At 59.1% G+C, this 922,746-nt stretch carries 660 protein-coding genes, 6 tRNA genes, 17 pseudogenes and 2 riboswitches (2 of these 685 cut by a window edge); of the genes and pseudogenes, 347 read left to right on the top strand and 336 right to left on the bottom strand.

Annotation, left to right across the window (positions count from 1 at the left end; genetic code table 11):
• On the top strand, positions 1-169 hold the final stretch of the coding sequence (tssM, locus tag JOE34_RS20025; protein WP_046266636.1) for a type VI secretion system membrane subunit TssM. Its footprint begins 3,335 nt before the window's first position; only the last 169 of its 3,504 coding nucleotides appear in the window; the start codon falls outside the window, past its left edge; its stop codon occupies positions 167-169.
• Positions 170-228: 59 nt separating this feature from the next.
• Positions 229-357: an acetyltransferase gene (locus tag JOE34_RS20020; protein WP_209996498.1), complete on the top strand. Its 129-nt coding sequence runs from the start codon at positions 229-231 to the stop codon at positions 355-357.
• Between the two features lie 173 nt (positions 358-530).
• Here the strand turns inward: JOE34_RS20020 and JOE34_RS20015 are convergent, their stop codons facing one another.
• Both JOE34_RS20015 and JOE34_RS20010 read right to left on the bottom strand, forming a co-directional pair.
• The gene (locus JOE34_RS20015) at positions 531-989 is read right to left on the bottom strand and encodes a metallophosphoesterase family protein (protein WP_032661464.1); all 459 of its coding nucleotides are present in this window, start codon (positions 987-989) and stop codon (positions 531-533) included.
• Between the two features lie 124 nt (positions 990-1,113).
• The gene (locus JOE34_RS20010) at positions 1,114-2,130 is read right to left on the bottom strand and encodes an NAD(P)-dependent alcohol dehydrogenase (RefSeq protein ID WP_209996496.1); all 1,017 of its coding nucleotides are present in this window, start codon (positions 2,128-2,130) and stop codon (positions 1,114-1,116) included.
• A 183-nt stretch (positions 2,131-2,313) separates the two neighbouring features.
• Here JOE34_RS20010 and JOE34_RS20005 point away from each other — a divergent pair, with 183 nt between their 5' ends.
• Positions 2,314-3,213, top strand: a complete 900-nt coding sequence (locus JOE34_RS20005; RefSeq protein WP_029573522.1) for a LysR family transcriptional regulator — start codon at positions 2,314-2,316, stop codon at positions 3,211-3,213.
• A gap of 58 nt (positions 3,214-3,271) precedes the next feature.
• Here the strand turns inward: JOE34_RS20005 and JOE34_RS20000 are convergent, their stop codons facing one another.
• Together JOE34_RS20000 and JOE34_RS19995 are read right to left on the bottom strand one after the other, a co-directional pair.
• A complete protein-coding gene (locus JOE34_RS20000) occupies positions 3,272-3,850 on the bottom strand; it encodes an ATP phosphoribosyltransferase regulatory subunit (RefSeq protein ID WP_010411023.1) in 579 nt (192 codons plus the stop codon).
• 289 nt (positions 3,851-4,139) lie between these two features.
• Complete coding sequence (locus JOE34_RS19995; RefSeq protein ID WP_046266656.1) at positions 4,140-4,643, bottom strand: GNAT family N-acetyltransferase; 504 nt, start codon at positions 4,641-4,643, stop codon at positions 4,140-4,142.
• A gap of 135 nt (positions 4,644-4,778) precedes the next feature.
• Here JOE34_RS19995 and JOE34_RS19990 point away from each other — a divergent pair, with 135 nt between their 5' ends.
• The 3 genes from JOE34_RS19990 to JOE34_RS19980 all read left to right on the top strand — a co-directional run bounded on the left by JOE34_RS19990 (position 4,779) and on the right by JOE34_RS19980 (position 7,274).
• Positions 4,779-6,008 carry a DUF2314 domain-containing protein gene (locus tag JOE34_RS19990; RefSeq protein ID WP_010411025.1) on the top strand — a complete coding sequence of 410 codons (1,230 nt, stop codon included), beginning with the start codon at positions 4,779-4,781 and terminating at the stop codon, positions 6,006-6,008.
• A gap of 82 nt (positions 6,009-6,090) precedes the next feature.
• On the top strand, positions 6,091-6,930 hold the full coding sequence (locus JOE34_RS19985; RefSeq protein ID WP_004403914.1) for a TauD/TfdA family dioxygenase: 840 nt from the start codon (positions 6,091-6,093) through the stop codon (positions 6,928-6,930).
• 92 nt (positions 6,931-7,022) lie between these two features.
• On the top strand, positions 7,023-7,274 hold the full coding sequence (locus tag JOE34_RS19980; RefSeq protein WP_003318372.1) for a hypothetical protein: 252 nt from the start codon (positions 7,023-7,025) through the stop codon (positions 7,272-7,274).
• Between the two features lie 7 nt (positions 7,275-7,281).
• Here the strand turns inward: JOE34_RS19980 and JOE34_RS19975 are convergent, their stop codons facing one another.
• Positions 7,282-7,788, bottom strand: a complete 507-nt coding sequence (locus tag JOE34_RS19975; protein WP_003318374.1) for a GAF domain-containing protein — start codon at positions 7,786-7,788, stop codon at positions 7,282-7,284.
• A 224-nt stretch (positions 7,789-8,012) separates the two neighbouring features.
• On the opposite strand from JOE34_RS19975, the gene JOE34_RS19970 reads away from it, so the two are divergent.
• The gene (locus JOE34_RS19970; RefSeq protein ID WP_046266638.1) at positions 8,013-9,914 is read left to right on the top strand and encodes a methyl-accepting chemotaxis protein; all 1,902 of its coding nucleotides are present in this window, start codon (positions 8,013-8,015) and stop codon (positions 9,912-9,914) included.
• A gap of 81 nt (positions 9,915-9,995) precedes the next feature.
• Here JOE34_RS19970 and JOE34_RS19965 read toward each other — a convergent pair whose 3' ends face one another.
• Positions 9,996-10,901, bottom strand: coding sequence for a LysR family transcriptional regulator (locus tag JOE34_RS19965; RefSeq protein ID WP_046266639.1), 906 nt, complete (start codon positions 10,899-10,901; stop codon positions 9,996-9,998).
• Between the two features lie 103 nt (positions 10,902-11,004).
• Here JOE34_RS19965 and JOE34_RS19960 point away from each other — a divergent pair, with 103 nt between their 5' ends.
• Together JOE34_RS19960 and JOE34_RS19955 are read left to right on the top strand one after the other, a co-directional pair.
• Positions 11,005-12,207 carry an aspartate aminotransferase family protein gene (locus tag JOE34_RS19960; protein WP_046266640.1) on the top strand — a complete coding sequence of 401 codons (1,203 nt, stop codon included), beginning with the start codon at positions 11,005-11,007 and terminating at the stop codon, positions 12,205-12,207.
• A 124-nt stretch (positions 12,208-12,331) separates the two neighbouring features.
• Positions 12,332-12,877 carry a DUF4174 domain-containing protein gene (locus tag JOE34_RS19955; RefSeq protein ID WP_003318380.1) on the top strand — a complete coding sequence of 182 codons (546 nt, stop codon included), beginning with the start codon at positions 12,332-12,334 and terminating at the stop codon, positions 12,875-12,877.
• A 53-nt stretch (positions 12,878-12,930) separates the two neighbouring features.
• On the opposite strand, the gene JOE34_RS19950 is transcribed toward JOE34_RS19955, so the two are convergent.
• Entirely contained in the window at positions 12,931-13,371 is a 441-nt protein-coding gene (locus JOE34_RS19950) for a CBS domain-containing protein (protein ID WP_046266641.1), read from the bottom strand.
• A 222-nt stretch (positions 13,372-13,593) separates the two neighbouring features.
• Here JOE34_RS19950 and JOE34_RS19945 point away from each other — a divergent pair, with 222 nt between their 5' ends.
• The gene (locus JOE34_RS19945; protein WP_024661680.1) at positions 13,594-15,957 is read left to right on the top strand and encodes a DNA polymerase II; all 2,364 of its coding nucleotides are present in this window, start codon (positions 13,594-13,596) and stop codon (positions 15,955-15,957) included.
• On the opposite strand, the gene JOE34_RS19940 is transcribed toward JOE34_RS19945, so the two are convergent.
• From JOE34_RS19940 to JOE34_RS19930, 3 genes are all read right to left on the bottom strand, one after another.
• Positions 15,954-16,799: an NAD-dependent protein deacetylase gene (locus tag JOE34_RS19940; protein ID WP_046266642.1), complete on the bottom strand. Its 846-nt coding sequence runs from the start codon at positions 16,797-16,799 to the stop codon at positions 15,954-15,956. The two genes, JOE34_RS19945 and JOE34_RS19940, sit on opposite strands and share 4 nt — an antisense overlap.
• Positions 16,800-17,018: 219 nt before the next feature.
• Positions 17,019-17,858, bottom strand: a complete 840-nt coding sequence (locus JOE34_RS19935) for a TIGR03915 family putative DNA repair protein (protein WP_032661479.1) — start codon at positions 17,856-17,858, stop codon at positions 17,019-17,021.
• Entirely contained in the window at positions 17,855-19,075 is a 1,221-nt protein-coding gene (locus JOE34_RS19930; RefSeq protein ID WP_003318387.1) for a putative DNA modification/repair radical SAM protein, read from the bottom strand. Before JOE34_RS19930 ends, JOE34_RS19935 begins: the two co-directional genes overlap by 4 nt.
• Positions 19,076-19,288: 213 nt before the next feature.
• Here JOE34_RS19930 and JOE34_RS19925 point away from each other — a divergent pair, with 213 nt between their 5' ends.
• Genes JOE34_RS19925 through JOE34_RS19910 form a run of 4 tightly spaced genes read left to right on the top strand, consistent with a single transcriptional unit; the run spans position 19,289 to position 21,952 of the window.
• Positions 19,289-19,435 carry a hypothetical protein gene (locus JOE34_RS19925; protein ID WP_154292380.1) on the top strand — a complete coding sequence of 49 codons (147 nt, stop codon included), beginning with the start codon at positions 19,289-19,291 and terminating at the stop codon, positions 19,433-19,435.
• The gene (gene aztA, locus JOE34_RS19920) at positions 19,432-20,178 is read left to right on the top strand and encodes a zinc ABC transporter ATP-binding protein AztA (RefSeq protein ID WP_016568024.1); all 747 of its coding nucleotides are present in this window, start codon (positions 19,432-19,434) and stop codon (positions 20,176-20,178) included. Before JOE34_RS19925 ends, aztA begins: the two co-directional genes overlap by 4 nt.
• Positions 20,175-21,044: a metal ABC transporter permease gene (locus JOE34_RS19915; RefSeq protein ID WP_003420917.1), complete on the top strand. Its 870-nt coding sequence runs from the start codon at positions 20,175-20,177 to the stop codon at positions 21,042-21,044. Before aztA ends, JOE34_RS19915 begins: the two co-directional genes overlap by 4 nt.
• Positions 21,045-21,055: 11 nt before the next feature.
• Positions 21,056-21,952: a metal ABC transporter substrate-binding protein gene (locus JOE34_RS19910; protein WP_096116645.1), complete on the top strand. Its 897-nt coding sequence runs from the start codon at positions 21,056-21,058 to the stop codon at positions 21,950-21,952.
• A 50-nt stretch (positions 21,953-22,002) separates the two neighbouring features.
• On the opposite strand, the gene JOE34_RS19905 is transcribed toward JOE34_RS19910, so the two are convergent.
• On the bottom strand, positions 22,003-23,151 hold the full coding sequence (locus JOE34_RS19905) for an aldose epimerase family protein (protein WP_003420913.1): 1,149 nt from the start codon (positions 23,149-23,151) through the stop codon (positions 22,003-22,005).
• Positions 23,152-23,430: 279 nt separating this feature from the next.
• Here JOE34_RS19905 and JOE34_RS19900 point away from each other — a divergent pair, with 279 nt between their 5' ends.
• The 4 genes from JOE34_RS19900 to araH all read left to right on the top strand — a co-directional run bounded on the left by JOE34_RS19900 (position 23,431) and on the right by araH (position 28,094).
• A complete protein-coding gene (locus tag JOE34_RS19900) occupies positions 23,431-24,303 on the top strand; it encodes an SMP-30/gluconolactonase/LRE family protein (RefSeq protein ID WP_004403895.1) in 873 nt (290 codons plus the stop codon).
• 193 nt (positions 24,304-24,496) lie between these two features.
• Complete coding sequence (locus tag JOE34_RS19895; RefSeq protein WP_004417927.1) at positions 24,497-25,510, top strand: substrate-binding domain-containing protein; 1,014 nt, start codon at positions 24,497-24,499, stop codon at positions 25,508-25,510.
• 54 nt (positions 25,511-25,564) lie between these two features.
• Positions 25,565-27,088, top strand: a complete 1,524-nt coding sequence (gene araG / locus JOE34_RS19890) for an L-arabinose ABC transporter ATP-binding protein AraG (protein ID WP_010411149.1) — start codon at positions 25,565-25,567, stop codon at positions 27,086-27,088.
• Between the two features lie 40 nt (positions 27,089-27,128).
• A complete protein-coding gene (gene araH, locus JOE34_RS19885; RefSeq protein ID WP_004403886.1) occupies positions 27,129-28,094 on the top strand; it encodes an L-arabinose ABC transporter permease AraH in 966 nt (321 codons plus the stop codon).
• A gap of 130 nt (positions 28,095-28,224) precedes the next feature.
• On the opposite strand, the gene JOE34_RS19880 is transcribed toward araH, so the two are convergent.
• Entirely contained in the window at positions 28,225-29,538 is a 1,314-nt protein-coding gene (locus JOE34_RS19880; RefSeq protein ID WP_046266645.1) for an APC family permease, read from the bottom strand.
• Positions 29,539-29,744: 206 nt separating this feature from the next.
• On the opposite strand from JOE34_RS19880, the gene JOE34_RS19875 reads away from it, so the two are divergent.
• The 4 genes from JOE34_RS19875 (at position 29,745) to JOE34_RS19860 (ending at position 32,307) form a co-directional block, all read left to right on the top strand.
• Complete coding sequence (locus JOE34_RS19875; protein ID WP_010411160.1) at positions 29,745-29,987, top strand: hypothetical protein; 243 nt, start codon at positions 29,745-29,747, stop codon at positions 29,985-29,987.
• Positions 29,988-30,070: 83 nt separating this feature from the next.
• Positions 30,071-30,964 carry a CAP domain-containing protein gene (locus JOE34_RS19870; protein ID WP_195765703.1) on the top strand — a complete coding sequence of 298 codons (894 nt, stop codon included), beginning with the start codon at positions 30,071-30,073 and terminating at the stop codon, positions 30,962-30,964.
• A gap of 174 nt (positions 30,965-31,138) precedes the next feature.
• Positions 31,139-31,570, top strand: coding sequence for a hypothetical protein (locus JOE34_RS19865; RefSeq protein WP_004403878.1), 432 nt, complete (start codon positions 31,139-31,141; stop codon positions 31,568-31,570).
• Positions 31,570-32,307, top strand: a complete 738-nt coding sequence (locus JOE34_RS19860) for a DUF72 domain-containing protein (RefSeq protein ID WP_010411173.1) — start codon at positions 31,570-31,572, stop codon at positions 32,305-32,307. The genes JOE34_RS19865 and JOE34_RS19860 overlap by 1 nt, the downstream gene beginning before the upstream one ends.
• A gap of 22 nt (positions 32,308-32,329) precedes the next feature.
• Here the strand turns inward: JOE34_RS19860 and JOE34_RS19855 are convergent, their stop codons facing one another.
• The 4 genes from JOE34_RS19855 to mqo form a co-directional block, all read right to left on the bottom strand.
• Entirely contained in the window at positions 32,330-32,707 is a 378-nt protein-coding gene (locus JOE34_RS19855) for a response regulator (RefSeq protein ID WP_004403875.1), read from the bottom strand.
• Positions 32,704-35,688: an ATP-binding protein gene (locus JOE34_RS19850; protein WP_209996882.1), complete on the bottom strand. Its 2,985-nt coding sequence runs from the start codon at positions 35,686-35,688 to the stop codon at positions 32,704-32,706. The genes JOE34_RS19855 and JOE34_RS19850 overlap by 4 nt, the downstream gene beginning before the upstream one ends.
• 401 nt (positions 35,689-36,089) lie before the next feature.
• Complete coding sequence (locus tag JOE34_RS19845) at positions 36,090-36,326, bottom strand: hypothetical protein (RefSeq protein ID WP_010411190.1); 237 nt, start codon at positions 36,324-36,326, stop codon at positions 36,090-36,092.
• A gap of 156 nt (positions 36,327-36,482) precedes the next feature.
• A complete protein-coding gene (gene mqo / locus JOE34_RS19840; protein WP_003420890.1) occupies positions 36,483-38,126 on the bottom strand; it encodes a malate dehydrogenase (quinone) in 1,644 nt (547 codons plus the stop codon).
• An 889-nt stretch (positions 38,127-39,015) separates the two neighbouring features.
• On the opposite strand from mqo, the gene JOE34_RS19835 reads away from it, so the two are divergent.
• The 4 genes from JOE34_RS19835 to JOE34_RS19820 are packed head-to-tail and all read left to right on the top strand — an operon-like array spanning position 39,016 to position 43,876.
• Entirely contained in the window at positions 39,016-39,696 is a 681-nt protein-coding gene (locus tag JOE34_RS19835) for a (2Fe-2S)-binding protein (protein ID WP_003420887.1), read from the top strand.
• On the top strand, positions 39,696-40,679 hold the full coding sequence (locus JOE34_RS19830; RefSeq protein WP_010411200.1) for a xanthine dehydrogenase family protein subunit M: 984 nt from the start codon (positions 39,696-39,698) through the stop codon (positions 40,677-40,679). Before JOE34_RS19835 ends, JOE34_RS19830 begins: the two co-directional genes overlap by 1 nt.
• A gap of 9 nt (positions 40,680-40,688) precedes the next feature.
• The gene (locus JOE34_RS19825; RefSeq protein WP_024664208.1) at positions 40,689-42,905 is read left to right on the top strand and encodes a xanthine dehydrogenase family protein molybdopterin-binding subunit; all 2,217 of its coding nucleotides are present in this window, start codon (positions 40,689-40,691) and stop codon (positions 42,903-42,905) included.
• A gap of 2 nt (positions 42,906-42,907) precedes the next feature.
• Positions 42,908-43,876: an XdhC family protein gene (locus JOE34_RS19820; protein ID WP_046266647.1), complete on the top strand. Its 969-nt coding sequence runs from the start codon at positions 42,908-42,910 to the stop codon at positions 43,874-43,876.
• Here JOE34_RS19820 and JOE34_RS19815 read toward each other — a convergent pair.
• Positions 43,857-44,480: a nucleotidyltransferase family protein gene (locus JOE34_RS19815; RefSeq protein ID WP_074907732.1), complete on the bottom strand. Its 624-nt coding sequence runs from the start codon at positions 44,478-44,480 to the stop codon at positions 43,857-43,859. The genes JOE34_RS19820 and JOE34_RS19815 overlap by 20 nt on opposite strands.
• Before the next feature lie 140 nt (positions 44,481-44,620).
• Between JOE34_RS19815 and JOE34_RS19810 the strand changes: the two genes are divergently transcribed.
• On the top strand, positions 44,621-45,205 hold the full coding sequence (locus tag JOE34_RS19810) for a flavin reductase family protein (protein WP_209996487.1): 585 nt from the start codon (positions 44,621-44,623) through the stop codon (positions 45,203-45,205).
• 359 nt (positions 45,206-45,564) lie between these two features.
• On the opposite strand, the gene JOE34_RS19805 is transcribed toward JOE34_RS19810, so the two are convergent.
• Entirely contained in the window at positions 45,565-46,956 is a 1,392-nt protein-coding gene (locus JOE34_RS19805; protein WP_209996486.1) for an aldehyde dehydrogenase family protein, read from the bottom strand.
• 101 nt (positions 46,957-47,057) lie between these two features.
• Between JOE34_RS19805 and JOE34_RS19800 the strand changes: the two genes are divergently transcribed.
• Positions 47,058-47,933, top strand: coding sequence for a LysR family transcriptional regulator (locus tag JOE34_RS19800; RefSeq protein ID WP_003410140.1), 876 nt, complete (start codon positions 47,058-47,060; stop codon positions 47,931-47,933).
• On the opposite strand, the gene JOE34_RS19795 is transcribed toward JOE34_RS19800, so the two are convergent.
• Positions 47,930-49,024 carry a tartrate dehydrogenase gene (locus JOE34_RS19795; RefSeq protein WP_010411268.1) on the bottom strand — a complete coding sequence of 365 codons (1,095 nt, stop codon included), beginning with the start codon at positions 49,022-49,024 and terminating at the stop codon, positions 47,930-47,932. The genes JOE34_RS19800 and JOE34_RS19795 overlap by 4 nt on opposite strands.
• 124 nt (positions 49,025-49,148) lie before the next feature.
• On the opposite strand from JOE34_RS19795, the gene JOE34_RS19790 reads away from it, so the two are divergent.
• Complete coding sequence (locus tag JOE34_RS19790; RefSeq protein WP_017278227.1) at positions 49,149-50,063, top strand: LysR substrate-binding domain-containing protein; 915 nt, start codon at positions 49,149-49,151, stop codon at positions 50,061-50,063.
• 16 nt (positions 50,064-50,079) lie between these two features.
• Here JOE34_RS19790 and JOE34_RS19785 read toward each other — a convergent pair whose 3' ends face one another.
• The 5 genes from JOE34_RS19785 to ribBA all read right to left on the bottom strand — a co-directional run bounded on the left by JOE34_RS19785 (position 50,080) and on the right by ribBA (position 55,419).
• Entirely contained in the window at positions 50,080-51,234 is a 1,155-nt protein-coding gene (locus JOE34_RS19785; protein ID WP_096113900.1) for an ABC transporter ATP-binding protein, read from the bottom strand.
• On the bottom strand, positions 51,231-52,046 hold the full coding sequence (locus JOE34_RS19780) for an ABC transporter permease (protein WP_003317997.1): 816 nt from the start codon (positions 52,044-52,046) through the stop codon (positions 51,231-51,233). Before JOE34_RS19780 ends, JOE34_RS19785 begins: the two co-directional genes overlap by 4 nt.
• A gap of 6 nt (positions 52,047-52,052) precedes the next feature.
• Positions 52,053-53,009 carry an ABC transporter permease gene (locus JOE34_RS19775; protein ID WP_017278225.1) on the bottom strand — a complete coding sequence of 319 codons (957 nt, stop codon included), beginning with the start codon at positions 53,007-53,009 and terminating at the stop codon, positions 52,053-52,055.
• On the bottom strand, positions 52,994-54,019 hold the full coding sequence (locus JOE34_RS19770; protein WP_003317999.1) for an ABC transporter substrate-binding protein: 1,026 nt from the start codon (positions 54,017-54,019) through the stop codon (positions 52,994-52,996). The genes JOE34_RS19775 and JOE34_RS19770 overlap by 16 nt, the downstream gene beginning before the upstream one ends.
• Before the next feature lie 290 nt (positions 54,020-54,309).
• Positions 54,310-55,419: a bifunctional 3,4-dihydroxy-2-butanone-4-phosphate synthase/GTP cyclohydrolase II gene (gene ribBA, locus JOE34_RS19765; protein WP_010411300.1), complete on the bottom strand. Its 1,110-nt coding sequence runs from the start codon at positions 55,417-55,419 to the stop codon at positions 54,310-54,312.
• 94 nt (positions 55,420-55,513) lie between these two features.
• Here ribBA and JOE34_RS19760 point away from each other — a divergent pair, with 94 nt between their 5' ends.
• Positions 55,514-55,804 carry a DUF1330 domain-containing protein gene (locus tag JOE34_RS19760; RefSeq protein ID WP_010411302.1) on the top strand — a complete coding sequence of 97 codons (291 nt, stop codon included), beginning with the start codon at positions 55,514-55,516 and terminating at the stop codon, positions 55,802-55,804.
• A 32-nt stretch (positions 55,805-55,836) separates the two neighbouring features.
• Here the strand turns inward: JOE34_RS19760 and JOE34_RS19755 are convergent, their stop codons facing one another.
• From JOE34_RS19755 to JOE34_RS19730, 6 genes are all read right to left on the bottom strand, one after another.
• A complete protein-coding gene (locus JOE34_RS19755) occupies positions 55,837-56,400 on the bottom strand; it encodes an NUDIX hydrolase (RefSeq protein ID WP_004403846.1) in 564 nt (187 codons plus the stop codon).
• 1 nt (position 56,401) lies between these two features.
• Complete coding sequence (locus tag JOE34_RS19750; protein WP_003410157.1) at positions 56,402-57,154, bottom strand: GntR family transcriptional regulator; 753 nt, start codon at positions 57,152-57,154, stop codon at positions 56,402-56,404.
• A gap of 175 nt (positions 57,155-57,329) precedes the next feature.
• Positions 57,330-57,815: a flavin reductase family protein gene (locus tag JOE34_RS19745; protein ID WP_003420850.1), complete on the bottom strand. Its 486-nt coding sequence runs from the start codon at positions 57,813-57,815 to the stop codon at positions 57,330-57,332.
• A 13-nt stretch (positions 57,816-57,828) separates the two neighbouring features.
• Positions 57,829-59,310, bottom strand: a complete 1,482-nt coding sequence (locus JOE34_RS19740) for an aldehyde dehydrogenase (protein WP_044312894.1) — start codon at positions 59,308-59,310, stop codon at positions 57,829-57,831.
• Positions 59,307-60,155 carry an alpha/beta fold hydrolase gene (locus JOE34_RS19735; RefSeq protein ID WP_046266650.1) on the bottom strand — a complete coding sequence of 283 codons (849 nt, stop codon included), beginning with the start codon at positions 60,153-60,155 and terminating at the stop codon, positions 59,307-59,309. Before JOE34_RS19735 ends, JOE34_RS19740 begins: the two co-directional genes overlap by 4 nt.
• Positions 60,156-60,208: 53 nt before the next feature.
• Positions 60,209-60,799: an amino acid synthesis family protein gene (locus tag JOE34_RS19730; protein ID WP_003348679.1), complete on the bottom strand. Its 591-nt coding sequence runs from the start codon at positions 60,797-60,799 to the stop codon at positions 60,209-60,211.
• A gap of 270 nt (positions 60,800-61,069) precedes the next feature.
• Between JOE34_RS19730 and JOE34_RS19725 the strand changes: the two genes are divergently transcribed.
• Both JOE34_RS19725 and JOE34_RS19720 read left to right on the top strand, forming a co-directional pair.
• Positions 61,070-62,209, top strand: coding sequence for a glutathione-independent formaldehyde dehydrogenase (locus JOE34_RS19725; RefSeq protein ID WP_003318011.1), 1,140 nt, complete (start codon positions 61,070-61,072; stop codon positions 62,207-62,209).
• A gap of 112 nt (positions 62,210-62,321) precedes the next feature.
• A complete protein-coding gene (locus JOE34_RS19720; RefSeq protein ID WP_010411343.1) occupies positions 62,322-63,182 on the top strand; it encodes an SDR family oxidoreductase in 861 nt (286 codons plus the stop codon).
• Positions 63,183-63,291: 109 nt separating this feature from the next.
• On the opposite strand, the gene JOE34_RS19715 is transcribed toward JOE34_RS19720, so the two are convergent.
• Positions 63,292-66,060, bottom strand: a complete 2,769-nt coding sequence (locus JOE34_RS19715; RefSeq protein ID WP_209996477.1) for an RHS repeat-associated core domain-containing protein — start codon at positions 66,058-66,060, stop codon at positions 63,292-63,294.
• A gap of 251 nt (positions 66,061-66,311) precedes the next feature.
• Between JOE34_RS19715 and JOE34_RS19710 the strand changes: the two genes are divergently transcribed.
• Complete coding sequence (locus JOE34_RS19710) at positions 66,312-67,742, top strand: NAD-dependent succinate-semialdehyde dehydrogenase (protein WP_046266652.1); 1,431 nt, start codon at positions 66,312-66,314, stop codon at positions 67,740-67,742.
• Between the two features lie 70 nt (positions 67,743-67,812).
• On the opposite strand, the gene pbpG is transcribed toward JOE34_RS19710, so the two are convergent.
• On the bottom strand, positions 67,813-68,754 hold the full coding sequence (pbpG, locus tag JOE34_RS19705; protein WP_004417905.1) for a D-alanyl-D-alanine endopeptidase: 942 nt from the start codon (positions 68,752-68,754) through the stop codon (positions 67,813-67,815).
• A 262-nt stretch (positions 68,755-69,016) separates the two neighbouring features.
• Here pbpG and JOE34_RS19700 point away from each other — a divergent pair, with 262 nt between their 5' ends.
• Positions 69,017-69,577 carry a hypothetical protein gene (locus JOE34_RS19700; RefSeq protein WP_003318017.1) on the top strand — a complete coding sequence of 187 codons (561 nt, stop codon included), beginning with the start codon at positions 69,017-69,019 and terminating at the stop codon, positions 69,575-69,577.
• 96 nt (positions 69,578-69,673) lie between these two features.
• Here the strand turns inward: JOE34_RS19700 and JOE34_RS19695 are convergent, their stop codons facing one another.
• Together JOE34_RS19695 and JOE34_RS19690 are read right to left on the bottom strand one after the other, a co-directional pair.
• On the bottom strand, positions 69,674-69,856 hold the full coding sequence (locus JOE34_RS19695; RefSeq protein ID WP_016982074.1) for a hypothetical protein: 183 nt from the start codon (positions 69,854-69,856) through the stop codon (positions 69,674-69,676).
• 172 nt (positions 69,857-70,028) lie between these two features.
• Complete coding sequence (locus JOE34_RS19690) at positions 70,029-70,388, bottom strand: hypothetical protein (RefSeq protein ID WP_003318019.1); 360 nt, start codon at positions 70,386-70,388, stop codon at positions 70,029-70,031.
• A 210-nt stretch (positions 70,389-70,598) separates the two neighbouring features.
• Between JOE34_RS19690 and JOE34_RS19685 the strand changes: the two genes are divergently transcribed.
• Positions 70,599-71,414, top strand: a complete 816-nt coding sequence (locus JOE34_RS19685) for a shikimate 5-dehydrogenase (RefSeq protein ID WP_024663117.1) — start codon at positions 70,599-70,601, stop codon at positions 71,412-71,414.
• Positions 71,415-71,436: 22 nt separating this feature from the next.
• Here the strand turns inward: JOE34_RS19685 and JOE34_RS19680 are convergent, their stop codons facing one another.
• Positions 71,437-72,111 carry a DUF480 domain-containing protein gene (locus JOE34_RS19680; protein WP_046266653.1) on the bottom strand — a complete coding sequence of 225 codons (675 nt, stop codon included), beginning with the start codon at positions 72,109-72,111 and terminating at the stop codon, positions 71,437-71,439.
• Between the two features lie 154 nt (positions 72,112-72,265).
• Between JOE34_RS19680 and JOE34_RS19675 the strand changes: the two genes are divergently transcribed.
• A complete protein-coding gene (locus tag JOE34_RS19675; protein WP_004403812.1) occupies positions 72,266-72,775 on the top strand; it encodes a DUF1993 domain-containing protein in 510 nt (169 codons plus the stop codon).
• A gap of 309 nt (positions 72,776-73,084) precedes the next feature.
• A complete protein-coding gene (locus tag JOE34_RS19670; protein ID WP_024648959.1) occupies positions 73,085-74,239 on the top strand; it encodes an MFS transporter in 1,155 nt (384 codons plus the stop codon).
• On the opposite strand, the gene nhaR is transcribed toward JOE34_RS19670, so the two are convergent.
• Positions 74,236-75,138, bottom strand: coding sequence for a transcriptional activator NhaR (gene nhaR, locus JOE34_RS19665; RefSeq protein ID WP_010411395.1), 903 nt, complete (start codon positions 75,136-75,138; stop codon positions 74,236-74,238). The genes JOE34_RS19670 and nhaR overlap by 4 nt on opposite strands.
• Positions 75,139-75,270: 132 nt before the next feature.
• Here nhaR and JOE34_RS19660 point away from each other — a divergent pair, with 132 nt between their 5' ends.
• On the top strand, positions 75,271-75,513 hold the full coding sequence (locus tag JOE34_RS19660; RefSeq protein ID WP_010411397.1) for a hypothetical protein: 243 nt from the start codon (positions 75,271-75,273) through the stop codon (positions 75,511-75,513).
• A 34-nt stretch (positions 75,514-75,547) separates the two neighbouring features.
• Entirely contained in the window at positions 75,548-76,306 is a 759-nt protein-coding gene (locus JOE34_RS19655) for a TerC family protein (RefSeq protein WP_003347216.1), read from the top strand.
• Positions 76,307-76,426: 120 nt separating this feature from the next.
• On the opposite strand, the gene JOE34_RS19650 is transcribed toward JOE34_RS19655, so the two are convergent.
• The gene (locus JOE34_RS19650) at positions 76,427-76,609 is read right to left on the bottom strand and encodes a hypothetical protein (RefSeq protein WP_004403797.1); all 183 of its coding nucleotides are present in this window, start codon (positions 76,607-76,609) and stop codon (positions 76,427-76,429) included.
• A 220-nt stretch (positions 76,610-76,829) separates the two neighbouring features.
• On the opposite strand from JOE34_RS19650, the gene JOE34_RS19645 reads away from it, so the two are divergent.
• Positions 76,830-77,525 carry a hypothetical protein gene (locus tag JOE34_RS19645; protein ID WP_004403795.1) on the top strand — a complete coding sequence of 232 codons (696 nt, stop codon included), beginning with the start codon at positions 76,830-76,832 and terminating at the stop codon, positions 77,523-77,525.
• Between the two features lie 59 nt (positions 77,526-77,584).
• Here the strand turns inward: JOE34_RS19645 and JOE34_RS19640 are convergent, their stop codons facing one another.
• Complete coding sequence (locus tag JOE34_RS19640; protein WP_046266654.1) at positions 77,585-78,868, bottom strand: FAD-binding oxidoreductase; 1,284 nt, start codon at positions 78,866-78,868, stop codon at positions 77,585-77,587.
• A gap of 182 nt (positions 78,869-79,050) precedes the next feature.
• Here JOE34_RS19640 and JOE34_RS19635 point away from each other — a divergent pair.
• Positions 79,051-79,127 (top strand) — tRNA-Val (locus tag JOE34_RS19635).
• 200 nt (positions 79,128-79,327) lie between these two features.
• Positions 79,328-79,621: pseudogene (locus JOE34_RS19630) on the top strand (integrase core domain-containing protein); the annotation flags it as partial.
• Between the two features lie 99 nt (positions 79,622-79,720).
• Here JOE34_RS19630 and JOE34_RS19625 read toward each other — a convergent pair.
• Positions 79,721-79,966 (bottom strand): ubiquitin-like protein, encoded by a 246-nt coding sequence (locus tag JOE34_RS19625; protein ID WP_010411423.1) that lies wholly within the window; start codon positions 79,964-79,966, stop codon positions 79,721-79,723.
• A 325-nt stretch (positions 79,967-80,291) separates the two neighbouring features.
• On the opposite strand from JOE34_RS19625, the gene JOE34_RS19620 reads away from it, so the two are divergent.
• Positions 80,292-80,368: transfer RNA gene (locus tag JOE34_RS19620), tRNA-Val, on the top strand.
• A 69-nt stretch (positions 80,369-80,437) separates the two neighbouring features.
• On the opposite strand, the gene JOE34_RS19615 is transcribed toward JOE34_RS19620, so the two are convergent.
• Together JOE34_RS19615 and JOE34_RS19610 are read right to left on the bottom strand one after the other, a co-directional pair.
• Positions 80,438-80,995 (bottom strand): GNAT family protein, encoded by a 558-nt coding sequence (locus JOE34_RS19615; protein WP_024665791.1) that lies wholly within the window; start codon positions 80,993-80,995, stop codon positions 80,438-80,440.
• Positions 80,996-81,081: 86 nt separating this feature from the next.
• Positions 81,082-81,306, bottom strand: coding sequence for a hypothetical protein (locus tag JOE34_RS19610; protein WP_004403789.1), 225 nt, complete (start codon positions 81,304-81,306; stop codon positions 81,082-81,084).
• 273 nt (positions 81,307-81,579) lie between these two features.
• Between JOE34_RS19610 and JOE34_RS19605 the strand changes: the two genes are divergently transcribed.
• Positions 81,580-81,656: transfer RNA gene (locus JOE34_RS19605), tRNA-Val, on the top strand.
• 135 nt (positions 81,657-81,791) lie between these two features.
• Here the strand turns inward: JOE34_RS19605 and JOE34_RS19600 are convergent.
• From JOE34_RS19600 to JOE34_RS19590, 3 genes are all read right to left on the bottom strand, one after another.
• Complete coding sequence (locus JOE34_RS19600; RefSeq protein ID WP_024665792.1) at positions 81,792-82,853, bottom strand: SDR family oxidoreductase; 1,062 nt, start codon at positions 82,851-82,853, stop codon at positions 81,792-81,794.
• 89 nt (positions 82,854-82,942) lie between these two features.
• Positions 82,943-83,341: an NUDIX hydrolase gene (locus JOE34_RS19595; protein WP_010411436.1), complete on the bottom strand. Its 399-nt coding sequence runs from the start codon at positions 83,339-83,341 to the stop codon at positions 82,943-82,945.
• Between the two features lie 303 nt (positions 83,342-83,644).
• On the bottom strand, positions 83,645-84,721 hold the full coding sequence (locus JOE34_RS19590; RefSeq protein WP_024648965.1) for an NAD(P)-dependent alcohol dehydrogenase: 1,077 nt from the start codon (positions 84,719-84,721) through the stop codon (positions 83,645-83,647).
• Between the two features lie 262 nt (positions 84,722-84,983).
• Between JOE34_RS19590 and JOE34_RS19585 the strand changes: the two genes are divergently transcribed.
• Both JOE34_RS19585 and JOE34_RS19580 read left to right on the top strand, forming a co-directional pair.
• Positions 84,984-87,875 carry an EAL domain-containing protein gene (locus tag JOE34_RS19585; protein WP_024665794.1) on the top strand — a complete coding sequence of 964 codons (2,892 nt, stop codon included), beginning with the start codon at positions 84,984-84,986 and terminating at the stop codon, positions 87,873-87,875.
• 168 nt (positions 87,876-88,043) lie between these two features.
• Entirely contained in the window at positions 88,044-88,598 is a 555-nt protein-coding gene (locus tag JOE34_RS19580) for a hypothetical protein (RefSeq protein WP_017278212.1), read from the top strand.
• A 120-nt stretch (positions 88,599-88,718) separates the two neighbouring features.
• Here the strand turns inward: JOE34_RS19580 and JOE34_RS19575 are convergent, their stop codons facing one another.
• From JOE34_RS19575 to JOE34_RS19540, 8 genes are all read right to left on the bottom strand, one after another.
• Positions 88,719-89,657 (bottom strand): carbohydrate kinase, encoded by a 939-nt coding sequence (locus JOE34_RS19575; protein WP_122220418.1) that lies wholly within the window; start codon positions 89,655-89,657, stop codon positions 88,719-88,721.
• 21 nt (positions 89,658-89,678) lie between these two features.
• Entirely contained in the window at positions 89,679-91,160 is a 1,482-nt protein-coding gene (gene xylB / locus JOE34_RS19570) for a xylulokinase (protein WP_209996471.1), read from the bottom strand.
• Between the two features lie 10 nt (positions 91,161-91,170).
• Positions 91,171-92,652, bottom strand: coding sequence for a mannitol dehydrogenase family protein (locus JOE34_RS19565; RefSeq protein WP_209996470.1), 1,482 nt, complete (start codon positions 92,650-92,652; stop codon positions 91,171-91,173).
• Between the two features lie 17 nt (positions 92,653-92,669).
• Positions 92,670-93,776: a sn-glycerol-3-phosphate ABC transporter ATP-binding protein UgpC gene (ugpC, locus tag JOE34_RS19560; RefSeq protein WP_003420782.1), complete on the bottom strand. Its 1,107-nt coding sequence runs from the start codon at positions 93,774-93,776 to the stop codon at positions 92,670-92,672.
• Between the two features lie 30 nt (positions 93,777-93,806).
• Complete coding sequence (locus JOE34_RS19555; protein ID WP_003347187.1) at positions 93,807-94,640, bottom strand: carbohydrate ABC transporter permease; 834 nt, start codon at positions 94,638-94,640, stop codon at positions 93,807-93,809.
• A 10-nt stretch (positions 94,641-94,650) separates the two neighbouring features.
• Positions 94,651-95,583, bottom strand: coding sequence for a sugar ABC transporter permease (locus JOE34_RS19550; protein WP_003318051.1), 933 nt, complete (start codon positions 95,581-95,583; stop codon positions 94,651-94,653).
• 87 nt (positions 95,584-95,670) lie between these two features.
• Positions 95,671-96,993 carry a sugar ABC transporter substrate-binding protein gene (locus JOE34_RS19545; RefSeq protein WP_046266472.1) on the bottom strand — a complete coding sequence of 441 codons (1,323 nt, stop codon included), beginning with the start codon at positions 96,991-96,993 and terminating at the stop codon, positions 95,671-95,673.
• Positions 96,994-97,233: 240 nt separating this feature from the next.
• Positions 97,234-98,139 (bottom strand): AraC family transcriptional regulator, encoded by a 906-nt coding sequence (locus tag JOE34_RS19540; RefSeq protein ID WP_003420778.1) that lies wholly within the window; start codon positions 98,137-98,139, stop codon positions 97,234-97,236.
• 118 nt (positions 98,140-98,257) lie between these two features.
• Here JOE34_RS19540 and cobF point away from each other — a divergent pair, with 118 nt between their 5' ends.
• The gene (gene cobF, locus JOE34_RS19535; protein ID WP_004417887.1) at positions 98,258-99,016 is read left to right on the top strand and encodes a precorrin-6A synthase (deacetylating); all 759 of its coding nucleotides are present in this window, start codon (positions 98,258-98,260) and stop codon (positions 99,014-99,016) included.
• A 168-nt stretch (positions 99,017-99,184) separates the two neighbouring features.
• Here the strand turns inward: cobF and JOE34_RS19530 are convergent, their stop codons facing one another.
• Both JOE34_RS19530 and JOE34_RS19525 read right to left on the bottom strand, forming a co-directional pair.
• Positions 99,185-100,519 (bottom strand): glycosyltransferase family 4 protein, encoded by a 1,335-nt coding sequence (locus tag JOE34_RS19530; RefSeq protein ID WP_046266471.1) that lies wholly within the window; start codon positions 100,517-100,519, stop codon positions 99,185-99,187.
• Positions 100,512-100,883, bottom strand: a complete 372-nt coding sequence (locus tag JOE34_RS19525; protein ID WP_003318056.1) for a response regulator — start codon at positions 100,881-100,883, stop codon at positions 100,512-100,514. Before JOE34_RS19525 ends, JOE34_RS19530 begins: the two co-directional genes overlap by 8 nt.
• Positions 100,884-101,215: 332 nt before the next feature.
• Here JOE34_RS19525 and JOE34_RS19520 point away from each other — a divergent pair, with 332 nt between their 5' ends.
• From JOE34_RS19520 to JOE34_RS19500, 5 genes are all read left to right on the top strand, one after another.
• Complete coding sequence (locus JOE34_RS19520; protein WP_024684611.1) at positions 101,216-104,734, top strand: response regulator; 3,519 nt, start codon at positions 101,216-101,218, stop codon at positions 104,732-104,734.
• A 49-nt stretch (positions 104,735-104,783) separates the two neighbouring features.
• Positions 104,784-105,605 (top strand): protein-glutamate O-methyltransferase CheR, encoded by an 822-nt coding sequence (locus JOE34_RS19515; RefSeq protein WP_003318059.1) that lies wholly within the window; start codon positions 104,784-104,786, stop codon positions 105,603-105,605.
• Positions 105,602-106,216: a chemotaxis protein CheB gene (locus JOE34_RS19510; RefSeq protein ID WP_003410240.1), complete on the top strand. Its 615-nt coding sequence runs from the start codon at positions 105,602-105,604 to the stop codon at positions 106,214-106,216. Before JOE34_RS19515 ends, JOE34_RS19510 begins: the two co-directional genes overlap by 4 nt.
• Positions 106,210-107,391: a hybrid sensor histidine kinase/response regulator gene (locus JOE34_RS19505; RefSeq protein ID WP_004404756.1), complete on the top strand. Its 1,182-nt coding sequence runs from the start codon at positions 106,210-106,212 to the stop codon at positions 107,389-107,391. The genes JOE34_RS19510 and JOE34_RS19505 overlap by 7 nt, the downstream gene beginning before the upstream one ends.
• Positions 107,392-107,492: 101 nt before the next feature.
• Positions 107,493-107,870: a response regulator gene (locus JOE34_RS19500; protein WP_003318062.1), complete on the top strand. Its 378-nt coding sequence runs from the start codon at positions 107,493-107,495 to the stop codon at positions 107,868-107,870.
• Positions 107,871-107,925: 55 nt separating this feature from the next.
• On the opposite strand, the gene JOE34_RS19495 is transcribed toward JOE34_RS19500, so the two are convergent.
• Both JOE34_RS19495 and JOE34_RS19490 read right to left on the bottom strand, forming a co-directional pair.
• Positions 107,926-109,956, bottom strand: a complete 2,031-nt coding sequence (locus tag JOE34_RS19495) for a response regulator (protein ID WP_046266470.1) — start codon at positions 109,954-109,956, stop codon at positions 107,926-107,928.
• A complete protein-coding gene (locus JOE34_RS19490; RefSeq protein WP_024650114.1) occupies positions 109,953-111,437 on the bottom strand; it encodes an ATPase domain-containing protein in 1,485 nt (494 codons plus the stop codon). Before JOE34_RS19490 ends, JOE34_RS19495 begins: the two co-directional genes overlap by 4 nt.
• Positions 111,438-111,657: 220 nt before the next feature.
• Here JOE34_RS19490 and JOE34_RS19485 point away from each other — a divergent pair, with 220 nt between their 5' ends.
• Positions 111,658-112,470, top strand: a complete 813-nt coding sequence (locus JOE34_RS19485) for a crotonase/enoyl-CoA hydratase family protein (RefSeq protein WP_003416456.1) — start codon at positions 111,658-111,660, stop codon at positions 112,468-112,470.
• Positions 112,471-112,508: 38 nt separating this feature from the next.
• Positions 112,509-113,345, top strand: a complete 837-nt coding sequence (gene nudC, locus JOE34_RS19480; RefSeq protein WP_004404749.1) for an NAD(+) diphosphatase — start codon at positions 112,509-112,511, stop codon at positions 113,343-113,345.
• Here nudC and JOE34_RS19475 read toward each other — a convergent pair.
• The 6 genes from JOE34_RS19475 to JOE34_RS19450 all read right to left on the bottom strand — a co-directional run bounded on the left by JOE34_RS19475 (position 113,313) and on the right by JOE34_RS19450 (position 118,592).
• Complete coding sequence (locus JOE34_RS19475) at positions 113,313-114,092, bottom strand: TSUP family transporter (protein WP_003410257.1); 780 nt, start codon at positions 114,090-114,092, stop codon at positions 113,313-113,315. The genes nudC and JOE34_RS19475 overlap by 33 nt on opposite strands.
• Positions 114,093-114,184: 92 nt before the next feature.
• Positions 114,185-115,333, bottom strand: coding sequence for a Gfo/Idh/MocA family oxidoreductase (locus JOE34_RS19470; protein ID WP_046266469.1), 1,149 nt, complete (start codon positions 115,331-115,333; stop codon positions 114,185-114,187).
• Positions 115,334-115,433: 100 nt separating this feature from the next.
• Positions 115,434-116,201 carry an SDR family oxidoreductase gene (locus tag JOE34_RS19465; protein WP_046266468.1) on the bottom strand — a complete coding sequence of 256 codons (768 nt, stop codon included), beginning with the start codon at positions 116,199-116,201 and terminating at the stop codon, positions 115,434-115,436.
• A gap of 27 nt (positions 116,202-116,228) precedes the next feature.
• Entirely contained in the window at positions 116,229-117,296 is a 1,068-nt protein-coding gene (locus tag JOE34_RS19460) for a phosphotransferase family protein (protein ID WP_046266467.1), read from the bottom strand.
• Between the two features lie 212 nt (positions 117,297-117,508).
• A complete protein-coding gene (locus tag JOE34_RS19455) occupies positions 117,509-117,826 on the bottom strand; it encodes an SCP2 sterol-binding domain-containing protein (RefSeq protein WP_003348992.1) in 318 nt (105 codons plus the stop codon).
• A 55-nt stretch (positions 117,827-117,881) separates the two neighbouring features.
• Positions 117,882-118,592, bottom strand: a complete 711-nt coding sequence (locus JOE34_RS19450) for a histidine phosphatase family protein (RefSeq protein WP_046266466.1) — start codon at positions 118,590-118,592, stop codon at positions 117,882-117,884.
• Between the two features lie 205 nt (positions 118,593-118,797).
• Between JOE34_RS19450 and sohB the strand changes: the two genes are divergently transcribed.
• Positions 118,798-119,820, top strand: coding sequence for a protease SohB (gene sohB / locus JOE34_RS19445; protein ID WP_044312872.1), 1,023 nt, complete (start codon positions 118,798-118,800; stop codon positions 119,818-119,820).
• A gap of 550 nt (positions 119,821-120,370) precedes the next feature.
• On the opposite strand, the gene JOE34_RS19440 is transcribed toward sohB, so the two are convergent.
• The 3 genes from JOE34_RS19440 to metH all read right to left on the bottom strand — a co-directional run bounded on the left by JOE34_RS19440 (position 120,371) and on the right by metH (position 126,795).
• Positions 120,371-120,865, bottom strand: coding sequence for a DUF934 domain-containing protein (locus JOE34_RS19440; RefSeq protein WP_003410270.1), 495 nt, complete (start codon positions 120,863-120,865; stop codon positions 120,371-120,373).
• On the bottom strand, positions 120,849-122,507 hold the full coding sequence (locus tag JOE34_RS19435; RefSeq protein WP_003410272.1) for a nitrite/sulfite reductase: 1,659 nt from the start codon (positions 122,505-122,507) through the stop codon (positions 120,849-120,851). Before JOE34_RS19435 ends, JOE34_RS19440 begins: the two co-directional genes overlap by 17 nt.
• Positions 122,508-123,075: 568 nt before the next feature.
• Complete coding sequence (metH, locus tag JOE34_RS19430; RefSeq protein WP_046265925.1) at positions 123,076-126,795, bottom strand: methionine synthase; 3,720 nt, start codon at positions 126,793-126,795, stop codon at positions 123,076-123,078.
• 337 nt (positions 126,796-127,132) lie between these two features.
• Between metH and JOE34_RS19425 the strand changes: the two genes are divergently transcribed.
• From JOE34_RS19425 to nfuA, 3 genes are all read left to right on the top strand, one after another.
• The gene (locus JOE34_RS19425; RefSeq protein ID WP_174518694.1) at positions 127,133-129,265 is read left to right on the top strand and encodes a fatty acid cis/trans isomerase; all 2,133 of its coding nucleotides are present in this window, start codon (positions 127,133-127,135) and stop codon (positions 129,263-129,265) included.
• Positions 129,266-129,445: 180 nt separating this feature from the next.
• On the top strand, positions 129,446-130,468 hold the full coding sequence (locus JOE34_RS19420; protein WP_032661608.1) for an acyltransferase: 1,023 nt from the start codon (positions 129,446-129,448) through the stop codon (positions 130,466-130,468).
• 70 nt (positions 130,469-130,538) lie between these two features.
• Positions 130,539-131,132 carry a Fe-S biogenesis protein NfuA gene (nfuA, locus tag JOE34_RS19415; protein ID WP_002553665.1) on the top strand — a complete coding sequence of 198 codons (594 nt, stop codon included), beginning with the start codon at positions 130,539-130,541 and terminating at the stop codon, positions 131,130-131,132.
• 82 nt (positions 131,133-131,214) lie between these two features.
• Here nfuA and JOE34_RS19410 read toward each other — a convergent pair whose 3' ends face one another.
• The 4 genes from JOE34_RS19410 to JOE34_RS19395 are packed head-to-tail and all read right to left on the bottom strand — an operon-like array spanning position 131,215 to position 136,835.
• Positions 131,215-133,164, bottom strand: a complete 1,950-nt coding sequence (locus JOE34_RS19410) for an acetyl/propionyl/methylcrotonyl-CoA carboxylase subunit alpha (RefSeq protein ID WP_046265926.1) — start codon at positions 133,162-133,164, stop codon at positions 131,215-131,217.
• The gene (locus JOE34_RS19405; protein WP_024649200.1) at positions 133,161-134,036 is read right to left on the bottom strand and encodes a gamma-carboxygeranoyl-CoA hydratase; all 876 of its coding nucleotides are present in this window, start codon (positions 134,034-134,036) and stop codon (positions 133,161-133,163) included. Before JOE34_RS19405 ends, JOE34_RS19410 begins: the two co-directional genes overlap by 4 nt.
• Before the next feature lie 14 nt (positions 134,037-134,050).
• Complete coding sequence (locus JOE34_RS19400) at positions 134,051-135,658, bottom strand: carboxyl transferase domain-containing protein (RefSeq protein ID WP_046265927.1); 1,608 nt, start codon at positions 135,656-135,658, stop codon at positions 134,051-134,053.
• A gap of 13 nt (positions 135,659-135,671) precedes the next feature.
• On the bottom strand, positions 135,672-136,835 hold the full coding sequence (locus JOE34_RS19395; protein ID WP_010411635.1) for an isovaleryl-CoA dehydrogenase: 1,164 nt from the start codon (positions 136,833-136,835) through the stop codon (positions 135,672-135,674).
• 241 nt (positions 136,836-137,076) lie between these two features.
• Between JOE34_RS19395 and JOE34_RS19390 the strand changes: the two genes are divergently transcribed.
• A complete protein-coding gene (locus JOE34_RS19390; protein WP_003420732.1) occupies positions 137,077-137,334 on the top strand; it encodes a hypothetical protein in 258 nt (85 codons plus the stop codon).
• 282 nt (positions 137,335-137,616) lie between these two features.
• Here the strand turns inward: JOE34_RS19390 and JOE34_RS19385 are convergent, their stop codons facing one another.
• From JOE34_RS19385 to JOE34_RS19375, 3 genes are all read right to left on the bottom strand, one after another.
• Positions 137,617-138,516 (bottom strand): hydroxymethylglutaryl-CoA lyase, encoded by a 900-nt coding sequence (locus JOE34_RS19385; RefSeq protein WP_046265928.1) that lies wholly within the window; start codon positions 138,514-138,516, stop codon positions 137,617-137,619.
• Between the two features lie 30 nt (positions 138,517-138,546).
• Positions 138,547-138,939, bottom strand: a complete 393-nt coding sequence (locus tag JOE34_RS19380; protein ID WP_003410292.1) for a MerR family DNA-binding transcriptional regulator — start codon at positions 138,937-138,939, stop codon at positions 138,547-138,549.
• 165 nt (positions 138,940-139,104) lie between these two features.
• Entirely contained in the window at positions 139,105-140,034 is a 930-nt protein-coding gene (locus JOE34_RS19375) for a LysR family transcriptional regulator (protein ID WP_003345430.1), read from the bottom strand.
• Positions 140,035-140,219: 185 nt separating this feature from the next.
• Here JOE34_RS19375 and JOE34_RS19370 point away from each other — a divergent pair, with 185 nt between their 5' ends.
• The gene (locus JOE34_RS19370; RefSeq protein ID WP_003410294.1) at positions 140,220-141,449 is read left to right on the top strand and encodes an acyl-CoA dehydrogenase; all 1,230 of its coding nucleotides are present in this window, start codon (positions 140,220-140,222) and stop codon (positions 141,447-141,449) included.
• An 11-nt stretch (positions 141,450-141,460) separates the two neighbouring features.
• Here the strand turns inward: JOE34_RS19370 and JOE34_RS19365 are convergent, their stop codons facing one another.
• Together JOE34_RS19365 and xthA are read right to left on the bottom strand one after the other, a co-directional pair.
• Positions 141,461-142,804 carry a phosphate ABC transporter substrate-binding/OmpA family protein gene (locus JOE34_RS19365; protein ID WP_046265929.1) on the bottom strand — a complete coding sequence of 448 codons (1,344 nt, stop codon included), beginning with the start codon at positions 142,802-142,804 and terminating at the stop codon, positions 141,461-141,463.
• 145 nt (positions 142,805-142,949) lie between these two features.
• A complete protein-coding gene (gene xthA, locus JOE34_RS19360; protein ID WP_003420722.1) occupies positions 142,950-143,762 on the bottom strand; it encodes an exodeoxyribonuclease III in 813 nt (270 codons plus the stop codon).
• Positions 143,763-143,954: 192 nt separating this feature from the next.
• Here xthA and JOE34_RS19355 point away from each other — a divergent pair, with 192 nt between their 5' ends.
• From JOE34_RS19355 to JOE34_RS19305, 11 genes are all read left to right on the top strand, one after another.
• Positions 143,955-144,626 (top strand): GNAT family N-acetyltransferase, encoded by a 672-nt coding sequence (locus JOE34_RS19355; RefSeq protein WP_003345438.1) that lies wholly within the window; start codon positions 143,955-143,957, stop codon positions 144,624-144,626.
• A 59-nt stretch (positions 144,627-144,685) separates the two neighbouring features.
• Positions 144,686-146,410: an autotransporter assembly complex family protein gene (locus JOE34_RS19350; RefSeq protein WP_024662061.1), complete on the top strand. Its 1,725-nt coding sequence runs from the start codon at positions 144,686-144,688 to the stop codon at positions 146,408-146,410.
• Positions 146,407-150,096, top strand: coding sequence for a translocation/assembly module TamB domain-containing protein (locus tag JOE34_RS19345; RefSeq protein ID WP_046265930.1), 3,690 nt, complete (start codon positions 146,407-146,409; stop codon positions 150,094-150,096). Before JOE34_RS19350 ends, JOE34_RS19345 begins: the two co-directional genes overlap by 4 nt.
• 119 nt (positions 150,097-150,215) lie before the next feature.
• A complete protein-coding gene (locus JOE34_RS19340; protein ID WP_046265931.1) occupies positions 150,216-151,133 on the top strand; it encodes a LysR family transcriptional regulator in 918 nt (305 codons plus the stop codon).
• 90 nt (positions 151,134-151,223) lie between these two features.
• Complete coding sequence (tpx, locus tag JOE34_RS19335; RefSeq protein ID WP_003317607.1) at positions 151,224-151,724, top strand: thiol peroxidase; 501 nt, start codon at positions 151,224-151,226, stop codon at positions 151,722-151,724.
• Positions 151,725-151,876: 152 nt separating this feature from the next.
• On the top strand, positions 151,877-153,181 hold the full coding sequence (locus tag JOE34_RS19330; protein ID WP_004417845.1) for an MdtA/MuxA family multidrug efflux RND transporter periplasmic adaptor subunit: 1,305 nt from the start codon (positions 151,877-151,879) through the stop codon (positions 153,179-153,181).
• Entirely contained in the window at positions 153,178-156,288 is a 3,111-nt protein-coding gene (locus tag JOE34_RS19325; protein ID WP_004417844.1) for an MdtB/MuxB family multidrug efflux RND transporter permease subunit, read from the top strand. The genes JOE34_RS19330 and JOE34_RS19325 overlap by 4 nt, the downstream gene beginning before the upstream one ends.
• Positions 156,285-159,392, top strand: a complete 3,108-nt coding sequence (locus JOE34_RS19320) for an efflux RND transporter permease subunit (protein WP_004417843.1) — start codon at positions 156,285-156,287, stop codon at positions 159,390-159,392. Before JOE34_RS19325 ends, JOE34_RS19320 begins: the two co-directional genes overlap by 4 nt.
• A complete protein-coding gene (locus JOE34_RS19315; protein ID WP_004417842.1) occupies positions 159,389-160,852 on the top strand; it encodes an efflux transporter outer membrane subunit in 1,464 nt (487 codons plus the stop codon). The genes JOE34_RS19320 and JOE34_RS19315 overlap by 4 nt, the downstream gene beginning before the upstream one ends.
• 168 nt (positions 160,853-161,020) lie before the next feature.
• Positions 161,021-163,132, top strand: a complete 2,112-nt coding sequence (locus JOE34_RS19310; RefSeq protein ID WP_024665495.1) for a bifunctional diguanylate cyclase/phosphodiesterase — start codon at positions 161,021-161,023, stop codon at positions 163,130-163,132.
• Positions 163,133-163,242: 110 nt separating this feature from the next.
• Complete coding sequence (locus JOE34_RS19305; protein WP_003420703.1) at positions 163,243-163,989, top strand: SDR family oxidoreductase; 747 nt, start codon at positions 163,243-163,245, stop codon at positions 163,987-163,989.
• A gap of 48 nt (positions 163,990-164,037) precedes the next feature.
• Here JOE34_RS19305 and JOE34_RS19300 read toward each other — a convergent pair whose 3' ends face one another.
• On the bottom strand, positions 164,038-164,196 hold the full coding sequence (locus JOE34_RS19300; RefSeq protein WP_080397618.1) for a hypothetical protein: 159 nt from the start codon (positions 164,194-164,196) through the stop codon (positions 164,038-164,040).
• Positions 164,197-164,490: 294 nt separating this feature from the next.
• Here JOE34_RS19300 and JOE34_RS19295 point away from each other — a divergent pair, with 294 nt between their 5' ends.
• The 3 genes from JOE34_RS19295 to glgB are packed head-to-tail and all read left to right on the top strand — an operon-like array spanning position 164,491 to position 172,077.
• The gene (locus tag JOE34_RS19295; RefSeq protein WP_016568091.1) at positions 164,491-166,509 is read left to right on the top strand and encodes an alpha-1,4-glucan--maltose-1-phosphate maltosyltransferase; all 2,019 of its coding nucleotides are present in this window, start codon (positions 164,491-164,493) and stop codon (positions 166,507-166,509) included.
• Positions 166,510-166,528: 19 nt separating this feature from the next.
• Complete coding sequence (gene treS / locus JOE34_RS19290) at positions 166,529-169,855, top strand: maltose alpha-D-glucosyltransferase (RefSeq protein ID WP_099314655.1); 3,327 nt, start codon at positions 166,529-166,531, stop codon at positions 169,853-169,855.
• Complete coding sequence (glgB, locus tag JOE34_RS19285; protein WP_209996469.1) at positions 169,852-172,077, top strand: 1,4-alpha-glucan branching protein GlgB; 2,226 nt, start codon at positions 169,852-169,854, stop codon at positions 172,075-172,077. The genes treS (JOE34_RS19290) and glgB overlap by 4 nt, the downstream gene beginning before the upstream one ends.
• Positions 172,078-172,107: 30 nt before the next feature.
• Here the strand turns inward: glgB and JOE34_RS19280 are convergent, their stop codons facing one another.
• Together JOE34_RS19280 and JOE34_RS19275 are read right to left on the bottom strand one after the other, a co-directional pair.
• A complete protein-coding gene (locus tag JOE34_RS19280) occupies positions 172,108-174,822 on the bottom strand; it encodes an autotransporter outer membrane beta-barrel domain-containing protein (protein ID WP_209996468.1) in 2,715 nt (904 codons plus the stop codon).
• A gap of 260 nt (positions 174,823-175,082) precedes the next feature.
• Positions 175,083-176,267 carry an MFS transporter gene (locus tag JOE34_RS19275; protein ID WP_209996467.1) on the bottom strand — a complete coding sequence of 395 codons (1,185 nt, stop codon included), beginning with the start codon at positions 176,265-176,267 and terminating at the stop codon, positions 175,083-175,085.
• A 163-nt stretch (positions 176,268-176,430) separates the two neighbouring features.
• Between JOE34_RS19275 and JOE34_RS19270 the strand changes: the two genes are divergently transcribed.
• The gene (locus JOE34_RS19270; RefSeq protein ID WP_209996464.1) at positions 176,431-177,564 is read left to right on the top strand and encodes a lactonase family protein; all 1,134 of its coding nucleotides are present in this window, start codon (positions 176,431-176,433) and stop codon (positions 177,562-177,564) included.
• A 63-nt stretch (positions 177,565-177,627) separates the two neighbouring features.
• Here the strand turns inward: JOE34_RS19270 and JOE34_RS19265 are convergent, their stop codons facing one another.
• From JOE34_RS19265 to JOE34_RS19255, 3 genes are all read right to left on the bottom strand, one after another.
• A complete protein-coding gene (locus tag JOE34_RS19265) occupies positions 177,628-179,217 on the bottom strand; it encodes an ABC-F family ATPase (protein ID WP_003395611.1) in 1,590 nt (529 codons plus the stop codon).
• A 373-nt stretch (positions 179,218-179,590) separates the two neighbouring features.
• Positions 179,591-180,427, bottom strand: coding sequence for an LPS biosynthesis protein (locus tag JOE34_RS19260; protein WP_024665503.1), 837 nt, complete (start codon positions 180,425-180,427; stop codon positions 179,591-179,593).
• Positions 180,428-180,808: 381 nt separating this feature from the next.
• Entirely contained in the window at positions 180,809-180,946 is a 138-nt protein-coding gene (locus JOE34_RS19255; protein ID WP_003369471.1) for a hypothetical protein, read from the bottom strand.
• A gap of 333 nt (positions 180,947-181,279) precedes the next feature.
• On the opposite strand from JOE34_RS19255, the gene JOE34_RS19250 reads away from it, so the two are divergent.
• The 15 genes from JOE34_RS19250 (at position 181,280) to JOE34_RS19180 (ending at position 194,203) form a co-directional block, all read left to right on the top strand.
• Entirely contained in the window at positions 181,280-181,981 is a 702-nt protein-coding gene (locus JOE34_RS19250) for a DUF3053 domain-containing protein (RefSeq protein ID WP_003410332.1), read from the top strand.
• 109 nt (positions 181,982-182,090) lie between these two features.
• On the top strand, positions 182,091-182,636 hold the full coding sequence (locus tag JOE34_RS19245) for a GNAT family N-acetyltransferase (RefSeq protein WP_245227041.1): 546 nt from the start codon (positions 182,091-182,093) through the stop codon (positions 182,634-182,636).
• 30 nt (positions 182,637-182,666) lie between these two features.
• Entirely contained in the window at positions 182,667-183,290 is a 624-nt protein-coding gene (locus JOE34_RS19240; protein WP_046265933.1) for a glutathione S-transferase, read from the top strand.
• A 70-nt stretch (positions 183,291-183,360) separates the two neighbouring features.
• A complete protein-coding gene (locus JOE34_RS19235) occupies positions 183,361-183,786 on the top strand; it encodes a DUF3830 family protein (RefSeq protein ID WP_003420688.1) in 426 nt (141 codons plus the stop codon).
• 115 nt (positions 183,787-183,901) lie between these two features.
• Positions 183,902-184,345 carry a hemerythrin domain-containing protein gene (locus JOE34_RS19230; RefSeq protein ID WP_003369485.1) on the top strand — a complete coding sequence of 148 codons (444 nt, stop codon included), beginning with the start codon at positions 183,902-183,904 and terminating at the stop codon, positions 184,343-184,345.
• A gap of 48 nt (positions 184,346-184,393) precedes the next feature.
• Positions 184,394-184,753, top strand: coding sequence for a hypothetical protein (locus JOE34_RS25990; RefSeq protein WP_003395591.1), 360 nt, complete (start codon positions 184,394-184,396; stop codon positions 184,751-184,753).
• A gap of 353 nt (positions 184,754-185,106) precedes the next feature.
• Positions 185,107-185,958: a transporter substrate-binding domain-containing protein gene (locus JOE34_RS19220; RefSeq protein WP_003416527.1), complete on the top strand. Its 852-nt coding sequence runs from the start codon at positions 185,107-185,109 to the stop codon at positions 185,956-185,958.
• Positions 185,959-186,021: 63 nt separating this feature from the next.
• On the top strand, positions 186,022-186,684 hold the full coding sequence (locus JOE34_RS19215; protein ID WP_003345502.1) for an amino acid ABC transporter permease: 663 nt from the start codon (positions 186,022-186,024) through the stop codon (positions 186,682-186,684).
• A gap of 9 nt (positions 186,685-186,693) precedes the next feature.
• The gene (locus JOE34_RS19210) at positions 186,694-187,356 is read left to right on the top strand and encodes an amino acid ABC transporter permease (protein WP_003304383.1); all 663 of its coding nucleotides are present in this window, start codon (positions 186,694-186,696) and stop codon (positions 187,354-187,356) included.
• Positions 187,353-188,138: an amino acid ABC transporter ATP-binding protein gene (locus JOE34_RS19205; RefSeq protein ID WP_003345505.1), complete on the top strand. Its 786-nt coding sequence runs from the start codon at positions 187,353-187,355 to the stop codon at positions 188,136-188,138. Before JOE34_RS19210 ends, JOE34_RS19205 begins: the two co-directional genes overlap by 4 nt.
• 40 nt (positions 188,139-188,178) lie before the next feature.
• Positions 188,179-188,565, top strand: coding sequence for a RidA family protein (locus JOE34_RS19200; protein ID WP_003317642.1), 387 nt, complete (start codon positions 188,179-188,181; stop codon positions 188,563-188,565).
• An 82-nt stretch (positions 188,566-188,647) separates the two neighbouring features.
• Positions 188,648-189,412: an IclR family transcriptional regulator gene (locus JOE34_RS19195; RefSeq protein WP_003317643.1), complete on the top strand. Its 765-nt coding sequence runs from the start codon at positions 188,648-188,650 to the stop codon at positions 189,410-189,412.
• A gap of 16 nt (positions 189,413-189,428) precedes the next feature.
• The gene (locus tag JOE34_RS19190; RefSeq protein WP_024665507.1) at positions 189,429-190,631 is read left to right on the top strand and encodes an amino acid deaminase; all 1,203 of its coding nucleotides are present in this window, start codon (positions 189,429-189,431) and stop codon (positions 190,629-190,631) included.
• A gap of 26 nt (positions 190,632-190,657) precedes the next feature.
• The gene (locus JOE34_RS19185) at positions 190,658-191,581 is read left to right on the top strand and encodes a sugar kinase (protein ID WP_046265935.1); all 924 of its coding nucleotides are present in this window, start codon (positions 190,658-190,660) and stop codon (positions 191,579-191,581) included.
• 129 nt (positions 191,582-191,710) lie between these two features.
• A complete protein-coding gene (locus tag JOE34_RS19180; protein WP_046265936.1) occupies positions 191,711-194,203 on the top strand; it encodes a UvrD-helicase domain-containing protein in 2,493 nt (830 codons plus the stop codon).
• A gap of 10 nt (positions 194,204-194,213) precedes the next feature.
• Here JOE34_RS19180 and JOE34_RS19175 read toward each other — a convergent pair whose 3' ends face one another.
• Positions 194,214-194,480, bottom strand: coding sequence for a DUF1652 domain-containing protein (locus tag JOE34_RS19175; RefSeq protein WP_003420677.1), 267 nt, complete (start codon positions 194,478-194,480; stop codon positions 194,214-194,216).
• Between the two features lie 390 nt (positions 194,481-194,870).
• On the opposite strand from JOE34_RS19175, the gene JOE34_RS19170 reads away from it, so the two are divergent.
• Positions 194,871-195,950: a polyamine ABC transporter substrate-binding protein gene (locus JOE34_RS19170; RefSeq protein WP_016568101.1), complete on the top strand. Its 1,080-nt coding sequence runs from the start codon at positions 194,871-194,873 to the stop codon at positions 195,948-195,950.
• A gap of 6 nt (positions 195,951-195,956) precedes the next feature.
• Here JOE34_RS19170 and JOE34_RS19165 read toward each other — a convergent pair whose 3' ends face one another.
• The 3 genes from JOE34_RS19165 to JOE34_RS19155 are packed head-to-tail and all read right to left on the bottom strand — an operon-like array spanning position 195,957 to position 198,529.
• Complete coding sequence (locus tag JOE34_RS19165) at positions 195,957-196,670, bottom strand: ABC transporter ATP-binding protein (protein ID WP_046265937.1); 714 nt, start codon at positions 196,668-196,670, stop codon at positions 195,957-195,959.
• Between the two features lie 3 nt (positions 196,671-196,673).
• Complete coding sequence (locus JOE34_RS19160) at positions 196,674-197,522, bottom strand: ABC transporter permease (protein ID WP_004417815.1); 849 nt, start codon at positions 197,520-197,522, stop codon at positions 196,674-196,676.
• Positions 197,519-198,529: an aliphatic sulfonate ABC transporter substrate-binding protein gene (locus tag JOE34_RS19155; RefSeq protein ID WP_209996462.1), complete on the bottom strand. Its 1,011-nt coding sequence runs from the start codon at positions 198,527-198,529 to the stop codon at positions 197,519-197,521. Before JOE34_RS19155 ends, JOE34_RS19160 begins: the two co-directional genes overlap by 4 nt.
• A 634-nt stretch (positions 198,530-199,163) precedes the next feature.
• Here JOE34_RS19155 and JOE34_RS19150 point away from each other — a divergent pair.
• Positions 199,164-199,850 carry a hypothetical protein gene (locus tag JOE34_RS19150; protein WP_010411880.1) on the top strand — a complete coding sequence of 229 codons (687 nt, stop codon included), beginning with the start codon at positions 199,164-199,166 and terminating at the stop codon, positions 199,848-199,850.
• 18 nt (positions 199,851-199,868) lie between these two features.
• On the opposite strand, the gene JOE34_RS19145 is transcribed toward JOE34_RS19150, so the two are convergent.
• Complete coding sequence (locus tag JOE34_RS19145) at positions 199,869-200,864, bottom strand: aldo/keto reductase (protein WP_046266321.1); 996 nt, start codon at positions 200,862-200,864, stop codon at positions 199,869-199,871.
• Between the two features lie 204 nt (positions 200,865-201,068).
• Here JOE34_RS19145 and lexA point away from each other — a divergent pair, with 204 nt between their 5' ends.
• The 6 genes from lexA (at position 201,069) to JOE34_RS19115 (ending at position 211,863) form a co-directional block, all read left to right on the top strand.
• Positions 201,069-201,686, top strand: a complete 618-nt coding sequence (gene lexA, locus JOE34_RS19140) for a transcriptional repressor LexA (RefSeq protein WP_046266320.1) — start codon at positions 201,069-201,071, stop codon at positions 201,684-201,686.
• A complete protein-coding gene (imuA, locus tag JOE34_RS19135; RefSeq protein WP_044312844.1) occupies positions 201,686-202,306 on the top strand; it encodes a translesion DNA synthesis-associated protein ImuA in 621 nt (206 codons plus the stop codon). Before lexA ends, imuA begins: the two co-directional genes overlap by 1 nt.
• A 7-nt stretch (positions 202,307-202,313) precedes the next feature.
• Positions 202,314-203,744, top strand: coding sequence for a DNA polymerase Y family protein (locus tag JOE34_RS19130; protein WP_046266319.1), 1,431 nt, complete (start codon positions 202,314-202,316; stop codon positions 203,742-203,744).
• Positions 203,741-206,836, top strand: a complete 3,096-nt coding sequence (locus JOE34_RS19125; protein ID WP_046266318.1) for an error-prone DNA polymerase — start codon at positions 203,741-203,743, stop codon at positions 206,834-206,836. The genes JOE34_RS19130 and JOE34_RS19125 overlap by 4 nt, the downstream gene beginning before the upstream one ends.
• A gap of 99 nt (positions 206,837-206,935) precedes the next feature.
• Positions 206,936-210,907, top strand: a complete 3,972-nt coding sequence (locus JOE34_RS25985) for a hypothetical protein (protein ID WP_010411930.1) — start codon at positions 206,936-206,938, stop codon at positions 210,905-210,907.
• A 104-nt stretch (positions 210,908-211,011) separates the two neighbouring features.
• Complete coding sequence (locus tag JOE34_RS19115; RefSeq protein WP_046266324.1) at positions 211,012-211,863, top strand: DUF1989 domain-containing protein; 852 nt, start codon at positions 211,012-211,014, stop codon at positions 211,861-211,863.
• A gap of 4 nt (positions 211,864-211,867) precedes the next feature.
• Here JOE34_RS19115 and JOE34_RS19110 read toward each other — a convergent pair whose 3' ends face one another.
• Positions 211,868-212,797 (bottom strand): magnesium transporter CorA family protein, encoded by a 930-nt coding sequence (locus JOE34_RS19110; RefSeq protein WP_003317664.1) that lies wholly within the window; start codon positions 212,795-212,797, stop codon positions 211,868-211,870.
• A 4-nt stretch (positions 212,798-212,801) separates the two neighbouring features.
• Positions 212,802-214,388 (bottom strand): RimK family alpha-L-glutamate ligase, encoded by a 1,587-nt coding sequence (locus JOE34_RS19105; RefSeq protein WP_010411944.1) that lies wholly within the window; start codon positions 214,386-214,388, stop codon positions 212,802-212,804.
• Between the two features lie 93 nt (positions 214,389-214,481).
• Between JOE34_RS19105 and JOE34_RS19100 the strand changes: the two genes are divergently transcribed.
• Both JOE34_RS19100 and JOE34_RS19095 read left to right on the top strand, forming a co-directional pair.
• Positions 214,482-215,630, top strand: coding sequence for a GNAT family N-acetyltransferase/peptidase C39 family protein (locus tag JOE34_RS19100; protein WP_209996458.1), 1,149 nt, complete (start codon positions 214,482-214,484; stop codon positions 215,628-215,630).
• Positions 215,627-216,529: a polysaccharide deacetylase family protein gene (locus JOE34_RS19095; protein ID WP_046266316.1), complete on the top strand. Its 903-nt coding sequence runs from the start codon at positions 215,627-215,629 to the stop codon at positions 216,527-216,529. Before JOE34_RS19100 ends, JOE34_RS19095 begins: the two co-directional genes overlap by 4 nt.
• 20 nt (positions 216,530-216,549) lie before the next feature.
• Here JOE34_RS19095 and JOE34_RS19090 read toward each other — a convergent pair whose 3' ends face one another.
• From JOE34_RS19090 to JOE34_RS19075, 4 genes are all read right to left on the bottom strand, one after another.
• The gene (locus JOE34_RS19090; protein ID WP_016568113.1) at positions 216,550-217,809 is read right to left on the bottom strand and encodes an amidohydrolase family protein; all 1,260 of its coding nucleotides are present in this window, start codon (positions 217,807-217,809) and stop codon (positions 216,550-216,552) included.
• Positions 217,806-219,116, bottom strand: coding sequence for an MFS transporter (locus tag JOE34_RS19085; protein ID WP_046266315.1), 1,311 nt, complete (start codon positions 219,114-219,116; stop codon positions 217,806-217,808). The genes JOE34_RS19090 and JOE34_RS19085 overlap by 4 nt, the downstream gene beginning before the upstream one ends.
• A gap of 188 nt (positions 219,117-219,304) precedes the next feature.
• On the bottom strand, positions 219,305-220,216 hold the full coding sequence (locus tag JOE34_RS19080; RefSeq protein ID WP_017279787.1) for a LysR substrate-binding domain-containing protein: 912 nt from the start codon (positions 220,214-220,216) through the stop codon (positions 219,305-219,307).
• Between the two features lie 24 nt (positions 220,217-220,240).
• Positions 220,241-221,146, bottom strand: coding sequence for a LysR substrate-binding domain-containing protein (locus JOE34_RS19075; RefSeq protein ID WP_003395531.1), 906 nt, complete (start codon positions 221,144-221,146; stop codon positions 220,241-220,243).
• 150 nt (positions 221,147-221,296) lie between these two features.
• Between JOE34_RS19075 and JOE34_RS19070 the strand changes: the two genes are divergently transcribed.
• Complete coding sequence (locus JOE34_RS19070) at positions 221,297-224,344, top strand: FAD-binding and (Fe-S)-binding domain-containing protein (protein WP_046266314.1); 3,048 nt, start codon at positions 221,297-221,299, stop codon at positions 224,342-224,344.
• A gap of 128 nt (positions 224,345-224,472) precedes the next feature.
• Here the strand turns inward: JOE34_RS19070 and yghX are convergent, their stop codons facing one another.
• Positions 224,473-225,360, bottom strand: coding sequence for a YghX family hydrolase (gene yghX, locus JOE34_RS19065; protein ID WP_003346726.1), 888 nt, complete (start codon positions 225,358-225,360; stop codon positions 224,473-224,475).
• A gap of 403 nt (positions 225,361-225,763) precedes the next feature.
• Between yghX and JOE34_RS19060 the strand changes: the two genes are divergently transcribed.
• The 11 genes from JOE34_RS19060 to JOE34_RS19010 all read left to right on the top strand — a co-directional run bounded on the left by JOE34_RS19060 (position 225,764) and on the right by JOE34_RS19010 (position 237,262).
• A complete protein-coding gene (locus JOE34_RS19060; RefSeq protein WP_024665522.1) occupies positions 225,764-226,819 on the top strand; it encodes a GGDEF domain-containing protein in 1,056 nt (351 codons plus the stop codon).
• Between the two features lie 107 nt (positions 226,820-226,926).
• Positions 226,927-227,877 carry a LysR family transcriptional regulator gene (locus JOE34_RS19055; RefSeq protein ID WP_003395521.1) on the top strand — a complete coding sequence of 317 codons (951 nt, stop codon included), beginning with the start codon at positions 226,927-226,929 and terminating at the stop codon, positions 227,875-227,877.
• Between the two features lie 319 nt (positions 227,878-228,196).
• A complete protein-coding gene (locus JOE34_RS19050; protein ID WP_003395520.1) occupies positions 228,197-229,657 on the top strand; it encodes an NAD(P)/FAD-dependent oxidoreductase in 1,461 nt (486 codons plus the stop codon).
• Positions 229,654-230,628, top strand: a complete 975-nt coding sequence (locus tag JOE34_RS19045; RefSeq protein WP_017279784.1) for an ABC transporter permease — start codon at positions 229,654-229,656, stop codon at positions 230,626-230,628. Before JOE34_RS19050 ends, JOE34_RS19045 begins: the two co-directional genes overlap by 4 nt.
• The gene (locus tag JOE34_RS19040) at positions 230,625-231,545 is read left to right on the top strand and encodes an ABC transporter permease (protein ID WP_003395516.1); all 921 of its coding nucleotides are present in this window, start codon (positions 230,625-230,627) and stop codon (positions 231,543-231,545) included. Before JOE34_RS19045 ends, JOE34_RS19040 begins: the two co-directional genes overlap by 4 nt.
• The gene (locus JOE34_RS19035) at positions 231,542-232,555 is read left to right on the top strand and encodes an ABC transporter ATP-binding protein (protein ID WP_046266313.1); all 1,014 of its coding nucleotides are present in this window, start codon (positions 231,542-231,544) and stop codon (positions 232,553-232,555) included. Before JOE34_RS19040 ends, JOE34_RS19035 begins: the two co-directional genes overlap by 4 nt.
• The gene (locus JOE34_RS19030) at positions 232,545-233,558 is read left to right on the top strand and encodes an ABC transporter ATP-binding protein (protein ID WP_046266312.1); all 1,014 of its coding nucleotides are present in this window, start codon (positions 232,545-232,547) and stop codon (positions 233,556-233,558) included. Before JOE34_RS19035 ends, JOE34_RS19030 begins: the two co-directional genes overlap by 11 nt.
• A 51-nt stretch (positions 233,559-233,609) precedes the next feature.
• Entirely contained in the window at positions 233,610-235,175 is a 1,566-nt protein-coding gene (locus JOE34_RS19025; RefSeq protein WP_024661421.1) for an ABC transporter substrate-binding protein, read from the top strand.
• A 70-nt stretch (positions 235,176-235,245) separates the two neighbouring features.
• On the top strand, positions 235,246-235,773 hold the full coding sequence (locus JOE34_RS19020) for a hypothetical protein (protein WP_010412063.1): 528 nt from the start codon (positions 235,246-235,248) through the stop codon (positions 235,771-235,773).
• Positions 235,773-236,360: a peroxidase-related enzyme gene (locus JOE34_RS19015; protein WP_003346746.1), complete on the top strand. Its 588-nt coding sequence runs from the start codon at positions 235,773-235,775 to the stop codon at positions 236,358-236,360. Before JOE34_RS19020 ends, JOE34_RS19015 begins: the two co-directional genes overlap by 1 nt.
• Positions 236,361-236,464: 104 nt before the next feature.
• A complete protein-coding gene (locus JOE34_RS19010; RefSeq protein WP_161421233.1) occupies positions 236,465-237,262 on the top strand; it encodes a phosphodiesterase in 798 nt (265 codons plus the stop codon).
• A 228-nt stretch (positions 237,263-237,490) separates the two neighbouring features.
• On the opposite strand, the gene JOE34_RS19005 is transcribed toward JOE34_RS19010, so the two are convergent.
• Entirely contained in the window at positions 237,491-238,939 is a 1,449-nt protein-coding gene (locus tag JOE34_RS19005) for a fatty acid desaturase (protein WP_122335298.1), read from the bottom strand.
• A 232-nt stretch (positions 238,940-239,171) separates the two neighbouring features.
• Between JOE34_RS19005 and JOE34_RS19000 the strand changes: the two genes are divergently transcribed.
• Both JOE34_RS19000 and JOE34_RS18995 read left to right on the top strand, forming a co-directional pair.
• On the top strand, positions 239,172-239,837 hold the full coding sequence (locus JOE34_RS19000; RefSeq protein ID WP_003395501.1) for a hypothetical protein: 666 nt from the start codon (positions 239,172-239,174) through the stop codon (positions 239,835-239,837).
• Positions 239,831-240,946: a hypothetical protein gene (locus tag JOE34_RS18995; protein WP_046266310.1), complete on the top strand. Its 1,116-nt coding sequence runs from the start codon at positions 239,831-239,833 to the stop codon at positions 240,944-240,946. The genes JOE34_RS19000 and JOE34_RS18995 overlap by 7 nt, the downstream gene beginning before the upstream one ends.
• On the opposite strand, the gene JOE34_RS18990 is transcribed toward JOE34_RS18995, so the two are convergent.
• Both JOE34_RS18990 and JOE34_RS18985 read right to left on the bottom strand, forming a co-directional pair.
• Positions 240,894-241,841, bottom strand: a complete 948-nt coding sequence (locus JOE34_RS18990; RefSeq protein ID WP_046266309.1) for a hypothetical protein — start codon at positions 241,839-241,841, stop codon at positions 240,894-240,896. The genes JOE34_RS18995 and JOE34_RS18990 overlap by 53 nt on opposite strands.
• 24 nt (positions 241,842-241,865) lie before the next feature.
• A complete protein-coding gene (locus JOE34_RS18985; protein WP_010412107.1) occupies positions 241,866-242,732 on the bottom strand; it encodes a metal-dependent hydrolase in 867 nt (288 codons plus the stop codon).
• 137 nt (positions 242,733-242,869) lie between these two features.
• Here JOE34_RS18985 and JOE34_RS18980 point away from each other — a divergent pair, with 137 nt between their 5' ends.
• Genes JOE34_RS18980 through JOE34_RS18970 form a run of 3 tightly spaced genes read left to right on the top strand, consistent with a single transcriptional unit; the run spans position 242,870 to position 246,473 of the window.
• Positions 242,870-243,787 (top strand): fatty acid desaturase, encoded by a 918-nt coding sequence (locus JOE34_RS18980; protein ID WP_024663852.1) that lies wholly within the window; start codon positions 242,870-242,872, stop codon positions 243,785-243,787.
• Entirely contained in the window at positions 243,787-245,403 is a 1,617-nt protein-coding gene (locus JOE34_RS18975) for a GH3 auxin-responsive promoter family protein (RefSeq protein WP_161421232.1), read from the top strand. The genes JOE34_RS18980 and JOE34_RS18975 overlap by 1 nt, the downstream gene beginning before the upstream one ends.
• Complete coding sequence (locus JOE34_RS18970) at positions 245,388-246,473, top strand: aromatic ring-hydroxylating dioxygenase subunit alpha (RefSeq protein ID WP_003395486.1); 1,086 nt, start codon at positions 245,388-245,390, stop codon at positions 246,471-246,473. Before JOE34_RS18975 ends, JOE34_RS18970 begins: the two co-directional genes overlap by 16 nt.
• Before the next feature lie 12 nt (positions 246,474-246,485).
• On the opposite strand, the gene dhaL is transcribed toward JOE34_RS18970, so the two are convergent.
• From dhaL to JOE34_RS18935, 7 genes are all read right to left on the bottom strand, one after another.
• Complete coding sequence (dhaL, locus tag JOE34_RS18965; protein WP_122335299.1) at positions 246,486-247,136, bottom strand: dihydroxyacetone kinase subunit DhaL; 651 nt, start codon at positions 247,134-247,136, stop codon at positions 246,486-246,488.
• Positions 247,137-247,140: 4 nt separating this feature from the next.
• Entirely contained in the window at positions 247,141-248,142 is a 1,002-nt protein-coding gene (locus JOE34_RS18960; protein ID WP_003395480.1) for a dihydroxyacetone kinase subunit DhaK, read from the bottom strand.
• A 55-nt stretch (positions 248,143-248,197) separates the two neighbouring features.
• Positions 248,198-249,313, bottom strand: coding sequence for an erythritol/L-threitol dehydrogenase (locus JOE34_RS18955; RefSeq protein ID WP_004417774.1), 1,116 nt, complete (start codon positions 249,311-249,313; stop codon positions 248,198-248,200).
• Between the two features lie 29 nt (positions 249,314-249,342).
• On the bottom strand, positions 249,343-250,098 hold the full coding sequence (locus JOE34_RS18950; RefSeq protein WP_122335300.1) for an SDR family oxidoreductase: 756 nt from the start codon (positions 250,096-250,098) through the stop codon (positions 249,343-249,345).
• A gap of 132 nt (positions 250,099-250,230) precedes the next feature.
• Positions 250,231-251,241, bottom strand: coding sequence for a substrate-binding domain-containing protein (locus JOE34_RS18945; protein ID WP_003395474.1), 1,011 nt, complete (start codon positions 251,239-251,241; stop codon positions 250,231-250,233).
• A 43-nt stretch (positions 251,242-251,284) separates the two neighbouring features.
• Positions 251,285-252,262, bottom strand: a complete 978-nt coding sequence (locus tag JOE34_RS18940; RefSeq protein ID WP_003317694.1) for an ABC transporter permease — start codon at positions 252,260-252,262, stop codon at positions 251,285-251,287.
• A complete protein-coding gene (locus JOE34_RS18935; RefSeq protein ID WP_046266307.1) occupies positions 252,259-253,746 on the bottom strand; it encodes a sugar ABC transporter ATP-binding protein in 1,488 nt (495 codons plus the stop codon). Before JOE34_RS18935 ends, JOE34_RS18940 begins: the two co-directional genes overlap by 4 nt.
• A 278-nt stretch (positions 253,747-254,024) precedes the next feature.
• Between JOE34_RS18935 and rpiB the strand changes: the two genes are divergently transcribed.
• The 3 genes from rpiB to JOE34_RS18920 all read left to right on the top strand — a co-directional run bounded on the left by rpiB (position 254,025) and on the right by JOE34_RS18920 (position 257,979).
• The gene (rpiB, locus tag JOE34_RS18930; protein WP_003395470.1) at positions 254,025-254,486 is read left to right on the top strand and encodes a ribose 5-phosphate isomerase B; all 462 of its coding nucleotides are present in this window, start codon (positions 254,025-254,027) and stop codon (positions 254,484-254,486) included.
• 67 nt (positions 254,487-254,553) lie between these two features.
• Complete coding sequence (locus JOE34_RS18925; protein WP_003346768.1) at positions 254,554-255,534, top strand: sugar-binding transcriptional regulator; 981 nt, start codon at positions 254,554-254,556, stop codon at positions 255,532-255,534.
• Between the two features lie 69 nt (positions 255,535-255,603).
• On the top strand, positions 255,604-257,979 hold the full coding sequence (locus tag JOE34_RS18920) for a glucose/quinate/shikimate family membrane-bound PQQ-dependent dehydrogenase (RefSeq protein ID WP_057445438.1): 2,376 nt from the start codon (positions 255,604-255,606) through the stop codon (positions 257,977-257,979).
• Between the two features lie 87 nt (positions 257,980-258,066).
• Here the strand turns inward: JOE34_RS18920 and JOE34_RS18915 are convergent, their stop codons facing one another.
• Positions 258,067-258,840, bottom strand: coding sequence for a LuxR C-terminal-related transcriptional regulator (locus tag JOE34_RS18915; protein WP_003395460.1), 774 nt, complete (start codon positions 258,838-258,840; stop codon positions 258,067-258,069).
• 289 nt (positions 258,841-259,129) lie between these two features.
• Here JOE34_RS18915 and JOE34_RS18910 point away from each other — a divergent pair, with 289 nt between their 5' ends.
• Both JOE34_RS18910 and JOE34_RS18905 read left to right on the top strand, forming a co-directional pair.
• On the top strand, positions 259,130-268,630 hold the full coding sequence (locus JOE34_RS18910) for a non-ribosomal peptide synthetase (RefSeq protein ID WP_209996456.1): 9,501 nt from the start codon (positions 259,130-259,132) through the stop codon (positions 268,628-268,630).
• Positions 268,627-286,407: a non-ribosomal peptide synthetase gene (locus JOE34_RS18905; protein WP_209996446.1), complete on the top strand. Its 17,781-nt coding sequence runs from the start codon at positions 268,627-268,629 to the stop codon at positions 286,405-286,407. The genes JOE34_RS18910 and JOE34_RS18905 overlap by 4 nt, the downstream gene beginning before the upstream one ends.
• A 117-nt stretch (positions 286,408-286,524) precedes the next feature.
• Here JOE34_RS18905 and JOE34_RS18900 read toward each other — a convergent pair whose 3' ends face one another.
• From JOE34_RS18900 to JOE34_RS18890, 3 genes are all read right to left on the bottom strand, one after another.
• Positions 286,525-287,193, bottom strand: coding sequence for a LuxR C-terminal-related transcriptional regulator (locus JOE34_RS18900; protein WP_004417759.1), 669 nt, complete (start codon positions 287,191-287,193; stop codon positions 286,525-286,527).
• Between the two features lie 357 nt (positions 287,194-287,550).
• Positions 287,551-288,987, bottom strand: a complete 1,437-nt coding sequence (locus JOE34_RS18895; RefSeq protein WP_046266302.1) for a coniferyl aldehyde dehydrogenase — start codon at positions 288,985-288,987, stop codon at positions 287,551-287,553.
• 186 nt (positions 288,988-289,173) lie between these two features.
• Entirely contained in the window at positions 289,174-289,857 is a 684-nt protein-coding gene (locus JOE34_RS18890) for a TetR/AcrR family transcriptional regulator (RefSeq protein ID WP_024665117.1), read from the bottom strand.
• Positions 289,858-290,016: 159 nt separating this feature from the next.
• On the opposite strand from JOE34_RS18890, the gene JOE34_RS18885 reads away from it, so the two are divergent.
• From JOE34_RS18885 to JOE34_RS18855, 7 genes are read left to right on the top strand one after another with little or no spacing between them, the layout of a single operon-like run.
• The gene (locus tag JOE34_RS18885; RefSeq protein WP_004404540.1) at positions 290,017-290,442 is read left to right on the top strand and encodes a DUF2147 domain-containing protein; all 426 of its coding nucleotides are present in this window, start codon (positions 290,017-290,019) and stop codon (positions 290,440-290,442) included.
• A 28-nt stretch (positions 290,443-290,470) separates the two neighbouring features.
• On the top strand, positions 290,471-291,352 hold the full coding sequence (locus tag JOE34_RS18880; RefSeq protein WP_209996444.1) for a TorF family putative porin: 882 nt from the start codon (positions 290,471-290,473) through the stop codon (positions 291,350-291,352).
• 10 nt (positions 291,353-291,362) lie between these two features.
• A complete protein-coding gene (locus tag JOE34_RS18875) occupies positions 291,363-292,991 on the top strand; it encodes an FGGY-family carbohydrate kinase (protein WP_024665119.1) in 1,629 nt (542 codons plus the stop codon).
• Complete coding sequence (locus JOE34_RS18870; protein ID WP_003383659.1) at positions 292,988-293,671, top strand: class II aldolase/adducin family protein; 684 nt, start codon at positions 292,988-292,990, stop codon at positions 293,669-293,671. The genes JOE34_RS18875 and JOE34_RS18870 overlap by 4 nt, the downstream gene beginning before the upstream one ends.
• Positions 293,668-295,149, top strand: a complete 1,482-nt coding sequence (locus tag JOE34_RS18865; protein WP_024661780.1) for an aminotransferase class III-fold pyridoxal phosphate-dependent enzyme — start codon at positions 293,668-293,670, stop codon at positions 295,147-295,149. Before JOE34_RS18870 ends, JOE34_RS18865 begins: the two co-directional genes overlap by 4 nt.
• Before the next feature lie 10 nt (positions 295,150-295,159).
• Positions 295,160-295,780, top strand: coding sequence for a hypothetical protein (locus JOE34_RS18860; RefSeq protein WP_024661779.1), 621 nt, complete (start codon positions 295,160-295,162; stop codon positions 295,778-295,780).
• A gap of 22 nt (positions 295,781-295,802) precedes the next feature.
• On the top strand, positions 295,803-296,978 hold the full coding sequence (locus JOE34_RS18855) for an MFS transporter (RefSeq protein ID WP_024665121.1): 1,176 nt from the start codon (positions 295,803-295,805) through the stop codon (positions 296,976-296,978).
• 47 nt (positions 296,979-297,025) lie between these two features.
• Here JOE34_RS18855 and JOE34_RS18850 read toward each other — a convergent pair whose 3' ends face one another.
• From JOE34_RS18850 to JOE34_RS18840, 3 genes are read right to left on the bottom strand one after another with little or no spacing between them, the layout of a single operon-like run.
• Entirely contained in the window at positions 297,026-298,279 is a 1,254-nt protein-coding gene (locus JOE34_RS18850; RefSeq protein ID WP_010412376.1) for an MFS transporter, read from the bottom strand.
• Positions 298,280-298,301: 22 nt separating this feature from the next.
• Entirely contained in the window at positions 298,302-298,577 is a 276-nt protein-coding gene (locus JOE34_RS18845) for a hypothetical protein (protein ID WP_010412379.1), read from the bottom strand.
• A gap of 47 nt (positions 298,578-298,624) precedes the next feature.
• Positions 298,625-299,845 (bottom strand): dTDP-4-dehydrorhamnose 3,5-epimerase family protein, encoded by a 1,221-nt coding sequence (locus JOE34_RS18840; RefSeq protein ID WP_122336294.1) that lies wholly within the window; start codon positions 299,843-299,845, stop codon positions 298,625-298,627.
• A 953-nt stretch (positions 299,846-300,798) separates the two neighbouring features.
• On the opposite strand from JOE34_RS18840, the gene JOE34_RS18835 reads away from it, so the two are divergent.
• The 18 genes from JOE34_RS18835 (at position 300,799) to JOE34_RS18750 (ending at position 323,014) form a co-directional block, all read left to right on the top strand.
• Positions 300,799-301,308, top strand: a complete 510-nt coding sequence (locus JOE34_RS18835; RefSeq protein WP_096113522.1) for a sigma-70 family RNA polymerase sigma factor — start codon at positions 300,799-300,801, stop codon at positions 301,306-301,308.
• Entirely contained in the window at positions 301,305-302,270 is a 966-nt protein-coding gene (locus JOE34_RS18830; protein WP_096113521.1) for a FecR family protein, read from the top strand. The genes JOE34_RS18835 and JOE34_RS18830 overlap by 4 nt, the downstream gene beginning before the upstream one ends.
• A 69-nt stretch (positions 302,271-302,339) precedes the next feature.
• A complete protein-coding gene (locus JOE34_RS18825) occupies positions 302,340-304,748 on the top strand; it encodes a TonB-dependent receptor (protein ID WP_024665123.1) in 2,409 nt (802 codons plus the stop codon).
• 345 nt (positions 304,749-305,093) lie between these two features.
• Positions 305,094-306,470 (top strand): diaminobutyrate--2-oxoglutarate transaminase, encoded by a 1,377-nt coding sequence (locus JOE34_RS18820; protein WP_016568145.1) that lies wholly within the window; start codon positions 305,094-305,096, stop codon positions 306,468-306,470.
• 197 nt (positions 306,471-306,667) lie between these two features.
• Complete coding sequence (locus tag JOE34_RS18815) at positions 306,668-308,452, top strand: IucA/IucC family protein (RefSeq protein WP_209996442.1); 1,785 nt, start codon at positions 306,668-306,670, stop codon at positions 308,450-308,452.
• Positions 308,445-309,653, top strand: a complete 1,209-nt coding sequence (locus JOE34_RS18810; protein ID WP_004404507.1) for a type III PLP-dependent enzyme — start codon at positions 308,445-308,447, stop codon at positions 309,651-309,653. The genes JOE34_RS18815 and JOE34_RS18810 overlap by 8 nt, the downstream gene beginning before the upstream one ends.
• Positions 309,650-311,056, top strand: coding sequence for a DHA2 family efflux MFS transporter permease subunit (locus JOE34_RS18805; RefSeq protein ID WP_003420556.1), 1,407 nt, complete (start codon positions 309,650-309,652; stop codon positions 311,054-311,056). Before JOE34_RS18810 ends, JOE34_RS18805 begins: the two co-directional genes overlap by 4 nt.
• A gap of 21 nt (positions 311,057-311,077) precedes the next feature.
• A complete protein-coding gene (locus tag JOE34_RS18800; RefSeq protein ID WP_004404501.1) occupies positions 311,078-312,946 on the top strand; it encodes an IucA/IucC family protein in 1,869 nt (622 codons plus the stop codon).
• Complete coding sequence (locus JOE34_RS18795; protein ID WP_024661772.1) at positions 312,946-313,719, top strand: aldolase/citrate lyase family protein; 774 nt, start codon at positions 312,946-312,948, stop codon at positions 313,717-313,719. The genes JOE34_RS18800 and JOE34_RS18795 overlap by 1 nt, the downstream gene beginning before the upstream one ends.
• A gap of 3 nt (positions 313,720-313,722) precedes the next feature.
• On the top strand, positions 313,723-315,606 hold the full coding sequence (locus JOE34_RS18790) for an IucA/IucC family protein (protein WP_122335632.1): 1,884 nt from the start codon (positions 313,723-313,725) through the stop codon (positions 315,604-315,606).
• Complete coding sequence (locus JOE34_RS18785; protein ID WP_024661770.1) at positions 315,596-316,501, top strand: iron-siderophore ABC transporter substrate-binding protein; 906 nt, start codon at positions 315,596-315,598, stop codon at positions 316,499-316,501. The genes JOE34_RS18790 and JOE34_RS18785 overlap by 11 nt, the downstream gene beginning before the upstream one ends.
• Complete coding sequence (locus tag JOE34_RS18780) at positions 316,498-317,487, top strand: iron ABC transporter permease (RefSeq protein WP_122335631.1); 990 nt, start codon at positions 316,498-316,500, stop codon at positions 317,485-317,487. The genes JOE34_RS18785 and JOE34_RS18780 overlap by 4 nt, the downstream gene beginning before the upstream one ends.
• Positions 317,480-318,511: an iron ABC transporter permease gene (locus JOE34_RS18775; protein ID WP_010412470.1), complete on the top strand. Its 1,032-nt coding sequence runs from the start codon at positions 317,480-317,482 to the stop codon at positions 318,509-318,511. Before JOE34_RS18780 ends, JOE34_RS18775 begins: the two co-directional genes overlap by 8 nt.
• 10 nt (positions 318,512-318,521) lie before the next feature.
• Entirely contained in the window at positions 318,522-319,313 is a 792-nt protein-coding gene (locus JOE34_RS18770; protein ID WP_003318733.1) for an ABC transporter ATP-binding protein, read from the top strand.
• Complete coding sequence (locus tag JOE34_RS18765) at positions 319,310-320,089, top strand: IucA/IucC family C-terminal-domain containing protein (RefSeq protein WP_122335630.1); 780 nt, start codon at positions 319,310-319,312, stop codon at positions 320,087-320,089. The genes JOE34_RS18770 and JOE34_RS18765 overlap by 4 nt, the downstream gene beginning before the upstream one ends.
• Positions 320,080-320,724 carry an RraA family protein gene (locus tag JOE34_RS18760; RefSeq protein ID WP_046266292.1) on the top strand — a complete coding sequence of 215 codons (645 nt, stop codon included), beginning with the start codon at positions 320,080-320,082 and terminating at the stop codon, positions 320,722-320,724. Before JOE34_RS18765 ends, JOE34_RS18760 begins: the two co-directional genes overlap by 10 nt.
• A gap of 102 nt (positions 320,725-320,826) precedes the next feature.
• The gene (locus JOE34_RS26065; protein WP_209996439.1) at positions 320,827-322,188 is read left to right on the top strand and encodes a PAS domain-containing methyl-accepting chemotaxis protein; all 1,362 of its coding nucleotides are present in this window, start codon (positions 320,827-320,829) and stop codon (positions 322,186-322,188) included.
• A gap of 199 nt (positions 322,189-322,387) precedes the next feature.
• Positions 322,388-323,014: a LysE family translocator gene (locus tag JOE34_RS18750; RefSeq protein WP_024648421.1), complete on the top strand. Its 627-nt coding sequence runs from the start codon at positions 322,388-322,390 to the stop codon at positions 323,012-323,014.
• Positions 323,015-323,168: 154 nt separating this feature from the next.
• Here the strand turns inward: JOE34_RS18750 and JOE34_RS18745 are convergent.
• Positions 323,169-323,348 (bottom strand): annotated as a pseudogene (locus tag JOE34_RS18745) (IS66 family transposase); the annotation flags it as partial.
• A gap of 183 nt (positions 323,349-323,531) precedes the next feature.
• Here JOE34_RS18745 and JOE34_RS18740 point away from each other — a divergent pair.
• Positions 323,532-329,369 carry a DUF3320 domain-containing protein gene (locus JOE34_RS18740; protein ID WP_209996437.1) on the top strand — a complete coding sequence of 1,946 codons (5,838 nt, stop codon included), beginning with the start codon at positions 323,532-323,534 and terminating at the stop codon, positions 329,367-329,369.
• Positions 329,370-329,394: 25 nt separating this feature from the next.
• Here JOE34_RS18740 and JOE34_RS18735 read toward each other — a convergent pair whose 3' ends face one another.
• Entirely contained in the window at positions 329,395-330,513 is a 1,119-nt protein-coding gene (locus tag JOE34_RS18735) for a metallophosphoesterase (RefSeq protein WP_004404468.1), read from the bottom strand.
• A gap of 418 nt (positions 330,514-330,931) precedes the next feature.
• Between JOE34_RS18735 and JOE34_RS18730 the strand changes: the two genes are divergently transcribed.
• Entirely contained in the window at positions 330,932-331,672 is a 741-nt protein-coding gene (locus JOE34_RS18730; RefSeq protein ID WP_003420515.1) for a helix-turn-helix domain-containing protein, read from the top strand.
• Positions 331,673-331,756: 84 nt separating this feature from the next.
• Here the strand turns inward: JOE34_RS18730 and JOE34_RS18725 are convergent, their stop codons facing one another.
• The gene (locus JOE34_RS18725) at positions 331,757-333,091 is read right to left on the bottom strand and encodes an MFS transporter (protein ID WP_209996434.1); all 1,335 of its coding nucleotides are present in this window, start codon (positions 333,089-333,091) and stop codon (positions 331,757-331,759) included.
• 78 nt (positions 333,092-333,169) lie between these two features.
• A complete protein-coding gene (locus JOE34_RS18720; protein ID WP_032661760.1) occupies positions 333,170-334,147 on the bottom strand; it encodes a hydroxyacid dehydrogenase in 978 nt (325 codons plus the stop codon).
• A 239-nt stretch (positions 334,148-334,386) separates the two neighbouring features.
• Here JOE34_RS18720 and JOE34_RS18715 point away from each other — a divergent pair, with 239 nt between their 5' ends.
• On the top strand, positions 334,387-335,064 hold the full coding sequence (locus JOE34_RS18715) for an RraA family protein (protein ID WP_003346862.1): 678 nt from the start codon (positions 334,387-334,389) through the stop codon (positions 335,062-335,064).
• A gap of 235 nt (positions 335,065-335,299) precedes the next feature.
• Positions 335,300-336,322, top strand: coding sequence for an NAD(P)-dependent alcohol dehydrogenase (locus JOE34_RS18710; protein WP_046266288.1), 1,023 nt, complete (start codon positions 335,300-335,302; stop codon positions 336,320-336,322).
• Between the two features lie 429 nt (positions 336,323-336,751).
• Here the strand turns inward: JOE34_RS18710 and JOE34_RS18705 are convergent, their stop codons facing one another.
• Positions 336,752-337,606 carry a helix-turn-helix transcriptional regulator gene (locus tag JOE34_RS18705; RefSeq protein WP_003318748.1) on the bottom strand — a complete coding sequence of 285 codons (855 nt, stop codon included), beginning with the start codon at positions 337,604-337,606 and terminating at the stop codon, positions 336,752-336,754.
• Positions 337,607-338,651: 1,045 nt separating this feature from the next.
• Entirely contained in the window at positions 338,652-339,440 is a 789-nt protein-coding gene (locus JOE34_RS18700; RefSeq protein WP_004404455.1) for a helix-turn-helix transcriptional regulator, read from the bottom strand.
• Positions 339,441-340,127: 687 nt separating this feature from the next.
• Between JOE34_RS18700 and JOE34_RS18695 the strand changes: the two genes are divergently transcribed.
• From JOE34_RS18695 to JOE34_RS18685, 3 genes and pseudogenes are all read left to right on the top strand, one after another.
• A complete protein-coding gene (locus JOE34_RS18695) occupies positions 340,128-341,303 on the top strand; it encodes an efflux RND transporter periplasmic adaptor subunit (RefSeq protein ID WP_209996431.1) in 1,176 nt (391 codons plus the stop codon).
• Between the two features lie 243 nt (positions 341,304-341,546).
• Positions 341,547-342,152, top strand: coding sequence for a LysE family transporter (locus JOE34_RS18690; protein WP_122233363.1), 606 nt, complete (start codon positions 341,547-341,549; stop codon positions 342,150-342,152).
• 97 nt (positions 342,153-342,249) lie between these two features.
• Positions 342,250-342,796, top strand: a pseudogene (locus JOE34_RS18685) (helix-turn-helix domain-containing protein); the annotation flags it as partial.
• Between the two features lie 188 nt (positions 342,797-342,984).
• Here JOE34_RS18685 and JOE34_RS18680 read toward each other — a convergent pair.
• The 7 genes from JOE34_RS18680 to syrB1 all read right to left on the bottom strand — a co-directional run bounded on the left by JOE34_RS18680 (position 342,985) and on the right by syrB1 (position 378,529).
• Positions 342,985-343,191: a hypothetical protein gene (locus tag JOE34_RS18680; RefSeq protein ID WP_032661764.1), complete on the bottom strand. Its 207-nt coding sequence runs from the start codon at positions 343,189-343,191 to the stop codon at positions 342,985-342,987.
• Positions 343,192-343,201: 10 nt separating this feature from the next.
• The gene (locus JOE34_RS18675) at positions 343,202-344,620 is read right to left on the bottom strand and encodes an AdeC/AdeK/OprM family multidrug efflux complex outer membrane factor (protein WP_209996427.1); all 1,419 of its coding nucleotides are present in this window, start codon (positions 344,618-344,620) and stop codon (positions 343,202-343,204) included.
• On the bottom strand, positions 344,617-345,447 hold the full coding sequence (locus JOE34_RS18670; protein WP_003420497.1) for a helix-turn-helix transcriptional regulator: 831 nt from the start codon (positions 345,445-345,447) through the stop codon (positions 344,617-344,619). The genes JOE34_RS18675 and JOE34_RS18670 overlap by 4 nt, the downstream gene beginning before the upstream one ends.
• Before the next feature lie 241 nt (positions 345,448-345,688).
• Positions 345,689-374,053, bottom strand: coding sequence for a syringomycin E biosynthesis non-ribosomal peptide synthetase SyrE (gene syrE, locus JOE34_RS18665; RefSeq protein WP_209996425.1), 28,365 nt, complete (start codon positions 374,051-374,053; stop codon positions 345,689-345,691).
• A 397-nt stretch (positions 374,054-374,450) separates the two neighbouring features.
• The gene (gene syrC / locus JOE34_RS18660) at positions 374,451-375,662 is read right to left on the bottom strand and encodes a syringomycin E biosynthesis aminoacyltransferase SyrC (protein ID WP_046266456.1); all 1,212 of its coding nucleotides are present in this window, start codon (positions 375,660-375,662) and stop codon (positions 374,451-374,453) included.
• Between the two features lie 72 nt (positions 375,663-375,734).
• Positions 375,735-376,667, bottom strand: coding sequence for a syringomycin E biosynthesis L-threonyl-[L-threonyl-carrier protein] 4-chlorinase SyrB2 (syrB2, locus tag JOE34_RS18655; RefSeq protein ID WP_003383694.1), 933 nt, complete (start codon positions 376,665-376,667; stop codon positions 375,735-375,737).
• Between the two features lie 17 nt (positions 376,668-376,684).
• On the bottom strand, positions 376,685-378,529 hold the full coding sequence (gene syrB1, locus JOE34_RS18650; protein ID WP_209996423.1) for a syringomycin E biosynthesis L-threonine--[L-threonyl-carrier protein] ligase SyrB1: 1,845 nt from the start codon (positions 378,527-378,529) through the stop codon (positions 376,685-376,687).
• Between the two features lie 332 nt (positions 378,530-378,861).
• Between syrB1 and JOE34_RS18645 the strand changes: the two genes are divergently transcribed.
• The 7 genes from JOE34_RS18645 (at position 378,862) to JOE34_RS18615 (ending at position 468,192) form a co-directional block, all read left to right on the top strand.
• Positions 378,862-379,923 carry a TauD/TfdA family dioxygenase gene (locus tag JOE34_RS18645; RefSeq protein ID WP_024959042.1) on the top strand — a complete coding sequence of 354 codons (1,062 nt, stop codon included), beginning with the start codon at positions 378,862-378,864 and terminating at the stop codon, positions 379,921-379,923.
• 80 nt (positions 379,924-380,003) lie between these two features.
• The gene (locus tag JOE34_RS18640) at positions 380,004-381,704 is read left to right on the top strand and encodes a cyclic peptide export ABC transporter (protein ID WP_046266454.1); all 1,701 of its coding nucleotides are present in this window, start codon (positions 380,004-380,006) and stop codon (positions 381,702-381,704) included.
• A 138-nt stretch (positions 381,705-381,842) separates the two neighbouring features.
• Positions 381,843-407,543, top strand: a complete 25,701-nt coding sequence (sypA, locus tag JOE34_RS18635; RefSeq protein ID WP_209996421.1) for a syringopeptin non-ribosomal peptide synthetase SypA — start codon at positions 381,843-381,845, stop codon at positions 407,541-407,543.
• A complete protein-coding gene (gene sypB, locus JOE34_RS18630) occupies positions 407,540-424,012 on the top strand; it encodes a syringopeptin non-ribosomal peptide synthetase SypB (RefSeq protein ID WP_209996419.1) in 16,473 nt (5,490 codons plus the stop codon). Before sypA ends, sypB begins: the two co-directional genes overlap by 4 nt.
• A gap of 417 nt (positions 424,013-424,429) precedes the next feature.
• On the top strand, positions 424,430-465,007 hold the full coding sequence (gene sypC, locus JOE34_RS18625; protein ID WP_209996417.1) for a syringopeptin non-ribosomal peptide synthetase SypC: 40,578 nt from the start codon (positions 424,430-424,432) through the stop codon (positions 465,005-465,007).
• A 63-nt stretch (positions 465,008-465,070) separates the two neighbouring features.
• Positions 465,071-466,228 carry a macrolide transporter subunit MacA gene (macA, locus tag JOE34_RS18620; protein ID WP_004404596.1) on the top strand — a complete coding sequence of 386 codons (1,158 nt, stop codon included), beginning with the start codon at positions 465,071-465,073 and terminating at the stop codon, positions 466,226-466,228.
• 2 nt (positions 466,229-466,230) lie between these two features.
• Complete coding sequence (locus tag JOE34_RS18615; RefSeq protein WP_024665406.1) at positions 466,231-468,192, top strand: MacB family efflux pump subunit; 1,962 nt, start codon at positions 466,231-466,233, stop codon at positions 468,190-468,192.
• Between the two features lie 215 nt (positions 468,193-468,407).
• On the opposite strand, the gene JOE34_RS18610 is transcribed toward JOE34_RS18615, so the two are convergent.
• Positions 468,408-469,742: a diaminobutyrate--2-oxoglutarate transaminase family protein gene (locus JOE34_RS18610; protein ID WP_004417709.1), complete on the bottom strand. Its 1,335-nt coding sequence runs from the start codon at positions 469,740-469,742 to the stop codon at positions 468,408-468,410.
• A gap of 276 nt (positions 469,743-470,018) precedes the next feature.
• On the opposite strand from JOE34_RS18610, the gene JOE34_RS18605 reads away from it, so the two are divergent.
• The 5 genes from JOE34_RS18605 (at position 470,019) to JOE34_RS18585 (ending at position 479,092) form a co-directional block, all read left to right on the top strand.
• Positions 470,019-471,449: an efflux transporter outer membrane subunit gene (locus JOE34_RS18605; RefSeq protein ID WP_161421047.1), complete on the top strand. Its 1,431-nt coding sequence runs from the start codon at positions 470,019-470,021 to the stop codon at positions 471,447-471,449.
• The gene (locus tag JOE34_RS18600) at positions 471,446-472,549 is read left to right on the top strand and encodes an efflux RND transporter periplasmic adaptor subunit (RefSeq protein WP_161421045.1); all 1,104 of its coding nucleotides are present in this window, start codon (positions 471,446-471,448) and stop codon (positions 472,547-472,549) included. The genes JOE34_RS18605 and JOE34_RS18600 overlap by 4 nt, the downstream gene beginning before the upstream one ends.
• On the top strand, positions 472,546-475,578 hold the full coding sequence (locus tag JOE34_RS18595; RefSeq protein WP_209996394.1) for an efflux RND transporter permease subunit: 3,033 nt from the start codon (positions 472,546-472,548) through the stop codon (positions 475,576-475,578). The genes JOE34_RS18600 and JOE34_RS18595 overlap by 4 nt, the downstream gene beginning before the upstream one ends.
• A 474-nt stretch (positions 475,579-476,052) precedes the next feature.
• Complete coding sequence (locus JOE34_RS18590; RefSeq protein ID WP_024960362.1) at positions 476,053-477,681, top strand: methyl-accepting chemotaxis protein; 1,629 nt, start codon at positions 476,053-476,055, stop codon at positions 477,679-477,681.
• A gap of 232 nt (positions 477,682-477,913) precedes the next feature.
• The gene (locus tag JOE34_RS18585) at positions 477,914-479,092 is read left to right on the top strand and encodes a DUF2252 domain-containing protein (protein WP_046266495.1); all 1,179 of its coding nucleotides are present in this window, start codon (positions 477,914-477,916) and stop codon (positions 479,090-479,092) included.
• A 96-nt stretch (positions 479,093-479,188) separates the two neighbouring features.
• Here JOE34_RS18585 and JOE34_RS18580 read toward each other — a convergent pair whose 3' ends face one another.
• Complete coding sequence (locus JOE34_RS18580; protein ID WP_010414906.1) at positions 479,189-479,629, bottom strand: TspO/MBR family protein; 441 nt, start codon at positions 479,627-479,629, stop codon at positions 479,189-479,191.
• A gap of 155 nt (positions 479,630-479,784) precedes the next feature.
• Positions 479,785-480,468 (bottom strand): GntR family transcriptional regulator, encoded by a 684-nt coding sequence (locus tag JOE34_RS18575; protein WP_161421042.1) that lies wholly within the window; start codon positions 480,466-480,468, stop codon positions 479,785-479,787.
• A gap of 290 nt (positions 480,469-480,758) precedes the next feature.
• Here JOE34_RS18575 and JOE34_RS18570 point away from each other — a divergent pair, with 290 nt between their 5' ends.
• The 4 genes from JOE34_RS18570 to JOE34_RS18555 all read left to right on the top strand — a co-directional run bounded on the left by JOE34_RS18570 (position 480,759) and on the right by JOE34_RS18555 (position 485,453).
• Positions 480,759-481,844 carry a phosphotransferase gene (locus JOE34_RS18570; protein WP_161421040.1) on the top strand — a complete coding sequence of 362 codons (1,086 nt, stop codon included), beginning with the start codon at positions 480,759-480,761 and terminating at the stop codon, positions 481,842-481,844.
• Positions 481,845-481,871: 27 nt separating this feature from the next.
• Positions 481,872-483,227: an aspartate aminotransferase family protein gene (locus tag JOE34_RS18565; RefSeq protein WP_161421038.1), complete on the top strand. Its 1,356-nt coding sequence runs from the start codon at positions 481,872-481,874 to the stop codon at positions 483,225-483,227.
• A gap of 191 nt (positions 483,228-483,418) precedes the next feature.
• Entirely contained in the window at positions 483,419-484,087 is a 669-nt protein-coding gene (locus JOE34_RS18560) for a haloacid dehalogenase type II (protein ID WP_003426786.1), read from the top strand.
• Between the two features lie 40 nt (positions 484,088-484,127).
• Positions 484,128-485,453, top strand: a complete 1,326-nt coding sequence (locus tag JOE34_RS18555; RefSeq protein WP_046266493.1) for an FAD-binding oxidoreductase — start codon at positions 484,128-484,130, stop codon at positions 485,451-485,453.
• A 26-nt stretch (positions 485,454-485,479) separates the two neighbouring features.
• Here the strand turns inward: JOE34_RS18555 and JOE34_RS18550 are convergent, their stop codons facing one another.
• Positions 485,480-486,550 (bottom strand): alpha/beta fold hydrolase, encoded by a 1,071-nt coding sequence (locus tag JOE34_RS18550; RefSeq protein WP_046266492.1) that lies wholly within the window; start codon positions 486,548-486,550, stop codon positions 485,480-485,482.
• A 503-nt stretch (positions 486,551-487,053) separates the two neighbouring features.
• On the bottom strand, positions 487,054-487,773 hold the full coding sequence (locus JOE34_RS18545) for a hypothetical protein (protein WP_024683006.1): 720 nt from the start codon (positions 487,771-487,773) through the stop codon (positions 487,054-487,056).
• 498 nt (positions 487,774-488,271) lie between these two features.
• On the opposite strand from JOE34_RS18545, the gene JOE34_RS18540 reads away from it, so the two are divergent.
• Positions 488,272-488,736: a DUF3429 domain-containing protein gene (locus tag JOE34_RS18540; protein WP_024692540.1), complete on the top strand. Its 465-nt coding sequence runs from the start codon at positions 488,272-488,274 to the stop codon at positions 488,734-488,736.
• 146 nt (positions 488,737-488,882) lie between these two features.
• Here the strand turns inward: JOE34_RS18540 and JOE34_RS18535 are convergent, their stop codons facing one another.
• The 3 genes and pseudogenes from JOE34_RS18535 to JOE34_RS25970 all read right to left on the bottom strand — a co-directional run.
• Positions 488,883-489,329, bottom strand: coding sequence for a GNAT family N-acetyltransferase (locus JOE34_RS18535; RefSeq protein WP_024692541.1), 447 nt, complete (start codon positions 489,327-489,329; stop codon positions 488,883-488,885).
• 139 nt (positions 489,330-489,468) lie between these two features.
• Positions 489,469-490,851: a gluconate:H+ symporter gene (locus JOE34_RS18530; protein ID WP_017279482.1), complete on the bottom strand. Its 1,383-nt coding sequence runs from the start codon at positions 490,849-490,851 to the stop codon at positions 489,469-489,471.
• Between the two features lie 242 nt (positions 490,852-491,093).
• Positions 491,094-491,327 (bottom strand): annotated as a pseudogene (locus JOE34_RS25970) (GntR family transcriptional regulator); the annotation flags it as partial.
• Positions 491,328-491,705: 378 nt separating this feature from the next.
• On the opposite strand from JOE34_RS25970, the gene JOE34_RS18520 reads away from it, so the two are divergent.
• From JOE34_RS18520 to JOE34_RS18485, 8 genes are all read left to right on the top strand, one after another.
• Positions 491,706-492,170: a DUF3429 domain-containing protein gene (locus JOE34_RS18520; RefSeq protein WP_161421036.1), complete on the top strand. Its 465-nt coding sequence runs from the start codon at positions 491,706-491,708 to the stop codon at positions 492,168-492,170.
• A gap of 394 nt (positions 492,171-492,564) precedes the next feature.
• Positions 492,565-492,732 carry a hypothetical protein gene (locus JOE34_RS18515; RefSeq protein WP_017279877.1) on the top strand — a complete coding sequence of 56 codons (168 nt, stop codon included), beginning with the start codon at positions 492,565-492,567 and terminating at the stop codon, positions 492,730-492,732.
• A gap of 769 nt (positions 492,733-493,501) precedes the next feature.
• The gene (locus JOE34_RS18510) at positions 493,502-494,056 is read left to right on the top strand and encodes a hypothetical protein (protein WP_054998299.1); all 555 of its coding nucleotides are present in this window, start codon (positions 493,502-493,504) and stop codon (positions 494,054-494,056) included.
• 3 nt (positions 494,057-494,059) lie between these two features.
• Positions 494,060-495,958 (top strand): hypothetical protein, encoded by a 1,899-nt coding sequence (locus tag JOE34_RS18505; protein WP_054998298.1) that lies wholly within the window; start codon positions 494,060-494,062, stop codon positions 495,956-495,958.
• Positions 495,955-496,920: a TniB family NTP-binding protein gene (locus JOE34_RS18500; protein WP_235662577.1), complete on the top strand. Its 966-nt coding sequence runs from the start codon at positions 495,955-495,957 to the stop codon at positions 496,918-496,920. Before JOE34_RS18505 ends, JOE34_RS18500 begins: the two co-directional genes overlap by 4 nt.
• Positions 496,921-497,066: 146 nt before the next feature.
• The gene (locus JOE34_RS18495; protein ID WP_209996392.1) at positions 497,067-499,031 is read left to right on the top strand and encodes a TniQ family protein; all 1,965 of its coding nucleotides are present in this window, start codon (positions 497,067-497,069) and stop codon (positions 499,029-499,031) included.
• An 880-nt stretch (positions 499,032-499,911) separates the two neighbouring features.
• Entirely contained in the window at positions 499,912-500,427 is a 516-nt protein-coding gene (locus tag JOE34_RS18490; protein WP_209996390.1) for a hypothetical protein, read from the top strand.
• Positions 500,420-500,680, top strand: coding sequence for a hypothetical protein (locus tag JOE34_RS18485; protein ID WP_054998295.1), 261 nt, complete (start codon positions 500,420-500,422; stop codon positions 500,678-500,680). The genes JOE34_RS18490 and JOE34_RS18485 overlap by 8 nt, the downstream gene beginning before the upstream one ends.
• A gap of 177 nt (positions 500,681-500,857) precedes the next feature.
• Here JOE34_RS18485 and JOE34_RS18480 read toward each other — a convergent pair whose 3' ends face one another.
• A complete protein-coding gene (locus JOE34_RS18480) occupies positions 500,858-501,325 on the bottom strand; it encodes a transcriptional regulator (protein WP_054998294.1) in 468 nt (155 codons plus the stop codon).
• A gap of 1,261 nt (positions 501,326-502,586) precedes the next feature.
• Here JOE34_RS18480 and JOE34_RS18475 point away from each other — a divergent pair.
• The 8 genes from JOE34_RS18475 to JOE34_RS18440 all read left to right on the top strand — a co-directional run bounded on the left by JOE34_RS18475 (position 502,587) and on the right by JOE34_RS18440 (position 512,164).
• Positions 502,587-503,321 (top strand): metallophosphoesterase, encoded by a 735-nt coding sequence (locus JOE34_RS18475; RefSeq protein WP_122813511.1) that lies wholly within the window; start codon positions 502,587-502,589, stop codon positions 503,319-503,321.
• 325 nt (positions 503,322-503,646) lie between these two features.
• Complete coding sequence (locus JOE34_RS18470; RefSeq protein ID WP_054998292.1) at positions 503,647-503,970, top strand: hypothetical protein; 324 nt, start codon at positions 503,647-503,649, stop codon at positions 503,968-503,970.
• A complete protein-coding gene (locus JOE34_RS18465) occupies positions 503,970-504,374 on the top strand; it encodes a hypothetical protein (RefSeq protein WP_122813510.1) in 405 nt (134 codons plus the stop codon). Before JOE34_RS18470 ends, JOE34_RS18465 begins: the two co-directional genes overlap by 1 nt.
• A 378-nt stretch (positions 504,375-504,752) precedes the next feature.
• Positions 504,753-506,003 carry a YiiX/YebB-like N1pC/P60 family cysteine hydrolase gene (locus JOE34_RS18460; protein WP_162235628.1) on the top strand — a complete coding sequence of 417 codons (1,251 nt, stop codon included), beginning with the start codon at positions 504,753-504,755 and terminating at the stop codon, positions 506,001-506,003.
• Between the two features lie 249 nt (positions 506,004-506,252).
• The gene (locus tag JOE34_RS18455; RefSeq protein WP_209996382.1) at positions 506,253-507,443 is read left to right on the top strand and encodes a hypothetical protein; all 1,191 of its coding nucleotides are present in this window, start codon (positions 506,253-506,255) and stop codon (positions 507,441-507,443) included.
• Between the two features lie 54 nt (positions 507,444-507,497).
• Positions 507,498-508,717 (top strand): IS3 family transposase gene (locus JOE34_RS18450; RefSeq protein WP_209996380.1). Its coding sequence is split into 2 segments (ribosomal slippage): positions 507,498-507,843 and positions 507,843-508,717, totalling 1,221 coding nucleotides; the frame shifts between segments, so codons are not numbered across the junction.
• An 862-nt stretch (positions 508,718-509,579) separates the two neighbouring features.
• Positions 509,580-510,548, top strand: coding sequence for a hypothetical protein (locus JOE34_RS18445; protein WP_209996378.1), 969 nt, complete (start codon positions 509,580-509,582; stop codon positions 510,546-510,548).
• 251 nt (positions 510,549-510,799) lie between these two features.
• Entirely contained in the window at positions 510,800-512,164 is a 1,365-nt protein-coding gene (locus JOE34_RS18440) for an SEC-C metal-binding domain-containing protein (RefSeq protein WP_054998287.1), read from the top strand.
• Between the two features lie 397 nt (positions 512,165-512,561).
• On the opposite strand, the gene JOE34_RS18435 is transcribed toward JOE34_RS18440, so the two are convergent.
• The gene (locus JOE34_RS18435) at positions 512,562-513,689 is read right to left on the bottom strand and encodes an AAA family ATPase (protein ID WP_209996376.1); all 1,128 of its coding nucleotides are present in this window, start codon (positions 513,687-513,689) and stop codon (positions 512,562-512,564) included.
• Between the two features lie 135 nt (positions 513,690-513,824).
• Between JOE34_RS18435 and JOE34_RS18430 the strand changes: the two genes are divergently transcribed.
• Positions 513,825-514,820, top strand: coding sequence for a Shedu anti-phage system protein SduA domain-containing protein (locus JOE34_RS18430; protein WP_147461996.1), 996 nt, complete (start codon positions 513,825-513,827; stop codon positions 514,818-514,820).
• A gap of 417 nt (positions 514,821-515,237) precedes the next feature.
• Here the strand turns inward: JOE34_RS18430 and JOE34_RS18425 are convergent, their stop codons facing one another.
• From JOE34_RS18425 to JOE34_RS18415, 3 genes are read right to left on the bottom strand one after another with little or no spacing between them, the layout of a single operon-like run.
• Entirely contained in the window at positions 515,238-517,202 is a 1,965-nt protein-coding gene (locus tag JOE34_RS18425) for a DUF3732 domain-containing protein (RefSeq protein ID WP_209996367.1), read from the bottom strand.
• Positions 517,199-517,687, bottom strand: a complete 489-nt coding sequence (locus JOE34_RS18420; RefSeq protein WP_054998283.1) for a three component ABC system middle component — start codon at positions 517,685-517,687, stop codon at positions 517,199-517,201. The genes JOE34_RS18425 and JOE34_RS18420 overlap by 4 nt, the downstream gene beginning before the upstream one ends.
• A complete protein-coding gene (locus tag JOE34_RS18415; protein ID WP_054998282.1) occupies positions 517,684-518,943 on the bottom strand; it encodes an ABC-three component system protein in 1,260 nt (419 codons plus the stop codon). Before JOE34_RS18415 ends, JOE34_RS18420 begins: the two co-directional genes overlap by 4 nt.
• Positions 518,944-519,377: 434 nt before the next feature.
• Here JOE34_RS18415 and JOE34_RS18410 point away from each other — a divergent pair, with 434 nt between their 5' ends.
• Together JOE34_RS18410 and JOE34_RS18405 are read left to right on the top strand one after the other, a co-directional pair.
• Positions 519,378-522,176, top strand: a complete 2,799-nt coding sequence (locus JOE34_RS18410; RefSeq protein WP_209996365.1) for an SEC-C metal-binding domain-containing protein — start codon at positions 519,378-519,380, stop codon at positions 522,174-522,176.
• Between the two features lie 185 nt (positions 522,177-522,361).
• The gene (locus tag JOE34_RS18405; protein ID WP_245227038.1) at positions 522,362-522,961 is read left to right on the top strand and encodes a hypothetical protein; all 600 of its coding nucleotides are present in this window, start codon (positions 522,362-522,364) and stop codon (positions 522,959-522,961) included.
• Between the two features lie 166 nt (positions 522,962-523,127).
• Here the strand turns inward: JOE34_RS18405 and JOE34_RS18400 are convergent, their stop codons facing one another.
• Positions 523,128-524,123, bottom strand: coding sequence for an aldo/keto reductase (locus tag JOE34_RS18400; RefSeq protein WP_209996363.1), 996 nt, complete (start codon positions 524,121-524,123; stop codon positions 523,128-523,130).
• A gap of 265 nt (positions 524,124-524,388) precedes the next feature.
• Between JOE34_RS18400 and JOE34_RS18395 the strand changes: the two genes are divergently transcribed.
• Positions 524,389-525,756 carry a hypothetical protein gene (locus tag JOE34_RS18395; RefSeq protein WP_209996361.1) on the top strand — a complete coding sequence of 456 codons (1,368 nt, stop codon included), beginning with the start codon at positions 524,389-524,391 and terminating at the stop codon, positions 525,754-525,756.
• A gap of 278 nt (positions 525,757-526,034) precedes the next feature.
• On the opposite strand, the gene JOE34_RS18390 is transcribed toward JOE34_RS18395, so the two are convergent.
• The 14 genes from JOE34_RS18390 to JOE34_RS18325 all read right to left on the bottom strand — a co-directional run bounded on the left by JOE34_RS18390 (position 526,035) and on the right by JOE34_RS18325 (position 553,016).
• On the bottom strand, positions 526,035-527,405 hold the full coding sequence (locus JOE34_RS18390) for a hypothetical protein (protein WP_054998278.1): 1,371 nt from the start codon (positions 527,403-527,405) through the stop codon (positions 526,035-526,037).
• 121 nt (positions 527,406-527,526) lie between these two features.
• On the bottom strand, positions 527,527-530,511 hold the full coding sequence (locus tag JOE34_RS18385; RefSeq protein WP_209996359.1) for a DEAD/DEAH box helicase: 2,985 nt from the start codon (positions 530,509-530,511) through the stop codon (positions 527,527-527,529).
• A 2-nt stretch (positions 530,512-530,513) separates the two neighbouring features.
• Positions 530,514-531,308, bottom strand: coding sequence for a Hachiman antiphage defense system protein HamA (locus JOE34_RS18380; RefSeq protein WP_054998276.1), 795 nt, complete (start codon positions 531,306-531,308; stop codon positions 530,514-530,516).
• A gap of 220 nt (positions 531,309-531,528) precedes the next feature.
• Entirely contained in the window at positions 531,529-531,597 is a 69-nt protein-coding gene (locus JOE34_RS25960; RefSeq protein WP_235662579.1) for a hypothetical protein, read from the bottom strand.
• Between the two features lie 176 nt (positions 531,598-531,773).
• The gene (gene avs3b, locus JOE34_RS18370) at positions 531,774-532,511 is read right to left on the bottom strand and encodes an AVAST type 3 anti-phage proein Avs3b (RefSeq protein ID WP_054998275.1); all 738 of its coding nucleotides are present in this window, start codon (positions 532,509-532,511) and stop codon (positions 531,774-531,776) included.
• Positions 532,489-538,758 carry an AVAST type 3 anti-phage nuclease/ATPase Avs3a gene (gene avs3a, locus JOE34_RS18365; RefSeq protein ID WP_209996350.1) on the bottom strand — a complete coding sequence of 2,090 codons (6,270 nt, stop codon included), beginning with the start codon at positions 538,756-538,758 and terminating at the stop codon, positions 532,489-532,491. The genes avs3b and avs3a overlap by 23 nt, the downstream gene beginning before the upstream one ends.
• 94 nt (positions 538,759-538,852) lie before the next feature.
• On the bottom strand, positions 538,853-539,608 hold the full coding sequence (locus tag JOE34_RS18360) for a hypothetical protein (RefSeq protein ID WP_054998273.1): 756 nt from the start codon (positions 539,606-539,608) through the stop codon (positions 538,853-538,855).
• A 60-nt stretch (positions 539,609-539,668) separates the two neighbouring features.
• Positions 539,669-541,222 (bottom strand): hypothetical protein, encoded by a 1,554-nt coding sequence (locus JOE34_RS18355; RefSeq protein ID WP_054998272.1) that lies wholly within the window; start codon positions 541,220-541,222, stop codon positions 539,669-539,671.
• 85 nt (positions 541,223-541,307) lie between these two features.
• Positions 541,308-544,850, bottom strand: a complete 3,543-nt coding sequence (locus JOE34_RS18350) for a hypothetical protein (RefSeq protein ID WP_209996348.1) — start codon at positions 544,848-544,850, stop codon at positions 541,308-541,310.
• A gap of 144 nt (positions 544,851-544,994) precedes the next feature.
• Positions 544,995-545,846, bottom strand: coding sequence for a hypothetical protein (locus JOE34_RS18345; protein WP_209996346.1), 852 nt, complete (start codon positions 545,844-545,846; stop codon positions 544,995-544,997).
• Positions 545,834-547,072 (bottom strand): hypothetical protein, encoded by a 1,239-nt coding sequence (locus JOE34_RS18340; RefSeq protein WP_054998269.1) that lies wholly within the window; start codon positions 547,070-547,072, stop codon positions 545,834-545,836. Before JOE34_RS18340 ends, JOE34_RS18345 begins: the two co-directional genes overlap by 13 nt.
• On the bottom strand, positions 547,069-547,710 hold the full coding sequence (locus tag JOE34_RS18335) for a hypothetical protein (protein ID WP_054998268.1): 642 nt from the start codon (positions 547,708-547,710) through the stop codon (positions 547,069-547,071). The genes JOE34_RS18340 and JOE34_RS18335 overlap by 4 nt, the downstream gene beginning before the upstream one ends.
• Positions 547,710-551,483: an ATP-binding protein gene (locus JOE34_RS18330; protein WP_209996344.1), complete on the bottom strand. Its 3,774-nt coding sequence runs from the start codon at positions 551,481-551,483 to the stop codon at positions 547,710-547,712. Before JOE34_RS18330 ends, JOE34_RS18335 begins: the two co-directional genes overlap by 1 nt.
• Positions 551,484-552,065: 582 nt before the next feature.
• Entirely contained in the window at positions 552,066-553,016 is a 951-nt protein-coding gene (locus JOE34_RS18325) for a tyrosine-type recombinase/integrase (protein WP_209996342.1), read from the bottom strand.
• A 193-nt stretch (positions 553,017-553,209) separates the two neighbouring features.
• On the opposite strand from JOE34_RS18325, the gene JOE34_RS18320 reads away from it, so the two are divergent.
• Entirely contained in the window at positions 553,210-554,289 is a 1,080-nt protein-coding gene (locus tag JOE34_RS18320; RefSeq protein WP_209996340.1) for a DNA-binding protein, read from the top strand.
• Between the two features lie 213 nt (positions 554,290-554,502).
• On the top strand, positions 554,503-554,841 hold the full coding sequence (locus tag JOE34_RS18315; RefSeq protein WP_054998263.1) for a hypothetical protein: 339 nt from the start codon (positions 554,503-554,505) through the stop codon (positions 554,839-554,841).
• Between the two features lie 109 nt (positions 554,842-554,950).
• Here the strand turns inward: JOE34_RS18315 and JOE34_RS18310 are convergent, their stop codons facing one another.
• Positions 554,951-555,187: a hypothetical protein gene (locus tag JOE34_RS18310; protein ID WP_147461995.1), complete on the bottom strand. Its 237-nt coding sequence runs from the start codon at positions 555,185-555,187 to the stop codon at positions 554,951-554,953.
• Between the two features lie 97 nt (positions 555,188-555,284).
• Positions 555,285-556,568, bottom strand: a complete 1,284-nt coding sequence (locus JOE34_RS18305; protein WP_054998262.1) for a hypothetical protein — start codon at positions 556,566-556,568, stop codon at positions 555,285-555,287.
• 142 nt (positions 556,569-556,710) lie between these two features.
• Between JOE34_RS18305 and JOE34_RS18300 the strand changes: the two genes are divergently transcribed.
• The gene (locus JOE34_RS18300) at positions 556,711-559,314 is read left to right on the top strand and encodes a UvrD-helicase domain-containing protein (protein ID WP_209996338.1); all 2,604 of its coding nucleotides are present in this window, start codon (positions 556,711-556,713) and stop codon (positions 559,312-559,314) included.
• 171 nt (positions 559,315-559,485) lie between these two features.
• On the opposite strand, the gene JOE34_RS18295 is transcribed toward JOE34_RS18300, so the two are convergent.
• The 6 genes from JOE34_RS18295 to JOE34_RS18270 all read right to left on the bottom strand — a co-directional run bounded on the left by JOE34_RS18295 (position 559,486) and on the right by JOE34_RS18270 (position 566,936).
• Positions 559,486-559,941: a hypothetical protein gene (locus JOE34_RS18295; RefSeq protein ID WP_122813491.1), complete on the bottom strand. Its 456-nt coding sequence runs from the start codon at positions 559,939-559,941 to the stop codon at positions 559,486-559,488.
• Positions 559,942-560,029: 88 nt separating this feature from the next.
• A complete protein-coding gene (locus JOE34_RS18290; RefSeq protein WP_209996336.1) occupies positions 560,030-560,533 on the bottom strand; it encodes a hypothetical protein in 504 nt (167 codons plus the stop codon).
• Positions 560,534-560,688: 155 nt separating this feature from the next.
• A complete protein-coding gene (locus JOE34_RS18285) occupies positions 560,689-561,087 on the bottom strand; it encodes a hypothetical protein (protein ID WP_054998258.1) in 399 nt (132 codons plus the stop codon).
• 242 nt (positions 561,088-561,329) lie between these two features.
• The gene (locus tag JOE34_RS18280) at positions 561,330-564,365 is read right to left on the bottom strand and encodes an AAA family ATPase (RefSeq protein WP_122813489.1); all 3,036 of its coding nucleotides are present in this window, start codon (positions 564,363-564,365) and stop codon (positions 561,330-561,332) included.
• A complete protein-coding gene (locus tag JOE34_RS18275) occupies positions 564,362-564,961 on the bottom strand; it encodes an ABC-three component system middle component 1 (protein ID WP_054998256.1) in 600 nt (199 codons plus the stop codon). The genes JOE34_RS18280 and JOE34_RS18275 overlap by 4 nt, the downstream gene beginning before the upstream one ends.
• A 1-nt stretch (position 564,962) precedes the next feature.
• Positions 564,963-566,936, bottom strand: a complete 1,974-nt coding sequence (locus JOE34_RS18270) for an ABC-three component system protein (protein WP_209996334.1) — start codon at positions 566,934-566,936, stop codon at positions 564,963-564,965.
• 923 nt (positions 566,937-567,859) lie between these two features.
• On the opposite strand from JOE34_RS18270, the gene JOE34_RS18265 reads away from it, so the two are divergent.
• Together JOE34_RS18265 and JOE34_RS18260 are read left to right on the top strand one after the other, a co-directional pair.
• Complete coding sequence (locus tag JOE34_RS18265) at positions 567,860-569,035, top strand: hypothetical protein (RefSeq protein WP_209996332.1); 1,176 nt, start codon at positions 567,860-567,862, stop codon at positions 569,033-569,035.
• Between the two features lie 208 nt (positions 569,036-569,243).
• Positions 569,244-569,504 carry a hypothetical protein gene (locus tag JOE34_RS18260; protein WP_209996323.1) on the top strand — a complete coding sequence of 87 codons (261 nt, stop codon included), beginning with the start codon at positions 569,244-569,246 and terminating at the stop codon, positions 569,502-569,504.
• 258 nt (positions 569,505-569,762) lie between these two features.
• Here the strand turns inward: JOE34_RS18260 and JOE34_RS18255 are convergent, their stop codons facing one another.
• Entirely contained in the window at positions 569,763-570,869 is a 1,107-nt protein-coding gene (locus JOE34_RS18255; RefSeq protein WP_054998250.1) for a hypothetical protein, read from the bottom strand.
• 682 nt (positions 570,870-571,551) lie between these two features.
• Here JOE34_RS18255 and JOE34_RS18250 point away from each other — a divergent pair.
• A complete protein-coding gene (locus tag JOE34_RS18250; protein ID WP_209996321.1) occupies positions 571,552-572,388 on the top strand; it encodes a PhzF family phenazine biosynthesis protein in 837 nt (278 codons plus the stop codon).
• 207 nt (positions 572,389-572,595) lie between these two features.
• Here the strand turns inward: JOE34_RS18250 and JOE34_RS18245 are convergent, their stop codons facing one another.
• Complete coding sequence (locus JOE34_RS18245) at positions 572,596-573,537, bottom strand: LysR family transcriptional regulator (protein WP_024663267.1); 942 nt, start codon at positions 573,535-573,537, stop codon at positions 572,596-572,598.
• 131 nt (positions 573,538-573,668) lie between these two features.
• On the opposite strand from JOE34_RS18245, the gene JOE34_RS18240 reads away from it, so the two are divergent.
• The 10 genes from JOE34_RS18240 (at position 573,669) to JOE34_RS18195 (ending at position 584,826) form a co-directional block, all read left to right on the top strand.
• On the top strand, positions 573,669-574,961 hold the full coding sequence (locus JOE34_RS18240) for a citrate:proton symporter (protein ID WP_096103917.1): 1,293 nt from the start codon (positions 573,669-573,671) through the stop codon (positions 574,959-574,961).
• A complete protein-coding gene (locus JOE34_RS18235; protein ID WP_017279129.1) occupies positions 574,962-576,326 on the top strand; it encodes an acyclic terpene utilization AtuA family protein in 1,365 nt (454 codons plus the stop codon). It begins immediately after the preceding gene.
• On the top strand, positions 576,323-576,685 hold the full coding sequence (locus JOE34_RS18230; RefSeq protein ID WP_003426554.1) for a hypothetical protein: 363 nt from the start codon (positions 576,323-576,325) through the stop codon (positions 576,683-576,685). The genes JOE34_RS18235 and JOE34_RS18230 overlap by 4 nt, the downstream gene beginning before the upstream one ends.
• Positions 576,686-576,974: 289 nt before the next feature.
• Entirely contained in the window at positions 576,975-577,712 is a 738-nt protein-coding gene (locus JOE34_RS18225; protein WP_003401136.1) for an FCD domain-containing protein, read from the top strand.
• Entirely contained in the window at positions 577,709-578,725 is a 1,017-nt protein-coding gene (locus JOE34_RS18220) for an ABC transporter ATP-binding protein (protein ID WP_209996319.1), read from the top strand. Before JOE34_RS18225 ends, JOE34_RS18220 begins: the two co-directional genes overlap by 4 nt.
• Entirely contained in the window at positions 578,722-579,855 is a 1,134-nt protein-coding gene (locus JOE34_RS18215) for an oligopeptide/dipeptide ABC transporter ATP-binding protein (protein ID WP_209996316.1), read from the top strand. Before JOE34_RS18220 ends, JOE34_RS18215 begins: the two co-directional genes overlap by 4 nt.
• Complete coding sequence (locus JOE34_RS18210) at positions 579,852-581,354, top strand: ABC transporter substrate-binding protein (protein WP_016568210.1); 1,503 nt, start codon at positions 579,852-579,854, stop codon at positions 581,352-581,354. Before JOE34_RS18215 ends, JOE34_RS18210 begins: the two co-directional genes overlap by 4 nt.
• 28 nt (positions 581,355-581,382) lie before the next feature.
• On the top strand, positions 581,383-582,327 hold the full coding sequence (locus tag JOE34_RS18205; RefSeq protein WP_017279132.1) for an ABC transporter permease: 945 nt from the start codon (positions 581,383-581,385) through the stop codon (positions 582,325-582,327).
• Positions 582,327-583,199 carry an ABC transporter permease gene (locus JOE34_RS18200; RefSeq protein WP_003410575.1) on the top strand — a complete coding sequence of 291 codons (873 nt, stop codon included), beginning with the start codon at positions 582,327-582,329 and terminating at the stop codon, positions 583,197-583,199. Before JOE34_RS18205 ends, JOE34_RS18200 begins: the two co-directional genes overlap by 1 nt.
• Before the next feature lie 31 nt (positions 583,200-583,230).
• Positions 583,231-584,826 carry a gamma-glutamyltransferase family protein gene (locus JOE34_RS18195; protein ID WP_209996314.1) on the top strand — a complete coding sequence of 532 codons (1,596 nt, stop codon included), beginning with the start codon at positions 583,231-583,233 and terminating at the stop codon, positions 584,824-584,826.
• Between the two features lie 95 nt (positions 584,827-584,921).
• Here the strand turns inward: JOE34_RS18195 and JOE34_RS18190 are convergent, their stop codons facing one another.
• Both JOE34_RS18190 and JOE34_RS25955 read right to left on the bottom strand, forming a co-directional pair.
• On the bottom strand, positions 584,922-586,316 hold the full coding sequence (locus JOE34_RS18190; protein ID WP_024664350.1) for a PepSY-associated TM helix domain-containing protein: 1,395 nt from the start codon (positions 586,314-586,316) through the stop codon (positions 584,922-584,924).
• Between the two features lie 108 nt (positions 586,317-586,424).
• On the bottom strand, positions 586,425-586,754 hold the full coding sequence (locus tag JOE34_RS25955) for a DUF2946 domain-containing protein (RefSeq protein ID WP_324294174.1): 330 nt from the start codon (positions 586,752-586,754) through the stop codon (positions 586,425-586,427).
• Between JOE34_RS25955 and JOE34_RS25950 the strand changes: the two genes are divergently transcribed.
• The 9 genes from JOE34_RS25950 to JOE34_RS18145 all read left to right on the top strand — a co-directional run bounded on the left by JOE34_RS25950 (position 586,695) and on the right by JOE34_RS18145 (position 596,601).
• Positions 586,695-586,844: a hypothetical protein gene (locus tag JOE34_RS25950; RefSeq protein WP_229636577.1), complete on the top strand. Its 150-nt coding sequence runs from the start codon at positions 586,695-586,697 to the stop codon at positions 586,842-586,844. The two genes, JOE34_RS25955 and JOE34_RS25950, sit on opposite strands and share 60 nt — an antisense overlap.
• A 933-nt stretch (positions 586,845-587,777) precedes the next feature.
• Positions 587,778-588,926: a UDP-4-amino-4-deoxy-L-arabinose aminotransferase gene (gene arnB / locus JOE34_RS18180; RefSeq protein WP_209996312.1), complete on the top strand. Its 1,149-nt coding sequence runs from the start codon at positions 587,778-587,780 to the stop codon at positions 588,924-588,926.
• Positions 588,923-589,936: an undecaprenyl-phosphate 4-deoxy-4-formamido-L-arabinose transferase gene (arnC, locus tag JOE34_RS18175; protein ID WP_122220007.1), complete on the top strand. Its 1,014-nt coding sequence runs from the start codon at positions 588,923-588,925 to the stop codon at positions 589,934-589,936. Before arnB ends, arnC begins: the two co-directional genes overlap by 4 nt.
• On the top strand, positions 589,933-591,927 hold the full coding sequence (gene arnA / locus JOE34_RS18170; protein ID WP_032661823.1) for a bifunctional UDP-4-amino-4-deoxy-L-arabinose formyltransferase/UDP-glucuronic acid oxidase ArnA: 1,995 nt from the start codon (positions 589,933-589,935) through the stop codon (positions 591,925-591,927). Before arnC ends, arnA begins: the two co-directional genes overlap by 4 nt.
• A complete protein-coding gene (gene arnD, locus JOE34_RS18165) occupies positions 591,927-592,808 on the top strand; it encodes a 4-deoxy-4-formamido-L-arabinose-phosphoundecaprenol deformylase (RefSeq protein WP_032662411.1) in 882 nt (293 codons plus the stop codon). The genes arnA and arnD overlap by 1 nt, the downstream gene beginning before the upstream one ends.
• Positions 592,808-594,457, top strand: a complete 1,650-nt coding sequence (gene arnT / locus JOE34_RS18160) for a lipid IV(A) 4-amino-4-deoxy-L-arabinosyltransferase (RefSeq protein WP_032661826.1) — start codon at positions 592,808-592,810, stop codon at positions 594,455-594,457. Before arnD ends, arnT begins: the two co-directional genes overlap by 1 nt.
• A complete protein-coding gene (gene arnE / locus JOE34_RS18155; protein WP_032661829.1) occupies positions 594,454-594,798 on the top strand; it encodes a 4-amino-4-deoxy-L-arabinose-phosphoundecaprenol flippase subunit ArnE in 345 nt (114 codons plus the stop codon). Before arnT ends, arnE begins: the two co-directional genes overlap by 4 nt.
• Before the next feature lie 26 nt (positions 594,799-594,824).
• Positions 594,825-595,229, top strand: a complete 405-nt coding sequence (gene arnF / locus JOE34_RS18150) for a 4-amino-4-deoxy-L-arabinose-phosphoundecaprenol flippase subunit ArnF (RefSeq protein WP_003396894.1) — start codon at positions 594,825-594,827, stop codon at positions 595,227-595,229.
• Positions 595,207-596,601, top strand: coding sequence for a UDP-glucose/GDP-mannose dehydrogenase family protein (locus JOE34_RS18145; protein ID WP_032661832.1), 1,395 nt, complete (start codon positions 595,207-595,209; stop codon positions 596,599-596,601). The genes arnF and JOE34_RS18145 overlap by 23 nt, the downstream gene beginning before the upstream one ends.
• Before the next feature lie 19 nt (positions 596,602-596,620).
• Here JOE34_RS18145 and JOE34_RS18140 read toward each other — a convergent pair whose 3' ends face one another.
• The 6 genes from JOE34_RS18140 to JOE34_RS18115 form a co-directional block, all read right to left on the bottom strand.
• The gene (locus JOE34_RS18140; RefSeq protein ID WP_209996878.1) at positions 596,621-598,102 is read right to left on the bottom strand and encodes a glycosyltransferase family 39 protein; all 1,482 of its coding nucleotides are present in this window, start codon (positions 598,100-598,102) and stop codon (positions 596,621-596,623) included.
• Positions 598,103-598,336: 234 nt separating this feature from the next.
• On the bottom strand, positions 598,337-599,356 hold the full coding sequence (locus tag JOE34_RS18135; RefSeq protein WP_004417649.1) for a hypothetical protein: 1,020 nt from the start codon (positions 599,354-599,356) through the stop codon (positions 598,337-598,339).
• Between the two features lie 385 nt (positions 599,357-599,741).
• Positions 599,742-601,346, bottom strand: coding sequence for a hybrid sensor histidine kinase/response regulator (locus JOE34_RS18130; protein ID WP_003426528.1), 1,605 nt, complete (start codon positions 601,344-601,346; stop codon positions 599,742-599,744).
• Between the two features lie 144 nt (positions 601,347-601,490).
• A complete protein-coding gene (locus JOE34_RS18125; RefSeq protein WP_209996310.1) occupies positions 601,491-602,633 on the bottom strand; it encodes a family 1 glycosylhydrolase in 1,143 nt (380 codons plus the stop codon).
• A 2-nt stretch (positions 602,634-602,635) separates the two neighbouring features.
• Positions 602,636-603,817: a UDP-galactopyranose mutase gene (gene glf / locus JOE34_RS18120; protein ID WP_004417645.1), complete on the bottom strand. Its 1,182-nt coding sequence runs from the start codon at positions 603,815-603,817 to the stop codon at positions 602,636-602,638.
• Positions 603,805-604,989, bottom strand: a complete 1,185-nt coding sequence (locus tag JOE34_RS18115) for a glycosyltransferase family 1 protein (protein WP_032661837.1) — start codon at positions 604,987-604,989, stop codon at positions 603,805-603,807. The genes glf and JOE34_RS18115 overlap by 13 nt, the downstream gene beginning before the upstream one ends.
• A gap of 426 nt (positions 604,990-605,415) precedes the next feature.
• Between JOE34_RS18115 and galE the strand changes: the two genes are divergently transcribed.
• The gene (gene galE / locus JOE34_RS18110) at positions 605,416-606,444 is read left to right on the top strand and encodes a UDP-glucose 4-epimerase GalE (protein ID WP_003396908.1); all 1,029 of its coding nucleotides are present in this window, start codon (positions 605,416-605,418) and stop codon (positions 606,442-606,444) included.
• Between the two features lie 61 nt (positions 606,445-606,505).
• Here the strand turns inward: galE and JOE34_RS18105 are convergent, their stop codons facing one another.
• On the bottom strand, positions 606,506-607,054 hold the full coding sequence (locus JOE34_RS18105) for a cupin domain-containing protein (RefSeq protein ID WP_003344936.1): 549 nt from the start codon (positions 607,052-607,054) through the stop codon (positions 606,506-606,508).
• 128 nt (positions 607,055-607,182) lie between these two features.
• Positions 607,183-607,932, bottom strand: a complete 750-nt coding sequence (locus tag JOE34_RS18100; RefSeq protein WP_209996308.1) for a gamma-glutamyl-gamma-aminobutyrate hydrolase family protein — start codon at positions 607,930-607,932, stop codon at positions 607,183-607,185.
• Positions 607,933-608,059: 127 nt separating this feature from the next.
• Here JOE34_RS18100 and JOE34_RS18095 point away from each other — a divergent pair, with 127 nt between their 5' ends.
• The 3 genes from JOE34_RS18095 (at position 608,060) to JOE34_RS18085 (ending at position 611,181) form a co-directional block, all read left to right on the top strand.
• A complete protein-coding gene (locus tag JOE34_RS18095; protein WP_003396913.1) occupies positions 608,060-608,947 on the top strand; it encodes a LysR family transcriptional regulator in 888 nt (295 codons plus the stop codon).
• A 145-nt stretch (positions 608,948-609,092) separates the two neighbouring features.
• A complete protein-coding gene (locus JOE34_RS18090; protein WP_122243195.1) occupies positions 609,093-610,157 on the top strand; it encodes an aromatic ring-hydroxylating dioxygenase subunit alpha in 1,065 nt (354 codons plus the stop codon).
• Positions 610,158-610,230: 73 nt separating this feature from the next.
• Positions 610,231-611,181, top strand: a complete 951-nt coding sequence (locus tag JOE34_RS18085; protein ID WP_004417636.1) for a PDR/VanB family oxidoreductase — start codon at positions 610,231-610,233, stop codon at positions 611,179-611,181.
• Here the strand turns inward: JOE34_RS18085 and JOE34_RS18080 are convergent, their stop codons facing one another.
• Entirely contained in the window at positions 611,182-611,892 is a 711-nt protein-coding gene (locus JOE34_RS18080) for a GntR family transcriptional regulator (protein ID WP_004417635.1), read from the bottom strand.
• A 75-nt stretch (positions 611,893-611,967) separates the two neighbouring features.
• Positions 611,968-613,938, bottom strand: a complete 1,971-nt coding sequence (locus tag JOE34_RS18075; protein ID WP_003426508.1) for an EAL domain-containing protein — start codon at positions 613,936-613,938, stop codon at positions 611,968-611,970.
• Positions 613,939-614,169: 231 nt separating this feature from the next.
• Here JOE34_RS18075 and JOE34_RS25945 point away from each other — a divergent pair.
• A pseudogene (locus JOE34_RS25945) lies at positions 614,170-614,271 on the top strand (nucleoside hydrolase); the annotation flags it as partial.
• A gap of 26 nt (positions 614,272-614,297) precedes the next feature.
• On the opposite strand, the gene JOE34_RS18070 reads toward JOE34_RS25945, so the two are convergent.
• Both JOE34_RS18070 and JOE34_RS18065 read right to left on the bottom strand, forming a co-directional pair.
• On the bottom strand, positions 614,298-614,981 hold the full coding sequence (locus JOE34_RS18070; protein ID WP_209996306.1) for an ATPase: 684 nt from the start codon (positions 614,979-614,981) through the stop codon (positions 614,298-614,300).
• A gap of 138 nt (positions 614,982-615,119) precedes the next feature.
• On the bottom strand, positions 615,120-616,019 hold the full coding sequence (locus JOE34_RS18065; protein WP_209996304.1) for a LysR substrate-binding domain-containing protein: 900 nt from the start codon (positions 616,017-616,019) through the stop codon (positions 615,120-615,122).
• 139 nt (positions 616,020-616,158) lie between these two features.
• On the opposite strand from JOE34_RS18065, the gene JOE34_RS18060 reads away from it, so the two are divergent.
• Positions 616,159-617,502: an MFS transporter gene (locus tag JOE34_RS18060; RefSeq protein ID WP_024960947.1), complete on the top strand. Its 1,344-nt coding sequence runs from the start codon at positions 616,159-616,161 to the stop codon at positions 617,500-617,502.
• 18 nt (positions 617,503-617,520) lie between these two features.
• Positions 617,521-618,795 carry a glucarate dehydratase family protein gene (locus JOE34_RS18055; protein WP_209996302.1) on the top strand — a complete coding sequence of 425 codons (1,275 nt, stop codon included), beginning with the start codon at positions 617,521-617,523 and terminating at the stop codon, positions 618,793-618,795.
• Positions 618,796-618,811: 16 nt separating this feature from the next.
• Here the strand turns inward: JOE34_RS18055 and JOE34_RS18050 are convergent, their stop codons facing one another.
• The 13 genes from JOE34_RS18050 to nac form a co-directional block, all read right to left on the bottom strand.
• On the bottom strand, positions 618,812-620,476 hold the full coding sequence (locus tag JOE34_RS18050; protein ID WP_209996299.1) for an MlaD family protein: 1,665 nt from the start codon (positions 620,474-620,476) through the stop codon (positions 618,812-618,814).
• A 191-nt stretch (positions 620,477-620,667) separates the two neighbouring features.
• Complete coding sequence (locus JOE34_RS18045) at positions 620,668-621,501, bottom strand: ABC transporter substrate-binding protein (RefSeq protein WP_209996289.1); 834 nt, start codon at positions 621,499-621,501, stop codon at positions 620,668-620,670.
• Positions 621,502-621,553: 52 nt separating this feature from the next.
• Complete coding sequence (locus JOE34_RS18040; protein ID WP_170963801.1) at positions 621,554-622,282, bottom strand: amino acid ABC transporter ATP-binding protein; 729 nt, start codon at positions 622,280-622,282, stop codon at positions 621,554-621,556.
• A gap of 19 nt (positions 622,283-622,301) precedes the next feature.
• A complete protein-coding gene (locus JOE34_RS18035) occupies positions 622,302-623,042 on the bottom strand; it encodes an amino acid ABC transporter permease (RefSeq protein WP_003394185.1) in 741 nt (246 codons plus the stop codon).
• Positions 623,043-623,048: 6 nt separating this feature from the next.
• A complete protein-coding gene (locus JOE34_RS18030) occupies positions 623,049-623,750 on the bottom strand; it encodes an amino acid ABC transporter permease (protein ID WP_003401075.1) in 702 nt (233 codons plus the stop codon).
• Between the two features lie 117 nt (positions 623,751-623,867).
• Entirely contained in the window at positions 623,868-624,620 is a 753-nt protein-coding gene (locus tag JOE34_RS18025) for an SDR family oxidoreductase (RefSeq protein ID WP_003370854.1), read from the bottom strand.
• Positions 624,621-624,747: 127 nt separating this feature from the next.
• Entirely contained in the window at positions 624,748-625,518 is a 771-nt protein-coding gene (locus JOE34_RS18020; protein WP_046266285.1) for a 5-oxoprolinase subunit PxpA, read from the bottom strand.
• Complete coding sequence (locus tag JOE34_RS18015) at positions 625,508-625,930, bottom strand: biotin/lipoyl-containing protein (protein ID WP_010404790.1); 423 nt, start codon at positions 625,928-625,930, stop codon at positions 625,508-625,510. Before JOE34_RS18015 ends, JOE34_RS18020 begins: the two co-directional genes overlap by 11 nt.
• Entirely contained in the window at positions 625,930-626,901 is a 972-nt protein-coding gene (locus tag JOE34_RS18010) for a biotin-dependent carboxyltransferase family protein (protein ID WP_010404793.1), read from the bottom strand. The genes JOE34_RS18015 and JOE34_RS18010 overlap by 1 nt, the downstream gene beginning before the upstream one ends.
• On the bottom strand, positions 626,898-627,569 hold the full coding sequence (gene pxpB / locus JOE34_RS18005; protein ID WP_010404797.1) for a 5-oxoprolinase subunit PxpB: 672 nt from the start codon (positions 627,567-627,569) through the stop codon (positions 626,898-626,900). Before pxpB ends, JOE34_RS18010 begins: the two co-directional genes overlap by 4 nt.
• Positions 627,566-628,918 (bottom strand): acetyl-CoA carboxylase biotin carboxylase subunit, encoded by a 1,353-nt coding sequence (accC, locus tag JOE34_RS18000; protein ID WP_209996288.1) that lies wholly within the window; start codon positions 628,916-628,918, stop codon positions 627,566-627,568. The genes pxpB and accC overlap by 4 nt, the downstream gene beginning before the upstream one ends.
• A 55-nt stretch (positions 628,919-628,973) precedes the next feature.
• Positions 628,974-629,420 (bottom strand): acetyl-CoA carboxylase biotin carboxyl carrier protein subunit, encoded by a 447-nt coding sequence (locus JOE34_RS17995; RefSeq protein WP_024665397.1) that lies wholly within the window; start codon positions 629,418-629,420, stop codon positions 628,974-628,976.
• A gap of 115 nt (positions 629,421-629,535) precedes the next feature.
• Positions 629,536-630,447: a nitrogen assimilation transcriptional regulator NAC gene (gene nac / locus JOE34_RS17990; RefSeq protein WP_046266279.1), complete on the bottom strand. Its 912-nt coding sequence runs from the start codon at positions 630,445-630,447 to the stop codon at positions 629,536-629,538.
• 275 nt (positions 630,448-630,722) lie between these two features.
• Here nac and JOE34_RS17985 point away from each other — a divergent pair, with 275 nt between their 5' ends.
• The 4 genes from JOE34_RS17985 to JOE34_RS17970 all read left to right on the top strand — a co-directional run bounded on the left by JOE34_RS17985 (position 630,723) and on the right by JOE34_RS17970 (position 635,522).
• Positions 630,723-631,931: an aspartate transaminase gene (locus JOE34_RS17985; RefSeq protein WP_046266278.1), complete on the top strand. Its 1,209-nt coding sequence runs from the start codon at positions 630,723-630,725 to the stop codon at positions 631,929-631,931.
• A gap of 10 nt (positions 631,932-631,941) precedes the next feature.
• The gene (locus JOE34_RS17980) at positions 631,942-633,534 is read left to right on the top strand and encodes an MFS transporter (RefSeq protein ID WP_046266284.1); all 1,593 of its coding nucleotides are present in this window, start codon (positions 631,942-631,944) and stop codon (positions 633,532-633,534) included.
• Between the two features lie 57 nt (positions 633,535-633,591).
• A complete protein-coding gene (locus JOE34_RS17975) occupies positions 633,592-634,923 on the top strand; it encodes an OprD family porin (protein ID WP_046266277.1) in 1,332 nt (443 codons plus the stop codon).
• 116 nt (positions 634,924-635,039) lie between these two features.
• The gene (locus tag JOE34_RS17970; RefSeq protein WP_046266276.1) at positions 635,040-635,522 is read left to right on the top strand and encodes a hypothetical protein; all 483 of its coding nucleotides are present in this window, start codon (positions 635,040-635,042) and stop codon (positions 635,520-635,522) included.
• A gap of 47 nt (positions 635,523-635,569) precedes the next feature.
• Here the strand turns inward: JOE34_RS17970 and JOE34_RS17965 are convergent, their stop codons facing one another.
• Both JOE34_RS17965 and JOE34_RS17960 read right to left on the bottom strand, forming a co-directional pair.
• Complete coding sequence (locus JOE34_RS17965) at positions 635,570-635,878, bottom strand: putative quinol monooxygenase (RefSeq protein WP_003344909.1); 309 nt, start codon at positions 635,876-635,878, stop codon at positions 635,570-635,572.
• 26 nt (positions 635,879-635,904) lie between these two features.
• Positions 635,905-637,089 carry an L-dopachrome tautomerase-related protein gene (locus tag JOE34_RS17960; RefSeq protein WP_046266275.1) on the bottom strand — a complete coding sequence of 395 codons (1,185 nt, stop codon included), beginning with the start codon at positions 637,087-637,089 and terminating at the stop codon, positions 635,905-635,907.
• A gap of 278 nt (positions 637,090-637,367) precedes the next feature.
• On the opposite strand from JOE34_RS17960, the gene JOE34_RS17955 reads away from it, so the two are divergent.
• Positions 637,368-637,949, top strand: a complete 582-nt coding sequence (locus JOE34_RS17955) for a TetR family transcriptional regulator (RefSeq protein WP_003394164.1) — start codon at positions 637,368-637,370, stop codon at positions 637,947-637,949.
• A gap of 5 nt (positions 637,950-637,954) precedes the next feature.
• Here the strand turns inward: JOE34_RS17955 and JOE34_RS17950 are convergent, their stop codons facing one another.
• The 3 genes from JOE34_RS17950 to JOE34_RS17940 all read right to left on the bottom strand — a co-directional run bounded on the left by JOE34_RS17950 (position 637,955) and on the right by JOE34_RS17940 (position 640,641).
• The gene (locus JOE34_RS17950) at positions 637,955-638,929 is read right to left on the bottom strand and encodes a biotin-dependent carboxyltransferase family protein (protein ID WP_003394163.1); all 975 of its coding nucleotides are present in this window, start codon (positions 638,927-638,929) and stop codon (positions 637,955-637,957) included.
• Entirely contained in the window at positions 638,926-639,798 is an 873-nt protein-coding gene (locus JOE34_RS17945) for an allophanate hydrolase subunit 1 (protein ID WP_003344902.1), read from the bottom strand. The genes JOE34_RS17950 and JOE34_RS17945 overlap by 4 nt, the downstream gene beginning before the upstream one ends.
• Positions 639,799-639,885: 87 nt before the next feature.
• Positions 639,886-640,641 (bottom strand): 5-oxoprolinase subunit PxpA, encoded by a 756-nt coding sequence (locus JOE34_RS17940; RefSeq protein WP_010404858.1) that lies wholly within the window; start codon positions 640,639-640,641, stop codon positions 639,886-639,888.
• A 155-nt stretch (positions 640,642-640,796) separates the two neighbouring features.
• Here JOE34_RS17940 and JOE34_RS17935 point away from each other — a divergent pair, with 155 nt between their 5' ends.
• Positions 640,797-641,714 carry a LysR family transcriptional regulator gene (locus JOE34_RS17935; RefSeq protein ID WP_003346362.1) on the top strand — a complete coding sequence of 306 codons (918 nt, stop codon included), beginning with the start codon at positions 640,797-640,799 and terminating at the stop codon, positions 641,712-641,714.
• A 12-nt stretch (positions 641,715-641,726) separates the two neighbouring features.
• On the opposite strand, the gene JOE34_RS17930 is transcribed toward JOE34_RS17935, so the two are convergent.
• On the bottom strand, positions 641,727-642,662 hold the full coding sequence (locus JOE34_RS17930; protein ID WP_017279154.1) for a LysR family transcriptional regulator: 936 nt from the start codon (positions 642,660-642,662) through the stop codon (positions 641,727-641,729).
• Between the two features lie 156 nt (positions 642,663-642,818).
• Between JOE34_RS17930 and JOE34_RS17925 the strand changes: the two genes are divergently transcribed.
• The gene (locus JOE34_RS17925; RefSeq protein ID WP_003394156.1) at positions 642,819-643,223 is read left to right on the top strand and encodes a RidA family protein; all 405 of its coding nucleotides are present in this window, start codon (positions 642,819-642,821) and stop codon (positions 643,221-643,223) included.
• 19 nt (positions 643,224-643,242) lie between these two features.
• Here the strand turns inward: JOE34_RS17925 and JOE34_RS17920 are convergent, their stop codons facing one another.
• The 5 genes from JOE34_RS17920 to JOE34_RS17900 form a co-directional block, all read right to left on the bottom strand.
• The gene (locus JOE34_RS17920) at positions 643,243-643,584 is read right to left on the bottom strand and encodes a hypothetical protein (protein ID WP_003394154.1); all 342 of its coding nucleotides are present in this window, start codon (positions 643,582-643,584) and stop codon (positions 643,243-643,245) included.
• A gap of 132 nt (positions 643,585-643,716) precedes the next feature.
• Positions 643,717-644,967, bottom strand: a complete 1,251-nt coding sequence (locus JOE34_RS17915; RefSeq protein WP_209996278.1) for a thiolase family protein — start codon at positions 644,965-644,967, stop codon at positions 643,717-643,719.
• On the bottom strand, positions 644,964-646,850 hold the full coding sequence (locus tag JOE34_RS17910) for a feruloyl-CoA synthase (protein WP_024665387.1): 1,887 nt from the start codon (positions 646,848-646,850) through the stop codon (positions 644,964-644,966). The genes JOE34_RS17915 and JOE34_RS17910 overlap by 4 nt, the downstream gene beginning before the upstream one ends.
• A 169-nt stretch (positions 646,851-647,019) precedes the next feature.
• A complete protein-coding gene (locus JOE34_RS17905) occupies positions 647,020-648,468 on the bottom strand; it encodes an aldehyde dehydrogenase (protein ID WP_017279159.1) in 1,449 nt (482 codons plus the stop codon).
• 71 nt (positions 648,469-648,539) lie between these two features.
• Positions 648,540-649,370, bottom strand: coding sequence for a p-hydroxycinnamoyl CoA hydratase/lyase (locus JOE34_RS17900; RefSeq protein WP_003401024.1), 831 nt, complete (start codon positions 649,368-649,370; stop codon positions 648,540-648,542).
• 212 nt (positions 649,371-649,582) lie between these two features.
• Between JOE34_RS17900 and JOE34_RS17895 the strand changes: the two genes are divergently transcribed.
• On the top strand, positions 649,583-650,071 hold the full coding sequence (locus tag JOE34_RS17895) for a MarR family transcriptional regulator (protein ID WP_003314860.1): 489 nt from the start codon (positions 649,583-649,585) through the stop codon (positions 650,069-650,071).
• A gap of 30 nt (positions 650,072-650,101) precedes the next feature.
• On the opposite strand, the gene JOE34_RS17890 is transcribed toward JOE34_RS17895, so the two are convergent.
• Complete coding sequence (locus JOE34_RS17890; RefSeq protein WP_209996268.1) at positions 650,102-651,424, bottom strand: OprD family porin; 1,323 nt, start codon at positions 651,422-651,424, stop codon at positions 650,102-650,104.
• 328 nt (positions 651,425-651,752) lie between these two features.
• On the opposite strand from JOE34_RS17890, the gene mhpT reads away from it, so the two are divergent.
• The gene (gene mhpT / locus JOE34_RS17885; RefSeq protein ID WP_046266270.1) at positions 651,753-652,973 is read left to right on the top strand and encodes a 3-(3-hydroxy-phenyl)propionate transporter MhpT; all 1,221 of its coding nucleotides are present in this window, start codon (positions 651,753-651,755) and stop codon (positions 652,971-652,973) included.
• 604 nt (positions 652,974-653,577) lie between these two features.
• On the opposite strand, the gene JOE34_RS17880 is transcribed toward mhpT, so the two are convergent.
• The 3 genes from JOE34_RS17880 to JOE34_RS17870 all read right to left on the bottom strand — a co-directional run bounded on the left by JOE34_RS17880 (position 653,578) and on the right by JOE34_RS17870 (position 656,945).
• The gene (locus JOE34_RS17880; protein WP_003314856.1) at positions 653,578-654,525 is read right to left on the bottom strand and encodes a transporter; all 948 of its coding nucleotides are present in this window, start codon (positions 654,523-654,525) and stop codon (positions 653,578-653,580) included.
• A gap of 84 nt (positions 654,526-654,609) precedes the next feature.
• Positions 654,610-655,377 carry a coniferyl-alcohol dehydrogenase gene (locus JOE34_RS17875; RefSeq protein ID WP_003426464.1) on the bottom strand — a complete coding sequence of 256 codons (768 nt, stop codon included), beginning with the start codon at positions 655,375-655,377 and terminating at the stop codon, positions 654,610-654,612.
• 86 nt (positions 655,378-655,463) lie between these two features.
• A complete protein-coding gene (locus JOE34_RS17870) occupies positions 655,464-656,945 on the bottom strand; it encodes a benzaldehyde dehydrogenase (RefSeq protein ID WP_024682651.1) in 1,482 nt (493 codons plus the stop codon).
• A gap of 279 nt (positions 656,946-657,224) precedes the next feature.
• Here JOE34_RS17870 and JOE34_RS17865 point away from each other — a divergent pair, with 279 nt between their 5' ends.
• Positions 657,225-658,988 carry a sigma-54-dependent Fis family transcriptional regulator gene (locus tag JOE34_RS17865; protein WP_209996266.1) on the top strand — a complete coding sequence of 588 codons (1,764 nt, stop codon included), beginning with the start codon at positions 657,225-657,227 and terminating at the stop codon, positions 658,986-658,988.
• 50 nt (positions 658,989-659,038) lie between these two features.
• On the opposite strand, the gene treS (JOE34_RS17860) is transcribed toward JOE34_RS17865, so the two are convergent.
• From treS (JOE34_RS17860) to JOE34_RS17845, 4 genes are all read right to left on the bottom strand, one after another.
• Positions 659,039-661,102, bottom strand: a complete 2,064-nt coding sequence (treS, locus tag JOE34_RS17860; RefSeq protein ID WP_110767341.1) for a maltose alpha-D-glucosyltransferase — start codon at positions 661,100-661,102, stop codon at positions 659,039-659,041.
• 164 nt (positions 661,103-661,266) lie between these two features.
• Positions 661,267-661,836, bottom strand: a complete 570-nt coding sequence (locus JOE34_RS17855; protein WP_229621122.1) for a LysR substrate-binding domain-containing protein — start codon at positions 661,834-661,836, stop codon at positions 661,267-661,269.
• Positions 661,833-662,132, bottom strand: a complete 300-nt coding sequence (locus JOE34_RS17850) for a LysR family transcriptional regulator (RefSeq protein WP_003314851.1) — start codon at positions 662,130-662,132, stop codon at positions 661,833-661,835. The genes JOE34_RS17855 and JOE34_RS17850 overlap by 4 nt, the downstream gene beginning before the upstream one ends.
• Before the next feature lie 229 nt (positions 662,133-662,361).
• Positions 662,362-662,967 carry a DJ-1/PfpI family protein gene (locus JOE34_RS17845; RefSeq protein ID WP_003314850.1) on the bottom strand — a complete coding sequence of 202 codons (606 nt, stop codon included), beginning with the start codon at positions 662,965-662,967 and terminating at the stop codon, positions 662,362-662,364.
• 142 nt (positions 662,968-663,109) lie between these two features.
• Between JOE34_RS17845 and ftrA the strand changes: the two genes are divergently transcribed.
• Positions 663,110-664,063 (top strand): transcriptional regulator FtrA, encoded by a 954-nt coding sequence (gene ftrA, locus JOE34_RS17840; RefSeq protein WP_003314848.1) that lies wholly within the window; start codon positions 663,110-663,112, stop codon positions 664,061-664,063.
• Here ftrA and JOE34_RS17835 read toward each other — a convergent pair.
• From JOE34_RS17835 to JOE34_RS17785, 11 genes are all read right to left on the bottom strand, one after another.
• On the bottom strand, positions 664,023-665,213 hold the full coding sequence (locus JOE34_RS17835) for a serine hydrolase domain-containing protein (RefSeq protein ID WP_209996257.1): 1,191 nt from the start codon (positions 665,211-665,213) through the stop codon (positions 664,023-664,025). The genes ftrA and JOE34_RS17835 overlap by 41 nt on opposite strands.
• A gap of 3 nt (positions 665,214-665,216) precedes the next feature.
• Positions 665,217-666,371 (bottom strand): iron-containing alcohol dehydrogenase, encoded by a 1,155-nt coding sequence (locus tag JOE34_RS17830; protein ID WP_198701742.1) that lies wholly within the window; start codon positions 666,369-666,371, stop codon positions 665,217-665,219.
• Positions 666,372-666,394: 23 nt separating this feature from the next.
• Entirely contained in the window at positions 666,395-667,039 is a 645-nt protein-coding gene (locus JOE34_RS17825) for a LysE family transporter (protein WP_003394100.1), read from the bottom strand.
• Between the two features lie 15 nt (positions 667,040-667,054).
• Entirely contained in the window at positions 667,055-668,803 is a 1,749-nt protein-coding gene (locus JOE34_RS17820) for an FAD/NAD(P)-binding domain-containing protein (RefSeq protein WP_003394098.1), read from the bottom strand.
• The gene (gene sbnB / locus JOE34_RS17815; protein WP_080392805.1) at positions 668,803-670,986 is read right to left on the bottom strand and encodes a 2,3-diaminopropionate biosynthesis protein SbnB; all 2,184 of its coding nucleotides are present in this window, start codon (positions 670,984-670,986) and stop codon (positions 668,803-668,805) included. Before sbnB ends, JOE34_RS17820 begins: the two co-directional genes overlap by 1 nt.
• A 5-nt stretch (positions 670,987-670,991) precedes the next feature.
• A complete protein-coding gene (locus JOE34_RS17810; protein WP_029573048.1) occupies positions 670,992-672,311 on the bottom strand; it encodes a SidA/IucD/PvdA family monooxygenase in 1,320 nt (439 codons plus the stop codon).
• Between the two features lie 44 nt (positions 672,312-672,355).
• The gene (locus JOE34_RS17805) at positions 672,356-673,336 is read right to left on the bottom strand and encodes an ABC transporter substrate-binding protein (protein ID WP_029573047.1); all 981 of its coding nucleotides are present in this window, start codon (positions 673,334-673,336) and stop codon (positions 672,356-672,358) included.
• Positions 673,333-674,487: an FAD-dependent oxidoreductase gene (locus JOE34_RS17800; RefSeq protein ID WP_116866775.1), complete on the bottom strand. Its 1,155-nt coding sequence runs from the start codon at positions 674,485-674,487 to the stop codon at positions 673,333-673,335. Before JOE34_RS17800 ends, JOE34_RS17805 begins: the two co-directional genes overlap by 4 nt.
• A gap of 14 nt (positions 674,488-674,501) precedes the next feature.
• Entirely contained in the window at positions 674,502-676,001 is a 1,500-nt protein-coding gene (locus JOE34_RS17795; RefSeq protein ID WP_024663624.1) for a methionine--tRNA ligase, read from the bottom strand.
• Positions 675,994-676,386, bottom strand: a complete 393-nt coding sequence (locus tag JOE34_RS17790; protein ID WP_122242862.1) for a cupin domain-containing protein — start codon at positions 676,384-676,386, stop codon at positions 675,994-675,996. The genes JOE34_RS17795 and JOE34_RS17790 overlap by 8 nt, the downstream gene beginning before the upstream one ends.
• Before the next feature lie 334 nt (positions 676,387-676,720).
• Positions 676,721-677,686 carry a tyrosine-type recombinase/integrase gene (locus tag JOE34_RS17785; RefSeq protein WP_065087758.1) on the bottom strand — a complete coding sequence of 322 codons (966 nt, stop codon included), beginning with the start codon at positions 677,684-677,686 and terminating at the stop codon, positions 676,721-676,723.
• A 223-nt stretch (positions 677,687-677,909) separates the two neighbouring features.
• Here JOE34_RS17785 and JOE34_RS17780 point away from each other — a divergent pair, with 223 nt between their 5' ends.
• Positions 677,910-678,374: an antitoxin Xre/MbcA/ParS toxin-binding domain-containing protein gene (locus tag JOE34_RS17780; RefSeq protein WP_003314832.1), complete on the top strand. Its 465-nt coding sequence runs from the start codon at positions 677,910-677,912 to the stop codon at positions 678,372-678,374.
• Between the two features lie 5 nt (positions 678,375-678,379).
• Here JOE34_RS17780 and JOE34_RS17775 read toward each other — a convergent pair whose 3' ends face one another.
• Positions 678,380-679,363 (bottom strand): MDR family oxidoreductase, encoded by a 984-nt coding sequence (locus tag JOE34_RS17775; RefSeq protein ID WP_016568259.1) that lies wholly within the window; start codon positions 679,361-679,363, stop codon positions 678,380-678,382.
• A gap of 49 nt (positions 679,364-679,412) precedes the next feature.
• A complete protein-coding gene (locus JOE34_RS17770; protein ID WP_027902975.1) occupies positions 679,413-680,057 on the bottom strand; it encodes a TetR/AcrR family transcriptional regulator in 645 nt (214 codons plus the stop codon).
• Between the two features lie 152 nt (positions 680,058-680,209).
• On the opposite strand from JOE34_RS17770, the gene JOE34_RS17765 reads away from it, so the two are divergent.
• The 8 genes from JOE34_RS17765 to JOE34_RS17730 all read left to right on the top strand — a co-directional run bounded on the left by JOE34_RS17765 (position 680,210) and on the right by JOE34_RS17730 (position 687,224).
• Entirely contained in the window at positions 680,210-681,289 is a 1,080-nt protein-coding gene (locus JOE34_RS17765) for a nitronate monooxygenase (RefSeq protein ID WP_029572701.1), read from the top strand.
• A gap of 101 nt (positions 681,290-681,390) precedes the next feature.
• Entirely contained in the window at positions 681,391-682,158 is a 768-nt protein-coding gene (modA, locus tag JOE34_RS17760; RefSeq protein WP_003394074.1) for a molybdate ABC transporter substrate-binding protein, read from the top strand.
• Complete coding sequence (gene modB, locus JOE34_RS17755) at positions 682,159-682,839, top strand: molybdate ABC transporter permease subunit (protein ID WP_004417587.1); 681 nt, start codon at positions 682,159-682,161, stop codon at positions 682,837-682,839.
• Positions 682,840-682,842: 3 nt separating this feature from the next.
• On the top strand, positions 682,843-683,931 hold the full coding sequence (modC, locus tag JOE34_RS17750; RefSeq protein ID WP_209996255.1) for a molybdenum ABC transporter ATP-binding protein: 1,089 nt from the start codon (positions 682,843-682,845) through the stop codon (positions 683,929-683,931).
• Between the two features lie 89 nt (positions 683,932-684,020).
• Positions 684,021-685,091 carry a DNA topoisomerase IB gene (locus JOE34_RS17745; RefSeq protein WP_004417583.1) on the top strand — a complete coding sequence of 357 codons (1,071 nt, stop codon included), beginning with the start codon at positions 684,021-684,023 and terminating at the stop codon, positions 685,089-685,091.
• 167 nt (positions 685,092-685,258) lie between these two features.
• Positions 685,259-685,344, top strand: a tRNA-Leu gene (locus tag JOE34_RS17740).
• Between the two features lie 320 nt (positions 685,345-685,664).
• The gene (locus tag JOE34_RS17735) at positions 685,665-686,264 is read left to right on the top strand and encodes a hypothetical protein (RefSeq protein ID WP_029572588.1); all 600 of its coding nucleotides are present in this window, start codon (positions 685,665-685,667) and stop codon (positions 686,262-686,264) included.
• 153 nt (positions 686,265-686,417) lie between these two features.
• Positions 686,418-687,224 (top strand): cytochrome c, encoded by an 807-nt coding sequence (locus JOE34_RS17730; protein WP_003314822.1) that lies wholly within the window; start codon positions 686,418-686,420, stop codon positions 687,222-687,224.
• Positions 687,225-687,308: 84 nt separating this feature from the next.
• On the opposite strand, the pseudogene JOE34_RS26145 reads toward JOE34_RS17730, so the two are convergent.
• Both JOE34_RS26145 and JOE34_RS17715 read right to left on the bottom strand, forming a co-directional pair.
• A pseudogene (locus tag JOE34_RS26145) lies at positions 687,309-688,299 on the bottom strand (SGNH/GDSL hydrolase family protein); the annotation flags it as partial.
• A 77-nt stretch (positions 688,300-688,376) separates the two neighbouring features.
• The gene (locus JOE34_RS17715; protein WP_010405083.1) at positions 688,377-688,565 is read right to left on the bottom strand and encodes a regulatory protein Cro; all 189 of its coding nucleotides are present in this window, start codon (positions 688,563-688,565) and stop codon (positions 688,377-688,379) included.
• Between the two features lie 87 nt (positions 688,566-688,652).
• Here JOE34_RS17715 and JOE34_RS17710 point away from each other — a divergent pair, with 87 nt between their 5' ends.
• Both JOE34_RS17710 and JOE34_RS17705 read left to right on the top strand, forming a co-directional pair.
• A complete protein-coding gene (locus JOE34_RS17710) occupies positions 688,653-689,315 on the top strand; it encodes an XRE family transcriptional regulator (RefSeq protein ID WP_010405085.1) in 663 nt (220 codons plus the stop codon).
• A 141-nt stretch (positions 689,316-689,456) separates the two neighbouring features.
• Entirely contained in the window at positions 689,457-689,879 is a 423-nt protein-coding gene (locus tag JOE34_RS17705) for a hypothetical protein (RefSeq protein ID WP_134943478.1), read from the top strand.
• Here JOE34_RS17705 and JOE34_RS17700 read toward each other — a convergent pair.
• The 3 genes and pseudogenes from JOE34_RS17700 to JOE34_RS17690 all read right to left on the bottom strand — a co-directional run.
• Positions 689,876-690,117, bottom strand: a pseudogene (locus JOE34_RS17700) (iron chelate uptake ABC transporter family permease subunit); the annotation flags it as partial. The gene JOE34_RS17705 and the pseudogene JOE34_RS17700 sit on opposite strands and share 4 nt — an antisense overlap.
• 7 nt (positions 690,118-690,124) lie before the next feature.
• A pseudogene (locus JOE34_RS17695) lies at positions 690,125-690,250 on the bottom strand (DUF1652 domain-containing protein); the annotation flags it as partial.
• Positions 690,251-690,398: 148 nt separating this feature from the next.
• Positions 690,399-690,662, bottom strand: a complete 264-nt coding sequence (locus JOE34_RS17690; RefSeq protein WP_010405090.1) for a DUF1652 domain-containing protein — start codon at positions 690,660-690,662, stop codon at positions 690,399-690,401.
• 433 nt (positions 690,663-691,095) lie between these two features.
• Here JOE34_RS17690 and JOE34_RS25930 point away from each other — a divergent pair.
• From JOE34_RS25930 to JOE34_RS17675, 5 genes and pseudogenes are all read left to right on the top strand, one after another.
• A pseudogene (locus JOE34_RS25930) lies at positions 691,096-691,351 on the top strand (tyrosine-type recombinase/integrase); the annotation flags it as partial.
• A gap of 270 nt (positions 691,352-691,621) precedes the next feature.
• Positions 691,622-691,811: pseudogene (locus JOE34_RS25925) on the top strand (hypothetical protein); the annotation flags it as partial.
• Between the two features lie 233 nt (positions 691,812-692,044).
• Entirely contained in the window at positions 692,045-693,685 is a 1,641-nt protein-coding gene (locus JOE34_RS17685; RefSeq protein ID WP_003394054.1) for a methyl-accepting chemotaxis protein, read from the top strand.
• Between the two features lie 725 nt (positions 693,686-694,410).
• The gene (locus tag JOE34_RS17680; RefSeq protein WP_003394052.1) at positions 694,411-695,394 is read left to right on the top strand and encodes a DUF1852 domain-containing protein; all 984 of its coding nucleotides are present in this window, start codon (positions 694,411-694,413) and stop codon (positions 695,392-695,394) included.
• 27 nt (positions 695,395-695,421) lie between these two features.
• Positions 695,422-696,453 carry a methionine synthase gene (locus JOE34_RS17675; RefSeq protein ID WP_016568266.1) on the top strand — a complete coding sequence of 344 codons (1,032 nt, stop codon included), beginning with the start codon at positions 695,422-695,424 and terminating at the stop codon, positions 696,451-696,453.
• Between the two features lie 203 nt (positions 696,454-696,656).
• Here JOE34_RS17675 and JOE34_RS17670 read toward each other — a convergent pair whose 3' ends face one another.
• The 4 genes from JOE34_RS17670 to JOE34_RS17655 all read right to left on the bottom strand — a co-directional run bounded on the left by JOE34_RS17670 (position 696,657) and on the right by JOE34_RS17655 (position 699,748).
• Positions 696,657-697,310 (bottom strand): lytic polysaccharide monooxygenase auxiliary activity family 9 protein, encoded by a 654-nt coding sequence (locus JOE34_RS17670; protein ID WP_044313171.1) that lies wholly within the window; start codon positions 697,308-697,310, stop codon positions 696,657-696,659.
• 170 nt (positions 697,311-697,480) lie between these two features.
• Positions 697,481-697,867, bottom strand: coding sequence for a hypothetical protein (locus tag JOE34_RS17665; RefSeq protein WP_003314811.1), 387 nt, complete (start codon positions 697,865-697,867; stop codon positions 697,481-697,483).
• 1 nt (position 697,868) lies between these two features.
• The gene (locus JOE34_RS17660; RefSeq protein WP_057445359.1) at positions 697,869-698,882 is read right to left on the bottom strand and encodes a 2-oxoglutarate and iron-dependent oxygenase domain-containing protein; all 1,014 of its coding nucleotides are present in this window, start codon (positions 698,880-698,882) and stop codon (positions 697,869-697,871) included.
• 227 nt (positions 698,883-699,109) lie between these two features.
• Positions 699,110-699,748 (bottom strand): isochorismatase family cysteine hydrolase, encoded by a 639-nt coding sequence (locus JOE34_RS17655; RefSeq protein WP_003394044.1) that lies wholly within the window; start codon positions 699,746-699,748, stop codon positions 699,110-699,112.
• A gap of 179 nt (positions 699,749-699,927) precedes the next feature.
• On the opposite strand from JOE34_RS17655, the gene JOE34_RS17650 reads away from it, so the two are divergent.
• A complete protein-coding gene (locus JOE34_RS17650) occupies positions 699,928-700,305 on the top strand; it encodes a YceK/YidQ family lipoprotein (protein ID WP_003345840.1) in 378 nt (125 codons plus the stop codon).
• Between the two features lie 152 nt (positions 700,306-700,457).
• On the opposite strand, the gene JOE34_RS17645 is transcribed toward JOE34_RS17650, so the two are convergent.
• From JOE34_RS17645 to JOE34_RS17620, 6 genes are all read right to left on the bottom strand, one after another.
• Positions 700,458-700,748, bottom strand: coding sequence for a hypothetical protein (locus JOE34_RS17645; protein ID WP_010405115.1), 291 nt, complete (start codon positions 700,746-700,748; stop codon positions 700,458-700,460).
• A 251-nt stretch (positions 700,749-700,999) separates the two neighbouring features.
• Positions 701,000-701,073 (bottom strand) — tRNA-Cys (locus JOE34_RS17640).
• A gap of 200 nt (positions 701,074-701,273) precedes the next feature.
• The gene (locus JOE34_RS17635; protein WP_057445358.1) at positions 701,274-703,013 is read right to left on the bottom strand and encodes a tannase/feruloyl esterase family alpha/beta hydrolase; all 1,740 of its coding nucleotides are present in this window, start codon (positions 703,011-703,013) and stop codon (positions 701,274-701,276) included.
• Between the two features lie 438 nt (positions 703,014-703,451).
• On the bottom strand, positions 703,452-704,852 hold the full coding sequence (locus JOE34_RS17630) for an LLM class flavin-dependent oxidoreductase (protein WP_003394036.1): 1,401 nt from the start codon (positions 704,850-704,852) through the stop codon (positions 703,452-703,454).
• Positions 704,853-704,856: 4 nt separating this feature from the next.
• Positions 704,857-705,297, bottom strand: a complete 441-nt coding sequence (locus tag JOE34_RS17625; RefSeq protein ID WP_003394033.1) for a hypothetical protein — start codon at positions 705,295-705,297, stop codon at positions 704,857-704,859.
• Between the two features lie 15 nt (positions 705,298-705,312).
• The gene (locus JOE34_RS17620) at positions 705,313-706,527 is read right to left on the bottom strand and encodes an SfnB family sulfur acquisition oxidoreductase (protein ID WP_003394031.1); all 1,215 of its coding nucleotides are present in this window, start codon (positions 706,525-706,527) and stop codon (positions 705,313-705,315) included.
• Between JOE34_RS17620 and JOE34_RS25920 the strand changes: the two genes are divergently transcribed.
• Both JOE34_RS25920 and JOE34_RS17610 read left to right on the top strand, forming a co-directional pair.
• A complete protein-coding gene (locus JOE34_RS25920; protein WP_003394030.1) occupies positions 706,526-706,756 on the top strand; it encodes a hypothetical protein in 231 nt (76 codons plus the stop codon). The genes JOE34_RS17620 and JOE34_RS25920 overlap by 2 nt on opposite strands.
• Before the next feature lie 197 nt (positions 706,757-706,953).
• Positions 706,954-708,192 carry an acyl-CoA dehydrogenase family protein gene (locus tag JOE34_RS17610; protein WP_057445357.1) on the top strand — a complete coding sequence of 413 codons (1,239 nt, stop codon included), beginning with the start codon at positions 706,954-706,956 and terminating at the stop codon, positions 708,190-708,192.
• A 7-nt stretch (positions 708,193-708,199) separates the two neighbouring features.
• Here the strand turns inward: JOE34_RS17610 and JOE34_RS17605 are convergent, their stop codons facing one another.
• The 5 genes from JOE34_RS17605 to JOE34_RS17585 form a co-directional block, all read right to left on the bottom strand.
• Complete coding sequence (locus JOE34_RS17605) at positions 708,200-709,186, bottom strand: ABC transporter permease (RefSeq protein ID WP_004417563.1); 987 nt, start codon at positions 709,184-709,186, stop codon at positions 708,200-708,202.
• Positions 709,183-710,187: an ABC transporter permease gene (locus tag JOE34_RS17600; protein ID WP_024692374.1), complete on the bottom strand. Its 1,005-nt coding sequence runs from the start codon at positions 710,185-710,187 to the stop codon at positions 709,183-709,185. Before JOE34_RS17600 ends, JOE34_RS17605 begins: the two co-directional genes overlap by 4 nt.
• On the bottom strand, positions 710,174-711,745 hold the full coding sequence (locus tag JOE34_RS17595) for a sugar ABC transporter ATP-binding protein (protein WP_057445356.1): 1,572 nt from the start codon (positions 711,743-711,745) through the stop codon (positions 710,174-710,176). Before JOE34_RS17595 ends, JOE34_RS17600 begins: the two co-directional genes overlap by 14 nt.
• A 15-nt stretch (positions 711,746-711,760) precedes the next feature.
• Positions 711,761-712,765 (bottom strand): sugar ABC transporter substrate-binding protein, encoded by a 1,005-nt coding sequence (locus JOE34_RS17590; RefSeq protein ID WP_003394013.1) that lies wholly within the window; start codon positions 712,763-712,765, stop codon positions 711,761-711,763.
• A 244-nt stretch (positions 712,766-713,009) separates the two neighbouring features.
• Entirely contained in the window at positions 713,010-714,638 is a 1,629-nt protein-coding gene (locus tag JOE34_RS17585; protein ID WP_032662112.1) for a methyl-accepting chemotaxis protein, read from the bottom strand.
• A gap of 209 nt (positions 714,639-714,847) precedes the next feature.
• Between JOE34_RS17585 and JOE34_RS17580 the strand changes: the two genes are divergently transcribed.
• Positions 714,848-715,279, top strand: coding sequence for a VirK family protein (locus tag JOE34_RS17580; RefSeq protein ID WP_003394006.1), 432 nt, complete (start codon positions 714,848-714,850; stop codon positions 715,277-715,279).
• 434 nt (positions 715,280-715,713) lie between these two features.
• On the opposite strand, the gene JOE34_RS17575 is transcribed toward JOE34_RS17580, so the two are convergent.
• Positions 715,714-716,166, bottom strand: a complete 453-nt coding sequence (locus JOE34_RS17575) for a DUF3237 family protein (RefSeq protein WP_003394002.1) — start codon at positions 716,164-716,166, stop codon at positions 715,714-715,716.
• Between the two features lie 402 nt (positions 716,167-716,568).
• Between JOE34_RS17575 and JOE34_RS17570 the strand changes: the two genes are divergently transcribed.
• Positions 716,569-717,336, top strand: coding sequence for a C1 family peptidase (locus JOE34_RS17570; RefSeq protein WP_003393999.1), 768 nt, complete (start codon positions 716,569-716,571; stop codon positions 717,334-717,336).
• A gap of 5 nt (positions 717,337-717,341) precedes the next feature.
• Here the strand turns inward: JOE34_RS17570 and JOE34_RS17565 are convergent, their stop codons facing one another.
• Entirely contained in the window at positions 717,342-718,541 is a 1,200-nt protein-coding gene (locus JOE34_RS17565; protein ID WP_032662114.1) for a XylR family transcriptional regulator, read from the bottom strand.
• A 169-nt stretch (positions 718,542-718,710) separates the two neighbouring features.
• On the opposite strand from JOE34_RS17565, the gene xylA reads away from it, so the two are divergent.
• The 4 genes from xylA to JOE34_RS17545 all read left to right on the top strand — a co-directional run bounded on the left by xylA (position 718,711) and on the right by JOE34_RS17545 (position 723,956).
• Positions 718,711-720,027, top strand: coding sequence for a xylose isomerase (gene xylA, locus JOE34_RS17560; protein WP_024663180.1), 1,317 nt, complete (start codon positions 718,711-718,713; stop codon positions 720,025-720,027).
• Positions 720,028-720,158: 131 nt separating this feature from the next.
• Entirely contained in the window at positions 720,159-721,160 is a 1,002-nt protein-coding gene (gene xylF / locus JOE34_RS17555; protein WP_010405191.1) for a D-xylose ABC transporter substrate-binding protein, read from the top strand.
• A 102-nt stretch (positions 721,161-721,262) separates the two neighbouring features.
• Positions 721,263-722,819 carry a D-xylose ABC transporter ATP-binding protein gene (gene xylG, locus JOE34_RS17550; protein WP_046265944.1) on the top strand — a complete coding sequence of 519 codons (1,557 nt, stop codon included), beginning with the start codon at positions 721,263-721,265 and terminating at the stop codon, positions 722,817-722,819.
• Positions 722,820-723,956, top strand: coding sequence for a sugar ABC transporter permease (locus tag JOE34_RS17545; protein WP_004417553.1), 1,137 nt, complete (start codon positions 722,820-722,822; stop codon positions 723,954-723,956). It abuts the gene before it with no gap.
• Positions 723,957-723,989: 33 nt separating this feature from the next.
• On the opposite strand, the gene JOE34_RS17540 is transcribed toward JOE34_RS17545, so the two are convergent.
• The 7 genes from JOE34_RS17540 to JOE34_RS17510 form a co-directional block, all read right to left on the bottom strand.
• A complete protein-coding gene (locus JOE34_RS17540; protein WP_003318564.1) occupies positions 723,990-724,424 on the bottom strand; it encodes a RidA family protein in 435 nt (144 codons plus the stop codon).
• Between the two features lie 69 nt (positions 724,425-724,493).
• Positions 724,494-726,077: an FAD-dependent oxidoreductase gene (locus JOE34_RS17535; protein WP_161420986.1), complete on the bottom strand. Its 1,584-nt coding sequence runs from the start codon at positions 726,075-726,077 to the stop codon at positions 724,494-724,496.
• A gap of 22 nt (positions 726,078-726,099) precedes the next feature.
• Positions 726,100-727,029, bottom strand: a complete 930-nt coding sequence (locus tag JOE34_RS17530) for an ABC transporter substrate-binding protein (RefSeq protein WP_010405221.1) — start codon at positions 727,027-727,029, stop codon at positions 726,100-726,102.
• A gap of 28 nt (positions 727,030-727,057) precedes the next feature.
• Positions 727,058-727,843, bottom strand: a complete 786-nt coding sequence (locus JOE34_RS17525; protein ID WP_003393978.1) for an amino acid ABC transporter ATP-binding protein — start codon at positions 727,841-727,843, stop codon at positions 727,058-727,060.
• Positions 727,836-728,825, bottom strand: coding sequence for an amino acid ABC transporter permease (locus tag JOE34_RS17520; protein WP_003393975.1), 990 nt, complete (start codon positions 728,823-728,825; stop codon positions 727,836-727,838). Before JOE34_RS17520 ends, JOE34_RS17525 begins: the two co-directional genes overlap by 8 nt.
• A 42-nt stretch (positions 728,826-728,867) precedes the next feature.
• The gene (locus JOE34_RS17515) at positions 728,868-731,315 is read right to left on the bottom strand and encodes a TonB-dependent receptor (RefSeq protein ID WP_046265942.1); all 2,448 of its coding nucleotides are present in this window, start codon (positions 731,313-731,315) and stop codon (positions 728,868-728,870) included.
• Positions 731,316-731,886: 571 nt separating this feature from the next.
• Positions 731,887-732,555 carry a DUF3313 domain-containing protein gene (locus JOE34_RS17510; protein ID WP_209996253.1) on the bottom strand — a complete coding sequence of 223 codons (669 nt, stop codon included), beginning with the start codon at positions 732,553-732,555 and terminating at the stop codon, positions 731,887-731,889.
• A 498-nt stretch (positions 732,556-733,053) separates the two neighbouring features.
• On the opposite strand from JOE34_RS17510, the gene JOE34_RS17505 reads away from it, so the two are divergent.
• Positions 733,054-733,512, top strand: coding sequence for a DUF393 domain-containing protein (locus tag JOE34_RS17505; RefSeq protein ID WP_003393966.1), 459 nt, complete (start codon positions 733,054-733,056; stop codon positions 733,510-733,512).
• A 92-nt stretch (positions 733,513-733,604) separates the two neighbouring features.
• Here the strand turns inward: JOE34_RS17505 and JOE34_RS17500 are convergent.
• The 5 genes from JOE34_RS17500 to JOE34_RS17480 form a co-directional block, all read right to left on the bottom strand.
• A tRNA-Gly gene (locus tag JOE34_RS17500) sits at positions 733,605-733,680 on the bottom strand.
• Between the two features lie 66 nt (positions 733,681-733,746).
• Positions 733,747-734,307: a CDP-diacylglycerol--glycerol-3-phosphate 3-phosphatidyltransferase gene (pgsA, locus tag JOE34_RS17495; RefSeq protein ID WP_003410850.1), complete on the bottom strand. Its 561-nt coding sequence runs from the start codon at positions 734,305-734,307 to the stop codon at positions 733,747-733,749.
• A gap of 32 nt (positions 734,308-734,339) precedes the next feature.
• A complete protein-coding gene (gene uvrC, locus JOE34_RS17490; protein WP_003393963.1) occupies positions 734,340-736,163 on the bottom strand; it encodes an excinuclease ABC subunit UvrC in 1,824 nt (607 codons plus the stop codon).
• Positions 736,164-736,165: 2 nt separating this feature from the next.
• Positions 736,166-736,810: a UvrY/SirA/GacA family response regulator transcription factor gene (gene uvrY / locus JOE34_RS17485; protein WP_002553344.1), complete on the bottom strand. Its 645-nt coding sequence runs from the start codon at positions 736,808-736,810 to the stop codon at positions 736,166-736,168.
• A gap of 168 nt (positions 736,811-736,978) precedes the next feature.
• Positions 736,979-737,293, bottom strand: a complete 315-nt coding sequence (locus JOE34_RS17480) for a transcriptional regulator (RefSeq protein ID WP_026175340.1) — start codon at positions 737,291-737,293, stop codon at positions 736,979-736,981.
• Between the two features lie 129 nt (positions 737,294-737,422).
• Here JOE34_RS17480 and JOE34_RS17475 point away from each other — a divergent pair, with 129 nt between their 5' ends.
• The 7 genes from JOE34_RS17475 (at position 737,423) to JOE34_RS17445 (ending at position 745,615) form a co-directional block, all read left to right on the top strand.
• Positions 737,423-737,653 (top strand): DNA-binding protein, encoded by a 231-nt coding sequence (locus tag JOE34_RS17475; protein WP_003318551.1) that lies wholly within the window; start codon positions 737,423-737,425, stop codon positions 737,651-737,653.
• Positions 737,654-738,403: 750 nt separating this feature from the next.
• Positions 738,404-739,486, top strand: coding sequence for a 3-deoxy-7-phosphoheptulonate synthase (locus JOE34_RS17470; RefSeq protein WP_003318550.1), 1,083 nt, complete (start codon positions 738,404-738,406; stop codon positions 739,484-739,486).
• A gap of 81 nt (positions 739,487-739,567) precedes the next feature.
• Positions 739,568-739,849, top strand: a complete 282-nt coding sequence (locus tag JOE34_RS17465; RefSeq protein ID WP_002553340.1) for a peptidylprolyl isomerase — start codon at positions 739,568-739,570, stop codon at positions 739,847-739,849.
• A 234-nt stretch (positions 739,850-740,083) separates the two neighbouring features.
• The gene (locus tag JOE34_RS17460; protein WP_003393956.1) at positions 740,084-741,952 is read left to right on the top strand and encodes an extracellular solute-binding protein; all 1,869 of its coding nucleotides are present in this window, start codon (positions 740,084-740,086) and stop codon (positions 741,950-741,952) included.
• The gene (locus JOE34_RS17455; protein ID WP_010408276.1) at positions 741,953-743,014 is read left to right on the top strand and encodes a microcin C ABC transporter permease YejB; all 1,062 of its coding nucleotides are present in this window, start codon (positions 741,953-741,955) and stop codon (positions 743,012-743,014) included.
• A complete protein-coding gene (locus JOE34_RS17450; RefSeq protein ID WP_003318547.1) occupies positions 743,014-744,036 on the top strand; it encodes an ABC transporter permease in 1,023 nt (340 codons plus the stop codon). Before JOE34_RS17455 ends, JOE34_RS17450 begins: the two co-directional genes overlap by 1 nt.
• Position 744,037: 1 nt before the next feature.
• A complete protein-coding gene (locus tag JOE34_RS17445) occupies positions 744,038-745,615 on the top strand; it encodes an ABC transporter ATP-binding protein (protein WP_046235233.1) in 1,578 nt (525 codons plus the stop codon).
• Between the two features lie 50 nt (positions 745,616-745,665).
• On the opposite strand, the gene JOE34_RS17440 is transcribed toward JOE34_RS17445, so the two are convergent.
• Positions 745,666-746,835, bottom strand: a complete 1,170-nt coding sequence (locus tag JOE34_RS17440; protein WP_010408289.1) for a PilT/PilU family type 4a pilus ATPase — start codon at positions 746,833-746,835, stop codon at positions 745,666-745,668.
• Between the two features lie 123 nt (positions 746,836-746,958).
• Here JOE34_RS17440 and JOE34_RS17435 point away from each other — a divergent pair, with 123 nt between their 5' ends.
• Positions 746,959-747,234, top strand: a complete 276-nt coding sequence (locus JOE34_RS17435; RefSeq protein ID WP_002553334.1) for a peptidylprolyl isomerase — start codon at positions 746,959-746,961, stop codon at positions 747,232-747,234.
• Between the two features lie 73 nt (positions 747,235-747,307).
• Here the strand turns inward: JOE34_RS17435 and pgm are convergent, their stop codons facing one another.
• The 5 genes from pgm to JOE34_RS17410 all read right to left on the bottom strand — a co-directional run bounded on the left by pgm (position 747,308) and on the right by JOE34_RS17410 (position 756,164).
• Positions 747,308-748,954 carry a phosphoglucomutase (alpha-D-glucose-1,6-bisphosphate-dependent) gene (pgm, locus tag JOE34_RS17430; protein WP_024960802.1) on the bottom strand — a complete coding sequence of 549 codons (1,647 nt, stop codon included), beginning with the start codon at positions 748,952-748,954 and terminating at the stop codon, positions 747,308-747,310.
• 163 nt (positions 748,955-749,117) lie between these two features.
• The gene (locus JOE34_RS17425) at positions 749,118-751,445 is read right to left on the bottom strand and encodes an ATP-dependent DNA helicase (protein ID WP_057445350.1); all 2,328 of its coding nucleotides are present in this window, start codon (positions 751,443-751,445) and stop codon (positions 749,118-749,120) included.
• A gap of 105 nt (positions 751,446-751,550) precedes the next feature.
• Positions 751,551-752,957 (bottom strand): PLP-dependent aminotransferase family protein, encoded by a 1,407-nt coding sequence (locus tag JOE34_RS17420; RefSeq protein ID WP_209996251.1) that lies wholly within the window; start codon positions 752,955-752,957, stop codon positions 751,551-751,553.
• Positions 752,958-753,048: 91 nt separating this feature from the next.
• Entirely contained in the window at positions 753,049-754,551 is a 1,503-nt protein-coding gene (locus JOE34_RS17415) for a hypothetical protein (RefSeq protein WP_209996249.1), read from the bottom strand.
• A gap of 590 nt (positions 754,552-755,141) precedes the next feature.
• On the bottom strand, positions 755,142-756,164 hold the full coding sequence (locus JOE34_RS17410; RefSeq protein ID WP_003393935.1) for a zinc-dependent alcohol dehydrogenase family protein: 1,023 nt from the start codon (positions 756,162-756,164) through the stop codon (positions 755,142-755,144).
• A 310-nt stretch (positions 756,165-756,474) separates the two neighbouring features.
• On the opposite strand from JOE34_RS17410, the gene JOE34_RS17405 reads away from it, so the two are divergent.
• From JOE34_RS17405 to JOE34_RS17390, 4 genes and pseudogenes are all read left to right on the top strand, one after another.
• On the top strand, positions 756,475-757,389 hold the full coding sequence (locus tag JOE34_RS17405) for a LysR substrate-binding domain-containing protein (RefSeq protein ID WP_003347707.1): 915 nt from the start codon (positions 756,475-756,477) through the stop codon (positions 757,387-757,389).
• 18 nt (positions 757,390-757,407) lie between these two features.
• Positions 757,408-757,668 (top strand): annotated as a pseudogene (locus JOE34_RS17400) (AAA family ATPase); the annotation flags it as partial.
• 105 nt (positions 757,669-757,773) lie between these two features.
• Positions 757,774-758,268 carry a type VI secretion system tube protein Hcp gene (locus JOE34_RS17395; protein ID WP_003393924.1) on the top strand — a complete coding sequence of 165 codons (495 nt, stop codon included), beginning with the start codon at positions 757,774-757,776 and terminating at the stop codon, positions 758,266-758,268.
• A 131-nt stretch (positions 758,269-758,399) separates the two neighbouring features.
• On the top strand, positions 758,400-759,056 hold the full coding sequence (locus JOE34_RS17390; RefSeq protein ID WP_209996874.1) for a DUF4225 domain-containing protein: 657 nt from the start codon (positions 758,400-758,402) through the stop codon (positions 759,054-759,056).
• A gap of 317 nt (positions 759,057-759,373) precedes the next feature.
• On the opposite strand, the gene JOE34_RS17385 is transcribed toward JOE34_RS17390, so the two are convergent.
• Positions 759,374-760,318, bottom strand: coding sequence for a GlxA family transcriptional regulator (locus JOE34_RS17385; protein ID WP_209996248.1), 945 nt, complete (start codon positions 760,316-760,318; stop codon positions 759,374-759,376).
• Positions 760,319-760,511: 193 nt separating this feature from the next.
• Between JOE34_RS17385 and JOE34_RS17380 the strand changes: the two genes are divergently transcribed.
• The 8 genes from JOE34_RS17380 (at position 760,512) to JOE34_RS17345 (ending at position 768,527) form a co-directional block, all read left to right on the top strand.
• On the top strand, positions 760,512-761,456 hold the full coding sequence (locus tag JOE34_RS17380; protein ID WP_129430379.1) for a choline ABC transporter substrate-binding protein: 945 nt from the start codon (positions 760,512-760,514) through the stop codon (positions 761,454-761,456).
• A gap of 73 nt (positions 761,457-761,529) precedes the next feature.
• Positions 761,530-762,417: a 3-keto-5-aminohexanoate cleavage protein gene (locus tag JOE34_RS17375; RefSeq protein ID WP_209996239.1), complete on the top strand. Its 888-nt coding sequence runs from the start codon at positions 761,530-761,532 to the stop codon at positions 762,415-762,417.
• 57 nt (positions 762,418-762,474) lie between these two features.
• Positions 762,475-763,440 carry an L-carnitine dehydrogenase gene (locus tag JOE34_RS17370; RefSeq protein ID WP_209996236.1) on the top strand — a complete coding sequence of 322 codons (966 nt, stop codon included), beginning with the start codon at positions 762,475-762,477 and terminating at the stop codon, positions 763,438-763,440.
• Positions 763,441-763,546: 106 nt separating this feature from the next.
• Entirely contained in the window at positions 763,547-764,023 is a 477-nt protein-coding gene (locus JOE34_RS17365; RefSeq protein ID WP_209996234.1) for a thioesterase family protein, read from the top strand.
• A gap of 228 nt (positions 764,024-764,251) precedes the next feature.
• Positions 764,252-764,971, top strand: a complete 720-nt coding sequence (locus tag JOE34_RS17360) for a GntR family transcriptional regulator (protein ID WP_003364375.1) — start codon at positions 764,252-764,254, stop codon at positions 764,969-764,971.
• Complete coding sequence (locus JOE34_RS17355) at positions 764,968-765,981, top strand: ADP-ribosylglycohydrolase family protein (RefSeq protein WP_024683109.1); 1,014 nt, start codon at positions 764,968-764,970, stop codon at positions 765,979-765,981. The genes JOE34_RS17360 and JOE34_RS17355 overlap by 4 nt, the downstream gene beginning before the upstream one ends.
• Before the next feature lie 160 nt (positions 765,982-766,141).
• Positions 766,142-767,611, top strand: a complete 1,470-nt coding sequence (locus tag JOE34_RS17350; RefSeq protein ID WP_209996232.1) for a cytosine permease — start codon at positions 766,142-766,144, stop codon at positions 767,609-767,611.
• Positions 767,601-768,527 (top strand): PfkB family carbohydrate kinase, encoded by a 927-nt coding sequence (locus tag JOE34_RS17345; RefSeq protein ID WP_209996224.1) that lies wholly within the window; start codon positions 767,601-767,603, stop codon positions 768,525-768,527. The genes JOE34_RS17350 and JOE34_RS17345 overlap by 11 nt, the downstream gene beginning before the upstream one ends.
• 98 nt (positions 768,528-768,625) lie before the next feature.
• Here the strand turns inward: JOE34_RS17345 and JOE34_RS17340 are convergent, their stop codons facing one another.
• From JOE34_RS17340 to JOE34_RS17330, 3 genes are all read right to left on the bottom strand, one after another.
• Positions 768,626-769,921, bottom strand: coding sequence for a type II toxin-antitoxin system HipA family toxin (locus tag JOE34_RS17340; protein WP_209996222.1), 1,296 nt, complete (start codon positions 769,919-769,921; stop codon positions 768,626-768,628).
• Positions 769,914-770,231 (bottom strand): helix-turn-helix transcriptional regulator, encoded by a 318-nt coding sequence (locus JOE34_RS17335; RefSeq protein ID WP_003347681.1) that lies wholly within the window; start codon positions 770,229-770,231, stop codon positions 769,914-769,916. The genes JOE34_RS17340 and JOE34_RS17335 overlap by 8 nt, the downstream gene beginning before the upstream one ends.
• Before the next feature lie 103 nt (positions 770,232-770,334).
• Positions 770,335-771,540, bottom strand: coding sequence for an MFS transporter (locus tag JOE34_RS17330; protein ID WP_209996220.1), 1,206 nt, complete (start codon positions 771,538-771,540; stop codon positions 770,335-770,337).
• Between the two features lie 110 nt (positions 771,541-771,650).
• Between JOE34_RS17330 and JOE34_RS17325 the strand changes: the two genes are divergently transcribed.
• From JOE34_RS17325 to JOE34_RS17315, 3 genes are all read left to right on the top strand, one after another.
• Entirely contained in the window at positions 771,651-772,283 is a 633-nt protein-coding gene (locus JOE34_RS17325) for a TetR/AcrR family transcriptional regulator (RefSeq protein WP_032662175.1), read from the top strand.
• Positions 772,284-772,356: 73 nt separating this feature from the next.
• Positions 772,357-774,210, top strand: coding sequence for an ABC transporter ATP-binding protein (locus JOE34_RS17320; protein ID WP_209996218.1), 1,854 nt, complete (start codon positions 772,357-772,359; stop codon positions 774,208-774,210).
• 58 nt (positions 774,211-774,268) lie between these two features.
• On the top strand, positions 774,269-775,141 hold the full coding sequence (locus JOE34_RS17315) for a LysR family transcriptional regulator (protein ID WP_016568312.1): 873 nt from the start codon (positions 774,269-774,271) through the stop codon (positions 775,139-775,141).
• Positions 775,142-775,195: 54 nt separating this feature from the next.
• Here JOE34_RS17315 and JOE34_RS17310 read toward each other — a convergent pair whose 3' ends face one another.
• From JOE34_RS17310 to JOE34_RS17295, 4 genes are all read right to left on the bottom strand, one after another.
• Complete coding sequence (locus tag JOE34_RS17310) at positions 775,196-775,621, bottom strand: VOC family protein (protein ID WP_003364399.1); 426 nt, start codon at positions 775,619-775,621, stop codon at positions 775,196-775,198.
• A gap of 178 nt (positions 775,622-775,799) precedes the next feature.
• Positions 775,800-776,693 (bottom strand): nickel/cobalt efflux protein RcnA, encoded by an 894-nt coding sequence (locus JOE34_RS17305; protein WP_209996216.1) that lies wholly within the window; start codon positions 776,691-776,693, stop codon positions 775,800-775,802.
• A 7-nt stretch (positions 776,694-776,700) separates the two neighbouring features.
• Complete coding sequence (locus tag JOE34_RS17300) at positions 776,701-776,994, bottom strand: metal-sensing transcriptional repressor (RefSeq protein ID WP_010408877.1); 294 nt, start codon at positions 776,992-776,994, stop codon at positions 776,701-776,703.
• Positions 776,995-777,107: 113 nt separating this feature from the next.
• On the bottom strand, positions 777,108-778,220 hold the full coding sequence (locus tag JOE34_RS17295) for an NADH:flavin oxidoreductase (protein WP_209996213.1): 1,113 nt from the start codon (positions 778,218-778,220) through the stop codon (positions 777,108-777,110).
• A gap of 139 nt (positions 778,221-778,359) precedes the next feature.
• On the opposite strand from JOE34_RS17295, the gene JOE34_RS17290 reads away from it, so the two are divergent.
• Entirely contained in the window at positions 778,360-779,262 is a 903-nt protein-coding gene (locus JOE34_RS17290) for a LysR family transcriptional regulator (protein ID WP_017278569.1), read from the top strand.
• 59 nt (positions 779,263-779,321) lie between these two features.
• On the opposite strand, the gene JOE34_RS17285 is transcribed toward JOE34_RS17290, so the two are convergent.
• The 4 genes from JOE34_RS17285 to JOE34_RS17270 are packed head-to-tail and all read right to left on the bottom strand — an operon-like array spanning position 779,322 to position 782,254.
• Positions 779,322-780,146 carry a transporter substrate-binding domain-containing protein gene (locus JOE34_RS17285; protein ID WP_044313164.1) on the bottom strand — a complete coding sequence of 275 codons (825 nt, stop codon included), beginning with the start codon at positions 780,144-780,146 and terminating at the stop codon, positions 779,322-779,324.
• A 44-nt stretch (positions 780,147-780,190) separates the two neighbouring features.
• Positions 780,191-780,952: an amino acid ABC transporter ATP-binding protein gene (locus tag JOE34_RS17280; RefSeq protein WP_003349498.1), complete on the bottom strand. Its 762-nt coding sequence runs from the start codon at positions 780,950-780,952 to the stop codon at positions 780,191-780,193.
• Positions 780,949-781,608 carry an amino acid ABC transporter permease gene (locus JOE34_RS17275; protein ID WP_003318929.1) on the bottom strand — a complete coding sequence of 220 codons (660 nt, stop codon included), beginning with the start codon at positions 781,606-781,608 and terminating at the stop codon, positions 780,949-780,951. Before JOE34_RS17275 ends, JOE34_RS17280 begins: the two co-directional genes overlap by 4 nt.
• Positions 781,589-782,254 carry an amino acid ABC transporter permease gene (locus JOE34_RS17270; RefSeq protein ID WP_003318930.1) on the bottom strand — a complete coding sequence of 222 codons (666 nt, stop codon included), beginning with the start codon at positions 782,252-782,254 and terminating at the stop codon, positions 781,589-781,591. Before JOE34_RS17270 ends, JOE34_RS17275 begins: the two co-directional genes overlap by 20 nt.
• Positions 782,255-782,796: 542 nt before the next feature.
• Between JOE34_RS17270 and JOE34_RS17265 the strand changes: the two genes are divergently transcribed.
• The 8 genes from JOE34_RS17265 to JOE34_RS17230 all read left to right on the top strand — a co-directional run bounded on the left by JOE34_RS17265 (position 782,797) and on the right by JOE34_RS17230 (position 791,252).
• A complete protein-coding gene (locus JOE34_RS17265; protein ID WP_096134192.1) occupies positions 782,797-784,428 on the top strand; it encodes an ABC transporter substrate-binding protein in 1,632 nt (543 codons plus the stop codon).
• Positions 784,425-785,375 carry an ABC transporter permease gene (locus JOE34_RS17260; protein WP_198702205.1) on the top strand — a complete coding sequence of 317 codons (951 nt, stop codon included), beginning with the start codon at positions 784,425-784,427 and terminating at the stop codon, positions 785,373-785,375. Before JOE34_RS17265 ends, JOE34_RS17260 begins: the two co-directional genes overlap by 4 nt.
• 4 nt (positions 785,376-785,379) lie before the next feature.
• Positions 785,380-786,312: an ABC transporter permease gene (locus JOE34_RS17255; protein ID WP_065088827.1), complete on the top strand. Its 933-nt coding sequence runs from the start codon at positions 785,380-785,382 to the stop codon at positions 786,310-786,312.
• A complete protein-coding gene (locus JOE34_RS17250) occupies positions 786,309-787,952 on the top strand; it encodes an ABC transporter ATP-binding protein (protein WP_065088828.1) in 1,644 nt (547 codons plus the stop codon). The genes JOE34_RS17255 and JOE34_RS17250 overlap by 4 nt, the downstream gene beginning before the upstream one ends.
• Before the next feature lie 248 nt (positions 787,953-788,200).
• Positions 788,201-789,073 carry an ectoine/hydroxyectoine ABC transporter substrate-binding protein EhuB gene (ehuB, locus tag JOE34_RS17245; protein ID WP_003383636.1) on the top strand — a complete coding sequence of 291 codons (873 nt, stop codon included), beginning with the start codon at positions 788,201-788,203 and terminating at the stop codon, positions 789,071-789,073.
• 57 nt (positions 789,074-789,130) lie between these two features.
• On the top strand, positions 789,131-789,808 hold the full coding sequence (gene ehuC / locus JOE34_RS17240; protein WP_003383635.1) for an ectoine/hydroxyectoine ABC transporter permease subunit EhuC: 678 nt from the start codon (positions 789,131-789,133) through the stop codon (positions 789,806-789,808).
• Between the two features lie 3 nt (positions 789,809-789,811).
• Positions 789,812-790,462: an ectoine/hydroxyectoine ABC transporter permease subunit EhuD gene (gene ehuD / locus JOE34_RS17235; protein ID WP_003422880.1), complete on the top strand. Its 651-nt coding sequence runs from the start codon at positions 789,812-789,814 to the stop codon at positions 790,460-790,462.
• On the top strand, positions 790,455-791,252 hold the full coding sequence (locus tag JOE34_RS17230) for an amino acid ABC transporter ATP-binding protein (RefSeq protein WP_010408945.1): 798 nt from the start codon (positions 790,455-790,457) through the stop codon (positions 791,250-791,252). Before ehuD ends, JOE34_RS17230 begins: the two co-directional genes overlap by 8 nt.
• Before the next feature lie 67 nt (positions 791,253-791,319).
• Here JOE34_RS17230 and JOE34_RS17225 read toward each other — a convergent pair whose 3' ends face one another.
• Positions 791,320-793,248 carry a methyl-accepting chemotaxis protein gene (locus JOE34_RS17225; RefSeq protein WP_011268122.1) on the bottom strand — a complete coding sequence of 643 codons (1,929 nt, stop codon included), beginning with the start codon at positions 793,246-793,248 and terminating at the stop codon, positions 791,320-791,322.
• Positions 793,249-793,565: 317 nt separating this feature from the next.
• On the opposite strand from JOE34_RS17225, the gene mexE reads away from it, so the two are divergent.
• The 5 genes from mexE (at position 793,566) to JOE34_RS17200 (ending at position 801,494) form a co-directional block, all read left to right on the top strand.
• The gene (mexE, locus tag JOE34_RS17220) at positions 793,566-794,807 is read left to right on the top strand and encodes a multidrug efflux RND transporter periplasmic adaptor subunit MexE (protein ID WP_024665044.1); all 1,242 of its coding nucleotides are present in this window, start codon (positions 793,566-793,568) and stop codon (positions 794,805-794,807) included.
• A gap of 12 nt (positions 794,808-794,819) precedes the next feature.
• The gene (locus tag JOE34_RS17215) at positions 794,820-798,011 is read left to right on the top strand and encodes an efflux RND transporter permease subunit (protein WP_024665043.1); all 3,192 of its coding nucleotides are present in this window, start codon (positions 794,820-794,822) and stop codon (positions 798,009-798,011) included.
• Entirely contained in the window at positions 798,011-799,408 is a 1,398-nt protein-coding gene (locus JOE34_RS17210) for a TolC family protein (RefSeq protein WP_161420955.1), read from the top strand. The genes JOE34_RS17215 and JOE34_RS17210 overlap by 1 nt, the downstream gene beginning before the upstream one ends.
• A 142-nt stretch (positions 799,409-799,550) precedes the next feature.
• Complete coding sequence (locus JOE34_RS17205) at positions 799,551-800,645, top strand: tetratricopeptide repeat protein (protein WP_161420953.1); 1,095 nt, start codon at positions 799,551-799,553, stop codon at positions 800,643-800,645.
• A gap of 486 nt (positions 800,646-801,131) precedes the next feature.
• Positions 801,132-801,494 (top strand): histone-like nucleoid-structuring protein, MvaT/MvaU family, encoded by a 363-nt coding sequence (locus JOE34_RS17200; RefSeq protein ID WP_002553302.1) that lies wholly within the window; start codon positions 801,132-801,134, stop codon positions 801,492-801,494.
• 473 nt (positions 801,495-801,967) lie between these two features.
• On the opposite strand, the gene JOE34_RS17195 is transcribed toward JOE34_RS17200, so the two are convergent.
• The gene (locus JOE34_RS17195) at positions 801,968-802,576 is read right to left on the bottom strand and encodes a DUF4946 domain-containing protein (RefSeq protein WP_003422894.1); all 609 of its coding nucleotides are present in this window, start codon (positions 802,574-802,576) and stop codon (positions 801,968-801,970) included.
• Between the two features lie 100 nt (positions 802,577-802,676).
• Between JOE34_RS17195 and gloA the strand changes: the two genes are divergently transcribed.
• Positions 802,677-803,198: a lactoylglutathione lyase gene (gloA, locus tag JOE34_RS17190; RefSeq protein ID WP_017278557.1), complete on the top strand. Its 522-nt coding sequence runs from the start codon at positions 802,677-802,679 to the stop codon at positions 803,196-803,198.
• A gap of 92 nt (positions 803,199-803,290) precedes the next feature.
• On the opposite strand, the gene ahpF is transcribed toward gloA, so the two are convergent.
• The 3 genes from ahpF to JOE34_RS17175 form a co-directional block, all read right to left on the bottom strand.
• On the bottom strand, positions 803,291-804,853 hold the full coding sequence (gene ahpF, locus JOE34_RS17185) for an alkyl hydroperoxide reductase subunit F (RefSeq protein ID WP_003315309.1): 1,563 nt from the start codon (positions 804,851-804,853) through the stop codon (positions 803,291-803,293).
• 124 nt (positions 804,854-804,977) lie between these two features.
• Complete coding sequence (ahpC, locus tag JOE34_RS17180) at positions 804,978-805,541, bottom strand: alkyl hydroperoxide reductase subunit C (RefSeq protein WP_002553298.1); 564 nt, start codon at positions 805,539-805,541, stop codon at positions 804,978-804,980.
• 110 nt (positions 805,542-805,651) lie between these two features.
• Complete coding sequence (locus JOE34_RS17175; RefSeq protein ID WP_099314544.1) at positions 805,652-806,611, bottom strand: site-specific integrase; 960 nt, start codon at positions 806,609-806,611, stop codon at positions 805,652-805,654.
• A 176-nt stretch (positions 806,612-806,787) separates the two neighbouring features.
• On the opposite strand from JOE34_RS17175, the gene JOE34_RS17170 reads away from it, so the two are divergent.
• A complete protein-coding gene (locus JOE34_RS17170) occupies positions 806,788-807,798 on the top strand; it encodes a DNA-binding protein (protein ID WP_096113415.1) in 1,011 nt (336 codons plus the stop codon).
• A 9-nt stretch (positions 807,799-807,807) separates the two neighbouring features.
• Here JOE34_RS17170 and JOE34_RS17165 read toward each other — a convergent pair whose 3' ends face one another.
• The 3 genes from JOE34_RS17165 to galU all read right to left on the bottom strand — a co-directional run bounded on the left by JOE34_RS17165 (position 807,808) and on the right by galU (position 811,471).
• Positions 807,808-809,082, bottom strand: coding sequence for a PAS domain-containing hybrid sensor histidine kinase/response regulator (locus tag JOE34_RS17165; protein WP_017278556.1), 1,275 nt, complete (start codon positions 809,080-809,082; stop codon positions 807,808-807,810).
• 89 nt (positions 809,083-809,171) lie between these two features.
• Entirely contained in the window at positions 809,172-810,530 is a 1,359-nt protein-coding gene (gene gorA / locus JOE34_RS17160; protein ID WP_017278555.1) for a glutathione-disulfide reductase, read from the bottom strand.
• Between the two features lie 101 nt (positions 810,531-810,631).
• Positions 810,632-811,471, bottom strand: coding sequence for a UTP--glucose-1-phosphate uridylyltransferase GalU (galU, locus tag JOE34_RS17155; RefSeq protein WP_003315315.1), 840 nt, complete (start codon positions 811,469-811,471; stop codon positions 810,632-810,634).
• Between the two features lie 373 nt (positions 811,472-811,844).
• Between galU and JOE34_RS17150 the strand changes: the two genes are divergently transcribed.
• Positions 811,845-812,126 carry a hypothetical protein gene (locus JOE34_RS17150; protein ID WP_003400694.1) on the top strand — a complete coding sequence of 94 codons (282 nt, stop codon included), beginning with the start codon at positions 811,845-811,847 and terminating at the stop codon, positions 812,124-812,126.
• 55 nt (positions 812,127-812,181) lie between these two features.
• Here JOE34_RS17150 and JOE34_RS17145 read toward each other — a convergent pair whose 3' ends face one another.
• Positions 812,182-812,535 carry a hypothetical protein gene (locus JOE34_RS17145; protein WP_003315317.1) on the bottom strand — a complete coding sequence of 118 codons (354 nt, stop codon included), beginning with the start codon at positions 812,533-812,535 and terminating at the stop codon, positions 812,182-812,184.
• Between the two features lie 167 nt (positions 812,536-812,702).
• Here JOE34_RS17145 and JOE34_RS17140 point away from each other — a divergent pair, with 167 nt between their 5' ends.
• From JOE34_RS17140 to alkB, 3 genes are read left to right on the top strand one after another with little or no spacing between them, the layout of a single operon-like run.
• Complete coding sequence (locus JOE34_RS17140) at positions 812,703-813,008, top strand: DUF1883 domain-containing protein (protein ID WP_003315318.1); 306 nt, start codon at positions 812,703-812,705, stop codon at positions 813,006-813,008.
• Positions 813,009-813,022: 14 nt separating this feature from the next.
• Positions 813,023-813,205: a hypothetical protein gene (locus JOE34_RS17135; RefSeq protein WP_003342120.1), complete on the top strand. Its 183-nt coding sequence runs from the start codon at positions 813,023-813,025 to the stop codon at positions 813,203-813,205.
• A 24-nt stretch (positions 813,206-813,229) separates the two neighbouring features.
• A complete protein-coding gene (alkB, locus tag JOE34_RS17130; RefSeq protein ID WP_209996211.1) occupies positions 813,230-813,916 on the top strand; it encodes a DNA oxidative demethylase AlkB in 687 nt (228 codons plus the stop codon).
• Here the strand turns inward: alkB and JOE34_RS17125 are convergent, their stop codons facing one another.
• Genes JOE34_RS17125 through gnd form a run of 4 tightly spaced genes read right to left on the bottom strand, consistent with a single transcriptional unit; the run spans position 813,917 to position 819,145 of the window.
• Positions 813,917-815,734 carry a glycoside hydrolase family 15 protein gene (locus tag JOE34_RS17125; RefSeq protein WP_209996202.1) on the bottom strand — a complete coding sequence of 606 codons (1,818 nt, stop codon included), beginning with the start codon at positions 815,732-815,734 and terminating at the stop codon, positions 813,917-813,919.
• A gap of 51 nt (positions 815,735-815,785) precedes the next feature.
• Positions 815,786-816,595: a Cof-type HAD-IIB family hydrolase gene (locus tag JOE34_RS17120; protein ID WP_057419581.1), complete on the bottom strand. Its 810-nt coding sequence runs from the start codon at positions 816,593-816,595 to the stop codon at positions 815,786-815,788.
• The gene (gene zwf, locus JOE34_RS17115) at positions 816,588-818,120 is read right to left on the bottom strand and encodes a glucose-6-phosphate dehydrogenase (RefSeq protein ID WP_057419580.1); all 1,533 of its coding nucleotides are present in this window, start codon (positions 818,118-818,120) and stop codon (positions 816,588-816,590) included. Before zwf ends, JOE34_RS17120 begins: the two co-directional genes overlap by 8 nt.
• Entirely contained in the window at positions 818,120-819,145 is a 1,026-nt protein-coding gene (gene gnd, locus JOE34_RS17110; RefSeq protein WP_074908386.1) for a phosphogluconate dehydrogenase (NAD(+)-dependent, decarboxylating), read from the bottom strand. The genes zwf and gnd overlap by 1 nt, the downstream gene beginning before the upstream one ends.
• A gap of 263 nt (positions 819,146-819,408) precedes the next feature.
• On the opposite strand from gnd, the gene JOE34_RS17105 reads away from it, so the two are divergent.
• A complete protein-coding gene (locus JOE34_RS17105) occupies positions 819,409-819,582 on the top strand; it encodes a DUF6026 family protein (protein WP_003315324.1) in 174 nt (57 codons plus the stop codon).
• A gap of 158 nt (positions 819,583-819,740) precedes the next feature.
• Here the strand turns inward: JOE34_RS17105 and JOE34_RS17100 are convergent, their stop codons facing one another.
• Entirely contained in the window at positions 819,741-820,232 is a 492-nt protein-coding gene (locus JOE34_RS17100; protein WP_003315325.1) for a GNAT family N-acetyltransferase, read from the bottom strand.
• A gap of 615 nt (positions 820,233-820,847) precedes the next feature.
• On the opposite strand from JOE34_RS17100, the gene glgA reads away from it, so the two are divergent.
• The 10 genes from glgA (at position 820,848) to JOE34_RS17050 (ending at position 834,911) form a co-directional block, all read left to right on the top strand.
• Positions 820,848-822,446 carry a glycogen synthase GlgA gene (gene glgA / locus JOE34_RS17095; protein WP_017278550.1) on the top strand — a complete coding sequence of 533 codons (1,599 nt, stop codon included), beginning with the start codon at positions 820,848-820,850 and terminating at the stop codon, positions 822,444-822,446.
• Between the two features lie 16 nt (positions 822,447-822,462).
• On the top strand, positions 822,463-824,277 hold the full coding sequence (gene treZ, locus JOE34_RS17090; RefSeq protein WP_017278549.1) for a malto-oligosyltrehalose trehalohydrolase: 1,815 nt from the start codon (positions 822,463-822,465) through the stop codon (positions 824,275-824,277).
• Positions 824,267-826,345 carry a 4-alpha-glucanotransferase gene (gene malQ / locus JOE34_RS17085; protein WP_017278548.1) on the top strand — a complete coding sequence of 693 codons (2,079 nt, stop codon included), beginning with the start codon at positions 824,267-824,269 and terminating at the stop codon, positions 826,343-826,345. The genes treZ and malQ overlap by 11 nt, the downstream gene beginning before the upstream one ends.
• Positions 826,342-829,125 carry a malto-oligosyltrehalose synthase gene (locus JOE34_RS17080; RefSeq protein ID WP_057419579.1) on the top strand — a complete coding sequence of 928 codons (2,784 nt, stop codon included), beginning with the start codon at positions 826,342-826,344 and terminating at the stop codon, positions 829,123-829,125. The genes malQ and JOE34_RS17080 overlap by 4 nt, the downstream gene beginning before the upstream one ends.
• A 17-nt stretch (positions 829,126-829,142) precedes the next feature.
• Positions 829,143-829,529 (top strand): DUF2934 domain-containing protein, encoded by a 387-nt coding sequence (locus JOE34_RS17075; protein WP_029572553.1) that lies wholly within the window; start codon positions 829,143-829,145, stop codon positions 829,527-829,529.
• A 156-nt stretch (positions 829,530-829,685) separates the two neighbouring features.
• On the top strand, positions 829,686-831,869 hold the full coding sequence (gene glgX / locus JOE34_RS17070) for a glycogen debranching protein GlgX (RefSeq protein WP_003315330.1): 2,184 nt from the start codon (positions 829,686-829,688) through the stop codon (positions 831,867-831,869).
• Positions 831,866-832,879: an acyl-CoA dehydrogenase family protein gene (locus JOE34_RS17065; protein ID WP_029572552.1), complete on the top strand. Its 1,014-nt coding sequence runs from the start codon at positions 831,866-831,868 to the stop codon at positions 832,877-832,879. Before glgX ends, JOE34_RS17065 begins: the two co-directional genes overlap by 4 nt.
• Before the next feature lie 13 nt (positions 832,880-832,892).
• A complete protein-coding gene (locus JOE34_RS17060) occupies positions 832,893-833,666 on the top strand; it encodes a PIG-L family deacetylase (protein ID WP_029572551.1) in 774 nt (257 codons plus the stop codon).
• Positions 833,663-834,289: an SAM-dependent methyltransferase gene (locus tag JOE34_RS17055; RefSeq protein WP_029572550.1), complete on the top strand. Its 627-nt coding sequence runs from the start codon at positions 833,663-833,665 to the stop codon at positions 834,287-834,289. The genes JOE34_RS17060 and JOE34_RS17055 overlap by 4 nt, the downstream gene beginning before the upstream one ends.
• Positions 834,258-834,911 (top strand): glycosyltransferase family A protein, encoded by a 654-nt coding sequence (locus tag JOE34_RS17050; RefSeq protein ID WP_003342075.1) that lies wholly within the window; start codon positions 834,258-834,260, stop codon positions 834,909-834,911. The genes JOE34_RS17055 and JOE34_RS17050 overlap by 32 nt, the downstream gene beginning before the upstream one ends.
• Before the next feature lie 9 nt (positions 834,912-834,920).
• On the opposite strand, the gene JOE34_RS17045 is transcribed toward JOE34_RS17050, so the two are convergent.
• The 4 genes from JOE34_RS17045 to pcaD all read right to left on the bottom strand — a co-directional run bounded on the left by JOE34_RS17045 (position 834,921) and on the right by pcaD (position 838,852).
• Positions 834,921-835,961, bottom strand: a complete 1,041-nt coding sequence (locus JOE34_RS17045) for a hypothetical protein (protein ID WP_003422925.1) — start codon at positions 835,959-835,961, stop codon at positions 834,921-834,923.
• Between the two features lie 376 nt (positions 835,962-836,337).
• Positions 836,338-836,946 carry an FMN-dependent NADH-azoreductase gene (locus JOE34_RS17040; RefSeq protein ID WP_003394765.1) on the bottom strand — a complete coding sequence of 203 codons (609 nt, stop codon included), beginning with the start codon at positions 836,944-836,946 and terminating at the stop codon, positions 836,338-836,340.
• 74 nt (positions 836,947-837,020) lie between these two features.
• On the bottom strand, positions 837,021-837,980 hold the full coding sequence (locus JOE34_RS17035; protein WP_010409175.1) for a LysR substrate-binding domain-containing protein: 960 nt from the start codon (positions 837,978-837,980) through the stop codon (positions 837,021-837,023).
• Positions 837,981-838,060: 80 nt separating this feature from the next.
• On the bottom strand, positions 838,061-838,852 hold the full coding sequence (pcaD, locus tag JOE34_RS17030; protein ID WP_024663694.1) for a 3-oxoadipate enol-lactonase: 792 nt from the start codon (positions 838,850-838,852) through the stop codon (positions 838,061-838,063).
• Between the two features lie 126 nt (positions 838,853-838,978).
• On the opposite strand from pcaD, the gene JOE34_RS17025 reads away from it, so the two are divergent.
• Positions 838,979-839,347 (top strand): MmcQ/YjbR family DNA-binding protein, encoded by a 369-nt coding sequence (locus JOE34_RS17025; protein ID WP_003342070.1) that lies wholly within the window; start codon positions 838,979-838,981, stop codon positions 839,345-839,347.
• Here JOE34_RS17025 and JOE34_RS17020 read toward each other — a convergent pair.
• Positions 839,342-839,776: a DUF1294 domain-containing protein gene (locus JOE34_RS17020; RefSeq protein ID WP_209996194.1), complete on the bottom strand. Its 435-nt coding sequence runs from the start codon at positions 839,774-839,776 to the stop codon at positions 839,342-839,344. The genes JOE34_RS17025 and JOE34_RS17020 overlap by 6 nt on opposite strands.
• A complete protein-coding gene (locus JOE34_RS17015; RefSeq protein ID WP_010409188.1) occupies positions 839,773-840,603 on the bottom strand; it encodes an undecaprenyl-diphosphate phosphatase in 831 nt (276 codons plus the stop codon). Before JOE34_RS17015 ends, JOE34_RS17020 begins: the two co-directional genes overlap by 4 nt.
• Before the next feature lie 252 nt (positions 840,604-840,855).
• Here JOE34_RS17015 and pnuC point away from each other — a divergent pair, with 252 nt between their 5' ends.
• Positions 840,856-841,419, top strand: coding sequence for a nicotinamide riboside transporter PnuC (gene pnuC / locus JOE34_RS17010; protein WP_003315346.1), 564 nt, complete (start codon positions 840,856-840,858; stop codon positions 841,417-841,419).
• Positions 841,416-841,961 carry an AAA family ATPase gene (locus tag JOE34_RS17005; RefSeq protein ID WP_209996185.1) on the top strand — a complete coding sequence of 182 codons (546 nt, stop codon included), beginning with the start codon at positions 841,416-841,418 and terminating at the stop codon, positions 841,959-841,961. Before pnuC ends, JOE34_RS17005 begins: the two co-directional genes overlap by 4 nt.
• Here JOE34_RS17005 and JOE34_RS17000 read toward each other — a convergent pair.
• Complete coding sequence (locus JOE34_RS17000; RefSeq protein WP_029572916.1) at positions 841,938-843,263, bottom strand: sigma-54 dependent transcriptional regulator; 1,326 nt, start codon at positions 843,261-843,263, stop codon at positions 841,938-841,940. The two genes, JOE34_RS17005 and JOE34_RS17000, sit on opposite strands and share 24 nt — an antisense overlap.
• Before the next feature lie 329 nt (positions 843,264-843,592).
• On the opposite strand from JOE34_RS17000, the gene JOE34_RS16995 reads away from it, so the two are divergent.
• Positions 843,593-843,859, top strand: a complete 267-nt coding sequence (locus JOE34_RS16995) for a hypothetical protein (protein ID WP_003315350.1) — start codon at positions 843,593-843,595, stop codon at positions 843,857-843,859.
• Positions 843,860-844,018: 159 nt separating this feature from the next.
• On the opposite strand, the gene JOE34_RS16990 is transcribed toward JOE34_RS16995, so the two are convergent.
• From JOE34_RS16990 to cobW, 4 genes are read right to left on the bottom strand one after another with little or no spacing between them, the layout of a single operon-like run.
• The gene (locus JOE34_RS16990; protein WP_209996872.1) at positions 844,019-844,630 is read right to left on the bottom strand and encodes a VWA domain-containing protein; all 612 of its coding nucleotides are present in this window, start codon (positions 844,628-844,630) and stop codon (positions 844,019-844,021) included.
• Positions 844,631-844,683: 53 nt separating this feature from the next.
• Positions 844,684-845,718, bottom strand: coding sequence for an AAA family ATPase (locus JOE34_RS16985; protein ID WP_003394740.1), 1,035 nt, complete (start codon positions 845,716-845,718; stop codon positions 844,684-844,686).
• A complete protein-coding gene (gene cobN, locus JOE34_RS16980; RefSeq protein ID WP_209996183.1) occupies positions 845,718-849,482 on the bottom strand; it encodes a cobaltochelatase subunit CobN in 3,765 nt (1,254 codons plus the stop codon). The genes JOE34_RS16985 and cobN overlap by 1 nt, the downstream gene beginning before the upstream one ends.
• Before the next feature lie 3 nt (positions 849,483-849,485).
• A complete protein-coding gene (gene cobW / locus JOE34_RS16975) occupies positions 849,486-850,550 on the bottom strand; it encodes a cobalamin biosynthesis protein CobW (RefSeq protein WP_032662436.1) in 1,065 nt (354 codons plus the stop codon).
• A 118-nt stretch (positions 850,551-850,668) separates the two neighbouring features.
• A riboswitch (cobalamin riboswitch) is annotated at positions 850,669-850,891 on the bottom strand.
• Positions 850,892-850,949: 58 nt separating this feature from the next.
• Positions 850,950-851,165: riboswitch (cobalamin riboswitch) on the top strand.
• A gap of 98 nt (positions 851,166-851,263) precedes the next feature.
• Here cobW and JOE34_RS16970 point away from each other — a divergent pair.
• From JOE34_RS16970 to cobM, 4 genes are read left to right on the top strand one after another with little or no spacing between them, the layout of a single operon-like run.
• Positions 851,264-851,446 carry a CbtB domain-containing protein gene (locus JOE34_RS16970; RefSeq protein WP_003342053.1) on the top strand — a complete coding sequence of 61 codons (183 nt, stop codon included), beginning with the start codon at positions 851,264-851,266 and terminating at the stop codon, positions 851,444-851,446.
• 10 nt (positions 851,447-851,456) lie between these two features.
• The gene (locus JOE34_RS16965; protein ID WP_010409233.1) at positions 851,457-852,179 is read left to right on the top strand and encodes a CbtA family protein; all 723 of its coding nucleotides are present in this window, start codon (positions 851,457-851,459) and stop codon (positions 852,177-852,179) included.
• Entirely contained in the window at positions 852,157-852,606 is a 450-nt protein-coding gene (locus JOE34_RS16960) for a cobalamin biosynthesis protein (RefSeq protein WP_003394736.1), read from the top strand. The genes JOE34_RS16965 and JOE34_RS16960 overlap by 23 nt, the downstream gene beginning before the upstream one ends.
• A 32-nt stretch (positions 852,607-852,638) precedes the next feature.
• Positions 852,639-853,388: a precorrin-4 C(11)-methyltransferase gene (gene cobM, locus JOE34_RS16955; RefSeq protein ID WP_003422960.1), complete on the top strand. Its 750-nt coding sequence runs from the start codon at positions 852,639-852,641 to the stop codon at positions 853,386-853,388.
• A 98-nt stretch (positions 853,389-853,486) separates the two neighbouring features.
• Here the strand turns inward: cobM and JOE34_RS16950 are convergent, their stop codons facing one another.
• Positions 853,487-856,969, bottom strand: a complete 3,483-nt coding sequence (locus tag JOE34_RS16950; RefSeq protein WP_209996181.1) for an indolepyruvate ferredoxin oxidoreductase family protein — start codon at positions 856,967-856,969, stop codon at positions 853,487-853,489.
• A 173-nt stretch (positions 856,970-857,142) separates the two neighbouring features.
• On the opposite strand from JOE34_RS16950, the gene JOE34_RS16945 reads away from it, so the two are divergent.
• The 3 genes from JOE34_RS16945 to JOE34_RS16935 all read left to right on the top strand — a co-directional run bounded on the left by JOE34_RS16945 (position 857,143) and on the right by JOE34_RS16935 (position 859,893).
• A complete protein-coding gene (locus JOE34_RS16945) occupies positions 857,143-857,610 on the top strand; it encodes an Lrp/AsnC family transcriptional regulator (RefSeq protein WP_002553253.1) in 468 nt (155 codons plus the stop codon).
• A gap of 494 nt (positions 857,611-858,104) precedes the next feature.
• Entirely contained in the window at positions 858,105-858,656 is a 552-nt protein-coding gene (locus JOE34_RS16940) for a sigma-70 region 4 domain-containing protein (protein WP_122219908.1), read from the top strand.
• Between the two features lie 100 nt (positions 858,657-858,756).
• On the top strand, positions 858,757-859,893 hold the full coding sequence (locus JOE34_RS16935; protein ID WP_010409261.1) for a M14-type cytosolic carboxypeptidase: 1,137 nt from the start codon (positions 858,757-858,759) through the stop codon (positions 859,891-859,893).
• A gap of 36 nt (positions 859,894-859,929) precedes the next feature.
• Here the strand turns inward: JOE34_RS16935 and JOE34_RS16930 are convergent, their stop codons facing one another.
• Positions 859,930-861,159, bottom strand: coding sequence for an MFS transporter (locus JOE34_RS16930; protein ID WP_209996179.1), 1,230 nt, complete (start codon positions 861,157-861,159; stop codon positions 859,930-859,932).
• Between the two features lie 106 nt (positions 861,160-861,265).
• Between JOE34_RS16930 and JOE34_RS16925 the strand changes: the two genes are divergently transcribed.
• Positions 861,266-861,811: a TetR/AcrR family transcriptional regulator gene (locus JOE34_RS16925; protein WP_003394725.1), complete on the top strand. Its 546-nt coding sequence runs from the start codon at positions 861,266-861,268 to the stop codon at positions 861,809-861,811.
• 78 nt (positions 861,812-861,889) lie between these two features.
• Positions 861,890-863,194, top strand: coding sequence for a leucine-rich repeat-containing protein kinase family protein (locus JOE34_RS16920; protein ID WP_209996177.1), 1,305 nt, complete (start codon positions 861,890-861,892; stop codon positions 863,192-863,194).
• A 20-nt stretch (positions 863,195-863,214) separates the two neighbouring features.
• On the opposite strand, the gene JOE34_RS16915 is transcribed toward JOE34_RS16920, so the two are convergent.
• The gene (locus JOE34_RS16915) at positions 863,215-863,919 is read right to left on the bottom strand and encodes a YebC/PmpR family DNA-binding transcriptional regulator (RefSeq protein ID WP_003364547.1); all 705 of its coding nucleotides are present in this window, start codon (positions 863,917-863,919) and stop codon (positions 863,215-863,217) included.
• A gap of 325 nt (positions 863,920-864,244) precedes the next feature.
• Here JOE34_RS16915 and tssI point away from each other — a divergent pair, with 325 nt between their 5' ends.
• Positions 864,245-865,852, top strand: a complete 1,608-nt coding sequence (tssI, locus tag JOE34_RS16910) for a type VI secretion system tip protein TssI/VgrG (protein WP_209996174.1) — start codon at positions 864,245-864,247, stop codon at positions 865,850-865,852.
• Here the strand turns inward: tssI and JOE34_RS16905 are convergent.
• On the bottom strand, positions 865,792-866,565 hold the full coding sequence (locus JOE34_RS16905; protein WP_024662353.1) for an enoyl-CoA hydratase: 774 nt from the start codon (positions 866,563-866,565) through the stop codon (positions 865,792-865,794). The genes tssI and JOE34_RS16905 overlap by 61 nt on opposite strands.
• A 91-nt stretch (positions 866,566-866,656) precedes the next feature.
• Positions 866,657-867,865 (bottom strand): acetyl-CoA C-acyltransferase, encoded by a 1,209-nt coding sequence (locus tag JOE34_RS16900; RefSeq protein ID WP_209996172.1) that lies wholly within the window; start codon positions 867,863-867,865, stop codon positions 866,657-866,659.
• 190 nt (positions 867,866-868,055) lie between these two features.
• Here JOE34_RS16900 and JOE34_RS16895 point away from each other — a divergent pair, with 190 nt between their 5' ends.
• Together JOE34_RS16895 and JOE34_RS16890 are read left to right on the top strand one after the other, a co-directional pair.
• Positions 868,056-868,535 carry an LEA type 2 family protein gene (locus JOE34_RS16895; RefSeq protein WP_003411342.1) on the top strand — a complete coding sequence of 160 codons (480 nt, stop codon included), beginning with the start codon at positions 868,056-868,058 and terminating at the stop codon, positions 868,533-868,535.
• A gap of 129 nt (positions 868,536-868,664) precedes the next feature.
• On the top strand, positions 868,665-869,543 hold the full coding sequence (locus tag JOE34_RS16890) for a glycoside hydrolase family protein (protein WP_010409283.1): 879 nt from the start codon (positions 868,665-868,667) through the stop codon (positions 869,541-869,543).
• Positions 869,544-869,580: 37 nt separating this feature from the next.
• On the opposite strand, the pseudogene JOE34_RS26140 reads toward JOE34_RS16890, so the two are convergent.
• Positions 869,581-869,862, bottom strand: a pseudogene (locus JOE34_RS26140) (hypothetical protein); the annotation flags it as partial.
• Between the two features lie 597 nt (positions 869,863-870,459).
• Here JOE34_RS26140 and JOE34_RS16880 point away from each other — a divergent pair.
• Complete coding sequence (locus tag JOE34_RS16880; protein ID WP_010409284.1) at positions 870,460-870,702, top strand: hypothetical protein; 243 nt, start codon at positions 870,460-870,462, stop codon at positions 870,700-870,702.
• A complete protein-coding gene (locus tag JOE34_RS16875) occupies positions 870,699-873,440 on the top strand; it encodes a glycoside hydrolase family 3 C-terminal domain-containing protein (protein ID WP_010409286.1) in 2,742 nt (913 codons plus the stop codon). Before JOE34_RS16880 ends, JOE34_RS16875 begins: the two co-directional genes overlap by 4 nt.
• A gap of 16 nt (positions 873,441-873,456) precedes the next feature.
• Here the strand turns inward: JOE34_RS16875 and JOE34_RS16870 are convergent, their stop codons facing one another.
• The 3 genes from JOE34_RS16870 to JOE34_RS16860 form a co-directional block, all read right to left on the bottom strand.
• Positions 873,457-874,107: a TetR/AcrR family transcriptional regulator gene (locus JOE34_RS16870; protein ID WP_003394712.1), complete on the bottom strand. Its 651-nt coding sequence runs from the start codon at positions 874,105-874,107 to the stop codon at positions 873,457-873,459.
• A 22-nt stretch (positions 874,108-874,129) separates the two neighbouring features.
• Complete coding sequence (locus tag JOE34_RS16865) at positions 874,130-875,491, bottom strand: MATE family efflux transporter (protein ID WP_209996162.1); 1,362 nt, start codon at positions 875,489-875,491, stop codon at positions 874,130-874,132.
• A 118-nt stretch (positions 875,492-875,609) separates the two neighbouring features.
• A complete protein-coding gene (locus JOE34_RS16860) occupies positions 875,610-875,864 on the bottom strand; it encodes a hypothetical protein (protein WP_003315380.1) in 255 nt (84 codons plus the stop codon).
• Positions 875,865-876,017: 153 nt separating this feature from the next.
• On the opposite strand from JOE34_RS16860, the gene JOE34_RS16855 reads away from it, so the two are divergent.
• Positions 876,018-876,335 carry a DUF883 family protein gene (locus JOE34_RS16855; protein ID WP_003384070.1) on the top strand — a complete coding sequence of 106 codons (318 nt, stop codon included), beginning with the start codon at positions 876,018-876,020 and terminating at the stop codon, positions 876,333-876,335.
• 92 nt (positions 876,336-876,427) lie between these two features.
• Here the strand turns inward: JOE34_RS16855 and JOE34_RS16850 are convergent, their stop codons facing one another.
• Positions 876,428-876,769: a hypothetical protein gene (locus tag JOE34_RS16850; protein WP_003319121.1), complete on the bottom strand. Its 342-nt coding sequence runs from the start codon at positions 876,767-876,769 to the stop codon at positions 876,428-876,430.
• 267 nt (positions 876,770-877,036) lie between these two features.
• Between JOE34_RS16850 and JOE34_RS16845 the strand changes: the two genes are divergently transcribed.
• From JOE34_RS16845 to JOE34_RS16815, 7 genes are all read left to right on the top strand, one after another.
• Positions 877,037-878,107, top strand: a complete 1,071-nt coding sequence (locus JOE34_RS16845) for a M4 family metallopeptidase (protein ID WP_003422976.1) — start codon at positions 877,037-877,039, stop codon at positions 878,105-878,107.
• 30 nt (positions 878,108-878,137) lie between these two features.
• The gene (locus JOE34_RS16840; RefSeq protein ID WP_209996160.1) at positions 878,138-878,437 is read left to right on the top strand and encodes a protealysin inhibitor emfourin; all 300 of its coding nucleotides are present in this window, start codon (positions 878,138-878,140) and stop codon (positions 878,435-878,437) included.
• Positions 878,438-878,705: 268 nt separating this feature from the next.
• Entirely contained in the window at positions 878,706-879,335 is a 630-nt protein-coding gene (locus JOE34_RS16835; RefSeq protein WP_003315384.1) for a paraquat-inducible protein A, read from the top strand.
• Entirely contained in the window at positions 879,332-879,946 is a 615-nt protein-coding gene (locus JOE34_RS16830; protein WP_003315385.1) for a paraquat-inducible protein A, read from the top strand. The genes JOE34_RS16835 and JOE34_RS16830 overlap by 4 nt, the downstream gene beginning before the upstream one ends.
• Entirely contained in the window at positions 879,939-881,618 is a 1,680-nt protein-coding gene (locus tag JOE34_RS16825) for an MlaD family protein (protein ID WP_003394706.1), read from the top strand. The genes JOE34_RS16830 and JOE34_RS16825 overlap by 8 nt, the downstream gene beginning before the upstream one ends.
• Positions 881,615-882,238 carry a PqiC family protein gene (locus JOE34_RS16820; RefSeq protein ID WP_209996157.1) on the top strand — a complete coding sequence of 208 codons (624 nt, stop codon included), beginning with the start codon at positions 881,615-881,617 and terminating at the stop codon, positions 882,236-882,238. The genes JOE34_RS16825 and JOE34_RS16820 overlap by 4 nt, the downstream gene beginning before the upstream one ends.
• A gap of 284 nt (positions 882,239-882,522) precedes the next feature.
• Complete coding sequence (locus JOE34_RS16815) at positions 882,523-882,972, top strand: helix-turn-helix transcriptional regulator (RefSeq protein WP_017278526.1); 450 nt, start codon at positions 882,523-882,525, stop codon at positions 882,970-882,972.
• A 30-nt stretch (positions 882,973-883,002) separates the two neighbouring features.
• Here the strand turns inward: JOE34_RS16815 and JOE34_RS16810 are convergent, their stop codons facing one another.
• Entirely contained in the window at positions 883,003-883,914 is a 912-nt protein-coding gene (locus tag JOE34_RS16810; RefSeq protein WP_017278525.1) for a LysR family transcriptional regulator, read from the bottom strand.
• Between the two features lie 112 nt (positions 883,915-884,026).
• Here JOE34_RS16810 and JOE34_RS16805 point away from each other — a divergent pair, with 112 nt between their 5' ends.
• Both JOE34_RS16805 and JOE34_RS16800 read left to right on the top strand, forming a co-directional pair.
• A complete protein-coding gene (locus JOE34_RS16805; RefSeq protein ID WP_024665008.1) occupies positions 884,027-884,863 on the top strand; it encodes a pirin family protein in 837 nt (278 codons plus the stop codon).
• Positions 884,864-884,878: 15 nt separating this feature from the next.
• Positions 884,879-885,040 (top strand): annotated as a pseudogene (locus JOE34_RS16800) (LysR family transcriptional regulator); the annotation flags it as partial.
• A gap of 13 nt (positions 885,041-885,053) precedes the next feature.
• Here the strand turns inward: JOE34_RS16800 and JOE34_RS16795 are convergent.
• The 8 genes from JOE34_RS16795 to JOE34_RS16760 form a co-directional block, all read right to left on the bottom strand.
• The gene (locus JOE34_RS16795) at positions 885,054-886,583 is read right to left on the bottom strand and encodes a sodium:solute symporter family protein (RefSeq protein WP_032698716.1); all 1,530 of its coding nucleotides are present in this window, start codon (positions 886,581-886,583) and stop codon (positions 885,054-885,056) included.
• Positions 886,580-886,840 carry a hypothetical protein gene (locus tag JOE34_RS16790; RefSeq protein ID WP_003315392.1) on the bottom strand — a complete coding sequence of 87 codons (261 nt, stop codon included), beginning with the start codon at positions 886,838-886,840 and terminating at the stop codon, positions 886,580-886,582. Before JOE34_RS16790 ends, JOE34_RS16795 begins: the two co-directional genes overlap by 4 nt.
• Before the next feature lie 146 nt (positions 886,841-886,986).
• On the bottom strand, positions 886,987-887,922 hold the full coding sequence (locus tag JOE34_RS16785) for a choline/ethanolamine kinase--aminoglycoside phosphotransferase (RefSeq protein WP_003315393.1): 936 nt from the start codon (positions 887,920-887,922) through the stop codon (positions 886,987-886,989).
• Positions 887,919-888,872 carry an aminoglycoside phosphotransferase family protein gene (locus JOE34_RS16780; protein ID WP_209996156.1) on the bottom strand — a complete coding sequence of 318 codons (954 nt, stop codon included), beginning with the start codon at positions 888,870-888,872 and terminating at the stop codon, positions 887,919-887,921. The genes JOE34_RS16785 and JOE34_RS16780 overlap by 4 nt, the downstream gene beginning before the upstream one ends.
• A gap of 10 nt (positions 888,873-888,882) precedes the next feature.
• Positions 888,883-890,163, bottom strand: a complete 1,281-nt coding sequence (locus JOE34_RS16775; protein ID WP_003394697.1) for a Zn-dependent hydrolase — start codon at positions 890,161-890,163, stop codon at positions 888,883-888,885.
• Positions 890,141-890,899, bottom strand: coding sequence for a DeoR/GlpR family DNA-binding transcription regulator (locus JOE34_RS16770; protein ID WP_003417444.1), 759 nt, complete (start codon positions 890,897-890,899; stop codon positions 890,141-890,143). The genes JOE34_RS16775 and JOE34_RS16770 overlap by 23 nt, the downstream gene beginning before the upstream one ends.
• An 80-nt stretch (positions 890,900-890,979) precedes the next feature.
• Positions 890,980-892,383: an amidase family protein gene (locus tag JOE34_RS16765; RefSeq protein ID WP_046266025.1), complete on the bottom strand. Its 1,404-nt coding sequence runs from the start codon at positions 892,381-892,383 to the stop codon at positions 890,980-890,982.
• Between the two features lie 310 nt (positions 892,384-892,693).
• The gene (locus JOE34_RS16760) at positions 892,694-894,301 is read right to left on the bottom strand and encodes a M10 family metallopeptidase (RefSeq protein WP_003315399.1); all 1,608 of its coding nucleotides are present in this window, start codon (positions 894,299-894,301) and stop codon (positions 892,694-892,696) included.
• A 464-nt stretch (positions 894,302-894,765) separates the two neighbouring features.
• Between JOE34_RS16760 and JOE34_RS16755 the strand changes: the two genes are divergently transcribed.
• Positions 894,766-896,094: an ATP-binding protein gene (locus JOE34_RS16755; RefSeq protein WP_209996147.1), complete on the top strand. Its 1,329-nt coding sequence runs from the start codon at positions 894,766-894,768 to the stop codon at positions 896,092-896,094.
• A gap of 271 nt (positions 896,095-896,365) precedes the next feature.
• On the opposite strand, the gene JOE34_RS16750 is transcribed toward JOE34_RS16755, so the two are convergent.
• Positions 896,366-897,262, bottom strand: a complete 897-nt coding sequence (locus JOE34_RS16750) for a LysR substrate-binding domain-containing protein (protein WP_046266026.1) — start codon at positions 897,260-897,262, stop codon at positions 896,366-896,368.
• Between the two features lie 158 nt (positions 897,263-897,420).
• Between JOE34_RS16750 and JOE34_RS16745 the strand changes: the two genes are divergently transcribed.
• The 3 genes from JOE34_RS16745 to JOE34_RS16735 all read left to right on the top strand — a co-directional run bounded on the left by JOE34_RS16745 (position 897,421) and on the right by JOE34_RS16735 (position 901,221).
• Entirely contained in the window at positions 897,421-898,986 is a 1,566-nt protein-coding gene (locus tag JOE34_RS16745; RefSeq protein WP_209996145.1) for an MFS transporter, read from the top strand.
• Positions 898,983-899,960, top strand: coding sequence for an LLM class oxidoreductase (locus JOE34_RS16740; protein ID WP_017279612.1), 978 nt, complete (start codon positions 898,983-898,985; stop codon positions 899,958-899,960). The genes JOE34_RS16745 and JOE34_RS16740 overlap by 4 nt, the downstream gene beginning before the upstream one ends.
• Positions 899,961-900,042: 82 nt before the next feature.
• Positions 900,043-901,221 (top strand): LLM class flavin-dependent oxidoreductase, encoded by a 1,179-nt coding sequence (locus JOE34_RS16735; protein ID WP_209996143.1) that lies wholly within the window; start codon positions 900,043-900,045, stop codon positions 901,219-901,221.
• Between the two features lie 50 nt (positions 901,222-901,271).
• Here JOE34_RS16735 and JOE34_RS16730 read toward each other — a convergent pair whose 3' ends face one another.
• The 11 genes and pseudogenes from JOE34_RS16730 to JOE34_RS16680 form a co-directional block, all read right to left on the bottom strand.
• Entirely contained in the window at positions 901,272-902,129 is an 858-nt protein-coding gene (locus JOE34_RS16730) for a DUF6282 family protein (RefSeq protein ID WP_096113643.1), read from the bottom strand.
• Complete coding sequence (locus tag JOE34_RS16725) at positions 902,126-902,905, bottom strand: hypothetical protein (protein ID WP_209996870.1); 780 nt, start codon at positions 902,903-902,905, stop codon at positions 902,126-902,128. The genes JOE34_RS16730 and JOE34_RS16725 overlap by 4 nt, the downstream gene beginning before the upstream one ends.
• Before the next feature lie 86 nt (positions 902,906-902,991).
• The gene (locus JOE34_RS16720; protein ID WP_044312964.1) at positions 902,992-903,963 is read right to left on the bottom strand and encodes a nitronate monooxygenase; all 972 of its coding nucleotides are present in this window, start codon (positions 903,961-903,963) and stop codon (positions 902,992-902,994) included.
• Between the two features lie 86 nt (positions 903,964-904,049).
• Positions 904,050-904,403 (bottom strand): annotated as a pseudogene (locus tag JOE34_RS16715) (antibiotic biosynthesis monooxygenase); the annotation flags it as partial.
• A 34-nt stretch (positions 904,404-904,437) separates the two neighbouring features.
• Positions 904,438-905,157: an RraA family protein gene (locus tag JOE34_RS16710; protein ID WP_209996140.1), complete on the bottom strand. Its 720-nt coding sequence runs from the start codon at positions 905,155-905,157 to the stop codon at positions 904,438-904,440.
• A complete protein-coding gene (locus JOE34_RS16705) occupies positions 905,141-906,331 on the bottom strand; it encodes an isocitrate/isopropylmalate family dehydrogenase (RefSeq protein WP_209996138.1) in 1,191 nt (396 codons plus the stop codon). The genes JOE34_RS16710 and JOE34_RS16705 overlap by 17 nt, the downstream gene beginning before the upstream one ends.
• Positions 906,328-907,356 (bottom strand): nucleoid-structuring protein H-NS, encoded by a 1,029-nt coding sequence (locus JOE34_RS16700; protein WP_209996135.1) that lies wholly within the window; start codon positions 907,354-907,356, stop codon positions 906,328-906,330. The genes JOE34_RS16705 and JOE34_RS16700 overlap by 4 nt, the downstream gene beginning before the upstream one ends.
• Positions 907,357-907,633: 277 nt before the next feature.
• On the bottom strand, positions 907,634-908,539 hold the full coding sequence (locus JOE34_RS16695) for a LysR family transcriptional regulator (protein ID WP_245227167.1): 906 nt from the start codon (positions 908,537-908,539) through the stop codon (positions 907,634-907,636).
• A gap of 1,334 nt (positions 908,540-909,873) precedes the next feature.
• The gene (locus tag JOE34_RS16690; RefSeq protein ID WP_146052060.1) at positions 909,874-910,365 is read right to left on the bottom strand and encodes a hypothetical protein; all 492 of its coding nucleotides are present in this window, start codon (positions 910,363-910,365) and stop codon (positions 909,874-909,876) included.
• Positions 910,362-910,628: a hypothetical protein gene (locus JOE34_RS25915; RefSeq protein ID WP_210077449.1), complete on the bottom strand. Its 267-nt coding sequence runs from the start codon at positions 910,626-910,628 to the stop codon at positions 910,362-910,364. Before JOE34_RS25915 ends, JOE34_RS16690 begins: the two co-directional genes overlap by 4 nt.
• Before the next feature lie 151 nt (positions 910,629-910,779).
• The gene (locus JOE34_RS16680; protein WP_080288651.1) at positions 910,780-911,040 is read right to left on the bottom strand and encodes a hypothetical protein; all 261 of its coding nucleotides are present in this window, start codon (positions 911,038-911,040) and stop codon (positions 910,780-910,782) included.
• Positions 911,041-911,347: 307 nt separating this feature from the next.
• Here JOE34_RS16680 and JOE34_RS16675 point away from each other — a divergent pair.
• Positions 911,348-911,919, top strand: a pseudogene (locus JOE34_RS16675) (IS110 family transposase); the annotation flags it as partial.
• A 268-nt stretch (positions 911,920-912,187) separates the two neighbouring features.
• Here JOE34_RS16675 and JOE34_RS16670 read toward each other — a convergent pair.
• From JOE34_RS16670 to JOE34_RS25905, 9 genes and pseudogenes are all read right to left on the bottom strand, one after another.
• A pseudogene (locus JOE34_RS16670) lies at positions 912,188-912,447 on the bottom strand (transposase); the annotation flags it as partial.
• A 75-nt stretch (positions 912,448-912,522) separates the two neighbouring features.
• On the bottom strand, positions 912,523-913,164 hold the full coding sequence (locus JOE34_RS16665; protein WP_010409358.1) for a hypothetical protein: 642 nt from the start codon (positions 913,162-913,164) through the stop codon (positions 912,523-912,525).
• A gap of 9 nt (positions 913,165-913,173) precedes the next feature.
• On the bottom strand, positions 913,174-913,749 hold the full coding sequence (locus tag JOE34_RS25910; RefSeq protein ID WP_245227028.1) for a hypothetical protein: 576 nt from the start codon (positions 913,747-913,749) through the stop codon (positions 913,174-913,176).
• Between the two features lie 329 nt (positions 913,750-914,078).
• Positions 914,079-916,338: pseudogene (locus tag JOE34_RS16655) on the bottom strand (DUF637 domain-containing protein); the annotation flags it as partial.
• A 303-nt stretch (positions 916,339-916,641) separates the two neighbouring features.
• On the bottom strand, positions 916,642-916,800 hold the full coding sequence (locus JOE34_RS16650; protein ID WP_017279623.1) for a hypothetical protein: 159 nt from the start codon (positions 916,798-916,800) through the stop codon (positions 916,642-916,644).
• Between the two features lie 412 nt (positions 916,801-917,212).
• Positions 917,213-917,599, bottom strand: coding sequence for a DUF5376 family protein (locus tag JOE34_RS16645; RefSeq protein ID WP_032623183.1), 387 nt, complete (start codon positions 917,597-917,599; stop codon positions 917,213-917,215).
• A gap of 9 nt (positions 917,600-917,608) precedes the next feature.
• Positions 917,609-921,073, bottom strand: coding sequence for a DUF637 domain-containing protein (locus JOE34_RS16640; RefSeq protein ID WP_245227165.1), 3,465 nt, complete (start codon positions 921,071-921,073; stop codon positions 917,609-917,611).
• A gap of 922 nt (positions 921,074-921,995) precedes the next feature.
• Positions 921,996-922,409 (bottom strand): hypothetical protein, encoded by a 414-nt coding sequence (locus JOE34_RS16635; RefSeq protein WP_227443074.1) that lies wholly within the window; start codon positions 922,407-922,409, stop codon positions 921,996-921,998.
• 17 nt (positions 922,410-922,426) lie between these two features.
• Positions 922,427-922,746 carry the final stretch of a hypothetical protein gene (locus JOE34_RS25905; protein WP_245227026.1) on the bottom strand. Its footprint extends 820 nt past the window's final position, so only the last 320 of its 1,140 coding nucleotides appear in the window; the start codon falls outside the window, past its right edge — the gene reads right to left on this strand; it ends in the stop codon at positions 922,427-922,429.

Raw genomic sequence — 922,746 nt, 5'->3', positions numbered from 1 at the left:
TCGCCTTCTGGAGCTGATGCAGACCGAGCCTTTGAAAGGGCGCGATGTTCTGCTGCTCAAGGCCGACGTGGGCGGTATGCGCGCCAACTATCTTTTGTCGAGCCAGCGGGCACCCAATCCGTTTGATATGAGTGCGTTGCGCGATTTTCGTATGCCTGCGCAGCTTTAATGCCAGTTAATGAACTGTAATGCTGATTAATAGAAAGGGCCTTGCATGACTTTGCAGCTATGCAAGGTCCATCGGCATGGCCGCATACCCATGATCAGCAAAGGTTCTACGCCAAGCGCAGTTGGCGGGTGCTGGAGCGTATTGAGGCGTGGGGCAAGGAGCATTATCTGATGTCGCAGGATCTTTAGAGGTCCTGTGTTGCATTGGCACTTGGAGCGTTTATCGGTACAGGGATGAGTCTTGCGTTCAGGGGGGCGCGGAGCGTCACTAACGGCATTCTCATGCGGAGCGTGGGGACGATAATCGCCGTGATCGAAACCCTGTTTTTTGCGTGAAGAAATACTCAGCGTTAGCCCTGTTTTCAGTCGACCAACTGCACCAGACTCGGCTCAATCGCATCCGCGCTCACCTCAAGCAGCGCCAGCGTCACCGGCAGTTTGAAACGCCGCCGCCCGGCGCTGCCAGGGTTCAGATACAGCGTGTCGCCGCGCCAGTCGATGAGGGGTTTGTGTGAATGGCCGGTCACGACCAGTTTCACGCTGTCATTCAATAGCGCTGGAACGTCGGCGATGTCGTGGACCAGCAGGATTTGCCAGCCCTCGATCTCGAAGCGCAAGTGATCGGCAATGGGGGTTGCCCAGTCTGCATCCATGTCGTTGTTGCCGCGCACGATGTGCAGGGGGGCGATGGCGGTCAGTTGCTCGACGATGTCCTGGCTGCCGATGTCACCGGCATGGATGATCTGTGCGCAGCCCTGTAGCGCAGCGATGGCTTCAGGACGGAGCAGTCCGTGGGTGTCGGAAATCACACCAACTTTCATACGGGGGCCTCGGGTCTGCGGCGGGGGAGTGGTGCAGTGTAACCCGTTGAGTTTGAATGGTTGACAGGCGAACGCAGTCTGCGACGCATGAGACGTTCTCGCGCGTCGCAGCCTCAAGCCCTTGTCAGGCCTGATCGACTTTGATCACTACCTTGCCAAATGCACCTCTGGCCAAGTGCTGATAAGCCTCGCGAGCCTGTTCGAAAGGGTAAACGTGATCGATCACCGGACGAATTTTGTGCTCGTTGAGAAACGCGTTCATCCGCTCAAACGACGAGCGAGGTGCTACGGCAATGCCGCGAAAGGTGGTCTGGCGGAAGATCATCGGCATCAGGTTCAGTGCCGAGGTCTGGCCGGTCAGGAAACCAATCTGCGCGATGCGCCCGCCTGCCTTGGTTGCAGCAATCGACTGGTTGATGCCGTCGCCGCCTGCCACGTCCAGCAAAAGGTCGACCCCGTTGCCATCGGTGAGTTTGAGGACTTCGTCTGCCCACTCGGAATGGGTTCGATAATTCACTCCAGCGACTGTCCCCAGCGCCTTCATTGCGTGCAGATTCTCATCCTTGCTGGAGGTCGCAATGACGTTGGCACCCAATGCCGTCGCGATCTGAGCGGCAAAGATCGACACGCCGCCTGAGCCTTGCACAAGGACGGTCTGTCCAGCTTCTACCTGACCGAAATCAACCAGCGCATACCACGCCGTCAATGCGGCAATCGGCAATGTAGCGGCTTCTTCATCCGACATGGCATCGGGTGCACGGACTGCACTTTGTTCATGAATGATCATGTAGGCGGCCAAGCCGCCCGGCAAAGGCGAGCCGAAGCAGTAGTCCGGTTCGTCCGGGCCTGGAGGGCCATCGATCCAGCGTGAGTAGAGGTGCGAGTTCACTCGATCGCCTACCGCAAAGCGACTGACGCCTTCGCCTACCGCCACAACAGTACCCGCTGCATCGCTGACCGGAATGAGTGGCTTGGGAACGCGATGCGGTTCATAGATGCCGTCGACAATCGCTTTGTCACGGAAGTTGAGCGATACAGCACCGACTTTGATCAGCAGTTCACCCGCTTTGGGAACTGGCGTTTCAGCTTCTCCAAGAACCAGATTTTCGAGCCCGAAGTCTTTTAACAGCCACGCTTGCATTTAATGTCTCCAGCAATCATGTGGGGGCGCACAGGGGCATCTGCCTTGTAGCCGCTGAGGTCATTGTTGGTAAAACGCTGTTGCAGATAAATGGGCGGAAATCGACAGGATTGTTATCCTGAGAGGCAACAATGGCTCGGTTTGTGTTTCTGGGGGGATTCGTCGGTGGACCTTTTACAGTCGATGCAGGTGTTCGTGAAACTTGCCGAACTGGGCAGTTTTACCAAAGTGGCGGATGCCACGCAGATAGGGCGTCCACATGTGACCCGGATCATTCAGGACCTTGAAGCATCATTGGATGTTCGACTGTTTCAACGTACGACCCGCAGCGTCAAACTCACTGCGGAAGGTCAGCGTTTTTACGAGCGAGTTAAGAACAATCTGGCTGATCTTGCCGAAACCACTGCCATGTTCGACCGAAACGGCTCGACGCTGCGGGGGCGGCTTCGGATCGATATTCCTGCGGCTTTCAGCCAGCGTAGTTTCATGGAAAGCCTGAAAGGATTTACTCGGGCATTCCCCGACATAGAGCTGGCGCTGGGGGTAACGGACCGCACGGTGGATCTGGTCGCAGAGGGTATCGACTGCGCACTGCGCATCGGAGAGCTGCCCGATTCAAGTCTGGTGGTCAGGGAAATAGGCAGGGCTACGATGGTGACCTGCGCCGCGCCTTCTTACCTGCAAGCTTTCGGCACACCCGAGACGCTGGACGAGCTGGCAGGCCATTGTGGTGTCAGTTTTCTGTCTGGCCAGAGCAACCGGCCTTTACCTTGGCATTTCTCGTTGAATGGTGACGATTTTGCTTTGCCACCGCGTGGCGGCATCACTGTCAACGAGTCCAATGCTTATGTGCAGTGCGGGCTTGCGGGGTTCGGTATTCTTCAGGCCCCGGGCATTGCGGTGGAGTCATTTCTGGCGAGCGGAGAGCTGGTCGAGGTACTTGAGAAATTTCGCCCGTTGCCGCGTCCGGTGTCTGTGCTGTACCCGAGCCGCACGCATCTGGCCCCACAGGTACAAGCATTCATCGCCTGGCTGAGAGAGCATTTTCCAAAGCTCCATCCTCGTTGGTTTGATGTGCGCTGAAACACGAGCAGCAGGGTAGAGAAGCGCCTCTTTGCAAGACGCTTCCGGGCAAGCGAGGTCAACCGCACCCAAGCGCCAATACCAGCCGCTCCAGTCCGATGCCAAACCCGGCACCTTCTCGATAGGCGCCGCCGCCGACCACTTGCTGCTGTGCACCCAGGCGTGAACATCGCACCTCGAAGCCGTTGCCTTCCAGGTAGTAGCTCAGGCCCCGTTTCACGGCGGTATTGAGTTCATAGTCCAGGCCCAGCGAATCCAGAAAGCCCGTGCAGATGGCCTGGCTGCGCAGCAACGCTTGTTGCGGCGACGGGCCAAGGATTTCCAGTCCCAGCTGGGTGAATTCGCGGTAGCGTCCGGCTTGCGGGCGCTCGTAGCGATAACAGCGTGCTACATAGAAAAACAGCGCTTCACGTCGTCCCTCAAGCAGCGCTTCGCTGCGCTCCTGAAACAGCGCCGTGGCTTCGGGTATCAGGCAACAGGGGCGTCCGGCCTTGTCCTCGAAGGCCCACATTTGGCCGATGATTTCGCTGCCGCCGGCTTTTTCGATAAAGGTGTCTTGGCCCCATAAGGCCGGCACTATCGCTTCCTCAGCTCCGGCTTCGATGAAGATAGCTCCGGAAACGGTTTTCTGTGTCACGCAGGGTTGCGGCTTCTGTTCCGGTCACGATGCGGGTTCCGCGTAGCATGGTCATGGGTGATGATCTCCAGTTTTTTCAGGCAATAAAAAAGGCGCCATGGGCGCCTTGGTCGGTTTCACTGATGGGTCAGAACGTGGATCTATATCTGGCCAATCGATGAGCACAAGCAACCGCAGCACCTTGAAGCGGGCTGTGGTGGTGATGTCGGTTGCTTTGGGGAAATTGATTCATGGCTGATCCTTGCATGCTTTAACGCATCGCTCAAGTAGCGGTGTTGACGGACACGGTTTATCTGAGCCGCGCCATGCTCAAGGCATCGACGAACAGGCCATCGCGCACCGCGTAGTTGCGCAGCCGGCCCTCTGTTTCGAAACCGAATTTTCGATACAGACCCTGGGCTGCTTCGTTGTCGACATACACGGTCAACTCCACCCGGTGCAGGTTCATCCAGTTGTCTGCGATGTCCAGTGCGGTTGCCAGCAACTTCGAGCCGACGCCTTTGCCCTGCCAGGCCGACGCCACGCCCATGCCGATAGCGCCGACATGGCTTTGTCGACTACGCGAATACTGCTCCAGGCCAATGCTGCCTACCACCTCGTTGCCATGGAGCGCCACCAGTTTCACGTGTCGCTCGGTACTGGCAGCCAGGCGTTTGCGCCAGACTTCGATGGACTGATAGGGCATCTGCAACACCTGACGGCACACCGCAGGCTCGTTATAGAGTGCAGTGACACCTTCGAGGTGAATGTCGGCCATGCGCTGGATGAGGATTTGCGAGGCAGGGGCGTGCATGTTGATTCTTTCCTTGAATTGCATATCAGGCGTTCGTTCGAGGCACTTTGGCAGCGGATTATCCTGGCCGCAAGCAGGTAATATCGAGATTGGCGCCACAGTGACTCAAGAAGTAATGTATTTAAAACAGCCGAATTGAATGAGGGCCGCGACACCGCCATTCTGTTCGCACTCATCAAACAAGGAATGACCCTGCCAATGACGGAGCAAAAAATTTACGGTGTTGAAGGCGAGAGCGAGGACTTTCGTGCCGCGGTTGCCAGTGCGCAGCGCACGTTCAGATTCTTCTGGCGCGAGATGTCCTGGGAGCGTCGCCGAATTGTAAAAGCGCTGGACCTGGCTGCCGTAAAGGTGTCCTTCACGACTGACTCAGCCGATCCCGACAGCCCATCGGTTGAGAACATGTGGGTCACGGATGTCGATTTCGACGGCCTGACCCTCTCGGGCGTTCTCATGAATGAGCCTGTGTGGGTGAGTTCGATAAATGCCGGGGACCCTGTGTCGGTTTCCCTGGACCGCTTGAATGACTGGGTCTATGTGTTTGGCGGTCGCGCATTCGGCGGTTTCACTATCGATGCCCTGCGGTCCGGCATGTCTGCGGCCGAGCGCGTCGAGCATGACCAGGCGTGGGGGTTGGACTTTGGTGAGGCGGGGACCGTTATGCTTGTTCCGCCAGCAGATGGCAAGTCACCGGTCTGCTTCTCTCGCGCACTGGACAGTGCGTCGGATAAACGTGCCTTGAACAAGCTGGAGCGGCTTGAGCATCCGATGGGACTCAACGCACAGGGTGCCGTGGAAGAGGGCCTTCGGGATGATCCGGGTCTGGCCACTGACTACGACGACTCGGGCTGGCAAATGATCCATCGCGAAACCCTCGCCGGTAATTGCAATTTCGTCGCCACGCTTCTGTACATGGGGGCAGATTCTGCGGCGACCAACAGCAACGGCCATGACGTACTGACGCTTGCGCGTATCGCAGGATGGCCGAGAACCATCGAGCTGTTGGAGGGAGATCGTTCGAACCTTGAAAAGCACGTACAGCGTCGCGGTTTTCCAGCCTGGCCCATCGGGCTGACGATGGCGGTCATCGGGGTGGTCGGCCTTTATTTTGCTGCCTTGAGTCAGTCGACAGGTTCTCTGATTGTCAGAAACGACAGCCTCTTAAGCACTGGGCTTTTCATTGCTCTTGTCTGGTTCCTGGGGCAGGGTCTGATTCTCTGTACGGGCCCCTGGTATTTTCGACTCCGTGAGCGCACACCGATATGGGGCAAGGCCAGAGCGCTGGATTTGCTGGCAATGCTTATCGGAGTATTGCTCGCTTTCTTCCTGCACGATCACTTGGGTAATTACCTGCATTCCCTTTAAAACGTCCCGCGGCAAAACAGAGCTATTGCTTCCATTTCCTCATAAGTGTACCGTTGTGTTCACTTATGAAGAGGGTTGCACCATGTTAGCCACTTCGCTCGTTCAGCTGTCGCAGGAGCCCATCAAGCCAGGCATTGGCGCGCGTGTTTTCAACGGCAAGCAGGACCTGCTGTCGGGACGTTTTGCTGGGGAGATCCGGGAACTGCTGGAGCAGCGAGGGGTGCTGGTGTTCCCGCAGATTCATTTTTCCGATGCAGAGCAGATAGCCTTCACTCGCACGCTGGGTACGTTCTGCCCTGAACCCGGCGATGGGCAGAACATCACCCGGATCAGCCTGGATGTGAAAGAGAATCCGGCAGGCGCGGAGTTTCTCAAAGGTTCGCTCTACTGGCACATAGACGGTACGAGCAGCGATTCACCCATTCTGGCTTCACTGTTGTCCTGCAAGGTGCCGGCCAGCTGGGGAGGCAACACGGGTTTCTGTAACACTTACTCGGCGTATGAGGGGTTATCGAGCGCTGACCGACAACATTACGACAGCCTGCGCGTCATTCATGCCCCATGGGCATCGTTACTCTATTACAATCCGGAGCCTGGCCTTGCGATGCTCGAGGCCATGCAGGCTATCGGCGAGAAGGAGTTGCCGCTGGTCTGGAAGCACCGATCCGGTCGTAAGTCGCTGATTCTGGGCTGCACCGCGCAGCAAGTCGTTGGCCTCAGCCTCGCGCAAAGTGCACGAATTCTGGTCGGCCTTCGCGAGTGGGCCACGTCCGAGGCGTTCAGTTACAGCCATGCGTGGCAGGTCGGTGATCTGGTGATCTGGGACAACACCGGCACCATGCACCGGGCCGAAGCCTATGACCCCGAGTGCGGGCGAATGATGCACCGCACCAAGTTGCAGGGCGAAGAGCCCTTCGCGTAATGCGACGACCGCGAGAGCCGGGTGACGCCCTGGCTTTTATACTGAGTGGCTCATCATGAGCCGGATCGTTTTGCCGGACTGGAGAAACGAGAATGTGCAGACCCAAAGAACCCATTGCGGGTATTTTTCTATTGTTGGTCCTGGCCGCTGGCGGTTGGGTGGCTCAGGAGCCATTTCCTCATTTCGGGATCGATCTGCCTGTCGAAGCCTTGCTGGACAGCGATCACCCTGCGACACCCGTTCCGCCCCGACATCGCATGCAACTCGACGAAGGCCAGTTCAGCAGCGCTTTGCTTGAGTCGATGCCCTTGTACGCGCTGGCAGAGCCGCCCGGCAGCCCGTGAGCTCGGGTCAGCTACCTTCGTTGATGTTGGCGAAGAAAATGCACCCGATCAATCGGGCGAACAGGGTCAGGGTTTCCGCCAGATCGGGGTCGTCAAACAGCGTCGTTCTGGAGTCCAGAGCGCATAACGCACCATACAGCTGTCCGTCGGGAAGGTAGATCGGCACGCCCGCATAGCTTTCGATGGCGTAGCGCTTCACAACTGGCAGGTTCGCATACCGGCCGTTCGTGCTGATCTGCGGCACGAACAGTGCCTGGGGATTGGTACAAAACTCGTTACAGAGCGTGGTCTCGAGTTCGAACACATCGCCGTCGTCCATACCCAGGTCAGTGGGGTCATAGACAGAACAGGCGATCCAGTCTGCGTCGGTAAATTTGGCGATACCAGCGAAGCGCATGCCTGTCAGGCGAGTGACAAGTCGCAGCACATTGGTCGTGGCCTCGATCTCGGCAATCGCAGCGCGCTCCTCGATGGTCAACAAGCTGCTTTTTGAGGCGATCAATTCCAGACTCATGCACTTCTCCAGAATACCCAAGTGTGGGTAACGGCCCATGCTAACTGACTGGAATGAAAATGCCATCGGGGTTGGTCGCGCCTGCGAGGATTTATTTTCAAGCGAAATATTGACGCCAGTTTTAAAGTTTTAAGCCTCGCTGCCGACATTTGTGGATTGTATAGCTAGCTGGCAAGGACAGGCCTCTTGTACTCCACTGATGACCAACGAAAGAGCGACTCCCTGTGATAAACACTCTGCGCAATATTTCTGTCAGGTCCAAGCTTGTGCTCGGGTTTGCTTTGGTCATCGTACTGACGGTGCTGATCGCGCTGACGGGTTGGACAGGCATCACCTCGCTGAGTGAACGAAGCGAGCGTATTTCCGACATCGGCAAGCTGAGCTCGCTCACGCGGGACGTCCGGATAGCCCGATTGGCTTATTCGGTCAACTATGACGCCGAGCGCGCCAGCAACTGGCTGAAAGCTTTCGAAAGTCTCGAAAATCATGTGAAGTACGCGCAGAAGGTGTTCGACTCGCCGTTGAACGTGCCGCTGGTCAATACTGCCGCAGACGCCTTGAAGGATTACCGTATCCACTACGACAACCTCATGCAGGCGACCGCTGCCCGTGAGGCTACCCGTTCGGTGTTTGGCCAGTACGCCGATGCAGGCGCTGACGATTTGCAAAAGCTCAACGCCATTGCCCGATCCGATGACGGCACTCCCGCACAGCGCGACGCCATCGTGCAGGCGATGACGCTGTTCCAGAAAATGCGCTTTGACTTGCGTGGCTACACCTATTCGCTGAAGCCGGAGAACCGTGCCCCAGCGGAAACATCGATGAATACGGTTATCGAATCGTTCAAAAATCTGCAAGGTTTCGATGGCCAGTCGGCGATCATCAAGCATCTTGTGGACTCGGTGATCAGCTATCAGAACACCTTGAATCAGTTCACCGCGGCGCAGGCCAGGATTGATCTGGCTCAGGCAGGCATCACCAAAGACATCGGCATTCTGTTTGAATGTGCTGACAAGCTGTCCGAGAACCAGGTCAACCTGAGAGTGGAAGATGTGAGTCAGGCCAAGATGCTGCTCTCTGTCTGGCTGATTGCAGCGTTGATCATGAGCGCCCTGGCGGCATGGATAATTACCAACCTTATCGTAGGCCCGCTGCGTGACACACTGAAACTGGCAGAGCGTGTCGCTGATGGTGACTTGACGAACAATCAGGTGATCACCCGCAAGGACGAACTGGGCCAGCTGCAGGGCAGCATGATGCGCATGACCGGCAACCTGCGCGAGCTGATTGGTGGCCTGCGCGACGGCGTGACACAAATCGCCAGTGCCGCCGAACAGTTGTCAGCCGTCACCGAGCAGACCAGCGCCGGCGTTAACAGCCAGAAGAGCGAAACCGATCAGGTCGCCACTGCGATGCACGAAATGTCTGCGACCGTTCAGGAAGTTGCACGCAACGCAGAGCAGGCTTCGCACGCTGCGGTCAACGCATCGAAAGAAGCTCGCGAAGGCGACGGCGTGGTTTCCAAGGCAGTTGCCCAGATCGAGAAACTCGCGACTGAAGTCACGCATTCCAAGTCCGCGATGGACGAGCTCAAGAACGAAAGCAACAAGATTGGTGGTGTGCTTGATGTCATCAAGGCCGTTGCCGAGCAGACCAATCTGCTGGCCCTCAACGCTGCAATCGAAGCCGCGCGTGCGGGCGAAGCAGGCCGAGGCTTTGCGGTGGTGGCTGACGAAGTGAGAAGCCTGGCCCAGCGCACGCAGACGTCGACCGAAGAGATCGCGGCATTGATCAGCGGTCTGCATACCCGTACGGCGCAGGTGGCAACGATCCTCGACAACAGCCAGGCACTGACTGCAAACAGTGTCGAGCTGACACGCAATGCGGGTGTTTCCATCAATAACATGACTCAGGCAATCTCGACGATCGAGACGATGAACCATCAGATCGCCGCTGCCGCCGAAGAGCAGAGCGCCGTTGCCGAAGAGATCAATCGCAGTGTTCTTAATGTGCGAGACATCTCCGAACAGACGGCTTCCGCCAGTGAAGAGACTGCCGCGTCGAGCGCAGAGCTCGCTCGTCTGGGCGTGCATCTGCAGAGCCTGGTCAGTCGATTCCGGGTCTGACGTTCATTCCCGGTAAACCCCGGCGCGCACCGCACAGGCTGCGCGCCGGAGTCGGCCCGTTAAACCTCCGGCGGTAAGTCCTTACCGCCCCCAAAGCCCCGTCGCGTACTCCACAAAACTTCTCAGTTTGGGCAGTCGATAGCGATCCTGTACATACAGCAGGTTTGTCGGTCGTCTGGGCAAATGGTAGTCGGGGAACAACGCAACCAGCCGGCCTTCCTGCAAGTCTCGCTGCACCAGCGCATCCGGAAGCATCACTACGCCCATGCCTGCACGAGCCGCCTGATAAAGACCGGCGGAAGTGTTGGCCACCATCGAACCGCTTACCTCCACCAGCACGTCGCCGTCGGCGCCAGTCATACGCCACTGTGTGCCGGCAGTGCGCCATTCGTCTCCAGCCGGGTAGGCGAACGCCAGGCAGTTATGCTGACGAAGATCCTCTGGATGCGTCGGCGTGCCGTGACGGGCCAGATAGTCCGGTGCGGCGCAGATGATCAAGGTGTAATCCTGCAGGGGGCGAGCGATCAGTGGTGAGGATTCTGGAATGTTGCCCAGGCGAATGGCGACGTCAAAGCCATTGTCGATCATGTCCAGACGCTGATTGGTCAGCACCAGGTCGAGCTTGACCTCGGGAAAGCGCCGCGAAAATTCGACCAGAGCAGGCGCCAATACTTCCGAACCGAATGTCAGTGGCGCGGTGATGCGCAGTGTACCTGTGGGGTCGCCGTGGGCCTGCTCGGCCAACTGCTCGGACTCGGCCACCAGCCCCAGCACCTCGAGGCAACGCTCGTAATACGCGGTACCGAATTCCGTCAATCGCTGACGGCGTGTGGTGCGCTGCAACAGGCTGACGCCTAGGCGCTCCTCCAGTGCGCGCAAGTGATTGCCGACCATGGTGGTGGAAATTGAACACGCTTGCGCCGCTGCCGTCAGGCTGCCTGCCTCGACCACTTTCACGTAAACGCGCATTGCCTGAAACAAATCCATTATCAACCCTGGCTTTAAAATGATTGAAGTATTTCGCTGTTTATCCATCTGGGCTTGTTAACGATACTGCAAAAACCGAAACATACCCAAGGAGCTTCACCTCATGACCGCCACCTGCCTGATGAGCACTTACCAACCTTTGGCCCTGAGTTTCACCCATGGTCTGGGCACACGTCTGTGGGACCAGGGCGGGCGCGAGTACCTGGACGCCGTGGCAGGCGTGGCTGTGACCAACGTGGGGCACTCGCATCCACTGCTGGTAGAGGCGATTCGTGATCAGGCGGGCCTGCTGTTGCACACGTCCAATCTGTACACCATCGACTGGCAGAAGCGCCTTGCGCAGAAACTGACGGCCTTGTCGGGGCTGGACTCGGTGTTTTTCAACAATTCCGGTGCCGAGGCCAACGAGACTGCGCTCAAGCTGGCGCGCCTGCATGGCTGGCACAAATACATCGAACGGCCTCTGGTCGTGGTCATGGAAAACGCCTTTCACGGCCGTACCCTGGGCACGCTATCGGCCAGCGACGGGCCGGCCGTACGCCTGGGTTTCAGTACCTTGCCCGGCGATTACATCAAAGTGCCATTTGGCGACCTGGCGGCGTTCGACAAGGTTTGCACGACCTATGGGCATCAGATCTGCGCCGTGCTGGTCGAGCCGATTCAGGGCGAGGGCGGCGCGCAGGTGGCCCCCGCCGGGTATCTCAAGGCCTTGAGGGAGCGTTGCACGCGGCGTGACTGGCTGTTGATGCTCGACGAAATCCAGACCGGGATGGGCCGGACCGGCAAGTGGTTTGCCTTTCAGCATGAGGGTATCGTCCCTGACGTCATGACCCTGGCCAAGGGGCTGGGCAACGGCATACCGATCGGTGCCTGCCTGGCGCGGGGCAGGGCGGCGCAACTGTTCACGCCCGGCAGCCACGGCAGTACCTTCGGCGGTAATCCGCTGGCCTGCCGGGTCGGCTGCACGGTGATCGATATCATCGAACAACAGGCGCTGGTGGAAAACGCCGCACTGCAAGGCCGGCAGTTGCTGGCCGGGCTGCGCAATGCACTGGGTGCTCACCCGAACGTGCTGGACGTTCGTGGCCAAGGTTTGATGATCGGTATCGAACTGCGCCAGGCGATACCCGAACTCACACGCATTGCAGCCGAGGATCATGGCCTGTTGATCAATGTCACTCGGGGCAAAATCATCCGCCTGTTGCCGCCCTTGGTGCTGGACGCCGCGGAAGTGGCGCAGATTGTCCAAGGCCTGGCGGCGAGCCTCGACAGCGCCTGTGATCGTTCGTTTGTACGCTCGGCCTGACGCAACGGATTAAGGAAAAGGACTACATCGGGCTGTACCGGGATGACCCATATGCGGTAGAACAGACCAGCATCGTGTCGGTCTGTACGCGATGGCTACCCAATGGATTTGAAAGGAGCCCACCATGTTAATCCGGTCCCTGACCCTCGCCACCCTGTTTGTCGCTGCCGGTACAGCGCTTGCCGCTGACAACGACGGCCCTCTGGCACAGGAGCGCGGCAAGTCGCGTCCCTTGATCATCATCGCTCCCAGCACCATAGATCCGGTGCTGGTCAAGCTCAAGAAGTCACTGGATGAGCCTGCCAACCGTGAGGCCTTTGCACAGCGCAATATGGTGTTGTTCACGGTGGTCAACACCATGGGCGAGCGCGACGGCAAAAGCATGGACCCGCAGTCGACCATGGCATTGATCCGTGAGCTTAAGCTCGGGGCGGGGGCGGGGACCAAGGTCATTCTGGTGGGCAAGGACGGCGAGAAAAAGGTCGATAAGACTCTCAAAAATCCGGAATCGCTAGACCCCAAAGAAATCTTCGCCACTATCGATCAGATGCCGATGCGCGAGCAGGAAGCCGCAGCACCTGCTCCCGAGCCGCCAGCCAAACCTGCGCCGGCCGAAAAACCGGGCAAGCCGGTCAAGGGCGGGGCGCCTGGCAAGACGCTGGACGACTGAGTGAACGGCGTGGCGCGCGGCGATAGCGCGCTGCGCCTGATGTGTTGCTCAGTTCATTCGCCGCGAATGTACTGCTGGAGCTGTTGAATGAGGCTAGCCTGTTCTGCAATGGCTTCCTTCACCAGGTCACCGATGGACAGCAGGCCCAGCAACTGTCCGTCTTCCACGACCGGCAGGTGGCGCAGGTGGCTGTCGGTCATGATGCCCATGCACGCCTCGACGCTGCGCTGCGAGTCAACAGTGATCACTTTGCTGCTCATGATGTCCCTCACCGGTGTACCCACCGACGAGCGCCCCTTGAGGACCACCTTGCGCGCATAGTCACGTTCGCTGATGACGCCGACCACCACGTTGCCCTCGACCACCGGCAGCGCACCGATGTTCTTTTCAGCCATTAACTTGAGTGCTTCGAGCACCATCTGATCCGGTCCGATGGTATGCACTTGCTGGTTCTGCAGGTCTTTCAATTTCAGTAGCTGGGCGACGGTTTTCATGGGGCTCTCCGTGATCGGGATCTGGATGGCTGTAGTGCATTGCCAGAACCACTACAGAATCATCCAGTGGGCAGAAACGAGCAAGCAGTAAATAAGGATCACTGGAATAGGAGGAATCAATTATCCGCGCCCTCAATGTGCCGTTAATTCGCCTGTCAGGCGCGCCTTTGGCCTCATAGCCAAGTAGAATCATTCGTTTCACCGGGCGTCGAGGTAACAGCGTTGGATGTACAGCAGGGCTTTATCCTGAGTCGGCACTGGCAAGACACGCCCGCCGGGACCGAGGTCGACTTCTGGTTGGCCACCGATCAGGGCCCGCGCCATATCCGCCTGCCTTGCCAGCCCTCGGTTGCCTTTATTCCCGCCGATCAGGGCGAGCGAGCCCGATCGTTGTTGCGTAGCGAGCGTGGCGTGGAGCTGCGCCCGCTGGAACTCTGTGATTTTCGTCACCGCCCGGTGCTGGGTGTTTACTGCCAGCAGCACCGCCAGTTGATGAACATCGAAAAGCTGCTGCGCAGGGGCAATGTAGACGTCTACGAAGCGGACATTCGACCGCCAGAACGCTACCTGATGGAGCGCTTCATCACTGCGCCGGTGCAGTTTGGCGGCACGCCGGATGCCGATGGCGTGCTCTGCAACGCGCAGATCAAGCCGGCACCCGATTACCGTCCCAACCTGAAACTGGTCTCGCTGGATATCGAAACCACGGCCCGCGGCGAGTTGTATTCGATTGCGCTGGAGGGCTGTGGTCAGCGCCAGGTCTACATGCTGGGCCCAGTCAATGGTGGCGACGAGGCGCTGGATTTTCAGCTCGACTATTGCGATACCCGCGCGCAGTTGCTCGAGCGCCTTAACGAGTGGCTGGCGCTGCACGACCCTGACGCGATTATCGGCTGGAACGTTATCCAGTTCGATTTGCGCGTGCTGCATGAGCATGCCCAGCGCCTGCAAGTGCCATTAAGGCTCGGGCGTGGCGGTGAAGCGATGGGGTGGCGTGAGCACGGCAGTCGCAACAACCATTTTTTTGCCGACGTGAGCGGCCGGCTGATCATCGACGGAATCGAGGCGCTGCGCTCGGCGACCTGGAGTTTTCCGTCGTTCAGCCTTGAATACGTCGCGCAGACCCTGCTGGGCGAAGGCAAGGCTATCGACACGCCTTATCAGCGCATGGACGAAATCAACCGCATGTTCGCCGAGGACAAGCCGGCGCTGGCACGTTACAACATCAAGGACTGCGAACTGGTTACGCGCATCTTTGCCAAGACCCAATTGCTGACTTTTCTGCTCGAGCGCGCCACGGTCACCGGCCTGCCTGCCGATCGCAGTGGTGGTTCGGTTGCGGCGTTCTGCCATTTGTATATCCCGCTGATGCATCGCCAGGGTTTCGTTGCGCCCAACCTGGGCGAGCGCCTGCCGGAGGCCAGCCCTGGCGGTTTTGTCATGGATTCCCAGCCAGGGCTGTATGAGTCGGTGCTGGTGCTGGACTACAAAAGCCTTTATCCGTCGATCATTCGTACCTTTCTGATTGATCCAGTGGGTTTGATCGAAGGCCTTAGGCATCCTGCGGACAGCGAGTCGGTGCCAGGCTTTCGCGGCGCGCGCTTTTCGCGCACCCGTCACAGCCTGCCAGCCATTGTCGAGCGCGTGTGGCAGGGGCGGGAAGCCGCCAAGCGCGACAAGAATGCGCCCTTGTCCCAGGCGTTGAAAATCATCATGAATGCCTTCTACGGTGTGTTGGGTTCGAGCGGCTGCCGCTTTTTCGATCCGCGCCTGGCTTCATCGATCACCCTGCGCGGGCATGAAATCATGCTCAAGACCCGCGACCTCATTCAGGCGCAGGGCTACACCGTGATCTACGGCGATACCGACTCGACATTCGTCTGGCTGGGTCGCCCTCATGGGCAGGAAGAGGCAGCAAGCATCGGCAAGGCGCTGGTGCAGCAGGTCAACCAGTGGTGGCGCGAGCACTTGCACGCCGAGTACGGTTTGCACAGTGCCCTTGAGCTGCAATACGAAACGCATTTTCGGCGCTTCCTGATGCCCACCGTGCGCGGTGCGGAGGAGGGCAGCAAGAAGCGTTATGCCGGTCTGGTGACCCGTGCTGACGGTTCCGAAGAGATGATCTACAAGGGCCTCGAAACCGTACGCACCGACTGGTCGCCGCTGGCTCAGCGGTTTCAGCAGGAGCTGTACCTGCGGATCTTCAAGCGTCAGCCGTATCAGGATTACGTGCGTGACTACGTGCAGCGTACTCTGTCAGGCGAGCTGGATGACCTGTTGATCTACCGCAAGCGCTTGCGTCGCAAGCTCGATGACTACCAGCGTAACGTGCCGCCCCATGTGCGCGCCGCGCGGCTGGCCGATGAATACAACGACCAGCAGGGCCGACCGCGTCAGTATCAGAGTGGCGGCTGGATCAGCTACGTGATGACCGCCGCCGGGCCGGAGCCGCTGGAAATTCGTCACGCCCCGATTGACTACGATCACTACGTGACTCGTCAATTGCAACCGCTGGCAGATGCCATCCTGCCCTTCGTGGACGACGATTTCAGCACCCTGATTGGTGGGCAGTTAGGGCTGTTCTAGCGCGAAACCAGCTGCTCGGCGAGCCACGGCAATACCTGCTCGCAGGACGCCTCGATTTTCATTTCAAGCAGTTCGTCGGCCCGGGTCTTGCCATGGTTGATGGCGATGACCGGCTTGCCCTGTTCGGCCATGGCCTTGCACAGGCGAAATGCCGACCAGGCCATCAGCGAGGTGCCGACCACCAGCAGACCTTCGGCCTCCTCGACACTCTGCGTAGCCTTGGCAGCGGTCTGCGCGGCGACGTTTTCGCCGAAGAACACGACGTCGGGCTTGAGCCTGTCGCCTTCACAGTGCGGGCAGTTGGGCACCTTGAAGCTGGCCTCGAAAGCCGGGTCGAGCAGGGTGTCGCCGTCCGGTGCCTGTGTTGCGTGGACGCCGATCAGATAAGGGTTTTGCTCCAGCATCTGCTCTTGAATGGCTGCCCGCTCGCTGCGCTGTTGGCAATCCAGACACAGTACCCGGTGCAGACTGCCGTGCAGCTCAATGACGTCCCGACTGCCGGCTTGCGTATGCAGTGCGTCGACGTTCTGGGTGATCAGTCCTGTGATAGTGTCTTTAGCCTGCAGCGCAGCCAGGGCCCGGTGCGCAGCATTGGCCTGTGCCGCGCGGATCCGCGGCCAGCCGAGCATGGCGCGTGCCCAGTAGCGCTGGCGCGCTGCAGGGTTGCCGAGAAATTCCTGATACATCATCGGCTGCTTGCCGCGCCGCACGCCATCCTTGTCGCGGTAGTCCGGAATGCCGGACGCGGTGCTGATGCCTGCGCCGGTCACCACCAGAAACGGTTTGTCGGCCATCGCCTGGCATAGCGTGTCGAGCAGATGTCGGGTTGGGCTGTCGAGCATATTTGAACCTCGGGTGGCCTGCCTCTTGTGACGGGTCACATTATCATCTGGCGTGCAGTCAGCGTGCGGATGCCACAGCTGTGAGCCGCCGTGGCAGAGGTTGGTTCAATCGCTGGTCCTGGCAGCGGACCGCTACGTGGTCAGTCAGGGCAATGTGCTCCGAGGCAAGGGGCGTGTATCCGTTCAACGGGCGGTTGAGGGGGGCTCTGTGCCTCGCCCTCAGTCCTTCAGCGCAATCTTCTTGCCGCGTCTGGCGGCGATGTCGCTAGCCTGGCCATCACGCTGCTTGCCGGTGCGGGCTTGGGTGATGAGGGCCGGAATCAGCGGGCCTTCCGGCAGGTTCTTCCAGAATCGCGAAGGGAAGTGGCCTTCCATGACCTTGGGGTTCAGGCGCGCAGGATTGAAGATGTGGCTGTAGTAGGTCAGCCACAGTTCGCCATGCGGGTCTTCCACCTGCCTGGCCATGGTCTGCCAGGCTTGCGGGCAGCGTCGCTCATGAATCAGTTGTTGGCCGTCGTAATACACGCCGTCCTGAGGCGTTGCGATCATCCAGCGGTGCTGACCCATGCGGCCGATGAAATGCTCGCTGGCACTGAGCAGAATATCGTGCGCCGGTTCGTGCCAGGCCACGTACTGCGGGCGCATCAGGGCTTCGTCGTCAGCCACGGACGGCAGCGCGACAAACCGCAGGAAGGCGTGCAGATGATGGGCCTCGCGCCTTACCGATTTAAGGCGGCGATGCAATTCACTGCCGAGCCTGTCACCGGCCATCATCGCCGTGCGATCCCCATGGGTCACGCGCCACAAGACTTCGTACAGCAGGCTCCAGCGCTGATCGCCCCGGTAACGCGAGGCGCTTTCCAGCAGTTGCACCAGCTCCAGCGGAACCCGTGCCTGAAACGGCCCGGCTTCCTTGGGGTAGTCTTCCTCACTGCCAAACAGATCGGCGGCATCCGGCGACTTCCAGCTGACCTGACTGGGGTCGATTTCGTGGCTCAACAGCCAGCGAGCCTGTTGCCGCCAAGTGTCGAACAGGTCGTCGCAGTCGAGGCAGATCATCCCCACAGGCCCATTTGCTGAGGCTGAGGCCGGTCGCGCAACTGGTGATGCAGGAACTCGCTGGTGGTTTCCGCATGCGGCGGGTGGTAATCACTGGTAATGATGAACGGCTTGGCCTTGGCCAGTATGCAGCGCATGCGGGTGAGGTCTTCGTAGCGGATGCGCCGCTGTCTGCGCAACTCGACCAGCCGCTGCGTGGTGCGGATGCCAATGCCCGGCACCCTGGCGATCAGTGCCGGGTCGGCCTGGTTCAGGTCCAGGGGGAAAACCTGTCGGTTGCCCAGCGCCCAGGCCAGTTTGGGGTCGATGTCCAGCGCCAGATCACCGGGGCCGTCGAGCAGTTCACTGGCAGTGAAACCATAGCCGCGCAGCAGAAAATCAGCCTGATACAGGCGATGCTCGCGCATCAGGGGCGGTGCCGCGAGCGGAACGCTGTTGGGGCTGTTGGGTATCGGGCTGAACGCAGAATAATAGACCCGGCGCAGCTTGAAGTTGCTGTACAGCGACTGCGCGCTGTGCAGGATGGTGCTGTCGTCGGTGGCATCGGCACCGACAATCATCTGCGTGCTCTGCCCGGCAGGCGCAAAGCGCGGCGAGCGAGGCTCGTTGCGCACCGTTTGCTCGCCGGTGTAAATCGTCTGCATGGCTTGCTTGATCGACGCGACGTCTTTTTCCGGTGCGAGGGTCTGCAGGCTCAGGTCGGTCGGCAGCTCGATATTGACGCTGAGGCGGTCGGCATAACGACCAGCCTTTTCGATCAGCGCTGGATCGGCGTCAGGGATGGTCTTGAGGTGGATGTAGCCGCGAAACTCATGCACCTCGCGCAACAGCCGGGCGACTTCGACCAGTTGCTCCATGGTGTAGTCCGCAGAGCGAATGATCCCGGAACTCAAAAACAGCCCGCTCACGCAATTGCGGCGATAGAAGTCCAGCGTCAGCGTGACCACTTCTTCGGGAGTGAAGCGCGCACGGGGCACATCGCTGGAGCGACGGTTGACGCAGTATTGGCAGTCGTAAAGACAGAAGTTGGTCAGCAGAATCTTCAGCAGCGACACGCAACGCCCGTCCGGCGTGTAGCTGTGGCAGATGCCCATGCCATTGGTAGAGCCGAGCCCGGACTTGTCCTGCGAGCTGCGCTTGGGTGCTCCACTGCTGGCGCACGACGCATCGTACTTGGCGGCGTCTGCCAGAATGCTGAGCTTGTCGATAAGCTGCATGAAGTGCCCCTTGACTGTTTGTATATACAGTATAGGGGTGCGTGCAGTGTCACAAGTACCGCACGGCGGAGTTCTGCGAGGCGATGCCGAATCGGATCCGTCCCGGCGTTTATCTGCACGACTGGAAAGCAAGGTGCCAGCATGAACGTTATTTAATAACACTTGCACGTTTGGTATGTAATACTGTAACAAATAGTTGCAGGTTACTTTTACTTGAAAAATCCTTCTGACGCTTCGACAGCAAGCGCTTCGATAGCAGGCTCCGTGCTGGCCCAGGCGGCCTGGAAGCGGGTCCTGTTTTCCCTGGCGATACTGACATTGCTCTGGCTGGCCATTGGCTGGTCGGTGGCAATTCCATGAGTGCCGCCATCGCTCTGGAAAACCTTACGGTGGCGTACGAACGCCGTCCGGCCGTGCACCACATCAGCGGGCGCTTCGAGGCCGGTAGCCTGACCGCTATCGTCGGGCCCAACGGCGCGGGCAAATCGACGCTGATCAAGGCCATCGCCGGAACCATGAAGCCTGCTCAGGGACGCGTCGACCGCGGGCGCCTGGCAACCCGCACGATTGGTTATCTGCCGCAGGCCGCGGAAATCGATCGCAGCTTTCCACTGAGTGTCGCCGATACCGTTTCGATGGGCGCCTGGCACAGTATCGGTCCGTTCCGCAGTCTGACGCGCAATCATGCGCGTCTGACCGGCGAGGCGCTGATGACCGTCGGCCTTGAGGGGTTTGAAGGGCGTAGCGTGGGCTCGCTGTCATCGGGTCAGTTTCAGCGGGTGCTGTTCGCCCGACTGCTGTTGCAGGACGCTTCGGTGATCCTCCTGGATGAGCCGTTCACCGCCATCGACGCGCGCACCACGCGTGATCTGTTGCAGCTGGTGCGTGCCTGGCACGGGCAGGGGCGCACGGTGATTGCCGTATTGCACGATATCGAACAGGTCCGTCAGCACTTCCCGCAAACCTTGCTGATGGCTCGCGAAGCCATCGCCTGGGGCGAGACAGCGCAAGTGCTCAGCGTTGCCAACCTGCGCAAGGCGCGCAACATGGCTGAGTACTGGAGCCCGGATGCCTTGTTGTGTGATGCCGAGGACGACGCATGATGCTCTATAGCCTGGTGGTTGAGCCGTTTATCGAATTCGGTTTCATGCGTCGCGCGCTGGTGGCGTGTCTGGCTCTGGGCATCGGCTCGGGACCGGTCGGCGTGCTGTTGATGTTGCGGCGCATGAGCCTGGTGGGCGATGCGATGAGCCACGCGGTGCTGCCGGGCGCGGCGGTGGGCTTCATGGTCGCCGGGCTGTCGTTGCCGGCAATGGGGTTCGGCGGCCTGATCGCGGGGCTGGCAGTGGCGTTGCTGTCCGGTCTGGTGAGTCGACTGACCTCGTTACGCGAAGACGCCAGCTTTGCCAGCTTCTATCTGACCTCGCTGGCCGCCGGGGTGCTGATTGTTTCGCTGCACGGCTCCAGCGTCGATCTGCTGCACGTGCTGTTCGGCACCATTCTGGCCATTGATGACACCGCTATTTACATGGTCGGCAGCATTGCCTCCTTCACCCTGATCCTGCTGGCGATCATCTATCGGCCGCTGGTGCTGGAGTGCTTCGATCCGGGCTTTCTGCGCGCGGTCGGCGGGCGCGGCTCGCTGTACCACGTTCTGTTTCTGCTGCTGGTGGTGCTCAACCTGGTCGCAGGCTTTCAGGCGCTGGGCACGCTGATGGCGGTGGGCATGATGATGCTGCCGGCAACCGCCGCACGTTTCTGGACCAACTCGCTGAGTGGCCTGATGGTGATTTCGACGCTGCTGGCGACCTTGTCCGGGCTGATCGGGCTGATCGTTTCCTACCACCTAGGCGTCGCCTCGGGGCCGGCCATCGTGCTCACGGCCAGTGCGTTCTACGGCATCTCCCTGTTGTTCGGGCGCACGGGCATCGTGCGTCGGCTGTTCCCCAAACCTCACCTGGCTCACTGAAAAGGTACGTCATGAAACGATTGATGATGTTGAGTTCCCTGGCTGCACTGGCGCTGTCGGCATTCGCCAGCCTCGCCCAGGCCAAACCGCTGGAAGCCGTTGCTTCGTTCACGGTCATTGCCGATATGGTCAGTACGGTAGGCGGTGAACGCGTGCACGTTCGATCGCTGATCGGTCCGAACGGCGATCCTCACGTCTACGAGCCGACACCGAGTGACGCCCAGGCGCTGAAAAACGCCGATCTGGCATTTGTCAGCGGCCTGCATCTGGAGGGCTGGATGGATCGTCTCATCAAGGCTTCAGGCTACAAGGGGCAGCCGGTGGTGCTGTCCGAGGGCATCAAGACGCGCAGCATGGATGAGGACGGCAAACGCATTGTCGACCCGCATGCCTGGAACAGCGCGGCCAATGGCATGATTTATGTGCGCAACATCGTCGCGGCGCTGAAGAAAGCCGATCCGGAAGGGGCCAGCGTGTATCAGGCCAATGGTGATCGCTACATCGTTGAGTTGCAGCAACTGGATACCTACGCTCGCGATCAGATCCGTTCGATTCCGGCTGCCAGACGCAAGATCCTCACCTCTCATGACGCGTTCGGCTACTTTGGCGATGCCTACGGTGTGACCTTCCTGTCGCCGCTGGGCTTGTCTACCGAGTCTGAGGCGTCGGCCGCCGATGTGTCGAAACTGATCCGTCAGATCAAGACCGAACATGTCAGTGCCTACTTCTTTGAAAACTCCAGCGACCCGCGTCTGGTCAAGCAGATAGCCGAAGCCAGTGGCGCTCAACCAGGGGGTGAACTGTACGTGGAGTCCTTGTCGCCAGCCGACGGCCCGGCGCCAACCTACGCCAAGATGTTCCGTTACAACGTCGATACCCTGACTGCGGCAATGAAGCGCAATCAGTAAGCCTGAAGCTGCCCGGTGCCCTGATTGCGGGCGCCGGGCAGCTCAACGCTTTAGTCGTTGAGGAATTTAAACACAGTGGTCTGGGTGTAGGCCTTGCCAGGATCCAGTCGGGTGCTGGGGAATTTCGGTTGGTTGGGTGCATCGGGGTAGTGCTGCGTTTCCAGGGTAAAGGCGCCCCAGTGCGGGTAGACCTTGCCTGCCTTGCCGTGAATGCTGCCATCCAGGAAGTTACCGGTGTACAGCTGCACGCCGGGCTCTGTGGTGAACAGTTGCAGTCTGCGGCCTGATTGCGGATCGCTGACCTCGGCGGCCAGTTTCTTCACGTCACCCTTGGTGTCGAGCACCCAGTTGAAATCAAACCCGCCTTGCTTGGGTTCGGCGTATTTCAGCTGTTGATGGTCATCCTTGATGTGTTTGCCAAACGCGGTGGGCTTGAGGAAGTCCATGGGCGTGCCAGCCACAGCAGGCAGTTCGCCGGTCGGGATCAGCTTGTCGTTGACCGGGGTGTAGTGCGAGGCGTGCAGAGTGGCGACCTGTTTGAGCACATCACCACTGCCAGCGCCGGCCAGGTTGAAATAACTGTGGTTGGTCAGGTTCAGCACCGTCGGTTTGTCGGTGGTGGCGCGGTAGTCGATCTTCAGTTCGTTTTTTTCGTTCAGACTGTAGGTCACTTCGGTCAGCAGGGCTCCTGGAAAACCCATCTCACCGTCCGGCGACAGATAGGTCAGTTTCACGCCGACCGAATCACCGGTCTTGGTTTCTTCTGCCTTCCAAAGGCGCTTGTCAAAGCCCTGCGTGCCGCCGTGCAGCGCGTTGGTCTTGTCGTTGAGCGGGACCTGATAGGTTTTGCCATCCAGGCTGAATTTGCCGCCTGCCAGCCGGTTGCCGAAGCGGCCGATGGTCGCGCCGAAATAAACCGTACCGTTGTTCTGGTAGCCCTGCACATCGTCGAAACCCAGGACGATGTCTTCGACCTTTCCGGCCTTGTCAGGCACCAGCAGCGATTGCAGCGTCGCGCCGTAGGTGATGATGCTGGCCTGCACGCCGTGACTGTTGCGCAGGGTGTATTTTTCGACGGCAGAGCCGTCGGGCAGTTGGCCAAACGTGCTGTGTTCGCTGGAGAGTGCCGCGGCCTGTGCGGTCAGGGTGCTGATCATCAAGGACAGTCCAAGGGTGCTGAGGAGCGCATGTTTTTTCATCTGATCTGCCTGCTTTTATTGTTATTGGTAAGACTATTTGATCGGATTCAAGCCGATGCATGGATGTATAGCCTATAAAATGCAGCTTGAAAAATAAATTGTAATACTATTTAGTAGTGCCATCGTCGCTGAAGGCTTGTGACTCACCTTAGCCGATCTGCCGGTTTTTTTGCCATGCAGCCTGACGCCGAGCAATGCAGCGGCGCAGGCAGAGGTTGGACAAGACAGCGACACAAATATCCAAAAGTGCCTTTACAACAATAACAAAGGACATTTTTCATGAACTGGCTGCCCGTTTCCGAGCACCGCTTCAAGCTGGCCGAAGGCTCCTTCTGGGATGCCGAGGAGCAGGCTTTGTACTGGGTCGACATTTCCGGGTTTCTGGTGTGTCGGCTGGTCGCCGGACAGATCCGCCAGTGGCGCATGCCCGAGCCGGTCTCTGCCTTTATTCCGACCGAGCAGGGTGATGCACTGGTGACACTGGCCAGCGGCGTCTATCGTCTGGACCTGGAATCGGACAAGACGTCTTTACTGCCGTTCTGCGTGGCAGACCCCACCCCCGGCAATCGCGCCAACGAGGCCCGGTGCGATGCGCGCGGCCACCTTTGGCTTGGCAGCATGCAGAACAACATCGATGCCGAGGGCGGCGACGTACCTCTGGTGCGTCGTTCCGGCGGGTTGTTCCGCGTTGAACCTGATGCTCGCGTGACCCGTTTGCTGGACGGGCAGGGCATCGTCAACACCCTGCTATGGAATGAAGAGGGTAGCGTGCTGTACAGCGCCGATACCCTGGACGACGTCATTTATCGCTATCCGGTGCTTGCAGACGGTGCTCTGGGGCCACGCCAGGTATGGGCGGCAAAACACGATCGAGGCTCACCCGACGGCTCGGCGATGGATGCCGAAGGGTATGTCTGGAATGCGCGCTGGGGTGGCAATTGCCTGATCCGCTTTGCGCCGGATGGCAGCGTTGACCGAGTTGTCGAGTTACCAGTCAGCCATCCCACCAGTTGTGTATTCGGCGGTCCTGACCTGCAGACGTTGTACGTCACCAGTGCCGCACCTGCCGATGCAAATGGTCGCTTTGACGGCGCGCTGCTGATGGCGCAGGTCGGCGTCAAGGGCACGCCGTGTCAGCGTTTCGCCGGATGAACTGTTGAGAAAAATGTTGCGCCGGCGTCTTTTTTGCGACGCCAGCATGATGCTGGAGGCAAGGGTGACATTAGGTTACATAGCGGTCACTCGTTATATGGTATGACTATTTGATCGGTTCTGGACGCTTCGGCGTTTGCAATCGCCACCTCGCTTGTCGCTGTAGCTATTCAATAAAAATAAGGAGTTAGCTATGTTGAGTCGTCACGGGATTCGTTCCCTGTGCTGTGCCGCCGTCACTACTGCCATTCTGGGCATGAGTGGCATCACTTCCGCTGCCGAAGAAGTCAAAATCGGCTTTCTGGTCAAGCAGGCTGAAGAACCCTGGTTCCAGACCGAGTGGCAATTCGCCGAAAAAGCCGGGAAAGAGCTTGGCTTCACCGTCATCAAGATTGCCGTTCCCGATGGCGAGAAGACCCTGTCCGCGATCGACAACCTGGCTGCCAACGGCGTCAAAGGTTTCGTGATCTGCCCACCTGACGTTTCGCTGGGCCCTGCCATCGTCGCCAAGGCCAAGGCTAATGGCATGAAGGTCATGGCCGTGGACGACCGCTTCGTCGATGCGGGGGGTAAACCGATGGAGGATGTGCCATATCTCGGCATGGCGGCTTTCGAAGTTGGCCAGAAGCAGGGCGCCGCCATGGCGACTGAAGCGAAGAATCGCAAATGGGATGAGGGCGACTGGAAGAACACCTACGCGATCATCAACACCTACAGCGAACTCGATACCGGCAAGAAGCGCACTGACGGTTCGGTGGATGCGTTGAAAAAAGCAGGCTTGCCAGCCGACCACATTCTATTTTCTCCGCAAAAGACACTTGATGTTCCTGGAGGCATGGACGCTACCAACTCGGCTCTGCCGAAGCTGCCACGCGAAGCCAAGAACCTCATTATCGGTGGCATGAACGACAACACCGTACTGGGCGGCGTACGTGCCACTTCGGGCGCAGGCTTCGCTGCCGCAAACGTGATAGGGATCGGGATCAATGGCACCGATGCCATCGATGAATTGAAGAAAAAAGAAAGCGGCTTCTTTGGTTCGATGCTGCCTAGCCCTGACAAGGAAGGCTACCGGACGGCCGAATACGTGTTCAATTGGGTCACCAAGGGGGTCGAGCCGCCCAAGTACACCGCTATGGATGACGTGACATTGATCACTCGCGAAAACTTTCAGGCTGAACTGACCAAGATCGGTCTGTGGAAGTGAGCTGAACGAGGGGCCTGATGTTCAGGCCCCTCACACGAGCGAGGAGGTTGGTTCATGCAACAGGCTATCGAGCTTCAACCCATAGGCGGTGCCTTGCGCTTCAACGGCATCGGCAAGGTCTTCCCCGGCGTCAAGGCGCTTTCGGATATCAGTTTCGAAGCGCGTCCTGGCAGCGTCCATGCATTAATGGGTGAAAACGGTGCCGGTAAATCCACGCTGCTGAAGGTTCTCGGCGGCTCTTATCAGCCCAGTAGCGGCACCTTGCAGATCGGCGAGCAGAGCTATCAGTTCAAGTCCACCGCCGAGAGCATTGCGGCGGGCGTGGCGGTGATTCACCAGGAACTGCACCTGGTGCCGGAAATGACCGTTGCCGAGAACCTGCTGCTCGGGCACATGCCCAATCGTTTCGGTCTGATCAATCGCGGTGCGATGTATCGCCGCGCCGGCGAGCTGCTCAAAGGGCTGGCTGACGAGATTGATCCGCGCACACGTCTGGGCGACCTCTCGCTGGGCCAGCGGCAACTGGTCGAGATCGCCAAGGCCATGTCGCGCAATGCCCATGTCATTGCCTTCGACGAGCCCACCAGTAGCCTGTCAGCGCGTGAGATTGACCGACTGATGGCAATCATCGTCCGCCTGCGCGACGAGGGCCGAGTGATTCTTTACGTGTCGCACCGTATGGAAGAAATCTTCCGTGTCTGTGACGCGGTGACGGTGTTCAAGGACGGACGCTTCGTCAAGACGTTCGAGCAGATGGCCGATCTCGACCATGACCGACTGGTGACCTGCATGGTCGGTCGCGATATCCAGAACATCTACAACTACCGTCCGCGCCAGCATCAGGGGCCAAGCCTGCGGGTTACCGGTCTGCTGGGGCCGGGCCTTCATGAGCCGGTCACTTTTGCCGTGCAGAAAGGCGAAGTGCTGGGCTTCTTCGGTCTGGTCGGCGCCGGTCGTACCGAGCTGTTTCGCCTGCTCTCGGGGCTTACCCGCAGCTCTGCAGGCACCCTGCAACTGGACGGCAAACCGCTGACACTGAAGTCACCGCGTGATGCCATCGAGGCCGGAATTCTGCTCTGCCCGGAGGACCGCAAGAAGGAAGGCATCGTGCCTTTGTCCAGCGTCGCGGAGAACATCAACATTGGTGCGCGTCCGCGGCATGTGAATCTCGGTTGCCTGATTCAGGGCCGCTGGGAGCGTGACAATGCGCGCAGCCAGATCAAGTCGATGAACGTCAAGACGCCATCGCCCGAGCAGCAGATCATGTACCTCTCGGGCGGTAATCAACAGAAAGCGATTCTTGGCCGCTGGCTGTCGATGCCCATGAAAGTCCTGCTGCTGGACGAGCCGACTCGCGGGATCGACGTCGGGGCCAAGTCCGAGATTTACGAGATCATTCACAACCTGGCCGCGGACGGTATTGCGGTGATTGTGGTCTCCAGCGATCTGATGGAAGTGATGGGTATTTCAGACCGCATTCTGGTGATGAGCGAAGGCACAATCACCGGTGAACTCAATCGCGACGAGGCTGACGAGTCGCGACTCCTGCAATTGGCTCTGCCTCGCACGCGCGGCTGAATATCGGTCCCTGACCATGAACAATAAAAAAGAGGTGCGTATGTCTACCGAATCCAGCCTGCAGGCTCCCCGTCAGGGCATGAACCTGCGTCGTTTTGCCGATGACTGGGTGATGCTCCTGGCGGCCGTGGGGATCTTCCTGCTGTGTGCCGTGTTCATCGATAACTTCATGTCGCCGCTGAATATGCGCGGTCTGGGCCTGGCGATTTCCACGGTGGGTATCGCTGCCTGCACCATGCTCTTCTGCCTGGCGTCCGGGCACTTCGACCTCTCGGTCGGTTCGGTGCTGGCCTGTTCCGGGGTGATCGCCGGTATCGTCATCCGCGACACCGACAGTGTATTTCTGGGCGTCTCGGCAGCCCTGGCGCTCGGCCTGGTCGTGGGCCTGATCAACGGCATCGTGATCGCCAAGCTGCGCATCAATGCCCTGATCACGACTCTGGCAACGATGCAGATCGTGCGCGGCCTGGCGTACATTTTCTCCAACGGCAAGGCAGTCGGCGTTTCCAACGAGGATTTCTTCATCTTTGGCAATGGTCAGGTGTACGGCGTGCCAGTACCGATTCTGATCACCATCGCCTGCTTCATATTCTTCGGCTGGTTGCTCAACTACACCACTTACGGGCGCAACACCATGGCCATCGGCGGCAACCAGGAAGCCGCGCTGCTGGCGGGTGTCCACGTGGACCGTACGAAGATCATCATCTTCGCCGTCCACGGCCTGGTCGGTGCGCTGGCGGGTGTGGTGCTGGCTTCACGCATGACCTCGGGTCAGCCGATGATCGGGCAGGGCTTCGAGCTGACGATCATCTCTGCCTGCGTATTGGGCGGGGTTTCGCTGAGTGGCGGCATCGGCATGATCCGTCATGTGATCGCCGGGGTGCTGATTCTGGCGATTATCGAGAATGCGATGAACCTGAAGAACATAGACACCTTCTATCAGTATGTGATCCGCGGCACGATCCTGTTGCTGGCGGTGATCATTGACCGCATGAAACGGCGCTAAGTCGTCCGGGGGCTGGTTCTCTTGAATCAGCTCCCGGCTTCATACCTGATTCAGTCTGTTACTGCGCTTCATCAACCGCCAAAGGTGTGGCTGCTGTGATAGTGCGCTCTTGATTCGTGTTTGACGCGTCTTAGCGTGAATGCGAAGCGAGCGCCGAGCTGCCCAGCCGGGTCAGTCCGTAAAGCGCAGCACCGACCGCCAGCATGATGCCCGCCCGCAGCCAGGTTTCCGGACCTTGCTGAGTGAGCAGCAACAGGCACGAAAGAATGCCCAGCAGCGGGATAACCCAGTGCACCTGAAAGTGCCCGGCTTCGACCTTGTCGCGCTTGAGTACCAGCACAGCGATGTTCACGCTGAGAAACACGAAGAGCAGCAACAGCACGACGGTTTCGGCGAGGATAGTCAGGGTGCTGGTGAAGGACAGGGCAATGGCTACCAGAGTGGTCGCCAGAATCGCCAGCCCCGGCGTGCGCCGCTTGGGCAGCACCGAACCCATCACCGCAGGTAAAAGGCCTTCGCGAGCCATGCCGAAGGTCAGTCGGCTGGCCATGATCATGGTCAACAGCGCGCCGTTGGCTACCGCAATCAGCGCAATGACTGCAAACCACGGCGCAGGTATGCCGAGCCCCGAGGCACTGACCACGTCCATCAGGGGGGCTTGCGAATCTTTCAATTGATCAACGGGCAGGACCATCGCCGCGCCCACGCCAACCAGCATGTACACCGCACCCGCCGCCAGCAGCGCGCCGAACAGGGCACGTGGATAGACCCTGCGCACGTCCTTGATCTCTTCGGCAAGATTGGCCGAGGTTTCAAACCCCACGAACGAATAGAACGCCAGCAGCGATGCGCCGAGAATCGCCGTGGCAGGTGAGGCGGTGTCCAGTTCGAACACCCGTTGCGGCACGCCTTGCCCCTGGCTGACGAACCACACGGCTGCTGCGATGACCAGCAGCAAGCCGCTCAGCTCGATGACCGTCATCACCAGGTTGGCTGAAAGCGACTCTTTGATACCGCGTGCATTGAGCAGGCCGACGATGACCAGAAATGCCACACAGACCCACTGCGCAGGCCAGTCGAGCAGCGCCTGAAAGTAGTCGCCGGCAAATGCCACGGCCAGCCCGGCAGCGCTGGTAACGCCTGCCGCGACCATGGAAAAGCCAACCAGAAACGACAGCAGCGGCTTGCCGAAGGCTTTTTCGGCGTACACCGCGGCACCACCCGCACGCGGGTATTTGGTCACCAGTTCCGCGTAGGACGCTGCAGTCAACAAGGCAAAGCACAGGGCAATCAGCAAGGGCGCCCAGATGGCTCCGCCGACGCGTCCGGCGATCGTGCCGGCCAATGCGTAGACGCCAGCCCCGAGCACGTCGCCAAGGATGAACAGGGTCAGCATGGGCGCCGTGATTGCCCGGCGCAGCGATGAAGTCTCGGCAGTGGCCATGGTCAAGGATTCCTTTCTCTACAGATGCGGGTATCAACAGCAGAGCGTCGCGCGACAGGTAAATTCAAAACGATGGCGGCTGGCCTGGACCAGCGGCACTGTTTGCCGGCTTGATGCTGAAATGAACGCTGTTGGCAAAAAAGGCGGAGCATTGCGTCGGGGAGGGGTCTCAATGAGACATTTGACGGATCAGCCAAGAGGCGAACATGAGTCATAGCAGCCAGCAACAGTTCAGGTCAGTCTGGGCAACCCTGCAATCGTTACGCAAGGAAGTGGCTGATCTGCAGCTCAGTGAACTCGAGCGTGCAGAGAGCCTGCGCGGTCATCAGACAGTGGACGACAGGGAGGTCATTGAACAATCGTTCGTGGCACTTGAACAGGCTATCGATGATATGGAAGTAACGCTTGCCAGCATTGGTGAGGCCACTGGCGAGATCGGCAAGCTTTGAGCGCATGGCGGGGCGGTACCGTACTCAAGTGTGCAGCGTGAACCATGAGCGCTTTTTCGGGTCTTATTCGGGCTCTGACATGCATGCCACGCCTTTTCCTCTCCGAGTCCGTTCTCATGCCCGCACTGCCCCGTTGTTCCTGGCGTATCTGGTTGTACCTGGTCCCGTTGTTGCCCCTGTACGCGAGCCCTGTCAGTGCCGCCGAAGAGCAGCGACTGGTCCAGGCGATCAACGATTTTCGCGGCCAGCCACAGCGTTGCGAAGCGCGTACGACAAACATCTCCAGAGCCCTGGCGCTCAATTCCAGCGTGGCATTGCCCATCGGTTTCAGTGGTAACTTACGTGACGCACTCAAGGCATCCGGCTATCAGGCGGTCATTGTGCGGACCTTGCGACTGGCCGGCGCGCAAAGCGCCGATGCAGCGTTCGACATGCTCAGGAGCCGCTACTGCGGCGCGTTGCTCGACCCGCAATACGCTGACATCGGCATCACTCGGCAGGGTGGTGACTGGCGTGTAGTGCTGGCGAAGCCGTTGATCGACGAGAGCCTTGAAGACGCGCGCTCCGCTGGCCGGGCGCTGCTGGCGCAGGTCAATGCCGCGCGTGCCAAGCCACGCATGTGTGGCAAGCGGCCTTTTCCGTCGGCTCGGCCGTTGAGCTGGAATACCACGCTGGAAACGGCCGCGCAGCAGCACAGCCAGTCGATGGCCAGCGAGAATTACTTTACCCATCGCGGTTTTGATAATGACTCGCCGTCGGACCGCGCGCGTGCTGCTGGTTACGGCGGACGGCAGATCGGTGAAAACATTGCTGCAGGGCAGAGCACGGCCAGCAAGGCCATGGCGAGCTGGCTGGCCAGCCCGGGGCATTGCGCCAACCTTATGAACCCGATGTTTACCGAGGTCGGCGCGGCCTATGCGACGGCTACGAACGCTGATTACGGTGTGTACTGGACCATGCTGTTTGGTGCGCCCTGATCGGCAGCCAGCACCGCAGCGACTTGGAACACCTGGCAGTCAATCTGAATACCGTTTGTCGCCCGTTCGATGTTATTTGAAAACCCTCGCTGATGAGCAAGGGTCGGTTGTACCACAAGAGGCGCGCTTGAACGGTGTGTCCGGTGGCAACGTCAGCGAGGTATAACAGACGTCATGAAACGAACCATTGATGCTGCAGAGCTGAATATCTGTTTCAGCGAGGACCTCGAAAAGGCCTTATTCAAGTGGTTTGTCGCCAGCTTTCTGATGGGCAAGCGCATTCAGGCCGACATTGCCTGCGAGGCCTATCGCGTTATCGTCGAGAAGCATCAGCGTGACACCCCGCGCAAGCTTGCTCACTGCACTCACCGAGAGCTGGTCGCCATGCTCGGGCAGGCTCATTACGTGCGCTACGACGAGTCAACGGCGTATCGATTGTCTGCGCTGTGCGCCAAGCTCAATGACGATTATGCGGGCAAGATAGGTCGAATCCGCGAGGTGAGTGAGGACCAGGCGCACTTCGAGAAGCGACTCTGCGAGTTTGCCGGTGTCGGTCCCAAGACCGTTGAAATCTTCATGCGTGAGGCCGGCAAGGCGCTGTATTGATGATGCCGGGACTTTATATCGGCTGTGCAGGCTGGAGCCTGGCGCGTGAGCACTGGCCCGACTTCCCTGAGGAAGGCAGCCACTTGCAGCGCTATGCCTCGCGCTTCAACGCGGTCGAGATCAACAGCTCGTTCTATCGTCCACATCGTGCCGAGACCTACGCACGCTGGGCGCAGTCGGTGCCCGCCGGGTTTCGCTTCTCGGTCAAGATGCCGAAACTCATTACCCACGAACTCCGTCTGCGCGAGTGCGAGGCCGTTCTGGCTACGTTCCTTTCTCAATGCACGGCGATGGATGACAAACTGGGCTGTCTGCTGGTCCAGCTCCCGCCCTCTCTGGACTATGCACCACAGATAGCTGACGGGTTTTTCAAAGCATTACGCAATCAGTACGCCGGGAGGGTTGTATTGGAGCCGCGCCATCAATCCTGGCGGCAGGCTCAGGCGCTGCTGATCGAGCATCGCATTGCGCAGGTGGCTGCCGACCCGTCAGTGATCAGCGATGGGCACCTGCCCGGTGGGTGGCAGGGTGCTCACTACTGGCGCCTGCACGGTGCACCGAAAATTTATCACAGCGCCTATACCGTCGAGCATCTGGAAGGCTTGGCCGGGCGAGCGTCGGCGTCTGTAGCACAGGGAATCGAGACCTGGTGCATCTTTGACAACACGGCCAGCGGAGCCGCTGTGGGTGACGCGCTCGCGCTGCAGGCACTGGTTAAGTGCAATAGGGCTGAGTAACGGGCAAGAGCGGCTGCGGTGTTCAGACCTGAAGCAGCTCACTCAACGCTTCGCTCAGTTGCTCGGCACTGAACGGTTTGGCAACGCAACGTCGGTCGAGCCACGTGTCGGGGATCCCCAGCCGCCCGTACCCGGAACAAAACATGAAGGGTATGCCGCGATCGGCAATGGCGGCGGCTATCGGGAACGAGTTACCGCCGATAATGTTGATATCCAGGATGGCCAGGTCGTACTCGCCGTTACGCGCATATTCAATGCCTTCGTTCAGCGTGCTGGCGTGGTAAGCGGTCGCGAAACCCAGATCCTCAAGCAGCATTTCCATCAACATGGCGAGCATGGTCTCGTCTTCCACCAACAGCACTTTGGGGAGCGAGGTCTGGTCGTCCGATTCTGAGCTCATAAGTGGCTTTCCGGTTTGTCTGGCCAGGGAATCAGCATTGACCAGATGATCCCTGTACGGGCGAACTGAATGTCGGCCTGGCCTTTGAGTTCTCGCTCTATGCTGCGGCGTATCAAGCGCAAGCCAAAGCCTTTCACAGTGGTTGCGACGACCGGCGGGCCGCCTGTTTCCTTCCATTCGATCTTCAGCGTGGGCGGGGAGGGGGCGGCAGTCAGCGTCGAGGTCACTGTCACCTGACCTGCTGCTGAAGAAAGCGCACCGTGTTGCACTGCGTTGGCCATCAGTTCATGGAGCACCATGGAAAGCGTCAGTGAAAAGCGCGGCTCCAGGGTCACCGGGTCGCCTTCGAAACTGATCCTGTGTACCCCCGAGTCCACCTCCTGCAGCTGCTCTATCAGGTCGACCAGTTCGGTGGAAATCCATTCTGCGCGCGCCAGTGCATCGTGCGCCTGGCTCAGGGCGAACAGGCGCGCACCGAAGCTCTTGTGAAAGGATTCCAGTGACGCAGAGCTGTTGACAGTAAGAGAGGCGATGGCCTGGACGGTTGCCAGGGTGTTTTTTACTCGATGGTTCAGTTCATTCAGCAACCCGGCGCGGGTCAGACGATCTTCCAGTTGCTGGCGTTCCAGTTTGCTGGAAATGGACTGCGCCAGCCGATGAGTCGTACCGCTCTGCTTTAAAAATGTCGTTTCGCCAACGGTATCCAGCCCCTGATGCATGGGCAGGGTGAAAGAAAATACGCCTCCCGAATCCAGTGAGCTGTCAGCCCACAGACGCCCGCCGTGGGCCGTGATAATGCCCTGGCATATATACAGTCCCAGGCCGTTGCCGCGTGGGTTGCCTTCCTTGACGGACCAGTAGCGCTGGAAAATGAAAGGCAGGTGTTCGACCGGAATACCGATCCCGTCATCACTCACCCTGAACAGCACCTCGTGCTGATCGGCGACCGCATCGATGTTGATCCGGCCACCTTTCGGGGTGAACTTGATGGCATTACCGACCAGGTTGGAAAGTACCTGGAAAATTCGTTCCGGGTCCGCATCGACCACCAGGCCTTGCGCGGCGGTGCAGTTGAGCTCGATGTTCTTTTCGGTGGTCAGCATCACCAGCAGGCTGCAGGCTTCTTCCAGCAAGCTGGTGACGCTCAGCGGCAGGCGCGACAGCTGATAGCGGCCGGCTTCGATCTGCGCGGTATCGAGCAGGTCTTCCAGCAGGCTGTTCATGCGCGTCGTGGCTTTCTCGATGGTGCCCAGCGCACGGCGGATATTGCGATTTTCGAAGTGCGTGTCGCCCAACGCCCAGCGTTGCATCATGCCGCACTGCATAATGATGATCGACATTGGATTGCGCAGGTCATGGGAGACCACGGCGACCAGTTCATCACGCAAACGAACCGCCTCCTGCTCGCGCTGCACCTGACGCTCCAGATCGCTTTCCAGAGCAGAGCGACGTATGTCTTCAGCGCCATAGAGATCTGCGCGCGACCACGGCCTGGCAATGCCGGTAACCTCTTGCTCCCAGACATCGAAAGACTGCCTTGGGTGCAGACGATGACTCGCGGAACTCTCCGGACGGGTGCTGACGTGATGGGTCGGGTCGCCGCTCCAGTTCATCGTGGAGGTGAGTTGGGCACGAAACCACATGACAGCGTTATCAATCGGCTTGGGTAGCGTGAACGCGATGACGCCGCTGGCGACGTCTCTGTAAACGGCGCTGGCGGCAAGCTCCCTCTGCATGGAGTTGGTGTGGAAAACCCCCAGACCCTGCAAGCCCGTCGCCCGCTGTCTGGTGCGTTGATGCGCCAGGCCGGTGTCGCGTATCCAGGTGTACAGTTCACGCACTTGTTCGATTGCAGGGCAGGTGCCGAACAGATGAACCTGATCGTCAATCAGCACAGCCGCACCGTCTGCCAGGGTCAGCGACATGAGAAGCTCGGGCCGGCTGACCAGCCCGTCGAGCACTTCATGATTGGCGCGACTCATGGCGTCTGCCAGTTGTCCGAGCAGGGCAACTTTCGCTTCCCGCTCGCGCTGCACATCGGTCGCGACAATGGCGGAAATTTTCACCGACAGTAACTGACCGATCATCGCGCAGGCATCGCGCAGCTCTCTGGACACCCGCAACGGTTCGGGGTGACCGCAGGCAACCAGGCCCCAGAGCTCGCCGCCATCGAGCAACGAGATACTCATTGACGAGCGCACGCCCATGTTCTTCAGGTATTCACAATGCACCGGGGACACGCTGCGCAACGTCGAGAAACCAAGGTCGAGCGGTTGCCCTGTTGCCGGACGCAAGGTCGGTATCAGGGGCACGGGAACGTAGGTGGCGTCCGGAATCACACGAATCCAGTTCAGCCGATACAGCTCTCGCGCCTGGGCGGGAATGTCCGAACCGGGGAAGTTCAGGTCGCTATAGCTGGGCAATGGCCCGGTCAGCGCCTGGGCGACGACTTTGCCATGGCCCTCGGGCTCGAACCGGTAAATCATGACCCGGTCGTAGCCGGTAAGCGCCTGAATCTCGTGCACACTGATATCGAACAGCGTTTCCAGCGTTGTGGCGGCCTGCAGGTTGCGCAATACCCGGGCAAGGATTCTGGATTGCCCGTGATCTGTTTCTACGAAGTCCTCCAGCTCGATAATCAGGACATCGTCGATACGCTGCAGCGAGGCGCTGTAGTGGGCGGTTCCGAGCGTCAATTTTATCGGGTCCAGGTTCGGGGCAGCGGGGTGGCTGTACGCATGGTCGATGAGGGCCGAATGTTCAGGCGACAGCAGCCATGACATAGGCTTGCCCAGCAACTCGTCAGCGGTCATCCCGAGTGCTGTTGCGCAGTTGGCGCTGACCTGTTCAATGCAAAGGGGAGCGCCTGCAACGCTGAGCAAGATGCCGTGCGGCTGAATCGCGCCAGGAACACGAATCGGCTCTCGGGCACATTCGGCTAGCGCAGCCTCAAGCGCTGCGTCAGGCTTTGCATCCAGCATGTCCTTGATCAATTGCGTGAACTCCACAGGGTGTTTCAGCCGGGAACAGCCAGCCACTGCTTGGTACGACGTGCAGTCGTTCGACGCTAAACGCGATTCAGATGGATTTTTGTCGGCCGCAACGGGAATTTGGGCGGCCAGCGGCCCGGATGGACAGCGCAAGAAAATGCGAGGTTGCCGCGAAAGTGCGGCGTGGAGACCTGGATGACGCGCTCTGCTGATACAAGCCAGAGATAGAAGGAAGTGGGTCACCATAACAGGTGCCCGTTGGACGCGTAGCTTTAACTGACTATGTCGGGGAAATGCCTGCAAGTTGGCAGGTGTGGGCCTTTGAGGCCCTGCCTGCCATTTTTTAGCGAATTATCGGCAAGTGCTGGGTTGCTACAGGCCCGCTTGGGCAATCAGCCCTGGCCGTTCAACTTGCGCTCGAGCTCACGGTTTTTAGCACGAAGCGTTTCGGCATCCTGCTCTTTTTCCTTGATGGACGTCGGGGTGATGACCTTGTCCACGCCTTCGGTTTCGGGATTTTCCTGCGCTATGTCCTTGTGCACCACATCGACCGGCTTGCCGGACTGGTCTGTGGTTGGCGCGGACTGTTCAGGCGTGTGGCTGGAAGGCTTGTCAGTATGCTTGCTCATTGCAGTTCCTCTCAGTGTGTCGTCCTGGTTGGAGGAACGAACGACGCGAAGAGTTCGACATGTTTTCATGTCGGCAGGGTTTGCCTGCGCAACGGCGGGCAAAAAAAAGCCCCGCCAGACAAGATCTGGCGGGGCTTTGCTCAAGCTGTGAAAGCCTTAGAGCGCCATGTCACTGGCTGGATTGCTTTTCGCTGGCTGAGCAGCAGGTGCAGCAGTTGGAGCATTACCTGTCTTGTTCACCGGCGGTGGTGGAGTCAGTTGCAGGACTTCGGCGGTGTACGCCCATTCCTCGGCAACACGGTCTGGATTGTTGTTCAGCTTGGTGCCGTAGCTAGGCACGATCTGGTGCAGTTTTGCCTGCCACTCCGGAGTCGCTACCTTGTCCTTGAAGACTTTCTCAAGCACGCCCAGCATGATCGGCGCTGCAGTCGAGGCACCTGGCGAAGCACCCAGCAGGCCGGCAATGCTGCCGTCCTTGGAAGCAACGATTTCGGTACCCAGCTTCAGAACGCCGCCTTTCTCTTCGTCACGCTTGATGATCTGTACGCGCTGACCGGCTTGCATCAGGCGCCAGTCTTCTTTCTTGGCGTTCGGGAAGTACTCTTTCAGAGCCGCGAAGCGATCGTCGTCAGACATCATCACCTGGCCGGCGAGGTATTCGATCAGCGGGTACTGTTCGATACCGACGCGAGTCATCGGCCACACGTTATGCGTGGTGGTGCTGGTCAGCAGGTCGAAGTAAGAACCGTTTTTCAGGAACTTGGTCGAGAAGGTCGCGAATGGGCCAAACAGGATCACGCGCTTGCCGTCCAGAACACGGGTGTCCAGGTGCGGAACCGACATGGGTGGCGCGCCAGTCGACGCGATACCGTAGGCCTTGCCCATGTGCTGCATGGCCAGGGTCTGGTTGTCAGTGACAAGCCACGAACCGCCGACCGGGAAGCCGCCGTATTCCTTGGCTTCAGGAATACCGGATTCCTGCAGCAGATGCAGAGCTGCACCGCCGGCACCGATGAACAGGAACTTGGTGTCGGTTTCGGTAACGGTGCCGTCTTTCAGGTTCTTGTACTTGACGCGCCATGTGCCGTCGTCGTTGTGGTTGATGTCTTCGACTTCGCTCGACAACTGCAGATTGAAATTCTGCTTGGCTTTCAGATTGGAGACGAACTGGCGGGTGATCTCGCCGAAGTTGACGTCGGTGCCGATCGGGCTCCAGGTCACGGCCAGCTTCTGCGCCGGGTCACGACCTTCCATCATCAACGGGACCCACTTCTTGATCTGCTCGTGGTCTTCGGAGTACTGCATGCCGCTGAACAGCGGGCTGGCTTGCAACGCTGCGTAACGCTTGCGCAGGAACTGGATGTTGTTGTCGCCCCACACAAAGCTCATGTGCGGTGTGGAGTTGATGAACGAACGCGGGTCCTTCAGAACGCCGGTCTTGACCTGCCAGGACCAGAACTGACGGGAGATCTGGAACGCTTCGTTGATCTCGATGGCCTTGGAGATGTCGACGTTGCCGTTCTTGTCTTCGGGGGTGTAGTTCAGTTCGGCGAGCGCCGAGTGACCGGTACCGGCGTTGTTCCAGCCGTTGGAGCTTTCTTCGGCGACGCCGTCGAGACGCTCGACCATTTCCATCGACCAGCTTGGCTCCAGCTCGTTGAGCCAGACAGCGAGGGTTGCACTCATGATGCCGCCGCCGACGAGCAGTACGTCGACTTTCTTGGTTTCAGCCGCCTGCACGGGCATCAGGCCCATGGAAATGGCCAGACCCAGGAGGGCCGTGTTCACTTTCTTAAACATTCTGTCATCCATCTGATAAACGCCATCCGCCGACTACTCCTGGGGAAACGGCCTGTCACATGCATCGAGCCTGCGACAAACACTCGCACCCACGGGGACTAGAGGTGGACATACAAGGCCAATATAATACCGCTTGAGACCTCAATTTATGTCCTGCTGCGCTGACTTCTTATCATCATTGGATTCAGCGTCATGAGTGACATTTGCTCTGTTGGTGTGCTGCGATGCCCGAGGGCCTTGCCCTCTGAGCCACTTGCGAAGACACACCTGGTCAGCCTGTTCACGGAGTCTGAGACGCCGCGTCGGAGCATGGAGGCACGCTTGACGCGCAATTTTATGTACGCGTACTGCGACACACCCTCGGTGGCATACCGGCAAAGACGCGGTATTTTCGCATAATGTGCACCCCGGTTGCGAGGTGCCATCATCAAATTGGCCACGAATGCCTTGATTTAGACACTTCACAGCCTTCCACTGCCTATCTGTATCGGCATTTTCGCCCGGGTCTTTAGCCGTCAGACGGATATGGCCTTCGCTCGATCTGAACATCTCCCCGAACAGCGCGCTCATCCGGCTCTCGTGCATTCATGAGCCAGGCTCATAACGGCGTGCGACTTTGCCTGGCTAATCAGCGCTCCCACCTCCTGTTAGGGTCCATATATGGCTGCCATGCCCGTGGTCGCAATGTTCGGATACAGACGTCCGTCAAACAGTTGGAACTTTAGAAGCGCAGACCAGTTAAACACTTGTAACGGGTGATAGCGTTTTGGCTTTGATTACCCTTGGAAATAAAGGCAGCGCGTCAGTGGGCAGGAGTACGCCCGGGCCGCTGACCACACCATAACGCCCGTCGCTTTACAGCAGTGACGGCTATTACCGAGTGATCCTGATGACCGAACCCAAGAAGCACAAGGAAACTGCTGTCGACAGCAGCGCCGTGCAGCCCTCGCGCCGAAACTTTCTGAAGTTCGGTGCCTCCGGCATTGCTGCGGCCACGCTGTCTACCTGGATCCCGTCCGACGGCCTGCTGCAGGCTGCGCCTCTGGCACCTGCGGCCCCCGTGGTCGAAGACAGTGACGCGCCCGCAGCAGGTGAGCAACGCATCCAGTTGAAGGTCAACGGCCAGGTTCATACCCTGAACGTGCCAGCCAATGCCGTTCTGCTCGACGTGCTGCGTGACCGTCTGCAACTGACGGGCACCAAGAAGGGCTGCGACCACGGCCAGTGCGGCGCTTGCACGCTGCTGGTCAACGGCCTGGCAATCAACTCCTGTCTGTCGATCGCCGTTCAGCATCAGGGCGACAGCATTACCACCATCGAAGGGCTGGCCGAGAACGGCAAGCTGCACCCGGTACAGGAAGCGTTCTGGGAACACGACGCTTACCAATGCGGTTATTGCACCTCCGGACAGATCATGAGCGCAGTTGCGATTCTCAAAGACCCGAACATTGCGTCCGATGACGCCAGCGTCAGAGAGGCCATGAGCGGCAATATCTGCCGTTGCGGTGCCTACAAGAACATTCTCTCTGCCGTGCAATCTGCGCGCTCGAAAATGGGAGGTGCTGCCTGATGCGAACTTTCGACTACGCTCGCGCCGCTTCGCCCGCGCAGGCTTTCAGCACAGCGTCCGGTGAAGGGCAACGCTTTTATTTGGCCGGTGGCACCACACTGCTGGACCTGGTCAAGCTCGACGTGATGCAACCGCAGCAACTGGTGGACATCAACCATCTGGCGTTGAAGCAGGTCGAGTCGCTGCCTGATGGCCGTCTGCGCATCGGAGCGCTGGTCAGCAATACCGACCTGGCCAGCCACCCGCTGGTGCAGCAGCGCTACCCGGTGTTGTCCGAAGCGATTCTTGCCGGTGCTTCGACCCAATTGCGCAACAAGGCGACCACCGCCGGCAATCTCATGCAGCGTGTGCGCTGCCCGTATTTTCGCGATGGTATTTCAGCCTGTAACAAGCGCCAACCGGGCTCCGGTTGTGCAGCCATTGGCGGGATGAACCGTAGTGTGCACGCAGTGCTGGGCACCAGCGAGCATTGCATTGCCACGCATCCGTCAGACATGTGTGTCGGCATGGCGGCGATCGGCGGGCAGGTTACCGTTCAGGGCGCCAATGGCTCGCGGGATATCCCGTTCGCTGACTTTCATTTGCTGCCTGGTGATACGCCAGAGCGCGAACATGCGCTGGCGCCACACGAGCTCATCACCCATGTGACCCTCGACGCGCCGCTGTCAGGCAGCCGCTCGTCTTACCTGAAGCTGCGCGACCGTACTTCTTACCAGTTCGCCCTGGCGTCCAGTGCCGTGATTCTGGTGATGGACGGCAAACGTATTACCGATGCGCGCATTGCACTGGGCGGTGTGGGCACCAAGCCGTGGCGTGCGCTGGACGCCGAGCGTGCGCTGATCGGTCAGCGTGCCGATCTAAACACCTTTGCGCAGGTCGCAGCGCTGGCGATGAAAGGCTCGCGGGCCTATGAACACAACGCCTTCAAGATCCCGCTGGGTCAGCAGGTCATCGTCCGCAACCTTCGTGACCTCACGGCCTAGGAATTTCTCATGAGCGAAAACATCATTGGTGTGCCGCAGCGTCGTATCGACGGCGGCAAGAAAGTCAGTGGTCAGGCGCGCTATGCCGCAGACCATCCGATGGGCAAGATGCTTTACGCCTATGGCGTCTACAGCACCATCGCCAACGGTCGCGTGGTGGCCATAAAGGATCAGCAGGCCAAGGCGATGCCTGGCGTGGTCGATATCTTTCACCACGACAACTTCCCCTCGCTGCACCGTACTCCTAATACCAAACTGAGCTTTGCCAAGATGCTCTCGGCCAGCAAGGCGGACGAGCATCGCCTGCCGTTCGAGGATGACCGCGTCTATTATCCTGGCCAGTTCGTGGCCCTTGTGGTGGCTGAGAGCTTCGAGCAGGCGAGGGCCGCGGCCTATCGCGTGACGGTTGAGTATGACCAGCGTCCGGCGGTCAAGGACCTTGCCGAAGGCATGCGCGTCAATGGCGCCCGCGATGGCGGTGCAGGGCACAATCGCGGCAATCCGGACAGCGCCTTCGAGGGCGCAAAAGTGAAGGTCGATCAGACTTACACCACGCCGGTAGAAGTGCATAACCCGATGGAAATGCACGCCAGCACCGCTTGGTGGCAGGACGGCAAGCTGTTTGTCTATGAAAGCACTCAGGGCGTGGTCAATCACCGCAACCTGCTGGCCAACGTTTTTGACCTTTCCCCCGACCAGGTGGAAGTGCGTGCGCCCTTCATAGGCTCGGGCTTTGGCGGCAAGCTGTGGCCGTGGCCGCATTCGGTCGCCGCGTGCGCCGCTGCCAAAGTCACCGGGCGCCCGGTGCAACTGGTGTTGCCGCGTGCGCAGATGTTCACCACCGTGGGCCACCGTCCGGAAACTCGCCAGCGCCTGCGTCTGGCCACCGATGCGAGCGGCAAGCTGGTGTCGATTCGTCACGAGTCGTTCAACAACACCTCGATGCTCGATGACTACACCGAAAACTGCGGCGGCGTGACCAAAAGCCTGTATGCCTGCGATAACGTGCTGGTCAGCCACAAGATCAGCCCCATCAATCGCGGTACGCCGACCTCCATGCGCGCTCCGGGCGCGGCCCCGGGCCTGTTTGCACTGGAGTCGGCCATTGATGAAATGGCCCTGGCCAGTGGCATGGACCCTCTGGCATTCCGCAAGCTGAACCTCTCTGACAAGGATCAGAGCGCAGGTCTGCCGTGGTCCAGTAACCACCTGCCCGAAGCCATCGACAAGGCCGCCGAACGGTTTGGCTGGCACGCGCGCAAGGCCGACGTCGGTTCGATGCGCGAAGGCGATGAAATTATTGGTTACGGCATGGGTGCCTGCAATTGGGAAGCCTATCAAGTGCCTACCGATGCGCGGGTCATTCTGCGTTCCGACGGCACGGCTCTGGCTCAGTGCGGCTTGCAGGACATCGGCACCGGCACCTACACCATCGTCGCGCAGACCGTCAGCCAGTTGACCGGCATTCCCATGGAGCGCGTCGAAGTGGAACTGGGCAGCTCGTCGTTCCCGGCAGGCCCGGTGTCCGGCGGCTCATGGGTCACCGCCAGCGTAATGCCGGCGATTGCCGGCGCCACCCGCGAAGCGTTGCAGAAGCTGCGCCAGTACGCCGTCAGCAAGGATGCAGTGTTCGCCGGACAGGACGCCGAAGCGATCAAGGTCGAGAACGGCCAACTGGTCATGGGTGAACAGCGCGCAAGCTTCGTCGATGTGCTGAACGGCCAGCGTCTGTCGCGTGCAGAGGGCACTTTCCAGAGCGGCATGCCTGAGGCAGGCAAGTACTCATTCCGCTCGTTCGGTGTGCATTTTGTCGAGGTGCGCTGGGACCCGGGTATTTCCAGCCTGCGCGTCTCGCGGGTGGTCAGCGCCATTGACGTGGGCAAAGTGGTCAACCCGCTGGCGGCCCGCAATCAGGTGGAAGGCGCGATTGTGATGGGCATCGGCATGGCCTTGTTCGAGGCTGGTGAATACGACCCGCGCAGCGGCATGCCGGTCAATAATAACTACGCCGAGTACGTGGTACCGGTGCATGCGGATCAACCGGACATTGACGTCTTGCTGCTGGATTATCCGGACTACAACCTGGGTGAATTCGGCGCACGAGGCATCGGCGAGATCGGTGTGACCGGGCTGGCCGCAGCAGTGGCCAATGCGGTGTATCACGCGACGGGTAAACGGGTGCGCAGCCTGCCGATCAGCAAGGAAAAACTGATGGCAGGGTTGTAACGATGAAACAGCTTGATTTGCAGGTTGTACAACAGGCGCGGGACTGGCTGGCCAGCGGCAAGGCCGTCTGGTTGTGTACGGTTCTTTCCACATTCGGTTCGGCCCCGCGCGGGCCGGGGGCGATGCTGGTGGCGCTGGGCAGCGGTGAGCATCGCGGCTCTCTGTCGGGTGGTTGCGTGGAAGAGGACTTTCTCGAGCGCGTTGCCGCGGGGCAGTTCGAGCCGGTCAATCAGGTGGTTCGCTACGGCGACGGCGGTTTTGCGCCGACGCGGGCCTTGCCGTGCGGCGGTGTGCTGGATGTGCTGATCGAGTTCATCGCGCCAGGGCCTGAAGCCGATGCACACCTGGCGGCCATCGAGCAGGCGCTGGCCGGGCGCGAGCTGGTCAGCAGGCAGGTGCAACTGGGCGGCGTGCAGAGAGCGATCGGGCCTGCGACGATGGGCGAGTCGCGTGTGCAGGTGGATGGCGAAAGCATCAGTATCCGCATGGGCGCGGTGTATCGTGTACTGCTCGCCGGACTGTCGCCAGTGGCAGAGTTCTGCGCCAGTTTTGCCGTTGCCATGGGTTATGAGGTGATCGTCTGTGACCCTCGTGTCGAGGTCACATCGGGGTTTTCAATGCCGGGTGTCGAGGTGCGCGGCGTGCTGCCTGCGGTGTTTATTGCCGAGGGCGGCTGCCACAGTTCGACGGCCGTACTGGCGCTGACGCATGATCCGAAGCTGGACGACCTGAGCATGCTCGAGGCGGTACGTACCGAGGCCTTCTACATCGGCGCGATGGGCTCGATGCGCACCAGCAGCAAACGTCTGGAGCGTCTGGGGCGAATTGGCGGGCTTGACGCTCAGGTCCTGGACCGGATCCACGCGCCCATCGGCCTGAACCTGGGCAGCAAGACACCTTCCGAGATCGCCATTGCGGTAATGGCCGATATCCTTCGGGTGGCCAACGGTGTCAGTCGTGCCGAGGTGTAAGGTGTTGCCGGCAGGCTTGTGCCAGCGCTGACGGGGTGTCGGCATCGCGCAGGATGCCAGGATCATCGCAATGCAGTAGGTCACACGCCTCGGGGTTGTCGATGATCAGGGCCTTCGCGCCCTGGTCGCCTTCCAGCTTGAGCAGCGCTGGCCAGAACCCGCGGCCGATGATCACCGGATGGCCGCGTTGGCCCTCGTGCATGGGCAGGACGATGCGCTGGGGATCGGCCATTCTGGCCAGGTCATGCAGTGTCTGCGGCTGTATCCAGGGCATGTCAGCAAGAACAATGGCAACCGCATCGGCAGAGGAGTCCATCACTGCCGCAACCGCGCTTGCCAGGCTGTGGCCCATCCCCAGTTCGGCGTTTTCGCTGCGGATGATCGTGACGTTCGAGGCAATCCCCAGCGCATCCGCCTGGTCATCAGGGCGTAATACCACCGCCGTTTTGCCGAATGCATTTTGCGCGTTTTCCAGGCTTGCCGTGAGCAGTGTTCGACCGCTCGGCAGAAGCGCCTGTCGTTTGTCACCAGCAAAGCGCCTGCTGCGGCCCGCTGCAAGGACCAGGGCGAACACTTCGGGGATCTGGCTGTCTATGCTGCTCAATCCGAAACCTTATGAGTGGGTGAAAGGAGAGGGCGCGCGCGGTTTACCCGTCGCACCCTGCAGTTCTGCTGATGCACGCACAATGCCTTATTTCGCTGCCTTGCCGGTAGCGGCACGAATCATGTTTTCGAGGGTTTCAAGTGGACAATCATATTCGTCCTGTCGAGCTGGAAAAAGCCTACCGTTTGCTCAACCACGGGCCGACCGTGCTGGTCTCATCCAGCCACGAGGGCACGCATAATGTCATGGCTGCGGCCTGGGCCTGTGCGCTGGACTTCTCGCCCCCCAAGGTGACGCTGGTCATCGACAAGATGACCAAGACCCGCGAGCTGGTGGAGAAGAGTGGCTACTTTGCCCTGCAGGTGCCCAATCTGGATCAATTGCAGATGACCTTCGACGTCGGCACCCAGAGCAAGGTCTTCACTCCGGACAAGCTGGGCAAGGCCAATGTGGATCTGTTCCGCATCGACGGTCATGACTCGCCGCTGGTCGCAGGCTGCTCGGCGTGGCTGATCTGTCAGGTCATTCCCGAGCCGCACAATCAGCAGGCTTACGACCTGTTCATTGGCGAAGTGGTGGGCGCATGGGCTGATACCCGTGTGTTCAAAGACGGGCACTGGGAATTTGAAAAAGCCGATCCGAAATGGCGTAGCCTGCATTACGTCGCGGGTGGGCATTTCTATACGATTGGTGAGCCTGCGGTGGTAGAAACAGGCGACGAGTAATCGCGATGTCTGGCCTTAACGATCCTTGCCGACCGTAACGGCCTCTTCGTGAGCAAGCTCACTCCCACACAAGCACACTCATCGCTCCCACAGATGCCCCCCGTGGGAGCGAGCTTGCTCGCGAAGGCGGATTGATTGATCAGCAAATTACTCAGCGGCTGCATCAGTCTCTTCGTGAGCAAGCTCACTCCCACACAAGCACACTCATCGCTCCCACAGATGGCTCCCGTGGGAGCGAGCTTGCTCGCGAAGGGGGATTGAGTGATCAGCAAATACTCAGCGGCTACACCTGCTCCTTGGTGAGCAACGCGGATCGCCATACCAGCCAGTCCCGCAAGGGCTTTGTATCTTCTGCACCCTCACTGACGATCCCGCCACACAGTCTGCGCATTGCAGAACTCGCGTACACCGAAGTGCGACAGCTCACGACCAAAGCCGCTTTTCTTCACGCCGCCGAAGCTCACGCGCGGGTCTGAAGCGCTGTAGCCGTTGATGAACACACCGCCGGTTTCCAGTTCCTCGGTCATGCGCTCGGCCTGTTTCAGGTCGCGGGTATAAATCGTCGCGGTCAGGCCGAAGTCGCTGTCATTGGCCAGCTCCAGGGCGTGCTGTGCGTCACGCGCGGTGATGATCGACGCTACAGGGCCGAAAAGCTCTTGCCGGAACGAAGTCATCTTATCGGTGACGTCACCGAGTACGGTAGGCTGATAATAATTGCCCTGGCCTTCGGCCTTTTTGCCGCCCAGCAAGAGCGTGGCGCCTTCGGCGAGCGTGTCCTGCACCTGGGCATCCAGCTCGTCGCGCAGATCGAAGCGCGCCATGGGGCCAATGTAGGTTTCGCCGGAAAGAGGATCGCCCGTTACCAGTTGACGCGTTTGCTCGACGAACCTGCGGGTGAACTCCTCGACCACGCCTTGCTCGATGATCAGACGCTTGGCCGCTGCACAGACCTGCCCGGTGTTCTGGAAGCGGCCAATCACCGCCGCCTTCACAGCCTGATCCAGGTCCGCGTCATTGAGCACGATGAACGGGTCGGAACCGCCGAGTTCCAGCACGCACTTCTTCAGTGCCGCACCGGCCTGGGCGCCGATGGCCTGGCCAGCACGCACGCTGCCGGTCAGGGTGACCGCTGCGATGCGCGGGTCGGCAATGGCGCTTGAAACGCCTTCCGGGCTCACGTTGATGACTTCGAACACACCCTCCGGAAAACCGGCACGCTTGAACGCCTCGAGCATCAGGTAAGCGCAGCCCATGACATTGGGCGCGTGCTTGAGCACGTACGTATTACCGGCCAGCAGGGTCGGAATCGCACCGCGCAGCACTTGCCAGATCGGGAAATTCCACGGCATTACCGCGAGAATAGGGCCCAGCGGACGGTACTCGATCCGCGCCTTGTCATGCTCGACCTGAGTCGCTTCGGCCACCAGCATCGCCGGGCCTTGCGCCGCGTACCAGTCGCACAGTTGGGCGCATTTCTCGACCTCGCCTTTGGCCTGCGCAACGGGCTTGCCCATTTCCTGGCTGATCATGCGTGCGATGTTGTCGACGTCATCGCGCAGGGCCTGACCCATGGCGACGATCAATTGCGCACGTTGCTGAACCGGCGTGCGCTTCCAGCCGGCAAACCCGGCAGCCGCCCGCGACAGGCTTTGATCCAGCGCGGCGGCGGATTCAAAGGCATAGTGGCCGATTTGCTCGCCGGTGGCAGGATTGATCGAGATTGCATGGGTGTTGCTGGTGACAGTAGTCATTGCGCCATCCTGTTGAGGTGGAAGTGCGACCAGAATATAGGCGTGCAATGCTTTCTAAAACTGAATAATAATGATAGTAACGTTCATGTTTGGAGAATGATATGGATCTGGTTCAGCTGGAGATCTTCAAAGCGGTGGCTGAACACGGCAGCATCAGCGCCGCGGCGCAGCACATCCACCGGGTGCCCTCGAACCTGACCACGCGCATCAAGCAGCTGGAGCAGGATCTGGGCGTCGACCTGTTCATTCGCGAGAAGCACCGCTTGCGCCTGTCTCCCGCAGGCTGGAATTTTCTCGACTACACGCGACGCATCCTGGATCTGGTGCAGGAAGCGCGCTCCGCCGTTTCCGGGGAGGAGCCACAGGGGCCTTTTGCACTGGGGTCGCTGGAAAGCACGGCTGCGGTCAGGATTCCTGCGCTGCTGGCCGCCTACAATCAGCAGAACGCCAAGGTCGAGCTGGACCTTTCGACAGGCCCGTCCGGAACCATGATCGACGGCGTGCTGGCCGGTCGACTGGTGGCGGCGTTCGTCGACGGGCCGGTGCAGCATCCATCGCTTGACGGCGTGCCGGTCTTCGAAGAGGAAATGGTCATCATCGCGCCGCTCAATCATGCACCGGTCAAGCGCGGGCGGGATGTCAGCGGAGAGAGTATCTATGCGTTTCGTGCCAACTGCTCGTACCGCCATCACTTTGAACGCTGGTTCACCGATGACGCGGCAGTGCCGGGCAAGATCCACGAAATGGAGTCCTACCACGGCATGCTCGCCTGCGTCAGCGCCGGTGCCGGGCTGGCGCTGATGCCGCGCAGCATGCTGGAAAGTATGCCCGGCTGCGCCACGGTCAGTATCTGGCCGCTGTCCGAGAAGTTTCGCTACCTGCACACCTGGCTGATCTGGCGCCGGGGTACGGTGTCACGCAGCCTGACCCGCTTCGTCGAGTTGCTGGAACAGCGCAGCGAGCCAGAAAACGTTTAACGGGCTGCAGAAACCCGCTCGGCAATCGCCGCGCCGACTTGCTGAGTCGAACGCATGCCGCCCAGATCCGGCGTGACGTCGCCGTTGGCGATCACTTGCTCGATGGCGGTGATGATTTCGTCATGGGCCGCGGTGAAGCGTTGGTCGCCCTGGCCGAGGAATTCGAGCATGAGCGCACCCGACCAGATCATCGCGATCGGGTTGGCGATGTTCTGGCCGAAGATGTCCGGGGCCGAGCCGTGAACCGGTTCGAACAGCGACGGGAAGTGACGCTCGGGGTTGAGGTTGGCTGACGGCGCAATGCCGATGGTGCCCGCGCAGGCCGGGCCGAGGTCGCTGAGGATGTCGCCGAACAGGTTGGACGCCACCACCACGTCGAAGCGCTCGGGTTGCAGCACAAAACGGGCGCAGAGAATGTCGATGTGTTGCTTGTCCCAGCTGATGCCGGGGTACTGGCTGGCCATCGCTTCGGTGCGTTTGTCCCAGTACGGCATGCTGATGGCCATGCCATTGGATTTGGTCGCCGAAGTAACGTGCTTGCGCTCGCGTTTGCTGGCCATCTCGAAAGCGAATTTGAGAATGCGGTCGACGCCGCGGCGGGTGAATACCGATTCCTGCAACACGAATTCGTTTTCGGTGTTTTCGAACATGATCCCGCCCAGCGACGAGTATTCACCTTCGGTGTTTTCCCGGACCACGACAAAGTCGATGTCGCCCGGTTTGCGATTGGCCAGCGGGCAGGGCACGCCGGGAAACAGACGCACCGGACGGATATTCGCGTACTGGTCGAATTCGCGGCGAAACTTGAGCAGCGAGCCCCACAGCGAGATGTGATCCGGGACCTTTTCCGGCCAGCCGACGGCGCCGAAGAAGATCGAGTCAAAGCCTTTGAGCTGTTCGAACCAGTCGTCCGGCATCATCTTGCCGTGCTTCAGGTAGTAATCGCAGCTGGCCCACTCGAAGTATTCGAACTCCAGTTCCAGCCCGTGCCGTGCGGCGGCGGCCTGCACCACGCGTACCCCTTCAGGCAGCACTTCCAGGCCGATGCCGTCACCAGCAATGGCAGCAATACGCAGTTTCTTGTTGTTCATGGCGGCGCTCTCTCTGAATCGATCCATTACGGGTGTGCGATGAATGAGTTGCACAGGCCATCCATGCTATAAGCGCACGATATAAAGATAATCAGCTGATTAATGTACTGAGAAAACACGAATCGTGAATAAATACCCCAGCCTCGATGATTTGAATGTGTTCGTTCATGTGGCCCGGCGCTCGAGCTTCGTCGGGGCTGCGGATGAGCTGGGCATGTCCGCTGCTTACGTCAGCAAGCGCATCCGTTTGCTGGAGCAGGGCATGGGAGTGGTGTTGCTGCACCGCTCGACCCGGCAGGTGTCGATTACCGAAGATGGCGAGCGCGTCTACGAGTGGGCCAGGGGGATGCTCGACTCAGTGCAGCAGATGGGCGAAGAGGTGGCGGCATTGCATGGCGAGCCGAGTGGCTTGTTGCGGGTCGTCAGCAGTCAGGGCTTCGGCCGGCGTTTCGTCGCGCCGGCGTTGTCTGAGCTGGCGTCGCGTTATCCGAAGCTGGATATCCGTCTGGACATTCAGGACCGGCTGGTCGATCTGATCGAGGAGGGCGTCGATCTGGATATCCGTGTCGGCAACGAAATCGCCCCGCACCTGCGCGCCAGGCATCTGGCCAGCAACTGGAGGGTTCTGTGCGCGAGCCCCGGCTACCTCAACCTTCACGGCACACCGCTCAATCTTGGCGAACTGGCCAATCACGATTGCCTGGTGATCAAGGAGCGCGACCGGCCATTCGGCATCTGGCACCTCAACGGGCCGCAGGGTGCCGAAACCGTCAAGGTGACCGGCAGCCTGTCTACCAACCACGGCGAAATCGCCCGTCAGTGGTGCCTGGACGGGCGCGGGGTGTTGCTGCGTTCGCTGTGGGATGTGCGCACTGACCTGGCCGAGGGCCGGCTGGTTCAGGTGCTGCCGGATTACCGCCAGGATGCAGACATCTGGGCGGTGCACACCTCGCCGCTGATGAGTTCGGCCAAGGTGCGCGTCACGGTGGAGTTTCTGCGCGACTACCTTGCCCTGCATCCTTCGCCCGTCAACCACTGAGGCACGCCACGCAGCGTCAGTGCGTGCCGGCCGCCTTGTTCAGGTCGCTGTCGGTCCACTCGGTGTAGATGCACGCGTCTGCGGCTGCCCAACGCACGCGCACCGGGTCGCCCGTCTTGAGTGACATGCCGTTCGCGGAAAGCGCCTTGACGGTCATGGCAGTGCCTCCGGCAGTGACCACCGAGCACGTCTGGCTCTCGCCGAGGAAAAGCACTTCAGTGACCGTGGCGCTTACCTCATTCCAGCCTGCTTCGAGCGGCATGGCGGCTGCCTGGGACACACTCAGTGCCTGGGCTTTCTCCGGGCGCACCATCAGCAGCACGTCCTGATCGGTCTTCAGCCCTGCGGTCAGGCGAATCGCCAGTGTGCTGCCTTCGAAGGTCGCCACGGCATTGCCTTGGGCCTTGAGCCTGAGGAAGTTCGAGTTGCCGAGAAACGAGGCGACGAAGGCATTCGGCGGATCCTGATACAGGTCATAGCCCGAGCCCAGACCGACGATCTTGCCATGGCTGAAGATGGCGATGCGCTGTGACAGACGCATGGCTTCTTCCTGGTCATGGGTCACGTAAACGATGGTGATGCCCAGCCGGCGATGCAACTGACGCAGTTCGTCCTGCAGGTCTTCGCGCAGTTTCTTGTCCAGTGCGCCCAGAGGCTCGTCCATCAGCAGGATGCGCGGCTCGTAAACCAGCGCCCGGGCGATGGCGACCCGCTGCTGCTGGCCGCCAGACAGTTGCGAAGGGCGACGATGAGCGAAGGCTTCGAGCTGAACCAGCTTGAGCATCGCATCGACTTTCTTCTCGCGCTCGGCCGCAGGCAACTTGCGGATTGCCAGCGGAAAGGCAATGTTGTCGCGTACCGACAGGTGCGGGAACAGCGAGTAGCGCTGGAACACCATGCCGATGTCACGCTTGTGCGGCGGCACATTCACCAGCGATTTGCCGCCCACCAGAATCTCGCCCGAGCTGGGCGTTTCGAAGCCGGCGAGCATCGACAGCGTGGTGCTTTTTCCCGAGCCGCTGGAGCCCAGGAAGGTCAGGAATTCACCGTCCTGGATGTCCAGAGAAATGTCGTCGACAGCGGCGAAATTTCCGTAGTGCTTGTTCAGATTACACAGGCTGACCAGTGTGTTCTGGTGCTGATGGGCGGGGTCTTTGATCACGGCACTCATGAAGTACTCCTGGCTTCGTTGCGGCGACGCAGGGTCGCGGCGATGAACATGATCAGCACCGACAGGGCGATCAGCAGCGTTGAGGCGACGGCGATGACCGGCGTCAGGTCCTGACGCAGGGTGGTCCACATTTTCACGGGAAGGGTTTGCAGGGTCGGGCTGGCCATCATCACGCTCAACACCACCTCGTCCCACGACACCAGGAACGCGAACAGCGCACCGGCCATCATGCCCGGCCGGATGCCGGGAAAGGTCACCTTGTAGATGGCCTGCAAGCGTGAAGCGCCGCAGATGACCGCGGCATCCTCGATGGACTGGTCGAACAGCTTCAGCGAATTGATGATCGAGATGATGGTGAACGGCAAGGCAACGATCACATGGCTGACGACGAAGGAAAACAGCGTGCCGGTGTAACCGAGCTTGAGAAACAGCGCGTAGACCGCGACAGCGATGATCACCAGCGGCACGATCATCGGCAGTGTGAAGACGCCGTACAGAAGGTCACGCCCCGGAAACCGGCCACGCACCAGCGCGAACGCAGTGGGCAGGCCCAACGCCACCGAAGCGAAAGTGGTCAGGATCGCGACCTTGAAGCTGGACATGGCCGCGGCCATCCAGTCCGGATTGGAAAAAAACTGCTGATACCATTTCAGCGTCCAGCCGGGCGGCGGAAACACCAGCCACTGCGATGAACCGAACGACAGCAGGACGATGAACAGGATCGGCAGCAACAGGAACAGCGCGATCAGGGCGGTGGTCAGGTACAGGCCCGTACGCAAGCCGGGGCTCATGGCATTGGGTGTCAGGAGCATGGCGGTTTACCTCGCGTTGCTGGCGCCGACCGGTGATTCCGGCTGGAGCTTCAGGTAGAAGTAGAACAGCACCAGCGTGATCAGCACCAGCAACGCAGCGGCGGCACTGGCCAGCCCCCAGTTGAGGAACGATTGCACCTGCTGGACGATGAATTCGGGCAGCATCATGTTCTGCGCGCCGCCGAGCAGCGCCGGGGTGACGTAGTAACCGAGCGACATGACAAACACCATCAGGCCTCCGGAAAACAGCCCCGGACGGCACAGTGGCAGAAACACTCTGAAAAAATTGCTCCACGGGCTGGCCCCGCAGATCGAACCCGCCTGCAGCACCATCGGATCGATGGCCTGCATGGTCGCCTGCAACGGCAGGACGATGAACGGAATCATGATGTAGCTCATGCCGATCACCACACCGGTCAGGTTGTGCACCATTTCCAGCGGTTGATCGATGATGCCCATGGCCATCAAGGCCTTGTTGACGACCCCGGAGGCCTGCAACAGCACCAGCCACGAATAAGTGCGGGCCAGCAAGCTGGTCCACATCGACAACAGCACGATATTCAGAATCCAGCGTCCCCAGCCGCGCGGCACCAGGGTGATCACCCAGGCAAGCGGGAAGCCCAGCAGCAGGCTGAACAGCGTCACCAGGCCCGCTACGGAAAAGGTATTGAGCAGCACCCGCGAGTAGGCCGAGTTGGCAAACAGTTGCTCATAGTTGCCAAGGCCCGGCACCGGTTCAAGCACGCCCCGCAGCAGCAGGGCGATCAGCGGGGCGAAGAAGAACAGCCCGAGGAAGATCAGCGCCGGAAGCAGATTGCGGCTGCCGCGCCAGCGCTGCGCGAGGGAAGGGGATGGCAGCATTCCCGGCGCCTTCTGGCTGGCCGCGCCAGCGGTGCTGGAAGCACCCCCGGCCGGCATGGATTGACGAGGAGCAACCGCTGTCATTTTTACTTGACCAGCCATTCGTTCCACCGTGTCGCGATATCAGCGCCATTCTTGGCCCAGTATGCGAAGTCGAGAGTGATTTGATCGGCAACGTGCGCGGTCGGCAGGTTAGGTGCCAGCGTAGAGTCCAGGCGCGCAACGCTCTGGGTATTGACCGGGGCATAGGCACTGAGGTTTGAGAAGTCCGCCTGGCCTTTGGCGCTGGTCGCATTGGCGATGAACTTCATCGCGGCGTCCTTGTTTTTTGCGCCCTTGGGAACGACCAGAAAATCCGCCATGACCAGGTTCTGCTTCCAGCTCACCCCCACCGGGGCGCCATCCTGTTGCAGGGCGTAGACCCGACCGTTCCACATCTGCCCCATCGACACTTCACCGGAGGCCAGCAGTTGCTGGGACTGCGCACCGCCGCCCCACCAGACGATATCCTTCTTGATGGTATCGAGTTTTTTGAAGGCGCGGTCGAGGTCCAGCGGGTAAAGCTTGTCGGGGGCTACACCATCGGCCAGCAGGGCCAGTTCCAGCACGCCGGGGCTTGGCCACTTGTACAGCGCGCGCTTGCCAGGGTAAGTCTTGGTGTCGAACATCGCGGCCCAGTCACCAGGCGCCTTGCCGCCGACTTTGCTTTCGTTGTAGCCGAGCACGAAGGAGAAGAAGAACGAACCGGCGCCGTGGTCAGTCACGAAGCGTTTGTCGATCTCGTCGCGTTTGATGGTGGTGAAGTCCAGAGGCTCCAGCAGGCCCTCGCTGGCGGCGCGCAGGGCGAAGTCGGCTTCAACATCGACAACGTCCCACTGCACGTTGCCGCTTTCGACCATGGCCTTGAGTTTGCCGTAGTCAGTAGGACCGTCCTGCACGACGGTGATGCCACTGGCCTTGCTGAATGGAGCCGCCCAGGCCTCCTTCTGGAAGTCCTGCGTGGAGCCGCCCCAGCTCACGAAGTTGACGCTCTCGGCGGCAATAGCGGCGACACTCGAGAAAGCCAGCACGCCTGCGGCCAGGACTGCTGTTGCACGTTTGTTCAACACCATTTTTACGCCCTCATTTGTTGTGTTTTGAGCGGGCTTTTCTTGCCCGCGTAATCGGGAGCAGTAGGTCCAATGGGCCTTGAAACCTTGTACGGGTCAGGTGCTGTTATTAGTGCTGTCCCTTGCCGGGCGCGTCTGACCAGATCTTGTATTTATGGAATGTCATATTATGGTATTCCAAACTTTCTGCAAGCGTTTTGCCCTGTCAAAACGCCTTCACGGTGGGTTTTCTGATCAGTGCCTGTGGTTGCAGGCGGCGGATTATCTGGCGCGCGCGCCAGGCGTTTACGTGGTCAGCCGGGAAACGGAATACTTTCAATCACTTCCAGATCGTAGCCGGTCAACCCGGCGTATTTCAGGGGTGGACCAAGGTGGCGCAGCTTGCCGACGCCCAGGTCCTGCAAGATCTGTGCGCCCGTGCCGACCTCGGAATAAATGCGTGATTGCGAGCGGGTGTATTGGCGGGGCGGCTGGGTGAGCTGCGGAATGCGCTCCAGCAGCGCTTGAGACGATTCGTGATTGGCCAGCACCACTACCACACCGTGACCTTCTTGCGCGACACGTTGCAGGGCGGCCCAGAGTGTCCAGTTGGCAGGGCCGTTGTATTCGGCACCCACCAGGTCACGCAGCGGGTCGACAACATGCACGCGCACCAGTGTGGTGGCGTCGCGACGGATGTCGCCCATCACCATGGCCATGTGCACGCCACCTTCGATACGGTCTTCGTAGCTGAACAGACGGAAGGTGCCGTGCACGGTCGGCAGTTCGCGCTCGCCAATCCTGACGATGGTGTGTTCGGTGCTCAGGCGGTAATGGATCAGGTCGGCGATGGTGCCGATGCGGATGCCGTGCTTTTTGGCAAACACTTCCAGGTCAGGTCTTCTGGCCATGCTGCCGTCATCATTCATGACTTCAACGATGACCGACGCTGGCGTGAAACCGGCCAAGCGGGCCAGGTCGCAGCCCGCTTCGGTATGTCCGGCGCGGGTCAGCACGCCGCCGTCACGCGCGCGCAATGGAAAGATATGCCCTGGCTGCACCAGGTCTTCCGGTACTGCGTGCGGGTTGACGGCGGCCTGAACGGTACGCGCACGATCTGCCGCGCTGATACCGGTGGTCACCCCCGTGGTGGCTTCGATGGACACTGTGAACGCCGTGGCGAATACGCTGCCGTTGCTGGGCACCATCTGCTCCAGGCCCAGACGCTGGCAGTGTTCGTCGGTCAGCGTCAGGCAGATCAGACCGCGCGCCTCGCGGGCCATGAAACTGATTGCCTGCGGCGAACAGCAATCGGCGGCGAGCAGTAGATCGCCTTCGTTTTCCCGATCCTCATCGTCGACTAGCAACACCATCTTGCCCTGGCGGTAGTCTTCAATGATGTCTTCGATGCGATCGAACGCCATAGTCAGTTTCCCGGTTTTATGGGTGAATGAATCGTGGTATACCATAAGACAGAATATTTCACAGATTGCCTATCAATGAAACAGTGAGATCGCGATGAAAGCCTATTGGATTGCACACGTTGATGTGACCGACCCCCAGCAGTACAGCGAATACACCCAGCGCGCGCCCGCGGCTTTCGAGCTGTTTGGTGGCAGGTTCCTCGCGCGCGGCGGGCGTTCCGAGGCGCTCGAAGGGCGTGATACGCCGCAGCGCACGGTGATTATCGAATTTGAATCCTACGAGAAAGCGGTGGCCTGTTATCGGTCGCCCGCGTACCAGCATGCGATGAGCCACAGGCAGGGCGCTTCAAAGGCCGAGATCGTGATCGTCGAGGGGCAGTTTTAAGCGTTCAGTTGCGAGCTGAAAGCTTCAGGCGTTCATCGGATGAAGTGCACTTTGCCGGTGTCGTCGTTACCGATATAAATGCCGTAGACACCCGCCTGACGTTCTTCGATATAGCGTTCCAGTATCTGGCGAATGGCGGGGTAATAGATGCTGTCCCACGGGATGTCTTCGGGGGCGAAGAATCTGTAGTCCAGGGTTTCCGGGCCGAACCGGCCGGTCACCTCCAGCGCGATGGCACGGAACACGATGTAGACTTCGCTGATGCGCGGCACGCTGAAAATAGAGTAGGGCGAAAGGATCTCGGCGCGCACACCGGTTTCTTCCCAGACTTCGCGCAGCGCCGCCTGCTCGGTGGTTTCGCCGCTTTCCATGAAGCCGGCAGGCAGTGTCCAGGTGCCGGGGCGCGGCGGGATGGCGCGCTGGCAGAGCAGGTACTTGCCTTCCTGCTCGATGATGCAACCCGCGATGATCTTCGGGTTGACGTAGTGAATGTACTGACAGCCGCCACAGACAAGTCGCACGTGTGTGTCGCCCGATGGCACACGCTGAGCCAGATCAGCGCTACCGCACTGGGGACAGAAGCGCGGTGTGGCCATTTCAGCGACCTATGCGAGGTTCTTTCAGCGCGACGGGGGCGACGATGTCGCGGACTTTGCTGTCTTCGTCCTGCTTGGATTTGAGGTATTCCAGCGCCACGCGCGCGGCGTTGCGTACGTGATCGACCGACGCCTGGTGCGCGGCCAGCGGGTCGCCGCTCTTGATCGCTTCGACCATGAGCTCCATTTCCTTGTTGCTGGCACCGCGGCGGTTTTCCTGGGATACCGAGGTGGCGCGCAGGTAGCTGATGCGCGCCTGCAACTGGCGTAGCTGGGTCGCGGCCACATGGTTGCCCGAGCCTTCCAGCAATACATCGTAGAAACCCTGGACCGAGTCGATCACCTGCTGCAGTTCGCCTTCCTTGAGCGCCTGGCGATTTTCCTCCAGGGCCTTTTCAAGTGCACGGATGTCCTTGGGCTTGGCGCGCAGGGTGAACAGCTGAACGATCAGGCCTTCCAGCACGCAACGCAGTTCGTAGATATCGCACGCATCAGCCAGCGTGATGATTGCAACACGCGGGCCTTTGGCATCGGCGAACTCGACCAGACCTTCGGATTCCAGATGGCGCAGTGCTTCGCGCACCGAGGTGCGGCTCACACCGAGGCGGTCACACAGATCACGCTCGACCAGACGATCACCCGGCAGCAGCTGAAAGTTCATGATTGCGCTGCGCAGCTTGTCCAGCACGATCTCGCGCAGCGTGACGGGGTTGCGGTTGACCTTGAAGGTGTCGTCGAGAGGCAGGCGTTTCATCGGGTGTGCTCGGAATGGGGCTGTCAAAGTAAAAACGTGACTGGAAATAAAGTCTCGCTCATGTCGGCAACCCGCACACTGCGCGGGCTGCTGCATGGCCCGGACGGATGAACCCGGGTCGCGGCCGAGTTTATCACGCCCATGCCTGCAACCACCAAAACCGCCCTGAGCCGCCTCAGACGATGGCTGGCAGTGCACCCATCTTGCCCCGGTGATAGACCATCGGTGTGACCGGTGTCGCCGGCAGGATCAGGTTTTTCACCTGACCGACAATGATCGCGTGATCGCCGCCGTCGTATTCGCGCCACAGCTCACACTCGATAATCGCCGTGGCGTTGCTGAGCAACGGGTTGCCCAGCTCGCTCAACTGCCACTCGATGCCCTTGGTCTTGTCCTTGCCCTTGCTGGCGAAGGCATAGGCTTCTGTCTGTTGATCGGCAGACAGCAGGTGAATCGCGAATTTCTTGCTGTCGCGCAACACCGGGTAAGTGTCCGATTCGTAGTTGGGGCAGAACAGCACCAGTGCCGGGTCGATGGACAGCGCGCTGAATGCGCTGGCAGTAATACCGAACAGGTTGCCCTCTGGGTCCAGGGTGGTGACGATGGTCACGCCCGAAGGGAATGACGCCATGACTTCTTTGTAAATACCGGGTTCTATCATCGCAGCGGCCTCTTTAACGCATGACAAATGGATCAGGCATGGGCGCCTGCGAAAGGTTGATCCACACCGTTTTCAGTTCGGTGTAGGCCAGCACGGAGTCTATCCCGCTCTCGCGACCGTAGCCGCTATTTTTGAAACCACCGATAGGCGCCATGGCCGACACGGCTCGATACGTATTTACCCAGATGATACCTGAGCGAATATCCCGCGCCAGACGATGTGCGCGTCCCAGGTCGCGGGTCCAGATTCCGGCGGCGAGGCCGAACTGGGAGTCGTTGGCGATGGCCAGCGCTTCGGCTTCGTCCTTGAAACGAATCACCGATGCCACCGGGCCGAACACTTCTTCCTGCATGATCTTCATCGAATTGTGATCGCACTCGAACAGCGTAGGTTCATAGAACCAGCCCTTGCTGTCCAGCGTCGGTCGCTTGCCGCCCAGGCGCAGGCGTGCACCTTCGGCCAGCGCGTCGGCCACCAGGCCTTCTACCACGGCCAGTTGCTGGGCAGTGGCCATCGGGCCCATTTCAGTGTCTTCATCCTGCGGATTGCCTATGCGAATCCGGCTGGCGCGCTCGGCCAGGCGTTCGACGAACTCGTCGTAGATTTCGTCCTGCACCAGCAGTCGCGAGCCGGAAACACAGCTTTGTCCGGACGCCGCGTAGATGCCGGCGACGGCGCCATTGATGGCGCTGTCCAGGTCGGCGTCGGCGAAGATGATGTTGGGTGATTTCCCGCCCAGCTCCAGTGACAGTTTGGCAAAGTTCTCCGCGCTGCTGCGCACCACATGTCGCGCAGTAGCCGCGCCACCGGTGAAGGCTATCTTGCGCACCAGCGGGTGCCGGGTGAGGGCCGCGCCAGTGGTCGGGCCGTAACCGGTGATGACGTTGACCACGCCAGGCGGAATGCCGGCTTCAAGTGCCAGACGCGCCAGTTCAAGCACGGTGGCGGAGGCGTGTTCCGAAGGTTTGAGGACGATGGTGTTGCCAGCAGCCAGTGCTGGTGCCAGCTTGATGGCGGTCAGGTACAGCGGGCTGTTCCAGGGGATGATCCCGGCCACCACGCCCATCGGTTCGTGCACGGTGTAGGCGAACAGATCCGGCTTGTCGAGGGGCAGGGTGCCGCCTTCGAGCTTGTCAGCCAGCCCTGCGGTGTAATGAAAGAACTCCGGCAGGTAGCCGACCTGCCCGCGGGTCTCGCGAATCAGTTTGCCGTTGTCGCGGCTTTCCAGCTGCGCCAGTTGCTCCTTGTTATCGGCGATCAGGTCGCCCAGCTTGCGCAGCAGCTTGCCGCGTGCCGTGGCCGTCAGGCCGCGCCAGGCCTGACCCTCGAAGGCTTTCTGGGCGGCCTGAACGGCCCGCTCGACATCGGCTTCGTCAGCATCCGGCAGTTGCGCCCAGGGTTCGGCCAGCGCCGGGTCGAGGCTCTCGAAGGTCTTGCCGGACAACGCATCGACCCACTGACCGTCGATGCACATCTGAAAGCGGGTAAGGCTCATGCAACAATCCCCTTGATCGAATGGTGAGCGGACGCTGGCTTGTCGAGGCCGATCTTTTCGAAGAAACCGAGCAGCGCCTGGTTGACCAGACGTGGCGATTCAACCGGCATCATATGGCGTTGATCGGGCAATATCGCGACGTCGGCACCGGGGATACGCGCGGCCAGTTCGCGGGCCATTTGCGGCGTCGATCCCGGGTCAAGTTCGCCCGTGGCGATCAACGTCGGTGCGCGAATATCGCCCAGATCCTCGGCGCGGTACATATCCTGAGTGGCGAACAGCTTGTACGTGGTCAGGTAACCCTGCGGATCGTTGCTGGCCAGGTTGTGCCGAATGGCCGCAATCTGCGCCGGGCTGGCTGCCTGATACTCACGGCTGAACCAGCGAGACAGCGCCTCGCCCGCGTTGGCGTCCGGGCCATGCTCGGCCGCCTGGCTGGTGCGCGCAATGACGCTGGCACGCTGTTCCGCGCTGCGATTGAATACGCTGTTGAGCACCACCAGCCCCGACAGGTGCTCAGGGAACTCCAGCGCGAACGCACGCGCCACCAGACCGCCCATCGAGAAACCGACGACCGCCGCGTGCGGCAGCTGCAAATGCGTCAGCAACTCGTGCAGTTGTTCGGCGTAGCCCGGCAGGCCCGTCTCCGGGTCGGGGCGGGGGCTGGCACCGTGGCCGAGCATGTCATAGGCGATGACCTTGTAATGCGTGGCCAGACCGACGATCTGGCCGCCCCACATTTCCTTGTTCAGGCCCACCCCGTGAATCAACACCACGGGGTGACCTTGGCCGGTAGCCAGATAGCTGGTACCCGCCGGGGTGTGTTCAGCGGTGAGCTGAATCATGGATCGCTCCTGCGCAGAGGTTAAAGATGATCGGGCCACGAGCCCTTCATGAGTTACTGGGCTTTTTCGGCCGCCAGCTCTTCCAGGTCGATATAGCGATTGCCGATTCGCGGGTGCAGGCGTCCGCCATTGGCGGCGCCAAGGACTACGATGATTTCGTCGGCACGCGGCGAATCCTCGATGTGCATTTCCAGGGTGATGTAGTGCGAGCGCAGCCCTTCATCGTCCTTGTGCATCATCGGTATCTGGATCGACGTACCCGGGCCGCCGCGTTTGTTGGTGAAGCTCAGGTAGCTCTTGGCCTTGACGGCATCACGGTAATGATTGCCAAAGCGCAGGGTATGAATCACGGCCGATGCGTGTTCGATTTCGCCTTCCGCACCGACCACGGCAGCCTTGCCGTAGGCCTCGATCTTCTCTGCACCGCCAATCGCGTCGGTGAGGCGTTTGACCATCAACTCGCCCAGTGCGGAGCAATTGGCGCGAATCTCCGGTTTCAGGTCTTCGACGAAACCACGGCCCAGCCAGGGGTTCTTGATCACCGCCGCCAGCCCGATCATGGTGACCGGCTTGTCGGTGGCCTTGCCGCCCTCGATGAAGGTTTCTTCGGTGTACGTGACGATCTTGCGAATTTCAAAGCTCATGAACGACTCCCGGAGCAGATGTCTTTGTATTTCGTCTGATGGTATACCATAAGATTGTGCGTGCAAATCCTTTATTTGCGGCGAATATAGGGCCTGTCGTTCACCTCGTTTACCTGGATCGAGGCGCACGCACAGCTCTAGCTCGCGCTCATCGACGACCATTCGTCAGGTGCGAAGGCAATCGCTTTGAACAGGCGTCTTCTGGTTGTGACAGATATTCGGTGAGCCCTAAAAAGCCCCATCGAATTTTTCACCAAGGAGACTCCGAACATGAAAGCCATCGTCTATGGCGGTCCGCGTGACGTCAGTGTCAAAAACGTACCGGATGCGAAGATCCAGAAGCCAACAGATGCTCTTGTCAGAGTGACCTCCACCAATATCTGTGGCTCGGACCTGCACATGTATGAAGGCCGTACGTCTTTCGAGACCGGGCGCATTTTCGGCCATGAGAACCTCGGCCAGGTGATTGAAGTCGGCGCCGGCGTCGACCGTATCAAGGTGGGCGACTGGGTGTGCCTGCCGTTCAATATTGGCTGCGGCTTTTGCGAAAACTGTGAGAAGGGCCTGACCGGTTATTGCCTGACCGCCAACCCTGGTAGCGCGGGTGCGGCTTACGGTTTTGCCGACATGGGCGATCATGAAGGTGGCCAGGCCGAGCTGTTGCGTGTGCCGTATGCCGACTTCAACTGCCTGCTGTTGCCCGAAGATGCCGCCGAGCGTGAAGAAGACTACGTCATGCTCTCGGACATCTTTCCGACCGGTTGGCATGCCACCGAGCTGGCCGGGCTGCTGCCTGGCGAAAGCGTTGCCATCTATGGTGCCGGTCCGGTCGGTCTGATGGCCGCCCACTCGGCAATGATCAAGGGCGCCTCGCAGGTGTTCGTGGTCGACAACCATCCAGATCGTCTGGCACTCGCGGCGAAGATGGGCGCGACGCCGATCAACTCGCTGGAGCAGGGCGCAGTGGATCAGATCCTCAATCTGACCGATGGCAAAGGCACTGACCGAGGCTGTGAGTGCGTCGGTTATCAGTGCTGCGACCGCCATGGCCACGAGGCCAACCACGTCACCATGAACAACCTCGTTGCCTCGACCAAAGCGACGGGTGGAATCGGCGTCGTGGGTGTTTTCGTGCCGCAGGATCCGGGCGCCAAAAGCGACCTCGCGAAGGAAGGCAAGATGGCCTTCGACTTCGGTTCGTTCTGGTTCAAAGGCCAGCAGATCCGCACCGGCCAGGCCAACGTCAAGGCTTACAACCGTCGCCTCGCCGAGCTGATTCACCACGGACGCGCCAAGCCTTCGCAGATCATTTCCCATCGTCTGAAGCTTGAAGAGGGCCCTGACGCCTACAAGCACTTCGATGCACGTGATGAAGGCTGGACCAAGGTCGTGCTCAAGCCAGGTGCGTGATAAGCGCAGTTGACCAGGCCTGGCTTGAGAGTCCTTGTCGTATCCGCCACAGGCGATCGACAAGGGCATGAGCGCTTCAGTCACAACGTTTTATTCAGAGAGATTTTTTCAAATGAACGAAGAATACCCAAAGCCGCCATTTGCCAGTCAGCCACAGGATGTTCCAGGCATGCAAGGCAAGATGGACCCTTATCCCGATTGCGGTGAAAAGAGCTACAAGGGCTCCGGACGTCTGCAGGGCAAGATCGCGCTGATCACCGGCGCGGACAGCGGCATCGGCCGTGCAGTCGCGATCGCCTTTGCACGTGAAGGCGCGCAGGTCGCGATCTCTTACTTGAACGAGCATGAGGACGCGCAAGAAACCAAGCGCTGGGTCGAAGAGGCGGGCCGTAAATGCCTGCTGTTGCCGGGCGACCTGGCGCAGAAGCAGCAATGCGAAGACATCGTGAGCAAGACCGTTGCAGAGTTTGGTCGCATCGATGTACTGGTCAACAACGCTGCGTTCCAGATGACGCATGAAACGCTGGACGAAATCTCCGACGAAGAATGGGTCAAGACCTTCGATATCAACATCACCGCGATGTTTCGCATCTGCAAGGCTGCGGTCCCGCATATGCCGCGGGGCGGCTCGATCATCAATACCAGTTCGGTGAATTCGGACATGCCCAAGCCGACGCTGCTGGCCTACGCGACCACCAAGGGCGCAATTGCCAACTTCACTGGCGGTCTGGCGCAGTTGCTGGGCGAGAAGGGCATCCGTGTGAACAGCGTTGCTCCCGGCCCGATCTGGACGCCACTGATCCCGGCGACCATGACTGACGAAGACGTGAAAAGCTTCGGTAGCGAGACACCGCTGGGACGCCCGGGGCAGCCTGTGGAAGTTTCGCCGATCTATGTGCTGCTGGCCTCGGACGAAGCCAGTTACATCTCCGGCTCGCGCTATGCAGTGACGGGCGGCAAGCCGATTCTGTAATTGCGCAGACAACGCCTTTTTTGTTGAAACGGTGCCCAAACAGGCACCGTTTTTTCAGGCGTCAATGGCACGCTGTATCTGCACAAGAGAGGGTACTGCCATTGATCGTCTAATTTCCAGGCTGATTCATCCGTGTTTGCGCATATCGGGTAGGCTGGCCGGTCGCCATGACCAGCGACGAAAGCGTGTCGGCATTCATCTGCAATAATAAAGTCCGGGTCGTTGTGTTGCTCAAGAACTCTTGTTTTCGCTGTGCCGGGGTGCGCGCACTCTTGGTCAACGCCTGCATAGCGGCTATATAGTCGGCAGGATCAAATTGTTCTTCGTCGGGGCCATTCGTCGAGATTTCTCTTAATGACTTTAGGATCCCGCTGGACCACGCCTCGACCTGTGCAGTATCCGCTCCGTCGAGGAGGGGGTTGCCAGCGTCCGTCGGATAATAAAACGCATCCACTGTATTCAGGCGGACATGGGAGGCCTCGTGAATAAGGGCTCGTGCAACTTTCAGCACATCGTAGTTGGCAAGCAGGGAGGCTGACACCCCCATCCGTTCGACCGCTTCCTGAAACTCGCCTTGAAAATCAGTCGATGCGAGAGTGTTTTCAGGTCCATTAAAAAGAAACAGCGTCAGATCAGATTCTGGACTGCCGATGCCCTCAATGAGCTCCTGCATCTGCCGTAAGGAATCCTCCACGTCGATACTCGTAGCGGCGCGAGCGCTCGTGGCCAGCGCCCCAAATGTTGCGTCGAATGCCTCTTTTACGTCTTCGCCTGGTGATGCTTTTAACAGCTCGGAACGCGTGAACGTTAATAGCGAAACGGCAACATCCCTGGCTTCATACATTTTGGATAGTTGCTCAGGTTCGAACTCGGAAAGGTCGTCTGCGACGACTTTGAGGGGCGCGTCGTGGGGAGCAGCCCCTTGTTGATCAGCAAACCGCAAAGGCGAATTCCTGACAAAACGATACAGATTCATCCCGTCCACTGCGCCCGCCGGATCCGGATTGATCCATCGCTGCAACCATGGCGCGTAATAGCGCAGGCCGTAGTAGTACAGCCCCGTCGCATCGCGTTCCTTGCCGGAATAACGAATGGTTTTATAGCTGGCTTCAACCGTACTGCGTCCTGCCCACCACGAGGTACCACCAAACGGGTAGTAACTTTCCTGGCTGATGATGTGCGCGTTTTTATCCAGCTCAAGGGTGCCGGACCCCAGATGATCGGCGAAGCTGTAGCGAACCTGATCGTTTTCAAGTCCTTCGGGTTGACCCGCCTGCCAGTGCAGCACCCGTACCTCGTTGCGCCCGGCCTGGGTGACGATAACGTGCAAAGTCTCGGCTGTGGCGCTGTTGCTGTGCACCTCCAGGCCTGGTAAGTAGCGCACTTCGGCATTGTGGACAACGGCTTTCGCCTTGGTCGTATGGATTTTGCGCAGGCGTTGCCCACTGGCGTCGTAGACATAGCGCTCTTTGTCGTCGTCACCCGCTTCCCGAACCACAGGCCGCACTTGCTGCAACTGATTGCGCCAGTCCCAGCTCATCGCTTGCCCGGCTTGCAACTCATTCAGATTGCCATTGGCGTCGAACGCGGCAGCGATGGCCGCTTCATCCGGCGGTCGATCGTTGATGACCGGCAGGCTGCGATTGCTGGTTTGCGAAGTGACCAGGGTGCGCGAGTGGGACTGGGTGCCAGTGTGCGTCAGTTGCAGCAGATTGCCGCTCGCATCATAGCGGTAGGTTTGCGTGTAATTGGCCAGCTGCGTCGGATCGAGGGGAGTCTGGAAGGATGGAAAAACAGGGCCTTGGTTGACTTTCTTGGCCTCCCTGCCGGTAGCCTGGATTAACTGATAAAGCGTGTCGTATTGATAAGTCGACACCGGCTCAATGCGCTGACCTGCACAACACCGTGTCGGCTGGGCGCGATCATTAATACGCAGGACATTGCCCAGCGGGTCGTAGTCATACAGCAGATGTTGCAGCAGTTGGCCATCTGCCCGTGTGCCTTTGAGTTCGATCAGACGCCCATTTGCGGCGTCATGCAACGCCTTGGTCACAACGCCGTTGCCAGCCGTTTCCGAGGTTACGTAGCCTTGAGCGTCGTAATCGATACTGTGAACCAGAACTCGCTCTGTCTGTCCGGGGAGGCCAAGTGAAATGGCCTCAACATGACCTGCCACAGTATGGGCAAAGGTCTGGACGTTACGCTGGGCGTCCGTCTGCGAGATGACATCGCCAAGCGGACTGTGTGCCCAGCGCGTACTCGCGCCTGGACCAGGTTCGAGCAGGGCGTCACGTTCTGTCAGCGGTTCTGGCCAGTCGACATTTTCGGGATTGAAGAGAAAATGCCGCGTCTGTTCAAGCACGCCACCCGCCAGGGCGAACTCGTCATCCATTCGCGAACCAGCCGGGTCATCATGGCGTATACATTGGCCGCACTGGTTATGGCCCTTGGTATCCGGCCCGCCGTATTGCCGCCGCTCGACGCAGCGTCCGTTTTCAATGATGGCGACGGGTCTGAGCAGGGCGTCATACTGCACGCTCCGCTCAGTCCCACGGCCATCCCAGCCAGCCACGACCGCGCCGCTGTCACCGGCCAACATCAGCCGCCAACCGGCATCGACACTGTCGCTGAGAAGCGCCTGACCACTCAGGGAAAACACAGTAGCAAGATTGACCGCAGCCTGGCTTTCCCAGAGCCTTGCATCCCAGCAGTTGACCGGATGCCCGGCAGCATCATGAGCCACGCGGTTTATAAGAACTGCCGGCGTATCCGTGGCCTGGTTGCGCCAAAATTCAATCGCGCGAATCTCCAGACCGCGTGGATCAACGACATTCAGGCGGGGCGTATGATGATGCAGTGCGGCAGACTGTACATTCATGATCACGTCATCCCTGACTGGTGACTTGAGCCCAGGCTATGTAAGTAAAGTATCGTCGTAAGTGCAGCATAGCGCAGGCCAATGAGACCATCGGCCCTGAACGTCTTGTGAGCCTGTCGACGCGCGTCACGACGCGTCGCAAAATCGACGAGCCGTAGCACTTGGCATTTTTGCCGATGGCCGGTGCTGATCAGCGAGTCTGATCCATCGGCCACACCGTTCCTTTTCAGCGACTTATGGAGAAATTGTTCATGTATCCAGACGTACAGCTTTATATCGATGGTCAGTGGCGCGCGAGCCGCGACAACCGCACGCTGTCAGTCATCAACCCGGCGACGGGCGAGGCGCTGGGCACTGTGGCGCATGCCGCTATCGCCGACCTTGACGAAGCCCTGGCGGCGGCCGAGCGTGGCTTTGCCACCTGGCGCGCGACCTCGGCTTATGATCGCTACAAGCTGATGCAGAAAGCGGCGAACCTGATTCGCGAGCGTGCAGACAGCATCGCCCGAATCATGACGCAGGAGCAGGGCAAGCCGCTGGCCGAAGCGCGTATGGAAACCCTGTCGGCGGCAGACATCATTGACTGGCTGGCCGAAGAAGGGCGTCGCAGTTATGGCCGTCTCGTGCCATCGCGGGGCGTGTCCATCGAACAGAAAGTCATCAAGGAGCCGGTCGGTCCGGTCGCTGCGTTCACACCCTGGAATTTCCCGATTAACCAGGTGGTGCGCAAGTTGTCCTCGGCATTGGCTGCGGGCTGCTCGATCATCGTCAAGGCCCCGGAAGAAACGCCGGCGTCGCCTGCCGAACTGATTCGCGCCTTCGCCGATGCCGGTGTGCCGGCCGGCGTCATTGGTCTGGTCTACGGTGATCCGGCAGAAATCTCCGGTTACCTGATCCCGCATCCGGTCATCCGCAAGGTCACGTTTACCGGTTCCACGCCGGTCGGCAAGCAATTGGCCGCATTGGCTGGCAAACACATGAAACGGGCGACCATGGAGCTGGGCGGTCATGCACCGGCGCTGGTGTTCGATGATGCGGATATCGACCTCGCCGCTCGCGTGCTGGCCACGGCCAAGTTCCGTAACGCCGGACAGGTCTGCGTGTCGCCCACGCGGATTCTGGTGCAGCGCAAGGTGCTCGACGCGTTTACCGAGAAGTTCGTCGGCCTGACCCGCGAAATCAAGGTCGGCAACGGCCTGGAGGCGGGCACTACCATGGGCCCGGTGGCCAATGATCGACGTATTCCTGCGCTGGTCGATCTGGTCGACGACGCGGTGCGTGGTGGTGCGACGTTGTCTGCCGGTGGCAAGGCTGTCGAAGGACCTGGCTATTTCTTCGAGCCGACCGTGTTGAGTGGCCTGAAGCCGCACATGCGCATCATGAATGAGGAGCCTTTCGGCCCTGTCGCGCTACTGGTGCCGTTCGACACGCTGGAGGAGGCCATCGCCGAGTCCAACCGCGTGCCGTTCGGGCTGGCATCCTATGCCTTCACCACGTCGATGAAGACTGCCCAGGCGCTGAGCACCTATATCGAAGCGGGCATGCTGTCGATCAACCATCAGGGCATCGGCTTGCCGGAAGTGCCGTTCGGCGGGATCAAGGATTCCGGTTACGGTTCCGAAGGTGGCACCGAGGCCATTGAGGCCTACCTGAATACCAAGCTGGTCACTCAATACAACTGAGTGTTGTTCGGGTAAATAAAAACGGTCGCGATGTGCAAGCATCGCGACCGTTTTTCGTTGCCTGTGTGACTCAGTCTCTGGCTTGAATACCGGTCTGTCTCATGACCAGATTCTTGTCCTTCTTGTACTGCAGGGCCACTTCGGGGGCCGGGCCGCTCTGGCCGGTCTCCATCCACTTGCGTATGCGGCTGGCGTCGGCGAAGTGTGTGTACTTGCCGAACGCATCGAGAATCACCACTGAAACCGGGCGGTTGGCCATGCTGGTCAGCAGCACCAGGCAGTGACCGGCCTGATTGGTAAAGCCGGTCTTGGTCAGCTTGATGTCCCAGTTGTCCTTGCGCACCAGATGATCGGTGTTGCTGAAACCGAGGGTGTAGGTCGGCTTGCGAAAGGTCACGGTCTTCTGCTCGGTGGTGCTCAGTTCACTGAGCAGAGGGTATTTGCGCGCCGCCATCACCAGCTTGGTGAGGTCGCGCGCGGTCGACACGTTGTACACCGACAGACCGGTGGGTTCGACGTAGGCCGTGTGTTTCATGCCCAGCGCCTTGGCCTTGGCGTTCATCGCCAGGATGAACGCCGGATAGCCGCCCGGGTAGCTGTGCGCCAGGCTGGCCGCCGCGCGGTTTTCCGAGGACATCAGGGTAATCAGCAACATGTCCCGACGGTTCATTTCACTGCCGAGTTTGACGCGGGAGAAGACGCCTTTCATTTCCGGGGTCTGGGAGATGTTCACCGGAATGACTTCGTCCATCGGCTGCTTGGCATCCAGCACGACCATCGCGGTCATCAGCTTGGTGACCGAGGCAATCGGCACGATCACATCCGGGTTGCTGGAATACAGCACCTTGTCGGTCTGCAGGTCGATGACCATTGCGCTGCCCGAGGCAAGGTGCAGGTTTGAAGGATCACGGCTCAGGACGGCAGGTTCGTTTGCCAGCGTAGGGGTGGAAAGCACGGGGCCGGTAAGTACAAATAATAGGCCCAAAAGAGACAGACGGATTTTCAAGAGCAAGGCTCACTTGATAAAAGGTGGTAAATGGAAGGGATCGCGTCAAAACGCTGCATTTTATGAGCAGACTTTGCGGTATGTCGATGGGCTGGGGTGGACGTTTGCGCAATAATTGACGCAATCGGTCGTTCATTAAGTTGCTGTTAAGTCGCTTTCTGTTCTGCAACCTGCCAAAAACCGCCTCTCAATTGAATATTCGTGGTGCGCAAGGCCCGCACCGATTAGCATTCCATGCCATTCAGGTCACCGATTCAGGAGTCATGCAATGCTCAAGGGGTTTGTCAGCAAGGATTACGCAGTACTGGTGATCATCGCGTCATTGATTGTCATTCTGCTGCTGGGTGTCGGCTTTACCTCACGTCCAAGCGACTGGGCAGGCTGGATGCAGGCAATCGGGCTGATTGTCGGGCTGATGGCCGCCGTCGCAGTACCGGCCATCCAGCGCAAGCAGGAAGCGCAACTGGCGCACAAGCAGATACGGGACCGCGAGGTGGGCTACGCTCGGCGCATGCAGTACTTGTGCGGTGAGCTGAGCGAGCTGCAGGGACGCATCAGCCTCAATCTGACCCATCTGCGCGCCAGTGACCGGCACAGCCTGAAATACACCTTGCAGGATTACCTGCATCGCCTGTTCGAGTCGCATAAACAGGATCTCAACGATGACCGCGTGGTGCTGGCTTACGAATTGCGTCAGGTCGCCAATGACCTGATCGATGAACTCGACAGCGGCCGTACCGATCGCGTGGTGTTCATGGCGTTGGAGAAACGCCTGCAGAAACTCACCCATCGCTGTCAGGTCAACGCGGCCATGGCCGAGCGCGGCTAGGTCTGATCACCGGCTTTTTCCGTGGCAAAAAAAAGCCCGCCATCAAAGAGGCGGGCAAGGGATGTGCGGAGCAACGCACGAGGTTTGCAGAAGAAGTCAGCTGTTGAGGGGCTGGCACTGCATTTGCCGGGACAGGGCCTCTGCAACAGGCAATGACGCGAGCGGGCCGCTGACGGGTTCGCCATCCTGAATCAGGTACCAGCAGGCCAGCAGGCCGCGCTCTCTGAGCGGGGCTGGAACTGCGCTACCGACGACGGACATGATGTGTACCTTGGTCATAAGTGCCTCCTCAATCCATGGCGCTACTGTAGAGGGCAGGCGAGCAAGTCAGAAATCGACGCTCTCAATAGTGGTCATTGATAACAACGAGGGTTTGGCGCATTGCATTGGCAGCCCATAGTGTGAGCACAGCAACGAAAAACCCGCCTGAAAAGGCGGGTTTTTTGTTCTGTTACCAGCGGCCGCGTGGCGGGCCGTAGTAATAGCCGGGGCCTGGTGGTGGCCCGTAATAATGATGGTAGTAGCCAGGCGGTGGAGGCGGTGGGTAGCGCTCAACAACCTGATAGACCGGGGCCGGCTGGTAATAGACCGGTGGCGGCGCGTAGTAGACCGGCCGCTGCTGCACATACACTGGCTCGCGTTCGACGTACACCGTTCTGTCGCGACCTGAAGATACCGCCGCCCCGACAACGGCAGCGCCAACGATAGCACCTACCACGGCAGGGCCACCCCAGCCACGGTCAGCATTCGCCTGGCCAGCAAGGGCCAGGGCACCTACAAACAAGGCGATCTTGGGGATTTGACGAATCATGATTGTTCCTCGCTCTCAACCCGTTGTCGCGCGCCTGCATCACTCTCAAGCACTGCCACGGGATAACACTATGACACCGAAATTGTAAGAATCTGCGAAAGTGCTGAGTAAATTTTATGTAAGGTGCGCCGCGTATGTCCTCGCGTTCACTGGCGCGTAGCATACGCTTCTACCGAAGATTCAAGCCATTACCGTCTGGAGGAAACACCGATGCCCGTCACTGCTAACAGGGAGACATTATTGTGCATGTCCATGGCCGCCCGTCCTGGCAACTTTGGTGTGCGTTTCCATAATCATCTTTACCAGCAACTGGGCTTGAACTTCTATTACAAGACCTTCGCTCCCAATGACCTTGCCGCCGCCGTGGCCGGCATACGCTCGCTGGGGATTCGCGGCAGCGCAGTTTCGATGCCCTTCAAGGAGGCCTGTATCGAGCTGGTCGACGAGCTGGACGCCTCGGCCGCCGCTATCCAGTCGATCAATACCATCGTCAACACCGACGGACATCTCAAGGCGTTCAACACCGATTACATCGCCGTCGCTCAACTGATGGAGAGCCATGCGGTGCCGCGCAGCGCTTTTGCCCTGCGCGGAAGCGGGGGGATGGCCAAGGCAGTTGCGTTCGCGCTGCGTGACGCGGGTTTCACCGAGGGTCTGATCGTGGCCCGCAACGAGCAGGCTGGCCGGCGCCTGGCAGAGGCGTGCGGCTTTCGCTGGCAGGCGGAGCTGGGCAGCGCGCGGCCACCGTTGCTGGTCAATGTCACTCCATTAGGAATGCAGGGCGCGCAAGCTGACGAGTTGTCGTTTGACCTGCAAGCCATCGAAGCCGCTGAAACGGTTTTCGATGTGGTGGCTACCCCCGCCGACACGCCGCTGATCCAGGCGGCACATCGCCTGGGTAAGCGTGTGGTAAGTGGTGATGAAGTGGCGGCGATCCAGGCATTGGAGCAGTTTGTGCTCTATACCGGGGTGCGTCCGACCGACGAGCAGTATCAGCAGGCTGCAGCCTTCGCCAGAGCCGGCTAGCCGTCAGCTCGGGCAGGGCACATTACTCCTCGGCGTGTTCCAGTCTGGCCAGGCGTTCTTCAAGGGCCGCGACCCGTGCCTCCAGCTCATCGATACGCGAGTTGGCCGCCGGGCTTGCCGATTGTCGCTCCGGTGCCTGTTGGCGAGCGGCAAGCAGCTCCTGCAGCGATTCAGGGTCACCGAGCTGATGCATATAACGGTCTTCGCGCTGGCCTGATTGGCGCGGCACGAGCATCGCCAGACCTCTGGCAATCAGACGTTCCAGCTGGTGGACGACCTGCTCGCTGTCCTCGAAGTCGTGCATGCGGCTACTGCGGGTCAGCAACTCGTTGACGGTCTGCGGCCCGCGCAGCAGCAACAGACCCGTGAGTATCACCTGCGCCGGGACCAGCTCGAGCCCCTTGTCGACCCTATGCTCCCAGCGATCGGCGCGACTGCCCATGACCAGTCGCGTCAGGCCGCGGCCTTCCAGGGCTCGAAGGCTCTGGCCGACCTGACCCTGGGTGAGGTTCATGACCGGGTCACGACTGGTCTTCTGGTTGCAGGCAGTCATCAGTGCATTGAGGGTCAGCGGGTAGGTTTCCGGGTTGGTCGCCTGTTTTTCGATCAGGCAGCCCAGAATGCGCACTTCAGTGCCGTTGAGTTGTAACGCCTCGGCATTCGGGGAGGATTCGGTGGAGGACGATTCGATGGACATGACGCTTCCCTGAGTGATGGCGGTGGATCAGCGTAGGGCGTGGCGGAAATTATTGCCAGTGTCTGCTGCACGGATCTGCAGGGGCGCTGAAAAGTGTCACGGCGTTTGGCGTCATGTAGGTCTATAATTGCGCCTTTCTCAATCAGGATATGTCATGTCTATTTCCCTGTACGCCGCTTCCATTCCTGTCTTTCAGCAAATGCTTAACGCGCTGAGCGACGTTCTGACCAAAGCCGAAGCCTACGCGACCGAGAAGAAAATTCAGCCGCCAGCCTTGCTGCAGGCGCGACTGTACCCGGACATGCTGCCGTTCACCCGTCAGGTGCAGATCGCCGTCGATTTTGCCAAGGGTGCCTCGGCTCGCCTGGCAGGCGTCGAGATCCCGCAATACGATGACACCGAAACCACCTTTGCCGAATTGCAGGCACTGCTTGCCAAGACACTCGCGTTCATCGGCAGCATCACTCCGGATCAGGTCGACGGCAAGGAAGGCATCGAAATCGTCCTGCGTCCCGGCACGGAAAAGGAAAAACGCCTGAACGGTCAGGCTTATCTGCTTAGCTACGCCTTGCCACAGTTCTTCTTTCACGTCACGACTGCCTACGATCTGCTGCGCCATAACGGCGTTGAAATCGGCAAGCGTGATTTCATGGGCAAGTTCTAAACAGTGGAGGGCTGAAGCCTTGTTGATGTTCTCGGCCCTCAACGTTATACACAAAGCCAACTGACTCTCGTGCCAATGCTCCGAATTGGTATGCATTGGGTGACGCAGAGCGTCACGAAATGCATTACCGCGCGGAGCGTGGGAGCGAGAATTACCGGAGTGTTCCCCCACCCCCCCGTTTTTCGGGCTCAGTCTCACTAACTGCATGCCAGTGCGGAGCATTGGCGTGACAGTCACCTTCAAGCTATTTAATCCCCCTCCCGCAGGCCGCGCTGTCGCAGCGGGCCCTGTTGTTGTTCTGGAGTATTCATGTTGTTGCCCATCCTTCTGCTGTCAGCTGCCGGGTTTACCGTGCTGACCACAGAATTCGTCATCGTCGGTCTTTTGCCAGCCGTTGCCCGCGACCTAAATGTCACGGTCTCGCAGGCAGGGCTGCTGGTGACGCTGTTTGCGTTCACCGTCGCCGCCTTTGGTCCTTTTCTGACCGCCTATTTTTCGCGCTTCGAGCGCAAGCGCCTGTTTGTCAGCATCCTGGTGCTGTTCGGTTTTGCAAATGTCCTGGCGGCGCTGGCGCCCAATATCGCCGTGATGGGTATCGCCCGGCTGATTCCGGCGTTGGGGTTGCCGGTGTTCTGGGCGCTGGCCAGCGAGACTGCCGTGGACATTGTCGGTCCGCAGTTTGCAGGCCGGGCGATTGCCAGGATCGGTTTCGGTATCGTTTGCGCCACAGTGTTTGGCATTCCCATCGGCACCCTGATCTCCGACGCATTCGGCTGGCGCACGGCCTTTCTGGTGCTGGCCGTTCTGGCGTTTGCCAAGGCACTGTTGCTGACGGTCTATCTGCCGAAGACGCCTGCCAAGTTGAACCCGGTATCAATCCTTAAACAGTTCGGCATCTTGCGCAGCCGGATGATGCAGGGGCACGTGCTGCTCTCGGTGCTGGTGTTCAGTGGCATGTTCACGGCATATACCTACCTGGCGGACATGCTCGAGCGCCTTGCCGGTTTCGACGGCGCTCTGGTGGGCTGGTGCCTGATGGGCTTTGGCGCTGTCGGCTTGCTGGGCAACTCGCTGGGCGGGCGCATGGTCGACCGCCACCCGTTGATTGCCAGCCTGGTGTTTTGCGCCTTCATGGTGGTCGGCATGGTCGCGGTGGTGCCGAGTATCCATTCGGTGGTGGCCTTGCCACTCGCGCTGGCGGTCTGGGGCATCACCCAGGCGGCCTTGTTTCTGGTCAGTCATGTGCGGTTGATCAAGGCCGCGCCGCAGGCACCTGCGTTCGCGGCGTCACTGAACATCGCCGGTGCCAACCTTGGCATAGGCATCGGCGCGATGATTGGCGGCAGGGTCATTGATCACCTGGGGCTGGGCAACGTCGGTTTTGCCGCTGCGGGCATCATCGTGCTGGCGATTGTGCTGGCGCTGTTGTTGATCAAGCGTGATCCGGGGTCGCTCCCTGCTTAGCCTGCATCGGTGAACAGTTGGTTTCGAGCACTTTCGGCAATGGCGACAACGCCGGGGTGCTTGACCTTGCGTTCCACGGTAATGGCATAGAACGATTCGGTCACCGCGTCAGTATGGCCAATCACTTGTACGCCATACTGGTCCTCCACTTCGTCGGCGATCACGCTGGGCGCCACGAACACGCCGCTGCCGGATTTGCCAAACGCCTTCATCAGCGCGCTGTCATCGAATTCACCAATGATGCGCGGCTGAATGCCCTGTTCGGCAAACCAGCGCATCAGTCTGCCTCGAACCACGGTTTCCTGGCCTGGAATCAGCAGCGGGGCGCCGTGCATGCACTGCGGAAAATCGGTCCCGATACGTTCCACTATTTCACGCGTGGCGAAAAAACTGACCCCGCATTCTCCCAGCTTCTGGCTATAGCCTTTGATGTCCAGATGCGGCGGCATCGGACTGTCGGAAATCACCAGATCCAGACGCTGGATGGCCAAGTCTGCCAACAGTCGTTCCAGCTTGTCCTCGCGGCAGGTAATGCGGATGGGCTCATCCAGCGTCATGGTCGGAGCGATCAGGCGGTAGACAATGGACTTGGGCACCACGTCGGCCACGCCAATGCGCAACAGCAATTGCTGTTCATCCGGCTGCGAGCGCAGCAGGTTTTCCAGGTCATTGCCGAGCTGGAACATTTGTTCGGCGTAGGGCAGGGCGAGGCGACCTGCTTCGGTCATTTCCAGCTGCCTACCGACGCGCTGGAACAGATCGACGCCCAGTGACGCCTCCAGCAGGCTGATCTGCCCGCTGACGGTCTGCGCGGTCAGATTCAGTTGTTCACAGGCGCGCGCGATGCTGCCGGTCTTGGCCACGACCCAGAAGTAGTGAAGCTGGCGGTAATTGAGCATATTTTTCTGCCGATTCGGTAAAACCGAAGTATATGCCTTATAAAATCGAATTTTCCTTATGTTTCAAGATGTCTAGAATCCGCTCCAACGCCGGGCTGAACAGGCCGCCCGGTTTCACTGAGTGAGGAGCCCATGAACAAAGTCCTTTACGCTGTATTACTGAGCGGTTCACTGCTGGTAGCAGCAGGATGCGATCAGCTAGAGTCTTCCACCAAGCATGTGGTGAATGCCGCCGCTGACAGTGCAAAACAGGTGGTCGATGACACCCATAAAGCCGCAACCCAGGCACTGGACGAGGCCAGGCAGGAACTTTCGTTGCAGGAACCACCACCAAACTCGGCTGAAACCGAAAATACGTCTGATAAAGAAATCTGACTTACAACTATTGGCGCAGGCAGGGCAGTGATCTATGGAATACCTATTGGAACTCGCGACAAGTCCGGCAGCCTGGATCGCGCTGGCGACACTGGTGGTGATGGAAGTCGTACTGGGCATCGACAACCTGATTTTCATCTCGATTCTCACCAACAAGCTGCCTGAACACCAGCGCGAGAAGGCTCGCAAGCTGGGTATCGGCATGGCGCTGGTGATGCGCCTGGGCCTGCTCAGTACCGTTGCTTACATCGTGCAGCTGACAGAGCCGGTTTTCGAGGTGTTCGGTCAGGCGTTCTCCTGGAAGGACATGATCCTGATCGCTGGTGGTCTGTTCCTGGTCTGGAAGGCAACCACGGAAATTCATCACAGCATGGACGTCAAGACCGAGGAAGAGAAAGCCCTGGGCTCGGTGGTGATGTTGAGCATGAGCGCGGCGATCGTACAGATCCTGATGCTGGACCTGGTGTTCTCCATCGACAGTATCATCACTGCCGTGGGCATGACCGAACACCTGCCGATCATGGTCATCGCGGTCATCTCTGCTGTCGTGGTAATGCTTGTCGCAGCCAACCCGCTGGCGAAATTCATCAACGACAACCCGACGGTGGTCATGCTGGCTCTGGGCTTCCTGATCATGATCGGTATGACGCTGATCGCCGAAGGCTTTGGCGCCCATGTTCCGAAGGGTTACATCTACGCGGCCATGGCCTTCTCGGCAGCCGTTGAAGCCTTGAACATGCTGGTACGCAGGGCAAGACGCAAGAAAGCGGTTAACCAGGTGTCCACGCACTGATAACTGGCGAAGCTGTAAAAAAGGTCGACGCTGGCAACAGGGTCGACCTTTTGCATTCAAGGCGCGGGCAAGCCCGCTGAGGAGGGCAGATCAGCTAAGCGCTGCTCATACCGCTATAAATCAGTTGGCTGCTACAACGGGGGCCTTGATGTGTTTTGCAAGTACAGCCGGTTGTACCGCCCGCGGCTCGACGCTGCGCGGCTGATGACGGCGACGGGATACACGCATCACCCCCCACAGCATCGCGCTGGCGACGGCAAGCCACGAAGCGATCAGCATCACTATTGTCAATTCCAGGCTCATAAGTGCCTCCACATTCCTGCTTTTTGTTGCGGTCTTGATAACTGACAGTCTAGTACGGGGCATGTTTCGGTTAATTGACCAGTGGCATCGGGCTATGAATTATTTTCGCAATTCTGTTGGTCGAGGTGCCACGCGCGGCTATCCCCGAGACCCGGTCAGCTCTATCATCGGTCCTCAGGTCGGGTCGCGGGTTGCCCGACAACAGTTGAAGTGAGTGAACATGCTGTCGGTTTCTTTCTTTACCGGTACTCCCGGTGCGCTGCGTTCATGGCTGATTGCGGCCTTGCTGATGGGCCTTGCCGGTTGTTCGTCAATGGTTACGCCGGAGATGAAACGCCTTCCGGACCGGGTCGAACTGACGTCGATCCCGTTCTTTCGGGGCAATGCCTATCAAAGCGGCCCGATGGTGCTGGCTAGCATGCTGGCCAACCAGCAGGTGCAGACGACGCCCGGTTTGCTCGACAAGCCGTTGCAATTGCCGGGTGCCGAGGACCGGCTCGAGCAGAACATGCAGAAGGTCGCGCGTGAGTACGGTTTCATGGTGTACCCGCTTGATGGCCAGCTGCAGGACCTGCTGACCCAGGTCTCGGCGGGGTACCCGGTGATGCTGCGTTTCGCCCAGGGCTCTGTGCTTTGGAAAGGGCCGCGTTATGCGGTGTTGATCGGCTACAACCGTGTCAAAGAGACCGTGCTGCTCAACGCAGGCATGGATCGTCGTTACTCAATGAGCTTCAGCAGCTTCGCGTCGGCCTGGAAAGACGCGGGCAGTTGGGCGGTGCTGATCCAGTCGCCCCGGCAGTTGCCGGCCAATGTCGATGCGCAGCGCTGGCTGCAGGCGGCCGAAGCGTTATCGACATCAGGACAGGAACAGGCAGCGGGCGAGGCGAAAAGAACGCTGGCACGCGGCGTTAAATGAAATCAACGCGGCAGGAACAAAAACGGCACCGATAAGGTGCCGTTTTACGTTCAGCGAGCTTAGAAACCGAGTCGGTCACGCAGGCTGTAATACCACGCGCCCAGCGCAGTCAGCGGGGTGCGCAGCACCTGGCCACCGGGGAACGGGTAGTGGGGCAGGTCGGCGAACGCATCAAAGCGCTCTGCCTGACCGCGTAGCGCCTCGGCCAGTACTTTGCCTGCCAGGTGGGTGTAGGTCACACCGTGTCCGCTGCAGCCCTGCGAGTAATAGATGTTGTCGCCCAGTCGTCCAACCTGGGGCAGACGAGACAGGGTCAGCAGGAAGTTGCCGGTCCACGCGTAGTCGATCTTCACGTTCTTGAGCTGCGGGAATGCCTTGAGCATTTTCGGCCGGATAATGGCTTCGATATTGGCGGGATCTCTGGCGCCGTACACCACACCGCCGCCGAAGATCAAGCGCTTGTCGGCGCTGAGGCGGTAGTAATCCAGCAGGTAATTACAGTCTTCGACGCAGTAATCCTGCGGCAGAAGGGTTTTTGCCAGTTCATCGCTCAACGGCTCGGTGGTGATGACCTGAGTGCCGCACGGCATCGACTTGGCCGCCAGCTCCGGGACCAGATTGCCCAGGTAGGCATTGCCGGCCACGATAACGAACTTGGCCCGGACCCTGCCTTGCGCCGTATGCACCACAGGGTTTGCCCCGCGCTCGATACGAACCGCCGCTGATTGCTCATAAATGGTGCCACCCAGTGTTTCAACGGCCGCCGCTTCACCCAGTGCCAGGTTGAGTGGATGAATATGCCCACCGGTCATGTCCAGCAACCCGCCGATGTACTGATCACAGGCCACGACTTCATTGATCCGGCGCTTGTCCATCAGCTCGAGGCCGGTATGCCCGTAGCGCTCCCAAAGCCGCTGCTGGGCTTCGAGATGCGCCAGTTGCTTGCTGGTCAGCGCTGCGAATACACCGCCATCTTTCAGGTCGCACTGAATGCCGTAACGGGAAACCCGATCGCGAATGATGGACGCGCCTTCGAAGGCCATCTGCCCGAGCAATTGCGCCTGGCGTGGCCCCACGGTTCGCTCGATGACATCGATGTCGCGGCTGTAGCTGTTGACGATCTGCCCGCCATTACGCCCCGATGCGCCGAAGCCGACCTTGGCCGCTTCCAGCACCGTGACCCGAAATCCGTTTTCCAGCAGGAACAGCGCGCTGGACAAACCTGTGTAACCGGCTCCGATGACACACACGTCAGTTTCGACTTCACCCTGCAGCGCCGGACGTTCCGGGGCCGCGTTGGCTGAAGCCGCATAATAGGACTGCGGGTAGGGCGTGTTTGCCATCCTGAGACTCCGTTTAATATTCTTGACGATGGCGGCAATCGTACCCGAGATATAAAAGCTCTGCCAGCAGCAGGCCAAAAGAGCCCTTGTCTGTCGATTGGTAAAAAACGCTGTATTTCATAGGGTTAGCAAAAAAACAGATTGACAGGCATTCGCATATCCGTAGAATGCCGACCCACAGCAGGCACGTAGCTCAGTTGGTTAGAGCACCACCTTGACATGGTGGGGGTCGTTGGTTCGAGTCCAATCGCGCCTACCACATAAAATCCGCTCTGCTGGGCGGTAAGAAAAGGGCGATCCGAAAGGGTTGCCCTTTTTGCTGTTTTTGTCCCGTCCTGAATAAGGTTTACACCTTCTGACCCAATCTCAGGAGGGCGTAATGAGTTCAGCAAAAAGGCGCAGTCAGCGTGGATCCAGGCGTTCAGCAAAGTTCTAACGCAGCGGGCAAGGGAGCAACGCTTGGCACATCATTCGGACAGGGGCGTCCAATATTGATCCGAGCTTTATCAGTGGCTGCATACCAAATACGGCATCACCTGTTCAATGACCGATGGGTACGACTGCTACCCAAATGCGCTGGCGGAACGTGTGAGCGGAACGTTGGAAACCGAGTTCTTGCTGCCTCGTTCCAAAGATTTTGCAGAGGCCATCCGTATGGTGTGCGCGTCGGTGCAGATCTATAACAACGGGTGGCCTCATCTGTCGCTGAAATACAAGACGCCCTATGCGGAGCATCGAGCGTGTCGAGGCTAAAAAAGATGTGAACCTGGACACGAGTGTACTGTTCGCGAAATAACCTACTCATTTTTATGGAAATCTGCAGTTGGTTCTTTCGAAAACAGTACACTGACCCTAAATTTTTAGGGTGAGCAGCAGCGTAGTCTCTTTCTGAATGTTGTAGTCAGTCAGTGTCCGATCATCATCCAGCCTTTGACCCGCAAATAATAACCTTTGATTTTCCGGTGGTGGCGCTAGAAGCAGATTGTCTTGTATTTTGGATTTTACATTGCCTATCGTGTCGGACGGTTCTACATCAAGTTCCAGTTTTCCCCCTGGTATTAGCAGGGCGGTAGTAAGTGACTGTATATAAATTTTCACGGTATCACCTCAGTGTTTTATGATTGGCTGCGTTTGATGATGAGCCTCTACTTTGGCCATCCAATGCGTATACACGCAAGGCAAGGTTATTGTGACTGACGAGTGAGCGATACTCGTAAGGTTGATAGCTATAGGGGCTGATACCTGATTGAACGGCAGGTCTTTGGTGTCTGGCATTAAAGAGCAAAACACCCCAGCGGGTACTGGACCATTTTTGAAGACGCCTGATCGGTGTCATCAGTCCCGAAATTTCACGTATTCAGAGGGTTAATGCAAAAAAGCGTTTGGCAGGTATTCGCATATCCGTAGAATGCCGACCCACAGCAGGCATGTCGCTCAGTTGGTTAGAGCACCACCTTGACATGGTGGGGGTCGTTGGTTCGAGTCCAATCGCGCCTACCAGACAAAATCCGATCTGCTGGGCGGTAAGAAAAGGGTCAGCCGAGAGGCTGGCCCTTTTTTGTTTTGCTGTCAGTTGCCAATGATCGAGTAGACGCGTGTGTTGCGCAGTCCTCCCTGAATGCTCATGCGATCCTGTCTAAGAGTGCCTTCGTACTCAAATCCGACCCGCTCGGCGAGTCTCTGGCTCGCCAGGTTTCTTTCATCCATTGTCAGAAACACGCGATTAGCCATCAAGTTGTCCAGCGCATAGCTGACCAATGCTGCAACGCCCTCACTTATCAGGCCGGCGCCAAGGTATTGAGTTCTGCCCCAATAGCCTACTTCAAAGCTTCGCAACTGCCAGTTGGCATTATGCAAGCCGCTGCTTCCTACTAATGCGCCGTTGTTTTTCAGAAAGAGAAGAGCCCTGAGATCCTCATTCAGGAGGAACCGGGCGTAGGCATGGCGGCAGATCAGTTCGGACTGATCGATACCAGGAGTCGGCGTTGCCCAAGCCAACCATTTCTGCAAATGCTCGGCCGATTCGGCAACAGCCTGATTGAAAACGATGCCGTCACCTGGCTTTGCAACGCGAATCAACAAACGCTCTGTCTGGATTGCTGCAGGCAGTAGATTGGATTCTGTCATAGACAATGGCCACGATGCGTTGGACTGCCGGCAGGCTTTTGACGCCGCCGGCTAGCCAGGAACCCAAAGATCTCATCAGTGGCCTATCAGTACTTCGAGCCCACCTTTGTATCTGCCTTGCATAGTTTCCAGTCCGGCGTCGGGGGCGGGCCCGGGATGTCTTTAATGATAATGACGAGCCCGTCAATTCCCACTCTTGCATAGCGATTCGTGATAGCGGCCCCGTCTGCGGAGGCAGAGTTGCTTTCATTGTTGCTCTGAACCGAGCCTGAGCCGTTATCAACCACCAGTGCGGACACTTCATCGTCCATGATTTTTCTCCTGAGTAACGCATAGTTCGACGCCTATGACGCTAGCAAGGCTACTGCGGCCGGATGATGAGTGATACTGGTAAATGTGCTAGGTAAGGTTTCGAAAGGTGCGTGAACACAAGAAGGCCGCTCGATCAGCGTGCTGGAAAGACGAAAGGAATCCGATGGCGCGTGATCACTGGCAGGAGCCTTAAAAAATTCACGTATTCAGAGAGTTACTGCAAAAAAGCGTTTGACAGGCAATCGAATATCCGTAGAATGCCGACCCACAGCAGGCACGTAGCTCAGTTGGTTAGAGCACCACCTTGACATGGTGGGGGTCGTTGGTTCGAGTCCAATCGCGCCTACCAAACAAAATCCGCTCTGCTGGGCGGTAAAAAAAGGGTCAACCGAGAGGTTGACCCTTTTTTGTTGTGCTCGCTTTACCCGTAGCCAGTGCCGGCTCTCGTGCCAATGCGAGCATTGGCACGAAATGGCAAGTTGCCTCAGGGAATCAGGCGGTCACGACGCAGCTTTTCAAACACGTCGAAGAACGCATCGTCACTGGCCTGGAACGCCGTGAAGCCCAGCTTGCGGCTCTTCGACATGTCCGTGACAACTTCAATCGGACGGCCGAGATCGGCATCGCTGTGCCATGGTGAAATCAGGCGGTTGATGTCACTTTCCTTTAGCTGATGCTCGCGAACGATGTCATCCCAGACCGCCTGATCGTTGGCCATCTGCGTTTCCAGCGGGGCAGGCTCGCTCGGAAAATCGGCTGGCTGCAAGCCGAAGTATTCGGCGATCTGTCCCCACATCCAGCTCCAGCGAAACACATCGCCATTGGTGATGTTGAACGCCTGATTGGCCGCTGCAGGTGTGGTCGCGGCCCATAGTTGCTGGCGGGCCAGCTGCCGCGCATCGGTCATGTCGGTCAGGCTGTCCCACTGCACGCGTGAGCCCGGGAACACGAAAGGTCGGCCAGTGGCTTTACAGATCGAGGCGTAAACGGCCAGGGTCGTCGCCATGTTCATCGCATTGCCGACGGCAACACCGGTCACGGTATGCGGGCGATGGACGCTCCAGGTAAAGCCATCCTTCTCGGCGGCAGCGAAGACTTCGTCTTCCTGGGCGTAGTAGAAGTTCTCGATATCCAGGCGCGCCTGCGACTCCCTGAACGGCGTTTGCGGCAGGGTGCCTTTGCCATACGCTTCGAACGGGCCGAGGTAATGCTTGAGGCCGGTCACCAGCGCAACATGCTTGACACTGCCAGCGGGCCGCACAGCGTCCAGCACGTTACGCACCATCGCGGCATTGACGCGGATGTTTTCTGCTTCAGTGGCCTGACGCGACCATGTAGTGATGAAAATGTGGGTGGGCTTCACATCAGCCAGAGCCGCATGCACGGACTCCGGGTTCTGCAGGTCTGCAGCTACCGGGATCACGCCGGGCCGCGCTGACGGGCTACGGGAGAGGGCGGCAACCTGCCAATCGTTGTCCAGTAACAACTGCGTGATTGCGCTGCCGACAATGCCACTTGCGCCAACAACCAGGGCGGTCTGAGTCATAGGGGTCTCCTGAGACGGGGAAGAAAGTAATGAACCGTCTGCTGTCTCAGAACAGCATCAGGCCATACCGTTCAACCCGATTGTCCCGATTACCCTGTAACGTGGCTCCGGGTACCGGGAACGCCTTCGGACTCGGTTGCATATGACTTGACGATGGTTTTGGTCGCACTGCTGGCTTTCAGGTCACCAAGTTTTTGCGGCGCAAGCCATTTGCAGGCGGCAATTTCGTTCTGCGGCGATGGCTCGCTGGAGGCTGGGACCTGCGCGGTGAAAACGTAATGGGCCACTTGATCCTTCTCGTACACATCGAGGTACAGAAGATCAAGGTCAGCAAGCCCGGTTTCCTCGCACAGTTCACGCACTGCGGCCTGAAAGGGCGTTTCACCCGCTTCTATCTTGCCACCAGGTAACGCCCAGCGCGATTTCGGTTTGCGCACATAGAGGACCTGGCCGTCACGTTTGCAGATGACTGTCGCGCGTTGTTTCATAATCCGTTGGCCTGTTAAACGTCCGTTGACATGAGTATCTGCAAGGACTGCGTGAACTTGAGACTCAAAGACTGTCAGTAGTAGTCACAAAAATGTAATGAATAGTTCATTTTTTAGGGCGGGCCGCTCAGGCCGTAAAGGGAAACGGCCAGAGCGGATCGCGCAGCAGGTGGTGTGCCGATGCCTGCAATCAGAGTCCTGCAACTAGAGTATGGACATCAGTGGGCGATTGGCGGCGATCGGTTCACCGGGGGCGACGTACGGCATGTCAAATCGCAGCCTTCCATGGCTGCCAGGTGCGCATCAGGCAGCGTTCGAGTCGGCAGCCGCTTCCTGCTTGAGGCTGTCCATGTCGATGACGAAGCGATACTTGACGTCGCCCTTGAGCATCCGCTCGTAAGCCTCGTTGATGTCCTGCATGTTGATCTTTTCGATGTCGGAAACGATGCCGTGCTCGGCGCAGAAGTCCAGCATTTCCTGGGTTTCCTGAATGCCGCCGATCAACGAGCCAGCCAGGCTGCGACGCTTGAAGATCAGGTTGAACACCGCAGGCGACGGATGCGGCTCTGCCGGCGCCCCGACCAGTGTCATGGTGCCGTCGCGCTTGAGAAGAGACAGAAAGGCGTCCAGATCATGCGGCGCTGCAACCGTGTTGAGAATAAAGTCCAGGCTGTTGGCCTGAGCAGCCATCTGTGCCGCGTCCTTGGATACCACCACTTCGTCTGCGCCCAGACGCAAGCCATCTTCGCGCTTGTTGGGGGAGGTCGTGAACAGCACCACATGGGCACCCATGGCGTGGGCGATCTTGACGCCCATGTGGCCGAGACCGCCAAGCCCGACAATGCCGACTTTCTTGCCAGGGCCGACCTTCCAGTGGCGCAAGGGTGAATAGGTGGTGATACCTGCGCACAACAGCGGCGCGACGGCGGCCAGGTCGGCATCATGTGAGATGCGCAAGACGAACTTCTCCTTGACCACGATCTTGTCGGAGTAGCCGCCGAAGGTGTTCTCGCCGCCAAACACCGGGCCATTGTAGGTACCGGTGAAGCCGCTCTCGCAGTACTGCTCGTCACCTTCGGTGCACGATGTACATTGCTGGCAACTGTCGACCATGCAACCGACGCCAGCCAGGTCGCCGACTTTGAATTGCTTGACGTCGGAGCCGACCGCCGTGACCCGGCCGACGATTTCGTGACCCGGAACAGAAGGATAGAGTGTGTTGTGCCACTCATTGCGCGCAGTATGCAGATCGGAGTGGCACACGCCGCAGTAAAGGATGTCGATCTGAACATCGTCAGCGCCGGGCGAGCGACGTTCGAATTGATGGGGCTTGAGCGTGTCCTGAGCCGATTGCGCTGCGTAGCTGTATGTCTTGACCATTACTGTCACCTGTTCAATGGGGATAAGTGTAACGCCGTACGACAGCATAGCCGAGCCTCGCTCATTGACCTCGCTGTCTGGCGATGCACATGAATCTGACCCATGGGGCAGCCATGTAGTGCCCCGCGTCACACAAGCGTCATCGGTACGCCGAAGGGTCTGCCAAAAAGGTATGAACTTTGCAACAATGCGTTTTTACGCTTGTAATCTTTGGTCATGGTTTAAAGGATGACCGCCGTCGGCTCATGCATCTGGTGTTTCCATGACAGTCTCACTTCTGGCCACGGGCCTCTGCTCAAGCGTAGCTCGCACCTCAATTGCTCCCTGCAGCGCGTTGCCAGCCAACCGCGACCGATTCTCCTGTCAGGCCTCTATCGAAGCCCTCATAAGCGTGGCAAGGGAGCAGACAGGAGCCATTGCCTGGGCTGCCTACGCCGCGGGTGAACTGAAATGCCTGCTCGGGCAAGGCGACGACACCGTTGTCTGGCCTGCACACATCGCCGCTGAAGACTTCGAGACGTATTGCACTCAATTGCAGCTGCATTGCCGGGTCGCAGGGCAGGGCGAGGGCGTGCTGGGTTGGGTGTTGGCACCGATGGCTGAAAAAGACCATCCCTTGCTGTTGGATCTGGCTGTCAGGCTGGGCTCGCTGTTGCAGACCGCGGCGTTGATCCGCGCGCAGAACACGCAGCGTGTTCTGTATGAAATTAGCCTGCTGGCCAGCACTACGCTGGACCGCAGCGCTTTTCTGCAAGGCATTCATGAGCAACTCGGGACTCTGATCGATGCCGAGAACTTCTACGTTGCGCTGTATGACCGGCAAAGCGGCAAGATCACCTATCCTTATTACATTGACCGATTCGATGAAGAGGCAATGGCACACGAGACGTTCGAGTTTATCGACGCTGACCGGATGTCGCTCACCGGGTATGTCTTGAGCAGCGGGCAGCCTTTGTTTCTCGATGCTGCCGGCATCGAACAGGCCAAAGCCGACAACCGGTTTTACAGCGTTGGACGTCTACCCGAGTTCTGGATGGGCGCGCCCTTGAAAAACGCATCGGACGAAGTCTTTGGCATGGTCGCGATGCAGGTTTATGACGTGTCTCGTGTCTACAGTGCCCAGGATCGTGCATTGTTCGCCGTGGTGTCGCGTCACGTGGCCATGGCACTGGACCGGCAGTTGCATCGCACTGACCTGGAGCAGGTAGTGGCTCTGCGCACGCAACAGCTTTCTGCAGCCAACGACGCGTTACGTCAGGAGGTCAGGGACCGCGAGCGCGCCGAGCATCTGCAGAATGCCCTGTTCCAGATTGCCGAGCTTTCCAGCCAGCCCGGTGACATGAACGAGCTTTTTCGCAGCCTGCACATGATCGTCGGCGAGTTGCTGGTGGCGCTCAATTTCTACATCGCGCTTTACGACAGTGCGACGGGCGAAGTGACCTTTCCGTACTACATTGACGAGTTCAAGCCCGCGCCGCCGCGCTCACGGCGCGGGCAGCGGGGGTTTACCGAGTATGTGATAGGCCAGCGGCGACCTTGCCTGATCGATTACGAGGAAGCTCGCAGGCTGGAAGGCCTTGGCGAGATCGAGGTACAGCGTCAATCCGGTCGTTGCTCTTCATGGCTGGGCATTCCGCTGTTCGAAGGTGGGCAGGTGCGCGGTGTGCTGGTGGTGCAGAGCTATTCCAAGGATGTCAGCTATACCTTGCGCGATCAGGAGCTGCTGACTTTCGTTTCTCGCCACATCGATACGGCACTGTCCCGGCGCAGCGCGGCAGAAGCGATCCATACCGCCAATGTTCTGCTTGAAGCCAGGGTTCGAGACCGGACCCGTGAGCTGGACCAGGCCAACGCCAGGCTGCAGCACGAAAACTCCCATGACTCACTCACCGGGCTGCCCAATCGTAGCCATCTCCAACATCGTCTGAGGCAGGCATGGCAGGACTTCTGCAGCAATGGCCAGCAAGTGATCGTGATGTTCATCGATCTGGATCGCTTCAAGATGATCAATGACAGCCTGGGTCATCACTGCGGCGACATCCTTCTGGTGCAGGCCGCTGAGCGCCTGCGCAGTTGCATGCGCGAACGCGACCTGCTGGCGCGGCTGGGCGGTGACGAGTTCGCCGTGTTGAGCATCGACACGCCGCTGCAGACCGGGACGGAGATCGCTCAGCGAATACTGACTGCGTTCGAGCAGCCGTTCGTGATCGATGATCACACGGTGTTCTCTTCCTGCAGTATCGGTGTGGTGGGTGCCGACAGTCGCTTCCATCAGGAACCGGCTGACCTGCTGCGCGATGCCGATACCGCCATGTACCGGGTCAAGAACGGCGGGCGGGACAGCTTCGCGGTGTTCAATCAGGCGTTACGCCGCGAGGTGTCTGATCAGGTCGAGCAGGAAGGTGCGCTGCGCACGGCGCTGAAACGTACGGACCAGTTGATTCCCTATTTTCAGCCGGTGATCTGCGTCAATAGCGGAAAGTTGCTGGCGTTCGAGGCGTTGATCCGCTGGCGTATGCCGGATGGGCGGATCGTCGGACCAGAGAGCTTTCTGCCTGCGCTCGAGGGACTGCGCCTGATTGGCCGTCTGGACCTTTATATGCTCAAGCGTGTGATTTCCATCCTGGCGCAACCCGAGAACAGTCATTGGCCACCCGTACATGTGAACTGTTCGAGTTACAGCATCACCCGCCCGGCGTTCGCCGCGGAAGTACTGGCACTGCTTGCCGAGCAGAATGTCGCGCCTGAACGTCTGTGCCTGGAACTCACCGAAGGCGCACTGGTGGTCGATCCCGAGCAGGCACGCCTGTCAATGAAGCTCCTGGCCGAGCAAGGCATGTCGGTCATGCTCGACGATTTCGGCGCAGGCTTCTCTTCGCTCAGCTACGTGCATCAGTACCACTTCAGCGGATTGAAAATCGACAAGTCGTTTATTTTCGGCCTGACCTCCAGTGTGCGTAGCCGCGCTATCGTGCGTGCCATTGTGCGCATGGCCGAATCCCTCGATCTGACCGTAGTGGCCGAAGGCGTCGAAGACCTTGAAACGCTCGAGCTGCTGCGCGAAATCGGCGCCACACAGGCGCAGGGCTACTACTTTTCCGAGCCGTTGCCGATTGAGCTGCTGGAGATCAACACCGGCCGCGCGGCAGGCTGACGCTCGGCCAGTGTTTGCCGCAGACGGCAGGCTGTATCCGTTCTTTGACGCGCTCGATTTGCCTGGTTTTTATTTAAGCTTTTAAAATCAACAGGTTATTGGTTTTCAAGACAGTTGGCACTGGACTTGCTTTTGAACCTGCGCAACAGGTTCATCAGGAGGTGAGAGATGATTATTGGCACGAGTGCGCTTGAGCAGCTTGTTTCCCGGGCTGTTGTCGGGCGCAAGACCGTAGATGAGGTGTCCCAGGACGCCTTCAGCTCGGTCGCTGCCGCTGGCCTGACATCAGGTTCGGCACCGGTTACCGCGCAGACCAGCAGTTCGACATCGCAAGACAGCAAGCAGGAAAACAGCGGTTACAACGAATCCTTTGCACGGATGATGATCAACCTGAAGTCCGCCGGTGATACGTCACTGTCAGAAAAGACGGCTGACCGTGACAACGGTGTCATCGGTTCAGTGGCTGGCAGCACCAGCACCACTGACACGTCATCGACAGATTCGGTACAACAGAAATTCATGGACTCTCTGAAGCAGACAGCCGAAGAGAAAGTGCGCGAAAAGCTGACGGGTATTACCCAGAAAGACTATGACGCCATGGCACCTCAGGACCAACTGGCGATTGACCAGAAGGTTCAGGACGCGCTCAAGGACAAGCAGAACGACGTTGCGGATGACATCAACACCCGCATCAGAGGTATCAAGGCCGGTATGGTGGCTTGATGTTTGTTCGGCGACTTTGATGGCTTTTTCTTGAGCCGGGCGATGTTTCGCTTGCCCACGAAGACTACCGCCCATACACCGCAGTTGATGCGTGTGTATGGAGGTAGCGTTTAAGCCCTCTCACCCCAATTGATGCCTGTACGGCAAATCCGGCCCGACCTTTGTGCAGGTCAGCGCGGCCGCGCCGACGGCGAAATTCAGCATCTCGTCCAGTGTTTCCCGTGACAGCGTCGACAAGCCTTGTGGCGTGTCGAGCTGGCGTTCACTGAGGAAGGTCAGCAGCGCGGCCTGAAAAGTATCTCCAGCCCCGACGGTATCGGCGGTGACCACGGTTTTTGCCGGCACCGACCAGGTGCCGTGCTGGCGGGTGAAGACGCTGGCACCTTGTGTGCCGCGAGTGATGATGACCAGTTGCGTACGCTTGCCGAGCCAGCCTTCGGCGATCTTTTGTGGATCGCTGTCCGGGTACAGCAGGTGCAGGTCCTCGTCGCTGACCTTGATCAGGTGCGCATGCTCGGCGAACGCTGCGACCTGGCTGCGCCAGCGCTGAATATCCGGTGCTGGATTGAGGCGCACATTGGGGTCCAGCGAGATCAGCCGTGTGCTGCTTTCACGGGCTACCAGCGCCAACAGCGTGTCGGCAATCGGCTGCACCACCAGTGAAAACGAGCCGACGTGAATGCCGCGTACCTGCCCGTCGAGTTCCGGCAAGTGTTCCAGGCGCAACTGCCGGTCCGCGCAGCCCTCGCCTCGAAAGCTGTAAGTCGGCGATCCATCGCTGCCCACGGCGACCATGGCCAGTGTGGTGGGCGCGTCGAAGTCGATCAGGTGATCGGTATTGACCGTTTCCTTTTCCAGCACGGCACGCAGACGGCGGCCCAGGTAATCGGTGGACAGCCCGGCAAGGAAGCTTGCGTCCACGCCCAGACGGCGCAGGCCAATCGCAACGTTGAACGGAGAGCCGCCGGCAATCGCATCGAACCCCAATCTGTTCAGGGAACCGTTGTCATCCGCGCGGGTAAAAATATCGAACAGTGCTTCGCCACAAACCAGAAACATAAGTGCTCCATGAAAAACGCTTCAAACCTTGCGCAATTGCGCCTGATAACGCTGATAGACCTGCTGATAGGCGGCCACATTATGCACCACAGGATGCGTCTCACTGTCTTGATCGAGACTCACGCAGCGTTCGCAGAGGTGCTGCAGGTCCTGAGCCTTGCCGTTAGCGCGCGACCAGCACCAGGCCGCTTGAATGGCGGCGCCCAGTGCGGCGGCTTCCGAGTGGTCGGTGCAGATCACCGGTGTGTTCATGATGTCGGCCACGATCTGCCGCCACACGGCACTTTTGGAGCCACCGCCGATCAGACGGATCTTTTCGCTTTTGATGCCGCTGTCGCGCAACAGGTCCAGCCCGTAGCGAAGGCCGAAGGTAGTGCCTTCGACCACCGCGCGAGACAGGTTGGCCTGGGTCAGATTGGTGCTGTCCAGCCCGACGATGCTGCCGGTCGCATCGGGCAGGGCGGGCACGCGTTCGCCGTTCAGAAAGGGCAACATCAGTACGCCTTCGGCACCGATCGGCGCCTGGGCGACCGCCTGATTGAAGCCGGCGATGTCGAGGGCGAACAACTCGCGAATGGCGGTCGTCGCGTTGGTCAGGTTCATCGTGCAGATCAGCGGCAACCAGCCGCCGGAGGATGAGCAGAAAGTCGCGACCGACTCATGCTCGCTGACCCGCGCCTCCTCGGCGTAGGCATACACCGTGCCCGAAGACCCCAGGCTCATGGTGATCAACCCCGGCTGGATATTGCCTGTGCCGATCGCGCCCATCATGTTGTCGCCGCCGCCACTGGAGACCAGAGCGTCAGGGTTCAGGCCCAGCAGTCTGGCGACTTCAGGACGCAGTACGCCCACCGATTCGTGGGCTTGCAACAGCTGTGGAAGTGCCTTGCCCAGACGACCGCTCGGGTCGATGTGCGCGAGCAATGGCAGGTCCCACTCGCGAGTGCGCACGTTGAAATAGCCGGTGCCCGACGCGTCGCCAAACTCGGTGCAGCAGCGGCCGGTCAGCCAATAGTTGAGGTAGTCATGGGGTAGCAGCACCTTGTCGATCCGCTCGAACAGATCCGGGTATTGCTCCTTGGTCCACAACAGTTTCGACACGGTATAACCTGGGGCGATAACCAGGCCAAGGCGTTGCAGCGACCCCTGCGCGCCGCCCAGGTAGTCCAGCAGGCGCTGGTTTTCCGGTGCCGACTCGGTGTCGCACCACAGTTTGGCCGGGCGCAGTACCTGGCCCTGAGCATCGAGCATCACCAGACCATGTTGCTGGCCCGAGACGCCGATGCCCTGAATCTGCTGGCCGGAAATGCCCGCCGCTGCGAGTGCATCGCGGGTCGCCTGTTGCAGCGCGTCCAGCCATTGCTGTACGTCCTGTTCACGGCGGCCGTTATGGTCGCTGATCAGGCTGTGCGGCGCCGAGCCTTCGCCCAGTACGGTGCCGCTTTCGGTATCGAGCACCAACACCTTGGTGCCTTGGGTCCCGCAATCGATTCCAAGAAACATGGGAAGTCCCTCAGGCCTTGGCAACCAAAAGTTTTTCCAGTGTGCCACTCACACCCAGTGTGCGGAGATCATTGAGGTTCTGCTCGAAGGCCGCCACGAATGCTGCGGATTTCGGAATGGCCGAGCCAAAGATTTCTTCCACTGCCAACAAGCGCTGAGTAATAAGCGTGTCATCAGCCACCAGCGCCTGACAGAACCCGGCACGCGGGTCAGGAATGGTGTAGGTCGTGCCGTTTTCGTCGACACCCTTCAGATACAGCGCCCATGCAGCGACCACCAGCGAAGCGCGTTCGAGATTGCCCTGATCGACGATCAGACGATTGATCGTCGGAATGGTGAACTTGGGAAATTTCGACGATCCGTCCGAGCAGACCCGTTCCAGCTGGTCGGCAATCGCCTTGTTGGAAAAGCGTTCGATCAAGGTGTCCTTGTAACCTTCCAGATCGATACCTGGCACCGAAGCCAGTTGCGGGGTCACGTCCAGGTCCATGTAGGTGCGGATATAGCTCACGAACAGCGGGTCATTCATGGTTTCGTGTACAAAACGATAACCCTTGAGGAAGCCCAGGTAGGTCAGTGCAAGATGACTGCCGTTGAGCAGTTTGATCTTCATCTCTTCATAGGGCGTCACGTCATCGGTGAACTGCACGCCGACTTTTTCCCACGCCGGGCGACCATTGACGAACTTGTCTTCCAGCACCCACTGCACGAATGGTTCGCAGACCACCGGCCAGGCGTCGTCGATGTGTTTGTCATCCGCCAGTTGCAGCCGGTGGGCTGCGCTGGTCATTGGCGTGATGCGATCCACCATCGCGTTGGGAAAGCTGACGTTTTCCTTGATCCAGTCATGCAGATCGGCATCGCGCAATGTGGCGAATGCCAGCAATGCCTTGCGTGTCACTGCGCCGTTGTGTGGCAGGTTATCGCAGGACATCAGGGTGAAGGCCGGTGTGCCTTGCGCGCGGCGTCGAGCCAGTGCGGCGCAAAGAAAGCCGAATACCGTTTTTGGCTGATCCGGGTTCGCCAGGTCGTGCTGGATCTGCGGCAGATGGGCCATGAACTGACCGTTGCTGTCGTCGATGCAATAACCGCCTTCGGTGATGGTCAGCGAGACGATGCGGATGTCCGGGCTGGCCAGTTTGTCGATCAGCGCCTGCGGGTTGTCGTCGGCCAGCAGCATGCCGCTGATCGAGGCGATGATACGGGTTTGGGTGTCGGGCGTGTCGCCCAGTTCATAGAGCGTGTACAGGTAGTCCTGTTGCGCCAGTGCATCGCGCACGGCCTTGTCTTCAGGACGCAAGCCCACACCGCAGATGCTCCATTCAAAGCCTTCGCCGCTGTTCATCAGCGCATCGGTGTAAAACGCCTGATGCGCCCGGTGAAAGCCGCCGACGCCGATGTGGGCAATGCCCTGGCGAGTGTTGTCGACGGTGTAGGCGGGCAGGGCGATGTCGGCGTCCAGTTGGGACAGATTGTTTTTGTTCAGTTTCATGACGGGCTCTCCGGAACTCAGGCTGCGGCGGTCTGCAAGGTTTTGGCAATCACCAGACCTTGAGCGTCGAACAGGTGGCATTGGGCACTGTCGAGATGCAGGTTCAGCGTCTCGCCGTACTGGCTGGCCAGGTCACCACGAATACGCATGGTCAGCGCCTCGCCCGAATGGGTGCGCACGTGACAGTAGGTGTCACTGCCAAGACGTTCGCTGACGTCGGCAATCACCTGCAACTGGCAATCGTCGCCCTGGGCAAGGTTCAGGTGTTCCGGGCGGATGCCCAGCGTTACCGCAGCGCCGATGCTTTGTCCTGCGCCATTGACCGGCAGGCTGATGCGCGTGCCGGCATCCAGCTCGACTTCGCAGCTGGTGTTGTCCGCCCGGCTGATTCTGCCCTTGAGGAAGCCCATTTTCGGCGTGCCGAGAAAGCCGGCAACGAACAGGTTGGCCGGGTGGTGGTACAGCTCGAGCGGCGAGCCAACCTGCTCGACCTTGCCGCCGTTGAGGACGACTACCTTGTCGGCCAGGGTCATGGCTTCCACCTGATCGTGCGTCACGTAGATCATGGTGGCCTGCAGCTCTTTATGCAGGCGCGACAATTCCAGGCGGGTCTGCACGCGCAGCGCGGCGTCGAGGTTGGACAGCGGCTCGTCGAACAGGAAAATCTTCGGGTTGCGTACAATGGCCCGGCCAATCGCGACACGCTGGCGCTGCCCGCCGGACAGCTGCTTTGGCTTGCGCTCCAACAGCGGCCCGAGCTCCAGAATGCGTGCGGCTTCATCAACCTTCTTCTTGATCTCGGCCTTGTCACCGCCCGCCAGATCCAGTGCAAACGACAGGTTCTTGCCGACGGTCATGTGTGGATACAGCGCATAGGTCTGGAACACCATGGCCAGGTCGCGCTTGGCCGGGGTGACCTGCGTGATGTCACGGCCATCGAGTTCGATGGTTCCCGACGTCACTTCTTCAAGCCCGGCGATCAGCCGCAGCAGGGTGGATTTGCCGCAGCCCGAAGGCCCGACGAAGACCACGAACTCGCGGTCTTTCACATCCAGGTCGATACCCTTGATGATCTGGTGACCGTCAAAGCCTTTTTGCAGATTGCGGATGCTCAGGTTAGCCATGTTGGATTCCTTCTTGTTCTTTGGGCCGGGCTATTTGACAGCGCCGAACGACAGGCCGCGAACCAGTTGTTTCTGACTGATCCAGCCGAAAATCAGAATGGGCGCACACGCCAGGGTCGAGACCGCTGACAGCTTGGCCCAGAACAACCCTTCAGGGCTGGAGTAGGAAGCGATCAAGGCAGTCAACGGCGCTGCGGCGGATGAGGTGAGGTTCAGCGACCAGAATGCTTCGTTCCAGCACAGGATCAGCGACAGCAACGCGGTGGAAGCCAGGCCGCCCTTGCAGATCGGCATCAGTACGCGAAAGATCTCCTGGCGGGTGCTGGCCCCGTCCAGCCGCGAGGCCTCGAGGATCTCGCCGGGGATATCCTTGAAGTAGGTGTAAATCATCCAGACCACGATCGGCAGGTTGATCAGCGTATAGATGATGATCAGCGCCAGCCGCGAATCGAGCAGGCCAAAGGTCTTGGCCAGCAGATAGATCGGCATCAGCACGCCCACCGGCGGCAGCATCTTGGTCGAGAGCATCCACAGCAGTGTACTCTTGGTGCGCTTGGTCTCGAAAAACGCCATGGAATACGCCGCAGGAATCGCGATCAGCATGGCCAGCACCGTGGCGCTGAAGGAAATCAGCACCGAGTTCCAGGCAAAATGAAAGTAATCGCTGCGCTCCTGAATATGCAGGTAGTTTTCCAGCGTCGGGGTGAAGAACAGCTGTGGCGGTGTCGCGAATGCATCGATCTCGGTCTTGAAGCTGGTCAGGACCATCCAGAAGATCGGAAAGAACACCAGCGCAGCGATGATCCAGGACAGAGCCCCGAGCAGCAGGCTTTGCAGACGGCGTGATTGTTTGAGGGTCATCATGGCAAGGTCCTCATGACTTGTCGGTGAGGTTTTTGCCGATCATCCGGATCAGGATGATCGCCGCGATGTTGGCTATGACCACGGCAATCAGCCCGCCCGCCGAGGCCATGCCGACGTCGAACTGCAGCAGCGCCTGGATGTAGATCAGGTAAGCCAGGTTGGTCGAGGCAAAGCCCGGCCCGCCGTTGGTCGTGGTGAAGATTTCAGCGAATACCGAAAGCAGGAAGATCGTTTCGATCATCACCACCACGGCGATCGGACGCGCCAGGTGCGGCAGGGTCAGGTGCCAGAAGATCGCCAGCGGACCGGCGCCGTCCAGCCGCGCTGCTTCTTTCTGTTCCTGGTCGAGCGACTGCATGGCGGTCATCAGGATCAGAATGGCGAAGGGCAGCCATTGCCACGACACGATGATAATGATCGACAGCATCGGGTAATGGGCGAACCAGTCAATCGGTTCGGCGCCGAAGAACTTCCAGACCGCCGCAAGTACGCCGGACACCGGATGAAAGATCAGGTTTTTCCAGATCAGCGCGCTGACCGTGGGCATGATGAAGAACGGCGAGATAAGCAGTACGCGAACGATGCCGCGACCGAAAAACTCGCTGGCTTCCAACAGTGCCGAAATCAGCACGCCGAGGATCACACTGATCGCCAGCACACTGCCGACCAGCAGTAATGTATTGCCGGCACCCGGCAAGAAGCCGCTGTCGGTCACGAAATACTGGAAGTTCTCCAGGCCGACGAATTCGTTTTCGCCGGGGGAGAGCAGGTTGTAGCGGATCAGCGAGAAGTAAATGGTCATGCCCAGCGGCACGATCATCCACACCAGCAGAAGCGCCACGGAAGGACTGACCAGAAACCAGCCCGGCTTGAATCGACGGCTTTTGAGCGGTTGCTGTTCGCCGGACAGGTCCGTGCGTTCAGGGGAGGCTGAGGTATTCATGGGGAGCTCCGAACCGGATTGCACCAGAGTTGTTGCGCAGTTGAGCGGCAGGGCGAAAGCATTGGCTTTCGCCCTGGTGAGTGACGGTTACTTTTTCGGGTAACCCGCTCGTTTCATGTCGCGCGCGGTAGCGTCTTGCGCATTCTTCAATGCCTGATCCACCGTGAACTGACCTATGAGTGCTGCGGAGAACTGCTGACCGACGCTGGTGCCGATGGCCTGGAACTCGGGAATGGTGACCAGTTGAATGCCGACGTAAGGCACGGGATCGCGCGTTGGGGCCGTGGGATCGGCTTTCTTGAGCGACTCCAGCGTGATGTTGGCAAACGGTGCAGCCTTTTTATACTCGTCGGTATAGGTCGAGGCGCGCGTACCAGGTGGTACGTTGGACACACCGTCGGTATCGGCGACCAGTTTGGCGTACTCTTTCGAGGTGGCCCACTGGGTGAACTCGGCAGCGTCCTTGGTGTTCTTGGCGCTGGTCGGGATTGCCAGCGACCACGAGTACAGCCACGATGAGCCCTTGTCGGTCACTTCGTGCGGGGCGTAGGTGAAGCCGACGCTGTCAGCCACTTTGCTCTGCTTCTTGTCGGTCACGAACGATCCGGCCACGCTGGCGTCGACCCAGATGGCGCACTTGCCGCTGTTGAACAGCGCAAGGTTCTCGTTGAAGCCGTTGCTGGAGGCGCCCGGCGGGCCGGACTGCTTCATGGTGTTGACGTAGAAGTTCAGCGCGTTCTTCCACTCTGGCTGATCGAACTGTGGCGTCCACTGCTTATCGAACCAGCGCCCGCCATAGGCGTTGGCCAGCGTCGTGATCAGCGCCATGTTCTCGCCCCAGCCAGCCTTGCCGCGCAGGCAGAGGCCGTACTGCTCCTTGGACTTGTCGGTCAGTTTGCCGGCGAACTCGGCAATCTGGGTCCAGGTAGGGCGCTCGGGCATGGTCAGGCCCGCGGCCTTGAACAGGTCGGTGCGGTAGTAGGTGATCGAGGCTTCAGCATAGAACGGCAGGGCGAACAGTTTGCCGTCTACCGACAGGCCGTCACGCACGGAAGGGAACACATCGTCCAGCGCGTAACTGGCAGGCAGGTCTTTCATTTCCTGCAACCAGCCTTTCTGACCCCAGAGTGAGGCTTCGTACATGCCGATGGTCAGCACGTCGAACTGGCCGCCCTTGGTGGCGATGTCAGTGGTCAGGCGTTGACGCAGGACGTTCTCTTCCAGCACGACCCAGTTGAGCTTGATATCGGGGTGCTGTTCTTCGAAGGTTTTGGAGAGGCGTTGCATGCGAATCATGTCGCTGTTGTTGACCGTGGCGATGGTCACGGTCCCCGCTGTGGCACTGCCACTGAACACGAAACAGGTGCTGAGGACGGAACTGGCGAGCAGAAGTTTTGTTGAGTTCTTCATTGATCACTCCTCTTCCACGCCCAAAGGACTGTAGAAGGATGGTTATTGTTTTTTTCTCTTCCGGAGGTGAGGAAGATGTGCACTGATTACACCGGCGTTCGGTCTGAAAGACAAATCCTGCGCCGCACTCTGACTGATACTTTTTTGCACTCGGATGTGAAAAGGCAACAGCGTCGAATCGCCCATAGGGCGGCTTCGGCGCAACTCCAGCGTAGACGATGAGGACGAGGGCGGGGCAAATCAGTACAGGTTTTGTTCGGTCAGACGCTGAACGGCGAGGCGGCGGTAGTGCGACGGGGTCATGCCCTTGAGTTGCTGGAAACGCCGATTGAAGTTGGAAATATTGTTGAATCCGGACTCGAAGCACACATCGGTGACCGGTTTGTCGCCGTCGGCGAGCAGTTCGCATGATTTGCTGATGCGCAGCCGATTGACGAACTCCACGAAGCAGCGCCCGGTAGCCTGTTTGAACACCCTGGAAAAATAGGTCGGCTTCATGCCCAGATACTCGGCGACTTCCTCCAGCGGTAGCTCGCGGCCATAGTGGGCGAAGATATAATCCACCGCCCGGTTGGTGCGATCCACGCTGTGCTCGTCCGCCGTATGGGCAACCGCTGTGCCCGACAGCAACTGGTAATCTTCACTGGCGGCCAGCAGTTCGAGCAGGATGAAGAAGTGGCCCAGGCGAGTAATGCCTCGCGAGTCGGCGATTTTCTGCATTTGCTTCATCGCCTGACGAATCGTGCGTTTGCAGCGAAATTCGATGCCGTAGCGGGCGCGCTCCAGTAACGGCGTCAGGGTCTTGAGTTCGGCAAACACCTGATTGCCGCTTTCCAGCAGCTCATCGGTAAAGTTGACCAGCATGTCGCGCTTGGGCACCACTTCACCGTCGTCGATCTGGCTGATCCAGTTATGCGGCAGGTTGGGGCCGGTGAGAAACAGGCTGGCAGGATTGAAGTTGCCGATGTAATCACCGACAAATACCTTGCCGGAGCTGGCGACGATCAGGTGCAGTTCATATTCCTTGTGGAAATGCCAGCGCACCAGCGGGCAGGGGAAACCATGCTCGCGGTAGATGATCGACAGACCGTTGTGGTCGTCCATCAATTCGTAGGAAGGGTCGGCAATTCTTGTTGTTTTATTCATTGGCGATGTCATGTTCATCCGTTGCCAGAAGAGTAATGTGCCTGATTTTTCAGTTCAATGCCCGGTCATTGGCAAAAATCGCCTACGATCGGGCCTCTGCCAGTGGAGGCGTTGACCGATGAAACAGATCCTGCTGATCGGCATGGGGGCCGGGGATCCCGAGCAGATCACCCTGCAGGCCGTTGCGGCCCTGAACCGTGCAGAGGTGATCTTCATCCTCGACAAGGGCTATGTCGACGATCAGTTGCTGAGGCTGCGCAAAGAGCTCTGTCAGCGCTTTATCACTCATGAACGCTACCGTCTGGTGCAAGTTCAGGATCCTCGGCGTGAAGATGATCCGCAGGCCTACGAGCGCGGCATCGAAGGGTGGCACGAACAGCGTGCGATACTCTTCGAGCGGTTGTTGACTGATGAGCTTGGCGTGGATCAGGTCGGCGCGTTTCTGGTCTGGGGCGACCCGTCGCTCTATGACAGCACGATGCGCATCCTTGATCAGGTTCTGGCGCGGGGTAAGGAGGTATTCGAATATCAGGTGATTCCCGGTATCACCAGCGTCCAGAGCCTGGTCGCGCGACACCGGATCCCGCTCAATCGCATCGGCGAGTCGATTCATATCACCACCGGCCGACGCATGGCGACAGCTCCGCTGCAGCAGCCCGGCAACGTTGTGGTAATGCTCGACGCACACTGCACATTCGAGCGCTATGTGGGGCAGGGGCTGGACATCTATTGGGGCGCGTACCTGGGCACGCCGGACGAGATACTGGTGGCCGGGCGGCTCGATGAGGTCTGCGAGCAGATCAAGCGGCTGCGCAGCGAGGCACGCGAGCGCAGGGGGTGGATCATGGATACCTATTTGCTGCGCAAACCGGCATAGGCTCTGCGGGAAAAGTGGCTGCGCTCGGTGATGCTGCGTTAAAAACAGGCTCGTGCGCGAGTCCGATCGGAATGCTCATTTACAAACCGTAGAGTCGAACGCGACCCGGCCGTTCCTCGCCTGTTTTTGCCTTGCCTGACCTTCGCTCGCCGACTTTTCTCATTGAGCCTAAGCCGGTTTTTCATCCTTGTTGCGATTCTTCGCTTCGATCCACTGCGCCATGTATTTGGTGCTCTTGTGGTGATGGTGCCGCAGCATGGCGCCGGTGAAGTTCGCCAGACGATGCTCCGCGAGTTCGTTGCGAAGGGTGTCGATGCGTTCGATCAGGCTCGCACAGTGCTGCCGATGCTGAAAGCGCGCCTGCAGCAACGCCTGACCCGCTTGTTGCGCTTCAAGCCAGAGGTTCTGGTCCTGATAAAGCCTGACCGCAGCGCCCGCGATTTCCGCAGGGTTGTCGGCAATGATGCCGGGCCACGGCAGCCCGCCGCTCATGGCTTCCGCACCCATCGGCGTCGTGACTGACGGCGTTCCGCAGAGCATCGCGTCCATCAGCTTGCCTTTGATGCCGGCCCCGAAGCGCAATGGCGCGAGGCACACCCGCGCATGGGACATGACCTCCAGCGCATCCTCGGCCCAGTGCTTCACATGAAAGCCCTGCGAGGCATTGTGCAGCGCCGAGGCCTTGGGTGGCGTGTAGGCACCGTAGATGTGCAACTGAGCGTCAGGCAGTTGCTGACGAATCAGCGGCCAGATAGCGGTTTTCATCCACAGCACCGCATCCCAGTTGGGCGCATGGCGGAAGTTGCCGATGCTGAGGAAGTGCGCACGCTCTGCAAAAGGCCGGAAGCTGTCGGGCGCGCCGTCGATCATCAGCGGACACCAGTGCAGCAGCGCGGCGGGCAGGCCGAAAGAGCCGCTCAACAGGGCGATTTCGACATCCGACGTCATCAGGTTGAGGTCGCAGCGATACAACGAAGCAATTTCGCGCTGCGCCAGATCACTGGATGCGATCCGCCGGAAAAGCTGCGGCGCTGAAACGTCGGCGCTGCACGGTCCGGCCTCGGCGCAATCGCTGTTAAGCAAATCCTTCAACAACTGATGGCGTGCGTGGCGCAGGCTCTGAAAATCCGACGTTTCCAGAATGCGTAGTGCGTCGGGACACTGCTGCTCGACGCGCCAGCCGAACTGTTCCTCGATCATGAACTGATCGAAGAGCACGACGTCAGGCTGCAATTCGCTGACAAACACGTCAAAACTGCTGTCGTTGAGCGCGATGTGCACTTCGCGGATGCCCAGGCTGAGCAGATCGGCGCGGTGCTCGCCTTCGGTGGCAGGGCTGGCGAAGGTGATCTGCCAGTCCTGCTCCAGAAAGCATTGAATCAGTTGCATCATGTGCCCGCTGGCAGCCGAGGAACGCGGCTCTGGCCATACGTAGCCGATGATCAATAAGCGGGTGCTGACAGGCTTTTCAGTGCTGTTGAGGGCAGCGTCGATATCAGTCAAGGCTGTTTCCAAGAATGCTTTTTACCTTGTCACGCAACTGGTCGATGGAGAACGGCTTGCCGATCGAGTGCATGCCTGGCGGCACGTCGATATTTTCCGAGTAACCGCTGGCGAACAGCACCGGCAATTGCGGGCGAAGTTCGATGACCTTTTTGGCCAGTGCGGTGCCTTTCATGTCAGGCAGTCCCTGGTCAGTCATCAGCAGGTCGATGTGATTGGAATCGTCTGCAACAAAGGTCAGTGCCGACGTAGCGTCCTCGGCTTCCAGTACCCTGTATTCCAGCTCTTCGAGCACGTCGACAATCAGCATGCGCACTATGGCGTCGTCTTCGACCACGAGAATGGTGCGGGCTGTGTCGGGCATGGTTGACTCCTTAAACCTGAATAATGGCGATAGCGCAGACAGTGTGGAATTTTGCGCATCCTTTCCCGTCGACTCAGGGTAACCGAGCGAGGGCCTGTCGGCTGTTGATACAGTCCTTGTATCAGTAAATAAAAACCGGGTGGAAGTTCAATCGAGGCACAAATACCGTAAATCGCGAGGGCGAATCACGGGTTGGCGTCATTAATGAATACAGGCGTGAGCTTATCGCCCATTTATGTGTGAAATTTCAATCCTCTATGTCGGAAATAAGAGTGTTTTTCGTAGGTTTACGGCAAACTCTACGGTTTTGATCCACTCGTCAGGGATATTTCATGAATCGGACGTCTGTTGTCGATGAACAACGCTTTCGAAAATTGCTGGGTCGTAACGTTGGCTTGCCATTGGGTGTCGGTGTACTGAGCGCAGTTTTCTTCATTTTGCTGATCAGTTATCTGCTCACTGCAATACAGTGGGTCGAGCACACTGACCGGGTAATCAACAACACCAACCGCTCAATGAAACTGTCGATAGACATGGAAACCGGCATGCGCGGTTTTCTGCTGACGGGTGATCAGCATTTTCTCGACCCCTATGAGGTCGCCAAGCCGCTGTTGCTCGCCGAGCTGCAGGGGCTGGAGAAACTGGTAGACGACAACCCTACGCAGCTGGATCGGTTCAGACGTCTGTCCACGCTGCAGCAGGAGTGGAATGCGTTCGCCCAGGAGATGATCACGTTACGGCGCACCAACGGCGATTATCAAACGCCGGTGCTGGCCGGACGTGGCAAACGCATCACCGACCAGATCCGTACCGAATATGATCAGGCCGTGGAGATGGAGCAACAGCTTCGACTGAACCGCAATGCTGAAGTCACGCGCAGTACCATTCTTTCCGTCACCCTTTATCTGATATTCGTGGTGATCGTCAGCGCAATTCTTGCCTATATCGGCCGCAGGGATCTGTTGTCGCTGTCGAATACTTACAGCGAAAACCTCAGGCTGCAGGAAATCAATTCCGAGCGTCTGCAGAAAGTAGCCTGGCTGCGCAATGGCCAGAGCGAGCTGGCTGAGCAGGTTCTGGGGCAACTGACGCTGAGCATGCTGGGCCGCAATATCCTCCAGTTCCTGACCCAATACCTGGGCGCGTCGGTGGCGGCGGTTTACATTCGCCAAGACCACGGCGGCCTGACGCGCGCAGCCTCGTATGGCTTCTCCCGCGAACAGGAGCAGCAAGATCAGACCATTCACAGTGATGAAGGCATTGTCGGGCAGGCCGCCCAGCAGGACCGCATCATTACGCTGGATGAACTGCCGGATAATTACTTCAAGGTTGCTTCCGGCCTGGGCGACGGTTCACCGCGCAGCGTGGTGGTGGTGCCAACCAGCAATGACGATCAGGTCAACGGGGTGATCGAACTGGGCTTTTTGCGTGCCCTGACCGAGCGGGACATCGAGTTCCTTGAGCTGGTGGCGGACAACGTCGGCACGTCCATCGAAGCCGCCCGTTATCGCCAGCGTCTGCAGGAGGTGCTGGCCGAGACCCAGCAGCTCAACGAAGAGCTGCAGGTGCAGCAGGAAGAACTGCGCACCGCCAACGAAGAGCTGGAGGAGCAGTCGCGCATCCTCAAGGAATCCCAGGCTCATCTGGAGACCCAGCAGGCCGAACTCGAGCAGACCAACGAGCAGTTGGCCGACCAGAGTCAAGCGCTGGCCGAGCAGCGCGATGCGCTGGATCGCAACAACGAAGAACTGAATATCGCCCAGGCCGAGTTGCAGGCGCGGGCGGACGAGCTGCAGCGTGCCAGCAAGTACAAGTCCGAGTTCCTCGCCAACATGTCCCACGAGCTGCGCACGCCGCTCAACAGCTCGCTGATCCTCGCCAAACTGCTGGCCGAGAACCCGGGCGAAAACCTCACCGCCGAACAGGTCAAGTTTGCCGAGTCGATTTATTCGGCGGGTAATGACCTGCTGAATCTGATCAACGACATTCTGGATATTTCCAAGGTCGAGGCCGGCAAACTGGAAGTGCGCCCGGAAAACAGCAGCGTTCCCCGACTGGTCGAAGGTCTGCGGACGCTCTTCCAACCGCTGGCCGCCGAGAAGAAGCTGGCGTTTACCGTCGACATCCAGACCGGCGCGCCCACCATGCTGTTCACCGATCGCCAGCGTCTTGAGCAGATCCTCAAGAACCTGCTGTCCAACGCGATCAAGTTCACCGAGGCCGGCTCGGTCAGCATGGTCGTTTCGCGTCAGCCGGGCGCAGGTATCGCCTTCATCGTGCGTGATTCGGGCATCGGCATCGCCGAGGAGCACCAGCAGGGTATTTTCGAAGCGTTCCGTCAGGCAGATGGCACCACCAACCGGCGTTATGGCGGTACCGGACTGGGGCTGTCGATTTCACGAGATCTGGCGGCATTGCTGGGCGGGTCGATCAGTGTGACCAGCGCACCGGGGCAGGGCAGTATTTTCAGCCTGGTGCTGCCGGAGCATTACGTCGAGCAAGACGATCGCGAGCCGGGCAGCGATCTGCCAATCGTGCCAGCGCCTGCTGCGCTGCAGCCGTATGCCCCTGTGCTTCCGGTCATTGCGCAGCCTGTTCCGGCACCCGTGCCGATGGATACGCCGGTGCCGGTATTTGCCGACGACCGCGACAAGGCACCTTTCCAGCGACGCTGCATTCTGGTGATCGAAGACGAGGTGCGATTCGCCCAGATTCTCTACGATCTCGCCCACGAACTGGGCTACGACTGTCTGGTAGCGCATGCTGCCGACGATGGCTTCAATCTGGCATCCCGCTATACGCCGGATGCGATCCTGCTGGACATGCGCCTGCCGGACCATTCGGGCCTGACTGTGCTGCAGCGTCTCAAGGAGCTAGCGCCCACCCGGCACATTCCGGTGCACGTGATCTCGGTCGAAGATCGCCAGGAAGCCGCCTTGCATATGGGCGCGATTGGCTACGCGGTCAAGCCGACCACGCGTGAAGAGCTCAAGGACGTGTTCGCCAAGCTGGAAGCCAAGCTGACGCAGAAGGTCAAACGTATCCTGCTGGTCGAGGATGACGCGCTGCAGCGTGACAGCATCGCGCGCCTGATCGGTGACGATGATATTGAAATCACTGCGGTAGGCTTCGCCCAGGAGGCGCTGGACCTGCTGCGCGATCACGTCTACGACTGCATGATCATCGATCTGAAGCTGCCGGACATGCTCGGCAACGAGTTGCTCAAGCGCATGTCGATGGAAGACATCTGTGCCTTCCCGCCGGTGATCGTCTATACCGGCCGCAATATGACCCGCGATGAAGAAGCCGAGCTGATGAAATACTCGCGCTCGATCATCATCAAGGGTGCGCGTTCGCCTGAGCGGCTGCTCGATGAGGTCACGCTGTTCCTGCACAAGGTCGAATCGCAACTGTCCAACGAGCGGCAAAAGATGCTCAAGACCGCGCGTAGCCGTGACAAGGTCTTCGAGGCGCGCAAGATCCTCGTGGTCGACGACGATGTGCGTAACATCTTTGCCCTGACCAGTGCCCTTGAACATAAAGGCGCGGTGGTGGAAATCGCCCGCAACGGTCTGGAGGCGATTGCCAGGCTCAATGAAGTGGAAGACATCGATCTGGTCCTGATGGACGTGATGATGCCTGAAATGGACGGTTTTGAAGCGACCATCGAGATTCGCAAGGACCCGCGCTGGCGCAAGCTGCCGATCATTGCCGTCACGGCCAAGGCCATGAAGGATGATCAGGAGCGCTGCCTGCAGGCGGGTTCCAACGATTACCTGGCCAAGCCCATCGATCTGGACCGACTGTTTTCGCTGATCCGCGTCTGGCTGCCGAAGATGGAGCGTATCTGAATGAGGCTTGAATGGAGGGGCGTCTGCGATGCCAGCCCCGGGCGGTACCATGCCCATTGATCGAAGCATGGACATCGAACTGCGCCTGCTGATCGAAGCGATTTACCTTCAGTACAGCTACGACTTTCGTGACTACTCCGGCGCTTCGGTGAAGCGCCGCGTGATCCATGCGCTGCGTCAGTTCGATTGTGCAACCATCTCCGCCTTGCAGGAGCGTGTGCTCCATGATCCTGCAGCGTTCATGCAGCTGCTGCAGATTCTCACGATTCCGGTCAGTGAGATGTTTCGTGACCCGTCGCACTTTCTGGCGATCCGCAACGAAGTTGTGCCGGTGCTGCGCACTTACCCGTCACTCAAGGTATGGATCGCCGGTTGCAGCACGGGCGAAGAGGTCTATTCCACGGCTATTCTGTTGCGCGAGGAAGGGCTGTTGGAGCGGACCATCATCTATGCGACCGATATCAACCCCAGCTCGCTGGAAAAGGCCAAGCAGGGCATCTTCTCCATGGACAACGTGCGGGCCTATGCCGAGAACTATCGAAAGGCGGGAGGGCAGCGCGATTTTGCCGAGTACTACACGTCTGCCTATGACTATGCAATCTTCGACAAGACGCTGTGCGAGAACGTCACGTTTGCCGATCACAGTCTGGCCACAGATAGTGTATTCTCCGAAACGCAATTTATTTCTTGCCGTAACGTACTGATTTATTTCAACAAAAAGCTTCAGGATCGAGCGTTCGGGTTGTTTCATGATTCGTTGTGTCATCGTGGCTTTCTGGCGCTGGGCAGCAAGGAAACGCTGGAATTTTCCGCCTACGGTGGCGACTTCGAGGCGCTGGTGAAACCCGAGCGGATTTACCGGAAATCATGAGAACCACGTTTGGCGATGAAGCGCCCAGCCACGCGTTACCCGTGGTCGATGCCATTGTGGTCGGTGCCTCGGCGGGCGGCGTGGAAGCCCTGCTGAAAATATTCAGCGGTCTGCGCAGGGGGTTTTCATTGCCTATCCTGATGGTTCTGCATCTACCTGATGATCGGCATAGCCAGTTGGCCAATGTGTTTCAGAACCGTCTGGCAATTCCGGTCAAGGAAGCCGACGACAAGGAGAGCATCGTGCCCGGCACTTTGTACGTTGCGCCAGCGGGTTATCACGTCTCGGTGGAGTCTGACTTTTCCCTGTCACTGAGTCAGGAGGACAAGGTGTTTTATTCAAGGCCCAGTATCGACATTCTGTTCGGTTCGGCCGCTGATGCCTATGCGCCGCGACTGGCTGGCGTGCTGTTGACCGGTGCCAACAATGACGGCGCGAACGGGTTGCTGCAGATCAAGAAGTACGGTGGTTTCACGGTGATTCAGGACCCCGCGCAGGCCCAGGCGTCTACCATGCCTGAAGCGGGCCTGGCGCTGCACTCGCCCGATTACCTCCTTTCCCTGAACGATATTGGCCGCTTGCTGGTCGAGCTGGAACGAACCGCATGTTAAGTGAAATTCAGGCAAAACTGCTCATCGTCGATGATTTGCCGGAAAACCTGCTGGCGCTCGAAGCGCTGATCAAGCGCGGTGATCGAATCGTCTACAAGGCGCTGTCTGCGGACGAAGCACTCTCACTGCTGCTGCAGCACGAATTCGCCATGGCCATCCTCGACGTTCAAATGCCTGGGATGAATGGCTTCGAGCTGGCCGAGATGATGCGCAGCACGGAAAAGACCAAAAGCATTCCGATCGTCTTCGTCAGCGCTGCTGGGCGCGAGCTGAATTACGCCTTCAAGGGCTATGAAAGCGGTGCCGTGGACTTCCTGCACAAGCCGCTGGATATTCACGCGGTAAAGAGCAAGGTCAACGTGTTCGTCGATCTTTACCGTCAGCGCAAGGCCATGAAAATACAGGTCGAGGAGCTTGAGCGTAGTCGTCAGGAGCAGGAAGCCTTGCTCCAGCGTCTACAGTCGACTCAGGGCGAACTGGAACACGCGATTCGCATGCGTGATGACTTCATGTCCATCGTCTCCCACGAGGTGCGCACGCCGCTCAACGGCCTGATTCTGGAGACCCAGCTGCGCAAGTTGCATCTGGCCAAGGACAACGCGGCGGCGTTTACCATGGAGAAGCTGCACGCGATGGTCGATCGCGACGAGCGACAGATCCAGAGTCTTATCCGCCTTATCGAAGACATGCTCGACGTATCGAGGATCCGCACCGGCAAGCTGTCGATCAGGCCGAGTCCGTTCGACCTCAGCGAACTGGTCACGCAACTGCTGGAAAGCTTTGCCGCACAGATCGCTGCCGCAGATTCCAGCATCACCCAGTTTGCCGAACAGCCGGTGATCGGCGTCTGGGACGAATTTCGTATCGAGCAGGTGGTTGCCAACCTGCTCACCAACGCGCTGCGCTACGGTGCGCGAAAGCCGATTGAAGTGCATGTGTACAGCAAGGACAGCGAGGCGTTCATCGAAGTCAGGGATCAAGGTATTGGCATTACGGCCGAAAACCAGAAGCGCATCTTTCAGCAGTTCGAGCGGGTGTCGAGCAATCACGCTGTTGCCGGATTGGGTCTTGGGCTGTTCATTTCCGATCAGATCGTCATGGCGCACGGCGGTCGCATCGAAGTGGAAAGTGAAGAGGGCAAGGGTTCGGTGTTTCGTATCTGTCTGCCTCTGTAAGGTCGCCGCCACCGGCAGTCAAGTTTAATCACAGGTTGGCGCAACCTCCCAAGCGTGCCGTGGTCGTAATGGCAGCTATTTATAAGATCAAAGGCAGTTCAATGAGCGCTGATGCAGAAAACGTCGTACTAATCGTCGAAGACGAGCCCCTGATCCTGATGCTTCTGGCCGATTATCTGTCGGGTGAGGGTTATCGTGTCCTGAAAGCCGAGAACGGCGAGCAGGCTTTCGAGATTCTGGCGACCAAACCCCATCTCGACCTGATGATCACCGATTATCGGCTGCCGGGCGGCGTCTCGGGCGTCCAGATTGCCGAGCCTGCGATCATGCTGCGGCCTGAGTTGAAGGTGATTTTCATCAGCGGTTACCCGGCGGAGATACTCGATTCGGGCAGCCCGATTGCGTTGAAGGCACCCATTCTCGCCAAGCCCTTTACCATGGACACCTTGCATACCCAGATTCAGAAACTGCTGGCTTGATGATGACTGAGCGGGCAACTGGACGAGTCTGTGCTACCTGAAGCCTGAGCATTGCTCAGGCTTCTATCATTTCCCGTACTTTTGAAGTCAGGTGATCGAAGGCAAAGGGCTTGGTGATCAATTGCATCCCTGTGTCCAGAAAGCCTCCTCGTACCGCCGCATGTTCAGCGTAGCCGGTAATGAACAGCACCTTGAGCTCCGGCCGCAGTTGTCTGGCTATTTCCGCCAGCTGCCTGCCGTTCATGCCTGGCAGTCCGACATCGCTGATCAACAGATCGATGCGCTGTCCTGATTCGAGTATCGGCACCGCGTCCGACGCTTCTCCGGCCTCGATGAAGGTGTAGCCCAGCTCACCGAGCACCTCACTGACCAGCGTACGCACGGCCGGGTCGTCTTCGACGATCAACACGGTCTCGCCATTCTCGGCATAAACCGCATTGCTCTGGAAAGTCTGCTCGGCCTCAGACGCAAGCCCCTTAAAGCGCGGCAGAAAGAGTTGTACGGTAGTGCCGACGCCGACCTCGCTCTTGATCAGGACGTGGCCGTGCGATTGCTTGCTGAAGCCGTAAATCATCGAAAGTCCCAGGCCGGTGCCCTGGCCGATGGGCTTGGTGGTGAAGAAAGGGTCAAACGCCCGACTGATGACGGTTTCAGGCATGCCACAGCCATTGTCACTGACGCTCAGCACAACATAGTCACCTGGCAGCAGGTTCTCGTAGGCGTTGGTGAAGGATCTGTCCAACTGCTGATTGGAGGTCTCGACCACCAGCGTACCGCCATCAGGCATGGCATCGCGGGCATTGAGTACCAGATTGAGCAGGGCGCTCTCCAACTGGTTGGGGTCGGCTTCTGCGGTCCACAGATCGTGCGCAAGACGCAGTTGCAGGTGAATGCTCTCGTTGACGCTGCGCTGCAGCAGTTCGTCCATGGCATTGACCAGATGGTTCATTTCGACCGGCTTGGAGTCCAGCGACTGACGCCGCGAGAAGGCCAGCAGCCGATGGGTCAGGGCGGCCGCGCGGTTGGCCGATGTGACCCCCAGATCGATCAGGCCATTCAGGTCTTCGATGCGGCCACGCGCCAGCCGGCGTCTTATCAACTCCAGGCTGCCGATAATGCCGGTCAGCATGTTGTTGAAGTCATGGGCAATCCCGCCGGTCAACTGGCCGACCGCTTCCATTTTCTGTGACTGGCGCAGAATCTCCTCTTTGTGACGCAGCTGCGAGGTTCGCTCTTCAACCTGTTGTTCGAGCGTTTCATTGAGGCGACGCAATTGCGACTCGGCCTGTTTGCGCTCGGTGATGTCAGAGGTCACACCGGCAAGGGAGCCGATCAGGCCGTTCTTGCTGCGAGTGGCGCGGGCGCGTACATCCACCCAATTGAGTGAGCCATCCGGCCAGACATTACGGTATTCGATGATCAAGTCGACACCGGTGTCCAGGCTGCGCTGCAGCGCCGATTGCATCCTCGGTTGGTCTTCGAAGTAGACGGCGGCCAGCCACTCCTGGTAATCAAGCGTATTCTGCTCATCGCGGCCGTAATGACTTTTGGTGATGTCCGAACAGGTCAGCTTGAGGTGTTCCGCTTCCAGCACCCATGAGCCCAGCCTGCCAGCCTTCAGGGCGTTCTGCAGGCGGCCTTCACTTTCGTGCAGGTCCTCCATGCGCGCCCGGGCTTCATACTGGCGTCTACGACCACGCACAGCCGTCATTACCAGACTGACCAGCGTGACGGGATGGAAAGGGCGTTCAAGAAAGGTCACGTTGCCCAGCAGGTTGCCCATGCGTGCGGACGGGTTGTGATCCGGTCCGCCGTGATGGGTCAGCAAAACGATCGGCAAGTCCGACCAGGGCGGCTGGCGGCCGAGGAGTTCGAGCAACGGGGTCATGTCGGCGTTGCGCAGTGCCTCGTCGGCGATAATCGCCAGGCCAGCGCCCGCGCTCAGCTCTCTGACCAGCTCGGACACATCATGGGCTACCGTTGCCGGATAGCCCGCTTCGTCGAGAATACGCGTGGCGATCTGGCTGTCCCGCCCGCGTGGGGCGAGAATGATCGCGCGCTCTGACAACAGACCTGGAGTACTCACAGGTCGTCATCCTCCAGCAGCGGTTTCTTGTCACCCATGTATGACGGCACACCGCGCAGCACGCCCTGAAAGGCCGCCAGCGGTTCGCCGATTTTCAGTCCGCTGGAACTGATGCGGTACTCTCGGATAGTGGATTCGTGAGTGCCGGTACGTTTCTTGATGATCGATATGGCACGGCGTACCTGACCCAGCGCTTCGAAATAGCGCAACAGAATCACGCTGTCGGCAAGGTAGGTAATGTCCACCGGCGAGCGCATGTCGCCCACCAGTCCGTGTTGCGCTACGGTCATGAAGGTCGAGGCGCCCTGGCGGTTGAGGTAGAGCAGCAGCTCGTGCATATGCAAAACCAGCGCGCTTTCTTCCGGCATTGCCGCCTGATAGCCGTTGATACTGTCGATGACGACGGTCTTTATCTGCTTTCTATCGACTGCGCGCCGCACGCGGTGTGCGAATTCACCTGGGGACAGCTCTGCCGCGTCGATCTGTTCGACCACCAGATTGCCGGTTTCCTGCAGCGCACGCAGGTCGATACCCAGTTTGAGCATGCGCTCGAACAGCAGGCCCATTTCCTCATCGAATATGAACAGGCCGACACGCTCGCCGCGCGCCACCGCCTGTGCGGCAAAAACCAGCGAGATGAGCGATTTCCCGGTCCCGGCCGGACCGAGAATCAGGGTGCTGGAGCCGCCCTCGATGCCGCCGCCCAACAGATCGTCCAGCTCCTTGATGCCACTGCTCAATTGAGTGCGCGCGTAGTTGGAGCGGTGCTCGGCAGCCACCAGGCGCGGGAAGACTTGAATACCGTTCTCGGCAATGTTGAAGTCATGAAAACCACCGCGGTACTTCTGGCCACGGTATTTGACGATTTTCAAACGTCTGCGCTCGGCACCGTAAGTAGGTGTCAGTGCTTCGAGGCGGATAACGCCGTGGGCAACGCTGTGCACGGTCTTGTCCAGCGCCTCGGTGGTCAGGTCATCCAGCAGCAGCACCGTCGCGTTGTAGCGCGTGAAGTAATGCTTGATGGCCAGAATCTGGCGCCTGTAGCGCAACGAACTCTGCGCCAGAAGACGGATTTCCGAGAGGCTGTCGATCACCACACGGGTGGGTTTGACGCGCTCGACCACCTCGAATATCTGCCGCGTTGCTTCACCCAGCTCCAGGTCAGAGGAGTAGAGCAGGCTCTGGTGGTGATCGGCGTCGAGCAGGCTTTCAGGCGGCGTCAGCTCGAAGATATTGATATGTTCGTCGAGCTCCCAGCCGTGCGAGGCTGCACCCGAGCGCAACTCGCTTTCGGTCTCGGACAGGGTGATGTACAGGGATATTTCGCCCGCTGCCGCTCCGGCCTGCAGAAATTGCAGGGCTACGGTTGTCTTGCCGGTTCCGGGTTCTCCCTCTAGAAGAAACACATGACTGCGTGAAAGACCTCCTGCAAGGATGTCGTCCAGGCCTTCAATGCCGGTTGCCGCTTTTGACGTATTCAAGTATCGCCCTCTGATAACCGCACAGGTTTTGTTGCTATTCATTACTGGACCTTAAGGTGATGCGGCCGTTCCCTCTATTTGAGGGGGGCGGCCATATCCAATATAGCCGGGCGGGTGGTTTGCGGGTCCGGCGAATGTCAGTTCAGCCCGGTTACGATGTATCGGGTGCTGTTGTTATAGTCCTGCACCTGAACACCCCAATCTGCCTGAGGATCACGTCGTGACCGATTATCAAAGTTTCCGGGTCGAGCTGGCCGACAGCATTGCTCACGTACAAATCAACCGGCCTGAAAAACTCAACGCAATGAACGAGTCGTTCTGGACGGAGATAATCGACATTTTCGACTGGATAGAGCGCACTGACGAGGTACGCGTCGTGGTGCTCAGTGGTGCGGGCAAACACTTTTCGTCAGGCATCGATCTGGCTCTGCTGGCCTCGGTCGCCAGCCAGATGGGCAAGGATGCCGGGCGTAATGCCCGTCTGTTGCGCCGCAAGATCCGCGACATGCAGGCCTCGTTCACTGCCGTGGATAATTGCCGAAAACCGGTTCTCGCCGCCATTCAAGGCTATTGCCTGGGCGGCGCCATCGACCTGATTTCCGCGTGTGACATGCGTTATGCGGCGGCCGACGCGCAGTTCGCCATTCGCGAGATCGACATGGGCATGGCCGCCGATGTCGGCACGCTGCAAAGGCTGCCAAGGATCATCGGTGACGGTGTATTGCGCGAACTGGCCTACACCGGGCGTACCGTCGGCGCTGAAGAGGCGCAACGGATCGGGCTGGTCAATCGCACCTTCGATGACCCGGACGGTCTGTTGCAGGGTGTCCTGGCGGTGGCTCGGGAAATAGCCGGAAAATCGCCCATCGCCATCGAGGGCACCAAGCAAATGATCAGCTACATGCGTGATCACAGAGTGGATGACGGTCTCGAACACGTTGCCATCTGGAACGCAGCCATGCTGCAATCACCTGACCTGAAACTGGCGATGGCTGCGCAGATGAGCAAGCAGAAACCGGTCTTCGATAATTGATACATGACAAGGCTCGAGTCTGAGCTAAGGAGTTTCCCATGTCGCGCCCGGAGCGTTGGACAACTGCAGTTCTGGATGTCGAGGCCCCTGGCGGTTTGGCTGTGGTTCAGGGGGATCAGGGTTTTTTGCTGGATGCCAACGGGGTGCTGTTCCCCAGAAGCTGGCTGGCTGCGCAGGACCTGCCGGTGCAGAGCGAGCACGGCATCGGCTATTTCGACGGTGAGCCTGTCTACCTGCTGGTGCTGGAACGCTCGGTTAGCGTCGAGGGTGGCGCCTGGCAGGGTTTGCGTCAGTTCATGCTGGACGGTGATTTTGCTGTTTTCCAGATGCTCGGCTACGCCGCGCAAGTCAGCACATGGGCCAGGGAACACCGTTTCTGCGGTGCCTGCGGTCGTCCCACCGTGCAGATTCGCGGAGAGCGGGCGATGTTCTGCGAACATGACAACCTGCGGCTGTACCCGCGTATTTCGCCGAGCATGATCGTGCTGGTTACTCGGGGTGATGAAATCCTGCTGGCCCGCTCACCGCGTTTCGTCACCGGTATGTACAGCGCACTGGCCGGGTTTGTGGAGCCGGGTGAGTCTGCTGAGGACTGCGTACACCGCGAGGTGATGGAAGAGGTGCAGGTACGCATCAAGAACCTCAAGTACCGGGGCAGCCAGTGCTGGCCGTTTCCGCATTCGATGATGCTCGGGTTCCATGCCGAATACGAAAGCGGCGAAATTGTGCCACAGGCAGAAGAAATCGAAGACGCACGCTGGTTTCATGTCGATGACCTGCCGCCGTTACCAGCCAATCGGTCAATTGCCCGTTACCTTATCGAGGCGTACCTGGCCGAGCGTTCAGGCGCCCCCGAACCAGTGCTGCCAGGCTAGGCGCACGGTCAGGCCCAGGACCACGGTGATGAACACCGGGCGGATGAATTTGGCACCGCCCTTGATCGCGGTGCCTGCACCGAAGTAGGCACCAAGCATCACCGCAAGGCCCATGCTCAGGCCGATGATGTAATCCACCTGGCCAGAAAAGATGAACACCGACAATGCCACGGCATTGCTGACGAAGTTCATGCTGCGCGCCACGCCGCTGGCCTTGACCAGATCCACCGGGTAGAGCAGCAGGGTACTGACTGTCCAGAAGGCACCGGTACCCGGCCCGGCAACACCGTCGTAGAAACCCAGTCCCAGTCCTTGCGGCAGCTGCCATTTCTTCTTGATCGGCGCATTGCTGTCCAGGGGCGCCTTGGGCGTGCCACCAAACAACAAGTACAGCCCGCAACCGAACACAATCACCGGCAACATCTGGTTCAGCCATTCGGCTGGCAGGTAATGGGCGATCACCGCGCCCAGCGCAGCACCGACTGCAGTACCGGCCACTGCATGCAGCCATTGGCCTGGGTCAAACAGCTTGCGACGGTAGAAGGTGAAACTGGCCGTCGCTGAACCAAAGGTCGAGCTGAGCTTGTTGGTGCCCAGCACCAGATGCGGCGGCAGGCCGGCTGTCATCAGCGCAGGGGTGGTCAGCAGTCCGCCGCCACCGGCGATGGCATCTATGAATCCCGCTATGAAAGCAACCACGGCAAGAATGGCGAGGGTGGTCAGGTCGACGCTGAGTTCAAAAGGCATGGTGGCAGAGGGCTTATGGCGAGGACGGCAAAGGGGCAGGATGGCTGCCCGAACGTAGCGGATTCTACCCCTTGTGCAATGCTTGCAGGAAGTCAGATGTCGGTGAGCGCGACCCAGCGCTGCTCGGCAGCGGCCACGCGAATGGCCGTCGCCAGGCGCTCGATGTGCCACGCTTCCTCGAAGTCCGGGCCACGGCTGCGCTGACCGCATACGGCCTGGATGAGCGCTTGTACTTCGAGCGCCTTGAGCTCGTTGTAGCCCAGCTGGTGGCCGGGAGCCGGGCAGAATGCGGCGTAACCCGGTTGTGCAGGGCCGGCCAGCAGACGCTGAAAACCATCGCGCCCGACTGCGCCTGTACGATAGAGGCGCAGCTCGTTGAGCCGCTCCTGATCGAACGCCAGCGTGCCCTTGGTGCCGCTGATCTCGAAACTCAGGTGGTTTTTGTAGCCGTGTTTGAGCCAACTGCTGCTGAAGGTTCCGCGCGCACCATTGGCAAAGCGCAGTAGCGCGTGGGTCTGGTCGTCCACTGCAATGGCGCGGATCTGCTGGCTGCCGAGGCTCACCGGGCGTTCACGGTGTACGGTGCTGGAGTCAGCGCAGACTGCTTCGATGTCGCCCAGCAAATGACGCGCCATCGCCAGCAAGTGGCTGCCCAGATCGGCCAGCGCACCGCCCGCATGCGCCGCTTCACAGCGCCACGACCAGGGTGACGCCGGATTACCCATGAAATCCTCGCTGAACTCGCCCTGAAAGCTGACGATCTCGCCCAGTTCGCCGGCTTCGATCATTTCCCTGGCAAGGCCGATCATCGGGTTGTGCTGGTAGTTGTAGCCAACCTGGGTGACGACACCCGCAGCCTTGGCACTGCGGCGCATTTCATCGGCCTGGGCGAGATTCACGGCCAGCGGTTTTTCGCAGTACACCGCCTTGCCTGCGGCGATGGCGGCCATTGCCATGGGGAAGTGCAGGTGATTGGGGGTGGTAATCGCCACGATCTGTACGTGCGGATCATCGATCAATTGCTGCCAGTCAGCGTGGCAGCGGTCGAACCCCCAGGCGCTTGCGCATTGCTCGGCGCGCGCACTGTCGGCGTCCGCCAGCGCGGAAAGCCGGATGCGTGCAGGCAGATCAAGCGCAGCGTTGGCGTTGCCGAACGCCAACGCATGGGCGCGGCCCATGAAACCGGTGCCGATCAGTCCGATACCCAATTGCGCAGGTGATGTGGAAAGGGATTCCCGCATGACATTCTCCAGAAAGGATTGTTGTTATGCGGAAAATATATTCCATATATTTTAATAATGGAAAATTAATTCAATTTCTTTTTGCCAGTCGCGTGAGCCTTCAGCATAAGAAGCCGCCGTCGACGTTCAGCGCCACACCGGTGGTATAGCTGGAGGCCTCACTGGCCAGGTAAAGCACCGCGCCGGCCATCTCGCTGGGAGCGGCAACACGTTTCAGCGGGATTTGCGACAGCGCCATATTGAGGATCGCGTCGTTCTTGACCAGTGCCGATGCGAACTTGGTGTCGGTCAAACCGGGAAGCAGGGCGTTGCAGCGAATACCAAACTCAGCGCACTCCTTGGCAAACACCTTGGTCATGTTGACCACGGCTGCTTTAGTCATCGAATAGACGCCTTGATAGGCGCCCGGCGATACCGCGTTGATGGACGCCACGTTGATGATGCTGCCGCCGCCGTTTTCGCGCATCAGCTTGCCGGCTTCGACGGACATGAAAAAGTAGCCGCGAATGTTGACGTCGATGGTCTTCTGAAAGGCGCCGGGATCGGTGTCCAGCACGTTGCAGAACTGCGGGTTGGTGGCGGCGTTGTTGACCAATACATCCAGGCGCCCGAACTGTTGGCGAATCTGCGCGAATGCACTGCTTATCTGTTCCAGCTCACCGATGTGGCAGGCAATGGCTGTTGCCTTGCCACCGTCGCTGACGATGGCGTCCGCCACCGCCTGGCAACCCTCGAGCCTGCGACTTGAGACGATAACGTGCGCGCCTTGCTGGGCCAGCAGCCGAGCAATGGCTTCACCGATTCCTCGGCTGGCACCTGAAACGAATGCAACCTTGCCATCAAGGTCGAAGAGCTGGGTTCTGGACATGTCATTTCCTTGTCTTGGCGCTGGCGGTCAGAGGCTGGATTTTTCGATCACGCTCAGGCTCATCTGCTCCAGCAACCTGTTCATATGAATGAATTGGGCAAAGCGTTTGTCCTGAGTCTGGCCGTGAAAAAACCGGTAGTAGATCTGTTGCACGATACCGGCCAGACGGAACAGGCCATAGGTGTAGTAGAAATCGAAATTGTCTATGCGCACGCCAGCGCGCTCGGCGTAATAGTCGACAAATGCCTGGCGGGTCAGCATCCCCGGCGCATTGCTCGGCTGGCGGCGCATCAATTGAACCGGGGCTGGATCGTCGGCCTGTACCCAGTAGGCGAGGGTGTTGCCCAGGTCCATGAGCGGATCGCCGAGCGTAGTCAACTCCCAGTCCAGCACGCCGATGATCTGCATCGGGTTGGCCGGGTCGAGGATCACATTGTCGAAACGGTAGTCGTTGTGCACGATGCTCGAGGTGGGCGAGTCGGCAGGCATTTTGTCTACCAGCCAGCGCTTGATCTGCTCCCACGCTGGAGCGTCCGGGGTCAGTGCTTTTTCATAGCGTTCGGACCAGCCGGAAATCTGCCGTTGTACATAGCCTTGCGGCTTGCCGAGGTCACCCAGGCCACAGGCCTGATAATCGACGCGATGCAAGTCCACCATCTTGTCGATAAAGTTTTTGCACAGCTGTTCGGTCTGTGTTGCATCCAGCGCCAGTTCCGACGGCAGGTCAGAGCGCAGGATGATCCCCTTGACGCGCTGCATGACGTAGAACTCCGAGCCGATCAGTGACTCGTCCGTGCAGTGCAGATACGCCTCGGGACAGTAGGGAAAGGCTTCCTTGAGCTGATTGAGAATGCGGTATTCGCGACCCATGTCATGGGCTGAGCGCGCCTTGTGTCCGAAAGGTGGACGACGCAGTACCAGTTCCCGCTCAGGGTACTGAAGCAGATAGGTCAGGTTCGATGCGCCGCCCGGAAACTGACTGATCGTCGGTGTGCCGTGAAGATCCGGCACGTGCGCCTTCAGGTACGCATCGATCAGGGAGGCGTCCAGTTCTTCGCCGTTGCGAATCTCGGTGGACTGGTCAGTCAGTGCCATACGTATCCCTTGTGTTTATTTTGGTCAGCGCAAACTATTGACTAATCTAATGATCGTCCAATCCACGATCAAGCATATGACCGCTTTATAGGCTAGCGTGTTGCCGGGCAATCAGTGGCTCTGATTGCTTTTTTACAGAAAGGTGCGCGCATAAAAAACCGAAGCCGGCAGGGCTTCGGTTTTCAGGTAGTACAGTCTGCTGCGCGCCAGGTTTATACCGGGAACAGTTCGCTGAGCTTCATGGCCAGCATCATGTCGCCTTCGGCACGCAGCTTGCCACCCATGAACGCCTGCATGCCGTCGGTCTCGCCGCTGACGATGCCCTTGAGGGTCTGGCTGTCCATGACCAGGGTCACGTTGGCGTCCGGGTTTTCGCCTTCCTGCAGTTCGCAGGTGCTGTCCTTGACGATCAGGGCGTAATGCTTGTCTTCGTCGGTGATGTTGAAGCCGAAGACCAGGTCCAGACCGGCAGCAGCAGCTGGGTTGAACTTGTTTTTCATGGTCTGTACAGCGTCTGCTACTGAGGTCATGGGGTGATCCTTTTAGAGTGAGTGCCAGCGTCCGACAGGACGCGATTGGCCGGGCTCAGCGATAGGTGATGAGCTCCGGCGCCTTCAGCAGTTGCAAATGTGTGTAACCGTTGAAGGAAGCCAGGGTCACGTCGTTGCCTTTGAATTTAAGCTGGTGCAACGACGTGTTGACGATGTGCCAGTGAAGCTCCAGCGCCTTTGATGCAGGCATTCCGGTAATAAGATGTAGCAGGGCGGTAATGGTGCCGCCGGAGGTGAATACCGCGATACGCTCATGCGGGCCGGCAGCCTGGAGAATCCGCTTCAGGCCTGCTTCAACGCGCGTCACGAACGACTGCCAGCTTTGCAGCCCCGGTGTGTCGTGGTTGCCACTCAGCCAGCGCCTGGTAATCAGGTTGAACAGGCGCTGGAACCCTGCAGGGTTTGCGGCGGCATCGCGCAGAATATCCAGCGCTTGTGGTTCCTCTTCGAGCATCGCCGGTATCAACGCCCTGATCACACCTTCGGCATCGAATTCATCGAACGCGCTGTCCAGTTGCACATCAGGCGTATCGAGGCCTGCCTCGGTGTACTGGCCCAGCACATGCTGGGCTGTGTCTTTCTGGCGCATGAGCTCGCCGGACACACAGCGATCGAAGCTCAGGCCCAGCTCGGCAAGGTAGGCGCCCAGCACTTGAGACTGACGAATCCCCACGGGCGACAGAACGTCGTAATTCTCTGCACCAAATGAGGCCTGGCCATGTCGTATCAGGTAGATGCTGCCCACGTCCGTTTCTTCTCGGTACGCCGAAGGTCCTCCGAGGTTATGAGGGATGCCGGGGGACTGTCAATGAAAAAACATACGCTCGTTTGAAATCATCGTTTTAATGGTTTGTAACGGGTCATTGGCTGGTGCGCCGCACAGGGCGTCGGTATGCTGCATTCATCACAGCCCTTGATTGGTAAGGGCCTGACACTAATGAGGGATATTCGTGGATTTCGTTGTCGATTACGCAAGTTTTCTGGCCAAGACCGTGACGCTGGTGATCGCCATCATTGTGGTGCTGGTTGCCATTGCGTCCATGCGCGGCAAGGGCCGACGCAAGTCGTCCGGGCAATTGCAGGTCACCCGGCTCAATGACTTCTATAAAGGCCTGCGCGAACGCCTTGAGCAGTCATTGCTGGATAAAGAGCGCCTGAAGACGCTGCGCAAGGAGCAAGGCAAGGCGCTGAAAAAAGAGAAAAAGCAGGGCGAGCCCAAGGCCCGTGTCTACGTGCTGGATTTCGACGGTGACATCAAGGCCTCGGCCACTGAAAGCATGCGTCATGAAATCACCGCGCTGCTGACCCTGGCCACCGACAGGGATGAAGTGGTGCTGCGCCTGGAAAGCGGCGGCGGTATGGTCCACAGCTACGGCTTGGCTTCCTCGCAACTGGCGCGCATCCGTCAGGCGGGCATCCCGCTGACCGTATGCATCGACAAGGTCGCTGCGAGCGGCGGCTATATGATGGCGTGCATCGGCAACAAGATCATCAGCGCACCGTTCGCCATCCTCGGGTCCATTGGCGTGGTGGCACAGCTGCCCAACGTCAATCGCTTGCTGAAAAAGCACGACATCGATTTCGAAGTGCTGACCGCAGGTGAATACAAGCGCACCCTGACCGTGTTTGGCGAAAACACCGAAAAGGGCCGCGAGAAATTCCAGCAGGACCTGGACATCACCCACGACCTGTTCAAGAACTTCGTTGCCAGCTACCGCCCGCAATTGTCCATCGACGAAGTGGCGACCGGCGAGGTATGGCTCGGCATGGCAGCGGTCGACAAACTGCTGGTCGATGAACTCAAGACCAGTGACGAGTACCTGGCTGAGCGGGCCAAGGATGCAGACGTGTTCCACCTGCACTACGTGCAACGCAAGAGCCTGCAAGAGCGCATGGGCATGGCGGCAGCGACCTCAGCGGATCAACTGGCCACCAAGTGGTGGGGACGTTTGACCCAGCAGCGGTTCTGGTAGATGTGAGTGAAAAGCTGACTTGAGTCGAGCCTCAATCAACCTGACATCCCAGAACCGCTGTGTGACGCGGAGCGTCACGAACTGCATTCCCACGCGAGCATGGGAACGATAGTCATCAGTTTCAGAACCGTGCCTTTAGCCAAATCCAAATTGCTCTAAAGTGCTTTTCAACCGCGATGGCCCTGACGACGCAGAGTGCGACGTAAGTGACGGCTGAGTCCTGGCGCTGATCCGGGGGTAGCCTGGCAGGACGCCAGGCTAGCCGCACCGGGCCATGGATGGCCCGTTGCGGCGACCCCCGGATCAGTGACAGGGCGAAGGAACTCGACGAAGTCGGGCCGGAAACGGAGCTGGGACTTTGCTCACTTTGGTCCCTCAAAGTGAGTCGCCGAGGGGCGAAAAGGTGACTTGAGCCGAACGCCAATCCACCTGACATCGCAGAATCGCCGTGTGACGCAGAGCGTCACGAACGGCATTCCCACGCGGAGCATGGGAACAATAGTCATCATTTCTTGAGCCGTGCCTTCAGCCAAATCCAAAGGGGCCTGAATCAGCGGCGGCGGAAAAGCGGCAGCGGCTCGTCGGTCGCAGCCTGATAGGTGACCGAGAAGTCCTTCAGACCTTCCAGCGCCTCGTAAGGGTCCTTGTCGGCACGCACTGCAAACGCATCGAAGCCACAGCGGCGCATATAGAACAACTGATCGCGCAACACGTCACCAATGGCACGCAGCTCACCTTTGTAACCATAACGATCACGCAACAGGCGCGCATTCGAGAAACTGCGACCATCGGTGAAGGCCGGAAAATTCAGGGCGATGACCTGAAACTGGTCGACATCCTCGCCGATTTCCTCGGCTTCCTCATCACTGTCCAGCCACACACCCAGACCACCGTCACGTGCCTTTAGCGAATGCGCGTGTTCGCGCCACAGCGCCAGCGGCACGATCAGGTCGTCGCAGTTCGACAGGCTGTCAAAGGTCGTGTCCTTGGGCAATAGATGCCAGGTTTCATCGATGACTTCGTTGTTCTTAATGATTCGCTGCATAGACGCGCTCCTTGAAAGGGTCAATGCCAATACGTTGGTAGGTGTCGATGAAACGCTCGTCTTCGGTCCGTTTTTCAACGTAGACGTCGATCAGCTTCTCGATCACGTCAGGCATCGCCTCCTGCGCAAAGGAAGGGCCGAGAATCTTGCCCAGGCTCGCGTCACGGCTGGCGCTGCCGCCAAGCGAGACCTGATAGAACTCTTCACCTTTCTTGTCCACGCCCAGCACGCCGATATGGCCGACATGGTGGTGGCCGCAGGCGTTCATGCAGCCGGAGATATTCAGGTCCAGCTCGCCGATATCGAACAGGTAGTCCAGATCGTCGAAACGACGCTGGATGGATTCGGCTATCGGGATCGACTTGGCATTGGCCAGCGAGCAGAAATCACCGCCCGGGCAGCAGATGATGTCGGTCAGAAGGCCAATGTTCGGTGTGGCAAAACCATTGTCGCGCAGCTCGTTCCACAGGGTGAACAGCTCACTCTGCTCGACATCGGCAAGGATGATGTTCTGCTCGTGAGAGGTGCGCAGTTGACCGAAGCTGTAGCGATCGGCCAAGTCGGCGATGGCGTCCAGTTGCTTGTCGGTCACATCGCCAGGAGCGACGCCAGTTGGCTTGAGCGACAGGGTCACGGCAATGTAGCCAGGCTTCTTGTGCGCCAGCACATTGCGTTGACGCCAGCGAGCGAAGCCGGGATGTTGAGCATCCAGCGCTGCCAGTTCGGCGTGCTGATCGCTGAGTGCCTTGTATTGCGGGTCGACGAAGTGCCGGGAAACGCGCTGCACTTCGGCTTCGGTCAGGGTGGTCTGACCGCCACGCAGGTGAGCCATTTCAGCGTCGACCTTGGCGGCGAACACTTCAGGGGTCAGTGCCTTGACCAGAATCTTGATTCGCGCCTTGTACTTGTTGTCGCGACGGCCATAGCGGTTGTAGACCCGCAGGATGGCGTCGAGGTAGCTCAGCAGGTCCTGCCACGGCAGGAACTCATTGATGAAGGCACCGACGACCGGTGTACGGCCAAGGCCGCCGCCCACCAGAACGCGAAAGCCCAGCTCGCCCGCTTCGTTGCGCAATGGCTCGAGGCCGATGTCATGCACTTCGATGGCTGCGCGGTCACTGGTCGAACCATTGATCGCAATCTTGAACTTGCGCGGCAGGTAAGCGAATTCAGGGTGGAACGTAGTCCACTGGCGGACGATCTCGCACCATGGGCGCGGGTCTACCAGTTCGTCTGCGGCCACACCGGCAAACTGGTCGGTGGTGACGTTGCGCAGGCAGTTGCCGCTGGTCTGGATAGCGTGCATCTGCACGGTCGCCAGTTCAGCGAGAATATCGGGAACATCTTCAAGCGCGGGCCAGTTGAACTGTACGTTCTGGCGGGTGCTGATGTGCGCATAGCCTTTATCGTAGTCGCGCGCAATTTTCGCCATCATGCGCGCCTGGCGCGAGGTCAGCTGACCGTAGGGCACGGCGACGCGCAACATTGGCGCGAAGCGCTGAACATAAAGACCGTTTTGCAGGCGCAACGGTCGAAACTCTTCTTCGCTCAGTTCCCCGGCCAGGTAGCGTCGGGTCTGATCCCGGAACTGCTTGACGCGGTCCTCGATGATCTTCTGATCGTAATCGTCGTATACGTACATATAGGTCCTGTTCTCAGGCTTCGTCATGAAGCAGGGCAGTGGCGTCAGTCTGGAAAAAGCCCGCTGCTCGTTGTTTCCTGCTTCATCTGGTCAATTCTGCGCGCACGGCCGCGCACTCCCCGGGGAGCGAAGGCGACGATAGCAGTTTGCAGTTATCGATAAAAGTGATGTTTATATATATGCAAATCACTAAAAGCGATAAGCAAAACGACCCTTGTTCATATCCCTGCTTGCCGTGTGGGCAAGACTCGACTTAACTGAACGTTGACCGATGCCAGACAGGTGTCGGAATACTTCCAGTCATGTGCAATCACCCACAAGACCGACAAGAGGCGATGCGATGAGCAAGCACCCGAAAGTAACCAAGCCAGGCAGATCCGTGGATACCTGGGCCATTTTATTCATTGTCATTCTGGCGGTAGGTGCCGCGATGTTCTGGGCCAGCAGCCGATGACGGGTCGATAAAGGATCTGCCGAAGCTCAACATGGCTTCTGGCGAAGCATCGCCATTTTCATTGAAAGCGATGTTGCCGCCTGATCACTCAGGCGGCAGATAACTGGTCAGACGTTACTCGTCGTAGCCCAGGTTCGGAGCCAGCCAGCGTTCGGTGACGCTGAGGTCCTGACCCTTGCGAGCGGTGTAGCTCTCGACCTGATCCTTGTCGACCTTGCCCACCGCGAAGTACTGCGCCTGAGGATGGGCGAAATACCAGCCGCTGACCGCTGCAGCCGGGAACATCGCGTAGTGCTCGGTCAGGAATACGCCGCTCTTGCCTGCGGTGTGTTCGGCGCTGCCTTCCGGCAGCGGATCGAGCAGGGCGAACAGAGTGCCTTTTTCCGTGTGATCGGGGCACGCCGGGTAGCCGGGTGCCGGGCGGATGCCCATGTATTGCTCCTTGATCAGCGCCTCGTTGTCCAGCGCTTCGTCCTGCGCATAACCCCAGTATTCCTTGCGCACCTGTTGGTGCAGCCATTCGGCGCAGGCTTCGGCGAGACGGTCGGCAAGCGCCTTGACCATGATCGAGTTGTAGTCGTCGCCGTTGTCCTGGTAAGCCTTGGCGACTTCCTCGGCGCCGATGCCGGCAGTGGTGATGAAGCCGCCGATGTAGTCGGTCAGGCCACTGTCCTTGGGTGCAACGAAGTCGGCCAGCGAGAAGTTCGGCTTGCCGTCGGGCTTGATGGTCTGCTGGCGCAGGTGATGCAGCCTGGCCAACGGCTTGCCGTCGTCGCCATAGACTTCCAGATCATCGTCATTGACCTGATTGGCCGGCCAGAAGCCGAATACCGCGCGAGCGCTGATCAGCTTCTCGTCGATCAGCTTGCGCAGCATCTGCGTTGCGTCGGCGTACAGCGCAGTGGCCGCTTCACCGACCACCTCATCGGTGAGGATGCGCGGGTATTTGCCAGCCAGGTCCCAGGAAATGAAGAACGGCGTCCAGTCGATGTACTCGGCCAGCACGTTCAGGTCGATATCCTGCAGCACCCGAGTGCCAGTGAACGTCGGTTGGGCAGGGGTGTAGTTTTCCCAGTCGAACTGCGGCTTTTTAGCCACTGCAGCAACGTAGCTCAGGCGCTCGGTGCGCGCGCTGCGTGCCGAGGTACGTTCACGCACTTCGATGTATTCGAGTCGGGTTTTTTCAATGAAGGCCGGCTTCAGCTCTTTAGACAGCAACTGGGTCGCGACGCCGACTGCTCGGGAAGCATCGGTGACGTAGATCACTGCGTCATTGCTGTATTTGGGCTCGATCTTCACCGCCGTATGCGCCTTGGACGTGGTCGCGCCGCCGATCATCAGCGGCAGGTGGAAGTCCTGGCGCTGCATTTCCCGTGCAACATGCACCATTTCGTCCAGGGACGGCGTGATCAGGCCGGACAGGCCGATGATGTCGCATTTCTCGTCGCGGGCCACTTGCAGGATTTTTTCGGCAGGCACCATCACGCCCAGATCGACGATGTCGTAGCCGTTACAGCCCAGTACCACGCCGACGATGTTCTTGCCGATGTCATGCACGTCGCCCTTGACCGTCGCCATCAGGATCTTGCCCTTGGCTTCGGGCTTGTCGCCCTTTTCCAGCTCGATGAACGGAATCAGGTGCGCCACTGCCTGCTTCATCACGCGCGCGGACTTGACCACCTGGGGCAGGAACATCTTGCCTGCGCCAAACAGGTCGCCGACCACGTTCATGCCCGCCATCAGCGGGCCCTCGATCACTTCGATAGGCCGCGCGAATCCAAGACGCGACTCCTCGGTGTCCTGGACGATGTGCGTGGTGATGCCTTTGACCAGCGCGTGTTCCAGACGCTGATTGACCGGCCAGCTGCGCCATTCTTCGGTTTCGGCTTCCTTGACGCTGCCATCACCCTTGAACTTGTCGGCAATCGCCAGCAACGCATCGGTACCCTCTGGATTGCGGTTGAGCACAACGTCTTCGACACAGTCACGCAGTTCAGCGGGAATCTGGTCGTAGATTTCCAGCTGCCCGGCGTTGACGATGCCCATGCTCAGGCCATTGCGGATCGCATGCAGCAGGAACACCGAGTGGATCGCTTCACGCACCGGGTTGTTGCCGCGGAACGAGAACGACACGTTGGACACACCACCCGAGGTCAGCGCATACGGCAGCTCGTCTCGGATGTAGGCGCAGGCGTTGATGAAGTCCACGGCGTAGTTGTTGTGCTCTTCGATGCCGGTGGCGATGGCGAAGATGTTCGGGTCGAAGATGATGTCTTCCGGCGGGAAGCCCACTTCGTTGACCAGAATGTCGTAGGAGCGCTTGCAGATTTCCTTCTTGCGCGCCTCGGTATCGGCCTGACCCTGTTCGTCGAAGGCCATGACTACCACGGCCGCGCCGTATCGTTTGCACAGCCGCGCGTGATGAATGAACTGCTCGACGCCTTCCTTCATGCTGATGGAGTTGACGATGCCCTTGCCCTGGATGCACTTGAGGCCGGCCTCGATCACTTCCCACTTCGAAGAGTCGATCATGATCGGTACGCGGGAGATGTCCGGCTCGCCTGCGATCAGGTTGAGGAAGGTCACCATGGCCTTCTTCGAGTCGAGCATCCCTTCGTCCATGTTGATATCGATCACCTGGGCGCCGGCTTCGACCTGCTGCAGGGCAACTTCCAGGGCTTCGGTGTAATTGTCTTCACGGATCAGGCGGGCAAAGCGGGCGGAGCCGGTGATGTTGGTACGCTCGCCGACGTTGACGAACAGCGACTGGCGATCGATGGTGAATGGTTCGAGGCCTGAGAGGCGGCAGGCCTTGGGGATGTCCGGAATTTCCCGCGGCGCGTAACCCGAAACCGCCTCGGCAATCGCCTTGATGTGCGCCGGGGTGGTACCGCAGCAGCCGCCGACGATGTTCAGGAAGCCGCTCTGGGCGAATTCTTCGATGATCTTTGCCGTCTGGCTCGGCAGTTCGTCGTATTCGCCAAATGCATTCGGCAAGCCAGCGTTGGGGTGCGCGGACACATGGGTGTTGGCTTTATTGGCCAGCTCTTGCAGGTAAGGGCGCAGCTCGCTGGCGCCCAGTGCGCAGTTCAGGCCGACCGAGATCGGTTTGGCATGGCTGATCGAGTTCCAGAACGCTTCGGTGGTCTGGCCGGACAGGGTGCGCCCCGAGGCATCGGTGATGGTCCCGGAGATCATGATCGGCAACTCGAAGCCCACTTCTTCGAATACACCCTGCACGGCAAAGATCGCCGCCTTGGCATTGAGTGTGTCGAAAATGGTCTCGATGAGGATCAGGTCGGCACCGCCTTCGATCAGCCCCTTGGTCGCTTCGGTGTAGTTCTCGACCAGTTCGTCGAAGGTCACATTACGATAGCCGGGGTTGTTGACGTCCGGCGACAGCGAGCAGGTGCGGCTTGTAGGGCCCAGCACGCCGGCCACGAAGCGCGGCTTGTCCGGGGTTTCCAGTGTCTTGGCGTCTGCGACTTTGCGTGCCAGGCGTGCGCCTTCGACGTTCAGCTCGTAGACGATCGATTCCATGCCGTAATCGGCCTGGGACACCTGGGTGGCGTTGAATGTGTTGGTTTCAAGGATGTCGGCGCCGGCATCCAGATAAGCCTTCTCAATGGCGCCGATCACATCAGGGCGGGTCAGGATCAACAGGTCGTTGTTGCCTTTGACATCGCTTGGCCAGTCGGCGAAACGTTTGCCGCGATAATCCTGTTCTTCGAGCCTGTAGCTCTGGATCATGGTGCCCATGCCGCCATCAAGGATCAGGATCCTCTGTTTCAGAGCAGTGAGAAAGGCTTGATGGCGGGCGCTGCGGTCAGACATGGGGGCTACCTTGAGAAGGTCGATTCTTTAAAGAACGGGATGATAGCAAACCGGAACGGTTTTGGTGGTGTTGCGCCTTTTGCATGAAAATCATTCATGTTGGAGCGGGTGATGCCCTTGTAGAATCGTGCCATTTTAATATCAGAGCCCATGGCATATGCAGCACCGTTTGTTGGCAAGCGTCGCCTTGCTTTTTATCTGCTGTGCTGTCCAGGCCCAGACTCCTGCACCCCCCGTCACACCGGCATCCCCGGCGATTTCCTATGTAAAGGACATCCAGCCGATCCTCACCGAGAAGTGCGTTGCCTGCCACGCCTGCAATGACGCTCCGTGCCAGCTGAACCTGGGCAGCGGGGAAGGCGTCAGCCGTGGTGCCAGCAAGGTCTCGGTCTATCAGGGCGAACGCAGCGAGGCGGTTGCGCCGACGCGCCTGTTTTATGATGCGCGTGACACCGACGCGTGGCGCGGCAAGGGTTTCTACTCAGTATTGGAAGCTCAGGGCAGCCAGGCGGCATTGATGACGCGCATGCTTGACCTGGGGCGCAGCGCACCCTTGCCAGCCAACAGCAAGATTCCGGATGACATCGCGCTGGGCATCAATCGCGAAAACGTCTGCCCGCTGCCCGGCGAATTCACTGCTTATGCGGCTGCCCACGCGCAGCAGGGCATGCCGCTGGCGGTCGCCGGCCTGACCGATGCCGAATACCAGACCCTGCGGCGCTGGCTGGCCGCCGGTGCGCCGGTCGAGCAGCAGGCCATTACCCCGAGTGTCACCGAGGCGGCGCAGATCAATGCCTGGGAGGCGCAGCTCAACGAACCTGGGGCGAATCAGGCGCTGGTCGGTCGCTGGCTGTTCGAACACCTGTTCCTGGCGCACATCTATTTCGAAGGCGGTGAGGCGGGGCACTTCTTCCAGTGGGTGCGCTCGCGAACTCCAAGCGGTAAACCTGTGGACCTGATCGCGACCCGTCGTCCCGACGACGATCCGGGCAGCGACTTCTATTACCGGCTGATCCCCGTGCAAGGAGTGATCGTTCACAAGACCCACATTACCTACGCCATGAGCCCGCAGAAGCTGGCGCGGGTCAGGCAGCTGTTCTACGGGGCCGACTGGAAAGTCAGCGCATTGCCGGGCTACGGCCCTGGCCATCGTGCCAATCCGTTTCTGACCTTCGAAGCCATCCCGGCAGCGGCGCGTTATCAATTCATGCTCGACAACGCCGAATATTTCGTCCGCACGTTCATTCGCGGGCCGGTCTGTCGCGGGCAGATCGCCACAGACGTGATTCGCGATCAGTTCTGGGTGCTGTTTCAGGACCCGTCCCATGATCGTTACATCACCGATGCGACGTATCGCGGGGAGGCCACGCCATTGCTGGCCATGCCGGGGCAGAACGATGACGTGGGCAGCGTGCTGAGCCTGTGGCTGTCCTACCGCGACCGACGCAATGAGTATGAAGACCTGCGCCGCGACAGTTACGCGAAAATGCCTGCGCCGGGCTGGAGCACGCTGTGGGCAGGCAATGACAATGCCTTGCTGACCGTTTTCCGCCATTTCGACAGTGCGTCGGTCAATAAAGGCCTGATTGGTGACGTGCCGCACTCCATGTGGCTGTTCGATTACCCGTTGCTGGAGCGTACCTATTACCAGCTGGCGGTGAACTTCGACGTCTATGGCAATGTTGCACATCAGGCCCAGACGCGACTGTATTTCGACTTGATCCGCAATGGCGCCGAGATCAACTTCCTGCGCCTGATGCCTGCCGACCTGCGTGAAGACATGCTCAGTGATCTTTATCAGGAGGGCGGCAAAATCAAGATGTGGCTGGATTACCAGAAGATCGACGACGATACGCCGACGGGCATCAAGCTCGATGAAAAGGCCGCGCAGCGTGACTTTGCGTCCAGGCTGATTGAGCGCTTCGGCACATTGAATGCTGCACCTGACCCGATCAACCGCTGCACCGGGGCGTATTGCTCGCGGCCTGGCCTCGACAGCAGCTTCGCTCAGGCAGAACAGGCGCTGAGCCGATTGACGTCGCGTCCTGCGGCGGGTCTGAAGGTCATCGATCAGTTGCCGGAAGCGAGCATGCTGCGGATTGAGGGCAGCAATGGCAAGCGCGTGATCTACAGCATGCTGCGCAACCGCGCGCACAGTAATGTCGCGTTTCTGCTGGGCGAGTCGTACCGCTATATTCCGGGCCTGGACACATTGACTGTCTACCCGGGCGTGCTCAGCAGTTACCCGAATTTCATTTTCAACATTCCAGTCGCACAGGTGCCGGCCTTTGTCGATGCCATGCAGCAGAGCAAGGATCAGGCGAGTTTCGAACAGATCGTCCGGCATTGGGGCATCCGCCGTACTCATCCGCTGTTCTGGAGCTACTTCCACGATCTGAATCGCTACGTTCAGGAAACTGAACCGCGCGAAGCCGGTGTGCTGGACATGAATCGCTACGAGAACCTCTGAAAAACGGGGGCTTCACGCCGCAGGCCCTTGTGTAACATGGCCTGCGGCCATCTTTACTTCCTGAACGAAATGTATCTTGCGCGATCTTTTTTTCAAAAAGGTGGTCCGAAATGGTGCGCGTCATAGGCCGGTTTATTCAGCGGCCCATGATTGAAAGTCAGGAAGTAGAGGTTTTTCGTGATGTTGATTTCAGTTCAGGCCCTACGGGCGTTCGCAGCGTGGGTCGTGGTGTGTCATCACTTCATGCAGATTTTTTTCGATTTCAAGGCCAGCGGCCCGGTAGGGCAGTTCTTTGTGTCAAAGGGCGCGGTCGGCGTCGATATCTTCTTCGTCATCAGCGGTCTGGTGATCTTTTTGTCTACGCAGAACAGCGACATGCCGGCACGGCGCTTCATTCTGCATCGCCTGATTCGCATCGTTCCGGCCTATTGGCTATACACCGCCGCCATGGCGTTGTTGCTGCTGATGGCAGCGCCGATGCTCCCGCACCAAGTCATCGGCTGGCAGAATTTTCTCTTGTCACTGGTGTTCATTCCTTCCGAAAACCCCGGTGGTTACGGTCTCTACCCGACGCTCAACGTTGGCTGGACGCTGAACTACGAGATGTTCTTCTACCTGCTGTTTTCGATGGTATTCCTCTTCAAGCAGCGCCACCGGCCGTTGATCATTGCCGCAGCGCTGTTTGCGGTCAGTGAGGTTCTGGCTCGCGCCGGGCTGATCAGCCGCTTCTACGGCAACGACATCATTTACGAATTCCTGCTGGGGATCGGTATCGGCATCCTCTATCGCAGGGGCTTGATCAAACAGGCGCTATGGCTGCCGCTGGCAGGCATTGCGGTGGGGCTGTATGCAATTAATAACCTGACCAACGAGCAGCGCCTGCTCAACTGGGGCCTGCCGAGTGCCTTGATCGTGTTGTCGTGCATCTCGCTGGAACCGTATTTCCAAGGCAATCGCCTGCTCAAGGTGCTGGGTGACTGCTCGTATTCGGTGTACCTGCTGCACGTTCTGGTGCTGTACGGTGGCTTGCTGATGGCGCAGCGCTTTGGTCTCAATCCCTATGTGGTCTTCGCCTTCTGCGTGCCGATCATCGCCATCGGTGCCTGGGTCAGTTATGAGTGGGTCGAGAAGGGCCTCTACCGCCGGATGAAAGCCTGGCTGGATGCGCGCAGGGCGGTCAGTCAGGCGCAAGCATTAACCTGACAAAAATACTGGGACTTTGTGTGAAGCGGCCGATTGGCGTAAACTGCACGCACGTCTGCGAGGAATTTTCATGACCGCTATCACTATTACCGATGCCGCCCACGATTATCTGGCCGATCTGCTGGAAAAGCAGAATACCCCGGGCATAGGCATCCGCGTATTTATCACCCAGCCCGGCACTCAGTACGCCGAAACCTGCATTGCCTACTGCAAGCCGGGTGAAGAGAAACCGGAAGACAAAGCCATCGGCCTGAAGAGCTTCACGGCCTGGATCGACGGCTTCAGCGAGGCCTTTCTGGACGATGCAGTGGTCGACTACGCCACCGACCGGATGGGCGGCCAGCTGACCATCAAGGCACCGAACGCCAAAGTGCCGATGGTTAATGCCGACAGCCCGATCAACGAGCGCATCAATTACTACCTGCAAACCGAGATCAATCCTGGCCTCGCTAGCCATGGCGGTCAGGTCACGCTGATCGATGTGGTCGAGGAAGAGGCGAAGAACATCGCCGTCCTGCAGTTCGGTGGCGGTTGCCAGGGCTGTGGTCAGGCAGATGTCACGCTGAAGGAAGGTATCGAGCGCACGCTGCTTGAGCGTATTCCCGAGTTGTCGGGCGTTCGCGATGTTACCGACCATACGCAGAAAGAAAACGCCTACTACTAAGCGTCTCTTCGCTGCACAGAAATTGCTGCACGAAAACGCCCTGACTGTTCAGGGCGTTTTCATGTGCGGCGGTTGACGAGCGTCAGTCCAGCTCCACCAGTATCGCGCCTTCGTTGACCATCTCGCCCTCGTGGCAGTAAAGCGCGGTAATCACCCCGGCGCTGGCGGCGCGGATGCTGTGTTCCATCTTCATGGCTTCAAGCACCACCAGTTGTGCGCCAGGCTCGACAGCCTGCCCCACTTCAACCAGTACCCGTACGATGCTGCCGTTCATCGGTGCTGTCAGGCCTCCATGCTGACCTTCACCGACGTCTACCTGGGCGATGGCGTCCAGGCGCGTGACGGTATGCACCTCGCCTTGCCATTCGAGATACAGCGTACTGCCGCGTCGTATCGCCAGGTGTCGTTGGCGCACACCGTTGTGCTCGACCTGCAGATGCTCGCCACTCAGAGTGAATAACGAGGCGCTGCTGTGGCGCAGGCAGGTGTTGCGGATCTGACCGTTGCAGCTCAGTCGCACATCCGTCTGCGCAGGCAGACCGGCGCGAAAGCCGCTGCTGACTGCCCAGGGCGAATATGGATCGGCTTGATCGATGCGTGCCGGTTCGCTCTGGCTGAAGGCCTCGGCGGCGGCCTGCCAGAATGTCTCGTCCGGCTCGTCGGTTTGCGGCAGCAACTGCGCCTGATAGCGTGGAATGAAGCCGGTATCAAGCTGCGCGGCGGCGAACGCTGGATGCGCGATGATTCTGCGCAGGAAGGCCAGGTTGGTCCTCACTCCGCCCACGGCAAATTCATCGAGCATGGCCAGCAGGCGCAGACGGGCCTGCTCGCGGTCTTCACCCCAGGCAATCAGCTTGCCGAGCATCGGGTCGTAGAAGGGCGAAATGCTGTCGCCCTCGGCAACGCCGCTGTCCACCCGCCTGCCGGGGCCGGGCGCAGGCTCTCTGTAGAGCTCCAGCGTGCCGGTGGCCGGGAGAAAGTCGTTGGCCGGGTCTTCGGCGTACAGACGGACTTCGATGGCATGGCCGGTCAGGGGCACCTGCTCCTGGGTGATGGGCAGCGATTCGCCTCTGGCGACACGGATCTGCCATTCCACCAGGTCCAGCCCGGTGATGTACTCGGTGACCGGGTGCTCTACCTGCAGACGGGTATTCATTTCCATGAAGAAAAACTCGCCGCGTGCGTCCAGCAGGAACTCCACCGTACCCGCACCCACGTAGCCGATGGCCTGTGCGGCTTTCACCGCGGCTTCGCCCATGGCTTTGCGCAATGAAGCCGTCAGGACGGGCGCCGGTGCTTCCTCGACGACCTTCTGGTGTCGGCGCTGAATGGAGCAATCGCGCTCATTGAGGTACAGGCAGTGGCCATGCCGGTCGGCAAACACCTGGATTTCGACGTGGCGCGGGGTGAGCACGTATTTCTCCACCAGCATTCTCGCGTCGCCGAACGAGGACAGCGCCTCGCGTTGCGCTGAAGCTAGCGCTTCGGCCAGCTCGCCAGTGTGCTCGACCACTTTCATGCCTTTGCCGCCGCCGCCCGCGGTGGCTTTCAACAGCACCGGGTAGCCGATGCGCTCGGCCGCGGCACGGAACGTCTCGATGTCCTGTGCTTCACCGTGATAGCCAGGCACCAAAGGCACGCCTGCCTGCTCCATCAAGGCCTTGGCGGCGGATTTGCTGCCCATGGCATCGATGGCCGAGGCGGGTGGACCGAGGAAAATCAGCCCGGCGTTTTCGATGGCACGCGCAAAATCGGCATTTTCAGACAGAAATCCGTAGCCGGGATGGATCGCGTGCGCGCCACTCGCCCTGGCGGCTTCGATAAGCCTGTCGATCGCCAGATAACTGTCTGCGGCCTTGCTGCCGCCAAGATCCACACGGAGATCGGCCTCGCGGCTATGGCGTGCGTCACGGTCGATGGCGCTGTGCACGGCGACCGTGGTAAGGCCCATGTTTTTCGCCGTGCGCATGATGCGGCAGGCAATCTCGCCGCGGTTGGCAATCAACAGCGTGGTCAGCTCGGGCGTGCTCATGATTGCGAGTCCTTCTGCGGTTCGTGCCCGGCTGCCGAGACTGTTGTAACGGGATCGCCAGGTGGCTGATCCTTGACGGGCTGCCAGCCGGGCGTGCGTTTCTGCAGAAAGGCGCGCAGGCCTTCCTGCCCTTCGGCACTGGTACGGATGCGCGCGATGGCGCTTTCGCAGTAGCGGCGTAGCGAAGGGGTCAGCTCGCCGTTGCCGACCTCGCGCAACAGTTCCTTGCTGACGCGCATGGCTTGCGGGCTGTTGAGCAGCAGGTTGTCGACCCAGTGCTGCGTTTGGTCTTGCAGCTCTGCAGCGGGGTAGCACTCGGCGACCAGACCGATCTGCTGCGCCCGCTGGCCATCGAAGCGCTCGGCCGTCAGGGTGTAGCGTCGCGTGGCGCGTTCGCCGATGGCCTTTACCACGAATGGGCTGATGACCGCTGGCGCCAGGCCGATGCGCACTTCTGACAGGCAGAACTGCGCATCCGCCGCTGCAATGGCCATGTCACAGCAACTGATCAGGCCCAACGCGCCGCCGAATGCTGCGCCCTGTACCACAGCGAGCGTCGGGATTTTCAGCCTGGCGAGGCCGTACATCAGCTCCGCCAGTTCGCGGGCGTCGTCCAGATTGGTGTTGTAATCCAGGTCTGCTGCCTGCTGCATCCACGCCAGGTCGGCACCGGCACTGAAATGCCGGCCACGGCCACGCAGCAGCAGAAAGCGCAGGCTGGCATCGCCTTGTACCTGGTCCAGCGCGATAATCAGCTCGCGGATCATCTGCGCGTTGAAGGCGTTGTTCTTGTCCGGTCGATTCAGCCACAGCGTGGCAAAGCCACGTGGGTCGTTGATCAGCTCTATGGTTGCGAATGAGGTCGAAGTCATGATCATTTCCCGGCTCACATTCGGAACAGGCCGAAGGTGGTAGGTTCGATGGGCGCGTTGAGCGAGGCGGAGAGGGCAAGCGCGAGAATTTCGCGGGTTTGTGCCGGGTCGATGACCCCGTCGTCCCACAGGCGGGCGCTGGAGTAGTAAGGATGGCCCTGATGCTCGTACTGATCGAGAATCGGCTGTTTCAGTTCGGCCTGCTGTTCGGCGCTGAACGCCTGACCAGCACGTTCGGCCTGTTCGCACTTGACCTGCACCAGCACGCCGGCTGCCTGTTCGCCGCCCATCACGCCGATCCGCGCGTTGGGCCACATCCATAGAAAGCGCGGATCATAAGCGCGGCCACACATACCGTAATTCCCCGCGCCAAAACTACCGCCGATAATCACCGTGAATTTTGGCACCTTGGCGCAGGCCACGGCGGTCACCAGCTTGGCACCATGCTTGGCGATGCCGCCCGCTTCATACTTCTGGCCGACCATGAAGCCGGTGATGTTCTGCAGGAACAGCAGGGGGACGCCTCTCTGGCAGGCCAGCTCGATGAAGTGCGCGCCTTTCTGTGCCGCTTCGGCGAACAGGATGCCATTGTTGGCGAGGATCGCGATCGGGTAGCCATGCAGACGCGCGAAGCCACAGACCAGCGTGGTGCCGAACAGGGCCTTGAATTCGTCGAGTACCGAGCCATCCACCAGCCGCGCGATGACTTCCCTCACGTCGAATGGCTGTTTCGTGTCGGCGGGGATGATGCCGTACAGGTCATCGCCGGGGTACAGCGGTGCAATGGGCGCGACGGTGTTCAGTTGGCCCTGCTTGCGCCAGTTAAGATTGGCGATGCTGCGGCGCGCCAGTGCAAGCGCGTGATCGTCATTGTCTGCGTAGTGATCGGCCACGCCGGACGTGCGACAGTGCACATCGGCACCGCCCAGTTCTTCGGCGCTGACCACTTCGCCGGTTGCTGCCTTGACCAGCGGCGGGCCGGCCAGAAAGATCGTGGCCTGCTGGCGCACCATGATCGCCTCGTCGGCCATGGCAGGTACGTATGCGCCACCTGCGGTACAGGAGCCCATGACCACCGCTATCTGGGCGATTCCTTGCGCGCTCATGTTGGCCTGGTTGAAGAAGATCCGCCCGAAGTGTTCGCGGTCCGGAAACACTTCATCCTGACGCGGCAGGTTGGCGCCGCCGGAATCCACCAGATAGATGCATGGCAGGCGGTTCTGCTGGGCGATTGTCTGCGCGCGCAAATGCTTCTTTACGGTCAGCGGGTAATAGGAGCCGCCTTTGACCGTGGCATCGTTGGCGATGATCATGCATTCGACGCCCTCGACCCGGCCGATTCCGGCGATCACACCAGCGGCAGGTACCTCTTCGCCGTATACCTCATGCGCAGCCAGTTGGCCGATTTCCAGAAACGGTGAACCGGTGTCCAGCAAACGGTTGATACGCTCGCGCGGCAGCAACTTGCCGCGTGAGGTGTGGCGCTCCTGGGCTTTGCGGCCGCCCCCTTGCTGGACGTTGCTCAACAGCGAACGCAGTGCTTCGACCTGCTTGAGAAGGGCGTCGCGATTGAGGATAAATTCAGGCGATCGGGTGTTGATTCGGGTTTGCAGAATGGTCATGGTGGCTCCCCAATCAACGGGTTTCGTTGAACAGTTCGCGACCGATGAGCATGCGCCGGATTTCACTGGTGCCTGCACCGATCTCGTAGAGTTTGGCATCGCGCAATAGTCGGCCCGCCGGGAACTCGTTGATGTAGCCATTGCCGCCCAGAATCTGGATGGCCTCCAGCGCCATCTGCGTGGCGCGCTCGGCGCTGTACAGGATCACCCCTGCAGCGTCCTTGCGAGTGGTCTCGCCGCGGTCACAGGCCTGGGCGACCGCGTACAGGTAGGCCCGGCTGGCATTGAGCTGGGTGTACATGTCTGCGACCTTGCCCTGAATCAGCTGAAACTCGCCGATACTCTGGCCGAACTGCTTGCGGTCGTGAATGTAGGGCACCACCACGTCCATGCACGCCTGCATGATCCCGGTCGGTCCGCCAGAGAGCACGACGCGCTCGTAATCGAGGCCGCTCATCAGCACTCTGACCCCGCCATCAAGCACGCCCAGCAGGTTCTCCTCGGGCACCTCGACATCATCGAAAAACAGTTCGCAGGTGTTAGAGCCGCGCATGCCCAGCTTGTCGAACTTGCTGCCCCGCGAGAAGCCTTTCCAGTCGCGTTCGACGATAAACGCACTGATGCCGTGGGCTGCCTTTTCCAGATCGGTCTTGGCGTAGATCACGTAGGTGTCGGCATCCGGCCCGTTGGTGATCCATGTCTTGCTGCCGTTGAGCACATAATGATCACCGCGCTTGTCGGCGCGCAGTTTCATCGACACCACGTCCGAGCCTGCATTGGGTTCGCTCATGGCCAGCGCGCCAACGTGTTCGCCGCTGATCAGCCTGGGCAGGTAACGGGCCTTTTGTGCCGGGCTGCCATTGCGGTTGATCTGGTTAACGCAGAGGTTGGAATGCGCACCATAGGACAGCGCCACCGATGCCGATCCACGGCTTATTTCTTCCATGGCTACGACGTGCGCCAGATAACCCAGGCCCGCGCCACCGTATTCTTCGCTGACAGTAATCCCCAGTACGCCCATTTCACCGAACTTGCGCCACATGTCGGCGGGGAACAGGTTGTCCTTGTCGATCTGCGCTGCGCGCGGGGCAAGCTCTGCGGCGACGAAGGACTGCAACTGATCGCGCAGCATGTCGATGGTTTCGCCCAGGGCGAAGTTCAGGCTGGGGTAACTCATGGGGCATTCCTTTTTTGTTCTTGAGTGGCGCTTTGTTCTTGGATGGCGCGTCTTTCTGGAAGCGGCTATAGCGTCTATCAGCTATGACCTTTACGTTAACGTAAACCTGTAGGGTTTTGCTGTCAACGCCGATGCCTATGCCGATGCCGACGAAGAGCGATGAGCCTGTATTTTTCAGTCATGAGAGGAGAGGGCGGAACGCCGGAAAGCACGAAGGGGAGCCTGGGCTCCCCTTCAAGTTATGTTGCTATGCTCTTTTTTGTTGTTCGGGAGGCCTGTTGTTGTTTTTGGCGACCTGACCCTTCACATCTTTTTTGAGCGATCCACATGCGGGATCAAGAGCAAACGTATTTTTTTGAGCGCTGATGACACTTTCATCGTAGTGATCCAACCAGTTCGGCAGCTGCCTCAGGGCAGTTTTATTGTTCTCTGTCTGGCTGCGAACGACTTGCGAAGCAAGCGATTCAGAAAAGCTATCCACTTCAAAAAAATCTGTTAGCTACGCCTCTGTCCGTGTTGTTCTTGTTATGTCAGAGCCGGTACGTATTGTTTTTATTAGGTTGCTGCGTGTTTTTATTTTTGTTGTACAAGGGATATAGCAGGACCCGTGCCAGGTTTTCAAAACCCCTGTAATACCGGGGGATGACCTTGTTTTTCCGGCATCTGGCCGTTTTATTCAGCGGCCGAGTGTTTCCGTGTTACCCGTTTGTCTCTGCTCGACGCGGGGCACAGTAACACTCTGTGGCAAGTTGTCGCACCCTGTTACCGACAGGTGACAGTGCTACGCAGGCAGTCTGGCCTTGGCCACGCGAGAGCCATTGCTGCGTTGCAGCACGTCGCAGATGCGCTGGCCCGCCGCGATGACCTGGTCCAGATCGACCCCGGTTTCTATACCCAGCCCCTGCAACATGTACAGCACGTCTTCAGTGGCAACATTGCCGCTGGCCCCCTTGGCGTAAGGGCAGCCACCGAGGCCGGCCACGGAGCTGTCGAACACCTGGATGCCTTCCTCCAGGCTTGCATAGATGTTTACCAGCGCCTGGCCATAGGTGTCGTGGAAGTGGCCGGCCAGCTTGCCGCGCGGTATCTGTGCAGCCACGGCATTGAGCAGCGCCCGTGTGGCGCCCGGCGTACCGGTTCCGATGGTGTCACCCAAGGAAATTTCATAGCAGCCCATCGCGTGCAGTTGGTTGGCGACCGTCGCGACCTGTTCGGGCGAAACGCTGCCCTCGTAAGGGCAGCCCAACACGCACGACACATACCCTCGAACCCGCACGCCATGCATCCGTGCTGCTTCCATGACAGGCGCGAAGCGTTCCAGGCTTTCGCCGATCGAGCAGTTGAGGTTGCGTTGCGAGAACCCTTCGGTCGCCGCTGCGAACACCGCGACTTCTCTGACCCCGGCAGCCAATGCGTCTTCGAAGCCGCGCAGATTCGGCGCCAGAGCCGAATAGATAACGCCTTCACGGCGCTGGATCCGTTCGAACACCTGCGCGGAGCCCGCCATCTGCGGCACCCATTTGGCCGAGACAAAGCTGCCGACTTCGATGTGGCTCAGCCCGGCTGCCGTCAGGTCATCCACCAGGCGCACCTTGGCGTCGACACTGATGGGTTGCGCTTCATTCTGCAGGCCGTCACGCGGGCCGACTTCGACGAGATTCACCTTTTGCGGGAGGGACATGGCGGCGCCTTTGTGGTGAGTGCGAATGGGTCAGAGTGGGGCAGCAGCGGTCTTATCGAGTGCGGCTCGGCAGCGCTCTTCGGCGGTGTCCAGCTCCAGCTGCATCTGGCGTATGTCCAGCAACTGCTGTTCCAATTGATCACGGCGTTCGGCGATCTTGCCCAGCATGGTCTGCAACTGCTTCTGATTGCCGCCGGCAGGGTCATACAACGAGATCAGTTCCTTGCACTCTGCCAGGGAAAAACCGATGCGTTTGCCTCGCAGGATCAGTTTCAGGGTGACCTTGTCACGCGCCGTATAGATACGTTCCAGGCCCTTGCGTTCAGGGCTGAGCATGCCTTGCTCTTCGTAAAAGCGTATGGCGCGGGTGGTGATGTCCAGCTCGCGGGCGAGTTCGGAAATGCTGTAGGTGTGACTGCTCATGGCGTAGCTCGGCGAGGGTTGCAGCCGCAAAGCTAAGGGCTGCTTTACGTTTACGTCAAGCAGCAGTGGCGATGCCCGAGCTTGAGCGGTCGCCAACCTTTGCTTCGAAACAACATTAAGTTAATAACTTAACTTATTAATAATCAATAAGTTGAGTTAAATATTTCATGCATTTTCGAGGTTTTGTTCCTGCGCCACAACCCGCTGTGAAAGTTCGATGATCTGTTCGCGCATCCAGCGGTTGGCCGGGTCCTGGTCGGTGCTTTCATGCCAGTACAGGTGGGTCTCGACCGACGGAACGTCGCTGACTGGCAGGTAGACATAGTGCAAGTCATTACGACGGGCGAAGCGTTCGGGCACGGTCATGACCATGTCGGTTTGCTGCAGCACCTGGGTTGCCATCATGTAGTGTTGCGAGCGCAACGCGATCCTGCGCTGGATGCCCATCTTGCCGAGCGCCAGATCCACATGGCCCAACCCGCTGCGGCGGCTTGAGATATGGATATGTGACTGGCTCAGGTAATCGTCTAGGGTCAGCGCGGCCTTGTTCGCCAATGGATGCCCCTTGCGCATGCCACACACATAGCGGTCCTCCATCAGCTTCACGTGGCGCACCTGCGGGTCAGTGTTGAGCGGTGCGTCCACAGCGAAGTCTAGGCGTCCTGCGGCCAGTTCCTTGGTGGTTTCCCGGCGCTTGGACAGAAAGCTTTCGATGGTCACTGCAGGTGCCAGACGCCGCAGTCGCTGGAACAGCGCCGGCAGAATCACTGCCTCGGTCAGGTCGGTCATGCTGATGCGGTAATTCTTGTTGGCCTGCAGCGGGTTGAAGATGCGACTTTCCTGCACCGATACCCTGAGCAACGAAAGCGCGTTGCGCACCGGGCCGATGATGTTTTGCGCCATCGGTGTCGGCACCATGCCCTGTGCCGTGCGCACGAACAGCGGGTCGTTGAAGGTCTCGCGCAGCCGCGCCAGTGCGTTGGAGACCGCAGGCTGGGTAATGCCGACAATCTGTCCGGCGCGGGTCAGGTTGGCTTCGGTGTAGATGGCGTCGAAGACAATGAAAAGGTTGAGATCGACCTTGTTCAGGTTCATTGATGGGGCGCCTCGTGCCGTTATTGTGATTGATTGTTTAGAGGGGTGGTAATGCCGCAAGGGTGACGGATCATATATCGGTTATGAATGTTTATACACGCTGGGAATAGATTAGATAAATGTGCAGCGTTTCTCTAGCATCGCGTTCATGACTTCGACAACCTGATCGACACGGTGGCGACCCCATGGATTTTGCGTACTCCCCGAAGGTGCAGGCCCTGCGTGAACGCGTCACAGCGTTCATGGATGCCTACGTTTATCCGGCCGAGCCGGTTTTCGAGCGGCAAGTGGCCGAAGGGGATCGCTGGCAGCCCACGGCAATCGTGGAAGAGCTCAAGGCCCGGGCCAAGTCCGAAGGATTGTGGAATCTGTTTCTGCCCGACTCCGGACTGGGCGCCGGCCTGAGCAATCTGGAATATGCGCCGCTGGCGGAAATCATGGGTCGCTCATTGCTCGGTCCGGAGCCCTTCAATTGCTCGGCGCCTGACACTGGCAACATGGAGGTACTGGTCCGCTATGCCAGCGAGGAACAGAAAGCCCGCTGGCTCGAACCGCTGCTGCGTGGTGAGATTCGCTCTGCCTTTGCCATGACCGAGCCCGACGTAGCCTCGTCGGACGCCACCAATATGGCCGCGCGCGCCGAGCGTGACGGTGACCAGTGGGTCATCAACGGTCGCAAGTGGTGGACCTCCGGTGCCTGCGACCCGCGCTGCAAAATCCTTATATTCATGGGCCTGAGCAGTCCTGAGGGGCCGCGCCATCAGCAGCATTCGATGATTCTGGTACCGGTCGATACGCCCGGCGTGAAGATCGTGCGGCCACTGCCGGTGTTCGGCTATGACGATGCGCCCCATGGTCACGCCGAAGTGCTGTTCGAAAACGTCAGGGTCCCGTTCGAAAACGTGCTGCTCGGTGAGGGGCGGGGGTTTGAAATCGCACAGGGAAGGCTAGGGCCGGGACGCATTCACCACTGCATGCGCTCGATCGGCATGGCGGAGCGGGCGCTGGAGCTGATGTGCAGACGTTCCATTGACCGCGTCGCGTTCGGCAAGCCGTTGGCCAGGCTGGGCGGCAATATCGACCTGATCGCCGACTCCCGCATGGAAATCGACATGGCACGCCTGCTGACCCTGAAGGCGGCCTATATGATGGATACCGTGGGCAACAAGGTCGCCAGAAGCGAAATCGCGCAGATCAAGGTGGTCGCGCCCAATGTGGCGCTGAAGGTCATTGATCGGGCAATCCAGATGCACGGCGCCGCCGGGATTTCCAGTGATTTTCCGCTGGCTTACATGTACGCGATGCAGCGTACGTTGCGTCTGGCTGACGGCCCGGATGAAGTGCATCGCGCTGCCGTCGGCAAGTATGAGTTAGGCAAATATATGCCGGCAGGTACCACGCGCAGCAGCTCCTAGCTACCGGTCGATCACTGTACCCACACTTCAACTCGACGGTTCTTGATCCGGCCGTCGTCGATTTCATTGGTGGCCACCGGCATTTCGTCACCCAGGCCAACGATATCGCGGAACGTCACGCCGCTTTTCAGCAGTTCCCGGCGCACGGCCATGGCACGCAGCCTGGAGAGCAGGGCAGCACGCTCCGGGTCGCTCTTGGCGTCGCCGAAGCCGACCAGCGTTACGTGCTGATTCAGTTTGCCGCTGGTTTTCAGATAATCCGCGACCCGCTTGAGGTCCTGCTGCGCCTTGTTGTCCAGGCGCGCGCTGCCTTGGGCAAAGCGGAAGTTGACTGACAGGCGCTCGGCCTTGCGTGCCAGTGCCTGGTAATCGGCGGGCATCTGCGCGGTAGGCTGCACCTTGAGCACCTGCACCGTCTGCGCAACAAAGCCGCTTTGCGCGACGATAGCCTGGCCCTCGGCACTCTGCGCGAAGCGGACCAATGCTTGCGCCCAACGCTGAGGGGTGGATGTGGGCACATAAAAGTACAGCCGTCGCGACAACGGATAGTCTTCGGTGGCAATCAGGCTGACGGTCGGCAGCATGGGCCTGGAATCGCCGTCGGCGATGGCCACCGCCTTGGCGCGGCGTATGGAAGGCAGGCCAGTGAAGCCGATGCCATTGATGTCCTTGCTGACTTCGTCAGAGAGCTGTTCGCTGGACTCGAATCGCGCAGCGCTGCCGAGCAGGGTCTTGCCGCATTTGGTCAGTACCAGGTCCTTGAACGTCTCGTAGGTACCGGACTTTTCATCGCGCACATAGAGATGGATGGTGCCTGGGTTGCCACCGACCTCACTCCAGTTTCTGACTTCGCCACTGAAAATGCGTGCCAGTTGAAGGGTATCCAGCTGTCTCAGCGGATTGCCCGGATGCACGATCACCGCAACGCCGTCGATGGCAATGGTTTGCTCGCTGGCCGCGCTTTTCAGGTCCCCCAGACTGGTCAGGTCTTTGGCCTCTTGATCCTTGATCGGTCGAGAGGAGGCCGCGATATCTGCGTTACCTGCTTTCAGCGCGGTAAAACCGGTGCCTGAACCATGCGCAGCGATTTCGACACTGACAGGTTGTCCGGTGGCCGTAGTCCCAACGACGCGCTGTTCATTAAGAGTGTTGCCGGGAAGGATCTGTACCGACTGCAGACCTTGCTGGCGCATCAATCCTTCGACCAGCGCAGGCCCCAGTTGCGCATTGATGGTGTTGGAGCCTTGAATGCGCAAGGCCGGTATATCGCCGGCGGGCAACGGCAGCGCGGCTTGCGCGAAAGCGGGCAGGGTGGCGCTCGACAGAATGAACGCCGTAAGCAAAGCGCGCAGCATCGGCGTCACCATGAATCACGGGAGGGTGCCGGGAGAATAAGTCAGAGAGATTGCCGGAATATGACAATTTCAGGGGCTGTGCGTGTTTCAGCGCGACCCATCCTTGTTAAAGAAGGGGCGCGCAAGAGGGGCAAGTAGGGGGCAATCAGCTCAGTTCCAGCCAGATCGGCGCGTGGTCGGACGGCTTTTCCATTGCGCGCAAATCGTAATCCACACCCGCTTCCTTGATGCGTGGCTGCAAACCGGTAGAGGTCATGATCAGATCGATGCGCAGGCCGCGTTTGGGCTCGTCTTCAAAGCCACGGCTGCGATAGTCGAACCAGCTGAAGCGGTCAACGACCTCCGGGTACAGGTGACGAAAGCTGTCCACCAGGCCCCAGTTTTTCAAGCGCTCCATCCACTCCCGCTCTTCAGGCAGAAAGCTGCACTTGCCGGTTTTCAGCCAGCGTTTGGCGTTGTCGGCGCCGATGCCGATATCGCAGTCCTGCGGAGAAATATTCACGTCGCCCATGACGATCAGCGGCTGGTCGTTGCGAAATTGTCCCTCGAGCAGCGTTTGCAGGTTTTCGTAAAAGCGCTGTTTGGCGGGGAATTTGGTCGGGTGATCACGGCTCTCGCCCTGTGGAAAGTAGCCATTCATGATGGTCACCGGCTGGCCATTGCTGTCGGCGTAAGTGCCCCAGATGAAACGCTTCTGGGATTCTTCGTCGTCCCCCTCGAAGCCCTTGTGCAGGGCCAGCGGCGCATTGCGCGACAGCAGCGCGACACCGTAATGGCCTTTCTGGCCGTGGAAGTGAACGTGGTAGCCCAGCGCTTCGACTTCCGCCTGGGGGAATTGCTCGTCCGAAACCTTGGTTTCCTGAAGACCGATCACGTCAGGCTGATGTTTGTCGATCAGCGCCGCCAGCTGATGCGGTCGAGCGCGCAGACCATTGATGTTGAACGAGACGATTTTCATAAAACAGCGGTCCTGAGCAAAAACAAACAGCGATGCTAGCCGACCTGTGGTTTCAGGACCAGTGCCGCGTCGGAAGCGCAGGCCTTGGTGTGTCTGGATAAATCGTTGGAACTGTTATCAATGGCCATCACTCGAAAGCCTGCTTGCCAAAACCGCTGCGCCAGACGCAGTTCCGTTAACACGAGGCCCTTTATGTCCCTACCTGCTGCCATCACGGGTGAAATTCGCCAACTCGACAGTGGTTATTCCCGTGAAACCCGCTCCTTGCTGTTCAGGGCCTACCGCCACGATCCGACATTTGCCTATCTGTTCAACGCCGAGCGTGAGGGCTACGAGCAACGCGTGTTGGCGACCATTCGCCAATTGGTCAAACAACACTTTCTGCAAAACCAGCCCGCGCTGGGCCTGTTTCTGCAGGACCGCCTGGTCGGCGTAGCGCTGATCGCGCCGCCGCAGCGTCGTCTGGGTGTCACCGAAAGCTGGGCGTGGCGCTTGCGCATGGTGATGGACACAGGTCTGGGTTGCACCCAGCGTTATCTGGCGTATTACAACGCAGTTCTTGCCTGCGTACCGTCGGAAACCGTGCATGTGCTGCCGTTGATCGGCCTTGATCCGGAGTTTCAGGGGCAGAAGCTCGGTCAGGACCTGAGCGAGCAGCTGCTGGCCGCGTTGCACGACTGGTGCGCAGTGGATGAACACTCCCAGGGCATCGTGGTAGACACCGGCAATCCGCGTTATCTGGAGTTCTATAAGCGACAGGGCTACGAAGAGATCGGTGAAATTGCTGTAGGGCCTGTCCGAGAGCATGTATTTTTTCATCCCAACCCTCAGGTATCACTGCCGGTCCCTGACGTAATGGCCTGAATATCCGACAATTCGTGGGCTTCCAGTGCAGCCTGTCGATCGTGGTAGCATCTACGCCCATGAAGCTCTTCAGACTATTCAGCAGCGTGTTCCTGATGACCATGAGTGCGGCCGCGCTTGCCCAGGCCCGCCTAGATGTCAGGATCAAGCCTGCCAATCCGCAACTCAAGGCCAACGTCGAAGGGTATGTCGGTGATCTGGGCGAGCGTGATGTCCAGGCATTGCGCAACTTCAGCCTTGGCGCCGAGCAGCAGGCGGAAAAAGCCGCTCAGGCGCTGGGTTATTACCAGGCGCAGATCGACAGTGAAATCAAGGATGGAGAGCAGCCCAGCCTGGTGATCAATATCCAGCCGGGCGAACCCATTCATCTGCGCAACGTGGTGATTCGGGTCGAAGGGCCGGCGGCAGCGATGAAGGCCTTTCGTGTGCCCAGCAGCGACGCCCTGAAAACCGGCGCGGTGTTGAATCACGGCAATTATGAAGACGCCAAGCGCCTGATCCAGAATCAGGCCTCGCGCTACGGATTTTTCAGTGGCCACTTCACCAGCCAGCGTCTGGCCATCGATCCGCGGGCCGGTGTGGCCGATATCGAACTGGTTTATGACAGCGGACCGCGCTACACGCTCGGCAAGGTCATGTTCAGTGGCGACGCGCCATTTGATGACGATCTGCTCAAACGCATGGTGCCGTTCAAGGAAAACACGCCTTACGACTCCCAACTGATTGCCGAACTGACCCAAGCTATGCAGGGCAGCGGCTATTTCGAGGGCGTACGGGTCGATGCGGCGCCCACCGCAGCGCAAAACCAGGTCATTCCGGTGACCGTCCAGCTCGAAACCCGCAAACCTCGCACCATGGGGTTGGGGCTGGGCTATTCGACCGACGTCGGCCCGCGAGGCAAAGCCAACTGGACCCGGCACTGGGCCAACCCGCAGGGCCACAGCTATGGCTTCGAATCCGAGATCTCCGCGCCACGGCAAAATGTCGGTCTGTGGTACGACGTGCCCCTCGACCCGCCGCTGACCGACAAATTGCGCTACGCCGGCGGGTATCAGTATGAAGAGATCGCCGGAACCGACAGCCTCAGCAAGTTGCTGACTGCCGGGCCTGAATGGCACAGCAAGCTGCCCAGCGGTTGGGAGCGGGTCATATCCCTGAAGTGGCAGCGTGAAGAATACCGCCTGGGCGACGACGCCGGCCTCAGCACGTTGCTGATGCCCGGTATCAGTTACTCGTACCTGCGCAGTGACAACCGTATCGACCCGCACCAGGGTTACCGCCTGCAATTCGACACGCAGGTGGCCAAGGAGGGCATGTTGTCTGACGCCAACCTAGTGCATGCCAATGTGCTGCTCAAAGGGCTGACGACCGTCGCGCAAAATCACCGCTTTCTCGGTCGTGTGCAGTTTGGCGGCAACCTCACCGACGGTTACACCTCGATACCACCATCGCTGCGCTTTTTTGCCGGCGGTGATCAAAGCGTGCGCGGCTATGACTATCAGAAGCTGTCACCGACCAATTCCGACGGCGACCGCATCGGTGGGCGATACATGTTTGCCGGCAGCGTCGAATACCAATATTCCATTGCTGATAAATGGCGCCTGGCGACCTTCATCGATCAGGGCAACTCGTTCAACAGCCTGGACAAGCCAGACCTGAAAACCGGGGTTGGTTTCGGCGTGCGCTGGGTATCTCCAGTGGGCCCTCTGCGTCTCGATCTGGCCCACGCGCTGGACGATGAAGGCGGAATCCGTCTGCACTTTTCGATGGGGCCGGAGCTTTGAACAAGGCGAACATCACCCGCGGCGCCAAGATCGTCGGGCTGGGACTTGTTGCATTACTGCTGCTGGTGGTCATCAGTGTCGCGCTGCTACTGGGCACTCATACGGGCAGTCAGTGGGCCTTGGCTCGGGTGCCCGGTGTACAACTGGAAAGCTTTCAGGGACGACTGGGTAGCCAGTGGAGCGCCGAGCGTTTGGTATGGCAGCAGGGCGCAGATCGCGTCGAGGTTCAATCCGTCGATTTCGCCTGGACGCCTGCCTGTCTGTTGAAGATGACGCTGTGCATCGACCGTCTGCATGCGCAGCAGGTGCTGATGCACTTCCCGCCGAGCGATACGCCCGCCAGCGACGGCCCGATCCAGTTACCGACGCTCAGGCTGCCGCTGGCGCTGCAACTGGGTGATATACAGGTAGGCGGTGTGCAGTTGGATGGCGTCGAACAATTGCGCGATCTCAAGCTGGCAGCGCACTGGACCGCAGAAGGCTTGAAGATCGACAGTGCGCACCTGCAACGTGATGCGCTGGTGCTGGACCTCAGTGGCCTGCTGAAACCCGAGGGCGACTGGCCACTCAGCGTTCAAGGTCAACTGCAACTTCCGCCACAGGATGGCCAGCCCTGGACGCTGGCGCTGGATATTCAGGGCGACCTGCTGAAGACGCTGCAGCTCAAGGCGGACAGCAGCGGTTATCTGCCGGGTTTGCTGACCGGCGAGTTGCAGCCCCTGGCCGAGCACCTTCCGGCACGCATCAAGCTGACTGCCGAGCACTTCAAACCCAGCGCTGCATTGCCTGATACGGTGCAGCTGGAGCAGTTACTGCTGACGGCCGAGGGCAATCTTGACTCGGGCTATCTGATAGATGGCAGCGCCAGCCTGCCCGCAGAAAAAGGCCCGGTTGCGTTGTCATTGAAAGGAAATGTGGATGCCAACGGCGCAACCATCGCCGCACTCGATCTGGCCGCCGATGATCAGCAGCGTCTGGCCATCAACGGCAAGATGAACTGGCAGAGCGGTTTTTCTGCGGATGCAAGCATCGACTGGCTGGATTTCCCCTGGCAACGCCTGTATCCACTGGCGGCAGAGCCTCAGGTGGCATTGCATGCCTTCAAGGGTGATATTTCCTATACCGATGGCAATTACCTCGGCAATTTCAACGCCAGCCTCAAAGGGCCTGCCGGTGCATTCACCCTGGTCAGCCCGTTCAGCGGCAACCTGCAGGAGATTCATCTGCCGCAACTGGAACTGGTCGCCGGGCAGGGCAAGGCCAGTGGTTTCCTGAACCTGCAATTCGCTGACGGCATCGGCTGGGATACGGCTCTGGACCTGAGTGCGCTGGACCCTTCATTCTGGGTTGCCGAACTGCCCGGCACTCTGGCAGGCCCGTTGCGCAGCAAAGGTCAGATGCGCAACGAGCAGCTTGAACTCAGCGCCGATCTCGATTTGAAAGGGCGCCTGCGTGGTCAGCCGGCGCTGCTGCAAGCCAAGGCTGACGGCCGTGATCAGCAATGGAATGTCAGCAGCCTGAGCATCCGCCTCGGGGACAACCGTATTCAAGGTACGGGTAGTCTGCAGGAGCGTCTCAAGGGTCAGTTGGACCTGGATCTGCCGCGTCTGGCCCAGCTATGGCCACGCTTGCAGGGGCAAGTCAAAGGCCGGCTGGATCTGGCCGGAACGCTGCAGGCGCCTCAGGGGCAATTGGCCTTGCAGGGCAGCCAGCTCGCCTTGCAAGACAATCGTCTGCAAACCCTGACGCTCAACGCCAGACTGGATCAGGCGCAGCGCGCGGACATCAGCCTCAAAGGTGCCGGTATTCAGGCTGGCGATACCCAGTTGGGCACCTTGCTGGTGGACGGTCAGGGTACGCTCAAAAACCAGCAACTGAAACTGGACCTGCAAGGACCATTGCTCAAGCTGGCCATCGGCCTTGACGGTGGTCTGGACAAGGGTGATTGGCGAGGCCGACTGGCCAGCGGTACGGTGCAAAGCGGCGGGCAGAACTGGCGTTTGCAGCAGCCGGCGAAGATCGAGCGTCTGGCCGATGGCCGCCTCAACTTCGGTGCGCATTGTTGGTTGTCCGGGGCCGCCAGCCTGTGTGGCGGTGATCAGCGCCTGATGCCGGAACCCCATCTGCGTTATCAGCTCAAGAATTTCCCACTGGACAGCCTGGCGCAATGGATGCCCCAGGATTTTGCCTGGAAGGGCGCGCTGAATGCAGATGTGCAGCTCGACATCCCGGCAGCCGGCCCCAGCGGCAAGGTCACGATCGACGCCGGAGGTGGGACGCTGCGGGTCCGCAACAACAATCAGTGGCTGGACTTCCCTTATCAGACGCTGAAACTGGCCACCACGCTGGCGCCCAAGCGCATCGACACGCGTCTGGACTTCGACGGCGGCAAGCTGGGAAGGCTGCTGCTCAACGCGCAGATCGACCCGCTGGCCAAGGACAAAACCCTGGCAGGTGACTTCAACCTCTCGGGGCTGGATATCTCGGTGGCACGTCCTTTCGCGCCGATGGTGCAGAAACTCAATGGACGTCTGAATGGCAATGGCCGGTTGTCAGGCACGTTGCTGGCGCCACTGGTCAACGGCAACGTGACGCTGGAAGGCGGTGAAGTGGCGGGCGCAGAGCTGCCCATGGAACTGCACGACCTCAAGGTCCAGGCGTTGATTGCCGGAGAAAGCGTACAGCTCAACGGCGGTTGGAAAAGTGGCAGCACCGGGCAGGGCAGCCTGGGTGGTCAGGTGGCTTGGGGGCAGAGCCTGAACGTCGATGTGAGCCTCAAGGGCTCGCGCCTGCCGATCAATGTCGAACCCTATGCGGCGGTAGAGGCTGCGCCTGACCTGAAAATCTCCATGCAGGGAGAGCGACTGGCCATCTCCGGCAAGGTGCTGGTGCCCAAGGGCGCGATTACGATACGCGAGTTGCCGCCTTCTACTGTGAAGCTCTCCGGCGACACGGTGATCGTTGGACAGCAGACCGAGCAGGGCGCTCCGCCGCTGGCTGTGGCGATGGACATCGATGTGGACGTCGGCCAGGAAAAGCTCAGCTTCAGCGGGTTCGGGCTCACCGCCAATCTAGTCGGGCATGTGCACATCGGTGACAACCTGGACACCCGTGGCGAACTGAACCTGAACGATGGTCGTTATCGTGCCTACGGGCAGCGGCTGACCATTCGCAAGGCGCGCTTGCTGTTTGCCGGCCCGGTCGACCAGCCTTATCTGGACATTGAAGCGATTCGGCAGACCGACGACGTGATTGCCGGTATCCGTCTGACCGGCAGTGCCGAGCAGCCTACCACCGAGGTGTTCTCCGAACCTGCGATGAGCCAGGAGCAGGCGCTCTCCTATCTGGTCATGGGCAGACCGCTCAGTACTTCCGGCGAAGACAACAACATGGTTGCTCAGGCCGCGCTGGCGCTGGGTGTAGCAGGCAGCTCGTCGACCACCGGCAAGCTCGCGGATAATCTGGGTATCAAGGACTTCGAGCTGGACACCTCGGGAACCGGCGACAAGACCAACGTGGTTGCCAGCGGCAAGATCACCGACAAGCTCAGCCTGCGCTATGGCGTAGGCGTGTTTGAACCGGCCAATACCATCGCCTTGCGCTATCTGCTCAGCAAGCGTGTGTACCTGGAGGCCGCGAGCGGTGTTGCCAGCTCACTGGATATTTTTTATAAAAGGGACTTCTAAGCGAGGGCCGGCGGCGGTAATGGCATGGTCTGGCGTCCAGCCGCCTGGTCTTTCCCGGACGTCCCTCTTGCACCTGCAAGTCCCTTCACACCTCATCTACCTTCAGGTTGCCGGTCATCATGGATCGATTCAACGCCATGCGCGTGTTCACCCGTATCGTCGAACTGGGCAGTTTTGCCAGAGCAGCCGAGAGTCTGCACATGCCGCGTGCCTCGGTGACGATCCTGATCAAACAGCTGGAAGCGCATTTGGGCGTACAGCTTTTGCAACGGACGACGCGTCAGGTCAGTGCCACCCCGGACGGCAAGGCCTATTACCAGCGCTGCGTCAGCCTGTTGGCCGATCTGGACGATGCCGAGGCATCGTTCTCGGCGACCGGGGCCGAGCCCAAGGGGCTGTTGCGTGTCGATCTGCCGGTCAGTCTGGGGCGCATGATCATCATCCCGGCGTTGCCTGAATTCAGCCGGCGCTATCCGCAGATCCGTCTTGAGATCGGCATGAGTGACAGGCCGGTGGATCTGATCCGCGAAGGCGTGGACTGCGTGTTGCGTGCCGGCGCGGCACTGGATGAAACACTGGTGGCCAGGCCACTGGGCAGTCTGACCCAGATTACCTGCGCCAGTCGTGAGTATCTGGAGCAGCACGGCACGCCACTGAACCTGCAGGAGCTCGTGCAACATCAAGTAATCGAATATTTTTCGACCAGCACTGGCAAGCGTTATGGGCTGGAGTTCATGGCCGATGGCATGGGCGTTGAACATGCATCGGCCTGCTCGATCGCTGTCAACAGTGCCGATGGCTATGTCGCGGCGTGCGAAGCCGGATTCGGCCTGATTCAGGTGCCGCGCTACCATGTCGCCGCGCAATTGCGCAGCGGTGTACTGGTGGAAGTATTGCGATTGCATCGTCCGCCGCCGCTGCCACTGACGGCGCTTTACCCCCCGCATCGACAGTTATCACGACGGGTCAGGGTATTCGTTGATTGGCTGGTGGAATTGTGTGCCCACACAGATATTAGGGACAGACTGGTTTCCTGAAAAAAATTCAGAATTATCCCATATAGGCCGCGGCACACTTTCGTGTTTAACTTCCGGCTCTTTCATCCATTTTGAAAAGGAACGTGTTTCATGGCTCAAGTGACCCTCAAAGGCAGCCCCGTTCAGGTCAGTGGCAACCTGCCTGAAGTCGGTAGCAAGGCACACGATTTCACGCTGGTTGGCGCAGGTCTTGCGGATAAAACCCTGGCTTCCTTCGCCGGCAAGCGCAAGGTATTGAACATCTTCCCTAGCGTCGATACGCCGACCTGTGCCACTTCGGTACGTAAATTCAACACCCAGGCCAATGACCTGAGCAACGCCGTGGTTCTGTGCATCTCGGCTGACCTGCCGTTCGCCCAGGCCCGGTTCTGCGGCTCCGAAGGGCTGGAGAATGTCCAGAACCTGTCCTCGTTCCGCAGTGCTGATTTTGCTCAGAATTATGGTGTTGCCGTTGCAGACGGCCCGCTCGCGGGTCTGACTGCGCGCGCCGTGGTAGTGCTGGACGAAAACGACAAAGTGCTGCACAGCGAACTGGTTGCCGAGATCGGTAGCGAGCCCAACTATGACGCTGCATTGGCTGTGCTGAAGTAACTTTCCGCAACCTGTCGACGGCCTGAATCCGCTCAGGCCGTTTTTTTGTTTGTGCTTCATACGTTTATCCAAAGTAAGCGCTTGGTAAAGGCGCTTTGCTTGTAACGTAACTGTGCTTATTGTTCAGCCTTCTGAACAAACCCCCACCTGTAATGGTTGATTTATTCATGCAATCGTCTGGCTCCCGTAAATCCCGTCGCTGGTTGATCAGTTTGTTGGTCCTGTTGGTCATTGTCGCCTTGTGCTGGTGGTTCTGGCCTGCGTCCACTTCCGGCAAGGGGGCCGATAGCAACAAGAAGCCTGCAACGAGCGGGATGGCACGTCCTGGCTTCGGCGGATCGGCTGTCGCGGTTCCGGTGCGTGTGGCCCCGGCTACCGAAGGTGATTTTCCGATCTACTACAAAGCGCTTGGCACCGTGACGGCGATGAACACCATCAATGTGCGCAGCCGCGTGGCAGGGGAGCTGGTGAAGATTTATTTCCAGGAAGGGCAGATGGTCAAGGCGGGTGATCTGCTGGCTGAAATCGATCCGCGCAGCTATCAGGTGGCGTTGCAGCAGGCCGAAGGTACGCTGGCCACCAACCAGGCGCTGCTCAAGAACGCTCAGCTCGACGTGCAGCGTTACCGAGGCTTGTTTGCCGAGGACAGCATCGCCAAGCAGACCCTCGACACTGCCGAGTCGCTGGTCAATCAATACAAGGGCACGATCAAGACCAATCAGGCTGCTGTGGCTGACGCAAAACTCAGCCTGGACTTCAGTCGCATCCGTGCCCCGATTGCCGGGCGTGTCGGCCTCAAACAGCTGGACGTGGGCAATCTGGTTGCCGCAAATGATACGACAGCACTGGTGGTGATTACCCAGACTCAGCCTATTTCCGTGGCGTTCACGCTGCCTGAAAAAGACCTGTCGAAAGTCATTTCCCGCTACCGCACCGGCGACAAGCTACCCGTTGAAGCCTGGGACCGTGGCGATACGAAGATGCAGGCTACCGGCGTACTGGCCAGTCTAGACAACCAGATCGACGTGGCCACCGGCACACTGAAGTTCAAGGCGCGTTTCGATAACAGCGACGAGGTCCTGTTTCCCAATCAGTTTGTCAACGTGCGGCTGCGCGCCGACACGCTGAAAAAAGTCACGCTCGTGCCGACCGCGGCCGTGCAGTTCGGCACCGATGGGACCTTTGTCTATGTGCTGGACGGTGACAAGAAGGTCAAGCTCAAGCTGCTCAAGACCGGCCCGAGCGACGAGACATCCACGGTGATCACCGAAGGCCTGGCGGCCGGCGAGCGGGTGGTGCTTGAGGGCACCGACCGTCTGCGCGACGGTGCCGAAGTCGAAGTCGTCAACGACAGCAAGGAAGTGCCGGCTGGCCCGGCTCAGAAGCTGCAAGGCAAGCCTGACAGCAAGACCGACAAGTCGGCGGCGCTCGGCAAGGTGGAAAAACCAAACGTATGAACATGTCGCGCCTGTTCATCCTGCGTCCGGTTGCCACCACACTGAGTATGTTGGCAATCGTCCTGGCGGGTCTGATCGCCTATACCTTGCTACCGGTTTCGGCGTTGCCCCAGGTCGACTATCCGACCATTCGGGTGATGACCCTGTACCCAGGTGCCAGCCCGCAGGTGATGACCAGCTCCGTGACTGCGCCTCTGGAACGTCAATTCGGACAGATGCCCGGCCTGACCCAGATGGCCTCGACCAGTTCGGGCGGTGCGTCAGTCATTACGTTGCGCTTCAGCCTTGAAATCAATATGGATGTGGCCGAGCAGCAGGTGCAGGCGGCGATCAACGCGGCCACCAACCTGCTGCCAACCGACCTGCCAGCGCCTCCGGTCTACAACAAGGTCAACCCGGCCGACACACCGGTTCTGACCCTGGCGATCACCTCGAAAACCATGTTGTTGCCCAAGCTCAATGATCTGGTCGATACGCGCATGGCGCAGAAGATCTCGCAGATCAGCGGCGTGGGCATGGTCAGCATTGCCGGCGGGCAGCGGCAGGCGGTCCGGATCAAGGTCAACCCGGAGGCGCTGGCCGCCAACAGCCTAAACCTGTCCGACGTGCGTACCCTGATCAGCGCCTCCAACGTCAACCAGCCGAAGGGCAACTTCGACGGGCCGACCCGGGTGTCGATGCTGGATGCCAACGATCAGCTGAAGTCTCCGGAGGAGTACGCCAACCTGATTCTGGCCTACAAGGATGGCGCACCTTTGCGCCTGAAGGATGTCGCCGAAATCGTCGATGGTGCCGAAAACGAGCGGCTCGCGGCCTGGGCCAATCGGAGTCAGGCAGTACTACTGAACATCCAGCGTCAGCCGGGTGCCAACGTCATCGAGGTGGTCGACCGGATCAAGGCGTTGCTGCCGTCGATCACCGAAAACCTTCCGGCCGGCCTTGACGTCGTGGTCCTGACGGACCGCACGCAGACGATCCGCGCGTCGGTGACCGATGTTCAGCACGAGTTGCTGATCGCGATCATCCTGGTGGTGCTGGTCACGTTCCTGTTCCTGCGTCGTTTCAGCGCGACGATCATTCCCTCGATTGCCGTTCCACTGTCACTGGTAGGCACGTTCGGTGTGATGTACCTGGCAGGCTTTTCGGTCAACAACCTGACGCTGATGGCCATGACCATCGCGACCGGTTTCGTTGTCGATGACGCCATCGTCATGCTGGAAAACATCTCCCGGCATATCGAAGAGGGCGAAACGCCCTTGCAGGCCGCACTCAAGGGCGCGAAGCAGATCGGTTTCACCCTCATTTCCCTGACACTGTCACTGATTGCGGTATTGATCCCGCTGTTGTTCATGGCCGACGTGGTAGGGCGGCTGTTCCGCGAGTTCGCGATAACCCTGGCGGTCGCGATATTGATATCGCTGGTGGTCTCGCTGACCCTGACGCCGATGATGTGCGCGCGCTTGCTAAAGCGCGAGCCCAAGGAAGAAGAGCAGAGCCGCTTTTACCGGGCCAGCGGTGCCTGGATCGACTGGCTGATCGACATCTACGCGGGCAGGCTGCGCTGGGTGCTCAAGCATCAGCCACTGACCCTGCTGGTTGCCTTGGCCACCCTGGCACTGACGGTGCTGCTGTACATCGTCGTACCCAAAGGCTTCTTCCCGGTGCAGGACACCGGAGTGATCCAGGGCATTTCGGAAGCGCCACAGTCGGTCTCGTTCGCAGCGATGAGCCAGCGTCAGCAGGCACTTGCCGACATCATTCTCAAGGACCCGGCGGTGGTCAGTCTGTCGTCCTACATCGGTGTGGACGGTGACAACGCCACGCTGAACAGCGGGCGTCTGCTGATCAACCTCAAGCCCCACGGAGCACGGGACCTGACCGCGTCCGAGGTGATCCAGCGCCTGCAGCCCGAGGTCGACAAGCTGTCGGATATCCGTCTGTTCATGCAGCCAGTGCAGGACCTGACCATTGAAGACCGGGTCAGTCGTACCCAGTATCAATTCAGCATGTCGTCGCCTGACGCCGAACTGCTGACGTTGTGGAGCGAAAAGCTGGTAGACGCGCTCGGCAAGCGGCCCGAACTGAGGGATGTGGCCAGCGACCTGCAGGACAAAGGTTTGCAGGTGTACCTGAACATTGATCGTGATGCGGCCAGCCGGGTCGGGGTCACGGTTGCGAACATCACCGATGCGCTGTACGACGCCTTCGGTCAGCGCCAGATATCCACCATCTATACGCAGGCCAGCCAGTACCGCGTGGTGCTGCAGGCTGCCTCGGGCAGCGAGCTCGGTCCGGCGGCGCTGGAGCAGATCCACGTCAAGACCACCGATGGTGCACAGGTGAAGCTGTCCAGCCTGGCGCGTGTCGAGCAGCGCCAGGCTCAGTTGGCCATCGCGCACCTTGGGCAGTTTCCGGCGGTGATGATGTCGTTCAACCTGGCGCCCGACATCGCCCTGGGCAAGGCGGTGAAGGTGATCGAGGAGGTCGAGCAGGAGATCGGCATGCCGATTGGCGTGCAGACCCAGTTTCAGGGCGCAGCCGAAGCGTTTCAGGCGTCATTGTCCAGCACGCTGCTGCTGATTCTGGCGGCGGTGGTCACCATGTATATCGTGCTGGGCGTGCTCTATGAGAGCTACATTCACCCGATCACCATCCTCTCGACCCTGCCGTCGGCAGCGGTGGGGGCCTTGCTGGCTCTGCTGATCAGCGGCAACGATCTGGGGATGATTGCGATCATCGGCATCATTCTATTGATCGGTATCGTCAAGAAGAACGCGATCATGATGATCGACTTCGCGCTCGACGCTGAGCGCAACCGCGGTGTTGCGCCCGAGCAGGCGATCTACGACGCGGCGCTGTTGCGCTTCCGACCGATTCTCATGACCACCCTGGCAGCGTTGTTCGGCGCCATCCCGCTGATGCTCGCCAGTGGTTCCGGCGCCGAATTGCGGCAACCACTTGGGCTGGTGATGGTAGGCGGGCTGTTGCTCAGCCAAGTCCTGACACTGTTCACCACGCCGGTCATCTACCTGTACTTCGACCGCCTTGGCCGTCGCTGGAGTCGCAAGCCTGCCGATCCGGACCGACTGGAACGGGCTGACGCATGAATCTCTCAGCGCCATTCATCAGCCGCCCCGTCGCGACCGTTCTGCTGAGCCTGGCGATCATGCTGCTCGGCGCGGTGAGCTTTCGCTTATTGCCGGTGGCACCGTTGCCAAACATGGATTTCCCGGTGATCGTGGTCTCGGCCAGTCTCGCGGGTGCCAGCCCTGAGGTGATGGCGTCCACGGTGGCAACGCCGCTGGAGCGGTCGCTGGGCAGCATTGCCGGCATCAACACCATGACCAGCAATTCAAGCCAGGGTACGACACGGATCATTCTGCAGTTCGACCTTGATCGCGACATCAACGGCGCTGCCCGGGAGGTGCAGGCGGCGATCAATGCCTCACGCAACCTGCTGCCCAGCGGGATGCGCAGCATGCCGACCTACAAGAAGGTCAACCCGTCCCAGGCGCCTATCATGGTCTTGTCGATGACCTCGACAGTGCTGGAAAAGGGCCAGCTTTACGACCTGGCGTCCACCATCCTGTCGCAGAGCCTGTCGCAGGTTTCCGGGGTCGGCGAAGTGCAGATCGGCGGCAGCTCGCTGCCTGCTGTGCGTATCGAACTGGAGCCGCAGATGCTCTCCCAGTACGGTGTATCGCTCGACGACGTGCGCACGGCGATCACCAGCACCAACGTAAGACGGCCGAAGGGCTTTGTGGAGGACGACCAGCATAACTGGCAGGTGCAGGCCAACGACCAGCTGGAAACCGCCGAGGATTATGCGCCGCTGATCATTCGCTACAAGGACGGAGCGACGTTGCGCCTGAAGGACGTGGCGAAAGTCAGCGACGCCGTGGAAGACCGTTACAACAGCGGGTTCTACAACAATGACCGTGCCGTGCTGCTGGTCGTCAACCGCCAGGCGGGGGCCAACATCATTGAAACCGTGGCGCAGATCAAGGCGCAGTTGCCCGCGCTGCGAGCGGTGCTGCCGGCCAGTGTCAGCCTCAATATCGCGATGGACCGCTCGCCGGTGATCAAGGCGACGCTGCATGAAGCCGAAATGACCCTGCTGATTGCCGTCGTGCTGGTGGTGATGGTGGTGTTCCTGTTTCTCGGCAGTTTTCGCGCCTCGCTGATCCCCACCCTGGCGGTTCCGGTTTCGCTGGTCGGCACCTTTGCGATCATGCACCTGTTCGGTTTCTCGCTGAACAACCTGTCACTGATGGCGTTGATCCTCGCCACCGGTCTGGTGGTGGACGACGCCATCGTCGTGCTGGAAAACATATCCCGGCATATTCACAACGGCCTCGACCCCATGAAAGCGGCTTTTCTGGGCGCCAAGGAGGTGGGGTTCACCTTGCTGTCGATGAACGTCTCGCTGGTCGCGGTGTTCATTTCCATCCTGTTCATGGGCGGTCTGGTCGAAAGTCTGTTTCGCGAGTTTTCCATCACCTTGTCGGTGGCGATCATCGTCTCGCTGATCGTGTCCCTGACCCTGACGCCGATGTTGTGCGCGCGCTGGTTGAAGCCGCGCGAAGCCCATGGGGAAAACGCCTTTCAGCGCTGGAGCGAGCGGGTCAACGATCGAATGGTGGCAGGCTACGACCGCTCGCTGGGCTGGGTGATGCGGCATCGACGGCTGACGCTGCTCAGTCTGCTGGTCACGGTGGTGGTCAATATCGCGCTGTATGTGGTTGTGCCCAAGACCTTTCTGCCGCAACAGGACACCGGGCAACTGATGGGTTTCGTACGCGGTGACGACGGCCTTTCGTTTTCGGTCATGCAGCCTAAAATGGAGACTTTCCGCCTGTCGATTCTCGCTGACCCTGCGGTGGAAAGCGTTGCCGGTTTTATCGGTGGCAGCGGTGGCACCAATAACGCCTTCATGATCGTGCGCCTCAAGCCGATTTCCGAGCGCAAGCTGTCTGCCGAGAAAGTGGTCGAGCGTCTGCGCAAGAACATGCCGCATGTGCCGGGCGGCAGGCTGTTCCTGGCCCCGGATCAGGACCTGCAACTGGGCGGCGGTCGCGAGCAGACCAGTTCGCAGTATCAATACATCGTGCAGAGCGCTGACCTGGGCAGCCTGCGTCTGTGGTACCCGAAGATCGTCGCAGCGCTCAAGTCGGTACCCGAGCTGACCGCCATCGACGCACGGGAAGGGCGCGGAGCACAGCAGGTGACCCTGGTGGTCAACCGTGACACGGCCAAGCGGCTGGGTATCGATATGAACATGGTCACGGCAGTGCTCAACAACGCTTACAGCCAGCGCCAGGTATCGACCATCTATGACAGCCTCAACCAGTACAAGGTGGTGATGGAGGTCAATCCAAAATACGCCCAGGACCCGGTGACGCTGGAGCAGGTTCAGGTCATTACCGCGGACGGGCAGCGTGTACCGCTGTCGAGTATCGCCCATTACGAGCGCAGTCTGGCCAACGACCGGGTATCGCATGACGGTCAGTTCGCGGCCGAAAACATTTCCTTCGATCTGGCCGAAGGCGCCAGCCTCGACAAAGCCACTGTGGCGATAGAGCGGGCGATTGCCGCCATCGGTCTGCCGTCCGACATCATTTCCAAGATGGCCGGGACCGCCAACGCCTTCGCTTCCACGCAGAAGAGTCAGCCGTGGATGATCCTCGGTGCGTTGCTGGCGGTGTACCTGGTGCTGGGAATCCTCTATGAAAGCTACATTCATCCGCTGACGATCCTCTCGACGCTTCCGTCCGCAGGGGTTGGCGCATTGCTGACGATCTACGTGCTGGGCAGCGAGTTCAGTCTGATCTCCCTGTTGGGCCTGTTCCTGCTGATTGGCGTGGTCAAGAAAAACGCGATCATGATGATCGACCTTGCCCTGCACCTGGAGCGCGAACAGGGAATGACGCCGCAAGAGTCAATCCGTAGCGCCTGTCTGCAGCGCCTGCGGCCCATTCTGATGACTACGATGGCCGCCATCCTGGGCGCCTTGCCATTGCTGCTGAGCACCGCCGAAGGCGCGGAAATGCGCAAGCCGCTGGGCTTGACCATCATCGGCGGCCTGATCTTCAGCCAGGTCCTGACCCTCTATACCACCCCTGTGGTTTACCTTTATCTCGACCGTCTGCGCCATCGTTACAACAAATGGCGTGGCGTGCGTACCGATGCTGCTCTGGAAACTCCGCTATGACCGAACGCCTGGTATTCACCTCCCGCCCGACAGGGCTGATTCGTCCATTCGCGCTGGGGCTTTGTGTGGTGCTGCTCAGCGCCTGCGCTGTGGGTCCGGATTACCAGAAGCCGTCGATGGCTGCACCCGCGCAGTTCAAGGCTGCGCAGGGCTGGCGTGCGGCCACGCCGAGTGACGGGATGGCCAAAGGTGCGTGGTGGGAGGTCTACAAGGACCCGCAACTGAACGCGCTGGTCGAGCGCCTCAACACGTCCAACCAGACCGTCGCCCAGTACGATGCGCAGTATCGACAGGCACAGACACTGGTGCGCAGCTCCAGGGCTGCCTTCCTGCCGACCCTCGACCTTACGACTGGCAAGACGCGCTCGGGGCAGGGCACAGGCACGTCGAATAGCGGCACGAGTGCCTCCGGGATTCGCAACAGCTACAACGCGCAACTGGGCGTCAGTTGGGAGGCCGATGTCTGGGGCAAGCTGCGTCGCGGGCTGGAGGCGGACACCGCCAATGCTCAGGCAAGTCTTGCCGACCTGGCGGCGATGCGCCTGAGTCTACAATCGGAGCTGGTACAGAATTACCTGCAATTGCGCGTGATCGATGAACAGAAACGCCTGCTGGAATCCACGGTGGATGCCTACCAGCGCTCCCTGACCCTGACGCAGAACCAGTACCGCGCCGGTATTTCCGGAAGTGACGCTGTCGCGCAGGCGCAGACGCAGTTGAAAAGCACCCAGGCCGACCTGATCGATCTGGCCTGGCAGCGTGCGCAGTATGAGAATGCCATCGCCGTCCTGATGGGGATGGCGCCGGCAGACTTCAATCTGCCCGCCACCACCTCGATTCCGCAGTTGCCGCAGATCCCGCCAGGCCTGCCTTCGCAGTTGCTTGAACGCCGCCCTGACATTGCCGCCGCCGAGCGCTCGGTGATGGGTGCCAATGCCAACATTGGCGTGGCCAAGGCCGCTTACTATCCGGATTTCACATTGAGCATGAGCGGCGGTTACAGCAGCAGTACCTTTGCCAACTGGATCAGCCTGCCTAACCGCTTCTGGTCGGTGGGCCCGCAACTGGCGCTGACCCTGTTCGACGGTGGCAGGCGCTCGGCCGAAGTCGATCGTACCGAAGCCGTGTATGACCAGACTGTCGCCCAGTACCGGCAGACCGTGCTGAACGGTTTTCAGGAAGTCGAGAACTATCTGGTTCAGCTCAAGGTATACGAGCAGGAAGCTGCGGTACGCCAGGAAGCGCTGGTCTCGGCTCGTGATTCGCTGCGCCTGACCAACAATCAATACAAGGCCGGTCTGATTGGTTACCTGGACGTCGTCAATGTTCAGGCCACCGCATTGAGCAACGAGCGCAGTGTGCTCAGCGTGCTGCAAAGCAGGTTGATTGCCAGCGTTCAATTGATCGCCGCACTGGGCGGAGGCTGGAATGCCGAGACAGGTTTGACGCTCCAGGAATGAGTATTTCGGGTTCAAAAAGCAGTTTTCCAGTGAACTGTTCGCATTAATCGAAAAAATAATAGCTACTCGCCATCTTTTCGACCGGCTGCCGCGACATTTGGCCGCTAATGCGTACAATCACCCGCACAAGATCGGCATGGACGCGCTCATTGGTTTCCAGGTGCGTTTATGTTGATTGGCAGCTACATCCCTTCACTCGTCGTTATCTCGATTCTCGTCGCTATTCTTGCCGCGTATACGGCCCTCGATCTGGTGGGCCGCATCGTTTCGGCCAGGGGCCGTGCTGTCCACTTATGGACTGCGGGCGGCGCTATCGCGATGGGCGTTGGCACCTGGTCGACACATTTCATCGGTATGCTGGCGTTCGTATTGCCCATCGACCTGGGCTACGACGTGCCACTGGTGCTGCTTTCGCTGTTGATCGCCATCGGCTTTTCAGGGTTCGCCCTGTGGCTCGCCACCCAGCCTAGATTGCCCGCGCTGCAACTGAGCCTGGGTGCGGTGTTGCTGGGGCTTGGCATCAGCGCCATGCACTACACCGGCATGGCTGCAATGCGCATGCAGCCTGGCATTCAATATACGCCGTGGCTGTTCGTGCTTTCTGTGGTCATTGCTATCGCTGCGTCTGCGGCAGCATTGCGCATAGCCTTCCATCTTCGCCAGCAGCGCCCCAGGGTCTACCTGCTACGCGCCTCGGCGGCGCTGTTGCTGGGGCTGGCTGTCATCGGCATGCATTACACCGGCATGGCCGCTGCGAATTTTGCCGATGGCAGCTTTTGCGGTGCGCTGCCGCAAGGGCTGAGCAGTAACGGGCTGGACCGAATCGTACTGGTCGCCAGCCTGTCGATTCTGGGAATTGCACTGTTCAGCTGTATTCTCGACTCCCATCTGGAAACACGTACCGCCGTGCTGGCCGATTCCCTGACGGAGGCCAATCTGGAACTGACCCACCTGGCCCTGCACGACAACCTGACCGGTTTGCCAAACCGGGCGCTGTTGACGGAACGCATCGATCGGGCCATGAAAAGGGCAGTTGAGACGGGTGGTTGCTTTGCGCTGATGTTCATGGACCTCGATGGCTTCAAGCCGGTCAATGATGCGTTCGGCCACCATATCGGCGACTTGCTGTTGCGGCAGGTCGCTTTGCGTCTTCGCAACAGTCTGCATCGACGCGATACGCTGGCCAGGGTCGGCGGCGACGAGTTTGTCCTGCTGGTGGAGCTTCAACATGCTGAAGATGCATTGGCCGTGGCAAGACGACAGGTCAGCGAAGTCGGCACGCCGTTCAACATTGGCGAACATCAGTTGCAGATATCTCTGAGCATCGGCATCTGCATGTACCCGGGCAACGGTAGCACCCAGCATGAGCTTCTGATCAATGCCGACGCGGCCATGTACCACACCAAGGCTGCCGGCAAGAACGGCTACAGCTTTTTCGATGCGTCGATGAACAGCAACGCCCGCAATCAGCTGCAGATGTCGCAGGATTTGCACAGGGCGATCAAACATCGGCAGTTCTGTATCTATTACCAGCCCAAGTTCGACGCCGTGACCGGGCTGCCCGTAGGCGCAGAAGCGTTGCTGCGCTGGAACCACCCGGAACAGGGTGTTCTGGGGCCGGACCTGTTCATTTCCATGGCGGAGAAAACCGGCCTGATCATTCAGATCGGCGAGTGGGTACTGGATGAAGCCTGTCGGCAAATGCGTGAGTGGTACACCCAGGGTTACTCGCACTGGCGTATTGCAGTCAACCTTTCAGCCTTGCAGTTCTGTCATTCCGGGCTGGTCACGGCAGTGGCGGACACACTGGCCCGGCATCAGTTGCCGGCTAACTGCCTGACTCTGGAAATCACCGAAACCACGGCGATGCATGATGCGGATGCCAGCCTGGCGGTGTTGAGAAGGCTTTCGGAGATGGGCGTGGACCTGTCGATCGATGATTTTGGCACCGGTTATTCCAGTCTGATGTACCTGAAACGACTACCCGCCAATGAAATCAAGATTGATCGAGGCTTTGTCCGCGACCTGGAGCATGACACCGACGACGCCGCCATCGTCTCGGCCATCGTCGCGGTAGGGCAGGCGTTGAATCTGCGAATAGTCGCCGAAGGCGTTGAAACCGCTGTTCAGCAGCGCTTCCTGACTCATTTGGGGTGTCACTCGCTGCAAGGCTTCCTGCTGGGTTATCCGTTGCCAGCCCAGCAGTTTCTCGAAGAAATCCGCGCCGCCGAAGCGAAAGCTGCAGTGGATGCGTCCGATACCGGGCAAGCGGCTTTCTGAAGCGCGCAGATGGCGCTTGACGGTAAAGGCTGTCACGATCCGAACCGGCTGGTTAACCTGCGAAGGTTGACTGGGTCCTGATGTCGGCCTTTGAAAAAACGAGACACTCCATGGAAAAAGTCCTCATTATCACCGGTGGTTCGCGCGGGATCGGCGCTGCCACAGCGCGTCTGGCCGCCTCACAGGGTTATCGGATCTGCATCAACTACCTGTCGGATCATACCGCTGCCGAAAAGACCGCAGGCCAGGTGAGAGCGATGGGCGCCAAGGCGATCACCGTGCAGGCCGACGTCAGCAATGAAGACGAGATCATGCGGCTGTTTGCCAGGGTCGACTCCGAACTCGGTCGTGTCACCCATTTGGTCAATAACGCGGGCACCCTGGCGCAGGCTTCGAGAGTCGAGGACATGTCGGAATTTCGCCTGTTGAAGATGATGATGAACAACGTCGTTGGCCCGATGCTGTGCAGCAAACACGCCTTGTTGCGCATGTTGCCGGCACACGGGGGGCAAGGCGGCAGCATCGTCAACGTATCGTCACTCGCGGCACGCCTGGGCTCGGCAGGCGAGTACGTCGACTATGCAGCATCCAAAGGAGCGCTGGACACCTTCACCATCGGGCTCTCCAAAGAGGTCGCGGCGGAAAACGTTCGCGTCAACGCGGTACGTCCGGGGTTCATCTTCACCGACTTTCACGCCCTGAGCGGCGATCCGTTCCGCGTCAGCAAGCTTGAAGGGGCATTGCCCATGGGCCGTGGCGGTACGGCCGAGGAAGTGGCCGAAGCCATTCTCTGGTTGCTGTCGGACAATGCGTCTTACGCCACGGGAACGTTCATCGATGTGGCGGGAGGGCGCTGAAGGCGTCCATGGTCGGGCAGACGCCTTCAGATCCCGCTTACTGAGTCGTCACACCGTGACCGGGGGCGCATTGGCGGGCGGGTCGCCAACTGGCTTCTCATTGGGTGGCGGTGTGGATGGCGGCGGCTCCTTTTCGGGCACTGGATTGGGCAGGGCGGGGTCATCGATGTTTGGATCGGGTACTTCTACCGGGTTGGGTAAGGTCATGGTTGCTGCCTCCTTGTCGACCCTGTTTACGACCGCCCGGCGTGGCCGATGATTCAATTGATTTACTTCCCGCCACAGTCACCCCGTTGATCCGCTCGATGACTGCTTTATCTCTGCGCACGACCAGCAAACATCCTCAAAACCTTTGAACTTTACCCTCGTTGACCGCTCGGAACCTAGTCAGCGGAAATAGACGAGTCGCCAGCACAGTGCGATCGTACGCTGCCATACCGTCAATTTTTCCATTGCATGGAATGCACAGGAGCGTCCCTGGGGCGTGAGGAGTGATGCTCGATGAATGAACAGCCATACGGTCCGGATTCCCTGGCCACCGATGTCCCGCAAGCAACCCTTCCGCTATCACTGACCCAGGCGCTGCAATTACCCCGCATCGTGATTGAAGACACGTTGCCGGTGATTGACGGTGGCTTGTTCGCGGCCAAGGCGATCATCGGGCAACCGGTTACCGTGACCAGCAAGGTCTATGCCGATGGGCACGACAAGATGGCGGTCAATATCCGCTGGCGTGCTGCCGATGAAGAACACTGGCACAGCGCGCCAATGCGCGAGCTGGGCAATGACAGCTGGGTTGGTGAATTCACCCCGACCTCGGTCAGCCGCCATGTGTTTCGCCTCGAAGCCTGGATCGATCAGTTCGGCAGCTATCGTTATGAGCTGGAGAAGAAGTTCGGCGCCGGCGTTCCTGTCGATCTGGAACTGGAAGAGGGCCGCATTCATCTGGTGCACGCCGCCGAGCGCAGCCAGAACGAGCAGCGTCAGCAGATCGAAAGTCTCCTGGGCCAGCTTGAACAGGGCGATAAAGACGAGAAAGTCGCGCTGCTGTTGCACAGCGAAACCGCCAGCCTGATGAAGCTGGCCGACAATCAGGCCTTCCTCAGCCGCAGCGTCGAGTTCCCACTGGACGTCGAGCGTGAGCTGGCACAGTTTGCCAGCTGGTACGAGCTGTTTCCCCGTTCGATGACCGACGATCCGGCGCGCCACGGTACGTTCAACGACGTCCATTCGCGTCTGCCGACCATTCGCGACATGGGCTTTGACGTGCTGTATTTTCCGCCGATTCATCCTATCGGCCGCGCCCACCGCAAGGGCCCGAACAACTCCCTGACCGCAGGCCCCGATGATCCGGGCAGCCCTTATGCAATCGGCAGCGAGGATGGGGGCCATGAAGCCATTCACCCACAGCTGGGCAGTCGTGAAGATTTCCGTAACCTTGTGAAAGCTGCAGCCGACCATGGCTTGGAAATCGCGCTGGATTTCGCCATCCAGTGTTCCCAGGATCACCCGTGGCTCAAGCAGCATCCGGGCTGGTTCTCGTGGCGTCCGGACGGCACGATCCGTTATGCGGAAAACCCGCCGAAAAAGTATCAGGACATCGTCAACGTCGACTTCTACGCACCAGACGCCATCCCCGGCCTGTGGACGGAGTTGCGCGACATCGTTCTGGGCTGGGTCAACGAAGGCGTGAAAATCTTCCGTGTCGACAACCCGCACACCAAACCGCTGCCGTTCTGGCAGTGGATGATCGGCGAAGTACGCAGTCAGCACCCTGAGGTAATGTTCCTGGCCGAAGCCTTTACCAAGCCGGCAATGATGGCGCGGCTGGGCAAGGTCGGTTACAGCCAGAGTTACACCTATTTCACCTGGCGCAACACCAAGGCGGAACTGTCCGAGTATTTCACCCAGCTCAATGAAGTCCCTTGGCGCGACTGTTATCGTCCGAATTTCTTTGTCAACACGCCTGACATCAACCCGCGCTTCCTGCACGAGTCCGGGCGTCCCGGCTTTCTGATCCGGGCGGCACTGGCCACTATGGGGTCCGGGCTGTGGGGTATGTATTCGGGGTTCGAACTCTGCGAAGCGGCACCGATTCCCGGCAAGGAAGAGTATCTGGACTCGGAGAAGTACGAGATTCGGGTTCGCGATTACGCGGCACCGGGCAACATCATTGCCGAAATCGCTCAACTCAACCGCATTCGTCGGCAGAACCCTGCGCTGCAAACGCACCTGGGTCTGAAGCTGTACAACGCGTGGAACGACAACATCCTGTATTTCGGCAAGCGCTCGGCGGACGGCAGCAACTTCATTCTGGTTGCCATCAACCTCGACCCATACAACGCACAGGAAGCGGATTTCGAGTTGCCGCTGTGGGAAATGGGCCTGCCAGATGACGCCGCTACGTCGGGTGAAGACCTGATGACCGGTCACCGCTGGACCTGGTACGGCAAGTACCAGCACACGCGTCTCGATCCAGCTCAACCGTTTGGAATCTGGCGTATCCAGGCCGCGCAATAACACTCCCGAGGAGTCAATAATGGCCAAAAAGCCCGGTGACGCGACATTTATCAAAGACCCGCTCTGGTACAAGGATGCGGTGATTTATCAGGTTCACGTGAAATCGTTCTTTGATTCCAATAACGACGGAATCGGCGATTTCGCAGGCTTGATCGAAAAGCTCGACTACATTGCTGCGCTGGGCGTCAACACCATCTGGTTGTTGCCGTTCTATCCGTCGCCGCGCCGGGACGATGGCTACGACATTTCCGAATACCGCGACGTGCACAGCGACTACGGCACCATGGCCGACGCCAAGCGTTTCATCGCCCAGGCACACAAGCGCGGCCTGCGAGTGATCAGCGAGCTGGTCATCAACCACACGTCCGACCAGCATCCATGGTTCCAGAAAGCCCGCAATGCCAAGCCCGGTTCCAAGGCGCGGGATTTCTATGTGTGGTCGGACACTGATCAGAAGTACGACGGCACGCGGATCATCTTTCTCGATACCGAAACGTCCAACTGGACCTGGGACCCGGTTGCCGGTCAGTACTTCTGGCACCGTTTCTACTCCCACCAGCCGGACCTGAATTTCGACAATCCGCACGTGCTGGATGCGGTTCTGGAAGTCATGCGCTTCTGGCTGGATCTGGGTATCGACGGTTTGCGTCTGGATGCCATCCCGTACCTCATCGAGCGGGACGGAACCAACAACGAGAACCTGCCGGAAACCCATCAGGTGCTCAAGCGCATTCGTGCCGAGATCGACGCGAACTACCCGGACCGGATGCTGCTGGCCGAGGCCAATCAATGGCCGGAAGACACCCAGCTGTATTTTGGCGACAGCAAAGGCCCGGATGGCGATGAATGTCATATGGCTTTTCACTTTCCATTGATGCCACGCATGTACATGGCGCTGGCCCAGGAAGATCGTTTTCCGATCACCGATATTTTGCGGCAGACGCCGGAAATCCCGGAAAACTGCCAGTGGGCGATTTTCCTGCGCAACCACGATGAGCTGACCCTGGAAATGGTCACCGATCGTGAGCGTGACTATCTGTGGAATTACTACGCGGCCGACCGCCGTGCACGGATCAACCTGGGCATCCGTCGGCGCCTGGCACCCCTGGTGGATCGCGACCGTCGCCGGGTGGAGTTGCTCAACAGCATGCTGTTGTCGATGCCCGGCACACCGACGCTGTATTACGGCGATGAGATCGGCATGGGCGATAACATCTACCTGGGCGACCGGGACGGTGTGCGCACGCCCATGCAGTGGTCCATCGACCGCAACGGCGGTTTTTCGCGTGCCGATCCGGCCAGTCTGGTGTTGCCACCGATCATGGACCCGATGTATGGCTTTCAGTCGGTCAACGTCGAAATCCAGGAACGTGACCCGCATTCGCTGCTGAACTGGAACCGGCGCATGCTCGCCGTGCGCAAACAGCAGAAGGCCTTCGGGCGTGGCACGCTGAAAATGCTCTCGCCGTCGAACCGCCGCATTCTTGCTTATACCCGCGAATACACAGCACCTGACGGACACAGTGAAGTGGTGTTGTGTGTCGCCAACGTTTCCAGCGCCGCCCAGGCTGCAGAGCTTGAGTTGTCTGCCTATGCAGGCACGGTGCCGGTGGAAATGCTCGGCGGCAGCGCATTCCCGCCTATCGGCCAGTTAAGCTACCTGCTGACGCTGCCGCCGTACGGCTTTTACTGGTTTTTACTGGCTTCGGAGAATCAAATGCCCAGTTGGCACGTTGAACCCGCGCAGAGCATGCCGGACTTCCCGACTCTGGTGCTCAAGAAGCGTCTGGAAGAGTTGCTCGAAGAGCCACTGCGCAGCACCATGGAAAACACTTCGCTGGCGGTTTACCTGCCTAAACGGCGCTGGTTCGCGGGCAAGGACAAGGCAATCGAGAAGGTCAGCATTGCCTACGCCGTGCGCTTCGGCGATGAAGCGCATCCGGTACTGCTCAGCGAGATAGAAGTCACTGCCGGCGGGCAGACCGATCGCTATCAACTGCCGTTCGGCTTGCTGGCCGAAGACGATATCAGCAGTGCATTGCCGCAGCAGCTGGCACTGGCCCGAGTACGTCGCAACCGCGATGTCGGGTTGATCACGGATGCATTCACCCTGGAAACCTTCATCCGTGCCGTGATTCAGGGCATGCAGTCGGATACGGTCATACCCTGTGCCGACGGCGAGTTGCGTTTCGAGCAAAGCTCACAGCTGGCACCCCTCGGCCTGAACGCCGAGTCGGAAGTGCGCTACCTGTCTGCCGAGCAATCGAACAGTTCGGTAGTGGTGGGCAGCAGCCTGGTGCTCAAGCTGATTCGCAAAGTCAGCGCCGGGACACATCCCGAGCTGGAAATGGGCGCGTTCCTTACCCAGGCCGGCTTCAAGAACATTTCACCGCTGCTGGGCTCTCTGGTACGCGTCGGCAATGACGGTCAGCCCAATCTACTGATGATCGCCCAAGGGTATTTGAGCAATCAGGGCGATGCGTGGGAGTGGACCCAGAACAATCTCGAGCGTGCGGTACGCGACGAGCTGGCACATGGTGTTTCCGGCCAGGAACAGCATTACAACGCATTGCTCGAACTCGCGGACTTCTCGCGCAGTCTTGGTCAGCGCCTGGGTGAGATGCATCAGATCCTCGCGTCGCCCACTGACAATGCGGATTTTGCCGTTGAGGTCACCAGCAGCCAGGACAGTAAGGCCTCCGGGGCCAGCATCAACGCTCAGCTCGAGCGCGCCTTGCAATTGCTGGAACAGCGCATGGGCGAACTGGAGAAGGACGATCAGCAACTGGTCAAGGACTTGCTCGCGCAGCGCAAGCAGATCCGTCAGCGCGTCGAAGGCCTGGCCAAGCGCTCCGCCGGTGGCCTGCGCATTCGTGTGCATGGCGATCTGCATCTGGGGCAAGTGCTGGTGGTCAAAGGTGATGCCTACCTGATCGATTTCGAGGGTGAGCCTGCCCGCGCACTTGAAGAGCGCCGTGCCAAGCACAGCCCGTTCAAGGATGTCAGCGGTGTCCTGCGCTCCTTCGACTACGCTGCGGCGATGGCTGTACGCAGTGCGCAAAGCGTCGACACGTCGCCCGAGGCGGCCGATGCGCGCAAACGTGTGGCCGATACCTACCTGGCGCAAGCGCGGGAAACCTTTATCGAGGGTTATCGCTCGGCGACCACCGGCATTGCCCATGCCTGGAAAGATGCGAAAGGGGAGGACGCTGCACTCGAGCTGTTCACCCTTGAAAAAGCTGCTTATGAAGTGATCTACGAAGCCGAGAACCGTCCAGCCTGGCTGGCCGTTCCCTTGCAAGGCTTGCGTGGACTGCTGCAATCGTCTGATGGAGAGTCAATATGAATGCGCCTGATAAAGCCGGCACGCGCCACCGCGCGATTCCCGCTGCTGTGGACCTCGACGCGCTGATCCGTGCTGAACACCGTGACCCGTTCTCTGTACTCGGCCCGCATGGCGATGGCGGCAGCGGGCAGTACGTCCGCGCCTATCTGCCCGCAGCCTTGAGTGTCCGCCTGCTGGCCAGGGATGACGGTCGCGAACTGGGCGAGATGGAAATGAGCGAAGTGCCGGGGTTTTTCGTCGGCCACCTCGAGCATCCGCAGCCTTACCTGCTGAAAATCAACTGGGCCGGTGGTGAACAGATCACCGAGGACCCCTACAGCTTTGGCCCGCTGCTGGGCGAGATGGACCTCTACCTGTTTGCCGAGGGTAATCATCGCGACCTGAGCAGCTGTCTGGGCGCGCAGGTCACCAGCGTCGATGGCGTGGACGGTGTACGTTTTGCGGTCTGGGCGCCCAATGCGCGTCGTGTTTCGGTGGTTGGCAGCTTCAACAGTTGGGATGGCCGTCGCCATCCGATGCGCATGCGCCACCCGACCGGGGTATGGGAGATTTTCGTCCCGCGTCTGCAGCCCGGTGAGGTCTACAAGTACGAGATTCTCGGTGCTCACGGGATTCTGCCGCTGAAAAGCGACCCGATGGCTCTGGCCACCACACTACCGCCCGATACCGCGTCGAAGATCTCTGCGCCGTTGCAGTTCGAGTGGAGTGACCAGGAGTGGCTGAAATCAAGGGCGGACCGTCACGAAGTCACTGCACCGTTATCAATCTACGAGTTGCACGCCGGCTCCTGGCAAATGGAGCAGGTCGACGACAATCAATGGCGGCAGTACAACTGGCGTGAACTGGCTGATCGACTGATTCCTTACGTCAAGGAACTTGGCTTCACGCACATCGAGCTGATGCCGATCATGGAGCACCCGTTCGGTGGTTCATGGGGCTATCAACTGCTGGCCCAGTTCGCGCCCACTGCCCGTTACGGTTCGCCGGAAGATTTCGCCTTCTTCGTCGACGCCTGTCACCGCGCTGAAATCGGCGTCATTCTTGACTGGGTTCCGGCGCATTTCCCGACCGATACTCATGGTCTGGCGCAGTTCGACGGTACTTGCCTGTACGAGTACGCCGACCCTAAGGAAGGCTTCCATCAGGACTGGAACACCCTGATCTACAACCTGGGACGCACCGAGGTTCATGGCTTCATGCTGGCCTCGGCACTGCACTGGCTCAAGCATTACCACATCGACGGTCTGCGCGTGGATGCGGTAGCGTCGATGCTGTACCGCGACTATTCGCGTAATGCAGGCGAATGGGTGACGAATCGCTTCGGCGGCCGCGAAAACCTCGAGGCCATCGACTTCCTGCGTCATTTGAACGACGTGGTTGCACTGGAAGCCCCTGGGACCATGGTGATTGCCGAAGAGTCGACCGCCTGGCCGGGTGTCAGCGAGCCGACCCAGCAGGGTGGGCTTGGCTTCAATTACAAGTGGAACATGGGCTGGATGCATGACTCGCTGCATTACATGGAAGAGGACCCGATCAACCGTGGGCATCACCATGGCATGCTGACCTTCAGCCTGGTGTATGCGTGGTCCGAGCGTTTTGTACTGCCTATTTCCCACGACGAAGTGGTACACGGCAAACATTCGCTGATCGACAAGATGCCGGGTGACCGCTGGCAGAAATTCGCCAACCTGCGCGCTTATCTGTCCTTCATGTGGACGCACCCCGGCAAGAAGCTGCTGTTCATGGGCTGCGAATTCGGCCAATGGCGCGAGTGGAATCACGACAGGGAGCTGGACTGGTACTTGATGCAATATGCCGAGCACGTGGGCGTGAAGAACCTGGTCGGCGATCTGAACCGCCTCTATCGAGAGGAAAAAGCGCTTCACGAGCGCGATGCAGACCCTGCCGGCTTCCAGTGGCTGGTCGGCGATGACAGTGCCAACAGCGTGTTTGCGTACCTGCGCTGGAGTTACGACGGCGAGCCGCTGCTGGTGGTCGCCAACATGACTCCAGTGCCGCGCATGGACTACCGCCTTGGCGCACCGATGCGAGGTGCATGGACGGAGTTGCTGAACAGTGACGCGGAAACCTATGCAGGCTCCAACTTTGGCAATGGTGGCGAGGTCATGACTGAAGCCGAGCCGGCGCATGGGATGGAGGATTTGCTGGTGCTGAATCTGCCACCACTCGCGGTGCTCATCCTCAAACCGAAGAAAGACTGACCAAGTCGCGTCCCCGCGCTGACGGTCGCCCTACCACACCAGCCTGAACCCCAGGCTGGTGTTCACTCCCTCCGCTCCATGCTCGCCCAGATCGCCCAGGTAATCAGCGCTCCAGTGCAGGCTGGCGTTGCTGCTCAATGTCGCTACCATCCCTGCGCCAATACTGCCCGTCGTTGACCGATGCGCGGTTCTTATCTGCTCTGCGTGATCGAAGGTCAGCGTGTCATGGCCGTCTTTGGTGTGCCAGAGGTTGGCGCGCAGATAAGGCTCTATCGGTACGCTGCTCACTTGATAGTGTCCCTTGAAACGCACGCCGATGCGCCCTGTGGTGTAAGCCTGACTGTCGAACCCGAGATGGGCAATGCCGTCATCCTGATCCTGCAGGTCTACGCGTTGGTAGATGAACTGTAACTGGGGCTCTGCAACCCAGCGCTGTGACAGCGGCAGCGGATAACCTGTCTCGACAGACAGGCTCATGACGTGGCCTTCAGTGTCGACACCGATGCCCCTGACAGAGCGGCTGCGGCCATCCAGGCGTGTGCCCATCGCCACTGCGTCGACGTATCCGCCATTCGGTGTGGTCAGCGTCCAGTAGGCGCCCAGGCTCTCGCCCTGCAGTTTCAGATGCCCTGTCCGGTAGTCGCTGAAACCCTCTGCAAAACCCTTCACCTTGCCGTCCAGACGGTTATGCGCGACGAACAGGCCGACGCGCTGAGTCTGCCCGCTGTCCTGTTGCCAAACATACAGGTCATGGCCTATCTGATAACCCTTGAATGAAGCGTCCAGGCCAGGACTCACGTCTCCCGACCAGCGTTGCCTGAAGTCGCTGCCGAACACGCGTGCCCAACCTGCCGACGTCGTGCCGTTTTGCGTTAGCAGGGCTTGATCCCCCTGACGTTCATGAAAGGTGCCCAGTGAGCTCAGGGCCAGGACCGCAGCGGCGGGAGCCACCACGGAGTAGTTGGCGACCTCGGGCCGGTACAGCGCGATGGGCGCGGCTCCGCGAACGGGTTCAGGCAGTGGCGGGGTTCCTATCGCGGGGACTGGCAGTGTGGCTGCTGGCGTGACAGGGGGTGGGCTGTTCGGCTCGGGCTCGGGCTCGGGTGCAGGGTTTGGGGGAGGGTCAGGTACAGGTTGTGGTGCAGGTTCGGGAGCAGGCTCAGGCTGAGGTGTAGGTGTAGGCTCGGGAACAGGAACAGGAACAGGTGTTGGCAGTGGAGTCGGCTGCGCAGGTTCTGGGGTGGGCTCGGCAGGAGCAGGAGCAGGAGCAGGAGCAGGAGCTGGCGGGGCAATCACCGCGGAGCGCAGGAACCAGCTGTTCTCAGAGCCGGCAGTCGCGCCGCCCTTGAACAGGTAATACTGATAAGCACCTGCAGACAGCGGGTTTTGCAACGAAAAGGCACTGCTTTCGCTGGTTGCTCCGTTGATGGCTTGTACCACTTCGATGCCATTGCCGCGGGTCAGGGCGCCCAGCCCACCCGAGTTGCTGACGATCATGCGTGTAGAACCGCTGATTCGACCCTGTGCCACGACCAGTCGGTCGCTGGCGGATGCATCATCGCCCAGTGCCGATAGCAACAGCAGTCGCCCGTTCTGGCCGGTGTAATTGCCGGTCACCGTCAATGTGCCAGTGAGCGAACGGCCTGCATCGCTGACGTCCAGCGTTCCGGCATTCTCCAGTGAGGCAAGGGAACCGGCGCTGAACGGCGCAATGCTGCCCGAGGTCGAGGTCAGCGTACTGGCGGCATCGATGTTCAGAACGCCGGTGTCACTCACGCTGTCGCCGAGTACCAGCGTGCCGGCCAGATTCAGCTGCGAGCCGTTGCTCACGTTGACCGTTTCCCAGTTGGCATAGCGACCCGGCTGTGATGATACGGTGTTATCGAAGGTCAACAGGTCGTTGCCCGGGCCGCCGTCGAGCAGCGGGTTGGCGCTCAGGTAGTATTCGCTCAGGTTGTAAAGGCGCGCCGTATCATTGCTATCGGCCATCAGCACGTTGCTGCGTGCGTAACCGCCGTTCAGCCAGTTGAAATTGTCATTGCCAACGCTGGTGCGCACTTCGCCACGAATCTCGCCGCCACTGAGGGTGACCAGGTCGTCACCGCCACTGACGCTGACATTGCCGCCAACAACGCCGCCCGACAAGGTAATCGTGTCCCGGCCAAAGCCGGTGACAAGATTGTTGATGATGGTGCCACCGGACATCTCGAATACATTGTTGTCCAGCTTCATGTCCACGCGACCGATGCTGCCCCCGGTCATCACTGCAACGTCGCCATCCTCGAACGCGCGGGTGAGGGTGCCGCCGGTCATGAGGAAGGTATCCCGCCCATCACCTTGGGCCAGAGCGCCCAGCGTGCCGCCGCTCATGACAAAGTCGTCGGAATCATCGCCTTGGTTCAGATCGCCGCTGACCTCACCCGCAGAGAGGGTGAAGCGGTCAATCCCCGCCCCTTGGATTACGTTGCCCAGAATGCGCCCCGACTGCATGTCCACGCGGTCCATTCCCGGACCGAACAGGACATTGCCGGACACGGTGCCCGTTCCGCCCAGCGGGAAGATCAGCACGTGGTCGCCGTTGAGCGCGCTAAACGGCCCGCTGCCACCGCCGTCACAGACCTGAGTACCCGCCGATGGCAAGGAGGAAAGGCTGCAGGCGCCTTCGGCCCAGGAAGGGATAATTGCCAGTATCACCACCGGCAGCACGTTGCAGGTCTGATAAAAATGGACACAACGGATTTTCATGACAGCACTCCCGTCCAGGCTGGCAGCAGGGAGGCAATCGAGAGGGATCGAGTCGCCAGACTGCTACGCAAAGCGGCGTCTCACCCAGGTGGGCGACGAACACTTTGCAAGCCTGTTTCGAGGCTCGCACTATCAAGTCAAGAAGTCGTTGCTAAGTGCGTCAAGAAGTTGACCGACCGACGGCGGGATTTAAGCTTTATCTACTAAATATTGGAACTACAAGCGAAAATCTTATGCCGCAAAGGTACTGTTGCGGACGATCATTGCGCTTGAGCGGCGCGCCGCGACAACCAGATTGTCAGGGCCAGCGCGCACACCGATAGCAGGGCTGCATAGAAAAATATCCAGTCATAGCCCTGGCCCAAGGCAATTGCGCCCATTGCCGGCCCTGCGATTGCCAGTGCCAGGTCGAAGAACACTGCGTAGGCGCTCAGGCCGGCGCCGCGGCTAGGGGTGGGCACGCTCTTGATCGCTTCTACGCCGAGCGCCGGGTAGACCAGCGACAGCCCCACGCCGGTCAGTCCGGCCCCTGCAAGGGCAACGCCGCTGCTCGGAGAAAGCCAGAGCATCAACAGCCCACAGATTTCTACCGCCATGCACAGGATGGCCGCGTTATAGCCGCCCAGCCGATTGATCGCGCCGATGAACAGCAGGCGGGCGAGGATAAAGCACACACCGAACATGCTCAGGCAATAGGCCGCGCCTTCCCAGCCACGATCCAGGTAGAACAGGGTGATGAAGGTGGTCAGCGTGCCATAGCCGATCGACGATAGGGTCAGCCCCAGACCGTAGGGTGCGATCCGGCCAAACACCGACCAGTAGGGCAGGCGCTCACCGACAATGATGGGCACCGACGGCTTGTCGCGAATCAGCCTCAGTGCCAGCCCGGCCATTACCATCATGGCAATACCCAGGCTGTTGAAGCCAATGCCATCGATGACCACTACGCCCAGCGGTGCACCAATGGCGATCGCTCCATAGGACGCGATGCCATTCCACGAGATTGAGCGTGCAGTATGCTCCGGGCCGATTTTGCCGATGCACCAACTGATGGTGCCAACCCCGATAAGCCCCTGAGAGACACCGAGGAACAGCCGCGCGACGATGAGAATCGACAGGCTCAGCGTGGCAAAGTCGTGCAGCAGTGTGGCCAGCAAGGGCATGCTGCCACTGATGACGATGCCCCAGAGCCCGAACACGATAGAGCGCTTGCTGCCCAGGGTATCTGTGGCACGGCCGGCGAAAGGTCGGCTGAGCAGGGTGGCGAGGTACTGCGAGGCGATGGCCAGACCGGCAATCAGCGGGCTGAAACCCAACTGGTCATGAACATAGCCGGGTAATACCGCGATAGGCAGGCCGATGCACAGGAAGGCGATGAACGTGTAGAAAACGATGGAGACGATCTGCAGGGTGATAGTCATGGATCCGGGGTGTGCGGCAGGCATTGGGCTCTTCGCTGGCGGGCGGTGGGAGTGCCTCATCATGGCGTGCGTCTTGGATAAATGAAAGCAGGCTAACGGTATTATGCGGCTGCTTATCAGACAGTTGCCGTTGTGAGGATATGGTCATAGGATGACTGATCACATCACAATAATAAAAAGGTTCGTCATGAAAAATATTCTGTTGCTGGCCGCTGCAGTCGCTTGTTCATTAGACCTGAGTGCCCAGGCGACCACCTTCGCTTACATTTCCAGCCCCACCGATGGGCTGATTTCTCAATACCGTCTGGATGAAAAGAGCGGGGCGCTCAGCCTGGTCGAGCAAACCAGAGCGGGTGACCAGGTCAATCCGATGGCCATCACGCCGGATGGTAAAGCGTTATTCGCGGCGTTGCGCGCCACACCCTATCAAGTACTGAGTTTCAGCATCGAGCCTGGTACCGGGCACCTCAAACCGCTGAGTCAGGCGCCGCTGGCCGAGAGTCTGGCGTACCTGTCTACCGATCGTAGCGGACGCTTCCTGTTTGGTGCGTCCTATGGCGCCGACTTGCTCAGCGTCCAGCCCATCGATGCGCAGCACCGCCCGAGCGACAGCATTCAGACTTACAAGACCGGCATGCACGCACATTCGGTGCGCACCGATCCGAGCAACCGGTTTGTGTACGCCGGTAACCTGGGCGTCGATCGTGTGCTGCAGTACCGCCTGGAGCCCAAGGATGGCAAGCTTGTGCCAATAGGCGAGGGCTATGTCGCCGTTCCCGAGAATACCGGCCCGCGCCACCTGGCCTTTTCGTCCGACGGCAAGTTTCTGTATGTCGTCGGTGAAATGAGTGGCACCGTCACGGCCTTCGCGATCAATCAGAAAACCGGTGCGTTGAAGCAGACCAGTCAGGCAGACGGTATTCCCAAACGCTTGAATCTGGCGCCGGGACAGGCTCGCGATGCGCGCAACAACGACCTCAAGGATGATCCGACGCCGCGCATCTGGGCTGCGGATATTCGTATCGCGCCGAACGGCAAATGGCTGTTCATCAGCGAGCGCACCAGCAGCAGTGTGTCGGTGTTCAAGGTTGAGCCCACCAGTGGCAAGGTGGCGTTCGTTGACAATTACCCCGTTCAGGAAAAGCAGCCGCGCAACATAGCTGTTTCACCCAATGGGCGCTGGTTGCTGGTGAGTGGCGAGCAAAGCGACAAGGTGGGCAGTTACGCCATAGGCGAGAAGGGTGCCTTGCAACGGGTCGGCGAAGCGCCCTCGGGCAAGGGTGCGCTGTGGATTGAAATGCTCAGCCAGCCAAGCGAATAAGCGCTCTGAAACTAAAAAGCCCTGTCATATGACAGGGCTTTTTACTATTGCGGGCTGACAGGCTTAGAACGTAACGCCCTGGCTACGCAGGTAGTCGTCATAGGTGCCGCTGAAATCGACCACGCCACTTGGGCTGAGTTCGATGATGCGGGTTGCCAGCGAGGACACGAACTCGCGGTCGTGACTGACGAAAATCAGTGTGCCTGGATAGTTTTCCAGCGCCAGGTTCAGCGACTCGATGGATTCCATGTCCAGGTGGTTGGTCGGTTCGTCCATCACCAGCACGTTGGGCTTTTGCAGGATCAGCTTGCCGAACAGCATGCGGCCCTGTTCACCACCGGAAATCACCTTCACCGATTTGAGGATCTCGTCGTTGGAGAACAGCATGCGGCCCAGGGTGCCACGTACCAGTTGCTCGCCGCCTTGAGTCCACTGACCCATCCAGTCGAACAGGGTGGAGTCATCCTCGAAATCGTGAGCATGGTCCTGAGCGTAATAGCCGATTTCCGCTGCGTCGGTCCACTTGACCGTGCCTGCGTCTGGTTGCAACTCGTTGACCAGGGTGCGCAGCAGAGTGGTCTTGCCGATGCCGTTCGGGCCGATGATGGCCACACGCTCGCCGGCTTCGACCTGGAAGCTGAAGTCCTTGAACAGGGTCTTGCCGTCGAAGCCTTTGGCCATGCGATCGACGATGACCGCCTGACGGTGCAGCTTCTTGGTCTGCTCGAAACGAATGAAAGGGCTGACACGGCTGGAGGGCTTGACCTCGGCCAGCTGGATCTTGTCGATCGCCTTGGCTCGGGACGTGGCCTGCTTGGCTTTCGAGGCGTTCGCCGAGAAGCGGCTGACGAACGATTGCAGTTCGGAAATCTGCGCTTTCTTCTTGGCGTTGTCGGACAGCAACTGCTCGCGGGACTGGGTCGCCACGGTCATGTACTCGTCATAGTTGCCCGGGAACAGACGCAACTCGCCGTAATCCAGGTCGGCCATGTGTGTGCACACGCTGTTCAGGAAGTGACGGTCGTGGGAGATGATGATCATCAGGCTGTTACGCTGGGTCAGGATGTTTTCCAGCCAGCGAATGGTGTTGATGTCCAGGTGGTTGGTCGGTTCGTCGAGCAGCAGCACTTCCGGATCGGAGAACAGTGCCTGTGCCAGCAGAACGCGCAGCTTCCAGCCCGGCGAGACTTCGCTCATCGGGCCGTTGTGCTGTTCGATGCCGATACCCAGACCCAACAGCAGTTCACCGGCGCGGGATTCGGCGGTGTAGCCGTCCATTTCGGCAAACTCGGTTTCCAGCTCGGCAACGGCCATGCCGTCGTCTTCGCTCATTTCCGGCAGCGAATAGATGCGGTCGCGCTCGGCCTTGACCTTCCACAGCTCTTCGTGACCCATGATCACGGTGTCGAGCACCGTGAACTCTTCGTAGGCGAACTGATCCTGGCGCAGTTTACCCAGACGCACGTTCGGCTCCAGCATCACCTGCCCACCCGAAGGCTCGAGGTCGCCACCGAGGATTTTCATGAACGTGGACTTGCCGCAGCCGTTCGCGCCAATCAGGCCGTAACGGTTACCAGCGCCAAACTTGACCGAGACATTCTCGAACAAGGGTTTGGGGCCGAACTGCATCGTGATGTTAGCTGTGGAGATCAATTACTTTACCTATCAATAACGTGGGCAATAACCGGGGGAGCGCTGGCGTCAGCGGGTGTGGTGCTCAGGACCCCACCGAAGCTGTTCAGTCCGCTCCGTCCGAGCATGAGCTGACCCAACGGGCATACGTCTACAGCAACGGCAGCCTGCCACGACTGCGTTGCCGGGATATGAATGTGGGGGTTCACGCCAGACATTGGCGCGCATTGTCGCATAGGTCGGGCGGCAGTGACATGGTGGGCGGCAGGGGATTGCCGAGTTTAACGGGTCGGGGCAGGGTTGGCGCCTGCTTCAGCGCCCTTCGCCGCGTGCAACTGCGGACGCCCAAGACAAGCAGGCTGCGTTGCTGTCAGCACTCTGTGACAGCTGAATACTATTGTTGAAGTGCGCAACTGACTTTATGGCGAACTTCATCAAGGCTCAACTTGGGAATGACTTCGTGCGGCACACGCGAGCTGTCGGAGACATTGAATACCTGGAAGTCGCTCCCGACGACCTGTTTCGACATCAGCTCAAGTGATGGAAGAATTCTGGACTCGTAATGCTGGTCCAGACCGCAGGGTGAGCAATTGTCGCTGGAGGATTCATAGAATCGGCCCACGGACTGATTCATATCGAAACCGACCAGAAAGACGTTGTCGAAACCAAGGTGATAAGACAGTTGCAGCGCCAGATACATGACAGTTCGGGCGTCGAAAAAACCAAATTCCAGATCCTTGCTGAAACCGATATCCCGGCTTCTGCTACTCCATAACGAGAGTTTTCTGACCAGTGCATCTTCCCGCGAGCACAGTGCCGCCACCCTCGACACTCTGGGCGATTTCTTCAGTGCATAAGCGCGTCCGGAAGGTCTGGGAATATCGCCGCGAAACTGATCCTCCCAGAGGCCTACATTTTCGCTGGAGCGCATGGCGGCGGCGAACAGCTCAGGCTGCTGGTTGGGAAAATCCCTGTCGGAGCAGACGTAGAACAACGGCTTTATGTTCGTGCCTGCGAACATCGAGAACGCGCCGTTCATGGTAATCATGGGGATATGCGAGAACTCTTCGATCGGGAAGTCCTTTGCTGATTTCCCAGAGCCAATCAGGAAAACCGGCCCTTTTTTAGTGCCCTTGCATTGGCTGAAATCAAGCACACGCGTCGGTGCAGGCGTGTGCTCGTCAACAGCATTGCGTACGTAGCGCGTCGAATTAATTGATTGACTAGTCATGACAACCTTGTAAGCACTAGTGGCAAATTAGTTAGGGCGTTGTGCGCGCGACATTATCGGCTGGTGGCCATTAATTCAATATCAAAGTGTCTCGAAAGAGTATCACACTGGAAACAACTGGCTACATAGCAAGGGCGCTGATTACCGAAATGCGCTATTCACTGGAGGGTTTTCGGATGTAAGGTTGGATGGGTGATATTAATTTAATACTTATTGGCCACTACTTGATGGCAATTCAATGTGCGAGCGGAAAGACGAGCTCCAAATAGCTGTCAGGATGATAGATTTGCGCGGGGCCAAGTTGGACGAGGGCGGTCATATGAGGTTTTTCTGCAAGGCCCGGTGATGACCAGGCCTGCCATTTCTGGTGCGTGTTGACGGTTAGTCGGATTTCCTTTCCTGCTTCTTCCTCCTGAACCAGCTTCCCAGCGCGTGGAAAGGGTGAATGAACATCGCAATCGCTCCAAGCAGAAAGACGATGGAGACAAGGATCAGACCCAGCCCTTCGTGTGCAAACATAGTGATTGACTCCTGTTGTCACTTTGTCGGTCCGTTGAAGAGTAGCGGCTGAAACGTTTCATCTCATGAAGAAATGTTAAGGAACTTTCTTGGAGCGGCTTTCAGGCAGGGCCTTGTTCCGGTCGGACCCATGCACGGTTTGGCGCAGACGCCCGGTTTTGCTGCGCCAAACCAGTGGGGTTTAGCGCTGGCGTTGCCAAAGTATGGCATTGCGACAAGTATCTTCAGTGCCGTCGCGGAACTAGATGAGGCGATGACGAGACTATAAGCACGCTCGTGTTCAGCAGGCGTGGCCTGTGAGCGTGCATTCTTATGATCCCGGAGGTTACTGACATGAAGTCCCTTTTCCGTCCAGCTTTGCTGCTGGCTGTCGCTTTACCCCTGTTCCTGGCTGGCTGCGGAGACAAGGAGCCCGAGCAGCGCACTGCGTTCACTCAGTTCCTGCAAACCCGAATTGTCGACAAGCCGGGCGTACATGTGCCCAAGCTGACGGATGAGGAGAAGAAAACCTTTGGTGACTACACCTCGCACTATGCGGTCATCTCCGACTTTGGCGCAGGCATGGACTCTGCTGTACAGCCGCTCGCCGGCTTGATGCAGAAAGGCTCTTTTCATTCGGTCAGCGATGTCATTCAACGACGCGCTGACTTGGCTGCTGTGCAGACGGGTCTTGATGAAGTGGGCGAAAAGCTGACCATCGAGCAGGGCAAGGCAGACGCCGCCCGCGCGAAACTCAAACAGCCGGAAGACCTGAAGGTGGTTTACGACAAGGCCTACGACCGAACTGTCAGCGTACCCGCCAACACCTTCCGCGAAGTGCTGCCGCAGATAAAGGGCACCTTTTCCAGCGGCCTGAAGGTTGCCGATTATGTGGACGCGCACAAATCGCAGATCGATATCTCGGGTTCGACGATCACCGTCAAGGATCCTGTGGTCCAGACCGAGCTCAACAAACTGCTGCAAGAGCTGAACGAGCAGGGCAAGAACGCTCAACAAGCCCAGTCCAAGCTGCAATCGCTGATGACCGGCCGCTGATATCGAGCTGCTGCGTCTGAAGTGACGGCCCGGCCCTGCTGCCGGGCCGGTCCTTGTGTCAGGTATGATTCGGCCATCTGTCTGCCTGATGCCGGGAATCAACCGCCTGATGACTAACCCCTCTTCAATGACCATTACCCTGCGTGATGCTTCCTCTGCGGATGCGTTGTGCCTTGCGGCGCTCGGTATGCAGGTTTTTCTCGACACCTACGCAACGCAAGGCATTCGACAGTCCATCGCCCGCGAGGCGCTGGAAGCTTTCTCGCCTGCGAACTTCGCACAACAGCTCATCGAGCCGACAACGTTCATCGTCGTTGCCGAGTTGCAAGGGCATTTGATCGGCTTTGCTCAAGTCGCGTTGCGCACCGACCACGCAATGCTCGGTGTGTCGAACGCCGCCGAGTTGCAACGTCTCTATGTGCAGAAGCGTTTCACCGGGCGTGGAGCGGGGCGGCTGTTACTTGATGCTGCCGAGCAGCGCGCAACAACCCGTCACGCCTCGCTATTATGGGCAACGGTCTGGGTTGGCAATCCTCGCGCTTTGGCGTTCTACCCTCGTCAAGGCTATGCATGGAAAGGTACGCCGCACTATGTGTTTCAGGGCGAAACACATGAGAATCACCTGTTTGCCAAACCGCTGATGACTACTGACTGACACGACGTTGCTGTGCAACAAGGACGCTGAATGCTGCGCATACTGGGCAAGACCTCCTCGATCAACGTACGAAAAGTACTCTGGACGTGTGAGGAGCTGAAGATACCCTTCACTCAGGAAGACTGGGGGTCAGGCTTCAAGCCTGCCGATACCGAGGCGTTCGTCGCGCTCAACCCGAATGCCATGGTGCCGGTTATCGTTGATGATGACTTCGTGCTTTGGGAGTCCAACAGCATCATTCGCTATCTGGCCAACCGTTATGCTGGCGACCCTGTTTACCCGCTGGATCCACGCGCCAGGGCACACACCGATCAGTGGATCGACTGGCAAGGTTCGGATCTGAACCGATCATGGAGTTATGCCTTCATGGCACTGGTACGGCGCTCGACCGAGCACCAGGACCCTGCCGCCATAGCCGCTTCCTGTGCCCAGTGGGCCAGGCATATGCAGATACTCGACAGGCAATTGGAAAAGACCGGCGCCTATGTCTGCGGCGAGCGTTTTACCCTGGCGGACATCCCCATCGGTCTTTCAGTCAATCGCTGGTTCGAGACGCCTCTCGAGCATCCCGACCTGCCCGCCGTCAATGCGTATTACGAACGCCTGAGCCACCGTTCCGGCTACCTTCTGTACGGGCGCAACGGAACTCCGTGACGGTTTGTCGGGCTCGCGTTTATCCTTGGGCACCATTGTGAGTCTTGTTGCCTGTTAAGGAGTCGTCGAAGTGACCACCATCAAAATTACCGCGGGCGGATATGAGTTTCTCGCCGAAGCCCATCCGGATGCGCCGCAAACGGTGGAAGCGTTTCTCAAGCTGCTGCCTTATCGGCAGAAATTCATCCATGTGCGCTGGAGCGGCGAGGGTTGCTGGGTGCCGCTGGATGATTATCAACTGAAGCTGGATGACACATTGATCGGCTTCGAGAACGCAACCAGCCATCCTTCGGTGGGCGACATTCTTTTCTACCCGGGCGGTTACAGCGAAACCGAGATTATCCTTGCCTACGGCTCGTGCTGTTTCGCCAGCAAGATGGGGCAGTTGGCGGGCAACCATTTCCTGACCATTACCCAGGGCAAGGAAAACCTGCGCAAACTGGGCGTGAAGACACTGTGGGAAGGCGCTCAGGAGGTGGTTTTCGAACTGGCTTGAGTCTGCCGCTATTGCGCGATAGGCATTTGCCAGTATTTGTTGGAACTGCTGATCTTCGCCAGGGGTCTAGTCCACGATGCTTCCAGCTCCCGGAAGCCGACCTGGAGACATGACCTTGAATATTTTCGAAGCCCTGCGCGAAAGCCATGATCGTCAACGCAGCTACGCTGATGCCCTGATCCAGACCAGCGGCGACAGCGCCGAACGCGAGAAGGCCTACAAACAGCTCAAGGAAGAACTGCAGGCCCACGAAACGGCCGAAGAACGGTTTTTCTACATCCCTCTGATGGCCCACGACAATGGCGTGGACCTGAGCCGTCACGCCATTTCCGAGCATCACGAGATGGACGAGATGATGGAAGAGCTCGATGAAACCGAAATGTCCAGTCCAGCCTGGCTGGCCACTGCGAAAAAGCTGTCGGAAAAAGTGCATCACCACCTGAAGGAAGAAGAGCAGAAGTTCTTCCAGATGGCGGGCAAACTGCTCGACGAAAAGCAGAAACAGAGTCTGGCCGGCGAATACGTGAAGGAATACGAAGAGCAATTGGCTGAAGGTTGATAGCGCGGTGCAGTGCTAGAATCGACTTTTTATCAGCGAAGGCATGACATGAAGTTTCTGTTTCTGACAAGCGCGGCGGTGATTGCGGCAACCGTATTGACTGGGTGTGCAGCGCCTTCCAGTTCTGCACGTGCCGCAGGACCCTACAAGGTCCTGTCGAGCGCCAAGCAGGATGCTGCCGTTGCCCAGTGCATTCAGGTGACCTGGCAGAACGAAGCCATGTTTGGCACGTCTACTGACGTGTTCCTGCATGACCTGTCCGGTGGCGGCTTCACCGTGTTTACCACAGAATCGACCTACTTCGCCGACGTGCGCGGCAAAGGCCCGACCACAGCCGTTGAATTCTATGCCCCGCAAGGCGATGCTCAGGCCGCGTTGCGCTCTGCGGCCATTGCTACCTGTCTTTGAGTCTCTTCCCCACTCGACACCTCTTGTTCCCACGCCAGCGTGGGAACGCCGTTCTGGATGCTCTTTGTGCTCGTGCTTCTGGCTGATTTACGTTGATACTCCACGCCCGATAACAGCGCATGCGCACAAGAGTGGGGCCGTACCACTCAAATGTGACAATCGGTAGCGTTACCTGCGGGCTTCGTCCCCGCTGTCCCGCTTCAAGCCCAAATTCCAGTCTGTTGATTTGTTTCGACTTTTTCATGGGGTGTCCTCCGTACGTCCTCTATGGCACACTTTCTGCTGTCTATTCCGTTGTTACATACCTATATCCGCTATAGCGGAATAATGAATACTTCGGCGGAGTTTAAGTCATGCATCGCGGACCTTCCTTTGTTAAAGCTTGTGCCTTTGTTCTTTCAGCCTCATTCATGCTGGCCAATACGGTGCAGGCAGCCGAAGGCAGCAAGCTGGATGCAGTATTGAAACGTGGCAATCTGGTGGTAGGGACGGGCAGTACCAATGCTCCGTGGCACTTCCAGGGCGCAGACGGCAAGTTGCAGGGCTTCGATATCGACATTGGCAGAATCATTGCCAAGGGCCTGTTCAATGACCCGAGCAAGGTGGAGTTTGTCGTGCAGTCCTCAGATGCACGTATCCCCAACCTGCTGACCGACAAGGTCGACATCAGCTGCCAGTTCATCACCGTGACCGCCAGTCGTGCACAGCAGGTGGCATTCACCCTGCCGTACTACCGCGAGGGTGTGGCGCTGCTGTTGCCTGCCAATAGCAAGTACAAGGAAATCGATGACCTGAAGGCGGCAGGTGACGATGTGACCGTGGCCGTACTGCAAAACGTGTATGCCGAGGAACTGGTGCATCAGGCACTGCCCAAGGCCAAGGTCGATCAGTACGACAGCGTCGACCTGATGTACCAGGCGATCAACTCCGGGCGTGCCGATACAGCGGCCACCGATCAGTCTTCGGTTAAGTACCTGATGGTGCAGAACCCTGGCCGCTACCGTTCGCCTGCCTTTGCTTGGAGCCCGCAAACCTATGCCTGCGCGGTCAAGCGTGGCGATCAGGACTGGCTGAACTTCGTCAACACCGCGTTGCATGAAGCCATGACCGGTGTCGAGTTCCCGGCTTACGCGGCGTCTTTCAAGCAATGGTTCGGTGTCGATCTGCCGGTGCCTGCAATCGGTTTTCCGATGGAATACAAATAAGTCCACTCTGACCTTCAGCGGCAGGGCGGGCCCTCGGGCGTTCCCTGCCAGGTACGGGCAAGCATGAATTACCAATTGAATTTTGATGCTGTATGGCGCGACTTCCCCAGTCTTCTGGCGGGGTTGGGCCTTGGCCTGGAACTGGCCCTGATCTCGATCGCGATTGGCTGTGTGATCGGGCTGGCTAACGCATTTGCGCTGCTGTCACGTTACAAGGCGTTGCGTATCGTCGCGTCGATCTACGTGACCGTGGTGCGCAATACGCCGATTCTGGTGTTGATCCTGCTGATCTATTTCGCGTTGCCCGGGCTGGGTATTCGACTCGACAAGCTGGCGTCATTCATCGTCACCTTGTCGCTATACGCCGGTGCCTATCTGACCGAAGTGTTCCGTGCCGGGCTGCTGAGCATCCACAAGGGACAGCGCGAAGCGGGGCTGGCGATCGGTCTGGGCGAATGGCAGGTGCGGGCCTACATCATCGTGCCGGTCATGCTGCGCAATGTATTGCCGGCACTCTCCAACAACTTCATTTCGCTGTTCAAGGACACCTCGCTGGCGGCCGCCATTGCCGTGCCGGAGCTGACCTATTACGCGCGCAAGATCAACGTCGAAAGCTACCGGGTGATCGAAACCTGGCTGGTGACCACTGCACTCTATGTGGTGGCCTGCTACGTGATCGCTCTGCTTTTGCGCACTCTCGAACAACGTCTGGCGATTCGCCGCTAGGAGGCTGTCATGTATCAACCCCCTGGCTGGCTGCAGGAATTGTGGAATGCGCGGGAAGTACTCTGGTCAGGCTTTCTGACCAGTATCCAGTGCTCGGCGCTGGCGATTGCCGCAGGTACGCTGATCGGCATGCTGGCCGGTCTGGTGCTGACCTACGGCGGTTTTTTCGCCCGCTTGCCGATTCGGCTCTATGTGGATCTGATTCGCGGGACTCCGGTGTTCGTGCTGGTGCTGGCGGTCTTTTACATGGTGCCGGCGCTGGGTTGGCAGATCAGCGCGTTTCAGGCCGGCGCAATAGGCCTGACGCTGTTTTGCGGCTCTCACGTTTCGGAAATCGTGCGTGGCGCCCTGCAGGCCATTCCCCGTGGCCAACTGGAAGCCGGCAAGGCCATCGGTCTGCGCTTCAATCAGTCGCTGCGCTACGTGTTGCTGCCTCAGGCCATGCGCCAGATCCTGCCGACCTGGGTCAACTCTTCGACCGAGATCGTCAAGGCGTCAACGCTGCTTTCGGTGATCGGTGTGGCTGAACTGCTGCTCAGCACCCAACAGGTGATTGCGCGTACGTTCATGACCCTGGAGTTTTACCTGTTTGCAGGTTTCCTGTTCTTTCTCATCAACTACGCCATCGAGCTTCTTGGGCGGCAAATCGAAAAACGGGTGGCATTGCCATGACACAGACTCATAACCCCGGCCCGGCGCTGCTCAGCATCGAGGGCCTGCATAAATCCTACGGCGCAGTGGAAGTGCTCAAGGGTGTCGATCTGCGCATGCAGAAAGGCAATGTCGTGACCCTGATCGGTTCCAGCGGCTCGGGCAAGACCACCTTGCTGCGCTGCGTCAACCTGCTGGAAGAGTTTCAGGGCGGGCATATCCGTCTAGAGGGGCAGGACATCGGTTACAGCAACGTAGACGGCAAGCGCACCCGCCATCCGGAGCGTCTGATCGCGCAACATCGGGCAATGACCGGCATGGCCTTCCAGCAATTCAACCTGTTTCCGCACCTCAGCGCCTTGCAGAACGTCACCCTGGGTTTGCTCAAGGTCAAGAAGATGCCCAAGGATCAGGCCGTTGCGCTGGCCGAAAAGTGGCTGGACCGGGTCGGCCTGCTGGAGCGGCGCAATCACTTCCCCGGTCAGTTGTCCGGCGGCCAGCAGCAGCGTGTGGCGATTGCCCGTGCCATTGCCATGAACCCCAGCCTGATGTTGTTTGACGAAGTCACTTCGGCACTCGATCCGGAACTGGTGGGCGAAGTGCTGAGCGTCATCAAGGACCTGGCCGAGGAGGGCATGACCATGCTGCTGGTGACGCACGAAATGCGTTTCGCCTACGAAGTGTCGGACCAGATCGTGTTCATGAATCAGGGCCGCATCGAAGAGCAGGGGCCACCCAAGGCCTTGTTCGAACAGCCGAAGTCAGCGCGCTTGAGCGAGTTTCTCAAGAACATCCGTTTTTAAACCTTCATTACGTTTAATGCTTCAAGACAAGGAAAAACTCATGACTATTACCCGTTATGGCGCTGGCAGCACAGCAGGAGGCGGCCAGCCACGCCCATTCGCTCGCGCAGTCGAGGCTGACGGCTGGTTACACGTTTCCGGCCAGGTACCTGCGCAGGATGGCGAGATCATCGTCGGCGGCATCGTCGAGCAGACGCATCAGACCATGCGCAACCTGATCGCAATTCTTGAGGAGGCCGGTTATGCGCTCAAGGATGTGATCCGGGTCGGCGTATGGCTGGAGGACCCACGGGACTTCTGGAGTTTCAACAAAGTGTTCGGAGAGTACTTCACCCCCGAGCATGCGCCGGCACGCGCTTGCGTTCAGGCGAGCATGATGGTCGACTGCAAGGTCGAAATCGACTGTATTGCCTACAAGCGCAAATAGCACACGTGCAGCCACACGTTGCAAGCCAGAAGCCCGATCACTTGAGGCTTTTGGCTTGCCGCTTTCCCAAGGAATGAGCCTCATGACCGAAGACACTATCAAGCGCCGGGCACGTGGACTGGACCGGGCGTTCGATATCCTGGATTTTCTCAAGGAAAAGGCCAGGCCCATGCGCCCCAATGAGATTGCCAGCGGGATCGGCAGCCCCAAATCGACGGTTTACGAGCTGGTGGCATCGTTGCTGGAACGGCGGATTCTGGAGACAGTGGGCAAGGACGGGCATGTCTATCTTGGCCGTCAGTTGTATTTCCTGGGGCAGGCACACTTGCGGCACTTCGATTTCACTCGCGAGGCCGAAGCCTGCCTGTGCGAGATCGTCAGCCAGACGCGGGAAACTGCGCAGATGTGCCTGCTCAATGGCCGCAAATACACCGTGGCGCTGATGAAGGAGGGTGAGCGTCATTTCAGGATTTCTTCGGACATCGGCGAAAACGCGCCCATCCCATGGACGGCGTCCGGGCGTCTGTTGCTCAGCCACTTGAGCGATCAGCAAATCATCGACCTGATCGACCCCGACGATTTCATTCTGCCGGGTGGCGAACGTCTGCCGCTGGAGACCTTTCTTCGGGAAATCCGCAAAGCCGGCGAGGAGGGATTCTTTTCCTTCAATAGCGTGGCTGACACCTTCACCCATTGCTTCGCCGCCCCCGTGAATAACGAACACGGTCAGTGCATCGCCACGCTGTGCATCGTCGCGCCGCGTGCCGACGCCAAGACCCACTACGACGACTACCGGCGGGTGCTGATCGACAGCGCCAATGGCCTGGCTCGGCGTATCAATGAATAAACGCAGGAGATTACCGATGAGCACCGCCGTAATGGACAAGGGTACTGCGCAGCCGGGTGACAGCCTGGTCAGTGATGTCAGCCTGCCCGCACTGGTGATTCATAATCACGCGCTGCAACACAATATTCGCTGGATGCAGCAGTTTGTCAGCGACAGCGGTGCAGAGCTGGCACCGCACGGCAAAACCAGCATGGTGCCCGCGCTGTTTCGCCGGCAATTGGACGCGGGCGCATGGGGCATGACCCTCGCCACGGCAGTCCAGACGCAGGCCGCTTATGCGCATGGCGTGCGCCGGGTGCTGATGGCCAACCAGTTGGTCGGTGCGCCGAACATGGCAATCGTTGCCGACATGCTGGCTGACCCCATGTTCGAGTTTCACTGCATGGTCGACCATCCGGACAATGTCGCCGCGCTGGGCGAGTTTTTCGCTGCGCGTGGCCTGCGTTTGAACGTGATGATCGAATACGGCGTACCCGGCGGGCGCTGCGGCTGCCGTAGCGAAGAGCAGGTGCTGGCGTTGGCCGACGCTGTTCTGGCTCAACCGGCGCTGGCATTGACAGGCATCGAGGGGTACGAGGGCGTGATCCATGGCGATCACGCCATCCAAGGCATCAAGGCCTTTGCCGCATCGCTGGTGCGCTTGGCTGTCGACCTGCAGGACAAGGGCGCCTTCGCTCTGGATCGCCCGATCGTCACTGCGTCCGGCTCTGCCTGGTATGACCTGATCGCCGAAGCATTCGACGCCCAGGCTGTTCGCGAGCGCTTCCTCAGCGTTCTGCGACCTGGCAGCTATGTGGTGCATGACCACGGCATCTACAAGGACGCGCAGTGTTGCGTGCTGGATCGGCGCGCCGAATTGAGCGAAGCGCTGCGCCCGGCCCTGGAAGTCTGGGCGCATGTGCAATCCATGCCGGAACCGGGCTTTGCAGTGATTGCCATGGGCAAGCGCGATGTTGCCTACGACGCCGGGTTGCCCAACCCGCTGCTGCGTTACAAGCCAGGCGTGCAATCGGCTGGCGACGATGTGAGCACCTGCAAGGTGACGGCCGTCATGGACCAGCACGCATTCATGACTGTCGCACCCGGATGTGAGTTGAAGGTCGGCGATATCATTTCCTTCGGCACCTCGCACCCGTGTCTGACGTTCGACAAGTGGCGTTCAGGTTGCCTGGTGGATAATGACCTTCGGGTGATAGAACCTTTCAGTACGTATTTCTAGATAAGTATTTGCAGGAGTATCTTCACATGAGCCTTCCACGGGTCGCCCTGATCGGCGAATGCATGATCGAACTGCAACAGCATGCCGATGGCAGTCTGCGCCAGAGCTTCGGCGGCGACACGCTCAATACGGCGGTCTACCTTTCCCGATTGCTGGGTGAGCGGGCCAAGGTCGACTACGTCACGGCACTGGGTGACGACAGCTTCAGCGATGCGATGTGCCGCATCTGGACGGACGAGGGCATCGGTCTGGGCAAGGTGCAGCGCCTGCCCGGACGCTTGCCGGGACTCTACTGCATCCAGACCGACGCCAATGGTGAGCGGCGCTTTCTCTACTGGCGCAACGAAGCTGCCGTGCGGGACTGCTTCATTACCCCTGCGGCCGAGCCTATCCTGGCAGCGCTGGCCAGCTATGACGTGCTGTATTTCAGTGGCATCACCCTGGCAGTGCTTGGCGAGCAGGGGCGTGCCAGACTGCTGGAGGCATTGGCGCGTGCGCGTCAGCGCGGAGTCAGGGTCGCCTTCGACAATAACTATCGTCCGCGGCTGTGGGCCAGTGTCGAGCAGGCCCGCGAAGCCTACCTTGCGTGTCTGCAGCATGTAGACCTGGCCTTGCTGACCGAAGACGACGAGCAGGCACTGTATGGCTATGCCGACAGCGAACAACTGCTGGCCGCCTATCGTGGGCGCGGCATCGGTGAAATCGTCGTCAAACGTGGCGCGCAGAGCTGTCTCGTTGAAGCCGGCGGCGAACGTTTCGAAATCGCAGCGCAGAAGGTCGAGCGTGTGGTCGATACCACGGCTGCGGGTGACTCCTTCAGTGCTGGTTATCTCGCGGCCCGGCTCACGGGTGACCACCCGCTGCAGGCGGCGGAAGCAGGGCATCGCCTGGCCAGTATCGTGATCCAGCATCCAGGCGCGCTGGTACCCAAGTCGGTCATGCCAGTCTGATAGCACTTGCCAAGGAACATGCAGTTGATCGGCTAACACACTGACAGACAAGCATTTCGCTGGAACCTGCGCGAAAATCCGGCCACCATAGGCGACCTTTTCGCCTGCGAGCCCACCACCGGAGTCTGCGTGCCTGACGACCTGCCTTCTGCGCTTCCTAATGACCTGGATGTCGACCTTGTACCGCCCCGGCAATTGCCGTTTTTTCGACGCCTGTTGGCGCGGCTGATGGGGCGTGGTCTTACCGGACTGCGCTCGCAGCACGCGCCCTCATGGTCGCTGGGGCATGCCGACGGTTATCTGAACGGCCACATCGAAGGCGTGCGTGAAGGCTATGAAGAGGGTTATCTGGATGGCCAGGAGTCGGGCCGTCAGGTGCTGGTCATCAACGATACCCGGCCAGCCCGGCATCGTGGCCCCAAGGTCGACGATCATTTGTTCGACGACTGGCGGCTGGCGCTTACGCCTGAGCTGAAAAAGCGCATCAAGGCCGACGTCGCCGAAAAACTCCCCGCACATGCCCAGCCCAGCGCGGCCCAGTGGAAGATGATTTTCAGCGATACGCCGTCTACCTACGTGATTGCCGGGGCAGGCGCGGGCAAGTCCACGTCGCTGGTCCTGCGGATTCTGCTGCTGCATCACTACCTGGGCTTCGAACTGAACGCCATGACGGTGGTGACCTTTACCCGTGAGTCGCGCAAGGACTTCATCAGCAAACTGATCGATGTCATGGCCCTGTGGGGGCATGTGCTGGAGCAAAAGCAGGCGCGCGAGCTGGTACGCACCTTCCATTCGCGCATTCTGCCGCTGGTGCGCAGCCTGCCGGGGTTTGAGCAGCTGCGCGCGTTCGAGAACCTGAGCAGCCAGTCTTCCGGCCTGGAAGAGGTGGACAGCAACCCCTTCGACTTGCGTATCAACGATGCGCAGCGCCAGCAACTCAATCTCTGCTATCGCGATCTGTACGCCGGTAACGAGCGTTTTCGCGAAGTCATGGCGCCGCTGTATCGCCATGCCCTGCAGCTCAAGGAGCTGGACCGCGATCACCCTGATGTGCAGAAACGCGTCGCGGTGACCGAGCTGTCCTCGAAACGCGATGAAGAGTGGTGCGACACGGTTGAGGATCTATGGATTCGCGCCGGCGCCTGGCCTATAAAGGGCATTGAACCCATGCGCCAAGTTGTTGAAATAAATGGTTTTTCGTTTTCATTTCACGGTTATATCGCCGAGCTGGATGCGTGGGTCGTGCTGGGTCTTGATGCCAGTGAGGATCAGCAACTCAAGCGGCCCGGCGCCAAATTGCCGGTGTGGGCAGAAGGCGTCATAAAGCGCACGCTGTTTCAAGCTTTCTGCAGTAAGCCATTGATATGGATGGATAACTATCAGTCGGCTAGCGAGGTTTTGCAATCGCTGGCAGGGGAAGCCGCCGCGGGGCCCGGATTCGACTACCGGGTCAAGGGCGAGCTCGGTGCGGCACCTTTGCTGGACTGTTTTGTCACGGCTGCCAGCTTTATCGAGAACCTCGGGCTGGATGTGCCGAGCGCCGTGTCCGAGATGAGTTTTGCCAGCGATGACCCGGACCGTTTCTTCTTCGAAGCGCTCAGTCTGTTCTGGAAAGCCTTCGAAACGCACCTGCTGGCTCAATCGCCGCCGATCATGACCTACAACCGCATGTTTGCCTTGTTCGGCGAAACGTCTCCCGAGAACCTCAAGCACGTCAGTGACCCGATGCTCAGACCTCTCGCGCATTTGATGATCGACGAGTTCCAGGATGTCTCGCCGCAGATCGTTTCATGGCTACGCGCCAGCCTGCGCGAAATCAGGCGTCGTGGTCCGGCATTGCACACAGGCCGCATAGCTCAGCATTCATCGCTGCTGTGTGTCGGTGACGATTGGCAGTCGATCTACGGCTGGCGGGGCAGTTCGCCGAAGTACTTCATGGAGTTCGCAAAGGAGTTTTCCTCCCCGGCGACCACCAGGGTCATGCTCAGTGACAACTTCCGCAGTCATCAGCACATCATCGACGCCGCCGAGCACATCGTCCGTGCGGCCCCGGCTATACCGGGCAAGAAGGCCCGCGCCAGTGGCCCGCTTCAGGAACTGCTGCCGGTCAAGGTACTGGATCGCGATGAGGACGAGCTTGCCGAGCGGGTCGCCGAGCATTACCACGATGGCGACTCGATCCTGCTGCTGTACCGCAAGAGCAGCGAGAAGGCGCGCTTCTCGGCGCGTCTGCAGGCATTGATTGACGCCGATTCGGCAAATGGCGCGCAGAATCGCCGTATCAGAACGCTGACTTACCACAGTTCCAAGGGCTTGCAGGCGGATGCCGTATTTTTGCTGGGCGATTGTCAGCATCTGACCGTCTCGCCCTACAAGAATCAGGTTTACCGGTTGGCAGGGCTGGGTGATGCGAGTGATCTTCAGCCATTCGATACCGCACAGAAGGATGAAGTCTTGCGTCTGGCCTATGTCGCCATTACTCGCTCGGCACGGCACTGTTATTGGTATATCGATGAAAGCGCCAGTTCGGGAGACGCAGTTCAGATGCCCAAAGCGTCAGACCGGATTGCCCGCGACAAGCCTTTCTTCGAAGACTTGCGTAACAGGGTTCGTGCTGGCTGAGGCGTTCATGTCAGATAAAACCGGCGATCTGTCGTTGCGTCTGAGTACCGAATAGTTCCAGCTCGTCCTCTATGGCTTCGATGATGCGCTCCACGTCTGCGGCATTCATCACCGTTGAACAGGGCAGGCCGGCAATGGCGACCACTGTTTCACCGCTGGCACGGTCGAAAAGTCGCGCAATCATGCTCCCTGGGGCATCCATCGAGGCTTCAAAGCCCACGGGGTGGAAGTGCCAGCGCATCAGTTGGCAGGCATTGGGGAATGTGACTTTAGTCATGACGATGGCCCACCTGAATCAATCGAGCACTTCCTTTGCTCCAATGGGTAGGCAGACAGCCAGAATGCGTCCGGTAAAGCCGTGATGACGAGACGATGACCAGCGGTGCGCATCATCGGTCGGTCAAGTTGCTTTCCAGCAGGATCGCTGAGCGGTCTGACGAACACTGAAAATAGCATTTGCCAGCACCGTTCTGGAAAAATTTTTTATGACGCAGCACAAAAAAATCAATTATATGACCGGTGTCATTAGAAGGTATTAATGGGCACGCTCCATGCATTTGCCGAGCCGCTGCCGCAAGTCCTTTCAATGGAATGAATTTGCCGTGACGAAGATGGTTTTCGTGCCGGGTCTGGGGCAAGCTGTCGCTATTGACCCGAGGAACCGCACATGCTGAGAAACTCCCTTGCCGCACTGATGTTGCTGGCCTCGACCAGTCACGCGGCGGAGACGGTCAATATCTACAACTGGACGGACTATATAGCGCCGGACACCCTGAAGAATTTCGAAGTCGCCACCGGCTTCAAGACCACTTACGAAACCTTTGAAACCAATGAGGCGCTGAACGCAAAGCTGCTGGCTGGCCACTCCGGTCACGATGTGGTTTTTCCGTCCATTCATTTCATGGGCCGACAAATAGAGGGTGGGTTGCTCAAAACCCTCGATAAGCGTCAGTTGCCCAACTGGAAAAATCTCAACCCGGTCCTGCTCAAGGCGCTGGAGGGCAGTGATCCCGGTAATCAGCATGGTTTCCCTTATCTGTGGGGCAGTACCGGCATCGGCTATGACACAACCAAGGTCAAGGCCATCCTCGGCAAGGATGCACCGCTCGATTCCTGGGATCTGGTGCTCAAGCCGGAAAACATGAAAAAGCTCGCCCAATGCGGTGTGGTATTTCTCGACAGCGCACCGGCTCTTCTGCCGATCACCCTGAATTACCTTGGCTTGCCGCCACACAGCGAAGTGCCTGACGACTACCGCCAGGCAAAGGCGGTACTGGACAGCGTGCGGCCGTACATACGCAATTTCAGTTCTGCCGATTACATCGCCGACCTCGCGAAGGGCAAGATTTGTGTCGCGGTGGGCTATTCCGGGGATATTTCCCAGGCTCAGGAGCAGGCGCAGAAAGAAGGCAATGGCTTCACCATCGATTATGTCGTTCCGAAGGAGGGCGCGCCCATGTGGTTCGATATGGCCGCCATCCCGGCTGACGTCACCGATACCAAGGGTGCCTACGCGTTCCTGAATTACCTGCTGCGCCCCGAAGTGATCGCCAATATCACCAATACCGTGCATTACGCCAATGGCAATGAAAAGGCAGACGCGCTTATCGGCCCAGGCCTGTGGACCGATACCACGGTGTACCCGGACGCCGACATGCTGAGCCGCCTGTTCGTGATGTCTCAGGTCCCCGAAACTATCGATACGTTGCGCGAGAAGCTCTGGGACACATTCAGGGCCGACAAGTAACGCTGTTCAGATGACATGGGTCTGCTGCAGTTCGGTCAGCGCCTGAGCTTTCAAGCGGGCCAGCAGCGGATCGCGACGATCCCTGGGCGTCTGCAGCCCGATCGGCAATTGGTGGGTGATTGTGCCGGGACGGCTGCCCATCACCAGCACGCGGTCGCTCAGGTACAACGCCTCGTCGACATCATGGGTCACCAGCAACAGGGTGATGGCGTGGCGCGCGGCCAGTTGCAGCAGCAGGTCCTGAAGCTTCATCCGGGTAAACGCATCGACTGCGCTGAAAGGCTCATCCAGCAGCAACACCGCCGGGTGCGAGTACAGGCCGCGCGCGATAGCCACGCGCTGCGCCATGCCCCCTGACAGCGCTTTGGGCAAGGCGTCGGCAAAACCGGAAAGGCCCACTTCTTCGATCAATTGGCCGACCCAGTGGCGGTCGTAGCGGTCATCGTCACTGAAACCGATATTCTGTGCGACGGTCAGCCAGGGCATCAGGCGCGGCTCTTGAAACACGAACGCCACTTCGCCCTGAATACGCTGCACCGAACCACGAAAATCCTGCTCCAGTCCGGCGACAATCCTCAACAGCGTGCTTTTGCCGCAGCCGCTGGGGCCCAGCAGGCTGACGATTTCACCTGACTGCAGCGACAGATCGATGCCGTGCAGCACGGTATTGCCCGCGAACGCCTTGTGCTCGACGCGTATATCCATCAGTGATTCCGGCATGTATCAACCCTCACGGCTTTGCCCGTTGAATGTATCGCGCCAGGCCAGGAAGCGTTTTTCCAGGCTTGCCAGCAGGCCGTCGCTGAGTTTGCCCAGGGTCGCCAGAACGATGATGGCCGCCAGCACGATGTCCGGGCGCGAGGTTTCGCGCCCGTCACTGAGCAGGTAGCCCAGGCCTTTGGTGGCCGCGATCAGCTCGGCGGCCACCAGAAACATCCACGACAGGCTCATGCCGCTGCGCAAACCGGTAAACAGGCCGGGCAGGGCGGCGGGCAGAAGAATGCGCCGGGTCAGGCGATAGCGGCTCAAACCATACATCTGGCCGACTTCCACCAGCTTTCGGTCAATGCCTCGAATCGCGGCCACGCCGTTTAGATAGACCGGAAAGAACGCACCAATGGCAATCAGCACGATTTTCGATGTCTCGCCAATGCCCAGCCATAGCAGCAGAAGCGGCACCCACGCCAGGCTCGGAATGGAGCGAAGCCCGGCGAATGTCGGCTCCAGATACGCCTCTGCCTCACGACTGAGCCCCACCCATGCGGCAAACACCAGGGCCAGGCTCGCGCCGATCGCAAACCCGCTGAGCACACGCAACAGACTGGCACTGATGTGTTTCCACAACGCACCGTCCGCCAGGTCGCGCAGAGTCAGCACGATCTCGCTGGGCGCTGGCATCTGATAGGCAGGCAGCCAACCGATGCGGACGATCATTTCCAGCAGGACGATGATCACTGCCGGTACTACCAGACCCTTGAGTGGTGTTCTGTAGCGCTGCCAAAGCGTTCGTTTGGCCTTGTCCGGCACTGTTGCCTGCGCTGAGGCAGGCAACGACTTGTTGCGGCTGGTCATGGAGTGGCGATCACGGCTTTGGAGAACTCAGGCGTGATCAGTTGATCGATGACCTGCTCGACATTGACGCCCTTGCGCACCAGGTCCTCCGCGACCAGAATCGGCGCTGCGGCCTTGGACGCCTCGGCGTCTTGCGCGCTCAGTTGCGGGTTGCTCAGGTCTGTGCGGGTCAATTGCAGCCTGGCGACTTCCAGCGGCAGGCCCGACTCGGTCGCCAGCAGCCTGGCCAGCTCATCAGGGTTTTTCACTGCCCATTCTCGAGCCTGTTCATAAGCGCTCAATACTGTCCTGATCGCCTGTGGATGTTCCTTGGCGTAGGTTTCCGTGACGCTCAGTACGCCATAGCTGTTGAAGTCCTTGTTGCGGTAAAGCAGGCGCGAGCCGGACTGTACTTCACTGGCCGCCATGTGCGGGTCAAGCCCTGCCCAGGCATCTACGTCACCTTTTTCAAGGGCTGTGCGCCCATCGGGATGCTGCAAGTGCAGCAGCTCGACATCATCCTTTTTCAGCCCGGCCTTCTGCAGCGCGCGCAAGGTGAACAGATAAGGGTCGGTGCCTTTGGTGGCGGCTATTTTCTTGCCTTTGAGCTCGGCAACCGATTGCAGCGGCGAATCCTTGCGCACTACCAGCGCCGTCCATTCTGCCCGGCTGTAGACATACACCGACTTGATCGGGCTGCCGTTGGCTCGGGCCAGCACCGCAGACAGGCTGGCCGACGAAGCGAAGTCGACGCTGCCACTGTTCAGGTACTCCAGCGAGCGGTTGCTGCCCTGGCTCAACACCCAGGTGACTTTCGCATCCGGCAGGGCTTTCTCCAGCCAGCCAAAATGCTTGAGCGCCAGGCTGACCGGCGAATAGTAGGCGTAGTCCAGACGGATTTCGGCAGGCGCGGTCTCGGCGGCCTCAACTGCACCGTTGAGGCTCAACGCCAATACACAGGTGCTCGCCATCCAGCGAATCAGCGCGCGGGGAGACAGCAACCGAAAAGAAACGGGGGGTTGTGGCATAGTGGCATCCAGGTCAGGAAAACTAGAGCCGCAGCGACCGGTTGGTATATTCCAAAACAGGCAGTTCGCAGGGCGTGAAATTCAGAAAAGGAATATTGCACGCTCTATGCCAAACACCAGAGTGCTTGAATTCAAGGGTTTTACGCGGCTTTCCGGCGTCCGTGATGTTGATCTGACAGCGGTCTGTTGAATGGCTGTTGCCAGGCAAACAGTCAGGTCTGATGACTCCTCTTTCGACGATTTTTTGACATTTTCTCTGTTTGTCAGACGATTTTTTTTGCCGGCATTGCAACAGAATCGTTTTTTGACACTCTTAATCGTCCACATTCTTAATTTCGAAACATGTGCGCACTAGGCTCTGTACGAAAAGTCGGCGAGCGAAGGTCAGGCGAGGCAAAAACAGGCGAGGAACGGCCGGGGTCGCGTTCGACTCTACGTGTTGTAAATGAGCATTCCGAGCCTGTTTTTAACGAAGCATCACCGAGCGCAGCCACTTTTCGTACAGAGCCTAAGATTCGCGCGTGACCCTTTTTGACTGATCCGCAGAAAATTCCAGGGCGAGCTGCATAAGCCTGCGTATTCGCACCAGCCAGATGGCTGTCCCCTTTCAAATGCGCACCGGACTCAGAAAATAATGAATATGCCGAAAATGCCTTCCCTCACCCGACTTCAGCACCGGCTCGCGTGGTGCTTCTTCCCCTCCGTGCTGGTGGCTTCTGCCCTGGTCTTGTTCACCATGGGCAAAGGCGTCCATGCAGAACCCAAGAATGGTACCCAGACACTGGTATTCCTTCGTCACGCCGAAAAGCCGGCCATGGGGCTGGGTCAACTGAACTGCCAGGGGCTCAACCGGGCGATAGAATTGTCGGAAGTCCTGCCCAGAGAATTCGGCAAGGCTGATTTCATTTTCGCTGCCAACCCGAGCCGACATGTGGAAGAGGGTGAGGGCGACCAGTCCTACAGCTACGTTCGTCCGCTGATGACGGTAGGCCCCAGCGCAATCAAACTGGGTCTGCCCGTCAACCTCGACTTCGGTGCCAACGACACCGCAGACCTGGCCGATGAACTGATGCAGGACAAGTACCACAACGCAGTCATCTACACCGCCTGGTCGCACGGCTACCTGCCGGAGCTGATCAACAAGGTTGCTGAAGAGGCGTCCGGCAAGAGTATCAATCTGCTGGATGACTGGACAAACGACGATTTCGACTCAGTGGTTGTCGTCACCCTGAAATGGGTCGATGGTAAAGCCACGCTCGATTACAAGAATCAAAAGCAGGGCCTCGACAACGGCACCCAGACCTGCCCTGAAGCGACCTGATGTCGAACCGCAACGGTTTCAGCCGTTGAGCGACTTCATCGACGCCGCGTTATAACGCTCCCCGGATGCCGAGCCCTGGGCCGGGAAAATCGCTTCCAGTTGGGCAAGGTCATCAGTACTCAGCGTCAATGAAGCTGCGGCCACGTTGCTTTCCAGGTACTTGCGCTGCTTGGTGCCGGGGATCGGAATGACGTCCTCGCCCTGGGCAAGCACCCAGGCCAGGGCCAGTTGTGATGCGCTGATGCCCCTGGCCGTAGCCAGTGTTTTTACCTTCTCGACCAATTGCAGATTGCGATTGAAGTTTTCGCCCTGAAACCGTGGGGTGAAGCGACGATAGTCATCGGCCGCGAAATCGTCCGGGGTACGCAATTCACCGGTCAGAAACCCCCGGCCGAGCGGGCTATACGCCACGAAGGCAATACCCAGGCGACGGCAGGTGGCAAGTACGCCATCCTGTTCAGGATCGCGTGACCAGAGTGAGTACTCGCTCTGCACAGCCGCCAGCGGGTGCACCGCGTGTGCCTTTTCGATGGTCGCTGCACTGGCTTCGCAAATACCTATGTGGCGTACCTTGCCAGCCTTGACCAGTTCAGCCATGGCGCCAATGGTGTCCTCGATGGGCACCTTGGGGTCGACGCGGTGCTGATAATAGAGATCAAGGTAATCGGTGTTCAGCCGCTTCAGACTGGCGTCGATGGACTGGCGAATGTACGCCGGGCTGCCATTGACGCCACGTGCATGCGGGTCGTCGCTACGCACGATGCCGAACTTGCTGGCCAGGTAGATACCTTCACGCTTGCCTTCGAGTGCACGGCCAAGCAAGGCTTCGTTGGTGTACGGGCCGTACATGTCCGCCGTATCGAAAAAGCTGACACCCAGCTCCAGCGCGCGTTGCAAGGTGGCGATGGATTCCTTTTCGTCGATGCCAGTGGTGTAGAAGTCCGACATTCCCATGCAGCCCAGCCCGAGGGCAGAAACCTGCGGACCGTGGTTACCCAATTGGCGCGTGATCACAATGAGTGCTCCTGATCGTTGAAAGAACGGTCGAGTTTCGCCTCTTTGCCGGGCTCAATAAACCGGGTGTTTCTTATTTCACTGTTGTTGAAATCCAAACAATGTCGCCCATAGCGGTGTGCATCGCCTGTCGTGGGGCATGCAACACAGCGCCTCTTGAATCCGACAAAGCGCGCTAGTCACACAATGCCGAATGGAGTACAAATGTACTCCATGAGCACATTATCTCCTCGACGCAGCGCTATCCTTACCTTCATCCGCGATCGCATCGCGCAGCAGGGGCAATCACCGAGCCTGGCGGAAATTTCCGAGGCTTTCGGTTTTGCTTCGCGCAGCGTGGCGCGCAAACACATTGTGGCCCTCACTGAAGCCGGGCTGATCGAAGTCGTCCGTCATCAGGCACGGGGTATTCGCCTGCTGAACACTGAGCCACGGCCCGAATTACTGGAAATCCCTGTACTGGGGCGCGTGGCGGCGGGCGTACCGATCGGACCTGATCTCGATATACACACCACGCTGCACCTGGACCGCAGCACCTTTACCCGTGTGCCGGATTACCTGCTGCGTGTGCAGGGCGACTCGATGATCGAGGACGGTATTCTCGATGGCGATCTGGTTGGCGTGCACCGTAACCCGCAGGCCAGTGACGGGCAGATCGTGGTTGCCCGTCTGGACGGCGAGGTGACCATCAAACGCCTGCAACGCCGCGCCGATCAGATACGCCTGTTGCCGCGCAACCCGGCCTACGAACCGATCATCGTCACGCCCGATCAGGACTTCGCCATCGAAGGCGTATTCTGCGGGCTGGTGCGTCGCGAATGATGGGCGCGGTGGTCAGCCTGGATGCCTTGCTGGATGAGCGCAGGGTCTGGAAAGGGCGTCAGCAGAGCGCGCCACAGGTCAGCCCGCAGCCCAGTGGCCACGCGTTGCTGGACGCTGCCTTGCCCACCGGCGGCTGGCCTGCTGCGGCCCTGACTGAAATCCTCATTCCGGCCAATGGCAGCGGCGAACTGCGCCTGCTGTGGCCGAGCCTGGCGCGGCTCTCCGCGATCGCCGAGCGCATTGTGCTGGTCGCACCGCCTTATATTCCGTACCCACAGGCCTGGCTGGCCGCCGGCGTCGATCTGCGTCAGTTGGTGGTGATCGAGGCGAGTCCCCGCGATGCGTTGTGGGCCGCCGAGCAATGCCTGCGTTCCGGCAGCTGTGGCGCGGTCGTGTGCTGGCCCGGCATGGTCGATGACCGTGCACTGCGACGCTTGCAGGTGGCTGCCGAAACCGGGCAGACCCTGGCCTTTGCCTGTCGCCCGCAGCAGGCCGCTGCCAATCCTTCACCTGCGGCCCTGCGCATAGCGCTCGATACCCGTCCCGCACAGTTGCGGGTGCTCAAATGCCGGGGCGGACTTGCGCCGCCTTTCCCCATTCCGTTCCCGACTGACGCTTGAGGTTCTTATGCTCTGGGCCTGTGTCTTGCTGCCGCAACTGGCGCTGGACGGCGTCATGCGTCGTCACGGCAACCCCGATGAACCGCTGGCGCTGATCAGCGGCAGCGCTCAACGTCGCGTGTTGCAGAGCGTCAATCCGGCTGCGCGTGCGTTGGGCCTGAAAGCCGGGCAGTCGCTGACCGCAGCACAGGCGCTGGTGCCGAACTTCACCACGATCGAGCATGACCCGGCCGATATCGAGCGTTTGCAGCAACTGCTCGCGGCCTGGGCCTACGGTTTCAGTTCCAATGTCAGCCTCAAGTACCCGAGGGTGCTGCTGATGGAAATCGAATCCAGCCTCAAGCTGTTCGGCCCCTGGCCGGTGTTCGAGGCGCGTTTGCGTGAAGAGCTGACCACGCAGGGTTTTCGCCATCGCATCGTGGTCGCGCCCAACCCGATAGCCGCGCGAATGCTGGCCAACATGCATGACGGGCTGAGCATCGACTGTCCGCATGAATTGCGTCGCCGTCTGGAGCAGATGCCACTGGAACGCATCGGGCTGAGCCGCGAAACCGCTACCGCCCTGACACGCATGGGGCTGCGTAGTGTGCGGCAGGTGCTGGCGCTGCCCCGCGATACGCTGGCACGGCGGTTTCCGGCCAGCGTGCTGCAGCACCTCGACACCTTGCTCGGCGAGCGCCCCGTGGCGCTGGAGTGCTACACGCCGCCGGACTTTTTCGATGTACGCATCGAGCTGAATTTCGATGTCGAGTCCCATCAGGCCCTGTTGTTTCCGCTCAAGCGGCTGATCGCCGATCTGGTCTTGTTCCTGGCCGGACGCGACAGCGGTGTGCAGCGATTTTCCCTGCACCTCGAGCATGTGCCAGGGCCGGAAACCGTCGTGCCGGAGACTGTCGTACCAGTCGGGCTGCTGAGCGCCGAGCGCGATGCGTCGATGCTCTTCGAGCTGGCCCGCGGCAGGCTGGAGCAGGTGCTGGTCGCGTCGCCGGTACGTGCCGTGCGCCTGCTGGCGCGAGACTTGCCGGATTTCGTCCCGGCGCACCGTCAGTTGTTCGATGAGCGCGTGCAGCAGACCTTGCCCTGGGAGCAACTGCGCGAGCGCCTGCGGGCGCGTCTGGGTGACGAGTCGGTCAATGGCTTGCGCGCCCAGGCCGATTATCGTCCCGAATGTGCCTGGCAAGCGCACAGCAGCAGCAAACCGATCCTGCCGGCCAGAGGCTTCACGCGTCCGGGCTGGCTGCTGCGCGAGCCTCAGCCACTGCCGGTACAGGCGACCCGCATCGTGGCCGGGCCCGAGCGAATCGAGTCGGGGTGGTGGGACGGCGGCGATGTGCGCCGCGACTATTACCTGGTCGAAACCGCCAGTGGCCAACGCGCTTGGGCATATCGCGCGGTTGGCGAGCAGGGTGAACTGCTGCTGCATGGCTGGTTCGCATGACCAGCGAATACGCCGAGCTGCATTGCCTGTCCAACTTCAGCTTTCAGCGGGGCGCCTCGAGCGCACGCGAACTGTTTGAACGGGCGGTGCGCCATGGCTACAAGGCGCTGGCAATCACCGACGAGTGCACCCTGGCCGGTATCGTACGCGCCTGGCAGGCGTCAAAAAGCACCGGTCTGCCGTTGATCGTCGGCAGCGAAATGCACATCGAACACGGCCCGAAAGTCGTCTTGCTGGTGGAAAACCAGACAGGCTATGAGGCGCTGTGCACATTGATCACGGTCGCGCGCCGCAGGGCCAAAAAAGGTGAATACCGCGTGTTGCGCGAAGACTTCGAGCCTGCGCCGGCCGGGTTGCTGGCCCTCTGGCTGCCGAACCTCGACGGGGATGCTCAAGCCTGTCTGGCCGGCGGACGCTGGTTGCGTGAGCGATTTGCCGAGCGCCTGTGGCTGGGTGTCGGGCTGCACCGTGGCCCGGATGACGAGCAGCGGCTGGCCGACCTGCTGGCGTTGGCACAATCGCTGGGTATTCCGGCAGTGGCCAGTGGCGATGTGCACATGCATGCGCGTGGCCGGCGTGCACTGCAGGACACCATGACTGCCATCCGCCACCACACCACAGTGGCCGAGGCAGGTCATCTGCTGTTTGCCAATGGCGAGCGCCATTTGCGGCCACTGGATGCGCTCAGCGAGCATTACCCGGACTGGCTGCTCGCCGAGTCGGTGCGTATTGCCCGGCGCTGCACCTTCGACCTGGGAGATTTGAAGTATGAATACCCGCATGAGCTGGTCCCCAAGGGCCAGACCTCTACGTCCTGGCTACGTGAACTGACCGAACGCGGTGTTCGCAGGCGCTGGCCGGGTGGCCTGACACCGGCCACCCGTGCGCAGGTCGAGAAGGAACTGGCGCTGATCGCGGAAAAGAAGTTCGACAGCTACTTTCTGACCGTGCATGACATCGTCGAGTTTGCCCGCAGCCAGCACATCCTTTGTCAGGGACGCGGCTCGGCGGCCAACTCTGCAGTGTGTTATGCGCTGGGGATCACCGAACTGAACCCGGAACAGAGCAACCTGCTGTTCGAGCGCTTCATCTCCAGAGAGCGCAACGAGCCACCGGACATCGACGTGGATTTCGAGCATGACCGCCGCGAAGAAGTCATTCAGTACATCTTTCGGCGCTATGGCCGGGGCAGGGCCGCGCTGACGGCCGTAGCCAGCACTTATCACGGTTCCGGCGCGATGCGTGACGTGGCCAAGGTGCTGGGCTTGCCGCCAGACCAGATCAATGCCCTGGCCGAAGCCTTCAGCCGCTGGAGCGATTCATTGCCGTCGCCTGAACGCTTGCGCGAATACGGCTTCGATGCCGACACGCCGATCCTCAAGCGCGTGCTGGCGCTGACCGGCGAACTGATCGGTTTTCCCCGGCACCTGTCGCAACACCCGGGGGGATTCGTGATTTCCGAACACCCGCTTGAAACGCTAGTGCCGGTCGAGAACGCCGCAATGGCCGATCGCACCATCATCCAGTGGGACAAGGACGACCTGGACCTGGTCGGCCTGCTGAAAGTCGACATTCTTGCACTGGGCATGCTCAGTGCCTTGCGCCGCACGTTCGATCTGGTGCATTTGCACCGTGGCCAACGATGGACTCTGGCGACTCTTCCGGGCGACGACCGGAAAACCTACGAAATGATCAGCCGGGCCGACACCATCGGCGTGTTCCAGATCGAGTCGCGTGCGCAGATGGCCATGCTGCCGCGCCTCAGACCGGAAAAATTCTACGACCTGGTCATCGAAGTCGCCATCGTCCGGCCAGGGCCGATCCAGGGCGATATGGTTCACCCGTACCTGCGGCGGCGCAATGGCGAAGAGGCGGTCACCTATCCGCCCAAGCTTGAATCCGTATTCAAGCGCACCCTGGGTGTGCCGCTGTTCCAGGAGCAGGTCATGGAAGTGGCCATTCTGGCCGCCGACTACACGCCGGGCGAAGCGGACGAGTTGCGTCGCGCGATGGCCGCGTGGAAACGTCACGGCGGGCTCGAGCCGCATCGCGAACGGCTGCGCACGGGCATGCTGAAAAACGGCTACGAAGCGGACTTTGCCGACCGGATCTTCGAACAGATCAAGGGCTTTGGCAGTTATGGTTTTCCCGAATCCCATGCCGCCAGTTTCGCCTTGCTGACCTACGCCAGTTGCTGGCTCAAGTGCCATGAACCGGCAGCGTTCACCTGCGCACTGATCAACAGCTGGCCGATGGGGTTCTATAGCCCGGATCAGCTGTTGCAGGACGCACGCCGCCATCACATTGAAATTCGTCCGGTGGATGTGCGTTACAGCGACTGGGATTGCTCGCTGGAGCCGCTCGATCATCCTGACCGCACGCGCAATCTGGCGATTCGTCTCGGGCTGCGCATGGTCCGCAGCTTTCGTGAGGAAGATGCCTTGCGCATCGAAGCCGCGCGCGCGAAACGTCCGTTTGTCGATGCCACGGACCTGACGTTGCGCGCCGAGCTTGACTCGCGCGCCGCCGAAGCCCTGGCGGATTCCGGTGCCTTGCGCGGCCTGATCGGCCATCGGCACCGGGCGCGCTGGGAAGTGGCCGGGGTTGAGGCCCAGCGTCCGCTGTTCGACGACCTGCCCAGCGAAGAAACCCAGGTGATCTTGCCACTGCCGACTGTGGCCGAAGACCTGGTGGCCGACTACACAACGCTGGGCACAACGCTGGGCCCACACCCGCTGGCCTTGCTGCGCCGGCAACTGGCTGCCAAGCGCTTTCGCAGCTCACAAGACTTGTTACACCTGGAAAACGACCGGACCCTCAGCGTGGCGGGGCTGGTCATTGGTCGTCAACGACCGGGCACTGCGAGTGGCGTGACCTTCGTCACCCTTGAAGATGAGTTCGGCATGGTCAACGTGGTGGTCTGGCGCGACCTGGCCGAGCGTCAGCGCAAGGTGCTGGTGGGCTCGCAATTGCTGCAGGTGTTCGGGCGACTGGAATCGAAAAGCGGGGTGCGGCACCTGATTGCCCAGCGCCTGTACGACCTGACGCCGCTGCTCACCGGACTGGATGTGCGCAGCCGGGATTTTCAGTGAAAGTCATATTGTTGGTTATCGCTTGATGATGGTGGTTTATGACATCCTTCATTTAATCTCTGCTAATCCGGATTGACCCTATTAAGGTTCCAGTACCACATGAGCGAACGCGAAAATATGGACGTGCTTCCGAGCGTAATGCGAACCCTTTGGTACGAGTCCTCAGATGGTCGAACCCATATATCTCAAGCTGACGTCCTGGCAAAAGAAGAGCCGGTGGTCATCCTTGGCGAAGCTGGCATGGGGAAGTCTCATCTACTTAAGTGGCTTGCCGATCATCCCGGATATGCGTTTTGCACTGCCCGGCAACTCATCAACCGCCGTGATCCTCAAACGCTTTTGGGCACAGCTCAGACCATCGTGATTGACGCATTAGATGAGGTAAGCAGCCAGAGAGACGGCGACGCTGTTGACCTTGTTTTGCGTCGATTAGGAGAGCTCGAATACCCTCGCTTTATTCTTTCTTGTCGGGTGGCAGACTGGCGGGGCGCTACAAGTCTAGAAGCTATTCAAGAACAATATCCCAAGACCACATTGGAAATGCACTTGAATGCTTTTGATAAAGATGACTCAGAAAGATTTTTAAGCACTTCGGTGGGTCTAGAAGCCGCTCAGTCGATAATTGAGCATTTTAATTTTCGTCACTTAGAAGGGTTACTTGGTAATCCGCAAACCCTTGAGTTGATTGCCCGTATTGCTAGTTCGAAAAAACTTCCTGAGACGACTGGCGAACTATTCAAGCAAGCAATTGAGATTTTACGAATTGAGCATCGGAACTCCAATGCCCAAAATCAGCTACCTAGAGATGCCAGCCTCAACGGAGCAGGTGCTGCGTTCGCGTGCCTGATTTTGACCGGTAGCGAAGCCATAGTTCGACTTTCTGAAGCAAGTGCCTCTGAAGGCGAGCTACAACTTGCAGACGTCTCACTCTTGCCGGGTGGAGATGTACTAAAAGAGATTCTTGGTACTAGGCTATTCAAAGCCGAGGGGGCTGATCGATTTTCTTATCTTCACCGCAGGGTGGGAGAATACTTAGGAGCCCAATGGTTGGCTAAACAGGCTAATACACATACTAAACGCAGGCGTCTTCTTTCCTTGTTGCAAGTAAATGGGCTCGTGCCCTCCAGCCTTCGAGGGATTCATGCATGGCTTGCACTTGATCCAGCTTTGGCCAAAGATGTGATTACTGCAGATCCAATGGGTTTGATTGAATACGGAGATGTAAGCGGGCTAACAGTTGATCAAGCAAAATGCCTAATTAAATCTTTAGAAAAATTAGCAGTTGAGAACCCCAGATTTCGAGATTGGCGCCATTACGCAATGCACGGTCTTGGATTTCCAGTGCTTATAGAGGAAATTAGGCGACTGATAGTTTTCCCTGAAACACCCTTTGGTCTTCGATTGCTAATGTTGGAGGCAGTGCGGGATAGTAATATTGCAGCGGCGCTAAAGGATGACTTAAAAAGGCTCTTTTTGGATCCTGTAGCCGATTTTGCATGCAGGAAAGTTGCGGGAGAAATACTTGTTGATTTAGAGTGCGCATTATCTTGGCCTGGGATTTTATCGTTACTACGCAGCTTCGGAGATGAGCTGTCGGTTCGTTTGGCTATTGAGTTGATTGATGACATTGGTTACGAATGGGTAGACGGTTTTTTGATAGCTGAGCTTGTTGTTGCTTTCGCTAAAAGTGGCAGTCGTACCGTTGGTGTTCTAATGTCTCTGGAAAAAAATCTTCCAGAATCTAGTTTGGAAAGTGTGCTTGAAAGCTTGGCTGTTTTAGCCGTCTCAATGGGTAAGCATTATGAGCGTCCAGGTAATGATGTACTAACTGACTTCGTATATCACTTGGTGGCTCGCCGAATTGTTTTTGGTAATACTGATCCGAAGCTACTTTGGCGTTGGATAGAGCCGTTTCGAAGTGGTGATGGATATGGATTTGAGTCGCGGCAGAAACTTAATGAGTTTCTATTGGTTAACGATTGTTTTCGACAAGCAGTGCAGCGCTTAGTGATATTGGAACTGGCTGATGAACGTGGTTCCTATCAGCAAGCTTTTAAGTTATACGAGCGTTCAAGCGGTTTCAGAGTTTCCGAATCCGACCTCATTATCTTGTTGGGGTTTCTTGATCCGTTAGACAAAAGCGACAGGCGCTGGCGGGATATTATTCAGCTTATTGCGCATGACTCTCAGAATGGTGTGCAGGTTCGTGCTCTTGCAATTCCTTTTGCGGCACATAGCTTAGAAGAAATGAGCTGGATAAAAAATCTGGCAGAACCCATTATGCCTGAATGGCAAATCCAGCAGATAGAGGACGATCGTCAACGAGAGGCCAAGCGCTTAGCGGCGCATGCTGGGCATCGAAATTACTTTGCTGCACGCATCAACAAAATGCGCCGTGGTTCTTCAGAGGAACTCGTGGCACCTGCCCAAGCCTATCTTAACCTCTATAACGATATTGAGGACGCTCCTGCTCACGAGCGAGTAAGTCGATGGTTGGGGGATGAGATTGCCGGGTTTGCCCATGAAGGGTTTGAGGCTTTTCTTGTGCTTACTTCTCCAGAATTCACTGCACAACAGGTTGCGCAAAGTCATGCTAACGGTCGATTCTTTGCGGTGGGTTATATTCTTATTGCTGCCCTCGCAGAAAGGTATAGAAAAAACATAGGTGTAGAGGACTTATCTAACGACCGGCTAATGGCTGGATTGTTCCAGCTTCTTCATAGTCGCGTGGATCACCATGCAGGAGTTTCGGAGCTATTTAGGTATATCGAGACTGCCGTCCGGGATCGCGGTATATGGACTGAAGCTATGAGGATTTTTTATGAGCCACAGTTGCGTGAGTGCAATCAACACGTTGAAGGGCTGTATAGGCTCATGCGTGATCCCTTAGACTTGGAAATGAGTACGGTCTTTGCTGGAGAATGGCTCCAGCGATTTACAAATTTAGGAAGTGGTATAGAAGTAGAGCTGATTGAACGGCTGATTCGTTCGAGTCGGTTTGAAGTTTTAAGGGGATTACTCGGACAGCGTTTGATTTTGGCTAATGAAGAGCGTCGCCTTAATTGGATCGCTATTGGGCTAGTAGTAGACTTTTCTAGCACTGCTACCTATCTCAAGACGCAGCAGATTTTTCCTGAACTGTTTTGGCATATACGCGACAGGGTCGGCGATCGAAGCAGTAGCGACGTTAGTGCCCCACCACTTACAGTAGGGCAAAGTGAATGGATTATAAACAAGTTCCGCCCATCATGGCCTATGGTTGGGCGCCCGAGCGGGACGAGGTCAGGCAACTCAAATGCATGGGATGCAAGCAGCTTTATTTCTAATCAAATTTCTCGAATAGGTAGCTATTGCAGCGAAGAAGGCATAAGCGCGTTAGCGCGTATAAGGGATGCTCGCACGGATGGTTACTCTGAATTGATTAAGTCTGTTGTGGCGGAGCAGGCGAGAAAAATTGTAGAAAGCTTGTATAGGCCACCAACCTTGGATGCTATTGCCGCTATTATGCATGATAGCCCCCCAGCATGCATGCCGGATCTACAAGCTATTGTTATTGAAGAGCTTTTAATAGCGCAGGCAAAAATAAAAAGCGATGATGCCGAGTCTTGGCGGGGTTTTTATGATGATAGCGGAAATCCTTACGCAGAAGAGCGTTGTCGCGACCATCTTTTAGGCATACTACGTCAAGGATCGTCAGATATTTCATATGATCCTGAAACTCATGTGGCTAACGATAAAGAGGTCGATATAACCTGTTCGGCTGGTGCACTTCGTTTACCGATTGAGGTAAAGGGGCAGTGGCACGCTCAACTCTGGAAAAGCGCTGATCAGCAGCTTGATAGGCTTTATACCAGGGACTGGCGTGCTGATAGTTTTGGAATCTATCTGGTGCTTTGGTTTGGGGCGCAGGAAATGAAGAATAAATCCTTGCGCAGCCCCGGGAGGGAAAAGCTGTCGCCTACGACTCCTGATGAGCTCAGAGATATGCTTGTTGGCGAGAGCACCTCAGCATGTAGTGGGAGAGTCGCCGTGATTGTGCTGGATTTGACACGTTCAACGCTATCCACTTAGGGGCACCCGGAAAATAGATTAGCCAAACCCATTACCTTCAAAAAAGGCATCAGGCGCGCAACTTGCAGCGCGAACCACCACATCCTGCCACCGAGAAGCCCAGTATGTACAAAGACTATCCAGCCGCTTACCAGGTCAGCAAAGGCGCGGCGCTGCAAGTCGACACTGCCTTTTATGAGCGCATCCGCACGAATGCGCAGCAACGCACCCTCGTCGAACAGTTCAAAGTGCCGATTCGTACCGGACGGGCCTGGAAGGTCAAGGCCGGTCAGGTGTTTCGGGTCACCACACCGGTGGGCCCGCAAGTCGGCGATTTCAATGTCTGGAACGCCAACGACCCCCGCGAGCGCCTGTGGGCTGCGCGCACGCGGCAGTTGCAGGGTGCGCATGTCAGCACCCACGATCGGCTGTGGTCGAACCTGCCGTTTTTGCGGCCAATGGTAACCATCACCGATGACAGTCTGGCCAGTTACGGAACCGACGAGCACGGCGGCCGCCTGCATGACCTGCTCGGCACGCGCTGTGATCCCTACGTCAACAAGATGCTGACCGGCGAAGACTTTCACCATCACTGCCATTCCAACCTGACCCGCGCAGTGCTGCCGCACGGGCTGACCGAGTTCGATGTGCACGATGTGCTGAACATCTTTCAGTGCACCGGTCTGAACCATGACGACCTGTATTTCATGAAAGCCTGCCCCGCGCAGAAGGGCGACTATCTGGAGTTTTTCGCGGAAATCGACCTGCTGTGTGCCTTGTCGACCTGTCCGGGTGGAGACCTGTCTCTGCCGATGTGGGGGCCTGATGCGCAGGACCCGTTGAGCGTCTGTCGGCCGCTGGGCGTCGAGATCTATGACCTCGACGCGTCGCTGCTGGACGGCTGGCAGTCTCCCGAGCGAGCGGCCTATAACGGCCTGCATGGTCTGCAGATCGCCAAGGCCGAGTGGGAGCAATAACCGCTCAGGCTGCGCGCGCCATTCTGCGCAGTCCCCAGACCATCACCGCCCCCATCCCGAGCATGGCCAGCAGCAGTGCCGGGTAAGACACCCACCAGTGCAGCGGGGCGGTCATCATGCTGAATTCCGACATGCCGCCGATCCCGGCAATCAGGTTCAACGGCAGAAACACCACATTGATCAAGGTCAGTTTGCGCAGCAGGGTGTTGGTGCTGTTATTGACCAGATTCCCGCGCGCATCCATCAGGCCGGCGAACACCGTGGAATAGATCTCCGCCTGTTTGTAGCACTGGTCGTTCTCGATGATCATGTCGTCGATCAGCGCCAGGCTGTCGGCGGCGTATTGCCTGCCTTGCGCATGATTGCGCAGACGCGTCAGGACCGCACCGTTGCTGTGGATGGCGTTGATGTAATACACCAGACTTTCGCTGAGGTTGAACATCTGCAGCAGATGGCGGTTTTCCAGGGAAGAGTTGAATTTCTGCTGCAATTCCCGGGCGACCATCTTGATGACTTTCAAGTGACCCAGATAGTGATGAATGTTGTTGAACAGCAGCTCCAGAAGGATATCCAGCGGCTGGTTCAACGGGCGGTGAGCCCCCAGCGCGCTCAAAGGTTGCTCGTCATCACAGATCAGCACCAGCTGGTCCCGGCTCAGCAGCACGCCAAAGGACGAAACGTCGAACGAGAAGCTGTCCTTGCCCGAATAGTTCTCGGGACGTTTCCAGATGACGAACAACGCATCAGGGTGAAACTCGATGCGCGAAATTTCGTCCGGGTCGAGTGCCGAGGCAACGGCGTGCTCATCAAGGTGGAATCGCTCCAGCAACAATCTGCGTTCCCCGGCATCAGGTTTGCTGAACCACAGCACCTGGGCCTTTTGCGGATCACATGCCAGCAACTGGTTATTGTCGAGTTTCAGGCCCTGAATCATCGTTTCACCATGCCTGACCGAGGCGCTTGAGCTCCAGACGGCGGACGAACTCTTCCAGCACCAGGCTGTACAGATCATCCTGCAGATAAGCGTCTTCGATGCCGGCATCCAGGTTCGGGTTGTCGTTGACCTCGATCACCACCACTTGATCGCCTGACTGTTTCAAGTCCACGCCATACAAACCGTCACCAATCAGGTTGGCGGTCTTGAGCGCCAGTTCGACCACGGCGCGCGGCGCTTCGTGCACCGCCAGCGTGCGGCATTCGCCAATCACCTCGGCACCGATCGCCTTGTGGTTGTAGATCTGCCAATGCCCCTTGGACATGAAGTACTGGCAGGCGAATATCGGTTTGCGATTGAGAATGCCAATACGCCAGTCGTACTCGGTGTAGAAAAACTCCTGAGCCAGCAGCAATACCGAGTGCTCGAACAACTGGGTCGTCGCTGTGTGCATTTCCTCGGGCGTGCTGACCTTGATCACACCTCTGGAAAAGCAGCCATCGGGGATCTTTAATACCAGCGGGAAGCCCAGGCGTGTGGGCACGTGCTGCAGTTCTTCCGGGCGGTCCTTGTAGAGAATTTCCGTTCGCGGCATGCCCAGATCATGGCTTTTGAGCAGGTCGGTCAGGTACACCTTGTTGGTGCAGCGCAGGATCGAGGTAGAGTCGTCCATGACCACCAGCCCCTCGCTTTCGGCCTTCTTGGCAAAGCGATAGGTGTGGTTGTCGACGCTGGTGGTTTCGCGAATCAGCAGCGCGTCGTACTCGGCCAGCCGGGCGTAGTCTTTCTTTTCGATCAGCTCGACATCAATGCCCAGGCGCTGACCGACGCGGATGAAATTGGCCAGCGCCTCAGGGTTGGAAGGCGGCAGCTGTTCCTGCGGATCATGCAAAATCGCCAGGTCGTAGCGGGCCATGCGCCGGGAACTGGGCTGGCGCCAGACGTTGCGGCTGAAGCCTTCCAGCGCCGTGGCGAACTCATCCTGCTGATCTTCGCGCAAACGCGGCAGAGCGCCGGCCTTGATACCCGCAATATGCCAATTGTCGCGCTTGCGAAACTCCACCATCAGGATCGGGCAGGGGAAGACTTCAAACAACTGACGGGCAAGATCCTTCAACGGCTCAAGTGTGGTCTGGCCGAAGTACAGTGTCAGGGTAAACCCTTCAGTGTCGTCATACGGATGATCCTCAAGTGCGGTTTCCAGCAACTTGTCCAGGTCATCGAGGGCCAGGCCGTAGAGTGACTTGCGGGTCAACTCGCTGATGGTCTTTACCGAGGGAATGACATTGTGCTGGCGCGCTTCGGCCAGCAGGGAACAGTAATAACCGTGGCCCAGGTATTTGTAGCTGCGGCACAGGTTGATGACTTGCACACGCCTGCCTGCCGTGGCTTTCAGCGGTTTTTCCAGGTAGTCCTGGGCGCTGATCAGGTCTTCGCTGGGAAAGTACGATGCCCAGTCTTCGAGACGTTCGACAATAATCACCAGTTGCCTCTGCGCTGCAAAGAGTGTTGTGGGGTCTGCACGTCGGGTTGTTGCTGAAAGCGCAAGTTGCGCAGATACTTCGTTCATCTTCACCTGTGCCGCTGACATGTGTAATCGATCCGATGGGAAACAAGTCCTTTCTATTAAGCATGTGCTTTTTGAAATGTCCCGTTTCGTTACACAACTTTTACGGCGGTGCAGATGGACTTTATATTTCGAGATGCAGTTGAAACCGATGTCGACGACTTGCTGCTTTTGGAGAACCAGTGTTTTGACGGCGACCGTCTGACCGCGCGCAGCTTCCACTGGATGATCCGCCGCGCCAATGCCAGCCTGATCGTCGCCGAGCAGGCCGGACAGCTCACCGGCTATGCGCTGGTGCTGTTTCATCGCGGCACCTCATTGGGGCGCTTGTATTCGCTGGCGATTGCCGATGCAGCGCGGGGCAAGGGACTGGGCAGACAGTTGTTGCAACGTGCCGAGCAGCAGGCCGTGGGCCACGACTGCGCTTACCTGCGCCTTGAGGTGCGCCCCGATAACGGCGCGGCCATCGCGCTTTACGAGCGCAGCGGTTATCGGCGTTTCGCCCAGGTCGACGACTATTACCAGGACCATGCCCCGGCCTTGCGCTACGAAAAACGCATCGTTGAACACGCCCGGCTGGACAGTCGCTCAGTGCCTTACTACCAGCAGACCCTGGAGTTCACCTGTGGCCCGGCCTGTCTGTTGATGGCCATGAAAGCCCTGCAACCTGCGCGCTCGATGGGCCGTGGCGAAGAATTGCAGATCTGGCGCGATGCGACCACGGTGTTCATGACCTCCGGCCACGGCGGTTGCAGCCCTCAGGGGCTTGCGCTGGCGGCTCTTCAACGGGGCTTCGCGGTGAAGCTGCTGGTATCGGTTTCGGGCCCGTTGTTTCTGGGCGGTGTGCGCAGTGACAACAAGAAACAGGTGATTCGCCTGGTTCACGAGCAATTCTGTGATGCGCTGCAAACCGCAGGAGTGCAGACACTGCCCAATCGCTCGTTGAACCTGCCAGGCCTGCTGGCCGACGGTGGCAAGCCGCTGGTGCTGATCAGCAGTTACCGCCTGACCCGTTCCAAGGCACCGCACTGGGTGATGGTCACCGATTGCGACAGCGATTTCGTCTACCTGCACGATCCCGATATCGATCACAGCCTGCATCGGCAGGCCATCGACTGCCAGCACATGCCGGTAAGCCATGCCGACTTCAACCGCATGAGTTGTTTCGGTGCCGATAAACTTCGGGCGGCAGTGATTGTGTTTGCCGCGCCCGTGGATGATCATGCGTGCGCTTCAGCAGACCGGCCACAGGATTCCCTACCGTGATTAAGTTCGTGCTCAAGGCGTTTTGCGTACTGACCATCGCTGCGAGCCTGTCGGCCTGCATCAGCGCGCCGATCCCCCTGACCGCGAAAACCGCCGCGCAGCTGCAGCAACAGCCACCGGTTCGATTTCTGCTGACCTTTGACGATGGTCCGAGTGCTTCGACGTTCTACAACCCCAGCATCACCGTGCTCGACAGCCTGGCCGACAATCCGCTGCAGCCAGGCATCAAGGCGGTGTTCTTCGTGCAGACCGGCGCAACCGGTGCGGGTAACAGTGATCAGGGCCGGGCGATCATGCATCGTCAACATGAAGAAGGGCACCTGCTGGGCTTTCACACCGCCACGCCGCACCACACCAACCACCGTTCGCTGAGCGATGAGGAACTGGAGCAATCCCTGACCCAGGGCTGCGCGATCATTGCCTCGATCACCGGAGTGCCGACCACCTTGCTGCGTCCGCCGTTCTGGAACTACGACAAACGCACGTTCAGCGCCTATCAGCGCCACCATCTGCAGGTACTGCTCACTGACCTGAGTGCCAATGACGGCAAGATCTGGGGCTATAACTTCAGCCTGCGCCGCCGTTCCAACATGGTCAGCCAGCTCTCGCAGGTGCGCGAGCGCATTGCCGCCGGCGAGCTGCCTGCGGTGGATGGCGTGATTCCGGTGGTGGTGACCTTCCATGACCTGAACCGCTACACCGCGCGGCATGCGCGGGAGTACCTGCAGATTCTGGTCGACAGTGCCGGGCGGACCGGCGTGCGGCTCGCCGACAAGCCGTTCTATGACGACAGCGCGCAGTTGCAGCGCGCGGCACTGGCCCGCACGGTCAAGGCGGCGGGCGAGCCTGTCAGCTTGCCCGGTGCGTGGAGCTGGATCTGGGACCACAACGCGCACTGACGACATGCACTGACCAGGCGTCAGACCAGGGTGTTCTTGCGCACATGACCGCCCTGAACAATCATCGCCAGGTGCTCGCCCTGACCGACCAGGCAACTGATATCGCTCAGCGGGTCGCCATCCACCACCAGCAGATCGGCTATCGCACCGGCGGCGATGCAGCCCAGTTCGCCTTCACGCTGAAGGATCTGCGCCGCCACACTTGTCGCACTGCGCAGCGCTGCCAGATTACCCAGCAGTTCTGCGCGAATCTTCAATTCATGAGTCTGGTACTCATGCATTTCCCCCAGCAAATCCGAACCATAGCCCATCGGAACGCCCGCTTCGGCGAACAGTAACAGGGCATTGCGCCCGGCCTGGCGCACATCCTCGATCTTCGCGACCGAGTCAGCCGGCAGCCCAAAGCGTTCGCCATATTCGGCGAGCATTTCGTAAGTGACCTGGGTAGGTACCGCAAATGCGCCTTTCTCAGCCATCAGCCGCGCGGTGTCGGCATCGACCAGATTGCCATGTTCGATGGTCCTGACGCCGCATTCGATGGCACGGCGAATCGCCCGAGCGGTGTAGGCGTGGGCCATGACGTAGGTGTTAGCGGCTGCGGCCTCATCGACGATGGCGCGAATTTCAGCTTCGCTGTATTGAGTGTTGGCAATCGGGTCGGTTGGTGAGGACACACCGCCCGAGGCCATGATCTTGATCTGGTTGGCGCCTTGCTGCAGCTCTTCGCGTACTGCCAGACGCACGTTGTCGACGCCATCCACCACGCGGGCGATGGCCCCGGCGCGGAAGCAGCAGGAGCAGGGCTCGTTGAGCAGCAGTTCGCCACGTGCGCGCATGTCGCCATGGCCACCGGTCTGCGACAGTGCCTTGCCCGATGCGAAGATGCGCGGGCCGGGAATCAGCCCCATCTGAATCGAACGGGCCAACGCCCAGTCAGCACCCCCGGCATCGCGCACGGTGGTAAAACCACGGTCGAGCATCGCCGCCAGAATCGGCAAGGCGCGGTACATGATGATTGCGTTGGGTTGCAGGGCATTCATGCCCAGGTTGGCGTTGGAAGCCAGCACGTGCACATGGCAGTCGATCAGGCCGGGCATCAGTGTTCTGCCACCCAGATCGATGACCTGAGCGCCCGCCGGGGCCGGTTCACCCTCGGCGCGCACCGCGACAATGCGCTCACCCTCAATCACGACCTCCTGGCCTGAAATCAATTGTCCTTGTTGCACGTCCAGCAGGCGGCCGTTGCGCAGGATCAGGTGTGTGGCTTCAGTGGTACTCATTGGTAAGCTCCAGACAAGGGTTGGTGTGCCGCGGGCGCACGGTCGTGATAAAGCAGTGCGCCAATACCGCTGACGATGGCGGCGAACATGATGTAGAAGGCCGGCGCCAGGTTGCTGCCGGTCGAGGCAATCAGCCAGGTGATGGTGAAGGTGGCAAAACCGCCGAAGATCGTGACGGCGAAGTTGTAGGCCACCGAAAGCCCGGTGGACAGCACGTGGGTTGGCAGCAATTCACCGAAGGCTGCGAGGATCGAGCCGATGTAACCGGAAATCAGCAGACCGAGCACCAGCTCGAAGATCAACAGTGAAAACAGCCCCGGCATCTGGTTGATGAACAGAAACATCGGGTAGGCGCTGAGGAAGATGGCAATGGCCGAGCCCAGCAGCCAGGGGCGATGCCCGCTGCGGTCGGCCATAGCGCCGACAATCGGTGTGGCGACGATCAGTACCGCGCCGCCCATCATGCCAGCGCTGAAGCCCATCCATGACGGCAGGCCGAGCACGCGTTGGGCGTAGGAGGGGATATAAAACAGGATGGCATAGGTGCAGACGGTCCACAGCACGACCAGCGAAAAGCTGATCAGGGTTTGTCGCGGGTAGGTCTTGATCACTTCGCGCAGCGGCGATTCGACCGGTTTTGCAGCCTTGTAGACAGGTGTCTCGTCAACCCGGCTGCGAATATAGAAACCGACCGGTCCGATCAGCGTGCCGATCAGAAACGGCACCCTCCAGCCCCAGCTTTCGAGCTGTGCCTGGGTCAGGTAACTGGACAGCGCCGCGCCCAGCGCGGAACCCAGTAGCACCGCGACGCCGATGCTGGCCTGAATCCAGCTGGAATAGAAGGCTTTTTTGCCCTCAGGCGCATGCTCGGTCAGAAACGCCGTGGCGCTGCCCATCTCGCCACCGGCAGAGAAGCCTTGCAGCAGGCGCGCCAGGACAATCAGCAGCGGTGCCAGATAGCCGATCTGCGCGAAGCCGGGGGTCAGCCCGATGATCAGCGTACCCAGCGCCATCAGCAGGATGGTCAGCGACAATGCCGCCTTGCGCCCGCGCTTGTCGCTGTAGATGCCCAGCACAATGCCGCCCACCGGACGCATGAAAAAGCCCACCCCGAAGGTCGCCAGCGCCAGCAGGTAAGACGTCAGTTCGCTGCCGGTGGGGAAGAACACCTTGGCGATGATCACCGAGAAGAAGCTGTAAACCGTGAAGTCAAACCATTCAAGGCCATTGCCGATCACCGTGGCGACCACCGCGCGGCGTGCCTTTTGTTCGTGAGTGCGTGAAGCAGGGGATTGTGGTGTGCTCACTGGATAGGCTCCTGCATGCGATACACGCAGGGAAGCCCCCTGCATAGGCTGCATTGGTTGAGGGGCAGGGTAGGTACGAGTGCGGCTGAGTCAGGTCTTTTTGCCCGTTTCATTCGAGAGTAGGCGCTGGGCCGATTTTAAGAAAACGCTTATTACGCAGATTTGCATGCGCCAGACGCATGCAGGTTTCAGGGCGATGGTGCCAGGGTGGTTATTTCGTCTGCCAGCCATTTTTCGAAGGCGCGTGCCGCACGTCTAGGCGTCTTGCCGCTGGGTGTCAGCAGGTAATAGCCGCCTACCGCGCCGACGCTCTTACGGCAGGCGGGCACCAGCGCGCCGGACTGCACATGGCGGTCGATCATCGGCTGCCAGCCGAGCACGATGCCGTGCCCGGCGACCGCCAGATCGACCAGCACAGGATACAGATTGACAGTCATGCGCTTACGGATCAGCGAGGCATCGACACCCTGGCGGCCGAACCAGTCGCCCCATGACAACCATTGACGCTGGCCGTCTTCGAGCATCAGCAGGCAATGATCCAGCAGTTGCGCGGGCTCCAGCAGGCGCCCGCCCAGATAATCGGGCGAGCAGTAGGCGTTGACCGATTCGGCGAACAGCAGACGGCCGTCGAGACCCGCCGGTGAGACTTCGCGCAGAAAATACAGCGCCAGATCAAATTCGGCGCGAATCAGCGAATCCAGCCCATCGACCACGCGCAGGCGGATATCCACGGCCGGGAAGGCGTCGCGATAACGTCCCAGCAAAGGCCCCAGCCACAAGGCTGCCACGCCGCTGGAGCATGCCAGAGTCAGTTGCTGATCGCCGCTGTGAGTGATCACCTGAGCGGTAGCCTCGGCGCACAGGGTCAGCACGCGCTGGATCTGCTCGGCATAAATCTGCCCGGCGACCGTCAAATGAATGCGCTTGTGCTCGCGACGAAACAGCGCGCGGCCGAGAAATTCCTCCAGTTGCGCGACCTGACGGCTGATCGCGCTTTGGGTCAGGTTAAGTTCGGTGGCGGCACGCGTGAAGCTGCCATGCCGGACGGCAGCTTCGAAAGCGATCAGGTTCGGCAGCGGCGGAAGGGGCTCGATACGCACAGTGGCTCCTGTTGCGGGCAGGTTTTACAAAGGGTCGGGAAACGGCGTCGACAACAGCCAGTCCCTGAACACACACAGCGATGGCAGGTTCTGAAAACGCGTGGCGTAAGCCAGGTAATAATTGCGTCCGCTGTCCAGAGGCTCGAACAGGGTGACCAGTTCGCCGCTGTGGATTTCGTCCTGCACCAGAATGCGCGGGACCAGTGCGATACCGATGCCGGCCGCGACGGCCTGAATCAGGTGCGAGGTCAGTTCGAAGCTCGGACCGGGGCGCATGATGTGGTGGTCCAGGCGATTACTGTCGAACCAGTCCGACCAGGCATTGGGCCGCGACACCACGCTCAGCAACGCATGCTGGGCCACCTGTGCCGGGGTCATCGACTGGTAGCCGGCAAGGGCAGCCGGGCTGGCAATGACCACCAGTTTTTCACTGACCAGCGGATGTGCGATGTAACCGGGCCAGTTGCCGTTGCCGGCACAGATGATCGCGTTCATTTCGCTGGCGGCGGGCGTCAGGTCGGCATGCACGATGCGTGAATGGATGTGCACCACATAGCCCGGATGCCGGGTGTAAAAGTCATTCATCCGTGGCAGCAGCCACTTCGAGCCGAAGGTCGGCAGCACGGCCAGATGCAGTGTGCCGCCTTCCGCCTTGTGCGCGATGGTTTGCAGGGTTGCACTGCGGATGCGGCCCAGTGCGGCAGCCAGCTCATGCTGATACAGCGCGCCTGCGGTGGTCAGCTCGATGCGTCTGCCATCACGCTTGAACAGTTCGACTTCCAGTTGCGCCTCCAGCGCCTGCACCTGCCGGCTGACGGCGCTCTGGGTCAGGGCCAGTTCGTCTGCGGCCTTGGTGAAGCTGCCATGCCGCGCAGCCGCCTCGAAGGCGAGCAGCAGCGACATGGAGGGCGTCAGTCTTCGGGTGTTCATTCATAAAACTCATGGAAAAACGGCAGGTTTTACGTTTGCACTGAAGCATGACACGCCGGAGAATCACGCTAACCGTTGATAACACCATGTATTCGAGCGTTTCGAAGCATACGTGCTTTGCATATAAAACGCCTAGCCAGGAAGACCACCATGATTGCGCTGTTGAAACCGACTTCCGAGCAGGTCGGTCACTATGACCGTTTCCTCAATGCCTTGGCGGAGGCCGGCTTTCGAGGCGAAATCGCCCGTGACCACGGTTCGCGCACAGTGCTGGCCACTGACAATTCCATCTACCAGCGCCTGCCACAAGCTGCCGTGTTCCCGATGGACAGCCATGACGTCGCAATCGTCGCCCGTCTGGCGGCGCGGCCCGAGCACCAACAGGTGGTGTTGACCCCGCGTGGCGGCGGCACCGGGACCAACGGACAGTCGCTGACCGACGGTGTGGTGGTCGACCTGTCGCGGCACATGAACGCTATTCTCGAGATCAACGTCGAAGAACGCTGGGTGCGCGTGCAGACCGGTGTGGTCAAGGACCAGCTCAATGCCGCGCTCAAGCCGCACGGGCTGTTTTTCGCACCGGAACTGTCGACATCCAACCGTGCCACGATTGGCGGCATGATCAACACCGATGCCAGCGGGCAGGGCAGTTGCACCTACGGCAAGACCCGTGACCACGTCCTTGAACTGTCCACGGTGTTGCTGGGCGGTTCGTACGTCAACAGCCATGCATTGGCTGCCGAGCAACTGGCCAGCGAACAGGCACGTATCGACCGCGCAGGTGACGTTTATCGCTGCGCGCAGCAGATTGCCGATACGCAGGCCCAATTGATCAAGGATGTCTTTCCACCGCTTAACCGCTGCCTGACTGGCTACGATCTGGCACACCTGCGCGAGGAAGACGGGCGTTTCAACCTCAACAGCGTACTCTGCGGTTCTGAAGGCTCGCTGGGTTTTATCGTCGAGGCTCGACTCAACGTCCTGCCGATCCCCAAACATTCGATTCTGGTCAACGTTCGCTATGCCGGTTTCATGGACGCCCTGCGGGACGCCAAGGCCTTGATGGCGCACAAGCCGCTGTCCATCGAGACCGTGGACTCCAAGGTGCTGATGCTGGCCATGCAGGATATCGTCTGGCATGGCGTCGCCGAGTATTTCCCCCAGGACCCTGCGACGCCGACGCTGGGCATCAACCTGATCGAATTCAGCGGCGATGAATTGAGTGAGGTGGAACAGCGCGTTCATGCGTTCGTTGCGCATTTGCAGACTGACACGTCGGTGCTGCGCCTGGGCCATACGCTGGCGGCTGGCAGCGCTGCGGTGAACCGCGTCTACACCATGCGCAAGCGCTCGGTGGGGCTGCTTGGCAACGTCAAGGGTGAAGCCAGGCCGCAGCCGTTTGTCGAAGACACTGCCGTGCCGCCGGAAAATCTCGCCGACTACATTCAGGAGTTCCGTGCGCTGCTGGACAGCTACGGGCTGCAATACGGCATGTTTGGCCATGTGGATGCCGGCGTGCTGCACGTGCGACCGATTTTGGACATGAAGGACCCTGCGCAGGCGGCGCTGATTCGGCCAATCTCCGACGCCGTCGCCGCGTTGACAAAACGCTACGGCGGGCTGCTGTGGGGCGAGCATGGCAAGGGCCTGCGTTCGCAATACGTGCCTGAATATTTCGGCGAGTTGTATCCCGCGTTGCAGGCTCTCAAGGCCGCCTGCGACCCCTTCAACCAGCTCAACCCCGGCAAGATCGCCACGCCTGCCACAGTGCCGGAATCGCGCCTGACGCTAGTGGATGAAGTGATGTTGCGCGGTGATCTGGATCGCACGATCGATGAACGGGTCTGGCAAAGCTACGACAGCGCATTGCACTGCAATGGCAATGGCGCCTGTTACAACTATGACACCGACGACGCCATGTGTCCGTCGTGGAAAGCCACCCGTGACCGCATTCACTCGCCCAAGGGCCGCGCTTCGCTGGTCAGGGAATGGCTGCGCCTGCAAGGCGAGCAGGATGTCAATGTCCTCACCGCCAGCGCCAGGGCGCGCAGTGCCAATGTGCTGAAAAGCCTTGCCGAGCGAACCGTCAATAGCGTCGCCAGGGTGGCGGGGCAGAAGGATTTCTCCCACGAAGTCTACGACGCCATGGCCGGTTGCCTGGCCTGCAAGTCCTGCGCGGGGCAGTGCCCGGTGAAGGTCAACGTGCCCGAATTCCGTTCGCGTTTTCTCGAGCTGTACCACAGCCGTTACCTGCGCCCGATCAAGGATTACCTGATTGGCTCGCTGGAGTTCAGCATCCCGCACCTGGCGCGCTTTCCGAAGCTGTACAACGCAATCATGGGCGCGAAGCCAGTGCGTTACCTGCTTGAGCATGCAGCCGGCATGGTCGATAGCCCGTTATTGAGCCTGACCGACTTCCGCGCGGCCTGCGCTCGCTGGAATGTGGGCATCGCCACGCCGCAGCGTCTGGCCGCGTTGAGCGAGCAGGAGCGCAAGCGCACGGTGGTGCTGGTTCAGGATGCATTCACCCGATATTTCGAGACCCCGCTGGCGGCAGACTGGCTGGAGCTGATTTCGCGCCTCGGTTATCAGGTCTACCTCGCACCCTTTGCACCCAATGGCAAGCCGCTGCAGGTGCAGGGTTTTCTGCAGGCGTTCGAGAAGGCTGCCGCTTTCAACAGTCAGTCGCTGGGCAAGCTGGCCGGGTACGGCATCCCGCTGATCGGTCTGGACCCGGCCATGACCCTGGTTTATCGCCAGGAGTACAGCAAGACGCTGGGCAGCGAGAATGTACCCGAGGTCATGCTGCCGCAGGAGTGGCTGGCGTCCACGGTCGAGGAAGGTCGTGATGCTGCGTCGGCAGAGACCTACTACTTCCTGCCGCATTGCACTGAAAAGACCAACGAGCCCGCCAGTATCGGTCTCTGGCAGAAGGCCTTCGCCCGCGCAGGGCTCAAGCTGGAGGTGCTGGCCAGCGGTTGCTGCGGCATGTCCGGCACCTATGGGCATGAAACCCGAAACGCGAAAACCAGCGACACCATCTACCGTCAGTCCTGGCAGCCGCTGGTGGCGCGGCATGGCGGTGAAGGTCGACTGGTCGCCGATGGCTACTCATGCCGCAGCCAGGTCAAGCGTCAGGATGGCAAAGTGGTGAAGCATCCCTTGCAAGTACTGCTGGAGCGGGTGAGGGCGCTATAGAGAGGACGCGGAGCGTCCAGAACGGCATGACGACGCGGAGCGTCGCACGATAGTGGTATTTTCCAGCGTGGGAATGCCTTGCGTGACGCTGCGCGTCACAGATCTGTGCCGCGCCGCTCAATCAGAACTTAAACCAGGTACTTGTTGAACCACCCCAATGTACGGTCCCAGGCCAGTTTGGCCGCTGCTTCGTCGTAACGTGGGGTGGAGTCGTTGTGGAAACCGTGATTGGCGCCCGGATAAATGTACGTTTCGTACGTCTTGCCCGCCGCTTTCAAGGCTTTTTCATAGGCTGGCCAGCCTTCGTTGATACGAGTATCCAGTTCGCCGTAGTGAATCATCACTGGCGCCTTGATCTTCACCACGTCTTCGGCATTGGGTTGACGCCCGTAGAAGGACACCGCAGCGCCCAGCTCCGGATACGCGACCGCCGCGGCATTGGCCACACCGCCCCCGTAGCAGAAACCGGTGATGCCGACCTTGCCGGTGGTCGCGTCATGCTTCATCAGCCACTCGATGGCGGCAAAGAAGTCGTTCATGAGCTTTTCCGGATTGACCGTCTGCTGCAGTTCACGACCCTTGTCATCGTTGCCCGGATAGCCGCCGACCGAGGACAGCCCGTCAGGCGCCAGCGCAATGAAACCGGCTTTGGCAACGCGGCGCGCCACGTCTTCGATGTACGGGTTCAAGCCGCGATTCTCATGTGCGACAACCACTGCCGGTACTTTTTCGGCCGCTTTGGCCGGACGTACCAGATAGCCGCGAACCTGACCATGCCCCTTGGGCGAAGGGTAGGAGACATACTCGGCAATAATGTCCGGGTCGGTAAATTCCACCTGTTCGGCCAGCGCGTAGTTGGGGCTCAACGAGGCAAGCAGCGCGCTGGCGGTGAGGCCGCCAAAGGTGAACAGCGCTGCACGATCGAGAAACTCGCGCCGGTTGATCCTGCCGTGTGCGTAGTAGTCATAAAGCTCAAGCAGTTCAGGCGCAAAGTCTTTTGCAGTAAGACGTTCCATCGGTATGCTTCCTTCCGAATCATTCAGGGCGGCCTGCATCTTGGCGGGCTGACGAGCAATACATGATCAATACAATATCCGCTCCCGATAGTATTTCCGGTGAATCAGGATCGCTACTGTAAAACGACGAAAAACCGCCATCCGTTGCCAGTGGCTGCAAACGCACAACAGGTTGTCGGTCGCTGCCTGCGGTCAGCGGCATGCGAAAAAGTCAGGCTTCGGATTGCACTACCGGTGCTCGATGAGGTCCATGCTCACTCCTGCAGCATGTCACGGGGTTCGGGCGCTGCAGACCAACATATTATCCAGTCGCTGTATAACGCGGCGTCGGTTCAGCCCCACAATACATCATGATCTCACCTACGCTGATGGTCATATTCCACCTGCATTTCGAGATGACGTGATGATGAGCCTTCCGGCGGAAGACCGCACCCAGCTGTTCAAGGACACGGCTACCCAGTTCTGGAAACACATCACCCCGATCGTTTATGTCGCTCTGGGCATTCACTGTGTGTTGCTGACGGTGTTCCTGGGGCTGGGCATGAAGATCATGTGGATCGCGAACATCGTCAGCACGCTGGTTTACGTCAGCTGCATCTACCTGATCCGCAGGGGGCGGCATCGCCAAGCCGGACAACTGATGTCCCTGGAGATCATTGGCCATGCCGTGCTCGCGACGTGGCAACTGGGCTGGGAAAGCAACTTCAGCTTTTACATATTCTGCGTGATTCCCGTCATTGCCTTCACCTTCCAACTGAACGTCGTCAGGCGAATTGTCTACAGCGTTGCGATCTTGATGTCGCTAGTGGGCTGCTTCGCCTTTCGTCGATACACGGGGCAGGGGACCGGTCTGAGCCAGAACGTGCTCGATGCGTTCGGTATCGTCAACGTACTCACAGCGACCACTCTGTCGATTTACGCCACTGCATTGTCGGTGCGTTTCACCTCGTCGATGCAACTGAGCCTGTTTCATATCGCCAACCGCGACAGCCTGACCAATCTCTACACGCGCAGACGAGTACTGCATCGGATACGCGAACTGGAAGCCAGGCGGCAGGGGCTGTCGGCTTCGTTGATCCTGCTGGACATCGATCATTTCAAACAGATCAATGATATCCACGGGCATGAAACCGGCGATGTGGTTCTGCAACGGGTTGCCGAGATCATCGGTTCAAGCGTGCGCAGCAGCGATATGGCGGCGCGCTGGGGCGGCGAGGAGTTTCTGGTGCTCATGCCGGACACCACGCCCGAAGACGCGCTGCGCGCGGCCGAACGTATCTGGCGGCGTATCGCCGAAGAGGCCGGGCGGATCAATGAGCGCATCATTGCCGTCAGCGCTACAGTCGCGGTGGCGACTATTGCCACAGGCGAGGCGTTCCAGCTGGCCCTCAATCGTGCCGACACGTCGCTGTACATGGGCAAACAGCAGGGCCGGAACCGGGTAATGATCGCCGGATGAGCTGCTTGCTCACGCCAGACGCTACCAGCGTGTAGACTTTCGCGCTTTGAACCGGGGAGCACAGCGTCGTGCTTCCTCATCGGCGATGTATCGATCAAGGCATGCTTATGGATTTGCGTCAGCTCGAAGCCTTCGCGGCGGTCATGTCGGCAGGCAGTGTCACGGCGGCAGGGAAAATGCTCGGCCGGTCTCAGCCCTCGGTCACCCGGGCCATCCAGGAACTCGAGCAGGAACTGGGCTTTGCGTTGTTCGAACGCAGCGGGCCGAAGGTCACGCCTACCCACAAGGCGTTCATGATGTATGGCGAAGTGGAAAGCGCGCTGCTGGGGGTGCGCAACATCCGCCAGCGTGCGCAGCACATTGCCCAGGAGGAGAACCACCAGATCAAGCTGGTGGCGATCTCGGCCCTGGCAGCCGGTCTGCTGCCTGCGGCCTTGTCGCGCCTGCCCGAGCATCTGCGTCCGCAACAGATTCAGCTGCAGAGCATGTCTCCGGAGAACGTGGTTCATGCTGTCCTGTCGAAAACCATGGACCTGGGAGCGGTCAGCCTGCCCCTGGAGCATCGCGGTCTGGAAATCCACTGGATCGGCGAGGCGCCTTGTGTGGCGGTATTGCCCGCCGATTCGGCGCTGGCCGCTCATGAGGTGCTGTCGATGGAGCTGCTGCGTCAGCAAACGTTGATCACCATGGCCAACCCGTATCGCTTTCGTCGACGCATCGACAAGGCGTTTCAGGAGGCGGGTGGTCAGCCGCCGCGCATGCTGGACACCAATACGTCGTTGATTGCCATGCAGATGGCCAGGGTCGGGCTGGGCATTGCGCTGGTCGATCCGTTCACAGCGATGGGCGTGCCGGTGCAAGGCGTGGTCGTCAGACCGATCGCCTGCAACATTCCGTTTTTCTTCGGGCTGATTTCAGCCTTCGCCAGCCCGTTGTCGGATGTGGCGAGCGCGATGATCGATGAAATTGCCGACAGCGCAAAAATCCTCTTACCGGAAATGATCATGCACGAAGCCAGCGCGCATGATGCCCTGTTACAGAGCATATATGCCGAGTGAGAGGAAAATACGGGTTGCATTCAGGCCCTTGCTGCGGGAACGCCTGTCATTAAACGCGCAAGACTGAAAATCGGCGCAGCGCGTCCGTCAACATTCTTCGTAACGCTTCGTTTCATGGTACGCAAAGCGCTCTTACATTCCATTTGGGAATATAAATATGCTTTTTTGCGCGTTGCGAGAATAAAAATCGGCTTTTACTATTCGAATTAAGCATTCAAAGCCTTCAAGAATTCATTTATCACACTATTGGAATGATTCTTGAAGTGCTTTGAATCAAGGCTCGGGCTCGTGGCCCGATCATTTTTTCGAGTACCGATCAATGTCCGATGTAAACGCACCCGCTGGCCTGGCCGCTTTGGAAGCTCGCTTGCAGCAGGATCTGGCCTGGCTGGATCTGCCCGCCAAGCCATGGGTCAAGCCCAGGATCAGCGCAGGGCAGGCCGTGCTCGACGTGGCGATTATCGGTGGAGGCATGGCCGGTCTTGCCCTGTCCGCAGAGCTGCGCAATCTCGGCGTAGCAGCGGTCATTTTCGATCAATCGCCAGCAGGTTTCGAAGGCCCTTGGGCCACTACGGCGCGTATGCAAACTCTGCGCTCGCCAAAGCAGTTGACCGGGCCGGCGCTGGGCTTGCCGGCGCTGACGTTTCGCGCTTGGTACGAAGCGCAATTTGGTGTCGATGGCTGGGCGTTGCTGGACAAGATTCCACGTTTGCAATGGGCCGAGTATCTGCGCTGGTATCGCAAGGTGCTGGCCCTGGACGTACGCAATGAGCACCGCATTAGCCGGGTAGCGCCCAGAGCGGACGGTCTGATTGAACTGGACGTAGTCACGCCGGTACAGACGCGATTTCTGCTGGCCCGCCATGTGGTGCTCGCTACGGGTCGTGACGGTCTTGGCGGCCCTTGGGTGCCGGACTTTGCCTGGCAGTTGCCGGAGCACTTGTGGACGCATTCGGCGGCGGGTTTGCAGGACAGCTGGTTCGCCGGCAAACGCGTTGCGGTCATTGGCGGTGGCGCATCGGCGATGGATAGCGCCGCCACGGCGCTGGAGGCTGGTGCAACGCGGGTCGATCTGCTGATCCGGCGCGCCGAGCTGCCGCGTATCAACAAAGGCAAGGGCGTTGGTAATCCCGGCATGGTGCATGGCTACTGGCGCCTGCCGGACATCTGGAAATGGCGCATTCGCCATTACCTCAATACCCAGCAAGTGCCACCACCGCGCGGCAGTACGCTGAGAGTGTCCGCTTCCGGCAAGGCGCGGTTCATGCTCGACAGCCCGGTGCTTTCCGTCGAAGAGAGCGCTGCCGGAGGCGTCTGGCTGCATACGCCGAAGGCACGTATCGAGGCAGATTTCGTGGTATTTGCCACCGGGTTTCGCACCGACTTCCGGCAGCGCCCGGAGTTTGCACCATTCTCTGCGCAGATCCGTGTCTGGCAGGATCGCTTCGAAGCACCAAGCGGCGAAACCGATGCTGAGCTGGCTGTGCTGCCGGATCTGGGCAACTGCTTTGAATTTCAGGAAAAGACCCCAGGCGCCTGCCCGGGGCTGAACCACATTCACTGCTTCAGTTATCCGGCCGCGTTGAGCTATGGCGCGGTGTCCGGGGACATTCCTGCCATCAGCGAGGGTTCCAAACGTCTGGCGCATGCCCTGGTCGGGCAGTTGTTCAACGAGGACATCGACCTGCATTTCGACACCATGCTCGATTACGCGGAGCCGGAGCTGCTGGGCGATGAGTGGGTGGTCAGCCAGCCAAGCGCTGCAGAGCTGCGCCAATGATCGGCTGGGCGCTGCGTCGGCTGACTCAATCGTTGCTGGTCGTTCTGTTGATGACGCTGGTGGTGTTCGTTGGCCTCAATGCCATCGGCAACCCGATGGACATTCTGGTCGGTGAAGACCTCAATCAGGCCGAGCGTCTGCAGGCCATCGCGCATTTGGGACTGGACCAGCCGCTGTGGCAGCAGTACCTGATTTTTCTCAAGGGCGCGGTTCACGGCAATCTGGGGCAAAGCTTCGTGTATCACGAGGATGCCATGCGCCTGATTCTGCAGCGCTTGCCCGCAACCTTCGAGCTGGCGTTCAGTGCTCTGTTTCTGGCGGTGGTCATCGGTGTGCCGCTGGGCATGTTTGCCGGTATGTACCCCGAGCATCCGCTGTCCCGGCTGATGATGGCCGCCAGCATTGTCGGCTTCTCGCTGCCAGCCTTCTGGGTGGCCTTGATGATGATCATGCTGTTCTCCATCACCCTCGGCTGGCTGCCGGCCAGCGGCCGCGGCGAAACCCGTGAGTGGCTGGGTGTGCAATGGTCATGGCTGACGCTGGACGGTTTGCAGCACCTGTTATTACCAGCGCTGAACCTGGCGTTGTTCAAGATTTCCCTGGTGCTGCGCCTGACTCGTGCGGGCGTGCGCGAAGTGCTGCCCCAGGAATTCGTCAAATTCGCCCGGGCCAAGGGGCTGTCACCGATGCGTGTGATGTGCATGCACGTTATGCGCAACACCATGATTCCGGTGGTGACGGTGCTGGCCATGGAACTGGGGTCGACCATCGCCTATGCCGTCGTGACTGAAAGCATTTTCGCCTGGCCGGGTGCTGGCAAGCTGATTCTCGACAGCATCAACATGCTTGATCGCCCGGTGGTGGTCGCTTACCTGATGGTGGTCGTAGTGATTTTCGTGGTGCTCAACCTGATCGTCGACGGCTTGTATTACTTGCTGGACCCACGCGTGCGCATCGAGGCATCCCGATGAATGTCATTGAAAAAGCCCCGATCGGCAGCACGCTGCTGCAGGCCCAGTCGCCCTGGCGACGAGTGCTGACCGAGTTCTTCAGCTCGCCCACGGCGGTGACGGGCCTGGTGGTCCTGCTGCTCATTGTGCTGGTTGCAGCTCTGGCGCCATGGATTGTGGTGCAGAACCCCTACGACCTGATGCAGCTCAACGTCATGGACGCGCGCATGCCGCCTGGCAGCCTCAATGGCGACAGCGGTTACACCTATTGGCTGGGCACTGACGGGCAGGGCCGCGATCTGGTCTCGGCGATTATCTATGGCCTGCGCATCAGCCTGTGGGTCGGCATTGGCTCGGCGTTGATTGCGGCAGTGCTCGGTACGCTGCTCGGGCTGGTGTCTGCGTATGTAGGCGGCTGGCTCGATGCCTTGCTGATGCGTCTGGTCGACCTGCTGCTGTCGTTTCCGGTGATTCTCATGGCGCTGATGATTCTTGCCTGGCTGGGCAAGGGTGTCGGCAACGTGATGCTGACTCTGATCTTGCTCGAATGGGCCTATTACGCGCGCACCGCACGCGGTCAGGCGCTGACCGAAAGCCGCCGTGAATACGTCGATGCGGCGCGCGGGCAGGGCGTGGGGCCGCTGCGTATTGTGGTGGGTCACATTCTGCCTAACTGCCTGCCACCGCTGATCGTGATCGGCGCCTTGCAGATCGCCCGCGCTATCACGCTGGAAGCAACCTTGTCGTTTCTCGGCCTGGGCGTGCCGGTCACCGAGCCGTCGCTGGGGCTGCTGATTGCCAATGGCTTTCAATACATGCTCAGCAATGAATACTGGATCAGCCTGTTCCCAGGCCTGGCGCTGTTGATCACGATCGTTGCGATCAATCTGGTCGGTGACCGTTTGCGCGATGTCCTGAACCCGAGGTTACAGCGATGAGCCTGCCTGAAATGTCGTCTGTGCCTGACGCAGTCCAACAGCCGACCCTGGATGTGCGCAACCTGTGCACTTCGTTTCATACCCGCGCCGGGGTGCTGCCGGCGGTGCGCGATGTGTCACTGCGCGTAGAGCCGGGACGCATTCTGGGTCTGGTCGGTGAGTCCGGTTCGGGCAAGTCGGTCACCGGCTTTTCGATCCTCGGCCTTGTCGATGAGCCTGGGCGCATCAGCGGTGGCCAGGTGCTGTTCAAGGGCAGCGATCTGACCAGACTGTCCGCCTCGCAACTGCGTAGCATTCAGGGCAACCGGGTAGCGATGATCTTTCAGGACCCGATGATGACCCTCAACCCGGTGCTGCGGGTCGATACGCAAATGATCGAGGCCGTACGAGCCCACAGCCCGCTGCGCAAACGCGAGGCCCGCGAACATGCCAGCCGCACGTTGGCGCTGATGGGCATCGCCAGCCCGGAAGAACGTTTGCGCGCCTATCCGCATCAGTTGTCCGGCGGCATGCGCCAGCGGGTGGCAATTGCCATTGCACTGCTGCATGCACCGGACCTGATCATCGCTGATGAGCCGACCACCGCGCTGGACGTGACCATTCAGGCGCAGATTCTCAGTGAAGTGCAGAAGCTGGTGCGCGAGCAGGGCACTTCACTGATCTGGATCACCCATGATCTTTCCGTGATCGCAGGGCTGGCTGACGATGTGGCGGTGATGTACGCCGGACGCATCGTCGAGCAGGGGCCGGTCGCCGATGTCCTGGATCGTCCGCAGCATCCCTATACACAGGGGCTGATCGACAGCCTGCCAAGTCGCAACCAGCGCGGCCAGCGCCTGCGGCAGATCCCGGGCATGGCACCCGACCTGCTGTCGATGCCGGTCGGTTGTGCTTTCGCGGCGCGCTGCCCCAGAGCCTCGCAGATTTGTGCACAGGAGCCTCAACCCCACGAGGCGCGACCGGGCCAGACGGTTCGCTGTTTTCATCCAGGAGCGGCCGATGTCCAGTGATCAGATTCCCCTCATCGAGCTGCATCAGGTCAGCAAGACCTTCGGCAAGCCCGTGGATGAGCGCTCCGTTCAGGGGCTCCTGCAACGGCTGCACCTTACCCGTGCAAAACCGATGACCCATGCCGTGGATCGTGTCGATCTGCGCATTGCGCGCGGTGAAGTGGTCGGGCTGGTGGGCGAGTCAGGCTGTGGCAAATCGACCCTGGGGCGCATGGTTGCCGGTCTGCTGCCGGTCTCTTCAGGCACTACACTGGTGGACGGCAAACCGCTGGAGAGCCTGACCCCGCAGGAGCGCAAGGCGCTGCGCCTGAAAGTGCAGATGATTTTTCAGGACCCATCATCGAGTTTGAATCCGCGCCTGCGGGTCGACCGGATCGTCGGCGAAGGTGCACTGTTGCACGGCCTGACCGACCGCAAGGGCGCAGATGATTACGTCAGTGCGCAATTGCAGCGTGCCGGGCTCAGCCCGCAATTGCGCCAGCGCTATCCGCATCAGTTCAGCGGTGGCCAGCGCCAGCGCATCGGGATTGCCCGTGCGCTGGCGGTGCAACCGGAACTGCTGGTGTGCGACGAGTCGGTGGCGGCGCTGGACGTGTCGATTCAGGCGCAGATCCTCAACCTGTTCATGGACCTGCGCGACGAGCTGGGCCTGACCTATCTGTTTATCAGCCATGACCTGAGCGTCGTCGAGCACCTCTGCGACCGGGTCATCGTGATGTACCTGGGCCGTGTGGTCGAGACCGCTTCAGTCGATGACCTGTTCGCGCGGGCCAATCACCCGTACACCCAGGCTTTGCTGGCGCAGATCCCGCGCTTCGATATTCGCAGTACCCGTTATGACGCGATCCAAGGGGAAATCCCCAGCCCGCTTAACCCGCCTGCAGGGTGTCATTTCCACCCTCGCTGCCCGCACGCCATGGCGCGCTGTCGCGAGGAAGTTCCAGCGCTGCGGGAGGTTTCGCCGAATCACCGGAGCGCCTGTCACCTGAATGACCAACGCTGAACGGGCAGCTCAAGCCCGTCACCCTCTGCCATTGCGTACAAGGAATTACCCATGAAACCACTCGTTCGTTCGTTGCTGGCGTCGGCCCTCTTGCTGGCCGCCGGCAGTGTCACTGCACAGGACTTGCGCATCGGTTACGCCGACCCGGTCTCGTCCCTCGATCCACAGCTCAATAACTATGCCGGAGACCGCTCGGTAGCCTTGCATGTCTTCGAGTCGCTGGTCAGCCGCCGTGATGACAAGACCTTGCCAGGTCTGGCCAAGAGCTGGAAGGTCGTGGACGACACCACCTGGGAGTTCGCCCTGCGTGATGACGTCAAATGGCAGGATGGCACGCCGCTGACGGCTGATGACCTGGTCTTCTCCTTCGAGCGCGCGCGCAGCGTACCTGGCAGCGTGGCTTCTTACGCAGGCGCCATGCGTACCGTTGAATCGATCAAGTCCAAGGACGATCACACGCTGATCATCAAGACCCGTTCGCCCAATGCCAATCTGCTGCCGGACATCGACTCGATCTATATCGTCAGTCGCCACGCCGGTGCGGCAGCCAGCAGCGCCGATTACAACTCGGGCAAGGCGATGATCGGCACCGGGCCTTACCGGTTTGTCTCGTTCGTGCCGGGCGATCGCACGATATTCGCTCGCAATGAAAATTACTGGGGTGGCAGACCGACCTGGGACAAGGTTGATTTCCGTTTTATCGCCAACGCCGCCAACCGTACCGCAGCTTTGCTGGCGGGCGATGTCGACGTGATCGACAAGGTATCGCCTACCGATGTGGCGCGCCTGCGCAAAACGCCGAACGTCAATGTCTTCGCTTATCAGGGATTGCGTGCGCTGATCATTCAGCCGAGTTTCCGTGCTGGCCCGAACGAGTTCATTCACGACAATGCGGGCAAGCCGCTGGCCGAAAACCCGCTGCTGGATGTACGTGTGCGCAAGGCGCTGTCCCTGGCGATCAATCGTCCGGCCATCAACGAACGCATTATGCAAGGCACCGTCACCGAAGCCAATCAATGGATGCCGGCCAACACGTTCGGTTACAACCCGCAGATCAAGAATATCCCCTATGACGTCAAGCAGGCCAAGGATCTGCTGGCGCAGGCAGGCTTTCCTGAAGGCTTCCAACTGACTGTGCATGTGCCGGGCGACCGTTATCCGCAGGCACCGGAGGTCATGCAGGCGGTGGCGCAGTTCTGGACACGGATCGGCGTCAAGGTTCAGCTGGAGGTATTGCCGTGGGCGGTGTACGCGGGCAAGGCCAACAAGAATGAACTGGCGATCAGCGTGATTGCCTGGGGCAATGGCACCGGCGAAGCGGCGTATGCCCTGACCAATATTCTGACTACGGTCGATAACAGCAAAGGGCAGGGCGCTTCCAACTGGGGCCATTACAGCAATCCGCTGGTGGACAAAGCCCTGGCTGACTCAACCGCCGAATTCGACGAGGCCAAGCGGCGCAAGATTCTCCAGGACTCGGTGCAGATTGTCAGCGACGACGTCGGCATCATCCCGCTGTTCCATTACCAGAACATCTGGGCAGCGCGCAAAGGCCTCAAGGTCGAACCACTGGTCAGCGATCGCACGGCAGCGACCATGGTCACCGAGCAGCCTTGATTATCTTCCATTGACGCGCCGCTTTTGCGAGCGGTTGCGCGAATGCAACCACAGCATCGCAGGACCTTTCATGACATCGACCACTGAACATTCAACGATACCGGACGTGCTCGACAGCCTGCTGGGCATCGCACCGGGCAGCCCGCTGCACGCGGTTCGCCATGCGCGAGACAAGGTGGCCCTGGCAACCCAGGGCAGTCAGGACTTGTTTTTCGACCCGGCGCTGGCGCACAACCTGTCGCTGAACGAGCGCCTCTGGGTGGCTTATTACGCAACGCTGCTGAGCGCGCAGCCGACCCTGAGCGGGTATTACCTGTCGCAATTGCAGGCGGCAGGCGCCGAGGCTAACGTGCTGGCCGATGTGGACGCCAGCCAAATCGATCTGCTGGAGGATCAACGCCTGGCGGCGATCCTGCGCTTTACCAGGACCTTGATCGAGTCTCCGGTACACGGCGATCAAAGCGCATTGCAGGCGCTACAACATCAGGGGCTGAGCACCGCTGAAATTGTGGTACTGGCACAACTGATCGCTTTTCTGTCCTACCAGGTGCGTCTGGCCGCAGGGCTGGGTGCTTTAAAGTCTGCCGGAGCAGCCTGATGAGCGAACTCATAGAAATTGAAGGTTTCACCAATCAGGTGCTGGGCTGGAAAGCCTGGTTGCCCACCGTGGACCTCGACAGCGCGAGCGCCGAGCAGGTCGCTGTGCTTGAAGAAAGCCACCCGCAAGCCAAGACCTCGGATTACTACCTGACACTGGCCCATCATCCGGACATTCTTCGCCAGCGCTCTCAGGCGTTCAACGCAATCATGTACGCACCCGGCGGCCTGTCGCGCGCCGAGCGAGAGCTGGCGAGCACAGTGGTGTCGCGTATCAACCGCTGCGTGTATTGCGCGTCGGTGCATGCGCAACGCTTCGAACAACTGGCCAAGCGCAATGACGTCATCGCCCAGGTGTTTGCCGACCCCGCAACGGCCGGCACGACGGCACGTGAAAAAGCGATCGTGCAGTTCGCCATCGACCTGACGCTTGAACCGGCTTCGCTCAACGCCGGCCATATCCAGGCGCTATACGAACAGGGGCTGGACGAGACACAGGTGCTGGACCTGATTCACGCCATCTCGATATTCGCCTGGGCCAATCGGCTCATGCTCAACCTGGGAGAGCCGGTGTTTCCCGAGGCGTGAGGGTGGCAGCGGCCAGGCCCAGTGCTTGAGGTGCAATCTGGCCCGGTCGTTGCAAGTTCACTGCATAAGTGAACACGCGACCCGGACACGATTGAGGTAATGGAATGCTGATAGCACACATTTCGGACACACATGTACGGCCCAGAGGGCAACTCTATCAAGACGTGGTGGACTCCAACGCCATGCTGGCCGCCGCCGTCGACACCATAAACGCCCTAGACCCACCACCCGATCTGATTGTGTTCAGTGGTGATCTGGTGGACGAGGGGCGGCCCGAAGAGTACGCGATGGCCCGGGAGTTGCTGCAGCCGTTGCGGCAAAAACTGCTGATGATACCGGGCAACCATGATCATCGGCAGAACCTGCGCGACGCTTTTCCCGAGCACGACTACTTCATCAATGACCAGGATTGCAGTTTCGTCTACTCGGGTTCTGCGCCGGTGCGCATCATTGGTCTGGATATCAGCGTCCCGGATCAGCATCACGGCGATATGACCGACACTGCGACCCAGTGGCTGGATCGCACACTGGCGCTGGAGCCGGACAAACCAACGCTGATCATGATGCACCAGCCACCGTTTTCCAGCGGCATCCCCTACATCGATGCGTACCGTTGTGAAAGGGGCGAGCGGCTGGCAGAGGTGGTCTGCAGATACCCGGCCATCGAGCGCATCGTCTGTGGGCATATTCATCGCTTCATGCAACTGCGCTTCGGCGGGACGCTGATGTGTACGGCGCCGAGCACGACGACGGCCATCGCCTTGCGACTGCACCCCGAGGCTGCCGACGCTTCCTATGTCGAACCGCCTGCATTGCTGCTGCATCACTGGAAAGCCGACACGGGCCTGATCACCCATTGGGTGCCGATAGGTCGCTTCGAAGGGCCTTTTGACTTCGCCTGAACGGGGATGACCCTGACAGCGCAGGCTGTCAGGTCGCCTGCTCCTTGGCCAGACTGGAGCCCGCCAGATTGCGAGCGCAAGCGCAGTGAGCGGTTGCTGGAGAACTGCGCGTTTCTGTCATTTGATCAATCACCGATAACGCAATGCTTCCAGTAACAGGGCAAACGTCGTTGACCACCGCGTGGCCAATAATAGCGAATGACTACTCTGTGTCGGATCGCGCAGGCATTAGTATTTCTGCTTGAGCCTCGACCACATCAGCGAGGCAAGCGAGCGGGATGCCATGAGCTGTTCCCCGGCTCGAACTGCAGAGGGCAGGGCATGCCACGGTATGCTGGCGGTTCGGTGATGCTGTAAGTGCAGGTTGATATGGTAAGGCCAGATGAAAAATCGTCCCAGCCAGCCGACGCGCCAGGCGTAGGTCCACTCTTCCCAGCCAGGCGTGACGCCGGGGCCGCCGCTGTGCTCGGCCATGCTGCGAATTTTCTGCAGCAGGGTGCCGACCGTAATCAGGGGCAGGAACCACAGCATCGCCACCAACCCGAACGTTTGCGCCGAGCATTGCCAGATAAGCGCGGCGACAATCATCAGCCATACCAGCGCTGCCGAAATCAGCGGGCGGGTGAGCGCTGGCGGCGCGCCTCCTGCGGCCTTGTAGGCGGCAATGTTGCGCAGCGTGTTGATCAGCAGCAAGTCTCCCAGCAGTTGCCTGGCCAGCAACTTCGCGGTTAACGGTCGGAACTGCCAGGGCTGGCGGTAATAGAGGAAGCGTCGTTCCGGGTCCTGTTCGGTACCCGCGTGCTGGTGATGGTCCAAGTGCAGGGGCCGGTAGAATTCGATCGGCACCAGGCCCGGAACACCGATCGCCAGGTTGATCAGGAAGTCGTTAGTACTGCGCTGTCGAGTCAGGTGATAATGGGTTGCATCGTGATACAGCACGAACAACGCGTGCTGCCTTGCTGCCACGATGAGCACGGCCAGCAGATAAAAGCGCCAGTCTGCGAGGTAAATCGCGACACGAATCGTGACCAGTATGCACAGCCATTCGAGTAGCAGAGCCGATAAGGTGCGCATGTCTACCGCACAGCGACTGAGTACCAAGGTCGTCAGGCCGCAGGCCAGGCCGATGAACACGCCACAGGCCATGTCGGTGAAGACATGCTGCCCGGTGGTCATCACCGTCAGCATGAGCACTGCGCTCCAGAGGGCAAATACCCAGGCCGATCTCAGCCGCAAACCGCCCATGACGACGCTGATTGCAACGGGTAACGCCACATGCCCGCTGGGTGATGCCGCCAGTGGCGCATCGAGCTGGTATAGCCAGTCGAGCCACGCGGAACCGCTTTCAGGACGCAGGATCATGGTCGGCCAGAACAGGTGGCTGACCAGGCACAGCCCGGCGGCCAGGGCACCGGCGAAAAATACCGGCAGCAGCCAAGAGGACTGACGCCCCATGTAAACGAGCACCGGCATCACCAGCGTATAGCTGAGATACAGCGGCAGCGTGAACGGCAGCAAGGGCATATGAGCGTCGACGATACCTGGCTCGACGAGCCTTGCTGGGCCCATTGGAACGTGTGTCACCAGAAAGTACAGCAGGCCGGTGACCAGCAGGTAGGCCAACAGCCACGTGACGGGACGATCAGTACTGGACGTGGCGCATTGATGAGGATGCATGGGTGCGAAGCCTGGTTCATTCGTTACGTGCACAAGCGAACGCCCGGACGGGCCAGACTGTGCGCAGCGATGATTGCAGAAGAATCGGGACATTGTGCCGAGAGACTGATTGCCCTCTGCGGCCCGGCAATTCAGAATCCGGTCATTGTGTTTCCATACATCGAAGGCCTCCATGAGTTTGTGCGCGACCGCCGTTGGGCGCCCCGATTTACGATCAGTCGATATCGATCGGATGTTCGAGATTTATTCTGCCTGCTATCAGGATACCTGTCGGGCTCGATTCGAGCAGGACCTTGACGACAAGACGCATTGTGTCGTTCTGCGCGACACCCATGACACGATCATGGGCTTCACAACGCTGAAACTGTTTGAAATGAGCTGGGATAATCAGCCCTGCAAATTCATTTTTTCCGGTGACACTATCATCACCCCTGAACACTGGGGCAGCCAGCAACTCGCCTTCGCCTGGTCTAGACTGGTGGGCGACCTGTGGCGTCAGGCTCCCGATGTTCCCCTTTACTGGTTTCTGATCTGCAAGGGGCATCGAACCTATCGCTATCTGCGGGCAATGGTACTGGATTACGCACCGCGTGCGGGTCATTCGACAGCGCCTCGTGTCCAGGCCTTGATGGATCACCTTGCCTATACGCGTTTTGGCGATGCCTACGACCCGGCCACCGGCGTGCTGTCATTCAAGACGCCGCAGGGCCGCCTCAGCGCGGAGCTTGCACTGATCTCGGAAAATCACGCAAAGCTGCCGGAAGTCGAGTACTTTCTGCAAAAGAACCCTGGTTACGCCGAGGGTGACGAACTGGTTTGCCTGTGTCGCCTTGCCCCCAAAAACCTGCGACCGCTGGCTCGACGGCTGTTTATGACCGAGCAGTACTCGGCGTGCTGATTCGTCAGGCCGGTACGGCGGACAGTTCGCGTCTTCTCGACTTTCAACGGCGACACACGATGCGCGGGAGCATGCCGCTACGTTTTGATCGTAGCCCGGACTACTTCGCCCTGCACCGCTGCCATGCCGACGATCAGCGCACCTGGATCGCCGAAGGCCCGGAGGGCGAGCTGCGCGGCTCGGCCAGTCTGGTGGTGCGTGATGGCTACCTGCACGGTGGTGTCGAGCCTGTCGCCTATTTGGGCGACCTACGACTGACGCCCGATCGCAGGCTGTCCCGGTCATGGATGGCCGAGGTACAGACGCGGCTCGCGGATCTGTCCCGTGAAACAGGCGCCCAGCATGCCTATTGCTGCATCATCCGCAATAACGCTCTGGCGACCCAGTCGCTGCTGGGGCGACGACGAGCAAACCCGCTGAAACTCGCACACTGGCGTGGCTACAGTAATGTCTCAGTCTACGGTCAGCGTGGTTTGAGTAGCGTTCCCCGCACTAGCGGCGAGGTGAGGGTCGTCCGCGCAGCCCCTCGTTATCTGGATGCGCTGAGGGCGTTTCTCGACAGCGAGTCATCCCGGCAATCGTTTGGCTGTGTGTTCAGCGAGGCGGAGTTTGAGCGCAGGCTCAGCCAGTGGCCGGATTTCGGTATTGACTCGTTTCTGCTGGCTGTCGATGACCGCGACAACCTGCTGGGCTGCGTCGCGCCCTGGGACGCCGGGAAGATAAAACGCATCGTCGTCGAACAGATGCCCCTGACGCAGCAGTTACTGCGCCTTGGCTACAATGCGCTCGCACCTCTGGCAGGCCGACCAGGTATCGCAGCGCCTGGCCAGGCACTGCGGGATATCTACCTGACCCACCTGCAGGTTCGCCATCGTGACCCCGAGGTGTTTTGCGCGCTGCTGGATGTTGCCTGGAAGCAGGTGCGCAAAGACTATTCGCTGATGCAGTTATGCCTTTACGACCAGGACCCGCTGTGGAAGGCAATGCATCGTTATCACGCCTTTTCCTTGCCGATGGACCTTTACACGGCACCCTGCGGCAGCCACGCAGCCGAGTTTACCGAGTCTTGTGCGGCGAGTATCCCAGGCTTCGAAATCTATCTGGTGTAGAGCGTTCTGGCGTACGTGTCTGGTGTAGCACGTCAAGCAATGTCCGCCAGAATCTCGTCGGGTCGAAGCCGGCGCCGCCCAGTATCGGCTGACCGTGATCCAGATCCGGCAGACAGATCTGCGGGACGCCTGGCAATGCCAGGTGTTCCATGTAGAACTGACCGTCATGCGCATGCCCGGGACGCAACGCATTCAGGCGCTGATGGTGAGTATCGAAGTGTGAGCGCCGCGCGGCCGACCAACTGACGACATGCAGACAGTGCAGGGTGGCGGGCAGGGCGGAGAGCATTTCAGCAACCTGTGGGTCGCGGTTGCTGCTGATGTCCCGGGTGCCCGCAGCCAGTGGTGCGCTGTTAATCATCGCCTGACGGAACCTGTCCATTCGATAACCTCGGCCAGCGCTAGCGGCGCCGTGGCCCAGCAGCTCATCGATGATCGGCGAGGGTCCAGCGGGCGGCTGCACCAGTGCTATGCCGTCACACGCGTCGAGCAGGTCCTTGTTCTGTGACAACGCTGCCAGCGTATCCAGACCACCCTTGCTATGAGCCAGCACCACAAAGCGCTGCCCTGGCTTGAGTCGGCTGCCGAGCAGGGTCGCGATGTGCCTGCCTTGCGCGATCACACCGCGTGAGGAGCGCACCGGCATGCGCAGGACATAGTGGCCCGCAGAGGTGAGGGACCGGGCACAGGCGCGATTGCAGTAGAGGATGAATTCCGAGTAAAGACCTGCAACCAGCACGACCAGGGTGTTCTTTGGCAGGCTGGGCAAGGGCACTTGCCAGCGCTGCAGGAACAGATCGGTCCAGTCCAGCTCCGCAGGGTGACGTACGAAAGCGGTAGCCGGGAAATGCCTTTGCCACTCCTCGAAGCCATCGGGTGTCCAGATGGTCTTCATGCGAGCCAGCCCCGAAAGCTGCGTTCAGCGCTGTTCATCAAGTGCCTGGCGAGCGTTGTCGAGCAGCTCGCGTGTGTCGATTCGGTCAGGATGGAAGCCCGGAGCGAACCAGAACAGCCCGGCAGGCACGATGCGCGACAGCAGGCCGGGATTGACGAACAACCACCATTGCAGGCGCAGCCATTCGCGCCAGTTGCGGTGTTGCCGGTCCCCGCGCACGAGATGATAGGTGAAGTAAGTAAGGTCGAAAGTGAAGTACACCGAAAGGCTCGTCATCGCCACCCAACGAAGCAGGTAACGCCTTAGCGGGTTACGTTCTACTTTGCACAGCACGTCATAGGCCACAGCCTTGTGCTCGATCTCTTCCATTGCGTGCCAGCGCCACAGGCGGGCCATCGTCGGGTCGGCGCCCGCCATGTAGGCCGGGTTTCGCAGAATCTGCTCGGACAGTATTGCGGTGATGTGTTCAAGGCTGGCCGTCAGTGCCAGACGAAAGCTGGCCGGTAATCGCTCGCTTTCCTTTCTGCGCCGCAACAGCATGCGTTCCAGTTTTTCGACCGGCGCGCCTTGTGTGCCCAAAAGCAGGTTATAGGCACGGTGCTCGCGGATGTGCGACGCCTCCTGATAGACGAAATCGTCGACGGCCTTGTCCAGAGCGCTGCCTCTGTCGAGCAGGTGGCGAAAGTGCACCACACTCTCGATGAAGATTTTTTCCCCTTGGGGGAACATGAACGACAGACAATCGAAAAAGCGCGTGGTGTGCGTGCGGCCGCCATGCCAGTAGCGCGGGATACTGTCATCGAAGGTGAAGCGTATTGATCGGTGCGGGATCGCCTGCGGGGAGAGCATGGCCGCCGAGCGCCTGAACAGGATGCGTTTGAAGAGCGACATGGTGCTCGGCTTACCGTGATATCAAGGTGCACAGTGTGCCAGACTCCGGCAGGCTTGAAACTGCCGAATAACCAGACTGGCGCTCGGGCAGGTATACTTCCGGGCTTTCGAATGTGGTCATTCAGGCGCAGTTATATATGGATATTCACCCGGCACGCCGTTTCGACAATGCCAACCTGGCTGTGCTGGTGCTTCAGACGCTGTTCTGGGGCGCTACGCTTACCTGGCTGTCCCACACTGGCGCAGGTCCATGGAAATGGCTGATCCTGATTCCGTTCTGTCTGGTCATGCAGGGTGTGTTCTCGATGATGCACGAGGCATTTCACAGCCTTGCGCACAGCGACAAAACCGTCAATTACCTGATGATGTGCTGGGCCTCGACCCTGTTTGGGGCGTCCGCGACGCTGATCCACATCAATCACCTCGGGCACCACTCACGGAACCGCACACGTGCCGAACTGGCCGATTTTGCGATGCCGGATGAATCTCTGCTGCGTAAACGGCTGGAATACTATTTTGCGGTGCTCGGTGGTATCTGGCTGGCGGCGTTCGTCGGCAGCCTGCTGCTGCCTTTGCTGCCGCCACGTCTAGCTGATCGATGGTCGCAGAGCGGTGAGGTCAATACTTACGCTGCGGCATTCAAGGATTTCTCGATCAGCGACTTTCGGCGCATCCGCAAGGAAGTCATCACCGGCATTATCGTCTGGCTGACGTGTGCTTACCTGCTTGGCTGGTCTTGGGAAGTGGTTCTGATTGCCTATATCGCCTTCGGTTTTTCCTGGTCATCGCTGCAATGGGTCTATCACATGCGCACCCCGATAGATGTCGTCGAAGGTGCCTACAACATGCGTGCGCCACGCGTGGTCCGCTGGGCATTCCTCAACTTCAATTACAACCTGACCCACCATCGCCATTCACAGATGCATTGGCAGCACATGTACGCGGCATCCAATCCAAAGGAAACCCGACCTCTGTGGTTCGGCTGGCTACAGGTGTTCATGCCTCCGCAGCGACTGCCCGATGACCTGACCCAGCTCGACAAGACCTACTTTTGATGCTGGCGGGTGATGATGTGAAAAGAGCCTTGTGGCGCTCGTTCATGGACAGTGCTTACGTCACGCTCGATCACTGGCAGCGTCTGTTCGAGCAACCCGAAGAATCTCAGCAGCGCTTACTGCTGCGGATGCTGTCGGCCAGCCGTGACTGCGCCTTCGGCCAAGCTCATGATTTTGCCGGAATCCGCGATTCCGAAGAGTTTCGCAAGCGGGTACCGATACATACCTATGCCCAATTGCAGCCCTGGATCGGGCGTGCGCAGCATGAACAAGGGCCGATACTGACCGCCAGTCCGCCGTTGTTCTTCGAGCGCAGCAGCGGCAATAGTGCAGTGCAGAAACACATCCCCTATACGCAGGAATTCCTTGGCCAATTGCAGGGTTCCCTGACGGTGTGGCTGGCGGATATGTACCGCCAGGTCCCGGAAATCAGCCATGGCAGCGGGTATTGGTCCATGTCGCCGCCCTTGCAGCAGCCGGCAATGACGGCCAATGACATACCGATCGGCAGTGCCAGCGATCTGCAATATCTGCAAGGCAGTGCAATCGCTGGGCTGGCCGGGACATTGCTGATTCCTGAACTGGCCAGCGACGTGGCGCACTGGCGCAGGCAAACGCTGCTCGCCCTGATTGCAGATGCCGGGCTGAGCTTTATCAGCGTGTGGAGCCCGACGTTTCTGACCAGCGTGCTACAGCCACTGCTCGACACTGAATCACATGAAAGTCGGCAGATAGTTGCCTGGCTCGAAGAAAGGTTGCCGGCAACTCGCCAAAAAGCCTTACGCCACGCCCTTGCTCATGGGGTATTCACCGAGTTGTGGCCTCGTCTTGCGGCGGTAAGTTGCTGGATGGACGGACCGAGTCGTGTATACGCCCAGCAACTGGCTGCGCGTTTCCCTCAGGCACGCTGGTTGCCCAAAGGATTATTCGCGACTGAAGGCGTGGTCAGCCTCCCGTTTGGCGAAGGGGCTGGCTGCCCGTTGGCGATAGGCAGTCATTATCTGGAATTCATCGGGGATGACGGGCTGCCAAAAGAGGCTCACGCCCTGCGTATGGGTGAAACCGCGCAAGTACTGCTGACTACCGGTGCAGGTCTTTACCGGTATGCACTGGGTGATCGGGTGCGCGTAGTCGGTAAGCTCGCCGGGACTCCGCGTGTTGAGTTTGTCGGGCGTTGCGCAAGTACCTGTGACCTGGTGGGCGAGAAGCTCGATGAGCAACTGGTCGAGCGAGCCCTTGCGCAATGCATGGACGCGGCCGACAGCGCATGCCTGATACCCGACTCCAGCAGCGCACTTCCGCATTATGTGGTGCTGCTGTGTACCTCAACGACGACACTGGCAAGCATTTGCCGCAATGCGTTGGCCAACAGTATTGAAATGGCCCTGCAGCGCTCCTTTCACTATGCACATGCGCGCACGCTGGGTCAGTTGGGCCCGGTGCGTATGCGTTTCGTCTGTGGAGGAGCGCAAAGACTCGCAGAATTGCTGCAGCGCGCTGCAGAGTCGACGGGTATTCGTGCAGGCGACGTCAAGCCGCGTGCATTGATCAGCCGTCTGGACACGGCTGACGCGCTCCTTGCAATCACGGAAGAACCTGAATGCCCTCAACTTTGATCAGTGAAACCGATACCCGTGACGACGGCACGCTTGAGCAGTGGTATGTAGCGTGCACGCAGAAGCAGCTGCGCAAAGGCAAGCCGCATCGGGCCAGGATACTCGGCCTGAATATCGTTCTGTTTCGCCAGCGCGACGGGCAGCCCGCTGCGTTGCTGGACCAGTGTGTGCACCGTGGCACAAGGCTTTCAGCCGGCAAAATCACCGATGATTGTCTGGTGTGCCCGTATCATGGCTGGCGCTATGACGCGAACGGCCAGGTGGTGCATATTCCCAGCGTAGACGCCAGGCAGGGCGCAGCGAAGTCGCCTGACTATCGCTACCGGCAGCGCCATTTTGCCGTCTGCGAACAGGATGGCCTGGTCTGGGTGTACACCGGCACGCGCGATGCTCGCGAAACACCGATATTCCGGCTGCCTGCCTATGGCGAACGCCCGTGGCAATCCTATTTCATGGTCAACACCTTCGATGCCGATGTCGGCAGTCTGGTGCAGAACTTTCTGGACGTGCCGCACACCGTGTTCGTTCACGAGGGTATTTTTCGCTCAAGCAGCGGTCGAGCCATGGAAGCGACGCTCTCCTGCAAGGCGCAGAGCATCGAGGTTGTCTATCACGACGAAGTCGACGAGATCGGGATGATGCAATGGCTGACCAACCCGGACGCCGAGCCACTTGTGCATACGGATCGTTTTCTGGCGCCTAATGTGACGTTTTGTGATTACCTCTGGGGGGCACGCTCAGGCTTCCTGATCGTGAGCCAGATCACGCCTGTCGATGATCGCCAGTCGCGGGTCTACACCTACATTGCCTATCGTTTTCCAGTGCCGCGCTGGGTATTGAGAATTTTGCGTCCTTTCATCCATCTGTACACGCACATCGTGATTCAACAGGACGTCAGAATCATTCAGGCGCATCGCGAAGGGCTCGACAATGCGGCTGGTTTCAAACCGTGCAATGTGCCTGCCGATGCAATCCATGTGGGCGTCGAGCAACTGCTTGCTGCGGTCCGACGCGGCGAGGCGCTGCCGGAGGCACAGCGCCGCGAGCGGCGGATTCGATTCGAGCTTTGATCGCGCTGTGCTTTAACGGTCTTTCAGCCTCGGCTGCACTGAATCCGCCAGTTGCGTCAGTATCAGGCAGCACGACACCGCGCCTGCATCCAGCACGCCGAGCGACCGTTCGCCGAGGCGACTCGCTCGGCCTATCTTCGCTACCAGATCACGGGTGGAATCGCGCCCTTGTGATGCAGCGCTTTTCATTGTGTCGAGCGCTGCACTGAATGATTCCCCCCGGGCGTGGGCCTGCTCGAAGGCTTCGACGGCCGGAATCAAGGTATCCATCAAGCATTTGTCGCCGACCCCGGCTTCGGTGATGTCCTGCAGTGAGGTGAGGCCGCCGCGAAGCAGACTGGCGAAGGCAGCGGCATCGATCTGCTCGCAGCCGCGTACCTGATCGGCCATGCCGATAAACAGGCTGCCGTACAGCGGGCCCATGGAGCCGCCGATGCCTTCCATCAGACTCAGGGTCAGCTCATCCAGCGCCTCGGCGAGGCTCAGCTGGCGGCCTTCGATGGTACGACCGCAGTGGGCGAAGCCCTTGGCCATGTTGATGCCATGGTCGCCGTCACCGATCGCGCCATCCACTTCGCTGAGGTATTCGCGGTTGGCGACGATCACGCTCACCAGGTCGGCAACGATGGCAGTGCCATGCTGGGTAGAGAATTGTTCGCTCATTGGTTCACTCCGCCTGGGTCATGCCGATGGAACGGCAAGGGTGGTCGATCAGCTTTTTCAGCTCGGCGTCCAGGCCCAGCAGCGTCAGGGTTACCCCCATCATCTCCAGCGACGTAAAGTAATTGCCCACGTAGCAGCGATGGATGTTCAAGCCTCGGGCCTTGAGCAGGCGCTCCACTTCGGCGTAGAACACGTAGAGCTCCATCACCGGCGTTGCTCCGAGGCCTGAAACCAGCACGACTACGCTGTCGTCCACGCTGAAATCCCGATCGGCCAGAATCGGCGCCAGCATGCGTTCTGCCATGGCCGCCGCAGACTCGATGTCGATGACTTCGATACCCGGTTCGCCATGGTGGCCGATGCCCAGCTCCATTTTGCCGTCGGGGATCTGAAAGTTGGGCTTGCCGACCGCCGCGATGGTGCAGGGCGTCAGGCCGATACCGATGGATCGGCATTGATCCACGGCCTTCTGCGCGACGCGGATCACGCCGTCCAGATCGTAACCGTGTGCAGCTGCGGCGCCGCCGACCTTCCACATGAAAATTTCCCCGGCCACTCCGCGTCGCTTGGCGATATCGGATTTCGGTGCCGAGGCCACATCGTCGTTGGCCACCACCGTGCGCACTTGCAGGTCTTTGCTGGCGGCCATTTTCATCGCCAGCTTCACGTTCATGTTGTCGCCCGCGTAGTTGCCGTACAGGCAGGCGATGCCTGCACCGTGATCGGCCGCGCGGAAGGCGTCGAAAAAGCTTTTGGCCGTGGGCGAGGAAAAAATCTCGCCGACCGCTACTGCATCCACCAGCCCGGGACCGACATAACCAAGAAAGGCCGGTTCATGACCGGAACCGCCGCCGGTGACGATCCCTACGTGCCCTTGCTCTGAAGGGCGGGTTTTGCTGATGACCCGCGGGTTACCTTCACTTTGCGACAGTTCGGGGTGCGCTACCAGAATGCCGCGCAGCATGTCCTCGACCACCTGGTCCGGATCGTTTATCACTCGGTTCATAACGCGATTTCCTGTGTTCTTTTTATAAGGATCGGGCTTATAAGGATCGGGCGGATCAGGGTTCCAGAACCACCTTCAATGATTTATCACCTCGCTCCATGACGGCAAACGCCTCCTTGAACTCCGCCAGGGGGAATTTGTGCGTGACGACGTCGCGCATGTCGATCTTGCGGTTGCCGATAAAGTCGATGGCGCGCGGGTACATGTAGGGACCAAGGTGAGAACCGAGCACGTCCAGCTCCTTGCGGTCACCGATGATCGACCAGTCCACTGTGGCCTCATCGTTGAATACGCTGAACTCCACAAAGCGTCCGAGTTTGCGCAGCATCGCCAGGCCCTGATTGACCGCCTTATGGTGTCCGGTGGCTTCTATATAGATGTCGCAACCGTAGCCGTCGGTTATCTCACGGATCTTCGCCAGCACATCGACCTCGGCCGGGTTCCACACCTCGTCGGCACCCATGCGCAGGGCGAGGGCGGCGCGCTCGGGCTTCATGTCGAGAACGATAAGTTTTTTCGGGTTACGCATGCGCACCGCGCCAATGATCCCGAGGCCCAGTGTGCCGGCCCCGGCGACGACCACAATGTCGTCGAAATCGACATCGGCCCGTTCGGCTGCGTGCAGCGAGCAGGCCAGCGGCTCGATGAGAATGGCTTCGTCCGGGGCAATCGAGTCGGGCACCTTGTGAATGATGCCTTCCTTGGTAAAAATCATGTACTGGGCCATGGCGCCCTGCACGTTGTTCTGGAAGCCGTAAAGGTCGTGCTTCTGGCACATCCAGTACTGTCCGTGGTTGCAGAAGCGGCAGCCCCAGCACGGCACGATCTGCTCGGAGATCACCCGGTCGCCGATCTGCACGCCACGCTTTTCGGCACCAGGGCCGAGCGCCACCACGCGACAGACGAATTCATGGCCTGGAATCATCGGTGGTTTGACGTAGCGAGGTTGCTCGGCATCGCCCCAGAACGAGGGCGCGCCGCGATAGGTCTTGATGTCGCCCATGCAGATGCCACACAGCTCGACCTTGGTGAGGATTTCGTCGGGGCCGGGAGTCGGCACATCCACGGTTTCCAGCCGGTAGTCTTCCGGACCGTGGCAGACCACGGCCTGCATGGTTTTCGGTATGACCGGTGAAAGTTGTTCGGCAGTGCGTTCGGTGACGGTGGACATGACGATGAACCTCACGACAGAAAAATGAATTACTGGATGCTGTAGCCGCCGTCGATCACTACGTTTTCGCCGGTGATCATGCTGGCTGCGTCGCTGAGCAGGTACAGGGCCAGCCCGGCTATTTCCTCCGGCTGAGCGAAGCGGCCTGCCGGGATCTGTGTTTTGGCCCGTTCTCCGACTTCGCCCGCCCAGGCCTTTTTGCCCAGCGCGGTCTCGACGATGGTGGGCGATATGGCGTTGACGTTGATGTGCGGTGCCCACTCCATGGCCAGTACTTTGGTCATGCCGACCACTGCGGCCTTGCTCGCGCAGTACGCGACGTGCCTGTCCAGGCCAATGACTGCGGCCTGCGAGGCAAGGTTGACGATGCGTCCGCTGCCTTGGCTGAGCATGTGTCGCGCGCAGGCCTGGGCGACGAAGAAACTGGCCTTGAGGTTGATCTCCAGCGTCGTGTCCCAGGCCTCTTCGCTGACGTCGACAGCCTTGTCCAGCATGGCTACCCCGGCACTGTTGACCAGATAATCGATGCGCTGGAAATGCTCGAAGACGCTGTCGATGGTGCTGTTGACCTGATCGACCCGGCGCAGGTCGACCGCAATACCAATGTGCCCGCTGCCCAGGCCGGCGGCGACCTCGGCCACTGCCGGGTCACGGTCCAGCAGTGCGACCCGCGCTCCGCGTGCGACCAGCAGGCTGGCACAGGCAAGGCCAATCCCGGCTGCTCCGCCGGTGATGACCGCACAACGGCCATTGAGATCGAACGCCTTGTTCCAGAATTCAGACATGAAGATGACTCCTGTAGCGCTGTTTTTTTGAAGATTCAAACACGTTAGCTTTTGATTCTGGCCGAAGGCCGTGGGAGCGAACCGGGCGACGCTTCGCTTGTTCGCGAAGAGGCCGGTATGAGCGCCGACCGGTTACTTGCCGCCGCTGACCTGTTTGTACAGCGCATCGGCGTTGGCATCGGTGACCGGCACCCAGGGCAGGATGTAGTTCTTGTCGGTGCCGTCGCCCCATTTGACGTCTTTGGCATAGCGCTCCCAGATCACCGACTGCGGCTTGTAGTCCTTGCCGGCCAGGGTGCGAAGGGCGACATCGAGGGCGCCCTGCGATTGGGCCTGGGCGTCCTGCAGGAAGGTCGTGATTTCATTTTTCTTCGCCGCCTGGATGGCATCAGGCATGCCGTCGATGGAGGTGATCGGCACATCGGCAGGCTTCAGGTTGCGCGACATGACCGCTTGCAGGGCACCGAGAGCCATGTCGTCGTTCTGCGAAATGATCCCGGAGATGCCACCGTTCTGGTGCGCGTTGAGCCAGTCTTCAGTCAGGGTCTGGGCTTCGGCCCGGGACCAATTGGCGGTCTTCTTCTCGATGATCTTGATGTCCGGGTGTTTGCTCAGGACTTCCAGTTCACCTTTTTCCCGATCAATTTGCGCCGACTGGCCAATCGGCCCCTGGATGATCACCACATTGCCTTTGCCCTTGAGTTTGTCGACCATGGCCTGTGCCTGCAGGCGACCACCCTCGACATCGTCGTTGCCGACGTAAGGCACCTTGTTGCCAGCAACCCGGGTGTTCGATGCGATGACCGGTATGTCGTTTTCCATCGCCCTGGCCACCGTGCCGACGCCGGCCTTGGTGTCGATGGGCACGAAAATGATCGCATCGTAGTGCTGGGTGATCATGGTCTCTATCTGATTGTTCTGGGTCAGCGCATCGTAGTTACCGTCGAACACGGTGATTTTCACGGTGCCGTCCTTGACCGCCGGATGCTCCTTGAGCTCTCGCACCCAGTTCTGCATGAACTGCCCCTTGAGGCCATACACCGCCGCGCCGATCTTGTAAGTCTTGCCATCGGCGGCCATGGAGATACTGCTGGCGAGCAGGGAGAACGCCGCGACAGCGGCCAGGGATGTACCGAATTTCATGATAAGAACCTCGTTATTGTTGTAGTCAGTCGTTCATGCCGGTTTAGCGTTTTTTCTTGCGCCACACATCAATCAACACTGCGAACACGATGATCAGGCCCTTGGCGACCTGCTGGTAATAGGAGGACACGCCGAGCAGGTTAAGGCCGTTGTTGATCACGCCGATCAGTAGCGCACCAAACAGCGTGCCGACAATGCTGCCGGTGCCTCCCGACAGACTGGTGCCGCCGATGACCACTGCTGCGATAGCGTCCAGTTCGTAGGACATGCCGGCCTGGGGCAGGGCGGAGGTGGTTCTGGCGGACAGCACTACGCCTGCCAGTCCGGCGAGCAGCCCGGAAACCACGTACACCGAAAACATCACCTTGCGTACGCCGATACCGGAGGTGCGTGCGCTCTTTTCGTTACCGCCGACGGCGTACACGTAACGGCCGTAGGTGGTGTAGCGCAGGACCATCCAGAAAATCAGCGCAACCACCGCGAAGATAATGATCGGCACACCAATCGGGCCGATCCGGCCGATACCCAACGCCAGGTATTCTTCGGGCAGGTCAGTCACCGGGCTGCCGTCGTTGAGGATGAAGGTCATGCCGCGGGCGATGCTGAGCATGCCCAGGGTGGCGACGAACGGTGGAATCGAAAGATTGGCGACCATGAAGCCATTGACCACGCCGAGCATGGCACCGGCAAACATGCCTGCGCTGACTGCCGCCAGCAGGCCATAGCCCTGTGTCGCCACCAGTGCGCTGCACAATCCGGCGAACGCCAGAATCGAGCCGACGGAAAGGTCGATGCCCTTGGTCAGGATCACGTAGGTCATGCCGACCGCGAGAATGCCGTTGATCGAGGTCTGGCGCAGGATGTCCATCCAGTTGCGCCAGGTCATGAAATATTCGCTGGCAAAAGCCAGTACCAGGCACAACAGAATGAACACCAGCGGCAGGCCGAAACGGTCGAGAGACAGACGCAGGCGGCTGCGTGGAGACGTGGAGGCTGGTGCGATGATGGTTTTGGCATTCATGAGGCAAGACTCAACAGGACTTCCTGGGAAAGATCGGCATCGCTGCTGATGGTCACCAGCTTGCCACCTTTGAACACGGCGATTCGGTCACTGAGGCGCAGCAGCTCCGGCGCCTCCGAAGAGACCACGATGGCGGCCCCGCCAGCGCGTACGAACTGATCCAGCAGGTGATAGATTTCCTGCTTGGCACCCTCGTCTATGCCCCGGGTCGGCTCGTCGCAGAGCAGGCACACCGGTTCGGTGGAGAGGCATTTGGCGAGGACGACCTTCTGTTGGTTGCCGCCGCTCATCGACGCGACGGGCAGATCCAGCGACGTCGTCTTGATCTGCAGGCGCTTGACCATGTCTTCGGCCAGCCTGTGCTCCTTGCGGGCATCGATCAGCGACCAGTTCGACAGCCGGCGGTAAGCCGACAGCGCGATGTTGGACAGGATGCTGCCACTGAGCACCAGACCGCTGTCCTTGCGGTCTTCGGTGACCAGTGAAACGCCCGCGCGAATGGTCGCCTTGGGCATACCGACCGGCAGTGGCTTGCCTTGCAGGGTGACGCTGCCGGCGTCCGGTGTGGTCAGGCCATAGAGACAATTGAGGAACTCGCTGCGACCCGAGCCCATCAGCCCATAAATGCCGAGAATTTCGCCGTGATGCACGTGCAGGCTGATGTCTTCGAACTCGCCGTTGCGGCTCAGGCCCTCGACCTTCAGGCAGCATTCGACCGTGCATTCGCGGCCGACCTTGTGATCGACACGCTGCAACTCCTGGCCGACGATGCCGCGCACCAGGTGTGCCCGGTCGATATCGGCCATGCGTCCGCTTTCGACAAAGGCGCCGTCGCGAAAGATGCTGTAATCGTCGGCAATCTGTGCCAGCTCGCTGAGGCGGTGGGAAACATAGATGATGCCCGCGCCCCGGGCGGCAAGCCGGCGGATGGCCTTGAACAGGATTTGCGCCTCACGCTCGCCAATGGCCGAGGTGGGCTCGTCCATGATCATCACTGAGCAGTCATGGCTGAAGGCCTTGGCAATTTCCACCAGTTGTATCTGCGCCACACTCAGCAAATGCATGGGGCTGGTGGCGTCGACGTCGAACTCCAGCTCGTCCAGCAGTGCGCGGGTGCGTCGGTTCAGTTCCTTGCTGTCGACAATGCACCCGGCCCGACGTGGCTCGCGGCCCAGCCAGATGTTCTCGGCGACGGTCATGAAGGGGATGGGTTCCAGCTCTTGGGTGATCATCGCAATCCCGGCTGCCAGGGCATCGCCGGGACGACTGAACTGCACCGGCTCGCCGTTGAGCAGGATGGTTCCGGCATCACGCTGGGTGATGCCCATCAGAATGCTCAGAAAAGTGGACTTGCCGGCGCCATTGCCGCCGCACAGGGCGTGCACGCTTCCGGCTCGCAATGAGAGACGCCCGTCACGCAGGGCGGGGATGCCAGCGTAAGCCTTGGTGACGTGTTCAGCCTGGAGCAGTAATGGCGTGGCCATTGGCGTGTCCTCGTGCTGTGAATTCTTATTAGGTGCTGATGCGTTGCTCAGTGAGCATATGTGTACCAAATGAAATTCTGATCAGTCAATCTGTTTCATATAAAAGTTTTGAAGTGTCGCCTTAGAGGCACTGCTGCGTTGGTTTTGAGCTTTTGTTCAGCGTTTGCTGGAAAACTTGCTTGACAGAACCGAGCTAATGTTCGAGAAATGGCTGATCGGAATTTCACCGATTGAACATTTGGTCAAATAATAAGACCTCGGCAGCGGAGCCTGATGCCATGAATACACCTTTCCCGGTGGCTATCGGATGTGATGAAGCGGGTTATGAACTCAAGGAATTGTTGAAGCGCCATATCGAGTCGCTGGGTTATCCGGTGACCGATTTCGGTACTCATTCCACGGCACCGGTGCTTTACCCGGACATCGCCCTGGCCGTGGCCACAGCCATCAACGCCGGGCAGCAGCGGCTTGGCGTGCTGGTCTGCGGGACCGGAATAGGCATGGCCATCTCCGCCAACAAGGTCTTCGGCATTCGTGCGGCCCAGGCTCACGACACCTATTCGGCCGAGCGAGCGCGCAAGAGCAACGATGCGCAAATTCTTTCCATCGGTGCACGGGTGATCGGCACGGAACTGGCGAAAAGCATCGTCAAATCGTTTCTGGAGTCTGAGTTCGAAGCCGCGCGCTCCGGCGCCAAGGTCGAACGCATCAATGCGATAGAGCGTGACGGGCATCAATAGTCAGTGGACGGGACAGGGCGGGAGTAGGGAGAATGTGCCTTTGACGCCGAAACGGAAGCCCGTTCACATGAGTGACAGTACCCAGCGCATGGCCAGCGACATCGACCTGATGACTGAAGTCGCGATGCTCTATTACCTTGAGAACGTCACTCAGGAGGCCATCGCCAAACGCTTTGACCTGTCGCGCGCAAAAGTCAGCCGACTGCTCAAACGCGCACGTGATGAAGGGATTGTCGAAGTACGGGTGCTGCAGCACCCGGCGATGAACAACGAGCTGGAACTGGCGCTGGTCGAGCGCTTTCAACTGGACAGGGCGTTGATTGCAGTCGACCACAGCGACCCGGACACCCAGCGCTCGGCGGTCGCCAGCCTGGTTGCCAATTACCTGAACAAGACCCTCGGCGACGGCATGATCGTCGCGGTAGGCATGGGCCGCAATGTGGGTGCGGTTGCGGACAACGTCTTCCTGCCGGTGACGCGCAATTGCACATTTGTCTGTGCCATCGGCGGTTCGCTCAAGGCGGGCGAGTACATGAACCCCGACCACATCTGCCGCCGTCTGGCGCTGCGCTTCGGTGGCGAAAGCGAGAGCCTGTACGCCCCGGCGCTGGTCGCCAACCCCGAACTGCGCAGTGTTCTGATCAGCAACGACACCGTGCGCTCGACGCTTGACCGTGCGCGGCGTGCCGACATGGCGCTGATCGGTATCGGTGACATGAGCGAGAACAGCAATATGGTGCGCATGGGCTGGTTCTCCCCGCAGGAAATCGCCCAAGCCAGGCTGTCCGGCACGGTGGGCGACATGATGGGCTATGACTTCATCGACATTCACGGTCAGCCTGCGGTCAATGCCATACAGGGCAGGGTGATCGGCCTTACCGTGCAGGAACTGTTTCGTATCCCGGATGTAGTGGCCATCGCCAGTGAAAACACCAAGGCGGCCGCCACGCTGGGTGCCTTGCGCTCAGGCGTGATCAACACCCTGGCAACCACCGTCACCAACGCCCATACCATCCTTGCCCTGGATGACGCGACACGCAAAAACTGACACTACGGGCGAAATCCGTGGTCGAAAGCGTCGCTGCGCAAGATCGGATAACAATAAAGGGCAAGGAAGATGATTCTCAAAGTGACCGGTATCGTCATCGCGATACTCAGCCTAATTCTGCTGTTCATGGGTGCGCAACTGGTGGCTGCCGGCGGTTCACCGGCCTACTCGGTGATTGCCCTGGGTTTGCTGGCCACAGCAACCCTGGTATTCCTGAAAAGGAAATCGGCGCTTACCCTGTATGCCTTGATGATGTGGGGGATTCTGCTCTGGATCATCTACGAAGCCGGCCTCGACAGATGGCAGTGGATCCCTCGCGGCGATCTGTTTGCACTGATCGGCCTGTGGCTGGCCATGCCCTGGGTAGTGCGGCCGCTTTATCAGGCGCGCTCGAGCACCGATAAGCGTCGTTTTCATCCGTTGCTTGGCGGTACGCTTGGCGTAATGCTGCTGATCGTGATTGCGCTGATGTTTCACGATCCGTACCCGCAGCAGGGGTGGATCAACAACGTGGCGACCACCCGCAGCGCCGAGTCGGCAGGCAGTGACTGGGCTGCATATGGCGGTAGCAACGCGGGCCAGCGCTTCTCCAGCCTCGATCAGATCACCCCGGACAACGTCGGCAAGCTGTCAGTGGCCTGGGAATACCACACCGGCGACCTGCGTGATGAGGACAAGGACGCTGGCGAGTACACCTTTGAAGCGACGCCACTCAAGATTAACGACCGGGTGTACGTGTGCACGCCTCATAACGAAGTGCATGCACTAAACCCACAGACCGGGCAACAGGCCTGGAAATACACTCCCGAGAAAAAGCGCTCGTACCTGCAACAGCATCAGACCTGCCGTGGCGTCAGCTATTATTCCGCGGCCTCCAGCTCGACGGGTCAGCCACAACAGCCGGCTCAGTGCGCCAAACGCATCATCACCGCGACTGCAGACGCCAGACTGGTAGCGCTTGATGCCGACACCGGCAACCTGTGCAGCGACTTCGGCAGCGGCGGGGTGATTGACTTGAGCGTCAACATGGGCACGATCCGCCCGCACGCGCTGATGCAGACCTCCGCGCCACTGATTGCCGGTGAACTGATCGTGATCGGCAGCTCGATCATGGATAACGGCTATAACGATGGCAACCCGTCGGGTGTGATTCGCGCCTACGACGTCATCACCGGCCGGCTGGTATGGAACTTCGATCCGCAAAACCCGGACAACACCCAGCCGATAGCGGCTGACCAGAACTATCCGCAAGATACGCCGGTCGCCTGGGCAACCCTGAGCGCAGATGTCAAAAACGGTCTGGTGTACGTCCCGTTCGGCAACGCTTCGCCCGACGAAACCGGCACCCGACGTAACCCCGGCAGCAACACCGAAAAGTTTCGTGATTCGCTGGTGGCTCTCGATCTGAAGACCGGCGCGCTACGCTGGAAATTCCAGACCTCCAACAATGACCTTTGGGATCGCGACAACCCCTCGCAGCCCTCACTGCTGGACCTGGGAAAGGACGGTAACCGCCAGCCTGCCGTGGTATTGCCGACCAAGGTCGGCAACATTTTCGTGCTTCACCGACTGACGGGGGAGCCGATCGTGCCTGTCGATCAGGTCAGTGTGCGCACCGATGGCGGTGTCGAAGGCGAGCGCTTTGCACCCACCCAGCCGGTCTCGCGACTTAACTTCATCCCGCCGGTGTTGACCGAGAAGTCCATGTGGGGCGTTACGCCCTTTGACCAGATGGCTTGCCGGATCGCTTACAACACACTTCGTTATGACGGTAACCCCTGGACACCGGCCACCGAGTCAGGCTCGCTGATCTATCCCGGCAATATAGGCGTGTTCAACTGGGGTTCGGTGGCCGTGGACCCTGACCGCCAGTTGCTGATCGCCGCACCGGTACGGCTGGCGTATGTCTACAACCTGATCAAACGCCCCGCGCAGGCCCAGGAAAAACGCCTGTTCACTCAGGAGGGCAAGCCCTACTGGAACGAGAACTTCGACGGTGACTATGCGATTCGTATTTCCAGATTCGCCTCAAGCCTTGGCATCCCGTGCACAGCGCCACCGTGGGGGACCATGGCCGGGGTCGACCTGACAACTGGCAAGACCCAATGGATGCGCCGGGTCGGCACCACCAAAAACCTCAAGACCAGCTTCATGCAGGGACGTTTTCCGGTTGGCTTTCCCATGGGCATGGTCGCCCATGGCGGTCCGATGGTGACGGCAGGCGGACTGGCCTTTCACGGCGCGACGGCGGATAACTTTTTCCGCGCCTATGACGTCAATAATGGCGAAGTGCTCTGGGAACATGAGTTGCCCGCGGGTGGCCAATCCATTCCTTCGACGTATACCGGCAACGACGGCAAACAGTACGTGGTCATCGCTGCCGGCGGTCACGGATCGCTCGGTACGACGCTGGGCGACAGCGTGATTGCCTTCCGGGTTGATTGAAAACAGGAGCGTCTGTGCGAAAGGGCCTTTAGTGGCCCTTTTTTCGGGCGCGTATCGCTGCAGTTCATTCACCAGGGCATACGCGCTTCAATCACCTGCCATCCAGCGTGCCAGGCCATGTCGTCCGCTGACGCCCAGTTTGGCGGTAGCGCGCTTGAGGTAGGTCTCCACCGAACTGTTCTTGACCTTGAGGCGCTGCGCCATTTCAGCCACGGTGCCACCGGTCAGCAAGCCCAGGCAGACTTCCTGCTCGCGTGCTGAAAGTGTGACCGAGTCCTGTGCAAGCCTGCCACTGAATGCCTGATCCAGCGAGCCAGGCTCAGGTTCGACGCGGGTGGCGTTGTTGCTGGACTGAGCGAGGCTCTGCGCGTGGTGCTCGACCAGCGGCAACAGCGTGTCGGAGAGGCTCTTGAGTAGCGACAATTCTGTCAGGGAAAACGCCCGCAACGCAGCCAGCCGATAAAAGCAGATGATCAGCCGACGTTCGCCGTGGCTGGACACCAGATTGCACTGGTGGGTGTTGTGCTGAGGATGTTGCGCGCTCAGCGGGGTCTTGAGCTGAATCAACAACGGGTCCTGCATGTGCAGAATGCTGGGTAGCAGAGGATGGCCGGTGGCCTCGCTGCCGGGAGGGTCATGCTTCAGGCCCGCACTGCCCAGCGGATTGATACGACTGATGCTGCTCTCGCGCAGGTCCAGCGTCCATTCACTGAGGCCAAGCCCGTGAATGGGCACCAGCGAATCCACCAATTGCAGCATGTGCCCGGCAAAGGTGTCGTCGCCCGTACTGGACACCAGTTTGGCCAGTTGCAGATAAAAGCGTGGGTCGTCGTGGTACTCGAAATGTTGCGCCGTGTTCATCTTGAGCTTTCCTGATTCCGACCGCGCAAAAACGGACCATGTCGACTGCTGCGCGGCAACTACTGATTGCACTTACTGATAAGCCTGATGATGGCACTTGGTCTCCGGGTATTCAGCCTAACCTTTCATCCTGCGTCTGTAACAAAAAACAGGGACAGGATTGCAATCCGCTGAAAGTGTATCTGCGGTGGCATTTGGCCGTACGGCACTGTCCGGGTTAAAGGGGCCATACACATGTGGGACGGCAGTGCTTAATCCGCTGCCTACCCGCCAAGAAGGATCTTGAGCCATGCTCGCCTCCAGCGCCGCAACCTACCCATTGACCGCTGCTCAGCGCGACGTCTGGCTTGATCAGATCAGTCGCGGTGAGTCCCCGCTTTATAACATCGGCGGCTACCTGCAACTGTCTGGAGCGGTCGACCCGGCGACCCTGCACAAGGCGCTGGAGCAACTGGTTTGCGCACATGAAGTGCTGCGCACGGTCCTGATGCCCGGTGCCGGAGCGGACGGCATGCCGCTTCAGTCGTACGCGCCTTGCCTGCCGGTGTCCTTGCCGTTGCACGACGTCAGCGGTCACTCAGAGCCTGAACAGGCAGCGCGAGCACTGATCAATGACAACATGCGCCGCCCGTACGTGCTGGATGGCAGCCCATTGCTCGACTTCTGCCTCATCCGTCTGGCTGATGATCAGCACTGGCTGGCAGGTCAGGCCCACCATCTGATTCTCGATGGCTGGGGGTTTGCGCAGTTGTTCAAGTCCCTCGGCGAGCTTTACAGCGCGTTGGTCGCAGGTAAAAACCCCGAACTGCTAGCACCGGGGTACAGCGCCTTCATTGCCGACGACGCGCGGTATCAGGCGTCGCAACGCTATTCGCTGGACAGAGCCTATTGGCTGGAAAAATACCGTGATTTGCCGGAGCCGTTGCTGGTGTCGCGCTATCACAACCGTCGTGCGACTGACCCGGCGCCATCCCACGCCTGGGTGCAGCCGCTTCCCGGTACCTTGCATGCGCGCATGAAACAATTTGCCGAGCGCCACAATGCGTCGGCGTTTCATGTATTGCTGGCGGTTCTGCATGTCTATTTCACGCGCACTGCGCAACGCGACGAGTGGATTGTCGGGCTGCCGCTGCTCAATCGCAGTGGCGCGCGCTTCAAGGCGACGCTGGGTCACTTCGCTCAGGTCAGTGCCGTGCGCATGGCCTTCGCCGAAGAGCTGGACTTCGGTGCCTTGGTGGTCGAGGTGCGCGACGCACTGAAACGTGACTTCCGTCACCAGCGCTTCCCCTTGAGCGAACTCAATCGCACCCTCGAATTGTCACGTGAGGGAAGGGCGCAACTGTTTGAAGTGTCGGTGTCCTACGAGCTGGAAGACCATGGTTACTGCTACGCCGATGCGCAGGCACAGACGGTAAAGGTGTCCAATGGCTACGAAGCGACGCCGCTGGCCGTGCACTTGCGCAGCAACAGTTGCAACGACGATGCCTCGCTGCACCTGGTTCATCACCGTGCCTGGATCGAAGATGACGAGGCTTCGGCGATTGCCGGGCGTTTGCTGCACATTCTGGAGCAAGGGCTGGAAAACCCGGCGCTTAAGATTCAGGACTTCCAGCTGTCTGCACCTGCCGAGCAATTGCAACTGCAGGTCTGGAATCAGACTGAAAGCGTTGCGGGCGACGAGCAACTGATTCATCGACGCATCGAACAGCAGGCCCGTACTCGCCCCTATGCCGTGGCGGCGATTTTTCAGGGGCAACACCTGACCTACGCGCAACTCAACCGTCAGGCCAATGCTCTGGCTCAGCGTCTGATCTACCAGGGCGTATGTCCTGACGATCGCGTGGCAATCGTTTCGCGCCGTGGCCTGGAAACCCTGGTAGGGCTGCTGGCCGTTCTCAAGGCGGGGGCGGCTTATGTGCCCATCGACCCGTCGCACCCGCGCGAACGCCTGCACTATCTACTCAGTGACAGTGCGCCGGTGGTGGTGCTGACCCTGTCTTCGCTGATCGAGCGTCTGCCGCCGCTGGCAGTGCCGCTGATCGAGCTGGACCATTGCATCGACGGCCAGGGCGCCGAGAACAATCCGCAGGTAGCGGGGCTGGGCAGCGACAATCTGGTCTACGTCATTTATACCTCCGGCTCCACTGGCCAGCCCAAAGGCGTGATGGTGGAGCACCGAACCCTGGCCAATCTGGTTGACTGGCACTGCCAGGCGTTCGATGTGAAGGCGGGCAGTCATACCTCCTGCCTGGCCGGCTTCGGTTTCGATGCGATGGCCTGGGAGGTCTGGCCGACTCTGTGCGCTGGCGCAACCCTGCATGTGGCACCGGTCCAGGAAGGGGGCGAGGACATTGAAGCCATGCTCGACTGGTGGCGCGCGCAACCGCTGGACGTGAGCTTTCTTCCCACCCCGGTGGCCGAGTACGCCTTCAGCCAGGATCAGGATCATCCGACGTTGCGTACGCTGCTGATCGGCGGCGATCGCCTGCGGCAGTTCACCCACAACCGCCGTTATGCCGTGGTCAACAACTATGGTCCGACCGAAACCACCGTTGTTGCCACCTCCGGTCAGGTGCTGGCCACCGGCTTGCTGCACATTGGCGGCCCCATCGCCAACACCCGTGTCTACGTCCTCGACAAGCACTTGCAAGCGATGCCCGTCGGTGTACCCGGTGAGCTTTACATTGGTGGTGAGGGTGTCGCACGGGGTTATCTGAACCAGCCGCAACTGACCGAGGAGCGCTTTGTTGCCGACCCGTTCAGCGATGTTGCACAGGCACGCATGTACCGCAGCGGCGATCTGGTGCGCTGGAATGGTGATGGAACTCTGGATTACCTGGGCCGTAACGACGATCAGGTGAAGATTCGTGGCATGCGCATCGAGCTGGGCGAAATCGAGTCGGTGCTGGCCACTCTGGAGGGTGTGAAAGACGCGGTTGTGCTGGTTCGCGATCTGCATCTGCTGGCCTGGTTCACTGAAACCGCCACGGTCGACACCGACACGCTGGCACCGGCAATGCGTGCACGCCTGCCGGGCTACATGGTGCCGCGCGCGTTTACCCGGCTGGCGTCGCTGCCATTGACGGCCAACGGCAAACTTGACCGCCGTGCGCTGCCCGATCCGGACCCGGTGTACCTGCTTGGCAACGCTTATGAAGCACCGCAGGGCGAAGTGGAAATCGCCATGGCAGCCATCTGGGCACAAGTGCTGGGCATCGGGCGCGTAGGACGGCATGACAACTTCTTTGAACTGGGCGGCCATTCCTTGCTGGCCGTCAGCCTGGTCGAGCAACTGCGCAAGGCCGGACTCAAGGCGGATGTGCATGTGCTGCTCAGCCAGCCGACACTGGCTGCTCTGGCGGCATGTCAGACGGACGTCAGCGCCTTCAAAGTGCCGGCAAACCTTATTCCGGCAGGCTGCAAGCAGATCACTCCGGGCATGTTGAGTCTGGTGGCGCTCGAACAGTCAGCCATTGATCGCATCGTCGCCAGCGTGCCGGGTGGTGGTGCTGCCAATGTGCAGGATATCTACCCGCTGGCACCGTTGCAGGAAGGTATTCTCTATCACCACCTGACCGCGGAACAGGGCGACCCCTATCTTCTGCAATGGCGTCTGGCGTTCGATACGCCAGAGCGTCTGTACAGCTGGGCCGCGGCCTTGCAGGAAGTCATTGACCGTCACGATATCCTGCGCACCTCGGTGGCGTGGCAGGGTCTGGAAAGCCCGCAACAGGTGGTCTGGCGCAATGCCGAGCTGACGGTTCAGGCCATCGAGTTCGAGGCCGAAGACCCCGAATCGGCTGTAATCGATCGCCTGCAACGCCAGTTTGACGCCCGTCATCATCGACTGGATCTGACCCAGGCACCCTTAATGCGTCTAGTGCATGCCCAGCAATCGTCGAACGGCGAAACCGTCGCCATTTTGCTCTTTCACCATCTGGTACTGGACAACACAGCGATGGAGATCGTCAGCCGCGAGATGCAGGCGTTGCTGTTCGGCCACCGCTATGACTTGAAGGCGCCGGTGCCGTATCGCAACTACGTTGCGCAAGTACGCCTGGCCAATGACGACGCAAGCCACACAACGTTTTTCACTGAAATGCTCGGTGACGTCGATGAGCCCACCCTGCCTTTTGGTATACAGGACGTGCATGCCGACGGCAGTGGCATTGAGGAGGCGCGACGGGCCCTCGACCCTGAACTGGCCCTGCGCCTACGCGAACAGGCACGCCAGCTCGGGGTGAGCGCTGCAAGTCTGATGCACGTTGTCTGGGCGCGGGTTCTGGGCGTGCTCGCCAATCGTCGCGACGTGGTATTCGGCACTGTGTTGCTGGGCCGCATGGGCGGTGAGGGCGCCGATCGGGCGCTCGGTGTATTTATCAATACCTTGCCGCTGCGCGTGGATACGGCGCAGGACACTCGTCCAGCCGTCAAGGCGGTCCACGCTAAGCTGTCTGCGCTGATCGCTCACGAGCAGGCTTCGCTGGTACTCGCTCAGGGCTGCAGTGCGGTGGCATCGGGTTCCCCGTTGTTCAGTGCCTTGCTCAATTATCGCCACAGCGGGGAGGTGAAACCGCAGGACGGTGAAGGGCTCTGGCAAGGCGTGCGGGTGCTCGGTGGTGATGTACGCAGCAACTATCCGTTGACCCTCTGTGTGGACGATCTGGGCGAAGGTTTCGACCTGCATATGCTGGCGCAGCAGGGTATGGGAGCCGAGCGTATCGCTGGCTGGGTGCTCAACACGCTGGAGCATCTGCTGGACACTCTGGAACAGGCGCTGCCGCTGCGGCTGGAAAACGTACCGATTCTCGACGCGGCAGAGCGCAACCATCTGTTGCTCGATTTCAACGGCAGCGAGCAGCCGTTCCCGCAGGGCCGCACCGTCAATGCGTTGATCGAAGCGCAGGCCGCCAGCCAGCCGCACAGCCCTGCGGTGATTCAGGGTGGTCATGTACTGACCTACGCTCAGCTCAACGAGCGCGCCAACCGCCTGGCCCACTATCTGATTGACCTGGGCGTCAAAACCGATGAGCGCATCGCCCTGTGCCTGCACCGTGGTCCCGAACGCCTGGTTGCCATGTTGGCGGTGCTCAAGGCCGGTGCGGCCTACGTGCCGGTCGACCCGGTCTATCCGGCTGAGCGTATCGCCTACCTGCTGCAGGACAGCGCGCCCCGCGTGGTTCTGACTGAAAACTCGACCCATGATCTAGCCGGCGATACTGCCCGGGTGAACATCGAGCAGGCTGACTGGCTGGATTCTTCCGGCAATAACCCTTGCGTTGCGGACCTTGATGCGCAAAAACTGGCGTACGTCATCTACACCTCCGGCTCCACCGGCCAGCCCAAGGGCGTCATGGTCGAGCACTGCACGCTGGTCAATCTGGTGCACTGGCATTGCCAGGCGTTCGCTCTGCAGGCTGGCAGTCACACGGCGAGCGTCGCCGGTTTCGGCTTCGACGCCATGGCCTGGGAAGTGTGGCCGGCGCTGTGTGCCGGTGCGGTACTGCATCTACCACCGGCCGAGGTCGGCAACGAGCACGTCGATGAGTTGCTCGACTGGTGGCTGGAACAGCCACTTCAGGTCGGTTTCCTGCCGACCCCGGTGGCCGAACAGGCCTTCAGACGCCCGCGCCAACACCCGACGCTGCGCACGCTGCTGATCGGCGGCGACCGCTTGCGCCAGTTCGACAGCGACCCTGGCTTCGCCGTGATCAACAACTACGGCCCGACTGAAACCACCGTGGTGGCGACCTCTGGTGCCGTTCAGCCGGGCGGGCCATTGCATATCGGCACCCCGATCGCCAACACTCGCGTGTATGTGCTGGACGAGCAGTTGCAGCCGGTGCCCATAGGTGTTGTCGGCGAGTTGTACATCGGTGGTGCGGGGGTTGCCCGTGGCTATCTGAATCGTCCGCAAATGACCGAAGAGCGTTTTATCGCCGACCCGTTCAGTGCCGCAACGCAGGCGCGCCTGTATCGCAGCGGCGATCTGGTGCGCTGGAATGCCGATGGCAGCCTCGACTACCTGGGACGCAACGACGATCAGGTGAAAATTCGCGGCATGCGCATCGAACTGGGCGAAATCGAGTCGGTTCTGGCCAGTCAGGCTGAGGTGCAGGACGCTGTGGTGCTGGTGCGCGGTGAACGTTTGCTGGCCTGGTTCACCGAAAACGCTCCCGTCCAACCCGAAGCGCTGCGCGAGGCGTTGCGTGCACGCCTTCCCGCGCACATGGTGCCGCTGGCCTTCACACGCCTGGACGCGTTGCCGCTGACCAGCCATGGCAAGCTTGACCGTCGTGCCTTGCCGGACCCGGAGCTGGAAGCGCTGACCAGTCAGGCCTACGCAGCACCCGTGGATGCAACTGAAACCCTCATGGCTGATCTCTGGGCACACGTGCTTGGCCTGGAAAAAGTCGGTCGCCATGACAACTTCTTTGAGCTGGGCGGCCACTCGCTGCTGGCGGTCAGTCTGGTCGAGCGTCTGCGCAATGCCGGGCTCAGCGTCGATGTACGCGTCCTGCTCGGCCAGCCGACCGTCGCCGCGCTGGCCGCGTCGGTGGGCAAAGGGCGTGAAATCCCGACGCCGCTCAATCGCGTTCCCGCCGGTTGTACACACATCACGCCGGACCTGCTGAGCCTGTCACAGCTCGACCAGACGACCATCGAGCGTATTGTCGCCACGGTGCCTGGCGGAGCGGCCAATGTTCAGGAAATCTACCCGCTGGCACCCCTGCAGGAAGGCATTCTCTATCACCACCTGACTGCCGAGCAGGGCGACCCGTACTTGCTGCAACTGCGCATGAACGTCGACAGCCCGGAGCGTCTGGAGGCAGTGGCCGCTGCCTTGCGCAAGGTCATCGCGCGGCACGACAGTCTGCGCACGGCGATCGTCTGGGAAGGGCTGGAAACGCCGCAACAGGTGGTCTGGCGCCAGGCGGATCTGCTTGTTGAACGGGTGACACTGGCGCAAATCGACACCCCGGCGGGCGCGGCACGCATGGACTTGAACTGTGCGCCGCTGATCCGTCTGGCCTACTGCCCGGACCCGACCGGCCCAGGCCTGTCGGCAATACTGCGCTTCCATCACATTGTGGTAGACGCCACCGCGCTCGAAGTCATGCGTGAGGAAATGCTCGCCGATCTGCGCGGCGAGCCGGGCCCGACGCAGCCCGCCGTGCCGTATCGCAACTATGTGGCCCAGGCACGTCTGGGTGTCAGCGAAGCGGAGCATGAGGCGTATTTCCGCGAACAACTGGGCGATATAGACGAGCCGACGTTGCCATTCGATCTGCGCGATGTGCAGGGTGACGGCAGCTGCATCGAGGAAGCCCAGCAGGTGCTGCCCGATGCGTTGCTACAGCGCCTGCGCAGTCAGGCGCGGCAACTGGGTGTCAGCGTCGCCAGCCTGTTGCATCTGGCATGGGCGCGGGTGCTGGGCGCGGCCACCGGCAATGACCGCGTGGTATTCGGCACTGTGCTGCTGGGTCGCCTGCAGGGCGGTGCGGGTGCCGACCGTGGTATGGGCATGTTCATCAATACGCTGCCATTGCGGGTCGATCTGGGCAACCTCAGCGTGCGCGACGGCGCACGCGCCACGCATGCCCGACTGGCAGCACTGCTTGGCCATGAGCACGCATCCCTGGCTCAGGCACAGCGCTGGAGCGGGGTGGCAGCGCCATTGCCGTTATTCAGTGCAATTCTCAACTATCGACACGCCGCAGGCCAGGCGCGACAGGATGCGCAGCTCGACGCATGGCAAGGCCTGGAGATTCTGACCAGCGAGAAGCACACCAACTACCCGTTGAGCCTCAACGTCGACGATCTCGGCGACAGCCTGCGCCTGAGCGTTACCGTGCCACCTCGGGTAGGGGCGCAACGTATCTGTGCTTATGTACAGCAGACGCTGACGGCCATGCTTGACGCCCTTGAAGGCCAGCCGGATCTGCCGGTGCAGCATCTGTCGGTACTCGGCGCTGAAGAGCGGCAGCGCTCGCTGGTCGAGTTCAACGCCACGGCGATCCATCACGATCTTCAGCAAACCCTGCACGGGCTGTTCGAAGCCCAGGCGGTGCGTACGCCGCAGGCGATAGCCCTACGCGCCGGGCGTGCACAATTGAGCTATCGCCAGCTCAACGAACAGGCCAACTGCCTGGCGCATCACCTGATCGATCTGGGCGTGCGGCCTGATCAGCGGGTTGCGATCTGTGTCGAGCGCGGCCTGTCGATGGTGATCGGTCTGCTGGCGATCCTCAAGGCAGGTGGCGCTTACGTACCACTGGACCCGAGCTACCCGCGCGAACGTTTGCAGTACATGGTCAAGGACAGCACGCCGGTCGCCTTGCTGGTACAGGCCGGCACCCGCGATCTGCTTGACGACGAGCACGCGCTGCGGATCGATCTGGACAGCGTGACCTGGGACGCCCAGCGTGATCAGAATCCGCGCGTTCCCGGTTTGACGGCGGAGCATCTGGCGTATGTGATTTATACCTCGGGCTCCACCGGTACGCCGAAAGGGGTGATGGTCGAGCACCGCAACGTCAGCAACCTGGTGCAGTGGAGCTCGGTGTTGTGCCCACCGACCTCGGGCACTGTCATGCTGCAAAAGACCCCGATCAGCTTCGACGCCTCGGTCTGGGAGATTTTCTGGCCACTGAGCAGCGGTATTACACTGGTGCTGGCGCGTCCTGATGGCCAGCGTGATCCGGCGTACCTGGCGCAAGTGATTCAGGAGCGCCAGGTCAGCGTGGTGCAGTTCGTTCCTGCGTTGTTGCAGCAGTTCCTCGATCTGCCGCAGAGCAGCGCGTGCAGCAGCCTCACCGACGTTGTCTGCGGGGGCGGTGAGCTGACCGTGGATATGGCCGCACAGCTGCGCAAACGTTTGCCAGAGGTACGCCTGCACAACGTGTATGGCCCGACCGAAACCACAGTCGATTGCAGTGTCTGGACGCTAAGACCCGACGAAGCCGTGCCAGACAGTGCGTTGCCTATCGGGCGTCCGATCAGCAACACGCGGCTTTACGTGCTCGACGCCCATGACCAGCCTGTACCGCAGGGGGTTATCGGCCAACTGCATATCGGCGGTGCCGGGGTGACGCGTGGCTACCTGAACCTGCCAAAGACCGATGCCGAACGGTTTATCGACAGCCCTTTCGTAGCAGGCGACCGCCTGTACCGCAGTGGCGATCTGGTACGCCAGCGCGCAGACGGCAACCTCGAGTTCCTTGGCCGCAATGACGATCAGGTGAAGATCCACGGGTTGCGTATCGAACCGGGCGACATTCAGGCCTGCCTGATCAGCCACCCGGGTATCGAACAGGCGGTCGTGCTGGTGCGCGACGAGCAACCAGGCGGGCAGCGGCTGGTGGCCTATTACACCGGCACACAGCTATCGGTCGAGACCTTGCGTGAGGTGCTGCGTGCGCAGTTGCCGGATTACATGGTGCCCGCACTGTTCGTGCATCTGGATGAAATGCCCCTGAGCCCCAACGGCAAGCTGGATCGCAAGGCGCTGCCTGCGCCAGGACAAGATGCGCTCCTGACCCGCCCTTATGAAGCACCGCAAGGCGAAACCGAAGCCTTGCTGGCCAGGCTCTGGAGCGAACTGCTAGGGGTCGAACAGGTAGGCCGTCACGACAACTTTTTCGAGCTGGGCGGTCATTCGCTGCTGGCGGTGAGCCTGACTGCGCGCCTGCGCCAGGAAGGCATCGAGGCCGATGTCCGGGCGCTTTTCGAACAACCTACGCTGGCGGGCTACGCGGCCATCACAGAGAACATGGAGATTACCCTGTGAGCATCAACGAACTTTTGGCGACACTCAAAGCTCACGAAATCCACCTGACGGTCAAGGACGGTCAATTGGTGGTGCAGGGCAATCGCCGTGCCTTGACCGAGAACGGGCTGCTGGAACATCTGCGCGAGCATAAGCCGGCGCTGATCGAGCTCATCGAACAGGGCGATTATCAGAACGGCAAGCGCGGCGCACCGGCATTGCCAGCCAACGGCATCGAGCAGGGTTGCGAGCGAATCACTCCCGAAATGTTGACGCTGGTAAAGCTCGATCAGGCGGCTATCGACCTGTTGATGGACGCGATACCGGGAGGTGCCGCGAATGTCCAGGACATTTACCCGCTGGCGCCGCTGCAGCAGGGCATTCTTTATCACCACGTCACCGCCACCCAAGGCGATCCCTATGTCATGCAGGTGCAATTCGCCTTTTCTGATCAGGCGCGTCGGGACGCGTTCGCCGAGGCGCTGCAAAGCGTCATCACCCGGCATGACATTCTGCGCACCTCAATACACTGGAAGGGGCTGGAAACCCCGTTACAGGTGGTCTGGCGCCACGCTGAACTGAAGGTCGACAGCTCGCCGCTCGCGGCAGACCTGACGATGGACCTGGGCCAGGCACCACTGATGCGTCTGGTCTGCCATGCACCCGTGGCAGGTCAGCGGGTCGAGGCTACGTTGCTGTTCCACCACATTGCCATGGACCACAGTGCCCTTGAGGTGGTGCGCCATGAAATACAGGCCTGTCTGTCGGGGCAAGCCGAAATGCTGGGTGTACCGGTACCGTTTCGCAACTATGTCGGGCAAGCACTGCTGGGCGTCAGCGAAGCTCAGCACGAAGCGTTTTTCCGCGAGATGCTGGGTGATCTCGACGAACCGACACTGGCCTACGGCCTGCAGGATCTGAGCGGCGAGGGTGATGCGATCGAAGAGCACAGCGTCACGCTCGATCAGCAGCTGTGTCTGCGCCTGCGCGCCCAGGCGCGAACCCTGGGCATCAGTGTCGCCAGCCTGTTTCATCTGGGCTGGGCACGGGTGCTGGCGGGCCTCGCCGGGCAGTCGCGGGTAGTATTCGGTACCGTGCTGATGGGGCGCCTGCTGGGTGCCGAGGCCACAGAACGGGCGCTGGGCATCTTCATCAACACATTGCCGCTGCGCCTCGATCTGGACGAGCAAGGCGTGCAAGCCGCAGTGCGCGCCACTCACCAGCGCCTGACCGCGCTGATGCGCCACGAACACGCACCGCTGGCACTGGCGCAGCGCTGCAGTGGGGTAAAGGCGCCGACGCCGTTGTTCAACGCATTGCTCAACTACCGCCACAGTGCACCGGCGCAAGCGTCCGGTGAAACATGGCAAGGCATTGAAGTGCTGCAGGCTCAGGAGCGCAGCAATTATCCGCTGGTGCTGAGCGTCGATGATCTGGGTGAAGCCTTTGGCTTGACGGCACAAACCGCCGCAGGCATCGACCCGCAAAGCATTTGCGCTTACATGCAATGGACCATGGAAAGTGTGGTCGATGCGCTGGAGCAGACGCCGCAGATGTCGGTCGATCAGCTTGATATCGTGCCCGCCAGCGAGCGTGCGCAGCTGCTGCTGGATTTCAATGACCGACGTGCCGACTACGAACGCAGGCTGACGACTCATCAGCGTATTGAGCTGCTGGCAGAGCAGCAGCCTGACGCTATTGCCGCACAGGTGGGCAAACAACACCTGAGCTACCGCGAGCTGAACGCACGCGCCAATGCGCTCGCCGATCATTTGATCAGTCTTGGGGTACAACCCGATGACCGCGTGGCGGTGGTGGCGCGGCGTAGCCTGGAGACGCTGGTCGGCTTGCTGGCGGTGCTCAAGGCCGGTGCAGGCTATGTGCCGGTCGATCCGGCGCACCCGGACGAGCGCATTGCCTATCTGCTCGGCGACAGCGCGCCGGTTGCGGTATTGGCTCAACCAGTCTTTGTCGAACGCCTGCAAGGGTTGGGCTTGCCGGGATTGAACACCCCACTGATCGAACTGGACCTGGCAAACTGGCCCGAGCAGCAAGACAACCCTCACGTCGACACGCTCGACTCGACCCATCTCGCCTACGTGATCTACACCTCGGGCTCGACCGGCCAGCCCAAGGGCGTGATGGTCGAACACCGCACACTGAACAATCTGATCGACTGGCACCGTGAAGCCTTCGATCTGCGTGCGGGCAGCCATACCGCCAGTGTGGCGGGCTTTGGTTTCGACGCCATGGCCTGGGAAATCTGGCCGGCCTTGTGCGCCGGGGCGACGCTGCACCTGCCACCGGCCGAAATCGGCAATGAGCAGCTCGATGCGCTGCTCGACTGGTGGATCGCCCAGCCATTGCAGGTCGCTTTTCTGCCCACACCGGTGGCCGAATACGCCTTCAGTCGCAATCTGCGTCATCCAACCCTGCGCACGCTGCTGATCGGCGGTGACCGGCTGCGCCAGTTCCATCGCGATCCGGGCTTTGCGGTGATCAACAATTATGGCCCTACCGAAACCACGGTGGTCGCCACCTCCGGTCGTTTATTACCCGACGGCAGCCTGGACATCGGCAAACCGGTCGCCAACACCTCGATTTACCTGCTTGATGAGCGGCAACAGCTGGTCCCGCTCGGTGTGCCGGGCGAGCTGTATATCGGTGGCGACAGTGTGGCGCGTGGTTACCTGAATCAGCCGCAACTGACTGCCGAACGCTTTGTGCATGATCCGTTCGCCGGGCAACCACAGGCGCGCATGTACCGCACCGGCGATCTGGCACGCTGGAATGCCGATGGCACGCTGGAGTACCTGGGTCGTAATGACGATCAGGTGAAAATTCGTGGGGTGCGCATCGAGCTGGGAGAAATCGAAAACCAGTTCAGCCAATTGCCGGGTATCGAGGAGGCACTGGTCCTGGCTCGCGAAGATGAACCGGGGCAAGCGCGGCTGGTGGGCTACTTCACGGAGCGTGCTGGCGCTGCCTCCTGCACCGTGGAGCAATTGCGTACCGCGCTGCTGGCGCGCCTGCCCGGTTATATGGTGCCCGGCGCATTGGTGCGCCTGGACAGCTGGCCACTGACGGCCAACGGCAAGGTCGACCGCCGTGCCTTGCCGGTACCCGATCGCACCGCGTTGTCGACCGGCGAATATCAGGCCCCGCAAGGCGATCTGGAGAGCGCACTGGCCCTGATCTGGAGCGAATTGCTGCAGGTCGAGCGCGTAGGGCGTCATGATCGTTTCTTTGAGCTGGGCGGTCATTCGTTGCTGGCCATGCGCATGGTTTCTCAGGTACGTCAGCGCCTGTCACTGGAACTGGCCCTTGGCGACCTGTTCGCCGACAGTTCACTGATCGCGGTCGCACACTGCCTGAGCGCTGCCGCGCGCAGTCAGTTGCCGGTCATCGATGTGCAGCCACGCAACGGCCCGGTACCCTTGTCTTCCGCTCAGCAGCGCATCTGGTTCATGGCGCAAATGGAAGATGCCAACAGCGCCTACAACATCTCGCTGGGCCTGAAACTGACCGGTCCACTGGACAGCCGTGCCTTGACGCGTGCACTGGAACGGATCGTGGCCCGCCACGACAGCCTGCGCAGCCGCTTCAGTCAGGAAGACGACATTGCCTGGGTACAGGCAGCGCCTGTGACTGAGATACCGGGCATCTGCTGGCAGGATTTACGTGATCAGGACCCGCAAGCGCTGCAGGCCGTGATCAGGGAAGAGGCCGCGCAGCCCTTCGACTTGCGGCACGACCTGCCGATCCGTGGCCGTTTGCTGTGTCTGGCTGAAGATCGTCACGTCTTGCTGCTGACCGTGCATCACATCGTTGCCGACGGCTGGTCGCTGGGCGTGCTGACCCGCGAACTGACCGCGCTCTACCAGGCGTTCAGTCCAGGGCAGGAGGATCCATTGCCCGCGCTGGCGCTGCAATATGGCGATTACGCCGTGTGGCAACGCAACTGGCTGGACGACGAGCGATTGAGTCATCAGGCCGATTACTGGCAGCAGACCCTGACGGGTGCGCCGGTATTGCTGACCCTGCCCACCGATCGTCCACGTCCTGCGCATCAGGACTACACCGGGGCCAGCGTCGCGCTGGATCTCGATCCGCGTCTGAGCACCGACCTCAGAGCCTTCTGCCAGGCGCAGTCGGTGACACCATTCATGCTGTTCATGGGCGCCTGGGCTGTTTTGCTGGCGCGGCTGTCCGGACAGGAAGAGGTGGTCGTCGGCATGCCGGTTGCCAACCGCCGTCATGCCGAAATCGAAGGCTTGATCGGTTTGTTCGTCAATACCCTGGCCGTGCGTGTCGACACGTCGGGCGAGCCGGATGTGGTGACGCTGCTGGAGCGCATCAAGGCCCGCGTGGTGGAAGCACAGGATCATCAGGACCTGCCTTTCGAACAAGTGGTGGAGCGCCTGCGGCCGCCGCGCAGCCTGGCACACAGTCCGTTATTCCAGGCATCACTGGCCTGGGATGGCAGCCAGGGGCTGGAATTGCAACTGGGCGATATGCAGCTCGAGCCGCTGGATGAACAGGCCGCTTTCGCGAAATTCGACCTGGCGTTGAGCGTCAGCGATGGCCCCGATCATTTCCGCTGCATCGTGGAATACGCCACAGCGCTGTTTGACCACGGCACCATCGAACGCCACCTGGGTTACCTGGAGGCGATACTGCGGGCCATGGTGGCTGACAGCCAGACGGTGGTGAGCCACATTCGGCTGTTGTCGGAGGCCGAGCGCCGGCAGTTGACCGACGGTTTCAATGCACCCGATGCGGTTTATCCGCAAGAGCAGACGCTGCACAGCCAGTTTGAAGCGCAAGCGCAGCGCACGCCGGATGCGATTGCCGTGAGCTATGAAGAGGAGTCGTGGAGCTACGCGACACTTAACGCCCAGGCCAACAGGATCGCACATCGCCTGATTGGCATGGGCATCGGTGCGGACGACCGAGTCGCCATCTGCACGCCTCGCGGCCTGCAGATGATCGCCGGCCTGCTGGGGATTCTCAAAGCCGGTGCCGCCTACGTGCCGCTGGACCCGGCTTATCCGCTTGAACGTCTGGCTTATACCCTCGACGACAGCGCACCGGTGGCGTTGTTGAGTCAGCGGTCAGTGCAGGGCACCTTGCCGGTCTCGGAAGTGCCGGTGATCTGTCTCGACGACGACTTGCAGGACGAATCCGTCTGTAATCCGCAGGTGCCGGTAACGCCCGGCAACCTGGCTTATGTGATCTACACCTCTGGGTCCACCGGTAAGCCCAAAGGCGTGATGATCGAACATCGCAACGTCGCGCGGCTGTTCTCGGCCACCGAAGAATGGTTCGGTTTCAACCAGCAGGATGTCTGGGCGCTGTTCCATTCGTTCGCCTTCGACTTTTCGGTCTGGGAAATCTGGGGCGCGTTGCTGCATGGCGGGCATTTGGTGATCGTGCCGCAACTGGTCAGCCGCTCGCCCGAAGACTTCTACACACTGCTGTGCAGCACCGGGGTGACGGTGCTCAACCAGACGCCGAGTGCGTTCCGTCAGCTGATTGCTGCACAGGGCGAGAACGGCCAGGCGCATTCGTTGCGCAAGGTGATCTTTGGCGGTGAAGCGCTGGACACCGTGATACTCAAGCCGTGGTATGCCCGTAACGTGAACGCCGGCACACAACTGGTGAACATGTACGGCATCACCGAAACCACGGTGCATGTGACCTATTACCCGTTGCAGCCCGAAGACGCCCAGCGCCTCGGCGCCAGCCCGATCGGCAGACGCATTCCCGATTTGCAGCTTTATGTTCTCGATGCACGCGGCGAGCCCGTGCCGATGGGTGTGGTTGGCGAGCTGTATGTCGGCGGTGCCGGTGTGGCGCGGGGCTATCTGCACCGTGAAGCACTGACGGCTGAACGCTTTCTCGACAACCCGTTCAGCCACGCAGCGAATGCGCGGATGTACCGTACCGGTGACCTGGGCCGCTGGCTGGCCGATGGCAGCCTGGAATACATGGGCCGTAATGACGAACAGGTCAAGATTCGCGGTTTCCGTATCGAACTGGGTGAGATCGCAGCGCGCCTGAACGATCATCCAGATGTTCTCGACGCTGTGGTTGTGGCGCGCGAGGATGTGCCGGGTGACAAACGACTGGTTGGCTATTACACCTCGGCTGAAGATAAAGCCGGGCTGGATATCGAACAGTTGCGTGCCTGGCTGTCGGGCCTGCTGCCCGAATACATGGTGCCTGCGGCCTATGTACGGCTGGCCAGCCTGCCGGTGACGGCGAACGGCAAACTGGACCGCAAAAGCCTGCCGGCACCGGACCGCGACAGCATCGCCAGCCGGGCCTATGAAGCGCCGCAAGGACCGATCGAAATCGCCCTGGCAAGCTTGTGGGCCGAGCTGCTGCATGTGGAGCAGGTCGGTCGTCAGGATAATTTCTTTGAACTGGGCGGCCACTCGTTGCTGGCCGTGACCCTGATTGCGCGTATGCGTCGTCTGGACATGCGTGCGGACATTCGCGTTCTGTTTGTCCAGCCAACGCTGGCGGCGCTGGCCGAGGCCGTCGGTGGCGACACTGAAATCGATGTGCCAGCCAACCTGATCGATGCGCACTGCCAGCGCATCACCCCTGAACTGCTGCCCTTGGTAGCGCTGGATCAGCCCGCCATTGAGCGTATCGTGGCGCGGGTGCCGGGCGGTGCCGCTAATGTGCAGGATATCTACCCGCTGGGCCCGTTGCAGACCGGTATTCTTTACCACCACCTGACCGCCGGGGACCGCGATCCTTATCTGTTGCAGCCGCAGTTCGCCTTCGCCGACGCCTCGCGTCTTGAGGCTTTTTGCCATGCCTTGCAGCGAGTGATCGAGCGCAACGATATTCTGCGCACCGGGTTGTTCTGGGAAGGTTTGCAAGTACCGGTACAAGTGGTCTGGCGTCAGGCGCCTCTGCGGGTTGAAGAGACAGCCTTGCAAGACCTGTTCAATGCGCCGCGCATGGACCTGACGCAGGCGCCGCTGTTGCAGCTGGTTTATGCCCATGATCCGGCCAACCAAAGGATCGCAGCGGTGCTGCGCTACCACCATGTGATCATGGACCACATCGCCCTCGACATATTGAGCCATGAGTTGCAGGCCATACTGCTGGACGACGAAGCTCAGCTTGCAGCGCCTGTGCCTTACCGAAACTACATTGCCCATGTTGTGCGAGGGCCTGGCGAGGACGCCCATGAAGCGTTCTTCCGCGAGCAGCTGGGCGATATCGATGAGCCGACCTTGCCTTACGGCCTGGCCATGGCATCCGCAGAGCAGATTCCTGGCGAGGCCCGACTCACGCTGGACAGCGACCTGTGCCGGCAGATCCGCGATCAGGCAAGACAGTTGAGTGTCAGCGCCGCCACGTTGATGCACCTCGCCTGGGCGAAGGTGCTCGGCCAGTTGTCCGGGCGTGACAGCGTGGTATTCGGCACCGTGCTGCTTGGACGGTTGCGCGGCGGTGAGGGGGGCGAGCGCGCCTTGGGGGTGTTCATCAATACCTTGCCATTGCGCATGGATCTGGTCGGGCACTGCGCGCGCAGTGCAGTGCTCGACCTCCATGGTCGTCTGGTCGGGATGCTCGCCCATGAGCACGCTCAGTTGGCTCTGACCCAGCGCTGTAGTGCCTTGCCGGCTGGCGCGCCACTGTTCAATACGCTGCTCAATTACCGCCACAGCGCTGTGCCTGAGGTCGATGACCCGGCGAACAACACGGCATGGCAAGGGATTGAGGTCGTGCACGCAGAGGAGCGCAGTAACTATCCGCTGACCTTAAGTATCGATGACTTCGGCGATGGTTTCAGCCTGACAGCCCAGGCTGCACCGGGTATTGATCCGCAACGGATTTGCGCCTACGTGCAACAAGCCGTTGTCCATCTGGTGCAGGCCCTGGAGCAGCAGTCGGCAGCAGCCCTGATTGAATCGTCAGTGGTGCCGGAGGCAGAACGCGAGCAGATGTCGGTAACGTTCAACGATACCCGGCGTGACTACCCACGCGGGCAGCCCGTGCACCGTCTGTTCGAGCGCCGCGCTGCGCTTCATCCGCATGCAGTGGCGGCCGTGCATGGCCGTCGCTCACTCACTTATGGTGAGTTGAACGAGCGCGCCAACCACTTGGCTCACTACCTGCTGGGGCAAGGTGTGCGGCCCAACGAGCATGTGGCGATTTTGCTACCGCGCTCACTGGAACTGCTGATCAGCCAGTTGGCGGTCTGCAAATGCGCAGCGACCTACGTGCCACTGGACGTCAATGCGCCTGCCGAACGCCAGCATTACATGCTCGATGATTGCCAGGCGAAATGTGTGCTGACGCAGAGCGCCACCTCGATGGGCTCGACGGTGCAACGCATCGATCTGGACCAGTTGAACCTTGACGACCAGCCTGCGCATGACCCGGGCCTGCCACAGGCATCCGACACAGCGGCTTACGTCATGTACACCTCTGGCTCGACGGGAGCCCCGAAAGGCGTCCGTGTGGCCCATCGCGGCATTGCCAGGCTGGTGTTGAACAACGGTTATGCCGACTTCAACGAGCAGGACAGCATCGCCTTTGCCTCCAACCCTGCATTCGATGCCAGCACCATGGAAGTCTGGGGTGCCTTGCTCAACGGTGGGCAGCTGTTGGTGATCGAGCACACCACGCTGATCGACCCGATGCGTTTCAGCGCGGCTCTGCGTCAGGGCAATGTCAGTGTGCTGTTCTTGACCAGCGCACTGTTCAACCAGTACGTGCAACTGATCCCCGAGGCGCTCAGCGGTCTTCGGCTGTTGCTTTCCGGCGGTGAGCGCGCCGATCCGGCGAGCTTCCGCACGCTGCTTGCCCAGGCTCCGGGCCTGCACCTGTTGAACGCGTACGGCCCCACTGAAACGACTACCTTCGCTACAGCCAGTGATGTAAGAACACTGGCCGATCACGCCGAGTCGGTACCGATCGGTACGCCTATCGGCAACACAACGGTCTACGTACTCGACGCTCATCAGCACCTGACACCGTTGGGTGCGATTGGCGAGCTTTACATTGGTGGCGACGGTGTGGCGCTGGGTTATCTGAACCGCCCGGACCTGACCGCAGAGAAGTTTATTGCCGACCCGTTCAGCGATCAGCCTGGCGCGATGATGTACCGCACTGGCGATCTGGGCCGCTGGCTGGAGGACGGCCAGCTGGAATGCCTGGGGCGCAACGATGACCAGGTGAAAATCCGTGGTTTCCGTATCGAACTGGGCGAGATCGTCAATTGCCTGCATCAGTTGCCGGGCATCAGCGAGGCTGTGGTTCTGGCGCGCGAGGATGAGCCGGGCCATGTGCGTCTGGTTGCCTACTTCACCAGCCGGCTGGACGCCGAGGCGCCTGCACCGGAGCAAATGCGTGCTCACGTGCAGGCTAACCTGCCGGAATACATGGTGCCTGGGGCCTTTGTCGAGCTGACCGTTCTGCCGTTGACCGCCAACGGCAAGCTGGACAGCCGTGCACTGCCCAAACCGGATCATTCGTCGCTGTTGGGGCTGGCCTACGAGCCACCGCAGGGCGAGATTGAAATCGCTCTGGCGCAGATCTGGGCTGAAGTGCTGCAGCTCGAGCGGGTCGGTCGCCACGATCACTTTTTCGACCTGGGCGGGCATTCCCTGCTGGCCATGCGCATGGTGTCGCAGGTGCGTCAGCAGATGGGCATGGAACTGCCATTGGGCGAACTCTTCGCGCTGGGCGAACTGGCAGCCGTGGCCAGTGCGCTGGCTGGTGCGGGACGCAGTGAACTGTCACTGATCCTGCCTGCGCCGCGTGATCAGTCGTTACCGCTGTCGTTTGCCCAGCAGCGTTTGTGGTTTCTGGCACAAATGGAAGGCGGTAATCAGGCTTACAACATCCCGCTGGCCCTCAGTCTGCAAGGATCGCTGGATGTCGCCGCGTTGACAGCCGCGCTTGGGCGAATCGTCGAGCGCCACGAAACCCTGCGCAGCCGCTTCATTGCCCGTGAGGAGGGGGCTGAAGTCGTGTTCACAGCTCCGGCGGCCATGTCGTTCCTGCACATCGAAGACCTGCGTCAAAACCCGCAAACCCTGGCCGAACGCGTCGCAGCAGAGGCTACCGCAGCGTTCGATCTGACACGGGGGCCGCTGATCCGTGGCTGCCTGCTGCAGGTGGAAGACGCGCGGCACGTATTGTTGCTGACCGTGCACCACATCGTCTCCGATGGTTGGTCGATGGGCGTTCTGACCCGCGAACTGCTTGCGCTGTATCCGGCGCTGCGTCGTGGCGAGACCGATCCACTGCCAGCGCTGAGCATCCAGTACGCCGACTATGCGGTCTGGCAGCAGGGCTGGATGAGCGGTGAACGTCTGCAACACCAGGCTGCCTATTGGCGGCAGGTGCTGGAAGGCGCGCCGACACTGCTGACCCTGCCTGCCGACCGGCCGCGTCCGGCGCAGCAGGATTTCGCCGGTGCCAGCCTCAATGTACGGCTGGATGGGCAACTGACTGCCGGCCTGCGTGCGCTGGCTCAGCGGCAAGGCGTTACGCTGTACATGACCTTGCTGACTGCGTGGGGCGCACTGCTGGCGCGTCTGTCCGGTCAGGTCGAGGTGGTCGTCGGCAGCCCGATCGCGGGCCGTGGTCGCGCCGAGCTGGAAGGGCTGATCGGCCTGTTCGTCAACACGCTGGCCATACGCATCGACACAGCATCGGCACCCACCGGTGAGGCGCTGCTGGCACAGGTCAGGACGCGAGTACTGGAGGCTCAGGACCATCAGGACCTGCCGTTCGAGCAGGTGGTGGAAATCGTCCGCCCGACACGCAGCCTGGCCCATGGCCCGTTATTCCAGACAACGCTCAACTGGCTGGCCGGGGAAACTACCTTACCGGAGATGGACGGGCTGTCGCTGGCAACGGTCGAACAGCAGAGTCAGGTCTCCAAGTTCGATCTGTCGCTTAACCTCGGCGAACAGGGTGATGCGTTGTTCGGCACGCTGGACTACGCCACTGCGCTGTTCGATGAGGCAACGGTGCAGCGCTATTGCGGTTATTTCGAACAGTTGCTGCGCACGCTGGTGAGCAACCAGCAGGCGGTGCTCGCTGATATTCCGCTGGTGGGCCCGCAGGAGCGCGAGTATCTGCTCGACACTCTTAACGCCAGCGCGGTGAGCCTGCCGCAAGGTCAGACCATTCATGCTCTGATAGAGGCACGCGCCGAGGGCATGCCCGAAGCCGTTGCGGCCAGAGTCGGCCAGCAGTCGCTGAGCTACGCGCAGATGAACCGTCAGGCCAACAGCCTTGCCCATCATCTGATCAGCCTGGGCGTGCGCCCGGATGATCGCGTCGCGGTCGTCGCGCGCCGTGGCCTGGACACGCTGGTGAGCCTGCTGGCCGTGCTCAAGTCCGGTGCTTGTTATGTGCCGGTGGATCCGGCGCACCCCGATGAGCGCATAAACTATCTGCTGACCGATAGTGCGCCAGTAGTGGTGCTCGCTGAACAGGCTTTCATGGCGCGCCTGCCTGCACTGACGGTGCCGCTGCTCGCGCTCGATCGCCCTCAATGGCCTGAGCAACCGGCAAATCCGCTGGTGTCGGGCCAGACGCCCGGCGATCTGGCGTATGCGATTTACACTTCCGGCTCGACCGGACAACCGAAAGGCGTGATGGTCGAACACCGCACGCTGGCCAATCTCGTTCACTGGCATTGCCAGGCATTCGCTTTGCACGCCGGTAGCCATACTGCCACTGTGGCCGGCTTCGGCTTTGACGCGATGGCCTGGGAAGTCTGGCCGGCCCTGTGTGCAGGGGCAACGCTGCATATCCCGCCAGCCGAAATCAGTAATGAACAGCTCGACCTGCTGCTCGACTGGTGGCTGGCCCAGCCGCTACAGGTGGCGTTTTTGCCGACGCCGGTGGCCGAATATGCGTTCAGCCGCGAGCTGTATCACCCGACGCTGCACACACTGCTGATCGGCGGCGATCGCCTGCGGCAGTTCCACCGTGAGCCGGGTTTTGCCGTGATCAACAACTATGGCCCGACCGAAACCACGGTGGTCGCCACCTCCGGTCGTCTGTTGCCTGACGGCAGCCTCGACATCGGCAAACCGATCGCCAACACCCGCGTGTACCTGCTCGATGAGCAGCAGCAACTGGTGCCGACCGGTGTTGCCGGCGAGTTGTACATCGGCGGTGAAGGCTTGGCACGAGGTTATCTGAATCAGCCGCAACTCACTGCCGAACGCTTCCTCAGCGATCCGTTCTGCGAGCACCCGCAGGCGTGTATGTACCGCACCGGTGATCTGGCTCGCTGGAATGCAGACGGCACGCTGGACTATCTGGGGCGTAACGACGATCAGGTGAAAATCCGCGGCATGCGCATCGAACTGGGCGAAATCGAGGCGCAACTCACCTCATTGCCGGGTATCGAGGAATCGCTGGTGGTGGCGCGCGAGGACGAACCTGGACAGTCACGTCTGGTGGCGTATTTCATTGAGCAAGGCCCGCGCTCGGCGCTTGATATCGCCAGGCTGCGTGCCGACATGCTGGACCGCCTGCCGGGCTACATGGTGCCGAGTGCCTTCGTGCGCCTCGATGCCTGGCCATTGACCGCCAACGGCAAGGTCGATCGACGTGCCTTGCCAGTGCCGGATCGCGACGCTATGCCAGGGCGTGAATACGAGTCGCCGCAAGGCGAGCTGGAAATGGCCCTGGCCGACATCTGGAGCGATTTGCTGCAAGTCGAGCAAGTAGGGCGCAACGATCACTTCTTCGAACTCGGCGGCCATTCACTGCTCGCCGTTACGTTGATCGCACGCATGCGTCGCCGTGGCATGGATGCCGATATCCGCGTGTTGTTTGCCCAGCCGACCCTGGCCGCTTTGGCACGCGCTGTTGGCAGCGGCGCTCAGGTGAAGATTCCGGCCAACCTGATCGGTGCGGATTGCGCGTCAATCACCCCGGACCTGTTGCCGCTGGTGAAACTGGACCAGGCAGGGATCGATCGCGTTGTCGCCAGCGTTACCGGCGGTGCGAGCAATATTCAGGACATCTACCCGCTGGGGCCTCTGCAGGCGGGTATTTTCTATCACTACCTGTCCGCCGCTGAGGATGATCCCTATCGCTTGCAGGCACGCTTCGCCTTTGCCGACCGCTCGCGACTGGAGGCCTTCAGCCAGGCGCTGCAACAGGTCATCGCCCGTAACGACGTGTTGCGCACTTCACTGTGCTGGGACGGTCTGGAAACGCCTGTGCAAGTGGTCTGGCGACATGCCGATCTGCCGGTGATCGAGGTGCCGCTGGCGGCGCTGGATAATCCCGAGCCGCTGGAACTTGTACGTGCACCGCTGCTGCGGCTGATCCACGCCGATGACCCGGACAACGGGCGTATCGTCGCGGTCCTGCTGTTCCATCACTTGATCATGGACCACGTTGCCCTGGACCTGCTGAGCCAGGAATTGCAGGCGGTGCTGCTTGACCAGGCAGCGCAACTGCCCGCGCCAGTGCCTTATCGCAACTACATCGCGCAGACCTTGCTGGGGGCCGGTGACGACGCGCATGAGACGTTCTTCCGCGAGCAATTGGGCGATCTGGATGAGCCGACCCTGGCGTACGCCCAGACCTGGTTGCCAGGGCCGGACGTTGCAGGCGAGGCCCGACTGCGTCTGGATGCGGACCTGAACAGGCGTTTACGCCATCAGGTGCGGCAGCTGGGTGTCAGTCCTGCCAGCCTGATGCACCTGGCCTGGGCTCAGGTACTGGGCCGATTGTCCGGGCGTGACAGCGTGGTGTTCGGCACCGTACTGTTGGGTCGCTTGAACGGCAGCGAGGGCGCCGACCGCACGCTCGGGGTGTTCATCAACACCTTGCCGTTGCGCATCGACCTGGCCGATCAGAGTGCACGCGATGCTCTGTCGCAGACCCACCGCCGCCTGACCGGATTGCTTGCCCACGAACAGGCTTCTCTGGCAATCGCGCAGCGTTGCAGCGCCTTGCCTGCAGGCGCACCGTTGTTCAGTGCACTGTTGAACTACCGCCACAGCGCTGCACCCGGTGAGGCAAACGAGGCTGCCGGCAAGGCCTGGCAGGGCATCGAGCTGTTGCAGTCTGGCGAGCGCAGCAGCTATCCGTTGACGCTCAGCGTCGATGATCTGGGCGAGGCGTTCGACCTGACTGCGTTGACCTCGAAAGGCATCGATGCCCGACGTGTTTGTGCGTATCTTGCCTGCGCCGTGGAGGGGTTGGTCGACGCGCTTGAACAGGCACCTGCGGGACCGATTCAGGCACTGAATGTTCTGCCCGGCGCCGAACGAAACGAGCTGCTCGATGGCTTCAATGCCGATCGCCTTACTGCGGAGTGCCCGCTGCCCGTTCATCTGCGTATCGAACAGCAGGCGCTGGAACAACCGAACGCCATGGCCGCAAAGGCGGGCGACCAGCATTTGAGCTATGGCGAGTTGAACGCCCGTGCCAACGCAATGGCCCATCACCTGATCGGGCTGGGCGTACGTCCTGACGACCGGGTGGCGGTGGTCGCGCGGCGCGGCCTGGAGACCCTGGCCGGTCTGCTGGCAGTGCTGAAAGCCGGGGCGTGCTACGTACCGGTCGATCCGGGCCACCCGGATGAACGCATCAGCTACCTGCTGGAGAACAGCGAACCTGTGGTGGTGTTGGCTCAATTCGACCTGCTGACACGTCTGCCCGAACTGCAGGTGCCGGTGATCGCGCTTGATCGCCCGGACTGGTCACAGCGCACCGACAACCCGTCCGTGCCGGAAATGACCACGCAACATCTGGCTTACGTGATTTACACCTCGGGGTCCACCGGGCTGCCCAAGGGCGTGATGGTCGAGCACCGCACGCTGAACAATCTGGTGGATTGGCACTGTGAAGCCTTCAACCTGCGTGCCGGCAGTCATACCGCCAGCGTTGCCGGTTTCGGTTTCGACGCCATGGCGTGGGAAGTCTGGCCTGCGCTGTGTGCCGGTGCGGTGCTGCACCTGCCGCCTGCGGAGATTGGCAACGAACAGCTCGATGTGCTGCTCGACTGGTGGCTGGCCCAGCCGCTGCAGGTGGCGTTTCTGCCGACCCCCGTGGCCGAATACGCCTTCAGCCGTGAATTACACCATCCGACGCTGCAAACTCTGTTGATTGGCGGTGATCGCTTGCGCCATTTCAACCGTGATCCCGGTTTTGCCGTGGTCAACAACTACGGCCCGACAGAGACCACGGTGGTGGCCAGCTCTGGCCGGATGCAGCCTGGCGAGGTGTTGCACATCGGCAAGCCGGTTACCCATGCCCGACTGTACGTACTGGATTCGCGTGGCCAGCCCGTGCCACTCGGGGTGCCCGGCGAGTTGTACATCGGCGGCGCTGGCGTGGCTCGTGGCTATCTGAACCGTGCGGACCTGACCGCAGAACGCTTCCTCGACGATCCGTTCAGCGACAGATCCGGTGCGCGCATGTATCGCTCCGGCGATCTTGTGCGCTGGCTGTCAGACGGGACGCTTGAATACCTGGGCCGCAACGATGATCAGGTGAAGATTCGTGGCGTGCGTATCGAGCCAGGCGAGATCGAACAGCACCTGGCGCAATGCCCGGGCGTCGGCGAAGCGGTGGTGACCACCCAGCGTCTGGACGATGGCACGTTGCGTCTGGTGGGTTACTTCACCCGTCGTGATGCGTCGCTCGACAGTGCCGCCTTGCGTGCGCACCTGTTGGGGCAACTCCCGGAGTACATGGTGCCTGCGGTGTTTGTAGGCCTTGATGCGCTGCCATTGACCCAGAACGGCAAAGTCGACCGCAAGGCGTTGCCTGCGCCCGACCTGGCGGCACTGGCGAACCTCGCTTACCAGGCGCCTTCAACGGCTCTGGAAGAGCGCCTGGCGGACTTGTGGGCCGAGGTTCTTGAAGTCGGAAAAATCGGCAGGCACGACAGTTTCTTTGAACTGGGCGGTCATTCGCTGTCGGCCATCCGCCTGGTCAGCCTGCTGCAAAAAGCAGGTGTGTCACTGACGCTGGCCGAGCTGTTCCAGCACCCTAGCGTTGCAGCGCTGGCCGGATTGCTCGATCAGCGTCCAGGATCGCCGGACGAGGCTCGGGAGGTGATCACAGTGCGCGCCGGTGGCAGCGAGTCACCCTTGTTTCTGCTGCACGATTTCACCGGGCTGGATGCTTATTTCCCGGTGCTTGGGCAACATCTGCAGGGTGACTTTCCGATTTACGGCTTGCCGGGCATTGGTCTTGGGCAGCAGCAATTACGCACCATGGAGTGTCTGGCTGCGCGGATGGTGGAGCGCATTCGTCAGGTCCAGCCGCGCGGCCCGTATCGGTTGGCCGGCTGGTCGTTTGGCGGGGTGCTGGCCTACGAAGTGGCCACGCAACTGCTGGGCATGGACGAGGCCGTGACATTCCTCGGCCTGATCGACAGCTATGTGCCACGCCTGACCGATCAGGGCAAGGCGCGCTGGCAGGGGCCTGATTTGCTTGAGCGGCAATTGCTCTCGCATTGCACTGCGCACTGGCAAGCCCAGGCGGGTGAGGGCGCTGCGAAGTTGGCGCGTCTGAACTCATTGAGCGAGCAAGCGCCGCTGCCGGACTTCGCCACGCTGTTGCAACTGTGCCGTGACGACGGCCTGTTGTACGAGGAGCTGGCGCTGGCGAGCGATCAGCAATTGCACCATTACCTGGACCGTGAAGTGGCGCATGGTCAGGCCCTGGCGCATTACCAGCTGGAGTCACTCAGCCTGCCGATTCACCTGTTCCGCGCCGAACAGCGCCCAATGGCGCCGATTGGAAGCAGTTCGACCTTGGGCTGGGGGGAGATTCTCTCCGCAGATCTACTGCGGTGCGTCGATGTCCCGGGGGACCACATGACGATGATGCAGGCACCGCACGTCGCCGTGCTTGGTCTGAGCATCGTTCAGGCGCTGCACAGCGCGCCTGCCACGCCACCGCCACCGCCGGCTCATCAGTCACTGCTGGCCATCCAGAGCGGGCGTGACGGGCATGCGCCAGTGTTTTGCGTACCGGGCGCCGGGGACAGCGTCACCAGCTTCATTGGCCTGGCCGAGGCACTGGGTCCGGACTGGCCGATCCACGGCCTGCAACCACGCGGTCTGGACGGTCGCAGTGTTCCGCACAGCCGCGTGGAAGCTGCAGCGCAGAGCCATGTGCAGGCCATCGAAGCGCTGTATCCGAAAGGCCCCCTGCATTTGGTCGGGCATTCGTTCGGCGGGTGGGCTGCGCACGCTATGGCTGTCAAGCTGCAGGCCAGTGGCCGCGAGGTTGTCTCGTTGACCCTGATCGACAGCGAAGCGCCTGGCGGCGAGGGTCTGGACGGTAAACCTTATACCGCCACAGCCGTGCTGGAACGCCTGATCGAGGCGCTGCAGTTGTCCAGCGGAAGAAGCCTCGAGCTCGACCCGCTGACGTTTGCCGGCAGCGATACCGTCACGCAAATGCACCTGCTTCAGCAAGCCATGGTGCGCGTCGGACTATTACCGCCACGTCTTGCGGCACAGGCCCTGCAAGGGATTGTTCGCACGTTCGCCAGCGCCTTGCGCACGGTCTATCGACCTGAGCCAGGAGGCTACAGCGGCAGGGCGAGTCTGGTATTGGTGGACGATCCGCAACTGGATGCGCTGGATAATCAACTTGAGCATGCCGCTTGCGCGAGCCAATGGCAGCACCTGCTACCGCAGCTTTCACTCTGGCACGGGCCGGGCAACCACTTCAGCGTCCTGAAAGCGCCGGACGTCTATAGCCTGGCGGCCTGGTGGTACGACGGATTGGCAGTGGGTGTGGGGGAAACGCAATGACTTGGTGGGTATTGATAAAGCGTGATTGCAGGCGCAAGGAGGTCTTGCATCGGAGGCGGTGAGGGCGAATCCGGGAGGGGCGATCCTTATCGCCCCGTCCGTTGCATCGACTGGCGGTCAGCAGGTTGAAAAAACGCCCACTGATGAGCCATACATCCAGCGCATCAGGGAATTGCGACCGCTGATGCCCAGCTTGATCGCCGCACGGCGCTGGTAACTGCCTACAGTATTGACCTTGAGTGCGAGCCGTTCGGCCTGCTCAAGCGCGGTATGGCCGGCGAGCAGCCCCAGGCACACTTGGGTTTCGCGTTCGGACAACGTCAGCCCTGTTTCGCGCAGTCGTTCCTGAAAGCGCTTTTCAATGCTTTCGGGCTTTTTATGCTCAATGCCGGGCATTGCTGATTGCAGGGCATTGACATGTTTTTCAAGTATCGAAAACAGCAGAGGAGAAATGTCGCCTAGTTGCCGGCGTTCCTTTTCTGAAAATTCATGCGCGGGAAGCGCCCGAAATACGGTTATTTTACAGCTAAAGTTTTCCGAGGCCTGATCAGGGTAAAGATGAATCGAGTCACTGAGCAACAGCGTGCCTCGTGATGACGTCACGGTCTCGTTAAAGACCGTCGGTGCAGAGGCGGGTGGCGTTTGCCAGGGCTGTGGCAGGGAGGAGAGGTGCGTGGCATCTACCGCAAGCTGAGTGTCGATCAGCTTGTGGAACATGCTGGAAAAATTCCCGCTACCGATGCTGGCTATGGCCCTGCCAATCTGCGGAAGTAGTGTGTTAGGCATGTAGTCATCCATGAGTTTAAAACTGCTGACAATGGTATAGACGCTGTAAGCATGGCGCAGTCACATCAACTTGGCCGTTGGTGTTTCCGCCACGAAATCAGCGTTAGATGCCCGCTAGAGCATCTGCAGTGAAGTACAGCAAAGCGTATCGCCCTGAGGTTACCTAAATACTTCACTATCAGAAAGAGTGATGATCATCGGTCGGACGGCGCGCAAGGAGGCCGCAGAAAGCGCTCAGGCGAACTAGCGCTAGCGGGTGTTTCCTGCTCTTGTTACGGGAAGTAGGGAGTGGAAAAGATCCCCGCGAATGTGCACTTAACGTCGCGACATGACGGGGACATATCGTTTGGCAAGCGTCTATTTACCGATCATGAATCGGGTGACCAGACGCGTAAGCCGTCCGTAAGGTGCCGAGACCTTGTCGGACATGTTGAAACGACCGAGCTTGAGAACACCGCGGGCGTGGGACAGACGTACGAAGCCTTCGTAGCCATGATAGGCCCCGGTGCCACTGTCGCCGACACCGCCAAAAGGCAGGTCATCCTGAGTCGCGTGCAGCATGGTGCCATTGATGGTCACGCCGCCGGACTGCGTGCGGTTCAGCACCCGGTCTACAGACACCTGATCGTTGGAAAAGCAATAAAGCGCCAGCGGTGCCGGACGCGCGTTGATAAAGGCGATGGCTTCATCCAGCGACTCATACGCGAGGATCGGCAGCAGCGGCCCGAAAATCTCTTCGGCCATGACATCTGCTTGCAGGGACACCTGAGTGAGTGCCATCGGTGCGATTTTGCGTTCGCCCGCCGTTGCGGGCGCATTGTGTTGCCATGCCTTGGCACCTGTCGCGACGGCCTGACTGGCCATCGCCATAAGCCGCTCGTAATGGCGCTGGGAGATAATCGAGGTGTAGTCCGGATTACCATCGAGGGTCGGGTAAAGTTTTTTCGCTGCTGCCAGCCACTCGCTGGCAAAGCTGTCCACCTGCTCGCGGGGGACGAGGACATAGTCAGGCGCTACGCAGGTCTGACCGGCGTTGAACAGTTTGCCGATAGCGATTATCCGCGCGGCTTTGGTGATCGAAAAGTCGTCGCAGACCACCACTGGCGACTTGCCGCCCAGCTCCAGTGTGACCGGTGTCAGATTGCGTGCGGCCGCCGCCATGACCTGGCGGCCCACGTGGGTCGAGCCGGTAAATAGCAGATGGTCGAAAGGCAACTCACTGAACCGGCCCGCCAGCGTGGCGTCGCCAGTGACCACGACAACCTGCTCGGCAGGGAACGCTTCGCCCAGCAGTTGCTTGAGCAGCTCGGAGGTTCGGGGTGTCAGTTCCGAAGGTTTGATCATTACCCGGTTACCCGCAGCCAACGCCTCTATCAACGGCACCAGTGTCAGCGTCAGCGGATAGTTCCACGGAGCCAGAATGCCGACGACGCCCAGCGGCTGATAAACCACCCGGGCTGTGGCGGGCCTGAAAACAATACCCGCCTTGCGCCGTGAGGGGCGCATCCACGCCTTGAGGTGCGAGCGGATGTGCTTGATGCCGTTGACCACCGGCATCAATTCACCGAGCCGGGTTTCGTCGAACGAGCGGTTGCCGAAGTCTGCGCTGACCGCCTCGAGCAACCTGTCCTGATTATCGCTGACCATACGCAGAACGGCGTTGAGGTCTGCGATTCGTTGATCGAAGGAAGGCGCGCCCTGAGCGCGAAATGCGGCCTGCTGCGCCTCGAACAGCTCGGTTAGCCCGGAAGCGTGAAACGTCGTGTCTGGCGAAACCCTGGCGGATTGATTCATGACGCTGCTCCTGTGGCTGCGTGGTTTTTATAGGGGCTGCATGACGGCGATGGAACCTGCCGCTAGTACGGAGGCGTCAGCAGTAGTGTGTATTTCCTGGCTCACGTAATCGTTTAGCACCCCGACAGGCTGATGGAGGAACGATCCGGCCGGTTAAAGGGGCCAACCGGCTAACCTGCATGCCGCTCATCGCTTGCCATGCCCGGGTTCGGGCGCCAGGCGATCCAGATGACTGACGATCATCGCCGCCACCATCGCGCAGGTTTTCGCGGGCTCCAACGGCTCATCGAACAACAACTCAATGGTCGCGTGAATCATTTCCACCGCGACGCGGGCAACCATGGCGATGCGCTCGGGATCCGCGTCTGGAAAAGCACTGCCAATGATCGCAGCCTGAGCCTGGGAAACCCTGCGGTGTGAGTCGAGCCGCACATGCTCCAGAGCGGGAACCGCCCTCAGTGCCTTGAGCGTCCACATACCGCCCAGTGTGGCGTCAGTGACCCGGTACGTATCCAGAATCAGCTCGGCGAGCGCCTGTTCCAGCGCCTGCGGCGTGCCTGCGATCAGCTCGGGGGTGATCCAGTGATCGATCCGCTCGTTCTGTTTTTCGAGCAGGCGCTCACCCAGAACCGTCAGCAGCGCGTACTTGTTCGGGAAATAGCGATACAGCGCGGGCGGCGTGAGGCCGGCCCGTTCGCATACCAGATTGGTCGACAAGCGTTCTATGCCGACCTCGCACAGGGTGTTTGCCGTGGCGACCAGGATGCGCTCGTAGGTTTCGGTAGCACGCTGCTGCGCGGGCAGCTTCTTGCGTTCAACGCTTTTCCCGACGATTTGCTCGGGAGGGATTTCGGTTTTCAGCCTGGCCATAAATACCTGTCAAGAAAAGTGGGGCGCCAGCATGAGGATCAAAAAACAGTTGCTGCACGATAAAATGATAGCTATAACTATCGTGTAGCGATGACTATCATAACTGAAGCGTCGTTATTGTGACGATCTGTCAAAACAAAAAATAAAAAAGGTGACGCTATGAACGTACGGCAGTGGCTTTTCCTCTCTTCGGTTCTGATGTGCTCCACCGGCCTTCATGCTGCTGCCGGTCCGCTTGAGGCCAAGGGCCTTTGGCTGACGGCTGAAAAGGACGCGGTGGTCAGGCTTGACGACTGCGCAGACAAGGCCGGCGCTATCTGCGGGCAGATTGTCTGGGTCAAGGATGCGGCCTCGACGTCGAGTGATTGCGGCGTACAGATTCTGCAGCTGACCCGCTATGACCAGGACGCCTGGCGCGATGGCTGGGTGTACGACCCGCGTGACCAGAAAAAATATAAGGGCGCCGTTCGAGTCAAGGACGGACGCCTCAATGTAAGGGCTTTTGTCGGTACCGAAGTTCTCGGCAAGACCGAGCAATTCGAGCGAATCGCAACACTGCCTCCTGCCCCGGTTTGCAAATCGTAAATCCGGCACTTTAGCGTGGGAGAGAATCATGCGCACTTATACAACCCGTTATGTAATGGCTGCAGCCCTGTGCTCCGCAGCAGGCCCGACGCTGGCCATCGCCGATGAAATATCCAGCTACGCAGTGGATGTTACCGCCAAGGTCAGCTCGGACATTCGTACCCGCGGGATTTCCGATTCGCTGAATCGGCCCGGGGCCAAAGTGACCATTCAGGTCGCCCATGAAACAGGCCTGGTGGCGCTTGCCGAATTTACCACGGTCAGCAAGAAACAGTTCCTCGATGGCGACGGCGCAGGTGTATTGCTGGCTGGCGGTTATCGCTTCGGCGATCCGGATGCCTGGCACTATGGCGTCGGGCTTGCGGCCGAGATGTTTCCAGGGGCTCAGTTCAAGGCACCGAACCGGTTCGATTTCGAAACGTTCACGCCAGGTGAAGAGCACTCGACCAATTACAACAGCCAGTTCGCCGTGCTTGAAATCGGTTACGGCGCGCTCGAAGGACGAATCGCCCGGGTGCTCTCGAAAAACTACCGGGGCGCCAACAGCGGCGGTGTGTGTGGCGCGCAATTGCAGTTCCGCGATGACCCGACCAAAGGCCTCGATTGCTATGCCAAGGGTGATCGCAACTCCCGGGGCAGCATGCTCTATGACCTCGACTACAAGTACGCGCTGGGCATCAACACCAACCTGAAGCTGCACGCTGGCTACCAACAGATCGAAAACTTCTCGGAGGCTGACTTTGCCGATTATGGCGCAGGTCTGGTCCACCACTGGTGGGGCTTCGACTGGGGGCTTGACTGGGTGACGACCAAGGCCAGGGCGCGCGAACTGTATATGGCCGAGGACGACGGACATGTGCGCACCACGGACGGCAGTCGCTGGGTAGCGTCGATTTCCCGCACATTCTGAGTAGACCTTTATGACTTCGCTTTTCATTTCCCGGACGCCTGAGGCGGCTACCGGCCTGGAGCAACTCGTCCTCGCGATCGACCTGGGAACGTCCGGCTGCAAGTGCGCGCTGGTCTCCATGGAGGGAGACATCCGCGCCTGGGCGTTTCACGGCGTGCCGCTGCACGTCAGTGGCCTGAGTGCCGAGCAGGAACCCGAGGACTGGTGGAACGCGTTTCTGCTCGGTGCCCACGAATTGCTGGCAGCCGACCCGCTCAGGCGTCGTCAGGTGGTGGCCGTGTGTTGCTCGACGCAAAGCGAAGGCACGGTCTGTGTCGATCGCGAGGGGACCGCGATTGGCCGGGCGCTGCTGTGGCTGGACAAACGCGGCGCCGGCTCGATCAAACGACGCATGGGCGGAGGCTGGTGCAATCTGGGTGGCTACGGGCCGCTCAAGCTCTGGAAATCGCTGCGACTGACCGGCGGGGTGGCGTCACTGTCGGGCATGGACTCGGCCGGGCACATGGCCTACATCCTTGACCACGACCCGGCAAGGTATGACAAGACGCACAAGTTTCTGAATGTGCTCGACTACATGAACATGCGCCTGTCGGGGCGCTTCTGCGCCACAGGTGACTCGATGCTGACCGCCTGGGTGACCGACAATCGCGATCCTCATCACATCCGTTACGACGCTAGCCTGATCAGGGCACTGGGTATCGACGCCGGCAAACTGCCGGAGCTGGTGGGCTCGACGGAAGTCATCGGCACCTTGAAGCCCGAGCTCGCCGATGCCCTGGGGCTGCTTCGATCCACACCCGTGGTAGCGGGTGCCGTGGACACCTCGGCCGTGGCCGTTGGCGCCACCGTGCGTGACTTCGCTCCGCATCTTTATCTGGGCACCTCGTCGTGGGTCGGCGCTCACGTGCCGTTCAAGAAATCCAGCGTACGCCATCACATCGCTGCAGTACCCAGTGCGGTCAAAGGCCGGTATCTCGCGATGGCGATGCAATCGGCGGCAGGTGCCAATCTGTCGTTTCTGCGCGACAAGGTGCTGTATCACCCGGACGAGTTGTTGAGCGATGAGCAGCAGCCGGACGTGTACGCCTTGCTGGACCGTATCGCCGCCCGAGTGCCAGCGGGTTCGCGGGGGCTGATCTACACGCCCTGGCTGTGTGGCGAGCGCTCTCCGGTAGGTGATCCGAGCCTGCGTGCCGGCCTGATCAACCTGAAACTGGAGCATTCGCGGGAAGACATCATCCGGGCCTTCATGGAGGGCGTCGCGCACAACACGCGCTGGATGCTGGAGCCGTTCTCGCAGTTTATCGGCCAGTCGCGCGGAGTCATCGTCGCCACGGGGGGCGGAGCGCAGTCGGATGTGTGGTGCCAGATCATGGCCGATGTCTGCGGGCGGGTCATTCAGCAGCCGCATAACCCGATTCAGACCAACGCACGCGGTGCGGCCTTCATTGCTGCAGTAGCGCTCGAAAAACTGCAGTTCAACGATCTGCCGGCCCTGCAACGGCCGCATCGGCTGTACGAACCCTCCGAATCAACCCGAAACCTGTATGACGACCGCTTCGCCACGTTCAAGGAAGTCCGCAAACGTCTGGCGCCGCTCTATCGCAGGTTGAACCCATCGCAGGAGACGGCACCATGAGCAATGTTCAACAGCAGATCGTCGACCTGTCGCGGCATCTGTCACGCCGCGGCTTCTTTGCCGCAACCGGCGGCAACCTTGCGCTGCGTATCGACGCATTGCACATCGCGGTCACTCCGTCGGCCACCGACTACTTCAGCATGCGGCCAGAGGACGTCTGCGTATTGCGACTCAAGGACCTCAAGCAGCTGTCGGGCGAACGTTCGCCCTCGGTTGAAAGCGAGCTGCACGCGAAAGTCCTGCGCAGTCGCCCGGACGTCAATTGCAGCATTCATACCCATCAACCATTGGCCAGCGCCTGCACCTTGTTCGGCAAATCGCTGGACGTACCTTACCCGCCGCTATGGCAATCGCTAGGGCGGCGGATTCAGCTGGTGGGTTATGCGCCGTCCGGTTCCGGCTGGCTGGCAGGCAAGCTGGAAAAGACCATCCGGCCTGACCAAAACGCCTACCTGATGCGCAATCACGGCGTTCTGTGCTGTGGCCCGGACATAGAAGCCACCCTGAAACGCCTGGAGGACCTGGAAACATTCTGTCGTGACCATCTTCTCAACCAGATCAAAGCCAACAGCCGTGGCAAACCCGAATCGCGCGTCGCAATAGCACGCCTGATCGACGCCCTGACCAGCGCCGGCACGCACGCCCTCAGCCCTCAGCCTTTTTCAGAGACTCAATCATGAACAGACCTCTCGATCCCGCCAATATCCCTGACATTCCGGCATCGGCCGTGTCGCAATGGCCCGATGTCGACTCACTCTATCGCCGCTTCGACGAGCTGGTGAAACAGCCGATTCGCCCGATCAAGCGCGACGCGATGAACAAAATCATGGGCTATTTCGACGAGCGCTGCCAAGGATCGAAGCGCCTTTCCGAGGCAGCCAAAAAGGTCATACCGGGGGGCGTGCAACACAACCTGGCGTTCAACTATCCGTTCCCACTGGCCTTCGCCCAGGCCCACGGTGCGCACCTGACCGACGTGGATGGCAATCGCTACACCGACTTCCTGCAGGCAGGTGGCCCGACGTTGCTGGGCTCCAATCACCCGGCTATTCGCGAACAGGTTGACCGGATTCTCGACGAATGCGGGCCGGTGACCGGCTTGCTGCATGAATACGAGGTCAAACTGGCTGAACTGGTCTGCGAATCGATGCCGGGTGTCGACATGCTGCGCTTGTTGGGCTCGGGCACCGAAGCGGTCATGGCCGCTGTTCGCCTGGCCCGCGCCTATACCCGCAAGAAATGGGTGATCAAGATCGGCGGCGCCTACCACGGCTGGAGCGACCAGTTGGTCTATGGCATGCGCTTGCCGGGCACCGGGCGCATGGAAGCGACGGGGATCCCGCGAGGCGCCACCGCGAACACTCAGGAAAGTCCGCCGAATAATCTCGACGCTTTGCGCCGCAGGCTGCAAATCAACCGTCTGCGTGGTGGCACCGCAGCCATTATGGTCGAACCTTTTGGCCCGGAAAGCGGCACGCGTCCGGTGCACGCCGACTTCAACCGACAGCTGCGGGCGCTGTGCAACGAATTCGATGCCCTGCTGATCTTCGACGAAGTGGTCACCGGGTTCCGCGCCGGTCTGGGCGGCGCGCAGGCTTACTTCAATGTCATGCCGGACATCACGGTACTGGGCAAATGCCTGACCGGGGGCTATCCCATGGCCGGTGCCATTGGCGGGCGCCGGGACGTGATGCAACTGCTTGCCGGTGGCATTGGCACATCCTCGCGACGGGCGTTCGTCGGCGGCACGCTGTCGGCTAATCCGTTGTCATGCGTCGCTGGTTATTACGCACTGGTCGAAGCCCGCCGCCTGAACGCGCCGGCGCTGGCGGGAAGGGCGGGCGACCGTATGCGTGCAGGCCTGGAGGAGATCATCAACCGGCGCGGCTTGCCCTATGTGGCGTACAACATGGGTTCCATTGTTCACCTGCAGACGTCCGGCGTCCTGCTGCTCGATACCGGCAACCCGCTCAAGCTGCTGAGGGCGCGCAATGAAGCCAAGACCCGCAAGCACATGATGGAAGAGATGGGCGCCGCGTATACCGCTCACGGCCTGATCACGCTGGCCGGCAGCCGTTTGTACACCAGCCTGGCTGACACCGACGATGTCATCGACGACGCGCTTGAACGCTTCGACGCTGTCTTTCAACTGGTGTGAGGTGAGCAGCATGCGCGATTCACTTCGACAGCAGTGGTTTGATCTGCGTGAACGCCTGATGGGTCAGGTGGACTCGCACAGCAGTGTTTCGTTGCGATTGCCGGGCGGACAGAGCATGTGGCTGGGCAAACTCGATGACCTGGCGCCGCAGGTGGTTGATTGCAACGACTCGGCAGCGGACGACGGCCAGACGCACGCGGCGATCTACCGGGCCCGAGCTGACGTCGGCGCCGTGCTGCTCGGCGGCGGTGCCTTTGCCAAAAGCCTGGTGGATTTTGGCGGAGTCCTGCCGATTCTATTTGATGAGCAGGCACGCCATATAGGCCACATGGCTACGCCCGCCAGTTCCGAACAACCGCTGGCGCGTCTGTTGAAGCGGGGGGGCAATGCTGCGGTGATCGACAGCACCCCGGTGGTGATGGGTACTACAGGGGCGCGAATGGTCCTCAATGCAGAGTTGTTCGAGAAATGCGCCAAGGCCTACACGCTGGCCAAGGCATGCGGCACGCACCTTACGCTACTACCCTGGTGGGTGGTGCTGGTGGCCAACGGAAGGCTAATGAAAGACGAGAAGCGGGCGGCACAGTGTTTTGCCGAAGGCCGGATTCCGCCCGAAACCCGCGGTTACTGAAACTTCCGAAGAGGCGCATGCCATGCAAACGTCATCCGCTGTAACTCGCAGGCACCTGAGTGCGGCCTTGGCACTGGGCTCTGTCGCAGTGCTGATGGTAGGGCTGCAACCGTTGCTTCTTGGCGAGTTACTGGCGCAAGACCACGTATCACTGGAAGGTGTCGGGCTGGTCGCGATGGGTGAAATCGTCGCGCTGGGGCTCGGTGTGGTGCTGGGCGATCTGCTGCGGTCGATGCTCAACCTGCGCCTGCTGACGGTCATCGCCATCCTCTGCGCTGCCGGAATGGATCTGGTCACCGCCAATGTCACCGGCGACGGGCCGTTGACCGCTGCACGTGCGCTAGCAGGGCTGGCCGAGGGCCTACTGTTATGGGGCGCCGTCAGCCTTATCGTTCAGGGGCCTGCGCCAGACCGGGTGGCTGGCGCATTCATGGTCGTCCAGACCCTGGCTCAGGCACTGATGGCCGCCGCGCTTGCGTACCTGATACTGCCTGATCGTAGCGTGCATGCAGGGTTCGTGTTTCTGGGAATGCTGACCGCAGGCTCGGTGCTGTTCATTGTCTGGCTACCCGGACGCTTGCCGCAGCAGCCTGACAGGCAGCCGGATACGACAGGATTCAAATGGAATCTGAAGCAGGTGCTGCTGTTGACGCTGGTGTTCATGCAACTCTCGGCTGTCGGCGGGCTGTGGGCGTATCTGGAACCGCTGGGCATTCACGCGGGGCTGCGCGCTCATGCGGCGCAATTGCTGGTGTCCGCGATGCTGTTCATGCAAGTGCTGGGCGGCTGCCTGGGCATTCTGCTGGTACGCAGGGTGCCTGATTACTCGATGTTGGCCATCGCAGCGTTTCTCCTGGCCGGCATTGCATTGGGCATGTACATAACGGCCGATCAGGGGATTAACGTATTTCTGGGCCTGTGCGCGTTGTTTGCACTGATCTACCTGATGCTGACGCCGTTTCAGGTGCGCATTGCGCTGCAGATCGATCCATCGGGACGCATCGCAGGGCTCATTCCGGGCATGCAACTGCTGGGCTGTGCCTTCGGGCCGCTGCTTGCGTCGCAGTGGGTATCGGGCGACAACGCTCAACCGGTGCTGCTGGTCAGCGTCTGGCTGTCGGTATCGGCTTTGTGCCTGATAGCACTGCTGCACCGGCGGGCAGTTGATAGAAGGGTTGGGGTTGTGGGCGGGGTTTGATTGGTCGCCTGGGTGCGATTACAGAGCGAACAACCCGGGAGCCTCATTCAGGAAGGGCTCAACCAGGCGACCTGATTTCCTGCCTTCCATGCCAGTCCGCTTAGGACAAGGAGCCCCAACAACACGGAATACACCCAGTACGCGCCGATCCAATCGTATGACCAACCAGCCAGAATAACGCCCACCAGCCCTGCAAAACGACTCATGAAATCAATGGCGCCGTACCAGCTTCCAATGATCTCCTTGGGTAACGTAAGCTGAATGGCGCTAGCTGTACTGCGAAAATATACAGTGGTACCAAACTGGAATAGAAACATACCGACAGCCACCCATAAGAAACTTCCTCGGAACCACAGGGTCATTGCGATACCGGTGAACATTAACGCGTGGGCGGACAGTATGGTGGTGATTAGGCTTTTGTCCTGGAAAGACGACATCGTAAATCCTCCCAGCACTGCGCCAGTGGTTCCGAGCGCATAAAGATAACCTGTTTGCTCGGGAGAAAACGCATGGAAATCTCGGAGAAAAGGAATCCATAAGAGCGCCAGCACGCTTATCACCAGAACGCAGGTAGAGTAAGAGGCAAGGAAATTACGCCACTGCGAGGACCTTAGAAGGTTCACGGTTGCCATCGAAGCGCCGGTCACGCTTTCCTGGAAACGCGCTTTGAATGATGAAGACTCGACATCTGGGCGGGTAACACTCGTGCCTGCGGCCACTGACCACAGACTGAGCGCAAGAAACAAAGCGCCCATCATGAAGACGATTGAGGCAGTAAGAGCCATGGACAAGCCGACCTGGAAAATCACCAGCGCACCAATGGCAGGCCCTACCGCTCTGGCGACGCCGTTGATAATTGCAAGAAAGCCATTGACCCGTATTATCTCCTCCCTTGAAAAGAGGAAAGGAATAAAGGAAAACATGATAAGCCGGACGTACTGATGTACGAGGTCAACCAGGAAAGCAAATAACCATACCTGTTCGACAGAGCTGCCTGGCGTCGAAAGGGTCGTCACAGCCACCGTAAAAACAATGATATTTATGATCTGCGTGGCGATGAACAGCTTCCATTTATCAAATCGATCAATAAACCCCGCCCCTAGCAGGGTGACCAGTATTTCAGCGCTGTAACCTATTGCATACGTCGTCATGACGGACAGGGTTGAGCCCGTCAACGTGTAGGCCAGGTTGGCAAATGCCAAGTCGTATACCGCTTCGGAGAGCGCAATCAGCACGCCCACCGAAGCAAATATATAGAGTACCTTTTTGTTTGAACAGGGAAGGGTGTGCACAGTGTCCATCCGTTATTTTTGCGTTAACGCATCAGGCTGCTATGATTTCAAAGTGTTCAGGTATCGCACTCTTTAATTCATCGAGGCTTGCGAAATTACTCTTCAAATCAAGCGCTTCAGCAGCGGGCGCCAACATTTGAATTTTCCCAAGCAACGTTCGAAGTGAGTCAGGTGTATCTAAATAAGGAGTCAGTGCTTTTTGAAACGCTTCCAGCGCAACGCATTCCGTTTCATCCTTGGCTGAGGCCACCAACGCGGCAAGTTCGGTTTTCCACGACATGCTGTGTGTTGTGATAACTTCTTGCATAGTGAATCTCCATCGTTATGAGAAAAGCAAGTGTGTGCACACCCCAATCAGGTAAAGTTATGCTGTTCAAATTTTGCCATCTTGTATACTACGCTGTGCGGGCACTGTAGCGTAGGGAGCGAAATTCTCGGGTAAGGAAGAGTATCTGATAATGGAACAAGGTCCTGTCCAAACATAGGGATGTCCGTTCTAGGCTCGTTCTTGTCAACGAAGACCTCATGCTCGCAACGAATCAATATGTCTTGGGTGCTTGTTATACGGTAAGCGATACCTTGCTCTATTCTTATATTTATCCTGGGATCAGAAATAATTGTGTGGTTTGTCATCTGTCCAAATGTTTCAGAGTTCTCTCTCAGGTCAATAAAGCTTAGATTGATTTCAGCACCTTCATTATTTAGGAAGGTGTATATTTTTCTGGTGCGTGCATGCCAGTGGTAAGCAGCGGATTCTGCGTAATCTGACTTGAGCAGCAAAACATCTGAAACACAAGCATTAGTGTTTGGTACGAGGGTAAATGATTTACCCCCTGTCAATGCGTAACGATTGCGCCTGACTTCAACACCTGGGATTTTAGCTTTTTCTACAACCGCCGCCAATGAACGGTCATCGTTTGCCCATTGCTTGGGCTCAAGCATTACAAATTTCTTGGCGCCAGCAATTTGCACGGAAAAACGTGCGAGGTACGACTTCGGATTTTCAAGAAGTGATTGGGATATCTTTGACAAAAAAAGATGAGCCTCATCAGGCAATGTATACCGGTTTGGTCTGATGATGGGAAACTCGTCTAGCGCTGAAGAGCGAGGAACTGAAACCAGATCATTGTCCAGATTCCATGCGGGATTGTCGTGATCCACATACCATACAGGCTCATCGCGTGTCACGATGCTTTCGAGATTATCAAATGTATGCGCCACGCCTCGGGGGATGACCAATCGTCTTTCTAAAGAGGGCTTAAAGCGCAAGCGAACTATACGATGAAGCGTAGCACTGCCTTCTCTACAATCCACGAAAAAACCATCAATTTCAACGATCGGATCTCCCATGAACGTGAGTCGGTCATCTTGTCCGACGTGAATTCCATAAGTAGAATAATGAAAATTTTTCTTGTGAGTTACAAAGTCTGAAATGAGAGGGCCGGGACTGGAAATAAGCTTCTTATGGCAAAAACTAGTGGGTGATTTAGCTAACGATGTGAGATTAGGCTCAAACTGTAAGCCTTCAATAGAAAAGGCTAAGGAAAGGCTGCCATCATCAACTTTTTTGAACATAGATCCCTCGCATATTTGGGCACTTGAAAACTTTATTGTTCAAGAGCTTGCCTGCCTTGGCTGCGTGAGCGCTAGAGACCGCGAACATTTTCGGGTATCAGTTGAGTACTCACCTTGCGACTTAAATATTGAGTAGCGAATTATTCGAAGTCAATATTTTTTTAATTATTTTTTTTGAACTAGGGCGCTCTATTTTTGTGCCTGGCTTACCAAAGTGGTGCAAGAAGGGTTTTTTGAAAATTATCATGTCTACTCAGGGATTACCGCAGGGGCCATGCGATAAAAGCACGAGCAATCTATTTAGGTATCACTCATTTTTTGCGCGTGCTCCGAGACAGTGCGCCCTTGTTAATACATGTCGCTGGATTGCCCGCCCCAAGTACTCTCTCTCTTAGGTGGAGGTTGAGGTCATCAAGACCACATCCAAGCTTTATTTATTTAAAAAAGCTATAGATAGTGTTTGACTGATAGCTTGACGCTTCTAGCTCGCCTAACCGCTGCATTATGAGGACCGCACTTTTAATTGTTGAATCGGCGCGGTCTTTTAACAGAATGCCCGTGCGTTAACCGGTGGGCCGACGCTTATGATCACCCGGCGTTAACTCAAACATGGCACTTTCACGCGCCCGGTCAGCATTCACGACGGAGCTTGGCGTAGACCTATATCTTGATCGCGCGGCGCTGAGTGCACTAGCTTGAATGGACGGCTGATCAATCCTTGGCAGGCTTTGTCTCGGAAAACGTACAAACAGGACACGCAGGACGCTTTTTCAGCGCTCATTTGTCGTCCGGGTGAATCGCCCGGATGCAGCGCGGATCAACGTGTTGCGGGCTGACAGCCCCGATTTCACGCAGCGGCGATGGGCTTTTTGAAAAAAAGAGCGTGGACTCGGGATATAACACTAATTAGAATCAGTCTCATTTGGCGCATCCCATCGCTCAAGGCTTTTGACATGACTCAAGCAGCGACGCTATCACAGCAGACCTTGCATTCCCTGTACCGCGATCATCATGGCTGGCTGGAAAGCTGGCTGCGCAGACGCATGGGCAATGCCTGGGACGCGGCTGACCTGAGTCAGGATACGTTCCTGCGCGTGCTCTCCAGCTCCCAGCAGATCGCCGATATGCAGGAGCCGCGTGCCTACCTGCTGACCGTGGGCAAGCGGCTGCTGAGTAATTTCTACACTCGCCGCAGCCTTGAACAGGCTTATCTGGAAGCGCTGGCGCAGTTGCCCGAAGAAAGCGTGCCGTCGCCGGAGCAGCGCTGGTTGCTTTTGGAAACCCTGCAGGCGCTGGACGAGCTGCTCGATGGCCTGTCGGCAGTGGTGCGCCGGGCGTTTCTCTGGAGTCAGCTCGAGGGGCTGGCCTATCGGGAAATCGCTGAACGCCTGAGCGTTTCTGAACGCACCGTCAAACGCTATATGGCGCAAGCCTACGAGCATTGTCTGTTGGTGGACTGGTGATTCGCCCGGCACCTTCGAACGAAGAACGCGAGGTCGTACGCAAAGCGGCGCAGTGGCTGGCGCTTCTCGAGTCCGGCGGTGCCAGCGATGAAGATCACGCCATGCTGCAACACTGGCGTGACAGCTCCGCCAGCCATGAGCGCGCCTGGCAAAAGGCCCAACAGCTGCGTCAGCGTTTTTTCGGTCTGCCTGCCAACCTGGCCATGGCGACGCTGGATCGTCCTGACAAGGCCAGACGCGCAACGCTGAAAAGGGCGCTTGGGGCCGTTGCGCTGGTCCCCACCGTCTGGCTGCTGGGGCGTCAATTGCCGCTGGATGTCTGGCGTGCCGACCTGCAAACCGCAGTCGGCGAGCACAAGCGCCTGTCGCTGGCCGATGGCAGCACCTTGCAACTGAATACCGACAGTGCGGTGAACGTGGATATGGGCGCCCGGGCAATCACGCTGGTGCGGGGCGAAATAGCCCTCAAGGTGCCTGGCAGCGTGCCGCTGACCATCAACGGTCCTTATGGCCGCATCGTGGTCGGTCGGAGTGAAGTCTGTGTGCGTCTCAATAATAGCGACTGCCGGGTTTCGGTCGTCAGTGGCACGGTGCAGCTTTATCCCCTGCACGGGCCTGTGCTGGCCTTGAATGCGCAGCAGCAGGTCACTCTGAAGCAGAGCGGCATCGGTGCTGTCAGTGCCTTCGACGCCTTGCTGCCTGGCTGGCGCGACGATGTGCTGAGCGCGCAGAACCAGCCGCTGGGCGACTTCCTGCGCGAACTGGCTCGCTACCGCCCAGGCCTGTTGCGCTGGGAGCCTGCGCTGGAAAACCTTCGAGTGACGGGCAGCTTCAGGCTCGACAATACTGACCGCGTACTGTCTTTGCTGGCGGCCAGTCTGCCGGTGGAGGTGCAGATGCGCACCCGTTACTGGGTGACCCTGGCGCCTCGAAAAAACATTTCGACAAAAAATAGTGCGTAACGCTGTCCCTTTTTTTTGTCTCGCTGGTCATTCCAGGTAAGTGCACAAAAAATACGAGAGCTTCCCTCTATGTCCGCAGTGTCTTCCTACCGTTTGCGTCCGCTTTTGCATTTCAGCCTGTTGCTGACGTTGAGTTCCAGTCCGTTGTTCATCTCGACCAGTTGGGCCGACACCTCGGGTAGACGCGCCTATGAGGTACCGGCCGGCAGCCTGAGCGCCGCGCTCACCCGTTTTGCCGGGCAGGCCGGGGTCAATCTGTCGGTAGACCCTGCGCTGGTGAATGGCCGTAACAGTTCGGGGTTGTCCGGCGAGTTCGCGGTCGAGGAAGGGTTTGCGCGCCTGCTGCAAGGTTCCGGCCTGCAGCTGATGCCAGTCGGGGAGCAGGCTTACACGCTGATCCCGGCACCTGAAAGCGCCAGCGCAGGTTTGCAACTCGCGCCCACGTCGATCGTTGGTGACAGCGGAGTCACGGACGGTCAGGAATACGCGGGCGGTCAGGTGGCGCGCAAAGGCTCGCAGGGCATGCTGGGTTCCCGGGACTTCATGGAAACGCCATTCAGCATGACCACCTACACCAAGGACGCGGTGAAAAACCAGCAGGCCCGAACCCTTGGCGATCTGATCGCCAGTGACCCGTCGGTACGCGCCACCAACCCTGCAGGTGGGCGTTACGAGCAGTTCACTATTCGCGGCTTGAGCCTGTTCAACAGTGACGTCTCCTACAACGGTCTGTATGGCATCCTGCCCACTTACACGATCGACATGGAAATGGCCGAACGAGTGGATATCCTCAAGGGGCCAAGCCAGTTGATCAACGGCATTTCACCGCGAGGCAGTGTCGGCGGCGGGATCAACGTGGTCCCCAAGCGCGCGACGGATAAGCCGATCACCGAGCTCACCACCAGCTATGCCTCCAAGGGGCAGGTGGGTGCTGCAGTCGACGTAGCCCGTCGCTTTGGCGAAGACGACAAGTTCGGGATCCGTTTCAACGGCGTGAAGCAGTCCGGTGACACTGAATGGGATCACCAGAGCGTCGATCGCGACATGGCCGTGCTGGGTCTGGATTTCCGCGGTGATCGCCTGCGTCTGTCCACGGACATCGGGCACACCGAACGCGACACTGATGCGCCGCAGGAACGTGTGCAGGTCGGTGCCAACGCGAAGGTGCCTAACGCCAACGATGTGCGCGACAACTATGCGCAGTCCTGGAGCAAGGCGCGCACCAAGGATACTTTCGGTGCAGTGAATGCCGAATATGACCTCAGCGACTCGGTCATGCTGTACGGCGGTGTCGGCGCGCGCAAAAGTAACCATGATTTCCTGCGCCATGCGGTATCGGTCACCAACGACGCAGGTGACTTCAGCGTTCAGCCGCGCGATTTCACCCGCGACGAAAATGTGCGCACAGCCACTGCCGGTGCACGCAGCTGGTTCACTACCGGGCCGGTCAGCCATGAGGTCAATCTGGCTGCCAGCTATTTCTACATGGACTTTGAAAACGGTGGTGCGCGCTATGCAGCCGCACCGAGCAATCTCTACAACCCTGTCGATACGCCGACTCCCTCCAACCCAACGCGTACCGACTCCAAGGTTTACACCGAGAACCGCTTCAGCGGTGTGGCGCTGACCGACACGTTGGGCTTCTTCGAGGACCGTCTGCTGCTGACACTCGGCGCCCGCTGGCAGCGGGTCAAGGTTGATGACTGGACCGATGACGTGAAGGGCGACACCGCGTACGACGAGGAAAAGGTCTCACCGTCAGGCGGCATTTTGTACAAGGTCACCGATGATTTTTCGGTGTACGCCAATTACATGGAAGGCCTGAGTCAGGGCAAGATCGCTCCGTCGACCTCGGTGAACGAAGACCAGATCTTCCCGCCGTTCGTCAGTCGTCAGGTCGAGGTCGGCGCCAAGTATGACCTGGGGTCATTCGCCTTCACCGCCAGCGTATTCCGTATCAAACAACCAGCCTACGATACCAATACCACCTCGCGTGTATTCGGCCCGAATGGCAAGCGCCGTAACGACGGTGTCGAACTGACCATGTTCGGTGAGCCAATGAAGGGCTTCCGTCTGCTGGGCGGGGTGATGTACATCGACAGCGAACTGACCAATACCGTCAACGGTACATTCGACGGCAATCGCGCACCGGCCACCCCCAAGTACAACGTCAATCTGGGCGCCGAATGGGACGTCCCTGGCGTCAACGGCCTGACCCTGACCGGCCGAGGTATCTATACCGGTTCGCAGTATCTGGATCAGGCGAACAGCAAAAGCATCGATTCATCGGAGCGTTTCGACGTAGGGGCGCGGTATGCCTTCAAGGTCGATCAGAAGGACATCACGCTGCGGGCCAATGTCGAGAACGTGATGAACAAGTACTACTGGAGCTCGGCCGGCGCGTCGGATGACAGTGAGCCGGGGCTGACCCTGTCGACACCGCGTACCTACCTGTTGTCGGCCACCGTCGGTTTCTGAGTCGATACGTGACGCCCAGGGAAGGGCTCACGTGTATAGCGAACGACCGGCAGTCCTCATCGAGGGATAAACTGTGTGCAGCATTAAATAATCAACCTCAACGGCGACACAACAGTTTGTTATTTAGATAGGCTGTTTTGTCATAACGCCAAAATAACAATAGCCACCTTCAATAGTGGCACATTGAGTTATACCGATTAATCCTGTCGGCATAACTGTGTGCCTTGTTCATTATCAGGCACGCAAAAAGTTTATTTAAATTTCATCTTGTTTTTCGCAACAATGGGTTGCACTTTCAGGTAAATGATAATAATTTGCATCCGGAAATCCAGTGAGGACTTACAGATGTTGAATAATGGCTTATTGCACTCAACTACGTCGCAGAAAACCAATGCCAACTATCTGGACAGGCAGAGCAAGTTTGAATCGAATGTAAGGAGTTACCCACGCAAGTTGCCATTGGCGATCGCCAAGGCACATGGCGTGTGGGTCACGGATGTTGAAGGGACCACGTATCTGGACTGCCTGGCCGGCGCCGGAACATTGGCATTGGGCCACAATCACGAAGCCATCATGGCCAGTCTCGACAGCTTTCTGACCTCGGGCATGCCGATGCACACCCTTGATCTGACCACTGCGGTCAAGGACGCCTTCAGCGAAACGCTGCTGAGTCTGCTGCCAGGACAGGGACGTGATTACTGCCTGCAATTCTGCGGTCCATCCGGGGCAGACGCCGTCGAAGCCGCGATCAAGCTGGCCAAGACCGCCACCGGTCGCCATAACATCATCAGCTTTTCCGGCGCCTACCACGGCATGACCCACGGTGCCCTGGCGCTGACCGGCAACACAGGGCCAAAAAACGCCGTCGCTAATCTGATGCCCGGTGTGCAGTTCCTGCCGTACCCCCATGAATACCGCTGCCCGCTGGGCATTGGCGGCGAGGCCGGTACCGAAGCGCTAAGTTACTACTTCACCCAGTTCATCGAAGACGTGGAAAGCGGTGTGTCGCTGCCGGCGGCGGTGATTCTGGAAGCGGTGCAGGGCGAGGGCGGTGTCAATCCGGCACCTGCGGCATGGCTGCGGCAGATTCGCGAGGTCACCCGCAAACACGGCATTCTGCTGATTCTGGATGAAGTACAGGCCGGCTTTGGCCGCACCGGCAAGATGTTTGCCTTCGAACACGCGGAGATCGAACCCGACGTCATCGTCATGTCCAAGGCGGTCGGCGGCGGTCTGCCGTTGGCAGTGCTGGGTTTCAAACGCGAGTTCGACGCCTGGTCTCCAGGCAATCATGCCGGCACCTTTCGTGGCAACCAGATGGCCATGGCGACCGGCCTGGCGACCCTTGAAGTGCTGCAACGACAGAACCTCGCTGGCCAGGCCGCAAAACGTGGCGACTGGCTCAAAGAACAGCTCGGTCTGTTGCAACAACGCTATCCGGCGATTGGCAATGTGCGCGGCCGCGGTCTGATGCTGGGCATCGAGATAGTGGACGAGCGCAAACCGGCGGACCGCCTCGGCAGCCTGCCGATGGACCCGGACCTGGCTGTTGCCATTCAACAGCATTGTTTCAAACAGGGGTTGTTACTTGAACGGGGTGGTCGCAATGGCAACGTCATTCGCTTATTGCCGCCATTGATCATTACCGAAGAGCAATGCCAATTAGTGATCCAGCGTTTCGAACAAGCGCTCAAGGCGGCACTGTCCCAGCTGCGCCAATGAAACTCAGGTGATAAGCAGGGATAAACAGTAAGTCATCCGTGACACTGACATCACGACTGAAACACTACCCGCACACAACGTTTGGCTGGGCGAACTTATCGGACCTCGACAGCTCGATTGTTGTGCCGCAAGCGATAAATCAACGTTTGTTGCGACGTCATTTAAACGGTCAGCGTAAAGGCGACTGTGGAGCAGACATGACTAATACCGATCGCACCGTCTTATCAAACATGGTGAGCGAGTTGGCAACCACTCGCGCGTTACTCAATTGCCTGATCAAGGAATTCGCACTGCCGGAAGAGTGCCTGCATTACACCTGGCCTGAAGGCATGCAAGGCATAGCGCCGGGCAGTTTCGTGGATGGTGGGCAATGGAAGGGCATTCCGCTCACCATCAGCCTGCCCAATCAGCAGCAGTTCTTTGTCCTGGTGGACCGCCGCGACCATTTGGGCAGCCATCGCTACCTTTCCGATGTCTACGCACGTCAGGGGCAGAGCACTTGGCGCTGCCTGGCGTTTGCCGAATTCGCCCGACAACTGTTGACAGCCTGTGAGCACATGACCCGTGCCAGCAATGACGAACTGCTGGATCAGGTCCTGCAAAGCCAGCACCTGACTGCCGCCATCGTTGCCCATAACATGACCGGTCAACACCCGGAGCCACTCAGCGGCTATCTGGCCAGTGAGCAGGGTTTGTGGTTCGGCCACCCCAACCATCCGGCGCCCAAGGCGCGCCTGTGGCCTGAGCATCTGGCGCAGGAGACCTACGCCCCGGAGTTTCAGGCGCAGACTGCGCTGCATCTGTTCGAAGTGCCGCTGGAAGGGCTGCGAATCACCTCCAACGGCTTGAGCGACGCAGAGGTGATGTCCGGGTTCGCTGACCAGTCGCGGGCCCGGCCCGGGCATGCGCTGATCTGCATGCATCCGGTACAGGCGCAATTGTTCATGCAGGACCGTCGCGTGCAACGTCTGCTCGAACTGGGCGACATCTCGGACCTGGGTGCCAGTGGCCTGCTGGCCAGCCCGACGGCGTCGATGCGCACCTGGTACATCGAGGGGCACGACTACTTCATCAAGGGCTCGCTGAATGTGCGCATCACCAATTGCGTGAGGAAAAACGCGTGGTATGAGCTGGAAAGCACACTGATCATCGACGAACTGTTCCAGCGCCTGCAGCAAACACGCCCGGAAACCCTCGGCGGGCTGTCTACAGTCGCCGAACCCGGCTCGATGAGCTGGGCTCCCAAAGGCGTGAGTGAGGCGGACGGTCACTGGTTTCGCGAGCAGACCGGCGCCATTCTGCGGGAAAACTTCTGCCGCCGCTCCGGCGCCGATTGCAGCGTGATGGCGGGCACACTGTTTGCCCGTGATCTGCGTGCACGCCCACTGGTGCACGACTTCCTCGAGCGCTTCAATGGTCGGGAACTCGAGGATCAGCACCTGCTGGACTGGTTCGATGAGTACCAGTCCTTGCTGCTGAGCCCGGTCATGGCGCTGTTCTTCAATCATGGCATCGTGATGGAGCCGCATTTGCAGAATGCAGTGCTGATTCACGATAACGGACGCCCGCAACAACTGCTGTTGCGCGACTTCGAAGGCGTCAAGCTCACCGAAGAGCTGGGCATCAAGGCGATTCAGGTGGGGCTGCACCCGAGAATTCGCCAGTCTTTGCTCTACACCCGCGAACAGGGCTGGAACCGCATTACCTATTGCCTGCTGATCAACAACCTGTCCGAGGCGGTATTGGCCTTAAGCTGGGAGCGTCCGCACCTGGCACCACTGATGTGGCAGCGCGTCGAGCGACAATTGCAGCGTATTCGTGACGAACTGATGCTGCCTGCACCCGAGCTGGACGCGCTGATCGCTGGCCAGTCGATTGCCTGCAAGACCAACCTCAAGGTCCGGCTTGCCGCCAAGGCTGACCGCGAAGCCAACTATGTGCGTCTTGCATCGCCGTGGGCCACGGAGGCACGTTATGCATAAGGTGCCGGAAACCGTACTGGCGGCCATCAAAGAGGTTCGGGCGCTGGAAACCGATCCGCTGGCGGCCTTTGTCTACGATCTGGACGCGCTGCAGCAGCATGTCAGTGAAGTCATGGCGGCGCTGCCGGCAGGTGTCGAGCTGTATTACGCGATCAAGGCCAACAGCGAAGCGCTGATGCTGGAAACCATCGCCCCGCTGGTCAGTGGCTTTGAAATTTCCTCTGGGGGCGAGATCGAGCGGGTGATGGCCTGTCCGACACGCAAGCCCTACGTGTTCTCGGGCCCAGGCAAACTCGATTCCGATCTGCGTTCGGCCTTGCTGAACAAGGTTGAAGCCATCCACCTGGAGAGCCTCAACGAAATCGCGCGTCTGCAGCAGCTCGCCGAACAAGCTGGGCGCGTGCAGCCGGTATTCCTGCGCATCAACCCGCAACTGCCCGCTGCGCAGTCGAGCAGGCTGGCGATGGCCGGGACCGCGACACCGTTCGGCATTGACGAAGCCGACCTGGCCGAGGCGGTCAGACGCGTGGACAACGCCAGTCACCTGATGCTCAAGGGCTTCCATGTACACGCCATGTCGCATCAGATGTCGGTCGAACGTCATGAGCAGTTGCTCGATTTCTACCTGCAGCGCTGGCAGGAATGGAAGGCTCTGGCCCGCGACCCAGGCCAGCTCACCCATTTCAACGTCGGCGGCGGTATTGGCGTCGATTACCTCAACAGTCAGCAGTTCGACTGGCAGCGGCTGTGCCGCTATCTGGAAAAACGCCTGGGCGAGCAGCACGATGCGCCGATCCTGCGCTTCGAGCCGGGACGCTTCATCAGTGCCTATTGCGGCTATTACGCCATCGAGGTGCTGGACAGCAAAACCAGCCACGGCGAGCATTTTCTGGTCTGCCGAGGCGGAACTCACCAGTTTCGCCTGCCGGTCGCGCAAAGCCATGACCATCCGGTTATCCACCTGCCGACTGCGCCGCAGAGCACTGAGTCGTCAGAGCAGGCTTACACCATTGTCGGGCAGCTGTGCACGCCCAAGGACGTACTGAGCCGTCGCCAGCCACTCAAAGGCGTGAACATTGGTGATCTGCTGGTCCTGCCTTTGGCGGGGGCGTATGGCTACAACATTTCCCACGCCGACTTTCTCTGCCATCCAAGACCGTCACAGCACTTCGTGCGCAACGGTGAACGGGTTCGCCAATGAGTTTTAACGTCCCACGCCGCTGGGTGGTGTTCAACGTGCTGCTCGGTACGCTGACGGTCAGCCTGAGCAACAGCTCGCTCAACCCGGCGCTGCCGACCTTCATGGAGGCGTTCAGGATCGGCCCGCTGCTGGCCACCTGGATTGTCGCCGGATTCATGACCAGCATGGGCATGACCATGCCGCTCACCAGCTTCCTCAGTCAGCGCATCGGACGCAAACGCTTGTACCTGTGGGGTGTGGCGCTTTTCATTGGCGGTTCGCTGTTGGGCGCGCTGGCCGACTCCATCGCACTGGTGATCACCGCACGGGTGGTACAGGGCATTGCCAGCGGGCTGATGATCCCGTTGTCGCTGGCGATCATCTTCTCGGTGTATGAAAAGCACGAACGGGGCAGAGTGACCGGGCTTTGGAGCGCAGCAGTGATGCTCGCACCGGCGCTTGGTCCGCTGTGTGGCAGCCTGATGCTGGAGTGGTTCAGCTGGCGCTCGCTGTTCCTGATGAATGTACCCATCGGCCTGCTGGCACTGCTGCTGGGCGTCGGCGTGCTGCCGGACTCCGAACCTGCCGAGCGCAAGCCGTTCGACCTGATCGGCTACCTGCTGGTGGCGTCGGGCATCGGCTTGCTGATGATCGCCATCAGCCGCATGCACCATGCCCAGGCGCTGCTCGATCCGGTCAATCAGGCCATGGTGCTGGTCGCGGTGGCTTGTCTGGTGGCGTTCGTACGTGTCGAGTTGAGTCGACAGGCACCGCTGCTGAATCTGCGCCTGTTCAACCTGCGCGGTTATCGCCTGAGCGTGATCATCGCCGTGGTGCAATCGGTCGGCATGTTCGAGTGTCTGGTGCTGTTGCCGCTGCTGGTGCAGAGCGTGCTGGGCTACAACCCGATCTGGACCGGCCTGGCGCTGCTGTGTACCGCCAGCTTCGCGAGCCTGTTCGGCCAGTGGGGCGGCAAGGCACTGGACCGCCATGGCCCGCGCACCGTCGTCGCCGTCGGACTGCTGTTGACCGGCGTTTCGACCCTGGCGCTGGGCATGCTCAAGGCCGATGCCGCGATCGGCGTGGTGTTCGTGCTGATGATGATTCGTGGCGCCGGCCTCGGGCTCTCCTACATGCCAGTGACCACGGCGGGGCTCAATGCCTTGCCCGAGCCGATGGTCACTCAGGGCGCTGCGATGAACAACATTTCCCGGCGTCTGGTCGCGTCGCTGGCCATCGTCATCGCATCGCTGTGGCTGGAGTTTCGCCTCAACACCGCGGGACCGGCCGCCACGCCCTCTGCCATCAGTGAGGTGTTCATCGCCACCGGCCTGCTGATCCTGCTGGCACTGCCCTGTGCCTGGCGTTTCCCCCTTAACGACGAGCGCGCCGAGGCCCAGCCCGACGCGGTCGAACCCCGATAATTTTTCGTTCGAGGTATGAACATGGCTACCCCTTTACCGCTGCAACGTAACGCCGCTTCGACAACAACGACAACGACTACGACGGGTACTGGTGCCTGGCTGGCCGACGTCAGCGCCGAGCGCTATCAGCAAGTGCAACGCCGCGTGATCGGCCAACTGCTGCAAACCCTGCTGTACGAGGCTGCGCTGCCTTACCGCTGTGAGCCGCTGGATGATCATCGGCATCGTTTTGCAGTGGCCGTCAGTGGCGGTGTGGAATACCACTGCGAGGGTCTGCTGAGCACCAGCTTTGAGCTGATCCGCCTCGATCACGCCACGCTTGAGCGGGTGGACAGTGCCGGCGAACGCAGCGTGCCGGATCTGCATCTGGCGTTGACCGAGCTGCTCAGCCCGTTCAAGGACAGCCCGCACCTGACACGCTTCATCCAGGAAATCGAGCAGACCCAGCTCAAGGACTTGCAGGCCCGTAATCAGGGTTATCAGCCCGCCAGACCAGCGCATCAGCTGGATGTCGACGCGCTGGAGCAGCACTTCATGGATGCCCACAGCTATCACCCATGTTACAAGTCGCGGATCGGCTTTTCCCTGGCTGACAACCGCCACTACGGACCAGAATTTGCCACGCCTTTCGCGGTGGTCTGGCTGGCCGTGGCGAAATCGAGCGCCTCGGTCGGCCACTCGCGGAGCATGGATTTTCAGGCGTTCATCCGTCAGGAGCTGGGCACACAACGCTGGCAGGAAATAACTCGGGATCTAGCCGCGCAGGGCAAGTCCATCGACGACTATCAACTGATGCCGGTGCATCCGTGGCAGTGGGATAACGTCACGGTGTCTACCTTCTACCCGGAACTGGCCAGCGGCGAGCTGATTTACCTGGGTACGTCGACCGATAGCTACAAGGCTCAGCAGTCGATTCGCACGCTGGCCAACGCCAGTCAGCCACAGCGCCCATACGTCAAGCTGGCGATGAGCATGACCAACACCTCCAGCACACGCATCCTGGCGCGCCACACGGTGTTGAACGGCCCGATCATCACCGATTGGCTGCACCAGTTGATCGCAACCGACAGCACCGCTCGTGCGCTGGATTTCGTGATTCTCGGTGAGGTGGCGGGGGTGAGCTTCGATTACCGCCATCTGCCGGAATCGCGTTCGGCGCAGACCTACGGCACGCTGGGCGCCATATGGCGGGAAAGCCTGCATCAGTACCTCCGGGACGACGAGCAGGCGGTGCCGTTCAACGGCCTCAGCCATGTAGAAAACCGTTACGGTGATGGCCAGCAGACGCCGTTCATAGATGCTTGGGTCAGCCAGTACGGGCTCAAGGAATGGACCCGGCAACTGCTGCAGGTCACGGTACCGCCGATCATTCACATGCTCTATGCCGAAGGCATCGGCATGGAGTCCCACGGCCAGAACATCGTGCTGATCGTCAAGCAGGGCTGGCCGCAGCGCATCGCCCTCAAGGACTTCCATGACGGCGTGCGTTATTCACCTGCGCACCTCGGACGTCCCGAACTGTGCCCAGAGCTGGTTCCGCTGCCCGCCAGCCATGCAAAACTCAACCGCAACTCGTTCATCATCACCGATGACGTCAACGCGGTGCGCGATTTCTCCTGTGACTGTTTCTTCTTCATCTGCCTGGCTGAAATGGCGATTTTCCTGCGTCAGCAATACCAGCTGGACGAAGCACTGTTCTGGCAGATGACCGCCGACGTCATTCTCGACTATCAGCGTGCTCACCCGCAGCACCGCGACCGTTTCGGGCTGTTTGACGTGTTTGCGCCGTCGTACGAAGTGGAAGAGCTGACCAAGCGTCGACTGCTGGGGGATGGCGAGCGTCGCTTCCGCTCGGTACCGAACCCACTGCACACCTACAGGCCGCAATGATGCTGAGGACCAATGCGCTCAAAAGCAGAATTGCCGACGGACAGCCGGCACACGGGGTGATCAGTTCGATCCCGGCCCCGGCCGCCATCGAGTTGATCGCCGAGGCCGGGTTCGACTTCGTGATCATCGACATGGAACACGTGCTGATCAACCCGGAAACCGTGGAAAACATGATCCGTGTGGCAGAGAGCTACGACCTCACACCACTGGTACGGGTCGCCGATCTCAACCCGAAAACCCTGCTGCGCCTGCTCGATGGCGGCGCGCAGGGCATCGTCTTGCCGATGATCGAGAGCCCCGAGCAACTGGCCGATGCGATTGCCGCCTGCAAATACCACCCGCTGGGTCGTCGCAGCCTTAATGCCGGACGTCCCGGCTCGTTCGGCAAGCACAGCCTGGCGCAGTACGTGGAGGCCGCCAATCAACAGATCATGGTGGTGGCGATGATCGAAAGCGCCGAAGGCGTACGCCGTGCCGCCGAGATCGCCAGCGTGCCGGGGCTGGACATGATTCTTGAAGGCGCTGCAGACCTGTCGCAGTCACTGGGCATGCCCTGGCAGATCGATCAACCAGATGTACAAAACGCGTTGCTTGCGACTTGGCAAGCCACCCACGCGGCGGGCGTCGCCTATTGCGCGATCCCTCGTCAACCCGGTGACGCTGCCCGTTGGCAGGCTCGCGGGGTCACCACCTTTGTCCTCGGGGATGAGCGCGGCATTGCCTTTCGCGCGCTTCAGGCCCGCCTGGCTCAACATTCAGCAGAAGGAAAATAAACCATGAACTTCACTTCACTCGCCGCTGACCTGGTCATGCAGGATTTGGTCGATTGCCTGCTGGCTGAGGACTTCTTTGGTCGCGAGCCATTGCGCCTGCAGAACAGCAGCCAATGGCAGCTGCGCCATCCCCAGGCTCCGCAATTGGTAGAGCAGGGTAGTGCGCTGCAAATCTGGGAGTGGTGCTGCGATGATTCGGAGCAACGCTTCATCAGCATCGCTCTGCGCGCCGGTATCACCCAGCAATGGGAAAAAGTGCCCGGCACCCCGGTACTGGGCCGACAGGACGAGCGCTGGACGCAGTTGTCGCCGGAAGACTTCATGAAGTGGGTGTTCGCCGGCAAGGCGACGCTGCTTCAGGACAGCGAGCGTCAGGACAACGAAAAGGGTATCGCGCTGTTTCTCGAGGTGTTGCGCATCAGTGTCTGGCAGACCGCGCTGTCGCTGGACCACAAGGTCGACGAGCAGAACCTGATGGCTCAGGACGGCGCCACTTTCTTCCGAACCATGGAGCAGTGGGCGTCGCTGCGTGATCGCCCGTATCACCCGCTGGCCAAGGCCAAACAAGGCTTGAACGAACAGGAATACTTACAGTACCAGGCCGAGTTCGCCCGGCCGGTCGCGCTGAACTGGGTGGCCGTCGACAAGACCTTGCTGCAATGCGGCGACGGCGTGGAGGACTTGAATGCATCCTTTCCGGCACGCTATCTGCTGCCCGAAGACCTGCAAGCGGCGCTTGACCAGGAGATGCAGGCGCGTGGCATTGCCGGCAGCCATGTTGCGCTGCCGGTTCACCCGTGGCAGTTCGAGCATGTTTTGCAGGTCCAGCTGGGCGATGCGTTCGCCAAGGGCGATTGCCAGCGGCTTGATTTCAATCAGGCGCAGGTGCATGCCACTTCGTCGCTGCGTTCGATGACACCGTGCTTCAACAGCGCTGACTACCTGAAGCTGCCCATGGCGATTTATTCGCTCGGCGCTTCGCGCTATCTGCCAGCGGTCAAAATGATCAACGGCGGGCTGAGCGAAAAACTGCTGCGTCAGGTGGTCGACAAGGATGAAACCCTGAGCCGTTCACTGCACTTGTGCGACGAACGCAAATGGTGGGCATTCATGCCGCCCCAGGCCACGCTGTTCGACGAAGGACCTCGGCATCTTTCGGCCATGGTGCGCGGCTATCCGGCCGCGTTGCTCGATGATCCGGAGTGCCGCCTGCTGCCCATGGCGGCGCTCGGTACACCGCTACCGGGGAGCAATCGGCATTTCTTCGACGAGTGGATGGACTACCGCGACCTGCCGCGCAATCAGGCTTCGGTACTGTCACTGTTTCGCGAGTTGAGCCACAGTTTCTTTGACATCAACCTGCGTATGTTCCGCCTGGGAATGCTCGGCGAAGTGCATGGTCAGAACGCGGTCATGGTCTGGAAAGCCGGACAGGCGCAAGGGCTGCTGTTGCGTGACCACGACTCGTTGCGTATTTTCGTGCCCTGGCTGGAGCGCAACGGCATGCACGACCCGGAGTATCGAATCAAGAAAGGGCATGCCAATACGCTTTATCATGACCGCCCCGAGGACTTGCTGTTCTGGCTGCAGACGCTGGGTATTCAGGTAAACGTGCGGGCAATCATGGATACTCTGGCGCAAGTGTATGACGTACCGGTCACTGCGCTGTGGACCGTATTGCGCGATGTTCTGGATAATCTGATCACAACCATCGAATTTGACGACGAGGCGCGTGGCATGATCAGGCAACAACTGTTCGAAGCCCCCAACTGGCCGCAGAAACTTCTGCTGACGCCTATGATCGAGCGCGCGGGCGGTCCGGGCAGCATGCCGTTCGGCAAGGGTGAAGTGGTCAACCCGTTCCACAGGTTGCGCCGTGCAACCTGACCGAACCCTGCATCCTTCGCGGCGCACAGTGTTGCGCCTTTCGCTGGGATTACTGGCGCTGCCTGGCATTGCCCGGGCAGCGCCGCTACGCGTTATCACCCTGTTTCAGGGGGCGTCCGACACTGCCGTAGCCCTTGGCGTAACGCCTTGCGGCGTGGTGGATTCATGGAGCGAAAAACCAATGTATCGCTACCTGCGCCCGGCGCTGGCGGCGGTACCGCATGTGGGCCTGGAAACCCAGCCGAGCCTGGAAGATATCGTGCTGCTCAAGCCGGACCTGATCGTCGCCTCACGCTTTCGCCATCAACGCATCGCGCCGTTGCTGGAGCAGATCGGCACGGTGCTGATGCTCGAAGAGGTGTTCGAGTTCAAGCGCACCCTGGCAATGATGGGCGCGGCCCTGCAACGTCAACAGCTGGCCATGGACCTGCTCGGGCAATGGCAACAGCGTGTGGCAGCGCTGCGTGGCCAGTTGCAGGCGCAGTTCGCCGGACGCTGGCCAATCACCGTGTCGGTGCTCGACATTCGCGAAGACCATATCCGTAGCTATCTGCCCGCCAGCTTTGCCGGCTCGGTGCTCAGTGAACTGGGCTTTGCCTGGACGTCCGCGGCCCGCGAAGCCACGGGCGTGTCCCTTAAACTCAGCAGTAAAGAGAGTTTGCCTGTGGTCGATGCCGACCTGTTCTTCGTCTTTCAGCGCGCGGACAGCAACGCCGCGCAGCACACCTACGACAAGCTGGTACAGAACCCGTTCTGGCAACAGTTGCGTGCAGTACGGGACCACCAGGTATGGCGCGTTGATGCCGTGGCCTGGAGTTTGTCCGGCGGCATTCTGGGCGCCAATCGCATGCTTGATGAGATCGCCCGCGTGGCCTTGGCGGATAGCGCCTCATGACGGCTGCGGCAAAACTGGGCCTGGGGCTGTTGATACTGGTAGCGTGCATGGGATTGAGTCTGGCCACCGGGGCCACCTGGATATCGCCCGCTGCCATTGTGCGAAGCGTCTGGCAGGCTGATGCGCTGAGCGCTATCGAGCACGTGCTGCTCGACACACGGCTGACACGCACCCTGATGGCCGTCGCAGTGGGCTCTAGTCTGGCGGTTGCCGGGGCGCTGATGCAGGCGCTGACGCGCAATCCGCTGGCGTCGCCTAGCCTGTTCGGCATCAATGCCGGCGCGACGTTTGCCATCATCGCCTGTTCGTCGCTGCTTGCGCTGTCGTCCATGAGCCAATGGCTGTGGTGCGCGTTCATCGGCGCTGCGGTGGCGGGCACGATTGTCTGGGTCATCGGCAACCGGGGGCAGGGCAGCCTCAATCCATTGCGCATCGTGTTGGCCGGCGCAGCGATCACTGCCTTGTTTACTGCATTCAGTCAGGCCTTGCTGGTGGTCAATCAGGACGGTCTGGACACCGTGCTGTTCTGGCTGGCCGGCTCGTTGTCGGAGCGCGAACTGAGCACCGCCGCGCCGTTGCTCGTCTGCGTGGTCATGGGGCTTGTCGGCGCGCTGGTGCTGGCGGGGCAGGTCAACGTACTCAACACCGGGGAAGCCATCGCGACGGCGCTGGGCCAGCGTACGGGGCTGATTCGCCTGATGATGAGCGTGGTGATCATTGCCCTGGCAGGCAGCGCCGTGGCGCTGGCGGGCAGTATCGGCTTCATCGGTCTGCTGGTGCCACACATGGTGCGCAAGACGCTGTCCATCGACCATCGCTGGCTGCTACCCGGCTGCGCAGTGCTGGGCGCGACCCTGTTGCTGCTGGCCGACACGCTGGCGCGAGTCGTGATTGTCCCTCAGGAAGTCCCGGTGGGTGTGATGACTGCGCTGTTCGGTGCGCCGTTCTTCATTGCACTGGTTCGGCGGGGCGCGCGCTATGGATAAGCATTTCACCGTGCGCTACCGGAGTTTTTCCCGGCAGTTCAGCCTGACTGCATTGACGCGCTTGCTTACAGGCCTGGCGCTGACGCTGATGGTTGCACTGAGTTCGCTGGCCTTGGGCAAGATCAATCTGACGCCAGCGACCCTGCTGAGTGTTTTTACCGGTCAGGCGGATGCCAGCCTGGTCTTCATCGTCGAACAACTGCGCATGCCCCGGCTGGCCTTGGCCGCCCTGGTCGGCGCGGCCCTGGCGGTGTCCGGACTGATCCTGCAAAGCATCATTCGCAACCCGCTGGCCTCACCGGATCTGTTAGGCATCACCAGCGGTGCCAGCGCCGCAGCCGTGTTGTATCTGTCATTCTTCTCAGCTGCACTGGGTGCGCAGTTTCTACCCCTGGCGGCGATCTCTGGCGCAGGCCTCGCGGCACTGGTCATTTATCTGCTGGCCTGGAATCAGGGCGCTTCACCCTTGCGCATGGTGTTGATCGGGGTAGGGGTGTCAGCTCTGCTGGCTGCGGTGACCACGTTCATTCTGGTGTTCAGCCCGTTGACCACCACCTTGTCGGCTTATGTCTGGCTGACCGGGAGCGTGTATGGTGCCAGTTGGCCGGAGCCCCGCGCACTGGCCGGCTGGCTATTGTTGACGTTGCCGCTGCTGGCGCTGCTCGCCCGTCAGGTGCGCATGCAGCAACTGGATGACGCGCTGGCCCAGGGCATCGGCGTGCGCGTGCAATGGCTGCGCGCGGGGTTGCTGCTGGTGAGCGTCGCGCTGGCCGGGCTGGCGGTCGCCTGGGGTGGGGCGATTGCCTTTGTCGGGCTGATTGCGCCTCATATCGCCAAACGCCTGATGCCGCCGGGGTTCGTCGGTCAGGCGCTGATGGCGGCGTTGATCGGTGCCAATCTGGTGATGCTTGCCGATCTGGCCGGACGCACGCTGTTCCTGCCGCTGGATCTGCCCGCAGGGATTTTTGTCGCGGTGCTGGGCACACCTTTTTTTCTGTACCTATTGATCAACCAGCGGCACTAAGGAATTACGGATGGCGTCAATCGCAACCCACGACCTGACCCTGAGTTACCAGCGGCAGGTGATCATCGACAGTCTTGATCTGCAGTTACCCGCAGGCCAGGTGACCGTGCTGATCGGCAGTAACGGTTGCGGCAAAAGCACCTTGCTAAAATCCTTGGCGCGCCTGCTCAAACCCCAGCAGGGCACCGTCGTGCTCAACGGTGCCGACATTCACCAGAAGTCCACTGCGACCGTCGCGCGTGAACTGGCGATTCTGCCGCAAATGCCCAGCGCACCGGAAGGCATAAGCGTGCGGCAACTGGTGGCGCTGGGGCGTTATCCGTATCAGAACTGGATGCAGCAATGGTCCGCCGAGGATGAAGCCATGGTCGCACGGGCTCTGGCGCAAACCGGCATGCAGGACCTGGCCGACAGACCCGTCGATGCCCTGTCAGGCGGCCAGCGTCAGCGCGCATGGATCGCCATGACCCTGGCGCAGGATACCGACATTGTATTGCTGGACGAACCGACGACCTTTCTCGATCTGGCTCATCAGATCGAAGTGCTGGATCTGTTGCGCGACCTGAATCGGCAAGAGGGCAAGACCATCGTGATGGTCCTGCATGACCTGAATCTGGCCTGCCGTTACGCCGATCACATGGTTGCCGTCCACGAACGCAGCGCCTTTGCCCAAGGGCGTCCGGCCGATATCCTCAGCGAGGCGCTGGTCAAGCAGGTCTTCGGCCTCAACTGCCGGATCATCGCCGATCCATTCTTTGGTACGCCGCTGTGCATCCCCTTTGGCCGGGAACTGCCGCAATGAGTCTGGCGCAGGCGTTCAGCGAATCTGAATGGGCGTTGCTGTCCGAGGCGCTGCGGCTCAGGCCGGCAGGTGAGCACGATCCGCGCTCGCTATCGGCCCGCGCGCTGCTGGACGACGCAGTCTGCGAGCAATTGCTTGGCATGTTGGGGCCGGTGATCGGTTCTCCGACACAGGCAATCACCGCATCACTGCTGGCCAAGCGCATTTCTTTCTTGAGCACCGGTGCCTGCCTGTACGCGATGTCGGTCTACGACAAGGGCCTGACCCTGTCGCTGGACAACAGCGTGATCGAATACGCGCATGATGACGGCCTTTGGACCTCGTCAATGCCTTTGCTCGATACAACGCCAGTGGGTTATGAGCCGGGTGCTCGCGAAGCATGGCGTGATCAGATCGCCACCACTTTGTTCCGCGACCTGCTTCAGCCGCTGTGGGAAACTTTCAACCGTGTCACTGGCATTTCCCGACGCATTCTGTGGGAAAACACCGCAGTACGCGTGTATTCGCTGTACGACAAGCGCATGGACAAGGTTGAAGACCCAGCGATCCGGCAGCGCTGTGGAGCCGATTTCGACTGGCTGCTGCACCAGGCCGATCCCACGCTGTTCGGCCTGACCTACAACCCGCTCAAACACTTCCGCCGTACGCCGGTTGTGCTGGAAGCCGAAGGCAAAAGCATCCGTTTTCGGCGCACCTGCTGCTTCTATTACGACGCCAGCAACCCCGTCGAGTATTGCTCGACCTGTCCGTTACTGAGGCCCAAAAAATGTCGATGAACAAGCAGATTGCACACCGCCAGCAACAACTCAGCGACGCCGTCATAGAGCAATACCGTGACATTGCCGCGTCAACCATCGGCCACCTGAACGACGCGGGTTACCTGCGCGGGATCAGACCGCTGTTCGAGGGTGCCAGACTGGTCGGCAACGTTGTCACGGTCAAACTGCAACTGCCCGACGGCAGCATTTTGCGCGATGCACTGCTGAACAGCCTGCCAGGCGATGTACTGGTGATCGAATGTGTCGGCGACGAGCATTGCGCCTGCTGGGGCGAACTGCGCACCCTGGCCGGGCTCATCAAGGGGCTTGCCGGCGTCATCGTCTCGGGCGCAGTCACCGACGTTGCCGCCTTGCGCGAACATCGTCTTCCCGTGTTCAGCCGGGGAGTCAGCGCAATGACAACGCGCAGTCTCGGGGAAAGCGGCGAGCTCAATGGACTGATCCATATAGGCGGCGTGGAGGTGAGGCCAGGGGACATTGCAGTCGGGGATGATGACGGCGTATTTATCCTGAGTCCGCAACAGGCGAACGAACTGTTACCCGAGTTGCTGGGCAAGGAGAGTGCGGACCGAAAAAGAAGGGAAGAACTTATCGACAGACTGAATGGGCGCCAGCCGGAAATCGGAAGTTAGCATTGACACGATGTTTAATATTTGGATCCTATATCCACAATTAGACAATAGGCGCGTCTTTTATGTATTAAGTTTGCTAGCCCTGCTCAAGATTGCGATTCCATGACCGATGCAGATTGGAAACCCAAACTGTCCCGGATAGCCGCAATGTTCAATTCGCATTTGAAAAACACCAATAAGGCATTGGAGCGCCGCCTCGCCATGCTTGAGCAAGCAGGGCAAATCCTCAATCTGGAGACAGTTGCCGTCGTGCTGGATGGCACGGGCAAAATACAGACCGTCAACGCGTTGTTCGAGACGGAGATGAGCTATGCACAAGCAGAGCTCGTCGGACGCAACCTGTCTGATCTGAGCCCGCCGGAACTGAACGGTGACGTTCACCAGAAGCGCGCATTGACCGCGATTCGAGACGGCAAGCACTTCAGCGGTACGTTGCGCCTGGTCAGCAAGACCGGGTCCAGGGTGTGGCTGAGAACCGTGGTCGTACCCTATAAAAATGAAACCGGCGGCGTCGAACAGATCACCCTGTACTCGAGTGTTCTGACGCGAACGATTGAAGCTTCTCGCGAGAACGAGGCGCTGGTCAATGCACTGCAACGCTCCACCGCCGTTATCGATTTCACCCTCGATGGCATTGTCATCGGCGCCAATGACAACTTTCTGAGGGCGATGGGGTACGAGTTGAATCAGATAAAGGGCAAACATCACAAGATGTTTTGCGTGCCTGAAGAGTCTGCCTCTGACGCATATACCCGATTCTGGGAAAGACTGCGTCGGGGGGAGTTTATCGTCGATCGTTTCCGCCGAATTGACAAAGGCGGTCGTGATGTATGGCTCGAAGCTTCTTACAACCCTATTACCGACGCCAACGGCAAACTCTATAAAATTGCCAAGTTCGCAACGGTTATCACTGAACAGGTTGAGCGCGAGAAAGCCGTCGCTGAAGCATCTGAAATGGCGTATCAAACTTCTATCGATACTGACAGCAGCGCACAGCAAGGCCGCAAAGTCATCAAGGAAACGCTGCAGATGCTCGGCCAACTGACCATTTCAATGGAAGAAGCCACACGAGGCATCGAAGCACTGGACTCACAAAGTCAGGTGATCGGAACAATCATCAAAACCATCAGCGGCATCGCCGAACAAACCAACCTGCTCGCGTTGAACGCAGCGATTGAGGCCGCCAGGGCCGGCGAACAGGGCAGGGGCTTCGCAGTGGTGGCCGATGAGGTGCGCCAGTTGGCCTCTCGCACGACAAAAGCGGCGGAAGAAATTGTAAGCGTCGTGAAGACCAACCAAAGCCTGGCCTCAGATGCAGTGGGCGTGATTGTGCGCAGTACCGAACAGGCGTCCGAGGCGCTGGTATTGGCCAACGACGCAGACCGTGTGATTCAGGAAATCCAGCACGGCGCAAACACGGTAGTGCGGGCCGTCAGCCGATTTGTGGACCAGCGCTCCAGCTAAGTGCGTGAGCAGTCGAGTCGACTCAGGCGAGGCGTTTGAATGGGAGGTCGCGACAGGAGGACGAAATTTTTCCGCGACCTCCAACTGAGCTATCAGGTAGGATGAATGGCAGCCTTGGCCAGAATCAACAATCTGGCCGAGACAGAGGAGCCATTAGAAAACACTCTTTGAACACTTCGTGGCACGTAAGAGAGACGCTATGAACTGGCACACGTGGTGGGTATTTGCGGTTACTGTTTTCCTGCTGTCAGGGACGCCGGGGCCTAATATGTTGCATGTGCTTTCCAGAGCCGTTTCGTTAGGTTTCGCAAGAAGTATTCCCGCGATGATCGGCTGCCTGGTTGCTGTTGTTGCGGTACTCAGTATTTCGGCTGCCGGTCTTGGCGCGCTGCTTGCCGCATCCCCAAGAGCATTTGAAGCGCTACGTTATCTCGGCGTAGCTTACCTTTTCTGGCTGGGCTACAAGGCATGGCGCGGTTCAGCGCAATCACCACAAGACGCACCTGTGTCGAGCCCAGCGGTGTCGAGCTGGCGCGTGTTCATCAACGGACTCATTGTAGGATTTGGAAACCCTAAACTCCTGCTCTTCGCAGCTGCATTCCTGCCTCAGTTCATTGTTCCCAGCCAGCCGCAAATGACCCAGCTCATTATTCTGGTTATGACTTTTGCTGCGTGCGAGATGTTCTGGTACATGGCGTATGCGCTAGGCGGAACTCAACTCCGCCGATATTTAACTCGCCCTGCTATGCGCCGAGCGTTCGATCGTTTTACCGGGGTGCTCTTTGCAGGCTTCGGTGTTCTGCTTCTTCGCTTTCGCCCACAATGATCGCACGATGGACAGTGGCTAATAGTCGGCATTAGCTGTCGGCTGCTGCACCTCAGGTGTGAATGGATAAAAATCAGTACAGCCATTTTATGTATAGAAACTGCATAGGGCCCCGGCCGTAAACCAGATACCCATCGCAACCCCGGCGCCCTTAGGCTTTGCGGATGTTTTTGATCACACGGATTTGCATCCGCACGATGTCCAACTGCTTGCCAATGAAATGCTTGCGGCAACCGCAGGTCAGTTCGTGCTCGGGTAGTTCGTGGATGACTTCGATACGTAGCAATTCAGCCAACAGGGTTTTGCGTTTACCACAGCGTTTGACCGGTACAATGTGTTGCGCTGCCACCGAAGCACCGCGCCCAGATCAGGTCTCCAAGGCGGCCGAGCGGAATCCATCGGCCGGGTAAGGTGCCTGATTCAGATATAAGCATTCCTTATTGTCGATGACTCATGGACTATATGCCCATTTGGCTGCCTCTCTGAGGCAAGCGCTCGCATCTGCAGGAGCCCGTGAATGAACATCAAGATTGAGGCGCTGATCGCCCGGAAGATCGGTTTCGCCTCCCACCAGAACGCCGTACCGCTCGTACGTGAATTGAGTATCTGGAACCAGGAAGAAAGCGGTTTTGAAAACCTGACCCTGACTTTAAGCACCGACCCGGATTTCGTAGAGAGCCGCACATGGCGTATAGACCGCATTCATGCAGGTGATCGCCTCAACATTTCCGAGCGTGATATCAAGCTTAACGCAGGTTATTTGTCCGGGCTGACTGAAAGCCTCAGCGCTGAGGTGGTGATGCGCCTGTCCCAGGGCGATGACGTACTCGTCGAGCAACGCTTCCCGACAGAACTGCTGGCGCGCACAGAGTGGGGCGGCTTGAGCGCCATGCCGGAGTTGCTTGCGGCTTTTTGCATGCCCAATGATCCCGCAGTAGATCGGGTACTCAAAGCGGCCTCACAGGTTTTGCGGCGCGCAGGCAAGAAAGATGGCATCGACGGCTATGAAAGCAAGTCGCGCACGCGAACCTGGGAGCTTGCCTCTGCTATTTGGTCCGGAGTGTGCAGCTTTCAGTTGAGCTATGCATTACCCCCGGCCAGTTTTGAGCAACAGGGGCAGAAGGTCCGGCCTCCGAGTGTGGTTCTGGAAAACGGCGTGGCGACCTGCCTGGATACTGCATTGCTGTTTGCTGCAGCTTTGGAGCAGGCGGGCTTGAATGCCCTGCTTATCATGACTAAGGGACACGCATTTGCAGGCGTATGGTTGCAGCCTCAAGAGTTTTCTCAATTGTTGACCGATGAGGCGTCGGCAGTACGCAAACGCCTGGATCTGAAGGAAATGGTGGTATTCGAAACCACGCTTGCCACACAGACACCTGCGCCGGGCTTCTCCCAGGCGATTACAGTCGCCGAGCGTCAGCTAGATGATGAGCAGTTCATCATGGCCATCGATTTGCACCGCGCCCGAATGCAGAAGATTCGTCCGATGGCGCTCGTCTCAGTAACCGAGGGATCGGATGATACAGCCGATGCTCCACCCACTATTGAAGGGCTGGAGGAGGCTCCGGCACTCCCGGGGTTCGATGTCGAAATAAATACGGATAGCGAAGGTCCAGCCGGAAAACTGACGTTGTGGCAACGCAAACTTCTGGATCTGACGACTCGCAATCGTCTCCTGCACCTTCCGGACAGCGCAAAGGGCGTGCGCCTGATATGCCCGGATCCGGCCGTGCTTGAAGATCTGCTTTCCAGTGGCCAGCGTATTCGCATCCTGTCAGTACCTGACTTGAAAAGCAGTGGCCGGGATGTGGCCCTGTACGAGCAGCAGAATAATGAGAACCTGGTCGACGAAGTTGCTCGTCAGGCGCTGGCTCGAGGTGAAGTGCTCGCCAGTCTGGAGAAGGTGAAACTTGAAGCAACCCTGATCGATTTGTTCCGAAAGGCGCGTAGCGATCTGGAAGAGGGCGGTGCAAATACACTGTTTCTGGCCATCGGCTTTCTCAAGTGGAAGAAAACTGCCGACGACCCGAAAACCTACTCCGCGCCCCTGATTTTGCTGCCGGTAAAACTTGAACGTAAAAGTGCTTTGTCCGGGGTGACGCTAAGCCTTCTTGATGAAGAACCGCGTTTCAATCTGACGCTGCTTGAATTGCTGCGCCATGATTTCGAGTTGGTGATTCCCGGACTGGACGGCGAACTACCCAGTGATGAAAGTGGCATTGATGTGACGGGTATCTGGAACGTAGTGCGGCGAGCAGTGCGTGACGTACCGGGTTTCGAGGTGAGCACCGAACTTGTGTTAGGTACATTCTCATTTGCCAAATACCTCATGTGGAAAGACCTGAATGCCAACGCCGCGCAGCTATTGCAAAGCCCCTTGGTCAAACATTTACTGGAACCCGGTGGCGCCCGTGAAGGGTTCTCCGGTTCAGACGAGTTTCCCCGACCCGAACGTTTGGACTCGTCGATAACACCCGCTGAGCTTTTTACCCCGTTGCCCGCCGACTCCTCGCAGTTATCTGCCGTGGTGGCATCTGCAGGTACTCACAGCTTTGTCATGGACGGGCCACCGGGAACCGGCAAGTCGCAAACCATTGCCAACATGATTGCTCACAACCTTGCTCTGGGACGTCGCGTGCTGTTCGTGGCAGAGAAGCGCGCAGCCCTGGACGTCGTTTACCGTCGCCTGGCAGAGAAGGGGCTTGGCGAGTTTTGCCTGGAACTGCATTCAAGCAAGGCCTCTAAAGTTGAAGTACTCAAACAACTGGACCGCGCCTGGGATGTCAGCGATGCGTTGAGCCCGGAGGCGTGGGAACGTGAAGCCACTCGTTTGCAGACGCTGCGCTCGCGACTCAACGAACTGGTCGAGGTACTGCACCGACGCTGGAGCAACGGGCTCTCCTTGCATCAGGCGATCGGTCGTGTGGTTCGTGATCATGGCCCTCAAACACCCAGGCTGACCTGGCCAGCAGACACGCAACATGATGCCGTCGAATACAGCCAGTTGCTCGATCTTGCGCGTCGCTTAGGCTTGAACGGTGATGCCGCACGTAATCTGTCAGGCAAGTTCGGCGCTCTGGCGCAGACCCAGTGGTCGAACGCCTGGCAGGCACACATTGCGAATGCCTCACGTGAGCTGCCCCAGGCCCTTGACGCGCTGAGTGCCACGAGTGAAAGACTTCTTGGCCTGACTCACCTTGACTTGCCTGTATCTGAACCGGCGCAGGTTCAGCACCTTAACGAATTGGCGACTCTGGTCGTGGAGTCCTATGGACTGAACCTCTCATTCGCTTTTGCACCCGATGCTGTCGCGCGTATCGAAGCAGCCCGGCGCGCGTGCCAGTTAATCGAAAGCTATCGAGAGCTTGAGGAAGGTCTGTCGCTGGATTATGCAGACGAAGCCTGCCGGCGCATTCCCGTTGAGGCGATGCGCAGCGAATGGCGAGATGCCGAAGGAAAGTTCTGGTTCCTGGCGACTTTCGCCAAGAAAAAGGTCGCGAAGAAACTGGCCTCTTCAGGTGGCGCAGCAGGCCTGCCGGACACGCTTGGCGACCTGGCGATTTTCGAGCGCCTGCTCGCGCAACTGAACGAACTGGATACATTAGCCGTTGGCCTGCAGTCGATCCCGGGCTGGCAGGGCCTGAGCAGTGACGTGTCACAGATATTTCGTGCAGCCTCAATGGCTGAAAACCTGCGCGGACTGATGAGCGGCGTGGCCGAATCACCGGACCACCTCGTTTCATTGCGCGGCGCCGTCGCGCGGCTGGTCGTTGAGGCAAATGAAATGTTGGCGCCGGGCGGGCAAATCGGCGTAGCGTTATCAGCCTTGCAACAGGCTTTGTCACGCTATGAAGACGCCGCTCGACTGTTTGCCGAATTGTCTGTAGCCGGTACAGATAAACAACCGAGCGCTAATGCCTTGCGGGCTACTTCGCTGTCGATCCAGCAACAGGAGGAGCAACTCAAGGCATGGTGCGATTGGTGCCGGGTTCGCGAACAGGCGGGTGAGGCTGGTTTGGCAAGTCTGGCCCGTGCGCTCGAAGCAGGGGGTCTGTCACCTGCAGCAAGCGAGGAAACCTTCATCACGGCCTATGCCCATTGGTTCGCCACGCAAGGTATAGACGGCGAACCGCTGTTGAGGAATTTCGTGGCTGCCGAGCACATGAGCGACATTGCGGCTTTCGTGCGTCTGGACGACGAAATGGCCAAACTGACGGTGCGTTACATCCGGGCTAAACTGTGTGGCTTGATCCCCTCCAAAAATGACATCCCCAAGAGCAGCGGCTTTGCCATTCTCAAACATGAATTGCAGAAGTCCCGCCGGCATAAACCTGTCAGGCAACTGGCTGTTGAAATGGGCGACGCACTCAATCGCCTGGCCCCTTGCATGTTGATGAGCCCGCTGTCGATTGCGCAATTCCTGCCCGCCGATCAACCGCCCTTCGATCTGGTCATTTTCGATGAGGCTTCGCAGATTGCTCCATGGGACGCAATCGGTTCGATAGCTCGAGGCAGGCAAGTCGTTATCGCAGGTGACCCGCGTCAAATGCCGCCGACGAACTTTTTCAACCGTGGCCCGAATGCCAGCGACGACGATACCGCTGAAGACATGGAAAGCATTCTGGACGAATGCCTGGGAGCAGGGGTGCCAAGTCACAGTCTGAGCTGGCACTACCGGAGTCGCCACGAAAGCCTGATTGCCTTCTCCAATCACCGTTACTACGACAGCAATCTCATCACCTTCCCGGCAGCAGAGACCCGTGCAAGTGCCGTCGAGTGGCGCAGGGTCGACGGCGTCTACGCAAAAGGCAAAGGGCGTTACAACCAGGCTGAAGCCGAAGCCATCGTCAGCGAGACAGTCAAGCGCCTTACCGATCCAGCGTTCGTGGCTGCTGGCCATTCGATCGGCATTATCACGCTCAACTCTGATCAGCAAAAACTGATCAATGACCTGCTGGACAACGCCCGCAAGCAATACCCACAGATCGAGCCGTTTTTTCAGGACACACAGACCGAGCCGGTGGTCGTCAAGAATCTGGAAACAGTCCAGGGTGATGAGCGCGATCTGATCATGCTCGGGATAGGCTACGGTCCTACCGAGCCGGGTGCGCAGGTCATGTCCATGAACTTCGGCCCCCTCAACAAGGACGGCGGCTGGCGCAGGCTTAACGTGGCGATCACACGGTCTCGCCGGGAAATGCTGGTGTTCTCATCCTTTGATCCTTCAATGATCGACCTGAACCGCACCAATGCCCGTGCAGTCCGTGATTTGAAGCATTTCATAGAGTTTGCGCAACGAGGACCAAAAGCCCTGGCCGAGGCGGTACAGGGCTCGGTCGGTGGTTATGACTCGCCGTTCGAGGAGGCAGTCGCTCAAGGGCTACGGCGCCTCGGTTGGCAAGTGGTGCCGCAGATTGGTGTGTCGCGTTTCCGCATTGACTTGGGAATCGTTCACCCTGACCGCCCGGGTGACTATCTGGCCGGCGTCGAATGCGATGGCGCTACCTATCACAGCGCCGCCACTGCCCGTGATCGGGACAAGGTCCGCGGAGCAATTCTCAGTGGCCTCGGCTGGAACCTGGTGCGGCTATGGTCCACTGAGTGGTGGGTAGACAAGGAAGGTGCATTGCAGAGACTGAACGCAGCGTTGAATGATCTTTTGGCGCAATCCAGGCAGGAAACAGCAGATCAACAGATAACCGAACAGCCAACGGCCGAGCCCATCGTCATAGACTTCTCCACCGTACCCCGCATCAGTGGAGAGTCGCCTGATGAGCGGGTTGCTTCCATCAGTGAGTTGCCAGCAGAGATGGGTGAGAGCCGCATCGCGCTGTCTCATGGCCTTACACCTGCCGCCGCGGGGCAGAAGGGTATCTATCGCATAACCGACCTTTCTGCTCTGGCGCCACTGATCCAGGCCGACCAGTTTCACCTGCCTGGTTACACTCCGGTACTTCGCCAGCTCATTGAAGAGGTGCTGCGCCAGGAAGCGCCGATTCGCGACTCAGCTTTAATCCAGCGTATTGCGCGTGCACATGGCTTCCAACGATCAGGACGGCTTATCAGAGACAGAGTGCTGGAATTGGCGGAGCAGCACCATTATGTTCAACAAGCAGGGTTTGAAGAGGTATTCGTCTGGCACTCGGAAGGCGATGTGGCCGGGTGGACGACGTACCGGATTCCGGCCTCAAGCGAGGATACACGAGCCATAGAAGAGGTTGCCGCTGAAGAATTGCGCATTGCGGCGACGGGTGTCGATGCCGAAGACAAGGCCCTGGAGGTTGCTCGATTGTTCGGTATAAAGCGCCTCACAGGACCTGCGCGTGAACGGATGGAGCGAATCTTCAGTACATAAGAGCTAGCGCCACACTGATGGGGCGCTAAGGCGCCCGCCGAAGCGTAATCCGGGTCAATTCCGAAGGTTTGCCGAGGCGAATGGCAAACCCGGGCCAGAGGGCGGTGCCGTTGTTGACGTACAGTTGCATTCCGCCCACATCATAAAGCCCTGACACAAATCCGCCATTGGCCAGTGCCAGCAACCAGTGAAGACCGAAGATCATGCCGCCATGGGTATGCCCGGAGAGTTGCAGCGCTACGCCGTGGGTCGCTGTTTCCTTCGCGTTTCTGGGTTGGTGGTCCAGCAGGATGATCGGCGTGTCTTTCGCGATGCCTGCTATGGCTTTTTGCAGGTCTGGCGCAGGGAAGCCGGTTTTCGGCGCAGTGACGTCGGTGACGCCGGCCAGAGCGATGCGTGCACCGTCGTGCTCGATCATCGTGTGGCTGTTGGCGAGAGGGATCATTCCCAGAGACACGAAGTGCTGCATCCACGCCTGATTGTCGAAAAAGTACTCGTGGTTGCCGGGGATGACGTATACGCCGTCCGGTGCACGCAAATCGCGCAGGGCCTCGATATCCTGTTTCCGGTTGCCTAGCGATCCATCAATCAGATCGCCGGTGATGACGATCAGATTCACCCCCAGCGCATTTGACTGCTGTACCACCGCCTGGGTCCAAGGCGCATCGAACAGGCGACTGATGTGCATGTCGGTCAGTTGCAATACTTGGTAGCCCTCGAATTGCGGAGGCAGGTTTTTAATCGCGATCTGGATGTCTTTCACCGGCGGCACGCGCACAGCCTGCTGGACGCCGACTGCTGCCAGCAGTAGAGCTGCCACACCGATGAAGTAACGCAGATTGGCCGGAATGCTCAGCGTCTGCCGGCGCACCAACATCGTCAGCAACGTGCCGATGTCGACGATGATTTGCAGTACCGCAAGCAACAGGATTGCGCCGAACGCCCAGTTGAACAGCATCACGACGTAGCGAGGAAACTCCGGCGAGAACACGCTGCCGGAAGAAAACCGGCAATACAAATGGTATTGCGAGGCAAGGACAAGCACTACGGCAACGGCGATCTTCGCCGATAGCGCCCAAGGCATCGGCCACAGGAACCGGGCGATGACGTACAGGCAGGGCATGCTGAACATGACATGAAACATTAACGTGCTCCGTTGGCCGTATTGATGAGGTGGATAACTGCGTCAAGGGCACGGGCAGTAATGAGGTCGACCTCGTCATGCTGCAGCGTGTTGCCGGGCCGAGGTGCCAAAGATCTTCGTGCCGAGGCAGAACTTCGACACAAGCACAACCGTGATGCCAAGTTTCTTGTAACGGGCGGCGCTTGTCGAGCCATGCTTGAACGTAGCGAATATCGGTAGCCGCCGACATCGATGCCGCATGCCAGGTGCTTCTGTCCATGGCTGGACATGAAACTGTAGACCCGACGTTGCGCCGGCGGCGTTTTTTTGACCTGGGCAGCGTGGCTGATACCAAGGGTTTCATGGCTATCCGTTTTCAGCTAACGGATAATGTGCGAGTTCGAGGTTCATGCTGCAATCTGCCGCACAGGAGTTAATGATGGTCAAAACGCGTCCACGTCCCGCCGTGAATGGAGTCGCATCAGCGGATAGGGTGCTCACCGTTCTTTCTTCGTTTCAGATCGGAGACTCGGCCTTGAGCCTTGTGGAACTGGTAGAGCGCACCGGACTGATCAAAAGCACGATCATGCGTTTGATGGTTTCCCTGGAAACCTATGGTTTCGTCAATCGCCTTGCAGACGGTCGCTACATGCTCGCGAGCGAAGTCATGCGCCTCAATGCGGTCTATCAGGATGCCCTGGATCTTGAGCGGCATGTGTTGCCAAGGTTGCACAAGCTGACCGGAGAAACCGGCGAGACCGCCTCTTTTTATGTGAAACACGGTGCCTATCGGTTGTGTCAGTACCGGGTCAACTCTCCTCACCGTCTGCGATTGCACATGCAGCCTGGAGACATGCGCCCCATGGACGGTGCGGCGAGTGCCGAAGCATTGCGTACACCGTATGCACGTGCAAAGGATGGGCTGGAGCCTTTTTACTCGAGCGGTGCGACGGATCCACATGCGGCCTCAATGGCGTTGCCCATTTTTGGCCCGCTGCATGAAAACATCGGAGCGTTGGTGCTTTCAGGCCCGTCGATGCGGCTGACCGCCGACTACGCAAAAGCGATCCGCTCCATCTTCATCGAGGTGGCTGACGACCTGACGCGCAGCCTGGGAGGGAAAAGCTTCGGCGAGGAGAAGGTGGCACATCGCGCACCGGCGGTCGACGAAGCGGTCTGAGTCCGGCAGCAGTGCGAAGTTTCCATAAACGGCCGACTTGAAGCGCTGCGCAAGGCAGCGTTTCAAACCGTTATCGCCAGTTTCTCAGTTGACCTCTGCAGATTTGGCGTCCTCATGCGCCTCACGCTTGCGGCTTCTGCCCATCACAACCACGGCGATTGCACCAGCCGTGCACAGCGCGGCCAGAGGCAGCAGAGCGATCGCATAACTTCCCGTGGCCTGGTGAATAGCACCATAAGCATTGACCATGATCCCGCCTCCGATCAGATTCGCCAGGGCGCCGATGGCCGCCAGCCCGGCAGCGGCCGTACTGCTCGAAAGCCAGTTGGACACCAGTGCCCAGAACGGACCTTTCATCGAGTAGGCGCCGATCAGCACCATGGTCAGCATCACGACAGTGGCGGGTAGAGAGGACGTGACCAGCGCCAGCAACAGCCCCGCCGTGATCAAAAACAGGGTGGCGGAGGTGTGCCAGCGACGTTCATTGCTGCGGTCCGAACTGCGCCCCCAGATGATCATGGCAACCGATGCAATACCGTAGGGGATGGCATTGACGAAGCCGATCTCCAGATTGCTCAGGCCAAAGCTTTTCAACAGCTGTGGTGCCCAGACACTCATGGTGCTGCCTGCCGCAGAAGCGCCTGAATAGATAAGCGCCATGACCCATATATCCTTGTGCTTGAGCAGCTTCCACAGCGAGATATGGCCGATGTTGGTCTTGAGCTTGCGCTCCTCGTCCAGCTTGTTGACCAGCCAGGTGCGCTGTTCGTCATCCAGCCAACGAGCCTGAGCGGGACGATCCGTCAAAATGAAAAGGCAGGCGATTCCCAGCAGTATGGCGGGGATACCCTCAAGAATGAACAGCCAATGCCAGCCCCTCATGCCCATCCAGCCGTCCAGTGTCAACAGGTAACCCGAAAGGGGGGAGCCCAGAAAGTTTGCACCTGGAATAGCGACCATGAAGATCGCCACCATGCGTGCACGATAGGCCGACGGCAACCAGTAAGTCATGTACAGCAGCACGCCCGGGAAGAAACCTGCTTCGGCAGCACCCAGCAGAAAGCGCATGACGTACAGCGAGTTAGCGCCCTGCACAAAAGCCGTACCTGCGGAAATCAGCCCCCAGGTGATCATGATGCGTGCAATCCAGATGCGCGCGCCGAATTTCTGCAGGGCCAGGTTGCTCGGTACCTCGACCAAAAAGTACGAGACAAAGAACAGGCTGCTCGCGAAACCGAAGATCGCCGGGCTAAGGCCAAGGTCATGATTCATCTGCAGCGATGCCATGCCGATATTGCCCCGGTCGATGATCGCTATCAGGTAACAGAGGATAAGGAAGGGAAGCAGTCGCCATGCGACTCGGCGCATGGTGGTGCGCTCGAGTTCGGTGACCGGTTGCGTCGGTTGGGTGCGGGCCATGGTGCTCTCCTGTGTTTATTTTTGTGGAGAAACGGTAGATGTTTGCCCCGCCAGCTCGGCAGCAGGGCGCAAGCTGGATCAGCTATCGAGCAATTGGCGATTCACGATACAGCGAGGATCAAGCGCGTCGCCGTCCCATACTTTGACGATCTGTTGAACAGCCAGCAGCCCCACGCGATCACGGGATTCGGTGGTATTGGCACCCGTATGCGGGGTGGCAACAAGATTCGGCAGTTGCCACAGCGGACTGTCGGCAGCAGGCGGCTCCGGATTGAACGTGTCCAGCCCCGCGCCTGCGATCCTGTTGGTTTGCAGCGCCTGGATAAGCGCCTGAGTATCGACCAGTTCGCCGCGAGCAGTATTGATCAAGATGCAATTGGAGCGCATGCGGTTCAGTTGCGCGGTACTGATCAGGTTCCGATTTTCGTCGGTCAGCGGGCAATGCAGGCTGATGATATCGCTCGATTCGATCAGGCGGTCAAAGTCGGTTTCGCGCTCGACGTGTGAACGTTCGGGTAGCGTTTTGAGGTAAGGGTCGAAGACCTTGACCTTCATCTGCAAAGGCGCAACCAGATCCATCAGGACGCTGCCGATCGCCCCCAGGCCAACCAGCCCCAATGTCTTGCCGAACAGCTCGATGCCGTTGGCGGTGGCCTTGTCCCAATGCCCCTGACGTGTACGGGCATCCAGCCAGGCAATTTGTCGAGCCACGCTGAACATGAGTGCAAAGGCATGTTCGGCCACGGATTGCGCATTCGCCCCGAGAGCGATCATGACAGGGACTCCTTTCTCTGCCGCCGCCTGAATATCGATGGTGTCGTAGCCGACCCCATGCTTGGCGACCGCCTTGAGCCTGGGGGATGCTTCGATCATTTCTCGCGTGAGCTTGCCTTGCCTGACGATGATCGCGTCGGGCTGTACGTCGCGGATGAGCGAGGTGAGCTCTTCAGCCGATAGGTAGGGGGTGGAGGGGAAAATCTGAATGCCCAGATCATTCGCATAGCTCATCGCGTCGTGTGCCAGGGCGGGGCCTGTCAGCAGAATCTTGCGGGTCATGGATGCGTACCTTGTTCTTGTTTGCGTTCGCGTTTGGTGTGCGACCGGGCAGCAACTTCAACCCGATGCCTAAACCCTACCATAATGAAATGCCATTTCACTATATTGATTTTTATCGATCTAAAAAGGGTTATGAATTCTTTTTTACTGCTTGATTGATTCTAAATGAAATGTGATTCTGAAATTAGCATTACGCAGCTTTTCGGCGGCACCCCATAATTTCAAGAGAGATATGCCCCATGACGATAGGATTCCGAGTCCTCGAAGCAGCCCGCAAAGTCAGCGCCGAGTGGGTGTCACGTTATCGCGACGTACCCGTCGCGAATGTCAGCGATTCGATGAATCGAATGACCGCAGGCGGCGCTCGCCTGCGTCCGATGCACCGTGAAGGTGTGCTGGCGGGGCCGGCATTGACTGTGAAAGCGCGGCCCGGTGACAACCTCATGCTCCATTACGCCATTGATATCGCCGAGCCTGGCGATGTGATCGTGGTGGATGCGGGGGGAGATCTGAGCAACGCGCTCATCGGCGAGATGATGGTGGCTTATGCGGTGAAGCGTGGCGTGGCAGGCATCGTCATCAACGGCGCGATTCGGGACGCAGGGAGCATTGCTGCCGGGACATTCCCGATGTTCGCAGCGGGCATTTCCCACCGTGGCCCCTACAAGGACGGACCGGGTGAGATCAACGTGGCCATTGCAATCGACGGGATGGTGATCGAACCGGGTGATCTGGTCATAGGCGATGAGGATGGCTTGCTGTGCGTACCCTACGACCAAGTCGCCGACGTCTATGATCGCGCCTCAGCCAAACACCATGCCGAACAAAAGCAACTGGAACAGATCGCCAGCGGAGAAAACGATCGCTCCTGGGTCCTGGAGTCTTTGAAGAAAAAGGGCTGCCAGCTACCGCAGTAACCTGGTGCACATGGCGTAAGCACGAGCGTGGCGCAACGCTGCGCCTTGCCGTTACGCCACGCCAGACGGTTGAAAAGGGCGGCCGGGATGTGAGTGTCGGACTTGATGCTCAGCGTTGAGCAGGTATCGTGTAGGCGACACATTGAAAAACACGCGGCTCTGAAAAGGGCCACACGATATTTTTCAAGGCGCGATACAGACACCTCTTCGCGCTGACTGCATAAGGATTATGTTCATGAAAGCTTTTCAGATCGGATCTCAACAAGGCCTGGACGCTTTGACCGCGACCACTCGGCCCGAGCCGATCGCCGGGCCGGGGCAGGCCATAGTGGCGCCGCGCCTGGTGAGCCTCATCAGCCGGGATGTGCAAATCCTGCGTGGCACGTACGGCCCCAGACAATTACCAGAACGCATTCCCGTGTCCGAAGGCGTGGGTGAAGTCATCGCGGTAGGCGAGGGCGTTAGCCAGGTCAAACCGGGCGACCGGGTCATCTGCGGTCACTTTCCCAACTGGCTGCAAGGCGAATTTCGCAGCAGTGTGTTCGCCCACGATGTCGGTGTCACCCATGACGGCTGGCTGGCTGAAAAAGTCGTATTGCCCGCCGCCGCATTGATTCACGTACCGGACGCGTTGGCTGACAAGGACGTTGCCGCACTGGCATCTGCAGGCCTGACCGCCTGGAACGCGCTGATGGTGGTGTGCAAGGTCAAACCGGGTGAACTCGTTCTGTGCCTGGGGACCGGCGGAGTGGCGCTGGCCGCGTTGAAACTGGCCAGGCTTCACGGCGCACGCGTGGCGATCACCTCATCGAGTGACGAGAAGCTTGAAATCGCGCGTCAGCTTGGCGCCGACATCACGATCAATTACCGCACGCACCCGGACTGGGCAGCGCAAGTCATGGCGCTCAGTGATAACGCAGGTGCCGACATTATTATCGAGACAGGAGGCCAGGACACCCTGGGGCAATCGATCGCGGCGGCTGCCGTCAACGGACGTATTGCAGTAATAGGCGTGACGCCAGGTCAGCACTCGCCGATTCCCGACTACCTGTCGCTGATCCTCAAAAACGTCACAATCAGAGGCATTGCCAACGGCAGCCGCGAGATGTTTGTCGACCTTATACGAGCCATCGAAGCGAATGGAATTGAAACGGTAGTCGCCAGGACATTCAAATTCGCCGAGGCCCCCGAAGCCTACGCGTATTTCGCCGCAGCACAGCACATCGGCAAGGTGTTGATCGAGTTTGAACAGGGGTGATCTCGCTGCGCCATAGTTGAACCTATAGCGAAAGGCTTACACGCGCTGGAGTGCATCAGCCCTGTACGACGTGCTCGCGAAGTAGCAATCTATAGCCATCAACCGTTGCGCAGGAGGCGCTTCGGAGGTCAAGGATGATCACCATTGCCGGGACGGCTACTGACAGGATGTCGGAATGGTATTGATAGAAAAACGACCCGCTTCGGCGGGTTTTTTTATGCGCTAGAGGAATAGCGCTATACGCACAAACCTGCACAGTATTGTCGTTTACCCTCGACATTGATCAGTCGAGGGGACGGCAATGACGTCCGGCATACGCCGGATGGCGCGGCGGTCGCGGTCGAGACGGGTATCAACTGGTCTACAGACCGTACCGCTGCACGGTGGGAGAATCCTTTAATGTGGAACGACCATAAAACCGCACTCTGCTCAGACAGCCGCCTGAAACATCTCTACTGGGATTGGATGCTGCATGCGCTGCTCTGCATGCAACCAGCGAAGTAGCGCACTGCGACCCGCGATGCCCATTTTTACCGCCGCGCGCTTGAAGTAGCTCTCCACTGTGCTGACTTTCAGATCAAGCCTTTCTGCCAGTTGAGGCACCGTGAGACCAGCCAGCAGGCCGACGCACACTTCGGTTTCGCGCGAAGACAGGCTTAGCGCCGATGCCTCGAGGCGGCCCAGGAAACGCTGGCGCAGGCCTTCCATGGCATCTTTGTTTTTCAGGCTTTTTGTGACAGGCAAGGGGTTTGTCGAAACGAGGGTAGGTGTCACGGTCGCAATGTGTTGCTTCACGATGGGCAATACGACCCAGGACAGGTCTTTGAGTCGGGCGCGCTCTTGACTGGTGAATGCCTTGGCAGAGGGTGATCGATAAACCGACAGCACATATTCCCCCTTTCCCGGGTAAGCGAGGTGTACTTGGGGGAGAGCGGCGTGGGAGGGCACATGACCTGGCTTCTCTTGCGCGCTGTAAGTGGGCGACTCGAACCTGATGGATCTGTCGATGCGCGTATCTGCCAGCTCTGTCGGGCTCAACAGAACAGGCTCCAGACGTCTGCTATCGACCCCGGGAGTGAGCACCTGGTGTAGGTTTCCGCCAAATGCACCTATGGCCTGAGCGCCGGTGACTTCATTCGTAGATCGACTGAGTCCCTGAATGACATGGGTCGCATCCACGGGCAATGAAGCGGTAATCATCTCGTGGAGCAAGCGAGCGAACTGACGGCTTCCAATACCGGAGATCACTTTGCCGAGATGCGGGAAAAGCTGTTGCATGTTCATCGGGGTTCCTTTTTCCGTTTATAAAGAGACACGCCAAGGCGCAGCCTTGATTCAGCAAATGAATAAGTAAGTGCTTTGTACTCTTCAAGCCCTGCGACCAAACAGATTATATGTAGGGCGTCATACAAAATTTATACTGACTTAACAAGAGGTTGAACGTGGAGCGATAACGTTGCCCAAGAGCACGCACTAGTAAAAAGTCATGCGTGTTAAGAAAAGCGAGAATGCTAACCATAAGCAATGCACTCGTTAATAGTGATAACTTCTTTTATCGATGTTTATTGAGTCTGAGGTGCGCCAGGTAGCGCAGGGAAATGCGAATCACTCTGAGTAACTAGAGGGTTGTCTGATGACAATCGTCCCACAGAGTGAAGCCATAACGCCTGCGGCGGCGATCTAAAGGCAGCGAGTAACGTTGGCATGACGATCAACTCCTATCCCTGTCCATGTTGTCCACGTACGCACACGGGGGTGGCAATACGGGGGCGTGTTGCACCATTTTTTTATATTAAGGTGATCATATTGATCGAAGGGGCCTTAAATAAATCCATCTGAGCGTATGACCGAATACTAACCATATAGTTCATGTTTCACACCTGAATTGCAATGAAAAAAGCTTAATAATAAGAGAGAGATCACACGTGACGCTTATAACGCTGGGTGTCATTCCGCGCAGTATTACTGGATGTGCTGGACAGCAGCGAAGCGGCATGACGCTCCGGACGGGCACGCCATACTAGTTATCCTGCTCGATAGCAAGTGAATAAGTACCCACGGGTACGATAGTGCACAGTAAGTGCGCATCACAACGCCCTTCATCAGGGGGGCGCTTGTTTTTTATTTTAGTGTTTGCTGGCTTCGCTACAGGCATTTTATAAAACTATCGCTGTACAACAGTAGCCTCACTCGGTTTAGCCGATGGAGGGGCGGTTGGCTGGCGGTGCGACACAGGCAACATCACCGAGCACCTGGTGCAGATTGGCTTCGGCCACCCGCTGGGCGAGACGATCAGACAGGTAAAACCGCGCTGCGGCGCAGGGCGGGCTCAGGCTGTTTGAGATACGCCTGTCATCCACTTGACCAAACCGTGTCGCCCCTTCACACCAAGCTTCGCTCCGGCGCGCTTGAGGTAGGTTTCGATGGAGCTGTTCTTGACATGCAGTTTGTCGGCAAGCTCTGGGACCGTAGCGCCAGCCAATATGCCAAGGCATATTTCTTTTTCACGCAATGACAACCGGACCTCCGCTTGACTCAGCTTATCGTTGAACTCGCGTTGAAGCTGCTGGCCGCCCTGTGTAACGGCTTCGTTGTCAGCATGCGCAGTGCATAAGGTACGGGTTGTCTGGGCATGTCTGTCCAGCAGGGGCAACAGGGCCTCTGAGAAATTCTTCAAAAACGATAATTCGTGAAGTGAAAAATCACGTTGATGATGGTCGCGGTGCAAGGAAATGACACAGCGCCTGTTCGACTTGCGCGACACCAGATTGCAGTGATAGGTACCTGTCGGGCCAGAGCTGGCCTGTCCAACGCTGCTGGGTAGTTTCAGATGAACGAGCAGAAAGTCGTCAACACTGAGCATTCGAGCGAGCAGCGTCTCCTGGTTCTGCGACACGGTTAGAATCATCGGTTTGTGATCGGCGGTCTCCTGCCCCAGAGGCTGGATGCTGATAACGCTTCCTTCATTCTCGTCGATCGTCCATTCGCTCAGGTCGAGGCAATCGATGGGAACGCTGGCCGCGATGATTTGGTACATGTTCGAAGCGAATCCTGCATCACCCACGCTTGCGATTAACTTCCCGAGCTCCAGAAAATACGCTGACTGATTTCCCGTCATTTGTAGATTGGCTTCCATTACACATTCGCCCCCATGGCGTTAATCTCCAGCCGAACCAAAAGCAACCTCGCATACAGGGCAGCCGTCTCATACCTAGCAATGAGTATACTGTCTGATTGTAGGACAATGTTACTAGTGCATTAGAGAATTTACACATAGAGGCCATACCCAGTCTGTAGGGGAAAAGGGGGACAAGCGTCTCGCTAGAGGCCGGATAGCCAGCGCCGACGGTGCTCACTAGCAAGTGACAAACACCCTAAGCGGGAACCCGATATTAGTCTCAGAATAAAAGATCTTTTGCGTGGCTGACCTCTTCGATACGTCACGATTGCAACTACTAAAGCCTGACGCCTGCGACGAAAGACATGGCGGGCCATCTGTCTCAAAAATAAAGTTCTTCATGCCAAGAGTCCATTGCCTCACGTGATCGCTGTAGGGTGCTCAAAATATGTTTCGTTTTTGCGTTTCAGACACAACCATCCGGCGACGCCCCGCGATAATGTCCCTGAATGCGGGGACAGACGCACACAGGTCCTGATGTTTCCATTAGTGCATGGCTGAAGAATGAGCGCCTGCCTCGCAGGACAGCGGTAGTGGCGAAGTAGATATTCTCATGTACGCCCTTTATTTAAGTGTTAAGCCGTTGATTCATCCGAGATCCGGGAAGCCCATTAGGCGGGGAATACAGTGAGCATTGTCGGCTTTTTCCGGAAATTGAATTTCCGCAAAATCCTTTTGAGACTCGTGTTGATCGATCTAACGATCTCGCTGGCTGGCTACGCCTTCTATAAGGGCGCAAGCGGGGAAGAAGAGACAGCTTTTCTCTCTGCCGCAGCGGAAGTTACGGACATGGAGTACGCCGTCATGGCACAAGGTGTGCTCCATGGGCGTAATCAGGTGGACGTCGGCGCACAGGTTTCCGGGCAATTGCAGTCCTTGAAGGTCAAACCTGGTGACATGGTCAGAAAAAACCAGCTGTTGGCAGAGATCGACCCTCTGCCCGCCAGAAATGCTCTGCGCCAGGCGGTCGTCAAAATCGAACAACTCACGGCTGAACGGGACGCGACGCTGCATAAGTTGAAGCTTGCCGAGTCGAATGATCGCAGATACCAGGCACTGGGCTCCACGACGGCGGTTTCCAAAGCGGATCAGGACAAGACTCGATTTGAGCTGGAGGCCCAGCGCGCCAATCTGGTTTCGCTCACCGCACAATTGCAGACCGCCCGCGTGCAGGAAGAAGCGGCACGCATCAAACTCGACTACACACGAATCTTCGCACCAATGGATGGTCAGGTCCTCGCCATCGTCACTCAGGAGGGCCAGACCGTCATTGCAGACCAGATGGCACCGGTCATTCTGAAGATGGCGCAACTCGACACCATGACCGTGAAGGCGCAGGTTTCCGAAGCCGACGTGCTCAAAATCAAACCCGGTCTTGCGGTTTACTTCACTATCCCGGGCGATCCTGATACACGCTATAACGCCACCCTCAAGGCGATCGAACCAGGTCCTGTGGACGCTGCAAGCCAGTCCGGAGCAACAGGCGAAAACAGTAAAGCCGTCTTCTACAACGCCCTTTTTGATGTCCCCAACCTTGAAAGCCGCTTCTACATCGACATGACCGCTAACGTCCGAATTGTGCTGGAGGCGAAGGAGGGCGTGTTGACGATTCCTGTTACCGCACTGGGTGACCGGCGGGAAGACGGCACCTACAGCGTAAGAGTTCTGGGTGAAGGTGACGAGGTCAGAACAGCGGACGTGGTGCCAGGTATCAACAACCAGGTCAGGGTCGAAGTACTTTCGGGGCTCAAAGCCGGCGACAGGGTTGTCATCGGAGAGCGGGGCGGTGTGGAGGGTGCTTGAAGGGGGGCGACTAACAAGACATCGAGGGCGGCAGTAAGTCTGCGTCAAATCGATAACGGATACGTTGTAAGCGCCTTGTTAATGAAATGAGCGTACGTAGTAAAACAAGGTCAACCGTGGATTAACAATCGATGCCAGCTTCAGCAATGTCCTGAAGGCTTAGGCGCTTGCCCATGCGCCAGTGGTTTTCATGTTTGAAACCCCCGGCGAGCTGGAAAAAAAATCTATTTTGGAGTGTTGGGTATGGCCATGTATTACGTTGCAATTGCAATGCTCACCTTGCTGCTGGTGCCAGGGCCGACTAATTCGCTGCTGCTGCAATCAGGCATCAGTCGCGGGCTGGGCATGTATTCGCTGAAGCTGGTCGCTGCCGAGTGGGCGGCTTATCTGATTCAGATCACCTCGTGGGGTTTGTCCATCGACGCAATGATCGAAAACTATGGCTGGGTGGTGGTCGCGACCAAAGTTCTGGCCGTGATGCTCCTGTTCTATATTTCTCTGAAATTGTGGTTTTCGATTCAACAGGACACCGATGGAAAGCCAGCGCCGATTTCGATCCGAGCGTTGTTTTTGGCAACACTCAACAATCCAAAAGGGCTGTTTTTCGCTACGATCATAGCGCCCGCTGGAACCTTTTTGCACTTGGAAAGTTATGGGGCATTCATGACTGTTTTTTCGTTGGTCGTTATTCCTGTCGGAATAACGTGGGTCGCGTTGGGCGCATTTTTCGGCCGAAAGCTACCCTCGTTACTATCGGGCAATCGAGTCAACCGATTTGTTTCATTGGTCATTGGACTGTTCGCGATTATTGCGTTGTATAACGTGGCCACCACCGCGATCTTCGCCTGAGTTATTCAACCCGACAGTACCCCGCCATACGCCATCTATTAAATGTGTACCGACCGTTGATTGTACTTATGAGGTTAATAATGAGTGGAGTGGTCACGTGAGCTACCGTGGCATTGTGCTCAGTGAAGATGAAGAGGTCGAGTTGAATCGGCGCTTTGAATCCATCACGGTCAGTCAGCGCGAAGGCCGCCGGGCGCAGGTGATTTTGCTTGCTGCACAAGGCTGCTCGCGTAACGAGATTGCCAGGTTGACCGGGCTATCGGTTGTTTCAGTCACCCGCTGGTGCAAGCGCTTCCGAGAGCTGCGCCTGCAAGGTCTGGTGGATCTGCCTGGAAGAGGCCGCAAGTCATCCCTGCCAGTCGAAGCCTTGAGGAAAGCCCTTGATCAAGTCACTCAGCCGTGTGTAGGTCACGCTCGCTGGAGCTGTCGAAGCATGGCGAAGCTTGTCGGTATATCGCCGGCCAGCGTCCAGCGCATATGGGCCGCCAACAACATAAGACCACACTTGGCAAACGTATCAGAACTGCACAGCGGTTCGGACGTCGAAGAAAAGTCCAGTAAGGGTGGCGGGGGGATATCCGAAACGCCCGAATAAAGCGTTGATGTTCTGTTATGACCAGCCAGTCCAGGGACAGACTCTACAGCTTGCACAGCCAGAACATGCTTGCACAAGCGCAACTGATCAAGCCGCTTATCGCAATGTCATCTACTGCACCGGACTGCCTGCGGGTCAAATGATCAGTGTCATTTAGTACCGGTTCAGCGATTGCTGCAATCCCTGCGACGCCCAAGTGGTTCCTGATGCGACGCAACCCGCTAGGCCGGGTTGCTCTCAGTCATGATTGGGCACTGGCTCGCGGCGCGCAAGGATCAGATCCCGCTCCGAATAAAAGCCCTGCACCAGACGATTCTTTGACCGGTACTCGCACATCACCAGCAGAGTGTCCGGGAGAGGAGTGATCGCAGCTTCATGCTTGACCACCATGATTTTGCCGCCCGAGCGAAGGCGTACATGTGCTCCTGGTTCGAATGTGCCCATCTTCAGTTCCTCACAAGGGTTTTGATGTACGCTCTGTCCAGCCGCCGCCCAGCGCCTTGTAGAGATTGACTTCGGCGGTCAGCTGCGACAGTCGGTCGGTGATCAGGGTTTGTTGAGCGCTGAATAAAGAGCGTTGTGCATCGAGGAATGTCAGGCTGCTATCGACGCCAATGCGATAGCGGCGTTCGGCAAGGCTGTAATACTCCTGGCTTGCTTGTACAAGGTCGCTCTGCGCTTTCAGCTGACGTTTGTAGGTCTGGCGCGCAGCCAGACCATCGGAGACCTCCTGAAAGGCGGTCTGTATCGATTTTTCGTACTTTGAAACGCTTATATTCTTCTGGATCTTCGAGTAATCAAGGCTTGCCCGCAGACTGCCGGCGTTGAAAATCGGAATATTGATCTGCGGCGAAAACACCCAGCCTCCCGAACCCGCTTTAAACAGGCCGGACAGCTCGGTGCTGGATGTACCGGCGTTGGCCGTCAGGGTAATACTCGGGAAGAACGCCGCTCGCGCAGCACCGATACTGGCGTTGGCCGACTGCAACTGGTATTCGGCTTCCAGAATGTCCGGGCGTCGTTGCAGCAGGTCAGAAGGCAGCCCCGCAGGCACTTCAGCGAGCCATTCCGAGGACAACGGACGGCTGGGCGTGGTGTCCGCAACCGTCGTGCCCACCAGCAAGGTCAGGTTATTGAGGTCCTGGGCGACCTGGCGCTGGAACGTCGCCAGACTTGCTCGTGCGCTCTCCACCGATGTACGCGACTGGGCCAGGTCCAGTGACGAGGAAGCGCCGACTTGCTGGCTACGAGTGGTCAGCTTCAGGCTTTTTTCGTAGGACATCAGCGTGTCCTGAGTCAAGGCTAACAGCTCTTGGTCGGCACGCCAGGTAAGGTAAGCGGTGGCGACACTCGCCACCAGACTGAGTTGAGCGCTGCGCTGGGCCTCTTCGCTGGACAAATAGGTGAGCGAGGCCTGATCGCTGATGCTGCGTATGCGTCCGAACAAATCCAGTTCATAGGAACTGATGCCCAGCGTCGCCGAATAAGTACCGCTGGTCACCGGGCCGCCGGTCTGCGTGATACTGGCGGGCTGGCGTTGCCGGGTACCGCTGCCCGTGGCGCTGATCGCGGGAAACAGATCGGCGCGCTGAATGCGATATTGCGCTTGATAGGCTTCGACGTTAAGTGCTGCCACGCGCAAGTCACGATTGTTGAGCAGGGCGCTTTCGATAAGTTGTTGCAGCGTAGGGTCGCGGAACAGGTCACGCCATCCCATGTCCGCCGCCAGTGGGCCAGAAAGCGCTGGCGCCGAGTCGAAAGATTGTGGGTAGTGTGCGGCAACCGGGGCTGCCGGGCGCTGATAGTCCGGAATCAGCGAGCAGCCGCTCAACGACAGTACTGCAAATAGCCATGGGCTAACGGATTTGTTCATTCTGCGCATATCAGCCACTTGGCCAGCCCATGTCGACCGCTGATACCCAGCTTGGCGGCGGAGCGTTTCAGATAGGTTTCGACAGAACTGCTCTTGACGCAAAGCTTCTCTGCGATTTCAGGAACTGTGCTGCCCGCGAGGAATTCCAGACAGGCCTCCTTCTCCCGTGCCGAGAGTGAGACGTCGCAGGCACGCAAGCGCTCGTTGAACTCGCTTTGCAATTGCTTGTGCTCGAGGGAAAGCGGGCCATGGGACAGCGGCACCCCAGCGCTTTTCATACCGGATTGGCGATGGGCGCGGGCATGGCGCTCCGACAAAGGCAGCAGGGCCTCCGAGAGGTATTTCAAAAAAGACAGCTCTTGCAACGAGTAATCTTTGTCAGCTTGCGGACGGTGCAGTGAGATCACACAACAGCGATTGGCCTTGCGCGAAATCATGCTGCACTGGTGGGAGGTTCCGAGACAGTCATTGCCTTGCTGGTTTTTCATCCGGGCGTTCAGGTGAATCAGCAGGTCGTCCTCTACCTCCAGCACGCGCTTGACCAGTGGATGGTCGCTGCGGTGTCTGGCACGGGTCGGACACACCGTTTGCATCTGCGGATTCAACTCAGCGCCCGCGTAGCCCAGCAACTGTACATCGGTCACCGTCGCCTGACTGTCATCAACGGTCCACTCGCTCAGTTCCACACGGCTTACAGCCAGCGATGTATTGATTAACTGGTACATATTGCTCAGAAACATGTCATCTCCGACGCTAGACACCAGCTTCCCGAGTTCCAGATAAATGTGCGTTTTCACTTCATCTTTGGCATTCACTTGTCGGTTCATATGTCCATTCCTGAAGATCAGAAGTTGCGTGCAATTCTGTCGCCCAGACTGTGAATTCGGCCCTAAGACCGCTCAAATCCTTCGCGCCTCAACATCACTCGAATCCGGTATCAAGCGCGATTATCTTCACAAGAAACGATTCAGCTTGAGGATCCAATTAAGCTGAGTTGTGCAGGAAAAGTCTGTCACGGGATACCGGGACATCCTGCACAACCGAGCGGTTACCCGTCAGAAAGTGCGGTTATCGAACATGGACCTCTTCACTGCTGCTCATTTGGACGGGCTCCTTGTCGAGCGCTCGAGAGATCGCCTGGCCCAATGCGCTGACGTGAGGCGCCCTGACCAGTGTGTCGTGGGTGCCGGGAAGCGCTGTAACGCTCACCGGTGTTTCAAGCAAAGCCCCCCAACCCAGCAGCGGATCGGTACGCTCCTGCCCGCTTGCGGTAAACAGTGTCACGTGAAGCGGGGCGGGCAGGCTGACATAGGCACTGATGGCGATATGGATCGCATGGGCCACCGCAACATGGCTGCGTAGCATGGTGGCATCGACGTTCTGCGGCAGTTCTTCCGGAAGCAGGCGCTGTGCCATGCAAAATGCCAGCATTTCCTCGACGGCATCCGCGCTGGCCAGCTCGGTGAGCTGCCGGAGAACCTCGGGATCAAGCTGCTCGGGTAGCCAGCTCATCAGGAATTGACCTTCGCTCAATACCTCCGGCGCTTGCTGCTCAAGACGCGCGGAGGTATCGATGATGCCGAGGAACTCCAGCTGTTCACCGCTGGATTGCAGCTGGCGGGCCATTTCATAAGCGATAAGACCACCTGCAGACCAGCCGCCGATCCGGTAAGGCCCTTTCGGTTGTACCTGGCGAATCGCTGCCAGGTAACTCGCCGCCATGGCCGGCACGTCAGACAACGGCTTCTCGCCAGCTGCCAGGCCACTGGCGGCCAAGCCATAGAGCGGCACCTGTGGGTCGATTGCCGCGGCCAGATCGCGCACGTACTGCACTTCGCCGCCCAACGGGTGGACCAGGAACAGCGGCCTTTTCGAGCCAGTGCGACGGACCGGTACCAGATTGCTGTGATGGCCGGGACGTGTCTGGCTGTCCAGTGTCCTGGCGAAACCGGCAATGGTCGGCTCGATAAACAGATCGCGGACAGCGATCGGTTTGCCGAGTACCTTGCGCAAACGCGACGCCATCTGCACGGCCATCAGCGAAATACCGCCCAGCCTGAAGAAGTCGTCATGGCGACTGACCTTGTCCAGCTTGAGCAACTCCTTCCAGAGGTTGGCGAGGGCGATCTCGGTGTCGCCTTCGGGTGCTTCGTAAGGCAGGTCTTCAGGCTGTTCGTCCTCGACCGTCGCAGCGAGCGCCGCGCTATGCGCCGAACGCGGCAGCGCCGGCGTGTTGTCCAGCACTTGACCGATCGACTGCTGTGCGTCAGTCACCATGTTCTCCAGAACCCTGGCAAACAGCTGCATGATGGCCTGTACAGTGGTTTTGTCGAACAGGTCGCTGGAGTATTGCAGACCGCCGCTCAGGCTTTCGCCGGTATCGGTGAGTGACAAAGACAGGTCAAACTGAGTGGTGATATGGGCGCTGTCCAGCGACTCGACTTCCAGGCCGGGCAGTTGCAACAGCGAAGGGGGCGTGTTGTCCAGGCTCAGCATCACCTGGAACAACGGGCTGTGGCTCATGCTACGGGTTGGCTGCAAGGCGCTTACCACTTGCTCGAACGGTAGATCCTGATGACTGTAGGCAGACAGCGTGATGTCTTTGATCCGACCGAGCACTTCACTCAGTCGGGTCTCTCGGCAGGTTGCCACACGCAATGCCAGCGTATTGGCAAAGAAGCCGATCAGTGGCTCCAGCTCCGGGCGTTGACGATTGGCGACAGGTGTACCAACCACCACATCGTTCTGGCCGCTGAGGTGACTCATGAGCATCGACCAGCCTGCCAGCAGGACCATGAACAGTGTGCTGCCCTGAGCCTGACTGAAGGAACGCAAGTCGGCACTCAGCTCTGGCGAGAGCACACAGTCGATCATCCCGCCGGTATAGCTCTGGATGGCTGGGCGCGGACGGTCCAGTGGCAGGTTCAATACGCTTGGCGCACCTTCCAGATGCGTGCGCCAGAAGTCGATCTGAGCTTGCAGCGCCGGGCCGTCAAGGGATTGCCGTTGCCAGGCGGCGTAGTCCACGTATTGCAGTGGCAGTGCTGGCAGCGGGTCTTTCTGGCCTTGACTGAAGGCGGCGTAAAGCACGCTCACTTCCTGGGCAAGCACACTGTTGGACCAGCCATCGGAGACGATGTGGTGCAGCGTGATCAACAGCACGTGCTCGGCATCCGCAACCTGCAGCAGATGCCCGCGCAGCATCGGGCCCTTGGTCAGATCGAACAGTTGCGTGGCATTTTCCTGACCCAGACGGGTCAGGGTCGCCGTGCGCTGGTCACTGGAAAGATCGCGCAGATCCTGGTGCAACAGCGGAAAGCGGGTATCGGCCGGGGCGATCTTCTGCACCGGTTCACCGTCCACCAGTTCAAAACGCGTGCGCAGGGTTTCGTGGCGTGCAACCAGACGATCAAGCGTCGCCTGCAAGGCAACCGTGTCCAGCGTCCCTGTCAGGCGCAAGGCCATCGGCAAGTGATAGGCCGCACCGGCAGCATGATCCAGATGATCCAGGAACCACAGGCGTTGCTGGGAGAATGACAATGGCAGACGTCCCGAGCGATCCGCCCTTGGAATCGATTGCGCTTCACTTGGCGCGGTGGCGTTGACCAATGAGGCCAGGCCACGAACGGTCGGTGCGTCGAACAGTTCGCGCAAGGTGATTCGTGTACCGAGCTTGCGTCGCAGTCGCGACAGCAATTGCACGGCGAGCAACGAATGGCCGCCCAGTTCAAGGAAGCCGTCGTCGCGGCCGACCTGATCCAGATGCAGCAGGGCTTTCCATATTTCGGCGATGGCCTCTTCGGTTTCGCCTTGCGGCGCCTCGTAAGCCTTGCTGGCCAACGCATCCTGACCGGGGGCCGGCAGCGCTCGGCGGTCGAGCTTGCCGTTCGAGGTCAGCGGCAGGGCATCCAGCTGGACGAAGGCGCTGGGCACCATGTACTCAGGCAGATGCTTGAGCAGCTCGCTACGCAAGTGCTCGGCCGCAACCGATTCACCGCAGACATAAGCGACCAGGCGCTGGCTGTCCGAATCACCCTGGCTGTCGTTGCGGGCAATCACCACCACCTCGCGGATGCCTGGTACGGCCAGCAGAACGTTTTCGATTTCACCCAGCTCGATACGGAAACCGCGAACCTTCACCTGGAAGTCGTTGCGGCCCATGTATTCCAGCGTGCCGTCTGCCAGCCAGCGACCCAGGTCGCCGGTTTTGTAAAGGCGTGCATTGGCGACATCGGAGAACCGGTCGACGATGAAACGTTCGGCACTCAGCTCGTCACGGTTGAGGTAACCGCGGGCCACACCGCGACCGCCAATGTGAATTTCACCGACGACGCCCAGTGGCGCCGGCTCGCCACGCGCATCCAGAACATGCACCTGAACGTTGGCGATGGGGCGGCCGATGCTTGGTTTTTCACCCAGATCGCGGATCAGATCGATGGTCGCGTCCACTGTGCATTCGGTCGGACCATACATGTTGTAAAAACGGATGGTCGGGCAGTTGCGCAGTTTCTCCCAGGTGCCGGCGTTAATCGCTTCGCCACCCAGCAGCACGCTGACCGGCTGATAGCTGCTGCGTTCCAGCAAACCGGCCGAGAGCAGGGTGTCGAGCTGCGACGGCGTCGAGTCGAAGGCATGAACCTGATGGGCTTCGAGGAAGTCCAGCAGTTCGCTGCCGTTGGCACGCAGCAGTTGCGGGATGATCACCAGCGTGTGGCCGGAGAACAATTGCGAGATGCCTTTGATCGACATGTCGAAGAAGAAGCCGGCATTTAGCGCCACGGTGGCCGGGGTCGGGCAATGCTGGTGGGTCGTGCGGGTCAGCACGTTCCAGAAGTTGAACACCGAGTGATGCTCGACCATCACACCTTTCGACTGGCCTGTGGAGCCTGACGTGTAGATCACGTAGGCCAGGTTTTCCGCCGTCAGGCTGTCGACCAGCGGATTGGCATCGAACGCCTGATCATCCGCCGCCAGCAGTGATTCAGCGCTGTCGAGCAGCATCAGTGGTGTATCGCCGGCCGGCAGACTGAGGGCGCTCTGGGTCAGCAGCGCACGCGGCTGGCTGTCCTGCAGCATGAAGGCCATGCGGTCAGTTGGGTGGGCAGGGTCGATCGGCACGTAGGCGGCGCCTGATTTGAGCACCCCCAGCAGGCCGACAATCATATCCAGGCTGCGCTCGGCGCAGATGGCCACGCGCTCGTCCGGTTGTACACCAAGTTGCAGCAGTTGCCGGGCTATGTGGTTGGCACGGCGGTTGAGCTGGCGATAGCTTAGCTGGCGGTCTTCGTAGACCAGCGCCACGGCGTCAGGATTGCGGCGGACCTGGTCTTCGAACAAGGTATGGATCGGCACGACCGGTGCGAAGTCGCTGGCAGTGTCGTTGAAGTCGTTGAGCAGCAGTTGCCGCTCGGCCTGCGGAATCACTTCCAGGCAGCTTGCCAGGCGTGCCGGATCCTGCTCAAGGGCATTGACCAGCTCGGCAACCGCCTGACCGAGGTAGGCGGCAATCCGGTGCGGATCGATGCCATCTATAGACTGCGCGGTCAGCGAAAAGCCATTGGCCTCATTGGCTACGGCAATTTCGATCGGGTAGTTGGTACGGGTTTCGGAGCCCAGGAAATGAACACCTTCCTGCTCCTCGCCCATGTCCTCGATGTTTTCCCCGGCAGTGTTCACCAGATCACCGTGACGGCAATTGAGGATCACGGTGAACATCGGCAGCGATGCATCCACTGCGCTGCAGCGCTGCGCCAGGGCCAGTGGCGCCTGCTCGTGGGTCAGCAGGCCGCTGAGCTGTTGGTAGGCGTCCTGAACGATATCGCGCACGCTGTTTTGTTGCAGGCGAATACGCATCGGCAAGGTGTTGATGAACATGCCCAGCGCATGGTTGGCACCGGAGGTGCCTTGGGAACGTCCCGAAAGCACGGTACCGAAAATCCCGTCGTCGCGGCCGCTGGTGGCGGCTACCACCAAGCCCCATGCCGCATGGAACAGCACCGAGGTCGGCACGCCCTGAGCCCGTGCGGTGGCGTGGATCCGCGCGCTGAGATCGTCGCTCAGATCCTGCACCGAACGCAGGATTGTTGCATCGCCGCCACGCACATCGAGCACGCCGTAAGGCGCAGTGGTGGTATCGACATCCCCCAGCAGTTGACGGAAGTAGGCTTCATGTTCGGCCTGGGACACACACGCGGCCTGGGCGATGAAGTTGCGGTACGGCTGCGATGGCGGCAGGGCGTCGGCGCGTCCGTCCATCACTGCCTGGATCTCGCCCATGATCAGGCGCAGGGTGACGTTGTCGCTGATAAGGTGATGGTCCAGCAACGCCATCAGCCACTTTTCCTGCCGGGTATCGTAGGTGATATACGCGGCTATCAGCGGTGCCTGTTGCAGGTCCAGGCGCATATGGTAGGTATTGGTGCGTTCGCGCAGCATCTGCAAGGCGTCTTCACCCGGTGCAGTGTCGAGCTGAATGACTGGCAACGTTGCCTGATGATGCACCACTTGTACCGGTTGCGGCAGACCTTGCCAGCGCAGTGAGCTGCGCATGATGTCGTGGCGGTTGATCACCACTTGCAGCGCGCCGAGGAATTTGTCGAGCAACGCACGGCTGTCGAACGTCGCTATGGTGCGCATCAGGTAGGCGTCGCCTTCTGACTGCAACAGATGGTGAAACAGGATGCCTTCCTGCAGCGACGACAGTGGGTAGATATCCTGAACATTGGCGACGCCGCCTGGCACATCGGCAACGATATGTTCCAGTTCCTGCCGGGTCAGCTTCACCAACGGCAGCATGTCCGGGGTCAATGCCGTGCAATCGACCGGAATCAGGTTCGCCGGGGCGACCCGTTCCGCCGCAGTGCCGCCCGCCAGGACCGCAGCCATGGCTTGCAGGGTTGGCGCCGAGAACACCGTGCTGACGTCCAGCACCAAGCCGATCTGACGCAAGCGCTCTATCAGGTTAATCACCAGGAAGGAGTGACCACCCAGTTCGAAGAAGTGATCCTGGCGACCGACACGTTCAACCCCGAGCAATTCCTGCCAGGCAGCGGCCAGGGTCGTTTCGATAGCGCCTAGCGGTGCTTCGTAGTCACGACTCACCGTTGCGAACTGGTCCGGCGCGGGCAGGGCGGCACGGTCCAGCTTGCCGTTGGTGGTCAACGGCCAGGTTTCAAGGGTCACAAAGGCGCTTGGCAGCATGTGTTCGGCCAGCACGCTGGCCAGTTGGCTGCGCAGAAGCGCTGACTCGGGAGCAGCGCCGTCCTCGGCAATCAGATAGGCGACCAGGCGTTTGTCACCAGGGCGATCCTCACGCACGATGACCATCGCTTCACGAACGTCGGGGCAGGCGAGCAATTGCGCCTCGATCTCGCCCAACTCGATACGAAAACCGCGAATCTTGATTTGCGAGTCATTGCGGCCGACGTAGACCACGCCGCCGTCGCTGCGGTAGTGCGCAACGTCGCCAGTGCGGTAGAGCCGTGCGCCGCTTTGCAACGCATAGGGGTCGGCAATAAAACGTTCGGCATTCAGTTCGGTGCGGTTCAGGTAATGCCGGGCAACCCCGGCACCGCCAATGTAAATCTCGCCATTGACGCCGACCGGCACCGGCTGCTGATAGTCATCGAGGATACGCAGGCACAGGTCATCAAGTGCCGGCCCGATCAGACTTGGCATGGCTGTGTCGATTTCCGACTGGCTGATCGGATAGTAAGTGGCATGCACGGTGATTTCCGTGATGCCGTACATGTTCACCAGACGGGTACGCGACAGCGGTGTGCGTGCGGTCCAGGGCTGCAGGCTGCGGAAGTCCAAAGCCTCCCCCCCGAACACCACTTCACGCAGCGCATGCTCCTGCGGGCTGCGTTCGCGAGCCTGGATGAACTGGCGGAAAGCGCTTGGCGTCTGGTTCAGAACGGTGACCTGCTGCTCGCAGACCAGCGCATAGAAGTCATCCGGTGAACGCGCCACCTCACTCGGGACGATGACCAGTTTGCCGCCGTAGCACAGCGCGCCCCAGATTTCCCAGACCGAGAAGTCGAAGGCAAAGGAGTGGAACAGCGTCCAGACATCCTCAGGCCCGAAGTTGAATTGCCCGGCGGTGGCGTCGAACAGGCGTGCAACGTTGCCGTGCTCCACCAGCACACCTTTGGGCAGGCCTGTAGACCCTGAGGTGTAAATGACGTATGCCAAATGCTCGCGAGACAGACCCGGCGCAGCAGGCTCAGGGTTGCGGTCCAGCGATTCATCTGCCAAATCGGCACTGTCGTTGTCCGCGCCGAGGGTCAGTACCGGCACGCTGTGTACCGGCAGCACGTCGAGGCAGGCCGACTGGGCCAGCAACGCTACCGGCGCACTGTCTGTCAGCAGGTAGCCGAGACGCTCGGTGGGGTAAGTCGGGTCCAGCGGTACGTAGGCCGCACCGGCCTTGAGCACGGCCAGCACCGCGCAGATCATCTGCGTGCCACGCTCTGCGAGGATCGCCACCCGGTCATCGGGACGTACGCCTTGGGCAAGCAGTTCATGGGCCAGACGGTTGGCTCGGCGATTGAGCGTCTGGTAACTCACCTCTTGCCCGCCAAAGACCAGCGCGATGTTTTGCGGATGGGCGGCGGCGAACTGTTCGAAGCGCTGATGCACCATCAGACCCGACGCGAATACCGCCTTGGGCTGCAGCAGCGCTGGCGAGGCCAGGCGCTGCGCCGGGCTGAGCAACGGCAGGCCGAGCACAGGTTGCGCGACATCCTCGACCATCGCTTCCAGCAGCGTATGGAAATGCTGGGCAAAACGCTCGACGGTGGCGCGATCGAAGAGATCGCTGGCGTATTCGATAACCCCGGTGAGGGTGCCGTTTTCGCTGCCCAGGATCAGCATCAGGTCGAACTGCGCGGTTTCATGGGCTTGTAACACGGGGTGCAGGCTAAGGCCCGGCAGCTTCAACTCGCCGCCGATGCTGGTGTTATCCAGCGACAGGGCGACCTGACACAGCGGGCTATGGCTCATCGAGCGTGGCGGCTGCAAGGCTTCGATCACTTGCTCGAACGGAATGTCCTGATGTTCATGGGCCGCCAGCGTGGTCTGGCGGACCTGCTCCAGCAGTTGCGCCACGCTGGGGTTCTGCGCCAGATCAATGCGCAGGGCCAGGGTGTTGACGAAGAAACCGATCAGGTTCTCGGTTTCGGTGCGGCCACGGTTGGCGCTCGGCACGCCTATCACTACATCGCGTTCGTTGCCCAGACGTGCCATAAGCACCGACCAGGCACTGAGCAGGCCCATGAACAGGGTGACGTTATGGGCCTGGCAGAAGCGCTCCAGACGCTGATAAAGCGTCGCATCGATCGTCACGGGCACCGCGCCGCCGCGGTAGCTTTGCAGCGCCGGACGCGGCCGGTCGGTGGGCAGCGACAGCAGCGTCGGCGCGCCACCCAGGTGCTCACGCCAGAAGTCGGCCTGCTCGGCAAGGCGCTCGCCGGTAAAGGTGCGGCGTTGCCAGGCGGCGTAGTCGGCGTACTGAATTGACAGGGCCGGTAACGGGTCAGGCTGATGCTGACTGAAGGCCTGGTAGAGAGCGACGAACTCGTTGATCAGCACACCCACCGACCAGCCGTCGGAGATGATGTGGTGCTGGGTGATCAGCAACATATGCTCATCATCCGCCAGGCGCAGCAGACGCCCGCGAATCAGCGGGCCCTGACGCAGGTCAAACGGTGCAGCGACCTCGCTGTCGGCGATGCGTGAAGCGCTGAGGCTGGCCTGTTCATAAGGCTGCGAGCGCAAGTCCTGCTCTGCCAGGGCGAAACCGCTGTCCGCCGCAGCGATGACCTGCACCGGATGTTCGCCGTGCAGCTCGAAGGTGGTGCGCAGGCTTTCATGACGTGCAACCAGACGGTCGAGCGCAGCCTTGAGCGCGCCGTGATCAAGCTCGCCGCGCAGCAGCAGCGACATCGGCATGTGGTAGGCGCCACTGGCACCAGGGTCGAGCCTGTCGAGGAACCACAGGCGCTGCTGGGAAAAGGACAGTGCCAGCGGCGCGTTACGCTCGATGGGTTCGATACTGTCGGTGTCGGCCGCTTGCAGGCCGTCGACCACTTTCGCCAGTTCGGCCACGGTCGGGTGATTGAACAGCTGACGCAGCGCCATGTCGCCGTTCAGTTGCTGACGCACACGGGAAACCAGTTGCGCAGCCAGCAGCGAGTGACCGCCAAGCTCGAAGAAGCCATCATGGCGACCCACTCGTTCAAGGCTCAGCAGCTCCTGGAATATGTCCGCCAAGGCCTGTTCGGTGGCACCCTCCGGCGCAACGTAAGTTCGCGCGGACATGGCGTTCAGGTCCGGTGCCGGCAGTGCTTTCTGGTCGACCTTGCCATTGAGCGTAAGCGGCAAGGTATCCAGGCGCATGAACACACTCGGCACCATGTACTCCGCTAAACCGGCACTCAATTGCGCACGCAGATCCTCTGGATCAGGTGCTTCAGCGTCTGCATGCACGGTGTAATAAGCCACCAGACGGGTGTCACCCGGGCTGGCTTCATGTGCCACCACCACGGAGTTGCGCACGCCGTCGCACAAGTGCAGGACGCTTTCGATTTCGCCAAGCTCGACGCGGAAGCCGCGTACCTTTACCTGCCCATCGTTACGCGCCAGGTATTCAAGGTTACCGTCCGGCAACCAGCGCGCCAGGTCGCCGGTGCGATAGAGTCTCGCGCCGGCCTGCTGGCTGAACGGGTCTTCGCTGAAACGTTCGGCGGTCAGTTCCGGGCGGTTCAGGTAGCCGAGTGCGACGCCTGTGCCACCGATGTAGATCTCGCCGACCACACCCATCGGCACCGGCTCGCGCCCGGCGTCAAGCACATAGACCCGCACGTTGGCATTAGGCTTGCCAATCGGCAGACTCAGGGTGTCAGGCAGTACATCGAAAATTTCGTAGCTGGTGGCACAGGTGGTGCCCTCGGTCGGGCCATAGCCGTTGAACAGGCGTACCTGAGCGGAGTGCTCCCGGACCCGACGGAACGAGGCCGGATCAGCGCGCTCGCCGCCACACATGATCATGCGCAGGCCTGCCAGGGCCTCGGGAATCAACCCGGCATACAGGTTGAAGAGGGCGGTCGAGCTGATCATGGCTGTTACACCATGGCGCTTCAGCAGGGCGGCGAAGGCCACCGGCTCAAGCAGCACCTGCGGCTCGATAATCACCGACTGGCCGCCATTGAGCAATGCACCCCAGATTTCCGGAGTGCTGGCGTCGAACGCCGGGTTGGACGAAAACGCCACACGGTCCTCGGCGGAGAAGTCGTAGTAGCCGTTGTCCTGAACCAGCCGAATAATGCCGTTGTGAGTCACGATCACGCCCTTGGGCACACCGGTGGAGCCAGAGGTGTAGATGATGCACGCGGGGGTTTCGCCTGCGATTTCATCTGCAAGCACGACTGGCCCCTGGTTCAGCGCCGACAGTTCCAGTGTGTCCAGATCCAGTCTTGGCGTCATGTCAGGTGCCGTCAGGTCGCTACGGCTCAGCAGCATGATGGCTTCGCTGTCCTCGAGCATGAAGCGCAGGCGCTCTTCGGGCGCCAGACGATCCAGCGCCAGATAAGCCGCGCCGCACTTGAGGGTGGCCAGCATGCTGGCCAGCAATTCCACCGACCGATCCAGCAGGATCGCCACCCGGGTTCCTGGCCCCACACCGTGTTTGCGCAGGTGCTGAGCCAAGGCATTGGCTCGGCTGTCGAGTTCGGCGTAGGTCAGCGTTTGCTCACTCTGGCGGACTGCAATTGCCTGCGGTGCAGCTTCGGCATGCGCCTCGAACAAGCGATGCATCAACTGACCGACAGGGTAGGCGCGCTCTGTGGCATTGATATCCTTCAGCAGGTACTCGCGCTCCGCAGTGTCGAGCAACGGCACCTGCTCCAGCACTTGCTGGTCATCGGCCACCATGGCCTCCAACAAACGCAGGAAGTAGCCTCGATAACGACGCATGGTGCTTTCGTCGAACAGCGCGGTGGCGTACTCCAGCGTGCCGATCAGTTGCCCGTCCACCTCGCCGATGTCCAGCGCCAGGTCGAATTTTGCCGTATCACCGGCCACTGCGACGCCTTGCAGGGTCATGTCGCCGAGCAGCAGAGCGGCGTCCTCGTTGTTTTGCCATGACAGCATTGCCTGAAAAATCGGGCTGTGAGACAGGCTGCGTTGTGGTCGAACCACTTCGACCACTTGTTCGAACGGCAGGTCCTGATTTGCCTGGGCAGCCAGAGTCTGCCGTTTGACTTGCTGCAGCAGCGTTTCGACGCTCGGGGCGCCCGAAAGGTCGACCCGCACAGCGAGGGTGTTGACGAAGAAGCCGATCAGGTTCTCCACCTCGGCGCTCATACGGTTGGCCACCGGCGTACCGATCACCACGTCGTCCTGACCGGACAGCCGTCCCAACAGCGCGGCCCAGGCGCCCATGACGGTCATGAACAGGCTGCTGCCATGGCGTTGGCTCAATGCCTTGAGGCCATGGGTCAAGTGTGTATCGAGCACCAGTTCCATCGTCCGCCCGCTGTAGTCCTGTTGCGCCGGACGTGGCCGATCGGTCGGCAGGGTCAGCAAGGCTGGTGCACCGGCCAGGGCTTGCTGCCAGTACTGACGCTGTTGTTGCAGCACGTCACCACTCAACCATTCACGTTGCCACAGTGCGTAGTCGACGTATTGCACTGGCAAGGCCGGCAATGGATCCTCCGCCCCCTGACTGAAGGCTGCATAGAGGGCGCCCAGCTCGCGGTTCAACACCCCGGTTGACCAGCCATCGGAGACGATGTGGTGCATGGTCACCAGCAACACATGGTCGTCATCGGCCATGCGCACCAGACGCCCGCGCACCAGCGGTCCATTGACGAGGTCGAAGTGCTCGCTGGCCTCTTGTGCTGCGATGGCAAGCAGCGTGTCTTCTGCATCGTTCTGCCCAGCCAGTACCTGCAGTTGCAGTCTGAAACCTGTTTCAGCGGCAGAGATACGCTGCTCTGCAGGCTGTCCCTGCTCTTGTACAAAGGTCGTGCGCAGTGCCTCATGGCGGGCCACGATACGGTCCAGCGCGCGTTGCAGCGACGCCTGATCAAGGCTGCCACGCATACGCAGTCCCGCCGGAATATGGTAAGCGGCGCTGCCACCTTCCAGTTGCGCAAGGAACCACAGGCGCTGCTGGGCAAACGACAGCGGTAACGCACCCGAACGTTGTGCAGGCGTAATCACCAGGCGAGCGTTGCCCTGCGTATTGGCAAGCAGCTCAGCGAACTGTCGCAGCACCGGTGCCGCGAAAAACGCCGACGGTGAAACCTCCAGATTCAACTGCTGACGGACCTGAGCCAGCACGCGCATGACCAGCAATGAATGACCGCCGAGCGCGAAAAAGTCATCATTGCGGCCGACCTGTGCGACGCCCAGCATATCGGCCCAGATTGCGGCGATTGCCGTCTCCAGCGGGCCATCGGCTGCTTCGAAATCCTGCTGATCGAAAGCGTCGGCATCCGGCTCGGGCAATGCTCTGCGATCCAGTTTGCCGTTGGCGCTCAGCGGCAATGCGGCCATGCGCACGAACGCTGCCGGGATCATGTATTCCGGCAGGTTGAGTTGCAGCTGCTGGCGCAGCGCGCGCGGGGTCAGGGTAGGGCCAGACTCTTCGCGAGTGGCATATTCCACAAAATACGCGATCAGTTTCGGCGTGCCGCCGCTGTCCTCGCGAATCACGACCAGGCTTTCGCGCACGCCCGCAACCTCGGCCAGGCGTGCTTCGATTTCGCCCAGCTCCAGACGCAGCCCGCGCTGCTTGGCCTGGGAGTCGTTGCGGCCGAGGAATTCGATATTGCCATCAGCCCGATAGCGAGCCATATCGCCGCTGCGATACAGCCGTTCGCCCGCCACGAAGGGGCTGTCCATGAAGCGTTCGGCGGTGAGTTGCGGCAAATTCAGATAACCGCGTGCAATACCTGCGCCGCCGATATACAGCTCGCCCGCGACACCCGGCGGAACCGGTTGGCCAAGCTCATCGAGCAGATAAATCCGCGTGTTGGCCAACGCGCGGCCAATCGGCAACACCCCGTCGACCTGGCTGTTTGCCTCGAACTCGAAACAGGTGCTGTCGATGCTGGCCTCAGTGACACCGTAGGCCTGGACGATCTGCACGTGATCGCCACAAAGCTTGCGCAGTTGCCGGGCGCTGTGCGCGGTCCAGATATCCGAACCACAGACCACGGTGCGCATGAACGACAGGTCGTGACCCGTCTCTTCCACCCAGCCCAGCAACGCGTTGAGCACGGCAGGCACGAAATCCGCAAAACCGATCGACTCTTCGCTCAACAGGCGGTAAAGCGCAGGAGGGTCCATCAAGGTCTCGCGTGGGCACAGCACCAGTGTGCCGCCGAAACCCAGTGAGCGGATCAGGTCGGCGCTGAACACATCGAAGGAAAACCCGGCCATCTGCAGATGATTGAGTGGCGCGTGTAACGCATACAATTTCTCCCACGCCGCGCTGACGGCGAGCAATCCGCGATGCTCGACCATTACGCCTTTCGGCACGCCGGTTGAGCCCGAGGTGTAGATCACATACGCCAGATTGTGCGCACCGAAGTTTTCCACCACCGGGTTATCGTCACGCTCGTTGAAGGTGTCGCGTTGATCTTCATCGAGCAGCACCAGTGGCAAGTCCAGCGTCGGCAGATGCGCCTGTACATCACGCTGGGTCAGCAGTGCCGACGGCGCACTGTCTTCGATCATGTAGGCCAGGCGCTCGGCAGGGTAGGCCCGGTCCAGTGGCAAATAAGCAGCACCGGCCTTGAGCACACCGAGCACGCCGATCAGCATTTCCACGCCACGCTCTACGCAGATCGCCACCCGATCATCCGGTTTGATGCCGAGGCTGATCAGATGGTGAGCGAGACGGTTTGCCTGACGGTTCAATTCCGCATAGCTCAAGCGCTGCGCCTCGAAAGCCAAGGCGATGGCGTTGGGCTGTGCCTGAACCCTTTCTTCGAACAGTTGATGAATCGTGAAGTCCTGCGGGTAGGGCGCCTCTGTTGCGTTGAGGCCCACCAGTAGATGTTCACGTTCGTCCACACCCAGCAAGTTAACGTGCTCCAGCACCTGTTGGTCGTCAGCGACCATGGCCTCCAGCACACGCTGGAAGTAGCCCAGATAGCGCCGCATGGTGCTCTCGTCGAACAACGCGGTGGCGTACTCCAGCGTGCCGACCAGTTGCTCATCCACCTCGGCCATGTCCAGCGTCAGGTCGAATTGGGCCGTATCAGCGGCCAATTCGATGCTTTTCAGAGTCATGTCGCCGAGCGTCAGATCAGACGCCTCGTTATTCTCCCACGACAGCATGGCCTGAAAAATCGGGCTGTGGGACAGACTGCGTAGCGGATTGATGACTTCCACGACTTGTTCGAACGGCAAGTCCTGATGCGCCTGGGCATCGAGAGTCTGCTGCTTGACCCGCGCCAGCAGCGTCTCTGCCGTAGGCTTGTCACTGAGGTCAACGCGGATGGCCAGGGTGTTGACGAACAGACCCACCAGCCCTTCGACTTCACTGCGTGTACGATTGGCCACAGGCGTACCAATGACCACATCGTCCTGACCCGCCAGGCGTCCCAGCAGGCCGGCCCACGCGGCCATGACCGTCATGAACAGGGTGCTGCCGCGGCGTTGGCTCAATGCCTTGAGACCTCGGGTAAGGTCTTTGTCGAAAACGACGGGCAGTGCTGCACCGGCATAGTCCTGCAGCGCCGGACGCGCACGGTCGGTGGGCAACATCAACAACGCCGGAGCATCTGCCAGGGTTTGCTGCCAGAAATTGCTTTGCTGTTGCAGCAGATCGCCACTCAGCCAGCGACGTTGCCACACCGCGTAGTCCAGGTATTGCAGGTCCAGCGGCGCCAGCGGGTCGTCCTGGTCCTGACTGAATGCCGCATACAGCGCGGACAATTCGCGGGTCAGCACACCAACCGACCAGCCATCGGAAACGATATGGTGCAGGGTCAGCAACAATACGTGATGGTCCTCGGCCATACGAATCAGGCGGCCACGAATCAACGGGCCCTGTTGCAGATCGAAGCTTTGCAGCGACTCTTCGCTGGCCAGTGCCTGAAGTTTTTTCTCGGCATCCGCCAACCCTTGCAGGTCGTGCACTTGCAGGTTGAAACCGGTGTCCGCCGGGCTGATGCGTTGCACCGGCTGTCCGTCATCGCCCTGCATGAACGTGGTGCGTAAACCTTCGTGGCGCGCCACGATACGCTCCAACGCCCGTTGCAATGCCTTTAGATCCAGTTTGCCATGCAGGCTCAGGCCGGCAGGTATGTGGTAGGCCGCGCTGGCGCCTTCCATCTGGGCGAGAAACCACAGACGTTGCTGGCCGAATGACAACGGCCACGCCTGATCGCGTGCCACCGGCACGATGTCCGGCAAGTCGCTGCGTCCGGCCTGAGCGATGGCCGCGGCCAGGGTACTCAGTTCGGGATGGGCGAACAGCGCGGCCAGACCAAGTTCGACGCCCAATTGATGGCGCACCTGGGAAATCAGGCGCATCGCCAGCAAGGAGTGGCCGCCCAGTTCGAAGAACTGGTCATGACGGCCCACCTGTTCCAGATCGAGCAGGTTTTGCCAGATCTGCGCCAGCGCAATCTCGGTAGCACCTTGCGGCTCCACGTGTTCGCGACTGGCAAAAGCATCGTCCGCCGGAACCGGCAAGGCCTTGCGGTCAAGCTTGCGGTTCGGCGTCAACGGCAGTTCATCAAGCAGCACGAACGCGCTCGGCAGCATGTACTCGGCCAGTTGCGGTGCCAGTTCGGCACGCAGTTCAGCGGCTGTAAGCTGGCTTTGCGGCTGGGCAACCACATAGGCCACCAGGCGCTTGTCTCCCGGATTATCTTCCCGAGCGACCACCACCGCTTCCTTGACCCCTTTGCAATTACCCAGGCGGGCTTCGATTTCGCCCAGCTCGATACGGAAGCCGCGAACCTTGACCTGGAAGTCGTTACGACCCAGGTACTCGATACGGCCGTCGACCATGTAGCGCGCCAGATCGCCGGTTTTGTACATCCTGGCATCAGGGCTGTTGCTGAAAGGATCCGCGAGGAAGCGCTCGGCGTTGACCTCTTCAAGGTTCAGGTAACCGCGTGCCACGCCGTCGCCGCCAATGTAGATTTCACCGGCCACGCCGTATGGCACCGGCTGCTGGTGGGCATCAAGCAGGTAGATGCGCGTGTTGGCCATCGGTTTGCCGATGGTCGCATTACCACTGCCTTCGCTGCCGGCCGCAGCGTCGTGGCTGACGTAGGCCGCAGTGCAGGACACCGTCGCTTCGGTTGGCCCATAAGTATTGATCAGACGCGTGTGCGCCGGGCGCATCTCGTCCCAGAGTTTGAGCTTCTGTGCCGACAGCGCATCGCCAGTCACGTTGATCAGACGCACATGCTGCAGACGTTGCTCAGCGATCTGCGGCTGTTTGTGCCATTCGGCCACCAGCGTATGCCAGTGCGCAGTGGTCAGGTGCAGGACGGTCGGATGAAAACCGTAATCTTCAGTCCCTTCGCTGCCGAAGATCTCGCGGCTTGGCGTCAGGGTGGCCCCGGCCAAGAGTGCCGGGAAGATTTCTTCCACCGAGAGGTCGAAGTTCAGGGTGTTTTGTTGCAGCACCGTGTCGCTCTGGGACAGGCCAAACAGTCGTGCCGCATCGACGCTGTAGTTGACCAGACCGCGGTGTTCGATCATCACGCCCTTGGGATTGCCGGTGGAACCGGAGGTGTAGATCACATACGCCAGGTTGCGCACGCCGAGGGTCGGTACGACCGGGTTGTCGTCACGCTCGGTAAAGGTTTTGCGCTGATCATCGTCGAGCAGCACCAGTGGCAAGGTGAGGGTCGGCAGATATTCCTGCAAGTGACGCTGTGTCAGCAACGCCGACGGCGTACTGTCCTCGATCATGTAGGCCAGGCGCTCGGCCGGGTAGGCCGGGTCAAGAGGTACATAAGCAGCACCGGCCTTGAGCACACCGAGCAGGCCGACCATCATTTCCACACCGCGCTCGACGCAGAGCGCCACGCGATCATCAGGGCCGATGCCCAGGCCGATCAGGTGATGAGCCAGACGGTTGGCCTGACGGTTTAGTTCGGCATAGCTCAAGCGCTGCCCCTGGAACGCCACGGCGATGGCACCGCGTTGCGTGCGTACCTGGGCTTCAAACAGGTGCTGAATGCACAGCTCCGTCGGGTAGTCCTGGCGGGTCTGGTTGAAGGTCTCCAGCAGCAGGTTGCGCTCGGCGGCGGGCAGCACATCCAGCTGAGTAACGTCCATCTGTGGTGTGTGCGCCAGCGCGTCGGTCAATTGCTCCAGCGCGCACTGCATCATGGCGCACAGGCGTTGCGGATCCGCAGGTTGCATGCTGTGTATTATCAGGTCGAGCTCACTGCCGTAATCGTTGACCGACAAGCACAGCGGATAGTTGGTCCGCTCGGTGCCGTCAAGCAGGCGCATTCCCGGCCATTGCAACCGGCTGTCCTGGCTCTGGTGCCGGTAGTTGAGCAGGCTGGAGAACAATGGCGCCCCCGTGGCCACGCTACTGCAACGCTGGGCCAGGGCCAATGATGCCTGCTCGTGGCTCAGTAACTCGCTGAGATCACGGTGGGTGGCCATGACCAGTTCCTGGGCGCCTTGCGTGGCCAGTTGCACGCGAACCGGCAAGGTGTTCATGAACATGCCCATGGCCCGCTCGGCGCCGACCGTACCTTGCAGGCGGCCGGTGACCACCGTACCGAACACCACATCATCGCGACCGGTACAACGGGCCAGCACCTGCGCCCAGGCGACATGGAACAGAACCGCCGGGGACATACCGCGCTCCCGGGCCTGAGTCCGGATACGTGCGCAGAGTTCACCGTTCAATGCCAGTTCGGCCTCTATGACGTCATTGCCGTCGCCCTGAACTTCCAGCAGTTCGAACGGAGCGGTGGGTGAATCAACATCCGCCAGACGGCGTGCAAAATAGGCTTCGTGGGCACTTGAAGGGCTGGCGAGGGTCTGTGCGACAAAATCCCGATAAGGCTGCGCTGGCAGCAGGTCTGCGCTCTGGCCTCGCATCAGCAGGCGAATTTCTTCGAGTATGAGTTCCACGGTGACGTGGTCGCTGATCATGTGGTGATCAATCAGCGCCAGTAACCAACGTTCCGAGTTCGGGTCGCCAGCGATGTAGGCCAGTAGTAGCGGTGCCTGTCGCAGGTCCAGGCGCATACGACCTGGATCACTCAGACGATCCAGCTGACTGAGTGCGTCTTCATCCGGCGTCAGGGTGAGGGTATGGACCGGCAATTGCGCCTGGCGGTGCACCACTTGCACCGCTTGCGGCAGGCCGATCCAATGCACCGAGCTGCGCAGGATGTCATGGCGGTCGATTACCGTTTGCAGGCCCTCAAGAAAGGCGTCAAGACGCGCACGGCTGTCGAACTCGATCATCGAGCGCATCAAGTAGGCATCGCGCTCACGATTCAGCAGGTAATGGAACAGGATGCCGTCCTGAAGCGGTGCCAGCGGGTAGATGTCCTGGATATTGGCGGCGCCGCCGGGAACGGCGGAGGTGATCAGTTCAATCTGAGCGCCGCTCAGTTCCACCAGCGGCAACATGTCTGGCGTCAATTGCGTGCAATGAGCCGGAATGCGGTTGGCGGGTACCTGGAACAGAACGTGTTTGTCCTGGCTGATGGCCAGGGCCATTTCACGCACGCTGGGCGCAGTGAATACAGTCTTTACGTTGAGATTCAACCCCTGCTTGCGCAGACGCTCGATCAGAGAGACGGCCAGCAGTGAGTGGCCACCGAGTTCGAAGAAATGGTCGTGACGCCCGACCTGCTCGACGCCCAGCAGGTCTTGCCAGATAGCCACAATCTGCGTTTCGGTTTCGCCTTGCGGTGCTTCGTAGCCACGGCTGATCAGCGCATCAACGTCCGGGGCTGGCAAGGCATTGCGATCCAGCTTGCGATTCGGCGTCAACGGCAGTTCATCAAGCAGCACGAACGCGCTTGGCAGCATGTACTCGGCCAGTTGCGGTGCCACTTCGGCACGCAGTTCAGCGGCTGTAAGCTGGCTTTGCGGCTGGGCAACCACATAGGCCACCAGGCGCTTGTCTCCCGGATTATCTTCCCGAGCGACCACCACCGCTTCCTTGACCCCTTTGCAATTACCCAGGCGGGCTTCGATTTCGCCCAGTTCGATGCGGAAGCCGCGAACCTTGACCTGGAAGTCGTTACGACCCAGGTACTCGATACGGCCGTCGACCATGTAGCGCGCCAGATCGCCGGTTTTGTACATCCTGGCATCAGGGCTGTTGCTGAAAGGATCCGCGAGGAAGCGCTCGGCGTTGACCTCTTCAAGGTTCAGATAACCGCGTGCCACGCCGTCGCCGCCAATGTAGATTTCACCGGCCACGCCATACGGCACTGGCTGCTGGTGAGCGTCAAGCAGGTAGATACGCGTGTTGGCCATCGGTTTGCCGATGGTCGCATTACCACTGCCTTCGCTGCCGGCCGCAGCGTCGTGGCTGACGTAGGCCGCAGTGCAGGACACCGTCGCTTCGGTTGGCCCATAAGTATTGATCAGACGCGTGTGCGCCGGGCGCATCTCGTCCCAGAGTTTGAGCTTCTGTGCCGACAGCGCATCGCCAGTCACGTTGATCAGACGCACATGCTGCAGACGTTGCTCAGCGACCTGCGGCTGTTTGTGCCATTCGGCCACCAGCGTATGCCAGTGCGCAGTGGTCAGGTGCAGGACGGTCGGATGAATGCCGTAATCTTCAGTCCCTTCGCTGCCGAAGATCTCGCGGCTTGGCGTCAGGGTGGCCCCGGCCAAGAGTGCCGGGAAGATTTCTTCCACCGAGAGGTCGAAGTTCAGGGTGTTTTGTTGCAGCACCGTGTCGCTCTGGGACAGGCCAAACAGTCGTGCCGCATCGACGCTGTAGTTGACCAGACCGCGGTGTTCGATCATCACGCCCTTGGGATTGCCGGTGGAACCGGAGGTGTAGATCACATACGCCAGGTTGCGCACGCCGAGGGTCGGTACGACCGGGTTGTCGTCACGCTCGGTAAAGGTTTTGCGCTGATCATCGTCGAGCAGCACCAGTGGCAAGGTGAGGGTCGGCAGATATTCCTGCAAGTGACGCTGTGTCAGCAACGCCGACGGCGTACTGTCCTCGATCATGTAGGCCAGGCGCTCGGCCGGGTAGGCCGGGTCAAGAGGTACATAAGCAGCACCGGCCTTGAGCACACCGAGCAGGCCGACCATCATTTCCACACCGCGCTCGACGCAGAGCGCCACGCGATCATCAGGGCCGATGCCCAGGCCGATCAGGTGATGAGCCAGACGGTTGGCCTGACGGTTTAGTTCGGCATAGCTCAAGCGCTGCCCCTGGAACGCCACGGCGATGGCACCGCGTTGCGTGCGTACCTGGGCTTCAAACAGGTGCTGAATGCACAGCTCCGTCGGGTAGTCCTGGCGGGTCTGGTTGAAGGTCTCCAGCAGCAGGTTGCGCTCGGCGGCGGGCAGCACATCCAGCTGAGTAACGTCCATCTGTGGTGTGTGCGCCAGCGCGTCGGTCAATTGCTCCAGCGCGCACTGCATCATGGCGCACAGGCGTTGCGGATCCGCAGGTTGCACGCTGTGTATCAACAGGCCCAGGTCACTGCCGTAATCATTGACCGACAAGCACAACGGGTAGTTTGTGCGCTCGGAGCTGTCGAGCAGGCGCAGGCCCGGCCATTGCAACTGGCTGTCCTGGCTCTGGTGCCGGTAGTTGAGCAGGCTGGAGAACAATGGCGCCCCCGTGGCCACGCTACTGCAACGCTGGGCCAGGGCCAATGATGCCTGCTCGTGGCTCAGTAACTCGCTGAGATCACGGTGGGTGGCCATGACCAGTTCCTGGGCGCCTTGCGTGGCCAGTTGCACGCGAACCGGCAAGGTGTTCATGAACATGCCCATGGCCCGCTCGGCGCCGACCGTACCTTGCAGGCGGCCGGTGACCACCGTACCGAACACCACATCATCGCGACCGGTACAACGGGCCAGCACCTGCGCCCAGGCGACATGGAACAGAACCGCCGGGGACATACCGCGCTCCCGGGCCTGAGTCCGGATACGTGCGCAGAGTTCACCGTTCAATGCCAGTTCGGCCTCTATGACGTCATTGCCGTCGCCCTGAACTTCCAGCAGTTCGAACGGAGCGGTGGGTGAATCAACATCCGCCAGACGGCGTGCAAAATAGGCTTCGTGGGCACTTGAAGGGCTGGCGAGGGTCTGTGCGACAAACTCCCGATAAGGCTGCGCTGGCAGCAGGTCTGCGCTCTTGCCTCGCATCAGCAGGCGAATTTCTTCGAGTATGAGTTCCAGAGTGACGTGGTCGCTGATCATGTGGTGATCAATCAGCGCCAGTAGCCAACGATCCGAGTTCGGGTCACCAGCAATGTAGGCCAGTAGTAGCGGTGCCTGTTGCAGGTCCATGCGCAGACGACCTGGATCACTTAGACGATTCACCTGGCTGAGTGCGTCTTCATCCGGCGTCAGGGTGAGGGTATGGACCGGCAATTGCGCCTGGCGGTGCACCACTTGCACCGCTTGCGGCAGGCCGACCCAATGCACCGAACTGCGCAGGACATCATGGCGGTCGATAACCGTCTGCAGCGCCTCAAGAAAGGCGTCAAGACGCGCACGGTTGTCGAACTCGATCGTCGAGCGCACCAGATAGGCGTCGCGTTCACGATTGAGCAGGTAATGGAACAGGATGCCTTCCTGAAGCGGTATCAGCGGGTAGATGTCCTGAACATTGGCGGCTCCACCGGGAACGGCGGAGGTGATCAGCTCAATCTCATCGACGCTTAGTTTCACCAACGGCAGCATGTCTGGCGTCAATTGCGTGCAGTCGGCCGGGATGCGGTTAGCCGGAGCCTGGAACAGGACTTGTTTGTCCTGGCTGATGGCCAGGGCCATTTCACGCACGCTGGGCGCAGTGAATACGGTATTTACGTTGAGATTCAACCCCTGCTTGCGCAGCCGGTCGATCAGAGAGACGGCCAGCAGTGAGTGGCCACCGAGTTCGAAGAAATGGTCGTGGCGCCCGACCTGCTCGACGCCCAGCAGGTCTTGCCAGATAACCGCGATCACCTCCTCGATTTCGCCTTGTGGCGCTTCGTAGCCACGGCTGATCAGCGCATCACCGTCCGGTGCCGGCAGCGCCTTGCGATCCAGCTTGCCGTTCGGCGTCAGCGGCATTGAGTCGAGCAGCACATAGGCCATCGGGATCATGTAGGCCGGCAGTTGTTCCTGCAGCCAACCGCGCAGGCTGTCGATGTCTACCGAAGCATGCTCTGCGATCAGGGTGTAATAAGCCACCAGGCGTTTATCGCCCGGTACATCTTCACGAGCAGTGACTACCGCCTCATGGACTGCCGGGTGTTTGGCCAGCGCGGCCTCGATTTCGCCGATTTCGATACGCAAGCCACGGATCTTGACCTGAAAGTCGTTGCGGCCCAGGTATTCCAGCGCGCCATTGGCCAGCCAGCGACCCATGTCGCCGGTTTTGTACAGGCGTGCCTGTGGGTCGCTGGAAAACGGGTCGGCGATGAAACGCTCGGCACTCAGCTGTGGCTGGTTCAGGTAACCCCGCGCCACGCCGATACCGCCGATGTGCAGTTCACCGGCCACGCCCATTGGTTGCAGCTGGCCCAAGGCATCGAGTACGTGCATCTGAATGTTGGCAATCGGACGGCCGATGGGCACGCTGTCGCCCGGATCCGTCGGACGGCATTCCCAGGCGGTAACGTCGATGGCCGCTTCGGTCGGGCCGTAGAGGTTGTGCAGTTCAACGCCCTTCAGGTGTTGCTCGAAGCGGCGCTGCAACGCACGCGGCAAGGCCTCGCCGCTGCACAGCACGCGGCGCAGTTGCGGGAAGTCGCGGGTCGAGCGGTGTTCCAGAAACACATCGAGCATCGAGGGCACAAAGTGCAGCAGGGTAATGCCCGCGTCACTCATTATCTGCGCCAGGTAGTCAGGATCCTGATGGCCACCGGGACGGGCCATGACCAGCTCGGCACCGGCCAGCAGTGGCAGGAAAAACTCCCACACAGACACGTCGAAACCGAACGGGGTCTTTTGCAGCACGCGATCCTGACTGTTGACCTGATAGGCATCGCGGGCCCAGAGCAGGCGGTTGACCACGCCCAGGTGTTCGTTCATCACGCCTTTGGGCGTGCCGGTAGAACCCGAGGTGTACAGCACGTAGGCCAGGTGATTCGGCTGCAGGCCCAGGGCCTTGGCATCCGGGTTGCCGGTCGGCTGCCTGGTCAGTTGCGCGCTGTCATCGCGGTCATCGAGCACCAGCACCGGAAGGTCCAGAGCCGGCAGGTTGTCGCTCAGGTCCTGAGTGGTCAGCACCGCCTGCGGCGAGCTGTCCTCGAGCATATAAGTCTGGCGGGCGCTAGGCAGGTCAGGGTCGATCGGCACGTAGGCGCCACCGGCCTTGAGGGTACCCAAGAGCGCCACGACCATTTCCGCGCCGCGACGCAGGCTGACCGCGACCCGCGTATCCGGCTTCACACCCAGCTCTATAAGGCGATGGGCGAGCTGGTTGGCCTGTTGGTTGAGTTCGGCGTAAGTGAGCAACGGCCCGCTGTCGCCGCGTACGGCGCAGGCATCCGGACGCTGGGCGGCCTGTTGTTCGATCAATTGGTGGATCAGTACGTCGCGCGGATAAGGGTGGGCAGTGTCATTAAACCCCGCCAGTAATAGCTCGCGCTCATCGTCCGGCAATATCGGCAGGCTGTTCAGCGCTGCTTGCGGCGTGTGTTCCAGCGCTTGCACCAGGCTGCGCAGTGCAACCTGCATGTACTCGCCGATGCGCTGGGCATTGATTTGCTGGACGGCCTGAACGGTGAGCGTAAAAGCATCGCCCAGGTCATCGACATTCAGGGTCAACGGGTAGTTGGTATGGTCTTCGGTGCCGAAGGACTCGATCCCACCCCAGGCGCTGGCAGCTTCTGCTGAAACATCGCTCACAGCATCGTGCCGGTAGTTGAGCAATGCACTGAATAGCGGCGTCGGAGCGGCCACGCCGCTGCAACGCTGGGCGAGCACCAGCGGAGCATGCTCATGCCCCAGCAAAGCCGTCAACCGCTCGTGGGTTGCCTTCAATCCGTCGGCCACTGTCGTCGCGCCGATATCGACGCGCAGCGGCAAGGTGTTGATAAACATGCCCAACGCACGGTCGGCGCCATCACCGGCCTGCATCCGGCCCAGCAGTACCGTGCCGAACACCACCTGTTCGCAGGCCGAGACATTGCCCAGCACCCGCGCCCAGGCCAAATGCATCAGGCTCGCGACGCTGACGCCTGCCTGTCGAGCCTGAGCCCGCAAACGCAGGTTCAGTTCGGCCGCCAGGGTCACGCTGGCCTCTTCGAGGTTGCGGCCACGGTCCTGCACATCCTGCACATCCTGCAAACCGAACGGCAGCGTCGGCTCGTCGATGTCGCCGAGCATGTCGCGGAAGAACGCTTCGTGCTGTGCCTCGCTGACACCCAGGCGAGCCTGGGCGACATAGTTGCGATATGGCACTGTCTCACCCAGGTCATTGCCCTGACCGAGCAGATGCGCCTGAATTTCATGCAGTACCACGGACAGGGAAGTGGCGTCGCTGACCAGGTGATGGGACAGCAGCATCGCCAGCCAGCGGTCGTTGACCGGGTCATGGCTAAAGACAATGCGCATCAATGGCGCGTTACGCACATCGAGGCGGTAATGCCGGCGGTCGAAGCGCTGGTGTAATTGCTCGTCAACCGGGCCGTCTGCAGGGTCGAGGAACAACTCGATGACTTGCAGTTCAGCTTGACGCAGCACGACTTGCACAGGTTCATCGAGATCCTCCCACAGCACCGCGGTGCGCAGGATATCGTGGCGGTTTATCACACCTTGCAAAGCACCGCTGAAATCGTCCAGTCGCGCCCGGTCAGATAGCGCGAACAGTGCTTTCAGGGTGTAGGGGTCGCCCTGTTCGGCACTGATATGGTGGTAAAGAATCCCCGCCTGCAACGGTGCCAGCGGGTAGATGTCCTGCACGTTGGCAACACCACCGGGCATGTCCTTCACCACGTGGTCGATCTGCGCCTGAGAGAGGTTGATCAGCGGCAACATCTGCGGGGTGATACGGTCGCAACGTTCGGGAATAAGATTGGCCGGCACCACGACTTCCGAGCCACCACCGGCAGCTGCCGCCAGTGCCGCCACGGTTGGCTGGCCGAACAGCACATGCACATTGGCACTCAGGCCGACCTGGCGCATGCGTTCGATCAATTTCACCGCCAGCAGTGAGTGGCCACCCAGTTCGAAGAAATGGTCATGGCGACCCACCTGTTCAACCTTGAGCACGTCGGCCCAGATCGACGCCAGCAGGGTTTCCACTTCGCCTTGCGGCGCTTCGTAACCACGGCTGATAAGCGCCTGTGCATCCGGTGCTGGCAGCGCCTTGCGATCGAGCTTGCCATTCGGCGTCAGTGGCATCGCCTCAAGCAGTACATAAATGGCCGGAACCATGTATTCCGGCAACTGTTGCTGCAGGTGACCGCGCAAGGTTTCGATATCGACAGCAGTGTGCTCGGCAGACTGCGTGTAGTAAGCCACCAGACGTTGGTCGCCGGGTATGTCTTCGCGAGCGGTGACCACCGCTTCATGGACCGCCGGGTGTTTGGCCAGGGTGGCCTCGATTTCGCCGATTTCGATACGCAAACCGCGGATCTTCACCTGAAAGTCATTGCGGCCCAGGTACTCCAGCGCGCCATTGGCCAGCCAGCGACCCACATCGCCGGTTTTGTACAGGCGTGCCTGCGGGTCTTCGGAAAACGGATCGGCGATGAAACGCTCGGCACTCAGCTGCGGCTGGTTCAGGTAACCCCGCGCCACGCCGATGCCGCCAATGTGCAGCTCGCCCGCCACGCCCAGCGGTTGCAACTGGCCCAAGGCATCGAGTACGTGCATCTGAATATTGGCAATCGGGCGGCCAATAGGCACGCTTTCGCCCGGATCCGTCGGACGGCATTCCCAGGCAGTAACGTCGATGGCCGCTTCGGTCGGGCCATACAGGTTATGCAGTTCAACGCCCTTGAGCTGTTGCTCGAAGCGGCGCTGCAACGCACGCGCCAAGGCCTCGCCACTGCACAGCACGCGGCGCAGTTGCGGGAAGTCGCGGGTTGAGCGGTGTTCCAGAAACACATCGAGCATCGAAGGTACAAAGTGCAGCAGGGTGATGCCCGCGTCACTCATCACTTGAGCCAGATACTCCGGATCCTGATGGCCACCGGGACGAGCCATGACCAGCTCGGCCCCGGCCAGCAGTGGCAGGAAAAACTCCCAGACCGACACGTCGAAACCGAACGGGGTTTTTTGCAGCACGCGATCCTGACTGTTGACCTGATAGGCGTCGCGGGCCCATAGCAGGCGGTTGACTACGCCCAGGTGTTCGTTCATCACGCCTTTGGGCTGCCCGGTGGAACCCGAGGTGTAGAGCACGTAGGCCAGATGGTTCGGCTGCAGGCCCAGGGCCTTGGCATCCGGGTTGCCGGTCGGCTGCCTGGCCAGTTGCGCGCTGTCATCGTGGCTATCAAGCACCAGCACCGGAAGGTCCAGGGCCGGCAGGTTGTCGCTCAGGTCCTGAGTGGTCAGCACTGCCTGCGGCGAGCTGTCCTCGAGCATATAAGTCTGGCGGGCGCTGGGCAGGTCAGGGTCGATCGGCACGTAGGCGCCACCGGCCTTGAGAATACCCAAGAGCGCCACGACCATTTCCGGTCCGCGACGCAGGCTGACTGCGACCCGCGTATCCGGCTTCACACCCAGCTCTATCAGGCGATGGGCGAGCTGGTTGGCCTGTTGATTGAGTTCGGCGTAAGTGAGCAACGGCCCGCTGTCGCCGCGTACGGCGCAGGCATCCGGACGCTGGGCGGCCTGTTGTTCGATCAGTTGGTGGATAACGACATCGCGGGGATAGGCGAGGGCGGTTTCGTTGAAAGCTGACAGTTGCTGATGCTCGGTTTCGCTCATCAGCGGGAAGTGCGCCAAAGGCGTGTCGTGCTGATTCAGCACTGCTTCAAGCATGGCGAAAATGCGCTGCTGTACGCGCTGCGCTTCCTCTAAGGTGAAATAAGCCGTGTTGAAATTGAAATCCAGGTGGATGTCTTCAGAGGGATGGTAATCGCGTACGAAGATCGCCATGGGCGTCTGCTCGTAACCATTGTCCAGCATCAGCACCCGTGCCGGGTCCTCGCAGCCGAACGTGACGTCACCATCGAAGCTTTCGAACGAAAGTGAAACATCGAACAGCTGGTGGCGTCCGTTTTGCGCCAGCCGCAGGCTGCGATTGAGTTCGGCAATCGGGAAACGCTGGTGGCGGTAAGTGCGACGTAGTTGCGTGCCGATGTTATTCATCAGGTCGACCAGCGTTTCATGCGGATCGAAGCCCACGCGAATCGGGCTGATAGACGAAAACATACCGATGGTGGCTTTCTGACGAGCATTGGTACGGTTATGCACCGGCATGCCGACAACGATCTCATCGACGCCCGCGGTGCGGCAGAAATAGGTGCTGATCACTCCGACCAGTACATGAGCCACGGACAGGTTGCATTCGCCGGCAAACTGAGTCAGCGCGTTGTAAAGCGCGCGGGGCAACATGGCTTGAACCTGGTCACTGGGGGCTGGGCCGTTGGTTACGCCTGCCTTGAAATCTGCTCTGCGTTGCAGCAGAACCGGCGGCAGTTGGGCGTAGGCCTGCTCCCAGAACAGTCGATCACGCTCGTAGCGAGAAGACGTCATATAGGCCTTGTCTTCTTCAAGGAACGAGAGGTAAGAAGGCCCCTCGGCCAGCGTTTGCTTGCCTTCCAGCAAGCCTGAGTAGGCATCGCTTACGGTGTGCGCTATCAGCACTGCACCGATGCCGTCGGCGACCAGGTGGTGCAAGCGATTGAACCAGTAATAGAGTTGCGGCCCGCAACGAACCAGACGCGACTCCCAGAGTTGTCCGGTCATTGACTCAAAGGGTTGGCGGAAGGACTCGCGCAGATGCGCAATGGCCTGCTCGGCGTCGCCGTCGACGTCAGGCAAGTCGGTCACTTCAAGCGTGAACGGCGCCTTGGACAGAACCCGCTGGCCGCCCATGCCCCTTTCGTGGCTGAAACTCAGACGCAGCGCGTCATGGCCGTCGACGACCATCTGGATGGCTTTCTCGAACAGCGCAATATCGATGTCGCCCTTGATCTCCAGAGTCATGCCGATGTTGTAATAAGGCAGGTGCGGATAGGCGAGCTGATCAAGCCAGATACCTTGCTGAACCGAAGCCAGCGGAAGGAGCTCTTGTCCTTGCGTGCACAGATTGTCGATCAACGAATTCATCTCAAAGCACCTGTTTGCGAAATCAATTGGCTCGTCTCCGGTCGAAGGGCGGCGCGGCATGGCGCTGGACGAATGCCAGTCGGCGGGAGGATTAAGAACATTGAAAAAAAAATAGAGCATCCACCTGGGGATGTCTGTCATGGGAAGCTGGGACAACTGCGCGCGGTGGTCTTCCGGGCTGGGTGATCAATGACTCAAGGCTACGCTGCGCCTCGCCGGTATAAAGGCCTGGACCGATTCCATTGGCCTATGGAGCGGGTCGGTGAAGGAAGGTTGGTGCTTCGCCAGTGTGGCGCTTTGAAGGTGAGCCGGTCGCCGCCGCGCTCAAGGTCGCCGCGCAGAGTAAAGTCAGGGGCCTGAGCCCCCCTTTTTTACTCGACGAGGTATCGAACCACTGTCAGGCAACAGCGGGCTGAAGAACTTCTTCGAGGAAGCTGAAGGCGGTTTGTTTCGATTGATGGCTTGAGGCAAAGAACGCGAGGTGGCTGCCATCGCGCTCTACGTGCAGCGTGGCGTCCTTGATCGACGCGGCGATATACCGTGAGCCGCCGATGTGCGTAGTCGAGTCGGCATCGCCCGCCACCACCAGGGTTGGCGCGGTGATGCGCGTCAGTCGTGGTGCCAGCTCGGTCTTGTTCAGCGCGTCATTCAGGCGCGCATAGCGATAAAACAACTCGGGATTGACGTAGGGGTAAAGCACCACGTGGGCAATGGGCTCAGGGGTGGTGGCCAGCGTCGCCTGGTCCAGGAACATCGTTTGCAGGTCAGCAGCCTCGCCACGATCCTGAGCTGCGCTTTCCATCAGCCACTCGAAGTTTTGCTGGTGAGCGGTGCGCAGGTCGTTGTCGCCCAGGTTGTAATCCCCATGCCACAGGCTCAGGGAGTTGACCCGGTCGGCGTGGGCAGCAGCGGTGCTCAGGGCGATCACTGCGCCGCCGCAGATACCCATCAGATGTGCGGTTGATAACCTGAAGTGATTCATTACGCTGATCATGTCGGCAACCTGGGCATCGGTGTCCACCGCGATCTGGTCGAATGCCTCGCAGGCACCGAACAGCCCTCGGGTCTCCCAGGTCACGACAAAAAACCGCTCGCTCAAGGCATTGAACCAGTCGCGGCAGAGATCGAACGGAATGCCGCAAGGCAATGCCAGAACCACGGGAGGCAGCTCGCGGTTGGCGCTCGCATGCACCAGCAAAGGCGCATGGTCACGGGTGGTCAGGTGCAATGTCTCGATGTGCGGCACTGCACCGCTGAATTCAAAATGCTTGAGCAGTCGATTGAAGGCGGTGACGTCTTCAGCATCGTCGAAGTGCTCGTAGCTGTAGTCGAGCGCCTCGCAGAGTTTGCGGCTTATAAAGTATTCGAACGACGACAGTTGTGCCTCGCCACCGTGCAAGTACTGCAGGGTGCGCACACCAATGCGCGCAAACGCGGCATTGATCGCCCGCTCTGTGGCTCGCACGCTGGAGCACGCCGGCTCTGGCAGCGGGTCGTTGTCCCGGGCGAGAAAGCTCAGGCACACGGGATCGGGCAAATTGAGGGCAAGGTGCCTGAGCATCCTCACCGTCTCGCACAGACGCATCGCTGCATCGGAGGAAATAGTCATGGATCTACACTCTTTGTTGGGCGCTTTTTTCAGGCACATTGCGCGAGGCTACGTTCGTCTGACGTCTGTGGGTCAGACCGCTTCGAATTTCTTGCCGCGTGTGGTGTGGGTCACGAGACGGTTGTATTCGGGTGTTTCGTCACCGATCACCTGCACCGCGCCGTATTTCTCCAGGCTGATGCGGCCGCCGTACTCTTCGATGTGGTCCGAATCCGGATAGACGTGCACGAACGACGGTACGTAGCGTGACGCGAAGCCCATGCGCATCTCCTGTGATTCGCCGCTGTGCGGATAGGACGCATGCATCAGCGTTGACCAGAAAATGATGAACTGCCCGGCTTTCATCTGCATGGGCACAGCAGAGGCCTCGTCGGGTTTCCAGTTCTCATCGATCTGCAACTGCCGATAGTCGTAACCGAAGAAACCGCGACGCACGCCATCCTTGACCACCGAGTTGTTGGCATCGGGTTCATAGCTCATGCGCTTGGTTTCGTCGTAATTCATGCTGTTCTGGGTGCCAGGAATGAACTGCAGGCAACCATTGGCAATGTTGGCGTCGGTGAACGCCGTCCAGACGGTGATGGTGCCGCCGAACTCTTCATTTTCCGGCCAGATGATCTGCGGCTTGCCGGAAGCATTGGCGAACGTATCGGCCTGATGCCAGTCGGTGCCTTCATCGCCCGGATACTTGGGAAAGAACTCGGTGCGCCAGCAGAGCACATTAGGTCCGAGGATGCTTTCGACACGGTCACAGATTTCCGGGCGGCAGATATGGCTGGCCAGGAAATCATCATCCAGATGGCGGTCGTAGTTGGCGATGTTGGTCCCCCCGGAAATGGCGTCCAGATCCTGGTAGGCCGCGGCGCTGCGGTCGAGCAGGCGCAGACGGGTGCGCTTCCAGGTTTCTTTCATTTCTTCTGGCGAATAGGCGTCAAACGGACCGATAAAACCATTTTTCTCGAACGAGGCACGCTGTTCCGCAGTTAAAGCGAATTTTTTGCTCATGAGCTTTTCCTTTTCGGTCAATGGGCTTGAACAAGGCTACGGGAGATGTGGTCGGCCAGAACTTTGGCCGTTGCGCCGTCCGCCAGGATCCCGGGGTCGAGGTTGATTTTGTAATGTGTCTTGAGCTTGCTCAGCGAGCGGATCAATGCCAGTGAAGTGCCGCCGGAATCGAAGAAATCATCATTGACGCCGATGTTTTTCAGACCCAGGTCTTCGCTCCAGACCTTGAGCACGAAGTGCTCCTGTTCACTGAGGCCCTTGACGTCTGCCGCGCTTGAAGGCGCCGTGCCAGCGGCAGGCGAGGGCAGTTGTTGCTTGTCGATTTTGCCGTGATGAGTCACCGGCAGTTCTGCCAGCGGCACATACACCGAGGGCCGCATGTACTCCGGCAAACTTTCGGCCATCAACGCGGCAACTTCGCTGCGAGCCTGTTCGGTCCAGGCATCGACGCCCTGGCCTGGTACCACGTAAGCCACCAGGCGCAGGTCACCATCGCCGTAATCATGTACGCCGACATGGGCAGCGGCCACGCTGGGGCTGGTTTGCAGAGAGGCTTCGATCTCGCCTGGCTCGATGCGAAAACCGCTGATTTTCAATTGCTCGTCGCAGCGACCGGCATAACGGTATTCGCCATTACTCTCCAGGATCATCAGGTCGCCAGTACGGTAAGCGCGTATGGCACCGGGCAACTCGACGAAGCGCTCGACGTTGAGCGCCTCACGGTTCAGGTAGCCCTGAGCCACGCCAGCACCTTCGATGTACAGCTCGCCGGTAGTGCCTGCCGCCACCGGCGCCAGGCTGGCGTCAAGCAGGTGCAGGCGCCAGCCGTCCAATGGCTTGCCCAGCGACACCATGGCCGCTGTTTCCAGGTCCTGCGCCAACACTCGCTTGAAGGTGGTGTGAACGGTGGCCTCGGTGATGCCGTACATGTTGATAAGTGCAGGTTTCTGGTCGCCATGGCGCTCGACCCAGGGACGCAGCACAGCGGCGGGTAACGCTTCGCCACCGAACACTACGTAGCGCAGCGCCAGCGGCGCGGTGTTGCCACGATCGGCCTCATCAAGACCACGGAAAGCCGATGGCGTCTGGCTGAGTACGGTGATGCGCTGATCGGCGAGCCATTGACGCAGAGCGGCAGGAGAGCGCGAGACGTCATACGGGACAACGGCCACCTGGCCGCCGTGGGCGAGGGCACCCCAGATTTCCCAGACCGAGAAGTCGAAACCGATGGAGTGGAACATCGACCAGACGTCCTGGGCGTTGAAGCCGTAGGCGCGTTGAGTACTTTCCAGCAGGCGACTGACGTTGCCGTGGGAAACCTGTACGCCCTTGGGCTCACCGGTGGAGCCAGAGGTGTAGATGATGTAGGCAGTGGAATTACTCGGGTCGATACGGGTGTCTTCAGCGGCCGGTTGCAGCGCCGGCGCGGACAGTAACTCGTCGAGCGCCAATACGCGCAGGGACGGTATTTTCGGCAGGTTGGCGGCATCACCGATGACCAGGCTCAGCTCGCTGTCGCGCACGATGTGCTCGACGCGTTTGCCAGGGTATTGCGGGTCGACCGGCACATAGGTGCCACCGGCTTTGAGAATACCCAGCAGGCTGGTGACCAGATCGACGCTGCGCGGCAGGTACATACCTACACGCGTGCCATAGGTCACACCTTCATCGCGTAACCGTGCAGCCAGCTTTGTCGACAGCGCGTCGAGCTGTGCGTAGCTCAACGTCCGGGCCGCATCGCTGACGGCGGTACGCTCGGGAAATTGTCGCGCCCTGTCACTGAATATCTCGTGCAGGAAAGCACCGGGCTTGAGAGGGGCTGACGCGGCGTTAGGCGATTCGTCAGTGTTCGTAATCGGCATGACCAAGGCTCCTGTGTAATAACCAGATGCAGCGTTCAAATCCGCTGCAATCGAGACATCCCTGCGGCCTGAGGAATCCGTCAATGGGCCGGCATGATCCGCAGTTGTCGCATTTCAGCACCGACTGTCAGCCGGCGTCTGTCGAGGGAAATGGGGACAAAGCCTGCCCAATCTCATCACCACGCATCGACCCGCTGTGCGACCGCTGTCCCGGATTGCGGTGACAGACGCTTCTGGTCATCAGTGTTTTGATTCTTGCGCGGTGCCGGAGCGTGCTGGTCTGGCTCCATACAAAAAGTGGATGTGAAGGGCTGAGGTCCAGGAGTTTGTTCATGAGTCTTCAAGCTAACACTGCGCCCGTTTTCGCTGACCAACGGCAAGCGGATGCGCCAAGCTGGCCCGACAAGGCCGCTGACCCCTCGGTGCGGTTGTCCCTGCTGGCGGCCGACATCAGTTTGCCGATAGTGGTCGAGCCAACCGTTGATGAACTGGACCCGGCCCAGTGGGCCAGCGCGCGACGCGAGGCGATTGAGGCGCTGCTGTGTCGTCACGGCGCAGTGTTGTTTCGCGGGTTTGACCTGCCTTCGGTCGCCGCCTTCGAAGCGTTTGCCGAGGCGCTGTCGCCTGGCCTGCACGGCACGTATGGCGACCTTCCGAAGAAGGAAGGCGGGCGTAATGTCTATCGCTCAACGCCGTATCCCGAGCGCGAGATGATCCTTTATCACAACGAGAGTTCTCACCTGGAAAGCTGGCCACGCAAGCAATGGTTCTTCTGTGAGAAGCCATCGCAAGTGGGCGGGGCGACGCCACTGGCGGACATTCGCCAAGTGCTCGCCTACCTGCCGAAAGAGGTGATCGAGCGTTTTGAAAGCAAAGGTCTGCTTTACAGCCGCACCTTCACAGCCGGTGTCGAGCCCAGTTGGGAATCGTTCTTCGGCACCTCCGAACGCAGCGCTATCGAACAGCGTTGCCGCGAGCAGGGTACGGACTTCGAATGGCTCGACGGCGACACCCTGCAGCTTCGCACCCTCTGCCCGGCGGTAATCAGCCATCCGTTCACCGGCGAGCGTGGTTTTTTCAATCAGGTGCAGTTGCATCACCCCTATTGCATGGGCGAGGAACTGCGCGAGGACCTGCTCGACATGTTTGGCCCCGACCGCCTGCCACGGATGGTCAGCTATGGCGACGGCTCAGCCATCGAAGACTCGGTGATGGCTTTGATCGGTGATGCCTACGAGGCGTGCGCGGTGCGCTTCGACTGGCGAAAGGGCGATGTCGTGATGCTTGACAACATGCTCGTCGCCCATGCCCGTGACCCTTATGAAGAACCCCGGCTGATCGTCGTGGCCATGGGTGAAATGACCGCTCGGGGCGATGTCTGGCGACCGGCCTGAATGATCGATATCCAGTGAAACCGCCAGGGCGTTCAACCACCGGCGCCCGCGCGGGCCAATGCATACAAGGACAGCAAGCAATGAAAACCAAGCAAGAGAAGAAGACCAGACCGGGCTCGATAATGCGTCTGCTATGGAGCAGCCATCCTTGGCTGACGTTCTTTACGCTGCTGACGGGTCTGATCAGCGGCGTGGCTTCCATTGCCGTTGTCAATGTGATCAACCAGGCGATTCACGAGGAGACCTTTCAGCGTGAGTCGTTGTTCTGGTTCGTTGGCCTGAGCCTGGTTGCCCTGGTTTTCCGCAACGGTGCGGCGCTGTTTCCAGCCTACGCCAGCATGCGCATCATGACCCGCCTGCGCATTGCCCTGTGCCGCAAGATCCTCGGCACGCCGCTTGAGGAAGTCGACCGCCGCGGTGCGCCGAATGTCCTGACGATGCTCACCAGCGATATTCCGCAACTCAACGCCACGCTATTGATCATGCCAACGATCCTCGTGGAGTCGGCGGTATTTCTGTTTGGTATTGCCTATCTGGCTTACCTGTCCTGGGTGGTGTTCGCAATAACCATCGGGCTGATGGTGCTGGGAGTCGTACTGTACCTGCTATTTTTCGCGGGCGGCATCAAGTACACCCACAAGGTGCGCGACGAGTTCACCGCATTCAACGAATACACACACGCGCTTGTGTTCGGCCTCAAGGAACTGAAACTCAACGGTATTCGTCGCCGCTGGTTCAGTCGCTCGGCGATCCAGGAGTCTTCGGCCCGGGTCGCGAGGTACAACTACATCGAACGGCTCTGGTACACCACCGCTGACAACGTTGGCCAGTTGACCCTGTCGCTGCTGATCGGTTGCCTGTTGTTCGCTGCTCCCATGTTCGCTGTAATCGATGCCAAGACCATGAGCGCCAGCGTGCTGGCGGTGTTGTACATCATGGGCCCGCTGGTGATGCTGGTCACCACCATGCCGATGCTGGCCCAAGGACGTATCGCCTGCACACGTCTGGCGGATTTCGGATTCTCCATCAACGAACCGCACCCGGAACCGGAAACCAGCGACGCCGACAATGTGCTGCTCCTCGATCACAAGAAGTCCTGGGGCAGGATCGAGCTGAAAAACGTCCACATGAACTACACGGACCCACTGAGCAATTCCGGGTTTGCCCTGGGGCCTATCGACCTGACAATCCAGTCCGGTGAGCTGATCTACATTGTCGGCGGCAACGGTTGTGGCAAAAGTACCCTGGCCAAAGTGCTCTGCGGCCTGTACATCCCGAAAGAAGGTCAGCTACTGCTCGACGGTACGGCAATCACCGAAGACTCGCGCAGCCACTATCGCGATCTGTTCTCGGCAGTGTTCTCCGACTTCCATCTGTTCAACCGGCTGATAGGTCCTGACGAGAAAGAACTGGCCAGCACCGACCAGGCGCAGAAATACCTGTCGACTCTGGGCCTGGAAGACAAGGTCAAAATCGAAGGGCAGGGTTATTCAACTACCAAAGCCTTGTCATACGGCCAGCAGAAACGCCTGGCCCTGGTTTGCGCCTATCTGGAAGACCGTCCGATTTACCTGCTGGACGAATGGGCCGCCGACCAGGACCCGCCATTCAAGCGCTTCTTCTATGAGGAACTGCTGCCGGACCTCAAACGGCGCGGCAAGACCGTTCTGATCATCACTCACGACGACCAGTACTTCCAGCTGGCCGATCGCATCATCAAGTTGGTCGATGGTTGCATCGTCTCCGACGTGAAGTGCGCGGTGCAGGACAAGCGCGCCTGAACTGAAGCGCGGTCCAAATTTCCAGGGATGATCCTTCGCAAAACGGCATGAAGCGCGCTACTCCCTGGCCCCGAATCGACTATCGGCTGTCGCCGCCTCTTGCGTGCGACAAGGCCAACCCTTTGCGAGAAGAAATGTATGGCATTTGTCCTGACCGCTGCCCAACGCAATATCTGGCTGGACCAGATGACCCAGGGCGACTCGCCGCTATACAACATCGGCGGCTACGTGGAGATCGAAGGCCCCTTCGATTCCGGGATATTCCAGCGAGCCTTGGACCTGTTGATCGAGAAGCATGATGCGCTGCGCATGGTCCTGCTCGAAGAGCGGGACGAGGAAGGCGTGCCGATGCAGACCTTCGCCACGAGCATGCCGATGCTTGTGACACCGTTTGACCTGCAAGGGCGGGACGACCCGCGTCAGGCAGCCGAACACTGGATGCAGACTCAGCTTGAACAACCGTTCAAGCTGGAAGGTGGACCACTGTTCCGAGTGCATTTGCTCAAGCTCGAAGCACAGCGTTTCTACTTCGTGATTCATGCCCACCACATTGCGCTCGATGGCTGGGGCATCGACCGGCTCTGTGCGTCCGTCAGTGAGCTTTACAGCGTATTGCACGATCAACGTGTGCCCGATCTGGCGGCACCGTCCTATGTCGATTTCATCAAGGACGACCGCCAGTATCGCGAGTCGCCACGCTTTGCTCTCGATCAGGCCTATTGGCTGGACAAATACCGCGACATCCCCGATCCATTGCTGGCGCCACGTCACCAGGCTCGGATTCAGCACCCGGCGACGAGCCGCAGCGGCCACCTCAGCTACGGCATGGACCGTGGCCTGGAGCAGCAGATCGAGGAGCTGGCCCTGCGACTGAACGCCTCGTCGTTCCACGTTCATCTGGCAGTGCTGTACGTGTACTTCACCCGCGCCTGTCAGCGTGATGAACTGGTCATCGGCTTGCCGATTCTCAACCGTTCCACTGCCAGCTACAAAAAGACCCTGGGGCTTTTTACCCAGCTCAGTTCAGTGCGTCTGAAATTCAGTCCCGACCTGACGTTCGCTGAACTGGTCCAGGGCATCTGTCGGGCAGTCAAGCAGGATTACCGCCACCAGCGGTTTCCGGTCAGCGACCTTAACAGCTTGCTGGAATTGCGCCGTGCCGAGCGTACGCAATTGTTCGACCTGACGTTTTCTTATGAGCGCCAAAACCAACTGCTTCGCTTCGGCCAGGCAAGCGCCCGCGCCTTCAAGTGTTCAAACAACCACGAGCAGACACCGCTGGCCATCCACCTGCGCAGCAACGCTTGCGACACTGAATCGCGGCTGCACTACATCTACAACGAGGCCTATTTTCAGCACGACGAGATCGTCCCGCTTGCCGAGCGCTTGCAGCAAGTCACGGAGCAGGGGCTGGCGAACGAACAACTGCCAGTGCATGAGTTCTCGCTGATCAGCAAGACCGACGCCTTGCAGATTCAGACGTGGAATGCCGGTCAGCCACATTCCGCCGAGTACCTGACGATCCACCAGCAGTTTGAAGCCCGCGCCGCAGAGCGACCAGACGCCGTCGCGCTGATGTTCGAAGGGCAGACCCTGAGCTACGGTGGACTCAACGCGCGTGCCAACAAGGTCGCGCATCGTTTGCTGGCACAGGGTGTACGCCCGGACGATCGTGTAGCGATCTGCGTCGAACGCGGCCCGGCAATGATTATCGGCTTGCTGGGGATCCTCAAATCCGGCGCCGGTTACGTGCCACTGGACCCTGCTTACCCGCTCGAGCGTCTGGCCTACACACTCGGCGACAGTGCGCCGGTAGCATTGTTGAGCCAGCAATCAGTACAACAGGCGTTGCCGGTGTCGGATGTGCCGCTGATCTATCTCGACGATGTCGACTTGCAGGATGAACGCGCCTGCAATCCGCAAGTAGCGGTCAAACCCAGCGGCCTTGCCTACGTCATCTACACCTCCGGCTCCACCGGCCTGCCCAAGGGTGTGATGGTCGAGCATCGCAACGTTGCACGACTGTTCTCGGCCACCCGGGACCGGTTCGGTTTCAATGAACAGGATATCTGGGCGCTGTTCCACTCGTTTGCCTTCGACTTCTCGGTCTGGGAAATCTGGGGCGCGCTGCTGCACGGCGGGCGTCTGCTGATCGTGTCGCAATTGGTCAGCCGTTCGCCTGAAGACTTCCACGACCTGCTGTGCAGTGCCGGGGTCACGGTGCTCAACCAGACGCCGAGTGCATTCCGCCAACTGATCGCGGCCCAAGGCGACAAAGGGCAGGCACATTCGCTGCGCCAGGTGATTTTCGGCGGTGAAGCGCTGGAAACAGCGATGCTCAAGCCGTGGTATGCCCGCAAAGTAAACGCCTCAACACAACTGGTAAACATGTATGGCATCACCGAAACCACGGTGCATGTGACCTATTACCCGTTACAGCCTGAGGACGCGCAGTGCGTCGGCGCGAGCCCGATCGGCAAGCGCATTCCTGACCTTCAGCTGTACCTGCTGGATACCTACGGCCATCCGCTGCCACCGGGTGCGGTGGGCGAGTTGTACGTCGGCGGGGCAGGCGTGGCCCGTGGCTACCTCAATCGCGACGAATTGAACGCGACGCGCTTTCTCGATGATCCATTTGCTTCGGAACCGGGCGCGCGGATGTACCGCTCTGGCGATCTGGGTCGCTGGTTGCCGGACGGCAGCCTGGAATACCTGGGCCGCAACGACGAGCAGGTAAAGATTCGCGGTTTCCGTATCGAGCTGGGCGAGATCGAAGCTCAATTGAGCGCCTGCCAAGGCGTGCGCGAAGCTGTGGTCGTGGTGCGTGAAGACGAACCGGGCGACAAGCGTCTGGTGGCGTATGTCATCGGCACAGCAGACCTGGAACCCGACGCTACCTATTTGCGTGAACAGCTGCGCCTGTCGCTCGCCGAGCACATGCTGCCAAGCGCTTTTGTCAGTCTGCAGGCGTTCCCGCTGACCGCCAATGGCAAGCTCGACCGCAAGGCACTGCCGCTGCCCTCGGCCGAAGCTTATGCCCGGCGTCAATACGAGGCACCGCAAGGGCTGACGGAAACCCGCCTGGCCGGGTTGTGGACCGAGTTGCTGGGCGTCGAGCAGGTAGGCCGCCATGACCAGTTCTTCGAGCTGGGTGGGCATTCGATGCTCGCGGTGAAACTGATCGAACGCATGCGCGACATCGGTCTGAATGCCGACGTGCGCGTGCTGTTCGGCCAGCCAACCCTGGCCTCGCTGGCGGCAGCCAGCGGCAAGGTCACAGAGGTGCAGGCGCCCACCAATAAGATTCCCGCCTATTGCCGGCACATTACCCCGGACATGCTGCCTCTGGCCGCGCTCACCCAGGCCCAGATCGACCGGGTGGTCGCCAGCGTGCCGGGCGGTGTGAGTAATGTGCAGGATATCTATGGGCTGGTGCCGTTGCAGGAAGGCATCCTCTATCACCATTTGGCGAATGAGGAGGGTGATCCATACCTGTTGCAGGCCTTGTTGCGGGTCGATAGCTTCGAGCAGTTGCTGGACTTTACGGAAGCCTTGCAGCAAGTCATCGATCGTCACAACATTCTGCGCACGGCTGTGGCCTGGGAAGAACTCGACGAGCCGGTGCAGGTGGTCTGGCGTCAGGCACGGCTGAGGGTGGAGGCGTTTTTACCGCACCCGGATCAAGGGGATGTTGCGGCCCAGTTGCAGGCACAGTTCGATCCACGGCGGATACGCATGGACCTGCATCAGGCCCCGATGATGCGCCTGCACTACGCCGAAGATCCCGTCGACCAAAGCTGGGTTGCGGTGCTGCTGTTCCATCACTTGATCGACGACGCCACCTCGCTGGCTTTGCTCGGCGCAGAGATCGAGGCGTTCAGACAAGGGCGCGGCGAACATCTGCCCGCGTCGGTGCCGTATCGTAATCATGTGGCTCAGGCGCGATTGAGCGTAAGCCGCGAGGAGCATGAGGCGTTTTTCCGCGACATGCTCGCGGATGTTGACGAGCCGACCCTGCCGTTTGGCCTGCAAGACGTGCAAGGCGACGGCAGCGGAGTCGACGAAGCGCTATTGCCGGTTGAGCCGAAACTGGCCGGACGTCTGCGCGCCCATGCGCGGCGCCTGGGCGTCAGTAATGCCAGCCTGCATCACCTCGCCTGGGCCCAGGTGGTCGGGCGCCTGTCGGGGCGTCAGGATGTGGTGTTCGGTACCGTGTTGATGGGCCGCCTGCTCAGTGGTCAAGGCGCCGAGCGGGCCCTGGGCATGTTTATCAATACCTTGCCATTGCGCGTCGCTGCCGGAGAGCAGGGCATTGAGGCTGCAGTGCGCACCACCCACGCCCGGTTGGCGGCGTTGGTCAGTCATGAGCATGCACCGTTGTCACTGGCCCAGGGATGCAGCGGCGTAGCAGCACCGACACCGTTATTCAGTGCGCTGATGAACTACCGCCATGTCGCGGTCGGCGCCCAGACACCCCAAGAGGCAGGGCAGACCAGACTCTGGGGCGGTGTCGAGGTACTCGGCGGTGAAGAACGCACCAACTACCCACTGTCGTTATCGGTAGACGACCTCGGCGAATCCTTCGGTCTGACCGTTCAGGCGGTGGCCGGAATCGATGCCCGGCGCATCTGCGGTTACATGCACACGGTGCTGGAACAACTGGCCGACGCGCTGGACAACCGGCCCGATGCTGCCTTGCACAGCCTCGACTGGCTGCCCGCGCACGAGCGTCGCCAATTGCTGGAAGATTTCAACGCGTTCGATAGCGCCTACCCGCAAGACCTTTTGCTGCACCAGTTGTTCGAAGCTCAGGCAGCTGCGCAGCCCGATTCGGTGGCGGTCACCTACGAAGGCCAGCGCCTGAGTTACGCCGAGCTCAATCAGTGGGCCAACCAGATTGCCCACCGGTTGATCGCTGCAGGCGTTGGTGCTGATGATCGCGTAGCGATCTGTGTGGAACGCAGTCTGGAAATGATCGCCGGCCTGGTGGGCATTCTCAAGGCCGGCGCAGGCTACGTGCCACTCGACCCTTCTTACCCTGAAGAACGTCTGGCCTACATGCTTGAGGACAGCGCACCGAAAATGCTGCTGACCCAACGTGGTTTGCGCGAGCGCTTTGCGCAGGCCGCCATGCCGGTGTTGCTGCTGGAAGCTGAGGCCCGCGCCGAGAGCGGTATCGACCGCGCGCCGGCAACCAACCCGCAGCTCGCAGGGCTTGGCGCGCAGCACCTGGCGTACCTGATCTACACCTCGGGCTCTACCGGTCAGCCAAAAGGCGTGGCCATGCCCCATGCGTCGCTGGTCAACCTGATGCACTGGCAGATCGCCCAGTCTGTCGAGGACCGTCGCCCGAGGCAACGTACCTTGCAGTTCGCAGCACTGGGTTTTGATGTGGCCTTTCAGGAAATCTTCAGCACCTTGTGCGCAGGTGGCGAGCTGTCGCTGATCCACGCTGATACTCGTCTGAATTTCCGCCGCCTGTTCGAGCATATCTGCGAGCAGCGTATCGAACGCCTGTACATGCCGTGTATTGCCCTGCAGGCATTGGCCGAGGCCGTGGTTGACGAGGCTGAACAGCCTGAGTGCCTGTTGCAGGACGTGATCACTGCGGGTGAACAACTGCGAATCACCGAACCGATGCGGCAGTTATTCGCCCGTCTGAGCGATGCCCGCCTGCATAATCACTACGGCCCGACCGAGTCCCACGTGGTCACGGCGCTGACTCTCGATGGCGATCCACAGGCCTGGCCGACCTTGCCAAGCATCGGCCAGCCGGTGGCCAATACCCGCATCTACCTGCTCGACGAACACATGCGCCCGGTGCCGGTGGGCGTCGCGGGTGAACTGTACATCGGTGGCGCAGCTGTCGCCCGTGGCTACCTGAACCGCGATGACCTGAGCGCCGAACGCTTTATCGCTGATCCGTTTGCGAGCAACGATGTCGGCAACCCACACGCGCGCCTGTATAAGACCGGCGACCTTGCCTGCTGGCAGGCGGACGGCAGGATTGTTTACCTGGGCCGTAACGACGATCAGATCAAGGTGCGTGGTTTTCGTATCGAACTGGGGGAAATCGAGGCACGCCTTGGTCAATATCCAGGCCTGCGCGATACGGCAGTGCTGGCCCGCGAGGACGTTCCAGGTGAAAAGCGCCTGGTGGCGTATTTCAGCGTGCAGGCCGGCCAGGTTGTGCCCCAGACCGACCAGATGCGCCTGCATTTACAGGCTCTGCTGCCTGACTACATGGTCCCGGCAGCCTATGTACACCTGGAAAAACTGCCGGTGTCGCCCAATGGCAAACTGGATCGTCGTGCGTTGCCACAGCCATTGGCCGATGCTTTCGCCAGTCGCGACTATCAGGCGCCGCTTGGCGACACCGAGACCACGCTGGCCGCACTATGGTGCGAAGTACTGAGTGTGGAGCGGGTCGGTCGGCAGGACCATTTCTTCGAACTGGGCGGTCATTCGCTGCTGGCGGTGAAGCTGATCGAGCGCATGCGCCAGGCTGGCCTGAGTGCCGATGTGCGCGTGCTGTTCGGCCAACCGACCCTTGCCGCACTCGCGGCGGCCGTAGGCGGCGGCATCGAGATCGAGGTGCCCGCCAACGGCATCCCCGAGGGCTGCAGGCACATCACCCCGGACATGCTGACCCTCACAGCACTGGACCAGGCGAGTATCGAGCGTATTGTCGCCGGCGTTCCCGGTGGCGCAGCGAACGTGCAGGACATCTACCCGCTGGCGCCGTTGCAGGAAGGCATTCTTTACCATCATATTGCTGCCGAACAGGGCGACCCGTATCTGCTGCAAGCGACCTTCGCCCTGCGCGACCCGGCACACGTACGACGCTTTGCCGAAGGCTTGCAGGCGATGATCGATCGCCATGACATCCTGCGCACGGCGCTGGTCTGGGAAGATCTGGAGCAACCGCTGCAAGTCGCTCTGCGCCGGGTCGAGCTGTCGATGGAGCAGATCACCCTGGCCCCGGACGGCGGCGATATCGTCGCTCAGTTGCAGAACCGTTTTGATCCGCGCGAGTGCCGCCTCGATCTCAGGCAGGCCCCGCTGATTCACCTGGCCTTCGCCGAGGACTCTGAGAACCAGCGCTGGGTGGCGATCCTGCTTTTCCACCATATTGCCCTCGACCACACCGCGCTGGACGTGATGAGCGCAGAAATGCTCGCTCACTTGCAAGGTACCGCAGCGCAACTGCCGGCGGCGATGCCTTACCGGAATTACGTGGGTCAGGCCCGTCTGGGCGTGAGTCGCGAGCAACACGAAGCGTTTTTCCGCGAGATGCTTGGTGATGTCGATGAACCGACCCTGCCGTTCGGCCTGCTTGAGGTTCAGGGTGATGGGCAGGGCGTCAAGGAGGTTCGCCATGATCTTCCGGCTGATCTGTGTCAACGTCTACGCACTCAGGCTCGGCAACTGGGGGTGAGTGCAGCAAGCCTGCACCACCTGGCCTGGGCACGAGTGCTGAGCGCCGCTAGTGGACGTGAAGACGTGGTCTTCGGCACCGTGTTGCTGGGACGCATGCAAGGCGGCCTGGGCGCCGACCGCGCGCTGGGGATGTTCATCAATACCTTGCCGCTGCGGGTCGATGTCGGTAGCGGCGGCGTACGTCAGGCCGTGCGTCTGACCCATAACCGCTTGACTGCATTACTCGGCCACGAACATGCACCATTGGTGCTGGCTCAACGTTGCAGTGCGGTTTCCGCAACGTCGCCGCTGTTCAGCGCGTTGCTCAACTACCGCCATAGCCCGGCGCGCGAAGCCAGCGGTGGCGAGCGGTGGGCGGATGCTCAGGTGCTCGGCGTCCGCGAACGGACCAACTACCCGTTGAGTCTGTCGGTGGACGATCAAGGCGAAGGCTTCCTGTTGAGCGTGCAGGTTGCAGCCGGTTTCGATGGCCAGCGGGTCTGCGATTACATGCAGACCGCCTTGAGTCATCTGATCGAGGCCCTTGAATCCGCACCGGATTCAGCCGTGTGCGACCTGCCGGTTGTGCCGGAAACCGAGCGCCAGCAGCTGCTGGTGGCGTTCAACGACACCGCGCGGGATTACCCGCAGCAACAGACGGTGCATGGCCTGTTCGAAGCTCAGGTGCGGGCGTACCCCGAAGCTTGCGCGGCAATCCACGATGGTGTTGCCGTGAGCTACGCCGAACTCAACACCCGGGCCAATCGCCTGGCGCGGCATCTGCTGGGGCTCGGTGTGCAGCCGGGTGACAGCGTGGCGATCCTGCTGGAACGCAGCCACGATTTGCTCGCCAGTCAGCTGGCAGTGCTCAAATGCGCGGCGGTGTACGTGCCGCTGGACGTCAACGCGCCTGTAGAGCGACAGGCGTTCATGGTCGAGGACAGCCAGGCGCGTGTCCTGCTGACTCGTAGCCACGTATCGCTGACGAGTGGTGCACAGCGTATCGATCTCGACGATTTGACCCTGGACGACCTGAAAGACACTGATCTGGCATTGCCGCAGTCCAGCGAAAGTGTCGCCTACATTATGTACACCTCTGGTTCGATGGGTGTTCCGAAAGGTGTACTGGTGCCGCACCGGGCCATCAGCAGGCTGGTGATCAACAACGGTTATGCCGACTTCAATGCTCAGGATCGCGTAGCGTTTGCCTCCAACCCGGCGTTTGACGCCAGCACCCTGGATGTCTGGGCGCCGCTGCTCAATGGAGGATGTGTGGTGGTGATCGGGCAGCACGACTTGCTCTCGCCGCTGAATTTCCAGCGCCTGCTGCTGGAACAAGCCGTAACCGTGCTGTGGATGACCGCCGGATTGTTCCATCAATACGCCTCGGGTCTGGGCGAGGCCTTTTCGCGCCTGCGCTACCTGATTGTCGGCGGTGATGTGCTGGACCCTGCCGTTATTGGCCGGGTACTGGCGAACAATGCGCCGCAACATCTGCTCAACGGTTATGGCCCGACCGAGGCGACGACCTTCTCCGCCACCTACGAGATTGTGTCAGTCGGCAATGGCTCGATCCCTATCGGCAAACCGGTGGGCAACACTTGCCTGTATGTGCTCGACAGCCAAGGCCAGCCAGTGCCTTTGGGCGTGCCCGGCGAGCTGTATATTGGTGGACAGGGTGTCGCCAGGGGGTATTTGAACCGTGATGAACTGACTCTTGAGAAGTTCGTCGCCGACCCGTTTGACAGCGCCCCACAGGCTCGCCTGTACCGCACTGGCGACCTGGTTCGCTGGCGCGCAGATGGCAATCTGGAATACCTGGGTCGTAATGACGATCAGGTGAAAATCCGTGGTTTCCGCGTTGAACTGGGTGAAATCGAAGCACGCCTGGCCGAGCACTCGGATATTCGTGAAGCCGTGGTGCTGTGCCGTCAGGATGAGCCTGGCGACAAGCGTCTGGTCGCTTATGTCACGGCGCAGCAGCCTGAAACTGCACCGGACATCGAACACCTGCGTAACCATCTGCAAGGGTTGTTACCGGACTATATGGTACCGGCAGCCTACGTGCAGCTCGATGCGCTGCCGCTGACCGCCAACGGCAAGCTCGACCGCAAGGCCCTGCCAGCGCCGGACGCACAGTCGCTGATCAGCCATGGTTACGAAGCACCGCAAGGCGAGTTCGAAACCCTGCTGGCCTCAATCTGGGCAGACGTACTCAAGGTCGAACAGGTCGGTCGCCATGATCACTTCTTCGAATTGGGTGGCCACTCGCTGCTGGCAGTGACGCTGATCGAGCGGATGCGTCAGGTCGGCCTGAGTGCCGACGTTCGCGTGCTGTTCAGCCAGCCGACCGTGGCGGCGCTGGCAGCTGCGGTCGGTGGTGGCACGGAGGTCGTGGTGCCGGCCAATCTGATTCCCGAACATTGTGAATACATCACCCCTGAACTGTTGCCGCTGATCAGCCTGAGCCAAATGCAGATCGATCAGATAGCTGCCAGCGTGTCGGGCGGCATGGCGAATGTGCAGGATATCTATCCATTGGCGCCTCTGCAGGCAGGGATTCTCTACCACCACATCAGTACAGAAGGGGGCGACCCCTACACCTTGAAAGCGCTGTTCGAGATATCTGACCGGACACGACTGGACGCTTTCAGCGGCGCCTTGCAAGGCGTGATCAACCGGCACGATATCCTGCGCACCGCCGTGCTGTGGGAGGGTCTCGCCGAGCCGGTGCAAGTGGTGCTGCGCAGAGCCGAACTGCAAGTCACGGAGTTGCTCCTCGACCCGGCAGACGGCCCGGTTGATGAGCAATTGCACGAGCGCTTCGATCCCCGGCATTACCGTCTCGATGTGCGTCACGCGCCCCTGATGCGCATTGTCTTCAGCCATGATCCGCTCAACGGCCGCTGGCTGGCGATGTTGCTGTTTCATCACATGGCCATCGACCATGTGGCACTGGAAGTGTTGAAGCATGAAATACAGAGCGGGTTGCTCGGCGAGGCCGATGCCTTGGCAGCGTCGGTGCCGTACCGCAACTACGTGGCCCAGGCACGCCTGGGTGTCAGCCAGGCCGGTCACGAAACATTCTTCCGCAAGATGCTTGGCGACATCGAAGAACCGACCCTGCCGTTCGGCCTGCAGGATGTGCAGGGCGACGGTCGTGATATCGAAGGAGCCAGCCTGACGCTGGACGCCCGGCTGGATCAGCGCCTGCGGGCTCAGGCAAGGCAGCAGGGTGTAAGTGCCGCCAGCCTGGTGCATCTGGCCTGGGGCCAAGTGTTGGGCAATGTATCGAGCAAGTGTGACGTGGTGTTCGGCACGGTATTGATGGGCCGTATGCAGAGCGGTGAGGGCGCTGACCGCGCCATGGGCATGTTCATTAACACGTTGCCACTGCGCGTGGATGTCGGTGCGATAACAGTGGTCGAGGGATTAAAAACGACTCACGAACGACTGACTGCCTTGCTCGGCCACGAGCATGCACCGCTGGTGCTCGCCCAGCGGTGCAGTGGTGTGGCCGCGCCACTGCCATTGTTTAGCGCTCTGCTCAACTACCGTCACAGTGCGCCTGGCAGCGTTTCAGAACGGACCGCCCAGGCTTGGGAAGGTATTTATGCCCTGAACAGCGAAGAACGCACCAACTATCCATTGACGTTGAACGTCGATGACCTGGGTAAGGGGTTCAGCCTCACGGCGTTGGTCACTTCGTCAATCGGCGCCAAACGCGTCTGCAATTACATGCAGATGGCGCTGGAAACCCTGGTAACGGCGCTGGAGCAGACACCACAAGCCTCCTTACAAGAGTTGTCGATCCTGCCTGCCGAGGAGCGCGAGCAGTTGCTGGTGGGGTTCAATAACACCGCGCTGGATTATCCGCACCAACAGACCATTCACGGGATGTTCGAAGCGCAGGTCGAGCGCACGCCGGATGCTGTAGCAGTGGTTCACGGTGAACAGCGCCTTAGCTATCGCCAACTCAACGAGCAAGCCAACCGCCTGGCCCATGCCCTTCGTAAAAAGGGAGTGCAACCGGATTCGCGAGTCGGGATCTGTGTCGAACGAGGCGTGGAAATGGTCGTCGGGTTGCTGGCGATTCTCAAGGCGGGCGGCGGTTATGTGCCGCTCGACCCGGCTTATCCAGCGGAACGTATTGCTTATATGTTGCAGGACAGCGCTCCGGCAGCCATGCTGGCTCACACCGCTACTCAGGGCTTGCTGGCCGATATTTCGATGCCCGTCATCAATTTTGATCTGAGCGATTGGCAGGACGAATCCGTCCAGAATCCGCAGGTGGCGGGGCTGACTTCGGCGCACCTGGCCTACCTGATCTACACCTCGGGCTCCACCGGTCTGCCGAAAGGCGTGATGATCGAGCACCGCAACACCGTTAACTTCCTGACCTGGGCGCACAAAGCCTTCGACGCTTCTGTGCTGGAAAAAACACTGTTTTCCACCTCGCTGAACTTCGACCTCGCCGTCTACGAGTGCCTTGCGCCACTCACCTCGGGCGGCAGGATCGAGGTGGTTAAAAATATTCTGGAACTGCAACACGGCGAACATGATATCGGCCTGATCAACACCGTGCCGTCGGCGCTCAAGGCCTTGCTGGATGTAGAAGGACTGCCGACGTCGGTCCACACCGTGAATGTGGCCGGGGAGGCCCTCAAGCGCAGTCTGGTGGAAAACCTGTTCGAAAAAACCGGCGTGCAGCGCCTGTGCAACCTTTATGGCCCGTCGGAAACCACCACGTACTCAAGCTGGGTAGCGATGGATCGCGAAGACGGTTTCGCTCCTCATATCGGCAAACCGGTTGGCAATACGCAGTTTTACCTGCTGGACGAACGGCAACAGCCCGTCCCCCTGGGCGTTGCGGGCGAGATCTACATCGGCGGCGCCGGTGTAGCGCGGGGCTACCTGAACCGTGACGAACTGACCGCCGAACGCTTCCTGCAGGATCCGTTCAGCCAGCGACCAGCGGCACGCATGTACCGTACCGGCGATCTTGGCCGGTATCTGCCAGACGGCAACATCGAATACCTGGGCCGTAACGATGACCAGGTGAAACTTCGCGGTTTCCGCATTGAGCTGAGCGAAATCGAGGCCGTTCTGGCCACACACCCTGCGGTACACGAAGTAGCGCTGCTGGTGCGACAGGACGCAGGAGAGAAACGCCTGGTGGCCTATTTCACTGTGCATGAGGCTCAGCGAACACTGGAAATAGAGACACTGCGCAGCCATCTGCAAACCCGCCTGCCGGACTATATGGTGCCCGCAGCCTATGTGCGCCTCGATGCACTACCGCTGACAACCAACGGCAAACTTGACCGTAAAGCGCTGCCCGAACCGGATGCGCAGGCATTGATCAGCCGTGGCTACGAAGCGCCGCAAGGTGAAGTGGAAAACCTGCTGGCGACGATCTGGGCCGAAGTGCTCCAGGTTGAGCAAGTCGGTCGACATGACCATTTCTTTGAGTTGGGCGGGCATTCGCTGCTGGCCGTCAGCCTGATCGAACGTATGCGCCAGGCCGGCTTGAGCGCAGACGTTCGCGTACTGTTCAGCCAGCCGACCCTCGCCGCGCTGGCTGCGGCCGTGGGCGGCGGCGCAAGTGAAGTAACAGTCCCCGAAAATGCTATCCCCGACGACTGCATGCGCATCACGCCGGAGATGCTGCCGCTGGCCGATCTCGATCAGGCCGCCATTGACCTCGTTGTCGCCAGCGTGCCAGGCGGCGCGGCGAATGTGCAGGATATCTACCCGCTGGCGCCGCTGCAGGAAGGCATTCTCTATCACCATCTGGCCGCCGAGGTCGGCGACCCCTATGTGTTACAGACGCAGTTCGCCTTTGCTGACCGCGAGCGTCTGAACGCCTTTGTCGATGCCTTGCAAAGTGTGATCGACCGTCACGACATCCTGCGCACTGCGGTGCTTTGGCAAGGTCTGGCAACACCGATGCAGGTGGTCTGTCGTCAGGCTCTGCTGTTTCTGGAGCAGGTCGAACTCGATCCGGCCGATGGCCAGGTCATGGATCAGTTGCAACAGCGCTTGGACCCTCGTCACTCAAGGCTGGACATGAGCCAGGCACCGCTGTTGCAACTGTCCTTCGCCGAAGACCAGCCCAACCAGCGTTGGGTGGCGATATTGCTGTTCCATCACATGGTTCTCGACCACAAATCGATGGACGTTGTGCTTAATGACATGCAAGCCCGGCTACTCGGCAAAGCGGACCAGCTCGACGCTGCGATACCGTATCGCAACTATGTGACCCAAGCCCGTCTGGGCATGAGCCGCGAAGCTCATGAAGCGTTTTTCCGCGAGCTGCTGGGGGACATTGACGAGCCGACGCTGCCGTTCGGCCTGCTGGATGTGCAGGGTGATGGCCACGACATTGAAGACAGCAACCTGATTCTGGACCGTCGGCTCACTCTGCGCCTGCGCGCTCAGGCACGGCAATTGGGGGTAAGCGTCGCGAGTCTGGTGCACCTGGCGTGGGCTCAGGTATTGGGCAAGGTGTCGAGCAAGCGCACGGTGGTATTCGGCACCGTGTTGATGGGCCGTATGCAAAGTGGCGAAGGCGCCGAACGGGCGTTGGGCATGTTCATCAATACCTTGCCGTTACGCGTCGATATGGCGGGGCAGAGCGCTCGCGGCGGAGTGCGGGCGACTCATGCCCGCCTGACCGCGTTGCTTGGCCACGAACACGCGCCGTTGGTGCTGGCGCAGCGTTGCAGCGGTGTGGCAGCGCCCTTACCCCTGTTCAGCGCGCTGATCAACTACCGCCACAGCGGCGTGACCGAACCCTCCGATGAGTCGATCGAGGCCTGGCGCGGTATCGACATGCTCAGCAGCGGGGAAAGGACCAACTATCCGTTGACCTTGAACGTCGATGACCGGGGTGACAGCTTAAGAATGTCGGTGCTGGTGACCGGCAAGGTTGGCGCCGGACGTGTCTGCGGCTATATGCAGACCGCACTGAAAAATCTGCTTATCGCGCTGGAACAATCACCAGACACTGCCCTCGATAGCCTGCCGATCCTGCCGGCCGACGAGCGTGAGCAGTTGCTGCTGGGGTTCAACGACACGGCGCTGGACTATCCGCAACAGCAGACCATCCATGGCCTGTTTGAAGCGCAAGCCGAGCGCACACCGGACGCGCTGGCAGTGATTCACGGCGAACAGCGCTTGACCTATCGCGAGCTGAACGAGCAGGCCAACCGTCTTGCCCATGCCTTGCGCAAGCAGGGTGTGCAGCCGGATTCCAGAGTCGGTATCTGTGTAGAACGCAGCGCAGAAATGGTCGTCGGTTTGCTGGCGATTCTCAAAGCGGGCGGCGGCTATGTGCCGCTCGATCCGGCTTACCCGGCAGAACGTATTGCCTACATGCTGCAGGACAGCGCTCCGGCAGCCGTTCTGGCTCAAACCGCTACTCAGGGCCTGCTGGCCGACGTTTCGGTGCCTGTGATCAATCTTGATCTGAGCGATTGGCAGGACCAATCCGTCCAGAATCCGCAGGTGCCTGGGCTGACCTCAGCGCATCTGGCGTACCTGATCTACACCTCGGGTTCGACCGGCTTGCCGAAAGGCGTGATGATCGAACACCGTAACACCGTGAACTTCCTGAGCTGGGCACACACGGCTTTTGACGGGTCGGCACTGGAAAAAACGCTGTTCTCCACCTCGCTGAACTTCGACCTCGCCGTCTACGAGTGCTTTGCGCCACTGACCTCGGGCGGCAGTATCGAAGTCGTCAAAAACGTGCTGGAACTGCAACACGGCGAGCACGATATCGGCCTGATCAACACCGTACCGTCGGCGCTTAAAGCACTGCTGGACGTTGACGGGCTGCCGGCAACGGTTCACACGGTGAACGTGGCCGGTGAAGCGCTCAAGCGCAGTCTGGTAGAAAACCTGTTCGAAAAAACAGGCGTGCAGCGCCTGTGCAACCTCTACGGTCCTTCGGAAACCACCACCTACTCAAGCTGGGTGGCCATGGACCGCGAAGACGGCTTCGCTCCGCACATTGGTAAACCGGTCGGTAACACCCAGTTTTACCTGCTGGATGAGCAACAGCAGCCTGTTCCACTGGGTGTTGCGGGTGAGATCTACATCGGCGGAGCCGGTGTGGCGCGGGGTTATTTGAACCGTGACGACCTCACTGCCGAACGCTTCCTCAAGGACCCGTTCAGCCAAAACCCAGCGGCACGCATGTACCGCACTGGCGACTTGGGTCGCTATCTGCCAGACGGCAATATCGAATACCTGGGCCGTAACGATGATCAGGTGAAGATCCGTGGCTTCCGTATCGAACTGGACGAGATCGATGCGCGTCTGGCTAAACACCCGGCCGTCCATGAAGCGGTGGTGACGGCTCGCGAAGACATTCCCGGCGACAAGCGTCTGGTGGCCTATTACACCTTGGCGGCCGGGCACACCGTAGTGGACATCGACAGCCTGCGCAGTCATTTGCAGCAACGGTTGCCGGAGTACATGGTTCCAGCCATTTACGTGATGCTGGATAAGCTGCCGCTGACCCCCAACGGCAAGCTGGATCGCAAAGCACTGCCAGCACCCGACAGTGACTCGCTGATCAGCCGTGGCTACGAAGCGCCGCAGGGCGAAACAGAAACGCAGATCGCGGTTATCTGGCAAGAATTGCTGGGCGTCGAGCAGGTCGGTCGTCACGACAACTTCTTCGAACTGGGCGGTCACTCGCTGCTGGCAGTCAGTTTCATAGGTCATATGCGCCAGTCAGGCCTGAGCGTCGACGTGCGTGCGCTGTTCGGCCAGCCCACGCTGGCCGCACTGGCCGCAGCAATCGGTGGTAGCACTGAGATAGTGGTGCCGGCCAATCTCATTAATGACGATTGCCAGCAAATTACGCCTGAGCTGCTGCCGTTGATCAACCTGACGCAGGTGCAGATCGATCAAGTCCTAGCCACCGTGCCGGGCGGCGTGGCCAATGTGCAGGACATCTACCCGCTGGCGCCGTTGCAGGAAGGTATTCTCTATCACCACCTGTCAGCCGAAACCGGCGACCCCTATGTGTTGCAGACTCAGTTCGTCTTTGACGACCGCGAACGCATGGACGCCTTTGTTCACGCCCTGCAAACAGTTATCGACCGCCACGATATCCTGCGCACCAGCGTGGTGTGGCAAGGTCTCGACTCCCCGGTCCAGGTGGTCTGGCGTCAAGCCCGGTTGCACCTTGAAGCGCTTGAACTGGATCCGGCAAACGGTGGTATCGCGGAGCAATTGCACAGCCGTTTCGACCCGCGTCACTACCGTCTGGACATCGGTCAGGCTCCCTTGATGCGCGTAGCCTATGCCGCAGATCCGCTCAACCAGCGGATTTGCGCGATGTTGCTGTTCCATCACATGGCCCTGGACCACGCCGCGCTGGAAGTGGTGAAGCACGAAATACAGAGCTGTCTGCTTGACGAGGCCGAAGCCTTGGCAGCGTCGGTGCCCGTGCCATACCGCAACTATGTGGCCCAGGCACGCCTGGGTGTCAGCCAGGCAGATCACGAAACGTTCTTCCGCGACATGCTGGGCGATATCGACGAGCCGACGCTGCCGTTCGGCCTGGGGAATGTGCAGGGCGACGGTCGTGATATTGAAGAAGCCAGCCTGGTGCTGGACGCCCAACTGAATCTGCGCCTGCGAGCTCAGGCCCGGCAACAGGGTGTGAGTGCCGCCAGCCTGGTGCATCTGGCCTGGGCCCAGGTGCTGGGCAATTTGTCGGACAAGCGCGACGTAGTGTTCGGCACAGTGTTGATGGGCCGGATGCAGAGCAGTGAGGGCGCCGACCGTGCCTTGGGCATGTTCATCAATACGTTGCCCCTGCGCGTGGACGTCGGTGCGATAACAGTGTTCGAGGGTTTAAAAGCGACTCACGAGCGACTGACGGCATTACTCGGTCACGAGCATGCGCCGCTGGTGCTCGCCCAGCGTTGCAGTGGCGTGGCCGCGCCGCTGCCATTGTTCAATGCGCTACTCAACTACCGCCACAGTGCGGTTGGCAACGTCTCCGAGCGGGACACCCAGGCCTGGCAGGGTATCCATGCCCTGAGCAGTGAAGAGCGAACCAACTATCCGTTGATTGTGAACGTCGATGACCTGGGTACGGGTTTCAGGCTGAATGTGCAGGCTGTGACCGGTATTGATGCGCGGCGCATCTGCGCCTACATGCAGACCACCTTGAGCCACTTGGTCAAAGCCCTTGAATTCGCGGCGGATTCGGTGGTGTGCGATCTGCCGGTAGTGCCGGAAGCCGAACGGCAGCAACTGCTGGTGGCGTTCAACGACACCACGCGGGATTACCCACAGCAGCAGACCGTGCAGAGTCTGTTCGAAGCCCAGGTACGGGCGTGCCCCAAAGCTTGCGCTGCAATCCACGATGGCGTGGCCATGAGCTATGCCGAACTCAACACCCGGGCCAATCGCCTGGCGCGGCATCTGCTGGGGCTCGGTGTGCAGCCGGGTGACAGCGTAGCGATCCTGCTGGAACGCAGCCTCGACCTGCTCGCCAGCCAGCTGACGGTGCTCAAGTGCTCGGCGGTGTACGTGCCGCTGGACATCAATGCACCGGTCGAACGTCAGACGTTCATGATCGAAGACAGTCAGGCGCGTGTTCTGCTGACCCATAGCCAGATGTCGCTGACGACCGCTGCGCAGCGTGTTGACCTCGACAATCTGACGCTGGACGGCCTGAAAGACACTGATCTGGCATTGCCGCAGTCCAGCGAAAGTGTCGCGTACATCATGTACACCTCCGGCTCGACGGGCACCCCGAAAGGTGTGCTGGTGCCGCATCGCGCCATCAGCCGTCTGGTGATCAACAACGGTTACGCCGATTTCAATGCTCAGGATCGCGTAGCGTTTGCCTCCAACCCGGCGTTTGATGCCAGTACGCTGGATGTCTGGGCACCGTTGCTCAATGGCGGTTGCGTGGTGGTGATCGGGCAGAATGACTTGCTGTCCCCGCGCGATTTCCAGCGCCTGTTGCTGGAGCAATCGGTAACCGTGCTGTGGATGACCGCAGGGCTGTTCCATCAATACGCTTCGGGGCTGGGCGAAGCGTTTTCACGTCTGCGCTACCTGATCGTCGGCGGCGATGTGCTGGACCCTGCCGTTATAAACAGAGTGCTGGCGAACAATCCTCCACACCATCTGCTCAATGGCTATGGCCCGACCGAGGCGACGACCTTTTCCGCGACCTACGAGATTACGTCGGTCGGCGATGGCTCGATCCCTATCGGCAAACCGGTGGGTAATAGCCGCCTGTATGTGCTCGATGGCCAAGGCCAACCGGTGCCGTTGGGCGTGCCCGGCGAGCTGTATATCGGCGGGCAGGGCGTTGCCAAGGGCTATTTGAATCGTGCCGAATTGAGCGCCACGCAGTTTGTCGTCGACCCGTTCAGCCCTTCTGAACATGCACTGATGTACCGCACCGGCGATCTGGTGCGCTGGCGTGCCGACGGCAACCTGGAATACCTGGGTCGCAATGACGATCAAGTGAAAATCCGCGGTTTCCGTGTTGAACTGGGTGAGATCGAAGTGCGCCTGGCCGAACACGCCGATGTAAGCGAGACCGTGGTGCTATGCCGTCAGGATGTGCCTGGTGACAAGCGTCTGGTGGCCTATGTCACGGCGCGACAGCCTGAAACCGTGCTCGACATTGAGTCTCTGCGCAGCCACCTGCAAGGCACATTGCCGGAGTACATGGTGCCCGCGGCCTACGTGCAGCTCGATGCGCTGCCGCTGACCGCCAATGGCAAGCTCGACCGCAAGGCCCTGCCAGTGCCGGATGCGCAATCGCTGATCAGTCGTGGTTACGAAGCACCGCAAGGCGAAGTCGAAGTGGCGCTGGCCGAGATCTGGGCCGAGGTGCTGCAGGTCGAGCTGATTGGCCGTAACGAAAACTTCTTTGATCTCGGCGGGCACTCCCTGCTGGCCATGCGCATGGTGTCTCAAGTGCGCCAGCAACTGGGCGTGGAATTGCCGCTGGGCGGGCTGTTCGCCCGCGGTGAACTGGCAGCGGTGGCCGCAGCGCTGGGTGGCGTGGCGCGCAGTGAGCTGACAGCGATCCTGCCGGTGAAGCGTGATCAGCCAATGCCATTGTCCTTCGCCCAGCAACGGTTGTGGTTCCTGGCACAGATGGACGGCGGTAACCAAGCCTATAACATCCCGATGGCGCTGAGCCTTGAGGGTACTCTCGACGTCACCGCCCTGACACGAGCCTTGGCACGCATCGTCGAGCGCCACGAAACCTTGCGCAGCCGATTCGTGAGCCACGAAGGCAGTGCACAAGTACTGTTCGCGCACTCCTGCGCAGACGTCAGGCTGGCTGTCGAAGACATTCGTCATGTGCCCCATCGCCTGCAAGAGTGTATTCGGGTCGAGGCGGTCACACCGTTCGATCTGGCTGAAGGCCCACTGATTCGCGCTCATCTGCTGCACGTGGCAGACGACCGTCATGTGCTGCTGCTGACTGTGCACCATATCGTCGCCGATGGCTGGTCGATGGGTGTGCTGAGCCAGGAGCTGCTGGCGCTGTACCCGGCGTTCTGTCAGGGACAGCCCGACCCACTGCCGCCGCTGGCGATCCAGTACACCGATTACGCAGTATGGCAACGTCGCTGGCTATCGGGCGAGCGTCTGCAGTACCAGGCGGCCTACTGGCGTCAGGCACTGGAGGGCGCGCCGACGCTGCTCACGTTGCCAACTGACCGGCCGCGTCCGGCGCAGCAGGACTTCGCCGGAGCCAGCCTTGCGGTGCAACTGAACGCACGTCTGACGGCAGATCTGCGTCAACTGGCGCAACGCCAGGGCGTTACGTTGTACATGGCGCTGATGACCGCCTGGGCGACGACACTTACACGTCTTTCCGGTCAGGGCGAAGTGGTGATTGGCAGCCCGGTGGCAGGGCGAGGCCGTAGCGAACTGGAAGACCTGGTCGGCCTGTTCGTCAACACCCTGGCGGTACGCATCGACACCTCGGGCAATCCGAGCGGCGAAGCGCTGCTGGCTCAGGTCAAGACGCGCGTACTGGAAGCACAGGAGCATCAGGACCTGCCGTTCGAGCAGGTCGTTGAAGTGGTTCGTCCGACGCGCAGCCTGGCCCATCCCCCGTTGTTCCAGAACACGCTGAACTGGATGCCCGGCAAACACGCCGCTGCGTCGCTGGGCGACCTGCGAGTGGTGCCGATCGAGCAGGTCAATCAGGTGTCCAAGTTCGACCTTTCGCTGAACCTGAGCGAGCAGGGTGAAACGCTGGTCGGTACGCTGGACTACGCCACGGCGCTGTTCGACGAGGCGACCGCGCAACGGTATCTCGGCTATTTCGTGCAAGTCCTCGAAACCCTGGCGAATGATGAGCAGACGCACCTTGATCGCATCACGCTGGTCGGCAAAGAGGAACGCCGTTACCTGCTGGAAACGCTCAACACGACGGCGCCGGCGCAGGTTAATGACGAGCAGACCGTGCACGCCATGATCGAAGCCCGGGCGGTCAGCGCGCCCGAAGGTGTGGCGGCTCAGGTAGGCGAACAGTGCCTGCACTACGGCGAGTTGAACCATCGCGCCAACGCACTGGCCCATCACATGATCAGCCTCGGCGTCGGTGTTGATGATCGTGTGGCGGTCATGGCCCGTCGTGGTCTGGACACATTGGTGGCCATGCTCGCCGTGCTCAAGGCCGGCGCCGGCTACGTCCCGGTTGATCCGTCGCACCCTGACGAACGCATTGCCTATCTGCTGGCCGACAGCGCACCCAAAGTGCTGCTGACCCAGCAGGCCCTGATGAGCCGTGTGCCCGAAACGGCTGCACCGGTCATCGCCTTCGACCGGCCTCAATGGCCGCAACGCCTGGACAACCCGCAGGTGGCCGGGCTCAACGCCACGCATCTGGCGTACGTGATCTATACCTCCGGTTCCACAGGCCAGCCAAAAGGCGTGATGGTCGAGCACCGCACCCTCGGCAACCTGATCGACTGGCATTGCCGAACCTTCGATCTGCAGGCTGGCAGCCATACCGCCAGTGTCGCTGGCTTCGGCTTTGACGCCATGGCCTGGGAAGTCTGGCCGGCGCTGTGTGCCGGGGCGACCCTGCACCTGCCGCCTGCGGAGGTGAGCAATGAACACATCGATGCGCTGCTTGATTGGTGGATCGCTCAACCGCTGCAGGTGGCCTTCCTGCCAACACCGGTCGCCGAGTACGCCTTCAGCCGCAATTTGTCTCACCCCACCTTGCGCACGCTGTTGATCGGTGGCGACCGCCTGCGCCAGTTCCAGCGCGATCCGGGTTTTGCCGTCATCAACAACTACGGCCCGACCGAGGCCACGGTGGTTGCCACATCGGGGCGCTTGCTACCCGACGGCAGCCTCGACATCGGCACACCGATTGCCAACACCCGCGTGTACCTGCTCGACGAGCATCAACAACTGGTGCCGCTGGGCGTGGCGGGCGAGTTGTACGTGGCTGGGGAAGGCGTGGCGCGGGGTTACCTGAATCGGCCGGAAATGACCGCCGAGCGCTTCCTGCGTGACCCGTTCCACGCCAACTCACGGATGTACCGCACCGGCGACCTGGCACGCTGGAATGCCGATGGCACTCTCGACTACCTGGGGCGTAACGATGATCAGGTGAAAATCCGCGGCTTACGCGTTGAACTGGGCGAGATCGAAGCTCAGCTCAGCCAATTGCCGGGTATCGAAGAAGCGCTGGTGCTGGCCCGTGAGGACGAGCCGGGCCAGCCAAGGCTGGCGGCGTATTTCATCGAACGCGCCGGTTCGCTGTCGATGCCGGTGTCCGAACTGCGCGCTGCCTTGCTGGCAGTGCTGCCGGGCTACATGGTGCCCAGCGCCTTCATACGTCTGGACGCCTGGCCGCTGACCGCCAATGGCAAGGTCGACCGCCAGGCCTTGCCATTGCCGGATCGCGAAGCGCTTCCTGATCGCGAATACGAAGCACCTCAAGGGGTGGTGGAAACGGCTGTGGCCGAGATCTGGAGTTCACTGCTGCACGTCGAGCGGGTGGGGCGTCATGACCACTTCTTTGAACTCGGCGGTCACTCGCTGCTGGCTGTCAATCTGATCGCACAGATGCGGCGCCAGGGGCTCGATGCCGATATTCGCACCCTGTTCACACAGCCGACGCTGGCCGCACTGGCTGCGGCGGTGGGTGGCGGAAATGAAATAACAGTCCCGGAAAATGCTATCCCGGACAATTGCACGCGCATCACGCCGGAGATGCTGCCGCTGGCCGATCTCGATCAGGCCGCCATCGACCTTATTGTCGCCAGCGTGCCCGGCGGCGTGGCGAATGTGCAGGACATCTACCCGTTGGCGCCGTTGCAGGAGGGGATTCTCTATCACCATCTGGCGGCAGACGCAGGCGACCCGTACGTCCTGCAATCGGTGTTTGAGATTGCTGACCGTGCGCGCTTGAACGCCTTTGTCGGCGCCTTGCAAAGTGTGGTTGATCGCCACGACATCCTGCGCACTGCGGTGCAGTGGCAGGGCCTGGAAACACCGGTGCAGGTGGTCTGTCGTCAGGCCCGTCTGCCTGTGGAGCAGGTCGAACTCGACCCGCTTGAAGGGCCGATCATGGCGCAGCTGCAACAGCGCTTCGACCCTCGCCATTCGCGATTGGACATGAGCCAGGCACCGCTGCTACGGCTGGTTTTCGCCGAAGATCAGCCCAACCAGCGGTGGGCGGCGATTCTGCTGTTCCATCACATGGTTCTCGACCATACGGCGCTGGAGGTTGTGCTCCACGACATGCAGGCACACCTGCTGGGCCAGGCGGACCAACTCGAGGTCGCCATTCCGTATCGCAACTATGTGGCCCAGGCTCGCCTCGGTGTGAGCCGCGAAGACCATGAAGCGTTCTTCCGCGAACAGCTCGGTGATATCGACGAACCAACGCTGCCATTCGGCCTGCTGGATGTGCAGGGCGATGGCCGCGACATTGAAGAAAGCAGTCTGACACTGGACCGTCAATTGAACCTGCGCCTGCGCGCCCAGGCCCGGCAGCTGGGGGTAAGCGCCGCGAGTCTGGTCCATCTGGCTTGGGCTCAGGTATTGAGCCAGGTATCGGGCAGGCAATCTGTGGTATTCGGCACCGTGCTGATAGGCCGCATGCAGAGTGGTGAAGGCGCAGAAAGGGCGTTGGGCATGTTCATCAATACGTTGCCGCTGCGCGTCGATCTGGCCGGGCAGGGTGCGCAGGCCGGGGTCCGGGCGACCCATGCTCAACTCACCGCGCTGCTCGGCCATGAACACGCGCCGTTGGTGCTGGCGCAGCGTTGCAGCGGCGTGGCGGCACCGCTGCCACTATTCAGCGCGCTGCTCAACTACCGCCACAGCAGCGTGGGCGAACCCTCTGCTGAGTCGATCGAGGCCTGGCGCGGCATCGACGTACAGAGTGGCGAGGAACGCACCAACTACCCGCTGACCTTGAACGTCGATGATCAAGGCGACGGTTTCAGGTTGTCAGTGCTGGTGACCGGCAAGGTTGGCGCCGGGCGAGTCTGCGGCTATATGCAGACCGCGTTGGACAATCTGCTGGTTGCGCTGGAGCAGTCGCCAGATACTGCCCTCGAGAGCCTGCCGATTCTGCCGGCTGCCGAGCGCGAGCAGTTGCTGGTGGGGTTCAACGACACGGCGCTGGATTGCCCGCACGAACAGACCATTCATGGGCTGTTCGAAGCACAGGTCGAGCGCACACCTGAAGCGCCGGCAGTCGTCCATGGCGAACAGCGCCTGACGTACCGCGAGCTTAACGAGCAGGCCAACCGCTTGGCGCATACCTTGCGCAAGCAGGGTGTGCAGCCGGATTCCAGAGTCGGGATCTGTGTAGAGCGCAGCGCGGAAATGGTCGTCGGTTTGCTGGCGATCCTCAAGGCGGGCGGTGGTTACGTGCCACTGGACCCGGCTTATCCAGCAGAGCGTATTGCTTACATGCTGCAGGACAGCACGCCTGCTGCCGTGTTGGCACAGTCGGCGACAGAAGCGTTACTGACCGACGTTTCGGTACCGGTGATCAATCTTGATCAGAACAACTGGCAAGAAGAATCGGTGCGGAATCCACAGGTGGCGGGGCTGACCTCGGCCCATTTGGCTTACCTGATCTACACCTCGGGCTCTACCGGCTTGCCGAAAGGCGTGATGATCGAACACCGCAACACTGTGAACTTCCTGAGCTGGGCTCACACGGCTTTCGACGGCGCTGCACTGGAAAAAACACTGTTCTCCACCTCGCTGAACTTCGACCTCGCGGTCTACGAGTGCTTCGCGCCGCTCACCTCAGGGGGGCGAATCGAGGTGGTCAGCAACGTTCTGCAACTGCAACACGGCGAACACGATATCGGCCTGATCAACACCGTTCCGTCGGCGCTGAAGGCGCTGCTGGAAATCAACGCGTTGCCAGAGTCGGTGCATACCGTCAACGTCGCCGGTGAAGCGCTCAAACGCAGTCTGGTGGAAAACCTGTTCGAGAAGACCAGCGTCCAGCGTCTGTGCAACCTCTACGGCCCGTCGGAAACCACCACTTACTCAAGCTGGGTGGCAATGGATCGCGAACGCGGCTTCGCTGCGCACATCGGCAAGCCTGTCGGCAATACACAGTTTTACTTGCTGGACCAACAGCAACAACCCGTGCCACTGGGTGTAGCGGGTGAAATCTACATTGGCGGCGCGGGCGTGGCCCGTGGCTACCTGAACCGTGACGACCTGACTGCCGAACGCTTCCTCGCGGATCCGTTCAGCCCGCAGCCAGCGGCACGCATGTACCGCACCGGCGATCTCGGTCGCTACCTGCCAGACGGCAATATCGAATACCTGGGCCGCAACGACGATCAGGTGAAGATTCGTGGCTTCCGTATCGAACTGGGCGAGATCGACGCATGCCTGGCCAGGCATCCAGCAGTCCAGGATGCGGTGGTCACTGCACGCGAAGACGTCCCCGGCGACAAACGCCTGGTGGCGTATTACACGGTCCAATCCGCGCAAACTGCGCCGGACATCGACAGCTTGCGCGGCTGGCTGCTGGGGCAGTTGCCGGCCTACATGGTCCCGGTGGCTTACGTGCGTCTCGACGCATTGCCTCTCACGCCCAACGGCAAACTCGACCGCAAGGCGCTACCCGCGCCGGGCGAGGGGGCATTGATCAGCCGTGGCTATGAAGCCCCGCAAGGTGAGCGAGAAATACTGATCGCCGGTATCTGGCAAGACTTGCTGGGTGTCACGCAGGTTGGACGGCATGACCACTTTTTCGAGCTGGGCGGCCACTCTCTGCTCGCTGTCAGCCTGATGGAACGCATGCGACAGGAAGGCCTGGAGGCTGAAGTCAAGTCGCTGTTCAAGCACCCGACACTCTCGGAATACGCAGCTACAACGGAAAGAATGGAGATTGTTCTGTGAGCATGATTGAACTGTTGGCATTACTGGAAGAGAAAGACGTGCAGCTTGCCGTCAAGGGCGACCAACTGCTAGTCAGCGGCAAGCGACAGTCCCTCATGGAACCCTCTGTGGTGGCAATGTTGCGCGAGAACAAAGCGGCATTGATCGAACTGATCAATGCCGGCGAGTATTACAGCGGCAAGGCCGATGAAGTGGACGTTCCTGCCCAGGCGATTGTGCCGGGCTGCGAGCGCATTACCCCGGACATGTTGCCGTTGATCGAACTCGACCAGGCAGCCATCGAAACAATCGTTGCCCGCGTCCCTGGCGGCGTGCCCAATGTGCAGGATATTTACCCGCTGGCGTCGTTGCAGGAAGGCATTCTTTATCACCATATCGCCGCTGAACAGGGTGATCCTTACGTACTGCAGGCACAGTTTACGGTTGCCAGCCGGGAACGTTTCGACGAGTTCACCGCGGCCTTGCAGCAGGTCATCAACCGCCACGACATCCTGCGCACCAGCGTGGTGTGGGAAGGCCAAGACGAGCCAGTGCAAGTGGTGTGGCGCAAGGCTGATCTGGTGCTCAGCGAAATCACCATTGACCCTGCCGCAGGCCCTGCCAGCGAGCAATTGCAACAACGCTTCAACCCACGGCATTACCGCCTCGATATCAGCCAGGCACCCTTGCTGCGGCTGGCCTTCACCCACGACGAGGTCAACCAGTGCTGGGTGGCGATGCTGCTGTTTCACCACATCGCCATCGACCATGCGGCGCTGGACCAGGTCCATCATGAAATCCATGCGTATCTGTACGGTAAGGCCCACACACTGGGCGAACCGGTGCCGTATCGCAACTACGTGGCCCAGGCCCGGCTCGGCGTCACGAACAAGCAGCACGAAGGGTTTTTCCGCGAGATGCTCGGCGACGTCGATGAACCCACGTTGCCGTTCGGCCTGCAGGATGTGCGCGGCGACGGCCATGGCATCGAAGAGGCGCATCAGCCTCTGCCTGCCGAACTGAGCCAGCGCTTGCGTGCTCAGGCGCGACTGCAAGGGGTGAGCGCGGCGAGCCTGCATCACCTTGCCTGGGCACGGGTGCTCGGATGCCTGTGCGGGCGTAACGATGTCGTGTTCGGCACGGTGCTGCTGGGGCGCATGCGCGGTGGCGAGGGGGTTGGCCGGGCCTTGGGGATGTTTATCAATACCTTGCCGCTACGGGTGGACGTGGGTGAGCAGGATGTACGCGCCGGGGTCAAGGCGACCCATGCACGTTTGACAGCGTTGCTCGGCCACGAACACGCCTCGCTGGCGTTGGCCCAGCGTTGCAGCGGTGTATCGGCACCGACGCCACTGTTCAGCGCATTGCTCAACTACCGCCACAGTTCAGCCGGAGCGACGACCGATCAGGAAGTGACCGATCAGGCCGATCAACTCTGGGAAGGGATCGAGGTGAGGGGCGGTGAAGAACGCACCAACTACCCGTTGATTTTATCCCTCGACGATCTTGGCGAAGGATTCAGCCTAAATGTTCAGGCTGTTGCCGGTATTGGTGCCCAGCGGGTTTGCGGGTATATGCAGACGGCGCTGGAAAGCCTGGTGCATGCACTGGAGCAGACGCCGCAGGCGCCGTTGAACAGCTTGCCGATCCTGCCGGCCGACGAGCTTGAGCAGTTGCTGGTGGATTTCAATGACACCTCGCTGGATTATCCGCAGCAGCAGACTATCCATGGCCTGTTTGAAGCGCAGGTCGAGCGCACACCGGACGCTGTGGCAGTTGTGTACGGCGAGCAGTGTCTGAGCTATCGCCAACTGAATGAACAGGCCAACCGCCTGGCGCATGTCTTGCGTAAGCAGGGCGTTCAGCCTGATTCGCGGGTCGGTATCTGCGTTGAACGCGGCGCCGAGATGGTCGTCGGTCTGCTGGCGATTCTCAAAGCGGGCGGCGGCTATGTGCCGCTCGATCCGGCTTACCCGGCAGAACGTATTGCCTACATGCTGCAGGACAGCGCTCCGGCGGCAGTTTTGGTTCAAACAACTACTCAGGGCTTGCTAGCCGACGTTTCGGTGTCTGTCATCAATCTTGATCTGAGCGATTGGCAGGACGAATCCGTCCAGAACCCACAGGTTCCGGGGCTGACTTCTGCGCATCTGGCTTACCTGATCTATACCTCGGGCTCCACCGGTCTGCCAAAAGGCGTAATGATCGAACACCGCAACACGGTTAACTTCCTGACGTGGGCGCATAAGGCCTTCGACGCCGGCACAGATAACTCGGCACTGGAAAAAACACTTTTCTCCACTTCGCTGAACTTCGACCTCGCCGTCTACGAGTGCTTTGCGCCGCTGACATCGGGCGGCAGCATCGAAGTCGTCAAAAACGTGCTGGAACTGCAACACGGCGAGCACGATATCGGTCTGATCAACACCGTACCGTCGGCGCTTAAAGCACTGCTGGACGTTGACGGGCTGCCGACAACGGTTCACACGGTGAACGTGGCCGGTGAAGCGCTCAAGCGAAGTCTGGTAGAAAAACTGTTCGAAAAAACAGGCGTGCAGCGCCTGTGCAACCTCTATGGCCCTTCGGAAACCACCACCTACTCGAGTTGGGTGGCGATGGATCGCAAAGACGGTTTCGCTCCACACATCGGCAAACCGGTCGGCAACACACAGTTTTACCTGCTGGATGAGCAACGACAGCCCGTCCCACTGGGTATTGCGGGTGAAATCTACATCGGCGGTGCCGGTGTGGCGCGGGGCTATCTCAACCGCGACGACCTCACTGCCGAACGCTTCCTCAAGGACCCGTTCAGCCAAAACCCAACGGCACACATGTACCGCACAGGCGACCTGGGTCGCTATCTGGCGGATGGCAATATCGAATACCTGGGCCGTAACGACGATCAGGTGAAGATCCGTGGTTTCCGTATCGAGCTCGGTGAGATCGATGCACGTCTGGCCAAACACCCGGCCGTCCACGAAGCCGTAGTGACCGCTCGTGAAGATGTGCAGGGCGAAAAACGCCTGGTGGCTTATTACAGCGTCCAGTCCGCGCAAACGGAACCGGGCATCGACAGCTTGCGCGGCTGGCTGCAGGAACAACTCCCGGCCTACATGATCCCTGTGGCCTACGTACGTCTTGACGCAATGCCGCTGACTCCGAACGGCAAGCTCGACCGCAAGGCGCTGCCAGCACCCGACAGTGACTCGCTGATCAGCCGTGGCTACGAGGCCCCTCAGGGCGAAATCGAAACGCAGATCGCGGTCATCTGGCAAGAATTACTGGGCGTCGAGCAGGTCGGTCGTCACGACAATTTCTTCGAACTCGGTGGTCATTCGCTGCTGGCAGTCAGCCTGATCGGGCGCATGCGTCACATCGGTCTGAGTACTGATGTAAAAGCGCTGTTCAGCCAACCGACCCTTGCCGCACTGGCCAGTGCCGTGGGCGGCGGCGATGAACCCGGCAGTGATGAAGTCACCGTAGCGACCAACCTGATTACCCCAGGTTGCCAACGCATCACCCCAGACCTCTTGCCGCTGATCAAACTGACCCAGGAGCAGATCGACCTGGTGGTGGCCTGTGTGCCCGGCGGCGCAACGAACGTGCAGGATATTTACCCGCTGGCGCCGTTACAGGAAGGCATTCTCTATCATCATATCGCCGCAGAGCAGGGCGATCCTTACGTACTGCAGAGCCAGTTCGCGTTCCAGAGCCGCGCTCATCTGGATACCTTCGCCCAGGCCCTGCAAATGGTCATCAACCGCCATGACATCCTGCGCACGTCCATGCACTGGGAAAGTCTTGATGAGCCGTTGCAAGTGGTCTGGCGTCAGGTCGAACTCAGCGTCGAGGAAATTCAGCTCAACCCTCGCTTCGGTGATATATCCCGTCAGTTGCAAGAGCGCCTGGACCCGCGCCAGATACGCATGGACATCCGTCGGGCACCCTTGATGCGAGTGGTGTGTGCCTTGGACACCGTCAACCAGCGTTGGGTGGCGACGCTGATGTTTCACCACATGATCCTTGACCACACTGCGCTGGATCAGGTGCGCTATGAAATGCAGGTCTGCCTGCTCGGTCAGGCCGATCGACTTGGTGACTCAATTCCTTACCGAAACTATGTCGCTCAGGCCCGACAGGGCGTGAACGAGCAGGATCATGAGCTGTTCTTCCAGGACATGCTCGGCGACATCGACGAGCCGACGCTGCCGTTCGGCCTGCACGACGTGCAAGGCGACGGCAACGCTATCGATCAGGCTCGTCTGACGCTGGATAACGCTTTGAGCCAACGCCTTATAGTGCAGACGCGGCAGCTTGGGGTCAGTGCTGCAAGCCTGCTCCATCTGGCATTCGCACAGATGCTGGGCCGCCTCAGCGGACGTGATCAAGTGGTATTCGGCACCGTCCTGATGGGCCGCATGCAGAGCGGCGAGGGTGCCGAACGGGCCCTTGGCATGTTCATCAATACCTTGCCGCTGCGGGTGGACCTGGGCGGTGAGGGCGTACGTGACGGGGTCAAGGCCACGCATCGGCGCTTGACCGGGTTACTCGGCCATGAACATGCCTCGCTGGCACTGGCCCAGCGCTGCAGTGGCGTGGTCGCACCGACACCGCTGTTCAGCGCCTTGCTCAATTATCGTCACAGTAGCGTTGCCGTGACCGATGAGGCAATGGCGGCCTGGGATGGCATGCAGTCTTTGCGACTGGACGAAGAAGAACGCACCAACTACCCGCTGACCGTCAATGTCGACGATACGGGTGAAGGCTTCCAGTTCACTTCGCTGGTGGCGGCGAGCATTGGCGCGCAGCGCCTTTGTGACTATCTGCAGTTGGCCGTAGCGGGGCTGGTCGAGGCGCTGGAACAGGCGCCGCAGACACCGCTGCACAGCATATCGATATTGCCGCTCAGCGAACGTACCCAGTTGCTCGAACACTGGAACCCTTCCGGCAAAACCTATGCACATGAAACACCGATCCACCGGCAATTCGAAGCCCGCGCCGCAGAACGACCAGATGCCGTCGCGCTGATGTTCGAAGCACAGACCCTGAGCTACGGCGAGCTCAATGCGCGTGCCAACCAGGTCGCGCACCGTTTGCTGGCCCTGGGTGTACGGCCTGACGATCGCGTGGCGATCTGCGTCGAACGTGGCCCGGCGATGATTATCGGCGTGTTGGGCATCCTCAAATCCGGCGCCGGTTACGTGCCACTGGATCCGGCTTACCCGCTTGAGCGCCTGTCCTACGTACTCGGCGACAGTACCCCAGTGGCATTGTTGAGCCAGCGATCAGTACAACAGGCCTTGCCGGTCTGCGAAGTGCCGCTGATCTACCTTGACGATGCCGACCTGCAGGACGAATCCGTCCGCAATCTGCAAGTACCGGTCAAGCCCGCCGACCTTGCCTACGTCATCTACACCTCCGGTTCCACTGGCCTGCCAAAGGGAGTGATGGTCGAGCATCGCAACGTCGCACGGCTGTTCTCGGCCACTCAGGACTGGTTCGGTTTCAATGAACAGGATGTTGGAGCACTGTTCCACTCATTCGCCTTCGACTTCTCGGTCTGGGAAATCTGGGGCGCGCTGCTGCACGGTGGGCGCCTGCTGATCGTGCCGCAACTGATCAGCCGTTCACCTGAAGACTGCTATGACCTGCTGTGCAGTGCCGGAGTCACGGTACTCAACCAGACACCGAGTGCCTTCCGCCAGCTGATTGCGGCCCAGGGCAAGAGCGAGCGTGCACACTCATTGCGCCAGGTGATTTTCGGCGGCGAAGCACTGGAAACGGCCATGCTCAAGCCGTGGTACGCCCGCAAGGTGAATGCCGGTACGCAACTGGTGAATATGTACGGCATCACCGAAACCACCGTGCATGTGACCTACTATCCGTTGCAGGCCGAAGATGCACAGCGTATGGGCGCCAGCCCGATCGGCGAGCACATTCCCGATTTGCAGCTGTATGTCCTCGATGCTCATCGCGAACCGGTGCCAGTAGGGGTGATCGGCGAGCTGTATGTGGGCGGCGCCGGCGTTGCGCGTGGCTACCTGAATCGCGAAGCATTGACGGCCGAGCGTTTTCTCGATGACCCGTTCAATACTGCGCCAGGTGCGCGCCTGTACCGCACCGGCGACCTGGGTCGCTGGCTGGCCGATGGCAGCCTGGAATACCTGGGACGTAACGATGAACAGGTGAAAATTCGCGGTTTCCGTATCGAGCTGGGCGAGATCGAAGCTCGATTGAGCGCTTGCCAAGGCGTACGTGACGCTGTGGTTGTGGTGCGTGAAGACGAACCGGGCGACAAGCGTCTGGTGGCCTATCTCACGACGCAGCAGTCGGGCGACCTGCTGGACATCGAAAGCCTGCGCGAGCATCTGCAAGGCACGATGCCGCAGTACATGGTGCCGGCGGCCTACGTGCAACTCGATACGCTGCCGTTGACTGCCAACGGCAAGCTCGACCGCAAGGCGCTGCCGGCACCCGACCGTTCGGCGTTGGCCAGTCGGGGCTATGAAGCGCCAGAAGGCGACACCGAAATGGCCATTGCGCGGATCTGGCAAGACCTGCTCCAACTGGAGCAGGTCGGCCGGCATGACCACTTCTTCGAACTGGGCGGCCACTCGCTGCTGGCGGTGAAACTGATCGAGCGCATGCGCCAGATCGATCTGGTTGCCGATGTGCGCGTGCTGTTCAGCCAGCCGACCCTGTCTGCCCTGGCGGCAGCGGTGGGCGGCAAAGGGCAAGTCGAGGCACCCGCCAACCTTATTCCCGCCGACTGCTCGCGCATCACCCCGGATATGCTGCCGCTGGTGTCACTCACCCAGGACGATATCGATCGCGTGGTGTCCAGCGTGCCCGGCGGTCTGTCCAACGTGCAGGATATCTATGCCTTGGCGCCGTTGCAGGAGGGGATTTTGTATCACCACCTTGCTGCGGCCGAAGGCGACCCGTACCTGCAACACGCACTGTTTGCCTTCGACAGCCGAGAACTTCTGCACAACTTCGCCCAGGCACTGCAAGGCGTGATCGCGCGGCACGATATCCTGCGCACTGCGGTGTTTTGGGAACGTCTCGACGCCCCGGTGCAGGTGGTCTGGCGTGAAGCGACTCTGGGCCTGGATGAGCACATACTGGAGCCGGCCGATGGCGACATCGCCGAACAACTGCTCAAGCGTCTCGACCCGCGCCACACGCGTCTGGACATCCGTCAGGCACCGATGCTGCGCATCGGTTATGCACACGATGAGGTGAACAACCGCTGGCTGGGCATGTTGCTGTTCCATCACCTGGTGGACGACGCCACGTCGCTGCGTATTCTCAGAAGCGAAATCGAAGCGCACATGCTCGGTCAGCAAGCCTCGCTGCCGCCGTCCGTGCCCTATCGCAATTACGTAGCTCAGGCCATGCTCGGTGTCAGTCGTGAAGAGCACGAGGTATTTTTCCGCGACATGCTCGGTGATATCGACGAGCCGACGCTACCCTTCGGCGTGCAGGACGTGCAGGGCGACGGGCGCGGTATCGAGGAAGCATGCCAGCGGGTCGACATTGGCCTGAGCCAGCGTTTGCGTGTGCAGGCCCGCCAACTCGGGGTCAGTTCTGCCAGCCTGTATCACCTGGCCTGGGCCCGTGTACTGGCTGCCGTTTCGGGCAAAGGCGATGTGGTCTTCGGCACCGTGTTGCTCGGTCGCCTGCAAGGCGGTGCCGGCTCTGACCGGGCGCTGGGGATGTTCATCAATACCTTGCCACTGCGTGTCACGCTGGGCGAGCAGGGCGTGCGCAGCGGTCTGAAAGCCACTCATGCGCGACTCAGCATGCTGCTGGCCCATGAACACGCGTCGCTGGTACTGGCTCAACGCTGCAGTGGTGTGCCCGCGTCAACGCCACTGTTCAGCGCCTTGCTCAACTACCGCCATATCGACGCGCATGTCAACCAAGAGTCTTTCGACACCTGGCAGGGCATCGAAAGCCTGCACAGTGAAGAGCGTACAAACTATCCGCTGGCCCTTTCAGTGAATGATGAGGGGGAGGGCTTCAGCCTTACCGTGCAAGCCATTGCCAGTATCGATGCACAACGGGTCTGCTCGTATATGCAGACGGCGCTGGAGCATATCCTTATGGCGCTGGAGCAGGACCCCGAGGCACCGCTGAGCAGTATTGCGATCCTGCCGGCTGTCGAACGCCAGCAGTTACTGGTCGAATTCAACAAGACCGCGCGGGATTACCCGCAACAGCAGACCGTGCACGGCCTGTTCGAAGATCAGGTACGGGCACTCCCCAAAACTTGCGCGGCGATTCACGACGGCGTCTCCGTGAGCTACGCCGAACTCAACACCCGTGCCAATCGTCTGGCGCGGTATCTACTGGGTCTCGGCGTACAGCCGGGTGACAGTGTGGCGATTTTGCTGGAGCGCAGCCTCGACCTGCTCGCCAGTCAGCTGGCGGTGCTCAAATGCGCGGCGGTGTACGTGCCGCTGGACACCCATGCACCGGTCGAACGTCAGGCATTCATGATTGAAGACAGTCTTGCACGTGTCCTGCTGACTCATAGCCACGTATCGCTGACGAGTGGTGCACAGCGTGTCGATCTCGACGGTTTGACCCTGGACGACCTGAAAGACACTGATCTGGCATTGCCGCAGTCCAGCGAAAGCGTCGCCTACATCATGTACACCTCTGGCTCGACGGGTGTTCCTAAAGGTGTGCTGGTGCCGCATCGCGCCATCAGCCGCTTGGTGATCAACAACGGTTACGCCGACTTCAATGCTCAGGATCGCGTGGCGTTTGCCTCTAACCCTGCGTTTGATGCCAGTACGCTGGACGTCTGGGCCCCGTTGCTCAACGGCGGCTGTGTGGTGGTGATCGAGCAGAACGACTTGCTGTCTCCACTGAATTTCCAGCGTCTGCTGCTGGAGCAATCGGTAACCGTGCTGTGGATGACCGCCGGGTTGTTCCATCAATACGCTTCGGGTCTGGGCGAAGCGTTTTCACGTCTGCGCTACCTGATCGTCGGCGGCGATGTGCTGGACCCTGCCGTTATTGGCCGGGTGTTGGCGAACAATGCGCCGCAACATCTGCTCAACGGTTATGGCCCGACCGAGGCGACGACCTTTTCCGCGACCTACGAGATCACTTCAGTGGGCAGTGGTGGTATCCCCATCGGTCGACCTGTCGGCAACAGTCAGGCTTACGTGCTCGATGCGCTGCGCGAACCCGTGGCAGTGGGTGTGCCCGGCGAGCTGTATATAGGCGGGCAGGGTGTTGCCAAAGGCTATTTGAATCGAGATGACTTGAGCGCCACGCAATTTGTCGTCGATCCGTTCAGTGCGTCGGAAAACGCACTGATGTACCGCACTGGCGACCTGGTTCGCTGGCGTGCCGACGGCAACCTGGAATACCTGGGTCGCAATGACGACCAGATAAAAATCCGTGGTTTCCGCGTTGAACTGGGTGAAATCGAAGCGCGCCTGGCCGAACATCCCGAGGTTCGCGAGGCTGTGGTGCTGTGTCGTCAGGATGTGCCGGGCGACAAGCGCCTGGTGGCTTATGTCATAGCGCAACAGCTTGAAACCGTGCTCGACATTGAACACCTGCGCAGTCATCTGCAAGGCACATTGCCGGACTACATGGTGCCTGCGGCCTACGTGCAGCTGGACGCACTGCCGCTGACCGCCAACGGCAAGCTCGACCGCAAGGCGCTACCAGCGCCGGATGCGCAATCGCTGATCAGCCGCGGTTATGAAGCCCCTCAAGGCGAGGTCGAGACCCTGCTGGCGTCGATCTGGGCAGACGTACTGACGGTCGAACAGGTCGGTCGTCATGATCACTTTTTCGAACTGGGCGGTCATTCGTTGCTGGCGGTGATGCTGATCGAGCGCATGCGCCAGGTCGGTCTGAGTGCCGACGTGCGCGTGCTGTTCAGCCAGCCGACCCTGGCCGCGCTGGCAGCGGCGGTGGGCAGCGGCCGTGAAATTCACGTCCCGGCCAATGGCATTGCCGCGAACTGTCAGCGGATTACACCGGACATGTTGCCACTGGCAAGTCTTGATCAGGTCGCCATCGACCGGATCGTTGCCACGGTGCCCGGCGGCGTTGCCAACGTGCAGGATATCTACCCGCTGGCGCCGCTACAGGAAGGTATCCTCTATCACCACCTCAGCGCTGAACGCGGTGATCCCTACTTGCTGCAATCGCTGTTCAGCTTTGACAGCCAGGAGCATGTCGACGATTTCGCCCGCGCCTTGCAGTTCGTGATCCAGCGTCATGACGTGCTGCGCACCGCATTGGTCTGGGAGGGGCTGGACGAACCGATGCAAGTGGTCTGGCGTCAGGCGCCGCTGATGCGCGAAAGCTTTGATGCGGACCCACACGCGGGCGACATGGCGGCACAGTTACACCAGCGTTTCGACGCCAGGCACCATCGTCTGGACATTCGTCAAGCGCCGATGATGCGTCTGGTGTGTGCCTGGGATGGACCGAACCAGCGCTGGCTGGCGTTGCTGCAGTTCCATCATCTGGTCATGGACCATACCGCGATGGACGTGGTGCGCTACGAGATGCAGGCCAGCCTGCTGGGCCAGGAGGCGCAACTGGGCGCGGCGGTTCCGTATCGCAACTATGTCGCTCAGGCCCGACTGGGCGTGAGCCAGGAAGAGCATGAGGTGTTCTTCCGCGACATGCTGGGCAATGTCGACGAACCGACGCTGCCGTTCGGTTTGCAACAGGTACACGGTGACGGGCGCGACATCGAAGAAGCCCGACTGACCGTAGACGCAGACCTCAGCCGTCGCATGCGGAGCCAGGCCCTGCAACTGGGTGTGAGTGCCGCGAGCCTGGTCCACCTGGCCTGGGCGCGACTGCTGAGTCAGGTCTCGGGGCGTGACGACGTAGTGTTCGGCACCGTACTGATGGGCCGCATGCAGGGCGGCGAAGGCGCAGACCGGGCGCTGGGAATGTTTATCAACACCTTGCCGCTGCGGGTAGAGCTGGGCAATCTGGACGTACGTGACGGGGTCAAGGCCACGCATCGACGCCTGACCGGGTTACTCGGTCATGAACATGCCTCGCTGGCACTGGCCCAGCGCTGCAGTGGCGTGGCCGCACCGGCACCGCTGTTCAGCGCCTTGCTCAATTATCGTCACAGCAGCATTGCCGTGACCGATGAGGCACTGACGGCCTGGGATGGCATGCAGTCGCTGGGCGATGAAGAACGTACCAACTACCCGCTGACGCTGAACGTCGATGACCAGGGCGAAGGCTTCCAGTTGACTGTTCAGACCGTGCCACTGGTTGAGGCGACACGGATCTGCGCCTACATGCAACAAACCCTGAACAGTCTGGTCGATGCGCTGGAACAGGCGCCGCAAACCCCGCTGCATGCTATTTCGATATTGCCGTTCAACGAACGTGCGCAGTTGCTCGAGCAGTACAACCGGCCTGAGAAGAGCTATGCACACGAGACACCGATCCACCGGCAATTCGAAGCACGCGCCGCAGAGCGACCAGACGCCGTCGCGCTGATGTTCGAAGCGCAGACTCTGAGCTACGGCGAGCTCAATGCGCGTGCCAACCAGGTCGCGCACCGTTTGCTGGCCTTGGGTGTACGCAATGACGATCGCGTGGCGATCTGCGTCGAACGGGGCCCGGCGATGATTATCGGCTTGCTGGGGATCCTCAAATCCGGCGCCGGTTACGTGCCACTGGATCCGGCTTACCCGCTTGAGCGCCTGTCCTACGTACTCGGCGACAGTACCCCGGTGGCGCTGTTGAGTCAGCGATCGGTGCAGCAAGCCTTGCCGGACTCCGATGTGCCACTGATCTATCTTGACGATGCAGACCTGCTGGATGAATCCGTCAGCAATCCAATGGTATCGGTGCAGCCCAGCGACCTTGCCTACGTCATCTACACCTCCGGTTCTACCGGCCTGCCCAAGGGTGTGATGGTCGAGCATCGCAACGTTGCACGACTGTTCTCGGCCACCCAGGACTGGTTCGGTTTCAATGAACAGGATGTTGGAGCACTGTTCCACTCATTCGCTTTCGACTTCTCGGTCTGGGAAATCTGGGGCGCGCTGCTGCATGGCGGACGTCTGTTGATCGTTCCGCAACTGGTCAGCCGCTCGCCTGAAGACTTCCACGAACTGCTGTGCAGTGCTGGTGTAACCGTACTTAGCCAGACACCGAGTGCGTTCCGCCAGCTGATTGCGGCCCAGGGCGAGAAAGAGCAGGCACATTCGCTGCGCCAAGTGATTTTCGGCGGCGAAGCACTGGAAACGGCGATGCTCAAACCGTGGTACGCCCGCAACGTGAATACCGGCACGCAACTGGTGAACATGTACGGGATTACCGAAACCACAGTGCACGTCACCTACTACCCGTTGAAGGCCGAAGACGCCCAGCGTGTCGGTGCCAGTCCGATCGGCAAGCGTATTCCAGACCTGCAACTGTACCTGCTTGACGCCCATGGCGAACCAGTGCCGGCAGGCGTGATCGGCGAGCTGTACGTGGGCGGTGCCGGTGTTGCCCGTGGCTACCTGAACCGTGAAGCACTGACGGCCGAGCGTTTTCTCGATAACCCGTTCAGTAACGCTCCGGGTGCTCGCCTGTACCGCACCGGCGACCTGGGACGCAGGCTGGCCGATGGCAGCCTGGAATACCTGGGCCGCAACGACGAACAGGTGAAGATTCGCGGCTTCCGTATCGAACTGGGTGAAATCGAAGCACGTCTGGCTGAGCATCCTGAAGTCTGCGATGCCGTGGTGCTGTGCCGTGAGGATGTGCCCGGTGACAAGCGTCTGGTGGCCTATGTCACGGCGCTGCAGGCGCAAAGGCTGCTGGACATCGAAAACCTGCGCGAGCATCTGCAAGGCACATTGCCGCAGTACATGGTACCGGCTGCCTACGTGCAGCTCGATGCACTGCCGCTGACCGCCAACGGTAAGCTTGACCGCAAGGCCTTGCCTGCGCCTGACCGGTCTTCAGTGGCCAATTGGGGCTACGAAGCGCCAGAAAGCGACGCCGAGATGGCCATTGCGCGGATCTGGCAAGACCTGTTGCAACTCGAGCAGGTCGGCCGGCATGACCACTTCTTCGAGCTGGGCGGCCACTCGCTGCTGGCCGTGAAACTGATCGAGCGCATGCGCCAGATCGATCTGGTTGCCGACGTGCGCGTGCTGTTCAGCCAGCCGACCCTGTCGGCACTGGCGGCAGCCGTGGGCGGCAAGGGTGCAGTAGAAGTACCCGCCAACCTTATTCCCGCCGACTGCGCGCACATCACCCCGGACATGCTGCCACTGGTGTCACTGCGCCAGGAGGATATCGACCATGTGGTGTCCTGCGTACCGGGTGGTGCGGCCAACGTGCAGGATATTTATGCCCTGGCGCCGCTGCAGGAGGGGATTCTGTATCACCACATTGCTGCGGTCGAAGGCGATCCCTACTTGCAGTACGCACTGTTCTCCTTTGACAGTATCGAGCGCCTGCACAGCTTCGCCCAGGCCCTGCAAGGCGTGATCGCGCGGCACGATATCCTGCGTACCGCCGTGCTTTGGGAACGTCTCGAGGCACCGGTGCAGGTGGTCTGGCGTGAGGCGCCGCTGGCGCTTGATGAGCTGGTACTGGACCCGACCTGCGGTGATATTTCCGAGCAACTGATCAAGCGTCTGGACCCGCGTCACACGCGTCTGGACATCCGTCAGGCGCCGATGTTACGCATCGGCTATGCCCAAGACGCGGTAAATAACCGCTGGATGGGCATGCTGCTGTTCCATCACCTGGTGGACGACGCCACGTCGCTGCGTATTCTCAGAAGCGAAATCGAAGCGCACATGCTCGGTCAGCAAGCGTCGCTGACGCCCTCCGTGCCTTATCGCAATTACGTGGCTCAGGCCAGGCTCGGCGTCAGCCGCGAGGAACACGAAGCGTTTTTCCGCGACATGCTCGGCGACATCGACGAGCCGACGCTACCGTTCGGACTGCAGGACGTGCAGGGCGACGGGCAAGGTATCGAGGAAGCATTCCAGCGGGTCGACATTGACCTGAGCCAGCGCTTGCGGGCGCAGGCTCGTCAACTCGGGGTCAGTTCCGCCAGCCTGTATCACCTGGCCTGGGCCCTTGTACTGGGCGCTGTCTCAGGCAAAGAGGATGTGGTGTTCGGCACCGTGTTGCTTGGTCGTCTGCAGGGCGGCGTTGGTTCTGACCGGGCGCTGGGGATGTTCATCAACACCTTGCCGCTGCGCGTCACGCTGGGCGAGCAGGGCGTGCGCAGCGGTCTGAAAGCTGCCCACGCACGACTCAGCGGACTGCTGGCCCATGAACACGCGTCGCTGGTGCTGGCTCAGCGTTGCAGTGGTGTACCGGCGTCAACGCCACTGTTCAACGCCTTGCTCAACTACCGGCATATCGACGTGGAGGTCAATCAGCAGGCTTTCGAGGCCTGGCAGGGCATCGAACATTTGCACGGAGAAGAACGCACCAACTATCCGCTGACCCTTTCAGTGAACGATGAAGGTGCGGGCTTCAGCCTCACCGTTCAAGCCATTTCCAGTATCGATGCGCAACAGGTCTGCGCGTATATGCAGACAGCGCTGGAGGGTGTGGTCAGCGCACTGGAGCAGTCCAGCGAGATGCCTTTGGCTGGTTTGTCGGTTGTGCCAGCAGCAGAGCGTGAGCAACTGGTCTTCGGCCTCAACGCTACCGCGCTGGATTATCCGCACGAGCAGACCATCCATGGCCTGTTCGAAGCACAGGTCGAGCGCACGCCGCAGGCTGTGGCCGTGGTGCATGGCCAACAGCGCCTGACCTATCGCGAGCTCAACGAACAGGCCAACCGCCTGGCCCATGCCTTGCGCAAACAGGGTGTGCAGCCCGATTCCCGCGTAGGGATCTGCGTAGAACGCGGCGTGGAAATGGTCGTCGGTTTGCTGGCGATTCTCAAGGCGGGTGGCGGCTACGTTCCGCTGGATCCAGCATATCCGGTAGAGCGGATTGCTTACATGCTGGAGGACAGCACGCCTGCCGCCGTTCTGGCTCAAAATGCTACTCAGGGCTTGCTGGCCGACGTTTCGGTACCTGTGATCAATCTTGATCTGAGCGATTGGCAGGGCGAATCCGTCCAGAATCCGCAGGTGCCGGGGCTGACCTCGGCACATCTGGCGTACCTGATCTACACGTCCGGTTCCACCGGTATGCCAAAAGGCGTGATGATCGAGCATCGCAACACCGTGAACTTCCTGACTTGGGCACACGTGGCGTTCGACGGCTCTGCGCTGGAAAAAACGCTGTTCTCCACCTCGCTGAACTTCGACCTCGCGGTCTACGAGTGCTTCGCGCCGCTGACATCGGGCGGGAGCATCAACGTGGTCAAAAACGTCCTGGAACTGCAACACGGCAATCACGATATCGGCCTGATCAACACCGTTCCCTCGGCGCTGAAAGCGCTGCTGGAAATCAACGGTTTGCCAGGGTCGGTCCACACCGTCAATGTCGCCGGCGAAGCACTCAAACGCAATCTGGTGGAATCACTGTTCGAGAAAACCGGCGTGCAGCGCCTGTGCAACCTGTATGGGCCGTCCGAAACCACCACCTACTCAAGCTGGGTGGCCATGGACCGCGAAGACGGCTTCGCTCCGCACATCGGCAGGCCGGTGGGCAACACCCGGTTCTACCTGCTCGACGAGCAGCAACAGCTCGTTCCGCGGGGTATGCCGGGTGAAATCTACATCGGCGGTGCCGGCGTGGCCCGCGGTTATCTGAACCGTGATGATCTGACCGCTGAACGCTTCCTCAAGGATCCGTTCAGCCTCTCACCGGACGCGCGTATGTACCGCACCGGCGACCTGGGTCGCTACTTGCCGGATGGCAACATCGAATACCTGGGGCGCAACGACGATCAGGTGAAAATCCGTGGTTTCCGTATCGAACTGGGCGAGATCGAGACGTCCCTGAACAAACACCTGCAGGTGCAGGAAGCGGTGGTTGTCGCCCGTGAGGACGTACCCGGCGAAACCCGTCTGGTCGCGTATTTCACACCGTCCGACCCGACAGTGTTACCGGAAAGCAGCGATCTGCGCACGTACCTGCAAGGGCTGCTGCCGGACTACATGCTGCCGGCCGCCTACATGCCGCTTGATGCGTGGCCGCTGACGCCGAATGGCAAGCTCGACCGCAAGGCCCTGCCGGCACCGGACAGCAGTGCATTTACCTCGCGTGCCTACGAAGCCCCGGTGGGTGACGTGGAGATCAGGCTGGCAGCGCTCTGGGCGGAGCTGCTCAATGTCGAAAAGGTCGGGCGTCATGATCATTTCTTCGAACTGGGCGGGCATTCATTGTTGGCGGTCAGCCTGATCGAGCGCATGCGTCAGGCGGACCTGGAAGCTGACGTCCAGGTGCTGTTCGGTCATCCGACGCTTATTCAGGTGGCTGCCTCGGTGGGTAAGGTCAAGCGGCTGGAGGTGCCGCAGACGACAATTCCGACACTCAACCGCAAACGCCGTATCTGAAGCGACGGTAACTGCCCGCCCGATCGGCAACCGGTCGGGCGGTTGCCTTTCACCCTGAAGTCCTGCGTAACAGCTTCGCCCACCCTCGCAACATTCCACTCTGTCTGTTCAGACAGCCGCTCGCACATCGCTGCGCCGACCGCCACCCTCAAGTCTTGTCCCAGCTTCCCACGACAGACAGTCGCCCATGGATGCTCTAATTTTTGCGGCGTGTGGGAAGCACGGCGAATGGGAAGTTTCGTGTGTGTCAGAGGACCGCAGCCCTTTATTGCTGCGGCGCCCATCATACCTGCACCCGGATCCCGTTCTGTCTTCGAGTTTAGAAGCCCCTCCGTTTTTATCGTGCGAAACACTGGTTGCGACACCGATCTCAGGGATCGTCGACCCCCTCTGAAATGATAAACAGCAGGTTATTCGATGCACTTCAGCGAATTGATGGCAGTTCTTTCCACGCATGCGATCCGTCTTCAACAGGAAGAAGACGATCTCGTGATTCTCGGAGACGACGAGGGGCTGGACAGTGCCACCCTTGAAAGCCTGAGCGTGCACAAGGCAGAACTGCTGACGCTGGTGGCTCGAATGGGCGGTGACTGGCTCAGCCCGGCCTTTCGCATTACCGCGGACATGCTGCCGCTGGCCAATCTAAGCCAGGAAGCGATCGACAGAATCGTCGACGCCGTCCCGGGCGGCGCTGGCAATGTGCAGGACATCTACCCGCTGGCGCCCCTGCAGGAAGGGATTCTCTATCATCACCTGACGGCCGGGCAGGGCGATCCCTATGTATTGCAGGATCTGTTCGGGGCCGAGAGTCGCGAACGTCTCGATGACTTCGCCCAGGCACTGCAGGCGGTGATCGATCGCCATGACATCCTGCGCACGGCAATGGTCTGGGAAGGTCTCGACGAACCGGTGCAAGTGGTGTTGCGCGAGGCGACGCTGACAGTGGATGAGCTGACACTGGACGCGGCTGACGGCCCCATCGAGACCCAGTTGCGCGAGCGGTTTGATACCCGGCATCACCGCCTGGACCTGCGCGATGCGCCGCTGATGCGCATGGTGTGCGTTGAAGATCCGGCCAATGCCCGCTGGGTCGCTATCCTGCTGTACCACCACATTGCCATTGACCACGCCGCGCTGGAACTGGTGAAACACGAGATGCAGGCCTTTCTGCTCGGCGAAGGCCACGCCTTGCCCGAAGCCGTGCCGTATCGCAACTACGTGGCACAGGTGCGGCTGGGTGTCGGGGCAGATGCTCATGAAGGTTTCTTTCGCGAGATGCTGGCCGATATCGATGAGCCAACGCTGCCGTTCGGCGTGCTCGAAACGCCGGGCAGCGACTCGCTGATCGAAGATGTGCGCCTGCCCCTCGATGACGCATTGAGCGCGCGCCTGCGAACCTTGGCAAGGCAGCTTGGGGTCAGTGCCGCGAGCCTGCATCACCTCGCATGGGCACGGGTGGTGGGTGCGCTGTCAGGCAAGTCGGACGTGGTTTTCGGTACGGTACTGATGGGCCGGATGCAGGGCGGCGACGGCTCCGACCGGGCATTGGGTATGTTCATCAACACCTTGCCGTTGCGGGTCAAGCTTGAAGGGCATGCGGTGCGTGAAGGGGTCAGAACCACCCACGCACGGCTGACCGCGTTGCTCGGTCACGAACACGCATCGCTGGCCCAGGCCCAGCGTTGCAGTGGCGTGGCCGCACCGGCACCGTTGTTCAATTCACTACTCAATTATCGCCACAGTGCCAGCGAACCAGTCGTTTCATCAGAGGCGCTCCAAGCCTGGAAAGGCTTGCAGAGCCTGGGCAGCGAGGAGCGCAGTACTTACCCGATCACGCTGTCGGTGAACGACCTGGGCCAAGGCTTCAGCCTGACGGTTCAAGCCATGGCACAGGTCGGTGCAGAGCGCATCGGCAACTATATGCTGACGGCACTCGGCGCGCTGGTCGAGGCGCTGGAGCAGCAGCCGCAAACCCCGTTGCAGCGTTTGCAAATCCTCTCGTCAACCGAACGCCAGCAAGTGCTGCGCGCCTTCAATGACACGGCACGCGACTACTCACGTAACAGCAGCCTGCAGGAACTGTTCGAACAACGAGTGGCAACGCAGCCCGATGCGCTGGCCGCTGTACAAGATGACCAGCAACTGACCTACCATGAACTCAACAGTCGCGCCAACGCGTTGGCCCGTCACCTGACCGACCTCGGCGTGCAACCGGGCGAACGGGTGGCGTTGCTGCTGGAGCGTTCCCTTGATTTGCTGGCCGGGCAGTTGGCGATCGTCAAATGCGGGGCGGCCTATGTACCGCTAGATATAAATGCCCCCGCCGAGCGTCAGGCATTCATGCTGCAAGACTGCACAGCGCGTTACGTATTGACGCTGGCTCGCCATCATCTGCCTGAAGGCATCCAGCGGATTGACCTTGACCTGCTGGAACTGCAAAACGATGCGCCTGACCCGCTACCGTCAGCGTCCGCCGAGTCGGTGGCCTACATCATGTACACCTCCGGTTCCACCGGTATGCCCAAAGGCGTATTGGTGCCGCATCGTGCTGTCAGCCGTCTGGTGCTCAACAACAATTATGCCGATTTCAATGCCAGGGATCGTGTAGCGTTCGCCTCCAACCCGGCTTTTGACGCCAGCACCCTGGATGTATGGGCGCCACTGCTCAATGGCGGCTGCGTGGTCGTGGTGGAGCAGTCGGTATTGCTGTCTCTCGACGAGTTCCGTGCGCTGTTGCTGTCCCAGTCAGTCAGCGTGCTGTGGATGACCGCGGGCCTGTTCCATCAATATGCCGACGGCCTGATGGAGGCTTTCGCCAGATTGCGCTACCTGATCGTTGGTGGTGATGTGCTGGACCCGGCAGTGATCGCCAGGGTATTGAAAGACGGCGCACCGAGATACTTGCTCAATGGCTACGGCCCGACCGAAGCGACGACTTTCTCTACAATCCATGAGATCACCTCGGTCGGCAACGGCGGTATTCCTATCGGCCGCCCGATTGGCAACAGCCAGGTCTATGTGCTCGACGCCCTACGCCAACCGGTGGCGATCGGTGTGGTCGGAGAGCTGTATATCGGCGGGCAGGGCGTGGCCAAGGGTTACTTGAACCGCCCGGAGCTGAACGCTACGCAGTTTATCGCCAATCCTTTCAGTGAGGACGCTGGAGCCCTGTTGTACCGCACCGGCGACCTTGGTCGCTGGAACGCAGACGGGGTGATCGAGTATCTGGGCCGTAACGACGACCAGGTGAAAATCCGTGGTTTCCGTATCGAACTGGGTGAAATCGAAGCGCGTCTGGTCGACTGCCCTGGCGTCAGAGAGGCGGTGGTGCTGGCCCGCCAGGACGAGCCTGGACACAAACGCCTGGTGGCGTACGTCATCGGTGAAGAAAACAGCGCCTTGTCAGCGGTCGAACTGCGCCGCGAACTGGCGGCGTCTCTGGCCGAATACATGGTCCCAAGCGCCTTTATGGTGCTGGATTCGTTCCCGCTGACCGCCAACGGCAAGCTTGATCGCCGAGCCTTGCCGGTACCGGACGCAGACGCCTATGCCAGCCGTGAATTCCAGGCACCCGAGGGTGAAGTGGAAATTACCCTGGCGCGCTTATGGTCCGAATTGCTCAACGTTGAACGCGTCGGCCGTCAGGATCACTTCTTTGAGCTCGGCGGGCACTCGCTACTGGCGGTCAGTCTGATCGAACGCATGCGTCAGGCGGGCCTGAGCGCAGATGTTCGCGTGCTGTTCAGCCAGCCCACGCTGGCCGCACTGGCCGCAGCTGTCGGCGCAAGCCATGACATCAAGGTACCGGCCAATCTGATAGACAAAGGCTGCGAACGCATCACCCCGGAGCTGTTGCCATTGGCGAATCTGACCCAGGTGCAGATCGACCAAGTGGTCGCCACCGTACCCGGCGGCGTGGCAAATGTTCAGGATATCTACGCGCTGGCGCCGTTGCAGGAAGGCATTCTCTATCATCACATGGCAGCCGAGGCCGGCGACCCCTATGTGCTGCAGGCCCAGTTCGCCTTTGACAACCGCGAGCGCCTGGACGCCTTCGTTCAGGCTTTGCAGATGGTCATCGATCGTCACGACATTCTGCGTACCGGGGTGGTATGGGATGGTCTGGACTCACCGGTGCAAGTGGTCTGGCGCCAGGCGCAGTTGCACCTTGAAGGGCTTGAACTTGACCCTGCGGACGGCGAGATCGGCGCGCAACTGCATAGCCGCTTCGATCCGCGGCACTACTGCCTCGATATGACTCAAGCGCCACTGATGCGTCTGGTCTATGCCGAGGACCCGCTCAATCAGCGAATCACCGCGATGCTGCTGTTCCATCATATGGCCCTGGATCACACGGCGATGGACGTTGTGCAGCATGAAATGCAGGCCTGGCTGCTCGGCGAGAGTGAAACCTTGTCGGCGCCCGTGCCATACCGCAACTACGTGGCTCAGGCGCGTCTGGGTGTCAGCCAGGCTGATCATGAAGTGTTTTTCCGCGACATGCTGGGCGACATCGACGAACCGACGCTGCCTTTCGGCCTGCAGGATGTGCAGGGCGATGGCCATGATATCGAAGAAGCTGTCCTGGTGGTGGACAGCCAGTTGAGCCTGCGACTGCGTGCTCAGGCCCGACAACAGGGTGTGAGTGCCGCCAGTCTGGTGCATCTGGCCTGGGCTCAGGTGCTGGGCAAGGTTTCCGATCGTCGCGACGTGGTGTTCGGCACCGTACTGCTGGGCCGTATGCAGGCCGGCGAGGGCGCTGATCGGGCGCTGGGAATGTTCATCAACACCTTGCCGCTGCGGGTTGCCGTGGGCGGGCAAGGGGTACGCGCCGGGGTCAAGGCGACACACGCGCAACTCACCGCGTTGCTCGCTCACGAACATGCATCCCTCGCATTGGCTCAGCGTTGCAGCGGAGTGTCCGCGCTGACGCCGCTGTTCAGCGCACTGCTCAACTACCGCCACAGTGCGGTTGGCAGCGCTTCAGAACGGACCGCCCAGGCCTGGCAGGGTATTCGTGCCCTGAACAGTGAAGAACGCACCAACTATCCATTGACGTTGAACGTCGATGACTTTGGTGAGGACTTCAAACTGACTGCGCTGGCGACGATCACTGTCGGTGCGCAGCGCGTGTGTGGCTATATGCACACGGCGCTGGAACATCTGGTGGACGCACTTGAGTTGATGCCACAAGCGTCGCTACAAAGTTTGTCGATTTTGCCAGCTGTCGAGCGCGAGCAGTTGCTGGTGACGTTCAACGACACCGCACAGGATTACCCGCAGCAGCAGACCATTCATGGGATGTTCGAAGCACAGGTGGAGCGCACGCCGCAAACCCTGGCAGTGGTTCACGGCGAACAGCGCCTGACGTATCGCGAGCTTAACGAGCAGGCCAACCGTCTGGCCCATGCGTTGCGCAAGCAAGGCGTTCAGCCTGATTCGCGGGTTGGTATCTGCGTTGAGCGCGGCGCCGACATGGTCGTCGGCTTGCTGGCAATCCTTAAAGCGGGCGGCGGTTATGTGCCGCTGGACCCGGCTTATCCAGCGGAACGTATTGCTTATATGTTGCAGGACAGCGCTCCGGCAGCCGTGCTGGCTCAATCCGCTACTCAGGGCCTGCTGGCCGACGTTTCGGTGCCTGTGATCAATCTTGATCTGAGCGATTGGCAGGACGAATCCGCCCAGAACCCGCAGGTGGCGGAGCTGACCTCGGCGCATCTGGCGTACCTGATCTACACCTCGGGTTCGACCGGTCTGCCGAAAGGCGTAATGATCGAACACCGGAACACCGTGAACTTTCTGACGTGGGCGCACGCGGCTTTCGATGCTGGCACAAACCACTCGGCACTGGAAAAAACGCTGTTCTCCACTTCGCTGAACTTCGACCTCGCCGTCTACGAGTGCTTTGCGCCACTGACCTCGGGCGGCAGTATCGAAGTCGTCAAAAACGTCCTTGAACTGCAACACGGCGAACACGATATCGGCCTGATCAACACCGTACCCTCAGCGCTCAAGGCGCTGCTGGACGTTGACGGTCTGCCGGAATCGGTTCACACCGTGAACGTGGCCGGTGAAGCCCTCAAACACAGTCTGGTTGAATCGCTGTTCGAGAAAACCAGCGTGCAGCGTCTGTGCAACCTCTATGGCCCATCGGAAACCACCACCTACTCCAGTTGGGTGGCCATGGACCGCGAAGACGGCTTCGCTGCGCACATCGGCAAACCGGTCGGCAATACGCAGTTTTACCTGCTGGATGAGCAACTGCAACCTGTTCCACTGGGTGTCGCGGGTGAAATCTACATCGGCGGAGCCGGTGTGGCGCGAGGCTACTTGAACCGTGACGACCTCACTGCGGAGCGCTTCCTTAAAGACCCGTTCAGCCCGCAGCCCGCGGCACGCATGTATCGTACCGGTGACCTTGGCCGTTACTTGCCACACGGCAATATCGAATACCTGGGCCGTAACGACGATCAGGTGAAGATCCGCGGTTTCCGTATCGAACTGGGCGAGATCGACGCACGTCTGGCCAAATACCCGGCTATCCACGAAGCGGTGGTGACTGCTCGCGAAGACGTACCGGGCGACAAGCGCCTGGTAGCTTATTACACCCTGAGCACAGGGCATGCTTCGGTAGACATCGACAGCCTGCGCAGCCATTTGCAGGAAAAGCTGCCTGAGTACATGGTTCCAGCCATTTACGTGATGCTGGAGAAGCTGCCGCTGACCCCCAACGGCAAGCTGGATCGCAAAGCACTGCCACCACCGGACAGTGAGGCGCTGATCAGCCGTGGCTACGAAGCACCGCAAGGCGAAATCGAGGAGCAGATCGCGGTAATCTGGCAAGACCTGCTGGGTGTCGCACAGGTTGGGCGTCACGACCACTTCTTCGAACTCGGCGGCCATTCGCTGCTGGCAGTGAGCCTGACCGGGCGTATGCGCCAGTTGGGCCTGCGCGCCGACGTGCGCGTGCTGTTCAGCCAGCCCACCCTGGCTGCACTCGCCGCGGCGGTCGGCGGTGGCACCGAGATCGTGGTACCCGCCAACCTGATCAGCGTGGACTGCCAACGCATTACGCCTGAGCTGCTGCCACTGGCCGACCTGACTCAGGCGCAGATCGATCAAGTCGTAGCCACTGTGCCGGGCGGCGTGGCCAATGTGCAGGACATCTACCCCCTGGCGCCTCTGCAGTCAGGCATTCTTTATCACCACCTGGCCGCCGAAATCGGCGACCCCTATGTGCTCCAGACCCAGTTCGCGTTCGCTGACAGCGAGCGTCTGAACGCCTTCGTTCAGGCCTTGCAGATGGTCATCGATCGCCACGACATTCTGCGCACCAGCGTGGTATGGGACGGTCTGGACTCGCCGGTGCAAGTGGTCTGGCGTCAAGCACAGTTGCACCTTGACGCACTTGAGCTCGATCCGGAAGACGGCGATATCGGTGCACAACTGCACAGCCGCTTTGACCCGCGCCATTACCGTCTAAATATAGGCCAGGCGCCGCTGATGCGCGTGGCCTATGCCGAAGACCCGCTCAACCAGCGCATCTGCGCGATGCTGCTGTTCCATCACATGGCCCTGGACCACGTAGCGCTGGAAGTGGTGAAGCATGAAATGCAGGCATGGCTGGCGGGCGAGGCCGACACGTTGGCAGCGTCGGTACCCGTGCCGTATCGCAACTATGTGGCCCAGGCACGCCTGGGTGTCAGCCAGGCCGATCACGAAGCATTTTTCCGCGACATGCTCGGCGATATCGACGAGCCGACGCTGCCGTTCGGCCTGCTGGATGTACAGGGTGAAGGTCGCGATATCGAGGAGGCCAGCCTGGCGCTGGACCCTCAGCTGAACATGCGTCTGCGGGCTCAGGCCCGGGAACAGGGGGTGAGTGCCGCGAGCCTCGTGCACCTGGCCTGGGCTCAGGTGTTGGGCAAGGTGTCAAACAGGCAGGATGTGGTGTTCGGTACCGTCCTGTTGGGCCGGATGCAGGGTGGCGAAGGTGCCGAGCGGGCCTTGGGGATGTTCATCAACACCTTGCCGCTGCGGGTATCGGTGGGCGAGCAGGGCGTACGTGACGGGGTCAAGGCCACTCATAAGCGCCTGACGGCCTTGCTCGGTCACGAACATGCCTCGCTGGCATTGGCCCAGCGTTGCAGTGGTGTTGTCGCACCGACGCCGCTGTTCAGCGCGCTGCTCAACTATCGTCATAGTGGAGGCGGCAGCGCGTCCGAACAGGCCATGCAGGCCTGGCAGGGTATTCATGCCCTGAGCAGCGAGGAACGCACCAACTACCCATTGACGTTGAACGTTGATGACCTGGGTGAAGGCTTCAAACTGACTGCGCTGACGACGACTGTTGTCGGAGCGCAGCGCATATGCGGATACATGCACACTGCGCTCGATCAGTTGATTCAGGCACTGGAGCAAGCATCAACCGCGCCCCTCGATAGCCTGTCGATCCTGCCTGCCGACGAGCGCGAGCGGTTACTGGTGGGTTTCAACGACACTGCGCTGGATTATCCGCAGCAGCAGACCATCCATGGCCTGTTTGAAGCGCAAGCCGAGCGCACACCGGAAGCGCTGGCAGTGCTGCACGGCGAACAGCGCCTGACGTACCGCGAGCTTAACGAGCAGGCTAACCGCCTGGCCCATGCCTTGCGCAAGCAGGGCGTTCAGCCGGATTCCCGCGTTGGTATCTGCGTTGAACGCAGTGCCGAGATGGTCGTTGGATTGCTGGCGATCCTCAAGGCGGGCGGCGGGTATGTGCCGCTCGATCCGGCGTATCCGGTAGAACGTATTGCTTACATGTTGCAGGACAGCGCTCCGGCAGCGGTGCTTGCTCAGACCGCTACTCAGGGCTTGCTAGCCGATGTTTCGGTGCCTGTGATCAATCTTGATCTGAGCGATTGGCAGGACGAATCCGTCCAGAATCCGCAGGTGCCGAGGCTGACTTCGGCGCATCTGGCGTACCTGATCTACACCTCGGGCTCCACCGGCCTGCCAAAAGGCGTGATGATCGAACACCGCAACACCGTTAACTTCCTGAGCTGGGCACATAATGCATTCGACGCTTCGGCACTGGAAAAAACGCTGTTCTCCACTTCGCTGAACTTCGACCTCGCCGTCTACGAGTGCTTTGCGCCGCTGACATCGGGCGGCAGTATCGAAGTTGTCAAAAACGTGCTGGAACTGCAACACGGCGAGCACGATATCGGCCTGATCAACACCGTACCGTCGGCGCTTAAAGCGCTGCTGGAAGTTAACGGCTTGCCAGAATCTGTGCACACAGTGAACGTGGCCGGTGAAGCGCTCAAGCGCAGCCTGGTGGAATCGCTGTTCGAGAAGACTGGCGTGCAGCGCCTGTGCAACCTCTATGGCCCGTCTGAAACCACCACCTATTCAAGCTGGGTGGCGATGGACCGCGAAGACGGTTTCGCTGCACACATCGGCAAACCGGTCGGCAACACGCAGTTTTACCTGCTGGACCCACAGCAACAGCCTGTGCCGATGGGTGTTGTCGGTGAAATCTACATCGGCGGTGCCGGTGTGGCGCGGGGTTATCTGAACCGTGACGACCTCACTGCCGAGCGCTTCCTCAAGGATCCGTTCAGCCAAAACCCGGCGGCACGCATGTACCGCACCGGTGACCTGGGTCGTTACTTGCCTGACGGCAATATCGAATACCTGGGCCGTAACGACGATCAGGTGAAGATCCGTGGTTTCCGTATCGAACTGGGCGAGATCGACGCACTCCTGACAAAACACCCGGCGGTCCATGAGGCGGTAGTCACCGCCCGCGAAGACATCCCGGGCGACAAACGCCTGGTGGCTTATTACACCGTCCAGGCCGCCCACAATGAGCCAGACATCGATAGCCTGCGCGACTGGCTGCAGGAGCAATTGCCGGCCTATATGATCCCTGTGGCCTATGTGCGTCTTGATGCGCTGCCGCTGACCCCGAACGGCAAACTGGACCGCAAGGCCCTGCCAGCACCGGACGGTGATGTACTGATCCGTGGCGGCTACGAGGAGCCGCAAGGCGCAGCCGAAATCATTCTGGCGAAGATCTGGAGCGACTTGCTCAACATCGAACGTGTCGGTCGCCACGATCATTTCTTTGAACTGGGCGGGCATTCGCTGCTGGCAGTGAGCCTGATCGAACGTATGCGCCAGGCCGGCCTGAGTGCCAATGTGCGTACGCTGTTCAGCCAGCCGACCTTGGCGGCACTGGCCGCAGCGTCAGGCGCGGTCGACGATCTGGTGATCCCGGCCAACGGTATTCCAGTGGATTGCCAGAGAATTACCCCAGACATGCTGCCGTTGGTCGACCTGACTCAAGAGCTGATCGACCAGGTGGTGACCTGCGTGCCCGGCGGCGCGGCGAACGTGCAGGACATCTACCCGCTGGCCCCCTTGCAGGAAGGCATTCTCTATCACCACATCAGCGCCGAACAGGGCGACCCCTATGTATTGCAGGCACAGTTCGCCTTTGACAGCCGCGCTCACCTGGACTCCTTTGCTCAGGCCCTGCAAACGGTTATCAACCGCCATGACATCCTGCGCACGTCCATGCACTGGGAAAGCCTTGATGAGCCTTTGCAGGTGGTCTGGCGCCATGTCGAACTCAGCGTAGAAGAGATTGAGTTCAACCCTTGCCTTGGTGATATAGCCCGTCAGTTGCAAGAGCACCTGGACCCGCGCCAGATACGCCTGGACATCCGCCAGGCACCCTTGATGCGCCTGGTGTGTGCCCTGGACAGCGGCAACGAGCGCTGGGTGGCGACCCTGATGTTTCACCACATGATCCTTGACCACACTGCGCTGGATCAGGTGCGCTATGAAATGCAGGTCTGCCTGTGCGGTCAGGCCGAGCAACTTGCCGACTCCATTCCTTACCGCAACTATGTCGCTCAGGCACGGCTGGGCTTGAAAGAGCAGGACCACGAACTGTTCTTCCAGGACATGCTCGGCGATATCGACGAGCCGACGCTGCCCTTCGGCCTGCACGATGTGCAAGGCGACGGCAGCGCTATCGCTCAGGCCAGCCTGGCGCTGGACGGCGCTTTGAGTCAACGCCTGAGAGTACAGGCACGGCAGCTTGGGGTCAGCGCGGCAAGCCTTATCCACTTGGCGTTCGCGCAGATGCTCGGTCGCCTGAGCGGACGTGAACAGGTGGTGTTCGGCACCATTCTGATGGGCCGCATGCAAAGCGGCGAGGGTGCCGAACGGGCCCTTGGCATGTTCATCAATACCTTGCCGCTGCGGGTAGACCTCGGCGATCTGGGCGTACGTGACGGAGTCAAGGCCACGCATCGGCGCTTGACTGGGTTACTCGGCCATGAACATGCCTCGCTGGCACTGGCCCAGCGCTGCAGTGGCGTGGTTGCACCGGCGCCACTGTTCAGCGCCTTGCTCAACTATCGTCACAGCAGCGTGGCCGTGACCGATGAAGCAATGGCGGCTTGGGATGGCATGCAATCGCTGCGGCTGGCCGATGAAGAACGCACCAACTACCCGTTGACCATCAACGTCGACGATATGGGTGAAGGATTTCTGTTCACAGCACTGGTGACGGCGAGCATCGGCGCGCAGCGTGTTTGTGACTATTTACAGTTGGCCACAGAAGGGCTGATCGATGCGCTGGAACAGGCGCCGCAAACGCCGTTACACAGTATTTCGATACTGCCGCTCAGCGAGCGTGCGCAGTTGCTCGAACAGTGGAACCTGCCCAACAAGACCGATACACACGAAACACCGATCCATCAGCAATTCGAAGCCCGCGCCGCAGAAAAGCCAGACGCCGTCGCTCTGGTGTTCGAAGAACAGATCCTGAGCTACGGCGAACTCAACGCGCGTGCCAACCAGGTCGCGCATCGCTTACTGGCCTTGGGTGTACGCCCGGATGATCGCGTGGCGATCTGTGTCGAGCGTGGCCCGGCGATGATTATCGGCTTGCTGGGTATCCTCAAATCCGGGGCCGGTTATGTACCACTGGATCCGGCGTACCCGCTTGAGCGCCTGGCCTATACCCTCGGTGACAGCACGCCGGTGGCATTATTGAGCCAGCAGTCAGTGCAGCAAGCCTTGCCGGTGACGGAAGTGCCTATCATCAGTCTCGATGATCCCGACTTGCAGGACGAATCCGTCTGCAATCCAGAGGTAGCGGGGCTGACGGCTGCGAGCCTGGCCTATGTCATCTACACCTCCGGCTCAACCGGTCTGCCCAAAGGCGTGATGGTCGAGCATCGCAATGTTGCACGGCTGTTTTCGGCCACCGCAGACTGGTTCGCGTTTGGCGAACAGGACATCTGGGCGCTGTTCCACTCGTTCGCCTTTGACTTCTCGGTCTGGGAAATCTGGGGCGCCTTGCTGCACGGCGGACGTCTGCTGATCGTGCCGCAACTGATCAGCCGTTCACCAGAAGACTGCTACAACCTGCTGTGCAGCGCCGGGGTAACGGTATTCAACCAGACGCCAAGTGCGTTCCGCCAACTGATTGCGGCACAGGGCGAGCACGGGCAGGCGCATTCGTTGCGCCAGGTGATTTTCGGCGGCGAAGCACTGGAAACGGCCATGCTCAAGCCGTGGTACGCCCGCAAGGTGAATGCCGGTACGCAACTGGTCAACATGTACGGCATTACCGAAACCACGGTGCACGTTACCTATTACCCGTTGCAGGCCGAAGATGCACAGCGTATCGGTGCCAGCCCGATCGGCAGGCGCATTCCCGATTTGCAACTGTATGTCCTCGATACCCGTGGCGAACCGGTGCCAGTCGGCGTGGTCGGCGAGCTGTATGTCGGCGGTGCCGGTGTGGCACGTGGCTACTTGAACCGTGAAGCACTGACGGCCGAGCGTTTTCTCGATGACCCGTTCAATACTGCGCCAGGTGCGCGCCTGTACCGCACCGGCGATCTGGGTCGCTGGCTGGCCGATGGCAGCCTGGAATACCTGGGACGTAACGATGAACAGGTGAAGATTCGCGGCTTCCGTATCGAGCTGGGCGAGATCGAAGCGCAACTCGCCGCGTGTGACGGTATACAGGATGCGCTGGTGCTGGTGCGTGAGGACGAGCCTGGTGACAAGCGTCTGGTGGCCTATGTTATCGGCACCGCGGGACTGGAACCGGACGCTAGCCGATTGCGCGAGCAACTGCGCCTGTCGCTGGCCGAGTACATGCTGCCAAGTGCCTTCGTCAGTCTGGAAAGCTTCCCGCTGACGGCCAACGGCAAGCTTGACCGCAAGGCGCTGCCCGCGCCCGACCGCTCGGCGGTGGCCAGTCAAGGCTACGAAGCGCCTGAAGGCGATACCGAGATGGCCATTGCGCGGATCTGGCAAGACCTGTTGCAACTCGAGCAGGTCGGCCGGCATGACCACTTCTTCGAGCTGGGCGGCCACTCGCTGCTGGCCGTGAAACTGATCGAGCGCATGCGCCAGATCGATCTGGTAGCCGATGTGCGCGTGCTGTTCAGCCAGCCGACCCTGTCTGCCCTGGCGGCAGCGGTGGGCGGCAAGGGGCAAGTCGAGGCTCCCGCCAACCTTATTCCCGCGGACTGCTCGCGCATCACCCCGGATATGCTGCCGCTGGTGTCGCTCACCCAGGACGATATTGATCGCGTGGTCTCCAGCGTGCCCGGCGGTCTGTCCAACGTGCAGGATATCTATGCCTTGGCGCCGCTGCAGGAGGGGATCTTGTATCACCACCTTGCCGCTACCGAGGGTGACCCGTATTTGCAATACGCGCTGTTTGCCTTTGACAGGCTTGAGCGTCTGCACAGTTTCGCCCACGCGCTGCAAGGCGTGATCGCACGGCACGATATCCTGCGCACCGCCGTGCTTTGGGAACGTCTCGACGCCCCGGTGCAGGTGGTCTGGCGTGAAGCGACCCTGGGCCTGGATGAGCAAGTGCTGGACCCGGCCGATGGCGACATCGCCGAGCAGTTGCTCAAGCGTCTCGACCCTCGTCACACGCGTCTGGACATCCGTCAGGCACCGATGCTGCGCATCGGTTATGCACACGATGAAGTGAACAACCGCTGGCTGGGCATGTTGCTGTTCCACCACCTCGTGGACGACGCCACATCGCTGCGCATCCTCAGAAGCGAAATCGAGGCACATATGCTCGGTCAGCAAGCCTCGCTGCCGCCGTCCGTGCCTTATCGCAATTACGTAGCTCAGGCCATGCTCGGTGTCAGCCGTGAAGAGCACGAGGTGTTTTTCCGCGACATGCTCGGCGACATCGATGAGCCGACGCTGCCATTCGGTCTGCAGGACGTGCAGGGCGACGGCAGCGGTATCGAGGAGGCGCGTCTGCTGGTCGACGTCGACCTGAGCCGACGCCTGCGCGTACAGGCTCGTCAACTCGGGGTGAGTTCTGCCAGCCTTTATCACCTCGCCTGGGCTCGTTTACTGGGCGCTGTGTCAGGCAAAGAGGATGTGGTGTTCGGCACCGTGTTGCTCGGTCGCCTGCAAGGTGGCGCTGGGTCCGACCGGGCGTTGGGAATGTTCATCAACACCTTGCCACTGCGTGTCACGCTGGGCGAGCAGGGCGTGCGCAGCGGTCTGAAAGCGACTCATGCGCGACTCAGCGGGCTGCTGGCCCATGAACACGCCTCGCTGGTACTGGCCCAACGTTGCAGTGGTGTACCCGCTTCGACGCCATTGTTCAGCTCGCTGCTCAATTTCCGTCATACCGGTGATGTCGCCGCGAGCGACAATGCGCAGGTCGCCTGGGAAGGCATTCAGGCGCTGCACGGCGAAGAACGTACCAACTACCCGCTGACCTTGTGCGTGGATGACATAGGCGAAGGTTTCGCCCTGACCGTCATGGCCGAAGCACAGATCGGTGCCAAGCGTGTATGTGCGTACATGCACTGTGTGCTGGAAAACCTGGTGCAAGCACTGGAACAGACCCCGGACGCTGCGCTGGGAGCGCTGCGTATCCTGCCCGGGATCGAGCGCCAGCAACTGCTGGAAAGCTGGAACACCCCCCATGCGCTGCAGGCCGATGACACCCTGATTCACCGTACCTTCGAAGCCTGGGTGGTGGCGCAGCCGAATGCCGTGGCCCTGCACTATGAAGACCGCACCCTGACCTATGCCGAGCTGAACACCCGCGCCAATCAGGTGGCCCATTACCTGCTGGGCCTGGGCGTGCAGCCGGATGACCGGGTGGCGATCTGCGTAGAGCGCAGCCTGGAGATGATTGTCGGTTTGCTCGGGGTGCTCAAGGCCGGTGCGGGTTACGTGCCGGTTGACCCGGCCTATCCGGCGGAGCGTATTGCTTACCAGTTGCAGGACAGCGCCCCGATGGCGGTGCTGGCCGATGCTGCCGGGCTGGCGCTGCTGGGTACGTTCGACGGCCCACGCGTGGATTTGCACAGTCCGGCGTTGCAGGCCCAACCGGGTCACAATCCACAGCTGACCGGGCTCAGCCCGCGCCACCTGGCTTACGTCATCTACACCTCCGGTTCGACCGGCCTGCCCAAGGGCGTAATGGTCGAGCACCGCAACGTGGCCCGGCTGTTCTCGGCCACCCACAGCTGGTTTGGTTTCAACGAGCAGGATGTCTGGGCGTTGTTCCATTCATTCGCGTTCGACTTCTCGGTCTGGGAAATCTGGGGTGCGCTGTTGCACGGCGGGCGTTTGCTGATCGTGCCGCAACTGATCAGCCGCTCCCCGCAAGACTGCTACGCGCTGTTGTGCAGCGCCGAAGTGACGGTGCTCAACCAGACCCCGAGCGCGTTCCGCCAGTTGCTCAACGCCCAGGGCGAGAGCGATCAGCGACATTCCTTGCGCCAGGTGATTTTTGGTGGCGAAGCGCTGGATACCGGGATGCTCAAGCCGTGGTACGCCAGGGTGATCAACGCCGGTACGCAGTTGGTGAACATGTATGGCATCACCGAAACCACGGTGCATGTGACCTATCACCCCCTGGTGGCGGCAGATGCGCAACGTGCGGGCGTGAGCCCCATCGGTGTACGCATTCCCGATTTGCAGTTGTATGTACTGGACGCGCGCCGCGAGCCGGTGCCGGTGGGTGTGGTCGGCGAGCTGTACGTCGGCGGCGCCGGTGTCGCGCGGGGCTACCTGAATCGTGAAGCGCTGACGGCCGAGCGATTCCTGGCGAACCCGTTCAGTAAAGATCCTCAGGCGCGTCTGTACCGAACCGGCGACCTGGGTCGCTGGATGGATGATGGCAGTCTCGATTACCTGGGCCGCAACGACGACCAGGTCAAGATTCGTGGTTTCCGTATCGAACTGGGAGAAATCCAGGCTGCGCTGGCCGCCTGTGACACGGTCCGCGAAGCGCTGGTGCTGGTCCGCGAAGATCAACCGGGTGACAAACGCCTGGTGGCCTATGTGATCGCTGCGCCCGGCCACGAGATCGTGGCGACTGACTTGCGTGAGCGGTTGCTGCTGTCCCTGGCCGATTACATGGTGCCCAGTGCTTTTGTGGCGCTGGGCAGCTTCCCGCTGACCGCCAACGGCAAGCTCGACCAAAAGGCATTGCCCGCACCGGATGCGCAGGCACTGGCAATGCGTGAATACGCGCCGCCCGAAGGCGATGTCGAGATCGCCATCGCGCAGATCTGGCAGTCTCTGCTGCAAGTGCCACAGGTTGGCCGCCACGATCATTTCTTCGAGCTGGGCGGGCATTCGCTGCTGGCCGTCAAACTGATCGAGCGCATGCGCCAGATCGACCTTTCGGCTGATGTGCGGGTGCTGTTCAGCCAGCCGACCCTTGCCGCACTTGCTGCTGCGGTGGGCGGGCACACCGACGTACAGGTGCCGGATAACCTGATCGTGCCGGGCTGCGAGCGTATTACCCCGGACATGCTGCCGCTGGCTGATCTGGATCAGGCAGCGATCGATCGGGTCGTCGCCAGCGTCCCGGGCGGCCTGGCCAACATTCAGGACATCTACGCCCTGGCCCCCTTGCAGGAAGGTATTCTCTATCACCATCTGGCTGCGGATGAAGGTGATCCCTATGTCTTGCAGATGCTCTTCGCGTTCGATGATCGCGAGTGCCTGGCCAGTTTCGCCGCGGCCCTGCAGAACGTGGTCGAACGCCACGACATCCTGCGCACCGCCGTGGTCTGGGAAGGGCTTGAGCAGCCGGTACAGGTGGTCTGGCGCAACGCTAAACTGAGCCTGGAAGAGGTGGCCATCGATCCGCTCGACGGTGACGTGCTGACACGACTGCGCGAGCGTTTTGACCCACGTCACTATCGCCTGGACATTGGCCAGGCGCCGCTGATGCGCATTGCCTATGCCGAGGACAACACCCACCAGCGCCTGGTCGGCATGTTGCTGTTCCACCATCTGGCGCTGGATCACACCTCACTGGAAGTGGTGGTGGAGGAAATGCAGGCCAGCCTGCAGGGGCAGATCGAACAATTGCCGGCCCCGGTGCCTTATCGCAACCATGTGGCACAAGCGCGTCTGGGTATCAGCCAGGCCGAGCACGAAGCGTTTTTCCGCGACATGCTCGGCGACATCGACGAACCGACCCTGGCTTACGGCATACAGGACGTGCAGGGCGATGGCAGTGGTATCGAGGAAGTGCATCAGGTACTCGACAGCCAGCTGAGCAGCCGTATACGCAGCATTGCGCGGCAATTAGGGGTTAGCGCTGCCAGTCTGGCGCACCTGGCATGGGCTCAGGTGGCCGGTCGGGTGTCGGGCCGTGAAGAAGTGGTGTTCGGTACCGTACTGATGGGCCGCATGCAGGGCGGCAACGGCGCCGACAGGGCGCTGGGAATGTTCATCAACACCTTACCGCTGCGCATCAGCGTCGGCAGCCAGAGCGCTCTGGCGGCGGTCAAGCTCACCCACCAGCGGCTGTCGACCCTGCTGGGGCATGAGCATGCCTCGCTGTCGCTGGCCCAGCGCTGCAGCGGCGTGCCGAGTTCGCTGCCGCTGTTCAGCACCTTGCTCAACTACCGCCACAGCAACGGTGGTGCGGCCTCGAGCGAAACATTGTCAGCCTGGCAGGGCATTCAGACCCTGAGCATGGAGGAACGCACCAACTATCCGTTGTGCCTGAACGTCGATGACCTGGGCGATGACTTCATGCTCACCATTCAGGCCGTCAAGCAAATCAGTGCCACGCGCATCGGCGAGTACATGCAGGTTGCACTGCGCAGCCTGGTGCAAGCGCTGGAACACACACCGCAAGCAGCGCTGAACAGCCTGCCCATACTGCCGGACGACGAGCGCGAGCTGTTACTGTCGGGCTTTAATGACACCGCTCACCCTTATCCGCGCGATGTATTGATCCACCAACTGATCGAACAACAGGCTGCTCAGCGTCCGGATGCCTGCGCCGTACGCGGCGACAGTGGGCCGTTGCTCACTTACGCCAAGCTCAACCAACAGGCCAATCAGCTCGCCCATCGTCTGATTGAGCTGGGTGTGGAGCCGGATGCGCGGGTTGCGGTCAGCCTGCGTCGCGGACCGGAAATGGTCGTGGCGCTATTGGGTATCCTCAAGGCCGGTGGCGCCTATGTGCCGATCGACCCGGATCTGCCCAGCGCTCGCCAGGCCTATATGCTCAGCGACAGCGCCCCCCGTGCGCTGCTGACCTGCCAGGATCTGCTTGCAAGTCTGCCAGCCCTTAGCGTTACGGCGCTGGTGCTCGATGGCCACGATGAAAGCGCCCGGCTTGCCTTACAGCCGATCAACAACCCGGATGCCAAGGCATTGGGCCTGAAGCCGAATCACTTGGCCTACGTGCTGTACACCTCGGGTTCCACTGGTCAGCCCAAAGGCGTGATGAACGAACACCTGGGCGTGGTCAACCGCCTGCTCTGGGCTCGTGACGCCTATCAAGTGAACAGTCAGGATCGCGTGCTGCAAAAGACTCCCTTCGGTTTCGACGTATCGGTCTGGGAGTTTTTCCTGCCGCTGCTCGCCGGTGCCGAACTGGTCATGGCACGTCCCGGTGGCCATCAGGAGCCGGACTACCTGGCGCAGGTAATGACTGACGCGGGCATTACCCTGCTGCACTTTGTGCCCTCGATGCTCGATGTGTTTCTGGAACACCGCTCGACCCGCGACTTCCCGCAACTGCGCCGCGTGCTGTGCAGCGGCGAGGCCTTGCCGCGTGCGTTGCAGCGCCGCTTCGAGCAACACCTGAAGGGCGTTGAACTGCACAACCTCTATGGCCCGACTGAAGCGGCCATCGACGTTACCGCCTGGGAATGCCGCCCGACGGATCCGGGCGACAGCGTGCCCATCGGCCGTCCGATTGCCAACATTCAGATGCACGTGCTGGATGCCTTGGGCCAGCTGCAACCAATGGGCGTGGCCGGTGAACTGCACATTGGCGGCATCGGCGTGGCGCGGGGTTACCTGAACCTGCCGGAGCTGAGTGCCGAGCGTTTCATCGCCGACCCGTTTTCCAGCGACCCGCAGGCACGCCTGTACAAAACCGGCGACATGGGTCGCTGGCTGGCCAATGGCGCATTGGAATACCTGGGCCGTAATGACTTTCAGGTGAAGATCCGCGGCTTACGCATCGAAATCGGTGAAGTCGAGGCCGCTTTGGCCAGACACCCGGCAGTCCACGAAGCGGTGGTCACCGCTCGCGAAGACATACCCGATGACAAACGTCTGGTGGCTTACTACACGCAGTCTGCCGAGCACACTGCTGTCGATATCGACACCCTGCGCAGTCACCTGCAGCAACAGTTGCCTGAATACATGGTTCCGGCCATTTATGTACTGCTCGAGGCCATGCCGCTGACGTCCAACGGCAAGCTTGATCGCAAGGCGCTGCCAGCACCGGGCGGTGATGCGCTGATCAGCCGTGGCTACGAAGCACCGCAAGGCGAAATCGAGGAGCAGATCGCGGTAATCTGGCAAGACCTGCTGGGCGTCGAGCAGGTCGGTCGTCACGACCACTTCTTCGAACTCGGCGGCCATTCGCTGCTGGCGGTGAGCCTGACCGGGCGTATGCGCCAGTTGGGCCTGAGCGCCGACGTGCGCGTGCTGTTCAGCCAGCCCACCCTGGCTGCACTGGCCGCAGCCGTGGGCGGTGGCACCGAGATCGTAGTGCCAGCCAACCTGATCACCAAGGACTGCCAACGCATTACGCCGGAGCTGCTGCCACTGGCCGATCTGACGCAGGCGCAGATCGATCAAGTCGTAGCCACCGTGCCGGGCGGTGTTGCCAATGTGCAGGACATCTACCCGCTGGCGCCGTTGCAATCAGGCATTCTTTATCACCACCTGGCCGCCGAAATAGGCGACCCCTATGTGCTCCAGACCCAGTTCGCGTTCGCTGACAGCGAGCGTCTGAACGCCTTCGTTCAGGCCTTGCAGATGGTCATCGATCGCCACGACATTCTGCGCACCAGCGTGGTATGGGACGGTCTCGATTCACCGGTGCAAGTGGTCTGGCGTCAGGCACAGTTGCACCTTGACGCACTTGAGCTCGATCCGGCAGACGGCGATATCGGTGCGCAACTGCACAGCCGCTTTGATCCGCGTCATTACCGACTGGACATCGGCCAGGCACCTTTGATGCGTGTGGCCTATGCCGAAGACCCGCTCAACCAGCGCATCTGCGCGATGCTGCTATTCCATCACATGGCCCTGGACCACGTAGCGCTGGAAGTGGTGAAGCATGAAATGCAGGCATGGCTGGCGGGCGAGGCCGACACGTTGGCAGCGTCGGTACCCGTGCCGTATCGCAACTATGTAGCCCAGGCACGCTTGGGTGTCAGCCAGGCCGATCACGAAGCGTTTTTCCGCGACATGCTCGGCGATATCGACGAGCCGACCCTGCCGTTCGGCCTGATGGATGTGCAGGGTGAAGGTCGTGACATCGAGGAAGCCAGCCTGGCGCTGGCCCCTCAGATGAGCCTGCGCCTTCGTGCTCAGGCCCGACAACAAGGAGTGAGTGCCGCAAGTCTGGTGCACCTGGCCTGGGCTCAGGTGTTGGGCAAGGTGTCAAACAGGCAGGATGTGGTGTTCGGCACCGTCCTGATGGGCCGGATGCAAGGTGGCGAAGGAACCGAGCGGGCTTTGGGGATGTTCATCAACACCTTGCCGCTGCGGGTTTCGGTGGGCGAGCAGGGCGTGCGTGATGGGGTCAAGGCCACTCATAAACGCCTGACTGCCTTGCTCGGTCACGAACATGCCTCACTGGCGTTGGCCCAGCGTTGCAGCGGGGTTGCCGCGCCGGCGCCCTTGTTCAGCGCATTGCTCAACTACCGCCATAGCGGGGTCGGCAGTGTGTCCGACCAGGCCATGCAGGCCTGGCAGGGCATTGCAGCCCTCAGTGGCGAAGAGCGCACCAACTACCCACTGACCTTGAACGTCGATGATCTGGGCGAAGGGTTCAGCCTGACGGCGCTGGTGGTTTCGTCAATCGGCGCGCAACGTGTGTGCGGCTACATGCACACGGCGCTGGAAAACCTGTTGACGGCGCTGGAGCAGACGCCAGAAACGTCGTTGCAAGGTTTATCTATCCTGCCAACTGTCGAGCGTGAGCAGTTGCTGGTGGCGTTCAACGACACCGTGCTGGATTACGAGAACGAACAGACCATTCACGGGATGTTTGAAGCGCAAGCCGAGCGCACACCGGAAGCGCTGGCAGTGGTTCATGGCGAAGAACGCTTGACCTATCGCGAGCTTAACGAGCAGGCCAACCGCCTTGCCCATGCCCTGCGCAAGCAGGGTGTTCAGCCTGACTCTCGCGTCGGAATCTGTGTAGAACGCGGCGCGGAAATGGTCGTCGGGTTGCTGGCGATTCTCAAGGCGGGCGGCGGCTATGTGCCGCTGGATCCGGCTTACCCTGCAGAACGTATTGCCTACATGCTGCAGGACAGCGCTCCGGCGGCAGTTTTGGTTCAAACCGCTACTCAGGGCTTGCTAGGCGACGTTTCGGTGCCTGTCATCAATCTTGATCTGAGCGATTGGCAGGACGAATCCGTCCAGAATCCGCAGGTGCCGGGGCTGACTTCCGCGCACCTGGCCTACCTGATCTACACCTCGGGTTCGACCGGTTTGCCGAAAGGCGTGATGATCGAACACCGTAACACCGTGAACTTCCTGAGCTGGGCGCATAAGGCGTTCGACGGCTGTGCACTGGAAAAAACGCTGTTCTCCACTTCGCTGAACTTCGACCTCGCCGTCTACGAGTGCTTCGCGCCGCTGACGTCGGGAGGCAGTATCGAAGTTGTCAAAAACGTGCTGGAACTGCAACACGGCGAGCACGATATCGGCCTGATCAACACCGTACCGTCGGCGCTTAAAGCGCTGCTGGACGTCGATGGTCTGCCGGAATCGGTCCACACCGTAAACGTGGCCGGTGAAGCGCTGAAGCGCAGCCTGGTTGAGTCGCTGTTCGAGAAGACCAGCGTGCAGCGCCTGTGCAACCTGTATGGCCCATCTGAAACAACCACGTACTCAAGCTGGGTGGCGATGGATCGCGAAGACGGCTTCGCTGCGCACATCGGCAAACCGGTTGGCAATACACAGTTTTACCTGCTGGACGAACAGCAACAGCCCGTGCCACTGGGTGTTGCGGGTGAAATCTACATTGGCGGTGCCGGTGTGGCTCGTGGCTACCTGAACCGTGACGACCTCACTGCCGAACGCTTCCTCAAAGACCCGTTCAGCCAAAACCCAGCGGCACGCATGTACCGCACCGGCGACCTGGGTCGCTATCTGGCGGATGGCGATATCCAGTACCTGGGTCGTAACGACGATCAGGTGAAAATCCGCGGCTTCCGCATCGAGCTGGGCGAGATCGATGCACGCTTGGCCAAACACCCAGCCATTCGTGAAGCAGTGGTGGCTGCCCGCGAAGATGTTCCGGGTGACAAGCGTCTGGTGGCTTATTACACACTGAGCGCAGGGCAGGCTTCTGTAGACATCGACAGCCTGCGCGGCTGGCTGCAGGAACAATTGCCGGCCTACATGATTCCGGTGGCCTATGTGCTGCTCGATGCACTGCCACTGACCCCGAATGGCAAGCTGGACCGCAAGGCCCTGCCAGCACCGGAAGCCGGTGCGCTGATCAGCCGTGGTTATGAAGCCCCACAAGGCGAAACCGAAACGCAGATCGCGGCTATCTGGCAAGACCTGCTGGGCGTTGCCCAGGTCGGTCGACACGACAACTTCTTCGAGTTGGGCGGTCATTCGCTGCTGGCCGTCAGCCTGATCGGACGTATGCGTCAGTCGGGCTTGAGCTCGGACGTGCGCGTGCTGTTCGGTCAGCCGACGCTGGCTGCACTGGCAGCGGCAGTCGGTGCTGGCACGGAAGTGGTGGTGCCCGCCAACCTGATTGATGAACACTGTGAATACATCACTCCGGACCTGCTGCCGCTGGCCGACCTGACCCAGGCGCAGATCGATCAGGTGGTCGCAGGCGTGCCGGGCGGCGTGGCCAATGTGCAGGATATCTACCCGTTGGCGCCGCTGCAGGAAGGCATTCTCTATCACCATATCGCTGCGGAGCAGGGCGACCCCTATGTCTTGCAGACCCGGTTCGCATTTGATAACCGCCAGCGCCTGGATGCATTTGCCGAAGCGTTGCAGCTGGTCATCGATCGTCACGACATCCTGCGCACCAGCGTGGTGTGGCAAGGTCTCGACTCGCCGGTGCAGGTGGTCTGGCGTCAGGCGCAGTTGCACCTTGAAGCGCTTGAACTGGATCCGGCAAACGGTGATATCGCAGAGCAACTGCACAGCCGTTTCGACCCGCGCCACTACCGTCTGGACATCGGCCAGGCACCCTTGATGCGCGTGGCTTACGCCGAAGACCCGCTCAATCAGCGGATCTGCGCGATGCTGTTGTTCCACCACATGGCCCTGGATCATGTGGCGCTGGAGGTGGTGAAACACGAAATCCAGACCGGTTTGATGGGGCAGGCGGCACAACTGGGCAGCCCGGTGCCGTACCGCAACTACGTGGCTCAGGCGCGTCTGGGGGTGAGCGAAGCGGATCACGAAGCATTCTTCCGCGACATGCTCGGCGACATCGAAGAACCGACCTTGCCGTTCGGCCTGATGAATGTGCAGGGTGACGGTCGCGATATTGAAGAGAACACCCTGGTCCTCGAGCCTCAACTGGACCTGCGCCTGCGGGCACAGGCCCGGCAGCTTGGAGTAAGCGTTGCCAGCCTGGCACACTTGGCCTGGGCGCAGGTCCTGAGCAAGGTTTCAGGCAGGCAGGACGTAGTATTCGGCACCGTCCTGATGGGCCGGATGCAAGGCGGCGAGGGTGCAGAGCGTTCGCTGGGGATGTTTATCAACACCTTGCCGCTGCGCGTCGATATCGACACCTGCGCGGTACGCCAGGCGGTGCGTCAGACCCACACCCGGTTGACCGATTTGCTCGGTCATGAGCATGCGCCTTTGGTATTGGCCCAGCGTTGCAGCGCGGTGGCCGCGCCTCTGCCATTGTTCAGTGCGCTGCTCAACTACCGCCACAGTGCGGTTGGCAGTGTGTCCGAACAGGCCGTGCAGTCCTGGCAGGGTATCCATGCCCTGAGCAGTGAAGAACGCACCAACTACCCGTTGATTCTGAACGTCGATGATATGGGTGCGGGTTTCGGCCTGAATGTACAGGCGGTGGCCGGTATCGATGCGCGGCGCATCTGCGACTATATGCAGACCGTCTTGAGCCATCTGGCCGAAGCCCTTGAATCCGCGCCGGACTCAGCGGTGTGCGACCTGCCGGTGGTGCCGGAAACCGAAAGCCAGCAACTGCTGGTGGCGTTCAACGACACCGCGCGGGATTACCCGCAGCAACAGACGGTGCATGGCCTGTTCGAAGCTCAGGTGCGGGCGTACCCCGAAGCTTGCGCGGCAATCCACGATGGTGTTGCCGTGAGCTACGCCGAGTTCAACACCCGCGCCAATCGCCTGGCGCGGCATCTGTTGGGCCTTGGCGTGCAGCCAGGTGACTGTGTGGCGATCCTGCTGGAGCGCAGCCATGACCTGCTCGCCAGTCAGCTGGCGGTGCTCAAGTGCGCGGCGGTGTACGTACCGCTGGACATCAATGCACCGGTCGAACGTCAGACGTTCATGATCGAAGACAGTCAGGCGCGTGTTCTGCTGACCCACAGCCAGGTATCGCTGACAACCGCTGCGCAGCGTGTTGACCTCGATGGCCTGAAAGTAGAGAACTTTAAAGGCACCGACCTGGCATTGCCGCAGTCCAGCGAAAGCGTCGCTTACATCATGTACACCTCAGGCTCCACCGGCACGCCGAAAGGTGTGCTGGTGCCGCATCGGGCCATCAGCCGGCTGGTGATCAACAACGGTTACGCCGATTTCAATGCTCAGGATCGCGTAGCGTTTGCCTCCAACCCGGCGTTTGATGCCAGTACGCTGGATGTCTGGGCACCGTTGCTCAATGGCGGTTGCGTGGTGGTGATCGGGCAGAATGACTTGCTGTCCCCGCGCGATTTCCAGCGCCTGTTGCTGGAGCAATCGGTAACTGTGCTGTGGATGACCGCAGGGCTGTTCCATCAATACGCTTCGGGGCTGGGCGAAGCGTTTTCACGTCTGCGCTACCTGATCGTCGGCGGCGATGTGCTGGACCCTGCCGTTATTGGCCGGGTCTTGGCCAACAGTCCTCCACAGCATCTGCTCAACGGCTATGGCCCGACCGAAGCCACAACCTTCTCCGCGACCTACGAAATTACGTCGGTCGGCAATGGCTCGATTCCTATTGGCAAGCCCGTGGGCAACAGCCGCCTGTATGTGCTCGATGGCCAAGGCCAACCGGTGCCGTTGGGCGTGCCCGGCGAGCTGTATATCGGCGGGCAGGGCGTTGCCAAGGGCTATCTGAATCGGGATGAACTGACCGATGAGACATTCGTCGCCGACCCGTTCGACAGCGACCCTCAGGCGCGCTTGTACCGAACTGGCGACCTGGTGCGCTGGCGTGCCGACGGTAACCTGGAATACCTGGGTCGCAATGACGATCAAGTGAAAATCCGTGGTTTCCGTGTTGAATTGGGTGAGATCGAAGCGCGCCTGGCCGAACATCCGGATGTTCTCGAGGCCGTGGTGCTGTGCCGTCAGGACACACCTGGCGACAAGCGTCTGGTGGCGTATGTCACAGCGCAGCAGCCTGTCGACATCGAACACCTGCGTAGCCATCTGCAAGGCCTGTTGCCGGAGTACATGGTGCCCGCGGCCTACGTGCAGCTCGATGCGCTGCCGCTGACCGCCAACGGCAAGCTCGACCGCAAGGCCCTGCCAATGCCGGATGCGCAATCGCTCATCAGCCGAGGCTATGAAGCACCTCAGGGCGAGGTTGAGACCCTGCTGGCGTCGATCTGGGCTGACGTGCTCAAGGTCGGGCAGGTCGGTCGCCATGATCACTTCTTCGAACTGGGTGGCCACTCGCTGCTTGCAGTCAAATTGATCGAACGCATGCGTCAAGTCGGCCTGAGTGCCGATGTACGCGTGCTGTTCAGCCAGCCTACGCTAGCCACACTGGCGGCAGCGGTCGGTGGTGGCACGGAAGTCGTGGTGCCGGCCAATCTGATCCCGGAACGCTGCGAACACATCACACCGGACCTGCTGCCACTGATCAGCCTGACTCAGGCGCAGATCGACCGCGTCGTGAAGCATGTGCCCGGCGGTGCCGCTAACGTGCAGGACATTTACCCGCTGGCACCTTTGCAGGCAGGCATTCTCTATCACCACATCAGTGCCGAGCAGGGCGACCCGTATACCCTGAAAGCGCTGTTCAGTCTGCGCGACCGCGCACGACTGGACGATTTCAGCCACGCCTTGCAAGGGGTAATCAATCGTCACGATATCCTGCGCACCGCTGTGCTGTGGGAGGGTCTCGAAGAACCGCTGCAAGTGGTGCTGCGTCAGGCTGAAATGCACGTCACCGAGGTGGACCTAGACCCGGCTGACGGCCCGCTGGACGAGCAGTTGCACGAGCGCTTCGATCCTCGGCATTACCGCCTCGACGTACGCCAAGCGCCCTTGATGCAGATTGTCTTTAGCCATGATCCGCTCAACGATCGCTGGCTGGCGATGCTGCTGTTCCATCACCTGGTCAACGACGCCACCTCGCTGTACGTGGTGTTGCGTGAACTTCAGGCGCACCTGCTCGGTCAGCACGCTGCTCTGGGTCAGAGCGTGCCGTATCGCAACTACGTAGCCCAGGCTCGCCTGGGTGTCAGCGAGGCACAGCACGAAGCCTTCTTCCGCGATATGCTCAGCGATATCGACGAGCCAACGCTGCCATTCGGTTTGCAGGATGTGCAGGACGGTGGTCGTGACCTCGAAGAGGCGAGCGTGATCCTGCCCGCTGAACTGGACCTGCGTTTGCGGGCTCAGGCCCGGCAAGCAGGCGTCAGCGCCGCGAGCCTTATGCACCTTGCGTGGGCGCGGGTGCTCGGCAGTGTCTCGGCCCGTGACCAGGTCGTGTTCGGCACCGTACTGCTAGGCCGTATGCAGGCCGGCGAGGGTGCCGACCGTGCGTTGGGCATGTTTATCAACACCTTGCCGCTGCGCGTCGATGTCGGCGCGACCACGGTGGTCGAGGGACTGAAAGCTACGCACAGGCAACTGACGGCGTTGCTGGGCCATGAACACGCACCGCTGGTACTCGCCCAGCGTTGCAGCGGCGTGGCGGCACCGACACCACTGTTCAGCGCGCTGCTCAACTACCGGCACAGCGGCGTGAACGATGTTTCGGCGGAAACCGCCACTGCCTGGGAAGGGATCGAGTCCTTTGGCGCCAAGGACCACACCAACTACCCGTTGACCCTGAACGTGGACGACATGGGTAACGGGTTCAGTCTGACCGCACAGGTCAGCAGCCCCGTGGGTGCCAAACGGGTCTGCGGTTACATGCAGACCGTGCTGGAGCATCTGGCGGATGCACTTGAGCAGTCACCGTCCCTGGCCCTCGACAGCCTGCCGACCCTGCCGGTCGACGAGCGTGAGCAGTTGCTGGTGCAGTTCAACGACACCGCTCTGGATTACCCGCACGAACAGACCATTCATGGCTTATTCGAAGCGCAAGCCAAGCGCACACCGGAAGCACTGGCAGTGGTGCACGGCGAACAGCGCCTGACGTACCGCGAGCTTAACGAGCAGGCCAACCGCCTGGCACATGCTTTGCGCGAGCGGGGTGTTCAGCCAGATTCTCGCGTCGGAATCTGTGTAGAACGCGGCGCGGAAATGGTCGTCGGTTTGCTGGCGATTCTCAAGGCGGGTGGTGGCTACGTGCCGCTCGACCCGGCTTATCCAGCGGAACGTATTGCGTACATGTTGCAGGACAGCGCTCCGGCAGCCGTGCTGGCTCACACCGCTACTCAGGGCTTGCTGGCCGACGTTTCGGTGCCTGTGATCAATCTTGATCTGAGCGATTGGCAGGGCGAATCCGTCCAGAATCCGCAGGTGCCGGGGCTGACTTCGGCGCACCTGGCCTACCTGATCTACACCTCGGGTTCGACCGGCTTGCCGAAAGGCGTGATGATCGAACACCGTAACACCGTGAACTTCCTGAGCTGGGCACACACGGTTTTTGACGGTTCGACACTGGAAAAAACACTCTTCTCCACCTCGCTGAACTTCGACCTCGCCGTCTACGAGTGCTTTGCGCCACTGACCTCGGGCGGCAGCATCGAAGTCGTCAAAAACGTGCTGGAACTGCAACACGGCGAGCACGATATCGGCCTGATCAACACGGTACCGTCGGCGCTGAAAGCACTACTGGACGTTGACGGTCTGCCGGCAACGGTTCACACGGTGAACGTGGCCGGTGAAGCGCTCAAGCGTAGCCTGGTGGAATCGCTGTTCGAGAAGACTGGCGTGCAGCGCCTGTGCAACCTCTATGGCCCGTCTGAAACCACCACCTATTCAAGCTGGGTGGCCATGGATCGTGAAGACGGCTTCGCTCCACACATCGGCAAACCGGTTGGCAATACGCAGTTTTACCTGCTGGACCAACAGCAACAGCCCGTCCCCCTGGGTGTTGTGGGCGAGATCTACATCGGCGGCGCCGGTGTGGCGCGGGGCTACCTGAACCGTGACGACCTCACTGCCGAGCGCTTCCTCAAGGATCCGTTCAGCCAAAACCCAGCGGCTCGCATGTACCGCACGGGCGACCTGGGGCGCTACTTGCCAGACGGCAATATCGAATACCTGGGCCGCAACGATGATCAGGTGAAGATCCGTGGTTTCCGTATCGAACTGGGCGAGATCGATGCGCGTCTGGCCAAACACCCGGCGGTCCACGAAGCGGTTGTGACGGCTCGCGAAGATGTGCCGGGCGACAAGCGTCTGGTGGCTTATTACACCCTGAGCGCAGAACAGGTTTCGGCAGATATAGACAGCCTTCGCGCCTGGCTGCAGGAACAATTGCCGGCTCATATGATCCCGGTGGCCTATGTGCTGCTCGACGCACTGCCGCTGACGCCGAACGGCAAGCTGGACCGCAAGGCCTTGCCAGCACCGGACGCCGATGCACTGATCCGCCGTGGTTATGAAGCCCCGCAAGGCGAAACCGAAACCCTGCTGGCGGGAATCTGGAGCGACTTGCTCTCGGTTGAACGCATCAGCCGTCACGACCAGTTCTTCGAGCTGGGCGGCCATTCGTTGCTGGCCATGCGTTTGGTTTCGCAGATTCGCCAGCAACTGGGTCTCGAACTGAGCCTGGCCGCGCTGTTTGCCCACCCCGAACTAAGCGCCCTGGCACTGGCCATCGCCCGCGCCGGACGCAGCATCCTGCCGGATATCGTGCCAGTGGCACGCGATCAGGTCTGGCCGCTGTCGTTCGGTCAGCAACGTCTGTGGTTCCTCGCGCAGATGGAAGGCGCCAGCGCGGCCTACCACATGCCTATCGGCCTGAGCCTGCATGGCGAGCTGGACCGTACGGCGATGCAACGGGCGCTGGAGCGCATCGTCGCGCGCCATGAGGGCTTGCGCACCACCTTCATTCAGGGCGATGACGAACAGCCATTGCAACGGATCAGCCCGGCAGATGCCGGCTTCAACCTGCAGCTGCATGATCTGCAAGGGCTGGTGGATGCCAAAGAGAAGCTTCAGGCACTGGCCAGCGAAGAGTCGCTGCAAAGCTTCGATCTGGAACAGGGCCCGTTGATCCGTGGTCGTCTGATCCGTATGGCCGAGGACCATCACGTCCTGCTGCTGACCATGCACCACATCGTTTCCGATGGCTGGTCGATTGGCGTGCTGACCCGTGAACTGGCCGCGCTCTATGCGGCATTCAGTCAGGGCCAGGACGACCCGCTGACGCCTCTGACGCTGCACTACCTGGACTACGCGGTGTGGCAGCGTCGCTGGTTGAGCGGCGATCTGTTGCAGCAACAAAGCGATTACTGGCAGCAAACCCTGGCAGACGCTCCGGCGCTGCTGATGTTGCCCACCGACCGGGTGCGTCCGGCGCAGCAGGACTATGCCGGCGCGGTGCTGCCCATCGTTTTCGACCAGGACCTCACTCGCGGCCTCAAGACCTTGAGCCAACGTCACGGCAGCACCTTGTTCATGACCGTAATGGCCGCCTGGGCTGCGCTGTTGGGACGTCTGTCCGGTCAGGACGACGTGGTCATCGGCACGCCGGTGGCCAACCGTACACGCAGTGAAGTCGAAGGACTGGTGGGCCTGTTCGTCAATACCCTGGCGATCCGCGTCGACCTTAGCGACAAGCCCACGGCAGAGACGCTGCTGGCGCGGGTCAAGACCAACACGTTAGGCGCTCAGGACCATCAGGACCTGCCGTTCGAGCAAGTGGTGGAAGTGATCAAGCCGGTGCGCAGCCTGTCGCACAGCCCGGTGTTCCAGGCCATGCTCAGTTGGCAGGACATGGGCGGCGGGGATTTCGCCCTCGGCGATCTGCAACTGGAAAGCCTGAGCGCTGGCCATACGCTGTCCAAGTTCGATCTCTCGCTGGACATCGGCGAAGCCCAGGGCCAGCTGTTCGGTTCGCTGGAATACGCCACCGCGTTGTTCGATGAAAGCACCATCGCCCGTTATCTGGGGTACTTGCAGCGTTTGCTGCACGCCATGGTCGCCGATGATCGCCAGGTACTGGAACAGGTGCCACTGCTCGATACGGTGGAACGCAAGCATCTGCTGGTCGACCTCAACGCTACCGACGTGCCTTACCCGCAAGACGCCACGATTCATCAGCTATTCGAAGAAAAGGTCCAGGCCCAGCCCGACGCCATTGCCGTGGCCTTCCAGGCACAACGCTTGAGCTATGCCGAACTGAACCGTCAGGCCAACCGCCTGGCTCATCACCTGATCGGTATGGGCATCGGCCCGGATGATCGGGTGGCGATCTGCGTCGAACGTGGGGTGAAAATGATAGTAGGGCTGCTCGGTGTGCTCAAAGCCGGCGCCGCCTATGTGCCGTTGGACCCGGCGTATCCGGCCGAGCGTCTGGCGTACATGATCAACGATAGCCAGCCATCGGCGTTGCTCACCCAGCGCGGCCTGCAGGAGCGTTTGCCAGCACTGTCCATGCCGCTGGTATTGCTCGACGACGAGCATTGCCAGGGTTTCACCGAGTGTGATGACAACCCGGTCGTAGCGAATCTCGGCGTGCGCAACCTGGCGTATGTGATCTACACCTCGGGCTCCACGGGTAATCCGAAGGGGGTGATGATCGAGCATCGCGGTCTGGTCAACTACAGCGTCGATGCGGCACGCCTGTTTGGCTTGTCCCAGAGCGACACCGTGCTGCAACAGAACACTCTTAACTTCGACCTTTCGGTGGAGGAGATCTTCCCGGCACTCCTGGCCGGTGCAACCCTGGCGCCAAGCCGCGAGATCTTCGGCAGTGAAGGCACTGAAAATCACGGCATTTACCCGACCGTCCTGCACTTGACCGCTGCCCATTGGCACACGCTGGTCGCCGAATGGCACAACCAGCCGCAGGCTGCTGAACAACGCCTGGCCGAGGTGCGCCTGATCAACGTCACCGGTGACGCATTGTCGGCACAGAAACTGAAGCTCTGGGACGAGGTACGCCCGGCACATACGCGCCTGATCAACACCTACGGGCCAACCGAGGCGACGGTGTCTTGCACTGCGGCTTACGTCAGCCATGACGCCGTGGCCGGCAGCGAAGGCAGCGGCAACGCGACCATCGGCAAACCGATGGCCAACACGCGCATCTACCTGCTTGATGCCCACCAGCAGCCAGTACCGTATGGCGTGGCCGGTGAGATTTTCATCGGTGGCGACGGGGTAGCGCGGGGTTACCTGAACCTTGCCGAGGTCAACGCAGAGCGTTTCCTCGCGGATCCGTTCAGCAACAGCCCTGATGCCAGAATGTACAAAACTGGCGACCTGGCGCGCTACATGGCCGACGGCCGTATCGAATACCTGGGCCGTAACGACTTCCAGGTCAAGGTGCGCGGTTTCCGTATCGAACTGGGCGAAATCGAAGCCCGTCTCGGCAATTGCAAAGGGGTCAAGGAAGCGGTGGTGATCGCTCGGGAGGACAATCCCGGTGAAAAACGTCTCGTGGCCTACGTGATCGCCCAGCCACAAGCGAGTCTGGATGTCGCCAGACTGCGCGCCGAGCTGGCACCGCAACTGGCCGAATACATGCTGCCGAGCGCGTTCGTGCTGCTCGATGCACTGCCGCTGACACCTAACCGTAAACTCGATCGCAAGGCCTTGCCGGCCCCGGCGGACGATGCTTTTGCCAGTCGTCAACATGTCGCCCCGCAAGGCACCAGCGAAAAAGCCCTGGCGCAGATCTGGCAGAACCTGCTCAACCTGGAAGCAGTAGGGCGTCATGACCACTTCTTCGAGCTGGGTGGGCACTCGCTGCTGGCGATGCGTCTGATTTCCCAGGTGCGTCAGCGCATGGGCGTCGAGCTGAGCCTGGCGGACATCTTCGCCCAGCCGGAGCTAGCGGCACTGGCTGAGGTAGTGGCGCACGCTGCCGGCAGCAGCCAGCAGCCCATCGTGCCGGTATCTCGCGATCAGGCTTTGCCGCTGTCGTTTGCCCAACAACGCCTGTGGTTCCTTGCACAGCTGGACGGTGGCAGTGCGGCTTATCACATTCCAGCCGGTCTGCGTCTGCGCGGCAGCCTCGATCAGGACGCATTGAAACGAGCGCTGGACCGCATCGTTGCGCGCCACGAGGCGTTGCGTACGACCTTTGTACAGGAGCAGGACCAGGATCCGCTGCAGCGCATCGCCCCGGCCGATATCGGTTTCAGCCTGCAACTTCAGGTGCTGACGGGGCAGGCCGATGCAGAACAACAATTGCTCGCCATCGCCACAGAAGAGGCCGAAGAGGGCTTTGATCTGCTCAATGGCCCGCTGGTGCGCGGACGCTTGGTATGCCTGGCCGATGACGACCATGTGTTGCTGGTGACCATGCACCACATCGTCTCTGACGGCTGGTCCGCAGATGTATTGACCCGTGAACTGGGCCTGCTCTATGCCGCGTTCAGTGCCGGTGCCGAAGATCCGTTGCCCGCGTTGCCGGTGCAATACGCCGACTATGCCGTGTGGCAGCGCAACTGGCTGAGCGGCGACGTACTGCAACAGCAACGCCAGTACTGGCAGCAGACTCTGGCCGGTGCGCCGTCCTTGCTGACCTTGCCGAGCGACCGGCCACGGCCGGCGCAACAGGACTACAGTGGCAAGTTGCTCGGGCTGGTACTCGACGCCGACCTGACCCGCGGCCTCAAGGCCCTGAGCCAGCGGCATGGCAGCAGCCTGTTCATGACGGTCATGGCCGCATGGGCGGCGCTGCTGGGACGTCTGGCCGGTCAGGACGACGTGGTCATCGGTACGCCGGTGGCCAACCGCATGCGCGCCGAAGTTGAGGACCTGATCGGGTTCTTCGTCAACACCCTGGCCGTGCGCGTCGACCTCTCGGGGACACCGAGCGTGCAAAACCTGTTGCAGCAGGTCAAACAGCAGACCCTGGCCGCCCAAGCGAATCAGGACCTGCCGTTCGAACAGGTGGTCGAGGTGGTTCGCCCACAACGCAGCCTGTCCCACAGCCCGATCTTCCAGGCCATGTTGTCGTGGCAGAACAACGAAGCGTCCGACCTGGCGCTTGGCGACATGGCCCTGCAGGGCGTCGCGGTGGCAGGCCATACGGCCAAGTTCGACCTGACACTGGACATGACCGAGGTTGGCGATCAATTGATCGGCACGCTGGAATACGCCACGGCACTGTTCGACGAACGCACAATGCAGCGCTACCTGGGCTACTTCCAACGCTTGCTGGAAGCCATGGTCGCCGACGACCGCCAGTTGCTGGAACAGGTACCGTTGCTCGATGCGGTGGAACGCCAGCATCTGCTGGTCGAGCTTAACGCTAACAATGTGCCTTACCCGCAGGACTGCACGATTCATCAGCTGTTCGAAGAAAAGGTCCAGGCACAGCCCGACGCCATCGCCGTGGCCTTCCAGGCGCAGCGCTTGAGCTATGCCGAACTGAACCGTCAGGCTAACCGTCTGGCCCATCACCTGATCGGCCTGGGCATTGGCCCGGATGATCGAGTGGCGATCTGCGTCGAGCGTGGCGTGGAAATGATGATCGGCTTGCTCGGTGTGCTCAAGGCAGGAGCGGCTTATGTGCCGCTGGACCCGGCGTATCCGGCCGAGCGCCTGGCCTACATGATCAACGACAGCCAGCCAACGGCATTGCTGACCCAGCGTGATCTGCAGAAACGCCTGCCGACGCTTGCTTTGCCACTGGTGTTGCTCGACGACGATCAGCGCAACACCTTTACCGAGCGTGACGACAACCCGGTGGTGGAAGCCCTCGGCGTGCGCAATCTGGCGTATGTGATCTACACATCAGGTTCCACCGGCAATCCGAAGGGGGTGATGATCGAACATCGCGGTCTGGTCAACTACAGCGTCGATGCTGCACGCCTGTTTGGCCTGTCCCAGAGCGACACCGTGCTGCAACAGAACACCCTTAACTTCGACCTTTCGGTGGAGGAGATCTTCCCGGCACTCCTGGCCGGTGCAACCCTGGCGCCAAGCCGCGAGATCTTCGGCAGTGAAGGCACTGAAAATCACGGCATTTACCCGACCGTCCTGCACTTGACCGCTGCCCATTGGCACACGCTGGTCGCCGAATGGCACAACCAGCCGCAGGCTGCTGAACAACACCTGGCCGAGGTGCGCCTGATCAACGTCACCGGTGACGCATTGTCGGCACAGAAACTGAAGCTCTGGGACGAGGTGCGCCCGGCACATACGCGCCTGATCAACACTTACGGGCCAACCGAGGCGACGGTGTCTTGCACTGCGGCTTACGTCAGCCATGACGCCGTGGCCGGCAGCGAAGGCAGCGGCAACGCGACCATCGGCAAACCGATGGCCAACACGCGCATCTACCTGCTTGATGCCCACCAGCAGCCAGTACCGTATGGCGTGGCCGGTGAGATTTTCATCGGTGGCGATGGCGTGGCGCGAGGCTACCTGAACCTTGCCGAGGTCAACGCAGAGCGCTTCCTCGCGGATCCGTTCAGCAACAGCCCTGATGCCAGAATGTACAAAACTGGCGACCTGGCGCGCTACATGGCCGACGGCCGTATCGAATACCTGGGCCGTAACGACTTCCAGGTCAAGGTGCGCGGTTTCCGTATCGAACTGGGCGAAATCGAAGCACGCCTGGGCAATTGCGCCGGGGTCAAGGAAGCGGTGGTGATCGCTCGGGAAGATAATCCGGGAGACAAACGTCTGGTGGCCTACGTAGTCGCGCAGCCGGATATGCACCTGACGGCCGCCAGCCTGCGTACCGAACTGGCGCCGCAACTGGCTGAATACATGCTGCCGAGCGCGTTCGTGATCCTCGATGCCTTGCCGTTGACGCCGAACCGCAAGCTTGACCGCAGCGCCTTGCCGGCTCCGCAAGCCGAGGCCTTTGCCAGCCGCGAACATGTGGAACCGCAAGGCGACACCGAGCTGGCGCTGGCGCAGATCTGGCAGAGCCTGCTCAATCTGGAACAGGTGGGCCGTCATGACCAGTTCTTCGAACTGGGCGGGCACTCGCTGCTGGCGATGCGTCTTATTTCCCAGGTGCGCCAGCACCTGGGTGTCGAGTTGGGCCTGGCGGATATCTTTGCCCAGCCGGAGCTCGCCGCCATGGCACGGATACTCGCCGAAGCCAAAGGCAGCGTTCAGCCACCTATCGTACCGGTGTCCCGTGATCAGGACTTGCCGCTGTCGTTTTCCCAGCAGCGGCTGTGGTTCCTCGCCCAACTGGAAGGCGGCAGCGCGGCGTACCATATCCCGGCAGGGCTGCGTCTACGTGGCACTCTGGACAACCCTGCGCTGGAGAGGGCGCTGGACCGTATCGTGGCGCGCCACGAAGTGCTGCGTACGACCTTTGTGCAGGATCAGGACCAGGATCCGGTACAGCGCATCGCCCCGGCCGATATCGGTTTCAGCCTGCAACTGCAGGTGCTGACCGGGCAGGCGGATGCTGAAGAGCAACTGCTCGCCATCACCGCTGAAGAGGCCAACGAGGGTTTTGATCTGCTCAACGGGCCGCTGGTACGCGGACGCCTGGTGCGCATGGCCGAGGACGATCATGTGTTGCTGGTGACCATGCACCATATCGTCTCCGACGGCTGGTCTGCGGATGTGCTGACACGAGAACTGGGTGCGCTCTATGCCGCGTTCAGTGCCGGTGCCGAAGATCCGCTGCCCGCGTTGCCGGTGCAATACGCCGACTATGCGGTGTGGCAGCGCAACTGGCTGAGCGGCGACGTGCTGCAGCAACAGCGCCAGTACTGGCAGCAGACCCTGGGCGGTGCGCCAGCGTTGCTGACCTTGCCGACCGACCGGCCACGCCCGGCACAACAGGACTACAGCGGCAACATACGCGGCCTGGTGCTCGATGCAGAGCTGACCCGTGGCCTCAAGGCCCTGAGCCAGCGGCATGGCAGCACCTTGTTCATGACCGTGATGGTTGCATGGGCCTCGCTGCTGGGGCGTCTGGCCGGTCAGGATGATGTGGTGATCGGTACACCAGTAGCCAACCGCCTGCGTGCCGAGGTGGAGGACCTGATCGGGTTCTTCGTCAACACCCTGGCGATACGCGTCGATCTCTCCGGCGCACCCAGCGTCGAAGCATTGATGCAGCAGGTCAAGCGCCAAACGCTGGCAGCGCAGACCCATCAGGACCTGCCGTTCGAACAGGTGGTCGAGGTGGTTCGCCCGCAACGCAGCCTGTCCCACAGCCCGATCTTCCAGGCCATGTTGTCCTGGCAGAACAACGAAACGTCCGATCTGGCGCTGGGCAATATGAACCTGCAAGGCGTGGCGGTGAACGACCACACGGCCAAGTTCGACCTGGTGCTGGACATGACCGAGGTCGGCGATCAATTGGTCGGCACGCTGGAATACGCTACGGCGCTGTTCGACGAAAGCACCATGGTCCGTTACCTGGGCTATTTCCAGCGATTGCTGGAAGCGATGGTCGCCAATGAGCACCGCATCCTGGAGCACGTACCATTGGTGGATGCGGTCCAGCGCGAGCACCTGTTGAGCGGTCTTAATGCAACCGAACGTGCTTACCCTCAGGGTCAGCTGATGCATCGCCTTTTCGAGGCGCATGCAGCGTCTCGACCCCAGGCGCTTGCGGCCCGTCAGGGTGAGCAGACGCTGACCTACGCCGAGCTCGACAGCCGCGCCAACACCCTGGCTCAGCACTTGCGCCAACACGGCGTGAAAGCGGGAACCCGAGTGGCGATCCTGCTGGATCGTTCGGTGGAGCTATTGACCGGTATGCTGGCCACGCTCAAGTGTGGCGCGGCTTACCTGGCGCTGGATCGCCTGGCCCCCGAGGAGCGTGTGCGCTTCATGCTCGAGGACAGCGAAGCACTCATGTTGCTGACCCGCAGCGAGCTGACGGCACCTGAAACGACGCCGCGACTCGATCTGGACACCCTGGACCTATCAGTGGCTCACCAGGGGCCAGTCACGCTTGCAGATGAGGTCGCAGGCGAGACTCCGGCGTGCATCATCTACACCTCCGGTTCCACCGGCATGCCCAAGGGCGTGATTGTGACCCACAACGGCATTGTGCGGCTGGTGCGGGACAACTATGACTTCCGTGCCGATGACCGCGTGGCGTTTTCTTCCAACCCGGCGTTCGACGCCAGCAGCCCGGAAATCTGGGGTGCCTTGCTCAATGGCGGTCAGTCGATAATCGTCGAGCCTTCAGTGTTGCTTGAGCCGACAGCCTTTGCCGCCTTGCTCAAACGCCATGCAGTGACGGTGATGTTCAGTTCGACCGCCTTGTTCAACCTGTATGCCGGGTTGATTCCCGAAGCGCTGGCGGGCTTGCGCATGCTGGAGTGCGGTGGCGAACGGGCGGATCCGGCGTCGTTCCGCCGGGTGCGTGAGCATTCGTCTCAAGTGCGCCTGTTCAACGGCTACGGCCCGACCGAGGGCACGACGTGCGCTACTCGTTACGAAGTGTTCGACGTGCAGCCGGGCACCCTGAGCCTGCCAATCGGCAAACCCAACGCCAACGTGCGCATCTATCTGCTCGACGCGTGCGGCGAGCTGGTGCCGATGGGCAGCGTCGGCGAGATCTATATCGGCGGTGTCGGCGTCGCGCTTGGCTACCTGAATCGCGCGGAACTCACTGCTGAACGCTTCAGCGACGACCCGTTCAGTCAGCAGGCGGGGGCGCGGCTCTATCGCACCGGCGACCTGGCGCGCTGGTTGCCGGACGGCAACCTCGAATACCTGGCGCGTAATGATGGTCAGGTGAAGGTCCGCGGCTTCCGGGTCGAGCTTGGGGAAGTCGAAAGCAGCCTGCATGGGTGCGATGGCGTACGCAACTCCGTGGTCGTGGCGCGCGAAGACAGTCCGGGCGACACGCGGCTGGTGGCCTATTACACCGTGCATGCGGGCGTTGAAGCACCCGAGCCGGAGGCCTTGCGTGCGCAACTGAGCGCCGGACTGCCGGAATACATGGTCCCGAGCGTCTTCATCTGCCTGCCAGATTTGCCGCTCACGCTCAATGGCAAGGTGGATGTTCAGGCACTGCCAGCACCAACGGCGGATCAGTTCGCGAGCCATGCGTTTGAAGCCCCGGTAGGGGAGTTGGAGATTCGTCTGGCGAAAGCCTGGGCGCAAGTACTTGAATTACAACAGGTGGGCCGTTATGACAGCTTCTTCAATCTCGGAGGTCACTCGCTGATGGCAGTGCGACTGGTCAACCAACTGGTACAGAGTGGTTTGTCGGTGTCCCTGGCCGACGTTTTCCAGCACGCCAGCGTCGCGGACCTGGCGGGCCTGCTGGACAGCCGCAGCAAAGAGGCTGCACCTCAGCTTCATGAACAACTGGTGCCGGTGCGTACCACCGGTAGTCAGCGTCCGCTGTTCCTGGTTCATGAGTTCACTGGCCAGGACGTGCATTTCCCTGCGCTGGCGGTGCACATCGATAGCGATATTCCGGTCTACGGGTTGAGCGGCATCCCCCTCGGTCAGGAGCAGCTGCAGACCATGGAATGCCTGGCAACACGCTTGTTGAGTGCGATGCGCAGCGTTCAGCCGCACGGACCTTATCGCCTGGCGGGCTGGTCGTTCGGTGGGCTTCTGGCCTACGAAATCGCCATCCAGCTGGAGGGTATGGACGAGGAGGTGGAGTTTATCGGCCTGCTCGACACCTACATGCCGCGCCTGGTGGATCAGGGTCGCGAACGCTGGGACCTGCAGACCGCCCACCGTCAGCACCTGCTGGAACACTGCGAGCAGTTCTGGAGAGCACGAGGCGAATGCACGCAGGCCCTTGAGGCCCTTGAGCGAGTGCGTACAAACCGGCAGGCCTTTGATTTCGCAGGGCTCCTGCAACACTGTCGTGAGCAGGGTGCGCTGCCTCCGGAGCTGGAAACCTACACGACCGAGGATCTTTGGCAGTACCTCGACCGAGAGGTGGCTCACGGTCATGCGCAGGCCAATTACACGGTTTATCCCAACAGCGTGCCGCTGCACTTGTTTACCGCCATCGAGTGGGAACCCAACTCGCAGAAACACAGCGGTTACCTGGGTTGGGATAGCGTCCTGCCAGTCAGTCAGTTGCGCAGTATCAAGGTCGCGGGCGATCACTTGAGCATGATGAAGCCGCCGCATATCGAGGGCCTGGGGCAGGCGATCAGCCAGGCGTTGGCTGATCTGCCCGATCGGCCGCGGGGGGCTGATAGCGCCCACCGGCCGTTGCTGACGATTCAGGGCGGACGTCGCGATCACGCGCCAATTTTCTGTGTACCGGGGGCAGGGGACAGTGTGACCGGCTTCATCAGCCTGGCCGATGCCCTTGGGCCGCACTGGCCAATCCATGGGCTGCAACCACGCGGGCTGGATGGCCGCACGGTGCCTTACAGCCTGGTGGAAACCGCCGCCGAGGCGTATCTGCAAGCACTCGACAGCACTCATCCCGAAGGGCCGGTGCATCTGCTCGGTCATTCGTTCGGCGGCTGGGTGGCCTTTGAAATGGCCACGCGCCTGACGGCAAGCGGCAGGGAAGTGGCTTCGCTGACACTGATCGACAGCGAGTCGCCGGGCGGCAACGGCGTGGTGGGCAAACCTTACACCGCGATAGGCGTACTGGAACGTTTGATCGAGACCATGGAGCTGGCTGCGGGCAAGTCGCTGGGCATCGATCGTACGGCCTTCAGGGCCCAGGACGATATCGGCCAGATGCGCTTGTTGCATGCCGGAATGGTGCGGGCAGGGATGCTGCCGCAGCGTTCGTCGCCGGACGCGATGCGTGGGCCTGCGCGGGCCTTCGGTACGGCGTTGCGCACGCGTTATCAACCGTCGCAGATCTACACCGGACCGGTGCGTCTGGTGCTGGCTGACGACCCGGTGCTGGATGCGGCGGGCAATCAGCGCGAACAACAGGCGATGGTCAGCGGCTGGCGCCGGTGTGCCCCGGACCTAACTGTCTGGCGTGGGCCGGGCAACCATTTCACCATCCTCAAGGCGCAGCATGTACAGCATCTGGCGAACTGGTGGCTACCCCGTCAATAACGTTGTTTCTTCAAGCCCGGCGGTTGATCGCCGGGTCAATCCTCAACACATTCGTGGCTTTCTATGAAAAAGTTGAAGTTTCGCAAAGTGCTCATTGTTGTAGTGCTGTTGGTTCTGGCAGCGGGTATTGCCTACAGCATCCAGTCCCCGGAAAAGCCACCGGAGTACCTGACTGCCAAGGTCGAACGCACCGAAATTGAAAACTCGGTGCTGGCCAGCGGGGTGCTGCAAGGCATCAAACAGGTTGACGTCGGCGCGCAGGTCTCGGGCCAGCTCAAGTCACTGAAGGTCAATCTGGGTGACAAGGTCAAACAAGGTCAGTGGCTGGCGGAAATCGATCCCGTGGTGCTGCAGAACACCCTGCGTCAGTCGCAGGTCAACGAACAGAACCTGATCGCCCAGAAGGACGCGGCTGTCGCACAGCTCAAGGACGCCAAAGCCATTTACCAACGTTACAAACAACTGCGTGCAGATGACGCGATCTCGCAAAAGGACTTCGATACGGCGCAATCGGACTTCGAGGTCCGCAGTGCCAACCTGCGCTCGCTGGAGGCACAAGTGCGCGACGCAAGAATCCAGATCGAGACCGCCAGGATCAACCTGGGTTACACCCGTATCGTCGCGCCGATCAGCGGTGATGTGGTGGGTATCGTGACGCAGGAAGGGCAGACCGTGATCGCCAGCCAACTGACACCAGTGATTCTCAAACTGGCGGATCTGGACACCATGACCGTCAAGGCACAGGTCTCCGAGGCCGACGTGATTCATATCACACCGGGGCAAGAGGTGTATTTCACCATCCTAGGTGATGCCGAAAAACGCTATTACGCCAAACTGAAAGGCACGGAACCGGCGCCGCAGAACTTTCTTGACTCGCAGTCCAGCAACGCCAGCAAGCCGAACAGTGCAGTGTTCTACAACGCGTTGTTCGACGTCCCCAACCCGGATCATCGTCTGCGTATTTCGATGACCGCCCAGGTGCATATCGTCCGCGAAAAGGCCAAGGACGTACTGACGGTGCCTGTTGCGGCCTTGGGCGACAAGAACGGCGACGGAACCTTCCCGGTGCGCGTGATGGACGCTCAAGGCCAGGCCCAGAGCCGCAATGTGCAGACCGGTATCAATAACAATGTGCGGGTCGAGATCAAGAGCGGCCTTGCCGAGGGTGACCAGGTGGTGATCGGTGAACCATCGGCCACACCAGCGGCAGCGGGGGCCTGACCATGAGTCGAGCTCTTCTGGAACTCAAGGGTGTAACCCGTCGTTTCGTCGCCGGCGAGAAAGACTTCATCGCGCTGAATGACATCAACCTCACGATCAATGCCGGCGACCTGATTGCCATTACCGGGGCCTCGGGTTCCGGCAAGTCAACACTGATGAACGTCCTGGGTTGTCTGGACCACGCCAACAGCGGCAGTTACAAGGTCGATGGGCGTGAAACCGGTACGCTGACCGATGATGAGCTGGCAGAGTTGCGTCGCGATCACTTCGGCTTCATTTTTCAGCGTTACCACCTGTTACCGCACCTGGCGGCGATCCAGAACGTCGAAATGCCGGCCATCTACGCAGGCACCGGCAAGAGCATGCGCGTGGAGCGCGCGCAGAAACTGCTCGAGCGCCTGGGCCTTTCGGGGCATCTGGAGCATCGGCCAAGTCAGTTGTCAGGCGGCCAGCAACAGCGCGTGAGTATCGCCCGGGCGCTGATGAACGGCGGCGAGATCATTCTGGCCGACGAACCCACCGGAGCCCTCGACAGCGTGAGCGGCAAGGAGGTAATGAACATCCTCCTCGAGCTCAACAGCGCCGGGCACACGGTGATCCTGGTGACCCACGACGAGAAGGTTGCAGCACACGCCGAGCGCATCATCGAAATGCGTGACGGCGAGATCATCGCTGACCGGGTCAACACCGATCGCCCGATCATCAACGAAAAAGCTACCGAGCGTCTGCCGTCCAAACCCAGGCAGGGAAACCGCCTGATGGCCAACATCGGCCTGTTCCAGGAGGCCTTCGTCATGGCGTGGGTGGCGCTGATCTCGCACCGTATGCGCACGCTGCTGACCATGCTCGGGATCATCATCGGCATCACCTCGGTGGTGTCTATCGTTGCGATCGGCGAAGGGGCCAAGCGTTATGTGCTCAAGGACATCGAGGCCATCGGCAGCAACACCATTGAGGTGTTCCCGGGCAGTGACTTTGGCGACACCAAGTCAATGGATATCCAGACCCTGGCGCTGTCCGATGTAGCAGCGCTGAGCAGTCAGTACTACATCGACAGCGCCACGCCGAATATCGGCCGCAACATGCTGCTGCGCTACCGTAACATCGACGTATCGGCGACGGTGAGCGGGGTCAGCCCTAGCTACTTCCAGGTGCGTGGCACAAAGATGGGCTCGGGGGTGGGGTTCAACAAGGATGACGCCCGTCGGCAGGCGCAGGTGGTGGTGATCGATTACAACACCCGGATCCGCCTGTTCGGTCCCAAGGTCGACCCGCTGGGCCAGGTGATCCTGGTGGGTAACCTGCCGTGTACAGTGATCGGCGTGACCGAGAACAAGAAGAACATCTTCGACACCAGCAAGAACCTGAATATCTGGATGCCCTACGAAACCGCCTCTGGCCGTCTGCTGGGTCAGAGCTACCTGGACAGCATCACCGTGCGGGTCAAGGACGGGCAACCGAGCAAGGTGGTCGAGGATAACGTCAACAAGCTGATGCAAAAGCGGCACGGAACCAAGGACTTTTTCACCTACAACCTCGACAGCGTGATGCAAACGGTGCAGAAGACCAGCCAGTCGCTGGCCCTGTTGCTGTCGTTGATCGCGGTAATTTCGCTGGCAGTAGGCGGCATCGGAGTGATGAACATCATGCTGGTATCCGTCACCGAGCGGACGCGCGAGATCGGCATTCGCATGGCAGTCGGGGCACGCCAGTCGGATATCCGTCAGCAGTTTCTGGTAGAGGCGGTGATGGTCTGTCTGATTGGCGGGATCATCGGCATCGGTCTGTCGTTCGTGATTGGCTATGTGTTTTCACTGCTGGTCAAGGAATGGCAGATGGTGTTCTCCGTGGGCTCGATTGTGACGGCGTTCATCTGCTCGACATTGATCGGCATCGTGTTCGGCTTCGTACCCGCACGTAACGCGGCACAGCTTGATCCGATCGAGGCGCTGGCTCGGGATTGACAAGGGGATTACAGGACAAGGATGTCCTGTCCAACGGAGAGTAACGCCTGTGCGCGACCGCGCACTGAAAGACGCCTGCGCGCGGGGTGAAAAAGATCGGCGTATGAAACGTCGATGCAGGAGGCTTCAGAATAGGATAGCGTTCGTGAGGGGCTCATACAGCCGACGTCTATCTGTCGGCTGCATCAACCTCTCAAGCAAGCTTTTGCGAGTGATCAGCCAACCGCGCTGACGCTGGAAACCCGTGCGGCGCTGCTGCTCTTGAGGGACTGTTCGAAGCGGTCGAGGACCATGCCCACTTCTGACTCTGTGATATTCAACGGAGGCAGGAAGCGCAGGACTGCACTGTTGCGTCCACCGGTCTCGATGATCACGCCATTCTTGAAGCACTCCAGCTTGATCGCCCGCGCACGTGCGCCATCGCCAGCCCCCGGACGCGATCCGCTGGCCGGTTTGACAATTTCCACCCCGAGCATCAACCCGCGGCCACGAACGTCGCCGATAAACGGGAATTGCCGGGCGATATCCTCCAGCCCGCTGTGCAACTGCTCCCCTCGGCGCGTGGCATTGCCGACCAGGTCGTGTTCCTTGATATGACGCATGGTCGCAGCGCCTGCCACCATCGCCACCTGGTTGCCACGGAACGTACCTGCGTGCATGCCCGGGCCCCATGTATCCAGGTGCTCGGCATAGACGATCACCGATATCGGGTAACCGCCACCGATGGCCTTGGACAGCACCAGAATGTCCGGCGTTATCCCGGAATGTTCGATGGCAAACAGGTTGCCGGTACGTCCGAGGCCGGTTTGCACTTCATCGATAATCAGCAATATCCCCAACTCGCGGGTGATCTCGCGCACGGCGCGCAACCACTCGGCCGATGCCGCAATACAGCCGCCTTCGCCCTGGATCACTTCGACCACCATCGCCGCCGGTTTGGGCACGCCACTTTCCGGGTCACTGAGTACCGTGCGGATGTACTCGATGGAGAGACGGTCGGTGTGTTCGCCATCGGTGCCGAACGGGCAGCGGAAGCGATAGGGGAACGGCAGGAAGTGGGTACCCTGCGCCAGTAGGCCGGCCTTGGGGTTGAGGTTGCCCATGGCCGACAATGCACCAGCGGTCATACCGTGGTAACCACCGTGGAAGGACATCAGCGGCGAGCGCTGGGTGTAATGGCGGGCCAGTTTGATGGCGGCTTCCACTGCGTCTGAACCGCTGGGGCCGCAGAACAGGATTTTGCTGTTGTCGCGCATGCTGGCGGGCAACGTCGCGAACAGTTCTTCGACGAAGGCGTGCTTGGCCGGTGTGGCCAGGTCAAGGGCCTGCTGCAGATGATCACTGTTGAGGAATTCGATCACCGCGTCACGGACAACCGGTGGATTATGACCCAGTGCGAGCGTGCCAGCGTTCGACAGGCAGTCGAGGTATTCCTGGCCGTTGGCGTCCTTTACTCGCATGCCCTTGCCGCTGACAAACAGCTGCTGGAAGGTCGCTGCGTAGGTGCGCGCATTCGACTCCAGTTTCTTGAGATTGCTTAACTCTTCCATAGTCGATCCCTTGTTGGCACAGGTACGGATTCATTGCTACTCGCTTGGAGCAGAGTCCGATTCTGTAAGAACCTCAGGGTGATCGCCAACTTATCGCCGCCGGACTGTCCCCGTATTCCACGACAGACATCTCGCGGCCTCAGGCGTTAAATGCATGCTACGAAAGGGATTTGTGGCGCTGTAAGAAACCTCGCGACAATGCTCCTGATCGTCCGGACTCTTGCCCCGTTACCCCCTTTCTCAAGACACCACTGTTCCGGAATCTTCGAGAGCTTTATGTCGATTGGCAAACCTGCTGGCTACTTCCTGGTGTCAACGCTTTGGGTATCGCTGCTGAGCGGCTGCACGCTAGGACCGGACTACCAATTGCCTGCGGTGGCGGTTGCCAGCCAGTGGCATGCGCCGCTGCCTCATGGCGCGTCGATGGTCGGGCTGCAGGATTGGTGGCAACAGTTCAATGACCCGGCACTGGCAACCCTGCTGCGTCTGGCACAGGCAGACAGCCCGTCCCTCGATCAGGCTCTGGCGCGCATTGCCCAGGCTCGCGCCACGCTGGACGGCAGCGTTGCCGACAGGCTGCCGCAAGTAAGCGGCGGCGTGAGCAAGTCGCGCGCCGGCATCAATCAGAGCGGATTGCACAAGAGCGGTACGACCTCCGGCGCAACCCTCGATGCGTCCTGGGAACTGGACCTGTTCGGCAAACTGCGACGCACCGACGAGGCTTCGCGTAATCTGCTCGAAGCACGTGTCAATGACTGGCATGACGCTCGTGTGTCACTGGCCGCCGAGGTCGGTGATGACTTCGTGCAGTACCGCGGCTGCCAGATGCTGGTCAACTCTTACCGTGATCAGGCGCAATCCCAGGAGCAGACCGCACGTCTGACTCGCGTGTCGTTTCAGGCCGGGTTCACCGCAGCCGCCGATTCATCGTTGAGCGACGCCAGTGCGGCGGCGAGCAATGCAACTCTCATCAAACAGCAAAGCGAGTGCGACGTGCTGCTCAAAAGCCTGGTGGCCCTGACCGGCAGCGACGAGGAACAGGTGCGAGAAGTGCTCGGCCATAACCCCGCGCGACTGCCGCAGCCTGCGTTGCTGGATGTACGGGAGATACCCGCCGACCTGGTGCGCCAGCGCCCGGACCTGGCGTCCAGCGAGCGCGAGCTGGCCGCCGCGAATGCGAAGATCGGCGCTGCCCAGGCTGATCGTCTGCCCAAACTGAGTCTGGTTGGCTCGTTCCAGGTGGGGACGACCACCGGAGTATTCAGCCGTGTCTGGAGCATCGGCCCGCAACTGACCGTTCCGTTGTTCGACGCAGGCAAGCGCCGGGCGGCGGTGGACTCGGCGCAGGCGGATTATGACGCGGCGCTGGCGACCTATCGGCAGACCTTGCGCACGTCGGTGATGGAAGTCGAGCAGTCACTGGTACGTCTGGACGCGGCACGGCGTGGGCAAGCCAGTACGCAGCAGGCAGCCGACGGCTATGAAGCGTCGTTCGAGGCCACAGACCGCAACTGGCAGGCCGGCAATGCCAGCTTGCTGGACCGCGAAGTGGCTCGACGCTCGGCGCTGTCGGCGCAAATCGAATTGATCACCGTGCAACAAAATCAGGTGCGTTACTGGATTGCCCTGTACAAGGCCCTGGGCGGTGGATGGCAGGACAGTCGCGAAGGTTTGGCCAGAGAGACACCGAAGCGGGGCGGCGCATGAAGAAGATACGCGTTTATGGGCTGCTGGCGTTGGCGGCGTTGGGTGTCTCGGGCTGGATATTGTTTGGCCGTGCAGAACCGACCCCGGCTGCCGTTACAGCGCCAGCTACCAGCCTGACGGTCGAGGCGGTTCAACCGCACCGCGAAGACTGGCCGCAGGAACTAGTGGCCAGCGGTGCGCTCGCGCCGTGGCAGGAAGCCGTGATCAGTGCCGAGACCGGGAGCTTGCGTATCGCCAGCCTGAAGGCTGATATAGGCGATCAGGTGAAGAAGGGTCAGGTCTTGGCGACTCTGGCCGATGACAGCGTGCTGGCCGAGGAAAACAAGCAGAAGTCGGCGGTAGCCCAGGCCACTGCGCAATTGCAGGAAGCCCGTTCCAATGCGCGCCGTGCGGCGGTGGTCGGACAGAGCGGGGCCTTGTCCGAGCAGCAACTGGAAGAGTACCGGGTCAAGGTACAGACCGCCGAAGCCAACCTGGCTTCGGCGAATGCCGATCTGCGCAGCGTCCGGATCAAACTCACGCAGACGCGCATCGTCGCGGTGGATGACGGGATCATTTCCGGGCGCAAGGCCTTGCTTGGCGACGTGGTGTCGGCGGGCAGCGAGATGTTCAGGATGATCCGGGATGGCCGGATCGAGTGGCAGGCAGAACTGGACGCCCAGCAACTGCCGGGCGTTAAGCCTGGCCAGTTGGCCCGGGTGATGTTGCCGGGCGGTATCGAGGTCCAGGGACGCGTGCGCCTGGTCTCGCCAGTGCTCGATGGCAAGACCAGCAGGGCGCTGGTCTACGTTTCCCTGCCGGTGGGGGCTGTGGCCCGCGCCGGCATGTACGCCAGCGGTCGCATCGAACTGCCTTCAAGCCCGGCGCTGACGGTTCCGGACACCAGCGTGATCCTGCGCGACGGGCACTCTTATGTGTTTGTGCTGGGCAAAGACATGCGCGTCAGCCAACACGTGGTCGAGATCGGCCGACGTCGTGGATCGGCGCTGGAAATCGTCGGAGGCCTGGCAGAGCAGGCGCAGATCGTCCGCAGCGGTGGGGCCTTCCTCAATGACGGGGCCAGCGTGACGCTGGTCAACGCCGAGGCCCGTGCGCAATGAATATCTCCGCGTTGTCGATTCGTTACCCGGTCCCGGCGGTCATGCTGTTTTTACTGCTGACCCTGTTTGGTTTCCTCGGATTCGAACGTCTCGGTATCCAGGACTTTCCCGACACCGATCTGCCAGCAGTGGTCATCAGTGCCTCACTGGAAGGCGCCGCCCCCGAGCAACTGGAAACCGAAGTCGCGCGCAAGCTCGAAGACAAGCTGACATCGCTGCGCCTGCTCAAGCACGTCACTACGAAAATTTCCGAAGGCAGTGTCCTCATCAATGTCATCTTCGAGATTGACAAGGATGGCAACGAAGCCCTCAACGAAGTGCGCAATGCGGTGGACAGCGCTGCGGCTGAGTTGCCAGCCAACCTCGATACGCCGTCGGTAACGCGTCTGACCACCAACACCACAGCGTTGCTGACCTATGTGGTCGATGCGCCACGTATGGACGAAGAGGCGTTGTCATGGTTTGTCGACAACGAGTTGAGCAAACAGCTTCTGACCGTGCGTGGTGTCGCGAAGATCAGCCGCGTGGGCGGCGTGGACCGCGAAGTCCAGGTTGACCTTGACCCCACGCTGATGGCCGGTCTGGGTCTGAGCGTGACAGACATTGCGAATCGTCTGCGGGCGATGCAGAAAGATAACTCCGGTGGCCAAGGCGATCTGGGCAGCGGTCAACAGGCGCTGCGTGTGCTTGGCGGCATTGATGACCCGGCGGCGCTGGGCGCTATCCGCATTCCTGTCAGCGATGGACGGATGCTCGCTGTGCAGCAGTTGGCCACCGTGCGTGATACCCATGCCGAGCGCAACACCCTGGCGTATCGCGACGGCAAACCGGTAATTGGCTTTCAGGTCATCCGCTCCCTGGGCTTTTCCGACGTAGGCGTGACCAAAGACTTGCGCCAGGCAGTCAGTGAGTTCGCCAGGCAACACCCTGACGTGCACATTGAAGAGGCGAGTAATGCCGTCGAGCCGGTAATGGAAAACTATCGTGGCTCCATGGCGCTGCTCTACGAAGGCATGTTGCTGGCGGTGCTGGTGGTCTGGTGGTTCCTGCGTGACTGGCGGGCGACCGTTATCGTGGCCACGGCACTGCCTTTGTCGATCATCCCGACCTTCGGCGTCATGTATTTTGCCGGCTTTAGCCTCAATACCGTTTCGCTGCTGGCGCTGGCGCTGGTAATCGGCATTCTGGTCGACGATGCAATTGTTGAGGTCGAAAACATTGCTCGACACCTGCGCATGGGCAAAACCCCGCGACAGGCGGCAATCGAGGCGTCCGACGAGATTGGCCTTGCCGTATTGGCAACGACCGTGACCCTGGTCGCGGTGTTTCTGCCGACTGCTTTCATGGGCGGGATTTCCGGCAAACTGTTTCGCCAATTCGGCGTGACGGCCAGCGCTGCGTTGATGTTTTCGTTGCTGGTCGCCCGTCTTCTGACGCCGATGATGGCGGCGTATTTGCTCAAGGCACGGCCGCATGGCGAGCATGACAGCGGTTTGATGAGACGTTACCTGGGCTGGATTCACACCAGCCTGAGCCGCCGCAAGACCACCATGGCCATTGTTGGTGCTTTGTTTATCGGCTCGCTGGCGCTGATCCCGTTGCTGCCAACCAGCTTTTTGCCTGCTCAGGATATTGCCAGCAGCACCGTCAGCCTGGAATTGCCGCCCGGCACCAGTCTGGCTCAGACCGGTGAGATTGCCTTGCAGGCTGAAAAGCGTTTACGCGCGATTCCTGAAGTGGCCCACGTCTTCATCGCGGCGGGCAGCGGCGATGCGGGCGGTGCAGGTGATCGGGACGCGAAACTGACCGTCGATCTGCTGCCGCGTGACCAACGCACACTGAAACAGTCGCAGGTGGAAGCGAGCATGCGTGAAAGTCTGCGCAGTTTGCCCGGTGTGCGGGTAACGGTCGGTGGTGACGGCAGCGGAGAACGTCTGGACATTGTCCTTGCCAGCGATGACGGCGATTTGCTGGAGCGCACTGCCGCCGCTCTTGAACCGCAACTACGCCAGATAAAGGGCATCGGCAACGTCACCTCGAGTGCTGCTGTGCAACGCCCGGAAATCCAGATACGCCCTGACGTTTTCCGGGCGGCAGAGCAGGGCATCAGTAGCCAGGACATCGCCGACACCCTGCGGATGGCCACCTACGGCGAATACAGTTCGTCCCTGGGCAAGATCAATCTGTCCCAGCGCCAGGTCAATGTGCGGGTGCGTATGCAACCGCAAGTACGCACCGACCTGCAGAGCCTCGCTCAGCTACGGATCAAGGGGCGTGATGGCCAGATTGCGCTGGCGTCGCTGGGAGAGCTCAGCATGGGCAGCGGTCCCGCGGAGATTGATCGTATCGACCGCTTGCGCAATATCACGCTGTCCATCGAACTCAATGGCAGCAATCTGGGCGAAGTGATGGAACAGGCCAGGCAGTTGCCGGCCATGCAGAACCTGCCAGCGCAAGTGAAACTGGTGGAGCAGGGCGAGTTGCAGTTGATGAGCGAGCTGTTTGGCAACTTCAGCCTGGCGATGGCCGTCGGCGTATTCTGTATCTACGCGGTGCTGGTGCTGCTGTTCCATGACTTCATGCAGCCGCTGACAATCCTTTCGGCGCTCCCCCTATCGCTTGGCGGCGCACTGTTGGCACTGTTGATCGGCGGAATGAGTTTTTCCATGGCGTCGGTCATTGGTTTGCTGATGCTGATGGGGATCGTGACCAAGAACTCGATCCTGCTGGTGGAATACGCAATCATGGCTCGCCGCGCACCCACCGTGAGCCGCTATGAAGCGTTGATCGACGCCTGTCACAAACGCGCCCGGCCGATCCTGATGACCACCATCGCAATGGGCGCGGGCATGTTGCCGACCGCACTGGGATGGGGCGGCGAATCAGGTTTCCGTCAACCGATGGCGGTGGTCGTTATCGGCGGACTGTTGGCCTCGACCGTACTAAGCCTGTTGGTAGTGCCCGTTATCTTTACTTATGTCGATGATGGTCATGAGAGGCTTAAAAGTTTGTTCCGCAGGCCTTTATAAAACGATGTAATCCGTCATAGAGGCGGGCACCCTGAAAGGGGTAGGCATCCAAGAAAATACTTCGCATTTCGATACACTTCCTCTCTGGATTCCACTGAACGCACCCAGCGCATCAGTGCCCGTTCTCATCTAATTACCACTTTTTTAGTCCGTTCCACACTACGCCTGTTCATAAAATCCAATCCATGCCGATAACGTCAGGGATTGCGAAAGGTTAGCGTGCAGTGAACAGCGCTTTCCACCTCTCACGACCTGTAAAGCTAACGGCTTGACGGCAGATAGCCACTACGCAGTGACGCCGTTAGTTGCTGTTATAAACAGGTTCCGCTCTGGCATAGAAATTGGATAGCCATTTCCGTAGCCCGATGAACCGCTTGTAGAAAAGGTACCTAGAACCACGTGCAACTAGTTGTCTCTAGTGCAGTAGGGCTTCCGGACAGAAGTGACCCCTTACTTAACGATGATGGATAATCAATGAACCTGATAAATCGCACCAGTTTCGCAAAAAAACTCATGGCCGCGTTCACCGTTTGCGCCGTGATCACACTGGCTGTGGGTGGTGTGGGTATGCTCGGTATCAACCGGCTTTCCGATGCCCTTGAGCTGACGTTCTCGAATAATCTGGTTTCAGTGGCCAACACCAACGAGACGATGACTGCCCTGACCACTCACAACCGCGGGCTTTACCGTTTGCTCGATGCCAAGGACACGGCCACGGCGGAGAAAATGCGCCAAAGTATCAATGCCGAGCTGGAGCGTGCGCAAAAAGTCTATGCCATCTACCGCGCGACTCCGTTGGAGGACGATGAACGTGCAGCGGGTGACCAGTATGACGCCTTGATGCCAGCCTACATGTCTGCTTCCCAGAATATCTTTGACCTGCAACAGGCCGGCAAACTGGAAGATGCGCGCATTCGGTTAAACGCGCTGGCTGACGGGGAGTTCAACAAGGCTCGCGGCTATCTGCAGATCATGATCGACTCCAACAAGCGCCAAATCAAAGAGGGTGCAGAAGCCGCTGACAGGTTGCAAAGCACCTCGGTATTCATGCTGACCGCGGGTGTTGTCATCGCGTTTGTGGTGGCGATCATGTTGGGTATTCTGATCACTCGCATGATTAGCGGGCCGCTGAGAAGCGCTATTGAAATTGCACAACGTATTGCATCGGGTGACCTGACCCAGAGCGTTTCCAGCACCCGAGGCGATGAAGCAGGGCAGTTGCTCAATGCGATCGGCACGATGCAGGGCAATTTGAAGCGGACCATTCAGGAGATTTCCAGCGCGTCCGATCAGCTTGCTTCGGCTGCCGAAGAGCTTGGCGCGGTCACGGAAGAAAGCACCCGCGGTCTTACTCGGCAAAATGACGAGATTCAACAGGCTGCAACGGCAGTGAATGAAATGACGGCGGCTGTGGAAGAGGTAGCCCGCAATGCGGTGTCTACGTCGGAGGAGTCGAAATCACTGGCAACCGACGCCGCTAACGGGCGGGGCCAGGTGGATAACACCGTCAAGGGCATCGGCACGATGGTCAGCGAGATTACCGAGTCGACGGGGTCTGTCACTACGCTTGCTGGCCACGTCCGGGATATCAGCAAAGTGCTTGAGGTCATCCGCAGTATCGCGGAACAGACCAACCTGCTCGCGCTGAACGCCGCCATCGAGGCTGCACGCGCCGGTGAGCAAGGCAGAGGATTTGCTGTGGTAGCCGACGAAGTGCGCGCTCTGGCGCACCGCACCCAGGCTTCAACGGTGGAAATCGAAGGCATGATCGGTACCGTGCAGTCCGGTGCCGACGGTGCGGTCGCTGCAATGAGCAAAAGCCTGGCGACGGCCACCAACACCCAGGAACTCGCTCAGCGCGCCGGCAGCGCCCTGGAAAAAATCACCAGCGGCGTGGGGATGATCAACGAGCGCAACATGGTGATTGCCTCGGCGTCCGAAGAGCAGGCCCAGGTGGCACGCGAAGTAGATCGCAACCTGGTCAACATCCAGGAACTGAGCGCACAATCGGCAGCAGGTGCCAATCAAACGAGCGCGTCCAGTCAGGAACTGTCACGCCTGGCGACTTCGTTCAATACCATGGTGGCGCAGTTCAAGCTTTAACGGGCTTTTGCAGGTGTATTTCCGGTCTGGTCGTCTGGACCATTTGGGCCGGGAATACACACTGCTTTTCCTTGTTTACGGGTCGACCTCGTCAGTTTCTGGGGCGACTCGCTTGAGGCTGATTTGAGTCTGGCTGCTGTATTAAAGACCAGACAATCGCCAGACTTGAAATATCTTGAAACATTCGTGTCACATGAAGAGTCAATGGAATAACCCTCTTCAAGGTTTTCCGATGAAAACGCCTCGCCCAAATACACGTCTCAAATCCCTCATCAACTTGCGCAATTTAAAGATGGCGCGGTCTGCGCACGCGTTCGTGCGAGGCAATACCGCCCAGTTCTATGAGTGGCTTCACAGCCAGTCGGGGAGACGCCTGCCCAGCGGTCCTCCGGTCTGGATCTGTGGCGATTGTCACGCCGGCAACCTGGGGCCCACGGGAGATTCGAGAGGGCGCATCGACATGCATATCCGCGACCTCGATCAAGCCGTGATCGGTAATCCTGCCCATGACCTGGTGAGGCTTGGGTTGTCGTTGGCGACAGCTGCTCGAGGCTCGGATCTGCCCGGCGTTACCACGGCAAGAATGCTGGAAGAGATGATGCAGGGCTACGAAGAGGCGTTTATGGGCGACGACGATGAAGAGCCCGATCGTCCTGCGCAAGTGAAAGCCGGCATGCGTAGCGCGGTACAACGTACCTGGAAGCATCTGGCCAAGGAGCGTTTCGAAGGTACACAACCGACCATTCCGCTTGGCAAGCATTTCTGGCAACTGTCCCGTGCGGAACGCGATGCAATCAAGGAGCTTTGCGAAACGCCGGAGATTCATGCGCTGGTGACATCGCTCAAAGGCAGGTCCCAGGATGACCGTGTGCGCTTACTCGACTCCGCCTATTGGGTAAAAGGATGCAGCTCTCTGGGGCTGCTTCGCTACGCAGTGCTGATGGGGGTTGGCGATGAAGAGGATGAAGAGTTCTGCCTGCTCGACGTCAAGGAAGCCGTCGCAGCAGCGGCACCACGTACGGCGAGGGCTCGCATGCCCAGAGACAATGGCAAACGGGTAGTGGAGGGCGCCCGGAACCTGTCACCCGGCCTGGGTAGCCGAATGGTTGCCGTGCGAATGCTGGATCATTCGTTCTTCATACGTGAGCTGCTTCCTCAGGACATGAAGCTGGAACTTGATGAGCTCACTGAGCAAGAGGCGATGCAGGCCGCAGCGTACCTCGCGAAAGTGGTCGGTAATGCCCACGCCAGACAGATGGATCTGGCCACACGCGCGGCGTGGATCAGGGATCTGCAAAGCAATCGGTCTGATACCTTGGACGCTCCCTCCTGGCTATGGTCGAGCGTCGTTCAACTGGTCGGCAGTCACGAGCAAGGCTACCTTGAGCATTGTCGGCGCTACGCGCTGTAGCGCCTTGTGAATGCCGAGATGAGCGGAACAGAATTCAGTTAATCGATATTCCGCTCATATTCTTGGGGAACGCATAAGGCAGTCAGCGTCAGGTACTTATCGGTTATGGCGCAGAATGGAGAAGTTCAGCGCCGCTGCCACCGAGAGCCAGACCAGGTAGGGGAACAAAATCAGCCCGGTGATGATGTCCAGCTGCAAGGCCATTACGATCATCGCGGCAACCACGATCCACAACAAAACCAGAACAACCATCGCAGCAACGAGGCGGTTCGCGCCAAAGAATACCGGCGTCCACAACGTATTCAGCGCAATTTGAGCCGCCCACAAGGCCAGCACGATCTCGCTGCCGGGGATCAGCGTCAGGCGATAGCCTGCCCAGGCGAGAAGCAGATAAATCGTCGTCCACGCCACCGGAAACGCCCAGTCAGGCGGGGTGAAGCTCGGTTTTTCAAGAGATTCGTACCATGCTCCCGGCTTGAAGATGATGCCGGTTGCTCCGGCGGCGCAGCAGGCTAGAAGGAAAATGAAGAAGGTCATGGGTTGTCCTGGGTCTAGGGCTTATGAGGCTGATCGGTGGTAGCGATACCCAGGTTTGACGCCTTTGCGTTGAAAAGGTCCGTTTTTTTGATGTGAGGGGCAGGGCGTAGGGGTGCAATTTCCCAGCATCGAATGACGAATGATGTTGCACGGCTTCACCGCGATTGCCGTCGCTCGAACTGTGCGCGTAACAGCTTGGCGCTCAAATCCTCCCAATGCTCGACAAACGCTGTACGGGCTGTTTCGAAGTCACGGCTGCGAAGGCAGGCTATCAAGTGCTCATGGTCTTTGACGATTTGCTTGGGGTCCTCATAACAGGGTTGTTGCAGTACCAGCAGCAGCTCAATCTCGCTTTCCAGCATGGCATAGCTGCGCTGCAGGCGTGCGCTGCCACTGGCGCGGATGATCGCCCGGTGGAAATCACCATCAGCGGTGACAATGTCGGAGCGTGGGGTATCGGGTGCGGCATTGCGCAGTCTTTCCACGGCGTCCAGCGCATCAGCCGGGACCGTGCCATTGAGGATAATCATGCGCACCGCTTCAGTTTCCAGTACCCCGCGCAGCCGGGCGATGTCGACGACGTCGTCCGGGCCGAACTCGGGTATGCAGAATCCGCGATGAGGCACTTTCAGCAGCAAGCCGAATGACACCAGCAACTGTGCCGCACTGCGAAACGTGTTGCGCGCCACTTCGTACTCTTCCGCCATCTTGACGTCCCGCAGGAATTCGCCTGGCTCGAAGTCACCGTTCAGGATCCTGGCCTTGAGCTTCGCAGCCAGTGCTTCGACAGCCGAGAGCCTGGCTGGGGATGTTTCGATGTTCGCGCTGGAAAGAATCATGGTAACCACGACGGGGGTTGGGGCTCGGTAGAGAGTGCGCGATTCTAGTACGACTGGGTGTGCGGACACCAGTAAGCCATCAAGCTTCTTTTTAATTTGTACAACAATTTAATTTTTAGAAAATTTTTTATATCATTTCAACCATATGATTATTATGACTTTTTAAAAGATATCACCTGAAAATCAGGCCTTTCAGCTACAATTTTCGCTTCCAATCAAAATAGTTGTAGCACAATATCTTCGCATCGACGTCGTGCCATGCACGGCTTTGCCGGCCCAGGAGTCCAGCGATGCAAGTGATTGGGAAAGATCAGTTCAGCGAAAGCCTTATCGCCTTGCAGGGCGATTTGGCGGCGCCTTTCACGCCAGTGTCGCTGGAAGAAGGCCGGCGTATCGTGCTGGAGCAATTTGGTATCAGCGCGCAGTTGACGCGATTCGCCACAGAAAAAGACGATACGTTTCGCTGCGATTGTTCAAGCGGTCAGTCCTATGTGCTCAAGATCGCCAACCCGCAGGAGTCGCCCATTGAGCTGTCGCTGCAAATCGAAGTCATGCAGCATATCGGGCGCAGGGCACCCCAGCTGCCGATTCCCAGGGTTTACCCCGCGCTGGACGGCGGGTACCTGACCACTGTTGTAACCGCAAGCGGCGAGTCAAGGCAGGTAAGGCTTCTGAGCTTTCTGCCAGGTACACCCTTGGACAAAACCACCCTCAACGCCCAAGGGCGCGAGCAGATCGGCCAATTGCTTGCGCACCTCAGGCTGGCCACTGCCGACTTCGCCCACCCGGCAGAGTCCCGCCAGGTGTGCTGGGATGTGCAGCACCTGCGGGTGCTTGAGCCCCTGCTCAATGGTGTCGTCGAGCCCGCGCGTCGGCACTCGCTGGAGCGGGCGCTCGAACGCTTTGGCGAGGTGGAGGGTTTGATCGCCGGGTGCCGACAACAAGTACTGCATAACGACTTCAATACCTCGAACATCGTCATTGATGCGCATCGCCCGCAGTGCGTCGGGGCGATCATCGATTTCGGCGACACGGTCAAAACCGCTATTGCCATCGATGTGTCCACGGCCATGATGAACCAGTTGCTCGCAGTGCAAACCGGTCAGGACGTCGATATTTTTGCCCCCGCCAAGGACCTGCTCAGAGGTTACCTGCACGTTGCCGACCTCACGGCTGAGGAGCTGGCGCTTATCCCTCATCTGGCCATGGCGCGCCTGGTTGCCAGAGCGTTGATTACCACCTGGCGCTCGCAGCTCTTCCCGCAGAACAGTGCCTACATCTTGAGAAACGCGGCGCCGGGATGGGGCCAGCTGGACTGGATGCTTGACCGGTCATCGTCACAGATGTCAGCGCTTTTGATGCACTTCGCCCACTGATTCATCCATTGCTTAGGGGGTTTTTAAATGAGCAACTCAAACATCCAGGCCATCCGTGGTGACATGCCCAACGGCTTCAACCCTGCCAACGTCGATCGCCTCGACGCTGCTGCACGTGAACACATTCAGCGTCGGATCGATTTGCTGGGGCCTGCCTATCGTTTGTTCTATAACGAGCCGGTGGGGGTCGTGCGTGGCAAAGGGGCTTATCTGTACGATAAGGACGGCAACGAGTACCTGGATGCCTACAACAACGTGGTGTCGGTGGGGCATTGCCATCCGCGCGTTATCGCTGCCATCACTGAGCAGATGAATAAGCTGTGTAGCCACACTCGTTACATGCAGGACGGCATTCTTGACTACGCCGAACAGCTGCGCGCCACGGCGGACGGAGAGATGGGCACCGACGGGCACTTGATGTTCACGTGCAGCGGTTCGGAAGCCAACGATCTTGCTATCCGCATTGCACGGCATCACACCGGCAATACGGGCGTCATCGTCACCGCCGAGGCCTACCACGGCAATTCGGCGACCGTGGCAGCCTTTTCGCCGTCGCTGGGTCTCAATGCCAAGCTCGACCCGTTCGTGCGACGGGTGCCTGCTCCGGACTCCTATCGCATTCCACGTGAAGCACTGGGTCGCTACATGGCCGACCAGGTGGCGGCGCAGATCCGCGATATCCAACGCCATGGCGGCGGCGTCGCAGCATTCATTGCCGACTGCCTGTTCTCGTCCGATGGCGTTTTCTGTGATCCGGTGGATGTATTCGGGCCGATCGCCGAGGTAGTGCGCAAGGCTGGAGGCCTGTTCATCGCCGATGAGGTCCAGTCAGGGTTCGGTCGCAGCGGCACGCATTTCTGGGGGCATCAGCGCCACGCGGTGGAGCCGGACATCATCACCATGGGCAAACCCATGGGTAACGGCTACCCGGTGGCGGGGTTGATGGTGCGTCCGGAGGTGGTCGCAAGCTTCGGTCGCGACATGCGCTATTTCAATACCTTTGGCGGCAACAGCGTGGCGATTGCGGCCGCCCAGGCAACGCTGGATGTCATTATCGAAGAGCAATTGATGGCTAACGCCAATCGTGTGGGCAGCCTGATCATGGCGGGCCTTAAAGACCTGGCTGCGCGGTATGAGCAGATTGGCGACGTGCGAGGCACCGGCATGTACTTCGCCGTCGAGCTGGTAAAGGACAGGGCCAGCAAAACGCCCGACATGCAGACTGCTCTGCGCCTGGTCAACCATCTGCGAGAAAAACGGGTGCTCATTTCCGCCACCGGACCCGATGCGAGCATTCTGAAAATTCGCCCGCCCTTGATCTGGACAGCCAGGGAGGCGGGTCGTCTGCTTGACGCTTTGGAAAGCGCTTTTGCCGAGTTGTAAAGCCCACCCCGGCGTCTCGACAAAGTCTGCTGAGACGTGCCTTTTAAACGGTGTTTTGTACCAAGTAACCCTGCATTTAACCGCTTATTTACGGCCTCATGGTGGTGTAATGACCCCATGATGGCCAGATGTACGGCACACCACAGCGGTTTGCGCCGTAATGACCTCATCACTGATAAAGGACCGCATTCATGAGCGATCTTCGCCCTAAGTACATCACCTTCGACTGCTACGGCACATTGACCAACTTCAAAACCGCAGCCCTGACGCGCGATCTGTTTGCCGATCGCATACCGGTTGAGCGGATGGAACAATTCATCAAGGACTACGCGGCCTATCGCCTGGACCAGGTCATGGGTGACTGGCTGCCTTATGATCAGATTCTAAAGATAGCCCTGGCGCGCACGTGCAAGCGCTGGGGCATCGAATACCGCGACGAAGGTCAGGTGTATTACGACGCCGTGCCGACCTGGGGGCCACATCCTGATGTGCCGGCGGGTTTGGAGAAAATCGCTGGCAAGATTCCCCTGGTAATTTTTTCCAACGCCATGGACGAACAGATCATGTCTAACGTCGACAAGCTCGGCGCACCGTTTTACAAGGTCTTCACCGCTCAGCAGGCCCAGGCCTACAAGCCACGTCTGGCGGCGTTCGAATTCATGCTCGATAACCTGGGCTGCGGGCCAGAGGATGTGCTGCACGTTTCGTCGAGCTTTCGCTATGACCTGATGTCGGCCCATGACATGAAGATCAAGCACAAAGCCTTCGTGGCGCGGGGGCATGAACAGCCGGCCAATGCTGCTTTCGGCTACCACCAGATCGCGGATATCGGCGGGCTGGCCGGACTGGTCGGGCTCTAGCAACAGGTTTCTCTTTTGAACTCATGTGGATAACCAGAACATGCCAGCACCTTTAACTCCCGTGCATACCTCTGCAGATCTGCCGGCGGAGGCCGATGTGGTTGTGATCGGCGGAGGTATAATTGGCGCGTTTACCGCCTATTACCTTGCCAGGCGCGGCATGAAGGTCGCACTGGTCGAAAAGGGCCGCATAGGCGCCGAGCAGTCAAGTCGTAACTGGGGCTGGTGCCGCCAGCAGAATCGCGATGCGCGCGAATTGCCGATGGCCACCAAAAGCCTGGAACTGTGGGAGCAATTCGCGGCGCAATCCGGTGAACAGACCGGTTTTACGCGGTGCGGCTTACTCTACCTGAGCAACAACGAGCAGGAGCTGGAAGGGTGGGCGCGCTGGGGCGAGTTTGCGCGGACCGTCAACGTGCAGACCCAGATGCTCAATGCCGAGCAGGCCGCAGAACGGGGCAGGGCAACAGGAAAGCCTTGGAAAGGTGGGGTGTTTGCGCCTACCGATGGCATTGCCGACCCGTCCCGCGCAGCCCCCGCAGTCGCGCGCGCGATCATGGCACTGGGCAGTAGCGTGCATCAGAATTGCGCCGTGCGGGGCGTCGAGACCGAAGGCGGTCGATTGTCGGCAGTGGTCACCGAAAAAGGCACCATCCGCACCCGGCTCGCAGTGCTTGCCGCAGGCGCCTGGGCATCTTCGTTCTGCCGCCAGTATGGCATTCGCTTCCCACAAGCGACGATTCGTCAAACCGTGCTCTCAGTCTCCGCCCCGAGCCAGGAAATTCCCAGTGCACTGCATACCACCGGCGCGTCCATGACCCGCCGCGTTGATGGCAGTTACACGCTGGCGATCAGTGGCCGGGGGCGAGTCGATATCACGCCGCAGTTGCTGAGGTTCTCTACACAATTCCTGCCAATGTTTCAGCGCCGCTGGCGCAACCTTGCCCCTGGGGGGCTGGAAGGCTGGCAAGCAGGCCACGAAAGCTTGAAACGCTGGCGCCTGGACCAGCCCACGCCGATGGAGAGAATGCGTATTCTCGACCCAAGCGCTGACGCCTCCGCGGTTGCGCTGACTTACAAGCGCGCGGTGGAACTGGTGCCGGCACTGCAGGGTACGTCGATCAAGGCGTCGTGGGCCGGTTACGTGGACAGTACACCGGACGGCGTTCCCGGTATCGGCGAAATGTCCAGCCTGCCGGGGTTGGTGATCGCGGCCGGGTTCAGCGGACATGGTTTTGGCATTGGTCCGGGCGCGGGCCACCTTATTGCCGATATTGTCAGCGGTGTGAGCCCCATTGTTGATCCGCGGCCTTATCACCCGGACCGTTTTCAAACGTCCGCCTGGGGCAAGGTGGCGGACTTTTGAGCTGAAGCTGGGGCGAGGGGGTGGATTTATTTCACCTTTTCGGTCTCGCGCATAAACTGCCCGAGTTCCTTGCTATAGAACTTCGCCATGCTCGTGGTGCCGTGACCACGGGTGTCGGCACTGGCACGGATAAGTAATAGCCGTGCGTGCTTGAGTTCTTTCATCGACGCCTCCATCAGACCTGTTTCCGGCGGGATGCGCTCATCGTCCGCCGAATTGATGGCCAGCACCGGCGCCTGGATTTTCTTCAGACCGGGGGCTGCGTTGAAGTCGGCGGAAGATTGCCATTGGTAGATAAAGTCATTGGCGTCGGCGGTTTGTGCAGCGCTGAGGCGTTCATCCACCAGCTTATCGGCCTGAGCGCGGGTCGGGGCAGCCGCCTGATACGCCAGAGTACCGCCACTGGTAGCGATGCTGAACATCGCGTTGGCCAAGCGTAGGGACGGCGGTTGCGCGCTGTAGTTACCGTTGTTCCAGGCCGGGTCCTGCTTGATTGACTCGACCAGCAAGCGGCGCATCATCCAGTTGCGGGACGACATTTCGGTGGGTTGGGACGCCATGGGCACCAGCGCATCCATCATCTGCGGCCAGTTCTGGCCCCACATCCAGGTTTGCATGCCGCCCATGGAGTTGCCGATGATCAGCCTAAGGTGCTTGATACCCAGGCCTTCGGTGACCAAGCGATACTGGGCTTGAACCATGTCGTCGTAGTTGTACGTCGGAAACCGGGTGCGCAAGCCGTCCGATGGTTTGCTGGACTGGCCTACGCCGATGCCATCGGTGGAAATGATGTAGTACTTGCTTGCATCCAGCGGCTGACCAAGGCCAAACAGCTCACCGCCAAAGTCCTTGCTCAGCATATCGCTGCCTGGCCGATAAGTGCCGTGCAGGAAGAGGATGGCGGGATTCTTGGGATTGCCAAGGGTGATGTAGTGCAGTTTGAGGTTGGCGAGTTTCTCACCGGTGTGGAAGGTGAACTGCGGGGCAATCCAGTCGCCCTCGGTCGCGGCGGGTAACGGCGCGGCACTGACGGCGGAGCCCAGTAAAGCCAGAGAAAACAACAGCCCGATCGCGGGACGTGAAATGAATCTATGCATGGCTGTGTCCTATTATTTTTGTTTTAGGAGGTCCTGCGCTTCGATGCTTGCAGGAGAGTGATTACTTGGCGCGCGTTTCGCTGGCCCTTGGGGTGGTGCCACCGCGGCGCAATGTCCCCGGTGTCGATACAGGGGATCTTGGTTCCCGTCCCGTTTTGTGTTTTTGTCAGGGCGTCATGGATGTCGAAAAGATCATCTTCCAACGATCAGATAATGTTAAGTTAATTTTTATATAACATTACTTAACACCTTGGCGCAGCTTTGTTTTGAAGAATATGCTTGAAAAAAGCGAGTTCGCGCGTTGGCGAGGGAGCGGTGGAGGGGGTGAGTGAGTTGCGCCCGTAAGAGGGTTGACTGGGCCAAAAGTCCAGTCAGCCCAGTCGAAGCGATGAAAACGCAGCCGGAAACCTCAAACGGTTTGGCCGGAAGCAATGACCTTGCTCGGAATTTCGCCAGGACGTCAAATGCAATGGCCAAGGAAAATTAACCAGTAATGGTTTTCTTTAGTTATCCTCGCCAGCGATCACGATATGGCTATGTTCATCAGCATCATTGATTCTGCTAGAGCCTCTTCCAGTCAGATCAAACGAGATTACCAAGCCTGGCCGCATGTCTTTTGGTCCGTCAGTCTTGCTGTTGGTGAAATGGCCGGCACCGCCCCATACGATACTTTTGTTCGCGCAGACAGCGGAGGCCTCTCTTGTAGCCGCCGCATCCCAAGCTACATTCAAAGCTAGCCTCTTTTTCATGTACAAAATTTTTTGCATCGGCGTTTTAGGCTGATCTATCGCCATTTTCCTATCAATTCCAGAAACATAAATCCCTGCACGATGAGCACTGCACAGCGCCTCAGAAACCTTGTCTAGCCAAGCGTCTCCGTGTCGCCCCCATGATGCTTCCAGAAAGTGTTTGACAGCGCTTTTTCCATCGCTCAATGCTTCTCTGAACGCGGCGCCATCGGAGTGCTTTACAAACTCTACCGCCAGGTGGTCGACGCCTGCATTTTTAAGTTTTGCAGCGGACTCGGTTATTAGTTTAGGTATGAAAAGCTTACCGTGCTCATCACCAATGTACACAAGGTTGTTGTCACTGGCTGCGCCTACTAGCGTATCAACGGGCCCACCCCTTGGAGGCCTGACATTTATACTGGGGTTGATACCTGCCGATGAGCTGCCTGAACTGACATAGCTGGTCGGGCTGGATGATGAAATTCTATTTAGCATATTATGTCCTTCGTTGTTCGAATTACGTTAGCTGGAGTGTCGCTACCACATCGAATGTCACGCACCAAAGGGTTCCAGACATCACCGTCGTTTAAGTGGCTCATACTGGCTTGTCAGTTCCCTGATATCTGAAGGCCATAAGATTTGCTTTATTGCGCACGTGAAAGAGCAACGATGATGGCGCGCAACGACGGGCAAAAGCACGGAAAGCAGGGGTTTTTCTGCTGCCAGGGCTCATGAGATGACTCCGTCAGCAAGTAGCAAACTGATTGCACGCCTTGAAGATCAACGCTGGGGTTTGATCTGGATAGGCCGGGCAGGGGGCCGATGCGGAATCTCGTTCAATTTGCCCAAATGGTCACTGCTCTCGGCTCAATCACGATATGGGGTTACCCTGAAGACCGGGTCATAAGGCGGGGCCCACCTGCCATCAATGTATCGCTCAAGCGGGGCTTTTGGGCCTACAGTCTTGAGTGTCGCTCACTGCAAGGAATACACATGAACGCGTTGCCTTCAACCTCTCTGCCAAAGCCCATCAGCCTGCTGGGTTATGGCGGTCTTTTGCCGTTTATTTCTCTGGCGCTGCTGATCCCGTTCTCTGGCGACTATCGGCCGCTGTTTGCGATTGCGCTTGTTAACTATGGAGCCGTCATCCTGAGCTTCGTCGGCGCCTTGCACTGGGGCTTCGCCATGACCGCGCAAGACATGAAAGCCGAGCAGCGCAGCGGCCGGTTCATCTGGAGTGTCATCCCTGCACTTATTGCCTGGATTGCCACGTTACTGCCAATGCCATTGGGTTGCTTGCTGTTGGTCATCGGCTTTGTTGTCCACCTCTGGCAGGACAGGCAACTCTCGCGGGTTATAAGCTTGTCCGCCTGGTACCTTCCGATGCGATTACGGCTTACCGTCGTGGCTAGCGTCTGCTTACTGCTTGCCGCGATAGTTGAGGTGCTTCATTTATGAAGCCTCTCAAAATCAGAGAGCTGTAGTGGTCTAATGATTCCAGTCCAGCCTGGCATTACGCGAGGTCAAGACCAGTAGCCGTATTGCGATACCCACATCGACCAAGGAGTGATTTTCAGGCGCTCGATCACCTTTTCAGCATGCGGTTATGTAAGGTTTTTTTCGAAGTAAACGCGATTGAAACCATCCTCCGTGCGCTCTGCCACTTTCACATAACCAAGCTTGGGATAGATCGAGAGATTGTCTGCCATCTTTGCATTGGTATATAGATGAACGGCGCTCATACCACGCTGTCGTGCGGCATTTTCACAGAAGCTGATCAGCGCCTTCCCGACCCCACGCCCAGCAGCGCTTGGGAGGACTGCCACGTTTTCCAATAAGAAATACCCATCCTTTTCATGGAACACAATAAAGCCCTGAAACCGGGCTTGGTCGTCTGTCGCGACATAGACTACCCCTGTGGCTATCTGCGTGATGAAATCGGCGATCATCGGCGCTGGCTTGCGCCCGATCACCGGCACATAGCGAGCGTAGGCTTGTTCAGCGCAATGTCTAATATCGAACTCATCACTTGCTTCGGCTATCCGGATCATATCGCTTTCCTTAAGGAGTTCTATCTGCTGATAGCCGAACCTTCGGGCACAACGTCACGCTGGCCGACCATCGAAGCATGCAACCGATTCATCACCGGTCACCCATGCGCTTGAGGCCGCAGCCGCATGGGCGGGGCGCTTAAACTGTAATAGCCGCATTCAGGATCAACACCACAATCAATCCGACCACAGCCACAATGGATTGAACCACCGAGATCGTCTTCGTCGCTTCTCCCATTGTCATGCCAAAGGACTCCTTTACCATCCAGAAGCCTGCATGATTTGCATAATTGAAAAACAGCGAACCGCAGCCGATGGACAATGCCAGCAAGGGCAGGTTAAGGCTGGGATCGGCCCCCGCAAGGGGCGCCAGCAAGCCCGCAGCGCCTACGATACCCACAGTTGCGGAACCTGTAGAGACCGAGAGCAACATCGCTATCAGCCAACCCAGAATCAACGGAGGGAAGGCAGACTGCTGGGTCAAGTGCACAATGGCATCGCCTACCTTGGCACTCGTCAGCAGCTCCTGAAATGCCCCGCCTCCTGCGATGATCATGATGATGGAAGCAATAGGTTTGAGGCTTTTACCCAGCGAATCGCGCAGCTTTTCGGCGTTACCACCGCGCGCCAGTACCAGGCTTGCGCCGGCGAAAAGCACGCCTAAGAGCATGGATATCAGAGGGTTGCCCACGAAACTGGCCATCTGCAGGATCGCATTGCCCTTGGGTAGCAGCATCTCGGCGACGGCATTTATCAGCATCAGGATCGCCGGTAGCAGGGCTGCCAGTGCGCCGAGCCAAACGCCGGGACGGTGTTGATTGTCGGCTTTTTCAGCCAGAGTAAACTGATCAAGTAATGCCTGGTCAGGCCTGGTGCTCATGCGCTTCGAAATGAACGCACCGTAAAGTGGTCCGCCCAGAATCATTGCTGGAATAGCCGCGATAAAGCCGTAGAGCATTGTCGGACCTACTGAGGCTTTAAGCGCGGCGATGGCCGTCAACGGGCCAGGGTGCGGAGGTACCATGCCATGCATAGCGGCGAGCGCCGAAATCACAGGAACACCGACATAAACATATGCCGAGCCTTTGAAGCGAGCCTGGCTTTCCAGCTTTCGCGCCACACTGAATATCAGCGGTAGCATGATCACCAGCCCCACCTCGAAGAACATGGGTATGCCAATTACAAACGCAACCATCATCATTGCCCAAGGAATCATGCGATCCGAGGTGCGCTTAAGGATGACCTCGGCTATTTGCTCCGTGACGCCAGCATCAGCCAGGATTTTGCCAAGCATCGCGCCAAGCGCAATTACGATCCCAACTGCCCCCAGTGTCTTTCCGGCACCGGCGATCAAATGAGCGACGATACTTTCGGGCTGCATTTGGGTGGCAAAGCCCACTCCAACGGAAACGATCAACAGGGCCAAAAGCGGGTGCATTTTGAGTCGCGACACGATCAGTGCCACCAGCACCAAGACGCTGACAAGCGCTGTCATTAGAAGTTGTATATCTAGGGTAGTCATGAAGAGGTCTCAGTAATGGGAGCGCTGAAGCTGTACTCAGCCCTGAAAAAAGTCGTAACGCTGCCGAAGCACGCTAAAAATTAAGCTTGGGAGCATCCGCGTGCAACGGCCGCATTAAGAAAGGCGAACACGCCGTATCCTTCTGCTATGCCGATGCTGTCAGGTAATTTAGGTGTGAAGCGAATAGGGGCGCGGACACGTGCAGCACCAAGGTTGAGGCCTTTGATGTCCGGCAAGTGAAGAGGTCGACGGACAGATGTGCGACGCCCTTGTTGACGCTCCAGCAAACCTGCGTTGACCCGCGCATCTACCGCCTTGGGTACGATGCAGGTTGATAGCAGGTATTCAGCTGAAAGCGGCGTCTCCGTGGGAATAGCTTCGCCAGAGCGCCCCTGGATGTTTGCAATCTGCTGAGCCAAGGGGTCATTAAGGCGCTGATAAAGGGGTGTACGGCTATCGTTGTGCACAGCATTCATTGAGTGATTCACCTTGTTATATAGTCATTTATATGAATCAAGGTAAAGTATTTGTCCGACGATGAGAGATTGTCAAGAGTGGCCTTGTGGGTGTGGGTCGAGTCCCGGTAGCACTTGGTTTTCCATCATCAGGCTAACGGTGGCTATCGAATTCCGACAAACACCAGGCTGCGCGCTTTCGGAAAGCCTAAGCCGGGCAGGGGGCCAATGCGGAATCTCGTTGAATTGCCCAAATGGTTCACTGCTCTCGGCTCAATCACGATATGGGGTTACCCTGAAGACCGGGTCATAAGGCGGGGCCCACCTGCCATCAATGTATCGCTCAAGCGGGGCTTTTGGGCCTACAGTCTTGAGTGTCGCTCACTGCAAGGAATACACATGAACGCGTTGCCTTCAACCTCTCTGCCAAAGCACGTCAGCCTGCTGGGTTATGGCGGCCTTTTACCGTTTATTTCTCTGGCGCTGCTGATCCCGTTCTATGGCGACTATCGGCCGCTGTTTGCGATTGCGCTTGTTAACTATGGAGCCGTCCTCCTGAGCTTCGTCGGCGCCTTGCACTGGGGCTTCGCCATCACCGCGCAAGACATGAAAGCCGAGCAGCGCAGCGGCCGGTTCATCTGGAGTGTCATCCCTGCACTTATTGCCTGGATTGCCACGTTACTGCCAATGCCATTGGGTTGCTTGCTGTTGGTCATCGGCTTTGTTGTCCACCTCTGGCAGGACAGGCAGCTCTCGCAGGTTATAAGCTTGCCCGCCTGGTACCTTCCGATGCGATTACGGCTTACCGTCGTGGCTAGCGTCTGCCTGCTGCTTGCCGCGATAGTTGAGGTGCTTCATTTATGAAGCACCTCACAAGTGCACCAATCGCGAATTGACGGCGCTGGCGCAGAAATTCCTCCAATGACCAAGCTTCGGGAAGCTGGAAACATTGAGCTCCTGCAGAAGCTGGTCGAGCTTTATGGCGTGCAAGACCTGGACAACGATGGAGGTCTGCCAAGATCGCTTGTCTGGTCGCACTTCGAGCGAACCACCATTTGCCCCGTAGGACTGTTCAACCTATAACTGCTCCTATTGTAACGGGAGTGCGCAATCGTCAGCGTTTTAACGAAGCATTCAACCGAGTGCATACCGGCGTGCAGGTCTGACCGCCGCGATCACTGAATCGGTGTCCGATCCATGACACGCCTTCAAACGGCCAGCGCCAGGCTGGGGGCAGGAGAGACGCAGAGTAGGGAAGATGCCCCGCAAGGGCGCCGGCATCAAGCGATTTCAGGAGACCGGGGAGAAAGTGCTCGAAGTTGAGTTGAAATCAAAACAGCTGAAGGGCATTGATACATCACTGATCATCAGTGAGGTACAACAATGCGTGGAAGTTACAGCAGCAGCTCGTCTGCCGGGATCTTGATCTGTTGGGCCGTAGTTTTGTGTTTCTGTGCTGTGGTCACCTTGGCTGCCCAAGTACATCTAGACATCGCCACGACCGGCGTTGTCCTGGGGAGGCTGGGTCTGGCCTGGCTCTTTGGATACTGCTTGGGCCGAGGGCTACCAGGCGTGGGCCTCCGCTACAGCTGGCCAGTGTGCCTCGGGCTCTCCTGGATTGCACTCATGCCTGCGTTCAGCGTTTGGCTTAACGAGGATACCTACGCCTGGCTCGAGCCTTTTTGGTCTCAATGGGTAGGTGTGGGAGCAGTAACGCTTCTCGCGTTTCACGCTAGGTCAATCCTAGCGTAAGTCGGATCGGGGCGTGACCATGAATACATCTGACTGAGGTTTTGAAATCGCCGCAGCGGCGTCTTTAGCCGAGCGCCGCTGTCGTTCATCACCAGTGTTAGTCAGCAAGTATTCTGCTGAGGCATTCGACAGCTTCGAGCGGCTAGGGGCGCGATGGGATCTCTTGGGTAAGCACTTGGAGTATTCGGTATGCCTTTGTCCAATTTCACTTATCTCCGGCCGTTCCGTAACCCCTTGAAATCCCGAAACTAAAAAATTAGCTTTCACTAAACTCCGACAATTTTAACCAAAAAAACGGTTATAAGTGAAACGTAATCTATATAAATCAATAGGTTACATATCTCCGGTAATTTGGACAAGCGGTCTACACCGCTGGCCACCTGCGTCTATTCTTTCCTCCAATAGCTTTCCGACCATACCGGTCGCTATCTTGGAGTCGAGCAATGACCTACGTAGGGGCTTTCGCCAATTCGGACATCCACCCAGATCTGCTGATCGTCACCAGCATCCACAAGCCACCTCGCGAGGCAGTTCGCCTCTGCAGGCTTTCCGATGGTCTCCGGCTTACGCTGCCCCCTTCGCGCGTGCGTGTCATTCCTGACGGTACCGGTGCGTTTGAAGAGCACATGGCTGTTGAAATCAAAAAGGCTCGGAAGCTCTTCAGCTCTCTGGTTGCTCCAGAAGCGCCTCAGAGTGGGGGGCATTCTATGTATGAGTACCTCGAAATCACGTCCTTGGCTGACGCCAGCTATCGGCTTCCTGCCGTAACTACGTACATCATCCAGCATGAATATAAGATGTTTTCCCATCCTGAATATTCCGTCGCCAATTGCTGGAGACATATCTGCGCACGGTGCGACCTATTGGGCCTTCCGCGCCCAACGCTCGGTTTTGTACGATCGCGATTGGGGGTCTACCGCGACCATCTGTTTCGGGCTCAACTGGGGCAGTTGAAAGGCGATAAATACAGCACTAAAGTCAAGCTACGGCAGCAGTGACCGATGGAATTCAACGTCGGCGAGCCCGTGTTCAGCAAAGATCGCAGTGGCCTTTTCACGGTTACTGAATACGACGTTGCATCGGACAGCTATATCGTCCAGGCCTCAGACAGGCTGACACCGCCTTTCCTCGCTCCACGGGGTAGTCTGGAGAAAATTAATTCAGAGGCTACAGATCGTATACGAGTTCAAACGCTGGCTGATGCCGAGCAGCGAGCGAAAGAGGACAGCGAACCCAAACCAGCATCCCGTTACACACCTGAGCAGATCTTGGTAGCTAAGGCGAGAGAGCGAGTCATCAAGCCGTTGCATGAAGCTGACGAGGTAACGAAAGAAGATAAGCTGCACGCAATGACGACGCTAGACGTTAAGTTAACAATTCTCAATGAGCTCTTAGCGAAATATCGGCAGTGGCCCAGTTGGGAATCGCTTATTCCTGGCAAACCAGGGCGACGCAAAGGCGATACCCGTTTTGATAAGGATATCGAAGACATCATAGCTACTGCTATCGTCGAGGATCATACTGGCCCAGGTGGGACAGTAAAGGCTGTCATAAATGGAGTTCGTGCTCGCTGTTTGCAACGTAATCAGAAAGCTCCGGCAGATGCGACCATCCGGAGACGATACGCCCAGATTTCAGCTCGCCAGGCTCTTGCTAGCAACAAAGGAGTGAAAGCTGCGCGAGATAAGTTTGATACATTCGACAGTGGAGTCTTGACCACTCACGCTCTGCAGATTGTCCATGCAGACAACAGCCCGCTAGACTGTCACGCCGTGGATCCTGAAACTGGAGAATGGCTCGGTAGACCCAACCTGACGATAATTGTGGATGATCATACTCGGTCATTCCTAGGGTTTTCGCTTTCGTATCGATACCCATCCAGAAATACTCTTGCTGATGCTATGTTGATGGCCGTAACGCCTAAGGCCGACCTGCTTGTAGAATTTGGACTTTCGGGATCGTATTTCTGGATACAGTACGGCGCCGGAGAGCTCTATCGTGTCGATGGCGGCGGGGATTTGAATGCAAAAACTGTTTTAGCAGCGCTAGCTAAACACGGTATAGAGCCTGACAATCGAATGCGCCCCCAGAGTGGAGGAGAGGTCGAGCGAGGATTCGGCAAGATAAATCCTTTATTTATGCAAAGATTAAAAGGTGCGATAGCCTCCAATCGAAAGATTGCACGTGGCGAAGATCCCCAGTCTACGGCGACGTATAGCGTTACTGACTTATTCATACTAATCATAACTCAGATTTGTATTTGGCATGAGACTCCCGGAGATGGCTTTACTCCAAACCAACTGTGGATCAAAAGTTTTGGAATCCAGGATGGGGTGATAAAAGCTCCAAGGACTGTGAAGGATCCTCTTCAGTTTAGAATAGATGCCATGCATGAGCGCTATGTAAGAGTTCGGCGTGAAGGGATATTAACTTTAGGTCTGCTTTATAAAGTTGGGCCATACAGAAATAAAGTTGGCGCGCGTGTCCGGGTCAAACTTGACCATAACAACCTAAGGCGTGCCTGGGTTGAGTTTGAAGATAAATGGCATGTAATAGAACTGAAGAATAACGAGGGTATCGACAAGAGTCATCCACTCTATGTTCCAAAAACGATGTGGGAGTGGAATATCAAGCGAAAGTCTGGCCTGCCCCGGGGCGAGGTGACCGATGCTGGACTGCACATGATTAATGATCAACGAGATCTGATGAAAAGCCTGGTTACTGATAGCGAGCGGAGAAGGCTCGAAGAATCAGCTGCTCTGCAGGAGCGTGTGGCGTCTACGTTGCTCCCTACAGGCCTCGACAACGCTACAAAAGGTGCCGGCGACAAAAAACCTGAGGATAGCGCTCAACGGCAGCGCGGCCCAGCCCCTCCGATGATGGGAGATGATGATCTATGAATCACCTCAATGAAAGGACTCAGCAACTGTTGGAATTGCCTCGCGAGGAGAGGGCGCTGGCCTGCATGCGCGAGATTTTCCTGCTGCACCCTACGGCGATGGCGGCTGAACAGAGTGTCCAACGGTTGTTGTCTTTGCCTCGTACCACCTCTAATCCCGGCATGTCCTTGGTCGCGCTTCCTGGTCTCGGAAAATCTTCATTGGGTCAACGGTGGCAAACGCAAAGCTCCATGCCGGAATCCAAGTGGGCGGGAAAAGTAATCTACATCGATCTCGTCAAGAACATTGCAAACCTCAACATCATGAAGCTCTTCCTGGCCGAGATTGGTACCAAATTCTATAAAAGAATCCTTAACCAGTCGTATCGGGACGCAGGGATAGCGCAGAGGCTGATCAGGGAAAACAACGTGCGCGGCGTGTTCATCGATGAGATCCCTCTGGTAGAACAGACGTTGTCGGAGAAGCGGATGAACCGAGAGTACGGCGCTATCAAAGGCTTTGCTGGGGCCGACTGGCAGCTAAATGTGATCCTGAGCGGGACACCTAAAGGGCTGAATAAGGTCTATGGGGAGGACGACACGTTGAAGTCCCGATTCAACCTCAGGGTGGCCACGCTCTCACCATGGGACAACGATTATGAGGGCGAGTCGTTCATTCGAGGCTATTTGTACTACATGCCCCTGATGCAGCCATCAGTCGTGAATAACACTCTCCTGGCCAATCTGAAAAAGAACGCCACGACAACGGCCTTGGTCGATGGAGCGTACATCACGTACTGCTCCCGCCGCGCTCTGAGAGATATCTTGGCGGAGGCTTGCCGTATGGCGGTGGAGAGTGGGCAGGAATACATCAATGCCGACAGCATTCTTCACGCCTGGAACAGCATGCAGGGCAAGACCGATGCTCTGAAAAAACTGGAAGTCCGAGAAGTCCCGGCGCAGGGGGTTATTCCCGCCCCCTAATATGAACCCACATCAGCGCTGTCATCCAGATGCCCCGAGCAGATTCAGCAGGACTTCTGCTCGCGACCGAATTTACCAGTCAGCGGGTTCGGTGGGCTCATACAGCCTCAACAAGAGCCAGAACAAGCTTCACGAGGACTCAATTTTTGGTCAGGCACGACACCCTTGAATTTTGGTCTGATGACTCTGGCAACCAAGAAGCGCTGAATGACTGCCTTGAGCTCTTAACCTACCAGCGTGAGCTGGGGGTTCTTGGTCGACGAGAAGTGCTGATGATCCTTGCAGAGCCTGGTTGCGGAGCCACCGCCTTTGCTAGGCAGCTCAACTTCCGACTGGGGGAACGGGGGCAACGGGTTCTACTGATGAACAAGGTCTCTGTCCTTGATCCTGGCCGCTTCAAATCCAATCTGGACGTCTCACTTCAGATTCACGAAATTAGCAAAAAGGCTGGGTCTACCTCGGCCAGCCTGCATCGCTTGCAGCGCGCTGTATTGGAAGCCCGGCATTACGACACCTTCATTGTTCACGACCTTGAGAATTACGGGAGCGATGAGGTTGATCAGCTGACCAATGCGGCGGCTATTGTCGAGCTTATTCGAGGTAGCCCCGAGGCCAGATTCGTGCTCATGGGTGTTCCCGATACGGCTGAATGGATGAAGGTTGCGTTGAGAGATGCCAACATCGAAAGCAGAACGTTGCACCTGCTGCCGATGCCCGCTGACGCGCGGTTCGGTCACTTCATCACGAGTCTGGCTTTACGTCTCCAGCCGCCGTGCCCAGTAGAACGTATAGATGAGATAGATGTTGCTGCAGTGCATGCGACGTCGAAAGGGAAGGTAGGACATTCAGTAACGACACTGATGGAGCAGATCGTTGATCTCTCAACCGGGACATCAACCAATCACCACGTAGGGCGCCAACATCAGTACGTAGCCGAGATTGCGTCTGAAACTTACCCCACGTGGGTCGAGGCCTATGAGGAAGATGAATCGGTTTCCCGCGATCATGGTAACGCAGTAGGTCATACAGGAAGCGGTAAGCAGGCACCTGTCATCGCATCGAAGCCATTTTTGACGGATCTGCGGCATTCCTTTCCGGCCATCGACAACGAGTCTTTCTCCTCCTGGGTAGCGAGACTCAGCGCGGTGGTGACGCACAGCTCTGAGTACATGCTGGTTGAAGAGCTCATTGAATTCTGCAGTAAGGGCGGCGCCGACCCTGACATGCAATTCGGCAATCTTGAGCTGCTGCGATCGCTGAGCGTGGCAGATCGACTCTACCTATCCGAGCAGTTCAGAACAGCCGTGGCTGAGATGATCCCCTACCGGCAGGCTCTAAATTACTGTCCAGGGTGCTTCACATCCGATCTCGCAGCGGGTGTGAGCCCGGCTTGGCGCCTTGAGTGGCGACAGGCGCGACGGTGTGTATGTTTGCGGCACGATGCGCCCGTGATGCTCGAGAGACTCGGTACGTCGGGCTTCACGCTCTTGGACAAGGCCTGGCGGGCTTTCGCGGAGTACATCGACAGCCCGGCCTCCAGGCTCACGACCAAATTTCCCCTTCAGCACTCATCCTCCAATCAGGCGGAGAAGGACAGCGATCGTCTTGTCGCATTGACGGCCAAAGTCCAATGTTGGTTTAAAGGGCTATCGGCTACGACTTCGCCTTCCGCAGATGCCGCAGAGTTCTTGCTCGCATGCTGGCTCCAAGACTCGAGCGAGACTGGGGCTCAAGGGTTTGCACGTTCATACTTTTTCTCCCATACATCAAAGCCCATTTCCGCGACAAAGCGTCAGCAAGGTAAATTGTCAGCTCAACTTATGCCAGACTCATCGCGGCCTCGTGATGTCGCGGTTGCCTACTGGATGCTGGGAATAGCATTCAATGTAATTGACTCAGTCGACGCGGATTTTATAAGAGATACTACTAGGCCATACTCCATTCCTTTCCCGGTTTGCCGCGATGAGGTAGGTTTGTTATGTTTGCTTGCACTTAATAAAAGGCAGAAGAAGTGTTACCTGGCCTTGGCAGAAACTAAGCTTAGCGAGCAAGAGTTTGAGAGTGTCGTTTGGGCCCTTAAAATTAAACCTCGGCGCAAGCGCAGGTATTAAAGCGTAGGCCATGGCGTGCGAACTCAACTTGAAGATCATCAACTGTAAAGTTATGAGATGTGGCGTCAGCCCAGACCGACTTCGATTAATTCTTTGACCACCTCGATCGCGAAGCCAATCGCGCTACCTCTGAAATCACTGAAGCGATCACGGTTCATCTGACACTGAGTCGCCTTGGCACTGTGCCAGGCGCCCGCTGCGAACCTGGCACAGTGAGAGGGCTGCTCTCACAGACCGACGAGCATGCCGCGATCGTGAACCTCGCAGCAGGTTTCCAGCGCACGCCCCGAGACCAAGGATGACGTCGTTTTAGCGTGATATTGAGAGTGTTGGACGTCCCCATCCTGCGCCAGGTTCGGCTTGCTCAAGTTTGACTTCGACTACAATCGACATGCCAAGCAGGCTGCAAGACGCTGATCTCCCTGGTACTCCCCAGCCATCGCTGCCCAGCACTGTGCCACGCTATCCATGTATCGGCTGCTAACGGGCAGAGCAAGCGGCAATGTTGTCAGATCAATCCAGCCGTCCCAGGTAGCGTGATATGTGCCATTTATCAATCTATTGATAAATGGCTGGTGCGAAGGCGCTAGCGCCACCTTTTGAGTCAGGGGGCGGCGGATTGTTTCCTCCTGAGTAATAGTCGGAACGGTGGTGAATCTGTCTTGAAGAAAACTCATGTTCCCTGAAATGAGGTCTAGGCCTTATGGTCTGCCATTCCGACAGAAGGTAATGCAGACAGGTCATTTAACTCATAACTACCTGAAAAACAACAATATTGCATCGTAATTTGTAGCCTTTCGATAAATGTTTTTCTCAGGGTCGAAGGCTATTATACTGGGTATGTCGTCTTTCGAATCCTCTCGCGAAGCCGGAGTCATTGATGGTCAGAACGCACACGCTTGTCGAGTACAGGCTCAAGGAGTTTGAGCTTGAGCAGGCCTTGCGCAACCTCAAAAAGCAGCAGGAAGAGCTCGATTACAAGCTGGACGTAGAGTTTTACCATAAGCTTGAAGACCTGACCGAGCGGCATGGATACAGCATGACACAGGTGTTTGATTTGTTGATGTCACGGTATGAGGGGTCAGCTGCGCAAGCGAGTGGCGCCGCCGGGGAGCTGAACGCGAGAACCAACACTGCACTTCTGGAAATGATGCAGCGTCTGGAGCCAATACGTGATTCATTGTTAGAAGACGTAGATTGCAGGCCAGATAAGTCTACAACTGGATGTTCCGCCGAATCAAAACATAACTCTGAGGTGTATTCGAAGTCAGATCGAAATCCGACTCAGGAGAGTGGGTCTTCTTCCCTTAACGGTCGCAGTACTGAGCATGATCTCAATCTGGCGACTGATGTGGAAGATAATGAATCTAAGGTCGGAGAAAAGTCTCATGACTAGTGTGGAAGAGTTTATCGAGCTTAGCAATAGAATAACAATGGAGTATGAGGCGATTGCGCCGCTTCTGCGTGATCCTGAAGTTGTTAAGGTTGCACGTTTTTTGGCGGAGCTAGATAAATTGGCCGGGGAATATGATTTCAGCTCACTTGAAATAATGGCGCTGATAGATCCTGGCCGTGCACTGCAACTTGGTGACTCTAGATTCAAACTAGCCAAGACGCAAAAGCGTGGCAAGCGTGCCGTTCGCCAGTGAGTCCAGCCTGCGAACCCCAAGCGTCGCAGCCTCGGCCATTGCAAAGCCGCGGCAATGCTGACTTCACCTGAGTCCTGTCACATCCCGCGGCCTCATTGACCGAAAGCCAAAAATGCACCTGGCTGGCGGATGCACTCTAACCCTCCAATCATCAGCACCCTCTGCGCGCTGACGACGTCAGTCAGGATCGCGCCAATACCTGCTTACTGTCATTTTGTTCACACCCAGATTTTGGGATGTCTGTGCCTGACTCAGCCCCTGAGCTTTGCATTCCTGAATCGACGCCCTCAAGGCCCGGTCGATCACGCGGCCGGCGGGGCGGGTGAGCAGCTCGGCACCGCTCAATTCAGCGCGGGCAGCAGCCAAGATGCCTTCGGCCTCTAAGGCCTTCATCTGTGCGGCAAATTTTGCTATCAGATCATCGACTGTCAGGTCTTCTTTAACCGCAGTGACCGCTCCAATGAGGGCGAGGGTACTGACGCCGAACGCCTCCGACAAATCCTGCAGCTTGTCTAACGTTGGGCTGGACTTTCCATGTTCGAGTTGACTCAGGTACTGACGATTGCTCCCTTCGGGAATTGACTCCTGGGTCAACCCTTTCTGAGATCGCAGCGCGCGAAGTATCGCGGCGAAAGGCACCTTCATCGACACAGGTATTCCTCAAAAGCGAGGATGTAGCCATGTTGTGCCGTAACACTCTACCGTATATAGTAGTCGTATCGTTACGTCGTAGGCGCGTGACTCGACCTACCTCAGGGAGGGTCAGGCAGGCGGGTGAGGGCAGCGGTTCAGGGCGACATCTCTCTACCAGATATCAATTTAGCCCTAAACCGTCGATTGCGATTTTTATCCTCTAGCTCTGGGCAGACTGCAGAGCCCAGGTCAGCAGGGGTTACGTCCGGGTCAGGGCAATTGCTGCAGAGGCGGGATCTTGAATAGGAGTTCAGAGCGTGAAGTCGGTAGCGCTAGGCTCCCGCAGTCAGTGTGCAGCAACGGAGCTGCGTCGTTTGCCGAGAGGCCTGGATTTGTGCGAGGAACCACTAATGAGCAACACAGCATCCCCAGATCCTCCGGCATTCACGATCAAGACTGTCGGGGCGACAATGATTGACCTCCCCTTCAACAGGATGCCGACGGTCATCCAAAAGGCGAAGGCTGCCCTACCTGAAGATGACGTGATGGGATTGACCCCGCGTTTACCAGCCCATACGTCGCCATTACTGAGGCGGTTTCACCGCAACGGTTACCTGGTGGTATAGGAGTACACGGGCGGGCTTCGTGGATGCCCATCAATTACTTCGGTAACAGTGGCATCAGCCCATTTTTCGAGCTGCATTGAATACTGGACGTCATGCTGGTACGGATCGAGTGAACTGCCATGTCTACAGACTATGAATCTTTGAACAGCTTGCAGACCGCCGCGGAGGTCAAGCCAACCTCAATCCCCGCAAGCGTCGAGCGTGCTATGGGTGTGCGGTTCGAATTTCCGGCCACCGCATACATGTGCTGTGCGAGGGTAGATCACGAAATCAACTGCCTAGTAGGTGTGGTTTACCAAGAACAACGCGGGCGTTTTCGAGATGGCGCAACCGTTCGGACGTCCTCGCTTCGTCGACGGTTTGAGAGCCACGGATATCATGTCTTCGAAACGAGCAATGGCAGTGCATATGTCGTTTGCGAATGGGCGCCGGATGGATTTAGCCCACGCTTTTCTGGCGTACGCCACTAGCCATCCGGCATACGGATCCACACAGGTGAAGCTGTTATGACCCCATGGATTATCAATGCACTCGAAACCAGCAGCTCATAACGGTGCCCGTGCGAAGGTCAGACAGGTGTGGAAACGCTAAAGCCGTACAACCTGTAAATCACATCGAAACACAGCAAATTCCCAAGTGACCGACTGATGAAGCTACGAATTTACTCAGACCTGCATAACGAATTTCACCGCTTCGATCCGCCGACCGTCGATCCCGACGTCGACTTGGTCATCCTCGCTGGCGACATAGACAAAAAAGCCCGCGGCGTGAGATGGGCAAATGAAACATTCCAGTGCAAGGTCGCTTATATATGCGGCAACCACGAGTACTACGACGGCCATATCGACAGGACACTGCGCAAGATGAGGGATGCCGCAGAGAGCCACGTGCATGTCCTAGAAAATGATTCACTCATCATCAATGGCATCCGCATCTTGGGCACCGCAGCGTGGACGGATTTTTCCTCAACGGGCGACCAACTGGCCGCGAGCAGGATGGCTTGGCAGTGGATGAATGACTTCAACTACATCCGCGCTGATGCGGGATATCGACGCCTGAGACCCGATGACCTCGTCACTCGCAACCATGCTGCCAAGGCCTGGCTGGCCGAGCAGCTTGCCCAGCCTTTTGCAGGCAAAACCATCGTCGTCACACACCATTCCCCATCGCCCTTGGTGGTCGGTACCAAGCATGATGGCCATCTCAATGCGGCGTACACAAATGACTGGCCCAGGATGATCGAGCAGGCGGATCTCTGGATCTTCGGGCACACGCATCAAGCGGTGGACGTCGAGCTGGGCGGGTGTCGAGTGATCTCAAACCCGCGGGGATACCCCAATGAAAACACAGGATTCAATCCTCATCTTGAGATCGATATTTGATGTCTGCGTCCACTCGGAAACGCGAATCCGGCAACCTTGGAAATCCCGTGACCTGTAATCCAGAAATACCTCTAGAAGTTGTCCAGGCAAAGGCCATTGATTGGGGCGTCACAGTAGACGCATACCTGCTTGGCGCGGCCAGGGTCGGGCAGCGGTATGCCGCCCGGGTGTTCAGTGACATGTCCGGCGTAAGCGCTGACGGAATGACAGTGGCCACCCCACCCTTGGAATTGGTCGAAACCAAGTCTGGATTCAAACTGATGCGTTGTCCGAGCAGCAGCGACCACTTTGTGATTGTGAGCGAGCAGCGCACCGGTGACCAGCGATGAGCACCAGCCTTAGGATTCCCAGTGAAGTTCTTAAAGCTGCTGAGCTGAAGTTCAGCACTCGAATTACAGGTTTCCTGTGGCAGCCATTTCCCCGGGGCTGGAGCCTGGCGGGAGAGCTATATGGCGACTTGAGCGGCCGCTTTGAAGAGGGTGGCATGATCCAGACCTCAGCCATCATGGAGTTGAGGTGGGAGCATGGTTACGCGCTTGCCTATACGTTTTCGGACAGCTGCTATGTGCTTGTGCGACCCATTGATAACTGGGACGAGAAGCTGAAGAAACTGTTCATCCATGAAGCACCCGAAGGATCGGAGGGTTGATGCGCCTGCTACCTATTGCCGAAGCTATAGCCCTGGAGGGTGAGCCCTTATCCGGTGCTTCTCCCTCTGAAATTGAGATTATCCAGAACCTGGTGAAAGAAACCGGGAAGGCCGCCTGCGCCGTAACGGCCTGGGTGATCATCGATGTCATTGACACCAACTCAGCACCGATCATCGCATCAGGGAAGCATCCAGTCGTGATGTTCAATCACAGCGTTTTATTGCACAGCACCGGTGAATATCAGCAGGGTGAGCGCATCAAAACTGGGTACGCTGTCTCGTTCGATGGTCGAGGTATCTTCGAAACCGAATCCACCGTCTTCATACTCATGGGCGATGGCTATCGGAGGTCAGCGTCTATCGAGGTGCTGGACGCGATTGCGCCTAGGTCATGGCCAGTATGACAACAGAGGGGTATTTGCGGGCTTGGCTCATGGAGCCAGTCGCCACCTGGCGGAGGGAAGATCGGTAGCGCAAGGTCATAAGGTTGTGCGGATGTCGGAGATGCCCAAGCTCGCGATTGTCACCCCCGATCAACAGCTCAAACGCATCGATCAGTCATTCATGCGCTCCATCCTTGACTACTGGTGGTGAGATTGCCTCGACGCTACTTCATTGCGACGGATGCATGCACCATCAAAACAACGGCCGGCCAAATGCTTAGGGTTAAACACCGATCCGTATCATACGTCGCATCTGTTGAAACATTTTGTAGTCAAGTTACCGACTTATGGCAGCTTGAGTAATGGCGTTTCGCCCTCATTTTGCTGATGTGCGCGGCCTTGTTCCGTATTGAAGAATGTAGTGAGCCTCTGCCGGCATGGCGGGTCACTCTGACCGATTACGTCCATGGCGCTGCCATCTCCAACCTCATGAGGCGTAAACCGATGGAACAGAAATATACGATTGAGCGTTCGCTCCTCAAACGAGGCGACATCATCCTGACTGCAGAGAACACGTTAATCAGCAAGGGCGTGCGAGTGGGTACCGCATCGCGATACTCGCATGCATCGATTTGGGTCGGAGGGACGCTGATCGAGGCGGTGCAAGCTGGTGTCTTCTCTAAGAACCCGCAGAGAATCATGCTGGATAAGCAGAGTCACTGTGTGGTGCTTCGGAGCCGAAAGCCTCTGGCAGAGGAGGAGCTCGATCAGATCTGTCGCTATGCACACACCCAGATTGGCTCTTTGTACGCTTTGGATGAGGCGACCCTCGCTCTTCCACGGCGCTTGATGAAGCTCGAGTCAACCAAAAAACAGTTTTGTTCACGGTTGGTTGCCTTAGCCTATGCACAGATCGGATACGACTTCATCAATCTGAGCTCCCCTCACTACTGCACACCGGGCAAACTCGCAAGAACGAAGGCTTTTGAGGTGGTGCCAGGGATAATTCGTGAAGCCCTGCCCGGTGAGGTCGAGTTTGCGAAAAAACACGACCCCAATAAGAAGAACGCGGATGATACCTTCGAGTGGTTGGCTAAGGTCAGAGCGCTGGTCAAATCCAATCCAGAGCTTAATGCCGCGTTCGACATCCAGACAGTAAATGATGTCGATGAACTTCTCGTTAAGCGGCCTGAGCTCGATGAAATCGTGGTCGGCTTTCTGCACGAAAATGACTACCTCACTTACTACAACCATGACGTGAAAGTGAACACATACCGGTACAACCCGGACTTGATGACGTTGATGGTACGGGGTGCCGACGACCCAGTTCGCTTCATCGAGACAGAGCTCCAGAAAGAATACAGCTTGGCTCAGCGCCATTCGCAGAACATTGATAACAGCATCCAGAACTACCTCTCGACTGGGCTGAACTACGTGATGGAGCACCTCAAGCTCTATCAAAATCTCATCAATGGTGTGTGGGTAAGGCTCAAGCACATCGCTATCGCATCCGAAGCCGTGGGAATTGCACAGGTTGCGAATCGTGCTCGGGAACTGATGTCGGAGATCGAGGGGCCGATGGAGCGGGGTATGACAGTGATCAAAAATCCTCGAGTTGGACAGCTAGCGAAAATGGCGCTTTCTAAGTAGGTGGGTTAAGCGGTGGCCCGCTGCTCTTCAATTGGTATCTGCGTTCTGGTATCTCGAAGATGTAGTGACGCGGCGGGCCAGTGAGATCAGGCAAATGCTACCGCGTCAGCCCGTGCCGGCCTGATTCACGTAACGTAGTGGGTCGGGCGCCTACGACTCAGGCATCCAATGACTTCAGACGGAGAGGCCCTGAACGGTTGAGTTGCGATCCAACATCGCTATCCTGTAGGACTAGGCGCTGGTAATCCATTGGCATTGGCCATTGCTGCTGTTCGTAACCTGATGCGAACCGCACATCTATCGAATCGACGCCTGACGCCAGGGGAGAATGAATTGGACATGGATGTGGACGCTCTAGTCCGGGAGGCTGTAAGCGCCATCTGGTCACTTGGCACACTGCCAGGAGGCGGACTCTGGAAAGCACCTGAGTTTATTCAACTGAAAAAAGCCTGCGGCGAAAGATATGAGCACGGCAAAGACACTTTTGGCCTGACATTCGCGCTGGATCATGCGCTCAAATCTCTAGGCCTTCCGTGCCTGGCCAAGAAAGGTACTCACACTGGCGCGCTTGATTCAGCCCAAGCCTATACGCAGCTACACGCGGCTTTCACACGCAAGACAACCCGCCGTCGTTACATATGCCCCCTTGATTTGGCCGAAATCATTCCAACGCTTGAGTTTGGCGATGCAAAAGTCGGGCATTTCACGGCTGCTCAGTTGGATGAGCTCTTTGATAAACCGCGGTTGGCGAGGTACTACCCCAATCTGTCGTTAGACTCAAAACGCTTCTCACAATTTCATTGGTTGATCGTGGAGCAGGACGAGGCTGTGGCCGATAGCACTGGCGGCCGTTCTATGCCCAGCTTCTCGATGATGATGACTCGTGATTTGGGCGAGATCGACCCTCACGAAAGTAGATATCCCCGGGCGGTTGAGCATGCGCTTTTTTTCCTACTTCTGGCTCCGTGGGAAGAATGGTCAACCATGACAGAGGTGGATTGGCGTGGGTTTCGAGTACCGTGGATTTACCAACTGGATGACGACTTGTTTGTGGCGCCTTCTGAGCCCCGAAGCCCGGATTCCCTGTCATGGGAGCCCAAATTTTTCCAAGACGATTTAGGACAAGTCGAAGAAGTTGAGGGGCCGGTGGAGTTGAGGCTGGCTGATGAAGCCAGTCAGCTGCTGTTGGGGCGAAACCAAGAGCATTGGTCTGAATTCCAAGCCGCGCTCAACACCAGCTTGTTCGATACGCCAGTTATTCACTTCCTGGTGCGGGCGTTCTTGGCTAACGGTATCGATGAGTTCATGGCCCACCTTACCGTCGTTGAGGCGGCGCTGGGACTTAAGAGCGACTACCGGCGCAAGGAACGGTTGAATCATGCGGGCAAGGGGCCTACGGAGCGAGTAGCACTGCGCCTATCCGCTGAACGAGCCCCATGAAAGACAGGACACCGTTCCCCCCTTAAGATAAGGGATAGGCAAACGGGTATGTTTATGACTAACAGCAACGATAAGGGTGGCGAGCTGCTCGGCCAGGAACGCCGACGCCGCTGGAGCACCGACCAGAAGCTGGCCATGGTTCGCGAGAGCCTCGAACCCGGACAAAGTGTATCCGTGGTGGCCCGACGCAACGGCATCAACGCCAACCAGCTGTTCCTGTGGCGCAAGCTGTACCAGGACGGAAGCCTGTCAGCGGTCAGTACCGGCGAAGCAGTGGTACCGGCGTCGGAACTGACCGATGCGCTCAAGCAGATCCGCGAATTACAACGGATGCTGGGCAAGAAGACGATGGAAGCCGAAGTCCTCAAAGAGGCCGTGGAGATCGCCCGGTCGCGAAAATGGATTGCGCACTCACCCTTGTTGCCGGGGGACGACCAGTGAAACTGGTCAGCGAATGTCTCGGTGTGTCGCGCTCGCAATTAACGGTTCGAATCAAGCAATCGGCATCGCCCAAAGTACGGCGACGTCGGCTCGTGAACGATACGGAGTTGGTCGCCGAGATTAAGCAGCAAGTCAGCGAGTTGCCAAGTTATGGCTACCGCCGGGTTTGGGGGTTGCTGCGCCGCGAGCGTGAAGTCCAGTTACTGGCCCCGATCAATGTGAAGCGGGTTTACCGCGTCATGCGCGATCACAATCTGTTGCTGGAACGACGCATCAAGCAGCCTGGCGTGCAGCGTCGGCATGAAGGCCGAATTGCCGTTAGTACCAGCGATACCCGCTGGTGCTCGGACGGCTTCGAGTTCCGTTGCGACGACGGTGCAAAGTTGAGCGTGACCTTCGCCCTGGACTGCTGTGATCGCGAAGCCATCGGTTGGGTCGCCAGCCCGACAGGCTACAGCGGCGATGACATTCGAGACTTGATGTTGGAAAGCGTGGAGAAGCGATTTGGGTATCAATTACCGAGCACGCCGGTGCAGTGGTTGAGCGATAACGGCTCGGCTTATATCGCCGAGCAGACGCGTCTGTTTGCTCGCCAGATCGGCTTGCAGCCGGTGACCACACCGGTACGCAGCCCGCAAAGCAACGGCATGGCAGAGAGCTTCGTGAAGACGATCAAGCGAGATTACGTGGCGCACATGCCCAAGCCGGATCGAGAAACAGCGCTGCGCAATCTGACGATTGCCTTCGAGCATTACAACGAGCAGCATCCGCACAGCGCTTTGAAATATCGGTCGCCGCGAGAATTTAGGCGTTTGGCAGCAGCATCAATTTAACGGGGAGTTGGTGTCCGGTCTGGTAGGGGCAAGTCCATCCGCGGCCTTGAATGATCCAGGTGCGGCGAAGATTTATGAACACCTCTTCGACCTCAGAAGTGCGTTCATTCATGGGCGGGGCAGGCTGGAAAAGATCTCCACTGTTCAACGTGTGCAAGCACGAAGAGTTGCGGCGAAAGCTGCCTGGGCTCTAGTGGAGCTAGGACGCGAGTCGGGTAAATCGCGAGATGAGTTGCTAGCCGACTTGCTCGACCGCGGGGTACAGCTCGCTGCCGATCAGCAGTAAGCGGATATTCGTTGCATTCGTCATGTTGCGAGGCTTCAGGTTGCGATCTTATGTTTCCCCCCCCGGCTTATTACAGGGTAGATGCTATGTACTCGGCAGAAGTCTGCAGGCGCATCTGGAATGTTGTATCGCGATCGAGCTCAAAGCCTCCCCTTGAGGTTTGGCAGGATGGCGGTCGCGTGTTTCCACATCGAGGTGCCTGGAATTGGCGGTGTGACCGCCCCCCTTACCAGCCCTATCCGGTGGTGAAGGAAGATCAAGTGTGCGTGGGGGTTTTAACTGGTGGGCGTCCAGTGGATGATGCGCTAACCCTATGCAGTCTATGGCGAGACCTCCGTGCCCATATCCACAATCGTATACCTGGATAGCAACGACTACTCGACCTTGAGCGAGTCCGCACTCGACGAACGTTTAGAGGGATTGAGGTCGAGGCTGAAAGCACTGCGGTCTTTACCAGATGTCACATTCGCTTTTTCGGCCGCGCACATTTCTGAGATGGCGCCTGTCCAGGATCAGTATGCTGAAGCAGGCGTTCGCCGGACGTCACTCTTGGTAGACCTATGCGGGCGGAACGCAATGATCTCGTTCGACAGGTTGATCAAAGCGGAACTGACCAATCTTGTGTCAAAAGGATCAGAACCCGTTCAGGCCATAGATACGAACGGTGAGTGGTTTCCCGATTTCGGCTCTCTGATAACTCCAGTCGATGCTTTGGATATCGCTGGTATCGTGAATAAAGCAGGGCAGGAATCGAACCTCAATCGTCAAGCTCGGCGCGTCCTGAAACGCCAGATGATCAACAAGAACGGTAGCCCTCGCAGCACGCTGGATCAGATGCTGCAGCAGGACGATATTGCTCAGGCGCTGGAGAAATTCCCAATGCGGGACGCAGATGCCCGGATTCTGATGCAGTATGTTGTGGGTTCTGCCACTCGGGCTCAGGCCAATACTGCATTCCTGGAAAGCCTGCGCGACCCAAGCTTCATGGCTCGATGGTTCATCAACCATCATGCAAAGCTAGGTGCGGTCGGTGCCTGGGTGCGTGATCCGGCCCAAAAACTCATCAATACGCTACAGGCCACATTAGCCGAATGGTATACGCGCCTAGCCGGTCTTGACGATGAGAACAGGCGTGATGCGTTGCGGTTCTTCAATGGAACCAAGTGGGCGCGCACGGTTGACGAAAATCTGCTTGCGACTGCCAACCGACTTCTGGGTGAGATCCTGCCCGCTGCTGGGGTCTGTAACGATGTACGTCAGGTGGAAAAGTACTGCCCGGGGCTGACGATAGGTATACGCACTTTCTACGAATCACTGCGTCGCTCAACGGGCGATAATCCCCGAAAGCTCATGAACAGCGACTTCGTAGATGCCGTTCACGCCATGTATGTGCCTTACGTTTCGATGTTCAGAGCAGACAAGTACATGGCGTCAATCATCGCGCCGCTTGCAAAGCCTTGTGGGACGGCGGTCTACTCAAAAATTTCTGAGCTTGTCGACGCGCTTGAAGCCATCTCAGTAGACGATCGCACCGAGCGGCCCTAGCACTCGCTGGGCTCATCCCGGATAGCCCGCATGCGATATCAGCAAACCGCTGAATCTTGGTCGAGATAGAGCAGGCAGGGCTAATACAGCTGCGAGACAATTAGGTATCCTGCGACATTGAACGAAGCTGCCCCTGCTGGAGCTAAAGCCCCTCGCAAGACGCCTTCGATCCCAACGAACAATGAAAGGTTGAAGCCCCAGCGCAGATCCCAGCTATCCGTTGGCGGCGATTCGAAAACAAGGAGTTCAACATGGATGTAGCCAGACGTATCACCGACCTGGATGTCATGACCCAAATTTCTGCGGAATGCAGAGGTATGTACTCCACCGCGCTTGAAGTGCTTACGCTTTATCCCGACTACGCATTGTCCACCTTTCGCAAGCTGTTGGAATTGATGGTCGGCATGGTGGGAGCAAAGCATCAGTTGAACTTCGGTAACCAGGATCTTTGCAGCCAAATCAACCACCTTCACGAATGCCAGCTCATAAGCTACGCGGCAAAAGACTATTGTCACAGAATCCGGCTGTGGGGCAATCAAGCCGTCCATGCCCCCTCACAGGTGGCGGGCGCGAAGGAGCCTCATGAGTCTTCAAAAGCCCAGGTTGGGGACGTTGAAACGGGCAAAAAAGCCCGGCAGGTATTCATCGCCGTGTTGGACGAATTTCACAGGCTGTTAGTCAGCAAGTCTTCAAGAATGCTCATCGTGCCTGCTGAGGTTCCAGACCTGGTACCGGGCCAAGTCATCGGGAAGGCGATCGCCGAGGAGAACTCCTTTGACGTGAAGATGCAAGCCGGTCTTGTGCTGGAAGCTGAGTGGATGAACGCTTGCGGCCGAGGAGGGCTGATCTCCACCCGCGTTAGTGCCGAGCATGCCAAGTCTCTTAAGGCTATGGCCATTGAGATGTATCGCTGTGCCTGTGAGGTCAGTGCTCGCTTGGACTCGATGTCTATGGTCTCCATCACCATGGAGGGTGGGTTTGAAGCCTTGTGGTTGCGACAGTCAGATACCGAGGCTCTCTTTCGTTTCGGAAGCCTGGCCTACACCGCTGAACCTGTTACTGATATGGAACGGCTTGCAGTGGCTGCGATCAAGGAGGCTGCACACCGCAGACACCCTCAAGCTTGCGTGTATTACGGAGACTATCTGCGGCAGGTTGGGGAGTTTGGTGAGGCGGAGGAGATGCTGACTTTCGGTGCAACTTCTGAGCAGTCACAGGCCTATCTGGGCTTGTTCTTTCTCTACAGCACAGCGGAATCACCTTGCTACTCTCCGGAGAAGGCTATCGACATTCTTGAAAAGGGAGTGTCCCGCGACGACCCAGATTGCAAGTTTCAGCTTGGAGTCGCTCTTCATGATGGGGAATTAGCGGCTCAAGACAAAGCTCGTGCCCGCCAGCTGCTTACCGAGGCTGCCCATCAGGGTGTGAAGCGCGCTGCCGCATACCTCAATCTCGTTGTTGACGATACCTTTCAGCGACATCTTCAGATGGTGGGGCTGTCACTTCTGGCCAGCGTCGATTCTGAGCGAGACAAGTACAAGTCATCGGTCATTGGCCGTAATGACCCTTGTCCATGTCAATCAGGTTCAAAATACAAGAAATGTCACGGTCGGTAATTGATGTCTGCCTAGCGTGATAGTTGAGTTACTCTGCAACCTGCGATGCCCTGTGGATTCTCAGCGCTCCGATGTCACTTTTCACACAGAACTTTATTTTTGAGTGTGCTTGTTCGAGGCACGTGGATCAGGTGGTAAGGCCAAAACAAACTCACGCTGAGCGGCCAAATCGCGTGCAATTGCATAGAAACCAAGTGAGCTAAAATCAACTGCCTGGTCGCTCAGAACGCTCAATACCCGCGGGAGGACGTCCAGCGGTGGATCATGCTTAGCCAGCCCATGTGAGCGGAGAGGGAGACGAGCCTGGTTGCGTCGACGCGCCCCAAACGGCTTATATTCCGTGTGCTACCACTGATCCTATCGTCAAGCATGGCGCCGTCGGAATCGAACGTACATTTCACATTCTGAAGTTGATGAGCTCATCCGTGAGGCGACGCATCTCCCGGGCTGCATGGGAATCGGGGGCAATGTCGGCCAAAGAGTGGAAATAGCCATAGCCTTCCATGAACGCCTTATCCTTGTTAAAAATCTCGATTGCGACCCTGTGGGCTGCCGTCAGCTCTGTTGTAAGGGTGGGCAGCTCCAGTTCTTCGATAGCCTTAAGGATGGTCTCTCGACGCCGAGTATACGCATGCCGAGCATCTTCAAGCTGCGCTCGTAGCGAGTCATCCAAGGTCGGCAGATCGCCGACGTACTCTTCCAGCTCTGGACTGACCGCACCTACATCGTTGTTCGTAATCAGGCCAAAATATACGGGCGATGTTTCCCGGCACCTGATGCGTCGCAATGCAGCCGCAAACGCGTCTGCGCTTTGGATAGACATGAAGCAGTGGCTGTCGAGAACGATCGCAACGAGATCCGCGTATCGACGGATCAGCTCAATGTCTACGTTTACGTCGATCAGAACGTAGTCGTACCGTGTGATAAGCTCGGACAGCTTTTCGGTAGCCTTCTCCTTGTGTTCGACAGTCTCAATAATGTGGCGGTACAGGAATTTGGCATCCTCACGATCTTGCGGAGGAGCGAGGGTCACATTGTCCCGGATTTCTTTCTTCATCCGCTTGATCGCCGCAGGGAAGGTGATCAACTCACGCTCATCGTAGAAATCGATTTTACTTACCAAACTACCAGGTTGGGGAGACCTTCCAGCACCGCGCATTCGGCGATAGACCCCATCGTCGGTAACAATTGCAACCCGGTAAGAAAGGTCAACCAAGCAGGCCGCAACGTTTACCGTTAGAGGCGATTTCCCAACCCCGCCCTTGTACGAAGAAATGGATAGCGCTCGTCCTAGTGGTGCTGGTGCTAGCAGCGGCTTCAACTCTTTAGGCATGTTAAGGCCTGCCCTGGCGAAGAAGCTCCAAAGTGCAGCCGGAGAGGGAGATCGGGTCGATCCCTTGTCATTCAATGTTTCCCATGAGCGCCAAGTACGCGGATCTACGTGTGCCCACCGAGCAGCGTGTTTGACCGAAATATTGGCTTTTTTGCGAAGCTTTCTGAGCTGTTTGCGCTGCTTGTCGTTCATCGCTGCACTTACCTGATTGGTCTGGAGCCTCAGGTTAGCGAAGGATGGGTGATGAAGAAATTATGAGCATTGCTCCTATCCTAAACACAGCTTGGCTCCTCAACCGGCCTTGCTACTTGAATCCGGCTGGTTGGGGTGATTCAATCACGCGGCATTAACCATAGATTGTCGGTGTACGGTTTAGGTTTTCTGGCCCTCGAGGGGACGCCGGAGCTTATGGGCGGCGACAGAGCTCATCAACTGCCATTACACGCAACAAATACAGAAGGAGCATTCAAGTTGGCAGATTCCGATGATGAATTGATAGAATGTTACCGTCGACTTTTAGATGACAAACCTCCGGCTGGTCGACAAAAAGAGCAAGTCGTTCAAGATTTCCTAGAACTGCATACCCGATTCATTCCAACCCCTAATCTGCTAAATCACCAACTGCACTTTGAAACCATACTCACGAAGTTCGCACTAGGCACCGACCACATATCCGACTACTGCTATATCACCAGGAGTTCGGGGCGTTGGCGAATCACGCTTGTTGAATTGGAATCCCCAGACAAGCCTATCTTCAATAAAAATGAAGAGAGCCCTGTGTTTTCTTCAAAGTTTCACGAAGCTATATCTCAAGTGCAGAGCTGGAAAAACTTTATTGAGGAGTCAAAATCATGCGTAACTGCACGTTTTTATCCTCTCATGGCGATGTTAGATAACCCTAAAAGCCCGGTGGAGTTTAAGTATCAGCTAGTCATTGGGCGCTCAGCCAACAAGAATAAGAATTACGAACGGAAGCAGGCCCTGCATCGAAAAGAAGTCGAGACCGAGATTGATATATTTACCTATGACCAGCTTATCGACTACTTCCAAGTTGAAAGAACAAAGCTTGTAATGCGTCGCGCCAAAAATGACAGGTTTGAGTTAAAATACATGCATTTCCACCCGCGCAAAATTTTTGCTTGGGTGGGGCCCGATACGCTAATTTTGAGCCCAGAGCAAAAAAAGGAATTATCAGAAGCCGGGTATGAGATTGAGAAGTGGGATAATCACGACCTTCTTAAATACAGTATCAAACTAGCAGAGTCCACAGGAAGAAAAGAACGACTAGATCTTGTAAGAAAAGTACCGCCGCTTGGAACGTAGGGTGCAGGACTCAGTGACCATAGCTGCAAAGCCCTGGCTAGGTTGTTGTCGAAGGCCTATCGGAGCGCAGCGTCCGTTTGGAGGGATAACTTTGGTTGGAGTACTGAGGAGCCAGCCTGGAGCCAATCGCCCGCAGATGAAACTAATCAAGGCATATCTCAAATGCTGTTTTTTGGGCTACAGCTGATGACCCCGACGGCGATTGATGAAATACCTTCAGGCGGGCGCTGTGGAATCATGAGCTGATGTTGGTTTCCAGTCTGGCGATCCTTGTGCCTATCTCTCAGCCAGTGCTCATTTCCAATTTGGATTACCAAGCTACGGCTGTGTGCTTTGCCCAGAACACTTGCACAAAGGAGTGAGCATGCCGTGCGTCACTCCTTAAGCGCTCGATAGGGCGGTGTATTCCAATACCCGTTAGCGTGTTACCTCATTTTTGAGAGGCCAGCCTTCCGGCACCAATGCAGGAGGTTTGCTCCAAGGAGCTTCCACCAGCGACTTTTGAAACCAATCATCGCGGAGATTGGCATGCTCGGTGATGATGATCTGGAAGCCTGGAACGTCCTCGACCGTGAACTGGTACAGCAGATTAAACAGCTTACGTACCGAATCCATGTCAGCATCGGATTGCTCAGTATTCGTTACCGTACCGTCGACCGCTTTGTAGGATTCCTCTGAGGGGAAATACACTTGGGTTGGCTGGTCGATCACCAAGAAGCGCGGCATAGGTTGATTGCTCTTGGCGCAGTACCAATGCAGGGCGAGCAGTGCAGAAAGATGGTAGGCCAAGTAATTCTCTCCGCCGCCTGTTCGTGACATAGGCACAGAGCGCTCTGGGCGGTCGAATATGATGGTCAGCTTCTTCAGGTCGAATCGGGCAGGGTAGGCACTGAACTCAGATTCGAACCGCTTGTTGTAGAGATTGAATTGCGCCGAGATGCTATTCAGGATCGACGCAAGGCGGTCGTCTGCATCGACGTCTGCCAGTGCCTTCTCAAGCTCCTGCACGCGCATTTCCCGACGGCGATAGTCGGCCTCTTGCTGTTTCAGCGAATTGTCAGGAACAAACCCTTCAAGGAAGAAACTGATGCGCCCCACGACATGCTTGGCAGCGTCGCTTTGCTTCTGTGCGTTCGCCAGCAAGGTATTGGCGGCGATGGCGGCTGTCAGCTCTGCTTCCTTCTCGACAATCGAATTGGATGTGTTTTGAAGGCGTTGGTTTTCCTCCGCGAGATAGCCCTGAATCTGCGGTCGTTGGCCCATCACTGTCTGCATTTCTGCCTCCAAAGACGCCAGTTCGCTGATGAGCGCTTGAGCAATGGGGGTGTCCATGGCCAGATTTTTTTCCGCAAAAGGCCACTGCCATTCGCCCGTCGTAGCATTCTTTGGAAGCGACTTGATGGATAAGAGGCGGTCGATATGTTCCGATGCCTCGCTCTGGAAGCCGCCGGCACGCCGTTCGAACAGCTGACCCGCCTCAACTTTGGATTTGATTTCGCGCCTGGTCTTGCGCAGCCTGGACAGCTCAGCCTCCAGCTTGGGTACCTTGTCCTCAGGCTGGGCATGCGGTTTGGCGGGAGTCCACTGCGCAGCTGCTTTGAGGGCAGTAATGATTTCCTCGACCTCTGCAATGGAGGAGTCTTGAGGAATTATCCCTACGGCCTTGGCTTCCGTCAGCAGTACGATGGCCAGGTTTCGGTTGTTGCCGACGGCTTGCTTTGCCTGCTCCAGCAGCTTTGTCTGGGCTCTCAGGTCTCGCTGGGCTGTCCGGAGTCTGGTCTGCAGCTCGTAGCGCTCATTGGTTGACGCGCCCAGCAGGATAGGCAGCGTATCCTTGATCGCCTGGGGTTGAAACGGCTCGTTCTGGCGATAGAAGAGCTGATCCTTGTTAGTGACTAAGCCTTGTCTTTGAAAAAGGTAATAGTACGAGTGCTTGATGGAGGCTTCGTAGCTGTTACGCGTGTGTTCTTGCGCCACCTCTGTGCGGTTTTCCGGAATGCCAAGTTGACGTGACAGCAACGAGGTGACAGCGATGTCATCCGTGTTGACCACAAGCTCGGAAAACTCAGGGGGCTGCACAAATTCCCCGGTACGTGTCATAGCAAGGCTGCAGCTCGCGCCGCCTGATCGCGGGGTCGGCTTTGCCACCATGACCTGCACGTCCGGAAATTGAAAGATCACTGCGAACCACGACACCTTGTCCTGGATCACGCCATCCGAAACGTTGAAATTCGATTGGCCCATGCAGTATTCGATGATATCCGAAAGGGCTGATTTACCTGTCGATGAGCGGCCCGTAATGATATTGAGACCGTCGACCTCGAAGTTGACATCGCGGCGCTGGCCATCGTGGCTGTATACAAGGATGGAGCTGATTTTCATGGTCGAATTCCAAAAGCGGTGTAAACCGTAACCCTGTCTGCAATTTTGGCGAACTCTCGCCCCAGCAAAGCCGCTGCGCGCTGGCACGCCACTGACTCCTCGGTGCCATCGATGTCAGCCTTAACCCTCCTAGCTTTTGGAAGGAGTCGACCCTGTGGAGTGACTTCGAAGCAATCGGTGTGGTGCGCCAACGCAAATGCCTCGAAAGTGAACGGCAGCATTTCCGTTACCCTCTCAGCCAGGCCGATTTGCATCTGGGGGTACGTCTCCACTGTCTTGAGCAGGTAGCCCTTGTAGTGTTTGAGCAGCGCGCTTCGAGATTCGTGGTGGAGACTCAATGGCAACACAAGCAGTGACATCGAAAAGGGCATGCCCTTGGGATCTATCACTGCATAAGCTTTGAGCGACCGCAGCAGCACCACCGCGCAGAAGGCTGGATTGAACAGGTTTTTGGTCTCAAAAGGACGCTGATCCCAGCGAATCATTCGGTATCTCCAGCGGCCTTCGACAGGCGATCCAGAAGCTGTGGATGCCAGTAAACGGTGGGGTAAGGGCGCTTGTTGGCGAGAATCTGAAAGCTGCCGCGTAGGACATAGGGCTCAGTCACGCGCGCCCGTATTTTCAGGTGAGCAAGCTTCTGGGCTTCTGTTTCAGCCCAGGTGTACAGCTTCTTGCCTACCGCAACCAGTTCTGGATCAGAGCATTCCTCAATCGGTGCGTCGAGCGCATCATCGAACAGAGCGTCCTTGGCGCGCTCCCACTCATCCGTCAGGCGCTTTTCGTAGCGGATGATTTCTTCGGAGCCCACCAGGCGCTGTCTTGCCCAGACGGAGCGTTGCTCAAATGCCCTGTAGTAGTCCAGGATCGCATTGCGGATGCGGCTGGGGCTCAATTTCAGATCACGGAGTTGACTCACGAACAGCCGGTTATCGGTGCTCGCATCGACGGGGGACGCGGGTGTCGCGTCCTCAAATGTGATGGGCAGATTGTCATCCTTGTACTCTTCGCTGAAGGCGAACAGTTTCTCTGAAACGTCCCGGGCATAGACCGGTTCGCTCTGCGGGTCACAGAGCATTTGGATGGTCAGATCATTCCACCATCCCTCAAGTCGTTCGAAAACAGCGTCCCTGTGTTCGAGGCGAATGGCTCGCATTTTTTGAGTCTTGATAAGTGCCGGTAGATCGTCGATCCGAGGGGAGTTATCAATAATCACGATTCTCGATACGAAGTCCTCTTTCTCCATCGTAGTCAGCTGCGAGAGCAAGTCTTTGATCTTGGCGAACGATTTTGCGTTGCTGATGGCAAGCGTGTCCTCTGTCAGTTGCCAGAGGCTTGGATGAGCCTTGGTGGTGTCCGCTCCGTAAAGGAAGAAATTCAAGAATGAGTCCGGCGCGACGGACGAGGTGGTGAAAAGGAAAAACTGATAGTCAGACTCAACCCGTCCATTGGCGATGTAACGAGTTAGCCAGATATTGACCGACTTCCAGAAATCCACAGACAGGTCAGTCAGCCGCGCTCCAGCAGCCTTATGTTTGAGCGAGCTCAGTGTCTTCTTACCGGAGGACTCCAAAAAATCGAGGTCGTCTTCCTTTTCGATGAGGATTGCGATGTCCTCGGGAAGCTCTAATGCCTGATACAGAGCAAAGCGAGGCTGGAAAATGTAACCCAGTCCTTGCTCTCTGGCGCTGTAGGGATCACTAGTTTTTTGGTCAGCGGGGTCGTTGCCTGCGAAAGAACTCATTATTTAGCCCATGCTCCAAGGTCGATCATTCGGAGCCTTCTACGCCAAGAATGGCGGCGACCCACGACGAATCTGCGCAGGGCGATGGTCGCATCGAGGTTTAACGCGCGTAACAGCATTCTTTCCATGATGGACATCACCTAGCCAAATCTCCTTTTGACGTATTCTGATTTGGCTGGTGGCATATGGCAATCATAAGCGAGGTTCTGTCTTTGTCAGAGCTGCACTTTACGATGAGCATGCCCAAATATAGGCATGCTTATTGAGCTCCGTAGAGCCGAGGCTCCGGAATAGTTGCAACCTTGGCATTGTTGATTGAGGGCTCTTGAATCGCCTAGTGCTTAGCGGAATGCCCCTGAAATGGTGCGGAGAAAGCGGCGCTCTGAACACCCGCATAACGAACATTTTCTACTGAATCCTGGAATGGATATCCTATGAAATCGAATGACCAGACACATCCCGATCTCGTGCTTGATCCCGCGCAACTTAAGCGGATCGAATCCGTACATCGGGGGTTTCTCTATCAGCATCTGTACGCTGTCGGCTGCCTCTTTCTGGCTCAAGCCTCTGGAGTGAAGGAGGTTCTGGTCGAGTTGGATGAGGACGTGGAGCTCAGCACTGATGCCGGCCGGGTGTACGTCCAGGTTAAGACACGCTCCCGCCCCCTGATGCCTGGCGACGCCGCAGGCGCATTGGAGCGGTTCGAGCTGATCCGGCAGGAGGACGGGCCAGGGCTGCGCGCAGGGAAACCATTCTTCGTGATCGTTGCTAACCAACCGCTCGGAGAAACCCTGCAGAACGAAGTGGATGAGGACAAGACCTCCTCGGACATGATTTACCTTTACCCAGAGTCGAAAGCCGCGCGCCCAGATTACCTTCCACCTGCGTGGTCGACTTTAGAAGAGGCCGCGCAATGGTGCGTGACCCAGGCTGAAAAACTTAATTTCTCACTCCTTTCGCCTTCTGCTCTGACTTGGAAAATGGCTGGCTTGGTGATGTTGGCATCTGCCGCCGGGGACGGAAACATCAGACACGTGTTCCGTAGCTCGGAGCTTCCGAGCCTTTTTGAGCAGTTGATTGTGCAACTGCAAGATTTTCCCACGCCGCTCGCCTCATACAGGCCACAGCAGAACGAGCCTACGTTCATATCGGATGAGCGGGTTCGCATCATTTGCGGCTTGTCGGGCGCGGGGAAAACTACGTGGGCAGCCCATGCTGCACTGCTGAGCCCAGAACCATGTGCCTACTACGACGTCGGTGATCTACCTGGGCCCGCTATTGCAAGCTCACTCGTCCGGGAATTAGCTTCAAAGTATTCCAAGCGAGACCCGGAAGGCATCCGGCAAATCCTGTTACCAGGCGCTAGCGGTTACGAGGCGATTACAACGTTTGATCGATTTATGGAGCAATCTGGCGCTCCTTTGGTCGTCGTAATCGACAATGCCCATCGCATTCCCGTCGCAAATCTGCGAGATCTTCTGAACGCGACTCGCCATATCCGCTTCATTCTTCTCTGTCAGCCACATGAAAATATACGCGAGCTCGAAGCGGTCATGGCATTGCGGCGTGAGACGCTGCCGGGGTGGGATATCGACACAGTAGCTCGGGTGGCTAGTACAGCGGGCGCGTTCGGTAGTGCCCAAGCATTCGAACAACTACGGATCTATTCAGGCGGACTGCCCCTATACGTCGATAGCGCCATTACGGTTGCCTTATCAGAATACGGAGGAGACATCGAGGCGCTTTGCGCTGATCTAGCTCAGCAAGCGAACGTGGTGGAAACGGCTCAAGAAGTTATCTTGGCTCGTGTTTACGATGGTTATGACCAGGTGACCCAGAACGCCCTAGCTGTCGTTAGCCTTGCAGATACGGGGCTCACGCATGACGAGGTCGTTCGCCTGCTATCGGCCACGCTTAAGTTGTCACAGGGCGGGGCAGCTGCGGCCATCAGAAAAATCCAGGCGACAGGGACAGTTGAGGTCTTTGGCGCCAAGACACTCAAAGTCCATGATGCCATCCGTGCACTAGGTCTACGACACTTGGAGCTCATGGGGGAGGGTGTGATCACCGCTGGGTTGTTGGCGCTGAAGGAGCTGCTGATCCAGAGCCTAGAAAAGCACCGTGATACTTCGCGGTTTTCACTTCTTACGCGGGTGTTCATCAGACTCAACGACGTGATGACGCTCATTGGGCTGGCAGGCGAGGAGCTGTTCTACGAGATGGGGGTGTCGGTCGATATCACCTCCAGCTTAAAGCAGGCGCTTGAGGATGGTGGTCTGAATCCTCATCAGGCTTTCTGGGCGCTCGATGGCCTTGTGTTTTCATTCATGCGCGAAGGGCGCTTCGACGAAGTCAGCGATCCGTTGTCCGCAATGGAGCAACTGCTCGATGTGCACGGATTCGGATTTCGCGAGCAGATCGCATGGGCAATGAGGAAAATCCTGTTTGCTTCAGACCAAGGTCATGAAGATGAGGTGACGCGGGCCGTGGCGTACGCCGCACCAAAAATACCTGATGCAGATCACCAACGGGTATTTGACTACAACCATGCTGTTGCCCTGGGGAAGCTCAAGAAAAACAAGCAAGCTGAGGCATTGTGTAAAAAAGTAGCTGATGAGTATTTTGAAATTCTGGGGCTGACGCCTAACGCCGTCATGGGCAAGAATTCGGATGTCCTTTGGACGGTCATCAAACAACCGGCTGACGTCCATGAGCACATCAAGCATCTTGCCGATACTCTGGAGGTCTACGCCAAAGCCCGAGAGGCTCAGGGGTTGCATGCCCCTCTGCAACGTATCCATGCTATGAAATTCTACGGGATGGTAGAGGGGTATGAGTCGATCGTTCGGGTGGGACAGGATCTGGCTGATGAGTTTGTCGGTGTGAAAGACTTCCAGGGCGCCAGAGAAGTCATGGAGCAGCATGTTCTGCCAGTTGTTGCCCGAGCAGGCCTGATTGCGCGGATGGTGCAGGTCAGTAGTCAGTATGCGGTGATCCTGGCGTGGTGTGGCGATCACCGAGGGGCTATTGCTGAAATGCACCGCTTGGAGCCTTACCTAGAAGGGTTGGACGTGGTTCAAAGGCATGAACTCGAGGGTCAAACTGCCCTAATCGCCGGTATCATCAGCGAAGCTAAACGTGTGGCAGCTAGGCAAACAATGGTTGGGGTAGCACGCAATGAACGGTGCCCTTGCGGATCGGGGCTTAAATTCAAGAAGTGCCACGGCGCATAAACGGGGCGCTCAGCCAGACGGCCCGCCCCTCAACCCCATTCGTACCTGATCTCAAAGATCAACGAGGCAGGGCCCCTGAGGGGGCGCTGCCGACGGGTGAGTGTTTGGTGGTAACCTGTTCGGGAGCTTAGATCTGCAGATAGTTGGCATACCTAGCGTTCAAAGGTTCAGTCACTTAGAGGGACATGATGCCCGGCAATACAGAGCAGCTGGTACCACTGAACGACGCCGAATTCTCTGAGATGATGGAGGAGTTCGACCGGGCAGGGGCGTGGATGATGCATCAGCTGCAAGGGCGTAAGTCGATTATGGAAAAGCACGTCATAGGACTGGAGCGCCAGAATCTGGCGGAGCTTGAGGTCATAGAGCGGTTAGCCGACTCTGTCGGTATTGAGGCGTTCGAAGCTGAGGTTCTTCGCTTGGCGGGGCTTCATGCTCTCAACCCTGAAGCAACGATTCAGGCAATCTCTGTCCAGGTGCATCCCAGTATCATCGGCATAAGCGACTCAGTGTTCCAGGTGCTACGACGCCTGTGCGATACGCTCGTTGAGCGTGAGCCGGCGTTGTTGACGCGCCCGAGCTATCGCTGCCGTAACGCTCAGCATGCGGCCCTTCCTTGGGAGCTATGGTTGGCCTTGGTCAGACATGCTCGCGAAGCGTTTGACCCAGCAGGGCTGGATGCGGAGTTTTTGGCGGGGAAACTGCGTGAGGGATATTCGACTCAAGAAGCCTTCGACGCGCTTATCTCATCAAAGCGCGTGAAGGGTAAACCCGGAGCCGATTGACGATCGAAGGGCGGCTTCACTATGGGAGGTTATTCGAACTGATTATCCAAGCGGGCTGCGATCCACTGGATCAACTCACTTGAACCTGCAAGCTTCGCCTGATTGGTGTTGCAAATGAGCCCATTCATCAGGGTAGGTAAGACCGTGATGAATGGGGCAAGTGTGCTCAGGAAAACCCAGTTACTGCGTGAGGGACGTAGGGCTGCTCCAAGCGGGCGATCTCTTCCTCGCTTAGCACGAGATCGAGTGCCGCAATGGCATCGTCCAGTTGCGCAGGCTTCGACGCGCTAACGATGGGTGCCGATACTCCTTTCTTCCCGAGCACCCAGGCCAGCGCTACCTGAGCCATGGGCACGCCTCTCTCTTTAGCGATCTGCTCTACAACTGAGATAACCCGACCGTCCTCAATCTCGGTTGCTTGGAAGAATGACTGGCCGGAAATGTCGGTTTTAGTGCGTTCGGTTTGCTGACCATGAGGTCGCGTAAGGCGGCCTCGCGCCAGTGGGCTCCACGGCATCAGGCCTACCCCTTGATCAAGGCACAGCGGAATCATCTCTCGCTCTTCTTCGCGGTAGAGCAGATTGACGAAGTTTTGCATCGACACGAACTTGCTCCAGCCGTGCACTTGAGCGGTGTGTTGGGCTTTGGAGAACTGCCAGGCGTACATGGATGACGCGCCAATGTAACGAGCTTTACCGGCCCTCACGATGTCGTGCAGGGCCTCCATGGTTTCCTCGATCGGAGTGTCGTAATCCCATCGGTGGATCTGGTAAAGGTCTACGTAATCTGTCCCTAGCCGTTTCAGGCTGGCGTCGATATTGGCCATGATGGCTTTTCGGGACAACCCCTTTTCGTTGGGCCTTGTAGAGCCTTCCCACATGTTTGCTGGGTAGAAGACTTTCGTTGCGATGACGACTTCGTCCCGGCGGGTAAACTCTTTGAGAAGCTTGCCTACAATGCTCTCTGAGGTGCCAGCGGAATAGCTGTTGGCGGTGTCGAAGAAATTGATGCCTTGCTCAACCGCATGCTTGATGATGGGCCGGCTCTGGTCTTCTCCAAGCGTCCATGGATGAGTACCGGCATCCGGATCGCCAAAAGTCATACACCCGAGACACAGCTTGGAAACGTCCAGTCCAGTTGTGCCCAGTTTGACGTACTTCATTAGCGCTCTTCCCCTTGATCTGGATTAGGTTCGACCTACTCGCTGGTGGGCGTTGTGGCAGTTCACGTGCCCTATAGTAACTGTCACCAACACTTAGGTGCCCCAAGGGTATATCTGTTCACGCATCGATCAAACACGGCAGATGGATCGAGAGCTGTCTTGGAGGAGGGCCCATAGCCTGCTCAGGTGGGCCTCTCAATGGCGATACTCAACCATTTCTCCCCAGTGGTAGCATCCTCATCCCACATCTTTCGAAATGCTGACTATGGCTCGGACGCAGCAAAATCTCGCAACCCTTCGCACGTCTTTCGCCGCTATCCTAGGTGATCGGAAAGATGATCAGAGTGATGCCAAGATCCCGGATCTCTTGGCCAAACTTGGCCTGCCAGACAACCCCGGCAGTCCCAGCAAGCGACAGCATTTAGCAGGTGCGGTGTTAAAAGCCACCGACGATCAGCGGATCGAAGCCGTGCAACGTGTTTTGCAGAGCATTGGATTACCGGAACGTGAACGGGATGTCCTTCAAGAACTGTTGTGGGATGACGGGACTAGCCCAACCATTCCTGCGCGATACCGACGAGATCTGGCAAAAAGCCTCGAGCAAGTTGACTTGGCTTTGGATCGGGCAGGGTTTGAGGAGGTGCTGAGTACATTCTGGCAGATTGATGACCGGCCTTTTCTAGACTTCGCGAACAAGACGCCAACCCTGCGTGACGAGATTATTCGTCATTACATCGACAACCCAGACTGGGACGCTGTGGCCCTTTTCGACAGGCTCGGTGCATACAAATGCACTGATGCTCGATTCTGTCGATTCGTGGAGGCACTTGCTTCCTCGACGGTCAGGCCCGATGAGTCTCAGCAGCGGGTTTTCATTGGAGCTGTGGACGCCGCCTTGAAGCCGTGCGGCATTCATTTCTATACGTCCAATGGCGCGGACGGCTACCTCACGTCTACTTTGGTCGCTATCGGTGGAGCAACACAGGCCTCCCCGAAAAACCTTATTTTCGGTTCCCGAAAAAAGCCAGACTTGCGCTTAGGAAATGCGCTGGACAACGACATCGAGGTCGTTCAAGGAGCAGAAGATGTCCTCATGTACGATCGCCCTATCGGATCGGAGGGGCTTCTTTGGAGGGATCTGCAAGCTTGGTATGCGCACACCCGTGGGCTCGCCGTAGAGGATGCCAAAGTAGCGCTATACCGCCGGCTAGAGGCTAGCTTGCCCGAAAACTCACCGCCGCAAGCCCTAGCGTTCACATGTTTTTTCCGTGCGTTTCAGAAAGACATCCCGAATTTGCCTGCGCTCGTCCCTGAGGTCTGGTTTCACTGGGATCCGCAGACATTTAAATACCGCGGGAAAGAGGCGCTGCTCAGATGCCGGATGGATTTTCTCATCCTGCTTCCTGGTGGTGTGCGAATAGTCATAGAGGTCGATGGCCAGCACCACTATTCGGAAAACGGAAAGGCGAGTCCAAAGCTCTATGCAGAAATGATGGCAGCGGATCGAGCACTCAGGCTGGTCGGTTGCGAGGTTTATCGTTTTGGTGCGGAGGAACTCGGACGACCTGATGCCGACCAAATGCTCATCGACTTCTACCGCGCGCTATTCAGACGTTACTCGCTGCTTGGATGACACGGAGGGTGGGGGTAACCGTGCCACCGAGCTGCGGTCTGGCGCTGACGCTAGCTATCCTTTTGCATTGCCTCGCCGGGAAAGTTCCTGACTGGTGCCTACCTTGTACTTAACCTCCAATGTCGAAGAGATGACTTTGCCGGACGAGCACATTGCAGGTGTCGATGTTTGACAGCAGGAGGTCGAAGACCACTCTGCTATCAAAGCGCTTGCCCTAAGTAGGCGTCTCTTTAGGAGCTGAACCGATCGATATCGGTCGATTCATCAGTCCAATTGCCTCAATCGTCTTCATCTACGTTTTCTGGGGCAGGGCGCACCCACCCGTGGGTAGCGAAAAGCTCTAAAACATCAACATACTGGGCTTCCGCCCTTCTACGACGAACTTGCTGGTAGAAGCGATTTTTCGCATCGTCAGTGGGAAGATTCCGAACCCCTGCATCCCGGAGCAAACCGAGCAAAAATCCGGGTGTCGCGCCAGCATCCCAGCATTGGGAGTTGGTCATGAGCTTATCCAGCAGCATATCGAGCTGCCCGCTACTTAGGTGTCCAGAAAATGGAGCTAGCAGCCTTCTGAACCTTCCTTCTGACCCACGAAAGCTACCCGATTCTCCATAGGATTTGACGGCCGGAACCCATAGTTCAGATACTGGCGATATAGCGATCGCTAGCACCAGTTGGTCTTCATCCATATTGTCGATTGCGTCCAGCAGCGCCTGCCGAAAGGCGGGGACTGAAACGCCGGCCAATATTCGAAAATCAGGCGCATTGGCCGGATCAAAATTTGCCGCGGTTTCTTGCAGTGCGGTTTGTGTGGCCGGCTGCAATTGATTCCAGAAAGCAGGTAACGCTGCTAGAAATGCTATTGACCGCGGGCGAGTCAGCGGCTCGGAGTTATCAATCAACCGTGAAATCGTCGTAGACAGATCAGGCCATGCATCAGGCGCTCGGTCACGTAAGGCTATCAAGGAATGGCAAATCTTTGCCTGGTGAGCCTCCCATTCTGGTGGGACGCCCTTCAATAGTGATTTGGCTAATACCGTGCCGAAGTTCTGCACATTCTGTATCTTGATTCGCTTCAAATAGCGCTGATCTACGTAGTTGTGGACACGGTCTGGGTCTGCCGGAAATCCTGCGGACTGGACATCCAGGCTGAAGATTTCGTAAATCGCTTTGCCTTGGCGAGGCTCACGAGACAGAACGCAATCAATGACGTTTACCAGGTGAAGTCTAACCAGTTCTGGTGATGGCTCAAAAAGCGCTGCCTCGGCCGAGAACGCCGGATGTGCGCACAGGTGTCGATCTTGCCGTAGACGCCCCAGATGCCGCTTGGCAATCCCATCAATGACCTGGGTCGTATCCGCGGCGTGATCAAGTATTTCAGCCTCTAGGCTGAGCAACTTTGGGATATTGTCTGCCACCGTCGCGGCATCCCATTGCCTGATGAACTCGGTAGCTGCTGCGTCGCCTTCAGCGCTGATTTCGCGATATTTAGCTATCAGATCGTAGGCAAGTGCCACCCATAACGAGGTGAGAGACCCTCGAAGTGCGCCGGCCTTGTAGGCTTTTACGGCATCTAGGAAGTACCGTTTTGAAGCTGAATTGCGAATTTGGGTTACTAAGATGTCCAAATCGACGAAGCCAATGTCCATAAATATCCATGTCCTGCCATTGAGATGATGGTTGAAAGCTGTGCTCTTGGCCTGAGCTCGTCAGACTCGAGTAGCGTTAGCAATTACAAAAAATGGCCCATCACATATCAGGGCCCAACGCTCACAGATTGCCGAGGTCGACGAGTGTGTTGTTGTAGACCAGGTCGCCCAACACGGCATGCCACTGCTCTGGAAAAGCGTTCATGGCTCTGAGGGCTGTTGCTTTGGCGTTTGACGGATCAACGACGGTGCCATCACGCTTATGGACATCACCTAACATGACGTAGGCTCTGCGGTGTCTTACACCCGCGGTCGCGAAAAGCTTCCCCTCACGGGAAGGCACACCAAACTTAAGGTGTTCGGTAAATGCCGTCACCCCTTCATGAATGACGATTCCACGCTCCAGCAAAATACGAGAGAGGAGGGTGATGCCTTGTTCTACGATGCTCTCCAGCGAATATGATGTCGCGCGCGAGTGAACCGCCAACAGGTCATCGACTTTCAACTGCGTTGATTCAGCGATTCCGTAAAACGATGCCCCCGCCATCCACAGACGCACGATTTCAAAAAACTTAGGTTTTACCATCACGGGGTGCTGATTTTCATCAAGCCGGAACGCGGACTTCACATCACTCTGCAGCTCTTGATCCTGCCATGCCCATTCAAGAATCGTGGTTCGAAGATCATCTGAGGAGGGATCCATTGGCGCTGACCAATCCGCCAGGGCTGGAAGCAATAGTTGTTCTACAGATGCGAGCAGCCGAACCTTGGTACCCGTCTCTTTGATCCACGCGAGCTTGCCCTGCGCACGTAAAGACAGCAGACGTACAGCTCGGAGTTCGAACACAGATCTCAAGGTGCCGGCAGATCCGGGTGGCTGCTGATGCGCCGCGAATGTGTGTGAGGCCAGATCCGTGGCCAGCCTGACGAAATCGTTGTCCCCAAGCTCTTCCCCAATTAGCTCCAACAGCGTCGAATCCACTCCGTCCACAAGAGGATGAATAACGGCATTGGCCTCTAAGAACTCATTGGTAAGGACAATATTGTGGATTGATAAGTGATTTTCCAGATTCCGGATCAGTGTGCGCAATGCGCCCCTCAGAGTCTCGCCGGGGCCGGCTGTCGCCACCGGCTCAACTAGACTCCATTGGTCGGCATTGGCGCAGATGACCAGCCCTTTGGTGTTGGCACCTGCGCGTCCAGCGCGCCCTACAAGGTTTTTGATATCCCTTGCGAGCATATCTACCGGTTTGCCCTTGCCTTGACGCCGCTGCACCGAATACAGCACCAAGGATCGGATAGGTAGGTTCACACCTTCAGCAAGCGTACTTGTGCAAATAACGAGGTGGATATGGCGCTCGCGCAGCAACTCCTCGAGCACCTCGCGGGTCTCCTGGGGAATGTCCCCATGGTGAAGGACTGCTCCATTTCTTACTGATCGTGCCCCAATCCAAGACGAGCCAAATTCAGCCTCCAAATAATTGATTCGACTTTCCAGTTTTTCCAGGTTTGCAAAAGCGATCGGGTTGGGCAGTGAAAGCGGAAAAGATAACTGGGCGATTAGCTCCTCAGCTAATCCTATCGCCCCTTGATTTCCTCTTTTATTCGCTGCAAAAACCGCAGTGGTTCCCATCGTTAAGACCTTGCGGGCCGCTGCAATCGCAAGCGTCTTAACTGAGGTGAACGTGTAGGTTTTGTTCCGGCCTGTGGCGGGGTTTATGTACTGAAAATGGCTTCGATCCAGAAAACCGTAAATACCATATTGGCGCTGATCGGGCTCATGAGGGTGCATGTCGAGACGAACTGATTTTGACGCGCCCGCCCCCTTAGAGCGCAACACTGCAAATTCGGCAATGGCGGGTCGATAGGTGCTTCTGATAACCGTCTGTTCGTTCCCCCCCAGCCACGCGTTGATTTCTTCGATGTTGGGAACGATCGCTGACATGAACACGAAGCGGATCGGATTGATGACGCGTGCTTTCATTCGTGCGAGAAGTAATTCGAGCCCAATGCCACGACCTGAGCTATCCAGAAGATGCCCTTCATCACAGATCACCAGCGATACACGTTGGGCGAACGATGGGTCAGCGCTGAGAACTCCGGACAATGATTCGGGAGTGGCGACCAATGCGCGTATTTGCTCCAACCCGTGCATCTCGTCCCGCGAAGGGACGGTGCCACCATAAGCGCAGCGAGACGGTAAACCCATTGCGTTGAGTCTGCGTACAAGTGAGCTTCTTAGCTCAGATGCCAGCGAGCGATAAGGCACAACCATGATTGCGACATGCTGCGGATTCAAGTTGAGGTGCCAGTAAAGCAAGGTTTCGCACAGCGTTGTTTTGCCCGCGCCGGTGGGCATCTGCAAAGCATAGCTTTGGTTGTTTTCGAGCAATCCACCCTGGATGGCTTGTATCTGCGAAGGGAAAAACTCCCAAGTCGATGGCTTGCGATCAAGGAAGGAGTTGACCAGTGGTGTCCAGAATGGATTCGCGCCTTGGGGTAACACCGCACGGACATTTGATGCATGGAATCGAGTAAGGAGCTTACTGAGCAATGCAGCGGCAACCCAAGCGTCTGGCCCTTCCAGCAGAGCATCTTTTTCGACCTGAACGGCCGCCTCGACATCACTGGCGAGGGCCACCAAATTACCGGTTCTCAAGTGTTCCTGCAGTGCATGTGCTGCCGCAGATCGCAGCTGCAGTGGACGTGCCAAAAAGTCGTAGCATGCAGCTCTCAAGCTCTTAGGTGAGTCAGGGATGGCCGATTGGCGCATGGCGAGGCAGGCGGAAGCCGGGAATTCTCCGAAATAGAATGCTGCAGCTGCGAACAGGGCTGCCTCGTCTTGGGCGATTCCCAGCTGTACCAATTGCACCGATGGCAATTCTTTTGAGAACTGAAGGAAAGCATTTCCTAGCTGAGCCCAGTCAGCGCTAGAAGTGTCTGTTCCGCGAGCCGCCTCGAAAAGTTCACCAACCAGAGATATGTAGTAATCCTCAAGCCGATTGCTGATGCGTGCGAGCTCCATCGGCATCTGTGTTATCGAGAAATGACCAAGATGACGAGCCATGTCTGCGTTATTGATCCACGTTTGAAGTGCGGCTCGCATGGTCAAATCACCGAAGCGCGTGCAGCTTGGAACGCGGCGTTATAGGTGGCGTGTAGGTCTGGAACGGAGATAACGACTAGGGTGAAATCGTCACTTGCTGTAGTGGGTGCAGTCGCGAGTTCTGCGGTGAGCAAGCTTTCACAGATGACGGCAACGGCGCGGTAGCGCTTGGTCGCAGATGGAGCGTCAACCGCATTGATAAAGCGGTTCAACAGCGGAATATTCACATCACCAAGATCTTCAGTAATGGATCGTTCGCGCAGCCAAACCAAGGTCTTGGCAAGCCGGCTTACCCGATCCGTTTCACAGTCCTTGATTGCGGTGGCTATGGGATTTGACGGAGCAGAAGTGGATTTGAGCTTAACCTCGGAGCACAGGATGACATCGTTCGCGCTCGCATTGGGGTGATCGGGCATCAGGAAATGGATGACATCCGATTTGGGGGCCGGTTTAGTCCTATCCTGTTTGAGCCGCCATTTCTTGGGGCCTATCGCTTCGGCCGGATGCTCCTTGGCTGACTGATAGAAATAACCTAGCACCTCACCAAAATCGCCAGCCATGGTTGATCCTGCATCCGGAAGCTTGCTGGAGAGAACTTCAGCAAGCGACAGTCCGGTGCGCGCGGCGGAACGGTGGAGTAGGTCATCAGTGATGTAGCAACGACGCAATGGCTCGGCAAGCGTCGCTTGCAGGAGCGCGACATGCGCGGCACTCATCCGAACTAGAACGTAGGGATCTTCTTGGCTGTGCGGAAACCAAGGCACGGCATTGCCGAAGTCGAACAGGAGATCATCCATGATTGCGATCCATATTTACCGCTGATGCCGGTATGGCGTGCTCGAAACTGAACGGCGGTAGCTGACCGCCATCTTGCCATGCTGGATCTATAAATCACCAGTGACCTCCCAGCGTTTCGAGAACTATTTGCTGCTCTGTATGAGGGAGGATCAGAGCCACCTAAAAACATCAGACGAAATGGTCAATGGCCTCCCGTAACATCTAGCAGAGAAGCCTCGGTTACAAGGTGGCCAGCTGCATTGCCGTTTGTTGGTCAGTAACAAGCCCGGAAATCCAGCGACCGCGCAAAGCTGCCAGGATCGCAGGGATTTTCGCTCACCGCCAGCAAACGCGATGATTGGTCGTTTAATGCACGCGATTTGCCTCAGCTAGCGCTACAGACGTTATGCTTTCTAACGTAATTCGTTAGCGTCCAGCGTCGGTTTTGAGCGCGAGTACAGGATTGAGGTCGCCAGATGCTGACGTCAATCTCCGCCTGTTGGCAGGCTGATTTCGGAGTCATCTTGAGCGTCTTGATCATCAGCGGGCAACTCGGCAAGTTGTGCATTGATGCCGGCCAGAGCATCCGAAGCTCCAGCGAGCAAGGCCTCCATGTTGAGTTTTCGGTCATTGAGGAGACGCCGGCGCTCACCATTGGGATTCGATCCATTGGTCAAATCTTCTCTGTCAGTGAGCATTCTTATTAAAGTGATATCCAGCCCGTCGTCCGCTCCCGCCTCGGTCGCCAACTGAACCCACTCCTTTGATGTGTCGAGAGCCCCTCGCGCCGCCTCGGCTAGGTAAAAGTCGATGGCTATTCTTGATGCCCGGTCAACGATCTTCGCCATTGCCACGTTGGCATAAACCTCCTCCGACTCTTTGTCACCCTCGCTCGGAGCATGGGATGGAGAGAAATATCGATAGTTCGACCCGTCAGGATCTAGGCCTTCTAAAACATCAAGGATCGGCTCCATCCCTGCAAAAGGGCTGCGTCCCGATGGTAGCGCGTGCCGGTGAGCCCAAAATGCTAATACGGCTTCACGAGCGTTTGCCATTTTGGTGGGGCGGTGGTCATCGCTGGCTGATTCAGCCTCTTGAATGAGCTCGGCAATGTGGTGGGCCATCCAGCGACCTAGCGTGTCAACAGAGTCCTCAAGTCCTTGCTCTGCCACCAGTTTTTTTCCGAGCGCCAAGATAGCCCTAGAGCGTTCGGACGGTTCCATCACTTCTGAAGATGTAAATTCGGTTGCTGGGTAAGATGTATTGGAGTTCATCTGCGACTGGATCTCGGTAATTTTGGTGGCGAGCAGTTCTTTCGACTTCAACCTCTACGACCAAGTCTTTGCCAACTGCTGTTAAAAATTCAATAACATAGGACATGGACGCCTCTAGCCGAACACCTTGTGCTTGATCAGAACCTTCATCGTATGGGGAATACCCCCACGTCTGAGAGCGCATGACAGGCACTGAGGATGAGGTCGTCAACCATATCCTGCGATCAAGGTCAGTCGACATGTTCATGAGTTCAACAACATACGCCGCCGGTTCGGGAGCTGGAAAGCCAATATTGCCGGCCCAAGGATCGCTTCTGTCCAGCCCCGATTCATGGTGCCGACTCTGTATCCACCCTTTGAGCACATAGGGTGGAGTGGCGAACTCCAATTCGTCGTCGACGCCAGGGATTCGAAAGTCGTGCGGGTGTTCTACGGTTTGAAGCGCACGCAGCAGAGACGCTGATGTGCTTGGTGATACCAGTGCTGAATGCACCGAGATTGCCTCCGAATGATTGACGTCGGCCCCAGACCACTGGCCCCAAATCGTGAGCATGCCTGGGGTGGGATAGAGGCCACGCTCAAAGTCCTGGGCTGATATAGATTTTAGCCAAGCATCAGCCTCATCCCGCTGCGGCCAGTCATATCGGATAGCAGGTTCCGGGTCTCGTCTATCGGCAAGCCATCTTCCATCTGTGCGCGCAATATCGTGTCGAGAAAGCCATTCTACAAACTTATTTTCATTCGACTCATCATGACCTCCGACTACTGGCTGTGTCGACAATAGACGGCCGGCAGTGATCATCATCGCGTGATAGGAGTGGTAAAAACTCAGGTCATCAACGCGCGGGTAGGTACCGTGGCTGCTATTTGTATCCTCATAGCGGTATAGCTCTGCTTTGTTTCTAAGGTCGGCATCCCAGCGATGTGCGCCTGTGTAACCTAATTCGCTGCGCAAACTCTTCTGCGTCTCGCGGCACACCTGAGATTGTTTCAGGCCAAAGCAGCGACCAAGTGGCGCTAGCCAATACTGATCGAAGTCCCTTCCCGAGAAATTGCGATCGTCATTATTGGAAGCATTGCTTTGCGAGAGGGAGTTTTGCGTCTGAGCAACGCCCTGGCTGGCGCTTTCACCTGCGCATATCTTCACCAACTGCTGCTCAAGTTCCGAGGGGAGAGTGACGAGTTTGTGCTCGATCAAAGCCATGACTGAGCGGGCGGCAAACAGTCGAATCAGTACGTGTTGCTGGTTCGGATCAGCCTGTACCAGCAAACAGTCTAGATGCGGGATGAATGCAGCTGGGTATTCCAGCGCAGCGCGTGAAGCAGCTACCAACAACCACTGTTGAGCATGAAGACTATAGAACTCGAATCGAGCGTCTCCGTACGGCATCTTTGTGTCACTGACTGCATGGGCGAACAGCTCGCTAAGGATCTGATGTCGGTTCAACGCACAAACCCCAACCACCGCGTGAGCGGCTTCCCACCGCGTGGCTGCTACCGGCGAGGCCAGTCCCGCCCAAATGTAGCCAGCCAGTGCCCCCTCAATTGAAGCGGCTGGAAACAGTTGCTGATTCCAAGGCCCGTCTCCATCGCCTTCCTCCAGAACTGCGTCGAATAATTTGAGGCCGTAGGATAAAGCGTCCAATGCCTCGTCATTGGATAGCTTGGGAGCGAGCAGGCCTACGAGGCTGAAGAGGCGTTCCGAACCAGCGAGCTCGGTCGACTCAGCGATTGCACTTAAGATCACGTCCAGTAACTCAAACTCGCCGATACCGGATTTCTGATACGCGAGATCGAACGGCATAACCTGGTAATACCGGTCACGCCTGATTTCCATGCAGAGACGTCGGCACACAGTCTTCAGCATCCTAACCAGCGCGTTGCGAATCGCCGGACGCGCCGTCCATTGGGTTGGAAGCGTTTCCAGAAAGCTGCGTAAATCCCACAATCGAAATTCCGCAACATGCGCGAAGGCCTCAATGAAGGACGGCTGCTGCCCGACCGAGATGCGTTGAACGCATTCGCTGAAAAAAAACTCCATGTGAAACGGCGGCTCACCCGCCCTGTATGTTTGATGAGCGGCCGATATTCCGGTTGATGTCGATAGGTCACAACCTACAAACACAGCGTCCCATTCATTTTGATCCCGAGAACGCCCCGTTTGAGTGCCAACACTGCTGGATGGGCTGTGGACACCAGATGCCTCAGCCTGGATTGTCCTGGTCAGGCGCTGGCTTAAACCCGGAAGTGTCACGCCCAGAGATTGCGAGATGGACTCTAACGCCTGCCATTTCGCTGCGGTCTGTGTTTTGAGCGTCATATAGCGATAAGCACGCTCAACAGCTATTACCTTGACCTGGCTATCAGCGCCCCCCTCAAGTACCGATAAGAGAATTGCGATTTCGTCCCAATCCGCCCGAAAGACAGTCAGGGGGAGGGCGTCCAAAGGCTCAATTTGCTTATTAGCCAAGAGCCTGCGGGTTGCAACCTCCAAAATTCTGCTTTCATCCCCAAACCTACGGTCACGCCAACGACTCGCGATGGCCAATGTAGAAGAGGGGCACAAGCCTGTCAGAGCGTCTATCGTGGCGTTCCACGCGAAATGTTTATCTCTGTCTACGTAATCTCGAGTCACTTCCGCGCAACGAGAGAAGTTGTAAGCTACTTCTGGTGCCGGGCGCGCCCCATTTGCCGCGCGTTCAGCCAGCTGAATCAGAGCCTCCCAGCGAGCGAAATTTTCGTCACCAATTTTGCTTGCGACCTCGACGGCCTCGTTGAAATAAGCCTCGGCATCGACAGTACTGATTGGGAGCAGTGAGCGGGCGACGTCAACAAGCCCTTCGACCAAGTGTCGTGCATCAGAACGCTCAGTACGATGAATTGACGCTGCCTTCTCAGCCATTTCAAATGCTAGGTTTTCAGCTCCAGCAACAGTAGCGAATAGACGTGTGAGCCGGTTGAGGGTCGGGGTGAACAGCGGACGGCTTAGGGTCGTCGTCCAGGCAACCAGCTCGGCTATGGTTTCCTGCCGAGCCAGTCCAGAGGTAAGGAGGATGTCTAACCATAAGATCACGATGTCGTTAGCTGTGTGCGGGTATTCGCGATATCGATTGACCTGCAACTGGGCAGATGTCGATTTGGCTTGGACGATGGCCTCGTTAAGCTGTGACTCGTCTACAGGGTGTGTAAACGAATGCGCCCATAATTTAACCCACGGAAGCAGTGGGCCAATGTCTGCTTCAAATTCCCGAAGCTCCTGCGATTTGCTGTGAGATTTGACAGCTTGCATCTCCTTTCTAAGCTCAGGCGACGCCACCTCGATCAACTCTAGAGGCTTCTCCGATAGAGCTGCGTGTAAGGCACAGGCGCGTAGATAGGGAGTCGGACTGCCGCCCAGGCGTGATGAGAGATGAGTTGGCGGTTGCAGTGGCAGATAACGCTCTAGTAGGTCGCGAGCCTCAAGGGAATCGCAAATCTTGTGGCAATACGCAGTCTCAACCAGGGCTACGATCGCTTGCAACGGAGGTGCACGATCCGAGTCACTGTTATTTGCTCGGATCTGCTGACGGGCCAAAAGCTTGTATATCCGCTGAGTCGGCTCTACGGATAGCAAACGGTTTTGCTTCCTGGTTTCCTCCGCCAGTGCGAGCACTAGCGGCATATTATTCCCAGCCGCAACCGCAAGCTCATCAAGCTGTAGATATCGTCCATGATCTAGTAGGCGCTGCGCTACAACGCGTCCTGCGGTATAGGATATCGAGCGCGGGCTCCATCTCCGCAGGTTCAAAGCGGCTTGGTCTGCACCGTTGATATTGAGTTGAGCAATTGCCATCATGGCTCGATCCTCGTCCGTCACAGGCTCACTTTTCCGTGCTTCGGGGGATAGCCTGGCCCAGTTACTCAGCCACTCCTCAGCCATACGAAGGCGGCTACGAGCTTCTCCCCTTAGTTCCTCATAACCGGAAAGAATTGCCGCCTCGTACACGTGATGAGAGCCAACCCATCCGGATCCGAAGGTACGGCGCGAAACAATCTCCTGCACGCTGTTACTGTCCATAAAGGCAGAGACCAGGTCTGTATTCTCCTGCAAGAGCGCGCGTTGTCGTTCATCGCCAGCACTTTCGCCTCCAGCCTTCAGAGCTAGCTTGGCCGCCTCAGGATACCGCTGGATACGCAAACTTGCCTTCAACGCAAATTGGAGGCGCTGGAGTTCGATGTCACGACGCTCAACCGGGCCAGAGTCGGGAAGTCCATTAGACGTCAGTGCCAGATCCACAAGCTCAGAGAATTGACCAGCTTCCAGCATCAGTTGCGGCATTACACCCGCGACATATGTGCTGGTTGAGCTCAGCTTAGCCAGATCATTAATGAAGTCCTTCAGCTGAGATGCGCCGGGCCGAAATCGTTCACGGAACCAGGTTTCTGCAGGCTCATCAAAAAATTGGATTGTATTTCCATTGACGATGAGCGGCCGGCCAAGATCGAGAGCAAAGCTCCTAACCAACGAGGGCTGCACACCTGATATCTCGGCTAGAACAGTTATCGGTACCAACGGACGTAACGATGCAAGTCCAGCACAAATCAAATCGATCTGGGTTCGCTCGAGGGTACCGGCCGTGTCGCGTAGCTTGGCGATGGACGCTTCCAGAATCGTATCAATGACACTGTCCACGGTCGTCGGATTCGGCCCAAGCAGGCGTAGCATTTCTGGAAGTGTTAGCTCTCGAGATAGCGTCAGTGCCTGGACTCGTGGGTTGTGTGAGCTTAACCGGTGAAATTCTTCGACATCGTGTTCGGAAGCATCCGGGAATTTTTGATGCAAATGTGCAGCCGTTTCCTCGACAGTGAATGCACTCAGACCAAGCGACAGTGCCTGGGGAGGAGGGTCGAGCAGAGACTCCCGGTGAGGCCGACACAAGGCGACTAGTCGAACACCTTCAAGCAGAGGTTCGCGTAGCAGATCGCGAACAAACGATCGGGGCTCGCCAATCTCTTCAGCAGCCATCTGCGCGTTATCCGCAGCGTCTACGATGATGCAAAGCAGTGCGTCTGCATTCTTTGCCCGGAGCATTGAGACAGCCTGTCTTACACGGTGCATAAACGCGCGCATGTAGGCGGAGATATCTGCATTTACCGTTGGAATCAGGAGGTGACATAGCCCGAGTGCAGAGAGCTCGTTAGCGAGTTGAACCAAGGCTATCCGATGGCCGTGACGGTAGCCTGTTACGCTGCGGTACTGACCATTACCGAAGCAATCGTATAGCAAGCTTACCGAGCCTTCAGGTAGGTTGCTGCCAATATTCGTTGCGAAGACTGACTTGCCGATACCAGCATCAGCATGTACGACCACAGGTACACCAGCTGCCTCAATGATGGATCTGACGATCATATCTTCATGTTGGCGAGGGATCACTTGGTCGATTTTGTTGATCAGGCATGGGGCTGGGAACAGTTGAGCCTCATCCGTGCGCAACTCCCGGAACATGTCCATTTTAGTGATGGATGGATTATCCGCACTTTCAGACAACGCCTTACGGTTGACCAGCTCTTTGAGACGAATAGGGGCGTCAACATCCATATCTGGTAGGTAGCCACTGACATCTTGAAAAAGGATGTTCCTTTGAGTCCAGTAATTATCGTGCGATCCGTCCAATCGGAGCATCTGACAGAATGCTGCTAGCCCGTCACCGTTTAGCGATGTGAATGCTTCAAGCTTTCTTAGGTTGCCCGGATGCCGAGCAGTCCTTTGCGCAGCCGCATCCTCAATCGCCTCAAGAAACTCGGCGCTGATAGTGCGGTTCGTGACGAACCAAAACTCAAGTCTTTCCCGTAGAGGGACGCCAGGGAGCCTTCGTTGAAGCTCCGCATACCGCTCAGCAAACCCATGAATCGTCTTTTCCAGACCGCTCGGTTGCCACACCTCATCAACCCGTAGCGTAGAGTGCTTGAGTTGCATGTAGCGAACCAGTGTTGCGTGTTCTAGATCAGTGTCGCCGTAATATTCAGCGATATCGATGAGTTGATCACCGACCTCAACTTGCTCGGCACCGGGAAACTCGCTGGTTGCGGCTCCTTCAATTGTGACCGCGACTAGGCCAGATTGAGGCCTCAGAAGCTGCAGTGCACGGCGCGCGGCCCAAAGGTAGTGAAACTGATCGCCGTCTCGGCTGGCACGTACGAGCATGCTTTCGGACATTTAGACACTTCCCTGATTCAATACAAAGCAAAACGCTGTGGGCGAGGAATACCTTGCTAAAAAACAATTTGAGCCCATATCTTGTGAGACCAGCTTACCTCGGGCCCTCAAGCCAACTCCCATAGGCCATAACCAGTTCCCAAGCAAAGGATCGAGCGAATGAATATTGTGCTGGATCAGGCTCCGCCAAAGGGGATTTCGCTAATCCGCGATGCCTGCTTACGGTTGACGGGGTGTTGCAGATCCGATGGAAATCCCTGACGTGGGGTAGGTTAATGCCAAGCGCCCCGCAAATGTTGTGGTTGCTCCCAAACCGGGTGGCTAGGGCTTCCAGAATTTCATAGAGGTGCGTGAACTCGTTGTCTCGATCTTTTCGGGACTGAGCAAGGCTAAGAAGTAGGCGAGAGAGGACATCATCCGTTGCATGCCTTGCAAGGAGCTCGGCGTTTGCCTCTGCACTTGCGAGCTGGTCAAGCTCTGAGTCAAAGGTCACGACCCCATTTTTGTCGATGACTTGGAAATGCAAATAGTCGGCTATACGTATCCCCGCATGGGCTTCCAAATGAATTTCGGTCGGTCGTCCATCATCATGAGTAATCGTCAGTGCAGGCCGATCTCTAAAATCAAGAGACGCTGATGCCAAATGCTCGAAAGGTGCTACTCGTGCTTTTATCACGGCCAGCAGCTTCTGCTTCATATCTGGCGCCAACCGAAAGGTAGACTCATCCATCTGAGCCCGCGCACTCCCATTCTGGATAACGAATGAGGCGCCTAGCGCTTCGAATTTTTGCGCGCTGCCGATCAGGTTGGTCGGAAGGTAACTCCACTCCAACAACGCCACACTGCTCAAGTAATTTTCTCCAGGTGATGATGCCGGCGCGTGAAGCTTCGGAATCTAGAATATGATCGACTATGAACCAAAGCGGAGCATCGCGGGGACGAGGTTAAGAACAGGCAGATTGTTGGTGTACCTGTCGAGCACAGGCTCTATCTCGGCCAGGATGCGCTCTTCATCCAAATCGTCCTCACGGATTACTGTCTTGTACAGCGACTCCACCATTTTGGAGCGCAAGGCAAATTTACCCTCGCGTGTCGGGGTCATCGCTCCCGTAACGGCGACAACAGCTACGTATGCTTTACCTCCGATGACGAGGCTCAGTGGAACCAAACACACGGCCTCGAACGGCTCGAAGACCCCTGAAAGACTCAGTGTCACGGTAGCATCTATATCACCGCGCAAAAAAGATGCAGTGCCCCCGATTGCTTGGAGATGTGTTACGAGGTCAGTCGGAGAAACACACAGGCTTCCTCGATCTCTGAAGAGTGCCTTCAGCTCAAGCAAGGTTTCTGCAAGACGCAGTGGCACGCTATAATCTCTGAGGCTCGTCGCGGCTGTTAGGGGCATTACCGCGAGCTTTCCGTTGAATTTCAGCTCAACTGAAACTGCCTTTGGGTCATGAAGCATGCAAATGATCTGGAAGAGGGCGCAGAGCTGTTCAAGCTCGACGGGTGTGTCATCATCAATCGTCACTTTAAAATTGCTGTTCGATCCATCTTCGCTCATGAGCAGCTCGAAGTTTCCTCCGTCGACGCGAATCCTCCTTAAATGCGGGGGAAGCGAATTGTGCATTGCACTGACGTATAAGGATGCTGGCATCTCGGCACGCACCCCACTGGAACCGTCGCGGAACGTCACTGACCCCTCAGCCGCGGGCCCGGATGGGTGCACCTCCAGAGTCCCCGTCAAACCCTTATGCAGGTGCAACGGGTCTGCCAGGCCAAAGCGTTTGGGATGGAAGTTTAATTTCGCAAGTTCGACGATCCCTCCCATGCCCATCGTCGCATCGGCCAGGGCAACCAAATACTCGAGGTCTGTAAGCTCAAAAGTCATCGTCTGGCTATGACTGTCGTAGCCGACGGTTTGCAGAAATCGCAGCTTGCGCTCGGTGTACCGTGAAGGCGAACGACCTACAAATTTGACGAGAGCCGATTTGAATGAAGCCGGCTCTACCAGACTGATCTCCAGGCCTAGGTCAAAATCGATCCGCAGTTTCTTTCTATGCAGAACATTGCCGTTACCCTCAACGATGTGCACATTGACCCGTTCTAAGATCTGCCCAATGAGCATCTCGTCAACATGGCGGATAAACGCTCTATGAGGTAGTGGGCCACTCGAGTAGTCGACAAGGACATAGAAAGCAGGCAACGGGTTCGTCGCCATTTTCCTGAGGTTGGACAAAGTGACGTCAACCGTCAGCTTCTTAGATCGAGTTGACTTGACCTGCACGGTGCCGGTGATGATTGGCTCATGAAGTGTCGACTGGCTGAAATACGCTGCATCTTGCTCGAGCTCGATCAGTACATCCCACCCATGCCTATCGGTCTGGCTTTTGTTCGCTGTGACCCCGCCATCTGTGCAGAACGACATAAAGTGAAGCTCACCGCCAGTACCAATATCCCCCATACATTCCTCAGTAATTTTGACGCTCAAACCATCTAGCAATGAATTGACCCGCCGCCGATGCGGTGACCACCTGGGAGGACGCCCCCTATTTCTCGGCGGCCATGTTGGTAGCACGAATTTTATCCGACAATTCGATAATTGAGTGAAGCGGGGTGTGGAGACGCCAAAGAGGCTTGGCTGTTTGGGAGCCGCCCCAGTGCTCGATGGCCTTGTCGACCTTATCTGTATCAATCACAACGGCCTGATTCAGCCAGCAACTCAACAGTTCGGCCGCTGACGCGCTTGTGTTTTTACATTCTGAGCAAAGAAGGCTCAGCGCGATCTCAATCACTTCAGGGCAAGGTTGCATATTTGAGGATCGCAAGACATGAAAGGCGGCACTCAAGTCACCCGTTGATTCACCAGTCAGCCGTCGCCGAGCCATGTCGGTCAACTGGTTTGGATGGTGAACGGCCACTAGGCGCAGCACAGCGCTGAGTGAAGCCCCACTCGAGGCGGGGAGCAGTATTTCAAGCTCTGACTTCGTCACGGGGAATGACGAACAAATCCTTGCGGCTAGCCTACATAGCCACTCTGATGGATGCAGGAGGGCTTGCTTGACCAAAACTAAATCATACGGAGGCCTTGCGCTATCAACTGGAGTGAGCTCTTGAATATCCACATCCGGCAGGACGTCAGAGATCGAGCTTACGCCTCCCAGATAAAGGTTAAGGAGCTTGCTGCACTCTTGCTGAAGTGAAGCGTGATCCAGCGGAAGAAGCGAAGCAATATATCTCAGCGTGCTCTTAGCAGATGCTGCCTCATAGGGCGTACCCCAGCTGTATACGTCGCTTGCAGGGCTATTCATGAACCCAGATGCCCTCAGGAATCCCGCCAACTGGGGGAGTGAATGCCGCCCCTCTGAGATAATTTCGAAACGATGATCATCCGGTATGAACGCCTTTGCGACTGCGAGGGTTGCGCTCATCCCGACATCGCGAAAGCCTGGATCTATGAGCGGTAGCGACACCGAATTGGTTGATGAGCCTGATCGATCCCAGGCGGTGGGTACTGGCGCGATTTGACGCGATTCCAAATGTTCGTTGATGTAGATGATAAACCCAAGGTTGCTAAACACCTGATCCGGCAGTGTCAACGCAAAATCTCGCGCCTCGGAGTCTGGACAAGCCTTCAGACAATTTGACGCTAGACGCCGCAGTAGCTCCAGGTCGTGTCTCTCTTGCTCCGGTTTTTGTAAAAGCCGTCCAGAGATGGGCGCAGGCACGGTAAGTGATAGTTCCTGAAGTAAGGTAGCACCCTGGACACTATCGTTCATTGATCGAGAGAATAACGCCCATGCCACTAGCCTGACTGCCGGGCTCGATACATAGAGGCGCTTGGATGCTTCAGGGATCACCAAATCAGCCGGCTGGCCTACGATGTCTGAGAGAGCTACACCTATTGTAAATATGTGCGTGTCATCATCATCCATCGCTTTGAATGACAAGGCTATGAGCCTGCTTATTCGGTGCTCAGCCACTACAACTTCTGGCTTGCTGAGCAACGCAAGGGCGCGATTTAATTGGCTGGCATCGCCTTCGGCGTGTCGGGCAAGACATATATCAATTAGCTTATCAGCCAGGCCCAGACCTAAACCAAAATTGACGACCTCATGCATATCCTGGCGATCAGCTGCTTGATCAATAATCTGCAGTGTTTGTTGATTTAAATGGCGTCCCGCCACAAATTCGCAGAACGACTTGTGGATGAACGCGATCATTCGGATGTCGCTATGGAAGAAAGTTTCCACCAATCCCATGCGTTCCCAATGGCTCAACGCGTCCCTGACGAAGCCCTTGGACAGCAACAGTGATCTCTCAAGTAGCTGCGCCAAATCCGCAGCTACCTCCGCAATTAGCTGATCCAGCGGCAGCAGCGGGTTCTGAATCAAGTGCCATCCGGTCAAGTCAAGGACTTGGATTGCGATATCGATTAGCTCTCCACCATCCGATGCTCGAGGCTGATTCTCAGCGCCCTCAAAAAGCCTAATGAGCTCCCGGTAAAGCTTCACTCGCGAGGTGGGCAGTGCACGCTTGCGCAGAATGAGTACTGCAGACATTCCTAATAGCTGTGGACTGATAGCAAAGCCGTTGCTTGCTGAGTTTCGCCGTCCATAGCTAGTGGGCAGGTGAAGAGCGGCACTCGGGAGATCCTGCGGCGCGATAAGCTTGAGCAGTTTTTCCACATTTTCAGCTCCGTCCTCAGCTTTAGGAGGCAGGAGCGTGTAATGAGCCCAGTCTTTTAGAGCGTTAGTGGCATATCCGATTGGTCTTGTGGTAACCACGATCCTTGTCGCGGGATAGCCCGATGCGAAGCGTCGAATATGCTCAGCAATTAGACGGTGATCCTTACCGCACTCATCCAATGCATCCAGCAGGATGACCCAATTATAACGTCTGTCGTTGATAGCATCTCCAACCGGTATCCCAGAGCCATCAAAGGACGTGTTGACTAGCGATTCGGTAAAAGTTTTACCCGCGTGGATACCCGCAACGATCGATTTGAGAGGCGCGCTCAAAACCATAAAGCCATCCACAGAGTACTGGTAAGCGAGTGCCCGTAGCATAGTTGACTTGCCTAAACCTGGCCCTGCAACGACTACCGCCTTCCTTCTAAAGCGTGCAGTCCACAGGGAATCAAAGGTGTCACCTCTATGCTCTCGCTCATGGATTTTTTGGTAACGCTGCAAAGCGGATAATGCGTCTGCTGTTTCCGCCAGCTCAAACTCTCGATGCTCAAGCTTCATGGGGAGCAGGTATTCGATTGGGATGCGGGGCCCGGCGCCGATGATTGCATAGTCATTGTGGGTATTACTGACCCACTGGCCATAACGGTCAAGCAAAGCGGCAGGGCTGCCATCGTTGCGTAGCTTGATGCCTCTTGTTCGAAGCAATTGCACCAGATCTCGCAGCGTCCATCGCCCGCGATTCTCAATCAATCTTAATGCCCGGTAGCCTAGGATATCGAACGCTGCGCAAGCATCAGTTTCATCCACACAAATTAATCGGAGGACATTTTTTGCGGCACTGATGTCCCCGTTTTTTGAGATAAGAGTATCGATGACACGGATCTGCAGGGATCGGCACACAATCTCCACTGATAGATTATTGGTTAGCAGGAGGTTGTGAAATTCGTTCCCAATAGCAGTCAGCCTATCTGCGCGGCCTTGCCCCATTCGCTCGATATCGTTTGCGAGGTCTTCTCTAATGACGGCGCTGGTATCTGAGGCTACCGCCAAGATACCGTAGGCGAGTGACCCGTCATGAATGGCTTGTGCCAGATCCATGAGTGCTGACCAGAGCTTGTCACGGTGTTTCAGACCTTTTTTGGCTTGCACCTCGATTGCGCTGCCGTCTGTAAGCTCAATCCGCAGATCGTCACCGGCTCCCTCGCTCTCAGCCCAAACAGCAGAGGGAATATCAATGCAGACACCATCAAGCCAGCCCAAAGGGCTGCCATGCAAAATATGGCTCGCGACAATGGCTGTCAGCGAGGATTGAAAATTGGCACCGCCACCAAAGGCTGAACCTCCTCCAGTTTTTTTGCTTTTCAGCTTTTCTGAAAAGGCTGAATCGGAATGTTCTGTCATCTCAATGAGTCAGTCAGGGATCTATGTTTGAAACTGTCTGCATGGCCTCCGTGGCACCGCACTGAGGAGGCGCCATGTCCAGCACGTAGACATGTAAAGGGGTGATGTTCGAAAGGCTTTCTGCGACGACGGTGATCTTGAGGCCTAATCTTGCCAATTCACCAATCCGATCAGCCTTTCCTGAGGTAACGCTTTGCCCGCAGCTTTAATGATCTCGAATACGCGCACCAGCTCGGGATCATGGAGCGCCTCAAGCATCGAGCGCTTTTGAACGATCTGCTCGCGGTATCTGCGCTGGGTGCTCAGCTTACTGCATAGTTTCTCCAAGCATCGCGCTCCTGGAGCGAGGTACCGACTGAAATATGGCAGCGTGGCTGCGATCGCAAGCCCTTCAGGGTCGTAGTCGGTAAACGCAATCACTGGCAGGCCCAAATCATCAAGCAAGCGGTAAGCACTGTCGACCTTGTAACTGCCCGGCGCCCCGCGGAAAACCACAAGCGGATTGCCCGGTACTGATTTCAGTATCGGTGTCCGATCGGTCAGTTCAAAGTTCTCCCAATTTTCAATCAGCATTACTGCATCATGCTGGCAGCGCTCCACAACCCACTGGCGATCGACATCCAGATTGATCCCTGGCGGAAGGGTGTAAGGCGCGCTCCCAAGCATCAGAGGTCGATCAGGTAGGGACTTAATGGCAACCCGCTGACCTCTTAGCCGTTTTTTGGTGAATTTCTCATCACCACCCAACTGAACCGCCTCGTTGCGAGAAAGGTCGTCCCACCCGTCGAGTGACATCATGGGGTCGACGTTCCAGTTGCTCTGAATGATCACTGCGATTTGTAGCTTGTCGGCCAGGGTGAATTGCCACATGGCTCCTACTGCTTGACCGATTCCGTACTCGTCGCACAAACCGTCCAACTGACGGGAACGCTTGAAAAGCTCTTTTTCCGACTGGTAGATAGCCAGCAGTTTTTTCAGACTTCCTAACGCTTGCATACGGTGACATCCGCAATAATGACGTTTCCACTGAGCCTATCGTCGTCGTTGATGGAGACGAGCTCGATTTGTAAGCGTCGTACGATTTGCGCATTTGCCTTCACCTGCTTATCAAGCAAGGCTAGAAAGCACATCATGCAAGATTCCTGATCCAGCACTTGGGTCTCAGGAGCGAGCGCGAAATATCGAGCAGCAGACATTGGGGCGGGGCTGTGGGCGGCTTCGTTGAGCAGGCGTTGGCTCACGACCACCAGGGGAGAGCCTTTGATCAATGCAGCCTTGGGTGGCGCTTCCGTGACGGGCGTTCCTGGTCGTCGTTCTTTGGTGGGTACAGCCACTGAGCGGTCGATGTTTTTAGCCACATCGGCCAGGCTGTCTCTGATTTCTTGCCTGCCGAAGTCGAGATCCAATCGTAGCTTCATCGGCTCGTACTGATAGGCCCAATCCGGGATTTCCGGATACTCATAAGGATCACGTACCTCATACTCAGGATGTCGGAGCAGGTACATTTGCAAAGCTCGCAATCTCCTTGCTCGAGGCTCTACCACCCGTAGCTTATGAAGATACAGCTTCAACACTCGGGTAATATCCGCCGTCGTGGATCGCCAGCTCGACAATCTGTCCAGAATATAGCCTTGATACAGGGCTTCCAAAGCTTCGCGCTCACTTGAACCAAGGCTTTCGAGCAAGGCAGCGTCATCGAATTGCGACAATGCCTCGACTATCCGCTCGAGCTGTTCTAGGTAATGCAAATTCTGTTTTTCTTTCTCCCGATAAGTGCGTACGTTGCCAAAATTGTTTTCGGCTGCAGTTCGGACGTGGAGTAGGAAGTCTTTCATCTCTTCGGAAATTTCGAAGAGCGTGAGGTCGATCTCGTCCTGCAATAGCATGACGTCCTCCCCACGACCGTCGAAATATGCTTCGGAAAAGTCCTCCAGTAGCTTATCCAGCCGACTTAGCTGTTTCCCAAAATCTGCAGAAACCCCATAGTTTCGAGATCGGTAACTCGCCTCGTTGAGCAGCCGGCTCACGGTAGGAGAAAGTCTATAGGAGTCTTTGAGCGTTTCGTTCAAACGGACGGCACGGATCTGCTGAAGCTGGCTCAGCGCTTTAGCATTTTGTTCGTCCCGTACAACGTGACCACTTACGTACATCTGTGCGATCAGCTTGCGCTGAGAGTGCAAGAGTTCCAAATGACCGACCACTGCATCTACCAGGGTGCTCATGAGGCCGTTCTCTTATCGAATTCCTTGTCATCGTCTGAGATCTGGTCGTGGAGCATCAGATACTCGATAGCCTCCATCAACCACTCAATCCGACCGGTGAACACGTAGATCTCTGATTCCGGGTTAACCAACTGCAGGTAGCCATCATCGCGAAATCTCTTCACGATCTTGTTTAGGCGCTCTCTGTCTGAACCATCGCGGGTCGAGATATTGGTATCTGATGCGATTTGCCTCAACTGCTCACCGATGCCGGCGTTCGCTGCAATTTTGGCCATGGTGCGATTGAGGTCGAGCTTTTGGCCAGGAGATACTGCGTCGTCATCACCTTCCAGCCGCATTACCATTTCCAAGAAGGAAACCATTGGCCGGAGACTGTTCTTAAGCTCCCCAAAGCGCCTTCTCGCAATCTTTTTGCCTTCGCTGTCAATCTCTGATGCTGCAGCGAAGAAGGCGCTGCCACTGCGGGTCTGCGTCAGTCGGATGTTGATACGGCGCAGGTAGTCATCAACGTCATCCTGGTTAGTACGGCTACCTGACGCTTGCGGGCTGCTGAGGAATTGATAGCCTTCATAGTCAGTTACCTGGCAGATGAACCCGCCCTTGAGAAGGTCGGTCACAATGCGGGCGAAAGGGCTCATTAGACGTCCTCCACTTCGATTTCCAGAGGTTCATCCAGTTCAGGATCACCCTCGATGACTAGCTCGCAATGCACCAGCCGGCGTTCTGAATCGAGTTTGTATTTGTTGGCAAACAGTATGAGCGTTTCTGCGTCTGGGTCAGGGAATGCGGTACATAGCGTGATGTGATTTTCCCCAAGGTAGTTGCACAGCGACACAACGTTTTGCGCGTCGATCGCCCTGAGCTCATCTACGCACCAAGTCAGTTGCACCGGAGCGTTTCCTCGAACCTTAGAGATGAACCCAAGAAACAGGATGATCATCACCAAGTAGCTCAAGCCATTGGATGAGATATTTTCCAGTTCGGCACGGTTGCGGAACTGCCTCAGGTTTCCGTTCTCCCTGACAGCACCGCGGATGCTGACCAGTGATTTGAAATTGGCATTGATACCGTTCTTGATGTCCCACAGGTTCAGGAGGGCACGCAGGTGGTCGACAGCGTATTCGTCTGGAAGATCGCCATCCTTGATCCACTGATCACGGTCGTCGGTGATTTTCTTGATGATTGACCAGTAATTCAAATCTTCGACAGCTGAGACGATTGATATCTGCAGGTCAGTCAGGCTGTCGAACACCTTCGAGCTGCGGGAAAGATGACTCTGCATCGCCGTATTGAAGCGTGCCAGTCGATCGCTAAACTTTTTAAGCTCTCGGTGCAGCCCCTGGATCTCTCCAAAAATCGTACGAGCATCCGCGATCAGCAGCCGACGGCTTTGCTCGTGCTGGTGGGTGAACCAATCTTCCACGACGCCAAGCACGTCGCTAGGAGTGATTTCACGCGGCAGCTCGTCTTTGAGGTTGCTCAAACGGTCGCTGAAATAGGTGGCGGGCGGAGAGAGTGCAATGGCAGAGAATGCCCCGCGCATTCCCTTGATCTTCGCTCGCAAGGCACCGTCCGCGTCATGCAGTTCCTGGAAACAGGCCCCTAGCGCTGTCCGCAGCGCGGTCGCTTGCCAAGCCACATCATACTTTTCATGACGGTCGGTCGGCGTGTATTCCTGTAGCTGATCCCTCAACGTGGACTCTACGGCTAAGAAGTCCTTGTAGAAGATAGAGGCAGCAGTATTGCATTCGCTGATCTGCCTCTCGACCTCCCGCTTTGTGCGAGTCCATGTCTCCTCAACCGCACTGAGCTGGAGTGTCAATTGCTCATGTAAAGCCTGCTGCTGATCTAGTTTCTCCTGAATTGCCGGAATGTCTGGCTCGACGACAGTCAGCCAGTGGTGCCACTGATTAAGGAGGTCAGTCCAACCATTAATTTCTTCCAGATCATCTCTGAGCTGTTGGCTGTGATTTTTCAGCGCGTTCAAAATCTCGACATCTGCCCCTCGTTCGGACAAAGCAGCATCTTGCTGTTTTCTCAGGGTCTTGATCGCGTTTTGCGTAGAGGTTTCGTGGTCAGCGATCGCGGTGTTAATCTGCCCGGCAGAAAGCCCGAAGCGTTTGTCGATCGCCTCACGCTTAGCGGTAGCCAAGCTAGCCAATTCAATATGTCTTTGCTGATGGCGATCATTGAATTCCCTTTGCACGCCTATTGCAGACTCAAGCTGCGCTCGTCTTGCGCTGAGAGCAGTCACAGCATCCGAGACTGCAGTATCCCGCTTGCGCTGGAGCTCCTTGCGGACGTCACGAATTTCCGTATCTAGGGCAGCATGATCGTTTTGGGCGCGACCCAAGGCTGCACGCGCAAGAGTCAACTCGGTAACTGCAGCCTTTATCGCCTCGCGCAACGCTTTCTGCTGAGCGACGGCCAAATCCAGCTGAATCTGCAACGCCTCTCGCTCAGCGACGGCTTCAGCTAGCATTTCTTGGAGCAACGTATCGTCCGCGTCATCAACTGGAGCGACAAAATCTAGCTCGAGTGTGATCCCATACAAGCTTTGACTAGTGTCCACTGTCTGCGGGTGCAAATCGGTTCGGTGAAGCAGTTCGGGATTGATCACCTTGGCAATGTGCACACCCCAGTCGGAGCGCGTGGATCTGAGGAAGTGCAGCAAACTGTCCGGATCGGGAGCGTGAGAGCGCTGGATTCCTTGAATTTTCTCAGACTGGGTCGACAGGCCTTTAGTATGTAGCTGAATCTGGAGGTCTAGCGTTGCGGATTCAGCCTGGAGCCTGTCGACAGCCTGGTCTTTGGCGCTGACGGTTTTTTCCGCGACTCGGAGCACCGCTGCAGCCTGCTGCAGGGAGTCCTGCTTCAGTTCTATAGCATTGATCAGCAACGGATCTGTTGGGGGATTGTTAACCCGCTCCTCATCCCGGCCAACCTGGCCCCTCAAAACATCAATTTGTTCCTGGATGCGGTTACGTTCAGCTTCGCAGGACGAATCGTAAAGACGTCTATCTTTATCCGCGCACTCGGCAGCTGCATCGAGTTCTACCCGGTGTGCACTGTTGAGCTCGGTAATCTTGGTGAGGGCGGCCGCATGGTAAATCTGGTGCCGACGAGCTTCCTCGTTAATCGCCGCGTCATACTGGGTCTGGATATCAGATGCTGCACCTAGAGCAAGCCTGTACTGCTCATCGATGCGCCGGGCCTCGTCGATGAGCAACTCCCGTTGGGCAGCACGGCTTCTTTTGTCCTCGACCTGGGCATCAGCAAATGCCTGACGCTCACGCTCAATACGGTGAAGGTCTTTTTCGCACTGTCCCACTTGGTGGTGCGCCTCGGCAATCTGGCGAATCAGGTCTCCAGCAGCGGCCTCGTGCTCGTTTTTACGTTCACTAAGGAATTTCTCAAGACTCGTCCGCTCGTTGTCCTTGGCCGCCTGACTGAACTCAAGGTGATCACGCAAGATCAGGAATTTTTCCTTGAGTTCTCGAACTCGCTCATGGGCAGCGTTAAGAGCTTCACGCACAGTCACAGCGCCAACCACTTCATGCTCGATCGTCATGATCTGCCGATAAGCGTTGTAATCTCGGGGCCAGTTTTCCACACGTGTCCGATCGGTGTGGATACCTACCGAGGGCTTTCCCTCGAAAACCCAATCCGCTACGACCTGCTGGAGGTCATCAAAGTTGGCCTGACGAGAGAACATGCCTTTCGTGAGCTTTTCCAGATGCCGCAGGGGGCGATTGTATGAAGTGAATCCATACTCTGCAGACATGCCGGCTAGGTATCGACGCTGATTGCTATCAGCATGGTGAGGCTGCCAACCCTGGATGATGCAGCGGTAATCAAGGTAGGTATCAATTTGCCGGTCAGCACATGAAATCCTGAGTTCGGCAAGTCTCCTGCGAAAATCTCTGTTCAAGATGAACTGATTGTCATCCGACACGAACATGTCTCGTCGGAACTCGCTTTTGACGAATCGATAGCGCACCCGATCTGCCGTGCTGTTGCTGTAGGCTACGACGAGGCGACGACTACCATCCGGTACTTCATACTCATAGACGATGTATGAGGTCTGATTAGGTAGATAGTAGTCGATGAAGGAGTCCTTGCCCTTGGACACCACGTCCGTTGGCTCGACGCCAGAAAACATCAGTGCCAGGGCAAGCAACGATGTTTTCCCTTGGCCATTGCGTCCAGTCAATGCCACGCCACCATCGACGGCCATTGTCTGGACGCGGCCTTTGGATAATGAGTCGACAAGGTGGATGTTTAGCAGCCTGTAGAGCGCTTCAGGCAGACGCTCGTCAGGTTCGCCTGGTGTTGCGACGTCCGACTCATCGGTCGATGCCGATTCGTCCTGGAGAAGGAACAGACTTTGAGTGTGCTGATCAGTTGGCATGCGATGTCCCTATAGCCTGCAAAGAGCCCTCCTGGCTGCGGCTGCACACCGACCTCTGGTGTTAGCAACGAGGTAGATGATCTGCGGCTGCGCTGCATATGCAACCGCGCCAGGGCTGTATTCCTGAACCTTGCCGGGTGAATGTGATGATCGCTAGCGGCTAAAGACCACGAATCTTTTCACACATGAACTTGGCGTAAAGTGGTGTTGCAGCGTTTACGGCATTGTGCCCAGGGATAGACGGAGAGATCGGAGAGGGTTAGACCTCAAGGACGGCCGAGGAAATGCCTCGAGGCGTGTCATCGTTGAGTTCTGCGTGGTACCAGTTGCGCAGTAAAGCTAACCCTAAACCCTTCACATTTTTGGGCTTCGTCGTCCTTGAACGCTCAAGCTCAGTCATTTTGAGGGGGGGGATGGCAAATAGCAATCGACGAGGCACCTTCGTCGGCACGACTGATTCTGGCATTTTCGAGCCTCCATAGTGGATGTCCTCAGCGTCGAACTGTGTTTGCAGGCAAAGCAGGATGATCCGCTAAGCAGGGGCGTGGTTCATATCCACACCTGACTGAGGCAGCGCACATATCACGTTTTATCAATTCCGAGCGTGTCTGCTCGTACTGCCAGCCCCCCGAAAGATACATTTGAGTCTAGGTATCGCAGAGCTGACTTCATGTCTTTCCAACCTACATAGCTCATCAGACCTTTTATGTCCCATCCATTGGACGACGCCCAGGTAGCAAAGCCCCGCCGCATCGAATGAGCGCTGTAAAGCGCTTCAGGTAGGCCAGCTTCCTTGAAGATTCGGCGTAGCATCGGAATCAGACTATGCGATTGGATGGGTCTATCCGACAAATTTCCCCAGCGATCCAGGCGTCTAAACACGGGCCCTTTTGCGAGTCCGGCAACTGTGATCCAGTTGATGTAGGCGTCAACGGGGCAAAGCATTGTCAGCGCTGGCGTTTGGAAGATTGTGCCTTCGTACTGACGGTCGCCTTTGGTATATGGCAAGAAGAAGGTAATCCCTTCACCACTATTGGCTTGGGTGTTCTCCACGGTTAGTCGGGCCAACTCATCTCCGCGGAATCCCCGCCAGAACCCAATCAGCACCAATGCGAGCGAGCGCTTGTGGCGAAGCACGGTCTTGTAATCACCTCGTTCCAGCGCTGCAGCGGCTTCAGCCTCTAACCAATTAACAGCCTGCCCTAGGTGTCTCAGGAGAAGGGGAGCGGCTTGCTTCACCTGTGCAGGATGAACGACTCGGATGCCCTTGATCATCTGCCGAACGTGCGGCGTCTTGGTGGGATCAGGGAATCCTTGGGTGATATGCCACTGCGCCAACGCTGCCAGACGCTGCTTTAACGTGCTGATCGCATGCTTGTCGGCGTACTCGGCTAGGTAGCGCACGACTCCCTCGCCGGTCGTAGGCAGGTAACCGCCCCAGGTCACCTCGAAGTGCTCGATCGCAATGCGATAGCTTTTTCGCGTGTTTTCGCGGGTACCCGCGGTTAGATACCGATCAGCCTTATTCGCCATACCCAACCTCGAAATCTTGCGCTCGCCCGTGATTACAGGGCTCCGGTGCTACTTGGAGCTCTAGTGAATCATCAAGAAGCCATAAACTTCTATTATGGCTTTCTAGAAACCTCATTACAAACTCGTGATTTTGATGATAACGTGACACGTAATTACATGACATGTATCACGACACGAAATCGTAGGACGTCTAATGGCCCGCGGCGGTGTAAACAAAGCTGTAGTACAAAAAGCGAGGCAAGCCTTGCTGGCCAAAGGCACGTACCCAAGCATTGACGCCGTGCGTGTCGAGCTGGGTAATACGGGCTCGAAAACTACTATTGCCCGGTACCTAAAAGAGATCGAATCCTTTGATCCACGCCCGCCATCCTCGCGAGACAGCTTGGGGGAAGAGCTTTCCGCGATGGTCGCAAGCCTTCTGGATCGGTTGATGGAGGAGGGTAATGAGTCGATCGAAAAGGCTCGATCAGCCTTCGATTTACAGCGCGTAGCGCTCGAGTCTCAAATCGCCAATCTACAATCAGAACTGACCTCTGCGCGGAGGCAGTTAGAGGCCCAGCAAGCGGCCATTGAAGCTCAAACTGCTGACCTCCAAACCACGCAGTCTTCTCTCCAGGCAGAGCTGACACGTAATGCCGGCCTAAGCCAACGCTGTAGTGATCTGGATGCCCAGGTAAGTGATAGGAATAAACAGATCCAATCCCTTGAGGAAAAGCACGTTCACGCGCGCGGGGCGCTTGAACACTACCGGGAGTCGGTGAAGGAACAGCGCGAACAGGATCAACGTAGGCATGAATCCCAGCTTCATGAATCGCAGGTCGAGCAGCGAAAGCTGCGGGAATCGCTAGCGGTCAAACAGGATGAGTCCACACGTCTCAACCGCGACAATGAGCGTCTACTGGGAGAGTCACGCCAACAGTTGAAGACCTTGAATTCCCAGGGCGATCAGATACAGGCCCTTATTGCCCAGGTACATGCGCTTGTGCTAGCGGAAGCTAGGGCAGGGGCGATCATGGAGCTTCAAAAAAGCACCGCCAGTGAGTTGAACGATGAGCTCAAAGCCCTCCGCACCTCTGCGGCGCAGGCTGCCGCTCGTGAGGCAGACTTGGCTAAGCTTGTAGAGGATCTAAAAATTCAACTTGAGCAACGCGCGGACGCCCAGCCCAAGCTGGATAAAGAGTCATCTCCTCAGATTGAGCACCCGGCCTCAGAGCTCCAAGGTACCCCGGCTCCAAAAGGAACTCATTCAAAGCAACCAGGGAGACAGTCATGACAACTGTACCTAGCACTGCGCCACGGTCGCTCAATAAAAACCATCAGCTCCAGCGGGCGCACGAACGGATTTATCAATTGGTCGTCGCAGGACGTCTGAATATGCTGCTCTCTCGAAACCATGCGGATAGCCTCGCCGGCATGCCTGCAGCTCAATAGGCAAACCCATTATACCGGCACAACTGTGCACTTCTGACCGCCCGAAGGTAGATCTATGGCAATTGAATTAAGTGAAGAGGAAATGCGTAAAGCACTCTTCGGAGCCACTACGGATCCCGTGACACCTCCCGCGCCATCGTCAACGCCTGCGGTACCCAGACCCCAGCCAGCTGCAAACCCGACGCCTCTAGCGAAGAAAGCGAGTGGTTACCATACGTCGAAGCTGCGGGTGACCTTACACGTGTCCAAGGTGTACGAGGGCGATATTGATGTGTTTGTGCACGACTCAAATAGCCTCAGCAAGCTGGTCGCTGAGCAAGAGGCCAAGGCCGCGGCGAAGAAGAAAAAATACAAATATCTGGAGCTCGTCTCAGTAGAGTCCATTTCGAAATGATGCCATCTGCCGCGGCCCTTCGAATTTACTGAACCGATGATCGGAGCCGATCTCCATTGATCGCTTCACGGTTAAGGGGAGGGCACGAAACATCTCATCCGAGACTAATCTATGCGGTCACTGCCCACCTATCGGAGCATTTTTTGAGCGCCTCGATTTCGTCGCGGAAGCGATCTGTACGTGTACCACGGGATCCCGGCTTGAGCAGTTTTAACGCACCCTGAACGCCATCCTTTTCCGCCCGGTAAACATCACCATTGCCGCCACGGCCGAGGCGGCGATTGGGATGATATGCCCACCCATTAACGCAGAGCGGTTGGTGCATGCCAGTGTTTTTCGCGGTCATGCCCGGGGAACTCCCTTTCAAAGATCCTGATGATCGAGAACTGCATCGCAGGCCCTCATAGCTGATGCATGCTGCCAACCTACGGCTCAGGCCGGTTCTATGCTGGCACCGGTGAAAGTGCACGTATTTTGAGCGCCGAAACAGCCAAGGATATATCTGCCTCCAGGTAGTGCGGCTCCACCCCGCAGAACTCTGGAGCCCCCTGCAGCACGAAACCGTCACCAAAAAATATCGGCGGGCGCTTAGGGAGTCTATTGAGTGTCAATCGCAAGGTTTCTTGCTCCATGATCCATTTGTTGTTCTCAATCAATGCGGGGATGGCCGCATGGAAATAGTCCGGCCCTTGCATGGCATTGATCTTAGCCACAAAGTGCAGATGGCTACGCTCGAAGAACTCTGCTTGGCGCTTTTTCCAGTAAGGCACCAGGTCGAATATCAGGTCATCACTATAAGGAAGCGGCCCCGAATTGTTGGAACGCCGGGAAAGCTCGGTTACCGCATTGTGAATCAGAGCAGCTTCAGGGCTTACGGCACTCATTGCTCGCATCTGGCGACCAGCCGACACTGCCCCATCGCCGTACCTGCGGTTTTTCATGCGGGCTTCCACCCGACGGCAGCTCTCCTTCAGCATCTCAGGAGGCATGTTCAACAGCAGCGTGCAGAGTCCCGCAGCGAGTGATACACCGTGAGCCCCCTCGTGCTGTCTTGCCGCGATCGAAATCGCGTGACTGATAGAATGGTACTCGGGTGCTGTCGGATCCTGGAGAAGCCTCATCGCCGCGGCCTCCGCATTCTCCCGAGCGTCCCTGGGCAAGTTCGGCTGGAGAAAAAGCGGAAAGACGTCTCGCTGCTCCTGATAAATCGCACAGGTCTCGAGCATGCTGCCCAGATAAACAGGTGATTTAAAGAGTACGCGCCGACGGTCAAGGTCATTGTTAGCGAAGAAACACAGCGAGATGTGCTCGATCGGTTCGTGGACGTTCGGTTGGCTCAGGCTGAAGTCAACTTGCCAGGGATACCGCGCAGCAGGATCAGCATGCTCGTACCGCTCGATGAAATGACTCAGCGCTAAATCCCGCTTTAGGGGCTTGACGGCTACGTTCGTGTCGCTGGGGTCGGCCATCAGCTGGAAGATGTCCTGGAGTGTCGTCAGGCCCCTGATGGAACAGTTCATGTCCACCCAATGCCGCATCTCGTGCACCAAAGGAGCAAGCACGTTCTCGGCGCCGTCGACCAGCAGCAACCCCGCATTCCAATCGGGGTTATAGACCGCATTAACAAGTTTCACCAGATCAGGCTCTTCGGCTCTTCTAAGCATGATGGTCTGAGTGAGCGGGTTGTAGGTTGCTTGGGCGCTGTTGTTGAGTTCGATGCCGAGCATTTGACGGATCCGTGAGCCAATGCAGAGGGAAAGGGCCGATACTCTAACCGAAACCTACTTTGTTCAGCAGATCGAGGACTCCACGTTCGTAAAATTTTGTTTCCGCGATTACCATCCCCTCAACCACCGGTTTAGAGCGGTTGTGGCCAACAATGGTCGCCTCGGTCTTCGCCGGAATATCGATCATGTGAAGGGGCGTAGTGTGGGATCTGCAGAACAAGGACGGGAAGAGGAACGGGCGGGTGACATATTGTTACCGAAGGGAATTGGAGCCCGCATTTTGTCGGCATTGGCATCTGCTGTCCTTCGCTCTCAGCGTGCCCATGACAAGGACTCGTGGCAGCATGGTTCCCGGCGTGGCTACGAGGATGGGTGGAAGAAAGGCAAGCATGCCGGTTATTCCCTCGGCCTTGAGAGCGGCCTCGGGCAAGGGCAAGAAGCCGGCGCGCTAGTGGGCCACCAGTTAGGGTTGGCCGAAGGTATTGAAGCTGGAAAGCGCATCATCGAGCTGCGTCCAGGCCGCGCTGTACAAGCTCTAGGCCCCCAGGTTGATTACAACCTCTTCGCGAAATGGCGATTCCGCATCACCTCTGAGGTTGAACAGGAGGTCAGAGATAAGGTCGCCGAGCACCTGAAGGGACAGGAACCTACGGATGATCAGTGGGAAATGATCTTCTCCAAGGATCCCTCAACCTGCATCGTGGCCGGGGCTGGCAGTGGAAAATCCACCACGATGGTGCTGCGTCTTCTGGTATTGCATAAGTACCTGGGCATTCCCAAAGAGAAAATCGCAGTAGTCACCTTCACCCGCGAATCCCGGAAAGACTTCAGGCACAAGTTGGCTGAAGTCTTCGCGCTTTGGGGCATCACTCTGACGGAGGAGGTCACAGGCCGAATCGTGCGAACGTTCCACTCTCGGATCCTCGACTTCATACGCTGGAGCCAACCCCATGCGAAAGTTAAAGCGTTCGAGTTTTTCTCGCTCAACGACGCCGAAGACGAAGAGGGCGAAGACGTCGAAAACGCACTTGATATCCGTCTCACCAATGAACAGCTAGACCTGATGAATGCGGCGTATCAACACGTATATGAGACCAACGAGACATTTCAGGGCCTCATAGCCGAACTGGTACGCTCGTCAGCTAAGCTACTGCCCTTGAGTGCTAACTCCACCGAGGCGAGAAGGCGCATCGGCCGCATACTTGATTGTTCCAAACGTGATGAAGAGCTGACCGACGCTGTGGAGCGCCTATGGCGTGCAGAAGGCGCCTGGCCGATAGAAGGGATCGAAGCCGGCCCTTTTCCCGTCACGTTGAAGGGATTGCCGTTCTTCGCCAACGGCTACTGTGAGGAGCTCAAGGCCTACGTCATTCTTGGAGTGGGTAGCAACGATCGAAAGCTGTGTTTGCAATCCATGCCCTCGATGAAGCTGACGGGGGCTACGACTATGAAAAAAACCTTGTTTCAGGTCTATTGCGACAAGGGCATCTTGTTTTTGGATAACTACGCTGAAGGACTTGCGACGCTTGATGTGCTTCGAGGGTACGTCAGAAAGTCTCCGAAATTTGAGTATGAGATCAAGGGTGAGCTAGGTGAGGCTCCGGTGATGGTAGCGTTCCATTCGGCCGCTTCATTCCTGGAAAACCTCGGGCTCGACGTGACCGAAGCCGTACAAAATATGAGCTTCGCGCCCAACGATAAAGATGCACTTTTCTTCCATGCGCTCGCCATTTTCTGGCCGGCCTTTAATGATTACTTGGCCAACCAGTCGCCACCAATTTTCACCTTCAACAAAATGTTTGAAATGTTTGGTGAGCGAGGGGCGGCCAACCTCGAGCAGCTCCCCGACGATGTTTTCATGCCCATGCTGCACCTTCTGGTAGACGAGTTTCAGGACTGTGGCGCCAATACCATCTCATGGCTGCGCGCGGTGTTCCGTGAAGCACGGGTGAGGGGGCTCAGCGTTACCACCGATAGCGCGGTTTACCCTGCATCCCTTATGGCGGTAGGGGATGATTGGCAGAGCATCTATGGCTGGAGGGGTAGCTCGCCAAAATTCTTTGACGAATTCGAGTCCTACTTCCCATCACCAAGCACGACTCACGTGCTCATGAAGGAAAACTACCGCTCCCAGCAAATGGTGATCGACGCTGCCGAAAGCCTGGTGCAAAAGATCACCACCAACAAAGACAAGCACGGAATTGCAGCACATCCCAAGGTCAAGGATCTTGCTTTTCCTGTCCAAGTTCTGGATCGAGATGACAGTGTGCTTGCAGACTTCGTTGAGCAGCATTTCGACAGGGGACAGACCGTACTGGTGTTGTACCGCAAAAATGACACCAAAAAGGAGGTTCGTATCAAGCTCAAGTCGATTCTGGCAAGGGCGAAGAAACTTAAGCGCGCGAGCAGCATCAAGCTGCTGACCTACCATGGCTCCAAGGGCTTGGAGGCGGATGCAGTATTCCTCGTCGGGGACTGTGCTCAGATGTCCACATCGCCTCATCGGAACATGGCATATGAGCAAGCTAATCTGGGTAACCCAGGTGATCCTGAGCCCTACGATACGGCCCAGGGTCAAGAGACATTGCGCTTGGCCTATGTGGCCATCACACGCGCCAAACAACATTGCTATTGGTTTGTTGAACCTGCCAAACCCGCCAAGGGTGGATTGGTCAGCGCGCTAGCAGAAGTGCAGTTCAAGAAACCATTTTTTGAAGACCTTAGGACACCAATTAAACTTTCCTGACGACCATCAGTTACCAAGTCGGAAACCGGCTAGGGGTAGGGCGCGTACACCCTATCAAGGCAGTTTAGCCCCGCCCCCGTAACTCACTTACAAGACAGGTAGTGGCGGTAGCGATTCCAGCTACGTGCTTAGAGGCTGGAATCGCAATGTCTCATAGGGCTCTATCCAAGCTTAGTTTTGAGCCGCAGTACCTGAGGGCACTTCACGGCGGGCCGTGTGGATGTTTTCCACTGGTGCCTCGTCAGCAGCGGATCGGAATTCTCCCAGGGCGCGCTTGCTTGTTTCCGGAGCCCAATAGACGGCGATGAAGGTTAACAGACTCATACCAATCGCAAGACAAGATACAAACCACGATGCTCCGCCCGCCCTCGTTGATAGACTCACTGCAGTCAGTGGAGCAAGTCCGCCGGCCAGAACAGCACTGATTTCTCGTCCCAAAGCCAGCCCGCTAAAGCGCACCTTGGAAGGAAACACTTCGGAGAAAAACGCTCCTCGCGCCCCGAGCATGGCAGCCACCCCGACACCGATGCCAAGTGTCATGGCAACCATCACACCCCACGTAGTACCTGTATTGACGAGCCAAAAAAATGGGAAGGCGAACAGCGCCGAGAACCCTGCTCCAAACATGTAGCAGTCTGGACGATGGATTGCCTGTCGCGCCTGGGGGCTGCTAACTGTAGCCGGTTGCGGCTGAATCAGCCGCCGCTGGTCTTCCTCAGATCTTGAATATCAGTTTCGGTCGGGGAGGGTATCCGGCTATCTCACCGATTTTGAATTCAGAAGGCTCATCGTAGCTCGTGACGGTGGCCGCCCACTGCCTCACTTCCTCATCCCACGCAGGGTCACAGAAATCAGCATTAGGCCAGTAGTTGTGAACCTCCGTGTAATCGAGTTGCGCAGCAATGGTGCGTTCTACGCCACCCAGCACACACCAGGCTGCGTACATACGTATCTTCCAGCTGGGAGCCGTCAATATGTGCACCGGGTCGTACCGGTCAAAACCTAATGCAGCGACCTCAGCATCGAAGGAAAACAGGGCAGTGATTGATCCTCCGATGTCAGACTCATCCTTGGCCATGTCATCTACCCAGGACAAGAGATAGCCAAGCGACTGAAATTTACTGAGAAGACTACTTTCCCTTTTTTCGATGGGGCTGGCGACCTCGCTGTCCCCTTGGGGTGATTTAGTTTTGCGAGCGGTGGATATTATCTGAGACATGAAGTGCGATCCTTATTATTGTTATTGGTTCTACAGATTGCCTATGGAGCAATAGGCAACACAAGCATTGAAATGCTGCCTCTCAGTCCCGAATGCATCGAACTGTGATGCGTCAGTGGGAAGTCATACTAGAATCTGGTATCACGATGCCTGCGCTATATGTCAGCGCCAAAACTTGGCTCCATAAAATCTAGATTAGGCCAATAGTTCTGGTAGATTTCGTAGTCAATCGCAACAGCAGACGTCTTTTCTTCGGCAGTCATTCTGTACCAAATCCCGTGCATGCGGCGCTGCCAGCATTTTTCCATTACCAGTTGAGTCGCGATGTATTTCTCCCATCCATCCGCAATCAAGTTTTTCACAAAGTACTCTATAGCGAAATCGGTGAGCCGATTATCACGCTCGATCATCGCATCCAGCACCTGATAGGAAATTCCTACAGCCTGGAAAACTGATAGCATCTGGCTGTCCTGCTTCTGATCCAATTGCACAGCACGACCAGAATCCGGCGTTGGGTTTGAGAATATTAGAAGTGTGACCATCGGCTGGGACATGGGGCTTTCTCTTTATTGTTGTTTTATTCCATGATGCCGATGGAGCAAAAAGCAGTGCAAGTTTTAAAGCGGGTGATGTGGCAGGGCGGGGCTAGCGAGCGCAAGCTCCTAAGAACGCTGCTGAGTTGAGAGTGCACCCCTGGTATTTTCACGCCGAACTGAATGTTTCCGCCAGCGCACGCAGTATCCGATCGCGCCAGGTCAAAAACCTGGCACGATCAGATCAGCTACGTCACCAAGAACTACTCATTCTCGGAGCTTGGGTTTGGCTGGTCGATAACCGTGAAATGGTTCGCCGCGGGCCAAGGGGTTTCTAACGCTGTAACCCCATCAGGCGTAGGGGCGAGTGACCATATACGCGCTTCGATACCGTCGTTCTGCAGCTTTCGCATAAAGTAACGCGCCTGTAGAGCGTCGTGCGTTGCAATCACCACCTGAAAACCATGATCCACGATGTAATCACGAAGCACATCGAATACCGAAGCAGCATGCACCAGATCATGGTGCTGGGTCGGGTCGTCTAGAAGCAGCCCGCGCCAGGAAGACCACTGATGATCCAACGCCATCGATAGCAGGAAAGTCAGCTGTAAATCAGTCAGCTGAGCTTCGCTCGCTATCACGGGCACCGGAAACTGTTCGCCATTAACCTGCACCGACACTTCAGCTCGCTCTTTTCTGTAGAGGCTGCGGAAATCGAGGTTCGTCCCCGTAAACCTTTGCTCCCTAACCACTCGTTTCAAAAGCGCCTGCCACCGCGGTACGACGGCAAGCACGTGTTTTTGAACATTAGCGATTTCGGTCGAGAGGTGCTGGTTGAGTGTGTCCATGGCATCAGATAGCTGCGACAGCCGCTTGTGCTCCAACTGCCTATGTTCCACTCGCTGACGTAGATCCGCAGTAAACGCATCTTCTGAAAGCTCGCCGCGTCGACGATCCAAAAGCCCTTGAGTTAGGCGCGTCTGTTCCAGCTTGCTCCATGCACCGATCTCTATTTTGATCGTTTGCAGCGTTTCTGAGTGACGATCCAGCTCGGCGGCGGATGATTGCAGCTGGGCCTCATGACCGCTCGCAACCTCTGCATTGGGATCACCTGCAAGCGATAGTTGGCGCCAGGCTGCTCGGACGGTAGCGAGGCGAGCTTGGGTATCTGAGAGCTGAGTTTCTAGCCCGGATACGCTGCTTGTCATGTCACTGAGTTGTGCTTGATGCCGATCCAGCGATAACTTTTCGGCCGCCACCTTGGCGCTGAGATCAACAATTTGGTTGGCGTTTTGGTTTTGCGCCAGTGACAACTCTTCCAGCGTTTGGGCGGGGGGCGCGTCCGAAGTGATTGCCGCTAAAGCAGCAGTTGCTTGCCCAAGCCTGCTACTGGCCTCTGACCGCTCCTGCCGGGCCGTTTCCAATGCTCGCGCAGCTGAATCGTAAGCATCTTTCGCCCTATCAATGACTTGAGCTTCGAGCGCAGGCGCAAGATTGCTCTGTTTCTCGTCGAGCTGGAGCTTGGCAGATGCATTTGCATCTTCCCGAAGCCTGATCGACTCCTTGGCAAGCGGTACCGTGTCTCCGCCGAGCAAAACGCTGGATTTGAGATCATCAATGTCTGCCAGCAGACCCGCTTGCTGGTGTTCCAGCTCAATGATCGTGCCTTTACAAGCTTTCAGCTCGGCCTCGGCGAGAGCAACCGCGTCGGTACATTCGCGGAGCGCATCAGCGGATTTCTTGACCCGTCGTTCCGCATCCACGACATTGGGATCAATTGCTTCCAAAGCCTTGGCAACACGCTTATGAAGAATTTCCGCCCCGTGCTCTTCGCCACAAAGCGGGCAGTCGCCACGATCGGCAGGCAAATGAGCGGCGATGGACGCAACGGCTTGCCGGATAGAGTCGGCGGCCGACGTCAAAGTCTCGTGCTGACTCCTTGCTGCCAGCTCCTCAGTTTCAGCGGCTGTTCTTGATGAAACGGCGGTGCGGAGTTGTTCTTGAAGGCGATCCTCCTTTACCTCCTGATCACTGATGGCACCCGCGACCTGCGCCACGTGCTCAATCGCTTGCTCCCACCGCACAACAAGCTCACGGGCAGCCAAGAGGTCTGCATCTATCTGCAGCAACGCAGCGCGTTGCCTATTGATCAGGTCATGCTGGACGCCGAGCTGTTGATTGCCTTCATGCTCGGTGCGCAGTGTGGAGGCCAGAGTTTCTGCGGTGGCCAGAGTCTTGTCGGCGGTCTCCAGTGCCTGTTTGCGCTGCTCTACGGTTTCTTTAGCGTTGATCTCATTCATGTGCCGGTTGAGCTGTTGAACAATGGCATCACGCTCATCTTGTGCAGTGACCAACTCCTGCTGAAACTGCTCATGGCGAGTAGCAACTGCCGCACGATCTTGTACTCGCTGTGCAAGTACCTGCTTTGCCACAACCAGATCACTACCCAGTTGCTCTGAACGTGCTTGCTCAGAAACGAACCGACCGATGAGCCCGTCAACTTCAGTTAAAGCCGTGATCTGATCGCGAAGGCGATCCAGCTTGGTTTGTACCAATTGCTCCAGCGCGTCATGCACCGTTTCCAAACCATCTTGACCCAGCGGAGGCACCAGTAGACCTGCGGGCAGTTGATCGTAGCTCTTCGCCTGGCGCGCAATATCTGAAATGGATTCAGCAATGTTTTCTCTGCTGCGCAGTGCGCCTTGAGACTGAGAAGCTGCAAGATCTCGCTCCAGGGCGAGGCTTTGCCATTCATTAAACTCTGTTTCAAGAACTTCAAGTGAGCTCTTGGCTTGTTTCAATTTGTCAGTGAGCGCGCGGCGAATACTGCCTAGGGCAGAGCTGACCTGCGTGCCATCCTTGCCGATTGGCAAGCGAGCCAACTGGGAGCCCGCGACCTTTGGGTCTGCTTGTACCAGCCATTCTCCTTCACGCTGATCCAGCAGGTGAGTGAGCCTTAGCAGAAACGGGATGTCGTCAGGATTGGTGTCCGGAAACAGCGGGCTTAGATCGCCCGTTCTTTCAACGTCGCCAATACTGTTCACCTCCACAGCGGCTTGCACATCACCGAAATCGAGGCCCACGCGAGCCGTGCTCTGGGTGTCCCGGATGATGGGCAAAAGATTATCGCCCAGACGTAGGATCTTCCCAGTGAGGCCGAGCTCAATGGCTTCGAAAAATGCCGTCTTTCCGGTGCCGTTGGGGGCCAGCAAGATTGTTGCGCCTTGGCTAAGCTCAATCGTTGTGTCAGCGCTAAACCTGCGGATGTTGGAAAGGGTGATGGACTTCAACTGTTTCATTGTGAGTCCTCTTCGCCGAACGCAACAGCCTTCAAGGCATCCGCAACATCAGTCCCCGATTGCCCCGACAGCAACAACTCCCGCCACGCTTCGAGGTGAGGTAGCACCCATGAATGTGTTAGGCCTAACGTGCCCATGGACGCTAGCAGTGGGTCGCTAATGCTTTCCAAGCTACCAGAGGGGGATAGGGTCGCCAGAAAACTACGGTCGAGGAAGGAGCCCGCAATTTCTCCCTCTCTGACCACCACCTTCCGGCAAAAGCGGTCATCGGTTTCCAGGCGTGCGGCATCTTCGGACGTGACGCCCTCGATCAGCATGAACATATACAGGTCAGCTGTTTGCGGTTCCGCCAGGTTGTCCCGAACATCCGCCGCCCACCGAAAAGCCCCCTGGACTTTGGCCACGTCGTAAGAGAACGCGGTGATCAAAACAGTTCGCCACCCGGCACCTTCCCGATTGACCCGTTTGAGCTGTATCGCAATTGAGTTGATGTCAGTCCAAGGCGCGGCCACTTCTGCCGCGCTAGGAAAATAGACCTCGTAGCGGTCTTCGGCACGGCTCAAGATGGCAGCGACCACCTCGTCGATTGTTAGCATGTCAGAATCCTTTCACATTCGTCTTGATGGCTGACTCGCGGGCGAGCAGGCGATCTTTCAATTGATTGTTGAAGTGTTGCCGCACGGTTATCAGCGTTCCGTTGCGCAGGTGTTGACGCAAACCAGAACGAGTGACGAGAAGGTGCGGCCGCCGCTCGGCCGCCATGCTGGTGGCGGTCTCTGCGTCGTCAGCCATACCGATATTCAACAATTCTGTGGGGGAGGAGCTAACTCCGGCCAGGATGACGACCGGGGCGGGTGATGGGCCAATGACGTCGATCAAAGGGCCCTCAGATAGCTCTCGAACCTCAGGAGCGGGGCCGGCCGGGCCAGACCAGTATTGAAGGGCGATGCTCAATACCTTGCCGCACTGTGGAAAGTAACCCCACTCGTTACCAGTGCCGCCGACTCCTACTGCAACGAGCAGAAGTGTCTGAATTGCAGCCACCAGCAAGTCATGGGTGCGAGGGCCAAGCCGCAGCGCGTGTTTAGCATTCTTCCCTTCAGTTTCTGGGTACAGAAGTTGTTCCAGAAATTCTCGACGGCTACCTGGATTTGCAGCAAAGCCTGCCAACCATTCGATCCACATCGCTTCCATCGCGTCGGCGAGGGCCGGATCGGAAATGAGCGTGATCTTCTCAAAGACGCCTTGGCTGACACGCTCCCAAACCAGTCCGTCCATGGCGTCAGCGAGTGCTTGTGCCTCGGAGTGGATATCGCTTCGTGATGTGAATACATGATCGGTCGAGCATGCGAGCCGCTCGCTGTTACCTACCCACGCAAGGTGATTCAGATCGCTCTCACCGACACCCAGCGTGTGCCCGACCTCATGGCCAACGCTGCCTCGCCATACCGGCTCGTCCCGCATCAAACCGTGAGTACCAGCGGGCAGATGCAAAGCCATTCGCAACAACGCTGCAGGGAGAGTCAGATTTGCTCCGATGGGGGCCTTGTATTGAGCATATATCCGCAGCTTTCGGATTCCCGGCGCGTTGCTCCATATATGCTCAACAACGCCCTGGGCAGACCTGGTTACCAAGGCACCAAGGTCGTGGGTGCCTGCTAATGACCAAGATTGCCCGGCAGGTAGGACAGTATCGGCCAGCTCATACTGAGCCCATGTTTCGATGTCAGGGCGAAGCTCCGCCCGAAGCGCCCGCAGGACTGCATGACATCCAAGCGTTGAAACGTGGGATGTCTCCCAAGTGATGTACATCACCAGTTGGTGAAGGGCGCGCAGTGGGTCGGTGAAATGCCTGGCTAGTGCTGCGACGCAGCGCTGTTCAAGATAGGCGTCATTACCCACGCACACTATGGTGACTCGGCGAAGTGTGTCTCTGATCTGGGCCCAATCCTGAAAGCCACACCAGGTGGTGAGCCACGTATATGCCCTTTGTGTCGGCCCGTCAGTGCTGTTGGCCAGCTCAGTTAGATCCAGCCCTTCCTTGCGACACAGCTTGCACAGCGCATCGACATGGTCGACGGTCAGGTCGGCTTTCACCTTCAGAGAGGCGCCTACCAGCGTCAACTGAAACTGACGTTCGGGCAAGGTATCGAAAGTCCCTTTGCCGGAATGCTTCGCAAGGCTCGCGAATGCTGAATCGAGAACAGAGTTTACCTGCGGTGGTTTTTTTGCTTTGAAAGGCACATTCGAAGGAGGCGGGTTAGGGCCTGGTATCGGCTGCACCTGTCCTTTGGATGATCCGTTCTTCGCTTGTTTTGCTAGGAATTTCGCCTTGTCAGGATCTTTCGTACAGAAATCACTGGCCTGGCGTTTGACCTGTAAATGCTCCAGCACATCTTTTTTGTGGTAGATGACCACATCGTCCCATTCCTCGATGCTGCCTTGCTCGGCACCAATAGCCAGCGGAGCTAGCTGGCCATCCAGGAACTTCGTGAGCATTTCCGACAGGCGCTGAGCAATCACCAGCCTCTCATAATGAGACTTTTGATCCAGCCGGAACCTTCTGATCATACCGACATCCCTTCACTTCATTATTGTCCCGACCAGCTCCGCTGGCAGTGTGCCACATCCTACCATCGGGCAAAGTGTAAGGGTTCATCATCAATTCAGGGATTCATTGCATTGCGGCCCGAGCAGAGGAACGTGATCTCTACCCCCTTGACGTCGGCCCACGCCGTCGGAGCGTTCGCATACGCTTTTTTGACGTTCAGCGAGGGCGCTTGGTGGAAAGCATCGGGCAAATCTCATGTGCTTCAGAGAGGTAACTGGTGTGGATTGCTGCGTCGGGGGAGGTCGGAGTCCGTGTAGCTTTTCTCTTTGATTAGTATACTTAGTGTACTTTAATCAGTATCGAACAACAAAATCGTAACTAGCTGATTGTCCGACGTCTTTTGTAGAAGTGCGATAATAGTATGCCAAGTGTACTTATAAAATTTTATCCGGTTCGGAGTTGAAGATGGCTGCGCCGATCATTGATAGAACCAGTGGCGGCTGGCCATTGGTATCCGCTGAGTTGTTGCGCCCATCAGAATCCGCCCTTGACAGATGAGAACCTAGATCTACGCTCATGACTTACCTTACTAAAGCCATACATCACTACGCTATATCAAACCCAGTGCAAGAGGGAGACATACATGGATAAGCAAGATGGGTCACATGATTCTGCTGTCGAGGTAATCTACACTGAGAATCCCTTAATAGTTCAGCCACACCTGACCTACATTGTCGACCGCATCACCGGCTGCATTATACAGCTCAGGGTAATGCTTCCTAAATCCAAACCAAACAACAAAAACAATCCCGACCTGAACCTGCCTCCGTTCCTCCTCAAACTTAACACAGCAGCGAAACACCATACCCCCTCGTATAGTCTTTAGCTTTAGCGGAGTTAAATAGGGGGCGTAGGCGATCCTGAGATTAAGCACGGAGACAACATGACTGAATTAATCAATGATGCAACCGATTACGCAGCCACGCTCTTGGCGCTACAAGGTGTAAGTGTTTCGCACCCCAAATTGCTGGAAGTCGTCGCTGGCTGCTTAGGCCACGAGACTTTTGAGTCGCTGAGGGAGGAGGGAAGTACAGACACCTCACTCCATCTGAAGGATGCTCAGGTGCTTGTATTGAATCTGCATTTGGGTGCCGCCCGAGCAGTTCAGTGTCTGGGTGCTGCCGAACCCCATTTGACGGCATGCTTGGCTGGCATTGAACATGAGTGGCGCAGATCGGGCTTACGGGAAGATAGTTCGGCATCCGTGCCTTTTGATTGTAAGGCAGGACTGACCGAGGGCTCGAGGATAAGCGTGTTTCGGGGCGTACAGGATTTCTATGCACGTCATGCCAGGGAAGTCATTCTGCAACGCCTTGTGGATGAGGGTGGGGCTGAATGGACGAGCGATGGATTTCCTGAGCTTGATCAAACGATCGACCCTGAATCGGAGGAAACCCTATGGTCTGATCGCGCTCGCTGGACGATCTGTGGCAATGGCAACTGGATTCGACATGATCACCCCCCTTGCGCAGTTAAAGGCGTTCTGACGTACAGGAAAGCAGGGCGGGCAGGCTTGGTATTCGAGGGCTTCCAATCAGACTTCCAGAGTACCTCGAAGCAAGTGGCACTCCTCACGACATTCAAGCCTGACGTTTTTGTAGTGGACACAAAAGGTTGGTCGCAGAAGCGCCCGATTGTGGCCGTAATTTTTGATCTCAATAGCAACGCTGTACTCGCAAGCGCAATATCTGTTTCTGATGACTGTAGCGAAGTAATGGAAAAAGCTATAAAAGAAGCCTTCATCGAGGCTGGAACTTCAAAATCTTTGGATATGATCCGGCATGGGAATCCGAACCGATATGTGCTCGAAGCAGATCACAAGTTCGATAGCGCCCGAATTCAGGAACTCGTGGGTAATTTGGGCATTTCGTACAAATCGCTGAGCAAATCTAAGAGATATGTAGGCGGCATTGCTGAACGAATGTTCCGCCGGCTCAACGGATATGCACCCATGATCCCACCAAGTCCTGGCCGACATATGCCAGGCGCGGTGTACACGTTGGAAGATCTTAGTCTGTTAATTACTTTACAGATAAAGCGCTACCATGAGACGAGATAACGCGCTACCTCAAAACGTGTGGGCGTAACGGGGTGAGCCCTATGGCGCGCTAGATTCGTTTTTTCGCGCAGCGACATCAATAGGACGAATTCAATGTGTACTCACAGAGAAAGCCGGATGGTCAGGGTTCGTGCGCAAGGAGTAATGTTAAAAAACAGGCTGTATTATTCCAGTGCACTTATACCACTTAGAGGCGAGTGTGTGCAGGTTGATTCATACAGGTGGCGGTTTCGCGCTGTACCCAAGTCCTGACTTTCTGTCGTTGAGCATCGGTAAGGCCGGCATCCGAGCACTGGTGTTAGGCTTGTTTGAATCGGCAAAAGCTCAAGGCGTCCACATCGGTACGGTGACTGTTGCCGCGAACGTTGCACCGGATTCTAAGGAGGCTGACGCGGTCGCGGAGCATTTCTGGAAGCTTCATAGCCAACCCGTCGGTGCATGGAAGGCGGAAGCCAATTACTCCGCCTGAGTGACTTGCATTGCTGAGCTGGAATCAAGGCATAGGAGGAGGGTAGTGATGTATCCGCGCCCCCTTTAGAAGTCCCCCAGTTGATCCAGCACCCTGCGCGTCCAAGCAAGCGGAGCGCGCAGGCGTGAGGATGGACGCCCGCAGGGCCGAGGCGCTCGCTTAGCGGGCGGCTTGGTTTACGACAGCCGAGCTCGGAGAGCCACGCCCTCAATCCCAGCAGGCGGCATTAGGAAAGGGCACCCAAAATCCTCGCCCAGCCTAGGTTTCGGAGGCAGGCCGATTCGAGACAAGGGCTGTCGTCAAACGCCTGATCTCACCAGCAGCCTCGACAATATCCGGATTATCCGACGCCAACGCCATATCCGCGAGGTTGTGCCTGATCGAGCACGTGATGAGCCATAGACCTTTGAGATCGTGCACACCCAGCGAATCCTCCCTCGGAAACAGGCTCACCGCTGGCAACGGCTGGCTAGAATCAATATTCAGGTAAACCAGGTATCGGTCGAAAGTCCGGGAAAATGCCCGTGGCAAGGGAACCATTGAGCCATTCTTGGGATGGCTTTCCAGCCAGTCGCCACGCTCGTTACGCATGAACTGGTCGATACGCCCAGGGCTAGAAGCCGTACCAAGCACTTGCCACATCGGTCTGACCGTATACCTGGCGATCGTGAGGTACATTTCGATCAGGTGTGAGTTATGGGGACTAAGCAGGTTCGGTAGCGTCTTCAAAATCCACTTCATCACTGCATCCGAAATGGAGCCTCGAGCCTGTGGTTCCTTAAAGGACAGCCAGTCCAGCTTGGCAGCGGCTACGTTTGGCCTAGTGGCAGAGACGTCCTTCAAGTAGAAATCCATGAACTGCGTGACGCTCCTGATCTCACGCTTCCAAACATTCTTATCTATGGCGTCGCTCGAGTTCGCGGTGCGAGCGGTATGGAACAGTTTCCACTCAGGATTTATCGGGTAATCGCGGTAGTCCTTGCCGGAGCTAACCAAGAACCGCGGCTGAATGCTAGGACTGGCCCAGCCACTGTCAGGGGTTTGGACAAAGGCCACATAGTCTTTGAAGTCGGCGTCCGTCCAGTCCAGCAACGAGAGGTTGTTTGCGAAACTCCAGTTGAGCATCTTTTCCAGACCGTTGATGGTCTTGTAGTACTGAAGGTGTGGCGTCTGTGGACTCCAACTATGAGCAATCCAGTTCAAGTACCGATCGGCGTACCAGGCGCTCATGAACGGAAGGCAGGAGTCGTCAACTTCGTTCAGGCGAGCTGAGACGTGAGCGTTGACCGGGAACCGTTTTACTTGGTTGGGCTGCCAATGGTCGTACGATGGGAAAATCGGAAATGGGATGAACGGCCGCGTCATAGTGGAACCAGCAACCTAGAATCTTTGGGTGGTACCTATACGTGTAGCAGAGAGATTGAGGTACGGCCAGCCTGATCGTGACACGCGATGCTAACCGGCGATTAGTGAAACGGCAGCGAGAAGCGAACATGAGACAGGGGATGAGGATGAGCTTTCAAATAGCTGATTTTTCGAGAAACGGGGTTTTGTGCAAACGTGAACGGAGGTTAGTGACATTGGACAGCCTTGCACTGCCTACAGATCCGGACATAATTTAACATAATATACATTATGCGTAACAAAGTATTTCACAATCCAGGCCAGTGCCCACCGCATTTCACCAGGAAAAGGCTCCTGTCGAAACATGCCAATCAGCCTCGAATCTAACCTGAGCGAAACCGCCACTAACAAAAACTTGATCGCGGCGATTGAAGCTGAGCTTCCGGCCTTCCGAACAATGTCAGTGGCGACCGAGAAAAACAGAAGCTCAAACTCACTGCATTACCAGCACCAGCGGAGTTTCTACGCACGTTGATCTATCAACAGTACGCTCGCCGAGCGAGCCCTGCGCTGTATCCACCTGGACGCAAGACCTGGCTCTTCGCCGGGAATATTGTGCGGCGGCAAGCGCGCATCAATGTGGACACTCTCCTGCGATGTATTTAGGGTTACCATTCCACGCAAACCAACCTACGAGAGCTTCATGCCCAATACACTGAGTTTTCACCAGGTTGATGTATTCGCTAACAAGCCCTTGGAAGGCAATGCCCTCGCAGTCGTAAGCGACGCCGATGATCTGACCACCGAACAAATGGCCGCGTTCGCACGTTGGACAAACCTTAGCGAGACTACATTTCTCATGCGTCCTACCCATCCTGATGCGGATTATCGCGTACGTATCTTTACGCCAATGCGTGAACTTCCCTTTGCTGGCCACCCTACCTTAGGCAGCTGTTACGTGTGGCTGGGGGATACTGGTTTCTCGCAAAGTAAAGAAGTCGTTCAGGAGTGTGGTGCAGGTTTAGTTAACATCCGGCGCGACGGCACTCGCCTGGCTTTCGCGGCACCACCATTGCTGCGTGGAGGTGCGGTTGAAGACGATGTTTTGCACCGCATCATCGATGGATTGGGTGTCGCACCTGACCGTATTATTGCGAGCCAATGGGCAGACAACGGTCCGGGTTGGGTTGTGGTAATGCTGCGTTCGCGTGAAGAATTATTGGCAATACATCCAGATTATGCAGCCCTGAATGGGTTAAATGTAGGAGCCTTTGCCCCTTGGATCGAGCGAGATGCAGGAGCTGATGTCGAAGTTAGAGCCTTCATTAGTGACAGGTCTGCCGAAGACCCTGTTACTGGTAGCCTTAATGCCAGCCTTGCCCAATGGCTAATACCAGCCGGACTAATGCAAAAACGATATACCGTCAGCCAAGGTACGGCTTTAGGGCGTCACGGACGAATTCAGGTAGAACAAATTGGCGAGCGCATCTGGGTTGGCGGTGAGGTTCAAAAATGCATTGCCGGCCGAGTCTCTTTTTAGTAGATGATTGAAAATCCGGTTGAGTCAGTGAGCTTTTCAGGACGCTTTTCCAAGAGAACTTGAGAAACCAGAACAACCGCCCTCACCCAACCTTAAAATCACTGAGATTAATAACTCAACTAAACAGTCATTTAGTTGAGTTATCCATCAACACCAACAAGCGCCCCTCCTGCACTTTACCCAAACATAAAACACTACAGTTGACGATCAACGGCGCGGCATAACAGTCTCATTATGAGCAACAGCTTCAGTACGGCTGTGATGGCCGAGCGTGCGCAGATCCTCCAGCAACCGAACAAATTCGACGACGGCGGGAGCCATTGTTTGCTCCGTACGGGTAATAAGCCCAATCTGCCGAACAACACCCGGATGATCGATTGGCACTTTACTCAGGTCTCCCCGCCCATCGTCCGCCGACTCCGGAAGAAGCGTAATGCCCTGCCCCTGCCTGACCAACGCCAGTACAGTAGACATGTAATTGGCTTCCAGACCCGCAGATAAAGGCAGTTGCTCGTCAGCAAACACTCGCTCGACAAGATCGCGAACACTGCTTTCCCTGCCGGTAAGAACGATCGGGAAACCAGCTATCTCGTTCAGTTTCACTGCACGGCGATTCGCCAAGGGATGGTCTTTTGGAGCGAACAGGCACAACCGGTCTTCCAGGATGGCGTTGAACTCCAGCCCATGGGTGGGCCGAGCCTGCACGCCTAATCCGAAATCCACTTCGCGCTCCATGACAAGCGCATCGATTCGTTGCGCGACGACATCTCGCAGCCTGACCTCGACACCGGGAAACCGTTCGCGAAACGTCTTCAAAACTGCAGGCAGTACGCCTGAACACAGCGACGGCAACGCGGCGATCGTGATCAACCCGCGTCGTGAGGCTGCAATGTCCCGCGCGGCACTAACGATGTTGTCCAGATCCAGCAGCAGTTTCTCCATAGGCAAAAGCGCATTTTGGCCAGCCCCGGTCAAGCAGACATGACGTGGGCTTCGTTCCAGCAAGGCAACGCCGAGCCAATCCTCCAGTTGCTGGATTTGCACGGTCAGTGCAGACGGCGACAAGTTGAGAGCGGCTGCTGCCTTGGAAAAACTGCCGGTCTGAGCCACTGACAGGAAGGCGCGAATGTGCTGGATCGAATTCTTCATTTTGTTTTTCCGAATATGACCCACTGAATATTTCAATTCACAGAGCATAGCGTCGTTGCTATTACTCTTGCAAAACAACAATAGGGCGTCTCGTCGCTGCCGCGCACAGGGATGCCAAAGAGGACCAGCCTATGCTCGCCACACTCGGTGTGATAACCATCCTTGCCATGCTCGTCAGCATTATGAGCAAACGCATATCTCCCCTGGTTGCCTTGATCGCCCTGCCGATCATCGCCGCCCTCCTCGCTGGCTTTGGTCTGCAAACCAGTGGCTTCATCATCACAGGCATCAAGAACGTTGCGCCCGTAGTCGGGATGTTTGTATTCGCCATCCTCTTCTTCGGCATCATGACGGATGCCGGCATGCTCGATCCGATCATCGACCGCATCCTCAAACGGGTCGGTACGCGGCCAACCCGCATCGTCATGGGCACCGCACTGCTGGCGCTGCTGGTGCATCTGGACGGCTCCGGCGCGGTGACCTTTCTCGTGACCATTCCCGCCATGCTGCCGTTGTACACGCGCCTTGGCATGGATAAACGCATACTGGCTTGCGTGACGGCGATGGCTGCGGGGGTCAACTTCCTGCCCTGGACGGGCCCGGTGTTGCGCTCTTCCGCCGCCCTTCACGTGCCGGTTTCGGATCTGTTTCAGCCGCTCATTCCGGTGCAGATCGTCGGACTGATCTTCGTCTTCACCTGCGCGTTTTTCCTGGGGCGGCGCGAAGAGCGACGCCTGGGCCTGGGCCCCGACAATCTTGATGTAAAACCCCACCAACGCGTGCTCAGCGATGCCGAGCGTGAACTGCGCAAGCCTCGGTTGTTCTGGATCAACCTGCTGCTGACGCTGGTGGTGATGGGCGTGATGATCGCGGGGGTTGTCGATCCGGTGGTGATGTTCATGCTCGGCACCGTGATTGCCTTGTGCATCAACTACCCTGCCGTGGACGCACAACGGGCGCGTATCGACGCACACGCCAAAACAGCCCTGACCATGGCCAGTATTCTGCTGGCTGCCGGGGTATTCACAGGCATCATGCAAGGCACCGGGATGCTGAAGGCCATGGCCGAAGTGGCCGTGGGCCAGATCCCGGCCGGGCACGGCAAGCTGATCCCGGTCGTCGTAGGCTTTCTATCCATGCCCTTGAGCCTGCTTTTCGATCCGGACTCCTTCTACTTCGGCATCATGCCGGTGGTCGCCGAGGTCGGCAAAGCGCTCGGCGTTGACCCGATGCAGGTCGCGCAAGCGTCGCTGCTCGGCGTGCATACCACCGGGTTCCCGGTCAGCCCGCTGACGCCAGCAACCTTTCTGCTGGTCGGCCTGTGCAAGATCGAACTGGCCGACCACCAGCGTTTCACTATCCCTTTCCTGTTTGCGGCCTCGGTCATCATGACCCTGACCGCTATGGTCATAGGAGTTTTCTGAATGAAAACCATACGGATTGGTTCAGGGGCCGGTTATTCCGGCGACCGCATCGAGCCGGCGATCGAGCTGGCCGAGCATGGGCAACTGGATTACCTGGTATTCGAATGCCTCGCGGAACGTACCATTGCGCTCGCACAACAGTCGCGTCTGGCAGACCCATCAGCAGGCTACGATCCATTGCTGAGCGAGCGCATGCGCCGGGTCTTGCCTTTTGTGGGCAAAGGCGTTGACGGTACGCGCCGTCGCTTGCGAATCATCACCAACATGGGGGCTGCAAATCCGCTTGGCGCCGCAAGTGAAATACGCCGGATAGCGGCAGATCTTGGCCTGACGGGCTTGAAAGTCGCAGCGCTGACAGGCGATGACGTGCTCGCAGCCCTACTGCAACAGCCCGATCGAACCCTCGACAACGGCAGGTCTCTGCGATCCCTCGGCGACAGACTCATTTCGGCCAATGCCTACCTTGGCGCAGAAGGAATCATCCAGGCCTTGCGCGCCGATGCTGACGTGATCGTTACCGGAAGGGTCGCTGATCCGTCACTTTTTCTCGCACCGCAAATGTTCGAGTTCGGCTGGGCCGAGGACGACTGGGCATTGCTGGGCCGTGGAACCTTGGTCGGGCACTTGCTCGAATGCGCCGGCCAGGTCAGCGGCGGCTATTTCGCGGATCCCGGTTTTAAAGACGTTCCCGACCTCGACCGCCTGGGCTTCCCGCTGGCCGAGATAGATGCGGCAGGCAATGCCGTTATCAGCAAAGTGGCGGGCTCAGGCGGCCGCATTGATACCGCCACCTGCACCGAGCAAATGTTGTACGAAGTGCATGACCCTGCCGCCTACCTGACGCCCGATGTCAGCGCGGACTTCACCCATGCTGGCTTCGAATCCATCGCGAGAGACGAAGTACGCGTTCAGGGGGCGGGCGGACACGCACGTCCCGAGACGTTGAAGGTGTCCGTAGGTTTTCTCGATGGCTGGATCGGCGAAGGACAAATGTCCTACGGCGGCCCCGGCGCGCTGGCCCGCGGGCTGCTGGCGAAGGACATCGTGCTCAAACGACTGGCTCTGACAGGCGTGGCATGTGAGGACATTCAGGCCGAACTGATCGGCGTTAGCGCCTTGCATGGAAGTCACCTGGGGGCGCGCGCCGAGGGCGAGCCCTGGGAGGTACGCCTTCGGGTCGCCGCGCGTTGCGTGGACAAAAGCGATGCGGTACGCGTCGGCAATGAAGTAGAAACCCTCTACACCAACGGCCCATACGGAGGCGGCGGTGCGAGCAAATCAGTCCGCCAGGTGGTCGCGGTGGCGTCACTGTTTGTGCCGAGAGACCACGTCAACCTGCACGTACACCTGGAGCTCCTGGCATGAACACCACCAAACTGCGGGACATCGCTCACGCACGTACCGGTGACAAGGGTGACGTCTCCAATATCTCCATCGTTGCCTTTCACATCGACGATTATGCACGTCTGGCTGAGCTGCTCACGGTTGAGCGGGTCACTGCACACTTCGCCGAACTGCTGGACCTGAATGGGCCACCCGTAAGGCGCTACGAACTGCCGTGTGTAGGTGCGCTCAACTTCGTCCTGCCCGGCATCCTGCGTGGCGGAGTCACACGGTCACTGGCGCTCGACGCCCACGGCAAGGCTCTGGGGGCCGCCCTGCTCGATCTGGCTCTGGAATGGCAAGCCGCGCCACCCGATGCAACACTTCGGTCGACCAGCTAACGGCGCACTTTGGCGCACCCTGCACGCATTGATGCAACAAATCCGTACCCGTTGAAAAATTGGTTCACCCACCGGCGGACCAATCCTCTCAGCATGCCGCGGACCAGTCGGGCGGACCTTTGAACATTGGCCCGCCAGGCTTGATCGTCGCCAGTCGCTGGTCATCTTGTAGCTCAAAATTAACCGAACCAATTTTCATTGGCATCGCTCTTGCACCAGCCCTTCTGCCTGGAACCTCTGCCTGCGGGCAGCTCAGGGCCTCTTTTTTTGGTCTGGCGCGAGTACCACGATGCAAAGGTTCGACCCTGACATCCCTATCGACAACTCTTCGAAACTGGCGCTGGATGCGTTGCGCCAGATCGTTGCCCAGCATGCAGCATTCCCCCAACGGGCATTGCCTACCGAGCGCGACCTGGCGGCCGATTTCGGGGTTAGCCGACGGGCAGTTCGTCGCGCCCTGTCGGTACTGGAAGCCGAAGGCCAGGTCTGGCGCCGACAAGGCAAAGGGACCTTTGTCGGACCGACGCCACCCAGTGCTGCCATGAGCTTCGCGCGGCTTTCCGGCCGGACCAATTTCACCGAGGTCATGGAAGCGCGTCTGCACCTGGAGCCGGCACTTGCCTCACTGGCAGCGGTACGGGCCAACGGTGAACAGATGGCGATTCTGCGCCGTCTTGCCGAGCGCACCACTCGCCAGCAGGTCGCCGAGCAGACCGATGCCGAAGGCATTGAGCTGTGGGACAGCGCCCTGCACCGCGCCATTGCCGAAGCGGCGGGTAATCGGCTGATGCTCGACATCTTCGAAATGCTCGATGCGATCCGTCTGGACCCGGCCTGGCGCGACTTGCGTCACCGGGCACGCAATGCCGACCGCCTCGACACTTACAGCCACGATCACGACGACATCGTCAGCGCCATTGAAAGCCGCGATCCGATCAAGGCCGCCACCGCCATGCGCGGCCATTTACGTGCGCTGCAACAGGCCCTGAACACCGTCATCAACCAAGACCTGGAGGCCAGCCTATGAGCGCCACTGCCCACCTCACAGAAAACGGCGACGGCACGGTGCTCAGCATCAGCGACCTGACCGTCCGCTTTGCCGGTGCGCCCGCCAATGTTGTCGACGGCGTATCGTTTTCCGTCAAGCGCGGCAAGACCCTGGCCATCGTCGGCGAGTCCGGCTGCGGCAAGAGCGTGACCTCCATGGGCCTGATGGGCCTGTTGCCGACAACGGCCAAGGTAGGCGCCAGCGACACGCTGCTGATCGATGAAGCCTTGCTGGGTATGTCCGAAGAGCGGCTGCTGGACGTGCGCGGTAACCGCATGGCGATGATCTTCCAGGAGCCGATGACCTCCCTGAATCCGGTCTTCACCATCGGCGAGCAGATCGCTGAAAGTGTGATGCGTCATCAGGGCCTTTCAGACAAGGCTGCCCGCCAGCGGGCTCTGGACATGCTGGAAAAGGTCCGCGTGCCGGACGCTCGCCAGCGGCTGGACGCCTACCCGCATGAACTCTCGGGTGGCATGCGGCAACGGGCCATGATTGCCATGGCGCTGGCCAATGACCCGGCGCTGATCATAGCGGACGAACCGACGACTGCGCTGGACGTCACCATTCAGGCGCAAATTCTCTCGCTGATCGCCAACCTGCAGACCGAGACCGGCACTGCGATGATTCTGATCACCCACGATCTGGGCGTGGTCGCCGAAGTCGCCGATGAGGTCATGGTCATGTACGCCGGACGCGTCGTGGAAAGCGGCCCGGTGAAAACCCTGTTCGACGATCCGCAGCATCCGTACACCATCGGCCTGATGGGCTCGATGCCCTCGATCGGTCCTCGTGAAGGCCGCCTGGCAACGATCAATGGGCGAGTGCCGACGCCGGCAGAAATGCCCAGTGGTTGCCGCTTCGCCGGACGCTGCCCGTTCGTGATCCAGCAATGCAGAGACGAACGCCCGCCGCTGCTTGAGTTGTCTCCCGGACACTTCGCCGCGTGCATCCGTGCGCCTTTGGAACAGCATGTGGGAGTCAGTGCGTGAACCTTTCCAAACCTGACATCGCCGGGCGCGTCAGCCCCGACAGCAACGCGCAGAAACCCATTCTGGAAGGCATCGGCCTGAGCAAGCACTTTGCCGTGGAAAGCGGCCTTCTGCAGCCGAAGAAGCCACCGGTACAGGCCGTCAATGAGGTCAACCTGTCGGTCCGCAAAGGCGAGACGCTGGCACTGGTAGGCGAGTCCGGCTCGGGCAAATCCACGCTTGGCCGCTTGCTGCTCAACCTGCTGCAACAGACTGCGGGTGACGTGATTTACGAGGGCCGCAACCTCGCCAACCTGACACCGGAAAAGCTGCGTCAGGTACGCCGAGACTTGCAGATCATCTTTCAGGACCCGTTCGCCTCGCTGAATCCACGCATGACCGTTGAATCCATCGTTGGCGAACCGATCTGGCTGCACAGCCAGGCCAGCCGCAGCGACCGCCAGGCAAAGGTCGCCGAGTTGCTGCGCACGGTAGGTCTGGCTCCTGAACACGGTGGTCGGCATCCCCATGAATTCTCTGGTGGTCAGCGCCAGCGCATCGGCATCGCCCGCGCACTGGCTTCCGAGCCACGCTTGATCCTCGGTGACGAGCCGGTCTCGGCACTGGACGTTTCGGTGCAGGCGCAAGTGGTCAACCTGCTCGAAGACCTCAAGCATCAATTCGGCCTGACCCTGGTGATTGTTGCCCATGGCCTGGCCGTGATTCGCCACATGAGCGACCGCGTGGCGGTGATGTACCTGGGTGAAATCGTCGAACTGGCGCCGGTCGACGCGCTGTTCGAAAACCCGTTGCACCCTTATACCCAGGCGTTGATGGCCGCCGTGCCGGTCAGCCACCCTGACCTGCGCCAGCCGCGTCCGCTCCTCGGTGGCGACATGCCCAGCCCCAGCCGCCCGCCTTCGGGCTGCCGCTTTCATACCCGTTGCCCGCACGCCCGTGCGCTGTGCAAGGAGGCTGCGCCGGTCATGGAAACCGTCGAGGCCGAACGCCAGGTCGCCTGCCACTTCTGGCGTGAAATCGCCAACGCAGGCAGCGCCACGCTGATCCTTCCGACACCCAGCGCTGCCTACACCCAGCGCCTGAATCTGTTCAAGCACCACCAATCCCTTGCAGTGGAGAGCCAGCCATGAAAATCGCACGCGTCGTGACAGGAACCTTGTTATTGCTGGCCGCCAACGCTGCCTTTGCCGAATCGACGTTGCGCATAGGCATTCAGGACGATCCCGACGTGCTGGATCCGCATCGTTCGCGCACCTACTCCGGTCGTCTGGTGTACACCGCGCTGTGCGACAAACTGGTGGACGTCAACCCCGACCTGACCTACTCGCCGCAACTGGCCACAGCGTGGAACTGGAGCGAAGACGGTAAAACCCTGACCATGACGTTGCGCGAAGGCGTGACGTACCACGATGGCGAACCTTTTGATGCCGCCTCGGTGAAGTTCAACCTCGACCGCGCCCGCACCCTTCCCGACTCCCTGCGCAAAAGCGAGCTGGCCTCGGTGGACAGCGTCGAGGTGATAGACGCAAAAACCGTCGCCATCAAGCTCAAGCAAGCCGATGCCACGCTGGTTTCTCAGCTATCGGACCGTGCCGGGATGATGCTCGCGCCGAAAGCCGCGCAAGGCGAGTTTGCCTCCAACCCGGTCTGCTCCGGCCCTTACAAATTTGTCCAGCGCGTGCAGCAGGATCGAATCGTGCTGGAACGTTTTGCCAACTACTGGAATAAACAGGCGTATCACTTCGACAAAGTGGTGTTCCTGCCGATTCCGGACACCTCGGTGCGTCTGGCCAACCTGCGCTCCGGCGATCTGGACATCATCGAGCGTGTTGCGCCAACCGATGTGAAAACCGTCAAGGCCGACAGCAAGCTGGCGATCTACAACACACCGGGCCTGGGCTACATGCAGCTGATGTTCAACATCGGTAATGGTGAAAAAGCCAACTCGCCGATGGGCAAGGACAAGCGCGTACGCAAGGCGTTTGAGCTGTCCATCGACCGCGACGCCATCAATCAGGTTGTGTTCGAGGGTCTGTACGCACCAAGCGCTCAGCCGTTCCCGAAAAACAGCCCGTATTACGACAAGGAACTGCCGATCCCGGCTCGCGATGTCGAGAAAAGCAAGGCGCTGCTGGCGCAGGCCGGCGTGAAACTACCGTTGGCGGTGGACCTGAAAGTGGCCAACAACCCCATCGCGCAACAGGTCGGGCAGATCATTCAGGCCATGGCTGAGGAAGCGGGCTTCAAGGTCAACCTGATTGCCACTGAATACGCGACGATGCTCAGCGAACAGGCGAGCGGCAACTTCCAGATCGGCATGAGCGCCTGGTCGGGCCGTCCTGACCCGGATGGTGATATCCATCAGTTCGTGACCTGCAAAGGCGGCCAGAACGACGGCAAGTATTGCAACGCCAGGCTCGACGAACTGCTCAACAAGGCGCGCACCGTGAACGACGTTGCACAACGCCAGGCACTGTACAACGACGCACTGCGCTTGCTGGCCGATGAAGTACCGACCGCCTACCTGTATTTCGACCCGCGAATCATTGCCATGCGTAACAACGTGACCGGTTTCGTCCCTAACCCGGACGGTCTGATTCGTCTGAACAATGTCGCGTTCAAGCCATGACTGACGGGCGCACCTGCGAGGTTCCGGTATGCTGATGTTCATCCTGCGACGCCTGCTCAGCTCGATCCCGACGCTGATTCTGGTTTCGCTGTTCGTCTTCACCCTGCAGAAGCTGCTGCCGGGTGACCCGGTGCTGGCCATGGCCGGGGAAGAGCGCGATCCGGCGGTCATGGAGTACCTGCGCGACAAGTACCGGCTCGATGACCCGATCCCGTTGCAGTACCTGAACTGGGTCGGCAACGTACTGACCGGCGACCTGGGCACATCGCTGCGCACCGAGCAACCGGTAACCACGCTGCTGGCGTCGAAACTGCCGGTGACCCTCGAACTGGCGGTGCTGGCCCTGCTGATTGCGCTGCTGATCGGTATTCCCACCGGGATCATTTCGGCGGTGCGCAAAGGCACCGCCGTGGATTACGGGGCCAACGTGGTGGCGCTGTCGGGGATTTCCATTCCGCACTTCTGGCTGGGCATTCTGCTGATCATGGTCTTTGCGGTGAAACTGCAGTGGCTGCCCGCCTCCGGCTTTGTGCCGATGGGCGAGGACTTCGGGCAAAACCTGAAGACCCTGATCCTGCCTGCCTTCGTATTGGGTGCCGGGCTTTCGGGGATTCTCATGCGCCATACCCGCAGCGCCATGCTGGAAGTACTGCGCGCTGACTACGTCCGTACCGCCCGGGCCAAGGGATTGTTCCCGCGTACAGTGATTCTCAAGCATGCGCTGCGCAACGCGTTGATGCCGATCATCACCCTCACGACATTGCTGTTCGGCGAGTTGCTCGGCGGTGCGGTGTTGACCGAGCAAGTGTTCAGCATTCCGGGGTTCGGCAAGATGATCGTCGACGCCGTGTTCAACCGTGACTACGCCGTGGTGCAAGGCGTGGTGTTGTGTGTCGCGATTGGCTTCCTGATGCTGAACCTGCTGGCCGACGTGCTTTATCGCCTGATCAACCCACGTCTGAGGACTGCCTGATGACCGCTATTGCCAGCCTCTCGCACAGCGCGATCCTGCCCCGCAGTCGCTCGCCTTTTCTGAAGAAATTCCTGGCCAACAAAGGCGCGGTGCTTGGCGCGGCGGTGTTGTTGCTGTTTGTCCTGGCGGCCGTTCTGGCGCCCTGGATTGCGCCTCATGATCCGCTCAAAGCCAACTTCCTCGCGGTACGCAAGGCCCCCTCGTTGATCTACTGGATGGGCACCGACGAACTGGGGCGCGATCTGTTCTCGCGCTTGCTGTATGGCGCCCGCAGCTCGCTGCTGGCCGGGGGTGTTTCGGTAGCCATCGCCATGTTCATCGGCGTGCCGCTGGGCCTGCTAGCCGGGTACTTCGGTGGCAAGCTGGACATGATCATTTCGCAGGTCATGGAAGCGCTGCTGTCCTGCCCGTTTCTGGTGCTGGCCATCGCTTTGGGCGCCTTTCTCGGCCCCAGCCTGACCAACGCGATGATCGCCATCGGCCTGTCCGCGATGCCGATCTTTGCCCGACTGACCCGCGGCCAGGTGCTGTCGATCAAGCACGAGGATTACCTCGAAGGTGCCCGCGCCATCGGTCTGCCGGATCGCTGGATCATCCTGCGTTACGTACTGCCAAACGTGATGTCGCCACTGGTCGTGCAGGCAACGCTGACCATCGCCTCGGCGATTCTGGCCGAAGCCAGCCTGTCGTTCCTCGGCCTGGGCCAGCAACCGCCGTCGCCGTCCTGGGGCTCGATGCTCAATACTGCGAAGAATTTCATGGAGCAGGCTCCGTGGATGTCGATTGCGCCTGGCGTGGCGATCTACATCACGGTCCTGTGTTTCAACCTGCTGGGTGACGGCCTGCGCGATGCGCTGGACCCCAAGGGCTAAACCTTTCGTCTTCTGCCAAAGAGAAACGCTTATGTTCGATGATCTGGATTACAACCAACCGTACGCGTCGGCCCGCTCGCCGGTGATGGGCAACAACATGGTCGCCTGCTCTCAGCCATTGGCCGCTCAGGCCGGGCTGGACATGCTGCGCCGTGGCGGTAATGCGGTCGACGCCGCCATCGCCGCGGCCATGGTGCTGACCGTGGTCGAGCCCACCGGCTGCGGAATCGGCAGCGATGCCTTTGCCATCGTCTGGGACGGCAGCAAGCTGCAAGGCTTGAACGCTTCCGGTCGCGCGCCACAAGCCTGGACACCCGAATACTTCGAAGGCCAGAGCCAGATGCCGCAACGCGGCTGGCCTGCGGTCAGCGTGCCGGGTGCGGTATCGGCCTGGGTGGAGCTGTCAGCGCGCTACGGCAAACTGCCCTTCGCGACCCTGGCCGAACCGGCGATTGGCTACGCCCGCGACGGCTATCAGGTCACGCCTATAATCGCCGAGTTGTGGAAACGCGGCGCACATCTGCTCAAGGACCAACCGGGCTTTGCCGAGTGTTTCATGCCGGATGGCAAGGCCCCCATGGCCGGAGAGAAAATCCGGCTCAAGGATCACGCCCGTACGCTGGAACTGATCGCGCAGACCAAAGGCGAGGCGTTCTATCGCGGCGAACTGGCGCACACAATCATCGCCCATGCCAACGCCAATGGCAGCGTGATGAGCCTCGACGACCTGGCGACGCACACCGTGGACTGGATCGACACCCTGTCGGTGCCATACGCAGGCGCTGTCGTGCATGAACTGCCGCCAAATGGCCAGGGCATTGCCACCCTGGCCGGCCTGACCATGCTCGAAGCACTGGGCGTCGGCGAACACCCGGTGGATAGCCTCGAGACGGTTCACCCGGTGCTGGAAGCAATGAAACTGGCCCTCGCCGACCTCGACGAACATGTCGCCGACAGCGAGCACATGCGCGTGCCCTCAGCCGATTTGCTGGGCCAGGCTTACCTGACGGAACGCGCAGGGCTGATCACCGATCAGGCCGCCAATCCCGGGCACGGCTCGCCAAAACCGGGTGGCACGGTGTACCTGTCGGCAGCGGATGAAAGCGGCATGATGATCTCGTTCATCCAGTCCAACTACATGGGCTTCGGTTCGGGTGTGGTTGTACCCGGTACGGGCATCAGTATGCAGAACCGCGGCGCGGGCTTCTCGCTGGACCCGCAGCACGTCAATTACGTCGCGCCGCGCAAACGTCCGTTCCACACGATCATCCCCGGTTTTGTCATGAATGCCGACGGCACGCCGCTGATGTCCTTCGGTTTGATGGGCGGCCCGATGCAGGCGCAGGGTCATTTGCAGATGATGATGCGCATCCTGCGTTACAAACAGAACCCGCAAGCCGCTGCCGACGCACCGCGCTGGAGAATCGAAGCCGGCCTGAAAGTCGCCGTGGAACGTGCGTTTGACCCCGAAGTGGTGAAAGCACTACGCGCCAAAGGTCACGACATCGATGTCGAAGAGCCAAGTGGCGTGTTTGCCTTCGGCGGTGCGCAGATTATTCAGCGCACCGCACATGGATACGTGGGCGGGACCGATCCGAGAAAGGACGGAACGGTCGCAGCGTATTGAGCGACCGCGATATCCGCTACTGACAAGCCATCGAGCAGACGGCCCTGGTCGGGAATCAGTTGCTCGATGCGCTTGGTAATCCGCGCACCTTAGGGTTACACCTTGCCCTCGACCAAGGGTCTTGCGGCTCGCCGGTGGCCCAGTAGCGCGTCCAGGATGATAAAGCCCAGCAGACTCAAGCCCAGTACGGGCAGCGCAAAGCCAGTCAACACTGCAACCAGGATCAACGCGCATTGCGCGCCCGGATTCAACGAGCGCCAGAGACTCAAGAGCGTTGCCTGCTGATTGCGTGGTTGAGAAAGCATTGGACGACGTCGCCACCACATCACATAACCCATGACGACCATGGCCGCCAGGCCACTGGCGAACACCACCAGTACCAATTGATTGGCCAGACCAAACAACACGCCCATGTGCGCATCAATGCCCCAGCGGGTGAGCTTGGCGGGCAGCGAATAGTCTGCAAACTTGACATGATCCACCACGTCCAGTGTTTGCGGGTTGATCGACACAGCATCTACTTGCGTCGGCCAACTGCGATCTATCTCGCTGACTACCCAGGCCTTGTCATTGCTCGCGGATGGCCGGATTTCAACCTTGGCAGCATCGATATGTGCGGCACGCGCGCTGGCCAGAACACTGTCGAACAAGGCAGGGTCCAACTCGGCCGCCTGTGTCGTCGGCGCCATGTGCATATGATGCTCGGCGTGCTCGTCCATGGGCATAGACATTGGCATCGCCGCCGACTTGCCCAATGAGGTGGCCACACTGGGCGTTGACCAGCCGTAGTACGCACGCAATACGCCAATGTTATCGCCGGCGTACTGTGACCACGTCAAACCGGTGGCCGAGAAGAACAGCAGGCCCAGCAACAGCCATACGCCGGTGGTTGCATGCCAGCGGCGCACGTTGCCGCGTTCACGACTCTGCCGACGACGGCGAACCGCCCACAGCACCAGACCGCCGAGCGCAGCCACCCACAGCCATGAGGCGGCCAGCTCGCTGTAGATCCTGCCGACATCGCCCAGCAGAAGGCCCCGATGAAACTGATCGATCCAGGTACGTAGCGGTAATATGCCACTGGTACCGTAGACCTTCATGTCGCCGCGAATTTCGCCACTCACCGGGTCCACGAACAGCGCTCGATGCTCCGATGGGCCAAAGCCCGGATCGCTGAACATGACCCGAGTGGTATCCCCTTCCCGGGGTGCCGGGCGCACTGCGGCGACGCTCAGGCCTGGACCTGCCGATGCCTGCGCGCGCTGGATCTGAGCCTGCAAGCTCATCGCAGGGCCACGACTGTCTGTGTGTAGCGCATGCGCATAGAGCGAATCTTCGATCTGCGGGGTCAGTGCATAGACGACGCCACTCAAGGCCGCGACCAGCATAAACGGACCGACGAATACGCCGATGTAAAAATGAAGCCTTTTCAGAAAGGCGACAAATGCTCCGGAAGGCCGTGGCTCCGGGCTTGAAAATGATGCAGACATAGGGACTCACCAACGTATGAACGCCCCCCGCCGGAATGACCTTCCGGCAGGCTGTAAAGACACTATCGGTTGTTCGTGCGAGCGATACTCACACGTCCACGATGGGCACTAAGGTGCCTGTGGATTGAGTCCCGGAAAGGTGTACCTTGGCAGGTTGCCGAGCCAGAGTTCGGGCAACACAAAACGAGTACGGCGGACACGGATCAGCCAGCCCAGCGCCACGAAGAAAATCATCGCCAGCGTCAGTGTTCCGGCAAACGAACAGTCTCCCGACTGCGCCTTCATGCTGCCTGACATGTCCATCTTCTTGGAAGAATCGTGCATGGACATGTGCATCGTGTGATGCCCGGCATGCATATCAGACATCCCATGATCTGCATGGGAAACCGAAGCCATTGCAGTGCCGGCAAAAGCGGCCATCATCTGGCCGTGACCGATGCTGCACGCAAGACCATTGAACAGGACAACTGCGTACAGTATCCAGGCAATGGGCGAGCAATGGGTTCGGAAGAAGTTCATGGCGGCTAATTTAACATCTCTGGCCGGAACTAGACAGAACGGGGTGAGCGGGTCGGCAGCCCTTCGCAGGATCGATAACCGCCGAGTCCGCCACGTGTTCGCACGAAGCAAGGCACGCCGCGTGGCCCTTTACTTTGCTGCATCGAATAAACCTGGCAATGGCAGTCAAGCGGACCGTCGTTCTACACACATCGTTAACTACTTCGTCGGTACCCTCTCCTTACAGGATCGTGTCGAATATAAAGGCACATGAAGTAAGCCTTGAACACTTCGCAACCATCAGCACGCCTGCATGAAACTGCCTTGACCTTATAACTCACCCAAACATTTCTCGATGATTACCTATACCATCCTGTTCCTTATCAGCAAACTTTCTCTCTGCCGCACTGCCCGACCCTACCGCCTGGTTATATATATCACTTGATAGCGGTCATGTTTTCTACACCCGGCAAGCTTCCTCCTGACCGGGGTTTCCGCAAACGCACCGTCTGCGTCTAAAAAAAACCGAGAAAAAAGCTGCCCCCCAATGAAACCTGGTCAATAGCAACCTTCTCGATTCAGGCTCGACCCTGTCCGACAACGCAAAACCCATTCCCCGGTCATGAAAGCTTCATTAAAAAAACCTGCAACTGCAACACACTTCATCCGCTTTAACTTTTCATGATTATCATGAGCAAGCTGAACTAAAGCTGTCTGTTCATGACGCGCTCGATGAAATCTGAACGGCAGATTAATAATTCTACATGGACGCATAACGGCGTTGTCGTTCGTTTGGCTTTCACCCTACTCTATGATTCGAAAGCCTGCCAGGCGATACAAAAAAGCAACGACGTCTAGACATTATTTTCATATTTGAACGCCCAAGTTCACCGCACTCACGCGCACTCGTGGTGTGACTTTTTTATGTTCGGCCCTGCTGCGTCAATCGGAGAGTCTCTGTAGATGAGTCAAACTTTTCTTGCCTTTTCACGGCCGTCCATTGGCGATGAAGAAATTGCTGCGGTAACGCGCGTGCTGCGCTCCGGATGGATCACCACTGGCCCGGAATGTCAGAAGCTGGAGGAAGAGTTCGCCGCGCGGGTCGGCGCTCAGCATGCAGTGGCACTGTCTTCGGCCACCGGGGCAATGCACGTTGCGCTGCTGGCGCTGGGCGTAGGGCCTGGCGATGAAGTGATTACGCCGTCGCAAACCTGGGTGTCGACAGCCAACATGATCTGCCTGCTAGGGGCCACTCCGGTGTTCGTCGATGTCGACCGTGACACCCTGATGACCAGCGCCGCGCTGATAGCGCAAGCCATCACCCCGCGAACCAAGGCGATCGTGCCGGTGCATTACGCAGGCGCTGCATTCGATCTCGACCCGCTGTATGCGCTGGCCGACCGGCACGGCATCACCGTGATCGAAGACGCTGCGCATGCCGCCGGCACCGGTTACCAGGGACGTCCGGTCGGCCAGCAGGGCACTGCGATCTTTTCGTTTCACGCGATCAAGAACATGACCTGTGCCGAAGGCGCGATGCTGGTCACCGACAATGCGCGACTGGCTGATCGGGTGCGTCAGCTCAAATTTCATGGCCTGGGTGTCGATGCCTACGACCGCCTGACCCTGGGTCGCAAGCCCCAGGCCGAGGTTATGGAGCCTGGTTTCAAATACAACCTGGCCGACATCAATGCGAGCATTGCGCGGGTGCAGTTGCAACGCCTCGATGCAATCAATGCGCAGCGTCAGGCACTCGCCAGCCATTACCTCGAACGACTGGCCAGCAGCCCCGCTCTGCCTCTCGCCCTGCCCCGGCATGCCCAGCAACACGCCTGGCACCTGTTCATTCTGCGCATCGATCCCGAGCGCTGCGGGCTGGATCGCGACGCCTTCATGAAGGCCTTGCAAGCGCGAAACATCGGCACCGGCATCCACTTCATCGCCACTCACCTGCACAGCTATTACCGCAAGCGTTTCCCCGACGTCTGCCTGCCCGACACGGAATGGAATTCATCAAGGCTGTGCTCCATACCCCTGTTTCCCGACATGACCCTCGATGATGTCGAGCGGGTTGTCGGTGCCATTGAATCGACCGTGGAATCCAGCCATTGAAACCGTATCCCATCAAGTTCGTGTCGATCGTCATCCCTGTCTACAACGAACGACAAAGCCTGCCAGAGTTGCTGCGCCGCACTGAAGCGGCCTGCGAACAGCTCGACCACCGCTTCGAAATCGTGTTGGTCGACGATGGCAGCCGCGACGACTCGGCAGACATCCTCCAGCGGGCTGCCGAGCGCGCCGACAGCCCCTTTGTCGCAGTGATCCTGAATCGAAACTACGGTCAGCACGCAGCCATCATGGCCGGATTCGAGCAGTGCCAGGGCGACGTGGTCATCACCCTCGATGCCGACCTGCAGAATCCACCCGAAGAAATCCCTCGTCTGGTAAAGCTCGCTGAACAGGGATACGACGTGGTCGGTACGGTGCGCAGCAACCGTCAGGACTCCGCCTGGAGACGCTGGCCATCGAAACTCATCAACCTGGCCGTGCAGCGCTCCACCGGCGTGGCCATGAACGATTACGGCTGCATGCTGCGCGCATACCGGCGCACGATTGTCGACGCCATGCTCGCCTGCCGGGAGCGCAGCACATTCATTCCGATTCTGGCGAACAGTTTTGCGCGACACACCACCGAGGTGCTGGTCGATCACGCCGAACGCGAGCACGGCGACTCCAAATACAGCCCGATGCGTCTGATCAACCTCATGTTCGACCTGATCACCTGCATGACCACCACGCCCCTGCGCCTGCTCAGCATCATCGGTTTCAGCATGGCGTTGCTCGGTGTCTCGTTCGCGGCGCTGCTGATCGTTCTGCGCCTGATCTTCGGCGCGTCATGGGCCGGGGACGGCATGTTCGTACTGTTTGCCGTGCTGTTCGTATTCACCGGCGGGCAGTTCATCGGCATGGGACTGCTGGGTGAATACCTGGGCCGGATGTACAGCGATGTGCGTGCGCGTCCTCGGTTCTTTATCGAAAAGGTCGTGCGCAGCTCGTCACCGGTTGCCACCGACAACATTGATTCCTCTGTAACTCCCTATATGAACAAGGTCGCGCCATGAGCACTAAAGCTGTCGTTTTCGCTTATCACGATATTGGCTGTGTCGGCCTGCAAGCGTTGCTGGACGCAGGCTATGAGATTGCGGCGGTGTTCACCCATGCCGACGACCCCAAAGAAAAAACCTTTTTCGGCTCTGTGGCGCAGATGTGCGCCCGGCACGGCATTGCGGTGCATGCCCCCGAGGACCCGAATCACCCGCTATGGGTAGAGCGCATCGGCAAACTGGCGCCGGACTTCATTTTCTCCTTCTACTATCGCCAGCTGCTCGGCGATTCGCTGCTGGCCTGCGCGAAAAAAGCTGCGCTGAACCTGCATGGCTCGCTGCTTCCGCGTTATCGCGGACGCGCGCCGGCCAACTGGGTGCTGGTCAACGGCGAAAGTGAAACCGGCGTTACCCTGCATCAGATGGTCAAACGCGCGGATGCCGGGCCGATAGTCGCTCAGCAGCGAGTGTCGATCAGTGCCACCGATACTGCCTTGACGCTGCATGGCAAATTGCGTGACGCCGCCGCTGACCTGCTTTGCGAAACACTGCCCCTGCTGGCCGCGCAAGGGCAACTGCCAGCTACGCCCCAGGATGAATCGCGTGCGACGTATTTCGGTCGGCGCACCCCGGCCGACGGTTTGATCGACTGGTCGCTGCCGGCTACCCAGCTCTACAACCTGATCCGCGCGGTAACACAGCCCTACCCTGGCGCGTTTTGCCCGGTCGGTGACAACAAGCTGATCGTCTGGGCTGCCAGCGTGGACACGAGCAGCAATGGCGAGGCGCCCGGCACGGTCATCAGTCACGAGCCATTGCGTATCGCCTGTGGCGAGGGTTCGCTGGTCATCACCGCAGGGCAACGCGGTGACAGCGGCTTGTACCTCAGTGGTGCGCAACTGGCGCGCGAATTCGGGTTGGTAGCAGGCTCACAACTGCTCGACAAGGCAAAGCGCCGGTCGGTTCGTCGCACCCGAGTGTTGATCCTCGGCGTCAACGGCTTCATCGGCAACCACCTGTCAGAGCGTCTACTGCAGGATGACCGTTACGAAATCTACGGCATGGATATCGGCTCGGACGCCATCGAGCGCCTGCGTGCCAAGCCGAACTTTCATTTCATCGAAGGTGACATCAGCATCCATACCGAATGGATCGAATACCACATCAAGAAATGCGATGTCGTGCTGCCGCTGGTGGCCATCGCCACGCCGATTGAATACACGCGCAATCCACTGCGGGTTTTCGAGCTGGATTTCGAAGAGAACCTGAAGATCGTTCGCTACTGCGTGAAGTACAACAAGCGCGTGATTTTCCCGTCCACGTCCGAAGTCTATGGCATGTGCCAGGACGCAAACTTCAACGAAGACACCTCCAACCTGATCGTTGGCCCGATCAACAAGCAGCGCTGGATCTACTCGGTGTCCAAGCAGCTGCTGGACCGGGTGATCTGGGCCTATGGCCAGAAAGGCCTGCAATTCACCCTGTTTCGCCCATTCAACTGGATGGGACCGCGTCTGGACCGCCTGGACTCGGCGCGCATTGGCAGTTCGCGGGCCATCACCCAACTGATCCTGCACCTGGTCGAAGGCACGCCCATTCGCCTGGTGGATGGCGGCGCCCAGAAGCGCTGTTTCACCGATGTCGTCGACGGCATCGAGGCGCTGGCGCGGATCATCGAAAACCGTGATGGGCGCTGTAACGGACAAATCATCAACATCGGCAACCCCGACAACGAAGCCAGCATCCGTCAATTAGGTGAAGAGCTGCTTCGCCAGTTCGAAGCTCATCCGTTGCGCGGCCATTTCCCGCCCTTTGCGGGCTTTCGTGAAGTTGAAAGCCAGTCCTTCTACGGCAAGGGCTATCAGGATGTCAGCCATCGCACGCCGAGCATCGACAACGCCAAAAAGCTGATTGGCTGGACGCCGGGTATCGAGCTGAGCGAGACCATCGGCAAAACCCTGGATTTCTTCCTGCGCGAAGCCATGGCTGAAAAAGCGGATCAGTGCTGATGCAGGCAGGCTTGAGAATCGATGTCGACACTTACCGGGGCACGTGTGAGGGCGTGCCCAGGCTACTGGACATACTCGACGAAGCGCAGGTCAAGGCGACCTTCTTTTTCAGTGTCGGACCCGACAACATGGGGCGCCATCTGTGGCGTCTGGTAAGGCCTACGTTCTTTTGGAAGATGCTTCGCTCCAAGGCGGCGAGCCTGTATGGCTGGGATATTCTGCTGGCCGGTACTGCATGGCCGGGCAAACCGATCGGCCGTGACCTTGGCCCACTGATGCGCCGCGCGCTGGATGCAGGTCACGAAATCGGCCTGCATGCCTGGGATCATCATGGCTGGCAAGCGAATGCCGGACACTGGAGCGACAGACAGTTGACTGCCCAGATACACCGTGGGGTCGACTGCCTGAGCGACATCCTCGGCCACCCGGTGGTGTGCTCCGCAGCGGCAGGCTGGCGCGCCGACCAGCGCATTGTGCAGGCCAAAGAGGCGTTTGGCTTTCGCTACAACAGTGACTGCCGTGGCGCCAGTCTGTTTCGCCCGTTGCTGGTCGACGGTAGTCTCGGTACCGCTCAGGTTCCGGTGGATTTGCCGACCTTCGATGAAGTAATCGGCCCGCACCTGCAGCCGAATGCGTTCAACGACTACATTCTCGGCCGCTTCGCCGCACGACGGCTCAATGTCTACACCCTTCACGCCGAAGTGGAAGGGATCATCATGGCCGAAGGTTTCAGGCAACTGTTAAAGCGGGCCAATACCCAAGGCATCCACTTCGCGCCGCTGGGCCATCTGCTACCCGATGCCATCGAACGGTTGCCTTCCGGGCATATCGTTCGCGGCCACCTGCCCGGCCGCGAAGGCTGGCTGGGGGTGCAGCAGTGATGCACGTCAGGCATCGTCATCTTGCGCTGCTGTTACTGGCGTTCGTGCTGGCTTATCTGCTGCCGCTGGGCTTTCACGGCCTGTGGATTCCCGATGAAACCCGCTATGCGCAGATCAGCCAGGAAATGCTCCACAGCGGTAACTGGATTGCGCCACACTTCATGGGGCTGCGTTACTTCGAAAAACCGGCTGCCGGTTACTGGCTGATTGCACTAGGGCAGCAGGTCTTTGGCGAGAACCTGTTCGGCGTGCGCATTGTGTCGGCACTGGCAAGCGGCTTGAGCGTGCTGCTGGCCTATCTACTGGCCGGCAAGATCTGGAACGACCCGCGCAAGCAGTTCGCCAGCGCCTTGCTGTTCATGAGCTTCGGCTTTATCGCCGGCCAGGCCGGTTACGCCAATCTTGATCCGCAATTCACCCTCTGGACCAACGTGACACTGCTGGCATTCTGGTACGCCGTGCACAGCATCGGCCGAGCGCGTCTAGCGGCATGGGCGGCAGTCGGCGTGGCCTGCGCAATGGGCTTCATGACCAAGGGCTTTCTCGCCTGGGCACTGCCCGTCATCATCGCCCTGCCCTACATGCTGTGCCAGCGACGCCTGGCCGAGCTACTCAAATTCGGCCCGCTTGCAATCTTGATTGCCATCGCCGTCTGCCTGCCGTGGGCGCTGGCAATCCACCAGCAAGAGCCCGACTATTGGCGCTACTTCTTCTGGCACGAGCATATTCGCCGCTTTGCCGGGGACAATGCCCAGCATGCCCAGCCCTGGTGGTTCTATATGCCGTTGCTGGTGGCGGCCTGTGTGCCGTGGGCACTGCTGCTGCCGGTAACACTGAAACAGGCATGGCAAGAAAAAAGCCACCCTGACATTGCCTTTTTGCTGCTGTGGCTGCTGCTGCCACTGGCGTTTCTGAGCCTGAGCAAAGGTAAATTGCCAACCTACATACTGCCGTGTCTGCTGCCGTTGGCGCTGCTGATGGCAAACACTCTGGTCGAGCGCCTCGATCGAGGCCACAGCACAGCGTTGCGCGCGAACGGAATATTCAACGCGACCGTCACTTTTCTTGGGCTTTTAGCGTTGATCTACCTTCAACTCAAGCAGCCCGTCTACGAAAACGAACCGATGCATCTGTCACTGGCGGTCATCGTGCTTCTCGGATGGACACTCGCCAACGCCCTGCAAGGCTTGCGCCCCCTGACCTTTTGGGCCACGCCGGCGTTGGGCGGTTGGCTGCTGATCGCATTGCTGCCCGCTGCGCTGCCAAACGATGTGATCAACAACAAGACTCCCGACCCGTTCGTCGTCAGGCACCAGGCCGAACTGGCGGACTGCACGCATCTGCTGAGCAACGACCTGGGCGCTGCCTCGGCATTGGCGTGGCGCCTGAAACGGCCTGATGTTGCACTGTTCAACACCTGGGGCGAGCTGGAATACGGCCTGGGCTATCCCGATGTGCAGGGTCGAGAAGTCCGCCTGCAGGACATTGATGCCTGGATGAAGAACGCCCGCAGCCAAGGCCGGGTCGGCGTCATCATGCGCGGCAAGAGCGATGAGGAACTGAAAGAGCTCGAAAGTCTTCCCAAGGATGGTCAGCGCTATGACGAAGGCAACCTGGCCATCCTCATTTACGAGAAGTCGGCATCGTGACCTGGCTGATGCTGGCAAGCGCATGCCTGCTGACCTGCCTGGGCCAGATCGCGCAGAAGTGCGCGGTACAAGACTGGCGCGGGGCATTTCCCGGCGCGTTTGTAGCGCTGCGCTCAACGTGGCTGTGGCTGGCGCTGGCCTGCCTTGGGTCGGGCCTGCTGGTCTGGCTGCTGGTGTTGCAACGCCTGGACGTCGGCATCGCCTATCCGATGCTGGGTGTTAACTTCGTGCTGATCACGCTGGCGGGGCGCTATGTGTTCGACGAGCCGGTTGACGCACAGCACTGGCTGGGTATTGCGCTGATTCTTGTCGGGGTATTTCAGTTGGGGCATCAAGCGTGACCCGCTGCCGGGCAACCCTGTGCGCCATGGCCAGTGTGGCGCTGGTCAGCGCGGCACAGCTGGGTATGCGCTGGAGCATGAGCCGCCTGCCCTCGCCCGCTCATTCGCTCGAACTGCACAATTCGACGCAGCTCGATCTCAGTGCCCTGATGGTCGTCTGCGCCTCGATCACCGCTTATGCGCTCTCCATGCTTTTCTGGTTGCTGGCTCTTCGGGTCTTGCCCCTGAGCCGTGCTTATTCGCTGCTCAGCATCAGCTACGCGCTGGTTTATACGCTCGCCGCAGCACTGCCGTTTTTCCACGAGACATTCACGGTATCGAAAACTGTGGGTGTCACCCTGATCGTGGCAGGTGTCTTGATCATCAACCTTCGGCGCGTCCCCCGGCCATCACCTCAGGATCTTCCCCATGAAAATCAGCGTTTTCGGTAGCGGATATGTCGGCCTGGTACAAGCGACCGTGCTTGCCGAAGTCGGCCACGATGTGGTCTGCATGGACATTGATCAGGCCAAGATCGACCAGTTGCGTCAGGGCCAGGTGCATATCTACGAGCCAGGACTGGCCAATCTGGTGCGTGAAAACCTGGACCAGCAGCGTCTGTGTTTCACCACTGACGAGCAACTGGCAGTGGAACATGCCGAGGTCCTGTTCATCGCGGTCGGCACGCCCTCTCGTGCTGATGGTTCGGCCGACCTGAGCGGCTTTTTTGCGGTGGGCGAAGCCATCGCCCGGCATCGGCGCGAACCGCTGATCATCGTCGAGAAATCCACCGTGCCGGTCGGCAGTGGCGACGCTTTGCGCAACCACGTCGATCAGGCACTGCGTCAGGCGGGCCGGCTGCTGCAGTTCGATATCGTCTCCAACCCGGAATTTCTGAAGGAGGGCTCGGCGGTCAACGATTGCCGGCGCCCGGACCGTATTGTCATCGGCTGCGAAAATGAAGCCGTGCGCAACGTCATGCGCGAGCTGTATGCGCCGTTCAACCGCAATCATGAGCGGATCATGTTCATGGACCTGCGTAGCGCCGAACTGACCAAGTATGCCGCCAACTGCATGCTGGCAACCAAGATCAGCTTCATCAACCAGATCGCCGAACTGGCCGAGCATCTGGGCGCGGACGTCGAGTTGGTGCGGCTGGGCATCGGTGCCGACTCACGGATAGGTTACGACTTCATCTATCCCGGCTGCGGTTACGGCGGTTCATGCTTCGGCAAGGACATCCGCGCGTTGATTCACAGCGCCCGGGAGGCTCATTGCTCCAACGATCTGCTGTCGGTGGTCGAGGCCATCAACGAACGGCAGAAGAACAAACTCTTCGAGCGGGTCAACGCGTTCTATCAGGGCGATCTGCGCGGCAAGACCTTTGCCCTGTGGGGCCTGGCGTTCAAGCCCAACACCGACGATATGCGTGATGCCCCGAGCCGCGTACTCATGGAAGCGTTATGGGAGGCTGGCGCCAGCGTGCGGGCGTTCGACCCCGAGGCCATGCAGGAAACCCAGCGCATCTATGGCCATCGCAAGGACCTGATGCTCATGGGCACGCCGGAGTCCGCGCTCAACGAGGCCGATGCATTGATCGTCTGCACTGAATGGCAACAGTTCAAAGCCCCGGATTTCGAGTTGATCCAGCAACGCCTGAACGCGCCGATCATCTTCGATGGACGCAATCTGTACGACACTGAACGACTGGCAAAACGCGGCTTCCACTACTTCCCCATCGGCCGTGGCGAATCGTGCGACCTGCCAATCCCACAAAAGCAGTGGACGGCCTGTAACTCGCTTGTCAGCAGTCAGTTCGTGTAACGGGCTGCTCCGGTGGCCGTCAGTTGCCGACAGTCACCGGAGCCTGGCTGACGAAATAGTAGATACGCTCGCCGACCTTGACGCTGTCGACCACTCGCAAGGGTGGTTCGGGAGGCTGCAGGCTTTCCATGATCGCCACATTGCCGTCGGCACGGGTCAGAAAGCTGCTCAGGTCAGCACTGGATATGAATGTATCCAGCAAGCTCTGGCTGTAGAACACGCTGGCACCTGCCAGCCGTTCACTGGGCTGAAACAAGGCGACGTGCCGTCCCTGGACTTGCAGGGAATGGACCTTGTCAGTCAGCGGCAGGAACGACAACTGCCGGTCCGCTCGCGGTTCCAGCCATATGGCTGCGCCGAGATACCCCGCCACGATCAACACAACCCCGGCAACCGTCATCGCCCGTCGGTTTCGTACCACAAACGCTGCCGACGCAGAGCCTTGCGAGCGTGCGTTGATTCGCTCGCCTAACACAAAGGCGTATTCCGCCGCGATGACTGCCGCCGCCGGGGCCAGTGACATCAGATAGACCGTGCGTTTACTTGAGGCCAGCGACAACAACAGGAACTGCGCGATCAGCCACAGGCTGAAAAACAGCAGGTAACGGTTGGCCCGCAGCTGTTTGCGGAAATGCCACAGCCCCAGATAGACGAGCACATTCCACGGCAAAAACGCTTCAGGCAGTTTGGTCAGATAGTAATGCACGGGCTCGTAATGCCCCGCCTCTTCGAACGAACCACTGAACCGTCCGACACTGTTGGTCCAGAGCACGTCCTTCAACGACTGCGTACCGCCCTGCCCGTATAGAAAGCACAGCCATACCAGCAAAGGCACCAAAGCCAGGACGGTGAACATCGCCGGGCGTAGCCAGTGGGCGAGAACAATGCGTTTGCTCTGCACCGACTCGCACACAAGCCAGGCGAAAATGACCACACCCGGCATCGCGAGGCCCAGCACGCCCTTGCTCAGGGTTGCCAGCGCAATCCCCACTACGAAGAGCAGCCAGGCGCCTGCGGGAAATCCGTCGCTGCGCAGACGCTGACTGGCGCAAAAGAACCCCAGCAACGCCATGCTCACACCCAGCGCCAGCAACGCGTCCTCGCCCACCTGCCGCGAATTGCTCCAGAAACTGGCCTGGGTCGCCAGCATGAATGCAGCCACCCACGCTATGGAGGCAGGTCGCCCGAAGCGACGCAGCATGCTGTAAAGCAGCAACACGCTGAACAGCCCCGCACAGGCGGACGCAAGCCTGACCGCCCAGGGAGTCGCACCGAACGCCCCGATGGACGCAGCGTCGAGCCAGACACTCATCGGCGGCTTTTCCAGGAACGGTTGATCGTTCAATTTCGGGGTAACCCAGTTGCCGCTCAGGTGCATTTCCATGGCGATGCCGGCCACGCGGGGTTCTGTCGAGTTTTGTAATTGGTGATTGCCCAGCGCGATAAAAAACAGCAACACGCCCAACAGCAAAAGCAATGGTGACAGCACGCGAGAAGTTATCAAGGGAATGACCGCAGCGACGTGGAAGGGGGAGACATACAATCGGAGCGATAAAGTATAAAAGGGTTATTGTTGAGAATGTGTTAACCCATGAAGCCTTCAGGGTGAAATCCCAGCCATGATCGTGAACAGTTCAGCCACTGTTCAGACTTCATTGCAGCTCTATGAAAACAAAAAAATGGGGAGCGATAATCGCCCCCCATTCAATACATCAGTTCACTTTTTTGCAGTGAATCAGACCGCAGCAACAACCTTGGCTGGCGGCTGAGTGCGACGACCCAGTACACCTGCACCCGCAGCTACCAGACCCGAGATCACCAGCGTGATCAGCAGAATCCAGGCACCTTGCGAAACACGCTTGGCGGTCACTTCAGCCGCTTCGCGGGCTTTCTGTTCAGCCTGAGCTTTCAGTTCCTGATACTTGGCATAAGCCTGACGGTAGCTGGCCTGAGCCTGATCAACGATCTGGTTGGCTTCGGCATCAGTCTTGTTGCCACGCGCCTTGATCAGATTGACCAGCGCCTGACGGTCAGCGGCATCCCATGCCTGGTCGCCCTTTGCTTTGATGCGATCCATCAGGCCGCTCAATTGCTGGTCGGCTTGCTGAGGATTCTGTGCGCTCTGCTTGGCAGTGTTCTGTGCGTCTTGCTGGGTCGCCTGAGCTTCCTGCTTGACGTTATCCGGGTTCAGCTCGGGCTTGCCGGTCTGACGCATGGCTGTTTCGATCTCGCCCTGAATATCGTCCAGATTGAAATCGATGCCTTGGGCGCGCAATTGATCCTGAATCTTGCTGCCAACGGCTGGAGCCACCTGTGCGATACCACTGCCCAGTGCCGACATGCCGCTGCCCGCCAGGTTGAGCCCGCCGCGCACGACGCCGGTCACTGCGCTGGAGACCAGATAAACCGTGATCAGCGAGACGCTCGCCCATACCAGCAGGCCATGAAATGCACCTTCACGCTGCGCCAGACGTCCAGCGGCCCAGCCGCCGACGAACAGCGAAATAACCGAGCTTACAACGACCCAGATACCTGCGCCCGTACCAATGCCGGACAACGGATTGGCTTCCTGCATGGGATCGATACTGGCACTTCCGATTGCCGTACCCAACAGGTTCAGCAACAGCGAAACAACCATGGCCAGAACAACACCGGCCAGAATCGCACTCCAGGAGATTCGTTTAAGCAGCGGAGCCGCTGCATGAGTTTCGTGGTACACAGGCGCACCTGGGGCGATACGGTCGTCGCGAATCATAGTCATAGTCCTTTGAGTCATTGGCAGTAAACGCACACATGTGTGGCGTACAAATCAATGACCCGAGCGACGTTCAAGAAGTTTAAAAATTTTATAGGCTTTTTTTCAGGCTTGAAAAAGCACAATAGAACTGTATTGATAGTGACGCACATCAATGGAACGTTACCTGCTCGCCTTGCTCCAAGCGATTTACACACTTGTCATTTTCTTAGGTTGTTTGCTCTAACTATTGGCAGTTGTCTGATGTCCGTTAATAACAGACGGGCATTACGGGCTGATTGCCTTTTGAATATCGGCACTCATTGGATAGGCTTAATTAGATATCAAACAGCACGAAGGCCTGACTGAGAACAGGCAGGCCTTCATGTGTTCATTGTCAGTATCGTCAGGCGATGCCGTTCGGCCCGTCGAGGACCTGCCTGACCTTCCTGGCGAGGTCCTGCGGCATGCAAGGCTTGGATACCACCTCAAACTCGGAACCGCCAATGTCGGTTCGCTCGATCGAGCTTTCAGCGTAACCGGTGGTCAACAGCACTTTGACCTTCGGGTACCTGCGCCTCACTTCACGCGCGAGCATCACCCCGTTCATGCCACCCGGCATGATCAGGTCAGTGAACAGCAAATCATATGTGGCGCCGGCCTCGAAGCGCTTCAGCGCCTCACGGGCATTGAGGACGATTTCCGACACATAGCCGTAATCATCCAGTACCATCTTCGCCAGCTCGGCCACATCAGGACGGTCTTCCACGATCAGAATTCGTTCGCAACTGCCAATGCGCCTTTCCGAGGCTTTCGGCGGATCGTTCTTGCTCAGCACGGCTTCGTCTACAGGGAAATACAGGCGCAGCGTGGTGCCGACACCTTCTTCGGTATAAATACGCGCCGCACCACCCGACTGTTTGGCAAAGCCATAGACCATCGAAAGACCGAGCCCGGAGCCCTTGCCTTCTTCTTTGGTAGTAAAGAACGGGTCCATTACCCGATCACGGATACTCGCGGGCATGCCGATGCCGTTGTCCGTCACCGCAATAGAGACATAACGGCCGGGTAACAGACCGTCGTAAGACATATTGGCCAACTCGTCGACGACCAGATTGCGGGTTTCAATAAATATCTTCGGGTCGGGCCTACCAATGAGTGCATCGCGCGCATTAATGAAAATATTAAGCAGTGCGACTTCTGCCTGGGTTGGATCGATACGGCAGTTCTTCAGTGCCGGATCCAGATCGGTTTCGATAACCACTTCCGGGCCAAAAGTACGCTCGATCAGCGGCTCTGTCGTGGAAACCAGGCCATTGAGGTTGAGGACTCGCCCCTGCAGTTTCTGTTTCCGGGCAAATGCCAGCAGTTGCTTGGTCAGTGTACTGGCGCGTTCGACGGCAGACTTGGCGTGATGAACACTGCGCTGGACACGCTGCACATCAATGGTGGGTTTCTCTGCCGCACTGCCGATCAGATCGATATAACCACCCATCACTTGCAGCAGGTTATTGAAGTCGTGCGCGATGCCACCGGTAAGCTGCCCCAAGGCCTCCATCTTTTGAGCCTGACGCAATGCTTCTTCGGCATCTCGACGGCGGCTGATGTCCAGCTGCGACGCAAAGAAATAAATCAGGTCGCCCGCGTCGTTATAGACCGGGGAAATAAACAGCGCATTCCAGAACGATGAACCGTCCTTGCGATAGTTGAGAATTTCAGTGGAGATATCGACGCGCTCTTCGATGGCATCGCGAATCGACTGCACCGCCGCCCGGTCAGTGTCCGGCCCTTGAAGAAACCGGCAGTTGCTCCCGATGATTTCCTCTGACGCATAGCCGGTCATTTCCAGAAATGCCTGGTTGGCAAAAATGATGGGATTGTCCGGGCGATTGGGGTCCGTCACGATCATCGGCATCCGGGTCGTTTCTACCGCCGCGAAAAAGATATCCTTTCCCTGATGTTTGATATCTCCCGTCGCCGCATTGTCGACCCGGGCTTTATTTTCCGACACTCCAGAAACTCCACGACTGTTTATTGGGCTATTGCGCCTGCTCTCTAATGGCTAGGACTGGCGAAGCCTCAAAAGGGTTCTAAAGTTTCTGACAAAAATCGAATTATATTCATTTGAAGGGTCACGCACTCCCGAAGCGCTTACTCAAACGGCAAATTTTCCATTCTTTTCTCGAATGAGAGCCGCCAATTCAAGCGTGTTTTCGCGCAACGCCACCTGCAAAGGGTCAAAGATCGCCCGAGCACCCTGCCCGTCTGCGTAACCCAGCAGCCCCGCCGGACAGTATCGACCGTCGTCCCAGCCCGGATAATCGAGAACGGGATACCAGCAGATACCTTGCACAGGTACGCCTGCCCTCACCGCCTTGCTGACCTCGGCACAAACGTAATTGAACCAGGGCAGACGCTGAACGTCTTCAGCACCGGTTTCAGAAATCAATATCGGTCTGGCGTATCGCCTGTGCAGCTCGCTCAACATGCCTTGAAAAGGCCTGTACTGCGGATCGTCGTGCGTAAGCTTATGGCCATTGAGCTGCCATTGATTATGCGGATAAAAGTTGACGCCCAGGATATCCAGATACTCGGGGCGGCCGCCCAGCCCAGGCCATTGCCGTCCGGATAACAGATCCCAGGCTTCGAACTGCGCCAGCCGATAACGTTCTGCTGCCGCGGCATCCGCGCCGCTCCGCGTTGCCGGTACTACATGAATCAATGGCTCGGCCTGAATAAAACGCGCGTTGGGCTCTACCGTGCGTACCGCGTCTATTGCCGCAATACTGGCCCGGACCAGTTGATGCTTGAGCTCCATGCCGCGCTGCTCGCTACCGGGGTTGAAATAAGCCATGTCGCCCCCGGCCCAACTCCAGAACGAAATCTCATTGATCGGCGAATAGAAAGGTGCGGTCTCCCCTTCGTCTTTGACGACCTGAGCCACCGCCGCTGCAAAACGCGCAAAGTGCTCGACAAACTGCGGCCGCCAGACATCCAGATGATCTGGGTAACCGTAATGGCACAAGTCCCAGATGACCTGGGTGCCCTGATGCCGCGCAGCTCGCAGCATGGGCAGAAAACTGCTCCAGTCGTAACAATCTGGACGGGCTTCAATCAGATGCCAGCGCAGACCGTCACGTACAGTACGTATTCCGCACTCAGCCAGCGCGACAAAATCTTTCTGTGCCCAGCGGTCGTGCCCGGTGGCGTGAAGCAGGTCGAGTCGCACACCGTCACCTCGTCGATGGCTGGCGCACTCGAATCCGCCGATGAAAAAACTGTCGAACAGACCACCCATGCTCAACCTCGCGCAGGCTGTTCGATCGGTTCGGGAGGCGGCTCAGGGAAGTCATGGGCCAGCCGCTGGTACAACGCCAATGCCTGGCCCACGACCTGGTCCATGTTGTAATACTTGTAAGTGCCCAGCCGCCCAAGGAAAGTGACCTCATCCGACTGATCGGCCAATGCCTTGTAACGCTTGTACAACTCGGCATTTTCGGGTCGGGGAATGGGGTAATAAGGATCGCCTTCGGCACTTGGAAACTCATAGCTGAGACTGGTTCTGGCGTGCAGTTGACCGGTAAGGTGCTTGTATTCGGTGATGCGCGTATGAGGGACCGCTTCATCCGGGTAGTTGACCACCGCCACCGATTGAAACTGCGCCTGATCAACGGTCTTGTGCTCGAAACGCAACGACCGATACGGAAGACGGCCATAGCAATAACCGAAGTATTCATCAATCGGCCCGCAATAGATCAAATGCGAATACTTCACCGCCGTGCGGACATCGGCAAAGTCGACCCCCAGTACCGTATCGATAAGCGGATGGTTGAGTATCCGCTCAAACATGTGCGTGTAGCCGTGCAGCGGCATTTTCTGAAAAGTATCTGTGAAATAACGATTGTCCGAGTTAGTGCGGGTAGGCACTCGGGCGGTAACCGACCGGTCCAGTTGCGAGGGATCCAGCCCCCATTGTTTGCGGGTGTAGCCACGGAAAAACTTCTCGTACAGCTCCCGACCAATCTGATTGATCACAACGTCTTCGGAGGTTCTTATCGTCTCGACGGGCTCGGCACGGCTGGCAAGAAACGCTTCGGCTTCTCGTTCATTCATCTGTAAGCCGTACAGGCTGTTGAGCGTATCGAGGTTGATCGGAACAGGCAGCAGTTGGTCGTCTACGCTGGCAAGCACGCGGTGTTCGTAATCGCGCCATTCGGTAAATCGTGAAAGGTATTCCACAATCCGCTCAGCGTTGGTGTGGAATATATGTGGCCCGTATCGATGAACCAACACCCCGGCGCTGTCCAGGTGATCGTAAGCGTTACCCGCGATATGTGGACGTCGGTCGATAAGCAAAACGCGCTTACTCGATCCAGCCGCCAGCCTTTCCGCCAACACACTGCCTGCAAAACCTGCACCGACGATCAGAAAGTCATAGGGCGTCTTTTCACACGCGGCTGATTCGAGATTTATCCGAGGCATTCTATGTGCTCCCCGATGGCCACCAGGTCAATTTGCGCCTTCATGGCCGCGCACGTATTGTCCCAGGACTCGCCGACCAGCAACGCGTCAACTTTGCGAAGAAAACCAATAGTCCCTTTATGCGCCAGTGCCTCTTGAATCGCGCGCGCAAACGCGTCGGCATCATCGGCAATGGCGACAACACCCGACTCACCATACGTTCTGACCACATCGGCAATCCGGGTTGATACCACCGGGCAGCCGCCAGCCAGATATTCCGGCGTCTTGGTCGGGCTGATAAAGCGTGTGGAGTCGTTCAGCGCAAATGGCATCAACGCAACGTCCCAGCCAGACAGATAGGCTGGCAAGTCGTCATAGGACTTGCTGCCTAGATAATGGACGTTGGCCAAATTCGGCAGGCTTGCCGGGTCGATCTTCACCACCGGGCCGATCAAAACGATTTGCCAGTGCGGCTGCAACTCGGCCAGTTGTTGAATCAGCCCGATATCAAAACGTTCGTCAATGACGCCGAAAAAGCCGAGTCTTGGATAAGGAATGTACTGTTGATCCTCGGGGTCAGGCTGCACGTTGCGAGCGGCTGAAAAATGCCCGAAATCGACACTGCTGGGCATGGCGTGCGCGTTCGCATGCTGCCGACGCTTGGTCTCCCACAGGCTGAAGCCGCCAGTAAACACAACATCTGCGCGCTTCATCAATGCTTCTTCCTGTTCGACAAGCTCTGGCGGCGCACCTTTGAACGCAGACAATTCGTCCATGCAATCGAAGATCGTCACGTGCGCGCTGAGGTGATCGGTAAACGCCAGGCTCATCGGGGTGAAATACCACAACAGCAACTCACCAAAACGTTGTGCATCGATAAACCGATTCAGTAATACACGCTGTGCGGTGATCACCTCATCAGGCTGCATCTTCCAGGGCAGGTGCGGCACCAGTACTGTGACACCGCACGCTTGCGGCAACTGCTCAAGGCGGATATCAGGGGAGTCCGACAGAACAGGCTCCTCAAGAAACACCACCTGATAATCCTGCGCCATGCGCGACATGATGTGCTGAGGACGCTGATAGACAAACCCCCATCGCAGATGGGACAGGCACAGCAGCAAAGGCCTGACGACGGCCTCGACTCGGGTTAAGGCCAACGTCTCGGACTGGATTGTTTGAACACCGTTCATAGAGTTTCCCTTCTGTTAGAAAGTCCTGGATGAAACTGAAGGGCTCTTGAAAGGGCTAAGCTTCGACGGCATTCATGATGAGGATAGGCAGTGGCGGCTGTTGCGTACATGGAACCATCACATGCATGCAGCAACCATAGACCGGCTCATCAGTTTCGAACACGCGCCCAGGCCGCTGTTCGTTGATTCCGATAAAGGGTATGCGCCGTCGGGAATGACGCATTGAACTCGTCGCAGAGAATACGCCCTTAGTCTTGAGCGAATGTTTTTTGGTACCTGCAGTACGTTTTAACCACGTCCCCCACGCGGTGGTCTGGTCCTGATTTTCGCAAGCAAGGCTCCGTTGTCGTCCTGTTGAGAAAGGTCACGAGGCGGAGCCCTCAGCTCGCTTCTTAACGAGGCGGCGAAAATCCAGGAAGGACACTCATGATTCTGGTTACCGGTGGTGCGGGATACATTGGCGCTCATATCGCGCTCGAATTGCTTGAAGATGGCCGCGATGTCGTCGTGCTTGATAACTTGTGCAACAGTTCGCGAGAGCCGTTAAGACGGGTTGAGGAACTCTGCGGGCGACAGGTTGTGTTTATCCACGGCGACGTGCGCAGCAAAGCGACGTTGCACCGATTGTTCGCTCAGCACCCTGTCAAGGCGGTGGTGCATTGCGCCGGGCTCAAGGCGGTGGGCGAAAGCGTTCGAGAGCCGCTGCGCTATTTCGAGACCAACGTGAGCGGCAGCGTCAACTTGTGTCAGGCAATGGCAGAAGCAGGCGTGTTCGACCTGTTATTCAGCTCATCCGCGACGGTTTACGGCGAGTGTGAGCAAATGCCGCTGGATGAGAACTGCCCACTGGGTTTACCGACCAATCCTTACGGGCACTCCAAACTGATGGCCGAGCATGTGATGCAAAGCGTCGCTCGCTCGGATCCACGCTGGTCCATCGGGCTGCTGCGCTACTTCAACCCCATTGGTGCGCATCCGTCCGGCTTGCTGGGCGAGTCGCCCTGCAACACGCCGAACAATCTGTTGCCCTTCCTGCTGCAGGTTGCCAATCGACTGCGCCCCGCTCTGCACATTTTTGGCAGTGACTACCCCACGCCGGACGGAACAGGTGTGCGTGATTACCTTCATGTCATGGATCTGGCCGAGGGACACTTGAAGGCGCTGGACAGAATTCATGACCAGCGCGGCGTATCCGTCTGGAATCTGGGCACAGGACAGGGCTATTCAGTGCTTGAGGTGGTGCAAGCCTTCGAACGTATCTCCGGCAAAGCTGTGCCTTTGATCTTTGAGCCACGCCGGCCCGGAGACATTGCAGCATGCTGGTCCGATCCAGGAAAAGCAGCGCGTGAGCTGGATTGGCGGGCCAGGTTCAACCTTGATTCGATGCTCACTGATGCCTGGCGCTGGCAGTGCATGAACCCGCAGGGTTATAGACCGACAGCGCTGGTCATTTGAATTTCATCCAGACGTGCCAACGGTACCCACGCCATCGTAACGGCACGTCAGCAAAAGCAGGCTAGAAGTTAGCGGGTGTGTTGGCGCTGATGATCTCGGCTTCATCCTGGCCGATATTGCGGAAGCGATGCGGCAAGGTGGTCGGGAAGTAATAGCCGTCTCCTGGACCGAGGATGTTGACCTGTCCATCGATAGTCAGCTCCACAGTGCCGCGCGTCACCAGACCACACTCCTCGCCTTCGCTGTGAACGATCGGTTCATCGCCCGAGTCGGCGCCTGGCGCGTATTGCTCACGAAGAAAGCGCATTTGCCGGCTCGGCAGGGTCGCCCCGACCAGCAGCAGGCGCGCACCGTTGCGCCCCAGGTCGGGTTGATCACCGGCTCGAAACACGTACTGATCCTGCCCAGGAGGCTGATCGAACGTGAAAAAATCCGCCAGCGTCATAGGAATGCCTTCAAGCAGCTTTTTCAGCGAACTGATGGAAGGACTGACACGATTTTGCTCGATGAGGGAAATCGTGGCATTGGTCACACCACTGCGTCTGGCGAGCTCACGCTGTGACAGCTTGTAGCTTTCACGCACCAGTTTGAGTCGTGCTCCCGTATCCATAGTGGCCTTATGTGAAAGATATCCGGTGAATGAGGCAGCGCCCCGGCGCAATGGATCGTCCATTACCCGAAGCCCGTCAAGCCGGATATTAAATCACGTTTGCCCACAACACTCAGCAGCTCATCGCTCTAGCGGCTGCTGCGCGCATACCTCTGGCTGGCCTCGCGAAAGGCCTTGAACAGGCTGAGCGAAACAGGGTTGTCCATGAACTCCCATTCCGGGTGCCACTGCACGCCCAGCACAAAGCCTGGCGCGCCGGGCATGGAAACCGCTTCCACAAGGCCATCGGGGGCCAATGCTTCTGCGCGCAGGTCCGACGCCAGGCGATCGATACCCTGGCTGTGCAGGCTGTTGACCTCGAACCCCGGTGCCAGCCCGAGCGCGTCGAGCAGACCGCCCGGCTGCACCTGCACGGCATGCTTTGGCGCGTACTGCACCGCCAGCACATCGCTTTGCGGCTCGCGATGATCCAGATAGCCGGGCAACTCCTGGACCCGCTGATGCAGGCTGCCGCCCAGCGCGACATTCAGCTCCTGAAAACCGCGGCAAATGCACAACACCGGCACGCCCTGAGCGATAGCAGCCCTGAGCAGCGGCAGAGTGGTGCGATCCCGGAATACATCATGGGCGGTGCCCTCCACGCTCGCCGGCCCATTGTAGTGACGCGGCTCGACGTTGGACGGCGAGCCGGTAAACAGCAGGCCATCCAGCGACGCGAGCAGTTGCGCAGGCTCGGTGGGCACCTCGAGTGCAGGCAGAATGACCGGCATACCGGCGAAGGCTGCGGCCTCGACGTACTTGTCGCCTGCCGTGTGAGAGGAATACTTGCCCAATTGCTGACGGCAGGCGGTGACACCGATCAAGGGATGTCGCGACATAGGTTGAATCCTGTTTGAAATCTGAGTGGCCAGCGCCGGTCGGGCGCTATCCAGCGGGAATGAAACCAGTCTAGGATAGTCGTCTGCGCAACAAACATAGGCATTCCGGCAAAGGAACAATGCACCGATGCAATATGAAATCACCCACGCCGACCTTTCACTGGTGCTCGCCCTGGTTCGCGGCCGCACGCTGGCCCGTGCCGCCGATCTGTTGCAAGTTGATGTATCGACCGTATTCCGCTCGATCCGTCGCCTGGAAGCCGCGCTTGGCGCAGCGCTATTTGAAAAGAACCGGCGCGGGTACATACCGACCGATACCGCTCAGGCCATGGCCGAGCAGGCCGAGCGCGCCGAACAGGCACTTGCCGCTGCGCGCATCGCCTTGCAACAGGGCGAACAGGTGGTCAGCGGCACGGTACGCCTGACCTGTACCGATGCGGTACTGCACAGCCTGCTATTACCCGCGCTGGCAGACTTCATGCCGCAGTACCCGGCCCTTACGCTGGAGCTGGCCACCTCCAATGCTTTTGCCAACCTCAGCCGTCGTGATGCCGACATCGCCCTGCGCCTGACCAATACGCCACCCGAGCACCTGATCGGACGCTGCTTAGGCAGTGCCGACTACTTTGTCTGCGGTCGCCCCGAATACCGCGAGGCCTTGACGCAAACCCCGGCCTCGATCCCATGGATCAGCCCCGACGACTCGATGCCCGACCACACCTCGGTGATCTGGCGCAAACAGACCTTTCCGGGGGTATTACCGAGCTACCGCTGCAGCAGCATGTCGGCTGTCTCGCAATTGGTCGCTGCAGGCTTGGGCGTTGCGGCGTTAACCGGCTTTACGGTCGAGGGCCTTGGGGCGGTCGAACGTCTGAGTGGGCCGCTGGAAGGATGCCGCACCGAGCTGTGGCTGCTGACCCGCCCCGACTGTCGCGCACTGCGTTCCGTGCAGACTCTGCTGGAAGCACTCGCGCCGCGCCTGCGAGCAGCGTTGCAGGTATCCAGCCCTGACTGATCAGCCTCTGTGGATCCATTAAATAATAGTTAACAAAATTAATCATTGGATTAATCTCGATCTTGTGGCATTAATAATCACGAGGAAACAACTTGATTCATTCTGTGGATCCATAAGACCAATAATCGAACCGTGGAGAACCATCATGCACCCGAAAAATGCGTGGTACGTCGCTTGCACAGCGGATGAAGTCGCCGACAAGCCTCTGGGCCGGCAGATCTGCAACGAAAAGATGGTGTTCTATCGCGACCAGAACCAGCAGGTCGTTGCCGTCGAAGACTTCTGCCCGCATCGCGGCGCCCCGCTCTCGCTGGGCTATGTCGAGAACGGCCAACTGGTGTGTGGTTACCACGGGCTGGTAATGGGCGGCGACGGCAAGACGGTTTCAATGCCCGGCCAGCGTGTTCGAGGCTTCCCTTGCAACAAGACCTTCGCGGCGGTCGAGCGCTACGGCTTCATCTGGGTCTGGCCAGGTGACCGGGAAAAAGCCGACCCGGCACTCATTCATCATCTGGAGTGGGCCGTCAGCGACGAATGGGCCTACGGCGGCGGGCTGTTTCATATCCAGTGCGACTACCGCCTGATGATCGACAACCTGATGGACCTCACCCACGAAACCTACGTGCATGCGTCCAGCATAGGCCAGAAGGAAATCGACGAAGCCGCGCCCGTTACAACCGTCGAAGGTGAAGAAGTGGTCACCGCCCGGCACATGGAAAACATCATGCCGCCACCGTTCTGGCAGATGGCACTGCGTGGCAACAACCTGGCCGATGACGTGCCGGTCGATCGCTGGCAGATCTGCCGCTTCACTCCGCCCAGCCATGTGCTGATCGAAGTCGGCGTAGCCCATGCGGGTAAAGGCGGCTATGACGCACCTAAAGAGTTCAAGGCGTCGAGCATCGTCGTCGACTTCATCACCCCCGAGACCGACACGTCCATCTGGTACTTCTGGGGCATGGCGCGCAACTTCAATCCCGCTGACCAAGAGCTGACCGCCAGCATCCGCGAAGGCCAGGGCAAGATATTCACCGAAGACCTGGAAATGCTTGAGCGCCAGCAACAGAACCTGCTCAAGCACCCGCATCGCAACTTGCTCAAGCTCAATATCGACGCCGGTGGCGTGCAGTCACGCAAGATTCTGGAGCGGCTGATCGCTGCCGAGCAGGCCGGTCCCGGCGAGCAGATTCCCGTGATGGCAACAAAATGACCGACCATTGCTCGTCGAAACACGAAGACAACAATCAGAAGTGACCCGTGCCGCGGTCACCCGAGGACTTACCATGATCGACGTGACGGTGTTATCACGTAACGATGAAGCGCTGGATATCTGCAGCTTTGAACTGGTGCGAGCAGACGGAGCGCTGTTGCCGCCGTTTACCGCGGGCGCGCACATTGACGTGCACCTGCCGGACGGGCTGATCCGCCAGTACTCGCTGTGCAATGCCCCGAACGAGCGTCACCGCTACCTGATCGGCGTCCTCAACGACCCGGCTTCGCGTGGTGGCTCGCGCAGCCTGCATCAACAGATTAAGACTGGCGCACAGTTGCGTATCAGCGAACCGCGCAACCTGTTCCCGCTGGCTGAAAACAGCCGACGCACGCTGCTGTTCGCCGGCGGTATCGGCATCACGCCCATCCTCTGCATGGCTGAACAACTTGCGCTGGAGGCTGCCGATTTCGAGCTGCATTACTGCGTGCGTTCCGCCGAGCGCGGCGCCTTTATCGAACGCCTGAAGCATTCGGCATTTGCCGAGCGCATCACGCTGCACTTCGATGAACAGCCGAACACCGCGCTGGAGGCTGCCAAAGTGCTCGCCAACCCACAGCCCGATACCCATCTGTACGTGTGCGGGCCAGGCGGTTTCATGCAATACATCCTCGACAGCGCGCGTAATGCTGGCTGGTCCGAGGATACTCTGCACCGTGAGTACTTTTCCGCAGAGCCGGTAGACACCAGCAACGACGGCAGTTTTTCAATCGAAATCGCCAGTACCGGGCAGGTGATTGCCATTCCGGCCAATAAAACCGTCGCTCAGGTGCTCGAAAGCCATGGCATCGATATTCCGCTGTCGTGCGAGCAAGGTGTCTGTGGCACCTGCCTGACGCGGGTGTTGAAAGGCATTCCGGATCATCGCGACCTGTTTCTGACCGAAGACGAGCAGGCGCTCAACGATCAGTTCACGCCCTGCTGCTCACGTTCGAAGACACCCGTGCTGGTGCTCGATATCTGATCAGTCCGGGCGCTGAATGACCTTCATGCGCTCGTTCTGCCCTGCGCCGAAGATTTCCGCGTAGCGCAAGGTGGCATTGGCATGCTCGCGCATGATCGCCTCGGCGCGAGCGCCCTGCCCGTTGGCCAGCGCATCCACCACGGCGTGATGCTGCATGTGGGCGAAATTGAACCGCCGGTATTCGCGAATCAGGTTGTCGCGATCCACGGCCAGCGCGGTTACCGAGGCAAAAGGCAGATGGTCGTTGCGTGACAGTGCATCGGCAATGGCACGATTGCCGCTGCCCTCGACGATCACGCGATGCAGACGCATGTTCATGTCGTGATAGACCTCCAGGTCATCTTCAGTGACATGGCCTTTTTCGAACAGCGCATCACCCTGCACCAGACAGGCTTCAAGCTCGTCGCGCGCCTCCTGGGTCACGCCGCGCTCGGCCATCTGCCGCGCTGCCAGCCCCTCGAGGACACCGCGGACATCCACCGCGCCGGCGATTTCCATCGGGCTGATCGAGCGCACCTGAAAACCACGCCCGCCAAAGGGCACCAGCAGCCCCTCCTGCTCCAGCGTCCGGAACGCCATGCGCACCGGCATGCGCGAAACGCCGAACAGCTCGGCGGTCGGCACCTCCATCAGGCGCTCGCCGGCAGCCAGCTCGCCTGATGCAATCATCTTGCGCAGCGCAACAAGGACGGTCTGCCCGGGTTTGCTCATCAAAAGGCTTCCGTGGAGATCAAAGAAGGCATCTTACCCCACGCACGCCCGAGTGAATGGCCCACATGCAATCGATCAGACGGGGCACGAGATGGCGTAACCGAAGGTGCGCTCTTCATCGGGTATTTCAATCCAGGCCAGCGTCTCTGCAAAACTGATCGGCGGGCTGTAGAAGTAGCCCTGCACCATCGTACAACCCAGAGTGGTCAGTGCATTCAACTCATCCTGCGTTTCTACGCCTTCGATCACGCAGCCCAGGGACATGTCCAGACTCAAGGCAACCAGTGATTTGACGATCTTGTAGCTGGCCGGGTTGTTGTGCACCCCGGTGACAAAGCTGCGGTCAATCTTCAGCTTGGTCAGCGCCAGCGCGTGCAACTGACTGAGGCTGGAGAAGCCGGTCCCAAAGTCATCCAGCGAGATACCGCAACCCAGCTTGCGGAACTGGGTAATGGCCTGCTGCACCTGAGCAATATCCTGCATGACCGCCGTTTCGGTGATTTCCAGATCGAGCCGCGACGCATCGAAGCCGCTGTTCTTGATGATCTCGACAATTCGGCTGACACTTTCCAGAGACGCACAGTCGTGCGCTGACAGATTGAACGACAGCCTGACAGGCGCAGGCCAGGACAGGGCCATGTGCAGCGAGCGGGTCAACAAAGGCGCGGTCAGCTTGTTGATCATACCGATGCGCTCGGCGATCGGAATGAAATGCGCCGGCGATACTGATCCCAGTTCCGGGCTGTTCCAGCGCGCCAGTGCCTCGAAAGCGACCGTTTCGCGCGTGCAGCTTTCAATGATCGGCTGAAACAATACGTGGAACTCGGTTTCCAGATTGGCGCGCCGCAAGGCCTGTTCGGTAACGCCGTCCACATGCAATTGCTCACGATGGCTGGCGGAGAACAGGCAGGTGGTGCCGGGGTTATGGTTCTTGCCCTGATACAGCGCGTAATCGGCAAACTCGAACAGCTGGGTCGCGTTATCCGCCGTGGCCGGGTACGTCGCCAGGCCCAGTGTCGCGCCAATCTGGATTGGCATGTCCGACAGCTCGAAACTTTCGTGCATGAGGTCACACAGGTGCTTGCCAAACGCCAGCAACGCGTCGCTGTCCATGTCACCCTTTATCACCAGCGCGAACTCGTCACCGCCCAGTCGCGACACATGCACCTTGTCGCTTGAGGCGCTGGTCAGGCGTTCAGCAACCAGCATCAACAGACGGTCGCCGATTCGATGACCATAAAGGTCATTGACCGGCTTGAACCCGTCCAGGTCCAACACGCCCACTGCCAGCTCGCTGCGCTGCGCCACTGCCTCAATCATCGCGGCATCCAGCGTCTGAAAGAACTGTCGACGATTGGGCAGGCCTGTCAGGCTGTCCTGATTGGCCAGCAACAGGTTCTCGTTACTCAGTTGCTCGGTCTTTACCTGCACATTCACCAGGCTGGTGAAATCGCGGTACTGGTAATGAAGAATGATCAGCATGCCGATCGACACCAGCACGATGTTCACCGCTGTGGCGATAAAGGTAATGTTGTAAGTGGAAGCGAAGAAAATAACGAAGGCGGTGTTGACGACCAGCGCGGTGGTCAGCGCTGCAGGCCGCAAGTGCATCATGCAGAAGATGCAGACAATCACCGTAATGCCCATGAAAAAAGCGACATGCGCCTGGGAATAGGCATCGCCATAGGGGTAAAGCGACAGCGACCAGGCGGCAAACCCGGCCGCTATGACGCCAGCCAGGCCGTGCGTACCACGCAACGTGGCCAGAATGATCGCCGGAGCCGGCGGCGGCCGGTTTACCGTGCGCAACCATTTGCGTGCACGGACGCCACAGATAACCGTCAGCAGCGCAGGGACCAGCAGCGTCAGCCACACCGGAGCGGTTCGCCAGTGAGTGAACGCCAATGCCCAGGTATTGACCAGCAGCACGAAGTACATCAATGGCAGTTGTCGGGACAACGCAACGTATTGGGCCTGCAACAACCTGGGGTTATCAGCGGGCACAGACATCAGGGCACGCAAGGCACCCGGTAGTTTTTTCAGCATCGCAAGGCTTCTCTGTTACCACAGTCAAAGCACACGTGGCTTGCTGCTCACCATACGAACGGACAGCTAATTGTCGGTTCGCTTGTCAGGCTCTCGGCGGATGTGATTAATTCTTTACGGTAAAAACCAAGCCGTGCGTCGGTTTAATCGAAATAACCCGCCGGTCACTTTCCCCCTGCGCGCGCCTGGATCAATGACGCTTGTACACCTTTCAAGCGTCCTCTACGGACAAAGGGCACTAACGTGCCGATCTTCCATTTGCAGGCGACCATGCTGATGGCTGGCGGTATTGAAGCAGCGAAAGTCGATGAGCAGTTTCTGTCGGTCAACAGCCTCTCAGGCTTGACGCAGTCACTCCATCAGTTCGCCGCCACCTGCGCCCGGTCGGCCTGCATGACCAGGGCTTTGAGCGAGGCGTCGAACTGTTTCAAGGCATTCACCTGCAAATCACGCTGCTGATCGATCTGTGCCGCGATCTCTGGAGCGGCCTTGCCTTGCACCCAGACCGAGGTCATTTCCCGAACCACTTCACCTTCGGCCTTGCCGATGTATTGCAGGTCATTGTCATAGAAGCGCGCCATGAACCGCGCCTCGACCTGACTGTTGCGCTTGCTCACCAGACGATTGTAAGTGTCGAGCATGACCACCACGTCCGGCCGCGCCTGCATCAGCGCATCGAGATTGTCGTAAACGGTTACCGAGGCGAACTCTTTCTTCAATGAACCCACCAGCCAGTCGGTCGCCAGTGCAGGGTCCGAGCTGTTGATGAATGCGTTGCGGATACGCGCATCGAGTGCGCCATTGCTGCCGCTCCTGAGTGCAACCGAATGGTATTTGTTCAAATACTGAAGGTTGCTGAGGGTGTTTTCGCTGTACAGCACGCCCACCGACTGAGTGTGTTGCAGGCTGGCGGCGCTGTCGACGACGGGCATGAAATGGCAGGACTGTTCGGAGACCGGGGAGACGGCAGCATTGACGGGGGCAGTGAACACAATGCTGGTGCTGAACACGGCAGCAAACGTCAACAGATTGAAGATTCTCATCGCGTCGTCTCCCTTTGGAGCAGGTGGCTATGGCGCCATCCTCCTCCTTTGCCGGAAAAACAGAACTTGCCTTGCTTGATGATGACTATCGACTGAATGAATGATAGTTGATGCCACTGCGTTGCAAGGTTTTTCGCTTCAATTTTCATCTGCCCTGACGGCCGCACGTATGGCTTCAAGCAGCATCCGGCACGCCGGATTGTCATTGTCGGTACGCCAGGCCAGGTGCAACTCGCTCTGCACGCCCTCGCCCAGGTCAATGTCACGAAACACGACGTCCTTGAACACCACATTGGTCGCACAACGCGGTACTAATGCCAACCCCATTCCGGCGTTGACCAGCGCCAGGATGGTCAGTGACGATCCAAGCCATTGGACATACTCCGGCGCAACTTGCGCGGAACGAAACATACCGGTCAGCAGTTCGTTGAACGGTGGATACGCCGAGTGCGAATACATCAGGAACGGCGCGCCATCCAGATCGGCCACCGCCACCGAATCGGCATGCGCTAGCCGATGGCTGCTCGGTACGGCCAGCACGAACGGCTCGCGTACCAGGCATTCGCTCTCGTAACCCGGCTGAAACAACGGCGCTCGCAAGATGCCCAGGTCAATGCGCCGCGCCCTGAGTGCTTCGTGCTGCTGATAGGTGTTCATTTCCGTCAGGGAAATCTTCACCTGCGGTTGCTTGAGGCGCGCCTCGGCGATCACTCTGGGCAGAAACTCATACACCGCGCTGCCGACAAAACTGATGGTCACCGAGCCGATGTCACCTTCGGCGAAGCGCCGCGCCGAAATGGCCGCCTGCTGCGCGCGCTCCAGCAAGGTCTGCGCCTCGATGAAAAAAGCCCTGCCCGCCGCAGTCAGGGCCACACTGCGAGTGCTGCGGGTGAACAGCTCGACGCCCAGATTGTGCTCCAGTATCTGAATCTGCCGACTCAACGGCGGCTGTGTCATGTTGAGCCGTTCGGCGGCACGGCGGAAATTCAGCTCCGTGGCCACCGTGGTGAAGCAACGCAGTTGGGAAAGCTCGAACATTGATCCACTCCCGGTATCAATCAAGTCACTAACTGGATTGGACGGGAATAATACACACCTCCATGATCGACTCATCCCCAAAAAAACAATGAATGGGAGTCGCCTCTTGAATACCGTCCCTGGTACTACGGACGCCACGGTGCTTGCCCGTGCGGCCGCCAAGGTGAAACGCCACGTGCTGCCGCTGTTCGTGGTGATGTTCATCGTCAATTACATCGACCGGGTCAATATCGGTTTTGTACGCAGCCATCTGGAAACCGATCTGGGCATCGGCGCAGCAGCTTACGGGCTGGGTGCCGGATTGTTCTTTGTCGGTTACGCACTGTTCGAAGTCCCCTCCAACATGCTCTTGCAGCGCTACGGTGCCCGCGCCTGGCTGACCCGCATCATGTTTACCTGGGGCGCGGCCGCGATGGCCATGGCGTTCGTGCAAGGCGAAACCAGTTTCTACGTACTGCGCTTCATTCTGGGCGCTGCCGAAGCCGGTTTCTTCCCCGGCATCATCTATTACTTCACCCAGTGGCTGCCTTCCAGCGACCGCGGCAAGGCCATGGCGCTGTTTCTCAGCGGTTCGGCGATAGCGTCGGTGATTTCCGGACCGGTGTCCGGCGCCCTGCTCGGCATCGAGGGCCTGAACCTGCATGGCTGGCAATGGATGTTTCTGATCGAAGGCTTCGCGTCGATCGTGCTCTGCGGTTTCGTCTGGTTCTGGCTGCAATCACATCCTCATGAAGCCCGCTGGCTCAGTGACGAAGAAAAAACCGCGCTCAGCACCGCCATCGCCGAAGAGCAACGGCTGCGCGAAGCTTCACAAACCGTCAGACCCTCGGTATTCCGACTGTTGGCGGACCGGCAGATCCTGCTGTTCTGCTTCATCTACTTTTCCGTGGCACTGACCATCTACGGCGCCACCTTCTGGCTGCCGAGCATGATCCGCAAAATGGGCAGCTTCAGCGATCTCGAGGTCGGGTTGTTCAATTCGATCCCATGGATCATCTCCATCGTGGCCATGTACGGCTTTGCAGCACTGGCGGCACGCTTCAAGCACCAGCAGGCCTGGGTGGCGGTCACCCTGGTCATTGCCGCAGCCGGCATGTTCATGTCCACCGTGGGCGGTCCAGTGTTCGCCTTTGTCGCCATCTGCTTCGCGGCAATCGGTTTCAAGGCCGCCTCTGCGCTGTTCTGGCCAATCCCTCAGGGCTATCTGGATGCACGCATTGCCGCTGCGGTCATTGCGCTGATCAACTCTATCGGCAACCTGGGCGGCTTCGTTGCGCCCACCACGTTCGGCTTTCTGGAGCAGACCACCGGTTCGATTCAAGGCGGTCTGTATGGGCTGGCAGCGACATCGCTGCTGGCTGCGGTGGTGATCTTCTTCGCCCGCACCACGCCACGAGGTGACCGCGGCCGCCCGTCCAGGGCTGAGCGGCCCGCAGCGCTCAGCCCTGCCGTCACTGGCACCCCTTCCAGCCTCAAACCCTGACCTTCGGGAGACCGCCCTTTGAAAATCATCCGTGTAACCGTGACCCCTATCGCCTTTCGCGACCCGCCGCTGCTCAACGCCAGTGGTATTCACGAACCCTTTGCCCTGCGCTCGATCATCGAGGTGGAAAGCGACAACGGCTACATCGGCCTCGGTGAAAGCTATGGTGATGCCCCGGCACTGGCGATTCAGCAACAGGTGCAGAACCAACTGATCGGGCTCGACCCGTTCAACCTCAATCAGCTGCGCAGCATCGTCCAGGCGACCGTGGCGGCGCATAAGCCTGCCAGCCTGGCCGGTGCCGAACTGGCGCCGGGCTCACACGCCAGCAAGGCGGTCAGCAATGCTTATTCTGCGTTCGAGGTGGCGTTTCTGGACCTGCAGGCGCGTTCCATGAACCTGCCACTGGTGGACCTGCTCGGCGGTGCCCTTCGTGACCAGATACCCTTCAGCGCTTACCTTTTCTTCAAATACGCGCAGCATGCCGATGCCCCTTACGCGCCCGACAGCTGGGGTGAAGCGCTCAGCGAAGAGCAGATCGTCGCTCAGGCCCGGCGCATGATCGAAGCCTATGGCTTCAAAAGCATCAAGCTCAAGGCTGGTGCGCTGCAGCCGGAACACGAGGTGTCGTGCATCAAGGCGCTGAAAAAAGCCTTCCCCGGTTATCCACTGCGCATCGACCCCAACGGCAACTGGTCACTGGAGACCTCGATTCGCATGGCCGAACTGCTGGGCGATGACCTGCAATATTACGAAGACCCGACGCCGGGCCTCGACGGCATGTCCGAATTGCACAAACGCACCGGCCTGCCGCTGGCGACCAACATGGTGGTGACCGATTTCGACGAGTTCCGCCGCAGCGTAGCCCTCGACAGCGTGCAGATCGTGCTCGCCGACCACCATTACTGGGGCGGCCTGCGCGACACTCAGGCGCTGGCGAAGATGTGCGACACCTTTGGCCTGGGCGTGTCGATGCACTCCAACTCGCATCTGGGTATCAGCCTCATGGCCATGGCCCACGTCGCAGCGTCGGTGCCCAATCTGGACTACGCCTGCGACACGCACTACCCATGGCAGGAGCCGGACGAGGAAGTCATCAAGGGCGGCAAACTGCCGATTGTCGACGGCTGTGTCAGCATCACCCGCGCACCCGGTCTTGGGCTGGAACTGGACCATGACCAGCTCGGCAAGCTCAACGACCAGTACTACAGCTGTGGAATCCGGCAGCGCGATGATGTGAAGCAGATGCAGAAGTACAAGCCGGACTGGAAGGCGGTCAAACCGAGGTACTGAAGCCGTCCGGCTCGGCTTAATCGGCCAACTGAGCAGGCGCGGTCTTCTGGTAGATACCCGGTGGATCCTGCCGGGTGCGGCCACGCACCAAGGCTTCGGGGTTGCGGCCCAGGTAATCGGTCAGGACCCTTACCGAGCGGGCCATGCGCTGAACCTCATCCATTGTCCGGTCGATCTGTTGACGCACAGGCGAGTCCTCGGCGAGCGCTGCGCCGGCAATGTCCAGCGTGCTTCGGGATTGCAGCAGAACGCCGTGCAGTTCAGGCATCACCTGCGCGTTGAAAAGCCTGAACGTCTTCTGCGCCTCGCCGAGGCTGCCATTCAGGTTGCCGGCGATCTCCTGCACCGGCACTTTGCCGACCTTGTCGATGATCTGCTGTACCTGCTCCTGCATCTTTTCAAGCTCCCCCGGCACGGTCGGGATTATCAGCGGCTGCGCACTGACATCGAACGGTACCGGCGTAGCGTTGGCGATAAAACCCAGCGAAATATACAGTTGTCCGGTCAGCAGACTCTCGCTGCGAGGCTGTGCACGCAGGCCCCGCTTGACGAAGTCGGCTATCAACTGCGCCGTACGTGCATCGTCGGTAACGCCCAATGTCTTTACGATTTTTTCATTGGCCATACCCAGGCGATCCGGGTAAATCACCGCCCCGACGATACTGGTGAACGACTGGCTGGCCGCGTCGTAATCCAGGTCTACAGAGACGACTCGCCCCAGTGCTATCCCCATGAACTCGACCGGTGAATTGACCTCAAGCCCCCGCAGCGACTGACTGAATATCATGCGGATGTAACCCGGTTCGCCGTCGGGCGGCGACAGCGCCTTCTGCTGATCGTCGAACAGCGTAAAGCGTGCATGCTCTGCAGCCCTGGGTGCCTTCGTGCTGTAATCCGGCTCGACGAAGGCCACCCCTCCCGCCAGTATCGTCGAAACTGATTCAGTCTTTATTTTCAGACCATCGGCGTCCACCGTCATGCCGATGCCGCTGGCATTCCAGAAGCGTGTATCAGTAGTCACAAACCTGTCGTCGGGCGCATTGATGAAAACTTCCGCATCCACGCCCTTGCCGTCCGCGGATAAATGGCAGGCCGCTATCTGTCCGACTTGAATGCGTCGGTAGTACACAGGAGACCCCACCTCCAGAGAGCCCATGTCCCCGGCGTGCAGGGTAAAACGTGTGCCTTTTGTACCGTAGGTAATGGGTGGCGCAGTTTCCTGACCGACAAAGTGTTTTTTCGTACGCCCGGACGTGCCACTGTCCGCCGCGATAAATGGCCCGGAAAGCAAGGTATCCACGCCCGACACACCGGTGGCGCCTATACGCGGGCGCACCACCCAGAACAGGGAATCCTCGGCAGTGAACGCACGGGCGTTGGCATCAAGGTCCACCGTCGCCACCACGCCTGTGCGGTCGTTGTTCAAGACCACGGCCGATACCTTGCCAATCACGACATTCCTGACCTTGACCTTCGTCTTTTGAGCTTCAAGCCCCTCGGCGCTCTGGAAGGTGACGAAGATTCTCGGGCCTTTGGACAGTGTGCTGCCGATCAGCAGCGAAAGGCCTATCAAGGCAGCAAGCAGCGGAACCAGCCAAACCGGGGATACGCCGAAACGTCTGTTTCGGGAGAGTGAAGCGCCGACTGCCGATGCAGAAACCGAACCTGAGCGATCAGACATTTTGTCCTCTGAGACGCCCACACGGGGTCATGCCGACGATCGATACTGTCGGTCGAACTCTGAACCTCGGCTTTCAATAAACCATCAAGGAAATATCAAGATCTGATCAAGGCGCGATGGTGCCGTTGCGGCGGGAATCCATCGTGTGGTCTTGCATGAGGCCGACCTTTTGGTCGGCTTCATGCCATTGATCAAGGCAACGGATCAAACTTCAATTCGCTGAGGCTTTGCACCTTGTCTTCGCGAACCATCTTGTATTCGGTGTTCGGGCCTATCCAGTGTGCCCATATTGCATCGATCTCGCCTGCGGCTTCCATTGCGCGCAGTGATTCGTTGACCTTCGCCAGAAAAGCCGGTTCGCCCTGGCACATGCCGGCACCAATGGGCTCAAGCGCCATCGGTTCCTTGGCGATTGCCAATTCCACGCCGCCAGCCTTGGCCTGCCCGACCAGCTTGATCGCAGTCATGGTGTTGGTCACCAGGCCCACCACCTTGTTCTGTTGCAGTGCCATGTAGGCAGAGCCGGTGTCCTGGAAGGTCACTGGCGTTGCGTCAGCCAGGCGGATCGACTGCTCGGACGTAGAGCCTTTGGTCGAACTGATGCGTTTGCCCTTGAAGAACGATTTCGGTTGATCGGCATTCGCCGCACGAACTACCAGTGTTTCCTTGGCGATGTAGTAAGGGTCGCTGAACTGGATCTGCTCGGCACGGCTCTTGGTGTAAGCCAGGTTGGCGAAAATCACATCCACGCGGCCCATTTTGACTTCCGGGATACGTGCTTCGACCGACAGCGGCTTGAGTTCCAGCTCCACGCCCATGTGTTTGGCCAGGGCTTTGCACAGATCGACGTCCATGCCCACCAGTTCGCGGGTTTGAGGGTCCGGTGCCGAGAACGGCGGAACGTCGGCGTACACGCCACAGCTCAGGCTTTTCTTGCTCATCACATCGCTGAGCTGATCGGCATGGACCGCTGAAACAGCCAACGGCGACAACGCCAGTGCAGCCAGTACAGACTTGATACGCATGGTGAGACTCCTGGAAATGAATTGAGTGATTCGCTGAAATCAGTGCCTGCGCTCAGTGGCTGCGCAGGTCGGCAATGAAGCGCTGGGCACGCGGATGGCTCGGTTGCTGAAAGAACACCTCAGGGCTGGATTTTTCGAGGATCTGCCCCGCATCCATGAACCAGATGGTGTCGGCCACTTCCCGGGCAAAATTCATCTCGTGGGTGACGCACATCATGGTCATGCCTTCTTTGGCCAGGCCTTTCATGACGCCGAGCACCTCGCCGACCATTTCCGGGTCTAGTGCGCTGGTAGGCTCGTCAAACAGCATGACGGGCGGCTCCATGGCCAGCGCACGGGCAATCGCCACACGCTGCTGCTGGCCACCGGACAACTGCGCCGGATAGGCACCGGCCTTGTGTGCCAGCCCTACCCGATCCAGCAACTCCATGGCGCGGGCGCGCGCTTCGCTGCTTTTCAAGCCACGGACCTTGGTCGGGGTCAGGATGATGTTGTCGAGCACCGACAGGTGCGGAAACAGATTGAAACTCTGGAACACAAACCCCACGCGGCTGCGCAGCCGGTTGACGTTGGCGTCGGTGCCGTTGACGTCACGGCCGTCAAACAGAATCTGGCCTTGCTGCACGTCCTCAAGACGATTGACGGTGCGAATCAGCGTCGACTTGCCCGAGCCTGAAGGCCCGCACAGCACTACCACTTCGCCGCGCTGCACCTCAGCGGTGATATCGGTCAGGGCCTGGTACTCGCCATACCATTTATTGATCCTGGAAAACATGATCATCGGATGCATTGGGCAACCCTCAATTATCGGTAGTCAAAGGCCGGGGAACGGGCACAGGCGATACATCGCCTTCACGTTTGCGGGCAATCCGCTGCTCCACCACGGCGGCGAGACGGGTCAGGCCGTAGCACAGCACGTAGTAAGTGATCGCCAGGATGAAGAACACCTGAAACGGCTTGGTCAGCAGCTGGTTATTGATCTGATTGGCGGCAAAGGTCACTTCCTGGACGTTGATCACGTAGCCCAGCGACGTTTCCTTGATGATCGAAATGAACTGGCTGATCAGGCTCGGCAAGGCGTTGTACAGCGCCTGCGGCAGGATCACCCAGATCGTGGTGCGCAGGTAGCCCATGCCCAGTGCGCGGGAGGCTTCGTACTGACCGGTGGGCAGCGCCTGAATAGCGCCGCGGATGATTTCGCAAAGATAGGCGCTCTGATAGACCACCAGCGTGCAGAGCATGGTGGTGAAGCCGGTGATGTTATGGCCGATCAGCAACGGAACCAGAAAGTAGGTCCAGAAAATCACCATCAGCAGCGGAATGCCGCGCATCACATAGACCCAGACCGTCGCCGGGTAGCGCAGCCAGCGCCACGGTGAGACCCGCGCCAGCGACAACAGCAGCCCCAGGGGAAAGGCCAGCAAGAGTGCCAGCGCCGCCAGCATTAGCGTCGAGATCAGGCCGCCCATCGGGCCATGGGGGTATTGACCGACCAGCAGCAAGGTCCAGTTATCGCGAACAATCGTGAAGACATCGAACATCGCCGCCTACCTCGCCATGGCTTTGCTGAACTGCCGGGCCAGCAACGCGCCCAGGCCCATCAGCATCAGTGAAATGGCCAGGTAGACCACGGTTGCCACCAGATACGCTTCGAAAGTGCGGAAGGTGTAGTTCTCGACCTCACGGGTGGCATAAGTCAGCTCCACCACGCCGATGGCCATGACCAGACTGGTGTTCTTGAACAACAGGACCGTGTGATTGATCAGCGACGGCAGGCAGTTGCGAACCCCTTGCGGCAGGATGACGTAGCGCATCGAACGCACATAGCCCAGGCCCAGGGCACGCGACGCCTCGACTTGCCCGGCTGGAATCGCGCGTAACCCGCTGCGGATGTCTTCACTGAAGTACGCCGCCTGGCAAAGCCCCAGGGCGATGACCGAGAACAGATATTCGGTGCTGTAGTTGGCCAGCCAGATCTGCGTGCTTTCGGACAGCAACGTCGGAATACCGAAATACCAGAGCATCAGTTGCACCAGCGTTGGCACATTGCGGTGGTAGGACACATAGCCCGCCACCAGGCGCTCGGCGTACTTGTTGCCGGTCAGACGAATCGACACCAGCAGCAGGGCAATCGCCATGGCCAGGCACCAGGCAACCAAGGCCAGTTGTAGGGTCGTTTCTATGCCCTTGACGATCAGCTCGGCGTACTCGCCCTGCAGGATCGCTGAAAGATCGAATTTACTCGTCATGGTTGTTCCCATAGACATTCAGCCAGGGCAGAAGCAAGGCGCCAGTGAGTCTGGCGCGGGTATGGCATGGCGGCTGGTGCCGCTCTCGTGATGGGTACAGCGCTTGAAGACGCTGTCTCAGCCTTCGTAGTCCTGCGGGCGTGCGGTCGACAGTCCGCCGGGCACCTGCAGCGTCGGGGTGATCTCCATGTGGCCGATGTTGACTGCGATGGGCGCGGCAATCACATAGGCGATCGCATCGGCAATGTCCTTGGCCACCGGCAGCTCATAGCCCTCGATGAAACGCTTGCGCACTTCCTCGGAGTCGCCATGCACGTGGGCGAAGATATCCGTCGCCACGCGCCCCGGACAGATTTCGGTAACCCGCACGCGCTTGCCGAAGGCATCGATGCGCAACTGCCGGGACAGCATGCTCACCGCCGCCTTGGTGGCGTGGTACGTCGAGTTGCCACCGAAGTTGTACGCGGCAGCGATCGAGCTGATGTTGATGATGTGCCCGCAATCACGCTCGACCATCCCCGGCAACGAGAGCCTGGCAATCTGCAATACCGCGCGCAGGTTCACATCGACCAGCAGATCGATCCCTTCAGCGTCCGCTTTGAGCAGCGAGCCGGGCCGGTCGACGCCGGCATTGTTGACCACGACATCGAAATGATGGGCCTGAAACAGGGCCGTCAGGCCAGCCAGATCCGTCACGTCGATAGCGTGCGCGATACAACCGGTGCGCTGCGCCAATGCCGCCAGCTTGTCGGCACTGCGCGCCAGCGCATGGACCTGCAGACCTTCGGCACACAGCCGCTCGACGACGGCCTCGCCAATGCCGGAAGAAGCGCCGGTGACCAGCGCGGTTTTGTAATCGGAAAAAGGCATGTCAGGGTTTCCTTGAATAAGCGTCGATCAGCCGCTTGGCTAGTAATGCTGATCGCCTTGTACTGGACTTTAACGAGCGTCACGAGCAGCGACCAAGACACAATGGTTGTGTGGCGATAAGCTGCGCTTATGACCCGAGCAACTGTGAAACCGGGGTGATGACACCGCCCTGCTCTTCGATGCTCCGGCGAATGCTGCGCGCCAGCTCCACCGCCCCCGGCGTGTCGCCATGCAACAGAATCGACTGGGCGTTGACCGCCACACGCTTGCCGCTCAGGGTCGTTACCGTGCCCTCCTGCAGCAGCTGCGCAACCCTGGCTCGGACCTGCTCCGGGTCCTTGACCACCGCACCGGCAATGCCACGCGGCACCAGCAGACAATTTTCGTCATAGGCGCGGTCAGCCAGAAAGGTCGTCGCCACCCTCAGGTTGCACGCCTCGGCGGCGCTCTCGATGGCCGCGCTGCTGGATGAGCTGATGATCAATTGCGGGTCAAACGCTGCGACGGCCCTTACCAGAGGCCCGGCCAGTTCGGCATCGGCCGCGGCCATATTGCCCAGCGCACCGTGAAAACTCATGTGCGTGACGCGGTAGCCGGCAGCGGCCGCAAGGCCCGCCAGAGCGCCGAGTTGATACACCACGATGGCGCACAACTCCTTGAGTTCGATGTTCATCCTGCGGCGGCCGAACCCCTGCAGATCCGGAAAGCCGACATGCGCACCGAGATCGATGCCCAGCGCCTTGGCGCGGCGCACCGTGCTGTCCATGATCAGCGGATCGCCGGCGTGAAAGCCGCACGCCACGTTGGCCGAGGAGATCAATGACATCAACGCCTCGTCCTCGCCCATGGTCCAGGGCCCGAAGCCCTCGCCCAGATCAGCATTCAGATCAATGCGCATGATCATGTTCCTCCAGTTCAATCAGCGGCTGGCCATAACCGACGCGCTCGTTTTCGGCGGCCAGGAAGCGCAGTACGCGCCCTGCCTGCTGACTGCGCACCGGCAGATACAACAGGCCGATACGCAACAGCCCCAGCAACTGCCCCACAGCCACTGCATCGCCGGGTTTCACGTAGCTGTCGCGTTCATCAGGATGACTCGAGACAAATACGCCGGGGTTATCGGCGGTTACCACATGGGCAGTCAGCGCAGACTGTTCAGCGGCAACTTGTGGCGCAGAAGGCGCAGCACAGGCCTGCACAGGCTCGCCACGGCGGATCAACAGCTCGAAACCCGGGCGTTTCAGTTCCAGTACAGTAAGCCCGGCGTCCCGAATCCATGCTGCCAGCTGGCGAATCTCTTTGATGTTCATCAGCGATGTCCTTGCAGGCTGCGCAGCGCGAGCATGCGCCGGGCGTCTTCGATGAAAGCGTGATTGGTGTCCAGCGCCTCGACCGCCTCGTCGTAACTGCACTGCACAAAACGCACCTTGCTGCCGATCGGCGCCTGCCCAAGGCGCCACAGGTCGGCTTCAATGACCGTGGCAAATTTGGGATAACCGCCACTGGGCTGGGCATCACGCATCTGCACGATCGGCTGTCCGCCGTGGGGCACCTGAATCACACCGGGCACGATGCCATGAGAGCGGATTTCCAGCGCCTCGCGCGCAATCAAGGGCGTGCCCTCCATGCGGTAGCCGTAACGGTTGCTCTGCGTGGTAATTTTCCATTCGCCGGCAAAAAACGTTGCTTGCGCCTCGGCGCTGAAACAGTCGAATTCGGCAGCCGGCAGCACCCGGATGGCGGGCAACCCGTCAAGCAACAACGGCAAGGCTGCCACCGACGATTGCACCCCGAAATCACTGGCACGCGGTTCATTGGCAGCGCCAGCAGGAATCACATCGCCCTGCTGCAACGCACGGCCCTGCCAGCCCCCAAAAGCCCCACGCAATTGCGTACTGCGCGAGCCCAGTACCAACGGCACATCGACGCCACCGGCCAGGCACAGATATACGCGGCTGCCCATCGTCGGGTAATTGAGCCGCAACACCTGATTCTTGCGTGCCTGGGCGACCCAATTGCCCGGCAGCCGCTCACCATCGAGCGACGCAGCGCAGGCGGCGCCGGTGATCGCAAAGGTGCAGTCATCGACAAAGCGAACTTCGAACGGGAACAGCGGAATTTCAATGCCCGCCGCGTCTTCATCGTTGCCCAGCAACAGGTTGCCGAGCCGCAGTGACAGCGTGTCCATCGCGCCAGACGTGCCGACGCCGTAACCGAGGCTGCCGTGTCGCCCAAGATCCTGAACGGTCGCCAGTGCCGTAGCGCTGATAACTTCGATCATCGGATGATCCTCTCGATGCGCAAGCGCAGTTGATCGCCGGGTTGCAACAGCGCCGGAGGCTGCTGGCCCGCATCAAAAAACACCATCTCCGTGCGTCCTATGGTGTTCCAGCCACTGGGGCCGGCCGACGCGGAAATACCTGTCTGAACGCCACCGATAGAGACCGACCCGGCACCGATATCGAGTACTGGCACCTTGCGCCGAGGCGTTGCCAGGCGCTGGTCCATGCCGCCCAGGTAGCAATAACCCGGATGGCTGCCCAAGGCGTACACCGGGTACAGCGGCTCGCAGTGCAGATTGGCGATGGTTTCGATATCCAGCCCGGTATGCGCGACGACATCAGCCATGTGCGGGCCGCCATCACCGCCGTACACCACCGGCAATTCAATGATTCGGCCTTGCAATGGCAGCGGCTGGCACTGCTCCCAGGTCTCCAGCAAGCGGGTTTTCAGACCGGCCAGGTCCCGTGGTGGCGCCGCGAAGGTCAGCATCAGGTTGTTCATCCCCGGCACCGCCTCGCGTACCTGCGGCCAGTCCTTGCTCAGACGGGCCAGTGCCCATATCCGTTGCTGCGGTGCCAGGTCGAGCTCGCCGGGTGCTTCGAACAGCAACGCGGTGGTTCCCAGCAAGGTGATTCTTGGCGCATTCGGCGCCTGCACGAGACTCATGGTTGGCTCCTTGTCTGCAACCAGCGCTCCAGGTGATGAATGTCCATGCCACCCTTGCAGAACACCGGGTCCTGCAGAATGTCGCGATGCAGCGCGATGTTGGTAGAGATGCCCTCGACGTGCATTTCGCTCAGTGCCAGACGCATGCGTGCCAACGCCTCATCGCGACTGGCGCCATGGGTGATGACCTTGGCCACCATCGAATCGTAATAAGGCGGAACACGGTAGCCGTGGCTGACATGCGAATCGACCCGCACACCGAAACCACCGGGGATCTGCCAGCGAGTGACCAACCCCGGCGTCGGCATGAAGCTGCGCGGGTCCTCGGCGTTGATCCGGCACTCCAGCGAATGGCCCGAAACGCGTACGTCGGCCTGACTGAAACTCAGCCGCTCGCCCATCGCCATGCGAATCTGCTGCTGGACAATGTCGATGCCGGAGGTCATTTCCGTTACCGGGTGCTCGACCTGCAGGCGGGTGTTCATCTCGATGAAATAGAACTCATCCTTTTCGAAGAGGAATTCGAACGTGCCGACGCCCTGATAGCCGATCTGGCGGCAGGCCTGCGCGCAACGCTCGCCTACTCTGGCCATCAATGCTGCGTCGATGCCGGGTGCAGGCGCCTCCTCGAGGACCTTCTGGTGGCGGCGCTGCATCGAGCAGTCCCGCGAGCCGAGCCAGACGGCATTGCCGTAGGCATCGCATAACACCTGAATCTCGACATGGCGCGGCTGACCCAGAAACTTCTCGATATACAACTCGGGATTGCCGAAGGCGTGCCGGGCTTCTTCGCGGGTCAGCGCAATGGCATCGAGCAACTGAGACTCTTCCTGAACCACGCGCATGCCCCGCCCTCCGCCGCCGCCTGCGGCCTTGACGATGACCGGGTAACCGATGTCGCGAGCGATTTGCACGATGCTTTGCGCATCGGCGGGCATGCTGGTGTCCGGACCGGGTACGCACGGCACGCCAGCCTCGCGCATCGCCCGCTTGGCTGCGACCTTGTCGCCCATCACCCGAATGCACGCAGCGCTGGGGCCGATGAAGGTCAGGCCAGCCTGCTCGATGCGTTCGGCGAACGCGGCATTTTCAGACAGAAACCCATAGCCGGGATGGATCGCCTGAGCACCGGTCAGCTGCGCGGCATAGAGCACGGCCGCCTGATTCAGATAACTCTGCCCTGCGGCGGCAGGACCGATGCACAGCGCTTCGTCGGCCTGTTGTACATAACCGGCATCGCGATCCGCTTCGGAATACACCGCGACCGTACGCAGGCCCAGGCCCTTGCAGGCGCGCTGTATGCGCAGGGCGATTTCGCCACGATTGGCGATCAACACTTTATCGAACATCAAAAACCCCTGATCGGTGAACCCGCAAGACGCTCTGCAAGGCAGCTCAAGGCCATCAAGCAATGCTGAACAGCGCCTGACCGGCCTGAACTTCTTCGCCATTGGCAACCAGAATGGCAGTCACGACCCCTGCCGCTTCGGCCTTCACCGGATGAAACATCTTCATGGCCTCGACCACGGCAAGGGTCTGCCCCACCTCGACGGACGTGCCGATCTCGACGAAAGGCGGCTGGTCGGGTGCCGGCGTCAGGTGCAACACCCCGTACAGCGAAGCGCACGCCTGTGTCTGTTGTACGGCGGCCGTCGTACTTGCCTGAGTCGGAGAAACAGGGCGCGCTGCGGGCGTCGTCTGCGCTGTCGAAACAGCCGGATTGACGCGATTGGCGACCTGAGCGGGCTCGCGCAGTAAACGCAGCTGCGCGTCGCCTTCACACAGACTCAGTTCGCTCAGGTCCGATTCGGCCATCAGGTCGATAAGTGCTTTGATACGTTCCGGTTTCATGCAACAGCCCTTGCCTGGCAAATGAAATGTGGCTGAGGGCAATGTAACGAGGCAGGTTTTTGACCGCCAAGACGGTTTGACTGTGGGGTGATAAGCGCCCCTTATGACGTCGCGATCATTGCGTACGGCGGTTGCCGCGCATCTCTGCGACCAGTTCCAGAAGGATCGCCTTGACCGCCTGGGCCGGAACCGACAGCGGCAAGTGCCCGGAAAGGCACAGCGCGAGAGGTGCTTCGATTTCGGGTTCGACAATGCGGCTCAGGTTGACCGTATGCGTGTCTGCCAGCACCCGTGCAGCAGACTCGGGAAGAATGGTCGAGCCGAATCGATCGGCCACTGCAGCAGCCAGCGTCGTCGAAGATTCGACTTCTGCGACCACCCGGGCACTGCGCTCGATACGCACAAATGCCTCATCCACCAGACGCCGGACAGTGTTGTAGGTGCGCGGCAACAGCAGGTCGATATCGGCCAGCTCGCTGAGCGGAATTTCCTCGCGGCCCTGGAGCGCCTCTTCGGCACTCACCAGGTACAGTTGCTCGCGTATCAGCGGCACGAAACTCAGGCCATGCACCTCTCGCCCGCCATAGAGAACGGCCATGTCCATGCGCCCATTCATGATCAACTCGCTGAGGGTGGTGCCAAAGTTCTCATTGAGGTACAGCAGAATGCCCGGATGACGCTCGCGTACGCGTTTGAGCAACGGCAGCGACAGGGTCGAAGCGGCAGTGCCGGGTGCCAGCCCTACCGACACCGGCCCCGATAAAGCCAGACCGCTGGCGTTGACGTCACTCTGTGCCTGCTCGCACTGGCGCAGGATCACCTGAGCATGCCCATACAGCACCTTGCCCGCCTCGGTCGGGGTGACGCCGCGCTTGGTGCGGATCAACAACTGTTGCTGCAACTCGGCCTCCAGCGTCACCAACTGCTGGCTCAGCGCAGGTTGTGCGATGTGCAGCACATCGGCGGCCTGGGTCAGGCTGCCGATATCGACAATTTTCACGAAATATTTCAAACGGCGAAGGTTCAAGGTGCTGCACTCCAGAGTCGCGATCAGGAGGCTTCAGCAAGACCCAGGCCAGCTCCAGAAAACCAGACATAAGCAATTGCTATGTCAGTCTCCGCTGATCGGGTTTGCCAGGCGCTGATCCCCCTGCAACCATTGCCCGCCCGTTTTTGGTGCAACGCTGGTTCATCTGCGGTCATAAGCGCTGCCTATCAACCCAGAACGAACTCGTCTTATGGCGAGCGCTTCGCTGGCTCGTAACGTATTCCTCATCAAGGCCATCAACGAGGAATGCCAACGTGACCGCATCTCGCATCGCTGCCCGCGTGCTCCGCATCAAACCGTCGCCAAGCAGTGCTGCTGCCGATCGGGCCAATGAACTGCGGCGCGCAGGCAAATCGATCATCAATCTGGTGGTTGGCGAGCCGGACTTCGACACGCCAGCGCACATTCGTCAGGCCGCCTGTGCCGCCATCGAGAATGGTGAAACCCGCTACACGCTCAACGCGGGCACCACGGCGCTGCGCGAGGCCATCGCCGCCAAGCTGCAGCGTGAAAACGGCCTTGCTTATGCGCCCGGCCAGATCGTGGTCACCAGTGGTGCCAAGGCCGCGATCTTCAATGCATTCGCGGCGACATTGGGTGTCGACGATGAGGTGCTGATCCCCGCGCCTTACTGGGTGTCATACCCGGACATGGTCCTGGCCTGCGACGGTCGCCCTGTGACCCTGGCATGCCCGGAAGAAGATCAGTTCAAGCTGACTGCCACGCAACTGCGCAATGCGATCACGCCGCGCACCCGCTGGCTGCTGCTTAACTCGCCGAGCAACCCGACCGGTGCCACCTACAGCGCATCCGAATGGCGCGCGCTGGCCGACGTACTGCTCGATTACCCGCACGTGCTGGTCATGACCGATGACATCTACGAGCACATCCGCTACGACGACGCTCCGCTCAGCCACTTGCTCACTGTCGAGCCGGCGCTGCGCGAACGCGTGCTGATCATCAACGGCGTGTCGAAGACCTACGCCATGACCGGCTGGCGCATCGGTTACGCCGCAGGCCCCGACGATATCATCAAGGCGATGGCGACCCTGCAATCGCAGTCCACCAGCAACGCCTGCTCGGTGAGCCAAGCCGCCGCAGTCGCTGCCTTCAACGGCGACCAGTCTTTTGTCAGCGACAGCGTCAAGGTCTACAAACAGCGCCGTGATCGTTGCCTTGAGCTGATCAACACCATTGACGGCCTGAGCTGCATCAAGCCGGAAGGCGCGTTCTATCTCTACGTCAATTGCGGGGCACTGATCGGCAAAACCACACCGTCAGGTTCGGTACTGGAAGCCGATACAGACGTGGTGCTGTACCTGCTGGAAAGTCAGGGCGTGGCCGTTGTCGCAGGCACCGCCTATGGCCTGACACCGTTTTTCCGGATGTCTACGGCTACAGCACTGGAAACCCTTGAAGACGGCTGCGCGCGCATGGCGACTGCTGTCGCTGCATTGCGCTGAGCACCTCGACATGACGACGCCGAGCCATCCAGCCCTGACCTTCAAACAGGCCTTGTTGGCCATGCTCGGCATATCACTGGTACTGGGCCTTTCCGCGCTGGATCAGACGGTCATCGGCAACGCACTGCCAAGCATCGTCGCCGAGCTCAACGGTTTCGAGCTGTACGCCTGGGTCGCCACCGGCTACCTGCTGGCCTCTATCGTGACCATCCCGATCTTTGGCCGGCTGGGCGATTTTTACGGGCGCAAACCGTTCGTGCTGGCCGCAACAATCATCTTTACGCTGGCCTCGCTGCTCTGCGCACTGGCAGACAGCATGTTGGTGCTGGTGATCGGGCGAGCCTTGCAAGGCGTGGGCGGCGGCATGTTGATCGGTACCGCCTTTGCCTGTGTGCCCGAACTGTTTCCCGACACCCGCCAGCGGCTGCGCTGGCAGGTGTTGCTGAGTGCCATGTTCAGCGTGGTCAATGCCATCGGCCCAGGATTGGGCGGTTATCTGTCCGGCGAGTTTGGCTGGCGTTCGGTTTTTTGGTTGAATCTGCCCCTGGGCGTGGTTGCCTTGTTTTTTGCCTGGCGCTTTCTGCCGTGGTATCGCCCGCAAGGGCATCGAGCCCATTCTGCCGGTGCGATCCGGCTCGACTGGCTCGGGGCTTTATTGATCGTACTGACGCTGGGCAGCCTGCAACTGTTCGTCGAATGGCTGGGCCAGCGTTCTCTGTCCGTCAGCCTGACCTGTGGCGCCGTGACCCTCGCGGCCATGGCCGGCCTCTGGTTCCACGAGCGCCGCTGTGCCTTTGCCTTGCTGCCCGCCGGACTATTCGCCGACCGCAGCATCCGCCTGCTGTTCATCATGTCGCTGCTGGCCGGCGCCATCATGTTCACTCTTCTTTTTTATCTGCCGCTGCTCTTGCAGGGCAGCTACGGCTACTCGCCAAAAGACGCAGGGTTACTGCTTACCCCGCTGGCGCTGAGCATTACGCTGGGCGCCATCGTCAACAGCCGGATCGTCACACGCATAGCCAACCCCAACCGGCTGCCGGTCGCCGGGTTTGCTGCGTTGTCAGTCGCCTGCACTGCCCTGGCGCTGGTCGGGCTGCATGCCGGGTTCAGCACCTTGCTGGGGCTCATTCTGCTGGCGGGGCTGGGGCTGGGTTTCATTCTGCTCAACCTGACCGTATTCACCCAGACGCTCGCCGAACGGCAATTTCTCGGTATCGCCACGGCACTGACGCAATCCTTGCGACTGGTCGGCGGTTTGCTGGGTACGGCAGCCATGGGCGTGCTGGTCAAGCTGCTGTATGTCACCAACCTGCAAAGTGCGCTGAACGCAGCAGGTCAGGCGTCGGCCTTACCGCGCTTGGCTGACCCTCAGGTTCTGCTGCAGCACACGCCTGCCAATGTCGATGCGGCGCTGCTGATAGCCCGCACCGCCCTCGCCCAGGCGGTGGGCACGGGGCTGCTGACGTGCGCCGGGCTGGGCGTGCTGGCGCTGCTGGTTCTGCATCGTCTGCCTCGCGTCGAGCTTCATCGAGTGCCCGGTGCAACAACGCCTGCAACGGATTCATGTGTAACACCTGCGCCTGAAAAACAAAAAGAAACCTGACTGCCGCCTGACTCTGCCTCTCAAAAAACACTTAATTACAGCATGAGGATGAATCCGATGGAGCGTATCAATCGCGCCGCCCCTTTCGTTGCGGGCTTTTGTGGTCTGCTGATCGCTCAGCAGAGCTACGCCGAAGGTTTTCTGGAGGACAGCAAGGCCAGTATTCTTGCGCGCAACTTCTTCAGTAACGCAGACAACCGCAGCGGCGCTGCCGACCCGAACTACACGCAGGAGTGGGGCCAGGGCTTCATGCTCAACTACCAGTCGGGCTATACGCCAGGCACAGTGGGCTTCGGTGTCGATGCACTCGGCCAGTTGGGCATTCGTCTGGACTCGGGCAAAGGCCATCACTACAACCCGCAAAGCACGGCGTTCAATGGCAATATCTTCCCCACAGACAGCGACGGTCGTGCGGTCGACGAGTTCAGCAGCCTGGGGGCGACGCTCAAGGCACGCGTCTCCAGGACCGAACTGAAATACGGCACGCTGGTGCCGATGCTGCCGGTGGTGATGTCCACCGACCGTATGTTGCAACAGACTTTTCGTGGCGGGCAGATTCAGTCTGGCGACCTGAAGGACTTCACCTTCACCGCAGGCCAGCTGGAACATGTCATGGGCCGTGGTTCGACCAATCAGATGGGCATGTCGATTCCGGGTGCAAACAACCCGCTGACCGGCGAGTTCGTCAACAAATTCTACTATGCAGGCGTCGATTACAAACCGACCAAAGACCTGACCTTGCAGTACTACTACGGCAACCTGGAAAACTTCTACAAGCAGAACTTTCTGGGCCTGAAATACGACATGCAACTGGGTCCGGGCATCCTGCGCACCGACCTGCGCCATTTCGACAACCGCTCGGACGGCGCCAACGGTCACGACCCGGCGTTCTACACAGTGGGTTATTACGGCAACGGCGTCACCAAGGGTGAAGTCGACAGCCGCCTTTCCAGCGCCCAGTTCACCTACCTGATCAATGGCCACACCTTCGCCGCGGGTTACCAGGCCGTGACCGGCAACAGCGACGCGGTCTGGCTGAATCAGGGTGACGGCTCGACTGCTTACTTCATGACCGAGTCAATGATCGGTAAATTCCAGCGCGCCGGAGAACGTACCTGGCAGGTTCGCTATGGCTACGACTTCGCCAGACTGGGCGTACCGGGTCTCAACTTCCTGGCAATGTATGAAAGCGGCTCGAACATCCAGACGTCCGACGGCGACAAGAAGGAATGGGAACGCAACGTCACCCTGAGTTACGTGGTGCAGTCCGGCCCGGCAAAAAACCTCAGCGTCGCGCTACGCCACGCGCAACTGCGCACCGAATTCGCCAGCCAGCGTGATTCCGATGAGCACCGGGTGATCGTGAGTTACCCGATCAATATTTTCTAAGGCAACGGGACAGCAGATGCAGGACGTGTCTGCTGTTCGAACCGACATGGTTACCCTGGCTCGTATTCGCCAATCATTCGTTATAACCTCTGCAGCATGCAAAGGAAGCGAACACCATGAACAGTACACATCCGGATGACGCATCTGATCAAGCCCGTCCGCCACCTTCAGTAAAGCCTGAAACCCGTCTTCTTGAGTCGGAACCGTCCGCGCCTCACGCAGGCGTCCAGGCGACACCTCACAAAGCCATTCACCCTGCCTTTATGGATATGCCTGCCGCACCCTACCCTGGATTGGAAAACCAGACGGGCATGCCCTTCAGCTCGTTCTACCTAAGCAGGTACATTGCCTTTGCCTCAATTGCCATTGTGGCTATTGGCGTTTGTATCGCTATCTTTTTTCTGAATCTGGACGGCGACTGGCCTCAAATAAATCGAGTGCTTGCGGCTGCCGCACTGTGGTTCGCCAATCTGATATCGGCGGTGCTCAATACGGTGTACTGGTTCATTCGGCGGGCGCCGAAGGGATTGGTGATCTTGCTGGCTATGCAATGGGTGGTTGCGCTGGCCGGTGCGGTATCACTCCTTTTGCAGAACTGATCAACTCTCTGCGGATGGGCCCGGACTGACCGGGCCCTTTCGCACACTCAGCTCGATACCTGATCGAGAAATATCAGCTGCGGCGGCTCTGCCAGCAACTCGCCGCTGACTGCCGCGAACTGTTGGTAGTGCGGCGTGGCGACATGGGCGTCCAGCGCTGCCTGATCCTTGAAGCATTCACGCATGTAGAACGTGCCGCGCTCATCGCGCGCTTCGAACAGTGTGTACTCGATATTGCCTGGCTCCGCCCGGGTCGGCTCCACAAGTGCCGATAATGCGGTTTTCAGGGCCGACTCTTTGCCGGCACTGGCTTTCAGGACTGCCATCAAGGCCAATGGCTTTGCAGGTGTGTTCATTTTCGATGCTCCGGTATTCGATTCGATCAGTGGGTAGGTGCGGGCGCAGCGTCTATTTTCAAACGCAGCAGGCTGTAGGGTTTTTCCCGCTTGTCGTGGCCGGCGTTGAAGTTGGCCTGGCGGTGCAATTGGTTGACGATGAAGTACAGGTAGCCATCCGGGCCGATCGACAAGGTGTCAGGCCACAGCATGCGCGGATCGTGTGCCACTGTTTGCCAGGTACCATCCGGCAGGCGTTTGCGAATCGAATTATGCTCGTAGTCACCTGCGTATACCGCGCCTTTGGCATCGGCCTCCAGGCCATCCGAAGCGCCTTTTTCTCCAAGGTCCTGCACCGCCGCTGCCAACTGCTGCTCACTGACCTTGCTGTCGTTCAACAGCTCGGTGGCCACGGCATACAGATGACGGCTGGACAACGGCGAGAAATACAGTGTCTTGCCGTCCGCCGACAACGCAATGCCGTCCGAGGCGACGCCGACCGGTTTGCGCGTTCCGTTCGGGCCATCGCCCAGCACGGCCACGCCCTCGACGACGGGTACGAAAGCCGGATCGACAGATGTTGACTGCGCCCCGTTCAAGCGCCGCACGGCGTGACCGCTGGCAATGTCCATGACAATGATCGCACCCGGCCCGCTCAAGGATGAGTCCGTTACATAGACCGTCCCCTCCGCTCCCTTGCGAAAGTCAAAGCGCATGTCGTTGACATAGGTGCCGGGCAATATGACGTTATCCGGAAACACTAGGCGCTTGACGATTCGGTTGCTGGCCAGGTCCACCGCAACCAGTTTGGCGCCGCCTCGACGCGGGGACGCAAAGCCCGGTGCGGCCGTGTCCAGAAGCCAGACACGCCCCTTGCCGTCGGCGACCACGCTTTGCACGCTGATCAGCCCGTCGCCGGGGTCTTTGGGGTTCTCCTTGTTGACCGCCAGATCAGGGTAGGCAACCACTTTGCCGTCACGAATCTCGCCCACGGTAAACGGCACCTTGTCACCCCAACGCGGGAAATTGACGAAAATTCGCCCGGTTTCAGTGACTGCCACACCGGTGGGCATCGCGTCATAAAAGGCATGAACCTGCTCGAGCTTGCCAATCGGTTTGTCAGCCGGCGCACTGGCGGGCAATGGAATGGCGGTCGCGCCGTAGGCCAGCGAAGTGGCGAGTGTGGCTGCAGAAATCATGGCAATTGCGGCGGAAATTTTCGTTCGATGCATAGTGCTCTCTCCTGAGGGGCTAACTGCCCATCAGCATTGGGGGCTTTGTGTGCCATAAACAGGTTGACGACTAGTCTGAACTTTCTTGTTTCAAAGAAAAACGCGGGGAATACGCTAACACTTTCAACACGAGGGCGAAGATCCGTGTTGCTTGCCAGCCATCTCCTGCAGCCAGCATCCTGACGATCAGCGGTTTTGATGACGGTCAGCATCAATGCTATATTCACCCTCTTCCAGGCCGAGATGGCCACCACCAGACAGGCAAAGAGGCAACCTGCATGAGAGTTACCAAGGCGCAGGCCCAGGCCAACCGGGCACACATCGTCGAGACGGCGTCCGTCCAGTTTCGCGAGCATGGCTATGACGGTGTCGGGGTGGCCGATCTGATGGCTGCCGCAGGCTTTACCCACGGCGGGTTCTACAAGCATTTCGGTTCAAAATCCGACCTGATGGCCGAATCGGCGGCCTGCGCCTTCTCGCAGACGGTGGCCAACTCGACCGGCATCAATCCAGCGCAGTTCATCGATTACTACCTGTCCCGAGAGCACCGTGACAACCTTGGCACGGGCTGCCCCATGGCAGCGCTGAGCGGCGATGCAGCACGCCAGTCGGACGAGGTCAAAGCGACCTTCGCCGACGGCATCGAAAGCCTGCTTGCAGCGCTTGCTCCCGCTCAGGCAGCGCCCGGCGACGAAGAATGGAAACAGGCGCGGGCAAACACCATCGACCGCTTTGCCCATGCGCTGGGGGCGCTGCTGCTGTCACGCAGTTGCCCGAATGACTCGCCGCTGGCGGACGAAATACTCGAAGTGTGCCGCGCGAAGATGCGGGCACAACTGGAGTCCGGACAGACCGACTGACCGTCTCAGGAAGGAAACAGTTTGCTCAGGCAGGCCAGCTTCTTCTTGTAGGACTTGCGCGCCACCAGCGCTTCCTCCAGCGTGACGGCCACGAATCGGGCGGTCTGATTGGGTTGCATCTGACCGATCAGGTCCAGGTCGGCGCTGATCACCGTGCCAATCATCGCGTAGCCCCCGCCCGACACGGCATCACGATGCAACACAATCGGTTCCAGCCCGGCAGGCACCTGAATCGAGCCGATCGGGTAGCAGCTGTCGACGATATTGGACGGATCGGAACCGGCGCCGAAGGGCTGCTCCCTGGGCTGGAAAGTCAGCGCCCTGCCCCCTTTGAAGCGATAACCGATGCGGTCGGCTTCCGACCCTACGCTCCAGGGTTCGGAGAAAAAACTGGTGGCGGCAAATTCAGTCAGGCGCTCGTAATACAGGCCCGGCACCACCCGCAGATACACTTCCCCGCCCAACGATTGGCGCAAGGCCATCGGCAGGCTGGCCCCGGCACGTCCCTTGCCGCTGGGTGTGCCTATCGGCAACAGGTCATCAGCGGCCAGTCGGCGACCCTGAAAACCGCCAAGCGCACCCAGCGTGTACGTCGAACGGCTGCCCAGCACCAGCGGCACATCAATGCCGCCGGCGACGGCCAGATAGGTACGCGCACCGTCCTTGGGGAAGTCGAAACGCAGCACTTGCCCGGCCTTCACCGCAAAGGCGGTGTCGTGGTGCATTTCCACGCCGTCGAGACGCGCCGCCATGTGCGCGCCGCAGACTGCAGCCAATGTATCGCACTGGAACTCCAGTTCCGGCCCCAGCAGTGTGCATTCAAGCGCCGCAGCGCCGGGTGGATTGCCGACCAACTGATTGGCGGCGCTGAGGGCATACTGATCGAGCGCACCGGAGGGCGGAATGCCCAAGTGGTAATAGCCCTCGCGGCCGAGGTCCTGAACCGAGGTGGCCAGACCGGGTTTGAGCACCTTGATCATGCCAGCACCTCCTGCAACGACTTGGGATAGCCCACCGGATCGGCCAGAAAGGCATCCAGTGAAAACTCGACCGGGCGGATGAGCAGGTCGAAGCGCCCCGCTTCCACCTCTGCGACAGCCTCGTCATAGGCTTGCCGGTCAAGCGGTTTGAACTGGACGATATCGCCCGGCCGGAAGAACACCATGTGCTCTTTCAGGTAGGCCAGCTTCTGCTGCGGGTCATAGATCGGCGCGGGAGTGACGCCAAACATCTGATAACCGCCCGCTCCGCGTACCGAATAGATGCAGCCGAAGCAGCCGCCGTGACCGAGTGTGTGCTTGGGCGTATCGGTGCGCGGACGCAGGTATTTGGGCACTTGCAGCTGACGCTCGCGCTCCACCATCTGGAACATGAACGGCAGACCGGCGACAAAACCGACCATCGAAACGAACCACGGTGCACCGCTGTGCGCGGCGATGAAGGCATCGACATCCGCCAGGTTATTGATGCGTGCAGCGTATTCCAGGTCGGTGGAACCGGGGTCCTGATGACGGTCACGAAAACGCATCAGGGTTTCGTGGGTCCATGGATCGTTGTACAGCACCGGGATTTCGATGATCCGGGTCTGCAGGGTACGTTCGGCGACCGCACCGGCCTCGGCCGCCCTTACCGCTTCGAGTAAGACGTGCGGTGCGATACGGTCCGGGTCAAAACGAATCTGGAATGACGCGTTGGCCAGGCACACGTCCAGCACACCGTCCAGCGCCAGACGCTCGACCGCACGGGTCACCGCCAGTCCCTTGAAAAATGCTTCCAGCGACATACTGTCACTGACCTCGGCGAACAGATGTTCATCAGCGCCAAAGCTGTAGCGAATCGGATCAGCCATGTCTGTTCCTTTCTTGAAATCGTTGTAGAACGGCAGGCAAAAAATCAGTAACACGGCTCGTGCGTCTGTGCACACGATACCTTGGACTCAACGCGGTGCACGCACCTTGATGCCCGCAGCGTCGAGCGCCAGGCGTGTCGCTTCTGCAAGGTCCAGCGCACCCGGCGTGTCGCTGTGCAGGCAGATCGAATCGAATTCGATGCTCAGGTCCTCACCCTCGACAGTACGCACCAGACCTTGCAGGCACGCGCGCACCACACGGGCTGCGACTTCGGTCGGGTCCAGGGCACGTACGTGACGGGTGAAGACGATGGAGCCGCTGAGGTCGTAAGCGCGATCAGCGTAGAACTCGCGGATCACCGGCTGGCCCAGCTCCTCGGCGATCTTGCAGATAACCGAACCGGGCATGCAGTAAAGCAGCAAATCAGGCTCCAGGCGCTGCAGGTTTTCCACCAGCAGGCGGGCTGCGGCTTCGTCCCTGGCCAGGTGCATGTACAAGGCGCCGTGTGGTTTGAAATGCTGCAAGGCCACGCCCTGAACCCGCGCCAGCTCGCGCAGGGCGCCCAGTTGGTAGAGCATGTCGTCGACCAGCTCCTGGGGCGTCGAGTTGATATGACGGCGGCCAAAGCCGACCAGATCGCGAAACCCCGGGTGTGCGCCGATGGCAACGCCCAGGCGTTTCGCCTGCTCGATCGTGCGGCGCATGGTGCCAGGGTCACCTGCGTGAAAACCGGTCGCAACATTGGCGGAGCTGATAAAGGTCATCAATTCAGTATCGACGCCGTCACCAATAGTCCACGCGCCAAAGCTTTCACCCATGTCCGAGTTGAAATCCACCTGCATGGCTGTTGCTCCTGTGGCTGTCCGGACAAAGGGCTATCCGGCTTCATGCAAAGCACGTTAAATTCAGTCGCCCCCCTTGGGTAGATCTATTAACAGATACGCTATCTTCTGAAAAACAGATACCCCGCTCAGTACAAACTCTGTCTGGAGTGCTTATGTCCCTGACCCTGCGCCAGGTCCGTTATTTCGTGGCAACTGCCGAGATCGGGCAGATTTCGCAGGCGGCCATTCACCTGAATATTTCCCAATCGGCGGTCACCACGGCGATCAAGGAGCTGGAGAGCATGCTCGGCACCCTGTTGTTTCAGCGCTCGGCGCAGGGCATGAGCCTGACTGAAGCAGGCCGCCACTTTCTCAACAGGGCTTACGTCATCCTGCGCAGCGTTGATGATGCGCTGAACAGCCCGCTGCCCGATATCCGCGCCAGCGGCGTATTGCGCCTGGCCGCCAGCTACACGGTCATCGGCTACTTCCTGCCGCATCATTTGCAGCGCCTGGAACACTGGCACCCGGACGTCGCCATCGAGGTGCATGAGCAGGAACGACAAGCCATCGAACAAGGCCTGCTGCAAGGTCGCTTCGACATGGCGGTGGTGCTGACGGCAAACATCACTCACCCGGATATCATCTCGGAAACGTTGTTCAACTCCGAGCGCCGCCTGTGGCTGTCCAGCCATCACCCGCTATGCCAACGCGCCTCTGTCAGCCTCGCCGACGTCGCGCAGGAGCCCTATATCCTGTTGACCGTCGACGAAGCCGAACAAAGCGCCATGCGCTACTGGGAACTGGCCGGGCAACAGCCCAACGTCAGAATCCGCACCAGTTCGGTGGAAGCGGTGCGCAGCATGGTCGCCAACGGCAGCGGCGTGGCGATCCTTTCCGATCTGGTGCATCGCCCCTGGTCGCTGGAAGGCAAGCGTATCGAAACGATCACCGTCACCGATACAGTAACGCCCATGAGCGTCGGCCTGGCCTGGCACCGCGAACGTGAATTGAGCCCGGCCATGCAGGCCTTCCGCAACTATTTTCATGACGCATTTCTGGCCCCGCAGCAACTGTCGGCACGGCGTTGAACCTGCAGCGCACTATTGCGCAGGGTGTGCCGGTGGCCGAGTGACAGGTGCATGCTCGGCCATCAGCTCGGTGATCCAGTCGATAAACACGCGGACCTTGATGCTGATGTGACGGTTCGGCGGGAAGGCCACGTACATCGGCATGCTGTCCAGCTGCCAGTCTTCGAACAACGGGACAAGGGCTCCGCGCTCCCGATACGGCTTGGCCATATAGTCCGGCAGCCAGAGAATGCCCATTCCGGCCAAACCTGCGGCAACGTAGGCATTGCCATCATCCACTGCCAGCGTATAACGCCCCTGCACATGGAGCTTTTCCCCGTTGCGTTGCATGGCATAGGGCAGCGCCTTGCCGGTGCGCGCCCACAGATAGCCGACGATGCGATGGGCCGAGTCTTCGAGCTCTTGCGGATGAACAGGCGTGCCCATTCGCTGCAGGTAGTCCGGCGCGGCGTAAACGCCCAGTTGCAGGTCGCCCACCCGCCGTGCCATCAGCGACTGATCGGCTATCTCGCCACCCCGCACCACGCAGTCGACGTTCTCGCCAATCAGATCGACCATACGGTCGCTGACGCCCATATCGATCTGAATGTCCGGATAACGCGCATGAAAGCCTGGCAAGGCGGGCATCAGCAGCATGCTGGCCAGCGGGCTGGGCACGTCCACGCGCAATCGTCCTCTGGGCAGCGACGCTGCACTGGACAGGCTGGTCTCGGCGTCATCCATGTCGGCCAGCAGCCTGACCACGCGCTCGTAAAACACCGCACCGTCGGCAGTCACGTTGACCCGGCGCGTGGTGCGATTGAGAAGCTTGACCCGCAAACGGGCCTCCAGTTGCTGCACCAGTTGCGTCACGCTGGTCTTGCTCATGTGCAGCGTAGCCGCGGCCTTGGTGAAACTGCCGGTTTCCACCACGCGGGCAAACGCTTGCATTGCGTCGAAACGATCCATCCTCGCCCCGCCTGTCATGCCTCATCAGCCTGTCGATTGTTTGGGTTTCCCAAACAGTGCTGAGTACGGTTGCTGGTTTATCGCACAGACGCAAGTCCCTAGTCTGGCTTCAACGCTGATTTCAGCTTTCGTACCCAAGTTTTGATGGAGACACCCATGACCCAACGTGACGTCGTTTTCCCGGCTGGCCGGCAGGCGCTTTACGAGCGCAATCGCTATTCGCCCGCCCTACGCTCCAATGGTTTTCTGTTCGTGTCCGGACAAGTCGGCAGTCGCGAAGACGGCTCACCCGAGCCGGATCTGGAAAAGCAGGTGCGCCTGGCGTTCAACAACCTGAATGCCATCCTGCTGGCGGCCGGCTGCACGTTCGACGATGTGGTCGACGTGACGGTGTTCATTGTCGATCCCGAGGCAAGGTTCGAGCGGATATGGAAGGTGATCCCAGAGTTCTGGGGCGACGCGCCGCATCCGACCCTGACCGGCGTCGGTGTAACCTGGCTGTATGGCTTTGATTTCGAGATCAAGGTCATCGCCAGGCTGCCGGAAGCCGTCGAGCAATAACCGGGCGGCGTGGGTCCGCTCAGCGGCGAATCGGCACCACGCGGTCGCTTGCATCCGCCGCCAGGGGCCCCTCGAACTGCTGGAAGAACTGCCCGGACACCACATGATCGAGAAACTGCGCCTGCTCTTCGGTGGCCAGACGTATCGGCGAGTAGCCGTCGGCATCGGGCACAGCCAAAAGGCGCGCCTTGCGTTCGTGAGCCACCGCGATGAACGCCCTTTTCTCTTCGTCGGACATCAACGAAAAGTAATCGGAAAGATTTTCCAGCGAGCGCACCGCCAGATCCTGGTCGAGCTGCTTGTCATCCGTGAACATCAAATGCCAGACGAAATCGAAAGAAAGCTCAGCGAGGGCACGCATAGACGGGGTTCCGTGGGGTCGAGAGGTGCGAGATTCACTGTTCGCTACGATTCGGTCAAGCGCTAAAGGATGACCTGCGTGAGGCGTAGCGTTTAAAGCAGGAAAATGTCGCATTTGCGGGTATGTTCCTGGCTAGACACGCTCGGACGCATAGTGGGGATTCTCGATCAGCAGCGCCATGCCCTGCCCGCCGCCGACGCAGGCTGCAGCGATACCGTAGCGCAGGCCCGTGTCGCGTAATTGACGGGCCAGGGTCATGACCAGACGCAGCCCGGTGGCGGCCAATGGATGGCCCAGGCCCAGTGATCCACCCAGGCAGTTGAGCCGCTCGTGGTCAAGCTCCAGCGTTTGTGCCACTGCCAGAACCTGAGCGGCCTGCGCTTCATTGATTTCCAGTCGACCGATATCCCTCAGTGCCAGCCCGCTGCGCTGCAACAGCAAGCGGATCGCAGGTGCGGGGCCAATACCCATGAACTCTGGCGCGACACCCGTCACCGCGCTAGCCAGCAGATGCGCCAACACCGGACTCGTCGATTGCGCAGCACGCCCCACCAAGGCCGCCGCAGCGCCATCGACCACCGCACAGCTATTGCCTGCGGTCTGCACCCCGTTAGCGTGAATGGCGCGCAGACGCGACAGCGCTGCCAGATGGGTCGCACGCGGATGGCTGTCCTGCGTCACCACTTCAACCCCTCGCGGCAACTCGATGCCGCGCGGCTGATAGCCTTCCAGCGCAAAGCGCTCGCTGCTGACCGGGACAATTTCCTCGGTCCATTTGCCGGAAACCTGCGACTGCAGCGCCCGCTCATGGCTGAGCAAGGCATAGCGGTCCACTGCTTCACGGCTCAACCCATGACGTTTGGCGAGGTGGTCTGCCGTGGCGATCATGTCCATCGCCGGTGCAGGGTCATACAGCGCTTCCCAGAGAAAATCCTTGAACTGCACAGCGGCGCCGAGCGAGAAGCCATTGCGGTGGGTATAGGCCGCGATCGGGTTGCGCGACATGGACTCGGCGGCGACGCACAGCGCCATCTGCCCGCCTTCGCCCACGTGCATGGCGGCCTGGCGCAACAATTCGAAACCGGTGGCGCAGATGCGCTGCACACCCAGTGCCGGAACGCTTTGCGCGACGCCGCTGTAAAGGCCGATATGCCGGGGCAGCAGGTACGCATCGAAACTGGCCTGCGCCATCGAACCGGCCAGTACGCTGTCGATCTGATCCGGCTCGATGGCGGCGCGTGCCAACACCTCGCGGCCGACCTTGATACCCAGGTCGATGGGCGAGACAGCCGCCAGAGCGCCGCCCAGATCCACCCAGGGCGTGCGCACCGCATCGAAGATGGCCACGTCGCTGAATGCCGAATACTGCCCGCCGCCACTCATGCCTTAGGTGCTGCACTGAGCTTGTCCGGGTCCTGATCACGGTACAGCGCTTCGACCTTGTCTGCGCGCCACTGCAGGACGGCACGCTGGTTGATCGACCCCTTGTCGGTGATTTCGCCGCGATCAATGGAAGCGGGCTGATCAAGCAGCACGATCCACTCCAGCCGGCTGGCGTTGCCGTTCGCGCCCTGATTCAGGCGCGCCAGCCAGTCGGCGAACCATTCGCGTACCGGCGCACTGGCCAGTACCTGTGCATCCGTGGCCTGTGCATCCAGCCCGGCCAGTTGCCGACACTCGTGCACCCTGGGAAACACCAGCGCCCCGAGGCATTCGCGGTCAGGCGCAGTGATGACCACATCCTGCACGTACGGCGAGCCTTCCAGCACCGCGCGGTTGCGCATCGGTCCGACGCTGACGAATACGCCCGACGACAGCTTGAAATCCTCGGCCAGACGCCCGTCGAACATCAGGCCCAGTTCGGGTGCCGCAGGATCGGCAAGCTTGATTGCATCGCCGGAGCAATAGAAGCCGTTCTCGTCGAACACTTCGGCCGTCTGCTGCGGCGAGCGCCAGTAGCCCGGCATGATGTGCGGACCACGAAACCGCCCTTCGAGCTTGCCATCCACCGGCACCAGACACACTTCGCATCCCGGTGCCGGCAGGCCGATGTACCCGGCCATCGACAAGGGCCCGGTAGTAAAGGTGCAGGACGGCGCAGCCTCGGTCATGCCCAGCCCGGCCATCATGCGAATCCGCTCGCCGCAATGCTGCTCGGCCACCCGGTCAAGACGATCCCAGATGCTTTGCGACAGGCCGGCAGCGGCGAAGAAGAACAGCTTGATGCGCGAGAAGAATCGCTCGCGCAGCTCGGCGTCCTGCTCCAGTGCGTTGACCAGCTCCTCCCAACCCTTGGGCACAGTCAGGTAGGCGGTAGGCGAAATTTCCTTGAGGTTGCGCAAAGTCTCGGCGAAGCCTTGTGCGGTGGGCTTGCCGTTGTCCAGATAGAACGTGCCACCGTTGTACAGCACGATACCGATGTTGTGACTGCCGCCGAAGGTGTGATTCCAGGGCAGCCAGTCGACCAGCACGGGCGGTTCTTCGCCGAACACCGGGAACGTCTGCAGCAGCATCTGTTGATTGGCACACAGCATGCGTTGGGTAGTCACCACCGCCTTGGGCAGTTTGGTCGAGCCCGAGGTGAACAAAAACTTGGCGATGGTGTTAGGGCCGCTGGCCAGGAAAGCGGCATCGGCCTCGCTGCCACCCGGCTCTTCGAGCAGGCTGGAGAAGCTCAGATGAGGCCGGCCATTGAGCTGTCCGCGTACAGTGATGACGGGCGTGTCCGCAGGAATGATCGCATCGATGGCACGCTGGAACGGCGCGGCATCACTGACAAATACCAATCCTGGCCGCAATACGTCGCAGACGTGGCGTAACTTGGCGAAATCCTGAGACATGACCGAATACGCCGGTGATACCGGGCAGTATGGAATGCCGGCGTACATGGCACCCAGAGCAAGCTGCAAGTGCTCGATGTCGTTACCTGACAGCAACGCCAGCGGCCGATCGGCGGAAAGGTCGTACGCCAGCAGGCTCTGCGCGATAGCGCGCACATCCGTCAGCATCTCGGCATAACTGACCTTGCGCCAGCCGCCACGGCTGTCGCGGGCGGCAATAAAGGTCTGTTGCGGACGCAACTGAGCCCAGTGCACCAGCCGGTCAAGCAGCCGGTCGGGCAATCGTGCCAGGGGCTCCAGGGAACGCATGTGCAGAACGCCCTGCTCTTCCCGCACCTCGATGGGCGGGTGGCCGATCGAGACCTGACGGTAGCGCGGTGCATTATCTTCACTTTGCAGCGTTGATGATCTGATATCGGAACTCACGTGCGTTCTCTCCATCAAGGTACGCAGGCGCCAAACGCTACGCAGCGGTTCGGGCCAAGCGTTGCAGCACCAGGCTGCAGCCTTGTTATTGTTGTGCCTGAGTCACCGGCGACACGGTCTTGTGTAAAAGAGCGTTACCGCCGGCCTGGAAGGTTTCAGATCGGGTGGTTCAAATGGGATAGTGCCGTGGCCCGTTTTGCAACGTCACCCAGCGCAACTGGGTAAAGTGCTCGATCGAGGCCTTGCCGCCGAAACTGCCATAGCCACTGGACTTCACCCCGCCGAAGGGCATTTGCGCCTCGTCGTGAACCGTGGGGCCGTTGATATGGCAGATCCCGGACTCGACCCGTTGCGCCAGCGCCAGGGCCCGGCTGGTATCACGACTGAAAATCGCCGCCGAGAGACCGAACTCCGAATCGTTGGCCAGTCGCAATAGCGCTTCGTCACCGTCGCCGCGCAGCACCACGGCCACCGGGCCGAAGGACTCTTCGCGGTACAGGCGCATGGCGTCTGTCACGCCGTCGAGCAGCGTCGGTTGCAAAATGCTGCCCTGCAACTGCCCGCCAATCACCAGCGTTGCGCCAAGCGCAACGGCGTCATCGATCAAGCCTTTGATGCGCGTCCCGGCACCCACGTCGACCAGCGATCCGAGGACCGATTCACTGTCATCCGGATTGCCGGCGCGCAAGGTTTTGATCTTGGTCGTCAGCTTGGCAACGAAGGCGTCGGCGACCTTGTGATCCACGATCAGCCGCTCGGTGGACATGCAGATCTGGCCCTGATTGAAATAAGCGCCAAAGGCGGCGGCCTCTACTGCCGCGTCGAGATCGGCGTCGTCGAGCACCAGAAACGGTGCCTTGCCACCCAGTTCCAGCAGTGCCGGTTTCAGATACCGCGCCGACAGTTCACCGACGATGCGGCCTACATGAGTGGAACCGGTGAAATTGACCCGCCGTACTGCCGGGTTGGCAATCAGGCGCTCGACAATCGCCGGCGCATCGGCCGGCGCGTTGCTGATCACGTTCACCACACCGTCACCCAGCCCGGCATCCTGCAGCACCTGGCCGATCAGCCGATGCACGGCTGGGCTGAGCTCCGAAGCCTTGAGCACCACGGTATTCCCACAGGCGAGTGGCATGGCGATAGCACGCGTGGCAAGAATCACCGGCGCATTCCACGGCGCGATACCGAGGACCACACCGCAGGGCTGGCGCAGCGCCATGGCAAAATTGCCGGGAACATTGGAGGGGATGACATCGCCGGTAATCTGCGTCGTCATGGATGCCGCTTCGCGCAGCATGTTGGCGGCCAGCTGTACGTTGAAGCCGTACCAGTTGGCCATTGCTCCGGTTTCGCCGGCAGCGGCAATGAATTCAGCGCTGCGAGCCTGCAACTGCGCGGCAGCTTCGAGCAGACGCGCCCGACGCTCGCCGGGCACCATCGCCGCCCAACCGGGGAATGCAGCCTGAGCGGCTGCGACCGCCGCATCGGCATCTTCCAGAGTCGCTGCGGCCACCCGCGAAACCACCTCGCCAGTCACCGGGTTGCAGCGTTCAAATGTACGTCCGTCACTCGCGGGGCACGACTGGCCGCCGATCAGCAGGGGCACGTCCAGCATGGTGATTCCTCTTTATTGTCATTGTCTTTATCAGGAACTACAGACTTGGCTCGAAACGTCTGGATATCAGACTAGCGTTTGTACGCTTCCAGACCAGGCTTGATGCTCTTGTCATCGAGGAACTGCTTCATGCCCTGCTCGCGCCCGCCTTCCTTGTCCAGCAGACGTGACTGGTCGAGTTTGGCGTACAGGTAGTCTTCGTTCTGCTCCCAGGTCAGTTCGCGGCAGCGTTTGAAGCCGTGCTTGGCGGCGCGCAGTACCACCGGATTTTTTTCCAGCAGATTGTTGGCCAGATCGATGGTCACCTGACGCAGTTGCGCCAGCGGCACGCTTTCATTGACGAGGCCCATTTCAGCGGCCTTCTGACCGTTGAAGGTTTTGCCGGTCATGATGTAGTACAGCGACTGGCGGTGGCCCACGGTGTCAGCCATAGCCTTGCTCACCAGGTTGCCGGGCGGAATACCCCAGTTGATTTCCGAAAGGCCGAAGGTCGCTTCATCAGCGCAGATCGCCAGATCACAGGCCACCAGCGGGCTGAAACCACCACCGAAGCACCAGCCGTTGACCATGGCGATGGTCGGCTTGGCGTACATGCGCAACATCTTCCACTGCCACTGGGAGGCTTCGCGACGGATTTTTTCCTGAAGAATTTCCGGTCCGGCATCTACCTCGCGGAAGTACTCCTTGAGGTCCATGCCAGCGGTCCACGCCTCGCCCGCACCAGTCAGCACCAGAACGCCCGCATCGGGATCCTGCTCGAGGGTTTCCAGCACATCGATCATTTCGCGGTTCAAGGTCGGGCTCATCGCGTTGCGTTTTTCCGGCCGATTGAGGATGACCCATGCGATACCTTGCTCGATCTCGACCTTGATGGTTGACCAGCGGCCTTCATATTTGCTCATGGCGATGCTCTCTTGTTCTTGGCTTGAAGATGACTCAAAGCTAAACCGCAAATATAGTTATGTCAATTAACTGTTATCCACATTAATCAAAATCTCGGCACTCCGTCCGAACCCGTGGGTCACAGTGAAGTAACACCCCATAGCTATCATTCGCCAACCTCGGCAAACTGATCGGCTGATTGACCCATCAAACCATAAGGACCGCATTTTCAATGGCCAAGCCATCTGACATCGCCGACGTTTGCCAGGCTCCCGTACAGGCTGCCGAGGCACCTTTACCAACGGATTCTGCGCTGGATGATCTGATCGGTTATGCCATGCGCCGTGCGCAGCTCAAGCTGTTCCAGAACCTGATCGGACGTCTTTCCACACACGACCTGCGCCCGGCGCAGTTCTCGGCCCTGGCGATCATCGAGCAGAACCCGGGGCTCATGCAGGCAGACCTGGCCAAAGCACTGGCGATCGAACCGCCTCAGGTCGTTCCATTACTCAACAAGCTCGAAGAACGCGCGCTGGCCGTCCGGGTACGTTGCAAGCCGGACAAACGCTCGTACGGCATCTTTCTCAGCAAAAGCGGCGAAACACTGCTGCGCGAGCTGAAACAGATCGCCGTAGACAGCGACCTCGAATCCACCGCAGCGCTGGATCAAAAGGAACGTCAGGACCTGCTCAGGTTGCTGAAAAAAGTGTATCAATCCTAAACGGCTTCCCTGCCGTCAAGGCGGGGGGCGCTACCAGAGCGGCAAGCTGTATTGCACGATAAAGCGTGTCTGGTTCTCGTCCCGAAACGCTGCACCTGCCGGGAAGTCGTTGCGATAGATCGACTTGCGCGCCAGCAGCCCGACGTTCTTTAGCGGACCGCTTTGCACAACGTAGCCCAGCTCCATCTGAAACTCACGCTCCTTGCGATCATCGGCATTGAAAGCGGCCAGCTCAATGTTGTCGCCGCGCACATAACGCAGGCGGCTGCGCAACCCGACCAGCCCGACGGCGGTGAAGTCATAGTCGTAGATGGCTTGCCAGGTGCGCTCTTTGGCGTTGAGGAAGTCCGAGCTCATGGTCATCTCGCTCAACCCCATCAGTTCGGTGCCCGAGACATAAGGCGTCGCCGTGTCGCCACTGGAATGCATGTAGCCAAGGCTCACGCTGTGCCCTCCCCACTTGTAGCCAAGCAGCGCGGACAGGTTCTGGTTGTCGACTTCGCCAGCTTTCGCGCTGCCGGTATCGCGGCTGAAAAAGCTGCGCAGATCGGTGCTCAGCACGCCGTCGCCAATCGCCAGCTTGTGCAGCAGGGCCAAGGTGTTCTGGGTATAGAGATCGTCTACTTCGGCATGATACGCACGCAGGCTCAGGTCCTTGTCGACCTGATAATCGCCACCGGCATAAGCCATATGCGACGACGTTGCCGCCCCATTGAAACGGCGGTTCGGTGAAGCGATGCTGATGGCCTGGTAGTTGCTGGAGTCACGCTTGTTGACCCGGTCGATGTAGCCCGCGTTGAGGGTCAGGTCATCGATGTCCCTGGAAGTCAGCGTGGTGCCACGAAAGGTCTGCGGTAACAGTCGCGAGGGACTGGCGAAAGCGAACGGCAGGAAAATCGACACATCACCGGTCTTGACCGTGGTTTCATGGAATTTCAGCTTGCCGGTCAGGGCCAGCCGCGAATACTCGTCGGCCGCACGGCCATCACTGGCAGATACCGGCAACAGCTCGGTGCCGCTGCGGTCTGGCGAAGAATCCAGCTTCACGCCGACCAGCGCCCGGGCGTCCAGGCCGAACCCCACCGGCCCCTGGGTAAAGCCGGATTCCGCATTCATGATGAAGCCCTGCGCCCACTCCCGAGTTGCTGTCTTGGCGCCATCATCCTTGTAATCGCGGTCCATATAATAGTTGCGCAGGGTCAGGGTGCCATGGCTGTCATCCAGAAAGCCCTGCGCCTGTGCAGGGTCGGGGATGGCACTGATACCCAGCAGGCCCAGCGCGAGGCCACAATGTTTTCCACGAAAAAAGGGAGCTGACACAGCGCTTGCTGCATCATGAGCGAGCTTTGACATGTTCGGTGTCCACTTATTGTTGTTGTTTTTGGAGTCGGTCCGGCGCTTGATTGCAGTTCCGTGAGCAGAGAATTGAAAGATTCCGCAGCCACGTCAATCCAAAGTGATCGATAATCGAACATTAATATCATTAACTACTTTATCGGTCGCTCGACATTCATCTTCTAACTTAATGTTTTTAAAAGACTAAGATCTGTTTTTTGCGAGTATTTCGACCAGATTCAATTTTTAGTTATTTTTGTTACCTTGATAACTACCTGTCACAACGCCTCGACTGGCGCTAGGGAACAGGCTTTTCTCCACAACAAAAACAACAATGAGGCTTGCCATGAACAGTCCGTTACGTCGATCGACGCTGACCATTGTCTTGTGTTTTATCGTTGCGCTCATCGAAGGTTTCGACCTGCAAGCTGCCGGAACGGCGGCCGCCGGGTTGCGTCAGACCTTCGCCCTTGATCCGAAAATGATGGGCTGGGTGTTCAGCGCAGGGATCATTGGGCTGCTGCCTGGCGCGTTCTTTGGCGGGTGGATTGCCGATCGCATCGGCCGCAAGAAGATCCTCGTGAGCGCAGTACTGCTGTTCGGGGTCTTTTCGCTGAGCACTGCGTATGTCGAGAGCTTTTCCGGCCTGCTGCTGGTGCGCTTCATGACCGGCCTGGGTCTGGGGGCAGCGCTGCCCAACCTGATTGCATTGTGCGCCGAAGCCGTCAGCGAACGTCACCGCGGGCTGGCCATCAGCATCATGTACGCAGGAGTGCCATTGGGTGGTGCCCTGGCGGCGGTCGTGGCCATGTTCACCAGCGAGCACTGGCAGACCACGTTCATCATCGGTGGTCTGGTGCCGCTGCTGGTGGTTCCGCTGATGATCCTGTTGCTGCCCGAGTCCAGCGCTTTCAAACAGCAGACCAGCGCTGGCAGCGTTCGGCATTCAAGCGCCACTGCGTTGTTCGGCGAAGGCCGGGCGCGCACGACGCTGGCCTTGTGGCTCGGTTACTTCTTTACCCTGACCGTGATGTACATGCTCCTCAACTGGCTGCCTTCACTGCTGATCGGTCAGGGTTTCAGCAAGCCGCAGGCGGGCATGGTGCAGATGTTGTTCAACATCGGCGGCGCACTGGGATCGCTGTTGGGCGGGCTGTTGCTCGATCGCTGTAATGGCATCAAGGTCGTGCTGTTCGTCTATGCCGGTTTGCTCGCGGCGCTGGCCGGTGTGGGTTTGTCGGTTGGTATCGTCCCGATGGCCATTGCCGGGTTTGCAGCCGGGGTATTTGTCATTGCCGCGCAGTTGGTGCTGTATGCGCTGGCCCCACCCTCCTACCCGACCTCGGTACGCGCCACCGGTGTGGGAGCTGCAGTGGCCATCGGCCGTCTCGGTTCGGTCGCCGGCCCCCTGGCGGCCGGGCAACTGCTGGGCGCTGGCGCCGGAACCGCCGGCGTACTGCTGGCCACCTCGCCAGGCCTGGTGATTGCGGCACTGGCGGCGATCACCGTGCTGTCCAGATCAATCACCGTCGAGAAGCGTGAGCTCAAGGCTGCAGAGTCGAGCTGATCAGACGCTATGCCATCGTCCCCACGCTCTGCACCCACAGTTATGCACAAGTCGTGTGGGAGCGAGCTTGCTCGCGAAGAGGTCGGTACAGCCTCCAGAAATAGAGCGTTTGGACTAACGTCTTTGTGAGCTATGCGGATCGCAGTGAGCGCAGCACGTGGGAATGCAGTGTGTGACGCTACGCGTCACACAGCGGTTGTTCTTTGTCAGGTGGATTGGGGTTCGACTCAGGTCACCTTTTCGCCCCTCGGCGAGTTACTTTGATGGGGCCAAAGTAACCAAACCCCCTGGCTCCGCTTCCGGCCCGACTTCGTCGGGTTCCTTCGTCCTGACACTGATCCGGGGGTCGCCGCAACGGGCCATCCATGGCCCGGTGCGTCTAGCCTGGCGTCCTGCCAGGCTACCCCCGGATCAGCGCCAGGACTCAGCCGTCACTTACGTCGCAATCTGCGTCGTCAGCGCCATCGCGATCGAAAAGCGCTTCTATGGCAGCGGCTAACGGCAAGTCATGCTGTTGCGCCGCATCTGAGAGGTGTGACGCAGAGCGTCACGAACTGCATTCCAACGCGGAGCGTTGGAACGATAGTCAAAACAATCTCATGCCTTACAGCTTGTGCAGAAAATTCAGCACCACCTTGTTGCCTTCGGTGCGGTTTTCCGCGCCCTGTTCGAAGTAGCTATTGACCGTCAGCACGTTCTCCTTGTTGAAGGCATACAGGAAGCCGGGGCCAATGGCCCAGACCTTTTCCTTGCGACCACTCACATCATGGCCGTCCACCTGGGTATCCGTGAACTGCTTGAGCCAGTAACCGTTGAGCCCCAGCGAAAGTTGTTCGTTAACCGCGTACTGCAACGTCAGGTTGGCGTGCAGGGCCTGCCCTGCCTGCGTGTCGGAAACATTGCCGAACCCGGCTTGCGGGTCATCATTCTTGCCGTTCCACAAATACATGAAACGCCCGCTGGCCGACCATTTCGGCGAGAACCAGTAAGTCGCGGCGTAGTACGGGTTGAACGACCAGAAATTGCTGCCGGGGTTGATCGAGCGATTGCGATCGTAGGCGCCGACCGGAATCGCAATGTCCGCCTCGATACGCTGAGTCAGCAGCGGGCTGCCATCGGCACGGGTGATCGTCGGCAGCTGCAGAAACGGGCCGATGACCAAATCGCCGAAACCGGCGCGCGAACTCAGGGCGGTGTTGCCCAGACCGTCATCCACGTCGACATGCGCCAGCGACGTATTGATTGCGGTAATACCCGGCATGGCACCATTGGCCATTGGCTGACCGACGTAGATGATCTGCGTCGTCACCGCCAGGACATCCACATCCTGTTTGGGAAGTTGCAGTTTGTCGCCATTCACGTCATTGAAGCGATTGGCCTTGGCATAGTTCAGATACTCCTCCAGATACCAGCCCGGGCCTGCAGGCGCCGGGGATCCGTCGTAGAAGCTGGTGTTGCCCAGATTGAGGCCGGGCAAGTCATAGGCGTATGCAGTCGATGACAAGGCGATGAATGATACGGTCGCAACGGTACGCAAGACTGACTTGGGCATCTTGTGATTCCTGTACTTATTGTTGTTGTTTTCAAGAGCCCCGACGCCACGAACGCGTCGCCGGGGTTGCAACACGTGCAGCCATTACACGTAGGAAGCGGCCAACCCTCCATCCACCGGCAAGTTGACACCGTTGATCCAGCGCGAGGCGTCGGAACACAGAAACGCAATCACCTCGGCCACCTCATCGGCCAGCGCAGGGCGCTTCATGTGCAGGCCATCACGGGCGACCCGCTCTTGGCCAACCATGCTGACAAAGTCTCCCAGAATCGGCGTGAACACCGGCCCCGGTGCGACGCAGTTGACGCGTACCGAATGATCGCGAAACCATTCCTGCGACTGCTTGAAGCTCCAGACGATCAGCGCTTCCTTGAAATACTGGTAGCAGGTTTCATGGGCGACCGGATTGGCCGCCAGCCACTCCTGCCCTTCGCCGTAGCTTTCGGTGGCAGCCAGCGCCTTGTGCAACTCCAGCCTTTCCGGCCACTGCGAACCGAGTATCGACGCCACGTTGACGATACTGCCGCCCGACACGATGCGCGGCAACACGCGTTGGGTCAGGTGACGCAGCCCGAGGTAATTGACCTGGGCGACCGCCTGAACGGGGGCAGTGCCGGGTACACCGGCGATATTGCACAGGCCGTCGATCTGCTTGGGCAAACGCTCGATCAACGCGTCGATACTGCCTGGGTCGGCGAGGTCCGCCTGGAAGAAACTGTCCACGGTCAGTTGCGGTTCATGACGATCGATGCCGATCACTCGGGCACCCTGGAAGCGCGCCACACGTGCCAGCTCAGCGCCGATGCCGGATGACACGCCAGTGACGATCAGTGTTTTGTTATTCAGGTTCATAGTCACGCGCTCTTATTGTTGTTGGATCACGTTTTGCCGTTGAATCAAATCACTTGTTGCAGTGAAGCATGGAATATCAGTCAGACTCAGAATGGATAGGCCGGCGCCTGGTTCTTAACTGTCACCCACTGCCATTGGCTGTATTCATCCCAGTCCGAGGGGCTGCCAGCGCTGCTGCCGTTGCCAGACGCACCGCGCCCGCCGAACGAGTTGACACACTCATCAGCCACTGTCTGATCGTTGATGTGCAGCATGCCGCACCTGAGTCGGTCGCCAAGCGCCGTCGCGCGGCCGATGTCAGGGGAAATCACCGCAGCCGCCAGGCCATACTCGGAACGATTGGCCAGCTCGATGGCTTCCTCGTCCGTGGAAAAACTGACCACAACCGCCACCGGGCCAAATATCTCTTCGTCGAATGCGCGCATGCCGGGTTTCACGCCGCTGAGCACGGTCGGTCGATAGAACAGGCCTTCATACTCGCCACCGGTTTCCAGTTGCGCGCCGGCCTGCAGGCTGTCACTGACCACCTGATGCACGTGCTGCAATTGCCGTTTGTTGATCAGCGGCCCCAGAGCAGCCTCACCGCGTGCCGCGTTACCCACCGTCAGCGCCCGCGCCTTGTCCGCCAGCTTGCGGGTCAGGTCGGCGACAATGGACTCATGCACCAGAATCAGCCCGGTGGCCATGCAGATCTGCCCCTGGTGCAGCCAGGCACCAAACGCCGCATTGCTGGCGGCCAGATCAAGGTCGGCGTCTTCAAGAATCACCAGTGGATTCTTGCCGCCCAGCTCCAGCGACACTTTCTTCAGATTGCGACCCGCAGCCTCGGCAACCTTGCGTCCGGCGCCAGTCGAGCCGGTAAAGGTGATCATCTGCACGTTGGTGTCGCGGCACAACGCCTCGCCGGCATCGACCAAACCCGGCAGCACGTGCAACAGCCCCTTGGGCAGGCCGGCTTCCTCGAACAGCCGGGCGATCAGGAAACCGCCGCTGATCGGCGTCTGTGGATCGGGCTTGAGCACCACGGCATTGCCGGCAGCCAGCGCCGGAGCGACCGAGCGCAGGGACAGTACCAAAGGAAAATTGAACGGCGATATCACCCCCACCACACCGTGCGCAACACGCCGCGCATAGGACAGACGACCTGCCTGACTCGGCAGTATCAGGCCATGACCATGGGCCTGCGACAGCATCCCCGCAGCCTGACGCAACAACACGATGGTCTCGTTCACTTCGTGCTGGCCCTTTTGCAAGCTGCCGCCGGTCTCGCGGGCGACATACAGGGCCAGTTCATCGAACGCACAGACCGCATGATCGGCGGCCAGAAGAAATATGTCGGCCTTTTCACGCGGCCCCAGCGCCGCCCAGGCAGGTTGAGCCAGCGCGGCCTCACGGCAGGCAACGGCAATGTCCGCAGCATCGGCCATGGCAGTGTTCATCAGCAGCTCGCCGGTCGCAGGCTCGATGACGGGCAATGAAGGAGAAGAGGAAGGAATCCAGTCGCCATTGAAAACGCATTCGGCTTCAATCGCGCGTTGCAACAGGGGGGTGCCATCAGACGCTGACATATTAAGACTCCGGCTTTTATGGTTGTAATCGCCTGCCCCTTTTGTCGTGGGAAGCATGCGCCGTACATACGTCAGAGCAAAGCCTGTGCCGGGATTGTAATCCGACCATCATGTCATCACTCAACCGCTTTGGAACGAGGGTTTGCGACGACCTTGCTGAAACGTCGTGCCCCTCACTCGGAAACTCTACGCGGACGCGCTTGTTCATTTGATGAAGTTATGTTTATTAATCAAGACTCGATTTGATCATTTCGACCATCGCCCGGCCGAGGTATACCCATGAACAACCCTCACTGCGAGCTGCCCGATCACAGCGTTCCCACCGAGCATTTCTCGCCTCGCGGCGACAGCAGTCAAACGCACGCAGGCGGCTCGCCAACCGCCGAGGAATTGACCAGTTGCCTGTTCTTCTCGCCTGACGACGGGCGCATCTGGCTCAACGACCAGCGCATGTTGCTGCTGCACACCTCATCGTTCGGCACCCTGCGCCGCGAGATCATCGAGCGGCTGGGCCAGGAGCAGGCACGCGGGATGTTCACCCGTGCCGGGTATCTGTCTGGCGCGCGTGACGCCCGATTGATTCGCGAACGCTGGCCACAGGCTGACGCCTCTTCGGCGTTTCGGGCCGGTACGCACTTGCATACCCTGGAAGGCATGACCAAGGTCGAACCGTTGCACTTCAAATTCGACGCCGAGTCAGGGTTCTACGAGGGGGAGTTTCTCTGGCATCACTCGTGCGAAGCCGACGAGCATGTCGCAGCCTATGGTATCGGCCAGGACCCGGTGTGCTGGACCGAAATCGGCTACGCCACCGGGTTTGTCAGCGGCCTGTTCGGACAGATGGTGGTTTTCCGCGAAGTCGAATGCCGGGGCATGGGGCATGCAAACTGCCGTGTGGTCGGCAAAACCTCGGAACAATGGGGCGATGTCGAACGCGACCTGAGCTACCTGAGAGCGGTCAACTCACCTGCTCCAGTGCACAGCGCCCCGACGCCAGCAGCGAGCTATGAGGCAAGCCCGCCGACCGCCACTGACCAGCCACTGGTCGGCGCAAGTGCTGCCTTCAATGCGGCCAGCCAGGCGTTGCAACGAGTGGCGATGACCCCGGCAACCGTATTGATCAGCGGTGAGTCCGGAGTCGGCAAGGAAATGTTCGCCCGCCAGTTACACCAGCTCAGCCGCAATCGCGAAGGCCCGTTCGTGGCGCTCAACTGCGCAGCCATCCCCGACAACCTCATCGAGGCCGAACTGTTCGGCGTCGAGCGAGGGGCTTATACCGGGGCCACGCACTCCAGACCCGGGCGTTTCGAGCGCGCCAACGGTGGCACGCTGTTTCTCGATGAGATCACCTCGCTAAGCCTTGCCGGGCAAAGCAAGCTGCTGCGCGCCTTGCAGGAACGGGAGATCGAGCGCGTCGGGGGTGTACACGGCATCAAGGTCAACGTTCGAGTGGTGGCGGCGACCAACGTCGATCTGCGCAAGGCGGTGGCCGCTGGCGATTTCCGTGAAGACCTGTTCTATCGCCTCAACGTCTACCCGATCACCCTGCCGCCATTGCGCGAGCGCCGCGATGACATCCCGTTGCTGATCAATTTCTTTCTCAAGCGCTTCTGTCAGGAGTACGGCAGGACGCCGGCCGGATTGACCATGCGCGCGCTGAAAACCCTGCTGGGTTATGACTTTGCCGGGAATGTACGCGAATTGCAGAACCTGATCGAGCGCGGCCTGATCGCCAGCGATGAAGGCCAGGCCATCGACCTGGTGCATATTTTCCGCAACGAATCGTTACCGCGGGACGCCTACTCGCTGAATCACCATGGAGCACTGCGTCAGGCATCGGCTCCTGCCGGACAGCAGGCACCTGCTGCCTCGCTGCTGGACTCCCTGAATCAGCCGGATCAGGCGTTCTCCATCGACGGCCTCGAACAGCGCCTGATCCAGGAGGCGCTGGACAAGAGCGAAGGCAACCTGGCGGCCGCCTCGCGCTTGCTGGGCCTGAGCCGCGCCCAGTTTGCCTATCGCCTGAAAAAGCATCAGCCCTGAGCAGCCTGACTCAGCGGTAACGCGCAGCCGATCCCGCTGCGCGTTACACCTTACAGTGGCAAGGCGCTGACCACGCGTAGGGCCAGCCCTTCGTAGGCGTCCAGGGTGATAGTGAACTCGCCCTGCTCGGTCAGATCGCCTTCAACACGCTCGTTGATGATGTCGACCACCGGACCCGGCGCGATACCGGGCAGTTGCAGCGTTTCGACGATGGTCTCCGCGCTGAAATTGAGCGCAGTGATCTGTGTGCCCTTGCCGGCCGGCAATTCATGGACCATGACCAGCAGCCCTGGATGCTCGACATCCGGAATCAGAATCTGACGGCTTGCGGCGATGTCATAAGCGCGGCGCACAGCGAGAATCTTCTTGAGCTGCGAGGCAAACGAATCGGGACGCTGGAGCTGAGTGACCAGGCTGCCGTACAGCGTCTTGGGACGCGGCATGTCACCCGCAGAAAACTCGGCTTCCGGGTCCAGATCGACCAGATCGTAAGCACCGCGGTGAACCCAGCGCGTGTCGCCATCCTGCATCAGATGGTCGACCTGCTCGGCCGGCAGTGTCAGGGCACCCACAAGGTCCCAACCCGACAGAGCAAACACGCCCGGCTGCATGGCGTTGTACATCACCAGCAGCAGGTGAATGTGCTGGATCTGCTGAATGTCGGCATCGGTGATGGTGTTCAGGTCACGAATGCCCAGCGCTGCAGTGATGATGCTCGCCGTGGTGCAAGAGACGCCGTTGGTGACGAACTTGAGGTTGTACGGCGCATGTTCGCCGGACAGCTTTTCGTACATCTCCTCACGGATGTGCTCGCGCAGGATGTTGCCCGGGAACGTCTGGCCTTGGTAATGGAAAGTATCGTGGGCGTGCAGCGTCCAGAAGTGCACCAGTTCCAGGGTCAGTTCATCGTGGTTCTGCAAGGCATGGATCAACGACGCCGGATCGATGCCATAGGCATGTACCTGACGCAGCATCAGGCGCAGGAACTCGGTGGTGCCGGTCAGCAGCGCGTGCTGATAGGCCGGCCGGGTAATGAAGTCGTAGGACAGATCCGCGCCACCCTGCCCCATGGAGGCAATGTCATCGATGGTCAGGTTCAGCTCCTGGAAGCTGAAGCCGCCCGCCTTGCGGATCGCACCGGCCAAAAGCTGGTTGCCGGTGATCGACAGCGGATGGCTTTCCGACCAGGCGGTACCCTCGGCGCGACGCTCGACACCAAGGAAGCCGTTGGCGTCCAGACGCAATACGCGGGCGCCCATGACATCGATGGCGTGCAGCGCGTCACCGATGATCATCTGCTGCGCGGCAAAGCTGGGGTCCAGCCAGTTCAGGGAGGGCTGGCCGTCCTTGAAATAATGCAGGTAAACCCAACGGCGGGCCTTGCCATCAACGCCCTGTACCACGTCAGTGGCGCTCCAGTCGGTTTCCTTGACCCCGGGCTCGAAGAAAATTACCCGCTGCAACTGGCCGACGATGTAATGCTTGTCGCGCAGCTGATCCACCACATCGGGCATCAGGTTGACCGCATCGCGGCCCGCAGGCACTTCAGGCAACAGTTGCCAGTCTTCCTCACGGATCTCGACCATGTGGAACAGACCGGGGTAATCCTCGTACGCCATCTCGGCCAGGCGGAAGTCAGCGCCCTTGCCGGTGTGCGACGGGATGATGTCGTCGATGATCACCGCGTTGTGCGCTGCGGCAATGCGCGTCAGGCTCAACAACTGCGCCTCGGTACCCAGGTCCGGGTCGATGCCGAAACTGATGCGGTCGAAGTTGCCATCGATACTTGGCGTGCGCTCGCGGCCCTGCAAGCCGCCGGAAAGCTTCAGCGGCCCGTTGTGAATGCCCTGAATGCCGATTTCCGACAGTGCATGCCAGAGGGTCTCATCACCCAGCGCTTCGAGCACCGAGCCGCCTTCGCGGGTGACGATGGAGGCCGGGTAGGCGGTAAACCAGACCGAGGCGATAGCGGAGGCGTCTCTGGGACGTGCAAGGGCGAAAGGACGCTGCCAGAGCCTGCCCTGCCCCGAATAGGTCTTGGCGCGCTGTCTTGCGGCGTTCAGCATCGATTGCTCGACCAGCCATTCCACGTACTGCTTGTCCGGTATCGTCATAGCGTTCAGTCTTCCTCTCGAATCGGCGACCTGAGACGCCCCGCGTGCGGAGCGTCCTGAATGTATTGCTTACGGATATGAGCCTTGCCGGCCCGATTCGTTGCATTCGTATCGCGTTCAAACGTTCGTTGAGGGCACTGTGACAGTGTTTTGTGACACCTCGGTCAATCAGGCCGAGTGTTAGAGGCCGGTGGTTTTTTCAGTGCCTGAACCACGGCATTGGCGGCGTTGGACAGCAATGAAGCAGGCCGCGCCACGACGCTGATCTGACGCCTCACGGTCAGCGGCAACGGGATCGATTCCAGCTCGCGAAGCCGCCCGCTCAACAGCGCGCTGGGCACAATCGAGATGCAATGGCGTTTGCCAACCAGGTCCAGCAGCGTGTCCAGGCAACTGAGTTCGCCGCGATGGCTGAGCCGTACCTGTGCCGATGCCAGTTGCTGGTGCAGGCGTTCCACGCCCGGATGCCGCCAGGCAACATAGCGCGACACCTGCGCAAGCTCGGCGAAACATTGCGCTTTGCCCTGCTTGCTTCGCGCCGCCACCAGTAGGTAGTGGTCCGACCAGCAATGGTGTTCGAGGTAATGCTCGTCCAGCACAGTACCCGGCAGGATGAGAATATCGGCCACGCCCTTTATCAATGCGTCCAGCGACGGATTCTGTTCGCTGCGGTGCAGCACATTCAGGTGGATATCGGGGTAATGATGGGCGAGAAAGTCCAGCGAGGCGCTCAGGCCGGTTTCGCGGATGTGCGAGTGGTAATGAATGGTGACGCTGCCACTGACCCCATTTTTTTTAGTTGTTCGAGCGTGGCCATGATATTTCCCAGGGTCTGGTTGATGACCTTGCCTTCAGGGGTGAGCGTGCAACCCGTGCGGCTGCGAATGAACAGGCGTTTTTCGAAAAAATCTTCGACCTCCTTGATCGCATAGCTGATGTTCGACTGGCTGCAGCCCAGAATGGCGGCGGCCTCGGAGAACGAACCGTGCTGTGCAACGGTTTGAACGACTTTGAAGAAGTGGGTTTTCATGTGTCCTGCACTCTGGTTTTGCAAAGGTGGGTGCGGTCCTGCCGCTGAGCCAAAGGCTCGGGAATACAGGAAACCCCCGCCGAAACACCGAGTTGGCCGGGTTATCGGTCGTTCGAATGAGTGTCTCAAGCGGGGGTAAGGCGGACGCTGGCTATAGCGTTGAAGCGCTGGCTATGCACATTTCGCGCACATAGCCTCTTCAGGGGTATCCGCAGCGCGACTGGATGACTCAGTCGTTCTCGGTCCAGTCGAAATCCATCTGCAGCGCGGTGCGTTCGGCCAGTTCACGGCTGTGCAGGCGCTCGACCAGGTGCAGGCTCATGTCGATGCCGGCAGAAATGCCTGCCGAGGTCACGAACGAGCCTTCATCGACCCAGCGCAGCGTGCTGAGCACGTCCACCGACGGGAACATTTCCTTGAGGTCGTCGATGTCTTCCCAGTGCGTGGTCACCTGCTTGCCGGCCAGCTTGCCGGTCCTGGCCAGCAGGAAGGCGCCGGTGCACACGGCAGCGACCACGCGGCCAGGCTCCGATTGATCACTGATCCAGTGGATCACGTCGGGTTTTTCCAGTTCGGCGGTCACCACGCCACCCGGGACGATCAGGCAGTCGACGGGCGGATGGTCGTTGATCGAGAAATCCGGATCGACCTTGAGCCCGGCGCGGGCACGCACCGGCGCCGTGCTGCGGCCGATGGTGAACACGTTGAACAACTGCCGGTCATCACGGCTATTGCGGGCGTGCATGCGGGTTGCGGTGGTGAATACTTCATAGGGGCCAGCGAAGTCGAGAACCTCGACGTCGTCATAAACGTAGATACCGATATTGAGTGGCACGAGTTGGCTCCAGGGCCTGCATGGCAGACCACTTGCATCATATTGAGGGTTAAGCGGGTTTCAGCGGTGACACAGAGCAGATTACTCAGTAGCATCACGCCAAACTACTGGCTGAAATGCCAATATCCGGTAACATCGCGCCATGAAAAATCATCTCGTTGTCGCACTCATCTACAACCAGCTGTGCACCTTCGAATTTGGCTGCACGGTTGAAGTCTTTGCGCTGAAAAGACCAGAGTTGGGCGTCAGCTGGTACGAGTTTGCGACCTTCCCGGTCGACGACGGCCCGATCACCGCTGCCGGGGGCATCACCATCGTGCCGACACCCGGCGAGGTGCTGCTGGAAAACGCCGACACGATCATCGTGCCGGGCTGGCGCGGGGTGGAATCCGAGGTCCCGCAACGGCTCATCGAACAGCTCCAGGCGGCTCACGCACGCGGCGCGCGAATTTGCTCGATCTGTACCGGGGCCTTCGTTCTGGCGGCGGCAGGTCTGCTCGACGGGCACAAGGTAACGACCCACTGGCGCTATACCGACCTGCTGGCCACCATGTACCCGGGCCTGACCATTCAGCCCAACGAACTGTATGTGGATCAGGGCAGCATCGTGACCGCAGCAGGCTCGGCCGCAGGGCTGGACATGATGCTGCACCTGGTGCGCAACGATCACGGCTCGCGCGTCGCCAACATGGTCGCGCAGCGCATGGTCATCCCGCCGCATCGCGAAGGCGGTCAATCGCAATACGCATCCCGGCAACTGGTATCGGCCAGCGACGGGCCGATTTCCAACCTCATGGACTGGATTCGCAGCGACTTGCAGCGCCCGCATACCATCAAGGAGATGGCCTCACGCGCGGCGCTCAGTACCCGCACCTTGCACCGCAGCTTCATGGAAAGCACCGGGCTGACGCCTTACGACTGGCTGCTCGGTGAGCGCATTGCCTACGCCAAGGAACTGCTGGAATCGTCGAAATTACGCCTGAACGAAGTGGTGGACCGCGCCGGCTTCGGCTCCGAAGAGTCGTTTCGCCGGCACTTCCGCAATCTGGTAGGCATCAGCCCGAGCAGTTACCGCAAGCAATTTGCCCGGGCCTGACCCCCAGCCTGGGGTAAAGCGCATCGACGATTGCGTCGGCAAATTCGCCCCATGCGCCGGCAACCGCCGTGTTGGTCAGGACCACCATGCTCAGCGCAGCACGCGGATCGACCCAGTAATGGCTGCCATACAGCCCGCACCATGACCAGGTTCCCGCGCCCTGCCGCTGCCCGGCGAGCACTGGATCGGCGAGGATCATCGGCCCCAGCCCGAACCTCCAGCCGGGCCCGCGGCTGGCGATGCTCGTCTGGCCAATCGCATTGCCCAGCAAACGCGCGGTACTGGCCTCACTCAATACCGGCGCGCCGCCGAGACGCAGGCATTCGAGCAATCGAAGATAGTCATCAGCCGTGCCCAGCATTCCCGCCCCGCCCGACTGATACGCATCGGTGTCAAAGGCGCGAGCTGCGGACAGCCGCGCCTGACCGCTGTCGAGCAACACACCATCGTCATCGCCGATACGCTGCGGGCCGCTGACACCGTCCTTGTAGGCACTGGCCACCGGCCGCTCCGGCAGGTGCCTGAATGAGGTCGCATGCATGCGCAGAGGCGCGGTGACCCATTTATCGATGGCTTCTGACAACTTCAGGCCAGTGGCCTGTTCGACCACTGCACCCAATACATCCGTGGCCAGCGAGTACCCCCAGGTGCTGCCGGGCTCGAACAGCAAGGGCACACGCGCCAAACGCGTCAGGTTTTCCTGCAGGTCGAACGCTACCCGGTCCAGCCCGTCCGACACCCCGGCCCGCTGATAGGCATTATCGGGCGCCTGCTCAAAGCCATAGCTCAAACCGGACGTGTGTGACAGCAGGTGCTGCAGCGTGATGAGTGGCTCGCGGCCATTGGCCAGACGCGGTCGAAAAGCTGGCATCCAGTGCGTTACCGAAGCGTGCAAATCCAGCACACCCCGTTCACAGAGCCGCAACACCGCGACCGAGGTCAACAGCTTGGTCAATGAGGCCAGGCGAAAACGCGTGCGGCGGGTGACCGGGATCCGCTGCTCGCGATCGGCCCAACCGCGTGCACTGGCGTATGCCAGGCGGCCCTGGCGAGCCAGCAACAGCACGCCGCCGACGATCCGGCCCTGCTCGACGAAACTCCGCCAGACCTGGTCGAGACGCTGTATGCCCGCCTCGTTCAGGGCAGCCATGGTTCACTCGCCCCTCACTGCACGGCTGAAAATCTGCGCGTAGACCTGCGCCGAATGGCGAATCGGGTTGGTGTGCGAGCAGCCATCGGCGAAGGCCATCCGCCCGACCCGCTCGGCTTCGCGATCATCGATGCCGATCTCGCTCAGCGTATGCGCAATGCCAATCTGCTCGCGCAGCGTCAGCAGCCAGTCCATAACCCCGGAAAACCCGGGCGACGGCAACCGCAGGTAAACCGCCAGATCGTCCATTTGCGTCTGCAGCACCGATCTATTGGCCTCCAGCACATAGGGCAGCAGGATCGCGTTGAGCAAGCCATGATGCTGATCGTAGAGCGCCCCCAGGCTCTGCGCGATTGCGTGTACGCCGCCCAGACCACGCTGAAACGCGGCCGCGCCAAGGCTGGAGGCCACCAGCATCTGCTGTCGCGCCTCCAGATCCTGCCCATCGGCAACAACGCGCGGTAAAAACGCTTTGATCATCTGCATGCCCTTGACCGAAACCGCCTCGGCCATCGGGTGCCAGGCCGGCGAACACCAGGATTCCATGCAGTGGGTCAAGGCATCGGCCCCAGTGGCGGCGGTCAAGTGCCTGGGCAGGTCGAGTGTCAGCGTGGCATCCAGAATCGCGATGCGCGGCATCATGCGAATGTGCAGGATGGTGCGTTTGACCTGCGCCTGTTCATCGGTAATCACCGACGCACGCCCGACTTCAGAGCCGGTCCCGGCCGTCGTCGGCAGCGCAATCACCGGCGCAATGCCATCCGGATCGGCGCGCAGATGGTTGTCGTTGATGTCTTCGAAATCCCATAACGGGCGGGTCTGGCCCGACATCAGTGCGACTGCCTTGGCAGCGTCCAGCGCCGAGCCGCCGCCAAACGCAATCACACCATCGTAGCCACCGGTTCTGTAAGCGTGCAGCCCCTCGGCGACATTGGTGCCGGTCGGGTTGCCCTTGACCCGGTCAAACAGGCCGCAGTGACCCAATTGGCTGCGGCAGTCCTCTACGGCGCTGGCGATCATGTCGGTGCTGCCGAGAAAGCTGTCGGTGATCAGCAGCGGACGCTGTATGCCGGTCACCCTGCAGGCGTCGGCCAGTTCATTGACGCGTCCTGCGCCTGCGCGGATGGAAGTCGGGTAGTGCCAGTCGTTGCGATGCATGCAGGTATTCCTTTACAGATGTTTCAGTGAATGAAGCCAGCCGGCAGCAAACCGATCAGCAGGCGCAGACCGAAAGCGATCATGAACAGGCCGGTGACGATGTCGATGGCCTTTTTCATGCGCTGATAACGCGCCTGTACCGCAGGTATCGAAAACAGCGTGGCGAGCAGCACGAACCAGGAAATCGCCAGTACCGCGATGATCGACACACCTGCAGTGCGCACCCACATCGGCATGCCTGGCGTGGTCACGGTGGTGAACACGCTGGTGTAGAACGCCAGCGCCTTGGGATTGGTCAGGTTGGTCAGCAGGCCGAACCGATAGGCGCGGCTCAGACTGCCAATGCCCAGCGCAGCGATGTCCCTGGGTTTGGGCTGGCTGCCGGCACTGCGCAGGCTTTTGCTGCCGAGCCAGGTCAGGTAGGCACCGCCGAGCAATTGCAGCGTCGGTTGCAGCCATGGCAACTGCTGAAACATCAGCCCCAACCCGGTGGCGGCCAGCAAGGCCCAGAGAATGCTGCCCGAGGCAACGCCCAGCCCGGCACAGATACCCTGCTGCCGCGACTGGCTGAACGAAAGTTGGGTGATGACCAGAAAGTTCGGACCGGGGCTGATGATCAGCACGATGAACGCGCCAGCGAGAGCGGTCAGCAAAGTGATTTCGTACATAGCAATAATTCCTTTTTAATTAATAGCTTGAGTGGCTTTTCTCAACTGAAATGTGATGCCACTTGAAGTTGTGTTTGTCAGCGTATCCAGGCATGACTCGACCGCCCGGCGCGCCTCGATCAGCGCGCGACAGGTCGGATCAGGTGTCGGTACGTAGTGGTTGTAGAACGTGCAGCCTTCCACGGCGGGCCCGAGAACCCAGAGCCGCTGCTGCACCTCACCGTCGCGACCGATTGCGCGGCCCACGGCGTCGGTGTCGATGCCATCGGCAGGCCAGGCATGGGCGGCACGAATCAGCCCGCGCTTGCGCAGATCGTTGATCAACCCATGACGACTGCCCGACACACCGCTGTGGGCGACACGGGCAGGCAGGCGGTTGTGCGGCTCCTGCACGTCACTCATCGGCGGCAAGACCGTCACGACCCCGGCCTCGATCAGCGCCAGCAGGTCTTCATGGCGTTCCTTCTGCGGCCCGCCGACCAGACGGTTGCTCAGTCCTGCCCAAGTGCCGTAGAACTCCAGCGTCGAAGACTCGGTCAGGCCGTTGCGATCGGCGACCAGACGCAACAGGTCGCGATAATCGCGCCAGACCTCCAGCGCCTGACAGATCGGGCTGTGCGCGGTGCCCAGCCGACTCAGGGCCAGGTCACGTTTGATCCAGTCGACGAACCACGGCCCATACGAGCCTTCGGCGCCAGACCAAGGCTGGGTGATCATCCAGTACTCAGGATCGAATGCACCCCATTGTTCTGCCAGACGGGCAAACACTGCCGGTCTGGAGATTGACTCGCGCAGCAGGCGCTGGACAGAGTCCAACCGCCCAGGCGCCTCCATCCGGACCCTGGCCTGATAAAACACGGCACGCATCTCATCCTTGATCAGGGGCAGTACATCGGTGCGAAAGTCGAGCCGCCCGCCTTCCTTCTGCTCGCGCAGACGCGCTAGGGCGTCGGCCGTGAAAAACAGCCTTGGCAACGGTGCGTGACGGCAGGCATGCCATTGCGGCCTGGCATGAAACGGCAATCCGCTACGCGAATACATCAACACCCTGGGCTCGCGTCCGGACGGCAGGTAACGCCAGCCGGCGAAGCCGCCATCACGCACGTAGCGCCCACCACGCCCCTGAGTCAGATGCGCCAGCGTGTCCATGGCCGTCAGCCCAAGGCCTTCGATGACCACGCACTCGCCGACGTCCTGCTGCACGTGGGGATCAGGCGCATGTCCGCTGGTGAGGAACACGCCGTCTACGTCCATTGCCAGACTGCCGGTGCGCAGCCGGAAACCCGGCGTTTGCGACCTTGGCTGGCAGCTCAGCACCTGCTCGGCGTGGTGACGCACCTGCACATGCGCCGGGCAGCGTTGCAGCAGGAAACGGTAACTGTCCTGCAAATAGCGCCCGAGCAATGCTCGCGGCACGAAATCGCCAAATGCGACCGCTCTGCCCTGCCCATCCAGGCTGACATGGCCGCGCGCATCCAGGCGTACATCCTCACGGCTGCACCATTGCAAAAAGGTCGGGCCTGGCGGTTCACACGCCGGAAATGCCGAGGAAAACGCCGACAACTGACCGGCCATGGTGTTGAGCATCAGGTAATCCGGCTGCTGCGCAAGGTGCAACCCGCTGCCCGGCGACTGCGGATCGAACACCTCGATACGCAGCGGTTGCTGCACGGCGTGACGACTCATGCCGATCAACTGCTCCAGAATGCTCAACCCGCGTGAGCCCATGCCAATAATGGCGACGGTATGCGTGTGCATGGCCATCACCAGCGCGCCGATTCAAAGAAGAACTGCGGCACCGGCAAAGCGCTACCCTCGGCCACCGCCTGGCGATACACCCGCTGTCCCACGGCGAGGTCCAGCACGCCGAGCCCGAACGGCGAAAAGATCGAAGCCTTGTCCGGGCTCAGCTCCACTTGCCCGGTCATCAGCTGTGCCAGCGTCCCGGTAATGAACGAGCGATGCTGATACTGCTGCACGGCGAGGTCAGGCGAGGTCTGAGCCTTGAGGCAGTGTTCGACGTCATCGAGGATGTTGTTGGCCTGGGCAATGACCTCCGGCCCCAGATCGCGCAACGAGATGTTCAGCACCAGTTGCCCCGCTTGAAACACCGGCTCCAGTACATAGGGGCTCGGCGCAGTAGTGGCGAACACCACCACATCGGCTTGCAAGCACGTCGCCAGGTCGCTTGGCTCGCTGTACAGTCCATGGTGACTGGCAGCATGCCCGACCAGCGCCAGCGCCGAATCCTGTTGCTGATCGAAGACACTGACCGCGTCCATCGCCCAGCCATCGCTGACGAACATGTCGAGGATGGTGCGGGCAATGAAACCGGCACCGATGAACGACATTCGCCCGACATGACGCTGCTGGCGGTTCATCCAGCGCGCAGCGAGCACCGCCGAGGCTGCCGTGCGCATGGCACTGATGCGCGAGGCCTCCAGGCAGGCAAAGGCATAGCCGGTCAGCGGATCGTTGAGGATCAGCACCGCCGAGGCGCGCTGCAGGCCCGTGTCGATATTGCCCGGAAAGCTGGAAATCCATTTGATGCCACTGACCGGCTGCTCGCCCGACAGGCTGGCGGGCAAGGCAATGATGCGATTGGCCGGCGCCTGCGCAAAGCGCAGAAAGTAACTGTCGGGGTTGATCGTGCGGCCAGCCTCATGATCCAGATAAGCCGCCTGCACATCATCGATACAGGCCAGCGGGTCTGCCGCCAGTAGGCGCGCAACCACCTCACCATCGACCACATGGAACGCCGCCTTCTTCAGCCGCTCGGCGGCCAGCCAGAAGGTTGAACTCTGCTCCTGCGCAAGCGCGCTTGCACCCGAAGGCGCTGCGACTGAACCGCCGTTTTCGCGAGCAAGCTCGGTCCCACAAGGCGTTGCGTGCGCGCGCACGACATTTACACACCTATTCTGTGGGAGCGAGCTTGCTCGCGAAGGCGTTTTCACGCTTCCCGGAGATGTTGCAGCCTCTGATGAGGAAAGATCCGCCAAGGTCATGCTCAGCACTTCGCGGCCAAACCGCTGCTCGACCCATTGGTCATCGTACAGCGTGTCCAGGTAGCGCTCGCCCCAGTCCGGCGATAACGCCACGACCACTGAACCGGGCTCGATGCGCTCGCGCCAGGCATGCACCGCAGCGATCACCGTTGCGGTCGACCCGCCGACCAGCAATCCCTTGCTGCGCGCGAGGATGCGGCACATGGCGACGGTGCGTGATTCCGGGACCATTTCCAGCGCATGAATGCCGTCGGCGTTGAAGATTGGTGGGCGCTGGCTGGTGCCCAGTCCGGGAATGAAGCGCCGGCTGGCCGGGGTGTCGAAGGTCACCGAGCCGACGCTGTCCACAGCAATGATTCGGGTGGTCGGATGATGGCGCTGAAAATGCTGAATGCAGCCCATCAAGGTGCCAGTGGTCCCGGCACCGACGAACACATAATCGACATGGCCGAAATGCTGGCTGATCGAACGCGCCGTGGTTCGCGCATGGGCGCGCGGGTTCGCTGCATTCTCGTATTGATTGAGCCAGACATAGCGCGGGTCGCTGGCCACTTTTTGGCGGATCAGCTCGATGCGCGTCCCAAGGAACCCGCCGTTGGCGTCCGGGATTTCGACCTGGATGACCTCGGCGCCGTAGCTGCGCATCATGCGGATGTTGTGGCTGGAGCTGTTGGGGTCGACCACGCAAGTAAACGGGATGCCCCGCTCAGCGCAGATCATCGCCAGCGCCACCCCGAGATTGCCCGACGAGGACTCGATCAGAATCGTGTCCGGGCCCAGCAGCCCCCGAGCCTGAAGGTCATTGATCAACCCCACAGCAGTCTTGAGCTTGATCGAGCCTGCCGGGTTGAGCGATTCCATTTTCAGGAAAAAATCGGCCCCCAGGCCAGTCACCTTGAGGAAGGCCTGATCGTGAACGATTTCGCAAAGAGAGTTGTACATGGGCTTCACTTCCACTGTGCCAGCAAGGGTTCGGCGGCCGGTGCTACGGCCTGCTGAAGGGCCGTGGCGATACGCTCGGCGCGCAGTGCCATCAGTGAAAACGACTGACTGTCACTGATTCCGTGGCTGCGTTCGGAAAGACCGTTGACCCAGATATTCACGTCGCACTCGCCTTGGGTGGCGACCTGATAATCCCGATCGATGAGCAGCCCCCCGTCGACATCGGCCCGCAGCCATGGCTGCAAACCACTCAACAACGGCGGTATCAGGTACTGCTGATACCCGGTGCCGAGTACCACGGCGTCGACCTCCAGCACTTGGGTGCGCTGGCTAAAGGTGTCGGTCAGCTCGACCCGGTAGCCCTCGGCGACGGGCTCGATGGCGCTGATCACGCTGTAGGCGTAGGTCTGCAGGCGCTTGCGACCAGCGATGGAGTCTTCGTAGATCAGCGAAAACAGCTTCTGGCTTTCGTCCGGATCGATCCCTGCGTAATTGGTCGAGCGGCTCCAGTCGAGAAAACGCTGCCGCGCGGCCGGGTCCAGGCTATGGAAATAATCGACGTGATCCGGGGCGAATACCCGGTTGGGGAACTGACCCAACTGAGTGAGTTTGAAACCGGCCGAGCGATGCACTGAATGCACCTCGATGCCGGCGTCGCGGCTGACCAGCTCCAGCACCGACTCACTGGCGCTCTGCCCCGAACCGAGCACCAGCCAGCGCTTGGGCAACTGCTCGCCCAAGGCTTGCAGACGGCTCAAAAACTGCGACGTATGAAACAGCGTCGGGCCGATCAGCGACTCGAACGCGTGGGGAATACGCGGCGCGCTGCCGCTGGACAGCACGACATTGCGCGTCGTGAAGCAGGTATCCGGCGTGCATACGCGTAGCTCATGCAGGCGTCCGTGACGCAACACCGGGTCAATTCCGGTGACCAGCGTGTTGAAGCAGGTCTGGCTGTCCACCTGCGCGGCGACCCAAGCCAGATAATCCGACCATTCATGACGACTGGCCGGGCGGCCCAGCAGGCCGAAATCGAACATTCGCCCGTGTTCCTTGAGGTACATGGCGAATGAGAAGCGGCTGCGCGGGTTGCGCGGGGTCACCAGATCGCGAAATACGTGATGATTGATGTCCGTTCCGGCCAGCAGCAGTTCGCGATGCCATTGGCTGTCCTGCGCAGCTTCCAGATAGCGAACGGACATCGCGCCCAGTGGGTCATTGGCCTCCCGCGCATCGGCAAACGCGCAGGCCAGCGCGATACCGGCCGGACCGAAGCCGATACAGACGGCGTCCGAATGTAAAGTGTGTGGTGTCGAGTTACCCATGAAGTTCCTGTCCTTAGAGTTGGTGTAAAGCGGTGTTTTGGGGGCTATCGGGTGACACGGCTCAGCCCGGTGGGGCCTGGCGTCCAGAGGCAGGTCGTCGCGCTGCGCAGCTCGCCCTGATCGAAGCTGACCGTGCCCAGCGGTGTGTTGAAGGTGCTGTGCCGAAACGCATCCGGCAGTCGCCCGGCGCGAAGACCGCTGCGGGCCACCTCGGCCAGCACGTAAAGCATCAATAGGCTTTCGCGAAAGTAGGTCTGTGGCTCGGCAGCGAACAGTGAGCGGTGCAGTGCCTGGGCCTGACAGCGATGTCCGGCGCTGTCGGGGGCTCCGAAGCCGATCACGAAGGTGTTGCCGTCGTGCGCTGCGGCGCGCCCCAGATACGGCGAGGCAGCGTCGTCGGTCAGCACCAGCGGTCGGGTACTGCCGGCTTGTCGCCGCGCTTGCCAATGCTCGCGACTGGGTTTGAGGCGTCCGGCAAACACCTCGACATCGGCCTGATCGAGCTCGTCGACACGTTGCAACCCGGCACTAGCCAGCGACGCGCTGATAGCAACGCACAAGGCTCGACCGTGAGCACTGTCGTCGGCCTGGACATGCACGCGCGGCCACTGACGAGTCGCCAGCCAGCTGACCAGATCCGCCGCCAATTGCCGGTCCGAGGGGCAGAAACGAAAGACATTACGGTGCTCCAGAGTCAGGCAATCAATCGTCGCAGCGGGGGCTAGCAGGGCAATACCGGCGTGTCGATACAACGGCGCGGCAGCGACGGCTGCATCCGAAGAGAAATGACCGATGACCAGGTCGGCCTTCCAGTCGATCATTTGCCGGGCTACATCGGCCCCGCGAACGGCATCGGCAGCGTCGTCGAGAAAGTGCCACTGCACCCGTTCAAGCCCCGGCATGCAATTGCGCGCTACCGCCAGTGCCCTCATGAAGGTCCGTGCATGCGGCGTGTCGTCGGGGTCGAACAGAGCGCTGACCCCGACCCGCAAGCCCGGCAGGCGCGAGTCGACCGAGGGCATCATGACTGCACGCTCGCCAGCGCGAGGTCTTGTGCTGAAAAGCCCGGCATCGACCTGCCTGGCGACAATGCCGCCCAGCCAGAGCAAGCGCGATCCTTTCCAGCCAGATGCCTGCGCAGTTGCTCGACAGCAATATGCGCCACGCCGGGCGCGAACTTGAAGCCCAGCCCGGACATGCCTGCGGCCAGATACACCGGGCTGCGCTCGGCACAGAACCCCAGCATCGGCCGACCGTCGGCGCTGTAACTGTCGAAACCGGGCAACACATCGAGCACATGCGGCTTGCCGGCCGAGGCGCACAACTGGGCGACGCGCTTGCAGGCGTCTTCGCTATGCCGTGCATCGGGCTGCGCAAGGTGCTCAGGCCACAGGCCGCTGTCACGCGCGCCACAGCCGGTCTGCACGATATGCCGAGTCAGCGGTATGCCGTAGCTCTGGGTAACCGCATCAATCACCGGCATTGACCAGTCGCCTTCGGTCAGCACCCGGGCAAGAGGAATCGAGCGTGCTTCCAGCCCCGGGTGCGGCACCAGGTGCTGGCTCCAGGCACCGGCCGCGACCACCACGGCCCGGCAACGCAGCGTGGCGCTGCCCAGGTCGATGTGCACAAGGTCGGGTGCCCGGCAGTCAATGGACTTGATCTCGCGATGCTCGAGCAGCAAGCCCTGCTGGCGTACCGACTGACACAGCGCAGCAACGGCCTGGCGCACATTGCCGACGCAGGCGCGCGGCTCGAACAGGTTGACCCGTTCCAGCGTCGGGCAATGCGGGTAGCGCCGGCCATCGAGCTCGTGACCTGACAGCAGGCGCATCGGGTAGCGTTCGCTGCCGTACTGGTCGATGGCGCGGTGCAGGTTATCCAGCTGGTCCGTAGCCGCCCGGTAAATCACCCCGGTACGCCGCAACGCACTGGCGTAAGTGCTCGCAAAAACGCCGTCGTCCATCAGGCTGATGGAATAGGCCGCCAGCTCCATCAGCAGCGGATCGCTGTCATACAGGCGAACCAGGCCGCCGGAATAGCCGCTTGCGCCCAGGCTGCCGGCTGCGCCCTTGTCGATCAACGCGACCGACACACCGGCGCTGCACAGCTTCGCCGCGATACTGGCGCCGGTGATCCCGGCGCCAATGACCGCTATCTCATAATCGATGAGCATTGTCGTGAATCCGTTCAGATGGAGTATTCAGCGGCCGGGCCGTTCATCAGCGTCGCGTGGACGCGGGCTTCAGGCAGTCCGTACGCGCTGATGATCTGCGCTGACATGTCCGGAATCAGCGCCTTGCCAAGCACCGCGATGAAAGCTGCCAGATGGCTGATCGGGCGACCTTCGGCCAGACGCGCGCGAGTAATGGCGATCACGTCCAGCAGCACATGGGCCATGCGTTTCATCGAAAACTGCGCAGGCTCCGAGGCTTTGCTCCACTGCACGCGCAACGCTTCCAGCAAACTGGCGTCTGCCCCGCAGAGGCCGCTCCACCAGTGGTCGTCGCGGTTGCTGCCGGCCTCCAGCAAGGCCGGAAAAAACTCGCCGAACACCTCTGCCCGCCATGCCAGAAACTGCGCCAGGCGGAAATCACCCTCGCTTTCCTCCGGCGCGATACTCGCCAGATACAGGCGCGCACTGTCGGCGCAGGCTTCACGGGCCAGGTCGCCGACCCAGATCGCATGGTTGCGGCTGGTTGACAGGTTCAGGCCATCCAGCTTGAGAAACTGATTGGGCATGAAGCGCTGGCGGACCTTGATGTCGCGCAGCGCCGTCAGTTGCGCCGGATAGACGATGGCGTGGCTGAACACACAGTCAAAGCCGAGAAAATGCACCAGCGTGCCCTGCCCTGACTGCCAGTACTGACGAAACAGCTCCGGACGCCCGACGCGGTCGGCATACTCCCGAAATGCCGCCATATAGCCCGCCAGACCCATGAACCAGGTATGCACCCGGCACGAGCCGTCGGCCTGCAGGTCGAGCCCGCCGTCGCCCGGGCGTGTGACGCCCCAGTCATGCAGGTGCTCCAGGCTGTCGCGCAACCAGCTGTCGAGCGGCTTGCGCCATGACTGGCCCAGCAGGCGGTCACGCAACTGCGGCTTGAACCCGGCCAGTTTCAGAAACGCGCGATGGACGTTTTTCCATTGCGAGGGCTGACTGCAAAGCTTGCAGCGCAAGTCCGTCATCAGCTCGGCATCAGGGGCCTGGGCGCAGTTCTCGCACTGACTGGCATCGGACTCGGCACCACAATAATTGCAGTTGCCCCGGGCAAACGCCTCGTAACCCCAGACATCGCAATCAGGGCAATACGGCTCGCTTGAATCCCGACATTCGATCGCGTCAGCATCACGCAACGCACCGAACACCTCACCCACCGCTTCGGCGAACCACGGGTTGTCGTGCGGGCGCATCCAGTTGTCGGGCTGTATGTTGATGGCCGCCAGCGAGGCCTCGATGCGGTCGGAATTGCGCCTGGCCAGCTCCACCGGGTCGACGCCCTGCTCCAGTCCTTTGCGCAGCATGTAGGACTGGTAGTCGTCGGAGTAGGACACCAGCACACACTCGTGGCCACGCTGGCGCTGCACGCGGGTAAACACATCAGCGGCCAGAAACGGCCCGGCGATATGGCCTATGTGCAAATCGCCGTTGGGGGTAGGTGGCGTGATGGTGACAATGAACTTACTCATCGATGCACCCCGTGGTCTCGCTGTGCTGCGCCACGAACGCGTTGACGTAGTTCATGTCCCACCAGACCACATAGAAGTGGAAGTCCTCGGCGGAATCGTTGATGACGTAATGGTTGGTGTGTTTCGGAATGGCGGCGATATCACCAACGGTGAAATCCATCTGCCGGTCACCGACAACCAAACGCGCACTGCCCTTGATGGCAATGAAGATTTCCTGATCGATCTGGGTGTGTGCTTCGCTGCAGGTGCCCGGACGGACCACGCACCAGCCGCCAGCGAACGGCATCGGGTAGCCTTCCCACGGCAGCAGGCGGCTGCCATCCAGACCGTACTCATGTACCAACGAGTCGAATCGGGTTTTACGGTGTATTTCGAACTTTTCCATGCTCAGTCCCGTACGTTTCAAGTGCGGCAAAGCATGGAATTGTTGCCAATTGTTGGCTATCCGATTTCCGGATAGCTCAGGGTTGAACTATCCAGTTTTTGGATGGCGATCCGCAGGCAGGCCCGCCGTCTTATTTTTTTTGACAATGACGGTTATCGATAACGCTGATAACTGAATCGGGGACGGCGGTGTTAACGTTGCCGGCGATGAACGAACATTTCTCCCGGCCCCGCGAATCCGCATCGCGATGCCGGTGAATCTCTGCTCTGCTTCATCACTCCTTTGGTTAGATCTTTTAAGCCACCCCGTTTACGCGAGGTGGCTTTTTTTTTGCTCAAAGATCAAACCGGTCCACAACATTGCGCCGCTCGTTGTCACTGCGCATGTCATAACTGGCGGTGGTCGAGATGTGCGTGTGATGCGCGAGCTTCTGGGCAATCGACAGATCGAACTCTTCGATCACCCGGGTGATGAACGAACGTCGAAAGTCGTGGGGCATGATGTTCACGCCCACCTGGCGCCCGCGCTGCTTGGCGATGAAGTAAATCGCATGCTTGGTGATTCTGTCGCGGGTGATATGGCTGCCACGGCGGATCCGGTTGAACAGGAACGGGTCGTCGCCCTGCCCCGGCTGGAGGCATGAGCGGCGCAACTCCAGCCAGTCGGTCAGCGCCTTGAAGGCCCATTCGGGGGCGTACTTGATCAGTTGCTTGTTGCCTTTGCCCAGCACCCGCAGGCTGCGCTCGGCGAAATCGATCTGGGAAAGGTCGAGGTTGACCGACTCGGACTTGCGCATCCCCGAGCCATACAGAATGGCAATGATCGCGGCATCGCGACGCCCTTGCGGCCTGGGGTCGGCAGCACAGGCTTCCATCAGCTCACGAATCAGCGTGCGACGGATGTTGCGGCCCTTGACCAGCCGCGTGCCGCTGACCGGTTTGATAGAGCGGATTTTCAGCAGTTGATCGTGGCTGATCAGGTCGTGTCGCCAGGCTTCGTTCATCACGCCGCGAATGGCGTTCACATACAGCGAGGTGGTATTGGGCGCGTAGTCATCCTGACGCAGCGTTGCGACCAGCGCGGTAACGTGGCCAGGTTGCAGGGTATGCCAGGGAATATCATGAATATCGACGTCAGCCATGCCCAGCCGGTCTGCTGCATCCTGCAGAACGTAGGTCATGGTCAGGCGGCTTGAAGGTGCCAGGCGGTCGAGGTAGAGGCGCAGCGGCTTGTTGACGTCGGGCAGCGAAGGCTGGCTGACGACGCGTGCGTCCTTATCGGTGTGAGGGTCGTGCGGCATAGAAAGCGACGCCTTTTCTGGTGCAAGCGCGTGCCAACAGCCACGGCGCTTTTCATTCGTATTCAGGCGACCGACTTTAGCACGAGGGCTCTGGTGCGACACCTGCGCTGCAGCGCACCACCTTTACCGTCAGGCAACGCCCGGTAACATCCTGCTGCTTGAACGACGCGTCGCCTGGGATAGCCTTGGCCGTCCTTTCCGCCATCGAAGGCCGGCACGCACCTTGATTCCTTCCTCCGCCAGCAAAACAACTGGCCGTCGTGAAGCGGCGGCCAGTTTCTGGTTGCTGACCCACCAGCTCAGTCAGCGCAGCGAAGCCGAACGCCTGACGAACATTCAGGCGGGCTTTGCGCCGCGCTGGATCCGTGCAGTACGGGAAGCGCTGGCCCTTGGCCCCCGGCAAATGGAAGCGCTGTTTAACGCATCGATTTCAACCCTCGAACGGCGTCAGCGCCAGCAGCAGTCACTGGACCTGGTGGCCTCCGAACGCCTGGACCGTGTGGCGATGATTGCCAGCCACTCCCTGCAGGTGTTTGCAACGCCCGAGCGTGCCGGCCAATGGCTGGTTGCCCGCAACACCTCACTCGGCGGTCGCACGCCGTTGCAATTATGCGAAACCGGGCTCGGCACGACGCAAGTGCATCGCGCACTGGTCGAACTCGAGTGTGCCAGTGCGAACGCGCTGTGATTCACTCAGCGTGCAGTATCCACCACGATCCGCCCACGAACATGACCTCCGATCAATTGCGGCGCGAGGTCGATCACCTCGCTCAAGCCGACTTCACGGCTGATCAGCGGCAACAATGACATGTCCAGGTCGCTCGCCAGCCTCGACCAGGCTTCCAGCCGATCCGCGCGCGGGCGGGTCACGCTGTCGATACCCGCCAGCGTGACGCCGCGCAGAATGAACGGCGCAACCGACCCCGGAAACTCCATGCCCTGCGCCAGACCACAGGCCGCCACCATGCCGCGATAACGAATACCGGCGCACACGTTGGCCAATGTATGGCTGCCTACAGAGTCGACTGCCGCCGCCCATTGCTCCTTGGCCAGCGGTCGCCCAGGCTGCGAGAGGGTTTGCCGATCAATGATCTGTGCCGCGCCGAGTTGCTGCAGGTAGTCGCTTTCCGAGGCCCGCCCGGTGGATGCAATGACCCGATAGCCGAGTCTGGCCAGGATGGCGATGGCAAAGCTGCCGACCCCACCATTGGCGCCGGTAACCAGCACATCGCCATGTTCAGGCGTCAAACCGTGATTTTCCAATGTCAGGACACTGAGCATCGCGGTGTAGCCCGCCGTGCCGATGGCCATCGCCTGCGCCGGCGTGAAGGCCTGTGGCAGAGGAATGAGCCACTCGCTCTTGAGTCGGGCCTTTTGCGCCAGGCCGCCCCAATGCCCTTCGCCGACGCCCCAGCCATTGAGCAGAACCTTGTCCCCGACCTTGAACTCAGGGGTATCGCTGGCTTCGACCGTACCGGCCAGGTCAATACCCGGCACCATCGGGAAGCTGCGCACGATCGGGCTCTGACCGGTGATCGCCAGCGCGTCCTTATAGTTGAGCGTGCTGTGCGACACGTTGATCGTCACGTCGCCCGAGGGCAGCCGCGCTTCGTCGATGTCGGTCAGATTGACGTGGTATCCCGCCTCATCCTTGTCGATCAAGATGCCCTTGAACATATGCGCCTCCAATTTAGACTGATCGTCTTTAAATAACTCTGACAAGAAATCATTGCGGCAAACCGCGAAGGTAGCCGGCAATGAACGTGTTCAATGGCGTAGCGCTTTTAACCAGTCGGGCACGCAGCACTGCGCCTTCCCAACCGATCCAGAAAAACGCGGCCAGCTCATCGCAATCAGCGTCTGCGGCCAATTCGCCCATTGACTGCGCAGCCCTAAGACAACCCGCCAGTTTCGACTGCCAGTCCAGCAGCGTCTGTTCCAGTACCTCGCGAAATCCGTCCGGTAACAGACTGATTTCCTGGCCCAAATTGCCGACCATGCAACCGCGTCGATAGTCGTGTCGCGCCATACCGCCCTTGGCGCTCTGCACAAAGCCGACCAGTCGTTCCAGTGGCGAAAGCGCTTCATCCAGCAGCCAGTGGTCGAGCCGCTGCGCGAAATAGCGCGCGTACTCATCCAGCACCGCCCGGCCAAAGGCCTCCTTGCTGGGGAAGTAGTGATAGAACGAACCTTTGGGAATGCCGACTTCCTTGAGGATGTAATCCAGCCCCGTGGCAGAAAAGCTCTGCTCGGTGAGCACTTCCAGACCGCGACGCAGCAGCGCCTCGCGGGTCTCGAGGTTATCGCGATCAACCTTCGGCGGCCGGCCGGGACGCCGGGGCCTGGCGAGTGAGGGAGTGGGTAGCGGCATAGTTGGCTGAGTCATGCCTGAATAGTAGACCGATCGTTTTTTATGTCAACCAAGCGCCCCCCCCCCGGCTTGTCGACGCTCGACGTGGCGTTTGCCATTCACGCCATTCTCGCGCTCAATAAGCGTCTGCCGAATGCCTTCAGGGGAACCACATGAGCCAATGGCCAGATAGCCGCATCATTGAACTGTTCGCCATCGAACTGCCGCTGTTGCAAGCTCCCATGGCGGGCGCCAGCGGATCGCAGATGGCCATTGCTGTGGCTCAGGCTGGCGGCTTGGGGGCATTGCCCTGCGCCATGCTCACCCCTGAGAAAATCGAACAGGAAGTCGCGACTTTCAGGCAGCAGACCGGCAACGCCCCGTTGAACCTGAATTTCTTCTGCCATCAGCTTCCGGCCGACGACGCAGAGCGCGCCGAACGCTGGAAGCAGTCGCTCAAGCCCTATTACGAGGAATTAGGTGCCGATTTCGATGCGCCGACACCGGTCTCTAACCGCGCGCCCTTCGACAGCGACAGCTGCGCATTGATCGAGCGCTTGAGGCCGGAAGTGGTGAGTTTCCATTTCGGCCTTCCGCAGCCATCGTTACTGGATCGGGTCCGGGCCACGGGTGCAAAGATCATCTCTTCAGCCACTACGGTCGAGGAAGCTATCTGGCTGGAGCACCACGGCTGCGACGCGGTGATTGCCATGGGCTACGAAGCAGGCGGCCATCGGGGGCTGTTCCTCAGCGATCACCTGCACACCCAAGTCGGCACCTTTGCATTGGTCCCGCAAATCGCTGACGCGACAAGCATCCCGGTCATCGCCGCAGGTGGTATCGCGGACGGTCGCGGTGTAGCGGCGGCATTTGTCCTGGGCGCTTCGGCGGTACAGATCGGAACCGCATATCTGTTCTGCCCGGAAGCCAGCGTCAGCGCCCTGCATCGCCAGGCGCTGCACGATTCCTCGGGCAGCCAGACCGCGCTGACCAACCTCTTCACCGGGCGTCCGGCGCGAGGCATCGTCAACCGGCTCATGCGCGAAGCCGGCCCCATCAGCCCGCTCGCCCCGGCGTTTCCGTTGGCAGGCGGTGCCTTGATGCCGCTGCGCGCGCAGGCGGAAAAACTGGGCAGCAGTGACTTCGTGAACCTCTGGGCAGGCCAGGCAGTCGGCATCAAACATCGGCTGGGAGCCACCGAACTGACGCGGCAACTGGCTGAAAACGCGCTGAAAATTCTGTCTCCGCGATAAAACAGTGCTTTCAGAACAACAGGCTGACGCTATATATTTATCTATATAGCGAAACGCCCTTACCCCGATGGCGTGCGTTTTCATCATCAAGGAGCTGTTTCATGCGAACGACCACGCTACGCGCCATTCTCAAGTTCTCCGTGCTGGCCTTTACCGCCTCTGCCGCAGCCCATGCGTCTGCCGACGAAGTGCAAGTCGCCGTGGCGGCCAATTTCACCGCGCCGATCCAGGCGATCGCCACTGACTTCGAGAAGGACACCGGCCACAAACTCGTCACCGCGTTTGGCGCTACCGGTCAGATCTATACGCAGATCAAGAATGGCGCGCCGTTCGAGGTATTCCTCTCGGCTGACGACACCACGCCGGCAAAACTCGAGCAGGAAGGCGACACCGTCAAGGGTTCGCGCTTCACCTACGCGGTCGGAACACTGGCGTTGTGGTCGGCCAAGGATGGTTATGTCGACAGCAAGGGCCAAGTGCTCAAGGCCAATCAGTATCAACACTTGTCCATCGCCAACCCCAAAACCGCGCCGTACGGCCTCGCGGCGACTCAAGTGCTGAGCAAACTGGGCCTGACCGAGGCCACTAAAGCCAAGATCGTCGAAGGTCAGAGCATTACCCAGGCCTACCAGTTCGTTTCCACCGGCAATGCCGAGCTGGGTTTCGTGGCCCTGTCGCAGGTCTACAAGGATGGCAAGCTGACCAGCGGCTCGGCCTGGATCGTACCGGATGACCTGCATGACCCGATCAAGCAGGACGCGGTCATCCTCAACAAAGGCAAGGACAGCGCCGCTGCCAAGGCGCTGGTCGAGTACCTCAAAGGTCCGAAAGCCGCAGCGATCATCAAGTCCTTCGGATATCAGCTGTAAATGCCGCTGGGGAGTGCCGACATCGCGGCGATCTGGCTGACGCTGAAACTCGCGTCGCTGACCACCGTCATCCTGCTGATCATCGGCACGCCCATCGCGCTGTGGCTGGCGCGCACTGATTCATGGCTGAAGGGGCCGATTGGCGCAGTGGTCGCCCTGCCCCTGGTGCTGCCGCCAACCGTTATCGGTTTTTACCTGTTGCTGCTGCTCGGCCCCAACGGCGCGGTGGGTCAGCTCACACAAAGCCTGGGGCTGGGTACGCTGACTTTCAGCTTTGCCGGGCTGGTGATCGGCTCGGTTCTGTATTCGATGCCTTTTGTCGTGCAGCCGCTGCAGAACGCGTTCGCAGCGATCGGCACCCGCCCTCTGGAGGTCGCGGCCACCTTGCGGGCGGGGCCTTGGGACACCTTTTTTCACGTGATTCTGCCCTTGGCCAAGCAGGGGTTTATCACTGCGGCCATCCTCGGGTTCGCGCACACGGTCGGCGAGTTCGGTGTGGTCCTGATGATCGGCGGTAATATCCCGGAGAAAACCCGTGTGGTGTCGGTGCAGATTTTCGATCACGTCGAATCCATGGAGTACCTGCAAGCGCACTGGCTGGCCGGCGCGATGCTGGTCTTTTCCTTTCTGGTGCTGCTGGCGTTGTATTCCAGCGGCAAATCCAGAACGGGATGGAGCTAAGCCATGGCGTCGCCTATAGAAGTTCGCCTGCAGATGGCCTACCCGGATTTCACCGTCCGTACCGACCTGAGCCTCCCGGGGTCGGGCATTACCGCGCTGTTCGGGCCTTCCGGCTCGGGCAAGACCACCTGCCTGCGCTGCATCGCCGGCCTGGAAAAAGCCGATCAGGGCTTCATCCGCGTTCACGATGAAGTCTGGCAGAACACCGAAAAAGGTATTTTCCTGGCTCCGCACAAGCGGGCGATCGGCTACGTGTTTCAGGAAGCCAGCCTGTTCGCGCATCTGTCGGTGCGGGACAACCTGGAGTTCGGGATGAAACGTATCCCGCGCCAGCAGCGCCGCATTCAACTGCCGCAGGCCAGCGAACTGCTCGGCATCGATCACCTTCTGCAGCGCAACCCTGACAAGCTGTCCGGTGGAGAGCGCCAGCGCGTGGGCATCGCCCGCGCCCTGCTGACCAGCCCGCGGCTGATGCTGCTCGATGAGCCGTTGGCGGCGCTGGACACCCGGCGCAAAAGTGAAATCCTGCCGTACCTGGAGCGCCTGCACCGGGAACTGGACATCCCCATGCTGTACGTCAGCCATGCTCAGGATGAAGTCGCACGCCTGGCGGACCACCTGGTGCTGCTCGACGCAGGCAACGTGCTGGCCAGCGGTCCGATCCAAGAAACCCTGGCGCGGCTGGACCTGCCGCTGGCGATGGGCAGTGATGCGGGGGTGGTCATCGAAGGCACGGTCAGCGCCTATGATCAGCATTACCAATTGCTCACCGTGACCCTGCCCGACAGCAAGCTGAGCATGCGCGTCGCTCACGCGCATATGCAGGTCGGCACCCTGCTGCGCATCAAGGTTCAGGCCCGGGACGTCAGCCTCAACCTGCAACCCGATTACCAGAGCAGCATCCTCAACCGCTTGCAGGTCACGGTGATAGAAGAAGCACTGGCCGACAATTCGGCACACGTGCTGGTCAAGCTGGACGCTGGCGGCACGCCGCTGCTCGCGCGCATCACTCGCTATTCCAGCGACCAACTGAACCTGCACAGAGGCCAGTCGCTCTGGGCGCAGATCAAGGCAGTCGCGGTGCTGGCCTGACGTTTCGAAAAAAACCGCCACGCAGCAAATAAACGGCACCACCGTAAAAGGCCGAGGTCAGTGTTTTTAACTGCCTTTGGAACTTAGCCATGCCTGACTCGACTGCCATCAGCCAGCCCGCCAGTGAACTGCATTACGTAGACGACACTCAACCGGGCCTTACGCGCAAGGTACTGCGCGGCAAATTCGCGTACTTCGACACTCAGGGTCAGCGCATCAAGGACGAGTCGGAGATCAAGCGCATTAATGCTCTGGCAGTCCCGCCCGCCTACACCGATGTGTGGATCTGTGCCGACCCGCTGGGTCACCTGCAGGCCACCGGCCGCGACGCCCGCGGGCGCAAGCAGTATCGCTACCATCCGCGCTGGCGCGAAATACGTGATCAGGACAAATACTCGCGGCTGATCGAGTTCGGCCATGCGCTGCCCAAAGTGCGCAAGCAGATCGAAGCACAGCTCGCCCAGCCAGGCATGGGCCGGGAAAAAGTCATGGCGACGGTCATCTCATTGCTGGACGCGACCTTGATCCGCATCGGTAACAGCCAGTACGCCAAGGAAAACCGCTCTTACGGCCTGACCACCCTGCGCAACAAGCACGTCGAAGTCAAAGGCGGCCAGATCCTCTTCGAGTTCCGCGGCAAGAGCGGCGTCGAGCATAAAGTCAGCGTCAAGGATCGACGTCTGGCCAACGTGATCAAACGCTGCATGGAGTTGCCCGGACAAAATCTCTTCCAGTACCTGGACGAAGACGGCGTGCGCCACGCGGTGACCTCATCGGATATCAATGCCTACCTGCAAAGCCTCACCGGCTCGGACTTCACCGCCAAGGACTACCGAACCTGGGCGGCCAGCGCGCTGGCGCTGGCAACACTGCAAAAACTGCACTGGGAGCCTGAAGCCGACGCCAAACGGCACATCGTCGACATGGTCAAGGCAGTCTCGAAACAACTGGGCAACACCCCCGCCATCTGCCGAAAATGCTACATCCACCCGGCGGTTCTGGAAGGCTTCCTGCTCGGCAACCTCGCCAAACTCCCCCGCTCCCGACAACGCAAAGGCCTGCGCCTGGAAGAAGTCGCCCTGGCGAGCTACCTGCGAATACTGGCTGACAAGGTCGAGGCTGTGGTTAAAGATGCGGTGGTGAAAGACAGCAAGGCCTGAGCCGTCTGACCACGGCACGTCAGCCTTTGCGCCAAAGAAATTTCGTAGCTTCATGATTTGCCAAGCATTTCTGACAGACAAAAAAGCAGCGTCTTGCCCCCTTCGGGACGCTTTCAAGCTTGCTTCATGGGGGCCGGGTGTATATATTCCCTGCTCTTGGCGCTACCGCCCCGATGGCGAAATTGGTAGACGCAAGGGACTTAAAATCCCTCGTCCTTTGGACGTGCCGGTTCGACCCCGGCTCGGGGCACCATTTAAAATCAAGGGGTTACGTGGCTTTAGTCACCCCCCCTTGAGCTTCATGCTCCGCAATAATTAATGCTGCACCGCAACTCGTCGTAAACCCTACCCTCCCGGCGTCCTGCCGACGAACACCACTCCCCAAATCCGAAGCGCTCAACTACTGTATGCCCATACAGCGATTGAGAATCACCCCCATGAACGAGAGCAACAGCTCAGACGCCTTGGCCGAATGGCACAAAAGGCTCAACGACAGGAGGCAATGGACGAACCCTGCAGTCACCTACCGGTTTCTAGCACGCATGGCCGAAGACATGCGGGCTGGTCGATCCATTGGAGCGCTTTGAGCTATTCGAACTGGCCAGCGCTGTCTTCTGCCACTTCACCGAAGAAGGCAACCACGAATGGAGGCATCAGGCCTCTGACTATCTGGCCTACAACAAGGGCGGCATTGTAGTTGGCAGCCTGCTGAACTCCCGATACGTGCTTCATGAGGCCGACCAGTCGCCCTATCACGCCGCCCACTTCGCTTTTCTCGATGAGAAAAACGACCTCATCATGAGGGACTACAAGAAGTACGGCGTGCTCGAGGGTCGCTACACCTATACCGAAACCGGGCAGACGCTGACGCTGGTTGAGCAACCCAGGCAGATGAACGGCGTGAGCTATCAACGCCTGAGCGATGAGGATCAATATCGAGCGCTCGTCGACGCCTCAGCGATAGCTCTCGACCAAGGCGACTTCAAGGCTTACGTTTCGCTATGGGAGCGTCATAGCTACTCGATATTTATCAGATGCCTTCACTGCCTGGATGGATTCGCAGTGCGTGAAGATTGCACACACTGCGATGGACGAGGCTTTACCGAAGACCCGCAGTGCGCGAATAAGCTGCCACAGTCGCTCAACAGCCAGCGGAGCGCGCCGAAAAAATAGTAGAGCGCCCACTCAGACAGGCGATCACGGTTCAAGAAGCCGACAGCGGATGTCTATTGAACTCATGAAAAATAGCCATCCTGAGTCAGCCAGCTATTCACGTCCGTTTGGCTGTGCCAGACTTACCGTAGTTGATGGTAAGGGAGAGTTCCTTTGAAAGCACTTATTCTATTCGGTGCTCTGTTGCTGAGCGGGCAGCTTTCCGCGGCTCAACTGGACATGCAGTTGGGGCAGATCAGTCGCACTTGGCAAACAGAAGATTTACTAACCCATCCTCAACTGCAAGTCATTACAGTTAAAAGTGATGTGGCCTACAAGAAGGACATGACTTATTACGCCGTGCCCTTGAGTGCGCTACTGACAGGCATCAAACCCAGTGACCACCTGCAGGCAGTCGCTCTGGACGGGTTTGCCGCAGAGCTGGCCGCGGCGCCGTTACTCAACGACAAAGGCGCACGGGCTTGGTTGGCGATTGAAGATCCTGCCCATCCATGGCCACCGCTGGCCGCTGGCAAACCCAGTGCTGGGCCTTTCTACCTAGTATGGACAGACCCTCAGGTTGGAAATATCAGCCCAGAGCAATGGCCGTTTCAAGTGGCCAGCATTAAGAGCATGACTTCGGTTGCCCAGCGTTTCCCCGCTCTGTTACCAGACCCTGTGCTCAAGACTGATGACCCGGTCAATAAAGGGTTCGCGCTATTTCAGAAAAACTGTTTGGCTTGTCATCGATTGAACGGGGCGGGCGATGCGCAGTTTGGGCCGGATCTAAACATTCCCTACAACCCGACCGAATATTTGGGAATGGATTTACTCAAGCTCTACATTCGAAACCCTCAGGATTTGCGTCAGTGGCCTCAGGCGAAGATGCCCGCGTTTTCGGAAGCGGTATTGCCGGATGCTGACTTGCAGATGCTGATAGCGTATTTGCACCATATGGCTGGACGCAAGATAAAGCCTTGATCCTATTCAACGATGGCACGACAGCACGAGCTGAACTACGTTTTGATAACTGTAGTGCGTATCAGGCAGAGCAGATGCCACCCTTCACACCTTGCGTATCCCAAACTGCGCGGCCTCGACCGTAGAGTCCTGCGGCACGCCTGCAGCCAGGTACAGGCCCATGCGCGAGGTGATCACGGTTTCAGTCAATCGTGCCGCGCTGCGTTTCCAACGCCCCGGCAAAGCTGGCCGGCATGGTGAACGGCTCTTGGTACTTGTCCATTGACCGATAGTAGAACGTGGACGAAGCACCGCTGACCGTCTTGGTGATGGTCAACTCAGCTTCCCAAGCCAGAATGCCGCGCGACGAACCCATGATTTCTACCGCCGACACCATTTCGATAACGTCGCCGGCCGCCAGGTTGGTCTGTATCACGTTGGCCGTGGGTTGCATGTAGATGTAGCCGCCCGCCGCCGCCATCTTGCCACGCAGCTCGATGCACCGCGCCTCGCCATAGGCGGCAGGCTCCTCGAACCAGCGCGTGGTGATACCGGCCAGGCCAGAGCCTAGGGCCTTGTATCCGTCCGCCAGCACCGACCCGGCCGCGGCATTCACGCCAGCAGGCAGAGAACCGCCAGTGCCCGCCAGCAGCGGGTTGGCATTGAGGCAGCCGAACGGGCGGATGGCCGAGTAAACGTCGCCAGCGTCCGTCGGCAGCGGAATGCCGGGAAATTCGAAGTTGGCGGTGATGATCGGCACCACACGCGAACTGATGAAGTCGGCACCCAGGATGTTTGGGTGCAGGCCCTCCACGGTAATGGCCTCGGTGAAGCCATCCTAAATGTTCACGACCGGCACGAACTGGCTGACATAGCTCAACACCCAGTCTTTGTAGCCGATCGCATCCGTCAGCGCCTGCCCGGCCAGCGCCTTGCTGCCGAAACGCGGCGTGCCGGTGCCGACAATCAGGTATTTCCCCGGAGTGTTGAGGAAAGCCATCACGATCTTCATCACGCTGGCTTTGGAGTCCGCCAGCGTCATGCCAGCAGTCGTGCTGTCGTTGGTGCGTGATGGCAGCATCCACACGGTGGATGAAATAACCGCCGCCATCGTTCGCGTGGTCATTGCCTTGTGATTTGTCGGGTTCACCGTTGGCCGCCCAGACCTGCTGCTCAAGGCCAAAGGGACTCTTTTTTGAAAACACCTCCGGTCAAAGCCTCCGCGCGCTTGGTAATTACTGGAGACATCCCATGCTTTTCCCGAACCCATCCGGAAACGGTGCTTTGATCAACTTTGAGCTTTTCAGCTGTGGCCTCCTGGGTGCCGAAGAAGGCAACGAGGTCCTTGTAAATACTGTTCATGCTGCCCCTCCATACGGGAATACCCATATACTAGATTATAGGAAACCCGATTTGCAAGGATATGGGAGCGCCCGTAATACTCAACGGATGGAATTTAAAGACCGATTAAAGGCCGCAAGGCAGCACGCAAAGCTCAATCAAGCAGAATTGGCAGTTCGCGCGGGCATCACGCAGACATCTATTTCCGACTTGGAGCGTGGAAAGTCCAAGGCAACTGCTCATGTGGCGAAGATCGCCGACGTCTGCGGCGTGAATGCACTGTGGCTTTCGGACGGAAAAGGCGACATGACAGCGTTCATCACGTCTAACGAACCCTCCAACGTATCCATGGCTGAGCAGTCCTCCCGTATGTATCGCTACCCTTTAGTGAGCTGGGTCGCGGCCGGCGAGTGGTCGGAAGCGGTTGAGCCTTATCCGCCAGGTGCTGCTGATGAGTACGACGTGTCTGACTACAAGGCCAAGGGCCCGGCGTTTTGGCTGGTGGTTAAAGGGGACTCGATGACGGCACCTACTGCCCCTTCGATTCCAGAGGGCTCACAGATACTCATCGACACCCGGGCAGAGGTCCTCCCAGGCAAGCTGGTGATCGCGAAGCTGGCCGGCAGCAACGAGGCAACGTTCAAGAAGCTGGTGGAGGACGGCGGCGTCAGATACCTAAAGCCGCTGAACTCGGCCTATCCGACCGTGCAGTGCACCGAAGGCTGCAGGGTCATTGGTGTGGTGGTCAGGTCACTGACGAAGTTTGCGTGATCGACCGGGTCATCTGCCCCGTCATTATGGAATGTGAGATGAAGTGTTTAGAGTCGCGGTATTGGTAGTCGCTCCGCTAATTTTCTCAGTTCAAGGTACGCTAATTTTTCTTAAAACAGGGTAATTCAATAAGGAGTTTTTATGAAAGGTTCTGTGACGTTGGGTCTTATAGTCGCCGCGCTGTTTTCCTCAGCCTCTCAAGCCGCTGACGTCAAGTCATGCAGCGATCTGTCCGGGCGGTGGGAGACAACCGCCGGCGATCAGCATCTCGTGTTGAACATATCCCCATCAGCAGAGGCCTGTGGGACGAACTGTGTGACGTTGGAGTTAAAATACAACCTTAATGAGACTCGTGTTAACAAAGCCTACTGTCACGAAGGCGTTGAGGGCATCAAAGGCCAAGGGCCAATGGTCATCTCGTTCGAGGGAGCCTACGGTGGGCATTCCATCGGGACATACAATCGACAGTTGGACGTGCTGTGGGCCGGCGTAATACCTAAAGACAGCAAAGGGAACTGGGAAACAAAAATGGACAATTACTGGTTCAAGCGAGTGGGCAACTAAGGAGCTGGCTGCTTATAAAGCGTGTCCACGCCAGCCTCAACCCGTTTAAAAATCGCCCAACATCGCTGTCGCATACCTATAGGGAGGTCCTTAGGCGTGATCATCCTGCGGGAGACGACTTCCGCCGGATCATCAGTAATCCGCCCAGCGGGGTGGCGGTGGGCTGCAGTCTTTGATACTGCGAACCCATCAGACGTCTAGCAATGTGCGGCACCATCAGGCCGACAAAACCTATGGTGCTGCTCTTCCGCCTCGTTGTTCGTGTCGAATACCCGGATCGTCATTGACGCGTCAGGTGCGATCACGCAAACGCACTTCATCGGCAAACACGCTGCCTCTATGCAAGGCCTCAGGTTCTTTTGGGAATTCATTCGGTCCATCCTGGTTGCAAGCCAGGAGAATTCCTTAAGCATGCGGTTCGCGGAGTGTAGTCGGGATACTGGACAGTGCCGGCCTGGTGCCTAATTCACCTCCCGCCCCCCTCTGCTCGCAGCTGGAGCCTGGCCTGAGGAAGTTACTCTAAGCTTTGCGCCCCTTCTCATGCCAATTAGGCACCAAATGGCGGTTCTTCAGATCTTCCTTCAGCTCCATCACCAGCGCCGCGATAGCGCGAGCCGAAACCAGCCCTGAAACGTCGATCCCCGTGACCGTAATCTCTTCCCTGTTCGTATTCTGGTCGAATATCTGAACAGTCATCGAGCCGTCTGGCGCGATCGTGCAGACGCATCGCATGGGCAGAAATGCAGTCTCAACGATGTGTCTCAACTCCAAACTCGAAATCATACCGCCACCTCCTTTTCGGGTATCAGGGCATTGTAATTTTTAGGCCCGTGCGAATTCAGCCGGTTCCAAAAATTTGCGTCCCCAGATCGTTCTTCCCCTCTTCGATCTGAGCTGGACCACCAACGAGCGGTTTTTTTACATCGCTGAAAAAAATAATTTGGGAATACCCATTCACTGCGAATATTGGTTCTCCTATATTTACGCCCATCGAGACGCGAAACAGCCCCTCAACAGGCCCAGCGGATCGAACCGCTCTTTAACAGCTTGCGCAACAAACAACAGACCGCATTTCCTCTACCGGCGACCGGCGATCAGACAGCCCCGAAAGGCTGCCCACGACAGGGAGAACCCTGTACGGCTGACGATGGTGAAACGCCTTGACCGAGCGAATGACCTGGCAAGCAAGCGTGAATAAAACCGGCGTGCACGCCAGCGGCTCTACGTTCAGCTAACGGCCAGCCCATGACGAGCAGTATGTTGCGGGGAAGATTTGATGCGGCACGCGAGGCAGCCGGTGTGGAGAAGGGAAATTTCAGATGCGAGACCTGCGAGCGAAAGCCGGCACGGATAAGGCTGAGTCGAGCGGCGATATCCTTCAAGCCCGCGATCAGCTCGGGCACACCACTGTGGTGATGACCGAGAACTACATCCGCAAAAGGATCGGAAAAAAGGTCACTCCAACTAAGTGAATTCTGCACCGCAATTATTTTTACCCCCTTGAATTTAAAGGGCTGCAAGGCAGGTAATTAACGTGTCATGTGGCGCAGAATTATTGCTAACCATCTGTTTATAAAGGATAAATTTACGGACTTAAAATCCCTCGTCCTTTGGACGTGCCGGTTCGACCCCGGCTCGGGGCACCACATATATATAAAGGGCTTACGGGGCATTTTGCTCAGTAGGCCCTTTTTGTTTTGGTCCGCGAAAACAGTCGTGGTCTGCAATTTCAAAAACTCTTTGCCGCGTTCCTGATCAGTTATTACGGGACCGAGAGCGTCAGCGGCGCGGGCGAACCGGCACCAACCTTGGCTCTGGTCACCACAGCAGGTCCACATGTGCGGCAAAAGCGTTACCCCGCCGCCCATGGTAGCTCTCACTAAAGCGAACGATCCGTGGCGCATATCAGCTCAGCACCAAGTAGCAGCATGATCAATCGCTTCTGGCGACTGCTCGCTAAACTACTCGCGCTCTCGGTAAACACTGCTCGGGCAGCGATACTGATCGGCGCGTAGCTTGACAGCGTTTTAACGACAGTTGCCTTGAACAACGGGTGCAGGGCTGAACCGCTTGTCGCCAGCCACTGAAGGAACGGCAGTAGCAGGCCGATACGATTGCATTACCCTTCTAGTTCGGATAGGGAAATCAAGGAAGGCTACACTACGATGAATCTCTTACGCGGCACTATGTTATCAACACGCCTAATTTCTGCGTTTGTGGTATGCGCAGTTGTCACACTAGGTGTCGGCCTTGTCGGATACACGGGTATCACAGGCCTCAAAAACAGCGTAGATGGGATCGTCAATAACAACCTCGTATCTGTGTACAACACGAGTAATGCACGCTCAAATGCGATAGCGCATTATCGCGACTTGCACCGCGCACTGCTGTATAAATTTGCAAAGGCAGACCAAGCCAAATATGACGAGACGTTGAAGTCCTTAGCAGACAATCAAAAAGAAGTAGAACAACTTTTCAATGCATATCGGCAAACGCCTCTGGAAGACGATGAAAGAGCGGCAGGTGATCAGTTTGAAAAAGACTGGCCAGCGTACATTAACGCATCCTCTCGCGTGATCGAATTAGCGGCGAAAGGTGACCTTGAAAGCGCGAACAAGATATTCGCACAAGAGGTGGATCCTGCCTACAAGAAAACAAACGATGAGTTAAAGATAATGGTAGCGTCTAACAAGCGCCAAAGTGATGACGTCGCAATAGAAGCCGCGAAGACTTCGAGCGTCGCATACGGTTCATTGGGCATAGGCGTAGTGATCGCGTTTGTTGCTGCAATTATTCTGGGCTTATTGGTCACACGCTCGATCACTCGACCGCTTTTGGGGGCGCTACGAACCGCAAAACAAGTGGCCGACGGCGACCTTTCTCAACAAATTGATGTCACCGGGAATGACGAGATCAGCACACTGCAATCAGCACTAAGCACGATGCAAGTTAACCTAAGAAATACTGTTAAAGAAATTGCCAATGCGGCTGATCAATTGGCCTCTGCGTCCGAAGAGTTGAATGCAGTTACGGAGGAAAGCTCCAAAGCGCTGATACGCCAGAACGATGAAATCCAGCAAGCCGCTACGGCGGTGAACGAGATGACAGCAGCGGTTGAGGAGGTAGCGCGCAATGCCTCAGGCGCGTCTGAGTCCTCTGAAGAAACTAGCCGCAGTGCTATTGAAGGACGTGATCAAGTAAAGAATGCCGTTGGATCGGTTAATACTATGGCAGAGCAGATATCTCAATCGACTGAAAAGGTCACGGTACTCGCCACGAGAGTCAATGAGATCACAGGCGTTCTCGCAGTTATTCAGTCCATAGCCCAGCAAACCAACCTGTTGGCATTGAATGCCGCAATTGAGGCAGCCAGGGCTGGCGAGCAGGGTCGCGGCTTTGCGGTAGTCGCCGATGAAGTGCGCGCCCTTGCGCACCGAACGCAGGCATCGACCGCAGACATTGAGGCTATGATGGCCCAAATTCGTGCGGGTGCGGATGAAGCAGTGATCTCTATGAATAACAGTAGGAGCCTTGCAGGAGAAACCCGTGATCAAGCAGTTCAGGCAGGTCACGCGCTAGACAGAATCACCGAAGGTGTCTCAATGATTAATGAGAAAAATCTTGTGATCGCAAGCGCCGCCGAAGAGCAAGCTCACGTAGCTCGAGAGGTGGACCGAAACCTGGTTAATATTCAAGATATCTCCACTCAGACTGCAACTGGCGCACACCAAACCAATGCCTCGAGTGCAGAGCTTTCTCGACTTGCCGCCTCATTTGGAGTATTGGTCAATAAGTTCAAGACCTGAATAAAGTTGATCAGAGCGCGTGTGTATATAGTAGGCATCTGACAATAGCGCATTCAGATGCCTATGTGCTTGCGCAAAGATCTTCCGCCTCGCTTGAGGCGCGAAGACGGCACGCCGCTAGACTGGTCTGAAATCACATCGCCCCCAGACAGCATTGTCATCCCATGCGAATACATCCAGGACATGAACTGGAGCGAATACCGATCAGCAACTACACCAAAGCCCCTCCATCCTTTTTTTGCGGATCACAGGGAAAATAGGTACGAATAAGGCCCTCGCTGAACTTGGTAACCAGACGTCCCGAGGGATCTGAGTAAATCGCAGGCATGGAAAAGCCAAGCCGTGAGACTGGGCTTGGGCGATCGATACATCAATTGCGCGGGCCGTAGACCTCATCCTGACTTGTGGTGCTTTCCATGACCTCGCCAAAATCTGTCTGTCCATGCAGACATCGAGAATCACTCACCATCAGCATCGACCACGCTGAATATTGACCGCCCCCCCTCCCAGAGACCTGCATACCCTTAGGGCAATCATGAGCGTGACTAATGATTTATTGAAATCAATTCGTTTTTGTTCATGTAGGTAACCGACCTAAAATCCCTACGGCTCTTCACCCTCAGCAGAATAACGGCTGCTGATCGAAGACACAGACATCAGTCAACGCTAAAAGGGGCAAGACGCCTATCCGGGCGTTGCCTCGTAAGGAAGGATGCCAAGCCTAGATGAAAAAAGAATTCACATTTTCTATCAAGTGTACTTGTTTTGATGAGGATTACTCACCCTCAGACACTACCCGAGTCACGACTAATTTTGCGAACCTGGCCAGGGGAAAAAGTCGCCGAGAGAATTTACGTAATACCTTGAAGATGATCGACAATCGCTTCAATGCCCTGGCGCACTGGGACAACCCTAAAGGCGATCGTTATACGCTGGCGCTGAACATTGTCTCTGCGGAAATGAATATCGATGCTGAAGGTGATCACTCTGCTATTCCGTTAATTGAGGTTTTGAAGACAACGATCATTGACCGAAAAACCAATACGCATATTAACGGAATGGTAGGAAATAACTTCTCTTCCTACGTGCGAGACTATGATTTCAGCGTGAGATTACCAGAGCACAAAAAAAACCAGTCCGGGCTCAGCACGCCAGAAGATTTCGGAGATCTGCACGGAAAGCTCTACAAAAGCTTTGTCAATTCAACCAGCTACAAAGCGCATTTTGACAAACCGCCTGTTATCTGCCTGAGTGTATCGAGCGCCAGAACCTATCACCGGACCGAGAATCAGCATCCTGTTTTAGGGTATGAATACCAGCAGGATGAATACTCGTTGACGGATGAATATTTCATGAAAATGGGCTTAAAGGTTCGCTATTTCATGCCCCCGAACAGCGTTGCGCCTCTGGCGTTTTATTTCTCGGACGATTTGCTGGGTGACTACACCAATCTGGAGCTTATTAGCACCATCAGCACGATGGACACCTTCCAGAAAATTTATCGCCCTGAGATCTATAACGCAAATTCAACGGCAGGAAAAATCTATCAGCCTAGCTTGAAAAATAACGATTATTCATTGACCCGCATTGTGTACGATCGCGAGGAGCGAAGTCAGCTGGCTATAAAGCAAGGGAAATTTGTTGAAGAGCACTTTATCAAACCCTATCAGCGCCTTCTGGATCAGTGGTCCGCAAGCTGCATTCTTTGATCATTTAAAAACCAAGGTTGATTTTTCATGAAAAAACTTTTGCCCACCTCCACTGCTGGCAGCTTGCCTAAACCTTCCTGGCTTGCACAACCTGAGACGCTCTGGTCACCGTGGAAATTGCAAGGGGAAGAACTGGTTGAAGGTAAGCAGGATGCGTTACGTTTGTCGCTGCAAGAACAACAACTGGCCAATATTGATATCGTCAGCGACGGTGAACAAACGCGCCAGCATTTTGTAACTACATTTATTGAGCATCTCGATGGCGTCGATTTTGAACAGCGCGAGACCGTTAGAATTCGAGACCGCTATGATGCGAGCGTGCCAACGGTGGTGGGGGCTGTCGCTCGCCGAAAACCAGTTTTTGTTGAAGACGCAAGATTTCTACGCCAGCAAACCAGGCAGCCTATCAAGTGGGCCTTGCCCGGACCAATGACGATGATTGACACCCTCTACGATGCTCATTATAAAAATCGTGAAAAACTGGCTTGGGAATTTGCCAAAATCCTCAACCAGGAGGCCAAAGAGCTAGAGGCTGCCGGGGTTGATATTATTCAGTTTGATGAGCCTGCATTCAATGTGTTTTTTGATGAAGTGAATGACTGGGGCGTCGCCACCTTGGAAAGGGCAGTTGAAGGGCTTACATGTGAAACGGCCGTGCATATTTGCTATGGCTACGGCATCAAGGCGAATACCGACTGGAAAAAAACGCTGGGCTCCGAATGGCGACAGTACGAAGAGGCCTTTCCCAGGCTGCAAAACTCCAGTATCGACATCATCTCGTTGGAATGTCACAACTCGCACGTCCCTATGGATCTGCTTGAACTCATTCGAGGCAAGAAAGTGATGGTAGGAGCCATTGATGTGGCAAGCCATGCCATTGAAACGCCTGAGCAAGTCGCCAACACGCTAAGGAAAGCGCTTAAATTCGTCGACGCCGACAAACTCTATCCCTGCACCAACTGCGGAATGGCCCCTCTCCCTCGTCATGTCGCCAGCGGCAAGCTGCGCGCGTTAAGTGCAGGGGCAGACATCGTCCGCAAAGAACTCTTGAGCCAGTGATCGGCTACATACGCAAGTCAGTAGGCGATACTCAGGCCTGGCTTGCACAAAAAAGCCCGGCGCTGAAGCCGGGCTTTCTGATCATCTATTCCTTATGCAGAACACGCATGGCCAACGCTTCGCTGGTCGCTTGCACCCTGTCCTTCTCGTCTACACCTTCCCAATAGAACGGATTCTGGAAGCTTCGAGACGCGTAGCGTTCACTACTTAACGGGCGGCTTGTCAAAATCGACATCAAGCGTCTGATAAAATGCCATCGGTGATTCAGCAACGATCCAGAGAAGAAGGATGACGTGGTGACCTTGTTTGCCCTCTGGCAGTACTGCAGAGATCTCTGTTTTCGGAGCAAGTTCTTCACGGTGCTCGCTATACGGGTCAAGAAGAGAGATCTCTTCGTAAAAAGGTTTCTCTTGAAAGTGGGCACGCGTCAATCGAGTGCTCTCATCCCAGCCATCTTTAGTAATGAACCAGCGATAACCACGCGTCACATGCGGTGCCTCATACCGCCAAGTCACCATAAAAGTGCTGACACCTTTCACACCTTGGCGAGGCCAGCCTTCAGCGTTGCCCTTGGCTGCCAGTCTGTCTGCGACCTCTCTATCGGTATAATTCAAGCACTCACGCTCGTCGGTCCAACCTCCGCTCACTATAAGGCCATCCTTTGGAGGCTCCGCACTGGGAACATCAGATTTAAAACCAGCGAATTCACCTCCAATGGTATCCGGAAAGTTTTTGCCGCTTTCTATCCCATGCAGGTGCCACTCCAGTACCCAGCTCTGATCCATTGCATAAGAGCCCCTCGTTGCAGGGTCTGTAATCCGCCCGTGTTTAACTCCCGTGGTGGTAGCATCACTCATGTCCCTGTCCTCAATTATTAAATCAGGCATACCTTGCCTGTTACCCAATTGAAGACCTGCTTTCCTGAACGGAATAGCTAGCAGTTCAGCGAGTAGATTTTTCCATAAAACCCTGAAACAAGGGTGCGGGAAGCCAGCCCGCTCTCCACTCCATACTCGGCATTAGCGTTTCAGAGCATCACGTTAATGCGAAAGACATTCTGCTCGGGGTCCAGCAGCACGGCCTGATACCAGTTGTAATAGGTCAGGTACGGTTCCTTGACCAGTATTGCGCCCTGCGCCACCGCCAGCGGCACCAGTCGGTCCACCTCGGCTTGGTCGGACACGTCGATGTTGAGCAAAAACCTGCACCCCTTGCTGCCTGCAAACGCTTCCAGGCCAAGCAGCTCATACGCATCCAGTGCGTTGAAACCAATGCAGGACTTGCCGGTGTCCAGTCCGCGAAAGATCGGTGATCTGATGGCCTCGATTTCGCGAAAGCCGAACAGGTTCGAGTAGAACGTGCTCAGGCGGACGATGTCCTCCGCGAACACGTTGACGTAAGACAATGAGTTCATATCAGGCCACCTTGCTGCCGCCAAAAGTGGTCTGCTTGACGAACTTGGACAGCAAATGATCGCCTGATGTCACCGGCGCATGCCGAGGTGTGGCGCCAGGTTGCAGGCAGCCTGGCAGGCATTGAATCAACGTGTCGTAGTTGGGTTGGTGGAAAAACACCAGAGACTGTCGACGATTGTCCTGCTCGCTGGTCATCGGCGGGTTGACCACTCGATGCAGCGTGGAAATCCACTGGTCGTTGGTCCACTGCATCATCAGATCTCCAATGTTGACCACAAAACCATTTTCGACATACGGCACATCGACCCACTCACCTTGACGATTACGTACTTGCAAGCCGCCCAGCGCGTTATCAGGACGCACTATCGTCAGACTGCCGTAGTCGGTATGCGCACTGGCGCGTAACTGGCCAGCCTCGACTTCGGTCTTGATGTCCGGATAACTCAGGCTGCGGAACATGCTGATATGCCGGTCGATCTTGTCATCGAAAAAACACTCATCCAGTTCCAATGCCAGGGCAAACAGGCGCATCAACGATTGAGCCAACTCGCTCATGGCATCGAAATAGGCCTGATAAGTCTCCTTGAATCCGGGCAGCAGGTTTTGCGCAGGCCAGACATTCGATGCGAAGTGCGAGCCGGCCTGGGCATTGTGATAATAATCTTCATCCGGCACATCGCTCGGCCCGATGGAGAAAGACTCCTTGAGATCTCCCGGTGCACTCTCCTCCAGAGAATAGGAAAGGCTCTCCTCGGCCACCGCACTGTAACCCCGCACCATCTCCGGGCTGGGCCGATCTACCTTGCGCTTTTCCGCCAGCGGCAAATCAAAGAATTGGCGGGTCAAACGCGAGACCCTGTCGATAAGCTCTCCGGGAATCTGGTGCTCGGTGATGACCAGAAACCCGATGTCCCTGCACGCCTGATTGACTGCCTTGGCTACGGCAGCCTTGCCGTCCGGGTCTTCTGAAAAATAAGGGGCCAGGTTGATAATGGGCACATAGTGCAGAGTCATACGGCTGTTTCCTCTCGCTGACACACTGCCGAAAAGGCTCACCTACAAGGGTGAAGGTCAGCGAGGCAAGAGCAGAAAGCATGCCACTGGAAGAATTCATCGTTCATACAAGCAGTTAGCTGTTTCGACGGTTAAAGCCGGATCAAATGGTCTGAAACAGAACGCATGGTTTGAATGCACAGGTATGAAAAAACGGGCCAGAATTGCGCACATTCGACCCGCTGTTTTCAGGCGCTTGCAATACGCTCGATGGCGTCGGCGGTCGTCGTTACTTCGCCGAACTCATAGGCAATCGTCGTCAGCGATATTCGCTGAACCTCCTCGGCTGAAACAGCGCCGAACCCGACGTCCGGGTAGTCCATCGCAGCATTCGCATCGCTCAGGGCGATGACTTTGTACTCACGATGCACGCCGTCCCTGATCGTGGTTTCACAACACACATTGGTGACCGTACCGCAGACGATGATCGTGTCGACATCCCGCGCACGCAGCACGGTGTCCAGGTCCGTGTTATGAAAGCCGCTGTAAAACAGCTTGTCGACAATCACGTCACCGGGCCGAGGCGCGAGTGCTTCGATGACCTCAACGTCCGGATCATGCCGTGCCAGTATCTGGTCCACATTCGGATAAAGATCGCGCATGCGCCCGGTATCAGAACCATCGCCGCGCACGATATGGCGAAGATAAACCACCGGCACCTGCGCAGCCCGTGCGGTTTGCAGCAGCTTCTGGATAGGCTGGATGATGTCCGCAGTACTTTTTACGTACAACGCCCCGCTGGGCTCACAAAATACCTTTTGCATGTCTACAACGATGACCGCTGTTCTGCGCGGATCGATAGGCCAGCGGACAAGGGGTTTGCTCATGGGACTTACCTCGATTGAGCCTGACAGGCTAGGTAGTCTTGCCAAGCAATAATCGTGCTGTAGGTCTCCATAGCATCTGCTGGGAAGAACTGTGCACCGTTCACGCGGCATTACAACGTATGTGCCTCATGCGCCTGAACTGCCGTCCTAAACGCATCAAAAATACAAGGAACGTTGTTATGAAGCCGAGTTTCGTAGAGCAAAAACCGTCAGGCAGGTTTCATCTGAAAACCCATGGCATGCTACTGCTGGCACTTGCCTTGACGGGGTGCGGAACGATCAACACTACGTTTAGACCCGATTCCGTCGCAGGTGAAAAGCTTACTGACTGGAAATCAAATTGCTCCTCCATTCCGCGCGTTTACAGCGGGGTCATGCTCGATTTCTGTGAACTGAACGCCGAGCCCAAACAGAGTAGCGCTTATCAGAAGACCAATGCGCCTGAGTGGGTTTTACTGGACATGGGTTTATCAGGCATCGTAGATACATTGCTCCTGCCTTACACGATTTATCAGCAAAACCAATACGGCTATATCAACGCAAGCCGCTTTAAATAGCGTCTGAACTCGGCTTTCGGAATCCCTCATTTTCTCGCGCCCGATAAAAACCACGCAGACGTTAATCTGCGGGACTTTTGAATGTTGGGAGCGCAGTTGGGAGTCGGATCTGCCGAAACACGTCCATTGCGCAAAAAGCATCAGACGAAAGATCAGGAAAGCTTGAAGGCCTTCAGCGCCTGCTTGGCGCTGGCTATCAGGTCAGGCGTCAATGGCCTGCCTTGCCTGTCCAGAAGAACCGGGGTGCATGCGCATCGACAGCGCACCCGATTATCCCCCTCTGCCCACCAATCGAGCATCTGCTGCCCCGTGAACAACTCGCCATGTCGTTCGATATGCTGCTCCCGACTGGTGGGCGTCAGCGCAGACAGATGCATGAATTTCACCGGCATCCCGAGACGCTCTGAATCGGCGATGTCGTTCTGCAACTTGCGAATCCGCATTTCATGAAGTTCGGAATCAGAAATTCTACCGACCAAGGCTGAACCCTCGTTAAGACACACATCAAATTAATAGACCACTCACGCCACTCACGCCAGCTTTCAAACGTGTATGAGTCAGCTCTTTTGCTGGCTAAGCGTGGTACCTATGAATGATTTTTCAGTGTCCCGGAGTTGTCCTGATCAGATGGAAAAATACAAATCTGCGCCCAATAAAAAACCCCGCAGACGTTAATCTGCGGGGCTTTGAATAGTGGAGGCCGAGGTCGGAATCGAACCGGCGTAGGCGGATTTGCAATCCGCTGCATAACCATTTTGCTACTCGGCCTCAAACGAAAGATGCTTCACTTGAACATCAAACGTATTTTGATTTCGCGGGAAACCTGTATTTCTTTGGCTTCCAACCCATTGAATCTAAAGGGTTTTTTTCAATTCCTCGCTCAGGAATGGACGCAATTCTGTACTGGTTCGCATGCCATGTCAAGAACGAGGAGAAAATAATTCGCCGACGCTGCATCGCTGCAATCGCTACTGCGCCTGACGCTCCAGAGGCGTATAGGGTTTGAAGAACCCGCTGCCCATCCATTGCGGTGTTTTTTCCGTGGTCAACGGCTGGGCGCGCTGGTAGCTGTTTGCGTTTTTCGCGTAGCCCTTGTGGTCGTACTCGGCCATGAACGGGTACGGGAAGACCTTGCGAGTACGTCCGCGATTGCCCACGTTTTCCTTGACCATGGACGCCGGCAGCGACTGTGCCAGTGGTCTCTGCCTGTTGCCGGCCTTGTCGGGGCCTGCCTGTCGGACAACGATGGCATCCGGAGCGCGGCTTTTTTCGACCCAGGCCATGATCGGCGTCAGCAGATCGACCAGGCTTGGACCTTCCCCGCCGCCGCAATGATAAACGCCGGGTAGCATGTACAGCCTTGAGAAGGCCTCGGTGCGGGTTTTGCCCATCTCGGCTTCAAGCGCCTCGTGATACGCCAGGGTGTTGAGTGGTGAGACGTTCGGGTCAGCCCAGCCGTGCCAGAGGATCAGCTTGCCGCCGCGGCTGGCGAATGGCGAGAGATCAGGATTGGTAGCGTCGTACAGCGCATGCAGCGGGCGTAGCTGGTCAAAGGTTTTCTTGTCGAAGTCCAGCGCATTCAAATCGAAACTTGCTGGTGGGTTGTTCTCGAACACAACATTGCGAATGGCCTCCAGCGCGGCCTTTTCGCTGTACACAGTCTGATCGGCGCTGACAGGCACGAACACCCCAGCCCAGGCCAGCTCCGAACCCGGCTGCGGGCCACCCAGGGTCAGCCGCTCGCCACTGACAGCGTCCTTCGGGCCTTCGTAAAAGCGTCTGACCGTGGCCACCTCCTCTGCGCTCAGGCACGTGGCGGGGTCAGCAGATGCCTTGCATTGCAGCGCGGCAGGGTCGAAGTGACAGATACGCGGATCCGCTATAAGGCCATCGATCTGCCCGTCCAGCAGATCGCATTGCTCGAGTACTGCCTTGTGCAGCAACGGCAGTCGTGAAGCGAGAAGAATCGGCTTGCCGTCTGCGCCGCGGTTAGAGCGCGCCATCCAGCCGTGATACAGGGTTTTCTGCACTTGAAAGTTGAGCGCCGGGGCTCCGGCAATGATGCCGTCGAAATCGTCCGGGTAACGCTGTGCTTCGATCAACGCCTCGCGACCGCCGTCCGAGCAGCCACTGAAGTAGGCATATTGCGCTTTGCGTCCATAGAATGCGGCGATCAGTCTCTTCGAGGCCAGCGCAGTGAGGTGCACACCACGATGGGCGAAATCGGCGCGTTTTTGCGGGTCATCGCCAAAATGCTCGTCTGCCGCCTGATGCCCCATGTCGGTGGAGGCCACCGCGAATGCGCCAGCACTCAGGGATGTACAGCCATCAGCGGCGCGCACGGTCGAGTTGACGTTGCCACATAATCCGCCGCAGCCGACTTGCAGGTAACGCTGTTCCCAAGTACCGGTTGGCAGCTCGAGCCTGAAGTTGATCTGCGGAGCCAACCGGGCTTCCACAGTACACACCGCAACACCATCACGGGTCGATTCAGTGGCCGCCAGCACACGACTGCCCTGCCCGCCGATATCACTGAGATCCACGCTGCTCAGTGCAGCACAGCTGCTGACCGGTTTGACCACTGCAAGCCGAGCCACGTTGTCGGCGGTCGCCGAGGATGCCACACGGGCCATAGCCGGCGTCTGAATGCTGAGTGAAGTGACCAGCAACAACAAGGCGTGGGCGTACTTCGGCTGGGAGGGTTTCATGAGAACTCCTGTTCATGAAGGATCAAAACCACAGTGCGAACCTGCAAATGGCCGCACTGCGCGTAAGGGTAAAACGTTTAAGCCTAACGATTATTCAAAGGCTAGTAGAAAAAATCACCAAAGCCTCGTTGGACGGTGCCACGCTGGAAGAGCCCCGACAGCACTGCATCTGTTGGCAACCTGAGCCGCAAACAGGAACAGGCCTGCCCGGGTCAAGACCCTATCCAATCGCTGTATGGGGGTGGGCTATAAGCTGGAGTTGTGACCGTCACTGTGCTGAGCGCGCATCACGCATCCATACCGTTCCGAGCACTCAACATCGGACGCGGAGCGTCCAGAAAGGCATGCCCACGCGGAGTGGGCACAATAGTGATCTGGAGAATTCTCGTTTCCCACGCTCCAGTGGGAATGCCTGTCGTGACCCTATGTGTCACGCGTTCACGCAGTCTCTGTCTGCCGGTTGCGATGCAGCGCAGCCAGGTCGCGGAATCCGGCACCCGGATGACCTGCTTCCAGGCGCGAGCCATCGCCAAACAGCTTTTCGCGCAACGTGCCATTGGCGTATTCGGTCTTGTAGACGCCGCGTTTCTGAAGCTCCGGCACCAACAGTTCGACCGCGTCAATGAAAGTTTCGTGGGTCAGCGCGTACGCCAGGTTGAACCCGTCGACGTCTGTTTCTTCAACCCACTCCTGCAGCAGATCGGCCACGGTTTCCGGGCTGCCGACAAACAGCGGGCCGAAGCCACCGATGCCGACCCAATCGGCCAGAGCCTGCGGCGTCCATATCGTGTTCGGGTCTGCCGTGGAAAAGGTCTCGACGGCCGACTGAATGGCATTGGTGTGAACGTGGCGCAGGGGTTCGTCGGGCTTGAACTGGCTGAAGTCGATGCCGGTCCAGCCGGAAATCAAAGCCATCGCGCCCTCATAACTGACCCAGCTTTTGTATTCTTCGAATTTGGCCTTGGCCTTGGCATCCGTCTCGCCGAGGATCACCGTCTGCAAATTGAAAATCAGCACCTTGGACGGGTCGCGACCAGCCTCTGCAGTGCGCCGGCGGATATCGGCCACGGTCTTTTTCAGCAGGACTTTCGAGGGGGCTGCAACGAAAACGCATTCGGCGTGCTCGGCGGCGAACTGCTTGCCGCGGCTTGAAGCGCCAGCCTGATAGAGCACAGGCGTGCGTTGCGGCGACGGCTCGCACAAGTGGATGCCAGGCACCTGGAAGTGTTTGCCGACATGGCGGATCTCGTGGATTTTGGTGGGATCACTGAATACCCGGCGCTCCCGGTCACGCAGAATCGCGCCGTCTTCCCAGCTGCCTTCCCAGAGTTTGTAACACACCTCCAGATACTCCTCCGCGTAGTCGTAGCGCGCGTCGTGTTCGGTGAGGGTTTTCTGGCCCAGGTTCTTCGCGCCGCTTTCCAGATACGAGGTGACGATATTCCAGCCTGCGCGCCCCTTGGTCAGGTGATCCAGCGTCGACAGGCGACGGGCAAACGGATAGGGATGTTCGAACGACAGCGACGCGGTCAGGCCGAAGCCCAGGTGTTCAGTCACCAGCGCCATGGGCGGGATGAGCTGCAACGGGTCGTTGACCGGCACCTGAGTGGCCTGGCGAATCGCCGCCTCGCCGTTGCCGCGATAGACGTCGTAAATACCCAGCACATCGGCAATGAACAAACCATCGAACTTGCCGCGCTCGAGAACTTTCGCCAGATCGGTCCAGTATTCGAGGTCCTTGTACTGCCAGGAGCGATCACGCGGATGCGCCCAGAGGCCCGGCGATTGATGGCCGACGCAGTTCATGTCAAACGCGTTGAGGCGGATTTGGCGGGACATACACTTACTCCTGAAGCTGCGGCGGAACCACGCCATTGAGGCGTTGATTGCCGATAACCTGATAGTGCCAGCGCAGCGGTTCACGGCCGGTTGGGGCTGGCAGTGACGGGCGCTGCCCGGTCAATTCGTACTGAATATTGCCCACCGCCTGCAAAGCATCGGCGCTGGCAATGACCGCCTCGCTGCTGGCGATCAGGCGTTGTTCGGCAGAACCGTCCTGCCGCCGGGCGCGTTCCAGCAGCGCGGCGGCGACGTCCAGACGAATCTGCAGATCCCCGACCTTGCTGATCACATAGGGGTCATCGACGATGCGCTGCAGACCACTGAGCGACCACGGCCGACCGTGCTCACGCAGGTAGTCGAGTGTGTGTTGCAGGCCCTGGCGCGCCTGATCAAGGTCTTCGGTAGCAACCGCCAGTTGTGCGGTAACAGCGGGATGTGTCATGGGCGTACTCCTCGATCAGTTCCAGGCGTGACGTGGCGGCGCGATACCGTTGAGCACCTGATTGCCGATCAGGTGGTATTTCCAGCGCGCCGGGTCATGCAGCGTGTGGGTCCGCGCGTTGCGCCAGTAACGATCCAGATTGAGTTTGCCGAGCACCGAGCGGGTGCCGGCCAGTTCGAACAGCTGGGTGCTGGCGAGCAAGGCAATCTGCGCCGACAGCACCTTGGCCTGGGCGACGATTACCGAGGCCTGTGCGACGCTGGCTTCGCTGGGTTCGGCCAGGGCATGGTCGATGGCCTGCCCGGCCTTGGCGAGGATCGCGTCGGTGCCGTGCAGCCGCCACTGCAAGTCGCCGATGGCAGCAATGCTGAACGGGTCCTGCCAACCGAAATCCTGCTTGCTGTCGATCCATGGCCGGGCCAACCGGGCGTGCTTCAGGGTTTCCTCGAACGCGCCGTGAGCAATGCCGGTATCCACCGCCGCCTGAATGATCTGCGAAATCGGTCCATGGGCAGTCGGTTCGTCGAAAGCGCGATGCGCCGGGATCACCGCACTCGAGGGTACGCGAACGGCCTTCAACACCGCCCCGCCGCTGGCCGTGGTGCGCTGACCGAAACCGTCCCAGTTATCGATGATGGTCAGCCCCGGATTGTCACGCTCGACGAAAGCGATGAACGCTTGATTCTGCTCGTTGACGCCTGAAACCGGCACGATGTGCGCGAACAGTGCGCCGGTGCAGTAGAACTTTTCGCCGTCCAGCACTGCGTGCTCGCCATCGAATCGAATCCGGGTCTGGAAGGCGCCGGCGTTCTTGCTTTTCGACTCCGAGAACGCATTGCCAAATCGGTAGCCGGCCAGCGCCTTGCCGAAGTAGTGGCGCTTCTGCTCCTCGGTGCCGGTCTGCAAGAGAATATCGAGCACGCCCAGATGGTTCTGCGGGATTTGCCCGAGTGAAGGGTCAGCGGCAGAAACAAGCTTGATCACTTCCGCGACGGTGACGTAGGAAACGCCCGCACCGCCATAGGCCTTGGGTACGGTAATGGCCCAAAGGCCGCTGGCGGAGAACTCATCCAGCTCGGCGACTGGCAGACGCCGTTCGCGATCACGCACTGAAGCTTCTTCAGCGAAGCGACCGGCCAATGCTCTGGCCACTTCAAGGGCTTCGGCGTCCGAGCCAATGATATGCGCTGCGGGAGGTGCGGCAGTTGAAAGGGAGGAAGGAAAACTCATGGACAGGCTCCTGCTCGTTGGCGACAGGTTGAAAACACTCAACACGCTTGACCCTGAACATTGCACAGCCCGTGCCGAAAACTATTTCCCTTTAAAAGCAGTAAGTTGCGAAGCAACGCTCATGAATGGCCGCACCCTGCAGCGCAAAATGTTCGAACGCTGTTGCTGGCCGAACAGCGGCGCACTCGCAGCGCATCCAGCGCAGACACAGGTATTTCAGGGCTCATGAGCTGCCGACGTGGCCGACGACGCGATGGGATTTGCCAGCCAGCGCTCATGCCACTGTTGGCTGACCAACAAGAAAAACATCTCACCAAAAATAAGCTATTAAAATCAATTAGTTATATTCAGGCATAAAGCATGCAGAGAGTCCTGCGAACCTTCCACCGGCCCGTGTGCCGATCTCTTCGCGCTCAGGAGTACTGCATGACTCAAACAACCGGCTCAAACCCGCTCTCGCTGGGGACCGATTACGAAACCCTGGCCAACCGATTTCGCCCGATCTTCCGTGAGATCGGCGCTGGCAGCGTCGAACGCGAACAAGCACGCGCCCTGCCCCATGAAGCGATTGCCTGGCTGCAGAAAGCCGGGTTCGGCGCTGTACGTGTACCCACCGAATATGGCGGTGCGGGTGCATCGATCAGCCAGCTGTTTCAACTGCTGATCGAGCTGGCCGAAGCCGACTCGAACATTCCGCAAGCCCTGCGCGCGCATTTCGCCTTCGTTGAAGACCGCCTGAATGCACCACCCGGCGCGGACCGTGACCAGTGGTTTGCGCGCTTTGTCGCCGGGGATCTGGTGGGTAACGGCTGGACCGAAGTCGGCGCGGTGAAAATCGGCGACGTGATTACCAAGGTCAGCCCGCAAGGCGATGGTTTCGTGCTCAACGGCACCAAGTTCTACAGCACCGGCAGCATCTTTGCCGACTGGATCGACGTCTACGCCCAGCGCTCCGATACCGGCGCCGACGTGATCGCGGTCGTCGACGCCAGGCATGCCGGTGTGCGCCACAGTGACGACTGGGACGGGTTCGGCCAGCGCACCACCGGCAGCGGCACCTCGGTCTACGACAATGTACCGCTGCCGGCCACACACGTCATACCGTTCGAGCAACGCTTCAAATACCAGACGGCGTTTTATCAATTGGTGCTGCTGGCGGTGCTGGCCGGTATTGGTCGAGCTGTCGAACGCGACATCGCTCAGGAAGTGCGCGATCGCAAACGCGTCTTCAGCCATGGCAACGCCGGGAGCGTCAGCCAGGACTCACAAGTGCAGCAAGTGGTCGGTCAGATCGCCGCTCAGGTCTACGCCGCAGAGGCCGCAACGTTGCGCTCCGCCGAGCCATTGCAGCGTGCGTACGTGGCACGTTTTGGCAATGACCCACAGCGGGAAAAAGACGCCAATATCGCCGCCGAAATCGAGACCGCCAAGGCCCAGGTGATCGTCTCGGAACTGGTGTTGCGCGCTGCAACTGAGCTGTTCAACGCACTGGGCGCTTCAGGTGTCAGCGTCAACAAGGCCCTGGATCGCCACTGGCGTAATGCGCGCACAGCGGCATCGCACAATCCGCTGATCTACAAGGCGCGCATTGTCGGTGACTGGCGCATCAACGGCACCGAGCCGCCGTTTGTCTGGCAGATCGGCAGCGGTAAAGGCAACGCGTAAAGAGCACTCACACCGCGTTACGCAGCAGGTGGCGACTGGTAAAACTGAACGCCAGCACCAGAAAGATCAGCGCCCCGGTCGCAACCTGCTGCCAATAGAAGTTCCAGCCGATCAGCAACAGGCCGTTGGCGATCACGTTGATGAAGAGCACACCCAAAAGTGTGCCCGGAATATTCGGACGCCCTTGACGACTGAGCGTCGTACCGATGAACACCGCGCCGATGGCATTGATCAGGTAAGCGTTGCCTGACATCGGCACGTAGGCGTTGACCGTCGAGCTGAGCAGGATACCCGCCACCGCACAGGCCAGCGCGCTGGCGAAAAACACCTGCACGGCAATGCGCCGCGTGGGCAGGCCCGAGTAATACGCCAGCTGCGGCTGCGTGCCCAGCGCAAGGATTTCCCGTCCCAGACGGCCACGCGCCAGAATCAGCCCGTAAAGCCCTGCCAGCAACCCTACCACCAACAGCGGCAACGGCACGCCGAGGATCAACACAGCGCTGATGCCCGGTAACGCGCCCTGAGCGATATAGATCGGCTGGCCACCGTCGGACAACAACTGTTGCACGCTGGTGCCGATAAACAGCGTACCCAGCGTCGCCAGGAACGGCGAAATGCGCAGCCCGGCGATCAGCATCGCGTTGAACGCCCCCGCAATGCCACCTGCCAGCAGGGCCACCGCAATGGCCGCGCCCAGACCATGACCGCCATTCAGGGTGACGACGAAACCGAGGCCGGCAAAGTCCAGCGCCGTTCCCACCGACAGATCAATGCCGCCAGCCGCAACGGCCAAGGTCATGCCGATTGCGACGATGGCCAGCAACACGAAGTTGTTCAGCACCAGGCTCGACAGGTTGCCCCAACTCAGAAAGCCCGGCGCATTGATCGCGAAAAACAGCAGGATGACCGACACCAACAGCGGCAGGACCGCTGGCAAAAGGCGCGGCAGCACCTTGACGAGCGTCGAGGAGGTACTCAGGGTCAGCGTACTCATTGTTCACCCTCCCGGCGGCCGAATGCCCCGGAAAATGCCACCACCAACAGAATCAACACGCCTTGCACGCCGTTGACCCAGAAGCTGGAAATGTTCAGCAATTGAAAGCCGTTGATCAGAAAGCCCAGCAGCAGCGTCGCCAACAGGGTGCCGGGAATATTGGCAACCAGACGCCGCGAGAACACCACACCGAGAAAGGCGATGGCCACCACTGACAGCAGCATGTCCCCGGAACCGGTCGTGCTGCCGCTGAAAAACGCTGCGGAGCAGAATGCAGCCAGCGCAGCGCAGCCACCGGCAATCAGGTAACTGGCAAACACATAGCGCCGCAGATTCAACCCGGCAGCCTCGGCGGCTTGCGGGTACTCGCCAATGGCGTACAGACGCAGACCAAACGCGCTGTGCTGAATCACCAGCCACAACACCGCAGCGACACCCAGCAGTACCCAGGCCAGCGCGGGAATGCCCAGCCAGACGCCGGACGCCAGGCTGTCGAGCAATGCCGAGTCGGTCGCCAGCACAGTGTTCTGGGTCAGCACCAGCTCTAGGCCGGCAATCAGGTTCATGCTCGCCAGGGTCGCCAGTAGCGGCGGCAAGCGTAGAAACACCACCGCCAGGCCGTTGAACGCACCGACCAGCAGGCCGCAGCCGAGCGTCAGGCCAATCGCTTGCCAAGCATCGAACCCGGCATTGTTCAGGCTGCTGTAGACGGCCGCACACAGACCGAGATTGGCCGCCAGCGACAGGTCCAGGCCGCCGCTGACCACATTGGAACCACCACCTATAACCACGCAGGTCAGCCCCAGTGCGAGTATGCCGAGGGTTGCTGACTGGGCGAACACATTGCTGATGTTGCCGAGGCTGATAAAGTTCGGCGCACTGACGGCAAAGCCGAGCAAAATCGCCAGAAACACCAGCAACGAACCGCGCTGCGCCAGCTGCACGAGCCAGCGCTGCGCTGGATCGCCAGCCTGCGCAACGGATAGATCAAGCGCGGACATAATGGGCCTCCGCAGGGAGTGATTGGCTGTCATGGTCGCTTTCACTGGCGCCCGTGGCGCAGGCCAGCAGTTGGTCGCTGTCGGTGCTCAATGAATCGAATTCGCCTGCAATGCGTCCTCTGTGCAGGACCACAATGCGCTGAGTGATGCCGATCAGCTCCGGCAAGTCCGACGACAGCACCAGCACCGCCGCGCCGTCCTCGGCAAGCCGGGCAATCAATCGGTAGATCTCCACCTTGGCGCCGATGTCGACGCCAACGCTGGGCTCGTCCAGCAGGTATAACGTCGAATGGCGGCTCAGCCACTTGCCCAGCGCAACCTTCTGCTGGTTGCCACCGCTGAGCGCGTGCACTGGCGCATCATGGCCTGAGGTCTTGATTGCCAGTTCGTCGATCAGGTGTTGGCTTTCCCCGGCTTGCGCCGCAGCGTCGAGCAATCCCCAGCGGCTGAAGCGTCCCAGGCTGGCCAGCGTGATGTTCTCCAGCACCGAAAGCGCCGGTGCCACGCCATGCGTGCGGCGCTCCTCGGGGACCAGTGCGATGCCATGGCGTACCGCGTCACGCGGTGATTTCAACTGCAAAGGCTGACCGTTCAAGAGCAATTCGCCGCGATCCGGCTTGAGCAGCCCGAACAGGCTCTTGAGCAGCTCCTTGGCACCCGAGCCGACCAGACCGGTCAGGCCCAGCACTTCGCCACGCCGCACGCTCAGGTCAACGCCGTCGTAGAAGCGCCCTGCCCCCAGCCCACGCAGTTGAAGCACGGGCGTGCCGGGTGATGTGCGGGCACGAAAATATTGCTCGCCGACCTCCCGATTGACCATCAGCCGGGCGATCTGCGCAGTACTGGTAAGTGCCGGATCGACCACCGCCACATCGCGGCCGTTACGCAGCACGGTGACCTGATCGCACAGCGATTCGATCTCCTGCAAATAGTGGGAAATGTAGACAATGGTCAGCCCTTCATCGCGCAGGCGGCGAACGATGTCCAGCAAGCGGTCCACCTCCTGCTTGACCAGTGACACACTCGGCTCGTCGAACACCAGCACCTTCGGCCTGGCCAGCAACGCGCGAGTGATCTGCAGTATCTGTCGCTGGGCGCTGTCCAGATCGCGTACCAGCGCCCCGGCGGGCAGGCGCATGGCAAAGTAATCGTCCAGAAGTCTTGCCGCTTCACGCTCTTGGGCGCGGCGATCGACGAAGGGCCCACGCTTGATTTCCTGCCCGAAAAACAGTGCCTCGCCGACGCTGAAGCTGCCCGGCAGCAATCTTTCCTGATGAATGAAATGCACGCCTGCGGCTTCGACCTGACGCGGCGTGAAACTCTCGAACGGCTGGCCGTGAATACTCAAACGGCCGGCATCGGCACGATGAATACCGGCGAGAACCTTGATCAGGGTCGACTTGCCCGCCCCGTTTTCACCCACCAGCCCGTGAATCGTTCCGGCCTCGACTCGCAGGTTGACGCCGTCCAGCGCCTGGGTGGCGCCAAAGCGCTTGTTGATACCCTTCAAGTGCAAGGCTGGTGGCAACGCCGCAACGTCTGTAATCGCTGATCCCATGATCGATCTCCCGCGTCAGTTGTCGCCTCTGAGCTTTTGCACGTCCGGCAGATTGGCGGCCGTGGTCAGCAAGGTGGGCACCTGGGTCTCCTTTGGCAGATCGTGCTGTCCGGCCAGGTAACGGGCGACGTTCTGCACCGCGGTTTTGCCGATCAATGCAGGCTGCTGGGCAACCACAGCACCCACCGGCGAATCTTCGCGGCGCATCAGCTCGAGCACTTCCGGCGTGCCGTCGACGCCGTAGGTCTTGATTTCGGTTCTGCCGGCGTCGATCAGCGCCTTGCTGGCGCCCAGTTGCGGGATGTCCCAGGCGGCCCAGATCGCCGAAACACTGCCTTTGGGGTACTTGTTGAGCAGCGCCGAAACTTGCGAGTAAGCGTCCTGGACCGTGTTGGGAATGACATCGCGCAACTCCGGCTCGATAATTTTCAGCTCGGGATGATCCTTGAGCGCCAACTTGAGCTGGTCATAACGAATGGCGCAGACCGGCACGCCATAAAAGCCATTGAACACCAGCACATTACCCTGGCCACCTGCGTCCTTGATCAGTTGCCCGGCCAATGCCTTGCCAGTGGCCACGTTGTCGGACGTGGTGTTGTTGAGGCTGTATTGCGACGGCGCGTCGATGGTGAACAGCGGAATCCCCGCCTTGCTGATGCGCTTGAGCCACGGGTCGATAACGCTGAGGGTGCCGAGGGTCTGGATCACTGCATCGGGCTTTTGCGTGACCACGGTCTGCAATTGATTGACCAGGTTCTTGTCGTTGCGACCGGCATCGAGCGTGATGGGCGTGCCGCCTAGGCGCTTGACCTCATCCACCTGCGCCTGGAAGGCCTTGATATCGAAGTAGTGACTGGTGCCGGTCATGCTGATCGCAATGCGTTTACCGGCCAGCGAAGGCACGTCGCTGTCCTCGGCATACGCAGTTGCGACGAGGCTGGTGGCCAGCAGGGTCAGCACCAGAGTGCGCCCTATTGCATGCAGGCGGTTGGTCTTTGGGGTCGGGACGGCATCAGGCATTCGGGTGGCTCCGCTGGCTCAGGAAAACAATCCTGATCAGCAGTGCACAGGTCATGCCCAAAACCGTGCGCTGCGCCTGGCTATGGCGCGAGGCCCGGCAGCAGGCGATTTCACGCCGTTGCGCTGGATGGTGTGGGTGCGCAGTAGCCAGGTTTTACCGGCGCAAACGCCGGACACTTTGTCGATTCGCTGTTGCACGGACAACAACGAATCGATGCGGTAACGGGCCTGCTATCGGCCCGTCTTATCTGAGCTTGAACTGCCCCAGGGTGGTCGTCAGGTCACTCGCCAGCTCGGCCAGTGACTGGCTGGCACTGCCGGTCTGGCTGGTGCGCACCGCCGATTGTGCCGACAAATCACGGATGCGCACCAGGTTGCGGTCCACTTCCCGCGCGACCAGTGCCTGCTCCTCGGAGGCGCTGGCGATCACCGTGTTGCGCTCATCGATGACCATGACCGAACTGGCGATGCTGGCCAGCACAGCGTTGGCTGACTCGGCCTGTTGTTTGGTGCGTTGCGCCTGTTCGGTACTGACTTCAAGCGCGACCAGAGTACTTTTGGTGCCCTGCTGGATGTGCCCGATCATGGTTTCGATCTCGCGAGTCGATTCGCTGGTACGGTGGGCCAGCGCGCGTACCTCGTCGGCGACCACGGCAAAACCCCGTCCGGCATCGCCCGCGCGTGCCGCTTCGATGGCCGCGTTGAGCGCCAGCAGGTTGGTTTGCTCAGACACTGCGCGGATAACATCCAGAACCTTGGTGATATCCAGCGTGCGGGTTGCCAGCGCCTGCGCCTCGGTCGAGGCCGTGCCAACATTTCGGGTCAGTTCAAGGATCGACTGGACGGTTTGATTGAGCTCTTCCTGACCTTCGCGGGCCGACACCGAAGAAGCTTTGGATTCCACCGAAGTGGTCACCGCATTACGCGCCACTTCATCGACCGCCTGACTCATCTCGGTGACGGCGGTGGCGGCCATTTCGATTTCGCTGTTCTGCACCACCAGATCGGCGTTGCTGTTAACCATCAGGGCGCTCATTTCTTCCGTGGCCGACGCCAACTGGTGAGCGGCATCGCCCACCTGGGTCAGGGTCTGGTTCAAATTGCCGCGCATGCGCTCCATCGATTGCAGCAACAGGGCCGCCTCATCAGTGCCCTCACGGTTGATTGCGCTGGGACGCAGGTCGCCCGCGGCAATGGTTTCCGAGCTGTGCAGCGCCTGACTGATCGGCACTGCCAGACTTTTGGTCAGACGCCAGGCAAGCAATACGGTCAGCAACACCGTCAGAAACATGACCGCCTGAGTAACGGCCACGGCGTTTTCATACACCGAGGTAGCTGCAGCGCTGGATTCGGCTTCGGAGTCATCATTGATCTTTTCAAGCTTGCCAAGGGCTGCTTCGATACGTTCCGCCATGCCCTTCATCTCGCCCCAGACTAGCGCCCTTCCGGCATCCGCCTGGTTCTCGTTGATCAGCGTATAGACCTTTTCGGCACGGTCGATGTAGCCCTGATAAGTGCTCTTCAGCCCCTCGACGAGCGCGCGCTCGTCATCCTCGGTGATGAGCGGGTCGTAGGCCTCTACGGCCTTTTGGAACCCGGCCTTCTTTTCAAGGAGCTCGGTGTGAGCCAGAGTCACCTGTGCAGGGTCATGCGAGGCAAGCATTTTAGCCACGGTAGTGCGGGTTTTCTCGACCGCCAGGGCAATATCGTCACCCAGCGCAATCCCTGGAAGCGCGTCGTTTTCGATTTCAAGCGATTGCTCACGAATACCGTGCAATTGCTGAATGCTGAAAATACCAAGCCCGAACACCAGCACCACCATCAACGCAAAGCAGGCGGAGGTCCGCGCGGCTATTTTCAGCTGTCTCAGCATCTTCAATCCCCTTCCCGTGACCGGTGAATAAATTAACTCCGTCATGTCTATCGGCAGAACAGGAAAAAGGATGAAGATGCTCTGAACAGAGAGGTGCCACTGCTATCGTGGGCCCATCTGGATCGAAGCTTATGGTAGGTTTCGCGACGCTCGATAATTGCGAGATGGACGGGTCTTTTCGCCCTTCAGACTGACTTCCTGGAGCTGCCATGAAACATTCCTACGCCGCTGCACTGTTTGCTCTTTCACTGCCAGGCCTCGCTCACGCAGGCGACGCACTACCCACCTACTCCGCCATTACCCAGGCGTTGAACACTGGAGAGTCGGTCGCCGTGGTGATCGACCTGGGACAATGCAAATCCTCGATCGCCGGTGCCGAGCCGTCCAAAACCAAAGGCGGCAAACGCATCGATGCCTACCGCATTACCCCCGACGGCACCCTGGCGTTTTCGGACACTCACTTCAGCCTCGATCGCAATAACAAGCCCATCGAGCAATTCATTCGCTATCAGATACGCTCGAACGGCACCGCCACATTCAGCATGACCACGCTGAATGTTCCTGGTTATCAACAGGTGGGCAGTCCAGTGAGTTATGAGTGTGGGGTCGGCAAGGGCTTGAGCTTTTTTGTCAGCCAGTAAGGTTCACGCCTTAACCGAATAAACCAGATAGATATTCGGCGTGAGCGACAGACCCTCCTCACGCCTTTGACAGTAACGCTCGAGCTGCTTGTCGGGAGACAACATTTCGAGCAGTTCAAACCCCTGTGAACTGGCGACTTCGACAAAATGATCGGGATGCAATGAACATGCTTCAACGGCCCCGGATGAAGCCTTTTCACGATGCTTTGCTTGTGCTGCCGAGTACCCGGAGCATCCAGCTCCCACACGCTCAGGCCTGACAAGGCACCCCCTCTTCCGGGTGCAAACGAATCAAGCCCTGCTTCTATACATCAATAGAAAAAATAGTTTAAATTTCTTTGCGCCGGGCCCGACAGGTGTCGACGACAAGGGTTGCGCCTCAATAGACAAAGCCAACACTCGCTTTCACATCTGCCTGCTTCTGTGAAGGCTCTTTATATCTCGTTAACCTGAAAAATACTGACACGCATGCGGTCATCCCCGGCGTGTAAATTTACTCTGCCGACGTACAGGTTTCTCTGCAGGTCATCATGCGCACCGGAAGCAACGCTGAACTGCTTGCTGCACGTGAACCGACAGCGCGATTCGTCCAATGGTGCGCGGTCCGCTTCATCGAAGGCCACGAGCCCCTCTCCAACGACATCTATCTTTATTCCATCGTCAGTCAGCAAGGTGTAGTACAGGCTGAATCGTGCAAGGCTGTCATCCTGGGGCACGAGAAAAAGGCTGCCTCCCGGAAGAACCTGCCCCTGCAATCCATCGCCGTTAAACTCTCCTCCCAGTATCTCACCGCTGCTGCGCTGCCCCCGCTGCGGGTTGCAAAGCGCTTGCGGCTTATCGATACGCAGGCGAGCAGTCAGTACTTCATGCAGTTTCATCGTCTCCATCCCCCTACCCCCTCATCTTGCATGCGGCGATTGACGCTTCGCCCATAACTGTACCAAGGAGTATTTTTTAGCCCGTGCACCGCACGCTGTCAATTTAAATGTACCAATTGGTACGCTTATCAGGGTGCAGGACAGGTTCCGCCCAAGCGGTATCGTTTCGCCACTTCCGATAAAACCCCTGGTCCGTGCCATGCGCAAAAAGAGGTGTAAGCCCATTGCATAAGGCCATGTAATGAACTGATTAAAATGGTTTTTACTCAACTAACACCCTTGGCCAACCAAGCCTGCCCGGCCAACTCATAGCACACTATGTACTAAATGAATTTTAATCCACGCCTATCGAAAACCTGCTTACATGAGCGATATCAATTTTCCTGACCGTGCCTTACAAGGGGATACGAAATGACCTATACCGTCAAACAGTATGGATGGATTCGCGATCTGCCTGATCATCGCGATCATCTGTATGCCGCCCCGCCCACCGCACTGGCGGCGCTTCCACACAGGGTTGACCTGCGCCCCCATTGCCCGCCTGTATACGATCAGGGCCAACTGGGCAGTTGCACCGCAAACGGCATTGCCGGAGCGATTCAGTTTGATCGCATGAAGCAAAAGCTGACGCCGGCATTCGAACCCTCGCGGTTGTTTATCTATTACAACGAACGGGTTATTGAACATACCGTCGATTCGGACAGCGGCGCGATGATCCGGCACGGCATTAAAAGTGTAGTGAAGCAAGGTGATTGTCCCGAGAAAGAGTGGCCTTATGATATTGAGAAGTTTGCTGTCAAACCTCCGGCAGCCTGCTACAAGGATGCAAGAAAGTACAAGGCGGTGTCTTATCAGAAAGTTGCGCAAAACCTCAATCAGATGAAAGGCTGCCTGGCGGCAGGTTATCCGTTTGTCATTGGTTTTTCCGTCTACGAGAGCTTTGAAAGCAAGAAAGTTGCCAAGACCGGGCATGCCCCAATGCCGGGTCCTCACGAAAAAATGCTGGGAGGGCACTGCGTATTGGCAGTGGGCTACAACGATGCCCATCAGCATTTCATCTTGCGCAACTCATGGGGCGCTGGCTGGGGCATGGAAGGCTACTTCACCCTGCCCTACAGTTATCTGCTGGATGAAAATCTGTCCTCCGACTTCTGGACGATCAGGGTCGTGGCTGCCTGACCTTGTCAGGTACTTGAGCATTGCACGGCCGCATTGGCACCCTGCTGGTACTCTCGCGGCGTGCAGCCGAACTCGCGACGAAACACGGTGTGCAGGTATTGCGCAGACCGGAAACCACAATCACGGGCGATCTCGGCAATAGCCAGCCCGGTGTTTTCCAGTCCGTTTGCAGCGGCGGCCAGTTTGAAACGCAGGATCTCGTCGTGCACGCTGCAGCCCCTTACCCGACGAAAGTGCGACTCCAGTGACGAGCGCGAGACGCCCACATAGGCGGCTACCTGTGCAGTTTTGATGCCCTGGCACGCGTACTGCCGGATAAACAGCAGCGCCTGCATCACATAGGGGTCACCCAAGGGCTGATGCAGACTCGAAGCCTGCACGTTGACAGTGTCAGGCGGTATCAGAATGTGTGTACCCGAGGACGGCATGCCGTGCAGCATCTGGTGCAGCAGACGTGCAGCGGTGCGACCCATCGTATCGGTTCCTTGAACGACCGAACTCAGTGGCACGCGAGTGAGGGTCCGGGTCAACGGATCATTGTCGATGCCGATCAGTGCCACCTGTTCGGGGACAGCAATTCCGGCGGTCAGGCAGGCCTGCAATAGCTGACGGGCGCGGGCGTCGGTCACGGCGATGATGCCGATCGGCTTGGGCAGGCTTTGCAGCCAGGCGATCTGCTGCTCTACGGCGCTGTCCCAGAGCGGCGCGCTGGTGCCTAGGCCACGATAGACCTCGGCGTGCAGGCCGTCGCGTTGCAGCAAGCGGCGAAAGGCCTGCTCTCGCTCCTGCGCCCAACGATTGGCTTGCGCTTCAGGCAGGCTGAAGCAGGCAAAGCGCGTCAACCCGGCCTCGATCAGGTGCTCGTAGGCTGCCTTGATCAAGGCGTGATTGTCAGTCGCCACATATGGAATGCCCTTCGGGTAGGCGCGTTCGTCCTGATAGGACCCGCCCACCGCTACCACCGGCAATTTGATCCCGGCCAGTGCCTCGCCGATCAGCGGGTCATCGAAATCGGCAATGATCCCGTCGCCCTGCCAGCGCTCGATGCCTTTCAGGCGACAGAGGAAGTCCTCCTCGAGGAACAAGTCCCAAGACACCCGGGTGCTGCTGAGGTAGTTGCCGATGCCACTGATGATGCCGCGGTCATAAATCTTGCTGCCGTTGAACAACAGCGCGATGCGGTGAACGGGAGGTACGGTTTTCATTGTTTTTATGCCGATTCGATAAGCACGACGCCGTGGGCCACAGACTAGGCCGCTGACCGACGAATCTCAACACTCAAAATCGCACTGTACGTTGACGATTTTCATAATCAGCGCATGCAGGGCCGTTGCTAGTATCCAGACACCGCCAAGAACAATAAGGAAAACGCTCATGCCGTACTTCCCCGACGTCGACAGGGTTCGCTACGAAGGCCCTGACAGCGACTCGCCCCTCGCCTTTCGCCACTATGACGCCGACAGGCTGGTCCTCGGCAAACCCATGCGCGAACACTTGCGCATGGCGGCCTGCTACTGGCACACCTTCGTATGGCCGGGCGCCGACATGTTCGGTGTCGGCACCTTCAAGCGCCCATGGCAAGGTTCCGGTGACCCTATGGAACTGGCCATCGGCAAGGCCGAAGCGGCGTTCGAGTTCTTCTCCAAGCTCGGCATCGACTACTACAGCTTCCACGACACCGATGTGGCACCGGAAGGCGCCTCACTCAAGGAGTATCGCCACAACTTCGCGCACATGGTCGATCATCTTGAGCGCCATCAGCAACAGAGCGGCATAAAACTGCTGTGGGGCACGGCCAACTGCTTCAGCAACCCACGCTTCGCCGCAGGCGCTGCGAGCAACCCGGACCCGGAAGTGTTCGCCTACGCCGCGACCCAGGTGTTCAGCGCAATGAATGCCACCCAGCGTCTCAAAGGGTCCAACTACGTATTGTGGGGCGGTCGCGAAGGCTACGAAACCCTGCTCAATACGGACCTCAAGCGTGAACGCGAACAACTCGGTCGCTTCATGCGCATGGTCGTTGAACACAAGCACAAGATAGGTTTCAAGGGTGATTTGCTGATCGAGCCCAAGCCACAGGAGCCGACCAAGCATCAGTACGATTACGACAGCGCCACGGTGTTCGGTTTTCTGCAGCAGTACGGCCTGGAAAACGAGATCAAGGTCAATATCGAGGCCAACCACGCCACGCTGGCCGGGCACAGCTTCCACCACGAAATCGCCACAGCGGTCTCGCTGGGGATCTTCGGCAGCATCGACGCCAACCGTGGCGACCCACAGAACGGCTGGGACACGGACCAGTTCCCCAACAGCGTCGAAGAGATGACCCTCGCCACCTACGAAATCCTCAAGGCTGGCGGCTTCACCAACGGCGGTTTCAATTTCGACTCCAAGGTGCGTCGCCAGAGCCTCGACGATATCGACCTGTTTCACGGCCACGTCGCCGCGATGGATGTCCTCGCCCTGGCGCTGGAGCGTGCCGCGGCCATGGTGCAGAACGATAAACTCCAGCACTTCAAGGACCAGCGCTACGCAGGCTGGCAGCAGCCATTTGGCCAATCGGTACTGGCGGGCGAATTCAGCCTTGCGTCGCTCGCCGAACACGCCTTCGCCAACGAGCTGAACCCGCAGGCCGTCAGTGGCCGTCAGGAACTGCTTGAAGGTGTGGTCAATCGCTTTATCTACGCCTGACAGGCTTAGCTGGACGTCGCCGTGACATTCAGGCGACAAATCTTCATACGCGACGTCCGGCAACGCTCTACAGTTCTATCGTTATCGCCCAGTCAAGAAGTGTCTCAAACAACAATAAAAGGACGCACCCTATGAACACCCTGAAACGTACGCTGCTCGCCAGCGCGCTGGCCTTGCTGTCCCTGCCGGTGATGGCTGACTCTGCGCACCCGAAAATAGGTTTTTCCATTGATGACCTGCGTCTGGAACGCTGGTCACGCGACCGTGATTACTTCGTTGCGGCGGCGGAAAAGCTCGACGCCAAGGTCTTCGTGCAATCGGCGGATGCCAATGAGCAGAAACAGATCTCGCAGATAGAAAACCTTATCGCGCGCGGCGTCGATGTGATCGTCATCGTGCCGTTCAACGCCACCGTGCTGACCAATGCCGTTGCGGAAGCCAAGAAGGCCGGGATTAAGGTGGTGTCGTATGACCGGCTGATCCTCAATGCCGATATCGATGCGTACATTTCCTTCGATAACGAAAAAGTCGGCGAGATGCAGGCCAACGGCGTGCTGAAAGCAGCGCCCAAGGGCAATTACTTCCTGCTGGGCGGCGCGCCCACCGACAACAACGCCAAGATTCTGCGCGAAGGCCAGATGAAAGCGCTGCAACCGGCTATCGACAGAGGTGATATCAAGCTCGTCGGCCAGCAGTGGGTAAAGGAGTGGAGCCCTACCGAAGCCCTGAGCATTGTCGAAAACGCCCTGACCCGCAATAACAACAAGATTGATGGCATCGTCGCCTCCAACGACGCCACTGCCGGGGGCGCTATTCAGGCCCTCGCGGCACAGAAACTGGCCGGCACAGTCCCTATCTCGGGTCAGGACGCAGACCTCGCGGCGGTCAAGCGGGTCATTAATGGCACTCAGACCATGACGGTCTACAAGCCGCTGAAACTGATTGCCAGCGAAGCCGCCAAGCTTTCAGTTCAACTGGCACGCAACCAGAAACCCGATTTCAGCTCGCAATACGACAACGGCAGCAAGAAAGTCGACACCATCTTGCTGACGCCTACAGCATTGACCAAGGACAACATCGACCTGCTGGAAAAAGACGGGTTCTACACCAAGGCGCAGATTGACGGGCAATGAGCCTCGATCGTTGATACGTCGCTAAAAGCCAGAGCACGGCCCTGTGGTTAGGCAGGGTCGTCGCTCAGGCCAAGCCATCACCCCTTCGTAGAGCCCTGCGCCATGTCTGACCACCTGCTGCAAATGAACGGCATCGTCAAATCCTTTGGTGGTGTGAAAGCGCTCAACGGCATCGATATTACAGTGAAGCCCGGCGAATGCGTCGGCCTGTGCGGCGAGAACGGCGCGGGCAAGTCGACGTTGATGAAAGTCCTTTCGGCGGTCTATCCCTACGGCACCTGGGAGGGCGAGATCCTGTGGGACGGCCAACCGCTCAAGGCACAATCGATCAGCGAAACGGAAGCGGCAGGGATCGTCATCATCCATCAGGAGCTGACGCTGGTCCCGGACCTGTCGGTGGCCGAAAACATCTTCATGGGTCACGAGTTGACGCTCCCCGGCGGACGCATGAATTATCCGGCCATGATCCATCGCGCCGAGTCGCTGATGCGTGAACTCAAAGTGCCTGACATGAACGTGGCACTGCCGGTTTCCCAATATGGCGGCGGCTACCAGCAACTGGTGGAAATCGCCAAGGCACTGAACAAGAAGGCGCGCCTGTTGATTCTCGATGAGCCCTCCTCGGCCCTGACCCGTTCCGAAATCGAGGTGCTGCTGAACATCATTCGCGACCTGAAGGCTAAAGGGGTCGCGTGCGTGTACATCTCGCACAAGCTCGATGAAGTGGCCGCCGTGTGCGACACCATCTCAGTCATCCGCGACGGCAAACATATTGCAACCACCGCAATGGCGGACATGGACATTGCGAAGATCATCACCCAGATGGTCGGACGCGAAATGAGCAACCTCTATCCCCCCGAGCCGCATGATGTCGGCGAGGTGATCTTCGAAGCGCGGCATATCACCTGCTATGACGTCGATAATCCCGGGCGCAAGCGGGTCGACGACGTATCGTTCGTCCTCAGGCGCGGGGAAATCCTCGGCATCGCCGGGCTGGTGGGCGCGGGCCGTACCGAACTGGTGTCAGCCCTGTTCGGCGCCTATCCCGGTCGGTACACCGGTGAAGTGTGGCTGGATGGCCAGGCTATCGACACGCGCACGCCGCTCAAATCGATACGCGCCGGTCTGTGCATGGTCCCCGAAGACCGCAAGCGCCAGGGCATCATTCCGGACCTGGGCGTCGGCCAGAACATCACCCTCGCGGTCCTCGACAGTTACTCGAACATGACCCGTATCGACGCCGAGGCAGAGCTGGGCAGTATCGACCGGGAAATCTCGCGCATGCACCTCAAGACGGCCAGCCCGTTTTTGCCGATTACCAGCCTGTCCGGTGGCAATCAGCAGAAAGCCGTGCTGGCGAAGATGCTGCTCACCCGCCCGCGCGTCCTGATTCTCGACGAGCCCACCCGCGGCGTCGATGTCGGTGCCAAGTATGAGATCTACAAGCTGATGGGCGCGCTGGCAGCCGAGGGCGTGTCGATCATCATGGTGTCTTCGGAGCTGGCTGAAGTGCTGGGCGTGTCCGACCGCGTGCTGGTGATTGGCGACGGTCAGTTGCGCGGCGACTTCATCAATCATGAACTGACTCAGGAGCAGGTGCTCGCCGCTGCACTCAGCCACTCCGATGCCCCTCACAATAATGCCCGGAAGACCGCGTAGATGAACCAGGTCAAACAGTTCTTTACCCGCTACAAAATGCTCGCGCTGGTGATTGCCATCGCCGTTATCTGGCTGTTCTTCAGCTGGCAGACCGAGGGCGGCTTCCTGACGCCGCGCAACTTGTCCAACCTGCTGCGACAGATGTCCATTACCGGGATTCTGGCCTGCGGCATGGTGCTGGTGATCATCAGCGGCGAGATTGACCTGTCGGTGGGCTCATTGCTTGGCCTGCTCGGTGGCCTGGCTGCGATTCTGGATGTGGTTTACCACGTGCCGCTGCTGGCAAACCTGAGCGTGGTCGCCTTGTGCGGCCTGCTGATCGGCCTGGCCAACGGCTACATGACCGCCTACCTGCGGATCCCCTCGTTCATCGTCGGGCTGGGTGGCATGCTGGCGTTTCGCGGCGTTCTGCTGGGGATCACCGGCGGCACGACCATCGCTCCGGTGTCGCCGTCGCTGGTCTATATCGGCCAGGGTTATCTGCCGCATGCGGTGGGCACCGGGCTCGGTATTCTGCTGCTGGCGCTGACGCTGTTGCTGACCTGGAAACAACGGCGCAACAGAGCGCTGCACGGGCTGGCGGCACATTCGCTGATTCGTGATGTGTTGCGTGTGGTGTTGATCGGCGCGGTGCTGGGCAGCTTTGTCTATGTGCTCAACAGCTACGACGGAATCCCCGTTCCGGTGTTGCTGTTGCTGGTCCTGCTCGGCGTGTTCAGTTATGTCACCACCCAGACGGTGTTCGGGCGCCGTGTCTACGCCGTCGGCAGCAACATGGAAGCCACGCGCCTGTCCGGCATCAACGTACAGGCCGTGAAGCTGTGGATTTTCGGCATCATGGGCGTGATGTGTGCGTTCGCCGGGCTGGTCAACACCGCACGCCTGGCCGCCGGCTCACCCTCGGCCGGCAACATGGGCGAACTCGACGCCATCGCCGCATGCTTCATCGGCGGTACGTCCATGCGTGGCGGTTCAGGCACTGTCTACGGTGCCCTGCTCGGCGCACTGGTCATCACCAGTCTCGACAACGGCATGTCGATGCTCGATGTCGACAGCTACTGGCAGATGATCGTCAAGGGCGGGATCCTGGTGCTGGCAGTGTGGGTGGACGTGAGTACCCGCGCCGGGCGGCGCTGATCGCTGCCCGACACGCAAGCTGACAGCGCGCGATCAAGCCGGTCTGGCCGCTATCGCTTCGACCTCGATCAACGCGCCGGGCAATGGCAGCGCTACCACCTGCAACGCCGTGCGCGCGGGTTTGAGAGGTTGTTCCGGCGTGCCGAAAAATTGCGTGTAACCAGCCTGCAACCCGGCAAAATCCAGCTTGCCGGCGGTTTCCTCGGCACCGACCAGAAATACCCGCAACTGTACGATATCGCCCAGATCTAGGTCCTGTTGCTGAAGGATTCTGCGCAGTTTGTTGAATACCGAAACGGTCTGTACTTCGGTGTTGCCATAGGCTGCCGGCGTACCCGCCGGAGCATGCGGGTCGGCGAGGTCAGGCAAGGTGCCGCTGACGAATACCAGGCTGGTCGAGGCTGGCACTGTCACGGTTTGCGAGATCGGAAAATCGCCGACGCTGGTGCGTTGAATGCTGTCGCTCATGGTGTCTCTCCTTCAATGGATATTCAGGAATAAGGGTTACGTAAAACGCGGGGCTCGTGCAGTTGCACGTCATGACGCGGCAAGGGTCGAAATCTGCCGCGCTTGCGTCACTCGCTCGGCCAGTTGCGCCACCACATGTCGCGCCGAGTTGGCCGCTGACTCCTGCCAGATGCCAACTCCGCTTTGCACCAGCCCGTCACCGGCGAAGTACACACGACCGTGGGGCTCGTCCAGCAACGCACTGGCAGCGGCAGGGAAATGTTCGCGTTGCAACCAAGGCCCTTCGCTGTAAGGGATCTGCTCCCAGGACACGGCCAGCGGGTTGCGCAGCTGCCGCGAATACCCCGGGTGCAGCAGCTCTACCGCTTCTCTGGAAGTGGCGTATTGTGTGTCGAAGGGTTTCGCACCGAACGCATCGGCCCCCTCCCCTGTGACATAACCCGCCACAAGCAGGCCTTGTCGGGTGTTCAAGTCGTTGCTGGGATACCACAACAGACGCGCCGGATGGTCGATCCAGGACAACCCGCCGTAGATGCGGTAGTCGGTTTCCCAAAAACGCGGAGATTGCCAGGCCACCTTGGTCGCCTGATCGTTGCGGGTGCTGAGCAAGGCCGCCTTGACCGGGTCACTGAAATCGGTGTCCAGTCTGGCCAGCAAGGGCAGTGGCAGGGTTGACACCAGATAGTCGGCGCGCACCACATGCTCGCGACCGCTGTATTTGTCGTGATAGGTAACTGCCACGCCGTCTTCCAGTTGACGAATCTGCCGTACCTGCGCGCCCAATTGCACCTGGTCGGTGAGGCGCTGGTAAAAGGCGTCGGTGATCCGGTCCATGCCACCGACCGGTTGAAACATGGTCGCGGAAAACTCGGGAAACTCGGTGTGCAGCAGCGCGCCCCATAATTCGGGGTGCAGCAAGCGATCCAGCGCCACCGGTTGCGCACTGCTCGGCAAGGCTCCCGGATGAGAAAGCGACGTTTGATACCCGGAGCGCAGGCTGCCCTCGTAAGCCAGCTCCTGCGAAAGGTCGCCATATACCTGCAAGAACGCCAGCAGCCGCTGACGCTCTTCGCCGCTCAACACATCGTCCAGCGCGTCGCGCTGCACCGCCTTGGCCAGCAAACCGGAAAGATGGCCGCGGGCGTCATTGATCGCCTGGCCGACAGTGAACGCGGGGCGTTGCAGGTCCGGGCGTACCTGTGCTCCATGGCTGCTGTTGACCAGTACTTCAAGCGGCACACCCAGTTCACTGCAGTAGTCGAGCAGCGTCCGATGCTGGCTGGGAATGCGCGCCGGACCGGCATTGAAATACACGCCTGAATCTAAGCTTGCGGTCTGTGAGCGGCCGTCTTTGTAATCCACCCGATCGCCGTTGCGCAGCGTCCAGTTACGGCCACCCACTCGATCACGGGCTTCCAGCACTTGCACGGCAAAACCTGCGCGCTTCAGCTCCAGTGCCGTGACCAGCCCGGCAATGCCTGCCCCCAGCACCAGCACGCGAGTGCCCTGCCCCAGACCGTCGCCGAGTTTCAGAGGCTGTGGCCGTCGATGCGATGAAGGTCCCAGCCCCAGTACCGCAAGCGCATCCTTGACGGCGGTCTCGCCGCCCACGGCAGCGATACTGGAAAGCGCTTCACGTCGTGTCAGTCCCATATCGTTTGCTCCCTTCAACGCTTCAGTCCGGCAAGCCGGGCGGATTGATCAGCGACTTGTCGACGCGTTCCACGTCCAGCCCCCAACGTTTGAGTACCTGCTCGTACTGGCCGCCGGCAATCGCCCCTTCCAGGGCGGTGTGAATCGGCTTGACCAGGCCGTTGTCCTTGCGCGTGGTCACGGCGATATCCGCCTGCAGCGGCCAACCGCCGTTGACCGTGCCTACCCGCTTGATGCCGCCAGTAATCGCGGCCGAATAGGCATATATCGAATTGGGCCCGAACAGCGCATCACTGCGACCCGACTGAATGGCAAGCTGTGCGGCCGCCTGATCATCGAAGTACTGCAACAGCGCAGGCTTGATACCGGCCTTTTCGTTTGCTTCGTTCCACGCCAGCAGAACCTTTTCCTGATTGGTGCCGGAGCCGACGATGATTTTCAACCCGGCAATGTCCGACGCCTGTTTTATCTCGCTGATTTTGCTGTTGGCTTTTACGTAGAAGCCCAGTACGTCCTGACGGTAAGTGGCGAAATCGAAGCGTTTCTTGCGTGCTTCCGTGACCGTGACATTGCTGATCACCGCGTCGTATTTCCCCGAACTGACGCCCAATGGCCAGTCCTCCCAACTGGTTTGCACCACGTTCAATTGCAGGCCCAGGCTGTCCGCTACCAGTTGCGCGGTATCGGCCTCGCTGCCAATAGTGGTCTTGTCATCATTGGCCAGCAGCGCCAACGGCGGCCCCGCAACACCGGAGACGGCCACGGTGAACTTGCCAGGCTGGGCGAACTTGAAGCCCGCCGGGATCTGTGCGATGGCCGCCTCGTTACGCGGCACATGAATGCGTGGCCGGTCGGGACTCAGATCGACCGGTTGCGCGGTCGACGCCAACGTATTGTGGGCGACGCTGACGGCTAGCGTCAGCAAGGCCACACGGGCGCTATTGATGAACATCAGTGGTCACTCCTTGATAGCGGGAAAGTCATAGCACCTTGCCGAGAAAGGCAGCCGTGCGAGGATGTCGAGGTTGGCGGAACACCTGCTCCGGAGGCCCTTGCTCGATCAGTCGGCCCTCGCAGAGAAACACGACATGGTCTGCCACCTCACGGGCAAAGCCGATTTCATGAGTGACCACCACCAGCGTGACGCCCAGTTGCGTCAGGCCCTTGATGACGTCCAGCACCTCGCCGACCAGTTCAGGATCAAGGGCTGAGGTGGGCTCATCGAACAGCAGGACCTTGGGGTCCAGCGCAAGCGCACGGGCGATGGCGACACGCTGTTGCTGACCACCGGAAAGCTGGCGCGGGTAAGCATCTGTCTTGTCTGCCAGACCTACCCTGGCCAGCAGTTCATTTGCCCTGAACCGGGCCTCGGACTTGCTCCAGCGTTTGTGGGCCAGAGGCGCTTCGGCGATGTTTTCCCAGGCAGTGAGGTGTGCGAACAGATTGAAATTCTGGAACACGAAGCCGACGTCGATCCGCCGCTTGAGGATCTCGCGCTCCTTGAGTTCATAGAGCAGGTCGCCCTTGCGACGATAACCAACGTAATCACCGTCGATGGTGATGTACCCGCTGTCGATCTTTTCCAGGTGGTTGATGGTGCGCAGCAGCGTGGACTTGCCGGAACCGGAAGGACCGAGTATCACCGTGACCTTTCCCGGTTCGATGCTCAGGTCGATGTCCTTTAGCACCTGCTGGCTGCCAAAGCGCTTGCCCACGCCCTGGATCTGAATGCGCCCTGCGCGCACTGGCGTGGAGGCCTCACCCATGGTGCTTCTCCCCGGACACGCTGCCCTTGAGCCAACCGCGCAGGCGCTGCAAGGGTGTCGGCGGCAGTACACGTGCCGAGCCTCGGGCAAAATGGCGTTCGACGTAATACTGGGCGCTGGTCAGCACCGTAGTGATAATCAGGTACCAGACGGTGGCCACGATCAGCAGCGGAATCACTGCCTGGGTACGGTTGTAGATGACCTGCACGGTGTAGAACAGCTCTGGCAAGGCCAGCACGTAAACAATGGATGTTCCCTTGACCAGTCCGATGATCTCGTTGAAGCCTGAAGGCAGAATCGAGCGCAACGCCTGGGGCAGAATGATCCGGAAAATCCGCCGCGACACAGGCAGGCCAAGTGCCGCAGCAGCTTCATGCTGACCGGCATCGACACCGATCAGCCCACCGCGAATGATTTCTGCTGTATAGGCCGACTGCATCAGACTCAAGCCCAGTACCGCAACGGTAAACTGGCTGAGCACGTCCACCGTCGACCACTCGGCGAAGACCAGTTGGGTGAACGGCACCCCCAGCACAATGTGGTCGTACAGGTAGGCGAAGTTGTAGAGGATGATCAACACCAGCAGCGCAGGCATCGAGCGGAAAAACCAGATGTAGCCCCAGGCCAGTGCCGCCAGCAGCGGCGAGCCCGACAGGCGCGCCAACGCCAGCGCCGTGCCGAGAATGATGCTGAACAGCGTGCTGAGCAACGTCAACAGAAGCGTCTGCGCAAGGCCGCGCAGCACCGATGGCGAGAAGAACCACTGGCCGAAGACGCCCCACTCCCAACGTGGGTTGGTCGCCAGCGAGTGCACAATGGCCAGCAGCACCAGCGCTGCGAATATCGACCCGAACCAGCGACCGGGATGCCGGGCGGGAACGACCTGCAACGCCTTTATCGGCGGGGGTGCTACGCGGCTCTGAGGAAGCGGATAATGACTGGGCTCATCAATGAAGTCATAGGGTTTGGCGACAATGGGCATGGTGGTTCCTCGCACGCAATATTGGGTTGTCAGGTGCTGGCCTTAAAAGGCGTAAGTCAGCCGGGTGTAGTAGTAGCCGCCAGTGAAACCGTAGGGCGAATAGGTGCCGTAGCTGCTGACCATGGTGCTGCTGGGAATCCCCTGCTTTTTGGGATAGACGTCGAACAGGTTCTTGGCTCCGATGGCGACATTGAGGTTTTTGCTGAGGTTGTAGCCAAGGTCCAGATCGGTGATCCACTTGGCGCCGTACACCCGGTCCAGATCACGATTGGCTGAGGAATTGACCTCCTTGTAAGCGCCGTAGCGGGTCAGCGCCAGATTCAGGTTGAAGCGCTCGATACTCCAGTCACCGCCCAGAATCAGCTTGGTGCGCGGCTGCACACCGGTGATCAGATTGCGCGCTTCGCGGTCCATCAGTTCATAGGACGTACCGAGAATCGAGGTGGACTCCTTGTAGCCAAGGATCTTTGTCTGGTTCCAGTTGAACGCCGCCGTCCACTTAAGTGATCCGTACTGCCCCAGGTCCTGACTGTAATTGCTGACCAGGTCCAGCCCCTTGGTACGGGTGTCGGCACCGTTGATGAAGTACTGGCCACCCGACGTCGAGTCGATGCCATTGTTGAGCAGCACCTGCGTGACCTCATTGCCCAGCAAGGTGCCGGTCAGGGTGATGCGGTCACGCAAATTGATCACGTAGGCGTCGGCGGTCAGCGTGAGGCGGTCGGTCGGTGTGAGCGTGAAACCGAGGCTGAAGTTGGTCGAGCGCTCCGGTTTAAGGTCCTCGGCACCCAGCGCTTTCGCAGCCCCGGACCCCGTTGGCAACACGCCGTAGTTGATGGACTGATAGACCCCGTCCACCACGCCATACGTGGTCGAGCGCGCACTGAACAGGCTGTTGGCCAGAGACGGCGCACGGAAACCATTGCTGACGGTGGCGCGTATAGCGAATTGGGGAGTGAAATCGTAACGCGTGGTCAGTTTGCCGCTGCGGGTCGCACCCACGCCCTGATTGTAATGCTCGTAGCGAAATGCGCTGCCAACGTACCAGTCCGGTACAGGGTTGAAGCCCACGTCGACATAACTGGCGACACTGTTACGCGACGCGCTGCTTTCTTCGTCAGGGGAAATACCGTTGGTGACTTGCGCTCCGGAAGACGCGCAGTTGCCCGGCGTAATGCAGTAGCCGCCATTGGCATAGGATTCATAGTCACCGGCCTGCACCTCATACGTCTCACGCCGATGCTCGAGGCCATAGGACAAATCCAGGGGCTTTTGCAGGCCGATGTCGAAGCCGCGCTTGAAGTCCAGATTGGTGGTCAGTTCGGTGGAGATCCACGTACCGGAAGTAAAGCGATTGGGCGTGTCTTCACCCAGGGACGGGTTCTGATTGTGCGTGGTGCCCTGCTCGGCTTCGTTGCGTCCGTAGGTGCTGGAAAGATCCCAATCCCATTCGCCGACGGTGCCTTTGCCGCCAAATGCGGCCTGGAAATCATCTTCATCGATGTACCAGGTCGGTGTGTATCCCGCCGGGTATCCGTTAGGCCCGGTGGTAATGGTATTGGTGATGGTCGGCAGGCGAAAATTTTGCCCCTGCTCGGCTTTACGACGTGAATACGTGGTGAAGGAATACAGGCTCAGGCTGTCATTGATGGGCAGTTCGGCGTTGTAACCCAGAGTCAGCAGGTTGGTCTTTGGCGTGCCGTAGCCGCCATACGTGGACTTGCCCGCCAGGTCATAGGCCTGCTCGTAACTGTAACCATTGGCGCTGGCCTTGTTGTCATCATTCTGGCTGCGGGCGTCCAGCGCCAGTTGCACAATGCCCCCGTCGCCAATCTCGAAACCCTTGTTGAGGCTTTGCTGCACAGTCTGCTTCTTGCCGTCATAGCCGAGCCCGGCGTTGCTCACCGAGGTACCGCTGGTGTCAGCCTTGAGAATGACGTTAATGACCCCTGCAATCGCATCGGAACCGTATTGGGCCGCTGCGCCATCGCGCAGGACTTCAACATGGTCGATGGCGCTGATGGGGATCAGGTCCAGGTCCGCAGGGGCAGCCCCGGTGTTAATACCGTTGATGTTCAGGGTGGCGCTGGTGTGACGACGCTTGCCATTGACCAGCACCAGCACTTCGGCGGCGCTCAAGCCACGCAAGTTGGGCGCACGGGCAATGCCGCTGGCATCCCAGCCGGTTTTTTCCGGCAGGGTCAGCGATGGAATTACTGCACTCAGGGCTTCCATCAGTCCGGGTTTGCCGGTGCTCTGTAGTTGTCTGGCGCTGACCACATCGATCGGTACCGGGCTGCTGGTGACCGTGCGTTGCTCGGCACCGCGATTACCGGTGACCACCACAGTGGACAAGGTACGCGGGTCGTCGGTGTTGTTTTCCTGGGCTCTTATGGTCCCTGACAGCAACACGCCCCCTATCGCCAACGCCAATGGGCAGTAGCCCATTGCAGCAGTCGATACCCGGGCACGTTGTAAGGCTTGTTTCATACCCACTCCAGACATGGCTGTCATAGCAGCCACACATCCAAATCGCGAAATCGGACATTCCCGCTGTTTTGAGGACGGCGCGGCATGCACGGTTTTAAAAGTGATCAACGACATGCAGGAAAGCCTGCGGCCGGGTTTGGCACTTAGCGGTCTGAACGAACTAGCTGTGAGGCGAACAGTTGGTGCGCAGCAGTGGCAAGGCGACGCGCCTGTCAGTGACAGGGCGAGAGAAGTAAAGGCAATGGCAGGATTGAACAGGCAACATACGTTGAACTCCCTTCCAACGATTCTGAACCGGGGTCAGCGTTGCAGCGCCCCTGTCACACCGTGCAGTCTGGCGGCATGACACACAGAATCTTGATTACGATTGGTACCATCCGAGGTAAGGGGTAGGCTGTTGAAACCAAACATAACGGAATCAATTTCGAAAATATAATTCTATTTGGTCATAAGCTAATATTATTATTTCTGATCTAGATTAAATTTAATTATTTAAAAATAACATTTTCTGCATGAGAAATTTTCCAGATCGAAAAGCCCGGTTATCAAGCCGGGCTTCACGCCACATTGCCTACTTCGAGAGCAGAAGCTCAACCAGCTCGTCCGCCCCTCTCGAAATGCCGGCCTGCGCCGCCGACAGACTTCCGAAGGTTGAGCCGATGTCATAGACGTTCGGATACTGCCGGGTGACATAGGACGTCAGCAGTTGCGAAGTGGACGCGTCGTAGATCTCGACGGCATAACTCACGGAGCCGGTAAAAGTCCCCTTACGATCTCGGGCCGCCTGAACCAGGTTATAAGAGCCCATGCCGATATCGAATCTGGAGAACGTCGACAGCCCGGCGACAGTGGTCTCGGCCCCGGTGAGTGTCAGACGAATCCTCAACGTACCGCGCCCCGGCGTGGCGGTGAATCGAAAGTGTCGCCCCAAGGCCTCGGAGAACCTGACCGTCATGTCGTTGGCAAGGGTTATGCGGTCCTTGCGCTCCAGCCCGGAAAACTGGGCATCCACTCCCGTGTAAATCACCACGGGCTCAAGCATGATTTGATCGTATTTATTCCAGTTGACTGCGGTGGTGTATTTAAACGGTATACGCCCGGTACTGTCCTGCTCGTTAGGCCGCATTTCGAGCGAGGACTCTATGCCCGAGTAAGGGGACGGTTCGTGGCTGGCACACCCCGCGGCCAGAAATCCCAACAACAAAAGCACGGACAACTTCATGTGTTTAACGTAGTGCATGCGGAATTCTCCAGCAGGATCCGGTCATTGAAATTCAAACGCTCACCGTCCATCAGGCACGCCTGCAGGCAACGCGCTTGAACAGCATTGTTTCTAGTGAGGAGCTCTCTTTTTTGCCTGTTGCGGGCTATTCGCGAACGTTGATACCGCATTGCACGGCATTCAATCGTTCGCTATCTGTTGGCACTGAAAGATGACTCATTCCGTTTGGGCTTTGCCGTCGCTCGTAGCGAAACCGGCAACACCAAAACTGTACCAAGGTGTATACTTTTAGACGTTTGCAAAGCGCTCGTCAATCTAAAATGTACACACCGGTATACTTTTGATGGCTTTAAGATTATTGACCTGGAAAGACAGGCAGCGTGTCAGGTAAGTGTGGGCTAAACACCCCTTGGATCGGTAGTACTCGAAACCCAAGGCCCGGATGAAGGCCACCGCCCATTGTCAGCACGGTCTTTTGAGCATAAGGTGTAAAAAACCTATACAAGACTATTAGCGATGTACAAGAAATTTGAATGGCCGCTGACACTTTACTTCGATGGTGACTGCCCGCTCTGCGCCCGAGAGGTCAGAACCCTGCGCGCCCATGCAAAGCCTGAGCGGCTTTTGTTCGTGGATATTCGTGATGACACCTTTGACGCCACTTCTCTGGGATTCACACTTGAGGATATGGAGTCGTTACTGCACGCCAGATTCAACGATGGCACGTGGGTCAAGGGTCTGGACGCGACACTCTGGAGTTGGCGAGCGGCCGGCCTGGGTGCGTGGGTCGCGCCGCTGTCGTGGCGATTCATGAGGCCCGTGTTCAACCTGGGCTACCGGCTTTTTTGCCGCTCGCGCCCTTACCTTGCCTGGCTGCCCCACCCTGACGGCAGCCGCCGTTGCAGTAGCAACAGCTGTGCGGTCCCGGACGCAAAACCTGCTTCGGCCAAGCGGAATTCCAGTACGGAAAGGTAAACAAGGACTGCTTACCGCAGAAACGAAAAAAGACGCCTGGGCGTCTTTTTTTGCTGATTCACTAAGCCCGCAGGGTTCAGTGAATCAATATTTGGAGCGGGAAACGAGACTCGAACTCGCGACCCCGACCTTGGCAAGGTCGTGCTCTACCAACTGAGCTATTCCCGCATTGTCTTGATGACGGGCGCTATTCTAGCGGTTCAGATAGCGGCGTCAAGCCTTTGATTCAAAAACTTATTTTTTTTCTGCAGTCGTCCTGAGGTGCGGCCATGCGGCTCTCAGGTATTGCACCATGGACCAGAGTGTCAGCCCCGCAGCGATAAGCAGCAACGCATAGCCAAGAATGACCCAAACGGTGATGGCCGGCGGGTTACCGAGCAGAATGACCAGCGCGAGCATCTGCGCCGCTGTCTTCCACTTGCCCATGTTGGAAACGGCAACCTGCGCACGCGCGCCGATTTCCGCCATCCATTCGCGGAGTGCAGAGATTACGATTTCACGGCCGATGATCACCGCGGCGGGCAGCGTCAGCCATAGATTGGCATGCGCCTGAACCAGCAGCACCAATGCCACGGCCACCATCAGTTTGTCGGCTACCGGATCGAGAAAGGCACCAAAGGGCGTGCTTTGTTCAAGACGGCGGGCCAGATACCCGTCGAGCCAGTCGGTCGCCGCAGCGAACGCAAAGACTGCACTGGCCGCCATGTAGCTCCAGTGATAAGGCATGTAGAACAACAAAATGAAGATCGGAATCAGTAAAACGCGTAGTACGGTGATCAGATTAGGGATATTCATCGGCACAACTGGCTACGAGGTGAACGAGCATTCTACTCGCTGTGCAGGTTTGCATAAATCGACTCTGCCAGCTTTTTGCTGATTCCGGGTGCTTTTGCTATTTCATCGATGCTGGCACGGGACAATTCCTGCAATCCGCCGAAATGTTTGAGCAGGTCACGACGCCGGGTCGGCCCGACACCCGCCACGCCCTCGAGGGTCGATGTACGCCGGGTCTTGCCGCGGCGGGCACGGTGGCCGGTGATCGCGAAACGGTGTGCCTCGTCGCGAATCTGCTGAATAAGGTGCAGGGCCGGAGAGTCGCCGGGCAACGTGAATTCATGCGCCGAGTCGTTCAGATACAAAGTCTCGAAACCTGCCTTGCGCGTGGTGCCCTTGGCCACACCGAGCAGGATGAGATCAGGAACCTGTAATTCATTGAGCACGTCGCGCGCCATGGACATCTGCCCCTTGCCGCCGTCCACCAGCAGCACGTCAGGCAACTTGCCCTCCCCGGCCTTGATGCGGCTGTAACGCCGGGTCAACGCCTGGTGCATGGCGGCATAGTCGTCGCCTGCAGTTACGCCTTCGATATTGAAACGCCGGTAATCGGACTTGATCGGGCCTTCGGGGCCGAACACCACGCAGGACGCTACGGTCGCCTCACCGCTGGAGTGGCTGATGTCGTAGCATTCCAGGCGCATTGGCGGGTCTTCGAGACCCAGCACCTTGGCCAGCGCTTCGAACCGAGAAGCAACGTGCTGACGGTTGGCCAGCCGCGCGGTCAGTGCCTGCTCGGCATTGGTGACCGCCATTTGCTGCCAGCGCGCCCGGGTGCCGCGCACGCGATGACTGATGACCATCTCGACGCCGCGCAGCTCTTCGACGGCGTCGACGAACGCGGGGAAATCGTCGTTGATGACATTGACGATAACTTCGCCGGGCAGCTCACGGTCGATGCCGCCGAGGAAATACTGTGCCAGGAATGCCGACATCACTTCGCCGACCTCCTCTTCTATGCCCACCTGCGGAAAGAAGTTCTTGCTGCCCAGCACCCGCCCGCCCCGCACGCTGATCAGGTGCACGCAGGCACCGCCAGGGTTGACGAATGCGGCGACCACGTCGACATCGCCGGTACCGCCGTCCATGCTTTGCTGATCCTGGACGCGGCGCAACAAGGCAACCTGATCGCGCAACTCGGCTGCACGTTCGAAATCGAGCGCCATCGCGGCTTTTTCCATGGAGGCGTTCAGCTCGTCGCTCAGGGCATTGCTGCGCCCTTCGAGAAACATCACCGAGTGACGTACGTCCTCGGCATACACCTCAGGCTCGACCAGCCCGACACATGGCCCTTTGCAGCGCTTGATCTGATATTGCAGGCAAGGACGTGTGCGGTTCTTGAAGTAGCTGTCCTCGCACTGCCGCACCTGGAAAGTCTTTTGCAGCAGACTGAGGCTCTCGCGAATCGCGCCTGCACTTGGGTAAGGCCCGAAATAACGACCCTTGGCCTTCTTGGTGCCACGATGAATGCTCAGCCGCGGAAAGGCGTTATCGGACAGAAACACATAGGGGTAGGACTTATCGTCACGCAAGAGAATGTTGTACGGGGGCCGCCACTCCTTGATGAGGGTCTGCTCCAGCAACAGCGCTTCGGTTTCGTTGCCCGTGATGGTGGTTTCGATCTGGGCGATACGCGACACCAGCGCCCCGGTCTTGGGCGCGTGTCCAGTCTTGCGGAAGTAGCTGGCAAGACGCTTCTTGAGGTTCTTGGCCTTGCCGACGTAAAGCAGTGTGGCTTCGGCGTCGAACATACGGTAGACGCCGGGGCGACCGCTGCAGGTCGCGAGAAATGCACTTGGATCAAATGTCTGGGTCATGTTCAGGCGCTGGCATCAACCATGCCGTGACGTACAGCGAGCAAAGCCAGTTCAACATCACTGCTGATCGAGAGCTTTTCAAAGATACGGTATCGGTAGGTATTAACGGTTTTCGGTGAAAGGCACAGCTTGTCCGAGATGGTCTGGACTTTCTGGCAGCCGACGATCATCAGAGCAATCTGGATCTCGCGCTCGGACAGCAGATCGAACGGCGAATTGTTGACTTGCGGCTGAAACGACTTCAATGCCAGTTGCTGGGCAATCTGCGGGCTGATGTAGCGCTGACCGGCAAACACCAGGCGAATGGCCTGGACCATTTCCGCAAGCCCGGCACCCTTGGTCATGTAACCGGCAGCGCCAGCCTGCAGCAAACGGGTCGGGAAAGGGTCTTCTTCACAGACGGTGACAGCGACGACCTTGATATCAGGGTGGCTGCGCAGCATCTTGCGCGTGGCTTCCAGCCCTCCGATACCCGGCATTTTGACGTCCATCAATACGACGTCAGGCTTGAGCTCGCGCGCTTTCTTCAGGGATTCCTCGCCGGAATCGGCCTGCCCGACAACCTGCAGACCATCAATGTCGGCCAGCATGCGTGTGATGCCTGTCCGGACAAGATCATGGTCATCGACAACTAGCACCTTAATCAAGCAGACACCTCGCGCAACGGTCATAACGAATGCCAATCACCATAACAAAAACAACGAGGCAGACCTAGCACTGCGAGCAACGTCTCACATCAATATGATGGCAGGCACATCAGGCAGGGCTGTAAAAACTCGATGTGCCGGCAGGGCTACGCCCGTTCCGGTCTTGTATCACTTGGCCGACGGAAGTTCCGCAGCCCCCGATGATAGCCCCGAGAGCTCGGCAATAGTGGTTGTCAGGCGCCGGATAGCGTCCTGATCTTCCTTGCCCAGCACCCGGTAATTGCCGAGGATCTTTTCTTCGATGAGACTGAGGTTGTCGATCGGCACCGGCGTTCGCGTCCCAGTTAACACATAAAGTACGTCAACACCTTTGGCCGCAACCGCAGCCAGATAATCGGCCTTCGGCGCGCGATCACCATTTTCGTACTTCCCTTGGGCGTTGGCCTCGACCCCTCCTATCTCACCAAATGTACGCTGAGACATCCTCAGACGCTCTCTTTCCTTTCTCAACCGGCAACCGATTCCACTCATTTGAACCTATGATCCTGTTGTAGCTATCCTAACGAATGTTAGAATCCCGCGGAATTGAATAGATTTGAACGGTTTTGAACTATGCCCGGAATACGCACCGCCGCACAAGCCAAGGCCTGGCTGGATCAACAGGGCAAATCTGTTCAGGAGTTCGCTCGTGAAAACAGCATTGATCCAGCGACCACTTACCAGGTACTGGCAGGACGCAAGAAAGGAAGGCGCGGTGAAGCGCATAAGGTAGCTGTACTGCTGGGCATGAAGATCGGGACGGTCCCGAACACGGAAGCCCTGCATGAAGATGCACGTGAATAATAGCCGTTGTTGGCTGGCGACAACGCATCCCGGACAAAACGCCAAAGCCGTTGCCTGCATTCAGGTATACAGCGTTGCAGGCAAAATAGCCCGCCCCGAATACTGCATGCCGTCGACCGTTGAGCGGTTCGCTGTCGCTAACGAGATTCCATCTGCCTGCCTTCGCAGAAATCGATAATCCCGCTGATTGAATTTTCCAATTGAAGGTGCCTCCTTTCCTGAAGTAAGCTTGCGCTCAATCTACGGAGACCCACCATGCTGCAATCCACTTCACCGCTACTCGACGTTGCTACCGGCATTGCTTGCCGTGCGCGCGCCGTGGCTGCGCAAGCGGCCTCGGTGAGCGCATCCGTTGATTCTTATTATGGGTATTGGTTTAGCCACTGGCGCGCCTGATACCCATCCGGCGCCCACATTAAGGGGACGCCAACCAGAGAATTCTCTAACCCCCGGTCGGCTTCCCGACCGGGGGTTTTGTTTTTTCAGGACTACGTATTTCAACGGTCTGTTCAAGAACAGCCGTAAGCAATCAACCTGCATCGCATCGAGGATCACGACATGAACTACGCCACTTATTACCGCAACGACATCGATTTTGCCTGGCGATTTAGCCACCTCCGTTCGGGACAGCCTGCCGCCTCCGTTCGGTCTCTGCCAGGTGGCAAGCACATACCCCCGGTTCTAGAAGCCCTTTGTCGAACACCCCAGTAGGTCTGCGCGGGAGCTCCCGCCAGCCCAGGAAGCCAGAACATGAACTCGTCCGTTGCCGTAACCCCGTCCGACCTGTCCAGCCACGCCGTCAATCTGGCGGACAACAGCCCCGCCTCGAAACGCCTGCCAGGTACTCTGGAATTGAAGATGCGTCTGCCCCTCGGCGCAGCGCTCACCGAACAGGTTGCCGCCCATCGCCGCGCCGTACGCGCCATACTTGAAGGCCAAGACTCGCGACTGCTGGTCATCGTCGGCCCCTGCTCGATCCACGACCCTCGATCCGCCCTTGAGTACGCTGAGCGACTGGCCGACCTTGCCGCGCAAGTCAGTGATCAGATGCTGCTGGTAATGCGCGCTTACGTCGAAAAACCGCGCACGACCGTGGGCTGGAAAGGCCTGGCTTACGATCCGCGCCTCGATGGCAGTGACGACATGGCCGAGGGCCTGACGCTGTCGCGGCAATTGATGCTGGAGATGCTGGGCCTGGGCCTGCCGATCGCCACCGAGATACTGCAACCCATGGCGGCGGGCTACTTCGACGATCTGCTCAGTTGGGTCGCGATTGGCGCTCGGACCACCGAATCGCAGATCCATAGGGAAATGGCCAGCGGCCTGCCCATGGCTGTCGGGTTCAAGAACGGTACTGACGGCGGCGTGACGGTGGCCAGCGACGCGATGCGTTCGGCCGCGCATCCACATCGCCACTTTGGCATGGACCGTCATGGCCACCCCGCGATTATCGAGACACAAGGCAATCCGGATACGCACATCGTGCTGCGCGGCGGTCACGGCGGCCCCAATTACGATCACCAAAGTGTGGCCAACGTGCAGGCGAGCCTGAGCAAGAATAATGTCGCGTCGCGAATCATGGTCGATTGCAGCCACGCCAACAGTGGCAAGGACCCGCTGCGTCAGCCTGGTGTGTTCGAGGACGTACTGGAACAGCGCTTGTCAGGCAACACCTCGCTGATCGGCATGATGATCGAAAGCCACCTGTTCGACGGCTGCCAGGCATTGGGCGGAACGCTGCAGTACGGCGTTTCGGTCACCGATGGCTGCCTTGGCTGGGAAGGTACCGAACGCCTGCTGCGTCGTGCGGTTGACCGTCTGCGTTACAGATAAACAGAGCGAAGGAACTTTGTCGGGAAATACCGCACTGAATCCGGTAGGCTGTTTCTTTTTTTTCACAGGAGATTATTCCCCATGGCTAAAGCCACTGCCCGCCACATCCTTGTTTCGAGCGAAGAAAAATGCAACGAACTCAAGGCGCAGATCGAAGGCGGCGCTGATTTCGCTGAAATCGCCAAGGCCAATTCCAGCTGCCCGTCGAGCCGTCAAGGCGGTGACCTGGGTTCGTTCGGTCCAGGCCAGATGGTCAAGGAATTCGACACTGTCGTATTCAGTGCTCCGGTGAACACCGTTCAGGGTCCGGTAAAGACTCAGTTTGGCTATCACCTGCTGGAAGTGACCAGCCGTCAGGACTGATCCTGTCGCACCGGGTGCCAGACGGCTCATCTTCGGATGGGCCGTTTTTGTATGTGGCCGTTTCAACGACACAGTGACCCGGCATGCGCGCAGTGGCTTGGCGAAGCGCCCATTTGTCTGTAGAAGATAGCGCGATGCAGAGGCATGAGCTCTGCCATGATTGTTGTCACCGCTGTACAGCCAGTCGCCTTTAACCCTGACATTCGCTTGCGAACGTCAGTCAGGATTCGAGTCATGCGTTTTGTTTTTTCATCGTTGCTCGCCTTGACGCTGACCTTCGTTGGCGCTGCCCAATCGCTGTCCGCAGCCCCGCAACACGCTCTGACCGTTTACGGCGAAGCGCCACGCTATCCCGCCGACTTCAAGCACTTCGATTACGTGAACCCGGACGCCCCCAAAGGTGGCAGCATGCGGCGCTCGGCCATTGAAATCGGCCAGTTCGATCACCTGATGCCGTTCACCGACAAGGGCATGGGCGTTTCGCAGATCAATGGCATGCTCTACTCCCCACTGGCCACGCGCTCGATGGATGAGCCCTACACCGTCTACGGGCTTGTCGCCGAGAAAATGGAGCGTGGCGCGGATGGCCTCTCCCTGCGCTTTTACCTGAACCCCAAGGCACGTTTCGCGGACGGCACGCCGATTACCGCCAGTGATGTGAAGTACACCTACGAGCTGCTGATGACGCAGGGCAACCTGCAATACCGGACCCAGTTTGAAGCGGTCAAGGGCGTGGAGGTCGAATCGCCTTTGCAGGTCCGCTTCGACTTCAAGCAGAGCGATAACCGCACCCTGCCCCTCGACCTGGCTTCGTTGCCGGTATTCCCCGAGCACTGGTGGAAAACCCGTGACTTTGCCAGCGGTGCCGGCTTTGAGATTCCGCCGGGCAGCGGGCCCTATAGGATCAGCCATGTGGACCCGGGCCGCACCGTCACCTTCGAGCGCGATCCGGACTGGTGGGGCAAGGACCTGCCGGTCAGCAAAGGCCTGTACAACTTCGACAGGTTCAGCATCGAGTACTTCGGCGATACCGATGTTGCACGTACGGTACTCAAAGGCGGCGCCTACGATTACAACCGCGAGTTTTCGGCCACCGGCTATTCAATTCGCTATGACGGCCCGGCGCTCAGCGACGGACGCCTGCAGAAAGCCCAGTTGGCCAGAGGCGCGGTGCAAAGCTCGCAGGGTTTCGTCTTCAACCTGAGCCGCCCCATGTTCCAGGACCGCCGCGTGCGCCAGGCGCTGTCGCTGCTCTGGGACTTCGAATGGACCAACCGGCAGATGATGCGCAACATGTACATCCGCCAGAACAGCTTCTTCTCCAACTCGGAGTTGGCCGCCAGCGAACTGCCCACGCCGGCTGAGCTTAAAATCCTCGAACCATTGCGCGGCAAAGTCCCCGATCAGGTGTTCGACAGCGTGTTCGAGACGCCCAAAACCGATGGCACAGGCTTCATTCGCGACAAGCAGCTGCAAGCGCTGGCCCTCATGAAGGAAGCAGGCTGGACGCCAAAGGGCGATGAGCTGGTGAATGCCCAGGGCGAACCCTTCAGCTTCACCTTTCTCAATGCACAAACAGGCTTCGAGCGAATGCTGCTGCCCTACAAACGCACCCTGGCGCAGATCGGTATCCACTTCGACATTCGCCGCATCGATGCCGCGCAATACCTTAACCGCGTCATGGCCCGCGATTACGACATGATTGTCACCGGCTACCCGGTCTCGACATCGCCCGGTGCCGAGCTGTACAGCAGTTTCGGCTCCAAAGTGGCGATGGACCCTGGCTCGAGTAATTACATGGCGCTGCAAGATCCCGCCGTCGATGCGCTGATTGCCGGCCTGCTCAAGGCCGACAGCAAGCAGACCATGACCGACTACGCCCATTGCCTGGACCGGGTACTGCAGTGGAACTACTACTGGATTCCCAACTATTATCCGCCAGGCTCTTCAACCGTCTGGTGGAACCGGTTCGGCATCCCGAAAATTCAGGCCAGCAACAATGAGGCCATCGAAACATGGTGGGAAATCAGCCCGACACCGCTGACCAATGAGCAATTCGCTGAAAAACGCGGCGCATCAGCCACCGTTTCGGAGATGCAGTGAATGCTGGGTTATATTCTGCGTCGCCTGCTGCTGATCATCCCTACCCTGCTATGCATTCTGCTGGTCAACTTTTTCATCGTGCAGGCCGCTCCGGGTGGGCCTGTGGAGCAGGCCATTGCTCGCCTGCAAGGGATCGGCGGTGCGACCGTGGGCGCCGGTGCCAGCGAGTCCGCCGGTGGCCACTCCAAGGCGTCGCGGGGGCTGGACCCGGCACTGATCAAGCAGATCGAACGCCAATACGGTTTCGACAAACCAATGCACGAACGTCTCTGGCTGATGCTGAAGAATTACGCACGACTGGATTTCGGCAGCAGCTTCTTTCGCGGCGCAACGGTGACCGACCTCATTCTGCAGAAAATGCCGGTGTCGATATCGCTGGGGCTCTGGGCGACATTGCTGACGTACCTGGTGTCGATCCCGCTGGGGATTCGCAAAGCGGTCAAACACGGCAGCCAGTTCGATATCTGGAGCAGCACCGCCATCATCATCGGTTACGCTATGCCAGCCTTTCTGTTCGCCATGCTGCTGGTGGTGGTGTTCTGTGGCGGCACGTCGCTGAACTGGTTTCCGGTACGCGGACTGGTCTCGGACAATTTCGAGCAACTGACCACGATCGGCAAGATCGCTGACTATTTCTGGCACCTGGCGCTGCCGGTCTCGGCGCTGGTCATTGGCGGCTTTGCCACGCTGACCCTGCTGACCAAACATTCCTTTCTCAACGAAATCACCCGCCAATACGTGACCACGGCCCGCGCCAAGGGCATGAGCGAGCGACGGGTGCTGTATGGCCATGTGTTTCGCAACGCCATGTTGCTGGTGGTGTCAGGCATCCCGCAGGCGTTCATCAGCGTGTTCTTTGCCGGTTCGCTGCTGATTGAGGTGATCTTCTCGCTGGATGGCCTGGGCCGCATGAGCTATGAAGCCGCCGTGTCGCGAGACTATCCGGTGGTGTTCGGTTCGCTGTTCATCTTCACCGTGTTCGGCCTGCTGATAAAGCTGATCGGCGATATCTGCTACACGCTGGTCGACCCCAGAATCGACTTCAGCGCGAGGAATGCATGATGCGCAGCCTTTCGCCGCTGGCCCGCCGTCGCCTGGAGCGCTTTCGCAGCAATCGCCGCGGCTGGTGGTCGCTGTGGCTATTCTGCGGACTGTTTGCCCTGACCCTGGGTGGCGAACTGATCGCCAATGACAAACCACTGTTGGTCAGCTATCAGCACTCACTCTATTTCCCGGTGTTCAAGCGTTACACCGAGCAGCAATTCGGCGGCGAGCTGCCCTTCCAGCCCGATTACCGCAGCGACTACGTGCGCACGCTGATCAGCAAAGGGGACGGCTGGATGCTGTTCCCGCCCATCCCGTTCAGTGACGACACGCCCAACTATGATCTGACCACCCCGGCCCCCAGCCCGCCCTCTGCAGAAAACTGGCTCGGCACCGACGACCAGGCGCGCGACGTCATGGCGCGGGTCATCTTCGGCGCCCGGGTGTCGATCCTGTTTGCGCTGGCACTGACCTTTATCAGCGCGTTGATCGGCATCAGCGCCGGGGCGTTGCAGGGCTATTACGGCGGCTGGGTCGACCTGTTCGGCCAGCGTCTGCTGGAGGTCTGGTCGGGCCTGCCGGTGCTGTACCTGCTGATCATCCTGTCAGGCTTCGTCGAACCCGACTTCTGGTGGCTGCTGGGCATCATGGCGCTGTTCTCCTGGCTGACCCTGGTCGATGTGGTGCGCGCCGAGTTTCTGCGCGGCCGCAACCTTGAGTACGTCAAGGCCGCTCGCGCGCTCGGTCTGGGGGATCGAAAAGTGATCCTGCGCCACATCCTGCCCAACGCGATGAATGCGACGTTGAGCTATCTGCCGTTCATTCTTACCGGTGCCATCTCGACCCTCACTGCACTGGATTTTCTGGGCTTCGGCATGCCTGCCGGCAGCGCGTCGCTGGGCGAACTGATCGCCCAGGGCAAGCAGAACCTGCAAGCGCCCTGGCTGGGGCTGACGGCGTTCTTTGCCCTCGCGTTGATCCTGACGCTGCTGGTATTCATAGGCGAGGCGCTACGTGACGCCTTCGACCCGAGGTCCTGACATGTCGGAAAACCTGATCGAAATCCGCGACCTGAGCGTCGCCTTCAACGGGCAGAAAGTGGTCAGCAACCTGAGCCTGGATGTGCACCGTGGCGAGTGTCTGGCACTGGTTGGCGAATCCGGTTCCGGCAAGTCCGTCACCGCCCATTCGATCCTGCAATTGCTGCCCCGCAGCGGCACCCTGACCACAGGCAGCATCACCTACCGGGGTCAACAACTGGTGGGTGCCGACGACCGCACCCTTCGCGAGCTGCGCGGCAACCGGATTGCCATGATTTTCCAGGAACCAATGACCTCGCTGAACCCGCTGCACAGCGTAGCCAGGCAAATCGGCGAGACATTGTTGCTGCATCGCGGCATCAGTGGTCGTGAAGCGCAAAAACGCATTGTCGAGCTGCTGGAGCTGGTAGGCATTCAACAGCCGGAAAAACGCCTGAAAGCCTATCCGCACGAGCTGTCCGGGGGCCAGCGCCAGAGGGTGATGATTGCCATGGCACTGGCCTGCGAGCCGGAGCTGCTGATTGCGGACGAGCCGACCACGGCGCTGGACGTCACGGTGCAACGCAAAATCCTCCTGCTGCTCAAGGAGCTGCAGCAGCGCCTGAACATGTCGCTGCTGTTGATCAGCCATGACTTGAACCTGGTGCACAGCGTCGCTCAGCGCGTCTGCGTAATGCGCGCCGGCGAAATCGTCGAGCAGTCCGATTGCAAGTCGCTGTTCAAATCACCTCAGCATCCCTACAGCCGCCTGCTGCTGGACGCCGAACCTGCCGGCGAGCCGCTGCCACGCGACACCCGGGAAACGGTGCTGCAAGTCGACAACCTGAAGGTCTGGTTTTCCCTGACCGGCGGCATCCTGCGGCGGCACAAGGAATACCTCAAGGCGGTGGATGACATCAGCCTGAGCATCGAGCGCGGCAAAACCCTCGGTATCGTTGGTGAGTCGGGTTCCGGCAAGTCGACACTGGGCCAGGCGATCCTGCGTCTGCTGGAGTCACGCGGCAGCATCCGCTTTCGCGGACAGGCGCTGGACGGCCTCAGTCAGAAACAGATGCGCCCGTGGCGTAAAGAGATGCAAGTGGTCTTTCAGGACCCTTACGGCAGCCTCAGCCCGCGCATGTCAGTGGCGCAGATCATCAGTGAAGGACTGGAGGTGCACAGCCAGTACAACCCGGCGAAATGCGATGCAGAGGTCATTCGGGCGCTGGAAGAAGTCGGCATCGACCCGCAGAGCCGGCACCGCTATCCCCATGAGTTTTCCGGTGGCCAGCGTCAGCGCATCGCCATTGCCCGGGCGCTGGTGCTGAAACCCGCACTGATTCTGCTCGATGAGCCGACATCGGCGCTGGACCGCACCGTGCAGAAACAGGTTGTGGCGCTGTTGCGCGAACTTCAGGAAAAGCATGGCCTGACGTATCTGTTCATCAGCCATGACCTGGCAGTGGTCAAAGCCCTCGCCCACGACGTGATCGTGGTCAAGGACGGCAAAGTCGTCGAGCGTGGCGCCAGTCATGATGTCTTCGAGGCGCCGCAACATCCCTACACGCAGGAATTGCTGGCGGCCGCGCATCCTGAATGATCTGGCCCACAGCGAAGCTTCTGCCCGGAAGGCGTAGGAGCGTCTCCGATTTACGCCTGCGGACCCGGCGCGTCATCATCGACCAGCCCCCACTCGGCGGTGCTTGCCGTACTGCTGCCGGTCGGGGCCGGCGGCGGTGTGGTCAGGGTCCCGGCGCCGCCTTCACTGTGCAGTTTGAGGCGCAGGCGCACGTTGTTTTGCGAGTCGGCGTTCTTGAGGGCTTCTTCTTCGCTGATTGCACCCTCAACGGCCAGATTGAATAGCGCCGTGTCGAACGTCTGCATACCGAGGCTGCCGGACTTCTCCATGATGCCCTTGAGTTCGGTCAGTTCATTGCGCTGAATCAGGTCGCGAATGGTCGGCGTGCCCATCATCACTTCCACCGCCGCACGACGCTTGCCATCCGGGGTTCTGACCAGTCGCTGGGAGACGAATGCCTTGAGGTTGTTGCCCAGGTCATGCAGCAACTGCGCGCGACGCTCTTCCGGGAAGAAATTGATGATCCGGTCCAGCGCCTGGTTGGCGTTGTTGGCGTGCAGTGTCGAGATCGCCAGGTGGCCGGTGTCGGCAAACGCCAGCGCATGCTCCATGGTCTCGCGATCGCGAATCTCGCCGATCAGAATCACATCCGGCGCCTGGCGCAGGGTGTTCTTCAGTGCCGCATGGAAGCTGCGGGTATCGACCCCGACTTCGCGCTGATTGACGATCGATTTCTTGTGGCGATGGATGAACTCCACCGGGTCTTCAATGGTGATGATATGGCCACTGGCGTTGCGGTTACGGTAGTCGATCAGCGCCGCTAAAGAGGTCGATTTCCCGGAACCGGTGGCCCCGACAAACAACACCAGACCGCGCTTCTCCATGATCACGTCGAGCAGCACGGGCGGCAGGAACAGGTCTTCGAAACGCGGGATGTCCAGCTTGATATTCCGCGCGACGATGGACACCTCGTTGCGCTGCATGAAGATATTGATCCGGAACCGGCCGATGCCCGCCATAGAAACGGCGAGGTTCATCTCCAGTTCGCGCTGAAACTCGAGCTTCTGCTCCTCGTCCATAAGCCCCTGGGCAATGACTGCGACCTCCCCCGGCTTGAAGGTTTCGCTGCCCAGTGGCTTGAGCACACCGTTGAACTTGGCGCACGGTGGTGCTCCGGTGGAGAGGTACAGGTCCGATCCGTCCTGACTGGCCAGAATCTTCAACAGCGCCGGAAAATCCATAATCAATACCGTACAAAATGAAGTAAAAAGACCACGGCCGTCAGGACGGCACGCGTGACGTGCGGGCGTCGCTCAGCAAGAGCAGGCATAATGGCAGCCTTTTGCAGCAGGTGATATTGCGACATGAAAGCCCAAGCCCGCCATATTCTGGTGAAGACCGCCGAAGAGGCCGAACAGCTCAAGCTGCGCATTGCCAAGGGTGAGGCATTTGACGTGCTGGCTAAAAAGCATTCTAGCTGCCCGTCCGGCAAACGTGGCGGCGATCTGGGCGAAGTCAGGCCTGGGCAAATGGTCGGTGCCATCGATCAGGTGATCTTTAAAAAGCCGTTGCGCGTCGTGCATGGGCCAATCAAAAGTAAATTCGGCTATCACCTGGTGCAGGTGTTCTATCGCGACTGAAGCACAGTTCAAAAACTGAAAAACCCCGAACCGAAGCGGTTCGAGGTTTTTCGGGCATTGACCAGCGCGGTCATCAGTTCGGCGAAATGGCGCCGTCTACCAGCACTTGAGCTTCTGCCACCAGACGCTTGAGGTGATCTTCGCTGACAAAGCTCTCGGCGTAGATCTTGTAGATGTCCTCGGTGCCTGAAGGGCGCGCCGCAAACCAGCCATTTTCGGTCATGACCTTCACACCACCGAACGCCTGATCGTTGCCCGGCGCGTTGCTCAGCACCTGCTGAATAGGCTCGCCCGCCAGTTCAGTGGAAGTCACCTGCTCCGGCGACAGCTTGCTCAGCAGTGCCTTCTGTTGCGGGTTGGCCTTGGCATCGACGCGGGTCGAGAACGGCTCGCCCAGCTGTTCGGTCATGGTCTTGTAGATCTGGCTTGGATCGCGACCGGTGCGCGCGGTCATTTCCGCAGCCAGCAAGGCCGGAATCAGACCATCCTTGTCGGTGGTCCAGACCGTACCGTCGCGGCGCAGGAACGAGGCGCCGGCACTTTCTTCACCGCCAAAACCCAGCGAGCCTTCAAACAGGCCTTGCGCGAAATACTTGAAGCCGACCGGCACTTCATAAAGGCGACGGCCCAGGCGCTTGGCCACACGATCAATCATGCCGCTGCTGACCACGGTCTTGCCGACCGCTGCATCGGCACGCCACTCAGGACGATTCTGAAACAGATAGTCGATAGACACGGCGAGGTAGCTGTTGGGCGTCATCAGTCCGCCAGACGGGGTCACGATGCCATGACGGTCGTGATCCGGATCGCAGGCAAATGCAACCTGATAGCGGTCCTTGAGACCGATCAGGCTTTGCATGGCGTGGCTGGAGGACGGGTCCATGCGAATCTGGCCATCCCAGTCGACGGTCATGAAACGAAACGTAGGGTCGACAAATTTATTGACCACATCCAGATTCAGGCCGTAATGCTCGCCAATCGCCGACCAGTAATTCACTCCGGCGCCACCCAGCGGGTCGACACCAAGACGCAGGCCCGAGTTGCGAATGGCGTCCATGTCGATCACGTTTTTCAGGTCGGCCACGTAGGTGTTGATGTAATCATGGCGGTGCGTGGTATCGGCACGCAGCGCTTTTTCATGGCTGATGCGTGAAACGCCAGTGACTTTCTCGGCCAGCAGTTCGTTGGCCTTGTTCTCGATCCACTTGGTGACATCACTGTCGGCCGGGCCGCCATTGGGCGGGTTGTACTTGAAGCCACCGCTTTGCGGCGGGTTGTGCGACGGCGTAATGACGATGCCGTCCGCCAGCCCGGAAGTACGACCGCGGTTGTAGCAGATGATCGCGTGGGAAACCGCAGGCGTCGGGGTGTATTCGTCACCTTGCGAAATCATCACCTGCACGCCATTGGCGGCCAGCACTTCAAGCGCAGTGGCCGCGGCCGGGGTCGACAGCGCGTGGGTATCGGCCCCCAGAAACAAGGGGCCGTCGATGCCGTTGGCCTTGCGGTACAGGCAGATCGCCTGACTGATAGCCAGCACGTGCCATTCGTTGAAACCCAGGTCAAACGATGTGCCGCGGTGCCCGGAAGTGCCGAACGCAACACGTTGAGTGGGCACCGATGCATCGGGCTGGCCGGTGTAGTAAGCCGTGACCAGTCTCGGAATATCGACCAGTAACTGCGCAGGTGCCAGCTTGCCGGCGAAAGGACTGAGACTCATACAACCTCCACGAAGAAATGAAATACGGAGAAAAAATAAAGACTTGCTGTAGCTGCCAAGATGATCGATGCCGCAGTTTACTGGCAGTTCGACAGCGCTGCTTGAGTATTGATCCCCTGCATTTGCCTCTGCTTCAGCTCAATCGCCAAAACGGCAACCGAACTCAGGCCATCGACGTTTCGGGCCGCCACCACGCTGGAAACAACTGCTTCACCTTGTGCTCGGCAAAACGGTCATCGATGAGCATGACCACACCGCTGTCACTTTGGCTGCGAATAACCCGTCCGGCTGCCTGTATCACCTTCTGCACGCCAGGGTAAAGGTAGGTGTAGTCGTAACCGGCACCGAACAGCGCGGCCATACGCTGCTTGAACTGTTCGTTGACCGGATTGAGCTGAGGCAGGCCCAGGGTAGCGATGAACGCGCCGATCAGGCGTGCGCCCGGCAAGTCGATGCCTTCACCGAACGCGCCGCCCAGCACTGCAAAACCGATGCCCTGACTGCTCAGGGTGAACCTGTCGAGAAATGCGTGGCGCTCACTCTCGGCCATCCCCCGTGCCTGCTGCCAAAGGCTGATGTGCGGGTGAGTGAGCGCCATCAGCTCGGCGACCTGTTGCAGGTAATCGAAACTGCTGAAGAACGCCAGGTAATTGCCCGGCCGCGTGTCGAACTGCTCGGCCATCAGTTCGACAATCGGCGCCAGCGAAGCCTGACGATGGGTAAAGCGCGTGGAAATGCGACTGACGATGCGCACGTCGAGCTGATCGTGATGAAACGGCGATTCCACGTCGATCCATGCCGTGTTGGCAGGCAATCCCAGCAGGTCCGCGTAATAGTGGCGCGGGTTGAGCGTTGCGGAAAACAGTACCGTGCTGCGCGCAGCGCTCAGGCGCGGGCGGATGAAACGCGCGGGAACGACGTTGCGCAGGCTGAGGCGCGACAGAATGCGCTTGCCGCCCGCCTCGCGCCGAGTGATGTCGAAAATGAAATGCTCATCGAACAGCTCGGCGATGCGCGCAAAGCCGATCGCTTCCAGGTAGAACCCCTGTAACGTGCCATCCACGGCCTGCGGGTGCTCGTTGAAATGATCACCGATGGTCGAGATGCACTGGTTGAGGCTGCCGATGAATTTTTCCGGTGCCGCCGAGTACGCCTGATAGGCGCCGGGCTGTACCTTGTGCAGCGCATTCCATTGGCGATCCAGACGCTGCAAGGCTTTCTTCACAGGTTCGGGCGCTGTCTGAATCAAGGCTTTCAGCTGGCTCTGATCAAGGCTGGCGCTGTACATCTGGCGTGCCCGCTCGACCATGTTGTGGGCTTCATCGACCAGCACCGCAACGCGCCACTGATTGAGCTGACCGAGGCCGAACAGCAGCGCGCTCAGGTCGAAGTAATAGTTGTAGTCCGCGATGACCACGTCAGCCCAGCGCGCCAGTTCCTGGCTCAAATAATACGGGCAGACCTGATGCTGCAAGGCCACATCGCGTACGCCCGCCTGATTCAGCCACGGCGAGGTCAGCGCCGCCGAGCGAGCGGCTGGCAGACGATCATAAAAGCCGCTGGCCAGCGGACAGGAATCACCGTTACAGGCCTTGTCCGGATGCTCGCAGGCCTTGTCGCGCGCCACCAGCTCGAGGACCCGCAGCTTCAGCTCCGGCGCGCTGTGATTGATGACTTTCAGCGCATCCAGTGCCAGTCGACGCCCCGGCGTCTTGGCGGTGAGAAAGAAAATCTTGTCGAGCTTCTGGCCGGGCGCGGCCTTGAGCAAGGGAAACAGCGTGCCCACCGTCTTGCCGATACCGGTCGGCGCCTGAGCCATCAGGCAACAGCCGGTACTGACGGCCTTGTACACCGACTCGGCCAGCACCCGCTGCCCGGTACGGAAAGACGCGTGGGGAAATTTCAGGCGGCCAAGCGTTGCGTGCAGCGCCTGCGTATGCGCCAGCTCCTGCTGCGCCCAGCCGAGGAATATCGTGCACTGTCGTTCAAAAAACGCTTGCAGCGCGGCCGCACTGAACGGCTCGCGAATCAGGGTTTCCTGCTCGCTGACAATGTTGAAATACACCAGCGCCAGCGTCACGCTCTCAAGCTGCAGGCGCTGGCAAAGCAGCCAGCCGTAGACCTTCACCTGCGCCCAGTGCAACTGACGGTGGTTGGCCGGCATCGCGTCGAGTTCACCGCGATAGGTCTTCACCTCTTCCAGTTGATTGCGACTGGCGTCATAGCCGTCCGCCCTGCCCCTTACCGTCAGCTCGCGATAATCGCCACTCAACGACAGTTCGGCCTGGTAATCGGCACCGCGCCGCGTGGCGACCGTGCGATGCCCGGCAATGCCTTCCTGTGCCGTGGGTGACGGCGTGAAGCGCAGGTCGAGGTCGCCGACCTTGGCAGTGAACTCACACAACGCGCGCACGGCCACGACATAACGTGCAGGCGGCTCGCTGGCGAGGACAGGCTCGGGATCAGGGTTTACGGGGGCGTTCGGGGTCACTGCGCTGGGGAGCCGTTGGTTGTGAATACTGGACAGGCGTCCAGTTAACAACCTTGAAACACGTCTGGCAAACAGAAATGGATCGACGGCCTGCCATGTCGACGTCTATGGCAGACGAGCCTGGCTCACCGCCTCTCCCAGCGCACCCAGCAGCCTGGCGGGTTCACGGGTCCAGTCAGTGGCATAACTGACCCACAGATGTTGCGAGTAGCGGTTCTGCAAAGTGAACAGCTCGCCGGGGCTGACGACGATCGATTGGGCCAGCAACGCAATGAAGACCTGGCGCATGTCCACGGGGTACGCACTCTCGGCCCACACGCCGCAGCCGCCCTCGGGCAACTGATAACGCAGCGCCCCGCCGGTGTGTTCATCCAATTGCCGGGTCATCGACTGCATGCGTCTGCCCAGCGTCTCTCGCAACGCCAGCAACTGCCTGTCCAGACGCCCGCTGCTGCATAACCTGGCGATGGCCCTTTGCCGAAGCGGCGGCAGTTCGAATGCTCGCAGGCAGAAATACTGCTGCCATCGCGTATCCAGGCTCTTGCACAGCAGGTAAGCATAGGGCGCTTCAGGCCCCATGCTCTTCTCGAATCCGCCGATGATCACTAGCCGCTGCGGGTCGATCCAGTGGCGCAGCGGAGCTTGCCCGCCAACAAACTGCAGCCCGGTGTGACTGTCGTTTTCCAGCACCCAGACCTGATGACGATTGAGCACTTCGGCGACAGCCTGGCTGTTGTTCTGCGGACGCACGCTGCCTCGCACCGGGTTCAGCAACGAGGGCAACACGACAAGCCCTATGTCATGGCCGCGCAGCAGACCGTCGAGCCGGGCCGCATCAAGGCTGCCGGTCTCGTCCAGCGGCAGTTCGATAACCCGGATATCAAATGATTGCAGCAGGCGCAGCACCCCCCAGGCACAGGGCGACTCCACCAGTACAGTGCCGCCGCGCAGCCGCAGCGTGCCGAGCACCGCCTTGAGTGCGCCGTGAAAGTCAGCGGCGACATAGACATTGTCAGCGTGCCAGCAATGCGCTGCATCGCGGGTGTAACGGGCGGCCAACGCAGTGCGAAGTTCCGGCTCGCCGAATGGCTGAAAAACCGGGTCCCGCTGACGCGGGTAATGCCTGCCCAGCTCGCGTTCCATTGCTGGCAGCGGACTGTCCTGGACGTGCAAAAGCGCCGGCTCATCGCAGCCCAGCAACACCATGCCGGGACACCGGGCGTTGTCGTACAGGGCCTGCAAAAGATCGCCGTCTGCGTCCGGCACTACGTGTCCCTGCGCACTCAAGCTGCGCGCTACCGAGTAATAACCCGATTTTGGCAGCGAATAGACGCGCCCTTCCTTTTCCAGCAATGAATAGGCGCTTTGCACCGTCGATATCGATACGTTCAGTCGCTGGGCCAGCTGTCGCAGTGACGGCATTTTCAGCGCCGGCTCGCCCTGCTGCTGGTCAACCAGACGCACCAGGTAGCGGTAGACCGCCTGATAGGCGAAATCCGTGTTGTTTTTCATGCAGGTACCCGCCGCTCAACCAGAACAGGCTTCAGAACATTGCTGCATGACCGACGCCGTTTGCAGGCAGCAGCCATGCCTAGCAACCGGATCAGCGTCCCGAGAGCATCTCGGCCACTGCCTGACCCGTCGCAGGGTCGACGGTCATGATCCGGCGCTTGTCGGGGTCGGCAGCGCGGATTCTGGCAATGATTGACTGCGGGTCGTCGAAGTTCACCCGCTGCTTGCCGTAGAGGTTGTGCAATGACTTGAGGCTCAAACCGCTGATATCCACCAGCCACTGCATGACCTGGTCCGGCGCCGTCGAACCCGACAGCGCCTTGTGCAGATCCGGCAGCGCCACCAGCATCCCTGAGTGGCAACTGCGCAGAAACGACTCCAGGCCATGGCCATGATCCACGAACGGCGAAAACAGCATGCACACCAGTTGAGTCTCGTTCAGGCCGAAGCCCTCCTGAGCGAAGCTCGATGCCAGCTCGCGGCGCGCCTCGATGCGCGCCCGACCGGCATAAGCGCTGAGCGTCTGGTCGATCAATCGCGGCGGCATCTGCTTTCTGCGCATCAGTGACGTCGCCAGTTCAAGGTATTCGGCGATCCCGTCGGCATAAGTACGCGCTTGCAGGTACTGCGCCGTCAGCCCGCGCATGTGAGCCATCAACAAAGGGTTGGCGCAATCCGATTCACTGAAACTGAACGACAGATCATCGAAGCGGAAATCGAGGAATTCGGTCAGCAGGTTCCAGTGCTCGTCCGCCTTGCAACTGACCAGATCGGCAATAGTGATGAACGCCGGCGTGCTGCTTTTTTCAGGCAGCACCATGGCTCGGCTTGCCGGCGGGCTGTCATCGTCCTCGCCGTACAGCTCGTGATAATAGGCCTGGCCAATCGTATCGATGACCTTGAGCACGCTGGCCAGCGTCTGCTTGCCCCAACTGCCCGAGTATTGCCCGGTACGCTGAGCCAGACGCATGATCCAGGTCGCGTACTGACGCTGCTCTCTGCGCGAGTCGCCACTGACCACCGCATCGACACCGCTGCCCCAGCTCAGGGCGCGCCCCAGAAACTCCGCCAGCCCGAGGTAGCAGGTGTTGCAAAACGTAGTGCGGGCGTCGCCTGCGGACAGGTGTCCACCCAGCAGCATGTCCAGCCGATTCTGCTCACGCCCCGCACTGGAAAAAGGCAGGTCCGGCTCGAAGGCCTGGGTGTACTGATTGTCGATCACCAGCATCTCGACACGCGGGTCGTCATACAGAAACAACGCTGAATAGGTGCGGTTGATGTTATCCATCACCGCAGGGGTCATGCCCGCGTGACGCCGATTGGCAACCCGCAGGTTGAACGTGGCGGGCGAGCGGCAGGCAATGCTCAACTGGGCAGCGCGCAAAAAGGCAAGCGTGTAGGCACTGTCCTTGCCACCGCCGAAAGCCACCAGCACCTTGAAGCCGGCAATCCGCTCGATGCCGCCAGCCGCAACAATCAGACGCTGGATCAACAACTGCAGCGCGGTGCGCTCTGCACGCGAGAAGTACCCCAACAAGCGTTGCAGCACTTGCTGGTAGACATAATTCATTGCCTGTTCGTGAATAGAACTCATTGTGTGCCACCTGCCTGTCGCTCAAGACATGATACGGTGCAGACAGAACATTGAACATCAAGCTGACAACCAAACTTATAGTCGCGCATGACTCATTCCCTGAGTGGTAATTACCGACGCATTATCAGCATCTTTGAAACAATTACAATAGACAGTTTGCGTTGAAAAACAGTGCAGTCCTGGGCACACTTTCAACTGATTAAACACACTGTTTAATGTGTATCATTGAACGCAGGCGACAAACGATTTTTTTCAACTTAACAGCCTGCAACCCCAACAGCCAGGCCGCTCAGGCTTTACCACAAGCGGCCGAGCACCCGTCGCTGTTAATATTTCATTCTGCCTCGTAGGAAATGATATTTATAATATCACCTTCACTGACAGAACTCATACACTCAAATAAACAATCCTGCCGACCCTGTTGTCGATTTTATTTTCACCCTTCATTCAAGGTTATGCACTTCTCGGCAAGCTGACAGGTGCGTCATTGACGTCGTTTAATATGTGGCGTCTCTTTTGCAATATGGAATGAAAAAAGCCTTCCGATCGGAAGGCTTTTCAATAACGAGCGCTGACCAGGAGGTGATGAATCAGACCGCCTCGACTTCCAGCACCGCACGCCCGCCAATCGGGCAGACATCCATGTAACGGTGCGCCTGCACTACCTGGTCGAACGGAAAGCTGCGCGTCTGCAATGGCATCAGCACCTTGTCACGGGTCATCTGGTTGATGTCCTGCAAGGCACGCTGCAGCGCTTCTTTATCCTGGGTAATGCCCAGCTCGGGCTTGCCGGTGAAATTGCCCAGGCAGTGCACGTAGAACTGAATATTCTTCTGGAACGCGGCACAGGCCGGGAACGGCGTCTGATTACCGCCCTGCAGGCCATACAGCACCAGACTGCCACGTGGCGCAAGCACATCGCCCATGATCGACATCTGCGGACCGCCAAGGCCATCGAACACGGCATCGACACCACGGTTGTCGGTGTACTTGTTGATCGCCATCAACAAGTCCTGTTCTTCGGTGACTACCACTTTTTCAGCGCCCAGTGACAGCAGATACTCACGAGCATCCTCGGTCTTGGTCGCGGCGATAACCCGAGCCCCCAGCGCCTTGCCCAACTGCACGAATGCAGGGCCGGAGCAGTGGCTGGCGTCGGTGACCAGTACGGTTTGACCGGACTTGATACGCGCCAGATCAACGTATGCAAAGTAAGCCACCAGATACGGCGTGTAATGCACGCTGGCCTGGACCGGCGTCAGCGCATCCGGATAGCGGGTCAGCGCCCCGCGCGGCATGACGATAGATTCGCCGTAGACCGGGTGCTGGTTGGCATCGGCCGCAGGAAAACTGGCGACATTGTCGCCCACTTGCAGATCATCCACACCGTCGCCCAGCGCGGTAACCACGCCAGCCATCTCATAACCCAGACCAGCAGGCAGCCGGGCTTGGGTAGACGCGAGATTTTGCCGCCAAAGAACGTCGTACCAGCTGACACCGATGGCCTGAACACGCACCTGTACCTCGCCGGTGACAGGCGACGCGACAGGATGCTCTTCGACTTTGAGCACCTCGGCCGGGCCAAACTGGTGAAAACGGATCGTGCGGGACATTTAGAACCTCGCCTGGTGAACCTTGATGCCACAAACTTTATCCGGGCATTGCCGGCAACACCATCGGTGGCTATTAATAGTCGACATGCCTGTCATCGATTGTGTCCTGTGCGCTGCACGGCGCAGCCAGACAGCGTCTGGGCGTCGATGCGCGTAATGGCCGCCATTGTTCGCATGTCGACGAAACATTGCAAGCCGTGTGGACATTCAGTAACCCCCACAGTAATTTTCGCTGCGCCCGACCCGCATTTGCTCGTACTATCGCACCCTGCTCACGTCCTCAACCGACAAATGGCCCGAGATATTCCGCATGAACCGCAACGACCTGCGTCGCGTCGACCTCAATTTGCTCATCGTTTTCGAGACCCTGATGCATGAGCGCAGCGTCACGCGTGCGGCGGAAAAGCTGTTTCTCGGTCAGCCGGCAATCAGCGCTGCGCTGTCGCGGCTACGCGGCCTGTTCGATGATCCACTGTTCGTGCGCACCGGGCGCAGCATGGAGCCCACCGCCCGAGCGACGGAAATCTTCGCTCTGCTCTCCCCAGCGCTCGACTCCATCTCGACAGCGGTCAGCCGCGCCTCGGAGTTCGACCCGGCGACCAGTACCTCGGTCTTCCGCATCGGCCTGTCCGATGACGTCGAGTTCGCACTGTTGCCCACCCTGCTCAAGCGTCTACGCTCCGAAGCGCCGGGCATTGTGCTGGTGGTCAGACGAGTCAATTACATCCTCATGCCGCCCCTGCTCGCCTCCGGAGAGATTTCCGTCGGCGTCAGCTACACACAAGACCTGCCCGCCAACGCCAAGCGCAAGGTCTTGCGCAGGAGCAAGCCGCAACTGCTGCGCGCCGACTCGATACCCGGCCCGTTGAGCCTCGACGACTTCTGCGCCCGCCCCCATGCACTGGTCTCCTTCGCCGGCGACCTGAGCGGCTTCATCGACGAACACCTGGAAAAACTCGACCGCAAACGCCACGTCGTCCTCGCCGTGCCCCAGTTCAACGGCCTGGCCACATTGCTCACTGGCACCGACATCATCGCCACAGTGCCCGATTATGCGGCGCAAGTGCTGACCGCAGCAGGAGGCGTGCGCTCTGAAGACCTGCCGATTGAAACCCGAACGTTCGAACTGCACATGGCCTGGCGCGGCGCGCAGGATAATGATCCGGGGGAGCGTTGGTTGAGGTCGCGGATTCAGATGTTTTTTGGGGATCCGGATAGTCTTTAGGTTTCGTTGGGAGGCTGTGGTGATGGCGCCATTGCCTTGCACAATCCTTAGGGCATTCCTCTGCTATCACTCGGCACGGGATCGTCTCGCTTGCTGGTAGCGGGCCTTCAACGCCAGGTAGCACAGGCAGCCTCCATAGCATTGGTAGATGAGGTGGAGCATGGCCTGGAACCTCATCGTTTGATTCGTTTCATGGACTCCCTGGGCACCAAGAACACACCGGAAACCCTCCAGGTTTTCCTGACCACCCACTCGCCTGTTGCCCTACGAGAACTGTCAGACGCCAACGGAAGGTGATTGTGCATTCTGCAGTGGTACTAATTCTACAGAAATACTAAAATGCGACTGATTTTTTCATTTTGTTTTTGAAGAACAGGGAGTTCTATGTCTTTTGATGCGTTTATGAAGGTTGATGGTGTTGAGGGCGAGTCTCTTGACGATGGGCACAAAGGTTGGGTCGAGTTGCTTTCCTACCACTACAACGCCATGCAGTCCATCAGTCAGACAGCCAGCTCGAATGGGGGAGCTACTGCTGGAGGGGTTTCCCTTGGCGATTTCCAGATCAGCAAATATGTGGATAGAGCCACCCCGAAGCTATTTGAGCTTTGCTGTAGGGGTTCACATATCAAAAATGTGACCATTCGAATCCATCGTGCGGGAACTGAAAAGTTCAAGTATCTAGACATCGTACTTGAAGAAGTTCTGATCTCATTAGTAAGTGGTCAAGGTGCCGACCAGTCAGGCTTCCCCATAGAAGTAGTAAACCTGAATTACGGCCGCATTAAATTTGAATACTCACAACAACGTCGCGCCGATGGTGGTAGTGCCGGTATCGTTTCTGGTGGCTGGGACAGGACTGCGAATAAGCCATTTGCGTAAGCGAATGGATTGAGTACCAACAAATAAAACTGAAAATTAATCTCAAGGGTAGATGTATGACTAACCGCACATACATCACCTGGCGGGAGTGAAGAATGAAACCAACAGACGAAAACAGCACAAACTATTTGATGGTCAGTGCCGCCGCTAAAAACCTAGGGGAGCAAGCCTGTACATTAGGCATCAAGCATATTAAAAACGGCACACTGCGCTTGCAGTTCAACCGTGAAGTCGCCTATTACGCTAAAAGTATTGTTAATGATATCTCTGAAGGTAAAAAAAGTCCTGAGCAGGGCCTAAAAGAACTAAAAGATGAACAAAATAGCTTGTTTACTCAGTCATGGGAGGTTGCCAAAAAAGGCCTTGGCGCAGTCGCCGGAGCAATGCAATTCGTAGCGGGCGCGGGCATTTGCTATGGCTCTGTAGGTACGCTGTGCCTCGTTGCCGGTGTACCAATTATGGCTCATGGTGCAAATAACGTTTATGAAAACGGGCGCAACCTTTGGGAGGGGCGCAGTGACACAGAAGGCCCAGTAAGAAAGGGGTACCAAGCAGCAGCGAAAGCAGTTGGTTACGGAGCACAAGAAGGAAATATGGCCTACGGGTCAGCCGACCTTGCGATGTCTGTATATGGTGTCACTAAGCTGGTTCTAAAACCAGACTCTTGGCGCCTATTTAGATACATTAGAACTGATTATGTTCGTGCATATAGAAACACCTCAATACCTGTATTGGTCATAGATAGGGCCGCCGACGCTATCACCGTAGACGGAATGCAAAAACAGTGAACCGACAAAAAGCTGGACGATTTTTTTCAAACGCAAGAGTTTATCTATTTGCGATTGCGTGCGCGGCTTTTCATTCAGTATGGATATTGCTTCTACTTAGTTACTTTTTTGATCTTAGCGTCTTTGCGGCTAGATTTGTAGCAACACTACTTTTTATTATAATTTCTTTTTTTTGCATTAAATTATTCCATGGAAAAATAAACAGACTTTGATTTATATAGTCTGCAATATACAGTTTTTCTTAATTAATCAGAGACTCAATAATGAGTCGATCAGTATACCGATTACGTACGCCCGCCCACGTCCAATACTAAAGTTCAAACCCCCTCCCGCCGCCGATCCTCCCTCGGGCATTTCGTAAACCGTGCTCGATAGCTGCGGGTGAAATACGACGGCGATTCGAACCCGCAGGCGATGCTTACTTCCAGCACACTCAGACCGCTTTGCCGCAGCAGTTGCCGGGCTTTCTCCAGGCGCAGGCCCAGATAGAAGTTGCTCGGCGTGTCGTTCAGGTGCAGGCGAAACAAGCGTTCCAGCTGGCGCCGGGTGACGTTGATCGCTTCGGCAAGGGCCAGCGTGCTGAGGGGGCGTTCGGTTTGCTGTTCCATCTCTCCGATCACGTGCACCAACTTCTTGTTGGCGATGCCATAGCGCGTAGCGATCTGCATGCGTTGGTGGTCCTTGCGCGTGCGGATGCGGCCCAGTACGAATTGTTCGGACACCTGAATCGCCAACTCGGGGCCGTGCGCCTGGGCGATCAGGTCGAGCATCAGGTCGATGGAGGCCGTGCCGCCTGCGCAGGTGATGCGGCGGCGGTCGATCTCGAACAGTTCCTGGGTCACGGTGAGCTGTGGGTAGGACTCCTTGAACGCTTCAATGGCTTCCCAATGCAGGGTCAGGCGATGGCCATCGAGCAAGCCGGTTTCAGCGAGCACGCAGGCGCCAGTGTCGATAGCGCCCAGGGTCACGCCTTCATGATCAAGGCGACGCAGCCATTGCTGCAGTGACGGCGTGGCGAACTGCAGCGGTTCAAAGCCAGCCACTACCAGCAGGGTCGCGCCTTTTTTCAGCGACTCAAGCGCCGCGTCGGCGTTGACCGACATGCCGTTGCTCGCCTGTACCGCGCCGCCATCGGCGCTCAGGAAGTGCCAGCGGTACAGCTCGCCACCAAAGCGGTTGGCCACCCGCAAGGGCTCCAGCGCGGAGATAAAGCCGATGGCCGAGAACCCCGGCATCAGCAAAAAATAGAAATCCTGGGCCATGGTAACGCTCTCCTCGGACCTGCAGCGTGGCACGTTGATACTCCCGTTCATGGGCGCATTCAAGGGGCAGGTCGCCGCAGTGCAAAAGCGGGTCGCTGCAGTGCGTTTGGCCGCCCTCCAGGCAGGGTAATTTGTTTCCACGGTGCACAAAGACGCCGACACCCCACAATAACGATCTGCCGAGGGCCCCACCATGAACCGACTGATTAGTTGCAGCGTGCTTGCACTCAGCGCCAGCGCTCTCTTGAGCAGCAATGTAATGGCGGCTGATGCCGCTTCATGCCAGAACGTGCGCATGGGTGTGGTGAACTGGACCGACGTGATCGCAACCAGCGCCATGACCCAAGCGTTGCTCGACGGCCTGGGTTACAAGACCAAACAGACCAGCGCTTCTCAGCAGATCATTTTCGCCGGCATCCGTGACCAGCGCCTGGATCTCTTTCTGGGTTACTGGAACCCGTTGATGACCCAGACCATTACGCCGTTTGTCGAGGCCCGGAAGGTCAAAGTGCTCGACAAACCGAGCCTGGAAGACGCTCGCGCCACCCTCGCCGTGCCGACTTACCTGGCGGACAAGGGCCTGAAGTCCTTTGCCGATATCGCCAGGTTCGAGAAGGAACTGGGCGGCAAAATCTACGGCATTGAGCCTGGTTCAGGCGCCAATACCCAGATCAAGGCGATGATCGCCAAAAACCAGTTCGGCCTGGGCAAATTCCAGTTGGTGGAGTCCAGCGAAGCCGGCATGCTCGCCGCCGTGGACCGTGCCGTACGCCGCAAGGAAGCCGTGGTGTTTTTCGGCTGGACGCCGCACCCGATGAACGTCAACGTGGCGATGACTTACCTCAACGGCAGCGACGACGCCCTGGGCCCGAACGAGGGCATGGCCACTGTGTGGACGGTCACTTCGCCGACTTATGCCGAACAGTGCCCCAACGTGCACAAATTGCTGACTAACCTGACATTCACCGCCGCCGACGAGAGCCGGATGATGCAGCCGTTACTGGATCACAAGGATGCTCTCGAGTCCGCCAGACAATGGCTCAAAGACCATCCGCAAGACCAGGCGCGCTGGCTTGAAGGCGTCACCACCTTCGACGGCAAACCGGCTGCGGCAAACCTTCAATTGAGCAGCCAATAACCTGATTTTGAACGGCCGTTTCGCGATCCTCCAGGGTCGCGAACGGCGTCATCACGCCTGTAAGGAGCCACCCATGAACCACGACGTCATCATCACCTGCGCACTCACCGGTGCTGGCGACACGACCGCCCGAAGCCCTCACGTACCGGTCACGCCCAAGCAAATCGCGGCCGCCGCGGTTGAGGCCGCCAAAGCCGGTGCCACCGTGGTGCACTGTCATGTGCGCGACCCACACACCGGTAAGTTCAGCCGCGACGTGGCGCTGTACCGCGAAGTGATGGAGCGCATTCGGGAGGCCGACATCGACATCATCGTCAACCTCACTGCTGGCATGGGTGGCGATCTGGAGATTGGCGACGGTGAGCACCCGATGGAGTTTGGTGCCAATACCGACCTGGTCGGCCCAATGACACGCCTGGCCCACATCGAGGAACTGCTGCCGGAAATCTGCACCCTCGACTGCGGCACCCTGAACTTTGGCGACGGCGACACTATTTATGTGTCCACCCCGTCGCAACTGCGCGCCGGCGCCAGACGTATCCAGGCGCTGGGCGTAAAGGCCGAACTGGAAATTTTCGACACCGGCCACCTGTGGTTCGCCAAACAGATGATCAAGGAAGGTCTGCTCGACAACCCGCTGTTCCAGCTGTGCCTGGGTATTCCATGGGGCGCACCCGCCGACACCACCACCATGAAAGCCATGGTCGATAATCTGCCCGCCGATGCGGTGTGGGCGGGCTTTGGCATTGGCCGCATGCAGATGCCGATGGCTGCGCAAGCGGTGTTGCTGGGCGGCAACGTCCGGGTCGGTCTGGAGGACAACCTGTGGCTGGACAAGGGCGTGCTCGCCACCAACGGTCAATTGGTGGAACGCGCCAGTGAAATTCTCAGCCGCTTGGGCGCACGAGTCATGAGCCCGGCAGAAGGCCGCATCAAGATGGGCCTTACCAAGCGTGGCTAAAGCCTCCGAGACATAAAACCCCGTGATTGAATCACCGCACTCTTCAGGAGCGTCGCCATGAGCTTTATCACCGAAATCAAAACCTTCGCCGCTCTTGGCAGCGGCGTCATCGGCAGTGGCTGGGTATCCCGCGCCCTCGCCCATGGCCTGGATGTGGTTGCCTGGGACCCCGCGCCCGGCGCCGAAGCAGCGTTGCGTAACCGTGTCGCCAATTGCTGGGGTGCGCTGGAACAACAGGGTCTGGTACCCGGTGCATCCCAAACTCGCCTGCGCTTCGTGGCCACCATTGAGGAATGTGTCAGAGAAGCCGACTTCATTCAGGAAAGCGCCCCGGAACGCCTGGAACTGAAACTGGATCTGCACAGCAGGATCAGCGCGGCGGCCAGGCCGAATGTGTTAATTGGCTCGAGTACGTCAGGCCTGTTGCCAAGTGACTTCTACGAAAGCTCCGCGCACCCCGAGCGCTGCGTGGTCGGTCACCCGTTCAATCCGGTGTACCTGCTGCCGTTGGTGGAAGTGGTGGGCGGCAAAAATACTGCTCCGGAGGCCATTCAGGCGGCGATCAAGGTCTATGAATCCCTCGGTATGCGCCCGCTGCATGTGCGCAAGGAAGTCCCCGGCTTTATCGCTGACCGCTTGCTCGAAGCGCTATGGCGCGAGGCGCTGCACCTGGTCAATGACGGCGTGGCGACCACCGGCGAAATCGATGATGCGATCCGCTTCGGCGCCGGGTTGCGCTGGTCGTTCATGGGCACCTTTCTCACCTACACATTGGCGGGTGGCGATGCGGGCATGCGCCACTTCATGACTCAGTTCGGCCCGGCGTTGCAGTTGCCATGGACCTACCTGCCGGCACCGGAACTGACCGGCAAACTGATCGACGATGTGGTCGACGGCACCACTGATCAGCTGGGTAAACACAGTATTTCGGCGTTGGAGCGCTACCGTGACGATTGCTTGCTCGCCGTGATGGAGGCGGTGAAGACTACCAAGGCCAGGCATGGCATGAGCTTTGCGGAATGACCCTCGGGAAACCGGCTTGCCTTTGCTGGGAGCTGTGAATCTTCCATCGCCCTGCAGAGCACGCCAGCTCCCTCATTTGATCAGTACTGACCCGGAATCCCCCGACATGCCTGCACTGACCACCTACACCACCCGAGTCCAACCCGACTGGGTCGACTACAACGGCCACCTTCGTGACGCGTTCTACCTGCTGATATTCAGCTATGCCACTGACGGGCTGATGGAAGCCCTGGGGCTGGATAGCGATAACCGCGAAGCCAGCGGCCACTCGCTGTTCACTCTGGAACTGCACCTCAATTACCTGCACGAAGTGAAACTCGGCGCCGAGGTTGAGGTGCATACCCAACTGATCGCCCACGACGCCAAGCGCCTACATCTCTATCACAGCTTGCATTTGGCAGGCGATGAGATGGAGCTGGCTGGCAATGAGCAGATGCTGTTGCACGTAGACCTGGCAGGCCCGCATGCAACGATGTTCACCAAGGCAACGAAGGAAAGACTTGACGCTATGAGCGCTGGGCAGTCAGAGCTGCCGAGGCCCAAGCCCCTTGGTCGGGTGATTAGGTTGCACGCTGGAAAATAATCGAAAGAGCCCCCTCACTGCCAATACCTTGATCCACATCGGACTGCCCAGGCTGACACTGAAGGGTGCGTGACAAACGGCTCTCTTCAAAAACCTGGCAGGCGTGACCTGCAGGGTTACTTGTCGAACTGCGCGCATCATTTGCGCAATCCATTAAACATTGGTGCGCTGCATCACAGTTTGCCATGCAAAAACAGCTTGCACTCCAACCCAACATGCCACTATAAAATGTACATGACTAGACAGGTTCGATTCGACAAGAAAACCCAGGTGATCAATGAGCTGATCCGCCGTATCGAAAGCGGCCAGATGAGCTCCGGCGCGCTGCTTCCCGGGGAAAATCTCCTGGCCCAGGAATTCAACGTCAGCCGCGGCACGCTGCGCGAAGCGCTGTCCGAGCTCAAGCGGCGTAACTTCATTGCTACGCAGACGGGTGTGGGTTCGATCGTCACCTACGACGGTTTCAGCCTGGACCAACGTGCCGGCTGGGCCCAAGCCCTGGCCGACACGGGTGCTGGCGTGCGTACGGAAATCCTGCGTCTGGTAGCGGTGCAACGGCCCGACATGGAGGTGCGCCTCGGCACTTCCAGCCTGGTGGCGCTGGATCGCCGACGTATCGCCGCCGATGGCAGTATCGTTTCCCTCGAGCGCGCCTTGATCCCGGCGGTTGATGGCCTGGAAAACCTGCCGCAAAACGGTCTGCTGGAACAGTCACTGACAGTGACCATGGCCGCCCACGGCTTCATTGGCGACAAGGGCGATCAGTGGATCGGCGCAGGGCCTTTGAACCGTGATGACGCCGTGCTGCTGGCACGCGAGCCCGGCACGGTGTTTCTCAAGGCCGTGCGCACGACCTTTGACCGCCGTGAACGTTTTATGGAGCACGTGGAGAGCCTGTTGGACCCCGTGCATTTTCGCCTTCATCTCGCCTTCGGATCGTCCACATGAGCGCAACCTTTCTGCAAGACCGAGGCCTGGGGGCCTTTTATGGCCTGGCCTTGGGCGACGCCTTGGGCATGCCGACGCAGTCGCTGCCGCGCGCGTTGATCCTGCAACGCTATGGCCGTATCAGTACGCTGATCGGCGCCGATGCCGACCAGCCGATCGCACCCAACATGCCGGCCGGCGCTATCACCGATGACACCGAGCAGGCCATCCTGGTGGCACAGTTGCTGGTGGCCGGCGGCGGCAGCATCGACCCGACAGCCCTGGCCCACAGCCTGATCGAGTGGGAAGCCGCGATGAAAGCCAAGGGCTCCTACGACCTGCTGGGGCCATCGACCAAGCGCGCGATTGAAATGATCCTTGACGGCCATAGCCCTGAAGAGGCCGGCCGCTTCGGCACCACCAATGGCGCGGCAATGCGTATCACCCCGGTGGGCATCGCGGGCGACGTGAGCAACCGCGAGGCCTTCATGGCGCTGGTGGTGCAAGCCTGTCAGGTGACCCATAACACCACGCTGGGCATCTCCAGCGCGGCGGCGGTCGCGGCCGTGGTGTCCGCCGGGATCAATGGCGCGCCCTTGGCCGAAGCTCTGGAGACAGGCGCCGAGGTGGCCCTGAGTGCCGAACGCCATGGCCATTGGGTTGCGGGTGGGCGTATCGCCGCGCGCATTCAATGGGCCAAGGCACTGTGCGCCGACTGCACAGACGACCAACTGGCCGACCGAGTGCACGATGTGATTGGCACCTCGGTCGCCTCACAGGAATCAGTGGTCGCTGCCTTCACCCTCGCCCACCGCGTGGCGAGCAGCCAGCTCAGTCCGTTCGACGCCGTGTGCATGGCGGCCAGCCTGGGCGGCGACACCGACACAATTGCCGCCATTCTCGGCGCCATGCTGGGCGCCTGCAACGGCATGCACGCCTGGCCGGCGGCGTTGATTGAGCAAATTGATGCGGTCAACGCGCTCCACCTCGCGCCTTTGGTCGAACAGCTGCTGGCCCTGCGCACCGGTTGATGGACCGGGCTGTGCTCGCCCACTGTGAACGAGATCACCCTCGCCCTCAGCCTTCCGAGCGGCGATAAGGCTGACCCGATTTCGGAAAAGCCAATTTGCACTGGATTGCACCTGCTGACGTACTGCCACAACCACAATAAAGGCAATAGGAGCAACGCAAATGACTACATCGTCCCCCTCTCAAAGTGCGGGTCAGCTGGAAACCCGCGGCATCGAGCCCGTTCCTGAAAACGAGTGCAACGGCCACCCGCTGCAACTGTTCTGGGTCTGGTTCGCCGCCAATATCAGCATCCTGGGCTTGCCGCTCGGTGCCACCCTGGTAGCGTTCCAGGGGCTGGCCATCTGGCAGGCAATTATCGTCGCCATCCTCGGTGCCGCCGGCTCGTTCGCCGTGGTGGGCGTCATATCCATTGCCGGGCGCCGCGGGCGGGCCCCGAGCCTGACGCTGTCCCGGGCCATCTTCGGGGTACGAGGCAATATCGGGCCCACGCTGGTTTCGCTGATGTCGCGCCTGGGCTGGGAAACGGTCAACACCACCACCGCTGCGTTTGTCCTGCTGTCACTGTTCGCGATCCTTTTCGGCACCCCCGTGGAAGCGAAAAACTCGCCAGGCCTGACCCTGGTGTTCATCGCCTTGTTCGTGCTGCTGACTTTGACCGTCTCGGGCCTGGGCCATGCCACCTTGCTGGTCATCCAGAAATGGGCGACTTACCTTTTCGGCGCGCTGAATCTGGTGGTCGGTGGCTTTCTGCTCACCCACATCGACTGGAGCCTGGTCTTCGACGCGCCAGCAGCGCCGCTGAGTGCGATGATAATCGGTGTCGGCACCATGGCCGCAGGCACTGGTATCGGTTGGGCCAACGCGGGCGCCGACATGTCGCGCTATCAGCACGCCAGCGTGAAGGCCACTCGACTGGTGGCCTCGGCGGCATTTGGCGCAGGGATCCCTCTGGTTTTGCTGATCACCCTCGGCGGCTTGCTGTCGGTGGGCAACGATCATCTGGCGTCAGCCACCGACCCGATCATCGCCATTCGCGAAATGTTGCCCACCTGGATGGCCGTGCCCTATCTGATCACTGCGTTCGGCGGCCTGCTGTTGTCCAATAACCTGTCGGTCTACTCGGCCGGCCTGACCACCTTGACCCTCGGCCTGAAGGTCAAGCGAGTACACGCAGTCATCGTCGATATCATCGCGATCTTTGCCGGCTCGATCTATTTCATGCTGATCGCCGACAGTTTCTACGGCCCCTTCATTACGTTCATCTCGATGTTGGCGGTGCCCATTACCGCGTGGGTCGGCATCTTTGTCGTCGACCTGCTGCATCGCCACATCTACTCCCCACACGACCTGCTGGACCAGACCCCAAAGAGCGCCTACTGGTATCGCGGCGGTGTCGAATGGCGCGCGCTGGGCTCGTGGGCATTGGCTATCGTGCTCGGCTTCAGCTTCACCACCGTGGCGACCACCCCGGAGCATGTGCTGTTCAAAGGTTTTCTCGCCGATTCCTGGCTGGGTCATAACGGCCTGGGCTGGATCGTGACCTTCATTGTCGCCGGTGGCCTGTATGCGCTGCTCGGCGGGGCGCGTGATCGCCGTGTCGTTACCGAAGAGGCTGCACATGCCCGCTAAATTGCTCTACACCGGCCAGGTCGTGGTTGACCTGGTCATGGCCATCGACCGCCTGCCGCCGTCGGGCGGAGATGTACTGGCCAGCAGCGCCACGTTCGAGGCCGGAGGCGGCTTCAATGTGATGGCCGCTGCCTGCCGCAATGGCTTGCCTACGGTTTATCTGGGTCGCCATGGCCAGGGCCGCTTCGGCGACCTTGCTCGCCAGGCCATGCGCGACGAAGGTGTGGAGATTGCTACGATGCCTGTTCCCGGTGAGGATACCGGCCTGGCCGTTGCCCTGGTGGAAGACTCGGCCGAGCGCTCGTTCATCTCCTATGTGGGCGCTGAAGGTGGTTTGTCTGCCGATGACCTGAAAGGCGTGCAGGTCAGCGCCGAAGATTACGTAGTTGTCAGCGGCTACAGCCTGGCACACAAAAACAAGGTCACGGCCCTGCTCGCCTGGCTGGACGGATTGCCCGGCGGCACTACCGTGGTATTCGACCCAGGCCCATTGGTTGATGCGCTTCATGGCGTCGAGATGCGCGCCGTACTTCCGCTGATCAGCGTATGGTCCAGCAACTGCGAAGAAGCCCTGCGCTTCACGCAAACCCGGACGCCCGCCGACGCTCTCCACAGGCTCGCGTCCATTCTGCGCGAAGATGCGCTCATAGTGATTCGTGACGGCCCAGCCGGTTGCTGGATCCACCATGCCGGACAGACGCGACACATACCCGGCTTTGCCGTCACGGCAATCGACACCAATGGTGCCGGCGACGCTCATGCCGGTGTGCTGCTGGCCGAGTTGGCCAGAGGCAGCAGTGTCGACCGCGCGGCGCTGCGCGCCAATGCGGCAGCAGCGATTGCGGTCACACGCCGGGGGCCGGCGACTGCGCCTGGCCGTGAGGAGGTAGATGCGCTGGTGGGGGCCGATTTTTAGGCTGGCTTGAGCCGCGCTGCACCGTGATGGAGATAATGACAGGCAAGTTTGCGGATGCTCAAAGTCTTCCACACGGCCCTGAGCACTGGCAGCGTCGTTTATGAGAATCGCCCGTGACCGCCGTCGGCCTGACTGTGGTGTAACCGGGCTACGTTCTGATCAATGCGGCTCTGGATCATGCGCAGGGTGTCTCGAGTAATAACCTGCGGGCACAGGTTCTCGGCGATGGCTGTAAACCGGCTTGCTACATCACACATGCTGTCAATCACTCCAGTTGCAGCGTCCGGGGACATCTCGGCTTCCTCGGCAAGCCGAAGCATTTGCGCACGGGAAATCTCCAGCGCCTCTCCCATCACGTCCATCTGATGGTATCCGCCTGCCCCCTCGCAGAAGGTTACGTCGTAAGCCGGCGACAGTTTCCACTGACCGTCCTGCGACATGATGTAGGCGAAGTTCTTGGGATGATCGTCTCGGTTGTTGAACGCAACGTTAAAAACGGCACGCTCGAACGCGCGTGCCATCTCTCGCACATCGTTGGTACACATCTGTGTTGCCCGCAAAAAGTTGACGTAGTCCAACACACCCGGAGACTGGTAATTTGCCCCCGTAAAGGCGGCCAGGCTTTGCATGGGTATACGTAAACCATCGCGACGGTCAAATCGCTTACTGGCAAACGCTGCCAGGCCATCAGGCAGATTGAAGTACCAGGTGTCAGGGGTCTCGATACCGCACATGCGCAGGCACTCGGCGTAGACCATTTCGATGGCGCACACTTCTGCGTGTTCTTCTTTGGCCGGAAACTTGATCAACCATGCTTCAAAGCCCGGCGTAGCCGCAGTGGTAAACCCGCCAGTTTCAGGATCGCGATAGACGAGAGCCTTGGGCCTTGCCCCTTGAGGCGAGCCACCCACCAGCAGTAATGCCTGCAGGAACTCGCCACCGTTTCCACGCAATACTTGCTTCACATCGGCGGCGAGCTGTTCCAGCGGGATGTGGACGTCAGATTCCTGCCCTTCGGGCGCCACGGGCTCAAACGTCATGGCGCCCATTGCGCTGCTACCGATATAGGCCAGCCGTTCCAGAGGGCCGATGCGCGCGGTGGTGAGCCCGCGGCGCCTGAAAAGACGGTCCATCAACAACATGCCCCATCCATCCGGCAACGAGTCGTAAACAGGCCCTGGCAAGTACAGCTGATGGTCCGGGAAGTCTCGGCGCAACCTGCCCCCATCCAGGGGCAGCTTATAGGAGGACAGTTCCAGGCCTCTTTGCCTGGCTTCATTGCTGTATTCGAACACGATCAGCGGGCGACCGGTCAAAGCGGTCGTCGAGACCAGCGTACCCCACTGCCATCGCTCACCCCAGCCCTCGTAGAAGACGTTAACCTGCTCAAGCATCGCCGGACTTCCTCTTTGTACGGAGACGATTGGCGCTGTTTTCGTAGCGTCGAATGTCTTCGATGCTGTCCAGCTTTGGCAGAAACAGGCCTTCGAGTTCCTTGGTTCGGCCAAGAGCCATAGCCACCCGCACGACGTTCTCGAATCCGACATTGCGTCCGGCTTCGAGGTTGGAGACCGTATTTGTGCCGATGCCGGCACGCCCGGCGAGGTCGGCTTGTGTCATATTCAGCGCCAGACGCTCTGTGCGCAGGCGGTCGCAAAGGCGCTTGACGATCTCACCGGGCTTGCTGAAGCTTAAATCCAACATAATGTGTATAAAGCTCGCTTCAGCTATTTAATTCACAAAATTATAGAATTAACCTCCTATATCAGCAAGCAGCTTAATGTCCATACTCCGGTTCTTGATCGGATCACCCTGCCAGACCACATTCCCGGTCCAGCCGGCTGCCCCGTGCGAAACCATGAGCACCTGCGCGCAGTGCGATCAACAGGCTCAGCAGCAAAAGCATCAACAAGACCCAGGGAAAGGAACCTGCTCCCCAGTGGCCAAGCAACACGCCACCCAGTAACCCTCCGCCTGCGATGGCGCTGTTCCAGACCACGACGTTCATCGAAAGCGCCACATCTGCACCCTCGCCTGCCGAATCGGCGAGCGCGGTTTGCAGCAGCGTGGCGGCGCCACCGAAGGTCAGGCCCCAGATGAAAGCGCCGATATAAATGGCCGTTGCAGAGCCGGAGAACACGCCGAAGAACACTGACACCGCTGCGAAGGTTGCCAGGCTGGCAAGCACAGTCTTGCGCAGATGGCGATCAACCAACCGTCCCGTAACCCAGATGCCCGCCAGTGCGGCGACCCCGAATGCCAGCAATACCAGGTCCACATCATTCGCCAGCCCCGCCGTGGAAACGAAGGGAGCGACGTACGTGTAAAGCAGGTTATGAGCCAGCATCCAGGTGAAAACCACGCCCAGCACCGAGCGTACGCCGGGCGTGAAAAAGACCTGACGTAACGCCATGCGCTGTGCGGAGGACTTGCCGGAATAGTCCGGCACTTTGACCAGCACCCAGATGATCAACAGCACGGTCATCCCGGACATCAGGCCAAACGCCATGCGCCAGCCCATGAAGCCGCCAAGCCAGGTTCCCAGAGGCACACCCAGCGACAAGGCAACGGGCGTACCGACCATCGCCACGGCCAATGCGCGGCCTTGCAGTTGCGGGACCACCATGCGCCGTGCATAACCGGCGATGAGGCTCCAGGCCAGACCCGCCGAGACGCCTGCGAAAAACCTTGCGATCAGGGTCAGTCCATAATTGGACGACAATGCAGTGACGCTGTTGAACACCAGAAAGCCGATAATCGTCACCAGCAATACCGTTCTGCGCCGCCAGCTTTGCGTGGCGATCGTCAGCGGAATGGCGGCCAGCAATGACCCCAACGCATAAACAGTCACCATTTGCCCGGCAAACGATGCGGACACTTCCAGCCCGTCGGCGATCTGCGGCAACAAACCTGCCGGCAAAGTCTCGGTGACAATGCAGATGAACCCCGTCATTGCCAGCGCCAGCAACGCCCCCAGCGGGAGTGTTTCGCCCTGCTTTTCATCTGTAGTCATTTAAAAACCCTCACTAATATACTGATCGGTACAAATATAGGCAGATGAAGTGAGGTGGTCAATGACTTATGTATCGATTAGTATTTAATTAATTCCGAAGGAGACTCGATATGGCACAGCTGGGGCGTCCGCGTACATTTGACCGTGATGTAGCGATCACTCAGGCGCTGCATCTGTTTTGGGAGCACGGCTACGACGCAACCTCCCTCAGCCAGCTCAAGGCAACCATCGGTGGCGGCATCACGGCGCCGAGCTTCTACGCAGCGTTTGGTTCGAAGCAGGCCCTGTTCAATGAAGTGATGGAGCATTACCTCGACACCTACGGGCGAGTCACCGACAGCCTGTTCGATACGACCCTGCCACCCCGAGACGCAATTGAACTCACCCTTCGCCGCTCTGCGAAAATGCAATGCGAGCCAGGGCATCCCACGGGGTGCCTGGTGGCGTTAGGGCTGATGAGCGCCTGCTCGGACGAGAGCAAGGCCATTTCCGAACCTCTTGCGCGCGCCAGGGATCTGAACCGCGCAGGTATCGTGGCCTGTATCCAGCGCGCCGTTGCGGCAGGCGAGTTGCCTGCAACGGTAATACCGGAAACGCTCGCAGCCGTGTTTGACAGTTTTCTTCTGGGCTTGTCTACACTGGCGCGCGACGGTGTCCCACATGCCACACTGGACGCTGCAGTGACCCAGGTGATGAGGCTGTGGGACAGCCTGGGCAGCATTGCTGACAAACATTGCCCCTGAAGCTCAATCTGGAAGAGGTTCGGGAGGCGTCGAGGACGCCAGACTCTTTGCACTGATTTTTTTGGAGAACACCATGCTTCGCGCGTTTGAAAAATGGCTTGACCCCTTCCCGCCTGACGAAGTGCCACCGCCACCTGACGGCCTGGCAAGGTTTCTCTGGGCCTGCACGCGAGGGGCACGCGGTTACATCCTTGCGTTTGCGCTGCTGTGTGCCGGTGTGTCGATTTACGAAGCCTGGTTGTTTTCCTTTCTCGGGCAGGTCGTGGACCTGCTGTCCACCTGGAAAGCTGGCGGCGATACGGCTGCGCAGGAAAGTAGCGTGCTATGGGGCATTGGCCTGGTATTGCTGAGCAGCATCGTGCTGGTGGCGTTGCGCACGATGGTGCAGCACCAGGTATTGGCGATCAACCTGCCCCTGCGGCTGCGTTGGGACTTCCATCGATTGATGCTGCGGCAAAGCCTGTCTTTCTTCTCCGATGAGTTCTCCGGCCGCGTCACCACCAAGGTGATGCAGACAGCGCTGTCAGTGCGCGAGGTGCTGTTCACTATCGTCGAAATCGTCCTCGGTATCGGCGTCTACTTCATCGCGATCATCGCCCTGGCCGGCGGCTTCGACCTGAAACTGATGCTGCCTTTCCTTGGCTGGCTGATGCTGTTCGGCCTGGCCATGCTGTACTTCGTGCCGCGCCTGGGCAAGGTCGGCCAGGAGCAGGCCAACGCGCGCTCATCGATGACCGGACGTGTCTCGGACGCGTACACCAACATCACCACGGTAAAGCTGTTCTCTCACTCCAAGCGTGAAGCGCATTTCGCGCGGGCCGCGATGGAGGACTTCAAGCTCACGGGCCTTGCCCAGATGCGTCTGGTCAGCCAGTTCGAGATCGTCAATCAGGCACTGGTGGTCGCGCTGATCATGGGTGCTGGCGGCTACGCCCTGTGGCTGTGGCACCAGGACCAGGTCGGCACCGGTGCGGTTGCGGCGATCACCGCCATGGCGTTGCGCATCAACGGCATGTCGCACTGGATCATGTGGCAGATGACCTCGTTATTCGAGAACATCGGCACCGTCCAGGACGGCATGCAAACCTTGACTCGCGGTCCCAAGGTTCAGGATGCGCCGGACGCGAAGGCTTTGGTCACCCGAGGCGGCGCGGTCACCTTCGATAACGTGAGCTTCAATTACAACGGCGAACGCCAGGTACTGGATGCCCTGAGCCTGAGCATTCGTCCAGGTGAAAAAATCGGCCTGGTGGGTCGCTCCGGCGCCGGGAAGTCCACGCTCATCAACCTCCTGCTGCGCTTTTATGACGTGGACAAGGGCTCGATCAGTATTGATGGGCAAGACATTGCGCACGTTACTCAGGACAGCTTGCGCAGCGCCATCGGCATGGTCACGCAGGACACCTCGCTGCTGCACCGCTCCATTCGCGACAATATCGCCTACGGACGTCCCGATGCGACCGATGAGCAAATCCGTAGCGCTGCGGCGAGTGCGCAAGCCGACGGGTTCATCAGCCAGCTGAGCGACAAGCAAGGCCACAGTGGCTACGACACGCTGGTGGGTGAGCGCGGTATCAAGCTGTCGGGCGGCCAGCGCCAACGCGTCGCCATCGCCCGGGTGATGCTCAAGAACGCCCCGATCCTGCTGCTCGACGAAGCCACCAGTGCGCTGGACTCGGAAGTCGAAGTGGCGATTCAGGAGAGCCTCGATGAAATGATGCAAGGCAAGACGGTGATTGCCATCGCCCACCGCCTGTCCACGATTGCCGCCATGGACCGGCTGATTGTCATGGACGACGGCCGCATCATCGAACAAGGCACCCACGCCGAACTGCTGGGCAAAAACGGAACCTATGCGCGGCTATGGCAGCACCAGAGCGGCGGGTTTCTCGGTGAGGATCAGGGTGTGGCCGAGGACATGGGATAGGCAGCAACAACAAAATAAACAAATGTGCTTTCAGTAAAAATACAATTATTCTTTGCCCATGATCAAAGAACTGAAAACATTTATCGCCGTGGCGAGAGAAGGCACGTTCGCTGCGGCGGGCAGCAAGATCGGGCTCACCCAGGCCGCTGTCAGTGCGCAGATGCAGCGCCTTGAAGCTGAACTGGGCGTCGAATTGTTCGACCGAAAAGGACGTTCAGCCCAGCTCAACCGCATGGGGCAGCAAGTGTTGCTACAAGGTCAGGATCTGGTGCGCCAGTTCAGCAGCCTGGGCACTACTACGGTCGGGTTGCCCGCCAGCGTGCTGGTGACCATCGGCGCAATAGCCTCTGTGCAACGCTCCTTTCTGCCGGAAGCGCTCGCTCGGTTTCATCAGCAATTCCCCGCGTGCAGGACGCGTGTCATCCCCGGCCTGTCCATGGACCTGGTCAATCAGGTGGACGCTGGCGAAATTGACATGGCAGCGATCATCCGCCCGCCCTTCTCACTGCAAAGCGACCTGCGCTGGACGACACTGGTCCGTGAGCCCTATCGCCTTATCGTGCCTGCCGACATGCCAGGGGATGACTGGGCCGAGCTGGTTTCGGCTCATCCATTCATTCGTTACGATCGATCGTCGTTTGGTGGCCGTCAGGTCGACCGGTTCCTGCGCCAGACCCATGTCTCGCTGCGCGAAGTCTGCGAGCTCGATGAACTGGATGCGATCATCAAACTGGTCGCCAACGGCGTCGGCGTAGCCTTGGTACCGGAAACGGCAACCCTGCAGACTTGGCACACCGGCGTGCGCTCTATCGACTTGAAAGCGCATACGTTCCATCGCGATATCGGCCTGGTACATCGTGCTCGTCGCAGCCTGACCGAACCAGTGAGCACGCTGGTGCAACTGATTAATGACCATGTGCTGACTGGTTAGCGTTGCGCCCACTCAAGCAAGCCTGGCGCGACGTGGTGCGCGCCAGGCCTTTTACTATTTTGCGAACAGCTGACTCATGTCCTTGAAGGCCTTGAACTCAAGCGCATTACCGCAGGGATCGAAAAGAAACATGGTGGCCTGTTCACCCACCTGCCCCTTGAAACGAATGTAGGGTTCGATGACGAACTCGGTGCCGAAGGATTTCAAGCGTTCGGCCAAGGCCTCCCACTGGGCCCATTCCAGAATGATCCCGAAATGCGGAACCGGCACGTCGTGACCGTCTACCGGGTTGCTGTGCACGCTCTCTTGAGAGGCGGTTTTCGGGTGTTCATGAATCACCAACTGGTGCCCGTAGAAATCGAAGTCGACCCACTGGTCGCTGGAGCGCCCTTCGGAAAGACCGAACACTTCACCGTAGAAGGCACGTGTCGCGGCCAGGTCATAAACCGGGATTGCAAGGTGGAAAGGAGAAAGACTCATCAGGACTCCGATTGCAGCTCTTGGTGGCGGGTGAAGCCGGACGACGCGCTCGCTGCCCGGCGACTTCTTCAAGGTCCACTCATGCTAAAGCCGGCCGACGCCAATAAAAATCAATATATATTTTCAAGATACACAAATTATTTTTGTGATAGCTGCCAGTCTCAAACACCCGGCCATCTCACGAGTGCAGACCGATCCAGCCGTTGATCCCTACATATGTCCCGACACAGATAATCAGGACGCTGGACAGATAAGGGGCGCGTCGAGCGGCGGCACTGAGCCAGGGAAAACGATTCGAGGCTTTTCGCGCACCGATGGCGGCGGCGGCGCCAACAGTGACCAGCGTAATGGCGAGCCCCACGCTGAAACAGATCACCATCATCGCGCCCAGGGTGACCTGCTGCACCTGCAGACACAGCAGCAGCACGGTGATGGCCGCCGGGCAAGGGATAAGGCCCCCGGTCAAGCCGAACATCAGGATCTGGCCATTGCTGACCTCGCGATGGGTGAAGCGCTTGCGAATGTCGTCAGCATGGGCCTTTTCATGGGCGTCCTGATAGCCTTCGGCGCTCAGGTTCAAGCCTTCCAGATCGCTGTGGTCATGGCTGTGACCATGCTCATGCTCATGCTCATGCTCATGCTCATGCTCATGGGAGTCCACGTCGTGCTCATGGCCATGGCCTGTATGCCCGTGACTCAGCCGGGCACTTTCGAACTTATACAGCTGCTCGCCACACCAGGTGCGCCACAGCATCCACAATGCAATGGCGATGATCACGGCAGACGACGCGAGCTGAAAGTAAGGCTCCGTGGTTTCAGCGTCCAGCCCCTGGCCCAGATACATCCCGCCGATGGCCACCAGCCAGACAACGGCGGTGTGCGAAACGGTAGCTGCGACGCCAAGCATCACAGCCTGTTTCACCGAGCCACGAATGGCCACAATGAACGCCGCCATCATGGTTTTCGAATGCCCGGGTTCCAGCCCGTGCAACGCGCCCAGCAAAATGGCACTGGGGAAATACAGCCAGGCATGCGAACCACCTTGCTGCAACAACTCAACGAAGTTGGGCATGCGAGACCTAAAGGTATTTGGTGATTTGCTTAAAGGCTTCCAGCGGTGCCCGCTCGCCCCTGGCGATTGAACCGAGTGTGTCTTCGAGGCAGTGATCGATATGATCCTGAATCAACGTGCGCTTGGCCTGGCATACCGCTTTCTCGACCGCGTGCAACTGCTGGGCGATGTCTACACACTCGCGCCCTTCTTCGATCATGGTGATGATGCCGCGCAAATGACCGTCGGCCCGTTTCAGGCGCTTGATGACAGCTTCGTGGGACTGGTGCGTATGGCCGTGGGGATGGTCGTGTTCACTCATGGATCGAGCTCCAGTCTGGGTGATTCAGACTGGCACTCTATCCCCCCAGGGGGGATAGAGTCAAAGGTAATGCAGGATTGGAACCGGAAGCGAGCCCACCGGTGAAAACCTGTTCAACTTATCCCATTGAATGCCAGCTCGCTGTCCTTGATGTTGGCAATCGGCCCTAGAATGGCTGGATCGAAGTCGCGGAGTGCCGCGTCCTGACGCAACAACTCTGGCAGGTCCGGATTGGCCAGCGCCCCCTTGCCCACCGCGATGATGTCGGCACCGTCGCGAAGCACCTGTTCGGCTTTTTGCGGATCGTGCAGGCCGCCATTGGCGATCAGCGTGACATCCGGCGCGTAGCGACGGGCCAGTTCGACCAGGCTGGCTTGACCCTGGGCAAACGCCGGCTGCCATGCTTCGTGTTCGGTCACATGGATGTAATCGACTCCGGCATCGGCCAGCGCAGCGAAAATGATTTCGGCATCGCGTTCGCCCCCCGCCCATTTGTGCTGAAAGTCGTTGACCTTGCCTTGTGAGAGACGCACGCCCACCGGTGCCTGCCCGGCGACTTTTTTCACTGCGGCGATGACCTCGAGCATCAGTCGCAGACGCTGTCCGACCTCACCGCCCCATTGATCGGTGCGCTGATTGCTGTAGTCGGTCAAAAACTGATCCAGCAGGTAGCCGTTCGCACCATGTATCTCGACACCGTCAAAGCCTGCAGTGCCGATAGCCAGTTGCGCCGCGTGGGCGAACCCGTCAATGGCCTCGGCAATATCCTTGTCACTCATCGCCCGCGGAATCCGGTAGCTGCCCGCGCCGTAATAGAACGCCATCTGTTCGCCCTTGGGACGAATGGCCGAAGGACCCACCGACTCGCTGACGAAGCGATTAGCCTGACTGAGCGCACCGGCGTGCATGAGCTGCGCAATCATGACACTGCCATGGCGGTGCACAGCATCGGTCGTGGCACGCCAGGCCTGAGTTTGCTCGTCATCGGTGAGCCCGGGCTGGAAGCGGTAGCCTTGGGAAGAACTGCGATCGGTGTAGTTGCCCTCGGTGATGATCAGGCCAAAACCGCCCTTGGCGAACCGCTCGTAGTAGCGCGCCATGGTCTGCGTTGCACTGCCCTGCTCGTCCGCGCTCACACGTGTCATGGGCGCCACCGCAAACCTGTTCTTCAGTTTCAGATGACCTCTATCGAACGGAGCTGTAACGTGTTTGTTTGTCTCGCTCATACTTCAAATCCTCACTGTGCAGACCGGCTGCGAATTGCCCGCAGTCATTGACAGAACCTGCAGCAACGTTAAGGGCTGGCGCAGCCCATTGGAACCCGGCCGTGCAGATAAGGCGCTTTAACGAAAATGGATAGAATCCGTGCAAATATCTGATATAGAGGTGTTCGCCGCCATTGCCTCCAGCAGGAGCCTGTCGGAAGCGGCGCGTCGACTCGGGTTGTCGCCGATGGCAATCTCCAGACGTCTGGCTGCGCTGGAAAACGACCTGGGCGTCAGGCTGGTTCACCGCACCACCCGCTCGGTATCACTGACGCCGGAAGGCGAAGTGTTTCTGCCGCATGCCAAAACCATGCTCCACGCCAGCGAAACCGCCCGTGCAACGCTGAAAGCCGATGCGGGTACGGCCAATGGCGTATTGCGGGTCACTGCCCCCAGCGTGTTTGGTCAGACCGTCATCATGCCGCTGCTGCCTGCGTTGATGCAGGAGAACCCGGCACTGAGTATCGACCTGACGCTGTCGGACAGCATCGTGGACATCGCCGGGCTGGGCATCGATGTCGCCATTCGGATCGCCACGATACGTGACTCCGCGCTGGTGGCCAGATCGCTGGCGCCCAACCCCCGGGTCGTGTGTGCAAGCCCCGACTACCTGGCACGGCACGGCCAGCCATCAATCCTTGACGAACTTCGTCAACACCCGTGCATAACCTTGCATGCGATGCCTTACTGGCCGTTCATCAGAGAAGGCGAGCCGGTGGCCATTCGCGCTCAGGGGGCGTTCTCGGCCAACAGCGTCGAAGCGGTGCGCACGGCGTGCAAACAGGGCCTGGGGCTGGCCATGCTGACCTATTGGGATGTTCAGCAGGAAATCCGTGAAGGCAGCCTTCTGCAGATACACTTCGAGGACGTCATCCCCGAGCAGTTGTCTGTCACGGCGGTATTGCCAACCCGACAGCGCGTCCCTCACCGGGTACGCTTGTTCGTCGATCGCCTCGAAGCAGAGCTTGAGAGCAAGGCAGTTGCAGGCGGTGCCACGCTGTAGACAAACGAACCGGCCTCTCGCCGGTTCGCGCTCCATCCGCGGCAATCAGATCATAGCCATCAAGGCTTCCAGCTTCCGCCTTCGACGATGACCGCATTGGGGTCTGTGCCCTCGGCCAGCTCTGGGCGTACATACTGATCATAGAGCTTGAGCAGGTATTTCTCTTCGCCCAGCCTGGCCAGTTCGGTGTTCACCCAGTCGCGCAGTTCGATATTGCCTTTTTTGACGGCAGGAGCGATTGGCGCTTCGTCACCGAGTTTCTGCTCCAGCACGCGATAGCCGGGGTTTTTCTTCGCCCAGCTGAACAGCACCAGATTGTCCTGCGCATAGGCATCACCGCGACCATTGGCCAGCGCTTGCAGCGACTCGGAGTTTTTCTCGAACTTCAGCACTTTCCAGTCAGGATGATTTTTCGTCAGCCAGAGATCAGCCGTGGTGCCGGTGGTGACGATGGTGGTCTTGCTCGCCAGATCGTCCAGCGTCTTGACCGGACTGGCTTGCGGCACCAGTGCCTGAACTGCAACACGCAGATTCGGGTTGGTGAAATCCACTGCCTCTCGACGTTCCGGCGTAACCGTCATGTTGGCCAGAATCAAATCTACCTTGTCGCTCTGCAGAAACGGTATGCGGCTGGCAGGTTCGACCACTACGAACTCGATCTTCTTCTCGTCGCCCAACAGGTCCTTGGCGAAACGCTTGCCCAGGTCAGTGTCGAAACCGACGTACTGGCCCTGCTCGTTGACGAAGCCAAAAGGCGGTTTATCGCTGAACACGCCGACAATCAGCTTGTCGCGAGCCTTGATGGTTTCCAGGTAACTGCTGGACGGTGAAGGGGCAGCCTTGGCCACGGGCTTCTGCTCGGCAGGCTTGTCGCAACCCGCCATCAGGGTGAAGGCAATCAACGGTAATACGAGGGCAGTTTTGAAGCTCACGATGCTTTCCTTTTTGGCATGTTTTCCACGTAGGAGAACCTCTCCAGGAACTGCTGCGCGCGTGCGGTCTGCGGGGCGCTGAAGAAAGTTTCGGGGTCGTTCTGTTCCGCGATCCGGCCGCGGTCCATGAACAGGATTCGGTCGGCCACCGCGCGCGCGAAGGCCATTTCGTGGGTGACGATGAGCATGGTCATCCCGCCCTGGGCGAGGTCGAGGATCACTTCCAGTACTTCCTTGACCATTTCCGGATCAAGGGCTGCGGTCACCTCATCGAACAGCATGACTTTGGGGTTCATGCACAGCGCACGCACGATAGCGATACGCTGCTGCTGGCCTCCGGACAGCTCGCGCGGATAGGCATCACGTTTTTCCGTCAGGCCCACCCGCTGCAGTAATGCCTCGGCCTGCTGACGAGCCTCGGCTGCACTACGTTTTTGCACGCGCAACGGGCCGAGCAGAATATTGTCGAGTACGGTCATGTGCGGAAACAGGTGATAGCTCTGAAAGACCATGCCGATTTGCTGCCTGACCAGCCGCCAGTCGGCGTTGGCGGGCAGCGCCTTGCCGGCAAAGCGCAGGCTGCCGGCATGACCGAGTTCGAGGCCGTTGAGGCAGCGCAGCAATGTGCTCTTGCCGCACCCGCTGGGGCCAAGAATCACCACGACTTCGCCCTCTTTCACGCTCAGGTCGATGTCTCGGAGCACCGGAGTGTCACCGAAGTTTTTGCTGAAACCGGACAGTTCGATCAATGTGCTCATGCGTGATTCCAGCGCCGTTCAAGCACACGCGAGGCGGCCGACAGCGGATAACAAACGATAAAAAAGAATAGAAACAGGAAGCCGTAGATCAGCACCGATTCGTACGTGCGCTCGATGATCTGCTGGCCGACCTTGGTCACGTCCACGACTCCGATCAGGACGGCTAGCGAGCTGGTCTTGATGAGCCGCGTATAGACATTGATCACCGGCGGCGTCAGCCGCTTGAGTGCCTGTGGCAGCAGCACGCGACCATACAACTGGCCCAGACCAAGACCGATTGCCAAGCCTGCTTCGCGTTGCCCGCGTGGAATCGAACGCAGCCCGCCGCGCACTACCTCACCGACCTCGCTGGCCCCCCACAAAGAAAGCACCAGGACCGCGCACCAGAACGCCGGAATGCTCAGGCCAAGGAAAATCGGTAACCCAAAGAAGAACAAGTACAGCCAGACCAGTACCGGAATCGCCCGGAACAGCTCCAGATAGATCCGCAACGGCACCTCCAGCCAGCGTTTGCCAAGGCTGCGCAGCACGCCGTAACACAGGCCGCCAAGACTGCTGAAAACGATTGCCAACAGTGAAATCCCTAATGTGCGCCCTGCCCCCGTGATCAACTGCGGCGCAGACACCCACAACAACTCAAGACCCGAACTGGCCATGCTGGAGCCTCCTTTCCAGAAGACCGAGTAACAAAGACAACGGCAGGAACAGCAACACGCACAGGCCGGTCATCACCGCGAGCATCTCGTAGGTTTTGTAATACAGGGCAATGTAGCTTTTGGTGGTGTAGAGAATTTCCGGCACCGCGACAGCCGAGACCACGGTGGTTTCCTTGAGCAGAAAGACGAAATTGGCGAACAGTGCCGGCAGGCTGAGGATGCCCGCCTGCGGCAGAATCACGTGGCGCAGTAGCTGCCAGCGGGACAGTCCGATGGACAACCCCGACTCGATCTGAGCCTTGGGCACGGCCTCTATGCCAGCGCGCAGAATCTCGGTCAGGTAAGCACCGCCGAGAAAGGTCATCGCAATCACTGCCGACGCGAAACCCGACACGCGAATCCCCAGCGTCGGCAAGGCAAAATAGATGAAAAACAGTTGAATCAGCAATGGCGTGTTACGCGCCAATTCGACGTACACCGGCACCAGACGATGCAGGACCGGCACCTTGAACGTGGCAATCGCAGCGTTAACGACCGCTACAGTAAGCGAGGTCAGGATTGCAATCAGCCCCACCTGAAGGGTGACACCAACGGCTTTGAGGAAGGCAGGCAAGGTGGAAATGGCAAATGCGTAATCGAAGGTCATTGCTGGCCATCCACATCGAGGTACATGTACAGAAAACACATCAGGCGCGGCCTTGAACTTATGTATTGATATATAGCTTAACCTTCTGTTTTTTATAAATTTAATATCTTTTTAGAATAAGCATAGAGCGCGAAAAATCACACACGCCTGAATTGTCATCTGACTGCGTCAGAAAAGTCTGAATACAGCTGGAAGCACTTCCTGCTTCCTATGCAATGACCTATCCAGAGCGGATGGGCTGCACGGTGACAAAGACAGAAAGCCCCTCAAATCGAGGGCTTTTTCGTTTTCGCCAACGTTGTTCGGTGCCCGAAACAGCAAGCATCTGAAAAAATACTAATTAAGCATAATAAACCATCTTATAAATCATAAAATCCTATATTAGCTTAGAAGAAAAAAGACTTTTACAGCGTCCCCCTCATAAGAATACGGTCTTAAGAAATCAGTGCTGAAGCACTGTGCTCGACTTGAAGAGGACCTTCCATGCGCCGTACACCGCCTTCGACTTTCTCAAATGGATTCGCGACCCGGAGCACAGTCCGATGACTGGGCGCCCTTTCCTCTCGCGCCTGCTGTTCGCCGCCGTCACAGCCATTACCCTGCTCGGCTGCTCACCTTCCGGCCAGGACGGCCAGGCAGCCAAAACCCTCAAGGTGGCGTTCTTCAGAGACAACACCACGCTGGTCAGCCTTGACCCTTTTCAGGTTTACTGGCTGGAGCATCGGGTGGTGCTGCGCAATATTGCAGAGTCCCTGACCGATCAGGATCCACAGACCGGCAAGATCATTCCCTGGCTGGCGGAGCGCTGGGAAATCAGTGACAACGCGCTGGAGTACACCTTTCACTTGCGCAAGGACGTGACCTTCAGCAACGGCACACGTTTCGACGCTCAAGCGGTGAAGACGGCCTACGACGCGGACAAGTCGTTCGCCGCACAATTGCCAGCCACCTTCGGCGCCACTTACCTCAAAGGTTACGACCACGCAGAGGTGCTGGACGACTTCACCATCAAACTGGTGCTGGCCCAACCCAATGCAGGCTTTCTGCAAGCCACCTCCACCACCAATCTCGCCATTCTTGCTCCAGAGTCCTACGCGCTCAGCGTCAAGCAGCGCTCGCTAGGTGCAATCATCGGCACCGGGCCATTCGTGCTGGAGCGCTACACCCCTGAAAGTGGTTTGCGCCTGACCAAACGCAAGGGCTATGCCTGGCCATCGGCCAATGCGCAGAACAAGGGCGAGGCGCATCTGGACGCGGTCGAGGTCAGCTACGTGCCGGAAGAAAGCGTACGTAACGGCCAGTTCGTTCAGGGGCAGGTCGATATTCTCTGGCCGCGCAATCCGTTCTCCGAGGTGGACCTCAGCCTGTTCAAGTCCAGGGGCGCGACCATTCAGAGCCGGTCGCTGCCAGGACCGGCCCTGAACCTGTATCCCAATACCCGCGGCAATCGCATCCTCGCCGATCGAAGCGTGCGTCTGGCGTTGCAAAAGGCAATCGACCGCAAGACCTACGCAGCCACCGTTTATAACCCGCAATTCCCGGTGGTCTCCGGCATCTACGACGTCACCACGCCGTTTTATAAAAGCCAGGCCGACAAACTGGCCTACGACCCTCAAGGTGCAGAGCGCCTGCTCGACGCTGCGGGCTGGCAGAAAAACGCCGACGGCTATCGTTATAAAGAAGGCAAGCGACTGAAGCTGGCCTACAACCTTTCCCCCGCTGAAACCGCTGGTGATGTGCTGATTCAGGATCAACTGCGCAAGGTGGGTATCGAGCTCAAGCTCAACGTGGTGACCACCGCCGAATGGGCTGCGGCCAACGCGGCAGGCAACTATGACCTGACGTCCACCTACATGACCCGCGCCGACCCGATCATCCTGCAGACCATCATCGACCCGCGCAGCGCCAACAGTTCGACACTGGCGACCAACCTTTACGCGCCGGAAACATTGCCCAAAGCCCTTGCGCTGTTCGACGCCGGGCTGACCGCCACGCAAAGCGAACAGCGCGCCCGGGCTTATGGCGAGTTGCAGGACCTGCTGGTCGACGAAGGCTCGGCGTTCCCGGTCTACGAGCGGGTCTGGCAAGCCGCCACAGCGAAAAACGTACGCAATTTCCACTGGACGGCGGAAGGCTTTGCGCTGTTCAACGACATCGAGCTGGCAACGCCATGAGCCGCTATATCCTCAGTCGCATCGCGCAAGCACTGCTGGTACTTTGGGGGGCCTACAGCGTCACCTATTTCATTCTGTACCTGCTGCCCGGCGACACCCTGTCGATCATGCTCAGCGCCTCGGGTGTCGAAATCGACTCACTTTCAGCGCAGGACCTCGCTCAGGCCAAGCTCTATTACGGGCTGGACCGGGGCATATTCGAGCAATACGTCGATTTGCTGTGGGGAGCCATGCACGGTGACTTCGGCAACTCGCTGACGCTCAATCGCCCGGTGTCGGAGTTGCTGATCGAACGCCTGCCTCAAACCCTGAGCCTCGCGGGGCTTGCCATTGTTCTGTCACTGATCGGCGGGATCGGTCTGGCGTATCTCACAGCCTACGTACGCTGGCAGCCCTTGAAAGTCGCCTTGTCACGACTGCCGTCGCTGGGCTTCTCGGTGCCGGTCTTCTGGATGGGCCTGCTGTTCATTCAACTGTTCGCGTTCACTCTTGGCTGGTTCCCGGCGACCGGCAATCAGGGTTTCTCAAGCCTGATATTGCCAGCCGTCACGCTGGCGATCCCTAGCGCCGCGGTGTACGCCCAGGTCCTGCAACGCGGCTTTCAGGGCGTCTGGAAAGAGCCCTACATCATCACCGCTTATGCCAAGGGCCTGACCCGCGCGCAGGTTCAAGCCCGCCATGCGTTCAAGAACGCTGCCCTGCCGCTGCTGACACTGATCGGCCTGCAGGTTGGCAACACAGTGTCCGGCGCGGTGCTGGTGGAGACCATTTTTGCCCGCTCCGGGGTCGGTCGACTTGCCCAGGAAGCCGTACTGCGTCAGGACATCCCGGTGGTACTGGCCATCGTTGCGGTCTCCGCAGCTGCGTTCGTCGTGGTCAATCTGATCGTTGACCTGCTGTATCCCGCGCTGGATCCGCGCATCGCCCATATGCCAAAGGTCTCCTGAAGACATGACTATCTTCGACAACCGCCTTGCGCGCCTGGCTCGCCTGGTTGCTTCCGGTGAAACCATTCCAGTTAAAACCGCACCTGCAGCGCTGTGGCGACGGCGCAGCAGCCTGAGCCGGATCGCGGAAGCCGCGCGCCCCCTGTTGCGGCGCCCGGGTTTTCTGCTGGCCGTGGCAATCGTCGCCTTTGCGCTGCTGGCCGCGCTGGCACCCCATCTCCTGAGCAGCTACGCACCTTATGCCACCTCGCCTGCCGACAAGCTCACCGCCCCCAATGCTGCGCACTGGTTTGGCACCGACGAGCTGGGCCGTGATCTTTATACCCGCGTGGTGCACGGCTCCAGCCTCTCGGTACAGGCCGCACTGCTGGCGGTTGGCATCGCCATGGCCGGCGGCTTGAGTCTGGGGGTGATTTCCGGTTTCGCAGGCGGGCGCATCGATGCGGTGATCATGCGCCTGATCGATGTATTGCTGGCCCTGCCCGGCTTGCTACTGGCGCTGGCGATTGTCACAGCCATCGGGTTCGGCACCCTTCCGGTAGCCATAGCAGTAGGCGTAGGGATCATTCCCGGTTTCGCTCGCACCACCCGCGCAGAAGTGCTGCGGGTCAAGACGTTGCCCTACGTGGAAGCTGCACGTCTGGGCGGCGCGAGCTGGACCCGTACCCTGCTGCGACACATTCTGCCCAACGCCTGGGGCCCGGTGGCGGTGCTGGCCACACTGGACTTCGGCGCGGCGATTCTGGCGACGGCCGGGCTGAGCTTCCTCGGCTTTGGTGCTGAACCGCCAGCCGCCGAATGGGGCACGCTGATCGCCAACGGTCGGCACTTTCTGATGACTGCGCCTTGGGTTTCGCTACTGCCTGGCTTGTTCGTGGTCGCTATCGTGTTCAGCTTTAACCACATCGCACGCACTCTGGAAGAGATTCAACGATGACCGACACCCCGCAACTGATCGACATCCGACACCTGGGCGTTGCCTATCGTTTCGACGGGCAGGTCAATCAGGCCGTGCGCAACGTTTCGTTTCAGGTCGCCAAGGGCGAAACCGTGGCGATTGTCGGCGAGTCGGGTTCCGGCAAGTCGACGATGGCCAACGCAATCCTCGGCCTGCTACCGGATAACGCAACCATCACCAGTGGCGAACTGCAGATTGATGGTCACGATCTGAGCCATGCGTCCGAGCGCGAGAAACGTCGGATTCGCGGCAGCGTGATCGGCTTGGTGCCGCAGGACCCGATGGTCAGCCTGAACCCGACTCTGCGCATCGGTCGGCAAATTGCCGAAGCACTGCTGCAGGCGCATGGCGGGCGTTATCCGACAGTCGATGCCGATGTGCTGGAACTGCTGCAGCAAGTCGGCCTGGACAAGCCCTTGTTACGCGCTCGTCAGTACCCGCACGAACTGTCCGGCGGCATGCGCCAGCGCGTGTTGATTGCCATCGCCCTGGCAGGCAATCCGCGCCTGATCATCGCCGACGAGCCCACCAGCGCTCTGGACGTGACGGTACAACGCAAGATCCTCGATCATCTGCAACGTCTGGTGGCCGAGCGTGGCATCTCCTTGCTGATCATTACCCATGACCTCGGTGTGGCGGCCGACCGCGCTGACCGGGTGCTGGTCATGAACAACGGCGAGCTGGTCGAACATGGCACACCCGAGCAGATTCTCGTCAACCCAGGCCATGCCTACACCCGAGCACTGATCGCCGCCGCTCCAGCATTCGGCCAGCGCAAAAGCCCGGTCGCTCCACGCCGGGTCCTGGCCAATGACACACCATTGCTGAACCTGAGCAACATCAGCAAGACCTACCGTCTGCCCTACGTAAAAGGCGAAGAGGCAGAGTTTCAGGCGTTGCAGGATGTCAGTTTCAAGGTCTTTCCCGGTCAGACACTGGCCATCGTCGGCGAGTCCGGTTCTGGCAAAAGCACTGCACTGCGCATTGCGTTGGGCCTGGAGAAGCCCACCCACGGACGAGTTTTACTGGACGACCAGGATGTCACCGACCTGGGCTGGCGCGAATTCAGACCACTGCGACGGCGTATCCAACTGGTGCAGCAAAATCCGTTCGCGGCCCTTGACCCACGCTTCACGTTATTCGAAAGCATCGTCGAACCCCTGGTCTCGTTCGGCCTGCTCAAAGGCCGCGAACTGGAGCAGGCCGCACGCCGGTTGATAGAGCGAGTGCAGTTGCCCGTGGCCTATCTGGACCGCCTGCCGCGCGAGCTTTCCGGTGGCCAGCGTCAGCGGGTTGCCATTGCCAGAGCGCTGGCCCTGCAGCCCGATCTGCTGCTGCTCGATGAGCCGGTCTCGGCACTGGACGTGTCGGTGCAGGCGCAGATCCTCGACCTGCTGGTCGAGCTGCAAGCCGAATCGGGCATCGCCTACGTGCTGGTCTCTCACGACCTTGCAGTGGTCGCCAGCGTTGCCCACCAGGTACTGGTGCTCAAGCATGGCAAGACCGTCGAGCAGGGTCTGGCCGAGGAAGTTTTTGCCAGACCTGAAGCGGCCTACACCCAGGAGTTGATTGCCGCGATACCTGGCCGGCGTCTGGAGTTGCAAACAGGGACGCACTGACAAATACCTGGTCTTGCATCAATAGGTCGCACGACGCTTGGCATCCATAACGGCGGCGACTGCGTATATGCATATTCCTTATCGATATTTAAATTATTTTTTTAATAGCTATAGAGTTGCGTCTTATGCACTAAACGTTGCCGAAGCAGGATGCAGGCAAGACCAAGCTACCTTGCGCTTGCGCACCTGACCCGCATGTTCAGGCCGCATCAGCAAGAAGCCCTATTCCCCTACTTCGAGCACCCGCAATGAAAGGCATCACCCCCCTGTCGTTCCCAGCCCTGATGGGTTCAGCGCTGCTGCTGAATGCCGTCATTTCATTCCCTGCCCTGGCCGGACTGCTGGAAAAAGGTCGCACTGACGGCCTGACCGCTGGTATCGCCAATGAACAGCCCTATGCCTACATCGGCACCGACGGCAAAGCCACCGGGGCCAATGTCGAGATATTGCGGGCGATTCTAGAACCGCTGGGCATCAAGCAGATCGAGACGCCTATCACTGACTTCGGTTCGCTGGTGCCGGGTCTGGCAGCCGGTCGTTTCGACTTGATCGGTGCAGGCCTGTTCATCAATCCGAATCGCTGCAAGGTCATCGCGTTCTCCAACCCGGTGACACGATCCGGCGGTGCGTTCATTGTCAAAACCGGTAACCCGCTGAACCTGCACAGCCTCAAGGACGTCGCCGGCAACACCAAGGTGCGCCTGGCCACGCAACCTGGCAGCAATCAGGTTCAGGAAGCCAAAGACAGCGGTATCGCCAACGGCAACGTGGTGTTGTTCGACAAGGACACCGAGGCATTGGCCGCCTTGCAGGCGGGTCGCGTGGACGTGGTTTATTTCCCGGACGCCGAAGTCATCAGTCTGATCAAGAAAGCCAACAGCGCGGACATCGAACGCGCCTTGCCTTTCGAGCAGATCCCGGACGCCAGTGGCAAACCGGGCTGGAATTACCATGCCTATGGCCTGCCAAAAAATGATCCGGCGTTTGAACAGGCTTTTAACGAACAACTGGCCAAACTCCGGGCGTCGGGCGAGCTGCTGAAAATCCTGCAGAAGTACGGCTACACCGAAAATGAACTGGCTGACCCGGCCATCACCGCAGTCCAACGCTGCAACCCATGACCTGCCCCGCCCCGCAAGGGCGCGCAGTAAACGGCCCTGACCCACACGAGTACGGCCATGCCTGTTGATGCTGCAACACTGGAAACCGCAGGTTTCATCGCCAGACAACTGGCCCACGGTGCCTGGATCACCCTGCAGATCACCGTGCTTGCCGAACTGCTGGTGCTGGTGCTCTCGTTTGTAATCGCCCTGATGCGCCTGTCGCCCTTCCGGGCGTTACGCTGGTTCGCCACGGTGTATGTCGAGGTGCTGCGTGGCATCTCGGCATTGGTGCTGCTGTTTTATCTGTTCTTCATTCTGCCGCTGTTCGGCATCCGCCTGTCCCCCATGACCACCGGCGTGCTGGGGCTGGGCCTGACGTTTTCGGCGTATGGCGCGGAAATCATTCGCTCGGCACTGATCAACGTCAGCCAGGGTCAACGTGACGCTGTGCGTGCGCTGGACTTCGGGCCGATAAGCGCATTTCGGCGAATCATTCTGCCGCAGGCCCTGCCGTTCATGATCCCGCCGATGGGCAATCAGTTGGTCGAGCTGCTGAAAACCACGTCGCTGGTCTCGCTCATCACCCTCACCGACCTGACCTTTACCGGCAGTCAATTGATCACCACGCTGGGCCAGCAAACGCTGATCTGGAGCATCGTGCTGGTGTGCTATTTCGTGATGGCCTGGCCATTGAGCTGGCTGGTCAAGCGTTATGAGCAGCACGCCACCGCGTGGCGCACGGCCAGGGGATGAACGATGGAGTTTGATATCGCATTCGCCTGGTCGATTCTGCCGGAGCTGTTTCAGGGCTTGCTGGTGACCGTACAGGTCGTGGTGCTGGGGTTCCTGCTCGCGGTGTTGCTCGGTCTGATCCTGGCCCTGACACTGCGCTCGCAGATAACCATCGTGCATCGCCTGAGCAAAGGCTACCTGAGCTTTTTCCGTAATACGCCGTTGATGGTCCAGTTGTATGTGCTGTTCTTCGCGCTGCCGCTGGCGGGCATCACCTTCCCGGCGATCACCACCGGTGTGATAGGTCTTGGCTGCTATTACGCGGCCTATATTGCCGAAGCGTATCGCGGTGCCATTGACGACATCCCGGCCGGACAGTGGGAAGCCGCACGCGCCCTTGACTTCAATCGTGGCGACACCTGGCGGCGCATCATCCTGCCGCAGGCGTTGAAACCCATGCTGCCGGTGCTCGGTAATTACCTGATCGGTATGTTCAAGGAAACGCCACTTCTGGCGGTGATTACTATTCCTGAACTGTTTCAGGCTGCCAAGCAGATCGCTGGCATGACCTATCGTTACAACGAACCGTACACGGTGATGGCGCTGATGTTTCTGGCAATCAGTGTGCCGACCTCGTTGCTGTTCAAATACCTGGAAAGGCGCAGCCATGTCTGATCTCGCACACACCGCAATTCCGTCCGTCACCATTGCGCAGATACAGCTGAAACACGTGGTCAAGGACTTCGGCCGCAACCGGATCATCGACCATCTGGACCTGAGCATTCCTCAAGGTCAGAAAGTCGCCTTGATCGGCCCCAGTGGCTCGGGCAAATCAACGGTATTGCGCCTTATCAAGGGCCTGGAAAACTACCAGCAAGGCAGCATAGAAGTCGCAGGCGAAACAGTGCCCGCGCGCGCATCCGGATGGCGCTGGCCTGGCGCACGCAAGGCTCCGGTGGAGCATCGGGTAGGCATGGTGTTCCAGCAGTTCAACCTGTTCCCGCACCTCACCGTGCAGGAAAATGTCACCGAAGCGCCGTTACGGGTGCTCAGACTGACTCGTGAAGAGGCCCTTGCGCGCGCGCATCAATACCTCGGACTGGTCGGGCTTGCTCACAAGGCCGATGCCTATCCGAGCCAGCTTTCCGGTGGTCAGCAACAACGCGTAGCGATTGCCAGAGCGCTGGCCATGCGTCCGCAGGTCATGTTGTTCGATGAAGTCACGTCGGCGCTCGACCCCGAGCTGGTCGGCGAGGTACTGGCGGTGATTCGCTCGATTGCCCACGAATTTCAGATGACCATGCTACTGGTGACCCACGAGATGAAATTCGCTCAGGACATCGCTGACCGGGTGCTGTTCATGGAGGGAGGCCGCATCGTGGCGGACGGCACCCCGAGCGAAATTCTGCTGAATCCGCAAAACGAACGGACTCGAAGATTTCTGCAGCGGGTGGAGCAGCGCTGATTGCCAGCGCCGCTCTTCTTGCATTGTGAGACGTTTGAACGTCGCGACTTTTTGAAAGTGGCGACCATCAGATCCGGAAGCGCGCAACCATGTCCTGCAGGTTGCTGCCCAGGCGCGCCAGTTCCACGGTAGACGCCGCGCTTTGCTCGGTAGCCGTGGCAGACTGGTCGGCAATATCGCGTACGCTGATGACACTGCGATTGATTTCGTCGGTAACGGCGCTCTGCTCTTCAGCGGCAGCAGAGATCTGTTGACTCATCTGTTCGATGGTCACGATCGAATGAGTGATTTCAAGCAGCGATTCTTCGGCCTGGCGCGCCAGCGCCACGGTGCCTTCAGTACGTTGACGGCTGGCATTCATCAGCTCCGATGCCGCGCCAGTGCCATCCTGCAAGGACTTTATCAGCGCCTCGATTTCAGTCGTGGATGACTGTGTACGCTGAGCCAGCGAACGCACCTCATCGGCCACCACGGCAAAGCCACGGCCCTGCTCACCTGCGCGTGCAGCTTCGATCGCGGCATTGAGGGCCAGCAGGTTGGTTTGTTCTGCCACCGCCTTGATCACATCGATGACACCGCCAATCTTGTCACTGTCCTGAATCAGGCGCTGCATGGCCTCGCCCAGTTGCCCCACTTCACCGGCAAGCTGGCTGATTTCACGCGTGGCGTGTTGCACCACGCTGCTGCCATGGGCTGCACGATCACTGGCCTGTCTGGCGGCCTGCGATGCATCTTCAGTGTTCTGCGCCACTTCCTGAACGGTGGAAGCCATCTGGTTCATGGCGGTCGCCACCTGGTCGACTTCCAGTTTCTGCTGAGTGACACCCGCACTGGTCTGCTCGCTGACGGCTGAAAGCTCCTCGGCCGCCGTGGCAATTTGTGTCACGCCATTGCTGATACCGCCAATCAGGGTCCGCAGCGATACGGTCATGTGTTGCATGGTGTTTTGCAGCAGGCCCAGTTCATCCTGGCGAGTGGTACTGAGGTCGTTGGTCAGATCGCCGTCGGCAATCCGACGCGCCGCGATCACTGTCGAATCGAGCGGACGGGTGATCTGACGGGTAATCAGGATCGCCGCGAAGATGCCCAGCAGCAATACGATCACCGCCACGGTGAGCAGCTGGGTTACTGCACTGTCTTTTTCTTTATTGGCACTGACAACCTGACCCGCCATCAGCTTTTCCGCACTGGTGACGATGTCCATTGACTGCTGGCGAAGGCTGTCGCGAATCTGATCGTTCTGTTGCATCAGTTGCGAGATGGAGACCATCAACGACTTGTACTGTTGCAGCGCCGCGAGCGCCTCATCCACCGCCGGGCCGGCCTTGTTAGGCAGTTGATTGCGCGCGCTGCCCACCTGAGCGATCAGCGAATCGGCAGCGTCGAAAGTAATCTGCCTGTTTTCAGCAGTCGGGATACTGATATAACGGCGAAACACCAGGCGAAAGTTGGTCATGCCATTGCGCAGGTCGCCGGCAATCTTCACTTGATCGATACCGCTCTGGTCCAGCGAGCGGGAAACGTCGTCAAAGGTCTTTTGCAGCAGTGTTTCGAAACTTCCGCTGACCTGTTCGGAAATGGTGATCAGCGGCTGCATGGCCTGATCAATTTGCCGATTGTTATCGACCAACTGGCTGAACGTTTGCTTCAAGACACCCGCCTGGTCGCGAATCCCTCTGAGCATATCGGCGTTGACCGGAACGGTCAGAATCTTCAGGCCGTCCTCGATGGTCTTGCCCAGGTTGTCCAGAGCCGACGTATAGCCCTGCGAATTGCTCGCGTCAGGCTTGGCGGTGTAGGTCTGCGCAGCGATCCTGAGGCTCAGCGCATCGGCCTTCACCTCGGAAACCTTGGCTGCCTTACCCAGCCGTTCGATCAGCAGGTTGGTGCTGAGGTAACCGATCGCGGTGACCGTCAGCACGCCCAGCAGTATCAGACCGAAGCCTACACTCAGCTTTTTGCTGACCTTCAAATTGTCCAGCCATGTCGACTTCATCAAATCTTTCCTCGGGATTTATCGTGATACCCAAGGATCGACTGTTCGCGGAACAACTTAATAGCCGCGGCGATTGCAAAGATTGATCGAAGAGATAGCAATATGACATGAGCTTTTTTGGCACTCTGTCAGGCCAGCACTTGCAGCCCCGAATACCTGGCCAAAGTCCGCCTTCAGGGTCACTCGCTCAGGGAGTTTCACAGACCTATAGCTACTCATCATTGTCGGTGATAGTAACCTTCGGTTTATTCGATTCGTTAATAACACCCCGTGCGCAACAGAATCCGCCCCATTCTTCACTATTGGCGGAACTTCCCATGCACCAGACAATCAGCCATCTGCGCTACCCTCTCACCGCCCTCGCCTTGATCGTCATCAGTGCTTGCGGCCGTGCGCCGGAAGCCACCAGTGCGCCTGGCGCAGCCAAGGTCAGTGTGGCCAAGGTACTGGAGCAGCCAGTCAACGAGTGGGATGAATTCACCGGTCGTCTCGAAGCACCTGAAACCGTCGAAGTGCGCCCGAGGGTTGCCGGTCAGATCGATCAGGTAGCCTTCACCGACGGCGCGCTGGTCAAGAAAGGCGACCTGCTGTTCCAGATCGATCCGCGCCCTTTCCAGTCGGAAGTCCGCCGTCTCGAAGCCCAGTTGCAACAGGCCCGCGCAGTCGCTTCGCGCAGTGACAGCGAAGCCCAGCGTGGTGAGCGTCTGCGCAGCAACAATGCGATTTCCGCCGAGCTGGCCGAATCGCGGACCACCTCGGCGCAGGAAGCCAAGGCCGGTGTCGCGGCCATTCAGGCGCAACTGGACCTGGCTCGACTGAACCTCAGTTTCACCCGTGTCACCGCACCGATTTCAGGTCGCGTGAGCCGTGCCGAAATCACCGCTGGCAACATTGTCACCGCCGATGTCACCGCCCTGACCAGCGTGGTCTCCACCGACAAGGTCTACGCCTACTTCGACGCGGACGAACGCGTGTTCCTCAAGTACACCGAGCTGGCCCGCAAAGGCCAGCGCGGTCAGACCACGCCGGTGTACCTGGGGCTGTCCAACGAACCTGGCAACCCGCACCTGGGCCAGATGAACTTTGTCGACAACCAGGTCAACCCGAGGACCGGCACCATTCGTGGCCGCGCCGTGTTCGATAACGCCGACGGTGCGTTTACCCCCGGTCTATATGCGCGCCTGAAACTGGTGGGCAGCGGCACTTACTCGGCCGTGCTGATCAACGACGAAGCGGTGGGCACCGACTTGGGCAAGAAGTTCGTGCTGGTCATGGACAAGGACAACAAGCCCGCCTACCGGGCTGTCGAGCTGGGGCCGAAAATCGAAGGCCTGCGCATTGTGCGCAATGGTCTGGCCAAGGATGACACCATCGTCGTCAAAGGCTTGCAGCGCGTTCGTCCCGGCCAGCCTGTGGACCCTGAAGTCACTCCGATGGCCAGCGCCGACACCCTCGCCGCACTGCTCAAACAACGCCAGGCCCTCGAAGCCAGCAACCTGCCACAAGTGGCGCCCAAAGCGGCCGTCAAAATCGCCAGCGCTGCCGCGCCGCGCGGCTAAGGGACTCGTCCGATGAACTTCTCCAAATTCTTTATTTCACGGCCGATCTTCGCCGCAGTGCTGTCGCTGTTGATCCTGATCGCCGGTGCCATCTCGCTGTTCCAGCTACCGATCAGTGAATATCCGGAAGTCGTGCCGCCAACCGTGGTGGTACGCGCTAACTTCCCCGGCGCCAACCCTAAGGTGATCGGCGAAACCGTGGCCTCGCCACTGGAACAGGCGATTACCGGTGTCGAAGGCATGCTCTACATGTCCTCGCAGGCCACCGCCGATGGCAAGCTGACCCTCACCATCACCTTCGCACTGGGGACCGACCTGGACAACGCGCAGGTGCAGGTGCAGAACCGCGTGACCCGCAGCGAGCCGAAGCTGCCTGAAGAAGTGACACGCATCGGCATCACTGTGGACAAGGCCTCCCCCGACCTGACCATGGTCGTGCACTTGACCTCACCGGACAAACGCTACGACATGCTGTACCTGTCCAACTACGCCGTGCTCAACATCAAGGATGAGCTGGCGCGACTGGGCGGCGTCGGTGACGTGCAATTGTTCGGCATGGGCGATTATTCGCTGCGGGTCTGGCTCGATCCGAACAAGACCGCCTCACGCAACCTGACCGCCACTGACGTGGTCAATGCGATTCGCGAACAGAACCGTCAGGTCGCCGCTGGCCAGCTGGGTTCTCCGCCCTCCCCGAATGCCACCAGCTTTCAGATGTCGATCAACACTCAGGGCCGCCTGGTCAGTGAGGAAGAGTTCGAAAACGTGGTCGTGCGAGCCGGTGCCGACGGTGAAATCACTCGCCTCAAGGACATTGCACGCATCGAACTGGGCTCCAGCCAGTACGCGCTGCGCTCGTTGCTCAATAATCAGCCTGCGGTAGCGATCCCGATCTTCCAGCGTCCCGGCTCCAACGCCATCGACATCTCCAACGATGTACGCGCACGGATGGCCGAGCTCAAGAAAAGCTTCCCGGAAGGCATGGACTACAGCATCGTCTATGACCCGACGATCTTCGTCCGCGGCTCCATCGAGGCAGTGATTCACACGCTGTTCGAAGCACTGATCCTGGTGGTGCTGGTGGTGATCCTGTTCCTGCAGACCTGGCGCGCATCGATCATCCCATTGGTGGCCGTACCGGTCTCGCTGATCGGCACCTTTGCGGTCATGCATATGTTCGGTTTCTCGCTGAACGCGCTGTCGTTGTTCGGCCTGGTGCTGGCGATCGGTATCGTGGTCGACGATGCCATCGTGGTGGTGGAGAACGTCGAGCGTAACATCGAGCTGGGCCTGGAGCCGGTCGCCGCCACGCACAAGGCCATGGCCGAAGTCACGGGGCCGATCATTGCGACGGCGCTGGTGCTGTGCGCTGTGTTCGTGCCTGCGGCATTCATTTCCGGGCTCAGCGGACAGTTCTATAAGCAGTTCGCGCTGACTATTGCCATTTCGACGGTCATTTCCGCCTTCAACTCGCTGACCCTGTCGCCTGCACTGGCCGCGGTATTGCTCAAAGGTCATGACGCGCCCAAGGATCGCTTCTCACGCTTCCTCGACAGAATGCTCGGCAGCTGGCTGTTCCGCCCGTTCAACCGCTTTTTCGAGAAAGCCAGCCATGGCTATGTCGGTACGGTTGCCAGGGTTATTCGCAGCAGCGGCATTGCCTTGCTGGTCTATGCGGGCCTGATGGTTTTGACCTGGATGGGTTTCGCCAGCACACCGACCGGTTTCGTCCCTAGCCAGGACAAGCAATACCTGGTTGCATTTGCCCAACTGCCGGACGCCGCGAGCCTGGACCGTACCGAAGATGTCATCAAACGCATGTCGGAGCTGGCCCTCAAGCAGCCTGGCGTGCAAGACGCCATTGCCTTCCCGGGTCTGTCGATCAACGGCTTCACCAACAGCCCGAATAACGGCGTGGTGTTCGTGACCCTCAAGCCGTTCGACGAGCGCAAAGACCCGAGCCTCTCGGCCAATGCAATTGCCGGCGCGCTGAACGGTCAGTTTGCCTCGATTCAGGAAGCCTACATGGCGATCTTCCCGCCACCACCGGTACAAGGCCTGGGCACCATCGGCGGCTTCCGCCTGCAAATCGAGGACCGTGGCAACCTCGGCTATGACGAGCTGTACAAGGAAACCCAGAACATCATCGCCAAAAGCCGCAGCGTGCCGGAACTGGCCGGGCTGTTTACCAGCTACACGGTGAACGTGCCGCAAGTCGATGCTGCGATTGACCGCGAGAAAGCCAAGACCCACGGCGTTGCAGTCAGTGATATTTTCGACACGCTGCAGGTGTATCTGGGTTCGCTGTATGCCAACGACTTCAACCGGTTTGGCCGCACCTATCAGGTCAATGTCCAGGCTGAGCAGCAGTTCCGTCAGGATGCCGACCAGATCGGTCAGCTCAAGGTACGCAATAACCTGGGCGAGATGATCCCGCTGGCAACCTTCGTCAAGGTCAGCGACACCGCCGGCCCCGACCGCGTCATGCACTACAACGGCTTCATCACTGCTGAAATCAACGGTGCAGCGGCACCGGGTTACAGCTCTGGCCAGGCTCAGGCAGCGGTCGAGAAACTGCTTCGCGAGGAACTGCCGACCGGCATGATCTACGAATGGACCGACCTGACCTATCAGCAGATCCTTTCGGGCAATACCGCGCTGTTCGTGTTCCCGCTCTGTGTGCTGCTGGCGTTTCTGGTACTGGCAGCCCAATACGAAAGCTGGAGCCTGCCGCTGGCGGTGATCCTGATCGTACCGATGACCCTGCTCTCGGCGATTGCCGGGGTGATGATCGCCGGCAGCGACAACAACATCTTCACTCAGATCGGCCTGATCGTACTGGTAGGCCTGGCGTGCAAGAACGCGATTCTGATCGTCGAGTTCGCCAAGGACAAACAGGCTGAAGGGATGAGCCCGCTGGATGCGGTACTGGAGGCATGCCGCCTGCGTCTACGGCCGATCCTGATGACCTCGTTCGCCTTCATCATGGGGGTCGTGCCTCTGGTGCTGTCCAGCGGTGCGGGTGCCGAGATGCGCCATGCGATGGGTGTCGCAGTGTTCTCCGGGATGCTGGGTGTCACGTTCTTCGGCCTGCTGCTGACGCCGGTGTTCTACGTGCTTATCCGTAATTACGTCGAACGCCAAGAGGCCCGCAAGGCCGCCAGGGTAAACAGCCAGCAAAACCTGCCTGCGGAGATGCATTGATGAGCGCGTACAAAGTCTTCATCCCGAGCCTGCTGGTCATGGCACTGGCGGCCTGCGCCGTGGGCCCCGACTACCGGGCACCGGTTACGGCGCCAGCGAAACTGGCGTCCGCCGCCCAGGGCAGCTATGACCGCAGCAAAGTGGACAGAGCCTGGTGGCAGCAGTTCGAGGACCCGACCCTCAATAAACTGGTAGCCAGGTCACTGGACGGCAACCGCGATCTGCGCGTCGCCTTCGCCCGGCTCAAGTCGGCGCGAGCCATTCGCGATGACGTCGCCAACGATGTGATGCCAGTGGTGACCAGCCGCGCCAGCAGTGACATCGGCAAGGGTCAGCAACCCGGCATCACCGAGCGCCGAGTCAACAGCGAGCGCTACGACCTGGGCCTGGACATGGCCTGGGAAGTGGACTTGTTCGGGCGCATCCAGCGCCAGCTGGAAGCCAGCGACGCCGATCAGGAAGCTGCAGAGGCCAACCTCTATCAGCTTCAGGTCACCCTGATTGCCGAGGTGGTCGACGCCTACGGCCAACTGCGCGGCGCACAGCTACGAGAAGCCATTGCCCGCGACAACCTGAAAAATCAGCAGAGTTCTCAGGACGTGACCACGCAACTGCGGGATGCGGGTGTGGGCAATGAGCTGGATGTGGTGCGTGCAGAGGCACGACTGGCCGCTGTCGAAGCGACCGTTCCGCAGTTGCAGGCCGAGCAGGCTCGCCAACGCAACCGTATCGCCACGTTATTGGGTGAGCGTCCGGAAAACCTCAGCGTCGACTTGAGCCCTAGCAAACTGCCGGCCATCGCCAAGGCCTTGCCGATTGGCGACCCTACGCAAGTGTTGCGCAATCGGCCGGACATCCGTGCAGCCGAGCGACAACTCGCTGCATCGACCGCACGTATCGGCGTTGCGACTGCCGATCTGTTCCCAAGGGTCAGCCTGAGCGGTTTTCTGGGCTTTACCGCCGGACGCGGCTCGCAGATCGGTTCGTCAGCGGCCAGAGCCTGGTCGCTGGGCCCGAGCATCACCTGGGCAGCCTTCGATCTGGGCAGTGTCCGGGCGCAGATTCGCAGTGCCGACGCTGACGCCGAGGGCGCACTGGCCAACTATGAGCAGCAAGTACTGCTCGCCTTGGAAGAGTCGGAGAACGCGTTCAGCGATTACGACAAACGCCAGCAGCGGCTGGTCTCGCTGATGCGCCAAAGCGATGCGAGTCGCTCGGCGGCCAGACTGGCCTCGGTGCAGTATCGCGAAGGCACGGCGGACTTCCTGGTCCTGCTGGATGCCGAGCGCGAGCGTCTGGCGGCCGAGGACGCTCAGGCGCAGGCAGAAATCGAGCTGTACCGCGGCATTGTGGCTATCTACAAGGCACTGGGTGGTGGCTGGCAGCCTCAGGCCTGAACCTGAAAAGCCGGTAAACCCGCCCCGCGTCCGATCAGGCCGCGGGGCTTTTTTTGCCTGAAACCCGGCTGCATCATGATTGCCGTTTGACAGCTGCCAGCCACTCCCCGAAGCTGCAACCCGTCAAGCATTGGAAATCGATATGCCCAGACTTTCTAACACGGGGTTATCGCCTCAACCCACTTCTCGACGTCGCTGGCTGATCGGCGCAGCGGCTGCAGCGCTTTTGGTGCTTTCGCTGGTTTTCTGGTGGTGGCGCATGCCCATCCAGACCGCTCCCGTGAAGCTGAGTCATACCTATGCGCAGGCGTTGGAGCAGGCACATGACGGCAAACCGGGTGCCGCGCGCGTGCTGTATCAACAACTGGCTCGTACTGACCTGTCTGACACGCAACGCATCAGCCTGCTCGCCGAACTGAACGACTATCCCAGCCCCCAGGCCCTCAAGTTGCTCGACGCTGCGTTGAGTAACCCGTCCGCTCAAGTGCGCGAAGCGGCCATCGATGTCAGCGTCAGGCTGGTCTCCAACAGCCAGCGCAGTCTGTTGCTCGGCCCGCTGCTGGATGACGCCGAACAATCCGTCAGGTTTCGCGCCACCAGCGCCCTGCTCGGCCTATCACCTGATGAGCTGGGCCTGTACTTTGCCGTTCTGCAGCAAAGTGCCGAGGCGTTTCAGGAGTCACTCAAGAGCCAGCCGCAAAGCGCACAAAACCAGCTGCAACTGGCCAGGCTGTATCTGCAGACTGGCGATCTGGAGCCCGCGCTCACGGCACTGCAGCGGGCAACCGCGCTGGACCCGGGCAATATCGAAGCAGCGCTGGCGCACATTGAATTACTGGACCGCAAGGGCCAGGCCGAGCAGGCGCGCGGCCTTTTCGCACAGTTGCTGGAGCACAACCCTGGCTCGTCCATGCTCCAGCACGCACTGGGCATGTGGCTGCTGAACCACGGCCAGGCGGAATTCGCCGTGCTCAGCCTGGCCAAGGCCACGGAACTGGCACCCGATAACAACGACTATCGCTATGACCTGGCGGTTGCACTGCACTCGTTGAACGAGCTCGAAGCGGCACAGCGCCAGTTGACCCAGATCGTTCAGAACCAGCCCGCAAATCGCAAGGCCAGGGTGCTGCTGATCCAGTACTGGAAAGAGAACGGTCAGTTGCAGAACGTGCAGATTCTGCTGGCCGAGCTCGAGCAGCAGAACCCGGATGACCCTGTGCTGCAACAGGGGTTGTAGGGTCAAAAACGCAACGTGGATACGGGCGAAAGGCCATCTTTGAGTGGTCCACGCGCCTTTCAGCACGTGGCCTTCAGACATTCCCTCCATTTCCTCATCCGACACTCCTTTTGCCTGTCGGATATTTCTTTTTCCAAGCCATTCACTCTCTCATGGCACGTTTTCCATCCGTGGCTAATATCGGAAATAACTTACAACGCCCCTCTGCCTACAACACGGACATCATCCCCTATATCCAACATCGTCTCCCTGCGCCATTTAACGAATTTGTGAAAGGCTATTTTCTAACTGGAAAAAAAAGTGCATCATTTGCGGGCGACTGAGTTATAAATACCCTCTATCTGCACAACGACAAGCCGCAAAGGCCAAGTTTCAGCATAGAAACCGCAGGTATCGGGCACCCTCGAGTGAGCGAATCGACCTATCAGTTTTGTCTCATCGCTTTATAGGGCTGACAACAGCCATTACATTGTTGGAGTATATTAATTGTCCAGACTTGCCGAGTTTCGAGCAGCAGAGAAAGCCCTTCAGGAACAGCTTGCACAGCTGGAATCGTTGAAGAATGACGCCGGATTGAAGAAGGAGATCGAATTCGAGCAAAAGCTCCAGGACCTGATGGGCACCTACGGTAAAAGCCTGCGTGACATCATCGCAATCCTTGACCCTTCGAGTGCAACCTCGCTGGTTGCACCCGCAGGGCCAAAGCGTCGCCGTGCACGCGTGGTCAAGGTTTACCAGAACCCGCATACCGGCGAGCTGATTGAAACCAAGGGCGGCAACCATCGCGGCCTCAAGGCATGGAAAGAGCAATACGGTGTAGACACTGTTGATTCATGGCTGCGTGCCTGATTGCAAGTTGTCACTTGAAGCCCTGCACTTGCAGGGCTTTTTTATCTTCGTCACTGCAGCTCTTCACCTGCGTACTGCAGGGCTGTGCTCAGGCGTCATCACACAGTACCTGTCGATCCGCAGCGGAAATTCATATACATGATTAGGTGGACTGCCCGGTTCGTATACTTCAATGCAGCGTGTAAATGCCGCGAGAATAATGACGTCAATAAATCCGGATTATGCGATTCAGCACACAGTTACAAACCTGAACAGTTCCTGAAGTGCGTAGAGTAATTATTCAGTTTGACCGCGTGATGAGATACATCACTATTTGTTTCTCAATGATTCGTCGCGCTGAAACGCATCGATTGCGCAACACAGCGCAGCTTCACACTTTTTTCACATGGACTCTCGGATGATGAAGACCGCTAAAGGAATAGCGCCCCATGCCCGCCTCGGCGGGCTTCTTTTTGTCTGCAAAAAGGCAGATGTCACTGCGTAACGTCCAGACGCAGACTCTCACGAATACGCAGTGCCTCATCCTTGTTGCTCGCATAGCCGTCTGCCGATCCCGCGTAGGACAATGACCAGGCCAGTTCCTTGCTGGCGGCCGCGACCAGTGTCTGGGTCAACACGTGCACACCATTCTGAGTAATGGTGCAGGTGGTTTCGAGCGCGGGCACCACGCTAAGCCGACTTTCACGGACATGCGTGCAGACGCTCTGCAACCCACTGCGGGCAAAATTGACCTGAACCGACTTACGCATTTCCAGCAGAACGCCCTGGACATTGACGTCATGTCCCGGCGCCAGCCGCGTTTGGGTGAGCTCCATGACCATCAGCGGATTTCCACTTTGATCGTTTTTCACCGCGCGCTGTCTGACCTGCACGGACGGTTGAACGGGCTCGCCCGACTCGGTCGGTATCGACTCGACCTCCCAGCCTGCGGGCCAGACGATCATTGCATCGGCGGCATGGACCTGAGCAGTGCCCAGCAGCAGGAACAGGCACAGGCTTGGCACGGAGCGTCGGTAGTGCGAAAGGATCATGATCGGGTCGCCAAAACGGTTGACCGGAAATTCTGAGCCTGTTGTCGGCATCGAGCAAGGCCGACGCGACGTTATACGCGCCGGGTTTGGCACTGCCTGCCCTGCCCCGTATCATTTGGCATTATTTGTACATTCTGTTGGAGACACATTGATGAGCTTGCACGAACTCAACACACTACCGGGCGTCACAGCCAATCCTGAAGCGGCCACCCGGCAGTTTGTGTTCAACCACACCATGCTGCGCGTCAAGGACATCACCAAATCGCTGGATTTCTATACCCGCGTACTGGGCTTCAGCCTGGTAGAGAAACGTGACTTCCCGGAAGCCGAATTCAGCCTGTACTTTCTGGCGCGGGTCGACAAGGCACAGATCCCGGAAGACGACGCTGCCCGCAACGAATGGATGAAGTCGATCCCCGGCATTCTGGAGCTGACCCACAACCACGGTACCGAAAGCGATGCCACCGCGTCGTACCACAACGGTAACAGCGACCCGCGCGGCTTTGGCCATATCTGCGTGTCGGTGCCGGACGTGAAGGTCGCCTGCGAGCGATTCGAAAGCCTGGGCGTCGACTTTCAGAAGCGCTTGTCCGATGGCCGCATGAACAGCCTGGCCTTTATCAAGGACCCGGACGGCTACTGGGTGGAGATCATCCAGCCAACGCCGCTCTGAGACCGCGGTGATCGCTCCGGCAAGGAGCGACCCGCATAGAAAGCAAAAAGCCCCGTGATCGCTCACGGGGCTTTTTGTTTACCGCTGTCCGATCAGGCCGGTGCGGAGGTACGGATCAGATGGTCAAAGGCGCTCAGGGAGGCCTTGGCACCTTCGCCCAGGGCAATAATGATCTGCTTGTACGGTGCGACCGTTACGTCACCAGCAGCGAAGATACCCGGCACCGAGGTTTCACCACGGGAATCGACCACGATCTCGCCACGCGGCGACAGCTCGATGGCACCTTTGAGCCATTCACTGTTGGGCAGCAGGCCGATCTGCACGAAGATACCTTCGAGCGGCACGGTGATCTCTTCGCCTGTAGTGCGGTTCTTGTAGCGCAGTCCGTTGACCTTCTGCTCATCACCGGTCACTTCAGTGGTTTGCGCACTGGTGATCACAGTCACGTTCGGCAGGCTGTGCAACTTGCGCTGCAGCACCGCGTCGGCACGCAACTGCACGTCGAACTCCAGCAGTGTCACGTGAGACACGATACCCGCCAGGTCGATTGCAGCCTCGACGCCCGAGTTACCACCACCGATCACAGCGACGCGCTTGCCTTTGAACAGAGGACCGTCGCAATGCGGGCAATAAGCCACACCCTTGTTACGGTACTGCTGCTCACCCGGCACGTTCATCTCCCTCCAGCGTGCGCCAGTGGCAAGGATCAGCGTCTTGGCCTTGAGGCTGGCACCGCTGGCAAACTTCACTTCGTGCAACTCGCCGGCTGCGCCAGGGATCAGCTTGTCGGCACGTTGCAGGTTCATGATGTCGACTTCGTACTGCTTGACGTGCTCTTCAAGCGCCACGGCCAGTTTCGGCCCCTCGGTATGCTGTACCGAGATGAAGTTCTCGATAGCCATGGTGTCCAGCACCTGACCGCCGAAACGCTCGGCGGCAACACCGGTGCGGATGCCTTTGCGGGCAGCGTAGACGGCCGCCGCAGAACCTGCGGGACCACCGCCTACGACCAGCACATCGAAGGCCTGCTTGGCGTTGAGTTTTTCCGCCTGACGCGCACCGGCGCCAGTGTCGATCTTGGCCAGAATCTCTTCCAGCCCCATGCGGCCCTGACCGAACAACTCACCGTTCAGATAGATGCTCGGCACCGACATGATCTTGCGATCGGTCACTTCGTCCTGGAACAGCGCACCGTCGATAGCGACGTGCTTGATACCAGGGTTCAACACTGCCATCAGGTTCAATGCCTGGACGACGTCCGGGCAGTTCTGGCAGGACTGCGAGAAATAGGTTTCGAAATGGAATTCGCCCTCAAGCGCGCGAACCTGTTCGATGGTTTCCGCACTGACCTTGGGTGGATAGCCGCCGACTTGCAGCAGCGCCAGGACCAGCGAGGTGAATTCGTGACCCATGGGGATACCGGCAAAACGCAGGCTGATATCGTGGCCAGGGCTGCTCAGCGAGAACGACGGAGTACGTGCGTCGGTACCGCTGTCATTCAGGGTGACGTCCTTGGAAACGCTGATCACATCATTGAGCAGTGCGAGCATTTCCTGAGACTTCGCGCCGTCATCAAGGGACGCGACGATCTCGATGGGGCGAGTAACCCGCTCCAGATAGGATTTCAACTGGGCTTTAAGATTGGCGTCCAACATGTGGCGGCTTCCTGTTTACAAAGGGTAGAAATAACAACGCCCAGGCGATTACCGCCCGGGCGTTTTTTGGGGCGATGCGGTTTACTTGCTCAAGAGCTCAACGCCCCTAGCCGATTCATGCGACTCAGATCTTGCCAACCAGGTCCAGGGACGGAGCCAGAGTAGCTTCGCCTTCCTTCCACTTGGCTGGGCAGACTTCGCCCGGGTGAGCGGCAACGTACTGAGCAGCCTTGATCTTGCGCAGCAGCTCGGAAGCGTCACGGCCAACACCGCCATCGTTCAGCTCGACGATTTTGATCTGACCTTCAGGGTTGATCACGAAAGTACCGCGATCCGCCAGACCGGCTTCTTCGATCAGCACGTCGAAGTTGCGGGAGATGGTCAGGGTCGGGTCACCGATCATGGTGTACTGGATCTTGCCGATCGCTGGCGAAGTGTTGTGCCATGCAGCGTGGGCGAAGTGGGTGTCAGTCGAAACGCTGTAGATTTCAACGCCCAGCTTCTTGAACTCTTCGTAGTTGTCAGCCAGGTCTTCCAGCTCGGTCGGGCATACGAAGGTGAAGTCGGCCGGGTAGAAGAATACGACAGACCACTTGCCTTTGAAGTCAGCGTCCGAGACGTCAACGAAAGCGCCGTTCTTGAATGCGGTAGCCTTGAACGGTTTTACCTGGCTGTTGATGATAGGCATCGGTATATCTCCTGATGGGTTGGATGGGTTGTGAATTCGATGGAGTGAAGCTTACGCATGATCGATGACAATCGCTCATTGGCAAACCTGATGTCACTGATTGCTTTTCACTATGAAGGCAGCTTATTGATAGAAGAAACCTTCGGACCGCTCCCCGCCTCCGGTGGACTCAGGAACGGAGCGGCATCAATGTAGCGCATCGCCGACTTGATGTCCCTCCAGCCTACATAGGACATCAGTGACTTGAGGTCCCAGCCGTTACTGTGCGCCCAACTGGCGAAGCCCCGGCGCAGCGAGTGGCTGGTGTAGTGCTCTGCGGCGATGCCTGCACGCTGGAGCGCCTGACGCAGCAACGGGATGACGCTGTTGGCGTGCAGCCCCTCCTCTTTAAGGTTACCCCAACGATCTACTGCCCGAAAGACCGGACCGCGTACCAGCGCGGCACAGTTGATCCACTCTATATAGGCTTGCACCGGGCACAGCCGCTGCAAGGCCGGGGTCTGGTAGGTCCTGCCGAGGTTGTCGCGATCGCCTTTGCTGCGCGGCAGATAAAGGCTGATTCCCGAGTCGGCGATGGCCTTGACATCCTGTACTTGCAGGCGGCAAAGCTCGTCGCTGCGAAACCCGCGCCAGAATCCCAGCAGGATCAGCGCCGAATCACGTCGACCGCGCAACAGACGCGGCTGATCTTGTTGTGCGCTCGCTTCACGTATTTCAATCTCCAGCCAGGCGATGACTTTTTCCAGATCCTGCAACTGCAAAGGCTCGGCCTGCTTTTCCTGCGCCGGGTGCAGCGCGCGAATGCCCTTGATGACCTTGCGCACCATGGGTGCCTTGGTGGGATCGACAAAGCCCTGGCTGATATGCCACTGGGCCAGCGCTGACAAGCGCAACTTCAGGGTATTCACCGACAGCGTCCCGGCATGGCTCGCCAGGTAGCGCGCCACGCTTTCGCTGGTCGCCGGCAGAAACCCGCCCCATGTCACCTCGAAATGCTCGATTGCAGCCCGATAGCTGCGGCGCGTGTTGTCGCGGGTCGCCGCCTCGATATAGCGATCAACGTCGTTCATGGCTAAAACCTGCTGGGTGTACCGGTAAAGGTGCCGTGAAGGTAGCTGACAGCGCCTGACACGGGATAATACGCCAATATCCCGTGTTAATTAATTCAAAAAATAGCTAATTATTTCAAAACATATAGTATGTAATTACAGAGTACATACCACAGTACGAAATCGTAGGAGACATCATGGCCCGCGGCGGTGTAAACAAGGCTTTAGTACAGAAAGCAAGGGCGTCCCTGCTGTCCAGAGGCGAAAACCCCAGCATTGATGCGGTACGTATCGAAATGGGTAATACGGGGTCGAAAACCACCATTCACCGCTATCTGAAGGAGCTCGAATCCACGCAAGCCCCGGCACCGGATATCAACGAGGAGTTGAGCGATCTGGTGGCTCATCTCGCCCAGAGGCTTCAGGAGCAAGCACAGGAACGTATCGATCAGGCGCACGATCAGTATCAGGCCGAGCGCGACATCCTCCAGCGGCGACTTGCGGCGACTCAGGAGCAGATCAGCCAACTGGAAAAACACGCACAGCAGCGCGAAGAGACACTGGAACAACAAGCTGCCGCCCTGCGCCACACGCAAGGCACACTGCAGGATGTGCAGACAGAACACGCCCGGTTGCTACAGGCCAATCAGGATCTGGAGGCCCGTCTGCACGACAAGGACGGGCAGATCCACTCTCTGGAAGAAAAGCACCAGCATGCCCGCGAGGCGCTGGAGCACTATCGCAACTCGATCAGAGAACAACGCGAACAGGAGCAACGACGCCACGAAAGCCAGGTTCAGCAGTTGCAAATGGAACTGCGACAGGCGCAGCAAGGCATGGCTATGCACCAGGAAAACATCACACAGCTCAATCGAGACAACGAAAGACTGCTGGCTGAAAATCGCACCACCCTGCGCGAACTGCACAGCCAGACCGACCAGTTGAAGCAAGCCAACACGCAGAATGTCGCCTTCGCAGAACAACAGCAGCACGCCCACACCCAATGCGCACTACTGGAAGAAAGGTTACGCAGCGCGCAGGACGAAAACGCCGCGCTCAAACAAGGCATGACCGATGCGCAGCAACAGAGCCGCATGCTGGAACTGTTGCTGACCAAGAAGGAAGCGGCACTGGAAAACCTGCAGATCAGGCTCGATCAGCCGGACAAACCCAAAGCCGCCAAGAAGAAGCCATCAGACCAGACATGACCTGAAGATTCAGGCAAGCGCGACCTCGCCGCACGGCAGATGCAAATCAACCCGCGTCCCCTGACCTTCAGTGCTGTCTATATGCACGTGCCCACCAGTCTGCCGGGTAAAGCCATAGACCATCGACAAACCCAGCCCGGTCCCCTGACCTACCGGCTTGGTGGTGAAAAACGGATCGAACACCTGATCGATGACATCCTGAGCAATGCCGCAGCCGTTATCTTCGACACTCAGCAGTACATAGTCGCCAGGCAGCAGACCGTCTTTTTGCGTCGCAAGCGTTAGCGAGCGACTGCGCACGCACAGCTTCCCTCCGACAGGCACAGCGTCGCGAGCGTTGATGACCAGATTCAACAGGGCATTTTCCAGTTGATGCTCATCAGTGCGTATCGCACTCAGCCCCTCCTCCAGTTCGATCTGCAGATGCGCATGAGCGCCGACCGTACCTCGCAACAACTCTTCCATCGAGCGGACCATGCAATTGACATCCACCACGGTGACATTGAGCGACTGCCGGCGGGCAAATGTCAGCAGCCTGCGGGTGAGTGCAGCAGCCCGGTTTGCCGAGCTTGCTGCGGCATCCAGGTAGCGCTCGACCTCACCGATCCGCCCGGCTTCCACACGCAGCCTGATCATGTCCAGTGCGCCAATCACGCCGGAAAGTACATTGTTGAAGTCATGGGCGATGCCCCCGGTCAACTGACCAATCGCATCCATTTTTTGCGCGTGACGCAAGACCTCTTCAGCCATCGCTCGCTCGGCAATTTCGGCCTGCAACAACTCATTGGTGGTTTTCAGCTCGCGCGTGCGCTCGGCGACGCGCAACTCAAGACTCTCGTTGAGTTCGCGTAACGCTTCTTCTGCATTGACCTGGGCGGTGATATCGGTGTGAGTACCCAGCCAGTGGGTGATGTGGCCCCGTGCATCGCGCAGGGGTAACGCGCGTGACAGGAACCAGTTGAATGCGCCGTCCTTGCCACGTATCGGGAAGGTATCTTCCCAGATCGAGCCGGTGGAAAAGCAGTATTGCAAACGCGCCATCACGCGCTCGCGATGTTCGGGATGCAGAACCGAGCGCCAACCCAAGGCAGTCATGGCCTCGAGCGAGGCGCCGGTGTACGCATACCAACGCTCGTTGTACCAGTGAACCTGCCCTCGGGGGCTGGCAGTCCAGGCCAGTTGACTCATGTTGTCAGCCAATGTCCTGAACTGACGCTCGCTTTCACGCAAGGCATCGATGTACTGCGCGACTTCGCGGTCCTGCTCAGCCGAATGCAATGGCATTCTGGCCGGCGGTTGTTCTCTATTCACGGGATCCATCCTCTTCAAGCTTTTACCCCAGAGCTCTTCCTGAACTCCGGGCGCTGCGTGACTTAACGTTTGACAGGCGTACGCATGGTGACGAACTCTTCTGCCGCAGTCGGGTGCACCCCAATAGTATCGTCGAATACCTGCTTGGTCGCGCCAGCCTTGATGGCAATGGCCAGGCTCTGGACGATTTCGCCAGCATCCGGCCCCACCATATGGCAGCCCAGCACGCGGTCGGTTTTAGCATCGACGACCAGCTTCATCAATGTGCGCTCCTGATCATCGGTCAGGGTCAGCTTCATCGGCCTGAAACGGCTTTCGAAAATCTGTACATCGTGACCGGCCTTGATTGCATCTTCTTCGGTCAGGCCGACCGTACCAATGTTAGGCAGACTGAAAACTGCCGTCGGGATGTGATTGTAGTCTACCGGGCGATACTGCTCGGGCTTGAAAAGTCGACGCGCGACCGCCATGCCTTCAGCCAGCGCGACAGGGGTCAGTTGCACACCCCCAATGACATCGCCGATGGCCAGTATGGAAGGCTCGCTGCTTTGGTAATGCTCATCGACTTTGATGTAACCGTGCTCATCCAGCTTGACGTCGACACTGTCCAGACCAAGATTGTCGAGCATCGGCCGACGCCCCGTCGCGTAGAACACGCAATCGGTCTCGAGTGTACCGCCGCCTTTCATGGACAACAGCAAACTGCCGTCAGCCTGCTTGTCGATGCGCTCGATATCGCTGCTGAAGCGAATCGTCATGTCGCGCTTGAGCAGCTCTTCGTGGAGATGGGTACGAACACTGCCATCAAAACCACGCAGAAACAGTTCGCGACGGTAGACCAGCGTGGTATCGGCGCCCAGTCCGTTGAAGATCGAAGCGAACTCCACGGCAATATAGCCACCGCCCACAACCACAACGCGCTTTGGCAGCGTCTTGAGGTGAAACGCCTCGTTGGACGTAATGGCATGCTCGCGCCCTGGCACCTCAGGCACCTGCGGCCAGCCGCCGGTGGCAATCAGAATACGCTCGACGCGATAAGTCTGGCCGTTGATTTCGACCTGCTGCGGCCCGACGATCTTTGCGTGGCCTTCGAGCAGGGTAACACCGCTGTCGACCAGCAATTTGCGATAGATGCCGTTGAGGCGACTGATCTCACTGTCCTTGTTGGCAATCAGCGTGGACCAGTCAAAACTGGCCTCACCCAATGACCAGCCAAACCCTTTGGCGTGGTCGAAATCTTCGGAAAAGTGCGCCCCGTATACCAGCAGCTTCTTGGGTACGCAGCCCACGTTGACGCAGGTCCCACCCAGATAGCGGCTTTCGGCCACAGCGACCTTCGCACCAAAACCGGCAGCAAAACGTGCCGCCCGAACGCCGCCTGAACCGGCGCCAATTACAAAAAGATCAAAATCAAAAGCCATCGATATCTCCTGAGCAGGGTCACAGCATAACCGCCTGACGGTCATTCAGAAATGAAAAAGCCACCCGAAGGTGGCGTTCTCACAGCAGCGTCATTCAAAAATCAATGAGCTTTGCCGGCTTTGTAGAAATGCTCGAAGCAGAAGTTTGTCGCCTCGATATAGCCTTCAGCGCCACCGCAGTCGAAACGCGTGCCCTTGAATTTATAGGCAAGCACGTTGCCTTCTGCAGCCTGCTTCATCAAGGCGTCGGTAATCTGGATCTCACCACCCTTGCCTGGCTCGGTCTGTTCGATTTTCTCGAAAATGTCCGGCGTCAGAATGTAGCGGCCGATAATCGCCAGGTTGGACGGTGCATCTTCAGGCTTCGGTTTTTCAACCATGTCGGTCACGCGGAACAGACCAGGCTTGATCTCTTCACCCGCGATCACGCCATACTTGTTGGTTTCCGACGGATCAACTTCCTGAATGGCGATGATCGAGCAGCCGTAGTGCTTATGCAGCTTGACCATCTGCGCCAGCACGCCGTCGCCTTCGAGGTTGACGCACAAGTCATCCGCCAGAACCACGGCGAACGCTTCGTTGCCGATCAGCGGGCGACCGCTGAGAATGGCGTGACCCAAGCCTTTCATTTCGGTCTGACGGGTGTAGGAAAAGCTGCACTCATCGATCAGCTTGCGGATGCCGACCAGGTATTTCTCTTTGTCGGTGCCCTTGATCTGGTGCTCCAGCTCGTAGCTGATGTCAAAGTGGTCTTCGAGCGAGCGCTTGCCGCGGCCGGTCACGATGGAAATTTCCGTCAAGCCAGCCGCGAGTGCTTCTTCAACACCGTATTGGATCAGTGGCTTGTTGACCACCGGCAGCATTTCCTTGGGCATGGCCTTGGTCGCTGGCAGGAAGCGAGTGCCGTAACCGGCTGCTGGGAACAAGCATTTCTTGATCATAAAAGTCCTTGGTAAGGGCTGTTGGTGTTAACGGCGCAGTCTAATGATGGGGCAGTCACCTTACAATGCTGCCTTTGGCCGTCCGATGCCATCATAGAGGAATACTCGTACAGATAGTTCCGCAGTTTCTGGATATTGCCTGTACACAAATGCCGCGCAGTACACCCTCAAACTACCGTTAGACCCAGCGCAGCCCGCCTGGAATGGCATTTGCCGACGGCTGCAGCCTTTACATCAGGGTTCGTGAATGGCCAGGCCGCGACAAACGAGAAGCCGGCAGTTTATGATGCAAAACATGGCGGAACGATGGCACCTGTTACCAGTCCAACGCTCGCATTTATTAATTCACCGGCCTTATCTCGAAGCGAAAAACATGATCAGAATTTTGTCCATTATTGCTGTGCTGGGCCTTACCGGCTGCGCGACCGCCTCCAATACTTACCTGAAAAACGGCAAACAGGGCTTGAGCATCGACTGCTCCGGCGAGGCAATGTCCTGGGCAAGCTGCTACGAAAAGGCGGACGCGTCCTGTGCAGGCACAGGCTATGAAATTGTCGGCACAGATGGTACCCCTCAGCCTGCCGAAAGCGACAAGACGCTGGGCGTGGACGTTGGCAACTACAAAAGTCGCAGCGTGCTGGTGGTCTGCAAATAGTCGGATCTGCCGCCCTGCCCACCGCAGGCAGGGCCAGCTGACCGAGCCTGACCTATCAGCCTGAAATGCACGCTTCGGCAGCGTTCTGCACATCCCTGAAACGGATAGGCACATTGGAAAGTCGTTCGTAGACCTTGATCGTACTACCGCCCGAGCGGCTCTCGATATCGACCAATGCTGCGGGTGCCTTGCTGAGTTTCTGCGCGACGATGACCCGCAAGCCGTCATGACGAGGCTCGATCAAAGGCGGCTTGCGACTGCTGCTGATCTTGCCAGCGAAGCAATCAGCGTATTCCTGAGGATTCTTGCCCGACATCACGTTCATGGTGGGGGGTGTATGCTCAATGTCATTTACTGTGGCACAGCCAGTCATTGCCAGAGCCAGGACTACTACAGCAGCCAGTTTCATACAAAGCCTCCAAATAAAGGTCCTACGACAAGCCCTGGGGCAATTAAATCCCGGCTGAGGCATTTTTTCCCGGAAACACGGCAAATTAATGCTCACCGACGTCAAATTGCGGGCGTCGCATGCTATCGTTTTGATTTTTCAGAAAAACCCCCATTTCGGAGCCCGTCATGAAATTCGTACACCAGCGTGAGCATCTCAACGAGGACGACCTTGTCGTCATCGAGTGCTCTCAGACCTGCAATATTCGCCTGATGAACGATGCGAATTTTCGCAGCTTCAAAAATGGTGGTCGGCACACCTATCATGGCGGCGCGTTTGACAGATTTCCGGCCAAGATCGCCGCACCAAGCACCGGTTTCTGGAACATCACCATCGATACCGCAGGCCGCAAGGCAGATACCAACGCCGGACGCAAACTGCCCTTCACTCACAAGATCAAGATCGTCCGGCGCTCGACCACTCGCCTGGGATGATGCAAGGAGTCACCGTGAACAATCCAGTCCCGCGCACGACCAAATTCGCTGTCAGCTACAAGCTCAATGGCGAACGCCGCTTTGAATTCGCCCAATTGCAATCGGCATCCACCGAGGAAGCCGAGGCCGCTTTGAAAAAAATGCACGGCGAGAGCGACGACCTTATTACCGACGTCAAGGTCAGCAAGGCTCTCTGATACTCACCGGAGCTCGATCCGATCATGCAACGCAAAGGTGACACTCCCGCCACTCTGGACCTGTTCGCAGACCAGACGGCCCAGCCTCGAAGCGATGAGCGGATCGGGCCTAGGTCATGGCTGTTCAGAGGCTTTGCGCTGAGCGCCATGCCGCAGCTGCTGTCCGCCCTTGAGGAAACACTGGGACTCTCCCCGTTCCGGCACATGCAGACCCCCAGCGGTCTGAGCATGTCGGCAGCGCTGAGCAGTTGCGGACAACTGGGCTGGATAACCGACCGTCACGGTTACCGATACAGCGCAACCGACCCACAAACAGGACAGGCCTGGCCGGCGATGCCGGACGTCTTCATGAAGCTGGCGCAGGATGCCGCACTGGCAGCAGGCTATGCCGGGTTCGTCCCTGACGCCTGCCTGATCAATCGCTATATTCCGGGCGCCAGGATGTCCCTGCATCAGGACCGGAACGAACACGACCATCGCTGGCCAGTGGTGTCGGTATCACTGGGCATACCGGCCATCTTCCAGTTCGGAGGCCTGCTGCGCAGCGACAAGACCCAACGCATCTCCCTGTTTCATGGGGACGTTGTGGTTTGGGGTGACGAGGACAGGTTGCGCTTCCACGGCATTTTGCCAATCAAGCAGGCCGAGCATCCGCAACTGGGTGAGCAACGAATCAACCTGACCTTTCGCAAGGCTGGCCGCGACAGCTGATCAGGCCTCTTCAAGCGCGCCGGAAGTCCTGGCCAACGCCGGACATACCGCCCGGTGCAGGTTGAGTGCCGTATTGATGATGCCGATGTGGCTGAATGCCTGAGGGAAATTGCCCAGCATGCGTCCGCCCTTCGGATCGTACTGCTCGGCCAGCAGGCCAACGTCGTTGCACAGACCCACCAACCGTTCGAACAGCCGCGCGGCATCATCAGCCCGACCCAGCAAGACATAGGCATCGGCCAGCCAGAACGAACAGACCAGAAACGTCCCTTCACGGCCGGCGACGCCATCGACACTGCGCTCGTTGTCGTAGCGCAGCAGCAGACCATCCTGCATCAGCGTGCGCTCGATCTGCGCGACAGTACCGATAACACGCGGATCTTCCGGCGCAAGAAAACCGGTCAGCACAATCTGCAGCAGGCTGGCGTCCACCTCTGTCGAGCCATAAGTCTGCACGAAGCTGCCAAGCTCGGCATCGAAACCGTGGCGACAGACATCGGCATGGATCTCGTCCGCCACCTTCCGATAATGCACTGCCAGCGCACGATCCTCATCGCTCTCGGCAGCCTGGGCAATCTGCGTGGCGTTACGGTCAAAGGCCACCCAGGCCATGACTTTCGAATGCGTAAAGTGGCGCGGCTCGGAGCGTATCTCCCAGATGCCCGCATCCGGCAGGTGCCAGATCTTCTCCAGATAAGGCATGACCACCTTGGAAATCGCCAGACTGCGCGGATGCTGCGTCATACCGCCGCGCAGTGCCTGAATCATCGCATCGGCCACTTCGCCGTAGACGTCCAGCTGAACCTGCGTTGCCGCACCGTTGCCTACACGCACCGGCAGCGAGTTCTCATAGCCACTCAGCCAGGGCAGCTCGTACTCCTGCAAACGTCGCTCGCCGCCTACGCCGTACATGATCTGGATCTGCTCCGGATTACCGGCAACCGAGCGCAACAGCCAGTCCCGCCAGGCCTGGGCTTCCTCGAAGTAACCCAGATTCATGAATGCCAGAAGGGTCATGGTGGCGTCACGCAACCAGCAATAGCGATAATCCCAATTGCGCTCGCCGCCCAACTGCTCGGGCAATGAGGTGGTCACGGCGGCAACGATGCCACCGGTGGGCGCATAAGTCATGGCTTTGAGCGTAATCAGCGAGCGCTTTACCTGCGCCGTCCACGGCCCGACGTCAGGGCAGCGATCAGAAAACTCGCGCCAATAGGCTGCGGTGGTCTCCAAGGCCCGGTCGGCATCGATCTGGTCGAGCAAGGGTGCAAAGGATGCCTGATAGGCCAGTGTGAAAACCTTGCGCTCGCCTTCATCCACGTGAAAAAGGCTGGCGGTGTGATGATCCTGTGGGTGCAGGGCCACAGGGCTGCGCAAAACCAGCATTTCCGGCCCGGCGACTGCCGTCAGTGTATGAGCATCCTTTCGCTCGACCCAAGGGACGCTGCTGCCGTAATCGAAACGGATGGCGAGGTCCACAGCGAACTCGACCCGACCGGATAGCCCGACCACCATGCGCACCACGTGGCCGGAGGTCTTCATGGACATGAAATCGATCAGCATCGCGCGGCCGTCACGGGTTTCGAAAACCGTTTCGAGAATCAGGGTGCCGTCGCGATAACGGCGCTCGACAGCGGTAACCTCGGCGGTTGGCGCGATCTTCCAGCGGCCATGCTCATCACCGCCCAGCAGTGCGGCGAAACAGGCCGTCGAGTCGAAGCGGGGGAAACACAACCAGTCCAGCGAACCATCACGGGCGACCAGCGCCGCCGTCTCGCAGTTGCCCAGCAATGCGTAGTCTTCGATCAGTGCAGCCATTCAGAAATGCCCGTCGTGATGATGATTCGTTAACGTGGGTATGCAGCTCGATCAGACGTTCAGGATGTAACGCTCGATGGCGTTGGCCACTCCGTCCTGCTCATTGCTATCAGTAACATGATCAGCCTGTCCCTTGACTGTCTGCTCGCCCTGCCCCATGGCGATCGACAAGCCGGCCTTGTGGAACATTGCCACGTCGTTACCGCCGTCGCCTATGGCCGCCGTACGCGACAGGTCGACGCCCAGATAGTCCGCCAGCGCGACCAGAGCGGAACCCTTGTTGGCCTCCAGCGCAGTCACATCCAGATAGTACTTTTGCGAACGGGCCGCCAGCGCGAGCCCTTCGATCTGCGGATTGAGCTGCGCCTCAAGGGTCTTGAGCAACTCGAAATCACCGCTGGCCGCGACGATCTTGTCGACGCGATCCAGATACGGCTCGAAACTCTCGACCTGAACATAGTCATAGCCCAGTGCATCGAGCTCATGATCGACGTAATCGGCTTCGGGATCGATCAGCAGCCACTGATCATCGGCAAACACCCAGATGGCAACGCTCTGCCCGGCAAACAGCTCCAGACAGATGCGAACGGCGCGCGGGTCAATGCGATGAGCCACCAGCAGGCTGCCATCGGGATGGGTGATGGTGCCGCCATTGAATGCCACGGTGGGCAGGTCGACATCCAGCGCCTCGATCACCTGGCGCATGGCCCTGGGCGGCCGACTGCTGGCCAGCGTGAAGTGAACGCCGGCAGTACGCAGGCGCTTGATGGCGTCGATATTGGCTTGGCTAAGGCTGTGATCACGGCGCAGCAACGTGCCGTCGATGTCGGACAACAGGAACTGTACAGGCAGTTCAGACATTCAATTCTCTCCATTCCCGACCATCACGACTCAGCAACTCTTCACCCGCTTGCGGGCCATCCTTGCCAGCTTCGTAAAGCTGCACTTGCGGCTGTGCGGCCCAGGCGTCGAGGAACGGCTGCACTGCACGCCAGCCGTTCTCGATGTTGTCGGCACGCTGAAAGAGCGTCTGATCACCGGTCAGGCAGTCATAAATGAGGGTTTCGTACCCCGTGGAGGGCTGCATCTCGAAGAAGTCCTTGTAGGCGAAGCCCAGCGCGATATCCTCCATTTTCAATTCCGGGCCCGGACGCTTGGCAAACAGGTCGAACCACATGCCTTCGTTGGGCTGGATCTGGATCCGCAGGTAGTTGGGCTTGAGCCGGTCGACCTCGGTATCGCGGAACTGCGCATAAGGAGCAGGCTTGAAGCAGATGGCGATTTCCGTGCTGCGAGCGCTCATGCGCTTGCCGGTACGCAGGTAGAAAGGCACACCCACCCAGCGCCAGTTGTCGACCATGACCTTGAGCGCAACGTAAGTTTCGGTGTTGCTGTCCGGCTCCACGCGATCTTCCTGACGATAGCCGACGACCTCCTTGTCGCCCATCACGCCCTTGGCGTACTGACCACGCACCGAATTGGCCAGGGCTTCCTCCTGGCTCCACGGCCGGATCGCGCCAACCACCTTGGCTTTCTCACCGCGAACGGCATCAGCACCGAAAGCGGCAGGTGGCTCCATCGCCACCATCGCCAGCAGCTGGAACAGGTGATTGGGCACCATGTCGCGCAAGGCCCCGGTATGCTCGTAAAAGCTGCCACGGGTTTCCACGCCCACGGTTTCCGCAGCCGTGATCTGTACGTGATCGATGTAGTGATTGTTCCAGAACGACTCGAACAGGCCATTGGAGAAACGGCTGACCAGAATGTTCTGCACCGTCTCCTTGCCCAGGTAATGGTCGATCCGGTAAATCTGCTTCTCGCTCATGACCTTGAGCAGGCACCCATTGAGCTCAACCGCACTGGCCAGATCGGAGCCGAACGGCTTTTCGATCACGACGCGACGGAAGCCGTCTTCGGTTTCCTGCAGCAAACCTGACGAGCCCAGCCGCTGGGCAACCTCACTGAAAAATCGCGGCGCGGTGGCCAGATAGAACACCGCGTTTGCAGTACCGGTGCTCTCGATCTTGCTGGCGATGTCCTGATAGGTGGAATCGTCGAGGAAGTCGCCCTGCACATAGCTGATGCGCTCGGCCAGCTTGCCCCAGAGCGCAGGATCGAGCGGATCCTTGCCGCCGCCAGCAACCTTGCCGGCGGCCTCATCACGAATGAAGTTCTCGAGCTTTTTCGCAAAGTCGGCATCGCTGATCGCATTGTGATCGACGCCGACGATATGCAGCCCTTCATCCACCAGACCGTCGCGTGACAGGTTGTAAAGCGCCGGCATCAACAGGCGCTTGACCAGGTCTCCATGGGCACCGAACAGAAACAGGGTCGTGGGTGGGGCTACCTCGGTTTTTTGCTCGGCACTGCCACGCGACAGGCCCATTACTTGGGTTCCTTGTGGCCACCAAATCCAAAGCGCATGGCAGAGAGCATCTTGTCTGCATACGAGCTTGTCTGGCGGGAACGGAATCGCGCAAACAGAGCACTGGACAGCACAGGAACCGGAACCGCCTGCTCGATGGCCGCTTCGATGGTCCAGCGACCTTCGCCGCTGTCGGCAACCGAACCGGAGAACGCATCCAGGTGAGGGTCGGTGGCCAGGGCATCGGCGGTCAGGTCCAGCAGCCAGGACGACACCACACTGCCACGACGCCAGACTTCGGCAATGTCAGCCGTGTTCAGGTCGAAACGCTGTTCAGGCGGCAGGAGTTCGGAGTTTTTCTGCTTGAGAAGATCAAAGCCCTCGGCGAAGGCCTGCATCATTCCGTATTCGATACCGTTATGGATCATCTTCACGAAATGCCCGGAGCCCGCAGGGCCGGAGTGGATATAACCACGTTCGGCGCGATCATCGGTCGAGGTGCGGTCACGGGTGCGCTCGATCGAGCCAAGGCCCGGAGCCAGTGTCGCGAACAGCGGATCGAGGCGCTCGACAACGGCGGCCTCGCCTCCGATCATCATGCAGTAGCCGCGCTCGAGGCCCCAGACGCCGCCTGACGTGCCGACATCGACATAATGCAGGCCCTTCTCGGTCAGTTCCTGAGCGCGACGGATATCGTCCTTGTAGAAAGTGTTGCCGCCGTCGATGATCACGTCATCGGCGTCAAGCAACTCGCTGAGGGTCTGGATGGTGTCTTCGGTAGGCGCACCAGCCGGGAGCATTACCCAGACAGCACGGGGCTTGGCGAGCGTGCCGACCAGTTCCTTCAGATCTGCGACCGCAGTCGAACCGTCATTGGCCAGGGCGTTGCGCGATGCTTCATCACGGTCGTACACCACAGTCGTGTGACCATTCAGCATCAGGCGGCGTGCGATATTGCCGCCCATGCGGCCCAGTCCAATAATCCCAAGTTGCATGAAGGTGCTCCTTAAATCGTAAAAAGGTGCGTCGCTTGCCGTCCAGCGCATCGACAGATTGCGAGCATGCTGTTTAGTCAAGCGAGGCGGAACGTCGGTTCCCTTGCGAGAAGATGAAGACGCGAGCGCCCTCCTGTGGTGCATTTTGTCGCGATTAAGAGACATTCGCGACAATTAAAAATAAAAAAGTTCCAAAATCATGCAAAAGAAATCAAAATCGGTGCCGATAGAGAGGGTAAGCAGCGGCGCTCAGGGATTGAAAGTCATTGCCATGGACCTCTCTGAGGTTGAATCCGCCATTTGCGAGGTGAGCAATGGGCACTGTACTACCAGCAATTGCACCACAAACCCTGTATGTCACTATCCGTCGTGACGAACTGCGCACATTAAAAGAAGAGCGCGAGCAGTTGCAGAAAAAAGTGGCTCATTTGAGCTCGATACTGCAGCAATCGCAGTTATCCGCCCCTGGCAAGATGCTTCAGGCCTGACCGCAACTGTATCATTCTTCAAAACGCCTCAGGGCAAGCCCGATCATCTGGCTTGCCCACCTGACCTGCCCCCTGTTGATCCCCGCAGCCTGCTTGATCTTCCGAGCCGCCCGGTCTGCACCTGAACGATCAAAAAAGACCCTTGGCGAATAAGCTCTCTACAGCGCTTTCTGCCAGAACATGGCACGCCCCATTTCAGGGCTCAATTGATAATTGTCGAAACCGAGCTTTCTGTAAGCCCCTTGCGCAACCTCGTTGCCTTCCAGAACTTCAAGCGTCAGCTTGCAGCAGCCACGCTGGCGTGCAATTTCTTCGACCTTGAGCAACATTTTCTGACTGATACCGAGGCCACGATATTGTGAGAGCACCGCGACGTCATGAATATTGACCAACGGACGACAGGCAAAGGTTGAAAACCCCTCGAAGCAATTGACCAACCCCACCGGTTCACCCGATATGAATGCCAGCACGCTGAACGCATAGGGACGCTTTGCGAGTTCGATTGCCAACTGGCGACGGGTGTCGCTCGACAGAGGCCGCCCGGTCCCCATGGCATCCATCGCATATTCATTCAAAACGAACCCGATCGCATCCGCGTGCACAGGATTTGTATAGCTCGCTTGCAGTACCAGTACCTCAGGGGCTTCCATTTCCATCCTCGTCAATTCAATCAGAGTGATTCATTGAAATCAGTCAAAGGGTGATGCCTCAGGCCAGTGTCAAGGCCGGGGCTTGTGGCCCGATTCTATCCTGCCCTGCGCCAAAATGTTCCAACGTAGATGTAAGGATTTTCTCGTCGCGCACGCAGATTGACCAATACACGCACCCGGAAAAGGCGTTACGCACCATCGCTGCTCATCACAGCCGGACCCCTACGGTATAAGTGATGAAAACCAAGTGCCTGGACGGGATTGTCCAACGATCCGACGACCGGTAACGGGCTCTCCGGACGCAGAAAAAAGCCTTGAAAAAGCGCAGCGACAACCCGGCTGCCACCTGCAGCCTGCCATCATGCGGGGCGTCGAAGCCTGTGCCAGACATTCGCAAATAAAAAAGTCGAAACTTCTCCAAAACCGCCGGGTCAGGTGATTAGAGCATCTATGCTATTGGCTGACATCCGGTAATGGCGACATCACACCGCTTTGTCACTATGCATGGTCAAAACGGGTATCGATCTTGCGTAGTGCACGTATGTGTACCCGGCCATAGGAAATGGCCAATAAAAATCAAGTGATGCACCAAGACTGTTTTAAGGGGAAAAATTGATGATTAGCGCCGCTGTGAAAACCCAGAAGGGAGAGAGTTTTAACCAGCCTGTCGGCGAGCTGACTCATCTGCCGGTGTTCTCTAACAAGAGCGTTCCTGTGTTGCAAATGCCAACGTCGACTGTTCAGCCTCAGCCGACCATGTCCCAGGTCAACAGACGCAAAGTGTTGTTCGTGACCTCCGAACTGGCCGATCTGGTGAAAACCGGTGGGCTGGGCGATGTGTCTGCCGCACTGCCGCGAGCCATGCGCCACCTGCATGACGTTCGCGTACTGATTCCAGGTTATCCGCAGGTCATCAACAGCGGTAATCCTATCCATATCATCAGCCAGTTGGGCGGGCATGCAGCGCTGCCGCCTTGCAAGGTCGGTCGTATGGACATGAAAGACGGTCTGGTGATCTACGTACTGATCTGCCCGGAGCTTTACGAGCGCGAAGGCACCCCTTACGCCGACAGCACTGGCCGCGACTGGTCCGATAACCATATTCGCTTCGCCCGTCTGGGCCTGGCGGCTGCCGAGTTCGCGGCTGGCGAAGTCAAGAGCCAGTGGTGCCCCGAGCTGGTTCATGCCCACGACTGGCCCGCCGGCCTGGCGCCTGCTTACATGCGCTGGCGCGGGCAGTCCACGCCAAGTATTTTCACTGTTCACAACCTCGCCTATCAAGGCACCGTAAGCACTGCCTCGAGCCGTGAGCTGGGCATCCCGGACTCCGCCATCACCCCTGAAGGCATGGAGTTTTACGGTCAGCTTTCGTTCATCAAGGCAGGCATGGCCTTCGCCAGCCACATCACCACCGTGAGCGCCACCTACGCTCGGGAAATCACCACCCCGGAGTTCGGCTGCGGCCTTGAGGGCTTTCTGCAAAGCAAGGCCAACAAAGGCCAGCTCAGCGGCATTCCCAACGGTATCGACGAAAGCTGGGATGCCGCCACCGACGAACATCTGATCTGCCACTTTGCGCCCAACGAATGGACGCGCAAGGAAATCAACGCTGACTACGTACGTGAACTGTTCGAGCTGGATGCCTCTACCGGGCCGCTGTTCGCCGTGGTGTCACGTCTCGTGTACCAGAAAGGCCTGGACCTGACAATCGGCGTTGCCGAACACATCGTCAATAATGGCGGGCAGATCGCAATCATCGGACGCGGTGAACCCGAAGAAGAAGATGCCATGCGCGAGTTGGCTGAACGCTTCCCCGGGCGTGTTGGCGTGCGCATTGGCTTCAACGAAACCGACGCACGACGCATGTTCGCCGGCAGCGATTTCCTGCTGATGCCGTCCCGCTATGAGCCATGCGGGCTGAGCCAGATGTATGCGCAACGCTTCGGCTCGCTGCCTGTCGCACGCAATACAGGTGGCTTGGCCGATACGATCGAAGACGGTGTCACTGGCTTTCTGTTCAATGAATCGACAGTCGAAAGTTACACCGAGGCCCTGAATCGCGCCCTCCAGGTCTTCGCCCATCCGGAGCTGCTCAACGCCATGCGCTGCCGTGCCATGGCGGCTCCCTTCAACTGGCATCAGGCAGTAGAGCCCTACGCAGATCTCTATCGCGATCTGTTGAAGAAAAACGTGAGTATTTCCAGCAACTACTAGGTTAAGGATTGAATGGATGCCCCTGCGTACAGACGATAACTGGCGCCACGGCGCCGTTTTGTTGGACCCTGAACACACCCGGTTTGCCCTCTGGGCACCGGATGCCTCCTTCGTAAATGTCGAACTGCAGGATGGCCAGTCACTGGCCATGCTGCCTCAGTCAGACGGCTGGTTCGTCCTGGAGGCCCGCTGCAAGGCGGGTACTCGCTACCGCTTCAGGATCGACCACGAGCTGGACGTTCCTGATCCCGCCTCCCGCGCGCAGGTCGATGACGTTCATTCTGAAAGCTTCGTCGTCGACCCTGACGCTTATTCATGGCAAAACACTGCATGGAGCGGGCGTCCCTGGCACGAAGCTGTCATCTATGAACTGCACGTGGGCGCCATGGGTGGCTACGCTGGCGTGGAAAAGCACCTGCCACGACTTGCCAAACTGGGCGTTACCGCAATCGAACTGATGCCGCTTGCGCAGTTTCCCGGTGATCGCAACTGGGGCTATGACGGCGTTCTGCACTACGCTCCGCAGTCTTCCTATGGCACGCCGGAACAGCTCAAGCACCTGATCGACACCGCCCACGGTCTTGGCCTTATGGTGATTCTGGACGTGGTGTACAACCACTTCGGGCCGGATGGCAACTACCTGGGCAGCTACGCCAAAGAATTTTTCCGTACAGACCTGCACACCCCGTGGGGTGATGCGATCGATTTCAGACGCCCGCAGGTGCGCGACTTTTTCGTTGACAACGCCCTGATGTGGCTGCTCGAGTATCGCTTCGACGGACTGCGTATGGACGCTGTACACGCCATTCGCGACGAGACCTTCCTGCCCGAGTTCGCAGAGCGGGTTCGTGGCCGCATTGAACCAGGCCGCCACGTGTGGCTGAACCTTGAGAACGAGTTTAACCAGGCCGGTCTTCTGGAAAAGGGCTTCGATGCTCAATGGGACGACGACGGGCACAACACCCTCCACGTGCTGTTGACCGGTGAAACCGACGCTTATTATTCAGACTTCGCCAAAGAGCCCACGCAAAAGCTTGCGCGTCTGCTCAGCGAAGGGTTTGTCTACCAAGGCGAACCGACGCGCCACGGGCATACGCGAGGCGAGCCCAGTGCACACCTGTCGCCGTCGGCTTTTGTGTTGTTTCTGCAGAACCACGATCAGATCGGCAACCGCGCACTCGGTGAACGCCTGCCGCAGCTCTGCGCGCCTGCGGCATTGAAAGCCGCCACTGCGCTGCTGCTGCTTTCACCGATGATCCCGTTGATGTTCATGGGCGATGAATGGGCGGCCAGCGAACCGTTTCTGTTCTTCACCAGCCACCACGGCGAGTTGGCCGATGCAGTACGTGAAGGACGTCGCAAGGAGTTCGCTGATTTCGCCGCATTCGCCGATCCGGAAAAGCGCGAGCACATTCCTGATCCAAACGACATCAAGACATTCGAAGCGTCACGCCCGGCGTTTTCAGCGGTCGATCTCGATACCGACATAGGCCTGGATCATCGCAGCTGGCTGGAGTTCTATACGCAGTTGTTGGCCTTGCGCCATCAGGAGATCATGCCGCGCCTGCAGGGCGCACGCTTCCTGAAGACCGATATTCTCGGTGACAAGGCGGTCAGTGCGCGGTGGACACTGGGTGATGGCAGCGAGCTGCGTATTGACCTCAATCTCAGCGAGCATGCGGTTAACGCACCGCCACAAGCGGGTGCCCGCGAGATATTCTCCAGCGCAGAGAAATCGTCCGAACTTTCCCCACGCGGCATCCTCAATGCTTACACGGCCATTGTCAGCCTGAAAGCAAGTGATGTTCTGGAGGAACAGGATGAACAATGAGCAATTGGAGAGGCTTGCGACCGAGGCAGGATTGTCGGTGCATTGGGTCGATGCCAACGCTCGGCCGCAGACCGTCAGCCCGGATGTACTGCGCAAGGTTCTGGAAGCGCTGGGCTATCCTGCTGAAAGCGGCGAGGCTATCGATGCCAGCCTGCTGCGCCTGCAAAAAGCCAGTCACGGCACCAGCGCCCCGCCACTGCTGACGGTCGATGTGGAAAGCAATCTGGACCTGTCGCAGTGGTTCGCGCCACAAACGCCGTTCACGCTACACCTCGAAGACGGCTCTTCACTGGATGCCAGACTGACCTCGAACGCAGAGCTTCCGGCGCTCGCTCCGCCCGGCTACCAGCAGCTGGAAATCGCAGGACAGCATCTGACCATCGCGGTCGCGCCGAAAACCTGCTTCAGCATGGCAATGGCCACCGAGACCTCGAAGCCGCACGGCTGGGGCCTGACCGCCCAGCTTTACAGCTTGCGGCGTGAAGGCGATGGCGGTTTTGGTGACACCGAGGCGCTGGAGAAAGTCTTGCGCTCTGCTGGCGAGCGAGGGGCCGATGCGCTGGGCATCAGCCCGATCCACGCCATGTTCGCCAACGACCCTCACCGTTACAGTCCTTATTCACCTTCCAGCAGGCTGTTCCTCAACAGCCTGTACGCGTCGCCGGGTGCGATTCTTGGTGAAAGTGCGTGGCGTCAGGCCATCGAAGACGCGCGTGTCGGCGACGAGATGAAGCACCTTGAAACACAGACGCTGATCGACTGGCCAGCCGCGGCCAATGCCAAATGGAAAGCGCTGCACGCGCTTTATGAAGGCTTCAGTGCGGGTGATCACCCGCTGCACGAAGACTTCAACAGCTTCCGCCACAGCGGTGGCGAAGCGCTGGAAAATCACTGCCGCTTCGAAGCACTGTGTGCCGAGTCAGAAACGCTGAACATCGGCAGTAATTGGCATGAATGGCCTGAGCAGTTCAAAGACCCTCGCGGCGACGCCGTCGCAGAATTTGCCAAAAACCATCGCGAGCAAATCAGCTTTCATGCGTTCGCCCAATGGCTGATAGCCCGTGGTCTGGAGCGTGCACAGGTTGCAGCACGCAGCAGCGGCATGCGCGTCGGTCTGATCGCCGACCTGGCAGTGGGCGCCGATGGCGCAGGAAGCCAGGCCTGGAGCCGCCAGGACGAGCTGCTGTCGGCTCTGACCGTCGGCGCCCCCCCAGACATTCTCAACCGTGCCGGCCAGAGCTGGGGGATTTCCGCGTTTTCGCCGGACGGCCTCAAACGTAATGGCTTTCGCGCGTTCATCGAGATGCTGCGGGCCAACTTCGCCCATGCTGGCGGGTTGCGTATCGACCATGTCATGGGCTTGCAGCGCCTATGGGTCATCCCGCAAGGGGCGCCTCCCAGCGAGGGCGCGTATCTGAACTTCCCGCTGGACGACATGCTTCGCTTGCTGAGTCTGGAATCCTGGCGGCACAAGGCTATCGTGCTGGGTGAAGACCTCGGTACTGTGCCTGAAGGCCTGAGCGAAAAACTCAGTGCCAGGGCAATTCTTGGTATGCGTGTACTGCTGTTCGAACAGAACAATGGTCAGTTCAAGCCGATTCTCGACTGGTCGGATCAAGCATTGGCGACCACAAGTACCCACGACCTGCCGACCCTGGCAGGCTGGCTCAGCGAGCTGGATATCGAGTGGAACGCGCGCCTCGGTCATATTGACGATCAGCACGAATCGCAGTGGCGCGAAGAGCGCACGCGGGAATATGAAAGCCTGCGGCGTGCCTTGAGTCAGAACATCGACAGTATGCCCGCCGATACTGAAGATCCGGCCCAGATCATCGACGCGAGCATCAGCTACCTGGGTCATACACGTGCGCCATTGGTATTGCTGCCGATAGAAGACGCGCTGGGTGTCGAAGAGCAGGCCAACCTGCCCGGCACCATTGACAGCCACCCCAACTGGCGCAGGCGTCTTCCCGGCGATGCGGCCTCTCTGCTAGATAACCCGAATGCTGCTCGACGACTGGAATTGCTTTCCCGATCCCGGCTGCAGGCTACGGAGCGTGATCAATGACCCGTCTATTACAGCCTTTGCGCGCCACCCAGCGCCTGCAATTCCATAAGGATTTCACCCTCGACGACGCCGTGCCACTGGTGCCCTACTTCGCCAGCCTGGGTATCAGCCACATCTACGCGTCGCCGCTGCTCAAAGCCCGTGCCGGCTCGATGCACGGCTATGACGTTGTCGACCCGACGGTCATCAATCCGGAACTGGGCGGCGAACCTGCCCTGCTGCGCCTGGTCGAGACCTTGCGCGAGCACGGTATGGGCCTGATTCTCGATATCGTGTCCAACCACATGGCGGTCGGCGGTGCCGACAACCCGTGGTGGCTGGACCTGCTGGAATGGGGCCGTCGCAGCCCGTATGCAGAGTTCTTCGACATTCAGTGGAATTCGCCGGACCCACTGCTGGAAGGCCAACTGTTGCTGCCGTTCCTGAGCAGCGATTACGGCACGGTATTGCAGGCCGGCGAAATCCCGCTGCGCTTCGACGCAGAGCATGGTGCGTTCTACATCGAGCACTATCAGCATCACTTTCCGATCTGCCCACTGACTTACGACTCGCTGTTGCAGGCCGTGGATCACCCTCAACTAAAGGAAATGGCCCAGCGTTTCACCGCACTGGCGCAGTTCCCGCAGGCCTATGAGCGTGCACGCCAGGCAAAGGCCGAGTTAGCCGAGCTGGCCAAGGACCCGCAGGTGCTCAAGGGTGTCGAGCAGATCCTCGCGCATTTCGATTCGAGCAAGCCTCAAGGCTTTCAGCGCCTGCACCAGTTGCTGGAGCGTCAGCACTATCGTCTGGCCAGTTGGCGCACCGCTGGCGATGACATCAACTGGCGGCGTTTCTTCGACATCAACGAGCTGGGCGGCCTGCGTGTCGAGCGGCCACAGGTGTTCGAAGCCACCCACGGCAAGATATTCCAGCTGATTGCCGATGGCCTGGTCGATGGGCTGCGTATCGACCACATCGATGGCCTGGCTGATCCGCGCGGCTACGGTCGCAAGCTGCATCGTCGGGTCAAAAGTCTGCTCAAACTGCGCCCCGAGCACGCGCAGATTGATCATCTGCCGATCTTCGTCGAGAAAATCCTCGGCCCCGACGAGCCGCTGCGTGAAGACTGGAGCGTTGACGGCACGACCGGTTACGAGTTCATGAACCAGGTGTCACTGCTGCAACACGACCCCAAGGGCGAAGAGCCTCTGGGTGAGCTGTGGAGTCGCCTGACAGAACGTACCGCTGACTTCGATCAGGAAGTACTGGTGGCCCGTGATCTGGTCCTGCACGGCACGCTGGCGGGCGATTTCGAGAACGTTGCTCAATCGTTGCTGCAGGTTGCACGCAGCGACCTGATGAGCCGTGACCTGACCCTGGGTGCGATTCGCCGTGCCCTGCTCGCGCTGATCGTCAATTTTCCGATTTATCGCACGTACATCTCGGTGTGCGGCCGCTCTGCGCAAGACGACAAGTATTTCCAGCAGGCCATGGAAGGCGCGCGTGCAACGCTGAACGAAGGCGACTGGCCGGTGCTGGATTACCTGGCACGCTGGCTGGGTGGCGAACCGTGGCGAAAACTGCCACGCGGCCCGCTGCGCAAGGCCTACAAGAATGCCTGTGTACGCTTCCAGCAGCTGACCTCCCCGGTTGCCGCGAAGTCGGTCGAAGACACCTCGTTCTACCGCTCTGCCGTGCTGCTCTCGCGCAACGATGTGGGTTTCCATCCGCAGCACTTCAGTGCGCCGGTAGAAGACTTCCATCAGGTTTGCCTGCAACGTCTGGAGAAGTTTCCAGACAATTTGCTGACCACTGCAACGCACGATCACAAGCGTGGCGAAGATACGCGTACACGCCTTTCGGTGCTGAGTGAATGCGCCCCGTGGTACGCCGAACAGGTAGAGCGCTGGAGACAGCTGGCGATGCCGCTCAAGGGTGACGAGCCGACGATCAGTGCCGGCGACGAGCTGATGCTTTATCAGGCCTTGCTGGGCAGCTGGCCGCTAAGCCTTGAGGGCGAAGAAGCTCACCAGGCTTACGCGAAGCGCATGGTCCAGTGGCAGGAGAAAGCCCTGCGCGAAGCCAAGCTGCAAAGCAGCTGGAGTGCACCGAATCAGCCCTACGAAACCGCTTGCCGCGAATTTCTGGAGCGTTTGCTGCTGGCACCGGAAGCCCTGGCGTTGCGTCAATCCCTCAGTGCGACAGCCAACCGTATTGCCACCGCCGGCGCGCTCAACAGTCTGGCGCAAACCTTGCTACGCTTGAGCGTACCCGGTGTTCCCGATTTGTATCAGGGCACCGAGTTCTGGGATTTCAGCCTGGTGGACCCGGACAACCGCCGCCCGGTTGACTACGCTGCACGGAAACAGGCTCTGGCCGAAGACGCAAGCGTTACCGAGCTGCTGACTGACTGGAAGGACGGGCGCATCAAGCAGGCGCTGATCGCGAAGGTCTTGAACCTGCGCGCCGAACATCCGGGACTGTTCAGCGAGGGCAGTTATCAACCGCTGGAAGTAAAGGGCAGCCACGCCGAGCAGGTGATGGCCTTTGCCCGGGAGACGCAAGGAGTGCGCGCTATCATCGTAGTACCACGCACATGCAGTGAACTATTGGGTACTGCGCAAACTCCATTGATTAATGCTGCCAATTGGGGCGACACACGGATCATGTTGCCGTTTGCCGACTCCGGTTCTGACTGGAAGGGACTCTTTTCTGACGTTGTCGTGACGAGTGATCGGGAAGTACCGCTCAGTGCAGCGCTTGAAAGATTTTCCGTCAATCTGCTTATTCAAACTATGTAATAGCTGGGAGTCTCAAGATGAGTGCCGACGAAAAAAGAATTCGCGACTTTGCTTACCAAATCTGGGAATCGGAGGGTAAACCTTCCGGTCACGACGAGCGTCACTGGGAAATGGCGCGCAAGCTGGCCGAGGCCGAAGCGCTGGCGCCGAACAAGTCCAGTGTGCGCAAATCGACCAAGCCCAAGCTGCCTGAGGTAGACAGCGCCAAGGCGCCTGCCAAGGGCGCGGCCAAGCCCGCCGCAAAATCGGCGCCTGCGCCAAAGCCTGCTGGCGAAGCCAAGCCCAAGCCTGTTCCCAAGGCGGCTGCCAAACCTGCTCCCAAGGCCAAGCCCCCTGCAGCCGCTGCAACCGACGCGCCTGCCAAACCTGCTCCGAAGAAGCCGCGCAAGCCGTCGAATTCTTGAAACTCTTCTGGCCGCGCACCGGTCAACTATTGCAGGTCTCGCTCTGACCAGAGATGAGGCCTGCTACACCCCCTTAGATTATCGTCAGTATCGAAGCCAGCGGCTTCGGTAGCGGCCTTGGCCGCTCAGAAAATCATTCGACGTCAGGAAGTCACCATGAATACGAAGTCCACTACACCGGCAGAAGATAATTCAGCCCCGCTAGACAACCCTGGCAGTACCCCGTCTCGCATTCGTGAAGGACTTCCCTTTCCTCTCGGTGCAAGCTGGGATGGCCTGGGCGTCAACTTCGCCCTGTTCTCGGCAAACGCCACCAAGGTAGAGCTTTGCCTGTTCGACTCCACTGGCGAAATCGAACTGGAACGCATCGAGCTTCCGGAATACACCGACGAGATTTACCATGGCTACCTGCCGGACGCTCACCCGGGCCAGATCTACGGCTATCGCGTGTACGGTCCGTACGATCCAAAGAATGGTCATCGTTTCAACCATAACAAGCTGCTGATCGACCCGTACGCCAAGCAATTGGTCGGCGAACTGAAATGGTCGGAAGCGCTGTTCGGTTACACCATCGGCCATCCTGACGGCGACCTGAGCTTCGACGAACGCGACAGCGCCCCTTTCGTACCGAAAAGCAAGGTGATCGACGAGGCCTACACCTGGGGCCGTGATCAGCGCGTCGGTACGCCTTGGGACAAGACGATTTTCTACGAAACCCACGTACGCGGCATCACCATGCGTCACCCTGAGGTGGCCGAAGAGCTGCGCGGCACGTTCGCCGGTCTCGGATCAGCGCCGGTCGTCGAGCACATTCGCAAGCTGGGTGTGACCTCCGTCGAGCTGCTGCCGATTCATGCCTTCGTCAATGACCAGCATTTGCTGCAGAAGGGCATGACCAACTATTGGGGCTACAACAGCATCGCGTTCTTCGCCCCGGACCCGCGTTACCTGGCGAGCGGCAAGATTGCCGAATTCAAGGAAATGGTTGCGCACCTGCACCACGCCGGTCTCGAGGTCATTCTCGATGTGGTCTACAACCACACCGCCGAAGGCAACGAGCTGGGCCCTACCCTGTCGATGCGCGGTATCGACAACGCTTCGTACTACCGCCTGATGCCGGACGACAAGCGCTACTACATCAACGACTCGGGCACCGGCAACACCCTCGACCTGAGCCACCCTTGCGTATTGCAAATGGTCACCGACTCCCTGCGTTACTGGGCTTCGGAAATGCACGTCGACGGCTTCCGCTTCGACCTGGCGACCATTCTGGGCCGCTACCACGACGGTTTCGACGAGCGCCACAGCTTCCTGGTCGCCTGCCGTCAGGACCCGGTGCTGCGTCAGGTCAAACTGGTCGCCGAGCCATGGGACTGCGGTCCGGGCGGCTACCAGGTGGGCGGTTTCCCACCAGGCTGGATGGAATGGAACGACAAGTTCCGCGACACGGTTCGTGCCTTCTGGAAAGGCGACGAAGCTCAACTGGCTGACTTCGCTGCGCGCATGACCGCGTCCGGCAACATGTTCAACCAGCGCGGCCGTCGTCCACAGGCGTCCGTGAACTTCATCACCGCGCACGATGGCTTCACGCTGCACGACCTGGTGTCGTACAACGACAAGCACAACGAGGCCAACGACGAAAACAACCAGGACGGCAGCAACAATAATCTGTCCTGGAACCACGGCGTTGAAGGTCCGACCGAAGATCCGGAAATCAACAGCCTGCGTCTGCGTCAGATGCGTAACTTGTTCGCCACCCTGCTGCTGGCACAAGGCACGCCGATGATTGTGGCGGGCGATGAGTTCGCGCGTACTCAGCACGGCAACAACAATGCCTACTGCCAGGACAGCGAGATTGGCTGGATCAACTGGGATCTGGACGAAGATGGCGAAGCGCTGCTCAAGTTTGTCACCCGCGTGATCAAGCTGCGTCAGACCTACCCGATCCTGCGTCGCAGCCGCTTCCTGGTAGGCGACTATAACGAAGAGATCGGCGTCAAGGACGTCACCTGGCTTGCTCCGGATGGCAACGAGATGAGCGTCGAGCAGTGGCACGATGCCAATGGCCGTTGCCTGGGCATGCTGATGGACGGTCGCGCACAGGAAACCGGTATCCGCCGCGCGGGTGCCGACGCCACGCTGCTGTTGGTGGTCAACGCGCATCATGACGGCGTCAACTTCACCCTGCCGGAAGTGCCTGAAGGTACCCATTACGAGTGCCTGATCGACACCAACCAGGATGATGCACGCAGCAAGGAGCACTTCGCGTTCGGTTCGCAATACACCGTAACGCCGCGTTCGCTGCTGCTGTTCGAACTGAAGCGTGAAGACCAGCAATGATTGATGCCTTGAGCGAGTTTCTCGACTGGCGCAAGTACGGTTATGCCGATACGCGTGCGCTGGGCGAGTGCTTGCAGGCATTGGTCAACGAAGGTCTGGATCAGCTTCCCCTGCCTGCCCGCGGTCAGACACTTGAGCGCTGGCGGGCGCTGGCCTGCGTTGCAGGCCACGACCTGGGGTTGTGCAAATTGTACGAGGGGCACACAGACGCCTTGGCGATCATGGCGGAACTGGGTGCCCCGCCCCCCGAACAATTCAGCACCTGGGGCATGTGGGCGGCAGAGCCGCCGCAGGCACGGGTGAATATCAGCGGCGCAGGCGATGCACTTCGCCTGCACGGCCGCAAGGCATGGTGCTCAGGCGCTTCGGCGTTGAGCCATGCGTTGATCACTGCATGGGACGCCGAACATCGGCAGCAGCTGGTTGCAGTACGCCTTGACCAACCCGGCGTACACATGACCAGCGACGGTTGGCGCGCAGTGGGCATGGGTGCTACCGGCAGTATCGACGTGGTGTTCGACAACGCTATCGGTCAAGCGATCGGGGCACCGGGCGGCTATCTCGACAGACCAGGCTTCTGGCAGGGCGGCATCGGCATTGCGGCCTGCTGGTACGGCGCATCACGCGCCATCGCGCAGCGCCTGGTGGCCCATGTCGGCAAGCGTGAGGACCCGCACGCCCTTGCGCACCTTGGCGCTGTGGACGTCGCACTGCATGCCGCAATCGATGTGTTGCGCGCTGCTGCCGCGCACCTCGATCAGGCGCCTGCCGAGAATGCCGAGATGCTTGCCAGACGTTGCCGTGCTTATGTCGAACAAGCCGCCGACCTGGTGATTCAGCATGTGGGCAGGGCCGTCGGGGCCGGCCCTTATTGCAAGGACCCGCACTTTGCCCGGCTGATCACCGACCTGCCGGTTTTCCTGCGTCAGAGCCACGCCGAGCAGGATTTGGCGGCGTTGGGCCAGTTGTCCGGCAAGGCGTTGCCCGCTGCACGCACGTGGTCACTATGAGAGTGTATAGAGCATGAGTGAAGGGTTCGTAGTGAGTGATGACGAGTCCGGCCAGGGTACTTCCCTCGCCGCCTGGAACGCTTCGACCAAGCTGCACGGCCTGCCTGTGATCACCGCTGACTTGTTGGTGCCGGCCAATTGCCGAGCCGTGATCATCGCCCCGCACCCGGATGATGAAATACTGGCCTGTGGCGGTCTGATGAGCCAACTGGCGCAACTGGAACGCAACCTGTTACTGATCTCGGTCACCGATGGTACGGCTAGCCATCCGGGCTCCACGCTCTGGCCCGTCGATCGTCTGTGCAAAGCCCGACCTGAGGAAAGTGCCGAAGCCTTAAATCGCCTCGGTATACCTGCAGAACGCCTCGAGTGGTTGCGTTGCGGCCTTCAGGACGGCGCCGTGGCCGACGCGGAAGATCAACTGGTGGCCTTTCTTGAACAGCATCTGGGCCCTGCCGACGTGGTATTCGCCACCTGGGCAGAAGATGGCCACAGCGACCATGAGGCGGTCGGCAGAGCCAGTGCCAAGGCCTGCAAGACCACCGGAGCACAGTTCCACGAGGTACCGGTCTGGGCCTGGCACTGGGCTGATCCTGAAGACCAACGCCTGCCATGGGACAGAGCGCGCAAGCTGCTGCTCGATCCGGTCACGCTGGCCCATAAACGCAATGCTGCCCAAGCGTTCACCAGCCAGTTGCAGGGTGATCCGGCCATCGGTCTTTCCCCGGTTTTGCCGGACGCAGTGCTGGAAAGGCTGCTGCAGCCCTTTGAAGTGGTGTTCACATGAGCGTCGAGGACAGTTATTTCAATGAGCTGTTTCTCAACAACGAGGACCCGTGGGCATTCAAGCAACGCTGGTACGAACGGCGTAAGCGCGCCTTGACACTGGCCGCTCTGCCCCGCGAACGCTACCGCTCGATATTCGAGCCTGGCTGCGCCAACGGTGAACTCAGTGCCGATCTTGCCGGGCGCTGCGATTCGCTGGTGTGCTGCGACACCTCGAATCTGGCTGTGGATCTGGCACGCAAGCGTCTGGCCGGCCTGCCCCATGCCAAAGTGTTGCAGGCGCGTTTGCCGCAGCAATGGCCACAGGGCGAATTTGACCTGATCGTCTTCAGCGAGGTGGGTTATTACCTGGACGCCGACGACCTGCACGGCCTGATCGACCGTGCACTGGCGGCCCTCGCACCAGATGGCCAGTTGCTCGCCTGTCACTGGCGGCCCGAGATCGAAGGCTGCCCGCTAAACGCCCAGGCGGTTCACGACATCCTTGCTGCACGCTTGTCCATGCACCGACTTTTCAGTCATCACGAACAGGATTTCCTGCTGGACCTGTGGTGTCGTGATGGAACCTCCGTAGCAGAACAGGAATTCTCCGATGATCGGCATACTGATCCCGGTGCACAATGAAGAGCAGTTACTCGACTTGTGTCTCGAAACGATAAAGCAGGCGGCTGCACACCCCGACCTCAAGGGCGAATGCGTAGAGGTGCTGGTGGTTCTCGACAGCTGCACTGATCGCTCGGCGGAGATCGCGCGTGCCCATGGCGTGATGATTCTCGAAGTGTCGGCGCGCAACGTGGGGCAGGCTCGAGCACAGGGCGCGGAGTTTCTTCTCGACCGGGGTGCACGCTGGCTGGCGTGTACCGATGGCGACAGCACCGTGGCCAGTGACTGGCTTGCCGAACAGCTGGCGCTGGATGCCGACGCGGTATGCGGAACGGTCACGCCCGGCGACTGGAGCAAGGACATCTCGGCGGCCGCGCAAGCTGCTTACCTGCAGCATTACCAGCACCGTGAAGGTCACAGACACATTCATGGTGCCAATCTGGGCGTCAGCTCGATTGCGTACATCAGCGCAGGTGGTTTTCCGGCACTGCCCTGCCACGAAGACGTGCACCTGATTCAGCAGCTGGAGTTGATCGGTGCGCGTATCGCCTGGAGTTGCCGCCCCAAGGTCACAACCAGCACCCGCCTCGACTCGAAAGCCAGGGGCGGGTTTGGTGATTTTCTAAGTTCGCTGAATGCCTGAACGGCGTGCTTACTGATGATGCGCCGTTTGCATGCCTGAACGGTCATCGTCGGCGGAATTCAGCGCCGCACTGAAAAACCGCACCGCTTCGGCACTCAGGTTGCGGTGAATATCCTCGCGGTCCACGCCGTCAGGGTCGTTGCACAGCAACGGCGCACTGGCGCGTTGCTCATCACTGCACGGTGCCATGAAGACAAAATGCCCTGCCCCGGCCAGTAGCTTGTAGTCGGGCGGCTGCGGCAGCTTGCGCGCCAGTGCCTCTGCGTTTCGGTCGATCGCCAGCAACTGATCGTCATCTCCCGCGTACATCAAAACCGGCACGTGCACATCACCCAACGTGTGACGGCCGAACATCAGGCTCAATGGTGCCATCAACATCAACGCGCCAACCCTCGGATCAGCCTGAGCATGAAGGTCATCACGGTCCGCGACCAGTTCGCCCTGCGTCTTGCAGGCGTCGCGGTCTGTCGGGCGTTCGACGCAGTACTGACGCAGACGCTGCAGATCAGGCTGCGCGCCAGCGAGAATCAGCGCGGTTTCGCCACCGGCCGAATAACCGATCACGCCCACTTGCCGGGCATTGAGATAGGGGGCCAGCAAGGGGTCGAGCAAGGCCGTACTGATCGCTTCGGAAATCTGCAGCGGCCGACCGTACAGGTTGCTCAGGCTGCCGAGACGGCTGTGATCGCGATCATTGTCGCCAGGATGGACCACGGCAACCACCACAAACCCCTGCCGCGCCAGCGAAGTGGCCAGGTCATGCAGCGCCAGCGGGGTGCCGGTATTGCCGTGCGACAGCAACAGCAAGGGGAAACGGCCCATTGCGATAGGCGCCTCTTCACCGGCCTCGACGCGATAGCCATGCAGGATGCTCACTTGCTCGGCGGCGGTCGAGGGGTAAAAGGCGATGGCCTCGACCGGCTGGGAATCCAGTGGATCAGGGAAACTCAACGCGTGATAGCCCGCGCTCCAGGACTCGTCCGCCAGAGCGTGCACCGAAACAAGGCTATCGAGCAGGAAAACCAGCATCACTGCACAAAGACGTACCATGGCAAGGCCCAACCTTTGCAAATCCGGAACCTCGTCCGGACAATCCATCAAGCGCTTGTGTCGAGCTTCATGCTCCAGCGCGCCGTTCCCACCCAGATATGAGTGTTGAAAACAGAAATAGTGCACAAGCCGGGCCATAAACTGCCCGTTGTTTTTTCGCGAGGGCGACTATTTTCGCCAGCCTGACAAGGCATTGCTCGAAAAGGCTAGTCTAGTCCCGAAAGATCGCCATTACCTGTAAGGAAGCTGTCAAGGTTGTCTCCCGTCAACGCGCAGCTTACCGGCAACCCATCGCCGTGCATCAGAAACAAAAAAACTCCACAACCCGGCAGGAACCCCTGCGCAGGTTGTAGAGTTTCGTGTACAGCGCTCTGGATCAGGCCGCGAACAACTCGTTCTGAATGTATTGCTGAGCAGCGCTCATGGCGCTGGCACGCGGCTCTTCGCCATACGCCAGGCCGTGGGCACGGACGAATTGCAGGTCGGTGATACCGATGAAGGCGAACAGCGTCTTGAGCAGCTCTTCGTGACCGGTGCCAGTGGGTTGCCCGGCGTGCAGACCGCCCGAGGTGGAAACGATAATGACTTTCTTGCCGCCACACAGGCCTTCAGGACCCGCTTCGGAATAACGGAACGTGCGACCCGCGATCAGAATCCGGTCAAACCAGGCTTTCAGCTGGGTCGGGATGGTGAAGTTGTACATGGGTGCGCCGATGACCAGCACGTCCGAATCGAGAAACTGCTGCAAGGTGGCTTCGTTGCCTGCCACTTCCTGCTGCTGGGCGGCGTCACGGACGTCTACAGGCGTGCCCGCTGCGGCGAGGCTGGCGGCCGAGAAATGCCCAAGCGCATCGCTGGCCAGATCTCGGTAGGTGACCTGGCTGTCGGCGTGCACATTCAGGTAGGCCTGGACAACCTCACGGGTCAGCTGACGTGAAGCAGAGTGATCGCCAAGGATGCTGGAGTCGAGGTGCAATAGATTCATAACGTAGCTCCCATAAGAAAATCGCCACGGGGCGATGAAGTGGCGAGCATCCTATCCTTGATCGCAATAGATGATTAGTGGTCTTGAATGCGACTGTTCGTTCTATTAAGAGAACAATAAAGCGAATCAGGACTCAGGCTGAGCTCTTTGAACGAGGTCTCGAACACATCCAGCAGGCCCCTGACCGCTGGAAGCAGGCCTCGGCGCGAGGCGAACACGGCATGCACGATGCCGCACTTGGGTCGGTGCTCGCTGAACAGCTCGATCAGACGTCCGTCCTGCAACGCTTCCCTGACAATCAGCTCGGGAAGCTGCGCCACGCCGACTCCCTGCAAGGCGGCCTGCAGCATCATGTCCAGGTCCGAGCTGATGAGCCGCGGCGTGTGGCGTATTTCGGCATACTGGCCGGGCTGCGTCTCCAGCAACCAGCGGTGCTCGTGATTCGAAGACGGCATGTCGAGGCTGGGCAGTGTCGACAGCGCGTCGAGAGAAGGCGTCGCCGACAGCCTGGCCGCCAGGTCCGCGCGCGCCACCAGACGCTGGGCACTGTGCCCTAGCTTCTTGACCACCAGCCCGTCGTCCTCCAGCGGGGGAAAGCGCACACGTAGCGCAATGTCGATGTTCTCGGTCAGCGGGTCGACGCGTCGGTTGGTACTTTCGACCTGAATCTGAACCTTGGGGTGCTCGGCGGCGAAACGGGCGATGGTCTCGTTGAAGCCCATCGCTGCCAACGCCGGAGGACAACTGATCACCACCCTGCCCTGCGGTTCGGATTTGGAACGCAGGATGGCCTCTTCGGCCGCCTCGGCCTCGACCAGCATGGCCACGCAGTGCGCGTAATAGTCACGCCCGCTTTCGGTCACCGCGAAGGTGCGGGTCGAGCGGTGAATCAGGCGCACACCCAGGCGCTCCTCGAGCCCGGCAATACGCCGGCTGAGCTTGGACTTGGGGATCCCCAGCTTGCGACTTGCCGGCGCAAAGCCAAGGCACTCGACCACCTGGACGAAATAAAACAGATCGTTGAGATCAAACACCCGGCCACCTCGTTTTCAGAGCCGGGAGTATGCAGCGCCGTGCCCCGTGCCTCAAGGCCGCGACTGAGGATCGCGCCGGGTCATTCGGCAGTCAGAAATGCCAGCACCGGGCCGGTAAATGCCTCACCCGCCTCGACGCTGGACAGGTGGGCCGCGTGCAGTTCGATGAGCTGCGAACCCTGAATCCGTTCGACCATGAAACGCCCGTCCGCCGGGGTTGTTACAGCGTCCTCCGTGCCACAGACCACCAGCACCGGCAGTTCGATGGACGCGATCTGCTCACGGAAATCCGCATCGCGCACAGCCGCGCAATTGGCTGCGTAGCCCTGTGGCGAGGTACGTGCCAGCATGCCGACGACCGTGTCGACCGCAGCGGGCTCGGCGTGCGCGAAGGAAGGCGTGAACCAGCGTGCGATCGAGGCATCGCGCAACGCGACCATGGCCGACTGCCCGTCACGCAGAACGGTTTCGATACGAGGATTCCAGACATCGGGGTTACCGATTTTGGCGGCCGTATTGCACAGCACGACCTTGTGCAGGCGCTGCGGCGCATTGATTGCCAGCCATTGGCCGATCAGCCCGCCCATGGACAGGCCGCAGAAAAAAGCCTTGTCGATGTCCAGCGCATCGAGCAGCGCCAACACATCGCGACCGTTTTGCTCGATGCTGTAACTGCCCTCAGTGACCAGCGATTTGCCATGGCCGCGCGTGTCGTAACGCAATACCTGAAAGTGACGGCTGAAGGCAGGCACCTGGTTGTCCCACATGTGCAGATCAGTGCCCAGGGAATTGGACAACACCAGCACGGGCGCGCCCGCCGGACCTTCGAGCAGGTAGTTCAGTTGACCATCAGCGAGTTGCACGGCAGACATTCGAAACTCCGGAGAAAGGCAAAGCTGCACACTAATCAGTGTCGCAGCAGCATACAATCGGCGGATCGAATATCCGTGCGGCTATCGAACAGCTTACCGTGCGCCGTCAGAACCCAGGGAGCATCCATGCCAAAGAGCCCGCAAAAGACCCTGCACAAGGAAGACATCGCCAGATTCTGTCTCGACCTGCCAGGCGCGCGTGAAGACTACAAGTGGGGCGGCATACGGGTTTTTTCCGTCGCCGAAAAGAAAATGTTCGCGGTCATGGATCTGGTCGGCGAGGACCTTGCGTTCAAGGTCCACCCGGAATTGTTTCTGGGTTACGTGGATCGACCCGGCATACGACCTGCACCCTACCTGGCGCGTGCGCACTGGATCAGCGTGGCCGACCTGAAGACGCTGAGCGCCGATGAGGTGCGCGACCTGCTGACCCGCTCGCACCAGTTGGTGGTCGGCAAGCTGCCGAAACGGCAACAGATCGGCCTGAAGCTATAACGGCAACAGTTGCACAAGCCGCTTGCCCAAAAACAGCCAGTCAATCCACAGCGCCTGATGCACCAGCACGATCAGCCAGAACACGACCTGGAAAGATACCTTGCGGGTCTTGTGCCGGAACACCTGCTGCGCCAGCAGCGCGCCGGGCCAACCACCGAGCAGCTCGACGCCATGCAGGACGTTCTCCGGGGTGCGCTGGCCCGCGTTGCCGGCCTGTCGCTTGTCATGCCGGTAAAGCACGAACGCCAGCAGGCTCATGACGATCAAGACCAGCGCCGGGATCGGCGTGACTTGCCTCAGCCACAGCGACGCCGTGCCGTAAACCGGTAACGCACACAGCAGCAACAACACCAGTACCTTCAAGTGCAGTTGCCGGACCGGCGACCTGCCACGGCTGGCTGGCCGTGACGACTCGCGGTTCGCTGTCATGCCTTGGCCGATGCCCAGTCGATCCAGCCAAACTGCCAGGTCGCCAGAATCAGCAGGCCGAAGGCGATGCGATACCAGGCGAACACCGCATAACTGTGAGTGGCGATGAACTTGAGCAAACCGCGCACTGCGATCATCGCGAAGATGAACGAGGTGATGAAGCCGATGGCAAATACCGCGAAGTCGTCCGGGCGAAACATGTCACGGTACTTGTAGCCCGAATACACCGCGGCACCGACCATGGTCGGCATGGCCAGGAAGAACGAGAATTCGGTCGCCGCCTTGCGGGACAGGCCGAACAGCAGGCCGCCAATGATCGTCGAACCCGAACGCGAGGTGCCGGGGATCATCGCCAGGCACTGTACCAAGCCTATTTTGAGCGCATCGCTCCAGCTCATATCATCGACGGTTTCGGTGCGCACGGTGTGCTCGCGGCGCTCGGCCCAAAGCATGATCACCCCACCGATGACCAGCGCCATGGCCACGGTAATGGCATTGAACAGGTAGTGGTGAATGGTATCGGCGAAAATCACGCCCAGCACCACGGCAGGCATGAAGGCGATCAGCAGGTTAAGGGTGAAACGCTGCGCTTGTTGCTGTTTGGGCAAACCCACGACGACGTCGAGGATCTTGCGCCGAAACTCCCAGACTACTGCCAGAATCGCCCCCAACTGAATGATGATGTTGAAGGCCATGGCGCGCTCGCCGCCAAAATCGATCAGGTCGGCGACGATGATCTGATGCCCGGTACTGGAGATCGGCAAGAACTCCGTCAACCCTTCTACAACACCCAATATCAACGCCTGAGCAGCGGTCCAAAGATCCATCATTCCCCCATGAAGCGATGCCGCAGGCTCGCTGTTTAATGTTGTCGTGTAAAAAAATGCTTGCCACTATGCCGCCACATGCCTGAACGAAGCTTGAAGAAACTCGCGCAAATGCAAGGCGCGGAATGCTAGCAGACCTGCACGCACAACGCCTGCTGACGTAAGCTCCGGCGCAACACAAGCTGCACGCCGCGCGCAGAAGCGCATACAATCGCCGGCCCCGCCCCTCACCACCCTCACCAAGGAGCCGCCATGTCCGGGCTTGAACTCTTCGCTGCCGCCATCGGCGTTATCGCAGTCTGGCTGACAGTGAAGCAGAATCCCTGGTGCTGGCCAATTGGCCTGGTCATGGTGGTGATTTACATCTGGATATTCTTCGACGTGAAGTTGTATTCGGACATGCTCCTGCAGGTCATCTACGCAGGCCTGCAGGTCTACGGCTGGCTGCAATGGACCCGGCACGGTGACGGCCTTCCGGTCAAAGCCGTAACCACGTTGCAGAACAGTTCGGTGCTCAAGGGGCTGGCGGTCGGCGTACTCATCAGCGTTGCACTGGGTGCCGGCATGGCGCATTTCACCGATGCGGCACAACCCTGGCTGGACGCCGCATTGACCGGGTTCAGTCTGGTGGCGCAGGTCTGGATGGCGCAAAAGCGCGTTCAGTGCTGGCCGCTGTGGATCCTGCTCGATGTGATTTTCGTCGGCCTGTTCATCTACAAGGACCTTTACCTGACGGCTGCGCTGTATGGCCTGTTCACCCTGCTGGCGGTGCAGGGCTGGCGCGAGTGGCGCAACGATCTGGCGCTGGCGCGATGAAAGTTCTGGTCCTCACCGGCCCCGAGTCCAGTGGCAAGAGCTGGCTGTCGGCGGAGATACAGCATAGGTTCGGCGGCCTGCTGGTCGGCGAATATGTGCGGTATTTCATCGATCAGCAGGGCCGCGACACAGATTACGCCGATATCCCGGCCATCGCTCAGGGCCAACTGGCCTGGGAGGACGCCGCGCGCGGCGCAGAGCCAAACTTGCTGATACTCGACACGCACCTGTTGAGCAACATGCTCTGGAGCCGCACGCTGTTCGGCGACTGCCCTGCGTGGATCGAACAGCAACTGCTGAGCCGTTCCTATGACCTGCACCTGCTGCTGTCGCCCGAGGGCGTTGACTGGATCAGCGACGGCCAGCGCTGCCAGCCGCAGCTGGGTGAACGCCAGGCCTTTTTCAACGCCAGCCGGGAATGGCTGGAACACCATCGGCAGGCTTACCGGATAGTGGGCGGTAGCTGGGAGCAGCGCCGCGAGCAGGCGCTGAGCGCTGTCTCGCAGTTGCTGGACGACTCAGCGGATCTGGTGCTTGTGTAACAGCCGATAAAACGTCGGTCGCGAAATACCCAGCACTCTGGCCGCCACGCTCAGATTGTCACTGTGGCGCGTCAACACATCGCACAACGCCTGGCGCTCGGCCCGGGACTTGTAATCCTCCAGCGTGCCCATGTTGCCAACACTGTCCTCTTCGCCCAGCAGGCCCAGATTTGCCGCTTCTATCTGTCTGCCTTCAGCCAGCACCAGCCCGCGCCGAACGCGACCGGCCAGCTCGCGCACATTGCCCGGCCAATCGTGCTTGCCCAGCGCCACCAGCGCATCCTGACTGAAACTGCGCGCCCGCCTGCCGGTTTCCTGACTGTACACATGGGCGAAATGGTTAGCCAGCAACGCCAGATCGCCATGGCGCTCGCGCAGCGGCGCTACACCGACCTGCAGCACATTGAGTTGGTAATAAAGGTCCTCACGAAAGCGCTTTTTGCGCACGGCCGTTTCAAGATCCTCGCGAGTGGCGGCCAGCACCCGCACATCCACTGCAATCGGCTCGCCGCCGTCCGCGCGCTCGATCTGCCGGTCTTCGAGAAAGCGCAGCAGGCTCGCCTGGGTATCCAGCGGAAGCTCACCTACCTCGTCGAGCAACAGCGTGCCGCCGTCTGCGGCTTCAAGCAGTCCGACCCTACGCGCCTGAGCATCGTCAAAACCGCCGTCCTCATGACCGAACAGCACGGTGTGGATCGACTGCCCGTCAGGCGCTGCGCAATCAACCACGATAAAGGGTTTGTCACGTCGCAAGGACTGAGCATGCAGGCTGCGGGCGATCAGTTCCTTGCCCGTGCCCCGCTCGCCCCTGATCAGTACCGGCGAATCGGTGGGCGCCAGTTTACTCAGCAGCCTGCGCAGTTCACGGACAGGCCGACTGTCGCCGAGCAGCTCGGGGTCCGCGCTGAACGGCGATGGCGAGCCCTGCACTGGCGGCGGCCCGGCCGTAAACGCTCTGTCCAGCGAGGCGTGCAGCCGACCGGCATCGAAAGGCAGCGTATGAAAGTCGAAAAACCAGCGGCAGACGAAATCGCCGATTTTCTCGCGGCGCAAATCACTGGCTGACAGCACGGCAATCCAGCGCACCGGGCTGTTAACGAACAGCGCCTCAAGCCTGGGCAAGTGTTCAAAATGATCGGACGTCAGGTGAATCAGGCCTACATCACAATCAGAAATGATTGCCGAACCCGATGGGCTTTCCTGCACCGTCCAGCCGGCTTCGATCAGAACAGGGATCAATGGATGACAGTCGTCACCGCCATCGAGCATTAACAGACGTCGTGTTGGGGCCGATCCATGCATGAAGTTTCCTTGGCGCCCGGCGTATGGAGGGATTTTGAAAAGCTTTTTATAAACAGTCTGTTGGCGAGCCCAATCATCACCCTAGCCAATATTTGACGCGGCGTTGTACCGTTTGGGTCTAACGCTCATAACCTGAAGTCATTAACGCGCTACATGCCCGACCATTTTTGCCCGGGACATCCATGCGCGCGCCCGTCGAAAATAATTCGCAACTATTTTCATTGAACAGTGTGACTCATGCCCCCTTGTCGTTCATCAACACAAGTAACCAGCCGGACGGTTAGCCCGCCGCCGTGACTGAATTGATATGGGCACTTGAGGAAACGACCATGAACGCCCCACTGCGCTTCAACGATGCACTTCTGATCGCTGGACACGCTTTTGAACCCTTCCAGTGTGTTGCCTGGGCACCACAGGACGGTAACGGCGAACTGAGCCTGACGGTGATCGACCGCACCAGCAACCGTATCGGTCGCAAGCAGATCCCGAGCAGCACCTATTCCGACAAGCGCCAGCTGGCCAGCGCTCTGGAACAGGCCCGTGCAGAAATCAGCAACGAAGGCTACGACCTTGAGCCGTGGACCATGCCGGCTTGATGGCTGACTGAGCCGGCTCCCCGCTTGGCGTAATGGAAAACCTGTGGGATCGCCGCACTCGCCGCGCCCACAGGAATTTGTTCTCAGTGCCATGCTCTGCGCGCGCCAACCCCGCAGAGCATCGGCAAGAGAGCACAGGGCCTGACGGGGTCCCCACCCTCAGACCCGCTTCAACTCATCGATGTGCCGGTACTCGGCCCCCAGACTCGATGCCAGTTCCCGCGCCCTTCCCAGGCGGATCGGGCCTTTCTCGATATCGATCAGCAAACTGGCGCAGTCGAACGCGAGCAGTGCCGGCAACGACTTGATCCGACCATCGGTCAGCACCAGAACCCGCTGCTGTTCGGCCGGATAGCGTTTTTGCCGTTGCGCCAACCATTCAGCCGCCTGTTGCAGCGCTTCCGGCAACGGCGTACCACCACCAGCCCCCAGTGCATCCAGCCAGGGTATCAATGCCGATGAGGCCTTCAGCCCCTGATGTTGCCAGCGTGGCGCAGTGCCGCTGGCGGTCAGCAAGGCCAGCCGAGCCCGGCGTCGATAGGCATCGTCGAACATCTGCGACAGCAGGCCCTTGGCCTGACTCAACGCCTGATGGCGGCGGGTAGACGCCGAAGCATCGACAATCACCAGCAATAACTCGCTGGGCCGGCTGCTACGCGGTTGACGGACCAGGTCCTTGTGGCTCTTCGGCTGACCGCGCAAAAAGGTCGGCAACCATTGCACCGGGCCATCAGCTCCGACACGTACAGCGCCCTGCCTGCCGCTGGCCAGTCGACCGGGACGGGGAATGGCATCCGCCCCCTGTATGGCGCGGGGACGGATGCCTAGGGCTTTTTTGGCCAGCTCGGCACTTCGCGGCGTGATCCGGTCGTGACTGCCTGGGCGGGCAACTCACCCCAACTGCCCTGCCCGCTTTCAGGCTCGGCCTGTTTGCTGGACGATCCTGGTGGCGGCGGCGGTGCCTCGGAATTCTGCGGCGGTGGCGAGGGCTCGCGGCGCCGGTGACGCAAGGCAAATTCGGCAACGGCCTCGATGTCCTGCTCTTCAATGTGCCCCGCACCCCGCCACGCCGCATGAGCACGCGCAGCCCGCAGCCAGACCAGATCGGCGCGCATGCCGTCGACGCCTGCGGCAAAGCAGCGCTCGGTGATCATTGCCAGGGACTGGTCATCCAGCTCGATGCCCGACAACAACTGACGTGCCTGTTCACAACGCCGCTTCAAGGCATCCTGCTGCGTTTGCCACTGCCGGCAGAAGCTCTGCGGATCGCTGTCGAAATCCAGACGGCGACGGATGATCTGACTGCGCTCGGCAGGCAGCGTATGGCCGCTCAGGGCCACATTGAGGCCAAAGCGATCCAGCAACTGCGGGCGCAATTCGCCCTCTTCGGGGTTCATGGTGCCGATCAGCACGAAACGCGCAGCATGACGATGGGAGATACCGTCGCGCTCGACCAGGTTGACGCCGCTGGCCGCGACGTCCAGCAGCAGATCGACCAGATGGTCGGCAAGCAGGTTGACCTCATCGACATACAGCACGCCACCGTCGGCCTTGGCCAGCACGCCTGGAGAGAAGCGCGCGCGGCCTTCGCTCAGCGCGGCGTCGAGATCCAGCGTGCCGACCAGACGCTCTTCGGTAGCGCCCAGCGGCAAGGTGACGAACTGACCGCTGGCCAGCACATCGGCCAAACCGCGGGCCAGCGTCGACTTGGCCATGCCTCTTGGCCCTTCGATCAACACGCCGCCGATGCGCGGATCAATGGCAGTCAGGCATAACGCCAGTTTCAGGTCATCGGCACCGACCACAGCGGCCAGTGGAAAATGCGGAGTTTCGCTCATCGTTGAATCAGACACGGTCATCAGTTCTCTTCTATGTCCAGGAGCAGGTCTTCCAGCGCCTGCTGATACTCGCCAGGCTCCTGCCAGAGGCCGCGCTGCTGGGCTTCGAGCATGCGCTCGGTCATGTCGCGCAGCGCATCGGGGTTGTGCTGGGCGATGAAATCACGAGTCGCCGGGTCCAGCAGATAGGCGTCGGCGAGCAGCGCGTACTGGTGATCATCGATCAGCTCGGTGGTCGCGTCGAACGCGAACAGGAAATCCACAGTCGCGGCCATCTCGAAAGCACCTTTGTAACCATGGCGCTTGGCCCCTTCGATCCATTTCGGATTCGCTGCGCGCGAGCGTATCACCCGGTTCAGCTCTTCCTTGAGGGTGCGGATTTTCGGCAGGTCGGGCTGGCTATGATCGCCATGGTAACTGGCGGTCTTCTGCCCGCTGAGGGTTTCAGAAGCGGCGAGCATGCCGCCCTGAAACTGGTAGTAGTCATTTGAGTCGAGCAGGTCATGCTCGCGATTGTCCTGATTCTGTAGCACCGCCTGCACCTGAGAAAGCCGTTGGGCAAAGCGCTGGCGCGCGGGCGTACCTTCATCGGCAGCGCCATAGGCGTAACCACCCCAATTGAGGTAAACCTCGGCAAGGTCATCGCGGCTCTGCCACAGGCGGCCATCGATCGCGCCCTGCACGCCAGCGCCGTAGGCACCGGGTTTGGCACCAAATATCCGCCAACCAGCCTGACGCGCCGCCTCGTCTTCATTCAGGCCTTCTGCGATGAAGCCTTGCCGTTCTTCACGGACCCTGGCCGCCAGCGGGTTCATGTCGTCGGGCTCGTCAAGCGCCGCGACGGCCTGCACCGCAGCGTCGAACAGCTTAATGAGGTTGGCGAAAGCATCGCGGAAGAAACCGGAGACCCGCAGTGTCACGTCCACTCGTGGGCGGTCGAGCAGGCTGATCGGCAGAATCTCGAAGTCATCGACGCGCTGACTGCCAGTCGCCCACACCGGACGCACGCCCATCAGCGCCATGGCCTGGGCGATGTCGTCACCGCCGGTACGCATGGTCGCCGTGCCCCACACCGACAGGCCCAACTGGCGCAGGTGATCGCCATGGTCCTGCAGGTGTCGTTCCAGCAACAGGTTGGCGGACTGGAAGCCGATTCGCCAGGCCGTGGTGGTCGGCAGGTTGCGCACATCCACGGTAAAAAAGTTGCGGCCAGTGGGCAGCACATCCAGGCGCCCCCGGCTCGGCGCGCCGCTGGGGCCTGCCGGCACGAAACGACCACTCAGCGCGTCAAGCATGCCCTGCATTTCGCCGGGGCCGCAGGCATCCAGACGCGGCGCGACGACGTCACGCAGGCTGTCGAGAATCTGGGCCAGATCATCGTGCGCCGGCAAGTCGGTCAACGCTTCGCCCTGCGTAACGCGTTCGATAAGGATGGCGGCGTAAAGCTCCAGCCGCTCGCGCGCGTCGCCCGCACTGCGCCAAGGGTCGCTGCTCAAGGCCTGCAACGCAGCAGGGCGCGGGCCGTTCCAGGGTTCGGCCAGCTCGCAGTTCAGCGGGTCGAAGTCTAGCTCGAAGGCCTTGCTCAACGCGCGCAACAGACTGGACTGCGCGCCACGCCCGTCACCACGCGGAATACGCAGCAGCGCCAGCAAAGTGTCGATGCGCAGACGGCCTTGTGGCGACTGACCGAAGATATGCAGGCCATCGCGAATCTGCGATTCCTTCAGATCACACAGGTAAGTGTCCAGACGTGGCAGCCAGAGCGCCGCATCGGCATCGCTGTCGAGGTTCTCGCCCAGCGCCAGTTCGCGGTCGATATGGGTTTCACGGACCAGTTCGAGAATGTCACGCTGCAGCTCGCGCGCGCGGCGCGGATCGAGCATTTGCGCTTCGTAGAATTCGTCGGCGAGCAGCTCCAGATTGCGCAACGGGCCGTAGGTCTCCGCGCGGGTCAGCGGCGGCATCAAGTGATCGATGATGACCCCCTGAGTGCGCCGTTTGGCCTGTGCGCCCTCGCCCGGGTCGTTGACGATGAACGGATAGATGTTCGGCATGGCGCCCAGCACCGCGTCCGGCCAGCAGGTTCGCGACAACCCCACGCCTTTGCCCGGCAGCCACTCGAGGTTACCGTGCTTGCCGACATGCACCACCGCATGCGCGCCGTAGGCCTTGCGCAGCCAGAAGTAGAACGCCAGGTAGCCATGGGGTGGAACCAGATCCGGGTCGTGATACACCGCGCTCGGGTCGACCTGATAACCCCGTGCCGGTTGAATGCCGATGAACGTGAGGCCAAAGCGCAGTCCGGCGATCATCATCCGGCCGCTGCGAAACATCGGGTCGGTGTCCGGCGTGCCCCAACGGGCATTCACCGCATCGCGATTTTCCTGCGGCAGTTCGTTGAACGCCGCCAGGTATTCCTCCAGCGCCATGCTCTGGTGACACGGGCGCTGGTCGATACTGTCCAGATCATTGGTCACGCCGCCCAGCAGTTGCTGGATCAGTTCGGTGCCAGTGTCCGGCAACGGTGCCAGCGGATAGCCCTCGGCCTGCATGGCGCGCAGAATATTCAGCGCCGCAGCAGGGGTATCGAGCCCCACACCATTGCCGATCCTTCCGTCGCGAGTCGGGTAGTTGGCGAGAATCAGCGCCACGCGCTTTTCGCCATTGGGCAGGCGCGCAAGTTCGATCCAGCGCCGCGCCAGTTCCGCGACGAAATCCATCCGGTCCGGCTGGGCACGGTAGCAGACCACGTCCGACTGGCTGCGCTCACTGCGCCAGGCCAGGTCCTTGAAGCTGATCGGCCGGCTGATGATCCGTCCGTCCAGCTCCGGCAAGGCAATGTGCATCGCCAGATCACGAGCGCCAAGGCCCTGTTCGCTGGCCTGCCAGGCAGGCTCGTTGTCCTGCGCGCAGATGGCCTGAATGACCGGCACGTTGCGCCGGAACGGACGCAGATGCGGCGCCTCCGGACTCGACTGTGCAAAACCGGTGGTATTGAGGATCAGCTCGGTTTCAGCCTCATCCAGCCAGTCCTCCACCTGAGTGAAACAGCCGGGTTCCTTGAGGCTGGCCACAGCAATGGGCAGCGGGTTGATGCCTTGCGCCTGCAAGCGCACACAGAACTCGTCGATGAAACCGGTATTGGCGGCCTGCAGGTGCGAGCGATAGAACAGCAGCGCCACCACTGGCTGCTCGGCAAGCCAGTCTGCCTGCCAATCGGCAAGCTGCGCGCTTGCCAGGCGAGGATGGTAGATGGCTGTGCGCGGCAACGGCGCGGGCTCGACCCAGGAATAATCGCGGTCCAGCCAGCGACTGGCCATGCAGTTGTACAACTGCAGCGCGTTCTGCAGGCCACCCTGACGCAGAAACTGCCAGAGTCGGTCGCGTTCTACGGCAGGCACGGTGCTCAGATCACTCAGTTCCGGATCAGGACGGTCATCACCGGGCACCAGAATGACCTGAACGCCGCGTGCCGCGAGCTCCATCAGCCGCTCGACGCCGTAGCGCCAGTAGCCAATACCGCCGTGCAGAGAAATCAGAATGACCTTTGCGTGACGCAGCACTTCATCGACGTACAGGTCGACAGAGGCGTGATTCTGGACCTGCATCGGGTTGGCCAGACGCAGGCTGGGGTAGTCGTCGGGGAGCTCCCGGGCGGCTTCGGCCAGCAGCGCCAGGCTGGAGTCGCCGCTGCAGAGAATCACCAGCTCGGCCGGGGTCTGGCCCAGATCGGCAATATTGTCGTCAGGTACGAAACCGCCGGGCTGGGTTCTCAGTAAATGCATGGGTCAGCCGACAATCGCAGCATTGAGTTGCGCTTGCAGGGCCTCGGCATCCAGCTCCTGACCAATCAGCACCAGGTGCGTGGCACGCTCTTCATCGGCACGCCAGGCGCGGTCGAAGTGCTTGTCGAAACGCGTGCCGACACCTTGAATCAGCAGGCGCATCGGCTTGCCGGGAATGGCCGCGAAGCCCTTCACACGCAGAATGCCGTGTTGCACCACCAGTTGATTCAGTGCATCGAGCAGGACTTTCTCATCGGCTTGCGGCAGCTTCAGGGAAATCGAATCGAACGCGTCGTGATCGTGGTCATCATGATCGTCATCGTCGTGGTGATCATGGTGGGTCTTGCGAGCATCGATATGCAGTTCGGACTCGGCACCGACACCCAGCAGCACGCTGATCGGCAGGCGACCACTGCTGGCTTCGATCACCTTGACCGCAGGCGGCAGCTCCTCGGCAACTTCGGCACGCACCGTCGCCAGACCTTCGGCGTCGATCATGTCGGCCTTGTTGAGGATCACCAGATCGGCGCTGGCCAGCTGATCGGCAAACAGTTCGTGCAGGGGCGACTCGTGATCCAGGTTGGGATCGAGTTTGCGCTGCGCATCGACTTGATCCGGGAAGGCAGCGAAAGTACCGGCCAGTACCGCCGGGCTGTCGACCACCGTGATCACCGCATCGACCGTGCAGGCGTTGCGGATTTCCGGCCATTGAAAAGCCTGGACCAGCGGCTTGGGCAGCGCGAGCCCCGAGGTTTCGATCAGGATATGGTCGAGGTCACCACGGCGCGCGACCAGTTCGCGCATGACCGGGAAGAACTCTTCCTGCACGGTGCAGCACAGGCAGCCGTTGGCCAGTTCGTACACCCGGCCGTTGGCTTCTTCTTCGGTGCAGCCAATCGTGCACTGCTTGAGGATTTCTCCGTCAATGCCCAGCTCGCCGAACTCATTGACGATGACCGCAATGCGCCGCCCTTCAGCGTTGTCGAGCATGTGCCGCAACAGGGTGGTCTTGCCCGAGCCGAGGAAGCCGGTGACGATGGTGACGGGAAGCTTGGCCAGTGTTTTCATCAGGTGCCCTTTGGCAATGCGGCGGGCAAACAGGACGAGAACCGCATGCAGGACACGCAGATCGGATCGCCACCGGATCACCCCGCCCGGTTGTAGTGAGAATTCTCCAAGGCCGCAGCATGTGCGGCCCGTTCGAGGCAGGTCTCCTGGCTCACGGCGGCGTGCGGCAGTCAGTGAAAAGCGCCGACACGCATTCATCGCGCCTTCCCGCCGCAGCAGTGGCTGTGCAATGAACATGACCGTTTACAGTTGCGGGGGCAGCTGCGGCTTGTACCGCATTCCCGTCTTAGCTCCACTGGGTGATGTTTTACCCAGGGAGAACCTCGAATCAGCAAGGCTACGCAGTGACTGCAGACAGGTCAATCGTTCAGATTGACGCTGCCCCGCCGCCCATGCTCTCCTGTGCGCCTTGTTTCGGGTGCCCCTCACGGGGTGAAACGGGAAACCGGTGCGCTCGCGTTTTCGAGCAAGTCCGGTGCTGCCCCCGCAACGGTAAGCGAGAGTAGGTCTGATCCACTGTGCCGCTGGCATGGGAAGGTGACCTTGCAGGCTTTGACGCACTGACGTCCTGGTCCCTCGCGAGCCCGGAGACCGGCCCGATATGCTTGCAATGACAAACCCGCGGTGGGCGGGCGCAGTTGAAACCTCCGGCCTCTGCCGGCAGGTTCTTTTGCGCGTGGCCCACTTGCCGATTACCAACAAGAGGGAACGCCATGTCGACCATCAGCAGCCACGCCGCCGCGCCCAGCTCCACACGCACTCAACGCCTGACAGCCGCCATCAGCGCTGCGCTTCTCGGCGCCTGCCTGGTGTATTTCGCCGGTTTCTCGCACATCGCGGCCGTGCACAACGCGGCACACGATACCCGTCACAGCGCTGCCTTTCCTTGCCATTGAGGGCCTCACAATGTTCAAGCGAATTGCCTACACCGCAGGTTTCACCGGCCTGCTCGCCGCCCTGTTGCTGACGCTGCTGCAAAGCCTGTGGGTGGTGCCGCTGATCCAGCAGGCCGAGACCTACGAAAACGCACCTGCCGAGCAACTGCATCAGCACGCGGACGGCGCGATGGCCGAACACAGCCATGCCCATGACGAAGCGGCCTGGGAGCCCGAAAACGGCTGGCAGCGTGTGCTGTCCACCACCGGCGGTAACCTGGTGGTCGCGGTAGGCTTCGCCTTGATGCTTGCCGGGCTTTACACCCTGCGGGCGCCGGGTCGCACCGTGCAGGGCGCATGGTGGGGGCTGGCTGGTTTTGCCGTGTTCGTGCTGGCCCCGACACTTGGGCTGCCACCCGAACTGCCAGGCACAGCGGCCGCCGAGCTGAGTCAGCGGCAACTGTGGTGGCTCGGCGCTGCCGCGTCGACTGCAGCCGGGCTGGCCTTGCTGGTGTTCGGTCAGAGCTGGCTGCTCAAAGCACTGGGTGTGGCGATTCTGCTGGTCCCGCATGTGCTTGGCGCGCCACAGCCGCTGGTCCATGAAAGCCTGGCTCCCGAGGCTCTGGAATCGCAGTTCATGATTGCCTCGCTGCTGACCAACGCGCTGTTCTGGGTCGCGCTGGGGTTGATCAGTGCCTGGCTGTTCCGCAGAAACGACGTGCATACCGACAATGTCGACCTGCATCAGGCCTGATCCAGCGACCCTTCAACCCGGCGCACCTCTGGTTGCCGGGCTGGGCTGTCGGCGCGGCTGCTCGGCTGCGCTGTTGCGCGATCTGCTCGAGCAGAGCCTGCAGGCACTTGAGCTGGACATTGGCCGGGTGACCGCGCTGGCGTCCATCGACCTGAAAGAAACCGAGCCCGGCCTGCTTGAGCTGGCCGGGCAACTGGCTGTGCCACTGGTGTGCTTCAACGCCGCGCAACTGGTGGCGTGGGAACTGCACCTCACGCACCGTTCTGCGCAGGTGTTCCAGAACACGGGCTGTCATGGCGTCGCCGAGGGCTCGGCCCTGGCACTGGCGGCGCAACTGGGCGACGGTACGGCCACCCTGCTGATCGAACGGCAGAAAAGCGCGCAGGCCACATTTGCCTTGGCAATCAGCCCTGCGCACAGCGGATAATCTCCCCGCGCTCACTCACCCCGGAGAATTCATTGACTGTCTATTTCATCGGCGCAGGCCCTGGCGATCCGGAGCTGATCACCGTCAAGGGCCAACGCCTGATTCGCAGCTGCCCGGTCATTATCTACGCAGGCTCGCTGGTGCCCCTCGCCGTGCTGGAAGGTCATCAGGCCGTGCAGGTGACCAACAGCGCCGAACTGCATCTGGAGCAGATCATCGAGCTGATCAAGCGCGCGCACGCACAGGGCCAGGATGTGGCGCGCGTGCATTCCGGAGACCCGAGCCTGTATGGCGCTATCGGCGAGCAGATCCGCCATCTGCGCGAATTGGGCATTCCGTTCGAAATCATTCCGGGGGTGACCGCGACTGCTGCCTGCGCCGCGCTGCTGGGCGTCGAGCTGACCCTGCCGGACGTTTCGCAGAGCGTGATTCTGACCCGCTATGCCGACAAGACCTCAATGCCCAGCGGCGAGGAACTGGCCAGTCTGGCCAGCCATCGGGCAACCATGGCGATTCACCTGGGGGTGAACAACCTGCAGCGGATCGTCGAGGAACTCATGCCACATTACGGTGCCGACTGCCCGATTGCCGTGGTGCATCGCGCCAGCTGGCCGGATCAGGACTGGGCCGTTGGCACGCTGGCAGATATTCAGGAAAAGGTACAGGCCAAGGGCTTTCGCCGTACGGCGCTGATTCTGGTCGGACGTGTACTTGCCGATGACACCTTCAGCGAGTCCTCGCTGTACCGCGCCGGGCATGCCCACCTGTTCAGGCCGGTGTAGTCAGTACCGCCATGATGATCGCAGTAATGAGCGGCGACGCATGGCGTGATGAAAAGCGTGCCAACGCCGGGCTGGCACGCTGGTCGGTATTGCCCTCCTCAGGCAGCCGCCTCATACAGCTTCGGCGCGGCCACTTCGCCGCTTTCCAGGCTCTTGCGCAGAATATCGGCCTGCACGGCAGCCGCTTTCATGGCGCTTTCCTTGATGTAGCCATAGCCGCGAATGCGTTCCGGCAGGCGTGCCAGACTCAAGGCGGTGTGGCGATTCTGCGCCTGAAGGTGTTGCAGGATCAGTTCGATATCGCTGACATAGCGGTCAATCAGCGCCCTCTCCTGCTGACGTTCGAGACTGCGACCGAACGGATCGAGCGCCGTGCCACGGAGGAATTTGAACGTCGCCAGCACATCGAACGCGCGCAGCATCCACGGGCCAAAACTACGTTTGCGCGGCAGGCCATTGTGCGGATCGCGCTTGGCTAGCCACGACGGTGCCAGGTGAAACTCCAGTCGATAGTCACCCTCGAACTGCGCCTGCAACTGGCGGGTAAACTCGCCGTTGCTGTAAAGCCGCGCCACTTCGTATTCGTCTTTATAGGCCAGCAATTTGAAGTAATTGAATGCCACGGCCTCGGTCAGCGTCGGCTGCTGGCCAGGGAACGCGCGCGATTCGCTGTCGCGTACGCGTTGCACCAATGCCAGATAGCGCTTGGCGTAGGCGGCGCTCTGATACTGCTTCAAGGTATCGACATTGCTCTGGATGCGCTGATCAAGGTCCATTGGCTGCGGCTCGCTGACCTTGTTTTGCGGGTTGACGAAGGCCTCCACGGCGGCAGGATCATGCGCAGTACGACGCCCCCAGAGAAACGCCTGCTGATTCAGATTGACCGCTATGCCGTTGAGTTCGATGGCCTTCTCGATGGCCGCCGAGGTCAATGGAATCAGGCCCAGCTGAAACGCATAGCCGAGCATGAACAGGTTGCTGGCGATGCTGTCGCCCATCAGTCGAGTAGCCAGTGATGTGGCTTCGACAAAGTGGGTCTTCGCCGCGCCGACCGCCTCGATGATGGTCTGCTTCATGGCTTCGGCCGGAAACACGGCATCCGGATTGCGCGTGAACTCGGCGGTCGGTGTTTGCTGGCTGTTGACCACCGCATGGGAAATCTTGCTATCGAGCTTGGCGATCGCGTCCGGGCCGGCAGCCACCAGCAAGTCACAGCCGAGCAGCAAGTGCGCTTCACCGGCGGCGATACGCACGGCAAACAGATCCTCCTGGCGCGCGGCAATGCGGATATGGCTGACCACCGGACCGAATTTCTGTGCCAGACCGGCCTGATCGAGCACGCTGCAGCCCTTGCCCTCCAGATTCGCGGCATAGCCCAGCATCGCGCCGACGGTGGTCACCCCAGTGCCGCCGACACCCGGCAGGAGAATATTGAACGGCCTGTCGAGCGACGGCAGTGCCGGTTCCGGCAGACGCGCGAATGCTTCGACCTGCTTGGGCAACGCAGGCTTGCGCAGTTTGCCGCCATGCACGGTGACGAAGCTCGGGCAGAAACCCTCGACGCAACTGAAATCCTTGTTGCACGCGCTCTGATCGATTTCGCGCTTGCGCCCCTGCGCCGTTTCCTTGGGCAGTACAGACAGGCACCCGGATTTGACCCCGCAATCGCCGCAGCCCTCGCACACCGCCGGGTTGATCAAGGCGCGCTTTTCCAGGTCAGGCATGGTGCCGCGCTTGCGACGGCGGCGCTTTTCAGTGGCGCAGGTCTGGTCGTAGATGATGACCGACACGCCTTTGAACTCGCGCAACTCGCGCTGCACGCTGTCCAGATCGCGCCGATGATGAAAGGTGGTAATCGGCGCGAAGTCCTCACGACTCGGGTATTTGTCCGGCTCGTCGGAAACCAGCGCGATGCGCTGCACGCCTTCGTTGAATACCTGACGACTCAGTTGATCGACGCGCAGCACGCCGTCGATCGGCTGGCCACCCGTCATGGCCACCGCATCGTTGTAGAGAATCTTGTAAGTAATGTTGACCTTGGAGGCCACTGCCGCACGCAGCGCCAGGTGCCCCGAGTGAAAATAGGTGCCGTCGCCCAGGTTCTGGAAAACGTGCGGGGTTTCGGTGAACGGTGCCTGACCGATCCAGGTCACGCCCTCGCCGCCCATCTGGGTGAAGGTATCGGTTTCGCGGTCCATCCAGATGGTCATGTAATGGCAGCCGATCCCGGCCAGGGCGCGACTGCCCTCCGGAACCCGTGTCGAGGTGTTGTGCGGGCAGCCGGAGCAGAAATGCGGGGTGCGCTGGGTGGTGAACAGCGGCGCCTGCAGCGCTTGCTCCTTGTCGCTGAGAAACTGCAGGCGCGCTTCGATCTGCGGGCTGCTGTAGAACGGCGCAAGGCGTTTGGCGATCACCCTGGCAATCATTGCCGGGGTCAGCTCGCTGAGGTTTGGCAGCAGTGAGCGGCCCTGCTCATCGAACTCGCCGACCACCACTGGCCGGCGCTCAACAGGCCAGTTGTAAAGCTGACCGGTCAACTGGTCTTCAATGACACTGCGTTTTTCCTCGACCACCATAATCTCGTCTAGCCCTTCGGCAAAGTCGTGCACCGACACCGGCTCCAGCGGCCAGCTCATGCCGACCTTGAGCACGCGAATCCCGACCTTCTCGCACAGCTCCTGATCAATACCCAGCTCTTCGAGGGCCTGACGCACGTCCAGATAGGACTTGCCGGTGGTGATGATGCCCAGCCGGGGTTGCGCAGAATCGATCACCACCTTGTTGAGCTGGTTGGCGCGGGCGAAGGCCCTGGCCGCGTAGATCTTGTAGGTATTGAGTCGTGCCTCCTGAGCCAGCGGCGGGTCCGGCCAGCGGATGTGCAAACCGCCTTCGGGTATATCGAAGTCGTCAGGGATACGGGTTTTGATCCGCAATGGATCGACCTCGACCACCGCGGAAGAGTCGACGTTCTCGGCAATGGTCTTCATCGCCACCCAGCAACCGCTGTAGCGCGACAGCTCCCAGCCAATGATGCCGTAGTCGAGAATCTCCTGGACATTACTGGGGTTGAGCACGGGGATCATCGAGGCGATGAACGCATGCTCGCTTTGATGGGCGATGGTCGATGATTTGCAGCCGTGGTCGTCGCCCGCCAGGATCAGCACACCGCCGTTGGCCGCAACACCGGCTGAGTTGCCGTGCTTGAAGACATCACCGCAGCGGTCCACACCCGGCCCCTTACCGTACCAGAGGGCGAACACCCCATCGTACTTGCCATGCGGGAACAGGTTGACCTGTTGACTGCCCCAGACCGCTGTGGCGGCCAGTTCTTCGTTGATGCCCGGCTGAAAATGGATGGCGTTTTGTTGCAGGTAGTCCTTGGCGTCCCAAAGGCTCTTGTCTAGATTGCCCAGCGGCGAACCGCGGTAGCCCGAGATAAACCCGGCAGTGTTCAGGCCCTGCGCCTCATCGCGCTGCTTTTGCAGCATCGGCAGGCGGGTCAGGGCCTGTGTGCCGGTCAGGTACAGATTGCCGGTGGCAAGCCGGTATTTATCATCCAGACGAATATCAGCCAGGGACATGCGAATACCTCTCTTGTTCTTATAGGGTCAGGTCTTGTACGCCGGGACGGTCCTGCCCGGCAGCCTTGCAACTAGACTGCCAGCAGCAAAGAGGCTTTTTCTTTCTAAATGCGCGCAAATCTGCTGATATTCAGCATGCTTTTTTCGGCCAGAACAAAAAACAAGGTCAATTCATGCAGCCAAAATTGAGCCCCATCGATCGCAAGATTCTTCGTCTGCTGCAACATGACGCCAGCCTGTCGGCCGCGGAAATCGCCGAACGGGTCGAGCTGTCGCAATCGCCCTGCTGGAGGCGCATTCACCGGCTTCAGGAAGACGGGGTGATCGAGCGCACGGTCGCCCTGCTCAGTACCCAGAAGCTGGGACTGAGTATGACCGTGTTCGTTGAGGTCAAGCTGTCAGGCCATGGCCGCCGCTATCTGGCCGAGTTCGAGGAGGCAATCATCGGCCACCCGGAGGTGCTGGAGTGCTACACCATGGCCGGCGGGATGGATTTCATGCTCAAGGTGGTGGCTCAGGACATCGCCAGCTACGAACGCTTTCTGCGCGATCATTTGCTGCAATTGCCCCACGTCCACGAGGCCCATTCGAACATCGCCATGAGCACGGTGAAGCGCACCACGGAGCTGCCGCTGGACTAGGAATAGAATCGGGGAAAATCGAGAAAAGAAAATCCGCCGAGCGAGCGCTGGCGGATTATCGGTATCAATGAGGGAAATAAAAACATTTGACTTGCAAATGATAATGATTATTATTGCATCAGCGGGTCGCGAGACTCGCTGGATAACCCGGAAGTCTTAGGTCGGCTTCCTGATTATCTCCTCATCAGGCTAATCACGGTTTTTGACCCGGCTTATCGCCGGGTCTTTTTTTGGTTCTTTCTTTATGGTTTCGCTGCTTCAGGCTAATGAAGTCTGGGTGTTGCGCGGTGTGTTGCAATGCCGTGGATCATAGCAAAGGCGCCTCGATCAAGGCCATGCTTTTAGGGCAAAAACGCCTGGATGCGGCAGATAAAACGTAAATGCTGCACCTTTTCACTTGAGAATGATTCTCGTATTCACTAGTCTACGCTTGTCACGGACGCTACCCGACACCACAAGGAAGACTCCCATGGACGATCAGCGAGCGATACATCATGAGTAATCAGCTCTCGTCTCTACTGCACCTCCCCGTCCGCCTGCCCGAGCCGCAACCCACGCTGCAGGCCATCGAACTCGGCCACCGACTGGGCAAGCTCTCGCGCCGGACCCGGCAGATATTCCTGCTCAGCCGACTCGACGGCCTGGCCTATGCCGACATTGCAGCCTTCATGAGCGTCGACATCGCGCGGGTAGAGCGCGCGATGCTTCGCGCGCTGGGCAAGGCCTATGTGCCAGGCGCGGCAGACACCACCAGCGCTGCCATTCAGGCCGCCATTCAGGATCAGGCCAGCCGCTGGTATGTGCACTTGCAGAGCCCTGCGGCAACCGCCAGCGAACGCATCGAATTTCGCCACTGGCTGGACGCCGATGCCGCGCACCTTTCGGCCTTCCAGAACAGCGAGCGTTTGTGGCGTCAGTTGCAGGCACCCGCCTCGTTGCTCGGCGCATCCGGCTGGCATCGACGCAAGCGCCGCGTGTATCTGGTCTGGTGCCTGCTAACCGCCTTCATCTGCAGCCTGATGGTCACCGCCGAGGCCATGTCCTGACCCGCAGATGACCGTTGCAGTGAAGTTTACGTCGCAGGACGCGATGTTGATCGGTGTACAGTAGCCGCTTGAAAAGGCATCTACGCAGCAGGCACCTATCTTGACTCTCACTATCGGTTCAGATTTCGACAGCGGCAACATTCTGGTTCTCGACGCAAGCGACCCGGCGCATATCAGGCTGGCGATTCGGCCCGACACGCAAAGTGCGCATTTCCAGTGGTTTCATTTCAAGGCAGACGGCCTGAACGTCGGCCAGACCTATGGCTTCAGCCTCACCAATGCCAGCGAATCCACCTTCAACAATGCCTGGGCCGGCTACAACGCTGTAGCGTCTTACGACCATCAGAACTGGTTTCGGGTAGCGTCGGATTTCGACGGCAAGGCGCTGAATTTCAGCCTGGCCGCAGAGCAGCCGCAGGTCTGGTTTGCGTACTTCGAACCCTACAGCCGTGAACGCCATGACTGGCTGATCGAACAGGCTCAGGAAAAAGCCGGTGCACAGTTGCTGGCTGTCGGCAAAAGCGTCGAGGGTCGGGATATTCAGTTGCTGCGCAAAGGTGACGGTGCCGAAGGCAAACGCAAGATCTGGATGATTGCCCAGCAGCACCCTGGCGAACACATGGCCGAATGGTTCATGGAGGGCGTGATCGAACGCCTCCAGCAAAAGTATGACGCCCCACTGCAGCAATTGCTGGCGGAAGCGGATGTGTATCTGGTGCCCAACGTCAACCCGGACGGAGCCTTTCATGGCCACTTGCGCACCAACGCCAGCGGCAAGGACCTTAACCGCGCTTGGCAGGACAGTACCGAAGCGCTAAGCCCGGAAGTGTCCTTCATCAGGCAGCAGATGGAAAAATACGGCGTGGACATGTTCCTCGACGTGCACGGTGACGAGAAAATCCCTTACGTATTCACCGCCGCCTGCGAAGGTAATCCGGGGTATACCGCGCAACAACGCCAGCTTGAAGAGCGCTTTCGCAGCCGCCTGTGCGAGGTCAGCGACAACTTTCAGACGGTTCATGGCTACCCACGCGGCGCACCCGGTCAGGCCAACATGAACCTGGCCGCCAATGCCGTGGGCGAACGCTACAAGTGCCTGTCACTGACCCTGGAAATGCCATTCAAGGATCACGACAACGCGCCAGACCCGGTCACCGGCTGGTCAGGCAAGCGCTCTGCGCAACTGGCCGGGGAAATACTGACCGTGCTGTCCGAGATGGTAAAAGAGCTTCGCTAAGAGCGCTGCTACCTTCAGGCAAACCGAAATGCCCATCTACGCGTGGGCATTTTTGTTTGCGCTGGCGACCCGTCGTACGATCAGACTGGCCAGTGCGATCAGCGCCAGGGTGATCACCACTGCCCCGTAGACATTACTGGTCATCACCAGGCCCGCCGAGTGAGCGAAGAATCCGGCGACCAGTGCCGGTATGCAGAAGGCCAGGTAGCTGAGCACCAGAAAAGCCGACATCAGCCCGCCCCGCTCGTGGGCATGCGCCAGAGGCATGAGCATGCGCAGTGCGCCCAGAAAGCTCGATCCGAACCCCACACCTGCGACCACTGCGCCAACGAAAAACAGCCACAGCAAACCGAGGTTGATCGAAAGCAGTATCACCGCGACACCCAGTGGCAAAAAGCTCGCACCGACCCACAAGCCGAGCACCGGCTCGCGCTGACGCAGCGTCAGAATCGCCGCCGCGCCGCTGAGGGTCAGCGCCGCAACCGCCAGGCCGCCATTGAGCGGTGAAGTGGAACCGGTCGCCGCCACCAGCAAGGACGGGCTCAACGACAGAAAGAAGCCACCCAGTGCCCATGCGGCGATGTCCACCGGCAGAACCAGCCACAGCATGCGCCGTGCCTGCTGCGGTACATGCAATGAGGGCTTGAGGGATTGCCAGACACCGGGCTGGCGACTGACGGTTTCCTCGACGCGTCCCAGGTACAGGGCCTGACTCAGGAATGCGGCCAGCAACAAGCAGTAACCCAGCATAAGCGGCATCGGCGCGAACTGCGCCAGCAGTGCCGTGCCCAGAGCGCCAACGGCCATGCCGAGCATCGGCGAAATACTGTTGATCAACGGCCCTTTGACCGAATCATTGTCCAGCAAGGCTGCGCCCAGTGCGCTGGCAGCCAGCCCCGTCGCAAAACCCTGCAGCAGACGCGCGGCCACCAGCCAGCTAACATCACTGGCCAGAATGAACAGCAGCATCGAGACGCTTTGCAGCAGCAACGCGCCGAAAATCACCGGGCGCCGCCCCAGATAGTCCGACAGCGACCCACCCATCAGCAAGGCGGCCAACAGGCTGAATGCATACACTGCAAAAATCAGGGTAAGCACGCCCGCCGAGAATCCCCATGCCTCCTGGTACAGGTGATAGAGCGGCGTGGGCGTGCTGGACGCGGCAAAAAAGCATAACGTGGTAAACGCCAGAAACCCGAGATGGTTTGGTGCCCGACCGTCAGACTTCACGTCTGGCGACGTCGAATCGTTTGAAGAAAGGGACATGGATACGCTCTCCGCCAATGCAACCTGTTAAAGCCATAAATTAGCTTTTGCGGAGTGTGCGACGTGGTAGCGCTTAAAGCAAATACTTTGTGTTAAGGTCCGCCGTATGGCTATTAAAGAAGCAATTCGCACCGGAGGCCGCAGTGCCCGGGTGCAGGAATCCATCCATCGCGCGGTCCGCGACCTGTTGCAGGAGCACGATCGCTCAGCACTCAGCGTGCCGATGATCGCGACCCGTGCAGGCGTTACGCCGTCGACCATTTATCGCCGCTGGGGTGATCTGACCACGTTGCTGGCGGACGCTGCCCTGGAGCGCCTACGCCCTGACGTGCCGATCGATCAGGGCAGTCTGCATCAGGACCTGCTGACCTGGAGTGAAATGTATCTGGACGAAATGTCCTCGGCACCTGGCCGGGCATTGATGCGCGATGTGGCCGCCAGCACGTCTGGCTGTGTGGGCAAGTGTGCAGCGATGGTTCGCGAGCAGCTGCAGGTCATGATCGATCGCGCCATGGCTCGCGGCGAGGCTTCCCCCAGTGCCGACGACATGATCGATGCCGTCATTGCGCCCATGATTTACCGGATTCTGTATGCCGAATCGGCGCCGACGCCCGAACGCGTGCGTCAATGGGTCGACCGCTGCCTTAGCTGAGCCGCTTTGCGGGGAGTCAGAGGCGGCAACTCCCGTTATCATGCGCGCCTCGTCCGACACCAATGACCGAACCTATTCATGCACACCCTCGCAGATCTACGCGCCGGCAAGCTGGCAGGCATCAAACGGCTTGACCTCTCCTGTGGCCTGAGCGAATTCCCGGTCGAAATCTTCGACCTGGCCGACACGCTGGAAGTCTTGAATCTCAGCGGCAACAGGCTGACCTCGCTGCCCGACGACCTGTGTCGCCTGACCCGCCTGCGCGTCCTGTTCGTATCAGACAACGCCTTCACGCACCTGCCGGAAAGCATTGGCCAATGCCAGCAGTTGCAGATTGTCGGCCTCAAGGCCAATCGCATAGAGCAGGTCAGCGCCGCGGCACTGCCGCCGCGCCTGCGCTGGCTGATCCTCACCGACAACCGCATCGAGTCACTGCCCGACGAACTGGGCCGCCGCCCGGACCTGCAAAAGCTGATGCTCGCCGGCAACCGCTTGCGCACCCTGCCCGCGACCCTCGCGCAGTGTCACAAGCTGGAGCTGATCCGCATTGCGGCCAATCGTCTGACCGAGTTGCCGGACTGGCTGCTGAGCCTGCCTGCGCTGGCATGGCTCGCCTTCGCCGACAACCCGCTGTGCGCCGAACGTCCCACCGCGCCGATCCGGGAAATCCCCTGGCAGCACCTCAGCCTTCACCAGCGCCTGGGCGAAGGTGCGTCGGGAATCATCCAGCAGGCGGTCTGGCACGACGCTGGCGCTGAGCGCATGGCAGCGGCCAAGCTGTACAAGGGCGCGGTCACCAGCGATGGCTCACCGCTCAATGAAATGGCCGCCTGCATTGCCGCAGGCCGCCACGCGCAGCTGATCGAGGTGCTTGGACAGATCGGCGGGCATCCCGAGCAGCAGCGCGGCCTGGTCATGGCGCTGATAGCCCCCGATTTCGGCAATCTTGCCGGACCGCCGAGCCTGGAATCCTGTAGCCGCGATGTCTACGCCAACGACAGGCGCTTTTCCCTGCCGGTGCTGCTGCGCCTCGCTGAAGGCATTGCTTCGGTCACCGCGCATCTGCACGCCCGCTGGATCACGCATGGCGACCTTTATGGTCACAACATTCTTGTGCAGGAGGATGGCAATTGCCTGCTGAGCGACTTCGGCGCGGCGTCCTTTCACCCGTCAGCCGGGCTGGGTGAGGCGCTGGAGCGCATCGAAACGCGGGCATTCGGTATCTTGCTGGGGGAATTGCTGGAGCGTTGCGAGGCAGATCCGCAGGATCAGAACGTCGTGGCGGACCTACAGGCGCTGCAGGCGAGCTGCGTGCAGCCTGATTGCCAGCAACGACCGTCGCTGGCAGAGGTTCTTCTACAGATCAAAACATGGAGCGCGTAAAGCGCTCCATTGCGCAGTGATCAGCCTGCCAGGCCTACGTAAACGTTCTGCACGTCATCATGGTTGTCGATGGCTTCGAGAAACGCTTCGACTTCGGCCATCTGCTCATCGGTCAGGCCGTCCACAGTGCTTTTCGGGCGGTAGCCCAGTTGCGCGGACTGAACGGTGAAACCGAATTCCGGGAGCGCCTTGCAGACCGCGTCCATGTCGGTGGATTCGGTCAGGAACAGCGTCGCGCCCTCTTCACCGGGCTCGAAATCCTGGGCGCCGGCCTCGATTGCCGCCAGCTCCGGGTCGGCATCCGCTGCTGCAGGAACAGCCTCGATCATGCCCTGATACAAAAAGTCCCACGAAACCGAACCCGCAGCACCCAACTGGCCTTTGCGGAACAGCACGCGAATTTCCGAGACCGTCCGATTGATGTTGTCGGTCAGGCACTCGACGATCACCGGCACGCGGTGTGGCGCAAAACCTTCGTAGGTCAGACGCTCGAAGTTGACGCTCTCACCCAGCAGTCCTGCGCCTTTCTTGATGGCACGCTCCAGTGTCTCGCGCGGCATCGAAGCCTTCTTGGCCTGCTCGACCACCAGCCGCAGACGCGAGTTCATGTCCGGGTCTGCGCCAGCACGAGCCGCGATCATGATCTCCTTGGACAGCTTGCCAAACGTACGTCCCTTGGCATTGGCTGCCGCTTCTTTATGCTTGACCTTCCACTGTGCGCCCATGTCTGCTCTCTTGATTCGCTAGGCACCTCGCCGTCTGCGCCTGCATAACTGACAGAACGCGACGCTGGCAAGGCGCTGAAAAAGGGTCACCGGCAAATACCCTGTCCGGCGCGGCGCATTTTATACGCGATCACGGCAGATGAAACCCCCGACAGGCAGATTGCCCTTATGAACTCGCAGGATGGCTGCCAACTCGTCCAACCGCAATCATCGTCTTTCCATCAACGCTTGTAGGCTTTTTCCGAAAAACCTCGCAGCAATGCTTTTGTAACCCCGTATTCCGTAACCTGCGCGGCCCCGTTTTTGAAGCTAGAGAGCCCCGCCGATGCGCAAGGACCTGCAAGTGCCCTTCATGCTGGCGATCACCGACTGCCAGCCGGATCTGCATATCATCAGCTTCGCAGGCCATGAAGCCCTCAATGAAACGTATCGCTTCGACATCTGGATGATCGGCAGCGACCCGCAACTGGATGTGCGCAGCCTATTGAGTCGTGAAGCGTTTCTAAGCTTCGGCGAATCCGGCAGCGGCAGGCATGGCCGTATCGACCATGCGGCGCGGCTCCACCGCGGGGCTCGCGTGAGTCTCTACCACCTGATTCTGGTGCCTGACCTGCACCGGCTGGTGCAACATCGACAACGCCGCACCTATCAGGACCTTGCGATTCCTCAACTGATCGTGCAGTTGCTTGAAGCGCACAGTATCGGCGCGAACGCATACCGATTCGAACACGTGAATGGTCTTTATCCTGCCAGGCCGCTGCATATCCAGTACGACGAAAGCGATCTGCACCTGTTGCAGCGCCTGTGCGAGGAAGAAGGCATGCATTTTCGTTTTGAGCATCGCCAGAGCGGCCATCGGCTGGTGTTCTCGGACGACCCTGCGAGCTTTCCGGCGCAGCCATTGCCGGTGCGCTTCAAGCACCCGCAAACGTCAGGCGCGCCGCGAGAGACGCTGGAGCACCTGGCCGAACGACTGGGTTTTCCGCCCGTTTCAAGGCACCCCACCGACCACCCGCAACCTGCGCGCGCACCCGAGCACCCTCTGACCATAGCGGCCAATCATGCCTTTCAACCGCCAGGCTTTCGTGGAGCAATCAGCCCCCAGGAGGCCCTGAGTCGGCAGCGTGGCAGTCGCAGGCTGGAGCGCCTGCGCTGCGAACGGCGCGATGTCAGAGGACGAAGCACCGACATCGCCTTGCAGTGTGGTGAAGTCATTCAGGTGCTCGATCATCCGGAGCCCATGCTCAACGACCAATGGCTAGTGACCGAAACCGCTCATGCGGGCAGGCAATTACAGGTGCTGAAGGGTGCCGCCGCCCATGATGCACTGGCAATCCTGCGCATCCTCGTCGAAGCGCAACGTTCGTCACCCGAGGTTGAACAGCTGCAAGGCAACGGTTACTGCAACAGCTTCAGGGTCATTCCGTGGGCGACGCCGTTTCGACCGTCGATCAACCACCCGAGACCCGCGGCCACCGGTGAGCATTTCGCCACATTGCAGCGCAACGACACCCAGCCGGTTCAACCCGGATATCGTTCAATCCGCTTCGACTGGCACGTGCAAAGCCTGGAAGACGAACCCGTACAACGCTGGCCGATGGCCGAGGTCGCCTGCCCGGAGGTTGATCGGCTAGCGCCGGGCACACGAGTGCGGGTCCGCTTTCTCGACAATCATCCCGAACGGCCTGTGATTTGTGCAGTACTGTCACCGGGTCATGAGCTGGACGGGATGACGGCACAACCGGCTGGCTGTATTCGAGTGGCGAGCGGTGAGCACTTGCACGTCAATGCCCACGACGGATTGCTGGTGCGCGGGCAAGCCGCGGCGCTGCACGTTGACGCGCAACGTATCCTGATCGTGGGCCATAAAGATCAGCAGTCCTTGAAATCGGGCTGGCGCTTGTCGATAAAGGCGCGCATGCCCTCCTTCTGATCCTGGCTGGCGAACGCGGCGTGAAACACCCGGCGTTCGAAGCGGATGCCTTCGGCCAGGCTGACCTCGAATGCGCGGTTGACGCTCTCCTTGACCATCATCGCCACTGGCAGGGATTTACTGGCGATGACCGCTGCCACTGCCAGCGCTTCCGGCAGCAACTGATCGAGCGGCAGCACGCGGGCCACCAGACCGGCGCGCTCGGCCTCGTGAGCATCGATCAACCGGCCAGTCAGGCACATTTCCATGGCCTTGGCTTTGCCCACCGCGCGGGTCAGGCGCTGCGTACCGCCCATGCCCGGCAACACGCCGAGATTGATCTCGGGCTGTCCAAACCTGGCGTTTTCAGCGGCCAGAATGAAATCGCACATCAATGCCAGTTCACAGCCGCCACCCAAGGCAAAACCGGCTACCGCAGCCACCAGGGGTTTGCGTCGGGCGGCGACCCGGTCGCTTTCACGAAACAGGTCATCGAGGTAGATCTGTGGGTAGGACAGGTCGACCATTTCCTTGATGTCCGCACCGGCGGCAAAGGCTTTTTCCGAACCAGTCAGTACGATGCAGCCGATCGCACCGTCCGCCTCGAACTGGTCGAGGGCATGGTTCAGTTCGTTGATCAGGCGCGCATTCAAGGCGTTCAACGCATTGGGCCGGTTCAGCTTGATCAGACCTACACTACCTACAACCTCTATGAGAAGCGTCTCGTAAAGCATTGATAAATATCCTTTTTGTTTAATTATGCAATAAGCAGCTTTTTATAGAATTAACATTCAATTATTAGATCAAGCCATTGATTAATAATGGTTAATTCAAAATCTCGACAGCTATTGCGGTAGCTTCACCGCCGCCGATGCAGATCGCCGCAATGCCACGCTTGAGCTGTCGATGCTGCAAGGCCGCCAGCAGCGTCACGATGATTCGCGCACCCGAGGCACCGATCGGATGGCCGAGCGCGCAGGCCCCGCCATTGACGTTGACCTTCTCGTGTTCAAGCCTCAGCTCGTGCATCGCCACCAGCGGCACAACGGCAAACGCCTCATTGATCTCGAACAGATCGACGTCGTCCAGCGCCCAGCCTGTCTTGCCCAAAAGGCGCTGAATGGCGCCTATCGGCGCCGTTGGAAACAGACTCGGCCGATCGGCGAACGCAGCATGCGCATGTAACACCGCCAGAGGCTTCAGGCCACGCCGCTGAGCCTCGGACTGACGCATCAACAGCAGCGCTGCTGCGCCATCGGAGATAGAACTGGAGTTGGCCGCGGTGACCGTGCCGCCCTCGCGAAAAGCGGGTTTGAGCGTGGGAATCTTGTCCGGACGCGCCTTGGGTGGCTGCTCATCGTGAGTGATTTGCCTCGACTCTTTGCCCACGGTGACTTGCACTGGCACGATCTCGGCGTCGAAATGGCCTCCGGCAATGGCCTGTTGCGCGCGAGCCAGTGAGGCCAGGGCAAACGCATCCTGTGCCTCGCGACTGAAACCGTTGAGCCCGGCGCAGTCCTCGGCGAAGGTGCCCATCAACCGGCCTGGCTCATAGGCATCCTCGAGGCCGTCGAGAAACATGTGATCGAGCACCTTGCCATGCCCCATGCGATAGCCGCTGCGCGCGCGGTCCAGCAGGTAAGGCGCATTGGACATGCTCTCCATGCCGCCAGCCACCACCACCGCAGTACTGTCTGCCAGCAACAGGTCATGGGCCATGATTGCGGTCTGCATGCCGGAACCGCACATCTTGTTGACCGTGCTGCACAGCGTCGCATGGCTCAGCCCGGCACCCAGTGCCGCCTGCCGAGCGGGTGCCTGACCGAGACCTGCCGGCAGTACACAACCAAACAGTACATGCTCCACGTCTTCAGGCTCAATGCCTGCGCGCTCGACAGCGGCACGGATGGCGATCGATCCCAGCGCGGTGGCACTGAGGCTCTGCAGGTCGCCCTGAAAACCGCCCATGGGCGTGCGCACGGCACTGACAATGACCACAGGATCTTGACGAGGGGGTGTCCTTTCGATGGACATGGCTATCTCCAGTCTTGTTTTTATAGGTACGGTTTTCTATAGGTACGGTGGAATCATCAACCTGCTGCCTTGCAGACGCAATGGTTGAGGCAGGCAGATTAGCCGCTATCCCGGCATCGTGCCTGGCGCGCCGAATCTCTCATCACCGGCGAGGTCTGAAGATCACTGAACCTGACGCTGGAGCACACGAATGTCGCTACGCCTGATCCGCGCCCTGCTCTCGGGACTGCTCATCCTCGGCTTGAGCGCCTGTGCGCTGATTCCCCATCGAGACCCGCTGACGATCAGCGTCGTGGGTATCGAACCCATCCCCGGTCAGGGTCTGGAACTGCGCATGGCGGTAACGTTGCGGGTGCAGAATCCAAACGAAACCGAGATCAACTACAACGGCGTCGCGCTGGACCTCGACGTGAACGACAGGCTGCTGGCCTCCGGGGTCAGCAACCAGAAAGGCACTGTAGGACGCTTTTCCGAGGCAGTGCTGGTGGTGCCGGTCAGCGTGTCGGCATTCGCGGCCCTACGCCAGGCATTAGGGCTAAGTCAAAGCCAGCGTCTGGACAATCTGCCCTATACGCTTCGCGGCAAGCTGGCTGGCGGCCTGTTCGGTACGATGCGCTTCAGTGACAGCGGCACGCTGGATTTGCGCCAGGCAGAGGGAGATCCCTGGTAACAAGTCATTACGGGTGGTAATGCATGTAGGGGTTTGGCAGGGTAAACGGGACGACACAGGTGGCATGCTTTCTGCTGGCTGACTGCAGCGCATGCTCTGCACCTCCCCACCCTCAAGGAAGATTTGCCAATGACCCCACAGAACCCGTCAGCACGTTTTTTCCCGACTTTTCTGGCCCTTGTGACGCTGATGCTCAGCCTGTGCATGGCACCGTCATGGGCTGCAGAAAAAAGCGCCAAGCGCGGCATCGCCTACGACATCGCCTTGCCCGCCGACCTGAGTGCGTTATCGTCGGGCGTGAGCTGGTGGTACAACTGGAGCCCCAGGCCCCATGACCGTCTGGCGTCTTACGATTACGCCTCGATGTACGGTGTGGATTTCATCCCGATGGTGTGGAACGGCAACGTTGACGACGGGCAGTTGAAGCAATACCTGCTGGCTCACTCAGCCATCCGCTATCTGCTGGTGATCAATGAGCCGAATCTGCTCGATCAGGCCAACATGACACCCGAAGCGGCGGCCAGCTTCTGGCCGAGGCTGGAACAGATCGCCGCCCAGACCGGTGTAAAGCTGGTGGGGCCAGCGATGAACTGGGGAACCATGCCAGGCTACGGCGACCCGGTCGTGTGGCTCGATGCCTTCTACACGGCCTATCGGTCGATGAATCAGAATCGGGACCCGCGCATCGATTACCTGGCTTTTCACTGGTACGACTATGGCTTGCCGGGGATGCTCGACCGACTGGCAAAGTACGGAAAGCCCTTCTGGGTCACCGAGTTCGCCAATTGGCACGCCCCGGATGACGGAGCGCAGATTGATTCAGTCGACAAGCAGAAACGCCAGATGGCGGAGATGGTCGCTACCCTTGAGCAGCGCCAGGACGTGTTCAGATACGCTTGGTTCACGGGCCGGATGAACCCTGACCCGCACTTTTCAAGCTTGCTGGACGCTGAAGGCAAGCTGACCGAACTGGGCCAGTATTACCTGTCGCTGCCACACAGCGAGTAACCCCGCGCGGCTCGGTCAACGCATCTTCGCAGCCTCTCAGCGAGGCTGCGCCGATCTCGGTCAGACCACTGATGATGTGTTGGGTGTAGGGAAATGACTGATCGGGTTCCAGGACTCTTGTCGAGATCAACAGCCCTTCCCTGACCAGCGTGTCGACCGTCGCCACACAGACATGGATCGCCGGGGCGCTTGAATACGCGCGCACCAGCTCCCTGTAGATCTGACCGAAGGTCAGTTTTTGCGGTTTGCTGAAGCACAGGCGACCGACGATGCTCAACACCGCGAGGTCCACCCGCTGTTTTCCGTCACTCACCACTATTGCCTTTAACGAAAATAAAAATGACGCACCACCGGCTGATTATTCCTATCGCCCTTGTGCCATTTGTACAGGGCAAAGGTTGATCGATACTGCACAATTTCACGTCCAGTTTTAATGGAATAAATAGTAAGGGCGTCGTTGATTAATGTTCACTCCACGCGGTGAAAACCCCTTTAAGCGTTCATTAATTCATGTGGACATCTCGATACTTTCTCTTAAAGAGCCAGCCTTTAAAACGCGCACGAACCACGAGGATGCGAAGCTTACCAGCTCGCTAAACCTAACGACAATTAGGTTTATTAAAAAACAATAAAACCCCATATACATGGAATATCTTGGCTATTAATTGCGTGAAAATTGTAAATTTAATGATTTTTTTCTTAAAATTCTGTCTAAATCATCTGGCTTCATCTGAAAAAACCACGTGATAGCCATGTGGCATCATTTATTAAAATCTCCATTGCTCATACTTTAGTGGCCTGTGAACTGTTTACTGTCGCGCTGGACTGAGTGTTCAGCCGAGCCCTGCGCCATTGCGACAGCCGTCCGTTTTTATCCTGCAAACCATCAATCGAGATTCAATCGATGAATAGATCAATGCTGTCTGTTTTCAGTGCAGTACTTCTGTGCGCGCAAAGTGCCTTAACTTTCGCCGCGGACTCAACTTCCAGCACACCTGCCACTGGGTCCGATCAACAGATCCGGACGCAGGTGGAAGCCAAGCGCGACCAGTTGTCAGGCGCCGACAAGATCAATCCGGCCCAACAACAGAGTTCGTCGTCCCTGCTTGACGCGCCGGTGGACACCGATGACGCCCCTGCCCAGGCACAACGACCATGAACAACCTCAATCAACCGATCACATCGACCGGAAGGACACTTGCCTTGTCAGCCTTCAAACAGACGCTGGGCCTGAGCCTGCTGACGTTCAGCGTCATGCAGGCCAACCTGGCACTCGCCGCCGTGACCCCGGCGACCGGCAACGAAGTCGAGGCGCGCGTCAGCTCGATTCTCGACAACATGAGCCAGTCGGAAAAGATCAACTTCACCCGCGTCAACGACGGTCACATGATCCCGTCCCTGCTCAAATGGGGCATCAAGGGCACCGTGGCGTATGACTCGTCCATGGGCGTACACGTCAACAACGCCACATTCGGCGCTCAATACCCGTCGCAGTCTGCACTGGCAGCGACCTGGAGTATCAACCGGGCCAAGGAATTCGGCCTGGCCATCGCTTATGAAACGCGCATTTCCGGCGGTCAGCAGATGCTCTCGCCGGGCGCGAACCTGTACCGGACGCCCTACAACGGCCGCTCGGCAGAATACGTCAGCGGTGAAGACCCGTTCCTCGGAGCCGTGCTGGCACCCGCTATCGTCAACGGCATCCAGGCCCAAGGTATCCAGGCGAGCGGCAAGCACTACCTGGCCAACGAGCAGGAAGCCAATCGTCAGGCGATCGACGTCAAGGTCGATGAGCGCACCCTGCGCGAGCTGTACCTGCCAGGCTTCGAATCGATGGTGAAGAACGCCAATGTCGCCTCGATCATGTGCGGCTTCAACAAAGTCAACGGCGACTACGCCTGCGAAAACCATCACCTGATCACCGAAGTGCTCAAGGGCGAATGGGGCTATCAGGGCATGGTCATCAGTGACTTCAATGCCATTCATGATGCCTTCAAGGGCGCGTGGGCCGGTACGGACATCGACATGCCCTCCGGCCTGCAGTTTACCGAAGCCAATCTCCTGCCCTACCTGTGGAGCGGGCAACTGACTCAGAACGTGATCGACGACAAGGTCAAACGCAACCTGCGCGGCATCGTCAGCTATGACCTGCAGAACAACCTCAACACCGCCAAGACCCTGGAGCATCCGGAATACGGCATGCGTGCCGCGCTGAATACCGCGCGCGAATCCATCGTGTTGCTGCGCAATGAGAACACCGCTGCCGGCAAACCGCTGCTGCCGCTGGACCGTTCGGCAAAAATCGCCGTGATCGGCAACTGGGCGCACGACGTACCGGCATCGCCTTTCGGCACCGCTAACTCACCGCCCAACAGCTACGTGACCGAGCTGAGCGGTTTGCAGCAACTCGCATCCAGCAGCAGCGATGTCACGTATCTGTCAGAGATGAGCCTGAATCCGGCGAGCTCGGTGTGGTATCAGCCAGCAACCGGCGACAACGGGATCAGCAACGCCGGGGTAAAAGCCGAATACTTCTCCAACACCAGCTTTTCCGGTGACCCGGTGCTGACGCGTGTCGAGCCCGGCGTGAACCTGAACTGGACCACCGGCAGCAACGTGACCAACGCAGGCAGCACTGCGGTGTCTGGCTTCAGCCCGACAGCCGGTGCTTTCTCGGCACGTTTCACCACCACCATCAAGCCCACCATCTCGGGTGCTCAGGCGTTCAAGGTGCGTGCGGACGGCCCCTACAAACTCTGGGTCAACGATGAACTCATCGTGCAGAGCGACGGCGTGCCTTACTCGGGGGATGTGGTGAATGCGCTGACAACGTCGGGTAAAACTGCGGCATTGTCGGCCGGCAAGACCTATACCGTGAAACTGGAATACCAGCGCGTACAGGGCAATTTCATTCCGGCACTGGGCGGCCTGACCGGCGTACAGATGAGCTGGGCTGCGTTGCGTCCGCCAAAGGACCTGTCGAAATACGATGCGGTGGTGGTTGCGACCGGCACCACGTCTGAAAACGAAGGCGAAGGTTCCGACCACGGCTTCGATCTGCCAGACCAACAGGCGGAACTGATCAGCTTCGTCGCCAAGGCCAACCCCAATACCATCGTGGTCATGCACGGCGGCGGCGTGGCCAATATGCAGCCATGGGCGAACAAGGTCGGCGCTGCACTGCAAGCCTGGTTCCCGGGCCAGCAAGGCGGTCAGGCACTGGCCGAGATCCTCTATGGCAAGATCAACCCGTCGGGCAAGTTGCCGGTCACGATCGACAAGAACATTGAGGACAACCCGAGCTATGCCTCTTATCCGGACCCGGCGGCCTACCGCGGCAGCAACCCGCTGACCGAGATGACCTACAGCGAAGGCCTGTACATGGGTTATCGCGGGTATGACAAGAAACACGCCAAGCCGCTCTATCCATTCGGTTATGGCCTGTCCTACACCACGTTCAGCTACAGCGACCTGAAACTGTCGACCAACGTGCTGACCCCAGGCTCGACGGTTGACGTGAAATTCACGGTGACCAACACCGGCGACAAGGCAGGCTTTGAAGTGGCGCAGCTGTACGTGCAGCCGGTCAAACCTGCTGTTGACCGCCCGGAGAAAGAGCTCAAGGGCTTCACCAAGGTGTACCTGCAGCCTGGCGAGAGCAAGACCGTCAGCGTACCGATAGACTCGCGCTCCCTGGCTTACTACGTCGACAAGACGGCAAGCTGGGACGTCGATGCCGGGAAATTCAAGATCCTCGTCGGCGCGGATTCTGAGAACCTCACGCTCAACAGGACGCTGATCACCCTGTACCCGGAAAAACTGACCACGCGTGACAGCAACCCGCTGCCATTGCCACTGCGCAAGGCAGTCCAGGTCGGCGCTGCACAGACCTACTGATGCACCCCGTCAAGGCTCATGGATGAGCCTTGATATCCCTTCCCAATCGCTGCACATAGATATCGAAAACCGCCATGACATCCACGTCCTGGGGGCTTCGCAGCCACTGAATCTGCAAGCCGTCCATGACCGAGAAGATCTCCTGGGCCAGGGCTTTGACATTGATATCGCCGCGCACTTCCCCCGCTTCTATCAACGCCTGCAAATGCCCGCGTGCGTGTTCGTGGGTCAGATGGAATCGTTCAAGGTGCCAGGCCCATGCCGGGTGCGCCTTCGACAGGCTCTCGGTATTCATCAGCAACGCGGCCTGACATTCCTCGGCGCTCTCGATACTGAAACTCATGCTCAGTTTGAGAAACTTCAGAAACCCTTCAAGCGTCGGCTCGGTGACCAGATCCTGAAAACGCGAGGTGACCCGCTGGTCCCTGCGCTCCAGCAGGGCGGCGAGCAGTGCTTCCTTGTTGGGGAAATGGTGCAGCAACCCTACCGTGGTGATACCGGCAAGCAGTGCAACCTCGCGCATCGACGCGCTCGAATAGCCGTCTCTGGCAAAAACAACGGTAGCGGCGTCCAGCAAGGCCTTTCTGCGCATGTCTCCCTTGGGCGCGCGGCGACGCTTGGGTGGGGCCGTTTCTGCGGATTCATTCCCTGATTCTTCGATGACCATAAAAACCTGATAACGCCTTGATTCAATGTGCCCCGACGCTCATGACCGGGGCCCTGCTGGTAAAAAACCGTTTCGCCGTCAGCGACGCCGTGGTGATGGAGACCAGCGCGATGAGCGCATTGCCGGTAAACATGCCGGGCAAGGCACCACTGCTGCCAAACCAGTGGGTCCCGGCGAAGACGAACGGCACCGTACCCGCCGTTGCCCTCAGCCAGGCAAACACCGCGACCCACCACGACCTGTTCATGGTCAGGAATACCGCGATGGCGACAAAATCCAGACCAATCAGAACCCAGAGGCCACCGCCCCACAGGCAAAAGGCCATGAACACGGCGCGGGCTTCGTCCCCCAATTGGTACAGGTCGGCAATCATGCCACCGCAGAGCAGGAGCACCAGCCACACGGCCAGCCCGTAGCAGACCACCAGCCGCCGGGTAAAAACGACTGCAGAACGCACGCGATCATCGCGGCTCGCACCAATGTTCTGACCCAGCACCGGAGCCAGCGCGCCAGGCAGGGCAAAAAAAGCGCAGTACGAAAACTGTATGACCCGATCCAGCACCGTCATCGCGGCCAGAGCGGAAGTGCCAAATGCCGAAAGCGAGGCGACAAGATAAGCCAAACCGACCGGCGTCGCCAGATTTGCCGCCATCGCCGGGAGCGCCAGCCTGAAAGTATGCCGCGCATGCAGACGCAACAGTTTCAGATGTCGGGTAAACACCATGCCTATTCGGCTGCGCACCCAATACAGCCCGATGGATGCTGAAACTGCAGCGGATACGGCAAACGCGATCCCTGCACCGTCGAGCCCCAGGCCGAGCCCGAAGATGAAAAACGGGTCTGCCACTGCCAGCGTGGCGGCAGCGGACAGCACAACGGCCATCGCCCGGCGATTGTCACCAATGGTTCTGAGCATCTGCGCCGACATCTGCATCACCGCCTGCAACGCGGTAAAAGGCAGGGTCAGCCAGATAAAACTGCGCGCTGCTTCGTAAGTGGCCGCCTCGGCACCCAGCCATCGAATGATCGGCACGATAAACGTCAACTGGGCGGCGGCTGCCAGACCGCTGACCGTGATCACCATGAGCATCAGGCTGCCGGTGAGCTTGGGTATCGACCTGGCCGCCCGATGGCCGATGCGCGCGGAAAGTACCGAGGCTCCGGCGATAATCAGGCCGGTTGCCAGCGCGCCGTTGAAAAACATCAGGACCTTGGCAATGCCGACCGCCGCCAGAAGCACGGGGTCATGTAGCATCGACACATAGACCAGCGTGAGAATGTCGACCAGAAAGACGGCGAACAGGCTCAAGGCGCTGGCACTGGCGGTGACGACGATATGGCGCGCTACGCTGCCCTGGGTGAATCTTGCACTGGCTTGGGCCATCAACGTTCTCAAAAGGCCTTACGGATCCGGAAGGCAAGACACCCTCACCGAGAAACCCTCACGCTGAACCGTGAAGAACGATTAGCGCCGGATTGTCGGGGCGCTGTCGGATGTGCTGCTACCTGCTCGCCGCCATCAGACGATTCACTTCACTGCGGACCATGTTGGCGTATTCCGGCGGACTCATGGTGTCCAGCTCGGAACGAACCCACTCAGACCACTTGCCCTTGCGCTTGGCGCGTTCGCCCATCAGGCGTGCTGCCTCGCCCTTGGCCTTGCCCAGATTGCTCTGCCACAGTTCGAACAGACGGGACTTTTCGTCTTCGAGAGCGGTACGCTCAGGGAGCGGCCGATTGGCCAGATTGAAACTCATCACAGTCACCTACGGCTAAAAACGGCTGCATCTTACACCCGTACGGGGCATTGCTTGCAGAGTCTTGCGTCGGGTCATTCAAGCAATTGCAACTTTTCAGGATGCGCGAGACTCCATTGAACACTGTTGCCACCACTTGAAAGGAATACACCCATGGCTCGTAAGACCCCTGCTCAACAAGCTGCCGATCAAATCAAGGATCAGGCATTCAGTGACCTGCAGGCACTGATCGAAGAATCCGACAAACTGCTCAAGGAAAGTGCTGCTCTGGTGGGTGAAGAAGCAGAGACACTGCGCGCACAGTTGAGCGCCAAACTCAAGCAGGCACTGGACTCGATGGCCAGCGTTCGCGACCGCACCAAGCCGGTTGTCGAAGCGACCGAAACTTACATCGGTGGTCACCCATGGCAGACCGTGGCTATTTCTGCGGGCTTTGGCCTGGTAGTAGGCCTGCTGCTGGGTCGTCGTTGATCGACTTATGAACGGCATCGCGGGCCAGGTTGCTGGCCCGCGATGCTAATGCAGTAACGCGTGATGAAGCAGATGTAAACCTGACGAATGCCTTAGCGGGTGTGCTGTACCACCGACGGCTCGGCAAAACGGTGCGATTTGGTCACCTTCGCCTGTAACGCCACGCGCTCTTCCTCGGCCTTGGCCTGGCTTTCATAAGGTCCTATCAATACCTGCTGTTTTCCGTCCACGTCCACGATGATCGGGGCATAACTGCGCTCGAGCAACCAGGCGCTGGAATCGCTGACCGCCTCCCGCGAGTTCATCTGAATGAACCACTGCGGCGTAGAGACCGGAGCAGTCGCCGCCGTCCCCTGGACTTTATCCCTGGCGGGCCCGCCTCCATCGCATCCGGCCAGAGCCAGTACCGCTATCATCATTACCGTCTTGCGCACGTAGGTTTGCTCCTCGTCTGAAGTGGCGCGAGTCTAACATCGCGGCGCGGCCCGTTGATCACCTGTGTCGAGGTGTCGCACTGCCTATGGAATGACGTGAAGTACCTGCAATACGGGGCTATCAACACATCGGGCCGGTTTGGCGGCAACCGCCGATCATGTAATCAGATATTTCTTTGCATATAAACGCCACAGGAAGTGTCACATGACTGCGACCATGTTGATCGGTGGCTTGCCGCCATCGATGCATTAGAACAGGAGTTCATCATGTGCGACGACCGAAATCCCCTGCATTGTTTCATTCCGCCTTACATGCTCGAGCGTATGGCGCAGTCCCCCAAGAATCTGGTCAGCGCCCGGGCCATTGCCAACCTGACGAGCAGCTCGGCATTCCTTGCTTCCCGCCTCTCTGCGCGAACCATGCCATCCATGCACGCGATCAAATCGCCTGACGGACGAAAGCACCGTGTGATTCATGATGCCAAAGGCACTGACGATCTCCCCGGCGCGGTGGTGCGCAAGGAAGGCCAGGCAGCGACAGGCGACAAGGCGACCGATGAAGCCTACGATGGCTCAGGCGACGTCTATGATTTCTATGCGCAGCTGTTCGAACGCAACTCGCTGGACGACAGTGGCATGTCGCTGGTCTCGACCGTGCACGTCGCCGAAGTGGATTTCAACGGTGAGCATGTACCGCTGAGCAACGCTTACTGGAATGGCAGCCAGATGGCTTACGGCGATGGGGATGACCTGGTCTTCAAGCGCTTTACCGGCAGCCTTGAAGTGATCGGTCATGAACTGACCCACGGCGTGCAGAGTTTCACCTCGAACCTTGACTACCGCGGGCAATCCGGGGCCTTGAACGAGCACTTTGCCGATGTATTCGGCATGCTGGTGCGCCAGTGGAAACAAGGCACCAGCGCCGCCGAGTCGGACTGGGTGGTGGGCAAGGAGTTGCTGGTGCCGGCCCCGACGCGACGAGGCATTCGCGATATGGAAAAACCCGGCACTGCGTATTCCAACGATCCGGATCTGGGTGATGATCCGCAACCTGCGACGATGGCCGACCTGTATACCGGAGCCAAGGATCGCGGCGGCGTGCACATCAACTCGGGCATTCCCAACCGGGCATTCGTGCTGGTGGCCAAGGCGCTGGGCGGAAATGCCTGGGAAGTGGCGGGCAGAATCTGGTATGAAACGATGCTGGAGCTGGCCTCGGACAGTCAATTCATCGACTGTGCCAAGGCCAGCATAAAAATAGCCTCGGACCCGCGCTTCGGCCCCAAAGCCAAAAAAGCCGTGCAGGCGGCCTGGAAAGAGGTCGGTCTCAAGGTATAGCCAAAGCGTAACCACCTAAAGGTGCTTGAAATGAAGGTCTGTCTAGTGCAATCCGGCGGTTTTGCAGGTGCAGTCAAACGCTGTGAAGTCGATACAGCCACCCTTGAGCAGACCGAAGCCGAGCAGTTGCAGAGGCTGGTGAGCGATAGCGGCCTGAATCAGTCCAGCAGTGCTTTCAATGACGAAGCGCGGGACCTGAATCAGTACGAAATCACCATCGAGGATGAAGCCAAGGCAATCTGCCTGACGTTCGACGAACACAACGTGCCTGCATCTGCCCGCCAGTTGCTCGGCTTTCTCAAGCAACGTGTCAAACCCGGCAAGCTCTGAGACAGGCCCTTTGCCAAAGGACTCTGGCCGCAGCGATGCCCTTTCGTCGACAGATGGGGGGCATCGCTGCTACCGGATTCGCCACCATGACTCCGCGCATGGAATAATGGCTCAGTGACATGTGAACCACCCGACACCCTGGCGGTCAATGATTTGTACCGATCTGCTAGCGTTGACCGTACAAAAAAAAACGCTTCACACTGCCATTAACGAGGTATCTTTTCGTGCTGCGCGTTCTTACCTCCTTACCTCTGCACCAATGGCGTCGATGAGCACTGTGCATCCTATCGAACACTCTTCCGGCCTGATTATCTGCGAGCACTGCGACTCGCTCTACGAAGCCCATCCTCTGCAGCCCGGCGAGGCAGCATTCTGCCTTCGCTGCGAAGCACTGCTCGGTCGCGGCCATCGGGTGACCATAGAACAGTTGCTGGCGTTGACCATCGCTGCAGCGATACTGTTCGTATTCGCCAATCTGTTCCCGGTCATCAGCATCAATATGAAGGGCCTCTCCAACGAGGTGACGCTGTGGCAATCGGTTGAAGCCCTTGCTCAAGGACGTATCACGATCATTGCCTTGGTGGCCGGTCTTTCGATCATTTTTGCGCCGCTATTGCAGATCGTCCTGCTGTTCTGGGTGCTGGTACACGCGCACAAGGGCATCGTGGCGCCCGGCTTCAGAACCTGCATGCGCGCCCTGGAGCACTTGCGCCCATGGAGCATGCTCGAAGTGTGCATGCTTGGCATTCTGGTGGCGATCATCAAACTGTCCGGGATGCTCGACGTACACCCCGGCGTCGGGCTCTGGGCCATGGCAATGTTGATGGTGCTGATCCTGCTGATTGCCAACAAGGATATCCGCCGGTTGTGGGACGAACTGGGAGTGCAGCCGCAATGAACGGCATCCCTTTCGCCCATGAACACAAGCTGTGCCTGTGCCATACCTGCGGTTATGCCTGCCAGGAGGACGCTACACGCTGTCCGCGTTGTGATTCACCTGTGCACAAACGCAAACCCAACAGCATCAGCCGCACCTGGGCCTATCTGATTGCCGCGCTGATTTTCTATATCCCGGCCAACGTACTGCCGGTGATGTACACCAACCTGCTGGGCAACCGCAGCGAAAGCACGATCATGAGCGGCGTCATCGAGTTTTTCGAAAGCGGCTCCTGGGACATCGCCATCCTGATTTTCGTCGCCAGTGTTCTGGTGCCATGCATCAAGTTTCTGGTGCTGGGCATGCTGCTGATCACCTGCCAGCGTCGCAGCACCTGGGCGATGCGCGAGCGCGCGCGCCTGTATCGCTTCATCGAACTGATCGGCTACTGGTCGATGCTCGATGTGCTGGTTGTAGCCCTTGTGGCGTCTCTTGTTCAGTTTCGCGAGCTCAGTACTATCGAGCCGCGAATCGGTATTCTGTTTTTTGGCTTGGTAGTGGTGATGACGATGTTCGCCGCCATGAGTTTCGATCCCCGGCTTATCTGGGACGCAGAGGTTGAAGATGTCTGACAGTACCCTCCCCCCGCCTGCTTCAGTGCCACGCCCTGAAGTCAAACGTCGTCGCCTGCGTGTCTCGCTGATCTGGCTGGTGCCAATCGTTGCCGCGATCATTGGCATATCCATGGCCTTGCATGACTGGATGAACATCGGTCCCAGAATCACTGTCAGCTTCCTGACAGCCGAAGGTCTGGAAGCCAACAAGACCCAGGTCAAATACAAGAACGTGGTGATCGGCATGGTCACGGATATCAGCCTCAGTGACGACCGCACGCATGTGCTGGCCACCATTGAGCTGAACACCAGCGCTACTCCGTTCACGCGGGTCGACAGCCAGTTCTGGGTGGTGCGCCCGCGCATCGGCGCACATGGGGTTTCGGGTGTAGACACGCTGCTTTCAGGTGCCTTCATCGGCGCCGACGCCGGCAGCGCCGAGGAAACCAAGGCCAGCTTCACCGGCCTGGAAACGCCGCCGCCGGTGACCTTCGGCGAAAAAGGCAAGCGCTTCACGCTGCACACTGACGATCTGGGCTCGCTGGACATCGGCTCACCGATCTACTTCCGCCGCATTCAGGTCGGTCAGGTAGTGGCCTATGACCTGTCCAAGGACGGCCGCGGCGTCGACATCCAGATTTTCATCAACGCTCCGAACGATCAGTACATCACTACTGACACACGCTTCTGGAACGCCAGCGGTGTCGACATCACCGTCGGCGCCTCAGGGGTCAAGGTCAATACGCAGTCCCTGACCTCGATCATTTCCGGCGGTATCGCCTTTCGCGAGCCGAACTGGAGCCCGGATTCGAAGCCGGCGGACGAGAACGCAGAATTCAAGATATTCGATGACCAGGCCACGGCGATGGCACCTCCCGACGGCGAGCCACGCTACATCCGCATGCGCTTCAATCAATCGCTTCGCGGCCTGACGGTCAACGCGGCGGTTGACTTCCTCGGGGTCAACATCGGCAAGGTGGTTTCGGTGGATCTGGACTACGATCCGGCCACCAAGACCTTCCCCGGCATCGTTGGCGCAGTGATCTATCCCAAGCGCCTGGGCGCAGCCGAGTCCAAGCTCAAGGAACTCGGCGGCTCGGGCGATGAAGAAGAACAATCTGCCCGCGTACTGGGTGCCTTTGTGGCCAATGGTCTGCGCGCGCAGGTGCGTAACGGCAACCTGCTGACTGGCCAGTTGTACATTGCCATGGAGTTCGATCCAAAGGCGCCGAAGGTGGCGTTCAACGCCAAGGCCCGACCGCTGGAGATTCCGACCGTGCCGGGCAGCTTCGACAAGCTGCAGGAGCAGTTGCAGGCATTCGTCGAGAAGCTCAGCAATTTGCCGATCGACCAGCTGGCGGGCAACCTCAACGGCACCCTCAGCGAATTGCAGAAAACCCTCAAACAGGTCAACAGCAGCGTGTTGCCGCAGATGCGTGGCACCTTGCAGCAGGCCGAGAAAACCCTGGGGACTGCCAACGACTCGTTCGCCGAAGATTCACCTGCGCGTCAGCAACTGGGTCAGGCCATGGATGAAGTGCAACGTACTGCACGTTCGGTGCGGGTCCTGACCGACTTCCTCAGCCGCCACCCGGAATCGCTGATTCGCGGCCGTACGGGCGACGCAGCGCCACGTTCGTTCAACGCCCCGTCCTCGTCCCGAGCCATTGATCCGGAGCCAAAACAATGACCTTGCGCCTGAAACTGATGGTACTTGCCGCAGCAGTGGGCCTGGGTGCCTGTACATCGACACAGACCCACTACTACACGCTGATCGCGCCGATGAGCGCGACCAGCACGGCCGCCAGTAAAACCATGCCGTTCCAGTTCGAGATGCTGCCGGTGATCATGCCGGTGCAGGTCGACCAGCCGCCGCTGGTGGTTCGTCAGGGTAACGGCAGCCTGGCCATTCTGGACACCGAACGCTGGGGATCACCCCTGGGCGACGAGTTTCACGATGCGCTGACCCCGCAACTGGAGCGTCGCTTCGGCAGCCGCGACATGGCCGGCTTGCCGAAAAACAGTGATCAGCCGACATTGTCGATCCGTACCGACGTGCGACGTTTCGAGTCGATGCCCGGCAACTACGCCCTGATTGATGTGGTGTGGACACTCGGGCTTCGCGAGGCTGGCGCCACGGCGGGCAGCAAACGGCAAAGCCTGACCTGCAGCAGCGTGATCCGCGAGCAGGCAGGTGAAGGCATGGAAAATCTCATCATTGCCCACCAGAAAGCGGTTGCGCAGCTGGCAGACAAGATCGCCGCCACGGCTGCGAGCTGGACCGCACAGCGCGCCTCGCGCTGCCTGTAACTCTATCGGGAGGTCTGCGCAAAAGACCTCCTGTTTTCGCCGAACTCAGCCTGGAACCCTCCGGCCAGACGCCTGGGCATCGCGGCTCAAGGCGTTCAATTCGGTACAAAAAATGTATCACCCTGGCGGATTCCTACGTACACTCTGCCACCTGTCTGGTACGTTAGTACCTGATTGGACCGAACACTCAACTCCTCGCCCTTGCAGGGATGTCTGATCAGTCGACGCCAGAAACGCTTGTTAACCCTGACTGTAGCGGTGCACAGTTTATCGAGGACAAACGGATGACAGGGATCGGACCGCGGCTTAAAAAGGAACGTTTGCGCCTCAAGCTTTCGCAAAGTGCACTGGGCGCGATAGGTGGCGTGGAAACCAATGCCCAGGGTAACTACGAACATGGCGTCCGCTCTCCCCGTGCGGATTATCTGTCCAGCATTTCGAATGCCGGCGTTGATGTTGCCTATGTGGTCACCGGCCTCAGTGCTACGCGTAATGTCCCCGCTGTCATAACGTCCGACAGCCACAGCTGTGGCCCGCTCAACCGCGTTGTTGAACGCTTGCACGGCAACCTGCACGACGTGACCCAGAACCTATACCACTTCACCCGCCTGATCGAATCGAACGCAGGCGTTGGCAATGTGGACAGCAATCAGCTGGAAAACATCAAGAACGACGCCGAAGCGATCACTGTCGCCACCGTGCGGCTGATCTACATGACGTCACGAATCAAGTAACGCGCAAGTATCGCGTGCCGCCAAGGCTGCTCATTGCGCCGCAAACGCCTTGTCCCTGAGTTTGTCCAGCACCAACGCAATGAATGCCGACACCGCTGGCGGCAGATGCTGTCGGCTGGGATAAAGCACATGCAAACCATGGCTGGTGCGCTGGTACCGGGGCAGTACCCGCACCAGCCGGCCATCCCGCAGATCCGAGCGGATCAGCGTCGCAGGCAACAACGCGATACCAAGCCCGGCGAGGGTTGCCTTGCGCAGCGCCTGCGCGGTGTTGGCATTAAACCGGCTGGCAATGTGTACCTCATGCATCTTCGTGTCCGGACCGAGTAACCGCCATGCCGTGACGCCGCCGCGATGCGCTGCACTGACACAGTAATGACTGTGCAGGCTCTGCAGGGAATCAGGCATGCCATGAGCGGCAATATAAGCAGGACTGGCGACCATCGTGTCATGGCCTTCATCGATCAATTGCCGCCCGACGTACCCAGAGTCCTGCAAAGGGCCACCCCGAAAGGCGATGTCCAGCCGGTCAGCGATCAGGTCGGCGTGATCATCACTGAGCACGAACTCCAGTTGAACACGCGGGTAACGGGCAAGAAAACCGGCCACCCAGTCCATCGAGAAAAAGTCGAAGAAATCAGCCATCGCTGCGATACGCACCAGGCCGCTTGGCTCATCGCGCCCGGATGCAAGCTGCTCTGCGGCTTCCATCACCCCGTCGACCGCGCCCACGCATCGGTCGTAGAACTCCTCTCCAGCCTGAGTGAGCACCAGCTTGCGCGTCGATCGCTGCAACAGTCGCGTGTCCAGTTGCATTTCCAGTTGCTGAACCCTGCGGCTGATCGTATTGGACGGCATGCCCAACTGCCTTGCTGCCTGGGCAAAACTGCCGCTGCGCACCACCTGCACGAACAGCGCAACATCGTTGAGATCGAACGCCACGCCCGGATTCCTCGTATTTATGGATCAGCCCAAGCCAACTATACCGACTAATCAAGCAATCCATTGAAGCTTATTATTTGCGCTCAGGCATCAAGGCCCAGAGGAGAACGCCATGAACAGCATCGTCAGCATTCAGCCACGCGCCATCGTCCATCGCACTACCGGCAGAACTCGCGGGCCGATCACCCGACTGGTGAGCCCGGGCGATCTGGGTCAATTGTTGAAGCCTTTCGTGTTTCTCGATCGAATCTGCTTCACGTCAGAGCCGGGGAAAACGGGTTTCGGCATGCACCCGCATTCGGGTATCGCTACGCTGACCTACATGATCGAAGGCGAACTCGCCTATGAAGACACCACTGGAAAATCCGGAGTACTGCTCAGCGGCGGTGTGGAATGGATGAGCGCCGGCAATGGCGTCTGGCATGACGCCCAGCCAGTAAACGGTTCGGCTGTGAGGGGCTTTCAGCTATGGGTCGCACTGCCCGCCGCGCAGGAAAATGGCCCGGCACAAAGTGTGTACCTGTCGGCAGCGCAGGTTGCACAACAAGGCCCGGCAAACGTGCTGCTGGGACGCTATGGCAGCGCAAAAAGCAGCCTGCCAGCACCGGAAGGCATGAATTATCTGGCAGTACAGCTCAAGGATGGCGAGCACTGGCGCTACACACCACCCGCAGGCCATAGCGTGGGCTGGCTGGCAGTCAACACCGGACAGCTCGACGCAGGCGGCCCGGTCGGCGCGGGTGAACTGGTGATTTTCGAGGAATCGGATCGCCCCATCGACATCGTCGCCAAGGGTGATACCCACTTCGTGCTGGGATCGGCAGTCAAGCACCCGCACGACCTGGTCACAGGCTACTACTCGGTACACACCAGCAAAGCCGCGCTGATTCAGGGCGAGCTGGAGATAGAACGCATCGGCGCACTGTTGCGCGAGGAAGGCAGGCTCTGATTGAGCAGCAGCCTCCTGTTCAAAGACTGGCTACGCCCTCACCGGGACAGCGGCGCACTGGAACCGATACTCAAACCCTGGTGGCAGCGCTTCACCGGGCCTTATCGGTACTACCCGGGGCGCCGCTACCTGCCCTCGCCGCTGAGGGCTTTCATCGACTTTATCAATACGCCCTGAGCCGCAGGCGGCATCAGCTCATCGCCACAACCGGACCCACGCCACGACGCGCTGGCGCGGCCATGGCGAACAGCTCATCGACGCGTCTGACTTCATCCGCACTCGGTTTGATGGCAACGGCACAGGCAACGAAGATGCCCGCATTGAAAATCAGACCGACGATGCCACTGGTCAACGAGCCCAACGCCGGAATGTCATCCGGGTAGATCGTGGTCAGCACGATGGCGATCACGATCCCCACCAGCATGCCGGCAATCGCGCCCTGCTTGTTGCCATGACGACTGAACACGCCGAAGAACAGCGGCACGGCCAACTGGATGATGCCCTGATAGGAAATCTGCGCCAGCAATTGCAGGCGGGCGTAGTCGAAGGTCAGGTAGGCCAGCAATGAGGCCGCCGCAATGAACACCACCATGCCGACCTTGGCGAGAATGGTCTTCTCGCGATCACTGCGTGGCTTGCTCCAGGTCGCCAGGTCATTGGCAAACTGCGTTCCGCACACCTGCACGCAGCCGTCGACATGGCCGATACTGGCTGCCAGTACGATCATGATTGCAACGCCAAGCAACCATGGCCCGCCGATGTCGAACAGAGACAGGAACCAGCCGTGTTGCGGATGAGCCGCGACGTTCGGGTCCTGGCTGATTGCTGCGGCGAAGAGCATCAGAATTCCGTAGAAGCCGCCGACCAGCAGGATGGTCAGCAGCGTGCCCTTCTTTACCGAGCGCACGCCGCTGGCGGTATAGATGCGTTGAAAGCTCATCGGCCAGCACATCGAGCCGATCACGCCAGTAAAGATCAGGCTGAACATGTACATCGGCCCATAGGTACTGCCTGCTCCGCCGGGGATTACCAGCATGCTGGCGGGCAACTGCGACAGGTTGCTGAACGAGGCCTGCGCGCCGAACAGCAGGAAGATGCACAGCGCAGCGCAAAGCACGTAGGCAATCAGTCCCTGATACATGTCAGTCATGATCAGGCCGCGCATGCCCATGCTCACCGTCCAGTACTGACGAATCAGGATCACCGCCACGCCGACCAACAGGCAGGTGGTCACGCCCCAACGACCGAAGCTGGCGAACTGGAAAAGCGTCGCGAGGGCCTGAATTCCCATCACCACCCAAGGGAATACCGAGATGATGCCGATGATCGAAGCAATGCGTTTGACCACGGGACTGTTGAAGCGCATGCCCAGCAAATCCGGTTGAGTGGTCAGGTTGAAGCGCTTGCCCCAGGTCCAGGCACGATTGGCCATCAGGTACATCGCGGTCACGCCCAGCGTGGCGTAAACCATGCCGTAAAAGCCCAGCGCGCCACCGACCGACAAGGCGAAGAACGCCGTGAACGTTGCGCCCGGCCACCAGGAGTTGGTGTAGCACATGGCGATGAACCATGGCCCGTAAGAGCGACCGCCCACCGCGTAATCGGAAAAGCTCTCGCTCTTGCGGTTCGTCGCGTAAAGCACTGCAATCATGCCCGCCAGAAATACGCCGATCAGGCCGAAGGTGATGTAAAGATCCGAAACCATAGTCGTACTGATCATTGCCCGTCCCCCTCTTGTGGAATTTCACCCAGCAGCGACTCGACCACGTACAGCATCCACAGGCCCAGCCCCATGAGCACCGCGATCAGAATCCAGTAGAAGATCGGCAGCGGAATGCCCAACACCAGCACGGCGCTGCCGCTGACCTTTAGGTAAAACGGCGGAAACAGCGCCATCATCAACAGCGCGAAGAAGTACAGGCCAAACACCAGATTCTTCAGGCGGCCGGGGGTGGAAAGGGACGGAACGTTACTCATGGAGTGCTCCTTGAATTTCAGGATCTGGCTATGGATAAGTGATCGGATAAAACTCAAGCAGTGAAAGAAACACGCGGTTACCCGCTACTTTTTTATTATTGAAATACGTGTCTTACGTGTTCGAAGGCGCGCCGGACGAGAACGACTCAGACCTGCCGCAGCCAGGTTTCCCATTGCGAATCATTGATGATGCTGCGCGCGCGCATGTGCTTCCAGGTGCCGTACTTGTAGAAGTCGAAGTCCAGTTGCGACACCGCGTGCTGCACCATCGCCCAGGTCGACCATTTGATGTCGGCCAAGGCTTTGTTGAGTTTGATCCGCGCTACGGTTTGCGCGCTGACCTGGCCGAAGTAATCCTCGATCAGCGCCAGCTCCATGTCGTCGCTGAAAAACATCTCGCCAAACCACAGCGCCAATTCGTAATGGCGGTCGTTGTTGGAGGCATACTCGAAATCCACCAGACGAATCTGGCGATCCGCGTTGAGCATGAAGTTGCCTGCCAGCGTGTCGTTCATGCACGGCGCAAGATCGATCCCGGAAGCTTGCAGCGCCGCTTTCGCGCGCTGGTATTGCAGGCACAACCAATCGTCATCCTGAGGCTTGATGCCCTTCAGTTCCGCCACCTGGCTCTGATGCTCGGCGATCATGTCGAATACGGTCTTGGTCTGTTGCAGCAACGGTTGATCGTTGAATGCCTTGAGCCCGTGCAGGGCACTGTGGCGTATGTCGCGCTGCAGAAAGTCATGGTTGGACGACGCCCGCCAGCCCTCCATGAACTCGAACACCTCGACACCAAAGGCTTCGAGGAAGGCGAAAACCGGTGCGCCATAACCGGTTTGCGCAGCCTTCACACTGGCCTCGTGGGCGGTGTGACGGTCGATGAACATCTCTGTGCCGACGCCTGGCACCTTGAAGAAGTACGCCGTGTCGGCGCCCTCGACCTCGACCCGCCAGTTGGTGTTGGAGATGCCGCCACTGACAGGCTCGTAGCCAACGCGGCGGCCTTGCCAGCTGTCGATGCTGCGCACGGCGGCTTCCAGTTGTCGCTCCTGGGTACTGACCGACTGCCCTAACGTTTTCATGCTCTACCCTCCTGAACCTGACGCATCCAGCCTTCCAGCCGCGGGTCCTGAACGCACTGTCGGCAACGCAACAGCGTCCATTGCCCGACCTTGGAAAACTCCAGTGGCCGCGAGGACGTGGTGCCGGCCCAAAGCCCCCACAGGGTCCAGTACCAGTCGTTGATCAGCGCATACAGACGGCACACCGCGTAGTCGGTTTCCAGGCATTGCCCGGCCCACGCGCTGATCCCTTCGCGCCACTGGCGCTCGAACGAATAAAGCTCATTGAGGGTAATCGCCACGTCGTACCACGGATCCATGCAGCCACCGTAGTCAAAATCCACCAGACGCAACTGGCCTTCGCTGGAAACCATGACGTTGCTGGACACACCGTCGCCGTGCAGCGGAGCCGCTTGCACGGAGCGGCTCTGCAGCGCCTGCCAGGCCATGTCGACGCAACGGTCGATCCATTGATGCTCGGCAGGCAGCGCAACGTTATCGTGCTCGCACAGTGTGTGCAGGCGCTGGATATCCGCCATCGGTGAACGCACGACATCAGGCACAGGTCCGGCATGCACCTGCCGCTTGAGTGCCCACAGCGCTTGAAGCCGGCCGGGTGCGAGCAGATCGTCGAGCCGCGCAGCTCGCCAGTCGACACCCAGGTCCTCGAAGATCAGCACGCCATTGGCCTGGTCTACGCCGAGCAGGCGCGGTGCCGCTGCGCTACGGCCGGCACATTCGCTGGCTTGGGCCACCTCGTCGAAATCGATCAGTGGTGCCATGTCGGCATGCAGAACCTTGGCGTAGCAACCGCCCGGCGCGCTGCTGGCCCGGAAGCCGGCCCACTCGGTCGACAGTCTCGAGGGCGAGGCCACGCCCTGGGTAACGTTCTCGATCTCGGCGTCTGCCGCGAACCCGCAAGATGTCAATGCGCTGCGCAGGCGCTTGGTCAAGTCGTCGGCATATGACATGGTCAGCCCCTCAACCAAATGACGCGGATGAGGTGCAAGCCCGATGCAACAGACCGGTCAGCATGCGCAAACCGTTGTGCATGTCCTGATCGCTGGTGTATTCGGCTTCGTTATGAGAAACGCCATTGCTGCTGGGGATGAACAGCAGGCACACGGGATAGCGCCTGTTCAGACTGATCGCATCATGACCGGCAACGGTCATGCTGTCGGTGGTCGACAAACCCAGCTCGGCGCCTACGCCGTGCGCCAGTGCAGCGAACCCGTCATGCAGCCTGGCAGGTGAGCGCAACACGCTGCTTTCCACTTCAAACGATGTCATGGTCTTGTCAACGATCGCGCGCAGCGTTGCATCCAGGCGTTCCGAGGCAGCACTCAGCAGATCGACATCGCGGGAGCGGTATTCGATCAGCAGCGAAACGCGCGAAGGCACCACGTTGGGCGAATTGGGGTAGACCTCGATACGGCCTACAGAACTGTGCATCTGCACGCCGTGCTGCAAGGCTTCGTCATGCACCGCAGTGATGGTATGTGCGGCGGCCAGCAACGCATCCCGACGGGCAGCCATGGGTGTAGGGCCCGTGTGATTCTGCTCACCGTCGAAACGTACCCGCCTTTTCAGGGCGGCCCAGGTCTCGCGCACCACGCCGATGGCGGTCTGGCTGCTTTCCAGGCCTGCGCCCTGCTCGACATGAATTTCGACATACCCGGCAATGTTCAAATCAACCCGGTCGTTGCCAAGATAACCGATAGCCTGCAGGGCGTCCTTGAGACGGATGCCGTCGCCATCGCGGCTTTCCCAGGCGTCGTCCAGCGTCAAGGCACCGGTGAACACACTACTGCCGATCAGGCTCGGCTGAAAGCGCGCGCCCTCTTCGTTGGTCCAATTGACCACTGCCAGATTGCAGCGCGGGACTTCGCCACGCTCAAGCAATTGCCGCACCAGGCTGGACACCGCCACGGCACCGGCAAGCACGCCGTATACGCCATCGAAACGCCCGGCACTCGGCTGGCTGTCCAGGTGTGAACCGCAGAGCAGATAAGGCGCGTCGGGATCAAAGATCATGAGGCCGAACAGGTTGCCCACCGCGTCGATGCGTACTTCGAAGCCGTGCGCTTCGAGCCAGTCCCGAAACAAGTCACGCACCTGTCCGTCTTCAGCCGAGGCCGCCAGCCGATGTAGGCCTCCGGCCGGAGTCGCACCGATGGCCGAGCTTTGCCGAAACACTGCTTCGAACGCTGCCAGATCAGTTGCGCTCGGCTCGATCAGCTCAGGAATAGAGGGTGTCGACATGATCTTTCTCCAGGCGTGTCGCAAACTCGTCGGATAGCGCGCGATTGGTGACCAACGTCGTGATCGCGGCAAATGGCAGGGTATTGATAAAGGTGCGATGACCGAACTTGCCATCGTCGGCCAGCACCACACTGCGCGTGCAATGCCTGACCAGCGTCCTGCGCAACATGGCTTCCGGCTCCTGGTAATCCATCAGGCCGAAGTCCAGATCAATGCCGCCGATGCCCATGAAGGCAATGTCGTAGTGAAACTGCCGGGCGAACTCCAGTGTATGGGGGCCGATCAAGGCGTTGTCGGTGCGCCGCACATCGCCGGGCGCAACCAGAACCTGATTGTCGCTCTGGTGCGATATCAGCTGAGCGATGTCCAGCGAGTTGGTGATGATCTTCAACTGACTGAACCGGGTCAGCTGCTGGGCCAGCGCCAGCGTCGAGGTACCGGTGTCGAGGAAGATGGCCATGCCTTCGCTGACCAGCTGCGCAGCACGCACAGCGATGCTCGCCTTGGCGCGAGGCTTGAGTCTGCTGCGCTCCTGCAACGGCAATTCTTCGCTGGACCTGGGCAGAATGGCGCCGCCGTGAATGCGCCTTAACCTGCCCTCTTCCTCCAGATGCTTGAAGTCGCGGCGGATGGTCTCTTCGGAGACGAACAGCAATTGTGCAAGGTCCGACGCCTTGACCCGCTGCTGTTGAACGAGCAGGCGCATGATTTCGTCCAGGCGCGGCTGATTGAGCATAGGGGTAACATTCCGTTGCAAAGTGATGACTCCAGTGTCCGGGCCCTTGGGCCGCTGATCTGCGTGCAAGAGCGACATGTCTATTGCCCCGAAACCGGTGGCAGGTGCTGATCCCAAGGCGCAATGGCCTCTACCGCGGCACAGAACTGCAGCACCTGGGCATCGGCAAAGCGTGGGCCGACGACCTGCAAACCGATCGGCAGTCCTGCGTCGCTCCGCCCACAAGGCAAATTGGCGGCCGGGTTGCCAGTGATGTTGAAAGGGTAAGTGAACGGCGTCCAGCGCGCCCACGGCAAAGCGCCGTCCTGCCCGGCATAGCCCACAGGAGCTACATCGTCTGCGGCAAACGGCAGAATCGGCAGGGTGGGCATGAGCAGCAGATCGTAATCGTCAAACAATGCATGCACCTGATTGGCGAACGCCGCACGCTGTTGCAGGGCCTGCAGATAATCACTCAGGCTGTACTGGGCAGATCGCCTGATCAGATCGGCAAAGCCCGGATCGAGCTGGTCCAGCTTATGCGCAAGCGCCTTGCCATAGGCGATACCGCGCCCGGCGACCCACAAGGTTTCGAAGGTCGCCAGCGGGTCCTGCCAATCCGGCTTGAGCGTGCTGACCGTAACGGGTAGCGACCTGGCGATATTACCCACGGCGGCGTCAACCGCTGCGGCGACTTGCGCATCGACCTGGGTGTCGAACAGCGTCGGGCAGAAGCCGATGCGTAAGGGTTGCAGCGGCTGGTCGCAACGGGCCAGAAAGGACTCGTCGGGGGCTGGCAGCGCCTGATGATCGAGTGGATCGGGGCCCGACAGAATGTCGAACAACAACGCGCTGTCGCGCACGCTTCGGGTGATCGGCCCGGCATGACTGAGCATTTCGGTGGCCGACCAGGGCCAGGTGGGAATACGCCCCAATGTGCCCTTGAGGGCAAATGCGCCACAGAACGAGCCCGGTATGCGTACCGAGCCGCCGCCGTCCGAGCCCAGGGCCGCAGGAACCATGCGCGCCGACACGGCAATGGCCGAACCGGAGCTGGAGCCGCCGCTGGTGAGGCTCGGGGCCCACGGGTTGCGCCCGTTGCCGAACACCCGCGACGTACTGGCGCCCGTCCAGCCGAACTCGGTGGTCGCGGTCTTGCCAAGAATGATCGCGCCAGCGTTTTTGAGGCGACGGATGATGGGTGCGTCCTGAACCGGCACCGACTCCAGCGCAGTCAACGACCCCCGCGTGGTGCGCAGCCCGGCAGTGGAAAAGAGATCCTTGATGCCAAAGGGTATGCCGTGCAACGGCCCGCGTATCTCACCGCGCTGCAGTTCGGCTGTCATGCCTGCGGCCTGTTCAAGCGCCGCCTCGGCATATACATCACCGAATGCATTCAGTGTGGAATTGTGGGTTTCAATCGCTGCAAGGCATAACTCGGTCAAGTGTATCGGCGTCAGGCCCCCTTCGCGGACACGCGTGGCAGCCTCGATCACGGTAGGCATGGAAGATGGCTTGGACTCAATCAAAGCAGATACCTCTCAGACACTTATGCGCAACGCACGGCACCAACGACTGTCGGCGCATTACATTCAGCAGGCTCTGATGAGTCAAGTGGGTTTTGTTGGATATATTGAATTTGTGGTTTTAAATTTTGTAACAGCACCGTCGCGGTGCCAAAAAACGCGCAAAACGCCGCATCGCACAATTGCGGTGCGCGATTAAACCAGAAAAGAAAGGGGGAAGTCGGCCAGAAAAGACTGCGCCTGTCAGCGGCGCAGTCCTGTCATTGTGATCGGTCTTTCAGGTCAGCGATCAGACCGCCAGATCGTGAGCATGGAACTCGGTGACGCCAACCAGCTGGATTTCAAAGTCCGCATGCAGGTCAGCGTTGACGTTGCCGGACAGCACATGATCAGCAAAACGCAGCTGGCCAGCGCCGGTGAACTCGCCGCTGCCGATGAAGCTGAAAGCATCAAGCGCTTTGGTGTCCACGTTGGCATCCATCTTCAGGAAGCTCAGTTTGTCGCCTTGCTGGCTATTGAAGTCGGTGATCACGTCGCTGTTGTGGCCTTTGCCCATTTCCGACAGGTTGTTGAACACGAAACGGTCAGCGCCGCTACCGCCAGTCATGATATCGGCGCCCTGACCGCCCACCAGTTTGTCATTGCCGGCGCCGCCGAACAGAACGTTGTCCGCATCATTGCCGGTCAGGGTGTTGTTGCGGTCATTGCCAAGCACGGTGAACGCGCCCTCGCCTTTGAGATGGACATTCTCGAAGTTCGCCAACGTCCCGGCATTGAGGTTGATCACCTGTGCAATGGGCGAGGTATTGTCATAGGTGATCTTCAGCGTATCGACGCCCTGATCGGCCTTTTCCTGAACCAGGTCCAGTTCGCCTGCCTGATCGATGACGTAGGTATCGTTGCCCAGCCCGCCGATCATGGTATCCAGACCGCCGCGACCATTGAGCACGTTATCCAGTTCGTTGCCGATCAGCGTGTCATTGAAAGCGGAACCTATGGCGTTTTCGATGTGCGCCCCGTAGGCGATCGCCAGACCGGAATTCATCGACGTCGGTGCATCAGGGTTCGCGTTGTAATCGAGAAACGCCTTGCCGATGGTGCTGAACTCACCCTCGTTGAGGTTGATTTTCACCGATGCTTCCTGATTGCTGGCATCAATGGTGTCTTTGCCGCCAGCGTCCCAGATGGTCTCGAATACCGACTGCCCAGGTGCCCATTTGTAGACGTCGTCGCCAGTGTGATAGTGGGTGTTGGCACCGTATATAAACTGCATGGCCGCGACATCAAGCAACATCGGTGTGGTGGGCTTGAAGCTGTAATTGTTGGTGTAGCTCATGATGGTGTAACGCGCATCTTCGAATTTGGCATCGAGCAGAACGTCGTTGTACTGCGAGGCTTCGAACGAATGCTTCAAGCCCAGTGCATGACCGGTTTCATGCATGAACGTGAGGTAATCATCCGTGCCCTTGGCAGGATCGGCCGCGTTGACGTTCGGCCCGATCCAGACATCGCCGGAGCGGCCCAGTGTACCCGGCGCATAAGCCTGGCCAAACTCGGTGCCTTGCAGGCCCTTGAAGCCGCCGAAACGGATGTCTCCGACATTGTCGGGTGTGTCCTGAACCTCGGTGAACTTGATATCTGCCACCGCACTCCAGGCATCCAGTGCGCTTTTTGCGGCTGCCGCCTGGGCGTCGGTCAGCGAATAGGCATCACCAGGCTCCTGCGAGCGACTGTAGTCAGTGGCGTAGACGGAGTCGGCCCGATGAAAACTGTAAGTCAGATGGGTACCGGACGAGTCCCCGAGCCAGAATGGCCCCCATAACAGGCTGGTGACTCGGTCGTCAGTAGCTCCGTCGGGCAGAAGTTCGGCAGGGCTTGATTCATTTGGGCCGGGCATTGGCGTTGCTCCAGAAGAATACGGGACGTTATTAATGGGCTCACGATCTTTGCCAAGGCAAAAACCGGACGGCAGTTTATTACACGGCACGCATAATATGGACACAATAAGTTACAAATACAGCGCTAAAAAGGGCCATCTCGTTACTCTCGGCACCTGCCAACTTCTTATGTCGAGCGAACTTTAACTTTTATTACAGGCGTCATTTAATGACGCGCCGTTATATAGATTGTTCGAACCGGCGACGACAGTAAGAAGTGACTGTTCCGAGGGTGTTCAAACACGGCCGTGACGCCCTTCCACTGCGCAGGATTTCTTCACTGCGAGTCGAGCGAGCAGGCTGAATAAAGGGGACATCGTGCAAACCTGTGCACGCCGAGCTGATTTATGCGGCGTATACCTTGCTGCACTCTATGGATCATAGGCATCATAAGACCCAATTTCATCCGATCGCGGTGCGCCCCATGACCCACCACCCTGCGCCACTTCCCGCCAGCGAGGAAGAACGTGTCCTGTCCCTTGAGCATCTCAAGATACTGGACAGTGCTCCCGAGCAAGACTTCGACGACATTGTGCTGCTCGCCACAACACTGTGCGACGCGCCCATTGCGCTGGTCTCGCTGGTTGACCGAGAGCGCCAGTGGTTCAAGGCCTGCATCGGCCTGGACGTGCAGGAGACGCACCGCGACCTGGCATTCTGCGCCCACGCCATCCTGCAGCCTTCCGATGTGCTGGTGGTTGAAGACGCGACCACTGATCCTCGCTTCAGAGAAAGCCCGCTGGTGCTCGGGCCTCCGTACATCCGCTTTTATGCAGGTGCGCCGATTCGTACCGAGGCCGGCCATGCACTGGGCACCGTCTGCGTGATCGATATCTGGCCGCGCGTACTGAGCGACCAGCAACGTCGTGCCCTGCTCGCACTGGCGCGGCAAACCGCAGCCCTGATGCAATACCGCCTGGTTTCGGAGCAGCGTGACCAGCACGCCGCCGAGCTGGCGCTGGGGCTCGAAAGCTCCCAGAGCCAAAGCCTGGCGCTGGAGCGCAATTTGCGTCAGTCGCAACGGGTGTCCTCACTGGGCATGCTCACAGCGAGCATCGCTCATGACTTCAACAACCTGCTTCAGGCTCTGAGCGCCAGCCTGCAACTGATCCGCATGCGCTCACGCCGCCCGACCGATGTAGAGACGCTCAGCGATACCGGGCTACGAGCAGTGGATCACGGTCGCCAATTGGTAACTCGCCTGCTCAACAGCGTTCGCCAGGACGGTCCCGAACTGATCTGCATCGATGTCAGCGAACGGATCGATGCTGCGCGTGATCTTCTGTTGCGTTCGGCGGGCGACACGCTGGACCTGTCATTCGACCTATCCGCCCGAGGCTGGGGCGTGTTGTGCGCCGAAGCGCAATTGCATACCACCTTGTTGAATCTGCTGAGCAATGCGCGTGATGCAATTTCAGGCCCCGGCAAGGTGCATATCTCGACCCGGCTGGAGTCCGTCAAGGACGACCCGCAATTCCCGGAAGGCGATTATCTGGTACTCAGTGTGAAAGATAACGGTCCTGGCATGACCGCCGAGCTCAAGGAGCAGATGTTCGAACCCTTCTTCACAACCCGAAGTTCGGACCCGGGTGCCGGGCTTGGCCTTGTTCAGGTGCAGGAGTTTGCGGTAAATGCCGGCGGAGGCGCACGCGTCGAAACAGCACCGGGGAGTGGCACTACCGTGCATCTCTACTTGAGAATACTGGGCCCGATCAGTGCAACGAACGCACCAGCCCATATAACCGAACAATAACAACGGCTCATCGCCGGCGAGACGTGGTTACTTCAGATACCCGTTAAATAAAAATGGCCGAACATTCACTGTTCGGCTTTTTTATTTTCTAACCCGCTTCATCCTGTCGCCGGGTGCCTCAAGGCCAATGGCGTCGAATGACCGCGTTGACTACTGGCTCCGCGTCAACCTGTAGCGCTATCTCGATCGCAGCCGAACCCGAACCTTGCGTGCCGAAAAGCGTATACATAGCAGTGCTCCTTGCCAGGTGCTGCAGGCTCGCTCCGCGCAGTCATACTGACGGAGGAGCGAACAAATGGGCGTGCATGAAATCAATGAAGACTCGCAGGCGCAGCGAAAGATGCTTGCTGGACGGCCAGAGCAATCTGAACGTTCCGGTATGCACCGTGTAGTCATCCAGGACAGGTATCAGCTCGCCGTTGCGAATGGCCGATAAAATCATGAAGTCCGGCAGACAGGCAATTCCCAACCCGGCCCGCGCGACGTCCACCAGAATCTCGGTGGTATTACACACCATGGCCTGGGGTAACTCGAGATCGTCGACGCCTGCCTCACGGCGCAGCGGCCAGTGTTCAAACCTTCCAGTGGAAGGAAACTTGTGCAACAGGCAGGCGTGCTGACTCAGGTCCCCAGGATGCCGGGGTATACCGTGCCGGGCAAAATAGTCCGGAGCGCCGACGATGCGCAACTGGAAACTGCCCATCCGCTTCGACATCAGCCCCGAGTCACCGGGATCGCCGGTGCGTAACACGATATCGAAGCCCTCCTCGATGATATCGACCATGCGGTCCGAGAAATCGATGTCCAGTTCGATATCGGGATAGGTACGCATGAAGTCGATGATCACCGGCATCACCAGTCCGCTGACCAATGGCAAACTGATCCGCAACCTGCCCTTGGGCAAGTCTCTGGCATTGCTCAACTCCATTTCCGCCGCTTCCAGCTCCGACAGAATCCGCCGGCAACGCTCCAGGAATATCGAGCCTTCCAGCGTCAGGGCGATACTGCGCGTACTGCGATGAAAAAGGCGGACGCCGAGGCTCTCCTCCAGACGGCCAATACTCTTGCCGATCCCCGACGAAGAGATGCCCAGGCGTTTTCCGGCCTGGGTAAAACTCCGCGTTTCAGCAACCAGAACGAACACGGCGATGCTTCCGAGCGATTCCAATACCCACTCCTATTCAGGACAACCCTGTCCTATACGTTCGGAACATAAGCCTGTTTTTGTTTGCGGGCGCAACCCCTAATCTCGCGGCAGGGCGATCGCTCTTGGATAAACGCGTGCACCACGGCAAAACCCGGGCACGCTTCACAGGGACATTGCACATGACCACAGCACACAGGGTTCAAACACAGCCCACTGCAGGACGATGGGGGCAACTGCTCGCCGCTTGCCTGACCGGCATTCTGATCCCGTTATGCTTCACGGGCCCTGCCGTGGTTCTGCCGTCGATAAACCAGGCACTGGGCGGATCAGCCGTCGAGCTGACCTGGGTCATCAACGCCTACATCCTGACCTACGGCAGCGCGATGATGGCCGCCGGGAGCCTGACGGATATCTACGGCAGAAAACGCGTCTGGTTGATCGGGCTGGCGATATTCGTGCTCTCCACCTTCGCCATTCCGGCAGCCTCCTCCGTCGTCCAGATCGACCTGCTCAGACTGGTTCAAGGCCTGGGCGGTGCAGCAGCGTTCGCCGGGGCGATGTCGTCGCTTGCCCAGACCTTTCATGGCGCCGAGCGCACCCGAGTCTTCAGCCTGCTGGGCACCACCTTCGGTATAGGTCTGGCCTTCGGCCCTCTCGCAGCCGGCTCGCTGGTGGATTCGGCAGGCTGGAAATGGTCATTCCATGCGACTGCACTCATTGGCGTCGCGGGGTTCCTGCTGGTGCTGTTCAGCGCCACTGAGTCAAAGGATCCCGACGCAACAGGTATGGACTGGCCGGGCGCAATCAGTTTTACCGCAGCATTGACCCTGTTCACTTATGCCATTCTGCTCGCCCCTGAAGAGGGTTGGACCGATCCATTGGTGATGGGTGGCATCATCGGCTCACTGCTGCTGTTCTGGGTATTCATTGCGGTGGAGCGGCGCGTCGCCCGTCCCATGCTGGACCTCTCGTTGTTCAAGAGCGCGCGCTTTGTCGGCGTGCAGATTCTTGCAGCCACTCCCGCATTTTTCTTCGTCGTGCTGATCATCATGCTGCCAGCGCGCTTCATTGGTATCGACGGCCTCAGCGCCTTTGAAACCGGGCAGATGATGACAGCCCTGGCGGCGCCCCTGCTGATCGTGCCCCTGCTTGCAGCGCAGCTGGCACGTCGTTTCACGTCAGGACTGCTGTCCGGCGTCGGGCTGCTGCTGGTGGCGGCCGGCCTGTTATGGCTGGGGCTGGCACTGGACAGTGGCGCGATCAGGACAGCGTTGCTGCCGATGGCCTTGATCGGTATCGGTATCGGCCTGCCCTGGGGGCTGATGGACGGCATGGCGATCAGTGTCGTTGAAAAAAAACGCGCCGGCATGGCCACCGGCATCTTCAACGCGGTGCGCGTTTCGGCAGACGGGATCGCTATCGCAATCGCGGGTGCCCTGCTTGCAACGTTCATTCAATGGGGACTTTTCGACGCACTCAAGGATGTCTCACCTGATGTGGTCACCGAAGCGGCCAACCGCGCTGCCTTGGGCGATCTGCACAATGCGACAAGTATTCTGTCCGGTCAGGCAGCGTTGCTGCACCAACAGTACGTCAGTGCCTTCCGCAATCTGCTGTTCATTCTCAGCGCCGCCACCGTGCTGACGGCCGTGGCGGTCTTTGCGCTGCTTGGTCGCGTACGCGCTCATGAAGAACCGCCCATAGAGCCCTCCGACACGCTTGAACTGGCGGGCGAAACCAAGTGAGTCCCTATGAAATACCAGGCGCAAAGCGGCATCCAGCCTTTGCAAAAGTGTTCGCGCCGGGTCATCTCACGTTCGGGTTGATCGCGCCGCTGGAGGGCTACCCCGACTCCGCAGCACCGACCATGAAAGACCATCTGGCCCTCGCCATTCAGGCCGACAAGGCCGGTTTCGCCGCGCTGTGGCTGCGCGACGTACCGCTTCTCGATCCGGGGTTCGGCGACGCCGGCCAAGTGTTCGACCCTTTTGTCTACGCCGCGCTGCTGTCTGCCGTCACCCGGCAAATCTGCATCGGCACGGCAGGTATCATATTGACGTTGCGCAATCCGCTGATGGTTGCCAAACAGGCGTGCAGCGTCGACGTGTTGCTTGAGGGGCGCTTCCTGCTGGGTTTGTCTACCGGGGACAGGCCCGGCGAATATCCCGCGTTCGGCGAGCATTTCGACACCCGCGCGGAACGCTTCAGGGACGGCGTCGAACTGCTGCACGCGGTGACCGAGCAGTCTTTTCCAGTGTTCAGATCGCGCCATTACGGGCAACTCAATGGCGCGCTGGACCTACTGCCGAAACCGGTTTTCGGGCGGCTGCCGATGCTTGCCATCGGCCGCTGTCAGCAGGACATCAAATGGCTGGCCAATCACATGGATGGCTGGATATGGCATCAGAGCGGCTTCGACACCTTGCCTGAAGTGATCAATCATTGGCGCAGTGCCAATGAGCAAAGGCACTTCAAGCCCTACGGCTATGCGACGTTCTTCGATCTGGACGAGAACAAGGACGCGCCGATGAAAGTCGGCCGCGGAATCAGTACCGGGCGCAACGCCCTCATCGCCCTGTGGCAGCGTCAGCGGGAACAGGGGGTTTCGCATGTGGCGCTGAACCTCAAGCCCCTGAGGCGTCCGGCCACAGAAGTGTTACAAGAGCTGGAAGAGTATGTGCTGCCGTACTTCCCGACCCGCCGGGGTGATCATGCCTGACCGACTACTTGGTCGGCACGGCCACCGCAGGTTCAGGATTTAGCAAGGACGAACGATCCAACCACCGACCTGGGAGGTCACGATGCGCGCTGAAAAATCCTATCCGATAAAAACCAACCCGATGCGCAGCAGCCCGAACAAGATACAGCTGGGTGTTTTCTCCACCAATACCGAGGGTGGCTGCACCGTCACCAATGCGCCTGAACGCCTGCGCGGAGACGATTGGGCTGGCAACCTGGAAATCGCCCGGATTGCCGACGATGCGGGGTTTGAAGCCTTCATACCGGTAGGCCGCTGGAAAGGTTTCGGCGGTACCAACAATACCGGCGGTGTCTGTTTCGAAACCTATACCTGGGCTGCCGGGATTGCAGCCCTGACCAGTCAGATCGCGGTGTTCACCACCTCGCACCTGCCCACCGTGCACCCGCTGTTCGCGGCCAAACAGGCGGTGACCATCGACCACATCAGCGGCGGGCGCTTCGGGCTGAATATCCTCTGCGGCTGGTATGGCGCGGAAATGCGCATGTTCAGCGGCCACATGATGGAGCACGACAAACGCTACGACTACGCGGAAGAGTGGCTGCACATTGCAAAAAATGCCTGGGAGCAGCAGACCCCGTTCGACTTCAAAGGCGAGTATTTCTACATCTGCGGCGCAATCTCGCAGCCACAACCCTTGAATAAACCCTACCTGATCAATGCCGGAGGGTCGCCGCGCGGCAAACTATTCTGCGCAGAACATTGCGACGCCGCGTTCCTGATCGTCAAACATCTGGACGGCGAACAAGCGGTGCGTGAGCAGATTGCATCCTACAAGGACCTGGCGAAACAGAAGTTCGGCCGTGACATAAAGATATGGTGTTATGGCTACGTGGTGCAGAAGGACACGCAAGAGGAAGCAGACGCTTACCTGGACTATTACGCCAACCAGGTGGGTGACGATGAGGGCTGCGACATCATTACCGGCGAGCTGGGTATCCAGACCGGCATTTTCACCCCCGAAGACGCCGTGCGTTTCCGTTTCCACTTCAAGGCCGGATTCGCCGGGGTGCCACTGGTAGGCACACCCGAGAGGATCGTGGAGCTGTTCAGGAAGTATTCTGACTGGGGGATCGACGGCATTGCCCTGACGTGGCTCGATTACCACGAGGGTATAAAGGACTTCGTGAGAGAAACACTGCCACTGATGGAAGACGCGGGCCTGCGTGAACCCAGAGTTGTGGAGGCGATTACTTCGAAGGTGTCCGCAGAAGTAGCCTGATGGCCAGGCCGCCCTGGCAGTGCTGGCCAGGGCGGCCTTATCCGAACAGCTTAAAGGGCCAACATGCGTTGCGGATTCAACAGAGTCACCTCGGTGCGGCGCTCGCCGCTCAAGCCGAACGCGTCGAACCACTGCCCGCTCAGCGACAGCCACTCGTGGACATCGACCTGACTGGTCTGCCCCAGGTCCGAGCTGTAGACCACATTGCCGACATGACTCAACACATCGCTGAAATCCTGCCGGTCCTGATAGCCCAGCAAGTACGTCAGTGCGGTCTGCTCGATGTAGACCGATGGCTCTGTGCCGATCAGCGCAAGCTCGGCCGCGTCTAGACCGGTCAACGGATTGGCAGGCTGGTTGAGCATCAACCTCGGCACACCGATCCGCAGCGCTTCGTCGATCAGCGTCCTGACTTCATCGGCATCGGCATGCCCGGTCGAGATCACCAGCGGATAGTCACGCGCCATTCTCAGAATATCCAGCGCCTGTGGCGTCAGACGGCCGTTCTCCGATGTCACTCTGGCAGGCTTGATGGGCTTGTCCCGCAACAACGGATGGCTCAGGTTGCGGGCCAGCGTGCTGGCATGCGTTCTGCCGGTCACGGTTGGCAAATGAACCATGAAACGCCCCGGCTCATCGCCACGCAAACAGAGGCTGCGCTCGACCACCCGATAGTCGATGCCGCCGGCAATCTCGTTCAGGACCACTGAGCCGCTGACCGGAAAACCCTGATCGCGCGCTTCCCACGCCTGGGCTGCCGTACACCCCAGATGATTCTTCAGCACCACCCTGCCCTGTGCCCGCGCGTAGCACCTGCCCGCCTCGATCGCACCATGACGACGAATGAACGCGTCAGGATTGGCGTGGTAATGCACATCGATGAAGTTCAGCGCGTCGACCTGGCTCATTGCACACACTCCTGGCGGGTCATCAGGAACGCGTCGATGCTGTCCAGCACCTGCTTCAGGTCATCCGCCAGAGGACGCATCCCGCCCCCCTCCACGCACAGCGAGCGTTGCTTCCGGCCACGGGTACGCAGCACATTGCGCACGCCCACCAACTGCGACTTTTCGCCGAACACGCTCAACACACGCCCCTGGTAATCGAGCAGGCATTCACTGAGATCCACACCAGCCAGCAACCGGAAACCCACTGTCAGGCGCTGCCCCTGCATCGAAAGCGTCGCGTCACTCTCGTGGCCGGCTGGGTCCGCTCGTTCATGGACCTGCCCGTCAGGCAATACCAGGTTGTCCAACAGATGCCTGGCTTGCTCGACATGCCCCTGTTCGGCCAGGTCCGCCATATGTCCCAGCCTGGAATCGAGTAACCCGTCGGCCTTGGCCGGGGAAGACAGCAGCAGCAAAGCAGGTGTCGACTGCAGAAATGAACTGCCTGCCAGTGCCTGCGCCAATGCACCGCCCAGGGCAACGCCGACCAGTACATCCGGCACACCCCATGGCTCGAGTGCGCAGGCCCAGCGCTCGGTAAATGCGCCAAAGTCCTCACCCGGCACAACGGGCAGTGACAGGGAATCAAACACCGTGACCTGAAAACCGGCGGCGGTGAAATGCTCGATCAACGATTGGGCAAATCCACCTTCGTCCCAGACCGGCATCACCGGTGACAGAATAAAGACGCGCGAATGCCCGGCACCAAAGGTCCGGAAGGTCATGCAATGACTCATGGCTTTTGCTCCTGCAAAAAGAACCAGACCCGCCTTGTCGAGCGGGTCCGGTCGTTGCTCCATCGTGAGGGCTCAATCGTGAAGGCTCAGCGGGGCGTGCGAAGGCGTTCGACACTGGCGGCATACCCGCGCAAGGTCGACTCGACAATCAGTTGTGCGGGAAGCACCTCCTTGATCAGGTCCGCGACTTCGCCTGCCCAGATGGCCCGGATACTGACATCGTCGGCCGCCAGCGCGGCTTCATAGTCCAGGCGCAGTTGACCGGCTGACGCAGCGAAAGCCTGCTCCTCACCCACCCAGCTAGCGGAAAAGTCATTGCCGATCACACGTCCGCTGTAGCCCTCGGGCCAATCGATGCCGCGCACCTGATCGAAGATCCGGGTTCGCACCGTATCGCTCGCAACCGCCTGCAGCAGTCTCTGTTTTACCCGTTCGGAAGGCAGTGCCTCCTGTGAAGCCAGAAAGCGCGTACCCATCATCACGCCGTCCATGCCCAGCGCCAGCGCAGCAGCCATGCCACGCCCGTCGGCGATCCCGCCGGCACCGATCAGCACGACATGCTCACCCACAGCGTCGCGGACCGCCGGAAACAGCGGCAATGAAGCGCGGCGCAAACTGTGACCACCCGCCTCGGCACCTTGCACGATCAGCGCATCGGCACCGGCGTCCAGCGCTTCAAGCGCCTGGTCGACGTCATGCACCTGAACGATGACTTTGGCATTGGCCTGATGGATGGGCCTGACGAAAGGACGTACATCACCAAACGAAAGGGCAACCACCGCCGGACGATACTCCAGCGCCAGAAGAAGCAATTCGAACTGTTTGGCCACGGTAAACATGACCAGGCCTACGCCCCAAGGCTGCTGCACCTCTCGCATCATCTCCAGTTCACGCGCCATCCATTGCGGGTCGCCGTAACTGGCACCCACCAGACCAAGGCCACCGGCACGGGAAACCGCAGCCGCCAGACGCCCACCGGAAGCGCCGCCCATGGGCGCCAGAATCAGCGGGTGGTCAATGCCCAGAAGTGAGGTCAGTGCTGTATTGATCGTGGTCATCGCATAATCCCTGTGCAATCCGAGTGAATATCAGACGAAGGCGGCCTGTGCGCCGCCCCCTTCTGCCGGTTGTGGCTCCAGCCGGCCTTTTGTAAGGCAATTTCAGGGGTGATGTACTCGGCCACGTTGTACAGGTGATATTCCCAGGTACCGGTTTCTTTCAACCGGGAATAGCGCGACAGAAACTCTGCGTCGGTAAACAGCGACTCGAACTGGCTGCGATCGCTCCATTGCGCCTGATTGATAACGGTCTTGCCGTCGATGCTTCTCATCAATCGGCTCCATTTGAAGGCACTGTAAGTGCGTGCCACGTAACTGACCGTCTCTTCAAGAATCTGAATGGCCAGATCCTGAGCCCCCTCATTTACCTGTACGACATTGATCAGATAAACCGCGTTGTCATCGCTGACGGATTGGGCGTCGAACAATTCCATTTTCATCATCATTTCCATTCAAGTGGGAAGGCAGATCAGTTCACGCCTGCGAAGGCATCGCGACGCTGATTTTTTCAGCGTCAGTCAGCCAGGGCTGGTCGTAGCGATAGGTGCTGCGGGCTTTTTCCAGCGTCCAGCCAGCCGATATGGCTTCGATGATGCGGCGTTCTGTCTGCTCGACCGCCTGGGCACGGCGTACGACCTCGGCGGCCAGTTGCTGGGGAATCACAACGCACCCGCTGCCATCACACACCAGAAGGTCGCCGGGCCGGACTGTTACGCCATCGATGAGCAGAGGCACTTGTACAGCCTGGAGTTGAGCGCGGTTCTTTGCCGACTGCATGAAACGCCCGCGACTGAACAATGGGTAACGGCACTCGATGACCGTATCGATATCGCGTGCCACGCCATCGATCACAGTGCCCTTGATACCATTGGCCAACGCGAAGTGGGTCATGATGTCGCCCCATACCGTGCAGTCCTGGCGTCCGTTGTTTGAGGAAACAATCACCGCACCGGCCGGTACATGATCGATATAGTTGGCAGCCCCCTTGAATAGCGCAGAGACATCGACCGGCTCGTACTGCACGGTAAATGCGATGCCTACGCAACGAGTGCCAGGTACTTGCGAGGCAATACCCGAAAGCCCGCCGTCGACCCCCAGGCTGTCCAGAGCGTCAGACAGGGACGCAGTGTCGAGATGTTCACATGCCTCCAGCACGGCTTGCGCAATGGGTACAGCTTCAAAGTGCGCTGACATGACGTTCTCCCTGTGCTGAAACCTGTTCGTTGCCATACCCGAACGTGCGGGACTGCAACTCGATGCACTGTTGAACGATCGCTTCGCCCACCTGAGCCGTGGTATGGGAACCGCCGAGGTCATATGTGCGTGTGGATGTGCGAGAAACCAGGCTGACGGCCTGGCTGATACACGCCGACTCGGCCGGGAACCCCAAATGCTCCAGCATCAGCGCGATGGCCATGAACATCGCGCCGGGGTTGGCCTTGTTCAACCCCGCATGGGCAGGCGCGCTGCCGTGCACCGGTTCGAAATAAGCCCCTGAATTGCCGAAGTTGCCACTGGGCGCAAACCCCAGGCCTCCCATGACTCCGGCGCCGAGATCGGAAAGAATATCGCCGAACATGTTCTCGGCAACGATCACCCCGAAGCGCTCGGGACGCTGCACCATCCACAGGGCAACCGCGTCGACGTTTTCGATGACCCCGGTCACGTCCGGATAACGCTGAGCTGTTGCTTCGAAGATGCCCCGCGCGAAGGCGCTGCTGTGCCGCAGGACCATGGGTTTGTCGACAAACGTGACCCGCGTGAAATGGTTCTTGCGGGCGTACTCGAAGGCGTATTCGAAAATACGCGTCAGGCCACTTCGCGTCTGCAGGCGCAACGTCACCGTCGCATCATCCTGCCCTTCTCGCTGCCACGCCGCGCCGAGGGCTTCCCGCTCTTCGAGCAGCGGCACCAGTGCATCCGGGATACAACCGAAGTCCAGCCCCGCATAAAGCCCTTCGGTGTTTTCCCTGATCACGACAAAGCGAAATCTGTTTTCGCCGGTCATGTCAGTGACCGGGCGGACATTGGCGTACAGGTCAAGATTCTGCCTGAGCTGAATGACCGGGCTGACATAGCGGCGGTTCTGGCCCTGAAGCGCCAGTGGCAACTCTGCTTCGGCCTCTGCCAGAGGTTTGCTGGTGATTGCGCCAAGCAATGTCGCGTCGCAACTGGCCATAATCTCCCAGGTCCGGGCCGGAACGGTTTCCCCCTCGGCCCTCCAGCATTCCCAACCGATGTCCGCCGCAATCAGATCGAACGGCAGGTTCAACGCCGCGATTACCGGCAGTGCCGCCTCCATGACCTCAATGCCGATCCCGTCACCGGGCAAGACACAGATGCGCTTTCTGAGCGCTTGAGTGGTCATAGCGCGACTCCCTTGAGGCCATTCGGCAAGCCGGTAGCGATGGTCGACAACACCGCTCGCGGCGCAAAACGCGCCACCTTGTCCTGCTGATGCATCACCTCGATCGCTCGGTACTCGGAGGTCAGTTGAAAGCGCTCGAGGGTGTCTCGCACGCGTTGACTGCTGTCATAGGGAAAGTTGTAAGTGCCCAGAATGATATCCATCAGCGGGCTAGGCATATTGTTGTGCGGTACCGCGCGGGCCGTGGCTTCCGACAGTTCCATCAGTTTTACCAGGTCATAACCATGACTGACGCCCGTACGCTCCAGGTAGGCAACCAGCATACTCAGGTGAAGATTGCCGGCCCCTTTGCCCATGCCGCATATGGACGTGTCGATGTATTCAGCGCCGGCTTCTATGGCGGCCGCTGCATTGGCCAGCGCCAACGACAGATTGTTATGCGCGTGAAAGCCCAGCGGCACCAACAGCCGGCTTGAGAGACGACTGAACAGTCGGTCTACATCGGCTGGCAACATGTGGCCATTGGAATCCGCACAGCAAACGATATCTGCGCCGGCACCCTCCGCGCGCACTGCCGTATCAAGCACGCTGCCTGGCGTCTGCGAGGTGACATGCGTCACATTGGCGCTGACACTGAAGCCGTGATCGCGAGCCAGCGACAAGGTCACAAGCCCCTCATCCAGTTGATCGCGCCTCAAACAGACGCGGATCATCGAAACGCCCTGCTCCTTGAGCATGGCGAAGTCATCCGTGGCGATGTTTCTGGGGTGAACCATGACGGCCAGTTCGATACGGCCGTTGGCCGTCTGCGCAATCTTTTCAATGAAGCCTGCGCCTACATCACTGGTCAGACCGTGCTCGCCTTTCGGGGCGAAGGATCCTTTGCAATAACCAATTTCGCAGAGGTCGACACCCGCACTGGCCAAGCCAGCGACCACTATCTGCGCCTGATCTTCTGTGAAGTTGAAGTTGTTCCGATAACCACCGTCACGCAAGGTAACGTCGAGAATTTTTACGTCGGCCATGAGAATCTCCGGCTGTCCTTAGGGTGTCACCAGGGTGCTTGAGATGATCTTGCCACTGCATGAGTTTTTATAATTATCCAACAGCGCGCCATCTAACAAACCTTGCCGAGCCGACACCTTAACGTCTCGGAGTTTCGAGTCATGAACTGCTCCACTCGACATTGATCCTCGTCAAAACAGCCGAACTTGTAAACTGTCGATATTTGATGAGGGGATGGGAATTTTTTCACCACAAGACTGTTTACCGTCAACATGACCAGCGCGAACTCAGGCCTGGCTAGCGATAACAGCTTTCCACATAATTCATGGCAGCCTGGATGGACGCCACCGCGCGCAGGTCTTCATGCACGCCGAGCCAGACATCGACTTCCAGCGGAGCCGACAACTCCACCCGGCAAAGACGATCATTGTCCTCTACGGCAAAACTGGGCAGTAACGCGATGCCCACACCGGTTTCCGCAGCACGAATTTGCAACTCCACCGTTTTGGCCTCCAGCACAAAGGGTCGATCACCGACGATATCCCTCAGCCAACCGTTCTGACTGTCACTCATCAGTTCATTGTCATAAGCAATAAACTCATACTGCTGCGGAGGGCGTTGCTCCAGATAAAAACGTGCGCAATAAAATGAAAAGGAAGCCGTGCCAATACGCCGCGCGACAATGCCGCTTTCAACAGGTTTGGAAAACCGTATACACAGGTCAGACTGGCAACTGGATAACGACGAATACTGGTGATCGCCCAACAAGCGCAACATAATGCCGGGATGCATCGCCCGAAACGCCCCCAATTGTGGCACCAGCTTCTCGACCGCCACCGACGGCGGCGCACTGATGGTCACCTCCACACCCTGCACCACCTGAGCCGCAACCGCGAGACGACCAACAGCCTGGGTCTGCGCCTCGATCTGTCGCCCGATCGCCGCCACACGTCGTCCCTCATCAGTCAGTTCATACAAACGCTTGCGACGGTCGACAAGCTTTACATTGAGAGACCTTTCCAGCGAAGCGATACGGCGCGAAACAGTGGCGTGCTCCACACCCAGTATCCTTGCAGCACCACTCAGGGAACTGACCGTGGAAAACATCACGAAGTAACGCAGGTCCTCCCAGTCAAAACAGATCCTGGGTTTTCTGAACAGGTTGTTAACATCGAAGGTAGCCGATCCATCCACTGGAGTCATTGTCATCCAAGCCTTATCCTTATGCGCTCGTGCGAATAGTTAACTTCGTTATGTTTTGAACTGAGTGTTGGCAGGCGTTTAGAACGATAAGGATAAGGCTAACGACTTCCTCAGGCCCGACTAGCGAGCGGGTGCCGCTGGGTAGTTTAGTTTATTGCGGAGTGGGGATTGCGGAGTGGGGTTCGGATGATTTGGGACGGGGGTGTCCGGAGTGGGGGTTTTGCTCGGGTGACAGCTTTTAAAACAGAAGCAAGGTAGAATTATTTTAGAATAGATAAGAAAATCAATTATACTCTTAGCTCGAAGATACACGTTATCAAAACCTATCCATCAGCGAACTTATATCTCATAAAATACATTACTTAATAAGTCCAGCATCTGAAAGCATATCGATGCTTTCCCCATTGCCGCGAATGCCGCTAGTAAGACCCCCTACCGCAAAATCTGACTTGCTCCAAAATGACTGCAGCGAACATGGCCAGCCACTCGCTCTTCGTTGTAATTAAGGTCTTTAGAAGCGAGTAACTATATCCTTTCGTTCGCCATTAAAAGCGAAAGATTTTAGAAGCGAGCCTAGCTTAGCAGAGCCGCTTTCGGCAGCCGAGCATTAATCACTACACGTGTTCTCTCCAAGGGCCTTAACCATACCGTACCGAACCGGCTTTGCTATCGTTCAAGGCCTGATGCTTGTCTTGCAACCCGCCACGGCATGCCAGTGGATCATAACTTGCACGATTCCCAACCAACTTCTTGGCAAGGGCATCCACCTCTTCGTATGGGCGCTTCAATACAATCGTTGGCAATGCTTACACTTGACGGGACTCAGCCAACACTAGCAGTAGCTTTCTTCATCGCTTACGACCCTCTAACGCATGCCACTGCATGGATCTGAAACCGAAGCACCTAGCTCAGATAGAGCAAGTGAAACCTCATTAAAAACCTCCAATGACACACATTATGGTGAAAGCAAGCCAAGAAACTTACTTACTTCCTCAAACCCTAATCTCACCATAATATTAATCGCATCTTCACCCATATTTAGATCATAGCAATCCCATAATGATATCAACATCGTTCGACTCGCCCACTAAGCCCAACCTCTATAACGCTATAAGCATGCCATTGCCTATCACTTAGCCCTAATAAAGACCTTACAAAATCAGACCTATCTACAACGCCAGACTCAAAGCCTTCTAACAACTCTCTAAATTCAGAATCAAGGTCGCTATTAGTCATAGTCTCTGGCAGCGCAGCGTAGTAAGCAATTTTTTTCATACCTAGAAACCCACTGGTATATGTGTAGAACTGGAGGGTTTTCTATACAGCAAACCATCTTACCCCAGCAATTTACCTCTTATTTTAATCTGTGCCGTCCATCCAGAGCCCGAATTAGAACCAGGAAATCTTTCAGCAGCGCTTGCATCAGGCGCATGCCATTTCACTTCGATATTCTGACCATTGATTCTATACTGAAACTTACTACCAGCTGCAATCGTAGCAGAAGACTGGAAGCTATTTGGAGTACGGGGCGGTACAAATTGCTCTAAATCCGAAATACTAATCCTTCCGTTATCGATAAAAGTTTTGGCTGAAGCCTGTGGATCAAAAAAAGCTGCTGGCTTACTCGGCCTTGGTTGACTTAAGTAACCAAAATCACCATCTGCCTGCGACACAGGATACGGTGGTCTTGAAACAGGCTGGTTTGCTGGCACCTCCACGGTAGCTTTTGCACCACTGCCAAACTGAACCCACTTCCCTCCAACCCACTTGACCGCAAACCCACCAATCTCTGCAGTGATCAAACCACTGGCGACGTCAAATATCAACCCACCCGCCTGCTGGTCGGATTGCGCCAGTAATTTATCCCCCGCACGCTCAAGCCTTGAGCCGGATCCAGGTACTTGAACTGGGCCTCGTTGGAGGTTTGTCCATCGATGAACGCCTGACCGGTGCGGGCCACGACTGCTTGCTGGACGAGGCGTTGCTCATACAAGCCATCGCCCAAGCGCTTGGCACTGACTTCGGGGTCGTAGCCCAGGCCTGCGAGCAGGTAATCCGAACTCATGAACTGCTTGAGCTGGGTGAGCACTGGGTCGGTTTCAATCAGGCATTTTTGCGGTTTGGAAGCGAACGAACTGCTGGGCAGGCCCTGCACTCTGATGACGGGTTGTACTGCCGCAAAAACAGCTGGCGTAATGGCGCTGGCTTGCGCCGCGGCGGCGAGTTGAATGCTGGTTTTTTTATTTTTGTGACGGGACTGGTCTGAGTATGTTCAGATCATTTCCAGCTTCAAGCGTCGAGGCGCGGTTGGTCGTCTCGACCACTTGCTGACTGGTGCGCTGCTTGCCGTTGCCAAATGTCTCATTGCCCGTCGGCCGGACAGGAACTGCGACGTGCTGTCTGCTAATTTGAGCGTGTGAACCTTTGCTTGTGGCATAGTCATACTTCCCTGCGCCGCTGACGGCATCCTTGGTGCTACCGTGGTCGTCATCAATGCTCACGCTAAGGCCATTGTGTGAGTTTTCGCGCTGTTGTTCAGCTCAACCAGCGCAGCAAGGCCGTCGATGACTTTCGGAAGTCCACTGACTTGGGGTAGAGGCAGACTTTTTCGACTTTGGTGTCGCGTCGCATCATGAAGTGCTGACTTCTGAAAAGAATCGGGAGCACAGCATCAAGCTTCAATGGCTGGTTTGGAGTGTGTGGTTCATGAGGCGCTTACGATCGATAAGCGCATGGCTCGTGTTCTTCCGACATCAAGAACGCGGTAGCCTAATGAAATGGTCACCCCCACACCCTGCGAGGGCTAAGGGTTTGGCCATCATGAAGCGTCTGGCGGTTGTTTTGGCTGAGCATGAACTTCCCGTTCGTCTGACGGTGCTGCTGCAGCGTTTGCACAATCACCTCATCTATCTGGATGAGCAAATCAAGGCAATGGATAAAGAGCTGGCATGCCAAGTGGCCGATGATGATCTGGGTAGCCGTTTGCTGAGCATTCCATGTGTAGGCCCGATCACCGCTAGCCTGCTAGCTGTGGAGATGGGCGATGGGCGATGGGCGATGGTAAGCAGTATCGATGCAGCCGGGGCTTTGCCGCATCAGTGGGATTGGTACCCAAGCAATACAGCACCGGCGGCAAGGCCAACTTACTGGGGATCAGTAAACGCGGCGACAAGCACCTTCGACAGTTGCTCGTGCAATGTTCCAGGGTCTACATGCAGAGACTCGATCACCAGAAAGGAGCCTTGGCCGACTGGGTTCGTTCATTGCTGAGTCGACGCCACTCCAATGTTGTGGCCCGTGCCTTGGCTAACAAGCTGGCGCGAATCGCTTGGGCGATAGCCGCGCACCATACGCAGTACGAAGCAGGGCCAGGCGCCTGAGCGCCTGATTCGGCAGTTGTTGCTGTACCACGATTTACCTTTCAGGTTTTGCGATAGCTGAATAGTGGATGACGTAAACGGCCTATCAGCCTGACGAAGAACCTGTTTTAAAAATTGGCTCAGCAAGAAGCCGGTCGCCTTTTCAGGATCGTTAGGCGCGACTCTCATCATGGCGCGTGTGAATCATCCAATAGACGCCGGATAGATTTAAGCAAGCCAACTACTTCGCCCATGAATCAGCATTGCAAAAAAGGGGGTGACCATAGATTTTTAAAATTGATTTCTCCCGCTCAAGACGGGCGATACGAACTTCGAGCTCCTGGATTTCCTGCTGCTCTGGACTCAATGCTTGCTCTGAGGCGTTACAACGTTACGCTTCTGCTGGAGCTGGCTCACCCAGCGACGCAGCGTAGACTCGACCACCCCAAGCAAGCGGAATGCTTCGATATGGCTATAGCCTTGATCGAGCACGAGGCCTGCGGCGTCACGTTTGAATTCAGTGGAATAGGTACGGCGTTGTTTGGTCATCAGCCCCCTGTCTGGCGATATTCTCGCCTAAATGAGTGTCCGAAATCATTAGACCACTACAAACTCTCAAGACGCTCAACCCGGTATGGAAGGTTTAAAGTCTTCAATACTTTTTCTCCTCTCTTCCAAAAGAGACACAACAAACTGGGAATCAAACCCCACAAGAAACTCGATCGCGTCATATATCTTCCATCGATGAACTTCTGGCTTATCAATTATCGACATGAGATAACCCTTAATAAGAGGGAGATATTCAAAATACTGCTCACGCTTTATAAATGATAACACATCAGTGATCTCGAAAGGATTGCTAGCTGCCAACTCTATTATTTTGGACAGCAGGGGATAAACCTCCGCTCTTGCTACGTCTTTTTTCCCCGCACCAGCCATATTGGCATAAAACATAACCACAGCCATAAGAACCTGACGAAAAGTATCATCGTACCCATGCAATCTATGAGGATATATATTAGTTATAATAGCAGACTTTTTCTCGACAAATTCCTTCAATACACTAAACCCCTCAAAAACCCCCCAACTGGCCAGCAACTTCGCAGCCAAAAATTTTACTACTTCATCATCTGTGTTACGAAGTAGATCAATTACTGCCTCCATTCTTTCTTGTGGAATATCTTCTAAATCCAAGTCACCTGCATCAGCAGCATAATCTGCGCCTTCCGGAATATTGCTAAGCAAAAAATTTGTTTTATGGTCCATAATAAACACCTACTTATCGATATATTTTATATAAGTGGCTGGAACGCAACCTTTGATCAGACACTCACCATCGCGAACAGTATTACCCAGATCAGACTCTGCCCTAGATAAAGAAGTTTGATTTTTTGGCGAAGGGTTAATGATATATTTTTCACGCGCCGCATTTACTCTAGCTTGCAACTCAGCTACAACTTCACGATTTGTCAAAAACCTCGTATCAGGCAATAGACCGGAATCGATGTCTTTTTGCAGACGATCGACATCGATTTCGATTTTATTCGAACCATAGCCCTTAGGATCGGAAGCAACCCGCGGATCGGTCACAGAAATATAGGGGGAATTTTCAGACCCTCCGCCACGTACATGTGTTTGAATACTACCAGTACCATCTTGATTTGGAGGCACCAATTCGCCATCTTCATTTATGTGCGCCTTCGGTTTACCGTTACTCCCGATCTGCGAAGAGAAATCATCATCGCTGCGCACTACGACATTATCATCTAAAGCTTTTGAACCTGCATCAATCTGTCTATCTACCAGTGCTTCACCGCTTTTTTCAAGCCGCTTTGACGCTTTCGCAAGCACCTTGCGGAATGCAACCCCCCCCCAGCAGCGGCTGCTAATCCTCCCCCAATGGCCTCCGCCAACTCAACAGTTTCTTCGGGCGTGAGCTTGAGCTTGGCCTGGAGTGTTTCTGCCACGGCCTGCGCGCTAGCACCGGTCGTCGCAACTGCCAAGGTCTCCTGAAACTCTAGGTTCTCATTGATCAGGATCTGCAGCGAGTCCTTGGCGTACTTAGAACCATCACCCAAAGCATCGTAGACACTCGAAAGATCGGCTACCGTGTTAGCAACATCCCTTGAGGACGGTTTACACAGGGAAACGTCGAACCTGCAATTGATGATCGCTTCAATCGTTTGATCCTCGCTTACTTTTTTGTAAGCGGCCACAATCGAATCGCACTCGGCAGGGGCACATTTCCTTAACTTTTCGGCTGCCTCTTTCAACTGGTTATGGGCAAGGTAGTTGTACTGCGTACTGTTAGCCGTCACCGCCGCTGCTGCCGATGCGTCCCCACCCGTTGCGGCAGCAGTCAGAGCACCGATCAACTCCGAGGCAGTCATCAGCTTGCTGACACCTCCCTGATACGCTTGGGAGTTTTTGCCTAAATCACTTGGCAGCATCCTCTGCGCCAGATAATCGACAACCATTTCATTCGCACCAGCGGCCAAGGCACCCGTTCGGAAATCGCCGCCCATTGCCTCGGACATCAACCCGCCAAGCACGGCATGCATGCCGACTTTGGTGAGTTTGCCCTCATCGAACAGAGTGAAATCACCGATCTTGCCTGCGGCAATGGCGCCACCCGTAGCGATTCCCGTACTGACGATGGAAGAGCCAAGGTTATCCTTGAAACTCCCGCCCATGATCGCGGTCTTGATCACAGATTCGGTGATCACCTTAGTCGCAACGGTCTGAACACTCGCAAGGTCCAAGCCCAGATTTTTCGGGTTGATGGTCGGTACGAAACCTGCCATGACGCCCGCCATGGCGTATCCCTTGATGGCGCTGGAAGACGTCACGTCTTTGAAAACAGCGCCAAGATCACCCTTGTTGTTGATCGTGCTCGTCACCGCCGTCGTCGCAACGCTGGTTGCTACAGCGCCGCCAATACCAGCGCTTAAACCAAAGCCTGCTGGGCCCATCACCGCCGCCATCAGGATGGCGACAACAATCTGCGCAGCAGGCCCAAGGCCCGAGTTGTCGTACTTGAAGCTTTCGTGGATTTCCTTGACCTGACGCCAGTCGATGTCCCCTCGTTTCTCGGCATCCTTGATCCAGGCCAGTTGCGGATCGGCCTTGACCATTGCGTCGATGCTCTGGCTTACACTTTGCTGATTGACCTGTTTCACATCAATGCGCAGACCGTTGACGGCCTGAATGGCAACTTCGCCTTTGGCCACCAGTTCGCTCTGGCGAAAGGTCTCGTCGGTTGTCCCTTTGCCTTTTGTCGAGAACCACGCTGCACTGCTTTTGTTCTTGGTGTGGCTTTCGTCGTGGAGGTCTTTCACGCCCTCGAAATCGATTGCGCCGCCACTGTTGATCAACAGGTCATTGCCACTGTTCAGTTTGGCAACCTGATAATGCTGGTCGCCGCCACTTGCCAGCGTCAGGTTACCGCCAGTCGTGATTTCACTGCTGATATTGCGCGTGTCGGTCACTTCATCGCGCTTGAAGTTTTTAGCCCCAAAACTCCCCCTCTTCTTTTTGTCATACAGCGAATAATCACTGTCCTGCGCAGCCAAGATGTCGAGGTTTTCACCGGCAACCAGGTACGCCTCTTTACCCGCCGTAATGCGGCTAGAGATCACGGCGAGGTTCTGGCCAGCCTGCAAGGCAACACTCCCACCGGCATCAAGATCAGAAGAAACCTGGCTGACGTGGTCTTCCTGACGGGTCAGTTTTTTGCTTTTGGACAGGGAATGTTCTTCGTCCGCCGCAGAGCTGATGGTGAGGTTTTCGGTCGCCGCCATGGTGATGTCGCGTTTGGCGTCGATCTGGCTGGCGATGATGGCAATGTCGCGTCCGGCCTGAACGGTCAGGTCGCGCCCGGAACTGGCGGTGGAGCCCAGTTGGGTGATGTCGCTGCTGTTGTGTTTGCTGTCCGAGAACAGGCTGTTGGTGACTTCGGTCGGGGCGATGGTGACATCGCGTCCGGCCTGGATGGTCATGTCACGACCGCTTTCCAGCACGCTGCCTTTGTTGATGACGTGGCGGCCTGCCGAGAGGCTCATGTCGTTGGCGGCTTCGATGCGCGCGGCGCTGTCGGCGAACTCGTTGTGGCGCTGACCGCGTGCACTGTTGTCCATCGAGGTGACGCTGCGTTCGTTGATCACGTCGCCGTTGATCGCGGTCAGTGAAACATCGCGACCTTTGATGATGCCGCCAGCGGTGTTGATCAGGTTATTGCCCGCGAGCAGATCGAGCCGGTTGCCGGCTTCTATCAGGCCGGTGTTGATCAGGTTTTTTGTTGCCTGCGACTGCCGAGAGGTTGTTGGCGGCGTGCAAGCTACCGACGTTGTCGAGGTTCTGGCCTGCGATCAGTGAGACGTCGTTACCCGCAATCAATGCCCCGGTCGGGCCAAGGCGATTGTCGGCCTGTGCCAGATACAGAAATTCGTTGCGCAGATGCTTGATGCCCTGATCGCTCAGGCCACGAATAAAGCGCGCAGCAAAGGAAGGGAAGTTTTGCAGTAAGCAGATAAAACAACACCGGCGCAGGGCCGGTGTCAAATCGAGGCTGGGATCTACAGATAAACAAGCACCCTGAGTTTCCGGAGATACTTATTAACTATTTCGATTTAATATATCCAGAAGCTTTTCAAATGCTTTAGGGACAAGATCTTTTTCCTCTGGAGAAAGCAAAATATTCATGACCTGCTCATCACAAGCACAGTCATATATATCAATACCTATTCAGCCTTCAGACCAAAATTCTACGGTCGCCAGCGTGTTAAAGCCTTCCAGCCCTATCCGCTCAAGGTTCCCAAAATCCCCGCTGGCGAATGCTGAATACTCTACGGCGTAGCCTTTCAATAGAGACTTAACTTCTTTATTAAACTGAAAAGCATCCATAACCCCTCTCACTTACTATCTAGCACAGTAATATTTTTTACCTCAGGGAGATGTTCCCCACCCTGTTTATTAAGAAAATATTGCTGGGATTTACTTGCGTCCAGACCAATCATTTTATACCAGCCTTCCTTACCACCCTGCAACAATCCACTACTTGGAACATCAAACTCGACATAGACGAAACCTTTAGACGCAGCCCCTTTAAAATCAGCGGCACCGTTAGTTCAGATAAAGATTTGCCCGCCGCCTCCCTGAACAATTTTTTTACTACTTTGCATCTATGCCAGTTCATCAGGAGACATCCATCTCCCGACACTAGTCATGCTTACATCATTAATAGCTTGGGTTTCGCCAAGCTTCAATGCGGCATTAGCAGTTCCTTTTGCACCAACTCCCCCTGCCAAATGGAAATTTAAACTTCAACCTCCTGAATTACTCCCACCGCCGGTTTCAGCTTAATAAAATCCAACCACGCTGATAGTGCTGCTTCAAATGAGTCGATAGTAATTAGTTCGTAGTAACTTTCATCATGGAGCGAATAAATTTTTACATATTCTTTAGTCAATTCAGCCCCCCAGGCATCGCGACTCCAGTCTACAAAATCAACCTTAGCCTCCTTAACTGATCTTGTTCTGTCCAGCCCCTCATCCAACCACGGCACGGTGTCTAAAAATAATTGACCGCCATCATCAGTTAATAGGCACGCTAGCGGGCTAACGCCATCTCTGTTGATCATGTTTGAACTACAAACCGGCGAAAGAGCTCCTGCTGACTCTTCCCATGAAAAATGCAATTTCATTTTATACACCTAAAGCTTTGGATATACGGTAGTTTTCGGGCTTATATATCCCTCTACCTGGACACCGCTAGGGGTTGTTCCAGTCCATTTATTTCCGACAACTGTTCTATTTTGGAAGGCTCCATCCACTTCAACTTTTATTCGATCTGCGGTCCAAGAATCGGGAAATAGTGTAGAAATGCCTCCATTATTCGTCTTGGGCAAGAACTGCCCTGGATTGGCTGGATCTGCCACCTGAATCCTAGCGCTATAAACACCTTGCGCATTCGGTATCGAAGCTGTCCCAGGGATCACTTGAACATCCCCCGTCACTGTTGAGTGCCCACCAACAACATTCCCATTTGGTTTTACTTCAGCACTCAGTATATGACCATCAAAATCAATCGGGGAATTAACTTTGCTTACAGATAGTGACGCCTGTGCATTGAGATCAACTGTGCCATTTGGAATTGCTTTTGCACCTGCCCCGAAAGCATCCAGAACAAGTTTACCAGCTCCTCGCAAAATAATCGCCTCTGCGACCGAAGCAGCAGCGTTGATGGTCATCGCCGCCAGCGCACTTTCATCTGGCGTTTTGCTCGCCGGGTTGAACGAGCTGAGTACCCGTTGTCCCTCGGTTGAAACATAAGGCTGAGTGATAGCGCCAGCAGACTCTGCTGCGTTGTTAAACGACAAGGTTGCAAGACCGCCAAGGGCCGCAGGAGCCAGACAGCCTATGATAGAAGCACATCCTGGCAGGGTTATGACGGCTCCTACCGCTGAAGTCCCTCCAATGTAGGTGTTCACGCTGGTATCAATGACAGCACCGGTTCGCGTAACCGCCTCATCATGCCGAGTGATAAAGTCGTCAGCGCTGTCAATGTAGCCGTAGTCAAACTGACCTGTTGCCTTGAGATCAGCCAGCTCACGGGTATAGCCAGCTCCCTTGGCTTCCAGAGCTTTCAGTCCTTCGTAGTTTTTATCCGAAGTAGGTACAGAGGCGCTGCAATGGACCAAGGCGCACGCAGCGGCATCTAACCTTTCGGCACGATCCGGATTTTCATTACGCGCTTTTTCAAGCTCCATCGCAGCCGGTTCATGTAACCCCTTGTTGTATTGCGTAGCGTTCCTGGCTACCCAACTACCCTTCTCAATCGAGCTGGCATCAGCGTCTTTCTGAGTGGCCGCAGCCAGAGCGCCGACTATCTGAGAACTCATGGTCAGAAGGTTTTTATTACCGTTGACCAGACTATTCAGGTGTCCAACCAAAGCTTCGTTAGCTCCTGCAGCCAACGCTCCCGTTCTGAAATCTCCGCCAGTGGCATTTGATAGCAGACCTCCCACCATCGCGTGAATGATGACCTTGGGAGGTGTACCTTCCGCAAAATTGCCGTAGGTATAGTCACCCACTGCATTGAAACTCGCTGCCGCCAAGGTATTGAACAACGCAGTCTTGAGTGCATCACTGCCACTGCCGCCGTTGCCAAGAGCACTACTCAGCAGCGCTGACGTCCCGTTCTGCAGAACCTGATTACCAGCAAACTGACCCACGCCTTCCCAAGTCGAGAGCTTGGCTCCAACAATCTTGCCGGTGTTCGGATCACTATGAGTACCCGTCCAACCATCAAAGTACGCAGCCGTCAGACCCGCCGTCACTCCCGAGATGACATACCCTTTTATGGAATCGGAAGAAGTTACATCTTTAAATACCGCCCCAAGGTTCCCACGGTTATTAATAACGCTGACCGTTGCGTTGGTAGCGGCACCCGCTGCAACAGCACCTGCGCCCGCAGAGAGGAACGCTGCAGTGTTGGCACCCATAGTACCTGCCGTTACTGCTGCCCCTGTGGATGCACCTACCGCGCCCATTGCCATAGGCCCCACAACAGCAGCCATGATAATCGCGATGATAATTTGCGAGGCTGGACCAAGACCCGAGTTGCTGTACTTGAAGGAGTCGTGAATCTCCTTCACTTGCCGCCAGTCCACGTCACCGCGTTTTTCAGCATCCTTGAGCCAGGCCAGTTGTGGATCGGCCTTGACCATTGCATCGATGCTCTGGGTAACCGTTTGCTGATCAACCTGCTTGATATCGATCTGCAGTCCATTGACGGCTTTAATGGTTACTTCACCGGCGGCAACCAGTTCGCTCTGGCGTAAGGTCTCGTCGGTATTACCTTTACCTTTGGAGGAAACCCAAAAGGCGTTGTTGTCACTCTTCTCGTGACTCTCCTGATGCAGGTCCTTCACGCCCTCAAACGTAACCGCACCACCACTTTCAATCGTCAGGTCCTTACCGCTCTTCAGCTTCGCAGCCTGATACTTCTGATCGCCGCCGCTCGACAGCAACAGGTCGCCACCGGTAGTAATTTCGCTACCGACGTTTTTCACATCGGTCACTTCGTCACGCTGGGTTTTCTTCGCGCCGAAGCTGCCTTTTTTCTTCATGTCGTACAGCGAATAATCACTGTCCTGCGCAGCAAGAATGTCCAGATTCTCACCCGCAACCAGATACGCCTCTTTCCCAGCGGTAATACGGCTGGAGATCACGGCCAGATTCTGCCCTGCCTGCAAAGCCACACTGCCGCCCGCTTTCAGGTCCGCAGACACCTGGCTGACATGATCTTCCTGCTCGGTCACCTTCTTGCTCTTGCCGTAAGAATGCTGTTCATCAGCCGCCGAGGACAGGGTCAGGTTTTCCGTCGCGGCCATCGCGATGTCGCGCTTGGCGTCGATGCTGCTGGCGATCACGTTGATGTCGCGGCCGGCCTGGGCCGTCAGGTCGCGCCCGGCGCTGACTGTGGAGCCCAGTTGCGTAATGCTGGAATTACTGGAGTTCACTCCGCGTGTCTGGCCGTTCTCGGTCTGGGCCGAGTCGATAGCGACGTCACGGCCCGCAGAGATGCTCAAATCACGACCAGCCTGCAATACGCTGCCGGTGTTTTTCACATCACGACCGGCTTGCAGGGACATGTCGTTGGCCGCTTCGATACGTGCCGCGCTGTCAGCGAAGTCCTGACGCCAGGTCGCATCATCCGCAGCGCTCTGATGGCTGGTCACCGTGCGTTCGTTGATGACATCGCCGCGCAGGGCGGTCAATGTCACATCACGTCCGGCGATAATGCCCCCGGACTTGTTGACCAGGTCGTTACCCGCCAGCAGGTCCAGACGGTTGCCAGCTTCTATCAGGCCGCTGTTGACCAGATCATTTCCAGCAGCAGCCGACAGGTTATTGGCCGCTCGCAAGGTGCCGACGTTGTCGAGGTTTTGCCCCGCGATCAGCGAGACGTCGTTACCGGCAATCAATGCACCGGTCGGGCCAAGGCGATTGTCGGCCTGAGCCATATACAGCACCGGCACCAGCACTTTTTCGCCATTCACTTCATGCTCTTCGAGCCAGACGATGTCATGGGTCAGCGCTGCGACTTGTTGTGAGTTCAGCGATACGCCGACCGCCAGATTCAGCTGCTGCTTGCTGGCGATTGCGTTGTTCATCAGGTACTTGAACTGCGCCTCGTTGGAGGTTTGTCCATCGATGAACGCCTGACCGGTGCGGGCCACGACTGCTTGCTGGACGAGGCGTTGCTCATACAAGCCATCGCCCAGGCGCTTGGCACTGACTTCGGGGTCGTAGCCCAGGCCTGCGAGCAGGTAATCCGAACTCATGAACTGCTTGAGTTCAGTGAGGACCGGGTTGGTTTCGATCAGGTATTTTTGCGGTTTGGAGACGAAATTGCTGCTTGGCAGGCCTTCCACTCGGGTAACGGTTTGTGCTGCTGCGGCAGCGACCGGCGTGATTGCAATGACTTGATCCACTGAGTGCTGGAGCCGATAACAGGGCTATTCTGCGTAACCATCGAGTTGCAGTTACAGAAATAGGATTACAAACAGCTGGCGTTACCGAGACACTCTGAGTAACCAAAGAATTGCTGACTGAAGAAATGACTAGCCCGCCCTGAGTAGCGACAGGATCGCGAACAGCGGCAATGACCGGAACGTCTTGAGCATTTACGACGGCTTGGGTAACGGCGGCAGTCACGCCTTACTGGGTAACTATTGGAGCCTGATTGACTGCACTGAGCAGGTTACCCTAAGTCCCATTTACCACCTGACCGATCTTGTTGACCTGAGGGCCCGTACCACTCGGGCGTTCTGGGCGGCTGAGCTACCTGAAGTCGAAGAACCAGCAGTGATATTAGGAATACCCTATGCCGGGACTGCATTCTAGACGGGTAGCAGAGCACCGCCGATAAGGAGGCTCATAGCAGAGGTGCAATCAGGTCGAAAAGTCCGCTCTGATCAGCGGGCAGTTTTAAAAATTCTGAACAAGGCTCTTTCATACACGCATTAGCCTCTGCCACTAGCTATAAGCCCCAGAAAAAACTTTCAAAAAGTTTCGACTGAGATCAGCCATAAATCATTTAGCCTCATCATCCATGAGTGACTTATACTTTTTAAAAACTCCAACCTCTATTTCTCCACCATCAATTAACCGCTCATAGAAACGGCGATCCACCGCCCATTCCTCAAACACTAGGGACGCCACCTGCGAACCATTATAGTTAGTACAGAAGCCAAGTTGCCAGTGAGTAGACAGCTTATTATTGCTTACAAAAAACAAGTCAGCCGCGTACGGCTTTGGATACTCATCATCAACGTCAACACACAAATAGTACCAAGGGCTATTCTCCCAAAACTCAATACCATAAACAACATACTCACTACCTAAGCTAATATCGATCTTACCATCTGGTCTGAATATTTTATCTTTCAAAACGCCCAAAACAACTTCATCAGATATATCTTTCAAATCATTTATCTTACATATCACTTTCAAACCATTCACCTTCAGTCAATGCTATGCTTTTTAAATTTAAAATCCATCAAAGTCCCAGTTTTTGGATTTCTAACATAATGAACAACTGAGTCCTTACCATCGGCAGACTTAACTTTGTATTCAATTTTGTCCATACCCTTGAACGCTTCGTCGCCTAAGTTACGTATAATCACATCCCCAGCGCCAGCTTTAGCTGCTTCTAGCGCCATTTCATCTTGGAGGCTTTTAGGTTCTCGGCTCCACTTATCTACTATTTCCTGATTCATCACCCCCGGCGCAGGAAGCTCAACCACAGGCCTCGAATAATCAACAGGCGTCTGATCAGCAATCT

This window comes from Pseudomonas sp. PvP028 (assembly GCF_017832255.1).
Classification (GTDB): domain Bacteria; phylum Pseudomonadota; class Gammaproteobacteria; order Pseudomonadales; family Pseudomonadaceae; genus Aquipseudomonas; species Aquipseudomonas syringae.
This window is presented reverse-complemented; position numbering and strand designations above follow the sequence as displayed.

Bases quoted from the DNA above. Each gene is read 5' to 3' on its own strand.
- JOE34_RS18195 (WP_209996314.1), top strand. From the start codon at position 583,231: ATGTTCGATGATCTGGATTACAACCAACCGTACGCGTCGGCCCGCTCG.
- JOE34_RS17375 (WP_209996239.1), top strand. From the start codon at position 761,530: ATGAACCACGACGTCATCATCACCTGCGCACTCACCGGTGCTGGCGAC.
- gorA (WP_017278555.1), bottom strand. From the start codon at position 810,530: ATGGCTTTTGATTTTGATCTTTTTGTAATTGGCGCCGGTTCAGGCGGC.
- JOE34_RS19540 (WP_003420778.1), bottom strand. From the start codon at position 98,139: ATGAATAAAACAACAAGAATTGCCGACCCTTCCTACGAATTGATGGAC.
- syrE (WP_209996425.1), bottom strand. From the start codon at position 374,053: ATGAATTCGTTGATCGACAATCTGTGCACGCAAGGACAAGAGCTCCTT.
- JOE34_RS18010 (WP_010404793.1), bottom strand. From the start codon at position 626,901: ATGATCGAAGTTATCAGCGCTACGGCACTGGCGACCGTTCAGGATCTT.
- JOE34_RS18980 (WP_024663852.1), top strand. From the start codon at position 242,870: ATGGATATTCACCCGGCACGCCGTTTCGACAATGCCAACCTGGCTGTG.
- JOE34_RS16805 (WP_024665008.1), top strand. From the start codon at position 884,027: ATGAACAGCATCGTCAGCATTCAGCCACGCGCCATCGTCCATCGCACT.
- JOE34_RS17080 (WP_057419579.1), top strand. From the start codon at position 826,342: ATGACCCGTCTATTACAGCCTTTGCGCGCCACCCAGCGCCTGCAATTC.
- JOE34_RS19470 (WP_046266469.1), bottom strand. From the start codon at position 115,333: ATGCGGGAATCCCTTTCCACATCACCTGCGCAATTGGGTATCGGACTG.
- JOE34_RS18410 (WP_209996365.1), top strand. From the start codon at position 519,378: ATGAAATCGAATGACCAGACACATCCCGATCTCGTGCTTGATCCCGCG.
- JOE34_RS18280 (WP_122813489.1), bottom strand. From the start codon at position 564,365: ATGAAACAGTTGAAGTCCATCACCCTTTCCAACATCCGCAGGTTTAGC.
- JOE34_RS16725 (WP_209996870.1), bottom strand. From the start codon at position 902,905: ATGAGTCATTGCATGACCTTCCGGACCTTTGGTGCCGGGCATTCGCGC.
- JOE34_RS16950 (WP_209996181.1), bottom strand. From the start codon at position 856,969: ATGTCCCTGGCTGATATTCGTCTGGATGATAAATACCGGCTTGCCACC.
- JOE34_RS17450 (WP_003318547.1), top strand. From the start codon at position 743,014: ATGCGCAGCCTTTCGCCGCTGGCCCGCCGTCGCCTGGAGCGCTTTCGC.
- JOE34_RS18765 (WP_122335630.1), top strand. From the start codon at position 319,310: ATGAGTCTGGCGCAGGCGTTCAGCGAATCTGAATGGGCGTTGCTGTCC.
- JOE34_RS19750 (WP_003410157.1), bottom strand. From the start codon at position 57,154: ATGAAACGCCTGCCTCTCGACGACACCTTCAAGGTCAACCGCAACCCC.
- JOE34_RS19730 (WP_003348679.1), bottom strand. From the start codon at position 60,799: ATGAGCTTTGAAATTCGCAAGATCGTCACGTACACCGAAGAAACCTTC.
- JOE34_RS19680 (WP_046266653.1), bottom strand. From the start codon at position 72,111: ATGTCCATCGAATCGTCCTCCACCGAATCCTCCCCGAATGCCGAGGCG.
- JOE34_RS17940 (WP_010404858.1), bottom strand. From the start codon at position 640,641: ATGCAGGTGGATTTCAACTCGGACATGGGTGAAAGCTTTGGCGCGTGG.
- JOE34_RS19775 (WP_017278225.1), bottom strand. From the start codon at position 53,009: ATGGCTGGTCAAGTAAAAATGACAGCGGTTGCTCCTCGTCAATCCATG.
- arnB (WP_209996312.1), top strand. From the start codon at position 587,778: ATGAGTCAAACTTTTCTTGCCTTTTCACGGCCGTCCATTGGCGATGAA.
- mhpT (WP_046266270.1), top strand. From the start codon at position 651,753: ATGAACAGTCCGTTACGTCGATCGACGCTGACCATTGTCTTGTGTTTT.
- JOE34_RS18125 (WP_209996310.1), bottom strand. From the start codon at position 602,633: ATGGGTGGTCTGTTCGACAGTTTTTTCATCGGCGGATTCGAGTGCGCC.
- JOE34_RS16845 (WP_003422976.1), top strand. From the start codon at position 877,037: ATGTGCGACGACCGAAATCCCCTGCATTGTTTCATTCCGCCTTACATG.
- JOE34_RS17655 (WP_003394044.1), bottom strand. From the start codon at position 699,748: ATGAGCAAACCCCTTGTCCGCTGGCCTATCGATCCGCGCAGAACAGCG.
- JOE34_RS19050 (WP_003395520.1), top strand. From the start codon at position 228,197: ATGTCCGATGTAAACGCACCCGCTGGCCTGGCCGCTTTGGAAGCTCGC.
- JOE34_RS18230 (WP_003426554.1), top strand. From the start codon at position 576,323: ATGAACACCACCAAACTGCGGGACATCGCTCACGCACGTACCGGTGAC.
- JOE34_RS17075 (WP_029572553.1), top strand. From the start codon at position 829,143: ATGAGTGCCGACGAAAAAAGAATTCGCGACTTTGCTTACCAAATCTGG.
- JOE34_RS19165 (WP_046265937.1), bottom strand. From the start codon at position 196,670: ATGCCGGAATCACTGATGGATATACGCGTCGAGCACAAGGCGTTCGCG.
- JOE34_RS19685 (WP_024663117.1), top strand. From the start codon at position 70,599: ATGCCCGTCACTGCTAACAGGGAGACATTATTGTGCATGTCCATGGCC.
- gnd (WP_074908386.1), bottom strand. From the start codon at position 819,145: ATGCGCTGGACGGCAAGCGACGCACCTTTTTACGATTTAAGGAGCACC.
- JOE34_RS18955 (WP_004417774.1), bottom strand. From the start codon at position 249,313: ATGTCCACCGTCACCGAACGCACTGCCGAACAACTTTCACCGGTCATA.
- xylB (WP_209996471.1), bottom strand. From the start codon at position 91,160: ATGTTTCTTGGAATCGATTGCGGGACCCAAGGCACCAAGGTGTTGGTG.
- JOE34_RS17745 (WP_004417583.1), top strand. From the start codon at position 684,021: ATGCCTGACTCGACTGCCATCAGCCAGCCCGCCAGTGAACTGCATTAC.
- JOE34_RS19975 (WP_003318374.1), bottom strand. From the start codon at position 7,788: ATGAGTCTGGAATTGATCGCCTCAAAAAGCAGCTTGTTGACCATCGAG.
- JOE34_RS17355 (WP_024683109.1), top strand. From the start codon at position 764,968: ATGAGCGCAACCTTTCTGCAAGACCGAGGCCTGGGGGCCTTTTATGGC.
- JOE34_RS17895 (WP_003314860.1), top strand. From the start codon at position 649,583: ATGGCCAAGCCATCTGACATCGCCGACGTTTGCCAGGCTCCCGTACAG.
- JOE34_RS17590 (WP_003394013.1), bottom strand. From the start codon at position 712,765: ATGCCTGATGCCGTCCCGACCCCAAAGACCAACCGCCTGCATGCAATA.
- JOE34_RS16700 (WP_209996135.1), bottom strand. From the start codon at position 907,356: ATGGCCGACGTAAAAATTCTCGACGTTACCTTGCGTGACGGTGGTTAT.
- JOE34_RS17605 (WP_004417563.1), bottom strand. From the start codon at position 709,186: ATGAGTACGCTGACCCTGAGTACCTCCTCGACGCTCGTCAAGGTGCTG.
- JOE34_RS19980 (WP_003318372.1), top strand. From the start codon at position 7,023: ATGTGCAGACCCAAAGAACCCATTGCGGGTATTTTTCTATTGTTGGTC.
- pnuC (WP_003315346.1), top strand. From the start codon at position 840,856: ATGTCCGGGCTTGAACTCTTCGCTGCCGCCATCGGCGTTATCGCAGTC.
- JOE34_RS18350 (WP_209996348.1), bottom strand. From the start codon at position 544,850: ATGACAGAACATTCCGATTCAGCCTTTTCAGAAAAGCTGAAAAGCAAA.
- macA (WP_004404596.1), top strand. From the start codon at position 465,071: ATGAAAAAGTTGAAGTTTCGCAAAGTGCTCATTGTTGTAGTGCTGTTG.
- JOE34_RS19710 (WP_046266652.1), top strand. From the start codon at position 66,312: ATGTATCCAGACGTACAGCTTTATATCGATGGTCAGTGGCGCGCGAGC.
- JOE34_RS19405 (WP_024649200.1), bottom strand. From the start codon at position 134,036: ATGACTTCGACCTCATTCGCAACCATAGAGCTGATCAACGACCCACGT.
- JOE34_RS19305 (WP_003420703.1), top strand. From the start codon at position 163,243: ATGGAAAAAGTCCTCATTATCACCGGTGGTTCGCGCGGGATCGGCGCT.
- JOE34_RS17795 (WP_024663624.1), bottom strand. From the start codon at position 676,001: ATGAGTAAGTTCATTGTCACCATCACGCCACCTACCCCCAACGGCGAT.
- nhaR (WP_010411395.1), bottom strand. From the start codon at position 75,138: ATGCTCAATTACCGCCAGCTTCACTACTTCTGGGTCGTGGCCAAGACC.
- JOE34_RS18240 (WP_096103917.1), top strand. From the start codon at position 573,669: ATGCTCGCCACACTCGGTGTGATAACCATCCTTGCCATGCTCGTCAGC.
- JOE34_RS17350 (WP_209996232.1), top strand. From the start codon at position 766,142: ATGACTACATCGTCCCCCTCTCAAAGTGCGGGTCAGCTGGAAACCCGC.
- alkB (WP_209996211.1), top strand. From the start codon at position 813,230: ATGCAACGCAAAGGTGACACTCCCGCCACTCTGGACCTGTTCGCAGAC.
- JOE34_RS19380 (WP_003410292.1), bottom strand. From the start codon at position 138,939: ATGAGCAGTCACACCTACAGCATTTCCGAACTCGCCCGCGAGCTGGAC.
- JOE34_RS17410 (WP_003393935.1), bottom strand. From the start codon at position 756,164: ATGTCCCGCACGATCCGTTTTCACCAGTTTGGCCCGGCCGAGGTGCTC.
- JOE34_RS16650 (WP_017279623.1), bottom strand. From the start codon at position 916,800: ATGGATGCTTTTCAGTTTAATAAAGAAGTTAAGTCTCTATTGAAAGGC.
- JOE34_RS19020 (WP_010412063.1), top strand. From the start codon at position 235,246: ATGACATCGACCACTGAACATTCAACGATACCGGACGTGCTCGACAGC.
- sypA (WP_209996421.1), top strand. From the start codon at position 381,843: ATGGCATTTGTCCTGACCGCTGCCCAACGCAATATCTGGCTGGACCAG.
- JOE34_RS18810 (WP_004404507.1), top strand. From the start codon at position 308,445: ATGCATAAGGTGCCGGAAACCGTACTGGCGGCCATCAAAGAGGTTCGG.
- JOE34_RS16880 (WP_010409284.1), top strand. From the start codon at position 870,460: ATGCTGTCTGTTTTCAGTGCAGTACTTCTGTGCGCGCAAAGTGCCTTA.
- JOE34_RS19155 (WP_209996462.1), bottom strand. From the start codon at position 198,529: ATGCCACAACCCCCCGTTTCTTTTCGGTTGCTGTCTCCCCGCGCGCTG.
- JOE34_RS19935 (WP_032661479.1), bottom strand. From the start codon at position 17,858: ATGATCTGCCTCGACTGCGACGACCTGTTCGACACTTGGCGGCAACAG.
- JOE34_RS18145 (WP_032661832.1), top strand. From the start codon at position 595,207: ATGAAAATCAGCGTTTTCGGTAGCGGATATGTCGGCCTGGTACAAGCG.
- JOE34_RS19525 (WP_003318056.1), bottom strand. From the start codon at position 100,883: ATGCCCGACACAGCCCGCACCATTCTCGTGGTCGAAGACGACGCCATA.
- treS (WP_110767341.1), bottom strand. From the start codon at position 661,102: ATGACGATACCGGACAAGCAGTACGTGGAATGGCTGGTCGAGCAATCG.
- JOE34_RS17625 (WP_003394033.1), bottom strand. From the start codon at position 705,297: ATGACACATCCCGCTGTTACCGCACAACTGGCGGTTGCTACCGAAGAC.
- sbnB (WP_080392805.1), bottom strand. From the start codon at position 670,986: ATGTACAACTCTCTTTGCGAAATCGTTCACGATCAGGCCTTCCTCAAG.
- JOE34_RS17630 (WP_003394036.1), bottom strand. From the start codon at position 704,852: ATGTCCCGCCAAATCCGCCTCAACGCGTTTGACATGAACTGCGTCGGC.
- JOE34_RS19300 (WP_080397618.1), bottom strand. From the start codon at position 164,196: ATGACCTTACCCAACCCGGTAGAAGTACCCGATCCAAACATCGATGAC.
- JOE34_RS17120 (WP_057419581.1), bottom strand. From the start codon at position 816,595: ATGTCTGAACTGCCTGTACAGTTCCTGTTGTCCGACATCGACGGCACG.
- JOE34_RS19015 (WP_003346746.1), top strand. From the start codon at position 235,773: ATGAGCGAACTCATAGAAATTGAAGGTTTCACCAATCAGGTGCTGGGC.
- JOE34_RS18940 (WP_003317694.1), bottom strand. From the start codon at position 252,262: ATGAATGCCAAAACCATCATCGCACCAGCCTCCACGTCTCCACGCAGC.
- JOE34_RS18795 (WP_024661772.1), top strand. From the start codon at position 312,946: ATGCTGAGGACCAATGCGCTCAAAAGCAGAATTGCCGACGGACAGCCG.
- JOE34_RS16730 (WP_096113643.1), bottom strand. From the start codon at position 902,129: ATGAGCCAGGTCGACGCGCTGAACTTCATCGATGTGCATTACCACGCC.
- yghX (WP_003346726.1), bottom strand. From the start codon at position 225,360: ATGGAACGTCTTACTGCAAAAGACTTTGCGCCTGAACTGCTTGAGCTT.
- JOE34_RS17025 (WP_003342070.1), top strand. From the start codon at position 838,979: ATGCCAAAGAGCCCGCAAAAGACCCTGCACAAGGAAGACATCGCCAGA.
- JOE34_RS18485 (WP_054998295.1), top strand. From the start codon at position 500,420: ATGACTAGTGTGGAAGAGTTTATCGAGCTTAGCAATAGAATAACAATG.
- JOE34_RS17690 (WP_010405090.1), bottom strand. From the start codon at position 690,662: ATGATTTCGAGTTTGGAGTTGAGACACATCGTTGAGACTGCATTTCTG.
- JOE34_RS19860 (WP_010411173.1), top strand. From the start codon at position 31,570: ATGATGCCGGGACTTTATATCGGCTGTGCAGGCTGGAGCCTGGCGCGT.
- JOE34_RS19845 (WP_010411190.1), bottom strand. From the start codon at position 36,326: ATGAGCAAGCATACTGACAAGCCTTCCAGCCACACGCCTGAACAGTCC.
- JOE34_RS17455 (WP_010408276.1), top strand. From the start codon at position 741,953: ATGCTGGGTTATATTCTGCGTCGCCTGCTGCTGATCATCCCTACCCTG.
- JOE34_RS18080 (WP_004417635.1), bottom strand. From the start codon at position 611,892: ATGAGCAAACCCGGGCAGACCGTCCTTGTTGCGCTGCGCAAGATGATT.
- JOE34_RS17595 (WP_057445356.1), bottom strand. From the start codon at position 711,745: ATGGGATCAGCGATTACAGACGTTGCGGCGTTGCCACCAGCCTTGCAC.
- JOE34_RS20010 (WP_209996496.1), bottom strand. From the start codon at position 2,130: ATGCAAGCGTGGCTGTTAAAAGACTTCGGGCTCGAAAATCTGGTTCTT.
- JOE34_RS19455 (WP_003348992.1), bottom strand. From the start codon at position 117,826: ATGACCTCAGTAGCAGACGCTGTACAGACCATGAAAAACAAGTTCAAC.
- JOE34_RS17545 (WP_004417553.1), top strand. From the start codon at position 722,820: ATGAACCAGGTCAAACAGTTCTTTACCCGCTACAAAATGCTCGCGCTG.
- JOE34_RS18705 (WP_003318748.1), bottom strand. From the start codon at position 337,606: ATGAACATGCAACAGCTTTTCCCGCATCTCGGCAAAGTGATCTCCGGT.
- JOE34_RS19910 (WP_096116645.1), top strand. From the start codon at position 21,056: ATGAAACGATTGATGATGTTGAGTTCCCTGGCTGCACTGGCGCTGTCG.
- ahpC (WP_002553298.1), bottom strand. From the start codon at position 805,541: ATGCCTATCATCAACAGCCAGGTAAAACCGTTCAAGGCTACCGCATTC.
- JOE34_RS19985 (WP_004403914.1), top strand. From the start codon at position 6,091: ATGTTAGCCACTTCGCTCGTTCAGCTGTCGCAGGAGCCCATCAAGCCA.
- JOE34_RS17960 (WP_046266275.1), bottom strand. From the start codon at position 637,089: ATGCATCGAACGAAAATTTCCGCCGCAATTGCCATGATTTCTGCAGCC.
- JOE34_RS18445 (WP_209996378.1), top strand. From the start codon at position 509,580: ATGATCTCGTTCGACAGGTTGATCAAAGCGGAACTGACCAATCTTGTG.
- JOE34_RS18065 (WP_209996304.1), bottom strand. From the start codon at position 616,019: ATGTTCGAGCTTTCCCAACTGCGTTGCTTCACCACGGTGGCCACGGAG.
- JOE34_RS18470 (WP_054998292.1), top strand. From the start codon at position 503,647: ATGAGCACCAGCCTTAGGATTCCCAGTGAAGTTCTTAAAGCTGCTGAG.
- tssI (WP_209996174.1), top strand. From the start codon at position 864,245: ATGCGCAAGGACCTGCAAGTGCCCTTCATGCTGGCGATCACCGACTGC.
- JOE34_RS18760 (WP_046266292.1), top strand. From the start codon at position 320,080: ATGTCGATGAACAAGCAGATTGCACACCGCCAGCAACAACTCAGCGAC.
- JOE34_RS18315 (WP_054998263.1), top strand. From the start codon at position 554,503: ATGGCAATTGAATTAAGTGAAGAGGAAATGCGTAAAGCACTCTTCGGA.
- JOE34_RS19545 (WP_046266472.1), bottom strand. From the start codon at position 96,993: ATGAAGAACTCAACAAAACTTCTGCTCGCCAGTTCCGTCCTCAGCACC.
- metH (WP_046265925.1), bottom strand. From the start codon at position 126,795: ATGTCTGACCGCAGCGCCCGCCATCAAGCCTTTCTCACTGCTCTGAAA.
- JOE34_RS18915 (WP_003395460.1), bottom strand. From the start codon at position 258,840: ATGAACACGGCGCAACATTTCGAGTACCACGACGACCCACGCTTTTAT.
- JOE34_RS20020 (WP_209996498.1), top strand. From the start codon at position 229: ATGCAAGGTCCATCGGCATGGCCGCATACCCATGATCAGCAAAGGTTC.
- JOE34_RS18505 (WP_054998298.1), top strand. From the start codon at position 494,060: ATGGAATTCAACGTCGGCGAGCCCGTGTTCAGCAAAGATCGCAGTGGC.
- JOE34_RS19215 (WP_003345502.1), top strand. From the start codon at position 186,022: ATGAATTACCAATTGAATTTTGATGCTGTATGGCGCGACTTCCCCAGT.
- JOE34_RS19615 (WP_024665791.1), bottom strand. From the start codon at position 80,995: ATGACAGAATCCAATCTACTGCCTGCAGCAATCCAGACAGAGCGTTTG.
- JOE34_RS17600 (WP_024692374.1), bottom strand. From the start codon at position 710,187: ATGTCCGCGCTTGATCTATCCGTTGCGCAGGCTGGCGATCCAGCGCAG.
- glgX (WP_003315330.1), top strand. From the start codon at position 829,686: ATGAATACGAAGTCCACTACACCGGCAGAAGATAATTCAGCCCCGCTA.
- JOE34_RS18535 (WP_024692541.1), bottom strand. From the start codon at position 489,329: ATGATCCGGATAGCCGAAGCAAGTGATGAGTTCGATATTAGACATTGC.
- JOE34_RS19260 (WP_024665503.1), bottom strand. From the start codon at position 180,427: ATGACTAGTCAATCAATTAATTCGACGCGCTACGTACGCAATGCTGTT.
- JOE34_RS19025 (WP_024661421.1), top strand. From the start codon at position 233,610: ATGAAACCACTCGTTCGTTCGTTGCTGGCGTCGGCCCTCTTGCTGGCC.
- JOE34_RS17715 (WP_010405083.1), bottom strand. From the start codon at position 688,565: ATGAACAGTATTTACAAGGACCTCGTTGCCTTCTTCGGCACCCAGGAG.
- avs3a (WP_209996350.1), bottom strand. From the start codon at position 538,758: ATGTCCGAAAGCATGCTCGTACGTGCCAGCCGAGACGGCGATCAGTTT.
- JOE34_RS18040 (WP_170963801.1), bottom strand. From the start codon at position 622,282: ATGATCATGTTTTCCAGGATCAATAAATGGTATGGCGAGTACCAGGCC.
- JOE34_RS18700 (WP_004404455.1), bottom strand. From the start codon at position 339,440: ATGACGGGAAATCAGTCAGCGTATTTTCTGGAGCTCGGGAAGTTAATC.
- syrB1 (WP_209996423.1), bottom strand. From the start codon at position 378,529: ATGCCGATTACGAACACTGACGAATCGCCTAACGCCGCGTCAGCCCCT.
- JOE34_RS18465 (WP_122813510.1), top strand. From the start codon at position 503,970: ATGCGCCTGCTACCTATTGCCGAAGCTATAGCCCTGGAGGGTGAGCCC.
- JOE34_RS19400 (WP_046265927.1), bottom strand. From the start codon at position 135,658: ATGACCATTCTGCAAACCCGAATCAACACCCGATCGCCTGAATTTATC.
- JOE34_RS19185 (WP_046265935.1), top strand. From the start codon at position 190,658: ATGAGCCTTCCACGGGTCGCCCTGATCGGCGAATGCATGATCGAACTG.
- JOE34_RS18205 (WP_017279132.1), top strand. From the start codon at position 581,383: ATGCTGATGTTCATCCTGCGACGCCTGCTCAGCTCGATCCCGACGCTG.
- JOE34_RS17335 (WP_003347681.1), bottom strand. From the start codon at position 770,231: ATGTTGGATTTAAGCTTCAGCAAGCCCGGTGAGATCGTCAAGCGCCTT.
- JOE34_RS19055 (WP_003395521.1), top strand. From the start codon at position 226,927: ATGGATTTGCGTCAGCTCGAAGCCTTCGCGGCGGTCATGTCGGCAGGC.
- gloA (WP_017278557.1), top strand. From the start codon at position 802,677: ATGAGCTTGCACGAACTCAACACACTACCGGGCGTCACAGCCAATCCT.
- JOE34_RS19270 (WP_209996464.1), top strand. From the start codon at position 176,431: ATGAAAAATATTCTGTTGCTGGCCGCTGCAGTCGCTTGTTCATTAGAC.
- JOE34_RS18210 (WP_016568210.1), top strand. From the start codon at position 579,852: ATGAAAATCGCACGCGTCGTGACAGGAACCTTGTTATTGCTGGCCGCC.
- JOE34_RS17015 (WP_010409188.1), bottom strand. From the start codon at position 840,603: ATGGATCTTTGGACCGCTGCTCAGGCGTTGATATTGGGTGTTGTAGAA.
- JOE34_RS18520 (WP_161421036.1), top strand. From the start codon at position 491,706: ATGAACGCGTTGCCTTCAACCTCTCTGCCAAAGCACGTCAGCCTGCTG.
- JOE34_RS17675 (WP_016568266.1), top strand. From the start codon at position 695,422: ATGAAAAAACTTTTGCCCACCTCCACTGCTGGCAGCTTGCCTAAACCT.
- JOE34_RS18985 (WP_010412107.1), bottom strand. From the start codon at position 242,732: ATGTCGCTCTTCAAACGCATCCTGTTCAGGCGCTCGGCGGCCATGCTC.
- JOE34_RS17905 (WP_017279159.1), bottom strand. From the start codon at position 648,468: ATGCTGGACGTGCCCCTGCTGATCGGCGGCCAGTCGTGCCCCGCGAGT.
- JOE34_RS18330 (WP_209996344.1), bottom strand. From the start codon at position 551,483: ATGCCAACTGATCAGCACACTCAAAGTCTGTTCCTTCTCCAGGACGAA.
- JOE34_RS17275 (WP_003318929.1), bottom strand. From the start codon at position 781,608: ATGGCCAGTTCGGGTCTTGAGTTGTTGTGGGTGTCTGCGCCGCAGTTG.
- JOE34_RS17165 (WP_017278556.1), bottom strand. From the start codon at position 809,082: ATGCCATTGCATTCGGCTGAGCAGGACCGCGAAGTCGCGCAGTACATC.
- ehuC (WP_003383635.1), top strand. From the start codon at position 789,131: ATGCCTGTTGATGCTGCAACACTGGAAACCGCAGGTTTCATCGCCAGA.
- JOE34_RS19725 (WP_003318011.1), top strand. From the start codon at position 61,070: ATGAAAGCCATCGTCTATGGCGGTCCGCGTGACGTCAGTGTCAAAAAC.
- treZ (WP_017278549.1), top strand. From the start codon at position 822,463: ATGCCCCTGCGTACAGACGATAACTGGCGCCACGGCGCCGTTTTGTTG.
- JOE34_RS16735 (WP_209996143.1), top strand. From the start codon at position 900,043: ATGCGCGCTGAAAAATCCTATCCGATAAAAACCAACCCGATGCGCAGC.
- syrB2 (WP_003383694.1), bottom strand. From the start codon at position 376,667: ATGAGCAAAAAATTCGCTTTAACTGCGGAACAGCGTGCCTCGTTCGAG.
- JOE34_RS16895 (WP_003411342.1), top strand. From the start codon at position 868,056: ATGTCGCTACGCCTGATCCGCGCCCTGCTCTCGGGACTGCTCATCCTC.
- JOE34_RS19720 (WP_010411343.1), top strand. From the start codon at position 62,322: ATGAACGAAGAATACCCAAAGCCGCCATTTGCCAGTCAGCCACAGGAT.
- JOE34_RS19420 (WP_032661608.1), top strand. From the start codon at position 129,446: ATGTTGATTTCAGTTCAGGCCCTACGGGCGTTCGCAGCGTGGGTCGTG.
- JOE34_RS16940 (WP_122219908.1), top strand. From the start codon at position 858,105: ATGAGTAATCAGCTCTCGTCTCTACTGCACCTCCCCGTCCGCCTGCCC.
- JOE34_RS16790 (WP_003315392.1), bottom strand. From the start codon at position 886,840: ATGAGTAACGTTCCGTCCCTTTCCACCCCCGGCCGCCTGAAGAATCTG.
- JOE34_RS17805 (WP_029573047.1), bottom strand. From the start codon at position 673,336: ATGATGCCCTCGGTCGACTCGCGCCTGCCGGGCTTGCGGGTCGGGGTC.
- JOE34_RS17315 (WP_016568312.1), top strand. From the start codon at position 774,269: ATGATCAAAGAACTGAAAACATTTATCGCCGTGGCGAGAGAAGGCACG.
- JOE34_RS17880 (WP_003314856.1), bottom strand. From the start codon at position 654,525: ATGCCCAAGTCAGTCTTGCGTACCGTTGCGACCGTATCATTCATCGCC.
- JOE34_RS17320 (WP_209996218.1), top strand. From the start codon at position 772,357: ATGCTTCGCGCGTTTGAAAAATGGCTTGACCCCTTCCCGCCTGACGAA.
- JOE34_RS19550 (WP_003318051.1), bottom strand. From the start codon at position 95,583: ATGAATACCTCAGCCTCCCCTGAACGCACGGACCTGTCCGGCGAACAG.
- JOE34_RS18740 (WP_209996437.1), top strand. From the start codon at position 323,532: ATGAACATCAAGATTGAGGCGCTGATCGCCCGGAAGATCGGTTTCGCC.
- JOE34_RS17635 (WP_057445358.1), bottom strand. From the start codon at position 703,013: ATGAAACCCTCCCAGCCGAAGTACGCCCACGCCTTGTTGTTGCTGGTC.
- JOE34_RS19255 (WP_003369471.1), bottom strand. From the start codon at position 180,946: ATGTTTGCACACGAAGGGCTGGGTCTGATCCTTGTCTCCATCGTCTTT.
- lexA (WP_046266320.1), top strand. From the start codon at position 201,069: ATGTACTCCATGAGCACATTATCTCCTCGACGCAGCGCTATCCTTACC.
- JOE34_RS20015 (WP_032661464.1), bottom strand. From the start codon at position 989: ATGAAAGTTGGTGTGATTTCCGACACCCACGGACTGCTCCGTCCTGAA.
- JOE34_RS17295 (WP_209996213.1), bottom strand. From the start codon at position 778,220: ATGAGCGAGACAAACAAACACGTTACAGCTCCGTTCGATAGAGGTCAT.
- JOE34_RS17330 (WP_209996220.1), bottom strand. From the start codon at position 771,540: ATGACTACAGATGAAAAGCAGGGCGAAACACTCCCGCTGGGGGCGTTG.
- JOE34_RS19880 (WP_046266645.1), bottom strand. From the start codon at position 29,538: ATGGCCACTGCCGAGACTTCATCGCTGCGCCGGGCAATCACGGCGCCC.
- JOE34_RS17565 (WP_032662114.1), bottom strand. From the start codon at position 718,541: ATGAAAACCGTACCTCCCGTTCACCGCATCGCGCTGTTGTTCAACGGC.
- JOE34_RS18075 (WP_003426508.1), bottom strand. From the start codon at position 613,938: ATGCTGAAAAAACTACCGGGTGCCTTGCGTGCCCTGATGTCTGTGCCC.
- JOE34_RS19715 (WP_209996477.1), bottom strand. From the start codon at position 66,060: ATGAATGTACAGTCTGCCGCACTGCATCATCATACGCCCCGCCTGAAT.
- JOE34_RS17970 (WP_046266276.1), top strand. From the start codon at position 635,040: ATGAACAGTACACATCCGGATGACGCATCTGATCAAGCCCGTCCGCCA.
- JOE34_RS18270 (WP_209996334.1), bottom strand. From the start codon at position 566,936: ATGATCAGAAGGTTCCGGCTGGATCAAAAGTCTCATTATGAGAGGCTG.
- JOE34_RS18355 (WP_054998272.1), bottom strand. From the start codon at position 541,222: ATGGGGGATATTGGTACTGGCGGTGAGCTTCACTTTATGTCGTTCTGC.
- JOE34_RS17140 (WP_003315318.1), top strand. From the start codon at position 812,703: ATGAAATTCGTACACCAGCGTGAGCATCTCAACGAGGACGACCTTGTC.
- JOE34_RS17710 (WP_010405085.1), top strand. From the start codon at position 688,653: ATGGAATTTAAAGACCGATTAAAGGCCGCAAGGCAGCACGCAAAGCTC.
- JOE34_RS19370 (WP_003410294.1), top strand. From the start codon at position 140,220: ATGGATTTTGCGTACTCCCCGAAGGTGCAGGCCCTGCGTGAACGCGTC.
- JOE34_RS16870 (WP_003394712.1), bottom strand. From the start codon at position 874,107: ATGGTCATCGAAGAATCAGGGAATGAATCCGCAGAAACGGCCCCACCC.
- JOE34_RS16840 (WP_209996160.1), top strand. From the start codon at position 878,138: ATGAAGGTCTGTCTAGTGCAATCCGGCGGTTTTGCAGGTGCAGTCAAA.
- JOE34_RS17610 (WP_057445357.1), top strand. From the start codon at position 706,954: ATGACTCAAACAACCGGCTCAAACCCGCTCTCGCTGGGGACCGATTAC.
- JOE34_RS18030 (WP_003401075.1), bottom strand. From the start codon at position 623,750: ATGACGAGTAAATTCGATCTTTCAGCGATCCTGCAGGGCGAGTACGCC.
- JOE34_RS17570 (WP_003393999.1), top strand. From the start codon at position 716,569: ATGACCTATACCGTCAAACAGTATGGATGGATTCGCGATCTGCCTGAT.
- JOE34_RS19600 (WP_024665792.1), bottom strand. From the start codon at position 82,853: ATGACTCAGACCGCCCTGGTTGTTGGCGCAAGTGGCATTGTCGGCAGC.
- JOE34_RS19690 (WP_003318019.1), bottom strand. From the start codon at position 70,388: ATGATTCGTCAAATCCCCAAGATCGCCTTGTTTGTAGGTGCCCTGGCC.
- JOE34_RS19695 (WP_016982074.1), bottom strand. From the start codon at position 69,856: ATGACCAAGGTACACATCATGTCCGTCGTCGGTAGCGCAGTTCCAGCC.
- JOE34_RS18095 (WP_003396913.1), top strand. From the start codon at position 608,060: ATGCAATATGAAATCACCCACGCCGACCTTTCACTGGTGCTCGCCCTG.
- JOE34_RS18035 (WP_003394185.1), bottom strand. From the start codon at position 623,042: ATGTTCGATGTCTTCACGATTGTTCGCGATAACTGGACCTTGCTGCTG.
- JOE34_RS17040 (WP_003394765.1), bottom strand. From the start codon at position 836,946: ATGAATCTATTGCACCTCGACTCCAGCATCCTTGGCGATCACTCTGCT.
- JOE34_RS19320 (WP_004417843.1), top strand. From the start codon at position 156,285: ATGAATCTCTCAGCGCCATTCATCAGCCGCCCCGTCGCGACCGTTCTG.
- JOE34_RS18990 (WP_046266309.1), bottom strand. From the start codon at position 241,841: ATGAAGACCATCTGGACACCCGATGGCTTCGAGGAGTGGCAAAGGCAT.
- JOE34_RS19295 (WP_016568091.1), top strand. From the start codon at position 164,491: ATGAATGAACAGCCATACGGTCCGGATTCCCTGGCCACCGATGTCCCG.
- JOE34_RS17000 (WP_029572916.1), bottom strand. From the start codon at position 843,263: ATGCATGGATCGGCCCCAACACGACGTCTGTTAATGCTCGATGGCGGT.
- JOE34_RS19250 (WP_003410332.1), top strand. From the start codon at position 181,280: ATGAAGTCCCTTTTCCGTCCAGCTTTGCTGCTGGCTGTCGCTTTACCC.
- JOE34_RS19865 (WP_004403878.1), top strand. From the start codon at position 31,139: ATGAAACGAACCATTGATGCTGCAGAGCTGAATATCTGTTTCAGCGAG.
- JOE34_RS16930 (WP_209996179.1), bottom strand. From the start codon at position 861,159: ATGTCCCTTTCTTCAAACGATTCGACGTCGCCAGACGTGAAGTCTGAC.
- modB (WP_004417587.1), top strand. From the start codon at position 682,159: ATGCCGCTGGGGAGTGCCGACATCGCGGCGATCTGGCTGACGCTGAAA.
- JOE34_RS19190 (WP_024665507.1), top strand. From the start codon at position 189,429: ATGAGCACCGCCGTAATGGACAAGGGTACTGCGCAGCCGGGTGACAGC.
- JOE34_RS19060 (WP_024665522.1), top strand. From the start codon at position 225,764: ATGATGAGCCTTCCGGCGGAAGACCGCACCCAGCTGTTCAAGGACACG.
- glgB (WP_209996469.1), top strand. From the start codon at position 169,852: ATGAATGCGCCTGATAAAGCCGGCACGCGCCACCGCGCGATTCCCGCT.
- pgm (WP_024960802.1), bottom strand. From the start codon at position 748,954: ATGAGTCTCAGTCCTTTCGCCGGCAAGCTGGCACCTGCGCAGTTACTG.
- JOE34_RS18500 (WP_235662577.1), top strand. From the start codon at position 495,955: ATGAATCACCTCAATGAAAGGACTCAGCAACTGTTGGAATTGCCTCGC.
- JOE34_RS17385 (WP_209996248.1), bottom strand. From the start codon at position 760,318: ATGGCCCAGGATTTCTATTTTTTGCTGATGCCGGGGTTCTCGGCCATC.
- pcaD (WP_024663694.1), bottom strand. From the start codon at position 838,852: ATGTCTGCCGTGCAACTCGCTGATGGTCAACTGAACTACCTGCTCGAA.
- JOE34_RS19915 (WP_003420917.1), top strand. From the start codon at position 20,175: ATGATGCTCTATAGCCTGGTGGTTGAGCCGTTTATCGAATTCGGTTTC.
- JOE34_RS19395 (WP_010411635.1), bottom strand. From the start codon at position 136,835: ATGAGTTACCCCAGCCTGAACTTCGCCCTGGGCGAAACCATCGACATG.
- JOE34_RS16645 (WP_032623183.1), bottom strand. From the start codon at position 917,599: ATGAAATTGCATTTTTCATGGGAAGAGTCAGCAGGAGCTCTTTCGCCG.
- JOE34_RS17255 (WP_065088827.1), top strand. From the start codon at position 785,380: ATGACTATCTTCGACAACCGCCTTGCGCGCCTGGCTCGCCTGGTTGCT.
- JOE34_RS17100 (WP_003315325.1), bottom strand. From the start codon at position 820,232: ATGGAAGCCCCTGAGGTACTGGTACTGCAAGCGAGCTATACAAATCCT.
- JOE34_RS19960 (WP_046266640.1), top strand. From the start codon at position 11,005: ATGACCGCCACCTGCCTGATGAGCACTTACCAACCTTTGGCCCTGAGT.
- ftrA (WP_003314848.1), top strand. From the start codon at position 663,110: ATGAAAAATCATCTCGTTGTCGCACTCATCTACAACCAGCTGTGCACC.
- JOE34_RS16945 (WP_002553253.1), top strand. From the start codon at position 857,143: ATGCAGCCAAAATTGAGCCCCATCGATCGCAAGATTCTTCGTCTGCTG.
- ahpF (WP_003315309.1), bottom strand. From the start codon at position 804,853: ATGTTGGACGCCAATCTTAAAGCCCAGTTGAAATCCTATCTGGAGCGG.
- JOE34_RS19850 (WP_209996882.1), bottom strand. From the start codon at position 35,688: ATGCTGGATGCAAAGCCTGACGCAGCGCTTGAGGCTGCGCTAGCCGAA.
- JOE34_RS18575 (WP_161421042.1), bottom strand. From the start codon at position 480,468: ATGATTCTTTCCAGCGCGAACATCGAAACATCCCCAGCCAGGCTCTCG.
- JOE34_RS19105 (WP_010411944.1), bottom strand. From the start codon at position 214,388: ATGTCAGCGGCACAGGTGAAGATGAACGAAGTATCTGCGCAACTTGCG.
- JOE34_RS18670 (WP_003420497.1), bottom strand. From the start codon at position 345,447: ATGAACCGACAAGTGAATGCCAAAGATGAAGTGAAAACGCACATTTAT.
- JOE34_RS19515 (WP_003318059.1), top strand. From the start codon at position 104,784: ATGCCCATTGATCGAAGCATGGACATCGAACTGCGCCTGCTGATCGAA.
- JOE34_RS18435 (WP_209996376.1), bottom strand. From the start codon at position 513,689: ATGAACGACAAGCAGCGCAAACAGCTCAGAAAGCTTCGCAAAAAAGCC.
- JOE34_RS16695 (WP_245227167.1), bottom strand. From the start codon at position 908,539: ATGACTCCAGTGGATGGATCGGCTACCTTCGATGTTAACAACCTGTTC.
- JOE34_RS19510 (WP_003410240.1), top strand. From the start codon at position 105,602: ATGAGAACCACGTTTGGCGATGAAGCGCCCAGCCACGCGTTACCCGTG.
- JOE34_RS19125 (WP_046266318.1), top strand. From the start codon at position 203,741: ATGACCAGCGAATACGCCGAGCTGCATTGCCTGTCCAACTTCAGCTTT.
- JOE34_RS17945 (WP_003344902.1), bottom strand. From the start codon at position 639,798: ATGGCTGATCCGATTCGCTACAGCTTTGGCGCTGATGAACATCTGTTC.
- accC (WP_209996288.1), bottom strand. From the start codon at position 628,918: ATGTTCGATAAAGTGTTGATCGCCAATCGTGGCGAAATCGCCCTGCGC.
- JOE34_RS18200 (WP_003410575.1), top strand. From the start codon at position 582,327: ATGACCGCTATTGCCAGCCTCTCGCACAGCGCGATCCTGCCCCGCAGT.
- ehuB (WP_003383636.1), top strand. From the start codon at position 788,201: ATGAAAGGCATCACCCCCCTGTCGTTCCCAGCCCTGATGGGTTCAGCG.
- JOE34_RS18605 (WP_161421047.1), top strand. From the start codon at position 470,019: ATGTCGATTGGCAAACCTGCTGGCTACTTCCTGGTGTCAACGCTTTGG.
- JOE34_RS17650 (WP_003345840.1), top strand. From the start codon at position 699,928: ATGAAGCCGAGTTTCGTAGAGCAAAAACCGTCAGGCAGGTTTCATCTG.
- JOE34_RS18715 (WP_003346862.1), top strand. From the start codon at position 334,387: ATGACGATAGGATTCCGAGTCCTCGAAGCAGCCCGCAAAGTCAGCGCC.
- JOE34_RS19745 (WP_003420850.1), bottom strand. From the start codon at position 57,815: ATGATAGAACCCGGTATTTACAAAGAAGTCATGGCGTCATTCCCTTCG.
- JOE34_RS16835 (WP_003315384.1), top strand. From the start codon at position 878,706: ATGAGCACTGTGCATCCTATCGAACACTCTTCCGGCCTGATTATCTGC.
- JOE34_RS18865 (WP_024661780.1), top strand. From the start codon at position 293,668: ATGAACAGACCTCTCGATCCCGCCAATATCCCTGACATTCCGGCATCG.
- JOE34_RS18950 (WP_122335300.1), bottom strand. From the start codon at position 250,098: ATGTCTGAATTCTGGAACAAGGCGTTCGATCTCAATGGCCGTTGTGCG.
- JOE34_RS17065 (WP_029572552.1), top strand. From the start codon at position 831,866: ATGATTGATGCCTTGAGCGAGTTTCTCGACTGGCGCAAGTACGGTTAT.
- JOE34_RS17900 (WP_003401024.1), bottom strand. From the start codon at position 649,370: ATGAGCAAATATGAAGGCCGCTGGTCAACCATCAAGGTCGAGATCGAG.
- JOE34_RS17365 (WP_209996234.1), top strand. From the start codon at position 763,547: ATGCCTGCACTGACCACCTACACCACCCGAGTCCAACCCGACTGGGTC.
- JOE34_RS17005 (WP_209996185.1), top strand. From the start codon at position 841,416: ATGAAAGTTCTGGTCCTCACCGGCCCCGAGTCCAGTGGCAAGAGCTGG.
- JOE34_RS16985 (WP_003394740.1), bottom strand. From the start codon at position 845,718: ATGACCGTGTCTGATTCAACGATGAGCGAAACTCCGCATTTTCCACTG.
- JOE34_RS19595 (WP_010411436.1), bottom strand. From the start codon at position 83,341: ATGAAACAACGCGCGACAGTCATCTGCAAACGTGACGGCCAGGTCCTC.
- JOE34_RS18515 (WP_017279877.1), top strand. From the start codon at position 492,565: ATGCCCCGCAAGGGCGCCGGCATCAAGCGATTTCAGGAGACCGGGGAG.
- JOE34_RS16825 (WP_003394706.1), top strand. From the start codon at position 879,939: ATGTCTGACAGTACCCTCCCCCCGCCTGCTTCAGTGCCACGCCCTGAA.
- JOE34_RS18220 (WP_209996319.1), top strand. From the start codon at position 577,709: ATGAGCGCCACTGCCCACCTCACAGAAAACGGCGACGGCACGGTGCTC.
- syrC (WP_046266456.1), bottom strand. From the start codon at position 375,662: ATGACTATTTCCTCCGATGCAGCGATGCGTCTGTGCGAGACGGTGAGG.
- JOE34_RS17105 (WP_003315324.1), top strand. From the start codon at position 819,409: ATGGGCACTGTACTACCAGCAATTGCACCACAAACCCTGTATGTCACT.
- JOE34_RS19010 (WP_161421233.1), top strand. From the start codon at position 236,465: ATGCTGATAGCACACATTTCGGACACACATGTACGGCCCAGAGGGCAA.
- JOE34_RS17790 (WP_122242862.1), bottom strand. From the start codon at position 676,386: ATGGAAAAGTTCGAAATACACCGTAAAACCCGATTCGACTCGTTGGTA.
- JOE34_RS17775 (WP_016568259.1), bottom strand. From the start codon at position 679,363: ATGTTCAAGGGCATCTTGATCGACAAGGATGAGGCGGGATACCACGTC.
- JOE34_RS18015 (WP_010404790.1), bottom strand. From the start codon at position 625,930: ATGAACATCAAAGAGATTCGCCAGCTGGCAGCATGGATTCGGGACGCC.
- JOE34_RS19575 (WP_122220418.1), bottom strand. From the start codon at position 89,657: ATGTTTCTGGTTTGTGGCGAAGCACTGTTCGATATTTTTACCCGCGCG.
- JOE34_RS17530 (WP_010405221.1), bottom strand. From the start codon at position 727,029: ATGTTCATCAATAGCGCCCGTGTGGCCTTGCTGACGCTAGCCGTCAGC.
- aztA (WP_016568024.1), top strand. From the start codon at position 19,432: ATGAGTGCCGCCATCGCTCTGGAAAACCTTACGGTGGCGTACGAACGC.
- JOE34_RS19760 (WP_010411302.1), top strand. From the start codon at position 55,514: ATGAAAGCCTATTGGATTGCACACGTTGATGTGACCGACCCCCAGCAG.
- JOE34_RS16900 (WP_209996172.1), bottom strand. From the start codon at position 867,865: ATGTCCATCGAAAGGACACCCCCTCGTCAAGATCCTGTGGTCATTGTC.
- JOE34_RS18780 (WP_122335631.1), top strand. From the start codon at position 316,498: ATGACGGCTGCGGCAAAACTGGGCCTGGGGCTGTTGATACTGGTAGCG.
- JOE34_RS18920 (WP_057445438.1), top strand. From the start codon at position 255,604: ATGATTCTCAAAGTGACCGGTATCGTCATCGCGATACTCAGCCTAATT.
- JOE34_RS18135 (WP_004417649.1), bottom strand. From the start codon at position 599,356: ATGATTCGCGACGACCGTATCGCCCCAGGTGCGCCTGTGTACCACGAA.
- JOE34_RS18475 (WP_122813511.1), top strand. From the start codon at position 502,587: ATGAAGCTACGAATTTACTCAGACCTGCATAACGAATTTCACCGCTTC.
- JOE34_RS18885 (WP_004404540.1), top strand. From the start codon at position 290,017: ATGAACGTACGGCAGTGGCTTTTCCTCTCTTCGGTTCTGATGTGCTCC.
- JOE34_RS19440 (WP_003410270.1), bottom strand. From the start codon at position 120,865: ATGCAGCGAATCATTAAGAACAACGAAGTCATCGATGAAACCTGGCAT.
- JOE34_RS18305 (WP_054998262.1), bottom strand. From the start codon at position 556,568: ATGCTCGGCATCGAACTCAACAACAGCGCCCAAGCAACCTACAACCCG.
- ehuD (WP_003422880.1), top strand. From the start codon at position 789,812: ATGGAGTTTGATATCGCATTCGCCTGGTCGATTCTGCCGGAGCTGTTT.
- JOE34_RS17915 (WP_209996278.1), bottom strand. From the start codon at position 644,967: ATGAGTGGCGGCGGGCAGTATTCGGCATTCAGCGACGTGGCCATCTTC.
- JOE34_RS18800 (WP_004404501.1), top strand. From the start codon at position 311,078: ATGGCTACCCCTTTACCGCTGCAACGTAACGCCGCTTCGACAACAACG.
- avs3b (WP_054998275.1), bottom strand. From the start codon at position 532,511: ATGGAACCGTCCGAACGCTCTAGGGCTATCTTGGCGCTCGGAAAAAAA.
- JOE34_RS17825 (WP_003394100.1), bottom strand. From the start codon at position 667,039: ATGTACGAAATCACTTTGCTGACCGCTCTCGCTGGCGCGTTCATCGTG.
- JOE34_RS18900 (WP_004417759.1), bottom strand. From the start codon at position 287,193: ATGCCTAACACACTACTTCCGCAGATTGGCAGGGCCATAGCCAGCATC.
- JOE34_RS17470 (WP_003318550.1), top strand. From the start codon at position 738,404: ATGAACTCGTCCGTTGCCGTAACCCCGTCCGACCTGTCCAGCCACGCC.
- JOE34_RS17835 (WP_209996257.1), bottom strand. From the start codon at position 665,213: ATGGCTGCCCTGAACGAGGCGGGCATACAGCGTCTCGACCAGGTCTGG.
- JOE34_RS17270 (WP_003318930.1), bottom strand. From the start codon at position 782,254: ATGACCTTCGATTACGCATTTGCCATTTCCACCTTGCCTGCCTTCCTC.
- JOE34_RS18395 (WP_209996361.1), top strand. From the start codon at position 524,389: ATGGCTCGGACGCAGCAAAATCTCGCAACCCTTCGCACGTCTTTCGCC.
- JOE34_RS18235 (WP_017279129.1), top strand. From the start codon at position 574,962: ATGAAAACCATACGGATTGGTTCAGGGGCCGGTTATTCCGGCGACCGC.
- JOE34_RS16755 (WP_209996147.1), top strand. From the start codon at position 894,766: ATGACCCACCACCCTGCGCCACTTCCCGCCAGCGAGGAAGAACGTGTC.
- cobF (WP_004417887.1), top strand. From the start codon at position 98,258: ATGAAACAGATCCTGCTGATCGGCATGGGGGCCGGGGATCCCGAGCAG.
- JOE34_RS17975 (WP_046266277.1), top strand. From the start codon at position 633,592: ATGGAGCGTATCAATCGCGCCGCCCCTTTCGTTGCGGGCTTTTGTGGT.
- JOE34_RS18325 (WP_209996342.1), bottom strand. From the start codon at position 553,016: ATGGCGAATAAGGCTGATCGGTATCTAACCGCGGGTACCCGCGAAAAC.
- JOE34_RS18735 (WP_004404468.1), bottom strand. From the start codon at position 330,513: ATGTTTCATGTCATGTTCAGCATGCCCTGCCTGTACGTCATCGCCCGG.
- JOE34_RS16890 (WP_010409283.1), top strand. From the start codon at position 868,665: ATGACCCCACAGAACCCGTCAGCACGTTTTTTCCCGACTTTTCTGGCC.
- JOE34_RS19375 (WP_003345430.1), bottom strand. From the start codon at position 140,034: ATGAACCTGAACAAGGTCGATCTCAACCTTTTCATTGTCTTCGACGCC.
- JOE34_RS18890 (WP_024665117.1), bottom strand. From the start codon at position 289,857: ATGGCCAGGCTGAAAACCGAAATCCCTCCCGAGCAAATCGTCGGGAAA.
- JOE34_RS18560 (WP_003426786.1), top strand. From the start codon at position 483,419: ATGAGCGATCTTCGCCCTAAGTACATCACCTTCGACTGCTACGGCACA.
- JOE34_RS17920 (WP_003394154.1), bottom strand. From the start codon at position 643,584: ATGCGTGCCCTCGCTGAGCTTTCTTTCGATTTCGTCTGGCATTTGATG.
- JOE34_RS16855 (WP_003384070.1), top strand. From the start codon at position 876,018: ATGGCTCGTAAGACCCCTGCTCAACAAGCTGCCGATCAAATCAAGGAT.
- JOE34_RS19365 (WP_046265929.1), bottom strand. From the start codon at position 142,804: ATGCTGCGCGCTTTGCTTACGGCGTTCATTCTGTCGAGCGCCACCCTG.
- JOE34_RS16765 (WP_046266025.1), bottom strand. From the start codon at position 892,383: ATGCCTACCGTGATCGAGGCTGCCACGCGTGTCCGCGAAGGGGGCCTG.
- treS (WP_099314655.1), top strand. From the start codon at position 166,529: ATGGCCAAAAAGCCCGGTGACGCGACATTTATCAAAGACCCGCTCTGG.
- JOE34_RS19460 (WP_046266467.1), bottom strand. From the start codon at position 117,296: ATGGCACTGACTGACCAGTCCACCGAGATTCGCAACGGCGAAGAACTG.
- JOE34_RS17525 (WP_003393978.1), bottom strand. From the start codon at position 727,843: ATGGGTGAGGCCTCCACGCCAGTGCGCGCAGGGCGCATTCAGATCCAG.
- JOE34_RS18320 (WP_209996340.1), top strand. From the start codon at position 553,210: ATGGCCCGCGGCGGTGTAAACAAAGCTGTAGTACAAAAAGCGAGGCAA.
- JOE34_RS19220 (WP_003416527.1), top strand. From the start codon at position 185,107: ATGCATCGCGGACCTTCCTTTGTTAAAGCTTGTGCCTTTGTTCTTTCA.
- JOE34_RS18720 (WP_032661760.1), bottom strand. From the start codon at position 334,147: ATGACCCGCAAGATTCTGCTGACAGGCCCCGCCCTGGCACACGACGCG.
- JOE34_RS17540 (WP_003318564.1), bottom strand. From the start codon at position 724,424: ATGAGCGACAGCATTCAACGCACCAGCGTCGGCGATTTTCCGATCTCG.
- JOE34_RS17230 (WP_010408945.1), top strand. From the start codon at position 790,455: ATGTCTGATCTCGCACACACCGCAATTCCGTCCGTCACCATTGCGCAG.
- JOE34_RS19825 (WP_024664208.1), top strand. From the start codon at position 40,689: ATGAGCGAAAACATCATTGGTGTGCCGCAGCGTCGTATCGACGGCGGC.
- JOE34_RS18480 (WP_054998294.1), bottom strand. From the start codon at position 501,325: ATGAAGGTGCCTTTCGCCGCGATACTTCGCGCGCTGCGATCTCAGAAA.
- JOE34_RS19585 (WP_024665794.1), top strand. From the start codon at position 84,984: ATGACAGTCTCACTTCTGGCCACGGGCCTCTGCTCAAGCGTAGCTCGC.
- JOE34_RS17300 (WP_010408877.1), bottom strand. From the start codon at position 776,994: ATGAGTGAACACGACCATCCCCACGGCCATACGCACCAGTCCCACGAA.
- JOE34_RS19555 (WP_003347187.1), bottom strand. From the start codon at position 94,640: ATGATGACCCTCAAACAATCACGCCGTCTGCAAAGCCTGCTGCTCGGG.
- JOE34_RS18805 (WP_003420556.1), top strand. From the start codon at position 309,650: ATGAGTTTTAACGTCCCACGCCGCTGGGTGGTGTTCAACGTGCTGCTC.
- JOE34_RS25950 (WP_229636577.1), top strand. From the start codon at position 586,695: ATGGGAAACCGAAGCCATTGCAGTGCCGGCAAAAGCGGCCATCATCTG.
- JOE34_RS18825 (WP_024665123.1), top strand. From the start codon at position 302,340: ATGTCCGCAGTGTCTTCCTACCGTTTGCGTCCGCTTTTGCATTTCAGC.
- JOE34_RS19740 (WP_044312894.1), bottom strand. From the start codon at position 59,310: ATGAGCCTTACCCGCTTTCAGATGTGCATCGACGGTCAGTGGGTCGAT.
- JOE34_RS18815 (WP_209996442.1), top strand. From the start codon at position 306,668: ATGACTAATACCGATCGCACCGTCTTATCAAACATGGTGAGCGAGTTG.
- JOE34_RS16960 (WP_003394736.1), top strand. From the start codon at position 852,157: ATGTCGACCTGCATCAGGCCTGATCCAGCGACCCTTCAACCCGGCGCA.
- JOE34_RS19110 (WP_003317664.1), bottom strand. From the start codon at position 212,797: ATGATTCAGGGCCTGAAACTCGACAATAACCAGTTGCTGGCATGTGAT.
- JOE34_RS19465 (WP_046266468.1), bottom strand. From the start codon at position 116,201: ATGTCCAGAACCCAGCTCTTCGACCTTGATGGCAAGGTTGCATTCGTT.
- JOE34_RS18775 (WP_010412470.1), top strand. From the start codon at position 317,480: ATGGATAAGCATTTCACCGTGCGCTACCGGAGTTTTTCCCGGCAGTTC.
- JOE34_RS19280 (WP_209996468.1), bottom strand. From the start codon at position 174,822: ATGAAAATCCGTTGTGTCCATTTTTATCAGACCTGCAACGTGCTGCCG.
- JOE34_RS19075 (WP_003395531.1), bottom strand. From the start codon at position 221,146: ATGAACACCCGAAGACTGACGCCCTCCATGTCGCTGCTGCTCGCCTTC.
- JOE34_RS17810 (WP_029573048.1), bottom strand. From the start codon at position 672,311: ATGGGTAACTCGACACCACACACTTTACATTCGGACGCCGTCTGTATC.
- JOE34_RS18190 (WP_024664350.1), bottom strand. From the start codon at position 586,316: ATGTCTGCATCATTTTCAAGCCCGGAGCCACGGCCTTCCGGAGCATTT.
- JOE34_RS16965 (WP_010409233.1), top strand. From the start codon at position 851,457: ATGTTCAAGCGAATTGCCTACACCGCAGGTTTCACCGGCCTGCTCGCC.
- JOE34_RS18750 (WP_024648421.1), top strand. From the start codon at position 322,388: ATGAACTGGCACACGTGGTGGGTATTTGCGGTTACTGTTTTCCTGCTG.
- JOE34_RS19355 (WP_003345438.1), top strand. From the start codon at position 143,955: ATGTCCCTACCTGCTGCCATCACGGGTGAAATTCGCCAACTCGACAGT.
- JOE34_RS19200 (WP_003317642.1), top strand. From the start codon at position 188,179: ATGACTATTACCCGTTATGGCGCTGGCAGCACAGCAGGAGGCGGCCAG.
- JOE34_RS19735 (WP_046266650.1), bottom strand. From the start codon at position 60,155: ATGATTCAGCTCACCGCTGAACACACCCCGGCGGGTACCAGCTATCTG.
- JOE34_RS18225 (WP_003401136.1), top strand. From the start codon at position 576,975: ATGCAAAGGTTCGACCCTGACATCCCTATCGACAACTCTTCGAAACTG.
- JOE34_RS17705 (WP_134943478.1), top strand. From the start codon at position 689,457: ATGAAAGGTTCTGTGACGTTGGGTCTTATAGTCGCCGCGCTGTTTTCC.
- JOE34_RS17820 (WP_003394098.1), bottom strand. From the start codon at position 668,803: ATGGCCATGCACACGCATACCGTCGCCATTATTGGCATGGGCTCACGC.
- JOE34_RS19905 (WP_003420913.1), bottom strand. From the start codon at position 23,151: ATGAAAAAACATGCGCTCCTCAGCACCCTTGGACTGTCCTTGATGATC.
- JOE34_RS19030 (WP_046266312.1), top strand. From the start codon at position 232,545: ATGTCCAGTGATCAGATTCCCCTCATCGAGCTGCATCAGGTCAGCAAG.
- JOE34_RS16780 (WP_209996156.1), bottom strand. From the start codon at position 888,872: ATGTCATATGCCGACGACTTGACCAAGCGCCTGCGCAGCGCATTGACA.
- JOE34_RS18490 (WP_209996390.1), top strand. From the start codon at position 499,912: ATGGTCAGAACGCACACGCTTGTCGAGTACAGGCTCAAGGAGTTTGAG.
- JOE34_RS17265 (WP_096134192.1), top strand. From the start codon at position 782,797: ATGACTGGGCGCCCTTTCCTCTCGCGCCTGCTGTTCGCCGCCGTCACA.
- JOE34_RS19390 (WP_003420732.1), top strand. From the start codon at position 137,077: ATGTTGCTATGCTCTTTTTTGTTGTTCGGGAGGCCTGTTGTTGTTTTT.
- JOE34_RS18045 (WP_209996289.1), bottom strand. From the start codon at position 621,501: ATGCGTATCAAGTCTGTACTGGCTGCACTGGCGTTGTCGCCGTTGGCT.
- JOE34_RS18960 (WP_003395480.1), bottom strand. From the start codon at position 248,142: ATGAACCGAGTGATAAACGATCCGGACCAGGTGGTCGAGGACATGCTG.
- imuA (WP_044312844.1), top strand. From the start codon at position 201,686: ATGGGCGCGGTGGTCAGCCTGGATGCCTTGCTGGATGAGCGCAGGGTC.
- JOE34_RS16665 (WP_010409358.1), bottom strand. From the start codon at position 913,164: ATGGACCATAAAACAAATTTTTTGCTTAGCAATATTCCGGAAGGCGCA.
- JOE34_RS17890 (WP_209996268.1), bottom strand. From the start codon at position 651,424: ATGTCAAAGCTCGCTCATGATGCAGCAAGCGCTGTGTCAGCTCCCTTT.
- JOE34_RS18840 (WP_122336294.1), bottom strand. From the start codon at position 299,845: ATGTTCAAAAAAGTTGATGATGGCAGCCTTTCCTTAGCCTTTTCTATT.
- JOE34_RS19160 (WP_004417815.1), bottom strand. From the start codon at position 197,522: ATGACCAGCCGCAACAAGTCGTTGCCTGCCTCAGCGCAGGCAACAGTG.
- JOE34_RS17925 (WP_003394156.1), top strand. From the start codon at position 642,819: ATGACCCAACGTGACGTCGTTTTCCCGGCTGGCCGGCAGGCGCTTTAC.
- JOE34_RS17865 (WP_209996266.1), top strand. From the start codon at position 657,225: ATGAACAACCCTCACTGCGAGCTGCCCGATCACAGCGTTCCCACCGAG.
- JOE34_RS19700 (WP_003318017.1), top strand. From the start codon at position 69,017: ATGCTCAAGGGGTTTGTCAGCAAGGATTACGCAGTACTGGTGATCATC.
- JOE34_RS17260 (WP_198702205.1), top strand. From the start codon at position 784,425: ATGAGCCGCTATATCCTCAGTCGCATCGCGCAAGCACTGCTGGTACTT.
- JOE34_RS18390 (WP_054998278.1), bottom strand. From the start codon at position 527,405: ATGGACATTGGCTTCGTCGATTTGGACATCTTAGTAACCCAAATTCGC.
- JOE34_RS17020 (WP_209996194.1), bottom strand. From the start codon at position 839,776: ATGACAGCGAACCGCGAGTCGTCACGGCCAGCCAGCCGTGGCAGGTCG.
- sypC (WP_209996417.1), top strand. From the start codon at position 424,430: ATGCACTTCAGCGAATTGATGGCAGTTCTTTCCACGCATGCGATCCGT.
- araH (WP_004403886.1), top strand. From the start codon at position 27,129: ATGTCTACCGAATCCAGCCTGCAGGCTCCCCGTCAGGGCATGAACCTG.
- JOE34_RS19650 (WP_004403797.1), bottom strand. From the start codon at position 76,609: ATGAGCCTGGAATTGACAATAGTGATGCTGATCGCTTCGTGGCTTGCC.
- JOE34_RS17465 (WP_002553340.1), top strand. From the start codon at position 739,568: ATGGCTAAAGCCACTGCCCGCCACATCCTTGTTTCGAGCGAAGAAAAA.
- cobN (WP_209996183.1), bottom strand. From the start codon at position 849,482: ATGCATTTACTGAGAACCCAGCCCGGCGGTTTCGTACCTGACGACAAT.
- JOE34_RS18310 (WP_147461995.1), bottom strand. From the start codon at position 555,187: ATGACCGCGAAAAACACTGGCATGCACCAACCGCTCTGCGTTAATGGG.
- JOE34_RS17995 (WP_024665397.1), bottom strand. From the start codon at position 629,420: ATGAAACCGGAACGTATCAAAGCACTTATCGACCTGATGGCCGAATCG.
- JOE34_RS19195 (WP_003317643.1), top strand. From the start codon at position 188,648: ATGACCGAAGACACTATCAAGCGCCGGGCACGTGGACTGGACCGGGCG.
- JOE34_RS16920 (WP_209996177.1), top strand. From the start codon at position 861,890: ATGCACACCCTCGCAGATCTACGCGCCGGCAAGCTGGCAGGCATCAAA.
- JOE34_RS17055 (WP_029572550.1), top strand. From the start codon at position 833,663: ATGAGCGTCGAGGACAGTTATTTCAATGAGCTGTTTCTCAACAACGAG.
- JOE34_RS19930 (WP_003318387.1), bottom strand. From the start codon at position 19,075: ATGCAGCTTATCGACAAGCTCAGCATTCTGGCAGACGCCGCCAAGTAC.
- JOE34_RS17875 (WP_003426464.1), bottom strand. From the start codon at position 655,377: ATGAACCTGAATAACAAAACACTGATCGTCACTGGCGTGTCATCCGGC.
- JOE34_RS19505 (WP_004404756.1), top strand. From the start codon at position 106,210: ATGTTAAGTGAAATTCAGGCAAAACTGCTCATCGTCGATGATTTGCCG.
- JOE34_RS17965 (WP_003344909.1), bottom strand. From the start codon at position 635,878: ATGAACACACCTGCAAAGCCATTGGCCTTGATGGCAGTCCTGAAAGCC.
- JOE34_RS16970 (WP_003342053.1), top strand. From the start codon at position 851,264: ATGTCGACCATCAGCAGCCACGCCGCCGCGCCCAGCTCCACACGCACT.
- JOE34_RS19240 (WP_046265933.1), top strand. From the start codon at position 182,667: ATGCTGCGCATACTGGGCAAGACCTCCTCGATCAACGTACGAAAAGTA.
- JOE34_RS18615 (WP_024665406.1), top strand. From the start codon at position 466,231: ATGAGTCGAGCTCTTCTGGAACTCAAGGGTGTAACCCGTCGTTTCGTC.
- JOE34_RS18290 (WP_209996336.1), bottom strand. From the start codon at position 560,533: ATGTCTCAGATAATATCCACCGCTCGCAAAACTAAATCACCCCAAGGG.
- JOE34_RS16705 (WP_209996138.1), bottom strand. From the start codon at position 906,331: ATGACCACTCAAGCGCTCAGAAAGCGCATCTGTGTCTTGCCCGGTGAC.
- JOE34_RS17280 (WP_003349498.1), bottom strand. From the start codon at position 780,952: ATGAGCACATTGATCGAACTGTCCGGTTTCAGCAAAAACTTCGGTGAC.
- malQ (WP_017278548.1), top strand. From the start codon at position 824,267: ATGAACAATGAGCAATTGGAGAGGCTTGCGACCGAGGCAGGATTGTCG.
- JOE34_RS25920 (WP_003394030.1), top strand. From the start codon at position 706,526: ATGGACAGGCTCCTGCTCGTTGGCGACAGGTTGAAAACACTCAACACG.
- JOE34_RS16875 (WP_010409286.1), top strand. From the start codon at position 870,699: ATGAACAACCTCAATCAACCGATCACATCGACCGGAAGGACACTTGCC.
- JOE34_RS18790 (WP_122335632.1), top strand. From the start codon at position 313,723: ATGAACTTCACTTCACTCGCCGCTGACCTGGTCATGCAGGATTTGGTC.
- JOE34_RS18335 (WP_054998268.1), bottom strand. From the start codon at position 547,710: ATGAGCCCTTTCGCCCGCATTGTGACCGACCTTCTCAAGGGCGGGTTC.
- JOE34_RS19350 (WP_024662061.1), top strand. From the start codon at position 144,686: ATGAAGCTCTTCAGACTATTCAGCAGCGTGTTCCTGATGACCATGAGT.
- JOE34_RS19565 (WP_209996470.1), bottom strand. From the start codon at position 92,652: ATGAAACTGAACAAAAACAATCTGTCCCAACTGGACGCCGACATCGCC.
- JOE34_RS17390 (WP_209996874.1), top strand. From the start codon at position 758,400: ATGGTCAGTGCCGCCGCTAAAAACCTAGGGGAGCAAGCCTGTACATTA.
- JOE34_RS17510 (WP_209996253.1), bottom strand. From the start codon at position 732,555: ATGCACTACGTTAAACACATGAAGTTGTCCGTGCTTTTGTTGTTGGGA.
- JOE34_RS19780 (WP_003317997.1), bottom strand. From the start codon at position 52,046: ATGCTCCTGACACCCAATGCCATGAGCCCCGGCTTGCGTACGGGCCTG.
- JOE34_RS16865 (WP_209996162.1), bottom strand. From the start codon at position 875,491: ATGGCCCAAGCCAGTGCAAGATTCACCCAGGGCAGCGTAGCGCGCCAT.
- mqo (WP_003420890.1), bottom strand. From the start codon at position 38,126: ATGTTTAAGAAAGTGAACACGGCCCTCCTGGGTCTGGCCATTTCCATG.
- zwf (WP_057419580.1), bottom strand. From the start codon at position 818,120: ATGGGCCTGTCGCGTGGCAGTGCCGAGCAAAAAACCGAGGTAGCCCCA.
- JOE34_RS16795 (WP_032698716.1), bottom strand. From the start codon at position 886,583: ATGATCAGTACGACTATGGTTTCGGATCTTTACATCACCTTCGGCCTG.
- JOE34_RS18050 (WP_209996299.1), bottom strand. From the start codon at position 620,476: ATGTCTGATCGCTCAGGTTCGGTTTCTGCATCGGCAGTCGGCGCTTCA.
- JOE34_RS18875 (WP_024665119.1), top strand. From the start codon at position 291,363: ATGACTTCGCTTTTCATTTCCCGGACGCCTGAGGCGGCTACCGGCCTG.
- JOE34_RS19475 (WP_003410257.1), bottom strand. From the start codon at position 114,092: ATGCCTTTTGAACTCAGCGTCGACCTGACCACCCTCGCCATTCTTGCC.
- JOE34_RS17935 (WP_003346362.1), top strand. From the start codon at position 640,797: ATGTCCCTGACCCTGCGCCAGGTCCGTTATTTCGTGGCAACTGCCGAG.
- JOE34_RS18645 (WP_024959042.1), top strand. From the start codon at position 378,862: ATGAGTCTTCAAGCTAACACTGCGCCCGTTTTCGCTGACCAACGGCAA.
- JOE34_RS19755 (WP_004403846.1), bottom strand. From the start codon at position 56,400: ATGGCCACACCGCGCTTCTGTCCCCAGTGCGGTAGCGCTGATCTGGCT.
- JOE34_RS19655 (WP_003347216.1), top strand. From the start codon at position 75,548: ATGGAATACCTATTGGAACTCGCGACAAGTCCGGCAGCCTGGATCGCG.
- JOE34_RS18870 (WP_003383659.1), top strand. From the start codon at position 292,988: ATGAGCAATGTTCAACAGCAGATCGTCGACCTGTCGCGGCATCTGTCA.
- xylA (WP_024663180.1), top strand. From the start codon at position 718,711: ATGCCGTACTTCCCCGACGTCGACAGGGTTCGCTACGAAGGCCCTGAC.
- JOE34_RS18850 (WP_010412376.1), bottom strand. From the start codon at position 298,279: ATGGACACTGTGCACACCCTTCCCTGTTCAAACAAAAAGGTACTCTAT.
- JOE34_RS18730 (WP_003420515.1), top strand. From the start codon at position 330,932: ATGGTCAAAACGCGTCCACGTCCCGCCGTGAATGGAGTCGCATCAGCG.
- JOE34_RS18105 (WP_003344936.1), bottom strand. From the start codon at position 607,054: ATGGATACGGGAGCACGACTCAAACTGGTGCGTGAAAGCTACAAGCTG.
- JOE34_RS18970 (WP_003395486.1), top strand. From the start codon at position 245,388: ATGCCCTCAACTTTGATCAGTGAAACCGATACCCGTGACGACGGCACG.
- JOE34_RS17360 (WP_003364375.1), top strand. From the start codon at position 764,252: ATGTACATGACTAGACAGGTTCGATTCGACAAGAAAACCCAGGTGATC.
- JOE34_RS18710 (WP_046266288.1), top strand. From the start codon at position 335,300: ATGAAAGCTTTTCAGATCGGATCTCAACAAGGCCTGGACGCTTTGACC.
- JOE34_RS19820 (WP_046266647.1), top strand. From the start codon at position 42,908: ATGAAACAGCTTGATTTGCAGGTTGTACAACAGGCGCGGGACTGGCTG.
- JOE34_RS17475 (WP_003318551.1), top strand. From the start codon at position 737,423: ATGCCCGGAATACGCACCGCCGCACAAGCCAAGGCCTGGCTGGATCAA.
- JOE34_RS18295 (WP_122813491.1), bottom strand. From the start codon at position 559,941: ATGTTTGGAGCAGGGTTCTCGGCGCTGTTCGCCTTCCCATTTTTTTGG.
- JOE34_RS19435 (WP_003410272.1), bottom strand. From the start codon at position 122,507: ATGTACGTATACGACGATTACGATCAGAAGATCATCGAGGACCGCGTC.
- JOE34_RS19000 (WP_003395501.1), top strand. From the start codon at position 239,172: ATGTTCGAGATTTATTCTGCCTGCTATCAGGATACCTGTCGGGCTCGA.
- JOE34_RS19100 (WP_209996458.1), top strand. From the start codon at position 214,482: ATGGACTTTATATTTCGAGATGCAGTTGAAACCGATGTCGACGACTTG.
- JOE34_RS17505 (WP_003393966.1), top strand. From the start codon at position 733,054: ATGTACAAGAAATTTGAATGGCCGCTGACACTTTACTTCGATGGTGAC.
- JOE34_RS19800 (WP_003410140.1), top strand. From the start codon at position 47,058: ATGGATCTGGTTCAGCTGGAGATCTTCAAAGCGGTGGCTGAACACGGC.
- JOE34_RS26065 (WP_209996439.1), top strand. From the start codon at position 320,827: ATGACCGATGCAGATTGGAAACCCAAACTGTCCCGGATAGCCGCAATG.
- JOE34_RS17210 (WP_161420955.1), top strand. From the start codon at position 798,011: ATGAGCGCGTACAAAGTCTTCATCCCGAGCCTGCTGGTCATGGCACTG.
- JOE34_RS19805 (WP_209996486.1), bottom strand. From the start codon at position 46,956: ATGACTACTGTCACCAGCAACACCCATGCAATCTCGATCAATCCTGCC.
- JOE34_RS19210 (WP_003304383.1), top strand. From the start codon at position 186,694: ATGTATCAACCCCCTGGCTGGCTGCAGGAATTGTGGAATGCGCGGGAA.
- JOE34_RS18090 (WP_122243195.1), top strand. From the start codon at position 609,093: ATGCACCCGAAAAATGCGTGGTACGTCGCTTGCACAGCGGATGAAGTC.
- JOE34_RS17305 (WP_209996216.1), bottom strand. From the start codon at position 776,693: ATGCCCAACTTCGTTGAGTTGTTGCAGCAAGGTGGTTCGCATGCCTGG.
- JOE34_RS19875 (WP_010411160.1), top strand. From the start codon at position 29,745: ATGAGTCATAGCAGCCAGCAACAGTTCAGGTCAGTCTGGGCAACCCTG.
- JOE34_RS18770 (WP_003318733.1), top strand. From the start codon at position 318,522: ATGGCGTCAATCGCAACCCACGACCTGACCCTGAGTTACCAGCGGCAG.
- JOE34_RS17345 (WP_209996224.1), top strand. From the start codon at position 767,601: ATGCCCGCTAAATTGCTCTACACCGGCCAGGTCGTGGTTGACCTGGTC.
- JOE34_RS18585 (WP_046266495.1), top strand. From the start codon at position 477,914: ATGAAAACGCCTCGCCCAAATACACGTCTCAAATCCCTCATCAACTTG.
- JOE34_RS17395 (WP_003393924.1), top strand. From the start codon at position 757,774: ATGTCTTTTGATGCGTTTATGAAGGTTGATGGTGTTGAGGGCGAGTCT.
- JOE34_RS18385 (WP_209996359.1), bottom strand. From the start codon at position 530,511: ATGCGAGCCGCACTTCAAACGTGGATCAATAACGCAGACATGGCTCGT.
- JOE34_RS17325 (WP_032662175.1), top strand. From the start codon at position 771,651: ATGGCACAGCTGGGGCGTCCGCGTACATTTGACCGTGATGTAGCGATC.
- JOE34_RS18345 (WP_209996346.1), bottom strand. From the start codon at position 545,846: ATGCAAGCGTTAGGAAGTCTGAAAAAACTGCTGGCTATCTACCAGTCG.
- JOE34_RS16770 (WP_003417444.1), bottom strand. From the start codon at position 890,899: ATGCTCAATCAGCCGCGCCTGGACGAAATCATGCGCCTGCTCGTTCAA.
- JOE34_RS17170 (WP_096113415.1), top strand. From the start codon at position 806,788: ATGGCCCGCGGCGGTGTAAACAAGGCTTTAGTACAGAAAGCAAGGGCG.
- JOE34_RS18895 (WP_046266302.1), bottom strand. From the start codon at position 288,987: ATGAATCAATCCGCCAGGGTTTCGCCAGACACGACGTTTCACGCTTCC.
- mexE (WP_024665044.1), top strand. From the start codon at position 793,566: ATGCACCAGACAATCAGCCATCTGCGCTACCCTCTCACCGCCCTCGCC.
- JOE34_RS19955 (WP_003318380.1), top strand. From the start codon at position 12,332: ATGTTAATCCGGTCCCTGACCCTCGCCACCCTGTTTGTCGCTGCCGGT.
- JOE34_RS18070 (WP_209996306.1), bottom strand. From the start codon at position 614,981: ATGAGAATCTTCAATCTGTTGACGTTTGCTGCCGTGTTCAGCACCAGC.
- JOE34_RS16995 (WP_003315350.1), top strand. From the start codon at position 843,593: ATGAACGCCCCACTGCGCTTCAACGATGCACTTCTGATCGCTGGACAC.
- JOE34_RS19175 (WP_003420677.1), bottom strand. From the start codon at position 194,480: ATGACTAAAGTCACATTCCCCAATGCCTGCCAACTGATGCGCTGGCAC.
- JOE34_RS17480 (WP_026175340.1), bottom strand. From the start codon at position 737,293: ATGTCTCAGCGTACATTTGGTGAGATAGGAGGGGTCGAGGCCAACGCC.
- JOE34_RS19325 (WP_004417844.1), top strand. From the start codon at position 153,178: ATGAACATGTCGCGCCTGTTCATCCTGCGTCCGGTTGCCACCACACTG.
- JOE34_RS19795 (WP_010411268.1), bottom strand. From the start codon at position 49,024: ATGAACAACAAGAAACTGCGTATTGCTGCCATTGCTGGTGACGGCATC.
- JOE34_RS18935 (WP_046266307.1), bottom strand. From the start codon at position 253,746: ATGGCCACGCCATTACTGCTCCAGGCTGAACACGTCACCAAGGCTTAC.
- JOE34_RS17800 (WP_116866775.1), bottom strand. From the start codon at position 674,487: ATGCTCATCGATTATGAGATAGCGGTCATTGGCGCCGGGATCACCGGC.
- xylF (WP_010405191.1), top strand. From the start codon at position 720,159: ATGAACACCCTGAAACGTACGCTGCTCGCCAGCGCGCTGGCCTTGCTG.
- JOE34_RS19520 (WP_024684611.1), top strand. From the start codon at position 101,216: ATGAATCGGACGTCTGTTGTCGATGAACAACGCTTTCGAAAATTGCTG.
- JOE34_RS18025 (WP_003370854.1), bottom strand. From the start codon at position 624,620: ATGCCTTTTTCCGATTACAAAACCGCGCTGGTCACCGGCGCTTCTTCC.
- JOE34_RS19950 (WP_046266641.1), bottom strand. From the start codon at position 13,371: ATGAAAACCGTCGCCCAGCTACTGAAATTGAAAGACCTGCAGAACCAG.
- ribBA (WP_010411300.1), bottom strand. From the start codon at position 55,419: ATGGCGTTCGATCGCATCGAAGACATCATTGAAGACTACCGCCAGGGC.
- JOE34_RS16785 (WP_003315393.1), bottom strand. From the start codon at position 887,922: ATGAAAACGTTAGGGCAGTCGGTCAGTACCCAGGAGCGACAACTGGAA.
- JOE34_RS19940 (WP_046266642.1), bottom strand. From the start codon at position 16,799: ATGCTCGACAGCCCAACCCGACATCTGCTCGACACGCTATGCCAGGCG.
- JOE34_RS17250 (WP_065088828.1), top strand. From the start codon at position 786,309: ATGACCGACACCCCGCAACTGATCGACATCCGACACCTGGGCGTTGCC.
- JOE34_RS18855 (WP_024665121.1), top strand. From the start codon at position 295,803: ATGCAAACGTCATCCGCTGTAACTCGCAGGCACCTGAGTGCGGCCTTG.
- JOE34_RS17205 (WP_161420953.1), top strand. From the start codon at position 799,551: ATGCCCAGACTTTCTAACACGGGGTTATCGCCTCAACCCACTTCTCGA.
- JOE34_RS17870 (WP_024682651.1), bottom strand. From the start codon at position 656,945: ATGTCAGCGTCTGATGGCACCCCCCTGTTGCAACGCGCGATTGAAGCC.
- JOE34_RS17380 (WP_129430379.1), top strand. From the start codon at position 760,512: ATGAACCGACTGATTAGTTGCAGCGTGCTTGCACTCAGCGCCAGCGCT.
- JOE34_RS19855 (WP_004403875.1), bottom strand. From the start codon at position 32,707: ATGAGCTCAGAATCGGACGACCAGACCTCGCTCCCCAAAGTGCTGTTG.
- arnF (WP_003396894.1), top strand. From the start codon at position 594,825: ATGGCCAGTGTGGCGCTGGTCAGCGCGGCACAGCTGGGTATGCGCTGG.
- JOE34_RS17045 (WP_003422925.1), bottom strand. From the start codon at position 835,961: ATGGTACGTCTTTGTGCAGTGATGCTGGTTTTCCTGCTCGATAGCCTT.
- JOE34_RS19040 (WP_003395516.1), top strand. From the start codon at position 230,625: ATGAATGTCATTGAAAAAGCCCCGATCGGCAGCACGCTGCTGCAGGCC.
- JOE34_RS17645 (WP_010405115.1), bottom strand. From the start codon at position 700,748: ATGCGGATTCGCAAGTTGCAGAACGACATCGCCGATTCAGAGCGTCTC.
- glgA (WP_017278550.1), top strand. From the start codon at position 820,848: ATGATTAGCGCCGCTGTGAAAACCCAGAAGGGAGAGAGTTTTAACCAG.
- JOE34_RS18425 (WP_209996367.1), bottom strand. From the start codon at position 517,202: ATGAAAATCAGCTCCATCCTTGTATACAGCCACGATGGCCAGCGCCGC.
- JOE34_RS17515 (WP_046265942.1), bottom strand. From the start codon at position 731,315: ATGAAACAAGCCTTACAACGTGCCCGGGTATCGACTGCTGCAATGGGC.
- JOE34_RS18845 (WP_010412379.1), bottom strand. From the start codon at position 298,577: ATGCAAGAAGTTATCACAACACACAGCATGTCGTGGAAAACCGAACTT.
- JOE34_RS17125 (WP_209996202.1), bottom strand. From the start codon at position 815,734: ATGGCTGCACTGATCGAAGACTACGCATTGCTGGGCAACTGCGAGACG.
- JOE34_RS19830 (WP_010411200.1), top strand. From the start codon at position 39,696: ATGCGAACTTTCGACTACGCTCGCGCCGCTTCGCCCGCGCAGGCTTTC.
- uvrC (WP_003393963.1), bottom strand. From the start codon at position 736,163: ATGACCCAGACATTTGATCCAAGTGCATTTCTCGCGACCTGCAGCGGT.
- JOE34_RS18570 (WP_161421040.1), top strand. From the start codon at position 480,759: ATGCAAGTGATTGGGAAAGATCAGTTCAGCGAAAGCCTTATCGCCTTG.
- JOE34_RS19115 (WP_046266324.1), top strand. From the start codon at position 211,012: ATGTACAAAGACTATCCAGCCGCTTACCAGGTCAGCAAAGGCGCGGCG.
- JOE34_RS17620 (WP_003394031.1), bottom strand. From the start codon at position 706,527: ATGAGTTTTCCTTCCTCCCTTTCAACTGCCGCACCTCCCGCAGCGCAT.
- JOE34_RS18835 (WP_096113522.1), top strand. From the start codon at position 300,799: ATGACTCAAGCAGCGACGCTATCACAGCAGACCTTGCATTCCCTGTAC.
- JOE34_RS16915 (WP_003364547.1), bottom strand. From the start codon at position 863,919: ATGGGCGCACAGTGGAAGGTCAAGCATAAAGAAGCGGCAGCCAATGCC.
- JOE34_RS19675 (WP_004403812.1), top strand. From the start codon at position 72,266: ATGTCTATTTCCCTGTACGCCGCTTCCATTCCTGTCTTTCAGCAAATG.
- JOE34_RS17150 (WP_003400694.1), top strand. From the start codon at position 811,845: ATGATCAGAATTTTGTCCATTATTGCTGTGCTGGGCCTTACCGGCTGC.
- JOE34_RS17930 (WP_017279154.1), bottom strand. From the start codon at position 642,662: ATGGATCGTTTCGACGCAATGCAAGCGTTTGCCCGCGTGGTGGAAACC.
- JOE34_RS17310 (WP_003364399.1), bottom strand. From the start codon at position 775,621: ATGAGTCTTTCTCCTTTCCACCTTGCAATCCCGGTTTATGACCTGGCC.
- JOE34_RS19310 (WP_024665495.1), top strand. From the start codon at position 161,021: ATGTTGATTGGCAGCTACATCCCTTCACTCGTCGTTATCTCGATTCTC.
- JOE34_RS18680 (WP_032661764.1), bottom strand. From the start codon at position 343,191: ATGGGCACATTCGAACCAGGAGCACATGTACGCCTTCGCTCGGGCGGC.
- JOE34_RS18595 (WP_209996394.1), top strand. From the start codon at position 472,546: ATGAATATCTCCGCGTTGTCGATTCGTTACCCGGTCCCGGCGGTCATG.
- JOE34_RS18675 (WP_209996427.1), bottom strand. From the start codon at position 344,620: ATGAACAAATCCGTTAGCCCATGGCTATTTGCAGTACTGTCGTTGAGC.
- JOE34_RS19315 (WP_004417842.1), top strand. From the start codon at position 159,389: ATGACCGAACGCCTGGTATTCACCTCCCGCCCGACAGGGCTGATTCGT.
- arnT (WP_032661826.1), top strand. From the start codon at position 592,808: ATGCACGTCAGGCATCGTCATCTTGCGCTGCTGTTACTGGCGTTCGTG.
- nudC (WP_004404749.1), top strand. From the start codon at position 112,509: ATGTCGCGCCCGGAGCGTTGGACAACTGCAGTTCTGGATGTCGAGGCC.
- JOE34_RS18380 (WP_054998276.1), bottom strand. From the start codon at position 531,308: ATGGATGATCTCCTGTTCGACTTCGGCAATGCCGTGCCTTGGTTTCCG.
- modA (WP_003394074.1), top strand. From the start codon at position 681,391: ATGCGAACGACCACGCTACGCGCCATTCTCAAGTTCTCCGTGCTGGCC.
- JOE34_RS17950 (WP_003394163.1), bottom strand. From the start codon at position 638,929: ATGATCAAGGTGCTCAAACCCGGTCTGGCCACCTCGGTTCAGGACCTC.
- JOE34_RS19045 (WP_017279784.1), top strand. From the start codon at position 229,654: ATGATCGGCTGGGCGCTGCGTCGGCTGACTCAATCGTTGCTGGTCGTT.
- JOE34_RS17420 (WP_209996251.1), bottom strand. From the start codon at position 752,957: ATGAAAAACAACACGGATTTCGCCTATCAGGCGGTCTACCGCTACCTG.
- JOE34_RS19385 (WP_046265928.1), bottom strand. From the start codon at position 138,516: ATGTCCCTCCCGCAAAAGGTGAATCTCGTCGAAGTCGGCCCGCGTGAC.
- JOE34_RS19410 (WP_046265926.1), bottom strand. From the start codon at position 133,164: ATGAGCACGCCCGAGCTGACCACGCTGTTGATTGCCAACCGCGGCGAG.
- ugpC (WP_003420782.1), bottom strand. From the start codon at position 93,776: ATGGCTAACCTGAGCATCCGCAATCTGCAAAAAGGCTTTGACGGTCAC.
- JOE34_RS18285 (WP_054998258.1), bottom strand. From the start codon at position 561,087: ATGTCCCAGCCGATGGTCACACTTCTAATATTCTCAAACCCAACGCCG.
- xthA (WP_003420722.1), bottom strand. From the start codon at position 143,762: ATGAAAATCGTCTCGTTCAACATCAATGGTCTGCGCGCTCGACCGCAT.
- JOE34_RS17520 (WP_003393975.1), bottom strand. From the start codon at position 728,825: ATGCCCATTGTCGCCAAACCCTATGACTTCATTGATGAGCCCAGTCAT.
- JOE34_RS18415 (WP_054998282.1), bottom strand. From the start codon at position 518,943: ATGAGTTCTTTCGCAGGCAACGACCCCGCTGACCAAAAAACTAGTGAT.
- JOE34_RS18115 (WP_032661837.1), bottom strand. From the start codon at position 604,989: ATGAACGGTGTTCAAACAATCCAGTCCGAGACGTTGGCCTTAACCCGA.
- JOE34_RS18820 (WP_016568145.1), top strand. From the start codon at position 305,094: ATGTTGAATAATGGCTTATTGCACTCAACTACGTCGCAGAAAACCAAT.
- JOE34_RS17660 (WP_057445359.1), bottom strand. From the start codon at position 698,882: ATGACTCTGCACTATGTGCCCATTATCAACCTGGCCCCTTATTTTTCA.
- JOE34_RS19275 (WP_209996467.1), bottom strand. From the start codon at position 176,267: ATGCCTGCCGCACACCCCGGATCCATGACTATCACCCTGCAGATCGTC.
- JOE34_RS18405 (WP_245227038.1), top strand. From the start codon at position 522,362: ATGATGCCCGGCAATACAGAGCAGCTGGTACCACTGAACGACGCCGAA.
- JOE34_RS19205 (WP_003345505.1), top strand. From the start codon at position 187,353: ATGACACAGACTCATAACCCCGGCCCGGCGCTGCTCAGCATCGAGGGC.
- JOE34_RS18690 (WP_122233363.1), top strand. From the start codon at position 341,547: ATGGCCATGTATTACGTTGCAATTGCAATGCTCACCTTGCTGCTGGTG.
- araG (WP_010411149.1), top strand. From the start codon at position 25,565: ATGCAACAGGCTATCGAGCTTCAACCCATAGGCGGTGCCTTGCGCTTC.
- JOE34_RS19640 (WP_046266654.1), bottom strand. From the start codon at position 78,868: ATGGCAAACACGCCCTACCCGCAGTCCTATTATGCGGCTTCAGCCAAC.
- JOE34_RS18420 (WP_054998283.1), bottom strand. From the start codon at position 517,687: ATGATTCGCTGGGATCAGCGTCCTTTTGAGACCAAAAACCTGTTCAAT.
- JOE34_RS17440 (WP_010408289.1), bottom strand. From the start codon at position 746,835: ATGGATTTTCCGGCGCTGTTGAAGATTCTGGCCAGTCAGGACGGATCG.
- JOE34_RS17435 (WP_002553334.1), top strand. From the start codon at position 746,959: ATGAAAGCCCAAGCCCGCCATATTCTGGTGAAGACCGCCGAAGAGGCC.
- JOE34_RS16815 (WP_017278526.1), top strand. From the start codon at position 882,523: ATGACAGGGATCGGACCGCGGCTTAAAAAGGAACGTTTGCGCCTCAAG.
- JOE34_RS18975 (WP_161421232.1), top strand. From the start codon at position 243,787: ATGCTGGCGGGTGATGATGTGAAAAGAGCCTTGTGGCGCTCGTTCATG.
- nfuA (WP_002553665.1), top strand. From the start codon at position 130,539: ATGACCGCTATCACTATTACCGATGCCGCCCACGATTATCTGGCCGAT.
- JOE34_RS16860 (WP_003315380.1), bottom strand. From the start codon at position 875,864: ATGAGTTTCAATCTGGCCAATCGGCCGCTCCCTGAGCGTACCGCTCTC.
- JOE34_RS17575 (WP_003394002.1), bottom strand. From the start codon at position 716,166: ATGGAGACGATGAAACTGCATGAAGTACTGACTGCTCGCCTGCGTATC.
- JOE34_RS18925 (WP_003346768.1), top strand. From the start codon at position 254,554: ATGAGTGACAGTACCCAGCGCATGGCCAGCGACATCGACCTGATGACT.
- JOE34_RS18910 (WP_209996456.1), top strand. From the start codon at position 259,130: ATGCTCGCCTCCAGCGCCGCAACCTACCCATTGACCGCTGCTCAGCGC.
- JOE34_RS18580 (WP_010414906.1), bottom strand. From the start codon at position 479,629: ATGACCTTCTTCATTTTCCTTCTAGCCTGCTGCGCCGCCGGAGCAACC.
- JOE34_RS17370 (WP_209996236.1), top strand. From the start codon at position 762,475: ATGAGCTTTATCACCGAAATCAAAACCTTCGCCGCTCTTGGCAGCGGC.
- JOE34_RS18725 (WP_209996434.1), bottom strand. From the start codon at position 333,091: ATGGCCCGCACCCAACCGACGCAACCGGTCACCGAACTCGAGCGCACC.
- JOE34_RS18100 (WP_209996308.1), bottom strand. From the start codon at position 607,932: ATGTCGCGACATCCCTTGATCGGTGTCACCGCCTGCCGTCAGCAATTG.
- JOE34_RS17060 (WP_029572551.1), top strand. From the start codon at position 832,893: ATGAGTGAAGGGTTCGTAGTGAGTGATGACGAGTCCGGCCAGGGTACT.
- JOE34_RS18255 (WP_054998250.1), bottom strand. From the start codon at position 570,869: ATGACGCGGCCGTTCATCCCATTTCCGATTTTCCCATCGTACGACCAT.
- JOE34_RS19770 (WP_003317999.1), bottom strand. From the start codon at position 54,019: ATGGTGTTGAACAAACGTGCAACAGCAGTCCTGGCCGCAGGCGTGCTG.
- galE (WP_003396908.1), top strand. From the start codon at position 605,416: ATGATTCTGGTTACCGGTGGTGCGGGATACATTGGCGCTCATATCGCG.
- JOE34_RS19330 (WP_004417845.1), top strand. From the start codon at position 151,877: ATGGTTGATTTATTCATGCAATCGTCTGGCTCCCGTAAATCCCGTCGC.
- JOE34_RS16925 (WP_003394725.1), top strand. From the start codon at position 861,266: ATGGCTATTAAAGAAGCAATTCGCACCGGAGGCCGCAGTGCCCGGGTG.
- JOE34_RS18600 (WP_161421045.1), top strand. From the start codon at position 471,446: ATGAAGAAGATACGCGTTTATGGGCTGCTGGCGTTGGCGGCGTTGGGT.
- JOE34_RS18510 (WP_054998299.1), top strand. From the start codon at position 493,502: ATGACCTACGTAGGGGCTTTCGCCAATTCGGACATCCACCCAGATCTG.
- JOE34_RS17850 (WP_003314851.1), bottom strand. From the start codon at position 662,132: ATGAAAACCCACTTCTTCAAAGTCGTTCAAACCGTTGCACAGCACGGT.
- JOE34_RS17050 (WP_003342075.1), top strand. From the start codon at position 834,258: ATGATCGGCATACTGATCCCGGTGCACAATGAAGAGCAGTTACTCGAC.
- galU (WP_003315315.1), bottom strand. From the start codon at position 811,471: ATGATCAAGAAATGCTTGTTCCCAGCAGCCGGTTACGGCACTCGCTTC.
- JOE34_RS16760 (WP_003315399.1), bottom strand. From the start codon at position 894,301: ATGCCCGGCCCAAATGAATCAAGCCCTGCCGAACTTCTGCCCGACGGA.
- arnA (WP_032661823.1), top strand. From the start codon at position 589,933: ATGAGCACTAAAGCTGTCGTTTTCGCTTATCACGATATTGGCTGTGTC.
- xylG (WP_046265944.1), top strand. From the start codon at position 721,263: ATGTCTGACCACCTGCTGCAAATGAACGGCATCGTCAAATCCTTTGGT.
- JOE34_RS17405 (WP_003347707.1), top strand. From the start codon at position 756,475: ATGAACCGCAACGACCTGCGTCGCGTCGACCTCAATTTGCTCATCGTT.
- cobW (WP_032662436.1), bottom strand. From the start codon at position 850,550: ATGAAAACACTGGCCAAGCTTCCCGTCACCATCGTCACCGGCTTCCTC.
- JOE34_RS17980 (WP_046266284.1), top strand. From the start codon at position 631,942: ATGACGACGCCGAGCCATCCAGCCCTGACCTTCAAACAGGCCTTGTTG.
- JOE34_RS17215 (WP_024665043.1), top strand. From the start codon at position 794,820: ATGAACTTCTCCAAATTCTTTATTTCACGGCCGATCTTCGCCGCAGTG.
- JOE34_RS19785 (WP_096113900.1), bottom strand. From the start codon at position 51,234: ATGAGTGCCGTGATCAAAGACCCCGCCCATCAGCACCAGAACACACTG.
- JOE34_RS17445 (WP_046235233.1), top strand. From the start codon at position 744,038: ATGTCGGAAAACCTGATCGAAATCCGCGACCTGAGCGTCGCCTTCAAC.
- JOE34_RS18860 (WP_024661779.1), top strand. From the start codon at position 295,160: ATGCGCGATTCACTTCGACAGCAGTGGTTTGATCTGCGTGAACGCCTG.
- JOE34_RS18945 (WP_003395474.1), bottom strand. From the start codon at position 251,241: ATGAAATTCGGTACATCCCTGGCCGCTGTCGCGGCGTTCTCCCTGCTC.
- dhaL (WP_122335299.1), bottom strand. From the start codon at position 247,136: ATGAGCGAACAATTCTCTACCCAGCATGGCACTGCCATCGTTGCCGAC.
- JOE34_RS19500 (WP_003318062.1), top strand. From the start codon at position 107,493: ATGAGCGCTGATGCAGAAAACGTCGTACTAATCGTCGAAGACGAGCCC.
- JOE34_RS18545 (WP_024683006.1), bottom strand. From the start codon at position 487,773: ATGCTAAATAGAATTTCATCATCCAGCCCGACCAGCTATGTCAGTTCA.
- JOE34_RS18020 (WP_046266285.1), bottom strand. From the start codon at position 625,518: ATGCGCATTGATCTGAATGCTGATCTGGGCGAGGGCTTCGGGCCCTGG.
- JOE34_RS18540 (WP_024692540.1), top strand. From the start codon at position 488,272: ATGAACGCGTTGCCTTCAACCTCTCTGCCAAAGCCCATCAGCCTGCTG.
- JOE34_RS17145 (WP_003315317.1), bottom strand. From the start codon at position 812,535: ATGAAACTGGCTGCTGTAGTAGTCCTGGCTCTGGCAATGACTGGCTGT.
- JOE34_RS16710 (WP_209996140.1), bottom strand. From the start codon at position 905,157: ATGTCAGCGCACTTTGAAGCTGTACCCATTGCGCAAGCCGTGCTGGAG.
- JOE34_RS17285 (WP_044313164.1), bottom strand. From the start codon at position 780,146: ATGGCGGGTTGCGACAAGCCTGCCGAGCAGAAGCCCGTGGCCAAGGCT.
- JOE34_RS19580 (WP_017278212.1), top strand. From the start codon at position 88,044: ATGATTATTGGCACGAGTGCGCTTGAGCAGCTTGTTTCCCGGGCTGTT.
- pgsA (WP_003410850.1), bottom strand. From the start codon at position 734,307: ATGAATATCCCTAATCTGATCACCGTACTACGCGTTTTACTGATTCCG.
- JOE34_RS17665 (WP_003314811.1), bottom strand. From the start codon at position 697,867: ATGAACTCATTGTCTTACGTCAACGTGTTCGCGGAGGACATCGTCCGC.
- JOE34_RS18565 (WP_161421038.1), top strand. From the start codon at position 481,872: ATGAGCAACTCAAACATCCAGGCCATCCGTGGTGACATGCCCAACGGC.
- JOE34_RS17765 (WP_029572701.1), top strand. From the start codon at position 680,210: ATGAGCCAATGGCCAGATAGCCGCATCATTGAACTGTTCGCCATCGAA.
- JOE34_RS19900 (WP_004403895.1), top strand. From the start codon at position 23,431: ATGAACTGGCTGCCCGTTTCCGAGCACCGCTTCAAGCTGGCCGAAGGC.
- JOE34_RS17785 (WP_065087758.1), bottom strand. From the start codon at position 677,686: ATGCCGCACGACCCTCACACCGATAAGGACGCACGCGTCGTCAGCCAG.
- JOE34_RS17955 (WP_003394164.1), top strand. From the start codon at position 637,368: ATGAGAGTTACCAAGGCGCAGGCCCAGGCCAACCGGGCACACATCGTC.
- JOE34_RS19130 (WP_046266319.1), top strand. From the start codon at position 202,314: ATGCTCTGGGCCTGTGTCTTGCTGCCGCAACTGGCGCTGGACGGCGTC.
- JOE34_RS18085 (WP_004417636.1), top strand. From the start codon at position 610,231: ATGATCGACGTGACGGTGTTATCACGTAACGATGAAGCGCTGGATATC.
- JOE34_RS16820 (WP_209996157.1), top strand. From the start codon at position 881,615: ATGACCTTGCGCCTGAAACTGATGGTACTTGCCGCAGCAGTGGGCCTG.
- JOE34_RS19645 (WP_004403795.1), top strand. From the start codon at position 76,830: ATGCTGTCGGTTTCTTTCTTTACCGGTACTCCCGGTGCGCTGCGTTCA.
- JOE34_RS17580 (WP_003394006.1), top strand. From the start codon at position 714,848: ATGAAACATTCCTACGCCGCTGCACTGTTTGCTCTTTCACTGCCAGGC.
- JOE34_RS17415 (WP_209996249.1), bottom strand. From the start codon at position 754,551: ATGAGTTCTATTCACGAACAGGCAATGAATTATGTCTACCAGCAAGTG.
- JOE34_RS19610 (WP_004403789.1), bottom strand. From the start codon at position 81,306: ATGGACGATGAAGTGTCCGCACTGGTGGTTGATAACGGCTCAGGCTCG.
- JOE34_RS18265 (WP_209996332.1), top strand. From the start codon at position 567,860: ATGACTGAATTAATCAATGATGCAACCGATTACGCAGCCACGCTCTTG.
- JOE34_RS19170 (WP_016568101.1), top strand. From the start codon at position 194,871: ATGCTGAGAAACTCCCTTGCCGCACTGATGTTGCTGGCCTCGACCAGT.
- JOE34_RS17680 (WP_003394052.1), top strand. From the start codon at position 694,411: ATGAAAAAAGAATTCACATTTTCTATCAAGTGTACTTGTTTTGATGAG.
- rpiB (WP_003395470.1), top strand. From the start codon at position 254,025: ATGAATACACCTTTCCCGGTGGCTATCGGATGTGATGAAGCGGGTTAT.
- glf (WP_004417645.1), bottom strand. From the start codon at position 603,817: ATGCCTCGGATAAATCTCGAATCAGCCGCGTGTGAAAAGACGCCCTAT.
- JOE34_RS18340 (WP_054998269.1), bottom strand. From the start codon at position 547,072: ATGAGCACCCTGGTAGATGCAGTGGTCGGTCATTTGGAACTCTTGCAC.
- JOE34_RS17340 (WP_209996222.1), bottom strand. From the start codon at position 769,921: ATGCTTGAGCAGGTTAACGTCTTCTACGAGGGCTGGGGTGAGCGATGG.
- JOE34_RS17535 (WP_161420986.1), bottom strand. From the start codon at position 726,077: ATGGGACTGACACGACGTGAAGCGCTTTCCAGTATCGCTGCCGTGGGC.
- JOE34_RS17460 (WP_003393956.1), top strand. From the start codon at position 740,084: ATGCGTTTTGTTTTTTCATCGTTGCTCGCCTTGACGCTGACCTTCGTT.
- JOE34_RS17195 (WP_003422894.1), bottom strand. From the start codon at position 802,576: ATGCCGACAACAGGCTCAGAATTTCCGGTCAACCGTTTTGGCGACCCG.
- JOE34_RS19035 (WP_046266313.1), top strand. From the start codon at position 231,542: ATGAGCCTGCCTGAAATGTCGTCTGTGCCTGACGCAGTCCAACAGCCG.
- JOE34_RS19895 (WP_004417927.1), top strand. From the start codon at position 24,497: ATGTTGAGTCGTCACGGGATTCGTTCCCTGTGCTGTGCCGCCGTCACT.
- JOE34_RS19245 (WP_245227041.1), top strand. From the start codon at position 182,091: ATGACTAACCCCTCTTCAATGACCATTACCCTGCGTGATGCTTCCTCT.
- JOE34_RS17670 (WP_044313171.1), bottom strand. From the start codon at position 697,310: ATGAGTGATGCTACCACCACGGGAGTTAAACACGGGCGGATTACAGAC.
- JOE34_RS17585 (WP_032662112.1), bottom strand. From the start codon at position 714,638: ATGCTGAGACAGCTGAAAATAGCCGCGCGGACCTCCGCCTGCTTTGCG.
- arnD (WP_032662411.1), top strand. From the start codon at position 591,927: ATGCAGGCAGGCTTGAGAATCGATGTCGACACTTACCGGGGCACGTGT.
- JOE34_RS19150 (WP_010411880.1), top strand. From the start codon at position 199,164: ATGAATATGCCGAAAATGCCTTCCCTCACCCGACTTCAGCACCGGCTC.
- pxpB (WP_010404797.1), bottom strand. From the start codon at position 627,569: ATGAGTCTCGTGCAGGCGCCGAATGCGCCAAGAATCACCTTGCTGGGA.
- JOE34_RS16830 (WP_003315385.1), top strand. From the start codon at position 879,332: ATGAACGGCATCCCTTTCGCCCATGAACACAAGCTGTGCCTGTGCCAT.
- JOE34_RS25985 (WP_010411930.1), top strand. From the start codon at position 206,936: ATGAGCGAACGCGAAAATATGGACGTGCTTCCGAGCGTAATGCGAACC.
- JOE34_RS17685 (WP_003394054.1), top strand. From the start codon at position 692,045: ATGAATCTCTTACGCGGCACTATGTTATCAACACGCCTAATTTCTGCG.
- modC (WP_209996255.1), top strand. From the start codon at position 682,843: ATGGCGTCGCCTATAGAAGTTCGCCTGCAGATGGCCTACCCGGATTTC.
- JOE34_RS25990 (WP_003395591.1), top strand. From the start codon at position 184,394: ATGAAGTTTCTGTTTCTGACAAGCGCGGCGGTGATTGCGGCAACCGTA.
- JOE34_RS18440 (WP_054998287.1), top strand. From the start codon at position 510,800: ATGGATGTAGCCAGACGTATCACCGACCTGGATGTCATGACCCAAATT.
- JOE34_RS18550 (WP_046266492.1), bottom strand. From the start codon at position 486,550: ATGCATAGATTCATTTCACGTCCCGCGATCGGGCTGTTGTTTTCTCTG.
- JOE34_RS18880 (WP_209996444.1), top strand. From the start codon at position 290,471: ATGCGCACTTATACAACCCGTTATGTAATGGCTGCAGCCCTGTGCTCC.
- JOE34_RS19995 (WP_046266656.1), bottom strand. From the start codon at position 4,643: ATGCACGCCCCTGCCTCGCAAATCCTCATCCAGCGCATGGCCGACATT.
- JOE34_RS19670 (WP_024648959.1), top strand. From the start codon at position 73,085: ATGTTGTTGCCCATCCTTCTGCTGTCAGCTGCCGGGTTTACCGTGCTG.
- JOE34_RS19005 (WP_122335298.1), bottom strand. From the start codon at position 238,939: ATGCATCCTCATCAATGCGCCACGTCCAGTACTGATCGTCCCGTCACG.
- JOE34_RS16775 (WP_003394697.1), bottom strand. From the start codon at position 890,163: ATGTCGACACCCTCTATTCCTGAGCTGATCGAGCCGAGCGCAACTGAT.
- tpx (WP_003317607.1), top strand. From the start codon at position 151,224: ATGGCTCAAGTGACCCTCAAAGGCAGCCCCGTTCAGGTCAGTGGCAAC.
- JOE34_RS19965 (WP_046266639.1), bottom strand. From the start codon at position 10,901: ATGGATTTGTTTCAGGCAATGCGCGTTTACGTGAAAGTGGTCGAGGCA.
- JOE34_RS16720 (WP_044312964.1), bottom strand. From the start codon at position 903,963: ATGACCACGATCAATACAGCACTGACCTCACTTCTGGGCATTGACCAC.
- JOE34_RS17225 (WP_011268122.1), bottom strand. From the start codon at position 793,248: ATGAAGTCGACATGGCTGGACAATTTGAAGGTCAGCAAAAAGCTGAGT.
- JOE34_RS17830 (WP_198701742.1), bottom strand. From the start codon at position 666,371: ATGCATCGCAACGACTGGCACTACCCGACTTCCATCCGCGCAGGCGCA.
- JOE34_RS18400 (WP_209996363.1), bottom strand. From the start codon at position 524,123: ATGAAGTACGTCAAACTGGGCACAACTGGACTGGACGTTTCCAAGCTG.
- JOE34_RS18250 (WP_209996321.1), top strand. From the start codon at position 571,552: ATGCCCAATACACTGAGTTTTCACCAGGTTGATGTATTCGCTAACAAG.
- JOE34_RS17770 (WP_027902975.1), bottom strand. From the start codon at position 680,057: ATGCCGCTACCCACTCCCTCACTCGCCAGGCCCCGGCGTCCCGGCCGG.
- JOE34_RS16640 (WP_245227165.1), bottom strand. From the start codon at position 921,073: ATGAACAACGCAATCGCCAGCAAGCAGCAGCTGAATCTGGCGGTCGGC.
- JOE34_RS16745 (WP_209996145.1), top strand. From the start codon at position 897,421: ATGACCACAGCACACAGGGTTCAAACACAGCCCACTGCAGGACGATGG.
- JOE34_RS18590 (WP_024960362.1), top strand. From the start codon at position 476,053: ATGAACCTGATAAATCGCACCAGTTTCGCAAAAAAACTCATGGCCGCG.
- JOE34_RS17175 (WP_099314544.1), bottom strand. From the start codon at position 806,611: ATGAACGACGTTGATCGCTATATCGAGGCGGCGACCCGCGACAACACG.
- JOE34_RS18275 (WP_054998256.1), bottom strand. From the start codon at position 564,961: ATGCTAACAATCGACGAGGTGGTCGCTGCCATCTTGAGCCGTGCCGAA.
- JOE34_RS19090 (WP_016568113.1), bottom strand. From the start codon at position 217,809: ATGAGTACCACTGAAGCCACACACCTGATCCTGCGCAACGGCCGCCTG.
- JOE34_RS18530 (WP_017279482.1), bottom strand. From the start codon at position 490,851: ATGACTACCCTAGATATACAACTTCTAATGACAGCGCTTGTCAGCGTC.
- JOE34_RS16905 (WP_024662353.1), bottom strand. From the start codon at position 866,565: ATGCTTTACGAGACGCTTCTCATAGAGGTTGTAGGTAGTGTAGGTCTG.
- JOE34_RS18610 (WP_004417709.1), bottom strand. From the start codon at position 469,742: ATGGAAGAGTTAAGCAATCTCAAGAAACTGGAGTCGAATGCGCGCACC.
- JOE34_RS19070 (WP_046266314.1), top strand. From the start codon at position 221,297: ATGATTGCGCTGTTGAAACCGACTTCCGAGCAGGTCGGTCACTATGAC.
- JOE34_RS19835 (WP_003420887.1), top strand. From the start codon at position 39,016: ATGACCGAACCCAAGAAGCACAAGGAAACTGCTGTCGACAGCAGCGCC.
- JOE34_RS19590 (WP_024648965.1), bottom strand. From the start codon at position 84,721: ATGGTCAAGACATACAGCTACGCAGCGCAATCGGCTCAGGACACGCTC.
- JOE34_RS19870 (WP_195765703.1), top strand. From the start codon at position 30,071: ATGCCACGCCTTTTCCTCTCCGAGTCCGTTCTCATGCCCGCACTGCCC.
- JOE34_RS18640 (WP_046266454.1), top strand. From the start codon at position 380,004: ATGAAAACCAAGCAAGAGAAGAAGACCAGACCGGGCTCGATAATGCGT.
- JOE34_RS18245 (WP_024663267.1), bottom strand. From the start codon at position 573,537: ATGAAGAATTCGATCCAGCACATTCGCGCCTTCCTGTCAGTGGCTCAG.
- JOE34_RS18555 (WP_046266493.1), top strand. From the start codon at position 484,128: ATGCCAGCACCTTTAACTCCCGTGCATACCTCTGCAGATCTGCCGGCG.
- JOE34_RS19340 (WP_046265931.1), top strand. From the start codon at position 150,216: ATGGATCGATTCAACGCCATGCGCGTGTTCACCCGTATCGTCGAACTG.
- JOE34_RS19660 (WP_010411397.1), top strand. From the start codon at position 75,271: ATGAACAAAGTCCTTTACGCTGTATTACTGAGCGGTTCACTGCTGGTA.
- JOE34_RS20005 (WP_029573522.1), top strand. From the start codon at position 2,314: ATGCAGGTGTTCGTGAAACTTGCCGAACTGGGCAGTTTTACCAAAGTG.